Annotated in this window: 915 protein-coding genes, 10 tRNA genes, 1 other RNA gene, 1 pseudogene, 6 riboswitches and 2 other annotated features (2 of these 935 cut by a window edge); of the genes and pseudogenes, 735 read left to right on the forward strand and 192 right to left on the reverse strand. The window is 40.3% G+C overall.

Going from position 1 to position 922,746, the window contains the following annotated elements; genetic code table 11:
• From IQ283_RS14980 to IQ283_RS14990, 3 genes are all read right to left on the reverse strand, one after another.
• Positions 1-117 carry the 5' portion of a YjzC family protein gene (locus tag IQ283_RS14980; RefSeq protein WP_194220931.1) on the reverse strand. It extends 69 nt beyond the left edge of the window, so the window shows 117 of its 186 coding nt (coding positions 1-117); its start codon is at positions 115-117; its stop codon lies beyond the left edge, outside the window.
• Positions 118-401: 284 nt separating this feature from the next.
• Positions 402-608, reverse strand: a complete 207-nt coding sequence (locus IQ283_RS14985; protein WP_194220932.1) for a helix-turn-helix domain-containing protein — start codon at positions 606-608, stop codon at positions 402-404.
• Positions 609-629: 21 nt separating this feature from the next.
• A complete protein-coding gene (locus IQ283_RS14990) occupies positions 630-1,202 on the reverse strand; it encodes a hypothetical protein (protein WP_194220933.1) in 573 nt (190 codons plus the stop codon).
• Positions 1,203-1,413: 211 nt separating this feature from the next.
• Here IQ283_RS14990 and IQ283_RS14995 point away from each other — a divergent pair, with 211 nt between their 5' ends.
• From IQ283_RS14995 to IQ283_RS15035, 9 genes are all read left to right on the forward strand, one after another.
• The gene (locus IQ283_RS14995; RefSeq protein WP_194220934.1) at positions 1,414-2,604 is read left to right on the forward strand and encodes a DUF418 domain-containing protein; all 1,191 of its coding nucleotides are present in this window, start codon (positions 1,414-1,416) and stop codon (positions 2,602-2,604) included.
• Positions 2,605-2,616: 12 nt separating this feature from the next.
• Complete coding sequence (locus IQ283_RS15000; protein WP_194220935.1) at positions 2,617-3,114, forward strand: PH domain-containing protein; 498 nt, start codon at positions 2,617-2,619, stop codon at positions 3,112-3,114.
• Entirely contained in the window at positions 3,111-4,607 is a 1,497-nt protein-coding gene (locus tag IQ283_RS15005; RefSeq protein WP_194220936.1) for a PH domain-containing protein, read from the forward strand. Before IQ283_RS15000 ends, IQ283_RS15005 begins: the two co-directional genes overlap by 4 nt.
• A 215-nt stretch (positions 4,608-4,822) precedes the next feature.
• Complete coding sequence (locus IQ283_RS15010; RefSeq protein WP_194220937.1) at positions 4,823-5,740, forward strand: aldo/keto reductase; 918 nt, start codon at positions 4,823-4,825, stop codon at positions 5,738-5,740.
• A 95-nt stretch (positions 5,741-5,835) separates the two neighbouring features.
• The gene (locus IQ283_RS15015; protein WP_194220938.1) at positions 5,836-6,303 is read left to right on the forward strand and encodes a DUF2691 family protein; all 468 of its coding nucleotides are present in this window, start codon (positions 5,836-5,838) and stop codon (positions 6,301-6,303) included.
• A 248-nt stretch (positions 6,304-6,551) separates the two neighbouring features.
• Positions 6,552-7,907, forward strand: a complete 1,356-nt coding sequence (locus IQ283_RS15020; RefSeq protein WP_194220939.1) for an arsenic transporter — start codon at positions 6,552-6,554, stop codon at positions 7,905-7,907.
• A gap of 25 nt (positions 7,908-7,932) precedes the next feature.
• Complete coding sequence (locus IQ283_RS15025; protein ID WP_194220940.1) at positions 7,933-8,595, forward strand: DUF2642 domain-containing protein; 663 nt, start codon at positions 7,933-7,935, stop codon at positions 8,593-8,595.
• Positions 8,596-8,805: 210 nt separating this feature from the next.
• A complete protein-coding gene (locus tag IQ283_RS15030; RefSeq protein ID WP_194220941.1) occupies positions 8,806-10,314 on the forward strand; it encodes a M1 family metallopeptidase in 1,509 nt (502 codons plus the stop codon).
• 141 nt (positions 10,315-10,455) lie between these two features.
• Complete coding sequence (locus IQ283_RS15035; protein ID WP_194220942.1) at positions 10,456-11,397, forward strand: ornithine cyclodeaminase family protein; 942 nt, start codon at positions 10,456-10,458, stop codon at positions 11,395-11,397.
• A 49-nt stretch (positions 11,398-11,446) separates the two neighbouring features.
• On the opposite strand, the gene IQ283_RS15040 is transcribed toward IQ283_RS15035, so the two are convergent.
• Positions 11,447-11,788 (reverse strand): DUF192 domain-containing protein, encoded by a 342-nt coding sequence (locus IQ283_RS15040; RefSeq protein WP_194220943.1) that lies wholly within the window; start codon positions 11,786-11,788, stop codon positions 11,447-11,449.
• A 420-nt stretch (positions 11,789-12,208) separates the two neighbouring features.
• Between IQ283_RS15040 and IQ283_RS15045 the strand changes: the two genes are divergently transcribed.
• The 15 genes from IQ283_RS15045 to IQ283_RS15115 all read left to right on the forward strand — a co-directional run bounded on the left by IQ283_RS15045 (position 12,209) and on the right by IQ283_RS15115 (position 26,825).
• Entirely contained in the window at positions 12,209-12,370 is a 162-nt protein-coding gene (locus IQ283_RS15045) for a Flp family type IVb pilin (protein ID WP_194220944.1), read from the forward strand.
• Between the two features lie 60 nt (positions 12,371-12,430).
• Entirely contained in the window at positions 12,431-12,931 is a 501-nt protein-coding gene (locus IQ283_RS15050) for an A24 family peptidase (RefSeq protein ID WP_194220945.1), read from the forward strand.
• Complete coding sequence (locus tag IQ283_RS15055) at positions 12,928-13,302, forward strand: TadE/TadG family type IV pilus assembly protein (RefSeq protein ID WP_194220946.1); 375 nt, start codon at positions 12,928-12,930, stop codon at positions 13,300-13,302. The genes IQ283_RS15050 and IQ283_RS15055 overlap by 4 nt, the downstream gene beginning before the upstream one ends.
• Entirely contained in the window at positions 13,302-14,198 is an 897-nt protein-coding gene (locus IQ283_RS15060) for a TadE/TadG family type IV pilus assembly protein (protein ID WP_194220947.1), read from the forward strand. The genes IQ283_RS15055 and IQ283_RS15060 overlap by 1 nt, the downstream gene beginning before the upstream one ends.
• Before the next feature lie 26 nt (positions 14,199-14,224).
• Entirely contained in the window at positions 14,225-14,788 is a 564-nt protein-coding gene (gene cpaB / locus IQ283_RS15065; RefSeq protein ID WP_206759478.1) for a Flp pilus assembly protein CpaB, read from the forward strand.
• Between the two features lie 2 nt (positions 14,789-14,790).
• Positions 14,791-15,966, forward strand: coding sequence for an AAA family ATPase (locus tag IQ283_RS15070; RefSeq protein WP_194220949.1), 1,176 nt, complete (start codon positions 14,791-14,793; stop codon positions 15,964-15,966).
• Positions 15,967-15,979: 13 nt separating this feature from the next.
• The gene (locus IQ283_RS15075) at positions 15,980-17,311 is read left to right on the forward strand and encodes a CpaF family protein (protein WP_194220950.1); all 1,332 of its coding nucleotides are present in this window, start codon (positions 15,980-15,982) and stop codon (positions 17,309-17,311) included.
• A 1-nt stretch (position 17,312) separates the two neighbouring features.
• A complete protein-coding gene (locus tag IQ283_RS15080; RefSeq protein ID WP_194220951.1) occupies positions 17,313-18,272 on the forward strand; it encodes a type II secretion system F family protein in 960 nt (319 codons plus the stop codon).
• A gap of 3 nt (positions 18,273-18,275) precedes the next feature.
• A complete protein-coding gene (locus tag IQ283_RS15085; RefSeq protein WP_194220952.1) occupies positions 18,276-19,202 on the forward strand; it encodes a type II secretion system F family protein in 927 nt (308 codons plus the stop codon).
• A 178-nt stretch (positions 19,203-19,380) separates the two neighbouring features.
• Complete coding sequence (locus IQ283_RS15090) at positions 19,381-20,235, forward strand: MBL fold metallo-hydrolase (protein ID WP_194220953.1); 855 nt, start codon at positions 19,381-19,383, stop codon at positions 20,233-20,235.
• A 46-nt stretch (positions 20,236-20,281) separates the two neighbouring features.
• A complete protein-coding gene (locus IQ283_RS15095) occupies positions 20,282-21,100 on the forward strand; it encodes an ABC transporter ATP-binding protein (RefSeq protein WP_194220954.1) in 819 nt (272 codons plus the stop codon).
• A 55-nt stretch (positions 21,101-21,155) separates the two neighbouring features.
• Entirely contained in the window at positions 21,156-21,533 is a 378-nt protein-coding gene (locus IQ283_RS15100) for a hypothetical protein (protein WP_194220955.1), read from the forward strand.
• Positions 21,534-21,692: 159 nt separating this feature from the next.
• Positions 21,693-21,804, forward strand: a riboswitch (SAM riboswitch).
• Between the two features lie 163 nt (positions 21,805-21,967).
• On the forward strand, positions 21,968-23,791 hold the full coding sequence (locus IQ283_RS15105) for an assimilatory sulfite reductase (NADPH) flavoprotein subunit (protein ID WP_194220956.1): 1,824 nt from the start codon (positions 21,968-21,970) through the stop codon (positions 23,789-23,791).
• 24 nt (positions 23,792-23,815) lie between these two features.
• Positions 23,816-25,525, forward strand: a complete 1,710-nt coding sequence (cysI, locus tag IQ283_RS15110; RefSeq protein WP_194220957.1) for an assimilatory sulfite reductase (NADPH) hemoprotein subunit — start codon at positions 23,816-23,818, stop codon at positions 25,523-25,525.
• An 85-nt stretch (positions 25,526-25,610) separates the two neighbouring features.
• Positions 25,611-26,825 (forward strand): threonine synthase, encoded by a 1,215-nt coding sequence (locus tag IQ283_RS15115; RefSeq protein ID WP_194220958.1) that lies wholly within the window; start codon positions 25,611-25,613, stop codon positions 26,823-26,825.
• A gap of 68 nt (positions 26,826-26,893) precedes the next feature.
• On the opposite strand, the gene IQ283_RS15120 is transcribed toward IQ283_RS15115, so the two are convergent.
• Entirely contained in the window at positions 26,894-27,451 is a 558-nt protein-coding gene (locus IQ283_RS15120; protein WP_194220959.1) for an MEDS domain-containing protein, read from the reverse strand.
• A 173-nt stretch (positions 27,452-27,624) separates the two neighbouring features.
• Positions 27,625-28,104, reverse strand: a complete 480-nt coding sequence (locus tag IQ283_RS15125; RefSeq protein WP_194220960.1) for a site-2 protease family protein — start codon at positions 28,102-28,104, stop codon at positions 27,625-27,627.
• Positions 28,105-28,372: 268 nt separating this feature from the next.
• Between IQ283_RS15125 and IQ283_RS15130 the strand changes: the two genes are divergently transcribed.
• Complete coding sequence (locus tag IQ283_RS15130) at positions 28,373-28,795, forward strand: DUF1801 domain-containing protein (protein WP_194220961.1); 423 nt, start codon at positions 28,373-28,375, stop codon at positions 28,793-28,795.
• 134 nt (positions 28,796-28,929) lie between these two features.
• Here the strand turns inward: IQ283_RS15130 and IQ283_RS15135 are convergent, their stop codons facing one another.
• Complete coding sequence (locus IQ283_RS15135; RefSeq protein ID WP_194220962.1) at positions 28,930-30,186, reverse strand: hypothetical protein; 1,257 nt, start codon at positions 30,184-30,186, stop codon at positions 28,930-28,932.
• Positions 30,187-30,506: 320 nt separating this feature from the next.
• Here IQ283_RS15135 and IQ283_RS15140 point away from each other — a divergent pair, with 320 nt between their 5' ends.
• The 11 genes from IQ283_RS15140 (at position 30,507) to IQ283_RS15190 (ending at position 44,167) form a co-directional block, all read left to right on the forward strand.
• Positions 30,507-32,648, forward strand: a complete 2,142-nt coding sequence (locus IQ283_RS15140; protein ID WP_194220963.1) for a sensor histidine kinase — start codon at positions 30,507-30,509, stop codon at positions 32,646-32,648.
• A gap of 15 nt (positions 32,649-32,663) precedes the next feature.
• Positions 32,664-33,995 carry a sigma-54-dependent transcriptional regulator gene (locus IQ283_RS15145; RefSeq protein ID WP_194220964.1) on the forward strand — a complete coding sequence of 444 codons (1,332 nt, stop codon included), beginning with the start codon at positions 32,664-32,666 and terminating at the stop codon, positions 33,993-33,995.
• Complete coding sequence (locus IQ283_RS15150) at positions 33,992-34,921, forward strand: glycine betaine ABC transporter substrate-binding protein (protein ID WP_194220965.1); 930 nt, start codon at positions 33,992-33,994, stop codon at positions 34,919-34,921. Before IQ283_RS15145 ends, IQ283_RS15150 begins: the two co-directional genes overlap by 4 nt.
• A 571-nt stretch (positions 34,922-35,492) precedes the next feature.
• Entirely contained in the window at positions 35,493-36,815 is a 1,323-nt protein-coding gene (locus IQ283_RS15155; protein WP_194220966.1) for a lyase family protein, read from the forward strand.
• A gap of 1 nt (position 36,816) precedes the next feature.
• Complete coding sequence (locus IQ283_RS15160) at positions 36,817-38,337, forward strand: aldehyde dehydrogenase family protein (protein ID WP_194220967.1); 1,521 nt, start codon at positions 36,817-36,819, stop codon at positions 38,335-38,337.
• 18 nt (positions 38,338-38,355) lie between these two features.
• On the forward strand, positions 38,356-39,510 hold the full coding sequence (locus IQ283_RS15165; protein ID WP_194220968.1) for a Zn-dependent alcohol dehydrogenase: 1,155 nt from the start codon (positions 38,356-38,358) through the stop codon (positions 39,508-39,510).
• A 135-nt stretch (positions 39,511-39,645) separates the two neighbouring features.
• Positions 39,646-41,214, forward strand: a complete 1,569-nt coding sequence (locus tag IQ283_RS15170; protein ID WP_194220969.1) for a BCCT family transporter — start codon at positions 39,646-39,648, stop codon at positions 41,212-41,214.
• Between the two features lie 103 nt (positions 41,215-41,317).
• The gene (locus IQ283_RS15175; protein WP_408962603.1) at positions 41,318-41,545 is read left to right on the forward strand and encodes a hypothetical protein; all 228 of its coding nucleotides are present in this window, start codon (positions 41,318-41,320) and stop codon (positions 41,543-41,545) included.
• A 160-nt stretch (positions 41,546-41,705) separates the two neighbouring features.
• A complete protein-coding gene (locus tag IQ283_RS15180) occupies positions 41,706-42,905 on the forward strand; it encodes an alanyl-tRNA editing protein (RefSeq protein ID WP_194220970.1) in 1,200 nt (399 codons plus the stop codon).
• A gap of 184 nt (positions 42,906-43,089) precedes the next feature.
• A complete protein-coding gene (locus IQ283_RS15185) occupies positions 43,090-43,416 on the forward strand; it encodes a PadR family transcriptional regulator (RefSeq protein ID WP_194222252.1) in 327 nt (108 codons plus the stop codon).
• A 4-nt stretch (positions 43,417-43,420) separates the two neighbouring features.
• Positions 43,421-44,167 (forward strand): DUF1129 family protein, encoded by a 747-nt coding sequence (locus tag IQ283_RS15190; RefSeq protein ID WP_194220971.1) that lies wholly within the window; start codon positions 43,421-43,423, stop codon positions 44,165-44,167.
• 87 nt (positions 44,168-44,254) lie between these two features.
• On the opposite strand, the gene IQ283_RS15195 is transcribed toward IQ283_RS15190, so the two are convergent.
• Complete coding sequence (locus IQ283_RS15195) at positions 44,255-45,244, reverse strand: DMT family transporter (RefSeq protein WP_194220972.1); 990 nt, start codon at positions 45,242-45,244, stop codon at positions 44,255-44,257.
• A gap of 114 nt (positions 45,245-45,358) precedes the next feature.
• Here IQ283_RS15195 and IQ283_RS15200 point away from each other — a divergent pair, with 114 nt between their 5' ends.
• Complete coding sequence (locus IQ283_RS15200; RefSeq protein ID WP_408962604.1) at positions 45,359-45,937, forward strand: helix-turn-helix domain-containing protein; 579 nt, start codon at positions 45,359-45,361, stop codon at positions 45,935-45,937.
• Between the two features lie 38 nt (positions 45,938-45,975).
• Here IQ283_RS15200 and IQ283_RS15205 read toward each other — a convergent pair whose 3' ends face one another.
• Positions 45,976-47,427 carry a SulP family inorganic anion transporter gene (locus IQ283_RS15205; RefSeq protein ID WP_194220973.1) on the reverse strand — a complete coding sequence of 484 codons (1,452 nt, stop codon included), beginning with the start codon at positions 47,425-47,427 and terminating at the stop codon, positions 45,976-45,978.
• Positions 47,428-47,783: 356 nt separating this feature from the next.
• On the opposite strand from IQ283_RS15205, the gene IQ283_RS15210 reads away from it, so the two are divergent.
• Positions 47,784-47,981 (forward strand): helix-turn-helix domain-containing protein, encoded by a 198-nt coding sequence (locus IQ283_RS15210; protein WP_098442909.1) that lies wholly within the window; start codon positions 47,784-47,786, stop codon positions 47,979-47,981.
• A 72-nt stretch (positions 47,982-48,053) separates the two neighbouring features.
• Here IQ283_RS15210 and IQ283_RS15215 read toward each other — a convergent pair whose 3' ends face one another.
• The gene (locus IQ283_RS15215) at positions 48,054-49,388 is read right to left on the reverse strand and encodes a sugar porter family MFS transporter (RefSeq protein WP_194220974.1); all 1,335 of its coding nucleotides are present in this window, start codon (positions 49,386-49,388) and stop codon (positions 48,054-48,056) included.
• A 194-nt stretch (positions 49,389-49,582) separates the two neighbouring features.
• Here IQ283_RS15215 and IQ283_RS15220 point away from each other — a divergent pair, with 194 nt between their 5' ends.
• The 3 genes from IQ283_RS15220 to IQ283_RS15230 all read left to right on the forward strand — a co-directional run bounded on the left by IQ283_RS15220 (position 49,583) and on the right by IQ283_RS15230 (position 52,032).
• The gene (locus tag IQ283_RS15220) at positions 49,583-50,203 is read left to right on the forward strand and encodes a TetR/AcrR family transcriptional regulator (RefSeq protein ID WP_194220975.1); all 621 of its coding nucleotides are present in this window, start codon (positions 49,583-49,585) and stop codon (positions 50,201-50,203) included.
• 44 nt (positions 50,204-50,247) lie between these two features.
• Positions 50,248-51,690, forward strand: a complete 1,443-nt coding sequence (locus IQ283_RS15225; protein WP_194220976.1) for a DHA2 family efflux MFS transporter permease subunit — start codon at positions 50,248-50,250, stop codon at positions 51,688-51,690.
• Positions 51,691-51,867: 177 nt separating this feature from the next.
• The gene (locus IQ283_RS15230) at positions 51,868-52,032 is read left to right on the forward strand and encodes a hypothetical protein (protein WP_194220977.1); all 165 of its coding nucleotides are present in this window, start codon (positions 51,868-51,870) and stop codon (positions 52,030-52,032) included.
• A 102-nt stretch (positions 52,033-52,134) separates the two neighbouring features.
• On the opposite strand, the gene IQ283_RS15235 is transcribed toward IQ283_RS15230, so the two are convergent.
• Positions 52,135-52,881 carry a MerR family transcriptional regulator gene (locus IQ283_RS15235; RefSeq protein ID WP_194222254.1) on the reverse strand — a complete coding sequence of 249 codons (747 nt, stop codon included), beginning with the start codon at positions 52,879-52,881 and terminating at the stop codon, positions 52,135-52,137.
• A gap of 261 nt (positions 52,882-53,142) precedes the next feature.
• On the opposite strand from IQ283_RS15235, the gene IQ283_RS15240 reads away from it, so the two are divergent.
• From IQ283_RS15240 to IQ283_RS15255, 4 genes are all read left to right on the forward strand, one after another.
• The gene (locus IQ283_RS15240; protein WP_194220978.1) at positions 53,143-54,048 is read left to right on the forward strand and encodes an alpha/beta fold hydrolase; all 906 of its coding nucleotides are present in this window, start codon (positions 53,143-53,145) and stop codon (positions 54,046-54,048) included.
• 34 nt (positions 54,049-54,082) lie between these two features.
• On the forward strand, positions 54,083-54,640 hold the full coding sequence (locus IQ283_RS15245; RefSeq protein ID WP_194220979.1) for a maltose acetyltransferase domain-containing protein: 558 nt from the start codon (positions 54,083-54,085) through the stop codon (positions 54,638-54,640).
• A gap of 310 nt (positions 54,641-54,950) precedes the next feature.
• Positions 54,951-56,075, forward strand: coding sequence for a sensor histidine kinase (locus IQ283_RS15250; protein WP_194220980.1), 1,125 nt, complete (start codon positions 54,951-54,953; stop codon positions 56,073-56,075).
• 78 nt (positions 56,076-56,153) lie between these two features.
• A complete protein-coding gene (locus IQ283_RS15255; protein ID WP_194220981.1) occupies positions 56,154-56,384 on the forward strand; it encodes a hypothetical protein in 231 nt (76 codons plus the stop codon).
• 351 nt (positions 56,385-56,735) lie between these two features.
• Here the strand turns inward: IQ283_RS15255 and IQ283_RS15260 are convergent, their stop codons facing one another.
• Positions 56,736-56,912 carry a hypothetical protein gene (locus tag IQ283_RS15260; protein ID WP_194220982.1) on the reverse strand — a complete coding sequence of 59 codons (177 nt, stop codon included), beginning with the start codon at positions 56,910-56,912 and terminating at the stop codon, positions 56,736-56,738.
• Positions 56,913-57,275: 363 nt separating this feature from the next.
• On the opposite strand from IQ283_RS15260, the gene IQ283_RS15265 reads away from it, so the two are divergent.
• The 4 genes from IQ283_RS15265 to asnB (IQ283_RS15285) all read left to right on the forward strand — a co-directional run bounded on the left by IQ283_RS15265 (position 57,276) and on the right by asnB (IQ283_RS15285) (position 61,637).
• Positions 57,276-57,758, forward strand: coding sequence for a DinB family protein (locus IQ283_RS15265; protein ID WP_194220983.1), 483 nt, complete (start codon positions 57,276-57,278; stop codon positions 57,756-57,758).
• Positions 57,759-57,923: 165 nt separating this feature from the next.
• The gene (locus IQ283_RS24185; RefSeq protein ID WP_242057421.1) at positions 57,924-58,529 is read left to right on the forward strand and encodes a peroxiredoxin; all 606 of its coding nucleotides are present in this window, start codon (positions 57,924-57,926) and stop codon (positions 58,527-58,529) included.
• 210 nt (positions 58,530-58,739) lie between these two features.
• Positions 58,740-59,300, forward strand: a complete 561-nt coding sequence (locus IQ283_RS15280) for a class I SAM-dependent methyltransferase (protein WP_194220986.1) — start codon at positions 58,740-58,742, stop codon at positions 59,298-59,300.
• Between the two features lie 429 nt (positions 59,301-59,729).
• Positions 59,730-61,637, forward strand: a complete 1,908-nt coding sequence (asnB, locus tag IQ283_RS15285) for an asparagine synthase (glutamine-hydrolyzing) (RefSeq protein ID WP_194222255.1) — start codon at positions 59,730-59,732, stop codon at positions 61,635-61,637.
• Positions 61,638-61,693: 56 nt separating this feature from the next.
• On the opposite strand, the gene IQ283_RS15290 is transcribed toward asnB (IQ283_RS15285), so the two are convergent.
• Positions 61,694-63,079 carry a DUF2254 domain-containing protein gene (locus IQ283_RS15290; RefSeq protein ID WP_194220987.1) on the reverse strand — a complete coding sequence of 462 codons (1,386 nt, stop codon included), beginning with the start codon at positions 63,077-63,079 and terminating at the stop codon, positions 61,694-61,696.
• A 225-nt stretch (positions 63,080-63,304) separates the two neighbouring features.
• Here IQ283_RS15290 and IQ283_RS15295 point away from each other — a divergent pair, with 225 nt between their 5' ends.
• The 5 genes from IQ283_RS15295 (at position 63,305) to ssrS (ending at position 65,951) form a co-directional block, all read left to right on the forward strand.
• Positions 63,305-63,769: a CBO0543 family protein gene (locus IQ283_RS15295; RefSeq protein WP_194220988.1), complete on the forward strand. Its 465-nt coding sequence runs from the start codon at positions 63,305-63,307 to the stop codon at positions 63,767-63,769.
• Between the two features lie 84 nt (positions 63,770-63,853).
• On the forward strand, positions 63,854-64,177 hold the full coding sequence (locus IQ283_RS15300) for a DUF3889 domain-containing protein (RefSeq protein ID WP_206759479.1): 324 nt from the start codon (positions 63,854-63,856) through the stop codon (positions 64,175-64,177).
• Between the two features lie 131 nt (positions 64,178-64,308).
• Positions 64,309-64,608: a hypothetical protein gene (locus IQ283_RS15305; protein ID WP_194220990.1), complete on the forward strand. Its 300-nt coding sequence runs from the start codon at positions 64,309-64,311 to the stop codon at positions 64,606-64,608.
• Positions 64,609-64,738: 130 nt separating this feature from the next.
• The gene (locus IQ283_RS15310; RefSeq protein WP_242057359.1) at positions 64,739-65,653 is read left to right on the forward strand and encodes an AEC family transporter; all 915 of its coding nucleotides are present in this window, start codon (positions 64,739-64,741) and stop codon (positions 65,651-65,653) included.
• A 114-nt stretch (positions 65,654-65,767) separates the two neighbouring features.
• Positions 65,768-65,951, forward strand: a non-coding RNA gene (gene ssrS, locus IQ283_RS15315) — 6S RNA.
• Positions 65,952-66,099: 148 nt separating this feature from the next.
• Here ssrS and splB read toward each other — a convergent pair.
• Together splB and IQ283_RS15325 are read right to left on the reverse strand one after the other, a co-directional pair.
• Positions 66,100-67,128, reverse strand: coding sequence for a spore photoproduct lyase (gene splB, locus IQ283_RS15320; RefSeq protein WP_194220991.1), 1,029 nt, complete (start codon positions 67,126-67,128; stop codon positions 66,100-66,102).
• Between the two features lie 11 nt (positions 67,129-67,139).
• Positions 67,140-67,400: a transcriptional regulator SplA domain-containing protein gene (locus IQ283_RS15325; RefSeq protein ID WP_194220992.1), complete on the reverse strand. Its 261-nt coding sequence runs from the start codon at positions 67,398-67,400 to the stop codon at positions 67,140-67,142.
• Between the two features lie 149 nt (positions 67,401-67,549).
• Here IQ283_RS15325 and IQ283_RS15330 point away from each other — a divergent pair, with 149 nt between their 5' ends.
• Entirely contained in the window at positions 67,550-67,747 is a 198-nt protein-coding gene (locus IQ283_RS15330; RefSeq protein ID WP_206759480.1) for a hypothetical protein, read from the forward strand.
• A 91-nt stretch (positions 67,748-67,838) separates the two neighbouring features.
• On the opposite strand, the gene IQ283_RS15335 is transcribed toward IQ283_RS15330, so the two are convergent.
• Genes IQ283_RS15335 through IQ283_RS15345 form a run of 3 tightly spaced genes read right to left on the reverse strand, consistent with a single transcriptional unit; the run spans position 67,839 to position 70,881 of the window.
• Positions 67,839-68,072, reverse strand: coding sequence for a hypothetical protein (locus tag IQ283_RS15335; protein ID WP_206759481.1), 234 nt, complete (start codon positions 68,070-68,072; stop codon positions 67,839-67,841).
• 4 nt (positions 68,073-68,076) lie between these two features.
• Positions 68,077-69,270 carry a Ger(x)C family spore germination protein gene (locus tag IQ283_RS15340; protein ID WP_194220995.1) on the reverse strand — a complete coding sequence of 398 codons (1,194 nt, stop codon included), beginning with the start codon at positions 69,268-69,270 and terminating at the stop codon, positions 68,077-68,079.
• 30 nt (positions 69,271-69,300) lie between these two features.
• Positions 69,301-70,881, reverse strand: a complete 1,581-nt coding sequence (locus IQ283_RS15345) for a spore germination protein (protein ID WP_194220996.1) — start codon at positions 70,879-70,881, stop codon at positions 69,301-69,303.
• 256 nt (positions 70,882-71,137) lie between these two features.
• Here IQ283_RS15345 and IQ283_RS15350 point away from each other — a divergent pair, with 256 nt between their 5' ends.
• The 9 genes from IQ283_RS15350 to IQ283_RS15390 all read left to right on the forward strand — a co-directional run bounded on the left by IQ283_RS15350 (position 71,138) and on the right by IQ283_RS15390 (position 78,779).
• A complete protein-coding gene (locus IQ283_RS15350) occupies positions 71,138-71,629 on the forward strand; it encodes a CBO0543 family protein (RefSeq protein WP_194220997.1) in 492 nt (163 codons plus the stop codon).
• Between the two features lie 57 nt (positions 71,630-71,686).
• Positions 71,687-72,772, forward strand: a complete 1,086-nt coding sequence (locus tag IQ283_RS15355; RefSeq protein WP_194220998.1) for a GerAB/ArcD/ProY family transporter — start codon at positions 71,687-71,689, stop codon at positions 72,770-72,772.
• A 387-nt stretch (positions 72,773-73,159) separates the two neighbouring features.
• Positions 73,160-73,723, forward strand: a complete 564-nt coding sequence (locus IQ283_RS15360) for an HD domain-containing protein (RefSeq protein ID WP_198427148.1) — start codon at positions 73,160-73,162, stop codon at positions 73,721-73,723.
• Positions 73,724-73,748: 25 nt separating this feature from the next.
• Positions 73,749-74,294 carry a phosphoglycerate mutase family protein gene (locus tag IQ283_RS15365; RefSeq protein WP_194221000.1) on the forward strand — a complete coding sequence of 182 codons (546 nt, stop codon included), beginning with the start codon at positions 73,749-73,751 and terminating at the stop codon, positions 74,292-74,294.
• 400 nt (positions 74,295-74,694) lie between these two features.
• Entirely contained in the window at positions 74,695-74,940 is a 246-nt protein-coding gene (locus tag IQ283_RS24190) for a biotin/lipoyl-binding protein (RefSeq protein WP_226612333.1), read from the forward strand.
• Positions 74,941-75,205: 265 nt separating this feature from the next.
• Positions 75,206-76,396 (forward strand): dicarboxylate/amino acid:cation symporter, encoded by a 1,191-nt coding sequence (locus IQ283_RS15375; protein WP_194221001.1) that lies wholly within the window; start codon positions 75,206-75,208, stop codon positions 76,394-76,396.
• 151 nt (positions 76,397-76,547) lie between these two features.
• The gene (locus IQ283_RS15380; RefSeq protein ID WP_194221002.1) at positions 76,548-77,300 is read left to right on the forward strand and encodes a class I SAM-dependent methyltransferase; all 753 of its coding nucleotides are present in this window, start codon (positions 76,548-76,550) and stop codon (positions 77,298-77,300) included.
• A 146-nt stretch (positions 77,301-77,446) separates the two neighbouring features.
• Positions 77,447-77,887 carry a hypothetical protein gene (locus IQ283_RS15385; protein ID WP_206759482.1) on the forward strand — a complete coding sequence of 147 codons (441 nt, stop codon included), beginning with the start codon at positions 77,447-77,449 and terminating at the stop codon, positions 77,885-77,887.
• A gap of 124 nt (positions 77,888-78,011) precedes the next feature.
• Positions 78,012-78,779, forward strand: a complete 768-nt coding sequence (locus tag IQ283_RS15390; RefSeq protein ID WP_242057360.1) for a TIM barrel protein — start codon at positions 78,012-78,014, stop codon at positions 78,777-78,779.
• A gap of 65 nt (positions 78,780-78,844) precedes the next feature.
• On the opposite strand, the gene IQ283_RS15395 is transcribed toward IQ283_RS15390, so the two are convergent.
• A complete protein-coding gene (locus IQ283_RS15395) occupies positions 78,845-79,528 on the reverse strand; it encodes a bacteriorhodopsin (protein ID WP_194221004.1) in 684 nt (227 codons plus the stop codon).
• A 190-nt stretch (positions 79,529-79,718) separates the two neighbouring features.
• Between IQ283_RS15395 and IQ283_RS15400 the strand changes: the two genes are divergently transcribed.
• Positions 79,719-80,345 carry a 3'-5' exonuclease gene (locus tag IQ283_RS15400; protein WP_194221005.1) on the forward strand — a complete coding sequence of 209 codons (627 nt, stop codon included), beginning with the start codon at positions 79,719-79,721 and terminating at the stop codon, positions 80,343-80,345.
• Between the two features lie 47 nt (positions 80,346-80,392).
• Here IQ283_RS15400 and IQ283_RS15405 read toward each other — a convergent pair whose 3' ends face one another.
• Positions 80,393-81,022, reverse strand: a complete 630-nt coding sequence (locus IQ283_RS15405; protein ID WP_194221006.1) for a redox-sensing transcriptional repressor Rex — start codon at positions 81,020-81,022, stop codon at positions 80,393-80,395.
• 167 nt (positions 81,023-81,189) lie between these two features.
• Complete coding sequence (locus IQ283_RS15410; protein WP_194221007.1) at positions 81,190-81,852, reverse strand: peroxiredoxin; 663 nt, start codon at positions 81,850-81,852, stop codon at positions 81,190-81,192.
• A gap of 169 nt (positions 81,853-82,021) precedes the next feature.
• Between IQ283_RS15410 and IQ283_RS15415 the strand changes: the two genes are divergently transcribed.
• From IQ283_RS15415 to IQ283_RS15425, 3 genes are all read left to right on the forward strand, one after another.
• On the forward strand, positions 82,022-82,873 hold the full coding sequence (locus tag IQ283_RS15415) for an MBL fold metallo-hydrolase (protein ID WP_194221008.1): 852 nt from the start codon (positions 82,022-82,024) through the stop codon (positions 82,871-82,873).
• A gap of 68 nt (positions 82,874-82,941) precedes the next feature.
• Positions 82,942-83,196, forward strand: coding sequence for a hypothetical protein (locus IQ283_RS15420; RefSeq protein ID WP_194221009.1), 255 nt, complete (start codon positions 82,942-82,944; stop codon positions 83,194-83,196).
• Positions 83,197-83,379: 183 nt separating this feature from the next.
• Entirely contained in the window at positions 83,380-83,586 is a 207-nt protein-coding gene (locus IQ283_RS15425; RefSeq protein WP_194221010.1) for a hypothetical protein, read from the forward strand.
• A gap of 84 nt (positions 83,587-83,670) precedes the next feature.
• Here IQ283_RS15425 and thiM read toward each other — a convergent pair whose 3' ends face one another.
• The 3 genes from thiM to IQ283_RS15440 form a co-directional block, all read right to left on the reverse strand.
• Positions 83,671-84,474 carry a hydroxyethylthiazole kinase gene (gene thiM / locus IQ283_RS15430; RefSeq protein ID WP_194221011.1) on the reverse strand — a complete coding sequence of 268 codons (804 nt, stop codon included), beginning with the start codon at positions 84,472-84,474 and terminating at the stop codon, positions 83,671-83,673.
• A 107-nt stretch (positions 84,475-84,581) separates the two neighbouring features.
• Complete coding sequence (locus IQ283_RS15435) at positions 84,582-84,824, reverse strand: hypothetical protein (RefSeq protein ID WP_194221012.1); 243 nt, start codon at positions 84,822-84,824, stop codon at positions 84,582-84,584.
• Positions 84,817-86,460 (reverse strand): ABC1 kinase family protein, encoded by a 1,644-nt coding sequence (locus IQ283_RS15440; protein WP_194221013.1) that lies wholly within the window; start codon positions 86,458-86,460, stop codon positions 84,817-84,819. Before IQ283_RS15440 ends, IQ283_RS15435 begins: the two co-directional genes overlap by 8 nt.
• Before the next feature lie 693 nt (positions 86,461-87,153).
• Here IQ283_RS15440 and IQ283_RS15450 point away from each other — a divergent pair.
• From IQ283_RS15450 to IQ283_RS15465, 4 genes are all read left to right on the forward strand, one after another.
• Positions 87,154-88,041 carry a diacylglycerol/lipid kinase family protein gene (locus tag IQ283_RS15450; RefSeq protein ID WP_194221015.1) on the forward strand — a complete coding sequence of 296 codons (888 nt, stop codon included), beginning with the start codon at positions 87,154-87,156 and terminating at the stop codon, positions 88,039-88,041.
• 138 nt (positions 88,042-88,179) lie between these two features.
• Entirely contained in the window at positions 88,180-89,124 is a 945-nt protein-coding gene (locus tag IQ283_RS15455) for a nucleoside hydrolase (RefSeq protein ID WP_194221016.1), read from the forward strand.
• A gap of 226 nt (positions 89,125-89,350) precedes the next feature.
• Positions 89,351-89,959 carry a hypothetical protein gene (locus IQ283_RS15460; RefSeq protein ID WP_242057361.1) on the forward strand — a complete coding sequence of 203 codons (609 nt, stop codon included), beginning with the start codon at positions 89,351-89,353 and terminating at the stop codon, positions 89,957-89,959.
• A gap of 9 nt (positions 89,960-89,968) precedes the next feature.
• Positions 89,969-91,072 (forward strand): AI-2E family transporter, encoded by a 1,104-nt coding sequence (locus IQ283_RS15465; protein ID WP_194221018.1) that lies wholly within the window; start codon positions 89,969-89,971, stop codon positions 91,070-91,072.
• 43 nt (positions 91,073-91,115) lie between these two features.
• Here IQ283_RS15465 and IQ283_RS15470 read toward each other — a convergent pair whose 3' ends face one another.
• Complete coding sequence (locus IQ283_RS15470; protein WP_242057362.1) at positions 91,116-91,910, reverse strand: peptidoglycan-binding protein; 795 nt, start codon at positions 91,908-91,910, stop codon at positions 91,116-91,118.
• 252 nt (positions 91,911-92,162) lie between these two features.
• Between IQ283_RS15470 and IQ283_RS15475 the strand changes: the two genes are divergently transcribed.
• The 4 genes from IQ283_RS15475 (at position 92,163) to IQ283_RS15490 (ending at position 94,594) form a co-directional block, all read left to right on the forward strand.
• Entirely contained in the window at positions 92,163-92,426 is a 264-nt protein-coding gene (locus IQ283_RS15475; protein ID WP_194221019.1) for a hypothetical protein, read from the forward strand.
• A gap of 111 nt (positions 92,427-92,537) precedes the next feature.
• Positions 92,538-93,200 (forward strand): type 1 glutamine amidotransferase domain-containing protein, encoded by a 663-nt coding sequence (locus tag IQ283_RS15480; protein ID WP_226612358.1) that lies wholly within the window; start codon positions 92,538-92,540, stop codon positions 93,198-93,200.
• Between the two features lie 156 nt (positions 93,201-93,356).
• Positions 93,357-93,635 carry a hypothetical protein gene (locus tag IQ283_RS15485; protein WP_226612359.1) on the forward strand — a complete coding sequence of 93 codons (279 nt, stop codon included), beginning with the start codon at positions 93,357-93,359 and terminating at the stop codon, positions 93,633-93,635.
• Positions 93,636-93,724: 89 nt separating this feature from the next.
• Positions 93,725-94,594 (forward strand): aldo/keto reductase, encoded by an 870-nt coding sequence (locus tag IQ283_RS15490; RefSeq protein WP_194221020.1) that lies wholly within the window; start codon positions 93,725-93,727, stop codon positions 94,592-94,594.
• A 34-nt stretch (positions 94,595-94,628) separates the two neighbouring features.
• Here IQ283_RS15490 and IQ283_RS15495 read toward each other — a convergent pair whose 3' ends face one another.
• Positions 94,629-95,129 (reverse strand): cupin domain-containing protein, encoded by a 501-nt coding sequence (locus IQ283_RS15495; protein ID WP_194221021.1) that lies wholly within the window; start codon positions 95,127-95,129, stop codon positions 94,629-94,631.
• A gap of 241 nt (positions 95,130-95,370) precedes the next feature.
• On the opposite strand from IQ283_RS15495, the gene IQ283_RS15500 reads away from it, so the two are divergent.
• The 5 genes from IQ283_RS15500 to IQ283_RS15520 all read left to right on the forward strand — a co-directional run bounded on the left by IQ283_RS15500 (position 95,371) and on the right by IQ283_RS15520 (position 100,463).
• On the forward strand, positions 95,371-95,868 hold the full coding sequence (locus IQ283_RS15500; protein WP_194221022.1) for a PTS sugar transporter subunit IIA: 498 nt from the start codon (positions 95,371-95,373) through the stop codon (positions 95,866-95,868).
• Positions 95,869-95,948: 80 nt separating this feature from the next.
• Positions 95,949-97,352 carry a PTS system trehalose-specific EIIBC component gene (treP, locus tag IQ283_RS15505; protein WP_194221023.1) on the forward strand — a complete coding sequence of 468 codons (1,404 nt, stop codon included), beginning with the start codon at positions 95,949-95,951 and terminating at the stop codon, positions 97,350-97,352.
• Between the two features lie 92 nt (positions 97,353-97,444).
• Positions 97,445-99,136, forward strand: coding sequence for an alpha,alpha-phosphotrehalase (treC, locus tag IQ283_RS15510; protein WP_194221024.1), 1,692 nt, complete (start codon positions 97,445-97,447; stop codon positions 99,134-99,136).
• A gap of 4 nt (positions 99,137-99,140) precedes the next feature.
• Positions 99,141-99,860, forward strand: a complete 720-nt coding sequence (gene treR / locus IQ283_RS15515) for a trehalose operon repressor (RefSeq protein ID WP_194221025.1) — start codon at positions 99,141-99,143, stop codon at positions 99,858-99,860.
• A gap of 111 nt (positions 99,861-99,971) precedes the next feature.
• Complete coding sequence (locus tag IQ283_RS15520) at positions 99,972-100,463, forward strand: GNAT family N-acetyltransferase (RefSeq protein ID WP_194221026.1); 492 nt, start codon at positions 99,972-99,974, stop codon at positions 100,461-100,463.
• 33 nt (positions 100,464-100,496) lie between these two features.
• Here the strand turns inward: IQ283_RS15520 and IQ283_RS15525 are convergent, their stop codons facing one another.
• A complete protein-coding gene (locus tag IQ283_RS15525) occupies positions 100,497-100,637 on the reverse strand; it encodes a hypothetical protein (RefSeq protein ID WP_194221027.1) in 141 nt (46 codons plus the stop codon).
• Between the two features lie 169 nt (positions 100,638-100,806).
• Here IQ283_RS15525 and IQ283_RS15530 point away from each other — a divergent pair, with 169 nt between their 5' ends.
• Together IQ283_RS15530 and IQ283_RS15535 are read left to right on the forward strand one after the other, a co-directional pair.
• Entirely contained in the window at positions 100,807-101,901 is a 1,095-nt protein-coding gene (locus tag IQ283_RS15530) for an NAD(P)H-dependent flavin oxidoreductase (RefSeq protein ID WP_194221028.1), read from the forward strand.
• 263 nt (positions 101,902-102,164) lie between these two features.
• Positions 102,165-103,166 (forward strand): zinc-dependent alcohol dehydrogenase family protein, encoded by a 1,002-nt coding sequence (locus tag IQ283_RS15535; RefSeq protein WP_194221029.1) that lies wholly within the window; start codon positions 102,165-102,167, stop codon positions 103,164-103,166.
• Positions 103,167-103,297: 131 nt separating this feature from the next.
• Here IQ283_RS15535 and IQ283_RS15540 read toward each other — a convergent pair whose 3' ends face one another.
• Positions 103,298-104,149, reverse strand: coding sequence for a glycine betaine ABC transporter substrate-binding protein (locus IQ283_RS15540; RefSeq protein WP_194221030.1), 852 nt, complete (start codon positions 104,147-104,149; stop codon positions 103,298-103,300).
• Between the two features lie 132 nt (positions 104,150-104,281).
• Here IQ283_RS15540 and IQ283_RS15545 point away from each other — a divergent pair, with 132 nt between their 5' ends.
• Positions 104,282-104,476 carry a hypothetical protein gene (locus IQ283_RS15545; protein WP_194221031.1) on the forward strand — a complete coding sequence of 65 codons (195 nt, stop codon included), beginning with the start codon at positions 104,282-104,284 and terminating at the stop codon, positions 104,474-104,476.
• Positions 104,477-104,560: 84 nt separating this feature from the next.
• On the opposite strand, the gene IQ283_RS15550 is transcribed toward IQ283_RS15545, so the two are convergent.
• Positions 104,561-105,199, reverse strand: a complete 639-nt coding sequence (locus IQ283_RS15550) for a LysE family translocator (protein ID WP_194221032.1) — start codon at positions 105,197-105,199, stop codon at positions 104,561-104,563.
• 338 nt (positions 105,200-105,537) lie between these two features.
• Between IQ283_RS15550 and IQ283_RS15555 the strand changes: the two genes are divergently transcribed.
• From IQ283_RS15555 to IQ283_RS15620, 14 genes are all read left to right on the forward strand, one after another.
• Complete coding sequence (locus IQ283_RS15555) at positions 105,538-108,783, forward strand: DEAD/DEAH box helicase (RefSeq protein ID WP_226612374.1); 3,246 nt, start codon at positions 105,538-105,540, stop codon at positions 108,781-108,783.
• 80 nt (positions 108,784-108,863) lie between these two features.
• Entirely contained in the window at positions 108,864-109,151 is a 288-nt protein-coding gene (locus IQ283_RS15560; protein WP_194221034.1) for an HNH endonuclease, read from the forward strand.
• Between the two features lie 188 nt (positions 109,152-109,339).
• Positions 109,340-110,911 carry a glycine betaine uptake BCCT transporter gene (locus IQ283_RS15565; protein WP_194221035.1) on the forward strand — a complete coding sequence of 524 codons (1,572 nt, stop codon included), beginning with the start codon at positions 109,340-109,342 and terminating at the stop codon, positions 110,909-110,911.
• Between the two features lie 215 nt (positions 110,912-111,126).
• Entirely contained in the window at positions 111,127-111,951 is an 825-nt protein-coding gene (locus IQ283_RS15570; protein ID WP_194221036.1) for an STAS domain-containing protein, read from the forward strand.
• Between the two features lie 188 nt (positions 111,952-112,139).
• The gene (locus IQ283_RS15575) at positions 112,140-112,853 is read left to right on the forward strand and encodes an NAD-dependent deacylase (RefSeq protein ID WP_194222261.1); all 714 of its coding nucleotides are present in this window, start codon (positions 112,140-112,142) and stop codon (positions 112,851-112,853) included.
• A 119-nt stretch (positions 112,854-112,972) separates the two neighbouring features.
• Positions 112,973-113,461 carry a GNAT family N-acetyltransferase gene (locus IQ283_RS15580; protein WP_206759483.1) on the forward strand — a complete coding sequence of 163 codons (489 nt, stop codon included), beginning with the start codon at positions 112,973-112,975 and terminating at the stop codon, positions 113,459-113,461.
• 21 nt (positions 113,462-113,482) lie between these two features.
• A complete protein-coding gene (locus IQ283_RS15585) occupies positions 113,483-114,079 on the forward strand; it encodes a TIGR00730 family Rossman fold protein (protein WP_226612380.1) in 597 nt (198 codons plus the stop codon).
• A 180-nt stretch (positions 114,080-114,259) separates the two neighbouring features.
• A complete protein-coding gene (locus IQ283_RS15590) occupies positions 114,260-115,822 on the forward strand; it encodes a fatty acid--CoA ligase (RefSeq protein ID WP_194221038.1) in 1,563 nt (520 codons plus the stop codon).
• A 245-nt stretch (positions 115,823-116,067) separates the two neighbouring features.
• Entirely contained in the window at positions 116,068-117,312 is a 1,245-nt protein-coding gene (locus tag IQ283_RS15595; RefSeq protein ID WP_194221039.1) for a DHH family phosphoesterase, read from the forward strand.
• Positions 117,313-117,562: 250 nt separating this feature from the next.
• Complete coding sequence (locus IQ283_RS15600; protein WP_194221040.1) at positions 117,563-117,766, forward strand: hypothetical protein; 204 nt, start codon at positions 117,563-117,565, stop codon at positions 117,764-117,766.
• A gap of 237 nt (positions 117,767-118,003) precedes the next feature.
• A complete protein-coding gene (locus IQ283_RS15605; RefSeq protein ID WP_194221041.1) occupies positions 118,004-118,684 on the forward strand; it encodes a Yip1 family protein in 681 nt (226 codons plus the stop codon).
• 3 nt (positions 118,685-118,687) lie between these two features.
• A complete protein-coding gene (locus tag IQ283_RS15610; protein ID WP_194221042.1) occupies positions 118,688-119,806 on the forward strand; it encodes an efflux RND transporter periplasmic adaptor subunit in 1,119 nt (372 codons plus the stop codon).
• On the forward strand, positions 119,803-120,495 hold the full coding sequence (locus IQ283_RS15615; RefSeq protein ID WP_194221043.1) for an ABC transporter ATP-binding protein: 693 nt from the start codon (positions 119,803-119,805) through the stop codon (positions 120,493-120,495). Before IQ283_RS15610 ends, IQ283_RS15615 begins: the two co-directional genes overlap by 4 nt.
• Positions 120,492-121,679, forward strand: coding sequence for an ABC transporter permease (locus IQ283_RS15620; RefSeq protein WP_194221044.1), 1,188 nt, complete (start codon positions 120,492-120,494; stop codon positions 121,677-121,679). Before IQ283_RS15615 ends, IQ283_RS15620 begins: the two co-directional genes overlap by 4 nt.
• Positions 121,680-121,718: 39 nt before the next feature.
• Here IQ283_RS15620 and recQ read toward each other — a convergent pair whose 3' ends face one another.
• Positions 121,719-123,809, reverse strand: coding sequence for a DNA helicase RecQ (recQ, locus tag IQ283_RS15625; protein WP_194221045.1), 2,091 nt, complete (start codon positions 123,807-123,809; stop codon positions 121,719-121,721).
• A gap of 258 nt (positions 123,810-124,067) precedes the next feature.
• On the opposite strand from recQ, the gene IQ283_RS15630 reads away from it, so the two are divergent.
• From IQ283_RS15630 to IQ283_RS15640, 3 genes are all read left to right on the forward strand, one after another.
• On the forward strand, positions 124,068-124,766 hold the full coding sequence (locus IQ283_RS15630) for a DUF421 domain-containing protein (RefSeq protein ID WP_194221046.1): 699 nt from the start codon (positions 124,068-124,070) through the stop codon (positions 124,764-124,766).
• Positions 124,767-124,782: 16 nt separating this feature from the next.
• A complete protein-coding gene (gene fbpA, locus IQ283_RS15635; protein ID WP_194221047.1) occupies positions 124,783-124,962 on the forward strand; it encodes a Fur-regulated basic protein FbpA in 180 nt (59 codons plus the stop codon).
• A gap of 257 nt (positions 124,963-125,219) precedes the next feature.
• Positions 125,220-125,342, forward strand: coding sequence for an aspartyl-phosphate phosphatase Spo0E family protein (locus IQ283_RS15640; protein ID WP_194222263.1), 123 nt, complete (start codon positions 125,220-125,222; stop codon positions 125,340-125,342).
• Here the strand turns inward: IQ283_RS15640 and IQ283_RS15645 are convergent.
• Complete coding sequence (locus tag IQ283_RS15645) at positions 125,295-125,462, reverse strand: hypothetical protein (protein ID WP_194222344.1); 168 nt, start codon at positions 125,460-125,462, stop codon at positions 125,295-125,297. The genes IQ283_RS15640 and IQ283_RS15645 overlap by 48 nt on opposite strands.
• 339 nt (positions 125,463-125,801) lie before the next feature.
• Between IQ283_RS15645 and IQ283_RS15650 the strand changes: the two genes are divergently transcribed.
• Positions 125,802-126,044 carry a type B 50S ribosomal protein L31 gene (locus tag IQ283_RS15650; protein WP_048310190.1) on the forward strand — a complete coding sequence of 81 codons (243 nt, stop codon included), beginning with the start codon at positions 125,802-125,804 and terminating at the stop codon, positions 126,042-126,044.
• An 85-nt stretch (positions 126,045-126,129) separates the two neighbouring features.
• Here IQ283_RS15650 and IQ283_RS15655 read toward each other — a convergent pair whose 3' ends face one another.
• Both IQ283_RS15655 and IQ283_RS15660 read right to left on the reverse strand, forming a co-directional pair.
• Positions 126,130-126,612 carry a sigma-70 family RNA polymerase sigma factor gene (locus IQ283_RS15655; protein WP_194221048.1) on the reverse strand — a complete coding sequence of 161 codons (483 nt, stop codon included), beginning with the start codon at positions 126,610-126,612 and terminating at the stop codon, positions 126,130-126,132.
• A gap of 398 nt (positions 126,613-127,010) precedes the next feature.
• Positions 127,011-127,895 (reverse strand): TetR/AcrR family transcriptional regulator, encoded by an 885-nt coding sequence (locus tag IQ283_RS15660; protein ID WP_194221049.1) that lies wholly within the window; start codon positions 127,893-127,895, stop codon positions 127,011-127,013.
• A 223-nt stretch (positions 127,896-128,118) separates the two neighbouring features.
• On the opposite strand from IQ283_RS15660, the gene IQ283_RS15665 reads away from it, so the two are divergent.
• Together IQ283_RS15665 and IQ283_RS15670 are read left to right on the forward strand one after the other, a co-directional pair.
• Positions 128,119-131,283 (forward strand): efflux RND transporter permease subunit, encoded by a 3,165-nt coding sequence (locus tag IQ283_RS15665; protein WP_194221050.1) that lies wholly within the window; start codon positions 128,119-128,121, stop codon positions 131,281-131,283.
• A 164-nt stretch (positions 131,284-131,447) separates the two neighbouring features.
• Positions 131,448-132,281 carry an STAS domain-containing protein gene (locus IQ283_RS15670; protein WP_194221051.1) on the forward strand — a complete coding sequence of 278 codons (834 nt, stop codon included), beginning with the start codon at positions 131,448-131,450 and terminating at the stop codon, positions 132,279-132,281.
• Here the strand turns inward: IQ283_RS15670 and IQ283_RS15675 are convergent.
• Together IQ283_RS15675 and IQ283_RS15680 are read right to left on the reverse strand one after the other, a co-directional pair.
• Positions 132,276-132,611 (reverse strand): hypothetical protein, encoded by a 336-nt coding sequence (locus IQ283_RS15675; RefSeq protein WP_194221052.1) that lies wholly within the window; start codon positions 132,609-132,611, stop codon positions 132,276-132,278. The two genes, IQ283_RS15670 and IQ283_RS15675, sit on opposite strands and share 6 nt — an antisense overlap.
• Positions 132,612-132,911: 300 nt before the next feature.
• Positions 132,912-133,580: a haloacid dehalogenase type II gene (locus tag IQ283_RS15680; RefSeq protein ID WP_194221053.1), complete on the reverse strand. Its 669-nt coding sequence runs from the start codon at positions 133,578-133,580 to the stop codon at positions 132,912-132,914.
• Between the two features lie 167 nt (positions 133,581-133,747).
• Here IQ283_RS15680 and lepB (IQ283_RS15685) point away from each other — a divergent pair, with 167 nt between their 5' ends.
• Together lepB (IQ283_RS15685) and IQ283_RS15690 are read left to right on the forward strand one after the other, a co-directional pair.
• Entirely contained in the window at positions 133,748-134,302 is a 555-nt protein-coding gene (lepB, locus tag IQ283_RS15685) for a signal peptidase I (protein WP_194221054.1), read from the forward strand.
• Between the two features lie 307 nt (positions 134,303-134,609).
• On the forward strand, positions 134,610-135,407 hold the full coding sequence (locus IQ283_RS15690) for a CAP domain-containing protein (RefSeq protein ID WP_194221055.1): 798 nt from the start codon (positions 134,610-134,612) through the stop codon (positions 135,405-135,407).
• 33 nt (positions 135,408-135,440) lie between these two features.
• Here IQ283_RS15690 and IQ283_RS15695 read toward each other — a convergent pair whose 3' ends face one another.
• From IQ283_RS15695 to IQ283_RS15710, 4 genes are all read right to left on the reverse strand, one after another.
• Positions 135,441-136,124: a DNA alkylation repair protein gene (locus IQ283_RS15695; RefSeq protein ID WP_242057363.1), complete on the reverse strand. Its 684-nt coding sequence runs from the start codon at positions 136,122-136,124 to the stop codon at positions 135,441-135,443.
• 304 nt (positions 136,125-136,428) lie between these two features.
• Positions 136,429-137,274: an STAS domain-containing protein gene (locus IQ283_RS15700; RefSeq protein WP_194221056.1), complete on the reverse strand. Its 846-nt coding sequence runs from the start codon at positions 137,272-137,274 to the stop codon at positions 136,429-136,431.
• A gap of 208 nt (positions 137,275-137,482) precedes the next feature.
• On the reverse strand, positions 137,483-138,511 hold the full coding sequence (locus IQ283_RS15705) for an SEC-C metal-binding domain-containing protein (protein ID WP_194221057.1): 1,029 nt from the start codon (positions 138,509-138,511) through the stop codon (positions 137,483-137,485).
• 130 nt (positions 138,512-138,641) lie between these two features.
• Positions 138,642-140,291 carry a PAS domain-containing sensor histidine kinase gene (locus IQ283_RS15710; RefSeq protein WP_194221058.1) on the reverse strand — a complete coding sequence of 550 codons (1,650 nt, stop codon included), beginning with the start codon at positions 140,289-140,291 and terminating at the stop codon, positions 138,642-138,644.
• Between the two features lie 259 nt (positions 140,292-140,550).
• Between IQ283_RS15710 and IQ283_RS15715 the strand changes: the two genes are divergently transcribed.
• Positions 140,551-141,585: an LCP family protein gene (locus IQ283_RS15715; RefSeq protein WP_276511839.1), complete on the forward strand. Its 1,035-nt coding sequence runs from the start codon at positions 140,551-140,553 to the stop codon at positions 141,583-141,585.
• Positions 141,586-141,729: 144 nt separating this feature from the next.
• On the forward strand, positions 141,730-142,581 hold the full coding sequence (locus tag IQ283_RS15720) for a YihY/virulence factor BrkB family protein (protein ID WP_194221059.1): 852 nt from the start codon (positions 141,730-141,732) through the stop codon (positions 142,579-142,581).
• Here IQ283_RS15720 and IQ283_RS15725 read toward each other — a convergent pair.
• The 5 genes from IQ283_RS15725 to IQ283_RS15740 all read right to left on the reverse strand — a co-directional run bounded on the left by IQ283_RS15725 (position 142,578) and on the right by IQ283_RS15740 (position 146,211).
• Entirely contained in the window at positions 142,578-143,378 is an 801-nt protein-coding gene (locus IQ283_RS15725; RefSeq protein WP_194221060.1) for a sensor histidine kinase, read from the reverse strand. The genes IQ283_RS15720 and IQ283_RS15725 overlap by 4 nt on opposite strands.
• 166 nt (positions 143,379-143,544) lie before the next feature.
• A complete protein-coding gene (locus tag IQ283_RS15730; protein ID WP_194221061.1) occupies positions 143,545-143,751 on the reverse strand; it encodes a heavy-metal-associated domain-containing protein in 207 nt (68 codons plus the stop codon).
• A gap of 60 nt (positions 143,752-143,811) precedes the next feature.
• Complete coding sequence (locus IQ283_RS24195; RefSeq protein ID WP_226612411.1) at positions 143,812-143,931, reverse strand: DUF6254 family protein; 120 nt, start codon at positions 143,929-143,931, stop codon at positions 143,812-143,814.
• Positions 143,932-143,989: 58 nt separating this feature from the next.
• The gene (locus tag IQ283_RS15735) at positions 143,990-144,829 is read right to left on the reverse strand and encodes a polysaccharide deacetylase family protein (RefSeq protein WP_242057364.1); all 840 of its coding nucleotides are present in this window, start codon (positions 144,827-144,829) and stop codon (positions 143,990-143,992) included.
• Between the two features lie 107 nt (positions 144,830-144,936).
• Positions 144,937-146,211, reverse strand: a complete 1,275-nt coding sequence (locus IQ283_RS15740; protein WP_194221062.1) for an NCS2 family permease — start codon at positions 146,209-146,211, stop codon at positions 144,937-144,939.
• 185 nt (positions 146,212-146,396) lie between these two features.
• Here IQ283_RS15740 and IQ283_RS15745 point away from each other — a divergent pair, with 185 nt between their 5' ends.
• Positions 146,397-147,677: a purine/pyrimidine permease gene (locus IQ283_RS15745; RefSeq protein ID WP_194221063.1), complete on the forward strand. Its 1,281-nt coding sequence runs from the start codon at positions 146,397-146,399 to the stop codon at positions 147,675-147,677.
• A gap of 82 nt (positions 147,678-147,759) precedes the next feature.
• Positions 147,760-148,194 (forward strand): universal stress protein, encoded by a 435-nt coding sequence (locus tag IQ283_RS15750; protein ID WP_194221064.1) that lies wholly within the window; start codon positions 147,760-147,762, stop codon positions 148,192-148,194.
• Between the two features lie 30 nt (positions 148,195-148,224).
• On the opposite strand, the gene rpiA is transcribed toward IQ283_RS15750, so the two are convergent.
• Positions 148,225-148,890 (reverse strand): ribose-5-phosphate isomerase RpiA, encoded by a 666-nt coding sequence (gene rpiA / locus IQ283_RS15755; RefSeq protein WP_194221065.1) that lies wholly within the window; start codon positions 148,888-148,890, stop codon positions 148,225-148,227.
• 346 nt (positions 148,891-149,236) lie between these two features.
• On the opposite strand from rpiA, the gene gndA reads away from it, so the two are divergent.
• Positions 149,237-150,649: an NADP-dependent phosphogluconate dehydrogenase gene (gene gndA, locus IQ283_RS15760; RefSeq protein WP_194221066.1), complete on the forward strand. Its 1,413-nt coding sequence runs from the start codon at positions 149,237-149,239 to the stop codon at positions 150,647-150,649.
• A 57-nt stretch (positions 150,650-150,706) separates the two neighbouring features.
• On the opposite strand, the gene IQ283_RS15765 is transcribed toward gndA, so the two are convergent.
• The 3 genes from IQ283_RS15765 to zwf form a co-directional block, all read right to left on the reverse strand.
• Positions 150,707-151,282: a hypothetical protein gene (locus tag IQ283_RS15765; protein ID WP_194221067.1), complete on the reverse strand. Its 576-nt coding sequence runs from the start codon at positions 151,280-151,282 to the stop codon at positions 150,707-150,709.
• A gap of 84 nt (positions 151,283-151,366) precedes the next feature.
• Positions 151,367-151,990: a cyclase family protein gene (locus IQ283_RS15770; protein ID WP_194221068.1), complete on the reverse strand. Its 624-nt coding sequence runs from the start codon at positions 151,988-151,990 to the stop codon at positions 151,367-151,369.
• A gap of 174 nt (positions 151,991-152,164) precedes the next feature.
• Positions 152,165-153,658, reverse strand: coding sequence for a glucose-6-phosphate dehydrogenase (gene zwf, locus IQ283_RS15775; protein ID WP_194221069.1), 1,494 nt, complete (start codon positions 153,656-153,658; stop codon positions 152,165-152,167).
• 395 nt (positions 153,659-154,053) lie between these two features.
• Between zwf and IQ283_RS15780 the strand changes: the two genes are divergently transcribed.
• From IQ283_RS15780 to IQ283_RS15805, 6 genes are all read left to right on the forward strand, one after another.
• Positions 154,054-154,668 carry a hypothetical protein gene (locus tag IQ283_RS15780; protein WP_194221070.1) on the forward strand — a complete coding sequence of 205 codons (615 nt, stop codon included), beginning with the start codon at positions 154,054-154,056 and terminating at the stop codon, positions 154,666-154,668.
• Positions 154,669-154,789: 121 nt separating this feature from the next.
• The gene (locus IQ283_RS15785) at positions 154,790-155,320 is read left to right on the forward strand and encodes a DUF420 domain-containing protein (protein WP_194221071.1); all 531 of its coding nucleotides are present in this window, start codon (positions 154,790-154,792) and stop codon (positions 155,318-155,320) included.
• Between the two features lie 274 nt (positions 155,321-155,594).
• Positions 155,595-156,305, forward strand: coding sequence for a purine-nucleoside phosphorylase (gene deoD / locus IQ283_RS15790; protein WP_194221072.1), 711 nt, complete (start codon positions 155,595-155,597; stop codon positions 156,303-156,305).
• Between the two features lie 149 nt (positions 156,306-156,454).
• Positions 156,455-157,927 carry a spore germination protein gene (locus tag IQ283_RS15795; RefSeq protein WP_242057365.1) on the forward strand — a complete coding sequence of 491 codons (1,473 nt, stop codon included), beginning with the start codon at positions 156,455-156,457 and terminating at the stop codon, positions 157,925-157,927.
• A gap of 26 nt (positions 157,928-157,953) precedes the next feature.
• Positions 157,954-159,042, forward strand: coding sequence for a GerAB/ArcD/ProY family transporter (locus tag IQ283_RS15800; protein WP_194221073.1), 1,089 nt, complete (start codon positions 157,954-157,956; stop codon positions 159,040-159,042).
• A complete protein-coding gene (locus IQ283_RS15805; RefSeq protein WP_194221074.1) occupies positions 159,032-160,132 on the forward strand; it encodes a Ger(x)C family spore germination protein in 1,101 nt (366 codons plus the stop codon). Before IQ283_RS15800 ends, IQ283_RS15805 begins: the two co-directional genes overlap by 11 nt.
• On the opposite strand, the gene IQ283_RS15810 is transcribed toward IQ283_RS15805, so the two are convergent.
• Entirely contained in the window at positions 160,133-160,750 is a 618-nt protein-coding gene (locus IQ283_RS15810) for an NAD(P)-dependent oxidoreductase (protein WP_194221075.1), read from the reverse strand.
• 262 nt (positions 160,751-161,012) lie between these two features.
• Between IQ283_RS15810 and IQ283_RS15815 the strand changes: the two genes are divergently transcribed.
• Together IQ283_RS15815 and IQ283_RS15820 are read left to right on the forward strand one after the other, a co-directional pair.
• The gene (locus IQ283_RS15815) at positions 161,013-162,218 is read left to right on the forward strand and encodes a M20 family metallopeptidase (protein WP_194221076.1); all 1,206 of its coding nucleotides are present in this window, start codon (positions 161,013-161,015) and stop codon (positions 162,216-162,218) included.
• Positions 162,219-162,237: 19 nt separating this feature from the next.
• Entirely contained in the window at positions 162,238-164,085 is a 1,848-nt protein-coding gene (locus tag IQ283_RS15820; protein WP_194221077.1) for a helix-turn-helix domain-containing protein, read from the forward strand.
• Here IQ283_RS15820 and IQ283_RS15825 read toward each other — a convergent pair whose 3' ends face one another.
• Complete coding sequence (locus IQ283_RS15825) at positions 164,086-164,370, reverse strand: hypothetical protein (protein WP_194221078.1); 285 nt, start codon at positions 164,368-164,370, stop codon at positions 164,086-164,088.
• 266 nt (positions 164,371-164,636) lie between these two features.
• On the opposite strand from IQ283_RS15825, the gene IQ283_RS15830 reads away from it, so the two are divergent.
• Entirely contained in the window at positions 164,637-166,430 is a 1,794-nt protein-coding gene (locus IQ283_RS15830; RefSeq protein WP_206759484.1) for an ATP-binding protein, read from the forward strand.
• Between the two features lie 106 nt (positions 166,431-166,536).
• On the opposite strand, the gene IQ283_RS15835 is transcribed toward IQ283_RS15830, so the two are convergent.
• Positions 166,537-166,764: a helix-turn-helix domain-containing protein gene (locus IQ283_RS15835; RefSeq protein ID WP_194221080.1), complete on the reverse strand. Its 228-nt coding sequence runs from the start codon at positions 166,762-166,764 to the stop codon at positions 166,537-166,539.
• Entirely contained in the window at positions 166,739-167,227 is a 489-nt protein-coding gene (locus IQ283_RS15840; RefSeq protein ID WP_194221081.1) for a universal stress protein, read from the reverse strand. Before IQ283_RS15840 ends, IQ283_RS15835 begins: the two co-directional genes overlap by 26 nt.
• 393 nt (positions 167,228-167,620) lie before the next feature.
• Between IQ283_RS15840 and IQ283_RS15845 the strand changes: the two genes are divergently transcribed.
• The 11 genes from IQ283_RS15845 to aceA all read left to right on the forward strand — a co-directional run bounded on the left by IQ283_RS15845 (position 167,621) and on the right by aceA (position 177,996).
• Positions 167,621-168,550 carry a metal ABC transporter solute-binding protein, Zn/Mn family gene (locus IQ283_RS15845; protein ID WP_408962605.1) on the forward strand — a complete coding sequence of 310 codons (930 nt, stop codon included), beginning with the start codon at positions 167,621-167,623 and terminating at the stop codon, positions 168,548-168,550.
• A 20-nt stretch (positions 168,551-168,570) separates the two neighbouring features.
• Positions 168,571-169,326 carry a metal ABC transporter ATP-binding protein gene (locus tag IQ283_RS15850; protein ID WP_194221082.1) on the forward strand — a complete coding sequence of 252 codons (756 nt, stop codon included), beginning with the start codon at positions 168,571-168,573 and terminating at the stop codon, positions 169,324-169,326.
• A 12-nt stretch (positions 169,327-169,338) separates the two neighbouring features.
• The gene (locus tag IQ283_RS15855; protein ID WP_194221083.1) at positions 169,339-170,706 is read left to right on the forward strand and encodes a metal ABC transporter permease; all 1,368 of its coding nucleotides are present in this window, start codon (positions 169,339-169,341) and stop codon (positions 170,704-170,706) included.
• Positions 170,703-171,587 carry a metal ABC transporter permease gene (locus IQ283_RS15860; protein ID WP_194221084.1) on the forward strand — a complete coding sequence of 295 codons (885 nt, stop codon included), beginning with the start codon at positions 170,703-170,705 and terminating at the stop codon, positions 171,585-171,587. Before IQ283_RS15855 ends, IQ283_RS15860 begins: the two co-directional genes overlap by 4 nt.
• Positions 171,588-171,963: 376 nt before the next feature.
• Positions 171,964-172,803: a DUF1206 domain-containing protein gene (locus IQ283_RS15865; RefSeq protein WP_194221085.1), complete on the forward strand. Its 840-nt coding sequence runs from the start codon at positions 171,964-171,966 to the stop codon at positions 172,801-172,803.
• Positions 172,804-172,823: 20 nt separating this feature from the next.
• The gene (locus IQ283_RS15870; protein WP_242057366.1) at positions 172,824-173,153 is read left to right on the forward strand and encodes a thioredoxin family protein; all 330 of its coding nucleotides are present in this window, start codon (positions 172,824-172,826) and stop codon (positions 173,151-173,153) included.
• A gap of 129 nt (positions 173,154-173,282) precedes the next feature.
• Positions 173,283-174,671 (forward strand): M48 family metallopeptidase, encoded by a 1,389-nt coding sequence (locus tag IQ283_RS15875; protein WP_194221086.1) that lies wholly within the window; start codon positions 173,283-173,285, stop codon positions 174,669-174,671.
• A gap of 67 nt (positions 174,672-174,738) precedes the next feature.
• On the forward strand, positions 174,739-175,227 hold the full coding sequence (locus IQ283_RS15880; RefSeq protein WP_194221087.1) for a DinB family protein: 489 nt from the start codon (positions 174,739-174,741) through the stop codon (positions 175,225-175,227).
• Positions 175,228-175,466: 239 nt separating this feature from the next.
• Positions 175,467-175,610, forward strand: a complete 144-nt coding sequence (locus tag IQ283_RS15885; protein ID WP_194221088.1) for a hypothetical protein — start codon at positions 175,467-175,469, stop codon at positions 175,608-175,610.
• Entirely contained in the window at positions 175,600-176,670 is a 1,071-nt protein-coding gene (locus IQ283_RS15890; RefSeq protein ID WP_194221089.1) for a hypothetical protein, read from the forward strand. Before IQ283_RS15885 ends, IQ283_RS15890 begins: the two co-directional genes overlap by 11 nt.
• A 45-nt stretch (positions 176,671-176,715) precedes the next feature.
• Positions 176,716-177,996, forward strand: a complete 1,281-nt coding sequence (aceA, locus tag IQ283_RS15895; RefSeq protein ID WP_194221090.1) for an isocitrate lyase — start codon at positions 176,716-176,718, stop codon at positions 177,994-177,996.
• Positions 177,997-179,218: 1,222 nt separating this feature from the next.
• Here aceA and IQ283_RS15905 read toward each other — a convergent pair.
• Positions 179,219-179,692: a glycine/sarcosine/betaine reductase selenoprotein B family protein gene (locus tag IQ283_RS15905; RefSeq protein WP_194221092.1), complete on the reverse strand. Its 474-nt coding sequence runs from the start codon at positions 179,690-179,692 to the stop codon at positions 179,219-179,221.
• Positions 179,693-179,869: 177 nt separating this feature from the next.
• On the opposite strand from IQ283_RS15905, the gene IQ283_RS15910 reads away from it, so the two are divergent.
• A complete protein-coding gene (locus tag IQ283_RS15910) occupies positions 179,870-180,073 on the forward strand; it encodes a hypothetical protein (RefSeq protein ID WP_194221093.1) in 204 nt (67 codons plus the stop codon).
• 110 nt (positions 180,074-180,183) lie between these two features.
• On the forward strand, positions 180,184-180,531 hold the full coding sequence (locus tag IQ283_RS15915; protein ID WP_194221094.1) for a hypothetical protein: 348 nt from the start codon (positions 180,184-180,186) through the stop codon (positions 180,529-180,531).
• 69 nt (positions 180,532-180,600) lie between these two features.
• Here IQ283_RS15915 and IQ283_RS15920 read toward each other — a convergent pair whose 3' ends face one another.
• The gene (locus IQ283_RS15920; protein ID WP_408962619.1) at positions 180,601-181,392 is read right to left on the reverse strand and encodes a superoxide dismutase; all 792 of its coding nucleotides are present in this window, start codon (positions 181,390-181,392) and stop codon (positions 180,601-180,603) included.
• Positions 181,393-181,572: 180 nt separating this feature from the next.
• Between IQ283_RS15920 and IQ283_RS15925 the strand changes: the two genes are divergently transcribed.
• Both IQ283_RS15925 and adhP read left to right on the forward strand, forming a co-directional pair.
• The gene (locus tag IQ283_RS15925) at positions 181,573-184,263 is read left to right on the forward strand and encodes a PBP1A family penicillin-binding protein (RefSeq protein ID WP_194221095.1); all 2,691 of its coding nucleotides are present in this window, start codon (positions 181,573-181,575) and stop codon (positions 184,261-184,263) included.
• 106 nt (positions 184,264-184,369) lie between these two features.
• Positions 184,370-185,383 carry an alcohol dehydrogenase AdhP gene (gene adhP / locus IQ283_RS15930; RefSeq protein WP_194221096.1) on the forward strand — a complete coding sequence of 338 codons (1,014 nt, stop codon included), beginning with the start codon at positions 184,370-184,372 and terminating at the stop codon, positions 185,381-185,383.
• 25 nt (positions 185,384-185,408) lie between these two features.
• Here the strand turns inward: adhP and IQ283_RS15935 are convergent, their stop codons facing one another.
• The 6 genes from IQ283_RS15935 to IQ283_RS15960 all read right to left on the reverse strand — a co-directional run bounded on the left by IQ283_RS15935 (position 185,409) and on the right by IQ283_RS15960 (position 187,483).
• Positions 185,409-185,621 carry a spore germination protein GerPB gene (locus tag IQ283_RS15935; protein ID WP_194221097.1) on the reverse strand — a complete coding sequence of 71 codons (213 nt, stop codon included), beginning with the start codon at positions 185,619-185,621 and terminating at the stop codon, positions 185,409-185,411.
• 14 nt (positions 185,622-185,635) lie between these two features.
• A complete protein-coding gene (locus tag IQ283_RS15940) occupies positions 185,636-185,851 on the reverse strand; it encodes a spore germination protein (RefSeq protein ID WP_194221098.1) in 216 nt (71 codons plus the stop codon).
• 62 nt (positions 185,852-185,913) lie between these two features.
• On the reverse strand, positions 185,914-186,303 hold the full coding sequence (locus tag IQ283_RS15945) for a spore germination protein GerPE (RefSeq protein ID WP_194221099.1): 390 nt from the start codon (positions 186,301-186,303) through the stop codon (positions 185,914-185,916).
• 12 nt (positions 186,304-186,315) lie between these two features.
• A complete protein-coding gene (locus tag IQ283_RS15950) occupies positions 186,316-186,495 on the reverse strand; it encodes a spore gernimation protein GerPD (RefSeq protein ID WP_194221100.1) in 180 nt (59 codons plus the stop codon).
• On the reverse strand, positions 186,492-187,100 hold the full coding sequence (gerPC, locus tag IQ283_RS15955; RefSeq protein ID WP_194221101.1) for a spore germination protein GerPC: 609 nt from the start codon (positions 187,098-187,100) through the stop codon (positions 186,492-186,494). The genes IQ283_RS15950 and gerPC overlap by 4 nt, the downstream gene beginning before the upstream one ends.
• A gap of 161 nt (positions 187,101-187,261) precedes the next feature.
• Entirely contained in the window at positions 187,262-187,483 is a 222-nt protein-coding gene (locus IQ283_RS15960) for a spore germination protein (RefSeq protein WP_194221102.1), read from the reverse strand.
• Between the two features lie 296 nt (positions 187,484-187,779).
• Here IQ283_RS15960 and IQ283_RS15965 point away from each other — a divergent pair, with 296 nt between their 5' ends.
• The 18 genes from IQ283_RS15965 (at position 187,780) to IQ283_RS16050 (ending at position 200,031) form a co-directional block, all read left to right on the forward strand.
• Positions 187,780-188,445, forward strand: coding sequence for a DUF4397 domain-containing protein (locus IQ283_RS15965; protein WP_194221103.1), 666 nt, complete (start codon positions 187,780-187,782; stop codon positions 188,443-188,445).
• Positions 188,446-188,572: 127 nt separating this feature from the next.
• Positions 188,573-188,812: a hypothetical protein gene (locus IQ283_RS15970; protein WP_194221104.1), complete on the forward strand. Its 240-nt coding sequence runs from the start codon at positions 188,573-188,575 to the stop codon at positions 188,810-188,812.
• Between the two features lie 55 nt (positions 188,813-188,867).
• Complete coding sequence (locus IQ283_RS15975) at positions 188,868-189,074, forward strand: DUF2188 domain-containing protein (RefSeq protein WP_194221105.1); 207 nt, start codon at positions 188,868-188,870, stop codon at positions 189,072-189,074.
• 85 nt (positions 189,075-189,159) lie between these two features.
• Positions 189,160-189,642: a ribonuclease H-like YkuK family protein gene (locus IQ283_RS15980; protein WP_194221106.1), complete on the forward strand. Its 483-nt coding sequence runs from the start codon at positions 189,160-189,162 to the stop codon at positions 189,640-189,642.
• A 93-nt stretch (positions 189,643-189,735) separates the two neighbouring features.
• Positions 189,736-190,557 (forward strand): DUF6612 family protein, encoded by an 822-nt coding sequence (locus IQ283_RS15985; protein ID WP_194221107.1) that lies wholly within the window; start codon positions 189,736-189,738, stop codon positions 190,555-190,557.
• Between the two features lie 154 nt (positions 190,558-190,711).
• Positions 190,712-191,731, forward strand: a complete 1,020-nt coding sequence (moaA, locus tag IQ283_RS15990; protein WP_194221108.1) for a GTP 3',8-cyclase MoaA — start codon at positions 190,712-190,714, stop codon at positions 191,729-191,731.
• Positions 191,732-191,733: 2 nt separating this feature from the next.
• On the forward strand, positions 191,734-192,528 hold the full coding sequence (gene fdhD / locus IQ283_RS15995; protein ID WP_194221109.1) for a formate dehydrogenase accessory sulfurtransferase FdhD: 795 nt from the start codon (positions 191,734-191,736) through the stop codon (positions 192,526-192,528).
• A gap of 84 nt (positions 192,529-192,612) precedes the next feature.
• Positions 192,613-192,885 carry a hypothetical protein gene (locus tag IQ283_RS16000; protein ID WP_194221110.1) on the forward strand — a complete coding sequence of 91 codons (273 nt, stop codon included), beginning with the start codon at positions 192,613-192,615 and terminating at the stop codon, positions 192,883-192,885.
• Between the two features lie 132 nt (positions 192,886-193,017).
• On the forward strand, positions 193,018-194,859 hold the full coding sequence (locus IQ283_RS16005; RefSeq protein ID WP_194221111.1) for an LTA synthase family protein: 1,842 nt from the start codon (positions 193,018-193,020) through the stop codon (positions 194,857-194,859).
• Between the two features lie 71 nt (positions 194,860-194,930).
• The gene (locus tag IQ283_RS16010) at positions 194,931-195,185 is read left to right on the forward strand and encodes a hypothetical protein (protein WP_194221112.1); all 255 of its coding nucleotides are present in this window, start codon (positions 194,931-194,933) and stop codon (positions 195,183-195,185) included.
• A 174-nt stretch (positions 195,186-195,359) separates the two neighbouring features.
• Entirely contained in the window at positions 195,360-196,220 is an 861-nt protein-coding gene (locus tag IQ283_RS16015; RefSeq protein WP_194221113.1) for a transporter substrate-binding domain-containing protein, read from the forward strand.
• Between the two features lie 16 nt (positions 196,221-196,236).
• Positions 196,237-196,914, forward strand: a complete 678-nt coding sequence (locus tag IQ283_RS16020; RefSeq protein ID WP_194221114.1) for an amino acid ABC transporter permease — start codon at positions 196,237-196,239, stop codon at positions 196,912-196,914.
• Between the two features lie 212 nt (positions 196,915-197,126).
• Positions 197,127-197,849, forward strand: a complete 723-nt coding sequence (locus tag IQ283_RS16025; protein ID WP_194221115.1) for a SurA N-terminal domain-containing protein — start codon at positions 197,127-197,129, stop codon at positions 197,847-197,849.
• A gap of 128 nt (positions 197,850-197,977) precedes the next feature.
• Positions 197,978-198,613 (forward strand): HD domain-containing protein, encoded by a 636-nt coding sequence (locus IQ283_RS16030; protein ID WP_194221116.1) that lies wholly within the window; start codon positions 197,978-197,980, stop codon positions 198,611-198,613.
• A gap of 19 nt (positions 198,614-198,632) precedes the next feature.
• The gene (locus tag IQ283_RS16035; RefSeq protein ID WP_242057367.1) at positions 198,633-199,103 is read left to right on the forward strand and encodes a GNAT family N-acetyltransferase; all 471 of its coding nucleotides are present in this window, start codon (positions 198,633-198,635) and stop codon (positions 199,101-199,103) included.
• 237 nt (positions 199,104-199,340) lie between these two features.
• Positions 199,341-199,496, forward strand: a complete 156-nt coding sequence (locus tag IQ283_RS16040) for an aspartyl-phosphate phosphatase Spo0E family protein (protein WP_194221118.1) — start codon at positions 199,341-199,343, stop codon at positions 199,494-199,496.
• A gap of 52 nt (positions 199,497-199,548) precedes the next feature.
• A complete protein-coding gene (locus IQ283_RS16045) occupies positions 199,549-199,788 on the forward strand; it encodes a hypothetical protein (RefSeq protein ID WP_194221119.1) in 240 nt (79 codons plus the stop codon).
• 102 nt (positions 199,789-199,890) lie between these two features.
• Complete coding sequence (locus IQ283_RS16050) at positions 199,891-200,031, forward strand: hypothetical protein (RefSeq protein WP_194221120.1); 141 nt, start codon at positions 199,891-199,893, stop codon at positions 200,029-200,031.
• 133 nt (positions 200,032-200,164) lie between these two features.
• Here the strand turns inward: IQ283_RS16050 and IQ283_RS16055 are convergent, their stop codons facing one another.
• Both IQ283_RS16055 and IQ283_RS16060 read right to left on the reverse strand, forming a co-directional pair.
• Positions 200,165-200,923 (reverse strand): DUF3891 family protein, encoded by a 759-nt coding sequence (locus IQ283_RS16055; RefSeq protein WP_194221121.1) that lies wholly within the window; start codon positions 200,921-200,923, stop codon positions 200,165-200,167.
• A 335-nt stretch (positions 200,924-201,258) separates the two neighbouring features.
• Positions 201,259-201,708, reverse strand: a complete 450-nt coding sequence (locus IQ283_RS16060; RefSeq protein WP_194221122.1) for a protease complex subunit PrcB family protein — start codon at positions 201,706-201,708, stop codon at positions 201,259-201,261.
• A gap of 170 nt (positions 201,709-201,878) precedes the next feature.
• Between IQ283_RS16060 and IQ283_RS16065 the strand changes: the two genes are divergently transcribed.
• The 5 genes from IQ283_RS16065 (at position 201,879) to IQ283_RS16085 (ending at position 205,832) form a co-directional block, all read left to right on the forward strand.
• Positions 201,879-202,097 (forward strand): hypothetical protein, encoded by a 219-nt coding sequence (locus IQ283_RS16065; protein WP_194221123.1) that lies wholly within the window; start codon positions 201,879-201,881, stop codon positions 202,095-202,097.
• 225 nt (positions 202,098-202,322) lie between these two features.
• Positions 202,323-202,844, forward strand: coding sequence for a hypothetical protein (locus IQ283_RS16070; RefSeq protein ID WP_194221124.1), 522 nt, complete (start codon positions 202,323-202,325; stop codon positions 202,842-202,844).
• 124 nt (positions 202,845-202,968) lie between these two features.
• Complete coding sequence (locus IQ283_RS16075) at positions 202,969-204,369, forward strand: hypothetical protein (RefSeq protein ID WP_194221125.1); 1,401 nt, start codon at positions 202,969-202,971, stop codon at positions 204,367-204,369.
• Between the two features lie 279 nt (positions 204,370-204,648).
• On the forward strand, positions 204,649-205,104 hold the full coding sequence (locus tag IQ283_RS16080; RefSeq protein ID WP_242057368.1) for a pyridoxamine 5'-phosphate oxidase family protein: 456 nt from the start codon (positions 204,649-204,651) through the stop codon (positions 205,102-205,104).
• A gap of 101 nt (positions 205,105-205,205) precedes the next feature.
• Complete coding sequence (locus IQ283_RS16085; protein ID WP_194221126.1) at positions 205,206-205,832, forward strand: TVP38/TMEM64 family protein; 627 nt, start codon at positions 205,206-205,208, stop codon at positions 205,830-205,832.
• Between the two features lie 934 nt (positions 205,833-206,766).
• Here the strand turns inward: IQ283_RS16085 and IQ283_RS16090 are convergent.
• The 4 genes from IQ283_RS16090 to IQ283_RS16105 all read right to left on the reverse strand — a co-directional run bounded on the left by IQ283_RS16090 (position 206,767) and on the right by IQ283_RS16105 (position 208,145).
• Entirely contained in the window at positions 206,767-207,336 is a 570-nt protein-coding gene (locus tag IQ283_RS16090) for a manganese catalase family protein (RefSeq protein WP_194221127.1), read from the reverse strand.
• Between the two features lie 20 nt (positions 207,337-207,356).
• Entirely contained in the window at positions 207,357-207,620 is a 264-nt protein-coding gene (locus IQ283_RS16095) for a spore coat protein CotJB (protein ID WP_194221128.1), read from the reverse strand.
• 3 nt (positions 207,621-207,623) lie between these two features.
• The gene (locus IQ283_RS16100; RefSeq protein WP_194221129.1) at positions 207,624-207,839 is read right to left on the reverse strand and encodes a spore coat associated protein CotJA; all 216 of its coding nucleotides are present in this window, start codon (positions 207,837-207,839) and stop codon (positions 207,624-207,626) included.
• 111 nt (positions 207,840-207,950) lie between these two features.
• Positions 207,951-208,145, reverse strand: a complete 195-nt coding sequence (locus tag IQ283_RS16105; protein WP_194221130.1) for a hypothetical protein — start codon at positions 208,143-208,145, stop codon at positions 207,951-207,953.
• Between the two features lie 189 nt (positions 208,146-208,334).
• Here IQ283_RS16105 and addB point away from each other — a divergent pair, with 189 nt between their 5' ends.
• The 8 genes from addB to IQ283_RS16145 all read left to right on the forward strand — a co-directional run bounded on the left by addB (position 208,335) and on the right by IQ283_RS16145 (position 224,670).
• Positions 208,335-211,835 (forward strand): helicase-exonuclease AddAB subunit AddB, encoded by a 3,501-nt coding sequence (gene addB / locus IQ283_RS16110; RefSeq protein ID WP_194221131.1) that lies wholly within the window; start codon positions 208,335-208,337, stop codon positions 211,833-211,835.
• Complete coding sequence (gene addA, locus IQ283_RS16115; RefSeq protein WP_194221132.1) at positions 211,819-215,541, forward strand: helicase-exonuclease AddAB subunit AddA; 3,723 nt, start codon at positions 211,819-211,821, stop codon at positions 215,539-215,541. The genes addB and addA overlap by 17 nt, the downstream gene beginning before the upstream one ends.
• Positions 215,542-215,618: 77 nt before the next feature.
• A complete protein-coding gene (locus IQ283_RS16120) occupies positions 215,619-216,779 on the forward strand; it encodes an exonuclease SbcCD subunit D (protein WP_194221133.1) in 1,161 nt (386 codons plus the stop codon).
• 14 nt (positions 216,780-216,793) lie between these two features.
• Complete coding sequence (locus IQ283_RS16125) at positions 216,794-220,144, forward strand: SbcC/MukB-like Walker B domain-containing protein (RefSeq protein ID WP_194221134.1); 3,351 nt, start codon at positions 216,794-216,796, stop codon at positions 220,142-220,144.
• A gap of 122 nt (positions 220,145-220,266) precedes the next feature.
• On the forward strand, positions 220,267-220,917 hold the full coding sequence (locus tag IQ283_RS16130; RefSeq protein ID WP_194221135.1) for a hypothetical protein: 651 nt from the start codon (positions 220,267-220,269) through the stop codon (positions 220,915-220,917).
• A 23-nt stretch (positions 220,918-220,940) separates the two neighbouring features.
• Positions 220,941-222,089, forward strand: a complete 1,149-nt coding sequence (locus IQ283_RS16135) for an efflux RND transporter periplasmic adaptor subunit (protein ID WP_194221136.1) — start codon at positions 220,941-220,943, stop codon at positions 222,087-222,089.
• Between the two features lie 214 nt (positions 222,090-222,303).
• Entirely contained in the window at positions 222,304-223,176 is an 873-nt protein-coding gene (locus IQ283_RS16140; RefSeq protein WP_194221137.1) for a fumarylacetoacetate hydrolase family protein, read from the forward strand.
• 69 nt (positions 223,177-223,245) lie between these two features.
• On the forward strand, positions 223,246-224,670 hold the full coding sequence (locus IQ283_RS16145; RefSeq protein WP_194221138.1) for an NAD-dependent succinate-semialdehyde dehydrogenase: 1,425 nt from the start codon (positions 223,246-223,248) through the stop codon (positions 224,668-224,670).
• A 46-nt stretch (positions 224,671-224,716) separates the two neighbouring features.
• Here the strand turns inward: IQ283_RS16145 and IQ283_RS16150 are convergent, their stop codons facing one another.
• Entirely contained in the window at positions 224,717-225,913 is a 1,197-nt protein-coding gene (locus tag IQ283_RS16150) for an ornithine--oxo-acid transaminase (RefSeq protein ID WP_194221139.1), read from the reverse strand.
• Positions 225,914-226,086: 173 nt separating this feature from the next.
• Here IQ283_RS16150 and IQ283_RS16155 point away from each other — a divergent pair, with 173 nt between their 5' ends.
• The 5 genes from IQ283_RS16155 (at position 226,087) to asnB (IQ283_RS16175) (ending at position 233,901) form a co-directional block, all read left to right on the forward strand.
• Positions 226,087-226,437, forward strand: coding sequence for a DUF1516 family protein (locus IQ283_RS16155; protein ID WP_194221140.1), 351 nt, complete (start codon positions 226,087-226,089; stop codon positions 226,435-226,437).
• Between the two features lie 188 nt (positions 226,438-226,625).
• Positions 226,626-229,487 carry an EAL domain-containing protein gene (locus tag IQ283_RS16160; RefSeq protein ID WP_194221141.1) on the forward strand — a complete coding sequence of 954 codons (2,862 nt, stop codon included), beginning with the start codon at positions 226,626-226,628 and terminating at the stop codon, positions 229,485-229,487.
• Positions 229,488-229,610: 123 nt separating this feature from the next.
• Positions 229,611-230,942 carry an FAD-dependent oxidoreductase gene (locus IQ283_RS16165; RefSeq protein WP_194221142.1) on the forward strand — a complete coding sequence of 444 codons (1,332 nt, stop codon included), beginning with the start codon at positions 229,611-229,613 and terminating at the stop codon, positions 230,940-230,942.
• A gap of 16 nt (positions 230,943-230,958) precedes the next feature.
• Positions 230,959-231,954 (forward strand): class I SAM-dependent methyltransferase, encoded by a 996-nt coding sequence (locus IQ283_RS16170; RefSeq protein WP_194221143.1) that lies wholly within the window; start codon positions 230,959-230,961, stop codon positions 231,952-231,954.
• A 105-nt stretch (positions 231,955-232,059) separates the two neighbouring features.
• Positions 232,060-233,901: an asparagine synthase (glutamine-hydrolyzing) gene (gene asnB, locus IQ283_RS16175; protein ID WP_194221144.1), complete on the forward strand. Its 1,842-nt coding sequence runs from the start codon at positions 232,060-232,062 to the stop codon at positions 233,899-233,901.
• A 417-nt stretch (positions 233,902-234,318) separates the two neighbouring features.
• Here asnB (IQ283_RS16175) and IQ283_RS16180 read toward each other — a convergent pair whose 3' ends face one another.
• The 3 genes from IQ283_RS16180 to IQ283_RS16190 all read right to left on the reverse strand — a co-directional run bounded on the left by IQ283_RS16180 (position 234,319) and on the right by IQ283_RS16190 (position 238,060).
• Positions 234,319-235,719, reverse strand: coding sequence for an ammonium transporter (locus IQ283_RS16180; protein WP_194221145.1), 1,401 nt, complete (start codon positions 235,717-235,719; stop codon positions 234,319-234,321).
• 22 nt (positions 235,720-235,741) lie between these two features.
• Entirely contained in the window at positions 235,742-236,083 is a 342-nt protein-coding gene (locus IQ283_RS16185; protein WP_194221146.1) for a P-II family nitrogen regulator, read from the reverse strand.
• A 243-nt stretch (positions 236,084-236,326) separates the two neighbouring features.
• The gene (locus tag IQ283_RS16190; protein WP_194221147.1) at positions 236,327-238,060 is read right to left on the reverse strand and encodes an alpha-glycosidase; all 1,734 of its coding nucleotides are present in this window, start codon (positions 238,058-238,060) and stop codon (positions 236,327-236,329) included.
• A 296-nt stretch (positions 238,061-238,356) separates the two neighbouring features.
• On the opposite strand from IQ283_RS16190, the gene IQ283_RS16195 reads away from it, so the two are divergent.
• From IQ283_RS16195 to IQ283_RS16215, 5 genes are all read left to right on the forward strand, one after another.
• A complete protein-coding gene (locus IQ283_RS16195) occupies positions 238,357-239,640 on the forward strand; it encodes an extracellular solute-binding protein (protein ID WP_194221148.1) in 1,284 nt (427 codons plus the stop codon).
• 95 nt (positions 239,641-239,735) lie between these two features.
• Positions 239,736-241,019: a carbohydrate ABC transporter permease gene (locus IQ283_RS16200; protein ID WP_194222272.1), complete on the forward strand. Its 1,284-nt coding sequence runs from the start codon at positions 239,736-239,738 to the stop codon at positions 241,017-241,019.
• 1 nt (position 241,020) lies between these two features.
• The gene (locus tag IQ283_RS16205; protein WP_194221149.1) at positions 241,021-241,863 is read left to right on the forward strand and encodes a sugar ABC transporter permease; all 843 of its coding nucleotides are present in this window, start codon (positions 241,021-241,023) and stop codon (positions 241,861-241,863) included.
• A 228-nt stretch (positions 241,864-242,091) separates the two neighbouring features.
• Complete coding sequence (locus IQ283_RS16210) at positions 242,092-243,132, forward strand: LacI family DNA-binding transcriptional regulator (RefSeq protein WP_194221150.1); 1,041 nt, start codon at positions 242,092-242,094, stop codon at positions 243,130-243,132.
• Between the two features lie 139 nt (positions 243,133-243,271).
• The gene (locus IQ283_RS16215; RefSeq protein ID WP_194221151.1) at positions 243,272-243,784 is read left to right on the forward strand and encodes a BclA C-terminal domain-containing protein; all 513 of its coding nucleotides are present in this window, start codon (positions 243,272-243,274) and stop codon (positions 243,782-243,784) included.
• A gap of 46 nt (positions 243,785-243,830) precedes the next feature.
• Here IQ283_RS16215 and IQ283_RS16220 read toward each other — a convergent pair whose 3' ends face one another.
• Both IQ283_RS16220 and IQ283_RS16225 read right to left on the reverse strand, forming a co-directional pair.
• Positions 243,831-245,249: a DUF11 domain-containing protein gene (locus IQ283_RS16220; RefSeq protein WP_194221152.1), complete on the reverse strand. Its 1,419-nt coding sequence runs from the start codon at positions 245,247-245,249 to the stop codon at positions 243,831-243,833.
• 161 nt (positions 245,250-245,410) lie between these two features.
• Positions 245,411-246,280, reverse strand: coding sequence for an SDR family oxidoreductase (locus IQ283_RS16225; protein ID WP_194221153.1), 870 nt, complete (start codon positions 246,278-246,280; stop codon positions 245,411-245,413).
• Positions 246,281-246,427: 147 nt separating this feature from the next.
• Between IQ283_RS16225 and IQ283_RS16230 the strand changes: the two genes are divergently transcribed.
• From IQ283_RS16230 to IQ283_RS16250, 5 genes are all read left to right on the forward strand, one after another.
• Positions 246,428-247,591, forward strand: a complete 1,164-nt coding sequence (locus IQ283_RS16230) for a histidine kinase N-terminal domain-containing protein (protein WP_206759485.1) — start codon at positions 246,428-246,430, stop codon at positions 247,589-247,591.
• A 39-nt stretch (positions 247,592-247,630) separates the two neighbouring features.
• A riboswitch (TPP riboswitch) is annotated at positions 247,631-247,733 on the forward strand.
• 168 nt (positions 247,734-247,901) lie between these two features.
• Complete coding sequence (gene tenA / locus IQ283_RS16235; RefSeq protein WP_194221155.1) at positions 247,902-248,594, forward strand: thiaminase II; 693 nt, start codon at positions 247,902-247,904, stop codon at positions 248,592-248,594.
• Positions 248,591-249,169: an ECF transporter S component gene (locus tag IQ283_RS16240; protein WP_194221156.1), complete on the forward strand. Its 579-nt coding sequence runs from the start codon at positions 248,591-248,593 to the stop codon at positions 249,167-249,169. The genes tenA and IQ283_RS16240 overlap by 4 nt, the downstream gene beginning before the upstream one ends.
• A gap of 11 nt (positions 249,170-249,180) precedes the next feature.
• Positions 249,181-250,632 carry an ABC transporter ATP-binding protein gene (locus tag IQ283_RS16245; protein ID WP_194221157.1) on the forward strand — a complete coding sequence of 484 codons (1,452 nt, stop codon included), beginning with the start codon at positions 249,181-249,183 and terminating at the stop codon, positions 250,630-250,632.
• Positions 250,610-251,404, forward strand: a complete 795-nt coding sequence (locus IQ283_RS16250) for an energy-coupling factor transporter transmembrane component T family protein (protein ID WP_194221158.1) — start codon at positions 250,610-250,612, stop codon at positions 251,402-251,404. Before IQ283_RS16245 ends, IQ283_RS16250 begins: the two co-directional genes overlap by 23 nt.
• 41 nt (positions 251,405-251,445) lie before the next feature.
• Here the strand turns inward: IQ283_RS16250 and IQ283_RS16255 are convergent, their stop codons facing one another.
• Positions 251,446-251,577, reverse strand: coding sequence for a DUF3941 domain-containing protein (locus IQ283_RS16255; RefSeq protein WP_194221159.1), 132 nt, complete (start codon positions 251,575-251,577; stop codon positions 251,446-251,448).
• Between the two features lie 77 nt (positions 251,578-251,654).
• Positions 251,655-252,509 carry a DegV family protein gene (locus IQ283_RS16260; protein ID WP_194221160.1) on the reverse strand — a complete coding sequence of 285 codons (855 nt, stop codon included), beginning with the start codon at positions 252,507-252,509 and terminating at the stop codon, positions 251,655-251,657.
• A gap of 281 nt (positions 252,510-252,790) precedes the next feature.
• Between IQ283_RS16260 and IQ283_RS16265 the strand changes: the two genes are divergently transcribed.
• Positions 252,791-253,639, forward strand: coding sequence for a YitT family protein (locus IQ283_RS16265; RefSeq protein WP_194221161.1), 849 nt, complete (start codon positions 252,791-252,793; stop codon positions 253,637-253,639).
• A gap of 268 nt (positions 253,640-253,907) precedes the next feature.
• Here the strand turns inward: IQ283_RS16265 and IQ283_RS16270 are convergent, their stop codons facing one another.
• Together IQ283_RS16270 and IQ283_RS16275 are read right to left on the reverse strand one after the other, a co-directional pair.
• Entirely contained in the window at positions 253,908-254,168 is a 261-nt protein-coding gene (locus tag IQ283_RS16270; RefSeq protein ID WP_194221162.1) for a NifU N-terminal domain-containing protein, read from the reverse strand.
• Between the two features lie 67 nt (positions 254,169-254,235).
• Positions 254,236-254,694, reverse strand: coding sequence for a GNAT family N-acetyltransferase (locus tag IQ283_RS16275; protein WP_194221163.1), 459 nt, complete (start codon positions 254,692-254,694; stop codon positions 254,236-254,238).
• 150 nt (positions 254,695-254,844) lie between these two features.
• Between IQ283_RS16275 and IQ283_RS16280 the strand changes: the two genes are divergently transcribed.
• Complete coding sequence (locus IQ283_RS16280; protein ID WP_194221164.1) at positions 254,845-255,504, forward strand: diphthine--ammonia ligase; 660 nt, start codon at positions 254,845-254,847, stop codon at positions 255,502-255,504.
• Between the two features lie 27 nt (positions 255,505-255,531).
• On the forward strand, positions 255,532-256,113 hold the full coding sequence (locus IQ283_RS16285) for an SGNH/GDSL hydrolase family protein (RefSeq protein WP_194221165.1): 582 nt from the start codon (positions 255,532-255,534) through the stop codon (positions 256,111-256,113).
• A 75-nt stretch (positions 256,114-256,188) separates the two neighbouring features.
• Here the strand turns inward: IQ283_RS16285 and IQ283_RS16290 are convergent, their stop codons facing one another.
• The 3 genes from IQ283_RS16290 to IQ283_RS16300 all read right to left on the reverse strand — a co-directional run bounded on the left by IQ283_RS16290 (position 256,189) and on the right by IQ283_RS16300 (position 257,480).
• Positions 256,189-256,404, reverse strand: coding sequence for a DUF3813 domain-containing protein (locus tag IQ283_RS16290; protein ID WP_194221166.1), 216 nt, complete (start codon positions 256,402-256,404; stop codon positions 256,189-256,191).
• Positions 256,405-256,406: 2 nt separating this feature from the next.
• The gene (locus IQ283_RS16295; RefSeq protein WP_194221167.1) at positions 256,407-256,550 is read right to left on the reverse strand and encodes a hypothetical protein; all 144 of its coding nucleotides are present in this window, start codon (positions 256,548-256,550) and stop codon (positions 256,407-256,409) included.
• Between the two features lie 90 nt (positions 256,551-256,640).
• Positions 256,641-257,480: a Cof-type HAD-IIB family hydrolase gene (locus IQ283_RS16300; RefSeq protein WP_194221168.1), complete on the reverse strand. Its 840-nt coding sequence runs from the start codon at positions 257,478-257,480 to the stop codon at positions 256,641-256,643.
• 182 nt (positions 257,481-257,662) lie between these two features.
• Between IQ283_RS16300 and IQ283_RS16305 the strand changes: the two genes are divergently transcribed.
• From IQ283_RS16305 to IQ283_RS16315, 3 genes are all read left to right on the forward strand, one after another.
• On the forward strand, positions 257,663-257,980 hold the full coding sequence (locus tag IQ283_RS16305) for a hypothetical protein (RefSeq protein WP_194221169.1): 318 nt from the start codon (positions 257,663-257,665) through the stop codon (positions 257,978-257,980).
• A 128-nt stretch (positions 257,981-258,108) separates the two neighbouring features.
• Entirely contained in the window at positions 258,109-258,876 is a 768-nt protein-coding gene (locus tag IQ283_RS16310) for a prolyl oligopeptidase family serine peptidase (protein ID WP_194221170.1), read from the forward strand.
• A gap of 81 nt (positions 258,877-258,957) precedes the next feature.
• Positions 258,958-259,278 carry a metal-sulfur cluster assembly factor gene (locus tag IQ283_RS16315; RefSeq protein WP_194221171.1) on the forward strand — a complete coding sequence of 107 codons (321 nt, stop codon included), beginning with the start codon at positions 258,958-258,960 and terminating at the stop codon, positions 259,276-259,278.
• Positions 259,279-259,372: 94 nt separating this feature from the next.
• Here IQ283_RS16315 and IQ283_RS16320 read toward each other — a convergent pair whose 3' ends face one another.
• The gene (locus IQ283_RS16320; protein ID WP_194221172.1) at positions 259,373-261,046 is read right to left on the reverse strand and encodes a LysM peptidoglycan-binding domain-containing protein; all 1,674 of its coding nucleotides are present in this window, start codon (positions 261,044-261,046) and stop codon (positions 259,373-259,375) included.
• 136 nt (positions 261,047-261,182) lie between these two features.
• Between IQ283_RS16320 and IQ283_RS16325 the strand changes: the two genes are divergently transcribed.
• The 4 genes from IQ283_RS16325 to moaD are packed head-to-tail and all read left to right on the forward strand — an operon-like array spanning position 261,183 to position 263,633.
• Positions 261,183-262,439, forward strand: a complete 1,257-nt coding sequence (locus IQ283_RS16325) for a molybdopterin molybdotransferase MoeA (RefSeq protein WP_194222273.1) — start codon at positions 261,183-261,185, stop codon at positions 262,437-262,439.
• A complete protein-coding gene (gene mobB, locus IQ283_RS16330; RefSeq protein WP_194221173.1) occupies positions 262,439-262,939 on the forward strand; it encodes a molybdopterin-guanine dinucleotide biosynthesis protein B in 501 nt (166 codons plus the stop codon). The genes IQ283_RS16325 and mobB overlap by 1 nt, the downstream gene beginning before the upstream one ends.
• Before the next feature lie 2 nt (positions 262,940-262,941).
• On the forward strand, positions 262,942-263,382 hold the full coding sequence (locus IQ283_RS16335; RefSeq protein ID WP_194221174.1) for a molybdenum cofactor biosynthesis protein MoaE: 441 nt from the start codon (positions 262,942-262,944) through the stop codon (positions 263,380-263,382).
• Positions 263,383-263,399: 17 nt separating this feature from the next.
• Entirely contained in the window at positions 263,400-263,633 is a 234-nt protein-coding gene (gene moaD / locus IQ283_RS16340; protein WP_194221175.1) for a molybdopterin converting factor subunit 1, read from the forward strand.
• 166 nt (positions 263,634-263,799) lie between these two features.
• On the opposite strand, the gene IQ283_RS16345 is transcribed toward moaD, so the two are convergent.
• A complete protein-coding gene (locus IQ283_RS16345) occupies positions 263,800-264,489 on the reverse strand; it encodes a Crp/Fnr family transcriptional regulator (protein WP_194221176.1) in 690 nt (229 codons plus the stop codon).
• A 121-nt stretch (positions 264,490-264,610) separates the two neighbouring features.
• A complete protein-coding gene (locus IQ283_RS16350; RefSeq protein ID WP_194222274.1) occupies positions 264,611-265,405 on the reverse strand; it encodes an undecaprenyl-diphosphate phosphatase in 795 nt (264 codons plus the stop codon).
• Between the two features lie 172 nt (positions 265,406-265,577).
• On the opposite strand from IQ283_RS16350, the gene IQ283_RS16355 reads away from it, so the two are divergent.
• Positions 265,578-265,766, forward strand: coding sequence for a YjzC family protein (locus tag IQ283_RS16355; RefSeq protein ID WP_194221177.1), 189 nt, complete (start codon positions 265,578-265,580; stop codon positions 265,764-265,766).
• Between the two features lie 59 nt (positions 265,767-265,825).
• Here the strand turns inward: IQ283_RS16355 and IQ283_RS16360 are convergent, their stop codons facing one another.
• The gene (locus tag IQ283_RS16360; RefSeq protein ID WP_194221178.1) at positions 265,826-266,005 is read right to left on the reverse strand and encodes a YjzD family protein; all 180 of its coding nucleotides are present in this window, start codon (positions 266,003-266,005) and stop codon (positions 265,826-265,828) included.
• A 75-nt stretch (positions 266,006-266,080) separates the two neighbouring features.
• Entirely contained in the window at positions 266,081-266,542 is a 462-nt protein-coding gene (locus tag IQ283_RS16365; RefSeq protein ID WP_194221179.1) for a TspO/MBR family protein, read from the reverse strand.
• Between the two features lie 212 nt (positions 266,543-266,754).
• Here IQ283_RS16365 and IQ283_RS16370 point away from each other — a divergent pair, with 212 nt between their 5' ends.
• Entirely contained in the window at positions 266,755-267,477 is a 723-nt protein-coding gene (locus IQ283_RS16370) for an alpha/beta hydrolase (protein WP_194221180.1), read from the forward strand.
• Between the two features lies 1 nt (position 267,478).
• Here IQ283_RS16370 and IQ283_RS16375 read toward each other — a convergent pair whose 3' ends face one another.
• Entirely contained in the window at positions 267,479-268,669 is a 1,191-nt protein-coding gene (locus IQ283_RS16375; protein ID WP_194221181.1) for an NAD(P)/FAD-dependent oxidoreductase, read from the reverse strand.
• 109 nt (positions 268,670-268,778) lie between these two features.
• Between IQ283_RS16375 and IQ283_RS16380 the strand changes: the two genes are divergently transcribed.
• The 4 genes from IQ283_RS16380 to IQ283_RS16395 are packed head-to-tail and all read left to right on the forward strand — an operon-like array spanning position 268,779 to position 270,644.
• The gene (locus IQ283_RS16380; protein WP_194221182.1) at positions 268,779-269,696 is read left to right on the forward strand and encodes an NAD-dependent epimerase/dehydratase family protein; all 918 of its coding nucleotides are present in this window, start codon (positions 268,779-268,781) and stop codon (positions 269,694-269,696) included.
• A gap of 16 nt (positions 269,697-269,712) precedes the next feature.
• Positions 269,713-270,267, forward strand: coding sequence for a DinB family protein (locus IQ283_RS16385; RefSeq protein ID WP_194221183.1), 555 nt, complete (start codon positions 269,713-269,715; stop codon positions 270,265-270,267).
• 44 nt (positions 270,268-270,311) lie between these two features.
• Complete coding sequence (locus tag IQ283_RS16390) at positions 270,312-270,488, forward strand: ComZ family protein (RefSeq protein WP_194221184.1); 177 nt, start codon at positions 270,312-270,314, stop codon at positions 270,486-270,488.
• A 12-nt stretch (positions 270,489-270,500) separates the two neighbouring features.
• Positions 270,501-270,644, forward strand: coding sequence for a hypothetical protein (locus IQ283_RS16395; protein WP_159782169.1), 144 nt, complete (start codon positions 270,501-270,503; stop codon positions 270,642-270,644).
• Positions 270,645-270,675: 31 nt separating this feature from the next.
• Here the strand turns inward: IQ283_RS16395 and IQ283_RS16400 are convergent, their stop codons facing one another.
• On the reverse strand, positions 270,676-271,038 hold the full coding sequence (locus tag IQ283_RS16400) for a YppG family protein (protein WP_194221185.1): 363 nt from the start codon (positions 271,036-271,038) through the stop codon (positions 270,676-270,678).
• Between the two features lie 178 nt (positions 271,039-271,216).
• On the opposite strand from IQ283_RS16400, the gene IQ283_RS16405 reads away from it, so the two are divergent.
• From IQ283_RS16405 to IQ283_RS16415, 3 genes are all read left to right on the forward strand, one after another.
• Positions 271,217-272,155: a beta-ketoacyl-ACP synthase III gene (locus IQ283_RS16405; RefSeq protein ID WP_194221186.1), complete on the forward strand. Its 939-nt coding sequence runs from the start codon at positions 271,217-271,219 to the stop codon at positions 272,153-272,155.
• 31 nt (positions 272,156-272,186) lie between these two features.
• Positions 272,187-273,425 carry a beta-ketoacyl-ACP synthase II gene (fabF, locus tag IQ283_RS16410; protein WP_194221187.1) on the forward strand — a complete coding sequence of 413 codons (1,239 nt, stop codon included), beginning with the start codon at positions 272,187-272,189 and terminating at the stop codon, positions 273,423-273,425.
• A 980-nt stretch (positions 273,426-274,405) separates the two neighbouring features.
• The gene (locus tag IQ283_RS16415; RefSeq protein ID WP_194221188.1) at positions 274,406-275,152 is read left to right on the forward strand and encodes a YjbA family protein; all 747 of its coding nucleotides are present in this window, start codon (positions 274,406-274,408) and stop codon (positions 275,150-275,152) included.
• Between the two features lie 108 nt (positions 275,153-275,260).
• On the opposite strand, the gene trpS is transcribed toward IQ283_RS16415, so the two are convergent.
• Both trpS and IQ283_RS16425 read right to left on the reverse strand, forming a co-directional pair.
• The gene (gene trpS / locus IQ283_RS16420; RefSeq protein WP_194221189.1) at positions 275,261-276,250 is read right to left on the reverse strand and encodes a tryptophan--tRNA ligase; all 990 of its coding nucleotides are present in this window, start codon (positions 276,248-276,250) and stop codon (positions 275,261-275,263) included.
• A 60-nt stretch (positions 276,251-276,310) separates the two neighbouring features.
• Positions 276,311-276,537: a binding site (T-box leader), on the reverse strand.
• A gap of 53 nt (positions 276,538-276,590) precedes the next feature.
• On the reverse strand, positions 276,591-276,962 hold the full coding sequence (locus IQ283_RS16425) for a DUF3899 domain-containing protein (protein WP_194221190.1): 372 nt from the start codon (positions 276,960-276,962) through the stop codon (positions 276,591-276,593).
• Positions 276,963-277,424: 462 nt separating this feature from the next.
• Here IQ283_RS16425 and IQ283_RS16430 point away from each other — a divergent pair, with 462 nt between their 5' ends.
• The 6 genes from IQ283_RS16430 (at position 277,425) to IQ283_RS16455 (ending at position 283,956) form a co-directional block, all read left to right on the forward strand.
• Positions 277,425-279,110 (forward strand): peptide ABC transporter substrate-binding protein, encoded by a 1,686-nt coding sequence (locus IQ283_RS16430; RefSeq protein WP_194221191.1) that lies wholly within the window; start codon positions 277,425-277,427, stop codon positions 279,108-279,110.
• A gap of 176 nt (positions 279,111-279,286) precedes the next feature.
• Positions 279,287-280,216 (forward strand): oligopeptide ABC transporter permease, encoded by a 930-nt coding sequence (opp3b, locus tag IQ283_RS16435; protein WP_194221192.1) that lies wholly within the window; start codon positions 279,287-279,289, stop codon positions 280,214-280,216.
• Between the two features lie 5 nt (positions 280,217-280,221).
• Complete coding sequence (gene opp3C / locus IQ283_RS16440; protein WP_194222275.1) at positions 280,222-281,244, forward strand: oligopeptide ABC transporter permease; 1,023 nt, start codon at positions 280,222-280,224, stop codon at positions 281,242-281,244.
• Between the two features lie 11 nt (positions 281,245-281,255).
• The gene (locus IQ283_RS16445) at positions 281,256-282,326 is read left to right on the forward strand and encodes an ABC transporter ATP-binding protein (RefSeq protein WP_194221193.1); all 1,071 of its coding nucleotides are present in this window, start codon (positions 281,256-281,258) and stop codon (positions 282,324-282,326) included.
• Positions 282,319-283,251 carry an ABC transporter ATP-binding protein gene (locus tag IQ283_RS16450; RefSeq protein ID WP_194221194.1) on the forward strand — a complete coding sequence of 311 codons (933 nt, stop codon included), beginning with the start codon at positions 282,319-282,321 and terminating at the stop codon, positions 283,249-283,251. Before IQ283_RS16445 ends, IQ283_RS16450 begins: the two co-directional genes overlap by 8 nt.
• 306 nt (positions 283,252-283,557) lie before the next feature.
• Positions 283,558-283,956 (forward strand): hypothetical protein, encoded by a 399-nt coding sequence (locus IQ283_RS16455; RefSeq protein ID WP_194221195.1) that lies wholly within the window; start codon positions 283,558-283,560, stop codon positions 283,954-283,956.
• On the opposite strand, the gene IQ283_RS16460 is transcribed toward IQ283_RS16455, so the two are convergent.
• Positions 283,953-284,489, reverse strand: a complete 537-nt coding sequence (locus IQ283_RS16460) for an HD domain-containing protein (protein WP_194221196.1) — start codon at positions 284,487-284,489, stop codon at positions 283,953-283,955. The genes IQ283_RS16455 and IQ283_RS16460 overlap by 4 nt on opposite strands.
• Positions 284,490-284,667: 178 nt before the next feature.
• On the opposite strand from IQ283_RS16460, the gene IQ283_RS16465 reads away from it, so the two are divergent.
• Entirely contained in the window at positions 284,668-285,876 is a 1,209-nt protein-coding gene (locus IQ283_RS16465) for a putative glycoside hydrolase (RefSeq protein ID WP_194221197.1), read from the forward strand.
• Between the two features lie 83 nt (positions 285,877-285,959).
• Here IQ283_RS16465 and IQ283_RS16470 read toward each other — a convergent pair whose 3' ends face one another.
• Complete coding sequence (locus IQ283_RS16470) at positions 285,960-286,139, reverse strand: hypothetical protein (protein ID WP_194221198.1); 180 nt, start codon at positions 286,137-286,139, stop codon at positions 285,960-285,962.
• Between the two features lie 156 nt (positions 286,140-286,295).
• On the opposite strand from IQ283_RS16470, the gene IQ283_RS16475 reads away from it, so the two are divergent.
• Both IQ283_RS16475 and IQ283_RS24315 read left to right on the forward strand, forming a co-directional pair.
• Positions 286,296-286,859 carry a GNAT family N-acetyltransferase gene (locus tag IQ283_RS16475; protein WP_194221199.1) on the forward strand — a complete coding sequence of 188 codons (564 nt, stop codon included), beginning with the start codon at positions 286,296-286,298 and terminating at the stop codon, positions 286,857-286,859.
• A 33-nt stretch (positions 286,860-286,892) separates the two neighbouring features.
• The gene (locus IQ283_RS24315) at positions 286,893-287,021 is read left to right on the forward strand and encodes a hypothetical protein (RefSeq protein ID WP_255462008.1); all 129 of its coding nucleotides are present in this window, start codon (positions 286,893-286,895) and stop codon (positions 287,019-287,021) included.
• Positions 287,022-287,067: 46 nt separating this feature from the next.
• On the opposite strand, the gene IQ283_RS16480 is transcribed toward IQ283_RS24315, so the two are convergent.
• Entirely contained in the window at positions 287,068-290,133 is a 3,066-nt protein-coding gene (locus tag IQ283_RS16480; protein ID WP_194221200.1) for an efflux RND transporter permease subunit, read from the reverse strand.
• Positions 290,134-290,144: 11 nt separating this feature from the next.
• The gene (locus IQ283_RS16485) at positions 290,145-291,347 is read right to left on the reverse strand and encodes an efflux RND transporter periplasmic adaptor subunit (RefSeq protein WP_194221201.1); all 1,203 of its coding nucleotides are present in this window, start codon (positions 291,345-291,347) and stop codon (positions 290,145-290,147) included.
• A 288-nt stretch (positions 291,348-291,635) separates the two neighbouring features.
• On the opposite strand from IQ283_RS16485, the gene spxA reads away from it, so the two are divergent.
• Positions 291,636-292,031, forward strand: coding sequence for a transcriptional regulator SpxA (gene spxA / locus IQ283_RS16490; RefSeq protein WP_098443134.1), 396 nt, complete (start codon positions 291,636-291,638; stop codon positions 292,029-292,031).
• 112 nt (positions 292,032-292,143) lie between these two features.
• On the opposite strand, the gene IQ283_RS16495 is transcribed toward spxA, so the two are convergent.
• Positions 292,144-292,821 (reverse strand): TerC family protein, encoded by a 678-nt coding sequence (locus tag IQ283_RS16495; protein WP_242057369.1) that lies wholly within the window; start codon positions 292,819-292,821, stop codon positions 292,144-292,146.
• A gap of 269 nt (positions 292,822-293,090) precedes the next feature.
• On the opposite strand from IQ283_RS16495, the gene mecA reads away from it, so the two are divergent.
• From mecA to pepF, 3 genes are all read left to right on the forward strand, one after another.
• Complete coding sequence (mecA, locus tag IQ283_RS16500) at positions 293,091-293,774, forward strand: adaptor protein MecA (RefSeq protein WP_194222276.1); 684 nt, start codon at positions 293,091-293,093, stop codon at positions 293,772-293,774.
• Positions 293,775-293,959: 185 nt separating this feature from the next.
• A complete protein-coding gene (locus IQ283_RS16505) occupies positions 293,960-295,141 on the forward strand; it encodes a competence protein CoiA (protein WP_194221203.1) in 1,182 nt (393 codons plus the stop codon).
• A 95-nt stretch (positions 295,142-295,236) separates the two neighbouring features.
• On the forward strand, positions 295,237-297,060 hold the full coding sequence (gene pepF / locus IQ283_RS16510) for an oligoendopeptidase F (RefSeq protein WP_194221204.1): 1,824 nt from the start codon (positions 295,237-295,239) through the stop codon (positions 297,058-297,060).
• Between the two features lie 54 nt (positions 297,061-297,114).
• On the opposite strand, the gene IQ283_RS16515 is transcribed toward pepF, so the two are convergent.
• The 4 genes from IQ283_RS16515 to IQ283_RS16530 form a co-directional block, all read right to left on the reverse strand.
• Positions 297,115-297,294 carry a hypothetical protein gene (locus IQ283_RS16515; protein ID WP_194221205.1) on the reverse strand — a complete coding sequence of 60 codons (180 nt, stop codon included), beginning with the start codon at positions 297,292-297,294 and terminating at the stop codon, positions 297,115-297,117.
• Between the two features lie 133 nt (positions 297,295-297,427).
• Entirely contained in the window at positions 297,428-298,252 is an 825-nt protein-coding gene (locus IQ283_RS16520) for a ClpXP adapter SpxH family protein (protein ID WP_242057424.1), read from the reverse strand.
• A 92-nt stretch (positions 298,253-298,344) separates the two neighbouring features.
• Positions 298,345-298,746 (reverse strand): globin, encoded by a 402-nt coding sequence (locus IQ283_RS16525; protein ID WP_408962606.1) that lies wholly within the window; start codon positions 298,744-298,746, stop codon positions 298,345-298,347.
• Between the two features lie 110 nt (positions 298,747-298,856).
• Positions 298,857-299,432 (reverse strand): CYTH domain-containing protein, encoded by a 576-nt coding sequence (locus tag IQ283_RS16530; protein ID WP_194221208.1) that lies wholly within the window; start codon positions 299,430-299,432, stop codon positions 298,857-298,859.
• Positions 299,433-299,545: 113 nt separating this feature from the next.
• Here IQ283_RS16530 and IQ283_RS16535 point away from each other — a divergent pair, with 113 nt between their 5' ends.
• The 4 genes from IQ283_RS16535 (at position 299,546) to IQ283_RS16550 (ending at position 302,433) form a co-directional block, all read left to right on the forward strand.
• Positions 299,546-299,953 (forward strand): hypothetical protein, encoded by a 408-nt coding sequence (locus IQ283_RS16535; RefSeq protein ID WP_194221209.1) that lies wholly within the window; start codon positions 299,546-299,548, stop codon positions 299,951-299,953.
• Between the two features lie 26 nt (positions 299,954-299,979).
• Complete coding sequence (locus IQ283_RS16540) at positions 299,980-300,615, forward strand: GTP pyrophosphokinase (protein ID WP_194221210.1); 636 nt, start codon at positions 299,980-299,982, stop codon at positions 300,613-300,615.
• Between the two features lie 26 nt (positions 300,616-300,641).
• Positions 300,642-301,442: an NAD kinase gene (locus IQ283_RS16545; RefSeq protein ID WP_194222277.1), complete on the forward strand. Its 801-nt coding sequence runs from the start codon at positions 300,642-300,644 to the stop codon at positions 301,440-301,442.
• Between the two features lie 115 nt (positions 301,443-301,557).
• A complete protein-coding gene (locus tag IQ283_RS16550) occupies positions 301,558-302,433 on the forward strand; it encodes an RluA family pseudouridine synthase (RefSeq protein ID WP_194222278.1) in 876 nt (291 codons plus the stop codon).
• On the opposite strand, the gene prpE is transcribed toward IQ283_RS16550, so the two are convergent.
• Together prpE and IQ283_RS16560 are read right to left on the reverse strand one after the other, a co-directional pair.
• Positions 302,417-303,151: a bis(5'-nucleosyl)-tetraphosphatase PrpE gene (prpE, locus tag IQ283_RS16555; RefSeq protein WP_194221211.1), complete on the reverse strand. Its 735-nt coding sequence runs from the start codon at positions 303,149-303,151 to the stop codon at positions 302,417-302,419. The two genes, IQ283_RS16550 and prpE, sit on opposite strands and share 17 nt — an antisense overlap.
• 96 nt (positions 303,152-303,247) lie before the next feature.
• The gene (locus tag IQ283_RS16560; RefSeq protein WP_194221212.1) at positions 303,248-304,432 is read right to left on the reverse strand and encodes an FtsW/RodA/SpoVE family cell cycle protein; all 1,185 of its coding nucleotides are present in this window, start codon (positions 304,430-304,432) and stop codon (positions 303,248-303,250) included.
• Positions 304,433-304,704: 272 nt separating this feature from the next.
• On the opposite strand from IQ283_RS16560, the gene mgtE reads away from it, so the two are divergent.
• From mgtE to fabI, 4 genes are all read left to right on the forward strand, one after another.
• Positions 304,705-306,066 carry a magnesium transporter gene (gene mgtE / locus IQ283_RS16565; protein ID WP_194221213.1) on the forward strand — a complete coding sequence of 454 codons (1,362 nt, stop codon included), beginning with the start codon at positions 304,705-304,707 and terminating at the stop codon, positions 306,064-306,066.
• Positions 306,067-306,105: 39 nt separating this feature from the next.
• Positions 306,106-307,953 (forward strand): monovalent cation:proton antiporter family protein, encoded by a 1,848-nt coding sequence (locus IQ283_RS16570; protein ID WP_194221214.1) that lies wholly within the window; start codon positions 306,106-306,108, stop codon positions 307,951-307,953.
• Between the two features lie 119 nt (positions 307,954-308,072).
• Complete coding sequence (locus IQ283_RS16575; protein WP_194221215.1) at positions 308,073-308,225, forward strand: hypothetical protein; 153 nt, start codon at positions 308,073-308,075, stop codon at positions 308,223-308,225.
• 90 nt (positions 308,226-308,315) lie between these two features.
• A complete protein-coding gene (fabI, locus tag IQ283_RS16580) occupies positions 308,316-309,092 on the forward strand; it encodes an enoyl-ACP reductase FabI (RefSeq protein ID WP_194221216.1) in 777 nt (258 codons plus the stop codon).
• 33 nt (positions 309,093-309,125) lie between these two features.
• On the opposite strand, the gene IQ283_RS16585 is transcribed toward fabI, so the two are convergent.
• Entirely contained in the window at positions 309,126-309,683 is a 558-nt protein-coding gene (locus tag IQ283_RS16585) for a hypothetical protein (protein ID WP_194221217.1), read from the reverse strand.
• Between the two features lie 246 nt (positions 309,684-309,929).
• Here IQ283_RS16585 and IQ283_RS16590 point away from each other — a divergent pair, with 246 nt between their 5' ends.
• Positions 309,930-310,151 carry a hypothetical protein gene (locus tag IQ283_RS16590; protein ID WP_194221218.1) on the forward strand — a complete coding sequence of 74 codons (222 nt, stop codon included), beginning with the start codon at positions 309,930-309,932 and terminating at the stop codon, positions 310,149-310,151.
• Positions 310,152-310,223: 72 nt separating this feature from the next.
• Complete coding sequence (locus IQ283_RS16595) at positions 310,224-311,135, forward strand: glycosyltransferase (protein ID WP_194221219.1); 912 nt, start codon at positions 310,224-310,226, stop codon at positions 311,133-311,135.
• A 17-nt stretch (positions 311,136-311,152) separates the two neighbouring features.
• Here the strand turns inward: IQ283_RS16595 and IQ283_RS16600 are convergent, their stop codons facing one another.
• Positions 311,153-312,217, reverse strand: coding sequence for a glycosyltransferase family 4 protein (locus tag IQ283_RS16600; protein WP_194221220.1), 1,065 nt, complete (start codon positions 312,215-312,217; stop codon positions 311,153-311,155).
• A 90-nt stretch (positions 312,218-312,307) separates the two neighbouring features.
• Entirely contained in the window at positions 312,308-312,724 is a 417-nt protein-coding gene (locus IQ283_RS16605) for a hypothetical protein (protein WP_194221221.1), read from the reverse strand.
• 192 nt (positions 312,725-312,916) lie between these two features.
• Between IQ283_RS16605 and wecB the strand changes: the two genes are divergently transcribed.
• From wecB to IQ283_RS16635, 6 genes are read left to right on the forward strand one after another with little or no spacing between them, the layout of a single operon-like run.
• Complete coding sequence (gene wecB / locus IQ283_RS16610; protein ID WP_194221222.1) at positions 312,917-314,011, forward strand: non-hydrolyzing UDP-N-acetylglucosamine 2-epimerase; 1,095 nt, start codon at positions 312,917-312,919, stop codon at positions 314,009-314,011.
• Positions 314,001-314,987 carry a polysaccharide biosynthesis protein gene (locus IQ283_RS16615; RefSeq protein ID WP_194221223.1) on the forward strand — a complete coding sequence of 329 codons (987 nt, stop codon included), beginning with the start codon at positions 314,001-314,003 and terminating at the stop codon, positions 314,985-314,987. The genes wecB and IQ283_RS16615 overlap by 11 nt, the downstream gene beginning before the upstream one ends.
• A complete protein-coding gene (locus IQ283_RS16620; protein WP_194221224.1) occupies positions 314,987-315,814 on the forward strand; it encodes a dTDP-4-dehydrorhamnose reductase family protein in 828 nt (275 codons plus the stop codon). The genes IQ283_RS16615 and IQ283_RS16620 overlap by 1 nt, the downstream gene beginning before the upstream one ends.
• Positions 315,807-316,667 (forward strand): NAD-dependent epimerase/dehydratase family protein, encoded by an 861-nt coding sequence (locus IQ283_RS16625; RefSeq protein ID WP_194221225.1) that lies wholly within the window; start codon positions 315,807-315,809, stop codon positions 316,665-316,667. The genes IQ283_RS16620 and IQ283_RS16625 overlap by 8 nt, the downstream gene beginning before the upstream one ends.
• Positions 316,668-316,684: 17 nt before the next feature.
• Complete coding sequence (locus tag IQ283_RS16630) at positions 316,685-317,401, forward strand: glycosyltransferase family 2 protein (protein WP_194221226.1); 717 nt, start codon at positions 316,685-316,687, stop codon at positions 317,399-317,401.
• Between the two features lie 47 nt (positions 317,402-317,448).
• On the forward strand, positions 317,449-318,438 hold the full coding sequence (locus IQ283_RS16635) for a glycosyltransferase family 4 protein (RefSeq protein WP_242057371.1): 990 nt from the start codon (positions 317,449-317,451) through the stop codon (positions 318,436-318,438).
• A 9-nt stretch (positions 318,439-318,447) separates the two neighbouring features.
• On the opposite strand, the gene IQ283_RS24320 is transcribed toward IQ283_RS16635, so the two are convergent.
• On the reverse strand, positions 318,448-318,579 hold the full coding sequence (locus IQ283_RS24320; protein ID WP_276511840.1) for a hypothetical protein: 132 nt from the start codon (positions 318,577-318,579) through the stop codon (positions 318,448-318,450).
• Between the two features lie 74 nt (positions 318,580-318,653).
• Positions 318,654-319,448, reverse strand: a complete 795-nt coding sequence (locus tag IQ283_RS16640; protein ID WP_206759486.1) for a hypothetical protein — start codon at positions 319,446-319,448, stop codon at positions 318,654-318,656.
• Positions 319,449-319,577: 129 nt separating this feature from the next.
• Between IQ283_RS16640 and IQ283_RS16645 the strand changes: the two genes are divergently transcribed.
• The 8 genes from IQ283_RS16645 (at position 319,578) to IQ283_RS24355 (ending at position 334,361) form a co-directional block, all read left to right on the forward strand.
• Positions 319,578-320,753 carry a hypothetical protein gene (locus IQ283_RS16645; protein WP_194221229.1) on the forward strand — a complete coding sequence of 392 codons (1,176 nt, stop codon included), beginning with the start codon at positions 319,578-319,580 and terminating at the stop codon, positions 320,751-320,753.
• A 102-nt stretch (positions 320,754-320,855) separates the two neighbouring features.
• Complete coding sequence (locus IQ283_RS16650) at positions 320,856-321,755, forward strand: hypothetical protein (RefSeq protein WP_194221230.1); 900 nt, start codon at positions 320,856-320,858, stop codon at positions 321,753-321,755.
• Between the two features lie 80 nt (positions 321,756-321,835).
• Positions 321,836-322,060, forward strand: a complete 225-nt coding sequence (locus IQ283_RS16655) for a hypothetical protein (protein WP_194221231.1) — start codon at positions 321,836-321,838, stop codon at positions 322,058-322,060.
• Positions 322,061-322,641: 581 nt separating this feature from the next.
• On the forward strand, positions 322,642-325,755 hold the full coding sequence (locus IQ283_RS16660) for a collagen-like protein (RefSeq protein WP_194221232.1): 3,114 nt from the start codon (positions 322,642-322,644) through the stop codon (positions 325,753-325,755).
• 884 nt (positions 325,756-326,639) lie between these two features.
• Positions 326,640-326,870 carry a hypothetical protein gene (locus tag IQ283_RS16665; RefSeq protein ID WP_242057372.1) on the forward strand — a complete coding sequence of 77 codons (231 nt, stop codon included), beginning with the start codon at positions 326,640-326,642 and terminating at the stop codon, positions 326,868-326,870.
• Between the two features lie 67 nt (positions 326,871-326,937).
• The gene (locus IQ283_RS24325) at positions 326,938-330,318 is read left to right on the forward strand and encodes a collagen-like triple helix repeat-containing protein (protein ID WP_194221234.1); all 3,381 of its coding nucleotides are present in this window, start codon (positions 326,938-326,940) and stop codon (positions 330,316-330,318) included.
• Between the two features lie 27 nt (positions 330,319-330,345).
• Positions 330,346-331,551: a hypothetical protein gene (locus IQ283_RS16675; RefSeq protein ID WP_194221235.1), complete on the forward strand. Its 1,206-nt coding sequence runs from the start codon at positions 330,346-330,348 to the stop codon at positions 331,549-331,551.
• Positions 331,552-331,751: 200 nt separating this feature from the next.
• Entirely contained in the window at positions 331,752-334,361 is a 2,610-nt protein-coding gene (locus IQ283_RS24355) for a glycosyltransferase (RefSeq protein WP_322098501.1), read from the forward strand.
• Between the two features lie 128 nt (positions 334,362-334,489).
• Here IQ283_RS24355 and IQ283_RS16685 read toward each other — a convergent pair whose 3' ends face one another.
• From IQ283_RS16685 to IQ283_RS16700, 4 genes are all read right to left on the reverse strand, one after another.
• Positions 334,490-335,173 carry a DUF421 domain-containing protein gene (locus tag IQ283_RS16685; protein WP_194221236.1) on the reverse strand — a complete coding sequence of 228 codons (684 nt, stop codon included), beginning with the start codon at positions 335,171-335,173 and terminating at the stop codon, positions 334,490-334,492.
• 181 nt (positions 335,174-335,354) lie between these two features.
• Complete coding sequence (locus IQ283_RS16690; RefSeq protein ID WP_194221237.1) at positions 335,355-335,777, reverse strand: GNAT family N-acetyltransferase; 423 nt, start codon at positions 335,775-335,777, stop codon at positions 335,355-335,357.
• Positions 335,777-336,292, reverse strand: coding sequence for a YjcG family protein (locus tag IQ283_RS16695; RefSeq protein ID WP_194221238.1), 516 nt, complete (start codon positions 336,290-336,292; stop codon positions 335,777-335,779). The genes IQ283_RS16690 and IQ283_RS16695 overlap by 1 nt, the downstream gene beginning before the upstream one ends.
• Before the next feature lie 109 nt (positions 336,293-336,401).
• Positions 336,402-337,124, reverse strand: coding sequence for an alpha/beta hydrolase (locus IQ283_RS16700; RefSeq protein ID WP_194221239.1), 723 nt, complete (start codon positions 337,122-337,124; stop codon positions 336,402-336,404).
• 117 nt (positions 337,125-337,241) lie between these two features.
• Here IQ283_RS16700 and IQ283_RS16705 point away from each other — a divergent pair, with 117 nt between their 5' ends.
• Together IQ283_RS16705 and IQ283_RS16710 are read left to right on the forward strand one after the other, a co-directional pair.
• Positions 337,242-337,796, forward strand: coding sequence for a phosphatidylglycerophosphatase A family protein (locus tag IQ283_RS16705; protein WP_194221240.1), 555 nt, complete (start codon positions 337,242-337,244; stop codon positions 337,794-337,796).
• Positions 337,797-337,895: 99 nt separating this feature from the next.
• Positions 337,896-337,971: transfer RNA gene (locus IQ283_RS16710), tRNA-Val, on the forward strand.
• Positions 337,972-338,066: 95 nt separating this feature from the next.
• On the opposite strand, the gene IQ283_RS16715 is transcribed toward IQ283_RS16710, so the two are convergent.
• The gene (locus tag IQ283_RS16715) at positions 338,067-338,360 is read right to left on the reverse strand and encodes a DUF3892 domain-containing protein (RefSeq protein WP_194221241.1); all 294 of its coding nucleotides are present in this window, start codon (positions 338,358-338,360) and stop codon (positions 338,067-338,069) included.
• A gap of 15 nt (positions 338,361-338,375) precedes the next feature.
• A complete protein-coding gene (locus tag IQ283_RS16720) occupies positions 338,376-339,185 on the reverse strand; it encodes a hypothetical protein (RefSeq protein WP_194221242.1) in 810 nt (269 codons plus the stop codon).
• A 122-nt stretch (positions 339,186-339,307) separates the two neighbouring features.
• Here IQ283_RS16720 and IQ283_RS16725 point away from each other — a divergent pair, with 122 nt between their 5' ends.
• From IQ283_RS16725 to IQ283_RS16735, 3 genes are all read left to right on the forward strand, one after another.
• The gene (locus IQ283_RS16725) at positions 339,308-340,144 is read left to right on the forward strand and encodes a VanW family protein (protein ID WP_242057373.1); all 837 of its coding nucleotides are present in this window, start codon (positions 339,308-339,310) and stop codon (positions 340,142-340,144) included.
• A 134-nt stretch (positions 340,145-340,278) separates the two neighbouring features.
• Positions 340,279-342,159: a PAS domain-containing sensor histidine kinase gene (locus IQ283_RS16730; protein ID WP_194221244.1), complete on the forward strand. Its 1,881-nt coding sequence runs from the start codon at positions 340,279-340,281 to the stop codon at positions 342,157-342,159.
• Position 342,160: 1 nt separating this feature from the next.
• Complete coding sequence (locus IQ283_RS16735; protein ID WP_308809530.1) at positions 342,161-342,532, forward strand: VOC family protein; 372 nt, start codon at positions 342,161-342,163, stop codon at positions 342,530-342,532.
• Between the two features lie 39 nt (positions 342,533-342,571).
• On the opposite strand, the gene IQ283_RS16740 is transcribed toward IQ283_RS16735, so the two are convergent.
• Positions 342,572-342,718, reverse strand: coding sequence for a hypothetical protein (locus tag IQ283_RS16740; protein WP_194221246.1), 147 nt, complete (start codon positions 342,716-342,718; stop codon positions 342,572-342,574).
• Positions 342,719-342,889: 171 nt separating this feature from the next.
• On the opposite strand from IQ283_RS16740, the gene IQ283_RS16745 reads away from it, so the two are divergent.
• The 5 genes from IQ283_RS16745 to IQ283_RS16765 all read left to right on the forward strand — a co-directional run bounded on the left by IQ283_RS16745 (position 342,890) and on the right by IQ283_RS16765 (position 347,132).
• Positions 342,890-343,048, forward strand: coding sequence for a hypothetical protein (locus tag IQ283_RS16745; protein WP_194221247.1), 159 nt, complete (start codon positions 342,890-342,892; stop codon positions 343,046-343,048).
• A gap of 131 nt (positions 343,049-343,179) precedes the next feature.
• The gene (gene corA / locus IQ283_RS16750) at positions 343,180-344,253 is read left to right on the forward strand and encodes a magnesium/cobalt transporter CorA (RefSeq protein ID WP_194221248.1); all 1,074 of its coding nucleotides are present in this window, start codon (positions 343,180-343,182) and stop codon (positions 344,251-344,253) included.
• An 11-nt stretch (positions 344,254-344,264) separates the two neighbouring features.
• On the forward strand, positions 344,265-344,996 hold the full coding sequence (locus IQ283_RS16755) for an SDR family NAD(P)-dependent oxidoreductase (protein WP_194221249.1): 732 nt from the start codon (positions 344,265-344,267) through the stop codon (positions 344,994-344,996).
• A 102-nt stretch (positions 344,997-345,098) separates the two neighbouring features.
• On the forward strand, positions 345,099-345,554 hold the full coding sequence (gene cbpB, locus IQ283_RS16760; RefSeq protein ID WP_194221250.1) for a cyclic-di-AMP-binding protein CbpB: 456 nt from the start codon (positions 345,099-345,101) through the stop codon (positions 345,552-345,554).
• Between the two features lie 51 nt (positions 345,555-345,605).
• A complete protein-coding gene (locus IQ283_RS16765) occupies positions 345,606-347,132 on the forward strand; it encodes an MDR family MFS transporter (RefSeq protein ID WP_242057374.1) in 1,527 nt (508 codons plus the stop codon).
• Here the strand turns inward: IQ283_RS16765 and IQ283_RS16770 are convergent.
• The gene (locus IQ283_RS16770; protein WP_194221252.1) at positions 347,127-347,507 is read right to left on the reverse strand and encodes a VOC family protein; all 381 of its coding nucleotides are present in this window, start codon (positions 347,505-347,507) and stop codon (positions 347,127-347,129) included. The two genes, IQ283_RS16765 and IQ283_RS16770, sit on opposite strands and share 6 nt — an antisense overlap.
• A gap of 11 nt (positions 347,508-347,518) precedes the next feature.
• Complete coding sequence (locus IQ283_RS16775) at positions 347,519-348,259, reverse strand: sulfite exporter TauE/SafE family protein (RefSeq protein ID WP_194221253.1); 741 nt, start codon at positions 348,257-348,259, stop codon at positions 347,519-347,521.
• Between the two features lie 137 nt (positions 348,260-348,396).
• Here IQ283_RS16775 and IQ283_RS16780 point away from each other — a divergent pair, with 137 nt between their 5' ends.
• The 4 genes from IQ283_RS16780 (at position 348,397) to IQ283_RS16795 (ending at position 351,589) form a co-directional block, all read left to right on the forward strand.
• Complete coding sequence (locus IQ283_RS16780) at positions 348,397-349,254, forward strand: LysR family transcriptional regulator (RefSeq protein WP_194221254.1); 858 nt, start codon at positions 348,397-348,399, stop codon at positions 349,252-349,254.
• 96 nt (positions 349,255-349,350) lie between these two features.
• Positions 349,351-350,070 carry a 2,3,4,5-tetrahydropyridine-2,6-dicarboxylate N-acetyltransferase gene (gene dapD, locus IQ283_RS16785; RefSeq protein WP_194221255.1) on the forward strand — a complete coding sequence of 240 codons (720 nt, stop codon included), beginning with the start codon at positions 349,351-349,353 and terminating at the stop codon, positions 350,068-350,070.
• A 5-nt stretch (positions 350,071-350,075) separates the two neighbouring features.
• A complete protein-coding gene (locus tag IQ283_RS16790) occupies positions 350,076-351,191 on the forward strand; it encodes an N-acetyldiaminopimelate deacetylase (RefSeq protein WP_194221256.1) in 1,116 nt (371 codons plus the stop codon).
• A gap of 155 nt (positions 351,192-351,346) precedes the next feature.
• A complete protein-coding gene (locus IQ283_RS16795; protein ID WP_194221257.1) occupies positions 351,347-351,589 on the forward strand; it encodes a YkuS family protein in 243 nt (80 codons plus the stop codon).
• A 37-nt stretch (positions 351,590-351,626) separates the two neighbouring features.
• On the opposite strand, the gene IQ283_RS16800 is transcribed toward IQ283_RS16795, so the two are convergent.
• Positions 351,627-351,836 carry a ChaB family protein gene (locus IQ283_RS16800; protein WP_194221258.1) on the reverse strand — a complete coding sequence of 70 codons (210 nt, stop codon included), beginning with the start codon at positions 351,834-351,836 and terminating at the stop codon, positions 351,627-351,629.
• 63 nt (positions 351,837-351,899) lie between these two features.
• Positions 351,900-352,697, reverse strand: coding sequence for a mechanosensitive ion channel family protein (locus IQ283_RS16805; protein WP_370314489.1), 798 nt, complete (start codon positions 352,695-352,697; stop codon positions 351,900-351,902).
• A 331-nt stretch (positions 352,698-353,028) separates the two neighbouring features.
• Here IQ283_RS16805 and IQ283_RS16810 point away from each other — a divergent pair, with 331 nt between their 5' ends.
• The 6 genes from IQ283_RS16810 to IQ283_RS16835 all read left to right on the forward strand — a co-directional run bounded on the left by IQ283_RS16810 (position 353,029) and on the right by IQ283_RS16835 (position 360,872).
• Entirely contained in the window at positions 353,029-353,574 is a 546-nt protein-coding gene (locus IQ283_RS16810) for a peroxiredoxin (RefSeq protein WP_098443217.1), read from the forward strand.
• Positions 353,575-353,869: 295 nt separating this feature from the next.
• The gene (locus IQ283_RS16815; RefSeq protein WP_194221260.1) at positions 353,870-355,624 is read left to right on the forward strand and encodes an ABC transporter ATP-binding protein; all 1,755 of its coding nucleotides are present in this window, start codon (positions 353,870-353,872) and stop codon (positions 355,622-355,624) included.
• A 14-nt stretch (positions 355,625-355,638) separates the two neighbouring features.
• Positions 355,639-357,441, forward strand: coding sequence for an ABC transporter ATP-binding protein (locus IQ283_RS16820; RefSeq protein WP_242057375.1), 1,803 nt, complete (start codon positions 355,639-355,641; stop codon positions 357,439-357,441).
• 274 nt (positions 357,442-357,715) lie between these two features.
• A complete protein-coding gene (locus tag IQ283_RS16825; protein WP_194221261.1) occupies positions 357,716-359,050 on the forward strand; it encodes a cytochrome ubiquinol oxidase subunit I in 1,335 nt (444 codons plus the stop codon).
• Positions 359,051-359,076: 26 nt separating this feature from the next.
• The gene (locus IQ283_RS16830) at positions 359,077-360,102 is read left to right on the forward strand and encodes a cytochrome d ubiquinol oxidase subunit II (RefSeq protein ID WP_194221262.1); all 1,026 of its coding nucleotides are present in this window, start codon (positions 359,077-359,079) and stop codon (positions 360,100-360,102) included.
• Positions 360,103-360,206: 104 nt separating this feature from the next.
• Entirely contained in the window at positions 360,207-360,872 is a 666-nt protein-coding gene (locus IQ283_RS16835) for a potassium channel family protein (RefSeq protein WP_194221263.1), read from the forward strand.
• Between the two features lie 48 nt (positions 360,873-360,920).
• On the opposite strand, the gene rnjA is transcribed toward IQ283_RS16835, so the two are convergent.
• The gene (gene rnjA / locus IQ283_RS16840) at positions 360,921-362,588 is read right to left on the reverse strand and encodes a ribonuclease J1 (protein ID WP_194221264.1); all 1,668 of its coding nucleotides are present in this window, start codon (positions 362,586-362,588) and stop codon (positions 360,921-360,923) included.
• A gap of 3 nt (positions 362,589-362,591) precedes the next feature.
• Positions 362,592-362,801, reverse strand: a complete 210-nt coding sequence (locus IQ283_RS16845) for a DNA-dependent RNA polymerase subunit epsilon (protein ID WP_194221265.1) — start codon at positions 362,799-362,801, stop codon at positions 362,592-362,594.
• A gap of 430 nt (positions 362,802-363,231) precedes the next feature.
• Here IQ283_RS16845 and IQ283_RS16850 point away from each other — a divergent pair, with 430 nt between their 5' ends.
• Both IQ283_RS16850 and IQ283_RS16855 read left to right on the forward strand, forming a co-directional pair.
• On the forward strand, positions 363,232-364,137 hold the full coding sequence (locus IQ283_RS16850) for a DMT family transporter (protein ID WP_194221266.1): 906 nt from the start codon (positions 363,232-363,234) through the stop codon (positions 364,135-364,137).
• 57 nt (positions 364,138-364,194) lie between these two features.
• Complete coding sequence (locus IQ283_RS16855) at positions 364,195-364,971, forward strand: Cof-type HAD-IIB family hydrolase (protein ID WP_194221267.1); 777 nt, start codon at positions 364,195-364,197, stop codon at positions 364,969-364,971.
• 51 nt (positions 364,972-365,022) lie between these two features.
• Here the strand turns inward: IQ283_RS16855 and def (IQ283_RS16860) are convergent, their stop codons facing one another.
• Positions 365,023-365,565 (reverse strand): peptide deformylase, encoded by a 543-nt coding sequence (gene def / locus IQ283_RS16860; protein ID WP_194221268.1) that lies wholly within the window; start codon positions 365,563-365,565, stop codon positions 365,023-365,025.
• Positions 365,566-365,985: 420 nt separating this feature from the next.
• Here def (IQ283_RS16860) and IQ283_RS16865 point away from each other — a divergent pair, with 420 nt between their 5' ends.
• The 6 genes from IQ283_RS16865 to IQ283_RS16890 all read left to right on the forward strand — a co-directional run bounded on the left by IQ283_RS16865 (position 365,986) and on the right by IQ283_RS16890 (position 372,612).
• Complete coding sequence (locus IQ283_RS16865) at positions 365,986-366,657, forward strand: YkyA family protein (RefSeq protein ID WP_194221269.1); 672 nt, start codon at positions 365,986-365,988, stop codon at positions 366,655-366,657.
• 547 nt (positions 366,658-367,204) lie between these two features.
• Positions 367,205-368,287 carry a pyruvate dehydrogenase (acetyl-transferring) E1 component subunit alpha gene (gene pdhA, locus IQ283_RS16870; RefSeq protein WP_194221270.1) on the forward strand — a complete coding sequence of 361 codons (1,083 nt, stop codon included), beginning with the start codon at positions 367,205-367,207 and terminating at the stop codon, positions 368,285-368,287.
• 3 nt (positions 368,288-368,290) lie between these two features.
• Positions 368,291-369,268, forward strand: coding sequence for an alpha-ketoacid dehydrogenase subunit beta (locus IQ283_RS16875; protein ID WP_159782242.1), 978 nt, complete (start codon positions 368,291-368,293; stop codon positions 369,266-369,268).
• A 99-nt stretch (positions 369,269-369,367) separates the two neighbouring features.
• Entirely contained in the window at positions 369,368-370,681 is a 1,314-nt protein-coding gene (locus IQ283_RS16880; RefSeq protein WP_194221271.1) for a dihydrolipoamide acetyltransferase family protein, read from the forward strand.
• Positions 370,682-370,685: 4 nt separating this feature from the next.
• A complete protein-coding gene (lpdA, locus tag IQ283_RS16885; protein WP_194221272.1) occupies positions 370,686-372,095 on the forward strand; it encodes a dihydrolipoyl dehydrogenase in 1,410 nt (469 codons plus the stop codon).
• A gap of 283 nt (positions 372,096-372,378) precedes the next feature.
• On the forward strand, positions 372,379-372,612 hold the full coding sequence (locus IQ283_RS16890) for a hypothetical protein (RefSeq protein WP_194221273.1): 234 nt from the start codon (positions 372,379-372,381) through the stop codon (positions 372,610-372,612).
• 139 nt (positions 372,613-372,751) lie between these two features.
• Here IQ283_RS16890 and IQ283_RS16895 read toward each other — a convergent pair whose 3' ends face one another.
• The gene (locus IQ283_RS16895) at positions 372,752-374,266 is read right to left on the reverse strand and encodes a glycine betaine uptake BCCT transporter (protein WP_194221274.1); all 1,515 of its coding nucleotides are present in this window, start codon (positions 374,264-374,266) and stop codon (positions 372,752-372,754) included.
• Positions 374,267-374,621: 355 nt separating this feature from the next.
• Here IQ283_RS16895 and IQ283_RS16900 point away from each other — a divergent pair, with 355 nt between their 5' ends.
• Positions 374,622-375,497 (forward strand): polysaccharide deacetylase family protein, encoded by an 876-nt coding sequence (locus IQ283_RS16900; RefSeq protein WP_194221275.1) that lies wholly within the window; start codon positions 374,622-374,624, stop codon positions 375,495-375,497.
• Between the two features lie 16 nt (positions 375,498-375,513).
• Here the strand turns inward: IQ283_RS16900 and IQ283_RS16905 are convergent, their stop codons facing one another.
• Positions 375,514-375,894 carry a DUF1885 family protein gene (locus IQ283_RS16905; protein WP_194221276.1) on the reverse strand — a complete coding sequence of 127 codons (381 nt, stop codon included), beginning with the start codon at positions 375,892-375,894 and terminating at the stop codon, positions 375,514-375,516.
• Between the two features lie 199 nt (positions 375,895-376,093).
• On the opposite strand from IQ283_RS16905, the gene IQ283_RS16910 reads away from it, so the two are divergent.
• A complete protein-coding gene (locus IQ283_RS16910) occupies positions 376,094-376,207 on the forward strand; it encodes a GapA-binding peptide SR1P (RefSeq protein WP_098443236.1) in 114 nt (37 codons plus the stop codon).
• 39 nt (positions 376,208-376,246) lie between these two features.
• Here IQ283_RS16910 and IQ283_RS16915 read toward each other — a convergent pair whose 3' ends face one another.
• Positions 376,247-377,722, reverse strand: coding sequence for an aminotransferase class I/II-fold pyridoxal phosphate-dependent enzyme (locus IQ283_RS16915; RefSeq protein WP_194221277.1), 1,476 nt, complete (start codon positions 377,720-377,722; stop codon positions 376,247-376,249).
• A gap of 402 nt (positions 377,723-378,124) precedes the next feature.
• Between IQ283_RS16915 and IQ283_RS16920 the strand changes: the two genes are divergently transcribed.
• Both IQ283_RS16920 and IQ283_RS16925 read left to right on the forward strand, forming a co-directional pair.
• Entirely contained in the window at positions 378,125-379,078 is a 954-nt protein-coding gene (locus IQ283_RS16920) for an NAD(P)H-dependent flavin oxidoreductase (RefSeq protein ID WP_194222281.1), read from the forward strand.
• 20 nt (positions 379,079-379,098) lie between these two features.
• Positions 379,099-379,371: a UPF0223 family protein gene (locus IQ283_RS16925; RefSeq protein ID WP_194221278.1), complete on the forward strand. Its 273-nt coding sequence runs from the start codon at positions 379,099-379,101 to the stop codon at positions 379,369-379,371.
• Between the two features lie 23 nt (positions 379,372-379,394).
• Here IQ283_RS16925 and IQ283_RS16930 read toward each other — a convergent pair whose 3' ends face one another.
• The gene (locus IQ283_RS16930; protein ID WP_194221279.1) at positions 379,395-380,024 is read right to left on the reverse strand and encodes a YktB family protein; all 630 of its coding nucleotides are present in this window, start codon (positions 380,022-380,024) and stop codon (positions 379,395-379,397) included.
• Between the two features lie 262 nt (positions 380,025-380,286).
• Between IQ283_RS16930 and IQ283_RS16935 the strand changes: the two genes are divergently transcribed.
• The 3 genes from IQ283_RS16935 to IQ283_RS16945 all read left to right on the forward strand — a co-directional run bounded on the left by IQ283_RS16935 (position 380,287) and on the right by IQ283_RS16945 (position 381,864).
• Positions 380,287-380,475, forward strand: a complete 189-nt coding sequence (locus tag IQ283_RS16935; protein WP_194221280.1) for a hypothetical protein — start codon at positions 380,287-380,289, stop codon at positions 380,473-380,475.
• Between the two features lie 91 nt (positions 380,476-380,566).
• A complete protein-coding gene (locus IQ283_RS16940) occupies positions 380,567-381,409 on the forward strand; it encodes an inositol monophosphatase family protein (RefSeq protein ID WP_194221281.1) in 843 nt (280 codons plus the stop codon).
• A 2-nt stretch (positions 381,410-381,411) separates the two neighbouring features.
• Positions 381,412-381,864 carry a hypothetical protein gene (locus IQ283_RS16945; protein WP_206759487.1) on the forward strand — a complete coding sequence of 151 codons (453 nt, stop codon included), beginning with the start codon at positions 381,412-381,414 and terminating at the stop codon, positions 381,862-381,864.
• Positions 381,865-381,918: 54 nt separating this feature from the next.
• Here IQ283_RS16945 and IQ283_RS16950 read toward each other — a convergent pair whose 3' ends face one another.
• Complete coding sequence (locus tag IQ283_RS16950) at positions 381,919-382,092, reverse strand: DUF5325 family protein (RefSeq protein ID WP_194221283.1); 174 nt, start codon at positions 382,090-382,092, stop codon at positions 381,919-381,921.
• A gap of 151 nt (positions 382,093-382,243) precedes the next feature.
• Here IQ283_RS16950 and typA point away from each other — a divergent pair, with 151 nt between their 5' ends.
• From typA to IQ283_RS16965, 3 genes are all read left to right on the forward strand, one after another.
• Positions 382,244-384,076 (forward strand): translational GTPase TypA, encoded by a 1,833-nt coding sequence (typA, locus tag IQ283_RS16955; RefSeq protein WP_194221284.1) that lies wholly within the window; start codon positions 382,244-382,246, stop codon positions 384,074-384,076.
• 238 nt (positions 384,077-384,314) lie between these two features.
• On the forward strand, positions 384,315-384,635 hold the full coding sequence (locus IQ283_RS16960; RefSeq protein ID WP_194221285.1) for a YlaH-like family protein: 321 nt from the start codon (positions 384,315-384,317) through the stop codon (positions 384,633-384,635).
• Between the two features lie 22 nt (positions 384,636-384,657).
• Positions 384,658-384,930, forward strand: coding sequence for a hypothetical protein (locus IQ283_RS16965; RefSeq protein ID WP_242057376.1), 273 nt, complete (start codon positions 384,658-384,660; stop codon positions 384,928-384,930).
• A gap of 43 nt (positions 384,931-384,973) precedes the next feature.
• On the opposite strand, the gene IQ283_RS16970 is transcribed toward IQ283_RS16965, so the two are convergent.
• Positions 384,974-385,411, reverse strand: coding sequence for a hypothetical protein (locus IQ283_RS16970; RefSeq protein ID WP_194221286.1), 438 nt, complete (start codon positions 385,409-385,411; stop codon positions 384,974-384,976).
• Complete coding sequence (locus IQ283_RS16975) at positions 385,401-385,601, reverse strand: YlaI family protein (protein WP_194221287.1); 201 nt, start codon at positions 385,599-385,601, stop codon at positions 385,401-385,403. Before IQ283_RS16975 ends, IQ283_RS16970 begins: the two co-directional genes overlap by 11 nt.
• A 100-nt stretch (positions 385,602-385,701) precedes the next feature.
• Between IQ283_RS16975 and IQ283_RS16980 the strand changes: the two genes are divergently transcribed.
• Positions 385,702-386,169: a pyridoxamine 5'-phosphate oxidase family protein gene (locus tag IQ283_RS16980; RefSeq protein WP_194221288.1), complete on the forward strand. Its 468-nt coding sequence runs from the start codon at positions 385,702-385,704 to the stop codon at positions 386,167-386,169.
• Between the two features lie 56 nt (positions 386,170-386,225).
• Here the strand turns inward: IQ283_RS16980 and IQ283_RS16985 are convergent, their stop codons facing one another.
• Positions 386,226-386,816, reverse strand: coding sequence for a YhcN/YlaJ family sporulation lipoprotein (locus IQ283_RS16985; protein ID WP_194221289.1), 591 nt, complete (start codon positions 386,814-386,816; stop codon positions 386,226-386,228).
• 172 nt (positions 386,817-386,988) lie between these two features.
• On the opposite strand from IQ283_RS16985, the gene IQ283_RS16990 reads away from it, so the two are divergent.
• Complete coding sequence (locus IQ283_RS16990; RefSeq protein WP_194221290.1) at positions 386,989-388,317, forward strand: PhoH family protein; 1,329 nt, start codon at positions 386,989-386,991, stop codon at positions 388,315-388,317.
• On the opposite strand, the gene IQ283_RS16995 is transcribed toward IQ283_RS16990, so the two are convergent.
• Entirely contained in the window at positions 388,314-388,808 is a 495-nt protein-coding gene (locus IQ283_RS16995; protein ID WP_194221291.1) for a peptidyl-prolyl cis-trans isomerase, read from the reverse strand. The two genes, IQ283_RS16990 and IQ283_RS16995, sit on opposite strands and share 4 nt — an antisense overlap.
• 118 nt (positions 388,809-388,926) lie before the next feature.
• On the opposite strand from IQ283_RS16995, the gene glsA reads away from it, so the two are divergent.
• From glsA to pyc, 5 genes are all read left to right on the forward strand, one after another.
• Positions 388,927-389,856 carry a glutaminase A gene (gene glsA / locus IQ283_RS17000; RefSeq protein WP_194221292.1) on the forward strand — a complete coding sequence of 310 codons (930 nt, stop codon included), beginning with the start codon at positions 388,927-388,929 and terminating at the stop codon, positions 389,854-389,856.
• Positions 389,857-389,961: 105 nt separating this feature from the next.
• Entirely contained in the window at positions 389,962-390,231 is a 270-nt protein-coding gene (locus tag IQ283_RS17005) for a YlaN family protein (RefSeq protein ID WP_098445722.1), read from the forward strand.
• A gap of 183 nt (positions 390,232-390,414) precedes the next feature.
• Positions 390,415-390,849: a site-2 protease family protein gene (locus IQ283_RS17010; protein ID WP_194221294.1), complete on the forward strand. Its 435-nt coding sequence runs from the start codon at positions 390,415-390,417 to the stop codon at positions 390,847-390,849.
• A gap of 524 nt (positions 390,850-391,373) precedes the next feature.
• Positions 391,374-392,534: a putative lipid II flippase FtsW gene (gene ftsW / locus IQ283_RS17015; protein WP_194221295.1), complete on the forward strand. Its 1,161-nt coding sequence runs from the start codon at positions 391,374-391,376 to the stop codon at positions 392,532-392,534.
• Between the two features lie 17 nt (positions 392,535-392,551).
• The gene (gene pyc, locus IQ283_RS17020; protein ID WP_194221296.1) at positions 392,552-395,992 is read left to right on the forward strand and encodes a pyruvate carboxylase; all 3,441 of its coding nucleotides are present in this window, start codon (positions 392,552-392,554) and stop codon (positions 395,990-395,992) included.
• Positions 395,993-396,024: 32 nt separating this feature from the next.
• Here pyc and IQ283_RS17025 read toward each other — a convergent pair whose 3' ends face one another.
• A complete protein-coding gene (locus IQ283_RS17025; protein WP_371017480.1) occupies positions 396,025-396,918 on the reverse strand; it encodes a COX15/CtaA family protein in 894 nt (297 codons plus the stop codon).
• 386 nt (positions 396,919-397,304) lie between these two features.
• Between IQ283_RS17025 and cyoE the strand changes: the two genes are divergently transcribed.
• From cyoE to IQ283_RS17050, 5 genes are all read left to right on the forward strand, one after another.
• Positions 397,305-398,246, forward strand: coding sequence for a heme o synthase (gene cyoE, locus IQ283_RS17030; RefSeq protein WP_194221298.1), 942 nt, complete (start codon positions 397,305-397,307; stop codon positions 398,244-398,246).
• A 109-nt stretch (positions 398,247-398,355) separates the two neighbouring features.
• On the forward strand, positions 398,356-399,381 hold the full coding sequence (coxB, locus tag IQ283_RS17035; RefSeq protein ID WP_194221299.1) for a cytochrome c oxidase subunit II: 1,026 nt from the start codon (positions 398,356-398,358) through the stop codon (positions 399,379-399,381).
• A gap of 26 nt (positions 399,382-399,407) precedes the next feature.
• Positions 399,408-401,246, forward strand: coding sequence for a cytochrome c oxidase subunit I (gene ctaD, locus IQ283_RS17040; RefSeq protein ID WP_194221300.1), 1,839 nt, complete (start codon positions 399,408-399,410; stop codon positions 401,244-401,246).
• Positions 401,243-401,860, forward strand: coding sequence for a cytochrome c oxidase subunit 3 (locus IQ283_RS17045; RefSeq protein ID WP_194221301.1), 618 nt, complete (start codon positions 401,243-401,245; stop codon positions 401,858-401,860). The genes ctaD and IQ283_RS17045 overlap by 4 nt, the downstream gene beginning before the upstream one ends.
• Positions 401,861-401,864: 4 nt before the next feature.
• Positions 401,865-402,209 carry a cytochrome C oxidase subunit IV family protein gene (locus IQ283_RS17050; protein ID WP_194221302.1) on the forward strand — a complete coding sequence of 115 codons (345 nt, stop codon included), beginning with the start codon at positions 401,865-401,867 and terminating at the stop codon, positions 402,207-402,209.
• A gap of 47 nt (positions 402,210-402,256) precedes the next feature.
• Here the strand turns inward: IQ283_RS17050 and ytvI (IQ283_RS17055) are convergent, their stop codons facing one another.
• Positions 402,257-403,315, reverse strand: a complete 1,059-nt coding sequence (ytvI, locus tag IQ283_RS17055) for a sporulation integral membrane protein YtvI (protein ID WP_194221303.1) — start codon at positions 403,313-403,315, stop codon at positions 402,257-402,259.
• A gap of 154 nt (positions 403,316-403,469) precedes the next feature.
• Between ytvI (IQ283_RS17055) and IQ283_RS17060 the strand changes: the two genes are divergently transcribed.
• On the forward strand, positions 403,470-403,835 hold the full coding sequence (locus tag IQ283_RS17060; RefSeq protein WP_194221304.1) for an Asp23/Gls24 family envelope stress response protein: 366 nt from the start codon (positions 403,470-403,472) through the stop codon (positions 403,833-403,835).
• A 42-nt stretch (positions 403,836-403,877) separates the two neighbouring features.
• On the opposite strand, the gene safA is transcribed toward IQ283_RS17060, so the two are convergent.
• On the reverse strand, positions 403,878-404,507 hold the full coding sequence (safA, locus tag IQ283_RS17065; protein WP_194221305.1) for a SafA/ExsA family spore coat assembly protein: 630 nt from the start codon (positions 404,505-404,507) through the stop codon (positions 403,878-403,880).
• Between the two features lie 218 nt (positions 404,508-404,725).
• On the opposite strand from safA, the gene IQ283_RS24425 reads away from it, so the two are divergent.
• Together IQ283_RS24425 and IQ283_RS17075 are read left to right on the forward strand one after the other, a co-directional pair.
• Positions 404,726-405,457 carry a YugN family protein gene (locus IQ283_RS24425; RefSeq protein ID WP_194221306.1) on the forward strand — a complete coding sequence of 244 codons (732 nt, stop codon included), beginning with the start codon at positions 404,726-404,728 and terminating at the stop codon, positions 405,455-405,457.
• Positions 405,458-405,586: 129 nt separating this feature from the next.
• Positions 405,587-406,669 (forward strand): CAP domain-containing protein, encoded by a 1,083-nt coding sequence (locus tag IQ283_RS17075; protein ID WP_194221307.1) that lies wholly within the window; start codon positions 405,587-405,589, stop codon positions 406,667-406,669.
• On the opposite strand, the gene IQ283_RS17080 is transcribed toward IQ283_RS17075, so the two are convergent.
• Positions 406,656-407,150: a PaaI family thioesterase gene (locus tag IQ283_RS17080; RefSeq protein WP_194221308.1), complete on the reverse strand. Its 495-nt coding sequence runs from the start codon at positions 407,148-407,150 to the stop codon at positions 406,656-406,658. The genes IQ283_RS17075 and IQ283_RS17080 overlap by 14 nt on opposite strands.
• A 147-nt stretch (positions 407,151-407,297) precedes the next feature.
• Between IQ283_RS17080 and ylbD the strand changes: the two genes are divergently transcribed.
• The 3 genes from ylbD to IQ283_RS17095 all read left to right on the forward strand — a co-directional run bounded on the left by ylbD (position 407,298) and on the right by IQ283_RS17095 (position 408,434).
• Positions 407,298-407,687, forward strand: a complete 390-nt coding sequence (gene ylbD, locus IQ283_RS17085) for a YlbD family protein (protein WP_194221309.1) — start codon at positions 407,298-407,300, stop codon at positions 407,685-407,687.
• Positions 407,688-407,698: 11 nt separating this feature from the next.
• The gene (locus tag IQ283_RS17090) at positions 407,699-407,932 is read left to right on the forward strand and encodes a YlbE-like family protein (RefSeq protein WP_194221310.1); all 234 of its coding nucleotides are present in this window, start codon (positions 407,699-407,701) and stop codon (positions 407,930-407,932) included.
• A gap of 109 nt (positions 407,933-408,041) precedes the next feature.
• Positions 408,042-408,434 (forward strand): hypothetical protein, encoded by a 393-nt coding sequence (locus IQ283_RS17095; RefSeq protein WP_194221311.1) that lies wholly within the window; start codon positions 408,042-408,044, stop codon positions 408,432-408,434.
• 23 nt (positions 408,435-408,457) lie between these two features.
• Here the strand turns inward: IQ283_RS17095 and IQ283_RS17100 are convergent, their stop codons facing one another.
• The gene (locus tag IQ283_RS17100) at positions 408,458-409,261 is read right to left on the reverse strand and encodes an ATP-grasp domain-containing protein (RefSeq protein ID WP_194221312.1); all 804 of its coding nucleotides are present in this window, start codon (positions 409,259-409,261) and stop codon (positions 408,458-408,460) included.
• Positions 409,262-409,561: 300 nt separating this feature from the next.
• Between IQ283_RS17100 and IQ283_RS17105 the strand changes: the two genes are divergently transcribed.
• Entirely contained in the window at positions 409,562-410,002 is a 441-nt protein-coding gene (locus tag IQ283_RS17105; RefSeq protein ID WP_194221313.1) for a YlbF family regulator, read from the forward strand.
• A 22-nt stretch (positions 410,003-410,024) separates the two neighbouring features.
• Here the strand turns inward: IQ283_RS17105 and IQ283_RS17110 are convergent, their stop codons facing one another.
• The gene (locus IQ283_RS17110) at positions 410,025-410,345 is read right to left on the reverse strand and encodes a hypothetical protein (protein WP_194221314.1); all 321 of its coding nucleotides are present in this window, start codon (positions 410,343-410,345) and stop codon (positions 410,025-410,027) included.
• Between the two features lie 115 nt (positions 410,346-410,460).
• On the opposite strand from IQ283_RS17110, the gene IQ283_RS17115 reads away from it, so the two are divergent.
• Together IQ283_RS17115 and IQ283_RS17120 are read left to right on the forward strand one after the other, a co-directional pair.
• Entirely contained in the window at positions 410,461-410,736 is a 276-nt protein-coding gene (locus tag IQ283_RS17115) for a YlbG family protein (RefSeq protein ID WP_098443273.1), read from the forward strand.
• Positions 410,737-410,987: 251 nt separating this feature from the next.
• Complete coding sequence (locus IQ283_RS17120) at positions 410,988-412,217, forward strand: MFS transporter (RefSeq protein ID WP_194221315.1); 1,230 nt, start codon at positions 410,988-410,990, stop codon at positions 412,215-412,217.
• Positions 412,218-412,261: 44 nt separating this feature from the next.
• On the opposite strand, the gene IQ283_RS17125 is transcribed toward IQ283_RS17120, so the two are convergent.
• Positions 412,262-412,648 carry a DUF7147 family protein gene (locus IQ283_RS17125; RefSeq protein WP_194221316.1) on the reverse strand — a complete coding sequence of 129 codons (387 nt, stop codon included), beginning with the start codon at positions 412,646-412,648 and terminating at the stop codon, positions 412,262-412,264.
• 114 nt (positions 412,649-412,762) lie between these two features.
• Between IQ283_RS17125 and IQ283_RS17130 the strand changes: the two genes are divergently transcribed.
• From IQ283_RS17130 to coaD, 3 genes are all read left to right on the forward strand, one after another.
• Positions 412,763-413,083, forward strand: a complete 321-nt coding sequence (locus tag IQ283_RS17130) for a hypothetical protein (RefSeq protein ID WP_194221317.1) — start codon at positions 412,763-412,765, stop codon at positions 413,081-413,083.
• Positions 413,084-413,376: 293 nt separating this feature from the next.
• Complete coding sequence (gene rsmD / locus IQ283_RS17135; RefSeq protein WP_276511842.1) at positions 413,377-413,964, forward strand: 16S rRNA (guanine(966)-N(2))-methyltransferase RsmD; 588 nt, start codon at positions 413,377-413,379, stop codon at positions 413,962-413,964.
• Between the two features lie 2 nt (positions 413,965-413,966).
• Positions 413,967-414,461, forward strand: a complete 495-nt coding sequence (gene coaD / locus IQ283_RS17140) for a pantetheine-phosphate adenylyltransferase (RefSeq protein WP_194221319.1) — start codon at positions 413,967-413,969, stop codon at positions 414,459-414,461.
• A gap of 14 nt (positions 414,462-414,475) precedes the next feature.
• Here coaD and ylbJ read toward each other — a convergent pair whose 3' ends face one another.
• The gene (gene ylbJ / locus IQ283_RS17145) at positions 414,476-415,705 is read right to left on the reverse strand and encodes a sporulation integral membrane protein YlbJ (protein WP_194221320.1); all 1,230 of its coding nucleotides are present in this window, start codon (positions 415,703-415,705) and stop codon (positions 414,476-414,478) included.
• Positions 415,706-415,842: 137 nt separating this feature from the next.
• Here ylbJ and IQ283_RS17150 point away from each other — a divergent pair, with 137 nt between their 5' ends.
• Together IQ283_RS17150 and IQ283_RS17155 are read left to right on the forward strand one after the other, a co-directional pair.
• Complete coding sequence (locus tag IQ283_RS17150) at positions 415,843-416,631, forward strand: patatin-like phospholipase family protein (protein WP_194221321.1); 789 nt, start codon at positions 415,843-415,845, stop codon at positions 416,629-416,631.
• A complete protein-coding gene (locus IQ283_RS17155) occupies positions 416,628-417,656 on the forward strand; it encodes a SepM family pheromone-processing serine protease (RefSeq protein ID WP_194221322.1) in 1,029 nt (342 codons plus the stop codon). Before IQ283_RS17150 ends, IQ283_RS17155 begins: the two co-directional genes overlap by 4 nt.
• A gap of 57 nt (positions 417,657-417,713) precedes the next feature.
• Here IQ283_RS17155 and IQ283_RS17160 read toward each other — a convergent pair whose 3' ends face one another.
• Complete coding sequence (locus tag IQ283_RS17160; protein WP_194221323.1) at positions 417,714-418,931, reverse strand: nucleotidyltransferase; 1,218 nt, start codon at positions 418,929-418,931, stop codon at positions 417,714-417,716.
• A gap of 186 nt (positions 418,932-419,117) precedes the next feature.
• On the opposite strand from IQ283_RS17160, the gene IQ283_RS17165 reads away from it, so the two are divergent.
• The 4 genes from IQ283_RS17165 (at position 419,118) to IQ283_RS17180 (ending at position 421,534) form a co-directional block, all read left to right on the forward strand.
• Entirely contained in the window at positions 419,118-419,654 is a 537-nt protein-coding gene (locus IQ283_RS17165; RefSeq protein WP_194221324.1) for a YceD family protein, read from the forward strand.
• 46 nt (positions 419,655-419,700) lie between these two features.
• The gene (rpmF, locus tag IQ283_RS17170; RefSeq protein ID WP_048309912.1) at positions 419,701-419,874 is read left to right on the forward strand and encodes a 50S ribosomal protein L32; all 174 of its coding nucleotides are present in this window, start codon (positions 419,701-419,703) and stop codon (positions 419,872-419,874) included.
• A 134-nt stretch (positions 419,875-420,008) separates the two neighbouring features.
• Complete coding sequence (locus IQ283_RS17175; RefSeq protein WP_194221325.1) at positions 420,009-420,779, forward strand: enoyl-CoA hydratase/isomerase family protein; 771 nt, start codon at positions 420,009-420,011, stop codon at positions 420,777-420,779.
• A 191-nt stretch (positions 420,780-420,970) separates the two neighbouring features.
• Positions 420,971-421,534 (forward strand): RsfA family transcriptional regulator, encoded by a 564-nt coding sequence (locus IQ283_RS17180; protein WP_194221326.1) that lies wholly within the window; start codon positions 420,971-420,973, stop codon positions 421,532-421,534.
• A 29-nt stretch (positions 421,535-421,563) separates the two neighbouring features.
• Here IQ283_RS17180 and IQ283_RS17185 read toward each other — a convergent pair whose 3' ends face one another.
• On the reverse strand, positions 421,564-422,037 hold the full coding sequence (locus IQ283_RS17185; RefSeq protein WP_194221327.1) for an N-acetyltransferase: 474 nt from the start codon (positions 422,035-422,037) through the stop codon (positions 421,564-421,566).
• Positions 422,038-422,267: 230 nt separating this feature from the next.
• Between IQ283_RS17185 and IQ283_RS17190 the strand changes: the two genes are divergently transcribed.
• The 47 genes from IQ283_RS17190 to IQ283_RS17420 all read left to right on the forward strand — a co-directional run bounded on the left by IQ283_RS17190 (position 422,268) and on the right by IQ283_RS17420 (position 476,000).
• Entirely contained in the window at positions 422,268-423,605 is a 1,338-nt protein-coding gene (locus IQ283_RS17190; RefSeq protein WP_194221328.1) for an acetyl-CoA carboxylase biotin carboxylase subunit, read from the forward strand.
• 24 nt (positions 423,606-423,629) lie between these two features.
• Positions 423,630-423,842: a biotin/lipoyl-binding carrier protein gene (locus tag IQ283_RS17195; RefSeq protein ID WP_194221329.1), complete on the forward strand. Its 213-nt coding sequence runs from the start codon at positions 423,630-423,632 to the stop codon at positions 423,840-423,842.
• Positions 423,843-423,895: 53 nt separating this feature from the next.
• Positions 423,896-425,428 carry an acyl-CoA carboxylase subunit beta gene (locus tag IQ283_RS17200; RefSeq protein WP_194221330.1) on the forward strand — a complete coding sequence of 511 codons (1,533 nt, stop codon included), beginning with the start codon at positions 423,896-423,898 and terminating at the stop codon, positions 425,426-425,428.
• A gap of 115 nt (positions 425,429-425,543) precedes the next feature.
• Positions 425,544-426,425, forward strand: a complete 882-nt coding sequence (locus IQ283_RS17205) for a 2-dehydropantoate 2-reductase (RefSeq protein ID WP_194221331.1) — start codon at positions 425,544-425,546, stop codon at positions 426,423-426,425.
• 18 nt (positions 426,426-426,443) lie between these two features.
• Positions 426,444-426,827 (forward strand): DUF3397 domain-containing protein, encoded by a 384-nt coding sequence (locus tag IQ283_RS17210; RefSeq protein WP_194221332.1) that lies wholly within the window; start codon positions 426,444-426,446, stop codon positions 426,825-426,827.
• A 102-nt stretch (positions 426,828-426,929) separates the two neighbouring features.
• Positions 426,930-428,552, forward strand: coding sequence for a bacillithiol biosynthesis cysteine-adding enzyme BshC (bshC, locus tag IQ283_RS17215; RefSeq protein WP_194221333.1), 1,623 nt, complete (start codon positions 426,930-426,932; stop codon positions 428,550-428,552).
• A 341-nt stretch (positions 428,553-428,893) separates the two neighbouring features.
• Positions 428,894-429,325 (forward strand): division/cell wall cluster transcriptional repressor MraZ, encoded by a 432-nt coding sequence (gene mraZ, locus IQ283_RS17220; RefSeq protein ID WP_194222283.1) that lies wholly within the window; start codon positions 428,894-428,896, stop codon positions 429,323-429,325.
• Positions 429,326-429,359: 34 nt separating this feature from the next.
• Positions 429,360-430,289 (forward strand): 16S rRNA (cytosine(1402)-N(4))-methyltransferase RsmH, encoded by a 930-nt coding sequence (gene rsmH, locus IQ283_RS17225; RefSeq protein WP_194221334.1) that lies wholly within the window; start codon positions 429,360-429,362, stop codon positions 430,287-430,289.
• Between the two features lie 35 nt (positions 430,290-430,324).
• A complete protein-coding gene (gene ftsL / locus IQ283_RS17230; RefSeq protein ID WP_194221335.1) occupies positions 430,325-430,690 on the forward strand; it encodes a cell division protein FtsL in 366 nt (121 codons plus the stop codon).
• A gap of 20 nt (positions 430,691-430,710) precedes the next feature.
• Positions 430,711-432,918: a penicillin-binding protein gene (locus IQ283_RS17235; protein ID WP_194221336.1), complete on the forward strand. Its 2,208-nt coding sequence runs from the start codon at positions 430,711-430,713 to the stop codon at positions 432,916-432,918.
• A gap of 62 nt (positions 432,919-432,980) precedes the next feature.
• Positions 432,981-434,900, forward strand: coding sequence for a stage V sporulation protein D (locus IQ283_RS17240; protein WP_194221337.1), 1,920 nt, complete (start codon positions 432,981-432,983; stop codon positions 434,898-434,900).
• Between the two features lie 97 nt (positions 434,901-434,997).
• Positions 434,998-436,461, forward strand: coding sequence for a UDP-N-acetylmuramoyl-L-alanyl-D-glutamate--2,6-diaminopimelate ligase (locus IQ283_RS17245; RefSeq protein WP_194221338.1), 1,464 nt, complete (start codon positions 434,998-435,000; stop codon positions 436,459-436,461).
• Positions 436,458-437,816, forward strand: coding sequence for a UDP-N-acetylmuramoyl-tripeptide--D-alanyl-D-alanine ligase (locus IQ283_RS17250; RefSeq protein WP_194221339.1), 1,359 nt, complete (start codon positions 436,458-436,460; stop codon positions 437,814-437,816). Before IQ283_RS17245 ends, IQ283_RS17250 begins: the two co-directional genes overlap by 4 nt.
• 12 nt (positions 437,817-437,828) lie before the next feature.
• Positions 437,829-438,803 (forward strand): phospho-N-acetylmuramoyl-pentapeptide-transferase, encoded by a 975-nt coding sequence (mraY, locus tag IQ283_RS17255; RefSeq protein WP_194221340.1) that lies wholly within the window; start codon positions 437,829-437,831, stop codon positions 438,801-438,803.
• Entirely contained in the window at positions 438,803-440,143 is a 1,341-nt protein-coding gene (gene murD, locus IQ283_RS17260) for a UDP-N-acetylmuramoyl-L-alanine--D-glutamate ligase (protein ID WP_194221341.1), read from the forward strand. The genes mraY and murD overlap by 1 nt, the downstream gene beginning before the upstream one ends.
• 67 nt (positions 440,144-440,210) lie before the next feature.
• Entirely contained in the window at positions 440,211-441,311 is a 1,101-nt protein-coding gene (gene spoVE / locus IQ283_RS17265) for a stage V sporulation protein E (RefSeq protein WP_194221342.1), read from the forward strand.
• A 376-nt stretch (positions 441,312-441,687) separates the two neighbouring features.
• The gene (locus tag IQ283_RS17270) at positions 441,688-442,470 is read left to right on the forward strand and encodes a cell division protein FtsQ/DivIB (protein WP_194221343.1); all 783 of its coding nucleotides are present in this window, start codon (positions 441,688-441,690) and stop codon (positions 442,468-442,470) included.
• 479 nt (positions 442,471-442,949) lie between these two features.
• Entirely contained in the window at positions 442,950-444,230 is a 1,281-nt protein-coding gene (ftsA, locus tag IQ283_RS17275; protein ID WP_194221344.1) for a cell division protein FtsA, read from the forward strand.
• A 30-nt stretch (positions 444,231-444,260) separates the two neighbouring features.
• Positions 444,261-445,403 carry a cell division protein FtsZ gene (gene ftsZ, locus IQ283_RS17280; RefSeq protein ID WP_194221345.1) on the forward strand — a complete coding sequence of 381 codons (1,143 nt, stop codon included), beginning with the start codon at positions 444,261-444,263 and terminating at the stop codon, positions 445,401-445,403.
• 743 nt (positions 445,404-446,146) lie between these two features.
• Positions 446,147-447,439 carry a homoserine dehydrogenase gene (locus IQ283_RS17285; RefSeq protein WP_194221346.1) on the forward strand — a complete coding sequence of 431 codons (1,293 nt, stop codon included), beginning with the start codon at positions 446,147-446,149 and terminating at the stop codon, positions 447,437-447,439.
• Positions 447,439-448,494, forward strand: a complete 1,056-nt coding sequence (gene thrC / locus IQ283_RS17290) for a threonine synthase (protein WP_194221347.1) — start codon at positions 447,439-447,441, stop codon at positions 448,492-448,494. The genes IQ283_RS17285 and thrC overlap by 1 nt, the downstream gene beginning before the upstream one ends.
• Positions 448,479-449,414 (forward strand): homoserine kinase, encoded by a 936-nt coding sequence (gene thrB, locus IQ283_RS17295; RefSeq protein WP_194221348.1) that lies wholly within the window; start codon positions 448,479-448,481, stop codon positions 449,412-449,414. Before thrC ends, thrB begins: the two co-directional genes overlap by 16 nt.
• 175 nt (positions 449,415-449,589) lie before the next feature.
• Positions 449,590-450,507 (forward strand): sigma-E processing peptidase SpoIIGA, encoded by a 918-nt coding sequence (spoIIGA, locus tag IQ283_RS17300; RefSeq protein ID WP_194221349.1) that lies wholly within the window; start codon positions 449,590-449,592, stop codon positions 450,505-450,507.
• A 34-nt stretch (positions 450,508-450,541) separates the two neighbouring features.
• Positions 450,542-451,261, forward strand: a complete 720-nt coding sequence (sigE, locus tag IQ283_RS17305) for an RNA polymerase sporulation sigma factor SigE (protein WP_194221350.1) — start codon at positions 450,542-450,544, stop codon at positions 451,259-451,261.
• Positions 451,262-451,344: 83 nt separating this feature from the next.
• On the forward strand, positions 451,345-452,124 hold the full coding sequence (sigG, locus tag IQ283_RS17310) for an RNA polymerase sporulation sigma factor SigG (RefSeq protein ID WP_194221351.1): 780 nt from the start codon (positions 451,345-451,347) through the stop codon (positions 452,122-452,124).
• Positions 452,125-452,194: 70 nt separating this feature from the next.
• The gene (locus tag IQ283_RS17315) at positions 452,195-452,464 is read left to right on the forward strand and encodes a YlmC/YmxH family sporulation protein (protein WP_098443312.1); all 270 of its coding nucleotides are present in this window, start codon (positions 452,195-452,197) and stop codon (positions 452,462-452,464) included.
• Between the two features lie 93 nt (positions 452,465-452,557).
• Complete coding sequence (pgeF, locus tag IQ283_RS17320) at positions 452,558-453,385, forward strand: peptidoglycan editing factor PgeF (RefSeq protein ID WP_194221352.1); 828 nt, start codon at positions 452,558-452,560, stop codon at positions 453,383-453,385.
• Between the two features lie 7 nt (positions 453,386-453,392).
• A complete protein-coding gene (locus tag IQ283_RS17325; RefSeq protein ID WP_194221353.1) occupies positions 453,393-454,070 on the forward strand; it encodes a YggS family pyridoxal phosphate-dependent enzyme in 678 nt (225 codons plus the stop codon).
• Positions 454,071-454,097: 27 nt separating this feature from the next.
• On the forward strand, positions 454,098-454,532 hold the full coding sequence (locus IQ283_RS17330; protein WP_194221354.1) for a cell division protein SepF: 435 nt from the start codon (positions 454,098-454,100) through the stop codon (positions 454,530-454,532).
• Positions 454,533-454,551: 19 nt separating this feature from the next.
• On the forward strand, positions 454,552-454,815 hold the full coding sequence (locus IQ283_RS17335; protein ID WP_194221355.1) for a YggT family protein: 264 nt from the start codon (positions 454,552-454,554) through the stop codon (positions 454,813-454,815).
• Positions 454,815-455,588 carry an RNA-binding protein gene (locus IQ283_RS17340; RefSeq protein WP_194221356.1) on the forward strand — a complete coding sequence of 258 codons (774 nt, stop codon included), beginning with the start codon at positions 454,815-454,817 and terminating at the stop codon, positions 455,586-455,588. The genes IQ283_RS17335 and IQ283_RS17340 overlap by 1 nt, the downstream gene beginning before the upstream one ends.
• A 91-nt stretch (positions 455,589-455,679) precedes the next feature.
• Positions 455,680-456,192 (forward strand): DivIVA domain-containing protein, encoded by a 513-nt coding sequence (locus IQ283_RS17345; protein WP_194221357.1) that lies wholly within the window; start codon positions 455,680-455,682, stop codon positions 456,190-456,192.
• Between the two features lie 74 nt (positions 456,193-456,266).
• Positions 456,267-456,476: a binding site (T-box leader), on the forward strand.
• Between the two features lie 109 nt (positions 456,477-456,585).
• Positions 456,586-459,342: an isoleucine--tRNA ligase gene (gene ileS, locus IQ283_RS17350; RefSeq protein ID WP_194221358.1), complete on the forward strand. Its 2,757-nt coding sequence runs from the start codon at positions 456,586-456,588 to the stop codon at positions 459,340-459,342.
• A 134-nt stretch (positions 459,343-459,476) separates the two neighbouring features.
• Complete coding sequence (lspA, locus tag IQ283_RS17355) at positions 459,477-459,938, forward strand: signal peptidase II (protein WP_194221359.1); 462 nt, start codon at positions 459,477-459,479, stop codon at positions 459,936-459,938.
• Positions 459,938-460,852: an RluA family pseudouridine synthase gene (locus IQ283_RS17360; protein ID WP_194221360.1), complete on the forward strand. Its 915-nt coding sequence runs from the start codon at positions 459,938-459,940 to the stop codon at positions 460,850-460,852. The genes lspA and IQ283_RS17360 overlap by 1 nt, the downstream gene beginning before the upstream one ends.
• Positions 460,853-461,044: 192 nt before the next feature.
• Positions 461,045-461,587 (forward strand): bifunctional pyr operon transcriptional regulator/uracil phosphoribosyltransferase PyrR, encoded by a 543-nt coding sequence (gene pyrR / locus IQ283_RS17365; RefSeq protein ID WP_194221361.1) that lies wholly within the window; start codon positions 461,045-461,047, stop codon positions 461,585-461,587.
• Positions 461,588-461,713: 126 nt separating this feature from the next.
• Positions 461,714-463,066 (forward strand): solute carrier family 23 protein, encoded by a 1,353-nt coding sequence (locus IQ283_RS17370; RefSeq protein ID WP_408962607.1) that lies wholly within the window; start codon positions 461,714-461,716, stop codon positions 463,064-463,066.
• A gap of 141 nt (positions 463,067-463,207) precedes the next feature.
• Positions 463,208-464,104 (forward strand): aspartate carbamoyltransferase catalytic subunit, encoded by an 897-nt coding sequence (locus tag IQ283_RS17375; RefSeq protein WP_194221363.1) that lies wholly within the window; start codon positions 463,208-463,210, stop codon positions 464,102-464,104.
• A complete protein-coding gene (locus tag IQ283_RS17380) occupies positions 464,104-465,384 on the forward strand; it encodes a dihydroorotase (protein ID WP_194221364.1) in 1,281 nt (426 codons plus the stop codon). The genes IQ283_RS17375 and IQ283_RS17380 overlap by 1 nt, the downstream gene beginning before the upstream one ends.
• Complete coding sequence (locus IQ283_RS17385) at positions 465,384-466,472, forward strand: carbamoyl phosphate synthase small subunit (protein ID WP_194221365.1); 1,089 nt, start codon at positions 465,384-465,386, stop codon at positions 466,470-466,472. The genes IQ283_RS17380 and IQ283_RS17385 overlap by 1 nt, the downstream gene beginning before the upstream one ends.
• On the forward strand, positions 466,465-469,674 hold the full coding sequence (gene carB, locus IQ283_RS17390) for a carbamoyl-phosphate synthase large subunit (RefSeq protein ID WP_194221366.1): 3,210 nt from the start codon (positions 466,465-466,467) through the stop codon (positions 469,672-469,674). The genes IQ283_RS17385 and carB (IQ283_RS17390) overlap by 8 nt, the downstream gene beginning before the upstream one ends.
• Positions 469,671-470,438 carry a dihydroorotate dehydrogenase electron transfer subunit gene (locus IQ283_RS17395; RefSeq protein ID WP_194221367.1) on the forward strand — a complete coding sequence of 256 codons (768 nt, stop codon included), beginning with the start codon at positions 469,671-469,673 and terminating at the stop codon, positions 470,436-470,438. The genes carB (IQ283_RS17390) and IQ283_RS17395 overlap by 4 nt, the downstream gene beginning before the upstream one ends.
• Positions 470,435-471,376 carry a dihydroorotate dehydrogenase gene (locus tag IQ283_RS17400; RefSeq protein ID WP_194221368.1) on the forward strand — a complete coding sequence of 314 codons (942 nt, stop codon included), beginning with the start codon at positions 470,435-470,437 and terminating at the stop codon, positions 471,374-471,376. Before IQ283_RS17395 ends, IQ283_RS17400 begins: the two co-directional genes overlap by 4 nt.
• Positions 471,349-472,074, forward strand: coding sequence for an orotidine-5'-phosphate decarboxylase (gene pyrF, locus IQ283_RS17405; protein WP_194221369.1), 726 nt, complete (start codon positions 471,349-471,351; stop codon positions 472,072-472,074). Before IQ283_RS17400 ends, pyrF begins: the two co-directional genes overlap by 28 nt.
• On the forward strand, positions 472,058-472,705 hold the full coding sequence (gene pyrE / locus IQ283_RS17410) for an orotate phosphoribosyltransferase (protein WP_194221370.1): 648 nt from the start codon (positions 472,058-472,060) through the stop codon (positions 472,703-472,705). The genes pyrF and pyrE overlap by 17 nt, the downstream gene beginning before the upstream one ends.
• Positions 472,706-472,715: 10 nt before the next feature.
• Positions 472,716-473,372, forward strand: coding sequence for a class I SAM-dependent methyltransferase (locus IQ283_RS17415; protein WP_194221371.1), 657 nt, complete (start codon positions 472,716-472,718; stop codon positions 473,370-473,372).
• Positions 473,373-473,888: 516 nt separating this feature from the next.
• A complete protein-coding gene (locus IQ283_RS17420) occupies positions 473,889-476,000 on the forward strand; it encodes a bifunctional glycosyltransferase/CDP-glycerol:glycerophosphate glycerophosphotransferase (RefSeq protein WP_194221372.1) in 2,112 nt (703 codons plus the stop codon).
• 148 nt (positions 476,001-476,148) lie between these two features.
• Here the strand turns inward: IQ283_RS17420 and IQ283_RS17425 are convergent, their stop codons facing one another.
• Positions 476,149-477,846: an Rqc2 family fibronectin-binding protein gene (locus IQ283_RS17425; RefSeq protein ID WP_194221373.1), complete on the reverse strand. Its 1,698-nt coding sequence runs from the start codon at positions 477,844-477,846 to the stop codon at positions 476,149-476,151.
• Positions 477,847-477,961: 115 nt separating this feature from the next.
• Between IQ283_RS17425 and IQ283_RS17430 the strand changes: the two genes are divergently transcribed.
• From IQ283_RS17430 to spoVM, 17 genes are all read left to right on the forward strand, one after another.
• Positions 477,962-480,646 carry a calcium-translocating P-type ATPase, SERCA-type gene (locus IQ283_RS17430; protein ID WP_194221374.1) on the forward strand — a complete coding sequence of 895 codons (2,685 nt, stop codon included), beginning with the start codon at positions 477,962-477,964 and terminating at the stop codon, positions 480,644-480,646.
• A 106-nt stretch (positions 480,647-480,752) separates the two neighbouring features.
• Positions 480,753-481,628 carry a YicC/YloC family endoribonuclease gene (locus IQ283_RS17435; RefSeq protein ID WP_194221375.1) on the forward strand — a complete coding sequence of 292 codons (876 nt, stop codon included), beginning with the start codon at positions 480,753-480,755 and terminating at the stop codon, positions 481,626-481,628.
• A 69-nt stretch (positions 481,629-481,697) separates the two neighbouring features.
• A complete protein-coding gene (gene remA / locus IQ283_RS17440; RefSeq protein WP_159782328.1) occupies positions 481,698-481,958 on the forward strand; it encodes an extracellular matrix/biofilm regulator RemA in 261 nt (86 codons plus the stop codon).
• 22 nt (positions 481,959-481,980) lie between these two features.
• Positions 481,981-482,592, forward strand: a complete 612-nt coding sequence (gene gmk / locus IQ283_RS17445; RefSeq protein WP_194221376.1) for a guanylate kinase — start codon at positions 481,981-481,983, stop codon at positions 482,590-482,592.
• A gap of 2 nt (positions 482,593-482,594) precedes the next feature.
• Positions 482,595-482,801, forward strand: a complete 207-nt coding sequence (gene rpoZ, locus IQ283_RS17450) for a DNA-directed RNA polymerase subunit omega (protein ID WP_202407214.1) — start codon at positions 482,595-482,597, stop codon at positions 482,799-482,801.
• A gap of 142 nt (positions 482,802-482,943) precedes the next feature.
• Positions 482,944-484,146 carry a bifunctional phosphopantothenoylcysteine decarboxylase/phosphopantothenate--cysteine ligase CoaBC gene (gene coaBC / locus IQ283_RS17455; protein WP_194222284.1) on the forward strand — a complete coding sequence of 401 codons (1,203 nt, stop codon included), beginning with the start codon at positions 482,944-482,946 and terminating at the stop codon, positions 484,144-484,146.
• Positions 484,143-486,545, forward strand: coding sequence for a primosomal protein N' (priA, locus tag IQ283_RS17460; protein WP_194221377.1), 2,403 nt, complete (start codon positions 484,143-484,145; stop codon positions 486,543-486,545). Before coaBC ends, priA begins: the two co-directional genes overlap by 4 nt.
• 21 nt (positions 486,546-486,566) lie before the next feature.
• The gene (gene def, locus IQ283_RS17465; protein WP_194221378.1) at positions 486,567-487,043 is read left to right on the forward strand and encodes a peptide deformylase; all 477 of its coding nucleotides are present in this window, start codon (positions 486,567-486,569) and stop codon (positions 487,041-487,043) included.
• 2 nt (positions 487,044-487,045) lie between these two features.
• The gene (gene fmt / locus IQ283_RS17470) at positions 487,046-487,984 is read left to right on the forward strand and encodes a methionyl-tRNA formyltransferase (protein ID WP_194221379.1); all 939 of its coding nucleotides are present in this window, start codon (positions 487,046-487,048) and stop codon (positions 487,982-487,984) included.
• A 1-nt stretch (position 487,985) separates the two neighbouring features.
• Positions 487,986-489,320, forward strand: a complete 1,335-nt coding sequence (gene rsmB, locus IQ283_RS17475) for a 16S rRNA (cytosine(967)-C(5))-methyltransferase RsmB (protein WP_194221380.1) — start codon at positions 487,986-487,988, stop codon at positions 489,318-489,320.
• 77 nt (positions 489,321-489,397) lie between these two features.
• A complete protein-coding gene (locus IQ283_RS17480; RefSeq protein WP_194221381.1) occupies positions 489,398-490,156 on the forward strand; it encodes a Stp1/IreP family PP2C-type Ser/Thr phosphatase in 759 nt (252 codons plus the stop codon).
• Positions 490,150-492,192 carry a Stk1 family PASTA domain-containing Ser/Thr kinase gene (pknB, locus tag IQ283_RS17485; protein WP_194221382.1) on the forward strand — a complete coding sequence of 681 codons (2,043 nt, stop codon included), beginning with the start codon at positions 490,150-490,152 and terminating at the stop codon, positions 492,190-492,192. The genes IQ283_RS17480 and pknB overlap by 7 nt, the downstream gene beginning before the upstream one ends.
• 10 nt (positions 492,193-492,202) lie before the next feature.
• Positions 492,203-493,090, forward strand: a complete 888-nt coding sequence (rsgA, locus tag IQ283_RS17490) for a ribosome small subunit-dependent GTPase A (RefSeq protein ID WP_194221383.1) — start codon at positions 492,203-492,205, stop codon at positions 493,088-493,090.
• A 2-nt stretch (positions 493,091-493,092) separates the two neighbouring features.
• Entirely contained in the window at positions 493,093-493,740 is a 648-nt protein-coding gene (gene rpe / locus IQ283_RS17495; RefSeq protein ID WP_194221384.1) for a ribulose-phosphate 3-epimerase, read from the forward strand.
• 74 nt (positions 493,741-493,814) lie between these two features.
• Positions 493,815-494,366: an energy-coupled thiamine transporter ThiT gene (gene thiT / locus IQ283_RS17500; RefSeq protein ID WP_194221385.1), complete on the forward strand. Its 552-nt coding sequence runs from the start codon at positions 493,815-493,817 to the stop codon at positions 494,364-494,366.
• Positions 494,363-495,019, forward strand: a complete 657-nt coding sequence (locus IQ283_RS17505; protein ID WP_194221386.1) for a thiamine diphosphokinase — start codon at positions 494,363-494,365, stop codon at positions 495,017-495,019. Before thiT ends, IQ283_RS17505 begins: the two co-directional genes overlap by 4 nt.
• Before the next feature lie 98 nt (positions 495,020-495,117).
• Positions 495,118-495,201 carry a stage V sporulation protein SpoVM gene (spoVM, locus tag IQ283_RS17510; RefSeq protein WP_048309835.1) on the forward strand — a complete coding sequence of 28 codons (84 nt, stop codon included), beginning with the start codon at positions 495,118-495,120 and terminating at the stop codon, positions 495,199-495,201.
• 46 nt (positions 495,202-495,247) lie between these two features.
• Here the strand turns inward: spoVM and rpmB are convergent, their stop codons facing one another.
• Complete coding sequence (gene rpmB / locus IQ283_RS17515) at positions 495,248-495,433, reverse strand: 50S ribosomal protein L28 (RefSeq protein WP_098443343.1); 186 nt, start codon at positions 495,431-495,433, stop codon at positions 495,248-495,250.
• Between the two features lie 395 nt (positions 495,434-495,828).
• On the opposite strand from rpmB, the gene IQ283_RS17520 reads away from it, so the two are divergent.
• From IQ283_RS17520 to rnc, 11 genes are all read left to right on the forward strand, one after another.
• The gene (locus IQ283_RS17520; protein WP_194221387.1) at positions 495,829-496,194 is read left to right on the forward strand and encodes an Asp23/Gls24 family envelope stress response protein; all 366 of its coding nucleotides are present in this window, start codon (positions 495,829-495,831) and stop codon (positions 496,192-496,194) included.
• Between the two features lie 22 nt (positions 496,195-496,216).
• The gene (locus tag IQ283_RS17525) at positions 496,217-497,893 is read left to right on the forward strand and encodes a DAK2 domain-containing protein (RefSeq protein ID WP_194221388.1); all 1,677 of its coding nucleotides are present in this window, start codon (positions 496,217-496,219) and stop codon (positions 497,891-497,893) included.
• 107 nt (positions 497,894-498,000) lie between these two features.
• Positions 498,001-498,663 (forward strand): L-serine ammonia-lyase, iron-sulfur-dependent subunit beta, encoded by a 663-nt coding sequence (gene sdaAB, locus IQ283_RS17530; protein ID WP_194221389.1) that lies wholly within the window; start codon positions 498,001-498,003, stop codon positions 498,661-498,663.
• A 20-nt stretch (positions 498,664-498,683) separates the two neighbouring features.
• Entirely contained in the window at positions 498,684-499,571 is an 888-nt protein-coding gene (sdaAA, locus tag IQ283_RS17535) for an L-serine ammonia-lyase, iron-sulfur-dependent, subunit alpha (RefSeq protein WP_194221390.1), read from the forward strand.
• Positions 499,572-499,581: 10 nt separating this feature from the next.
• Positions 499,582-501,612: an ATP-dependent DNA helicase RecG gene (gene recG, locus IQ283_RS17540; RefSeq protein ID WP_194221391.1), complete on the forward strand. Its 2,031-nt coding sequence runs from the start codon at positions 499,582-499,584 to the stop codon at positions 501,610-501,612.
• Positions 501,613-501,734: 122 nt separating this feature from the next.
• Positions 501,735-502,292 carry a transcription factor FapR gene (fapR, locus tag IQ283_RS17545; RefSeq protein ID WP_194221392.1) on the forward strand — a complete coding sequence of 186 codons (558 nt, stop codon included), beginning with the start codon at positions 501,735-501,737 and terminating at the stop codon, positions 502,290-502,292.
• Positions 502,293-502,309: 17 nt separating this feature from the next.
• Positions 502,310-503,305: a phosphate acyltransferase PlsX gene (plsX, locus tag IQ283_RS17550; RefSeq protein WP_194221393.1), complete on the forward strand. Its 996-nt coding sequence runs from the start codon at positions 502,310-502,312 to the stop codon at positions 503,303-503,305.
• 2 nt (positions 503,306-503,307) lie between these two features.
• On the forward strand, positions 503,308-504,249 hold the full coding sequence (fabD, locus tag IQ283_RS17555) for an ACP S-malonyltransferase (protein WP_194221394.1): 942 nt from the start codon (positions 503,308-503,310) through the stop codon (positions 504,247-504,249).
• 3 nt (positions 504,250-504,252) lie between these two features.
• Positions 504,253-504,993 carry a 3-oxoacyl-[acyl-carrier-protein] reductase gene (gene fabG / locus IQ283_RS17560; protein WP_194221395.1) on the forward strand — a complete coding sequence of 247 codons (741 nt, stop codon included), beginning with the start codon at positions 504,253-504,255 and terminating at the stop codon, positions 504,991-504,993.
• 67 nt (positions 504,994-505,060) lie between these two features.
• Positions 505,061-505,294, forward strand: a complete 234-nt coding sequence (gene acpP / locus IQ283_RS17565) for an acyl carrier protein (protein WP_048309824.1) — start codon at positions 505,061-505,063, stop codon at positions 505,292-505,294.
• A 115-nt stretch (positions 505,295-505,409) separates the two neighbouring features.
• Positions 505,410-506,201, forward strand: a complete 792-nt coding sequence (gene rnc / locus IQ283_RS17570; protein WP_194221396.1) for a ribonuclease III — start codon at positions 505,410-505,412, stop codon at positions 506,199-506,201.
• A 46-nt stretch (positions 506,202-506,247) separates the two neighbouring features.
• Here rnc and IQ283_RS17575 read toward each other — a convergent pair whose 3' ends face one another.
• Positions 506,248-506,472: a DUF1128 domain-containing protein gene (locus tag IQ283_RS17575; RefSeq protein ID WP_194221397.1), complete on the reverse strand. Its 225-nt coding sequence runs from the start codon at positions 506,470-506,472 to the stop codon at positions 506,248-506,250.
• Positions 506,473-506,717: 245 nt separating this feature from the next.
• Between IQ283_RS17575 and smc the strand changes: the two genes are divergently transcribed.
• From smc to hfq, 86 genes and pseudogenes are all read left to right on the forward strand, one after another.
• Positions 506,718-510,281: a chromosome segregation protein SMC gene (smc, locus tag IQ283_RS17580; protein WP_194221398.1), complete on the forward strand. Its 3,564-nt coding sequence runs from the start codon at positions 506,718-506,720 to the stop codon at positions 510,279-510,281.
• An 18-nt stretch (positions 510,282-510,299) separates the two neighbouring features.
• Positions 510,300-511,295 (forward strand): signal recognition particle-docking protein FtsY, encoded by a 996-nt coding sequence (gene ftsY / locus IQ283_RS17585; RefSeq protein ID WP_194221399.1) that lies wholly within the window; start codon positions 510,300-510,302, stop codon positions 511,293-511,295.
• 101 nt (positions 511,296-511,396) lie between these two features.
• A complete protein-coding gene (locus tag IQ283_RS17590) occupies positions 511,397-511,726 on the forward strand; it encodes a putative DNA-binding protein (RefSeq protein WP_194221400.1) in 330 nt (109 codons plus the stop codon).
• Positions 511,727-511,738: 12 nt separating this feature from the next.
• Entirely contained in the window at positions 511,739-513,088 is a 1,350-nt protein-coding gene (ffh, locus tag IQ283_RS17595) for a signal recognition particle protein (RefSeq protein WP_194221401.1), read from the forward strand.
• Positions 513,089-513,171: 83 nt separating this feature from the next.
• A complete protein-coding gene (rpsP, locus tag IQ283_RS17600; protein WP_098443358.1) occupies positions 513,172-513,444 on the forward strand; it encodes a 30S ribosomal protein S16 in 273 nt (90 codons plus the stop codon).
• An 82-nt stretch (positions 513,445-513,526) separates the two neighbouring features.
• Positions 513,527-513,754 carry a KH domain-containing protein gene (locus tag IQ283_RS17605; RefSeq protein WP_194221402.1) on the forward strand — a complete coding sequence of 76 codons (228 nt, stop codon included), beginning with the start codon at positions 513,527-513,529 and terminating at the stop codon, positions 513,752-513,754.
• Positions 513,755-514,130: 376 nt separating this feature from the next.
• Positions 514,131-514,547 carry a YlqD family protein gene (locus IQ283_RS17610; protein ID WP_194221403.1) on the forward strand — a complete coding sequence of 139 codons (417 nt, stop codon included), beginning with the start codon at positions 514,131-514,133 and terminating at the stop codon, positions 514,545-514,547.
• Positions 514,544-515,059 carry a ribosome maturation factor RimM gene (gene rimM / locus IQ283_RS17615; RefSeq protein WP_194221404.1) on the forward strand — a complete coding sequence of 172 codons (516 nt, stop codon included), beginning with the start codon at positions 514,544-514,546 and terminating at the stop codon, positions 515,057-515,059. The genes IQ283_RS17610 and rimM overlap by 4 nt, the downstream gene beginning before the upstream one ends.
• A 1-nt stretch (position 515,060) precedes the next feature.
• On the forward strand, positions 515,061-515,792 hold the full coding sequence (gene trmD, locus IQ283_RS17620; RefSeq protein ID WP_194222285.1) for a tRNA (guanosine(37)-N1)-methyltransferase TrmD: 732 nt from the start codon (positions 515,061-515,063) through the stop codon (positions 515,790-515,792).
• Between the two features lie 127 nt (positions 515,793-515,919).
• Positions 515,920-516,264 carry a 50S ribosomal protein L19 gene (rplS, locus tag IQ283_RS17625; protein ID WP_098443362.1) on the forward strand — a complete coding sequence of 115 codons (345 nt, stop codon included), beginning with the start codon at positions 515,920-515,922 and terminating at the stop codon, positions 516,262-516,264.
• 172 nt (positions 516,265-516,436) lie between these two features.
• Entirely contained in the window at positions 516,437-517,000 is a 564-nt protein-coding gene (gene lepB / locus IQ283_RS17630; protein WP_194221405.1) for a signal peptidase I, read from the forward strand.
• 50 nt (positions 517,001-517,050) lie between these two features.
• Positions 517,051-517,899, forward strand: a complete 849-nt coding sequence (gene ylqF, locus IQ283_RS17635; protein ID WP_194221406.1) for a ribosome biogenesis GTPase YlqF — start codon at positions 517,051-517,053, stop codon at positions 517,897-517,899.
• A 51-nt stretch (positions 517,900-517,950) separates the two neighbouring features.
• Positions 517,951-518,730 carry a ribonuclease HII gene (locus IQ283_RS17640; protein ID WP_194221407.1) on the forward strand — a complete coding sequence of 260 codons (780 nt, stop codon included), beginning with the start codon at positions 517,951-517,953 and terminating at the stop codon, positions 518,728-518,730.
• A gap of 65 nt (positions 518,731-518,795) precedes the next feature.
• Positions 518,796-518,972 carry a hypothetical protein gene (locus IQ283_RS17645; protein WP_206759488.1) on the forward strand — a complete coding sequence of 59 codons (177 nt, stop codon included), beginning with the start codon at positions 518,796-518,798 and terminating at the stop codon, positions 518,970-518,972.
• A gap of 294 nt (positions 518,973-519,266) precedes the next feature.
• A complete protein-coding gene (sucC, locus tag IQ283_RS17650; protein ID WP_194221409.1) occupies positions 519,267-520,427 on the forward strand; it encodes an ADP-forming succinate--CoA ligase subunit beta in 1,161 nt (386 codons plus the stop codon).
• Positions 520,428-520,443: 16 nt separating this feature from the next.
• Positions 520,444-521,352, forward strand: coding sequence for a succinate--CoA ligase subunit alpha (sucD, locus tag IQ283_RS17655; protein ID WP_194221410.1), 909 nt, complete (start codon positions 520,444-520,446; stop codon positions 521,350-521,352).
• Between the two features lie 85 nt (positions 521,353-521,437).
• The gene (dprA, locus tag IQ283_RS17660) at positions 521,438-522,334 is read left to right on the forward strand and encodes a DNA-processing protein DprA (RefSeq protein ID WP_194221411.1); all 897 of its coding nucleotides are present in this window, start codon (positions 521,438-521,440) and stop codon (positions 522,332-522,334) included.
• A 71-nt stretch (positions 522,335-522,405) separates the two neighbouring features.
• Complete coding sequence (gene topA / locus IQ283_RS17665; RefSeq protein WP_194221412.1) at positions 522,406-524,478, forward strand: type I DNA topoisomerase; 2,073 nt, start codon at positions 522,406-522,408, stop codon at positions 524,476-524,478.
• 15 nt (positions 524,479-524,493) lie between these two features.
• The gene (gene trmFO, locus IQ283_RS17670; RefSeq protein ID WP_194221413.1) at positions 524,494-525,798 is read left to right on the forward strand and encodes an FADH(2)-oxidizing methylenetetrahydrofolate--tRNA-(uracil(54)-C(5))-methyltransferase TrmFO; all 1,305 of its coding nucleotides are present in this window, start codon (positions 524,494-524,496) and stop codon (positions 525,796-525,798) included.
• A gap of 61 nt (positions 525,799-525,859) precedes the next feature.
• Entirely contained in the window at positions 525,860-526,765 is a 906-nt protein-coding gene (gene xerC / locus IQ283_RS17675) for a tyrosine recombinase XerC (RefSeq protein ID WP_194221414.1), read from the forward strand.
• A gap of 20 nt (positions 526,766-526,785) precedes the next feature.
• Positions 526,786-527,325 (forward strand): ATP-dependent protease subunit HslV, encoded by a 540-nt coding sequence (gene hslV, locus IQ283_RS17680; protein WP_194221415.1) that lies wholly within the window; start codon positions 526,786-526,788, stop codon positions 527,323-527,325.
• A gap of 30 nt (positions 527,326-527,355) precedes the next feature.
• A complete protein-coding gene (hslU, locus tag IQ283_RS17685; RefSeq protein ID WP_194221416.1) occupies positions 527,356-528,750 on the forward strand; it encodes an ATP-dependent protease ATPase subunit HslU in 1,395 nt (464 codons plus the stop codon).
• A 21-nt stretch (positions 528,751-528,771) separates the two neighbouring features.
• Positions 528,772-529,548 (forward strand): GTP-sensing pleiotropic transcriptional regulator CodY, encoded by a 777-nt coding sequence (codY, locus tag IQ283_RS17690; RefSeq protein WP_194221417.1) that lies wholly within the window; start codon positions 528,772-528,774, stop codon positions 529,546-529,548.
• A gap of 298 nt (positions 529,549-529,846) precedes the next feature.
• On the forward strand, positions 529,847-530,578 hold the full coding sequence (gene rpsB, locus IQ283_RS17695; protein ID WP_098443375.1) for a 30S ribosomal protein S2: 732 nt from the start codon (positions 529,847-529,849) through the stop codon (positions 530,576-530,578).
• A gap of 100 nt (positions 530,579-530,678) precedes the next feature.
• Complete coding sequence (tsf, locus tag IQ283_RS17700) at positions 530,679-531,560, forward strand: translation elongation factor Ts (protein ID WP_194221418.1); 882 nt, start codon at positions 530,679-530,681, stop codon at positions 531,558-531,560.
• 73 nt (positions 531,561-531,633) lie between these two features.
• Positions 531,634-532,359, forward strand: coding sequence for a UMP kinase (gene pyrH / locus IQ283_RS17705; RefSeq protein ID WP_194221419.1), 726 nt, complete (start codon positions 531,634-531,636; stop codon positions 532,357-532,359).
• 1 nt (position 532,360) lies between these two features.
• Positions 532,361-532,918: a ribosome recycling factor gene (frr, locus tag IQ283_RS17710; protein WP_194221420.1), complete on the forward strand. Its 558-nt coding sequence runs from the start codon at positions 532,361-532,363 to the stop codon at positions 532,916-532,918.
• Positions 532,919-533,009: 91 nt separating this feature from the next.
• On the forward strand, positions 533,010-533,777 hold the full coding sequence (locus IQ283_RS17715) for an isoprenyl transferase (RefSeq protein ID WP_194221421.1): 768 nt from the start codon (positions 533,010-533,012) through the stop codon (positions 533,775-533,777).
• Between the two features lie 21 nt (positions 533,778-533,798).
• A complete protein-coding gene (locus IQ283_RS17720; protein ID WP_194221422.1) occupies positions 533,799-534,605 on the forward strand; it encodes a phosphatidate cytidylyltransferase in 807 nt (268 codons plus the stop codon).
• A gap of 31 nt (positions 534,606-534,636) precedes the next feature.
• Positions 534,637-535,785, forward strand: coding sequence for a 1-deoxy-D-xylulose-5-phosphate reductoisomerase (gene dxr, locus IQ283_RS17725; RefSeq protein ID WP_194221423.1), 1,149 nt, complete (start codon positions 534,637-534,639; stop codon positions 535,783-535,785).
• A 15-nt stretch (positions 535,786-535,800) separates the two neighbouring features.
• Positions 535,801-537,054, forward strand: coding sequence for an RIP metalloprotease RseP (gene rseP / locus IQ283_RS17730; protein WP_194221424.1), 1,254 nt, complete (start codon positions 535,801-535,803; stop codon positions 537,052-537,054).
• A gap of 42 nt (positions 537,055-537,096) precedes the next feature.
• A complete protein-coding gene (locus IQ283_RS17735; protein WP_194221425.1) occupies positions 537,097-538,716 on the forward strand; it encodes a proline--tRNA ligase in 1,620 nt (539 codons plus the stop codon).
• 79 nt (positions 538,717-538,795) lie between these two features.
• Entirely contained in the window at positions 538,796-543,085 is a 4,290-nt protein-coding gene (locus IQ283_RS17740; protein WP_194221426.1) for a PolC-type DNA polymerase III, read from the forward strand.
• Between the two features lie 158 nt (positions 543,086-543,243).
• Positions 543,244-543,714, forward strand: a complete 471-nt coding sequence (rimP, locus tag IQ283_RS17745; RefSeq protein ID WP_194221427.1) for a ribosome maturation factor RimP — start codon at positions 543,244-543,246, stop codon at positions 543,712-543,714.
• Positions 543,715-543,733: 19 nt separating this feature from the next.
• Positions 543,734-544,843, forward strand: a complete 1,110-nt coding sequence (gene nusA / locus IQ283_RS17750; RefSeq protein ID WP_194221428.1) for a transcription termination factor NusA — start codon at positions 543,734-543,736, stop codon at positions 544,841-544,843.
• Between the two features lie 24 nt (positions 544,844-544,867).
• A complete protein-coding gene (rnpM, locus tag IQ283_RS17755; protein ID WP_276511843.1) occupies positions 544,868-545,131 on the forward strand; it encodes an RNase P modulator RnpM in 264 nt (87 codons plus the stop codon).
• Positions 545,132-545,437, forward strand: coding sequence for a YlxQ family RNA-binding protein (locus IQ283_RS17760; protein WP_194221429.1), 306 nt, complete (start codon positions 545,132-545,134; stop codon positions 545,435-545,437).
• A 15-nt stretch (positions 545,438-545,452) separates the two neighbouring features.
• The gene (gene infB / locus IQ283_RS17765; RefSeq protein WP_194221430.1) at positions 545,453-547,537 is read left to right on the forward strand and encodes a translation initiation factor IF-2; all 2,085 of its coding nucleotides are present in this window, start codon (positions 545,453-545,455) and stop codon (positions 547,535-547,537) included.
• Entirely contained in the window at positions 547,534-547,809 is a 276-nt protein-coding gene (locus IQ283_RS17770) for a DUF503 domain-containing protein (RefSeq protein ID WP_194221431.1), read from the forward strand. Before infB ends, IQ283_RS17770 begins: the two co-directional genes overlap by 4 nt.
• A gap of 20 nt (positions 547,810-547,829) precedes the next feature.
• On the forward strand, positions 547,830-548,180 hold the full coding sequence (gene rbfA / locus IQ283_RS17775) for a 30S ribosome-binding factor RbfA (RefSeq protein ID WP_098443391.1): 351 nt from the start codon (positions 547,830-547,832) through the stop codon (positions 548,178-548,180).
• Between the two features lie 65 nt (positions 548,181-548,245).
• Positions 548,246-549,142, forward strand: coding sequence for a tRNA pseudouridine(55) synthase TruB (gene truB / locus IQ283_RS17780; protein WP_194221432.1), 897 nt, complete (start codon positions 548,246-548,248; stop codon positions 549,140-549,142).
• Positions 549,143-549,160: 18 nt separating this feature from the next.
• Positions 549,161-550,093, forward strand: a complete 933-nt coding sequence (ribF, locus tag IQ283_RS17785; RefSeq protein ID WP_194221433.1) for a bifunctional riboflavin kinase/FAD synthetase — start codon at positions 549,161-549,163, stop codon at positions 550,091-550,093.
• Between the two features lie 131 nt (positions 550,094-550,224).
• Positions 550,225-550,494 carry a 30S ribosomal protein S15 gene (gene rpsO, locus IQ283_RS17790; protein WP_048309782.1) on the forward strand — a complete coding sequence of 90 codons (270 nt, stop codon included), beginning with the start codon at positions 550,225-550,227 and terminating at the stop codon, positions 550,492-550,494.
• A gap of 139 nt (positions 550,495-550,633) precedes the next feature.
• Positions 550,634-552,751: a polyribonucleotide nucleotidyltransferase gene (locus IQ283_RS17795; RefSeq protein ID WP_194221434.1), complete on the forward strand. Its 2,118-nt coding sequence runs from the start codon at positions 550,634-550,636 to the stop codon at positions 552,749-552,751.
• Positions 552,752-552,945: 194 nt separating this feature from the next.
• On the forward strand, positions 552,946-553,902 hold the full coding sequence (locus IQ283_RS17800; RefSeq protein ID WP_194221435.1) for a polysaccharide deacetylase family protein: 957 nt from the start codon (positions 552,946-552,948) through the stop codon (positions 553,900-553,902).
• An 83-nt stretch (positions 553,903-553,985) separates the two neighbouring features.
• Positions 553,986-555,227 (forward strand): M16 family metallopeptidase, encoded by a 1,242-nt coding sequence (locus IQ283_RS17805; RefSeq protein ID WP_194221436.1) that lies wholly within the window; start codon positions 553,986-553,988, stop codon positions 555,225-555,227.
• Positions 555,228-555,373: 146 nt separating this feature from the next.
• Entirely contained in the window at positions 555,374-555,616 is a 243-nt protein-coding gene (locus IQ283_RS17810) for a YlmC/YmxH family sporulation protein (RefSeq protein WP_194221437.1), read from the forward strand.
• Between the two features lie 105 nt (positions 555,617-555,721).
• A complete protein-coding gene (dpaA, locus tag IQ283_RS17815) occupies positions 555,722-556,624 on the forward strand; it encodes a dipicolinic acid synthetase subunit A (protein ID WP_194221438.1) in 903 nt (300 codons plus the stop codon).
• On the forward strand, positions 556,621-557,214 hold the full coding sequence (locus IQ283_RS17820; protein ID WP_194221439.1) for a dipicolinate synthase subunit B: 594 nt from the start codon (positions 556,621-556,623) through the stop codon (positions 557,212-557,214). Before dpaA ends, IQ283_RS17820 begins: the two co-directional genes overlap by 4 nt.
• A 132-nt stretch (positions 557,215-557,346) precedes the next feature.
• Positions 557,347-558,393 (forward strand): aspartate-semialdehyde dehydrogenase, encoded by a 1,047-nt coding sequence (asd, locus tag IQ283_RS17825; RefSeq protein WP_194221440.1) that lies wholly within the window; start codon positions 557,347-557,349, stop codon positions 558,391-558,393.
• A 19-nt stretch (positions 558,394-558,412) separates the two neighbouring features.
• A complete protein-coding gene (dapG, locus tag IQ283_RS17830) occupies positions 558,413-559,666 on the forward strand; it encodes an aspartate kinase (protein ID WP_194221441.1) in 1,254 nt (417 codons plus the stop codon).
• 23 nt (positions 559,667-559,689) lie between these two features.
• On the forward strand, positions 559,690-560,556 hold the full coding sequence (dapA, locus tag IQ283_RS17835) for a 4-hydroxy-tetrahydrodipicolinate synthase (protein ID WP_194221442.1): 867 nt from the start codon (positions 559,690-559,692) through the stop codon (positions 560,554-560,556).
• A gap of 158 nt (positions 560,557-560,714) precedes the next feature.
• Positions 560,715-561,464: a ClpP family protease gene (locus IQ283_RS17840; protein WP_194221443.1), complete on the forward strand. Its 750-nt coding sequence runs from the start codon at positions 560,715-560,717 to the stop codon at positions 561,462-561,464.
• A complete protein-coding gene (locus IQ283_RS17845; protein ID WP_194221444.1) occupies positions 561,461-561,688 on the forward strand; it encodes a YlzJ-like family protein in 228 nt (75 codons plus the stop codon). The genes IQ283_RS17840 and IQ283_RS17845 overlap by 4 nt, the downstream gene beginning before the upstream one ends.
• 111 nt (positions 561,689-561,799) lie before the next feature.
• Positions 561,800-564,151, forward strand: coding sequence for an FtsK/SpoIIIE family DNA translocase (locus tag IQ283_RS17850; RefSeq protein WP_194222287.1), 2,352 nt, complete (start codon positions 561,800-561,802; stop codon positions 564,149-564,151).
• A 332-nt stretch (positions 564,152-564,483) separates the two neighbouring features.
• Positions 564,484-565,581 (forward strand): BMP family lipoprotein, encoded by a 1,098-nt coding sequence (locus IQ283_RS17855; RefSeq protein WP_194221445.1) that lies wholly within the window; start codon positions 564,484-564,486, stop codon positions 565,579-565,581.
• A gap of 137 nt (positions 565,582-565,718) precedes the next feature.
• On the forward strand, positions 565,719-567,248 hold the full coding sequence (locus IQ283_RS17860) for an ABC transporter ATP-binding protein (RefSeq protein WP_194221446.1): 1,530 nt from the start codon (positions 565,719-565,721) through the stop codon (positions 567,246-567,248).
• Positions 567,245-568,303, forward strand: coding sequence for an ABC transporter permease (locus IQ283_RS17865; RefSeq protein ID WP_194221447.1), 1,059 nt, complete (start codon positions 567,245-567,247; stop codon positions 568,301-568,303). The genes IQ283_RS17860 and IQ283_RS17865 overlap by 4 nt, the downstream gene beginning before the upstream one ends.
• Entirely contained in the window at positions 568,303-569,265 is a 963-nt protein-coding gene (locus IQ283_RS17870; protein WP_194221448.1) for an ABC transporter permease, read from the forward strand. The genes IQ283_RS17865 and IQ283_RS17870 overlap by 1 nt, the downstream gene beginning before the upstream one ends.
• A gap of 803 nt (positions 569,266-570,068) precedes the next feature.
• Positions 570,069-571,346 carry an EF-P 5-aminopentanol modification-associated protein YfmF gene (yfmF, locus tag IQ283_RS17875; protein ID WP_194221449.1) on the forward strand — a complete coding sequence of 426 codons (1,278 nt, stop codon included), beginning with the start codon at positions 570,069-570,071 and terminating at the stop codon, positions 571,344-571,346.
• Between the two features lie 2 nt (positions 571,347-571,348).
• The gene (gene yfmH, locus IQ283_RS17880; RefSeq protein WP_194221450.1) at positions 571,349-572,635 is read left to right on the forward strand and encodes an EF-P 5-aminopentanol modification-associated protein YfmH; all 1,287 of its coding nucleotides are present in this window, start codon (positions 571,349-571,351) and stop codon (positions 572,633-572,635) included.
• 83 nt (positions 572,636-572,718) lie between these two features.
• Positions 572,719-573,429 carry an elongation factor P 5-aminopentanone reductase gene (gene ymfI, locus IQ283_RS17885; protein ID WP_408962608.1) on the forward strand — a complete coding sequence of 237 codons (711 nt, stop codon included), beginning with the start codon at positions 572,719-572,721 and terminating at the stop codon, positions 573,427-573,429.
• 69 nt (positions 573,430-573,498) lie between these two features.
• Positions 573,499-573,750, forward strand: a complete 252-nt coding sequence (locus IQ283_RS17890; protein WP_194221452.1) for a DUF3243 domain-containing protein — start codon at positions 573,499-573,501, stop codon at positions 573,748-573,750.
• A 166-nt stretch (positions 573,751-573,916) separates the two neighbouring features.
• Complete coding sequence (locus IQ283_RS17895) at positions 573,917-574,699, forward strand: YmfK family protein (protein ID WP_194221453.1); 783 nt, start codon at positions 573,917-573,919, stop codon at positions 574,697-574,699.
• Between the two features lie 17 nt (positions 574,700-574,716).
• A complete protein-coding gene (locus tag IQ283_RS17900) occupies positions 574,717-575,646 on the forward strand; it encodes a helix-turn-helix domain-containing protein (protein ID WP_194221454.1) in 930 nt (309 codons plus the stop codon).
• 212 nt (positions 575,647-575,858) lie between these two features.
• On the forward strand, positions 575,859-576,437 hold the full coding sequence (pgsA, locus tag IQ283_RS17905; protein ID WP_194221455.1) for a CDP-diacylglycerol--glycerol-3-phosphate 3-phosphatidyltransferase: 579 nt from the start codon (positions 575,859-575,861) through the stop codon (positions 576,435-576,437).
• Between the two features lie 201 nt (positions 576,438-576,638).
• Positions 576,639-577,867, forward strand: a pseudogene (locus IQ283_RS17910) (competence/damage-inducible protein A).
• Between the two features lie 11 nt (positions 577,868-577,878).
• Entirely contained in the window at positions 577,879-579,447 is a 1,569-nt protein-coding gene (locus IQ283_RS17915; RefSeq protein ID WP_194221456.1) for a DEAD/DEAH box helicase, read from the forward strand.
• 192 nt (positions 579,448-579,639) lie between these two features.
• Positions 579,640-580,686 carry a recombinase RecA gene (recA, locus tag IQ283_RS17920; protein ID WP_194221457.1) on the forward strand — a complete coding sequence of 349 codons (1,047 nt, stop codon included), beginning with the start codon at positions 579,640-579,642 and terminating at the stop codon, positions 580,684-580,686.
• 380 nt (positions 580,687-581,066) lie between these two features.
• The gene (gene rny / locus IQ283_RS17925) at positions 581,067-582,629 is read left to right on the forward strand and encodes a ribonuclease Y (protein WP_194221458.1); all 1,563 of its coding nucleotides are present in this window, start codon (positions 581,067-581,069) and stop codon (positions 582,627-582,629) included.
• A gap of 105 nt (positions 582,630-582,734) precedes the next feature.
• Positions 582,735-583,529 (forward strand): TIGR00282 family metallophosphoesterase, encoded by a 795-nt coding sequence (locus IQ283_RS17930; RefSeq protein WP_194221459.1) that lies wholly within the window; start codon positions 582,735-582,737, stop codon positions 583,527-583,529.
• A gap of 99 nt (positions 583,530-583,628) precedes the next feature.
• Positions 583,629-583,889: a stage V sporulation protein SpoVS gene (gene spoVS, locus IQ283_RS17935; RefSeq protein ID WP_044391806.1), complete on the forward strand. Its 261-nt coding sequence runs from the start codon at positions 583,629-583,631 to the stop codon at positions 583,887-583,889.
• 87 nt (positions 583,890-583,976) lie between these two features.
• Entirely contained in the window at positions 583,977-584,900 is a 924-nt protein-coding gene (locus IQ283_RS17940; RefSeq protein ID WP_194221460.1) for a dipeptidase, read from the forward strand.
• 109 nt (positions 584,901-585,009) lie between these two features.
• Positions 585,010-586,761, forward strand: coding sequence for a 2-oxoacid:acceptor oxidoreductase subunit alpha (locus tag IQ283_RS17945; protein ID WP_194221461.1), 1,752 nt, complete (start codon positions 585,010-585,012; stop codon positions 586,759-586,761).
• Complete coding sequence (locus IQ283_RS17950) at positions 586,748-587,614, forward strand: 2-oxoacid:ferredoxin oxidoreductase subunit beta (protein WP_194221462.1); 867 nt, start codon at positions 586,748-586,750, stop codon at positions 587,612-587,614. The genes IQ283_RS17945 and IQ283_RS17950 overlap by 14 nt, the downstream gene beginning before the upstream one ends.
• A 188-nt stretch (positions 587,615-587,802) precedes the next feature.
• On the forward strand, positions 587,803-588,843 hold the full coding sequence (gene tdh / locus IQ283_RS17955) for an L-threonine 3-dehydrogenase (RefSeq protein WP_194221463.1): 1,041 nt from the start codon (positions 587,803-587,805) through the stop codon (positions 588,841-588,843).
• Between the two features lie 42 nt (positions 588,844-588,885).
• Positions 588,886-590,061: a glycine C-acetyltransferase gene (locus IQ283_RS17960; protein ID WP_194221464.1), complete on the forward strand. Its 1,176-nt coding sequence runs from the start codon at positions 588,886-588,888 to the stop codon at positions 590,059-590,061.
• Between the two features lie 303 nt (positions 590,062-590,364).
• A complete protein-coding gene (gene miaB, locus IQ283_RS17965) occupies positions 590,365-591,897 on the forward strand; it encodes a tRNA (N6-isopentenyl adenosine(37)-C2)-methylthiotransferase MiaB (RefSeq protein WP_194221465.1) in 1,533 nt (510 codons plus the stop codon).
• Positions 591,897-592,313: a RicAFT regulatory complex protein RicA family protein gene (locus tag IQ283_RS17970; RefSeq protein WP_194221466.1), complete on the forward strand. Its 417-nt coding sequence runs from the start codon at positions 591,897-591,899 to the stop codon at positions 592,311-592,313. The genes miaB and IQ283_RS17970 overlap by 1 nt, the downstream gene beginning before the upstream one ends.
• A 270-nt stretch (positions 592,314-592,583) precedes the next feature.
• Entirely contained in the window at positions 592,584-593,102 is a 519-nt protein-coding gene (locus tag IQ283_RS17975) for a DUF6886 family protein (RefSeq protein ID WP_194221467.1), read from the forward strand.
• Between the two features lie 18 nt (positions 593,103-593,120).
• Positions 593,121-593,870 carry a phosphotransferase family protein gene (locus IQ283_RS17980; protein WP_194221468.1) on the forward strand — a complete coding sequence of 250 codons (750 nt, stop codon included), beginning with the start codon at positions 593,121-593,123 and terminating at the stop codon, positions 593,868-593,870.
• A gap of 251 nt (positions 593,871-594,121) precedes the next feature.
• On the forward strand, positions 594,122-594,673 hold the full coding sequence (locus tag IQ283_RS17985; protein WP_194221469.1) for an outer spore coat protein CotE: 552 nt from the start codon (positions 594,122-594,124) through the stop codon (positions 594,671-594,673).
• A gap of 337 nt (positions 594,674-595,010) precedes the next feature.
• Positions 595,011-597,608: a DNA mismatch repair protein MutS gene (gene mutS / locus IQ283_RS17990; RefSeq protein WP_194221470.1), complete on the forward strand. Its 2,598-nt coding sequence runs from the start codon at positions 595,011-595,013 to the stop codon at positions 597,606-597,608.
• Positions 597,609-597,624: 16 nt separating this feature from the next.
• Positions 597,625-599,508 (forward strand): DNA mismatch repair endonuclease MutL, encoded by a 1,884-nt coding sequence (gene mutL, locus IQ283_RS17995; RefSeq protein ID WP_194221471.1) that lies wholly within the window; start codon positions 597,625-597,627, stop codon positions 599,506-599,508.
• A gap of 42 nt (positions 599,509-599,550) precedes the next feature.
• Positions 599,551-600,486, forward strand: coding sequence for a tRNA (adenosine(37)-N6)-dimethylallyltransferase MiaA (gene miaA, locus IQ283_RS18000; RefSeq protein WP_194221472.1), 936 nt, complete (start codon positions 599,551-599,553; stop codon positions 600,484-600,486).
• A 46-nt stretch (positions 600,487-600,532) separates the two neighbouring features.
• A complete protein-coding gene (gene hfq / locus IQ283_RS18005; protein ID WP_048309744.1) occupies positions 600,533-600,766 on the forward strand; it encodes an RNA chaperone Hfq in 234 nt (77 codons plus the stop codon).
• Between the two features lie 87 nt (positions 600,767-600,853).
• Here the strand turns inward: hfq and IQ283_RS18010 are convergent, their stop codons facing one another.
• On the reverse strand, positions 600,854-601,834 hold the full coding sequence (locus IQ283_RS18010) for a tyrosine-type recombinase/integrase (protein WP_194221473.1): 981 nt from the start codon (positions 601,832-601,834) through the stop codon (positions 600,854-600,856).
• A 128-nt stretch (positions 601,835-601,962) separates the two neighbouring features.
• On the opposite strand from IQ283_RS18010, the gene IQ283_RS18015 reads away from it, so the two are divergent.
• From IQ283_RS18015 to glnA, 6 genes are all read left to right on the forward strand, one after another.
• Positions 601,963-602,148 carry a cold-shock protein gene (locus tag IQ283_RS18015; protein ID WP_048309742.1) on the forward strand — a complete coding sequence of 62 codons (186 nt, stop codon included), beginning with the start codon at positions 601,963-601,965 and terminating at the stop codon, positions 602,146-602,148.
• A 15-nt stretch (positions 602,149-602,163) separates the two neighbouring features.
• Positions 602,164-602,520, forward strand: a complete 357-nt coding sequence (locus IQ283_RS18020) for a hypothetical protein (protein WP_194221474.1) — start codon at positions 602,164-602,166, stop codon at positions 602,518-602,520.
• A gap of 90 nt (positions 602,521-602,610) precedes the next feature.
• Entirely contained in the window at positions 602,611-603,537 is a 927-nt protein-coding gene (spoVK, locus tag IQ283_RS18025) for a stage V sporulation protein K (protein ID WP_242057429.1), read from the forward strand.
• Positions 603,538-603,592: 55 nt separating this feature from the next.
• Positions 603,593-604,855 carry a GTPase HflX gene (gene hflX, locus IQ283_RS18030; protein WP_242057377.1) on the forward strand — a complete coding sequence of 421 codons (1,263 nt, stop codon included), beginning with the start codon at positions 603,593-603,595 and terminating at the stop codon, positions 604,853-604,855.
• Positions 604,856-604,867: 12 nt separating this feature from the next.
• Positions 604,868-606,136, forward strand: coding sequence for an aminotransferase class I/II-fold pyridoxal phosphate-dependent enzyme (locus tag IQ283_RS18035; protein ID WP_194221476.1), 1,269 nt, complete (start codon positions 604,868-604,870; stop codon positions 606,134-606,136).
• A 281-nt stretch (positions 606,137-606,417) separates the two neighbouring features.
• A complete protein-coding gene (glnA, locus tag IQ283_RS18040; RefSeq protein WP_194221477.1) occupies positions 606,418-607,755 on the forward strand; it encodes a type I glutamate--ammonia ligase in 1,338 nt (445 codons plus the stop codon).
• A 283-nt stretch (positions 607,756-608,038) separates the two neighbouring features.
• On the opposite strand, the gene IQ283_RS18045 is transcribed toward glnA, so the two are convergent.
• Complete coding sequence (locus tag IQ283_RS18045; protein ID WP_194221478.1) at positions 608,039-609,709, reverse strand: CoA-disulfide reductase; 1,671 nt, start codon at positions 609,707-609,709, stop codon at positions 608,039-608,041.
• A 323-nt stretch (positions 609,710-610,032) separates the two neighbouring features.
• Between IQ283_RS18045 and IQ283_RS18050 the strand changes: the two genes are divergently transcribed.
• The 10 genes from IQ283_RS18050 (at position 610,033) to IQ283_RS18095 (ending at position 617,426) form a co-directional block, all read left to right on the forward strand.
• Positions 610,033-610,791 carry a C40 family peptidase gene (locus IQ283_RS18050; RefSeq protein ID WP_194221479.1) on the forward strand — a complete coding sequence of 253 codons (759 nt, stop codon included), beginning with the start codon at positions 610,033-610,035 and terminating at the stop codon, positions 610,789-610,791.
• Between the two features lie 206 nt (positions 610,792-610,997).
• Positions 610,998-611,435, forward strand: coding sequence for a hypothetical protein (locus tag IQ283_RS18055; RefSeq protein ID WP_194221480.1), 438 nt, complete (start codon positions 610,998-611,000; stop codon positions 611,433-611,435).
• Between the two features lie 45 nt (positions 611,436-611,480).
• The gene (locus tag IQ283_RS18060; RefSeq protein ID WP_194221481.1) at positions 611,481-611,945 is read left to right on the forward strand and encodes an NUDIX hydrolase; all 465 of its coding nucleotides are present in this window, start codon (positions 611,481-611,483) and stop codon (positions 611,943-611,945) included.
• A 132-nt stretch (positions 611,946-612,077) separates the two neighbouring features.
• Complete coding sequence (locus IQ283_RS18065) at positions 612,078-612,611, forward strand: dihydrofolate reductase family protein (protein ID WP_194221482.1); 534 nt, start codon at positions 612,078-612,080, stop codon at positions 612,609-612,611.
• 194 nt (positions 612,612-612,805) lie between these two features.
• Positions 612,806-613,039: a hypothetical protein gene (locus IQ283_RS18070; RefSeq protein ID WP_194221483.1), complete on the forward strand. Its 234-nt coding sequence runs from the start codon at positions 612,806-612,808 to the stop codon at positions 613,037-613,039.
• A 155-nt stretch (positions 613,040-613,194) separates the two neighbouring features.
• The gene (locus tag IQ283_RS18075; protein WP_276511851.1) at positions 613,195-613,344 is read left to right on the forward strand and encodes a DUF4083 family protein; all 150 of its coding nucleotides are present in this window, start codon (positions 613,195-613,197) and stop codon (positions 613,342-613,344) included.
• A gap of 536 nt (positions 613,345-613,880) precedes the next feature.
• On the forward strand, positions 613,881-615,692 hold the full coding sequence (locus tag IQ283_RS18080) for a dihydroorotate dehydrogenase (RefSeq protein WP_194221484.1): 1,812 nt from the start codon (positions 613,881-613,883) through the stop codon (positions 615,690-615,692).
• A 237-nt stretch (positions 615,693-615,929) separates the two neighbouring features.
• Positions 615,930-616,334 (forward strand): VOC family protein, encoded by a 405-nt coding sequence (locus IQ283_RS18085; protein WP_194221485.1) that lies wholly within the window; start codon positions 615,930-615,932, stop codon positions 616,332-616,334.
• A 156-nt stretch (positions 616,335-616,490) separates the two neighbouring features.
• The gene (locus IQ283_RS18090) at positions 616,491-616,754 is read left to right on the forward strand and encodes a hypothetical protein (RefSeq protein ID WP_194221486.1); all 264 of its coding nucleotides are present in this window, start codon (positions 616,491-616,493) and stop codon (positions 616,752-616,754) included.
• Positions 616,755-616,973: 219 nt separating this feature from the next.
• Positions 616,974-617,426 (forward strand): GNAT family N-acetyltransferase, encoded by a 453-nt coding sequence (locus IQ283_RS18095; RefSeq protein WP_242057378.1) that lies wholly within the window; start codon positions 616,974-616,976, stop codon positions 617,424-617,426.
• A 95-nt stretch (positions 617,427-617,521) separates the two neighbouring features.
• Here the strand turns inward: IQ283_RS18095 and IQ283_RS18100 are convergent, their stop codons facing one another.
• Positions 617,522-618,013: a ferritin gene (locus IQ283_RS18100; protein WP_194221488.1), complete on the reverse strand. Its 492-nt coding sequence runs from the start codon at positions 618,011-618,013 to the stop codon at positions 617,522-617,524.
• 229 nt (positions 618,014-618,242) lie between these two features.
• On the opposite strand from IQ283_RS18100, the gene IQ283_RS18105 reads away from it, so the two are divergent.
• The 9 genes from IQ283_RS18105 to IQ283_RS18145 all read left to right on the forward strand — a co-directional run bounded on the left by IQ283_RS18105 (position 618,243) and on the right by IQ283_RS18145 (position 627,382).
• Positions 618,243-618,626 carry a MerR family transcriptional regulator gene (locus IQ283_RS18105; RefSeq protein ID WP_194222290.1) on the forward strand — a complete coding sequence of 128 codons (384 nt, stop codon included), beginning with the start codon at positions 618,243-618,245 and terminating at the stop codon, positions 618,624-618,626.
• On the forward strand, positions 618,623-620,143 hold the full coding sequence (locus IQ283_RS18110; RefSeq protein WP_194221489.1) for a class I adenylate-forming enzyme family protein: 1,521 nt from the start codon (positions 618,623-618,625) through the stop codon (positions 620,141-620,143). The genes IQ283_RS18105 and IQ283_RS18110 overlap by 4 nt, the downstream gene beginning before the upstream one ends.
• On the forward strand, positions 620,140-621,822 hold the full coding sequence (locus tag IQ283_RS18115; protein ID WP_194221490.1) for an acyl-CoA dehydrogenase family protein: 1,683 nt from the start codon (positions 620,140-620,142) through the stop codon (positions 621,820-621,822). The genes IQ283_RS18110 and IQ283_RS18115 overlap by 4 nt, the downstream gene beginning before the upstream one ends.
• Positions 621,823-621,925: 103 nt before the next feature.
• Positions 621,926-622,102 (forward strand): hypothetical protein, encoded by a 177-nt coding sequence (locus IQ283_RS18120; RefSeq protein WP_194221491.1) that lies wholly within the window; start codon positions 621,926-621,928, stop codon positions 622,100-622,102.
• Positions 622,103-622,777: 675 nt separating this feature from the next.
• Complete coding sequence (locus tag IQ283_RS18125; RefSeq protein WP_194221492.1) at positions 622,778-623,332, forward strand: GNAT family N-acetyltransferase; 555 nt, start codon at positions 622,778-622,780, stop codon at positions 623,330-623,332.
• A gap of 57 nt (positions 623,333-623,389) precedes the next feature.
• Complete coding sequence (locus tag IQ283_RS18130; protein WP_194221493.1) at positions 623,390-624,025, forward strand: Type 1 glutamine amidotransferase-like domain-containing protein; 636 nt, start codon at positions 623,390-623,392, stop codon at positions 624,023-624,025.
• A gap of 63 nt (positions 624,026-624,088) precedes the next feature.
• The gene (locus IQ283_RS18135) at positions 624,089-624,460 is read left to right on the forward strand and encodes an iron chaperone (RefSeq protein ID WP_194221494.1); all 372 of its coding nucleotides are present in this window, start codon (positions 624,089-624,091) and stop codon (positions 624,458-624,460) included.
• A 241-nt stretch (positions 624,461-624,701) separates the two neighbouring features.
• Complete coding sequence (locus IQ283_RS18140; protein WP_242057379.1) at positions 624,702-625,697, forward strand: S66 family peptidase; 996 nt, start codon at positions 624,702-624,704, stop codon at positions 625,695-625,697.
• 395 nt (positions 625,698-626,092) lie between these two features.
• Positions 626,093-627,382, forward strand: a complete 1,290-nt coding sequence (locus tag IQ283_RS18145; RefSeq protein ID WP_194221496.1) for a hypothetical protein — start codon at positions 626,093-626,095, stop codon at positions 627,380-627,382.
• 245 nt (positions 627,383-627,627) lie between these two features.
• Here IQ283_RS18145 and lexA read toward each other — a convergent pair whose 3' ends face one another.
• On the reverse strand, positions 627,628-628,251 hold the full coding sequence (lexA, locus tag IQ283_RS18150) for a transcriptional repressor LexA (RefSeq protein ID WP_194222291.1): 624 nt from the start codon (positions 628,249-628,251) through the stop codon (positions 627,628-627,630).
• Positions 628,252-628,402: 151 nt separating this feature from the next.
• Here lexA and yneA point away from each other — a divergent pair, with 151 nt between their 5' ends.
• The 10 genes from yneA to IQ283_RS18200 all read left to right on the forward strand — a co-directional run bounded on the left by yneA (position 628,403) and on the right by IQ283_RS18200 (position 633,899).
• On the forward strand, positions 628,403-628,723 hold the full coding sequence (yneA, locus tag IQ283_RS18155; protein WP_194221497.1) for a cell division suppressor protein YneA: 321 nt from the start codon (positions 628,403-628,405) through the stop codon (positions 628,721-628,723).
• Positions 628,724-628,726: 3 nt separating this feature from the next.
• A complete protein-coding gene (locus IQ283_RS18160; RefSeq protein ID WP_194221498.1) occupies positions 628,727-629,377 on the forward strand; it encodes a YneB family resolvase-like protein in 651 nt (216 codons plus the stop codon).
• A gap of 66 nt (positions 629,378-629,443) precedes the next feature.
• Positions 629,444-629,680 carry a DUF896 domain-containing protein gene (locus IQ283_RS18165; protein WP_194221499.1) on the forward strand — a complete coding sequence of 79 codons (237 nt, stop codon included), beginning with the start codon at positions 629,444-629,446 and terminating at the stop codon, positions 629,678-629,680.
• A 117-nt stretch (positions 629,681-629,797) separates the two neighbouring features.
• Positions 629,798-630,085, forward strand: coding sequence for a HesB/YadR/YfhF family protein (locus IQ283_RS18170; protein WP_194221500.1), 288 nt, complete (start codon positions 629,798-629,800; stop codon positions 630,083-630,085).
• 160 nt (positions 630,086-630,245) lie between these two features.
• A complete protein-coding gene (gene sirA / locus IQ283_RS18175; protein ID WP_194221501.1) occupies positions 630,246-630,689 on the forward strand; it encodes a sporulation inhibitor of replication protein SirA in 444 nt (147 codons plus the stop codon).
• Positions 630,690-630,781: 92 nt separating this feature from the next.
• A complete protein-coding gene (locus IQ283_RS18180) occupies positions 630,782-631,009 on the forward strand; it encodes a YneF family protein (RefSeq protein WP_098443499.1) in 228 nt (75 codons plus the stop codon).
• A 114-nt stretch (positions 631,010-631,123) separates the two neighbouring features.
• A complete protein-coding gene (locus IQ283_RS18185; protein WP_194221502.1) occupies positions 631,124-632,008 on the forward strand; it encodes a M15 family metallopeptidase in 885 nt (294 codons plus the stop codon).
• 105 nt (positions 632,009-632,113) lie between these two features.
• Positions 632,114-632,824 (forward strand): cytochrome c biogenesis protein CcdA, encoded by a 711-nt coding sequence (locus IQ283_RS18190; protein WP_194221503.1) that lies wholly within the window; start codon positions 632,114-632,116, stop codon positions 632,822-632,824.
• Positions 632,825-632,844: 20 nt separating this feature from the next.
• Positions 632,845-633,300, forward strand: coding sequence for a Na(+)/H(+) antiporter subunit B (locus IQ283_RS18195; RefSeq protein WP_194221504.1), 456 nt, complete (start codon positions 632,845-632,847; stop codon positions 633,298-633,300).
• A gap of 110 nt (positions 633,301-633,410) precedes the next feature.
• Entirely contained in the window at positions 633,411-633,899 is a 489-nt protein-coding gene (locus tag IQ283_RS18200) for a CcdC family protein (protein ID WP_194221505.1), read from the forward strand.
• 34 nt (positions 633,900-633,933) lie between these two features.
• Here the strand turns inward: IQ283_RS18200 and IQ283_RS18205 are convergent, their stop codons facing one another.
• Together IQ283_RS18205 and IQ283_RS18210 are read right to left on the reverse strand one after the other, a co-directional pair.
• Positions 633,934-634,359: a DUF2621 domain-containing protein gene (locus tag IQ283_RS18205; RefSeq protein ID WP_194221506.1), complete on the reverse strand. Its 426-nt coding sequence runs from the start codon at positions 634,357-634,359 to the stop codon at positions 633,934-633,936.
• 89 nt (positions 634,360-634,448) lie between these two features.
• Positions 634,449-634,829 carry a DUF4183 domain-containing protein gene (locus tag IQ283_RS18210; protein ID WP_194221507.1) on the reverse strand — a complete coding sequence of 127 codons (381 nt, stop codon included), beginning with the start codon at positions 634,827-634,829 and terminating at the stop codon, positions 634,449-634,451.
• Positions 634,830-634,946: 117 nt separating this feature from the next.
• Here IQ283_RS18210 and IQ283_RS18215 point away from each other — a divergent pair, with 117 nt between their 5' ends.
• Positions 634,947-635,291 (forward strand): DUF4183 domain-containing protein, encoded by a 345-nt coding sequence (locus IQ283_RS18215; RefSeq protein WP_242057380.1) that lies wholly within the window; start codon positions 634,947-634,949, stop codon positions 635,289-635,291.
• Positions 635,292-635,295: 4 nt separating this feature from the next.
• Here IQ283_RS18215 and IQ283_RS18220 read toward each other — a convergent pair.
• Positions 635,296-635,392 (reverse strand) — tRNA-Sec (locus IQ283_RS18220).
• Between the two features lie 505 nt (positions 635,393-635,897).
• Between IQ283_RS18220 and selB the strand changes: the two genes are divergently transcribed.
• From selB to phnC, 4 genes are read left to right on the forward strand one after another with little or no spacing between them, the layout of a single operon-like run.
• The gene (selB, locus tag IQ283_RS18225) at positions 635,898-637,778 is read left to right on the forward strand and encodes a selenocysteine-specific translation elongation factor (RefSeq protein WP_194222293.1); all 1,881 of its coding nucleotides are present in this window, start codon (positions 635,898-635,900) and stop codon (positions 637,776-637,778) included.
• A 23-nt stretch (positions 637,779-637,801) separates the two neighbouring features.
• On the forward strand, positions 637,802-638,707 hold the full coding sequence (gene phnD / locus IQ283_RS18230; RefSeq protein ID WP_194221508.1) for a phosphate/phosphite/phosphonate ABC transporter substrate-binding protein: 906 nt from the start codon (positions 637,802-637,804) through the stop codon (positions 638,705-638,707).
• A gap of 58 nt (positions 638,708-638,765) precedes the next feature.
• Positions 638,766-639,461: a phosphonate ABC transporter, permease protein PhnE gene (phnE, locus tag IQ283_RS18235; RefSeq protein WP_322098510.1), complete on the forward strand. Its 696-nt coding sequence runs from the start codon at positions 638,766-638,768 to the stop codon at positions 639,459-639,461.
• Complete coding sequence (gene phnC, locus IQ283_RS18240) at positions 639,451-640,206, forward strand: phosphonate ABC transporter ATP-binding protein (RefSeq protein WP_194221510.1); 756 nt, start codon at positions 639,451-639,453, stop codon at positions 640,204-640,206. Before phnE ends, phnC begins: the two co-directional genes overlap by 11 nt.
• Positions 640,207-640,240: 34 nt before the next feature.
• Here phnC and selD read toward each other — a convergent pair whose 3' ends face one another.
• Positions 640,241-641,290 (reverse strand): selenide, water dikinase SelD, encoded by a 1,050-nt coding sequence (selD, locus tag IQ283_RS18245; RefSeq protein WP_194221511.1) that lies wholly within the window; start codon positions 641,288-641,290, stop codon positions 640,241-640,243.
• A gap of 96 nt (positions 641,291-641,386) precedes the next feature.
• Here selD and IQ283_RS18250 point away from each other — a divergent pair, with 96 nt between their 5' ends.
• Together IQ283_RS18250 and selA are read left to right on the forward strand one after the other, a co-directional pair.
• Positions 641,387-641,629, forward strand: a complete 243-nt coding sequence (locus tag IQ283_RS18250) for an Rdx family protein (protein WP_408962609.1) — start codon at positions 641,387-641,389, stop codon at positions 641,627-641,629.
• 39 nt (positions 641,630-641,668) lie between these two features.
• The gene (gene selA, locus IQ283_RS18255; protein ID WP_194221512.1) at positions 641,669-643,069 is read left to right on the forward strand and encodes an L-seryl-tRNA(Sec) selenium transferase; all 1,401 of its coding nucleotides are present in this window, start codon (positions 641,669-641,671) and stop codon (positions 643,067-643,069) included.
• A gap of 36 nt (positions 643,070-643,105) precedes the next feature.
• On the opposite strand, the gene IQ283_RS18260 is transcribed toward selA, so the two are convergent.
• Positions 643,106-643,243, reverse strand: a complete 138-nt coding sequence (locus IQ283_RS18260) for a small acid-soluble spore protein P (RefSeq protein WP_098443510.1) — start codon at positions 643,241-643,243, stop codon at positions 643,106-643,108.
• Between the two features lie 115 nt (positions 643,244-643,358).
• On the opposite strand from IQ283_RS18260, the gene IQ283_RS18265 reads away from it, so the two are divergent.
• The gene (locus tag IQ283_RS18265) at positions 643,359-643,616 is read left to right on the forward strand and encodes a hypothetical protein (RefSeq protein WP_194221513.1); all 258 of its coding nucleotides are present in this window, start codon (positions 643,359-643,361) and stop codon (positions 643,614-643,616) included.
• Positions 643,617-643,655: 39 nt separating this feature from the next.
• On the opposite strand, the gene sspO is transcribed toward IQ283_RS18265, so the two are convergent.
• A complete protein-coding gene (gene sspO / locus IQ283_RS18270; protein WP_194221514.1) occupies positions 643,656-643,805 on the reverse strand; it encodes a small acid-soluble spore protein O in 150 nt (49 codons plus the stop codon).
• A gap of 190 nt (positions 643,806-643,995) precedes the next feature.
• On the opposite strand from sspO, the gene acnA reads away from it, so the two are divergent.
• The 8 genes from acnA (at position 643,996) to IQ283_RS18310 (ending at position 649,600) form a co-directional block, all read left to right on the forward strand.
• The gene (gene acnA, locus IQ283_RS18275; protein ID WP_194221515.1) at positions 643,996-646,707 is read left to right on the forward strand and encodes an aconitate hydratase AcnA; all 2,712 of its coding nucleotides are present in this window, start codon (positions 643,996-643,998) and stop codon (positions 646,705-646,707) included.
• Positions 646,708-646,923: 216 nt separating this feature from the next.
• Entirely contained in the window at positions 646,924-647,052 is a 129-nt protein-coding gene (locus IQ283_RS18280) for an FbpB family small basic protein (RefSeq protein ID WP_194221516.1), read from the forward strand.
• Positions 647,053-647,109: 57 nt separating this feature from the next.
• Positions 647,110-647,253 (forward strand): small acid-soluble spore protein N, encoded by a 144-nt coding sequence (sspN, locus tag IQ283_RS18285; protein WP_098443515.1) that lies wholly within the window; start codon positions 647,110-647,112, stop codon positions 647,251-647,253.
• Positions 647,254-647,390: 137 nt separating this feature from the next.
• Entirely contained in the window at positions 647,391-647,915 is a 525-nt protein-coding gene (locus IQ283_RS18290) for a hypothetical protein (RefSeq protein WP_194221517.1), read from the forward strand.
• Positions 647,916-647,967: 52 nt separating this feature from the next.
• Positions 647,968-648,456 (forward strand): hypothetical protein, encoded by a 489-nt coding sequence (locus tag IQ283_RS18295; protein WP_194221518.1) that lies wholly within the window; start codon positions 647,968-647,970, stop codon positions 648,454-648,456.
• 72 nt (positions 648,457-648,528) lie between these two features.
• Positions 648,529-648,738: a small acid-soluble spore protein Tlp gene (locus tag IQ283_RS18300; RefSeq protein WP_242057382.1), complete on the forward strand. Its 210-nt coding sequence runs from the start codon at positions 648,529-648,531 to the stop codon at positions 648,736-648,738.
• Positions 648,739-648,851: 113 nt separating this feature from the next.
• Entirely contained in the window at positions 648,852-649,292 is a 441-nt protein-coding gene (locus IQ283_RS18305; RefSeq protein WP_194221520.1) for an acyl-CoA thioesterase, read from the forward strand.
• On the forward strand, positions 649,292-649,600 hold the full coding sequence (locus IQ283_RS18310; RefSeq protein WP_194221521.1) for a hypothetical protein: 309 nt from the start codon (positions 649,292-649,294) through the stop codon (positions 649,598-649,600). The genes IQ283_RS18305 and IQ283_RS18310 overlap by 1 nt, the downstream gene beginning before the upstream one ends.
• 42 nt (positions 649,601-649,642) lie before the next feature.
• Here IQ283_RS18310 and IQ283_RS18315 read toward each other — a convergent pair whose 3' ends face one another.
• Positions 649,643-649,933 carry a HesB/YadR/YfhF family protein gene (locus IQ283_RS18315; RefSeq protein ID WP_194221522.1) on the reverse strand — a complete coding sequence of 97 codons (291 nt, stop codon included), beginning with the start codon at positions 649,931-649,933 and terminating at the stop codon, positions 649,643-649,645.
• 193 nt (positions 649,934-650,126) lie between these two features.
• Here IQ283_RS18315 and IQ283_RS18320 point away from each other — a divergent pair, with 193 nt between their 5' ends.
• The 5 genes from IQ283_RS18320 (at position 650,127) to IQ283_RS24465 (ending at position 653,084) form a co-directional block, all read left to right on the forward strand.
• Entirely contained in the window at positions 650,127-651,053 is a 927-nt protein-coding gene (locus tag IQ283_RS18320; RefSeq protein ID WP_194221523.1) for an SGNH/GDSL hydrolase family protein, read from the forward strand.
• 68 nt (positions 651,054-651,121) lie between these two features.
• On the forward strand, positions 651,122-651,949 hold the full coding sequence (locus IQ283_RS18325; RefSeq protein WP_194221524.1) for an SGNH/GDSL hydrolase family protein: 828 nt from the start codon (positions 651,122-651,124) through the stop codon (positions 651,947-651,949).
• Positions 651,950-651,965: 16 nt separating this feature from the next.
• Positions 651,966-652,619 carry a uracil-DNA glycosylase family protein gene (locus IQ283_RS18330; protein WP_194221525.1) on the forward strand — a complete coding sequence of 218 codons (654 nt, stop codon included), beginning with the start codon at positions 651,966-651,968 and terminating at the stop codon, positions 652,617-652,619.
• 138 nt (positions 652,620-652,757) lie between these two features.
• On the forward strand, positions 652,758-652,895 hold the full coding sequence (locus IQ283_RS18335; RefSeq protein WP_194221526.1) for a hypothetical protein: 138 nt from the start codon (positions 652,758-652,760) through the stop codon (positions 652,893-652,895).
• A gap of 93 nt (positions 652,896-652,988) precedes the next feature.
• Positions 652,989-653,084, forward strand: coding sequence for a putative holin-like toxin (locus IQ283_RS24465; protein WP_425589651.1), 96 nt, complete (start codon positions 652,989-652,991; stop codon positions 653,082-653,084).
• Here IQ283_RS24465 and IQ283_RS18340 read toward each other — a convergent pair whose 3' ends face one another.
• Positions 653,085-653,972: a helix-turn-helix domain-containing protein gene (locus IQ283_RS18340; RefSeq protein ID WP_194221527.1), complete on the reverse strand. Its 888-nt coding sequence runs from the start codon at positions 653,970-653,972 to the stop codon at positions 653,085-653,087.
• A gap of 190 nt (positions 653,973-654,162) precedes the next feature.
• Here IQ283_RS18340 and IQ283_RS18345 point away from each other — a divergent pair, with 190 nt between their 5' ends.
• Positions 654,163-654,936, forward strand: coding sequence for an SDR family NAD(P)-dependent oxidoreductase (locus tag IQ283_RS18345; RefSeq protein ID WP_194221528.1), 774 nt, complete (start codon positions 654,163-654,165; stop codon positions 654,934-654,936).
• 94 nt (positions 654,937-655,030) lie between these two features.
• Here the strand turns inward: IQ283_RS18345 and IQ283_RS18350 are convergent, their stop codons facing one another.
• The gene (locus IQ283_RS18350; RefSeq protein ID WP_194221529.1) at positions 655,031-655,582 is read right to left on the reverse strand and encodes a hypothetical protein; all 552 of its coding nucleotides are present in this window, start codon (positions 655,580-655,582) and stop codon (positions 655,031-655,033) included.
• Between the two features lie 196 nt (positions 655,583-655,778).
• On the opposite strand from IQ283_RS18350, the gene dat reads away from it, so the two are divergent.
• The 4 genes from dat (at position 655,779) to IQ283_RS18370 (ending at position 662,956) form a co-directional block, all read left to right on the forward strand.
• Positions 655,779-656,600 (forward strand): D-amino-acid transaminase, encoded by an 822-nt coding sequence (dat, locus tag IQ283_RS18355; protein ID WP_408962610.1) that lies wholly within the window; start codon positions 655,779-655,781, stop codon positions 656,598-656,600.
• Positions 656,601-656,812: 212 nt separating this feature from the next.
• On the forward strand, positions 656,813-658,300 hold the full coding sequence (locus tag IQ283_RS18360; RefSeq protein ID WP_242057383.1) for a DEAD/DEAH box helicase: 1,488 nt from the start codon (positions 656,813-656,815) through the stop codon (positions 658,298-658,300).
• A gap of 192 nt (positions 658,301-658,492) precedes the next feature.
• The gene (locus IQ283_RS18365) at positions 658,493-662,137 is read left to right on the forward strand and encodes a dynamin family protein (RefSeq protein ID WP_194221531.1); all 3,645 of its coding nucleotides are present in this window, start codon (positions 658,493-658,495) and stop codon (positions 662,135-662,137) included.
• A 3-nt stretch (positions 662,138-662,140) separates the two neighbouring features.
• A complete protein-coding gene (locus tag IQ283_RS18370; protein WP_194221532.1) occupies positions 662,141-662,956 on the forward strand; it encodes a sulfurtransferase in 816 nt (271 codons plus the stop codon).
• 40 nt (positions 662,957-662,996) lie between these two features.
• Here the strand turns inward: IQ283_RS18370 and IQ283_RS18375 are convergent, their stop codons facing one another.
• Complete coding sequence (locus tag IQ283_RS18375; RefSeq protein ID WP_194221533.1) at positions 662,997-664,154, reverse strand: aminotransferase A; 1,158 nt, start codon at positions 664,152-664,154, stop codon at positions 662,997-662,999.
• 347 nt (positions 664,155-664,501) lie between these two features.
• Entirely contained in the window at positions 664,502-665,953 is a 1,452-nt protein-coding gene (locus tag IQ283_RS18380; protein WP_194221534.1) for a PucR family transcriptional regulator, read from the reverse strand.
• Between the two features lie 132 nt (positions 665,954-666,085).
• On the opposite strand from IQ283_RS18380, the gene IQ283_RS18385 reads away from it, so the two are divergent.
• The 11 genes from IQ283_RS18385 (at position 666,086) to IQ283_RS18430 (ending at position 675,922) form a co-directional block, all read left to right on the forward strand.
• Entirely contained in the window at positions 666,086-667,459 is a 1,374-nt protein-coding gene (locus IQ283_RS18385) for an aspartate aminotransferase family protein (RefSeq protein WP_276511844.1), read from the forward strand.
• An 18-nt stretch (positions 667,460-667,477) separates the two neighbouring features.
• Positions 667,478-668,170: a CoA transferase subunit A gene (locus IQ283_RS18390; RefSeq protein WP_276511845.1), complete on the forward strand. Its 693-nt coding sequence runs from the start codon at positions 667,478-667,480 to the stop codon at positions 668,168-668,170.
• Complete coding sequence (locus IQ283_RS18395; RefSeq protein ID WP_194221535.1) at positions 668,140-668,802, forward strand: 3-oxoacid CoA-transferase subunit B; 663 nt, start codon at positions 668,140-668,142, stop codon at positions 668,800-668,802. Before IQ283_RS18390 ends, IQ283_RS18395 begins: the two co-directional genes overlap by 31 nt.
• Complete coding sequence (locus tag IQ283_RS18400; RefSeq protein ID WP_194221536.1) at positions 668,799-670,049, forward strand: peptidase; 1,251 nt, start codon at positions 668,799-668,801, stop codon at positions 670,047-670,049. The genes IQ283_RS18395 and IQ283_RS18400 overlap by 4 nt, the downstream gene beginning before the upstream one ends.
• 128 nt (positions 670,050-670,177) lie before the next feature.
• On the forward strand, positions 670,178-671,032 hold the full coding sequence (ablB, locus tag IQ283_RS18405) for a putative beta-lysine N-acetyltransferase (RefSeq protein WP_194221537.1): 855 nt from the start codon (positions 670,178-670,180) through the stop codon (positions 671,030-671,032).
• Positions 671,033-671,074: 42 nt separating this feature from the next.
• Positions 671,075-672,460 (forward strand): sigma-54 interaction domain-containing protein, encoded by a 1,386-nt coding sequence (locus IQ283_RS18410; protein ID WP_194221538.1) that lies wholly within the window; start codon positions 671,075-671,077, stop codon positions 672,458-672,460.
• 196 nt (positions 672,461-672,656) lie between these two features.
• The gene (gene ablA, locus IQ283_RS18415; protein ID WP_194221539.1) at positions 672,657-674,066 is read left to right on the forward strand and encodes a lysine 2,3-aminomutase; all 1,410 of its coding nucleotides are present in this window, start codon (positions 672,657-672,659) and stop codon (positions 674,064-674,066) included.
• Positions 674,063-674,350, forward strand: a complete 288-nt coding sequence (locus IQ283_RS18420; protein WP_194221540.1) for a YokU family protein — start codon at positions 674,063-674,065, stop codon at positions 674,348-674,350. Before ablA ends, IQ283_RS18420 begins: the two co-directional genes overlap by 4 nt.
• Before the next feature lie 136 nt (positions 674,351-674,486).
• Positions 674,487-674,744 carry an IDEAL domain-containing protein gene (locus IQ283_RS18425; RefSeq protein ID WP_194221541.1) on the forward strand — a complete coding sequence of 86 codons (258 nt, stop codon included), beginning with the start codon at positions 674,487-674,489 and terminating at the stop codon, positions 674,742-674,744.
• A 59-nt stretch (positions 674,745-674,803) separates the two neighbouring features.
• The gene (locus IQ283_RS24330) at positions 674,804-674,929 is read left to right on the forward strand and encodes a hypothetical protein (protein ID WP_255622402.1); all 126 of its coding nucleotides are present in this window, start codon (positions 674,804-674,806) and stop codon (positions 674,927-674,929) included.
• A gap of 114 nt (positions 674,930-675,043) precedes the next feature.
• Positions 675,044-675,922: a 5'-3' exonuclease gene (locus IQ283_RS18430; protein WP_194221542.1), complete on the forward strand. Its 879-nt coding sequence runs from the start codon at positions 675,044-675,046 to the stop codon at positions 675,920-675,922.
• 99 nt (positions 675,923-676,021) lie between these two features.
• Here the strand turns inward: IQ283_RS18430 and IQ283_RS18435 are convergent, their stop codons facing one another.
• Positions 676,022-676,411: a reverse transcriptase-like protein gene (locus IQ283_RS18435; RefSeq protein WP_194221543.1), complete on the reverse strand. Its 390-nt coding sequence runs from the start codon at positions 676,409-676,411 to the stop codon at positions 676,022-676,024.
• A 127-nt stretch (positions 676,412-676,538) separates the two neighbouring features.
• Here IQ283_RS18435 and IQ283_RS18440 point away from each other — a divergent pair, with 127 nt between their 5' ends.
• Together IQ283_RS18440 and IQ283_RS18445 are read left to right on the forward strand one after the other, a co-directional pair.
• Positions 676,539-676,715 (forward strand): zinc-finger domain-containing protein, encoded by a 177-nt coding sequence (locus IQ283_RS18440; RefSeq protein WP_194221544.1) that lies wholly within the window; start codon positions 676,539-676,541, stop codon positions 676,713-676,715.
• A gap of 13 nt (positions 676,716-676,728) precedes the next feature.
• Positions 676,729-677,391, forward strand: a complete 663-nt coding sequence (locus IQ283_RS18445; protein WP_194221545.1) for a DUF771 domain-containing protein — start codon at positions 676,729-676,731, stop codon at positions 677,389-677,391.
• A gap of 25 nt (positions 677,392-677,416) precedes the next feature.
• On the opposite strand, the gene IQ283_RS18450 is transcribed toward IQ283_RS18445, so the two are convergent.
• Together IQ283_RS18450 and cspD are read right to left on the reverse strand one after the other, a co-directional pair.
• Complete coding sequence (locus IQ283_RS18450) at positions 677,417-677,665, reverse strand: DUF2564 family protein (protein ID WP_194221546.1); 249 nt, start codon at positions 677,663-677,665, stop codon at positions 677,417-677,419.
• Positions 677,666-677,821: 156 nt separating this feature from the next.
• Entirely contained in the window at positions 677,822-678,022 is a 201-nt protein-coding gene (gene cspD / locus IQ283_RS18455; RefSeq protein ID WP_194221547.1) for a cold-shock protein CspD, read from the reverse strand.
• Between the two features lie 285 nt (positions 678,023-678,307).
• Between cspD and IQ283_RS18460 the strand changes: the two genes are divergently transcribed.
• Positions 678,308-679,996: a formate--tetrahydrofolate ligase gene (locus tag IQ283_RS18460; RefSeq protein ID WP_194221548.1), complete on the forward strand. Its 1,689-nt coding sequence runs from the start codon at positions 678,308-678,310 to the stop codon at positions 679,994-679,996.
• A gap of 16 nt (positions 679,997-680,012) precedes the next feature.
• Positions 680,013-680,531: an acyl-CoA thioesterase gene (locus IQ283_RS18465; protein WP_194221549.1), complete on the forward strand. Its 519-nt coding sequence runs from the start codon at positions 680,013-680,015 to the stop codon at positions 680,529-680,531.
• Positions 680,532-680,657: 126 nt separating this feature from the next.
• Here the strand turns inward: IQ283_RS18465 and IQ283_RS18470 are convergent, their stop codons facing one another.
• On the reverse strand, positions 680,658-680,927 hold the full coding sequence (locus IQ283_RS18470) for a DUF2524 family protein (protein ID WP_194221550.1): 270 nt from the start codon (positions 680,925-680,927) through the stop codon (positions 680,658-680,660).
• A 131-nt stretch (positions 680,928-681,058) separates the two neighbouring features.
• Here IQ283_RS18470 and IQ283_RS18475 point away from each other — a divergent pair, with 131 nt between their 5' ends.
• From IQ283_RS18475 to IQ283_RS18540, 14 genes are all read left to right on the forward strand, one after another.
• Complete coding sequence (locus tag IQ283_RS18475) at positions 681,059-681,919, forward strand: CvfB family protein (protein ID WP_242057384.1); 861 nt, start codon at positions 681,059-681,061, stop codon at positions 681,917-681,919.
• Positions 681,920-681,996: 77 nt separating this feature from the next.
• Positions 681,997-682,254 (forward strand): YhdB family protein, encoded by a 258-nt coding sequence (locus tag IQ283_RS18480; RefSeq protein WP_194221551.1) that lies wholly within the window; start codon positions 681,997-681,999, stop codon positions 682,252-682,254.
• Positions 682,255-682,352: 98 nt separating this feature from the next.
• Positions 682,353-683,363 (forward strand): glycoside hydrolase family 15 protein, encoded by a 1,011-nt coding sequence (locus IQ283_RS18485; protein WP_194221552.1) that lies wholly within the window; start codon positions 682,353-682,355, stop codon positions 683,361-683,363.
• A 295-nt stretch (positions 683,364-683,658) separates the two neighbouring features.
• Positions 683,659-685,566, forward strand: coding sequence for a 1,4-alpha-glucan branching protein GlgB (gene glgB, locus IQ283_RS18490; protein ID WP_194221553.1), 1,908 nt, complete (start codon positions 683,659-683,661; stop codon positions 685,564-685,566).
• Positions 685,559-686,698, forward strand: coding sequence for a glucose-1-phosphate adenylyltransferase (locus IQ283_RS18495; protein ID WP_194221554.1), 1,140 nt, complete (start codon positions 685,559-685,561; stop codon positions 686,696-686,698). The genes glgB and IQ283_RS18495 overlap by 8 nt, the downstream gene beginning before the upstream one ends.
• Positions 686,699-686,715: 17 nt before the next feature.
• Positions 686,716-687,822 (forward strand): glucose-1-phosphate adenylyltransferase subunit GlgD, encoded by a 1,107-nt coding sequence (gene glgD, locus IQ283_RS18500; RefSeq protein WP_194221555.1) that lies wholly within the window; start codon positions 686,716-686,718, stop codon positions 687,820-687,822.
• A 15-nt stretch (positions 687,823-687,837) separates the two neighbouring features.
• Positions 687,838-689,268 carry a glycogen synthase GlgA gene (glgA, locus tag IQ283_RS18505; RefSeq protein WP_194221556.1) on the forward strand — a complete coding sequence of 477 codons (1,431 nt, stop codon included), beginning with the start codon at positions 687,838-687,840 and terminating at the stop codon, positions 689,266-689,268.
• A 177-nt stretch (positions 689,269-689,445) separates the two neighbouring features.
• Positions 689,446-690,480: an EAL domain-containing protein gene (locus tag IQ283_RS18510; RefSeq protein WP_194221557.1), complete on the forward strand. Its 1,035-nt coding sequence runs from the start codon at positions 689,446-689,448 to the stop codon at positions 690,478-690,480.
• 92 nt (positions 690,481-690,572) lie between these two features.
• Positions 690,573-691,676 carry a sporulation integral membrane protein YtvI gene (gene ytvI, locus IQ283_RS18515; RefSeq protein ID WP_194221558.1) on the forward strand — a complete coding sequence of 368 codons (1,104 nt, stop codon included), beginning with the start codon at positions 690,573-690,575 and terminating at the stop codon, positions 691,674-691,676.
• Between the two features lie 15 nt (positions 691,677-691,691).
• Positions 691,692-692,285 carry a lytic transglycosylase domain-containing protein gene (locus IQ283_RS18520; RefSeq protein WP_194221559.1) on the forward strand — a complete coding sequence of 198 codons (594 nt, stop codon included), beginning with the start codon at positions 691,692-691,694 and terminating at the stop codon, positions 692,283-692,285.
• Between the two features lie 62 nt (positions 692,286-692,347).
• Positions 692,348-693,475 carry a conserved virulence factor C family protein gene (locus tag IQ283_RS18525; protein WP_194221560.1) on the forward strand — a complete coding sequence of 376 codons (1,128 nt, stop codon included), beginning with the start codon at positions 692,348-692,350 and terminating at the stop codon, positions 693,473-693,475.
• 14 nt (positions 693,476-693,489) lie between these two features.
• The gene (locus IQ283_RS18530) at positions 693,490-693,918 is read left to right on the forward strand and encodes a BrxA/BrxB family bacilliredoxin (RefSeq protein WP_194221561.1); all 429 of its coding nucleotides are present in this window, start codon (positions 693,490-693,492) and stop codon (positions 693,916-693,918) included.
• Between the two features lie 59 nt (positions 693,919-693,977).
• Positions 693,978-694,418, forward strand: coding sequence for an OsmC family protein (locus IQ283_RS18535; protein ID WP_194221562.1), 441 nt, complete (start codon positions 693,978-693,980; stop codon positions 694,416-694,418).
• Positions 694,419-694,644: 226 nt separating this feature from the next.
• On the forward strand, positions 694,645-695,613 hold the full coding sequence (locus IQ283_RS18540; protein ID WP_194221563.1) for a rhodanese-related sulfurtransferase: 969 nt from the start codon (positions 694,645-694,647) through the stop codon (positions 695,611-695,613).
• 35 nt (positions 695,614-695,648) lie between these two features.
• Here IQ283_RS18540 and IQ283_RS18545 read toward each other — a convergent pair whose 3' ends face one another.
• Positions 695,649-696,512 (reverse strand): hypothetical protein, encoded by an 864-nt coding sequence (locus IQ283_RS18545; protein WP_194221564.1) that lies wholly within the window; start codon positions 696,510-696,512, stop codon positions 695,649-695,651.
• A 17-nt stretch (positions 696,513-696,529) separates the two neighbouring features.
• The gene (locus IQ283_RS18550; RefSeq protein WP_194221565.1) at positions 696,530-697,600 is read right to left on the reverse strand and encodes a toxic anion resistance protein; all 1,071 of its coding nucleotides are present in this window, start codon (positions 697,598-697,600) and stop codon (positions 696,530-696,532) included.
• A gap of 215 nt (positions 697,601-697,815) precedes the next feature.
• Here IQ283_RS18550 and IQ283_RS18555 point away from each other — a divergent pair, with 215 nt between their 5' ends.
• The 18 genes from IQ283_RS18555 (at position 697,816) to IQ283_RS18640 (ending at position 705,102) form a co-directional block, all read left to right on the forward strand.
• Positions 697,816-698,058 carry a glutaredoxin domain-containing protein gene (locus IQ283_RS18555; protein ID WP_194221566.1) on the forward strand — a complete coding sequence of 81 codons (243 nt, stop codon included), beginning with the start codon at positions 697,816-697,818 and terminating at the stop codon, positions 698,056-698,058.
• Between the two features lie 39 nt (positions 698,059-698,097).
• Complete coding sequence (locus IQ283_RS18560; RefSeq protein ID WP_194221567.1) at positions 698,098-699,249, forward strand: acyl-CoA dehydrogenase family protein; 1,152 nt, start codon at positions 698,098-698,100, stop codon at positions 699,247-699,249.
• A gap of 141 nt (positions 699,250-699,390) precedes the next feature.
• Entirely contained in the window at positions 699,391-700,005 is a 615-nt protein-coding gene (locus tag IQ283_RS18565) for a cell wall hydrolase (RefSeq protein WP_242057385.1), read from the forward strand.
• Positions 700,006-700,079: 74 nt separating this feature from the next.
• Complete coding sequence (locus IQ283_RS18570; protein ID WP_194221569.1) at positions 700,080-700,475, forward strand: kinase-associated lipoprotein B; 396 nt, start codon at positions 700,080-700,082, stop codon at positions 700,473-700,475.
• A gap of 99 nt (positions 700,476-700,574) precedes the next feature.
• Complete coding sequence (locus IQ283_RS18575) at positions 700,575-701,477, forward strand: rhodanese-related sulfurtransferase (protein ID WP_194221570.1); 903 nt, start codon at positions 700,575-700,577, stop codon at positions 701,475-701,477.
• 58 nt (positions 701,478-701,535) lie between these two features.
• Positions 701,536-702,291, forward strand: coding sequence for an NRDE family protein (locus IQ283_RS18580; RefSeq protein WP_194221571.1), 756 nt, complete (start codon positions 701,536-701,538; stop codon positions 702,289-702,291).
• 129 nt (positions 702,292-702,420) lie between these two features.
• A complete protein-coding gene (locus IQ283_RS18585) occupies positions 702,421-702,576 on the forward strand; it encodes a hypothetical protein (protein WP_194221572.1) in 156 nt (51 codons plus the stop codon).
• Positions 702,577-702,772: 196 nt separating this feature from the next.
• A tRNA-Val gene (locus IQ283_RS18590) sits at positions 702,773-702,848 on the forward strand.
• Between the two features lie 29 nt (positions 702,849-702,877).
• A tRNA-Thr gene (locus tag IQ283_RS18595) sits at positions 702,878-702,953 on the forward strand.
• Positions 702,954-702,958: 5 nt separating this feature from the next.
• Positions 702,959-703,043: transfer RNA gene (locus IQ283_RS18600), tRNA-Leu, on the forward strand.
• A gap of 8 nt (positions 703,044-703,051) precedes the next feature.
• Positions 703,052-703,128 (forward strand) — tRNA-Arg (locus tag IQ283_RS18605).
• Between the two features lie 4 nt (positions 703,129-703,132).
• A tRNA-Ala gene (locus tag IQ283_RS18610) sits at positions 703,133-703,208 on the forward strand.
• A gap of 19 nt (positions 703,209-703,227) precedes the next feature.
• Positions 703,228-703,320: transfer RNA gene (locus IQ283_RS18615), tRNA-Ser, on the forward strand.
• A 5-nt stretch (positions 703,321-703,325) separates the two neighbouring features.
• Positions 703,326-703,399 (forward strand) — tRNA-Gly (locus IQ283_RS18620).
• Between the two features lie 7 nt (positions 703,400-703,406).
• Positions 703,407-703,481 (forward strand) — tRNA-Glu (locus IQ283_RS18625).
• A 126-nt stretch (positions 703,482-703,607) separates the two neighbouring features.
• Positions 703,608-703,934 carry a transporter gene (locus IQ283_RS18630; protein ID WP_194221573.1) on the forward strand — a complete coding sequence of 109 codons (327 nt, stop codon included), beginning with the start codon at positions 703,608-703,610 and terminating at the stop codon, positions 703,932-703,934.
• Positions 703,935-704,179: 245 nt separating this feature from the next.
• A complete protein-coding gene (locus tag IQ283_RS18635; RefSeq protein ID WP_206759489.1) occupies positions 704,180-704,821 on the forward strand; it encodes a YpjP family protein in 642 nt (213 codons plus the stop codon).
• A 53-nt stretch (positions 704,822-704,874) separates the two neighbouring features.
• Positions 704,875-705,102 carry a hypothetical protein gene (locus IQ283_RS18640; RefSeq protein WP_194221575.1) on the forward strand — a complete coding sequence of 76 codons (228 nt, stop codon included), beginning with the start codon at positions 704,875-704,877 and terminating at the stop codon, positions 705,100-705,102.
• A 192-nt stretch (positions 705,103-705,294) separates the two neighbouring features.
• On the opposite strand, the gene IQ283_RS18645 is transcribed toward IQ283_RS18640, so the two are convergent.
• Positions 705,295-705,531 carry a YuzB family protein gene (locus IQ283_RS18645; RefSeq protein ID WP_194221576.1) on the reverse strand — a complete coding sequence of 79 codons (237 nt, stop codon included), beginning with the start codon at positions 705,529-705,531 and terminating at the stop codon, positions 705,295-705,297.
• A 192-nt stretch (positions 705,532-705,723) separates the two neighbouring features.
• Here IQ283_RS18645 and trxB point away from each other — a divergent pair, with 192 nt between their 5' ends.
• Entirely contained in the window at positions 705,724-706,665 is a 942-nt protein-coding gene (trxB, locus tag IQ283_RS18650; RefSeq protein WP_194221577.1) for a thioredoxin-disulfide reductase, read from the forward strand.
• A 34-nt stretch (positions 706,666-706,699) separates the two neighbouring features.
• Here trxB and IQ283_RS18655 read toward each other — a convergent pair whose 3' ends face one another.
• Positions 706,700-707,143 carry an Hsp20/alpha crystallin family protein gene (locus IQ283_RS18655; RefSeq protein ID WP_194221578.1) on the reverse strand — a complete coding sequence of 148 codons (444 nt, stop codon included), beginning with the start codon at positions 707,141-707,143 and terminating at the stop codon, positions 706,700-706,702.
• 150 nt (positions 707,144-707,293) lie between these two features.
• Here IQ283_RS18655 and IQ283_RS18660 point away from each other — a divergent pair, with 150 nt between their 5' ends.
• The gene (locus IQ283_RS18660; RefSeq protein WP_194221579.1) at positions 707,294-708,088 is read left to right on the forward strand and encodes a thymidylate synthase; all 795 of its coding nucleotides are present in this window, start codon (positions 707,294-707,296) and stop codon (positions 708,086-708,088) included.
• Positions 708,085-708,567 (forward strand): dihydrofolate reductase, encoded by a 483-nt coding sequence (locus IQ283_RS18665; protein WP_194221580.1) that lies wholly within the window; start codon positions 708,085-708,087, stop codon positions 708,565-708,567. The genes IQ283_RS18660 and IQ283_RS18665 overlap by 4 nt, the downstream gene beginning before the upstream one ends.
• Before the next feature lie 45 nt (positions 708,568-708,612).
• Here the strand turns inward: IQ283_RS18665 and IQ283_RS18670 are convergent, their stop codons facing one another.
• Positions 708,613-709,446: a YitT family protein gene (locus tag IQ283_RS18670; RefSeq protein WP_194221581.1), complete on the reverse strand. Its 834-nt coding sequence runs from the start codon at positions 709,444-709,446 to the stop codon at positions 708,613-708,615.
• 154 nt (positions 709,447-709,600) lie between these two features.
• Here IQ283_RS18670 and IQ283_RS18675 point away from each other — a divergent pair, with 154 nt between their 5' ends.
• Positions 709,601-710,266, forward strand: coding sequence for a GntR family transcriptional regulator (locus IQ283_RS18675; protein ID WP_194221582.1), 666 nt, complete (start codon positions 709,601-709,603; stop codon positions 710,264-710,266).
• Positions 710,267-710,302: 36 nt separating this feature from the next.
• Here the strand turns inward: IQ283_RS18675 and IQ283_RS18680 are convergent, their stop codons facing one another.
• The gene (locus IQ283_RS18680; protein ID WP_194221583.1) at positions 710,303-710,623 is read right to left on the reverse strand and encodes a 2Fe-2S iron-sulfur cluster-binding protein; all 321 of its coding nucleotides are present in this window, start codon (positions 710,621-710,623) and stop codon (positions 710,303-710,305) included.
• A gap of 166 nt (positions 710,624-710,789) precedes the next feature.
• Between IQ283_RS18680 and IQ283_RS18685 the strand changes: the two genes are divergently transcribed.
• From IQ283_RS18685 to IQ283_RS18725, 9 genes are all read left to right on the forward strand, one after another.
• Positions 710,790-711,221 carry a DUF2203 domain-containing protein gene (locus tag IQ283_RS18685; protein WP_194221584.1) on the forward strand — a complete coding sequence of 144 codons (432 nt, stop codon included), beginning with the start codon at positions 710,790-710,792 and terminating at the stop codon, positions 711,219-711,221.
• A gap of 334 nt (positions 711,222-711,555) precedes the next feature.
• Positions 711,556-713,442 carry an ABC-F family ATP-binding cassette domain-containing protein gene (locus IQ283_RS18690; RefSeq protein ID WP_194221585.1) on the forward strand — a complete coding sequence of 629 codons (1,887 nt, stop codon included), beginning with the start codon at positions 711,556-711,558 and terminating at the stop codon, positions 713,440-713,442.
• Between the two features lie 367 nt (positions 713,443-713,809).
• Positions 713,810-714,355, forward strand: a complete 546-nt coding sequence (locus IQ283_RS18695) for a GNAT family N-acetyltransferase (RefSeq protein ID WP_194221586.1) — start codon at positions 713,810-713,812, stop codon at positions 714,353-714,355.
• Positions 714,356-714,452: 97 nt separating this feature from the next.
• Positions 714,453-714,899 carry a hypothetical protein gene (locus IQ283_RS18700; protein ID WP_194221587.1) on the forward strand — a complete coding sequence of 149 codons (447 nt, stop codon included), beginning with the start codon at positions 714,453-714,455 and terminating at the stop codon, positions 714,897-714,899.
• Positions 714,900-715,119: 220 nt separating this feature from the next.
• The gene (locus IQ283_RS18705) at positions 715,120-715,566 is read left to right on the forward strand and encodes an SgcJ/EcaC family oxidoreductase (RefSeq protein WP_194221588.1); all 447 of its coding nucleotides are present in this window, start codon (positions 715,120-715,122) and stop codon (positions 715,564-715,566) included.
• 301 nt (positions 715,567-715,867) lie between these two features.
• Complete coding sequence (locus tag IQ283_RS18710; RefSeq protein ID WP_194221589.1) at positions 715,868-716,320, forward strand: VOC family protein; 453 nt, start codon at positions 715,868-715,870, stop codon at positions 716,318-716,320.
• Between the two features lie 96 nt (positions 716,321-716,416).
• The gene (locus IQ283_RS18715; protein ID WP_194221590.1) at positions 716,417-716,659 is read left to right on the forward strand and encodes a hypothetical protein; all 243 of its coding nucleotides are present in this window, start codon (positions 716,417-716,419) and stop codon (positions 716,657-716,659) included.
• A gap of 52 nt (positions 716,660-716,711) precedes the next feature.
• Positions 716,712-716,891 (forward strand): hypothetical protein, encoded by a 180-nt coding sequence (locus IQ283_RS18720; protein WP_194221591.1) that lies wholly within the window; start codon positions 716,712-716,714, stop codon positions 716,889-716,891.
• 1,466 nt (positions 716,892-718,357) lie between these two features.
• Complete coding sequence (locus IQ283_RS18725) at positions 718,358-718,675, forward strand: hypothetical protein (protein WP_194221592.1); 318 nt, start codon at positions 718,358-718,360, stop codon at positions 718,673-718,675.
• Between the two features lie 159 nt (positions 718,676-718,834).
• Here the strand turns inward: IQ283_RS18725 and arr are convergent, their stop codons facing one another.
• Positions 718,835-719,251 carry an NAD(+)--rifampin ADP-ribosyltransferase gene (arr, locus tag IQ283_RS18730; RefSeq protein WP_194221593.1) on the reverse strand — a complete coding sequence of 139 codons (417 nt, stop codon included), beginning with the start codon at positions 719,249-719,251 and terminating at the stop codon, positions 718,835-718,837.
• 513 nt (positions 719,252-719,764) lie between these two features.
• On the opposite strand from arr, the gene IQ283_RS18735 reads away from it, so the two are divergent.
• From IQ283_RS18735 to IQ283_RS18765, 7 genes are all read left to right on the forward strand, one after another.
• Complete coding sequence (locus IQ283_RS18735) at positions 719,765-720,586, forward strand: M55 family metallopeptidase (RefSeq protein WP_194221594.1); 822 nt, start codon at positions 719,765-719,767, stop codon at positions 720,584-720,586.
• Positions 720,587-720,601: 15 nt separating this feature from the next.
• A complete protein-coding gene (locus tag IQ283_RS18740) occupies positions 720,602-721,531 on the forward strand; it encodes an ABC transporter permease (protein ID WP_194221595.1) in 930 nt (309 codons plus the stop codon).
• Between the two features lies 1 nt (position 721,532).
• Complete coding sequence (locus IQ283_RS18745) at positions 721,533-722,477, forward strand: ABC transporter permease (protein ID WP_194221596.1); 945 nt, start codon at positions 721,533-721,535, stop codon at positions 722,475-722,477.
• A 51-nt stretch (positions 722,478-722,528) separates the two neighbouring features.
• Entirely contained in the window at positions 722,529-724,160 is a 1,632-nt protein-coding gene (locus IQ283_RS18750; RefSeq protein ID WP_276511846.1) for a peptide ABC transporter substrate-binding protein, read from the forward strand.
• Positions 724,161-724,356: 196 nt separating this feature from the next.
• Positions 724,357-725,457, forward strand: a complete 1,101-nt coding sequence (locus IQ283_RS18755; RefSeq protein WP_194221597.1) for a dipeptide epimerase — start codon at positions 724,357-724,359, stop codon at positions 725,455-725,457.
• Complete coding sequence (locus IQ283_RS18760) at positions 725,444-726,352, forward strand: NlpC/P60 family protein (protein WP_242057386.1); 909 nt, start codon at positions 725,444-725,446, stop codon at positions 726,350-726,352. Before IQ283_RS18755 ends, IQ283_RS18760 begins: the two co-directional genes overlap by 14 nt.
• Positions 726,352-727,140, forward strand: a complete 789-nt coding sequence (locus IQ283_RS18765; protein ID WP_194221599.1) for a serine hydrolase — start codon at positions 726,352-726,354, stop codon at positions 727,138-727,140. The genes IQ283_RS18760 and IQ283_RS18765 overlap by 1 nt, the downstream gene beginning before the upstream one ends.
• Positions 727,141-727,205: 65 nt before the next feature.
• Here the strand turns inward: IQ283_RS18765 and IQ283_RS18770 are convergent, their stop codons facing one another.
• Complete coding sequence (locus IQ283_RS18770; RefSeq protein WP_194221600.1) at positions 727,206-727,700, reverse strand: L,D-transpeptidase family protein; 495 nt, start codon at positions 727,698-727,700, stop codon at positions 727,206-727,208.
• Between the two features lie 42 nt (positions 727,701-727,742).
• On the opposite strand from IQ283_RS18770, the gene IQ283_RS18775 reads away from it, so the two are divergent.
• The 7 genes from IQ283_RS18775 to IQ283_RS18805 all read left to right on the forward strand — a co-directional run bounded on the left by IQ283_RS18775 (position 727,743) and on the right by IQ283_RS18805 (position 735,040).
• Positions 727,743-728,243, forward strand: a complete 501-nt coding sequence (locus tag IQ283_RS18775) for a metallophosphoesterase family protein (RefSeq protein ID WP_194221601.1) — start codon at positions 727,743-727,745, stop codon at positions 728,241-728,243.
• 118 nt (positions 728,244-728,361) lie between these two features.
• The gene (locus IQ283_RS18780; RefSeq protein WP_194221602.1) at positions 728,362-729,864 is read left to right on the forward strand and encodes a phytoene desaturase family protein; all 1,503 of its coding nucleotides are present in this window, start codon (positions 728,362-728,364) and stop codon (positions 729,862-729,864) included.
• Positions 729,861-731,297: a phytoene desaturase family protein gene (locus IQ283_RS18785; RefSeq protein ID WP_194221603.1), complete on the forward strand. Its 1,437-nt coding sequence runs from the start codon at positions 729,861-729,863 to the stop codon at positions 731,295-731,297. The genes IQ283_RS18780 and IQ283_RS18785 overlap by 4 nt, the downstream gene beginning before the upstream one ends.
• Before the next feature lie 7 nt (positions 731,298-731,304).
• Positions 731,305-732,141, forward strand: coding sequence for a phytoene/squalene synthase family protein (locus tag IQ283_RS18790; RefSeq protein ID WP_194222299.1), 837 nt, complete (start codon positions 731,305-731,307; stop codon positions 732,139-732,141).
• Positions 732,142-732,383: 242 nt separating this feature from the next.
• Complete coding sequence (locus IQ283_RS18795; protein ID WP_194221604.1) at positions 732,384-732,941, forward strand: GNAT family N-acetyltransferase; 558 nt, start codon at positions 732,384-732,386, stop codon at positions 732,939-732,941.
• A 74-nt stretch (positions 732,942-733,015) separates the two neighbouring features.
• Positions 733,016-733,948, forward strand: a complete 933-nt coding sequence (locus IQ283_RS18800) for an alpha/beta hydrolase (RefSeq protein ID WP_194221605.1) — start codon at positions 733,016-733,018, stop codon at positions 733,946-733,948.
• Positions 733,949-734,290: 342 nt separating this feature from the next.
• Positions 734,291-735,040 carry an AAA family ATPase gene (locus IQ283_RS18805; RefSeq protein WP_194221606.1) on the forward strand — a complete coding sequence of 250 codons (750 nt, stop codon included), beginning with the start codon at positions 734,291-734,293 and terminating at the stop codon, positions 735,038-735,040.
• Between the two features lie 146 nt (positions 735,041-735,186).
• On the opposite strand, the gene IQ283_RS18810 is transcribed toward IQ283_RS18805, so the two are convergent.
• Genes IQ283_RS18810 through IQ283_RS18825 form a run of 4 tightly spaced genes read right to left on the reverse strand, consistent with a single transcriptional unit; the run spans position 735,187 to position 740,103 of the window.
• Positions 735,187-736,650 (reverse strand): phytoene desaturase family protein, encoded by a 1,464-nt coding sequence (locus tag IQ283_RS18810; RefSeq protein WP_194221607.1) that lies wholly within the window; start codon positions 736,648-736,650, stop codon positions 735,187-735,189.
• Complete coding sequence (locus IQ283_RS18815) at positions 736,647-737,768, reverse strand: glycosyltransferase (RefSeq protein ID WP_194221608.1); 1,122 nt, start codon at positions 737,766-737,768, stop codon at positions 736,647-736,649. Before IQ283_RS18815 ends, IQ283_RS18810 begins: the two co-directional genes overlap by 4 nt.
• A complete protein-coding gene (locus IQ283_RS18820) occupies positions 737,768-738,580 on the reverse strand; it encodes a carotenoid biosynthesis protein (RefSeq protein WP_206759490.1) in 813 nt (270 codons plus the stop codon). Before IQ283_RS18820 ends, IQ283_RS18815 begins: the two co-directional genes overlap by 1 nt.
• A 17-nt stretch (positions 738,581-738,597) precedes the next feature.
• Positions 738,598-740,103 carry a phytoene desaturase family protein gene (locus tag IQ283_RS18825; RefSeq protein ID WP_194221610.1) on the reverse strand — a complete coding sequence of 502 codons (1,506 nt, stop codon included), beginning with the start codon at positions 740,101-740,103 and terminating at the stop codon, positions 738,598-738,600.
• Positions 740,104-740,282: 179 nt separating this feature from the next.
• Between IQ283_RS18825 and IQ283_RS18830 the strand changes: the two genes are divergently transcribed.
• From IQ283_RS18830 to msrA, 4 genes are all read left to right on the forward strand, one after another.
• Positions 740,283-740,801: a glycosyl-4,4'-diaponeurosporenoate acyltransferase gene (locus IQ283_RS18830; RefSeq protein ID WP_194221611.1), complete on the forward strand. Its 519-nt coding sequence runs from the start codon at positions 740,283-740,285 to the stop codon at positions 740,799-740,801.
• A complete protein-coding gene (gene fni / locus IQ283_RS18835; RefSeq protein WP_226613046.1) occupies positions 740,782-741,825 on the forward strand; it encodes a type 2 isopentenyl-diphosphate Delta-isomerase in 1,044 nt (347 codons plus the stop codon). Before IQ283_RS18830 ends, fni begins: the two co-directional genes overlap by 20 nt.
• A 195-nt stretch (positions 741,826-742,020) precedes the next feature.
• Positions 742,021-743,424 (forward strand): Na+/H+ antiporter NhaC family protein, encoded by a 1,404-nt coding sequence (locus IQ283_RS18840; RefSeq protein ID WP_194221612.1) that lies wholly within the window; start codon positions 742,021-742,023, stop codon positions 743,422-743,424.
• Positions 743,425-743,511: 87 nt separating this feature from the next.
• Positions 743,512-743,625, forward strand: a riboswitch (SAM riboswitch).
• A 99-nt stretch (positions 743,626-743,724) separates the two neighbouring features.
• Positions 743,725-744,375: a peptide-methionine (S)-S-oxide reductase MsrA gene (gene msrA / locus IQ283_RS18845; RefSeq protein ID WP_194221613.1), complete on the forward strand. Its 651-nt coding sequence runs from the start codon at positions 743,725-743,727 to the stop codon at positions 744,373-744,375.
• 45 nt (positions 744,376-744,420) lie between these two features.
• On the opposite strand, the gene IQ283_RS18850 is transcribed toward msrA, so the two are convergent.
• Entirely contained in the window at positions 744,421-746,664 is a 2,244-nt protein-coding gene (locus tag IQ283_RS18850; RefSeq protein WP_194221614.1) for a hypothetical protein, read from the reverse strand.
• A gap of 258 nt (positions 746,665-746,922) precedes the next feature.
• Between IQ283_RS18850 and cydD the strand changes: the two genes are divergently transcribed.
• The 18 genes from cydD to IQ283_RS18940 all read left to right on the forward strand — a co-directional run bounded on the left by cydD (position 746,923) and on the right by IQ283_RS18940 (position 769,936).
• Positions 746,923-748,656 (forward strand): thiol reductant ABC exporter subunit CydD, encoded by a 1,734-nt coding sequence (gene cydD, locus IQ283_RS18855; protein ID WP_242057387.1) that lies wholly within the window; start codon positions 746,923-746,925, stop codon positions 748,654-748,656.
• Positions 748,653-750,362, forward strand: a complete 1,710-nt coding sequence (cydC, locus tag IQ283_RS18860; RefSeq protein ID WP_194221616.1) for a thiol reductant ABC exporter subunit CydC — start codon at positions 748,653-748,655, stop codon at positions 750,360-750,362. The genes cydD and cydC overlap by 4 nt, the downstream gene beginning before the upstream one ends.
• 159 nt (positions 750,363-750,521) lie before the next feature.
• Positions 750,522-750,824, forward strand: a complete 303-nt coding sequence (locus IQ283_RS18865; RefSeq protein WP_206759491.1) for a hypothetical protein — start codon at positions 750,522-750,524, stop codon at positions 750,822-750,824.
• A gap of 86 nt (positions 750,825-750,910) precedes the next feature.
• On the forward strand, positions 750,911-753,055 hold the full coding sequence (locus IQ283_RS18870) for a DNA topoisomerase III (RefSeq protein ID WP_242057388.1): 2,145 nt from the start codon (positions 750,911-750,913) through the stop codon (positions 753,053-753,055).
• A 185-nt stretch (positions 753,056-753,240) separates the two neighbouring features.
• Positions 753,241-754,299 (forward strand): N-acetyl-gamma-glutamyl-phosphate reductase, encoded by a 1,059-nt coding sequence (gene argC / locus IQ283_RS18875; RefSeq protein WP_194221619.1) that lies wholly within the window; start codon positions 753,241-753,243, stop codon positions 754,297-754,299.
• Between the two features lie 27 nt (positions 754,300-754,326).
• Complete coding sequence (gene argJ, locus IQ283_RS18880; RefSeq protein ID WP_194221620.1) at positions 754,327-755,559, forward strand: bifunctional glutamate N-acetyltransferase/amino-acid acetyltransferase ArgJ; 1,233 nt, start codon at positions 754,327-754,329, stop codon at positions 755,557-755,559.
• The gene (gene argB, locus IQ283_RS18885; RefSeq protein WP_242057389.1) at positions 755,522-756,355 is read left to right on the forward strand and encodes an acetylglutamate kinase; all 834 of its coding nucleotides are present in this window, start codon (positions 755,522-755,524) and stop codon (positions 756,353-756,355) included. The genes argJ and argB overlap by 38 nt, the downstream gene beginning before the upstream one ends.
• Entirely contained in the window at positions 756,346-757,518 is a 1,173-nt protein-coding gene (locus tag IQ283_RS18890) for an acetylornithine transaminase (protein WP_194221621.1), read from the forward strand. Before argB ends, IQ283_RS18890 begins: the two co-directional genes overlap by 10 nt.
• The gene (locus IQ283_RS18895; protein ID WP_194221622.1) at positions 757,515-758,588 is read left to right on the forward strand and encodes a carbamoyl phosphate synthase small subunit; all 1,074 of its coding nucleotides are present in this window, start codon (positions 757,515-757,517) and stop codon (positions 758,586-758,588) included. The genes IQ283_RS18890 and IQ283_RS18895 overlap by 4 nt, the downstream gene beginning before the upstream one ends.
• Positions 758,575-761,775: a carbamoyl-phosphate synthase (glutamine-hydrolyzing) large subunit gene (carB, locus tag IQ283_RS18900; protein WP_194221623.1), complete on the forward strand. Its 3,201-nt coding sequence runs from the start codon at positions 758,575-758,577 to the stop codon at positions 761,773-761,775. Before IQ283_RS18895 ends, carB (IQ283_RS18900) begins: the two co-directional genes overlap by 14 nt.
• A 4-nt stretch (positions 761,776-761,779) precedes the next feature.
• Positions 761,780-762,748: an ornithine carbamoyltransferase gene (gene argF / locus IQ283_RS18905; protein ID WP_194221624.1), complete on the forward strand. Its 969-nt coding sequence runs from the start codon at positions 761,780-761,782 to the stop codon at positions 762,746-762,748.
• Between the two features lie 70 nt (positions 762,749-762,818).
• Entirely contained in the window at positions 762,819-764,030 is a 1,212-nt protein-coding gene (locus tag IQ283_RS18910; RefSeq protein WP_194221625.1) for an argininosuccinate synthase, read from the forward strand.
• A 12-nt stretch (positions 764,031-764,042) separates the two neighbouring features.
• The gene (gene argH, locus IQ283_RS18915) at positions 764,043-765,425 is read left to right on the forward strand and encodes an argininosuccinate lyase (protein WP_194221626.1); all 1,383 of its coding nucleotides are present in this window, start codon (positions 764,043-764,045) and stop codon (positions 765,423-765,425) included.
• A gap of 321 nt (positions 765,426-765,746) precedes the next feature.
• Positions 765,747-765,884 carry a hypothetical protein gene (locus IQ283_RS18920; RefSeq protein ID WP_194221627.1) on the forward strand — a complete coding sequence of 46 codons (138 nt, stop codon included), beginning with the start codon at positions 765,747-765,749 and terminating at the stop codon, positions 765,882-765,884.
• 122 nt (positions 765,885-766,006) lie between these two features.
• Positions 766,007-766,876, forward strand: coding sequence for a patatin-like phospholipase family protein (locus IQ283_RS18925; RefSeq protein ID WP_194221628.1), 870 nt, complete (start codon positions 766,007-766,009; stop codon positions 766,874-766,876).
• 73 nt (positions 766,877-766,949) lie between these two features.
• Positions 766,950-768,398, forward strand: a complete 1,449-nt coding sequence (gene aldA, locus IQ283_RS18930; RefSeq protein WP_194221629.1) for an aldehyde dehydrogenase — start codon at positions 766,950-766,952, stop codon at positions 768,396-768,398.
• Positions 768,399-768,502: 104 nt separating this feature from the next.
• Positions 768,503-769,618 (forward strand): aminopeptidase, encoded by a 1,116-nt coding sequence (locus IQ283_RS18935; protein ID WP_194221630.1) that lies wholly within the window; start codon positions 768,503-768,505, stop codon positions 769,616-769,618.
• A 111-nt stretch (positions 769,619-769,729) separates the two neighbouring features.
• Entirely contained in the window at positions 769,730-769,936 is a 207-nt protein-coding gene (locus IQ283_RS18940) for a hypothetical protein (RefSeq protein WP_098443633.1), read from the forward strand.
• A 75-nt stretch (positions 769,937-770,011) separates the two neighbouring features.
• Here the strand turns inward: IQ283_RS18940 and IQ283_RS18945 are convergent, their stop codons facing one another.
• A complete protein-coding gene (locus IQ283_RS18945; RefSeq protein WP_322098503.1) occupies positions 770,012-770,707 on the reverse strand; it encodes a Crp/Fnr family transcriptional regulator in 696 nt (231 codons plus the stop codon).
• Between the two features lie 104 nt (positions 770,708-770,811).
• Here IQ283_RS18945 and IQ283_RS18950 point away from each other — a divergent pair, with 104 nt between their 5' ends.
• The 8 genes from IQ283_RS18950 (at position 770,812) to IQ283_RS18985 (ending at position 778,090) form a co-directional block, all read left to right on the forward strand.
• Complete coding sequence (locus IQ283_RS18950) at positions 770,812-771,021, forward strand: glutaredoxin family protein (RefSeq protein WP_194221631.1); 210 nt, start codon at positions 770,812-770,814, stop codon at positions 771,019-771,021.
• A gap of 403 nt (positions 771,022-771,424) precedes the next feature.
• Positions 771,425-772,711, forward strand: coding sequence for an ergothioneine biosynthesis protein EgtB (gene egtB, locus IQ283_RS18955; RefSeq protein ID WP_194221632.1), 1,287 nt, complete (start codon positions 771,425-771,427; stop codon positions 772,709-772,711).
• Positions 772,708-772,899, forward strand: coding sequence for an L-histidine N(alpha)-methyltransferase (locus IQ283_RS18960; protein ID WP_194221633.1), 192 nt, complete (start codon positions 772,708-772,710; stop codon positions 772,897-772,899). The genes egtB and IQ283_RS18960 overlap by 4 nt, the downstream gene beginning before the upstream one ends.
• A 183-nt stretch (positions 772,900-773,082) precedes the next feature.
• On the forward strand, positions 773,083-773,397 hold the full coding sequence (locus tag IQ283_RS18965; RefSeq protein WP_194221634.1) for a thioredoxin family protein: 315 nt from the start codon (positions 773,083-773,085) through the stop codon (positions 773,395-773,397).
• Positions 773,398-773,885: 488 nt separating this feature from the next.
• Positions 773,886-773,974, forward strand: a riboswitch (cyclic di-GMP riboswitch).
• Between the two features lie 25 nt (positions 773,975-773,999).
• Positions 774,000-774,137: an anti-repressor SinI family protein gene (locus IQ283_RS18970; protein ID WP_242057390.1), complete on the forward strand. Its 138-nt coding sequence runs from the start codon at positions 774,000-774,002 to the stop codon at positions 774,135-774,137.
• 381 nt (positions 774,138-774,518) lie between these two features.
• Positions 774,519-775,901 carry a glycine--tRNA ligase gene (locus IQ283_RS18975; protein ID WP_194221635.1) on the forward strand — a complete coding sequence of 461 codons (1,383 nt, stop codon included), beginning with the start codon at positions 774,519-774,521 and terminating at the stop codon, positions 775,899-775,901.
• A 125-nt stretch (positions 775,902-776,026) separates the two neighbouring features.
• On the forward strand, positions 776,027-776,596 hold the full coding sequence (locus IQ283_RS18980; protein ID WP_194221636.1) for an HAD-IA family hydrolase: 570 nt from the start codon (positions 776,027-776,029) through the stop codon (positions 776,594-776,596).
• Between the two features lie 87 nt (positions 776,597-776,683).
• Entirely contained in the window at positions 776,684-778,090 is a 1,407-nt protein-coding gene (locus IQ283_RS18985; protein WP_194221637.1) for an MFS transporter, read from the forward strand.
• A 45-nt stretch (positions 778,091-778,135) separates the two neighbouring features.
• Here the strand turns inward: IQ283_RS18985 and IQ283_RS18990 are convergent, their stop codons facing one another.
• Positions 778,136-779,041, reverse strand: a complete 906-nt coding sequence (locus IQ283_RS18990; RefSeq protein WP_194221638.1) for a LysR family transcriptional regulator — start codon at positions 779,039-779,041, stop codon at positions 778,136-778,138.
• Between the two features lie 176 nt (positions 779,042-779,217).
• On the opposite strand from IQ283_RS18990, the gene gltB reads away from it, so the two are divergent.
• Together gltB and IQ283_RS19000 are read left to right on the forward strand one after the other, a co-directional pair.
• Entirely contained in the window at positions 779,218-783,807 is a 4,590-nt protein-coding gene (gltB, locus tag IQ283_RS18995) for a glutamate synthase large subunit (RefSeq protein WP_194221639.1), read from the forward strand.
• A 14-nt stretch (positions 783,808-783,821) separates the two neighbouring features.
• Positions 783,822-785,306 carry a glutamate synthase subunit beta gene (locus IQ283_RS19000; RefSeq protein WP_194221640.1) on the forward strand — a complete coding sequence of 495 codons (1,485 nt, stop codon included), beginning with the start codon at positions 783,822-783,824 and terminating at the stop codon, positions 785,304-785,306.
• A 98-nt stretch (positions 785,307-785,404) separates the two neighbouring features.
• On the opposite strand, the gene IQ283_RS24430 is transcribed toward IQ283_RS19000, so the two are convergent.
• Positions 785,405-785,494, reverse strand: coding sequence for a putative holin-like toxin (locus IQ283_RS24430; RefSeq protein WP_224880206.1), 90 nt, complete (start codon positions 785,492-785,494; stop codon positions 785,405-785,407).
• A gap of 217 nt (positions 785,495-785,711) precedes the next feature.
• Here IQ283_RS24430 and IQ283_RS19005 point away from each other — a divergent pair, with 217 nt between their 5' ends.
• Together IQ283_RS19005 and IQ283_RS19010 are read left to right on the forward strand one after the other, a co-directional pair.
• Positions 785,712-786,656: a ring-cleaving dioxygenase gene (locus IQ283_RS19005; protein WP_194221641.1), complete on the forward strand. Its 945-nt coding sequence runs from the start codon at positions 785,712-785,714 to the stop codon at positions 786,654-786,656.
• Positions 786,656-787,258, forward strand: coding sequence for an alpha/beta hydrolase (locus IQ283_RS19010; protein ID WP_194222304.1), 603 nt, complete (start codon positions 786,656-786,658; stop codon positions 787,256-787,258). Before IQ283_RS19005 ends, IQ283_RS19010 begins: the two co-directional genes overlap by 1 nt.
• A gap of 288 nt (positions 787,259-787,546) precedes the next feature.
• Here IQ283_RS19010 and IQ283_RS19015 read toward each other — a convergent pair whose 3' ends face one another.
• Positions 787,547-788,782: a dicarboxylate/amino acid:cation symporter gene (locus IQ283_RS19015; RefSeq protein WP_194221642.1), complete on the reverse strand. Its 1,236-nt coding sequence runs from the start codon at positions 788,780-788,782 to the stop codon at positions 787,547-787,549.
• A 276-nt stretch (positions 788,783-789,058) separates the two neighbouring features.
• Between IQ283_RS19015 and IQ283_RS19020 the strand changes: the two genes are divergently transcribed.
• From IQ283_RS19020 to IQ283_RS19030, 3 genes are all read left to right on the forward strand, one after another.
• Positions 789,059-789,835: a class I SAM-dependent methyltransferase gene (locus tag IQ283_RS19020; RefSeq protein WP_194221643.1), complete on the forward strand. Its 777-nt coding sequence runs from the start codon at positions 789,059-789,061 to the stop codon at positions 789,833-789,835.
• Between the two features lie 6 nt (positions 789,836-789,841).
• Entirely contained in the window at positions 789,842-790,342 is a 501-nt protein-coding gene (gene mug, locus IQ283_RS19025; protein WP_194221644.1) for a G/U mismatch-specific DNA glycosylase, read from the forward strand.
• Positions 790,343-790,588: 246 nt separating this feature from the next.
• Positions 790,589-791,551, forward strand: coding sequence for a branched-chain amino acid transaminase (locus IQ283_RS19030; RefSeq protein ID WP_242057431.1), 963 nt, complete (start codon positions 790,589-790,591; stop codon positions 791,549-791,551).
• A 277-nt stretch (positions 791,552-791,828) separates the two neighbouring features.
• Here the strand turns inward: IQ283_RS19030 and IQ283_RS19035 are convergent, their stop codons facing one another.
• Complete coding sequence (locus IQ283_RS19035) at positions 791,829-793,712, reverse strand: vWA domain-containing protein (RefSeq protein WP_194221646.1); 1,884 nt, start codon at positions 793,710-793,712, stop codon at positions 791,829-791,831.
• Positions 793,713-794,618: an ATP-binding protein gene (locus IQ283_RS19040; RefSeq protein ID WP_194221647.1), complete on the reverse strand. Its 906-nt coding sequence runs from the start codon at positions 794,616-794,618 to the stop codon at positions 793,713-793,715.
• 175 nt (positions 794,619-794,793) lie between these two features.
• Between IQ283_RS19040 and IQ283_RS19045 the strand changes: the two genes are divergently transcribed.
• From IQ283_RS19045 to IQ283_RS19055, 3 genes are all read left to right on the forward strand, one after another.
• Positions 794,794-795,135: a YojF family protein gene (locus IQ283_RS19045; protein WP_160919492.1), complete on the forward strand. Its 342-nt coding sequence runs from the start codon at positions 794,794-794,796 to the stop codon at positions 795,133-795,135.
• Between the two features lie 13 nt (positions 795,136-795,148).
• On the forward strand, positions 795,149-795,814 hold the full coding sequence (bshB2, locus tag IQ283_RS19050) for a bacillithiol biosynthesis deacetylase BshB2 (RefSeq protein ID WP_194221648.1): 666 nt from the start codon (positions 795,149-795,151) through the stop codon (positions 795,812-795,814).
• 82 nt (positions 795,815-795,896) lie between these two features.
• Positions 795,897-797,516, forward strand: a complete 1,620-nt coding sequence (locus IQ283_RS19055; RefSeq protein ID WP_194221649.1) for an ABC-F family ATP-binding cassette domain-containing protein — start codon at positions 795,897-795,899, stop codon at positions 797,514-797,516.
• Between the two features lie 37 nt (positions 797,517-797,553).
• Here the strand turns inward: IQ283_RS19055 and IQ283_RS19060 are convergent, their stop codons facing one another.
• Positions 797,554-798,903, reverse strand: a complete 1,350-nt coding sequence (locus tag IQ283_RS19060; RefSeq protein ID WP_194221650.1) for an MATE family efflux transporter — start codon at positions 798,901-798,903, stop codon at positions 797,554-797,556.
• Between the two features lie 132 nt (positions 798,904-799,035).
• Between IQ283_RS19060 and IQ283_RS19065 the strand changes: the two genes are divergently transcribed.
• The 16 genes from IQ283_RS19065 to IQ283_RS19140 all read left to right on the forward strand — a co-directional run bounded on the left by IQ283_RS19065 (position 799,036) and on the right by IQ283_RS19140 (position 819,133).
• Positions 799,036-799,446, forward strand: a complete 411-nt coding sequence (locus IQ283_RS19065) for a thiol-disulfide oxidoreductase DCC family protein (protein ID WP_194221651.1) — start codon at positions 799,036-799,038, stop codon at positions 799,444-799,446.
• 169 nt (positions 799,447-799,615) lie between these two features.
• A riboswitch (purine riboswitch) is annotated at positions 799,616-799,718 on the forward strand.
• A 246-nt stretch (positions 799,719-799,964) separates the two neighbouring features.
• A complete protein-coding gene (locus IQ283_RS19070) occupies positions 799,965-800,846 on the forward strand; it encodes a 5'-methylthioadenosine/S-adenosylhomocysteine nucleosidase (RefSeq protein WP_194221652.1) in 882 nt (293 codons plus the stop codon).
• Positions 800,847-801,107: 261 nt separating this feature from the next.
• Positions 801,108-801,998 carry a nitrilase-related carbon-nitrogen hydrolase gene (locus tag IQ283_RS19075; RefSeq protein WP_194221653.1) on the forward strand — a complete coding sequence of 297 codons (891 nt, stop codon included), beginning with the start codon at positions 801,108-801,110 and terminating at the stop codon, positions 801,996-801,998.
• A gap of 99 nt (positions 801,999-802,097) precedes the next feature.
• On the forward strand, positions 802,098-803,459 hold the full coding sequence (locus tag IQ283_RS19080) for an NAD(P)-dependent oxidoreductase (RefSeq protein ID WP_194221654.1): 1,362 nt from the start codon (positions 802,098-802,100) through the stop codon (positions 803,457-803,459).
• Between the two features lie 20 nt (positions 803,460-803,479).
• Positions 803,480-804,760 (forward strand): NAD-dependent dihydropyrimidine dehydrogenase subunit PreA, encoded by a 1,281-nt coding sequence (preA, locus tag IQ283_RS19085; protein ID WP_194221655.1) that lies wholly within the window; start codon positions 803,480-803,482, stop codon positions 804,758-804,760.
• Between the two features lie 15 nt (positions 804,761-804,775).
• Positions 804,776-806,194, forward strand: a complete 1,419-nt coding sequence (gene hydA, locus IQ283_RS19090) for a dihydropyrimidinase (protein WP_194221656.1) — start codon at positions 804,776-804,778, stop codon at positions 806,192-806,194.
• Positions 806,195-806,218: 24 nt separating this feature from the next.
• A complete protein-coding gene (locus tag IQ283_RS19095) occupies positions 806,219-807,700 on the forward strand; it encodes an NCS1 family transporter (protein ID WP_194221657.1) in 1,482 nt (493 codons plus the stop codon).
• A gap of 4 nt (positions 807,701-807,704) precedes the next feature.
• Positions 807,705-807,935 (forward strand): hypothetical protein, encoded by a 231-nt coding sequence (locus IQ283_RS19100; protein WP_194221658.1) that lies wholly within the window; start codon positions 807,705-807,707, stop codon positions 807,933-807,935.
• A 14-nt stretch (positions 807,936-807,949) separates the two neighbouring features.
• The gene (locus IQ283_RS19105) at positions 807,950-808,192 is read left to right on the forward strand and encodes a hypothetical protein (protein ID WP_194221659.1); all 243 of its coding nucleotides are present in this window, start codon (positions 807,950-807,952) and stop codon (positions 808,190-808,192) included.
• Between the two features lie 290 nt (positions 808,193-808,482).
• Positions 808,483-810,072 (forward strand): PucR family transcriptional regulator, encoded by a 1,590-nt coding sequence (locus tag IQ283_RS19110; protein WP_194221660.1) that lies wholly within the window; start codon positions 808,483-808,485, stop codon positions 810,070-810,072.
• A gap of 111 nt (positions 810,073-810,183) precedes the next feature.
• Positions 810,184-811,650 carry a CoA-acylating methylmalonate-semialdehyde dehydrogenase gene (locus IQ283_RS19115; protein ID WP_194221661.1) on the forward strand — a complete coding sequence of 489 codons (1,467 nt, stop codon included), beginning with the start codon at positions 810,184-810,186 and terminating at the stop codon, positions 811,648-811,650.
• 15 nt (positions 811,651-811,665) lie between these two features.
• Positions 811,666-813,003: an aspartate aminotransferase family protein gene (locus IQ283_RS19120; RefSeq protein WP_194222305.1), complete on the forward strand. Its 1,338-nt coding sequence runs from the start codon at positions 811,666-811,668 to the stop codon at positions 813,001-813,003.
• Positions 813,004-813,135: 132 nt separating this feature from the next.
• On the forward strand, positions 813,136-814,119 hold the full coding sequence (locus IQ283_RS19125; RefSeq protein WP_194221662.1) for a quinone oxidoreductase family protein: 984 nt from the start codon (positions 813,136-813,138) through the stop codon (positions 814,117-814,119).
• Positions 814,120-814,616: 497 nt separating this feature from the next.
• A complete protein-coding gene (locus IQ283_RS19130; protein WP_194221663.1) occupies positions 814,617-817,475 on the forward strand; it encodes a 2-oxoglutarate dehydrogenase E1 component in 2,859 nt (952 codons plus the stop codon).
• Positions 817,468-818,769 carry a 2-oxoglutarate dehydrogenase complex dihydrolipoyllysine-residue succinyltransferase gene (odhB, locus tag IQ283_RS19135; protein WP_194221664.1) on the forward strand — a complete coding sequence of 434 codons (1,302 nt, stop codon included), beginning with the start codon at positions 817,468-817,470 and terminating at the stop codon, positions 818,767-818,769. The genes IQ283_RS19130 and odhB overlap by 8 nt, the downstream gene beginning before the upstream one ends.
• 160 nt (positions 818,770-818,929) lie before the next feature.
• Positions 818,930-819,133 (forward strand): DUF6501 family protein, encoded by a 204-nt coding sequence (locus IQ283_RS19140; protein WP_194221665.1) that lies wholly within the window; start codon positions 818,930-818,932, stop codon positions 819,131-819,133.
• 108 nt (positions 819,134-819,241) lie between these two features.
• Here the strand turns inward: IQ283_RS19140 and IQ283_RS19145 are convergent, their stop codons facing one another.
• Complete coding sequence (locus IQ283_RS19145) at positions 819,242-820,480, reverse strand: YeeE/YedE family protein (protein WP_194222306.1); 1,239 nt, start codon at positions 820,478-820,480, stop codon at positions 819,242-819,244.
• 335 nt (positions 820,481-820,815) lie between these two features.
• Between IQ283_RS19145 and IQ283_RS19150 the strand changes: the two genes are divergently transcribed.
• The 12 genes from IQ283_RS19150 (at position 820,816) to IQ283_RS19200 (ending at position 830,930) form a co-directional block, all read left to right on the forward strand.
• Complete coding sequence (locus IQ283_RS19150) at positions 820,816-821,883, forward strand: nitric oxide synthase oxygenase (protein WP_194221666.1); 1,068 nt, start codon at positions 820,816-820,818, stop codon at positions 821,881-821,883.
• A gap of 158 nt (positions 821,884-822,041) precedes the next feature.
• Positions 822,042-822,464, forward strand: coding sequence for a DUF4395 domain-containing protein (locus tag IQ283_RS19155; protein ID WP_322098504.1), 423 nt, complete (start codon positions 822,042-822,044; stop codon positions 822,462-822,464).
• A 147-nt stretch (positions 822,465-822,611) separates the two neighbouring features.
• Positions 822,612-823,916, forward strand: coding sequence for a lysine N(6)-hydroxylase/L-ornithine N(5)-oxygenase family protein (locus IQ283_RS19160; RefSeq protein WP_194221667.1), 1,305 nt, complete (start codon positions 822,612-822,614; stop codon positions 823,914-823,916).
• Between the two features lie 80 nt (positions 823,917-823,996).
• Positions 823,997-824,188, forward strand: coding sequence for a hypothetical protein (locus IQ283_RS19165; protein ID WP_194221668.1), 192 nt, complete (start codon positions 823,997-823,999; stop codon positions 824,186-824,188).
• A gap of 89 nt (positions 824,189-824,277) precedes the next feature.
• Positions 824,278-824,412 carry a hypothetical protein gene (locus tag IQ283_RS24335; protein ID WP_276511847.1) on the forward strand — a complete coding sequence of 45 codons (135 nt, stop codon included), beginning with the start codon at positions 824,278-824,280 and terminating at the stop codon, positions 824,410-824,412.
• Between the two features lie 135 nt (positions 824,413-824,547).
• Positions 824,548-825,375, forward strand: a complete 828-nt coding sequence (locus IQ283_RS19170) for an aldo/keto reductase (protein ID WP_194221669.1) — start codon at positions 824,548-824,550, stop codon at positions 825,373-825,375.
• Between the two features lie 82 nt (positions 825,376-825,457).
• On the forward strand, positions 825,458-826,018 hold the full coding sequence (locus IQ283_RS19175; RefSeq protein WP_194221670.1) for a hypothetical protein: 561 nt from the start codon (positions 825,458-825,460) through the stop codon (positions 826,016-826,018).
• Positions 826,019-826,081: 63 nt separating this feature from the next.
• Positions 826,082-826,828 carry a pirin family protein gene (locus IQ283_RS19180; RefSeq protein ID WP_194221671.1) on the forward strand — a complete coding sequence of 249 codons (747 nt, stop codon included), beginning with the start codon at positions 826,082-826,084 and terminating at the stop codon, positions 826,826-826,828.
• A gap of 95 nt (positions 826,829-826,923) precedes the next feature.
• A complete protein-coding gene (locus IQ283_RS19185) occupies positions 826,924-828,102 on the forward strand; it encodes an acyl-CoA dehydrogenase family protein (protein WP_194221672.1) in 1,179 nt (392 codons plus the stop codon).
• Positions 828,103-828,337: 235 nt separating this feature from the next.
• Positions 828,338-828,487 (forward strand): hypothetical protein, encoded by a 150-nt coding sequence (locus IQ283_RS19190; RefSeq protein WP_194221673.1) that lies wholly within the window; start codon positions 828,338-828,340, stop codon positions 828,485-828,487.
• 47 nt (positions 828,488-828,534) lie between these two features.
• Entirely contained in the window at positions 828,535-830,058 is a 1,524-nt protein-coding gene (gene dacB / locus IQ283_RS19195) for a D-alanyl-D-alanine carboxypeptidase/D-alanyl-D-alanine endopeptidase (protein WP_242057391.1), read from the forward strand.
• Between the two features lie 251 nt (positions 830,059-830,309).
• Complete coding sequence (locus tag IQ283_RS19200; protein WP_194221674.1) at positions 830,310-830,930, forward strand: hypothetical protein; 621 nt, start codon at positions 830,310-830,312, stop codon at positions 830,928-830,930.
• Here the strand turns inward: IQ283_RS19200 and IQ283_RS19205 are convergent.
• Positions 830,927-831,955, reverse strand: coding sequence for a YeiH family protein (locus IQ283_RS19205; RefSeq protein WP_408962611.1), 1,029 nt, complete (start codon positions 831,953-831,955; stop codon positions 830,927-830,929). The genes IQ283_RS19200 and IQ283_RS19205 overlap by 4 nt on opposite strands.
• A gap of 105 nt (positions 831,956-832,060) precedes the next feature.
• Here IQ283_RS19205 and IQ283_RS19210 point away from each other — a divergent pair, with 105 nt between their 5' ends.
• The 4 genes from IQ283_RS19210 (at position 832,061) to IQ283_RS19225 (ending at position 837,329) form a co-directional block, all read left to right on the forward strand.
• Complete coding sequence (locus IQ283_RS19210; protein WP_194221676.1) at positions 832,061-832,930, forward strand: LysR family transcriptional regulator; 870 nt, start codon at positions 832,061-832,063, stop codon at positions 832,928-832,930.
• Between the two features lie 79 nt (positions 832,931-833,009).
• Positions 833,010-835,232, forward strand: a complete 2,223-nt coding sequence (locus IQ283_RS19215; protein ID WP_194221677.1) for a DEAD/DEAH box helicase — start codon at positions 833,010-833,012, stop codon at positions 835,230-835,232.
• 88 nt (positions 835,233-835,320) lie between these two features.
• Complete coding sequence (locus IQ283_RS19220) at positions 835,321-835,707, forward strand: VOC family protein (protein WP_194221678.1); 387 nt, start codon at positions 835,321-835,323, stop codon at positions 835,705-835,707.
• 425 nt (positions 835,708-836,132) lie between these two features.
• Positions 836,133-837,329, forward strand: a complete 1,197-nt coding sequence (locus IQ283_RS19225) for an MFS transporter (RefSeq protein ID WP_194221679.1) — start codon at positions 836,133-836,135, stop codon at positions 837,327-837,329.
• A 37-nt stretch (positions 837,330-837,366) separates the two neighbouring features.
• Here the strand turns inward: IQ283_RS19225 and IQ283_RS19230 are convergent, their stop codons facing one another.
• Positions 837,367-838,536: a lactate 2-monooxygenase gene (locus IQ283_RS19230; protein WP_194221680.1), complete on the reverse strand. Its 1,170-nt coding sequence runs from the start codon at positions 838,534-838,536 to the stop codon at positions 837,367-837,369.
• 175 nt (positions 838,537-838,711) lie between these two features.
• Here IQ283_RS19230 and IQ283_RS19235 point away from each other — a divergent pair, with 175 nt between their 5' ends.
• The 6 genes from IQ283_RS19235 (at position 838,712) to IQ283_RS19260 (ending at position 845,801) form a co-directional block, all read left to right on the forward strand.
• A complete protein-coding gene (locus IQ283_RS19235; RefSeq protein ID WP_194221681.1) occupies positions 838,712-840,109 on the forward strand; it encodes a bifunctional metallophosphatase/5'-nucleotidase in 1,398 nt (465 codons plus the stop codon).
• Between the two features lie 664 nt (positions 840,110-840,773).
• Positions 840,774-841,910 (forward strand): FAD-dependent monooxygenase, encoded by a 1,137-nt coding sequence (locus tag IQ283_RS19240; protein ID WP_194221682.1) that lies wholly within the window; start codon positions 840,774-840,776, stop codon positions 841,908-841,910.
• Between the two features lie 377 nt (positions 841,911-842,287).
• Positions 842,288-843,241: a sugar-binding transcriptional regulator gene (locus IQ283_RS19245; RefSeq protein ID WP_194221683.1), complete on the forward strand. Its 954-nt coding sequence runs from the start codon at positions 842,288-842,290 to the stop codon at positions 843,239-843,241.
• A 308-nt stretch (positions 843,242-843,549) separates the two neighbouring features.
• A complete protein-coding gene (locus tag IQ283_RS19250) occupies positions 843,550-844,521 on the forward strand; it encodes a Gfo/Idh/MocA family protein (protein WP_194221684.1) in 972 nt (323 codons plus the stop codon).
• Positions 844,522-844,611: 90 nt separating this feature from the next.
• Positions 844,612-845,130, forward strand: coding sequence for a VOC family protein (locus tag IQ283_RS19255; RefSeq protein WP_242057392.1), 519 nt, complete (start codon positions 844,612-844,614; stop codon positions 845,128-845,130).
• Positions 845,131-845,411: 281 nt separating this feature from the next.
• Positions 845,412-845,801 carry a VOC family protein gene (locus IQ283_RS19260; RefSeq protein ID WP_194221686.1) on the forward strand — a complete coding sequence of 130 codons (390 nt, stop codon included), beginning with the start codon at positions 845,412-845,414 and terminating at the stop codon, positions 845,799-845,801.
• Positions 845,802-845,916: 115 nt separating this feature from the next.
• Here IQ283_RS19260 and IQ283_RS19265 read toward each other — a convergent pair whose 3' ends face one another.
• Complete coding sequence (locus tag IQ283_RS19265; RefSeq protein ID WP_194221687.1) at positions 845,917-846,423, reverse strand: peroxiredoxin family protein; 507 nt, start codon at positions 846,421-846,423, stop codon at positions 845,917-845,919.
• A gap of 376 nt (positions 846,424-846,799) precedes the next feature.
• On the opposite strand from IQ283_RS19265, the gene IQ283_RS19270 reads away from it, so the two are divergent.
• Together IQ283_RS19270 and kynA are read left to right on the forward strand one after the other, a co-directional pair.
• Positions 846,800-847,342 (forward strand): site-specific integrase, encoded by a 543-nt coding sequence (locus IQ283_RS19270; RefSeq protein ID WP_194221688.1) that lies wholly within the window; start codon positions 846,800-846,802, stop codon positions 847,340-847,342.
• Between the two features lie 173 nt (positions 847,343-847,515).
• The gene (gene kynA, locus IQ283_RS19275) at positions 847,516-848,358 is read left to right on the forward strand and encodes a tryptophan 2,3-dioxygenase (RefSeq protein WP_276511848.1); all 843 of its coding nucleotides are present in this window, start codon (positions 847,516-847,518) and stop codon (positions 848,356-848,358) included.
• Positions 848,359-848,418: 60 nt separating this feature from the next.
• Here kynA and IQ283_RS19280 read toward each other — a convergent pair whose 3' ends face one another.
• Both IQ283_RS19280 and IQ283_RS19285 read right to left on the reverse strand, forming a co-directional pair.
• Positions 848,419-849,468 (reverse strand): iron-containing alcohol dehydrogenase family protein, encoded by a 1,050-nt coding sequence (locus tag IQ283_RS19280; RefSeq protein WP_194222310.1) that lies wholly within the window; start codon positions 849,466-849,468, stop codon positions 848,419-848,421.
• A 2-nt stretch (positions 849,469-849,470) separates the two neighbouring features.
• Positions 849,471-850,118 (reverse strand): MtnX-like HAD-IB family phosphatase, encoded by a 648-nt coding sequence (locus IQ283_RS19285; RefSeq protein WP_194221689.1) that lies wholly within the window; start codon positions 850,116-850,118, stop codon positions 849,471-849,473.
• 167 nt (positions 850,119-850,285) lie between these two features.
• Between IQ283_RS19285 and ilvA the strand changes: the two genes are divergently transcribed.
• The 20 genes from ilvA to IQ283_RS19385 all read left to right on the forward strand — a co-directional run bounded on the left by ilvA (position 850,286) and on the right by IQ283_RS19385 (position 874,332).
• Complete coding sequence (gene ilvA / locus IQ283_RS19290; RefSeq protein WP_194221690.1) at positions 850,286-851,542, forward strand: threonine ammonia-lyase IlvA; 1,257 nt, start codon at positions 850,286-850,288, stop codon at positions 851,540-851,542.
• Between the two features lie 99 nt (positions 851,543-851,641).
• Positions 851,642-852,604 carry an LLM class flavin-dependent oxidoreductase gene (locus IQ283_RS19295; RefSeq protein WP_194221691.1) on the forward strand — a complete coding sequence of 321 codons (963 nt, stop codon included), beginning with the start codon at positions 851,642-851,644 and terminating at the stop codon, positions 852,602-852,604.
• A 149-nt stretch (positions 852,605-852,753) separates the two neighbouring features.
• Positions 852,754-854,679 (forward strand): ATP-dependent DNA helicase, encoded by a 1,926-nt coding sequence (locus IQ283_RS19300; RefSeq protein ID WP_194221692.1) that lies wholly within the window; start codon positions 852,754-852,756, stop codon positions 854,677-854,679.
• Between the two features lie 74 nt (positions 854,680-854,753).
• Positions 854,754-855,701 carry a phosphotransferase family protein gene (locus tag IQ283_RS19305; protein WP_194221693.1) on the forward strand — a complete coding sequence of 316 codons (948 nt, stop codon included), beginning with the start codon at positions 854,754-854,756 and terminating at the stop codon, positions 855,699-855,701.
• 27 nt (positions 855,702-855,728) lie between these two features.
• Positions 855,729-856,298: a histidine phosphatase family protein gene (locus IQ283_RS19310; protein ID WP_194221694.1), complete on the forward strand. Its 570-nt coding sequence runs from the start codon at positions 855,729-855,731 to the stop codon at positions 856,296-856,298.
• A gap of 108 nt (positions 856,299-856,406) precedes the next feature.
• Entirely contained in the window at positions 856,407-857,357 is a 951-nt protein-coding gene (locus tag IQ283_RS19315) for an MBL fold metallo-hydrolase (protein WP_194221695.1), read from the forward strand.
• Between the two features lie 97 nt (positions 857,358-857,454).
• Positions 857,455-858,768 (forward strand): TrkH family potassium uptake protein, encoded by a 1,314-nt coding sequence (locus IQ283_RS19320; protein WP_194221696.1) that lies wholly within the window; start codon positions 857,455-857,457, stop codon positions 858,766-858,768.
• Between the two features lie 13 nt (positions 858,769-858,781).
• Positions 858,782-859,441 carry a potassium channel family protein gene (locus tag IQ283_RS19325; RefSeq protein ID WP_165995817.1) on the forward strand — a complete coding sequence of 220 codons (660 nt, stop codon included), beginning with the start codon at positions 858,782-858,784 and terminating at the stop codon, positions 859,439-859,441.
• A gap of 260 nt (positions 859,442-859,701) precedes the next feature.
• On the forward strand, positions 859,702-862,452 hold the full coding sequence (ppc, locus tag IQ283_RS19330; protein WP_194221697.1) for a phosphoenolpyruvate carboxylase: 2,751 nt from the start codon (positions 859,702-859,704) through the stop codon (positions 862,450-862,452).
• Between the two features lie 139 nt (positions 862,453-862,591).
• Positions 862,592-863,395 carry a CAP domain-containing protein gene (locus IQ283_RS19335; protein WP_242057393.1) on the forward strand — a complete coding sequence of 268 codons (804 nt, stop codon included), beginning with the start codon at positions 862,592-862,594 and terminating at the stop codon, positions 863,393-863,395.
• A gap of 167 nt (positions 863,396-863,562) precedes the next feature.
• On the forward strand, positions 863,563-864,738 hold the full coding sequence (locus tag IQ283_RS19340; protein ID WP_194221698.1) for an acyl-CoA dehydrogenase family protein: 1,176 nt from the start codon (positions 863,563-863,565) through the stop codon (positions 864,736-864,738).
• Between the two features lie 10 nt (positions 864,739-864,748).
• On the forward strand, positions 864,749-865,198 hold the full coding sequence (locus tag IQ283_RS19345) for a MaoC family dehydratase N-terminal domain-containing protein (protein ID WP_194221699.1): 450 nt from the start codon (positions 864,749-864,751) through the stop codon (positions 865,196-865,198).
• Positions 865,195-865,596, forward strand: a complete 402-nt coding sequence (locus tag IQ283_RS19350; protein WP_194221700.1) for a MaoC/PaaZ C-terminal domain-containing protein — start codon at positions 865,195-865,197, stop codon at positions 865,594-865,596. The genes IQ283_RS19345 and IQ283_RS19350 overlap by 4 nt, the downstream gene beginning before the upstream one ends.
• A 171-nt stretch (positions 865,597-865,767) precedes the next feature.
• A complete protein-coding gene (locus IQ283_RS19355; RefSeq protein ID WP_194221701.1) occupies positions 865,768-867,339 on the forward strand; it encodes a flotillin family protein in 1,572 nt (523 codons plus the stop codon).
• A gap of 141 nt (positions 867,340-867,480) precedes the next feature.
• Positions 867,481-868,860: an FAD-binding oxidoreductase gene (locus IQ283_RS19360; protein WP_194221702.1), complete on the forward strand. Its 1,380-nt coding sequence runs from the start codon at positions 867,481-867,483 to the stop codon at positions 868,858-868,860.
• Between the two features lie 135 nt (positions 868,861-868,995).
• Positions 868,996-869,844, forward strand: a complete 849-nt coding sequence (locus IQ283_RS19365; protein WP_194221703.1) for a 3-hydroxyacyl-CoA dehydrogenase family protein — start codon at positions 868,996-868,998, stop codon at positions 869,842-869,844.
• 18 nt (positions 869,845-869,862) lie between these two features.
• The gene (locus IQ283_RS19370) at positions 869,863-871,011 is read left to right on the forward strand and encodes an acyl-CoA dehydrogenase family protein (protein ID WP_194221704.1); all 1,149 of its coding nucleotides are present in this window, start codon (positions 869,863-869,865) and stop codon (positions 871,009-871,011) included.
• A gap of 14 nt (positions 871,012-871,025) precedes the next feature.
• Entirely contained in the window at positions 871,026-872,213 is a 1,188-nt protein-coding gene (locus IQ283_RS19375; protein ID WP_194221705.1) for a thiolase family protein, read from the forward strand.
• Positions 872,214-872,309: 96 nt separating this feature from the next.
• A complete protein-coding gene (locus tag IQ283_RS19380) occupies positions 872,310-872,780 on the forward strand; it encodes a GNAT family N-acetyltransferase (RefSeq protein WP_194221706.1) in 471 nt (156 codons plus the stop codon).
• Positions 872,781-872,856: 76 nt separating this feature from the next.
• Positions 872,857-874,332 (forward strand): flavin monoamine oxidase family protein, encoded by a 1,476-nt coding sequence (locus tag IQ283_RS19385; RefSeq protein WP_242057394.1) that lies wholly within the window; start codon positions 872,857-872,859, stop codon positions 874,330-874,332.
• Between the two features lie 28 nt (positions 874,333-874,360).
• Here IQ283_RS19385 and IQ283_RS19390 read toward each other — a convergent pair whose 3' ends face one another.
• Positions 874,361-874,948, reverse strand: a complete 588-nt coding sequence (locus IQ283_RS19390) for a DUF6944 family repetitive protein (RefSeq protein ID WP_408962620.1) — start codon at positions 874,946-874,948, stop codon at positions 874,361-874,363.
• Positions 874,949-875,230: 282 nt separating this feature from the next.
• Between IQ283_RS19390 and IQ283_RS19395 the strand changes: the two genes are divergently transcribed.
• The 9 genes from IQ283_RS19395 to IQ283_RS24435 all read left to right on the forward strand — a co-directional run bounded on the left by IQ283_RS19395 (position 875,231) and on the right by IQ283_RS24435 (position 885,271).
• The gene (locus IQ283_RS19395) at positions 875,231-876,583 is read left to right on the forward strand and encodes an aspartate aminotransferase family protein (RefSeq protein ID WP_194221709.1); all 1,353 of its coding nucleotides are present in this window, start codon (positions 875,231-875,233) and stop codon (positions 876,581-876,583) included.
• Positions 876,580-878,103 (forward strand): pyridoxal phosphate-dependent decarboxylase family protein, encoded by a 1,524-nt coding sequence (locus tag IQ283_RS19400; RefSeq protein ID WP_194221710.1) that lies wholly within the window; start codon positions 876,580-876,582, stop codon positions 878,101-878,103. The genes IQ283_RS19395 and IQ283_RS19400 overlap by 4 nt, the downstream gene beginning before the upstream one ends.
• Positions 878,100-879,878, forward strand: a complete 1,779-nt coding sequence (locus tag IQ283_RS19405; protein WP_194221711.1) for an IucA/IucC family protein — start codon at positions 878,100-878,102, stop codon at positions 879,876-879,878. Before IQ283_RS19400 ends, IQ283_RS19405 begins: the two co-directional genes overlap by 4 nt.
• On the forward strand, positions 879,862-880,428 hold the full coding sequence (locus IQ283_RS19410; RefSeq protein WP_194221712.1) for a GNAT family N-acetyltransferase: 567 nt from the start codon (positions 879,862-879,864) through the stop codon (positions 880,426-880,428). Before IQ283_RS19405 ends, IQ283_RS19410 begins: the two co-directional genes overlap by 17 nt.
• Positions 880,421-881,746, forward strand: a complete 1,326-nt coding sequence (locus IQ283_RS19415) for a lysine N(6)-hydroxylase/L-ornithine N(5)-oxygenase family protein (protein WP_194221713.1) — start codon at positions 880,421-880,423, stop codon at positions 881,744-881,746. The genes IQ283_RS19410 and IQ283_RS19415 overlap by 8 nt, the downstream gene beginning before the upstream one ends.
• Positions 881,747-881,764: 18 nt before the next feature.
• On the forward strand, positions 881,765-883,567 hold the full coding sequence (locus IQ283_RS19420; protein ID WP_194221714.1) for an IucA/IucC family protein: 1,803 nt from the start codon (positions 881,765-881,767) through the stop codon (positions 883,565-883,567).
• 234 nt (positions 883,568-883,801) lie between these two features.
• Positions 883,802-884,785 (forward strand): aldo/keto reductase, encoded by a 984-nt coding sequence (locus tag IQ283_RS19425; RefSeq protein ID WP_194221715.1) that lies wholly within the window; start codon positions 883,802-883,804, stop codon positions 884,783-884,785.
• 21 nt (positions 884,786-884,806) lie between these two features.
• Positions 884,807-885,001 (forward strand): hypothetical protein, encoded by a 195-nt coding sequence (locus IQ283_RS19430; protein ID WP_194221716.1) that lies wholly within the window; start codon positions 884,807-884,809, stop codon positions 884,999-885,001.
• Positions 885,002-885,025: 24 nt separating this feature from the next.
• Positions 885,026-885,271, forward strand: a complete 246-nt coding sequence (locus IQ283_RS24435) for an OsmC family protein (RefSeq protein ID WP_194222312.1) — start codon at positions 885,026-885,028, stop codon at positions 885,269-885,271.
• A 101-nt stretch (positions 885,272-885,372) separates the two neighbouring features.
• Here the strand turns inward: IQ283_RS24435 and IQ283_RS19440 are convergent, their stop codons facing one another.
• Positions 885,373-886,257, reverse strand: coding sequence for a LysR family transcriptional regulator (locus tag IQ283_RS19440; protein ID WP_194221717.1), 885 nt, complete (start codon positions 886,255-886,257; stop codon positions 885,373-885,375).
• Positions 886,258-886,536: 279 nt separating this feature from the next.
• On the opposite strand from IQ283_RS19440, the gene IQ283_RS19445 reads away from it, so the two are divergent.
• The 11 genes from IQ283_RS19445 (at position 886,537) to IQ283_RS19495 (ending at position 899,697) form a co-directional block, all read left to right on the forward strand.
• The gene (locus IQ283_RS19445; protein WP_194221718.1) at positions 886,537-888,714 is read left to right on the forward strand and encodes a malate synthase G; all 2,178 of its coding nucleotides are present in this window, start codon (positions 886,537-886,539) and stop codon (positions 888,712-888,714) included.
• A 121-nt stretch (positions 888,715-888,835) separates the two neighbouring features.
• A complete protein-coding gene (locus IQ283_RS19450) occupies positions 888,836-889,558 on the forward strand; it encodes a FadR/GntR family transcriptional regulator (RefSeq protein ID WP_194221719.1) in 723 nt (240 codons plus the stop codon).
• 174 nt (positions 889,559-889,732) lie between these two features.
• Complete coding sequence (locus IQ283_RS19455; protein ID WP_194221720.1) at positions 889,733-890,464, forward strand: GntR family transcriptional regulator; 732 nt, start codon at positions 889,733-889,735, stop codon at positions 890,462-890,464.
• A 137-nt stretch (positions 890,465-890,601) separates the two neighbouring features.
• A complete protein-coding gene (gene fba / locus IQ283_RS19460; RefSeq protein ID WP_194221721.1) occupies positions 890,602-891,459 on the forward strand; it encodes a class II fructose-1,6-bisphosphate aldolase in 858 nt (285 codons plus the stop codon).
• A 4-nt stretch (positions 891,460-891,463) separates the two neighbouring features.
• Entirely contained in the window at positions 891,464-892,402 is a 939-nt protein-coding gene (pfkB, locus tag IQ283_RS19465) for a 1-phosphofructokinase (protein WP_194221722.1), read from the forward strand.
• 15 nt (positions 892,403-892,417) lie between these two features.
• Positions 892,418-893,449 (forward strand): SIS domain-containing protein, encoded by a 1,032-nt coding sequence (locus IQ283_RS19470; protein ID WP_242057395.1) that lies wholly within the window; start codon positions 892,418-892,420, stop codon positions 893,447-893,449.
• A gap of 15 nt (positions 893,450-893,464) precedes the next feature.
• Entirely contained in the window at positions 893,465-894,406 is a 942-nt protein-coding gene (locus IQ283_RS19475) for an ROK family protein (RefSeq protein ID WP_194221723.1), read from the forward strand.
• A complete protein-coding gene (locus IQ283_RS19480; protein ID WP_194221724.1) occupies positions 894,396-895,601 on the forward strand; it encodes a glycoside hydrolase family 88 protein in 1,206 nt (401 codons plus the stop codon). The genes IQ283_RS19475 and IQ283_RS19480 overlap by 11 nt, the downstream gene beginning before the upstream one ends.
• A 19-nt stretch (positions 895,602-895,620) precedes the next feature.
• Positions 895,621-895,947, forward strand: coding sequence for a cupin domain-containing protein (locus IQ283_RS19485; protein WP_194221725.1), 327 nt, complete (start codon positions 895,621-895,623; stop codon positions 895,945-895,947).
• Positions 895,944-898,025, forward strand: coding sequence for a heparinase II/III domain-containing protein (locus IQ283_RS19490; protein ID WP_194221726.1), 2,082 nt, complete (start codon positions 895,944-895,946; stop codon positions 898,023-898,025). Before IQ283_RS19485 ends, IQ283_RS19490 begins: the two co-directional genes overlap by 4 nt.
• Positions 898,026-898,197: 172 nt before the next feature.
• Positions 898,198-899,697, forward strand: a complete 1,500-nt coding sequence (locus IQ283_RS19495) for a DUF4091 domain-containing protein (RefSeq protein ID WP_242057396.1) — start codon at positions 898,198-898,200, stop codon at positions 899,695-899,697.
• A gap of 27 nt (positions 899,698-899,724) precedes the next feature.
• On the opposite strand, the gene IQ283_RS19500 is transcribed toward IQ283_RS19495, so the two are convergent.
• Positions 899,725-900,570 carry an AraC family transcriptional regulator gene (locus IQ283_RS19500; RefSeq protein ID WP_194221727.1) on the reverse strand — a complete coding sequence of 282 codons (846 nt, stop codon included), beginning with the start codon at positions 900,568-900,570 and terminating at the stop codon, positions 899,725-899,727.
• Between the two features lie 128 nt (positions 900,571-900,698).
• Between IQ283_RS19500 and IQ283_RS19505 the strand changes: the two genes are divergently transcribed.
• From IQ283_RS19505 to IQ283_RS19545, 9 genes are all read left to right on the forward strand, one after another.
• Positions 900,699-902,933 carry an FAD-dependent oxidoreductase gene (locus IQ283_RS19505; RefSeq protein ID WP_194221728.1) on the forward strand — a complete coding sequence of 745 codons (2,235 nt, stop codon included), beginning with the start codon at positions 900,699-900,701 and terminating at the stop codon, positions 902,931-902,933.
• A gap of 118 nt (positions 902,934-903,051) precedes the next feature.
• Positions 903,052-904,020 carry an ABC transporter permease gene (locus IQ283_RS19510; protein WP_194221729.1) on the forward strand — a complete coding sequence of 323 codons (969 nt, stop codon included), beginning with the start codon at positions 903,052-903,054 and terminating at the stop codon, positions 904,018-904,020.
• Positions 904,014-904,874 (forward strand): carbohydrate ABC transporter permease, encoded by an 861-nt coding sequence (locus IQ283_RS19515; protein WP_048309424.1) that lies wholly within the window; start codon positions 904,014-904,016, stop codon positions 904,872-904,874. Before IQ283_RS19510 ends, IQ283_RS19515 begins: the two co-directional genes overlap by 7 nt.
• Positions 904,875-904,933: 59 nt before the next feature.
• The gene (locus IQ283_RS19520; RefSeq protein ID WP_194221730.1) at positions 904,934-906,103 is read left to right on the forward strand and encodes a Gfo/Idh/MocA family protein; all 1,170 of its coding nucleotides are present in this window, start codon (positions 904,934-904,936) and stop codon (positions 906,101-906,103) included.
• 42 nt (positions 906,104-906,145) lie between these two features.
• Positions 906,146-906,775, forward strand: coding sequence for a YesL family protein (locus IQ283_RS19525; protein WP_194221731.1), 630 nt, complete (start codon positions 906,146-906,148; stop codon positions 906,773-906,775).
• A gap of 20 nt (positions 906,776-906,795) precedes the next feature.
• Entirely contained in the window at positions 906,796-907,629 is an 834-nt protein-coding gene (kduI, locus tag IQ283_RS19530) for a 5-dehydro-4-deoxy-D-glucuronate isomerase (RefSeq protein ID WP_194221732.1), read from the forward strand.
• 10 nt (positions 907,630-907,639) lie between these two features.
• Positions 907,640-908,401, forward strand: a complete 762-nt coding sequence (kduD, locus tag IQ283_RS19535) for a 2-dehydro-3-deoxy-D-gluconate 5-dehydrogenase KduD (RefSeq protein WP_194221733.1) — start codon at positions 907,640-907,642, stop codon at positions 908,399-908,401.
• A gap of 31 nt (positions 908,402-908,432) precedes the next feature.
• Positions 908,433-909,620, forward strand: coding sequence for an N-acetylglucosamine-6-phosphate deacetylase (nagA, locus tag IQ283_RS19540; RefSeq protein WP_194221734.1), 1,188 nt, complete (start codon positions 908,433-908,435; stop codon positions 909,618-909,620).
• Positions 909,621-909,663: 43 nt separating this feature from the next.
• Positions 909,664-914,370 carry a carbohydrate binding domain-containing protein gene (locus IQ283_RS19545; protein ID WP_194221735.1) on the forward strand — a complete coding sequence of 1,569 codons (4,707 nt, stop codon included), beginning with the start codon at positions 909,664-909,666 and terminating at the stop codon, positions 914,368-914,370.
• 65 nt (positions 914,371-914,435) lie between these two features.
• Here the strand turns inward: IQ283_RS19545 and IQ283_RS19550 are convergent, their stop codons facing one another.
• From IQ283_RS19550 to IQ283_RS19560, 3 genes are all read right to left on the reverse strand, one after another.
• Positions 914,436-915,737 carry a nucleobase:cation symporter-2 family protein gene (locus IQ283_RS19550; RefSeq protein WP_194221736.1) on the reverse strand — a complete coding sequence of 434 codons (1,302 nt, stop codon included), beginning with the start codon at positions 915,735-915,737 and terminating at the stop codon, positions 914,436-914,438.
• Positions 915,734-916,321: a xanthine phosphoribosyltransferase gene (locus tag IQ283_RS19555; RefSeq protein ID WP_194221737.1), complete on the reverse strand. Its 588-nt coding sequence runs from the start codon at positions 916,319-916,321 to the stop codon at positions 915,734-915,736. Before IQ283_RS19555 ends, IQ283_RS19550 begins: the two co-directional genes overlap by 4 nt.
• Before the next feature lie 105 nt (positions 916,322-916,426).
• Positions 916,427-916,528, reverse strand: a riboswitch (purine riboswitch).
• Positions 916,529-916,678: 150 nt separating this feature from the next.
• Positions 916,679-917,692 (reverse strand): LLM class flavin-dependent oxidoreductase, encoded by a 1,014-nt coding sequence (locus tag IQ283_RS19560; RefSeq protein ID WP_194221738.1) that lies wholly within the window; start codon positions 917,690-917,692, stop codon positions 916,679-916,681.
• Positions 917,693-917,893: 201 nt separating this feature from the next.
• On the opposite strand from IQ283_RS19560, the gene IQ283_RS19565 reads away from it, so the two are divergent.
• Both IQ283_RS19565 and IQ283_RS19570 read left to right on the forward strand, forming a co-directional pair.
• The gene (locus tag IQ283_RS19565) at positions 917,894-918,085 is read left to right on the forward strand and encodes a hypothetical protein (RefSeq protein ID WP_194221739.1); all 192 of its coding nucleotides are present in this window, start codon (positions 917,894-917,896) and stop codon (positions 918,083-918,085) included.
• A gap of 515 nt (positions 918,086-918,600) precedes the next feature.
• Complete coding sequence (locus tag IQ283_RS19570) at positions 918,601-920,076, forward strand: extracellular solute-binding protein (protein WP_194221740.1); 1,476 nt, start codon at positions 918,601-918,603, stop codon at positions 920,074-920,076.
• Between the two features lie 63 nt (positions 920,077-920,139).
• Here the strand turns inward: IQ283_RS19570 and IQ283_RS19575 are convergent, their stop codons facing one another.
• Positions 920,140-921,777, reverse strand: coding sequence for an L-lactate permease (locus tag IQ283_RS19575; RefSeq protein ID WP_194221741.1), 1,638 nt, complete (start codon positions 921,775-921,777; stop codon positions 920,140-920,142).
• Positions 921,778-921,947: 170 nt separating this feature from the next.
• Here IQ283_RS19575 and IQ283_RS19580 point away from each other — a divergent pair, with 170 nt between their 5' ends.
• The 3 genes from IQ283_RS19580 to IQ283_RS24440 all read left to right on the forward strand — a co-directional run.
• Positions 921,948-922,178 carry a hypothetical protein gene (locus IQ283_RS19580; protein WP_194221742.1) on the forward strand — a complete coding sequence of 77 codons (231 nt, stop codon included), beginning with the start codon at positions 921,948-921,950 and terminating at the stop codon, positions 922,176-922,178.
• A 140-nt stretch (positions 922,179-922,318) separates the two neighbouring features.
• Positions 922,319-922,633 (forward strand): hypothetical protein, encoded by a 315-nt coding sequence (locus tag IQ283_RS19585; protein WP_194221743.1) that lies wholly within the window; start codon positions 922,319-922,321, stop codon positions 922,631-922,633.
• Between the two features lie 6 nt (positions 922,634-922,639).
• Positions 922,640-922,746: the start of a CPBP family intramembrane glutamic endopeptidase gene (locus IQ283_RS24440; RefSeq protein ID WP_194222315.1), read on the forward strand. 175 nt of this gene lie beyond the right edge of the window; the window shows 107 of its 282 coding nt (coding positions 1-107); the start codon lies at positions 922,640-922,642; its stop codon lies beyond the right edge, outside the window.

Here is a 922,746-nt window from a genome sequence, read left to right on the forward strand (position 1 = left end):
ACTAATGTGTTTTTCGTCCTCTGTAGGGTTACTCGATTTGTTCCCATTCGTTAAACCATCGAATTCATATTTTCCATTCTCAGGGGCTTTTTCACCTGTTTTGTAACGGTCTGCCATTTCTCTCATCTCCTTTTTGTTAAGTACATAGGGTATGTAACCGGAATTGAGAGGTAATAAACCCATTAAATGGTTTGTGAGCACATTGGATGTGCTGACATGTTTTTAGTGCATATCCAGAGAACTGTCAAGCTGGAGGTTGAAAGAAAAAGGCTATGTAAATGAACGTTGTTGATTTTTGGCTCATTCGAGTGAGATAAAGACTTCACTCGAATGAGCCAAAAATCGAGAATTCACAGCATAAGCAAACATAGCTAAGAAAAAAGAAGAGTGGTATTCACTCTTCATTCATCATCTATATATTCCAGTAAATCTCCAGGTTGGCAATCCAGAGCCTGACATAGCGCATCTAAAGTCGTAAACCGAATGGCTTTTCCCTTTTCATTTTTTAGAACCGACAAATTCGCTGGTGTAATCCCAACCAGTTCAGACAATCGGTTCAGCGACATTTTCCGCTCTGCCATCATGACATCTAGTTTTATTCGAATCATCGTAAATCGCCTGCTTTATTGTTAGATTGTTTGTTTATTTTCTTCCACTGCGCTAACTGCAAATTTAAGAGCAGAAGCGATGAGAAGGAGAACGACGCCGCCTATGATGGTGTCGAGATAGGCACCAGTAGATAGACTAATTTGAGCGTTGGTTATTTTCAGTAGATCGAGAACTTTTAAAGCTAACTGTTCTTCAGTATAAGTTGATAAGGTCCCCAAGAATAAGATTGTATATCCCAATTTTGATATAAGAGAGACATTCTCGTATAGAAAGAGATTTTCTTTGTAAATATTCATTAATAGTTTTTGAAGAAACCATAGAAATAGCAACAATAAGCTACAAAAAGCAGTTGTTGAAACAAACGATAAAATTAAGAAAGAACTATTATTGAACAGCTCTGGTTGCTTATTAAAGGAAAGATCAAAGTAAGTAAATATAGGCTCATATACACCGAATGATTTTTCAAAACTACTACCAGAAAACCAAATTCTTGTTATATGTTCCATAGTGGTAAAAAGAGTTAAAAAAGCAATTAGGTAAAACAAAATCAAACAAATCCTAGACAATAGCTTAAAACCATATTTCCATTTCATCGTAAAACTCCTTTATAAATTATTTCAGTGTGGCTTATCTAAGATCTTACTATAAAAACATCTCTTTTTCGATATTTTTTTATCGAAAAACAATAAAAATATGTTGAAAATAGATAGTTTAACTGTTATCTTTGGTTTAGGAAATATAAGGAATATAACTTAAATGATGGAATGTGAGATTGTGTCAATTTCCAATTGAGGAGGTGAAAATGTGACGAGTGTGAAACGAAACGAACTTGTGGATGCATTAAGAGGATGGAGTCTTTTCGGGATATTGTTAGCAAATCTATTAATATTTCAATATGGGATATTTGGAAAAGAGGAGATCTCATTTTTTAACCTGTCACCAGTAGATTATGGTGGCTATTTTGCCATTAAAGTCCTTATAGAAAATTCATTTATGCCGATCTTTACATTTCTATTTGGGTATTCTTTGATATTGATGAGAGATCGTTTGGGGCAAAGAGAGCGACGAGTAAAATGGCATTTATTTCGGAGGTTTTTGGTTTTAATTGGTTTTGGTGTTTTACATAGTAGTTTTCTATGGGAAGGCGATATTCTTTTTCTTTATGGGATGATGGGAATACTGCTTCTTTTCTTTGTTAATCGAAAGCGGAAAACGATTCTTGTCTGGTGTGTGATCCTGTTCTCAATCGTAACGTTTGTTAGTTATTTAGGGGGCGGGGAAGAAGTGCCTCTGATGAGTGAAGCGAAGAGGACTGCTTACATGAACGATATGGTGAACATCTATAGCAGTGGAACTTATCAAGAGATCAAGAATTACAGGCTCAACGTTGATCCAATGGAGTTAAGCGCGGGAGAAGAAATTGCTATGATGCTCTTCGTTCCTATTCTCCTTCTTCCTATGATGCTTTTGGGGATGTATGCGGCACATGCTCGTTGGCTCGATCCAAGTAAGTTAAAACGGTTTTGGTACGTGTCAGTTCTTTTTATTCCGCTTGGTCTTCTCTTAAAAGCCTCATTGTATTTATCGAAGGAGATTAGCGGGGTACCGGATATGAGTTTAATAGGAGGAAGTGTAATGGCAATTGGATACATCGGTTTATTTGGGTACATATACTGCCGTACTCAAGGAAGTCAATGGATGAGAGGATTTGAAAGTCTTGGGAAGCTATCTCTGTCCAATTACATCTTACAAACGATAATTTCCACAACGATTTTTTATGGCTATGGGATTGGTTTATTTGGAAAGATGGGCGTGGTGTTTTCAATTTTATTTGGAATCATTCTATTTATCTTCCAAGTAATAGGAAGTACGTTCTACTTGAAACGCTTTAAACAGGGGCCGCTCGAGAAAGTGATGCGTTTGTTTGTTTATTTGGAGAATCCTTTTCGAAGGAATCAAAAGCGTCCGATGAATGATGAAATCAAAGTAAGTTAGAGGAGTGGCAGTATGTCGACAGAAATTTGCAATCCAAACCGCCAGTTAGCGAAGGAGGCTGTGCGTGTATGGACGATAAATGCAATCATTGGAAACAGTATTGGTTTTCTTGTCTTGGGTATTCTTTTTTATCTTGATAATCGGTTCACCTGGTGGGGATGGGTAAGGTGGCTTTTAATGATTGCATTGATTATTATGATTGTCATGACGGTGTGGGATGTTTTTATTTATCCTAAGTTGAAATATAAGTACTGGCGATATGAAGCAGATGAAGAGTACTTGAAGCTTAGACATGGGGCAATCAATGAAGAGCATCAGCTTGTGCCAATGAGTAAAATTCAAGCGGTTGCAACTAGTCAGGGACCAATATTAAGAAGGTATCAGTTGTATGCGCTATCGATTGAAACGATGGGTTCATCACACATGATTCCTGCGTTACCAAAAGAAGAAGCTTTTCAGTTGCGGAATGAAATTGCCCGATACGCGAAGGTGAAGGAGGAGGGAGAATGAGATCTTTTCAAAGGTATTCCCCATGGCTACTCTTATTTGATACGTGGAAACTTGGAAAGAGCGCTATTTTCTTTCTAGTCTATTTTTTTCTGATCAAAGGTGGTTCAGATTCCTTTTTCTTTGAATACGGACGCCCCGCGGTCCTTATTCTACTTGGATTATCGCTCATTCGGATTGCACTGAAATGGTTAACGAAAAAATATCGTCTTGATGACGCATTCCATCTTCATGAGGGGATCTTTACGAAATCAAAACGAACGATTCCGTTCTCGAAAATTGAAAACATAAACGAGCACACGTCCTTCTTTCATCGCTTAACTGGGACCACCTCCTTGACCTTTGAAACGGGTATGAGGGGAGATGAGGCAGCGGTAGAATTTGATGTTGTTTCACGAATCCATGCCGAGGAGTTGAAACGGTTTGTTTCACTCCAATCAATAGAAGAATCTGAAGCAGAGCCAATGATTGAATCAGTATCGGAAGGAAAGGAAGACAAACAGCAACCAGATCGGATTATTCATTTTCGGGCTCAAAAAAAAGATTTGGTTAAAGCTTCGTTTACATCTTTAAGTTTTCTTTTCCTTATCCCTGTAGTTGGAGGCTTTTATTCTAAACTTGACGATATTTTCGGTGTGGAAAAGGATGCGGGAGGTTTGATTGCCTTCCTTCTTCAGTCAGGTTGGCTGATTGGCACCATCGCCTTCGCTGCTGTGATCATATCCATTGGCTTTGGGCTAACTCGTACGTTTCTGAAGTACGGTGGTTTTGAAATTTTATCAGATAACGAGCGGATCTACATTCAAAAAGGGGTTCTTGACACTACGAAATTTTCGATATCAAAACATTGCGTTCAGGCGATCGAAATTAATCAAACATTTCTCAAACGTTTGTTGGGCCTTGCGGAGGTGAAGTTAACGAGCGTTGGTGAGTCACGAGCGGAAGAGGAAAAGCTTGAAAGCAACTCACTCTACCCCTTTCTACCTGTTCAACGAGCTTATGAGATGGTCGAAGAACTATTGCCAACGTATCAGGTAACTGAAAAGATGAATCGATTGCCACGATCTGCCCTCTGGATTCGCGAACTACGACCAAGTTTTCTGTGGATGATTGGAACGGGAGTATTGTGGTATTTTAAGCAGGATGTTCTGAATGTCCCCTGGTGGATTTTCTCAGTATTGCTTCTTATGATCGTCAGTCTTGTTAGATACTTCGATTATCGAAATACGAAATATACTTTAAATGCTTCATTCGTTCAATTCAAAACGGGCGGGTTGTCCACTTCTTTATTTGTATCAAAAAGAAGTAAAGTGATTGAAGTTAATGTAACACGAGGCTTTATTCAGAAAATAGCTGGACTTGCATCAGTTGGGATGATTAACCGATCAAAGCCTGTTCATCATTCGGGAATTGATGATGTGCCGCTTGAAATAGCCGGTTCTTTTTATAAATGGTATCTAGCTAGAAGAGATGAAATAGATTTGGTTAACAGATAGAGGGGAGAACCAATGGATGGATTTCAGTAGTTTACTAGTTCCTATTGAGGTAAACGTTGATTAAAATTACTACTTCTTCAAAGTGGGAGTAAAATGGGTACATGGGTACAAAATATATTTATAACATTGAAAGCGCTGTAGCAAAAAGTCTAAATATTACCTTTTCCTTTACCTGAATGATAGGATAGCAGTATCAATTAAACGAGGTGATTGCTTTGAAAAAGATTAAGCTAGGTACAAGTGATTTAGAAGTTGGCGAGATTTCACTAGGTTGTATGCGCATGAACGAACTTAGTGAGAAGGATGCAGCTTACGTGATTGAGAATGCGATGGACCATGGAGTGGATTTGTTTGATCATGCTGACATTTATGGTGGCGGGAAATCGGAGGAAGTATTCGCAAATGCGATCTCTGCAAACGATGATCTTCGTGAGAGAATGAAGCTCCAAACGAAGTGCGGTATTCGTAAAGGCTTTTTTGATTTTTCCAAAGATCATATTCTTGAATCGGTGGATGGAAGCCTAAGTCGACTAAAGACAGACTATGTTGATACTTTGCTTCTTCATCGCCCGGACGCCCTATTTGAGCCTGAGGAAGTAGCCGAGGCCTTCTCTCGTTTGAAAGAAAGCGGAAAGGTTCGTCACTTTGGCGTGAGTAATCAAAATCCAATGCAAATGGAACTGCTGAAGAAGTATTTGAAGGATGACTTAATCATCAATCAGCTTCAATTGAGTATTGTACATACGCCAATGATTGATGCTGGATTTAATGTGAACATGCAGAATGATCCAGCTGTCGTTCGCGATAGCAACATTCTTGAGTACTGTCGTTTGAACGATGTTACGATTCAAGCGTGGTCTCCATTTCAGCACGGCATGATTGAAGGACCATTCGTTGGAAACAACGCCTTTCCAGAAGTAAATGCAAAACTTCAGGAGCTTGCAGAGAAATACAATGTGACTGATTCAACGATTGCGATCGCATGGATTTTACGTCATCCTGCCAACATTCAGCCTGTTGTAGGCACGATGAACACAGAACGATTAAAGGATATTTCAAGAGCTTCTGATATGGAGCTTACGAGAGAAGAGTGGTATGAGCTTTATCGTGCTGCAGGGAATAAGCTTCCATAAGATAAAATGATTGTTCGTTTTAGAGCGTCATTCTGATGATAAGGAAATGCGCATTTCTAGGTTTTCTATGTTTCTTAACAGAAAGAGGAGAGTTAATGATCACGGGAATTACTTTTGAGGTTCCGAATAAACAGGGTTACCTTCTGAGGGATATATTGATTCCGATCGATGTATCAGCTTTTAATTGGCTGGTCAAGGATGAAGAGGCTTACTATGTAGTTGATGGTGAGTTAGGTGAGCCGCTGTTTAATCACAAAACCTTGCATTTGGAAGGTCAGCTTCTTCAAAAGAAAATAGAAGAACAGCTCTCCTATGTGATTTTTGCTAATCTAAAAGCTTTTCCGAAAGGTTCGGTACCTAAGGAATTAGAGATTTATAAGGATTTTAAGGAAAGCGATTGCGAGTTTGTTTTACTTATAGTTGATGGCACTTTTGTTACCGTATATTGTAAAGATAACGTACTAAGTGAAACGTTATTCTATCATGCTAAAAGAAAGGGATACCTGGAAGTAGCCTATCTAACTGATGAAAATGATGAGAGGACAGGACTTTCTGTATGGTAAGAACGAAAGCGTAATACAAATTAACGATAAACAAGCTAGAATTCCTTTAGTAAAAGGCGTTCTGGCTTGTTTTTATATGGAATTTTATTTATGGACGAGTATCTCGACCGGACATCTGCCATGGAGAGTCAAAGGTACATTTTAGGATTTTAGCTTCAAAAACCTATCCCTTTTGACGCGAAATGAATATAACTATACAAGGTGGGACATGCAAGAGCTTTTTACTAGATTAAGAAAGGCGGCTAGATATGTCATTAGGCATAGGAATACCCATATTTGTGTTCGTCGTAACAATGATGGTCATATTTTGGAGACCGGGCGGGATAAATGAAGCATGGCCAGCCTCGATCGGAGCCCTCATCATCTTAGTAACTGGAACTGTATCCCTTGGAGATATAGCTGATATCCTAAGTAAAATAAGTGGCGCATCCATTACGATAATGGCGACGATTGTCATGGCTGTTATATTAGAAAGTTTTGGCTTCTTTCACTGGGCAGCTGCAAGACTAGCTGTTCTTTCGAAGGGATCGGGCTATCGTTTATATTGGTACATTCAGTTGCTTTGTTTCTTAATGACTCTACTATTTAATAACGATGGAAGCATTTTAATTACAACTCCAATCTTAATATTGCTACTGAAAAACCTTCGTTTAAAGCCACATCAAATGATTCCTTATTTGTTAAGTGGTGCACTCATCGCGACAGCTTCCAGTGCTCCGATCGGTGTGAGTAACATTGTTAATCTGATCGCTTTAGAAATTGTCCATATGACGCTTTATATGCATACGGCGATGATGTTTGTGCCTGCAACTTTAGGATTGATCTTTATGTCATCATTTATGTTTTTCGTCCTGAAAAAGAAACTTCCTAAAGAACTTCCAGGTGCGGCTTATGACATTGAAGAGATGTTCTTTTCGAAGCATTTTCATCCGTTAAAAGGGAAGATTTCCGTAGAAACGAAAAAGAAACGCACGCAGTTTATGATCAAGCTTCTCCTATTTGTTTTTATAATGCGCTGTCTTCTCTTTGTCGCATCTTACTTCGCGATCCCCATTGCACTCGTTGCTGTTCTTGGATCAGCTGTCTTGCTCGTGTGGAGATGGTATGCACTCGGCACAAATCCTATTGATATCATTAAGAAAACGCCGTGGCACATTTTAATATTTGCTTTCTCGATGTACGTGATTATCTACGGACTTCATAATGCAGGGTTAACCGCATTGCTTGTGGACATGTTAAATCCGATCGTCAACCAAGGATTGTTAGCAGCTAGTTTCATTATGGGAGGGTTAGTCTCCGTTCTTTCCAACCTCTTTAATAACCACCCGGCTCTAATGGTTGGAACAATTGCGTTAACGGAAATGGGATTAGACCCGATCACATTAAAAACCATTTACCTTGCTAATATTATCGGAAGCGACATGGGGTCCTTGCTATTGCCAATCGGAACGCTTGCATCCTTGATTTGGATGCATATTTTGAGACAGTATCATATTAAAGTGACGTGGAAAGATTACATGAGCGTATCTTTTATCGTCATTCCTCTAACGACTGTTTTTACACTGTTTCTACTATTCTATTGGGTGCAGCTGATATTTGGGTAAGAATCTTGGAGAGGAGCCTGTTTGAATGGATCGACTAGTTAATTTATTAGGAAAACATGTGGAAGTGAAAATTTCTGGAGGAACAGTGTTTATCGGAATTCTTACGGATATTGGACCAGACATTCTCGTCCTTTTCAACGGGGAAAATTATCTCTACTTACCGCTGCTGCATGTTCATAAACTGTATCGCTATACGAAATCAGATACTGTCGAAAGCCCAAGTGCACCTTCACTTTCGGATAACATCGATTCGATTTCGTATCGGAAAATACTCATGAACGCGAAAGGAATCTTTACTGAAATTTATGCGACTGGAAACTTATCTTTCCATGGATATATTACGAACGTTCTGAGTAATTACATCTCATTTTATTCCCCAGTTTATAAAACAATGTATCTACCCTTAAGTCATATAAAGTGGATAACCCCATACAGCCAAAACAATACACCCTATACGCTTTCAAACGAAAAACTGCCAGTTAATCCGTCTAATATCCCATTGCTTCGATCATTTGAAGAACAGTTAAAGAAAGATGAAGGAAAGCTTGTCGTGTTTGATGCAGGAAGCGATCCAACTAAAATTGGCTTATTAACGAAAGTAGAAAATAATTTCGTTGAACTAGCGAATGCTAGTGGAGAGGCTGTTTATTTAAGATTAAACCATATTAAATCTGTGCAATTGCCTTAATGGGGTCAGGTTCGTACCTGACCTTTTTTTGTGCGTTTAGCAGACAAACTTCCTATGATGGATGGTCTAGTAAGAGGTGAATAAATGGGAATTCACTTCTTACACCTACGAAATAACTAGATAATTTTTCCATAAATGAGTCGTTTGTTTCAAGGTAACCCCTCCTTAAATCCAGAAATTCTTAAGTGAAATAACTAAGGAGGGATTTGTGTGAAGGGAAAGCGAGTGATGAAGCAGCTTCTGCAGGGGGTTGCTGCAGGTAGCTTATTAATGGGGCTTGCGCTACCAGCAAGTGCAGCTGAACCTGATACGAAAGAATTGATGCTTGAGGGGGAGGGGGCTTATGTTCCTACTGATTCGCCTAGCATTCAATTACCGAAGCAGCCGTTTCAGCTTCAAAAACCATCTAAGCAAGAAGGGGTACTTGGCCCAACAAAGCCTTCGTATGTGATGGATGTAGATTATAATGCCACGACGCACAAAGTAAAAGGGACACTTGAAGTAACGTTCAAAAACAACATCAAAAACAATTTAAGTGAGTTATACTTCAATCTTTGGGGAAATGCGGAAACGTTTGAAGAGAATGGCGGAAGTATGGATGTTTCCAAAATCAAAGTAAACGGTAATAAAGCAACGTTTGAGGTAAACGAAACGGCACTACATATTCAAAACCTTTCGCTACCGAAAAATAAGAAATCGACCGTTACGATGAACTTTCAAGTGAGTTTACCAGAACAGCAGGATCGCTTTGGCTGGTATGGTGATACCGTTTCAATGGGCAACTGGTTTCCGATTTTAAGCGTTTACGATGATGAAGGCTGGAATGTCGATCCGTATTATCCGTATGGTGAAGCGTTTTATTCTCTCTCTGGAAAGTATGATGTCACCGTGACGACTGATAAAGAACAAGTCATCGCGGCGACAGGAGAAGAAGTTGGAAAGCCTGTTATTAAAGGAAATCAGGCGACGCATCGCTATAAGGCAAAGGATGTTCGCGACTTTGCGATGGAAATGAACCCAAATTACCGCGTCATCTCTTCGAAAGTGAATGGCATCAAAGTGAATGTCTACTATTCTAGTGAACACGCGAAGTATGCTGCGTCCCTACTCGAGTCTGGTGTAGATAGTCTTGCCCTGTTCAGTGAGAAGTTTGGTAAATACCCGTGGCCGGAACTAGATATCGTGACGATGGAAGGCTGGTTTGGCGGGATGGAATATCCTCAGCTTGTGATGATTAGTCTTGCAGGAGAGCGCCCACTTGATTGGGCGAAGTCAGTAAATGCTCATGAAATTGGACATCAGTGGTTCTACGGAATTATCGGAAACAACGAATATGATGAGCCGTGGCTAGACGAATCATTCGCAAGCTTTGCGGCGGCACTTTATGATGGCGATTTAGATGAGTTAGACGTCGCTCCTCATCCGGATCAAGATTATCACCTATCCAGTCAGATCGCAGACTTCACTGCGCGTGCAGATGAAGGAGGAATTAGCGCTTATTATTATATGATCTATAACTATGGATCAAGTACGATCAACGACCTGCGTCAGGAGCTAGGAGATGAGGCTTTCTATGACACGATGCAGCGTTATTTCAAGCAACAGAAATTCGGTATTTCGACTACAAGAGACTTTATTTCTTCAATGGAAAAATCAACGGATCGTGATTTGATGCCGTTCTTCCGAGATCATCGGGTGTATTTATCCGATCAGGAATAAAGTAGATAAGGAAAACCCTCCCATCAACATGGGAGGGTTTTCGCTATTAGGTAACTCAAGCTTTGTACTAGAATGAATCTGTACGCTTAAAAACTATTGTTGCTGATTGTGAGCTTAGTTTCATCAATAAAGGAGGAGCAAATGAACATTATTTCAGGGCAAGAAATCGAACAAAACCTATCCATGCAAGAAGTAATCGAATCGATTGAAACGCATTACTTAACAGAAGAAGATCAAAATGAGAAGACACCAGAGCGAATGCATGTAGAAGATGGCGACAATACGTTTCTTCTTATGCCCTCATTCTATGGGGGCTATCAGGCTACAAAACTAGCGGGAGTTGCGCCTGATAATTGGAAGCTTGGCAAAGAAACCATTCACGGAATGATGATCTTAAATGATCGCAAGACCCTTGCGCCATTGATGTATTGTGATTTTATGAAAATCACAGCTCTTCGCACAGGAGCATTAGGTGGGCTTGGAATGAAATACTTATCAAGACCAGACGCGACATCACTGGGCATCATTGGCCTCGGTAAGCAAGGATGGAGTCATCTTCAAGCGGCCATGGCGGTTCGACCGATTGAGAAGGTGTACGTGGCAAATCGAAGCAAAGAAAAAGTAGCGTCGTTTATAGAAAAAGCTCAAGAATCGTATCCTCAGTTAATTGTAGAAGAGGCTTCGATTGAAACGTTAGTCAAACAGTCAGACGTTGTCATCACAACGACAACATCAACGAAGCCTGTGCTACCTGATCTTGAAGCTTCAGAGTGGAATGGTAAATTGGTAGTGGCTGTCGGCTCTTTTAAACCAGCTATGCAGGAAATACCTGATTCGTTCCTCCGATTTGCAGACGGTGTGTATGTGGATACGAGAAGAGGCTTTCATGAATCCGGTGATTTAATTCGTGCGCGGGAACTCGGCAGACAGGAGTCTGATTCTCTTGCTTTAGAAGAGATCATTCAACAGAATCATCGACCAGACAATCTGAATGAAAAAGGATTACTCTTTAAAACAGTGGGCATCGCGATTTTTGATTTGATCGTGACGAAGGCGCTTTATGAAAAGATGAATGCAAAGTGAAGATGAGAGCGACAGTGCCTGGAAGGGTACTGTCGCTTTTGTAATAGATTTAAAGTTTTAGAAATTCCCCAATCTTAATTGTATGTTCTTCAATCGATCCTTCCGGTAATTCAAGACTGGACTTTGCCCCTTTAACCGGTGCTATAAAACCCCAGGGTTTAAGACTTTGAACAACCTTTACAACCTCGTTCTCTTCGTTTAGAAAGACAACATCGATCGAAAAGAACATAAAGCACATGTGAATGGAATTGCAAGGCGTGATCAGAAGCGCTTCGTGTTGAAGAGGCGTTTTTCGAAACATTAGTCCTTTTAGTCTTTTTATAAAAGTATCAGCCTTCAGCACTCTCAGTGGAAGTGTTCGATATAGTGTATCATTATTTCTCTCCAACATGACTATTCTCCTAAATTATGACGTTATCTATACTATAATAGATGTCTATTTAATACTCAATAACGAATATATTACTATAAAAATTGTAAAAACAAGAAAAAAAGTTCAAAAAAGGACTTTACAAATTCTCTATAACGAATTATTATGTATTTAAGGTTGTTCGATAAAAAGAACAAGTTAATAATTAATAGACACTATAGTGAACAGAATCTTACCTTAGATAATGTTCGCCGTTTTGAAAGGGGGAACCAGAGGATGAAAAGTTTCAGCTGCTTTCTTAGAGCAAGAGGAGGTTAACTGAAGTCACTTCGCGATCATCTACGTAACTGGTTTCTACTAGTAAACAGTCGATTTGTATTCTGGTATTTATGATTTCTTAAATATAACGATTAAAACAAAAACTCTAAGGGGGAAATAAGAATGTTGAAGAAAATGGGACAGTTCGTAAGAGAAGAAGAAGGACAAGGTATGGCGGAGTATGGATTGATTTTAGCGGGGGTAGCGGTTGTGGCTATTGTAGGGATTAAAGCGTTAGGTATTAAGATTGATGAAGTGATAGACACTGTAACTGGAAAGTTATAAGTAAAATCCTGGCCCCACTTACTCAAGTGGGGCCAAATTTAAAAGCAAAGAGGGACTGCGATGCTATACAGTATCTTGGGCATTGTTTTACTCATTTCATTTATAACAGATGTGCGCAAACGACGCATTTTAAATATCGTTACATTCCCTGCAATGGGAATTGGTTTGTTTTACTACACGTTAACTCTTGGTTGGAAAGGTTTTCTGTTTAGTGGTGCTGGACTTGTTGTTGGATTTGCACTTCTTCTGATTCCATATTTGTTAGGGGGAATGGGAGCGGGAGATGTGAAGTTACTTGCGGCGATTGGCGCCTTAACTGGCACTTCGTTTGTTCTTCACTCTTTTTTTTATACGACTTTAATTGGCGGAGTGATTGGTCTTATTTTAATTATGAAAAGAATAGAGTTTTGGAAGTTCTTTAAATCTCCAACCTATACGCTATATTCTTTGATGAATCTGAAAGGTTTTAAATTCAATAAAGAAAGCAATCTAACCTATCCTTACGGCGTAGCCATTACGTTCGGAACCTTATGTGCGGCTTTTGTAGGAGGGATAACATGAGGTCAGAAAAAGGTCAATCAATGGTAGAGTTTGCGCTTGTCCTTCCAGTTCTTGTAATGCTTTTGTTTGGCATTATCGATTTTGGTCGTATTTTTCATACGTATCTTGCGATTGACCATGCAAGTAGAGAAGCGGCAAGGACGGCAAGCATCGGAGAGAACGATGCAACGATCGTCTCTACGGCAGTTTCGAGCGCCTCCAGTATTCACCTCACTTCTGGTCAGGTAGCGGTTTCACCAGGTGGTGCGAAATCTTCAGGAAGTGATGTGACAGTTACGATCACGTATCCGGTTCGTTTTCTTACACCAGTTGTTTCAAGCGTAACCGGACCGATTACCTTATCCAGCTCAACTGTTATGAGGGTTGAGTGATGAAAAGGACTCGCTTCTTTTTCGCGAATGAAAGAGGGAATGTGGCCGTTATGCTAGCGCTAAGTTTAACCGTTTTACTTGGCGTAACCGCTATGGTCATCGATGTTGGGCGACTATATCACGAGAAAAGAATTCTTCAAAACGCGATGGATGCAGCGGCACTTTCCGGGGCTCAAGGATTGTTAACGAGTGAGGTAAGTGCTGCTTCTATTGCAAAGGAACTTGCTAGTAAAAATACATTTCCAGTCGACGATGGTGATCTAACGATTACAAGTCAGTCGATCAAAGTATCAAAACAGTCGATTGTTCCGATGACGTTTGCACGTGTATTTGGGATCCAAGAAGCTTCAGTCAAAGCTTCAGCCAAAGCTGAGGTCGGTTTGTTGAAGTCTGCTAAGCGCGTTACGCCTATTGCGATCGAACATACCGCTATTCCGAATGAGACAGAGTTAAAATGCGAAAATACTGGAAAGCATCACGGGAACTGTGGGTACCTTGATATCAACAGTAATGGGGCAAGCGGTTTAGCTGAGAATATCATCAACGGTGTAGAGCTTGAAGTTGGGACGAATGTCCAAACAGAACCCGGGCAAAAATGGGGGCCAGTCAAGAACGCGATTGAAACACTCATTAGTAAGGATGCTGGAAAAACAAAATGTCAGGCAGCGGCCACAGCAGATTATTCCTGTGCGCGTATCGTTATCATTCCGCTTATTGATTCATGGGATGGCGTGAATGGAAAGTCGACGGTTAAGGTTGTCGGATTAGCAGCTTACTGGATTGACCGATTAGATGAACCGAAGCGAATTGTTGGCAAATTTAAAAAGGTTGTTACTACTGGAGAAATAGGCGGCTCTGGGCCGGGTAATTTATATGGCGTGAAGCTGGTTGAATAGGTTGAAGAGAAGTGAGGGAGAAGGGTATGAAAACAAAAAGGATTTGGATGTGGTCCATCGTATTTGGAGCATTCGCAACAGTCATTGTGTATGTTGCCCTATTCACGAATTTAACTACGGACGCAGAAACTGAGGTTAAGAAAGTAGAGGAACCTGAGGTTGCGGCAGAGACGACGATTTCGAAGCGAGAAATACCGAATTCAATGGTTGAAGTGAGCGAGGGACATCGAGCAATCTCGCTAAATGTTGAGTTAGCGAGCGGAGTTTCAGGTTATGTGCAGCCGAATGACTTCGTTGATGTCATTGCTTATGAAACAAAGATTGATGAAGAAAAGAAGGAATTCAAATCTGCGGTCCTTATACTGCAAAGTGTAAAAGTCCTAACGTCAGGTAAGGCGCCTGACAGCATGGAAGAAGCTCTCCATTATGAAACAGTCACTCTCGAAGTCACTCCGGAGCAAGGAGTAAGCTTAAGTCTAGCCGCTAAGGATAAGGACGGATTTTACCTCATGTTACGGAATGGTAAAGATGATGGAACAGTGAAAGAAGGACTAAAAGAAACAAGACAGGTTTATAAGGAGAATGAATAACAATGGATCTAAACTGGTATTTTTATTCTGATACAAATGCGCGTGCAGATGAATTAGAAGCGCTACTTATGAAGAAGAGTCATACTTTAAAAAGTTTTCATCTGTTAGAGGATCTTTTTCATCAGCTTGAGCGAATGCCTCATACTATTCTCTTTCTTAAAGCGAATACGGCTTATAACGTATATGATCTTTGTCAGGAAATATCAGTAAAATTCCCTTCCACCTATTTGGTTATTATCGTACCTGAAAATATGGAAAATACGAAAAAAGCTATGCGAGTTGGAGCTTCAAATATGCTAACGTATTCTTCTGATTCAGAAGAGATCAATGAAGTGATTATTCAAGCTCAATCATTTGTGAAACAACGTGCTAACCAGAAGGGAAGCGCTCATCCTCATCTCCAAAAGAAAAACAGCCGAGTGATGGCAGTATGTAGTTCTAAGGGTGGGGTTGGTAAAACGACCTTATCTGTCAATCTAGCAAATGCTTTTGTGAAAGACGGAAAGAGCGTAGTGATTTTAGATGCGAATTTTCAGTTTGGAGATGTTTCGATGTACGTGGATTTGAAGCCGAAAAGGTCGGTTTATGAATGGGTAAAGGAAGGGGTTGAGCGAGAACGCTACGGAATTGAAAATTATTTAACGCACCATTCAAGTGGTGTTGCCATTCTCGCCACCCCTCCTAGACCGGAATTTTTTGAGATCATAACCGAGGATCACCTGGAGCTAGCCGTTAGTGAACTACGTAAAAGCTATGACGTTATTCTGATTGATACCCCGACGTACATTTCCGAGATTCATCTCAAAAGTCTTATGCTCTGTGATGATATTCTCTTAGTCACAACGGGTGATTTACCAGTACTAAGGAATACGAAACTTTACCTGGATATGCTGGAATCCCTGCAACTAAATGAGAAGGTCAAGATTATTTTAAATAGAGACTCCAAGCACCGCGTCATAGAAGTGAAGCGAATGGAAAGCATTCTTCAAGAGCCAGTCTATGTTTCGTTGCCAGATCAAGGAGTACACATAGCTACAACGATTAATGAAGGTCTTCCACTAGTGATGAAAAATGGGCGGAATGCTTTTTCTAAAGGTATGTTCATCCTTGCGCATCAATTAATCCCTGTTAGTAGTGAAGTAGAGAAAAAGCCAAAACGATTCGCTCTGAGTCGATGAAGGGGGAGTTCCGTTGTCACTTTTCAAACGATATGCCGAAGAAGAGTCATCAATAGTTGAAGAGCGAAAAGAAGTGCCGATCGTGAATACGGTTGAATACAAGCAAGTAGAAACGAAATTGCAAACCTTTTTGCTAGATGAACTAAAAAAGCACCAGTTTCAAGCTGAAGAAGAATCGAAGAAAATTCGAGAGTGGGGAAAGCTCTTTTTAGATAACGAAGCTGAAAGGCTTACCTTTGAAGAAAAGAAACGAATTCTTGAATCAGTAGAGCACGAATTGCTCGGATATGGACCAATTACGCCATTACTGGAAGATGACACTGTTTCAGAAGTGATGGTGAACGGCGCAGATGCCATTTATTATGAACAGTATGGAAAATTGAAGAAAAGCTTTCTCACTTTTCGAGATGATGATCATTTAAGTCGTGTGATCGAACGAATTGTTTCTCCTATCGGAAGAAGAATAGATGAAAGCTCTCCGATGGTGGATGCGCGACTTCCTGATGGATCACGTGTAAATGCCGTTATTCCACCCCTTTCCTTGACTGGGCCGTCCCTTACGATAAGAAAATTCTCTGCTACGCCTCTTCAAATGAATGATCTTATCAATTATCAGACTCTAAGTGAAGACATGGCGGAGTTTCTAGAAATTTGTGTTCAATCGAGATTAAATGTCTTTATTAGCGGTGGAACTGGCTCGGGAAAAACATCAACACTTAATGTGCTTTCTTCCTTTATCCCGAACGATGAGCGAATTGTAACGATTGAAGATGCAGCAGAGTTGAACTTATCTCAGGAGCACATTGTTTCATTAGAATCGCGGCCTCCTAATATTGAAGGCAAGGGGGAGATTTCGATTCGAGAGCTTGTCCGGAATGCGCTGAGAATGCGACCTGATCGCATTGTTGTTGGTGAGGTCCGTGGGGCGGAGGCGCTTGATATGCTTCAGGCAATGAATACAGGGCATGACGGCAGTCTTAGTACAGGACATGCCAATTCACCAAGAGATATGTTGTCACGACTTGAAACAATGGTGTTGATGGCTGGGTTTGATTTACCTTTACGAGCGATTCGAGAGCAAATTGCTAATGCACTGGATCTTATTGTTCAACAGGCTAGAATGAAGGATGGATCCAGGAAGATCACCCGTATTACCGAGGTGATTGGTATGGAAGAAAACATCATTGTTCTTCAAGATTTGTTTGTTTATAAGGAAACGGGACGAAACAGCGATGGTAACGTAGAAGGGCATTTTGAAACAACCGGGGTAAGACCGAATGTATCAGAGCTTCTTGAACAAAATGGCTACAAGATTTCATCATCTTGGTTTAAAGAGGTGTGGTGAAATGAATGATTGGGTTCTCCTTCTACTGATTTTTGTTTCAGTGACCTTACTCTTTTATTTGATTTCCAAAGGGGTTATGAGAAAGAAAAAAACCAGTGAGCGAATTAAGCGGTTTATCCCACAAGCCATCGCTGTCACTGAGGTTAAGGAAAAACAGAAGAATGAAACATTTAGAAAATGGATTGGTTCATTTGCGAAAGCATTTTCTGGCATACAGTTTAGCCAAAAAACAAAGAAATCTCTTGAACAATCGGGAAGTTCATTAAAAGCAGAAGAGTTCTTTGTTATTCGCATATTAAGTGCGATGGCAGTGGCTGGATTGCTCTATGTCCTTGGTGTACCATGGTTTGTTAGCATTCTATCGCTTTTGATCGGTTTTATTATTCCTGGTATCTATATCACGATTAAAGCAAGGAAGAGAATCAAACTACTATCCTATCAGCTTGTTGAGGCACTTGGTACGATGTCCAACTCGATGAGGGCAGGGTTTAGCTTCGTACAGACGATGCAACTCATTGGGAAAGAAATGCCAGATCCGATTGGTCCAGAATTTGATCGTACTGTTCGTGAAATTGGAATGGGTATACCTATGGAAACCGTGTTTCAAAGCCTGTTAGAACGTTTACCAAATAAAGAGCTTGAAGTTGTTATACAAGCGATCCTTGCGCAACGTAAAAGCGGTGGGAATCTGGCGCAGCTTATGGATACGATGGAAGATACTATTCGTGGGAGGATCCGGATTCTCGAAGAACTAAAGACGTTGACAGCACAAGGAAAGTTATCATCCTGGATCATTACTGCTCTCCCTCTTGTGATGGGAATCTACCTCTATTTTGTAAGTCCTGAATACATTGAACCAATGCTTACCTATCCATTGGGCTGGTTTCTTCTAGCAACAGGGGCGATTTCACTATTAATCGGCTGGTTTTTAATTCAAAAGATTGTTCGGATTGAGGTGTAACCAATGATTGCTATTCTGTTTATGCTTTGTACGATGGTTTGTTTCGTATTGTTTATTGCTGCCCTTCTTAAAACCGTTTATCGAAAAGAACTTGCTCTTGAATCTCGCGTTGAGCACTATTTTGGCAAGGAAGAAAAAATTCAACGTAAAACCGAAAAAAGAGAAAGTGGATCTTTCCATCCACTACTTCGTAAATATTGGGGAATGGGTATTGAACAGGTGAGTAAAACATTTGCAAGAAAGGATCGAAAGAAGTTAGATATGCTCCTCCATGAGGCTGGATATGGAAACCGTTCGGCAGTTGAATTCCGACTTATTCAACTTCTTCTCAGCATCGGTGGAGGGTTCTTAACTTACTTGCTTATGGCGCCTGTGACGGATGGAAATGCTTCTATGACACTTGTATTAGCACTTGGGGTTGTTTTCTTATTTTATCGATATCCTTTGTTTTACTTAGCGAAGAAAAAAACGCAGCGCGTTAAAATAATAGATATGGAAATGTCCGATTTCTTTGATATGGTAAGTCTACTTCTTGAAGCAGGCGTAGGACTTGAAGGGGCGATCCAAAATGTATGTGCAAGAAAGTCTGGCCCACTTGCGGATGAGTTTACTCAGGCTTTAGATGAGATGAAGCGAGGGAAATCGCGACGAGAAGCATTTTATAATTTAAAAAAACGTGTTCCTTCAGATTATTTTCAAAGTGTGATGATGTCGATTATTCAAGCCGATCATCTTGGGATCGGAATGTCAAAAGTTATTAAAAATATTACGGCACGCATTCGTGAACAGAGACGTGAACGAGCACGCGAGCAAGCGATGAAAGCTCCAGTTAAAATGCTCATACCTATGGTTCTCTTTATTTTTCCACCCCTCTTTATCATTATCCTTGGACCGATGGTAGTGAAGATCGTCGTGGAAGGCTTTGGTTAAGTGAAGACGAAGACCTCCATTTCTACTGCAATGCGAAATATCAATTTTTCTAAACGACGCTTCCATTTGGAGGTGTCGATTTTTGTATGTAGTAGAAAAAATACGAATACATAATTTCAAAATGATAAAATGGAAATAAGAAATTTCATCGAGGTTTGTATTTTAAGGAGGACAATAGATGCAACAGATTAAACAAATTGGCAATCGCTTTTATTACCAAACGCCCGTTTCCGAAACGGACCGACCGATTCTCGGAATGGTGATTGGAGATAGAAAGTCTCTGATGATCGATGCTGGGAATTCAGAGGACCATGCTCGTTATTTTCTAGAAGAGCTATCGGAAAAAGGAATCAAGGAACCAGACATCGTCGCGCTTACTCATTGGCATTGGGATCATATCTTTGGGTTATCAGCGCTTAAAGATGCTGTCTCTTTATCCTCGCATCAGACGAAAGAGGAAATTAGTAAGCTTATTCCATTAGGATGGTCTGATGATGAGTTGGATGAGCGGGTGAAAGAAGGCACTGAAATTGAATTTTGTGCAAATGCGATCAAGAAGGAATTTGTGAATTCTCGAGACATTACGATTACGCTACCAGATATAACGTTTGGAGAGAAAATAGAGATTGATCTTGGCGGTGTCACGTGTATTCTTCAGCCAGTTGGGGGCGATCATGCGGCTGATTCGGTTGTGGTTTATGTGAAGGAAGAGAAAATCCTATTTCTTGGAGACTGCTTTTATCCTGATATTTTTTCGGAAAAAGTCAATTACACTGTTAACACAACAAATCGACTGCTTGATCAGTTAGAAAGCTTTGATGCAGAATGGTTCATCTTATCACACGGGGAGGCAATCTCTAAGGAGGATTTTAAGAACGAAGTGAACCTTTTACGTGCTGTTGCTTCTATTACTGAGGAGTGCAATGGTGATGTTACACGTATGCAAAAGTTGTATGAGCATAACGTTGGCAGAGACTCACGTGAAGAGGAGCTTGTAGTGATTCAAGAATTTGCTAACGGGTATGCGATGTAAAAAGCGCTAGTTGGAATGACTTTCTTCAAAGAACGGAGTGGGATGTATGGCAATCATTCATGTAGAAAATGCTTATTACACACGTGAGAAACAGATGATTTTATCCGATATTTCTTTTTCCGTAGAGAAAGACCAACATCAGGCCATTATCGGATTAAATGGATCAGGTAAAACGACGCTACTTCAGTTAATCCACGGCTCGATCTGGCCACTGCTTCGCTATGATCCCATCGTTGAAGTATTAGGGCAGCGTCTTGGGAAAACTGATTTGAATGAACTTAGAAAATCTATTGGCTGGGTGAGCAACGCTTTCACTGAGCGTATCTCTCCGATGCAGGAAGTAACAGATGTTGTGATTAGCGGGAAGTTTGCCTCAGCTGGACTTTATGAGCAGGTGACGGAACAGGTAGAATCGCAAGCGATGAAGATGATGCAAGAATGGGGGATTGCTCATTTACGCGGTAAACCTTTTCGAATTTGCTCTCAAGGAGAGAAGCAGAAAATCTTGATAGCAAGAGCTTTGATGTCTTCGCCAAAGCTTCTTATTCTAGATGAACCGTGCAACGGACTTGATCTGTATTCACGCGAACAGTTATTAGCTCAGGTTGAACGACTTGGAAAAGAGGAAGATGGTCCAACCATATTGTATATCACTCATCATATTGAGGAGATTTGTCCCGTATTCACTCACGCTATGATTATGGAAAATGGTCGAATTGCAGTGAATGGCAAGAAGAAAGATGTGTTAACAGCTGAACATCTTAGTAAAAGTATGGGCGTCCCTTTAGAAGTGACGTGGAACAGAGAGCGGCCTTGGGTTCAGGTGATTTCAAATGAGATGAACCCAGCTTATCCATCTACATAAGGACCGTGTATCTCAAAAATGCCCAAATTCGTTCATCGCCAAAAGGAGGTATGTAGTGAAGGATTTTAATTCGCTAACGCATAAAGAAATCGCGATTCGATATACGGTATTGACGCTGTTTCTATCGTCTACGATTTTTATAGTGGATTACGACCTTTCACTGTGGTCATATGTCATATGCATGCTTCTATCGATATTTGGTATTGCGGTGAACTTATTGAAATGGAAACGTGGAAAAAAAGTTAACTTTACATCTAAAGATCATGTCATTCGCTCATGCGTTTTTTCTTTCATGGCTTTTCTCTTGTTGGTGCTGCCTTTTGGTTACTCTATTTGGTTGATGGTTCTTATCATTCTATCTCTTGTCATTGCCAATACGATTGGTTTCATGCGCATGCGGAATAGGTTACAAGAGGGGCAACGTCAGGGATAAAAGACCTGAATCATTTGGATTATTTTTCATGAAGATTCCTGGTTTTATCGCCATACAGTTAATTGAATGATGATAATTTTCTAATAATATATTGACTTTTATTCGATCACGAGATAACATTTGAACCAATCATTGTCATTTACAATTTGATAGCAACATTTCTTATCAAGAGAGGTGGAGGGACTGGCCCTATGAAGCTTCGGCAACCGATGAGATGATCCTTCATCTCATACTGTGCCAAATCCAGCAGGTTTATCCTGAAAGATAAGAAGACTGGCTTCGTACTTACAAACCTTTCTTCTTATGTTTTTAGAAGAGAGGTTTTTTGTGTTGAATTGGTTAGGGGGAATGCAGACGAATTTATTTGCTATTAATTCCGAGTAAACTACTTTCATTACATTGAATTAAATTTGAGTATTGTGAGGTGGATTGTATTGCAGTTACAGGTTGTGAATAGCCCTTTTGACAAAGAACAAACGGAGCTTTTAAATCGTCTATTACCAACATTAAATGAGACCCAGAAAATATGGCTGAGCGGATATCTTTCCGTACCAGGAAGCTCTGAAGCTGCGGCAGCTACTGAGACGGTTGCTCAAGGTGTTTCTGCTTCAGAAGCATTCTCTAAACAAGAAGAAAAAACACGTGAGCTCACGATTCTCTATGGCTCACATACTGGCAATTGTCAGTCACTAGCGGAATCGTTCTTTGAGCGATTGGAAAACGAGAAATACAACGTTACCCTTTCATCGCTTGATGATTTTAAGCCAAAGTCGCTTAAAAAAGTAGAAGATTTATTATTGATTACAAGCACCCACGGAGATGGCGATCCTCCTGATAATGCGCTGAGCTTCCATGACTTTGTTCAAAGTAAGAGAGCGCCTGAATTAGACGGTCTCAGATTCTCTGTCTTATCACTTGGTGATAGCTCCTATGAGTTTTTCTGCCAAACCGGGAAAGATTTTGACAAACGCTTTGAAGAATTAGGTGCAACAAGGCTCTATCCTCGTGTAGATTGTGATCTTGATTTCGAAGAGCCGGCAGAAGAGTGGTTCGAAGGCGTGACGGGAGTATTGAAAGAAGATCAGACTACTGGTGAATCGACTTCTCAAACAAAACCTGATGAGACGGATCAGGCGTATTCCAGAACGAATCCATTCAAAGCCGAAATTCTTGAGAATGTTAATTTGAATGGACGTGGGTCCAATAAAGAAACGCGGCACCTTGAGCTTGATCTTGAAGGATCGAATCTTGAGTACGAGCCGGGTGATAGTCTTGGCATCTATCCTGAGAATGATACGACACTTGTCCTTCAGCTAATCGAGGAAATGAACTGGAAGCGAGAAGAACAGGTTACGGTGAACAAACAGGGAGACGTTCACTCACTTGAAGAAGCTTTAACAAAAATATATGAAATGACGAGTCTCACAAAGCCATTGCTCAAGAAGATCGCAGAGCTGACATCAAGTTCTGAGCTTAAGCGCATGGTTGAAGCGGAAGGCGAAGAATTAAGAACATACCTTTACGGTAGAGATTTAATTGATTTGGTGAAGGACTACGGACCGTGGACCGTCTCAGCACAGGAGTTTGTAAACGTTCTGCGCAAAATTCCGGTTCGTCTTTATTCGATCGCAAGCAGTTCAAAGGCAAATCCAGATGAAGTTCATCTCACAATTGGCGCACTAAGGTATGATGCACATGGTCGATCTCGTACGGGCGTATGCTCTGGCCAGTGTGCAGAGCGCTCACAAGCGGGGGATACACTCCCAGTATTTGTGCAGCGAAATCAAAACTTTAGACTTCCGGATCATCCTGACACCCCCATTATTATGATAGGCGCAGGCACTGGCGTAGCGCCGTACCGGGCATTCTTACAAGAGCGAGAAGAAAGTGGCGCAAGTGGAGAAACGTGGCTGTTCTTTGGTGAACAGCATTTTGTGACCGATTTTCTTTATCAAGTCGAATGGCAAAAATGGTTGAAAGATGGTGTGCTTACGCGGATGGATGTCGCTTTTTCACGTGATACAGAGGAGAAAGTTTATGTTCAGCACCGCATGCGCGAGCGAAGTAAAGAACTATACGAGTGGCTGCAACAAGGTGCGCACGTCTACGTATGTGGAGATGAAAAGTATATGGCAAAAGATGTTCACGTGGCACTCGTTAACATCTTAGAACAACAGGGGAATTTCAGTGAGTCAGAAGCAGAAGCTTATCTCGCAGATCTACGTAACGCGAAACGCTACCAGCGCGATGTGTACTAAGCGCATCAGGGAAGGAGATTGATCATGTCGAAAAAGACGGTAACAGAAGACGGCAAACCGAGTGAAATGGAGAAAATCAAAGACGAAAGTGATTACTTACGCGGCTCGCTTGTGAAAAGCTTTGCGGATCCCATCACCGCTTCCATTCCAGACGCAGATACAAAACTATTAAAATTTCATGGGAGCTATATGCAGGACGATCGCGATATTCGTCAGGAGCGAAAACAGCAAAAGCTTGAACCAGCTTATCAGTTTATGGTTCGAGTGCGACTACCTGGTGGAGTAGCTACGCCAGAACAATGGCTAGTAATGGATGATCTTGCGAATCAATACGGAAATGGAACGCTAAAGCTAACAACGCGCCAAACGTTCCAGATGCATGGGATTCTGAAGTGGAATATGAAGAAAAGCATTCAGGCGATGGACCGGGTTCTCATGGATTCTCTTGCGGCATGCGGTGACGTGAATCGGAATGTGATGTGTAATGCCAATCCTTATCAATCTGATATTCATGCCGAGGTGCATGGGTGGGCACGGAAGCTAAGCGATGATCTTCTGCCGAGAACGAGAGCGTATCATGAAATCTGGTTAGACGAAGAAAAAGTGCTCGATCGAAAAGAAGAAGAGATTGAGCCGATGTATGGTCCTCATTACTTGCCGAGAAAGTTTAAGATCGGGGTCGCTGTTCCACCATCAAACGACGTGGATATTTTCTCACAAGATCTTGGTTTTATTGTAATTCTTGAAGATGGCAAGCTTCAGGGATTTAACGTCGCAGTAGGCGGTGGCATGGGTATGACGCATGGGGACACAAGTACGTATCCTCAGCTATCCCGAATCATTGGTTTCTGTACACCTGATAAGATTGTTGATGTTGCTGAGAAAATCATTACGATTCAGCGAGATTATGGCAATCGCTCAGAACGGAAGAACGCTCGCTTCAAATATACAATCGATCGAAGAGGACTGGACTGGGTTCGGAACGAATTGAATAATAGACTGGGCTATGAACTAGAAGAAGCTCGTTCTTATCATTTCGATCATAATGGTGATCGCTATGGATGGATAAAGGGTGACGGCAAATGGCATTTAACGCTCTTTATCCAAAATGGTCGTATTGTTGATTCAGAAGATTATCAGATTATGACAGGGCTACGTGAAATTGCGAAGGTTCATGAAGGTGATTTCAGACTAACGCCGAATCAGAATCTCATCATAGCGAATGTATCAGAGGAGAAGAAAACAGAGATTGATCAACTTGTAGCAACATACGGTATCACAGATGGGAAACAAAATTCAGCTCTGCGCCGTAATTCGATGGCCTGCGTGGCGTTCCCAACATGCGGTCTAGCAATGGCAGAAGCAGAGCGTTATCTACCTTCTCTTATTGATAAGATTGAAGAGATCGTGGATGAAGCGGGACTGAGAGAAGAAGAAATCGTGATCCGCATGTCGGGTTGTCCAAATAGCTGCTCACGTCCGACGCTTGGTGAGATTGCCTTTATTGGAAAAGCGCCTGGTAAGTACAATATGTATATGGGAGCAGGGTTTGTTGGGGATCGTCTCAGCAAGCTTTATAAAGAAAACATTGGTGAAGAAGAAATCCTTGCATCATTAAAACCGATCCTAATGAACTATGCGAAAGAAAAAGAGGAACATGAGCATTTCGGTGATTATGTGATTCGAGCAGAGTATGTTGAAGAAGTGCGATCAGGACTTGATTTTCATAGCTAGTTTTGACGAAATGAAGCCCGAAGTTCATCAGCGTGTGAGCTTTGGGTTTCAACACGTCTTTCATTAAATCGTTGGAGGTGCTTTAATGCCGTACAGTATGGTTTCTCATTTATCATGTCCAAAGTGCAACAAGACTTATGATTCAGATACGATTCAACAGCTTTGTGTTTGTGGTTCACCACTTCTTGTCGAATATGATCTTGATGAGGTGAAAAAGCGTCTTACAAAGGAAATGATTGCCGGACGAGAACAGTCGCTCTGGCGCTATCATGAATTACTTCCTGTTAAAGAAGAAAAGAATAAAGTAAGTTTCGAAGAAGGGATGACCCCTTTCCTGCCGCTACCATCCCTTGGTCAGAAAATGAATCTCTCAAACTTATACATAAAAGACGAGGGAATGGTGCCGACGGGTTCATTTAAAGCTCGGGGAGCGGCAGTCGGCATTTCGAAGGCGAAGGAGCTTGGCGTTCAGAACCTTGCGATGCCGACAAATGGAAATGCAGGAGCTGCCTGGTCACTTTATGCGGCAAAGGCAGGGTTGGAAGCTCATATTGTTATGCCTGTTGATGCACCTGAGATTACGAGAAAAGAAGTGAGTATTTCTGGTGCTCATCTTTATTTAGTCAACGGGTTAATAAGTGACGCTGGTAAAATAGTTGGTGATCTCGTGAAAGAGCAAGGATTTTATGATGCATCTACCCTAAAAGAGCCCTATCGCATTGAAGGTAAAAAAACGATGGGGTATGAAATAGCGGAACAGCTGAATTGGGAGCTTCCTGATGTGATTCTTTATCCAACAGGAGGTGGCGTTGGTCTTATTGGGATCTATAAAGCGTTTCTTGAGCTTCAGAAGCTTGGTTGGATTAAGGATCAAAAGCTTCCAAGGTTAGTTGCTGTGCAATCGGAGGGATGTGCCCCCATTGTGAAGGCATTCGAAGAAGGAAAAAATGAGTCTGAGTTCTGGGGAAATTCAACAACGCATGCGTTTGGTATCAATGTACCTAAAGCGATCGGAGACTTTCTTGTATTGGATGCGATCTATCAAACAGAAGGGTGTGCCGTTGCGGTTTCTGAAGAAGCCATTCGAACATCCCAGCGAGAAGTTGCTGCGTTAGAAGGGCAATTTATTTGTCCTGAAGGCGCGAGTACATTCGCTGCTGCGGAGAGATTAAGGGAACGAAATTGGATCAAAGAAGATGAACAGGTCATTTGTTTAAACACAGGTCTTGGTATTAAATATCCAGATGCTTTTGAAGTAAATGTTCAAATAATGGAGACGAATGAAAGAATCAACGTCTAGCATCATCGTCTAGCCATACCAAAGCTAATGCACCACTCTGAGATTTCTTTAGAGGGGTGCATTTCTATCTAAGCTAAATATTGTTTTGAAGTGAAAAATTCTTCTTCCATTAACACGTACGGGTGAGTTTCCATCAAAATGTTTATGAGGTAATCAGGCATTCTTTCTCCATCGTATGCACAAATAAGAGGGAAGGAAAGGTCGTTTACTGCTTCGTCTACAATTTTTTCGAAGTCTTCTATAAGGTGAAGAGGTTCTTCCATCGAGGCCCATTCCACACGTGCCCATGAGCGGAAGGAGAGGTTAGATTCCACATAAGGTTGAACGGTCTTTTTGAAATATTCATGAATGGCAGGAGGATGATAACTGCCGCTAGAAAAGTAAAAGTCGAAGCTGTTCACTCTGTGGACAAACTTCATTTCGTTAGCGGTTAACCTTGAGGTTAATTCTTTCTCAATCATCGGATACAGACGGTCATTTTCGATTAAGATGACATAATCTCCGTTTGCGACTCCTTTTTCAGTATAACTAACGACTTGTTCGAGGTAATTCTTCATCCCATGGTAGGCATAAAGCACATGAACACTTCTTTGCTCCTCGAACAGCTGGTTCATCTTGCTAGTCAAGTGATCACCCCTTTGTTTTCTTCTACCTTTATTTTACTACAATTATTCGAATAGATATATGGCGTTATGAGTAAGTGTGAGGTTTTCATTTCGATAGGGATAAGAATGATGGTGCGATATGGAAAAAAGCCAGAAGCTGTGTGAGAACAGAATCTGGCTTTTTTCATTTATTTTTAATCAATTGGATCGACGGATTTTCCGTATCGAAGAACATCGAATACCGCCATCCCGTCACTTGGTCTCCCGTTGTCATTTCGGAAAGGCATAAGTGAGAAGAAAATAAAATAGATAGAGAAATATGTGAACTGATAGAAAAATAGCGTAACAGGTATTGTGTTTGAGGTGATCAAGTAGTTAATAATTAGAATCACGATGAGATTGAATAGACTGCCACCTAAATAGATCGCAACGTGTGCCCACGTTTTATTGTAGGTTAATTCTTCGTATTGGCACCAACCTTCCATGAAGTACTTTCTTCTAATTTCCAGCGGTCCTATATGAAACAGTGTACGTCCTGTACCGATGCAAAATTTCACCTTGCCTCCAAACAGCCGCGCTAGGAGCACGTGACCTGCTTCATGAACAAGAGTGACAATTGGTAGAATAATGAAGAAATTCACAAAGAACATTGGGATATCATTTAAAGTAAACATGGTTATACCTCCGAGATGTAAGTATCAACGATAGTTCGGTATGACTATAAAGAGGAACGTTCCCGATTTACCCGTTTCCTAACTGATTTTCGATAAGAAACATGAAACGGTAATAAAAGAAATACTCTTGATACATTTTTACTTATAAGTGCATAGCGCTAATAAGCTTTCGAAGTTTGCGATTGTTGAACAATGGCAAATAAAAAGGAATTAACGAATGAGCGGAGTAGATATAAAGTGAAAGTAATGAAATGGAGGGGGTATATTGATGTATGAGCTGAAAACGAAAGAAACGGATAATAGTGTGATTGAATTCATTGAAAGCGTTGATCATCCAAAGAAGCGGGAGGATGGCTATCGTTTGTTAGATCTTTTTACTGAAACGACAGGGTATGAAGCGAAATTGTGGGGACCAAGTATTATTGGATTTGGAAGTTATCATTATAAATACGCTACGGGACATGAGGGGGATGCACCGCTCGTTGGATTTTCTCCTAGAAAGGCTAAGATTAGTTTGTATCTCGCTCAAGGAGAACCAGAGCGCGAGGAAGCTTTAGCACGATTAGGCAAGCATACAACAGGGAAGGCCTGTGTTTATGTAAATAAGCTTGCGGACATTGATCTTGAAGTGCTTAAAGAGCTAATATGTCAATCGATCGAATATTTGAAAAAGCTGTACCCAGAAAAATAAATAAGTTTTTTGCAAAGTAAAGCGGAAACATAATGGTCTATAAGTGCTAGAGAGGATGGGGGGGTGAGCCAATTTAAGCATAAGGGTCAGGCGCAGATGTGCCTGACCCTTATGCTGATTTTAAAACTTTTAGATTATTGCGCTTGCACGGTTTCAAGCGCTACTGCTTTAATGTCACCTTCTTTTGATTCTGAGACGAAAGAAAGTCTGTATTCACCAGTATGATATACGTGCAAATACTCGTTATCTAGTTCGTTAAAGACGATCTCATCAGGCTCGCCAAATTGACAAACTACATCAGTGTAAGGGATAGCGGGTCCTTCCGATAACGCGTTATAACGTAAATGACTTACCGTTTCGTTTGCAGTTAAGTAAGCGTACTTTTCATCATAGAATCCAGGTGTTCCTTCATAGAAGGTTTCATCATAGGTCATCTCAGGCTTTATCTTCTTTAAGGCCTCTTCGGACATTCCAAGAAAAATGGAGGCATCCTTTAGGTGACCTTGCTCTGCAAAATTCAGTAATTCTGAATGGAACGGAGCTTTTTCACAGGAAGTAGGGGTGTTCTCGGCTGATGTTAATGGTTTTTCATCTGTCATCGTATAATCACCATTAAACCCAACAGCTGCGTCATGGTAACTAAGACAGGCTTCTTCAATAAATGTAATGACGTCATTCGTTCGAATAAACGTACCTGAGCAAGAAGGATCTTCCGTATCCTCAAACGTTGCTTCATCACCGTTTATAGTAGCTGTTCCATTTAATTTCCCAACATCCGATCCACTACTGACGTCGATCGTAAACTGAAAGGATTCCTTTGTTACGTTTGATATGCTTAAGTTCCCCTGATCGAACGCAGGATCAATATAAAGTGCTTCTTTCCATTCAGAAGTACTTTCTTCGTTCGCTGCTTCATTATTCGTATTCGATTCCAGTTCGATTCGAGTATATACGCCTGTAAAAGAGGCGCTATTCTCATTCATTGATTCACATGCTTCACTCGTATCAATGGCTAAGCGGTCCTCTTTCCAACCGAATGAGGCTTTGCAAGCCTCATTATCAGGGTGTGTGAAATGAGCCATTTCTCCGTTAACCTCAGCAGTCCCTGAAAGCTCTCCAACATTTTGACCATCATAGGATTGAAGCATAAATGTAAAGGAAGTAGAAGTTGAATCTGTTACATCAAGCCCCCCGTGGATTTCTCCATCTTTCTCCCACTTGTACGTGCCATCTTGAAATAGAATGTCCTTTTGTACGGCTTCCTCTGAAGGCTTGTCCACCGTTTCTTTCTCCGCTTCTACCTTTTCCGATGAGTCAGAAGTAGTTAAGAAGTTACATGACGTGACGATGAGTAGTAAAGTAAACAACAATACGAGACGAAGCGTTTTCATATGATTCCTCCCTACTGAAGTAAGTTGATGACATCATTATACATAACGTTCCGTAAAAGAATGGGATATTGGTGTCGAGCCGGGAAAAAATTCCTTGTCTAGTTTAAGCGAATTCTTTTGTAATTTAGTTGACCATTTCCGGGGAAATGAATGGAAGAAGTCGAATGAAACATTACTTTTCGTTCCGCTGGGGAAGAATGTGTTGAAAATAGGGAGCAAGGTATAATCTCTAAATCTCCTATTGCCAATTGAGCGAGTGGACGATTATGATGAATTTAAATGAGACAAGTTCGACATATCACAACAACTGGTGGGATGGAATGAAAACCATAACAAAACAGCTCATTCGTTTATTTGAGTCAGTTCATGCAAGTATTTTAAGAAAGTCTGTCATGATTTTTGTTTTCATTCTTGTTATACCAACGTTAATGATCTATCAGCTGATCATTAACTATGCGGAAGATATGATTGAAGAGGACATTATTAGTGAGAATGTCGCGAACACGGAAAGTATCGTGAAGCGTGTAAATAATGAAATTTCCAGTGTTGTTTTGCAGCTGCATTTAATGGCAGGAAATGGAGAAGGAAGCGAAATTAACGCGGAACGTATGTATGAGCGATCCAGACAGGCGATTGCGCAGAGCTCTATTATTCGGTCTATCTATTATTTAGATGACACTAGTAACGTCATATTTGAATCTCCTTTTGCCCCTGAGCTTGAAGGTGTCTCTTATCACTATCCAGAGTTTGATCGAATTCAATGGACGCACAATTATGCTGTTTCTAGTGTTATTCAAAATTTTAGCGGTGAGGATATTGTTTCGGTGGGGATTCCAGTCTTTGATGAAAAAAACGCTTTTCAAGGTGCTTTAATTGCTGAATTTAGTCAGGATTATTTATCTGAAATCGTAAGAAGTATCAGCATGAGTGAAGGACATTTTGGGATGATGGTTGATCTAGAAGGAATTGTCCTGGCTTCTACCAATGAACAATCAATCGGCTCAGCTATTTCAAGTGATTTACCTTCTAAGCAAATATTTGAGGAAGTTTCAGGGGTTGCACGTTCATCTTATGGAGGGAATCAGAGCATCATCGCTTATCAAACACTGCGTGATGAATGGGGTCTAGTTTACGGGGTGTCAGAAGATATTGCCTTTGCCCCTGTTCGAAAACTATCACTAGTGCTTACGTTATCCTTTCTCGGCATTCTCATTCTTTCATTCTTTTTCATCGTTGCCGGTATTCGAAATATTGTTTATCCCATTATTCGATTAACAGATTATGCAAAGGATTATAGGGAGAAGGTTTTTTACCAGGAGCATGATCCATCGCAAAGTGTCCGAAAAGATGAAGTGGGAGAATTGACTCGAACGATCATTTCTGTCGGCAATAGTAATTATGAGAAGCAGCATCAGCTAGAAGAAAGTGAACGCTACTTAAATGACATGATTGAAGGAATCCCTTATGGCATGATTACGATTAATGATCACGCGATCGTAACGCATGTGAACAATCGATTCGAAAACCTCATTGGGTATAGTAGAAATGATCTCGTGGGAAAGTCATTATCAGAACTTCCGATTAAAAGTACCGATGAAGACTTTATGTTGTTAAAAGCCTTAATCTCTGAGGACCCTAGCATCGAATGTGAAAGTTACATTATCGATGCAAATGGAAGGCGTCACATTGTGAATATCGCTACGTCTCGCTTCTATAATGCTCAGAATAAAATTATTGGCAGCATTGCTGTGCTACAGGATATTTCACAAATGAAGATGCTAGAGTCACGTTTGAAACAAAATGATAAGCTTGCATTAATAGGGCAAATTACCACGGGTATTGCTCATGAAATCAAAAACCCGCTTGCGATTTTAACAGGATCTTCTGAGATGTTAAGAGAAGAAGTGGAGGAAGCCAATAGTTCAGAAGAGATTCTTGAATTATCGCGTGATATTGATCAAGTCGTGAAACGAATGAAGCTCATTGTGAATAATTTCTTGAATTTTGCAAAAGTTAACAAAGCCGATGCTCGACCAATCCAGTTAAAGAAAGTGATTGATGAAGTCCTACATCTAGTGAGATTTAAGCTAAAAGAATTAAATATAGAGGTCGTAAAGCACTATGAGACAAGCGGAGACCTCGTCGGTTTCTATGATGAGTTAATTCAAGCCTTTTTAAATATCATTCTTAACGCAATCGATGCAATGAAAGAGGAAGGAACATTAACCGTTACGATTGAAGAGGATGAGAAATATGTTCATGTCGCTATCGGAGACACAGGAACGGGCATTGTTACGAGTAATCTTGAATGGCTTTTTGATCCATTTTTTTCGACTAAGGAAGAAGGGAATGGACTTGGGTTAACGATCGCGAGAGATATCATTAAAGAAAATAATGGCGATCTTACGGTTGAGAGCGTAGAGGGTGAGGGGACAACGATTCATTGTTGGTTCCAACGATAGAAAAGGGGTGGCGTTATGGAGAAAACCGTTTTGATCGTAGATGATGAAATGCAGCTTGCGAAGCTAATCGGCAGGAAGTTAACGAAGGCAGGCCTATCGTCAGTTTTGGCTCATAAGGGAAGTGCTGCTATCGACTTATTTAAAAGAAAAGAAACGGCAGTCGTAATTCTGGATTATATGCTACCAGATATGACAGGTCTTCAAGTATTGGAAGAAATGAAAAGGCTTAAGCCAGATGTGCCGGTCATTATGATGACGGCTTATGGAAATGTCGAGAGTGCTGTCGGGGCAATGAAACTGGGCGCCGTCGATTATTTGAACAAACCGATGGAGCTCGAAGAAGTGAAAGACTTGGTTATGAAACAACTCGATACAAAGGTAGAGCCTCCGCCAAAAGAAAACGATCCATTTGTATTTCAAAGTCCTGAGATGAAGCGTGTGATGGCATTTCTAAATCAGGTGAAGGATACGGATGCAAGTATTTTAGTGCTAGGTGAGAGTGGCGTGGGCAAAACGGCTCTTGCTCATTGGATTCATTCAAATAGTTATCGAGGGGCGGGCCCAATGCTATCGATTAACTGTGCGGCTATACCTGAGCACCTTCTCGAAAGTGAGTTGTTTGGTTATCAGAAGGGAGCATTTACCGGAGCTGTAACAACGAAAATCGGAAAATTCGCTGCTGCAGATAAAGGGACGATTTTTCTAGATGAGATTGGAGAGATTTCTCCTTCCATGCAAGCAAAGCTTCTTCATGTCATTGAAGATAAAAAGGTGATGCAGCTAGGTAGCAATGAATATCGCACAGTAGATGTACGAATCATTACAGCAACGAATAAGGATTTAAAAAAATCCGTTGCGGAAGGTATGTTTCGTGAGGATCTTTACTATCGTCTAAATTTAATCGAAATTGAGATCCCTCCCCTACGTGAAAGGATGGAAGATATCCCCCTTTTCATTCAATCACAAATGAAGAAATTAAATCGAAAGTATAAGAAACAAATTTATATAGCAGAGGAATGCATCAACCTTCTCCTCCGTCATACGTGGCCAGGTAACATTCGCGAGCTACTCAATATGCTTGAACGCATTCATATCGTAAAACGAGAAGGAACAATTATGCCAGAAGATCTTGCGCATGCATCTCTTATGTCGATACCAAAAGATGAACCTGTAGGATCACAGGACTTCAGTGGAAGTCTTTCCGAGGTGCTAGAAGATATAGAGGAAAAGATGATTCGACAAGCGCTTGGAGAAACAAATGGCAACCAGACGAAAGCAGCAGACCGCCTTGGGATTGCCAGGCATACGTTAATTTACAAAATGAAAAAAATCGGCATCAGTCTATGAGAAGGTTTCTTCTAATCATTGGATGCCTTACTTTCCTTATTTCTTGTCAGTCAAAAGAAGAAATAAAGCAGAAAGATGCCACAGAGAGCGCTCATCTGACTATTAAACTTGGATCCAAAGCATTTACTGAACAATACCTTTTAATGAAAATGACTGCCCTTCTTTTGATGGAAGAAGGATTTGATATTGATGAAATGCGCTTTCTTGATAGTCCTTCCATTCGTGATGCATTTGAAAACAAAGTGATTGATTTGTATTGGGAGTACACGAACACCGCTAAAACGATTTATCATAAAAGTGGACCAGGTTATGATTCACTCAAAGCTTATGAATCTGTTAAAAAAGAAGATGAAAAAAACGATATTATTTGGTTAGAGAAAAGTGATTTTAATAGTTCTTGGGGGCTCATCATGAAAGAGTCCTTTGCTAAGCAGCATCAACTTGATTCGGTGAGTGATCTTGTCACGTATATGAGCAATCAGGAACATCCATCATTAAAAATGGCGACAAATGACGAATATTTAATAAGAGAAGACGGTCTCAGTCATTTAGAAGACGTGTATCAATTTTCGGTGAACAAAGATCAGCTCCTTGCGGTTGATTCAGAATTGCTGAGCCTCGCTGTAAAAGAGTCTCGAGTACAGGTAGCTGTTGGAATGATTACGGATAGTCGAATTAAAGACTATCACCTCATTGTATTAGAAGATAATCGCAAGGCGTTTCCACCATATGATGCTGCTCCAGTAGTACAGCGGAAAATGATAGAGCAATATCCAGAGATTCAAGAGCCACTTGAGAAGCTTTCTGCTTCCATTACAAACGAAGAAATGATTGGTCTAAACTATCGAGTGGACGTTTTGCACCAGGATGTAGGAAAAGTCGCGAAGGCTTTTCTACAAGACCAAGGGTTGTTAAGAGTGGAATAGAGGGTAGAGCTTCCAGTGGCTCTTTCATCATCAAAAGACAGCATTTTCCTTCTCTGATGGAAGGCTTACTTTGTGGTAAGCTGTTGTTAGATGTTGATTATGATAGAAAGGTAGTTGAGTGACTCTGGACTTTATATCAAATAATATTGTGTTGCTTGGCATCGCCTGTATTATTATTGCGCTGCTATTAGCGAAATTCACAAAGAAGAAGTAAGGCGCTGTTCAATGGAACAGTGCTTTTTTTGTGTGAAAATGCGACACTGTAGGAATTTTCTACAGTAAAAGTGTAGAATTTTTCTACACTTTTAGTAATTGTGGGGAACAATTCGCACTGTTATAAGGATTTAAAAGTTGGCACAATCCTTGCATTATATAACAGTGAGAAATTCAAGTTAGATTCAAGGAGGATTTAATGTACTTTTAAACATATTGTTCGCGTGAGTGTGAAGGTCCTTAACGTATAGCGAAATGAAAACGCTTTAATTGATTTAGCATAATCATTATTTGTTTCTATCGCATTCAGTCAGTCTCGGGTAGTTCAAACCGCCTATTCGTGAAAGAGGGTTTTCAGATGAGATATGAGCAAGATGAGTTTGGCACTGTCAAGATTCCAAGCGAGGCTCTCTATGGGATCCAGACAGTTAGGAGTACTGCAAATCTAAGCTTTTCAGAAAAAAAGCTTACAGATTATCCCGATTATGTGAAGGCACTAAGCATTGTGAAAAAGGCTGCTACGCTTGCAAATGGTGAGGCGGGAGTGCTACCGAAGCGAATTCAGGATGCCATTGTTACAGCATGTGATGAGCTTATTAGCGGAAAGCACGTAGAACATTTTCCAGTTGATCCATATCACGGAGGAGGTGGTATTGGATCGAACATGAACGTGAATGAAGTTGTATCGAATCGAGCGAATCAAATTCTTGGATACGAGATTGGTAGCTACGAAGAAGTGCAACCCAATGATCATGTGAACGCTTCCCAATCCACTTCGGACGTTTGTCATACGGCGATTCGTCTTACGATTGCAAGGCAACTGGAGAAGCTCCTTGCTGTTGTGAAATCGTTGCAACAAAGCATAAGAGAAAAAGCGAATGAATGGTCGGATGTAATGACCATTTCGCGCACCTGTTTACAGGATGGAATGAGGGTACCGCTCGGAGATTCGATGTCAGGTGTTGAGGCGTTGCTTGATCGCCGCATGGAGTCACTACAAAAAGCTACAGAACAAATGGACCGCATTAATCTAGGAGGAACGGTTATCGGTTCTGGGATTGGAGCGTCTGAGGGATACCGGAAAAACATTTTGCATTATTTAAGGGAAACGACGAGTCGGAACGTCATGTACCGTGACAATTTATTTGATGCAGCTCAGCATCTTGATGACCTTGGAGATGTATCAAACGAGCTGAGGCAGCTAGCTAGTGGTTTGATTAAATTCGGAAAAGATCTACGCATTCGCGCTTCTGGTCCTGAAACAGGTTTTGGAGAACTATCGCTACCGGCAGTACAGGCGGGCTCATCGTTCTTCCCTGGGAAAGTAAATCCAGTAATACCTGAAACGCTCATTCAATGTTGTTTCAAGGTACTTGGGTGTGATCGTACTGTCCAGGCAGCACTAGAACATGGAGAGCTTGATCTTAACGTGTTCGAAGGCGTAGCCGGGATGGCGATAATAGATGCGATCCAAATGTTGACAAATGTGCTGCCAGTTTTCGAAGAACGTTGTGTAAAAGGAATAAGAGTGAATGAAGCAACGTGCAGAGATTATGCAAACACCACAATTCCGCTAGTTGTTGATTTAAAAGAACGCTTTGGTTATGAAGCTGTCTCAAACGCAATGAAAACAGATGGTAAAGATGGGTTACTTCAACTACAAGCAAATGGGGGATATTAATATGAAAAACATTCAAAAGAAGTTTGAAGGCATTAAGCAGCCAAAGTTAGAGTGGGCGAGTCATTGGCTTGAGAAACCAAAAAAGCTTTATATAAATGGACGGTGGGTGGAAAGCAGTAGCGGAGAAACGATTGAATCCATTAATCCTGCGACTGGAAAACGAACTGGTTCAATCCATAGCGCCAAAAAAGAAGATGTCGATCAAGCAGTTTCGGCAGCTAGAGAGGCGTTCGATCATGGCACATGGAAAGAAACAACGCGAAAAGAAAGAGCAAGGATTCTACGCGAGATTAGTGCTCTTATTATTGAACACCAGGATGAGTTAGCAACGCTTGAGTCTCTAGATAATGGAAAGCTTTATACGGAAGCTTATAACGATGATGTTCAAGAAGCATCAGATCTCTTCCAATATTACGCGGGATGGACGGATAAGTATTATGGAGAAAACAATCCGGTGGAAGGAAATTTCTTAAGCTATACAACGCGAGATCCTATCGGCGTTTGTGGTCAAATTGTTCCATTTAATTTTCCAATTGGTATGGCCGTATGGAAGCTATCGCCAGCGCTTGCGATGGGGAATACGGTTGTTTTGAAGCCTTCTAGTACGACATCTTACTCAGCAATTCGTCTTGTTGAAATCATTCATGAAGCGAAGCTATTACCGCCAGGCGTTCTAAATTTAATTCTTGGTAAAGGCTCGATTGGATCTTACATTAGCACGCATTTGGACGTTGATAAAATTTCCTTTACAGGAAGCACGGAAGTTGGGAAAAAGCTCGTTCATGATTCAGCGGATTCCAACTTGAAGCCAGTAACACTAGAGCTAGGAGGCAAGTCACCAAATATTATTTTTGCAGACGCACCAAATCTTGAAGGGGCGATTGGACGTTCATTCTATGGGTTGTTTACCCATAAAGGCGAGAAGTGTTCTGCACCAACACGACTTTTTGTGGAGCGCCCAGTTTATGATGAGGTAGTTGAAAAAATCGGTGAATATGCAAGCGTATACAAGTGTGGTGATCCATTTGATCCTGAAAGTGATCAGGGACCACAGGTTTCAGAGGCTCATATGAACAGTATTCTTCATTACATTGAAAGTGGAAAACAAGAAGGCGCACGGCTTGTCGCCGGAGGAGAGCGTGATATTGAGGGTGAGAAAGCGAATGGATTTTATATTAAGCCAACTATTTTCGCTGACGTGACAAACGGTATGACGATTGCACAGGAAGAGATATTTGGACCTGTCCTTTGCATCCTGCCATTCGATTCGGAAGAAGAGGTTATTCGAATGGCGAATGATACGATTTATGGTCTTGCTGCTGGTCTATGGACGAATGATGTCTCTCGTGCGCATCGCGTAGCGAAAAAGCTTGAAGCTGGTATGGTATTCGTAAACAAATATGGCTGCTACGACTTTGCTAGTCCATTTGGAGGCTGGAAACAAAGTGGTTGGGGCAAAGAATATGCCGTGCACTCGCTTCAATCGTATACAAAAACAAAAGCAATCTGGGTTGCTTACTAAAAGAGCGGAGGAAAGAGTATGAAAATGAAAGCGGCTGTAATGACGGGTCTAGGTGCACCACTTGAAATTCAAGAAGTGGAGTTAGCTTCACCGAAAGCAAATGAAGTCCTTGTAAAAATTGCGGCGACTGGGGTTTGTCATAGTGACCTCAACGCCGTACAAGATCCATCGACCCCGTTCCCAACCATTCTTGGTCATGAAGGCGCTGGTACAGTTGTTGAGGTAGGTCCTAACGTCAAGACGGTTAAACCTGGTGACAAAGTAGCACTAAGCTGGGTTCCCTACTGCGGGACGTGTGAGTTTTGTGTCACTGGTGCTATTCATCTTTGTGAGTCAGCCTTTGGCCCAATGTTTAACGGTACGCTTCTCGATGGAACTTCTCGACTTAGTAAGGATGGTCTTCCGCTTTTTCATAATTCTCTTCTTTCGACATTTGCTGAATATGCCGTCGTTCCTGATATGTCTTGTGTGAAATTACCAGATGCGATGCCGCTGGCTCAAGCATCGCTGATTGGATGTGGCGTTGCCACTGGATATGGTGCAGCGGTCAATGCCGCTAAAGTAACTCCGGGTTCAACCGTTGCTGTGTTTGGCATCGGAGGTGTAGGAGTGAATGCGATTCAAGGTGCGAGAATCGCCGGTGCTTCGAAAATCATTGCCTGTGATATGAAGCCAGCGAACCTTGAAATCGCGAAGCAATTCGGGGCTACACATACTGTGAACGTGAGCGAGGGGGATGCACCTGAAATGATTCGTGCGATAACGAACGGATTTGGTGTTCATTATGCGATCGACTGCTCAGGACATACAGCTGCTACCGCTAACGCCTGGAATGCAACTCGTAAAGGTGGAACGATTGTAGTTGTTGGTGCCTTTCATCCTGAAATGTCACTTAGTCTGCCTGCGGGTGGTTTTCACCGAGTTGGAAAAGTGATCAAAGGAAGCTTCTACGGAGATACCCAGCCATATCGTGATTTTCCTAAAATTGCTGAGCTTTACCTCGATGGTAAGTTTATGCTTGATGAACTTGTGATTAATCGCGTTTCCTTGGATGAAATCAACCAGGCCTTTGACTCATTTCATGATTGCAACTGCGTGAATGTAGGTCGATCTGTGATTGATTTTCAAAGAGAACCGGTGATCAATGGAGAACGTTATACAGAATTGATTTAAGGTGTATAAGGCCGTTCGATTACAATGCGGACTCGTCCAAAGAGAAATATCAAAAAAAGGTGGATGCAGTCAAGAAACAGCAGTTTTACTTGCGGTAACGGTTAATTGAATAATCTCATGGGAGGGGTTCATGTTATGAAAAGTTTTAAGCATCCGGTTTTCTGGCCACCGTTTCTTCTATTACTTGCAGCTGCCATTGTTAGTTTTACAAATAAAGAGGCCTTTATTTCGACGGCAACTAATATGAACAACTGGGTGATTGCCAATCTTGGCTGGCTATTTAGTATCGCAGGGTTATTAATGGTTGTAGCCTGTGTTGCTGTATATTTCTCACCGCTAGGAAATATCCGCATTGGCGGAGCCAAAGCGAAGCCGATGTTGAAACCAATGACGTGGTTTGCCATCACCTTAACGACCACGATTGCGGCAGGTCTGACGTTTTGGGGAATTGTTGAGCCACTATACCATGTATCGGCACCTCCAGAATCGCTTGGCATTGATCCGAATAGTCCAGCAGCAGCCATCTTCTCACTTTCTACAATGTACTTGCATTGGACGATTACACCATATGCGATTTACTGCTTACCAGCGATCGTCTTTGCTTTTGCGTACTATAATATGAAGAAGCCTTTTAGCTTAAGTTCAACATTAGCTCCCCTATTCGGTAATCGCATTTCGGATAAATGGGCGAATGTGATTGATGCTCTTTGCCTTTACACTCTTGCTCTTGGGATGGCAGCTTCGATGGGTACGAGTTTATTGAACCTTGGCGGTGGCGTTAACTATATTAGTGGAATTGCAAGTTCTCCAACCTTATGGGCTGCGATTGCCATTGCGTTAATGGTGACGTTTATTATTTCAGCGTCTACAGGTTTAATGAAAGGGATTCGAGTTCTTTCCAATATCAATATGAGACTTTTTATAGGTATTATCATCTTTATGTTTATCGTGGGACCAACTTCTTACTTATTAAATTTAGGGACGGAATCGGCGGGAAATTATTTTACGAACTTCTTTAACAAAAGTCTCTTCACGGGAGCATCTGCTGGAGATCCTTGGCCCCAATCGTGGACGACGTTCTACTGGGCAAGCTGGTTCTCGTGGGCAGCGATTACGGCTTTATTCCTTGGAAGAATTTCATTTGGCTACAAAGTGAAACACATGATTATCGTCAATTTTGTTTTACCAGCATTTTTCGGAGGATTATGGATGACGATCTTTAGTGGAACAGCAATTAACATGGAGATGACGGGTGCTGGACTTGCTAATATCATGAATACAGTAGGTGCAGAGGCTGCTCTCTATGCGGTATTTGATGCTCTACCACTTGCTGCAATTGTGATTCCGATTTATGTGTTTATCGTCTTTATATCCTTTGTTACTGCAGCTGATTCAAACCTTGCAGCCATGGGTGGTATTTCTTCAACGGGAATTACACCTAGTAGTCCTGAACCAAGCGTGCTCATAAAAGTTGTGTGGGGGATTACAGTAACGCTAGTTGCATGGATCATGATCAGCTATGCGAATATTGATGGAATTAAAATGTTAGCCAATCTCGGTGGTGTTCCGGCTCTCTTCTTATCCCTATTCGTTCTCGGTTCTCTTATGAAAATCATTCGTCATCCTAAGAAATTCGAGAAGTTTGATGATTCAGAAGAAGTTGGAGGGGTAGAAGAACAAAAGCCAAAAGATAAAGCTGTATAAAAGTAAAGAACAGACAAATCGTCTGTTCTTTTTTACTTGAATGGACTACCGTGTGAATGAATCGTGCTAAACTAGTAGAATAAGAAGAGAGGAGTGAAGGCAAGTGGGGAAATGTACAATCAATCACTCGTACGGAGACGTTATGACGAAGCTTGAGAACCAGTCACCTTATATGCCAGATGAACTTGTGCAGGATACATATCGCTTCTTACAACAAACGATTACACAAGAAACATTGAACGAACTGTTTCACCTATTGAAGAAATATGATCTCGCTTCGGAGGAAGTGCGCCAAGAACGGAATGCTGGACTTCAAAAACTGATTAGGTAATAGGTTTAAACTTATATTCGATTTTTCTACAAGAACTTCATTCATTCCGCGCTATTTCAAATAACTTTTTTTTGAGATTGATACAGCGGCTCTCAAATCTGATAAATGATAAGCTAATCAATAGTAACTTATTTACTAGTACAGAAAGAAGTGAAATGCAATGACGACAAAGCTATTTTATGAAGACCCATACATTAAGACATTTACAGCTGAAAAGTGGGAGCAGTTCACAGATGAAGCGAATCGCTCTTACGTTGTTCTAGATCAAACGGCTTTTTATCCAACTGGTGGGGGACAGCCGTATGATCGTGGAACGCTTAATGGTGTTCAGGTTCTTGATGTAGAAGAGGTAGAAGGAGAAGTTCGTCACTATGTTGACGGCAAGCTTCCTGAGGCAGAACATATTCACGGTGATATCAACTGGCCACGCAGGTTTGATCACATGCAGCAGCATGCAGGACAGCACATTCTTTCGGCAGCTTTTGAAGACCAACTTGGATATAGTACGGTGAGCTTTCATCTAGGTCAGGAAGTTTGTACGATCGATCTTAACGTTGCCGCTCTTGATGATGAAGAAGTTAAAACAGCTGAAAAATTTGCGAATAACGTTGTTCAGCGGAACTTGCCGATTGAAACGAAGTGGGTAAGCGAAGAGGAGCTGGCGAACTATACCCTTCGTAAGCAGCTAGCCGTATCGGATGACATTCGTCTTGTGATAATTCCAGACGTTGACTATAGCGGATGCGGAGGGACACATCCTTCTTCGACAGGCCAGGTACAGGCGATATCTATTTTAAAAATAGAAAAGCAAAAAAAACAAACGCGCGTCCATTTTGTCTGTGGCGAGCGAGTAACTGATGAACTTCGAGAGAAACAGGGTATCATGCTTGGACTCACGAACGCTCTTAGCGTTCCTCAATCACATTTAGTAGAAGCGGCAGAACGAGTGCTCCTTCAGTCGAAAGAATATGAAAAAACGATTGAAGAGCTAAATGAAAAACTACTTACCTATGAAGCAAAGGAATTACTTCATGGTGCTGATACCATTCATGACCAAAAAGTCGTACAGATGATTTCCAAACAACATGGAATGAAAGAACTGCAAAAGCTAGCGAAGATGGTGCTAAAAGAAGATCCACATGTGATCGTCTTTTTCATAAGTGAGGGAGAAGATAAGCTGCAAATCGTTTGTGGAAGAGGAGAAGCTTTATCTTATGATATGAACCTTAGTTTAAAAGAAGTTCTTCCATTCATTAATGGAAAAGGTGGAGGAAAGAAAGACTTTGCGCAGGGTGGGGGAGAACCGGTTCGTTCTGCGGAAGAAGTTTTGATTGAACTTGTGAAAGTAACGCTACATTAAAAAAACGAGCGCCCCTAAGCATTGCTGGGGCGTTTCTTCTATTTTGGAAAAATATGAATATAACTCTTGTCATACAAGATAGCTTAGCATATACTACATATATACCTTGCTTTACAAGGTAGCTGAATGATTTCTATAACTCTTGTATAACAAGGGTTATAGGTTGGAAAGATTGGTGAAGCACATGCAAACAACTCAAATGTTAAAAGGAATCATTGATGGCTGTATTTTATCCATTATTAGTGAAGGAGAAGTATACGGATATGAGCTTGCCTCAAAGCTTGATGATTATGGCTTCGAAGCATTTAGTGAAGGGACGATTTACCCGATCCTTATCCGTTTACAGAAAGATCAGCTCATACAGTCAACATTAAAGAAATCAACTGCAGGACCGAAGCGAAAATACTACGCGTTAACGAAGAAGGGAGAAGAAGAATTGAAGGGTTTTAAGAAGCGGTGGATTCATTTAAGCACAACCGTAAATCAGATTTTAAACAAGGAGAGTGAATGAGGAGATGACGAAAGAAAACGAGAAGTTTATTCAAGATATGCGTATTTATCTGATTACGAAAGGAGTAGGTGAAGAGGAAATCGATAGTTTCTTAATGGAAGCAGAAGATCACTTGATGGAGGGGGAGCGCGACGGAAAGACAGCGAAAGATATCTTTGGAAAGGATCCGAAAGCTTACGCAAAAGAACTGATTGATTCGATGGATCAGTCGCCACATGATAATCGGAAATTAATTGCGCGTATGATTGCAGGGGTTTTTGGTATCTTTTTAGTATCACAGTTTATAGATGGGAATACATCATTTTCACTAATTGAAATCATCGGTTATCCTATTTCAACGATCGTATGGTTGGTTGCTCTTATATGGGCCCTTCGGATGACTTCTTTCCATACAGGTGTAAAGAGCTTTCTGATTGTTTATGGCATCGTTATGGTTCCGATGATCTTTACCGTAGGGGTTACGATTCTTCACATAGAATTTGGCAGAGACGTGTTGTTTCTCAGTCAACCGGTTGCTTTAACTGTAGGCGGTATCATTATAATTGGTTTAATTGCTAACTTCAATTCTCTTATTGGTTTGTTATCAAGTCTTGTCTTAATGCTGATTCTTTTTGGAGCTCAACTGCTGTTTAGTCTGCTTCATTTGGAAAGTTTCGCATGGGAGATGTGCGCTTATGTTATTAGCGTCGTTGGGCTTATCGTGATGATGAGTTTTCGGAAGCAATTACCTAAGACGATCATAAAGGGATAGAGTTTGAAGAGATAAGATACATGACACTTCATAAAATGACCAATCATTAGGAAATGACTGGTCATTTTATTTTAGTCGTAAGCTTTTCTATACCGTTTTCTGTTGATCTACTTGTCGATGATCGGGAGGGCTGGATTCGTTCAGCTTTTTAACATTAAAGCTATGAAGAACGATGCCGACAATGATGAGGGCAATGCCAACCCATGCGATGTAAGTAGGAAGTGGGCTCGATAGAAGCAGTCCCTCTCCAGCAATCACAAACAATACCTGAGTTGACTGAGTCGCTTCAACAGAGGCAAGCTTTCCCTGGTGAAGTCTGACGCGGTCTGTTGCGATGAAAAATAATGTTGTGGCAATAACGCCTGAACAGATGGCAACGATCAGCGATTGAGTGAGCTGTTCTCCTGAAGGAATGCCAACCTTATTCCAGGCGATAACACTTAAAATAATCCAGAACGGAGTGCTCCCAAGCGTCATGCCTAACACTCGTTGAAAGGTATCGAGTCGTCCATCACAAAGCTCCATCATCTTTCGGTTTCCGAGTGGATAAGCAATTGCTGCAAAAAGGACAGGAAGAATGCCTATCATCACTTCGTTTACAGTCATTTCATTTGCTTTTTGCCACTGAATTAACATGACACCAGCAAGAATCACGATGGAAATAAGGAGGGCTTTTGTTTGAATGCGGTGCCGTTTTTTTATCGGTCCATTAGACGTTTGAACGGTTGAGTAAAAAAGAGGAGCAACGATAATTCCACCTACGATCGTCATTTGCCATGTTCCTGCCACAAGCCACCCTGCGCCATAAGCTGCAGCATAGGTTAAAGGGGCATAAAATAAAACGAATCCAACAAAACTCCAGAGTAACCACTGAAAAGGGTTCCTTCGCATTTCAGTAAAAACTTGTTTCATATTCCGTCTAACGAGTACAATTAATAGAAGAAAAGGAATCATGAAAAGGAAGCGGAGGGAGGAGCTCCACATCCAGCTTCCTCCGGCTAACTCCATAGAACGATTCAAAATAAATGTAACTGCAAAAAACATTGAGGCGAGAATACCGATTGCAATTTCCCTCATATTACTTAAACACGCCCTTTGTTAAGTATAGTATATTATGTTTTATGTATATTATAATATACTATAGGATGTGGTAGAAATGTACAAGAGAAAGATAATGGAGAGGATCTATTCGTGAATGAAAAAAAGATAACAGATGCAGAAAAGCTTGCTCAGCAGGTTGGTATGACGTTAAGAGGCATTCGGAAAAAACGTGAAATAAGCTTGCAGGAATTAGCAACGTTAACAGACGTGAGTAAGCTTACGTTAGGTAAAATTGAGAGAGGAGAGGCGAATCCTTCTTTAACGGTAATATGGAAAATAGCGAATGGACTTTCCATTCCGATCTCAAGTCTACTAGCAGAAAAGGAAGAAGTCGTCATTTCAAGGAAAAATGAGGGCAATAAAGTACTGAGTTCGAATGAGGCTTTAACGTTAGAACCCATGTTTACAGATAGTGGCTACGGCTCTCTTGAAACGCACCGTGCCTTTTTAGAACCTATGGGGGAGTATTACGCAGATGCTCATCAAGAGGGGGTCATTGAATATGTAACGGTAATGGAAGGAAGGGCAACTGTACAAGTTCAGGAACACACGTATGAATTAAATACGTATGATTCGATTAAGTTTAGAGCGGATCAAAAGCATGGTTACTTAAATCTTCACAGCGAAGGTGCTGTCTTACATTTCGTTATGATCTATACGAACGCATAACATAGAAAAAAGCCACAGCAGTGGCTTTTTTCTTGCGCTTATTTATTATAAACAGCTAAGCGGTCGATAAGCTGTGAACTTTCCTGGTTAACACCAGTCACTTTCACATCGATCTCGTTCTGTCTGAATTTCATGATGGCCTTATCAACGGCACCAACACCTGAGTCATCCCAGACGTGAGCATCTGATAAATCAATCTCGACCGTTTTAATGCCTTCTTCTTTATAATTAAAGCTATTCACAAAGTCAGTAACAGATGCAAAGAACAGCTGACCATGAATGTGATAGATCTTTTTCTCAGCATATTCGTCGATCTTTTCTTCTACGCGTACTTTTGAAATCTTAGAAGCGAAGAATAAAGCACTTAGAATAACACCGGCAAGAACACCTTTTGATAAGTCATGCGTTGTGACAACAGTTATGACGGTGACGACCATCACGGCTGCGTCAGATCGCGGCATTTTATGAAGATTTTTAATGGATGACCAATCGAATGTTCCGATTGATACCATAATCATAACGCCAACTAGAGCTGCCATAGGTATTTTAACGAGTAAATCGTTTAATACTAAGATCAGAATCATTAAGAAAACGCCGGCAACGAAAGTAGATAAGCGTCCACGTCCACCTGATTTCACGTTAATAACGGATTGTCCAATCATCGCACAACCAGCCATTCCTCCGAAAAATCCGGCTACAACGTTCGCCATCCCCTGGCCTTTTGCTTCTTTATTCTTATTGCTGTCTGTATCTGTTAAGTCATCAACGATTTGTGCTGTTAAGAATGTCTCAAGTAAACCAACAACCGCTAGAGCCATTGAATAAGGGAAAATAATTGCTAATGTTTCAAAGTTCAATGGAATACTAGGGATTAAGAACAATGGTAATGCTTGTGTTAATTCACCCATATCACCAACCGTTCGAACGCCGCTACTAGTGGTAATCGCTACAATTGTAATCACAATGATCGCAATGAGTGGTGATGGAACAGCTTTCGTGAAACGTGGGACAATATAAATAATCGCGAGAGCACCTGCTACCATCAAGTACATTGGCCATGATTCACCAACGAAATGCGGCAGTTGAGACGTGAAAATAAGAATCGCAAGTGAGTTCACAAACCCAATCATAACGGAGCGGGGCACAAACTTCATAAAGCGAGCAAGCTTAAACACGCCAAGGAAGAATTGAATAACACCTGTTAAGATCGTTGCTGCAAGTAAATATTGTAGTCCATGATCCGCTACAAGTGTCACCATTAGAAGCGCCATGGCTCCTGTTGCTGCAGAAATCATTCCTGGTCTACCGCCAACAAATGAAATCACTACGGCGATACAAAAGCTCGCGTATAGTCCAACCATCGGATCTACGCCTGCGATAATGGAAAAGGCAATCGCTTCTGGTATTAAGGCAAGTGCGACAACGATTCCGGCGAGGGTATCGTTTTTTACATTGCCAAACCAATCTTGTTTAATAGAAGATAAGTTCAATGTTGCACCTCTTTCTAAATCTAGTATTGTGATGACTCCTAACTCTCATAGAAGTCGGGTCCGTTTACAACAAGATGAAGTTTAGCACAGAATCTATGAAAATGGAAATAAGAATGTAAGCGAAAATCATGCGGTAAAAACTTTGATTTACTCTTATTTACTCTTTAATTCGCATGCATTTAATTTTGATAATTTATTAGTAGCACACTAAAACCAGATGATTTGTTTATCGTTTAATCTAATTTAACCTAATTTGATATAACCTGTTATAATGAGTTATCGTATTAAGAGAGTTTGGGTCCATAAGCGGAAGAACTTTGTTAGAATAGGGTGATAGATTGATAAGGAGCGATAACATGAGTCAGGATAATGAGCATCATGATATTATGACGATCTCTCAAGTGGCGAAATATTTTCAAATTAGTGAGATGACCACATATAAATTAGTTCAGGATGGCAAAATCCCGGCGTTTAAGATTGGCAGTCACTGGCGTATTCAAAAATCTGATCTTACTGAATTAATTAAAAAGCTTAAAAATGGTGAGCGAATATAACGGAGACGTTGCTAACAAAGAAAACCCGCTGATCCAATGTGGATTAGCGGGTTTTCTTTGTTTGTATTAAGTTTAAGCTTTTCCTCGGAGGTCATTTTCAATATCCTCAAGACTTCTTCCTTTGGTTTCTGGTACATATTTCATGACAAAGAAAAAGGCAAGGACACCGATAATGGCAAAGATTACGAATACCCATGCTGTTCCGAGCGCTGAGAGTAGAACAGGAAAGAATAAGGAAACAACTAAATTCGATGCTGATAGCAGAAGTGTTGTAAATCCTGTCGCAGCCCCTCGAGCTTTATTTGGGAAAAGTTCTGGTAGCATAACCCAAACAACCGGCCCCCATGTGGCGGAGAAAAAGATAATAAAGAGCCCAAGAAAGACGACGGTTAGCCAGGCGATTGTCGTTGTAAGTTCTGCTGTAAAGAGAATCGTTGCAAGAATCATTAAGCTTAATGACATCCCGATATTTCCTAGTAGCAACAGCTTTTTTCGACCTAGCTTATCAATCGTAGCGATGGCTACAAGCGTCATCAACACATTCATGATTCCTATTCCAAGCGTTCCGAGGATAGAAGCTGAATCTCCAAGTCCGGCTTTTGTGAAAATGGTTGGTGCGTAGTAAATCACCGCATTAATACCAATAAGCTGCTGGAAGATGGCGATACCGCTTCCGACAAGAAGCATTGGGCGTATCCATTTGGATTTAAGTACATCCCACGTGCTTTCTTCAGTTTCCTCAATTTTTTTCATTTGCTTCATTTCTTCATCTATTTCACTTTGTTCTCGAGTTAATGCCATCACGTTTCTTGCCTCTTCTTCACGGTTGCGCTTAATGAGCCAGCGAGGACTTTCGGGCATAAAGAGAACACCGATCATTAATACGAGCGCTGGAACGGAAGCAAGACCAAGCATCCAACGCCATCCCTCAATTGGTGCAAATGCATAGTTAATGAGGTAAGCGAGCACAATTCCAATCGTTATCATTAACTGATTAAGCGAAGCTAGTGCGCCCCTTGACCTTGTTGGAGCCATTTCTGATAAGTAGACAGGTACAATCGCTGTTGAACCACCAACAGCAAGTCCAAGAATGATGCGGCCTATAATGAGAACGACTGCGTTAGGAGAAAGAGCTAAGACGAGTGATCCAATCATGTATATGAGTGCGATTGCAAAAACGACCCGCCTGCGCCCAAACCTATCAGATACATACCCACTCATTCCTGCACCTACAATAGCACCGCCTAATAATGAGCTAACGACAACCCCTTGTAGAAAGTCGGATAGTGGAATATCTTGTTTAATAAATAATAAGGCACCCGAAATAACTCCTGTGTCATATCCGTACAGTAAGCCTCCGAGAGCCCCGAAGAAAAAAATCCATCCCTTACTAATGTTTCTGTTCATCACAGTAACCACCTTTGCAAAACATTATTCCTAAAAAATAGTTTCCACTCTTTTTTTGAAAGCAAACATTATCATTTAATAGAGTGTGCTACTCATTGCAGGAGAGCTCTTTTCTTGACATGTGACACTGTGTCACATATAGTAGGTTTGGCGATATGACACGGTGTCATAATTTTAGCGGTAGGTGATTCAATGTGCCAAAAGCAACCTTTTTTAATTTGAAAGAAGAGAAAAAGCAAATACTAATTGATGCAGCAAAAAAAGAGTTTTCTAGAGTATCGCTCTATGATGCATCGATTTCAAATATCTTAAAAACTGCGGGTATACCAAGGGGAAGCTTTTATCAATATTTTGAGGATAAGGAAGATGCTTTCTTTTATTTATTAAATGAACATGCGAGAGAACGTCATGAACATTTAATTGCCAATCTAAAGAAGTTTGAAGGAGATCTCTTCAAAGCAATTAGTGAGATCTTTAGATCTACATTGGAGCATTCAGAGGATACTGGTCAGAGGGACTTTATTCGAAATGTACTGCTTAATATGAACTATAAGATTGAGAATACGTTCTCGCAGTATTTAACCGAGGATGTAACAAACCATCGCTATGATGACATTTATGACCTTGTTGATCATGAGAACTTAAATGTTTCAAGTAGGAAAGAGGTGTTTCATATTATGCAGATTTTAACAGCCGTTACGTTTCATAATTTGATTCACAGTATCTCTAATAACTTATCCATTCCAGATGCGATGGCAAAATACCAGACTGAGCTTAGACTTCTTCAATCCGGTCTACTTCGAACACCTTCCTGAAGGACATCAGGAAAATAGAGAATCATTGAGAAAGAAGGGAGAACATGAACGACACTAAACAATCATCAGAAGCAATCGGTTCTTTTAATAAAGTACCGCTCTTAATCGTCCTATTATCAGGTGCGTTTGCAGCGATTCTAAATCAAACGCTGCTTGCAACGGCATTGCCACATATCATGGTCGATCTTGACTTGGAGGCAAGTACAGCACAGTGGCTTACCTCTATTTTCATGCTAGTTAATGGCGTGATGATTCCAATTACAGCTTTTCTAATAGGTAAATTTACAACAAGAACACTATTCTTAACCGCGATGGGGCTATTTGCGGTTGGTACAGCTATTTGCGCCGTTGCCCCGAACTTTCCACTCTTGATGGTAGGGCGTATCATCCAGGCATCTGGTGCCGGGATTATCATTCCGCTTATGCAAACGATCCTCTTTTTAATTTTCCCTGTTGAAAAAAGGGGTACAGCGATGGGGATGTTTGGGCTTGTGATTTCCTTTGCACCAGCGATCGGGCCGACTTTATCAGGCTGGCTTGTGGAGCAATACCCGTGGAGAAGTTTGTTTTATGTGATCCTGCCGATCGTGATTATTGACTTCTTTATTGCGTATTTGATTTTGAAAAACGTGACAGAGCAAACGAATCCGAAGCTAGATATTCTATCGATCGTTCTTTCATCGTTAGGTTTCGGTGGATTATTGTATGGGTTCAGTAGTGCTGGTACAAACGGATGGGGAAGTGAACAGGTGATTATCGCCATGCTCATCGGTAGTGTGACATTGTGCTGGTTCATCTTACGTCAGTTAAAACTCAAGCAGCCTGTGCTTCAATTTAGAGTGTTTCAATATAAGCTATTCACATTAACAACTGTGCTTGGGATGGTTGTCTTTATTGCCATGATCGGTGCTGCAACTGTTCTGCCGCTTCTTATGCAGAATATGCTTGGATTCACCGCATTTGAATCAGGATTAATGCTATTGCCAGGGGCTCTGATTATGGGCTTTATGAACCCGATTACTGGTAGGATATTCGATAAATTTGGAGCAAAGTGGCTTGCGATCATTGGTTTGATTATCGTAACGGTGACGACATTTATGTTCACAAATTTAACAGCAGAAACGACGTTCGCTTATTTAGCTATTGTGAATGCGATCAGAATGTTTGGGGTAGCGATGGTGATGATGCCAGTTACAACGGCAGGATTAAATCAGCTTCCTGCTCACCTCATTCCACACGGTACAGCTATGAACAATACAATGCGTCAAGTGTCCGGTGCTGTTGGAACCGCACTTCTCGTAACCGTCATGTCTCAGGCAGCGCAGCCGTCACGCGGTGTTGAAGGTCTTGTTCATGGCGTTAACGTTTCCTTTATCGTAGCGGGTATTTCAGCTATTATTGGACTTGTTTTAGCTTTGTTTATTCGAAAACCGAAAGCGACTAAAGAAGATTCAGTTCAGAAAAGCAAAGTGGCTACTGAAAATTAAATTGCCTAGATGATAAATAAGATTTTTGTAGATATTTTCTATGAGTAGAAAAAACTCTTCCTATACTAATATAGGAAGAGTTTTTTGAATACATCACTTTTCATCTACGACAGATGAAACTTTTTCTATAAACAATCGTAAAAAGGGTAGACAATCTCTTAAGAAGGAGTAGATGTGATGAAAAAGTCGAAAAGAGAGAACAAGATGGGACTAGGTATTGGTCTTGGAGTAGCGATCGGAGCGGGTGTAGGAGTCGCATTGGATAATATTCCAGTAGGAATTGGTGTTGGAATCGCACTTGGAGTCGGATTTGGTTCCAGTAAAGGGAAAAAGAATGAGTAATAAAAACACTTGGAGTCGGGTTTGGTTCCAGTAAAGGGAAAAAGAATGAGTAATAAAAAAACTCAACTTCTTAAGAAGTTGAGCTTTCCTGTTTAGTGATTCCTATTTGTTTCGATCTGCATACACTTTCATGGCATCTCGCATAAAAAGCGCAAGTCCTTCCCCATATTGATCAATGTTCTTCGTGAAACGCTCATCGTCTACATAGACCTGACCAAGTCCTTCAAATGCCTCAAGTGTATAGTGATAGCCAACCTTTCCATTGAGAAATTCATACCAATCGTGAATCGCTTTCTGTGCTTCAGCTGCTTCCGGTGAACCATTTCTAAGATCAGCCAGTCTTTTATAAATGGAATCAAACGAGTGACCGAGCTTATTTTTTTCGTCCTTTGATAAGCTGTTGATCTTTTGTTTAGAGCGATTGATGGCTTCATCTCCATAACGCTCGCGTGCCTCTTGTTCATATGGGTTCTGGCTAAAATCGAAACCAGCAAATCTCTCTTGATCTGTCATTGATCTTTCTCCTTTCACATTTTGGATCGTTTTATCAATCATGGTGATCATCTTATCCAGACGTTGTTTCTTTTCATGCAGAATTTCTTTTTGATAGTTGAGCGCTTCCATTCGATCAAAATCAGGTTCCTCTAGAATGGTTTTGATTTTCTTCAGTGAGAAATCAAGTGCTCTAAAAAAGAGAATTTGCTGAAGCTTCTCAAGATCGTCCTTCGAATAAAGACGGTAACCAGTTTCTGTAGTAGCTGGTGTTAAAAGTCCGATTTCATCGTAATAATGAAGGGTTCGAACGCTAATTCCAGTTAATTCCGCTACTTCTTTTACTCGTTTCATCAGCTAAATGCCCCTCCTTTCAAGTTTAACTTTAGAGGATAACGCAACGTAAGGGTCAAGAGGTAAGGAGAATTCATTTATGATCTTTTCCATTTCAGTGTTTTCCTTCTATTCTGAGCGTTCTTTTTAATTTCATCAAATTCCCAACTAAAAATGTTATTATTTAGGGGAGATAGCAAGCTTTACTGTAGGGAAAGAAAATAATTGTTATTGATGTTCACCTTCTCATCCATTTTGCGATAGGACAACCATAAGGAGGGGCTTATGCAGGAGAAGTCGATGGTTTTAAGTGATGGAAGGAAACTTGGCTATTGGAAGTATGGCGATCCTACTGGTATACCGATTATGCTTTTTCATGGAACACCAGGGTCACGCATCTGGTTTTTAGAAGATGATGAACTGGCTAAAGCGATGGGGATTTACTTAATTTCAACAGATCGACCGGGTTATGGGCTCTCCACTTTTCAAAAAAATAGAACGATCCTTGATTGGGCTGTTGATGTAGAAGAGCTCGCTACGCATATTGGTTTAGGTCATTTCTCTGTCCTCGGTGTTTCTGGAGGAGGTCCATTCGCTGCGGCATGCGCATATGCATTGCCCGAACGAATCCAAAATACAGCTCTTGTTTCTTCAGCTACACCATTTAAAAAAGGTAGGGCCCCAAAGGAAATGGCGAAAGAAAATCGGATTGCCTTTTTTTTATCAAAATATTTTCCATGGCTTATCAAGAAAGCGAATTTAGCTCAAAAGAAAATGCTTGAAAGCCATCCAAATAAGTATCGAAATGCTATGTTAGCTGGGAATCATCGTCATCTTTCTGATTGGGATCGTGCCTTTTTAAAAGAAGAAGCTCTTGTGGAAACAGGATTATATCACGCGAAGGAAGCTTATCGACAGGGTGTAGAAGGAGTCATCTATGAAACGAATCTCTTATCAAAAGATTGGGGGTTCGAGGTTAGCGAGATTAAAGGGCCGTTGAGATTATGGCATGGCGAGAATGATACGTTATCACCTGTAAATGAAGTTCGTAAACTAGCGAAACGAGCACCTTTAATAGAGATGACGCTCATTCCGAACGGAGGTCATTTTCTCACAGAGAATGAAGATCTATGGGCGGAAATGTTACTCTATTTAAAAAATTGGAATGTGAACACAACGGTTTTATCGTGAGTAACCATTCTTAGAGGAGATAGGAGCGAGTTATTTGAGGTCAGAAAAAGAAAAGATGATCAGGGGAGAATATTATCGACCAGAGGATGAGCAATTGCAGAAAGATCGTCTTCATGCACGCAAAATAACAAGGTTATTCAATCAAACCATTGAGACAGATATAGAAGATAGAACGCGGTTATTGAAGGGGTTCCTTGGTTCTACGAAAGAAAATCTCTATATTGAACCGACTTTTAAGTGTGATTATGGTTATAACATTCACGTAGGAGAGAATTTTTTTGCGAATTTCGACTGCGTGTTTCTCGATATTTGTGAAATACGCTTTGGTGACAATTGCATGCTAGCACCAGATGTCCATATTTATGCCGCAACCCATCCTCTAGATCCGACGGAACGCAATTCGGGTCAAGAATATGGAAAGCCGGTTTTCATTGGAGACAACGTATGGATCGGTGGAGGCGCGATCATTAATCCGGGTGTCACAATCGGAAATAATGCTGTCATTGCTTCAGGTGCTGTGGTTGTGAAAGATGTGCCGGAGAATGTCGTGGTTGGTGGGAATCCAGCGAGGGTAATCAAAGAAATCGAATAGGTAAGAGTATCAGTAAAGCGCTTTATTTTTCACGTGAGAGTGGTAAGACAATCACCAATATTAAATGCATTGAATTCCTTCTAACGACTTGTTTTACACCAGTTGTAGAGCTATTCACTTTTGGCTTATATCGTTCGAATTACTTTTATAGGAAAGAAAAAGAGAGATTTTCTTTCATTGATTGACGATCTTTATCCACCAATAATAGATTATCTCTCTACAATGCATCTATAAAATACCCTCTATTTACTGTTATACTTGAAAATATAACCATGAATCACCGACTAAGGCAGGAAGGGGTGAAGGAAGTATGGCTGTTCGAGAGCAACTACTAGACTATCTCGATCATAATCTTGAAAGCTATCTTATCAAATGGAAACAAAAGATACGGATTTCTAAGACAGACATACACCGCGATAAAGTGGAAGCCAATGGTATTCTCATGTATCGTCTTGTTCAACAAAATATAAAAGAGCCAATTGCTCATGAGAACATTGTGACACTTGCGCACAAAGTAGCAGTTGAGCGAGCAGAAGCAAATGTAAACATAGGAGATTTTATTTATAACGTGAATGCTGGAAGAAGCGTTCTCATGAAGCATATAACGTATTCTAAAGTAAATGTGAATGATCTACAGAACACTCTTGACTCCATAAATGATTTATTTGATCTGTTTTCTTATCATGCCGTAACCGAGTATACAAAGCTGAAGGAAAACGAATTGCAGGAAAAGATTTCTTTTATAGATGAAACTCATCAAGAGAAGCTTTCCATTCTGGGCCAGATGTCTTCTAGTTTCGTTCATGAGTTCAGAAATCCCCTTACAGCCATTATAGGATTTGTGAAGCTTCTACAAAGAGAGTATCCCGATATGAAATATGTTGAAGTGATCGATCATGAGCTACAACAGCTAAACTTTCGCATTGCTCAATTTTTGCATGTCTCCAAAAAGGAGATTGATAGCGGACAGGAAGAGTGGCTGGAGGTTAAGGGTCTGTTTGACTCGATTATTGCCTTCATTTATCCAAGTATTATTGATATTGATGTGCGAATTGTTAATGAATTTCCAGCGAATCTTTCTGTATATGGACAGCAAGATAAACTACGACAAGTATTCTTGAATATTCTTATGAATTCGTTAGATGCTCTTAAAGCTGAAGGCTCTCCTCGCCAAATACGGATCGCGGGAGAACAAGCAGAAGGAATGTTAACCATTCGCATCACAAATAATGGACCAAAAATTTCAGATAAAACCCTGGATCGCATTTTTGAACCCTTTTATACGACAAAAGAACTTGGCACGGGCATCGGATTGTATGTGTGTCAAAAGATCATTCAGAATCACCACGGGGAAATTAACTGTCATTCTAGTGAAGAAGAAACGACATTCACAATTCACTTACCATTTGTTGAGAAAAAGGATGCGATAAAGTAACCCCTTTAAAATTGCTTTCTGATCAAGATGCCTACTATAATGTGGGCAAGCAACATCTTGATGTAAGGAGTGAGAAGAATGATTACTAAAAACGCGGGAACGCTGAGTAAAGCCTATTTTAAATCTTATATGGAGCTCGTGATGAGTGCGAGAGAATGTTCATTGGAAGAAGCGAAAGGTTATGCATTTGAGCAGCTTTTTCAAAATAATGAACAGGCAAATGGCCCTGAAACATATGAGAAGTTTAAAATGGCTTATGCAGAGCTGTTGGAAAAAGTGTCTGCTGAAGAAGCTGATACATTAGAATAAATATGGATCGGTATGGAATAGAGGCTTAGTGAAGTCTCTTTTTTATTCACTTTTTTTAATGATAGGGGGCATAAAGGTGTTTGGATGGGAATACGTTCCTGACTGGTTCCCCTGGTTTGCGGGTGTTGTGGTCTTGCTATTTGTTTTATTAAGTGAATGGTGGATTAGAAGATAAAATAAGAAAGGACAGGGGAGATTGAACTACCCCTGTCCTTTCGGTGTTGTTTCATTAGTTTCCAGCACCCAGGTCCTCGAGTCGCTTCGCCTTTTACTCTGAACACAAAGGACGTGTTCAAATTAAAAGGCTCCAGCGCTTGTCGGACCTAACCGGGCGCTGGAGCTTTTCTTTTATTAAAGCATTTTATATTCTTCGTGTCTTACGACGATTCGTTTTGATTCGTCTTCTGAGTATTCTTCCCATTCGGCTACAATCGTATTGTTTAGTAAGCTAACGACTTTAGCTTTTCGGTTATCGATTTCGACTAGACTTCCGATTTCAGGGAGAATGATTTCCTGTTCTTCCTCCATGTAAATCCCTCTTTTCCATTTAAACTGATTTATATAATAACATAATTCATATAGGATGCCTAACGATCTGAAAAAATCAATTGTATTTTTGTTGAAAAACCACTTTTGGGTTGATAAGCCTCGATAAATACAAGAAATATCGAGCTTAATCGCCAAGTTTCGCGAACATAGCTAAGAGGAAAGAAGGTTTTGTGTTTTAGCATATGAAGAGATGTATTAGCATAAAGTGATGTATAGCCTATTCTCTCCCCCCTCTTTGTGAGGGGTATTTTTGTTTTCTGAACTTTTCTCACTTTATTTGCTCAAGAATGAGGTGTAAAATGAATGAAGTAAAGAATGAATACATATTCAGGAGGTTATTTGATGTTTCGATCACTTGAAGATTTTGTACGAACATGGGAACGTGAGACGGCTCAAACTGTTAAACTAATGGATCATCTAACAGATGAATCTCTTTCACAGCAAGTTGCGCCAGATCATTTTACACTAGAAAAGCTAGGCGTTCACTTATCACAAGCGATTACTTATATGATGTCGAGTGCTGGGCTCGACCTTCAACCGAAGAAGGAACGTGATTCCTTTAAGGCAGAAGAAATCTCAGCTTTGTATAAAGAAACTGCTGAAGAGTTCGTGAGCACTCTTCAGGAGCAGTGGAATGATGAGAAGTTAACAGAAACAACCACATTCTTCGGTAGTGAGACAACTTACGGAACGATTCTTCTTCTCTTACTCCAACATCAGACGCATCATCGAGGACAAATGACAGTGCTTATGCGCCAGGCTGGTCTTACTGTACCAGGAATGGTCGGACCATCTCGTGAAGAATGGGCAGCCATGAAAAGGTAAACCTTCAAATGAAAGAGACTTTCTTTAGTAAAAAGAAAGTCTCTTTTTCTATGATATAAAACGCTTTAAGTGAACGGTTATAACCGTTAGGGATTAGAAGAATAAAAGAAATAGACAAATGGACAGCCTCTTGGACATATACTGCCTGTGAAAAGAGGTGGGGACGTGGAGCATGAAGAGCAGCAATCTTATCAACGACTAAACTGCGCACAAACAACAGACAAGGCGCCTTTATTTCGAGCTCAGGCCTTTGATCCGATTCAAAAAGAAATAAAGAGAATCAGCTTAGAGGATTACCGGGAAAAGTGGGTCATTCTTTTTTTCTATTCTAGCGACTTTACCTTTGTCTGACCGACAGAATTAGCAGCGGTCGCTGCTATTTATCCTGAGCTTCAGGCTATGAATACGGTAGTCTTAGGGATTAGTACAGATAGCGTTTACGCACATAAGGTATTCACAGAAGTTTCCCCGGCTGCATCTAAAGTGAATTATCTGCTTGTGAGTGATCGAAATCATAAAATCAGTCGAGATTATCGTGTATTAAATGAAGATGCGGGTGCTACCTATCGAGGAACGATTATTATTAACCCAAAAGGTGTGATCGTCTCAAAAATGGTTTATCCTGTTGAGGTAGGAAGAAATGCCTATGAGATTCTAAGATTAATTCAGGCACTTCAATATAATGAGAAGACAGGAAAAAGTGTTCAAGCCAATTGGGTACCTGGTCAGCAAGGGATCAATCGGAACGCAAATTATATAGGAAGAGTATAAAGCTACGGTTTACCGTAGTTTGTTTTTTTGCGGTTATCCTATCTAAATAATGAATTCTTGGTATCATCATAAATAGAGTTCCTTTTAAGGAAAGACTAGGGAATAAAGAAGAACTGACGGTAATAACTACCGTACTTTTGATCAAGGAAGGCAGGATGATTCATTATTAATCCATCCAAACAATCAAAGATATTCGACAAGCACGCAAAGATGTATGAGAAGAGAAGAAAGAAAACAACTATAGATACAAAATTCCGAAAGAAACTTTTAGCAAAAGCGAGTGGTGATGTTTTGGAATTATCGGTGGGAACAGGAACGAATTTTCCACTATACCCTAACATTCATTCACTAACAGCAGTTGATTTTAGTGAAGAGATGGTTCGCTATGCAAGAGAGGCTGCAAAAGAAACGCAGTATCCCTGTACGATCGTCGAGGAAGATGTAGAAATGGTTGATTTCAAAGAAAATACCTTTGATACGGTCGTCTCTACCTTATCTATGTGCTCCTATCCTCATCCCAACGTTGTATTGGAGCAAATGGCGAAGTGGTGTAAACCAGGTGGACAAGTATTACTGTTTGAACACGGAATAAGTTCCAATCGCATAGTTTCACACCTTCAAAAGAAGTTAGATCCAGTATTATCAGAAAAAATCGGATGTCACCTTGATCGGAATATAGTCCAACTCTTAGAGAATTCTAGTCTTCGCGTGACTGCAGTGGAAAGCCATTTCTTAGGTATATTTCATCTCGTTTTTGCAACAATAGAATGATAAGTAAACCTCTGTCTGAGCTACATAAATGAGAGAGGTTTTTTCTATAGATTTCATTCAAATCCTCTAATTATGTCGAAAGTTGACTTCTTTTCGGGTTAACGTTCGAATTGGAAGGGGAGTGTGATTTAATAGAAGGGATCACTTCCATTTAATTTCCTAGATAAGACGAACGACTTCTTTCCACTAATTGATAGCAACCTACTTCTCCTACTACCTCTCGAATAAAGAAAGCTACCGCATTTATAAATCAGATGAAACATTTAACAAGTTGAAATCGTTTAATAGATTGAATTCTTTTTAAATAAAATGACAGATACTGTCATAAATACAGTCAATCTAACGAACTTTTATAACGAAAAGGTTACGATTGGATTACAATAATGTTACAATGGGAGTGTTAATTCAAAAGAAAGTGTGGCTACAACTATGTGTGGTTTTGTTGGAGTGTTACGTACAGAACCAGGAAAATCGGACCATTACGATCATTCTGATTTTGTGAAAAGGAATCAAATTATTACACACAGAGGACCAGATGACGAAGGTTATTATACAGATGAATCGATTTCTCTTGGTTTTAGAAGGCTTAGTATTATTGACCTTGAAAGTGGTCATCAGCCTTATCATTACGAAGATAAGCGATATTGGATGGTCTTCAATGGTGAAGTCTATAATTATGTAGAACTTCGTGAACAGTTGAAGAGAGAAGGTTACACGTTTCACACGGAGTCGGATACAGAAGTGGTTCTTACGTTATTTGTACATAAAGGGGAGAAGGCGTTCGCTGACTTAAGAGGAATGTTTTCGATTCTTATTTGGGACAAACTTGAAAAGAAATTAGTAGGCGCTCGCGATCCATTTGGCATTAAACCCCTTTATTATATGCAGAATGATGAGGAGCTGATTTTTGCTTCTGAGAAAAAAAGTATCACAATGATTGAAGAATTCGAAGCCGTGAATCCTTCAGCTCTTCAACATTATTTAAGCTTTCAATATGTACCAGAACCGCTAACGATGACGGAAGGAATAAAGAAGCTTGAGCCTGGTCATTATTTTGTTAAAAAGCATGATGAGCCCATGGTGATGAGACGCTATTTCCATGCGACATTTAAACCGATTACAACAGAACGAAATTGGGTGAAGGACATTCAGAATGTTCTTTATGATTCTGTTAATGTTCACATGCGAAGTGATGTCCCGGTTGGCTCGTTTTTATCTGGGGGGATAGATTCTTCCATTATCGTTTCGATGGCAAAGAAATTTAATCCGCAAATAAAAACATTTTCTGTTGGTTTTGAACGGGATGGGTATTCAGAAGTTGATGTTGCGAAAGAAACGGCTGATAAGCTGGACGTTCCCAATTATTCTTACATGATTTCTGCAAAAGAGTATGTGCAAAAGTTACCAAAAATCATGTGGCATATGGATGATCCACTTGCTGACCCGGCTTGTGTTCCGCTTTATTTTGTCGCCAGAGAAGCTAGGAAGCATGTAACGGTTGTGCTTTCAGGTGAAGGGGCAGATGAGCTCTTTGGTGGATATAACATATACCGCGAGCCTGATGCGCTCCGTCTTTTCAAGCCTATGCCTGTGATGATGAAAAAAATGGTGAATCGCGTTGCACATGTTTTTCCTGAAGGAATGCGCGGAAGGAGCTTCCTAGAACGTGGATCAACACCGCTCTCGGAGAGGTATATTGGAAATGCGAAGATGTTCGAAGAAAGTGAAAAGAAAAAGCTTTTAACGACTTATTATCAAAATGAGCATTATCAAAAGATCACAAAACCTTTCTTTCAGAATGTGAAGAAAGACAATCCTGTGAATCAAATGCAATATGTTGATATTCAAACGTGGTTACGAGGAGATATTCTTTTAAAAGCGGATAAGATGACAATGGCAAATGCGTTAGAGCTTCGTGTGCCGTTTCTTGATAAAGAAGTGTTCCGAGTCGCTCGTGAAATTCCAGTTCGTGAAAAAATTGCAGATGGTACAACTAAATCCATTCTTCGTAAAGCGGCACGTGGGATTGTACCAGACCATGTTCTCGATCGAAAAAAACTTGGTTTTCCTGTGCCGATTCGCCACTGGCTCAGGCAAGAGTTGTATGAATGGGCAAAGCAGCTTATTCATGTGAGTGAAACGGATTACTTAATCGATAAGTCACTTGTGATGAGGCTTTTAGAAGCGCATAAAGCGGAAAAAGGCGATTACTCAAGAAAAATTTGGACCGTGCTAATCTTTATGCTCTGGCACCAAATATTTGTTGAAGATGTGTATTCCTTTGAAGAGCTTCAGCAGGAAGATGAAATTGTAAGCAAAGTAGCAACATATCGCTAAATGGAAAAGGTGACCTCTGGAGGTCACCTTTTTTGTATGATTTTTGGTTTGTATCCTTAAGAGTGCTGTTGTTCAATTTGGATTAAACGCTTCTCAATGGGCTTGTAATCTTCCTGATGCCCTGTAAATACAGCGAGATCATAGAGACGTTGTAGGAGATAATCTCGATCAAGATCATAGATGAATTGTTTCGGAATGTGATCCATTGAATTTTTTGCGAAGTCCCACACAACATCCAATTTGTCTTTGCTAATGGATTGAGAAACCATGCTAAGTGCTGAAATGATCTCCGTAATGATCGGATAGTTATCACCGGCATAGTGTCTTAAATACCCAAATCCTCGATAAAGGTAATAACTGAAGTCTTCTGCATCCATCACAACTCTTACTTGCTTTTCGTGATCGGCAAGGTATGGAGTGAAGGTAATGTCTCGTTCCACTTCAAGAAGTAGATCAGCCATTTGATGAATGATGGTGATTGAAGTTTGGGGGTCATCGTTACCGAGTGATTTCACACCAATTTCTGATAGCTTGGTCATTCCCATTTTTAGGTCTTGAATCTCTGTTTCTTTATAACCTAATTCAATGAAATCGCAATATTTTTCTGGGTTAACTCGTTCAGCTCCAGCACCCCAATATGAGAAGAAGCGGTTACCCTTTAAGACATAGTCTCCTACTTTGTTATGGAGTTTGATGATGATTTGATCTTTGTGAGCTTCTTCAATCATCGTTTGGAAATCAATAAGTTGAATATAACCAGAACTAGGAGAAGTAATAAGCGTTTCGGTCTCCCGTTCTTTTTCCATTAAGTCTCCTGGTTCTTCAGCACGGAATTGCTCAAGATCGTTTCGAAGCGTTTCTCTTACGATTGAGATCGATTCTTCCTTCATGTTTGTAGCAATATTATGTACCTGCATCCAGCTCGTTGCGTGATTGATAAAGAAAATAAACACGACAACAGTGATAAATGCGAGTAAAACAGTCATGCTGGGAATGGCTACAAAATATTCGTTTTCTTTGCTCGTAAGGAATAAGAAAATGATGAGCACATAAACAAAACTTCCGTGGAATATGCCGATAAAGTGCTGAGTTGTTCGATCGGCAACGAAGTTAAGAAGCATTCTAGGTGAAAATTGTCCGCTAAACGTCGTGAGAACAACGAGTAACGAGTTGAGTGTAAAGGCGCTAAGAGTTAAAATACCGCCTATGAGGGCACTGATTAACAATCGTGTTGGCTGAGCTGTTGTGCGTAAGATCTCAGGTACATAATTTGATAGTTCAAAAACTAAATCAAAATATAATGTAACAGCTACGAATACGAAGGCTCCTAAAATATATAGCCCTGGCATATACCAGAGCGTAGCCTGAAGTTCATGTTTTCGAATGCGTTTAGACATTTCGAAATATTTTCGTAGCTGCCATGGTAATAATTTTTTTATCATGGCAAGGGACTCCCTTCAATTTCAATCACTAACACTTTAGGATTACCCTTGGGGTTCGTCATTAAACCGTATGAAGAGGAATTTGTTTCACTTTTTTAATTAAACCCTTCATACGATGGTGCGAAATGTTAAATCGTGAACCTTTTCCTTTGTTTAACATTGAATAGTACAGACGGGTAGGGGAGATAATATTAGAATAGAGGATTAAATTGAAGGTGATGAATCATGATATCAGAAGAATCAATACTTTGGATTTTAATTAGTATTGGTGTTCTTTTGTTCGTTTACAGTCTTAGAAAGCCGCCAATAAAAGAATGGCTTCTCTTCTTTTTATTAACAGGCTATTTGTCATCGATTATTGGTGTCATTGTGGTTGAAGAGAATTTGCTTTCCTATCCAGTTAACTTGTTTAATACGCATTTCGATTCCAGTTTTACATATGAATATATCTTATTTCCTGTATTAGGCATTTACTATTATCAAAGTACTTATCGATCTGGGTGGTTGGGTTTTATCGTGAAGGCTGCAGTGTTTTCTTCTATTATTACTATTATGGAATACTTTTTAGAAAGATACACAAATCTTATACACTATATAAGCTGGACTTGGATGTATACATTCATCAGTACAATCTTTGTGTTAGTGCTCATCCGCATGATTGTCAAGTTCCTGCCACCCGTTAAAAATTAGCGAAGGGATTTAACTGGTATGTGCATGATTAGGAGGAAAGGAATGAATACTATCTTCAGAGTAAACTGAATGGAGGTAGTTACTTTGTTAAATAAACTGATTGCCGTCTTAGGAATGACTTTCATACTCCTTGTTCCGATCGCACAAGTTGGAGCTGAACCACCTTCTTATGCGAAGTGGGGGAAAACAGCGATTCAAGAGACGAGTCAAAGGTATCCCGATCAACAAATTACAGACTACAGATATGATGGGAAGGTTTTTATATCCGATGTTCGTGAGCAATACGATTTTGAATTTACGTTAAAGCAAAATGGACAATCAAGGGAAATTAGAGTCTATGTCCTCGTTAACCCTAAGAAGGACCAGTTAATCGATGTAAAATATGATGAGATTGAAGAATTTCAATAATCCTTATGAAAAAGTCAGCCATACTGGCTGGCTTTTTGTTGTGTTTTTAGGAAAAAAGGAATTTAGCGAGTTAAATCGAATGATATATGAATACAGAGAGGGTTATTTATTGAGAAGAGGAGAGGAAGACCATGAACATTATTAAGCGTAAAACAGATGTTGAGACGTTGTTGAAGAATTTTGAGCAAATTGCTGAATTTGACCAAATAGGTCAAAAACATTACTTCGTTTTTGAGGATACAGAAAAAGAAGGACAGTGTACGGTCATGAAATACCAAGGTGGTTCATTTTCCGTGCATTGCAAAGGAGCCTCTTATTGTGATGATCAGGAAAATTATTTAGATGATCGTGCACTAATAGGTTTCTTATGGAAGCGACGTAAGGGCGTTAACGCGATTCTTAGAGAAGTTCTTAAGGAAAAGGTTTCTTGAAAGAACTGAACTTCAATCGTGTGGGATCATTCAGGAACTCTTTTGAATAAGCATCGGTCCTGAAGAAATGCTCTCTTTCATGTAAACTGTAAAGGTATAAAAAAAGCAGTATTGAATTGAGGGACTCTTTTTGATTGGTGTATTTATTGAAATTATTGTACCCGTGTTCATTCTCATTGGGATCGGTGTTTTACTTCATCGTATTTTTCAATTTGATTTGTACACACTTGCGAAAGTAAATATTTATTTCATTGTGCCGGGTTTTATTTTCTTAAAGCTGTATGAAACAGCTTTTTCGTTATCGTTGTTTTTATCGGTGCTCACTTTTTTTAGTTTGTTAATTGTGATTTTATATGTTGTTTCTTATTTAATTAGCCGTTTATTCGGCTATAGTAGAAGTGTACGCGCATCGTTTACAAACAGCATCTTATTCTATAATTCAGGAAACTATGGCGTACCGGTAAATGATCTTGTCTTTAAGCATGATCCGTTTGCTATGTCGATTCAAGTTATCATCTTAACGTTTCAAAACATTCTTACGTTCTCATGGGGAATCTTTTCTTTAAAGACGGTAGAAGGAAATAAATTAAATGCGCTTCTTGGGTATTTTAAAATGCCTGTATTATATGCGATGGTTCTTGGAGTCGGATTTAATTTACTCCATGTGGAACTGCCTGAATTTGTATTAATTCCAGCAGGGTACATTGGTGATTCGATGGTGGCGATCGCTTTGTTAACTTTAGGAGCTCAAGTGGCCCAGCTTCGGTTCGCTAAAAATTTATCTGTTGTTTATGTAAGCTTAATGCTACGTCTGTTGCTTGGACCTGCCATTGCACTGGGGATTATTTTTGTACTAGGTATTGACGGGGTTACAGCTCAAGCGTTATTGATTTCATCAGCCATGCCGACAGCTGTGAACAGTGCTATTATTGCTCAGGAGTATGAAAATGAGCCGGAACTCTCTGCACAGATTGTACTTGCCTCAACCATTCTCAGCATGATCACAGTTACGGCTGTTATTTCATTAAGTCGCTGGTTGTTTTAGATGGACTGGTACTCTTTTGACCTAATATCGAAAGGGAGAAAGTATACGGAACTGGAAATCGCAACCATTGATTTTTAGTAAACGAAGGTGTAGAGTATAGTCATAAGCAATACCCATTTCCTGCAACGCACGTTAACAACGGTTGTCTCAAACCGATGCTAGTTTTCCGGGAACTCTATATCCAGTTGCTAATAACAAGCCGGCCTTCTGAGCGGGACGTTAAAGGTAGCTGTGCGGGTACCCACCTGCTTTTACGCGGGCTTTGAGACACTTATAGTGACGACGAAGCGGGGTTGGGTTTAAATTTGCTTATTTTTCTATTTAAATTAAATGATGCTGTACATATAAAGGGCATGGAAGCGACTTCGCTTCCATGCCTTTTTTGAGTATTGGTGTTTCGACATCGTTCGAGTTAAAACGGGCGGTGCCTGTCACCGCCCAATTCCTTACGTGAAATATTCTAGCTTTGCATTTGGAAAGAACTTATCAATATAACTTCCGAATGTGTCTTTCATGTCCTGCTGCTGATCCTTCTGATAAACGTACTTTCCAATACCATATTTCCCCCATTTGTAAAGACGATCTTCTTCTTCCATTTCAAGCTTAGACATCGGGTAATTTTTTTGAATAACGCGCTTAGCTGGTTTTGTGAATCGATGCTGGATGAGTTCAAATGTTAAGTCTTTCGTTGCGCTCTTAGGAAGTTTGGCTTCTAACTTCTCAAATAGAGTCAGATAGCCCTGCTTCCAATCATCGTACAAATAGATAGGTGCGATGATGAAGCCCAGTGGGTAGCCTGCTTCAGCGACTTTAGCGGCTGCTTCGATGCGCTCATCAAGTCTCGAAGTTCCGGGTTCTAGAAATTTAATAACGTAATCTGCATTCATACTGAAACGGAACCGTGTTCTTCCCTGATGATCCGCATCAAGTAGATGATCCACATGTGCAAATTTCGTCACAAACCGAAGACGTCCATGATCAGATTTACCAAAGTACTCAATCGCACGCTTCAATGTATGCGTTAAGTGATCAATGCCGACGATATCTGATGTACAGGATGCTTCAAACCGGGTAGGTTCAGGTGCTCGTTCTTGCATATACTTTTCTGCAGCATCAAAAATATCATCTGTATTTACATACGTGCGTATGTAGGGTTTGCTGCCCATCGTAGTTTGAAGATAGCAATAATGACAGTGCCCCATGCAACCAGTTGCGAAAGGAATCGCATATTCCGCGGAAGGTTTAGACGTATCAAATTTCAACGTTTTCCTCACCCCAACAACGAGTGTAGATTTAGCAACTCGATATTGCTGGAAGTGATTATCTCCCGGGAGGTTTCGTACTTGATTGTGTGATGTTGTTTCCCTAATTTCAATATCCATTTTAGAGAACTTCTCGTGCAGCTCCCGTCCGAGTGGATATTCTAATGCCCGTGGTTCCATGTAGACGAGCTGTGGTACAAAAGGTTTGACCAATGGAAGCCCTCCTATTCTATGGATCCAAAGTATGTGGCATAGGCCTGTTCTGCTTCCGCTTCTGTATGATAGATCGCAATGTCGGAATCAAGTGGATAGTATGTTTCGTATAAGAATAAGGCGAGCTTACCAGGTTCATCAGGATCGTTTACAACGGCTGCTTCCTGGATGTTAGCCACGCTGTACGTATGAGGATTGCGGTACATCACATAGACGACATCACCTGCTTGATAGTCTTGTCCTGACTCGTAAGTGGAATCGTGCAAGTCCATTCTTTATCACTCCTTCAAGTTCTTCTTCCTCATTGTTCCACAAGAGTGACATTTCCTTTCTGGTAAATAACGCCTATTTTAGTCATGAAGTCTAAAACGAGCGCATACGATGTTCTGTTGACTTAAAAGTAAGGGAGGTGCGTGAAGGCATGATGAGTTATTTCATGAAACTATTGCCTTCACTAAGTTTTAGTGACAGAGTATTTGCTCGTTTGAAGCTATATCGAAAAATGAGAGGTGGGGTATGGTACAAAGTTTCTGATCGTATCGCTCCGAAGAAAAGCATATGGGTGAGGAAATTAGAGAATCCAGAAGCTTATTATGTATGGAAGAGAGAAGGACATTAGAGCTATTGCAAAGACGCCGAATTCAACGGCGTCTTTGCTTATATACGACACAATATGACAATTAACGGGTGGTGACAGGCACCGCGCACCGCTATTGCAACCATCCATACAATATGTTACTCAATGGTTCGAGTATGAAATTCACGATCGTAATCGGGGTTGGGATATGGATGTGAAGTTTATTTAGAACTAAGAAAGTAAAACTGATACATAGAAGGATGCTATATACCCAAAGATCTTTCAATTGCTTTTTCTTTCGTAATTTGGCTGCCTCCATAACGGTTACTAGAATCGAGGCTACACCGACAGCGATAATAAACCACATCGTTTTACTCACCATCCTTTCTTTGAACAGAATCGGTGATGTTTCCGGTACGTTGAATGGTTGCGTGGATGGTGTAATCCACTTCGACGTTTTTAAATTCCTCATTCCAATGGTTTTTCAACATTCGCCATTGATCTGGATGTTCGCGATGAATGAGGGCACCAAAACCTAAGATGTCACTGTTGAATTTATCTTGACTAGCAGAAACAGCTGACTCCATTTTAGATTGAATGTCTTTTTCGACCATTGCTTCAAACTTTCTTATTGTCTGTGGATTGGTAATATCAATGTCGCATTCCACATCGCCTACGTTTCCATCTACACGCACGTTTGCATCGATATGAGGAGTGTTATTCTCTAAGCTTGCTTTTAATGATGTTATTGTTCTAATGACTTCAATACCTGTACTACTGTTGGAACAAGGAACATTGACAATGGTACTCGTGACATTGTCCGTAAAATAATTAAATCCTTTACTTTCATCCTCATTAAACCAGCCGACTAATTTATCATTTTTAAAAACACCAATATGATTAATTTGAACAGTTGTAGGGGGCTCTGTTTTTTCAAGACTTCTACTATCTTTTCCTAGCTCAGGATTACCTTTAATAAAAATTCCAGTAAGGACGGCTTCATTACCATCGGTAGAAAGTTTATACATAAGTTCGTCTAATTTAACGGTATGAGTTGGCGCCCAGTTTTGTTCAGACATATAAAAGGAGGAAACGATCTTGTTGGACGAAATTTTATCCATAGGTGTTAGAATATTTAGGAGTTGATCAGCGAGCGTGTCTTTTGCGATAACAAGAAGGAAGTCGGTTCTCATCTCGTGGTCTCTCGAAAGAAAATCAAGAGGCTGGACAATGCCACTTTTGGCTGCTTCTTCCCCAAACACCACGATTTGAACATGAGAAAAATAAACCTTTCGAGGTGCTTGCACCGTTAATCTCCGAAAAGCTTCAAATAGCGTTTCGCCAGAAGAACGATATGTTGTCGTAGCCGTCCGATTTGTTGGACTATCTGAGGCGATTTCTCCTGGATTAATGATTTGAACGGTCAGCAAGTAACCCTCATCGCTTTTGTCAATTCCGATGGCTGTAGCAATCGCTATTTCGTTAAGCTCTTTACTACTCCAACAGCTTGTTAACAGAAATAAACATGTTAACAAAGTGGCAAGTCGATATACGTAAGCTATCATGTCCATGATCACCTTCTCATTATCCTATAGTTAATTTGATTCTGGTTTTGGTGGAGGTGTAGCATTTCTGGTTTTGTCGTTTTTGCTAATGAAGGAAGGGCGTGTTCGTATTTTCCAAAGCGGCGCACGTAGAATACTATCTTTTTGGTCTTTCGGGATAATGGGCGCCATAGGAGACATATAGGGCACGCCAAATGAGCGCAAACTGCACAAGTGAAGGACCATTGCAATAATACCAGTAATGATCCCAAATAAACCAAATGTAGCAGCAAGCAACATGAACGGAAAGCGAAGAACTCGAAGGGAAATCGCTAAGTTAAATGAAGGCATAACAAAGCTACTAATAGCTGTGATAGAGACGACGATTACCATTGCAGAAGAGACGATACCAGCTTCAACAGCAGCTTGTCCAAGAACCAATGCTCCAACAATGGATATGGCAGAACCGACTGCGCGAGGCATACGAATACCAGCTTCACGTAACACCTCAAAGGTAAGTTCCATTAATAACGCTTCAATGAGTGCTGGAAAAGGCGTTCCTTCTCGCTGTGCAGCTAAGCTAACTAGGAGGGATGTAGGAAGCATCTCTTGATGAAAGGTTGTCACAGCAATATATGCGGAAGGTGTTAACAAAGCAAGAAAAAAGGAGATATATCGCAATAGACGAACCATTACGCTTATATCAAAACGTTGATAGTAATCTTCACTCGATTGAAAGAATTGAACAAATAAAGTTGGAACAAGAAGCACAAATGGCGTTCCGTCAACTATTATAGCCACTCTGCCTTCTAGTATGCCAGCTGCAATCGTATCAGGTCGTTCAGAGTTGAAGATCGTTGGGAAAGGAGTGTAGGTGTTATCCTGAATGTATTCTTCAATATAGGCACTTTCCAAAATGCTATCAGTATCAATTTTCTTTAACCGTTCGCGTACTTCTTGCAATATATTTTCATCAACAACGCCTTTTAAATAAACGAGGGCTACATCTGTTTTTGTTTTATGGCCGATTGGGTTCGTTTCGATCCAAAGAGAGGGATCTTTGATTTTTCGTCTGAGCAAAGCGGTGTTTGTTCGTATCGTTTCCGTAAAACCATCTTTCGGCCCTCTAATGACGGTTTGGGAAGTCGGTTCATTTACGTCGCGATCCTTCCAGTTCCTTGAACCGATCGCAAATCCTTTAGACTCATCTTGAATAAGTATGATTGTATCTCCAGAAAGGAGATGCTCATAGAGGGGTTGAAAACGATGAATCTCTTTTAATTCACAGGCAGCAAGAGAGAAATGCTTTAGGATTTCATAAAAACTAGCATTTTGTATGACGTTCATCGATATATCCGTTTTTCGAATATCTAGCATCAATGGATCAATGACGCTTTCTTGGACCATTACTTTGTCTGCAAGTCCATCAATAAAAATAACAGCGATAAGCATTGTCTCATCTGTACCAGAACGAATCTCCCTAATCGTTAAATCAGAACTTTCCCCTAGCATTTTCTTTATGTTCTCTATGTTTTTTTGAAGATCCAGGCTAATATCTTTGAATGTACTTTCAGTGGAAGAGTCCTTCTCATTACGTTTTTTGGTTTCCTTTAATCGCCTTATCCGTTTCATCACAAATCCCCCACATTATTTTCTTCATAAGTAGGTTTACACATCGATTGTTTTTTTATCCCCCTCAACGTGATAAATCGATATTGCTATAAATCAGAGCGGAAATTCGTTTATTATGCATAATTGGCTCAGAAAGATGCATACTACTTTTGTATAAATATGTAAAAATGTTTTTTGCTATGGTAAGTAGCGTATCTTTATCCAAAATACACATGATGATACGAAACATATACCGTTAGGAATTAGGAGAATAACAATGAACATTGTCCTTATTATCACGCTACTGTTTTTTGTTTTTTGGAAAGGCGATTGGAGAAATTGGGAAAAATATTATCCTAGTATGCTTTATATTGCGTTAGCAGCGACCATTTATGAAACGATATCGTACGAAGAATTTCATCTTTGGGAGTTTAAAAAAGACATTTTCTTTAGTAAATTTAATGTTCATTTACTACATAACCTCGTTGTTAATCCTTTAGTTGTGCTACTCTATCTGTCTAATTATCCAATGCATAAAAGAAGGTTTCTATACAATGTAAAATGGATAACAGGGTTTTGGTTCGTGGAGATTATAGCTTCCAAGGCTCAGATGATTACTTATTACAATGGATGGAACCTCGCATGGTCATTATTATTTATTATTGTGATGTTTCCGATGGTCCACCTTCATCATCGTAATAAAACGATTGCACTTCCATTATCGGTAGGCATCTCTATGCTTCTATTGGTCATTTTTCATTATGTTTAGTCGATAAGGGAGAAGTAAAACTATAAGGTTCCAGCTATCAAAAGGAGAGTCTGAGCGATGGCAAAGGAAATCATTAATACGCGTCAATTCTCATGGTTAGTTGCCTTATACATAATTGGAAGCTCCATCTTAATTATTCCTGCGGGTCTAGCTGCTGTAGCAAAACAAGATGCGTGGATTTCGGCGATCGTTTCAATTGGAGTCGGAACAATGCTTGTCGTTTTTTATGGGTATTTTATGAAGAAATTTCCTGATATGACGATTGTGGAAGCGAGTGAGAAAGTACTCGGTAAATGGATTGGTCAGATTGCATCGCTTTTGTTTTTTAGCTTTCTCTTTCTTCTTGCAGCTCTTGTCCTTAGAAATATTGGAGACTTTTTAACGACCCAAATACTGATTGAAACGCCGCTATATATCATTTTTACCATCTTTATGATCGTCGTTATTATGGGCGCAAGTCTGGGGATAGAAACCATTGCAAGAGCATGTGAAATCTTTTTTCCATGGGTTTTCTGTCTTCTCATTTTGCTAACCATTCTTCTAGTGCCTGAAATGCAATTTGAAGCGATTAAACCGATAATGGAGAACGGTGTTAAGCCAATTATCAGGGCTTCTATTCCCTTTATTGGTTTGCCATTTCTCGAATTAGTTGCCTTTCTGATGATCTATCGACACGTAGACAAACATAATAAATTGAGCATTTCATTCTTAAAAGGAACCGCGATGGGTAGCGTCGTTTTGTTTGTTATTATTTGTGCCACAATCCTTGTATTAGGAGCGGATTTCACAGCAAGGTATACGTATCCTACGTATATTCTTGCAAAGAAAATTAGCATCGGGAAGATCGTCGAACGAATTGAAGTCATTGTGGCGATTGTTTGGATGCTTTCTATTTATTTTAAGTTAGTTCTTTTGTTCTACACCTCAGCACGTACGTTAACGCATATCTTTCGTGTTCAAAACTATCGACTGCTGTTATTTCCTCTTGGAATAGGGAGCTTGGTTTTAGCACAAATTAGTTATCCTGACATTATTTATATGCAGGATTTTGTATCGAAAACATGGACCCTTTATGCATCGATCTATGGAATTGGATTCCCCATGTTATTAATTCTAGTTGCAAAAGGTAGAAAGTTGATTTAATAAAACGATTTGGAGAAGAGCGTGCTAGCTTTAGTGTAGGTTTACCGTTGGTTCTTTACCATCTCCGTCATAAAAGGAATAAGACCTATATACTCTCTGCAGGTGGTACCTTTAGGTATCGCCTGTTCTCTTTTTTTACTGTGGAGAAAAAGGTTATGGTAATGGAATAAAACGGTTAGGGATTCACGAGCAACTGATAATTAAAATGTTGGTAAAGCTTGTATGTAAGAGTAGTATTTCGACTATTTTGAATGGAAAATCGACTTTTAAGGGGACGAAAGAGAGTTTAGTTACATATAAAGAACAATAAGCAATGCTACAATCACGTTTTTCGCACTTATTGAATCAAGGATGTCACAGCATCTTGGAAGAAGGAGGATATCATTCATGGATGCTTATCAAATGATTACGTTCATTAAGGAACTTGAAAGATTAAAGGATACGACAAGAACTGCCTACATGAGAAGCGGTCGACGAGAGAGCGTTGCCGAACATTCCTGGAGGCTAGCGATGTTTGCTTTTGCTTTAAGTGATCAGTTTCCAGAGCTTGATACAAAACGAGTACTCATTATGTGCCTTGTTCACGATCTTGGAGAAGCATATGACGGGGATATCTCTGCTACGGTTCAAGTCGATCAAAAGGAGAAAGTACAAAAGGAAGAAGAGGCTGTTCAACGTCTCACATCATCCCTTGGTGAGAAGGGAAAGCATGACATTCTTACAATCTGTCAGGAGTATAATAGAGGCTACACGAAAGAAGCCAAGTTTGTAAAAGCACTCGATAAAATGGAAACGATTATACAACATACCCAGGGCACGAATCCCCCTGGTTTTGATTATGAATTTAACCTTACTTATGGGAAAGAGTATGTGAAGGATCACGCTATTATGAAATCCATACGTGACGAAATTGATAAAGAAACGATAAAGAAAATGAATGAGGAAGCATGATCTTATAAAGCAGGGATGGGATTAGGTGAAAATAAGTTTAATACGACATGGAAAATCCGCCTGCGATTTTTCGGAACGGATAACTAGTGAGGCTTATCGCAAATGGGTTAGTCAATATAATAGAGAAGGCATATGTGATGAAGCTCCTCAACAGGTTCAAGCTATTTTACAACAAGCACCGTTAGTATTAACGAGTGAATTGCCAAGGTCTCTAGAATCAGCGCAGCAGGCAAGTACGATTCAAAGCGATCCAATCTTCCGAGAACTGGAACTCCCCTTTTACAACATACGCTTCCTAAAGATCAAACCTCAAATGTGGACAGTCTTTTATCGGTTTCTTTGGTTTATTGGTTTATCAAACCAAGCAGAAACTCGAAAGGAAGCGAGAAAGCGTGCAAAGTTAGCCGCCGATGTTTTAGAGGAATGTGCAAAGGCAAAGGAGCCTCTCGTTTTAGTTGGGCATGGCTTTTTCAATCGCTTTTTAGGACGGGAGTTAGAGAAGCGAAGATGGAAGTTACAGGGAGATAAAAGTTCAGCGAATTGGGCTTGTCATACGTATTGGAAAGAATAGAACTAATCATTTTACTTTTTATTTTTTGCTCAGTTTTTACTATGTTGAAATATTTTCAGCAATGTTGTGTGCTTAAAAAAACACTGTGTAGCAAATATAGTATGCGAGGTTATGAGATTACTAGTTACATGAAGTGATGAATCAAATAATAATTCGCAAGAAAGAGACGCTATCTTAGCAAAATGTAATTGGTCAATTATTAAATTAAATCTGCTAGTTTATAAAGGGTTTTCAAGAAATATAGGGGTTGTCAAAAAGAAAAAAGCAGGTAAAATGGACGCAAGGTTAAAGAAAACATTCGTTTTGCATCATAGAAAAACATGCGAAACATATCATGGAAGTATAGAAAACAAACTGTTCCATACAGGAACTATTACAAGCTGGAAAGGGGAAAGAAACCATGAATCGTTCAGTGGTCTGTCCATGTGAGGGAGTTATCGAGAAAGTATTCGTCAAACATGCATCTCGAGTATATGAGTGGGAGCCAATGTTTGTCATTCGCAACGGACAGGGCAATACCGAGAAAATTACGCTTGGAGTAAGCGGGGAAATTTCTGAACTTCATGTGAAGGAGAATGATCGCGTAACTGGCGGTTACATTCTTGCCTCAATGAAAGAAGATGATTTTGTAACAGGAAGCGACTGATGCTCGCTCATAGCTGAGCACTGTGCTTGATGATCATAGAATGAGCGTAAACTGACGCAAGCAAGTTACGTTTTATCGTAGCGCTTGCGTCTTTTGTTTTTTTGATCCGATATGAGAATAATATCCAACTTATCCATATAATACTTTGTTAATCAAACTTTCTTATTTGTTTCTAACGAATATGTCTTGCAGGATGACTCTTTTTTTAGTAAAGTACACATATATTACACCTGAGATGGACAAATGTTTTTGTATGGAGGACACTATGAAGAAAATTGGACTGTTGCCACGTATTCTTATTGCCATTGCCCTTGGAATTGTTATTGGAGCTTATTTCCCTGAATGGACCGTACGATTATTTGCTACATTCAATGGGATTTTTGGAAACTTTCTAGGTTTCGCGATTCCTCTCATTATTATTGGATTTATTGCACCGGGAATTGGTGAAATTGGGAAGGGTGCAGGGAAGTTAATTGGGGTTACAACCTCAGTTGCGTACCTTTCTACGTTTCTAGCTGGTTTGCTAGCTTTCTTTGCTGCACGAAATTTATATCCTTTATTCCTTGAAACCGGTGGAGCCGCTTCAGAGATGGCGAATCCTGAAGAATCGTTATTAAAGCCTTTCTTCGAAGTTGAGATCCCTCCTATAATGGGCGTTATGACGGCACTCGTTCTAGCGTTTACACTTGGACTTGGCATGGCTGCGATGAAGGGGAATATGCTAAAAGGGGTTATGATTGAGTTTAGAACAATCGTTGAGAAAGTGATTAGCTACGTCATTATTCCATTACTACCGCTTCATATTCTTGGCATTTTCGCAAACATGACAAGTGCTGGACAAGTCCAAACAATCTTAAGTGTTTTTGCCAAAGTGTTCGTCATGATTATTCTTCTTCATATGACAATGCTTTTGATTCAATATAGCATTACTGGTGCAGCGACATCTCGTAATCCTTTTAAGCTTCTGAAAGGAATGATGCCAGCGTATTTTACAGCGCTCGGTACTCAGTCTTCAGCGTCTACAATTCCAGTCACGCTAAGACAAACGAAAAAGAATGGTGTACGAGAGAAAATTGCTGATTTCAGCGTTCCGCTCCTTGCGACTATTCACCTTTCCGGAAGCACGATTACGATTGTCTCGTGTGCGATGGCGGTTATGCTTTTGAATGGACAGGAGCCTACATTCGCTGCGATCATTCCATTCATCCTTATGCTTGGGGTCACCATGATTGCGGCGCCTGGTGTACCAGGTGGTGCTGTTATGGCGGCGATCGGACTGTTAGAAACAATGCTTGGATTCGATTCAACGATGATCTCACTAATGATCGCTTTATACCTTGCACAAGATAGCTTTGGTACAGCTTGTAACGTAACAGGTGATGGGGCTTTGTCAGGCCTTGTTGATCGATTAACATCGAAGAAAGCAACATTAAAAGACACTGCAAAAGCAGGATAACATTTAGGACAGGCAGATGCCTGTCCTTTTTTATGTTGTCTCGGATTCCATTTTGTTCATTATAAGCCACCGCTGCTGCAAGGATTGTTTGAGAAAAAAGGATTCTCCTATTATCCTCTCGAAATGGAAGTAGTTGGAGGAGGAGAGGAATATGAAAAATACGATATTGGAACAAAACAAAGGAAGTTGGAATAAAGTTGCTCATCATTTTAACGGGGTAGACGCGCTACCTGCGTATGGCCCTTTTGCTCAAACGGAGAATGAGCTCCAGCTACTTGATCAGCTTGAGAAAAGTAAAGTACTTGAGATTGGGTATGGTAGTGGGCATTCATTACGGTATATGGCGAATAATGGAGCAGAAGAACTGTGGGGCGTCGATTTATCTGAAGAGCAAAAACACAAGGCTGAGGAAACGTTATCAGGTTTATCCCCCAATCTTTTTTGTACGCCAATGGAAGAAGAAATTGGCCTTCCTAAAAACTATTTTGATCATGTGTTTTCTATTTATGCGATTGGATGGACAACAGATCTAAGGAAAACTTTCGCATTGATTTACTCTTACTTAAAAGAGGGAGGAAGCTTTGTTTTTAGCTGGGATCATCCTTTATATGTTCATTTGAAAAGTAAAGAGGGAGAAGTGACGCTTAACGGTTCTTATCAAAATGAAGGCCTTCATACATTTGAAGATTTCAAAGGTGAAGGCGTCACAATGACGATTCATAAAAGGAAAATGTCGACTTACATAAATGAATTAATCCAGGCGGGGTTTACGATAAAAAAGGTGATTGAAAGTGATGTCTCTTCTTCTTTTTCTGAGGAGGACATAACTGTTTCAGATCGATATTATTCTTTATACAAAGCAAAGAAATTTCCAACTACGATGATTATTAAAGCGGTCAAATAAGTTAGTAAGCTCTGGGTTTTGCGGGTGATATAATAGATTTTTCATTGAATAATATGGAACTTATTGTAAGGTGATCCGTACTTTAAGAGAAGCGTTTCTTTCGAAGAAGAAGCCATTATCTCTTAGAGGGTGTGATTAATCTGGTTGTGAAATTCTTTTTTTGCATGGTCTTTTTAATAGTAGCTGTTTCAGTAGCAGGAGCGTTAAGTAAGATTTCGGCGTTCATTGAAAAACATTTGTTAAGTAAACTCAGCTCTTTCAACCGGTATGGGTTGCTTCTCGTCGTTACGCTACTGTTTGAGAGTGGATTAGTGGCCACCATATCGGTCATGAGCGGCTGGAATTTCATCGATTCATGGTTCGTAGGAAGAATTTTTCTTATAGCTATTATTTGGCTACCCGCATATTTTAGACCGTTTCAAGAAAATGCAAGTCGCACTGTTGGAAAGTTTCATAGTGGTTTTGAGTCAGGTGCGGTTGCGATCCATAGGGGAGGGACACGTCATCCCTTTTTTGTTGGAACACTTCTTTTTACGACGGTTGGACTCTTTGTTTCTTTCGGATATTATTTTCCATATTTCATTTAACGAAACTAGCACTCTTTGAAAGCAGATAAGTAGAGATGATTACCTTAATAGGTATAGGAAACACCTGAAAAATGGTGTTTAAGAAGTAAATAGACCGTCATAACGACTATTAGGAGCTGAGTGATTGTTGAAATATTCTCTTTGTATCGGTGCTTATCCTGGTGACGATGTGATTACTCATTTGGAGAAAGTGAAAGAACACGGCTTTCATGGACTCGAATATTATGATTGGACAGAGCTCGATTTAAATGAAGTGGCTAAAGCACAAAGTCGTATTGGGGTTGGAATTACAGCAACATGTACAAGGTCTTTCAATCTAGTTAATCCCGAAATGAGTGAGCTTTTTCTTAGTGGACTAACTGAAACAATTGAAGCATGCAAAAGACTTGGAACAACTTCAATTATTACACAAACGGGGAACGTTATGATCGATGCGCCTATTAAGATGCAACAAGATGCAATGATTGATACTCTTAAACGGAGTGCAGCGCTATGTGAAGAGTCTGGAATGGTGCTTGAAGTAGAACCTTTAAATGGACTTGTCGATCACGAAGGGCATTTTCTTCAATATTCAGATCAAGCGGTCTCGATCATAGATCAAGTTGATAGTCCTCATGTAAAGCTTCTTTTCGACGTTTATCATCAGCAAATTACAGAAGGGAATGTGATTCGAAACGCGACGAACTATCGGAATCGCATTCATCACTATCATATCGCTGATAACCCTGGCCGAAATCAGCCAGGGACAGGTGAGTTAAATTATACGAACATCTTAAAAGCAATTAAAGAGACAGGATTTGATGGTTTTGTTGGATTGGAATGCGGCTATACGATAGAAACGGATCGAGCTTTAGCGGAGTTTAGAGAGACCATTTTAGAGCACGTTGAATAGTGGTTAGAAATGAGAAAGAGCTACAAAAACCAGTGTTCCACTGGGAGTTGTAGCTCTTTTTGGTATTACCCATTTAGTTTTCGTAATCCGTGAAGGTCGAGTAGACCAAATCCTACTTTCGAGAATATCGGAAGAACGATAAAGGCTAGAGTATCAATGATGCCTGCAGTTACGCCAACTCCTGATGAACCGAAAAACCATGCGGTAGGGTAAAGAACCCAAAAAGATGTTAAGTAAATCGCCACTCGCTTATAATGCTTTGCAAGTTGCTCGTTTGAACCATCCGCTATTTTCTTGAGGGGTCCCCATACAATGACTAATATGATGACGAGAGCCACAAGCCCCATTGTGTACCAAACATATTTTAGTGATTCAGATGAAAAATCTGCAATGAGACCAGTTAAAATCATAAAAACATCAGCTGCAATCAAAGAAGCGATGAGTGTACGATTGATTTTACTTTGGTAGAACATAGCAGTTAAGGCAAGTGATAGTAGTAAGAGAGGAGTGGAGACTACCCAATCTAAATAGCGTGCAAAGTAAATCGTTTTTTCCGGTCTTTCTAATATCCCTTGCCCTAAAGCAATGGATAAATAAGCGACCCCAGACCATCCTGTGATTAGAATGGCGACAACATATTCATACAAGGGAACGCCTTTTGGGTTTCGACTTAGGAGATAAAAATAAATGGCGCTTGAGATCATGACGATAAAATAAAAAATGTGTAACGAAGTATCGATTGAATTCATGTTTTCACCTCTATTTCTTAACGTGGTATCCATTATCGGCTATAGAGAAGAATTTATTCATTATAAGTGGAGTGATCTTGGAATTTTATAACTAAATACAAAGACTATTTGTATTGAAAGAATCAAATAGGTAGACGGATGGAAGAGAACATTTTAAGATGGAAGTATTGAGTGATAAAGGAGTTACGATATGAATTTCGTTGCACTAGATTTTGAAACGGCTAATTCGCAAAGAGGAAGCGTTTGTTCCATTGGTCTCGTAGAATACGAGAATGGGGAGCTTATTCGAGAGTATTATCGATTGGTGAAACCAAAACAAAATTATTTTGCGGGCATTAACATTAGTATTCATGGGATTACAGAAGAGGATGTAGCTGACGCACCTGAGTTCGACGTTCTATGGAAAGAGGAAATTCGTGAGTTAGTAGAGGGGAAATTCCTTATCGCGCATAACGCCCAATTTGATATGAGCGTCTTACGCGCTGTTCTCGAACAATATAACCTACCTTATCCGATGCTTGCATATAACTGTACGGTGAATTTATCGAAAAAAACGTGGACATTACCTCGATATAAATTAAATGTTGTCTCTGATTACCTTGGAATCGACCTTGATCATCACCATGCGCTGGATGATGCACGTGCTTCTGCTCTAATTTTCTTGAAAGCGGCGGAGACTTTAAATGCAAGCGATGTAAATGATCTTGTGGAGAGAACAGGTACGGCAAACGGTGTGTTGTTCGATAATGGGTATGAACCAGCAAAGTTAAATAAAAAACGAGTGACAAAGAAAACCCCATCACCTAAAATTCGCTAACGAATTTGGTGATGGGTTTTTTTAACCTATTTTACTTCTGCAATCGTTTAGAAGAAGTGAATGAGGAAGGATAATGTATCAAGCTCTCTCGCCAAATCAATTTGCTGTAGGTGAATGTTGGCGGGAAGTTGCAAGTAGGCCGAAGAAAAATTCATTATCCCCATAATTCCTGTTTCAGATAGTTTTTCGGAAATTAATTGTGCTGAAGCAGCAGGAATGGCGAGAATGGCAACGGTGACGGTGGGGGTTAAGCGGTCATACATTTCATCGATATGATAGACCGGAACACCAGCAATCGTTTTGCCTACTATTTTTGGGTTATTATCAAACGCCATTTTGATTTTAGGAGACGACTTTCGTAAATGGTTATAGTGAAGAAGTGCTGTCCCAAGGCGACCGGCGCCAATTAGTGCAGCTTCAGGTTCAGTCTTCTCGTTCACGATCAGGTGAAGGTGGTTGACTAATTTCTTCACTTCATATCCAGCCCCTTTTCGTCCTGGGGCTTTTATCTTAGAAAAATCTCTCCTTACAAGGTCTGATTTATAATTAAGTGCATTTCCAATCTCTACAGATGAAATCGATTTTTGTCCCGATTTCTTAACGCTTTTTAAGTAAGAGAGGTAGAGTGGGAGCCGCTTAATGGTTGCATTTGGAAGCTTATTCTCTTCCTTTTTCATAACATTACCTCCGTCAAACTAATACGCTTTCCCTTCTATTATAATCTTAATCTAGCAAAGTGCAATTTGGAAAATAATCCAAAAGAACTAGAGGGGATAACGTGCAATAAAAAAGTTAAGTTAATCCCCAAAAAAAATCGGCCAATCAGGCCGATTTGATAGCAGCTTTATTCATTAAGTTCTTTTTTACATAAATACCAGTCGATGCATTCGAGATCATCCTCATTTTCACGTTGCTTCATTGCTTCCTGTGTCTTAGGAGGAGAAACGAGGACTTTATCTCCTGGCTCCCAATTTGCAGGAGTTGGTGAACCGTGATCATCGGTTGTTTTCAAAGCTTTAACTAATCGCATGATTTCATTCATATTCCGTCCAGTAGTAAGAGGATAATAGATAACAGCTCGAACAACCTGCTTATCATCTACGACGAATACGGCCCGACTCGTTTCAGTTTGACTTTCATCAGGCATAATCATGCCATATCGTGTCGCTACGTTGCGATCAAGATCCGCTATTACGGGGAACTCAATTTCGGTGTCAAAGTTTTTCTCGATGTTACGCACCCATGCAAGATGAGAGGAAACGCTATCTACACTGAGTCCAATTAGCTCAACGTCAAGTTTACGCAACTCAGGATAAATTTCCTGAAAAGCGACAAACTCTGTTGTGCATACAGGTGTGAAATCTGCAGGATGGGAAAATAGGACAAACCATTTACCTTTATAATCGTCTAATGAAATCTGTCCGTGAGTTGTGTTTGCGGTAAAATCGGGGGCAGGTGAACCGATCCTTGGAAGCTGGTATGTGACTTCAGTTTGTTGTTCTGACATCTCAAAACATCCTCCTTCAATTTGAATCTATGAATGGTGTTCCCTTCTCATTTTGAAATAAACAGTCGATTTTGTGACAAATGTTAAAATTAGTCTTTTTCTTATAGAAAGTAAAAGATAGAATGAGAGAGAGGTAAATGATTCCAAATTATGAGAGGGGAGTAAGGAGATGCAAATCGAATTTCTTGGCACTGGTGGCGCTATGGCGATACCGCGCCCACTCTGTCAATGTGACGTGTGCAAGGAAGCAAGAGAAAAGGGACTTCCATACAGTAGATCTGGTCCAAGCGTGTTTATTCATGGGCCCAATGTTTTGATTGATACACCTGAAGATAGTTACATGCAGTTAAATCGATCACGTATTTCAAACATTGATGGCGTCTTTTATTCCCATTGGCACCCCGACCATGTGATGGGGAGAAGGGTACTCGAATCAGTGAATGCCGATTGGATTAATCATCCTGCAAAAGGAACAACGACGGACGTTTATCTTCCAGAACAAGTAGCCATCGATTTTCAAACAAGATTAGGCACAGCAGAGCATCTAGCTTTCTTCGATAGTCAGAAGTACATATCGCTTCATGAACTGAGTGATGGAGACAAGGTGAGTCTTAATGGGGTAACGATTACACCGTTTCGCCTTTCAGAGGACTATGTTTATGCCTTTTTGTTTGAGGGGGAGGGCAAACGTATTCTCATTGCGCCTGACGAGTTATTTGGTTGGGAGCCACCGGAGCTTGGAAAATTGGATGTTGCGGTGCTGCCTACAGGTGTTTGCGAATTTCATCCGATCACTGGGGAACGTCAAATAAGCGCTGATCACCCTGTACTCAAAGAAGAAGCAACGTTTCGTCAGACGCTTGAAATCATTGAGAAGCTTCAAGTGAAGGAAGTCTTTCTAACACATATCGAAGAACCCGATCAATTAAGCTTTGATGATCTAAAACAAGTGGAAAACACCATACTAAAAAATAAGAAGATATCCTTTGCATTCGATACGTTAATCGTTGATCTCACGTAAATAACATAGATGCCCAGTTTAGAATGAAAGACAAAAGGGAAACAGTTTTCTAGAAATGAGGTGAGCGTATGGAAATGTCATTTGGCTTTATTGTAAATGTGGTTATCGCCATTTTCTTATTTATAGATGCTAAGAAACGAGATAAGAGTTCCTTCTTTTGGGCCATTATCGGTTTGATATTTGGACCAATCGTACTTGGGATTTATTTCATTCAAACAGGTAGAAAAGGAATCGGTTGGCTTATCGTTGTTCTTGCGGTGATCTGGTATATTATCGCAATCGTCTTTGGCATCCTGGCCGGAATTATTGGCCTCTTGTTTTAGTACGAACCTGAAGCCTTTGCTTCAGGTTTTTACATGAATTGGGATGTTCTTTGAAAGTGATAATCAGAAAAACGAGTGAGATATGTCTTAAACAATAGAGCACTTTCGGTGGATGGGCGTCATGGTGTAGAGAAGAAAGTGTAGTACACATTCACCTATCAGTAAGTTCTCGAGGGGGAAGTAATGGATGAGGAAGCAAAAGTGATCGATTGGATCACTTCCGAAGTCGAAACAGAATCATGCACCATGCAGGATTATCCAGTGTATCATTGGGGTAAACGAGTCATCGATCGAAGCGGAGATTATCTCATTGTTTACTTCCATCCGTTGCTTGAAAAAGTGGTCTATACATTCAAAGGCGTGGAGGATTGCTTTTTTATTGCTCATTGATAGGAGTATGTTTTTTGATGAAGAAGAGGTTGATTTCTTGAACGAAAAGGGGAGCGCGAATGTTGATTCGCGCTCCCCTTTTCGTTAGTTCGGTATGAGTTGAATGCTTTCTTCAATTTCTTTTGATGAGAGCAGAGAGAGTTGGTTAAGTAATTCAATTTGAAAATCTCCAGGCCTGTTTCCAACGATATGAGCGGCTTTTTCACTAGCCACTCCATAGAAAGCAAGAACGCCATAGGCTGCGAGCATAGGGTCTGGTTCAACGGCTGCAAATGCCCCAAGCAGGGAAGAGAGAAGACATCCAGTGCCGGTTACTTTCGTTAAAATGGGATGACCATTTCCTAGTCTTATTGAGGTATTGCCGTCTGAAATGGTATCAATTTCCCCAGTTACAATCACAACACAGCCAAACATCTTGGCAGCTTTTCTAGCAAGAGCTTCGCGATTTCCGTCCCCTTCGATGGAATCAACGCCTTTAATTGACCATGTTTTTCCTGCAACATTAGCGATTTCTGCGGCATTTCCTCGCAAATATTGAACGTCGACTTCTTTTAAAATGCGGCGAGCAGTTGACGTTCGATAAGGAGTAGCACCGGCTCCAACTGGGTCGAGTATAACAGGGGTGTTTAATTCATTTGCTGCTTTTCCAGCGAGTAGCATCGCTTCAACGGTTTCCTTTGTAAGTGTACCAATATTTAAGACGACAGCTCCTGCAATTCTCGCCATATCTGCCGCTTCCTCTCGTGCATACGCCATTACAGGGCTAGCTCCTGCGGCAAGTAAACCATTTGCAGTATAGTTCGTAACAACTGTATTCGTTATATTGTGAACGAGAGGAGAAGTCTCTCTAACTTTTGTAATTAGTTCTGCTGCGTGTTTCTTATCCATGGCGCACATCCTTTCTTGTGAATCAATGATAAGTGGTTTCATTTCCTCATTGTACCAATAAGAGGAAGAAGTGAAAATAAAAAAGAGGGGGAATGCTCCCTCATCTTCTATGGTTTTGAATACCGATTCCAGAAGCGCAGAATCCATGAGAATGGAAAAGGCAATCGATAGCCTGCTTTTTCAAGTTGTTTAAGAAGGTTAATAAAGGCACCGCCAACGCGTCGTTTTTGCTTGAGCTCTTCTTCATTTCCTTTCACTGTAATACGATACCCATCTTGAAGACCTTGCACTTTCACTTCAGAGCGTCCGAGCTTTTCTGTTGTTTCCTTCATTACTTTTTCATCATTCATTTTTACTGCTCCTTTTTTTCCATAGTCGTTTCTCGAAGGTGCCTGCAAGAAGTATGACGAGTAAACTGATTCCTCCAGTAATCATAGTAGGGAGGAGTAACGATTGAATTTCAAAGGCTTGACTAATAAAGAATCCGATTAGACTGAGGCAGAAAAGGATAAATCCATAATGCTTATTCCACAGCATGCTTTTTGCCTTGACTTCCCGTTGTTTCATCGATTCTTCCCACTTCCGATGTTGGTTGAACTCATCAGACAATCGATCAAGAGGGTTTTCATAGGAAGTGATTCTCGCATAAAGTTGTTTCAAAATTTTCTTAGGATCATAGCGCTTATCAGTTGATTCTTCCCGGTTGATCCATTCCTGAACAATCGGCTTTCCTTCTTCAATTAAATCAATTTCTGGGTCCAATGTGTAAAGGATACCTACAATTGTTGATATCGCTCTTCCTAGAAAAGCAAATTCACTAGGTAGTTGAATGGGCTGTTTATTTACAAGGGTTTGCACTTCTGTAAGCACTTGATCTGCCGTATCTTCATCCATCATCGTTAAATCTTGTTCCACAAATAACGTGACAAGTGTCTGGATAGCTTTCTCAATCTGCCGCTTATCTGAATTAGGTAAAAGAAATCGAAGCTCTTCAAGCGCATCCGTGACATCACGATACTGACTCAGCACGATTCCAGTAATCAGCTTGCGAATCGATAGAGCATCTCTTGCTTCAATATGACCAACCATCCCAAAATCGATAAAAACAACTGTGCTATCTTCTTGGATCAGAATATTCCCTGAATGTGGATCGGCATGAAACTGTCCCTCTTGAAGAAGCTGATCAAGGTAGCCTTTCAAAAGTTTACGTGCGAGCTCCTGTCGGTTTATGTTCTTTTCTTTAATGTAAGACAGATTCGTAATCCGCGCGCCTTCCATCCACTCCATGACAAGGACTTTTTTCGTTGACCATTCAGATACATAATTGGGTACGCGATAACCCGGGCTGTCTTTGTAACGTTCCTGGAAGTGTAGTCCGTTTTTTAGTTCTTTTTTAAAATCGAGTTCATCTTCGATCACGCTTCGAACTTCATCATAAAGTCTACTAAGATCGAGCTGTTTTCCATAAGAAGTGAATGTATCCATCAACCAAAACACAATTCGGAGCGCTTGGAAGTCAGCTCGTATGATTTTACGGATATTTGGACGACGGATTTTGATGGCAACATCTTCACCTGATTTTAACGTTGATCTGTATACCTGACCAATAGAGGCAGAAGCAACTGGTCGTTCCGAAAGGTGATCAATGACATCTTCGTAATCAGATGACCACTCTTCTTCAAGAGTCTTTCTCGCTTTCTCCCAAGAGAAAGAAGGGACGCGGTCAACAAGATCTTCAATTTCTTCAAGAAAAACTTTTGGAAGAATATCAGCTCTTGTTGAGAGGAACTGTCCAAGCTTCACAAGTAAACCTTCAAGACGAATCGCTTTTTCCTTATATTCTTTCGCTTGTTTCTTTAATAGCTTCTGCCAGCGTTCCTGGTCCCATGAATGCTTGCTTTTCCTTCTGAAATGCTCGAGTTGAATGAAGAACTTAACCGACATCCAAACGATCACGACGATCCGATACAGCGAATAATATTTCATATGCGACTCCTACTCCTGAATAAATGGCGTTTAGTGTTTAACATAGCCTATTTTCGTTCATTAGAAACAACTATTACAGCTGAAGAGCACATTAAAAATCCCTATCTCTACAAGAGACAGGGACGAATAATATTTTTTCTATTGCGTCAAACGATGTTACATATTAATGAACCTTCCTAAATAGCTTTGTTAACTCATTCGAGTGAAATCTTCATTACTTTCGTCTCTTACTGAGCAACTTTTGAATAAGAAAAGCTATGACGGCTGAAACCGCCATGATGATGATCGTTACAAGAAAAGAATTCTCTGCGCTCGTATAATTTCCAAAGCTTGTATAGGAGGGGGATTCGACTAACATTGTTAAAATGATCCCCGATAGAAGTTGTAGAAAAAAGAATAATAATATAAAACTACTTGCAAAATACATATAATTCCTCACGTGAACAGTTCCTTTCCGTGCTCCAAACAGCATATTTAATGACGTTTCCCTTTACATGTGTTCGAATACCCCATTCTATTATAGGGGAGAGGAAATGTTTGTCATATGGTTTTATAAAAAATCTTATATCACGACTAATTTGAGAACGATTTGTATGCGTCCACCAATTTGATTGAATCATACTGTTTCAAGGCTTAAGAAGAAGGGAATCTACGAAAGAGACTTACTATTTCTGGTTTAGGGAGGACATAGCTGTGAAGCGAGCCATGTTGATTATTAATCCATCTTCAGGGAAAGAAAAAGCGATGAAGTATGAAGATGAGGCTGTAGCCATTTTAGAACAAAACCATGTAGACGTTACGGTGAAGTATACCGAAAAAGAGGGAGATGCTGTTCGTTTTGCAAGAGCTGCTTGTGAGAATCACTTTAATACAGTTGTTGCAATGGGAGGAGATGGAACGATCAATGAGGCGGTGAATGGTTTAGCGCGTGAAACAGAACGCCCTGATTTTGGTTTCGTGCCCCTTGGAACAGTTAATGACTTTGCAAGAGCACTCAACATACCGATGCAACCTAAGAAAGCGCTAGAGGTTCTATCTGAACAGCATACGAAACCGGTTGATATTGGACGTATAAATGATCAATATTTCATGAATGTACTTGCAGTTGGCGCCATTGCAGAAGCTGTATATGACGTTACGGCTGATCAAAAATCCAAATTTGGTCCACTAGCTTATTTAATTGAAGGTGGCAAAGCATTAAAGGATAAAACACCATTTGACTTGAACATTACATACGACGGTAAGCAATGGGATGGGAAAGCTTATTTAATGCTGATCGCGTTAACAAACTCAGTTGGAGGGATACAGTCATTCGCTCAGCATGCAGAGGTGAACGATGGCTACTTTCATGTCTTTATATTAAGAGAGTTTTCTCTTCCAAAAGTGTTTAAAATCATACCAGATCTCTTTAGCGGGAAGTTGCAAAATAATGCTCAAGTGGAGTATTTTCCAGCCTCGAAATTAAAAGTGGAATCGGGTCATGAACTCGTTGTAAATATCGATGGCGATGAAGGTATTCACCTTCCGTTCGAAGCAGAAGTGATGCATAACGAATTAAATATTTTTGTACCAAAAGAGTAGGGAAACCTGCTCTTCTTTAGAGTTTATTAATATGAAAAAGCTTTTTCTCCTCATATTCACCTATCCAAATGACTTGCTTCTTAATTTAAAGCGTTGTGAATATGTTAGTCATGATAAGTATGGGGATGAGGTGAAGGAATGGGACAAAAGGTCTTGTTTTTTGGAGATGTAGGAATCGATGACACGATCGCGCTTTTATTTGCTTATTTATCAGAAGGCGTGGATGTTATTGGTATTGTAGCTTGCTACGGAAACGTATCAAAAAAACAAACGACCCGTAACGTTCGCTACTTACTTGAAGAAGTTGGCCGAACGGATATCCCTGTAATGGGTGGGGCAGAAAAGCCTATGACTGGAGAGGTGCCGATTTATTATCCTAATGTACATGGACCGGAAGGATTAGGTCCTATTACGCCACCGCCAAATGAAGCTGCCCCTTTAGAGAATTTCTTTCAAGTGATTTCATTAATTGAAGAGTATGACGACCTTGTGATCGTAAACGTTGGGAGGATGACTTCTCTTGCGACTCTCTTCCTCTTGTATCCAGATACGATGAAAGGAATTAAATCATTTTATATAATGGGCGGTGCATTTAACGTACCAGGAAACGTGACGCCGAGTGCAGAAGCTAATTTTTATGCAGATCCAGTTGCGGCAAATATTGTGATGAAATATGCTGAGCATGTTTTTTTATTTCCACTAAATGTGACGGAGCATGCGATTGTAACGCCGGGAATGGTTAATTATGTTCATGCAAAAGGGAAGGCGCCTCTTATGAAGCCACTTTTAGATTACTATTATGAGGAATTTTATAAGAAAATGGTTCCAGACATTGAAGGTAGTCCTGTTCACGATGCGCTTACGTTAATGGGGGTTGAAAAGAAGGACATTTGCACATTCTACCGCACTCGTGTAGCAGTAGAAATTACCGGAGAAGCCCGGGGCCTAAGTATTGGTGATTTTAGGAAATCCTTTGAACAAGATGGATTTGATGGAAGACCCATTCATTCAGTCGCAATATCAATGAACTATTTTGCTTTCTACCAATTATTTATGAGTACGATGACCGGAGAAACTTTCTAGAAATCTGAAACATTTCCTTGTGTTCTTTCGTAAATGGTGTAGGATAGTCTTAAAAATGAGATTTCTCTCAAACAAAGATTATACCTCTTGTGTACCTAAGCTATTATATATACTTGGTTTCTATTGCGATCCAGGCGGTTCACCCTTATACCATGCCATCTGTTGCGAATAGGTGTAAAGATAGAGATCGCGTAACAAATGCGAGAAATGAAGAGGGTGTTGTCATTTGAATGACATTGGAAGAATGGTTCAGCAAATTGAGATATCTGGAACAGAGGTTCTTCGAAAACCAGAAGAGCTGAAGCTAATCGGTAGAGGTAGAAGTGCAGTCGTATTTAGAATACCTGATGAACAAAAGGTTCTTAAGGTTTTCTATCCTGACTGTGCTCATCTTGCTGTGCAGGAAGCTTCGATTTATCAAGTACTTCAAGATAATAACCACTTCCCTTTTTATTATGAAGGAGGAGAGGGGTATGTGGTTTTAGAATACTTGGACGGCATTACATTCTACGAGTGCTTAAGACGAGGGATTATCATCACTGATAATATGTTACTGCAGGTGGATGTGGCGCTCCAGTATGCCCGTTCTAAAGGGTTGAATCCTTCCGATACACATCTCCAAAATGTGATGCTTCTCTCGAATGGAGAAGTTCGCGTCATCGATGTTGTTCGCTTCCGTCAATCAAAGGAGTGTACGCACTGGGATGACTTAAAGATGGCCTATGATCGCTACTACCGACGTCGCTTCTTTCCGAAGAAATACCCCGTTTGGTTCATCGAGATGATCATTCGGCTCTACCGTAAAGGCTTCATCAAAATGAATGAAAGGAAGTGATGATCGATCATGCAGCAATCACGATTGTTTCGATTTTTTATTTGGCTCCTCCTTATTTTTACAGTGATTTGGGTAGGGAGTAAAATCGAATTTATTTTTCGTCCACTTGTGATACTCGTAACAACTTTAGCATTTCCAATCATCGCTGCAGGGGTGTTTTATTATATTCTTAGACCTGTTATCGCCCTTTTAGAAAAGTGGAAAATACCTAGACCGCTTGGTATTCTCCTTGTCTATCTTGCCCTTGCTGGTGGTGTGACTGGTTTAGTCCTGAGTATTGGTCCTGTTCTAGTTAATCAATTTAATAGTCTTGTCCAAGGTGCCCCGACCCTTATCAATGATCTACAAAAGGCGACCAACGAATGGCAAAGCAATCCATACATAGCGAGAATTCTTCAAAGTGAAATGGTTGATATACAGGAGTTAACGGATCGTATATCGGGTTCTATCGGAGAAATTAGCTCCTCTTTCGGAAACTATCTTTTCTCCATATTAAATGTGGTGACAAATGTACTTGTAGGAATTGTGCTTCTTCCTTTTATCCTTTTCTTTATGTTGAAAGATGGAAAGAAACTGATGCCTTCTTTACTTAGCGTTGTGCCTCGAGCTCATCGAAAAGAAGGGGCGAAAATACTAGAGGACATGGATGATGCATTAAGTGGCTTTATTCAAGGCCAGCTGATTGTTAGCATCTTTATTGGAACCTTTGTTTACATTTGGTATGTTATTATTGATCTTGATTATGCGTTAATTCTAGCGCTCATTGCCCTTTTCCTTAATGTTGTACCGTTTATCGGTCCTATCATTGGGACGGCACCTGGGGTTATTGTAGGATTAATTCAATCACCGCTTACAGCTTTATGGGTTGTCCTTGGTGTGATCGTAATTCAACAAATAGAAAGTAACCTTGTATCACCTCTTGTGATGGGGCGAAAACTTGATATCCATCCACTAACGATTATTTTATTGTTATTGGTTGCCAGCAGCCTCGCTGGATTCCTAGGACTCATTCTTGCGATTCCAACTTATGCGGTGTTAAAAGTAATCTTTACGCATACGTATCGATTAATTAAACTGCAGCAGCGTGGAAAGCATGCAACGAATAAATCATAAAAAAAGAACAGGCACTCCAAATATGGAATGCCTGTTCTTTTTCTTATTCAATGACGCGTATCTTAACATCTTTTCGTCCCCAATTGAGGGCGCCTTGCTGACTTGGAATAAACACATCAATACGATTGTTATTAATGTCGCCACCAATGTCTGCAGCAATGGCAGTGCCATATCCTTCAACTTCCACAATGGAGCCAAGTGGAATCATATCAGGATCAACGGCGATCACTTTGGCGTCCGGGTATTTGTCTAAATTGATTCCCATCTTAGTAACACCAGAACACCCGGTGCAATCGGCTGTATAAGCGGTGCTTTCTGCCGTGAATTCTTTCCCTGCAGCTGAACCTGGTGCAGCCATTTGATCTAACGCTCTACGTGTGGATGGTCCTGCAATCCCATCAGCTGAAAGGCCATTGTCTCGTTGGAATTCCTCTACAAGTGTAGCTGTACCTGAACCATATATCCCATCTGCATCGCTCTCATATCCCGCTTGATTAAGCTGGCTTTGTATATGTATGACTTGTTTCCCGATGTCTCCACGTCTTAGGACTTGAAGGGCTTGTTTTGTTTCTGGTCCTGCAATCCCATCTACTTGGAGATTGCGATTCGCCTGAAAATCCTTCACGGCTTCTTCAGTGATCTCTCCGTAATAGCCTGTTGCAGTGTAGTAGGGGAATAGCCCTTTCGTCATAAGATAGTCTTGCAGTTCCTTAACTTCTCCCCCTGAGTCGCCTTGTTGGTTGACACGATCAAATGCTGCAGAAGCAAATGAAGGCGTGGCTACAAAAATGATGCTAGAAATAAGTAGCGCTGCTACGAGTTTCATTTTGTGTTTCATCTCTATTCCTCCTTGAATGATTGTCCTATACAAGAGACAGCATTCGGAGGAAAAGGAGTCTATTCGACGATTTTGATCAAATACCCGACGATATGATTAGAAAACGACCAAATAATGGAATGGAAAGAGTGAAGAAAAGAAGGACTATGTTTGAAAAGCCCTGGTCAAATTGATCGTTGACTCTTCATCAATAGAGATGGAAAATAGAATAGTTAGTGAAATCGGTTCTTTCAGAAAGGAGATACATTTCTAGTGAAAGCTCTTGAAAGAAAATGGATTCATCTTATCAATATTATTCTTGGAGTCATTATTGTTCCATACTCTATTTTAGAACTCCTCGGTGTTTTAAAGTTAGCTGAAAATAATAACTATCTGTTCGTTCCAATCGGATTATTTGTTCTTTGGATCGTTCTTTATATCCTGCAAATTAAGAAGAAAAACACTCTTCTTGTTATGAGTGCTATCTTTCTCAATGTGTTCTATTTGTTTTTTATTATCCCTCAATTGTTATATTAGTAAATTTTCTGGATTCTTCAATCCCATGAATACTTTTTTGAACATCGGGTATTGTACTAAAGTGGTCATAAAGACTAACAAGTACTTAGAAGATAAAGGAGAGGAATTCAATTGACTAAAGTATTAATGGTCGTAACAAATCATACAGAAATCGATTCAGAGCACAAAACAGGACTATGGCTTGAAGAGTTCGCTGTCCCTTATAACATCTTCAAGGAAAAAGGGTATGACATCAAAGTCACTTCCATTCAAGGTGGCGAAGTAGAGCTTGATCCAAATAGTATCCCAGAAGAAGATCCGAAAGAATGGGAAGACGCTCAAAACCAACTGAAAAATACAACTAAGGTAACAAAAGAAGATGCAAATAACTTTGACGTTGTCTTTCTACCGGGCGGTCACGGAACGATGTTTGACTTCCCTGATAGCGAAGTTCTTCAACATATCCTTCAGGAACAAGCTGAAGCAGATAAAATTATCGGATCCGTTTGCCACGGTCCAGCAGGACTTGTGAACGTAACTTATAAAGACGGTACACCTCTTGTAAAAGGGAAGAAAGTAAGTGCCTTTACTGATTCTGAAGAGCGAGAAATGGGGCTTGTTGAACAAATGCCATTCTTGCTTGAAACCAAATTACGTGAAAAAGGTGCTAACTTTGAGTTAGGCGAGAACTGGTCAGTTTATTCCGTTCGTGACGGTAATTTAATTACAGGACAAAATCCACAATCAAGTGAAAGTGCTGCAAATAAAATTATTGAAGCTATTGAAGGCAAATAAAGAAAAGATAAAATGATTGAGCTTAATGCTTATCATTAACTGATACGAAAGAAGGGGGCGGACCAGTAAAGGTCTGCTCTTTTTCTTTATTACCCTTTCTCTTAAAGAGGAACTGAGTGATAATATGTAGAATGATAGAAGAATAGGATGATGAACTTGAAATTTATTTTATCTCACCCATTTATCAAGGTAATTAGAAAAATGGAACGTACGGAACAGAAAACGCTAGAGCAGGAGCACGATTTAGAACTATATGAAGATCGGATAGTTGTTGGACATAAACATTTTGCGATCAAAGATGTCTTTGATATGTCCTATCGATTTCAATCGACGCTTTATGGTTTTTTATATCTTCATACAAATAGTGGTGTTGAATCATTTATTATCAAAAAGGATCCCACTGTTTTTATTAATGAATACCGCAAGCTTGTGTAAGGAATAGCATAGCGTCTTAAGAAATAGTGTAGAGAAGGGAGTCAGATTTCTTTAGAGATAAAGGTGATTGAAGAAGGAGGCGAAATAAGATGGGGATTGAGAAAACGGTTGTTCTATCAAACGGTGTTAAAATGCCTTATCTTGGTTTTGGTGCTTTTAAACTAAATGGGGAAGATGCCTACAGCGCTGTTAAAGTTGCCATTGAAACGGGGTACCGCGGCATTGATACAGCTTCCTATTATGAGAATGAAGAAGCAGTGGGTCGCGCGATTAAGGATTCAGGAATTCCACGCGAAGAGCTGTTTATTACTTCTAAAGTTTGGAACGATGAGCAGGGCTATAATGCAACGCTTGCTGCTTTTGAAAGATCGCTGGAACGATTGGGCACTGATTATCTTGATTTGTATTTAATTCACTGGCCAGTTCCTCACTTATTTCTTGAAACATGGCAAGCGCTAGAGAAGCTCTATCATGAAGGAAAGGTATGTGCTATTGGTGTTAGTAACTTTGAGACGCACCATCTAGAAGCCATTTCTCGTATCTCAACCGTCAAACCTGTTCTCAATCAAATTGAGTTACACCCTGAGTTAATACAGGGTGAACTAAGAGATTACTGTCGATCAAAAGGAATTCAGGTCCAGGCATGGTCACCGTTAAAACGAGGTCAGGTGTTAAAGAATCCGGTGATTCAAGCAGTTAGCGAACGTTATGGTAAAACACCTGCACAAATTGTTCTTAGATGGTGTCTTCAGCATCAGATTTTGTTGAATGTGAAGTCCTCCCATAGCGAGCGGATTAAAGAGAATGCAGCTATTTTTGATTTTAATTTAACTGATGAAGAGATGGTTTCCATCGATTCTCTTCATTCTGACAGCCGTATAGCGCATCATCCTGATAACCTGGACTTTTACGAAAAAACGGTTCCGGGATTTAAGAAATCTGAATATACTTCTTCCTAAAAAAGACGCCTATAAAGGCGTCTTTTGCTATGTTCTAGCGGCCCCAAACGTCAAGTAATGGTCCATTAACACCAAAAATAGGATCCGTTGCAGGTAATGAAACATTCTTAATGTTATCGATGGCATCTTTTCGTTCATCGGCTTTTCCTGTTCTAAGATCGTGGGGCATACCGGCTGGATAAGCCCCTACTACGCGGAAATCGGTCGAGGATGCTTCTTTTTTATGTCCCACACCAGCAGGAATGACGACAACATCTCCTACTGTCACTTCAACCGTTTTTCCGTTTTCTCCTCCAAATGTAATAGAAGCCTCTCCTTTAATCACTCCAAGTACTTCGTGGCTGTTGCTGTGATAATGATGATAAGAAAAGACGCCATTCTCCCACGCATTAGTCCAATTGTTTTCTTTGAAAATCTTCATACAATTACCGGGATGATCTAGCGCTCCTGGATAGAGAATAAGCGGATGGAACGGGTTGTTTGGAATGTTACCATCATCTTCAAACGTTATCGTTTTTATTTGGTGCTTTTCCATATGATCACTCCTTAGTCCTTTTGTATACGTTTTCGAGAAATTTGAAACATGTATCAGCGTTTAGGATATGACAATCAGGGAATTTATGTATCGAATCACATCTTCCCCCTTAGAAATGTGATTTAAAAGATGAGTATTTTAGTTGACTAACTTGTCTATACAAGATAAACTGCATGTGTAAGATAAACTTGTATAGACAAGATAGAATATAAATGAAAGCGGTTGAAAGGGGAATGTTCTTATGTTGAAAAAACTATTTGGTAAAAAAGAAAAGCTGTCAGAAGAGGTTATATACGCTCCTTTAAACGGAGATGTTGTTGAACTTGAAAAAGTTCCAGATCCAACATTTTCACAAAAAATGATGGGAGACGGTGTTGCGATTGAGCCAAAAGACGGAAAAGTCGTTTCGCCAGTCAACGGGAAAGTAATCCAGTTCTTCCATACGAAGCATGCGGTTGGAATTGAATCTGAATCAGGTCTTGAAATTTTGATCCACGTTGGTTTAGAAACAGTTAACATGGGTGGAGAAGGATTTGAAGGTCACGTAAAAGAAGGCGACAAGGTAAAAGTTGGCGATCCTCTCATCACAGTTGATCTTGATCTTGTTAAGGAGAAAGCAGCGAGTACGATTACGCCTGTGATTATTACAAATGCTGATGTTCTTGAAAATGTTGAGAAGAAATATACAGTCGGCGCTTCAAATGAGACTGAAATTATGACAACCAAAGTAAAAGGATAAAGTTATGAACTTCCTAAGAGAGTGCGCTATATATCAACTCTCTTAGGATCTATCTAATTATTTCTAAGGGGGAAGAAAACATGGCGATTAATCGAGAGTCTGTCGAACAGATCCTGGAAGCCATAGGCGGTAAGGAAAATATTTCGACCGCAACACATTGTGTAACCCGTCTGCGTCTTGTTTTACATGATGAAAGTAAAGTAGATACAAAAGCACTTGAAGAGAACGAGCTTGTCAAAGGTTCTTTTTCGGCGAATGGACAGTTTCAGGTAGTCATTGGTCAAGGAACCGTTGATAAAGTATTTAAGATCTTTGCTGAGATGGCAGATATTGAAAGCGCGTCCAAACAGGACGTGAAAGATGCGGCTGCAAGTAAACAAAATATCCTCCAGCGCGGTGTGAAAACACTTGCTGATATTTTTATACCGATTTTACCTGCAATCGTAACAGCTGGTTTGCTTCTTGGGATTAATAATATTCTCACAGCACCGGATATCTTCTTTAGTGATCCACTTGTAGAGGTGTATCCACAGTGGGCAGATTTAGCGAGTATTATTAACCTGATTGCTAACACAGCCTTCGTCTTTTTACCTGGCTTAATTGGTTGGTCAGCAGCGAAGCAATTTGGCGGAAGTCCATTGCTCGGTATTGTACTAGGTCTTATTCTTGTTCACCCTGATCTCCTCAATGCATGGGCATATGGAGAAGCCGACGATATTCCAACATGGAATTTGTTCGGACTTGAAATAGAGAAGATTGGGTATCAAGGGCAAGTCTTGCCTGTTCTTGTGTCAGCTTATATATTAGCCAAAATTGAAACTTTTCTTAATAAGCGGATTCCAGATTCCATTCAAATGCTCATTGTGGCTCCTGTTGCCTTGCTCGTAACTGGATTCCTAGCGTTTACTCTTATTGGACCGGTGACATTCTGGATTGCGAATCTCTTAACGGATGGTTTTATTGGATTATTTGATTTTGCACCAGCTATTGGTGGATTAGTGTATGGGGCTTTATATGCGCCACTCGTTATCACGGGAATGCACCATACGTTCCTTGCTGTAGATTTGCAGTTAATCGGCAGTACGGGAAGCACATTCTTATGGCCGATGCTGGCACTTTCCAACATCGCCCAGGGTGCAGCGGCACTTGCGATGATGCTGATTACACGTAATGAGAAAACGAAAGGACTTGCAGGTACTTCAGCTGTCTCTGCTTTCCTAGGCGTCACTGAACCTGCGCTATTCGGTGTGAATTTACGCTTTAAGTTCCCGTTCTTTGCAGCGATTATTGGTTCAGCTGTGGCTGGTCTTGTTATTACGGTCAGTGGTGTTGAAGCAACATCGATCGGTGTAGGTGGTATACCTGGCTTCCTTTCAATCTTTAAAGAATACTGGGGTGCTTTCTTTATGGGGATGGCCATCGCACTCGTCGTACCATTTGTTTTAACATTCTTGTATGGGAAAGTTAGAAAAGTAAGTGAGTAAATAAAAAGGAGCGATATCATCAGGCACTTAAGCTGCTCCGATGGTATCGCCTTTGTTTGTTTTTTCAAGTATACAATTAGGAGTTGAATGATATGCAACAACCATGGTGGAAGAAGTCAGTCGTTTATCAAATTTATCCGAAAAGCTTTAATGATACAACTGGTAACGGTACGGGGGATATTCAAGGCATTATCGAAAAACTGGATTATTTAAGTGAACTTGGAGTTGATGTCGTTTGGCTAACACCAATCTATGATTCACCTCAGAATGACAATGGATATGATATTCGAGACTACTTTAGTATTTATGAAGAGTATGGAACAATGGAGGATTTCGATCGTCTCCTTCAAGAAGCCCATTCAAAAGGCATTAAGATCATTATGGATATCGTTGTAAATCATACGTCAACCGAACATCAGTGGTTCGTCGAGTCTCGTAAATCAAAGGATAATCCTTATCGAGACTATTACATCTGGAAAGATGGCGTAAATGGAGCAGAACCAACAAACTGGCAGTCAAAATTCGGTGGTAATGCGTGGCAGTTTGATAAAGAAACCGGTCAATATTACTTGCATCTTTTTGATGTCACACAGGCTGATCTTAACTGGGAGAATGAAAAAGTAAGAGATGAAGTGTATGATATGATGACATTCTGGTTTGAAAAAGGGGTCGATGGTTTTCGTCTCGATGTGATTAACCTTATTTCGAAAGATCAGAATTTCCCAAATGATGATGGTTCTGTAGCTCCTGGAGACGGACGTAAATTCTATACAGATGGTCCAAAAGTGCATGAGTATATGAACGAAATGAATCGCAATGTGTTTATGAAATATAACAGCATGACGGTTGGGGAGATGTCTTCAACAACGATTGACAACTGCATTAAATACTCTAATCCTAAGCGAAATGAATTGAGCATGACATTCAATTTCCATCATTTAAAAGTCGATTATCCTGATGGAGAAAAGTGGTCTGTAGCCGATTTTGATTTCCTAAAGCTAAAAGAAATTCTATCGACATGGCAGGCGGAAATGTATGAAGGTGGAGGCTGGAATGCCCTCTTCTGGTGTAACCATGACCAGCCCAGAATCGTATCACGCTATGGGAATGACGGGGAGTACAGACGTGAGTCAGCCAAAATGCTAGCGACAACAATGCACCTGATGCAAGGTACTCCGTATATTTATCAGGGAGAAGAAATTGGGATGACGAATCCAAAGTTTGATGCGATCTCATCTTATCGCGATGTAGAGTCGTTGAATATTTACTCCATTCTTAAAGAGGAAAAAGGGTATAGTGAAGAGGAAGTACTCGAGATTTTGCGTCATAAATCAAGAGATAACTCAAGAACGCCTGTTCAATGGAATTCAGAAGCAAACGCTGGGTTTACAACAGGGGAACCATGGATACCCGTTGCGAAAAACTATGAAGACATTAACGTCGAAGATACTCTTAATGAGAGTCATTCAGTATTTGAACATTATCAGAAGCTAATCGCACTTAGAAAAAATATGGATTTGATCACATACGGTGACTATGAGCTTCTTTTAGCTGAACACCCACAGCTTTTCGCTTATGTAAGGAACGGTGAAAATGAAAAGCTTCTTGTGATCAATAATTTCTATGAAAGTGAAGTAACGTTTGAACTTCCGGAAGATATGGAAGTAAATGGTTATCACGCAGAGGTTCTATTATCGAATTATGAAGACACCCCTAACACTTTCAAGAAAGTGTCATTGCGACCATATGAGTCGATTGCTTATCATCTAACTAAGGCAAGGTGAGTCTATGAAGCAAACCAAGTACCAGCAAATATATAATGATCTCTCTCTGAATATACAAAATGGTACCTATCAACCGAATACTAAATTACCTTCAGAACACGAGTTAGCGGAAGCGTACGGAACATCTCGAGAGACGATTCGTAAAGCTCTTAATTTGCTTTCTCAAAATGGTTTGATTCAGAAAATTAAAGCGCGAGGATCTGTCGTTCTCGACCTTAACCGCTATGAATTTCCGGTTTCTGGTCTTGTGAGCTTTAAGGAAATCTCTCAAAAAATGAATCGCTCTTCTCGTACCATCGTTCATGATCTAGAAAAAAATCTTCCATCGAAATGGGTTGCTGAGCAGTTGGAGCTAAAAGATAATGCGCAAGTATGGCATGTTGTAAGAGCTCGTGAAATAGATGGAGAGAAAATTATACTGGATCGCGATTATTTTCCAGTAGAATTTGTTCCTGAGCTGACAAAATCGATTTGTGAGAATTCGATCTATGATTATTTAGAGAATGATCTTGGCCTTGTTGTAAGCTATGCTAAAAAGGAAATTGTAGTGGAAGAGGCGGATGAAGAGGATCGTCTCTACCTGGATTTGCATGATTACAATCATGTTGTCGTGGTTCGAAACTACGTTTATTTAAATGACACTACATTAATTGAGTATACTGAATCAAGGCACCGGCTTGATAAATTTAGATTTGTTGATTTTGCTAGACGCGAAAAGCAATAAGAGAAGCGCTCCTATGATTAGGAGCGCTTCTTTATCTTACTGTCATATTGAATTTTCCTGGTTGAGTAGTAATAATAAAAAAAAGAGTTAGATTGGAGAGGAGTCTTTCATTTGAGAGTTAATGAAGAAAACATCTATCTTGTGAAAGCTGAAAACGATCATATTAATGCGTTGAAATCATTCACTCTAGATGAAAGGCAGCTCGCTTTCACGTCGATGCCAGTCCCTGCATATGAGAAATGCCAGATCGATCATGATCGCTTTCCTGTGGTTATTATGGAAAAGGATCAGCCAGTTGGCTTTTTCGTTCTAGATCGTGGGGATGATACCTTCTCGTATTCAGATAATACTAAGGCCGTTCTGTTAAGAGCGTATTCAATCAATCGACCTGAGCAAGGAAGAGGGATTGCGAAAGCCTCTTTACAGCTGCTAGAACAGTTTGTAAAAAGGCATTTCCCTAATTGTCATGAAATCGTTCTTGGGGTTAATGAAGACAATGAAGCAGCTAAGAAGATTTATTTAGGAGCGGGGTTTATTCATACTAATAAGAAAAAGAATGGGCGCTCAGGGCCTCAGGCTATTCTAAAATATCCAGTTATATAGCATCGTTCTTTACAACTAAAAAGCCAGGAGAATTTACTCCTGGCTTTTGATACACGCTTTTTGTAGGCTATATTCTATTAAGAATGCTTGGAATTCTTCTTTAGTGACATAAGCTTCCATTGCTTCTTCCACGACAACATGCCATTCTTCAGGCAAATAAGAGTTTTCTTTCAAGACTCATTCCCCCTGCAACGATAATGTTAACCTATTGTGTATATATGGTTAACATTATCATAGCGGTAGATCAATCGAATTGCAATATAAATTCCTCAGCGTAATTGGAAGGAGTCATTCTTTTTATAAAGAAGTATTTGAAAGGGCAAAGGAAGAGATAGAAAGGAAGATGGTAGTCTTGTGGAATGAAACTCTCGTAACTTCCATATTAAACATCGAATACCCGATCGTACAGGCGGGAATGGCCGGAGGGGTGACAACACCTCAATTAGTTGCTTCTGTATCGAATACGGGAGGCTTAGGCAGCTTAGGGGCTGGGTACATGACACCTGATCAAATGCGGATCGCGATAAAAGACATTAAACAGTTCACGTCAAGGGCTTTTGCTGTTAACTTGTTTATTCCTGAGGAGGATCACTCCTCCAATGAAGTGGTGGAGCAGACGAAGCAGGTGCTTCAGTGCTATGCTACAAAACTTGGTATAGAAGACTATAGTTATAAAGAGAAGCCTTTTTCGGTTTTAAAAAAAGAATACAAAGAAAAGCTTAAGATTTTAATAGAGGCAGATGTACCTGTATGTAGCTTTACTTTTGGAATTCCTTCAAAAGAGGATGTCCAGCAACTAAAGCGTAAAGGAATGATCCTTATCGGAACGGCAACGACGGTAAATGAAGCCATTATCAATGAAGAGAGAGGAATGGATCTTGTGGTGATGCAAGGGGCAGAAGCGGGTGGACATCGTGGCAATTTTGAAAGTGAAGTTAATTCGTCTCTTGTCGGTATTTCCTCTCTTATCCCACAAACAGTTGATGCCATAGAGATTCCTGTTATAGCGGCTGGTGGAATCATGGATGGACGAGGAATTCTCAGTATGCTCGTTCTTGGAGCTGGAGCTGTTCAGATGGGAACAGCATTTGTGACGTGTCAAGAAAGTGGGGCTCACCCTCTTCACAAACAAGCGATATTAACGAGCACGGAAGAACAAACAATGATCACACCCGTATTTAGTGGGAAGTCTGCTCGTGGTATAAAAAATGATTTTATTACCGAAATGACTGAATCTAACTTACCAATGTTGCCTGGTTACCCAGTGTTAAACACGTTAACAAAAGAGATTCGTAAACAAGCAGCTGAGCAAAATCATCCTGAATGGATGTCATTGTGGTCGGGGCAAAACCCACGGTTGAGTACTTCGAAATCCGCGGAGGAAATAATTCGAGATAGCGTCTCAGAGGTAAATAACATCATCAATAGGATTTCGTAATCAAGATACATCCAGCATACTAACCATATCCAAATGAACGTGAAGAAGCCCTTCTCATACGCATGAGAAGGGCTTCTTCAATGGCTTGCATTGATAGGCCGGTCATCTGACAGCACCTTTTATTATGAAAAGATAATGACCGGCTGTATAATGAGTTTGGTCATAAATTCTGAATGAAATACCTGTTTGTTTAGAAAGATATCGGGGAAACGCAGAAGAATGAACAAGGTAATTTGAATTAGATCCAGGAAGGGTGTTTATTCATGAAAGCAGTTGTGATTAACGAATTTGGAGCACCATCAAATTTTCGTGTAGAAGAGCTCTCATCAAGAGAATTAAAAGCTGGTGAAGTGAGAATTAACGTGAAAGCAACAAGCGTTAATCCAGTGGATATGAAAATACGATCTGGTCAAGCAGAAGCGTTTGCTCCAGCATTTCCAGCCGTTCTACATGGAGATGTAGCTGGCATTGTGGAGGAAGCATATGAAGGAAGCGCGTTTAAAAAAGGTGACGAGGTATATGCTTGTGCGGGCGGGGTAAAAGGTCTCGACGGAGCACTCCGTGAACAAATGATTGTTGATCAAAAGCTTGTGGCTAAGAAACCAGCGCGTTTATCTATGAAAGAAGCTGCCGCATTGCCGCTCGTATCTATCACGGCGTGGGAAGCGCTCATTGATCGAATCAATGTAAAGCCAGGACAAAATGTTCTTATTCACGGTGCGACAGGCGGCGTTGGGCACATCGCTATTCAGATTGCTAAATCACTAGGTGCCGTCGTCTATACGACAGCTTCAACGAATGAGAAAATGAAGCTGGGTCAAGAACTCGGTGCTGATTACGCGATCAATTATAAAGAAACGTCTGTCGAAGAATATGTTAATCACTATACAGATGGAAAAGGTTTCGATGCTGTTTTTGATACAGTAGGCGGAGATAACATGGAAAAGTCATTTCAAGCAGTGAAAAATGGCGGCGACGTTGCCTGTATTGTTGGCAGTGGTGAACACGATATGACACAACTTTATGTGAAAAGTGCTTCATACCATGGTGTTTTAATGCTCGTTCCGATGTTAACGAATGAAGGAAGAGAGCATCACGGAGAAATTCTAAACCGCGTTGCGCATATGGTAGATCACGGCATATTAAAGCCGGTTTTGGATGAACAATGCTTTACTTTTACTACGATCGGTGACGCTCATGCACGACTTGAATCAGGAAAGACGATTGGCAAAGTTGTTGCAGAAAATGATTTGACATATTCTTAAATGTAACGTTAGATAATGAAAAGGAACCCATTCGGGTTCCTTTTCATATTGGTTAGTCACACAAATGTACTAAAAAATAAAGACATTCATGAGAGCTAATAGATAAAGAATTCGAAGATGAGTTCAGGCCGTTATTCAGTCCATTTAGAGACAAGCTCTTCGTTCTCTTCAACCCACTGCTTTGCGCCTGTTTCGGTGTCGTCAGCATTCTTAATCGTTGCCATTAGACTACCGAGTGAATCATCATCCATCTTCCAATTGTTCATCCACTTAACGATTTCAGGGTGATCGTCACTGAAATCTGTTCTTGTCATAAAGTAAATATCGTCCGCTTCACCATAAACATTTTTGGGATCTTCCAGGTACTTTAAGTCATATTCTGCAAAAGCCCAGTGAGGATTCCACAGCGTGACAATAATAGGTTCTTCGTCTTCATAAGCTTTCTTAAGCTCACTCATCATCGCTGGACCAGAGCTATCGACAAGGTCATAATTTAATTCATATTCATCAACAGCCGTTCTGCTCATTTCCATCAAGCTAGCGCCCGGATCAATTCCAACAATTTGTTCTAATCCAAGTTCGTCTTTTTTGTCGTTCAGTTCATCTATACTATTGATATCCATATACGAAGGAACAACCAGCCCAAGACCAGTACCCTCATACCATGTTTCTTGCATCTCAACATCTTCTTTATACTCTTCATATAGTGGCTTATCAGTCGTTGGGAGCCAAACCTCTGCTGCTACATCAAGATCGCCTTGTGAAATACCAGCCCAAACTGGTGACTTTTCCATTGATTTTAGTTCAATGTCGTATCCTTTTTCTTCAAGTATCACTTTCCACATATTTGAAACGGCGATATTTTCAGCCCAGTTGTTTAATCCAAACGTAACCGTTCCTTTCGATTCTTCACTTTCTCCAGATCCACAAGCTGCTAAAATTGAAAGTGCTGCAATGACTAGGACTAAGATTCCTCTCCTCATAAATACTCTCCTTTTTCTTTCTTATTTTTTGTGCGAAAACGCACATGTTTTCTATCATAACAAATGTGTCACACTTTTGCAGGTTTATTACAGAAAGGAGACAGTGTATGATGAAGGTAGGGAGGGATGGGGATGATCACAATTGCAACAACGCTTATTGTTATTTTTCTTGTTATTATTTTAATTGGTACGCTAATGGTTGCCGGAAAAAGTGATCCTGGGTATGGGAAGAAAGCGAAGAATACAACGGTTACCATTTCCGCTATTTATCTTCTTGTAAGCGTTCTCGCTATAGCAGGCATTGCAGCTTATGTTTATTTTACGTAAACGTATCATTGTAACGAGAATGCTTCCTCAAAAACATTCGTAGTCATAAATGAAGACGTAATAGGATTGGCTGCATAGCCAATCCTATTTTGAAGCAACGAAAATCATTTCAGCTGCAAGGTAGCCGAACCGTAATCCAAAAAATAATAATACGAGACTGGCTGTTACACTAATCGCACGGAGCGTTCGAGGTTTCATTAGTGATTTTCCGAAGTGGACGGTCATACAAAGATTGACATTCCAAAGGCCGATCCCAATGAAAACGAGTGCAGATAAGAAAAAGGCCTGCCATTTGTCTGGCTGTTGCAGTGAAACGCTAAGCACTGATCCGTAAATACCGAGCCAGAAAAGAAGGTTCATCGGATTAAATGCAGCGATCATGAAACCAGTTGCGTAGGAATGAAATAAGCCCGTTTTTTCTTTGTCCTCGTCTTCATCAAGACTTACTTGAGATCGAAAGCCTTGAATCCCTGAAATCGTTAAGATAATGGCTCCGAGAATCATCAAACTAATTTGGACAATAGTCAACTTAACAAAAGTTGCAATACCGAAATACATCAAATACATGAGTACAAGGTCTGCACTCATTCCACCTGCTCCTACGAAGAGAGAAGACCAGAACCCTTTATGAATTCCTCGCTTCATGATTTCAATGTTAATTGGACCGAGCGGAGCAGCAATTGATAAGCCTAGGATAATGTGAGCAATAGCAATTTCTAGCATGGCGAGCAATCTCCTTTTATCTATGTATTCTGATTCAAGATAAATACTTTTGAGCAGGCTGTTGAAGTGGATAGATATTTGATTTATTCGAATGAAGTGAAGGGTTCACTCGAATGAGTCAAACATCTAGAGAGCATTAATCGTAACGAATGTAACTTTGAAATAAGGAATTCCTCTTTCTTTAATACATGTCCACACGGTCTAAATTAGAAGTCTCATTTTGAATTTAGGGAAAAATATGCTATTATGCTCTTTTGGGTCGCGCAATATTTTGAAGAAGATGTGGAAAATTGTATAATGAAGGTTACTACTACCATTGGAATTGATGTGATGTGGATATGAAGCATTTTTCTATGTTTACTAAAAGTGAAATAAAGGAACGTTTTCCAGTGAGCTTCTATCAAAGAGGTCTCACCTATTTTCAGAATGGGCGCGTATCTGAGCTTACATATGATAAAGAAGATCAGTCTTATCGAGCTTATGTAAACGGAAGTTCTGAATATGGCGTGTTAATTGAGCTACTTGGTGATAACTGGTTTGGGTCTTGTGAGTGTCAAGCATTTGAAACATATGGCACTTGTAAGCATCTTGCTGCTGTGCTTATTGCAATCAGCGAGAAGGGGCCGGAGGAAGAAAGCGAAAAGGAAAAACCATCACAGGTATCTCAATCACCACGAAGCTACAGTGAAACAAATCAGCTCATTCAAGTATTAAGTGATTATCAACCCGAAGCGAACCGCTCAAGATTGAGGGCGGATGAGTTGAAGATTGAGTTTACATTGAAAGCGAGCTCTTACCCGACGCTTCGTAAATCTCAAGGAGATTCTCCGTGGACTCTTGAACTTAAAGTAGGGGTAAACCGCTTATATGTCGTGAAAGATATTCGCGCATTTCTTGATGCGGTACTTGATGAGCAATCTTATTTGTTTACGAAAAAGTTCAGTTATGAACCAGATGAACATAAGTTTCATGAACTCGATGAGCCTTTTATTCAACTTCTACTCGCGATAAGAAGGAATGAGAAGGTTTATTTGGATTTACCTGATAACTGGGGACGTTTTACTGAAAACCGTGAATTGATTTTACCTCCATTGACAGCGAACGAGTTTCTTTCAGAGTTTTTAAAGCAAAACAGATTGATTCGTTTTGAATACAATCGGACGCTTTATGAAGAGACTGAACTTTTCGATGGTGGGTTACCATTTTCATTTGAGATTGAACAGCGGGAAGACGATTACGTACTTCAGTTAAATGGATTTCAAAGCGCAGCTTATTTTCCTACTTACGGGTGGGTATTTCACGATGAGAAGCTATATAAATTGTCGAAAAAACAGCAGTCCTTATTAAGGGATTTGTCTCATTTTCGAAATGCGGCTAGAAAAAGTGACTTATCCATTTCACAAACGCAGATTGAACCATTTCTCTCTCAGGTCGTTCCAGGTCTCAAAAAGCTTGGGGATGTATTGATCTCTGAACAGATCAATGAAAAAATCATCAATCCTGATTTGCGTGCGAGAGTCTATGTAAATGCAGAAGGACAGCGACTTCTAGTTAACGTTGAATATGAATATGGCGAAGATGTGATCAATCCTTTTAAAGATGATTCCCGGATCGTAAATGACCAGGGAGGCATTGTCTTAAGAGACAGTGAAAAGGAACAAACAATTATGTCTCTTATTGAACAAGCATCACTAAAATTCAACGGTAAAGAGCTATATGCAGAAGATGAAGCGGTGATATTTGACTTTCTTTACTGGACGATTCCAGAACTAAATGATCTTGCTGATGTGTTTCTGACAGAATCTGCTCGAGGTTGGTTATTGGATGAATCATCGGCTCCGGTAACATCAGTAGATATGGATCATAGTGGAAATTGGCTTGATGTAAGCTTTGACATGAAGGGATTGGATGAAGAAGAAATCTCTCATATTCTTAAAGCTGTGATCGAAAAAGATCGCTATTATCGCCTTGCGAATGGTGCCTTCGTTTCAATTGAAAATGAAGATTTTCAACATGTTAGTCAGCTATTCGACGACCTGAATATAAAAGAAAAAGATATCGAAAGAGGAGAACTTCATCTGCCACTCTATAGAGGGCTCCAGCTCGACGAAAGAATGAGCGGTGGAAAGCACGCTTCACGTTATAGCAAGGCTTTTCGAGATCTTATCTCTCGTTTAAAGCACCCGGAGGACCTTCAGTTTGATCTTCCAACAGGGCTAGAAGCTGATCTTCGCTCGTACCAGATGACGGGATATCAATGGCTAAAAGCACTTGCCCATTATCAGTTGGGTGGGATTCTTGCAGATGACATGGGACTTGGTAAGACATTGCAAAGCATTGCCTACTTGCTGTCTGAGAAAAAAGATAATCCAGAAGCGATGGCGCTTGTTGTCGCACCAGCATCACTTATTTATAACTGGAAAAAGGAGTTTGAGAAATTTGCTCCTGGACTTCAGATTGAAGTGAATACTGGTACGCCAACTGAGCGGAAAGAGCTTCTAAGTCAAGGGCTTCAGCCAGATGTTTGGATAACTTCATATCCGACTCTCAGGCAAGATATTGCCCATTATGAAACCATTCAATTTGATTCCGTTATTCTTGATGAGGCTCAGGCAATTAAGAACCCTGCGACAAAGACCTCACAAGCTGTGAGACAGTTAAGTGCTAAGAAGCGGTTTGCACTCAGCGGAACTCCAATTGAGAATTCACTTGATGAACTATGGGCACTTTTTCACTCGATTATGCCTGGATTCTTCCCGGATCAATCCACGTTTAGAAATTTACCACATGAGCGAATTTCGAGAATGGTGAAGCCATTTATTCTAAGACGTGTGAAGAAGGATGTACTTAAAGAGCTTCCTGATAAGATTGAGACGGTTCAAGTATCAGAGTTAACAAAGCAGCAAAAAGAACTGTACATTGGCTACTTGCACCGTATTCAGCAGGAAACTAAAGAAAGCCTTGCTGGCGATGGTTTCCAAAAAAACCGCATGAAAATACTGGCTGGACTTACTCGTTTAAGGCAGCTATGCTGCCATCCGTCTTTATTCGTTGAAAATTACCAGGGTCAATCGGGTAAACTTGAGCAGCTTTTAGATATTGTTACGACATCAATCGAGAACAAGAAACGTCTTCTGATCTTTTCGCAATTCTCGAGCATGTTAAAGATCATTCATCAAAAGCTAACGGATCTAGGCTATTCTGCTTTCTATTTAGATGGTCAGACGCCTTCAAAAGATCGAGTTGAAATGACCGAACGGTTTAATGATGGCGAGAATGAAATTTTTCTTATCTCATTGAAAGCAGGGGGAACAGGTTTAAATTTAACTGGTGCCGATACGGTTATTCTTTATGATCTATGGTGGAATCCAGCTGTTGAAGAACAAGCTGCAGGACGAGCTCATCGAATTGGACAGAAAAAAGTTGTTCAAGTTATGAGATTAATTACTCAGGGAACCATCGAAGAGAAAATTTATGAGCTTCAGCAAAAGAAAAAAGAACTCATTGAGAAGGTTATCCAACCTGGAGAAACGATGATCTCTAGTCTATCTGAAGATGAAATAAAAGATATTTTGAGCATTTAATCGCTAGAACTTAAGGGTTTTACTTGGTTTGAATAGCCCTTATCAAAGTAACAAACAATACCTTATAGAGGGGTGTTTAGATGGATGTGTGTGAATTATGCGGAAGAACGGTTACCAAATGCACGCTTCACCATTTAACCCCTAAAGAAGAAGGCGGTTCTTTCAAACCAACCGCCTGGCTATGTGTGCCTTGTCACAAGCAAATCCATGCTCTCTATACGAACAAGGAACTTGCTATTAGGCTCAATACGATTCCACAGCTCAAAGAAGATGATCGAATTCGTCGTTATTTGAAGTGGATAAAAAAACAGCCAGGAACGAAGAGTGTTAAAACGAAGAAGGCAAACAGTCGAAAACAGAAAAAATAAATTTTCGAATCGATTTTTTATTAAAAATCCTTATAAAACGCAACGTTAATTGAAAAATCTCGAAAATGAGTTAGTTTGGATTCGAAATTCGGCGTTTCGACATTTTTTATAGTGGTATATGTAGATATAGGTAAAAAGGTACTAATTCTTAAGCTATAAGAAAATTATTTTAAGTTGAGGTGAAGTGTATGAGGGGAAAAGTATCCTCCGTGTTTTGGAGCACGCTCATTATAAGTTTATTAATGGTTGCTTGGGGAGCGATCTCTCCAGACACATTACAGTCGTTGTCGGCGAGTGCCCAATCATTTATTTCGAATAAGTTTGGGTGGTATTACCTAATTCTTGTGACACTGTTAGTTATTTTTTGTGTGTTTATTATTTTCACACCGTACGGGAAAATTAAGCTAGGAAAACCCGACGAGAAGCCTGAATTCACAAGGTTAAGCTGGTTTGCTATGCTGTTCAGTGCTGGTATGGGTATTGGACTCGTTTTCTGGGGTACAGCGGAACCGATGTCTCATTACGCTGTAAATGCTCCTACGGCAGAAACAGGTTCACCCGCTGCTATTAAGGAAGCTTTGCAGTATTCATTTTTCCACTGGGGTATTCATGCTTGGGCAATTTATGCCATTGTGGCGTTAGTTCTTGCTTATTTTAAATTTAGACATGATCGTCCCGGCTTAATTAGTGCGACTTTATATCCAATCTTTGGTGAGCGCGTGAATGGTCTTTTTGGTAAAGTTATTGATACACTAGCGGTTTTTGCGACAATCGTTGGGGTTGCGACAACATTAGGATTTGGTGCTGTTCAAATTAACGGTGGTTTATCCTTCCTAACAGATATACCGAATAGCTTTAGTACACAGCTAATTATTATCGGTGTCGTTACGGTACTATTCATGATTTCAGCCTGGTCAGGGATCGGTAAAGGAATCAAATACTTAAGTAATGCGAATATAGGATTAGCAGGAGTTCTTTTCCTAGCGATGTTTATTCTAGGTCCTACTGTTTATATTCTGAATATGTTTACAGACACAATCGGTTCTTATTTAACGAATTTAATGGCAATGAGCTTCCGTATTGCGCCATTAAATCCAGAGAACCGTGAATGGATTAATAACTGGACAATATTTTATTGGGCATGGTGGATTTCATGGTCACCATTCGTAGGGATTTTCATTGCCCGCGTCTCAAGAGGAAGAACGATCCGAGAGTTTCTCGTAACTGTGCTTCTTGTTCCTTCGATTGTTGGATTCTTATGGTTCTCAACATTTGGAATTTCAGGAATCAACATTCAACAGCAGGGAATTGCTGATATTGCATCACTAGCAACAGAAGAATCACTCTTTGGTATGTTCCAGAATTACCCTCTAGGGCTTATTTTATCGATTATAGCGATTACCCTAATTGGTACTTTCTTCATTACTTCTGCTGACTCCGCTACGTTTGTGCTTGGAATGCAAACAACTTACGGTTCTTTAAATCCTGGTACAAGTGTGAAGTTAACGTGGGGGGTTACGCAATCAGCTATGGCTGCGGTACTTCTATACACAGGTGGATTACAGGCGTTGCAGAACGTATTGATACTCGCTGCCCTGCCGTTCTCCATTATTATGATATTAATGACTGTGTCTTTCTATAAAGCTCTAAAGAAAGAAAAGTATTTAGTGGCGAAAGATCCGAAGCCTCGAAAAGAAAAACGAAAAGAAAAGAAAGCTGGTTCAGAACCTACAGATTCAACTGCGCCCGCTACTAAGTAAAGTTTTGAGACGATAAGGATTTTCTTATCGTCTCTTTTCTTTTTTGCTTATACTAATTTGACTCATTGAATTGATTAACATAAACCGTAACTAAGTCAAAAATTAATTATCCTCATTTATTAACTCAAGTACCTATCGCTCATTCTTTACTTTTACCCCCCGCCGTTATAAAATAACTTAGCATATAGGAAATTATGAATAAGTAGGGATGAAAGATGACGGTAATTTTGCAATCTGCAAGTGAGAAAATCCTCGAGCGAAAAGAGGAAATTGCACATTTAATTACAGTGGAGCAAAATAAAAAGTTTCCGGATCTGTTGGAGAGTCTATCGAATGATCTGCTCCCAATGCGTATTGAATTGGTCACCGTTTATGCTAAAGCGTTAGCGCTTGATGACGTTGAGAGTGAGCAGGAAATTAAAGAGTGGGGTATTGAGACTGGGGAAGAATGTGCAAGAATTGGAACAACGCTTGATGCGATGTTAAGTGAGGTGCCTCATTATCGCAATTTTATAGGCGAAGTATTGAAGGAATATGCGATTGAGCAAGGCATGGGCATTGAAGAGCTTTATGAAATGATTTCGAAGCTAGATTATATAATGAATTTGGTCGTTTATTACTTTAGTGTTCCATATGTTAACTATCAAACAAATTTACTTGAGCAGTCTCGTAAAGAGATTCTTGAATTGTCAGCACCAGTCGTGCCTATTATGGATGGCGTTGCTGTTCTACCTTTGATTGGAACGATTGATACATACCGGGCAAAGTTAATCATGGAGGAATCTCTTCATCATTCCGTGAATCTCAATCTTAATTATTTTGTGATCGATCTCTCAGGGGTTCCGATCGTTGATACATTTGTCATTCAACAGCTCTTTCAAATTATTGAAGCTCTTAAGCTTGTTGGAGTGGAAGCGAGAATTAGTGGCATCAAACCAGAAATAGCCTTATCAGTCGTAAAGCTAGAAACAAATTTTGGTCAGGCCAACACATACTCAACATTAAAGCGAGCACTAGCCGATTTAGTGAATATGTCTTAAGTGAAACTGCCCTCACATGATGTGAAGGGCAGTTTTTATAAAGGCTGGATAACCCCACTCATTCATATTGAATTGTAAAAAAAGATAAAACAACCTTACGATTAGATAACAAAAAACGGGACAAGTGGTTTAGAAAGCGGAAAATATGTGAATGGTTAACTATTGGATAAATGAAAGCTGGTGATTCTATGCTTACGGAACTATTTAATAAATCCAAACATACTGTTGTTTTAACAGGAGCAGGGATGAGTACAGAAAGCGGTTTGCCTGACTTTCGATCTGCACTCGATGGAATGTGGAATGAGGTAGACCCGCTTCAATTTGCAAGCAGAGATGCGATGAAATACGAACGAGATTTATTTGTTCGATTCTATAAGCAACGTATACAAAAGCTAAACGAAGCTTCTCCTCATAGAGGATACTATCATCTTGCTGAATGGGAACGAAGCGGAGAGCTCGGCTGTATTCTCACTCAAAACGTTGATGGGTTTCATCAGTTGGCCGGTAGTCAAAACGTGGCGGAAATGCATGGCTCATTACGATCCATTTATTGTGATGAATGTGGAGAAAAAGCTTCAAGTGAAAAATACATGAATGATGATTTTGTCTGCCACTGCGGGGGATTTAACAGACCTGGCATTGTATTATTTGGTGAACCACTTCCAATGAACGCGATTCATCAGGCGAAAGTGGAAGCGAAGAAGGCTGATCTTTTTATCGTTCTAGGATCTTCACTTGAAGTATCACCCGCGAACGTATTCCCGATGGAAGCGAAACGTAACGGTGCTAAGTTAGTTATTGTTAATCAGGAGGAAACAGGGTATGACAGCGCAGCTGACCTTGTTATTCATGATAAAATAGGCAAGGTTCTAAATGATCTTGCTGAAGCTAAGGCACAATAGAACATGGAGACATAAAAAAATGCCGACATATATCGGTGTTTTTTTATGGTCGAATTGACACTATTTTTCGAACATATTTAATAGTAAGATAAAAAGAGATAGAAAGGAGATGTCGGTGTTTGATAGTATTACAACCAATGAATGATTATGATTTTAAACAATTTCTTGAAGTGTCGATTGATAGCTATGCAGAGGAAAAAGCTTCAGCAGGAAATTGGAAACAAGAAGAGGCGTATGAAAAGTCAAAGCAGGAATTCGAACGATTATTGCCTGAAGGAAGGCACACCGAAGATCATTTTCTGTATACCATTGTTAATGAAGCTATAGAGGAAAAGCTAGGAAGCTTATGGGTGAAGGTGGATAACGAAGCAAAGGAAGCATTTATCTATGAGTTTGCTGTAAATGAAGATAAACAAGGTAGAGGCTTTGGGACAGAAGCCATAAAGGAACTTGAAGTACTGTTAGAGAAAAAAGACATTAAAGGACTTTCGCTTCATGTTTTTGGTCATAATACAAAAGCGATTCGACTTTATGAGCGTTTAGGATTTAAGACTACAAATATTAATATGAAGAAAAGCTTACAACCAAAGTCGTCATTGTCTGATTGATATGAGGGGGGGGATCTGAAAATGAACGAACTGAAACGGATGACTGTTTTTTGTGGATCCAGTGAGAATGTTGATAACCACTATTTTGAAGCCGTCGAGCAGCTTGGCAAGGAGCTTGCGGATAAGGAGATTGAAGTGGTCTACGGTGGAGGCAATGTCGGGTTAATGGGGGCACTAGCAAGATCGGTTTTAAAAGCTGGAGGCAAAGTGACAGGGATCATTCCTCGTAAAATATATGATAATGTGACCCACATAGAGCTATCGAACTTAGTTATAGTCGATACAATGCATGAACGTAAAGCCAAGATGTATGAGTTAGGCGATGCTTTCATAGCGTTACCTGGTGGAATTGGAACCCTTGAAGAATTAACGGAGATATTCACCTGGTATCAGCTTGAATATCATAATAAACCGATTGGACTCTTGAATACAAAAGGCTATTATGATCGCTTTTATCTCATGCTTGAGCACATGGTAGAGGAAGGCTTTCTTCATAAGCGATATATGGAGCCGTTGCTTACAGAAGAAAACCCTGAGAAACTTGTTGCGATGATCAGTCGACATTCGGTTCCTATGATGAATAAATGGAAGCAGGATGATATAAGTGATCGCATTTAAATACCGGATATTCCGGTATTTTTTTTGCTTTCCTATACTTAAAGTATGATTGTCTATTCAAAACGTAAACAAACCTAAATTAATTAAGTATTCAGACAAAAAGAAGGGATTACCTCTGTGAAAATGGAACTATACATACGCAAACCAAATCTAAGAGAAGAAAGATGTGGAGGTTTCTAAATGTATATAACCATCGGTTCTTTGTTCCTTCAAACGGTAAAAAAGTATGGTAGGGAAGAAGCGCTAGTTGATGTAGATCGAAATATAAGATGGACGTATAAGGAATGGAATAGCGAGGTGAATCGCCTCGCGAATGCTTTACTAGATGCAGGAGTTAAAAAGGGAGATCGCGTATCGACCTTCTTATTTAACACTGTGGAATTAGCTACGGTTTATTTTGCGAGTGCAAAAATCGGAGCTGTTATTAATCCCATTAATTTTAGATTGAAATCTAATGAAATCGCTTACATTATTGAAGATGCGAAGCCATCAATATTCCTATTTGAACGTGCTCTCGAACCGATTGTTTCAGAGATACAGTCTCAGTATCCGAATGTTTCGTTCTGGTCAATCGATGATCATAAACCATCATACGCCGAGAGCTACGAGAAACATGTTCGTCTTTCACACGATCAAGAGCCAGTAGCTGAAGTAGATGAGAACGATACTTATGCGATTATGTATACGAGTGGAACGACTGGTAGACCTAAAGGTGTCATGCATTGCCATCGTAATATGTTAGAGCAAAGCATCTTATGTGGTGCCTCTTTAAAGCTCACACAAGCTGATCGGGGACTTGTAGCAGCGCCAATGTTCCACTGTGCAGAATTGCACTGTAACTTCTTACCAAGAGTTCATTTTGGTGCAGCAAATGTCATTGTTCATCACTTTGAACCAAAAAAAGTACTTGAAGTCATTCAAAACGAGAAAATTTCAGTTTTCTTTGCGGCTCCAACGATGTGGAATATGATTCTTCAAGAAGATTACGCTAAATATGATCGAAGTAGTTTAAGGGTAGGGCTTTATGGTGCTGCCCCGATGGCGCCTTCCCTTGTCGTTTCGGTAAAAGAAAAGCTTGGTATTCATTTAATTCAAGCTTACGGGATGACTGAAATGGGGCCGGCTGTCACATTTCTTGATGAGCACGAACAGTTAACAAAAGTAGGTTCTGCAGGAAGAGCAGCCTTAAACCATGAAGTAAGGGTTGTTCGTCCGAATGAACGAGGTCCTTCAGAACCTGATGACGTGCTTCCCCCTGGAGAAGTAGGTGAAATTATTGTAAAAGGACCATGTATGATGATGGGATATTTTAATCGTCCTGATGCATCGAACGAAGCGATGTATAAAGGCTGGTATCATTCAGGAGATCTCGGCTATATGGATGAAGATAGCTACCTTTACGTTTCGGATCGGGTGGATGATATGATCATTTCCGGTGGGGAAAACGTCTATCCGAGAGAGGTGGAAGATGTTCTCCATGGTCATGAAGGAGTTTTAGATGTGGCGGTCTTGGGGCAGCCAGATGAGAAGTGGGGAGAGATCGTCACCGCTATCATTGTGAAGAAAGCGGACGGGTTAACAGAGGCAGAACTCGAGCGTTATTGTAAAGAAAGTCCTGACCTTGCTGACTACAAACGACCTCGGAAATATTTATTCTTAGAAGAACTTCCGCGAAATGCTAGCGGCAAAATTCAAAAATTTCGCTTGAGGGAAAAGTATCAAGTTAAAACAAATGGATCCTAATCGTTAAGCTCAGCTAGGGGTGTGCCTTTCAAGCAATATTAGCTAATAGTGTTGGTCGTTCTATAAATGACTCATTCACGTTTAAACTGATTTTGTTCTTTTGTATTGGACAGCGGTTGTAAAAGACCTGTATAATTGAAAAATTGTAGGAAGGAAGCGGGCATTTGCTCGCTTTTTTCAATGATTCGTATATTCATGAATTTTGAATTGGCGTACATACTAACATCGAATAGGAGGAGTTGCTCATGATTAAATTGTTTACGGATAGTGATCTTGATGGAACGGCATGTGCTCTTATTGCCGAGTTGGCATTTGAGAATGAAGCTGAGATCACACATTGTACATATCGTAATTTAGATGACCGGGTAGAAGCTTTTCTTTTACAAAACAGTGGAGATCCGGTGTTCATTACCGATTTATCTGTGAATGAGCATGTTGAAAAACATTTGGAGGAGCGTTACCAACAAGGAAGTCATGTCCAAATGATCGATCATCATGCTACAGCGATGCATTTTAACGATTACGAATGGGGTTTTGTTGATCCGGGAGATGATAAAAAAACGTGTGCTGCAACACTTTTTTATCAGTTTCTGTTAGAAAAAGAGAAAATTGAACGCATGGAATCATTAGAACAGTTTCTTGAGCTTGTGCGAAAGTATGATACTTGGGAATGGGAAGAGGATAATGAGGTCGATGCAAAACGATTGAATGATCTATTTTCCATTATGGGAAGAGAAACATTTAAATCCGAGATGCTGAGGCGTTTAACGCGAGATCCCGATTCCTTTGCTTTCAATGAATCAGAAGAAATGATTCTTGATCTAGAGGAGCGGAAAATTGAGCGTTACATTCATCAAAAAAATCGTCAGCTCGTTCAAATGGAAGTGGATGAATACTGTATTGGTCTTGTTCATGCTGAATCGTATCATTCAGAACTTGGTAATGAGTTAAATAAACGAAATTCACATCTTGATTTCATTACGATCATCAATGATGGAAGCCGCCGACTTGGTTTTCGAACGATTCATGATGAAGCGGATGTCTCTGAATTTGCATCACGTTATGGAGGCGGGGGCCACCCTAAAGCTTCAGGTTGTGAAATGAATGAAGACACGTTTCGTATTTTTGTAGCGCCATCCTTCGCTCTAAAGCCACTTCGTAAAGATCCTGAACGGAATAAGCTCAATGAGCGAAACAGTGAAAGTGGCACTTTCTATGAGAATCATGAAGGAAAAATCATCTACATTCGTCCTAGTCGAGAAGATCAGTGGGAAATCATGTGCCGCGGCGAGGTTGAAAAGGACGACTTTGAACACTTTGAAGATGCAGAACGATACGTTAAACGCTCTTATCATGCGTGGCTCCGTTCTGATAAGGAAGTCGTGGAAGACTTTGTCCGTATTCTTCCTCTTACAAAGAAACAAATCATCGATCGCTATCACTATATGATCAAATCAATGCTCCATCAAGAAGAAGACGCTCTTAGCTGAGCGTCTTTTTTTATCGTTTAGTGTCTATGAGGGTTTTCTGAATAAAAAACTATCTTGCTGTCATCTTATTTGGATGATACATATGAAATCAAAAAAATTCTTCCATATGATGAGAAATAGGTTTTTGGGGCTGCTCAGTATATTAAATTCTGTTTCTTTTCTTTAATACCGGGGTATAGAATGTTACATGCCCATGGCACTTCAACCATAGCGTTGCTAGCATGCATTATGGGTGTGAAAGGAGAAATCAGTGAAGCGAATGATCTCTAACAATCGCTATTCGCAAGTCCTTTACCAGACACAGAAAGCCAGGGCACGATGCTTAAAGTTCGAGAAGAAACCGTACATCAGGACGATCGCGACCGCTACTGGATTCTCAGAAGAAGAGATCTTAGAATCTCTCGAATTTGGTGATGTCGATTACATCATGAAGCTGCGTTTGCACTATAGCTAGACGTAACGTTGTGCGTTGTAGAGCCATTAGGGCATGTAACTCTTGGGTGAACTTTGTTCATAAAGAGAGCAGCTATCATTATAGCTGGAGGCTGATTATTTCTATATGAAATAATCAGCTTTTTTTGTTTTTGAGGTGACGCCTTTTAGAAAAAATAACTAATTTTTAAAATAATGGAACCTTTTTCTGTTAGAGTCGTAGAAAGAGATGACATTATTTTGAAAGGTTGTGTACATAATGAACGAAGATTATGAAGAAAAAGGAAATACAGTAAAGCCATCACTACTTGGAATGATTTGGAGTCCCGGTGAACAGTTGAGCAAAATTCGACAATCTCCTAAAGTATGGTTGCCTTTAATCGTAGTTACGGTACTCTCACTGATCGGCGGCTGGTTGATGATACTTGGGCCAGGATTCGAAGAGCAATTCGCTACAGGGGATTTACAGGGAGAAAATGTTGACGGTCTTATCTTATTTACTAAAATCATTACAATCGTTTCGGTTGGAGTTGGTCCGGTATTATCCATCCTCGTTGGTAGCTTTATTCTTTGGTTGATTAATAAAGCAACAAGCTCAGAAGCTACGTTCAAACAATTCTTTTCGATGAATACGTATATTGGGTTTATTGGAGCAATAGGTGCTGTTCTTAACGGACTTATTATTGCTATTGTTGGAGGCACTGTTGATAAGCTCTACACAAGTCTTGGTAGTTTAGTAAGCGGAGAAGGATTTCTAGGTGGTTTTCTAAATGGAATTGAAATCTTTGGAATCTGGACGATTATACTTACGGCTCTAGGTCTACGTATTACAGCTCAATGGCCAAAAGCACTCGTATGGACAATCGCTATTATCCTTTTTCTTTTTACAATCGGCGGCGCCGTCATTACTGGTGTAACGAATAATATGTCAGGAATATAAGTAATGAAGAAGAAAATTTGGATTGCAATCGCTGTTATTTTAGTCATTGTTATTGTAGTAGGTGTGAACATTTATCGGACTTATGCGGATAGCACGGCTACTGTTGAAGCTGAAAAAGCTATAAAGGAAGAAATAAATTCCACAGTTATGACACCTGGAACGTTAGCCATGGCTGATGAAAGCACGCTTTATCAGGATCCTGCTAAGGGTGAAGTGAAGGAAGTTCTTGTTAAAGAAGGAGACTCCGTAAAAAAGGGAGATTCAGTACTTACATACGAGAATCAGGATTTAGAAATGGAGAAAGAGCAGAACGATATTAACATCGAGTCGCTTTACCTACGAATCAATTCACTTGATAAGCAAGAAAAGCGTCTAAACGAGAAAAAAAGCGACTTAGCTGATGATGTTGGAGAAGAAGCAGCAGAAACGATGGAAACAGAACTTGATCAAGTGAAAATGGATAAGCGGATGGCCAATCTTGATTTACGTCAGGCATTATTGCAGCAAGATCGTTTGAAGCAGAAAATAAGCGATCTTGAAGTTACAAGTGACATTAGCGGTGTTGTGCTAGAAGCCAATGATGCAAGCGCACCGCAGTCAACTCAAATGGAAAAGCCTCTTTTGCGGATTGGCAGCATGGAAAACCTTATCGTTGAAGGAACGCTTTCTGAATACGATACGTTGAACATTGAATCAGGTCAAAAAGTTACCGTTACAACAGATGTGCTACCTGACGAAAAATGGGAAGCGGAAGTAATGGATGTAGGTTATTTACCAGAAGCATTGGGAGCTGAATCAAACGCTTCTGCTGTTCAATATCCTGTTACGGTTAAATTAAAGAAGCCAGAAGAGTTGAAATTAAAGCCGGGGTTCCAGATGATTCTTGAAATTGAAACAGAATCGCATGAAGCATTAACACTTCCGTTTGAAGCGGTTCAGCAAGATGGGGAAGAATCATTTGTCTTTATTGTGGAGAAAGGCAAAGCTGTGAAACGCGAAATTGAAACAGGTTCTTCTACAGCGAAGCGGATTGAAGTGACGAAAGGGATCTCGACAGAAGAACAAGTGATCATCAATCCCCCGGATAATCTTAAAGATAATATGGAAGTGACCGTAAAATGATCCAACTTGATGAAATAACAAAAAGCTATACCCTTGGTAAGGAATCGGTCAATGTTCTTAGAGGAATTAGTATGGAAATTAATAGTGGTGAATTTGTTGCCATTATGGGCCCGTCTGGATCAGGTAAATCAACCTTAATGAATATAATTGGTTGCCTAGATCGCCCAACAACTGGATCTTATTTCTTAAATGAAGAAGATGTATCGAAACATAAGGATCAGGAGCTAGCGAAAGTTCGAAATCAATCCATTGGTTTCGTGTTTCAACAGTTTCAATTATTACCAAGACTAACAGCGCTCAAAAATGTGGAGCTTCCCATGGTTTATGCTGGTGCTTCGAAAAAAGAACGAGAAGAGCGCGCTAGAGATGCTTTGACGAAGGTCGGACTACAGGATCGGGTAGAACACCTTCCAAATGAACTCTCAGGCGGCCAGAAACAGCGGGTCGCTATTGCAAGAGCACTTGTGAATGACCCGTCTCTCATTCTTGCTGATGAGCCTACAGGAGCCCTTGATACGACTACTAGCGTTGCGATTATGGATTTGTTCGTTCAGCTTAACCAAGAAGGAACGACAATTGTTGTCGTCACGCATGAGCCAGAAGTAGCCGAGTATGCCAATCGTGTGATCTACGTGCGGGACGGTTTACTAGGGCAGAATCCTCTTTCGAGCAGGGGGCATACATCATGAGTCTCTGGGAAAATATTAAAATGGCTTTGACGTCAGTCAAAGCCCATAAAATGCGTTCCATCTTAACGATGCTTGGCATTATCATCGGTGTTGCTGCTGTGATTGTCGTTGTCGCTATTGGGCAGGGCGGAGAGGCGATGCTAAAGTCTCAAATTGCCGGTGATGGAAATACGATTGAAGTATTTTACCAGCCTTCTGAAGAAGAAATGCAGCAGGGGAAATGGGAAGAAAATCCCTTTACACAGGAGGATATCCGTCAGTTAGAGCGAGTGGAAAAGGTCTCGAATGTTGTGGCCTCTTCCTCCGAGTTTTCCACGGCTCGACTTCGAGAAGAAGAAGCCGAAACTTCGATTACAGGTATCAATGAAGCTTATTTAGATGTGAACCAACTAAAAGTAGAAGAAGGTCGTACTTTTACAAGTGCGGATTTTCTTGGTGGTCGAAGAGTAGCCGTTGTAAGTGCAGCGATGCAGGAAGAATTATTCGAAGGTAAATCACCAATTGGAGAAATCATTCGTATTGGTGTTCAGCCTGTTGAAGTGATTGGGGTACTTGAGAAACCAACAGGGCTTTTTGCGTTCGGTTCAGTCGAAACGTACATTCCTTGGACGGCGATGCGAAATATGCTTGGAACGAGTAACTACAGTCAGGTGACGCTTCAAGTCGAGAACGCTGATGATATCCAACCGATTGGAGACCGTGCAACGTTATTATTAAATCAGTTACACGATACAGAAGATTCCTATCAAGTCATCAATATGGAAGAAATTGCTCAGGGAATTGGTCAGGTAACGACCATTATGACTACGATCATCGGGAGTATTGCTGGAATTTCGCTTCTCGTAGGTGGCATTGGTGTGATGAACATTATGCTCGTTTCTGTAACAGAGCGAACGCGTGAGATTGGTATTCGCAAGTCTTTAGGTGCGACAAGGCAGCAAATCTTGCTTCAGTTTCTTGTTGAATCCATTATATTAACGTTAATTGGAGGAATCATTGGTATATTGCTAGGATCTGGTACGGCTTACCTTGTCTCCTTTTTTGCAGACTGGCCATCGTTAATCTCATGGCAGGTCGTTTTAGGAGCCGTCGTCTTTTCCATGTTGATTGGGATTGTATTTGGTTTATTGCCAGCGAACAAAGCTTCAAGGTTAGACCCAATTGATTCCCTTCGTTATGAATAATTAAGAAAGAGGATGAGCCGGCTCATCCTCTTTTTTGCGTTAACTATTCGAAGTTTGACGATGTTTTGTTAAAGCGACCTTAATTTGAAAGTAAGTAAACGATTCAGGTAGTGCTTCTTTAATTGGTTTTAGTTTATCAAACCCTACATCTGCCGCTTTCTCAAGAATCTTATGTTCTGTTTCCTGATCGATGAGACGGCTCGTATCTTCAAGTAAACCTTCTTCCATTGCCTTTAGTAGATGACTCTCGACGGTGGTTGGACTTAATGAACGCGCTGCTGAGATGTTTGGAATGTCTTTACCTTCATCAAATAACTTTAATGAGGCTTTATGACTCGCATCCTCTGAAGACGTTGGTTTCGCCGATTTCGCCGATGAGAGTAGCTCTAGAAAGACTTCGCCGTATTTATCAAACTTCATATCCCCGACGCCCTTGATCTCAAGCATTTCTTCACGTGTGGAAGGTGTTTTTGCGCTCAGTTCTCGCAATGTACTATCGGCAAACACAACGTAAGGTGGCACGTTGTCTCGATCGGCAATTTGCTTCCGTAGCGTTCGCAGCTGTGTAAAGAGTTGATCATCCTCTTCAATCGCTACTGGTTTACGAGCTACTTTCTTATATATGCTTTCTTGTCCTTTTAACACAGGTAACGTTTTTTCCTGTAGAACGAGGGTTGGGTACTTACTATCAGTTAAAAGAATATATTGCTCGGCTGTTAGAAAATCAATCATATCCACAATATCCTGCTGTGTGAGATGTTTTAATAAACCAAAGGTTGAAACGCTGTCGAGTCGTAGTTCGTTCAAACGCTTTGATTTCGATCCTTTCAGTACCTGTGCAATGATCGTTTTCCCAAATCGCTCATTCACTCGTTTAATGGTTGAGAAAATCATTTGCGCTTCACGGGTAATGTCAACCGCTTCTCTGTCATCAATACAATTGCTGCATTTACCACATTTATAGCCCGGCCGCACATCTCCAAAGTAATGAAGAATGGTTCCTTGGAGACATTTTTCAGTATGGCAATAATCAACCATCGCTTTTAATTTGGCAAGATCAGCGGATTTACGTTCAGGTTCATGTTGGTTTTGATCAATGAGAAACTTCTGCACGTGAATATCACCAGGAGAAAAGAGAACGAAGCAATCACTTTCTTCTCCATCACGCCCAGCTCGTCCAGCTTCCTGGTAGTAGGATTCCATATTCTTTGGAAGATTATGATGAATCACAAACCGAACATTCGATTTATCAATCCCCATGCCGAATGCATTAGTTGCCACCATCACTGAAATATTATCGAACAAAAATTCTTCTTGCGCTGTTTTGCGCTGCTTTTCTGTCATCCCAGCGTGGTACTTGCCAACTTTAATGCTCTGTTTTTGTAAGGAAGCGTAAAGTTGATCTGCTTCCTTTCTAGTGGCGGTATAGATAATACCGGATTCAGAAGCGTTTTGGCTAAGGTATTTATCGATAAATGATTTTTTCTTCTCTCCTTTAATAACAGAGAAGTGCAAGTTTTCCCTAGCAAATCCTGAGATAAAGGTTTGCTCTGGGGTTATGTTTAAGATTCGCTGGATATCCTGAATAACTTCAGGTGTTGCCGTAGCGGTTAAAGCAACGACGGGAGGCTGCTCTTCAAAGTGATGAAGCATCTGGCTAATCTTCATATAACTAGGTCTGAAATCATGCCCCCATTGGGAAATACAATGGGCCTCATCTACGGCAATAAGCGAAATCTTAGTCCGCTTAAGTAACCGCTGAAACGTTGGTGCTTCTAAGCGTTCTGGAGCTACGTACAGTAACTTTATTTCTCCACTTTCAGCTTCAGCCATACGGTCTCTAATTTCAGTCTCTGTAAGGGAGCTATTAATATAGGCAGCTTCTATACCGTATCCGGCAAGTGCATCAACCTGATCTTTCATTAGAGAAATAAGCGGTGAAATGACGATCGTTAATCCATCTGATAGAAGAGCAGGAATTTGGTAACAAATTGATTTTCCTCCACCAGTAGGCATAATGCCAAGCGTATTATAGTTAGATAGAACACTTGAAATGATCTGTTCCTGTCCACCTCGAAATTGATCATACCCAAAATGATGTTTAAGTTGTTCTCGTGCTTGTTGGAGCATCGTATCTTCCTTTCTGGTTCGTCAGAAGTTCGTTTGCTTTTCTCATCTTACCGTACCCGCTGAATTGTGTATAGACAAGCTCCGTGATTCTTTAAAAATGGAAATGATCACTACAAAGGTTCATGAACAAGATGAATGAGAGCATTCATCAATCGTCCTTTCAGTATTAATAAAGGATAAATGTTTAGGAAATGGGCAAAATGGTAGAATGTGCAAATAAAAAGTGGTTTTTAAGCGGAATCAAAGGGGAACATGAGTATGGTGGACTGGTTTGAAGTTATACTAAGATCTTTGTTTATTCTTATCGGACTCTTTTTCATCACAAAGCTTCTAGGGAAAAAGCAATTATCTAAGCTTTCCTATTTTGAATATATTGTTGGCATCATTATTGGTGACATTGCCGGTAGTTTATCAATGGACATCGAGGTAAGCGTCCTTCATGGAATTACAAGCCTTTTAATATGGACGCTCGCATCTGTATTACTCAGCTATTTATCACTGAAAAATAAAAAAGTAAGAGATTTCGTGGAAGGAAAAGCACGAATTTTTATAAAAGATGGTAAGATCCTTGAGGATAACTTAAAGAAAGAGCGTTTTACAATTGATGAACTGCTAGAAATGCTTCGCAAAAAAAGCGTCTTTTCTGTAAATGAAGTAGAGTTTGCACTATTTGAAGCGGATGGAGAGCTCAGCGTTTTATTAAAGCGAGATTATCGGATGGTAAGGCCAGCGGAACTCTGGCTTAATCTACCTGAAGAGAAAGAGCCAAAAACCGTGATTATGGATGGAGAAATTATTAAAGAAATGCTTGATGAAGTAGGGAAGAGCGAAGAGTGGCTGAGAAGCTACCTATTAGACAAAGAGGTTGTAGTAGAAGATGTTTTTCTTGCGCAGCTTCACTCTGATGGAAAGTTAACGCTTGATTACTATGAAGATGGCATTTCTGAAGTTGAATAGCACAATGGAGGATGTTATGGAAAAAGAAAGATCGTTCCGATCAAAAGAAGAGCTTATCGTACTTCTTCTAGATCGTGGAATATATAAAGTGAAGCACAAGCAATTATACGAGTGCTCCCAAACAGAATTGTACTACTACTATCTTTCTATAACGAGAGATAAATTACAACGATTAACTACAAAGGTTAGTTCGTAACAGCTTCTATATAGAAGCTGTTATTTTTGTTCATGAATGGTCTTATATTAAGAACTTGTTCGAATAGTGTAAAGAACGTTTTAATAAAGAAATAGAGTCATTTTGTCTAGTTTTGGCGAAAGCCTTCACAAGTCATAGAATAATTTGGATAATAGAGCTTGTACTTAAATGGATAGGAGGGGTGACGAACCTTGTTATATGTTAAACAGGACGCAAAAGAAGAATTGCTTCACTGGATAAAGCGTAAGCAAGAGGAAATGATTGAGATTGGCACCACTAAAGGGATATCACATCAAGAAACTTTACAGTGTAGTCAGGAGTTGGATGATTTACTAACTTCGTATCAACGTTTGACCTCCGTCAACCAACTTAGAAGTTAACCTTTGGATCGAGTGAAAAATGGCTTCCTTAACGACTGGTGGATAATCGTTTTGGAACTCACGAATACAATCACGAATTTGTTGAATTAGTATGATCTCCTCACGAACTGCATCGTTCATTTCAACATCCTCCTCGAGATTCAGTTTATACACCCAATCATGACAAATTAGACACTTAATCGTCAATCCTTTTTCCTTAAAATCGTTCAAATGTTCTTATAAAATTCATTATTTTCTGTTAAATTAAGTCTTTTGTACTAAATGTATTGTATGACTTACATAATGTTCTTTAATTTTCTTAAAAAAACTTTCATACAATGTTTGAACAAATGGCTCAAAGATTATATACTAGAAAGGACGGGTTTTGGTGCCCATTATTATGTGGCCCCAAACCTCTGTTTATTTCTATAACATTCATTTAACGTAAATGATGATTTGATTGATAAAGGAGGTCTAGCAATGAAGGAAGGAATCCATCCAAAATACCAGCAAGTTGTATTTTTAGACGTTAGTACTGGTTTTAAGTTTCTAACTGGTTCTACTATGGGATCTAACGAAACGATTGAGTGGGAAGACGGTAGCGAATATCCACTAATCAAAGTTGATATTAGTTCTGAATCTCACCCATTCTACACTGGTCAGCAGCGCTTTAACGATGCTGGTGGTCGTGTTGAAAAGTTCAAAAAGAAATACAACCGCTAATAAAAGTAGAAAACACTCCCAGGAGTGTTTTCTTTTTTTTGACAAAAAATAAACGATAAAAGTGATAGGAGCTTTTATGAAACTCTCAAGACGATAAAAGCTGTTTTCGTAACTTTGATAATGCACTTTTTCTCCAGGATTTTACTGCTTCAATGCTCACTCCTTCAACACCTGCTAATGTCTTAAGGGATTCCCCGCCCAAAGCAACCATGTCCACCCATTTACTCTGATTTTCTGTAAGATAACTTAAGTCAAGTTCAGGTAATAGAGTTTGTTGATGAATTGGAAGCCTTTCTTCATATTCACTCCAATCTGAGTGAAGAGAGAGCTGGTTAGACAATCGTATTTCTTGGCGACATTCATCAATTAGCTTTCCTCGGACTTTCATGTAGGCGTAAGATGAAAAACTTCCTTTTCCATTTTGATAGCTTTCAGCACATTCCCATAGGGCGATCATGGCTACCTGCTCATATCTAATATAATGGTTTGTAAGATGAAGCTTTTTAATCTGACTTTTGATGAGTGGCATGTATTGTTTAACCAATTCTTCAAATACGCTATCTTCCAATGAAATCTTCTCCTGTAATCAGGTGCACCTTACTTTTATTCCGCCGGTAAATCAGACGATACGTGAATAAGGGGGAAGAGTCATATGAGCAAACTTAGAGTTTCGTATAGGAGAATCAGTATGTACATCACGTCATGCTTGTGGGGATGGGGAGTACAGGCACACTCATAATTACCTAACAGAGAATCTTTCCTTTTTCATATTCGGTATACCAAAATCTTAAAGAAACATAAAAAAACGATCTAAGATTAGATCGTTTTCGGAGGAGAGGACTTATGCTTTTCGATAGCAAAGCTGGGCGTTAATTCCTTTTAATTGAAGTTCGCGGACAATACGTCTTAACTCTTCTTTTGTTAGGAGCGGCTCTTTCACAATCTTCCACCTCCACTAATTTTGGATTACTGATCAAGTTCCAATGCGTCAATAAGTGCAGTCTTATATAAGTCAAGTTCGGAGAATCCTTCAAACTGGTGTAGCATTCCTTTAAAGATAAAGCGACGCGGGTTTGGATCACTTACTTCCTTCTTCAAAAATTGAATAGTTTCAAGCAACTCTTTACGCTGATTTTCTTGAATGTTCATTCGATTAATCAACGTAGCCATTTCATTCAATATATGAGAAGGGGATTTTCGCTCGCATCCATCTGAATGACTCATGTTCTGGAAGATTGCAGAGGCATGATCCAATGAGAGGAAGGGGGCAGTGTTATTTTCTAACATACCGCTTACCATGTCATTCAAGCGACTTAATATAAAGCGTGGAAGATACTCCAGGTCTAGGTCAGCATTCTGTAAGACAATTAGCTTGATATAGGAGGAGTACATACCATCTAGGAGCAAAACACAGTCCGGGAGAATCGGAGTAATCCGATCGCCATATAAGTCTTGAATGCTACTCGCTAACGTTTCAAGGGACTCCATTCTTATCTTAAGAATTAAATCGTCAATTTCTTTGTTCATCGAAATAGCTTGTTCCCTGAATTGCATAATAATAAACTCTTTATGATGCAAAATTTCTTGTGCTTGAACGTATAGAAGCTTCTCTAGCCGTTCTTCAGGGGTGAAGGAATCTAATTTCGCTTCTGATATTTTCTTTTTTAACTTCTCATAATAATAAGCGAAAATGGAATAAAGCACATCATCTTTAGATTGGAAATGGAGATAAACGGCTCCTTTAGAAATTCCACTTTCATTAGCGATTTCCTGTATAGACGTGGAATGGAATCCTTTTTTGGCAAAAAGCTGCATCGCCGTTTCAAGGATCACTTTCTTTTTTTCATTCATCTTACACCTCTGTTCGCCAGTAATTTTACTGACCGGGTTTTGATGACCAATTGGTCACATCTATTATATCATGTTCAAGTTTTTTTTCCTAATCTCATTTTTTACGTATATTTTACAGTGATTTGTAAACAAAATAACTTGAATTATAACGTTTAATTAAGTATAGTTATTGTGTAATGACCGGTCAGTCATAGCAGAAGTAGAAAAAAGGAGTGGAAGCTGCTTGAGAAAGCTGATTCAATTTTCATTAAATAATAAGTTTGCAGTTTGGTTATTAACGATTATCATAACCGCTGCCGGATTATACTCAGGGTTTAATATGAAGATGGAGACCATTCCAAATATTAATACCCCGCTCGTGTCCGTGACAACAGTGTATCCTGGTGCAACACCAGAAGAAGTGTCTGATAAAGTATCAGAACCAATTGAAAACAAAGTGGAAAGTCTCCCAGGAGTGAAGGTCGTTAGTTCATCTTCATTTGAAAATGCTTCGAATGTGCAAATTGAATATAATTTCAGTAAAAACATGGATGAAGCTGAAGATGAAGTAAGGGAAACCATTCAGTCACTTTCATTACCTGAAGAAACGCAAGACCCAGACGTGTCACGACTAAGTTTTAATGCTTTTCCAGTCATGTCTCTAAGCGTTTCAGAGAAAGATCGTTCACTTACAGAATTAACCCAGCGTGTAGAAGATGATGTACTTCCAGCTGTTGAAGGCGTGGAAGGTGTTTCTTCTGTATCGATTGCTGGGCAGGAAGTCGAAGAAGTATCCTTCTCATTTAAAGATGAGAAAATGGAAGAGTACGGTTTAGACGAAGAGACTGTTAAGAATCTCATTAAAGGTTCTGCTGTTAACATTCCTCTTGGGCTATATAACTTTGACGATAATCAAAAAGCAGTTGTTGTAGACGGTAATGTATCGTCATTAGAAGATTTAAAAGAACTTGAAATTCCAGTCATTCCATCACAGCAGGGTCAGGGAGCTCAAGCAGGCTCAGCTCCTCAAGCACCTTCATCAACTGATGGTGCACAAGCCCCGTCCGCTTCTGCTGAAGGAGCTAGCGAAGCTCAAGCACAACCGAAAGTTCCAACCGTTCAGCTTCAGGACATTGCAGACATTGAATTAGTTGGTGAAGCAGAATCAATTTCCCGTACGAACGGTCAAGAATCGATTGGTATCCAAGTTACAAAGAGCGCAGATGCTAACACTGTTGATGTTGTAAATGGTGTGAAAGATAAAATCGCCTCACTTGAAGATTCGAATAGCGACATTAGTATTGTGACGATATTCGACCAAGGAGAACCTATCGAAGAATCTGTTAGTACAATGTTGAATAAGGCGATTATTGGAGCAATTTTCGCAGTATTAATCATACTATTGTTCTTGCGTAACATTCGCTCAACTTTAATCTCAGTTATTTCAATACCGCTAAGTTTATTAATCGCATTGTTAGTTTTAAATCAATTAGAAATTACACTGAACATTATGACACTTGGTGCGATGACGGTTGCGATTGGTCGTGTTGTCGATGATTCCATTGTTGTCATAGAGAACATATATCGACGTATGGCCATTGAAGGCGAGGAGCTACGAGGGAAAGAACTCATTACAGAAGCTACGAAGGAAATGTTCCTTCCAATTATGTCTTCAACCATTGTAACGATTGCCGTATTCCTACCACTTGGCCTAGTGCAGGGACCAGTAGGTGAACTATTCTTACCATTTGCACTAACGATTGTATTCGCACTACTAGCATCGTTGCTTGTTGCGATTACCATTGTTCCAGCGATGGCTCACTCTCTCTTTAAAAAAGGGCTTGTGAAAAAATCCGGAAAACCTTCGCATAAAGAAGAAGGAACTAGTCGTCTTGCGAACGGTTATAAGAAGATGCTGAATTGGGTACTCAATCATAAGCTGATTACCTTTGGAGCAAGTGTACTTGTATTAGTCGGAAGTCTTTTCCTTGCACCGATTGTTGGCGTAAGCTTCTTACCTTCCGATCAAGAGAAAATGATTGTAGCGACTTATAATCCAGAGCCTGGTGAAACGTCTGAAAATATCAATGATCTTGCTCTTGAAGCGGAAGATTATTTCCTTGATAAAGAAGATGTTGATACAATTCAGTTCTCAGTTGGTGGAGAAAACCCAATGAATCCAGGTGCAAGTAACCAGGTTCTCTTCTTCGTAAGCTATGATGAAGAGACAGAAGGATTCGAAGAAGAACGCAAAAACGTTCTTGAAGATTTGAAACAAATGAGTGAAAAAGGTGAATGGGGCTATCAGGACGTCTCAGCTTCTGGTGGAAGTAACCAGATCACATTAGTTGTGAATGGAGAAACAATGGATGACCTTGGTCCAGTTGTTGAAGATGTAACGGCCGTTCTAGAGAAAGAAAAAGATCTTACAAATATTAGTTCTAGTATTTCTGAATCCTACGATCAATTTACGATTGTAGCAAATCAAGAAAAACTAAGTGAGCTAGGGCTATCAGCTGGTCAAATAGGAATGGAGCTTCGAAACACAGGGGAAGCACCAGTTCTTACAACCATCCAAAAAGATGGGGAAGAAATAAATGTCGTTCTTGAAGTAAATGAGAAGACATATAAAGACCAAGAAGATTTAGAAGGTACAACGATTACGTCACCACTTGGAGTGGACGTACCTCTAAGTGAAATTTCAACGATAGAAGAAGGGGAGTCTTCTAACACAATCACTCGTCGTGATGGCAAAGTGTATGCTAACGTGACAGCCGAAGTCCTTGATGACAATGTTGGTCAAGTTTCTGCAGATGTGCAAGAAACGATTGATAACATGGACTTACCGGACTCATCAGAAGTAAGTCTTGGGGGAGTAACTCAGGATATTAATGAGTCCTTTACTCAGCTCGGTTTAGCAATGCTTGCTGCTATTGCGATTGTGTACCTTGTTCTTGTGATTACCTTCGGAGGTGGTCTTGCACCACTTGCAATCTTGTTCTCACTTCCTTTTACCGTGATCGGTGGACTGGTAGGATTGTTGATTGCTGGAGAAACAATTAGTATTTCTTCACTAATTGGAATGCTCATGTTAATCGGTATTGTTGTGACAAATGCGATTGTACTGATTGACCGAGTGATTCATAAGGAAAAAGAAGGATATACAACAAGGGAAGCGCTACTTGAAGCTGGTGGTACGCGACTTCGACCAATTCTAATGACTGCACTTGCGACAATTGGCGCATTAGCACCACTTGCATTCGGTTTAGAAGGCGGAGCGCTCATCTCCAAAGGACTTGGCGTAACTGTTATCGGTGGTTTAACAAGTTCAACTCTTCTTACGCTAATTATTGTGCCTGTTGTGTACGAATTCTTCATGAAGTTTAGAAGGAAACCTAAAAGCGAATAGAGAATAAAAAACGGAGGCCAGTGCGGCCTCCGTTTTTTTGTGCTTTGATTAGGTAAATAAACATACAAATCGAACGGTTTTTCTAAATGATTTGTAAGATGTGTACAAACTGGTATTTTCGGGAAACAATGAACTATTAATGATGAAATAGGAGAGACATAACAATGGAAAAAGTGGAAGTAATGTATGTCGAATATTTTCATGAGCGTTTAGAAGAGATTGGAGACAAATGGACAAAGCGACTTCAACTGTTGGTTGATGAGAGAGAAGCAACTGATACGGCGGTTCTTAAAGTTCCAGAATTAAAAAAGGAAGTTCAATCATTCTGTTCTGATTTTGTTAAACAAATGATTTTTCTTGAATCAAATAGTAGGGATGTTCAAGAATGGGCTGAAAGAATGGTGCGAATATTTTCGAATCATACCTTCTCACTTCAGCAGTCAGTGGCAAGTTTAACCTATCTCAGGCAAATTCTTTGGGATGTAATGGTAGAGTTTAGTTCACAAGAAGATCAGTTAATTGAAGCAAGTCGATTAGCGGAGTGGGGCAGTTACATGAACAAATCGTTTGATTTGCTTCTTCATAAGGTAACTGTCTATACAAATCAATTAAATGAAGAACAGATTGCAGCTCAGCAAACAAAGATTACCGAATTAAGCGTACCAATCATTCCAATATCAAAAGAAATTGGCGTTCTTCCTCTTATTGGAACGATTGACACATACCGTGCTTCTCTTATCCAAAGAAAAGGAATTGAGCGTAGCTCGGAGCTCCAGCTATCCTACCTTGTGATTGATTTATCAGGCGTGCCAATTATGGATACGATGGTAGCAAATGAAATCTTCCAGCTTATCAAAATGCTTGAACTCTCAGGAATTGAATCGATTCTAACGGGCATTAGGCCAGAAATTGCGCAAACCGCTGTGCAGCTTGGAATTGATTTTAATAATGTGAATACTTATGCTCACCTGCATCAAGCTTTGAGAGCTATTCTATAGCATGCAGGTGAGGTGATCATTAAGCAACTGGTAATTGCCATGCTTTAACAAAAAGAGAGCTATGATGTATTTGCTATTACGTTTAAGGATGCTAACGCTATAAAAGAATTGCTTTGAAAGCTCACGATACGGTAATTTTCTTGACTTAAAAATGCTCCTTACAAGATCTTCGGTTGAAGCGAGTTTAAAGGCTATTTCTTTACACAAGTCTCGAGTTGCATGCTCTGCCGGCGTACTAGCTGGCAGCTTTTTTAGTGTAATACGGAATAAACGTAGCTGTTCCTGATAGCGAATGATTTCTTTCTGAATCGAATGATTTACCTTTATCATAGTTCGAGTACCTGGCTTCTTTCTCTCAAATTTTAGTAAATGAACGCTTTGATGTGTAGATTATACGGCTAAGCGTAGTGCTGGTCAATGGGCCTATTTTGGTAAATGGGTGATACGGCTGTGGGTCTAAAGTATCGTTCGTGTGAAAGAACGCTCTTATCGTTTCCGATATAAGTATGGGGAAGAACTTCAATACGAAAACCCGAACTTTCGTTCAGGTTTTCATAAGTATATTTAATACTCTTAGTTTGACGCAAGCGGGCAAAACGTAGAGATATCCATTTGATTCTGAGTAAAGCATTAAGACCAGCTCGTTATACCACTTAACTCATGGTAGATACTATCTGGTTGAAGGTTTAGCTTTTCAACAGGGTTTTCGTTACGGTTAATCCAGGCTGTATAAAAACCGAAGTTCTTGGCGCCAGATATATCCCATCCATTTGAAGACATGAACAGAACTTCTTCTCGCTTAAGCTCAAGGAAGTCAAGTGCATGAGTATAAGCAGCAGGTGATGGTTTGAATTGTTTAATGTCATCTGCGCTTATAATGTAATCCAGGTGTTCAGATAGAGGAGATTGCTTTACTAGCGGATCGAGCATATCGTGTGAACCATTTGAAAAAATAGCAAGCGTCATACCTTGTGCTTTTAATTCTTTAAGTACCTTTGGAACCTCTTCATACACATCTAGTTGCTGATAAGCTTCGAGAAGAATTTCCTCATTCTCATGACTTAACTCTGTTTCTGCTTCTTCTACAGCATAACGAAGCGCATCCCGAGTAACCTCAGAAAAAGGTCGGTAGTTTCCCATCATTTGTCTGAGATAGCTATATTCAAGTTGTTTTTTTCTCCAACTTTGACTGATTTGATCTCCTTTACTAGGAAACAGTTCTTCACACTTTTTAGATACTGAAAAAACATCAAACAATGTACCATATGCATCAAATACGAAAGCCTTTATATTTTTCATAAGAATCCTCCTTTAAGGATGTAACTTGATTAAGTGTTCCACAAAAAGAAGGGAAGATAAAATTTTTTGCTCAAAATAGGCTGAAAGACAGCGGCATTAATATGGAACTTTATAGGAAAATTATGCTAGACTTAAAATAGAATCTTGATTGAATGCTGGAGGGCGAAATGAAAACAGAAATAGAAGCAAATTGGCTAAAAGATTGGGGTGCACCTCTCCTTTTTGCTATTATCCTGGCATTTGTGATTAAAATGTTTATCATCGCTCCATACATTGTAGAAGGAGCTTCAATGGATCCAACGCTACATGATGGAGATCGTCTGCTCGTTAACAAATTCATCTCCTATGTGCAGGAAGAGCCAGCAAGAGGAGACATTATTATTATTAAGGATGAGGATGCAGAGAAGCATTATGTGAAACGAGTGATTGGATTACCTGGAGACATTATCGAAATGAGTCAGGATAACCTTTATGTAAACGACAAACAGCTTAAAGAACCTTACTTAGACGGAAATCGTGCTGATGCAGAAACAATGGGTATGAGATTAACAGAAGATTTTGGTCCTGTTGAAGTACCCGAAGGACAGCTTTTTGTGATGGGTGATAATCGTTTAAGAAGTATGGATAGCCGAAATGGTCTTGGGAAAATTGAGCTGGAAGAAGTTGTTGGAAAAGCAGAAGTGGTTTGGTTTCCTTTTAAAGAAGTGAGATCAACAAATTGAAGTAAACTAGAAGGGCGTAATCGCTCTTCTTTTTTTGTTACGCTTTTGAAACAGTTGAAATGAAACGTTAACAGTAAATTACCGCCTAAAATGTGGATCTATTACCAAACTTACAAATTTGAATATTTTAAGAGGTTCTTCTCAGAACCGTTGGTATAAAGGGGTTTTGATGAATAATTAACCTGATTTATACGTAAAATTACCTGGTATGAATTACTAGCATAGGAAGTTATTATGGTCTTTTAGACTAGCAATCTTATGATATTCTCAGTGTGTAAGAAATTTCACCAATCAGGGAGGAATCACATTGAAAAAGTCAATTATTCTAGGTGTCACAGCGGCAGCAGCCCTGCTGGCAGCAAATCCATCTAATAGTTCTGCTAATACGGGTGATCAACACGCTGTCAAAGCAGAAGTTAATGCGCAAACATTCCAGGTCAACAATATAAATGAGTTGCAGTCTATTCTTGATCGTTTTGAAAAACAATACAATATTTCTATTAAAGATTCTATTAATCTAGATCAACTTTTCCAACAGCAAGGTAAGACTGAACAGCCAGCACAAGAGGAACAGGCTGAGAAAGCTGAAGCTCCTTCTGAAGAGCCTGCTAAAGAACACGCCGAAGCACCTCAAGAGACTACACCTTCTGACGCACAGGCAGAAGAAGCACCTGCACCAGAGACAGAGCAGGCAGAACCAGCTAAGGAAACTAATGAAGACACAGGATTATCAGAATTTGAACAACAGGTTGTTAATCTTACAAATGCAGAGCGTGAAAAAGCTGGATTGCCTGCACTTGAAGTAGATACTGAACTAAGTAAAGTAGCACAAGCAAAGTCTGAAGATATGAGAGATAATAACTACTTTGCTCACAATAGCCCAACATACGGCTCACCTTTTGATATGATGAACCAGTTTGGCGTGGATTATCAATCAGCTGGAGAAAACATTGCTAAAGGACAACAAACACCAGAAGAAGTTGTGAATGCTTGGATGAACAGCGAAGGACACCGCAAGAACATTATGAACGGTAGCTTCACACATATTGGTGTTGGTTATGTAGAAGAAGGTAATATTTGGACACAACAATTTATTGGTAAGTAATAATGGAATGATAACCCATCTCTAGCAGATGGGTTATTTTTTTGCTTTATGAATGTACTTACTCGCTTCACGTTTACTAAGAGGAGGTAAGGTTTGATGTTCTATAAAGGTTTTCACGGTTTCTGGATCTGTTTTGGAATATTCTCTGAGCGACCAGCCGATCGCTTTTTGGATGAAAAATTCATTTGAATCTTTGTGTAGTAGGATGTATCTTTTGAGTCGACCAAAATCTGTGGAATCTTTATAAGAAAGTTGAAAAAGAAGCGCACTACGGTTTAGCCATAAGTTTGGACTGTTCACCCATTTGTTTGTTATCGGTGCAATTTGATCAGGATATTGTTGAAAATAAATACCTGCACTATGAACAGCAAGTCCATCTACAGTATCCCACCAGGATTTTGTGATAATAAGTTGTTCAATAAGATTGATATAGTCTTTGGGAAAACATTTGACTCGGTCAAGAAGATCAAGGGCGGCATTCTGATATTCTCGTTCTGGTAATGCCCAAAGCTTTTCAAGCAGTTCCTTAAGGGTATCAAGATCTGGATTCCCATGCCTTTTAAGCGCCTTAACAACAGCTTTCCTTCGTTCTGGTGTCTTAATGCCGAGGAAGGGAAATTGATTTCGCATATACTTTTGCATTTTTTTAGCTTGCTCTGGATTTTGGAGCGGTTCAAGCTCTTGTTGAAGAATGGTTACGGTTAAAATACTTCTCACCTCCTTCCTACATTTTACATGAGCTTTAGTTTTTATTGGAAGAATGATGACCTATTTCAATAATACTTTTTGCTACAAATAGAAGAAGGCGCGTCATTTGACGCGCCTTCTTCTTTACTAAAATAAGGAGGTTTCCCGGGGGAGGGAAGGGATGCATTATTTACTATACGTTGGAACCAGAGAAGCTTTCCGGGTTGGGAGAAAGCTTTTCTGGAATGACTAAAGTATAGCAGGCTTTCATAAAGAAATGATGATTATGGGATGTTTTTGATAAGAATGACAGATTTGTGAACAGCGTAATGAACTAATCAGAAGGATTAGAAAGAACGGCTAATTCAGTCAGTGCGTTATGAAGACTAGATTTGATGGTTAGTTTGTGTAAATCAATTCCTAACTGTACCGCTGAAATCGAAATCGAAGGACTTATACCAGTCAGAGTCACCTGAACTCCCATAAGACTTAACGCTTCTGTTATGTCAAACAAGTGTTTCGCGACCATCGTGTCCATTGTCACAACACCTGACAAGTCAATGATCATATGGTCGAGTTGAAGTTTACGAGATTGGTCAAGCGTTTTCTCCATGATTAGTGTTGCGCGGTACGTATCGATATTACCTACCAGAGGAAGAATAGCAAGGTTTTGAATAATAGGAATGATAGGTGTAGAAAGTTCTTCCAGAGTCGAGTTATATTTTGTTTCAAGCTGCTGATTACTAGTGATATAAGAACTCCCATAGCTATACACAAACTGATCAAGCAGTGGGTCAATTCTACTTGGTAGTTGAATAACATCCCGTGGTTTCATATTTAATTTTTCAACGACTGGTTCAATTGCCTCCCATATCGCCTCTCGAATGAGAGGTACAGTTACAATAAGAGAAATGATCATTTCATTTTCGTCTTGTACAAGTTCGCCAGATTCTTCTCCAAATTCTTCAATTGCTGCAAATGCATTCAAAGTGTCTTTTTGAAGACTTTTACCAATCAATTTTATAAGATAGGTCGTGTTCTTTATGGAAAGTTTCGGTTCATTATTAAAATCTGCGTCATCAAGGTCCTGACGCTGACGTTCGTATGTACTTTGTGCAATCTCCAAGGCCTGCTCAAGTATATAAGTTCCTACTTTTTGAGTAGATGTTTGATCGGTCACTTCAGTTCCCCCTTTTTCTTGTTAGCTATGTTAGTTCTATTGTTGATTCTTGATTGTTGCTCGAAGCGATGGTTATCACAGAGCGTAAACGATCTGAAAACAACAATGGTCCTTAACATAGCCTTCTTATTATATCTTATATGCTCATCAAAATTAATGAAAAAGCTGGTTTTAGTATAAAACCAGCTTGAATGTAAGATCATTAATTTTAGCTCATAGCAGGGATAAAGCGTTCGTGAAAGGCTTTATATTTACTAGAAATACTAGAAGCAGATGTTCCATATTTTTTCGCAAGAGCACTCTGGCTGATTGAAGTGTCATAAACTTTGGCAGCAAGATATTCAAGAGATGCTGCAAAGATAGAAGCTTTTCTAACAATAGGCTTTTCATCATCAGCATATTTCTTCCAAAAACGAAGAATTTCTTGAAGTTGTTCCTGAGAGTACTCTTCACTAACCTGCTCCATAAAGAGTGAAGCTACTTCTGCATCTTCTTTTCTAGACCAAATCATTTCAATCGATTCGTTTGATTCTTCTGAACCGTTGCCGTGTTTCACAATTTGACTAAGTACTTCTGGGAAATCACGTTGCATCATGGAACGAACATTGTAGTTTGATTCTTCTGATGAAAGTTTCTTTTCCACCATTTCCATAGCATCTGGTGCGATTTTAAGAAGTTCAATAAATGGCATGGCACCGTTTTTGACAGGAAGAAGAATGCCTGCTAAACTTTCTCCGCTAGTAAGGATTACTTCTTCATGTAGAAGGATACTGATCGATTGGTTTGACCCGAGTTCTTTTACGACCGCTGTGTGGCCTGACGCTTCTTCCACTGTATAAATAGACATGTAAGCATCGCGCCAGTCGTTCACGGTTTCTTTAACTTTCTCAGTAGAGAAGGTGTGCGAATAAAGTTGAAGATATTCTCTAACAATCGTTTTGTTCCACTGGTTAAGAGATTGATGGAAGATTGCCCATGGGAAAATACCGTGCATATAAGCTTCCTCAAGATTTTTGGGGATTTCAAAACGGTTAAATAGATCATTTGCTAGAGAGACCATTTTTTGATCATGTTCACTCATCGCATACTCTACAAGCTGTGCTTGAATTGTATATAGTTCTTGTGTATAGAGCTGTTCTTCTAATTGATCCTGTGCACTTTCAGATGTCATACAGCATTTCTTATATTTTTTGCCGCTGCCACAAGGACAGGGATCATTTCTTTTTGTTTTTTGCAATGTTGCTTCCTCCTTCAGGTCAAGCTTATTCGAGAATAAGAGACGAATGATATTTTAGCATAGAAATGGCTAAAAGCACAAAAAATGGACAAAATCCGAGCGGAAATGACTATTTTTGTATTCATTCCTATCATGTCTCACGTTCAATCGGAAAGCAAACGGTCACAGTGGTTCCAATTCCGACAGTACTATTAAAATCGATTTTCCCTTGATGGTTCTCAATAATTTTAAAACTAGATAGCAAACCTAGACCAGTGCCTTCTTCTTTTGTTGTGTAGAAAGGTTCTCCAAGTGTTTTTAGTTTGTGCTCAGGGATACCAACACCTTCGTCGACGATGATCACGTTAATGCTATTGTCTTTTACTACAGTCTTTAATCGTAAAACGCCACCATCAGGCATTGCTTCCATCGCATTTTTGATTAAATTAATAAAAACTTGCTTCAGCTGATTCTCTTCTCCGTATAGAGATTCATGACGCTCTGTGAAGTCTGTTATAAAAGAAATGTTGTACAGAGATGCCTGGGTACTTAAAAGCTGTATGACATATGAGAGCAATGTATTTACATTAAAAAATGTAAAATGCTCAGCCTGAGGCTTGGCAAGGACAAGCAAATCTTTAATGATCGAATCCATCCGATCAATCTCAGATAGCATAATGGAAAGGAACGGCGTCTTATCAGCGAAATCATTATCACTACTTAGAAGCTGAATGAATCCTTTGACTGATGTTAAAGGATTCCGTATTTCATGAGCTACGCTAGCGGCAAGTTGGCCAACAGCGGATAGCTTTTCTGTTTTTAACAGCGCATCTTCTGTCTTCTTTTTGTCTGTTATATCCATAAACGCAGCCATGATCCCATTGATCTGACCATTTTCATCTTGGATAGGCGCTGTAAACAAAGCTGTATAGACGATGGATCCATCCTTGCGCATCCGTTTGACTTCTTTGTTTACGATATGTCCATATTCAATAATTTCAGGAATCGTAATATCCTTTTCCTCTACAGGAACAATGGGGCTTTTCTTGCCGATCACTTCTTCGCTTTTCCATCCAAATATTTTTTCGGCAGCTGGATTCCACAATCGAATGTTTGACTCCATGTCGAGGGCAAGAGTGGCGATAGGAGAAGCGCTAATGATCGCTTGTATGAGTTGTTTCGCTTCCCAAAGTTCTTTCACAGCTTTTTTTCGTTCTGTGATGTCTCGAGTTTGGATGATCGTAGTGGATTTGTGGTTGAACATAATAGGAATCAGCGTTGATTCCACATCTATGACTTCGTTATTTGAACGTAATAACTGGTATTCAATTGTTTCAGAAGACGGCTCCTCTTGAGCGTGTATTTTATTTAGTAGGCTTTTGAATCTCTCAGTATCTTCCAAGTTAGCGATAAGTGATTGACGATTAACATAGAGGTCTTGAATCGATTCAACACCTACCATTTGCAGTCCAGTACGGTTGGTATAGGTGATTTCATCATTTTCCATAAGACAAATGGCATACGGAGAAGATTCAACAAGGCGCCGATATCGTTCTTCACTTTCAAGAAGCTGATTTTCCATTACTTCATTTTTATAGAGAAGGTGTTTCAATAGGAAATAAAGAAACAAACAAGTTAGTAAAATAAAAAACCAGCCTTTATATAGACCAATTTGCTTATTCGCTAAGAAGTCGGAAGAGAAGTGATACAGAATTGTATCAGAAAGCAATATCCAAACTGATCCGAATAGAAAATAGCTTCCTATAATGATCCAGGGGATTGATTCGGTTTTAATGTGCACTGGAGTTTGTCCTTTCTCTATAGCTTCTTATTGTATTCTACATATATCTCGAGATTTTTACAAAGTACTCCCAACTAATTGGAAAAATATTTAGGTAGAAAGTCGTAATAAAGAGTGATACATTTATAGTTAGGATTATTTCAGAATAAACCTTTTACAATGGAATCGGTCAGCGAAAGACCGACGATCATTCGGTTTATGATACGAATGATCTAGGCATGTAGTAAAAGAAGATTTATATTGAAGGAGATAATTTTCTATGAATGATGAACATATGGAACCTCGAAGTCGATATAAGCCTAAGAAAAAACGACGTGGATTAAGAATAACGCTATTCATTCTATTATTTATTATAGTTGGTTTTGGTGGGTATGCGGGATACCTTTATTATAAAGTTTCCAGCGTATCAGACCAATCAGTGATGCAACCGGAACGTGGAAACCAGTCAGACCTTAGAAATGACGCGGTTGATATGGGAAAAGATCATTTTTCCGTATTATTACTCGGTGTAGATGATGAAGAGGATACATCGAATGGGCGAAGTGATTCGATGATGGTAGCCACATTTAATCAAGATGATAAATCAATGAAGCTTCTTAGTATCCCACGTGACTCTTATGTTAATATTCCCGGAAGAGGTATGGACAAGATCACTCACGCTCATGCTTATGGTGGAATTGACTTGACGATTGATACAGTGGAAGGTTTGTTAGGAATTCCAATTGATGAAGTTGTCAGAGTTAATTTTGATGCCTTCAAAACAGTGATTGATGAAATGGGCGGAATCAAAGTTAATATTGATTCCCAGCTTATCGCAGATCAACTATACAAGGAATCAAAAGGGAAAATTGATTTAGAAGTAGGAGAACAGACGCTAAATGGGAAAGAGGCCCTTGCTTTTGCAAGAACCCGTAAAGCTGATTCAGATTTGAAGCGTGGTCAGCGCCAAATGGAAGTGATTACTGCTGCCATTGATAAAGTTAGTTCACTTTCTTCTATTCCGAAGTATGGGGACTTAGTAGATCGTATAGGTGAGAACTTAACGATGAGTTTTACATTTAACGAAGCTCTAGGACTTTATCCATTTATTTCGAAAATCGATTCAATTGAAAAACTACAGTTAACGGGTACTGATTTTCAACCTGCTGGGACTTATTATTTCAAATTGGACGATCAGTCTCTTGCGACGGCAAAAACGGAACTTAAAACTCATTTGAACCTGGAAGATCAAATTGACGATCCAAATGGGAATATGAATGCTATAGAAGAAGAGCAAAGTTCAACAACTCCTTAAATGGAATGTATGAACTTAAATTGAGAGTAAAAAGTAAGGCCTAAAGGGAGCAGACATCGCGTCTGCTCCCTTTTCGTGTTGATGATTACAGTGAGGCATAATAGGGAATGGAAGGGAAGAACTATAGAAAGGGGACTAGTGAAGATGTCAGGGATTGCATTCGTTAAAAAATTAGGTAAAGAAATAGGAGAAGATCGTGTAACAAGTCTTGCAGCAGAATTAGCATACTACTTTATGCTCTCCATTTTTCCTTTGCTTATTTTAATTCTTTCAATTCTTCCATACTTATCGATTGACAAACAGGAAGCAGTGGATTTTCTTACAAAATATGCTCCCGGAGAGACCGGAAGTATACTTCAGGATAACGTTCTATCAATCATAAGTGAGCCGCAGGGAGGGCTCTTAACGATTGGTTTACTCGGTACTCTCTGGTCTGCATCGAACGGTATGATGGCTCTGATGCGGGCCCTTAACCTTGCATATGACGTTGAAGAAACGAGATCTTTTATTAAAGCTAGACTGCTTTCGATTTGCCTAACAGTTGGACTTATACTTGTCTTTATTGTCACTCTTGTTCTACCAGTTTTCGGCGACGTCATTATAGATGCTGTTACTTCGACGCTTAACCTTCCGAGCTCGACTGAGTTTCTTTTCCGTATTTTACGTTGGGTTATAGCTGTAGGGATTATGGCGTGTATTCTGGCAGCTCTTTATCGATTTGCTCCTAATAAGCATTTTCCATTTAAAGAAGTTATTATTGGAGCAGTCGTTGCGACGATTGGCTGGCAAGTGATTTCTCTTGCTTTCGCTTTTTACGTAAGTAATTTCGGTAACTATTCAGCAACTTACGGTAGTCTTGGTGGTGTCATTATCTTAATGCTCTGGTTCTATTTAACGGGCATCATTCTTCTCGTCGGCGGTGAGGTTAACGCGCTTCTCCATAAGAACAGAAGGAGAGCAACGACTTCTGCAGAAAGCGAACAAATCGGATTTTAATGAGTCAGTGGTAATTGAATAGTGAAAGTTGTTCCAAACGATGGGACACTGCTCACCGTAATTGTTCCCTTATGATTTTGAATAATTTGTTTACAGAGGAATAGGCCAAGTCCTGTTCCTTTTTCTTTTGTCGTATAAAAAGGTTGGAAGACCTTTTGTTGAGTAGACGTATCCATGCCAGCTCCGTTATCACTAATTTTGATCGTAACGGAGTGAAGACGCTTTGCAATTGATAATGAAATCTTTCCGTTTTCTTTATTGCTACTACGAATCGATTCAATACTATTCTTGATCATATTTAAGAACACTTGCTTAAATTGTCCTGAATCGATCGTCACTTCGAGTGGTTCGGAAAAGTGATTTAGATTCGTAGTAATATCACATCTGTTCAGAGTGGCCTGGCTATGGAAAAGAAGAATAATATTTTTTAGGAAAGGAACAACATCAATACGCTCTTTGATATGTTCTATAGGACGTGCTACTTGAAGAAATTCTTCAATCAATGTATTGGTTCGATGGATTTCTGATAATAGTAAATCAGCTATATCGTTTTTTTGTAATTTATCCAAATCGGGTTTAATGAGCTGGAGGAAACCTTTCATGATGGTAAGAGGATTTTTGATTTCATGTGCTACACCTGCGACAAGATAATGAACGGTACTTAGTGTTTTATTTTCATAAGCTAAAGCTTCAAGTTTCTCGATTAACTCGTTGTATTCCTCTAATGAGCAAGGTGATGGATAATGTTTTGGCATTAGAGGGAGTTTTTTTTCGACATTCAGGTTAGTGTGATCCACTCACGCCACCCCTTTCCTTAACTTTTCATTAGCGCATAGTTATACCTTACCACCATGAAAATGCGAAGATTGAAAGTTCATAGGAAAGAATTCGAGTTTTTTTGTTGATATGTGTTGAAAATCGTCACTAAAAAAGAGCCTGCAAGTTGCACAGACTCTAACGAAGCTACGAAGGCTGATAGCCAGCGTCTTCGATTGTTTGCATGATTGCCGATGGATCAACGGCATCTTCATCATATACAATGGTCACTGTTTCTTCATTCAGATCGGCGAGAGCTCGATCGATACCGTTTAAAGAGAGAAGGGCAGATTCAATGCGTTGAATGCAGTCTTCACCTTTCATACCGGATACGGATACCGTCATTTCATTCATAAAACAAACTCCTTTCTTACTCTACAAGCCTTTACCCATATTAGAAGGAGTTTAATCGACCTAAGGTTTATTCGGTGTTTCGTTAGCAAGCTGTTCAAGCGACTTAATCTTGCCGTGTGGGTTTTGCGCTTCTTTTCTTTTTCGAAATTGTCTTTCACGCTGGCCTTTTGATTGGCTCATGTGTTGTCACCCCTTATTAGTTGTTCATTCATAAGGTGACCATTCAGAACAATTGTAGTCACTGTAAATTCTGGTTGTGAAGTTGAACAAAGGTAAAACCTTTCTCTTTGAGAATAGGAACGGCTTGTTTCATGCCTTCAGACGTTCCACTTTTTGGTTGATTCATATGTAACAAAGCGATATCGCCAGGTTTGGCCGTCATAAGAGCGTTCTTCACTTGTCCGCTTGTAAAAGTCGCACCAGCATCTCCAAGAATGGTATAGTTTACAATTTGTATACCAAGATCCTTAGCGATTTGAACTGCCACTTCATCGTAATATGCCGTTCCTGATCGAAACAAAGTTGATTTTGATCCTGTAAGATTTTCTATTTTCTCCTGGTTTTCTTTGACTTCGGCAATCACTTCTTTGACTGATGCCGTTCCTGAAATACCCCAGGCGGATTTTCCGTTTACAGATAGAGGTTGATGATGGGTGCCGTGATTTTCAATCTGAAATAGCGGATTAGTAGCGAGCTGCTGAAATATTTTGGAGTTCTCTTCAATCCATCTGCTATTAATGAAAAGGGTTGAAGGGATCTGCTCTTCTTGTAAAAATCTGATAAGTTCACGATCGACGTTACTTCCATGAGGGCCACCACATGCATCGAATGTAAGAGCGATTTCTTTTTCTGATGTTTCAAAGTGCGTTTGGACTCCTGTGGTGCGTTCACCCCATTCATTTGGCTGAACGGTTTCGTATTTTGTAAGGATAAGTTCTGTTGGCACGTCATGATGCATATAGGGAATAGATCTTTTGATGAAAGTGGCTTCAGAAAAGGAGTGTTGGGCTTCTCGTTGTTCACAAGCAGAGATAAGAAGAAAGGATAGTAAAAGAAAAGCTGTTTTCGTGTTCGTCAATTTTATCACCTTTTCCAAGCTTATCACACAATATTTGGATGTAGTGATGGAGAATAAAAAAACCTCCCAACAAGGGAGGTTTCATTCATACCTTTACAACGTTAATGTTAGATCGTATGCAAAAAGAAGTTAATGAAAAATAAACTCGCGATAATGTACATTGGAACAGGAACTTCTTTTGCTTTGCCTAAAGCAATTTTAAGAAAAGGATAGGCGATAAAACCAAATGCAATACCGTCCACAATACTATACGTGAGTGGAATCATCACAATGATTAAGAACGCTGGAAACCCTTCAGAGAAATCCTGCAACGAGATGTTCTGAATGGATGTGATCATCAGTCCGCCTATAATAATAAGAACTGGGGCGATCGCAGAATCAGGAATCATCTTGAAGACAGGAATGAAAAAGAGAGACGTTAAGAACAATAATCCTGTTGTGATGGACGTTAAACCAGTACGCCCTCCTGCAGAAATACCTGAGGCGCTCTCGACAGTTGAGACGGTAGGACTTGTGCCGAAAAGACCAGACGAGATAGCTGAAATGGCATTTGCTTTGTAGGATTTATCAAATTTCGATTGATCTGGAAGTAAGCCGTGAAGCAAGCCCATATTCTCAAAAACAAGAATCATCGCCATTGAAAAGGTGGCGATCCAGAAAGGGAGCATAAGAATATCATCGAATGACATCGCTCCAAAAACAGCTCCGTATGATGAAAAAGAAAAGCTTTCCTGCTTTCCGGTTGAAATTAAGCCTAGTGACCAGGCAAGTGCAGTGCCGAGAAGCATGCTTATTAAGAAATGACCTTTTACATTTCGAATAAACAGGATGGCTGCTAATGCAAGCGTCACAAGAGTTGCAATAACATGAGCAGATCCAAGGTTTCCAAGTTCTACAAAAGTCGTATCGCTAGAAACGACAATGCCACCTTTTTGTAATCCGATAAATGTTAAGAATAAGCCTATTCCAACGGTAATTGCTTCTTTTAATGATCTTGGGATTGACTTTGAAAGGACACCGGATAGCGGTGTGAACGCCGTGATTGCAAAGAGAATCCCTGCAACAAAGACAGAAGCGAGTGCCACCTCCCAACTTAATCCCATTGATTCAACCATTGTATACGTAAAGAATGCATTTACACCCATTCCTGGTACGAGGATAATCGGTGCATTTGCATAAAAACCAATTAACAGGCAGCCGAACACTGACGTCAGGACTGTTGCAATCATTCCTGCTTCGAAAGGAATTCCTGCATCAGCAAGGATTGACGCGTTAACCGCTGCAATATAAACAATCGTAAAAAATGATGTAATGCCTGCAAGAATTTCTTTCTTCAGTGAAGTATCGTGAGCCTGAAAATCAAAATTAATTTTCGTTTTCACTTTATTCCCTTCTTACTTGTGTTTCCCTCTCCCACCCGTGTATTTGATTAAATCAAATCACCAATAAAATAGTATAACAGAGCCTTGATCTTTTTTATAGTGGAAAAATACGTAATGACCTCATTCAGTCACTTTGATAAAATAAGTGGGGTATATAATTTGTTTTGAGGAAAGAAGGCTTTTACATGCGTAATACATTATCTGCTCTTCAATGGGCCGTTTTTATGATTGCAGGGTCAATCGTTGCTCCCGTTGCTATCGCTAGCTTGTTCCATATGGATCCTGCGATGGCAGCAGGGTTCGTGCAAAGAACGATGTTTGTGCTTGGTGTAGCCGGAATACTTCAAGTAACGTTCGGTCATCGCTTACCTATTAATGAAGGCCCTGCCGGGTTATGGTGGGGAGTATTTGTGCTTTATGCAGGATTAAGCTCTACCCTTTTCGGATCTGATATAGAGACGCTACAAGCACTTGAGCTTGCGATGATTGCAAGCGGAGTGATCTTCATTCTTCTTAGTGCGTTTGGATTAGTAGAAAAGTTATCTCGTCTCTTTACACCGGTCGTGACAGGAATTTATCTCTTGCTTCTTGTTGCTCAACTTAGCGGATCGTTTCTAAATGGGATGATGGGTGTTGGTTATTTAAAAGAAGGCATTGATCTTAGAATTGCTGGCCTATCGCTTTTACTTGTATTTATCTCCATTTGGTTTTCACGTTCTATGCCTGCCATGATTCAACAATACAGTATTCTCATTATCCTAATTATAGGGTGGATCATTTTTGCGGTGCTTGGACTAGCCAAACCGATCGTTGTTCCTGAGGGAGGAATCATTGAGCTTCCTGAGGTACTTGCATTTGGTTATCCTACATGGGATTCCGGCATGATAATCACAGCTTTTCTAGTCACGCTGCTTCTTCTCACCAACATGATTGCAAGTATTCGCGTAGTCGAAGAGGTGTTGAGTAAGTTGGCAAATACAAAGCCAATGGGACGCTATAGACAAGCAGGTTTTGTTTCTGGCATAAATCAATTACTTGGAGGCGTTTTTTCTGCGGTGGGAAGCGTGCCGATCTCAGGTGCCGCTGGATTTATATTAACAACAGGATTAAAGCAGAGACTTCCTTTTGTACTTGGAAGTGGATTTATTATTATCATTAGTTTGTTTCCAGCCTTAATGGGCTTCTTTGCAGCGCTACCTGAACCGGTTGGGTATGCTGTTATCTTTATTGTATTTGTGAATATGGTTGGAATTGCTTTCAATGAGTTTAAGAAAGATCAGTCAGAGGGAAAACCATTTATAATAGGGATTTCCTTTATGGTTGGGATTGGAACAATGTTTATTCCACCCGAAGCCTTTCAGCAAGCACCTCCAATTGCGGCTTCTATTCTAAACAATGGACTTATTCTCGGTTCCATTACAGCTATTTTGACAGAACAAATTCTCTACAAAAAGCAACGTAAATAACCATCTCTTCGTGATTAATGTCACAGGACTAGTTCTTTTCTTATGTTAAAATGAAAGTAGAACAGGGGAGGAGAATGTTGCAATGAAAAAATACAATAAAATTCTTGTAGCCTTTGATGGATCTGACCTGAGTGTTAAAGCATTAAATGAAGCGATTGCCATGGCAAAAGAAAATGACTCTCTTGAAATTGACGTTGTCACAGCATTAAACCCTACAGCGCAAATTAGCTCTGCTGTTGTTTACGCGAGCATCTTAAATGAACTTAGAAAAGAAGCGGTGGATATGCTGAAGGGAATTAGCGAGAAGTTAGACGTTCAGTTACCAAATCATAAAGTGAAGACAATGGTTCTTGAAGGGAACCCTGGAAATGAAATTGTGAAATATGCAGATGAGCATAATCGTGATCTTATTATTATGGGGAGCAGGGGACTGAACGGTTTACGTGAGTGGTTCCTTGGAAGCGTGAGTCATACGGTCCTTCAGCGTTCTCATTGTCCCGTCTTAATCATTAAATAACGCAAAACCCGGCATTTCTGCCGGGTTTTATTATTTCTCCACATATGTAATTGTGTTTTCCTGACCAATAATTGCTTTAGCTGCATAGCCAATAAAAAGCCCGTTGTCTACAACACCTGGAACCTGATTAATTTTGTCGTGCAAAGTAGAGGGGTAATCAATTTCTCCGAACTGACAATCGACGGTGTAGTTTCCATTATCCGTGACGTAAAATGAACCTTCTTTTTTTCGTATGGCCGTTTGACATCCAAATTTCTTTAAAGCGTTAATGGTTTTTAAATATCCAAAAGGAACGATTTCTACTGGAAGAGGAAAGGACCCAAGCTTTTTCACAAATTTATTAGAGTCAGCAACAACGATCATATGTGTCGAGTGATAAGCGATAATTTTTTCGCGAAGTAAGGCACCGCCCCCTCCTTTTATAAGGGTTAAATCTTCTGTTAATTCATCTGCCCCATCAATTGTTAAATCAATGGATAACACTTCTTCAAGGGATAGAAGGGGAATACCGTTATCGCGAGCGAGTATTTCAGTATTGGTCGATGTTGCTACTCCCTTAATATCCAATCCCTCTTTAACCATGCGGGCGATTTTGAGGATTGTCCAATAGACAGTACTGCCAGTACCGAGCCCAACAACCATGCCATTCTGAACATAGTTAGCGGCTTCTTCGCCTGCGCGTTGTTTTTCGTTCAAAATTCAATCACTCCTTTTCTATCTATGCTAACCTATTAAGTATAATCGTTATGTCCCCTGTTTCCCAATGATGAATTTTGTAAGCGCATACTTCGTTGGCGTGATAAGGATCTAGTGAATAGGTCATTTTAAATCATGATATTTATAGGTTATTTATACCATGTTATTTAGTTACTAATCTTTGCACGGTTAGCAGGAAAGACGTATAATGCATACTGTCAGACTGTTCGCGTGACTAGCTTGATAGCAGGTGAACATACTATTTAAATAGGGTGATTCACTTGTAACAAAACGGTTTGCGATAGGTGAGTTAACGAAAAATAGGAAATGAGCTGGAGGGAATAAGATGTCAAAACAACAAATTGGTGTTATTGGATTGGCGGTCATGGGGAAGAACCTTGCGATGAACATCGAAAGTCGCGGCTATTCTGTTTCTGTGTATAACCGATCTGAAGAAAAAACAAAAGAAATGATGTCAGAAGTTGAAGGACGAAATTTTCAGGATACATACAGCATTGAAGAGTTCGTTCAATCTCTAGAAACACCTAGAAAAATTTTGCTAATGGTTAAAGCTGGCATGCCGACGGATGCGACGATTGACCAGTTGCTTCCACATCTTGATAAAGATGATATCATCATTGATGGCGGGAATGCGTTCTTTAAAGACACGCAAAAGCGTAGCGAAGATTTGAAAGAAAAAGGTATTCGCTTTATTGGTACTGGTGTTTCTGGTGGAGAAGAAGGCGCACTTAATGGTCCTTCTATTATGCCTGGTGGACAACCGGATGCGTTTAGTGAAGTTGAAGATATCTTTAAGGCGATCGCTGCAAACGTAGATGGCGATCCTTGTACAACATATATCGGTCCAGATGGAGCGGGTCACTATGTGAAAATGGTGCATAACGGCATCGAGTATGGTGATATGCAGCTAATCGGCGAAGCTTATTACATGATGAAGAACGTGCTTGGTCTTTCTACTGATGAGCTTCACGAAGTATTTAAAGAATGGAATAAAGGTGAGCTTGATAGCTACCTTATCGAAATTACAGCTGATATCTTTACGAAGAAAGACCCTGAAACAGGCAAAGCGCTTGTAGACGTCATTCTTGATACAGCTGGACAAAAAGGTACAGGTAAATGGACAAGTCAAAGTGCTCTTGATCTTGGTGTACCACTTTCAATCATTACGGAATCTGTTTTCTCCCGCTTCATTTCTGCAATGAAAGAAGAGCGCGTGAAAGCAAGCAAGCTTCTTGCTGGCCCTAATGTACCAGCGTTTGATGGTAATAAAGAAGAACTAATTGAGAAGATTCGTAAAGCTCTCTACTTGAGTAAGATTTGTTCTTACGCACAAGGCTTCGCACAAATGCGTTCTGCTTCAGATGAGTATGATTGGAACCTAGATTACGGTTCAATCGCTATGATCTTCCGCGGTGGTTGCATTATCCGTGCTGGTTTCCTTCAAAACATTAAAGAAGCTTATGACCGTGAGCCAAGCTTAACGAACCTTCTTCTTGATCCATACTTCAAGGAAATCGTTGAATCTTATCAGGGTGCTGCTCGTGATATCGTTTCACTTGCTGTACAGCGTGGAATTCCTGTTCCTGGGCTTGCAAGCGCGATTGCTTACTATGACAGCTATCGTAGCGAAACACTTCCAGCAAACCTTCTACAGGCGCAGCGAGACTACTTCGGCGCTCATACGTATCAGCGTATTGATCGCGAAGGTGTGTTCCACACAGAATGGCTTGAAGACTAAAAGAGAAACAAAAACCGCTAATCACTTCCTTAAGGGAGGATTAGCGGTTTTTTACTTTCAGTTTTTAAATTTATACACCATCTTTTTGCCAACTCGAATGAATCTCAAAAGACCGCCAATGAGTATGAGTAAAAAACTAGCATAAATGCATGACCATTTGATTGAGGTTAAGAACGGTGCACTCCATGAAATGAATGGGAACGTAGTTGGATAAGAATACATCACAGCAGATGTTGAAATGTTTTCTAAGTAATCAAATAGAACACCGAAAGCGGGGAGTAAGTTTAGAAGTAGCCATTTTTCATTGGAAATAGATCGGAAGAGAACAGTAATCGATGTGGTTAAAAAGAACCAGTAAACGAGCGGCCAAATAATATCAAAGCTGAAACGCTCTTTAATATAATAGCTTCTCCCGCTTTCTCCATATTGCTCTGCAACGCTATATAGCTTTTCAGGAGTATAAAAGAAAGAGCCATCAGGAGAATCACTTGTCCCAGTGGCTTCATAAGATCTTTCCGATACTTCAGGAAGAATAAATGCGAGAAATAAGGCGAAAATAACCACAGAGAGAAACCATATACTTGGAGTCAATCGAGAATTTAACTTTCTAGAAAGATAAAGTAGGGACTTCATGAAAACCCTCCATATTATCAGTATGGGTATCTCAATCACAGAAGATAGTAAGAAAGCCAGGGATTCTCCCTGGCTTTCTTTGTACTATGCTTCTTTTAATCCTTCAAACAATAAAACGCGAGCAGGTGATGCATCAGTTCCCTGAAGTTTTAAAGGTGCAGCAACCATGAAGTATTCTCCAGCGGCCACGTCTTTTAGGCGTAAGCCTTCCATGATGATAACATCCTTTTCGAATAAAGAGCGGTGTGTAGGGTGCTCAGGCTGACTACGTTCAATACCAAGACCATCTACGCCAACTCCGCGAATGTTTCGCTCTGCAAGGTAGCGTGCAGCGTCTTCACCAACGAAAACAAAGTCAAAGTTAAATTCCTCTTCGAAAGAGTTTTGTGATTTGAAAAGGATAAAGTCTCCTTCTTGGATGTCTTCAGCTTCAATATCTTTATCAGATATCGCACCTTTTACATTCGTAACGTCGATTACTTTGGCTTTTCCAACAAGATCTTCTTGATTAATCGATTCAATCGTTGCTCCATCATTCATCATATGAAGCGGAGCATCTACGTGAGTGCCCGTATGTACATCAAGAGATAGACGAGACTCTGTTACATGGCCATTCGTCGTCGTGTTGATTTCAGGCTGTTTTTCTTCCTTGTTCTTATAAACGGCCATTCCATTAAAGATAGGTGCACTTACATCATACATTTTCATTAAGAAACACTTCCTTTCAAATAGTAGTGTATATGATAAAGAAAGATACGTGAAGCACGTATCTTTCTTTTGTCATTTTGAATCAATTGCGACGAATCGCAGAAACTACGATGTTTGTTGAATAGGAACACAAAGAGCGTGTTCAATTTATAGAGTTCCAGCGTCTCAATCACTTTACTCTTTCGGTAGGGGCCACCAGTGTAAGTTGTCATTTTCAAGAAGCTTATCTGCCGCTTTTGGTCCCATTGAACCTGCTGGGTAGTTCGGGAAGTCCTGTTCTTTCTCGTTTGCCCATGTAACCGAAATAGGGTCAATGAACTGCCATGAGAGAGCTACTTCATCCCAGCGAGCAAAGTTTGTTGCATCTCCGCGCATCACATCATGAAGCAAGCGTTCATATGCTTCTGGGGAGTTCATGTTATTTTCCTGATCGTTATTGAAATTCAACTGGATCGGTGTTGTTTTACGCATATCGCCTGTATCTTTGGCATTCAAGTGAAGCGTAATGCCTTCTTCAGGTTGAATGTGAATGACAAGGATATTCGGTCCAAGCTTACCACTTTCATTCTTATAAAGGTTCATTGGCAAGTCTTTAAACTCAATCAGAATTTTAGTAGATTTATTTGTCATTCGTTTACCAGTGCGAATATAGAATGGAACACCAGCCCAGCGGAAATTATCAATCATTAGCTTCGCTGCAACGAATGTTTCTGTATTTGATTCTTCATCCACATTATCTTCTTCACGGTAGCCTGGTAATGTCTCTCCATCTACTTCGCCTTGTTTGTATTGACCGCGAACGAAGTAGTCATTTACTTCTTCCGGTTTAACTGCACGAAGCGCGCGAAGTACTTTAACCTTCTCACCGCGAATCTCTTCTGTTGAGAGGCTAACAGGCGGTTCCATCGCTAGAAGTGAAACCATCTGTAGGACATGGTTTTGGACCATATCACGTAGGGCACCAGACTTTTCATAGTATCCACCACGTGTTTCGACACCAACCGTTTCACTAGATGTAATCTGGATATTTGAAATGTGGCGACTGTTCCAGAGTGGTTCAAACATCGAGTTGGCGAAGCGAATCGCTTCGATATTCTGCACCATTTCTTTTCCAAGATAGTGATCGATACGATAAACTTCATCTTCAGAGAACACTTGGCGAATTTCGTCATTCAGCTTTTGAGCAGATGGGAAATTGTGGCCAAAAGGTTTTTCGATAACAAGGCGATTAAAGCCGTCACCATCTGTTAAACCTTCAGAGTCTAGATTTAATGCAATTGTTCCAAAGAATTCTGGAGCCATCGCCATATAAAAAATGCGATTTCCTGGAATATTAAATTTCTCATCAAGCGATTGTGTTAATTCATTTAATTCCTGGTAAGATTCTTTCTTCGTAACATCAAATGGTTGATAGAAGAAGTGACTGCTAAATTCTTCATGCTTGTCATCTTTATCCATGCATGCTGTATGTATAACAGAGTCATGAACATTTGAACGGAATTCTTCATTAGTAAGTTGTCTTCTTGCTACTCCAACAACAGCGAAATCCTCTGCAAGTACTCCCTTGCAATAGAGGTTATAGAGTGATGGAAATAGCTTGCGTTTGGCAAGATCTCCTGTTGCACCGAAAATCACGATAACAGAAGCCTGTTTTGATGGTTGATTCATCTTTGTGACCTCACTTTTTGATTATTGCTGTTCCAGAGGGAACTTATGGAAGGAACAGTGAATTCCTTAATTCATCAGTAAAGACTGTTAATGATAAAACGTCTGCTGAAATTCTATCGATCCCGTAATAGAAGATATTACCGGGTTCCCAAGTAAAAATTTTATAGCTTTTTCGCGTTAAAATCAAATTGTGTGATTGAAGCTACGGTAGGATTTTGAAAAAAGAATATAATGGTATATGGCTGTAAGCGATACCAAGCTGATTCCTTTGCGGAAAGGTGTGTACAAGGATTTTGAAGGGAAGATTCGTAAATTTTTTTGAAATAGAATGAATGGATTCAATTACGGCGAATATAGTAGGTAAGTGATTGAGAAGAAAAGGGAGGATGAGTACAATGCTTAAAAAACTGGTCATCTTCTTCCTGCTTATTGCTTTCAGTATTTCATGCTCAACTGTTGAGGAGAAGCCTCAAGATTCAGGAGAAGTGGAAGCAGAGCGCACAGAATCTGTTCAAAGTATCGTAATGAAGCAAGGGTATAACGTGTTAAATGCGATTAAATCGAAAGATGGCAAAGAGCTTTCTAAATTTGTTCACCCAAAAAAAGGTGTGCTATTTTCTCCCTATGGAACGATAGAAGTAAAACGAGCTCAAGTGTTTATGCCAGCTCAACTAAAAGAGTTCTTTAAGAACTCTAAGCAGCTTGAATGGGGAACAGAAGCAGGAAGAGGCGATCCCATTCGTTTATCGCCTGAGGAATATTTTAATGCATATGTATACGATGTAGAATTTAGCGAGACGGAAATCGTAACATTTGATGGCATTCATCGGGAAACAAATAGCATACAGAATATTAAAGATGTGTTTCCGGAAAGTCACTATGTAGAATTTTTTGTGCCCGGATCGGAAGAATTCGAAGGAATGGATTGGAAAAGTCTTAAATTGGTATTCTCTGAATATAACGGACAATACTATTTAATTGGAATTATTCATGATCAATGGACACCTTAATGTGAACAAATCGTGTCACAAATTTGAACTTTACGTGTGAGATGAATCTCATTGGTTGCTCAATCCGAGAAACTTTCTTATCCTTAAAAGGTAGATTATTGTGATAAGGAGAAGAAATCTAATGAATGATGTTAAACAACGGAATTATACACCATGGATTGTCGGGCTATCAATTGCAGTGAATGTGCTCGTCGTTGTCCTTTTTTTCCTACCTGAGTATAGTGGTGACGTGGGATTTGATATTACGCTGCTCCCTTTGCTAAATGCTGTTTTTAATAGCTTTACATTTGTTTTCTTAGTAGCAGCGCTCATTTTTATTATGCAAAAGAATATTAAAATGCATAAGCGGTTTATTTTTGCTGCTTTTACAACAACGGCACTCTTTCTCGTTTCATATGTGACGTATCATGGGCTTTCTGAATCCACTTCGTTTGGAGGAGAAGGCATCATCGTTCCCATTTACTTCTTTATTTTAATTACGCACATTATTTTGGCTGCCGCTATTGTTCCTCTGGCTTTAATTACGGTTACGAGAGGATTAAACATGCAAGTGGCTAAACACCGTAAAATCGCTAGGTGGACGATGCCGATCTGGCTTTATGTTAGTATTACAGGTGTTGTCGTTTACTTGATGATCTCACCATATTATTAAGGCCTTGTATAAAAAAGTCTGAAGCATCTGCTTCGGGCTTTTTTTATGGTTAAGTTAATGAATGTTGTTGACCTTGACTCATTTATGCTCTGTGATGACCACTCGAATGAGCCAAAGATCAACAACAGTATAAATAGCATTTTGTAAGCTGGATAGCCTCTTGTATAGTGTATTTTAAGGAAGGATAGGCTACTATTATATGATTGCGTGTGGCATAAGGGCGGATCTTATGCTACTTTTGTTAGTGTACGTATTATATCAAGGAGGTACGACTATGAGTGTTCATATTGGTGCAAAACAAGGGGATATTGCGGAAACGATTCTATTACCAGGAGATCCGCTTCGTGCTAAGTATATCGCAGAGACATTTCTAGAAGATGTCGTTTGCTACAACGAAGTAAGAGGTATGCTTGGATATACAGGTACATATAAAGGCGAACGAATTTCTGTTCAAGGAACTGGAATGGGTGTTCCATCTATTTCGATTTATGTGAACGAATTGATTCAGAGCTATGGTGTTAAGAATCTTATTCGTGTTGGAACATGTGGAGCATTAAAGAAGGAAGTGAAAGTAAGAGATGTTATTCTTGCGATGAGCGCGACATCGGATTCAGGTGTGAATCGCCTTCAGTTTAACGGTATGGATTTTGCTCCTACAGCTGATTTTAATCTTTTGAAAAACGCTTACGACGCTGCAGCTGAAAAGGAAATGAGCGTTCATGTAGGGAATGTGTTTACAAGTGATTCCTTCTACCGTGACAATCCGGAAATCTTCCAGCAGCTTGCTGACTACCAGGTACTTGGTGTAGAAATGGAAACTTCTGCTCTATATACAATTGCTGCGAAGTTCGGCGTGAATGCCTTAACGGTGTTAACCGTTAGCGACCATATCGTAACGGGGGAAGAAACGACCTCTGAAGAACGACAAACAACCTTTAAAGAGATGATGATTATTGCCCTTGAAGCGGCATTAAAACAAAAATAAAACGAGAAGAAGACGGCTAATAAAAAGCTCGTCTTCTTTTTTTGTCTTCATTTAGCATTAATTGCATTTGTGACTCATTTATCCCAAGAAATGCATATTTCATACGTTATCTCCAAAAGCTAGAACTAACGTATGAGGGGGGATTTACAATGGTTAGAAGGAGAACAATCAAACGACTTCATAAATTGAAAGAAATGGATCAGCAATCGGATAACCAACAAAACAACAAAACCACCCTTCAGGAGCTTATTTTAGATAACTTCAGCGATTGTGATGACCTTGTTCATCGAACGTTACCGGAGCTAAGCATTTCAATTATTTATTTCCTGCATTTAGTTAACGATCAACTGCTGAAAATGGAGTTGCTTGAACCCCTTTACCATGCTTCTGAAGAAGCTTCCCTTCCTTTCCTTAGAAGATCGAACTTTCACAAATCAGATGATGAGAAGAAGCTAATTGATGGCATTATAAAGGGAGAGGCTGTTGTTTTTCATAAAGAGCATGCTTATTTGATTAATATTTCCGGACCAAAGCAGCGTGAAATTCAGCCTTCCGAAACGGAAACAACGATTACGGGCCCACATGAAGGATTTGTGGAGAGCAGTGAAATCAATCTCTCTATGATCCGAAGGCGTGTAAGAAGTTCACACTTGAAAATTAATGAAATTCCAGTAGGTGAAGTGGCAAAAGGAAGCGTCTATGTTCTCCATATTAAAGGAATTGCAAATGATGAAATTGTTCAAGATTTGACTAATAGGATTGAAAAAATTGAAATTGATGCCGTTTATGATTCACATATTCTTACTCAATTAATTGAGGACCAGCCTAATGCGCTTTTTCCGCAATTTATGTTAAGAGAAAGGCCAGATGCGGTTGCAGCAGCACTTGTAGAAGGAAAAGTCGTCATTGTTATGGACGGTAGTCCTGCAGTGATTATTACCCCTTCAAGCTTCTTTGACTTCTTTCAAACGGGTGATGACTATTACCAAAGGTGGATTACTGGTACGGCAACCAGACTACTGCGCTTTGGTGCATTCATGATTACGATTGGATTTACCGCCCTTTACGTTGCCGTTACATCCTTTCATTATGAAATGATTCCACAGTCACTTCTAACAACTCTTGCCGGTTCAAGAAGCAAAGTACCATTTGATCCTTTATATGAAGCGTTAATTATGGAAGTTACTCTGGAATTTTTACGTGAAGCCGGTGCACGGTTGCCTACAAAAGTAGGACAAACGATCGGTATTGTAGGCGGTATTGTCATAGGGCAAGCGGCTGTTCAGGCTGGAATTACAAGCAACGTCCTCATTATTGTGGTGGCAAGCTCTGCCATTGCTTCTTTTGTAGTCCCAAGTTATGTAATGAGTGCAAGTATCCGACTGACGCGGTTCGGTTTAATTCTACTCGCAGGAATACTTGGCAACCTCGGAATCGTGATTGGATTGACGATTCTTGTGATTCATTTAAGCAGTTTAACGAGCGTTGGAGCACCGTATTTAGCCCCCTTATCCCCGTTTTTCAAAAAAGACTGGGGTGACTTCTTATTAAGGGCTCCTTACTCATTAATGAAAACGAGACCAGCTATTCCGAGAAGTTCAAATAAGAAAAAAGTGAAATAAGTAGCTGTAGAAATTGAGGGATATAAATGTCGGAAAAAATAGCGCCATTCCACCTCGCCATCCTGATTTATATGATTCAATCAGGTGTAACACTATATAAATTGCCTCGAATGCTGGCGGTAAATTTCGGAACAAACGGCTGGGTTATGATTCTCATTATTTCCCTCATTGCTGGTTTTAACATCTTTCTCGTTTCTCTTGTGAATCGTTTTCGGAGGGGAGAGAATGTATTTGAAATTATGGAAGGGCTTGTTCCGCAAAAGGTTCTTGCCCCTTTTTATGTCATATTAGCGCTTATATGGTCGATTCTCCCTCTTCTTGTAGGAAAAGACTACATGCTCATTACCCAAGTCCTTGCTTTTCAAAATACCAGTCTGCTGTTGCTGTACAGTCTCTTCTTGCTCCTTGCCTTATATCTTGTCGTTAAAGACATTTATACGATTACGAAAACAACAACTGTTTTCTTTTTTTTGACGATTTGGATGACATTTATGCTCATTTACCATATTCCCTATTCTTCTTTTATGCGCTTAACACCATTTATATTTAAAGGTGGGAATAATCCCCTCCAAGGAATGATCGAGGTTTATACTGCTTTCCTTGGTTTTGAAATAGTGCTCTTTCTCTTTCCTTATATTGATCAGACAAAGCCTAAATGGTTTCGTAGCGTTTATATTGGGCATGTAATTACAACAGTTGTATATGGGCTTACATGTTTCGTTTCATTTATGTATTTTTCATTTGATCAGCTTAAATTAACTAGTTTTCCAGTGCTGAATTTGATCGCTTATATTGAAATTGAGCTTATTGAGAGGATTGAAAGCCTTGTTTTCAATTTGTTCTTGATGAAAATTCTTATAACCGTCGTCATGTATTTATGGGCAGCGAAGCTACTGCTCAATAGAGCAATACCTGCTATTAATGAAAAGTGGTGTGTATTCATTCTCATCTTTGTCGCCTATTTGATCACGTTAAAGGTGGATGTAGCATACGAGCTAGCGCCCTGGCTATTAATTTTTGGATTAGCAGCTGCAGGAATTGCATTAGGGCTTCCAGTGCTATTGCTCGTAACGCTTTGGATCAGAAGCATAAGGAGGAAACGACATGCGGAATAACAGAAAGCTATGCTTTGTTATCTTAGCCATGATCGTTCTGACAAGTTGTAATGACAAGAAAGTAATTGAAGATCTGGCGATCATTAGTATGATTGGTTTTGATCGAATAAAAGGGGAGGATGGGAAGTTAAAAGTAACAGCTTCATTTCCCGATTTATCAAGTGAGGCATCACAAAAGGATGAAATCATTGAAACAGTAGCCAATTCAAAAAAAGAGGCTGAAGATCTTCTATCATCTAAAACGAGGCAACAGGTTGTTAATGGACAAATACATTCGATTATAATAGGAAGAACGCTAGCTGAGGAAGGGGTCAGTCGTGTCATTACTTCAATGGAACGAGATCAGGAAATTGGTTCACAAGTGAAGCTAGTCATGGCGTTTGGAGAAGGGGAAGAGATTATTAAGACAGATGTCGAACCAGATGTAGGTAGCTATGTTGATAAAATGTTAAAAACAGAAACGGATAAATTTACGATTCCAGAGATGGACATATTTCATTTTTCAAGAGATTACTTTGATGATGGCATTGATCCTGTTGCACCTCTTTTTACCAAAGAAGATGGTGAATTAGTGTTAATGGGAACTGCTCTTTTTCGAAAAGACCAGTACGTAGCTCATCTGGATTTATTTCAGTCAAAAGTATTTTTGTTTCTTCTTGGAAAAGTAAAAAAAGGGGAATTAACGATTAAAGTTCCGGATGGTGATAACATCCGCAACCTCCATTTTGATTATATTAAGAGTAATAGGAAAATTAAGGTTGTAAAAAGTAATGGTAAGGTGGACCACATTCAAATAAATGTAAAAATGCGTGGCTCGGTCATAGAGGATACAGGAGCAAAAGAAATTTCAAGTACTAACGAAACTAAGAAAATTGAAAAGGTAATTGCGGAACATATTGAACGTGACGCGGAGGGGATTCTTAAAGTGCTAAAGGAAAATCAAACGGATAGTCTTGGACTGGGGCAATATGTAAGGCATTCCTTATCATATAAAGAATGGAAAAAACTAGATAAATATGAATACCTAGAAACAATACCTGTATCAGTGAACGTTGATGTGACGATAAAGGATACAGGCATGTCTCAGTAGTTAGTAAGCAATCCCCACACGTTTACGGGAGTGATTGCGATCGAATAGTTCCTTGTATACAAAAGCAGCTGTGTCTGCGGTTGATATTTCACGACCACCATCAGGTAGATATTCTTTTTCCACCCGATACTCCCCTTTTGCGGGACCATCTGGCAAATAAGTAGGACAGATGATTGTCCAGTCCAGATCGCTAGCAGAGAGCATTTCATAAACAGAAAGATGTTCCCTTGCTGCTCGCGTTGTTTTTCGTTTAGACTCAGAGGATTCAAAACGATAGAGAGTTGGTTCGACTCGGCTATTAAGTATGCCAGCTGTCCCTACGGTGATGATCCGATTAATCTGTTGATTCTTCATCACCCTTATTAAAATCGGGGTGCTTTCTGATAACGTTGTGGTTTTATCAGTACCAAGTGCACTAACGATCACATCAACGCCCTTGGCGGCTTTTTCAACGACGTCTTCATTGAGAACATCCCCTTCGACAATCGTAAGGTTACTATTTGTAGGGAGCTTCTCAGGTGATCGTGCTAAAACAGTCACCTGATGCCGATCGGAGAGAGCTAATGTAAGAATGTTGCTTCCGACTCGTCCTGTTGCTCCTAAAATCAAAATATTCATCTTGACTCTCCCTTCTAATACTATTCATTTTAAAAAAGGAATGGCTCTATTGCAACTAACGATATTCATGGAATGACATTACTCCGCACTAGTCACTTTGGTGATTTAATGAAAATACAGCGCTTACATTGAAGAATCCTTTATATTTCACAATAGATTTCTTATTTCTACTTATAAAGTTCAGAATTTTTGTTAAAATACTCGTAACGTAATAAGAGAGTGAAGTTTACTTTGTTTTAGATAGAGGAGAGGGGAATGCTACATGAGAAAAGCGCTTTTTGAGAGATTAGAAGATTTAGTACCACAAATGATTGACCTAAGAAGAGATCTTCATCAGCATCCTGAATTGTCATTCCATGAAGTTCGAACACCTAAACTAATTGCAGATTTCTACGAGGAACTTGGCATGGACGTTAAAATAAATGTCGGTGGCAGAGGAGTTGTGGCTTCTTTAGAAGGAGCAATGCCAGGAAAGACAGTTGGATTACGTGCTGATTTTGATGCCCTTCCAATCAATGATGAAAAAGAAGTACCCTACAAATCCACTGTTCCAGGTGTGATGCATGCGTGCGGTCATGATGGTCATACATCAACGCTTCTCCACTTAGCAAAAGCACTACATGAGCAAAAAGACCAATTAGCAGGTCGCGTCGTCTTTATTCATCAATTTGCTGAAGAGATTACACCTGGTGGAGCGAAGCCAATGATTGAAGACGGGTGCCTAGAGGGAGTGGATGTTCTTTTTGGAACACACCTTTGGTCTGGATTCCCAACTGGAACAATTGCGTATAAACCAGGACGCATTATGGCTGCTGCTGACTCTTTTGAAATTGTGATCAAAGGGAGAGGTGGTCATGGCGGTATCCCACATGAAGCGCTTGATTCAATTGTGATCGCCAGTCAGTTAGTTGGTAATCTTCAACAAATTGTCAGCCGGTTTATCAACCCTTCCAGTACAGCAGTCATCTCTATCGGTTCATTTCACGCAGGTTCAGCTTTCAATGTCATATCAGAGACGGCAACATTAAAAGGGACGGTTAGAACCTTTGATCGAGACGTTCGCGAGAAGATCATTGGATTTATGGAACAAATGATTAAAGGCACTTGTGAGAGTAGCGGGGCAGACTATACATTTAGTTATGATAGAGGATATCCTCCTGTAGTTAACCATGAAAAAGAAACGGTAATGTTGAAGGAAGCTGCAGAACGAGTAGCTGATGTGAAGAATGTGGTAGAAACGGAAGCCTTAATGGTAGGAGAGGATGTCGCTTATTATCTAGAAGAGGTTCCAGGAACTTTCTTCTTAACCGGGGCAGGTAATGCTGAGAATAAGTCTACGTATCCTCATCATCATCCAATGTTCGATATTGATGAGAACGCTATGTTGATTGCTGCCAAAACGCTTGGAGAAGCAACGTTAGCTTATCTTGAGCAACATCGTTATGAGACGGAAGAAGTTAACACTTAAAATAAAAGGAGTGAAATGGATGGCGAGGGGTTTACTTGAGAATGAGGCAGAACTTAGCAAAAGGCAGTTGCATTTACTTATGCAAGTTTCTACAATATTTAATTCATCACTAGATTTCTATTCTGTCATTCAGTCTGTTATAGAAGAAGCCGTCTCAGCCATTGATGCAGCTGATGGTGGTGTGCTTTTTCTATACGATAAAGAACAAAAAGGTTTAAAAGTTGCCGGGTCGACAGGGTTTCGAAAGAAGACGGTTAATGAAGTCATTCTCCGTTCAGGTGAGTCGATGACAGGTCTTGCATATGAGAAAGAAGCCACTTTGCACTTCAAAATAAGTGATGAAGTCGAAAAAGCTATGAAGACGATGTCTCATCAAAATGCTAGCCTATATCACCAATCTGCACATGAGCTACCGCTGAGTACAATTTGTATCCCAATTAAAAAAGAAGGTACTTGTACAGGGGTTATAGTGCTCGACCGTTTTAATGGGGAAAAAGGATTTACAGAAGATGATATCCGCCTTGTGGAAGCTATTTCTTCACAGGCGGCCATTGCACTAATGAACGCGAATTTGTATCAGAACAAAGAAGCTTCTTTACAGAAGTTAAAGCAATTTAATCAAACAGTGATTCACCAAAACGAGAGTCTATCGATATCAGTAGATACACACCAGGCACTATCTGACATAGGAATGAATGAAGACTCGTTTCAAGAAATTTGCACGTATCTCACAAAGTCTATCGGAAAGAGCGTAGCCATTTATGATCCATTTGGAGAGGTGAAGGCTTCCAGTCAGATTGATTGGAATGCAGAAAAAAGCTTGCAAAGCATTATTCTTAACCATTTAAGTACGATTCAGAATGAGACAAATGAGTTAGAAGTTGTGCAAACAGACGAAGATTCCTTGCTTTTTCCTCTTGGTCGATTGTCATTTCCGCTCGGTTATCTCGCTATTCTTTCTGAAAAGCTCCCACTTACAAGGTTTGAGCAGTCAGCCGTTTTTCATGCCTGTACAGTTGCGGGTCTTCAGCTAATGAAAAAGGAATCGGAGCATAAAGAACAACAGCGTTTAGCTGGAGAATTACTACTCCATCTTCTATCGCCACAAGATGATGAAGCGGATTTAAGTTACCTTACAGGGCGTTTGAAGACTGGATTAAATGGTTTTTTCACAATCGCTTTAATCGATGTACCTCAGGAGTTTGAACAAGGACGCGAGGAATGGCTTAGAAGATGTATTCATGCATCAATTAAACATTTACTAGAGAAAAATCATCAAACAACTTTGCGTGTTACAGAGTGGGGTCGTCAAATTGTCTTGCTGTTCCTTCAAGATGATGAGAGAGGCATCGAATCATCCATTCTCACTGTTAATCAGTTCTTCCAAGAATTTAATGAGTTGATCGCTTCTGTTACAACTGAAAAAATTTGTAGAATCGGTATTGGAAAACCAGTTAGAGGAATCCGTGCCATTGATCACTCTTTTCAAGAAGCGAAGAAGACGATTAAATTTCTAAAGAGATTTACATTCGCGGGTTATTCTTCATGGTATGGAGAAATTGGGGCGCTTCGACTCTTATTAAACAATAAAGAAGAAGATCTAGCAAGCTATGCCCTTGAGTATCTCTCTCCATTGCTAGCTTATGAAAAACGCCGCAAAGGAGAGCTCTTTCAAACTTTATTTGTTTACTTATCGACCGGCCAAGATTTAAAAAACGCTTCTGAACAGCTCCATGTTCATGTTAATACAATGAATTATCGAATTCAACGCATACAAGAAATACTAACGATTAATTTTAATGATCCTTCTGATCTTATGAATATCCAAGTTGCCTGTAATATTTATCGTTATTTATTTGAAGCCTAGTTATTCATCGTCTGGCTGAAGATAGGGGCGAAGTTTTCGTACGTATCGTCGAATGTCGAATAAGAGTTTGGTTTGTAATTTCTTTTCTTCTTCGAAATTTTGGATATGAGAGATGGATGGGAAAGATCCGTGTTCATTGAAACGAACGGGAATCAGTCCTGTTTTTAACAGTTCACCACTTTCTCGATTGATAAATTCCACTTCGACGTTCGCTTCAAGCGTGTTAGGTATATGATGGTCTTGTAGTCGCTTAACTTCCTGTACTTTAAATAATATTTGCGGCATGTAAGATCCTCCTTCCTTTTCCCCATACCCTTTTTTGAAATGAATTAGCCATAAGATATGTTTGTAACAGCCTGCCCTTTCATGCAGGCTGTTTTTATTTAGGAGCTTTCTTGAACTGGTTAAATGATTGGGAAATGTGATGGGAAAATTGTATCATCTAAGAAAATGTGGAAGGAATTTGAAGATGAATGTCTAATGTTAACTAAGTGAAAGGAATTACTTGCACATGAACTGATTTTGTTATGGAAAACGGAGTGGAGCGTATCATGGAAGACCTCATCTATGATTTTCATTTTTTTCTTATTTTGATTTCGATCTTAATGGTAGTCAGCTATACTTATACAGCATTTGATTTTCATGAAAAGGTTTACAATATAGCGCATTCATATCGACAGCTATGGATATTTGGTAGTGCATTAGCAATGGGGACAGGGATTTGGATTCTACAGTATCTTGTACTGTTAGGGATATCAACAGCTGTCTCATCCTTTTACACTCCCTGGTTTGTTATCATTACTTTAGTTATTCCTGTTGTTGGATCACTCCTGTCATTCAACATCATTTCATCAAAAAGACAATTGAAACAGTTGGTTGTGGCAAGTTTCTCTCTCACCATTGTTTTGGTTTTTTTGCAATTGTTAACATCTGTCTATTTATTAGAGGAGATTTACCGATTGAAAGATTGGTGGAAAATTGTCATTCCAGGTTTGATCGCTTTCATTTCGACAATCTGTAGTTTTTGGTTAGTTTATGGTGTATCAAATGAAAAGCGGAACTCCTGGGGGAAATTATCAGGGGCAATTGTGTTTGGTCTAGGTACTCTCGCCCTTCATTATTTTACGATGGTTTCTTCGGCTTCAAATTCAAATTTTAAAGTAGAAAGCTACAGTGAAAATACGGTGTTACAGTATCTTGTGTTGATTGGCATATTCATTATTTCTGTTTTAATTTTAATTAGTGTGATTCGAGGTCAAAAGTTAGAAGAACAGGCCTCACAACTTCAGGAGAGTGAGCGGAAATACCACTCACTCGTCGAAAATAGTCCCGATGGTATCATGGTATTAGATATTAGCGGTCAAATACTTAATATGAACCCCGCTTTAGAAAAAATGAGTGGCTACTCATCGAATAGCACAAGTAATAAAACGAGTTTTCAATTCGTGGATCAGCGTTATTTAAAGCAGACGTTGAATTGTTTTGAAAGAACGAAAGAAGGGATTCCGCAAAAGTGTGAATCTGCCATTGTTCATCGAGAAGGTCACTCGGTTCATGTGAAGTTAATTTCAATTCCACATATAGTTCATGGGAAAGTACAGGGTGTTATTGTCATAGTGGAAGATATTACAGAATTTAAAGAAACAGAAGCACTGCTAAGACGCTCAGAGAAATTAACTGCGGTAGGAGAGCTTGCAGCAGGAGTTGCACATGAAATAAGAAATCCTCTTACTTCTTTAAAGGGCTTTGCAACATTAGTTTATAGCTCTTCTGAAGACGATAAATCAAAAGAGTTTCTTCAAATCATGTTATCGGAAATTGATCGCATTAATTTCATCGTGAGCGAATTTATGCTCCTTGCAAAACCTCAAGAGAAAGAGTTTGGAGAAAGTGATCTTATTTCATTGCTTCAGCACGTAGTCGCCCTTCTTAAATCGCAGGCAATCCTGAAGAACATCGTTATTCGAACACAGTATGAGTGTGATCACTTTCCTATTTTAGGAGAAGAAAATCAGCTAAAGCAAGTGTTTGTCAATGTCGTGAAAAACGCTATTGAAGCTATGCCTAATGGCGGCACTATCTTTGTAAAGGTAAAAGAAAACGAGAAAAAAGAAGCGGTTATTACGATTGTAGATCAGGGTGTAGGTATTCCAGAGCACCAATTACCAAGGATCGGAGAACCATTTTATACGTTGAAGGAGAATGGGACTGGACTGGGACTAATGGTTAGTTTTAGCATTATTGATAACCATAACGGGAGAATGCGTTTAACAAGTGTTGAGGGAGAAGGAACTACCGTCGAAGTGATCCTGCCAGTTTATGAGAATAAACTGGTGAACGTTTGAGGAAATGGAGTTATTACAAATTAAGAAAACGAGAAAAACGCGCTAGCAAGTTGCTAGCGCGTTTTTCTCGTTTTCTAAATATCGTTTTTAATAAGTAGTTATCATTTCAGGTATCCGCTTTTTCTAACTGCTCAATTGTTTCCTTTTCAAGAAATTCAGAGGCTGGAATATCTAAAGCTGTTGATATTTTTAAAAGTGTTTGAACGTCTGGCTGATAGCGGTTTTCTTCTATTTTCTGCATAAGTCCCGCTCCAATCCGCACTTTCACCGCTAATTCTGAAATGGTTAAGTTGGCTTCCAAACGGTGCTTACGTATTTTGTCTGCTGTGTTCATCTTTCTCAGCCTCCTCAGCAGGTACTTTACTTCCTCTTACGACGAGTACATCACAACTTGCGTGACGAGTGATATGTTCAGAGACGCTGCCCATCAGCAATCTTTCTACGCGATTCATCCCTGTTGCTCCGCAAACAATTAAATCTATTTTATTTTGTGGAGCGATCTTTCTTGCGATTTTTGCTTTTGGGGATCCGTATTCAATCACTGTATCAACATTCGAAATTCCTGCCATTCGTGCTTTTTCTTCGTACTCCTTTAATAGACGCTTTCCAAAGTCTTCTGCTCGTTCCGTTGCGATATCGTAAAGTTCAAAAGTTGAGAAATTTCTCGTATCAATGACATGAGCAATCAGTAGGGACGCCTCGTCTTGAATCGAAAGTTCTACAGCTTTGGAAAAAGCAATCTCTGCAGAATCAGAACCGTCAACAGCAACAAGTATGTTTGAATGCTTTACGCTCATTCTAATACCCTCCCAATAGAAACTTTATTTCTTAGCTTTATTGTATAACGTCTTATTCGTCATTACTGTGAGATATATCACTATTAAGATGAAAATATTCTATTTCAATAAAAAATGGCATAAACTTAAGTTGACAAAACTGCATTCGTGCGATAGTTTTGTACTAAGGAAACATTTGTGGGTAAGGGAACGTTAGTTAATTAATATTACACATTTATTTTTTTGCTTCGAAGTTGCCTTAGGGAAAGAATTATTTAGTTGGTAAAAAACAAAGCCGTTAAGCAAATGTTTTTCGTTAAATTGAAATAGATAAGCACCTTACAGAAACAACGCCCATACGTTAGGTAAAGGGAAATGGTGGCGGTATAAATAGAAAAAGAGAGGTTGGTAAATGTGAAAAAGTGGTTAGGATATGTTTTCGGAGTAGGACTATTTTTGATCGTGATGTCGGGGTGCAGCAGTACTGAGACAAACAAAGATAGTGAAGGAAAAATTAATGTGACGACAACCATCGGGCAAATTGGAGACATTGCAGAAAACATTGGTAAGAACCATGTGCAAGTCGATTCCTTAATGGGTCCTGGTATTGATCCTCACTTATATAAAGCCTCGCAAGGAGACATTAATAAGCTATCGAATGCAGATGTCATTTTCTATAATGGTCTTCATCTAGAAGGGAAAATGGGTGAGATATTTGCGAAGATGAAGGGAGAAAAACCAACCTATCCTGTTGCAGAAGCTATTCCTGAAGAGAAGCTATTAATCACTCAGGGAAATTCAAAAGCCGTTGATCCTCATGTGTGGTTTGATATTGATTTATGGAAATATGCTGTGCTAGAAGTTCGCGACGGATTAATTGAATATGATCCCGATCACAAAGAAGATTACGAGAAAAATGCAGAGGAATATTTAGAAGAGCTAACTAAGCTACAAGAAGAAGCACAATCAAAATTGAATGAAATCCCAGAAGAGAGTCGTGTTCTTGTTACGGCCCACGATGCATTTCAATACTTCGGTCAGGCATATGGCATGGAAGTGAAGGGGCTACAAGGATTAAGTACAGATTCAGAATATGGACTTAGGGATGTTCAAAATCTTGTGAATGTATTAGCAGATCAAAATATTAAGGCTGTATTTATTGAAAGCAGTATCTCAGAACGTTCGATTAATGCAGTCGTTGAAGGAGCAAGAAAAAAAGGTCATGAGGTTGAAATAGGTGGCGAATTGTTCTCGGATGCGATGGGTGAGAAGGGTTCACCTGAGGGGACGTATATAGGCATGTATCAACATAACATTGAAACGATTGTGGAAGCGTTGAAATAGGATAAGAAGGAGGTAGGGATATGAATCCAATTCATGTATCAAATTTAACGGTTGCCTATGACCGTAAGCCTGTACTTCAGGAAGTAACGGTTGAAATGCCAGAAGGAAAGCTAATAGGCGTTGTTGGTCCCAATGGTGCTGGTAAATCAACGTTAATCAAAGCTATTTTAGGGTTAATTCCAATAGCCTCGGGATCTGTAGAAATTTACGGAAAATCATATCGTACTCAGCGAAAACTAGTTGGTTATGTACCACAGCGAGGGTCAGTGGATTGGGATTTCCCTACGAATGCCCTTGATGTCGTATTGATGGGAAGATACGGGCATATCGGCTGGTTTAAACGGCCTGGTAAGAAGGATACTGCTATTGCTATGCAGGCGCTTGATAAAGTGGGCATGAAAGAGTATGCAAATCGGCAGATCAGTCAGCTATCAGGTGGCCAACAACAAAGAGTGTTTCTTGCAAGAGCCCTTGCCCAGGATGCGACAGTTTATTTCATGGATGAACCATTTGTTGGCGTTGATGCAGCTACTGAAAAAGCGATTATCTCACTTTTAAATGAGCTGAAAGCACAGGGAAAGACCGTCCTTGTTGTTCACCATGATTTGCAGACAGTGAAGGAGTATTTTGATTGGACTCTTTTGTTAAATAAAAGAAAAATTGCTCTCGGTCCTACAGATGAAGTATTTACGATTGAAAACTTACAAAAAACATATGGTGGAAGACTATCATTTCTTGATTCTGAGGTCAGCACACCATTTGTAGTTCAACCTTAAGGAGGGAGAATAATGTTAAATGAGCTCCTCCTAACGCTACAGGATGCAAATACACAGTGGGTGCTATTGGGTACAATTCTTCTCGGAGTGGCAAGTGGTGTTCTCGGCAGTTTTGCCCTTCTTAGGAAACAAAGCTTAATTGGTGATGCTATGGCTCATGCAGCACTTCCTGGGATTTGCATTGCTTTTCTACTGTATGGAACAAAATCGATTGGCTGGTTTTTAGTAGGTGCAGCGATATCTGGCTTACTTGCAACCTACTTTATTCAAGCTATTATTAACCATTCGCGTATTAAAGAAGACACGGCGATCGGATTGGTACTCTCAGTGTTTTTTGGATTTGGGATTGTCTTATTAACTAAAATCGCTCAATCTGAAAATGGTAACCAGAGTGGTCTTGATGACTTTATATTCGGTCAGGCAGCATCGCTTGTAGGAAATGACGTTCGAGTTATTTCGGGGATTGCAATCGTGCTCCTCGTGATCACCTGGCTACTCTTTAAAGAATTGAAGCTATTTACATTCGACCGCCAATTCGCAAAAGGAATTGGATTACCTACAGGGTTTCTTAATGCATTATTGATGACACTAATCGTCAGTGCAGTTGTGATTGGTTTACAAGCGGTGGGAGTTATTTTAATGGCCGCTATGCTCATTACTCCTGCAATATCTGCAAGGTATTGGACTGATCGACTTGATCGGATGGTTATAGTAGCGGGAACAATTGGTGCTTTATCCGGAATTCTTGGCACGATATTAAGCTCTATGGCAAATCGACTTCCGACAGGACCTGTCATCGTCATTGCAGCAACGGTTATTTTCTTAATTTCGCTCGTTTTTGCTCCAAACCGAGGGCTTTTATCGAAAGGTTTAAAATTGTATCGCGTTCGTAAAAGTGTTGCTAAGGAAACAGTTTTTCAAACGATGTATGATCTTTCTGAAGAAGTTAGCTTATCCACTACGAATTTTGCGTTCACTATAGCTCAGCTTGAAGAAAGAAGAAAAATGCCACGTCGTAAACTAGAGTCGATTCTACATCAGCTTCAAAAAGAAGGATACGTCTTCCAGCAAGTGAGTGGTAAGTGGCGCCTCACTGAGTTAGGTGCTTATAAGGCGCATGAAATTACAATGAACAATCGACTATTCGAGATTTACACTATGTATGAAATGAAATTTGCTCATCTTCAATCAAAGACAAACGATGAGTGGCATTATAAAGACCTTCCTGCAAAAGCCGTAGAAGATCTTACACGTCTAATGGATGTTCATGAACGGGCGCTTAAGTTAAATCCAGTTCATTTTGCTAGAGGAGAAAAGTATCATGTCAAAGCACCTTCTCAAAGCACAAAAAAGCGTAAGAAGGAGGTGAATTCCTCATGAGTTATGGAGCATGGATTATGCTTACTGGTTCTTTAGTGGGAGTATCGTGTGGGATCATCGGGTGTTTTTTAATATTACGTAAAATGGCGATGCTTGCTGATGCGATCAGTCACACCGTTTTGCTAGGTATTGTATTGGCATACCTCGTAAGTCATTCACTAGAAGGGATTTATATGCTCGTTGGTGCAGGGATTATAGGTCTATTGACCGCCTTTTTAGTGCAGGTGCTTCATTCAAGCGGTGTGCAATCTGATGCCGCTATCGGTGTAGTGTTTACTTCTCTATTCGCATTCGGAGTTATTCTTCTGTCAGCTTTTGCTAGTAAAGTACACCTTGATGTTAACCACGCTCTTATGGGAGAGATCACCTTTATTCCGTGGAATACGTTAACGATAGGTGGAATGGACCTTGGACCTTCCGCGGTCTGGATGCTTGGAAGTGTGCTGGTGATTAATCTTATTTTGATTTTCACGTTTTATAAAGAGATTAAGATAAGTTCGTTTGATCCTGCGATGGCTTCGGCTATTGGTATTCCAGTTATGTTCATCCATTACCTACTCATGTCAATGGTTTCAATCACGACGGTTGCTTCTTTTGATAGTGTAGGGGCTATTCTAGTCGTAGCCATGCTTATCGTACCGGGAGCTACAGCCTATTTATTGACAGATAAATTACTTGTTATGTTAATCATCAGTGCAGGTGTTGGTGTAGTTGCGGCGATCGGTGGTTATTATGCTGCGCTCGCTTGGAATATTTCGATCTCAGGTTCTATGGCATCGATTGCTGGGATGATGTTTGCGATCACATTTATCCTTTCACCGAGACACGGTTTATTATCAAAAGTCATAGCAAGGAAAGGAATTATCGCTGATCAGTCTTAATCATTTAACGCGATGAATCGCAAAAGAAATGATTCGAAACTATATGAAAATTATGTGATCTGTAGTATAGTAAAGAAATGCGATAGCTTGTGTCCACAAGACTATCTCCTCAATTAGTAGCCCTGTAAGCGAATGCTGGATTCGCTTACAGGGCTTTTTTCATTGAGTAAATTTTTTCTGTCATCATCTTGATTTCTAGAATAATGATACATTCGAGGGAATGTTTCTTCAAACGTAAAGTAAGGACTAAAAGAGTCCGAAATCGAACTTTCCTATAAATGGATAAGCAGAATCATAATCTTTTAGATTGAAAGTAAGCATTACTGGGAATAGAAAGAATGGATAAATGATATGAAAGAATGGAAGGAGATTGACAATGGACACTGGTACTGCGGCGAAACACAAAGCAAAACAAGCATCAAATGATGTTAAACCATGGATAAGAGGATTAGCAAGAATGGGGTATGCAGCCAAAGGAGTTGTTTACTTAATAATCGGGATTTTAGCTCTACAGGCAGCATTTGGCCCCGGGGGTAAAACAACTGATTCAAAAGGTGCTTTCGCTACTATTGCAGGAAAGCCATTTGGTGAAGCACTTTTATGGGTTCTCATAGTTGGGTTAATCGGTTATTCCGTATGGAAAGGTCTCCAGGGAATAAAGGATCCAGATCATTATGGTAACGATACGAAAGGCATTTTAATTCGCATTGGATTTGTTGGCGCGGGTATTATTCATTTATTTCTTGCCTATAATGCTGTTTCTATTATTACAAGAGCGGGAAGTTCATCTTCTGGCAGTAAACAATCAATGTCTGCTAAACTATTAGGACAGCCTTTTGGTCAATGGATCATTGGATTTCTTGGGTTATGCTTAATTGGTTTTGGTATTTATCAGGTTATTCGTGGTTACAAGAAATCCTTTATGAAACAGCTTAAGCAGTATGAAATGCACGATCAAGAAGAATGGTGGGGCAAACGTGCTGGACAAATCGGACTTGCAGCACGAGGTGTTGTCTTCACGATGATGGGCGTATTCTTTATTCAGACAGCGATCACGGCTAACCCTGATAAAACTAAGGGGCTCGATGGAGCGCTTTCAGAATTAGCTCAACAACCATATGGTGCTATCTTGCTTGGACTAGTTGCCATTGGATTTATCGCTTATGGCATTTTTATGTTTGTAAAAGGGAAGAATAGAAGAATGCAAATTTCTTAATTTATGAAGTATTAAAGAAGGTGAATCAACTGAATCAGACGACACTTGAAGAAGCAAGAAATGGAATTGAACAGAATCGCTTGTACTTTTTGTATTTGTATGGAACAAATTGCTCTGTATGCCATGCTCTTTTGCCTCAAGTTGAGGAAGTATTAGAGGATTTTCCACAAATCATACGAGAGAAGTTAAACGTTCATGAAATTCCAGAAGCAGCAGGTGCCTTTTCTGTTTTCACCATTCCCGTGCTTTTGTTATATGTGGAAGGAAAAGAAAGCATTAGAGAAGCGCGATTCGTTAATATCGACTCCCTTCGTTCATCGATCAATCGAATTGTTACGATGTTAGATTAGCCGAAAAACACTCAATATGAGTGTTTTTTTGTTATATCTTTATTAAGAGTTGAAAAACCATATACAGTAGAATGGAAAATTCAGTATACTGAACATAATCCAATGTGAAAGGAAATATGTGAAGTACGAATGAATGACTCGAAGCAGTTAACAACCACTTCAGAAACATCTCTATTTATTGTTCTCCTTGTCTTTAGCATACTTACTTATGTAGTTCTGTTTTTCTCAGTAATTGGAATGGCGATTATTGGAGTTTTATGGTTTATATCTTTTTTTAGTCACGGCTTGTTTATAGGAAACATTCGTAGTAATGGCGTTAAAATAACGGAATACCAGTATTCACATATCGATCAGAGAGTACGTGATTTATGTAAACGAATGGAGATTGAAAACGTTCCAGACGTCTATGTCATTGAGTCGGCAGGCATGCTGAATGCATTTGCAACAAGGTTACTAGGTAGGAACATGGTCATTCTTTATTCTGATATTTTTGAGCTGATTGAAGAAAATGCTGAAGAAGAAGTTACGTTTATTATTGCTCATGAGCTCGCACATATTAAACGAAATCACATTTTAAAACAACTTCTGCTTCTACCTGGAAATGTGATTCCGTTTCTGGGATCTGCCTATTCTAGAGCGTGTGAATATACGTGTGACCGAATGGGAGCTTACTACATAAATAGCGGTGAGAAGGCAGCAAATGGATTGATCATTCTTGCCGTTGGAAAACGGCTATACCAGAGTGTGAACAAAGACGCTTATATAACACAGCTTCAATCTGAGAAGAGTTTTTTTGTTTGGTTAAGCGAATGGCTTTCAACTCATCCCCCTTTACCGAAAAGAATTGCTGCTGTAGAGTCGTTTATGGAACTGAGGGAAAAGACTCCATTTCCTGCTCCTCGTAAGAAATTAGTAATCCTTTCACTAATTACGCTTATGCTCTTTATCGGTGGAATAGGTACAGCCGTTATGATAGCAGAAGTTGTTATTCCTTCGATCTCATCAGCATTCGACGATGAGCTTGCGTTATTTGACGAGGCTACTGGCGTGACACCTCTTATGGAAGCCATAATTAATGAAGATGATCTCGCCTTTCAGTCTCTTATAGATAAGGCTGATCTTGAAGCAACTGACTCAGATGGCTGGAATGCTTTACATTATGCAGCTGAGCATTCAGAAAATGATAAGATGTTTCAAGCGCTCCTTGATCGTGAAATGAATCCAAATGCCGTTGATTTATATGGGACAAGTGCCTTAATGATTTCGGTTCAAAATGGCTATGTTTCTAAAGTGAATCGTCTATTAAAGGCAGGTGCTGATCCAAACATGGCGGACATTGATGGCTGGACGCCTCTTATTTATGCTGCTTATATGGAACCTAATAATCGGAACGAAATGTATAATCTGCTCCTTGAAGCTGGGGCAAACCCCGCTTTGCAAGACGAAGAGGGGTATACTGCAATTGACTATGCACGAGATGCGAGAAATGAAGAAGATGTAAAAATTTTGTCTCAATAATGATAGATTCATAGGAAATTTAGTTTTCTGGCACGAATGATTATTAATAATGAAAGGTGGAGTTTGAATGAAAGATGCTCAATTACTAAAACAATTTACTTTTTGGCGATATCGAACACTCCAAGCGCTTGATGCTGTTACAGAGGAGCAAGCAGATGTTCTTCCTGAGGGATTTACGAACACAGTGCGATGGAATTTAGGCCATGTACTTGTCACTGCAGAATTTGTTCTAAATCGTTTTACAGAGATGGAGAAGAGTCTTCCACTAAACTATTCCGCATTATTTAAAGCTGGTACACGACCTGGTGATTGGACGGAAGAGCCGCCATCACTTACTGAGATAAAGCATTATTTAATAGAGCAGAATAAAAGAATAAGTGAGTTAGAAGGAAAACTGAGCGAGTCCCTTCAAAGTGACTTTTCTATTGGTTCCTACCTTACTCTTGAAACAGTAGGAGAACTTATTCTGTTTTTGATGAATCATGAAAATCTTCATTTAGGAACAATTAGTGGGATTAAACGTGCTCAGGGTATGAAAGAACTGTGGAAAAAATAAACTGTATGAGTACAGCTTAAAACACGTGCAAAAAGCACGTGTTTTTTTGTTTTTTATAAATTATTACAAAAAAATATAGAATGTATAACCTGTGATTTGTGCAATTCACAGGTTTTTTAATTTTCCTAAAAAAAGGTTGAACCTTTTTAAAAAGTTGTTATATAATACTAACAAATAAAACAAATTGTATTATAACAGATGGAGGGAAGCAAAAATGGATTGTTATACGTGCTATGGAAATGGTGAATTGGAATGTCCGCATTGTCATGGAAAAGAAAGAAAAAATGAAGGGTGTCACCACTGTGAAGGTGAAGGATGTGTTGGATGTCATCGCTGCAACAGTAGCGGCAGACTTGAATAGGAGGGGATGTTGTGCTGGATGAAACTTTAGAAAGCGCTTACGATCAAAAAAGCCATTTACTAACTCTTGAAGCGATGGTGTTTCTAGAAAATCTTCAACGTCATTCACAGTCAATACAGCAGCTGATACAAGAAGAATTAAACAGAGAAGACTTCTTTGAACAAAAAATTCTCTTACCCGAAACGAAATCAATCCGTGAAGCGAATTGGGAAGTTAAACCAGTTCGGAAAGATCTACAAGATCGAAGAGTCATCGTGAAACAATCCGTTATCGACATTGAAAATGGTTCTTCAACAATTAATGCAGGGGCAAATTTACTTATTGCAGACTTTTCGGATGAAGCAATGTCTTTTGATCAGCGTATGCGAGCAGCACAAAATCTAAAAGAACTTATTCAGCAAGAACGAGTTAAAGAGAATGTATATCCTACAGCCTTCATGATCGCAGTAAACAATAGAAAGAATGAAGATAACTATAGTGGTATAGAAATCCCAGATAACCTTATTGATTTTGGACTTTATGTTTTCCATAATACGACTGAATTATTGAAGCTTGGTTCTGCTCCATATGTTTGTTTGAAAGGCGTTTCTTCTTATCGAGAAGCTAGCTATTGGAATAACATTTTTTCTTTTACAGAAAAGGAAATGAATCTCTTTCAAGGAACGATCAAGGCCACTGTCACAATTGATCAAAACAATATGAACCAGAGTGAGGAAATACTTTATGAATTACGTGATCATTGCGCTGGTCTCCATTTTGAATCTGAAGGTGTTGAAAGTATAAACGATTTAACGCGGTTTGTGATTAGCGTAGGACATAAGCGAAAGACACATGTCATTGTGGAAGATAAGATCATGAGAAATAATGATCGCGATGATGAGAAAATTGTGAATGGGGAAATGTTTGAACGGGGGACACGGGAAGTAATTGAAGGATTTGATGGAAAGTGCTTCACAGATACTAATCTGATTCCAATGATGAAGGCGATTTGGAATCACTATATGCCTGAACCGAATCAGATTTGGAAAATGAGGCATGAGTACTCGGCATTTGATAGCTTGAATCATTCGAAAGTGATCTAAGAAAGAAGCATGACCAAATACCAACATATCCAGGGGGAAATAATGATGACAAAGCAAACAGGAGAAACACTTCAAGAAAACTGGAACCAGGACCGTTTTAAAGGAATTGAACGCCCATATTCACCTGAAGAAGTTTTGAAATTACAAGGATCCGTTCAAATCGAGTATACTCTTGCGAAAAGAGGTGCTGAACGACTCTGGAAACTTGTGAATGAAGAGAACTTCGTCAATGCGCTAGGTGCCCTTACTGGTAACCAGGCTGTTCAACAGGTGAAAGCTGGCTTAAAAGCCATTTACTTAAGCGGATGGCAAGTAGCCGCAGATGCGAATATGTCGGGGCAGATGTATCCAGACCAAAGCTTATACCCTGTAAATAGTGTTCCACAAGTCGTGAAGCGAATTAATCAAGCTCTTCAAAGGGCGGATCAAATTGAACATTCGGAAGGAATTCATGAACGTGATTGGTTCGTTCCAATTGTTGCTGATGCAGAAGCAGGTTTTGGTGGAGCGCTCAATGTGTTCGAACTTATGAAATCAATGATTGAATCAGGTGCAGCAGCAGTACACTTTGAAGATCAACTCTCATCAGAGAAAAAGTGCGGGCATCTTGGAGGAAAAGTTCTTCTGCCAACACAGCAAGCTATTAAAAATTTAATTTCAGCACGCCTCGCAGCAGACGTTATGGGAGTGCCAACGTTAATTATTGCGCGAACAGACGCTAACGCTGCGAATTTAATTACGAGTGATGTTGATAAATACGATGGTGAGTTTTTAACAGGGGAACGCACTCCTGAAGGCTTTTTCTATACGAAACCAGGTCTTGAACAGGCGATTGCAAGAGGCCTTGCTTATGCACCATACGCTGATCTTATCTGGTGTGAAACGTCTGAACCAAATTTAGAGGAAGCTCAGAAATTCGCTAATGCTATTCATGAACGTTTTCCTGGAAAATTACTAGCTTACAACTGTTCGCCTTCATTTAACTGGAAAAAGAAACTCGATGATGAAACGATCGCTAAATTCCAGCGTGAATTAGGTAAGATGGGCTATAAGTTCCAATTTGTTACGCTTGCTGGTTTCCATGCTCTTAACCACAGTATGTTTGAACTTGCAAGAGACTACAAAGATAACGGAATGGCTGCCTACTCAAGACTTCAGCAAGCTGAATTTGCTAGTGAGGCAGATGGTTACTCTGCGACAAGACACCAGCGTGAAGTTGGAACGGGTTACTTTGACGCTGTGTCTCAGGTTATTACAGGTGGGACTTCTTCTACGACTGCTTTAAAAGGTTCCACGGAGGAAGAGCAGTTTACTTCAACGAAATAAGAGAAAAAACCGGCTGAATTTCAGCCGGTTTTTGTGTGGAATTCGTTTAAATAGTGGAAGTGGGTCAGAAAAACTACTAGACATCGGGAGCATGAGAGTGAAGGGCATTTATTTCCGCGAAAAGTGATCACAATTCCGCGATAATCCCAATATATCCGCGGAAATAGGATTAATTCCGCGAAATCGGTTTTTTAGATCATGCTGCAGTGCCTGCCGGGTCTAAACGGAGGCTTCCGCTTTTCGGTGTCTAGCTGCAGCGCCCAGCCTCTCGATCGCTTCACCCTCTAAAATGAACACAAAGAGCGTGTTCTTTTTAGAGGGCTCCAGCGCTTGTCGAGGCTAAACGGTCGCTTCCGCTTTTCATGTCTAGCTGCGCGGGCCAAATCCTCCGGCTGTTTCGCCCTTTCGATTGAGACAAAAAGCGTCTCATTCAAAAGGGCTCCAACATCCTGCGGATTTAGGCGGGCCCGCTCCGCTTTTCATGTCTAGCTGCGACTCGCAGAAACTGCGATATTTCGCTCTTTCACCAGAACACAAAGGGCGTGTTCTAGTTCAAGAGCTCCAATATCTCCGTTTCTAACCGCTCGTCTCCGCTTTTCGGTGTCTAGCTGCAGTGGCCAGGGTCTCGATCGCTTCACCCTACAAAATGAACACAAAGACCGTGTTCTTTTTGTAGGGCTCCAGCGCTTTTCGACCCTAACCGGCCACTTCCGCTTTTCGTGTCTAGCTGCAGCGCCCAGCCTCTCGATCGCTTCACCCACTATAATGAACACAAAGAGCGTGTTCTTTTTAGAGGGCTCCAGCGCTTGTCGAGGCTAAACGGGCGCTTCCGCTTTTCGTGTCTAGCTGCAGCCTCCAGACCCTCGGTCACTTCACCTTTTCATCCGAACACAAAGACCGTGTTCAAATGAAAAGGTTCCAGTGCCTGCCGGGTCTAATCGGAGGCTTCCGCTTTTCGTTATTTATACTTAATTCCTGATTCTTCTACTATTCCGCCTTCTTTGGCTTCGACTAGGAGGTCGAGGGCTTTGTTGAGAACTTGTTTGTGCTGTTCTCTGTTGTTTGGTTGTCCTAGTGCGCTGCCCATTGGAAAACGGTTGTAGAGGGAGCGTGGAATGTTAACGTATTCGCTTATTTCTTTAGACATTGTCAAGGAAACTGTTGGGATTCCGTTTTCTTCTAATATGCGTGCGATCAGACCGACCGACTGTTGGCAGACTGGTCAGGAAGGCACCAACAAAGCGAAGTCTACGTTTTCCTTCAATAATTTCTGAGCCACCTCTTGTGCTGTAACCGTTTTGAGTGGGTGAGGTGTAGGGATATATCCCATAAAGCCATAGTGATTTTCAGCGAGTTCTCCAATTCTTCCTTCTTCTTGAAGTTCTTTCATTGTATCAAGAGGGAATTGGATGTTGGCATCCTGTATCACTTTTGAGTGATCATAGTGCTCGTGAGCAAATGATACATTATTGAGATCTGTATTTACGGGAATTTCTCTGTAAGAAGGATCACCCAAACCAAAGTTATCATTAAAAGGTTGTTGCCCTTTTACATATACACCACCAGTAGCAATAATGGCGCCTTTCGCTTTGCTAAGGTCTTTAGTGAATGGTGTGAATGGGGTCGACTCATTCTTTTCAAACTTAAAAGAAGGGACCCAATTTTGTTGCACGGCCTGTTCGACCTTTTCAATCATGCTAATTCCTCCTTCTCATTAAAAATTATGTTGCCTTTTTGTTTTAGCATGTATACAAAAAAAACAAAAGTAAAATGTCTCGGACAGCATAATTTCCCCAAGTATGAAATACGATGGTTAGTAAATGAAGGAGGAGGGACAGGCCAATATGAATCAGAGAAGAAATGCCTATAGACAATGATTATTCGATTCTTCACTTTTCTAATCGGGTTTGGTCTGTCGGTTGCAGGTGGTGTTACGTTAATTCTGGAGCTCAATCTGATTATTATTGGTCATAGTCTTCTTGACTATTTTGTTTATATATCGCAGACTCCAGAGCTGTATTTATTTGCTTCTGGCGTTTTTGTTGTATGGGTAAGCGTATACTGGCCGAGAGCATAGGTAGTAAGAATTATCATTTCTCCGCTAATGTCCCTTCCCGATTGAGAAACTCCTCATACCTTATAATGTAGGCAACTATCATGATGGCCAACAGGAAAGGGAGGAGACACATGAACCATTATCTCCCCATTCAGGGGGATTTTTATAGTGCTTATCCTGACACAAGGAATTATTATGGACTGAGACAGTATGACTACCAGCGGCCGTATCCGTTTATTGGAGGTTTTGCAGGTGGGCTTGCGGGAGGTCTTGCAGGAGGATTATTAGGAGTATTATTAATACCAGGGATATATGGTGGATATCCTCGTCCACGACCAGGATATCCCTGTCCTGGACCTGGGTATTGTCCTCCAGGTTATGGACAGCCGGGATACGGAGCTCCAGGGTATGGCCCACCAGGATATGGCCCTCCGGGTTATCCTGGCGGACGACCGCCATATGGACCATATAGAGAATAGGTTTAAAAGCAAAGGGAGAACCCTTTGCTTTTTTTCTTTATTTTAGCTTATAGTGTTGTTTTTTCTTTTTTAGAAAGGTTTCCACTTTACATTTTGAGCTTTACGAAATCGTTTGTTAACTTCTTTCCAATTAACTACGTTCCACCAGTTTTCGATGTAGTTCTTTCGGTTGTTTTCATATTGTAAATAATAAGCGTGTTCCCAAACATCAAGAGCTAGAAGAGGTATGACATCCCACTGGCTTAAGTTTTGGTGTTTTTCAGCTTGAAGAATTTCAAGTCTTCTTGATACAGGTGACCAGACAAGAATGGCCCAACCTGATCCCTCTACTTTAGCCGCAGCATTTGTGAATTGTTGCTTGAATTGGTTGTATGATCCAAAGCTCTTTTGAATCTCAGGTAAAATTTCTCCCTCTGGCTTCCCACCATCTGGGCTCATGATTTTCCAAAATAAAGTATGAAGATAATGCCCAGCTCCATTGAAAGCTAATTCACGTTCCCAATGTTTAATGAGAGCATAGTTATCCTGTTGTCTTGCTTTCTGTAATTCAAGTTCTGCTTTGTTTAACCCATCTACATAGCTTTGGTGGTGAATGTCATGATGCAGCCTCATGATTCTTTCACTAATGTAAGGCTCGAGTGCATTGTATTTGTATGGCAGAGAAGGTAAGGTATGTCCTCCTATAGGAACGGATGAATCTTGTAAGTTACGCCACTGCTTGTATAACGAATTGGCCATCTTATATAGGTCTTCTTCATTTGACCCATTCACATCGACATTTTCCTGAACCGCCGCTAACCATTCCTCAGTTTGAATAAGTAGAGAAGAGTTTACTCGTTCATGGAGGTTACCTTCTAAAATGTGATTTCGGAATTGGGAGCCCCACTCAAGCAGTTTTACTGACAATCCACTCACTCCTTTCTAGACGTTATTACTATATGAATTCTGTTAACAAATTGTTTCAATCTCTTAATAAATGTTTTTAATATGAAACATTTGGGTAACACCTCTCTATGGAGTTTGACGCTAAGGGGGATCATAATGGGGAAAAATATCAATGAAGAACAACATACAGGTAAGCAAGAAGGTCGAAAAAAAGGGAAACGTTTTGCTAGGAATGTCCTTTTAATAGGTGCTTTCTTGATGGTTTTTGTATTAACGTTTGGGGGTTATCAAACTTACGCTTATATTAATGAAGCACCAAAGCTTGAAGAAAATAAACTAAGTTTACCGCAATCATCTACGTTATATGATGCAAAAGGAAATAAAATCACAGACATTGTAGGAGAAGAGCATCGAAATATCGTTTCATTTGATGAAATCCCTGAACATGTTGTAAATGCCTTCATTGCAGTTGAGGATGTAAGATACTGGGAACATAATGGAGTGGATTTAAAAAGAATCGGCGGAGCTGTCGTGGCCAATATTCAAGATGGGTTTGGAGCAGAAGGTGCGAGTACGATTACGCAACAAGTTGTTAAGAACATGCTTCTAGAGCCTGATAAGACAGTGAAACGCAAAGTTCAGGAAGCTTACCTTGCGATGGAATTAGAAAAACAGTATTCCAAAGAAGAGATTCTTGAGATGTATTTAAATAAAATCTATTTTGGACAAGGGGCGTATGGAATCGCAACAGCTGCTAACACCTACTTCGATAAATCACTAGAAGAGTTATCAACAGAGGAAGCGGCATTATTAGCAGGTTTGCCTCAGCGTCCATCAGGATACGATCCATACAAACATCCAGACATCGCAAGTGATAGAAGAGCAACTGTCCTAAGTTTAATGGAGCAGCATGGATTTATCTCTGAACAAGAACGTAAAGAAGCAGCTTCTGTTCCTGTGCAAGAGTCAATTGTGGAACAGCAAAGTCAGTCTACAACCAACGATGCTTTTATCGATCAGGTTATTGATGATCTTGAGAAAGCCGGCATTCCTGAAAACGCACTTTATTCAGGAGGATTAGAAATTTATACGACGCTCGATCAGAATGCGCAGCAGATTGTAGATGAAGCACTTACTACAAATAAAGTTGTTGAATACCCAGATGAGCAGTTTAGAACAGGGGTTTCCCTCATTGAAACTCAGTCCGGTGCGATTAAGGCTATTGGCGGAAATCGTCAAACGGGCGAAAATGATGTTCAAAAAGGATTTAATTATGCTACTCAATTAGAACGTTCACCAGGCTCAACGATCAAACCAATTCTTGATTACGCTCCTGGAATTGAAAAGCTGAAATGGTCAACTAATCAACAGTTTATTGATGAAGAGCTTGAGTTAAACGGAAAAGAATTTAGTAACTGGAACGACGAGTTTCAGGGCAGTGTTTCGATACGAGAAGCACTTCAGTGGTCTTATAATATTCCTGCTATTAAAGCATTTATGGAAGTAGGGGGAGAAGAAGCTCAGGCATTTGCGAAAAAACTAGGTATCTCAATTGATGAAACGTATCCTGCCTACGCTATCGGTGGTTTTGCTGGAGGAATTTCTCCTCTACAACTATCAGGCGCATATGCTGCATTTGGTTCAGGCGGAACTTTCCATGAGCCTTATAGTGTTGAAAAAGTAGTTTACCCGAATGGTAAGGAGCAACAGCTATCCTCTAAATCTGAAAAAGCGATGAGCGAAGGAACTGCCTACATGATTACAGACATGCTCCGAACAGTCGTTGAAGAAGGAACTGGCATGCAGGCGAAGGTTAAAGGGTTGGACGTAGCTGGTAAGACAGGCACGACAAGTCTTGATGATGGTATTAACGGTGATGGTGTATCAGACGCCTGGTTTTCTGGATATACGACGAACTATACTGCTTCCATTTGGACTGGATATGATAAAACGACTCAGAATTCCTTCATTCATAAAGAAGACGATGATATTGCGAAATTGCTTTTCCGTCACATCATGAGTGAAGTATCGAAGGATAAAGAAACAAACTCGTTTAAAAAGCCGGATTCAGTTGAAGAGATTGAAATTGATAAGACAACAGGATTACGTGCAAATAAGGCAACGCCTTCGTCTGATATAATAAAAGAGCTTTATTTTAAAGGAGAAGAGCCGAAAAAAGCACCACTTCCAAAACCGAAAAAGAAAACTTCATCAAATGAACAAGATGAGAAAAACGATACATCTACAGAATCTACAAAGAAGGATTCCAATAATCCTAATGATAAAAAGAAGTCAGAGGATAAAGTAGAGAAACAGCAGAAGAATGAGTCCGTAAAAGAGGAACCAAAGGCTAAGCCGGAAGAAAAGAAAGAGCCAAAAGAGCCAAAAGAGCCTCAAGAACCGGAAAATTCAGAAGCACAAGAAGAACCTTCTGATCAGTCTGAAGAGAAGGAAGAGCCTGTGACAGACGACTCTTCTAATGCTGGAAGTGACAGTTCAGAAGACGGCGAAGATGATGCTAATGCTAACTCTGGTAATGAAGAGAATACCAATAATGATGGCAGTAATGAAGGAAACCCAAGTAATACGGGTGACGCAGAAGAGGGGGGGAATCAAGAGGGTTCAAATAATGACCCTCCCGCTGATGGAAATGATGAGGGCACGAGTGAAGAAACAAATGAAAACTCTGCAAATGATAGTGAAAATAGCGAGGTAAGTGATTCAGAAGAAAACACTGGTGACTCATCAGACTCTTCTGATCAAGGTGGAAGTCAAACTTCTGAAGAGGAAGAAACTACATCAGCTAATGCCAATCAATCCAAGGAAAAAGAGACCACAGAAAAGTAGGTAATACTGAAAATATTTGAAATTGTGACCAATTTAACAGTTTATAGAATGAACCTCCATTATGATGAAGAAGGAAATGAAAATTCATCAAATGGAGGTTTTCATTATGAAAGCAGCAATTGTACATGCCTTTAAAGAGCCACTTTCAGTAAAGGAAGTAGATAAGCCTGTTATTGGACATGGAGAAATATTAGTACGCATCAAAGCATGTGGTGTATGTCATACCGATTTACATGCTGCACATGGTGATTGGCCCGTTAAACCAAAACTTCCGCTGATACCAGGTCACGAAGGAGCTGGAATTATTGAGGAAGTAGGGGAAGGCGTCACACACTTGAAGATAGGAGATCGAGTGGGTGTCCCATGGCTCTATTCCGCGTGTGGTCACTGTGAATACTGCCTAACGGGACGTGAAACACTTTGTAAGGAACAGCAGAATGCGGGCTATTCTGTTGATGGTGGATATGCTCAATATTGTAAAGCCGATGCAGATTATGCTGTGAAAATTCCAGATCGTCTTAGTTTTGAAGAAGTAGCTCCTATTTTCTGCGCAGGCGTCACCACTTACAAAGCTTTAAAAGTAACTGAGGCTAAGCCTGGTGAGTGGGTGGCCATTTATGGAATCGGAGGGTTAGGGCATGTCGCCGTTCAATATGCGAAAGCAATGGGGCTTCACGTCATAGCGGTTGATACGCACAGTGAAAAATTAACACTTGCAAAAGAACTTGGTGCAGATCTTACTGTTAATCCAGTTGAAGAGAATTCTTCTGAATTTATCCAAAGAGAGGTTGGTGGAGCGCACGCTTCTGTTTGTACAGCTGTTTCGAAGCCTGCTTTTAGTGAAGCTTATGCAGCAGTTAGACGAGGAGGCTCTGTAGTAGCCGTAGGATTACCACCTGAAGAAATGCCGATACCGATTTTCGATACTGTATTAAATGGTATTAAGGTCATTGGATCAATCGTGGGCACGCGTAAAGATTTAATGGAAGCTTTGCAATTTGCAGCTGAAGGCAAGGTGAAAACAATTATTGAGACTCGCCCATTAGAAGAGATTAACGAAGTTTTTGAAAGTCTAGAAAATGGCGATATTAATGGAAGAGTTGTTATCACGTTCGACTGAAAAAAAACCGCCGTCGGCGGTTTTTTTATGTTGGAGGAGCAAGAGGCACAAATGGTGTTAATTCAGAAGTTTGTGCTGTAGAAAGTTCAGGAGCAGGTTCAGTGTATCCACCCGTATTATAAAGATTTGAAAGTGGTTTAATAATACCAGCGCTCCCAATTTGAAGGACTGAGGAATTCGAAATTCCTTCGACTCTAAGCTGATGAATAACGATGTTTTGGTTCACAAAGAAATTCACGAATCTTCAGCTCCCTAATTGTTTGCGGTAATGTTTTCATCCGCAACATCCGGGTCTAGTGAATTCGTTAAACTAAATCCGTTGTTTACGACATGAAAATCGCCTGTATTAAATGCACCTGAACCAGCGTATGTTTTGGAAGTTGATTTTGGTGTTGTGTTAAAACTATCCCCGAAGTTCACTACTCCACCCGCGCTATTTATCTTAACTGGTCCTACGATTGAAGGCATTATTGAACACCCTTTGAGTTGTTATAAAGTATAGTATGTGATCAATAAAGGATCCGTTCAATTTATTCTTCATCATCGTAAGGATTAGACAAATATTCGCGATTGTGTTTTACCCTTGCCTCCGTCTTAATCTGTCTCGTAGATCCAACTTGTAAAACGGAGGAAGCAGCGATCCCGATGACGCGAATGCTCCCAACTTTAATAATGGGGTTTTCGTGAATCGTGCATTGCTCGATTTTCTCAGTTAGAAGGGGGAGAGGTAGTGGTTGGGAAAACATCGGATATTCTGTTAAATCTTCTACTTCATTCCCATTAAAAATCGGAAGTTCACGCTGTAAAGCATAAATTTTTGTCTCGGGAGTCACTTGATTGCTGTCACCAATTTGCACAACTGCGGAACTATCGACTGACGAAACAAGGATCCAATTGACGAGGGAGGATCGACTATTCATAGGAAATTCCCCTTATGATGACGCTAATGGAACAAATGGAGCTGAGATAATTAACGATTCCGGTGGTGTGTCGAAAATAGATGAGCAGACGATTGATTCTGTGTCGCCCACAAGAAATACAGAAGAGCTTGCTACAGCTGTAATATTAATATGCCCTACTGAAAGTCCTCGGTTTATGACGGTATACTTCATTTGGAATTAGTCCTTCCAGGTAAGTTTTTTAGAAAAGCTTCCATTCCATTTGTAATGTCTCGCTTTAATTTGTTTGTTACTTCTTCAACTAGTTGCTCTGTGCTTGACTCAGGCGATCGATTGGATTGTTGATTAACATAATAGTTGATACGCTGATCTAGCTGCTTTTGAATATCATTTAAGATGAAGTGACGGTAAGGATCATCAAGAGGATACTGATATTTTTTCTCTAACTCCCCTAGATGTTGAATGGCCCCATTTTTCATATAGGAGTGAATGTTTTGCTGAATGGATTGTATGGCTTCCGGAGGTATGTTACTCGGATTCATTCCATTTCCCCCGTTTACTGTAAAGTCATCCAGAACATCAGCTCCTCCATTTGGAGTTAAGCCAATATTTAACGTTCCATCAAGCCTTTCAATTTTTAATTGGTCAAATTTATATTCGATTTTCTCAATGTTGGTTTTAGGAGCTTTCGATAACTCATGGCAGCTATTTCTTAAATCATCCACCATATCTTCAAGCATTTTGATTCGATTGTTTTGTTGTTCAATGTTTTGTTGCATCCGTTGCAAGATCGCATAGAAATTATCGGTTGGATACATTGACAATCAACTCCCGTATCAAAATGTTTATTCCACCTATAAATGGTCACTCCCCAAATCTTAGGTAATCCAACCGGGTCTCATTCAATGCCTTTATAGTCCGATGGATAGAAGACTTTACACTATCATATGTTCGACAGCAAAATTAGGTGAATGCCCTGCTAAATATTCGCAACAACATTTTGGTCAGCAATATCACTATCGTTAACGGTAGTGACGCTGTAATTACTATTGACGTTTAAGCCATCGCCTGTATTAAACGAACCGCCGCCCGCAAAGGTGCGTATTGCACTTGTGGGAGACACAATAAATACATCGCCGACGTGGAAAACACCGCTGCTTCCAATGGAATTGACTTTAATAGCTCCAACGATTGCCGGCATTTTTTCACATCCTTATTAATGGATTTCACTTATTACTGTATGCGGAACAATCGCGTATGTTCGAAGCTTCTAGCTATAGTCTGTTTACCGCATACTTCCCCTGCGTCGTGTTAATAGCTACCCTTAAAGCTCTAATATCTAAAAAATACTTCTTCATCTAAACTATGATTCAGTAACAAAAATCACCTGTAAGAATTTTTTAATAAGTCAAATGACATTGGATCAGCAAATGAATAATTTATATCTTTCAGTAAAAAATAGGCAGGTTAACAAATGAATAGAAGGGAGTTTTTATAATGAAATGGATGTTGAATTTACTATTCATGCTAGCGCTTTTTGTCGTGCTTTCCCCTGAGGGTTTTGCAGCGGAGAAAAGTGAAGCCAATGTGCGTGTTATTCATGCTTCACCAGATGCACCGTCTGTCGATATTTATGTAGATGGTCAACCTGCTTTTGAAAAGGTTTCGTTTAAAGATGTGACAGATTATGCTGCTTTAGCACCTGGTGAGAAGACGATTCAAATTTTTGCCTCTTCTGCTAACGGGGAAGGTAAACCGGCCCTTGAACAAAAACTAACAGTGGAATCAGGAAAAACCTATTCCGTACTTGCGATCGGTAAGCTTGAGAACCTTGCCCTTAAAGTATTAGAAGATCAAAAAGGTTCAGGAGAAAAATCGGGATTGAGAGCTGTACATGCTTCACCGAACGCTCCAGCTGTTGATATTGGCGTGAAGGATGGAGATGCTCTTATTAAGAATCTCGCTTTTACCCAAAACTCTGATTATCAAATGGTTGACCCGGGAACATATAACTTAGAAGTTCGTGCTGCAGGATCTGATAAGGCTGTTCTTGATCTTCCTAATCTACCTGTTGAAGCAGGTGTAAACTACACAGCTATTGCTATTGGTTTATTGGATGGAGATCCTCCATTAAATGTTATTCTTCTAAAAGATGGGAAATAATAAGAAGACCGCAGCTTAGCTGCGGTTGTTTTTGTCTGGAGAGGTTCTGTTCGTTTATCGCATTATTTTCTAATGCGATGGGGTCCAACATGTCCATCTATACTGAAAAGAAAGGAAACGTGATCGAATGCATTCTAAACATACAGTGCGCTACATTTGCGAGCGTTATATAAGTGGGAATAGTTACTATTATAAACAGGAATTAATTACGCATGATACGTGGCAAAATCCTGCTTCAATTCAATGGTCTACTAAAAGACCGATTTCAAGTAACACATTTTATCAGAAAGAAAAAGAAGGTTATAAAACAATTACTAAGCTACATGACAAAAAACCAGCGAAGGTTCTTCAGTTTTCTAGAACATAGGAAGGTTTATCCTACATCATAGGAAGGAATGAGAGATAGCAAGGAGGAATAAAGGATGAAAACCATTTATCATGTACAGAGCGGAAAAACCGGTTCATGGGAGATCAAGAAAGAGGGGGCAGAACAAGCAACCAAAACATTTGAAACAAAAGCAGAAGCGTATCAGTATGGAAGGTCGTTATGTGATGAGAATCGTCCATCTGAATTAATTATTCATCAGGAGAACGGTCAAATCGAAGACCATAGCCTATACAATAGTTAGTGATTTCTGTTCTCTTCGTACATATTTTTCAGCTTATGAATAAACATAGTACTAACTACTATCCTAATGAAAGAAGGGAACCTTCATGGATTTTATTAGTCCAACAGCTGGAAAAGTATCGGTTGAACAGCTTACACAACTTATTGAAAGCTATACGAAAGAAGATCCTAAAGGAACATATCGCATTGTGATTGGAACAGATTCGCAGACAAGCCGGAAAGCGACACAGTTTGTGACAGCCCTCATTATCCATCGTGTCGGCAAAGGAGCACGCATTTTCTATCGAAAAGTAAAACACAAGCCGATTCATGAGCTCAGGCATCGCATTTATAAAGAAACCCAAATGAGTCTTGAGCTCATGGAATCGTTAAAGGATGAAGGATTTTCAACGCTATTAGAAACCTGGCCGATTGAGATTCATCTCGATGTTGGAAAGCAAGGAGAAACGCGTAAAGTCATACAGGAAGTTGTAGGATGGGTAACTTCTGTTGGCTATATTGCTAGAATCAAGCCTGACTCATATGGGGCGAGCAGTGTTGCAGATCGCTATACAAAATCGATTAGTTAAACTGGCGGAATGTGCCAGTTTTATTTTTTTATGAAACCTCACTCTCGCTCATTCGTATTATTAGTAGAATGAATACTATGGAGGAGTGGTGAGATGAAGTTAAGAATGATCACGATTCTTAGTGCACTGATGCTTATTCTTGCAGCATGTAGTGGTACAACAGAATCCGGAGGCGAAGTAAGCGTTGATAAGGGTATTGACGCTGAGGAAGTATTCGAGAAATCAATTGCGGCTCAAGAAGAGATTGAGAATTTCCATATGAAAGCGGATATGACGCAAAGTATTGGTTCAGGTGAAGAAGAGATGGATGTCAATAGCGTGATTGACGCTGATATGGTGATGGATCCTATTGCTTTTCATCAAATGATTGATATGACAGCAAATGGTGAAACGATGCAAATGGAATCATACTTTACTGAAGAAGGTTTCTTTATGAAGCAGGGTGAGCAATGGATGAAATTCCCTGATGAAATGACAGATACACTACTTTCTCTTCAGGAAAATCAAGCTGATCCAGCTGAACAAATGGAAATGCTCAAAGAATATGTCGATGAATTCACTTTATCAGAAGAAGATGATACTTACGTGATGACATTGAAAGCTTCGGGTGAGAAATTTCAAGGGTTGATGGAGAAAACAGCTAAAGAAATGGGCTCACAAAATCAAATGATGGAAGAGGCCATGGATCAAATGAAAGTGAACAATGTGGAATACACATACGCGATCGATAAGGAAAGCTATCTTCCTGTACAAATGGACATGAAGATGGACAGTGAAATGAGCATGGAAGGTGAAACAATTTCCACGATTATGGAGATGAACTCCACTTATGACCAGTACAATGAAATTGAAGAAGTGAAGGTTCCTGAGGAAGTTATTTCACAAGCAAAAGAAATGCCAGGTATGGAACAATAATAACAAGGAGTGCTGCTAAAACAAGCGGCGCTCTTTTATTATGAATATAGAACTTTTTAAAGACTACTTAAGAATTGGATAAGTTATAACTGGAAAAAAGTACCCTGAAGCGTTACGATTAGCACATGACAACTGTTTGAAAGGAGCGAGGTTCATGTCAACTGAAACACTACTATACGATCAACTGAAACGTCCTTTAAGAGATCTTCGTATATCCGTAACGGACCGTTGTAATTTCCGCTGTCGTTACTGTATGCCTGAAGAAACGTTCGGTCCTGATTATGAATTTCTTCCTAAAACGAGCCTTCTCCAATTTGAGGAGATCACGCGTCTCGCTCGGTTATTTGTTGAGATGGGGGTTGAGAAGATTCGTCTGACTGGCGGAGAACCGCTACTTAGAAGGGATCTCGATGTTCTTATTGGTATGCTATCACAAATTAAAGGTCTTGATGATATAGCTTTAACAACGAATGCTTCTTTATTAAAAAAGAGCGCATTAAAATTAAAGCAGGCAGGTCTCACTAGAGTGAATGTTAGTCTCGATGCCATTCATGATGAAACGTTTGGCAAAATGAATGGGAGAGGGACAAAGATAAAACCCGTTTTAGAAGGAATTCAGGCTGCTGCCGATGCAGGTCTTCAAGTGAAAATTAATATGGTCGTTCAAAAGGGAATCAATGATCATGAAATCGTTCCAATGGCAGATTATTTCAGAAATAGCGGTCACATCGTTCGCTTTATTGAGTATATGGATGTAGGAAATTCAAATGGCTGGAAGTTTGATCATGTGATGAATAAGAAAGATATTATTGATCAAATAGCAGAGACTTTTCCTCTTAAATCTGTTGATGCTGCATACTTTGGCGAAGTGGCTAGCCGCTATCAATATGAAGATGGATCTGGTGAAATTGGTGTTATTTCATCTGTCAGTGATTCGTTTTGTTCTAGCTGTACAAGAGCGCGCCTTTCAGCTGATGGAGCTCTTTACACTTGTTTATTTGCTTCGAAAGGAACGAGCTTACGAAATCCGCTTCGTAATGGAGCGACAGATGAAGAATTACGGAAGATGCTAACAAATCTCTGGAATGGTCGACATGATCGCTATTCAGATGAGCGAACAGAGGAAAGTGTTTTAAATAGAGACAAGATTGAAATGTCATTTATAGGTGGATAATCATGGAGAAAGAATTCAAACATACGACTGAACGCAAAATCACACGGTATGAAAATGGGGAATTTAAAGAGAAGGAAGACTTGATTGCACTTGAGAAACCAATCACGATTCGAATTAATCATACTGAATTCGCAACGCTTGTTTGTACACCTGATCATTTAGAAGATATGGTCATTGGATTTCTCGCTTCAGAAGGGGTGATTCGATCTTATCACGATGTTGAAGAAATGCTTTTTAATGATGGGCAAGGGATTGTGAATGTAAAAGCTGCTGTTCAAGGTTCATTAACGTCTGAGACATATACAAAGCGCGTCATTAGCTCATGCTGTGGAAAAAGTAGACATTTTTATTTGCAAAGTGATTCGAAAACGGCTCGTACGATTATGAAGGCACCTGAATTAACCGCCTCCGTTTGTCTTGCTAATATGAGAACGTTGCAAGAGCAGTCAGCTACGTTTAAATCGACTGGTGGTGTTCATAACGCGGCCATATTCAAAAATGGAGAAATGGTGGCTTCACGTACTGACATTGGAAGACATAATGCTCTTGATAAACTATATGGTTACGCACTCCGTCACCATCTTCACCCTTCTGATCTTAGCGTTGCGTTTAGCGGAAGAATTTCATCAGAGGTTGTTATTAAGCTATCCAAGATGGGGATTGGTGTACTGCTCTCCAAATCGGCTCCCACTGAGCTTGCCATTCAATTAGCGGATGATCTTAACATTACAACAGTAGGGTTTATTCGCCATGAAGGCTTCAATGTTTATACAAAACCAGAACGGATTCTGATTTAGAACACCTCTATATTAGAGGTGTTTTTTTTGATCAAGTCGTTCATACTACTGAACAAATAAGCATTTTGGAAAGGCGGACATGAAATGGGTTGGACGATAGCTGTGATATTCTGGATTGCTGGTGTTGTATTGGTGGGGAGCCCCAAGTATTTGTTTCATCGTCTTGAGGCAATAAAATCGGATACGGCAGGTCATGCAAGGGCATCTGAAGCAACAGATAAAGAAGAAAGTATTTTCTTTTTTATTGAAACGAAAGCTCTTGATTCAATACCGTGGTGGGTGGTAACGATTTCTTGTGTCACAATTGGACTTTTTCTTATTGCGTTTGGAGTAATCGCCCTTGTTTTTTCCTATTAAAATGAAACTTTCTTGATTATTCATTCGTCTTTAGAGAGGAGGGATTTGCCGGTAGTTTGGTTATCCCCCTTTGGTGGTAAATAAAGAAAGAAAGAGTTCATTTATGTTAGGGAGATATAAGGGGTGTGAGTGATGGAAGCAGAGAGAACAAAAGAAAAGTCAGTGTGGCATTTTTATTTATTATTAGTGGGATTACTTGTTCTGAAAACGTATCTTGTTTATCGATTTGAATTTTCGTTTTCATTGAGCGGAATTGGCGAAGAAATGTTTCTGTTCATTAATTCAATAGGGTCAATCGTATTACTGCTAGGTATAGGTCTTTTTAGGAAGCAGTCAAAACCAGGCCTAATATTAGCAGTTTATTTTATTTTATCAGCTCTACTTTATTGTAATATTTTATATTATCGTTTCTACATAGACTTTGTTACCGTTCCTGTTCTTTTTCAATTTGGTAACGTTGGAGGTTTAGGTCAAAGTACAGTTGAGCTGTTGAATTTATATGATCCGCTCATCGTGCTCGACTCCATCATCTTATTTTGGATCCTAAAACGAAATCATTTACATAAGACCCCGTTATCAGAGAAACTACGAAAAAGAACGGCGTTTACTGGTGTCGGCATATTAGTAGGAACAGCTGGACTGGCGTTAATTATGCATCCATTACTATTTGAAAAATCATATGATCGAGAGTTATTTGTTAAGTCACTTGGTGCTTATACATATCATATTTATGATATAGGCTATAACTCGTTTACATCCATTAATAGTGCGTTTGCGGATGATACGGAACTATCAGAGATCGAAAGTTATGTAGAGAAAAAGGAATTGAAGTCTTCCTCCTATGAAGGGATCGCGAAAGGGAAAAATCTGATCATTATTTCTTTAGAATCTACGCAAGCATTTATGCTCGATGAAAGTATCGATGGGGAAGAAGCCACACCTTATCTAAATAAGTTGAAGGAAGAAAGTTTTTTCTTTCCTAATTTCTATCACCAGACAGCACAGGGGAAAACGTCTGATGCTGAATTTATGATTGATAACAGTTTGTATCCACTTTCCGGAGGGTCTGTGTTCGTTAGAAAGCCACAGAATGAGTTTTTCTCGCTTCCTGAGGCATTAAATGACGAGGGGTATACGACAACTTCTTTTCATGGAAATGATCGGGAATTTTGGAATAGGTCAGAAATGTATGAAACGCTTGGTTACGATCGCTTTTATTCAAAAAAGGATTTTGAAGTGAGTGACGATAATTCCATCAACTACGGTTTGAAGGATATCCCGTTCTTCAAGCAATCGATTCCTTACTTAAAAGAACTGGATCAGCCATATTCGGCAAAATTTCTTACACTGACAAATCATTTTCCTTACTTATTAGAAGAAAAAGACACAATGATTTCACTGCCGGAGACTCCGGAAGAAGTAGTAAACCGATATTATGCAACGGTTCGCTATGAGGATGAAGCGATTAAGACTTTCTTTGAAGAAATGAAAGCTGCTGGTTTATATGAAGACTCCATTTTTGTTCTTTATGGTGATCATTATGGGTTATCTGAAACATATGATAAAGCTCTTGGCGATTATCTAGGTGAAGAAATAGGTCCTGTAGAACATGTCGATCTACAAAAAGTGCCTCTCATCATTCACGTTCCAGGTGAAGAAGGCAAGGTGATTGATACAGTTGGAGGACAGGTTGATTTAAAGCCGACAATCTTAGAGATGTTAGGCGTAGAAGAAAGCACAAGTTTGAATTTTGGCACAAGCCTATTCTCGAAAAAACGAGAAGATCTCGTTATTTTCAGGGATGGAAGCTTTGTGACAGAGAATCTTATCTATACTAAAAATACGTGTTATAACAAAGAAACAAGTTCAAAAACCAATCGAAACAAATGTGCTCGCTATTTTGGTCAGGTTCAAGATGAATTAGATTATTCTGATCAAGTGATCTATGGTGATTTACTCCGTTTCATTGAATAGCTTTGGTGTTCATTCTGAGTCGTTCATGGTACGCTTAAAAAGGATTAATGACTGTAAAGGGATGAGTATAAATGGATTTACAGAGGTTACAAATTCTAACTGAAGTAGTGAGAGAGTACAAAACAGCTATTCACATGGATCAAAATAAAGATGAGGTAGGTAGAGAAGTTCTCGATATTGTGATGAATTCTCAGGATCTCGTTTTATATGGACATGTAAAAAGAGCTAAAGACGTTGACAAATTTCCTGGTGAAGCTTTGAAGCACCTCGATCAGGCTACAAAATATCTTCATGAAAAAATAGATGAACAGTTGAAACACTCTTGAATCTAAGGGTGTTTTCTTTACGATTGAAGTTGTTTTTATCGTAACATAGCGATCAAACAATGATTGAAAAATTGGAATAGTTTGTATATAAAAGAATGTGTTGTAATTGTTGCAATACACTGTCATATAGTGATATGTTTTTACTGTTTACTAGATTAAAGGAGAGTGAAATGAATGACTAATTTCGTTAAGCGACTGGCTCCTGTACTTTTAATGGGGCTAGTTGTTTTTGTGATAAGTGCTTGTTCGAACGGTGGAAACGAATCGAATGAAGCAACTGAAAATAAACCGACTGCCTGGGAAGAGATTCAAGAAGAAGGAAAGATTACGGTAGCTACGTCTGGGACGCTCTATCCAACTTCTTATTATGAAGAAGGTTCTGACGAAGTGACGGGGTACGAAGTTGAAGTTGTAAAAGAGATGGCGAAACGCCTTGATCTTGAAGTTGAATTTGAAGAAATGGGCTTTGATGGCATGTTAACAAGCATCAACTCAGGGAAAGTAGATCTTGCTGCAAACGATATTACATCAACGGAAGAGCGAGAAGAAAAATTTGCTTTTTCTGAACCAGTTAAATACTCTTACGGAACAGCGATCGTAAGAAAAGATGATTTATCTGGAATTGATTCACTAGATGATCTTGAAGGGAAGAAAGCCGCTGGTGCTTCAACAACCGTTTATATGAAGGTAGCTCGTGAGCACGGTGCTGAGGAAGTAACTTACGATAATGCGACAAACGAACAGTATTTACGTGATGTATCAACAGGGAGAACGGATATTATCTTGAATGATTATTACTTACAGAAGCTCGCTCTTGCTGCCTTTCCGGATTTAAATATTACAATCCATCCAGATATCGAATACTATCCAAATGATCAGTCGATCGTTATGAAAAAAGATAGCGGAGAACTGGAAACAAAAGTGAATGAAACCATTAAAGAGATGAAGGAAGACGGCACGCTCAAAGAGCTTTCAGAGAAGTTCTTTGATGGAGCTAACGTATCAGTTAAGCCAGATATTGATTTTGAAGAATAAGTGGGAGTTGTAACAAGTGGGGGAAATACATTGGGAATATCTATTTGATGCGGGTCTTGCGTTAAAGTCGTTTCCCTATGTCATTCAAGGACTTGGATTAACGTTATTGATCGCGTTTGTTGGAATGATTATCGGACTGGTGATGGGGTTATTTCTTGCTCTTGGAAGAATGTCAAAATGGAGAGCCCTCAGGTGGCCAGCTCGACTTTACATTTCGTTTATGAGGGGTACACCGATTCTTGTTTTTCTTTATATTCTTTATTTCGGGTTACCTGTCGTTGGCATTGAGTTTTCAGCTTTAACATCAGCATTGATTGGTTTTAGCTTAAATAGCGCCGCCTATATTGCTGAAATACAGCGATCTGCGCTGTCATCTGTTGAAAAAGGGCAGTGGGAGGCTTCGACAGCGCTCGGTATGCCTTATTGGACAACAATGAGGGAAGTCATATTGCCGCAGGCAACGCGAATAGCGATTCCGCCATTATCGAATGTGATGCTTGATCTAATCAAGGCATCATCTTTAGCGGCGGTCATTACAGTTCCAGAATTACTCCATCATGCGAAAATAGTTGGAGGCCGAGAGTTCGACTTTATGACGATGTACATATTAGTTGCGCTAATTTATTGGGCTGTTTGTGTATGTGTGTCTTTCATACAAGAGCGATTAGAAAAACGATATCATTATTTACACTAACCCTAGATGATTTTCTAGGGTTTTTTTGTCTTTTTTTACTAAACGGTATCTTAGCTGTTATTGTTGATTATTCGAACTGTGGCTTTACTATAGTCAGTCTTGAAAAAACAAAAATATCCCATATTTATTATGAAGTATTTTTAAGAATGTTATAATAAGTCCTATAATCAACATAGACGTTTCGTCATATTTGAAGGGAGTTCATCATCTGCATGAAAAAATATCTTGGCTTATTAATGCTTATTGGAGTTCTTTTGCTCGCTGCTTGTAACAATAATAGTGAAGCGAACAAAGAAGAAAAGCCTTCAGAAGAATCAGGAACAATGGATCAAACACAGGAAGAACTAGAAGCGATGAAGGTAAAAGAAGATAAGGTTGTTGCTACTGTAAATGGTGAAGATATTAAGGGAAAAGATTATAATTCGATGCTAGTTCAAACTCAGCTGCGCTATACGATGAGCGGTGAAGATCCATCGGATACGGAAGTGGCGAAGTCAATTGAAGAAGAAGTTATGGATAATTTAATCGGACAGGAACTTCTGCTTCAGAAAGCAAAGGAAGAAGGTTTCTCTGCATCAGATAAAGAAGTTGAAACTGAACTTGAGCAAATAAAGGCTCAATTTGATGGTGAGGATGAGCTGAAGAAAGCGCTAGAAGGTCAAGGCATGACGCTTGCTCAGCTTGAAAGTCAGTATTCTGATATTGTCGTTGTAGATAAGTTCGTTAAAGAGAAAATTGAAACACCCGAAGTGACCGAAGAAGAGATGAAATCATTTTATGATGATCAGTTCTCAAAAGATGCTGAGAATCCACCATCTTTTGAAGAAATGAAGGATCGTATAAAAGACTATTTGGTCGAAACCAAAACGCAAGAGAAGGTTCAGCAAATGAAAGAAGATTTACTAAAGAAAGCCGAAGTCGAAGAGAAGTTATAGGTCAGCATATAGCTGGCCTTTTTTTGTGAGGGTTAAGTTTTGGCTACTATTATCCATTTCTCGATTTATAAGCGATAGGAAATTTCGAGTAGGCATAATTCAATTATTCAATAAGGAGACATATTAGCATGGATACTATTTTGAGTGAACTTAGAACGTACGTTAGACGAAAATTAGAAAGAGAAGGTAGCGGTCACGACTGGCATCATATTGATCGGGTTGTGAAACAAGCAAAAAGAATAGCAGATGAAGAGAGTGCTAACACCTTTATTTGTGAAGTAGCAGCACTCGTTCATGATTTAGCAGATGATAAAGTAGCTTCCTCAGAGCAAGAGGGGATAAGAGAGGTAGAAGCGTTGCTATATCAATTAAAGGCTGCGGATCGAGAACACGTTATGGAAATTATTACGACTATTTCTTATAAAGGAGGGAATCGCCCACCAGTCAAGAGTCTCGAAGCACAAGTTGTGCAAGATGCGGACAGATTAGATGCGATAGGGGCGATTGGCATTGCACGAACGTTTGTGTACGCCGGCTCCAAAGCAGAATTGATTTATGACCCTTCTATTGAACCAAGAACAAATATGACAATGGATGCCTATCGAAATGAACAGTCTACCGCTATTAATCATTTTTATGAAAAACTTCTGAAATTAAAAGATCTTATGAATACCGAGACGGGAAAAAGTCTTGCAGAAGAACGGCATGAATTCATACAATCATTTTTATCACAGTTTCATGGAGAGTGGGAAGGGAATCGATAAAGCTATGAGAATTCACCCTATGACCTTAGAAAAGGCACAAGAAATTCAAACGTGGACATATGACGAACCTTATTCTTTGTATAGTTTTACAGGCGATCAAGAAGAATTATTAGAGTTTATGAATGGGTCTTATTTTTTTGTGATAGATGACAAAAGAAATTTGATTGGATACTTTTGCTATGGAGAATCGGCTCAGGTACCAGCTGGTCACCAAGTTGACGCCTACGAGGAGAACTTTATAGATATTGGTTTGGGACTACATCCAAATAAGGCGGGCAAAGGAACCGGGTTAGCATTTTTGAAGGTAGGACTTGCTTATGCAATAGAAATCAATGGGTTCTCAAATGTCAGACTGACCGTAGCATCGTTTAATAGGCGGGCGATCAAGGTGTATGAGAGAGCTGGATTCACTTATGAAAAATCATTTACGAACGGCTCGACGAATTTTAATATCATGATAAAAAGAAATGGGAATAGCACTCATCTATAAATGCAAACTGTGGATTAAACAACTGAAAAAGGGGAATAAGAGAACTATATAAATATCTTTACAGGAGGATAGTTTCATACAGAGAGCTATTTCTTTACACAATTAATCGAGTTTAGCAAAAGATTTTGTCTTATTCCTACTAATTCTGACATAGCATAGGAAGTTTGGTCGAATACGTTTTGATTCCTTCTAGAAATGGGCATAATGGTAATGTATTGGCATGAGGAGGAATGAGACATGTATGATGCAATTGAAAAAAAACGCAAAGAAATGTTTGAAGTTGCGGGACGATATGGATTTGCATCAGAGAGAACCATTCGCTGTAGTCAGGAGCTTGACCGATTATTAAATGCCCTAATGCAAATGAACCATCAAAATGAGGAAGTTTTGTGAAACTAACATCTGATATTTTCTTCCTGTGTGGTAAAGTAAAGGAGGAAACCTTATGAAGTTCGATCTCAAATCAATTCTCACAAAAGAGTTGTTTGATTGGATAGAAGATCATCCTAAGAGGAACCAATTAATTGAATCAATTCAGGGAGAGATCTTTCAATCAGTGGTTCATTTCCGCGAATGGAACGATTCCAATTATAATGGGAACGAAGATTGGCTACTGTTTGCACTGCGTAATGAAGAAACGTGGCGAAACGAAGTAGACCCACTTGACCAGTGTGAAAGCCGTTAAATAAACGGCTTTTTTGTTGTGATTAAACCTTTACTTTAAATAAGTAAGCGCTTACAATAATAGAAAGAATAGTCAGAATAATCGAATAAGGGTGTGTTGAGAATGAGAAGCGAGACGAGTTATCGAATGCTTGCCTTTGAAAAATTCAACGCTGAAAAGAATTGGTCAGAAAACAATCGCCTTTTTAATTATTCCATTGCCGGTCTGGGAACTATTTTCTATTTCGTAACGTTATTTTTTTAACGCCTTTCTTAAGAGAGAGGACTTTGCATACCCACACAGGAACTTCCTAAATGATAGGGAAGTTCCTATTCAAGTTGGCGTGATGAATCTGGCTTTCGTTCAGAGGCAAATATCTTACTGTCTATTGTCAGCATTAGCTACTAAAGTGAAATCTACGATATTCAACTGGAGTAGATTGATAAGCTTTTGAAATTCCTTCAGTCCCGATCAGTTCTTTTGGAACACGCTTAAGCTGCACCTGAAAGACGTGGTCTTCATCAAATAGAGGATGAGATATTTGTATCGTATCAGTAGATTTCCAGCTTGTCCGTATTAAATCTTGTTCCTCCAGAAAATAAAAGGATTGAGGGAATCCATTCCGATACCAGGAGAGCTCTTCCTCTTTTTGGACACCCGGTTCTTGAAAACAAGCATAGAGCGAGAGGTCGTCACAAAATTGAAGAAGTTGATAATGAAATGTTAGAAGATCATCAGGAATATCAATTGATTCCTTGAGCTGATCTTGTCTATTCTCTTCTTCTGCGTAAAAACGAATCGCATGCTCCGACTCGGCACCATTAAAGAAAGAGCGATAGTGTTTGCTACAAAGAAAAGCCCCGTAAATTGTTTTTTCACTCACTTCCTCGATCCCTTTCTTATAGAATTGTAGCTTAGTAGCTAGAGGGAAGTCTAAGAAGGAGTAGGGTGCTTCGCGGCGATCATTCCAAAAAGGAACTTCATCAAGTGGAATCCATCCACGATCATGATGTTTTATCGCGTATAAAACATCTTCCTGATAAAGGTTCTCTGGCCAAAAAGGTTTCCGCAACGCTTCTGCAAACTGCCCTGAAAGCAAGGCGTGATCATGCTGTGTAATCATAACAAAACAATCATTATCCTCATAAACAATCATATCCTCAGTCCTTTCAATAAAAGCATAATTCCCCGTTAATGGCCGACAATCACTGGAGTCTCTCAAAAGAACAAGCAATTTGTGTTCAGCATGAGAGATGAAGTGATCGAGGCCATGGGGAATGGAGCTGGATAGATAAAAGCGTAATTCCCCGTTAATGGCCGACAATCACTGGAGTCTCTCAAAGGAACACGCAATTTGTGTTCAGCATGAGAGACGAAGTGATCGAGGCCATGGGGAATGGAGCTGGATAAATAAAAGCGTAATTCCCCGTTAATGGCTCATAACGAATGTTGTAAGCGCTACAATTTTGTGTGTAACAAAAAAGCGAATCCTTAATTAGGAACGCTTTTTTGAATTTCTTTAAAATTAACACGAGTATTCGTCATCTCGATTTTTGAGATCACAATTGGTTTTGTAATGGCTTGTGTAACCATATCATCCTTTTTCGGATCAGTATAGAAATACGAGACAACAATTTCGTTGCCTTCTTTAATAATACTGTCGATTGAAACTGAATAACCACCTGTTGGCATTTCACCACGAGTAATAATAATATAGAGATCGTCATTTGATGGAATCGTAAAAGTGGATTTTTCTAACCATTTTTGTTGAACGGTTGTCTGAACATCTTTAGGAGCATTCTGCATTTCGACTGTTTCAAAAGCGATTTTTTCCTGCATTTGTTCTCCTCCGTTCGATTCGTTAGAGGTTTGAGATGAATTATTACCGCACCCCGCCAAGATAACGAACATCATTGAAATAACTAATAATAATGAACGCAATGTCCTTCTCCTTCCTCTATATAGAATCTTTCATTTTAGTAAAGCTGAAACTATCTTAAGTTTAGCGAATTTCATTACGCTTGGAAAGAGTCGGGTGTGAAAACGATTATAATTTTTGATAATAGGGTAATAAAAATGTGAGACGTTGACGTATTGAAAGGAGACAAATCATGCAGAATGAAATTTTAAGCTTTTTAAGAAATGTTGAAGAACCGGTGAGCACTAGAGAAATAATGGAGTACTTATCACGAAAAGGGTACAACCCTGATGAAGAAGAACTCGTTCGCATCATTAAACAAATGCCACAGGGGTCGGTTCAACAGGAATATGATGCCTCCGTTGTTGATCCATCGCCATCGGTTGTGTACAAAGCAGGGCCTAATGCATAAGACTTTATTTGCGGAATTGATCCACTAAATACAAACCAGCAATCAGTAAGAAAACAATTCCAGTTCCATAAAGTACATCTATAATTAAATCCATGTGATGACATCCTTTCTCTGAATCCTCAGTTAAGTGTATCAAAACTTCTTATTCATTAAAGTTTTTTTGTTATATTCGGATAAGGAAATGATATACTAGGTGCATTGAGATAAGCGTGGAAGGATGTCGTTATGAAGAAATGGAAGTTAGATAGTTCTAAGCTAATTATATTGTTTTTTATTGTTTTTATTATTGTAGGCGCTGTCAATGTACTGTTTAGTGATCGGAAAATGAATACTAGTGAATACTTGCTTAGTGAAAATCAAAGAGACGTGGTATCAAGGTCGGAGACGCAGCCAAAAATGCCTATAGGCGCTCTGGTGAATAGTAAACTAGCAGAAGATCACAGTATTACCCTTACTGCCAAGATAAAGTATGAAGGGGACGAGAATACTCAGGTTGAGGTAGTAAAAGACGGGCTATTGGATTACCAAATTACTGAACAAAATACAGACGAAGTTGTTATTCCATATAATTCTTTAGTACCTTCAGTCGAAAAGAAGGTGTCTAATGATGAAATTATCGAAGGGGATTCACTTGTTACAGAACCTCTAGATCCAGGTGCATATCAGATTGAAGTTAAAGTACCTATTGTGATGAATAATAAAGAAGAGAGTTTCTTGTTTCGAATTCCAGTTGAAATAGCACCATAAACTTCCTTAGAGGAAGTTTTTTTGGTTTATTCTTTAAAAAGGATGCTGAGATAGGACTGTTGTTTAAATCATAAGTTCAAAACTGATAGAATAGAGGTATGACGATCAGAAGTGAGGGATCTATGTGAGGAAATTAAATTTATATAAAATTATTGGAATTTTCTTATCTTTCGTCCTGTTCCTTGTTATTTTCAATCAGATTAAGAATGGGGAGCCTAATTTTAAAGTGGATGAGTCTCTTTTTGAAGTATACGAATCTACTAGTAGTTGGGAAGAAGCAATGGAAAACAGTGTTCCGCAGACTCGACTAGCAAGAGAGTTAGGAGTATTGGGTGGTGAGGAGCGCAGTATCCCCCTTCTTTCAGCCGAGAGAGATTTAATTATCCATGATGTAATGGTTCTAAATTACGGAGCCGTTTATCTTACTTATTCCTTTTCGTTGAAGGAAAGTGATCAACCATATAATTTACCAAGATTACATATCGGGTCAGTTAGCTTTACAGGAATCGAAGGATCAAACGAATCATATTTAGTTAATCAGCAGAACATTTCTAAGGAGCAAAATGGCAAGCCTCATGTTGTGAATCACCGTATCTATCAGGCTGATATTTTAATACCGAATCATGAGGCCGGTGGGACTATAAATGAGTTCAATCGTTTTTCATCAGCAAATTCCGTCCTTATTAAAGATGCGTATGTTCAAGGAAATGATGAGAAGGTGAACTTGGAAAATCAGGAGCTGTCTTTAGAAAGTGATTATTCTTCAAATGTATATGCTGAAACGGATTTGAACAAAAGTGTAAAAATAAAGGATGGAGAGCTTACATTTTCTCATTTTGAAGCAGGTCTTAACATGAATAAACTCTATATTGAAGGTGAATACGATCCGCAAACAAAGTTTGTAGTTACCAATACAAGCGGAGAAAACCCCTACTCCATTCAGTATGATGTAAGGGAAGACAAGGATGGAAGTTATCTTCCTTTAGAACCTTTTCGGGCAATACAGAAACAGTTCTCATATCGATTAAATGAAGTGATTCTTAATAAAGACGGATCAGTTAGTAAAACAATCGCGCAATCTGACTTGGAAGCGATGGCAAAGGGAGAAAAGGTAACCATTGGAGAGTACAGCGGAATCTCTTATTCTGTTCATTTAAAGGATGATGGTCAGCAACTTGTGATTTCATTTGATTCTGAAGAAGAAATAAGTTCGCAATTTTTTAATCAATTTGATATTGAAAGCCGAAAGACTTATGAAGAGCGATTTGATGTTGCATCAGAAGAAGAGCGGCAGCTTATTGAAGCCCGCAAGCCTATTCTTTTGGAAATGAAAGATGATAAGAAGAGTTCTATTCTTATTTATCAAACAAGACCTATCGGGGAGCCGAACAGTATACAGATTGATCTTGATCATGAGCATTTCACATCCGGTTTCCCAGTTTCTATGACGCTATCAAATTTACCTGAATTTCAGTCGATTAACGTTGATTTAAGTGGTTCACTCAAAATGAATGAAAAAAAATAATTTATTTTTAAATTTGTAGTTTGGTTTTTTGACATTCGGGAATATTCTTTATCAAACCCCCTAAGTAGTTTGAAAGTGATTTTCCCCCTGTTAGCCGTGCTCATGTGAGTGCGGCTTTTTTTATATGTTAGCTTATATTGATAATCAATTATGTTCATTAATATAGTCTTCCTTATAGTATAAATTCGGTTTGAAATGGTGAAGCGTTTCCATTAAGAGGGATTCGTGGTAATCTTTTAGGAAAGCAATAGATCAAAGAAATTGAAAGGATGAGGCATTTTGGCGAAGAAGGGGATTATGACAGAGCTAACAGAAGATCTTGTAACCTTTTTAGAAGGAGAAAAGCTTGTAATGCTTGCAACGATTGATCATGAAAGCCATACACCCAATGTATCAGCGATATCATGGGTGAAAAGCTTAGATAAAAATAATATTCGCTTTTCTGTGACTTCTAACTCAAGAACAATTCAAAATGTCAAACAGCATTCTAATGTTGTCTTTACAATAATCGGATTGGAAACGGTATATTCCATTCACGGAAAAGCTTCTATCCTAGAGGAAGCGATGCAAGGAGTGTCACTGAAGCTTGCTAAGATTAATGTGGAAGTTACTCAAGTCGCAGAAAGCATGTTCTGGGGTGCGAAAATAACGGCAGAACCACAATATGAAAAAACATATAACCAAAAGAAAGCGGAAGCTCTTGATGAAGAAGTGTACGAAGCGTTGTTAAAATAGACGAGACTTTCTTATCATAATTTTTTGTGATTTAATAAAGGAAATAAGCATTATGTGCTTTCGCAGTGACGTATGCATCAGGAAACGAGGTTGATTCCCATATGGAATGGGAAATGATTAAAGACTTTTTGAATGAAGAAACAATCAGAGAGTGGCTAGGTCAGTATCGTGCACTTGGTCCTTTGCCTGGAATTTTGCTACCAATGCTTGAGGCTGTGATTCCCATATTACCCCTTTTTCTTTTTGTAGCAGGAAATGCGGCTGCGTATGGATTCTGGTATGGCTCTTTACTTTCATGGCTTGGTGCATCTCTTGGCGCTTTGATCGTTTTTATAGTGGTCAGAAAGCTTGCTAGACAGCGCTTCATGCGAGTGATTACAAAACATGCCAAAATCGAAAAAACACTTCGCTGGATCGAGCGGCATGGATTTGGGATGGTATTTCTTCTACTTTGTTTTCCATTTACGCCATCAGCTTTAATCAACGTCGTCGCAGGTCTTTCAAATATGAGCATTAGAAGCTTTGTACTCGCCGTTTTACTAGGGAAAATGGTGATGATATCGATCGTGTCTTTTATTGGACATGATGTCTTTGCCCTGATCCATCGTCCTTTGGAGATGGTGCTGATTCTCGCTGCTATAGTTGTATTATGGGGAGCGGGCAAACTAATTGAAATCAAATTGAATCAACGCCCGAGAAAACATCGTACTGAAGATCATGTGAGATAAAGGAAAAGCCATGCCCGAAAGGGGATGGCTTTTGCGTGTTATTGTTTTTGGTTTTAAGCTTTTAGTGCCTGTGGAGGGTAATCGCCCATTTCCGCATTTCATGTCTAGTTGCAGTGGGCAGACACTTGGTCACTTCACCCTATAACTCGAACACAAAGACCGTGTTCAATTTATAGGGTTCCAGTGCCTGCCGTGTCTAACCGCCCACATCCGCATTTCATGTCTAGCTGCAGTGGGCAGACACTTGGTCACTTCACCCTATAACTCGAACACAAAGACCGTGTTCAATTTATAGGGTTCCAGTGCCTGCCGTGTCTAACCGCCCACATCCGCATTTCATGTCTAGCTGCAGTGGGCAGACACTTGGTCACTTCACCCTATAACTCGAACACAAAGACCGTGTTCAATTTATAGGGTTCCAGTGCCTGCCGTGTCTAAGCGCCCACATCCGCATTTCATGTCTAGCTATAGTGGGCAAATCCTCCGGTCGTTTCACCCAATCGATTGAGACAAAAAGCGTCTCATTCTCATGGGTTCCAACGCCCTGCGGATTTAACCGCCCACTTCCGCATTTCGTGTCTAGCTGCAGCGCCCAGCCTCTCGATCGCTTCACCCTCTAAAATGAACACAAAGAGCGTGTTCTTTTTAGAGGGCTCCAGCGCTTGTCGAGGCTATACGGGCGCTTCCGCATTTCATGTCTAGCTGCAGTGGGCAGACACTTGGTCACTTCACCCTATAACTCGAACACAAAGACCGTGTTCAATTTATAGGGTTCCAGTGCCTGCCGTGTCTAACCGCCCACTTCCGCATTTCATGTCTAGCTGCAGTGGGCAAATCCTCCGGTCGTTTCACCCAATCGATTGAGACAAAAAGCGTCTCATTCTCATGGGTTCCAACGCCCTGCGGATTTAACCGCCCACATCCGCATTTCGTTTTAAAATATCCTTTTCTTATCTCTTTCTTCTTTAAGTATTTCAACGGCTTCTCTGAAGCGTTGGGAGTGGATGATTTCTCGTTCTCTTAGGAAGGCGAGGGAGTCGTTTAGGTCTGGGTCGTCTGAGAGGTCGATGATCCATTGGTAGGTGGCTCTTGCTTTTTCTTCTGCGGCGATGTCTTCGTATAGATCGGCGATTGGATCTCCTTTGGCGGCGATGTAGCTTGCTGTCCATGGGACGCCAGCGGCATTGGAGTAGTATAGGGCACTGTCATGATTAGCATAGTGGGCGCCGAGTCCAGCTTCTTTCATTTGATCTGCGGTTGCGTCTTTTGTGAGTTTGTAGATCATTGTAGCGATCATTTCGAGATGAGCAAATTCTTCTGTTCCGATATCGGTTAATAACCCGACGACCTTATCAGGAATGGTATACCGTTGATTCAAATAACGGAGGGCTGCTGCTAGTTCACCATCAGCACCACCATATTGCTCAATCAAAAATTTGGCAAGCATGGGGTTACATGTACTGACTTTAACGGGATATTGCAATTTCTTTTCATATAGCCACATTGAGGTTCACCCTTTCCAGACTAGACTTGCCATGGCCACGGTGCGTCGCCCCAATTCCATGGGTAGTTTGAATAGCTGTTGCCGTATTGCTGAAGGGGACCATATTCCTTTTCATAGCGTTTCTTAAGATGCTTACTTCTTTTGGCATATTCATTGAATTGTTGAATGGCTTCGTAGTCATCCGGGTGTGTATCAAGGTAAAGAGTCAGTTCAACGAGAACGAAATCAGTGGCCTGCAGTTCCTCTAACAGCTCATAGTAGGCTTTCGGTAGCTGTTTAGACATGTTTTACTCCCCCTGCTTTGAAGGATAAGGATAGGGATCATAGAAGGCTTTCCAGAGAGTACCTCGAGAGAGAGCTTCACGTGCGGAATATTGCTCCAGTCCTGGGGGCTGAAATCCCATATAAAGATTAGGAGGAGTGGAATAAGATTTCACTCGAATAGGGGGACATGGATCAAATGGACTAACATAAGGCTCGTAATACTTTCTGTGGGTATACATCGTTGACCTCCTTCTATACAAATCTCTACTCTTTAGATGTATGAAGTTATGAAAGAAACATGATTTCTAAATAAAGGAGCACCCCCTAAAGTGGGAGTGCTCCTCATCTTTTTACATTTTATTAACGGTATTGTTCCACGTAGCAAGCATATTCTTTAGGTCATGAAGATCTGATTTAAATGGATAGTTCGATGCGACACTTCTTTTTTGACCTTCGTCGAGCTTTTCGTAGCTATGCACAAATTCGGTCATGTCTCTTGTTAGTCTATTTAGCTCCCATTTAAATGTTTCGAATTCTTTTTCCATTGTCAAAACTCCTTTGTAAATATGTTCTTATATTTGATATACCCTGACGGATCATCCTAAAAACCATCGAGTATGATAATTTACAAATAATGTCGCTTTAGATGCGAACGTATTTTCTTGTCTTGCTATCCAATTGAAGAAAAACATGAGATAATAGACTAAGAATTTACGGTGTAGGAGGTAGAATACATGGCGGTACAGTTTGTTATTGGTCGGTCTGGAAGTGGAAAAACAGAGCATTGCTTATCTGAAATGCAGCACGAATTGATCGATCGCCCGCTTGGTGAAGATATGATCTATCTTGTACCAGAGCAAATGACTTTTCAATCAGAATATGAACTAGTACATAATAGAGGGTTAAAAGGAATGATTCGTGCTCAGGTTTTTAGTTTTACAAGACTGGCATGGAAAGTTCTTCAAGAAACGGGAGGGATGGCCCGCCCACACTTAACGAGCGTAGGAACAAGTATGATGTTACGTCATATCATCGAAGAGAATAAACAGAAGCTAAGAATTTATCAGCGTTCTTCTGAAAAAACAGGGTATGTGGAACATCTGAATGACATGGTAACAGAGTTTAAACGGTATTGTCTTGAACCGGAAGATATAAAACGTTTTGCGGATGATCTTTATGATGAAGATGAGCGAAGCTTACTTCGAGATAAGCTCTATGATCTTCACCTTGTTTATGATGCTTTTCAGAAGGAAATGCTCGGGTTTTATCTTGATTCGGAAGACTATTTGGCATTGCTTGCTGAGAAAATCGAAGCGTCAAGCTACTTAGAGGGTGCCTCTATCTGGATTGATGGTTTTCATAGTTTTACACCTCAAGAGCTTCTTGTGCTTCAGGCTTTAATAAAAAAAGGCACAAACCTTACATTTACCATCACGATGGATCCCGAGATGAATCCTTCAAGCATTCATGAACTGGATCTCTTTCATGAGCCAGCGAAAACATATCAAACTCTTCAAGGACTTGCGCATGAAGAGGGGGCTGCTATTAAGGAGCCGCTAATTTTAGCTGATCAAAAGCGCTATAACAATAGTGAACTTGCTCATTTAGAAGCCAACTATGGTGAACGACCACCAGTTCTTTATAATGGAAGTCTTCAGCATATTCAAGTTCATCATGCGGTGAATATCCGTTCCGAAGTTGAAGCGGCAGCGCGTGAAACGCTTAGATTAGTACGCGATGAAGGCTATCGATATAGAGACATTTCAGTCATGGTACGTAACATGGCTTCTTATTATGAACTTGTCGAAACGATCTATGCCGATCATGGAATTCCTATTTTTTCTGACCAAAAAAGGACGATGCTGCATCACCCGCTAATTGAATTAATAAGGTCCAGTCTAGATATTATTCAATATAACTGGCGCTATGAATCTGTATTTCGCTGTGTCAAAACAGAATTGCTTTTTCCTGACGATACAGAAGAAAGTGTCGAAACCATTCGCGAGCGCATGGATGAACTCGAAAATTATGTGATTGCTAAAGGCATTAAGGGCTATCGCTGGAAAACGGACGAGCGCTTTAAAGCGAATATCTACCGACAGCTCGAAGATGATGAAACGGTTACCTCGGATGACCTCGAAAAAATGGAAGATCGACTAAATGAGACGAAAGAATGGATTGTTACACCGCTCGAAAAGTTTGAAAGAAAAATGACGAAAGCAAAAACCGTTCGCGAGATGTGTGAAATTCTTTATTATCTTCTAGAGAATAGTCATGCTGCAGAAAAAATAGATCGATTGAAGGTACAAGCAGAAGAAGCAGGTCAGCTTTCGAAAGCACGGGAGCATGATCAAGTTTGGGATGCTGTTATTGCACTGCTTGATGAAACGGTTGAATTGATTGGTGATCAAAAACTTTCAATAGAGCAATTTACGAAGCTTCTTGAAGCTGGGACGGAAAACATGAAGTTTGCCCTTGTACCTGCTTCACTTGATCAAGTTGTGATCGGTAGCATTGATCGAACGAGATTTACTGATGTGAAGTGTGGGTTTTTGCTAGGTGTCAATGAAGGAGTTTTACCATCAAGAATACAGGAAGATGGGCTTTTGAATGAACAGGATCGAGAAAAGCTAGAAGAACAGGGGATCCAGCTAGCACCCGGATTAAAGCGACGTCTTTTAGACGAAGAGTTTTTAATTTATCATTCCTTGTCAACGTCATCTGATGCCCTGTGGGTAAGTTGTCCTCTTGCGGATGAAGAAGGAAAGGGATTGCAGCCATCTATTGTGATGAATCGATTGAAAGAGATGTTTCCTGAGCTTATCATTGGTTTGAAATTTGCTGAACCAGGTGAAGAATCGAAAGAAGAGCTATCGTTTATAACGAACCCGGCGAAGACAATTGGTAGATTAACAGGTCAGCTTCGTCAATGGCATCGAGGCTATCCGATTGATCCGATTTGGTGGGATGCCTATAATTGGTTCGTTACAGCGTCATCACAAGAGAATCGAGTTCGATTGATTGAAAGTCTTTTTTATCGTAACAAAGCAGATCGTCTAACTGAAGACACGAGTAGAAAACTGTATGGTTCAAAGATTCAAACAAGTGTTTCTAGAATGGAAAGGTATAAATCCTGTGCCTTTTCGCAATTTGCATCTCATGGTTTACGGTTGAAAGAACGGTCAACATTTAAGCTTGAAGCTCCAGACATTGGCCAGTTATTCCACGCGGCGCTTAACATGATGGCTGAAACAATTAAGCAGCGTCATTGGGATTGGGCAAAGCTTTCATCGAATCAATACTATGAACTATCAGGTCAAATCGTAGAGCAACTTGCACCGAAATTGCAAAATGAAATTCTATTAAGTTCAAATCGCTATCACTATATAATGAGAAAACTTTCTCAGGTAGTAGGTCGAGCCTCTTCAGTTCTCGGTCAACAAGCGAAGAAAAGCGGTTTTCAGCCAGCGGGGCTCGAACTAGGATTTGGCCCAAACCAGGAGTTGCCACCAATCGAGTTTACGCTTAAGAATGGGGTGAAAATCCAGCTGATCGGACGAGTGGACCGAGTTGATCAGGCGCTAAATGGAGAGGAACTTCTTCTCAGAATTATTGACTACAAATCAAGTGGAACTTCTCTTGATCTCTCAGAAGTTTACTTTGGTTTAGCGCTTCAGATGCTAACGTATCTGGATGTTGTGATTACAAACGCAAACATCTGGCTCGGTCGTGATGCAACGGCAGCCGGAATGCTGTACTTCCACGTTCATAATCCAATGTTGCAGGCATCAGCGCCAGGACAAGCTGCACTTCAACAGGAACTTTTCAAAAAGTTTAAGATGAAGGGTCTTTTGCTAGCTGACAAAGATGTCGTAAGCTTGATGGATCATGACATTGAGAAGAAAAAATCTGACATTATTCCAGCCGCTCTAAAGAAGGACGGTAGTTTTTATAAAAATTCTTCTGTTTTATCTTCCGATGATTTTCAGGCGCTCAGGTCATTCACACGGCAAACCATCCAAACGATTGGAACTGAAATATCAGACGGACGTATCGATATCGATCCTTACAAGATGAAGGATCGCATCCCATGCACTTTCTGTTCCTATCGCTCATTTTGTCAATTTGATCAGGCGATGGAGGATAATGACTATCGACCGATTACTGTACAGGATGATGAAACAATACTGAGACGCATGAGAGAGGAGGCGAACGGGAATGACGATAATGAATAAACCCGAAGGCTCGAAATGGACAGACGAACAATGGGAAGCTATTGCTGCTCGTGATCAAGACGTTCTCGTAGCAGCTGCAGCTGGGTCGGGGAAAACGGCTGTTTTAGTTGAACGAATTATTAGGCGTCTTGCTGATGAGAATGATCCTGCTGAAGTTGATCGAATTCTTGTCGTAACGTTTACAAATGCTGCAGCGGCTGAAATGAGACATCGAATCGGGGAGGCTCTTGAAGAAAAGTTAAAGGAAGACCCATCTTCCCTTTATTTAAGAAGACAGCTTTCGATGTTGAATCGCGCTTCCATTTCAACGCTTCATTCTTTTTGTATGGAAGTACTTCGACGCTATTATTACGAAATTGATCTTGATCCTGCATTTAGAGTAGCAGATCAAACCGAAGCGGCATTGCTTCGTGAGGAAGCAATGGAAGAACTTTTCGAAGAGCATTATAGCAAGAAAGAGAACGAGGCTTTTTATGACCTTGTTGATCGCTATAGTAGTGATCGTAGTGATGTGGATCTTCAGCTTCTTGTAGAAAGACTCTATCATTTCTCTTCTAGTCATCCATGGCCAGAGCAATGGTTGCAAGATAGTGTCGCCGTATATGAAGAAGCGAGTGAAAAAGCGTTTGATGAATTAGTCTGGGTAGAGGAAATAAAAAAAGATGTCGTTCTTCAGCTTGAAGGTATGCGTGAAATGCAGGAGAAGGCCATTTCTCTTTCTAATGCACCAGGCGGTCCAGAGCCATACCTTGAGATGTTAGAAATGGAACGTGAAATGACGGAAAGGCTTCTTACCGCTTCCGCTCAAACGTGGCAGGAGCTCAAAAATGAGTTCGAACAAATAACATTTGGTCGCTTAAAGCCTTGCAAAGGGGATCAATATGATTCTGAAATGATTGATACAGTAAAAGGCCTTCGTGATCGTGTCAAAAAGACCATCCAAAGCTTAAAAGAAGAGCTATTCCAAAGAAACCCGGAGGAATATGTAGAAGACATCGTTCAGCTTGCTCCAGTACTAGGAACGTTATCTTCACTTGTAAATGAATTTAGACACAAGTATACGGAGCTAAAAAAAGAAAAAGGGCTTGTGGATTACAGTGACCTTGAACACTATTGTCTTTCTATTTTATTAGATGATCGTTCTACTCCCGAGAACCCGGTCCCATCGAGTGCCGCTCGTGAATATCAAACACAATTTGCCGAAGTACTGATCGATGAATACCAAGATACGAACTCTGTTCAGGAAACAATCCTAAATGCCATTAGCAGAACTTCTGACTCAGGAGGCAATCGCTTCATGGTAGGGGACGTGAAGCAAAGTATTTACCGTTTTAGACTAGCAGAACCTGGCTTGTTCCTCTCTAAGTATAAAACGTTTGGTCGATCGTCTGACGAGCCATCGAAACGAATTGATCTTGCGCGCAATTTCCGTAGTCGAGAAGAAGTGTTGAATAGTACGAATTTTATCTTCAAACAAATTATGGACGAACGTGTTGGAGAAATAGAGTACGATGAAGCAGCTGAGCTCATTCCTGGCGCAGAATACCCTAAGTCTGAAACGGTTGTTCCGGAAGTTCATATCATTGATAAGAGTGCCCAGAAAGAGGTAGACGAAGAAGAAACTGAAAAGGTTCAGCTTGAGGCTCGGCTTATTGCTTCTAATATTAAAGATATGATGGGGAAGAGTGAAAGCGAACGAACAAAAGTATACGATCGGAAGGAAGATCGTATGAGACCAATCCAGTATAGGGATATGGTGATTTTAATGCGTGCAACAGCAAGCTGGGCACCTGTGATCATGGAAGAATTAAAGCAAGCTGGCATCCCATCTTATTCAGATCTTGCAACAGGATATTTTGAGGCAACAGAAGTCGCGATTATGATGAGTCTTCTTAATGTTATCGATAATCCATATCAGGATATCCCGCTTGCCTCCGTGCTTCGTTCACCCATTATCGGGTTAACAGAGGAAGAGCTTTCCCTTATTCGTATCAATGAGAAACATTCAAGTTATTATCTTGCCTTACGATCTTATTGTGAGACTGAGTCGAACAAGCTATCGGAGACATTATCGAAGTTCATCACAAACTTGAACAGGTGGCGAGAAGCGGCAAGGCAGTCTTCTTTAAGTGAGTTAATTTGGCAGCTTTATCGAGAAACGAACTATTATGAATTTGTTGGTGGAATGCCTGCCGGCTTGCAGCGACAGGCGAATTTACGAGCGCTGTATGATCGGGCAAGACAATACGAAGCGACTTCGTTTCGTGGCTTATTTCGTTTCCTGCGCTTTATTGACAGGATGAAAGAGCGTGGGAGTGATCTTGGCACTGCGCGTGCTCTTGGAGAACAAGAGGATGTTGTCCGAGTGATGACCATTCACAAAAGTAAAGGACTTGAATTTCCTGTCGTCTTTATTGCAGGAATTGCAAAGCAATTTAATATGAGAGATATGGCCAATCAAATGCTGATGCATAAAGAATTTGGTCTTGCCACCAAATTCATTGATCCAATTCAGCGTATTAGCTATCCGACATTGCCTTACTTTACACTGCAAAAGCGGATGAAGCTTGAGCTACTTGCTGAAGAAATGCGAGTTCTTTATGTTGCGTTAACGAGAGCGAAAGAGAAATTAATTTTAGTTGGTACGGTAAATGATTGGGAGAAAGAACGATTGTCGTGGGCAGGAGCAGCTGGAGATGAGTGGCTGCTATCTGATTACGAACGATCGAAAGGGAAGACCTATCTGAGCTGGATTGGACCCGCTATTATGAGACATAAAGATCTCGCTTCTATAACTGAAGGGATGGCGAATTTTTCAAAACACGATGAGGTATTTCAACATCCGGCACGGTGGTCACTCACTCTTCATAACGCTTCCTCCTTCGCTGAGATTGAAGCAGAAGATGTTCATAAACATCGAGAATATGAAATGCTACTACAGAAGAAAGAGCCTATCCCTGAAGTGAGCTCCTATAAAGATGAGGTGAACCACCGTCTTGATTGGACTTATCCTCATCAAGCAGCGTCTGAAACAAGGTCGAAACAGTCGGTAACAGAAGTGAAGCGCCAACGTGAGATCTTTCAAGATGAACGAAGTGATGACAAGCTAGTCAAAGGATTTAGCCAATCATTGAAAGAGCGACCTCGCTTTCTTCAAAGTAAGCAGTTAACGCCTGCTGAGCGAGGAACGGCAATGCACATTGTCATGCAGCATCTGGATTTGCAAAAGTGGCATGATCGTGATGACATAAACGAGTTAGTCGCCAAACTTGAGCAAAAGGAATTGTTAACGACTGAACAGGGAAGAGCCATTGATGTCGAGCAAATTCATCAATTAATGGATTCAGAGCTTGGCCAGAAAATGAGAAATGCAGCTGAAATATATAAAGAGGTTCCTTTCAGCCTAGGAGTAGATTCAAAGTGGATCTATCCTGAATTTGAAGGAGACCAAGAAACCGTGGTTCTCCAGGGTGTGATTGATTGTATACTTCGCGATCAAAACGGAGAATTGGTGCTTGTCGATTACAAAACAGACGTGATAGCGAATCGTTTTACTTCTGATGAACAAGCAATGGAAACAATGAAACGGCGCTATACAACACAGTTGCATTTATATGAAAAAGCCATTAATGAGATCTGGAAGGTGCCTTGTAAGGAGAAAATATTATTTTTCTTTGACGGGGGTCGATCTCTGTTAATCGATTAACAAGTAGCCGGGCTTATGTCCGGCTGTCTTCTTTTCGGTGGAGTTAGAATAGAAAACGAAATAAAGGAGTGATTAATATGAGGTTACTTCATACTGCAGACTGGCACCTGGGGAAAACATTAGAAGGAAGAAGCCGTCTACCAGAACAAAAGGAGTTTCTTGAAGAATTAATGGTGATTGCTGATGAAGAAAACGTAGACGCTATTTTAATGGCTGGAGACGTTTTTGATACTGTCAATCCGCCCGCTGCAGCTGAAACGCTTTTTTATGATGCAGCAGTAAAGTTAACTAGTCGTGGCGAACGCCCTCTAATCATCATTTCAGGTAACCATGATAATCCAGAGCGGTTGTCGGCATCACGTCCCCTTGCTCACACAAATGGTATAACGATTATTGGTTTTCCCACAACAGATCCGATAGAAGTGACGGTTCGAAATGGGCAAAAGCTCACTATCGCTGCACTTCCTTATCCATCGGAATCCAGACTGAATGAATGTTTAACAGCTAGTCAGGAAGAAGAGGCCCTTCAGCTTGCCTATGATGACCGAGTGAAAAAGCTATTTAGTGATCTGACAGAAGCTGGATCAGAGGAGGCCGTTCATATTGCTATGAGCCACATTTATGTAGCCGGAAGCAGAGAGAGTGATTCTGAACGACCGATACAAGTTGGTGGCGCTTATACGGTATCAGCGAATTCTCTTCCTGAACAAGCGCAATATGTCGCGCTCGGGCACCTACACCGTCCTCAAACGATTACAAGAGCTTCAGCACTTGCACGGTATTCCGGATCCCCACTTGCTTACAGCTTCTCAGAAGCAAATCAATCCAAGTCAGTTACAATCGTTGATGTGGAGCCAGAAGGACTTGCTCATATAAATGAAATCCCTATACAATCAGGCAAGCCTCTCGTTCGATGGATCGCTGATCAAGGAATCGACCAAGTATATACGTGGCTAGAAGAAGGAAAAGATGCGGATGCGTGGATTGATCTCGAAATCCATTTAAATGATACGCTATCAATAGAAGAAATACATCGCCTTCGTAGTCAGCATGATGGATTTATCCATATTAGACCTGTTTTTGCAAAAAAGGATCAGCAAAAAGAAGTTTCAAATGCTAATCTTCCAATAGAAGAGCTTTTCAAACGATTCTATGAACGACAAACTGATGGAGCTGAGCCAGAACAAGATCTTGTCCAGCTTTTTCTAGAGCTAACACAGTCAGATGATGAGGAGTAAGGGGGACTGAAGACATGAGACCGATACACCTGTCCGTTTCAGGACTACATAGTTTTCGAGAGAAACAAGAAATTGATTTTGAATCACTTTGTCAGGGAGGAATCTTTGGGATATTTGGTCCTACTGGCAGTGGGAAATCTTCTTTGCTTGATGCGATGACTCTTGCCCTTTATGGGAAAGTTGAACGAGCAACGAATAATACTCAGGGCATTATGAACCATGCAGAAGACACGTTGTATGTTTCGTTTACATTCGCCCTAGGAAACGAATTGCGCTATCGGGTGGAGCGAAGTTACAAACGTTCTGGAGATGTTTCCATTCGTTCGGCCAATTCAAGATTAATAGAACTTGGTGAAGAAAATACGGTTTTAGCGGATAAAGACCGTGATGTTTCACAGCAGATTCAAGAAATTCTAGGGCTAACGATTGATGATTTCACTCGTGCTGTTGTATTGCCGCAGGGTAAATTTGCAGAATTCCTTTCTTTAAAAGGCACTGAGAGAAGACAAATGTTACAACGTTTGTTCCAGCTTGAGAAATACGGTGATCAATTTAATCGTCGATTAAGAGCAAGAGTGGATGAGAAAAAGTACCAGCTGAACGAAATAACGGCTGAGCAAACGGGACTAGGTGAAGCTTCTAAAGAATCTCTTAAAGAGGCAAAGGAAGCTTTCCTTGAGGCTGAAAAAGCTGCTCAGAAAGCAAAGGACGATCTTATTGCAGCTGAGAAACAAAAAGAAAATGTAACAGAGATTTGGAACCTTCAAAACCAGCTTGATGAACTTCGCAGTAAGAAAAAGGCGATAGCTGAACAAAGAGCTGAAATCGAAACGCTTGAAATAAAGATCAATGAAGCAAATGCAGCGGGGCAAATAAAGCCTTATTTAGATGCTGTTGAAGCAACAGAAAAAGAAGTACAAGAAGCAAAGAATCGTTATGAAGAAACAAAGCGTCAACTAGAAGAAGCTACAAAGCTGTATCAAGCAAGAAAGAATGAGCATGAAAGCAAGCAACGAGATCGGCAAGAGCAGGAGCCTCTCCTATTAAAAAGATTGAACGAACTTGAGCGTGGGTTGGAGCTTGAAAAAGAAATATCTCAACTGAAAACAAAGCGTGCTAGTGTCGAAAATCAATCAATTTTGCTAGAAAAAGAGTCAAAGGTAAAAGCGGAAGAGACGAAAAAAGCACAAGAGGATTTGAAGAAAGCGCGCACACTTCAAGCCGACCTTAATAAAGATTTGACAAGTCGGCAGGTCGCCCCTGAAGAACGTAAGCGAATTCTAAGAGCTCAGAGTTTGAAGCAGGAGTTCCAATCTCTACAAAAGCAGCTAGATGAAACACGTGGTGAAGAAGAAAAACAAGTGAATGCTCAAAAGCAACTTCAGCCTCTTTATGATGATACGATGCAAAACTTGAAGGTGTTAAAGGAGAGTTATTCAGGTTATTATAACTTGGTTCTTTCAACATATCATGCTATATCATCTCATAAGCTTACGCTTGAGAATCACATCCGTAACGTTCAGGATGAAATCGATCAAACGAGTCAAAGACTTGAACAAAATCGCACACATGTCATTGCAATACGTCTTGCGAGAGAACTAGAAGAAGGGCAGGCATGCCCTGTTTGCGGTGCGAAAGAACACGTTCAGCTTGCAGAAGGTAATGATAACACACCTGATTTGAAGGAAGATCTAAAGGAAAAAGAACAAAGGCGTGAACGGTTAAAAGATCAACTGCAACATGCTAAACAGCTCCAATATCAGCTAGAGCAAACGTCTGACCTGATGACAGATCAGGATGAGCAACTAGTTAAGGCGCAAGATATAAGCGATGTCGATCGTAACCTTACAGAAACTGCTGTTATAACAGAAATAAAATCGCTAGCTCAGGATGTTCGAGAAATAGAAGAAAAAGTTAAAAACGCTGGAAAGAGTCTTCAGGAGCAGCAGTCAAAAGCGACCGAATATGCTTATCGTCTAGAACAAGTTCAGAAAGATCTAGAAGTTAGAACAGAAAAGCGGATTAATTTAAGTAAAGAAACAGAAGAAATAACGAAAACCATTCAAGAGGAATTGTCTCTTTCTGTTCATGAGATTGAAGCAGAAATGAAAAAAATTGAAGAGATGGATAAAGAAGCAACCATCATAAGAGAGCGTCTTGAAAAAAGCGTTCCTTATATTGAGAAAAAAGAACAGCACCTTTTAGAGCTTCAAGAACAGGTGCAACAACATACTGTGCGTAGAGCTGAATTAACAAGCTCATTACAACAGCTTACAGAACAAATTAATAAGATGGTAGCTGATTACAATGGCATCGTAGGTAACAAAACAGCAGAAGAAGGGTATAAAGCAACGAATGAGCAATTACATGTCCTTCGAAAAGAAGAAAAAACGGCATATGAGCGATTGCAGCTAGCGGAGGAAAGTTATCAGCAAAATGAACGACGTTCCGCTGCCGATCAAAATTACAATGACGATGCTCAGCTGCGTTTAAAAAAATCACTTGAAACATATCGAGCAGTTGAAAAAGACTCTATTTTTGAGAACCGAATGCAGGTTAGAGATGCTGAAGTGGCTAAAGAAAAGAAACAGAAATGGGAAGAGCAAGTACAAGCCTATCGAAAAGAAAGAGATCAAACGGAGCATTCGATGGTGGAGCTTGACAAGAAGCTTTCAGGGAGAGCAATCACTGAAGGAGAGTATCATGAAACGATCGAGAGAGCAGAAAGTGCAAAAGCTAATCGAGAGGACGCCTTATCACATTATGCGGCATGCCGACATCGTGTAGAAGATATAACAAAAAGGCATGAACGCTATAAGGAGCTTGAAGGGGACCGTCAGTCTTTAAGTGAGGAGCTTGAGAAGCTTAATAAGCTTCAAACCGTTTTCCGGGGAAATAGTTTTGTGGAATTTATCGCTTCTGAACAGCTAGAGCAAGTTAGTTTTGACGCTTCACAGAAGTTAGGCGATCTAACCTCGCAGCGATACGCCATTGAGGTAGACTCAGGAGGCGGATTTTTAATTCGTGACGATGCCAACGGAGGAGTAAAGCGACCAGTCTCAACATTATCAGGAGGAGAAACATTCCTTACATCGCTTGCTCTTGCCCTTGCACTGTCAGGACAAATTCAATTGAGGGGTGCTCATCCGCTTCAGTTTTTCTTCCTTGATGAAGGATTTGGTACCCTAGATGAATCACTTCTAGATACCGTCATTACCTCACTTGAAAAGCTACAAAATGAGAGCTTATCTGTCGGTGTCATTAGTCACGTGTCAGAGCTTCGCGCAAGACTGCCTCGAAAAGTCATTGTGACCCCATCAGAACCATCGGGGCGTGGAAGTCGTATTGAAATGGAGACACTCTAGACATAGGGAACATATCCAAATGGGTATGTTTTCTTTTTTTTCTTGAAAGATACTGTCAAAATACGAGAGTTTATGTAAAAATATGAATAGTAGTTGAGGTAATTTACATAGGAGGAACATGGATGTCGCATTCTATGAGACTAGTTTTAGGAAGCTTTAAACCTTTTTCACACTTTCGTCCGCTTCAATCAGCCTACAGATTAAAAGGATCCTGGTGGCGCATATTCTTATTAACGATCGTAGCCTTTTTAGTAGTTGGAATAACATCGTTTATGAACATTAAATATGCTGGGGAGATGCCTGAATATGCTGGCATTGTAGCAGATGATCGATTGCTTTTCGTTCTAAGTGAAGTGATTACAGATGGTTTACTTGGACTCATTACGTTTGTTCTCGTAGTTTTAGGAGGAGCATTACTATATTGGCCATTCTTTCAGGAAGTTGGATTTAAAAGACTTGCATACATACATAGCTATGTCGTGTTTATTTTGTTAATCGGTATGGTGGTTCAATTGCCGTTTATTCCTTTTCTACATGAGCCTTCACTTATATCTCCTTACAGTTTAGGTGTCTACGTAGACTTGATAACAAATAGCCCATTCTGGCTTTATTTTAGCTACAGTCTTTCCATATTTTTAGGATGGGGGACTTTTGTTCAGTACGCTGCGCTTAAGCAAAGTACAACTCATGCGAAAAGGTACGTTATGTTTTGGACAATCGGCTTAAATCTAGTCATCGTTGCAATCATCGCTTATATGAGAACGGCATTTTAATGAAAAAGTTGGAGGGTTCATCTGTGAATCGTAAGTCACTTTTGATTAGCATTAGTGTAACTCTTGTTGTCCTTCTTTTTATTACGGTTAACACATTGATTATCCAAAGTGTGATCGCAGGTGAGAAGAAGCTGGAGACGGTTACTGTAGAAGAGAAAACTTATCAAGAACTTGCTTCTTTCGAAGGAGTTCTTATTCCAGAATTAGAAGAGTCATATTATTATCAAGCCTCACGCGGTAACATGGCAGATGTGCTCGTAAGTGAAGGCGATCTTGTTTCAACTGGTACTGCCCTTTTTGAATATGAAGAAGAGATCACTGTTAATACTTCAGATTTAAAGGCACAATTAAATAAAGCTGAAACAGCCGTTTCTGTGCTTGATGATCAGCTTAGCGACGTGACTATGCAGTCTTCACGTATTGATTCTAATGAGGATCTAGAGGATGAGCAGAAACTACAACTGCAATTAGATGTAGAAGAGCAAATGCGAGAAACAGAATATAAGAAAAGACTTGCTGAGCTTGATGTAAAAGAGTTAGAACGTCAAATTGCTGAGGCAGATACAAAACAAGTAGATCTTAAGGTGGAGTCGACACTGGACGGCATAGTTGAAGAAGTGAATCGTACTCCTGAAGACGGTGAGCCGGTTGTCAAGGTGTTATCTAATAAGATCACTGTTCAAGGTTCCGTCAATGAATTAGATTACCCAACTCTTGCTGTCGATCAGGAAGTGCTGATTCGTGCGAGTGCTTATCCTGGTCAACCAGTCACAGGAAGAGTGACAATCTTAGAGGATCGTCCATATGAGGTAGATGAAGAGACGGGACTGAGCTTGTATCATTTTAATGTCATGATTGATGAGGAAACAGAGATGAAGTCGGGTACACACGTATCCATAGATGTTCCACTTCATCAAAATGAAAATGCTCCATCCGTCCCTGAGAAAAGCATTATAATAAAAGATTCTACTAGTTATGTTGTCGTGTTTGAAGAAGAACAACTTTACTTAAGAGAAGTAGAACAAGGACGAGAAGAAAATGGAAGAGTAGAAATCCTATCAGGTCTCGAAGTTAAGGAAAAAGTCTTAACTGAGCCAAGAGAGGCTTTTACTGAACTGCTTTCAGAGAAAAAGGAAAAAGAACAGAGTCAAGAAACAGAAAGCAAAGGATAAAACGAGAGGACCTGTAGAGATACAGGTCTTTTTTATTGTTAGAGAAATTCTTATTCGTTTAAAGTATGATTATCGCAATATTCATGAAAATGAATGGGGTTTCATGTCATAATAGCAGTATTAAAGTAGAGGATGTTCCTCTTAAAATGTAACGAGCTTAAAAATAATTGAATGGCTTGCCTTATAGGGGACAAGAAAAGGAGAGAGTGTTGAGATGAAGTTTGTTTCTTTTAGAAACCACGGTGTGTCTTCATTCGGTATATGGAAAGAAGATAATCGGATTGTTAATTTAAGCGCTTATTATCAAGAGCAAGGAAACCACATCCCTGATTTACGATCATTTATTCAATCAGGAAAATTCGATTTAGCTGAACTGATGGAAGTACCGTCTCAGTATGAAGTAGATGTTGAAGATGTTCAGTTAGAAGCACCCATTCCAAGGCCATCTAAAAATGTGTTCTGTGTAGGGAAAAACTATCGCGATCATGCTATTGAAATGGGAAGTGAAAAGGATATACCAGCGCATCCTATGATTTTCACAAAAGCTCCAACGACAGTTAGCGCTCCAAATAGCGTCTTAGCATTTGAAAATGAGCTATGTAATGCACTCGACTATGAAGGTGAGCTGGCGGTTGTTATTGGCAAGCAGGGAAAAGGAATCAAAAGCGATGAGGCCATGAACTATGTTTTTGGATATACGATCATCAATGATATTACAGAGCGCGACATTCAAAAAAAGCATGGTCAATTTTTTGTTGGGAAAAGTCTTGATGCATCATGTCCAATGGGGCCAGTTATTTTACATACATCTGCTGTACTAGATCCGCATCAACTGCCTATTAAGACAACGGTAAACGGAGAACTAAGACAGAGCGGGAATACGTCTGACTTTATCTTCAATATTCCAGAGCTTATTCACGTTCTTTCGAAGGGGATGACGTTGGAGGCAGGAGACATTATTGCAACAGGGACTCCTGCAGGTGTAGGAAAAGGATTTAAGCCTCCCAAATTTCTTCGTGATGGTGATGTGGTCGAGATTCAAATTGAAGGAATTGGTACTTTACGTAATGAAATAAGAAAGAGATAACGTTCTCGTGTTTAATTCTTGCTTAAAAAAGGAATTGTTATCCAGAGAACCTACTAGGAGGGTAAGCGTATGGAAAAGTTTCATTACATTAATGGTGAATGGACAGGTCAGGATCTTGAAAAGCTTGAAGTGAACAACCCGGCAACTGGTGAACTCGTCGGTACTGTACCGGTTGGGGGGAAGTCGGAAACGAAGAAGGCAATTGACGCTGCGCATCAGGCTTTCCCCGCATGGTCAAGCCTCACCGCATATGAGCGGTCGTCATACTTAAAGAAACTCCATAGTTTGATGATGGAACACGAAGATGAATTAGCTGAGCTTATGACGCTTGAAATGGGAAAACCTCTTCATGAATCAAAAGGAGAAGTGGCTTATTCTGCCTCATTTGTGGAATGGTTTGCTGAAGAAGGAAAACGCGTTTATGGTCGTACCATACCTCCTCATAAAGAAGAGCGTATGATGGAAGTTCGCAAACAGCCAGTAGGAGTTGTTGGTGCGATTACGCCATGGAATTTCCCAGCTGCCATGATCGCAAGAAAGCTTGCTCCTGCTCTTGCTGCAGGGTGTACCTTTGTTGTTAAGCCACCTTCTGCAACGCCACTAACAGCAGTGCGTTTAGTGGAACTTTGTGAAGAGGCTGGTATACCTAAAGGTGTTGTAAACCTCGTCACTGGGAAATCTTCAGAAGTAGCAGGCGAGCTAATGAGTAACCCACACGTTCGTAAAATAACGTTCACAGGTTCAACAGAAGTTGGTAAGAAACTAATGGAACAGGCTGCCGAAACAGTGAAAAACATTTCTCTTGAGCTTGGTGGACATGCACCGATCATCGTTCTTGATGATGCAGACATCGACAAAGCCGTTGACGGCGTCGTTGCTTCTAAGTTTAGAAATGGCGGTCAAACGTGCATATGCGGTAATCGTGTCTATGTTCAAGAAAAGATTTATGATGAGTTCATTTCTAAATTCGCAGCTAAGACGAAAGAACTTAAGGTTGGAAATGGATTAGAAAAAGGCACTGACATTGGACCGATGATTGACAAAGATGGCTATGATAAAGTAGAAAAGCATGTTCAAAATGCGCTTAGTCAGGGAGCTGAATGCGTTGTTGGAGGAGAAGGATACGAAGAGAATGGATCCTACTTTTACCGTCCAACGATTTTAAAGGATGTAACACCTGGCATGTTAATTATGAATGAAGAAACGTTTGGACCAGTTGCTCCAATTCAAAAGGTTAAAACAGATGATGAAGCGATTAAGTTTGCAAACCAAACGCCATTCGGACTTGCTGCTTACGTCTTTAGTGAAAGCGTTCGAAGAGGAAATCACGTCGTAAATGGTCTGGACTACGGGATTGTAGGCTGGAATGATGGTGTCCCTTCAGCTGCTCAGGCGCCGTTCGGCGGTATGAAGCAAAGTGGTATTGGTCGAGAAGGTGGCCACGAAGGACTCGAAGCTTATCTAGAAACAAAATACGTTTCGATCGGATTATAGAAACGAAGAAAGCCTCGCTATAGCTAGCGAGGCTTTCTTCGTTTTCTTATTGTACAGACAGAACATCTGTAATTTGTTCAATGGCCCAGTTTAAATCATCTTCACTGATAATAAGAGGAGGCGCAAAACGGATCACCGTTTCGTGAGTCTCTTTACATAGTAATCCTTTTTCTTTCAGCTTCTCGCAATACGGACGAGCAGCTTCATGAAGCTCAACACCTATGAAAAGACCGCGACCACGGACTTCTTTAATCATTGGATTCTTGATTTCTCTTAATTTATTTTGAAAGTAGTTTCCTAGTTCAAGAGAGCGATCTGCAAGCTTCTCATCCTCAAGAACTTCTAAAGATGCCACCGAGACTGCACATGCTAGAGGGTTTCCTCCAAATGTTGAACCGTGAGATCCTGGGGTAAATACGCCAAGAACTTCTTCATTAGCGGCAACACAAGAGATCGGGAATACACCTCCACCTAGTGCTTTTCCAAGAATGTACATATCAGGCTCTACATTATCCCAATCGCAAGCAAATCGTTTACCAGAGCGGCAAAGCCCTGCTTGGATTTCATCAGCTACGAAAAGCACGCGCTGCTCCTTACAATACTCATAAGCTTCTTTAAGAAAACCTTCTGGAGGGATATTGATCCCAGCTTCACCTTGAATTGGCTCAAATAAAAAGCCTGCTGTATTTGGCGTAATGGCTTTTTTCAATGCATCAAGATCACCATAAGGAATGAGTTTAATGCCTGGAAGCATTGGTCCAAATCCTCTTTGGTATTCTTGTTCAGATGAGAGGGAGACAGCTGTCATTGTACGACCGTGAAAGTTACCCTCACAGGCAATGATTTCTGCTTTATCTTTCTCAACACCCTTCACTTCATAAGCCCAGCGGCGCATCGCTTTAACAGCTGTTTCAACTGCCTCTGCACCTGTGTTCATTGGAAGAATCATATCTTTGTTTGTAAATTCAGAAACTTTTCGATAAAAAGGTCCGAGTTGATCATTGTGAAATGCACGAGAAGTTAATGTGACACGATCTGCCTGGTCCTTTAGAGCTTGAATAATCTTAGGGTGTCTGTGCCCCTGGTTGACAGCTGAATAAGCACTTAGCATATCCATGTAACGATTTCCTTCGGGATCTTTCACCCAAACACCCTCTGCTTCTGCAATGACTATAGGCAGTGGATGATAATTGTGTGCGCCGTATTGCTCCGTCATTTGAATAATATCCTGTGTTTGTACCATGTTACGGTTCACTCCCATCTTTTAGTTGAAGCTTCTTTTATAGTATAACAATGAAATCGTTTACTTCCTATCATTTGAAAGAAATTGGGAGGAATGTTTCATTATCTTCTCTTATAATTCTTTCATGATATGATAGAGAGGAATCTGTACATAGAAAGAGGGAGAGACCGTTTATGTTGCACGCCCATTATTCTGCTTGGGGATTAACCTTGATTCTTTTTCTTGTTAGCTATTTTTTAATGAGAGCTGGGAAAGGGAAATCACTAGAAATAACCCATACGATTCTTCGAATATTTTATATTTTAACTGTTATTTCAGGAATGTTTCTTGTAATAGGCTATGAGTTTTGGGGGCCTTCCGTTGTGAAAGGTGTCGTCGCTCTTTGGCTTATTTTCTCGATGGAAATGATACTAGTAAGAGGAAAAAAAGAGAAAAAAATCTGGCCATTTTGGATACAATTTATGTTTGCTTTTCTCCTTGTTATCTTTTATGGGTATTCTGTACTGCATCTTTATCAGCTATAAGTCCTAAAACCACCTTCGATAAGGTGGTTTTTTTGTATTAAACGTTTGGTTTCTTTATGCCGATATAAGAAGAAGGGTAGATTGGCATATTTCTGGGATAAGTGTATTCGCGCTTTCTACTTTTTGATATTATATACATAAATATAAAAGTTTCGAATTAAAGGGATTAAGGATGAGGTGTGTATAGCTTGAGGACATTTTCAGTCATGATTCATCATGATCACGATTTGCTAGAATGCATTAATAATCAACCGGAACTGTTTCAGGCACATGCCGTACTCATTCAACTATTTTCTTTGTCAGGTGACAGGAAGCGGGCTAAAGAAGTCGCGCAACAAACATTGACATTCCTTCCTCATGCCGTTCTTATTGGGTCCACAGCAAGTGGCGCTTATTATCAAAAGGACTACGTGAAAGAAGGGATACTCGTTTCCTTTACGACTTTTCAACACGCCGAGATCAAGCCGTTTGATTTGGAAGAGAATGCTTCCACTCTTATGAATGAGAGTACTGCACATGATGAACTTGTCATTCTTTTTAATAGTAATGTAGAAGATCGTGCTTTGTTTGAAGGTATAAAACCAATCCGATTAATCGGAGGTAGAGCCCATATTATTAATGAGGATTCCTTTGTGATCAAAGGTAATCAACTGCTATCGAAAGGCGTCGCTGCTGCTAAAATTATCGGAAGTGACCTTGAAGTTAAGATTTTCGAAGAAACGTTCTGGAAACCAGCTGGTCGAACGTATGAGGTGACAAAAGCTCTCGGGACGCGTATTTTTGAAATTGAAGGCCTGAAGCCAGTGCAGTTTTATGAGAAGTATTTAGGATATGATGTTGCGAATAAACTTCCTCAATCAGCAGCCCACGTCCCGTTGCTTCAGCGAGATAATGGGAATGTGAAGCCGATTACCATTATGGAGAAACATCGAGATGGATCGGTTACGTCGAATCGTGTACTAACAAAAGGGACGAAGCTACAGTTTTCATATGGAGACGCCGCACAAATTCAAACGTCCTATGAGCGCATTGACCAAATGGCTAGTGATTCATGGAGCCAAAGTCTATTTACTTATTCATCTGCTTCGCTCCGTGCTCTATTTTCAAACGGCATTATTACTTATTTAGAGAATCTTGAAAAGAGATGTGATCTTACATCTGTTTTCCTTGCAACGGAATATTATTCAGATAGCCAAAAAGTACAAATTGGAAATAACAGCATGGTTTTTGCGCATTTCAATGAAAAAAATGCTCGAATGAAAGACCTGGGGCATCAACCATTACACAATCAGGAGATGAAGGACTTGGATGGTTTAATGGCATTATCACATTTAATTAAAGCTTCAACAGAGGAATTAGAGACGTTAAATTTAAACTTACAGCAATCAGAACAGCGCTTTAAATCTCTGTTTGAACAAAATCCGAATCTTGTTTACTCTGTGGATGTATACGGTAAAATTACGAGCGTAAACCCTGCATTAAAATCATTGCTAGGTTACTCGTCTGAAGAAGTTATGAGTAAGCATTCTCTTCAGTTTGTTTCTTCAGAGGATGCAGAAATGACTAGGAAGAAATTCTATCAAACGTTTCAGGGGATGGCTCAAACATATGATGCCCATCTTGTACACAAGTCTGGAATGAGCGTTCTCTTTACAATTACGAATATCCCAATCATCGTTAATGGCGAAATTACCGGAGCGTATGGAATAGCCAAAAGCATCATGAATCAACGGAAAGCGGAGGAGAAAATCGCTCATCTCGCTTATTATGATGTGTTAACCGAGCTTCCAAATCGTTTGTTATTTGAGAACTTACTAAATGAATCACTTAAGAATCCCGATGAAAAGCTAGCTGTCATGTTCATAGATTTAGACCGCTTTAAATTGATTAATGATAGTTTGGGTCATCAAAGAGGGGATCAGATCCTCAAGCAAGTGACAACTCGAATTAAGGAAGCTATAAAGGATGATGCTGTCCTTGCTAGATTTGGTGGTGACGAATTTACTGTTCTCTTACCTGGACTGAAGTGCGAAAAGGATGCACTTATGCTTGCGAGACGCGTCATTGATCATTTGAAGCAGCCTATCGTCTTTGACGAGGTTGAGTACTTTATGACAGTAGGCATCGGTATCAGTCTTTTCCCTCATGATGGATTAGAACTTGATACAGTTATGAAAAATGCTTATATCGCATTAGATCGCGCCAAGCAACAAGGTGCTAATTATATTGAATTCTATACCGATGAAATGACCGATCAGGCTTTTGAGAGATTAGAGCTTGAAAGTTATTTGCGTCGAGCCCTTGAGAAAGAAGAACTGACCCTTTTCTATCAGCCACAAGTTAATCTAGATGAACAGAAAATTTATGCTTGTGAAGCGTTGATTAGGTGGAATCATCCGAAATTGGGACTAGTGTCTCCAGCGCAGTTTATACCGCTTGCAGAAGAAACGGGACTAATCGAAGAAATTGGTATTTGGGTATTGAACGAAGCATGCATGCAAACGAGCAAATGGCAAGAGCTTGGATATGATGACTTGTCGATTAGTGTGAACGTGTCTGGAAGACAGTTTCAAAGTGAGAAATTCGTTGATTCCGTTAGAGAAGCATTAGTGGCTTCTGGTCTCGATCCTCAATCTCTACACCTTGAAGTAACGGAGAGCACAACGCTCGTCAATACGGATTATAGTATTTCGATGCTAAATGAATTAAGAGAAATGGGTATTAAAGTGTCCATTGATGATTTTGGAACTGGTTATTCTTCGCTTAGTTATCTGAAGGATTTCCCATTAGATATATTGAAAATCGATCAGTCCTTTATTCGAAACCTTCAGGAAAACAACGCAGATGCAGCGATTGTTAAAGCGGTGATTACGATGTGCGAAGGTTTGAATTTATCAATTGTTGCGGAAGGAATTGAGACGAAAGAACAGGGGGATATTATTAGAAGCTTCGGGTGTAACTTTGCGCAAGGATTTTTCTATAGTAAACCATTGAATAAGGATCGTTTCGAGAAACTGCTTCTATCAAAGCAATTTCCTTTGGCAACCTAACGAAGATCGACCCAATGTGGTCGATCTTTTTTATTTTGCAGAGCGTCCTGCCTCCAATGTGCTCCAGCTGTTTCAACCGATAGTTGGAAGGGAATAGGACCATAGCAAAGAGGTGATAAAGAGATGGATTACGACGTCATGATTATTGGAGGAGGCATATCGGGCCTCACACTTGCTGTCAAATTAGGACAAAGTAATGTGAAAACGCTATTAATTGAAAAAGATAAAAGAAGCGGGTTGATTTATAAAGGTGAACTTCTTCAGCCAAAAAGTCTTCAAGTCCTTGAACGAATTAATGTTTTAGATGTAGTAAAAGAAAATGGTTTTCACTTACCTTCGATTGAATTCCATGAGTATAACCAAAAAGACGATGGCACGATGGAGCACCTTAGTTCAAATGAATTCCGCTACGATGTGATTCCATCTCTATACAATACATCGCTTATGATTCCACATGAGAGGCTAAAAGAGCTTCTTTTCGAAGAGGCTTCAAAATATGAATCTGTTGATTATATTCAGCCTGCTAAATTTACGGGCTTTACTGAAGATGAGCCGGAGAATAAGAAAGCGATCATTCAAACAAAAGAAGGGGAACGTGAAATTCAAGCAGGCTTTTACGTTGGTGCTGAAGGAAGAGCTTCTCCAACAAGAACAGCTATGGAAGTGGAGATGAAGAATACAAAGTATAATCATCATTTCTTGACGGTATCGTTTCCCCGCCCGGAGACGCTAAATCAGTCAACCATCATCACGACTCAAAATAAATTTGTCGGATTATTCCCACTTCCGAATAATGAAGTAAGAAGTGTTCTGTTGATTAAACCAGGCGAGTTCAAATCGATGCGTGAAGAAGGATTACAGTCCTTTTATCGTGCTTATTGTGAGCTAATGCCTGAGCTTGAGGGCTATGTTCATCAAATTGATACGTGGAAGAAAATTCAACTCATGATTCCTGTTAGGCACAATGTCTCCAATTACGTCAAAAATAATTTGATCTTAACAGGGGATGCCGCTCATAGCGTACATCCTATGGCAGGGGAAGGAATGAACTTGGCGATTCAAGATTCTGATGTATTAGGAGAACTTCTTTGCTGGATGTTTGGAACGAATCAGACGGAATGGAAGCATCTTAAGTGGTATGAGAAAGTAAGAAAACCGCGAGCGGAATATGTGTCTACGCTTAGTCATCAAGCTGCACTACTCTACTCTTTCCCTTATCGTCCGTGGCAGAGACTTCGAATTAAAGGGGTCAATCAAACAGAGCATTCACCTCTTCTTCATTATAAGCAGATGTTAAATACATCGGGTCTCGGCATTTGGAAATTTAACCTGTTGGATCGATTGAAGCAAGCAGGAATAATTCCAGCTGCAATAGGGAATGGGAAATTAAGTAAACATCCAAATGAGAAAGTAATGTTCACGAAAGAGGATGATTATCCGTGGTATCGCAAATGAGACGGGAGGAAAAGATATGAAGGAAATAAAAAAGATTTGGCGTGCTAGAAAGTGGATGAAAAGCAATGAACCTTTTTTATACGCCTGGCATGCCCATGTAGGCTATGTACATGACTTATTTGATGAGTTCGAATCAGGAACAACCGTCTCTGCTGTTGCGACCAAACGAGACATGAATGAACTGCTACTAACAAGATGGGCTGAAGTGGGGGTGGCAATCGGTCACTTAAAAAATGAAAAGGATGGAAAGATCCGTTCTAAGAAACATATGGTTGAATCGATCTCAAAAAGCAGTGAGCACTCTGTTGGTATCTTATTAAAAGAAATGATGGAGTTACATATTCCGATTTTGCTTTCCTATCCTAATTTATTAAGCAAAGATCAACCCGCGCGATATGAGGACGAAGATTATGGAGGAACGGTTGCGGCAACATCCAGCTTTATTGAACGATTTGCTTTTCCGAAGATTTATCAAGCGATTAAGACGACGAATGCCCAATCCGTTATCGATTTTGGCTCAGGTTACGCGGGGTATTTATCGCGTATTGGAGCAAAGTTAGAGGACATGAAGCTTGTTGGAATTGAAAAAAATCGATCCGTCTGTTTAGATGCAGAAGCTAATATCCATTTTCCGCTAAAATCACCGCTACACCTTTATCCTGATGATATGATGACATGGAAATGGGATGGTGCCCCCTTTGATATGGCGATGATGAATAATTTACTTTATTATTTTGCTCCAGAAGATCGATTGAAACTGTTCCAAAAGGCAAATGAGGTAACAGGTGAAGCTGGTCAGCTGATTATCATCACTCCTATGCATGAATCAAAACACGGGCAGGCTTTCTCGGCTGCGTTTAACAGCTTTATGAGTGCTCATGATAACCTTTATCCATTGCCAAGTCGTGATGAAATGGACGATTTAGCAACGAAAACAGGATTTAAGCTTAAACAAATAAAACCAGTTGTAAAAGAAGGCGCATGGTACTTTTTGCGTTTTCAGAAAGTGTGAGACCTATCAAAAGGTCTCTTTTTTTCGTTCGTTCAAAGACATTTTGCACCAAAATTGGGCGTATGCATAATGTGAACAGAGAGGAATGAGAGGAGGGAGATCTTTTTGTGTGGGATAACTGGATGGGTGGATTGGAAGCAGAATCTGACAGGAGAAGAGAACGTTCTTAGACGAATGGCGAATACGTTGTCAAGACGTGGTCCTGATGCTTCAAACAGCTGGGTTAGTGCGCATTGTGGATTTGGGCATACTCGTTTGATTGTCGTTGACCCAGCTGGTGGAAGTCAGCCAATGACTAGGACACATGGCGAAAAGCAATATACGATTTGTTATAACGGTGAGCTATATAATACGGAGGATTTACGTAAAGTTCTCCTTGCAAAGGGTTATACATTTCAATCTCATTCGGATACAGAAGTTCTTTTAACGTGCTATGTTGAATGGGGAGAGCAATGCGTTGATCATTTAAATGGTATTTTTGCCTTTGGCATTTGGGATGGAGAGAAATTATTCCTTGCAAGAGACCGCCTTGGTGTTAAGCCATTATTCTATCGACAAAGTGGCAGCTCACTTCAATTCGGCTCAGAGCTTAAAGCCATTCTAGCTCATCCCGATGTGAAGACGGAAGTCGATCGAGCGGGGCTTCAAGAAATTTTTGGTTTAGGACCTTCTAGAACACCAGGACATGGGGTTTTTCGAGGCATAAATGAACTGCGACCTGGATTTGCGATGAAGTTTGAGCGGAGTGGTCTTCGCAAATGGCGCTATTGGAATGTCAAAAGTAGTGAACATACTGATGATCTTGATACAACTGTAGATAAAGTAGGGGACCTTTTAAAAGATTCCATTAAACGACAGCTTGTAGCGGATGTACCAGTTTGTACGTTTTTATCTGGTGGAGTTGATTCAAGCGCCATTACATCCGTTGCTCAAACGGCATTCCTGGATGATAACAAGGGCACATTACGTTCCTTTTCGGTTGATTATGCGGATAATGATAAATACTTCAAGAGTAGTGAATTTCAGCCGAATTCAGATGCTCCGTGGATCAAAAAAGTTTCAGCAGAGCTTGCAACTGATCATACGAACTGTGTGATTGATACACCTCAGCTTGTGCATCACTTAAAGGAAGCGATTGAATGTCGAGACCTGCCTGGTATGGCGGATGTAGACTCTTCATTATTGTGGTTTTCAAAGGAAATTAAGAAACATGCGACTGTTGCTCTTTCAGGTGAATGTGCTGATGAAATATTTGGTGGGTATCCATGGTTTCATAAGCCGGAGCTTTTAGATCAGGAGCAGTTTCCCTGGATGAGATCGACACTTGAAAGACAGGCGATGTTAAAAGAAGATGTTCGGAATAAATTGAAGCTAGAAGATTACGTGACGGAAAGATATCGTGAGTCAATGAAGGAAACGCCAGTACTTGATGGAGAGAGTGAGATTGAAGCAAAAAGAAGAGCTCTCTTTTATTTGAATTTAAATTGGTTTATGACAACACTTCTTGAACGAAAAGACCGTATGAGCATGGGAGCTAGTCTAGAAGTAAGGGTGCCGTTTTCTGATCACCGCATCATTGAATACGTGTGGAATGTCCCGTGGGATATGAAAATGCTTGATGGTCGAGAGAAGGGACTTTTGCGAAAAGCGATGACAGGAACGCTTTCACATGATGTTCTTTATCGAAAAAAGAGTCCTTATCCAAAAACCTACAATCCTGCTTATACGAAAGCCGTTTCTTCATGGCTTCAAGATACGCTCGATAACAAGCAGGCGCCGCTTCTTGAATTGATCGATAGAAAAGTTGTGCAAGATATCGTTGATTCAGAGGGAAAGGCGTTTAAAGTTCCCTGGTTCGGTCAGCTTATGGCAGGACCTCAATTGATTGCTCACCTTGCTCAAATTAATTATTGGATGGAGCACCATAATGTAAATTTAGTTGACTAAAAAAAGGATCGAAGCTGATGGCTTCGATCCTTTTCTTTAAAAGATTTTATTATTGCTCGTTCCCGCTTAGTGGGGAGGGGTTCGATCGCTTCAGCTTATCAAAAGAATACAAAGTGGGTGTTCTTTTGATAAGGCTTCAGCGCTTGTCGAGGCTAAGCGGGCGCTTCCGCTTTTCGTGATCCAGCTGCAGTGGGCAGACACTCGGTCACTTCACCTTTTCATCCGAACACAAAGACCGTGTTCAAATGAAAAGGCTCCAGTGCCTGCCGTGTCTTAACGCCCACTTCCGCTTTTCGTGTCCAGCTGCGACTCGCAGAAACTGCGATATTTCACTCTTTCACCAGAACACAAAGGGCGTGTTCTAGTTCAAGAGCTCCAATATCTCCGTTTCTAAACGCTCTTCTCCGCTTTTCATGTCTAAACGCTTCCTTCTGCTTTTCTTTTTTCAACTGGTGGCTGTTCGAGTCCGTTGAGGCGTTCGACTAGGCTGTGGCCGAATGGTGTTCCGGCAGAAGGGCTTTCGTTGTTGTTTAGAAGGCCTCCTCTAAGCTCGTAAGCTGTTGAGCCGTGCTCTGCGAAATCAAGTCCCTGTATTTCTTCTTCACGAGAAACGCGAATGGAAGAGAAGCGAGTATAGATGAATAAGAAAATACCTACTGTACCAATCGTCCACGCCATAACTGCTAGAATTCCGATTGCTTGAACGAGTATAAGGGATGCACCGCCTCCATAGAATAAACCTCCATCGATTGCGAAAAGTCCAACGGCTAGCGTGCCCCACGCACCACACACTCCGTGAACAGCAATCGCTCCAACTGGGTCATCCAATTTTACGCGACGGTCAATCAGTTGAACGGCTTCAATTAAGATAACACCAGAGATAAGACCGATGAACATGGCGCCAATTGGAGATACGCTTGCTGTACCTGCTGTAATTCCGACAAGCCCAGCTAATGCGCCGTTTAGAGTTAAAGAAGCATCAATTTGCTTATAGCGAATATAAGAATAAAGGGCACTTCCGATTACACCACTTGAAGCAGAAAGAAGTGTTGTTGCTACGATCGTAGGGATAAGTGCGTCGCTTGCTGATAGTGTACTACCTGCATTAAATCCAAACCAGCCGAACCAAAGAATGAAGACTCCTAGTGCGCCAAGTGGAATGTTATGACCTTGAATAACGTTCACTTTTCCGTTTGAGTATTTACCAAGACGTCCTCCAAGAAAGGCGACCGCCACAACCGCACCAAGTGCACCTGTCATATGAACGACCGTTGAGCCAGCAAAGTCAACAAATCCTAGTTCTGAAAGCCATCCGCCACCCCAAATCCAGTGACCAACAACAGGATAAACAAATCCGATCATTGCAACCGTTACAGCAATATAACTGATTAATTTCATTCTCTCAGCTACTGCACCAGAAATGATTGTCGCACAAGTTGCGGCAAAGACGGCCTGGAAAACAAAGAAGCCGATGTTTTCAGATTGTCCTAGAAGAAGGAAGCCATCACTACCAATAAAACCGCCGGCTGAAGAACCGAACATCAATCCGTATCCGATTATAAAGTAAAGCACAGCGCCAATTGACATTGTTAGAAGATTCTTCATTAAAATATTTAAGGCGTTTTTAGAACGGGTAAATCCAGTTTCAACCATTGCAAATCCAGCGTGCATGAAGAATACTAGAAAGGCAGCAATCATAATCCATACGGTATCCATTGAAGCACTCAAGGCAGTTACAGCTGAGGCATCGCCTGCTGCGAAGACATGTCCTCCGGATAGAAGAAAGAGAAGCGCGAACAAACCAGTGATTTTTTTCATTGTTTTTATCATCCTTTTTGATTTATTTAAATGCAGTGAGTCCGTGTTCACCAGATCGTATGCGAATGACATCTTCAACAGGATAAACAAATATTTTGCCGTCGCCAACTTCCCCGGTTGCACATATATCGCGAATATGCTTAACAACATGATCAAGCAGGTCATCATCAAAAACGAGCTCTACTTTAATTTTCGCCTGAAGCGAGACTTCAAAATGACTTCCTCTGAAAACGCCAGTTTGTTTTTTTTGTAATCCACATCCAGCTACTTCGGATACTGTCATGCCTGTGATACCTTCATCTCTTAACCGATCTCTTAGGTCCTGAAATGCCTCAGGACGAATAATGGCTTCTACTTTTTTCATGTAAGACCCTCCATGTCAGTTTTTCTAACATTGCCTTTTTTCTATATCCTAATATTATGCGGTGAAAACAAGAAATTCAAGGTTATTTTTTGAAAATTTAAAATAGCGTGTCATATAATCTAACCTTAATAAATGTAAGTAATCAGAATATTCCAAGTGGGGTAAGTGTGGTTGCGCTTTCAGTTGATTTCGAATTCTGAGGCATAAAAAGAAGCTCCTGGATGATGACCAGGAGCTTCTTGCTTATGAAATGTCTAAAATAGTGAAGCCAAATGGTTCAAGATGAAGTAGGCTAGAGTCGTGCTGACTCCCTAAAAGAGTTTTTGCATTCAAATAATTGAGTGAGAGCTCAGTAGTTATGGCCTTTTCTGAGTTGTTTAATAGAAAGAGGAGCGTTTCATTATTCGTCTGCCTCTTATATTGAATAAGCGTTTCATCTGTATACACCACTTCGAAAGTTCCATCGTTCCGAAACGCAGGGTGTTGATTACGTAGGGCGATCAGTTCTTTTAAAAACTGAAATAGTTCAGTGTCCTGGTCTTTTTCATCCCAAATCATACATTCTCGACAACCAGGATCAGCGCCACCTTTCATCCCAATTTCGTCACCATAATAAATACAAGGTGTTCCTGGGAAAGAGAATTGAAGGATATACATGAGCTTCACGACCTCCTTTTTCCCGTTTGCTAGTGTGAGGAGTCGCGGTGTATCGTGACTTCCTAATAAATTAAAGGCGACTTCATTCACATTTGCAGGATAAGAGTGAAGGAGTGCGGTTAGGCGGTTCCCCATTGTTTCGGCAGAGATTTTTCCATTTGCATAATGATCAAGTAGGGCAGCAGTTAAAGGATAGTTCATTACAGCATCAAACTGATCGCCCTGTAACCACGGCATTGAGTCGTGCCAGATTTCACCAAGAATATAAAGCTCAGGCTTAACACGCTTTACCTCTTTTCTAAATTCACGCCAGAAGCGGTGATCAATTTCATTTGCAACATCAAGTCGCCACCCGTCAATATCAAATTCTTCTACCCAGTAGCGACCAACTTGTAGTAAATACTCTCTCACTTCTGGGTTTTCAGTATTGAGCTTAGGCATTGTCGCTTCAAAGGCGAAAGTATCATAGGAGGGAAGAGGTTTTGTTTCAATTGGATAGGACCTCACGTGAAACCAGTCTCGATAGCGTGATGCTTCTCCGTTTTTTAATAAGTCCTGAAACGGTTCGAAGTAATAACCGCTATGATTGAAAACAGCATCAAGCATAACTTTAATGTCCCTTTCATGACAGGCTTTGACGAGCTCTTTAAATGTTTCTTTATCGCCAAATTGTGGATCAATCTCCATGTAATCGATTGTGTCGTACTTATGATTTGAGGCCGCTTTAAAAATAGGTGTGAAGTAAATGCCGTTAATTCCAAGGTCTGTTAAGTGATCAAGATGATTTATTACCCCCTGGAAGTCTCCGCCGAAAAAGTTGTTACGCTCCGGAGGGTATTCCCCCCATGGAAGCGTACCTTTTGGATCTAAGGAAGTATCTCCGTTAGAGAATCGTTCGGGGAAGATCTGATACCATACTGTGTCCTTCACCCATCCAGGAGCTGTAAAGATATCAGCATCATTTAGGAAAGGGAAACTATAATAGTCGTTTGTATCTGATGGCTGTTCCGTATAGAAGCCTTTTTCTGTATGGTAATACGCTTCATTTTTATCTTCTAGATAGAAGCCATATCTCAATCTACGATAAGGAGGTTGGATCGCTACACTCCAATAATCGAATAGAGAGTCTGAGCCAGTTACTTTCATTGTTTTAGAAGTGAACTGCCATGCGTTGTCTTTCCAATCATACGGATCTCCATAAATAAGGGAGGTGGATGTCACATCATCTTTCTTTGTTCGAATCATCAGGTGTAGCGTTTTCTTATCATATGCGTAAGCATAGTTGTTCTTTGGGCGGTGATAGATGGCTTCTTTAAACATAACTAGATACCTCCATGTGCAATCGCTTGCATTTTGATAATAGAAAACTCTTTTCAAGAACTAATCGAAATGGAATGTTGCTTCTATATAAATGTAGAAGATCAAAGTAGGTTAGTCAAATGTAAAAAACAAGGTGAATTTACTGTTTCGAAAAAATTTTGAAAAAACTTTGTGCAAACGGTTGCGAAAATTTTATAGCCATGTATAATAAGTTATAGAAAGACAGTGCAATCGTTTTCACTGAGTTATATGAAAGCGCTTGTACTCCTATCGTAAAATTAAGAGGGGGTTAACACATGAAACGCTTTTTCGCTTTGTTTCTTACACTAGTTCTTGCAATCGGCGTTCTTGCAGCATGCGGACCGCAAAACAATGAAAACGCTTCTAGTAACAACGGAGGCAGTGATTCTGAGGGGGAAGATGCAAATAAACCTGAGAAGCTAGTTGTTTGGGAAGATACAGATAAAGGGATTGCACTTGAACCGGCTATTGCTAGTTTCGAGGAAGAGTACGGAATTAAAGTTGAATTTAAAGAACTAGGTATGGCTGACGAAATTAGAGAGCAAATTCGTCTTGATGGTCCAGCAGGTACTGGTCCTGACGTTATTACCCTTCCGCACGATCAAATTGGACAAGCTGCAGTTGAGGGACTTATTTCCCCAATCGAAGTTGAACAGTCTGTGATTGATACATTTACAGAATCTTCTATTCAAGCTGAAAACTTTGACGGTAACCTGTATGGATTACCAAAAGCAACGGAAACACCTGTCTTCATTTACAACAAAGATCTAATGGACAAAGCTCCAGAATCAATGGATGAAGTATATGATTTCGCAAAAGACTTCACGAAAGACAAGCAGTATGGCTTCCTTGCGCTATGGGATAACTTCTATTTTGCAAACGCTGTCCTTTCAGGATATGGCGGCTATGTGTTTGATCGCACTGATGAGGGATTAAACCCAGAAGACATCGGTCTTAACAATGATGGTGCTATTGAAGGAACGGAATACATTCAGAAATGGTATCAGGAAGATCTTTTCCCTAAGGGCCTAATTGGTGAAAACGGTGGATCTACAATGGATGGTCTGTTTAATGAAGGGAAAGCAGCTTCCGTTATGAACGGACCATGGTCTTTCCAGGGTTATAAAGATGCTGGAATTGACATTGGTGTTGCGCCAATGCCTACACTTCCAAACGGAGAGAATTTCAAAACGTTTATCGGTGTTAAAGGCTGGCACGTAAGTAATTTCTCTGAGAACAAAGAATGGGCTACGAAGCTCGTTGAATGGTTAACAAATGAGGAGAATGCAAAGATTCGTTACGAAAAAACAGCAGAAATTCCTCCGGTTAAATCACTAATTGAAGATCCAGTTATTGCTGATAATGAAGGTGCAAGTGCCGTAGCACTTCAATCTCAATATGGCGTTCCAATGCCTAATATTCCAGAAATGGCTGAAGTATGGGAGCCAGCAGCGTCTGCCCTACAATTAGTAGCAACAGATAAGCAAGAACCAAAAGCGGCCCTTGATGAGGCTACGAAAACAATTAAGTCTCAAATCGAGCAGAATCACAGCAACTAAAGTATTGAAAATTTAAAGCGGTACTCCGGAAACGGGGTACTGCTTCTCACTTTAAAGCTAGAAAAGTGGGGAGAAGAAAGGGGATTGCCATCACGATGGAGGCAACTGAGCGTCAAACAAAGCATCGAAAAACAGCACTTGCTTTATCACTAATACCTGGATTCGGTCAGTTTTATAACAAGCAGATCCTCAAAGGACTTATGTTCTTCATCTTAACGGTTTCATTTGCCGTTGCTTTTGCTGACTTAATCAACATTGGATTATGGGGGATCGTTACCCTGGGGGAAAAGCTACCACGAGATCACTCCATCTTCTTGTTAACACAGGGAATTATCGCTGTCCTTGTTATCCTGATTGGATTGGTTATTTATTTCTTAAACCTAAGGGATGCATATTTGAATGGAAGAAATCGTGATCTAGGCATTCCCTTAAATTCTGTTCGAGAGCAATACCGTAATGTTTCTGAACAAGGATTTCCTTACTTAATGCTATCACCTGGATTTTTCTTATTAATTTTTGTTGTTATTTTTCCGATATTGTTTGTTATTTTACTTTCGTTTACAAACTACGATCTTTACCATTCTCCACCAGCTAATTTAGTAGACTGGATTGGGATTCAAAACTATATTGATATATTTAAGCTAGACATCTGGCGCGATACTTTCATCGATGTTTTCTCATGGACAATCGTATGGACATTTGTTGCGACAACAGGACAAATTGCGATTGGTATTTTTCTAGCCGTTTTGATGAACCAGAAAGACCTTAAATTTAAAGGCATCTTTAGAACAATCTTTATCTTGCCTTGGGCCGTACCAGCTTTCGTATCAATCCTTGTGTTTGCGGGGATGTTTAATGAGACGTTTGGTGCGATAAATAACGACATCTTAGCAGCGTTCGGTATCGATGCGATACCATGGCTTACAGAGCCATTTTGGACAAAAGTTGCTTTAATTCTTATACAGTTCTGGCTTGGATTCCCGTTTATTTTCGCTATGGTAACGGGTGTGCTTCAATCGATTCCAGATGAATTATATGAAGCTGCAACAGTAGATGGTGCGAATATCTGGCAGAAGTTTAGAGGAATCACGCTTCCAATGGTTCTTTTTGCAATCGCGCCAATTTTAATCACACAATATACATTTAACTTTAATAACTTTAACGTTATTTACCTGTTTAACGGTGGTGGTCCTGCCGTATCAGGTCAAACAGCAGGCTCTACTGACATTTTGATTTCGTGGATCTATAAGCTCACGTTTACGTCTGCGCAATATGGCAAAGCTGCTGCTATTACCATGATTCTATCAGCCATTGTTATTGGTGTAGCACTGTGGCAGTTTAGAAGAACGAAATCATTCCAAGAAGAGGATATGATGTAATATGAGTCCAAAAATGCAGAATACCTTACGTTTAACACTGTCCTATATTGCCATCGCTATTGCTTGTGTCATCATCTTGTACCCAGTTCTATGGATTGTGGGGTCTTCCTTTAATCCCGGTGACAGTCTATCTGGATCATCAATTATCCCGAAGGATGCAACATTGGAGCATTACAAATCGTTATTTAATACGGCTGAAAGTGATTACTTGCTTTGGTATTGGAACACATTGAAGATTTGTATCATCACAATGATTCTAGCCGTAGCGATGATCTCCTGTATGGCTTATGCCTTCTCACGCTATCGTTTCGTCGGTCGTAAAAATGGATTAATGACTTTCTTAATTCTTCAAATGATCCCGAACTTTGCAGCACTTATTGCGATCTATGTATTAGCTTATACAACGGGTTTGTTGGATACGCACTTTGCGCTGATTCTTGTTTATACAGGTGGTTTACTGCCAATGAATACGTGGCTTGCTAAAGGATACTTTGATACAATTCCAAAAGAGCTTGATGAATCAGCTCGAATCGATGGCGCGGGTCACTTCCGTATCTTCTGGCAAATCATATTGCCACTTGCAAAACCGATTCTTGCTGTAGTAGCATTATTTAGTTTCATTACACCGTTTACGGACTTTATTCTTGCTCAAGTTATTCTTCGTAGTGAAGAGAAATATACGCTGGCGGTTGGTCTTTACAAAATGATTTCTGATCAGTTTGGTAATGAGTTTACAACGTTCGCCGCAGGATCAGTATTGATTGCGATTCCAATATCAATTTTATTCCTATCGCTCCAACGTTACTTTATATCTGGCCTTACTGCTGGAGGAACGAAAGGATAGATCAAGACGTGAGAAAGAAGAGAGAGAGGAAAGCTACTCTTGCAGCTTCTTTCTCTTTTTTTATCCTAACCATTCGTTTAGAGATCTTTAATAGGCACGATTGTTTCTCTATAGTAGATGTCATTTTCAATAGAAATCGTTTACAATGAATCATTAGATAGTTAAGATAGACCAATTACTTATCATATGAAACGAACAAGCGAAAGCTTTGTATAGGAGGAAATCCCAATGGCAGTAACGATTAAAGATGTAGCGAAACTTGCCAATGTTGCGCCATCGACGGTATCACGTGTGATCGCAAATAATCCACGAATTAGTGAGCAAACGAAACGTCGTGTCAGAGAGGCGATGGAAGAGCTTGGCTACCACCCTAACTATAATGCAAGAAGTCTAGCGAACCGGAGTACACAAACGATTGGCCTTGTTATGCCGAGTTCAGCAGATAAAGTATTACAGAATCCATTCTTTCCGGAGGTTCTTCGCGGTATTAGTACGAAGGCTCATGAAAAAGAATATACCTTATATATGTCCACTGGGGCAACAGAAGAAGAAATGTTAGAAGGCGTAATGGGGATGGTTCACGGGCGCAGAGTGGACGGTATTGTAATGCTTTACTCAAGAATCGACGATAAAATTATGACGTTTTTACAGGAACAAAATTTTCCGTTTACCGTTATTGGGAAGCCACTAGTGAATCCAGATTCAATCACTCATGTCGATAATGATAACTTTAACGCGGCAAAAGATGTAACCGAGCATTTTATTGGCAAAGGTCATGAACGAATCGCATTTGTAGGAGGGAATTTAGATCTAGTTGTAACCGTGGAGCGGTTACACGGTTATGAAAAAGCCCTACAGGAAGCGGAAATTCCACTCCAGGACGATTATGTTGTTCATGTGGAGTTTCTAAAAGAAGGCGGACAGGAAGCGGTAATGGAATTATTTTCGTTAGAAAATCCTCCAACCGCGCTAGTTGTTGCAGATGATCTCATGGCCCTTGGTATCATGAGCAAGCTTGATGAGATGGGTCTTTCTGTTCCTGAGGATGTGTCTATCATTAGCTTTAATAATGTAATGCTCGCTGAATATGCTAGTCCGCCGCTTACTTCAGTTGATATTAATATTTTTCAACTAGGTTATCAGGCTGTGAACTGTTTGCTAGAGAAAATTAGTGATCCTGAGTCAGGAAACAAACGTGTTTGTGTACCACACCAGGTTGTGGAGCGCTGGACAGTTAGGACAATTAACCAGAATGAGAGTATGAAATAGCCACGAAGGTGGCTATTTTTTTTGGGATTTTCAATATAGATTGAAAAAAACTTTGAACAAGCCATCATCAGCCGTTCCAAATCCATCCAGTATTGCGTTTACTATAGTAAATACAAATTCTCCAAAGTAGGTGATTATCATGAGTTGTTCAGGTTGTGGAGGTTGTGGAGGAAGTTATCCTGGAGGAGTATTTGCTAGACAGGGGGCGCAAGGAATCCCTGGCCCACCAGGGCCGCCGGGACCATCAGTTACAGCCACTTCAGGATTTGCTGCGAACACGTCAAATGCTAATATTAATGCGATAGTTGGAGGGACAAATATTTCTCTTCCAGATGCCCAGAGTTTACCAACAACTATAACGGTAGATGGGACAAACACTTTTTTTACAGTTCAAGAAACGGGAAGGTATCTCCTTTCTTATCATATAAATACTACAGCAGCAACTCTGATAAGTTCTAGGCTAATGGTTAATGGGGTTCAATTAAGTCAAACAGTTATTTCACCTGTTGTTGCAGTCACTAACTTTAGCGCAGAAGCCATTGTTTCATTGTCTGCAGGAGATGTCATTTCTCTTCAGCTTTTTGGACTGATTAGTTTAATTGTCTTAGCTTCCGGTGTAGGAGCTTCTCTTACTATAATCAGAGTAGAATAAATTAAAAAAATCGCAAAGCTGATGCTCTGCGATTTTTTATTATTGGTTAACATACGGTTGATAGAGCCTGGTTACTCATTGCAATTTTCCCACAACTAAACTCTACTTCAGCGATATTACTAACAAAACAATCACATCTTTTGACGATGATTTGGAAGAAAATCGTTACACTATCACCCACGTCAATATCATCGAGTTCAACACCGTATTGTGGGTTGATCCCTGGATACTGAACCCCATCAATATACAAGCTGTTCTCAACAAAAAGCGTGCCTGGTGGAATGCTATCGCTAAAGATCACGTTAATTGCTGGAACCACACCATTGTTAGTAATGGTGATTGTATATGAGAGAACGTCTCCGTAAGACGAGAACGGTTTATCGACTGTCTTCACAATATCTAATATTGCATCTCCTTCGTCAATTTGGACGCCAAGCGCATTTGGCATATAAGCATCGCCTGACGACGTGAAGCGAAAAACAGCCGTGGATTGGTTGTTTGGTAATAGGCCAGAACCACTGACGTTTGTAATATCCCATCCCTGTCTTCCAGCAACAATATTCGTTAATGTAAAAGGATCCTGGTTCCGGTTACCAAATGTTCCACTCGTATCAAGATTTCCCGAATCATCATTAATTTGAGAGCCAAAAAAGTTTCCTACTGGGTTGTTTGGTCCTGAGAGAAGGGTTAATGTACCTGCATCGGGTCCAAAGAGAGCCTGATCTCCTCCTATATTCGCGTCTCCTTCTTGAGCTGAGATGAGTAAACGAGCATCTACCGTTCCTGAAGGAGGAGTCATAAAACCTGAAATGGGAATATCAATAGTTGGATTCGCTGGGTTAATTACAATCCCATCGGCGCCTACAAATAAATTCAAAGATCGGTTTGGTAATGAACTATTCGCATAAACAACGGCTAGCGTCCACCCTGCATGGTTCGTATCAGCTGTGGAAGCTTGAAGAGGATCAAGCAGTCCTGGTACGCCACCAGTGGTGTATGTACCAGCACCAGCTGCTTGAACAATTGATGTAACATCATTGGAACGCATGTAAAATCCTCTCGTGTTTGGTCCAAAAGTAAATGTAGGTTCATTACTAGTTGTTGGATCGGGGCTAATTGTGAAGTCAGTCCCATTTGGATCAGTGAAGGTAACAGAATTATTAATTTCAGATGTAATGTCTTCGTTTACTGAAAGGTAATTCCCTCCCCAGATTAATTCAGCATATAAAACGGTGCTTCCAGCTGGTAATACGAGATTGGCCTCTGAGTTATTTAATGTATAATCAAGAGTGGTTCCTGGTGGAAAAGTTGGCACTTGAAGTGTTGTATCGGTTGTAATAAATGCTCCGATACTTCCTTGAGTACCTGCCTGGTTAGCATTTAGTAACTGACTTAATCCTAATGTATTTCCTGTAAATGTCATGGCTCCACACGTTCGGGTGGAGTATCGATTAATAAAAGCCATAATGACAACCCCTATTGAACATACGTGTTCAAATATAGTCTAAAATTGTTTTCTCTATACTATATGAATGCAGTAAAATGACGTATAAACTCTTGTCCAATTGAATCTTAAAAATCATTTTTTATAGAGTAAATAATATAAAAAACCTCCCAAAGGAGGTTTTAAGATGTTAAGAACTGTCCACCATTAATGTGAATGGTTTGACCGGTCATATAAGAAGATCCGTCCGAACCAAGAAGAACGTAAGCCGCAGCCAATTCTTCTGGCTGACCCGGTCTCCCCATAGGTGTATTTGTTCCAAAGTTTTTCACTTTTTCTGCTGAGAAGGTGGAAGGGATAAGCGGTGTCCAAATAGGACCAGGTGCAACGCTGTTGACACGAATTCCTTTTCCAACGAGCGACTTTGCGAGACTTCTTGTGAACGTTGTGATCGCGCCTTTTGTACTAGAGTAATCGATCAGCTGTTCATTGCCTTCATAGGCGGTTACGGAGGAAGTGTTAATGATTGCACTTCCATTTTTTAGATGGGGAAGAGCGGCTTTCGTCAGGTGAAACATGGAAAAAACGTTGGTTCGGAATGTTTTTTCGAGCTGTTCAGCACTAATTTCTTCTATTCCCTGTTGGGGATGCTGTTCTGCTGCATTATTAATTAAAATATCAAGCTGTCCGAAATGATCAATCACCTGTTTAATCACATTGTAAGCAAAAACTTCACTCCCGATATCTCCCGGCAATAATAAACATTCGCTTCCGATTTCTTCGATTTTTTGCTTCGTATGTTGCGCATCTTCATGTTCGTCAAGATAGACAATGGCGATTTTTGCTCCCTCTTTTGCATAAGCAATCGCAACGCCTTCACCTATCCCACTATCTCCTCCAGTAATGAGAGCGACTTTATTCGTTAATTTTCCTGTTCCTTTATAATCTTGGTCTTCCATTAAGGGCTTTGGATTCATTTCTTGCTGAGATCCTGGCTGATGATTTTGATGTTGTGCTGGTTGTCCATCCGTTTGTCTAAAATCGGGTCTCATGGGATAACTCCTTTCAAATTATATATATGTGTAAGGAATTTCCAATAGAGAGGATTTCTAAACCTAAAGTCTGAGAATATAATGATGACATTTGCATTACATGATAAAATGGAACAAACCTATAATGTAGTTTGTGAGGCGAGAGGTATGAATTTTGATTTAATCGAATCTGAATTTGAAGAACGGTTTGCGTCGTTTTTGGAACAAAGTCAGCCCGAAATTGTAGAAAAGTGGCTGCTTGGCGCGAAAATTTCTCAAGAGGATCCTTATTATGAAGAAATCATTAAGAATGGGAAACGAACGGTTGAACTTATCTCTCGTTATATTCGCCTTCAGGATGAAAGCTGGATTATGACATTAACTAAGAAAATTGCGAATGAGCGAATTGAAGCAAATGTTAATATCGGAGAGTTTATTGCGAATATTAATTTTGGGAGATCAGTTGTGATCTCTGTCTTAAACGAATCATCATTTGATAGAGATGAACTGTCGAAAGGTCTTCAAATCATTAATAATTACTTTAATGCTTATTCGTATCATTCAGTAACGGAATACACGAAGGTTAAAGATAATATCATTCATGATAAAAATAAATTTATACAGGAAATGCATAGTGATCGTTTAACCATTCTTGGTCAGCTAGGTGCGAGCTTTGCTCATGAATTTCGCAATCCTCTTACCTCCATTAAAGGATTTTTAAAATTATTAGAAGATGATAGTGATGCTAATAATTCGATCGAGAAACACTATTTCGAAATCCTCAATAGCGAAATGAAAAGTCTAGAAGAGAAGGTAAGTCAATTTCTTTTCTTATCAAAAATGCGTGGGAGCGACGACCGTCCCCTATCATTAAATTTAAGTGGATTATTAAGATATACCATTGAAATTCTTTATCCAAGACTACTAGAATCAAACATAGAAGTGGAAACAGCCATTACTCCAGACATTCCACTGTTCGGTGTAGAAGAACAAATCAAACAAGTCATTCTTAATATTATGATTAACTCGATTGAAGAGTTAAATGAAAATAAAATCGATCATCGAAAAATTGAGATGAGCGCAATAGAAAACCATGGACGGATCACGATTGAAATTTCCAATAACGGCCGGCAAATTTCATCGCATCTAGTTGAAAGTATCTTTCAACCGTTCATTAGTACAAAAAAACTCGGAACAGGTCTTGGATTGTCTGTTTGCAAGCAAATCATTGAAAAGCATGAAGGTGTAATTTCAGTGCGATCAAATCCAGAAAAAACAACTTTTGTAATTGAACTTCCAGTAATGGTTGACAAAGGTGTGAAAGAAGAGTAGCTTAATAGTTATCAAACTAACATTCAAAAAAGCTTTTTATATATCCACTAGGGGAGTCATTTATATGACTGAGACAGGATGTCCTGGACCCTTTGAACCTGATCTGGTTAGCGCCAGCGGAGGAAAGTGGAGACGGATGCCACTGCAGCCGCTCCATTTTTGGAGCGGCTTTTATACGTTTTGATTTCCTAAACGTGTAGAAGTAAGGAATGCTTACAAGTATTTCTAAATCTCCAAAAATGACGGAACAACGGCATTCAAGCTCCTTTCCTCTTCATCAGTTGGATGAAAAGCGGAGAGGAGTTTTTTTATGTCGTTTACTGAACAGTTAAGAGAGGAAGCAGCACCAATTTTTGAAGCGATTTTTAACCATCCATTTGTAAGAGGAATTGCGGGGGGAAAGTTAGAGAAGGAACAGCTTGTTCATTATGTAAAGCAGGACTTTGAATATTTGAATACATTTGTTCGAATCTACGGTATTGCGCTATCAAAATGCGAAAATCGAGAAGAGATGGCGCTCTTTACTGAACAAATATCATTTGTACTCCATAGTGAGGTACATCCTCATAATAATTTGTGTCGAGTTGCAGGCGTCACTTATGAAGAGCTGCAAGGCTATCCCCTTTCCCCTACGGCACACCATTATACGAGGCATATGCTCGACGCTGCTCATTCAGGTACGCTCGGAGAAATCGTTGCAGCCCTTCTGCCATGCCCATGGACTTACCTTGAGATTGGTCAACGTCTAATGGAAGAGGTTAATCCTAAAGAAGATCATCCTTTTTATGATTGGATTACGTTTTACGGAGAGAAGTCAATGGAACCAGTGACGGATCAACTAAGAAAAATTCTCGATCAGTGGGCAGAGACGGCACCTGAAAGAGAATTAAAGCGAATCAAGGACTATTTTATTCTTAGCTGTCAGTTGGAATATGGTTTCTGGGAAATGGCTTATCAAGTAGAAGAGTGGCCAGTCTCCCTCCAAAAAGGTGAGCGCGTATGAAACGACTAAAGCTTTCGGACATTTTGATTACGATCGTGATTGCCCTTGTTTTTGGGATTATTTATAAACTGTGGGGACCGGTCTATAACATCTTTAAACCATTTGGTCTCCACATTGGTGATGTGATTTACGGGATGTGGTTTATTGCGGGAACAGTGGCAGTGCTTCTACTTCGTAAGCCCGGTGTGGCACTACTTGCAGAAACGGCTGCAGCTTCTGGTGAATTTCTTGTAGGTTCAGAATATGGATTATCTGTTCTTCTATATGGAATTGTTCAAGGGTTAGGAACGGAATTAATGTTTGCCTTATTTGGCTATAAACGATACACCGCATTTGTTGCGGCGCTTGGAGGAATTGCTGCTGCAGTAGGCTCCATTGTCATGGATGCCGCCTACGGATATGTGATGGACCTCGCTCTATGGAATTTACTTCTTCTCATTGGTGCTAGGTTAATTGGAGGCTTTCTATTAGCTGGACTACTTGCTTATTTCCTAGTAGAGGCTTTAGAGAAAACGGGAGTTACTAGCTTGGTTAGACCAGCAAGTGATGAAGATTATAAGGCGTTAGATCAGTAAGGAGTGGTTATATGAAAGTGGGTGTATCAAACCTTCGTGTGAAATATGCGGGAGCGGACACACTGTTATTTAATAGGTTATCTCTTGAGATTGCAGAAGGGGAAAAGGTCTTATTTCTTGGTCCGAGCGGTTGTGGTAAGTCAACTCTTCTTCAGATATTATCTGGTTTAATTCCAAATGCCGTTCCAGTGCCTATGAAGGCAGACGCCAAAAGCATACCAGCATCTTCAGGCGTTGTATTTCAAGATCCTGATTCTCAGTTTTGCATGCCATATGTGGATGAAGAGATGGCATTCGTATTGGAAAATCGTGCTGTCCCGCAACCTGAAATGGAAGGGTTAATTCGTCATTATCTTGAAAAGGTAGGTCTTTCCTTTCAGGATCCGCATATTGAGATTAATTCACTTTCACAAGGGATGAAACAGCGACTAGCCATTGCATCCATGCTTGCACTTGAGCCAGAGGTGATCTTTTTGGATGAACCGACTGCATTACTTGATCCTGCAGGTACTTCTGACGTATGGAAAACAATTAAACAAATTAATGCTACACAAACCATGATTATCGTTGAGCATAAGATTGATGAAGTGATCGATTTTGTTGATCGCATCGTCCTTTTGGATTCAGAGGGAAGGATTATCGCAGATGCTGACCCAAAAAGTGTCTTCTCTTTTCATAAACATAAGATGAAGGAATATGGGATTTGGTATCCTGGCGTATGGGAAGAACATACAAATGAAAAAAACCTTCCTGCTCCGTATATGAAAGGGAAAGAAATTCTTGAGATTAATCAGTTAAAAGGGTATCGAGGCAAACTCCCTAAAATTGAAGTGCAAAATGGATCAGCTCATGAGGGAGAATGGATTGTTGTAACCGGAAAGAATGGAGCAGGTAAAAGCTCCTTTCTTTTAAGTTTAATGAATGTGATGAAAACGTCCGGGAAAAAGAGAGTAATGAATCAGGAATTAAAATCGATCAAAGCTTCCCGTGAACAGCTAGCATTTGTTTTTCAAAATCCAGAGTTTCAATTTGTCACGAATTCTGTCTATGATGAACTTGCTTATTCTCTTGAAATGATAGGAGACGTGGAAGTAGATCAAAAAGTAGGTCAGTGGCTTGAAGCATATGATCTTAAGCAAGTGCGAACTCTTCATCCGTACCAGCTTTCTACGGGGCAAAAAAGAAGGTTAAGCGTAGGAACGGCCATGTTTGGTTCTCAACCGATTCTTTTGTTAGACGAACCAACATTTGGACAAGATGCAAGTAATACGTTTAAGTTGCTCGCTTTATTTGAACAGTTAAGGTCAAAGGGAATGCTCATCATCATGGTGACACATGATGAGAAGATTGTTCAAAATTATGGAACGAGAGAATGGATCATTGAAGAAGGGAAGCTAACCGCTGATCGAGATCTTCTGAGAAGGGAAGAGAGGGAGCATCATGCAGTGGACTCTACAGTATAAAGAAACATGGCTTCATCGTTTAAATCCTGCTTTTAAATTGGTGTTCATTTTAGCATTATTTATCCTTCTTTTATTCGTTCACAATCCAAATTTGATTAGCAATGTAACAGTGGTTCCATTAATTCTCGTCTTGTTCGCCACAGGACATCAGAAAAAGATACTAGCGATCTTAATGATTCCATTTTTGTTATTATTTTTCTCAAGTGCTTCTAGTATGATGTTCTTTGGTCAAGGGACAACGACTTGGTGGAAGTGGGGAATCGTTCATATTACAGAAGAGAGCTTCTTTCGAGGTCTTCACATCGGGTTTAGAGCTTTAAATTTCGCCTTGCTCGGACTTCTATTCGCTTTGACAACGAGGCCAGTATTTCTCTTCTATTCCCTCGTTCAACAGCTTAAAGTACCGCCTCGGTATGCCTATAGCTTTATGGCTGCTGTTCGGATTCTTCCTGTTATGATGGAGGAATTCCAACAGCTAAGAGCCGCATTACTTATTAGAGGTATAAAAAAGAAAAAAGGGTTCGCTCGAATCATGCAGTCTGTGACGCTTTATGCGGTGCCATTGCTTTCTCAAAGTATTCGTAGAGCTCATCGCATTGCAGTTGCCATGGAAGCGAAGCAGTTCAATAATAAGGAACGAACTTATTATTACAAACAGACCTTCTCTAGAGTTGATGCATATTTTATACTCTACATTACGGTAGGTTTTTCTCTTGCTTATTGGGGTGGTCTAACATTTCCTTACTTTGATATCACAGATGTTAGAAATTAAGAAACCGGCTGGTTAGCCGGTTTCTTTTCATTGCTTGATCTCTACAAGTGGTCAGTATCTTTAGAATACTGGTGTTTCCCGCCTTCACGGTTTTCTTCTTTCAACTTGTTTTTCAACATTCGTTTAGCATTATGATCAACTGCTTTTTTATTATTATCTTTTGTTGATGTCACGTTAAGTCCTCCCTTGCTAGGATTGCCATGCACAATAATAGAGTACGCGATTATGCGACATCCTATGTAAAAGGAAGTTATTTATTTAAGAAAAACAATGCAAGTGTTCCTGGTCCTGAGTGAGAGCCAATCGTAGCGCCTACTTCATGAATGACAAAGTGCTCACTCCCATATGTCTCTTGAATCGCACTTTTTAATTTTTCAGCGCTTTCAAGGTCATCTCCATGTGATATGCCGATTAATTGAGACTGAAGGTTAACGCCGCGTTCCTGCATGATCTCAACCATACGCTTTGTGACTTTGTTTTTACCACGAATTTTTTCAATCGGAACAAGTTTCCCGTCTTCAACGTGGAGCACTGGTTTGATTTTTAACATTCCACCAAAGAAGGCCGAAGCTTTGCTGACGCGACCGCCGCGCTGAAGGAACTCCAGGTCGTCTACTGTGAAAATGTGTTCCATGTGCGTTAAATACTTGCTGTTTAAGCTTTCTGATATTTGCTCAAATCCTTCACCTTTTTCAGCAAGCTCTGCAGCGTGGATCGCCATAAGTCCGTAGCCGAGAGAAGCGGCTTTGGAATCAATGACCTCCATTTGTACGTCAGGGTATTCTTCCTGTACTTCATTTTTTATGATGGCAGCGGATTGGTATGTACCTGAAATGCCAGAAGATAGCGCAATATAAATAAAAGGCTGACCCATTTTAGCGTATTTCGTAAATGTCTCTCGTATCCGTGCTGGAGGAATTTGCGACGTTTTGGCCATTGTACCTTCTCGCAAAGTCTTATATAACTCTTTTGCTTGGATCTCTTCACGGTCATAATACTCCTGATCTCCGATAATGACCATTAGTGGCATGATGTCGATGTCGTGCTTTCGTGCGAGATCCTCTGGCAAATCCGAGGCGCTATCTGTAATGATTTTAACTGTCATGGACGATCGTCCCTTCTTCATTTTTAAGTCAGTATGTAAATGAATGTTTGTTATAATCAAGTTTATCCCATTAGCAAAGAGGAAATCAATCCTATTGATGGGGTTGAATAGAAAACAGTTGACGTAGATTAGATAGTTTGATTAGATATACATGGCTTAGTAGATGTGGCTTTACCTAATCGTCACTTATAAAGATCGGATCCTGAGAGTGAATATTGTCAATTGGATCAGTCTCTACTTATATTCTGCAAACGAGTTAAATCTCTGTTTCAAAAAAGAAGGTGTTCTTATTGGAAGAAGTAAAAAAAATTATTGTGATTCTCTTAGGTGCGATCCTTGGTGCAGTTTCTCTGAACTTATTTCTTATCCCTGCCAATGTTTATGCTAGTGGTTTTACTGGTATCGCACAGCTGATTTCTAGCGTACTAAGTGATTATACGCCAATTTCAATCTCAACGGGTATTTTACTTATGTTACTAAATATCCCTGTAGCTATACTGGGATGGAAGAAAGTTGGTAAATCTTTTACATTGTATAGTATTATCAGTGTTGGAGCTACTACCTTTTTCCTTGAAATCATTCCAGTACAGGCTCTTTCAGAAGATATCCTGCTAAATGCAGTGTTTGGCGGAGTCATTGCAGCAATTGGTATCGGTTTTACATTAAAATGGGGGGCTTCCACCGGAGGAATGGACATCGTAGCCATGATTCTATCCCGCATGAAAGACCGTCCAATCGGTACGTATTTCTTCAGCATGAACGCGTTGATTATCCTCACCGCAGGAATGCTTTATGGCTGGGAAAAAGCTCTTTATACGCTCGTTACCTTATACGTATCTTCTCGAGTAATCGACGTCATTCACACACGTCACGAAAAATTAACAGCAATGATCGTAACTTCCAAAGGAAATGAAATGCAAAAAGCTATTCATGACCGACTTGTTAGAGGAATCACCAAGCTCCCTGCCAAAGGTGCCTACAGAGGAGAAGACAAAGAAATGCTCATGATCGTCGTCACACGCTATGAACTATACGACCTCGAGCACATCATCCAAGACATCGACCCGACCGCCTTCACCAACATAGTCAACACCACAGGCATCTTCGGATTCTTTAGAACGGATGGTTAAGAAAAGCGGAAGTGAGCGTTTAGGGACGACAAGCGCTGGAGGCCCTTCATTTGAACACGGTTTTTGTGTTCGGATGAAGGGCTGAAGCGATCGAGTCCCTGCTCACTGCAGCTAGACAAGAAAAGCGGAAGTGCCCGATTAGCCTCGACAAGCGCTGGAGCCTCACAAAAAGAACACGCCCTTTGTGTTCCCCAGTAAATGATTGAAACATCTCACCTACTACTTAACAACACAAAAAAAGTTCCTCGGAAATCCGAGGAACTTTTTTCTATGCGTTATGAGAGATTGTTTCTTTTACTTCTGGAAGTAATGTATCCCAATCTGCCTCTGGCATCTTATTAATTGTAATAAAATCCTGGTATCCAAACACATTATCAACACCATCTAATTTAAGAAGTGCAGCAGCCATTTGATGATCAGGATTGTCATTCTTCTTGAAAGAATGGCTTGAAGTTCCTTCGAAAAGCTGTTGATCTGCCGTAATTTTAATAGCATTTGGGTTTGGTGTACGATCTACGCGTAATTCCATTTTATAAACGCCTCCTTTCTCTACCATCTCTTAGTGTATCAGAAACAACTCTTGCAGCAAATAATCTTTAAGAAGAGAAGGTAAACCCGTATCTTTTTGAAATAATGTCATGGAAACCGAGGGAATTGTATAGGTGTTTTGTAACAGCGTTATGAATTCCTGTTTCAAGTTCAATCCCCTTAATCCCTTCATTCTCAGCCCAATAAATCACATGAAGTAGTAATTTCCTACCAATACCTCTATTTCGTGCATCTGGATCAACAAATAATTCATTTAACCAAATATATGGACCACCACTAGAGAGGCTGACGCCGATATTAAAAAACGCGACGCCAAGGACTTCGTCATCAGACTCTGCGACAACGATTCGTGATGCTGTCTGTTCATCAAGAGCAAGCTTTACTCCTTTAACGAGTTTATCGTAGCTTCCATCTTGATCAGAACGAGTAATTTGCTTCATTAATAACTTTGAAACCTTTTCAATCATGTCTTCATCTGTCTGGCTGGATAATTGATACACATTCATTACCGTTCCACCTCCGTCATACTGTTTCGACTTCAAACACTTCAATCCCTTTTTAAGAAGGTTTGAATAAAGTTTTTAATTAATTTCAAGATATTTGAAACATTCAGCCTTTTCCATTCGTCTATATAGAGTAAGAAAGGAGCTAATACATTGAATTTAATTTTTTCATGGAGCTCTGGGAAGGACAGCGCCATAGCTTTATTCGATTGTTTAAAGCAATCACATCTTCAAGTGAAAGGATTATGGACAACCATTAACGAAACAAATGGTGCCATTCCTTTTCATGGCGTACATACAGCGTTGCTTGAAAAGCAGGTAGCTGCTATTGGTCTGCCTCTAACGATAACCAATTTACCAGATAACTGTACGAATAAGCAATACGAGAAACTTGTTAGCAATCAATATAAGGTGTTTAAAGAAGCAGAAATAGAAGGGGTCGTATTCGCTGATTTATTTCTAGATGATATTCGTCATTATCGGGAAACGCTTTTACAGGATTGCAAACTGGAGGGCATATACCCATTGTGGCAACATTCCACTCTACATACGGCAAAAAGATTCATCGCGACAGGTTTTAAAGCAGTGATCACAACAGTTGATCAGTCAAAAATTTCTCCTGATTGGGTAGGGAAACCATTTGATGATAACTTTCTTCAATCCCTTCCAAATAACGTGGATCCGTGCGGTGAAAATGGAGAATTTCATACGTTTGTATGGAACGGCCCAATTTTTGAAAAAGAAGTGATAGTTGAAATTCAAGAGATAGTAGAGCAAGGCAATTTTCGAACAGCCATTTTGAAGAACTGGTAACAACGGAACGAAAGGGGGAGGAAAGATATGCCTGTACTTGTTTGTTTTGGCGACTGCCTAACAGCGAGGGAAGTAGATGATAAAGGGAACGAACGTCTTACATCAAGGATAAGAGGGGCTCTTGATGAATGGATCGTGATTAATGCAGGTTCAACCCCAACTTCTAGAGAAGGGGTATCGCGTTTTCAGTCTGATGTTCTCAGCTACAAACCGGATTATGTAACCATTTTCTTTGGAACGCAAGAAGCTTGTTTAGGACAAAGTTCAGATTTGAGTGAGTTTGAAAGAAATATTGAGTACATGGTTAATAATCTCCCTTCAGAACGGGTTATTCTTATTTCACCATCACCAGTGATGAATGAAGGAAATGTCTCAATGACAAATCAGAAAATAGAGGGTTATGCTGATCGAATAAAACATTTAGCAAATAAGCTTGGAACAAGACATATTGATCTCTGGCAATTGATTCGAGAAAATAAGAAAAGTAAAATGCTTTATGAAAAAGACGGTCTCCAGCTAAATGCAAAAGGATATAAGCTGATAACAAAAGAAGTACTGAATTCGCTTGGCAGGCGAACAAAATTTAAACCGGTCATAAAACTTTTTTAAAGTGGTGTGACTATAGATGAACGCATTTCCACGAAGAAGAACCCGTCGCCGGTGACGGGTTCTTCTTCGTGGAAACTAAAAGGGTTTATTGGATGATTCATGGCTAAGTTCTTGTATAACTGCCTGGTAAGATGTGAGCTGTTCTTTTTCTGCGCTTGTAGATTGGTGAAAAGCTGCAGAAAGATTATTTTGGGCCACATCGATTTGGTTTTGCAACTCTGGATGACCTGCAGCCATTTGCTCCGCTTTTGCAACGGCTTCTCGAGCAAGCTGAAAATGACGATTACCCATCGTTATTCACCACCTGACAAATTTTCTTGTTGTTGTTTCTTACGTTGTTCATTGCTTAAGCTTGTCAGGTCGTGTTGGTCCATGTTTTGGACAACTCGATCCGCACCTTCTTTTACCATTCTCTTTGTTTTACTATTCTTGGCCATGATTAATCCCTCCCTTTCTTTTATAGGATGAGTTCATCGATCAGTAATTATTCGATCTTCATCCTGATTTCATTAAACAAAAAAGACAGCTTAGGATAGCTGTCTTTTATCAGGTAGGATAATGTTTAGCCTTTCTTCAAGGAAGGAAGCAACACCATCTTCTTCATTAGTCATCGTGATTTCGTTAGATATATTTTTTAATTCAGTAATCGCATTGCCCATCGCCACGCCAGTTCCAGCATATTCGATCATTTCAAGATCGTTATCTTCATCCCCGAAGGCAATGATTCTTTCTTGAGGGACATTGAAATGCTCGGCTAACCGTTTAAGTCCTACTGATTTGTTTAATCCTGCTCGAACAATCTCAATAATGTTTAAAGGAGCAGCCCAAACGCGATGCTCGATCATCTCTGCGTGATGCTCTTTTAACATTGAGCGAAGATCAGCGAGCTGCTGTTCATGTGGATGAATGAGAAGAGATGTAGGATCGTCTTTAAGGTTTTTGTGAATCTCACCTGTATAGATAGAGGATTCGTTCATAATCATATTTTGCATAATCAGCTCATCATGCTGATGCAAATAAACATCATCCAACACTTCGGCCATGATGTTTTTTACGTTAATTTCAGTACAAGAAGAGACGATCGATCTAGCCGTATTTAATTCCATTGGTGAGTGATACGTCCCGAATGAGCGATCAAGAGGATGATGAACAAAAGCTCCATTGAAATTAACAATTGGAGAATCAAGCGCCAATTCATTGTAATAGCGCACGCTTGCTCGATAAGGCCTTCCTGTTGCGATGGCAACATGGTGTCCCTGTCTTCTAGCTTCGGCAATAACGGATTTTGTGCGTTCAGAAATATTCTTTTCGCTGTTTAACAACGTGCCATCAAGATCAATTGCGATTAGATGCGGTTTAGTTGTCATAGAAGCTCCTTTGAAAAGTGTCATTTAGTGTTTACACACTAATTGTACATGGCATCCAGATATGTGTCTATTTAGGAATATTAAAATTTTGACAAGAATGTTAAAAGGATATGATAGCCGTTTGAGGAATTGTTAAGAAGGGTACACTTTAACTATCATTCCATTGGAGGTGGCAGTCGATTATGACTAAGAAACAGACATTGCTAATATCAAGTATCGCGGCAGGGACAATCGGCATTTCATCCTATTTACTTAAGGATGAAGAGAAGAGAACGAAATTAAAATCAAAAGCTAACGATATTCGGAAGCAAGTGACTAAGAAGTTTAACGATACCTTACCAATTGAGAAGGCGGGAAATCCAACAACACCGGATCAGTCAGATGATAGTGGCGATAGCAAGATGGTGTATGAGGGATCACAGTTTCCAACTCAATACTACAATAAGCTTGAAAATATGAAATCAGTTGAAAAAAGTCACGAAGAGCAAATCAAAAATTAACAAACGGAACATGCAAGCGACTGCTTGCATGTTTTTATGTTTTCTAGGCTGTCCTTAAATTTCTCAATCAACTATATGAGTGGTACGATAGAGGAGAATAATGGTTGCTAAAGGAAAGGGGCAAGATGATGATAACAATTGTTAATGAATACATAGAGAATATACCTGTCTTACACATAGTGGACGCTAACCTTGCTGATGATAAGTTGCCATTAGTTATGTTTCAACATGGATTTACTAGTGCAAAAGAACATAATCTTCACATCGCTTATCTTCTAGCAGGCGAAGGCTATCGTGTTCTTCTGCCTGATGCTGTGCATCATGGTGAACGTGAAGATGACCTATCAGGGAAAAAGAGGCAATATGTGTTTTGGGAAATTGTGATTCAAAGCTTAACAGAACTTGATCAGCTAAGGCAGCATTTTGTGGACCGGAACCTCGTTCAAGAAGACCGAATCGGTATGTCTGGTACATCCATGGGCGGAATCCTTACATTCGGTGCCCTTACACAGTATCCTTGGATTAAAGCCGCCGTCTCTTTAATGGGCTCACCTTCTTATTTCAAATTAGCGAATGCACAAATACGATATTTAAAGGAAGAAGGGTTTAGTCTCCCTATCTCTGAAGAAGAGATGATAACACAAATTGAAGGATTGCAGTCCTATGATCTTTCTCTTCAAGAAGATAAACTAAATGGTCGTCCACTAATGATGTGGCATAGTACAGTCGATAAAGTTGTTCCTTATACCCTTACCTACGATTTCTATAACCAGATTAAACCGCTCTATGAAGGGGCAGAAGACCGCCTGAAGTTTATTAAAGATGAGACTTCTGGCCATAAAGTTTCACGTGAAGCTGTCCTTGCTTTAGTGGATTGGTTTAAAACTCATTTATAGAATTAAGGCTTTTCGGTTTAAGTTAAACCTCAATTTGTTATAATGAAGGTTGGAAGTACATGTATGAAAGGAGAGAATGCTATGTCTGAACAAACAGATCAAGAAATGAGAGATAAATTATTTGAAGCTCTTGAGAATGTTATTGACCCTGAGCTTGGGATAGACATCGTGAATCTTGGCCTCGTATACGAAGCCGATCTAAATGATGAAGGTGTTGCACAAGTCGTTATGACATTAACAGCAATGGGTTGCCCATTAGCTGGTACAATTGTTAACGATGTAAAGCGCGCGCTATCTGACGTGGAAGAAGTGAACGATGCGGATGTTAACATCGTTTGGAACCCACCATGGTCAAAAGATAACATGTCACGCTATGCAAAAATTGCGTTAGGCATTAGATAATGAAAGTAGGAAAGGAAGAGGGGCTCCTCTTCCTTTTTTTTATTTTGGGTATGAGTAATCGCTAAAGTAAGCGAGGATGAGAGAATGACGTTTTCTATTCCGTTCGTTCCACAATGATCTTGTCATTAATCATATTCCAAATAGCAGGGTCTTCCATACCCAATCTCCATAGCGCTACGCCCTGGACACCAAGTTCATTAGCTAAGCGGATTTTTGCTTCAATGCTTTGTTCATTTTCAAACCAAACCTCGTGCTGATTTCCTTCTTCATCTTTATATCTGAAAAATGGCGTTTGACGTTCCTCGTTAAATTGAACTTCTGCATTGTGTTTCTTTTTCAGTTTCATTGCCATGTCATAAGTGACATAAGTGCTCTTATCCGTATCAAGGTTGAAGTCAAATCCGAATACAGAGATAGCGGATACTAATTTCTCAGGGGGGATTCTCGTTTTAGCATAAGTCATTACTTTTTTCATCCACCCAGCCGTTACTGCAGGACCAGCTGGACTGCCAGGCCAGCCAAATTCGTTATAGAGCATCACAATAAATTGATCAACAGCTTTACCAATTTCGGCATAGTTAAATGGGTCTGAAAATGGATTCACTAGCTCATCTGATGCTCTCGATGGAACGCTTGCTGAAAAGAAATATCCCTTCTTATGAAGCTCTTCCCCGATTGTCTGATAGAGAAGCGTTAGTTTATCCGCATCTTCGATATAAACATCCTCTATGTCGATGTCAACTCCATCGAAATTATACTTCTCAATTAATTTAACTAAGTTTAGTGCAAATGCGCGACGATTTTCTTCACTTGAAACGAGTGTTTGAACAACTTTCTTACTCGGTTCGGTATCGCCTTTTTTGTATAGCAGGTTATGAACAACCGGCATAATTTTGATGTTTTGATCATGAGCCAGTTGAACGAGTTTCTCGATCTCTCTATCGCTAAACTTTCCAAACTTCTCAATCGTTGTTGGATTTGACTCGCTAATTCGAAACAGAAATAAAGCAAGTTGAGATAGGGCAGAACGGTTAGACACGAACGACTTATACGAAGAAGGAAGGGATGGACCTTCTTCAAGCGTATAGTATCCGATAATTCTTGATACAGGCAACTCATCACCATATGCATTAAAGGTAACGAGGCTATCAGAGATCCATCCGCTCGTGCCATCATATAGCTGCACTTTGTACCAATTTCCTCGAATGCCTTCGACAGCGAGCTTAGCCCCATTTCTCATCTGAGCAATGATGTTATACCCTTTACCAGGACCAGTTCTGACATTCGCCCGATCTGCCTTTACGACAACTTCTGTATATACTGGAATTTTAAGCGTTTGGCCAATGGAAAGGTCATCTGTTGTTAAGTCGTTCAATACTTTGATACTCTTCGGTGTTGTATTGTTGTTCATTGCAATTTGATAAAGGCTATCTCCTGCTTTTACTGTATAATTGATTCGCATTGAGCGGCTTGCCGGAATATTAAGATGCTGACCAACGTAGATGAGGTTAGATGGCAGTTGATTTAATTCTTTTACTTCTTGAACAGGAATTTGAAAGCGGTCGGCTATGCTTAACAATGTATCTCCGGGTTGAACTGTGTAAGATGGATAATCAGTTGCAGAAGGAATCCGTAGCATTTGACCTACATAGATAATATTTGAGTTCAGCTGATTGATTTGTTTGAGTTCATTGACCGATTGGTTATGAGAATCCGCAATTCTAAGCAGTGTATCGCCTGGCTTTACCCGATATTGATTTTGAGGCATGATCATCACTCCTTTCCATATAAGATGCATCACTAACAATCTATTCAGTGCAGTGTCTATTCATTCGAATTTTACTTCTAGAGTCTTGATCTTTGTTACAATGAAGAGGAAAATCATAACAGATGGAGATGAGATGATGGTAGAGAGAAGGAAGCCAATCACTGTAGAAGAAGCTGTTCAAAAAGTGATGAACCTCTCTTATGAAGGGAAAATCGAAACGGTTCCGCTAGAAGAAAGCGACGGACGTCATCTCGGTGTTGCTTTGAAAGCCGATCATGATGTTCCGCCGTTTGATCGTTCCCCTTATGATGGGTTTGCTATAAGAGCAGAAGATACATACGAAGCAGGAAGAGACAATCCAATTCAATTAAAAGTAATTGAAGAAATAGGAGCAGGAACGGTTGCATCAAAAGTTCCAGAAAGAAATGAAGCGATTCGGATTATGACAGGAGCAGCAATACCAGAAGGAATGAATGCTGTGATCATGCTTGAGCTTGTTCAAGAAGTGGAGGAGGATGGTCAGTCATTTATCCAGCTGAAACGAAAAGTAGCGAAAGGAGACAACCTTTCCTTACAAGGAGAAGATACAAAAGCAGGTACAGTATTGATTGAGAAAGGCTCACGGATTACACCAGGTGTGAAAGCACTTCTTGCCACATTTGGCTATGCGAATGTGCCCGTTGCTCGTAAACCACAAGTGGGAATATACGCGACAGGTACAGAGCTTTTGAACCCTGAAGAAGCTCTTCAACCAGGAAAAATTCGTAATAGCAACTCCCCAATGATTGAAGGTCAAGTTAAAGCCGCTGGAGGCGTACCCCTTTATTTTGGAAAGCTCGATGATGACTTTGAGACGTGTTTTACTTCTGTAAAAGAAGCGTTAAGTAAAGTCGATTTTCTCATTACAACAGGGGGCGTTTCTGTAGGTGATTATGATTATCTTCCTGCTATTTATGAAAAATTAGGGGCAACCGTCTTATTTAATAAAGTAGGCATGAGACCAGGAAGTGTAACGACTGTAGCAGAATGGAATGGTAAACTCTTGTTCGGTCTTTCTGGGAATCCTTCCGCTTGTTTTGTAGGATTTGAATTATTCGCAAGACCAATCATCAAGCGTGCCCTTTTCTCGAAATTCCCTTATCGTATGAGAAGTAAAGGAACGTTACTAACTGATTTTCCTAAACCGAATCCATTTACCCGATTTGTACGAAGTAAGACAGAGGAAAGGGAAGGGCGTATATATGTAAAGCCAACGGGTCTTGATAAATCAGGAAGCGTCACGTCACTTGCTGAAGCCAATGCTTTCACCGTACTACCCGGTGGAACGCGAGGATTTAAAGCGGGTGATACCGTGGATCTCCTTCTTTTACGCGAGGAAGGATCTGAGTCCTAATGAGTTTACCAATCTTACAAGTAATCGGTTATCAAAATAGCGGAAAAACGCTTTTTGCGGAGAAATTTATAGAAATGGCTACCTCAGCTGGTAGGAAGGTTGGCGTTATTAAGCATCACGGGCATGGCGCTCCTGACGTCAGTGATCAGAATAAAGACACGGGGCGTCATCGCGAGGCTGGTGCTACAGTGACCGGAGTTAGCGGTGGTGGAATGGTATCCGTTCAAGCAACGCAAGAAAATGAATGGGATCTTAATCAGTTAATACGATTATATGAAATGTTTGATGTTGACCTTATTCTTATAGAAGGCTATAAAGAGGAAAGCTATCCTAAGGTTGCTATTATAAGAGATGCCGAAGATCTTCATCTTTTAGAAAAAAGCCATATTATTGGATCAATTGTAAAAGAGCAGCTCGATGTGCCTGTGAAGAATAGCTATCAATATGATGAAATGGATCGTTGTATAAATGATGTATTGAAGGTTTTAAGGAGAGATTGAAAATGGAATATTACTCGATTACTTCTGAGGAAATAGATGTAAATAAGGTGATTAGTAGTGTGATCCGTCCTGAGGCAGGGGCAATCAACACGTTTATTGGAACAGTAAGAGAATTTACTGGTGAGAAGCAAACGGTCTCGCTACAGTATGAAGCTTATCCTTCCATGGCAGAAAAACAGTTGAAACGAATCGGTGGAGAAATTCGTGAGCAGTGGCCAGCAGTCCAAACTTCTATTGTGCATCGAATCGGTAAATTAGCGATTAGTGACATTGCCGTTGTGATTGCTGTCGCTTCCCCACATCGCGCTGAAAGTTATGAAGCCAGTCGCTATGCGATTGAGCGTATAAAGGAAATCGTGCCAATTTGGAAAAAAGAGTACTGGACCGATGGGGAAGAGTGGATTGGTGATCAGCTTGAAAAGACATCATACAAAAATAAATGACCAAAGGAGGAAAAGAAATGATTACTGTTCTTTTCTTTGCAAAGCAGCAAGAGCAAATCGGGAAGGAAAAGCTAGAACGATCGGAATCACAGCTTGTGGTTTCTGAGCTAAAACAAATTCTGATGAACGATTATCCAGATCTTTCTCTTGATCATACGATGACGGCGATTAATGAAGAATACGCAGCGGAAGATCAGGTTGTGAACGATCAGGACATTGTTGCGTTTATTCCTCCGGTTAGTGGAGGATGAATGAAGAACACCCGCTTGGGTGTTCTTTTTATTTTGAGATTTTATTAGTGAGAGGGGATGTGACAGCTGGGAAGGTGATGTTTTGGGCTTTTAGATGAACACAAAGGGCGTGTTCTAGTTCAAGAGCTCCAATATCTCCGTTTCTAAACGCTCGTCTCCGCTTTTCTTATAACCTACATATCGTTATTGGGCAGTCTTCGCAGTGGATGGCGCAGCGGAGGAATTCTAGGTTGTGGATGGTGATTTTGCTGTGGGTAATGGAGACGATGTCGGCTTTTTTGAGTTCGCTTAGGATGCGGTTGACGCTTTCTCTTGTTAGGCCGCAGAAGTTGCCTAGCTCCTGATTTGTGAGAGGGAGGTCGATGAGTATGTCATCTTTTTGTTGAACGCCATATGTATTGGATAGTCGAATGAGAGTGGAGTAGAGTGCTCCTTTTTTTCCGTGTAGGAGTAGATCTCGGAATTTTGATTGGTTTTTTCTGAAGTTTTCTCCCATGAACTTCATAAATTCTGTTGCGAGTAGGGCGTTTGTTGTTAGAGTCTTTTCTAGGTGAGCTTGTTTCACAAAGGTTGCTTGTACATCATCTACTGCCCATGCGTTGGAGGAGAAGTTTAATTGGCCAGTGTAGAGAGCAAGTTCGCCGATGAGATCACCTGGTTGACAGATTTGTAGCGTTAATTCTCTACCTTCAGATGTGAGCTTATTTAAACGTACATTTCCAGATCTTATAAGAAGAAGACGGTCCGCTTTCATTCCATCCATATAAAGGGGCTCGTCTTTTTGAAACGAAATGGATTCGCCTTCTTCAGCAATCCACTTTTTTAGTGGGTCTGATGTAATCGTATCTTCTTTCATTTTCATCCTCCTTTGATCATTTTTTACTATTATCCCATGTAATCCTTTCTTATCACAACCAACATTTCCTTTTATCCGAAGGGAATTTGTTTAGGCAAATAAAAAAACCGGCGATAGCCGGTTAGAAAATAAGGACAAGTGCGCCCACGATAAAGCAATAGATAGAGAAATAAATTAAGTTTCCTCGCGCCATAATATTCATAAACCATTTCAATGAATAGTAAGAAGCTGTAAGAGAGAGAAGGAAGGCAACGATATATGGTATAAGCATGTCACCAAATTGGAGATCCCCAATGCTAAGGATCATTGAACCTACGCTTACAGGTATGAATAATAGGAACGAAAACCTTAGAGCTGTTTCTTGTTTCATTCCAAGTCCCATGGCGGCTACGATTGTTGCACCAGAGCGACTAATACCAGGGATTAAAGCGACAGCTTGTGCCAGACCTACAATAAGGGCATCTTTGATACTAAGTCCTGCTTCGCCTTTGGAGCCACGAAGGTTACGAATGAGCCAAAGTGCGATACCTGTAATAATGAGAGTAGCTCCAACAACTTTAATGCCCTTCAGTTCTTCTCCAATAAAGTCATCGAACAAAATACCAAGAACAGCGGCAGGAATAGTTGCAATAACAAGATAGACGATAAACATAAATTCGCTTTTTGACTCTTCTTCTCGAGAGACAACGTATCGTATTCCATGTGAAGTGAGGCGAATGAGGTCATTGCGATAAATAAGAAGAACGGCAAGTAAGGAGGCAAAGTTCATTAAGATCTCAAAACTAAGTCCTTCGATTTCTAAATTAAATAATTTTTGCGCTATGACAAGGTGTCCACTTGATGAGATTGGAATGGGTTCAGTGAAGCCTTGAAGTAAACCAAGAAATGCGTACTTAAGTAGTTCCAACAGTTCCATGAGTAATGTTCCTCCAGTAATGGTTACAAGATAAATTGACACATGTAACCATTAAACACCAGTCCTTCCATTTTTGTAAAGGGAATTTTGTATGTCAGGTTACATAAAACATTATTCGATGATGAATGCTGATAAAGGGGGCAAAAGTTGATGAGTGGAAGGAGGCAGTAATATGGGCGGAGAAAATCGTCAGTTTACACCTGGACAAAAAGCGCCGAACAATGGTGTATATATTGAAATCGGAGAGACGGGTGGAATGGTGAAGGATCCACAACAAATTGAACTTCGTGCAGGTGAAGCGTTCCCTGAATGTTCAAATCAAAATCGAAAGTGGTCAAGGGAACCAAAGCCTCATCATTAATAAGAATCGGGAATAGGTACAGGTAATAAAAAAACAAGCGCCGTTAATGGCGCTTGTTTCTATTGTTCAGCTGGATCGGAAATTAGACCTTCTCCAAGAAGCGTTGCCGCAACAGCTAGGATAATTCCGAAAAGTGATGCAGGGCCAAACTCGTAATGACCACCTTGCATAGAAGCAAGTACGTAGAACATCATATTGCTAAGTAGAAACCCCCAGATAATTGCCCAAAGATAACGCAATAAATTCACCTCATTTGTAAACGTATTCTATCGATTATCATACCACAAAACATTTAAGTGCAACATCTATCAATTTTAATTCATGTAATAAAATAGCCATGATAAATATGTAGCAAATGCGGTCCAAAGAAAATAAGGAAGTAATAGCCAACCTGCTAACTGATTTTGTCTACCTGCAAGAAAAATAAGAATCAATGAAGTGATTGCAATAAAGAGGGCGTCCATGAACGTTGCAAACAGAGCATGCTGATCAAATTGCAAATAACTAAATGCTTGATTCAATATGTAGTTTATCCCGAGTAGTGAGAGGTACTCACTATTATGACGACCGAAGCTACGCTTTTGGTAGACAATGGCGGTTGATAAAGCGATTAACCCAAACAGAAATGCCCAAATGGTCCCTATAACGGAACCGTCTGGTGTCCAATCAGGTTTAGCGAGCGACGTATACCAATCAGCATCATAGGGGAATAGGAATCCAGAAATGCTAAATAGAAGGTAAACAATAATAAATACGAGTCCAGATGTTTTTTTCATTTTTCTCACCACCTCCTTTCCCATACCCAATCATATCCAATTTCATGCAAGGACATATATAGAAATAATAGTGCATATCATGACTAAGGGCGCTTTCTAATGACGTGGGATGAAGAAGATATGAAATTCCCTCAAAATAGGCACTTCACCCTTTCTTCCATATGTAACTTGCATAGGTTATACAGAAAGTGATAAAAGGGCGAGGGGAGAGTATGTGTATTCGTAAACGAGCCTATCAATTAGACGGGGAGTGGACGATCGTTCTTGTCCCTGAACGGCCTAACGGGTTTGGCATATTTATTATAGGTGGCTTAACACATTTCGTTGATGCTGATACAAGTTTCTGGTTGCAGAACCATACGCGTGAAGGGATGATTGCCGATTTTCTAGAGGCAGGTTATACAATCTATACGAGCAATCTATATGGAAGGCACTGGGGATCACCAAAAGCAGCGAAATTAACCGAACGAATTTATCATCTTGTTCACAAACAGGAAATTCTGAATCCAAGGATACATGTTGTTGCGGAAGGTATGGGAGTGTTGGCAGCAAATACTTTTTTAAACAATCGTCATACCTTAGTTAGATCAGCGGCATTATTAAACCCTTGTTTTGATTTGAAGCGTCTTGTCAGACAAGAACAAGTGAACCGTCTTTTCTATAAACGGTTACTACGAGAGATGGCACAAGCTTATGAAATTGAGAATGACGAGGTTTTAACGAGAATTGACAACAAAGAAACGGAAGCCTGTCCTTGTCCGGTTAAAATTTGGCACCATTCCATGAAAAGTCCCTATTCGTTAGAACAAATTAGAGAATACGAGCGCCTTCAACAGGAGGTAGGATACCCCGTTGACCTTGCTCTGTTGAGTGATAGCTATCAATTCCTTGGTAAGAAGATGATTCGTTTTTTTCAACAGCATGAGGAATTATGATTTACGATCGATTCAGTTGTGTTATTCCCATTGCTGGATGATGACCGTATAAAATAAGATCTTTTAGTATCTCGGCACCAAGCATGCTATAAACCGTCCCGTTTCCACCATATCCTAACATGAAATAGACACCCTCGTACTTTGGGTGTTTTCCTATGTAAGGTAGTCCATCTTTTGTGGAACCAAATATGGCGCTCCATTCATATGCGATTGACGTTTGGATAGAAGGAAACATTTCATGCAGTTTAGCAAGCAATAGCTGTCCTTGTTGTTCGAGTTTTTCTTCTTTTTTGAGATTAGAATCAAGTCCACCAATGAGGATGCGATGATCAGGAGTCGTCCTTAAATAGTAATAAGGACGATCGGTTTCCCAGATAAGGGCTTGATTGTGCCAACCAGGAAACTTCGGTATGGGTTCAGTCGCAATGGTATAGGTGCGCTCGAGTAGTGCGCCTTTTGTTTTGGCAAACTCCTGCGTACCATAACCCGTTGCGTAAATCACATGTTTTGCCCGAATTTCTCCTTTTTCAGACTCGAAGATTAAATCATTTTTATTAAATTGATGAGAGAGGATCTCGGTATGCTCAAACACTCTTAATCCTAGTTCCCTGGCGGCACTTGTAAGGGCAAGTGCGAATTTATACGGATTTACTTCCGCCTCACCTTTCGTATAGATCCCTGCAGGGGCAGTGAAGGAGAAGAGACTTTCGATGGCGTGACGATCAATATAATCTGCTTCAAACCCATGATGTGTTAAAGCTTCGTATTCTTTCTTGAGTTTCTTTACATGATGATCGTTGCTTGCGAAATAAAGGCTTTCTGCTCGTTTAAAGTCAGCTGATTCACTTAAAGAGCCTGCGACTTTTTCTAGTTCGTCTATTGCCTTTAAGCAAAGTTTATAAAAATAAACAGCCTTCTCTTTCCCGAATCGATCGATCAAATCTACAAGCATAGCATCATTAGAAAATTGAAGAAGGCCAGTATTCGCCGAAGTACTTCCAGAGCCGATCGTATCTTTTTCTATTAAAACAGTGTCAACATGATAGTCAGCAAGCGTCTTTGCCAGAATACTTCCCGACATACCACCGCCAATGATTAGGACATCACAGGTGATGGATGAAGTGAGTTCAGGAAATGTAGGGGGCTCTGCTACAGTAGTTGGCCAGAATAAATTTCCGTGATGAAGCTGCATGAAAGTATCCTCCTTAAAGGGTTCGGTAAATTAAGTTAGACAAATGATATCCTTCTTAGAATGGTCAGATGGGATAAAAAGTATTCGATCTAAACAGAGGTGAAAACTAGTGAAGAAAGCATTTATAACAGGGGCATTGGGATTCATTGGCTTTCATTTAACAGAATTTCTACTAGGCAAAGGGATTGAAGTAGTAGCAATTGATAATAAATTAAATACCCTAAGAAATGCTGAATATGAAATGAAGGAAATGATGTTACTTCGAAACGCTAATTACAAACAAATCAACAGCTCTTTAAGTGAAGCTTCTCTTACCCAGATTTCCAAAGAATGTGACACGATTTTTCATCTTAGTCATCCAGGGTTTGAACATGTTCGCGGCTCTAAGATGATCGAGGAAGGATTACAGAACACAAGCAAGGTCTTACAAGCATCCAATGGAAAAGTACTCGTCTACTTATCGAGCACGGAAGTTTTCGGAACACGTTACGGACAAATTACAGAAAAAACACCTCTTCACCCTACAACAATGTCGGGGAAGTTAAACGCTAAAGATGAACAAGTTTTATTGAAGTCTGATCAACGAGATTGTGTTGTAAAAGTACTTCGAGCCCCGCTTGTTTATGGACCTTGGCAACCTACTCAGTATGTTTATCAACATTACTTTCTAACTAAAAAGCTACCGTCATCGTATGAAAATGAGGGGAAGAAATTTCATCATGATGCGGTTTATGTAAGAGATGTGTGTTGGGCTTTGTATCAAGCAGGATGTCGAATCGATCAATCAGAATCGTTCAATCTAACAAGTGGAAGAGAAGGAGAATGGCAAACCGGAGTCGAATGGTGTATAGAAGATCCAAAGGAAATGCGTTATCAGAGTAATTTGAAGTGCAGGGTTTCTAGCAAAGAATGTGCCAATAAGCTTGGGTTTAAGAATGTAACACCTATTGATGAAGGATTGCATGTGCAACGATTGCATACGGAGAAAATGATGGCGATTGATCCTTCGATTTATTTGACTGATTGAGAAGGGAAGATGATGAATGATTGAAAAGACGCTTGGTAATTATGATGTCCACGATTCCTCTCATGGGCTTCAAGCTTTAAAAGAAACGAGAGAAAAACTCCTTTCGATGGTAAGTGACATTGAATTTCAGGAACTTCACTATGGGTATTCAAGTTTTCCTACAGTTGGAGCTTATATACTACACATTGCACAAATTGAGCTTTGGTGGGTGAAAAATGCCCTTATGGGAGAAAGCGTGACAGAGGATGAAAAAGAGCGATATTACTTTCAAGAGGAGCAAGTGATCTCTGCTCCTGATGATAAAGATCTTTCGTGGTTTTTAGCTCGCCTTGCAGAGGCGCGCGATTTGATAAAATCTTATTTCAATCATCTATCTGATGTAGAGTATCGAAAACCAGGACCTGAAGTTACAATTAATGGTGAGGTGCACCGTTACTCTCCTGAATGGATCATAAGCCATTTAATCGACCATGAAGCTTATCATAGAGGACAGGCTGCGATGGTATTAAAGATGGTTTCTGGACAGCGGGAAGATTGGGAGCATTTCAATACACCGTATTTGTCGTTATAATAGAAGGGAGCCGTACTGGCGAAAGTAAATTAGGAGTGAATGAAATGGATCAAAACATGAAATTTATGCAAATTGCAATGAAGTATTTACCTGAAGCGAAGCAGTCGCTTGGAGAACAAGAAATCGAATTAGATCTTGAAAAGATGCAGCCATTGCTTCAGCTCTTTCTTAAGGCTATGGAAGATGCTTATGAGCTCGGGAAGCAGGATGCACAGGAGTAAGGAGAGAGTACTATGGGCCGTAAAGCTTTCTGGATCTGGTTTGTCCCACTAGGTGGTTTGTTAATAGGAATATTGATTGGTAGTTTTAGCTTAATGGTCATATCCGGCATTTTACTATTTATAAGTGCAGGAAGCATGTTGTTTCTTTCTAAATAAATAGAAGAGACGTGGAAACACGTCTTTTCTATTATTTAACGAATAAATTTAGCAATGAGCCCATTTGCTTCACCATCGGCGTAATTTGTTGAACGGTATTCATCATTTTAGGAAAATCATACTGCCCATTTTGCTTTTTAAATTGATTCATAAATGGCTGTCCGCCCTGGTATCCTTGCTGAGGATAGTATGGATGATAGGCTTGCTGGTAGTATGGGTGTGGATAGTAGGGCTGTGGCTGTTGGATAGGTTGCTGAATAGGCTGCTGATAATGCTGTGACTGGTAGGGGTCATATGACTGATATGACGGATAAGGTGTGAAAGGCTGTTGCTGATAGTGATGATATCCAGGCTGTTGGTGAAAATAAGGCTGTTGTTGATTATACGGATACATCTATCTATCCCCCTTCGTTCAAGTTTACTTATGTTTAGTTTATGAATGTCACGCAAGAATGGTGAGTGCCACCAAGAAGCAGTTAGGTAGACAAACGCACACTTATGAATTAAAATTAGTACCAGATACTAAAGATTGGTTTTAAGTTAGAAAATATCCTATAAAGGGGAAATTCATGATGAACGCTGGTTTAGTAGGTGTAGGACATTATGTACCTGAACGTGTATTAACCAACCAAGATTTAGAGAAAATGGTTGATACATCTGACGAATGGATCCGCACTAGAACAGGAATAGAAGAAAGAAGAATTGCAGACGATGATATGAATACATCTGATATGGCTTATTTAGCTTCAAAAAAGGCCCTTGAAGATGCTAATATAAAAGCGGAAGACTTGGATCTTATTCTGGTTGCTACCGTAACTCCGGATTATCCATTTCCATCAGTAGGCTGTTTGCTTCAAGAAAAACTTGGTGCAACGAATGCAGCTGCGATGGATTTAAGTGCGGCTTGTGCTGGATTTATGTATGGCATGATTACAGCTGGTCAGTACATTAATAACGATACTTATAAAAACATCCTAGTAGTTGGTGTAGAGAAACTTTCGAAAATTACTGACTGGGAAGATCGCAACACAGCCGTGCTATTTGGAGATGGAGCAGGAGCAGCAGTAATTGCGCCTGTTACAGAAGGAAGAGGTATTCTCTCATTTGAACTAGGTTCAGATGGAGCTGGAGCTAAACATCTTTATCAAGAGCCAAATGGTTTTATGGCTATGAATGGTAGAGAAGTATTTAAGTTTGCCGTTAGACAAATGGGGCAATCAGCGATTAACGTAATCGATAAAGCTGGTTTAACGAAAGAAGATGTAGATTTCCTTATTCCTCACCAAGCAAATATCCGCATCATGGAAGCGTCAAGACAGAGACTTGAACTTCCGATTGAGAAAATGGCGACAACTGTTAAGAAATACGGTAATACGTCTTCATCCACGATTCCAATCGCACTTTCAGAGGCGATGGAGGAAGGCCGCGTTAAGGAAGACGATGTGGTTATTCTTGTTGGCTTTGGCGGCGGTTTAACATGGGGAGCAGTTGCCCTAAAATTAGGACGTTAATGAGTAGTAGAGAAAAAGGAGCGCTGGTAAAATGAAAAAAAGAGTAGTTATTACTGGGTTGGGAACTGTTTCTCCACTCGGAAATTCGGTAGATGAAACGTGGACAAATATAGTTAACGGTGTTTCTGGGATTAATCCACTAACACGATTAGATAAAGATCAATTTGCAGCAAAAGTATCAGGTGAAGCTCTAGAATTTGATCCTGAAAATTTCATGGATCGTAAAGATGTTCGAAAAATGGACCGTTTCACTCAATTTGCCGTTGCAGCTTCTCAAATGGCAGTTGAAGATGCTGGATTGAAGATTACTGATGAGAATGCTGAAAGAGTCGGTGTTTGGATCGGTTCTGGTATTGGCGGTATGGAAACTTATGAATCACAATTCCGCACATTTATTGACAAAGGCGCCCGTCGTGTAAGTCCATTCTTCGTGCCAATGATGATTCCTGATATGGCTTCTGGCCAGGTTTCGATCATGCTTGGTGCAAAAGGAATTAACTCATGTACAGTGACAGCATGTGCTTCAGGAACAAACTCCATTGGTGATTCTTTCAAGGTGATTCAGCGTGGAGATGCTGATGTTATGATTACTGGTGGTTCAGAAGCACCTATCACAAGCATGAGCGTAGCTGGATTTGGCTCAATGAAGGCTTTATCTACTAATCCAGATCCTGCATCAGCAAGTCGTCCATTTGATGCGAATCGTGATGGGTTTGTTATTGGTGAGGGTGCAGGTATCCTTGTCATTGAAAGCCTTGAATCGGCTGAAAAACGTGGTGCTAAAATTTATGGAGAAATTGTAGGGTACGGTTCAACAGGTGATGCATATCACGTTACGCAACCGGCTCCTGAAGGGGAAGGCGGCGCACGTGCAATGCAACAGGCAATTGATGATGCTGGCCTTACTCCTGCTGACATTGGGTACATCAATGCCCATGGGACAAGCACGGATTATAATGATAGGTACGAAACAGCAGGGATTAAGTCTGTCTTTGGAGAGCATGCTTATAAGCTTGCGGTTAGTTCAACGAAGTCAATGACTGGTCATTTGCTTGGCGCTGCAGGTGCGGTTGAAGGGATTTTCTGTGCGAAGGTGCTAGAAGAAGGAATTCTCCCACCTACAATCAATTATGAAACGGCTGATCCAAACTGTGATCTCGATTATGTGCCAAACAAAGCACGTAAAGCTGAAGTGAATGCAGTCATGAACAATTCACTTGGTTTTGGTGGTCATAATGCGACATTGGTGTTTAAGAAATTTGTAAAGTAGATAGGTTGTAACCCCCTGGGAGATTTCCCAGGGGGTTTTTGTGTTTAGGTGGAGTGGGCAGGGTCTTGGCCACTTCACCTTTTAATTCGTACACGAAGGGCGTGTTCTTTTGATAAGGGTCAAGTGCTTGTCGGGTCTAAACGGAGGCTTTCGCTTTTCATAGATCCAGCTGCAGCCTCCAGACCCTCGGTCACTTCACCATTTCATCCGAACACAAAGACCGTGTTCAAATGAAAAGGCTCCAGTGCCTGCCGGGTCTAAACGGAGGCTTCCGCTTTTCGTGTCTAGCTGCGCGGGCCAAATCCTCCGGCTGTTTCGCCCAATCGAATGAGACAAAAAGCGTCTCAGTCTCATGGGCTCCAACATCCTGCAGATTTAAGCAGGCCCGCTTCGCTTTTCGTGTCTAGCTGCAGTGGGCAGGGTCTCGATCGCTTCACCTTATCAAATGAACACAAAGGGCGTGTTCTTTTGATAAGGCTCCAGCGCTTGTCGACCCTAACCGCCCACTTTCGCTTTTCATGTGTCTAGCTACGCGGGCCAAATCCTCCGGCTGTTTCGCCCAATCGAATGAGACAAAAAGCGTCTCAGTCTCATGGGCTCCAACATCCTGCAGATTTAAGCAGGCCCGCTTCGCTTTTCAGTCTAGCTGCGACTCGCAGAAACTGCGATATTTCACTCTTTCACCAGAACACAAAAAGCGTGTTCTAGTTCAAGAGTTCCAATATCTCCGTTTCTAAACGCTCGTCTCCGCTTTTCATGTCCAGCTGCAGCCTCCAGACCCTCGGTCACTTCACCTTTTCATCCGAACACAAAGACCGTGTTCAAATGAAAAGGCTCCAGTGCCTGCCGGGTCTAAACGGAGGCTTCCGCTTTTCAGTGTTCTATTAATCTTTTCTTAATAATATACTTATCATGGAATAATTTGACTTGGTCCTGACTATACTGTTTTTACAAACAGTAGCGAAGTGAGGGGTAGCCAGATGTTGTATTTGCGAGATGTTTGGGTGAATTGGTTTGAAGGTGAAGAGAATGGGTACAATGTTTGCAATTTTCATGAATGGCGAAAAGATGATTTTATTGAATTGCTGGATCAGGTGCCTGTTATTAAGGTGGAGTCACTACTGTATCATTACATTGAGAATGATTTGACGGAGCTTCCGGAGAGTTTACTTAGTGATGTTTTTCAACAGAGCTATATACGTAAAAATAATGAACGATCACCTTTAGAGTATTGCTTCTTGGCTACGGACGGCAGAGGGGTTATTGTCATTGATACATTAGGGTATAAGATTCCGATTCGCAAAAGTCGAGTGATACCTAGACAAGAAAAAGCAGTTTATGAAATGGTGGCAGATGTTGAAGCTATCAGTTATCCGTTTGAATCAGATCAACCTTTGAAAGAACATCATATTCTTTCTCCAGGACCAGACATTATGATGGGACTTACTAGAAAAGAAAGACAGTTGAAACAGCTTTTGTTTATGGCACTAGATCAACTGTATTCGAGTGGTAACTCGGCTGAAATACGCTATTGGTTCACAGAATGTCAGCCGAAACAGTATGTGCAAATCCAAAGTATGGAAATGGACGAGGCATGGGAAGGGCTATATAGAGAAGTGAAGGCAGGTTGGTCAGCTAAGCATGAGCAAATCTGTGAGCGGATCATCAAAGGGCAGCCGTATTTTGAAAAGATATGGGAGCTTGAAAAAGGAACACACGTGAATTAACGAAAAGGCTTAAATCTGTAGTCTCTCAATTATTGACTATATAAGTTGACTATTATTGATTTGGATAAAGCAAAAGGAAGGTTGCCCAGTGCAACCTTCCTTTTTTCTTTATCTTCTTTTTCTTTCAAGCCCCATGGCACGTTCTGCTTTTGTAAGCATTTTAGATGCTTTACGGTTCGCTTTCTCCGCCCCATGATCAAGGATGTCATCTAGTTCAGATGAAGAAATGAGATCATTATAGCGATCCTGAATAGGTTTTAACATATTAGCGATTACTTCACCAAGCTCCGCCTTAAAGTCACCATATCCTCGACCTTCATATAGGGATTCAATTTCTTCAACGCTTTTACCTGAGCAAAGAGAGTAAATCGTAAGCAGGTTAGAGATCGCTGGTTTGTTTTCTTTGTCGTAACGGACAACTCCATCTGAATCCGTAACCGCACGTTTCACTTTTTTAATAATAGTAGATGGCTCATCAAGCATTGAAATAAACGCATTTTGATTGGAGTCAGACTTACTCATTTTTTTAGAAGGATCTTGTAGTGACATGATTCGTGCCCCGACCTTAGGAATGCGCGCATCAGGCATAACGAAAATGTCATTAAATTTACGGTTAAAACGCTCAGCAAGATTACGAGTTAACTCAATGTGCTGTTTTTGGTCATCTCCAACAGGGACAATCTCTGTACCGTAAAGAAGAATATCAGCAGCCATAAGTGGGGGATACGTAAGTAAACCTGCGCTTACAGCTTCTTTTCCAGTTGATTTATCCTTGAATTGGGTCATGCGTTCTAATTCACCTATATAAGAAACGCATTGTAACATCCATGCCAGCTGAGCATGAGCTGGTACCTCAGATTGAATGAAAAGTGTTGATTTTTCAGGATCAATACCTGAAGCAAGGTATAATGCAGCAAGACTCCTTGAATTCTGTTTTAAAGCTTGTTTTTCTTGAGGTACTGTAATTGCGTGCTGGTTTACAACGCAGAAATAACATTCATTCTCATCCTGAAGATCAGTAAAATGCTTCATTGCTCCAAGATAGTTCCCTATTGTTAATGTTCCACTCGGTTGAATACCCGAAAAAATAACGCTCATTGTGTGTTGCTCCTCTCAATTTCTATAAAAGCATACAAAAAGGCCCATTCATCCCTTAATGCTAGGGACGAATGGACCGTGGTGCCACCCTGCTTATCCAGTAAGTCTGGATCACTTATGGTAGTAAATACCGCTAGTGATAACGTGAATGCTCACGCCAATGCCTACTAAAGTCTTCAGCAAAGGGGCTCAGAAGTCCATTCCAAAAAGTGTGATACCTATTTCCACCAACCATAGGCTCTCTATAAATCACATCATTTTGTACTACTCTTCATCTTAGCCGTTCTGTATCCTTCTTCTTTAACTAGTATAGCGCAATTAAATCATCGCATGCAACAAGTTAGCTACTTACAAGAACGATGGAAATGATAATAGTGAGTATGGCACAAAATCCGCCTGCCATTAAGAGTGGATAAGTGATTGGGTTATCATAATCAAGCCTGTAATGGATTTCGGAAGTATCCTCCTCAATCATTTGTCGCTTAGCCGTATTTCTAAAATATCGTTTAAATGAATAAACAATCCCGTCAAAAAACCCCGTTTGAACAACGTGAAGAGCAGCACCAATAAGTACCATAGCAAGTGCAATCATAAAGAGTATATCTGATATGGATTGGATGCCAAGGCCTCCGTCAGAAGTAAATGAGATGATCATTGACGCGGTAACTGCAAGCACAATTAAGATACCTGATTTTAAAGTAAGTGATTTCATAGTAGCCCCCATTTTCTTTCTACTATCAAGTATAAAAAAATTAATAGTCAAGAACAATATAAACAAGGTAGAAATGTGTAACGGATTAACACATCGTTTACATTTCAGAATATTTCGCGATATGAATACAGTATACACCAAAGTATACTATATACTTTTAGGTAAGGGGGGCTAAGTAGATTTTCATACATTTCACTGTAAAATATCAAATGTTACCCAGAAACCAGAGAATTTATACCAGGACTAAAGAACTATTTTTTGTTATGCAAACGTAATTGTGGCGCGGTTTTTGTAAATGAGTGTAAAAATAACGTATGCAAAATAATTAGAAAACTTGTATAATACGAGTTGTGGGCGAAACGAATCAGATTATTCTCACGTAAATAGTTAGATAATTTGATGAATTCCGTCATGCGGATCACTAGCTTTTATAGCTACATATTTTAAGGGAGGTCACACAGCATGAAGAAATCAAGATGGACTCTTGTCCTATCTCTTGTGCTTGTATTGAGCGTATTCCTGTCGGCTTGCGGCGGCGGCTCAAACAACGGGGGGAACAGTGGTGGAGAAGGCGACGGAGAAGGCGGTTCTGCTGAACAAGTACTTAACTTAGTAGAAACAGCTGAAATTCCTTCAATGGATACTACACAAGCTACTGATAACACATCTTTTAAAGCAATGAACCAGGTTTTCGAAGGACTTTATCGTCTTGACGAAAATAACGAGCCTACACTTGGTATGGCTGCTGAAGAACCAAAAGAAGAAGAAAAAGACGGTGAAACTGTTTACACATTTACAATTCGTGACGACGCTAAATGGTCTGACGGATCTGATGTTGTAGCAGACGACTTCATCTATGCATGGCATAAAGCGCTAAACCCAGATACAATTTCTCCTTACGCTTCTATGTTTGGTACTGCTGGAATCAAAAACGGTAATGCAATCATTACTGAAGGCGATCCACTTTACGGTAAAGTAGAAGAACTTGGAGCTAAAGCAGTAGATGAGAAAACACTAGAAATTACTGTTGAAAACCAAGTGCCTTATTTTAAAGCACTACTTACTTTTGCGACATTCTATCCACAGCCTAAAGCATTTGCTGAAGAGCAGGGTGAAAAGTTCGCACTAGAATCTGATACAATGCTTTACAACGGACCATTCGTATTTGCTGAGTGGAACCACGGTGAAGGCTGGACTTATGAAAAGAATGCTGAATATTGGGATGCTGAAACTGTAAGTCTTGAAAAGATCACGACTAAAGTAGTGCAAGATACAGCAACTACTGTAAACCTTTATGAAACTGGTAAAATTGATCGCGCTGGTCTTTCTGCAGATTTCGTAGATCAATTCAAAGATAATGAAGAGTTTTCTACACTAGTAGATCCAACAATGTACTTTATGCGTATGAACCAAGAAAATGAAGCACTAGCTAACAAAGATATTCGTAAAGCATTGTACCTTGCATATGACCGTGAAGGACTTGTAAATGTTCTTCTTAACAACGGATCAATTGCTGCAAAGTATTTCGTACCTAAAGACTTTGTAAAAGGTCCTGAAGGTGATGACTTCCGTGAATTTGCTCCAGACGGTTTCTATGCTGACCAAGGAGAAGAAGAAGCGAAAGAAGCTTGGGAAGCTGGACTTGAAGCTCTTGGGACAGACTCTGTAGAACTAGAATTCTTAACTACTGATAACGAGCTAGCTGCTAAAATCGCAGAATATGCAAAAGATCAGTTTGAAACGAAGCTTGATGGTCTTACATTAACAATCAACAAACAGCCTTGGAAGCAGTTCCTTGAGCTAGAAGATTCTGGCGACTTTGATATCTCAACTGGCGGTTGGGGACCTGACTATCCAGATCCAATGACGTTCCTTTACATGTTTGAAACTGATGGCGCATATAACCGCATGGGTTACTCTAGCGAGAAGTATGACGAGCTAGTTTCAGGAGCTAAGAAAGAAACAGATGAAGCGAAGCGTTGGAAAATGATGCAAGACGCTGAGAAAGTTCTAATGGAAGAAGATATTGCGATTATCCCAACTTACCAAAAAGGTAACGCAATTCTACAAAAAGATTACGTTAAAAACTTCTATGTACACTCATTTGGAGCTGATTCTTCATATAAGTGGGTTAAGATTGAAAAGTAATTTTGGATTTTCAGGAGAGTATATGTCATCCTGACATATACTCTCTTTTTTACCTGTAATAAGAAATATGTCGAAATGATAGCTAGAAGTGAAATAGATAGAAAATTTAATCTAGTGAAATTCCATTTTTCGACTTATACTATATAAGCAGGTATCTTTTGAGGAGGTTGGTTGTAGTGGGACGTTATATTGGCGGAAGGATCATTTCAATGTTGATTACCTTCCTAATCATTGCTTCGCTAACATTTTTTCTTATGAAGCTTCTCCCTGGTACACCGTTTAACAACCAGGATAAGCTAACAGAAACACAAATTGTGCAGTTGAATGATAAATATGGTTTGAATGATCCAGTTCCTGTACAGTATTTCAATTATATGAAAAACTTAATTTCAGGTGACCTCGGTGTTTCCTTCCAGCAGGATGGCCGTGAAGTGTCTACAATTATCGGTGAACGTATTGGACCATCTGCTTATTTAGGACTTCAATCATTAGTAGTTGGAACAATCATTGGTCTTTTTCTTGGAATCATTGCAGCACTAAGACACAATTCATTCCTAGATTATGGCACGATGGTTATCGCAGTTCTTGGTATTTCAATTCCAAACTTCGTTATCGCTGGCCTAATGCAATACTGGTTGGGGGTTAAGTGGCAGTTGTTACCGGTAGCTTACTGGGATGGCTTCGCTTATACAATCATGCCAACGATTGCAATTGCTTCGATTGTTGTCGCAACAATAGCTCGTTTTATGAGAACAGAAATGCTAGAAGTTCTCGGACAGGACTATATTACAACAGCGAAGGCAAAAGGCTTAAGTAGCACAGCGGTTGTTATTAGACATACAATCCGTAATGCTTCTATACCTATCATTACTATTATGGGACCACTGGTTGTAGGTCTAATGACAGGTACTCTAGTAATTGAGCAAATCTTCGTCATACCAGGACTTGGTGAGAAGTTTGTTAACTCGATTTTAACAAATGATTTCCCAATTATTATGGGTACAACGCTTTTCTTTAGTTTACTATTTATAGTTGTAATTTTAATAGTAGACATTATGTATGGGATTATTGATCCACGAATTCGTCTAGCGGGAGGTAAAAGTTAATGAGTATGAAACAAGAAAAGCTACATGATATCTCAGACGACATGTTTCAACCCGCTAAAATTGATTCTTCTGAAAATGAACAAATAGCACGTGAAAGTACAGGGTTCTGGAAAGATGCATGGAGAAGATTAAAAAAGAATCCAGGGGCTATTACTGGACTCATTATTATCGTTGCCATTATTCTATTGGCAATTTTCGGACCTGGAATGAATGAACACTCATATTCTGAACAGGAATTAACAAGAGCTAAGCTTCCTGCAAAAGTTCCTGTGCTAGAAAATATTGATTTTCTAGGAGTTAACGGAGTTGATATCCGCGGAACAGATCAGTATGAAGCTAAAGGCTATGAAGACGAATACTTCTGGTTCGGTACGGATGAATTCGGCCGAGATCAGTGGACGCGTGTTTGGCAAGGAACGCGAATTTCCCTATTTATTGCTGCAGCAGCAGCCTTTATTGATTTTGTAATTGGTGTCGCTTATGGTGGTATTTCTGCCTATTATGGTGGCCGAGTTGATAACATTCTTCAGCGTATTATTGAAGTTTTAGTAGGTATTCCAAATCTAATATTAATTATTCTATTTATTTTAATATTTGAGCCTGGAATATTCTCAATTATCCTCGCACTTTCGGTGACAGGGTGGATAGGAATGTCGCGTATTGTTCGAGGCCAGGTTTTAAAACTTAAAACCCAAGAGTTCGTTCTTGCTTCTCGTACATTGGGAGCTACAAGCGGACGAGTAATTGGGAAACATTTAATTCCAAACGTACTAGGACAAATTATCATTACAACGATGTTTACAATTCCAAGTGCAATTTTCTTCGAAGCGTTCCTAAGCTTTATCGGTCTTGGACTACGACCGCCGGAAGCTTCACTTGGTTCTATCATTAACAATGGATTTAAGAGTCTACAAATTTATCCGCATCTTGTGCTATGGCCATCAATTATCATTTCATTGATTATGATTGCCTTTAACCTTCTTGGTGACGGCCTTCGAGATGCATTTGATCCAAAGCTACGTAAATAGGGGGGATTAGAATGGAAAAGATTCTAGAAGTGAATGATTTGCACGTCTCCTTTGATACGTTTGCTGGAGAAGTACAAGCCGTTCGTGGAGTAAACTTCCATTTAAATAAAGGTGAAACATTAGCAATTGTTGGTGAGTCTGGATCAGGGAAATCCGTTACATCAAAAGCGGTTATGCGTTTGATTCCAAACCCACCAGGACGTATCAAAGAAGGTGAGATTAAGTTCGGTGATCGTGACTTAGCTCAGCTTTCCGAAAAGGAAATGCAAAAAATTCGTGGATCTGAAATCTCAATGATTTTCCAAGATCCAATGACTTCACTTAACCCGACCATGACTATCGGGAAGCAAATCATGGAAGGTCTAGTGAAGCACCAAAATATGAGTAAATCAGAAGCGAAGGAACGTGCGATTGAGCTTTTGAAACTTGTTGGTATTCCGAATGCAGAGGGAAGAGTAAATGAATTTCCACACCAATTTTCAGGTGGTATGAGACAGCGTGTAGTTATTGCCATTGCTCTTGCCTGTAACCCTCGTGTTCTTATTGCAGATGAGCCGACCACAGCTCTGGATGTTACAATTCAGGCTCAGATTCTTGAGCTACTAAATGATCTACAAGAAAAAATGGGTACGTCGATTATCTTTATTACTCACGATCTTGGGGTTGTAGCTAATATCGCAGATCGCGTAGCGGTTATGTATGCAGGTAAAATTGTTGAAACTGGAACGGTAGATGAAATATTCTACAACCCTCAGCATCCTTACACTTGGGGACTTCTTGGTTCCATGCCAAGCCTAGACTCAACGGATGAAGAGCTTATTGCTATTCCAGGGTCACCGCCAGATTTACTTGATCCACCTAAAGGTGACGCATTTGCTCCGCGTAATCCATACGCAATGAAGATTGATACAGAAATGGAGCCGCCTTTGTTTAAGATCTCAGATACGCATTATGCTGCAACGTGGCTATTGCACGAGAAAGCACCTAAAGTAGAACCGCCTGCAGCAATTAAAAAACGTATGCAGGGAATGGCTCCAAGTGAGCCGATCATTGGCGCGAAAGATGGTGGTAAGAATGTCTAGTCAAGAAAAACTTCTAGAAATTAAAAACTTAAAGCAGCATTTTAAAGTAGGTAAAAGCACAGTAAAAGCTGTTGATGGCTTAACTTTTGATATTTATAAAGGCGAGACGTTCGGTCTAGTTGGAGAGTCTGGTTGTGGAAAATCCACAACTGGACGTACTATTATTCGACTATACGACGCAACTGACGGTGAAGTTCGATTTAATGGAGAAGATGTGCACGGCAAGAAATCTGCGAAAGATCTTAAGAAATTTAATCAAAAGATGCAGATGATCTTCCAAGATCCATACGCTTCATTGAATCCGAGAATGACCGTTTCTGATATTATTGCTGAAGGCATTGATATTCACGGTCTTGCAACGTCTAAGAAAGCTCGTATGGACAAAGTGGTTGAACTTCTTGAAACAGTAGGATTGAACAAAGAACATGCAAACCGCTACCCTCACGAATTTAGTGGCGGGCAAAGACAGCGTATCGGAATCGCTCGTGCTCTTGCGGTTGATCCAGAATTTATTATTGCGGATGAACCTATTTCTGCTCTAGACGTTTCGATTCAAGCACAGGTTGTTAACTTGATGAAGAAACTTCAAAGAGAAAAAGGCTTAACGTATTTGTTTATTGCGCATGACCTTTCTATGGTGAAATACATTAGTGATCGTATTGGTGTTATGTATCGTGGCCAAATCGTTGAGCTTGCTGAAAGTGAAGAGCTTTATCGAAACCCACTACATCCCTATACGCAGTCTCTTCTATCTGCGATTCCACTTCCGGATCCAGAGTATGAGCGCTCTAGAAAACGTAAAGTTTATGACCCAGATAAGCACCTTCCTGAAAATGGAGAAGAACGAGTTCTTCGTGAAGTAGTGGAAGGACACTGGATCGCTTGTACTGAAGAAGAGTACCAAAAGTACCAAGTAACAGTTTAAAAGGTTAGGACCTCATTTTAACTGAAATGAGGTCCTTTTTTAGTGCTTTTTATGACGAAATTTTATGACTAGATAACCTATGTAGAGTAGAATTGGAACAATCAGAAATCCTTTTACATAAAGGGATAAGTCAACGGGAAGCGAATAGTCTACTAAAATAAGTCCGCACAGAATAAAAGTAGAAATAAGCAAACTAATTTTTAATGTGATCATAAACTCTCCTTTCAGAAAAGCTGTAGTTACTTTGTTCGTTTTACTGAGATGCCTTTTGTGAAATCATACAAAGCAAAATAGAGGAGGATCCATATGATTTTTTACACTTACAATTCAGAGTTTGATGAAGAAACGCTCGAGTCGATTAGATCAGAAAATAGGGCAAGGTTACAGTTACAGCCTTCTTCTCATTCTATCGTATACTTATTTGAAGAAAAAGAACAAAACGTAGGATATGTGTGGATTGAAACATTTGAAGAGTATGTTGAGGCTGTGGAATTTTTTTATAAAGGCAATGAAAAGAAGAGGTGGGGTTTGTACGAATTTATCGTTCAATTGGCTTATAAGCAGAAAAAGCAGAGGATTATGATGAGTGTGCCTAATAGTGAGTACGGAATGACTTTTGTAAAGAAGTGGGAAGGGGAGATAAGGGAAAGGGATGGAAAGGATTTACATATCGAGATCCCTTTCCTGAGCTATAGTGGTTCTTAAACACTTTGCTGCCACTCCTTTTGATTGTTCAAGCTCTGTTCAATCAAGTGATCGAGTGCAGCGAGCTCATTTCTCGCTTCTTCTTCAGAGATAACTTTATAGTGGTGATTACCACCAGGTTCTTCGTCCGCTTCATCAGCCATTGCCACTACTTCTTGAAGAGCATTACGGTTTACAGTTCCCATAAAGTAGGAATCCGTGTGGAATAGGATGGCGACGGCAATTTCCTTTGCTGAAACTGGATTTTCACCAAGACGTATCAGCATTTTGTGAGCACGCTCAGCCCCTTTGATCGCATGAATATCATTTTGTTTATATAAGTTATAATCCCATTTTCCATTTCGGTACCATGTATAGTGACCTATATCATGAAGTAATGCTGCTTTAGTAGCAAGATCAGGATTGACATCATGTTCACTCGCGAAATGATAAGCGTGTTTGGCCACAGTAATCGCATGAGCCAATCCAGCGCGTTTTAGATACTTTCGTGCAAATGGTAGTTGATAGATATCAGTTAGTGTTACGTTTCTCATGGTTATGGCCTCCTCACCAATCTAAATTTATTTTTCTAAATATCATACCATTTGATAAAAAATAAAGCAATTTATATCGTTCACGAAAAAGACATGAGAAATTTTACTGGAAGTTCTTTCAAAGAGCGTTTATTCATCTTATAATAGAGGAGGCAAACTAATAAAGGGGAGAGAAGCTGTGCGTATTTTTAATGTGGGGTTGAAAGGCCTGCTCGCGACAGTTTTGCTTTTTTCTGCTTTTGGGCAATCGGTACAAGCAGATGAAGCATTATCAGCGACAAATCTTAAAGGGATTGAGACAGAAAAAAAAGAACTAACGTTACCAGATCGACTACCAAGATTCGTTTATGATTCTGGTCTTGATTTCGAATATCCTGATGCAGTTCGAGGTATTTACGTAACAGGAAATTCTGCAGGTGGAAGTCGATTCAGCAAGCTCACAAAATTTGTGAACTCAACAGACTTAAATGCAATGGTCATCGATATTAAAGATGATTTTGGAAATCTTACATATGAACCAAAGAAGGATTCTCCATTAGCAGAGTATGAGATTGGCAAACCTTATATGAAAGATCCTCGCAAGGTTTTAGAAGAGATGGAGAAAAACGAGATCTATCCAATCGCGCGAGTAGTTGTATTTAAAGATACAGTGCTTGCAGAAGCAAGACCAGAGCTTTCATACAAAGAAGGTGGCTCTATCTGGAAAAACGGACGTGGAGAAGCATTCGTAAACCCATTTAAGGAAGAGGTATGGGATTACAATGTTGAAATTGCGATAGAAGCAGCTAAAATGGGCTTCAAAGAAATTCAATTTGATTACGTCCGTTTCCCAGAAGGATTTGAAACACGTGAAGACACATTAGAATATTCGATGGGCAAATATGCTGATATGGATATGGACAATGTTCAAAAACGTGTTGAGGCTGTAACGGACTTTGTAGCATATGCGAATTCAAAACTTGAGCAGTATGATGTTGATGTATCGGTTGATATTTTTGGTTATTCAGCAACGATTCCTGAAGCGCCTGGTATCGGGCAGAATTTCTCTAAAATTTCTAGTAACGTTGATGTTATTTCATCTATGATTTATCCAAGTCACTGGGGATCCTATTTTGGAATTTCAAAGCCTGATCTGGAACCGTATAACTTAATAAATGAGTATGCAAAAGTAGAGAATGAAGTATTAGGCAAGTTGGATGATGCTCCTACAAGTCGTCCATGGATTCAGGATTTCACTGCAAGTTATCTTGGCAGTGGGAATTACTTGAATTACGGAAAGGCGGAAGTAGAAGCTCAAATTAAAGCCTTGAAAGATAACGGTATTAATGAATATCTACTTTGGGACGCAAGCAATAGTTATACAAAGAATGTCGACTATACACCGTGATACGTAAAGAAAAGGATTGCCTCTGAAGGCAATCCTTTTTCTCTATATACGATTCCCTTCCCGCTAACGCTCAATGCGCTAGTTTAGAATGAATCTTTCGTTAAGTTCCTCCAGTTTTTCTGACTATCTTCTAAAGGGTGTTGGAAGGAGGATTTTTGTTTAGAAAAAAGGAAACGGCCTGATGCATTTAAGAAGATAGCAATAAATGCTGTGAAGCTAATGAGTAGAATAGCGAGCATGATAAACTCAGCAAAAAAGTTCATTTCATTCCTCCTTAGCATGTTTGATATTAGTGTACAGTATGTTTACATAACTGAGAAGAGGGGAAAATAACTACTGCCTTATCTAGCTTAGCACTATTTTACTGGATAAATGTGTTATACTATTAGTGACGAATTAATTTAAAAGGGAGTAGATCAATGAACTGGTATGAGAAGCTGAAGCAATATTTCCCCATTGAAGAGATGAAATCAAAAGAGCATATGGACTTACTGCTTGAAGAAAAAGGTGACATTTACAATAAGGACGAGGGACCGCACCATGTTCTAATGTATGCCGATCTTCCTGATTTCATATTCGTGGATTATATTTTCGTTTCCAAGGATGCCAGAGGTCAGGGGCTAGGAAAGAAATTAATTGAAGAACTTAAAGGAAAGAATAAGCCAATTATCCTCGAGGTAGAGCCTGTTGATTATGATGAAACGGATACTGAAAAAAGACAGCGCTTTTATTTGAGAGAAGGATTTAAACACGCGAAGTCAATTGGCTACCGAAGAAGATCTCTTGCTACAAACGAGATCAATGAAATGGAAATTCTTTTCTGGTCTCCAAACGAAGCTGGTGAGAAAGAAATTTACGAAGCGATGAAGCATACGTATCAGGAGATTCATACTTACAAAGATATGCAGTTGTATGGTGAGTCTTATCAGCCTGTTGAGGAAGTACTGAGTCTTAAAGAAGATAAGGAACTCATTGAAGAGTAAGAGTATTGTTTTCGATCAGGAGGGAACCTTCTTATGAAGAATCGTGAGAAGAAAAAGCAAAAGAAGCGCGAATGGTTGAAGGATTTATTGAAACGACGTTGGAAAACCTGGAAACCGCAGTCTTCGAAAGAGCCCGCCTCAAATACGAGAACATCAGCTTAAAGAACGTAACAAAAAACCGAAAGCCTCAGCTGGCTTTCGGTTTTTTCTATTCATTTGTTTCTAATTTTTTATCCAATCGTTGCTGACGACGTAGATCAATCAAGTAATAAACAACAGGAATAAATACTAATGTTATAAACGTTGCTACACTCAATCCGAATACGATGACGATGGCCATCGGTTGCTGAATTTCTGTACCTTCACCAAACCCGAATGATAAAGGAACTAGACCTAGAATCGTCGTTAAAGCTGTCATTAAAATCGGTCTTAAGCGAATGGGTCCTGCTTCTAAAATCGCTTCACGAGTTCCCATCCCTGTTTCACGAAGCTTATTAATATAATCAACGAGAACAATCGCATTATTGACTACAATTCCCGTTAAAATGAGCATACCAACGAGCGAACCTACTCCAAGAGGCTGGAAGGAAATAAGTAGGCCAAATATAATCCCGATTGCTGTAAGCGGAACAGAGAACATAATGATAAATGGATAGAGAAACGATTCAAACTGTCCTGCCATAACCATATAAACAAGAACAATGGCAAGAGCAAGAGCGCCTGACAATTTAAAGAAAGCATCATTCATTTGTTCATCTTGTCCACCAAAAGTAATTTTATATGAATTACCAGGGAGCGGAACGTCTTTGACTAGTTTTTCGCGAATTTCATCTGTTACCGTTCCAAGATCTCGACCCAATAGACTCGCTGTTACTTCTACTTGTCTTAATCGATCCGAACGTGTAATTTCCGACGGACCAAGACCCCGTTTAATTTCGGCAACAGCAGAAAGGGGGATTTTTTCCCCAGTTTGAGTCTCGATTAATAGGCTAGATAGAGAATCAAGGGAATCTGTATATTTATCTTCAACTGCTAAGCGAATATCTAATTGATTGCCATCTCTTGCAAGATTGCTTGCTACAAGTCCTTTTGTGGCATTAGAAATCGTTGTTGAAATTTGTGAGCTACCTATTCCATAGCTCGCAGCCTTCTCACGATCGATTAGAATTTGAACTTCTGGATTATTGGATTCGATACTCGAAGTTGGTTCTCTTACCCCATCGACTTCTGATAAGCTCTCCATCACATCATCCGAAAGTTCTTTCAAAACATCAAGCTCAGGTCCGATGATGTTAATTGAAATAGGATCAGCGCTAAATCCAGAATCACTGGCAGATACAGAAATATCGGCGTTCGGTATACCTTTAAGCTTCTTTCGTATATCTTCAGCTACTTCTAAGTCAGATTGATCTCGCTCATTGATTGGAACGAGCAGAACGCTGTAGCTAGCCCGGTTCGTTTGACTGCCAGCTCCAACACTAAAGTTGTCGGTTCCTCCAGCTGTTAAATAGGATAGATCAACTTCAGGAATCGACTTTAAGACGTTATCAATTTCCTCTGTGACGGTTTCAGTGGCGTCAAGAGAGCTTCCTGCAGGAAGGTTCGCTGATATATTCACAAAGCTCTGATCCTGTGCAGGAAGGAATTCTGTCCCAATAAAAGGCGTTCCAGCTGCTGAAATAGCAAGGAGCAGAACGGTAAAGCCGATTGTTTTTTTAGGATGAGACAGTGTTTTATCTAATACTCGACGATACCAATTATTAACCCGATCAAATTTAAGTTGAAAAATCGATTTCGATTCGTTTCGGTTCATCAGAAGAGATGATAACAATGGCACAATAATAAGTGCTGTAAATAGTGACGCTAATAGTGAGAAGGTAACAGCAAGCGCTAATGGTTTAAAGAGCTGGGCAGCGAGCCCAGTAACAAACACAATTGGTAAGAAAACGACAACTGTAGTGAGTGTAGATGCAATGATTGCACTACCAACTTCTTTCGTACCATCTACTGCCGCTTCTTTAAGTGATTTACCTTCCTGCCTTAGTCGGTAAATGTTTTCTAGAATAACAATAGAGTTGTCTACCATCATTCCAACTCCGAGCGCGAGGCCGCCTAGTGTTAGGAGGTTGATGGTTTGACCTGAGAAATACATTAAAATAAATGCACCTACGATAGAAATAGGTATGGATAAACCAATAATTAGCGTACTGCGAATATTGCGTAAGAACAGATATAGAACGGCAGCAGCTAAAAGACTTCCAATAATAATATTCCATACAACAGCACGGATTGACTGATTAATAAATTTCGCCTGGTCGAATACGGTTTTAATTTCCATGCTTTCTGGTAGGGAAGGCTGAATTTCTTCAAGCTTCTCATTAATTTGCTTCACTACTTGAACGGTGTTTGCTCCAGATTGCTTTTGGATTGAAAAACCAATCGCCGGCTCACCATTTAAGAAACTTTCTTGAACGGCAGGTTTCATCATTTCTTCGATTTCAACGAGCTGATTAAGCTTGACGGTACCATTCTGTGTTGGAACGGATAAGTTTTTCAAATCATCAACGGATTTAAACTCTCCTGTTACGCGAAGAGGCAGGTTTTTATTCTCTGTTTCAATAGATCCGCTTGGTAAGTTAAGATTTTCTGATCCAATGAGCTGCTGTAAGTTTGTAAGGGTGACGCCATATTGACTTAATTTATCTGGATCAGCAGTTAATCTAATCTCCTTCTCTAGCTGACCTTCAATCGTAACAGCTGCAACCCCTGGTACTGAGTCAAGTGAAGGTTTAATTTGATCTTCAATTACTTTTTTTACTGCAGTAAGATCTTCCTCCGATCCAGCCACTCCAAGTTGCATGATAGGAATATCACTTGGATTAAAACGCAATACTTTAGGAATTGGTACTTCAGAAGGGAGAGAGTCTCTAACTGCATCAATTTGTTCCCTCATATTTAACGTAGCAAAATCCATATCTGTTCCCCATTCGAATGAAACGAGGATCAGTGCACCACCATTTTGTGAGACGGACGATATACTTTCGACATTCGGTAGGGTTCCCATCACGTTCTCAAGAGGGGAGGCTAGTAAGTTCTCAACTTCTTCAGGACCAGCACCATCATATGTAACCGTTACGGCTGCCACAGGGAAAGTTAGATCAGGAAACAGATCAACTGGCATGTTACGTAGTGATACTGTTCCGATAATGAGGATGAAAATAATCACCATCCCCATAGCAATTGGACGAAAGACGGAAAGCTTAGCAATATTCATGTGTGTTCAACTCACTTCTGTACCTGGATTTCAGATGCTTCGTTTAAACGATCTTTACCTTTAGTGATGACTTTATCACCTTTTGAGAGACCGTTTGTAATTTGGATGCTTTCATCAGTCTCTGCTCCGAGCTCGACGTTAACTTGTTTCACTTTCTTTCCTTGTGGTGCGTAAACATACGTTTCATCATCACCATAGATAATTGCATCCTTAGGGACAGTTACAGCGTTCTCTATGACATCTGTTTGTATGGTCGCAGTTGCTTTCATACCACCTTTGATTTTCAAATCTTTGTTTTCAATTGGAATCTCAATTAGAAATGAACCCGTTTGTTCATTTGCTGTAGGTGGGGTCGCTTTTAACTTCCCATCAAAAGAACCATCGACACCGTCAAAAGTGATCTTCACTTCCTGATCTTTTTGTAACTGTGTAATTTGAAAGCTATTTACTTGAAAGGCAGCTTTAATCGGATTTAAATTAACGACGACCGCAAGCGGGGTGCTTGGCACTGCTGCAGCATTTTCTTCAGCATTGATTTGAGAAACGATCCCATTTATAGGTGATTCAATTGTAGTTGCATTTAGAACGTCCCTTGCCTGGTTAAGGCTAGCTTTCGTTTCGGACAACTGTGTTTCAAGCTGTGTCACATTACCTGCTGACATTGAAGGAACCTGGGCTGCAGCTTGGGATAATTGTGCCTGCTTTATGGTTACTTCAAGACTTTCCTTTAAAACATCAGCAGCTGTCACTTCTTCTGAATCAAGTTCATTAAGTAGCTGCTTAGATCGTTCGAGTGACGCATTTAATTCAGATTGAAGATTCTTTAACTCTTGAGCACTTTTTTCTGCTTGTCCAGACAATTCTTGAGCCTGGCTAACGGCTTTTTCAAGCTCATTGACCGCATTCGTTAGCTGGTTGACATTTTCTCTCGCTGTAGAATCGTCGAGAGAAGCAATGAGATCACCTTTTTCCACAGTGCTCCCAACAGTCACGTTAATTTCTTTTACCTCGAGCGGGGAAGGGGCAGCGAGCGGGATCGTCACTCCAGGAGTAGCTTGTCCGGCTAATTCAAGTTCATTCGAAATGTTTTTTTGCTGAGCAGTAGCGACTTCAACTGGAATCGGTTCATTTGAAGTTTCTTCATTTGTAATTTCCTGTGTCGTACAAGCGCTTGCAAAGACGAGCATACTTACAAGAAACAGAGCCTTTTTCATATTATTCACCTCAGAATTAGTGTATCTCTTACGAATCGTATCATGTGAAGGAAACTTTTTTCAGATAAAATTCAAACATTTTTAAACAATAAAGGTTTGGGAGAGTAAAGAAGGGGTATATAGGAGTTAGACTTAACATTAAATTATTTGTATAGTTATTGTATAGCTTTTATGTAATTTTTGTCATCCTCTATTTATTTGATAAGAATTGTAGTATAATACAAATTGTGAAAAGATAATTTTTCTAATGTAGATTTGACGTTTACTTATAGAAAGGAGCAATTCCTTATGGTAACACTCTATACATCACCAAGCTGCACATCTTGTCGAAAAGCGAAGGCGTGGTTGCAGGAGCACGATATTCCGTTTACAGAACGTAATATTTTTTCTGAACCTCTTACTATTGAAGAAGTGAAAGAAATTTTACGTATGACTGAAGACGGAACAGATGAAATTATATCAACTCGCTCAAAAACTTTCCAGGAATTGAACTTAAATCTTGATACGGTTTCTTTACAGGAATTGTTTGAGCTAATTAGCGAGCATCCAGGATTGCTTCGCCGTCCAATCATTTTGGATGAAAAAAGACTCCAGGTTGGTTATAACGAAGATGAAATTCGTCGTTTCCTACCTCGCAAGGTTCGTACTTTTCAACTTCAAGAGGCACAGCGTCTCGTTAACTAATTAGCTTGTAGTAATGATCCTCGGTTTCAATTCATTCGAGTTAAATGTTCATTAACATAGCTACCTAATAAAAACTTCTACAGGATCTCCTGTAGAAGTTTTTTTGTGGCTCTTAATGAATGTAAAGAATGTTTCCTTTCACCTTCTTTACTAACCATCCTCCAACAATCACAACGAGAAGAAAAATAATCTCGGTGGCCACTTCCATGGAAGGGTATGTATAAAAGAAGGTTTTTAATTCTGCTGCGCTTGTTAACATCCTTGCAGAGGTAAAAGCTAAAATGCCTGCACCAATATAAATTAATACAGGAAAATGATCAAGGGCATGCATGATCATTCGACTCCCCCATACGATAATAGGGATAGAGATGAATAATCCAAAAACGACAAGCGGCAGTTTCCCCTCGGATGCACCAGCGATCGCTAGTACATTATCGAGCCCCATAATGAGATCTGCTATGACGATGGTTCGAATGGCTCCCCAAAACGAAAAGGTGGATTGGACCGTTTCATTACTTTCGCTATCGATTACCAACTTGAAGGAAATGTAGAGAAGAAAGAGGCTACCAACAATTAATAAGAAAGGGAGCATCAATAAATAGACAGCGACAATGGTTAGTGCTATTCTAAGTCCAACAGCAATGGCTGTTCCCATCATGATAGCTTTGTTGCGATGAGAATCGGGGAGATTACGACACGCGAGGGCGATTACAACTGCGTTGTCACCACCTAGGACGATATCAATACCGATAATAAACAGAATCTGAGTCATGGTTTCTAAGGTAAGCAAGGAATCCACTCCCGAATAGCGAATTTTTAATCATATGACAGGAGCACTTTAGGGCAAGCTATACACATAAATAAATATATCGTGTATATGGTTTAATATGAGTGAAAAAATCAAACGATTTTTTATTTCCATTCTTTGATGGTTTATCATAGAATGGTATTACAAGAGAAAAAGTGGTTAAACTCAAGCCACTTAAGGGAAAGAGAAAATTAGGAGTATCCCAGAGGGAATAGCCTTCCGGTTAACTAAACAGGAGGGAGAGAGTGCACATGGAAATCGAACGCGTCAATGCGAATACTTTAAAATTCTTTATTACGTATAGAGATATTGAAAATAGAGGGTTCGATCGAGAAGAAATTTGGTACGACAGAGAAAGAGGAGAAGAATTGTTCTGGGAAATGATGGACGAAGCACATCAAAGGGAACAGTTTTCACTTGAGGGTCCACTCTGGATACAAGTTCAAGCACTTGAAAAGGGTCTTGAAATCATTGTGACACGTGCACAAATGTCAAACGACGGGTCCAAACTTGAACTTCCGATGTCAGAGGATAAGCAGCTTGATCTTCCGCTCGATGAAAATATGGATAAAATTCTTGATGATAAATTTGCGCTTCAGAACAATTTAGATCCAGAAGACGAGCCTGAGCCGCTAGAAGGTGAAGAGCTTTCCTTTATGATCGGATTTAGAGACTTTGAAGATGTGATTTCATTGTCACACGGATTTGATTCAACTGGAGTCGAAAATGGATTGTATCATTATGAGGACCGTTATTATCTCCATGTTGTCTTCGACGAAACATTGATAGAAGAAGATCAGGACAACCGATTGAGTCAGCTGTTGGAATACGGATATGAAACAGACCTGACCATTCACCGCATTCATGAATACGGTAAGGAGATTCTCTCTGAGCAGGCTCTTGAACAACTCCGCGGACACTTCCCACTCTTATAAGGTGAGGCCGATTTCTATGGAAATCGGCTTTTTTTATTTCTCCATTTCTTGAAGGGGCCATAAAAAAACAGCCTTGGCCATGTGGTCAAGCCGGTTATCTCATTCAAATAAATATAGAAACTGTAGAGGGATGTTTCTCTAGAAAGAGAATTATTGTTAGGAACGAATAAAAGAGAGGTGTTGTGATGTTAACTGCTTCAACTACAAATGGATCGTTACTCAATCTTGCTGATCGTTGCTTCAGCCTTGATGAGCTACGGCAATTGAGACGTTCTACACACTATTATTGTCCTGGGTGCCGTGAGCGGGTTGTGATGAAGCTAGGTGAAAAGAAGATATGGCATTTTGCTCATCAAGGGTCCCCGCCTTGTGAAATGGAATGGGAGCGAGAATCTAATTACCACCTAACCGGAAAACAACAGCTTTATGATTGGCTTAGAGAAGATCACCAGGATGTGCAATTAGAACATGTGTTAATTGCCTCTAATCAACGCCCCGATTTATTTCTCCCCTCATCTCGTACGGCGATTGAATTTCAATGCGCCTCAATAGAAGCGAGCCTACTTACGAAACGATCATTTGATTATAACGCTTCAAACATTCATGTGACGTGGATTCTTGGAGCAAAGCGTCTCAAGCGACTATATTCCCTCATCCACACCCTTTCAGCTATGGACTGGGCAGCAGCATCCCACCATAGAGGTTCTCCTTCTATTTATTATTATTGCCCAGAAGAATGTACCTTCGCGAACCTAACCATCCACTATAGCTTAACCCCTACAAAATTCATCTGTACAACCACTTATCACAGCGCTTCAACTACTTCTTATTTTGATTTATTTAAGTCCCATACTCCTTTTACTAATCATGAATCCGCGCCCATATGGTTTAAGCAAAAACAAATTTGGCGTCAAAATCCCCATGGTGAAAAATCATTCATTTATTACTTCTTACGTAAACGACTCTATCTTAGCGGAAAGTCTATTCGATTTTTCCCCTCTGAAGCTGGAATCCCATCTTCACAAAACTACTGGATTGAAACCCCTTCTTATTTATGGCAAACGTGGATTATTATTTGCTATCTTTCTTTAATCCCTCAAAATAAATCATTCTCTATGCAGTCATTAATAAATGCCTTCCAACAAGTAATCGATGCTACTCTTATCAAAGTAAGAAATGGCCCTCACAAGATACAGGGTGAAGGAGTGTCAGCGGCACTAAAGGGGTATATTGATCAATTAGTTCGGTTAAAAGTTTTGAAAGAATGGGATAATGAACGATATGAAAAGCTTTATCAACCTGAGGTTCACAAGCAAGTTGAGCGATGCACTAAAAAAGATCATGAAATTCTCGGGAAACTTGTGTGAAACTGCAACGTTTGTCGAGCGAAATTGTAAGAATCCTAAGAGGAATATGGTACGATAATGTATGTGAGGTAATTATTTGATGGAGGTGTCTACTAATGATGGAAGAGAAAAAAGTAAACGCTCTACCTAAACGAGACGAAATTCCAGTAGAAGATACTTGGGATCTTGAAGCCATTTACGAAAACGATCAAAAATGGGATGAGGAATTTAAAGAAATAAAAGCACTTCTCCCAGAGATGGAAGAATACAAAGGGAAGTTAGCCGATTCTGCGAATACGCTTTTTGCTGCCCTTCAAAAACAAGATGAAATTACAATTAAGCTTGGCAAGCTGTATACATATGCCCATATGCGCTATGATCAGGATACAACTAACTCGCATTACCAGGGTCTTAATGATCGTGCAGCTAATCTTGCGACGCAGGTGAGTAGTGAGCTCGCTTTTGTTGTACCAGAAATTCTAAGTGTACCCGAAGAAACCATCAAACAGTATTTGAACGAAAAGAAAGAACTGAAACTTTATGAGCAAGCATTAGATGAAATCAATCGAGAGCGTCCGCACGTTCTATCTAAGGAAGAAGAAGCCATTCTGGCTGGTGTTAGCGACGTAACGAACAGTTCAAGCAACACGTTTGGCATGTTAAATAATGCAGATATGAAGTTTCCAACGATTAAGGATGAGAATGGGGAAGAAGTGGAAGTTACACACGGACGCTACATTCGTTTTCTTGAGAGTAGCGACCGTCGTGTAAGGAAAGATGCGTTCAAGGCAGTCTATGAAACGTATGGGAAATTCAAGAATACTTTTGCTTCTACACTAAGTGGAACAGTTAAGAAAGACAATTATTATGCTAGCGTGCGTAATTATGATTCGGCAAGACAAGCTGCACTTGATAGTAATAACATTCCAGAAGACGTCTATGACAACCTTGTGGAAACAGTGCACAATCGCCTTGATCTATTGCATCGCTATGTAAACCTTCGAAAGAAAGCACTTGGTCTTGAGGACATTCATATGTATGATCTCTATACACCACTTGTACCAGAAGTGAAGATGGAGGTTTCATATAAAGAAGCGAAAGATTACATTCTCAAAGGATTATCTCCACTAGGAGAAGAGTACAAAGAGATCTTAGAAGAAGGCTTCTCAAACCGATGGGTAGATGTGCAAGAAAACGTAGGTAAAAGAAGTGGGGCTTACTCTTCAGGTACGTATGGAACACGTCCATATATTCTAATGAACTGGCAAGATAACGTGAATAATTTATTTACGCTCGCTCACGAGTTCGGCCATTCGGTTCATAGTTATTACACAAGAGAAAACCAACCTTATCCGTACGCAAATTATTCCATTTTTGTAGCTGAAGTTGCTTCAACAACAAATGAATCGTTACTCAATCATTATTTGCTCGAAAACACTTCAGACAAAAAGGAAAAGCTTTATTTATTAAACCACTATCTAGAAGGATTCAGAGGAACCGTATTTAGACAAACGATGTTTGCTGAGTTTGAGCATGCGATTCACAAAAGAGCGCAAGATGGTGAGCCGTTGACGCCAGATCTTCTTTCCTCGATCTACTATGATCTTAACAAAACGTATTTTGGTGACGATCTTGTGATCGATGATGAAATTGCACTTGAGTGGGCGCGCATTCCTCATTTCTATTACAATTACTATGTATTCCAATATGCGACTGGATTTAGCGCAGCTGCATCCCTCTCAAATCAAATTCTTGAAGAAGGCGATGAAGCCGTCTCAAGATACATTGATTTCTTAAAAGCAGGAAGCTCAGATTATCCGATTGAAGTCTTGAAAAAGGCCGGAGTAGATATGACTTCTTCTAAACCAATCAGTGACGCACTAGATGTATTTGAATCCATTCTTAACGAAATGGAGAATCTGTTATTCGAAGACGAATAGGTTTCATAAGCTAAGCCGCTAAAAAGCCTTCTCTACTACTAGAGAAGGCTTTTTTTAGCGGTTAAATCCTTTGAATTGGTTTCTGGAATTGTACATGCTAACGGTAAAAAGAATAGAAAGAAACAAAAGAGCTCCACCAATAGGCACAGGAATAAATCTTAATAATCCCATAATAAACATGACAAAGCTAACGATGATGAGTGCCGCACCTAGTAAGATGAAAAAACGCGTCATGAATTTCCCTCCTCGTATTATAGTTATGAGAAATGATGAAGCTTATACTTACTTGGAAGAAGAGAGGTAAATGAATGGTAAGAACAAAAAAGGAATGAACCATGCTGGTTCATTCCTTTTTTGAAGCCCGATCTTAACTTTTTACAGTGCGCCAGAAACATCCATGTTTCGCGGGCACTTTCTCTACCTTTTGCTTTAAGGCGAGCTTCTTCATAGCGGCATCTGCCTCGTCGCAACTCATGTCGTAAACGACCGCCACTTCTTTTGTTGCGACAAAGTGATAGCGTTCCATGAATTCATCTAGCGACGGAAGAGGCTCTGGCGTTGGTTTTGTTTTAAGCATTTCTGTCAGAATTCTAACATACACATCATATTCATAAAGTCCTGTAATTTTAAGACCTTCTTCTTCAATATTTTCATTGAAGAAAACAAGGGTAGGCAGCTCATTAACTTCCATTTCTGAAGAGATCTTTAAGTCACATTGAAATGCTTTTACAGCAGCTTGTGAGTGAAGATCTTTCTGGAATTCTTCCACATCAAGTCCGGTTTCTTTTGCTGCTTGAACAAGATTTTCTTCTTTTGTCATGTTTTGCTTTTGGATAAAAAGAAGTTCTCTCATTTTCCTTAGGAAACGAAATCCTGGAAGCTTTCCCTGAAGCTCTGCAGCCTTGATAGCAATTGATGCGATATAAGGGGTATCCATAGGGTCCTCATACCACAAATCACCGTCACAGGACATCCCAGAGCGACTGGCTGTACGTTCCCAACGCTCAGCCACATCAGCGTGTGTTGTGATGCCTTCATTTTTTCGTTTAAACGAGTTAAATGATTTTATATTACCGCCAACTAGATGTCTAATGCGGAAAGTATGTCCATATTCTAGGTGTAATTTCTTAATGATCGGTTCGAGACCCCAGCAGTCAGGACAAAGCGGATCAATAAATGAATAGATCTCGATAGGTTTACCTTTTTGAGATGTAGTCGTGCAAGCTGTATCGGATTGTCCATTTGGATTGTAAGAATCGCAATAGGAACCAGTAGCATTCGGTGTCAATTCGATTCTCCTTTCTCTTCCTGATCACCCGAGTTAACCATATGATGAGCAGTGAACGTTAACCTTGTTAGGAGATGTTCTCGTAAATCTTCGTCTAGTTCAACCTCATCCATTGCTAACTCCATGCAAGAAAGCCATGCTGTCGCACGTTTGGGTGTTATCTCGAATGGGAGATGCCTCGCTCTTAACATAGGGTGCCCATGTTCTTCGGAATATAGAGGCGGCCCTCCGAGAAATTGAGTTAGGAATTGAGTTTGTTTTCTAGCTGTTTCAGTTAAATTATTTGGAAAAATAGGTTTTAATTCGGGATGCTGTGAAACCCGATTATAAAAAGCAGTCACTAGCTGTTCAAGCTGAGCACCGCCGATATGATCATACATGTTTTGTTTCATATTCATTTTCCCCTTTGGAAGGTAGAACTTAATTACAATTTCATTTTAGCAACCTCCCTACGTAACAGCAAATAATCCGATTTGAAATCATTGCCAAACAAAAAGAACAGGACCGTTTAGGCCTGTTCTTGGGATGCTAGGAAGAATCGAAGAATCTTATTATTTGTCTTTCTCTTTGGAATTTGATGCTGATGAAGAAGGGACGTGAAGGCGCGCTCTCCTGTCGTGAAATCAGAGACTTCAAACTCAAGTTCGAAATCTTCTCTCCCTAGGTATTCACTATGGTCGAGGACGAGCAGTCCGTGAGTCGTTTGGTATTCAGCTCTATGTGTCGTTAATCGTCCTAAGTGGCGGAGCGGAGATAGAATTCCTAGTTCGTTTAGCTGCGATGCTACTTCTCCATCAGGAAGTGTGCCGTCCTTCTTGATCTCTTCAAAGGTTTCTTGCGATACGGCTTGATGTGTCTCAAGCAGTCCTTCCTCGGCAGGCTGCTTTAATGTTAATACGAATTTGTCATTCTTGTTTCTAATGCGTAACGCAGCTCCTTTTTCACGAATCATAAAATTCTTTGTATCAAAATAATCATTCGTTTGTGTTTTAATGTTCTCTTCTAATTTATAGTAATCAAGTAAAGAGGCATACTCTTCTTTTGTGAGCATATTTTTAAATTCGATTTCTACTTCCTGTGCCATAAGTGAACCCTCCATTTAGATGAATATAAAAGAATTATGGCATATGTCTATATTCAGAACAACAACGGTGAAATCTCCCACTGCATTGTGATAAACTATTAGGTGATACATACTTGGAAATAACGAAAGGAGAGGTATTTGTGCCAGAACAATACTACATCATTACAGGGGAATTATCAGATCACACACTTACCTTTGGTCTGAATGAAAAAGTGGACCTTACTTCCTATACAGCTACTGGAAATATGTTAGTGGATTCCGACTCCTTGTCATTTGTGTATTTACTCGATGGGGGAGAAGGGTATACATATATTCGTTTCCAAGAGGAAGTATGGCCAATGTTAGCAAACGTGCTCAATCAGGACGTGAACGTGGTTGTTACTTCCGAGGATGACACATCTATAGAACTTACTGACCTAAAAGAGGAACTTTCCTATCTTGTTGAGAATATTAAAGATAATTCGAATTATGGAGAAGTGATGAATCAAGCTGTTGAGAAAGTATTCCTAACAGCGTCATAATAGATATCGTCGTTGGTGGTGGTTGGATGAAAAATTGGGAAGAATTTTTAGCACCGTATAAACAAGCAGTAAATGAATTGAAAGTGAAATTGAAAGGCATTCGAGAGCAATTTGAAAAGGCGGATGATCATTCACCTGTTGAATTTGTTACTGGGAGAGTAAAGCCGATTTCAAGTATTCTTGATAAAGCCAAAACGAAACACATACCGCTCAATAGACTGCAGGAAGAAATGCATGATATTGCAGGTGTTCGTGTGATGTGTCAGTTCGTAGAAGATATTAATAAAGTCATTCATCACCTTCGTGGTAGAAAAGATTTTGATATCGTTGAGGAACGAGATTATGTGACGAATCAGAAAGTAAGCGGCTATCGATCATACCATGTGGTCGTTCAGTATCCAGTTCAAACGATTCAAGGAGAACAAATGCTGCTCGTTGAAATACAAATTCGAACACTTGCTATGAATTTCTGGGCGACAATTGAGCATTCTTTGAATTATAAATACAATAAGAAAATACCTGATGATGTCAAAAAGCGCCTCCAACGAGCCGCTGAAGCAGCTTCCAAACTTGATGATGAAATGTCTGAAATTCGCGGTGAGATTAAGGAAGCTCAGAAAATCTTTATGCAAAAGAAAGAAAATGAACAAAAAGAAAGCTGAAAACTAAACTAGACGAGGTGCCTAAATTGAAATTTGCGGTAAAGTCAAAAGGGGATCAAACCTCCAATCAACTTCAGCAGCGCATCAAAAATTATTTACGTGATTTCGATCTGGACTATGATGAAGCAGAACCGGATATTGTCATTTCGGTTGGCGGTGATGGGACACTACTACACGCTTTTCATCATTATCAAGATCGCCTGGATCAAACAGCCTTTGTAGGTGTTCATACTGGACACTTAGGTTTCTATGCGGACTGGACCCCTGAAGAAGTCGAAAAGCTCGTCATCCATATTGCAAGGACTCCTTTTCAAATTGTAGAATATCCATTGCTTGAAGTAACGGTTCGCTATTTAAATAGTTCCAAAGAGAACCGCTATCTTGCGCTAAATGAATGTACAGTCAAAAGTGTAGAGGGATCTTTAGTGATGAATGTTGAAATAAAAGGTGATCTGTTTGAAACGTTTAGAGGAGACGGTCTCTGTATTTCAACGCCATCTGGTAGTACAGCCTATAATAAAGCGTTGGGCGGGGCGATCATTCATCCTGCACTTCCTTCCATTCAACTTTCAGAAATGGCATCTATCAACAATCGCGTCTTTCGTACTGTAGGATCTCCACTTGTGCTTCCGCAGCATCATACGTGTCTTCTGCGACCGGTGAACGATGCTGACTTTCAAATTACGATTGACCATCTGTTCTTATTGCAACAAGATGTAAAGTCCATTCAATATCGAGTAGCAGAAGAGAAAGTAAGATTCGCGCGTTTTAGACCGTTTCCTTTCTGGAAAAGAGTAAAGGAATCATTTGTCGATGAAGTATATTAAAGCGAGGCAGTACTGTTCATGAGTTGAACGGTGCTGTTTTTTTCGCTCTATTACAAAAGAATGCCTATCATGAAAAATTTTATAATACACGAGGTGAGTTTGCTTGAGCGTTAGAATGACGTGGAACGTAGAAGAGAAGGATGAAGGGATGCTGCTAAGGGAATTCCTTCTTACGGAAAAGAATTTATCAAGAAGTATGTTAACAGATATTAAATTCAATGGAGGAAAACTTACGGTTAATAACATCAATCAAACCGTTAGAGCTGTCTTAAGGAAAGACGATACGGTGGAAGTCTTATTTCCAAAAGAAACTGTGAGCGAAACGATGGTAGCTAAAGAGATGGAACTTCGTATTTGTTATGAGGATGAGCACTTTTTACTTATCAATAAGCCAGCAAGCCTACCGACGATTCCATCTCGTCATTCAAAAGAATCACTCGCAGAAGGTGTTCTCTACTATTATCATACGCATAAGCTAGATCGAACGATCCACGCGGTTAATCGTTTGGATCGAGATACATCTGGACTCGTTTTATTTGCGAAGCACCGCTATGCACATGACCTTCTTTCAAGACAGCAGAAAAACAAAGAGATGAAACGACAATACGTTGCACTTGTTCATGGAGAAGTTAAAGGAGAAGGTGAAATCGATGCGCCAATAGGGAGGAAAGAGGGGAGTATCATTGAAAGGGCCGTTCGTCCTGATGGACAACACGCATTAACGAGTTACCGCACAATAAATCATTATAAAGGATTCTCCCTTCTTGAATTATCGCTAAAAACGGGGAGAACCCATCAAATTAGAGTTCATATGTCTTATCTTGGTCATCCGCTCTTAGGGGATGATCTCTATGGTGGAACGCATGCATTAATAAATAGACAAGCGTTACATAGTGCGAAGCTTGAGTTCTATCATCCTTTCCTAGAAAAAAAACTACGGTTTGTTTCAGAGCTTGAAGAGGATATGTTCTGTCTCATTCGAAAGAAGTGAATTTCTCAGGAACATAAGGCATTGATGATTGGACAGAAGTTGTTTTCAATTCGGGATAGCTAAGCGAAGTCAGTTTGCCTCCAAACACGCATCCTGTGTCAATGTTTATTGTATGATTCACCCATCTTGGTTCTTTCACTGGAGTGTGCCCATAAACAATAAGAGATTCTCCGTTATAATGCTTAGCCCAGTCTCTTCGAATAGGCATGCCGTTCGGATGAGATTCTCCTGAAATGTCGCCGTAGAGGACAAATGTTTTTACTTTTTTCCCAACTTGTCCGATATAATGCTTAGGAATTCCCGCATGTGCAGCAATTATTTCCCCGTCATCGAGGGATAAATAGAGTGGTGCATGTTCATAAAGAGAGATAAATTGACTTTTCACAGCCTCTTTCTCATCATTTGGGAGAGCATTTAGTTCAGCAACCGTTGTCTCCAGTCCATGTGTTTGCTGAACGTTTCGGCCGATAAAATACCGATAAAGCTTATTGCAATGGTTCCCAGGGCAATAGTAAGCCTGTCCGGTGCTAACGAGTTGTGAGACTACGTTAATCACAGCAAGTGATTCTTTTCCTCGATCGGTGATATCACCAGGAAAGACGAGTTTTCTGCCGTCAGGATGAACGGGAAGTCCACTTTCCCATGAATATCCGATTCGTTTGGTTAGTTCTATCAGTTCTTTATAACATCCGTGTATATCGCTGATAATGTCTAACAATTGGCAACCTCCTATCTCATCTCTCTATCATTACCCTATTGGACGACTATGTATCAAGGTTAAAGGCCAAATAAAAAAACCTGCCAATTTGGCAGGTTATTCAAACATATACGTTTTCGTTCGAGATCGGACGTTTAATACGAGTCCGACTGCAATCATGTAGGTTAAAAGTGCACTTCCTCCATAGCTTACGAATGGTAATGGGATACCAGTAATTGGCAATATCCGAATGGTCATTCCAATGTTTTGGAATACCTGGAATGTTAGCATCCCGATAACGCCTGCGCACAAATAGCTTCCAAAAGATTCATTGCTTTCAAGGGCTGTATGAATCATTCGGTAAATTAGCATGAAGAAAATGGAGATCGTAATACTTGCTCCTATGAATCCGAATTCTTCTCCAATCACAGCAAAAATAAAGTCAGTGTGCGCTTCAGGGAAGTAAACAGTACCGTCAGCGTATCCTTTCCCTTCTAATTTACCAGAGCCGATGGCAAGGATCGCTTTCGTCGCTTGATAGCCTGCATCTGTATACTCTTCAGGAGCAAGCCATCCATAGAATCGAGCGAGCTGATATTCATCAAGTAAGTAGGCTTTAAAGAACGCCGGAAACTTAAAGAAAATAAAGACAAGAGCAGATATTCCCGCAACCCCTAGTAAACTTAAAAGAGAGAGAAGTCGCCACCGTACGCCTGATACTAATGTAATACTAACAACAATGGCAGTGAAAACCATCGCAGTTCCAAGGTCAGGCTGAGCCATAACGATTAGAAGAGGCGCAGCTGCCACACCGAAAATTTTGGCTAATAACAAAAGGTCAGTTTGAATGGTTTTTGTTGGGTTTTTTTCATGATGGTTGACCGCTGTAGAAGCGATCGTAATAATCAAGAAAATTTTCATAAACTCTGATGGCTGTACACTTCCTAAACCAGGAAGCACAAACCAGCTTTTTGCCCCATTTCGAATCGGAGCAATTTGATAACTTCCAATATACTCAGGACTAACCGCAAGCAAGATTAGAAGAAGAATTCCAAATCCATAGAGATACCAGGATAATTGTTTAAAGCGATCAAAATCAATGACCAGTGTGAGCGAGAGGACAAACGCACCAACGAAATACCACGTTAGCTGTCTTCCTGCGAAGTTGAAGTTTTTTAATTCTCCAGGAAGTGACGCCTGTGCACTATAAATGGCGATAGTACTAATGCACATCAGGAGAAAGACAAAGAATAAAAGTGTGAAATCTATTTGTTGCCATGGTGTTTGATTGTCATTGTTCATGATATAATCCTTTCTAAAGAAAAGCGTTCCTTCTTTTAATCACAATTCCTATCTTATCTGAAATCCTTCCATTTGCAAATCGGTTCCTGTATTTATTTTTGACAAAATAACTACACACCGACTAAGATAGGAAGGTAATTTTACTTTATGACACTGATAAGTAGAAAAAACGTTCATCCTTAGAAAAGCTTATCGGAAATAAACGATAAATGCTATAGCCATATTTGAGTATTTACGCACTTTGTTACTAAAACATCAAGGAGGTGTGCAGAGTGGCTTACCAGGAGCAAGAAACGCAAGCTTTGTACGAAGCACTTATCCATCATTTAGAACAAGAAAGAATCGATGCCTTTCGGGAATTGTTTCTAGATATTCACCCTTATGAACAGTCTCAATTCTTCTTAACTGTATCAGAACAAATCAGGCTGCTTGTGTACACCTATTTATCACCAAGAGAAATGGCCGAAATCTTTCAGAATTTTGATATTGAAGAGCAAGAAGAATACATTTCGGAGATGGAGCCAGCTTATGCAGCTAAAATGCTCGCAGAGATGTATGCCGATGACGCAGTAGACGTATTAAATGAACTAAACCCTGAACAGATTGCAAGTTACTTAACCATTATGGATGATGATGCAGCTGACGAAATTAAGGAACTTCTTCATTATGAAGAAAAAACAGCTGGTAGTATCATGACAACAGAATTTGTATCGATTCGAGCACACCAAACGGTGAAGCGAGCGATGCAAATACTGAGACGTGAAGCACCTGAAGCAGAGACGATCTACTATATATTCGTATTAGATGAACAGAAAAGGCTCGTCGGGGTTATTTCTCTTAGAGATTTAATTATTGCAGAAGAAGATACGTTAATAGAAGAGATTATGAATGAGCGGGTTGTTTCCATTTCGGTCGGTGAAGATCAGGAGGAAGCCGCTAGAATTATGAGAGATTATGACTTTCTAGCACTTCCCGTTCTCGACTTCCAAAATCATTTGCTCGGTATTATCACACACGATGATATTGTCGACGTTATTGAGGAAGAAGCTTCAGAGGACTATTCAAAGCTTGCCGCTATTTCAGATGACGGTTCGTTTGATCGCAATCCATTCTCATCAGCGAAAAAAAGGTTACCATGGCTCATCATTCTCTTATTTCTTGGAATGATGACAGCAAGCTTAATTGGTCAGTTTGAGGTAACCCTCGATAAAGTCCCATTGCTAGCGGTATTTATTCCACTTATTGCTGGAATGGCAGGTAATACAGGAACACAAGCGCTTGCTGTTGTTGTAAGAGGTCTTGCTACTGGAGATTTTGAAGAGAATAGTAAGTGGGCGTTAATAGTTAGAGAAGCAGGAACTGGACTAATTACCGGTGCAACGTCAGGAGTTCTCGTCACCATTATTATTTTCTTGTGGAAAGGAACCTTTTTACTTGGTTTATTAGTTGGTTTTTCGTTATTATTTACGTTGATTGTTGCCACTCTTGCTGGTGCGCTAGTCCCACTCTTAATGCACAAACTTAACATAGACCCTGCCGTTGCTTCAGGGCCGTTCATTACAACTATTAATGATATTATCAGTATACTTATTTATTTTGGAATGGCGACTGCATTTATGAGTCAATTAGTCTAAAGACTAATTGACTGTGCAGACGTTTGAAGGAGGAAAGAAATGGAACACGGTGCATCCGTATCATCACTTGTTATCGTAGTCGTAATCGCATTTTTAATACCGTTTATCTTACACCGCTTCAGACTGAACTTTTTGCCAGTCGTAGTTGCCGAGATTATCGCCGGAATTTTCATTGGACAAAGTGGATTTAACCTTGTTCAAGGAGATACTTGGCTTGATACGCTATCAACTCTTGGTTTTATCTTCTTGATGTTCCTAAGTGGTCTTGAGATCGATTTCTCGGTTTTTGCGAGTAAAAAGAAAAAAGTAAAGCTACCAAGCGGTAAACTCGAACCGAATCGTGTTCTCGTCTCGTTTATCGTCTTTATTTTTGTATTTCTTGTATCGTACCTATTGTCTCTTCTATTCGTTGTACTTGGGTATACGGATAATGCCTTCTTTATGACGTTAATCATTTCAACCATATCGCTTGGTGTAGTGGTTCCTACGTTAAAAGACGCAAACATAATGAAGAGTAGTATCGGTCAAACGATTCTATTAATCGCCGTTATAGCTGACTTGGCTACAATGATTTTACTGGCGATCTTTGTTTCCCTGAATTCAGGGGGAGAAGGGAACATGTGGCTGCTTCTCATACTCTTTGGAGCAGGAATTTTGCTTTATTTCCTTGGGGCTTACTTCCGACATCTTTCCTTTATCGAGACGATGTCCAAGGGGACCATTCAAATTGGTACGAGAGCCGTCTTTACGTTAATTATTGTATTAGTCGGTATCTCTGAAACGGTTGGAGCGGAAAATATCTTAGGTGCCTTTCTTGCCGGTGCACTCGTTTCCTTGCTCTCACCAAATACGGAACTCGTGCAAAAGCTCGATTCATTTGGATATGGCTTTCTCATTCCTATTTTCTTCGTAATGGTTGGGGTAGAGCTAGATATCTGGTCACTTTTCCAGGATCCTAAAGTGTTAATTCTTATTCCATTACTGTTGATTGCGCTCTTTGCTTCAAAATTAGTGCCCGTTGTTGTATTGAAAAAATGGTATGATACGAAAACGGTTCTCGGTTCCGGCATGTTGCTAACATCAACGCTTTCTCTCGTTATTGCAGCAGCTGAAATCGGAGAACGAATTGATATCATTGATGATCAGCTGTCATCTGCTTTAATCTTAGTGGCGATTATGAGCTGTATTCTAGCACCAATTCTTTTCAAGAAACTAATGCCGAAGCCAGAAGAAAGCTCTCATGCGAAGAAGCTGGCGATCATCGGAGCAAACCAAATCACTTTGCCTATCTCGCTGGAACTTAATCCTGCCAATTATGAAACATCGATTTATCATACGAAGCAGGAGAAAGTGGACTCTGAGAAACAAAGCAGTCATTTTAAAGTAATTGAGCTTTCGGATTATAGCATTGATACACTAAAGAAAAGCTCTGTCTTCGATGCCGATATCCTCCTCATTTCTTCTGGAGATGATGAAACGAACTCGGATATTGCGGTATTCGCGAAAGAATATGGAACAGATCGCGTCATTGCTCGAATTGAATTAACAGAAATAGCCGATCAGCTAAGAGAGCTTAATATTGATGTATTCTCTGTTTTCTTCTCAACAAAAGCCTTGTTAAAAGCGCTCATCGAGTCTCCTGGAGTCGTTAATATCTTCACTCGTGAAGAAAATGCGCTATATCAAATTAACATGAACAATGTGGAATACAACGGTGTGCCACTGCGTAGCTTCCCATATCTCGGTGATACGATCATAGTACGAATTTTCCGTGGTAAGGATTCGATTGTCCCTCATGGTGACACTGAGCTCCGAATTGGTGATCGCTTAATTGTGACAGGAAGCAGCGATAGTGTAGAAGAAGTTCGAACGTTGCTAAGTTATTAATTTTCAGCCCCTTCTCTTAGAGAGAGAGGGGGTTTTTTACGTTAATAAGAAAGGAGCATAAATGCGACGAACAAGGTGATACTTTTTACCATACGGTTATAAATGGAGGGTGAAGGTGAATGGATGTTGAAAGTCCGAAAGTGATTTGTCCTGTATGTAAAGGAAGTTGTGATATGGAAGAATCTCTTACAGCTCAGTCAAATCAAAACGTCATATTTGAGTGTCCAATATGCGGTTATGAGAGACGAAATATTCAAACAAATAAAGGATGAAGAAATCCACATGGTGCATGTTCACTAAAGCATGTTATACTTAGGACGTGGTGCTAATAACTAATAATAAATTCGAGGAGGAGCATGGATATGAACCTGTCTCTTGAGAACCGTACATATGTTGTCATGGGCGTTGCAAACAAACGTAGCATTGCCTGGGGAATTGCGCAGGCGCTAAGCAGTGCCGGTGCTAGATTGATTTTTACTTACGCAGGTGAGCGTCTTGAGAAGAATGTTCGCGACCTTGCTGGAACGCTAGATCGTGATGATTCTATTATTTTACCGTGTGATATTACGAATGATGAAGAAATCGAAGCGACATTCGCTCAGATTAAAGAAGAAGTTGGTGTTATTCACGGACTTGCTCACTGTATCGCCTTCGCGAAAACAGAAGAATTAAAGGGCGAGTATCTTGAAACGACGCGTGAAGGTTTCTTGCTAGCGCATAACATTAGCTCATATTCACTCACAGCTGTTTCAAAAGCAGCTCGTCCACTTATGACTGAAGGAGGAAGCATCCTTACGATGACTTACCTTGGTGGCGAACGTGTTGTGAACAACTACAACGTTATGGGCGTAGCAAAAGCCTCGCTTGACGCAAGTGTGAAATACCTTGCGAACGACCTTGGAAAAGACAACATCCGTGTAAACGCGATTTCGGCTGGGCCAATCCGTACACTTGCTGCAAAAGGAATTAATGATTTCAACTCTGTGATTAAAGAGATTGAAGAGAAATCTCCGATGCGTCGTACTGTAACGAAAGAAGACGTCGGAAACACAGCGCTGTTCTTAATGAGTGATCTTTCTGGTGGAATTACTGGCGAGATGATTCATGTGGATAGTGGGTACAATATTATCGCGACATGATTGAAAAAACCACGACAAATGTCGTGGTTTTTCTTATGCTTGATTTGCGATTGAAATAGCACTTAATGAATTGATGTCAACCACATAAACCTGTGGAGATAGATCGATAACAGATTCATAGGTGAATTTAGCACAGCCGGTTTTATGATTATAGCTAAGGAGTGTAAAAGGTGTTGGTGCTTTTGCCCCTGATTCAAGGATAACAAAGCCTGCTGTTCCCTTCATGTGAAGATAAACAAGAGGTCTTCTTGGAAGTAATAATTCATGATCCTGGTGCAATAGTTCTTTCAAAAGCGACGTGATGCAATCGTGGTCTTTCATGTCATGCTTTTTCTCACACTTTGATTCATGCTTTTCCTCACATTTTGAATGGTGTTCCTCTTTTTCACACTTGCAATTACAGTGTACTTCTAATTTCCACTCTCCATCATGCTTCGTCCATTTTGAATGATGGTCGTCCTTATCGCATTTGCATTTATGTTGCTTATCTTCGTCTTTCTTATCGCACTTTGAATCATGCTTACGATCCCATTTAGAACCGTAATATTTCTTACTCTTGGGACAGAATTCATCTGAGAATAAAGTACTCAATTAATCGACATCCTTTCTAAACATATTTACCCGATTCTGAAAAGGTCAGGTCTAGTATAATGTATTAAAAAAGGTACAAGTTGCACCGGCTAATCGACCATTTCTTTAAAATTAGGTGATCCTTCGTCAAAGTTCCGTCCATTTTTATGATTAATAATCATTTTGTCCAAACAAGCTTGTATCGTTTTCATATGATTAATAGAACGGGAGTAGTACTACCGAAATCAATGAAAAGGATGGGTTGCGATGTTAACATTTAGAGCACTTTTGCATCAGATGAAGAATTCAAACACAATCATAGATACTGTTTACACGTTTGATACGCACGAGATGGAAGGTGAACCTAATATTATCGGGGTTACAGTTGTTGAAGTAGGCTTTGATTTTGTCATATTTAATCAACCTGGTTCTGGTGCTACAGGAGCAGTACTCGTTCCAATTGACAAAATTGTATCAATGGACTATTAAGAAGATTTTTGTTAAAGGTTTCTATTATTGAAACCTTTCTTTTTTATGTCCAGTTATAAAGGAGTGGAATGATTGAGGAAAGTATCAATTTTATTTATTACGAATAAAATAGATCATTATGTTGAAAAAAGCACGACGTATTTGATTTCGGAGTTAGAGAAGCAAAGTAACCTTATGCTATGGCATGATCATGGTGATATTCATTCCATTCTTAATAACTTCAGTACAAAGCCAGATTTTATTCTACTAAATGATTTTCATCCTACTTACGGACGGTACATTACAGGACTCAACCAGATTAAAATACCAATAGGCATGATAATGCACGATTTACATTATAAAAAAGGTGCTCGGACAAAATTGATGAGAGAGATCCGACCATCCTTGATTTTCACCCATTATCGTGATGCATTTCTAACCTTCTATCCTGAATTCCAAGACCAAATGATTTGGTTTCCTCATCATGTGCCAGAACACATCTTTTTTGACTATCAGCTCGAAAAAGAAATCGATGTGCTCATGATAGGCTCCTTGATTCCAAAGCTTTACCCATTAAGAAATCACATATATGAACAGATGAAACAAAGGAAGGGATTCATTTATCACACTCATCCTGGTTATGGTAAGGAGGGTGACAGAGGCATAACGGGTGAAGGATATGCTCGAGAAATGAATCGCTCAAAGATTTTTGTTACATGTCATTCGATTTATCAATATCCATTGTTAAAATACATGGAATCGCTAGCCTGTCATACGCTTCTTCTAGCTCCGGCTACCAGAGAACTAGAAGACCTAGGGTTTGTTGATCAGGAAACATTTGTAGCAATTGACGAAACTAATTTTTCGGAGCGTGCGACCCAGTATTTAAGTAGTGAAACAGAGAGAAATAATATTGCCAAAAGAGGTTATGAAATGGTAAGGAAAAAGCATTTAACATCGGTTAGAGTGGCAGAAATGATTCAACACATTCAGCAAGTTATTTGAATGTGTTGTTTTTTTATCTATGGAATTTTCATCATTTCAATGAATTTAGTTGCATATGTTTCTGGGTTTAAAAGGTAAGTGATGTGATTTTTTGCTTGTATTTTGATGAGATTTCGTAAAACGTCATTAGATAACATGTCGATTCCTTCTGTAACGGCATCAATCATGTTAGTGAGGTCAATAAGTTTACCTGATTGATTATGAAGAACAAAGCTTCTTACACCATCTGAATCTGTCGTAACGACTGGACAGTGACAGCTGATCGCTTCAACTAATGCGTAGCCAAAGCCCTCCACTAACGAAGTAGAGCATAAAAATCCACCTGAATCACCGATCATGGAAAAATACTTGGCCATTTCTATATTAGGCACATTGGAGTAACAAGTGATAATTTCATTCAGTCCAAGTTCACAGCATGAAGTTTCAAATGCTTCCTTTTCGCTCGTAAATGCCAATGTAGGATCATGAAACATCCATATGACTAAATTAGGTTGTCGTTTTCGCAGTTCAAATACGTATTCCAGGAACCCACGCCAATTTTTATTGGACTCCAGCCGACCCACCCATCCGATAATGGGGGCAGAAGAAATCGATGGCGAGTTAATATATTTAAACCGATTTGTATCAAAACAATTATGGAAAGAATAAACAGGGAAATTCGGAATATATTTTTCCACTAATGAAGCAAGGTGAGGCGTGCGAGGATAAAAGATTGCGTCAGCATAAGTCGTCACATGACGATGGGCTCGCTGCATCCACCGTTCAGCTTCTGGCATCGTTCCGAGGCCCTGTATTTCATAAATCAACTTTCCCTCATAACCGAGAGAACGAATACGCTTAAGAAATAAATGATCGGAGCAAACCATTATAAGCGTATAGTGATTTTTTTCGATTAATGCTTTGATCTCTTGATCATTGTTCGTCACATAAACAGGTATATCACGAATATTGGCATAGCCGCTTCCTTGCTGCATATACAGAAGTTCGCATGAGACGCCTGCTTCTTTAAGTGCAAGACATCTTTCTCGATTTAATGTTTCAACACCACCACTCGGTAAATAATAGACAAAAAGAACTTTCATAGTTAGCCTCCCATCCTGCTTTTATTACGTTATGCATAAAGGAAAAAATATCGAATAAAAAACGAGACCAATTTCGGTCTCGTTTTCTCATTACCCAAACGAAATTCCAGTAAGGGTTATGGGGCCAACTGCATTAGCGCTATCAAGAAGGATAAGGCTTTGATCTAACTCTGCTCGTAGAGAGTAGTCATAATAACCGCCTGGGGGATTATTGTCGACGGCAGTGAAAGATATCGTTTGATAGTCTGCTACGCTTACATCAATGGAAATACGTGTACTGAAAATAACCATTGAGTTTCTGTAGATTGTAACTAGTACAGTTGGATTTAAAGCAGTGGCTCTAACCCCGATAGTCGCATTAAGTTCAACTTCGCTTACTTGATTGGGAACGTATAGTCCGAAGCTAGCTAGCGTAACACGAGAAGGTGAGCGAGGAATGTTTCGAACGATTGAGTTGCTAAAAGCTGTTGGAACGCTTTTGTTATAATCAAAAATTTGCTTAGGCATAAGTGACCTCCTCTCTTATCAGGATAGCTTATCCTATGCGAACTACAGAGGGATGGAATAGACAGGCCCCCCCTTTTAAATAAAAAGGGCATTATAAAGTAGTTTTTCAAAATTAGGAGATTGTCCATTGCGGGTTACCGTTTCATACATAAGTTAATTAGTGTAAAAAAAGTGTAAGAAATGAGGGCCGACATGAAGGTTGCGACAATACTGGGCACACGACCAGAAATTATTAGATTAAGTTTGATCATTGATAAACTCGATCAATTAGCTGATGAACACATCCTCATTCATACAGGACAGAATTCAGCACCTTCTCTCCGAGATGTGTTTTTTAAAGAAATGGGCATTCGATCACCAGATTACATGCTTTCAAATACAGCTTCTTCATTAGGAGAACAGCTATCTTTCATGTTCATGAAGATAGAGCAAATTCTTCTCACACATCAACCAGATCGTATTTTAATTCTGGGAGACACGAATTCAGCTTTATGTGCTGTGCTTGCGGAGCGTTTAAACATTCCTGTTACACATATGGAAGCTGGAAATCGCTGTTTTGATCTTGAAGTACCTGAAGAGAAAAATCGTAAGGTGATCGATGCTGTATCTAGCTATAATTTGCCCTACACACCTCAAAGTAGAGAAAACCTATTAAGAGAAGGGTTTCCATCTAACCGAATTTACGTTACTGGTAATCCTATTCTCGAAGTACTAACACACTATGAAGCTTCTATTCAACAAAGTGACATTTTAAGTTCGCTAAAGCTAGAAGAAAAAGACTATTTTCTAGTGACGATTCATCGAGCTGAGAACGTAGATCATCCTAAAAAGTTGAAAGAAATCTTCGATGGGTTAACGCTCATTGCGATGGAATATAAGAAGAGAATTATTTGCAGTATTCATCCAAGAACTAAATCAAAATTAACGGCCGAATATGCTGATAGCTTGGACTCGCTTATTGAACTGCATGAACCGTTTGGGTTTATAGACTTTGTGAGACTTGAGAAGTCAGCGTTCTGCGTCTTAACAGATAGCGGAACAGTGCAAGAGGAATGTTGTTTGTTCCGAGTACCAGCTGTTACAGTCCGATCCACAACTGAACGTCCTGAGACGATCGCATGTGGAAGCAATATGATCTCAGGCATTGATGCTGCGAGTATAAAACGAGCTGTTGACGTAATGCTTTATCATCAACCAAATTGGATGATTCCAACTGGTTATGAGGATTTAAATGTATCAGACCGAGTAGTGAAATTTATTTTAGGAGGAATACAAATTGTTCCGTGATCAAACGATACTGGTAACTGGAGGAACTGGATCCTGGGGCCATGAGTTAATAAAACAGCTGTTGCAAAAATCGCCAAAAGAAATTCGTGTTTTATCGAGAAATGAAACGAGCCAGGTTGAAATGAAGAGGGAATTTCATCAAGACCCACGACTAACATTTCTAATCGGAGATATTAAAGAAAGAGAAGGTTTATTAGAAGCAGGTAAGGGTGTTGATTATTTATTTCACCTTGCTGCATTGAAGCACGTGCCAGTCTGTGAAGACCAACCGATTGAAGCTTTAAATACAAACGTTATCGGCACACAGAATGTGATTAAAACGGCGATCGAGAATAATGTGAAGAAAGTTGTTTACATTTCGACAGACAAAGCTGCAAATCCATCTAATTTCTACGGTTTTTCAAAGGCAATGGGTGAACGGTTGATCATTCATGCGAACACGCTCAAGTCGAATACTACCTTTGTATGCGTGAGAGGTGGAAACGTCCTTGGAACAAACGGAAGCGTCATTCATGTTTTTAAGAATCAAATTCAAAACAAAGCTGAAATCGGCATTACTCATCCAGAAATGACGCGTTTTTTCTTAACAATTGAAGACGCCATTAAACTACTATTCAAAGCCACGTATGAAAGTAGAGGCGGCGAGATTTTTGTTATGAAGATGCCTACTTGTAAAATAATGGATCTAGCGGAAGTTCTAATCGAGGCATCGGGCGTCCAGAACGTAAAAATACGTGAACAGGGGATAAGACCAGGAGAGAAGCTTCATGAAATTCTTTTCTCGGAATATGAAAGTCAATCAACAGTATACTACGACAAAGAGTACTTCGTTATTTTGCCTGCAATCAAAATTACTGGTCTGAATGAGAGATATGCGAACTTCCAGCCTGTTACTCTAAAAAACTATAACTCTGGTGAAGACGTTATGACGAAAGCAGAAATCAAAGCCATGCTTATTAAAGGTGGGTTCATCTAATGAAGCTGCTAGTACTTGGAGGAAAAGGAATGGCAGGCCATGTTCTGACTGCCTATTTCAAAAAAAAGTATAAAGACGTTTATTTCACTTCAAGAGATGCTAGTGATCCAAACGGATATGTGTTAGATGTTCTTGATACCGTGCAATTAGAGTCGGTCATCGATGAAATCCAGCCGGATGTTGTGGTAAATGCGATTGGCGTGTTGAATGAGTCTGCAGAACAAAATGAGCAACTTGCTTTTCAGGTTAATGCATTACTGCCACATCAACTTGTGAAATTAATGAACCGGAGAAAAGGTAAAGTAGTTCATATAAGTTCAGATTGTGTCTTTAAAGGAGATAAAGGCAACTATACAGAATCAGACCAGCCTGATGGAATTACGGTTTATGCCAAATCGAAGGCGCTCGGAGAAGTAACAGAAATCCCTCATTTGACAGTTCGAACATCCATTGTAGGTCCTGAACTAAAGGGAAATGGGATTGGTCTCTTACAATGGTTCCTCAAACAGAAAGGTGAAATAAAAGGGTTTGATCAGGCTTTCTGGAATGGGGTTACGACATTAGAGCTTGCGAAAGCGATCGATTCTTTAATACAACAAGAAACGACAGGGCTATACCATCTGCATGCACCTGAGACAGTTTCGAAATTTGAGCTACTTACTCTTTTTAAAGAAGTATTTCAAAAGGAAGATGTAACAATTGTCCCTTCTAGCGAATTAAAGTTAGATCGAACGATTGTTCATACTCGTACTGATGCTTTTTACGACGTACAATCTTACCGAGCTATGCTTCAGGAGTTAAGAGCATGGATGAAGGATTATGCCTAAACAAACGGTTCTTGTTACAGGAGCAACTGGTTTTACAGGGGCCCATGCCATTAAGAAATTAAAGCAGGATTATCATGTTATTGGAATATCTCGGCGTGCGAACCCCAATATTCTTACTGTAGATCTATGTGATCAGCTTGCTGTAAATGAAATGATGGCAAAAACAATGCCTGATATGATTCTTCACTTAGCAGGACAAAACCATGTACAACAGTCCTGGGAAGAACCAGTCTCTACTTTTGAAACGAACGTGCTCGCTACGCTTTATCTTTTGGAGGCAGCTAGAAAACACGTGCCAAACTGTCGAATTGTCGTTGTTGGATCTGCCCTTCAAGCAGAAAAAGCGTATCCTCACCCATATAGTTTTAGTAAATCACTCCAGGCTAACTTAGCGAAAGCCTGGGGAGATTTATATGGAATGCAAATAATTTTAGCTGTTCCATGTAACTTAATCGGTCCCGGTCCATCTACTGGTGTTTGTTCAGCGATTGCAAAACAGCTAATTAACGAAGAGAATCGGGATAAAGATAAAGAAATACAATTATCTAATGCCTTTGCTACGCGAGATTACCTTGATGTGAGAGACGCAGTGAGAGCCTATCAAATGGTTCTAGAGTATGGTGAAGTAGGCATAGCTTACGAGATTGGAAGTGGATATTATCGAACCCTTGAAGAAGTTATCGCTGAATTTCAAAAGCTAACACCATATCCTATAAATGCCTCATATCTAGAACGTAAGAAGGAACAGGTATCATTGAACTCATCCATCAAGATGAACAAACTTGGTTGGAAGCCAAATATCTCATTTGAGAAATCTCTTAGGGATCTGATGGAGTATGCAAAAAAATCTTAAAAGAAAAGAGGGAGAGTATGAAGAAAGTATCAATCATTATCCCCTTTTATAACTGTGAATATATTGATGTAGCGATTGAAAGTGCTTTGGCACAGACGTATAAGAACATTGAAGTGATCGTGATTAATGATGGTTCAACGCTCTATACAGAGAAAATCAAACCGTACTACGGACGGATTCGCTATATTGAACAGGGAAATAAAGGGACAGCAGGGGCGCTAAATACGGGGATTGCTAATGCAACGGGAGAATACTTTACATGGTTAAGCGCTGACGACCTTTATCAACCCAATAAAGTAGAAAAGCAAGTGACTGCGCTCGAACAATCCAATCACGTTATAGGGTACTCCTCTTATGTGTTGATAAACGAATTTGGAACAGTAACAAGCGGATCAGTAGGGGTGGCTTTTCCTAATCGACTATCTTTCTTAAAGCATTTAAGGCAAGGGTGTGCCATTAACGGCTGCACGGTCATGGTGAAAATGGAAGTGCTCCGGGCATTAGGCGGGTTTGATGAAACGCTAAGATTTACACATGACTATGATTTGTGGGCGCGTATTGCAAAGGATCATGCCTTTTCTTATATAGACGAATGTCTTGTTCAATACCGGGTGCATAGTGAGATGGGAACACAACGACACAGTGAAGCCATTCGAACAGAACTTCGCCTTGTGAAAAAGAAAGTGAGAATGCTCCTTCTAGAAGCGTATCGGAAAGAACGTATGCAATTATGAAATTCACCTTCCCAATCATTACTCTATGTAAAGGCGGCGCACAAAGAATGCTGGCTGAAATAACGAATGGCCTTGTAGACCGTGGCCATGAAGTCATCATTCTGATGCCAAAAACCGGTGTGATTGAATATCCAATAAAATCAACTGTCAAACGAACGACAGAGCTATACGGGATACCAGAATCTTCTTATCCGAAAGCAGATGTTATTGTATCGAACTATTATACGCTTATTGACGACGCAGAAAACGCTAGTAGGAACAAGAAAGGTATCCACATAAGAATTAGTCTGTGTTACGAACCAACCTTTTTACCTGAACAAGAATTATCCTTCCCAAGTTATCATGTAACGCCAAACCTCATTGTATTATCGAAATGGCAGCAAGACCTGATTCGACTAAATCATGGCATTACTGGCTCAATCGTACCTGTAGGAATTAGTGACCAATTTTATAATATGGGTACACGGTTATTAAATAAAGTCCCTAATCTTACAGCGATACTAAGAAGGCCAGAGGGAGGTCATTCCTGGCATCGTGAGCAAAATTACCTGTTAGAGCAACTGGCTATTGTTCAAAAGTCATACCCTAATGCCAAATACACATTAATTAGTCCACCTAATGAGTTGGCTGCTTCTAAAGCGCTTCAAATGATTAAAGCATCAGGGAAGTATCGCTATCTCACACCGGCTGATGATCGAGAGTTGGCTTATCATTACAATGAAGCAGACATATTTGTCAATTCTTCTACTTATGATACGGCTTCACTTCCTGGACTTGAAGCCATGAAGTGTGGAGCTGCACTCGTCACAACGTATAACGGAGGTAATTTAGATTATTGCAAACACGGCGTGAATTCCCTGCTTTCTTACCGCTATGAAAATCGACTAGCAGAAGACGTTATGACACTACTAAGCCAACCAAATCTAAGAAATGAGATCGCATTAAATGGAGAGAAAGAAACAGAGAAATGGACGTGGAAGCGAAGCGTCGACGCCTTTTTGAATGCTGTTCACTCCATAATAAAAACGACCGGATAATCCGGTCGTTTACTGTGTATTTGGCTTCCAAGTCGTTTTACCACATGTGCGGCATCCTTTTATTTGAGTGGGCCGCGACTTTCTTGTTCTTCTTGTACGTTTCACTTTTTTATATAATTCTTGAATATCTGCTTTCTTCATCTTTCTCCTCCTGACAGACTTTTCTATAACTTTGTACATCTTATTCTGCTAGGAAGAGTAAGGTGTGGAGTTGATTACTTCTTCTGATGAAATGGGTTAATGACTGATGTTTTCCGCTGATTATGATTAAACTTAAATGGGTCAAATGGTGAGGGTTCAAAAAGTATACTAGACTGAGAAAAAGGGTTGATTGGCTGGTGATTTTGATTTGGTGAAGTCGTTTGTGGCTCTGTTTTTTGTTGAGGAACGATCGCATCAGGAACATCGGGCCACTCAGACAGAGGGTGATCCGTTTTTTGATGTGATGCAAGCGTTGGATTCACTTCTTCTAAAACGTTTGTAACTAATCTTTCATACATACCGATTGAAATGTGATGTACCGGCTTGAAATAGGGTTTCATAAAATATTGAATGATCATATAGGAAATCCATTCAATTGCAGTATAATGATCATCTTCTTTAATAAAGCAAGTCATTGTGGATCCATTGAAAGGAAGCCAGGCATTTTTGTGAATTCTTTTTTGTAAATCAAGGCTCTTATAGTCGAGTGCTTTCGGGCGTACTTTTTTGTTCCCGATCAAAATGGATAGTGGAGAAGCGAGGTGTGAGGCTACATCAATTGTGATCGATAGGTCACTGTTTTCTTCCATATGTGTAGCATCGATTCCCGTATGCCTTACTAACTCCATAAGGGAATAAGCATAGTGGCTCCACTCGGAAGTGAGATGCAGCTTCTTCCCTTCTAATGGCATCGTAAGAACATTGTCGTTCATCTGCAGCCCCCAGTATGGGAGAAGTAATAATAGCGCATTTAATTCTTCGCTTGAGAGCTTACAAATCACTTTATCTTTCCAGATGAGATTTATCAAAAAATCTTCTCCTTTCTTCTCCATGAGAAACGCATATGAAATTTGGGCAGCTCCTTCTGTTGCATTTCTGTGCTAATTCCATAGTATGTAGTGAATCAACCTATCATGTGAAAGAAAGGAAGGAACGATATGGGTCACAAACAACATAAGCAACGCACCGTTCCTACAGCTACAAATAGCCTACAGGATGAGTGCATTCGCGTTCAAAAAGTATACGATTGGGTAACCGATCAGCTTTCTGTAAAGAAGAAAATCAAATTTACAGATCATGAGCTTAAAAAGATCGAATGTGCTATGGAAGATCCAAGCCGCCGTCCACTTCGTATTGTATGTAAAACACCAGAAGCACCTCCTTTGTTCCCACTCTCAGGCAGCGAGCATACAGAAGATGACTTTTTCTGTGAACAAATTGGAGAAAAACGGGATGTTAGCGTAGCAATTCCTGGTGGGGGATTTGCAGATGCTCAACTCGTTGACCTTTTATTTACAACTGATGTAAAGGTGAAGGTTGTCGACCGACATGGCGATTTAGTAACAGAGGTCGATTGCAACGCATCTGTTCTTGAATCATTTGTGCTATGCTTCCCGAATGGAACAGATCTCTTCTGTCGAATCACTAAAATTGTATGCCGCATTCCTTCAGGAACTGTATTATTAAACTGTCCTGCACCATCTTCATTTGATCTAGAAGTTATTTTCTGTGTAGACATTCAAGTAGAAGCTGAAGTGAAACTAGAGGTTCTTGCGAAGTTCTGTTCACCTCGTGACAATGATCTAATTGCACCTGACTTGATCGATGAATGTCCTCCAATTGAATTCCCGGAACAGTGTCCAGACATCTTCCCGCGTCCAAGTTGTGATTGCTCACTAAGTGGTGAAGCGAGTGGAGAAATAGACTGTGATGATGATTCTGGTAAAGCAACATTGCTTGTAAACATTTGTGATAATTGTAGTCTTACTGGAAGCTCTATGAAACTTAATTTCCATGACACAGACTCAAGCGATGGAAAGAACGACTTTACATTCACTGCAACGAGTTTTGATCAAGATACTCTTAAGTGCGAAGAATGTGGAGATGGTTTGAAGTTCATCGTTGAAGGTAGCGGTGTAACGGATCGCGGTCGTACGTTTGACTTTAAACTTGCTGTAGTTGACGCAGACGATGATCAGTGGTTTGAAGTGCATTTATTAAACCGTAGAGGAAAAGTTGTCTTTAATACAGGAACTGTGGAAGTTGAAGAAGGCGATCTTACCGTTGATGATTGCATCACATTTGATGATATTAAGTACAAGAAACAGTCATAAATCAGTAGTGCAGGAGATCATATCCTGCACTTTTTTGTTATGAAAAGAGACCTATCACTCATACATATAGAATGTAGCGCTGGTTAGAGAGGGGGAGGTTCCATGCAGGGTGAAAAATTGAGTTATTCTCGTCTCATTTCACGTACGAAATATTTTCAAGAAAAATCGCTGGAACTTGAGAAAGAACTTATTTTTGCGAACGATCAATTAGCTTCGCTTGAGAAGCAAATCGAGTTAAGTAAGGAGCAGGAGAAAACGATCGCTTATTTGCAGGAAGAGTTAAATTTATTAGAAAAAGAGCTTGAAAACCAGGCAAAAGAGCATGTGCTTATTAAGGAAGAAGTAGAAGAGAAGAAAAGTATTGGGCAAGATGATGTAAGGATACAAGGATATGAAAACCTTCTTGCAGAGATGCAAATAGAGATCAATGAAAAAGACAAGCGGCTTCAGCATTATCAAGGAAAAGTGAAAAACCTTGAGAAGCGGGCGCAGTATCAAAAGAACGAAGAAGTATCAGAGTCAGTCAAGGAAAAAGATGAAATAGCTGAGACTTACGCTGTGAGCTACTTCAATACTTCTATAATTATTAGCGATAAACAGACGGTTATGATTCGTGGAGATTTACAAATTGAAAATTGCGGAACAACGAAATTGCGTAATCCTCTTGTTTGCTTTCGCTTTTTGCCGAGAGAAGCAGCTACCTTAAAAGGGCGTATTTATTCCATTGATGATGTAGAAACAAAAGGTGTTGATGCAAGCGATCGAATTCAGTGGGTATTTCCTGATCATGATTGGTTAGAGAAATCAAAAGAGAAGGGGGAAATTTGGGTTTCTCCGTTACACCCAGTGATATTGAAGCCTGGAGATAAGATCGGGATCGAAAGTTTTCAAATCCCAATTAAATCTGAATTTAAAGAGCCTGTTATTATTGAAGGATTTGTTTATTTTCAAAAAGAGAATTATAAAATAAAAGTTTCAAATCAAATAGCCTTGAGCTACTAATATAGATGGCGCCCATACCCACTATCCTCCTTTTGCATAGGATAATGTGAAGTAAGAGGATAAGAGGGGGAGGATTTAGAATGTCTGAGAAGAAGAGAAAACCGCAAGTCATTCACGTTGATAAACTGATCGTTAAAGCTAATGAAGTTATTATCCGCAATGACCGTGAACATAAACGATATGAAGATATAGAAGAAAATAGAGAAAACAAGCGAGACCCTTGGGGATTTTTTGGATCGAATGATGAGGAGGAAAGAGAAGAAGCAGGAGAAGATACGAACAAAGGTGGCTTTAATTGGTTCTAAGAGCAGAATATTCTGCTCTTTTTTTTGTTGTGAAATTATTCAATATTTTATTACATAATATGGTCAATGGATTAAGTGTGAAATGTGTATGTTTAGAAGTAAAGTGGTGTTCCGCTAATTTTTCTCATATTAGAAAGAGATCATCATATATTGTTTGAGATGCAACATAGTAAAGACACACATTCAGAGTAAACCGACTCAAATTTTTCGCTTTCGAAAGACGAATTGGGTTTGATTGAGTTGAATAACGTATTTTGATTTTATTGGAAAAGGAGGAGAGAAAGTTTTTATATTGACGACTGGGCCAATTGAAAATAAACCTACTGTTGGTACTAGAACAACGCACTAGGTAACAATAAAGATTTCGAATCGTAGTTCTGTCAATACCTCTACAATAGAAGTAATGGGAAAGTAACTAAATTTTACCTAGACGGTAATAACAATTTAGGAAAACGGAATGGAACATTGTAACCAGCACATGGACTTGTCCCATTAGAATCGAAAGTTAATTTAACGGCGAAATTTTACTTTCCTAAACAAACGGTTGAAGTGAAGGTTTTAAGCGGAAAAGGGGGGGTAAAATGCCAACATTATACACTGGTCCAATCGAAAATGCTCCTGTAAATGGTGTTAGAGCAACACAACAGTTTTCAGTGAAAATAACTAATCGAAGTTCAACGTTGAACGGAACTGTCTATATCGAAGGATATATATTAAGTAATACCAGGACTTTATATGTTCAAGAATTGTTCAGTATTGCACCGAATCAAGTTATTACTAAGACTTTTGTCGCTAATTTTGATGCATTTGAGTTTAATTTCACTACAGGAGGGGGCGCTGAAAAAAATATTGAAGTATCTGCCTGGGGTAAAAACACTGCAGGCCAATTGGTCACGGCTCATCGTTTGGTTTCTTCTGAATTGATAGGGGCCCAATTGAGTGGAGCCACTGGAGCGACCGGGGCAACCGGAGCAACTGGGGTAACGGGATCAACTGGAGTAAAAGGAGCGACCGGAGCAACAGGAGCCACCGGATCAACGGGTGCAACCGGAGAAACCGGTGAAACAGGTGCCACGGGAGCCACCGGAGCAACGGGTGCAACCGGTGAAACAGGAGCAACCGGAGCAACCGGAGCAACGGGAGTAACCGGAACAACGGGAGTAACCGGAACAACGGGAGCAACCGGAGAAACCGGTGAAACAGGTGCCACGGGAGCCACCGGAGCAACGGGTGCAACCGGTGAAACAGGAGCAACTGGATCCACAGGAGAAATGGGATCAACCGGAACAACGGGAGCAACCGGAGAAACCGGTGAAACAGGTGCCACGGGAGCCACCGGAGCAACGGGTGAAACAGGAGCAACCGGAGCAACCGGAGCAACCGGAGCAACGGGAGTAACCGGAACAACGGGAGCAACCGGTGCCACGGGAGCCACCGGATCAACGGGTGCAACCGGAGAAACCGGAGCAACTGGATCCACAGGAGAAATGGGATCAACCGGAACAACGGGAGCAACCGGAGAAACCGGTGAAACAGGTGCCACGGGAGCCACCGGAGCAACGGGTGAAACAGGAGCAACCGGAGCAACCGGAGCAACGGGAGCAACCGGTGCCACGGGAGCCACCGGATCAACGGGTGCAACCGGTGAAACAGGAGCAACCGGAGCAACCGGAGCAACCGGAGCAACGGGAGTAACCGGAACAACGGGAGCCACCGGATCAACGGGTGCAACCGGTGAAACAGGAACAACCGGAGCCACCGGATCAACTGGGGTAACTGGAGCAACGGGAGAAGCAGGAGCGACCGGAGAAACCGGAGCAACGGGTGCAACCGGTGAAACAGGAGCAACCGGAGCAACCGGAGCAACGGGAGTAACGGGAGTAACCGGAACAACGGGAGCCACCGGAGCAACGGGTGCAACCGGTGAAACAGGAGCAACCGGAGAAACCGGAGCAACGGGAGTAACGGGTGCAACCGGTGAAACAGGAGCAACCGGAGCAACCGGAGCAACCGGAGCAACGGGTGCAACCGGAGAAACCGGAGAAACCGGAGCAACTGGAGAAACCGGAACAACGGGATCAACCGGACCAACCGGACCAACAGGAGCAACTGGAGAAACCGGAGCAACCGGAACAACCGGAACAACCGGAGCATCGGGAACAACGGGATCAACAGGAGTAACGGGAGTAACCGGGACAACGGGATCAACAGGTGTAACTGGATCAACCGGAGAAACCGGAGCAACCGGAACAACCGGAGCATCGGGAGTAACCGGAGTAACTGGAACAACGGGACCAACAGGAGCAACAGGAGCAACCGGAGTAACCGGGACAACGGGACCAACAGGAGTAACGGGAGCAACCGGATCAACCGGAGCATCGGGAGTAACCGGAACAACCGGAACAACCGGAGCAACAGGAGTAACGGGAGCAACGGGAGCCACCGGATCAACGGGTGCAACCGGAGAAACCGGAGCAACGGGAGTAACCGGAACAACGGGAGCCACCGGATCAACGGGTGCAACCGGTGAAACAGGAACAACCGGAGCCACCGGATCAACTGGGGTAACTGGAGCAACGGGAGAAGCAGGAGCGACCGGAGAAACCGGAGCAACGGGTGCAACCGGTGAAACAGGAGCAACCGGAGCAACCGGAGCAACGGGAGTAACGGGAGTAACCGGAACAACGGGAGCCACCGGATCAACGGGTGCAACCGGTGAAACAGGAACAACCGGAGCCACCGGATCAACTGGGGTAACTGGAGCAACGGGAGAAGCAGGAGCGACCGGAGAAACCGGATCAACGGGTGAAACCGGTGCCACGGGAGCCACCGGAGAAACCGGAGCAACGGGAGTAACGGGAGTAACCGGAACAACGGGATCAACCGGACCAACCGGACCAACAGGAGCAACTGGAGAAACCGGAGCAACCGGAACAACCGGAACAACCGGAACAACCGGAGCATCGGGAACAACGGGATCAACAGGAGTAACGGGAGTAACCGGGACAACGGGATCAACAGGTGTAACTGGATCAACCGGAGAAACCGGAGCAACCGGAACAACCGGAGCATCGGGAGTAACCGGAGTAACTGGAACAACGGGACCAACAGGAGCAACAGGAGCAACCGGAGTAACCGGGACAACGGGACCAACAGGAGTAACGGGAGCAACCGGATCAACCGGAGCATCGGGAGTAACCGGAACAACCGGAACAACCGGAGCAACAGGAGTAACGGGAGCAACGGGAGCAACCGGAGTAACCGGAGTAACCGGAACAACCGGAGCAACTGGTACTGGCGGTGCGAATTTATATCAAAATCAAAATCCAGCTACTCTTGGGGTTTTTCCTCCTCTTAATACCGAAGTAGTTTCTAATTCTATTCCTATAACAGCTGTATCAGGGAACTTAATGAAGATTGACTATGCTGTGGGAGTGGAATTTGTAAACACAGCTAATTATAGCGTAACTTATGTGTTGCGGTTATATCGTAATGGAACTCTTATTGAAACGAGAACAGCCAACAGAGTAGGATCAGGTGCTGGTACGCAAAACTTACCACTTGCAGACACTTTTGTTGATACAACGCCAGTAATCGGGCTAAACAATTATCAGCTTAGAGTAATTGTTACAGCTGCTTCGAATGTTACGACCTTATCGGTAATCAATAGAAACCTGAATATTATTCAATTTTAGCTTAAACGCGGTACTCTTTTCGAGTGCCGCTTATTTAGATTTAACAATGGATAATTAATTTTTGACGAGACGTCTCATACATTTAAAAGCAATGCATATCAGGGAACATATGAATCGAGTTGTGAAAAATCTAAGCATGGTCCGATTTACACTTCCCATTTGTAATTATTCCAAGCCTTACATCACTCTTCCGAGATATACAGATTGGGCAATTTTTAGCGGCAATGTAATCTTTGAGAATAACTATTTTCCAGTTCCATTCAGTACGGGGGATTTGGTATATCTGAAAAAGGATAGAGTGGACAATACTTCTTACAGGTTATTCAAATATCGTCAATTCATGGATTCATAGCAGTATTGTAATAGTGGCATCGGTGATATCGGATTACCGCCAGTGGGAATTTACAATACACAGTTAGATACGCCTATTTGTGCTGGATTGTAACCTCGGATTCTAGCTTGAAATGCACTAAAACAATTCTATTCATATTAGCCTAAACGTGAAAATAATTACTGTGATATACAATATTTAAAAAGTGCAGAATTCAGTGTGATATGGTAACAGTTATCTATTAGTTATGTAAGGGAGTACCCCTGTAAATATTTTTCATATTAGAAAGGAATCATCATATATTGTTTGAGATGCAACTTAGTAATGACAGACCTTCCAAAAATGACGCGGGGATACTCACTTCAGATAGGGTCATCTGGATCAAGTGAGGTGATTAAGTCACTTGAAGTGAGTAGGGTAAGGAGGAGAGATGTTGCTTATTTTGACGACTGGGCCAATTGAAAATAAACCTATTAATGGTATCAGGCCAACGCAACAGGTGATAATCAAGATTTCGAACCGTAGTCCTATCAATACCTCTACAGTAGAAATAGTGGGGAAGCAACTAAACGGAACTCAGACTGTGTATGTCTTAGAACTAATGACTATTCCTGTGAATGGTGTCGTTTCAAAGACTTATTTTGCAGATCTTGATGGTTATCAATTTTCGTTTAATATAACTGGCCTTGCAATGGCGCAAACAGGAATATCAGTTTGGGGAAAGTCGAATGGCACATTGCAACCGGCACATAGACTTGTCCTATCTGAATTGAAAGTAGATTAAACAGCGGAATTTTACTTTCCTTAACAAACGGTTGAAGTGAAGCTTTTAATGGGAAAAGGGGGGTAAAATGCCAATATTATACACTGGGCCAATCGAAAACGCTCCAGTAAATGGTGTCAGAGCAACACAACAGTTTTCAGCGAAAATAACAAATCGAAGTTCAACGTTGAACGGAACTGTCTATATCGAAGGATATATATTAAGTAACACCAGAACTTTATATGTTCAAGAATTGTTCAGTATTGCACCGAATCAAGTTATAACTAAGACTTTTGCGGCTAATTTTGATGCATTTGAGTTTAATTTCACTACGGGTGGCGCCGCTGAAAAAAATATTGAAGTATCTGCCTGGGGTAAAAACACTGCAGGCCAATTGGTCACGGCTCATCGTTTGGTTTCTTCTGAATTGATAGGGGCCCAATTGAGTGGAGCGACCGGGGCAACCGGAGCGACCGGGGCAACCGGAGCAACTGGGGTAACGGGATCAACTGGAGAAACGGGAGCGACTGGAGCAACCGGAGAAACGGGAGCAACCGGAGCAACGGGTGCAACCGGTGAAACAGGAGCAACCGGAGCAACAGGTGAAACCGGAGCAACCGGAGAAACGGGTGCAACCGGAGAAACCGGTGAAACTGGGATAACCGGAGTCACGGGAGAAACCGGAGTCACGGGAGAAACCGGAGAAACGGGAGAAACCGGAGCAACCGGAGAAACGGGAGCAACTGGTGAAACAGGAGCCACGGGAGCAACGGGAGAAACAGGAGCCACGGGAGCAACCGGAGCAACCGGTGAAACTGGGATAACCGGAGAAACCGGAGTCACGGGAGAAACCGGAGAAACGGGAGAAACCGGAGCAACCGGAGAAACGGGAGCAACCGGAGCAACGGGTGCAACCGGTGAAACAGGATCCACAGGAGAAATGGGATCAACCGGAACAACCGGAGCAACCGGTGAAACAGGAGCAACCGGAGCAACAGGTGAAACAGGAGCAACCGGAGCAACGGGTGCAACCGGAGAAACCGGTGAAACTGGGATAACCGGAGAAACCGGAGTCACGGGAGAAACCGGAGAAACGGGAGAAACCGGAGCAACCGGAGAAACGGGAGCAACTGGTGAAACAGGAGCCACGGGAGCAACGGGAGAAACAGGAGCCACGGGAGCAACCGGAGCAACCGGTGAAACTGGGATAACCGGAGAAACCGGAGTCACGGGAGAAACGGGAGAAACCGGAGCAACCGGAGAAACGGGAGAAACGGGAGCAACCGGTGAAACAGGAGAAACGGGAGAAACCGGAGAAACGGGAGCAACCGGTGAAACAGGAGCAACGGGAGAAACAGGAGCAACGGGTGCAACCGGAGCAACGGGAGCAACCGGTGAAACAGGAGCAACCGGAGAAACGGGAGAAACGGGAGAAACCGGAGAAACTGGAGCAACAGGAGCAACCGGAGAAACAGGAGTAACTGGTGAAACCGGAGCAACGGGTGCAACAGGAGCAACGGGTGCAACAGGAGAAACCGGACCCACCGGGGCAACAGGGGAAACGGGGGTAACCGGGGCAACGGGTGAAACTGGAGCAACCGGAGAAACCGGAGTCACGGGTGAAACTGGTGCAACCGGAGAAACGGGAGCAACGGGAGCTACCGGAGTCACGGGAGCAACCGGAGAAACCGGAGTAACTGGTGAAACCGGAGCCACGGGAGCAACCGGATCAACTGGAGCCACTGGAGCCACCGGGGCAACGGGAGCAACCGGGGCAACCGGAGTAACCGGGGCAACAGGGGAAACGGGGGTAACCGGAGCAACGGGTGCAACTGGAGAAACAGGAGAAACCGGAGCCACGGGTGAAACCGGAGTAACCGGGGCAAAAGGGGAAACGGGTGCAACCGGAGTCACGGGAGAAACCGGAGCAACGGGAGAAACTGGATCAACTGGGGTAACCGGAGAAACCGGAGCCACGGGTGCAACAGGAGCCACGGGTGAAACCGGAGAAACGGGAGAAACGGGAGAAACTGGAGCAACAGGAGCAACCGGAGAAACAGGAGTAACTGGTGAAACCGGAGCCACGGGTGCAACAGGAGCCACGGGTGCAACAGGAGAAACCGGAGCCACCGGGGCAACAGGGGAAACGGGGGTAACCGGGGCAACGGGTGAAACTGGAGAAACCGGAGAAACCGGAGCCACGGGAGAAACAGGTGCAACCGGAGAAACTGGGGCAACCGGTGCAACGGGTCCTACTGGAACTATAGATCCAGATGTAACAATTGCAAATGTAGGTCCAAATGTCAGTTCACAATTTAGTGAATTAAGAACGGCTGCCAAAACGCCTATTATTGAATTGACTTCCGTCTACGGTCTATCTGATTTACGAGATATTGTTACAACTACTGGTAGTGCAACCGTTTCAAGCAATGATACTGAGTTTGTTTTAACGACTACAGCCAGCGGAGCTGATTCTGCTATATTATCCAGTGCAGAAAAAGGGCGTTATCAATCTGGCTATTCTGGTGAGGCAGGTATTGGTGTCCGTCTTCCTGATCTGCCAACAGGCACTCAAGTTGCAAGGTGGGGATTGTTTGATGATGAAAATGGTGTTTTCTTCGGAGTGGATAATACTTCATCGTTTGTAGGTATTAGGAGAGCCGGTGTAGATACGGTTATTCCGCAAGCTTCTTGGAATGTTGATTCGCTTGACGGAAGTGGTCCAAGTGGAGCTACATTAGATTTATCTAATGGTAATATATTCCAATTAGATTTCACATGGTATGGCTATGGTGTCATTGAGTTTCGAGTTGTCATTCCGAACCCTACTACTCTTGCACAAGAAGTTATAACCGTTAATCGTTATGCTCCAAGTGGAGAAACGAGTCTTGCTGATCCTAACTTACCTTTACGAGCCGAGATTAATAATGATGGAACTGCAAGTGCGCTTCAGGCATTTGTAGGAGGAAGGCAGTATTCAATTATAGGGAACTACAACCCAACATTTAGAATCACATCTGAACGACGTACGATCACAGCAACCACAACATTAACACCCGTTATTTCATTTCAACGTAAGACTGAATTTCCCGCAGGGTCAGGTAGACCTAACTCAGTAAGTGTAACACTAGAGGGGATTGATTTAGTAACTAGTGATGATATTTATTATCAAGTTTTACTCGGTGGAACGCTGAATGGGTCCTTTGTCACCTTTCCAACTGCAACGACGAATATTCCAAACTCTGAAACGGCCTTACTTGTAAATACTACATCCACTACATTAACAGGCGGGCAGGTACTCTTACAGGGACTTGCAGCAGCTTCTGCCCAGGGGAACAATCGAGTTCTGGCATCTGCATCCTTGTTGGATTTCGAACTCCCTGATACCGCATTTGTGACACTGGCCGTTGCAACATTTACAGGAAGTGGTTCCGTAGTTGCCACGTTCAGAGTAACTGAAGAATGGTGAGGACTTGCAGAGAATGGAGGGTTGATTTTGGCGGATATAAACATTACTAACATTGGCCCAAATGTTAGTTCACAATTTGATGAGCTTCGAATTGCAGAAAGGACGCCAATCGTAGAATTGACATCCGTTTATGGTGTTTCTGCTATAAGAGATATTGTGACTACGACTGGCGGGGGAACCGTTACAAATGATGCAACTGAATATAGCGTCAGTACTTCTACTGGCGGCACTGACGCGGCTACACTGGATAGTGCATTAAGAGGAAGGTATGAACCCGGGTATGCTGGTGAGGCGGGGATAGGAATCCGTCTTCCCAGTCTTCCAACAGGTACACAAGTTACAAGGTGGGGGTTGTTTGATGATCAGAACGGGGGTTACTTTGGTCGGAATGCAACAGATACATTTGTAGCTGTTAGAAGAGGTGGAGTCGATACGGTTATTAATCAATCATCCTGGAATGTTGATCCATTAGATGGAAGCGGTCCTAGTGGAGCAACTCTTTCGCTAAGTAAAGGGAACATCTTTCAAATTCTTTTTACATGGTATGGATATGGAGTTATTGAATTTAGAGTCGTATTGCCAGATCCCACTACCCTTGCACAAGAAGTTATTACGGTTCACAGATACTCTCCAACCGGAGAAACAAGTTTTGTTGATCCCAATCTTCCACTAAGAGCGCAGGTCGATAACGATGGTACTTCATCAGCACTTTCCGTTTTTGTAGGTGGGAGACAATACGGGATTGTGGGGAGATATAATCCAATATACAGGGTTACATCTGAGAGAAGGACGGTTAGTGGAATTGGAGCAACGTTAACACCTCTCATTTCATTTAGGAGAAAATCAGTGTTTCCAGCAGGATCAGGAAGAGCTAATTCTGTTCAAATTAGTTTGGAAGGAATTCAGGTTATTTCTTCTTTAGATGTTGCTTATCAGGTCTTAATAGGCGGCACAATTAACGGTTCATTTGGGAATTTCCCTACTGCTAATACGAATATACCAAATACCGAGACGGCTTTAGAGGTGAATAATACGGCGACCACGTACACCGCTGGTGAAGTGGTATTTCAAGGAGCAACATCAGGTGGGTCTGGGGTTAGCAGAGTAGTAGGTATGAATGAATTAATTGATTTCACCCTCCCAACGAATGAAATTGTTACGCTAGCTGCAGTGAATTTGGAGGGAGGTACAGCGACAGTAACGGCTACATTTTTACTCACTGAAAGTTGGTGAAGTAAAAAATAGCAGTTCTCTAATACTTGTATAAACTTTCTAGAACGGAATCTCCCATGGTTGTGTTTAAATCTTTACTGCATACTTTGTTAGCCATGGGAGTCCCGTTATTTTTCCAATGAAAGTGGGTTTATGTAATAAGTTCCCCTTTAACGTAATTGAATTAATTAAATTATACTAATTCTTAGGAGGAATGAGATTTGGTTTCAATCAGTTTATGCTTAATTGTAAAAAATGAAGAAGCTGTATTAGGGACATGCCTTCATTCCATTCATGACATTGTTGATGAGATTAATATTATCGATACAGGATCCGATGACAAGACAAAGGAGATTGCTGAAAGTTATCAAGCAAACATTTATGATTTTAAATGGGTAAATGATTTTGCGAAGGCTCGTAATTTTGCTTTTTCTAAAGCGACAATGGATTATATTCTATGGCTTGATGCGGACGATGTCTTTCTAGAAGAAGACCGTCAAAAGCTGAAGAAGTTGAAGAACGATCTCGATCCCTCTGTCGATTCAGTAAGGATGCACTACAACCTTTCCTTAGATGAATTTGGGAATGTGACTTCGAGTTTGATGCGAAATCGTCTAGTAAGGCGAGAGCGTCATTTCAAGTGGATCGGGGCAGTTCATGAGTATTTAGAAGTTGGTGGTAATATAATCAACAGTGAGATTTCTGTTCTTCATAATCCCATCCATCATGATGCAACTAGAAATATAACGATCTATAAAGAAAGGCTAGAACGTGAAGAACAATTTACTCCTAGAGATATGTATTATTTTGCTAATGAGCTTAAAGACCATAGCGAATTCGAAACGGCAATTGAGTATTATGAGAAATTTTTGGAAGGACAAAAAGGCTGGATCGAAGACAATGTGGCTACGTGTGCAAAGCTTGCTGACTGTTATGCTGCCCTTGGTAAGAAGGCAGACAGTTTGCGCTCTATCCTTCATTCTTTTTCTTATACTACACCAAGACCTGAATTTTGCTGTAAGGTAGCCAATTATTTCTTTGAAAAGAAGGATTATCAACCTGCTATATTTTGGTATAAATTGGCTACGAAAACAACCATTCAAGAAGATAATTTAGGTACCCAAAAGCGTTTCTATTCAAATTGGATTCCGTATATTCAACTTTGTGTTTGCTATGATGTTCTTGGAGATTATGAGACTGCTTATTACTATAATGAAATGGCGGGAGTTACTCGACCAGGTGACTCTAAATATGTGCAGAATAAACAGTATCTTGAAAAAAGGCTTCTTTCAGTTAAAAAGAAGGTTTTAATAGCAAGCCCGATTCGGCAAGATCCTGAGATTCTAAGGTGTTTTCTGAAGTCATTGAAACGGCTTAATGAAGAAGGGTTATCATTTTATTATTATTTTATTAACGACAATCAGGATAAGAAATCAACGTTATTGTTAAAGGATTTTCAAAAGGAAATGCAGGAAGTGACGATTAAGGATATTGATTCTGAAGAAGAATACCGAAAAAATCAGATGACACATTATTGGAATGAGACTCTTGTATGGAAGGTCGCTCAATTTAAGGATGCAATGATTGAACATGCAAAAGAACATAAATTTGATTATATCTTTCTAGTGGATTCAGACCTTGTCTTACAAAAGGAAACGATTCAACATTTAGTTGCACAACAGAAAGATATTATATCCGAGGTATTCTGGACTAGATGGCAGCCTGAAGCGATGGAACAACCTCAAGTATGGCTTACTGACGAGTACACTCAATTTGAAAAAAAACCTGGTGAAGAGCTAAACGATTCAGAAGAAGGACAGCGATATCGTGATTTCATCAATCAATTAAGGCAACCAGGTGTTTATGAAGTAGGCGGGCTTGGTGCATGCACATTGATTTCAAGGAATGCGCTTGAAAAAGGGGTATGCTTCAAAAAGATCCCGAATTTAACATTTTGGGGAGAGGATCGTCATTTTTGTATTCGAGCGGGTGCGCTAGGTCTTTCTTTATGGGCGGACACTCATTATCCTCCTTATCATCTATATCGGCGATCGGACCTTGAAGGTGTAAATGATTACTTGGAAGCTGACGTGATTGAATTGCCTGTAGCGGATAAGAAAGTGAAAACTTCTCAAAAACCACGAATTACGTTGTCTATGGTTATTAAAAATGAAGAGGGAAAATACTTAGAAAAAGTATTAAGAAAGCACCTGGATTATATTGATGAGGCTGTAATCATAGACGATGGAAGCACGGACAATTCAGTTAGAATTTGCAAAAAAATACTAGAGGATATTCCGTTAACCATTATTCATAATAGCGAATCCAAATTTTCAAATGAAATTACTCTCCGTAAACAGCAATGGGAGAAAACAATTGAAACAAATCCTGACTGGATTCTGAACATGGACGCTGATGAGATGTTTGAGGAGGGCGTCGCTCAACAACTTAGAGCGCTAACAAACCAAGAAGAGTTTGATCTGTTTTCTTTCCGGATTTATGATATGTGGGACGGAAAAAACTATCGAGAAGATGAACAATGGAATGCTCACCATCTTTATCGTCCCTTTTTATTAAGATACAAAAACGATTTCACTTATAAATGGAAAGAACAGAAACAGCATTGTGGAAGATATCCTGAGAATATTTTTCAGCTTCCCAATAGCTTATCTTGTTTAAGAATTAAGCATTTAGGATGGTCTACAGCAGAACTGCGAGCAGAGAAATACAACCGGTATCTTAAACTAGATCCGGAAGCTGTATATGGAAAAAGAGGGCAGTATGAAAGTATTCTTGACCCTAATCCAAAATTGATCCAATGGCAAGAATAATAAATATACGGATGAGGTAGATGATTGTGGTTCTTTCCATAAACATCTCATTTACCTATCACAATGATCCATATGATTAAGGATGTACGTTATTTACAATTCGGGTAAGGATTGGGAGAATAGATCACCTAATCCTTATCAATTTTTTGTAGAAATACACCTGTATCCTGTTGCCACTCCAATATTAATAAATCTTCAGCATGATCGATGTTATGCTCCTTAAGAATTTTATTCAACCATTCCTCATTGAAACCAGCATCATGAAGGTTTCCCCAGTCGATTTTCCCATCCGAAATAATATCAACTGATAAATAACCCTGTTTTGGTTTAAGATCAAAGTCTTGTTTTGTCGGCTGCTGATAATCTGATTTCTTTAATACACTAATACTTCCATTCGTTTCAAGAATGGCGAATTCAACTTCTCGAAGTGAGAAAACATCCTTTTGTCGAAGTAAATTTTGTAATTGATTGATATCTAATTTGTTTTTTTGAAGTTGACGCCGATTAATTTTTCCATGACTGATCACAATAGAAGGATTTCCTTCTAGAATGCTTCTCGTAGCTCTGAATTTCTGTGTAATCCATTCCACAATATAAATTAATACACCCCATAGTAAGACTGCATAGATAATCGATAATATATTGACTTCTTTGTCGTAAATCGCATTTCCTACAAGTTCTCCAAGTACGAGTGATGAGATAAAGTCAAAAGGTGTGATTTGAGTAATCTGTGTTTTACCAAGTGCCTTTGTTAGTACGAGTAAAGCTAGAAAGCCAACGAGAAGCTCTAACGTAATTGATCCAATACCCACAGATCACCATCTCCAATTCAATTTGCATCAATTTTAGCATGCACGAAAAAGGATGATTTAATTGGTTTTTTTTAATTTTTTGTTGATACGATTATATTTAAGAAAAACATTCAGGTTGGAGAGAGGGTACATTATTAATTGAAGAAAGTCCAAACAAAAAGACACTGGTTAGAAACCAGTGTCATAGTGCTTTTATCATTGTGACGTGAGGTATCCCAGCGTCCATAAATTCTCCAGAAACCGTTGTGTATCCAAGTTTCTCATAAAACCCTACAGCGGTCATTTGTGCATTGAGTTTCATTTCTTTAAGATCTAATTCTCTCGCATGTTTTTCAATTGAATTCATTAGAATCTGTCCGAGACCTGTTTTACGATAGTCCCTTAGCACACAGATTCGTTCAACTTTAGCTATATGATCTAATACTCTAAAACGACCAGCAGCTGTAGGTTGGTGATCATCGTAAGCTACAAAGTGATAAGCGTGTTTCTCGTGCTCATCAATTTCTAATTCAGCTGGTACTTTTTGCTCTTCAACGAAAACAGTCTGTCTTACTTGAAAAGCATCATCCAACTCTTTCTTCGATTGAACGACTTTCACTTCCATTAGCGAACTTTGCCAAGGTGAAACGTTTCATAAACGGTCCACATACCATTTTCTAATTGATAAAGGAGCTGGAAGCGATCGATTGTTTCTTCGTGATTAACATCTTTCATCTGCAAACTACCATATACATCAGAATGCTCATCATCCGAAAGGTTCTGTGCGATCGTAATGTGAGGAACAAAGTTGTAGTCACGTTCCGAAAGAGCCTCTTCAGGATTTAACTTTCTATGCAAATCATCAAGAACTTCATTGTCTTTCACTTTAAAATAAATCACGTTGTTAACAGGATTAAAAGATCCTACTTTATAAACATGCATTGAAAAAGGTTTAGACTCATCAGAGATTTTGTGTAGCACAGGTGTTAATTTCTGAATCTCTTCTTCCGTTGCATCAAAGCCTTCGCGTAAAGTCAAATGTGGTGGAATGAGCGCATAGTGCGGATCATAACGTTTTCGAAAGGAGTTAGCAACGTCTGCTAGTTTTTTCGATGGGAAAATTGCAATGCCGTATTTCATATTCCATTCCCTCCTGGTTAATATACTCGATTGCCAATGATCGACAAGTCATATAATGTTCCATTTATAATTATACCAAAAATTCAAAAATAAGAAACGATTGACTCACTTAGAGTTTAAACATGTGTAAAAGAGAGCGTTTCATATCCGGTTGCCAGTTCTTCCAAAGGTGCCCGCCTTCGAATTCATCATAGAAATAATCAAAATCTTTTTCCTTTATAATTTTATTTAATTTACGGTTTGGATTAATGAAATTTTTTGTTTTCCCATCTGTTGTAGGTACTTCTGTTTCTTCTGTTCCGATAATATGGTATAGAGATAGCAACTCAGGCTCAGCAAAATCCTCTACCTTATTCATGATCGCCTCATCTACATATGGTGAATGAAGGATAGCCCTACCGAACGTTCTTGGGTAGTCAAGAGAAGCGCGCAAAGCGACTGTAGCTGCTAAAGAGTCACCAATTAATCCTCGACCATACCCAAGATGGTAGGTAGCATACTGTTCATCTAAATAAGGAACAAGTTCATTCGCAAGAAAACGAAGGTAATCATCTGACTGCTCTCCGTCTGGGTGATATTTTCTCCAGCGATCTTCCACACTTTTATAGGGAATCCCTACAATAATGAGCTCTTCAATTTCGTCATTTTCAATTAGTTCATCGGCTGTGCGGCCAAGTCTTCCTAATTTAAAATAATCGCTCCCATCATTAGCGATAAGAAAAGAGTATTTGTATAGTGGTGAATAATTATATGGTAAATAAACTTGGAAAGGAATTTCTTCTTTTAAATAGTGACTGTAGATGCTTTCATCTTTGTATGTACCTCGATTCATTGCAGTGCCTCCCGTAAAATTGTTGAAATAGTTTGATTGTTTGACAATATAAAAAACATTAGTGATATAATGATTCTAACACATAATTATTTATCGTTTACAGAGAGGGGTCTTATTATGAAGAAACGCATCCATAGTAGAGAAACAGAAGCAGCAGCAAAAGCCCTAATAAAAGAACGTGGCGTTACAATTGAGGATATTGCAGAAATTGTTTACGAAATGCAATCCCCTTATGTAGATGACCTTTCCATGGAGGACTGTGTCGAAAGTGTTGAGGCTGTTCTCACAAAGCGAGAAATTCAGCATGCGGTTCTAGTTGGAATTGAACTAGATAAGCTAGCGGAACAAGGGAAGCTTTCTGAACCACTTCAATCCATTGTTGAGACGGATGAAGGGTTATTTGGTGTTGATGAAACAATCGCACTTGGTGCTGTATTCGGCTACGGTAGTATAGCTGTTACGACATTCGGTCACCTTGATAAACAAAAATTTGGTATCATCGAAAAGCTTGATACAAAAGTAGGGGAAAGTGTTCATACCTTCCTTGATGATCTCATCGCAAGCATTGCGGCAAATGCATCTAGTCGCCTAGCGCATCGTCTGCGTGATCGAGAGGAATCCCTTGATAAAGAAGAGCGTGAAAAGCGAGATAAAGAAGAACGAATCGGATAAATGAAAGGGCATCGTTTCGGTGCCCTTTTTTCTAATATTTTCCCATGAAAGGATTGACAGTTCTTTAGATCTTCATGTATATTTATAAATGTCCTAATTGATCCGTTAGCTCAGTTGGGAGAGCGCTACCTTGACAGGGTAGAGGTCGTTGGTTCGAGCCCAATACGGATCACCATACATCAAACATTCCAAGCGACACCTCAACTTCATTGAGGTGTCGCTTTTTTGCATTGGTTCAAGAAGGGAATGGAGGAGTGAGATCGGACATCCTTAAAATTCTGGTAAATGATCGAAATTATTTTCTTTCGTACCATCAGGCTCACTTCGAATAATTTCTCTACCATACTTTTGAAATACATCTACTCCCGAAAGTTGACCATTCTTTGCAGCGTCTAAAGCCTGGACATAATCTAGCTCTTCTCCCGTGTTTGTTTTAAAAGCAATTAAATCTCCACCCTCATTTTTGCGGACGGCCGTAATATGGGTGGAATTTGCCTCTGGTGGAGTATAATATGCCTCACTATTTTTAACATACTCTTCATAAGCTTGTTCAAAACGATCCATTTATGCCACTCCTTGTTAGTCTTTTGAAATTTCGAGTAATTTTGGTATTTCGAGTTGCCATTTGTTTGTGATCGGATCTTGTCGTGCAGTGAAATCAATCGTTGTTGTAATAACACCAGCATCTTTTATATAAATTTCGACTCTGGTTTTGACTTGTTGTTCAGCTTTAATCACTTCCCATTTTGTAAACGACAAGCGAGAGAGGTCGATTAATTCGTTCTCAGATAAAGGTGTAGAAACAATTCTTCTTAATAAAGAAGCATCTGTGTTATTGATCGCTAGCATAAGAACATCAACGAGCTGTTCAGGGGTCCGCTTCATTAAGTAGCGATCTAACTGTCCTCCTGCTTTTAGAATCATTAAGTGATGCGCGGGATCTGGTGTAGGGGTGCGATGAGTCGTGCTATTTAAGAAGTGAAGGCAAAAGTGTCCGTTAAATCCATTATCTAATGCGCCAGCTCCATGAGGCATTCCATTCATGGAAGCCGCAATCATTTTCCCTTCGTATAGCACAATGACAGCCCTTCGCTTCCAACTCCATTCTTCATAAATCGCTTTTAGAACCTTTGTGTCTTCTCGCGTTAACGGTTGTATATCTGCGTGCTTACTACCAGCTCTCCGTTGAACTTGAAACGACTTCCCGCTTTCAATATCAATCATTGTAAAAATCGATTTCCGAGGGAGGAGCTCATCTGCTTTTTCCCATGGCAGAAGTTTGATTTCACTATCGATAGGGAGAAGGTGATCAAAAGGTTCGGCAGCTATAGCGCGTGTAGGAATGACTAGCGTACATAATAAAATGAAACAAGTGAATAAACGCTTCATTAGCTCCCCCCTTGTGTATAGTCATCATAGTTATTTTGCTCAAGCGATTCTGATGTATGCTATTTTATTAATCCCTAAAATGAAGCATACTACGATCGAGTTCAGAAGGGGGAATGGTAAAGGTGCATTTATTTCTAGCTTTGACTATAGCGTTTTCAGCGCTTTCAAACCATCACATAACGATTCACCACAAAGGAGCAGAGACTTATCAGATTAAGAAAGAAGAGTTGTTTTCAAAAGACCTTGGTTATCCTTTTTATGAAGCAGATCGGGTGGAGGAATTAATGGATGAAGTAGATGTAACTATCTCAAAGTCTCCAGTAAATGCCTTCATTGATAACCAAGGAGCTATTGTCGATGGAGTCAATGGATACACGTTACATCGAGACGCTTTTCGAGAGAATTTGCTTCATAGTCTATACCGCAATAGTTCAACTTGGCTTCAACCAGATCTCACCATTCTTTATCCAAAAGTAAACGCAGAGCTTTTATCATTCATTAGAAAAAAACAAGTGGGAGGTTTTGTTACTTATTTTAAGAAAGGAAATCTGGAGCGAACGAAGAACATTATGTTAGCGGCTGAGGCGATTAACAATACTGTAGTATTTCCAGGGGAAACGTTTTCTTTCAACCAGACAGTTGGAAAAAGAACAAAAGAGAAGGGCTATTTGCCAGCTCCAATCATTGTAAGAGGTGAGTTATCTGAAGGAATTGGTGGGGGAATTTGTCAAGTGTCATCTACTCTTTTTAATGCAGTAGACCAGGCGGGCGTCCATATTTTAGAACGCTATTCCCATAGTAGAAGTGTTCCATATGTGAAACCTGGTAGAGATGCCACCGTGAGTTGGTACGGACCAGATTTTTCCTTTCGAAATGAACTTAATCAGCCGATTCTTATAAGGGCGAAAGTGATCGAAGGTTCAGTAGTCATTCATGTCTATTCATCTGAAGATATGTAAATGGCAGAGTTTTACAAGATAAAGGAAAAGGTTATTTAAATTGTCTAGTAAAATGATGAGTCTAGGAGTTAAATACTATGTTCAATGCCCCGAGATGGTATAATGAGACTATTACACATAAAAGGAGACCGCGTATGGAATATAAAAAAACGAATCAGCAAACATTTTCCATGCTTGAAGCCGGCTCTGAAATGGAAAAGAATGATCTTCACCTCGAATTGATTGAAAAAAGTCGAAAGCTTGATCACATTTTTAATCATTCTAGAGACGGCATGACGCTTTCGAATCAAGAGGGAAACTTGATTGAAATCAACCAAGCATGCTGTGATATTTTTGAAATTGATATGGAATCGATTCAATCTATGAAACTTGGACATCATGTTGCACCTCAGGGGCTTGAAACATTGGAAGAAATGAGAAAGAATTTGATTGAAAAGGGGTATGTAGTGGAGAAGCTTCCTGTTCTCCTTATGAATGGCAAACGGAAATCCATTGAATTATCGATAACATATAAAGCTTATCGAGATTACAATTTATCAATTATTCGCGATGTTACCGAAGAGCAGGTATTGTTTGACCAGTTGATGGAGAGCAAAGATAAATTCACGAACATTTTTGAAAATGCGCTAGATGGTATTTTAATTTGGGACAAAGATCGGATGATCGTAGACGCGAATCCTGCTGCTTGTCAGATCTTTAAGGTCAGTTTAAATGAAATGAAAACGTATAATTTGTTTGATTTTCTTGAAGGCGTTGATATTAAGGCGGGAAAATCGTTTCAAAAAACGTTAGAAGAACAAGGTGAGATTAGAGGCGATCTTCAATTCACAATGCTCGGCGGAGAAAAGAAACAGCTTGAGTTTACAACGAAGAAAAGCGGATATGGAGATTTGTATTTAACCATATACCGTGATATTACAGAGAGAAAACAAATGTTCTCAGAACTAAAGCGAAGTGAAGAGCGGTTTCGTCAATTGTTTGAAAGAGCTCTAGATGGTATGGCTATCCTAAATGAAAAAGGAATTATTGTAAAAGTTAATGGTGCATTTTGCGACCTATTTCAATTAAAGGAGAATGAGGTCGTTGATAAGCATTATTCTTCATTAGAAAAAGAATGTGATATTGTGTGGGATCATCCTGCTGAATTAGGTAGAAGCGGTGAAGGAAAAATAATGAACGAGCAAACAGGTGTCGTTCAAACATTTAGTTTTACATTAAGCTACCACATCTATCCTCAGCATCACCTTGTCATTATTCGAGATGTGACTCAGATTAAGGATGCGGAAGAACATCTGCGTAAGACGGAAACAAGCCACGTTCTTGGAGATCTTGCGGCAGGGGTAGCACATGAAATTAGAAACCCGCTATCAACAGTGAAAGGTTTTCTTCAAATGCTTGATGGAAATGAAGCAGTTAATCAAGAACTTCTTAAAGTAGTTGGGGAGGAAATGGAACAGCTAGAGGAGACGATAAATGAATTTCTTCTTCTATCCAAAAGAGAGTTTGTTTCGTACGAAACGGTTCATATGAATCAACTAATGAGAGATTTAATTGAGCGCCTATCTAAAAAGGCTGCTGAGTATAGTATTGATATAATTGAAGTTTATAGTCATACGGATATTCAGTGCGTTTGTATCAGCTCACACATAAAGCAGGTCATTACGAACATTATGAATAATGGCATTGAAGCCATGCCACATGGCGGTCAACTTAGAATCAGTCTTTTAGAAAATAAGGAAAAAGAAGTAATTGTGGAAGTGGAAGATCAAGGCGTGGGAATACCTAAGCATTTGATTAATCGGCTGGGTGAACCTTACTATCAAACTTCAGAAAAAGGAACTGGGCTAGGATTAATGGTAAGCTATAAAGTAATTAAGGAACACGGCGGTCGCATTGAGGTTACTAGCCATGAGGGCGAAGGAACTGTTTTTCGAATTATCTTACCTTCAAGTCAAAAGTTAGGTAGTAATCAAGAGAATCAAGAAGTAAAGAGCGGGAGGAACGAAATTGATTGAAGTGCAGCAAATTCATCATGTTAGTTTGGCGGTAACAGACCTTGAACGGGCAAAAAAGTTTTATAAAGATATATTATGCTTGAAAGAAATAAAACGCCCAAATTTTGACTTTCCAGGCGCCTGGTTTCAAATCGGTCAACAACAGCTTCATTTAATTGTATACCCTGATGCTAATACGCTTCGGGGTTCAACATCATTGTCATCGAGGGAAGGGCATTTCGCTTTTCGTGTTAATAGTTATGATAATACGTTGAAATGGCTACGTGAAAAAAAGATAGAAGTTTATGAGAATCCAACGAGTAAAAGTGGTTTTGCTCAAATTTTTGTTTCTGATCCTGATGGCAATCTGATTGAATTGAATACAGAACAATAACAAAAGGACGCCTTCCAATTGGAAGGCGTCCTTTTGTTATTATTTCGATGAGAATTCGTTGTGTTCTCTTTGTGGATTGGCGCTTTTTTGTGCTTCCTTCACAACTTTTTTGGCTTTCTCGGCACGGCGCTGATCTTCTTTAGCCTTTTCTTCAATTTGTTTAATATCTTTTCGAGAGTGATCCATGATAATGCTCCTCCTTATATTCTACTTTTGATAATAAGTACCTGTCTGATGAAAAAGATGTTTTTCGTAACATAACCTAGTTAGAAAAAAGAATCAAGTAATATCTGTTTATTCTAACATTTTAGTGCATTTACCATCATAAAATGGAAAGAACCGCTTAGGGGGGATTTGATGGTAGCTGTACTATTATCATTAGCCGCTTTATTTCTTGGACTTGCTTTATTTATGATAGTTGTGTGGAATGCTATTAAGACAGATTCTTCTAAGTCTGATCTTGAAACGTTCTGGAAAAAGTATGAAGAGATCATTCGTAAAGAAGATGTGCTTTAGCCCTTGTGAATGGGCTTTTTTTTATGCTGAATTATTGTTGGACATGCGTCTAAACAGGATAATTGAAAAGCTTTTCGTGTTTTCAATTCATTAAATTAGGGTATTTTAGAAGAGAATTGAGGTGGAATCAAATGGGGATTCGTACAAAACTTAGAAGAAATCGAACTCAAAAAAAAGGAATGCCCCCAGGCTCGCTTGTTTATATAGGAGATGAGCAAACGGAGGAAGTCACTGTTTCAGCTATCGCATTTGACTCTCATGGGATGGAAGAGTTTGAAGATGTTTCGATAGATAAAATAAAGACATTGATTGACTCTGATCAAGTAGCTTGGATTAATGTAAATGGTGTACATAATGTTCAGTTGGTAGATCAGATTAGCAAAAAATTAGGACTTCATCCTTTAACGACAGAGGATATTTTAAATACGGATCATCGACCGAAAATAGACTTTTTTGAAGATCACTTACTTTCGATTGTAAAGATGCTTGATTTATCACCTGAAAGTACTGATCTTGACATCGAACAGGTGAGTTTTATTTTGATGGAAAACACAGTCGTCACTTTTCAGGAAAAGCGCGGTGACTTATTCGATCCAGTTCGTTTACAACTGCAGGAAAGTAAAGGAAGAATTCGAAAGAGCGGGGCGGATTTTCTTTACTATTCCTTACTTGATGTGATCTTTGATCAATACCTGATCATTATGGATGAAATGGACGATCGTATAGCTGAGTTAGAAGGTATGATCATGGAGGATCCTGATAATCATTCATTGCAAGATATTAATCAATATAAGAATACAATTCTGCAGCTTAAGAAAACGGTTTGGCCAGTTAGAGAAGTCGTAAACAAATTAATCAATCGGAAAGTTCCTTACATAAAAGAAGATATTTCCTTTTATTTGCAGGATATTCACGATCATATTGTACAAGCAAATGATATGGTCGAGACATCCCGAGGACAACTTTACGGTTTATTAGATGTGTACTATTCCAGCTTAAGTATGAAAATGAACGAAATTATGAAAGTACTAACGATTGTTTCGACAATTTTTATTCCATTAACATTCATAGCAGGAATTTATGGAATGAATTTCACAAACATGCCGGAACTTAGCTGGGAATGGAGTTATCCAGCCGTATGGATTGTCATGATCATCATAACTGGATTAATGCTCGTTTATTTCAAACGTAAAAACTGGTTTTAGGAGGTTATTTGATGCAAAAAGTCGTTGTAGTAACAGGTGCTGGACATGGAATCGGTAGGGGAGTTGCGATCGCTTATGCCGATAAAGGCTATCGCGTTGTTCTTGCCGATGTGAATGAAGAAGGGTGCAAAGAAACAGAAAAATTAATGCATGGTGATTATGGTGACATTATCTTAACAGATGTAAGTAAACCAGAATCCATTAAACAACTTTTTCATAAAGTTGAAGAGAAGTATGGGCGACTAGATATCTTAATCAATAATGCTGGCCTAACAGTATTTAAACATATGGATGAACTAGGTGTAGAAGAGTGGGATAACGTCATCAACACCAATTTACGAAGCGTATTTCTAGGGTCTCGTGCCGCTGCTCATCTTATGAGAAGAAATAACGGTGGCTCTATCGTCAACATTGCATCAACGAGAGCGACGATGTCAGAACCGAACAGTGAAGCATATGCTGCTACTAAGGGAGGAATCGTAGCGCTTTCCCATGCGCTAGCAGTGTCCCTTGCAGATGATCATATTACTGTCAATTCAATTAGCCCGGGTTGGATTGAAGTAGAAGATTATGAGGCTTTACGTGACGTGGATCATGAGCAGCATCTATCCAAAAGAGTTGGAAAGCCATCAGATATTGGACGTGCCTGTCTCTTCCTAACGAATAAAGAAAATGATTTTGTCACAGGTGAGAATTTAGTTGTTGATGGAGGTATGACTCGTAAAATGATTTATGAACATTAATCGAGTAACAGTTAACGGACAATCCCCATTCATGTTACTATAATAACAGACCTTCATTAGAGAAAAATTACAGGGCGAATCATGCTTGAGGGGACGTTTTAAATGGCAAAACATATGGAATTACCTAATTTGTATGAAACAGGAATTGAAGATCTTGTGATTTCAGCAGAAAAAGTAGCACATGTACAGCTGACGAATCCTTTGGAGCACGCGATGCTTATTTTGATTAAATCAGGCTATTCATCTATCCCAGTATTAGATACTGAATATCGTCTAAAGGGATTAATTAGTCAGCCGCTCATCCTTGATTCGATTCTAGGCATCGAGCGAATTGAATTCGAGAAATTAAGTGAATTAGTTGTTGAAGAAGTTATGAATACAGAAATACCTTGTATTAATGAAAAGGACGGTTTTTTCAAAGGGTTAAAGCTAGCAATTGATCATCCGTTTCTTTGTGTAGTCGATGATGAGAATATTTTTAAAGGCATTCTAACAAGAAGAGCGCTTCTTAAGTTTGTTAATCGTTATTTGCATGAGTCATCAGTTAGACAGTCTTAAGCATTTATCCCGGTACTATTACCGGGATTTTTACATATGGGGATGAATAAAATGAAATCGTTAACAAATCAAATCACATCTAGTATCCAAAACAAGGAGACCAATCGACCATTCGTACTTGGAGCCATTATTATTGGAATGTTCATGGCCGCGATCGAAGGAACAATCGTTTCAACAGCGATGCCTGGTATTGTGAGCGACCTTGGCGGATTCTCGACGTTTAGCTGGGTTTTCTCAGCTTATTTATTAATGTCTGCGATTACGGTCCTTATCTTTGGTAAACTTTCAGATCTCTTTGGTAGGAAGCCGATCTATTCGATCGGTATTGTCATTTTTTTAATAGGATCTTTATTGTGTGGATTTGCGGAATCGATGGAGGCACTTATCCTTTTCAGGCTTATTCAAGGTATTGGAGCAGGAGCCGTACAACCAATAGCGCTTACGATTGTAGGCGATATGTATTCGATGGAGGAGCGGGCAAAGATTCAAGGGTATCTTGCTAGCGTGTGGGGAATATCTGCAATTGCAGGCCCGGCTCTAGGCGGTATTTTTGTTCAGTACATTGATTGGTCATGGGTATTTTGGATGAACATTCCTCTCGGAGTTCTATCGTTAGTTGGCATTGTTCTCTTGCTTCATGAATCGATTGATAAAGAACGAAAATCGATTGATTACTCTGGGGCCATCCTTTTGCTTGTATCGATCAGTGCATTGATGGTCGTCTTGATCGAAGGAGGCGTTCACTGGAAGTGGACTTCCTTACCTATCCTCACCCTTCTAAGTACATCATTCGTAGCTATGGCGATTTTTTTTAGAGTCGAACTTAAAGCGAAAGAGCCGCTAATGCCTCTTGGTATATGGCGCGATCCGGTTATCGCCATATCGAATTCAGTAACGTTTACGACGGGCATGATCTTGATTGGGGTTTCTAGTTTTCTTCCGACATTTGTTCAGGGAGTAATGGAGAAATCTCCTATTGTAGCAGGATTTACGCTTACGACGATGTCGATAGGATGGCCAATTGCGTCTACTATAGCAGGGAAACTCGTCATAAAAATCGGATTTAGGATCACATCAGTCCTTGGAGGAATTTCACTTATTAGCGGTTCAGTGATCTATCTGTTGATGACGCCAGCATTAGGACCCATCTTTGCAGGTTTTGGTTCATTTCTTATCGGTGTTGGAATGGGATTAACGTCTACAACATTTATTGTTGCCATCCAAAGCTCAGTTTCCTGGAAGCAGCGCGGAATTGCGACAGCTTCAAATATGTTTATGCGAACGCTTGGAAGTGCAGTCGGTGCTGCGCTACTTGGCGGTATTTTAAACAGCCGCCTTCAACAATATTTAACGAACCGCTCTTCGGGAGAAGGTGTGAATCTTAATACAGCCAATCAATTACTTGATGAAACAAAGCGTAACAGTCTTGATCCTACTGTGCTTGATTTGTTGCAGAACGGACTCACAACCTCTTTAAAATGGGTGTATGGAGGAGTTGCAGTCATGGCACTCTTAAGCTTTCTGCTAGTACTCTTTATTCCAAAGCCTGATAAGAAACAAAACCCGGCTCGCTCATAAGCCGGGTTTTCCTATACGTGAGATGAATTCAATTCGGTTTTGAAAGGGATCATAAAAGCTAAAACGCTGGTATCCTTCGATTGGTTTTTCTTTTTGTATTGGGATGTGGTGTTTTTCTAAATGTGCTTTTGCTTCCAGCAGATTATGAATTTCAAAGGCAGGATGTCTTTTCCCTGGCACAATAGTACTTTCGGTCCCAACATGTAATTCAATGTCTGCTGCTCTTAACCAGAAGCCTCCGTTTTTTCTTAAAACAGCTGGTTTTTCGATTTCTTCAAAGCCTAGTATCCCTATATAGAAATTCCTCGCAAGTTCCTCCTGGTCGATGGGTATACAAATTTGAATATGGTGGAGACGAATATAATCGATAACCATTTTAATCACTCCTAAAATTGTGTTTTAAATAGGCTGTAGCATACTTGTAAAATCAATAAAATGGTCATAGAGCGAAGCAACCAGTTTATTTGCACAAGAGAAAGTTTATTGGCCATTCGAACAGAAATTTGTGCTCCAGTGATAGAGCCAGCCGCAAGTGGGAGCGCGATCGCCATGTTAAGGTGACCACTAAGTGAATAGACCATGACAGCCCCTGTACAACTTAAGAAGGTATTAAATCGTGTTAGACCTATTGAAGCAAGGTAGGAGATGCCGCTGTGACGAAATAATTGCATTTGAAGTGTCGCCTGTCCAGGGCCGAACGTACCATCATACCATCCAATTAGACCAACGAACGGGAGTGCTTTGGTAGGAACCTTATGTGATAAATGAATTGATTCCTTCTTTTTCATAAATGATAAAGTTAAGGCAACAAGAAGCATTCCTCCGGCGAATAGTTGAAGCGCCTGTTGGGATAGTGATGAGGCAAATAATCCTCCTAGGACCCCACCAGTTAAAGCGATAGGTCCTGTTTTCAGTGCTTCTTTCATAGAGAGTTCTTTCCTCTTTAATAAAACAAAAAAGCTAGAAAATGAACTAAGCATATTTGAAAACTTATTTGCTGAAATAATTGAATGAATGGGAAGACCGAGTAACATCATCGAGGGAAAGTTAATAAGTCCTCCGCTGCCAGACAAGGTTCCAACAAACGTGGCAATAAGACCAATGCCAAATAAGAAAAGCCATTCCATATGATCATCTCCATCGAAAATATCTCATGTCATAGTATAGTCTTCTTTAATCCATAATGAAATTAGATTATAATGATGAATTACAATAAGATTTCCTTATGAAGAAATGGATAGTTATAAGAAAAGGGGGCCATTTAATGAGCTCAGAATATCAGGTTCTTTCGATCTTAGCGGAGGAAGCGAATATGCGAAGAGCGGCTGAACGACTTTATGTATCTCAGCCGGCGCTAAGTCAACGCCTCCAATCGATTGAAAAGGCATGGGGGGTACCGATTTTCCTTCGTTCGCAAAAAGGATTAACGATTACACCTGCGGGTGAACGGATTATCGCTTTCGCTAATGATACGATTCGTAGAGAAGAAAAAGTATTTGAAGCATTGACAGCGCTAAGCTCGGAAGTCCATGGAACGCTGAAACTAGCTGTAGCATCTATTATCGGACAATACTGGCTTCCAGCGGTGCTAAAGAAATTTGTTGAGCACTATCCCAGTGTCAAAATATCGCTAGTTACAGGATGGAGTAGTGACATATTACGGTACTTGTACGAAGATGATATTCATATTGGAATTATTCGTGGGAAGCCCGATTGGAGGGGGAGAAGTCAGTATTTGATTTCAGATGAGCTCTATTTGGTCGATACGTCCATTAAATCAATGGAAGAATTGCGAGAAACAGAAAAACCATTTATTCAATTTAAAAGTGACTCTACTTATTTTCAAGAAATACAGGAGTGGTGGCAAACCCAATCATTTGCGCCTCCAAAGAAAACAATTGTCGTTGATCAAATCGAAACGTGTAAACAAATGGCGCTAAATGGGATTGGCTACGCTATCTTACCTTCCATCAGCATTACGGAGAATGATAAAGAATATTTTCGGATTCCACTTAAGGACGGTGAAGGGTTGCCATTAAAGCGTGATACCTGGTTATTAACAAATGATACCGCGATGCAATTGAAGCAGGTTCAGAAGTTTGTAGAATTGTTAAGTGAATAGCCTGTAAGATTAGACTTCACGTGATCGATCATGTACGATAAAATGAGTAACATGCTGTGCTTGTAAAAGCATGATGAACAAAGGAGGAAATACAACATGAAAATGATGGATGCAAACGAAATTATTAGCTTTATTCAAAACAGTGAGAAATCTACTCCTGTGAAAGTACATATTAAGGGGAACCTTGAGGGAATCGACTTTGGTAGTAACACGAAGTCATTCATTACAGGCAACACTGGTGTTCTTTTTGGTGAGTGGAAAGACATTAAGAAAGCACTTGAGTCTGAAGCTTCCAATATTGAAGATTATGTAGTAGAAAATGATCGTCGTAATTCAGCTATTCCAATGCTTGATCTTAAAGGAATTCAAGCGCGAATCGAGCCGGGTGCTGTTATTCGTGATCAAGTTGAAATTGGCAATAATGCTGTTATTATGATGGGTGCGATGATCAATATCGGATCTGTTGTAGGTGAAGGAACTATGATCGACATGAACGTTGTTCTTGGTGGACGTGCAACTGTCGGTAAGAACTGTCATATTGGCGCAGGTTCTGTTCTTGCAGGCGTTATTGAGCCACCTTCTGCTAGCCCTGTTGTCATCGAAGACGACGTTGTGATTGGTGCGAACGCAGTCGTTCTAGAAGGCGTGAAAGTAGGAAAAGGATCTGTTGTAGCCGCTGGTGCTATTGTGACTGAAGATGTTCCTGAGTACACACTAGTTGCAGGAACTCCAGCACGTGTTCTTAAGAAAATTGATGATCAAACTCGTTCAAAAACAGAAATCAAAAAAGAGCTTCGTCAGCTTCAAAACGATTAATTCTAATGGACATCAAAACCGTACGAAGGGACCTGCATCGCATTCCTGAAATTGGCTTTCAGGAAGTGAAAACGCAAGGTTTTCTTCTTCAGTTTATAGAAAAACTCCCACAGGACCGTCTCCAGGTGAAAACCTGGAGAACGGGTATCCTTGTATTTGTAAATGGAGAAAGTCCTTCAAAAACAATTGGATATCGGACAGATATCGATGGTTTACCGATCAAAGAAGAGACCGGGTATGATTTTCAGTCTGAGCATGAAGGGTTCATGCATGCATGCGGACACGATCTTCATATGACGATTGCTCTTTCCGTTCTTGAGTACTATTCAACTCATTCCGTAAAAGACAATTTGCTGTTTGTCTTCCAACCTGCAGAAGAAGGTCCTGGTGGCGCTTTACCAATGCTTCAAAGTGATGAATTCAAAGCATGGAAGCCGGATCAAATGATTGCGTTACATATTGCACCTGAGTACCCCGTAGGTACAATTGCCACACGCCCAGGATTGCTCTTTGCTAATACTTCTGAGTTATTCATTGATTTAGAAGGAAAGGGTGGTCACGCGGCGTATCCTCACCATACACGTGATATGGTTGTTGCCGCTAGCCATCTCGTTACTCAGTTCCAATCTATTGTAGCGAGAAATGTAGATCCTCTTGATTCAGCTGTGGTAACGGTAGGAAAAATTGACGGAGGCACGAAGCAAAACATCATTGCCGAAAAGGCCAGGTTAGAAGGTACAATCCGTACTTTATCTGCCGATTCTATGTCTCAAGTTAAGCACCGTATTGAAGCTATAGTAAAAGGCATCGAGGCATCATTTGAATGTGTTGCTTCTATTGATTATGGCTCTAATTATTACCAGGTGACGAACAATGCAAAGTTAGTACAATCTTTCATGGAAGAAACGAGAAAACTCCAAGATGTCAACGTAGTTGAATGTCGAGAAGCGATGACTGGTGAGGATTTCGGGTACTTTCTAAAAGAGATTCCTGGATTTATGTTCTGGCTTGGAGTGAATTCTCCATCCGGTTTGCATACATCTACACTGAAACCTGATGAGTCTGCGATTGAAACGGCGTATCTTGCGCTAACTTCTTATTTAAATAAGGTTGCAAACTAAAAAACAATAGCCCTCAGGCATATGCCTGAGGGCTATTGTTTTTTAGTTTGATATATTACCTGAGTTTTTCTCTTATGAATGCTAGACGTATAATTCATAAAACGGTGGTCAAAATAATAGAGTTAGAAACTACATATTAATAAGGAGTGAGTGAAATGAAACGAATTGCTGTAGAAGATACGCTATCTGATGTAGCTCAAGCTTTGCAAGCGAAAGGGTATGAGGTTGTATCCTTGAAACAAGAAAGTGATGCAAATGGTTGTGACTGTTGTGTTGTATCTGGTCAAGATCAAAATGTGATGGGCATGCAAAATGCAAGCACGAATGGGGCGGTTATAAACGCAGATGGGATGACAGCTGATCAAGTATGTCAGCAGGTGGATAGTCGTTATCAATAAAAAAATGAACCTCTACCTAGGTAGAGGTTCATTTTTTTTAGCTATTGTTATTCTTTTTGACCCAGTTTCCATTATCATTCTTTTCGTATTTTTCTTCCACAGCGCTCCAAGCTACTTTAAAAGCCGTTTTCTCAGAATCATATTGATCAGATGCGGAGTTGAATGCTTCTTTAAAGATATCCTGTGCGTGCGAAGGCAAGTTGTCTTTTACTTGATCTGGCAACTCGCTTTTAGAATTGTAAGGCAATATGATCACACTCCTTTGAAAGATCTGTGATATCTTTACCCAATAAAAGGAAGGGACAAACGCTTATTGTTCTTTCTTTTCAATGAATACTTGATGCGGGAATGGGATTTCAATGCCATTTGCATCAAGAGCTTCTTTAATTTCTTTCCGAAGCTGACGCTCAACGCCCCATTGTTCCATGTTCTGAGTGCGGCATAGAACGCGAAGAACGACATCTGAAGAACCAAGACCTTGAACGCCTAGAACATCTGGTCCTTCGACGACAGCTTCATTTGTAGCCGCAACGTTATCACACACTTTCTGAATCACGCGGATCGCTTCGTCAATATTGTCATCATAAGAAATACCAATATCAACAAGAGCGCGCATATTACCACGTGAATGGTTGCTTAATGAGCTAATTTCGCGGTTTGGTACATAATTCAATGTCCCATCAAACGAACGAATGTGGGTTGTGCGAAGGCCAACTTCTTCTACGATTCCTCCAAAGCCGCCAGCAGTTACGTAATCGCCAACGTCCATTTGTTTTTCTAGAAGGATAAAGAAGCCTGTCACCACATCACTTACGAGACCCTGGGCTCCAAAGCCGACAGCGAGACCAATAATACCTGCACCAGCGATTAGCGCTTTAATATCAAAGCCAAAGGTTTCAAAGATGATCGCAACAACCATGAAGAGTAGAATGTACGTATAAATACTTTTTGATAAATTTTTTAACGTATTTGCTCTCCCTGGACTCATGTTCTGCTTCTCTGATACTTGAGTAAAGGTTCTTTCGATGAAACGATTTCCGATTGCTTTTACAATTGCATAAATGATTAGGATAGCGATTAGCTTAAGGATAATTAAGCCAGTATCCATTAAGAAACCTTCCCAATTAATGTTGTCAACAAAGTTCAATAGACTTCCTCCTTTAATTCTCACTACATTATGTAGGATTAGCACTCGGTCAAATTATAGCGAAAATTGTCATGATAATTCAAGTGAAGTGTTAAGACGAGACGAATGAAATGATTTTCGCTATACTAAAGTTACCCTGTTTAGTGAGGGGTAAACGTGGGTACGATAGTGGAGGAAGGTCATTAACCCACATTAAATTAATTATTATTTAACATTGACTAAAAATAACTCATGTACTATAATGTCATTTGTGGGCGAAAGCCGCAGGATATTTTCTAGGAGGGATTTACACATGGTAGAACGCATGGTAGGAAAACAAGCACCTCGCTTCGAAATGGAAGCAGTTATGACAAACAAAGAATTTGGCAAAGTAAGCCTTGAAGAAAATATGAAGAACGATAAATGGACAGTCCTTTTCTTTTATCCAATGGACTTCACATTCGTATGCCCAACTGAAATTACAGCACTAAGCGATCGTTTCGAAGAATTCGACGATCTTGATGCAGAAGTAATCGGAGTATCTACTGATACAATCCATACACACCTTGCATGGATCAACACAGACCGCAACGACAATGGTCTTGGTGACCTTAACTATGCACTTGCTGCAGATACAAACCATAAAGTTTCTAAAGAATACGGCGTATTTATTGAAGATGAAGGTGTTGCACTTCGCGGCCTATTCATCATCAATCCTGAAGGCGAACTTCAATACTCTGTAGTTAACCACAACAACATTGGCCGTGACGTAGACGAAACACTACGTGTACTTCAAGCACTACAAACTGGTGGACTTTGCCCGGCTAACTGGAAGCCAGGTCAAGAAACACTTAAATAAGATAGAAAACAACCTACCCCAGGGAGCACTGCTCTCTGGGGTTTTTTGTATGGTTTATATTAGCTAATCACTCGAATGTTCCCTACGAATTTAAGTTGTTAGCTTGAAAAGATTGCTGCAAGAACCGTTCAGTTGAATGATTGCAAATATCTTCTCGATCTAAGGAGGAATCTCCCTATTTAAATAATTCCGAATTTTAGGCCTAATAGGTGGTTATTTATTTCGAATTCCGATATATTATGTATATTGTCACTATTTTTTTAATGACTATTTACTGGCTGAAGGTGGTGTTGGAATGGAAACGTTTAAAAGATTGAAAGATTTTTATTGGCCATACAAAAAGCTTTTTCTATGGTCCGTATTTTCCCTTATTTTTGTCACGGGTATCACAGTCCTTTATCCTATGCTTCTTCAATTTACAATTGATGATGTCATTCTAAAGCAAGAATACAAATGGGTACCATATCTTGCATTTGGTTTCATAGGAATCATGATCGTAAAAGGGACTGCTACGTTTTTCCAACAATATCTAGGGGACTTGTTTGGAGTCACTGCAGTGTATCGACTTCGAGAGGAGCTTTACAAAAAACTTCAATATTTACCTTTTCGTTATTATGATAATGCGAAAACAGGGGATTTAATGTCACGCTTAACGGCTGACGTGGAAGGGTTCCGGTTTTTCTTATCATTTGGATTCGCACAAGTGATAAACTTTGTTCTTATCGTAAGCTTTAGTTTGATCGTGATGTTTGGATACTCTATTCCGCTTGCGTTAGTTACGCTTGGAATGCTCCCATTTCTCGCGATTGTGGTTTATCGATTCGATAAGAGAGTTCACCCTGCGTTTAGAGGGATTCGTAAATCAATGGCGCGGTTGAATACGAAAGTTCAAGAGAATATTAGTGGCATTAATACGGTAAAGTCATTATCAAGAGAAGATTTTGAAATCAATAAGTTTGTTGATAGCAATACGGACTATCGTGATAACTACTTAACAACATCATACATTTGGGCTAAATTTTTCCCGCTCATGGAGTTTATCGGGAATTTATGTGTTGTTTTCTTGCTTTCATATGGCGGATATCTTGTGTTTCAAAACCAGCTTAAACCTGGTGAGTTAGTGGCTTTCTTTAGTCTTGTTTGGTATATTATCTGGCCAATCATGAACCTTGGATTCGTCATCAATACGTTTTCACAATCCAAAGCATCAGGAGAACGATTACTTGAAATTTTAGATGAACCTGAAGATATTTATGATCGAGATGGCGCGTTGGACGTTGAACGTCTTGAAGGAAACGTATCATTTAAGAATGTCACACACAAATATGCTTCTGATGATGACGAAGCACTAAAGAATATTTCGTTTAATGCTCCAAAAGGTACAACGATTGGCTTACTTGGGGCTACGGGAGCAGGTAAAACCACGATTACCCAATTGATTGCAAGATTTTATGAACCTAACGAAGGCGAAGTAGTAATCGATGGAAGGAACATTAAAGAATATACAGTGAAATCGCTTCGAAAAAATATTGGTGTGGTACTGCAGGAGACGTTTTTGTTCTCGTCTACTATACGAGATAATATTGCTTATGGTGATCCCGATATACCTTTTGAAGCCATACAGGATGCGGCAAAAAGAGCGCAGGCCCATGATTTTATCATGGAAATGAAAGACGGATATGATACGGTACTAGGCGAACGTGGAATGGGGCTATCTGGTGGGCAAAAGCAGCGTATTGCTATTGCTCGTGCCATCCTAACAGATCCTAGTATTCTAATCCTTGACGATGCTACAAGCGCAGTTGATATGCAAACGGAAGTGAAAATCCAAAAAGCATTTGAAGAGGTTATGAAAGGAAGAACAACGTTCATTATTGCACACAGAATTTCTTCTTTGAAACATGCAGATGAAATAATCGTGCTAAATGAAGGTGAGGTTGTAGAACGAGGAAAACATCAAGAGCTCATTGATCAAAACGGCTATTACCGAAATATTTATGACATACAATATCAAGATCGTAAAGAGATCATGGCCAGACAAACTGGTTGAAATGGGGTGAAGGATTGAAACAAAATCGTAGAGAAAGGTTCCATTACTCTCAAGATACGGCAATTGAAAAACAATTCAATTGGAAACAAATGTCGCGCTTGCTTGAATACATGGAGCCTTACAAGAAGAGTTTGTTGCCAAAAGCAATCATTTCAATGTTATTAGCAACGGCTGTTAGATTAATCGTACCGATTTTTATTGGGGTATTACTATTTGACCATGCGATCAAAAATCGTGATCAAACATTACTTATTCAATTAATTATTGGCATAGCTGGATTGTATTTGATTTCTTGGATTGCCAATTCATATCGAATAAAATGGACGAATGAGCTTGGACAATACATTATTTACGACATTAGACAAGGGCTGTTTAAGCATATTCAGCGCTTGTCGCATGGATTTTTTGATAAACGATCGGCAGGTTCTATCCTTGTCAGGGTAATTAATGATGTGAACTCCATGCAGGAGTTATTTACGAATGGGGTTATTAATCTCCTCATGGATATTGTTCTATTGTTAGGAATCCTTGTCATCATGTTTGTCTTAAGTCCTCAGTTAACACTAGCGATTATGATTATTTTACCGCTCATGTTTCTCATTTCTACGAGCTTGCGAAAACGCATTCGTCGTTCCTGGCAACAAGTTCGTATTAAACAAGCCAAGCTGAATTCACATTTGAATGAAAGTATTCAAGGAATTCGAGTGACTCAGTCGTATACTCAGGAAAAAGGAAATATGGAATTTTTTCAGGGCGTTAATCATGAAAACTATGCTAGTTGGAAAGACGCGACTCAAAAGAGTGCGATTTTCAGACCTTTTGTTGAAATGTCTAATGCCATTGGTACAGCAATATTAATTTGGTTCGGGGTTTATCTTATTCAAAATGGGATGGACTACGGTGTATTTGTTACGTTTGCTTTCTACTTAGGGATGTTCTGGGAACCAATCTCTCGACTTGGTCAAGTGTATAATCAGCTTCTCGTCGCGATGGCATCGTCTGAGAGAATCTTCGAATTTCTTGATGAACAGCCGAATGTACCAGAAAAGGAAAATGCGAAAGAGCTTAAGGAAATGAAGGGCGAAATCACATTTGAAAATGTTGAATTCTCATATGATGAAAGCCGCAAAGCTCTGCATGAAATGAGCTTAACAATGAAAGCTGGTGACACCGTTGCGCTTGTGGGTCATACTGGATCAGGGAAATCAACAATCGCTAATTTGATAAGCCGATTCTATGATCCTACAAGTGGAACAGTTCGGATTGATGGAACGGATCTTAAAGACGTTAAACTCGATAGCTTACGTGAGAAAGTCAGCGTCGTATTACAAGATACGTTCATTTTTTCAGGTACAATTATTGAAAACATTCGATTTGGACGTCCGGATGCTAGCGATGAAGAAGTGAAGGAAGCAGCTAAAGCTGTAGGAGCTGATCCTTTTATTCAGCGCTTGAGTGATGGCTATGAAACAGAGGTAGAAGAAAGAGGTAACGTCCTATCAGTAGGTGAAAGACAACTATTATCGTTTGCGAGGGCACTTCTTGCGGATCCTCGAATATTGATTTTAGATGAGGCAACTGCAAGTATAGATACAGAGACAGAGCTGAAAATACAGAAGGCACTAAATGTTGTTTTGGAAGGCAGGACGGCAATCATGATCGCTCACAGGCTTTCAACGATTCGTGAGGCAGATAATATTATTGTTCTCGACCACGGACGCATATTAGAACAAGGAAATCATACTGAGCTTATGCGTAAAGGTGGAACGTATTATGAGCTTGTTAAATCACAATTCAATATGATGGACGCTGTATAGAAAGAAGCCAAGTAGGCTTCTTTTTTTTGTCCATTAATATCAATCAGGCATTTCAATGGAGGTAAAACGAAAAAAATACAGAAGTTAATCTAAATGTGAACAGAATATTAACAAGAAAAAAAGTTTCGGAATTATACAGTTTGTGATACTTGTCACAATCTCATGAATGAGCCATAATAAAAGTGTAATTCAGAGGTACAATCGTTTCTATTGTGAATGATAAGGGAAGTTGAGTAACAGATGATAAGAAATTGGTACAAAGGGGATGAACAATTTGGAACTAGATTCAGCGACTCTAAGTCGTTTATTAACAAGTCTAACGTTAGGTTTTCATATTATTTTTGCTACGTTAGGTGTTGGTGTCCCATTATTAATTAGCCTTGCTGAATGGATAGGGATTAAACGGAACGATCCTTATTACACATTGCTAGCGCGACGCTGGGCTAGAGGGTTTGTCGTTACCGTTGCTGTTGGTGTTGTAACTGGTACAGCGATAGGGCTCCAACTATCACTTTTATGGCCGAATTTCATGCAGTTAGCAGGACAGGTCATTAGTTTACCGTTATTCCTTGAAACGTTCGCTTTCTTCTTTGAAGCTATTTTTCTTGGAATTTATCTTTATACGTGGGATCGATTCAAAAAACCGATCTATCACTGGTTTATATCAATTCCAGTTGTGATTGGCTCTACACTGTCTGCTTTCTTTATTTCCACTGTAAATGCTTTTATGAACTCTCCGCAGGGATTTGATATAGTTGACGGTGTATTAACAAATATTGAACCACTCGCAGCGATGTTCAACCCAGCAACACCAACGAAAGTAGGCCACGTGGTCATGTCCGCATACCTCACTTCTGCTATTGTACTAGCTGCTATAACGGCATTTAAAATGCTTAAGGGTAAGCGTAGTACTTATTATAGGAAAGCTCTAAAGCTTACAATGACCGCAGGATTTATCTTTGCGATTGGGACGGCCGTGATTGGTGACTTTTCTGGTAAATTTTTAGCTGAATATCAACCAAGTAAGCTTGCAGCCGCAGAATGGCACTTTGAAACATCTGAAAATGCAGATCTTGTCGTGGGCGGATTTCTCGATAAAGAAACGGATGAAGTAAAATATGGGTTAGTATTACCAAACTTTTTAAGTATCCTTGCTCATGGTAATCCAAATGCGGAAGTGATGGGACTTGATCAAGTACCTGAAGATGAAGTGCCACCGCTATTCATTCATTACCTTTTTGATGGAATGGTCGGAATCGGAATGTTTCTCGCTGCTTTAACCTTTTTCTACGTGATTGCGCTAAGGTTAAAACGATTCAACACGGAAAACAAATGGTTTTTACGGTTAATTGTTTTGGCGGGGCCACTCTCAGTCCTTGCGATTGAATTTGGTTGGATTTTCTCAGAAGTAGGTCGCCAGCCATGGATCTTATGGGATATTCTCAGAACAGGACAAGCTGCAACAACTGCGGACAGCGTCGGATGGATGTTTATCTTATTCCTTCTTCTTTACATTGTTCTTGGAACGCTTACTGTTACTGTTCTTAAGAAAATGTTCAATACTAATCCAGCTGAGAATGAACTTGAGGAAATCGCTAAATTGAAATAATTGCTTCGATTGAGAGGGGTGAAAATATGGACATTCAGTTAGTAGGAATAACGGTATTATGGGTTTTTCTATATGGGTATTTGATCACAGCCTCTATAGATTTTGGGGCAGGGTTCTTTGCCTATTATGGAGAACTCTCGGGAAAAGATCATATTATTAATAAAATTATTAGTCGTTATTTATCCCCAGTTTGGGAAGTAACGAATGTGTTCTTTGTTTTCTTTTTTGTTGGCCTAGTAGGCTTTTTCCCTGATACTGCCTATTATTATGGAACAGCGTTGCTTGTTCCAGGTAGTATCGCGATCATACTACTTGCCATTCGAGGCTCGTTCTATGCCTTTGGAAATTACGGCGCCAAGAAAAGCAGAGTCTATACTTTTTTATATGGAGTGACAGGATTGCTAATTCCTGCTTCTCTTTCTACAGCGTTAACTCTATCAGAAGGTGGATTTATAGAAGAGGTGAACGGTGAAGTTAAGTTTTTGGCAGGGGAGTTATTTTCAAGCTTTTATTCTTGGTCAGTCGTGCTCTTAGCAATCGTGTCGGTTCTATTTATTAGCGCAGCGTTTCTAACCTATTATGCTAGTCGAGCGAATGATCAACCTGCGCTTGAGCTTTTAAGAAAATATGCACTGTTCTGGAGCGCTCCAACCATTTTATCTAGTATTCTTGTGTTCGTAGCTCTTCAGCAGCATAATCCAGTTCACTTTGAGCGAATTCTTGATTATGCCTGGTTCTTTATCGCATCTCTTTTCTGTTTCCTTGTGGCAACATATCTCATTTTCAACCGGAAAAGATATGGTACGGCTTTTATCTTTGTTATGTTGCAATTTTTCTTCGCGTTCTTTGGATACGGCATATCACATCTACCGTGGATTTTGTATGACTATATTACAATCTATTCAGGATATACGAATGAAACGACGGGGATCTACCTAGTCTTCGCTTTTATTGCAGGACTCTTTCTCCTAGTTCCTTCTTTAATATTGCTGATGAGACTCTTTTTATTTGATGCAGAGTATGTCAAAGGGAATAAGAATAATAAGTCTTAGAGAGAATATTGACACTGATGATAAGAGTGGTAGGATAGTATTGATAGTGCGTCAGCATATTTGCTGGCGCGCGTTTCTTTCTGAATGAGTAGGAGGAGTGTGCGTTGAAAAAGCAGTTTGCCGTAATTGGACTCGGCCGTTTTGGAGGAAGCATTTGTAAGTCATTAAGTCAGCAGGGGATGGAAGTCCTCGCAATTGATATGGATGAAGATAAAGTGAATGAATTTTCTTCAGTGGCTACACATGCTGTGATCGCAGATTCAACAGATGAGAGTGTTCTAAAGAACCTCGGTATTCGAAACTTTGATCACGTTATCGTAGCGATCGGGGATAACATTCAATCAAGTATTTTAACAACTTTAATTCTAAAAGAGCTTGGCGTTAGCAAAATTACGGTTAAAGCACAAAATGATTATCACGAGAAGGTATTGAATAAGATCGGTGCTGATAAGATTGTCCACCCGGAACGAGATATGGGTGTCCGAATTGCACACAGTATGGTCTCAAATAGCGTCTTAGACTATTTAGAGCTATCTGATGAACACAGCATTGTTGAGCTTATTGCTAACTCTAGAATGGATAATAAGACGATTATTGAACTTGATATACGAGCGAAGTATGGTGCCAATATTGTCGCCATTAAAAAAGGTGATGAGATTATTGTATCTCCTCAAGCTGATCAGAAGATCTCCAAAGGAGACATTCTTATTGTAATAGGATCAGATCAGGACATTAATCGTCTTGAACGTCAAATTTTGAACCGAGATTAGTAAATAACAAAAGAGCCTGTCGCTTTTGCGACAGGCTCTTTTGTATAATTAAATTTCCATAATGATCGGAAGGATCATAGGGCGACGTTTCGTTTTCTCGTAAAGGAATGGTGCAAGAGTATCTGTAATTTCATTTTTAATTTCAGACCACTGACTTGTACGCTTTTCCATGACGCCATTAAGATGTTTCGATAATAGCTCTTGAGCATCATTAATTAAATCACCAGATTCTCTCATATAAACAAATCCTCGTGAAATGATATCTGGACCTGAAAGAATCTTAAACTCTTTCATGTTAATGGAGACAACGACAATAACTAGACCTTCTTCAGAGAGAATTTTACGGTCTCTAAGAACAATATTTCCAATATCCCCGATACCTTTACCATCTACATAAACAGATCCAGATGGAATCTTACCGCTAATCGAAGCTTCATTCTCGCTAAGAGCAAGAACTTCACCATTATCCATAATAAAGGAATGGTCTTGTGGAATTCCGCAATCCTGAGCAAGCTTCGTATGCATCTTAAGCATGCGATACTCACCGTGAATTGGCATAAAGAATTTTGGCTTAATGAGACGAAGCATAAGCTTCTGCTCATCTTGACCACCGTGACCAGATGTATGAATGTCACTTAGTTTATGGTGAATCACGTCAGCGCCTGCACGAGAAAGCTGGTTAATGATTCTTGATACACTTACCTGGTTACCAGGGATAGGTGAAGAAGAGAAGACAACTGTATCTCCAGGAATGATTTGAATTTGACGATGCGTTGCATTCGCAATTCGAGATAGAGCAGCCATTGGCTCACCCTGACTTCCTGTACAAAGAATTGTCACTTTGTTCTCAGGTAGTCGATTAATTTGATTGGCATCAATGAACGTATCCTTAGGCGCATTAATATAGCCAAGTTCTTGTCCAATTGTAATGTTGGACTCCATACTACGACCAAATACAGCTACTTTACGTCCATTTTCGACAGCTGCTTCAACCACTTGCTGTAGGCGGTGAATATTGGATGCGAATGTAGCAAAAATAACGCGTCCGTCTACTTTTCTAAAGATATCCTGAATGGTTTCACCAACGCGACGCTCAGACATGGTGAATCCAGGAACTTCACTGTTTGTGCTATCAGAAAGGAGAGCTAGAACGCCTTCTTTACCAATCTCAGCCATCTTTGTTAAGTTAGCTGGTTCACCAACTGGCGTGAAGTCAAACTTAAAGTCTCCTGTATGAACAATATTACCTGGAGGTGTTTTAACAACAACCCCAAAGGAATCCGGAATACTGTGTGTTGTTCTAAAGAACATAACAGAAGTCTTTCTAAATTTAATAATATCTTCTTCTGTAATTTCATTTAGGGATGCCCCACGTAGAAGGCCATGCTCTTCAAGCTTATTTCTAATAAATCCTAAAGCGAGCTTTCCTCCATAAATAGGAACATTAATTTCACGAAGTAAGTAGGGGATGCCGCCTATATGATCTTCGTGACCGTGCGTAATAAAAAGACCTTTAATCTTATCCTGGTTTTTTACGAGATAAGAATAATCAGGAATAACGTAGTCAATTCCTAATAATTCTTCCTCAGGGAACTTAATTCCCGCATCAACAAGAATAATCTCGTCTTGAAACTGAATACCGTACATGTTTTTACCGATTTCTCCGAGTCCACCTAAAGCGAAAACGGCGGTTTGATGATTTTTAACAAATTTCATAGTCTATACATTCTCCAATTCAAAGTGCTCTGATTTTTGCTCAAACTCTAAGAAGTCATCTTCCACGGTTTGAATAAATTCGATATTGATATCGCGTTCCTTAAGTTTGTAGCGAACTTCCCGTTCAGAAGTAGCCTCTACGTAAAGGCTCATTGTTCGCTCTCTTACAGGAACCTCCTTTTTAGTGCCTTGATAAAATACCTTATAAATCATTCTAAATCTCTCCTTAACTCAGACAATTTGTGTGCATCTTCGTTTATTATATAGGAAATTGGTTTCTTTTTCATGTTTCTAACCACATTTCCATAAGAAATAGGAGAATTTGCATGAATTTATGTGCAAATTAGGTTAATCAATGGAATATTTCGGTTGTGGAAATAGCACATTTCTCCAGGTTTTAATCAGTTTACGTTTCATTTTACGATACATTATGCTCATCCTTCCTTTTTTTGATAACTAAGCCTAGTATTTATCAATGCTGATTGAATTAATTTGGGAAAAGGTGGATGTTATAACCGAAGACACTTGATGCCATTTAATGTAACATAAGATAGTGGTATAGCATAAGGGATGATCAGCTTTACGTAAAGCTACAAATACATAGGGCTATTTATACAGAATTACATATTCAAAGGGGGTACCAATGAGACTTTATGCCGCACTTATTTCACTCAGCTTAATATGGGGCATGTCATTCATGTTCATCAAATTAATAGTACCTGTTGTAGGACCCTGGGGAGTAGTGTTCTTTAGATGTTTGCTAGGCGCACTGGCTTTATTCATGTACTTACTGATCAGAAGACGCCTTCAACAGATAAGAAAGGACCTACCCTGGGCGAGCCTTATCACGATTGGGATAATGAATGCGCTCATTCCCTGGGGAATGATTGCATTAAGCGAAGAGCGCATTACAAGCAGTCTTGCTGCTACTCTTAATGCAACTACACCCCTTTTTACAAGCGTAATTGGTGCGCTTTTCTTCGGTAGAATTCTGTATCAAAAGCAATGGTCAGGAATTATCGTAGGGTTTATTGGAATTCTCTTTCTCATTGACCTGGATATTCAGGAATTAGTTCAGGGAGATGTGTGGGGGGTCTTACCTATGCTCATTGCAACAGCGTGCTATGGCTTTGCTTCTCAATTCACGAAAAAGAATTTGAAAGATGTGCCAGTTGATGTTTTGTCATTTATCACGCTTATGATTGGGGCAGTGGGCGGGGGACTATTAATGGCCCTGTTTGGGGAGGTGGGCATTGAGTTTACCTTCCTGCTTCAACGTGATATTCTAATATCGCTTATTGGTCTAGGCGTGTTTGGCTCAGGTCTCGCTTATTTACTTTTCTATTATATGATTCAGAAGGGGAGTGCAGAGTTTGCCACTCTTGTGACATATCTTGTTCCAGTGACAGCTTTGATTTGGGGTAGTGTTTATTTAAATGAAGTAATTACGTTCCCTATGATTATCGGGCTGCTTTGTATTTTTACTGGCGTCTACATGTCAGGTAGGAAAGCAAATCGCGAAGTGAATTCTATAAAGAAGTCAGCTTGATTACTCGCATAGTTAAGCTAGTTCTCATAGAAAAATTAGTGAAAATAGGTGAAAATAATGCACAATGAGAAAATTGTATTTTTTGATATCGATGGGACACTTCTTGATCATAATAAACAAATCCCATCTTCAACACGAGAGTCATTAAAAGCTTTAACGGAAAAAGGTGTCCATGTAGCGATTGCTACCGGAAGAGCTCCTTTTATGTTTGCAGATCTAAGAGAGGACCTTGGGATAGATACGTTTATTAGTTTTAATGGTCAGTATGTGAAACATCAAGAAAAGGTTGTTTTAACGAACCCTCTTAGTCGTGACGAAATCACTGTACTTGAAGAAGAAGCAAGGAGAAATGGTCATCCAATGGTCTTTCTCGATCATGAAGCAATGATGAGTAATCACGATGAGCACCCACATATTATGAAGAGTATGGATGATCTTAAGATGCACTATCCTGGATATGATCCTTCTTATTATCATTCAAGAGATATTTATCAGGCGCTATTGTTCTGCGAAAGTAAAGAAGAGAATGAATATCGCGATGCATATGGTAACCTTGATTTTATCCGCTGGCATGATTATTCAATGGATGTAATTCCTCCTGGTGGTTCAAAGGCAAGAGGAATTGAAGCTATGATCGACCATCTCGGTTTTAAACGTGAAAATACGTATGCTTTTGGAGATGCGTTGAACGATATAGAAATGTTGAAATTTGCAGGGACGGGTATAGCGATGGGAAATGGATATGATGAAGTGAAGGCAGTGGCTGATATAGTGACTGATCCAGTTGACCAAAACGGTATTCAAAAAGGTCTTAAAAAAGTTGGACTACTATAATAGAAAGGGATCGCAATAATTATTGCGATCCCTTTTTTAATGCTTATTAAATTAGTTTCCTAATGGAGAAAGTTCACTTGCCTCTTCATTATTAATACGATCATAAAACATAACCCCATCAAGGTGGTCAATTTCATGTTGGACAACAATGGCAGGTAGTCCTTTTAATCTAAGCTTAAGAGGATTTCCTTCAGCGTCCACACCTTTTACGGTAATGCGTGCATAACGCGGTACTGCACCAGGTACTTCACGATCCACAGATAAGCACCCTTCGCCACCATCTAAGTAGGTTTTTTCAACTGAATGGCTTATGATTTTAGGATTCATAATTCCATAGCTGTATAAAGTGCCTCTGTGATCAGACACATGGACAGCAATCATCCGTTTACTAATGCCAATTTGTGGTGCCGCAATACCAATACCTGAGCGCAGTTCATATTCAAGTGCAGTTTCAGGATCCTGACTATTCTTAAGAAACTCAAGCATTTCTCTTAAAGTTTGTTTATCGTCTTCTGAGGCAGGAAGATCAACCTCTTTCGCTTCTTTCTCAAGAACTGGATCTCCTTCTCTGCGAATATCTTTCATGGTTAACATATCATCATTCACTCCTATTCAAAAACGGTCATTCTAATATTAATTATATTCAACTTTATGGAGGGAATAAAGAAATTGCTCTGATTCAAGCAAACTTTTTGGAAAAGTGGTTTTCCTTATTTCAGCACCATTAAAATCTTACAATAGTGATAGTTTAGCACAACCCAACATAACTGAAAATCCTTTAAAATAGCATGTCATACTAACCTTATATAATAAAGAAGATGAGCTAACAAGGAAAGCATAGATGAGCAAGGCTCTAAAATAAAAGTCTAGAACGATAAGTGTATTAATGGGCGGGGGATCTGATTATTTTGGGGTGTTGTAAAAATGGAGTATTCTATTGAGAACTGTCTTGTGGTATAGTAATCAGTGATGTGAAATCAATTGGTATGAATTGGATATGTGGGGGGACTTTTTTTGCTACGTAAATATCGTTTGGGAATTATTTCTCTTTTTTTCTGTTTTCTTTTAATTGGTTTAACGGGTTGTCAATTCGGTGGTAGTACAGAAGAAAAAATGTATGATCATTTAGAAGAAGCGGTCGCACTTGAAGACCAGTTTAGGGAACAACAAGAACCGTTAGCTAAAGCAGAAAAAAAGGAACAAGAAATTTATGATGACATTGTTGCACTAAGTATGGATGAGTTCGATGAAGTCGAAAAGCTTTCAAAGCAAGCAGAAGAAAATACGGATAAAAGACTTGAGTACTTAAAAAAGGAAAAAGAAAGTATAGATGAAGCTTACAAAGAATTTGAAGAAATTAAAGATCTAACAGAAGACCTTGAAGGTGACGCTGCTAAAAAGGACGCTAAGACCCTCATTGAGACAATGGATAAGCGATATGAAGCTTATGAAAAGCTCAATAAAGAATATGAAGAAGCAGTGAAACAAGATAAGAAGCTCTACAGTTCACTTCAAGATAAAGAACTTACATTAGAACAGCTTCAGGAACAAATTAAGGTTGTAAATGATCAGTACAGTAAAGTGTCTGAGCATAAGGAAGAGTTCAATAAATATACAACTGAGTTTAATGAAGCGAAAAAAACATTTTATCAATCAGCTGAATTAGACGTAAACTACTCAGAATAACCAAAGAACCGCTCAACTTGAGCGGTTCTTTTTAGATCGTCTCCCTTTCCTTAGTTTTTAGCTCGATTTGGATAAATTAAGTTGAAAGATCGTCCAACAACAAGGAAAAAGGTAAATTGTTAACAAAATGGACGACTTTAAATATGGTATTTCTAATTATTTACACTAGTACAGTGTGGGATTATGTAATGTAACAGTTTGGTTTTCATCTTTTAGCACGCAATAATTAAATCAATTAATTGACTTGAAACTTACTGTATTGTAAACTTAAAAACGAACTTACTCATGAAGAGAAGCACTTCCTTAATCTTACTGATACAGACTATTATTCGCAGTAATACATAGCGCTAGGGATTATTTCTTCAGAATTAAGGGTATGACATTGAGTGTTGTCTTAAGTAATGCAATTTAATGAATGCTATTTGTCATTTAATAACGTTGAAATGGACATGCTAGTTATGTCTGTAAACTGAACGACCCACTCACAATTGCACTATTGCAATTCAATAATCTATCTCTTTATGAATGAAAGGATGAGGTGAAAGGTATGGGAACAAAAACCATTGAAAACATCGAAGGCCAATTCGAAATGTTCCAGATTCTAAATGAAAATGGCGAAATCGTGAACAAAGAAGCAATGCCTGAACTATCAGATGAGCAGCTTCAAGAACTAATGCGCCGCATGGTGTACACACGTATTCTTGATCAGCGTTCAATTTCTTTGAACCGTCAAGGACGTCTTGGCTTCTACGCACCAACTGCAGGACAGGAAGCTTCACAACTAGGAAGTCAGTTTGCACTTGATAAAGAGGACTGGATTCTTCCAGGTTACCGTGATGTTCCACAGATCATCTGGCACGGTCTTCCATTATATAAAGCATTCTTATTCTCTCGTGGTCACTTTGTAGGGAACCAGGCTGATGGCCTGAACGTGTTGAGCCCACAAATCATCATCGGTGCTCAAATTACACAAACTGCTGGTGTTGCACTTGGACTTAAGAAAAAAGGCAAGAAAAACGTAGCGATCACTTACACTGGTGACGGTGGTGCTTCACAAGGTGATTTCTATGAAGGGATGAACTTTGCAGGTGCATATGCTGCTCCAGCTATCTTTGTTGTGCAAAACAACCGCTTTGCAATCTCTGTTCCAGTTGAAAAGCAATCTGCAGCGAAAACAATCGCTCAAAAAGCAGTTGCAGCTGGTATCCAGGGTGTTCAAGTAGACGGTATGGACGTTCTTGCTGTTTATAAAGCAGTTACTGACGCTCGTGAGCGCGCAATTAATGGCGAAGGTCCAACTCTAATCGAGACAATGACTTACCGCTATGGTCCACATACAATGGCTGGTGACGATCCAACTCGTTACCGTTCTGAAGATCTAGATAGCGAGTGGGAAAAGAAAGATCCAATCGTTCGTTTCCGCAAGTATCTTGAGAGCAAAAACCTTTGGTCTGAAGAGAAAGAAAACGAAGTAGTCGATAAAGCGAAGGAAGAAATCAAAGCTGCTATTAAAAAAGCAGATGGCACTCCTAAGCAAAAAGTAACGGATCTTATTTCTAACATGTACGAAGAGCTTCCACAGAACCTTCGTGAACAATACGAACAATATAGTGCAAAGGAGTCGAAGTAAGCTATGGCGCAAATGACAATGATTCAAGCAATCACTGATGCGATGCGTACGGAGTTGAAAAATGACGAGAACGTACTCGTATTCGGTGAGGACGTAGGTCAAAACGGCGGCGTTTTCCGTGCGACAGAAGGACTTCAAAAGGAATTTGGCGAAGATCGCGTATTCGATACACCGCTTGCTGAATCAGGTATCGGTGGTATGTCTATCGGACTTGCACTTACTGGATTCCGTCCAGTCCCAGAAGTTCAGTTCTTTGGATTTGTATACGAAGTAATGGATGCTATTTCCGGTCAAATGGCTCGTCTTCGTTATCGGTCAGGTGGCTCTTTCCACGCGCCGATTACTGTTCGCTCACCATTTGGTGGCGGTGTTAAAACACCAGAACTTCACGCGGATAGCCTTGAAGGTCTAATGGCGCAACAGCCAGGACTAAAAGTTGTTATCCCTTCAAACCCTTATGATGCAAAAGGACTTCTTATTTCTGCGATTCGTGATAACGATCCAGTTATTTTCCTTGAGCACATGAAGCTTTATCGTTCTTTCCGTCAGGAAGTTCCTGAAGAAGAATACACAATTGAAATTGGTAAAGCTGAAGTAAAACGTGAAGGTACTGACATCACAATCGTAACTTACGGTGCGATGGTTCAGGCTTCTCTTAAAGCTGCTGAAGAGCTTGAAAAGAACGACATTAGTGCAGAAGTAATCGACCTTCGTACGGTTAGCCCGCTCGATATCGATACAATTATTGCCTCTGTTGAAAAAACAAACCGTGCAATTGTTGTTCAAGAAGCTCAAAAGCAAGCAGGAATTGCAGCTAACGTTGTAGCAGAAATCAACGACCGCGCAATCCTAAGCCTTGAAGCACCAGTGCTTCGCGTAGCTGCACCTGATACTGTATTCGCATTCTCAGCTGCTGAAGATGTATGGCTTCCTGATCACACTGACATCATCGAAAAAGCTACACAAGTTGTTAATTTCTAATTAACATTTTATAAAAAAACATGAAGTGAAGCCGCATTATGCGCTTCGCTTCAGATCTTATACGAGCAAAATTTTTCTACAATTAGGAGGCGAAGTCCCGTGGCATTTCAATTTAAGATGCCGGATATCGGTGAAGGTATCCATGAAGGCGAAATCGTAAAATGGTTTGTTAAATCCGGAGATGAAGTAAAAGAAGACGATATTCTTGCAGAAGTACAAAACGACAAAGCTGTTGTTGAAATCCCTTCTCCAGTAGACGGAACAGTTAAAGAAGTTCACGCTGAAGAAGGTGCAACTGTTATTGTTGGAGATGTAGTCATCACTTTCGACGCAGAAGGTTATGAAGATGCAGAAGAAGAACCAGCAGCTGAACAGCCACAAGCTGAAGAAGAAGCTCCTAAAGCAGAAGCTAAATCAGAAGCGAAAGAAGACAGCGCTGGATCAAAACCACTTCCTGAAGACGACGAAGAAACAGATCCTACTAAACGAGTTATCGCTATGCCAGCAGTACGTAAGTATGCTCGTGAAAACGGCGTAAGCATTTCTAAAGTATCTGGTTCTGGTAAGAATGGTCGCGTTGTGAAAGAAGATATCGACAGTCACTTGAATGGTGGTGGCGAAGCAGCTTCTGAAGCTCCAGCAGCGACAGAAGAAAAAGCTGAAGCGAAGCAAGAAGCTTCTACTACATCAGCACAGCCACAAGCATCAGCACAACCAGAAACTCGTGAGAAGATGAAAGGTATGCGTAAAGCAATTGCAAAAGCAATGGTTAACTCCAAGCATACTGCTCCACACGTTACTCACATGGATGAAATTGTTGTAACAGATCTTGTTGCTCACCGTAAGAAGTTCAAACAATATGCTGCAGACAAAGATGTGAAGCTAACTTACCTTCCATACGTTGTAAAAGCACTTGTTTCTGCACTTCGCGAATTCCCAATGTTGAATGCATCTATTGATGATTCTACTGACGAAATCGTACACAAGCATTACTACAACATCGGTATCGCTGCTAACACTGACGCTGGACTAGTTGTTCCAGTTGTGAAAGAAGCAGACCGTAAGCCACTTCTTAATGTTTCATCTGAAATTAATGAGTTGGCTAAAAAAGCTCGCGATGGTAAACTATCAGGGGACGATATGAAAGGTAGCACATGTACTATTTCTAACCTGGGTTCTGCTGGTGGTCAATGGTTTACACCAATCATCAACAACCCGGATGCTGCTATTCTTGGTATTGGTCGTATTGAGGAGAAGCCAGTTGTTATCGACGGAGAAATCGTTGCTGCACCTGTTCTTGCTCTATCGATCAGCTACGACCACAGACTTATTGATGGCGTAACAGCACAACTTGCTCTTAACCACATCAAGCGTCTGTTGAACGATCCACAACTCTTAATGATGGAGGCGTAATAATATGGTAGTAGGAGATTTTCCAATCGAATTAGACACACTTGTAGTAGGAGCTGGACCAGGTGGATATGTTGCTGCAATCCGTGCAGCACAGCTTGGTCAGAAAGTTGCCATTGCTGACAAAGGAACTCTAGGCGGAGTTTGCTTAAACGTCGGCTGTATCCCTTCAAAAGCAATGATTAATGCATCTCATAAATATGAGTCTGCAAAGCATTCCGATGATATCGGAATCACTGCTGAGAACGTGAGCGTTGACATGAAGAAAGTTCAGGAGTGGAAGTCTTCTGTTGTTGACAAGCTTACTGGCGGCGTAGCAGGACTTATGAAATCTAATAAAGTTGAAGTTGTTAGCGGTGAAGTTTATTTCGTCGATAAGAACACAGTTCGTATCATGGACGAAAAGAACTCTCAAACGTATACATTCAACAACTGCATCATCGCAACAGGATCTCGCCCAATCGAACTTCCAAGCTTCAAATGGAGCAAGCGCGTTATTTCTTCAACTGGTGCACTTGCACTTGACGAAGTTCCTAAGAAAATGGTTGTTATCGGCGGAGGATACATCGGAATCGAACTTGGTACTGTGTACGCAAACTTCGGTACTGAAGTAACAATCCTTGAGGGTACGAAGCAAATTCTACCTGGATTCGAAAAACAAATGAGCTCTCTTGTTTCTCGTCGTCTTAAGAAGAAAGGTAATGTAGAAATCATTACTCAAGCTCTTGCACAAGGCGTTGAAGAAACAGAAGACGGCGTAACAGTAACAGCAGAAATCAAAGGTGAAACGCAGACGTTTGACGCTGATTATGTACTAGTTACAGTTGGTCGTAAGCCTAATACAAATGAAATCGGTCTTGAAGAACTTGGCGTTGAAATGACGGACAAAGGTCTTGTGAAGATTGACAAGCAGTGTCGTACAAACTTCGATAACATCTATGCTATTGGTGATATCGTAGAAGGTCCTGCACTTGCTCATAAAGCTTCTTACGAAGGTAAAGTAGCTGCAGAAGCGATCAGTGGTGAAAACTCTGTGATTGACTATCTTGCAATCCCAGCGGTTGTTTTCTCTGACCCAGAACTCGCTTCAGTTGGTTACACTGAACAAGAAGCGAAAGATCAAGGATTCGATGTGAAAGCATCTAAATTCCCATTCGGCGCTAATGGCCGTGCATTGTCTCTTAACGACAGTGAAGGATTTATGAAGCTTATCACTCGTAAAGAAGATGGCCTAGTGATCGGCGCTCAAATTGCTGGTCCTAACGCTTCTGATATGATTGCTGAGCTTGGTCTTGCAATCGAAGCTGGTATGACAGCTGAAGACATTGCGCTTACAATTCATGCTCACCCAACACTTGGAGAAATTACTATGGAAGCTGCTGAAGTAGCTCTAGGTACTCCAATTCACATTGGTTAATAATTAATTGAAAAACTCCAGAGACAATAGTCTCTGGAGTTTTTATATGGAGAATGAGCAGACCGCTCATGATAATTTTATAATTCATTCAAGTCGATTCAATTGCTCTTATTAGTTAATAGAGGTTGGAAATGCACCACATTCATAAATATAACCGAATGGATTAGGTATGTTCAGTTTTCTTTCTTTATTGGAAACTAAATATAGAAATGAAGCGATTAGGAGATGTACTTGCACATACATTTACGAATAGGACACTTGTATCACGCGGAGGTGCCGTTCCATGTATGGAAAAGTTATTTGCATTCAGCTTTTGATCTGGTTTGGTTTTTTTCAACTTATTTATTATTCTCCTCGAGATCATATTGGATTTAAGATTTTATTATTTTTAGTTTTTCTTTATCTTATTTGTACGATTTCTGTTCAAATGGTTAGAAGAGGAAGAGAGCTTATCTATTTGATTTCTTTTTCTTCTACTCTGGCATTCATCATTATCTATCTATACCATTTAATTTGATGGACGTATCAATTTAAAGATTAGGCTTTCTACGTTTGGTTATAGATTATAAACTAATTTCGATAACGTTCATTAATATAATAGATAGAACATAAATGAAAAAAGCGTCCTACCAAGAGGGTAGGACGCTTTTAGTGTTTTATGAATTTGGATCATCTTTCTTAGGTGGTCTAGGAGGTATTTTCTCTTGTTTAAAGGCTTTAATGAGAGAAATGATCATTCCTATTATAATAATAGCAAACGGGAATGCAGCTATGATAGAAGCAGTTTGAAGGGCTCCTAATCCTCCAGACCAAAGCAGAACTGCAGCAGCAGATGACTGAATCACACCCCAAGTTAATTTCACTTTGGTGGAAGGATTCATGCTTCCGTTCGTCGTTTGCATTCCAAGGACGAATGTTGCTGAGTCAGCTGAAGTAATAAAGAATGTGCTGATTAGTAAAATGGCAATAATCGACATGGTTGTTCCAAGTGGATATTGCTCAAGTACAGCGAATAGCGCAACTTCCATACCCTGGTTATTGATAATGTCGTAAATACCTGTTCCTGCCATATCAAGTGAAATAGCTGACCCTCCAAATACGGAGAACCATAATGCACCAAAGATTGTCGGAACTAAAAGGACACCAAGAACAAATTCTCTGATCGTTCGACCTTTTGATACTCGAGCAATAAATGTTCCAACGAATGGCGCCCAGGCAATCCACCATGCCCAATAGAAGATTGTCCAGCTCTGGATCCAAGATGACCCTTCAAAAGGTCTCATACGGAGACTCATACTTGGTAGGTTTTGAATGTAAGATCCAAGTGTAGATGTGAAGAGGTCCATAATAAAGTTTGTAGGTCCTGCGAATAACAAAAAGAACATGAGCAAGATCGCTAGGACAATGTTTGTATTACTTAAATACTTAATCCCTCTTGAAATCCCCGTTGAAGCAGAGATCATATAGAGGACAGTTACAATAAGAATAATGATTAACTGTGTTGTAAATGAATTTTCAATGCCTGTTAAATAGGAAATTCCTCCGCCTATTTGAGAAGCACCAAAGCCTAGGGACGTCGCGACACCAAATACAGTCGCAATGACAGCAATAACGTCGATTAGTTTACCAATTGGTCCATTTACACGTTCTCCAAGAATCGGATAGAAAATCGCGCTGATTAAGCCTGGTGCACCTTTTCTAAATTTAAAGAAGGCAAGTGCGAGAGCAACGACTGTGTAAATTCCCCACGGGTGAAGTCCCCAATGGAAGAAGCTGTATTGAAAGGCTAGTCGCGCTGCTTCATCTGACTGACCAGCTGCCCCAGCTGGAGGATCATAGTAGTGGAACATCGGCTCTGCTACACCCCAGAATACAAGTCCAATCCCCATTCCGGCTGAGAAAAGCATAGCAAACCATGTAATTAGGTTATATTCAGGTACATCGGTTTCTTTACCAAGTCGAAGTCTTCCATACTTCGAAAAGATAAGATAAATCGCAAAAATAAGAAAGCCTGACGCTGCTAATAAATAAAACCATCCAAACTTCACTTGAAGAAAGCTTTGAAGTGAGCTTGTAGTCGAATCTAATGACTCAGGAGAAATCGTTCCCCAAGAAATAAAGATTAGAGACAGAAGTACAGAGATAACAAAGACTGCTGTAAGCTTATTCAAATTTCATCATCACCTTTCTAAATTAATTCCAAATAATAGCACTGTCATCTGAAAGCACTTTTATACACAGAAAATAAAATGTATGTGTACTCAATGTTACCTGTCGTTACCAAAACTATGCAGGCAAGCGCCCTATTCCCTTTTATTAACAGGCTTCAGGACAAGTCAAGCAAAAGACACGTTGTCTAGTATATTTGTTGTTTTAAACGTTGTAAAGGAAAAAACCATGTCAGAAAGGAAGTCGGAATAGTTGAAAAATAGATGGGTAGATAGTTGGTTATTTGTGACAATTTCCTCTTTATACTGTTCATTAATTCGTTTATGATGAAATGAGACTAGATAAGGGGAGAGAGAAATGACTAACACATTGAAATGGATGACATTAGCGCTTTTGCTTTTTGTAGCAGCGTGTTCAACAAATGCTGGTTCACAAGAAAACTCAGAAGCATCAACGAATGAAGCAAACAATAGTGAAGCTTCAAATGAACAAGAAACAAACGAAGAAACAAATAAGGAAGAAACAGATTCAGACGCGACAAGTAATGCTGAATCAGAGGATCAGAAAGAAGAAGAAGCTACTGCAGAAGAAGTAGAGCCTGAATATCGACTTAACGAAGCTTTTTGGGGCTTTGAACCGATAAATGATGCTCCTGCTGAAGCGGTTCTACTTACAATTGACGATGCTCCAGATACGAATGCCGTAGAAATGGCAAAAACATTAAAAGAACTAGATGCTCCTGCCATTTTCTTTATTAATGGTCATTTTATTGATACAGATGAAGAAAAAGCAAGGTTAAAAGAAATTTATGATATGGGCTTTGAAATAGGAAACCATACAATGACGCACGCTGATCTCAAAACATTATCAGAAGAAGAGCAAAAAGAAGAGATATTGAAGGTAAATGAAATGATCGAAGAAGTAATTGGAGAAAAGCCGAAGTTCTTTAGAGCACCATTTGGATCTAATACTGACTTTTCGAAGTCATTAGCCGAAGAAGAAGGCATGCTCGTGATGAATTGGACATATGGGTATGACTGGGTAAAGGAATATCAAAGTGAAGCTGCAACCAAAGACATTATGGTAAATTCACCGCTACTTCAAAATGGGGCAAACTTACTTATGCATGACCGTGATTGGACAGCTGCTGCATTAGGAGATATTGTGAAAGGATTAAGAGATAAAGATTATAACTTAATTGATCCTGAAGAAATTGAACCTTTACAAAAATAAACAGCCATTTGGCTGTTTATTTTTTTGCGTAATACATTGTTCTACCATTGAAGAGAGTAAGATCGGCCTGTAATTTATTTGCAAGAAATTTACATAATTCATTCGCTTTCGCTTTATCACCGTGAGTGGATTGATCTGGTAGAACAATCTGAAGTTTGCTGTCTACTAAACCGATGATAATCATCCGATAATCACTATGTTTTCCTTTTAAATAAAACCAAATGTCTCCATCCACTTGTTCAATCAAAGTATAGGGGAAAGCAGACTCACTATAGGACCAAGAAAGTTGCTCTCCAGTTTTGGATGTTATGTCCATGTAGTAGGAAAGTAAGCTTTTAATATGATCAAGTGATAGTTCATCTTCCGTTTTTGGTTTTAAGTAAGCACTTTGAGGCATGATCATTCCTCCCATCGTCATATATTAAAGTGTACAGTGTAAATTGTATTCTGACAATTGGTCGTTCATCCACACATATTAGACACAAAAAGAATATAATGTGATATACAATATAGTGTTGACAAATCAATTGTGACACACTATTATGAAGTTAAGCGAAACGGAAGCGTTTTCAAAACTAACTTAAGGGGTGTTGAGAATGGGTATTATCATTTGCCAAACTTGCGAAAAAACAATTGATCACGTACATGAAGAGAAGGTAAGTACACTTTATAGCAGATGCCCGGAATGCAATAAAAAAGATAAAAAATAACTTATATAGCAAAGAAAGAGGCGGCCAATTGGCCGCCTCTTATTTAATGGCTTTATATTCTTTAATGACCCGAATGTGAACTAATTCGTCGTCTTCAGGCCCCTGAACCGGTAATCCAGCTTCAATGTTTTCTTCGATATATGTTAAGTTTTCTTCTGTAATGATTTCACCTGGGATGAAGATTGGAATTCCAGGTGGATAAACCATCACAAATTCTGCAATGACCCGACCAGCCGATTCTTTAAATGGGATCACCTCTGTTTCAGAATAAAAAGCATCTCGAGGTGAAACAGCTAGAATCGGGATATCTGGAGCGTGAACATCAAACTTTTTAGTGATTGAACCTTCTGTCTCTTTGAAGGCTTCTACCATGTCTTTTAGAGCATGGACAAGAGCGCTGGTTGTTTCCTCGGTATCGCCAGGAGTTACAATACATAATAAGTTATACAAATCAGAAAGCTCTACTTCAAGGTTCGCTTCTTTTCGAAGCCAAACTTCAGCTTCATAGCCAGTAATTCCAAGGTCATGAACAGAAATGATTAATTTCGTTGGATCATAATCGTAAGTAGCGTTCGTTCCAAGGATTTCTTGCCCGACACAATATAGAGGAGAAATATCATTTATTTGCTTTCGAGCTTCTTCTGCAAGTTGTATGGAGCGTTCAATTAAATCATAACCATCCATGACCAATCTTTTTCTTGCAACGTCAAGAGAAGCAAGAAGGATATACGAAGTGGAGGTAGTTGTTAGCATGCTAATAATGGTTTGGACGCGTTTTGCAGAAACAAGCCCTTCTTTTACATTAAGGACGGAACTTTGTGTCATTGATCCCCCTAATTTATGCACACTTGTAGCTGCCATATCTGCACCGGCTTGCATGGCTGAAACGGGCAGTCGCTCGTGAAAGTGAATGTGAACACCGTGAGCTTCATCAACTAATACAGGTACGTCATACTCATGAGAAATCGTAACGATCTCTTCAAGATTAGCAGATATACCAAAATAGGTGGGGTTAATGACAAGGACACCTTTTGCGTCAGGGTGCTGTTCTAATGCTTTCTTAACGGCTATAGGAGTAATGCCGTGTGAGATGCCAAGCTTAGGGTCAATTTCCGGATGAATAAATACAGGTGTTGCGCCGGAGAAAATGATTGCAGACATGACAGACTTATGAACATTTCTCGGTACAATAATTTTATCACCTGGTGAACATACAGTCATAACCATTGTCATGATTGCACCGCTTGTTCCTTGAATAGAGAAAAAGGTTGCGTCAGCACCAAAAGCTTCAGCAGCTAGATCCTGTGCTTGCTTAATCATACCGTGTGGATGATGGAGGTCATCAAGTGGTTGAATGTTAATTAAATCAATTGACAGGGCGTTTTCGCCTATGAAAGAACGAAATTCAGGATCTATACCAGCCCCTTTTTTGTGGCCAGGTATATGAAATTGAATAGGGTTTTTGTTAGCGTGGTTTACTAAACCAGTGAACAATGGTGTTTCGTGTTGTTGCAAATCCAGCACCTCTTTATTTATACTTTGGTTAAATAAATAACGTTGTTGATCGTCTGCTCTTTTATATCGAATGAGCCGAAAATCTCGAAATCAGTAATATAGCTTATACGTTACTAGATAAAGCCCTCCACAGTAGTTTGTGGAAAGCGGGTTTGGTCTAAGTGAACTTTTTATATAGCTAGATATGACACTTAAAAGAAGAACATTAGTTATAGGACTTCTTTCTTCCTTAAACAAACTGAGTATAATCACATGAGTGATAATTTGCAAGTTTTATTTTAATCCCATGCTCCTCCTGAAAGTCACATAGATCAACTATATAAGAAAGCATCGTTCCTTGAATAGAAAAGAGGAGATCACTTCTAACTCTCGAAATTGGTTATCATAAGGAGAGGATTCATGATGAAGTGGAATACGCGAATTACTCGGTTGTTAGGTATCGAAAGACCAATCATTCAAGGGGGGCTCGCCTATCTTGCATATCACGAGTTAGCTTCTGCTGTTAGCAACGCAGGAGGATTAGGGCAGCTCACAGCTATGTCTATGGAGTCAGCAACACAGCTTAAAGAAGAAATCGACCTTACTAAAAGTCTCACCGATAAGCCATTTGGAGTGAACTTTGCGATTGGTCAACACGGAAGACCCTTTGAGCATATGCTTGAAGCAGCCATTCACAAAGGAGTGGAGATCATTTCGGTTACTGGTGGAAACCCTAAGCCGGTATTTGATATGGTAAAAGGAACGAATGTGAAAGTTCTTGTTTTGACTGCTAGTAAAAGACAAGCAGTAAAAGCAGAAGAGTTAGGAGCTACTGCCGTAATGGTTGTCGGGCAAGAAGGTGGAGGACATCTTGGAAAGGATGATATTGGTACGATGGTACTCGTTCCTCAAGTAGTTGATGCTGTGTCTATTCCGGTTATTGCTTCAGGGGGAATAGGTGATGGACGAGCGCTAATGGCTTCTCTCGCACTTGGCGCTGAGGGAATTGAAATGGGTACACGATTTATTGCTACAAAAGAATGTACCCATGCTCATGATGTTTACAAGCGTCGTTTGCTTCAAGGGTCTGAAACGGATACTATGATTATTAAGCGTAGTATTGGAGCACCTGCAAGAGTTATTAGGAATGTGTTTGCTCAAGAGATTTCACAAATTGAAGCAAATCAGGGAGGATATGACCTTCTTAAAGAATACATAAGCGGTGAAGCAAACAGGAAATTTATATATGATGGAAAAGAAGAGGAAGGCTTTGCTTGGGCAGGTCAGGTTATGGGAGCGATCAATGATGTTCCTTCAGTAGCGGAGTTATTTGATCGTATGGATAAACAAGCAAACGAAATTCGATTAAAATGGTAAAGTTAGAAAGGAGATTGAACATGGAAGTACAATACCCTATTTCAATTGATTGGAGTAAAGAAGAAGTCATCAAAGTTGTGAACTTTTTCCAATTAATTGAGCAAACATATGACAGAGGGGTGCATAAGGGCGAATTGATTAGTAGCTATCATGCATTTAAAGATGTCGTTCCCTCTAAATCAGAGGAAAAACAAATCTTTAGACAGTTTGATAAAGAGACAGGATTTTCAACTTATCATGTTGTAAAAGAAGCAAGAGAAACAGAACGCGATAAAGTAAAAATGAATAAATAAAAACCAGGGGATATTCCCCTGGTTTATTTTGTGGCTTGAAGTGAAAGTTGATAGATAGGCATTAAGGTCTCAAAAGTTTGTTTGACCTCTTTAATAAATTTCTCTCCATCATTCAATAACGGGTCGTCACTGGCAAAATGACGGCCAACTAGAAATTCGCCCTTTTTTACATGTCTAAAGCGGGTAAGTACTTTATCGAGATCACTATCCTTGATGGGGTGGCTTGCCTTTTTCTTAGTGTGGTCAGTAGAGATCCAATATGAAGTTGGAATATCTTTCTTTAGTTCATTTAAGTGATCTAAAAATAAGGAAGCCATTTGTGGCTTTCCTGGAAGCTCGTAAATGTATGCAAGCCATACAAAGACATGATCATCAAAAAGCCCGATTTGAAAGTGAGGATGCATTTTGTACCCGCGTTTGTTATGCGAAAACGCCATCCATGTATCAACGGGAGGATTCTTCGTTCGTCTTGCATGACGAGCAATGTGAAGGTGCATCTCATTTCCAGCAAGAATCTCAAGATCGCTTTTAACTTCCTCGCTAATGGCAGCGAATTTTGGTTGAATACGCTCTTGTATTGCTTCCATTCGAGCCTCAAGTCCATCAATTTCGAATGATTGAAAATCAGTTTGAGTAAATCCTTTAAAAGACATATTATCCTCCAATACGACAAAAAATTTATATTCTTATAGTAACATAGACCGAACATTTGCATATAAAATGACGATTGGTGTGTCATGATAGGTTTGAAATGTGCGAAAAAGAGGAAAAATAGAAACAAATAAAGAGGTTGCATAGTCGACAGGTAAAGCATAAGATAAATTAATCAAAGCAGAAATATCAGAATATTCCGTCTTATAGCCGGATCTGATGACTATGACTGCTTAATCGAATTTGAGAGGGGTGTAGGTTACCATGAAACAAGTGATTCAGTCATTGCAAAGAAACGAGGCAGAGAAGCGGATCCCGGTGCTGAGAATGGAAATTGACTATGAGCTGGCAACACTACACGATGCAATGACGGCTAGTGATCAGGATGAAATGAAAAGATGTAAAGTGAAGCTAGAGGAGCTTCGAAAAGAAATGGTCAGATTAGAAGCTTAATGAAGCGAACCTTGCAAAAAGGTTCGTTTTTTCTTCTTTTCCTGTCATAATAAGAGGTAGAAAGAAAATTAAGGCAAAAGGAGATCGAACCATGACACAGCACACAAACTGGGACAATGTATATGAAGATGCAATCAGATGGATACGAGAAGCGGGTCAAGAGATCATGGGTTCCTTCAGAACTTCCTTTAAGATTGATACTAAAAGCAATCCAAATGATCTCGTAACGGACATTGATAAACAAACGGAGAAGTTTTTTATTGAAAAAATTAAGGAAGCTTATCCAAGTCATCGAATCATGGGCGAAGAAGGTTTTGGTGATAATATAGAACAGTTGAACGGCGTTATTTGGTTTTTAGATCCTATTGATGGAACGATGAATTTCGTTCACCAACAAACTAATTTCGCTATATCGATCGGGATATACGAAGAGGGAGTAGGGAAACTGGCGTTTATTTATGATGTAACGAAGGACGAGCTGTATCATTGTAAAAAAGGTTCAGGAGTTTATTTAAACGATGAGAAAATCAAACCGTTGAAAACGACTAACCTTTCAGAGTCCCTTCTAGCTATAAACGCGACCTGGGTAACAGAAAATCATCGAATAGACCCTCGCACGTTCTCACCTCTTCTAAAAAAAATCCGTGGAACACGTTCTTATGGCAGTGCAGCTATTGAATTGGCGTACGTAGCCGCCGGTCGACTTGATGGGTATGTTTCCCTGCGACTTGCTCCGTGGGATTTTGCTGCTGGTAAAATGTTAATTGAGGAAGGCGGAGGGATATGTACAACAGTTGATAACAAAGAGATTGATTTACTTGATAAGAATACAATTTTTGCTGGTACCGAATTATTCCATACTGAGGTTCAAAAAGAATACATTCAGCCTGCGCTTGATCAAAATTATTACTTAAGAACTCCTTCTTCAAGATGAGGTTGTTAACAGCTCCTGTATCTCAAGAAAATATTGCTGAACTTCTTTTTGAGTGGACGCAAGAAGACGAAACATGGCTTCTTGCAGAATTTGGTCGAATCCCATTATTCGAAGATATGATTTCATACATACAAACATATGAAGGAATGGGCTGCGAGTTTAATGTATGGTTCTACGGCGATCTACCGGTAGCGATTACGGCCGTTCTTGACGATGCACCGTCTAATCAAAAATCATGGTTAGGGACAATTGTCGTTCATCCTATGAAGCGTAAGTCGGGTATTGGTTGTAGCGTTATTCGCACCTTATTAGGTGAAAAAAACGATGTTGTTTTTTCAGGTATTCCTTATGACCTGAACGAATGGAGTCTTTTTTTAGGTAAGTGTGGATTCGAGCAATACGGAATTGAAGAAGAGGGGAAAAAATATTTAATTTTGGTCCACCCAAATGGGTGAAAAGGTGAATAGATAAAAGAGCTGTTCTATTTGAACAGCTCTTTTCATGTGATCTTATAGTTCTGCTTTACGTTTAATACGAAAGCCCATTCCCATAAAGAAACCTACTCCGATAAATGAAAGAAGCCCGCCGATCCAGCTTTGTTCAGCTATAGATACGCCGATTGCACACATGCTTGCAACCGCTAGAATGGCCATTAAGAGTAAAAGGAAATTATGCTTGTTCATGTAGAAAGCCCCCTTTATAGTACTAGTGTACAATAACCATGTTGCTGGTGAAAGAAGAGAAATTTCGCGTAAAGCGATATCTGTGTTATAATGGTCTAGTTATTGAGTTTATCGTCAGAAATAAGGCGAGAATACGAGGAGAGAATAATTAATGGCAATAAGAGAAGATATTCGTAACATCGCAATCATTGCCCACGTTGACCACGGCAAAACGACGTTGGTAGACCAAATGCTACACCAGTCTGGAACGTTTCGTGATAACGAGCAAGTAAGCGAACGTGCGATGGATTCGAACGACCTTGAGAGAGAACGCGGGATCACGATCCTTGCTAAAAATACGGCAATTAACTATGAAGACAAACGAATCAACATCATGGATACACCTGGACATGCCGACTTCGGTGGTGAAGTTGAACGTATCATGAAAATGGTAGATGGCGTTCTTCTAGTTGTTGACGCTTATGAAGGCTGTATGCCACAGACACGTTTCGTGCTTAAGAAGGCTCTTGAGCAGAAGCTTACACCAATTGTAGTTCTTAACAAAATTGACCGTCCTGCAGCACGTCCTGAAGAAGTTGTGGATGAAGTCGTTGATTTATTTATTGATCTTGGCGCGGACGAAGATCAGCTAGACTTCCCAGTGGTTTATGCTTCAGCAATCAACGGTACAGCTAGTCTTGATCCTGAAGTACAGGATGACGATATGAAAGTTCTTATGAACACAATTATTGATAACATTCCTGCACCTCTAGATAACAGTGACGAGCCTCTTCAATTCCAAATTACACTTCTTGATTACAACGACTATCTTGGAAGAATTGGAATTGGTCGTGTGTTCAGAGGAACAATGAAGGTTGGCCAACAGGTAGCCCTGATGAAGGTCGATGGAACAGTGAAGCAATTTAGAGTGACTAAGCTCTTTGGTTTCATTGGATTGAAGCGTACTGAGATCGAAGAAGCGAAAGCTGGCGACCTTGTAGCGGTTTCTGGTATGGAAGAAATCAACGTAGGTGAAACAGTTTGTCCTTACGATCATCAGGAAGCACTTCCTATTCTTCGTATTGATGAGCCTACTCTTCAGATGACGTTCCTTGTAAACAATAGTCCTTTTGCTGGTAAAGAAGGTAAATACATTACAAGTCGTAAAATTGAAGAGCGTCTTAGAGCTCAGCTTGAAACTGACGTAAGTCTTCGCGTTGAAAATACAGATTCTCCAGATGCATGGGTTGTCTCAGGACGTGGTGAGCTTCACCTTTCAATCCTAATTGAGAACATGCGTCGTGAAGGATATGAGCTTCAAGTTTCAAAACCTGAAGTTATCGTTCGTGAAGTAGACGGCGTTGCAAGTGAGCCTGTTGAACGCGTTCAAATCGACGTACCTGAAGACTACACTGGTTCTGTAATGGAATCACTTGGTGAGCGTAAAGGTGAAATGGTTAACATGGTAAACAACGGTTCAGGCCAAGTTCGCCTTGAATTCATGGTTCCTGCTCGTGGTTTGATTGGTTACTCAACTGAGTTCCTAACACAAACACGCGGATATGGTATTATTAACCATACATTTGAAACGTATATGCCTCTTATTAGCGGTCGTGTAGGTGGACGTCGTGCTGGTGTTCTTGTTTCAATGGAAAAAGGAAAAGCATCAGAGTACGGTATTATGGGTGTTGAAGACCGCGGTACAATTTTCGTAGCTCCAGGTACTGAAGTTTACGAAGGAATGATCGTTGGGGAACACACTCGTGAGAATGACATCACGGTTAACATCGTTAAAGTGAAGCAGATGACGAATATGCGTTCTGCCAACAAAGACCAAACGGTTTCCATGAAGAAGCCTCGCGTTCTAACTCTTGAAGAAGCGCTTGAGTATTTGAACGATGATGAGTATTGCGAAGTAACACCGGATTCAATCCGTCTTCGTAAGAAAATCCTTGATAAGAACGAACGTGAAAAGAACGCTAAAAAGAAAAAAACAGCCCAATAAGGGTGTCTAATGCGATTCAAAAGGGGCATCCCTTTTGGATCGTTTTTTTATTGTTTAGCAATCTTCCCTCTTATGTATGGGGTTTTTAAAAGCTATGTTAGGTTTTACTGTTGATTCTCGATTTTGGGCTTATTTGAGTGAAACCTTTATTAACATAGCTTTTTTTAAAAAAAGAGAAGAAATCGTTTACTTTTATTTATGGTTTGTTTTATTATGCTTTTATACCGGGGGTGAATAAATGAATACGGAACCTACCATTGCATCGGAAGATTTATCATTTTTCGCTAAGTTGGTTGGCATTGAAGATAATATGACCCTGGGGTTTTATTTGCTATATGCGATCATCGTTATCCTTTGTATTGTTGTCTATCGTCTTGGCTTTGCCAAAAAACTTCCTCTGCTAAAAAACGTTATCGTATACGCTGTTCTTGTTATTGGATGTTTTCCGCTAACCTTTTTTGGAATCGGTTTGCCGGTTGCTGAAGGATTAGTAGCTTCTGCTGTCGTATTAATTATTTATAAGGTGCGACTCAATCAAGCGAAGAAAAAAGAAGCGTAATGTCATAAGGTGGAGGGACACTTTGAATCTTCAGGATACGATGTATAATTGGCTTAGTATTAAAGTTGTCGCTGATTATCGAAAGGATGATCAGGCAGCGCAAGATACGTGCAGTTTTTTTATGGACATCTTAACAGAAGATCATAATGTGGCGGACTTATCTGTGGAAGTGACTGAGGAATACTACGTCGTTTATTATGTGAAGGATGGGAAAAGCGATTCGAAGAAATTTCCATCTGAATTAATTGAAGCGCTGTTATCCTCGATTGAAAATGAACCAAAGTATAATCAATGAATGAGAAAAGACGTGCTGAAAGCACGTCTTTCTTAACACAGAGCTATTTCTCATTAAGGGCATAAACACCAAACAAGATCGCTGCATAGATTAAGTGCCCTGTTGTCCAGTATCCAATCGCGACGAGGTCAAAGAGATCCGGAGTGGGCTTAATAGCAAGGTATGTTAAAGGAAAATAGAGAAAAACGGTTGGTAGAGTTAATACGTAAGCAAAGATCGCCTGATATACTTTCTTATTAGAGAAAAATCTTGAGCTCCCTAAACTGAAAACAACACCGATGATAAGGGAAATAATAAGATGAAAAACAAATTCAATAAGTTCTGGCCAGTTTATGTTCCCAATAATCGGTATGAAATCAATGTTTAGAAGGAGCGTATAAACGAGTTTGCCAGTAGTGAATTGAATAACTTTTAATATTAGTCCGAGGGCAATCCCAGAAATCGTTCCAGCCAGTAAACCAAGCTTTATTTTACCACTCATCGTTCGATTCATCCTGGTGGAATAATTTAAATTCCCCAGTATCTTTACGTTCTTTTGTTCGCGTCTCAATTCGTTCATTACATGTGTCACACATATAGGTATGGATCGGTCTGTTGCGTAGTTTTTTAGCAAGCGGACTCCCGCTATCGATTTTTTCGATTTTATCACATAATACACATTTTACTCGCATCTTTTACACCTCTCATTCCATGTTGCTAGTATAGCATGAATAACGGTATCCTTTGCAGTATAATGCGTTAGATAACAGGTAATAAAATGGAGGGAATATCATGCCAAATAAAGTAGACCAAACTTTAACGAATGATCTTTTAACGTTACTTAAGAGGGAACAATATGCGCTTCTTTCAACGATTGATCATGAAACGACAGGACCAAATATTAGCGCTATCTCCTGGTTATACGCTGTCAATCGTGAAACAATCGTATTCGCTGTGGATCAGAAATCGAGAATTGTGACAAATATTCAGACCAATGATCATGTTTCGATTACGCTAATTGGAAACGAAAGTACCTATGCGATTACCGGTAGAGCTTCATTAGCGGAGGAGAGGATGCAGGACGTTCCGCTGAAGCTTACGATGTTTAAGCTTCAGATTAAAGAAGTGCGAGATGTGATGTTTTATGGTGCGAAAATGTCCGTTGAACCTGTCTATGAAAAAACGTATGATCCTGAAGCAGCTGCAAAATTAGATCGCTCCGTCATGGCTCAACTAAAAAAATCCACCGAAACAAATTAACCGACCCGTTGGGGTCGGTTAGTTTGTTTTATTAGATATTTGTAATAGCCGAAGAATTATTTATCTAAGTCTTGTTTCTCCTGCTGCTGTTTCAATTGTTTTTCTTCTTTTGCGGGTATTTGTTTATCATTTGAGCGAACGGGATCAGGTTCAGATTTGTTCGTTTTACTAGGCACTTCAGGCATTAGTCTTCCGACAATATCAGCAAGCTCTTCCATTACGCCTCCGATTGGATGCCCTCGTTTAATTTCGGTCGCCATTTGCTTCAATCGATAAGTAGTGTCGGCATCAGCTGTAATCACTGCATTTGCTCCATATGGATCTTTTTGAAGTGCTTCGGCTACTGTATATTTGATGGAGCTAACACGAGAACGATCGAGCTTTTGGTTTACATCAATACCGACTACTGCATATTTTCCAGTAACAATAGCTGTAGCATCGTTCACATCAGGTACTTGTTTAGCGATAGTAACAAGATTTTCCGCAATATCTGTAGCTGATAAGTTTTTATTCTCTGGTGTTTTTACGGACTGTTTGACATATTGAACTCGCTCCGTTTTTTCCTTATTTGTAGCAACAGGATCATCATTTGCCTGACATGCAGCAAGTAGACAAATCACGATGAGACTCCATCGAATCTTAATCATATCGATTACCTCCGTAATAAGCGATTTATAATAAATTCCTACAGTTTGTTAATTATTTTCTGAATAACCGTCTAACTTTATACACTAGTTCATAGATTATAGAAAACGTAGATAGTCCCAACTGTTTTTCGTACCTGTTAGAGCAACTTAAATTTGGTCAGGAGGCGAAGTGTTGGATAAGGTTTACGTCCTAGATACTAACGTGTTACTCCAGGATCCAAATGCGATTTATTCGTTTGAGACGAATGAAATTGTCATTCCAGCTGTGGTGTTAGAAGAAGTGGATTCAAAGAAAAGGTATATGGATGAAATAGGCAGGAACGCAAGGCAAGTATCACGCATGATTGATGGTTTTCGAGAACGCGGAAAGCTTCATGAGTCGATTCCTCTTGAAAACGGCGGGACGCTTCGAATCGAACTGAACCATCGATCTTTTCAATACTTACAGGATAAATTTGTTGAGAAAACAAACGATAACAGAATTCTGGCGGTCGCATTGAATTTGTTTTTAGAAGAAGGGAAATTAAAGTCTGGTCGAACAGTGATTCTTGTTAGTAAAGATGCTTTGGTACGTGTTAAAGCGGATGCAATGGGCATACAAGCGGAGGATTTTTTAAGCGACAGAGTTGTTGAATTTAATCAGATTTATACAGGATATGAAGAAAGGTATGTTGATTCAGAGGTGCTCAATCAGTTTTTTGAGAAGCATTATATTGACGCCAAATTGTTAAAAGGAAGACCGCTTTATCCCAATCAATACGTCATCTTAAAAGACCCGGTTCAAGCCTCGTCATCCGGAATTGGCAAAGTAGATAAGAATTGTAAAAAAGTTGAAAAGACAGCGATGGAAACGGAATATATGTGGGGAATAGGTCCGAGGAATGTACAGCAAAGAATGGCGCTAGATTTGCTTGTTCGTAGCGACATCCCACTTGTAACACTTGTAGGAAAAGCAGGAACAGGAAAAACGCTTTTAGCAATGGCGGCTGGATTAATGCAAACAGAAGATTTAAATCGCTACAAAAAACTTTTTATTGCGAGACCGATTGTTCCAGTTGGAAAAGATATTGGATTTCTGCCAGGGGAGAAAGAAGAAAAGTTACGTCCGTGGATGCAGCCTATATTTGATAATCTAGAATATCTGTTTAATGTTAAAAAGACGGGGGAGCTTGAAAAGATCCTCTCGGGAATCGGTTCCATTCAAGTAGAAGCATTAACGTACATTCGTGGAAGAAGTTTACCTGATCAATATATTATAATAGATGAAGCACAAAATTTAACCAAGCATGAAGTGAAAACGATCTTAACAAGGGTTGGTGAGGGAAGTAAAATTGTTCTCCTCGGTGATCCACAGCAAATTGATCATCCTTATCTTGATGAATACACAAATGGACTCACTTATGTTGTCGAAAAATTTAAAGACCAGCCGCTTAGCGGACATGTTAAGCTCGAGAAAGGTGAACGTTCTCTGCTTGCCCGCATTGCAGCTGATCTACTTTAGATGACAGTTATACCTGAAACGTATTTAAATGGTTCGGAAGCGTTCGAGCCATCCCCGAAATAGAAATGGGTAGGGCCATCTTCTCTGAGCGGCTTTCCATCTTGGGAAAAGCGAAGAAAGCCGTTCATGGCTTCATCCATCGTCATACTCTGCTTAGAGCCATCTTTAAAATCTAGCTGAACCTTCTCGCTATCGTTAGTAGGATCAGCATTAGATAAAAATGGTTTAAGTGGGATAACGAAACTTCCTGTTAGAATGCGTTCTTTCTCAAACCTTTTGATACTTTTGTTAACAGGAGGTTTAATTCCTGTAAGCTCTCTTTCAAAGCGTTCAGCCTGAGTACGGATGTAATCGTTCTCATTCTTTTCGCTTGAACCATCAAATTTCAAAAATTCCTCTAATTCAATCTTACGATCATCAAATATCCATACGCTTGCGTCTAAAGTAATGGAATAATTGACTTTCCCCTTAATAGGTAAAATCGTCTCCATCTAGTACACCCCACAATCAAAATCTTTTGCAAACCAAGTATACCGGTTATGCTTGCATTTGTCACATTTGGGGAACAGTATGGTGAGAGTCAATTTGTTCCGAGCGGGAGGATTTAAGATGAGATGTCGTACAGAAGAAGAATTAGTGGAACTAGTTAGGAAAAGCAAGCCATTTACGAAAGATGGAAAAGTGGCAGATTATATTCCAGCCCTTGCAAAATCCGATCCAGATAAGCTAGCAATTGCAATCTACTCCAAGGAAGACGGATGTTTATCAGCCGGAGATGTAGGCGAAACGTTTACCCTTCAAAGTATCTCTAAAGTTCTAACACTAGCCTTAGCAATTATGGACTCAGGAGAGGAGCATGTTTTCTCAAGGGTAGGAATGGAGCCTACGGGAGATCCATTTAATTCAATTGCCAAACTTGAGACGATGGTGCCCTCAAAACCACTTAATCCAATGATTAATGCGGGTGCATTAGTTGTTACAAATATGATTCATGGTAGTTCAGTAGAGGAAAAAGTTGGGCGCATACTGCAATTAATTCATGATATGACGAACAACTCTAGCATTGGAATTAATACCGAAGTAGCGGATTCGGAATATGAATCGGCGAATTTAAACCGAGCATTAAGTTATTTCATGAAGCAGCACGGCATTATTGATGATAATGTAGAAATGCTTCTTGAAGCTTATACAAAACAGTGTGCAATTGAAGTGAACTGTAAAGATCTTGCTAGAATAGGGATGGTTCTAGCTAATGAAGGAAAAGACCCTGAAACGGAAAGAAGGATTATTCCAAGATATATAGCGAGAATCGTGAAAACGTTTATGGTCACATGCGGCATGTACAATGCATCTGGTGAGTTTGCGATTAACGTGGCCATTCCTGCCAAAAGTGGTGTCTCAGGTGGGATTTTAAGCCTTGTTCCAAATGAAATGGGAATTGGTGTTTATAGTCCACCACTTGATGCAAAAGGCAATAGTATTGCTGGAAACAAACTTCTTGAGAATCTTTCTTCACAATATGGACTAAGTATTTTCTAAACACATCCGCGTTTACCCTGCTTTTTCTTGCAATTTTGTGGCATTCCTTTTATGATAATAGAAGGAATGGGAAAGGGAACGGAGGGATCAGATTTGTCAACTGGTATGGCAACAGGACATCGTGAAAAAGCATACGAGCTGTTAAAAGCCGATGCGCATAAGATCCTAAAACTTATCGAAGTTCAAATGGAGAATTTGACGATGCCTCAGTGTCCTCTGTATGAAGAGGTTCTTGATACGCAGATGTTTGGTTTATCTCGCGAAATTGACTTCGCGGTTCGTCTTGGATTAGTAAATGAAGAGGATGGCAAAGAATTGCTTGAATCACTTGAGCGTCAGCTTTCGGCTCTTCATGAAGCTAGTATGAGGAAATAATGAAAGCTCAAACTATCAATGATAGTTTGAGCTTTTTGTTTATTTTTAGTTTTCTTTGTCACACATAAACTTTTTGACTTATTCACTTTGCAGTTCCGCATTAAGTGATAGTAGCAAGAAGAAAATATGATAGAATACGAATAGGCCGTAAAAGAATTCAGAAGATTTTAGGAGTAGATACGAATGTATGATTTGCTCATGGTGATCCTTGTTATATCTCCCATCAGTTTATTACTTCATGAGGCGGGCCACACAGTGGCAGCCAATGTTTTTACGAAAGCTGGTGTGAAACTACACCTGGGCATAGGTCCAAGAATCTTTACATGGAGACACCCGAGAGGAGAAGTAGCCGTTAATGCTATTTATTTCGCTGGAGGAATGACCATCAGCTCACAACCTGATAAAGCCTATGGGAAACTAGCCATTGCCATAGCTGGTCCACTCATGAATCTTATCGTCGCCGCACTCGCTCTCATTCTGCCATTCCACCCATCCATCATAGCCTGGGTTCTTTTCTTTAACCTCTGGCTAGGAATAACCAATCTGATCCCATTCAAAATTCTCGGGAAAGAATCAGACGGATGGACCATATTAAAAGTCCTTCTCAATAAAACTTAATTTCAAAAGGACAGCAGGTTTCACCCAAATCCCATCGAAACCTATACATACTTCGAAAAGCGGAGACGAGCGTTTAGAAACGGAGATATTGGAGCTCTTGAACTAGAACACGTCCTTTGTGTTCTGGTGAAAGAGTGAAATATCGCAGTTTCTGCGAGTCATAGCTGGACAAAAGAAAAGCGGAGCGGGCTCGTCTAAATCCGCAGGATGTTGGAGGCCATGCGAGTGAGACGCTTTATGTCTCATTCGAATGGGTGAAGCGATCGAGACCCTGCCCACTGCAGCTAGACACCGAAAAGCGGAGACGAGCGTTTAGAAACGGAGATATTGGAGCTCTTGAACTAGAACACAAGATGCGTGTTCTGATTGAAAGTTAAGCAATCTGGGGTCTGGCCACGGGAATCCTTCAACACCACCAATACTTTTTAGTTTCCAAAAGGCGAATAAACCAACAAGTGATTATGAAGTTAACAGTGAGCTGATGCAAACTTCTTAATAGAAAATAAATAGGTAGGATGACGTTTATGATTAAAAAATTATTTAAGCATTATGATTACTCTCTAATCATTAGTGTATTACTTTTGTGCGGGTTTGGGCTCGTTATGGTTTACAGTGCAAGTATGGTATGGGCTGTGATGCGACATGAAGCAAACAGTGCTTACTTCTTCAACAGACAAATCATCTGGTTAGCGGCATCTCTCGTAATGTTTCTACTAGCGATGGTCTTTCCATATAAGGCTTATAGGAAATTTATCGTTCCTATTCTAGGACTCTCTGTTTTGTCACTACTGCTCGTAAAATTGATCGGATCCACGACGAACAATGCACAAAGTTGGATTGAAATCGGCTCGTTTAGTTTTCAGCCTTCTGAATTCGTTAAACTAGGGTTAATCATTTACCTTGCGGCTATTTACTCCAAAAAACAAGCCTATATTTCTAACTTTGTAAGAGGGGCAATGCCTCCTTTAATGGTCATTGGATTGATTTTCGCGTTAGTTGCTTCACAGCCAGATCTTGGGACGGCAATGATTATCGCATTAACTTCAGGTATTGTCATTGTTTGTTCTGGCATGAAGTGGAGACACATCTTGGGGCTTATCGTCATTGGTGGGATTGTCTTCGCTCTAGCGTGGATGACGCTCTCACCTGAACAGGCATCAAGATTTACTGGAGCTTATGATCCATTTTCGGACCCAGAAGACAGTGGTTTCCATTTAATTAATTCTTATATCGCTATAGCATCAGGTGGAATTACTGGTCAGGGGTTTGGCCAGAGTATTCAAAAATACGGGTTTTTACCTGAACCACATACCGATTTCATTATGGCCATTGTGGCCGAAGAGTTAGGATTACTCGGTGTTGTATTTGTAGTAGGTTTGTTAGGTTATATCGTATTTAAAGGATTTGTTATAGGTATTCGCTGTAAGGATACATTTGGTAGCTTACTAGCTATAGGCATTGCTGGTATGATTGGTGTACAAACAGCCGTCAACCTTGGTGCAATAACAGGCTGGTTACCAGTAACAGGTGTCCCACTTCCGTTTATCAGTTACGGTGGGTCTTCATTAATTTTGCTGATGATATCAATGGGGATACTAGTGAACGTTTCTGCTTTTGTGAATATAAGGAAAGAGCAGAAAGAAGGTTACGTTAAAAAGGATAATACGATTCAAATGGAGCTTTAGTATAAGGAGGAAATTATATGCCAGCTATATCAAAAATTTTAGTTGCTAACCGTGGTGAAATCGCCATTCGAATTTTTCGTGCTTGTACCGAATTGAACATTCGAACCGTAGCTATTTATTCTAAAGAAGATAGCGGATCGTACCATCGTTATAAAGCAGATGAAGCTTACCTTGTCGGAGAGGATAAAAAGCCGATTGATGCTTATTTAGATATCGAGGGGATTATCGAGATTGCGAAGGCGAACGACATTGATGCGATTCACCCTGGTTACGGCTTCCTTTCTGAGAATCTTCAGTTTGCTAAACGTTGTCGGGAGGAAGGTCTCATTTTCATCGGACCTGAACTTGACCATTTACGAATGTTCGGAGATAAGGTAGAGGCTAGAAAACAAGCCATATTAGCAGGGCTTCCGGTCATTCCAGGAACGGATGGACCTGTAGAAGGACTTGATGAGGTTAAGGCGTTTGCGGATGAGAATGGGTATCCTCTTATGATTAAAGCTGCCCTAGGAGGCGGCGGAAGAGGCATGCGAATCGTCCGAAGTGAAGAATCTTTGGCGGAGTCTTATGATCGTGCTAAATCTGAAGCAAAAGCAGCCTTTGGGCGCGATGAAATTTATGTGGAGAAATTTGTAGAAAATCCGAAGCATATCGAAGTTCAAATTCTTGGAGATAAGCATGGTAATACCATTCACCTCTATGAGAGAGACTGCTCGGTGCAGCGTCGTCACCAGAAAGTTGTCGAGGTAGCACCAAGTGTTTCACTTACACAGGATTCAAGACAGGAAATTTGTGAAGCTGCAGTGAAATTGATGGAAAACGTACAGTATGTCAATGCAGGTACTGTTGAATTTCTTGTTAACCAAGAGGGGGAATTCTATTTTATTGAAGTAAACCCTCGAGTTCAGGTGGAACATACCATTACAGAAATGATCACGGGAATCGATATTGTTCAATCTCAAATTATGATTGCTGAGGGTGAACACATTCATGGTGATCGACTCGGTATACCGAAACAAGATGACATTGACTGTCACGGGTACGCTATTCAATGTCGTGTAACGACGGAAGATCCGGAAAATAATTTTATGCCTGATACAGGGAAGCTAATGGCGTACAGATCGGGTGGCGGATTCGGCGTTCGTCTTGACGCAGGGAATGCTTATCAAGGTGCTGTCATTACTCCTTATTACGATTCACTTCTTGTGAAGCTATCAACATGGGCGCTGAATTTTGACCAAGCCTCATCTAAAATGGTCAGAAACTTGAAAGAATTCCGTATTAGAGGAATTAAAACGAATATTGCTTTCCTTGAAAATGTAATGAAACACGCGAACTTCCGATCAGGGGAATATAATACATCTTTCATCGATTCATCACCAGAGCTATTTGTGTTTCCAAAGCGAAAAGATCGTGGAACAAAAATGCTTTCATACATCGGGAACATTACAGTTAACGGTTTCCCGGGTCTTGATACAAAGAAAAAACCTGCGTTTACGAAACGTAGAGTACCGCATTTAAAATACAGTGAGCCTATACCAAAAGGAACGAAACAAATTCTTGATGAACAAGGTGCAGATGGTCTTGTTAAATGGGTGAAAGAACAGAAGAAAACGTTACTTACCGACACGACATTCCGGGACGGTCATCAATCTCTTCTTGCGACAAGAATGAGAACGACTGATTTATTGCATATTGCAGAGCCGACTGCCCGCATGCTACCCGAACTGTTCTCAATGGAAATGTGGGGCGGGGCTACCTTCGATGTCTCATTACGATACTTAAAAGAAGATCCGTGGGATCGCTTAATTAAGCTTAGAGAGCAAGTGCCAAATGTGATGTTCCAGATGTTGTTACGAGCATCAAACGCAGTAGGATATAAGAATTATCCAGATAATCTCATTCGAGAATTTGTTCAGAAGTCTGCTGACGCCGGAATTGATGTGTTTAGGATATTTGATAGCTTGAACTGGGTGGACGGCATGACAAAAGCGATTGAAGCGGTTCGTCAAACAGGAAAAATTGCTGAGGCATCAATTTGCTACACAGGTGACATCTCAAATCCGGATAAGTCGAAGTATAACCTTGATTATTATCAACAGCTCGCAAAAGAACTTGAAGACGCTGGTGCTCATATTTTAGGAATTAAGGATATGGCAGGGTTACTCAAGCCTCAAGCGGCATATGAACTTATTTCAACGTTAAAAGAAACTGTCTCTATACCTATTCATCTTCATACGCACGATACGAGCGGTAACGGGATCTATACATACGCGAAAGCCATTGAGGCTGGTGTAGATATTGTAGACGTAGCCGTAAGTTCTATGGCTGGCTTAACTTCTCAGCCAAGTGCCAATTCTTTGTATTATGCAATGGATGGTTCAGAGCGACAGCCGGATATTAGTATTAAAGCGTTAGAAGAATTGTCTCATTACTGGGAAGATACACGTAAATACTATAGTGGATTTGAAAGTGGTATGACCGCTCCACACACCGAAGTATATGAGCACGAAATGCCTGGTGGGCAGTATAGTAATCTTCAACAACAGGCAAAAGGCGTCGGTCTTGGAGAACGCTGGGATGATGTGAAACGCATGTATCGAAGAGTTAATGAAATGTTTGGAGACATTGTAAAGGTGACGCCTTCTTCTAAGGTTGTAGGAGATATGGCTCTTTATATGGTTCAAAATAATTTAACAGAAGATGATGTGTATGAGCGTGGAGAATCTCTAGATTTTCCTGATTCAGTTGTAGAACTCTTCCAGGGATACCTTGGCCAGCCGTATCAGGGCTTTCCTAAAGAACTTCAGCAAATTATTCTTAAAGGTAGAGAGCCGATTACTTCAAGACCTGGAGAGCTTCTAGAACCCGTTAACTTTACGGACTTAAAGGAAACACTTTATCACAAATTGAATCGTCAAGTAACTAGCCATGATCTAATCTCTTATGCTCTTTACCCGAAAGTCTATCTAGAGTATGCAGAGGTTCAAGAGATGTTTGGGGATGTATCCGTTCTAGATACACCAACTTTCCTTTATGGCATGCGACTTGGAGAAGAAGTTGATGTCGAGATCGAACAGGGTAAAACGCTTATCGTCAAGCTCGTCTCGGTTGGAGAGCCTAATCTAGAAGGCAAGCGCACCCTTTACTTCGAATTAAATGGTCAGCCGCGTGAAGTTGTGATTAAAGACGAAAATATCAAAACGGCAATTGCGGCTAAACCAAAAGCGGATCGCACTAATCCAAATCATATTGGAGCAACGATGCCGGGAACTGTCATTAAAGTTCTCGTTGAAAAAGGAGAAAGAGTAAACAAAGGTGATCACCTCATGATCACAGAAGCGATGAAAATGGAGACAACCGTCCAGGCACCTCGTAGTGGCACAGTGGAACATATTCATGTGGCTAATGGAGAGGGAATTGAATCGGGAGACTTATTGCTAGAAATGAATGAATAAGAAAAAGCTGCGCAAAATTGCGCAGCTTTTTTCTATTGCCTGCCACTTCGTAGTGAAAGCATAACAAGGTAGAGAAGAACTGTAAATAAACCAGATATAAAGAGTCCGTGGAAAAGCGCGAGAAATAAATTCAGGTTTGAAACGACTACCAGAATACCGCTCAACGCCTGTAAACAAATGAATACAAAAGCTAAAATAATACCAGTTCGCATCGTCCCTTTGTTTTTGAACTCTCGTAACCCTATGATGAGAATGTATAGTAACCATACAAAGATGAGTACGGCTGCCGTTCGGTGTAACATCTGGATCCCCTGTGGTCCAGAGAATGCGAGCAGCTGACCATCGCTACAAAACGGAACTTTGTCACAGGCCATACTGGCGCCCGTATGGCGTACGAGTGCTCCTGTATAAACGACAATATATGAATAGATTGTAATCGCGTATAAATGAAAACGAATACGTTTAGGAACATGAGGCGTTCTTTTATTCCCAGAAGCTTCAAAAACGAGAATAGTTAGCAGAACAACACTCGCAAAACTAGCGAGTGAGAAACCAAAATGCGAAGCAAGAATAATATCTGATTGGCCCCATACAACAGCGGCAGCGCCTAACAAACCTTGAAACACGATTAAGAAGACTGAAGCAATCGCTAAAAACTTTGTTTCTCGAATGTGTCCGATTTTTCTCCAAGCCCATATGGCAAGAATAATCACGAGCAGACCGAGGGCTGCTGAAACGATCCGATGACTGACCTCGATGATCGTTTCTATCTCCGGTGCTTCAGGTAGAACCTTTCCATAGCATAAAGGCCAGGAGTTCCCACAGCCATCACCCGACCCTGTTTTCGTTACAACTGCACCCATTAAGAGTACGAGAAGCATTCCAAGTGACGTAATAATCCCGAATAATTTCAACAATTTATTCACAAATAACACCTTCTTATCTAATTGTGTGTAAATCATAGTACAATGAATGTGTGAAGAGGCAAGCACATCTTTGCACGAATGAAAGGATGAGCTCCCATTATGAAACGACGTATACAAAACAATTAGATTCGTTTATAATGGATAAGGATTGCGGATACTGCTTCCTTTCACAAAACCAACATTATCTTACCATAGCTGTTAGCGAGTTTTAATAGCAAGATGTGAAGATTGAATTACATTTTGTTTAACAGCATGTGAGTAACCTGGAGGGGTAATCGTGATACAACATAATGATCAGGGCTTACACAGTCTTCTAATAAGATTGTCTAACATGAACGATAGAAAGACTGATTTACTTCAGTCTAATGAAAAAGGAGGTGTGTAGATTGAGTAAAGCTAGAACTGCATACGAAGCATCTAATCGCGTTATGGAGCCAGGCCCGCTATCAGAAGCAAATCCATCTGGTACGTGGAAAGATTTTCTGACACTTACGAAATTAGGCATTGTATTTGATAATTTAATTACAGCTTTTACTGGCTTATGGGTTGCATCAGTTGCTGCAGGATTTGATCTATTCGCTAATCCAATGGTACTCATTCTAACGATGTTGGGAACAGCTTTTGTTGTTGCCGGGGGAACATCTTTGAATAACTACATTGACCGTGATATTGATCAAGTGATGGCGAGAACGAATACGCGTCCATCAGTTACAGGTAAAATTCCTGCTAACCAGGTGTTATTTGTAGGTCTTGGCTTAGCCATTGTAGGTACGATAATGCTATTGATTGTTGAGCCAATGGCTGCGTTACTGGGTCTTTTAGGACTTGTTATATACGTTGTGTTATATACAATGTGGACAAAGCGTACAACTTCTTTAAATACAGTTGTCGGGTCATTTTCAGGTGCACTTCCGCCGCTTATTGGCTGGGCTGCAATTGATCCTAACTTAAGCCCTGTAGCATGGGGAATGTTTTTAATCATGTTTATCTGGCAGCCTCCACACTTCTTAGCACTCGCTATGAAGCGTGTAGATGATTATCGTGACGCAGGAATTCCAATGCTACCTGTTGTAGCAGGTTTTCCAATGACGAAGCGCCAAATCGTTTTATATACGGCTGCTTTAGTACCAGTGTCACTATTGCTATACAGCTTTGGACCTGTGTACATCACTGTCGCAGCAATCCTTGGTTTTGGATGGCTAGCGATTGGAATTGCAGGATTTTTCATGAAGGATGATATTAAGTGGGCGAGAATTATGTTTGTTTATTCGCTTAACTATATTACAATCCTGTTTATTGTTATGATTGCAGTAAATATTAATCCTTAAAAGGATGATTAATGTATGGTCAGACAAGGTGGGTAGGGATGCCCTCCTTGTCTTCCTATAACTCAATTTTGAGTAAAAGCTACTAAAGAAAGTGAGGTTTAAGGTGCAAATGAAACGTTGGAAAAATGTTTGGCGTTTTTTACCACTGCTATCGGTAATTGCGTTAGCGCTTACGGGTTGCGGTAACGAACAACTAACAGCTATGCTCCCTAAGGGAGAAGGGGCTGAAATGCAATTTAATCTCATGATGTTAAGCCTTTACATCATGATCGGGGTTTTCGTTGTAGTAGCACTCATTTATACAGTTGTGCTTGTTCGTTTTAGACGACGTGGTGAAAGCGACAATGAAATTCCAGAACAAACGGAAGGTAATGTCGTTCTTGAGATTCTATGGACTGTTGTTCCTATTATCCTTCTTTTGATCCTTGCCGTTCCGACAGTAATGACTACGTTTGCATTAGATGAGGGCACTGAAAAAGTACCTGAAGGTGCAACCGTTGTCAAAGTAACAGCTCATCAGTATTGGTGGGAATTTGAGTATCCTGATCTTGAAGTGAAGACTTCTCAAGATTTACACATTCCAACAGGAGAAAGAGTTTATTTTGAACTCGTTTCCAAAGATGTCACACACTCTTTTTGGGTTCCGACTCTAGGTGGAAAAATGGATACGAATACAGCTACAGAGAATAAAATGTGGCTGAATGCTCAGGAACCAGGTACATATTATGGGAAGTGTGCTGAGCTGTGTGGACCATCACACGCTTTGATGGACTTTAAAGTAATTGCTCAAGAAAAAGAAGATTTTGAAGCATGGGCAGAAAACATGAAAGAAGCCGGTTCACAGGCAGCTTCTGATCAAGCAGCTCAAGGGGAAGAAATCTTCGCAAACAGCTGTATTGGATGTCATGCCGTCGGCAGTGAAGGCGGTAACACAGGTCCGAACTTAACAAACTTTGGTGACCGTGAGAAAGTAGCGGGCGTTCTCGAACATACAGATGAGAACATTAAGGGCTGGATTAGCGATCCATCGGAATACAAACCTGGTAATAACATGCCTGCGTTTGGAGATCAGCTAAAAGATGAAGAGCTTGATGCTTTAGTTGTTTACTTGCAAGGACTAAAAGTTGAAGAATAGTCATCGGAAATAAGGAGGTTTAATACGTGTCAGCACATGCTTATAAAAAGAAAAATCCTGTATGGGATTGGCTTACTACCGTTGACCATAAGAAGATCGGGATTCTCTATCTCGCTTCCGGTGCTTTCTTCTTTCTACTCGGTGGTTTAGAAGCAATCTTACTGCGGGTGCAGTTGCTTTATCCAGAATTTGATTTTGTGGGAGCTGAAACATTTAACCAGCTGCTTACGATGCACGGGACGACAATGATCTTCCTGGCAGCCATGCCGCTCATATTTGGGTTTATGAATGCGATCATTCCGCTTCAAATTGGAGCGCGAGACGTAGCTTTTCCATTCGTTAACTCATTAGGCTTTTGGTTATTTACAGCGGGTGGTATTCTACTGAACCTTGGTTGGTTCTTGGGTGGAGCACCGGATGCTGGTTGGACCGGTTATGCACCACTATCAACAACAAGTCCAGGGAACGGAGTCGACTTTTACGTTCTAGGGCTTCAGATCTCAGGTATCGGAACGTTAATCGGGGGAATTAACTTCCTAGTTACCATCATAAACATGCGGGCACCGGGTATGACATTTATGCGTATGCCGTTGTTCACATGGTCTAGTTTTATTACTTCTGGTCTTATTCTTTTTGCCTTCCCTGCTCTAACAATTGGTCTAGCGCTACTCATGTTTGACCGTTTGTTCGGATCGCAGTTCTTCGCAGCTGAAGCGGGAGGTAACCCGATTATTTATGAACATCTATTCTGGATCTTCGGGCACCCGGAAGTTTACATTCTCGTTCTACCTGCATTTGGTATGTTCTCTGAAATCATTGCAACATTCGCAAGAAAGCGTCTGTTTGGTTATTCAGCAATGGTTTTCGCAACAGCTCTTATTGGTTTCTTAGGCTTTATGGTATGGGTTCACCATATGTTTACGGTGGGACTAGGACCAATTGCAAACTCTATTTTTGCTGTTGCAACAATGTTAATCGCAGTTCCGACTGGGGTTAAGATCTTTAACTGGCTCTTTACAATGTGGGGAGGAAAAGTGAGCTTCCCAACAGCAAACTTATTTGCAGTAGGATTTATTCCTTCTTTCGTACTTGGTGGTATGACAGGGGTAATGCTAAGCGTTCCACCTGCTGACTATCAGTACCACGATAGCTACTTCGTTGTTGCTCACTTCCACTATGTAATTGTTGGTGGGGTAGTGTTCGGTCTATTTGCCGGTATGTACTACTGGTGGCCGAAGATTTTTGGAACAGTATTGAACGAATTTCTCGGAAAGCTTCATTTCTGGTTATTCTTTATCGGTTTCCATTTAACGTTCTTCCCGATGCACTTCCTCGGACTTATGGGAATGCCGCGTCGAGTTTATACGTATCTTTCTGGTCAAAGTCTTGATGAAGCGAACTTCGCAGCAACGATGGGTGCTTTCTTAATGGGACTTGCAACAATCATTATGGTTTGGAACATTATCCAAACTTCTGTTAAAGGTAAAAAAGCTGGAAACGACCCTTGGGACGGGCGTACGCTTGAGTGGGCGATTTCATCACCAGCTCCAGAATATAACTTTGCACAAACACCGCTAGTACGTGGTCTTGATGCTTGGTGGTTAGAAAAACGAGCAGGTAATAAAGCTATGGTTGCCGCGGAACCTTTAGATGATATCCATATGCCGGATTCTTCTATTCTTCCACTTGTTCTTTCTCTTGGGTTGTTTACTGCGGCTCTTGCAGCCATCTACTCAAATTGGATAATTGCTATTGGTGGTCTTGTGGTCACGGCATTAGCGATGATTTTACGCTCTGTCATTGATTATCATGGCTATCATATCCATAAAGAAGATCTGCCTGCTGAAGGGAGGGAAGGCAAATGAAATCGAACGAAACAATGACTAAATTGCCTGCCAATCCAGAACGGGCTACATTAGATGGTAAAAACAAATTTCTTGGTTTCTGGTTCTTCCTTGGAGGCGAAACCGTGCTTTTCGCCTCGCTTTTTGGGGTATACTTAGGACTAAGGAATGCCACAAATGGTGGAGTATCAGCAAACGAACTGTTTGAGCTTCCACTAGTCTTTATTGCAACTATGCTTTTATTAACAAGTAGTTTAACGTCTGTATTTGCAACAATGGCTCTTAAGACCAATCATTTTAAGCGAATGATTGGATGGTTTGTTGTTACAGGACTTCTTGGGCTTGCTTTCCTAGGTCTTGAAATTTATGAGTTTAATCATTATGTACATGAATATGGTCACACCATTAAAAGTAGTGCATGGGGATCTGCTTTCTACACGTTAGTAGGAACTCACGGAGCTCACGTATTTATGGGGATTTCTTGGATTACACTTCTTATTATTCGTAACTTAAGAAGAGGGATGGATCTCTATACAGCACCGAAGTTTTATCTCTTTGCTCTTTACTGGCACTTTATTGATGTTGTATGGATCTTCATCTTTACAGTGGTTTACCTAATGGGAAAGGTGGGTTAATTTTATGGCACATCATGAAGGTCACGATACTCTGTCAGAGCACGATCAAAGTCATCTCGACATTCATCACGAGATTGCTCATGAGAAGGAATTTAAGCAACAACTTGTTTCCTTTGCCATGATGATCTTCCTGACGATGATTGCGTTCGTAGCAGTAGCTAGCGATGCGATATCTGATGCTTTTACAGTTGTTTTTATCATGATCCTAGCTGGTATCCAACTCGTATTTCAGCTATACATGTTCATGCATTTAAGCCACAAAGGGCATCAGTATCCTGCATGGGGAATATTCTTTGGAGTATTCGTAGCTGGCACGTGTGTTGTCGCCCTAATGGGTATGATTTGGTAAAATGAACCGAAAGAAGCTGTTTCCATATGGAAACAGCTTCTTTTTCGTTAAACTTTGAAATTAATTTTAATTAGCCCGGCTTCTCTTGCAGAGTTAAAGGCAATGAGAAGGATTGGCCCGATGATGAAGCCCATAATACCGAGGAGTTTCAAACCAATGTACATGGATATTAACGTAGACAACGGAGATAGTCCGATATGTCGTCCCATTACTTTTGGTTCTACTGTTCGACGAATGACTAGAAGCACAACCGCTAGAATCGCCATTTGACTTCCAGTGGCGATATCGCCAGTTATTAAATAATAAATCGCCCAGGGTCCGAGTATAACGATAGAACCAATAATCGGTATAAAATCAATGACCCAAATGATAAATGCCATTAAAAGGGCAACCTTCGGCGTAATGAATAACAGTCCAATTAAACTAACAAAGAAAATGATGATGCTGACAAGAAACTGAGCTTTAAAAAAACCAAAAATGACGTAGGAAAGGCGCCCGGTCATGAATTGCACTTTTTCTGCCGTTTGTTGTGATAAGTAAGAATAAGATTGCTTCTTCAGTCTTGGAAGATCCATCAAGAATAAGAAGAGGGCAATTAAGTATACAACAATGCTAACTAAATAATTTGGAATTCCTGTGACAATGATGGTAATGATTTTTAAGTAATCAATGCTACTGATGGTATCCTTTGTATTTTCAAGAAATCGATCAACCTGATTGGTGAATTCTTGAACAAACTCAGGAGGAAAACTTTTTGATACGGCCTCCATGTTGGATTCCATACTATCCCACATCTGGGTGATGTTTTGTATGTACAGAGGGGAGTTCTCGACTAGCGCTATTCCTTCAGTAATCACTTTTGTAATAAGGAAGTAGCCTAGTAACGAAATGAAAATAACAAATAGCGTAAAGACAATAATCACTGGAAAGTACCGCTTAAGTTTCGTATTCTTCTGAATCAGTTTAACAGCTGGATCAAGTACTAGAGCACTGAAAAACGCGAGAATAAGAGGAATGGAGACCGGTAAGATCCAGAAAGCAAGCACTGCTAAAATCGCAATGACAAGTAAAATTAATATAAATCGCTTTGTGAGGAACTTTGGCAATCTTGTTCTCCTTTCTAAGTCAAACCATCTTCTTATATTATAGTACGGACGATTACGCTTTACCAGTAGAGAGAAATGAATTATTAGACGAATAATTCATTTTCAGCTATTCATATAATATTAAGAGTGTATGCAAGAGGGGGGAAGGATCATCATGAGAAAATCATTCCATCAAGGAAGCCTAACCATCTCAGAGAGCGTCATTGACTTTATTTTAGAAGTAGCGATTAATGAAACGCCGGGCGTGAAATTTATTGAAGCACCTGTTAAAAAGACATTGAGAAAGATGGTTGGGAAAGGGAAGAAGTCCTCTTTTCAATATGATAGTTACCAGGAAGACGCGGGTTTATCACTTAACGTAGAAGTGGCAATTGGTTTTGGAGAAATCATTCCCTATACATGCTTTGTTCTTCAAGAAAGAATTAAAAATGATATAGAAAAAATGACGGGGTTACACGTGGAAGAAGTGAATGTGCTTGTATCAGCCTTATCTATTACAGACGAGGACCTTAAAGAATAAATTCATATAGAAAAGCCTCTTTAGACAAAGAGGCTTTTCTGATTACTTTGAAATGAACATTTGTGTCCAGTAATGACCGTATGAACCACCTGAGACGTATCCGACGCCAATCTGTGTATAACCAGAATTTAAAATGTTTTTTCGGTGTCCTTCGCTATTCATCCACGCTTGAACGACTTCTTCGGGTGTTGCTTGTCCAGCGGCAATGTTTTCTCCGGCACTTCGATAGGAAACGCCAAAATTCTCTAGCATTGAGAAGGGAGAACCGTACGTAGGCGACTGATGAGAAAAATAATTTTTATTTCTCATATCTGCTGATTTGTATCTGGCTACTCTAGCCACTTCCCAATTCCACGTTAATGGCGACAGTCCATTTTTCGCACGCTCTGCATTTGTTAAATCCATAACTTGTTGTCCAACGTCTTTAGACTTTCGAATCGATGGATTTGCTGTAGGTACGTTGACACGATCACCCGGATAAATAAGATCTGGATTATCGAATTGAGGATTTGCACTGATTATCTCAGTAAGTCCGATTTTATAGCGTTTGGAAATTTTCCACAGCGTGTCACCAGATTTTACTGTGTATGTACTCTGTGCATGTGCATAAGTTGGTGCTAATAGTGAAGTTATGAGAAGAAATACCATTAAAAATGATACTGATTTTCTCATGAAATCATCTCCTTTCTAGCGTAGTTTCACCAGAAGCGACCGATTTCACTCAGATTATTATTATTTGTTTTGAAGTCATGTAATTTCTTTTCGATTGGACAGGATAATAATGTATGGATTATCCATGTGAAAACGAAGTAAACATTGCAACCACACTGCCCCTTATACTATTATTAAAGAGTGGACATGTTGTGAATTACAAAGGAGGCAAACGAATTATGAAATTTGACAAGACTGGTCTGGAATCTACGATCGTTCAATTTTCCATTCTAGATCATATTATGCATGAAAACGGTTTAGTTCTTGCTGGTCAATGGGATTATGAACGAGTTACATACGATTATAAATTTGAGGATATGACAAATGGTGACGTTTACTATCTTCGAGTTCCTGGTGTAGCTATCGAGGGAATGGTTGAATCTTCTTATGCAGTGATCAAGCTTGGTAAGCCATACTTAGGAAAACACTATTATCCTCACGGTGTGGAGTATGACGAAGAATTTCCTGATACGATCATTAACACATGTAACAAAAAGCTTGAAACCCTTCGTGATCAGCTGGGATCGGCACTTCAACGAAGCATGGTATCTGTTGGAGACATTGCTAAATATGTTACTCCGAGTAAGCCTTCTGATAGCGTTGCCGAAGCGGCTGCAACTATGAAGAATGAAAATGTCACGATTGTTCCCGTTTGTGATGGTGAAAATTTGGTTGGAATTGTGACAGATCGAGCAATTGCGGTTGGTGGTTTTGCTGATAATCAAGCTGGCATGACTAAAGTTGAGGAACTCCTCGAAAAGCCATCTATGACTTTGGCACCAGATATGAAGCCTGAGCAGGCTGCAGAGTTAATGAATGAATCCCGCCTAACAGAGGTTATTGTAGTAGACGGTGATCGTTTTGTTGGAATCGTATCTTACTTCCATCTAAAAGAAAAAATAAACGCTTAAACTAGAAGAGCCAGGTGCTCTTCTTTTTTACTTTTAAGGTGGTTACTCTAAGCGTCCTAGAGGCTAACCGTTGCGGTGTACAACAGAGATAAGGCATAATAGATACAATGAAATGGAGGCGAACGAATCATGAAAAATATACTTCGCTTCACTTTGCTGATTGTTGTCATCGTGATCGGAATAGATGTATATGACAAAATTGAGTGGAGTCATTTAGGACAGGAAGTTGAACGCATCATTAATGAAGAAAAGTTTGTTCTCGAAGAAACTACGGAAAAGTCTCCAACACAACAAGACGAAGTGAAAAAAGATGAGCCATTGCCAGAGCTTAAAGGACTGGAGAAATGGGTAGGAGAAGGGCCAGAAACGATTGAATCTAATTTGGGGAAACCAGATAGAGTGGATCCGTCACCGTTTGAGTATGACTGGTGGATTTACGAGCAGTCCAATTCTGCCTATTTACAAGTTGGTATTGAAGATGAACAGGTAGTGACAATTTTCTTTATGGGAAATGTTGACGCTGGTGAACGATACCCAATGGGTGAGAAAGCGGCTGATATATTCAAAGAAGAGAAGCCTCTAAATGAAATCCCTGTTAAGGTAGATCAATATGATTATCGGTTTCAGCTCACTGAAGAAGAAAAACAGCTTAAGCCTTTAATTAAAATACATGAAGATTTATACGCACAGTATTATTTTGATAAGTTTAACGGAAGTTTACGTGCTGTTAGGATTGCAGAGCCGAGTGTACTAGTGAAGCAAAGACCTTATGCGGTTTCTTATCGTGGTGAACTGCTTGACACGGAGTCGCTATCACAGGGTGAATGGGATAAAGTCGAAGATGCGATGGAAAAACAAATTTTTTCGATGACAAACGTGTTGAGAAATTTATCTGACAAACGATCGTTAAGCTATAACAATGAAGTATCAGAAGTTGCCTTTGGACATAGCAAGGATATGGGAGAGAATGATTACTTTTCTCATACTTCACCATCAGAAGGGGAGCTTTCCGATCGATTAAAGAAGGGCGACGTTCTCTATAGCTATGCCGGAGAGAACATCGCTGCAAGATATCCAGATGCTGGAGCGGCGATGATTGGATGGTTAAACAGTAAAGGTCATCGTGAAGCTCTATTGAATGAAGAGTTCACTGAAATTGGTGTAGGGGTTTATCGTGAATATTACACACAGAATTTCATTAAACCTTTCTAGGAATAACCATGAAGTTTCCGGTTGCCGTGGCGATTAGTTTCAGATCATCACGATAGACATTTGCTTTCACAACCCATCTTTCGTCACCTTTAAACACAACATGAGATTGGCACCTTAACTCATGACCATCCCCTTTCGCAAGAAAGTGAATATTCATTTCAGAAGTCACTGCTGCTTTGTCAGAAGGTAGCGATTGGTGAACAAGTGAGCCCATTGCAATATCAATTAATGAAGCGGTTATTCCACCATGAACGATATGCAATGGGTTATGAACAAGTTCTTGATTCGGAATAATACTTTCATAAGTATCTTCATCAAGTTTTTTACTCCTAATTCCCATAAACCCAGCTAAATAGGTTTTATAATAATCTTGCTGTTTTTTTAGCACACCCTCAAGCAGGAAGCGTAGGGAGTGTTTTTCTTGCTCATTTGCTTCATCTAAAATTTGTGAAATTAACGTATGTATTGATTCGTTCTCCATATAATCTACCTTCCTTTTCCAGTGTGCGATTATTTTTAGTTTACCAGTAATGGTCGAATACACCAATAAATAGGCGCACAATTGTTAAAAGTCTAATTATGATGTAGTAAGACCATTTTGGTTTGTATGGAAATGGAGGTGGCGAATTTGCCTGAAGCAAAAGAAAAAGGAACTCAAAAGGTTCAGGAATTTAAGACATTCGTCAAAGCTCATCCTCATGTGCTAAAAAAGGTGAAGCGAAAGGAAAAAACGCTTCAAGAGCTATTTGAGGAATGGATGCTTTTTGGTGAAGACGATGCTAGCTGGTATGAAGAAGAGATGGATGAAAATCAGGAAGAAGTCTCAGAAGAGAAAAGTATTGGTGGCATGTTATCAGCACTTAAACAAATGAATTTTGAAGAAGTTCAAAAAGGTATCGAACAATTTAGTGGAGCTGTTTATTCTATTCAAGAAGTTTTATCACAATTTCGTTCGAAACCAAAACCACAATCTCCTTATTCTCAATCACACTCCCCGTTTCCCTTTCGACATGACTAGGAGGAGATCACATGCGTGAAGAAGTACAGGAGTTTCTCGCTACCCGGCAGGATCTGGTGCTATTTCTACGTAATCAGCCTAGCTGGTATCGGCGTTTAAGTAGAGAACCGTTCGCACTGAAAGAATTTGAAGAAGCCTCCAAAACATTTTATGGTCAGACGTTCCCACAACGGGTTGATCGCTTCCAAAATCAATTAAATATGGTGAATATGATGCTAGCGTTAGTGACCCAATTAAAAAATTAGGGTCTTTTTTTATGGTTGCGTAAGCTGAGTTTCGCCATTGATTTAATCATTTCTCCTTATTTTTTATTATTCTTGGGGCACACTGATGTATAAAGGGGTGTGGTTGAAGATGTTGTTGAAGCGTGGTAAAAGACAGCTAATGATCATTCTGTTGATGATTGGCTGCTGTGTTCCGGTGGTTGGATTTAGTCAGGCTTTACAGGATAACGTCGCAGCTAAAGAAAACACTGAGCCTGTTGTCGTTAATCACAGAGTGAAAGATCATAACGTCTTTATTGAATGCTTAATTCCTAATTTTTCATTCGATAAAGAAAATACAGAAAAAGAGTACCATGGACATCTGAATGTATATCTTGACGGTGTGAAGCATCAAACTGTAGAAAGTGCAGCTTTTGTTATTCGAAATTTACCCGAAGGCAAGCATACGATTCGTTTAGATATTATGAGAGAAGATGGAGGAAGGTATTTATCTTTGAAAGAAATGAAAGTGGAAATAAAATAAGCCTCTTTTCAGGAGGCTTATGTTTAGGAGATTTGCTTGAAAGGTGTTGTCGGCGGTACGATAGGTGGAAACTGCTCCTGTAAATATTGAAATATCAAGTTCTCTACATGGATACCCTGTTGAACAAGCGCCTGATTCCCAAACAAACAATTGAATTCAAGAAAGTAGTACTTTCCGTTTGCATACACAACGTCAAATCCTGCGTGGTTAATTCCGAGGGCTTTGGCTGTTCGATCAACGAGCTCGAGTGCTTCGTCAGGAATTTGATGGAAAGACAGCTTTCCTCCCTGAGCCACGTTATTAAGAAATGACTCTCCTCCAACACGCCAATAAGCCGATACAACTGTATTACCTACATAAACAACACGGAGGTCTTTTTCTATTGGTAAATATTCTTGCACATAAAGAACGTCGTTACGCTCTGCATAAGTTAGAAATTCTTCTTCGGAACGGATAAGGAACACGCCATTTCCCATAGAACTGCGTACTTCCTTTGCAACGAAAGGGAAGGGGAATGTATTTAAAATACGTTCAATTGTGTCTTTGGAACGACCTGCTATTTCGGTGTAAGGCATTAGATCTGGTGAAAGTGACCAGAATGCTCTCGTCATTTCCACTTTATCAAATCCAAGTTGAATGGATTGGATGGATGGAAAGATATTTTTGTTTAGACCATAAACAAGAGAATTAACCTGCCATTTTTCTGGAAATAACAACACATCTGCTCTTCTAATTTCATCAATTTCTTTGAACATATGATCGGGTTTAACATAAGAAATACCTGACATGCCTAGCGTACGAAACGGATTGAACGTAATAAGTTTCACAGTTTTCTTTTTCTTCCTCTCTAAAATAACCATGTTAGCTTATATTGTTGAATTCTCGATTATTGGCATTTTGGAGTGCGAATAAATATTCTCGAACCGTTAAAAAAGGCCGTACATACGCCAATAATGAAGGGAGCCACAATCTAACATAGCTAATATGAAAACACATAAATCTAGAAAATTATAGAGCTTACACCAAAAAAAGTCAATAACCAAATCGTGGATATTCACTTTACTAATATAGTAGAGGACTGGTCAGGAGGTTCCATGAAGTGGTAAGATAAATGTGGAGGTGTACGTATGATTGCTACTCTAGATAGTGTAATGATTTTAGACCAGGCCGAAGAGCTTGGATTTTTGATAAAAGATTCAGAAGTAGCTCATGAATATCATGAGGCAAAGAAGGAATTATCAAAGAATAGGGAAGCGCAGCGTTTGATTAAGCGTTTCACAGAAATGAAGGAACTTTATGATGAGGTTCAACGTTTCGGGCGTTATCATCCGGACTTTATGACGATTACTGTAAAAGTACGTGAAGCGAAGAGAGACATGGATCTTCACGAAGCGGTAGCGGCATTTAAGCAAGCGGAAACGGAGCTCGAAGGCCTTCTAGTAGAGGTTTGCTCTCTATTAGCTGGTGAAGTGTCTCCTTCAATCAAAGTTCCATCTGGAAATCCTTTCTTTGATAATCAATCATGTGGAGGAGGCTGCGGCTCAGGCGGCAGCTGTGGATGTGGATAACCAGAGCTTTTGCTCTGGTTTTTCAATTTCGGTAACGTATACAGTCAGGACATAAGTTTCCGCAGCAAAACATCTTTTCTTGTGGTACGAGAAAGCGCACTCGATAGACAAGAAGATTTCTTTCTTCTCGAACGAATGAATATTCCATTCTCAATTGCTTCCCTCTCATGCATTTTGCCGCCTCTAATTTAATCAAGGTTTCAATCTCAGCTTTTATGATATCCGAATTTACTGTAAGATAAAGAAAGGGAATACCTGTGATTGTTTTTTTTGAAACAGACTTTACGGTATTTGACGTGGCTAGTTGATTTAGAAATGGACTCCAAATTTCATCAAGGTTCATTGAAGAGCATCCTTTCATAAACGCAGTCTACTGTTATCCTAACTGAATCATAATAAAATGACCATCACTCTGTTCATCGAACGAGTAGATTTCATAAGTAAAGGGGAAGCGCGTCATGTTTGTAGAACGAGTTGGCCTGGCAGTCTATATTCAGTCATTGAAGCATGCCAAGCAGTTAAGAAGGTTTGGAAATGTTCACTACGTTTCCTCAAAACAAAAGTATGTCGTGATTTATATTAATCTCGATCAATTGGAAACAACGAAAGAGCGCTTGAACTCTCTCCATTTTGTAAAGCGAGTGGAGCCTTCCAAACGTCCTGAGGTGCAGACGGAATATCAAAATGCAAAGCCTGATAAAGCAAAGCAATATGATTACAAGATGGGACTCTAAAAAGCCAATCCTAAAGGATGGCTTTTTTATTTTGGGTCATCACAGCGCGACCTTTCACTTGAAAAGCCAAAAACCAAGCATCGGTACATAAGCTATGCCTCTACCTTTAGAAATCTCCGTTCGTACACCTTGCGCTTTATGGAAAAACTCATCTTTACCGTACCCTCATCGTAATAAAGAAAATCTAGTTTAAATGGTTGATTATTTCGAACCCCGAAGGATATAATGGTCGGATTAAAGGAAGTGACAAAATGGATAATTGGAAACGTAATGTCTGGATTTTGTTTGCTAGTCAATTTTTAGTTCTTGGTGCTATGACAATGATTATGCCGTTTCTACCTTTGTACGTTCAGGAACTTGGTGTAGAAGGAGAAAGTCAAATTAGTCTTTGGTCAGGTGTTATTTTTGGTGCGAATTTTTTAACTGCCTTTTTATTTTCACCATTCTGGGGACGTATGGCAGATCGACATGGACGGAAGCTTATGCTACTTCGTTCAGGCTTCGGTATGGCTGTCGTGATTATTTTAACCGGATTTGCCACAGGTCCCTGGTCTTTACTTGGCTTACGTTTGTTAAATGGAGTTGTTTCAGGATTTATACCTGCCGCTATTGCACTAGTAGCGACAAACACACCGAAGGAACACGTCGGATACGCACTCGGCACTTTAAATTCTGGAGCTGTAGCTGGTGCTATTTGTGGTCCGTTATTTGGTGGGTTAATGGCTGAAACGCTAGGATTTCGAATGATTTTTAATATTACGGGTGTTGTGATTTTGCTGGCGGCATTCGTTGTGTTGTTTCTTGTTAAAGAAGAGACAAAACCAGAACCATCAGCAAAAAAGGAAAAAAGTAATGCGATTAAAGATTTCAAGAAAGTAACTGTTCATTCACCGATGTTATCGTTAATGTTAGTAGGTTTTCTCGTGCAGTTCGCGCTTCTTGGAATGAATCCACTTATTCCACTCTTTGTACAACAGCTTACTTCAGGGGGAAATGTGGCTTTATTTGCAGGGATCGCTGCTTCTGTTATGGGTATTGCCAATATGTTAGCTTCTCCTAAACTCGGAAAAGTGGGAGATCGAAAGGGTTCACACCATGTTCTTTATTATTCATTAATAGGAGCGGCGATTTTCTCTATTCCGCAGGCCTTTGTTCAGGAGCTGTGGCAATTAATAGTTCTGCGCTTTTTGTTAGGGTTGTGTATTGGAGGATTACTGCCTTCTGTAAATTCACTAGTGAAAACACTGTCACCTGCCGGAATGGAAAGTAGAACGTATAGCTTTTCTAATAGTGCCGTCTATTTGGGTAATTTGCTTGGCCCAGTAACTGGAGGAGCGATTGTAGCGGTTGTTGGGACAAGAGGGCTCTTTTTATTTGCAGGTATTATATTATTGATAAGTGTAGCCTATGTGAAAAGAAGAGTACTTCCAATTCTTGATCGGAAACAAGCGATATATGAAGCCAAAGAAATAACATCTTAACGTACAAAAGCAGGGGTCATTGGCCCCTGCTTTTGTTAATGAAATTATTGAAGTGGGGGAATCAGGTTATTTAAACGAAGAATACCAATGATGTAATTAAAGTATAGATCCTTCTCATTAAACTCACTTGAAGGCTTAATTTCCATTGGTATGATCGAAACGTCCAATTCCTTGCTTAGGTCTTCGAAGAGCTTTAAACGTTGCACAGAAGGCTCTTTAGAAGGGATTCCTTCTAAAGATATGTACAATGGCTGAAGGTTACCTTCTCCGGCCGGATTTAAAACGACGACAGGCGATACGACTTGGCGGTCATTTTTGAGTGTTTTTAGTAATAACAAACGGTGAACACGATGGGAATTGGTTCTTGCAAGTTCAACTAATTCATAAATATCAGAATAGCCTTCTCCTAGTTCAATAAAGCGTTGAATCATAATGTTGTTCTCCTTTCAGTCACTTCAGAAATCCATTCATAATGTAGCATGAATTCATTATGATGGAAAGGATAAAGCGTTTGCATTAGAATGATAAGAAAGGAGGTTAACTCTATGGTCTCGATTCTGCTTCTAGTTAGTTTAGTAGGGGGCTTGCTCTATTTATACTGGAAAGGACGAAATGCTAGAGAGGAAACCATCGATAAAAAATTGATTCAAGGGCTTATTATTGCGGATATCTTAGCAGCTCTAGTTTTACACGGTGTTATTACAGCTGCAGAGGCTGAACTGCTTTCTGATCAATCACTATCTGACGTTGAAGATTATTTGTTTAGTCACACTAGCATTAATGAAGGAACTTTTGGAGAATGGATTCAGCATGATTGGGATGGCATTCAGGCGATCGATATGCCCCTTGATTTAGATCCTGGATAAGAAAGGTCTTTCTTTTTAGTTGATCGAGCAAAAGAGAGTAAATATCACTTCATAAAAAAACCCGCAGGAAATCCTGCGGGTGCCTTAAGCTGTGAAGCCAAGGCAAATGGGAGAGGAGAAACCGGAGGAAGAACTTATGGGGAAACGTAAGTCTTTCTCCGCGGTTGGCAGCACCATTTCGTATGAACGATGCTACTACGTTTAGTATCACCATCACCTTTTCGTTTATACATTGATTTTAGCTTTCCCTTTTTTTGTGGTAGGATAAGTAGGAATATGGAAAGGATAAGGTTGTGAGAGAGATGCGTATAATTGCAGGAGATTGTAAAGGAAGGCATATCAAGCCTGTTCCAGGAACCTCTACAAGACCAACGACAGATAAAGTAAGAGAGTCGATTTTTAATATGATTGGCCCTTTTTTTGATGGCGGAATGGCGCTTGATTTATATGGAGGCAGTGGGGCGCTAGGAATTGAAGCGTTAAGCCGTGGGATTGAGAAATGTGTGTTTGTTGATCGCGAGAATAAAGCGATTGAAACCATTAAGTGGAACCTAGAACAAACGAAGTTTACGGAATCCGCGGAAGTTTTTCGAAATGATTCAAAGCGAGCGTTAAAAGCGCTTCAAAAAAGAGAAGTAGCTTTTTCACTTGTTCTTTTGGATCCTCCTTATCATAAAGAGCAAATTCTTCACGATCTTGAAAAGCTGACAGCGTATGATTTGTTAGAGGAAAATGCAACAATCGTTGTCGAACACAAGAAAGAAGTGACATTACCAGAAGAATTTGCGGGTTTGCGGATGATTCGTGAGGAAACGTATAGTGGTAAAACGACGATTTCAATTTATACATATGAACAGTCGGGTGTTGAGAAGGAGGAATAGTCATGGGAAAAATTGCAGTGTGTCCAGGCAGTTTTGACCCGGTGACATTTGGTCATCTGGATATTATTAAACGAGGCGCTAGAGTTTTTGACAACATTAAGATTGTTGTTTTAAATAATCAAAGCAAATCAACGCTGTTCTCAGTCGAAGAACGGGTCGAGCTATTGAAAGAAGCGACGAAAGACATTCCAAATGTAACAGTAGATTCGCATAACGGGCTATTAATTGAATATGCGAAACGCGTAGGAGCATCAACGATTTTACGCGGGCTGCGTGCCGTTTCAGATTTTGAATATGAAATGAAAATTGCTTCAATTAATCGCAAGCTTGAAGATGAAATTGAAACTTTCTTTATGATGACAAACAATCAATATTCATTCTTAAGCTCAAGTATTGTGAAAGAGATAGCAAAATACCACGCCCCTGTATCAGACCTTGTTCCTGAGATTGTTGAAAATGCCCTGAGAGAAAAGTATGGAGAATCCCCGTTAGGCTAACGGGGGTCTTTTTTCTACTTAAACCCCTTTCGCTTCGTTTGGTTAAATTGCTGTGTGAATAACACGATGAACGTTAGTAGGAAGAATAGTGTAATCCAGGGACCTGTTTGCTCAAGAAATGAGTAAACTGATTCAATGATGGACGGTGTATCTTCTCGATTCAAAACAGGAAGCGATCCATTTCCTGAAGATAAGTAGTTTAAATAGAGTGGTTTCCAGATGACGAGCGTTAGGAAAGCCGCGAAGAAGCCATGAAGTAATCTGGCGAAAAAAAAGGGCTTAAATCGAATATCGGTATCTGCCAAAATACTTGCAACCTGTGCTTGTACCGAAAGCCCGTTAAAAGCAAGAATGAAGCTCGTAATCATAGCCTGCGCAACTAAAGTAGCTGAACTTTCACTTGCGAGCTGGCTACCTAGTGTGATTTCAAACATTCCGGAAAGCAGAGGAACATCAAGCTCTGGTGGAAGCTGAAGGAGAATCAGGATAGACCTAAGTGCTCCAGCAAATAATGGTGCAAGACCAATGACGGAAAGCAGTTCATTTAATACTGAGAATAGAATGATAAACCCACCAACCATTAATAATGTTTTGATAGAAGAATGAACAGCGTCACCCATCATTTTACCGAATGGACGCTTGTCATTCATTCGTGTGTCGTGAAGTGCTGAGAAAGCTAAACTAAGTCTCGACTGATGTGATCGTATTGTAACAGTTGGATGGTGATCTTCCGGGTGATGAAAACGCATGACTAGTCCAACCATGATATTCCCGCCATAGTGAGCTGCAGCTAGAATAACGCCAAGTGCAGGATTATGGAAAAATCCAACCCCAACAGCAGCAAAGATAAAGAGCGGATTCGAACAGTTCGTAAATGAAACGAGCCGCTCGCCTTCGATGGCTGTAATGTCATTGTTTTGGCGAAGGTGTGCTGTGTATTTCGCTCCTGCAGGAAATCCTGAGGCAACTCCCATAGCAAAAACAAAGGCACCTGATCCTGGTACACGAAATAGTGGTCGCATCAAAGGTTCTAATAGAATTCCTATAAATCGCACAACCCCAATACCAATCAACAGTTCAGAAATAATAAAAAAGGGTAATAAAGAGGGGAATACAATATTCCACCACATTGATAATCCACTTTTGGAGGCTTGTAGAGTGTGTTCTGGAAATAAAATAACGGCGAGAGCAACGATCGTAACTGACGTTGCAAGCAATAATGTTTTCACTACTTGAACGTTCACAAGTACATTCCTCCCACTATTTGATCGTCTTAAGTCAATTCAAATATGCATCAAACCTGTCCGATAATTAAAATATACGTATGTGAGGCACAATTAGACCATATGATTAAGCAGGTATAGACAGGGAGGCGTTCTCAATGAACCGTCCTAAAATCGGATTAGCTCTCGGTTCTGGAGGAGCGAGGGGATTCGCTCATTTAGGGGTGTTAAAAGTACTTATTCAAGAAAAAATACCAATTGATTACATTGCAGGAAGCAGCATGGGCTCTTTAGTAGGGGCAATTTATGGATCGGGACACGATGTCAATACGATGGAGAAAATGGCATCGCTTTTTCGACGAAAATATTATTTGGATTTTACCGTACCAAAGATGGGGTTTATTGCAGGTAATAAAGTGAAGAGTTTAATTGAAACATTAACGCAGGGAAAGCAAATTGAGGATATGCATCCTCCACTTGCGATTGTGGCGACGGATATTATTAAAGGAGAGAAAGTAGTCTTTCGTTCTGGTCCTGTTGCACAGGCTGTTAGAGCCAGCATCGCTATTCCGGGAATTCTTGTCCCTGAAAAAATAGGTGATAGGCTTCTTGTTGATGGTGGTGTGATTGATCGTGTTCCCGTATCTGTAGCAAGAGAAATGGGGGCAGATCTTGTGATTGCTGTTGATGTTTCAAACGTAAAGAAAGAGCCTGATGTTACATCAATTATTGACGTGATTATGCAAAGCATTGATATTATGCAAAATGAAATGGTAAGGCTTCATGAAATTAATGCAGATGTCATGATTAAACCTGGCTTAGAATCATTTCAATCAAGAGCATTTACGAATGTGATGGATATTATTAAAATTGGAGAGGAAGAAGCCTACCGCCACCTTGATCAAATTCATCAGGCGGTGGAGGTGTGGAAGGAGAAAAATAAATGAACCGAGGCACAAAGAGATTCACCTATGTGTGGGCGATTATCATTGTATTGGTTGCTACCGTTACATTCATTGACCTCCCATATTATGTAACGACACCCGGAGAAGCAAGAGTGTTAGATGAAGTAATCAATGTTGAAGGTGGCTCACAAGATGGTGGAGAGTTTATGCTCACGACTGTCCGAGTCGGAGAAGCAAACTTAGTTCAGTATATATGGGCGCAATTTAATGAGTATCATGAATTGATCGCAGAAGACTTAATTAAGCGTGAAGGTGAATCGGACGATGAGTATCACCAAAGACAGCTTGATGTGATGGCTAATTCACAAACGAGTGCCACAATCGTTGCTTATGAAGCCGCAAAGAAAGAGATAAAAATCACGAAAAATGGTGTCCTAGTAACCGGTATAATAGAAGGCATGCCGGCAGATGGGAAGTTAGAACTTGGTGATTTGATTGTTGAGGTTGAAGGGAAAAGGATTGAGGAAACGGAACAGCTACTTGATGAACTAGGATCCTATGAGGAGTCAGATACGGTTAATATGACGATCAAAAGAGGCGATCAAGAAAAGCAGATAGAGCTAGGTTTCTCGAAATTCCCTAAAGCATATGGAACAGAGGATGATAAAGTTGGCGTTGGTATCACTGGTCCAGTAACAGCAACGTCAATTGAAACAGATCCCTCTATTAATATCAATACAGATGAAATTGGCGGACCATCAGCCGGGCTAATGTTCACGTTAGAAATTTACAATCAGTTAACCAAAGAAGATTGGACAAAAGGGTACGACATTGCCGGAACAGGTACGATTAATGAAAGTGGAGAGGTTGGACCTATCGGCGGGATTAAACAAAAAATCGTTGCAGCTGATGGATCTGGAGCTGAAATATTCTTCGCCCCAGTGGCTCACTCCAACTACGATGATGCCATGGAAGCGGCAGAAGATATCGATACAGATATGAAAATTGTCCCAGTCGAAACATTCCAGGATGCTATTGACTACTTAAAGCAATTAGACGTGAAGTAAAACGTGATCGTTGGATACTTATTAAAATCACCCTGCCATAATAGCAGGGTGATTTTTTTAATCGATCATAATTGGCACGGATTTATGCTCTTTTTGTAGAAACGCTTCTTGATGGAAACCTGAATAGCCAAGCGCATAAACTTGACTAGCGCGCCTCTCAACTGTAAGAAAAGGATGATCAAACTGGTTGATGTTCGATACAAGAGGAACGGGAAGAGAGTTTTTCCTTTCATTAAGGAATGATCTTCCAGCTTTCGTCATACCAAGAATTCGAACGTAAGGAGCAGCCTTGTTCTCCAAAGCAGGCAACATATCATTTTTACTTGTTTGTGTTAGAATATGGAGCGCTAAGCGTTGGATTCTTGTCCATGTATACCGTTTCGTTTTCACGAGTTCCATGAAGGATTGAAACGTTTGGGCTTGCTTCGCCATTGTAGCTAGACGATTCTCAAGTCCTTCCTCCGCTTCATAAATGGAGGAAAGGTGAACGTTACTAGAAGTAAGCAGCTTATAGCGAAGCAGATGATAAAGGTTATGCCATCCCTGAAAAGAATCATATGTCCGTTGATAGTTTGTTAATTCAAAATAAGTTGGTTCTGGCACGTAAGCCTGAATTTGATCAAGAGAACTCCCTTTAAATAATTCTCGTCGAATGCCAGTCGCACTTGCTATTCTTTTATCAACGAAGTCTTGATCATGGTAGCCTGCTTTTGTACGAAGTATCGTTAATGGTTCGATGAGGGCATTCTGTGCCTGTATGGCTTTCACATAATGGTAGCCTAATATATTGTTGGGCTGTGATAGGTCAAGAACGTGAGCGTGTCCTTCAAGGCTTTCAAAAGCTAGTGAAGAAGCTTTCGGATAGCTGTTACCTTGTCCCATATAATATTTAATGCGTTCGTTGTAGTCTTTCTCGTGCATTTCGATAAACGATGCAGTCTCTTGAAACTCTTCGATGTCTCCAGATTCACTTCCGAAACAAACGTAATCGACTCCGAGTGAATTTAAGATTGAGATAGCACCTTTCGCAAAAATTTCCGCTTTTTGGGTAGCATATACGTAAGGTAATTCTACTACAAGATCAATCCCGTTTTTTAATGCCATTTGTGTTCGTGTCCATTTATCAACGAGTGCTGGTTCTCCTCGCTGAAGAAAAGATCCGCTCATGACTGCAACGATTACATCAGCGTTGGCCGCTTTTTTTGTTTCATTTAAATGATGCAAATGTCCATTGTGAAAAGGGTTATATTCCACAATAACTCCAGCAGATGTCATTCGGCTGCTCCTCTCTGTCCGTTGTATAAGGGACGTACATTTTTATTAGTTGAATTCAAGGTTTTTCCTCTGGTATGATAAACATTATACCAAGATTAACGATGAAACAACTGGTGTAAAGAAAAAATATTGACATTTACGTATTTTGTAGCTATAATACTTTTGTTGCCTTGAGGTGATATACAGATGAAATGGTCAATTGAACAATTGAAGTCCTTTAAACTAAAAGGCCTTACAATTGACGAAGAAGTAAATGTAGAGGAACTGAAGGAACGTAATCCAGATATTCGTGAGATTACACCAGTTCATGTTACCGGAGAAACATCGTTTCATGGTAATAAGGTTACCTTTCATCTTACAGTGAAAGGCAAAATGGTTCTTCCATGTGCCAATACACTAGAGGATGTTGATTTTCCGTTCGTAATTCGCCCAATGGAGACATTTGTGCTTGAAGCAAACACAAGTGGCGTTGATTTTGAGGTGGAAGATGAAGAAATTCATCAAGTTTCGGGAAATACGGTTGACTTAGTTCCGTATATTAAGGAAAATATACTTTTGGAGATTCCGATTCGAGTTGTGAAATACAGCTCTGAATCTGATGAAATGCCAAAAAAATCCGGAAATGGATGGGAAGTCATTACGAAAGAACAACCGAAAGAAAAGGTTGATCCTCGTATGGCCGGTTTAGCTGATTTTTTCAACAAGGAAAATGAAGATAACTAAGCCTTACTTCCGTAAGATCAGTTAACTTTTTAAGGAGGTGGAAACAATGGCAGTACCAGCTAGAAGAACTTCTAAAACGCGTAAAAATAAGCGTCGTACTCATTATAAATTAGAAGTACCAGGAATGGTAAAATGCCCTAATTGCGGCGAATTCAAACTTTCTCACCGTGTTTGTAAAGAGTGTGGAAATTACAAAGGTGAAAACGTAGTAAGCAAGTAATCTTGCGAAGCAGAGAGAGAAATCTCTCTGCTTTTTTTTACGCTTTAATTATTCGATTATTTAAAAATATTTAACTACGAATAGTAAAAAGAATGAGCGCTCAATAATTTGAACTATATAAGGTGGGATGATGGATGGCGAGTGTAAGAGTGGAGAGTCGTAACGAAGCAGCAATTCTTACGATTAATCGCCCTGAGCAAAGAAATGCGATTAATTACGAGGTGATGGATCAATTAATGGCGGCAATTGATAAGGCGGAATCAGATCCAAATGTAAAATACCTCGTTGTAACCGGAAGCGGAGATAAGGTATTTTGTAGCGGTGGGGATGTAAAGGCTTTTAAGGAACTTTACACAGAAGAGCAGGCGTATACGATGCTTCGGAAAATGGGTGATGTGCTAGACCGCTTGTTTTTCTGTCAGAAACCAACTGTGGCTCTACTGAATGGTCATGCTGTTGGAGGTGGGCTTGAACTTGCTATTGCGTGTGACTTTCGGATAGCGAAAAAGAATATTCAAGTAGGTTTCATCCAGGGATCGATCGGGCTAACGACAGGCTGGGGCGGATCCACGTATGCTCTAACAAGAATGAATCATGGGGAAGCGATGAAAATGCTCATGAGTGCTGATCGCTATTCTGATCAAGAAGCCCTTGCAAATGGATGTCTTACATATGTAACCACACACGCTTCTTTTCAAGACGATGCTTATCAATACATAGAAAATCTGTTAAAGCGTTCTCCTTTGATCCTCTCTACTTATAAGTCTTATTGGTTAACTAGTCTAGATCAAAATCTGATTCGAGATAGAGTTGAGAAAGAAATAAGAAGCTGTGCGATTCTATGGGCGACCGAAGAGCACCATAAAGCTGTGGCAAAATTCTTGAATAAAAGTGGTAGTCGTTAACTCCGTAGTATCCTATGCCTTAAAGTTAACACAATTAGCTATCATAGCTCATTTTATAGATGTTTTAGCGATTGACTTAATCTGAAATTGATCAAATAGATAAGAAAATAGATTCTTTCATGAATAGAAGAGTCTACTACCTCTAGTAAATGCATAAGATGACTGTAAAACGGTTATTGGGGGGATTGCGCTTGGTACCAATTCGCCAGGATGCATGGTCAAAAGACGAAGATGTGTTGTTAGCCGAAGTCGTTTTACGTCATATAAGAGAATTCAGCACACAACTAGCTGCATTTGAGGAAGTAGGGAAAACACTTTCTCGAACGCCGGCTGCGTGCGGTTTCCGATGGAACTCCTTGATTCGAAAACAGTACGAAGCAGCGATAACTTTAGCGAAGAAACAGCGTAAGGAACAGAAAAAGAACCAATCACAGTCGAAACGTGAATCGGTAGAAGAGGATCGAAGCATTGATTTAATTGACGAAGCGATCAGTTTATTAATCACATCCAAAACGCACCTTGCCGAATCAAATCAACATGAAGCTTCGTTACAAGAAGCTATGGCCGAAAACCTGCAACTCAAACAGCATCTTCATCAACTAGAGAAAGAATATATGTCAGTACAGGAAGATTATCAATCTTTATTAGAGATCATGGAAAAAGCGAGAAAAATGGTTATTTTCCAAGAAGAAGATCAAGGGAATTTACGATTTCAGATGGATGCTAATGGGAATTTAGAGAAAATAAAGAAATAGGAGCAGCCGGGGCTGCTCCTATTTCTTTATTATTCTTGTTCGGAAACGCCTTCTGGGTACCAAACATACGGATTTTCGCCTCGATCACGATCAGGTTGATACGTAACGGCTTCAAACCCCATTTTCTCCCAAAATTCACCTGAACCTTGTCTCGCATTTGTTTTCACTGGAACATTAAATGTTTTTGCGAAATTAACAAGAGTCGAACCATAATCTCGATTATGATACTGCGGAAGCACTTCAAGCTTCCAAAGCTCCAGGTAATCCTGTGGTGGATCGAAGTAACGATCATACTTTCCATCGATTCGATAAAGGCTCATTCTAGCTACTAGTTTGTCAGCGTAGTAGATGCCATAGAATGGCGATTCACTATCGTTTTCGATGATATTATCCTGAAGATCCTCCATCATGGAAAGTTCCTGAATGCCGAACTCTTTAAATTTCTTAAACTCCTCAAGAGTTTTGTAATTGATTACAAGTGGACGAACTGTTAAGTCTACCATAGCGGCCCCCTCCGTCAAATGTGCTTATTTAATCTCTAAGATGAATAGAAGTATAAACTCCTTCTCATTTATATTATAACCGAAAACACGAAACTTTTCCTCATTTCAAAAAACAAAGTATAAAAGGAATAATTTGAATATTTATTGAAACGTGAAGCGGAATTAATGATATGATAAATGTAAGGGTTTTCAAAAACCTGGTTCATGATTGTAATGAGAGGGGCGATAGTTTGAAAAAAATCCTAATTGCAAACCGTGGCGAAATTGCTGAACGAATCATTCGAACATGCAGCAGACTAGGAATAGAGACGGTTGCTGTTTATTCTAGCGCTGACAAAGATCTTCCATACGTAAACCAAGCAACAACTGCTCATCACATTGGAGATCCACCAGCAGCTAAATCCTACTTAAATCAGGATGAAATTCTTCGAATCGCACAAGAAGAGAAGGTGGATGCTGTCCATCCCGGATATGGCTTCTTGTCTGAGAACGCCTCTTTTGTAAGAAAGATTGAAGAGAGAGGGATAACCTTTATCGGACCATCTGCTGATGTGGTTGAGGCAATGGGTGATAAAATCACCGCGAGAAAAACAATGCAAGAAGCAGGGGTACCGGTCGTTCCGGGCAGTGGTGAAATTGAGGATGTGACAGAAGCGATCGCATTTGCAAATGAAATCAATTACCCGATCATGTTAAAAGCAGCTGCAGGCGGAGGCGGGATTGGCATGCAGCGCTGTGAAAATGATCAAGAGTTAGAAAAAGCATTCGTATCAAGTCAGAACCGTGCTAAAGCCTATTTTGGTAACGGGGCGATGTTCGTCGAAAAATTCATTGACGATGCGCGCCATATCGAAGTGCAAATTGTAGGAGATGATCATGGCAATATCGTCCATCTGTTCGAACGAGATTGCTCGATACAGAGGCGTAATCAGAAGGTGCTTGAAGAAACGCCATCACCTTTTTTGTCTGAAAAGACTCGTGTTCAAATAGGAGAAGCTGCTTTATTAGCTGCTAAGCATGTTCATTATACAAATGCTGGGACAGTAGAATTTGTGATGGATCAGAATGAAAACTTTTATTTTCTAGAAATGAACACCAGGTTACAAGTAGAGCATCCGATCACGGAAGAAACTGTTGGAGTAGATTTAGTTGAATGGCAGCTCCTTGTTGCACAAGGTAAAGACTTACCTTTGAAGCAAGAAGATATTGTGCCAACTGGTCATAGTATTGAATTTAGGCTATATGCAGAAGACCCAACATCGTTCATGCCATCACCTGGCAAAATTGAAACGCTAAAGTTTCCTGAAATAGAAGGGGTTCGGATTGATGCAGGCTACGAAAGTGGTTCAAGCGTTTCCCCGTTCTATGATCCGATGATTGCCAAAATTATTGTGTCAGGCGCTACTCGTAAAGAAGCGATCGACAAAGGAGAGGCTTTCTTTAAGGATTTCTCATTAACTGGGATCAAGCATAATGGTCTGTTGTTTACCCAATTACTAGGTGAACGTCATTTTCAAGAGGGGAATTATTCGACGTCTTATTTAGCTCGTCATCTTATGAAAAAATAATCAATTAGAAAAGGAATGATGAAAATGCAAGAAATAAAAGCATCAATGGCTGGAACGGTATTAAACGTAATGGTAGGAGAAGGAGATTCAATTACAGCAGGTCAGGAGCTTGTGATGCTTGAATCGATGAAGATGGAAATTCCAATTGAAGGTGTAGAGGAAGGAACGGTCACAGAGGTGAAAGTAAGCGTTGGTGATTTTGTTAACGAAGGTGATGTTCTCGTTACCGTTAAGTAAGGAAGCTAGCTGAACGAGCGCTCGATCTAATCAAAAACAAAGGAGGATTCAAAATGAATCATCTTGAAGAACTTTTAGCCACTAAAGCTACAGAAGTAGAAGGTGGTGGGTCTGACAAATACCATCAAAAGCTAAAGGAATCGAATAAGCTTTTTGTGCGTGACCGACTTAAGCTTCTATTTGATAACGGTGAATATACGGAAGATGGTAAATTCGCGAACTATCATGCGAAAGATCTTCCTGCAGATGGAGTTGTCACCGCGATTGGCAAAGTGAATGGAGAAAAGGTTTGTGTGATGGCCAATGATTCTACAGTTAAGGCAGGATCTTGGGGTGCGAGAACGGTTGAGAAGATTATTCGCATTCAAGAAACAGCAATGAGCTTGAAAGTACCTCTCTTGTATTTGGTCGATTCAGCCGGAGCTAGAATTACAGATCAGCTTGAAATGTTTCCAAATCGACGTGGAGCTGGAAGGATTTTTCATAATCAAGTGAAAATGTCTGGAATGGTACCACAAGTTTGCTTGCTGTTTGGACCTTCAGCCGCCGGTGGCGCATACATACCAGCTTTCTGTGATATTGTCATTATGGTCGATAAAAACGCGTCGATGTATCTTGGTTCACCTAGGATGGCTGAAAAAGTAATAGGGGAAAAAGTAACGTTAGAACAAATGGGTGGTGCACGAATGCACTGCAGTACAAGCGGGTGCGGTGACGTTCTTGCTGCAAACGAGGAGGAAGCGATTGAGCTTGGAAGGAACTACCTTAGTTATTTTCCGGGGAATTTCCATAAGCGCACACCTCATCTAGAAGGTAAGCTACCTTCGCTTGAAAAGTCGATCAGTGATATCGTACCTGAAAATCAAAATGCGCCGTTTAACATGTATGACTTAATTGAGGCACTCGTGGATAGTGAAAGCTTTTTTGAAATGAAGAAGCTCTTTGCGCCAGAGTTGATTACTGGTTTTGCTAGAATAGATGGACGAGTAGTTGGATTGATTGCCAATCAACCAAAGGTTAAAGGCGGCGTTCTTTTCGTTGATTCTGCAGATAAGGGTGCGAAGTTTATTCAGCTCTGCGATGCCTATCATATTCCTCTCGTGTTTCTTGCAGACGTTCCTGGATTTATGATTGGAACGAAAGTTGAAAGTGCTGGGATTATTCGCCACGGCGCTAAATTGATTGCGGCAATGAGCTCCGCTACGGTACCAAAGATCTCGGTAGTCGTGAGAAAAGCTTATGGAGCGGGGTTGTATGCGATGGCAGGCCCTGCATTTGAACCTGATTGCTGCATAGCTCTTCCGACTGCACAAATTGCCGTAATGGGACCTGAAGCTGCAGTCAATGCTGTTTATGCTAATAAGATAAATGCGATTGAGGATCCTAAGGAACGTATGAAATACGTCAAAGAGAAGCATCAGGAGTATAAAGAACACATTGATATTTACAAACTTGCTTCTGAATTGATTGTGGATGACATAGTTCCCGGAAGTGAGCTGCGAGAAGTTTTAGTGGATCGATTAAGCTACTATGAATCAAAAGAAGTGGCAGCGCCAGATAAGAAACACCCTGTTTATCCTGTATAAAAGCCATAAAATCCCTTAACTTAACTGTTAAGGGATTTTTTACTCATCATTGACGAGAACCTGTGCTAAACTTTAAGAAGAATATCATGTGTTAGACAAGAGGGTGACTTGAAAGTTGAATATTACGGTTATCGGAGCTGGATCAATCGGTTTACTGTTAGCATCAAAATTTGCGATGGAAGAGCACGTCGTTACAGTCGTATGTCATCGAAATGAACAAGCTGATCAGCTCAATCGAGGGATTACATATAAACAAGGAGAAAATATACGTGTAGCGCATGTTCGATCCACGCATCTTCTGCCGGGGGACGAATCGGATTTACTAGTTGTTGCAGTGAAATCAAATCAAGTTCCCTCTGTTATAAAGATGATTCAAAAGGTATACCGGGATAACCATTTACCTGATATCCTTTTTGTACAAAACGGCATGGGGCACCTTTCTCATTTATCATTGCTACAGCATAATATTCTAGTTGGAGTTATTGAGCATGGCGCTAAGAAGGTAGATGAGAGAACGGTCGAACACACAGGAAGCGGCGTTATAAGAGTGAGTGCATTCAGTGGCCTTCCTAATCCGCTTGCAAACCTCTCAACTAGGGATTTTCCGATTTATTATGAAAGTGACTGGTACCAGATGCTTGCAAAAAAACTTATTGTGAACTGTGCGATTAATCCTCTCAGCGGAATTTATCACGTAACAAATGGAGAGTTGCTCCAAAATCCAAGGTTTTATAGTGTGATGCGAGAATTAGTTAAAGAGACCTGTCGCGTACTTCAATTAGAGTATGAAGATGCTTGGAATGATACGCAGCTTATATGCAGGCGAACGAGCTCGAATACGTCATCTATGCTTGCGGACTTAAAGGCGGGAAGAGTGACAGAGATCGATGCGATCACAGGCTTTATTCTTAAAGAAGCTGAATTAAATGGCCAATACGTTCCTTATTCCAGGTTTGTCTACGACAGTGTGAAGGGTCTTGAGATGTTAAATAGATAGAGAAAGGAGTCTCATGAAATGGAAAACCTCTTATCATGGATTGTAGCGACGGCCGTAACCATTCCGCTGCTTGCCTGGTACCTGGTCTATATTATTACGGTAAAAACGACGCGGAAGAAAAAGTTCTCCTTTCGTCTTGCGGTAGATGTTTCAACGATTTTTTTTATCTTAAGCGTTCACTTTATTCTCGTTGAATTACTTGGTCAATCATTTCTTTGGGTCATTTTACTAATGATTATTGGGGCGGCTGGTGCATTTACCGTGCTTCATTGGAAAATGAAAGATGATGTCGAGATTCACAAAGTGATAAAAGGTGCGTGGCGTTTTAATTTTCTATTGTTTTCTACAGGGTATATTGTTTTAGTGCTTATTGGGTTAGTTCACCGAATTCTATCGGTCTAACTTATAAGCTTTTTTTTTGGTAGCAATGAGGAAGTTTGATATACTAACAAAGGATTAAATAGGCGGAGTTCCGCATTTGTGTCAAGAAAGGAAGAAATATAAATGAAACTCAAAGAAACATTCCTTCCAGGATCAAATGTCATTGCGACAGATTACATTGCTGAGAAAAAAGGAATCTCAGCTTTTTTTGACTATACATATCAGCATGATTCCTCATATGAAAAGCGATACGAAGAGTTAATGGAACGTCATCAAGATCGTGCGAATTTAACGGAACACTTGATGGAGTTTAATGAGCAATTTGAAGCAGAAGGACCGGCGCTTGCAAATATCGAGCGTTTACAACAGCCAGAAGCGGTAACTGTTGTTGCAGGGCAACAGGCTGGGGTGTTAACTGGTCCCCTTTATACGATCAATAAAGCAATATCGGTCATTAAATTAGCAGCAGAGAAAGAACGAAAGCTAGGTGTACCTGTTATACCTATCTTTTGGGTAGCGGGAGAAGATCATGATTATCATGAAGTCAATCATATTTATTCGTATGTTGAAGGGCGAGAGCGCAAAGAGGCAGTGCCTCAAAAGCAAATGACAAAGCAGGCATTGTCTGATATATCGCTTGATCATGATGCGATTAACTCTTGGACGCGTGACATGCTCAAACGATTTGGCGAAACATCTTATACGAAAGAGATTCAAGGGTTTCTAGAACGTGTAACTGAGAAATCTAATACGTACGTTGATCATTTTTGTTACATCATGACAAAGCTTTTTTCAAAGCATGGACTTGTGCTCGTAGATTCAGGTAACCGAGATTTTCGCCGTCTACAGACGGACGCGTTTAAACAAATGATTCATCAAAATGAAACAATCAATGAAGGTGTTTTAACCCAGGCGGCTCATCTTCGTGAAGAGAATTATCCAATTGGTGTCGATCTTGATGACCAACAAGCAAATTTATTCGTAAAGGTAAACGGCGAACGGATTTTACTAGAACGAATAAACGGAAGGTTTGAGGGGAAAACCGCTTCCGTTTCCTACTCAAAAGAAGAGCTGCTTGAATTAGCGGAACGTCAGCCGGAAGATTTAAGTAACAATGTTGTGACGCGACCGATCATGCAAGATGTCATGTTTCCTGTGCTAGGTTTCGTGGCTGGACCAGGTGAACTTGCTTACTGGGCTTTACTGAAGCCAGCCTTTCATACTTTCGGAATAAAAATGCCTGTCATCTTGCCGAGACTGACATTTACGTTTATAGAGCGACATATTCAAAAGTATATCGATGATCTCTCTTTATCAGATGATGAAATCCTAAAGTCAGGGATTGATCACTCGAAAGAATCCTACGTGCGTCATTTAGATGATGTAGGGATCGGGGCTACATTTAAGGATGCTAAGTTGAAAGTGGACGACATTCATCAAAACCTTCGCGAATTAACAGCATCCGTTGATCATGGACTTAATCGCTTTGCTGAAAAAAATGGCCAATTTCTTCAAAGACAGCTTGATCTTCTTCAGCAAAAACTTTATCAATCACTCGAGTATCAGCATGAAAATACGCTGGATAAATTCGATGAAGTAGGCTTTGCGTTAAAACCTAACGGAGCGCCTCAAGAGCGGAAGTGGAACGCAGTCTATTATTTAAATTGGCATGGTATGGATTTTGTGGATCAAGTGATGGAACTTGAGCTTCCGTTTAACGATAAGCATAAGGTGATTTATCTGTAAGGGATAGAAGGAAAGCTGCCGGAGGATTCTGGCAGCTTTTTTGATTTGGCCAATATATTTGAGATTTGGCCAATAAAAATGGGATTTAGCTAATATAATTCGAATTTGGCCAATATCTTCTAAATTTGGCCAATATAACCGCTGTATGGCATGATTTCAAGCAGGTGACAGGCACCCGCGGAATGGCGAGTAGCCTATTTGTTTGAAAATCAAATGTTTTTAAATAAAAATCCCGCTGAACAGCAGGATTTTTGTTTTGTGGTACGAATTATTTTTTTAGTGGTGAAAAGTGGGGAGTTGTGGTAACTTAGAGGTAGAAAGTGGGAGAGGTGGAGGAAGCCATGTTTATGGGGGAATATCAGCATACTGTTGATGAAAAAGGCAGAATGATCATTCCCGCTAAGTTTCGTGAAGAACTTGGTGAAACCTTCGTCCTCACTCGCGGGTTAGATAAATGCATCTTCGGCTACCCAATGACAGAATGGGAAGTTCTTGAAGAGAAGATGAAAACACTCCCTTTTACAAAGAAAGATGCTCGTGCTTTTACCCGATTCTTTTTCTCAGGTGCAACTGAATGCCAACTGGATAAACAGGGCAGGGTAAATATTGCCGGAACATTACGCCAGTATGCAGGGCTTGAGAAAGAATGCGTTGTGATTGGTGTTTCAAATCGATTAGAAATTTGGGACAAAGCCGTTTGGGAAGAGTATTTCAATGCATCAGAAGAGTCTTTCTCTGAAATCGCGGAAAGTATGATGGATTTCGATTTGTAGAAGGTCAATATGGAATGAAGGTTAAGGTGTAGCTATGTTTGAACACATTACAGTATTAAAAGAAGAAGCAGTGAACGCACTAAATATTAAAGAAGATGGCATTTATGTTGACTGTACGCTTGGCGGCGGCGGTCATTCAAAAGCAATCCTGGATAAGCTTACCACAGGACACCTCTATGCTTTTGATCAGGATCAATGGGCAATAGATAACGCCAAAACAACACTTGCAGGCTATGAGGACAAGCTGACAGTTATTGAACGAAACTTTAGCTTCATCAAAGAAGCTCTCTCTGAACTTGGTGTTAATGGTGTTGATGGCGTTTTATTCGACCTTGGTGTTTCCTCTCCGCAGCTTGATAAAGGTGAGCGGGGGTTTAGTTATCAGCATGATGCTCAGCTCGATATGAGAATGGACCAATCTTCCAGTTTATCGGCGTATGAAGTGGTGAATGAATGGCAGTATGAGCGCCTCGTCTCGATTTTTTTCAAATTTGGTGAAGAAAAGTTTTCAAAACAAATCGCTCGCAAAATTGAAAAAGCAAGAGACTTAAAACCGATTGAAACCACATTTGAACTCGTTGATATTATTAAGGACGCTATTCCAGCACCTGCGAGAAGGAAGGGAGGGCATCCCGCTAAAAGAATTTTTCAGGCTATTCGAATAGCAGTGAATGATGAGCTTAAAGTATTTGAAGAGGCTCTTAAAGATGGGATGTCTATTTTGAACTCTGGTGGCAGAATGAGTGTGATCACGTTCCATTCTCTTGAAGATCGTATTTGCAAAACGACTATGAAGGAAGCGGCTTCTGGTCCAGAACTTCCGCCTGGAATGCCGATTATTCCAGATGCCTACCAGCCTGATATCAAGCTTGTAACAAGAAAGCCGATTCTTCCGTCAGAAGAAGAACAAGAAGCAAACAGACGCGCACGATCCGCAAAGCTTCGTGTAGCAGAGAAAGTGTAAAGATAAAAATATAAAGAGGTGCAAGGGGGAAAATGATGAGTAACCTGGCGTATAAGTATCAGCAGCAAACGCAAAAAAGGCAAGTTGAAACGAAACAGCAATCTGTTCATGTGGAACGTGGACGTATCACAAAAGGAGAGAAGTTGCTCTGGATGATGCTTGTACTAACGTTCGTGGCGGCGTCGATCTTTATGGTTTCTAATTACGCTAAGATTTATAATTTGAATACTGGCCTGCAGCAAGCGGAAGCAGACCAACGTGCTCAAGTGAAACAGAATGAAGAGCTTCAGGTTAAAGTGACAGAATTAAGTGCGCCTGGTCGAATTGTGAACATTGCCGAAGAAAAATTAGGCATGGAACTGAATGATCAAAATGTAGAAGTGATCAACAAAGGATCATAATTTCGGAGGTTTGCACTGTCATGAAAGAAACAAACAAGAACTCACATATTAATGTTGGAGCAGCGATTTTAATGTCACTATTTGTCCTGCTCTTTTTTGCTTTTATTGGACGGTTTTTCTACATCGAGTGGACACAGGCGGTATCAGGTTCTGACGGTGAAAAAGTGGACTTAATGGAGCTTGGAAAAGATAAGTGGACTAGAAGCAAAATTCTTGAAGCGGATCGCGGTACGATCTTTGACCGAACAGGTGAGAATGCTCTAGCTACCGATATTCCTTCCTTTACGCTAAGAGCGATTTTGGATAAAGAATATGAGGACCATGTAGAAGACATCGATAAAACAGCTGCTGCGCTTGCACCTATTATCGAGATGGAAGAATCCGATGTGAAAGAAATTTTGTCAAGAGATGATCCTTTTCAAGTAGAATTTGGTGCATCGGGTAAAGATTTAAGCTTAACTCAAAAAGAAGAAATTGAAGAAATGGATTTACCAGGAGTTGGATTCATCCCAACGAAAACAAGACTCTATCCGAATGAAGAGTTTGCTTCACATCTTCTTGGTTTTACAAATGAAAACGAAGATGGCGTGCAGGAAGGTCTACTAGGATTAGAAAAGGAATTGAATAAATATCTCGTGCCGCAGGAAGGGAAAGAAACGTATCAAAGTGATCGTGAAGGATTCAGACTTCCTTATGGTAACGAGAATATCACCCCTTCCAAAAGTGGAAACGATGTTTATTTAACAATTGATCAAAAAATCCAAGTGTTAATGGAAAATGCTTTGAACGAGGCACAGGAGAAATTCAATCCTGAACGAATGACGGCGATTGTTGCAGATCCAGATACAGGTAAAATCCTAGCGATGGGTAATCGCCCAACATTTGATCCAAACTTAAGAAACGTTTCTAATTATACGAATATGGCTCTTACAGCATTTGAGCCAGGTTCGACTATGAAGATTTTCACTGTGGCATCAGCTATTGAAGAAGGTGTATACAATGGAGACGAGCTCTTTCAATCAGGTCAATATTCAGTACCTGGTGGTCGAGTGAGTGATCATAATGGTGGTGAAGGGTGGGGGGCAATTAGTTTTGATGAAGGTATTCGACAATCCTCTAACGTTGCAGCTTCCATCCTTGTTAAAGAAAAACTAGGGTATGAGAAGTATAAGGATTACTTAACTAAATTCGGATTGGATTCGAAAACAGGTATTGATCTTCCAGGGGAGTCTTCTTCAAGAATTACTTATGGCGGAGAGCTTGAACGAATTACAACTGGTTTTGGTCAAGGATCCACGATAACGCCAATCCAACAAGTACAAGCAATAACCGCAATAGCTAACGGCGGTAAGATGATGAAGCCATATGTCATAGAAAAAATAGTTGATCCTGAATCAAACGAAGTGAAGCTGAATCACGAACCTGAAGTAGCTGGAGAACCTATTTCTAAAGACACTGCTAAACAAACGCGAGATCTTTTACGTACAGTAGTGACGGATGGCACAGGTACCCCATATAACATTGAAGGTTACGAGATTGCTGGTAAAACCGGTACGGCTCAAATTTCACAAGGTTCTAAGGGCTATATGAGCGGATATGGAAATAACATCTTTTCATTTATAGGTATGGCACCTGCCGACGACCCAGAATTGGTTGTCTATGTTGCTGTTGATCGCCCTCAGCTTGAATACCCTGAACTTGGAAGTGACCCAGTTTCTCTAATCTTTAACACGGTTATGAAAAATAGTCTTCAATATTTAAATATTGATCCGATGGAGAAGAAAAAAGAAACGTCTGAAGAGAGCTCAAAGAAAGAGAGCGGTCAGGTATTAAAAGAAGTTACGGGCATGAATGCAGATGAAGCGAAGAAAGAACTTGAAGCGAAAGGCTTATCTGTTACTGTACTTGGTGATGGAGAGGTCACAGGTCAATCTCCACATGCAGGTACGAAAATCCTCGATAGTGAACGAATTATTTTGCGGGCAGAAGGTAGTGCGAAAATGCCTGATATCACGGGGTGGTCTTTAGCTGACGTTATGAAGTTAGTCGAGCTAATGGACCTTAAACCGAACGTCATGGGAGCTGGATATGTTACGAAGCAAGGGATTAACAAAGGAAGTAATATCAAAAAAGACGACTATCTAGTCGTTGAGCTGAAGTCTCCTTCTTCTGAAGAAGAACCAGAACAAACGGAAGGTGAGGAAGATGCGGAGCCAATTACAGACTAGCAGGTCTATCTAAACCGTGTTGAACATATAGTGGAACGAGCATAATCAGGGAGGATGAGTTTATGCGCGTTTCCACTGTTACTGTTCGAAGGAGACTTGTGATGGCGCTTGTCATCGGTCTATTTGTATTTGCGGTTGTCGTCGTCAGGCTTGGTTATGTGCAGCTTGTGATGGGAAATTGGCTAAGCGAGAAAGCGAAAGATTCTTGGAGTCGAAATATTCCGTTCGAACCGAGTCGAGGCGAAATCTTGGATCGTAATGGAGTGCCTCTTGCAACGAATATTAGTGCCCCTTCTGTACTAATCGTTCCAAGACAGCTTCAAAATCCTGCTGCTACTGCTGAAGCTCTTGCTGCTTCCCTTAATACGAGTAAAGAAAAAGTGTATGAAACGATCACACAGAATCAATCAATGGTTTGGATTCGTCCCGAAGGTAAGAAAATGTCGAATGAAAAGGCTAATGAAATTCGGAAATTGAATCTTTCAGGTGTTTACATTGCTGAAGATAACAAACGTCACTATCCAAACGGCGATTTTCTAGCTCACGTACTAGGGTTTAGTGGTATTGATAATCAAGGTTTGACAGGTATTGAGCTCTACTATGATGACGAGTTAAGCGGTGAAAAAGGACAGGTTGAGTATTATGCAGATGCTAAAGGTAAGCGGATGCCATCTCTTGCAGATGACTATACAGAACCTGTAGATGGACTCGATCTTCGTTTAACAATTGATTCAAAAATCCAGACAATTATGGAACGAGAGTTGGATATTGCGGAAGCTACCTACCATCCGGATGGAGCGGCAGCCATTGCAATGGATCCGAATACCGGTGAGATTCTCGGGATGACTTCAAGGCCGGATTTTAATCCAGAAGAATTTCAGCAAGTCTCTCCTGACGTCTGGAATCAAAATAAGCCTGTTTGGAGTACGTATGAACCCGGATCAACATTTAAGATTATTACTCTAGCTGCTGCTCTTGAGGAAGGGGAAGTTGATCTTGAGAAAGATCATTTTCACGACCCTGGAAGCATTGAAGTGGCTGGGACAAAATTAAGATGTTGGAAAGCTGGAGGTCATGGAAGCCAAACGTTCTTAGAAGGTGTGCAAAATTCCTGTAACCCTGGTTTCGTTCTTCTCGGGGAACGTCTTGGCAAAGAAAAGCTCTTTTCTTATATTGATAAATTCGGCTTCGGTGAAAAAACCGGCATTGACCTACAAGGTGAAGCAAGCGGGATATTATTTGATGTTGATAATGTCGGTCCATTAGAGCTGGCAACAACCGCCTTCGGTCAGGGTGTATCCGTTACGCCTATTCAGCAGGTGACAGCTGTCTCGGCTGCTGTGAACGGAGGGACCCTCTATGAACCATACATTGCAAAAGAGTGGCTAGATCCTGAGACGGGAGCAGTTGTGAGTAAAAACTCGCCAACTGCGAAAAGACAAGTTATTTCAAAAGAAACCTCCGAGGAAGTAAGGCATGCGCTTGAAACGGTCGTTGCGCTTGGAACTGGAAAAAACGCTTATGTAGATGGCTATAGGGTAGGCGGAAAGACAGGAACGGCTCAAAAAGCGAAAGACGGCGCTTATTTAAAAAATAATCATATCGTCTCTTTTATTGGTTTTGCTCCGGCGGATGATCCTCAAATTGTTGTATATGTCGCAATTGATAATCCGAAAGATACGCTCCAATTTGGTGGAATCGTAGCCGCCCCAATCGTAGGTAATATTATCCAGGATAGTTTGACGGTTATGGGTGTGGAAAAAAGGGAAGACCAAATTGAGAAAGAAAAGACATGGCAAGATGAAGAGATGATTGAAATGCCGGATTTAGTAGGTTTATCTGCTGAAGATATTCATAAAGCAATGTATAATTTGAAAATTGATTCAAGTGGTGAAGGGGATACCGTTGTGGCTCAGGCGCCTGAACCTGGAGTGAAATTACCGGCTGGGTCAGAAATTCGACTTTATATGGGTGACAAATAAGCGACCGGTGAGTACAATAAGTAGTGAACAAGCCAAGGCGTATGCTCTTGGCTTGTTTTCTGAAAATATGTCAGCAAACTAGAAAGGTTTGAAAGAGATGAAATTACAAGAACTTCTCCATGCATTACTTACATATAAGCAAGTAGGAAAAGGGAACCCGGAAATAGTAACGATTGAAAGTGATAGTCGAGCTGTTGAAGATAATAGTTTATTCGTTTGTATCCCTGGTTACACAGTGGATGGCCATGATTTTGCTGAGCAGGCTGTACAACAGGGAGCAGTTGCACTTATATCTGAAAAGGAGCTAGACGTTTCTGTTCCAGTTATTATTGTTAGAGATGCTCATCGTGCGCTTGCAGAGCTAGCTAATTATTTCTATCATAATCCAACCAAATCATTTTCTTTAATTGGTGTAACGGGAACGAATGGTAAAACGACCGTTTCTCATTTAATTGAGCAGATTCATCGTAATGAACAGCAAACGACAGGATTAATCGGCACTATTAATATGAAAATAGCAGATGAAGAATTCGAGACGAAAAACACCACACCTGAACCATTGCTACTTCAAAAGCAATTTGCCAAAATGCAGGAAAGCAATGTTCAAACGGCTGTTATGGAAGTTTCTTCTCACGCGTTAACATTAGGTCGCGTTAGAGGCTGTGATTATGATGTAGCGGTCTTTACGAATTTAACTCAAGATCATCTTGATTATCATGGAACAATGGAGGAATATCGTCAGGCAAAAGGTCTTCTTTTTTCACAGTTAGGTAATACATATGATACAGGGAGAAAAAAGGTAGCCGTTTTAAATGCCGATGATCAAGCGAGTGAGCAATATGAACAAATGACTTCAGCGCACATTTTAAAATATGGAATTGATAATAACGCTGATATTATGGCTAACAGCATCTCGTTTTCCGCTAACGGGACAAGTTTTCACCTCGTTACTCCTGAAGAAGAACGAGATGTGAAACTGATGTTAACAGGCAAATTCAGCGTCTACAATGCACTTGCAGCTATTGCAGCTTGTCTTTCTAATGGGTTATCACTTGATCGTATTCTAGAGAGTCTTGAACAAATTGCAGGTGTTCCGGGACGGTTCGAACTTGTTGATGAAGGACAGGAATTTCCCGTTATCGTTGACTATGCGCATACACCGGATAGCCTTGAGAATGTGCTGTTAACGGTTAAAGAGATGTCAAAAGGGAATGTATTTGCTGTCGTTGGCTGCGGGGGAGATCGTGATCGTACGAAACGACCCCTCATGGCGAAGATCGCAACAGAATTAGCAGATACAGCGGTTCTTACTTCAGATAATCCGAGGAGTGAAGATCCTGAACGCATATTAGATGATATGGTGGAAGGTGTAAGTGGACATTATATCCGCATTACAGATCGAGCAGAAGCTATTCATCATGCTGTTACTCACGCTGTGGAAGGCGACGTTGTCCTTATTGCAGGTAAAGGACATGAAACTTATCAAATTATCGGCGATCAAGTGCTCGATTTTGATGATCGACAAATAGCACGTCAGGCAATAAAGGAGCGGAAGAGATGAACTTTTCATCTAAATTACTAAACAATATTAGTCAGGGACCAGTTGAACATGAACTGGTCTTTGAAGGTGTGGCGACGGATACGAGGAAAGACTGTACGAATAAATTATTTATTCCGATCGTTGGCGAAGTATTCGATGGTCATCGTTTCATTGATGCAGCCATTGCAAATGGGGCAACTGGAACGCTTTGGGATAAAAGTAAGCCATTTCCTCAAGATCTTGTTGGGAAGATAAATGTTTACGAAGTTGACGACACAACCGTTGGATTTCAGGAGCTTGCGAAGCAAGTTCTTAGAGAACAAAATCCATATGTTATCGGTGTAACCGGCAGTAATGGGAAAACAACAGTGAAAGATATGCTTGAAGCGGTTCTCAGTCCTAAATATAAAACGTATAAAACACAGGGCAACTTGAATAATCATTGGGGACTCCCGATGACAGTTCTTGCTATGCCTGAAGAAACAGATGTATTGATCCTTGAAATGGGGATGAGCGGAGCAGGTGAGATTTCCCTTCTTACCCAGATCGCTACACCGGATGTGGCGATCATTACGAACATTGGAGAGTCTCATTTACTTCAACTAGGCAGTCGAGAAAATATCGCCAAAGCGAAAATGGAAATAGCAGAGGGACTTAAGTCAAATGGTCATCTCGTGCTTGATGGAGATGAGCCTCTTCTTGCTCCACTTCAGAAAAATGCGATTTCTTGCGGATACAATGAAAAAAATGATCTTCAAGTTGATCAAGTTGTAAAGCTGGATAATGGGTATTCGTTTACGTTACTAAATGAAAAAGAGCCGTTCAAAATTGCTTTATTAGGTAAACATAATATTAAGAACGCGCTCTACAGCATTGCTGCAGGAAGAAAACTTGGAATGACAGATGACCAAATCCGAAAAGCTCTATCTTCCTTAACCCTTACCGGGATGAGACTTGAGAAGTTTAGGAGTTCAACCGGTGCATTAATTATTAATGATGCCTATAATGCCAGTCCAACATCCATGAAAGCTGCGGTTGAAACGCTTGCTGAATTGGAAGGATTTGATAAGAAAATCGCCATTCTTGGTGATATGTATGAGTTAGGTGATCAAGAAGAATTTCTCCACCGTAACATAGCAACGGCGATTCAACCGTCTATTACGGAAGTGATTACAGTTGGAGAAAAAGCAAAGTGGATTTATGATGGGATCGTGGAAGATGAAGCACAGCAAGTGCCTGCTGTTTCCTTTGACAATAAAGAAGATGCCGCATCATATCTATCGGGCCAACTTGATGATAAAACAGCCGTTTTGTTAAAAGCTTCAAGAGGGCTAGGGCTCGAAACCATCGTAAAGGCATTAGAGAATGAATCTTAAGGAGGCAGTACAGTGATTGAAAGATTATTAATTTTTAGCTTATTAACATCATTTATTATTGCGGTGCTAGTATCGCCCGTATTTATTCCATATTTAAGAAGGCTTAAATTTGGACAGAGCATCAGAGAAGAAGGACCTAAGTCACACCAAAAGAAATCTGGGACTCCGACAATGGGTGGACTGATCATTATTCTGTCTATTATTCTCGGGACTATTATTATCGCTCTTAAATATGATGAAATTTCAACCCAAATTTGGCTGCTTTTATTTGTAACAGTTGGATATGGACTGATTGGCTTTTTGGATGATTTTATTAAAGTCGTGAAAAAGCGTAACCTTGGATTAACATCAAAACAAAAACTATTAGGTCAGCTCCTAATTGCGATCCTTGTTTATTTTGGATTAAGAACCGTTGGATTTGATACAGCGATTCATGTTCCAGGGACAGAGTGGAGCTTTGACATTGGCATTGGATATGTGATTTTACTTTTTGTCATGCTAGTTGGCGCGTCAAACGCTGTCAATCTGACAGATGGACTGGACGGGCTTGTAGCAGGAACGTCGGCTATTGCCTTCGGCGCATTTGCCATTCTTGCGGCGTCAGTATACATGTATGATGTGGCTATTTTCTCCGTCAGTGTCGTTGGCGCAGTACTAGGATTTCTTGTCTTTAATGCTCACCCTGCGAAAGTATTTATGGGTGATACTGGATCACTTGCGCTTGGGGGGGCACTTGCAGCTGTTGCCATTATGACGAAGCTTGAGCTTCTTCTCGTGATTATTGGTGGGGTGTTTGTCATTGAAACCCTATCCGTTATTATTCAGGTGACTTCATTTAAAACGACAGGTAAACGTGTGTTTAAGATGAGTCCTCTTCATCACCACTATGAGCTTTCTGGTTGGACGGAATGGCGCGTTGTCGCTACATTTTGGACAGTTGGTTTACTATGTGCAACGTTTGGAATCTATCTTGAGGTGTGGATGTAATGAAAAAAGTTAATTATGAAAATAAGTCTGTTCTTGTTTTAGGAATAGCGAAAAGTGGATTTGCGGCAGCCAAGCTCCTACGATCTCTTGGTGTTAAAGTAAAAGTGAATGATCGCGAAGAAGTGAAAAACAATCCTAAAGCAATGGAACTTCAAGAATTAGGGTTCACCGTTGTAGGCGGTGGGCATCCTCTTGAACTTCTAGATGGCGTCGATTTAATTGTGAAGAATCCCGGGATTCCTTATGAAAATCCACTTTTAGCAGAAGCTCAAAAGAGAGAGATTCCAATTGTGACAGAAGTTGAAATCGCAGGTGAAATATCAGAAGCACCGTTTGTCGCCATAACAGGTTCGAATGGGAAAACAACGACAACAACTCTTATTGGCCAATTATTAAGAGATACAGAATCTAATCCGATTGTGGCAGGTAATATTGGAACAGTTGTATGTGAGGTAGCTGCGGAAGCTAGCCCTAATCAAACGCTTGTGACAGAGCTCTCTAGTTTTCAACTTCAAGGAACAATGAACTTCCATCCTCATATTTCAGTACTTCTAAATATTTATGAGGCACATCTTGATTATCATGGAACTAAAGAGGCTTATGCCGCAGCTAAAGCTCGTTTGTTCCAAAATCAAACCGGAGAAGATTTTGCTGTTTATAATGCCGACGATGAACTTGTCACTGGTTTTGCTGAGGCTTCTAAGGCTTCACTCGTTCCTTTTTCAGCCACAAAAAAACTAGATTCAGGCGTATGTATTGATGAAGAGTGGATCGTGTTTAAAGAGGAAAAAGTGATTAAGATTGAAGATCTATCAATGAAGCAGAACGTGGAAAATACGCTTGCTGCTATAGCTGTAGCGAAGTTGTCAGGTGTTTCAAATGAAAAAATTCATCAAGAACTAACAAACTTTCACGGTGTGAAACATCGTCTACAGTTCGTAGGAGAAGTTAACGCACGTAAATTTTACAATGATTCTAAAGCAACGAATTCAATTGCTACTAAAAAAGCGCTTGATTCCTTCAAAAAGCCCGTGATTCTTCTCGCTGGAGGTCTTGATCGTGGGAACGGGTTTGACGATTTAATTCCGTATTTCCAAACCAAAGTGAAGCACTTAATTACGTTTGGTCAGACTGCCTCTAAATTAGAAAAAACAGCTTCATCAGCAGGACTGGATTCTGTGACTGTTGTCGATAATGTAGAGGAAGCTGTTACAACAGCTTATAATCTTTCCGATGCGGAGGATGTTGTTCTTCTATCACCGGCTTGTGCAAGCTGGGATCAATTCAAAACGTTTGAAGAACGTGGAGACATCTTTATTGAGGCAATGCATAGACTCTAATGAGAGGTTGTCTTGCTTATCCGGTGAGTTCGGTTAGGTAAAATCGACAAAACGGAGTGTGGGTCTATTGCCGAAAACAAAATCAACGCCAGACCTGGTCTTTTTAACTGCAACATTAGTGCTGTTAGCAATTGGATTAATCATGGTTTACAGTGCCAGCGCTGTATGGGCCTCTTATAAATTTGACGATGCATTTTTCTTTGCAAAAAGACAGCTTCTTTTTGCGGGGGTAGGTGTTGTGGCCATGTTCTTCGTGATGAACGTTGAGTATTGGACATGGCGCACCTGGTCAAAAGTAGGCGTGCTCATCTGCTTCATTCTACTTGTTCTAGTCCTGATCCCAGGAGTTGGACTTGTTCGAGGGGGAGCGAGAAGCTGGCTTGGTGTTGGTGCGTTTTCAATCCAACCATCTGAATTTACAAAACTTGCAATGATTGCTTTTCTTGCTAAATATTTATCCGAAAATCAAAAACGCATTACGTCATTCAAAAAAGGACTAGTGCCGTCGCTTGGTATTGTGTTCATAGCTTTCGGTATGATTATGCTTCAACCGGATCTTGGAACTGGAGCGGTTATGGTTGGTACGTGCGTTGTAATGATTTTTATCTCGGGGGCAAGAATAGCCCACTTTGTTTGGCTTGGTATGCTTGGTTTAGCCGGCTTTGCCGTCCTGATTTTATCAGCGCCCTATCGGATTGCGCGAATCACCTCCTACCTTGATCCGTGGAGTGACCCACTCGGTAGTGGTTTTCAAATCATTCAATCGCTGTATGCCATTGGCCCGGGTGGACTGATGGGGCTTGGGCTTGGCCAAAGTAGACAGAAATTTTATTATTTACCTGAACCGCAAACAGACTTTATCTTTGCAATTTTATCTGAAGAACTCGGATTTATCGGTGGAAGCTTTGTGATTCTCTTATTTTCGCTTCTTCTCTGGCGAGGGATTCGAATTGCACTAAGAGCGCCTGATTTGTTTGGTAGTCTTCTTGCTGTTGGTATCATCGGCATGCTTGCGATTCAAGTAATGATCAATATTGGCGTTGTAACTGGGTTAATGCCTGTTACGGGCATAACGCTTCCTTTCCTAAGCTACGGAGGCTCTTCCTTAACGCTCATGCTTGTAGCAATGGGAGTGTTACTCAATATCAGTCGGTACGCAAAGTTTTAAGCAGATCATGGAAGAGCGCTCACTAGAGAGCGCTCTTTTTCTTTGATTTACATGATTGATTCAAATTACGAGGTAACCCTTTTCATTTACCTATTTATTATATAGCTTTGTTAGCTTATACTAGTGATTCTTAAGTATTGGCTCATTCTATTTGTCGGCACAGAGCTGAAATAAACAATGTTAAGTAATATAGCTTATTATTAAGAACAATTCTCTGGGATGAATTTCCTTCTAGAGGCTAATAACACCTTAACTTATGCTATAATGATTGAAATGAGGACAAACAGCTGGGTCATGCCGTTCGGTTGCCATGATAAGCGTTAGTAACATCGTAAGTATAGACAGAAGTTCATTTACCGGAGACGGAGGCAAGACAATGGAAGATCGCAAAGTTGTAACAATTGAAGATCGGATTCCCACGTTGAAAGCACAGCGTAAACAGCGCGCTAACAGAAGATTAATCGTCTATTTATCAATCTTCTTCTTTCTCATTTTGCTGATCATTTACTTCCAATCTTCCTTAAGTCACATTCGGAACGTTGAGGTTTCTGGCAACAATTATGTTTCAGAAAAAGAAATTATTAAGTTAAGTGAGCTTAATAATAGCGTGAGCTTTTGGAATTTAAATGCTAAAAATGTAGAAGAAAAGGTAGAAAAATCAAAAGAAATTAAAGAAGTAACTGTGACTAGACAGTTTCCTGCGACTGCTAAAGTGGATGTTGTGGAGAATGCTCGAGTCGCGTATTTAAAAAAGGGAAGTGAATATTTCCCGATTTTGCAATCAGGTGCTATTCTTGAGGCACTCCCTAAAGGTGAAACGCCAGTGAGCGCTCCTATTTTGATGCAATGGAACGAAAGTACAGAGCTATCAGAAATGGCAGGCGAGCTCAGGAAAGTAGAATTAAGTATTATTAATCGTATTTCTGAGATTCATTATACGCCGAATGGGGATAAAGCTTTTAACTTAACTCTCTATATGACAGACGGATATGAAGTGAAAACAAGCATTAGCGATTTTTCTGAGAAGGTGAATAGCTACCCGTTAATAGTTGAGAAGCTTAAAGATAAAGCCAAAGGTATTCTTTATCTAAATGAAGGTAGTTGGCTTGAGCCTTATGAGGACGTTTCAACTGAAGAAGAGGAAAAGAAGGAGTCTTGACGATAAAATGCATAGATAATCCCTGTTCTAATGGACAGGGAATGCTCTTTGTTCACGAAGGTTTATGAGCAGGGCAATTTATGTTTAATAACTCATTTTCATGTAAAAATGAAAGAAAACAGCAAAATTCTTTCCAATCACGAAAACAGTGACTTTTCTACTGCTTTCACATGGTGTAGACTAATACTTATGCACTGCTTTGTACATCTCTTCATTAAAAAAGAAATGAACCGAAGAGAGTAGGGGAGTGTCACCCAAAAAAATAAGAGGAAATCTCGTATAAAAGAAGGGAAATAAACGGATTTGTGGAATAGAGTCCTTATATCACATTCTTCCCGGGACTTCATGAAGCGAGCCTTGAGGAAGTTTAATTCAAGAGATTATTGTGTATATAAAGGTGTTGGACATTTTTTCAACCCTATTATAGAGAAACTATTAATACCTGAACATGGTAGCATTTTGAAGGAGGTGCCAGGAGAATGAACAGCAATGAGATTTATGTGAGTCTAGACATCGGTACATCCAATGTGAAAGTAATCATTGGCCAGATGACGAACGATTCTTTAAATATTCTTGGAGTCGGCAGCGCGCCTTCCGATGGAATTCGTAAAGGATCGATTGTGGATATAGATGAAACTGTTCGTTCAATTAAGCAGGCAGTAGAAAACGCAGAAAGAATGGTAGGTTTATCGGTTCGTTCTGTGATTGTGGGGATTAACGGCAATCACGTACAGTTACAACCCTGTCATGGGGTAGTGGCTGTATCGAGTGAGGATCGTGAAATTCATGATGAAGATATTGCTAGAGTAATTGACGCAGCACAGGTTGTTTCTATCCCTCCTGAGCGAGAAATTATTGATGTGATTCCAGGACAGTTCGTAGTTGATGGACTGGACGGCATTACAGATCCACGTGGAATGATTGGTGTTCGCCTTGAAATGGAAGGAACAATCATTACAGGTTCAAAAACAGTATTACATAATTTATTAAGATGCGTTGAAAAAGCGGGTCTTGAAATTGCTGATATTTGTCTACAACCGCTAGCGTGTGGGTCAATGGCTTTATCAAAAGATGAGCGTAATTTAGGTGTAGCACTAGTTAACATGGGCGCTGGATCTACTACGATTTCTATCTTTGAAGAAGGCTCACTGAAAGCCACTTCTGTACTTCAAATTGGTGGCGATCACGTAACCAAAGATATTTCGATTGGTCTTAGAACAACGACTGAAGAAGCTGAGCGAATTAAGATTAAGCACGGCAATGCTTTCGTTGATCTTGCTTCAGAAGAGGAAGCTTTCACAGTATCGACAATAGGGAGTTCGGCTGAACAAGAATTTAATCAGTACGAATTAGCTCATATTATAGAACCTCGGATCGAAGAGATGTTAGAATTGATAGAAGACGAAATTAAGCGAATGGGAATTCGTGAATTGCCGGGCGGATTTGTTCTAACCGGTGGTATGGTCGGAATGGACGGAGTTCTTGAACTTGCTCGTGAAATTCTGCAGCACAATGTACGTGTTGCGGTCCCTGACTATATCGGCGTACGCGAACCGCAATACACAACTGGCATTGGTCTTATCCAGTTCACGTATAAAAACGTGAAGATTCAGGGGAAAGAAGTGGCAGCATCACTCAACCCTGAAGAAGAAGTGAAGCCCAAGCGTAGAACAAAAGCCGAACCTCAACCAGGTGAGAAATCTTCTTCACCAGGTATGAAAGAGAAAGTGAAGAATTTCTTTAATCTATTTGTTGAATAAAGGGCTATTACAAGATTAGGAGGACCTGAGATGTTAGAGTTTGATATGAATATGGAACAATTAGCACAGATAAAAGTAATCGGTGTCGGCGGAGGCGGAAGCAACGCTGTCAATCGTATGATCGAGAATGGTGTCCAAGGTGTTGAATTTATTGCTGTTAACACGGATGCACAGGCATTGAACCTTGCTAAAGCAGAAGTTAAAATGCAAATTGGTGGTAAATTAACAAGAGGTCTTGGTGCAGGAGCTAATCCGGAAATCGGAAAGAAAGCTGCTGAAGAAAGCAAAGAACAGATTCAGGAAGCGCTTAGCGGTGCTGATATGGTATTCGTTACCGCAGGAATGGGTGGCGGAACTGGAACAGGTGCTGCACCTGTCATTGCTGAAATTGCCAAAGAACTTGGTGCACTAACAGTAGGAGTTGTCACACGTCCATTTACCTTTGAAGGTAAGAAGCGTTCGACACAAGCCGTTACTGGGATTGCAATGCTTAAGGAAAAAGTCGATACGTTAATTGTTATCCCTAACGATCGTCTACTTGAAATCGTTGATAAAAACACTCCAATGCTTGAAGCGTTCCGTGAAGCGGATAACGTTCTTCGTCAAGGTGTTCAAGGGATATCAGATCTTATTGCAGTACCGGGTCTTATTAACCTTGACTTCGCCGATGTTAAAACCATTATGACTGAACGTGGTTCTGCATTAATGGGAATTGGTATTGCGACAGGGGAAAATCGCGCTTCTGAGGCTGCCAAAAAAGCTATTTCCAGTCCACTCCTAGAGACATCTATTGATGGTGCAAAAGGGGTACTTATGAACATTACGGGCGGATCTAATTTGAGCCTGTATGAAGTAAATGAAGCAGCCGACATTGTTTCATCAGCTTCTGATGAGAATGTGAACATGATTTTCGGTTCTGTAATTAACGAAGATTTAAAGGACGAAATTCTTGTTACAGTGATCGCTACTGGCTTTGACGAGAACGAAAATAAGAAGAAGACGGTTCCACGTCCTTCTGCACAATCGAAGCAAAGCGCTCCGATACAACAGCAGAAGCATGAAGAGGAAGAAGTTCAGCCGGAGCCATCTAAATTCGGTACAAGAACGGAAGAGTCTAACGATACGCTAGATATCCCTACTTTCCTTCGTAACCGCAAACGTAATAGAAGATAACTCAGAAAACCAGCTCTTTTTAGAGCTGGTTTTTTATTTGAGAAATTTCAGTTAGTCGTTTATTTAATCTCTTCAATTCTTCTCTCTCCAGCGCTTGTCGGACCTAGTCGACCACTTCCGCTTTTTGTGTAATCCAGCTCCAGTGGTCAGGTCCTCGAGCCGCTTCACCGTTCGTTTAGAACACAAAGGGCGTGTTCCAATCGAAAGGTTCCAGCGCTTGTCGGACCTAGTCGACCACTTCCGCTTTTTGTGTAATCCAGCTCCAGTGGTCAGGTCCTCGAGCCGCTTCACCGTTCGTTTAGAACACAAAGGGCGTGTTCCAATCGAAAGGTTCCAGCGCTTGTCGGACCTAGTCGACCACTTCCGCTTTTTATGTAATCCAGCTCCAGTGGTCAGGTCCTCGAGCCGCTTCACCGTTCGCTTAGAACACAAAGGGCGTGTTCCAATCGAAAGGTTCCAGCGCTTGTCGGACCTAGTCGACCACTTCCGCTTTTTATGTAATCCAGCTCCAGTGGTCAGGTCCTCGAGCCGCTTCACCGTTCGCTTAGAACACAAAGGGCGTGTTCCAATCGAAAGGTTCCAGCGCTTGTCGGACCTAGTCGACCACTTCCGCTTTTTATGTTAATATAAATAAAATTTATTTATTTCTGAAAACGGTGTTGTGTTCGTGGGCAATCACACGTATAATGTCCATTATATAAAAACAAGTGTCCTCACCAGAAGGACAAAGGAGTGGAGAGTATATGAAGGATTGCGTATCTGTAGGATTGTTAGGACTTGGCACAGTAGGTAGTGGTGTTGTACATATGATTGATTCTCACCAGAAAGAGTTGCAGCAGCGAGTGGGTTGTCAGGTGAAAGTGGCAAAGGTGCTTGTAAGAGATATGGATAAAGAAAGAAGCGTTGATCTAGATTCAAGCATTCTTACTCAAGATCCTGAAGATGTTATCAATAATCCAGAGGTCGATGTTGTGATTGAAGTAATTGGTGGGATTGATCAGGCGAAAGAGTTCATTCTTGCTTCTCTTAAGAATCATAAGCATGTTGTAACAGCGAATAAAGACCTGATGGCGATCCATGGAAGAGAATTACTAACTGCTGCAGTTGATAATGAAAGTGATCTTTTCTATGAAGCTAGTGTAGCAGGTGGCATTCCTATCCTTAGAAGTTTAGTAGAGGGATTATCTTCTGACCGCATCACTAAGCTAATGGGAATTGTGAATGGAACAACAAACTACATTTTAACTAAAATGACAAAAAACAATGTCCCATATGAGAGTGTCTTACAAGAAGCTCAGGACCTTGGATTTGCAGAGTCGGATCCTACTGCCGATGTAGAAGGGTTAGATGCTGCTAGAAAAATGGTGATTCTTGGGACGCTTGGCTTCTCCATGAAGGTTGGATTAGATGATGTAAAAGTAGAAGGCATCACACGTGTTGATGAAGAAGATATCGCTTATAGTAAGAAGCTAGGTTACACAATTAAATTATTAGGCATTGCGAGCTCAACAGACGGATCTATTGAACTTTCGGTTCAGCCAACATTGCTTCCTTCAAGACATCCATTAGCGTCCGTTAACGATGAATATAACGCGGTGTATGTCTATGGTGAAGCGGTAGGAGAAACAATGTTCTATGGCCCTGGTGCTGGTCAATTACCGACTGCCACTGCGGTTGTATCCGATCTCGTAGCTGTTATTAAAAATATGCGATTAGGTGTGAATGGAAAAAGCGTTATTCTTCCCCAGCATGAGCGGAAGTTAACAAGCGATGAGCAAATTAAAAGCAAACATTTTATCAGGTTAATTGTAAAAGACGAACCGGGTGCATTTTCAAAAATTTCTCATCTATTCCAGGATCGTGGATTAAGTTTAGAGAAATTGATTCAAGAGCCAGTTGTGAATAATGGTACGGCAGAGCTTGTCATCATTACACATGAAACGAATCAACGAGCATTTGAAGAAGTTCATAATCGTTTAAGAGACTTGGATGTAGTCGTAGAAGTGAAGAGTCGTTACCGAGTGGAGGGAATGTAATGAGCTGGAATGGTTTGATTAAGCAATATAAAGAATATTTACCTCTAACAGAGGAGACACCTCAGCTCACGCTAAATGAGGGGAATACACCACTGCTAAAGCTTGATCAGCTTTCAAACGAACTAGGTATTTCTCTTCATGTGAAAATTGAAGGAGCAAATCCGACTGGCTCATTTAAAGATCGTGGCATGGTAATGGCTGTGGCTAAGGCGAAGGAAGAAGGTAGTGACGCCATTATATGTGCTTCTACAGGAAACACAGCAGCTGCGGCTGCAGCTTATGGGGCAAGAGCAGGCTTACGCTGCATTATCGTTATACCTAAGGGGAAAGTAGCGCTAGGTAAGCTTGCCCAAGCCATGATTTATGGCGCAGAAATTTTTGAGATCGATGGGAATTTTGATGAAGCGCTTAGAATGGTGCGCGATATTGCGGAGACTGAGCCTATTGCTCTTGTTAACTCTGTTAATCCTTACCGATTAGAAGGTCAAAAGACAGCGGCTTTTGAAGTATGTGATCAGCTTGGGGAAGCGCCAGATGTGCTTGCGATTCCAGTTGGGAATGCTGGGAACATTTCTGCATATTGGAAAGGGTTTAAAGAATATGTCTCAGAAGATAGTCGACCGCAAATGCGTGGATTTGAGGCTGAGGGGTCCGCTGCGATCGTTCAAAAGAAAATCATTCCAAATCCAGAGACAATCGCTACAGCCATTCGTATTGGGAATCCAGCGAGTTGGCATCTTGCAGAAGAAGCTGTGATTGAATCGAAAGGTAAAATCGATAGCGTAACAGATGATGAAATTTTGCATGCGTATCAAGAGCTTGCCAAAAAGGAAGGCGTTTTTGCTGAACCAGCTTCGTGTGCTTCGGTAGCTGGAGTAATGAAGCAGGTTGCCTCAGGAGAGATTAAGAAGGGATCAAAGGTTGTTGCCGTATTAACGGGGAATGGATTGAAAGATCCTTCCACTGCAATGGACCTTGTTGTTGCAAAACCACGTGTTGTTGCAGCAGATAAAACACAGTTTCTTGAGGAGCTCAAGGGATGTGTGAGCCAGTGAATAGAGAAGAAGGCCTTTACTTGAAAGTTCCAGGTAGTACTTCAAATCTTGGACCAGGATTTGATTCAGTAGGTCTTGCAATCAATCGCTATTTGCACGTAAAATTGGAACCCTCTTCAGAATGGTCCTTTCATTACGTTGACTTTGATGATGTATTTCCAGCAGGTAAAGATAATATGATTTATCAAACAATCGAGCAAATCGAAAAGAAGTATGGGGATGGAAAGAAACCTTCTCCTCATACTGTCACAATGACGAGTGAACTTCCTTTAGAGAGGGGACTTGGGAGCAGTGCTGCAGCAATTGTTGCTGCTGTCGAAATCGCGGACTTTACAATGGGGCTTCATCTAACGATTGAAGAAAAAGTACAGATTGCTACAACATTTGAAGGCCATGCTGATAATGTTGCCGCGTCCCTTTATGGCGGACTAGTTATTGCAACTGGAGAGGAAGGAATAGGAACGATTTCACATCAAGTAACTGATTTAGAGATGATCGCACTAATTCCACATCGCAAATTGAAAACAACGGATTCTCGATCAGTGTTGCCCGATATGCTCCCTTTTCAAGAAGCTGTAGAGGCAAGCAATATCGCAAATGTTTTTGTAGGCGCTGCTCTTCAGAATGATTGGAAATTGGCGGGTAAGCTAATGGAGCGTGATCTTTTTCATCAACCTTATCGAAAACATCTAGTGCCAGACTTAGAAAAGGTTCGTGCGATTGCTATGGAAAATGGAGCGTATGGAGCTGCTTTAAGCGGTGCAGGTCCAACATTAATTGTCTTTCATCCCAAAGCTTCGTCGAATGATCTTCAATTAGCGCTAGAAAAAGCTTTTCCTGAGTATTGTTGTGAATTGCTTATACCTGCGTCAACAGGGATAGAAATAACGTACGGAGCTTATCAAAATCAATCCATTTAATTGAGAAGTCGTCCTCTAGAAGGGCGGCTTTTTTTATGTTTTTGGACGGATGGTCGCCTGACAAAACTAGTGATAATTATCCAAAATAACCTCACTCTAACCGGCACAATCTGACAGTTTTATAAAGAAACTTAGTCTATACTTAGTATCAAAATCGCAAGGGGGGAGGCGTTCGGTGGCAGTATACCTTGATGTGATCTGGTTGCTAAATTTTTGTTTCGATTACATGCTACTTGCGCTAACTGGGATACTGCTGAAGAAACAAGTAAAAAAGAGACGGCTTGCTACTGGTGCATTGATCGCTTCGTGTTATGTGCTTTTTCTTTTTGTTCCTGCCCTAACATTTATGGTAAACCCATTCATGAAGCTGCTCTACTCCTTACTTATTGTTGTGGTAACGTTTGGCTTTACAAGGTTTCGTAGCTTTTTTCAATGTTGGCTTCTATTCTATTTTGTTACTTTTATGATTGGCGGGGGAATGATGGGGGCACATTATTTCTTTCAAAAAGATATGACGGTGTATAACGGAGCGGTCGCTACACAAAGCACTGGATTTGGGGATCCCGTTAGCTGGCTTTTTGTGTTAGTTGGTTTCCCTATCGTTTGGTTTTTTTCAAAAAGAAGAGTGGATCATCTTGAGACAACACGAATTCATTTTGATCAACTAGCAGAAGTTAGTATCCGAATTGATGATGTGACAATTTCAGCTAAAGCACTTGTCGATAGCGGCAACCAGTTACAAGACCCTTTAAGCGGCTCACCTGTTATGATCCTCGATATGACGATGCATGAAGCGAACTTTCCACCATCGTTTATTCAGAAAGCCAAAAACATCACGGAATTCCAAGAAGAAGGAGAGGAGGATCGTTGGGAACATCGGTTACGTATTGTTCCGTTTCGGGCAGTCGGACAAGATCATCAATTCTTGTGTGCTGTAAAGCCGGATGAAGTATTGATCTCGATGGAGGGACGTTCATTAACTGTCAAAAAAGTACTTGTTGGATTAAGCTTTCATACGATTTCAGGAGAAAAAGATTATACGTGTATCCTTCATCCGAAAATGCTGACAGGACATAAGGCGACTGCGTCATAGAAGAGAAAACAAGACGACCAAGGAGGAGTTCGAGATGGGGAAAATGAAAATTAAGTTAGTTCTATGGTGGCAGCGGATCCTAATGAAGCTTGGTATTAAACCTGATGAGATCTATTACATAGGAGGGAGTGAAGCACTACCTCCTCCTCTATCGAAAGATGAAGAAGCGCATTTATTAATCCAATTACCTAAGGGAGATAAAGCAGCAAGATCGATTTTAATAGAGCGTAATCTTCGTCTGGTCGTTTATATTGCACGGAAATTTGAGAATACGGGGATCAACATTGAAGATTTAATTAGTATTGGTACGATTGGTCTCATCAAAGCAGTAAACACATTTAATCCTGAGAAAAAAATCAAGCTTGCAACCTATGCATCAAGGTGTATAGAGAATGAAATATTAATGTTCCTTCGACGGAATAATAAAATACGCTCAGAAGTTTCATTTGATGAGCCGCTTAATGTGGACTGGGATGGAAATGAGCTCCTTTTGTCTGATGTTCTAGGGACAGATGAAGATATCATTACGCGAGGGATAGAAGCTCGCGTTGATCGTAGATTACTTGTGAAAGCATTAGAAACACTTAATCCAAGAGAAAAACAAATTATGGAGTTAAGGTTTGGTCTTGCTGGAGAAGAAGAGAAAACGCAAAAGGATGTTGCCGATTTGCTTGGCATTTCTCAATCTTATATTTCAAGGCTCGAAAAGCGCATTATTAAACGACTTCGGAAAGAGTTCAATAAAATGGTCTGAGCTTCTTAGGATAATAGATGCATAAAATTCCCACTCGCGGAGATACTTTACTTTGACAGCATCTCCGATGAGGAGGGAATGAGTTGACACGAAACAAAGTCGAGATTTGTGGAGTAGATACATCCAAACTTCCAGTACTTAAAAATGAAAAAATGAGAGTACTCTTTAAGCAGATGCAGGAAGGGGATATTTCGGCACGTGAAGAACTAGTGAATGGTAATTTAAGGCTTGTTCTAAGCGTGATCCAGCGATTTAATAATCGAGGGGAATACGTGGATGATCTATTTCAGGTGGGCTGCATTGGCCTGATGAAATCCATAGATAACTTTGATTTAGGGCAAAACGTGAAATTCTCTACTTATGCAGTGCCGATGATCATCGGTGAAATCAGAAGATATCTACGTGACAATAACCCGATCAGAGTGTCACGATCTTTAAGAGATATCGCTTATAAGTCTCTCCAGATTAGAGATAAATTAATGACGAAGAATTCCAAAGAACCAAATCCGACTGAAATTGCCAAAGAGCTTGGGGTGACGAAGGAAGAAGTAGTCTTTGCACTTGATGCGATTCAGGATCCTGTTTCATTATTTGAACCTATTTATAATGATGGAGGCGACCCTATTTTCGTTATGGATCAAATCAGTGATGATAAACAGAAAGACATCCAGTGGCTTGAAGATATTGCTTTAAAGGAAGCCATGACAAGATTAAATCAGCGAGAGAACATGATCTTACAAATGAGATTCTTCCAGGGTAAAACGCAAATGGAAGTAGCAGATGAGATTGGGATTTCGCAGGCACAGGTGTCCCGACTTGAGAAAGCGGCGATTCACCAAATGAATAAAAATATCCAAAGTTAGAACGAGACCTGGGAAACAGGTCTTTTCTTTTGCCTTCTTTTCATATAATGAGATGAAAGGTGGGTGCGCGATGATAAAAATATCAGAATTTCAGGTGAAAGATGTTGTGAATGTCTCGAATGGACGTAAGCTTGGTCACATCGCTGATCTGGAAATTAATTTAACGACAGGAAAAATAGAAGCGATTGTGATTCCAGGTGCAGGTAAAATGATGGGATTGTTTGCGCGAGAAAGTGATGTCGTTATTCCATGGCGCAACATAGTGAAAATTGGGTCAGATGTCATTCTAGTAAGACATCATGATACAGCTGATGGCGAATCGTTTCAGAAAGAATCATAAGGAAAGAAAGATCTAACAATCTATATCCCTTAGGTTCAACATATTATGATAAAATAAGGTATAAACTGTATCATGGTATAAAGGGGTGCAACTGTGGAAAAAGAACCATTTCAACCATCAACACATAAAACATCACTGGCACTGAAATTTCCAGATCAAGCTGAACGGAACGATAACCTGATAGCAGGTTTTTCAACCCGTAGAAACGGAGTTAGCCAGACTCCGTTTTCTAGCTTGAATCTTGGGTTCCACGTACCAGATCGAGCGAGAGATGTACTAATAAATCGCGAAACCCTTGCCTATGATATCGGACAATCCCTTGATCGATGGATCGTTGGTGAGCAAATTCATGGCGCCGACATTGCGAATGTAACAGCAGCGGATAAGGGACGAGGAGCAACGAATCATCAAGATGCCATTCCGAAAGTGGACGGGCTATATACAGATGATCCGGAAGTTCTTCTAACCGCTCTTTATGCCGACTGCGTTCCGCTCTATTTCTATGCGCCAGCAGCTAAAAGAGTGGGGATTGCCCACGCAGGCTGGAAAGGAACAACGAAGAATATTGCAGGAGAGATGATTCGTGCGTGGAACAACGATGGAATCCAAACCGACGATATCTATGCTGCAATCGGCCCTTCAATAGGGAAATGTTGCTACGAAGTTGATGATGGCGTCATCGAACACATTAAAGCGCTAGTAGGAGATCAGGATCTGTTTTTTGATGAAAAAGCAACTGGGAAATACCAGCTTGATTTAAAAGCCGTGAATCGCGAGCTCCTCCTTCGGTCAGGGATTAAGGCGAGTCAACTATCAGTTAGTGACTATTGTACAAGCTGTAGCAATCTGTTTTTCTCTCATCGAAATGAAAATGGAAAAACAGGAAGAATGATGGCATACATAGGACTCGGGGAGGTATAGCATTATCGTGAATGTAAGAGAAAGTCTAGAAAAAATCAAAGGTAAAATTAGCGCAGCAGCAGAACGGTCAGGTCGTGATCCTCAGCATATTCAAGTTGTAGCGGTGACTAAATATGTTAGCGTCGAACGTACAAAAGAAGCATTAGAAGCAGGCGTTACTCACTTCGGTGAAAGTCGTGATGAGGGGCTATTGAAGAAAGTAGAAGCTATTGGCACATTGCCTTCGTGGCACTTTATTGGCACACTACAATCTCGTAAAGTGAAAGACATTCTTCCATTTGTAGATTATATTCACTCCCTCGATCGTATATCTCTAGCTAAAGAAATACAAAAGAGAGCTGATGGTGAAGTAAACTGTTTTGTGCAAGTTAACGTGTCTGGTGAAGAATCTAAGCATGGATTATCGCCAGAAGACACGCTACCTTTTATTGAGTCACTTAATGAATTCTCATCTATTAAAGTCGTAGGATTAATGGCTATGGCTCCGCATACAGATAATACAAATGAAATTCGAGATGTTTTCAAGAAACTTCGTGAGCTTGGAGAACGTGTCCAAAGTCTTTCACTCCCACATGCTCCATGCAATGAACTTTCAATGGGGATGTCAAATGATTATGAAATTGCTGTTGAAGAGGGCGCGACATATGTTCGCATTGGATCGTCACTTGTCGGAAATGAAAAATAAAATAAGCTCTCCAGGAGGTGCAGGGAATTGGGTATCAAAACGAAATTCAAGCAGTTCTTTGAACTTGATGATGAAACGATAGAGTTGGATGAGCAGCAGGAGCAAGATTCATATATGGAAGAAGAAGAGCCTGAAGTTACTCGAGCGAATCGTAAGCAGTCTAAACAAAATGTGGTAAGTCTTCAAAGCGTTCATAAGAACTCAAGAGTTGTGCTAGTTGAACCAAGAGTGTATGCTGAAGCTCAGGATATCGCTGATCACGTGAAAAATCGGAAGTCTGTTGTGATGAATCTTCAGCGTATTCCACAAGATCAGGCGAGACGCATTGTCGATTTTCTAAGTGGAACAGTCTACGCTGTTGGTGGCGATATTCAGAAACTCGGTCCGGATACGTTTATATGTACACCGGACAATGTTGAAATTTCAGGTAACATTACAGATGAAATTTACGAAGACCAGTAATTAAGAAAGGGTGAAAAGTTTGAACATAGTTTCAATCTTACTTTCAGCAGTACAAATTTATACGTGGATCCTCATCATTTACATCTTTATGTCATGGATTCCAAATGCAAGAGAATCTTCTATTGGACGAATGATTGCTTCTATAGCAGAACCATATCTAGCTCCGTTTCGCAAAATTATTCCTCCAATCGGTGGAATGCTTGATATTTCGCCGATCGTAGCCATTTTCGCACTTCAGTTTGTGCAATATGGAATTATTGCGGTCTTTAGATTCATAGGCTAATGTCTATTTACGAACACTATCGTCCAGAAGAAAGAACATTTGTCGATCGCGTTTTACAATGGCAGGATGAGGTTCAAGAAAGGTATGCTCCCAGGTTAACCGATTTTCTTGATCCAAGAGAACAGGATATGGTGAGGCAAATCATTGGAAATCACTCTGACGTGGGCGTGTTTTTTTCGGGTGGAGTTGAAGGGTCTGAGCGTCAGAGGGCTCTTCTTGTTCCTCCTTACTTTGAACCAACAACTGAAGATTTCGAGATAATCGCTTTTGAAATTACATATCCAGCCAAATTCGTATCACTTACTCATCCAGATTTGCTTGGGGCAATGATGGGTCTTGGAATTAAGCGTGAGAAGTTTGGAGATATCCTTGTGCAGGATAGTGCTGCGCATTTAATCGTAGCGAAGGAAATTGCGGATTTCGTGAAAATGAATTTAACACATGCAGGTAAAGCGTCCATATCTCCTAACGAAATTCCATTAACGAGCGTAAGCGTCGTAGAAGCTTCCTGGCAGGAGCAGTCAGGCACAGTAACAAGCCTTCGTTTGGATACGGTACTTGCAGAAGTATACAATCTATCACGAGGTAAAGTTGCTCCGATGATTGAACATGATCGAGCGAAATTAAATTGGAAGATCGTCAGTCAACCCTCTGCTGAAGTGAAAGAGGGAGACTACTTATCGTTACGAGGTTCAGGTAGAAGTAAGATTATTTCTGTTGATGGCAAAACAAAGCGGGATAAATGGCGGATTACGTATCAAATTCGTAAATAGTTTGTCATAAATAGAAGGAATATCCAAATGATTGTCGAAATACGAGTAAGCCGGGTATATGAAAAAAGAGAGTAAATCGGAGGTGGCTGAATTGCCTTTAACACCATTAGATATTCATAACAAAGAATTCACACGCGGATTCCGCGGTTATGATGAAGATGAGGTCAATGAGTTTCTTGATCAGGTAATCAAAGATTATGAAACGGTAATCAGAGAAAAGAAAGAATTGAATGAGAGAGTGAAGCTTCTAGAAGAACGACTTGGGCACTTCTCAAACCTTGAAGAAACGTTAAATAAGTCGATCCTAGTAGCACAGGAGTCAGCAGAAGAAGTGAGACAAAACGCTAAGAAAGAATCCCAACTTATTGTAAAAGAAGCTGAGAAAAATGCCGACCGCATTATTAATGATTCGCTCGCTAAAGCGCGTAAAATCTCCATGGATAATGAAGAGCTGAAAAAACAAGCAGCGGTTTATCGCACGCGTTTTCGTATGCTAGTTGAAGCCCAGCTAGAGATGCTGAATAATGAAGACTGGGATGGCCTAGTGGCTCGATTTGATGAGGAAGAAGAGCAACAACAGGAGCAAATCGAAGAAAAAGCATAAAGCACTCATTTATTTTTTGTCATTTCCTTGACTTCTTATTTTTATTTACACTATACTTCTATTAATAGCAATAACGATCGACGAAGATGGGAAGAGTATCTGATTCTTACTTAACAAAGCGAGCCGGGAATGGTGTGAGCCGGTGTTAAGCAATCAGAGAAGATCGCCCCTGAGTCCCGTGCTGAACGATAAGTAAGCCTCGGCGAATCATTCACGTTACGAATGCAAAGTGAGCGCAAAGCTTAATTTGGGTGGTACCACGGGAAAACCTTCTCGTCCCTTTTCGGGGACGAGAAGGTTTTTTTATTTTGTAGCACACTTTGAAGAAACAACCCCCGAGTGGCTGAAGATCGTTACGGTTGTTGCTCGTTATAAGTTGAAGGAGGAAACCTCATGAGCTATAAAGAAACGCTCTTAATGCCAAAAACAAAATTTCCGATGAGAGGAAATTTACCGAATAAAGAGCCCGACATGCAAAAAGAATGGGCAAACATTAATCTCTATGAAAAAGTACAGGAAAGAACGAAGGACCGCCCTCTATTCGTCCTACATGATGGCCCTCCATATGCAAATGGTGACATCCATATGGGTCATGCAGAGAACAAAGTTTTAAAAGATATCATCGTTCGATATAAATCAATGAACGGTTTTAATGCTCCATATGTTCCTGGTTGGGATACGCACGGACTTCCAATCGAGCAGGCGTTAACGAAAAAAGGCGTCGATCGTAAGAAGTTAACGGTTGCTGAATTTAGAAAGAAATGTGAAGAATACGCATTAAAACAAGTTGATCGCCAGCGTGAACAATTCAAGCGGCTTGGAGTTCGTGCTGATTGGGATAACCCATACATTACGCTTGATAAAGGCTATGAAGCACAGCAAATTAAAGTATTCGGAGAAATGGCAAAGCGCGGTTATATTTATAAAGATAAAAAAACCGTTTATTGGTCTCCGACATCTGAATCAGCATTAGCAGAAGCTGAGATCGAGTATCAAGATAAGCGCTCTGCATCGATTTACGTTGCGTTTGATGTAAAAGATGGAAAAGGTGTTCTTGATGGCGATGAGAAATTTATCATCTGGACAACAACGCCGTGGACCATTCCTTCAAACCTTGCGATTGCGTTGAATGAGAAGTTCGAATACAGCGTCATTGAAGCGGATGGTACGAAATACGTTGTAGCAACAGAGCTTGTTGATCAATTAAAAGAAGAATTTGAGTGGAACAACGTAAGTGAAGTGAAGCGCGTAAAAGGTAGCGAACTTGAATACGTGACGGCTCAGCATCCAATCTACGATCGCGAATCACTTGTGATCCTTGGTGACCACGTAACGCTTGACGCAGGTACAGGTTGCGTTCATACAGCCCCTGGACACGGTGAAGATGACTATATGATCGGAAGAAAGTATAAGCTAGACATCCTTTGCCCTGTAGATGAAAAAGGTGTTTTCACTGACGAAGCTCCTGGCTTTGAAGGTATGTTCTATGACAAAGCGAATAAACCAATTACTGAAAAACTTGAAGAAGTTGGCGCGCTTGTGAAGCTTACATTCTTCACTCACTCTTATCCACACGATTGGCGTACGAAGAAACCGATCATTTTCCGTGCGACAGAGCAGTGGTTTGCGTCGATCAAGGAGTTCCGCCCCGAGCTTCTTCAAGCTGTAGCAGATGTGAAATGGTTCCCATCATGGGGTGAAATTCGTCTTCATAATATGGTGAAGGACCGTGAAGATTGGTGTATTTCTCGTCAACGTGCATGGGGCGTTCCAATCCCAGTGTTCTATGGCGAAAATAATGAACCCATCATTACAGATGAGACAATTGCTCATGTATCAGAATTGTTCCGTAAGCATGGATCAAACATCTGGTTTGAGTGGGATGCAAAAGAACTTCTACCTGAAGGATTTACTTCAGAGCATAGTCCAAACGGTGAATTCCGCAAAGAAATGGATATCATGGACGTTTGGTTTGACTCAGGTTCTTCTCACCAAGCTGTTCTCGAAGAAAGAAGCGACCTTGCACGACCTGCTGATTTGTATCTAGAAGGTTCTGATCAGTACCGTGGCTGGTTTAACTCGTCCCTATCAACAGCTGTAGCCGTAACAGGTAAAGCACCTTATAAAGCGGTTCTTAGCCATGGATTTATTCTTGACGGTGAAGGAAAGAAAATGAGTAAGTCGCTAGGAAATACAATGGTACCGAACGATGTTATGAAACAATTGGGTGCGGATATTCTTCGTCTTTGGGTCTCATCGGCTGATTATCAAGCTGATGTTCGCGTATCAAATGATATCTTAAAACAAGTAGCTGAAGTGTACCGAAAGATTCGCAACACGTTCCGCTTTATGCTTGGGAACCTTGAAGGGTTTGACCCAACAGAGCATCAAGTGGCGTATAAGGATCTAGATGAACTTGATCAGTATATGCTTGTGAAGCTAAATAACCTCGTATCGAAAGTGAAAAAAGCTTATGATGAGTATCAGTTCTTAACGGTTTATAATACCATCCATAACTTCTTTACAATTGAAATGAGTTCGTTCTATCTCGATATCGCGAAAGACACGCTTTATATTGAACATGCAGATCACCCGAACCGTCGTGCGATCCAAACGGTTCTTTATCAGACAGCTGTTGCGCTTACGAAACTTCTTTCGCCTATCATTCCGCACACTGCTGAAGAAGTATGGCAGTTTGTCCCTGGTGAGAAGGAAGAGTATGTACAGCTTTCCGATATGCCAGAAGTAAAGAATTTTGAAGGCACAGCTGATCTTGAAGAAAAATGGGATCATGTGATGGAGCTTCGTGACGAAGTTCTAAAAGCACTAGAAGAAGCGCGTAACGAGAAGAAAATTGGTAAATCGTTAACCGCTCAGCTTCATATTTATGCTGATAATGGTACGAAGGATTTGCTGGAAGGCGTAGCAAATCTTGAGAAGCTCTTTATCGTATCAGGTGCTACAGTGGCCGGTACGAAGGCTGAAGCACCAGCAGAAGCGAAAGTATATGAAGAACTAGCGATCTCCGTTTCACCTGCTGAGGGAGAAACGTGTGAGCGCTGCTGGCAAGTGAAAAAAGACGTTGGCGCTAATAGCGAATACCCAACTCTTTGCGCTAGCTGTGCTGAAACGGTTAAAAATCATTACTAATTAAAGAAATAAATCGAAAAGACGCTTTGCGATGCGAAGCGTCTTTTCTTTGTTGTTAGCTCAGTTTCGATTGTCTGCTGAAGCAAGCTGTGCTAAACTTTCATAGGAAGTAACATTTGATCGGAGGAGCGCTCGTGTGGAAATATCTCATAGCCATAGGCATCATTGTTCTAGATCAGTGGACGAAATGGCTTGTTGTGAAGTACATGGAATATGGTGAAAACATTACATTAATCAATGATTTTCTTTATCTAACTTCTCATCGAAACCGGGGCGCCGCCTTCGGAATCCTTCAAGGACAGATGATTTTCTTTTATATCATTACCATTTTCGTCATTGGAGCGGTTATTTATTATATGAGACAATATAAACATAGCCGTTTCGTTAGCGTCACCCTAGCACTCATACTTGGTGGTGCAATAGGGAACTTTATAGATCGAGCCCTTCGTGGAGAAGTAGTAGATTTTGTGAACACATTTATCTTCTCTTATGATTTTCCGATCTTTAACGTTGCCGATGCCTCCCTTGTTGTAGGTGTTATTCTTATCTTTATCGGAACCATTTTTGAAAGTAAGCAGGCTAAAGGGGAAAACTAATGGAAAAATTCACATTTAAAGTAGCAGAAGAAGAGAAAGGTGAGCGAATCGATAAGCTCATTACTTCTTATGAAAATGACTGGTCGCGTAGCCAGGTTCAAGCTTGGATTAAAGATAAAAATATTCAAGTGAACGGTGAAGACGTAAAAGGCAATTATAAAGCAACAGCAGGCGATGAGATCGAAGTAACCGTTCCTGAGCCTGAAGAATTAGAAATTGTCGCAGAAAATCTGAACCTTGAGATTGTTTACGAGGATGCGGATGTTCTTGTCGTGAACAAACCACGAGGAATGGTTGTTCACCCAGCTCCAGGACATGCTAGCGGAACGCTTGTTAATGGGTTAATGTATCAAGTTAACGATCTAAGCGGTATTAACGGTGTTGTCCGTCCTGGTATCGTTCATCGAATTGATAAAGATACTTCAGGATTATTAATGGTCGCAAAGAACGACAAAGCCCATGAATCACTTGTAAAGCAGCTTCAAGCTAAAACCGTTAACCGACGTTATACTGCCATCGTTCATGGCAACATCCAGCATGACGTGGGGACAATTGATGCGCCAATCGGGCGAGATAAGCAAGATCGTCAGAAGATGACGGTAACGGATGAAAATAGCCGAGATGCGGTTACGCATTTTCATGTTCTAGAACGTTATAAGCAGTTTACTTATGTTGAATGTAAGCTTGAAACTGGTCGAACGCATCAAATTCGAGTTCACATGAAATATATCGATCATCCCGTTGCAGGTGATCCTAAATATGGCCCAAGAAGAAAGTCGCTTCCGATTGATGGTCAGGCTCTTCATGCCGGTGTTCTAGGCTTCAGTCACCCTGTAACAGAAGAGTGGCTTGAATTCTCTGCTCCTATTCCAGAGGATATTGAACGTTTATTAAAGCGACTTAGACAAGATTAAGGTTGACTTAAGAAGAGATCTTTGCGATACTCTTTATAGACAATAGCATACCCTTTAAAGACAGTCCCGTGAGGCTGCAAAGGAAAAACGGCTATGTACGATCGGTACATTTGTATGCCCAAAACCCTTTTGCCCTCATGGCGAAAGGGTTTTTTAATGCCACAGATCGATAAAGAGAGAGGGGCGATCATCATGGAAAACAAACGCATTTTGCTCGATGATCAAGCGATTCGAAGAGCGCTTACGCGAATTGCACATGAAATTCTAGAGCGTAATAAAGGCATTGATAATACAATGCTTGTTGGGATTAAAACAAGAGGCATTTATTTAGCTGAGAGGTTAGCTGAACGAATCGAACAAATTGAAGGATCAGCGATTTCAGTAGGAGAAGTTGATATCACCATGTATCGCGATGACCTTACTCACAAAAACGAAGATCAGGATCCCCTAATAAAAGGCACAAGCATTTCAAAGGATGTAACAGATCAAAAAGTGATTCTCATTGACGATGTCCTTTATACAGGCAGAACCGTTCGTGCTGCAATGGATGCCTTAATGGATCTTGGACGTCCATCACAAATTCAACTGGCGGTGCTAGTTGATCGTGGACACAGAGAATTACCGATTCGTCCCGATTATGTAGGGAAGAACGTACCAACTGCAAAAGAAGAAATCATTGAAGTTGCTCTTACAGAAGTAGATGACTTTGATCAAGTTAGCTTATCACAATCATAAATCGTGCTCCCTTTAAATCCGTTCAGAGAGACGGCCAAGGGAGGAGACGCGTTCCGTTTAAGGACACGCGTGTACCTCCTTGCGGCCATGCAAGGAGTTTTTTTATACCTTAGGGTTAAGAAAACGATGGCCGGGACACGCACAACCAAGGAGGAATACATCATGAAAAAAGTATTAGGAATTCGAGAGGTACCCAAACCTTCAAGCTGGCTCACATTAAGCTTACAGCATTTATTCGCCATGTTTGGCGCAACGATATTAGTTCCATTTCTCGTCGGACTTGATCCGGCGGTTGCCCTTGTCTCAAGTGGACTTGGGACGCTAGCTTATCTTGCCATAACGAAAGGTCGCATCCCAGCATACCTGGGGTCGTCATTCGCCTTTATTGCACCGATCATTTCAGCCGTCTCTTTACACGGACCTGAGGGAGCCATGATCGGAAGCTTTTTTGCCGGGATTGTCTACGGTCTTGTCGCAATTGGAATTCGAGCGCTTGGGTTAAACTGGCTGTTAAAACTTCTTCCACCGATCGTAGTTGGCCCCGTGATCATGGTCATCGGACTAGGTCTTGCAGGAACGGCGATTGACATGGCGATGAATAACCCTGCTACGGAAGCCTATAGCGGTACGCACTTTACTGTCGCGCTTGTCACGCTAGGGATTACCATTCTCGCTTCCATGTTTTTAAGAGGATTTTTCAGCCTGATTCCGATTTTAATCGGCATTGTATCTGGATACACATTTGCTTACTTCATGGGTATTGTTGACCTTACTCCAATTAAAGAAGCTTCATTCTTACAAATGCCGGATTTCATCATCCCGTTTGCGGATTACAACCCGGTTGATGTCTTCTCATGGGAAATCTTATTCATCATGGTACCAATTGCAGTTGTTACGATTGCAGAGCACATTGGCGATCAGATGGTTTTAAGTAAAGTTGCCGGCAAGAATTTCTTGAAAACTCCAGGTCTCCACCGCTCCATTCTTGGAGACGGAGTAGCCACAATGATCGCATCTTGCCTTGGTGGGCCGCCGAACACAACATATGGGGAGAACATTGGCGTACTTGCGATAACACGAGTATTCAGCGTGTTCGTCATCGGAGGGGCTGCTGTCCTTGCCCTTATGTTCGGCTTCATTGGAAAAGTAACAGCTCTTATCTCAACGATTCCAACGGCTGTCATGGGCGGCGTGTCGATCCTTCTTTTCGGAATTATTGCATCATCTGGCTTGCGCATGCTGATTGATAACAAAATTGATCTTGGTGAAAAGCGCAACTTGATCATCTCCTCCGTAATCCTAGTCATCGGTGTAGGTGGGGCATTCATCCAGGTCAGTGACAACTTGCAAATTGCAGGAATGGCGCTTGCGACCGTCATTGGTATTACGCTGAACCTCATTTTGCCTGGCGGAAGCTCACAACAATCGGTTGAGAAAATGTTTGAAGAAGATCTTGAAAATAACGAACCAGCTGCATAGCATCATCCTTTAAAAAGGTACAGAGAGACCTAAAAGGGTGGGAAAGAGATGCGTTTACTTAAACGCGTCTAACCTTCTGCACCCTGACAACGCTCAGGGTGTTTTTTTTGAGAAAAATATTAACGAAACGGAGTGAGTGATGTGAAGCATTTACTTGATATGACCTCTCTTACATTAGATGAAATTCATGAAATTTTACTGCAGGCTGAACGTTTTAAAAATGGAAAAAGTATTCAAAGACAGGAGCCAGTGTTTATAGCGAATCTTTTCTTCGAACCGTCAACCCGAACAAGATTTAGCTTTGAGGTAGCAGAGAAGCGACTTGGATATGAGGTGTTGAATTTTGAAACGTCATCATCAAGCGTTCAAAAAGGGGAGACGCTATACGACACTATTAAAACCCTTGAATCTATTGGGGCAAGTGCTGTAGTCGTAAGGCACAAAGATGAGAAGTATTTCGAACCGCTACTTGAGAAAACGTCCATGTCCATCATTAATGCTGGCGATGGATGCGGGCATCACCCAACCCAATCGCTACTAGATCTCCTAACGATTCGTCAAGAATTCAAGCGATTTGAAGGTCTAAACGTTGTGATCGCTGGTGATATAAAGCACAGCAGGGTAGCGCGGTCAAATGCGAACGTATTAAGTAGGCTAGGTGCAAAAGTGAGTTTTTCGGGCCCCCGTGAATGGCAAGATGAAACAATGAATGAATACCCATACGTCACAATGGATGAAGCGGTTGAACAGGCGGATGTCCTCATGCTACTCCGCATTCAAAATGAACGCCATGCAAGAAGAAGCGATACTGATTCTTACCTCCAATCATTCGGCTTAACGGTAGAGCGAGAAAGACGTATGAAGAAACACAGCATTATCATGCATCCTGCGCCGGTTAATCGAGGCGTTGAAATTGATACATCATTAGTGGAATGTGAACGCTCAAGAATTTTTAAACAAATGGAAAACGGTGTTTACGTACGAATGGCCTGCTTGAATTTGGTCCTACAACCTAATAAGAAAGGAATGGTCGTGTAATGCTAATCCAAAACGCGAAACTACTTAATAAATCTGGAGAATTGATGGAGCGCGATGTTCTTATCAATCAAGAAGGTCAAATTGAAACAATCGCAAAGAGCATTGAAAAGGGTGAGTACGAAACCTTTGATGCGAAAGGGAACCTCCTAGTTCCAGGGCTCGTTGATCTTCACGTGCACTTAAGAGAACCGGGAGGAGAGCATAAAGAAACGATTGAAACAGGTACTAAAGCAGCGGCGAAAGGCGGATTTACAACAATCGCAGCTATGCCGAATACAAGACCTGTACCAGACAATGAAGAAATGATGCAAACGTTAATGAAACGTATCAAAGAAACGGCAAGTGTTCGCGTCCTACCATACGGAGCGATTACAACAAGACAGCTAGGTCAAGAGCTTACGAATTTTGAAGGGTTGAAAACAAACGGTGCGTTTGCTTTAACAGATGATGGCGTTGGTGTTCAAGATGCAGGAATGATGTTAGAAGCGATGAAGCGAGCGGCAGCTAGTAACCTAGCAATTGTTGCCCATTGTGAAGAAAACACGTTGATAAACGGAGGAAGCGTTCATGAAGGTCATTTCTCAAAAGAGAATGGACTAAATGGTATTCCATCGGTTTGTGAGGCGGTACATATTGCAAGAGACGTTCTGCTCGCTGAAGCAGCAGGCGTTCATTATCATGTTTGCCACATTAGTACGAAGGAGTCCGTCCGTACTGTACGCGATGCGAAGCGGGCTGGCATTAACGTAACAGCTGAAGTAACACCACATCATCTCCTTTTATCAGAAGATGATATACCGGGACTTGATACGCATTACAAGATGAACCCGCCTCTTCGATCAAAAGAAGATCGAGAAGCACTTATCGAAGGTTTACTTGACGGCACAATTGACTTTATTGCAACGGATCATGCCCCTCATTCAGAGGAAGAAAAAGCACAGTCAATGGAAAAAGCGCCATTCGGCATTGTAGGGTTGGAAACAGCTTTTCCGCTGTTATTCACCCATTTTGTTGAGAAAGGGACCTTTACACTCAAGCAACTTGTGGATTGGTTAACGGTGAAACCAGCGCAGGCATTTGGACTTGAATACGGCACTCTCGAAATAGGTGCACTAGCGGATATGACAATTATCGATTTAACAGAGCAAAAGGACATTAATCCAGAGTTATTTGTTTCGAAAGGAAAGAATACCCCATTTAATGGATGGACTTGTAAAGGATGGCCAACGGCAACAGTTGTCAATGGCAAAATCGTGTTTGAAAAGGGGAGCGATCAATGATGAGAAGACAGCTGATATTAGAAGATGGATCCGTTTTTGTAGGGAAAGCATTCGGTAGTGACATTGAGAAAAGTGGTGAGGTTGTTTTCAACACAGGCATGACGGGCTATCAGGAAATTTTGTCCGATCCATCCTATTGTGCTCAAATCGTCACGCTAACCTATCCGTTGATCGGAAACTACGGCATAAACAGAGATGATTTCGAATCAATAAACCCATCTGTACACGGTCTTATTGTGAAAGAAGCAACAGAAGTACCAAGCTACTGGAGAAATGAAATGACGCTTGATGAATTGCTTCGTGTGAAAGGCATTCCTGGACTTGAAGGAATTGACACAAGGAAGCTAACAAAGCTGATCCGCTCAAATGGAACGTTAAAAGGAAAAATGTGTAGCATGGATGTTGATCCAGAGAAGATTGCGCGTGATCTAAGAGATACACCATTGAAAAGGGACCAGGTACAGCAGGTATCCATTAAAGCACCTTATGCAAGTCCAGGTCGTGGATTCCGCATCGTTCTTGTCGATTTTGGAATGAAGCACGGCATTTTAAGAGAACTAACAAAACGGAAATGTGATGTTGTTGTTGTCCCATACAATACGTCGGCAGAAGAAATTCTGCGCCTAAATCCTGATGGCGTGATGCTAAGTAATGGCCCTGGCGATCCAAAAGATGTTCCTGAAGGAGTGGACATGATTAACGGCATTCTCGGTAAAATTCCGCTCTTTGGCATTTGCCTAGGTCACCAACTCTTTGCTCTTGCCTGCGGAGCGGATTCAGAGAAAATGAAATTTGGTCATAGAGGGTCCAATCATCCCGTAATGGATTTAACAACAAAACGGGTCGCGATTACTTCGCAAAATCATGGTTATACGATTGCTGCTGAAACGTTAGAGAATACCAACCTTGAAGTCACACATGTTGCCGTAAACGATGGTTCCATTGAAGGCGTCAAGCATACGAATGAACCAGCTTTTAGTGTGCAATACCATCCAGAAGCATCACCTGGACCAGAAGATTCCAATGAACTTTTTGACGACTTTATCTCGATGATTACAACATTCAAGGGGGAAAAAACATATGCCTAAACGTACAGATATTAAGAAAATCCTTGTGATCGGATCTGGACCGATTGTCATCGGGCAAGCAGCAGAATTTGACTATGCAGGAACGCAGGCATGTCAGGCGTTAAAAGAAGAGGGTTATGAAGTAATTCTAGTAAACTCAAATCCTGCAACAATTATGACGGATACCACAATCGCGGACGAAGTATACATCGAGCCACTAACGCTTGATTTTGTTAGCCGTATTATTCGAAAAGAACGACCAGATGCTCTTCTTGCAACACTTGGAGGGCAAACTGGACTGAATATGGCAATGGAATTATCAGAAGCGGGCGTTTTAAAAGACTATGAAGTAGAACTTTTAGGTACGAAACTTGATGCGATTCAGCAGGCAGAGGATCGAGATTTGTTTCGTACGCTCATGAATGAGTTAAACGAGCCAGTTCCTGAAAGTGATATTATTCATAACCTTGAGGAAGCTTATCGATTTGTGAATCGAATTGGATACCCGGTTATTGTACGTCCTGCCTATACGCTTGGTGGTACAGGCGGTGGAATCGTGAACAACGATGAAGAATTAGAAGAAATTGTTTCAAGTGGCCTAAAATACAGCCCGGTTACGCAGTGTCTTCTCGAAAAAAGCATTGCTGGGTTTAAAGAAGTCGAGTATGAAGTGATGAGAGATGGTCAAGATCAAGCGATCGTTGTATGTAACATGGAGAATATCGATCCTGTTGGAATCCATACAGGTGACTCCATCGTCGTAGCGCCGAGTCAGACCCTATCTGACCGAGACTATCAAATGCTACGTAACGTAGCGCTAAAAGTCATTCGCGCACTAAAAATCGAGGGGGGCTGTAACATTCAGCTCGCTCTTGATCCATACAGCTTCCAATATTACATCATAGAAGTAAATCCTAGAGTAAGTCGTTCTTCCGCTCTTGCATCTAAAGCAACGGGTTACCCGATTGCCAAGCTTGCAGCGAAAATCGCGGTGGGGCTCTCTCTTGCTGAAATGAAAAATCCTGTTACAGGAAAAACATATGCAAGCTTCGAACCAGCTTTAGACTATGTTGTATCTAAGATTCCAAGATGGCCATTTGATAAATTCGAAAGTGCAAATCGCAAGTTAGGAACGCAAATGAAGGCAACAGGTGAAGTGATGGCAATCGGCCGTACACTTGAAGAATCACTACTAAAAGCGGTTCGCTCACTGGAATCGAACGTTAGTCACCTTACTATTCCTGAACTAGCTGATCTTGATGAAGAAACGATGGAGAGAAGAATTCGCTTTGCGGACGATGAGCGCATCTTCGTTGTAGCAGAAGCATTCAGACGAGGAAAAACGATAAAAGAAATTCATGATTGGAGCAAAATTGATCATTATTTCCTCGTCAAAATGCAAGGAATCATTGAGCTTGAAAACAAGTTGAAAGAAAACAAAGGAAATCTCGATCTTTTGCTTGAAGCAAAGCAAAAAGGGTTCTCAGATCATATCATTGCAACCCTCTGGGATCAAACGGAGCTTGAAATCTATGAACTACGAACGCGAGAAGCCATCCGTCCCGTTTACAAAATGGTTGATACGTGTGCGGGCGAATTTGAATCTGAAACGCCTTATTACTACTCCACTTATGAAGATGAGAATGAATCACTTGAAACACCAAAAGAGAGTGTGCTCGTACTAGGTTCGGGGCCAATTCGAATCGGCCAGGGGATTGAATTTGATTACGCAACGGTGCACAGCGTTTGGGCCATTCGTGAAGCGGGTTATGAAGCCATTATCATTAATAATAACCCGGAGACTGTATCTACTGATTTCAGCATCTCAGATAAGCTTTATTTTGAACCATTAACTGTTGAAGACGTGATGCATGTGATTGATCTTGAGAAGCCTAAAGGCGTAGTCGTTCAGTTCGGAGGTCAGACGGCTATAAATCTAGCGGACGAACTATCAGCTCGAGGGGTGAAAATCCTTGGAACATCGTTAGAAGATATGGATCGAGCGGAGAATCGCGACAAATTCGAAATGGCGATGGCAGAGCTGAACATCCCTCAACCAGAAGGGAAGACAGCAACTTCCGTTGATCAAGCAGTTGCCATTGCTGAGCGAATTGGCTATCCTGTCCTCGTTCGCCCATCCTATGTACTCGGCGGAAGAGCAATGGAAATTGTGTATAAGGAAAGCGAACTGCTTCATTACATGGAAAATGCCGTTAAGGTTAATCCGCAGCACCCAGTCTTAATCGATCGGTATTTGATGGGGAAAGAAATTGAAGTTGATGCGATCTCTGACGGAGAAACCGTATTTATTCCAGGTATTATGGAACACATCGAGCGTGCAGGGATTCACTCTGGGGATTCGATTGCAGTATACCCTCCACAGAGCTTATCTAGTGAGGTGAAACAAACGCTCATTGATCAGACAATCGCTCTTGCGAGAGGTTTGAAGATCAAAGGTCTCCTTAATATCCAATATGTTATTCAAAATGAACAGGTGTATGTGCTTGAAGTAAATCCGCGCTCAAGTCGGACGGTACCATTCTTAAGTAAAATTACAGGGGTACCGATGGCGAACATAGCAACAAAAGTGATTCTAGGAGCATCGCTTGAATCACTTGGTTACGAAACAGGGTATGGAACAGAGCGAGACGATGTATATGTAAAAGTGCCGGTCTTCTCATTTGCTAAACTGCGCCGCGTTGATATTACGCTCGGGCCTGAAATGAAATCAACAGGCGAAGTGATGGGGCGCGATTACACACTGGAGAAAGCTCTATATAAAGGGCTCGTTGCTTCAGGTATGAAGATTCCAACTCACGGCTCAGTGTTATTCACAATCGCGGACAAAGATAAAGAAGAAGCGATCGATATTGTGAAGCGTTTCAATGCGATCGGCTATCACATTCTGGCGACAGAAGGAACAGCTCACATCATACGTGATCTTGGAATACCTGTGACAGTCGTCAATAAAATTGGGGCAGAAAAGCCGAATTTACTACACGTCATTCGTGAAGGTCAGGCACAATTTGTTATTAATACGCTCACTAGAGGAAAGCAACCGGCTCGTGACGGCTTCCGTATTCGAAGAGAGTCAGTTGAAAACGGAGTTGTGTGCTTTACATCTCTTGATACAGCAAGAGCTCTGCTTCGCGTTATTGAAACAATGACCTTTACAAGCACAAGCATGCCGAAGTTTCACGAAAAAGAAGTGGTTCGTTCATGAGACAGTTAAAAACCGAGCTCGTGTCCCAAAAAGAAATTGCAGCTTCGATTTATGAAGCAGTAGTTTTCCATAAGGAGATTGATGAAAGCTTCCAACCTGGACAATTTGTTCATGTAAAAGCTGGCTTCGGTTCAGATCCACTTCTCAGAAGGCCGATTAGCATTTGTCGTATTGATCCTAAAAAGCATGAGTTGACGATGATCTACCGAGCAGAAGGAAAAGGAACGAAAGTTTTATCTGAGATGGTGCCGGGGGTTGAGGTTGACCTCCTCGGCCCGCTCGGTAAAGGGTTTCCGGTTGATAAAACAATGGAGGGAGATACGGCTTTGCTTGTAGGAGGCGGTATCGGCGTGCCCCCCCTTTATTATCTTTCGCAAGAATTAACGAAGCGCGGCGTCAATGTGAAGCACATAAATGGCTTTCAAACGAGCTCAGTAGTTTTTTATGAAGAGAAGTTTAAAGCATTAGGCCCTGTCACGATTACAACAGCGGATGGAACGTATGGGGAAGCAGGGTTTGTAACAAATCAGCTTGATATGGAAGCAGATTATCTCTTTGCCTGTGGTCCATCTCCAATGTTAAAAGCGCTAGAAAACTATCATGCAAAAAAGGGCGTGTACCTCTCCCTTGAACAGCGAATGGGCTGTGGAATTGGTGCCTGTCTTGCGTGCGTTTGTCATGTACAGGGAGACGAAACAGGCTTTGCTTATCGAAAAGTTTGTAGTGACGGTCCGGTATTTCAAGCAGGGGAGGTTGTCCTATGAGCCGATTAGGAATTCAGCTACCAGGTCTTGACTTAAAGAATCCGATTATGCCAGCTTCTGGCTGCTTTGGATTTGGTAGAGAGTACAGTCAATTTTACAAACTAGATCAGCTTGGAGCCATTATGGTAAAAGCGACCACCAATGAGCCTAGATTCGGAAACCCTACACCTCGTGTAGCAGAAACGACGTCAGGCATGTTAAACGCTATCGGTCTCCAGAACCCTGGCCTTGAGCGTGTCATGACAGAAGAATTACCATGGTTATCACAATTTGATGTGCCAATTATTGCGAATGTCGCCGGATCTACAATTGAAGATTATGTGGCCGTGGCTAAACGGATTTCTAAAGCACCGAACGTTCATGCGCTAGAGTTAAACATTTCTTGCCCCAATGTGAAGGAAGGCGGACTTGCATTTGGAACGGTACCAGAAACAGCATATGACGTAACTAAAGCTGTAAAAGACGTATCGTCAGTTCCTGTTTACGTCAAGCTCTCACCGAACGTGACAGATATTGTGGAAATGGCAAAAGTAGTTGAGCGTGCTGGAGCGGATGGGTTAACGATGATCAACACGCTTCTCGGAATGCGAATTGACTTGAAAACCGGTAAGCCAATCCTTGCAAATGGGGCTGGTGGCTTATCAGGTCCTGCCATTAAGCCTGTTGCCATTCGTATGATTCATCAAGTAAGTCAACAAGTAAATATCCCAATTATCGGTATGGGCGGGGTGCAGACTCCTGAAGATGTAGTGGAATATTTTCTTGCTGGAGCAAGCGCTGTAGCGGTTGGAACAGCAAACTTCGTTGACCCATTTATTTGTCCTAACATTATTGAGTCTTTACCAGCATTGCTTGATGAGTTAGGTGTTCACCATATTTCAGAGCTTACGGGAAGGAGTTGGAAATCGGAATGGAATCTTCAATCATCCTCGCATTAGATTTTTCTAGAAAAGATGAGCTAGATGATTTCCTTGCGCTATTTGAGCGGGAAAAGCTTTTCGTTAAAGTTGGTATGGAAGCATACTATCAACATGGACCTAAGTTAGTAGATGAATTAAAGCAGCAAGGTCACGATGTTTTTCTTGATTTGAAACTTCATGATATTCCAAATACCGTCCAAAAGGCGATGAAAGGATTAGCCGGTCTTGGTGTTGATTTGATCAATGTTCATGCTAGTGGAGGGTCGCGTATGATGAAGGCGGCAATAGAAGGGCTTGAATCAGGTACGAGCTCAGGGCAAAAGCGCCCGCTTTGCATCGGCGTTACGCAATTAACAAGTACGTCAGAAGAGATGCTTCGAAAAGAATTGCAAATCACTGGAAATATGAAGAATAGCGTTGTTTCTCTCGCCAATCTTGCAAGAGAAAGTGGGCTTGATGGTGTTGTGAGCTCAGCACTCGAAGTCCCGATGATAAAAGAAGCTTGTGGCGATCGTTTTCTAACGGTAACTCCTGGGATTAGACTCGAAGGGGATATGGCTGGTGATCAAAACCGCGTCTGCTCACCAAAGAAAGCACGGTCTCTAGGAAGTGATTTCATAGTCGTAGGACGCAGCGTAACTGGAGCGAAGAATCCATTAGCGGCATATGACATACTAAAATCTGAATGGAGGAATTCATATGAAATCAATCGCTAAAGCCTTATTGGAAATTGAGGCAGTGAGTCTACAGCCGAATAACCCATTTACGTGGTCCTCAGGATTATTATCACCAATTTACTGTGATAACCGTTTAACACTTTCATATCCAAAGGTAAGAAAAGAAATTGCCCGTGGGCTTGCTACTATGGTGAAGGAAAAATACCCTGATGCAGAAGTGATTGCTGGAACAGCAACAGCTGGGATTCCTCATGCTGCGTGGGTAAGCGACGTATTAGATCTACCAATGGTTTACGTTCGGGGAAGCGCAAAGGGGCATGGAAAAGGGAATGTTATTGAAGGAAAAGTAGATGATGGTCAAAAAGTTGTGGTAATTGAAGATTTGGTTTCAACTGGTGGCAGTGCCATTGATGCTGTGAAGCAATTACAATCTGCAGGAGCGAATGTTCTCGGTGTGGCCGCGATCTTTACATATGGGATGAAAAAAGGGGCAGAGCAGTTCGCTGCTGAACGAATTGCCTGGGAGACCCTTACCAATTTCGATGAATTGTTAACAAGCGCCGTTGAAACAGGTATGATTGAGGAAAGAGAGGTTCAATCACTGCTTCACTGGCGCGACAATCCATCTTCAACAGAATGGTTGGAGCAGTTGAAAGATCTCTCCGTTTAGGAGGGGTAAGATGAGAAAAATGCAAGGAGAAGAGTTCGATTCGCTCGTATCCTTTTTTGATGATATGGCTAGAACAAAATGGCTTGGAGCTGTTCACGATGAATTAAAACAAGCTTCAGGATCATGGGAAGGGAAGTCAGTTCTAGATGTAGGGTGTGGAACAGGAAGACTTCTTCTTCGTGGCGTCGAGGAAGCGAGTATGCTGACAGGTGTTGATTTATCATCTGAAATGGTGAAGGCAAGCAAACAGAATTTCTTCTTTTTAAATCGAGCGAATAAAAGTCACTTTTCAGAAGATGACGCATGCAATCTTTCGTTTAACGATGACACGTTTGATTTGTCTCTATCAACGTGCGTTATGTTCCTTTTACCAGAGCCTGAAGCAGGTATGAAAGAAATGATGCGGGTTACAAAAGAAGACGGTAGGATTGTTATGTTAAATCCATCTCTTCAAATGGACCAAATGGCTGCTTTCGAGTATGCAAAAAAGCATGGAATGAGCGGTTTTGAACAAACATCACTGTTAAAGTGGTCGAACGTTTCAACGAAAAGACATCGCTATACACCAGAACAGCTAAGCGAGAAGCTGAAAGGGCTTGGTGCGAAGGAAACGAAACATGTAGAAGTGCTTGATGGGTTAGCGATTATTACGGTTGCAGTATTATAATAAATGACTGTTTTCGAAAGCAGTGTTACTGAGCGGGGGAATTTCCGCTCCAATCAGCGAAGTGTGATTCTTTATACAATTTTTTCAAAAGCTACAATCTCTGAGAATAAAGCCTAATAAATAAAAGGTTCCCGCTAGTTACTTTAGCAGGAACCTTTTTATTGTGAAAAGGTTAATTTCTATTTTGATTTTCGGCAGAGTCAAATATTAATAATGTTCTCTAACATAATCATAATATAGGATGTTGAATAATTGTAAATTTCATAACGATATTATTAAAGTTTTTACGGTTATTTACTTTAATGTAATAAATAAAACAAAAATTTACAAAAAGATTAAGCTATGGTAATCTAGTAAATTGAGTCCTCATATGTTATAAAAAGGGTTTTATGCCAAAAAGATAGTTGAATTAATTGTATAAAATACCCTAATAAGAACCAACATGAAAATCGATAGTGATTTTGAAAAAATGGAGTATAACAGTGAACTCAAAATCATAGATAAAGGTGAAATGTCATGAAAAATAAAATATCAATTATCATTCCTGTGTACAATACAGAAGTTTACTTGGAAAATTGTATTGAATCATTAATCAATCAAGCCTATTCCAATTGGGAGGCTATTTTGATTAACGATGGATCAACGGATAATAGTCTATCGATTATTAGTAATTATGAAAAACAAGATTCTCGAATAAAATCCATAGATTTAAAAGTTAATAAAGGAGTAGCGCATGCCCGAAACACTGGATTAGATGTGGCGACAGGAGAGTTTATCTACTTTTTAGATAGTGACGATAGTTTAGATCAATATGCTCTAGGTCTTCTTATTAGCAACATAACCCATCATGAAGTTATATTTGGTTCATTCAACAAACAAAATAAAAAAGCCAACCTCACTTTACCTGTTAAACATCGAATTAAATATTCAAAATCTAAATTTCGAAATGAATCTGTACTTAATCGATTGTTTAGACGTACGTTAGTTGATGAACTAAATCTACGTTTTGATGAGGACTACAGATACTATAGTGATTTAACATTTTTGTTACCTCTCCTTGACTATTTCAAAACCGTACCTACGATAACAGGCTATATTTATAAAAAACAATGGCGAAAAGACCCAGATTCTCCCGAGTCATTAACACAACACGATGACGTAGCTAAAATAAAAGAATATGTGGAGAGATTTCATAAACTAACAGAAGTGTACTCAGAGAATCCAAAAGCCATTAAATTTCTATGCAATCAGTTCGTTTCTTATTATTGTCAATACGTGATCTTCGTTCTTCAAGAACAAGACATCTATTCAGAAGTTCTGGAGGATTTATCGTCAGTCGTCCAATTTATAGATACCCATTCTTATTCTAGAAGAATTAGTTTCTTTATTAAAAGAGAGCTAAAAGCGATCAGAAATAAAGATGAGAAAAAGCTTAGGAAGCTACTGAAACTGCATAAAGTTTTAAGAATAACTTCAAGATCACTAAAAGGTCGCCAAAAACTTTATCGAACGTTATACAACTATGTATTTACTAAGCTACCAATGCAAAACAAAACAATCGTATTTGAAAGCTTCTTAGGAAAAAATTATTCAGATAGTCCTAAAAACATTTATGAAGAGCTCATTAACGAAAATAAGGACTATAATTATATTTGGGTTTTCGCTAAACCAGGTAAAGAAATACCGGGTAATGCTAAGCAAGTGAAACGACTATCATTAGCTTATTTCTATTACATGGCGCGGGCAAAATATTGGGTTTCGAATTCTCGGATTCCAAAAGCTTTAAAGAAACGAGAGGGAAATATCTACCTTCAAACGTGGCATGGCACACCATTAAAGAAACTAGTGTTTGATATGAATGATGTTCATTCAGCCAATCCAAATTATAAAGCAGACTTTTATGAACAATCTAGAAGATGGGATTATTTAATTTCAGCAAATTCTTATTCCAGTGAGATATTTCAGCGTGCGTTTAAATTTAACAATCGCATGTTTGAATATGGCTATCCTAGAAATGATATATTACACAGTGATAACAAAACACACCTTATGGAAAGATTTAAAACGCAGTTAAATATTCCATTAGATAAAAAGGTCATATTATATGCACCTACTTGGCGCGATGACGAATTTTATAAACCTGGTCAATACAAGTTTTCGTTAAGATTTGATCTTGAGCGATTGCAAGAAGAATTAGGTGATGAGTATGTGGTGCTTCTTCGAACACATTACTTTATAGCCGATCATCTTAATACTGAAGATTTTGAAGGATTTGCTTTCAATGTTTCTAAGTATGATGATATCTCAGAATTATATCTCATAGCCGATATCTTAATCACAGATTATTCATCTGTGTTCTTTGACTATGCAAACTTGAAACGACCAATTCTTTTCTTCACATATGATTTAGAAAAATATCGTGATACCTTAAGGGGATTTTATATTGATATGGAGTCTGAATTACCTGGGCCGTTAGTGTTTACAAACGATGAGATTATTGATTCGATTAAAAACATTGATCAGGTAAAAGAACAATATCAAGCGAAATATGATCTATTCTATGATCGTTTCTGTGGGTGGGAGCATGGAGATGCTTCTAAGAAAATTTCTGGAGAAGTATTCAGCTGATACTCTGAACTTCTAACTCAATATAGAAGATTAATCTAGGTGAAATTGAGTACTCCTGGTAATAGAAGAAATCTTTTAGTATGAATAAAAAAGAAGGGCTGATCGCTATACAATTGCGATCAGCCCTTCTTTCGTTATGAATTTGAAATTACTTCTTCATCCTAAATATCAAATCCTGATCAGGTGTTACATAAAGAGTGTTTTGTTGATCATACGTCACAAACCCTGGCTTGGCACCGTTTGGTTTTTTGACATGACGTACTTCGGTATAATCAACCGGCACTGAACCAGATTCGCGTGCTTTACTGAAATAGGCGGCAAGGTTGGCTGCTTCAAGGAGCGTTTCCTCCGTGTATTCTTTCGTTCGAATCACCACGTGAGATCCCGGAATATCCTTCGTATGAAGCCACGTTTCTCCTCGAGCAGCAAGCTTATTCGTCAAATACTCATTTTGCTTGTTGTTCTTCCCAACGAGTATTTCCGTACCATCTGACGAGACGTAAGCGTCAAGCTGAGGTTTCGTTGGTTTGGATTTCTTCTTTTTACGACGTTTCTTAATGTATCCTTCTTCTTCAAGCTCTTCACGTATCTCCTCTATGTCACGTGGGGAGGCCGAGGTTAATTGTTGAATCAGCTGTTCCAGATACGCAATTTCTTGATGGGCCATGCTGATTTGTTCTTCAAGAACAGATATCGAATTCTTTGCTTTGCTGTATCTTTTGAAATAGGCTTGAGCGTTTTCAGAAGGTGTTTTCTGAGGATTCAACTCAATGAGAACTGTTCCACCATCTTCATCATAATAGTTGATTACTTCTACCTTTTTATCCCCGCGCTTCACCATATGCATGTTTGCTGTCAACAGTTCGCCAAGTAGTTGATACGTATCGGCTTCCTGTGCCTGCTGAATCGTACGAGTGATCTTTTGAATTTTCTTCTCGTTTTTCTTTAATTCATTTGAAAGAAAACGCTCTAGATCATTCGACTGCTGCTTTACGCGATCTCTGTCAGCTTTTCCATAGTAGAAGCGGTCGAGCAGTTCGCTAGCAGATTCAAATTCTCTTTTTTCTCCTGATAAGTGAGACAGCTCAACAACAGAGAAGAATTCTTTCGCTTCTGTTACCATTTGTGGCTTGTAGTGATGTTGCTCTAGCTTTTGGAAGACATCAAAGAAGGCTTCCGGTAGAGTTGTGCGGTTAGCCAGTCCTGCCCTGTGAATCACTTCTTTTGCAATCAGTGGTGAAAGTCCACCGAAAGCTTGAACGAGCTGTTGGCTTAGTTTACCTGCATTGAAATCAATTTGTCTTAGAAAATCATCTCTCGTTAAGCCGAACGGTGAAATTTTGTTCTGTGCAGGAGGTGCAATATAATCCTGCCCTGGAAGAACCGTCCGGTGTCTGTTTACAGACGGTGAAAGATGCTTAATGCTATCTAAAATCATATTTGATTCGTTAAGTAGAATAACGTTACTATGACGCCCCATAATTTCAGCTACTAACGTTCTTGTTGTTAAGTCACCAAGATCATTACGTGCTTTAAATGTGACGTGAATGATGCGTTCATTTTCGATTTGTTTAATCTCTTCTACAATACTACCTTCTAAGTGCTTACGAAGAAGCATGCAGAACATTGGAGGCTCCTTTGGATTTGCATAGGATTCCTGTGTTGTTTGAATTCTTGCATAAGATGGATTCGCCGATAATAACAGCTGATGATTTTTACCACCTGAACGAATAACAAGTAATAAATCAGTTGCATAAGGCTGATAGATCTTCGTAACTCGTCCACCTTTTAACAATTCATTTGTTTCGTGTGCAACGGCTCTCATTACCATACCGTCAAAAGACATATTGTTCACCTACATTCCTATCAATAGACATTATTCTTAGTATAGCATTTTTTTGAGCTTGTCTGAATATAGATGAATTATTAGGGAGATTACGTGCAGGATCGGGGTGGAGAAAATGAATTGGTATAACATGACAAAAGCGGAAGTGAAAGAGGAATTAGAGACAAGCGATGAAGGGATTAGCTCAAAAGAAGCGGTCCAAAGAAGAAAGACATTTGGATTGAATCAGCTCGATGAAGTAGAAAGGCCATCTATGATTTTAATCTTCTTAGCCCAATTTAAAGATTTTATGGTCGTTGTGCTTCTTGCAGCTACGTTGATTTCCGGTTTACTTGGAGAGTATCTCGATGCCATTGCTATTATCCTAATCATTTTAATGAATGGGATACTCGGCTTTGTTCAAGAGCGAAAAGCAGAGAAGTCTCTCCAAGCGTTGAAACAGTTGTCATCTCCAAAGATGAGGGTCCTTCGTGATGGAGAATGGACAACAATTCAAGCTTCAGAAGCTGTTATCGGAGATATGGTACGAATGGAAAGTGGAGATCGAATTGGAGCAGATGTGCGATTTTTTTCTTGTCAGGGCTTGCTTATTGAAGAATCCGCCTTAACGGGGGAGTCATTGCCAGTTAACAAACATCCAGAGCCGATCCCGGATGAACATCCTGGGCTAGGGGATCAGCACAATATGGGATTCATGGGCACGCTCGTTACGAAGGGAAAAGGGATTGGCATTGTAACAGCAACAGGAATGAAGACCGAAATGGGAAAGATCGCTCACTTAATTCAATCAGCGGATACGATGGAAACGCCTCTTCAACATCGACTCGAACAGCTGGGTAAAATCTTAATCGCAGCAGCGCTTATGTTAACAGCGTTAGTTGTCGTCCTTGGGATCATTCAAGGCCGCGATGTATATAGCATGTTTTTAGCTGGTGTATCGCTTGCTGTGGCAGCAATTCCTGAGGGATTGCCAGCGATTGTGACCATTGCGCTTGCGATCGGCATGCAGAGAATGAGTAAACGGAAAGCGATTGTTCGTAAACTACCGTCTGTTGAAACACTTGGATGTGCGACAGTCATTTGTTCTGATAAGACAGGAACACTTACACAAAATAAAATGATGGTTACAAAACTGTGGGCTGGAGGGGAAACGTGGGATGTGACCGGATCGGGGTATTCTCCTTACGGTGACTTTTTTAAAGGGAATACGCGTGTCTACTCAGATGATGAACGGTCTTTGAAGCAACTTCTGACGTTTGGTCTTCTTTGTAGTAATGCAAGAGTGATAGAGAAAAAGGGTGAATATGTTCTTGATGGAGATCCAACTGAAGGAGCACTTGTTGCCGCTGCGATGAAGGCTGGGTTAACAGAGGATGTAAGAGAAGAAGAGTTTACCATCATTCAAGAGTTTCCCTTTGATTCTAATCGGAAAATGATGAGTATGATTGTGGAAGATTCTTCGGGTAAACGCTATGTCATTGCCAAAGGGGCACCGGATATTGTTTTAAAGCAATGTGAATCAGTTCTTTGGAGTGAGAAGAAAGCGCCATTACGCAAAAGCTATGAGAAACAAATTCAGGAGCAGCTTGATACGTTTGGTAGTTTAGCTCTAAGAACTATTGCAGTTGCTTTTAAGCCGATACAAAATGAAGAGAATATGCTACATAGCGTTCAGGCTGAATCTCGCTTAACATTTGTCGGTTTAGAAGGTATGATCGATCCTCCACGGGAAGAAGTGAAGCAAGCAGTTGCAGATTGTAAAACAGCAGGCATCAAAACGATCATGATCACAGGGGACCATGTGACAACAGCAAAAGCGATTGCTCTTAACCTGGGGATTCTACCAGAGCGTGGCAAAGTAATGGAAGGAAGTAAGCTATCGACATTGACAGTAGAAGAACTAGAAAATCAAGTTGAAGACATCTATGTTTTTGCTCGTGTGTCGCCTGAACATAAATTAAAGATTGTAAAAGCCCTCCAAAATAAAGGGCATGTTGTCGCAATGACAGGGGATGGAGTAAATGATGCTCCGGCTATTAAGGCATCTAATATCGGTATTGCAATGGGACAAACAGGAACTGATGTTGCAAAAGAATCGTCATCGCTCATTTTAAGCGATGATAATTTTGCTACAATACGAGACGCAGTTGAAGAAGGAAGAAACATATACGAGAATATTAGAAAATTCATTCGCTATTTATTAGCATCTAATGTAGGCGAAATTCTCGTCATGCTATTTGCTATCTTGCTCATGCTGCCGCTTCCTCTCGTACCCATTCAAATTCTATGGGTGAACCTCGTTACAGACGGGTTGCCAGCAATGGCACTTGGACTTGATCCTGCAGAGGGTAACGTCATGAAGCGAGACCCACGCAAGCCGAAAGAAGGCGTATTTGCAAGAGGGTTAGGTTGGAAAATCATTTCTAGAGGGATTATGATCGGAGCATGTACATTAGCAGCGTTTATGATCTGTTACAATGAAAACCCAAATGACCTCGTTCAAGCGCAAACTGTAGCTTTTTCAACGCTCGTTCTTGCGCAATTAATCCATGTTTTTGACTGTCGAAGCGAACGGTCGATTTTTCACCGAAATCCATTTGAGAATAAAGCGTTGGTTCTTGCTGTCCTATCTTCCGTTGGCTTGCTTCTGGCAGTAATCTACTATGAACCATTACAACCGATTTTCCATACAACTTATTTATCGATGAGAGAATGGATGTTAATTCTTGTCTTTTCAAGCATTCCAACATTTCTCCTGGCTGGAACAACACTCTTTAGAAGAAAACATAGCAGAGGGTAGCCCCCTCTGTTTTTCTGTTGTAGCACGTATAGTCGAGAGAGATATCCCTTTGTTTCGGTTTGATGAAGTGGTACAATTGGTTAGAATAGCTAATGGATGTGATAATATGGTTAAGAGCATGACCGGGTTTGGCAGAGCGTCAAATGTATATGAGGGTGTTCAAGTAACAATCGAAATGAAGTCTGTGAATCACCGCTACTTTGATGGAACATTTCGCATGCCAAAAGCAGTCTTTCATCTAGAAGGTAAGATGAAGAAGGCGATTCAGAGCTATGTCAATCGTGGGAAAATCGAACTTTATTTAACCATCGATGGAGCTGATTTTCAATCATCTGATGTTCAAGTAGATTGGCACTTGCTAGATCAATACATAACGATTTTGAAACAAGCTACAGAACGCTATCATTTGAAAGAAGATTTGTCAGCTTCTACCATGATGAATCTGAATGTTTTTCAAGTGAATGAAAAGGAGCATAACATCGATCAGCTTGAGGAATCGATTTTTTATACGCTAAATCAAGCTATTCATAAGCTCGTTGAGATGCGTCAGATCGAAGGAAAGGCACTTGATCAAGATATACGCCGAAAACTTGCGAACATGAATGATCAAATGACTTCTATTTCACTCCTTTCTCATGAAGTAACGACAGCCTTTGAGAACAGGATCCGCACAAAGCTTGAAAGTTTTAAAGAATTAGATGAAGTGGATGAAGCCCGGATATTATCTGAAGTAGCTTTTCTTGCAGATAAAGCGAGTATAGATGAAGAAATCATCAGGCTCCGTAGTCATCTGGCCCAATTCCATGATATTCTTAGTAGTGATGGTGTCGTTGGAAGGAAACTTGATTTCTTAGTACAGGAAATCAATAGGGAGCTGAATACGATCGGTTCCAAGTCTCAACACCATAAGATCAGCCAGCATATTGTTGATCTTAAGAGCGAAGTGGAAAAGGTTCGTGAACAGGTTCAAAATATTGAATAGCCTGAACGCTTTGTTTAAAATCACCTTACTGGTGTAAAAATAGAATCGTGATTCCTGGGAGGAACGACCATGAGTATTAAATTAATCAATATCGGATTCGGCAACATTGTGAATGCGAATCGAATTGTCTCAATTGTTAGTCCAGAATCGGCACCAATCAAACGAATCATTACTGTTGCAAGGGACCGCAATATGCTTGTGGATGCAACATACGGACGAAGAACACGAGCTGTTATTATCTCTGATAGCGACCATGTTATTCTTTCGGCAGTCCAGCCTGAAACAGTAGCTCAGCGTCTAGTAAACAAAGACGAGCTTTCAGACGAGTAGCATCAATTAAGTGGAGGTAAGTATGGAAAAAGAACGTGGATTGTTAATTGTTCTATCAGGCCCATCTGGTGTCGGAAAAGGAACAGTCAGAAAAGCATTCATGCAAAATGCGGCTGAAGTACAGTATTCGATTTCTGTTACAACCCGTAAACCGCGTGAAGGTGAAGTGAACGGCGTCGATTATTTCTTTAAATCTCATGAGGAATTTGAAGAGATGATCGAGAATAATAAGCTACTCGAATATGCCCATTACGTTGGCAATTATTACGGTACGCCTGTTGACTATGTGGAAGAGACATTGCAGTCAGGTAGAGATGTGCTACTTGAAATTGAAGTTCAGGGAGCAAAGCAAGTACGAAAGCATTTTCCTGAAGGAGCTTTCATTTTCTTAATGCCTCCTAGTTTAACAGAGCTTAGAAATCGCATCGTAAACCGCGGTACGGAATCAAATGATTTAATTGATAACCGTATGGGCGTAGCGAAAGAGGAAATCGAATTGATTGATGAATACGATTATATCGTTGAAAATGATCAAGTTGAATTAGCTTGCGAGCGAATTCGTGCTATTATTACAGCAGAGCACCTAAGACGTGATCGTCTTGCACATAAATATAAGAATGTAACGGAGGTTTAATTATGATTTTATACCCATCGATTGACTCACTAATGGACCGCATTGATTCAAAGTACACACTTGCAACACTTTCAGCTAAGCGTGCACGCACGATTCAACAAACTGGTAATGTTTATGTTGATCGTCCAAAGTCCGTTAAGGCTGTTGGCAAAGCGCTTGAAGAAGTGCTTGATGGCAAACTACTTGCTGATGGAATGATAGAAGACTGATTAAGAAGTAACAACCTATGAGAATAGGTTGTTATTTTTTTCTTGATTCTATAGAGAGAATTCCATTACGATCGCCATAATTATCAAGGTGACGATATTTATATTATGTTAACTAATAAGATGGAAGGTGAATCTGGTGAGTATCAAAGGGAAGAAAATTTTGCTTTGTGTGAGCGGTGGAATTGCGGTGTTTAAAGCAGCGGCACTTACGAGCAAGCTGTATCAAACAGGTGCAGAAGTAAAAGTGTTAATGACAGATTCAGCGACTGAATTCGTAACGCCGTTAACATTCCAAACGTTATCCCGAAATGATGTGTATCGAGATACGTTCGAAGAAAAAGATCCAGCTTCAGTTGCTCATATTGATCTGGCAGATTGGGCCGATCTCGTCTTGATTGCGCCTGCAACAGCGAACATGATTGGTAAGCTAGCTAATGGAATTGCAGATGACATGATGTCCACCACATTACTTGCTACAGAGGCGGCGGTCTTTGTAGCCCCTGCCATGAACGTTCATATGTACGATCATCCTGCGGTGAAAAAGAATATGGATATACTGCGCTCCTTCAACTGTCATTTTCTTGAGCCAGGAGAAGGTTTACTCGCGTGCGGTTACGTTGGCAAAGGTCGGATGGCAGAACCAGAAGACATTCTCTCAACGCTCGAAACATATTTTCAAGATGATATAGGGGACTTGTCTGGAAAGAAAGTCGTCGTTACAGCAGGCCCAACTCGTGAAGCGGTTGATCCCGTTCGTTACTTTACAAATTATTCATCCGGGAAAATGGGCTTTGCTCTAGCCGAGCAGGCCGCGAAACGTGGCGCAGACGTCACGCTTGTAGCAGGTCCTGTTACGTTAACGACTCCTGAACGAGTTCAACGTATTAATGTGATAACAGCTGAAGAGATGTACCAAGCTGTCCTGTCAGCTTCTGCTGATGCTAATGTGATCATTAAGGCAGCTGCAGTTGCTGATTACCGTCCTTCTATGGTCTCTACTGAGAAAATGAAGAAGTCAGATGATGACATGGTCATAGAAATGGAGCGAACAAAAGATATTTTATGGACCCTTGGACAGCAGAAAAAGGACCAAATACTCGTCGGCTTTGCTGCTGAGTCAGAGCGGTTAGATGAATATGCTCTAAAGAAATTAGAAAAGAAAAACCTTGATCTTATCTGCGCGAATAACATTAAAGCGGAGGGAGCAGGTTTTGACAAAGATACAAACGTGATGACGCTCCTTAGAAAAGATGGTGAGCGAGTAGATCTTCCATTACAGTCAAAACATGAAGCCGCAAATCGAATATTGGATGAAGTGATACGTCTGGACGTGACTCATTCATGATCGCTAAAGTTATCGTTGACGTACCAGCAAATCAAACTGATCGTATGTTCGATTATGCTATTCCTGAAGAATGGGAGGAAATGATCGAACCTGGAATGAGGGTTGTCGTTCCTTTTGGTCCAAGAAAAATTCAGGGGTTCGTTATCTCTGTCGTTAGTGAATCAGAGCATGCAAAATTGAAGGAAATAAGTGAAGTGAAAGATGTTACGCCAGTGTTGACAAAAGAATTACTTGATCTTGGATTCTGGCTAACTGAAAAAGCACTTTGCTATGCCGTATCAGCTCTTCAAGTTATGTTACCTGCAGCGATGAAAGCGAATGTAACGAAATCAGTTGTGCTCGGAAACCGTTCGAATGAAGCGGCACCATGGCATCGCATGCTCACTTCTTCAAACGTTGTGAAGTGGGAAGACTTTCTCTCCCACTTTAGCCATAAGGAGTTAAATCGAGCTATCAAAAATGATGAGCTTGAAGTACGCTATGATGTGAAAGAGAAAACGGCGCCGAAAACAATCCTTTCTGTTTCCGCAGCTCTTAGTGAGGACCAACTTCAAAGCGAAAAAGAACAAATGGGTAATCGTGCGTTGAAACAGCAGGAAATTATTCAGCACTTTATTCAATATGAAGGCGCGGTTTCTTATAAAGAGCTCATGGATATGCTCGATACAACCCGGTCTACGATCAAATCGCTTGTGTCAAAAGGGATATTAAAGGAAGAAGAAGTGGAGCTTTATCGTGATCCTTATAAGGGTCGAGAGTTTACACCTTCAACTGCCCTAGACCTAACTGATCTTCAAGAACAAGCTATTACCCCAATTCTTCATAGCATTGAAAATCGTCATCACGAGACGTTTCTCATTCATGGCGTAACAGGGAGCGGGAAAACAGAGATCTATTTGCAATCGATTCATCGTGTGCTCGAACAAGGAAAAGAGGCAATTGTCCTCGTCCCTGAAATCTCATTAACACCACAAATGGTGACCAGATTCAAAAGTCGATTCGGTTCAGAAGTCGCTGTTTTACATAGCGGTCTTTCTCGGGGAGAAAAGTACGATGAATGGCGTAAAATTCATCGAAAAGAAGTGAAAGTAGTTGTTGGAGCACGTTCGGCGGTTTTTGCGCCTTTTACGAATCTTGGCATCATTATTATTGATGAGGAGCATGAGAGTAGCTACAAACAGGAAGAAAACCCAAGGTATCATGCGAGAGATGTAGCCATTAAGCGCGGAGAGCACTACGCGTGTCCCGTCGTACTAGGCAGTGCTACACCGTTACTCGAATCTTATGCAAGAGCGTCTAAAGGTGTCTATACACTCCTTGAATTATTAGAAAGAGTAAACAAGCAGGCAATGCCTGCTGTATCTATTGTCGATATGAGAGAAGAATTGCGAGCCGGCAACAGGTCGATGTTTTCAAATGATCTTTATGACAAATTGAAAGACCGACTTGAAAAAAAGGAGCAAACGGTTCTCTTTTTAAATCGAAGAGGATATTCAACATTCATCATGTGTCGGGACTGTGGGTATGTGGCGGAATGTCCTCATTGCGATATCAGCTTAACGTATCACAAAATCAATGGAACAATGCGGTGCCACTATTGTGGCCATGAAGAATCCTTTCCAAGCCGCTGTCCTGAATGTGAAAGCGAGCATATTCGCTTCTTTGGGACAGGCACGCAGCGAGTGGAAGAAGAACTTACGAAAATTCTTCCGGAAGCTCGGGTTGTTCGAATGGACGTTGATACGACAAGGAGAAAAGGAGCGCATGAGAAGCTCCTGAACCAATTTGGAGAAGGAAAAGCAGATATTCTACTTGGTACTCAAATGATCGCAAAAGGTCTTGATTTTCCGAACGTAACGCTCGTTGGTGTTTTAGCGGGTGATGCAATGCTCCATCTACCTGATTTTCGTGCTTCTGAGAAAACGTTCCAGTTGCTCACGCAAGTTAGTGGACGTGCCGGGCGTCACCTGCTTCCGGGAGAGGTAATCGTTCAATCATACACGCCAGAACATTACAGTATTGAAATGGCAGCTGATCATGACTACCAGTCGTTTTATAAGCGTGAGATGCTAACAAGAAAACAATTTGGCTATCCGCCGTTTTACTTTCTTGCCATGGTGAACGTCTCACACGAAGAGCTAACGAAAACGGTTGATGTGACCGAGAAAATTGCGGGCTATTTAAAGGATCATTTATCCAAAGCTAGTGTGGTTCTCGGTCCTGTTGCTTCACCTATCCCACGGATCAAAGATAGATATCGTTATCAATGCATGATAAAATACAAAACTGAACCGAACTTACATCATCATTTAAAAGAAATCCAAAAGCACTTTTCGAAGGAAATTAGCCGCGGAGGACTGCAGCTGTCCATTGATACCCAGCCTTATATGATGATGTAGAATGTGAAAGGGAGTATATGAGTGGCTATTAGAGATATTGTATTGCACCCGAATGAGGTGCTTGAAGTGGAATGCGCGCCTGTCGAGCATTTCGATAAAGAATTGCATCAGTTGCTTGATGATATGTTTGAGACAATGTATCAAGCAGATGGAGTGGGTCTAGCTGCTCCGCAAATTGGCATTAAACAGCAAGTCGCAGTTGTTGATACGAGAGAGGAAGAAGCTTTAGAATTAATCAATCCTAAGATCGTGAAGGCTTCTGGTAAAGAGGTGGATCTAGAAGGTTGTTTAAGTTTTCCTGGATTATTTGGAGAAGTTGAACGCCCGTATACGATCACACTAAAAGCGCAAAATCGTTTTGGACGTGAATTCAAACTGAAAGCAGAGGGGTTCTTTGCGAGAGCGATTCAGCATGAAATCGATCATCTTCATGGCGTGCTTTTTACTGAGAAGGTTATTCGGTATGTCGATCCTGAACAGGAAGGAGAGAGTGAGTAACGATGACGAAAATTGTATTTATGGGTACACCAGATTTTTCAGTTCCTGTTCTTGATATGCTTGTAGAAGAAGGTTATAGCATTGTTGGTGTAGTGACACAACCAGATCGTCCAAAAGGCAGAAAAAGAGTGCTTACGCCTCCTCCTGTTAAGGTGGCTGCAGAAAAGCATGGACTTCCGGTGTTACAACCTGAGAAAGTGAAAGACCCTGCACAGCTTCAGCCTATTCTAGATTTAGAACCTGATTTGATCGTAACGGCTGCATTTGGACAAATTCTACCAAAACAGCTGCTTGATGCACCGAAATACGGTTGTATTAATGTTCATGCGTCATTGCTACCTGAGCTTCGCGGAGGCGCACCGATTCATTACTCCATCCTTCAGGGGAAAAAAGAAACGGGCATTACGATCATGTATATGGTTGAGAAATTGGACGCAGGCGATATCCTAACACAGTCCGTTGTCCCTATTGAAGAACGTGACAATACTGGAACACTTCATGATAAATTAAGTATTTCAGGCTCTGAGCTTTTGAAAGAAACGTTGCCAAAGCTTCTAAATGGTGAATTAACTCCTGTACAGCAAAACGATGAAGAGGCTACTTTTGCCCCTAACATTAAACGAGAGCAGGAGAAGATCGACTGGACGAAGACTGGTGAAGAAATTTATAACCATGTACGTGGATTGCATCCATGGCCAGTCGCGTTTACAGAGTATGATGGAAAAGTGATGAAGATTTGGTGGGCTGAGAAAGTAGAGAGTGCTGTGAAGGCAGATCCAGGTTCTGTTTTATATACGGATGCAGATGGTCCGGTCGTAGCAACAGGCAACTCAACAGCAATCAAGTTAACGGAGATTCAACCATCAGGCAAAAAACGTATGACATCCGCACAGTATTTACAAGCAAGAACATTCGAGAAAAATGAGAGATTTGGTGAATAGTATGACAAATGTAAGAGAAGCAGCACTTGATGTAATTGAAAAGATTAACAAAAACCAGGCATACAGCAATTTATTGCTGAATGAAACGATTAAGAAGCATAAGCTAAGCCGGAAAGATACAGGCTTATTAACAGAAATCGTATACGGTACGATTCAGCGAAAGAATACACTGGATTTCTACTTAGATGATTTTCTAACAAATCGTAAGAGAATCCAGACGTGGGTCATTTCTCTCTTGCAACTTTCACTTTATCAAATGGTTTATCTTGATCGTGTACCAGATCGCGCCATCATCCATGAGGCAGTTGAAATAGCAAAAAAACGTGGACACAAAGGCATTAGTGGAATGGTGAATGGGGTACTTCGCAATACCCAAAGAAAAGGACTGAAGAATCCTGAAGATATTGAAGATGTCGCGGAACGCATTTCCATTGCGAAAAGTCATCCGCTCTGGCTCGTCAAACGCTGGATTGATCAGCTTGGTGTGGAAGCGACAGAGGCGATGTGTGAAGAAAATCTTCTTTCTCCATATGTGACAGCGCGTGTGAATATAGTACGAACTTCTGTTGATCAAGTTATCGAAGACCTGAAAAAAGAGGGTGTTGAAGCTGTAGAAGGTAGTCTTTCAGTAGATGCCGTCAAGGTGATCCAGGGGAAAGTGCTTGATACTGAAGTGTATAAGCGCGGCGATTTAACCATTCAAGATGAAAGCTCGATGCTTGTTGCAAGAGCGCTTGGAATTGAGCCAGGTCAAAAAGTCCTCGACGCTTGTGCAGCTCCTGGTGGTAAATCTACTCATATTGCAGAAAGACTTAACGGATCAGGACATGTGAATTCACTTGATTTGCATCCTCATAAAGTTAAATTAATTAAAAAACAGGCACAGCGTCTTAATCTCCGCGCTATTGAAGCAGAAACGCTCGACAGTAGAAACGTTGCCGATCGGTTCAAGTCAAAATCATTTGATCGTATTCTTGTTGATGCGCCGTGTACAGGCTTCGGAGTGCTAAGAAGAAAACCAGACATTAAGTGGTCAAAGAAAGAAGATGACATTGAGCGGATTACAAGTGTTCAGAAAGGCATCCTTGCTTCTCAAGCTTCTCTTTTAAAACCAGGTGGAAAAATGGTTTACAGTACGTGTACAATAGAAGGAGCAGAAAACCAGGAAGTGGTAAAACAGTTCCTTGAAGAGCATCCTGATTTTTCATTAGATGAATCATTCTCAAACCGATTACCAGAAAAAGTAAGAACGTATTGTGAAGATGGACAGTTACAGTTGCTACCACAGTATTTTGGTACGGATGGATTTTATATCGCGTGTTTAGTTAAAAAATAATGCTGAGTGCTGGTGAATCGTCTTGTAAAAGGCGATTCTTCCCGCATTCTTGTGATAAGAGGAGACGGGGTAATCACATGCAAGCAATAGCATTAACTGATCAAGGACAAGTAAGGGCATACAATGAAGATAGCACGAAGGTTGTGCACAATAGTCTAAATGAGTATCTCGTAATTGTTGCAGACGGGATGGGCGGTCATCAGGCAGGTGACGTTGCCAGTGCTCTAGCAGTTGAATCGATGGAAATGAGTTGGGAAGAAGAGAAAGCTGGATTTCGCCCGGGAAGAGCGGAAGCATGGCTATTACATACCATTCGTAAAGCGAATGAAACAATCCTAGCCTTTTCTAAAGAAAAACCTGAATATTCCGGAATGGGGACGACTCTTGTAGCAGCTATATGTACAAATGAGTTTATTACAATTGGTCATGTAGGCGATAGCCGTGCATATTTATTCGGCGATCGTGTTCTTGATCAAAAAACAAGTGATCATTCACTTGTGAATGAACTCGTAAAAAGTGGTCAGCTCTCAGAAGAAGAAGCAGAAGATCATCCTCGAAAAAATGTATTATTACGTGCGATTGGAACAGATGAAAACGTTAAGGTAGACGTGCATACCTTTGAATGGGATGAGAATCAATCGGCCCTTTTTTGCTCAGATGGTTTAACGAACAAAGTTTCTGATCGTGAATTAGAGGAAGTTATGAACTCTGACCGATCTCTCCACGAGAAGGGAACAGAACTCATTCGCTTAGCAAATGAAGCAGGCGGAGAAGATAACATCACAGTTGCGATTATTGAGAATTCCTCTATTTCTGGAAGTGAAGGCTCATGCTAGGAAAGCACATAAATGGACGTTACAAACTGCTTGAAGTCATTGGTGACGGCGGAATGGCAATCGTCTATCGAGCTTTAGATTTAATTCTGGATCGTACAGTTGCTGTCAAGCTGCTTCGGCCCGAATTTTCTCAAGATGATGATTTTATAAAGCGATTTCGAAGAGAAGCAGAATCTGCAACGAGTCTAGCTCATCCTAATATCGTTTCCATCTTTGATGTAGGGGAAGAAGAAGACTTCTACTATATCGTCATGGAATACGTACCGGGAACAACGCTTAAGCAAAAAATTCGCAACCGTGGAGCACTGCCGATTGAGGAAGCCATTGATATTATGAAGCAAATGACGTCCGCAATTGAGCATGCACATGAGAATCACATCATCCATCGAGATATCAAACCTCATAATATTCTAATAAACGACTACGGAGAAGCAAAAGTAACGGATTTTGGAATTGCGATGGCCGTGACATCTGCAACAATTACGCATACTAACTCCGTTCTTGGCTCTGTGCATTACTTCTCACCTGAGCAGGCGCGGGGCGCTGTAGCAAATGAACGGTCAGATATTTATTCTCTTGGTGTCGTTCTTTACGAAATGGTCACGGGTGTTCTTCCCTTTTCGGGTGATTCCCCCGTATCTGTTGCCCTAAAGCACTTACAAGATCGTTTTCCTAAACCAAGCCTAATTAACACTTCTCTTCCGAAAAACGTGGAACATATTATTATGAAAGCTATGGCAAAAGACCCTGTTCAACGCTACCAAAACGCGGAAGAGCTTTATGAAGCGCTTGAGATGTCGCTAAGTCCAACTAAAATTTACGATAAAGCACCTGAGCAGGATGATGCAGATGCCACAAAAGTGTTGGCACCAGTAACTCCTGGCCGTCTTGGTGACAAAATGCAGGAGACAAGGCCTCAAGAACCTGTGCAAACGACAGAGTCTGATGATCCGCCACCTAAAAAGAAGAAAAAGGCCGGTAAGATTGCTGTTATTGTTTTAGTGATTCTCCTCCTCTTAGGTGGTGCAGCCGCGCTTGCATTTACTTTTATTCCTGACCTCTTCTCAGTAAGTGATGTTGAAGTTCCTGATGTATCTGGAATGACTTATGAAGAAGCAAGATCAGCTTTAATTGAACAAAATCTAGATGTTAAAAAGGAAGAGCAATTTAGCGAAGAAGTCGAGGAAGATGATGTTATTAAGCAGGATCCAACATCAGGTACGATGGTGAAGGGAGATAGCACCGTTACTTTATATGTCAGTGAAGGGGCTGAAAAAACAGAGCTCGGTGATTATATAGGGAAACAGAAAGATGAAGTGGAAGCTTTATTAAAAGAACAGGGATTTAAGAATATAAAATTCGAAGACGAATACCGCGATTCTCCTGAAGGTGAAATATTTGATCAAAGTCCTGAAGCTGGGAAAATGGTCCTTCCAACAGAAGACGCAATCGTGATTTGGTATAGCTTAGGGCCTGGGGCATTTCCTCTTGAAGATTTAAAAGGTAAAACGAAAGCTGAAGCGGAAGAATATGCAGTCGACGAGAAGTTAAAGCTCGTATATGATGAGCCTGAATTTAGCGATTCTGTAGAAGAAGGATCCGTCCTATCTCACTCTCCAAGTACTGCTGCTCAAGTGAAAGAAGGCGATGAGATTACAATTACTTTATCGAAAGGTCCAGAGCCAGAACCGGAGCCAGAGCCAGAGCCAGAACCGGAGCAAGAACCAGAACCGGAGCCAGAACCAGAACCAGAACCTTCGCCGGAAGATGAGGCAATCGTTGTTCCAAATTCGTTTAAAATCGATGTAAAAAAGGGAGAAGAGCATTTAATTGAAATTCTCTATAAGGATTCAACGACAGAAGGAGAAGAAATCTCTGAAACGATTACAGAAACGAAAGAGATTAAGTTTGATTTAACCATTTACCCCGGTGAGGAAGCATCATACAAAACATATGTCGATGGGAAAGAAAAAAAGGAAAATTCGAAAACCATAACGTATGACGAAGCGAAACAAAAATATGGAAAAAATGAGTAAGGAGTCCTACATGGCAGATGGAAGAATAATTAAAGCGCTAAGTGGCTTTTATTACGTGCAGGATGAAGAGAATAAGGAAATTTATCAGTGCAGAGGAAGAGGGAATTTTCGGAAGCGAAAAATCACGCCACTTGTTGGTGATTTTGTAAGGTATGAAGCCGAGAACAAAACGGATGGCTATGTATTGGAAATAAAGGAGAGAGAAAACGAATTGGTTCGACCTCCTATTGCTAATATTGATCAGGCATTTCTTGTTTTCTCAGCAACACAACCTACGTTTAACACACAGCTTCTTGATAAATTTCTTGTGCACATTGAAGCTAGTGATATTCAGCCAATCATCTGTATTTCTAAGATTGATTTGGTTGCAGAGGCGGAAGAAAGTGAGATCATGGCCTATGCTGATGATTATCGTGAGATTGGGTATGACGTCATCGTTTCTTCTGCTCAAAGCCTTTCAGGCGTTTCAGAAATTGAGCCTCATTTCCAAGAAAAGGTAACGGTGTTTGCAGGTCAGTCAGGAGTAGGGAAGTCTTCCTTATTAAACGCTATTAATCCTGACCTTGAACTAGATACAAGTGATATATCGACTCACCTTGGCCGAGGAAAACATACGACGCGACATGTAGAACTTATTCCTTTCGGCTCAGGCCTTGTTGCAGATACTCCTGGATTTAGCTCATTGGATTTTAGAGGAATTGAAGCCGATGATCTTTGGCTCTACTTCCCAGAGATCAGAATGAAAAGCAGTGAATGTAAATTTCGCGCTTGCACCCACCAATCAGAGCCGGGTTGTGCAGTAAAAGTAGCCGTCGAAAAAGAAGAGATTCAAGCGTATCGCTATGACCATTATTCTTCTTTCTTCCAGGAAATTAAGGACCAAAAACGGAGGTATTAATTATGATAAAAATCGCCCCTTCTATTTTGGCATCAGACTTTGCCAGATTAGGTGAAGAAGTAAAAGACGTAGAAGCAGCAGGTGCTGACTATATTCACGTAGATGTGATGGACGGTCATTTTGTTCCGAACATTACGATTGGTGCACCAATCGTACGAGCTCTTCGTCCAGTGACATCACTACCGCTTGATGTTCATCTTATGATAGAAAATCCTGACCAATATATCGAAGAGTTTGCTGAAGCTGGAGCGGATATTTTGACCGTTCATGCAGAGGCTTGTCCACACCTCCACCGCACTATTCAGCTCATTAAAAGTAAAGGTGTGAAGGCGGGAGTTGTTATTAATCCTGCGACTCCGGTTGATTCCATTAAGCACGTGATTGAGGATGTAGATCTAGTCCTATTGATGACGGTCAACCCAGGCTTTGGAGGTCAAGCTTTTATTGAGAGAGTTCTTGCGAAGATTACGGAAACGAAGCAGCTAGCAGATTCTCATGGTGTAGCTCCTGAAATCGAAGTAGACGGTGGTGTGAACGCGGAGACGGCTCGTGCATGTATTGAAGCAGGTGCCACTGTTCTCGTAGCGGGTTCAGCCATTTATAATCAATCTGATCGGAAAGCAGCCATTGATCAGATACGTCAATCATAAAACAGCGGGGCTCCTCCCGCTGTTTTTTAATAAGACTTTATACAAAAGTTTAGGTTATGGAGGAATTATGATTCATGAAGAAAGATAATCGACTTCTTTTGCTTGTAGAAATAGCTTTAATGGCTGCGGTTGGAGTGATTTTAGACTTATTATCACTCAGGCTTTGGCCAAATGGCGGCTCTGTGTCGCTAGCTATGGTACCTATTTTTCTAATTGCTTATCGAAGAGGACTTGGTGCCGGTTTAACGACAGGGCTATTAGTTGGTATTTTACAACCTCTAATCGTGCCGCCTTTTTATGTGCATCCTATTCAATTTCTACTAGATTATCCAATTGCATTTATGGTTGTCGGTATGGCGGGGATTTTTAGTGTCAAAGTTGACGAGGCGAAACGGAAACGCATCACCATGATCATTCTTGGCTGTTTAACCGGATCATTGCTTCGACTTGTGAGTCATTTTATATCTGGGGTGATCTGGTTCGGCGAAATGGCACCAGAAGGTACCCCTGTGGCCTTATATTCCTTTCTTTATAATGCATCTTATTTGTTACCAACTGCTGCTGTATCAATTGTCGTCCTGGCGCTGCTCTCACATCAAGCACCTAAGCTGGTGCATGAGCAATGAGAAAGCCTATTTATATTGTTGCAGGAGGACCGGAAGAAGATCTTCCAACTCATCTTTTGACTGAAAGAAATGTAAGGTGGATTGGGGTCGATCGAGGCGTCTATACGCTTCTGAAAAACAACATTATTCCTGAACATGGATTTGGGGATTTTGACTCAGTAACCAATGAAGAAAGAGAATGGATGGAGTCACACGATTTATCGTTTACAGTCTATCCTTCTGAAAAGGACCACACAGATTTAGAAATCGCTCTTGATTGGGCCATCGATGAAGATCCTGAAGAGATTACAATGTATGGGGTAACAGGTGGTAGGCTTGATCATAGCTGGATGAACGTTCAGATGTTAATTAAGGGCGTGAAGTCACACGTGAAGCTTGCTATTGAGGATAAATTAAATCGATTGGAAATGAAAGAGCCTGGCACATATACTGTCCAAAAGGATCATCGTTTTCCCTATATGTCTTTTCTCTCCTTTACTCCTGAAGTCAAAGGCTTAACGCTAATTGGATATCGTTATCCCCTTAAGAATAGACATATTTCATGGGGGTCAAGTTTATGTATTAGCAATGAACTGATCGAGGAAAATGGGTCTTATTCATTTAATCAGGGCATACTATTGGTGGTAAGAAGTTCGGACGCCGAGCAGGTTTAGGTACTATTTTAATTTCGGCGAATATAATAGTAATGCATCTTATATTCTCATATTGTTCATCCTGGGGTCCATCTTTGACTTTCTGAGGAGGGGGAAATATGAAGTTCTATACGATTAAATTACCAAAGTTTCTCGGCGGGTTTGTGAGAGCAGTGCTAGGGTCTTTCAAAAAAAATGAATAGCTTAGAAACAAAAAAAGCACCCGTGTGGGTGCTTTTTTGCATGTTACTATGCGCGTTCGATTTTGCCTGATTTAAGAGCACGAGCAGATACATAAACTTTCTTAGGTTTACCATCTACCATGATGCGTACCTTTTGAAGGTTAGCACCAAATTTACGTTTAGTTGTATTCAACGCGTGAGAACGTTTGTTACCAAACGAAGTTTTGCGTCCAGTGATTGCACATTTAGCCATTGTTTCTACCTCCTTACTGTCCTACATTGCACAAGAAGTGCAGGATAAATCCTCCACTATAGTATCATGTAGGTGTAGTGAATGCAAGATGTTTAACACGTCTTATCAAGAAAAAAACTTAACAGTAAAAGCTTATCATATTAGAGGTTTTATACGATGAACTTTTATTATGACTAATAGTGTAGTAAAATAACGGTAGCTGTGCATAGGATTTATTTTATTTATTATTTTGGCTATGTAAGCTTATAGTGTTGAATTCTCGATTTTGGCTCATTTGCTTGAAACATTCGTTTTACTCATCGTTCAGTAACTTAGCCATTTTTTATGAACAGAATCTATACGAGGATAGAAGTAGTCAAAAGATCAGTACCCAAATCGCTAAGGGAGGAAATATAATGGCAATTGAAATGAAAACCCAATACGGACAGATTGATATTTCGACGGAAGTAGTCGCTGCGATTGCAGGTGGCGCTGCGATTGATTGTTATGGTATCGTTGGAATGGCTTCACAAAAGCAATTGAAAGATGGTATTACAGAACTATTGGGAAAAGATAACTTTAGCAGAGGGATTGTCGTTCGCAAAGAAGAAGACGACGACCTTAACATTGACATGTATATTATCGTGAGCTATGGTACTAAGATTTCTGAAGTAGCCCACAATGTGCAAACAAAAGTGAAATATCAGCTTGATCAAATGCTTGGGCTATCAATTGATTCAGTAAACATATACGTCCAAGGGGTTAGAGTAACGAACCCTTAAACGGAGTTAGGAGGAAAAGTCTGTGACGATTCAAAAGATTGATGGGAAGCGTTTTGCGCAAATGGTCCTTGAAGGAGCAAACAACCTTTCAAAGAATGCCAAGATGGTAGATGCGCTTAATGTTTTTCCAGTGCCGGATGGAGATACTGGTACAAACATGAACTTAACAATTACGTCTGGAGCAGCTGAAGTAAGATCGAGCAGCTCAGATAAAGTAGGAGATGTCGCATCTCTTTTTGCAAGAGGATTATTAATGGGCGCGCGAGGAAACTCTGGCGTAATTCTTTCTCAGCTATTTCGAGGATTTTCGAAATCGATCGAAGGAAAGTCTGAGATCACAAGTGTTGAACTAGCCGCTGCTCTTGAAAACGGGGTGGATTCTGCCTATAAAGCCGTTATGAAACCAGTGGAAGGTACAATTCTTACAGTAGCTAAAGACGCTGCTCGAAAAGCAGTGAAGTCTTCAAAGAAAATATCAGACGTGGTTGAATTAATGCAGGTAGTAGTTAAAGAGGGGAAAGAATCCCTCAATCGTACTCCTGATCTTCTTCCAGTTCTGAAAGAAGTCGGTGTCGTTGACTCAGGTGGCCAGGGACTTTTACTTATTTATGAAGGGTTTCTAGCGGTTCTAGAAGGAAAAGAAACGCCCGATTCATCCGTTGACCAAGAGAAAATGGACGAACTCGTTAGAGCTGAGCACCACAAAAGTGCGCAGGGTCATATGAAAACGGAAGACATTGAATTTGGTTACTGTACAGAGTTCATGGTTCAATTCGAAAATGAGAAGCTTGCCAAATCGCCATATGATGAGGAAGCATTCCGAAACGAACTCGATAAACATGGGGATTCGCTTTTGGTTGTATCTGACGAAGATCTCGTTAAAGTACATATGCATACAGAGTACCCGGGAAATATTATGACGTATGCACAGAATTACGGGAGCTTAATTAAAATTAAGATTGAGAATATGCGTGAGCAGCATTCTACAATCTTAAAAGAAGAACGTCCCGAGCCTGTTAAGCAGGAGAAGCCGGCGGAACGAAAAAAATACGCAATTATTACGGTTTCCATGGGAGACGGGATCGCTACTTTGTTTGAAAGCTTAGGTGCGAATTATGTGATCCCAGGTGGCCAGACGATGAACCCAAGTACCGAAGATATCATTAAAGCGATTGAAGAAGTTTATGCTGAGAATATTATTATCTTACCGAATAATAGTAATATTGTGATGACTGCACAGCAGGCAGCTTCAGTCGTAGATGAGAATGTAATTGTGATTCCTTCTAAAACAGTTCCTCAAGGTATTTCTAGTCTTCTTGGCTTCAATCCATCGGTTGATCCTGAAGCTAATGAGGAAGCAATGAAAGAAAGCCTTTCATCTGTTAAATCAGGACAAGTTACGTTTGCGGTTAGAGATACAAAGATTGATGGTATCGATATTACAAAAGATGATTTCATGGGAATCGCAGATGGCAAAATTATTGTTTCTGAAAAGGAACGTCTTGAAGTCGCGAAGTCGCTTCTGTCTTCTATGATTACCGAAGATGATGAAATCGTTACGATCATATATGGTGAAGATACAGATCAAGAAGAAGCTGAAAGTATTGTTGCTTATATTGAAGAGCAGTTTGATGAAGTAGAAGTAGAACTTCACGAAGGTAAACAGCCGATATATAGCTATATCATGGCAGTGGAATAAATGTTTCATATTTGCAGAAAAAGAAACGTGGCTTGAGCCAGGTTTTCTTTTTCTGTAAAGAACATCTTTTGTGAGATAAAGTGTATATGGTGAAAGGTGGCATCAATGTGAAGTTTCGCAGTGTTTTTGACATTATTGGTCCTGTTATGATTGGTCCTTCAAGCTCCCATACGGCTGGAGCAGCAAGAATTGGTCGAGTTGCTAGACATTTGTTTGGTCGTGAGCCAAAGACGATTACAATTTCTCTTTATGGTTCATTTGCAAGAACGTACAAAGGACACGGTACGGATGTTGCCCTAGTCGGTGGCGTGCTTGATTTTGATACTTACGATGAGCGAATAGTGAATGCGCTTACAATTGCAAAAGAGAAGAAAATCAAAGTTCGTTTTACTGAAGAGGATGCCTTAACAGATCACCCTAATACTGCTCGAATTCATCTCACTGATGAGAAGGGTGAACTTGAGCTTGTCGGGATCTCGATAGGTGGAGGTAAAATCGAAGTCATTGAGTTAAATGGGTTTGCGCTCGGTCTTTCAGGGAACAGTCCAGCTATTCTTGTAGTCCATAATGATCGTTTCGGTGCCATTGCAGGTGTATCTAATACGTTAGCAAAGCATGAAATTAATATCGGTCATATGAACGTTTCACGAAAAGAAAAGGGCAAGGAAGCATTGATGACGATTGAAGTGGATCAAAATATCCCTCAAGTTGTATTAGATGAGGTTGAGTTGTTACCGAATATTATTCAAGTCGCAAAAATTAGCGATTAAGATATAGAGGAGGAATGGGTATGTTTCGTAACGTAGCAGAACTAGTAGAATTAGCGCAATCGAAAAATAAACCAATTTCTGAAATTATGATTGAACAGGAAATGGACTTCAGAGGAAATACCCGAGAAGAAGTTTATGCTCAAATGAAAAATAACCTTGTTGTTATGGAGCAAGCGGTTGAACGGGGAATTAATGAGGATGTTCGCTCTCATTCAGGATTAACTGGCGGAGATGCAGTGCTGCTTCAAAACTATATGAAGACAGGGAATTCACTATCCGGACAAACAATGCTTGATGCGGTAAGTAAAGCGATCGCTACGAATGAAGTGAATGCAGCGATGGGAACCATTTGTGCGACGCCAACAGCAGGGTCTGCAGGAGTGGTACCTGGGACACTCTTCGCAATTCGGGAGAAAGTGAATCCTACAGAAGAGCAGATGGTGAGATACCTCTTTACTTCAGGAGCATTTGGGTTTGTTGTAGCTAATAATGCTTCCATTTCAGGTGCTGCAGGTGGCTGTCAGGCTGAAGTAGGATCAGCAACTGGGATGGCTGCGGCAGCGATTGTAGAATTAATGGGTGGTACTCCTGAACAATCTTCTCATGCGTTTGCGATTGCACTTAAGAACATGCTTGGTCTTGTATGTGACCCTGTAGCTGGACTTGTCGAGGTTCCTTGCGTTAAGCGAAATGCCATGGGCGCTTCCAACGCACTAGTTGCAGCAGATATGTCTCTTGCAGGTATTACGAGTCGCATTCCATGTGATGAAGTGATTGATGCAATGTACAAAATTGGGCAATCTATGCCTTCTACTCTTCGAGAAACGGCTCAAGGAGGACTTGCAGCAACGCCAACTGGCCGAGAGTTAGAAGCGAAAATATTTGGAGTATCCCTTGATAGGAAATGAGTGAAGATCAATGGACGATCGGATTACACAGATAAAAGGAATTGGTGATGAGAAAGCAGCGTCTATTTCATCAATCGGCATAAACAGAATACAAGATTTAATTGAATATTTTCCATTTCGCTATGAAGATTATGAGTTGAAAGATCTCGCTGATGTGAAACATGAAGAGCGAGCTACACTTGAAGGGAAAGTTCATAGTGAACCGGTAGTTCGCTTTTATGGAAAGAAAAAATCACGATTGTCCGTAAGGCTGTTAGTAGGGAAATTCCTCATAACAGCCGTTTTTTTTAATCGTGCTTTTCTAAAAAAGCAGTTTACGTTAGGACAGATTGTTACCGTTACTGGCAAATGGGATCAACATAAAATGACGCTTTCAGCAAATGAAATCACGTTCTCCAGTCATAACCCAGACGGTACAATTGAGCCGATCTATCCTGTAGGTGGAGACGTGACGGTGAAGGCAATGAAGCGATATATCCAGCTTGCTTTGAATCAGTTTGGAGAACAAATTGAAGAAAACCTTCCACCTCAAATGCTTGAAAGGTATAAGTTGATGCCAAGGAAGGATGCCGTCTTAATGATGCATTCGCCTCCTTCTCATGAAGGACTTAAGCAAGCGAGACGTCGTTTTGTTTATGAAGAACTACTCCAATTTCAGTTAAAAATGCAGATTTTCCGAAAAAGGGAACGTGAAAGCACTGAAGGAGCTTCTCAAGTTTTTGAAAAAGAAAAATTAGAGGAGTTTGTTCAAAGCCTTCCTTTTCCATTAACAGGCGCACAAAATCGCGTAGTAGGAGAGATATTGAAGGATATGGAAAGCTCCTATCGCATGAATCGCCTGCTCCAAGGTGATGTAGGTTCTGGTAAAACTGTAGTAGCGGCTATTGGCTTATATGCATCTTACTTAGCTGGTCACCAGGGGGCGTTAATGGTTCCGACGGAAATTCTAGCAGAACAGCATTACGAATCATTTCAGGATCTCCTAGGTAACAGACTAAAGGTGGAACTATTAACTGGGTCTGTGAAAGGTAAGAAGCGTAGAGAGATACTTGAACGACTCGCGGTTGGAGAAGTGGATCTATTAATTGGGACACATGCGTTAATACAAGATGAAGTGGTATTTCAAAATCTTGGCCTAGTTATTACGGATGAACAGCATCGGTTTGGAGTAGGACAGCGCAGAGTGCTAAGAGAAAAGGGATTAAGTCCGGATGTTCTTTATATGACGGCAACACCTATCCCAAGGACGCTTGCTATTTCGGTATTTGGTGATATGGATGTTTCGACGATAGATGAAATGCCTGCAGGGCGTAAACCAATTGAGACATATTGGGCAAAGCCAGGAATGCTACCGCGTGTTATCGATTTTGTGAAAAAAGAATTAGATCATGGCAGACAGGGCTATGTGATCTGCCCGCTTATTGAAGAATCAGAGAAGTTGGATGTACAAAATGCGATTGATGTTCATTTTCAAATGCAAACAGCATTGCCTGACTATCAAGTAGGTTTAATGCATGGACGTCTAAGCTCAGATGAAAAGGAAGCCGTAATGGAGGAATTCAGTACGAATGACGTCCAGCTTCTTGTATCTACAACGGTTGTTGAGGTTGGGGTAAACGTCCCAAATGCGACAATTATGGTAATCTATGATGCAGAACGATTTGGCCTTGCTCAACTTCATCAACTGAGAGGTCGAGTAGGTCGTGGAAGTGAGCAATCTTATTGCATATTACTAGCAGATCCGAAATCTGAAGTAGGCAAAGAGCGAATGCAAATTATGACAGAATCGAATGATGGCTTTGTTCTTTCTCAGCGTGATTTAGAACTTCGAGGACCTGGAGACTTTTTTGGACGTAAACAAAGTGGTTTGCCTGAATTTAAAGTAGCCGACCTGGTGCATGATTATCGCGTGCTAGAAGTAGCTCGAAATGATGCAGCTGCTCTCGTAGAGTCCACCGCATTTTGGGAAGATGGGACATACCGCAGTTTACGAGACTATCTGACAGAGCAGGGCGTTTTAAGTGGAGAAAAATTGGATTAGCTTGCATAATCAACATGCTCGGTATATACTACCTTTTAGGACCTAGTCATAAGACTGAGATAAAGAGGATCAACTTGATCCTCTTTATCCGTTTATTAATGCTAGATAGGCGGCGGTAGTATATGAAGAGGAGTAAGAAAGATCGGCAAAGTCAGCTAAAGGAAACGATTGAGAGCACTCCCTTTATCACAGATGAGGAGCTTGCTGATAAATTTAATGTAAGCATTCAAACCATCAGACTGGATCGTCTTGAGCTCTCCATTCCAGAATTAAGAGAGCGAATTAAGTATGTGGCACAACAGCAGCTTGATGAGGTGAAAGCACTTCCGATTGATGAAGTAATCGGTCAGGTGGTCGATTTACAGCTTGATGAAAGTGCAATTTCCATATTGGACATTCGCCCTGAACACGTTTTTTCAAGAAACAAAATCGCAAGAGGACATCACCTTTTTGCGCAGGCGAATTCACTTGCTGTTGCTATAATTGATGATGAGCTTGCACTGACAGCAAAAGCAAATATTCGCTTTTCAAGTCAGGTTAATGAAGGAGAGCGAGTAGTTGCGAAAGCTGTAGTGACAGATCAACGGAAAGACCGGACAACGGTTGAAGTTAATAGCTTCGTCCAGAATGAGAATGTCTTTTCTGGTGAATTTGTCATGTATCGCTCGACTAAATCCTGAAGGGAAGTTGTTTGAAAATGAGACTTGCAATTGACGCAATGGGTGGAGACAACGCACCTGATGCCATCATAGATGGTGTATATGAAGCAATTGAAGCATTTAGTGATTTGTCTGTAACGATTGTAGGAGACGAAACTAAAATCAATCCGCTATTAAAAGGAAACATGGATCGAATCACGGTATTACATACGGAAGAATACATATCATCAGACGATCAACCAGTAAAAGCTGTTCGACGAAAGAAAAACGCTTCGATGGTTTTAGCCGTGAACGAAGTAAAGGAAGGTCGGGCAGATGCGGCTATATCAGCTGGTAATACTGGTGCGTTAATGGCAGCAGGATTGCTTTACCTCGGCCGTATTAAGGGCATTGATCGTCCAGGATTAGCTCCTACGCTCCCAACAATTGACGAAGCTGGTTTTGTGCTACTTGATGTTGGCGCCAATATGGATGCGAAACCAGAGCACCTTCTCCAATACGCTCATATGGGCTCGGTTTATGCAGAGAAAGTACGAGGTATCGAGAACCCTCGCATAGGTCTTTTGAACATTGGAACAGAAGAAGGTAAAGGGAATGAGCTAAGCAAACAGGCCTTTTCACTGCTTCAAGAAAGTGGATTGAACTTTGTTGGAAACGTAGAGTCAAGGGACATTCTTGGTAATGAAGCGGATGTCGTCGTCTGTGATGGGTTCTCAGGGAATCTAGTATTAAAGACGATTGAAGGAACGGCTCTCACAATGTTTAAGATGCTAAAAGAAGAGCTCACAAGCTCATTTACAAGTAAATTAGCAGCAGGAGTATTAAAACCGAAGCTGAAGAATTTAAGTACGAAGCTAGATTATTCAGAGTACGGTGGCGCAGGCTTATTTGGTCTAAACGCTCCTGTTATTAAAGCGCACGGATCTTCAAATGGAAGAGCTGTTTTCAGTGCGATTAAACAAGCTAGAACGATGGTCACTGGAAATGTTGTGACCGCCATTCAATCATCTCTTGTTAAAGAGGAAGGAGAGTAATTATGGGTAAAACAGCCTTTTTATTCCCCGGCCAAGGTTCACAGGCAGTCGGGATGGGACAGGATTTTATGGAAGCTTATTCTGTATCGAAAGATGTATTTACAGAAGCGGATCATCGCCTAAACTTTGAATTAACTAAATTGATTATGAACGGTCCAATTGAGACGCTAACGAGAACGGAAAATGCACAGCCTGCTCTTGTGACAACGAGCGTAGCAGTTCTTGAAGCTCTTCGCGAAAAAGGCATTACAGCTGATTATACGGCTGGTCATAGTCTTGGGGAATATTCTGCCCTCGTCGCTTCAGGTGCTCTATCCTTTTCCGATGCCGTTTTTGCGGTTAGAAACCGGGGGCTTTATATGGAAGAAGCAGTTCCTTCAGGTGAAGGTGCAATGGCAGCGATTATGGGAATGGAGCGAGAGGAGTTACAACAAGTAGTTGATGAGGTATCGGCTTCTACTGATACTGTGCAGCTTGCAAACCTAAATAGTCCTGGACAAATTGTCATTTCAGGCGCCAAAGCAGGTGTTGAGAAAGCTTCAGAAGTAGCAAAAGAGAAGGGCGCTAGGCGGGTGATTCCACTTCAAGTAAGTGGGCCGTTCCACTCTAGTCTTATGAAGCCTGCTGCAGATCAGCTATCTGGCATACTTGAAGCAATTGATATAAAGGATGCATCGATTCCGGTCATTGCTAACGTAACGGCTGAACCATCTACTTCTGCTGAAGAGATTCAGAACCACTTATTGGAGCAAATCTATTCACCCGTTCTATGGGAAGATACGGTAAGAAAACTAATGGACCTTGGTGTTGATACGTTTATTGAAATTGGTCCAGGTAATGTTCTTTCAGGTCTAGTCAAAAAGGTTAACCGTCGTGCATCTGTTCATGCAGTCGGAACTCCAGAACAACTCGATCAACTCATTGCTAAGTTAGGAGAGGAATAAACGATGGCTGAAAATAAAACGGCTCTAGTAACAGGAGCCTCCCGAGGTATTGGACGCGCAATTGCATTAGAGCTTGCTAAAGAGGGCATGAACATAGCTGTCAATTATGCAGGAAGTGAAGCGAAAGCAAATAGCGTTGTAGACGAAATTAAAGCAGCTGGTGGAAATGCGATTGCGATTAAAGCAAACGTAGCAAGCATGGAAGAAGTTCAGGGCATGATTAAGGAAGTTGTTTCAACTTTCGGAAGTCTTGAGGTGCTTGTGAATAATGCCGGCATTACACGTGATAATCTCATTATGCGTATGAAGGAAGAAGAGTGGGATTCCGTTATCGACACAAACTTAAAAGGTGTCTTTAACTGTACGAAGTCCGTTACTCGTCAAATGATGAAACAGCGTTATGGTCGCATTGTAAACGTAGCATCTGTCGTTGGTGTAGCTGGGAATGCAGGTCAAGCTAACTATGTAGCAGCGAAAGCAGGCGTAATCGGTTTAACGAAAACAACTGCTAAAGAGCTTGCTAGTCGCAACATTACGGTTAATGCTCTTGCGCCTGGTTTCATCGAAACTGATATGACAGACGAACTTTCTGATGAAGTGAAAAGCGGAATGAAAGGTCAAATTCCACTTGGAAGACTCGGTGCAGCTGAGGACATCGCTAAAGCAACGAAATTTCTCGTTTCTGACGATGCCAATTATATTACAGGTCAAACGCTTCATATTGACGGCGGCATGATCATGTAACTTTTTCAACAACATCTAGTTTTTTTGTTTTATATATCCTATAATAGCTTGAGGGGAGGTGAGTCTAATGGCAGATACACTAGAGCGTGTAACAAAAATTATTGTTGATCGTCTTGGAGTTGAAGAATCTGAAATTAAACCAGAAGCTTCTTTCAAAGACGACCTTGGTGCCGATTCCCTTGATGTAGTGGAATTAGTCATGGAACTTGAAGATGAATTTGATCTTGAAATTTCCGATGAAGATGCTGAGAAAATTGTAACAGTTGGCGATGTAATTGATTACATAAACAGCCATCAATAATCTTCAGGATCACCCTGAAGTTGTGGAATAAACCTCGCTAGCCTGGGGGTTTATTCCTCTTAATGATTAAAGCTCCAGAGTACAAAGAGGATAGTGATAAGTCGTGGAGGTATCTATGTCCAAATCAAAACATTCACCAAAAACGAGAGCCAGACGTTTCAAACCTAAGCATTCACGACAACTCGTGGTTGGAGAGGCAATCAGATCGCAATTCACTGCTTTTCAAAAGGAAATTGGTGTATCGTTCGAAAATGAACAGCTTCTTTTTCAAGCTTTTACCCATTCATCCTATGTGAATGAGCATCGACTGCATCCGCAGATGGATAATGAACGTCTTGAATTTCTTGGAGATGCCGTACTTGAGCTTACGATATCAAGATACTTATATGAAAAGTACCCGAATATGAGTGAAGGCCAGCTAACGAAGCTAAGAGCCGCAATTGTTTGTGAACCATCACTTGTTCAGTTTGCAAATGACATGAATTTTGGACATCTCGTGCTTCTTGGCAAAGGAGAAGAGATGACGGGTGGTAGAATGCGCCCTGCCCTTCTTGCTGATGTATTCGAGTCATTCGTCTGTGCTTTGTATCTTGATCAAGGTCTTGAAGTCGTCTTTGAATTTCTTGAGAAGTTTGTTTATCCCAAAATTAACGCCGGTGCTTTTTCTCATGTGATGGATTATAAAAGCCAGCTTCAGGAAGTTATTCAGCGTGAAAGCCTTGGCGTGATTGATTACGTTATTACCGATGAAAAAGGACCCGCACATAACAGAGAGTTCTCCTCGAAAGTTATGTTAAATGGAAGTGATCTTGGTGTTGGGGTCGGACGCTCAAAGAAAGAAGCCGAACAAATGGCTGCTCAAAAAGCACTTATAAACTTAAAAGATCGTAATGAAAAAGAATCCTGATCCCAGGATTCTTTTTCATTAGATTCATTCTCTTTTAACTAACGATTTAGGATGCGCGCAATTTGCCTAGTTCAGCTAAGATTGCCTGCATTTCTGCAACACTAAGTGATTGTTTTTTGTTTAACATCACATAGATTTCATGAATATCTTCATAAGAAGATAAATCGAATGATTCTGGCTTAATCATGCCAGAATTGATCACCTGCATTTTTTCTTTAATGCTCTCGACCATAAATGCTAGATTTTCTTCAGATTTAATGGAAAGATCCATTCGTAACACCTGCCTTATTCATTTGACTTAATTAATGACGACATGTCGCCATGCTATGTACCATTTCCCAATTAAGTAACAATGAGAGAATCATTGTCTTGCTTTAGGGTTTTCCTTATTGTAACATGTCTCAGCTCAGTATCGTAGAGGTCATTGTTTTATGATAAAATAAGACAGTTAGTGATAAAAGTAAACCAAACGTTTTGATTCGCATACATAGATGAAACAGATGAGGGGGAAAGATGATGTTCCTCAAACGATTAGATGTAGTCGGCTTTAAGTCATTCGCCGATCGTATTTCAGTTGAGTTTGTCCCAGGAGTAACATCAGTTGTCGGCCCGAACGGGAGCGGCAAAAGTAATATAAATGACGCCATTCGCTGGGTACTTGGTGAACAATCAGCCAAGTCACTTAGAGGCGCTAAAATGGAAGATATCATTTTCGCAGGTAGCGATACGAGAAAAGCGGTCAACTTAGCAGAAGTAACGCTTACGCTTGATAATACAAATCAATATCTACCGATTGACTATAATGAGGTTAGTGTCACAAGACGTGTATATCGATCAGGAGATAGCGAGTATTTATTAAATAACCAAACATGTCGTTTAAAAGATATCATTGAGCTCTTCATGGATTCTGGGTTAGGGAAAGAATCATTTTCCATTATTGGTCAAGGTAGAATTGAAGAGATTCTTAGTAGCAAATCTGAAGAACGTCGCAAGATTTTTGAAGAAGCTGCGGGCGTGTTGAAATATAAAACCCGCAAGACGAAGGCGGAAACTCGTTTAAAAGAGACGGAAGATAACCTCCATCGCGTCGAGGATATTCTTTATGAGCTGGAGGATCAAGTTGAACCACTCCGCATGCAGGCATCGATCGCCAAAGATTACTTGCAAAAGCGAGAAGACTTGGAAAAGATTGAAGCGGCACTAACGGTTCATGAAATTGAAGAGTATCATCAATCATGGAAGCAAAAGAAAGCTGAATTGGATTCGTTAAAGGAGAGAGAAAGCAGTCTCGGCGATTCCATTAAGGTTAAGAAAGAAGAGCTAACGAATATCAGATTGAAGCTTGATCAGTCTGAGAGTAATTTAGAAGCTTATCAGCAGCAGCTCCTTGATACGAGTGAAGAGTTAGAGAAGCTTGAAGGAAAGAAAGAAGTGCTTAAGGAACGGAAAAAAAATGCGCATCAAAATCGCACTAATTTGAGTGAGCGTATTACGTTTTTACAAGAGAAAAAAAGTTATTATGAGAAAGAAATTGAGCATCACTATAAACGCTTTGATCAGCAAAAGAAAGAATTAAGTGACTTAAAGGCCAGTCTTAAAAAAGAAACAGAGCTTCTTTCTGATATTGAGCAAGACATTGAACAAGAACTTGATCGTATGAAATCGGATTACTTCGAGCTACTTAACGAACAAGCGTCGATTCGAAACGAAAACCGCTATCTTCAAGATCAGCTTTCTGTTCTTAATCAGCGTAAGGAGCGACTGGATGGAGATAATCATAAATACATTGAAGAACGAAGCGCTGTGGACGAAAAGAAAGAGGAGCGTTCTGCAAAGTTAGCCGAATCCAAGAAGCTACTTGAAGCGCACGTGTCACGCTTTTATAAAAGCAAGCATGACGTGGAAGAGAAAAAGAAAGAGCTTGGTGAGAAAGAATCTAAGCTTTATCAAGCTTATCAATATATTCAACAATATAAGTCTAAGAAAGAAATGTTAGAAGAAATGCAGGACGATTATGCTGGTTTCTTCCAGGGTGTTAAAGAAGTACTCAAAGCTCGCGAAGACCTTACCGGGATTGAAGGGGCAGTTGCGGAACTAATAACAGTACCTAAAGATGTAGAGACAGCGCTTGAAACGGCCCTTGGCGGTGCGATGCAGAATGTCGTTGTTCGTGATGAGGCTGCAGGAAGACAGGCGATCTCATTCTTGAAGAAGAACCGTTCCGGAAGAGCCACCTTCCTTCCACTCTCAGTCGTGAAATCAAGAAAAATTTCGAACTATGATTTAGAACGTGTTAAGCAAAATGAAGCTTTCGTAGGCGTGGCTTCCGAACTCATCACGTACGATCCGAAGTACCAGGCAGTGATGGAGAACTTATTAGGCTCTGTTCTCGTAGCTAAAGACCTAAAGGGTGCAAACGAACTTGCAAAAATCATGCAATATCGAACGCGCATCGTAACCCTTGAAGGAGATGTGGTTAATCCAGGCGGTTCTATGAGCGGAGGTAGTGTTAAGCAAAAATCATCATCGCTTCTAAGTCGTCAGCGAGATCTTGAACTACTGATCAACAAGCTTGATGATATGCAGAAGAAGACCGCTGTAGCCGAGCAGGAGATTAAGCAGGATAAAGCAATATTAGCTGATCTTGAAGAGAATCTTGATGAAATGCGTGAACGAGGAGAGAATCTTAGACTTGAAGAACAGTCTCTTCTTGGTGATTTGAGAGCAATTGAAGGAGACGAACGGAACACAAACGAACGTCTGCAGCTATACGATCGAGAGAAGAAAGCGATCGATGAGGAAGTAGAAACTCATCAGAAGCGGCACGTGTATTTGACCGAACGTCTTGAGGTGATTACTCAACAAGCAGAAGAACTTGAGGGTAAGATCGAGAACCTGACTGCTAAGAAACAAACGCAGCAAACGTCTCGTGAGACGATTCAAACTGAGATAACAGACCTTAAAGTGAAAGTGGCGGAGCACCAGCAATCATTCCAGAATCAGAAAGAGACGCTGGACCGCTTAACGTCTGAACAAAATGAAACGAATGCTCAGCTAACCGAAACAACCGAAGAATTTACGCTCCTATCAGAAGCAATGTCTTCCAATTCTAATGGTGAGGAGAAGCTTGACCAAAATATCGTCTCATTCCGATCTGAGAAAGAGAAGCTTCTTACAACACTACAGAATGAACGTGAAGTGAAGGTATCTTTACAACAGGAGATTGAATCTATCAGTAGCAAGCTCGATCTATTAATCGCAGAGGAAAAGCAGCTTTCGGGATTAATGCAGGCCGTTGAGGTGCGGATTAACAGACTTGATGTAGAACTTGAGAACAGGTTAGCTATTTTAAGTGAAGAGTATGGACTGACTTATGAAGCGGCGAAAGAAAAGCACATTCTTACACTGGAACCTGAAGATGCTAAGCGTAAGCTAAAGCTCATTAAGCTAGAAATTGATGAGCTTGGTACCGTTAATCTTGGTGCGATAGATGAGTATGAACGAGTGAATGATCGCTATACGTTTCTTAGTGAACAGCAAGCGGATCTTCTTCAAGCGAAAAAAACATTGTATGATGTGATCGAGGAAATGGATCAAGAAATGAAAAAGCGCTTTGAAGATACATTTACTAAAATACGAGCGCAGTTCCAAATTGTCTTCAAGGAATTGTTTGGTGGAGGTAAAGCAGATCTCGTACTAACGGATCCGGATAATCTTCTTTCAACAGGCGTGGATATATTAGCACAACCGCCAGGGAAGAAACTTCAACATTTAGCGCTTCTATCGGGAGGAGAACGAGCTTTCACGGCCATCGCTCTCTTATTCTCGATTTTAAAAGTTCGACCTGTTCCGTTTTGCGTTCTGGATGAAGTAGAAGCAGCGCTAGACGATGCGAACGTCAATCGATTTGCGAAATATTTAAAGCAATTTAGTGAAAAAACGCAGTTTATTGTGATTACACACAGAAAAGGTACAATGGAAGAGTCTGATGTTCTATATGGCGTTACAATGCAAGAGTCAGGTGTATCTCGACTCGTTTCCGTTAGACTTGAAGAATCGAAGCAATTAATATCGCAATAATGAGTAGGGGGATTAAACGTGAGTTTTTTTAAAAAGTTAAAAGACAAGTTCACAACACAAACAGATGAAGTAAGCGGGAAATTTAAAGACGGTCTTGAGAAAACACGAACGTCTTTCTCAACAAAAATGAATAACCTCGTAAAAAACTATCGCAAAGTTGATGAAGATTTTTTTGAAGAGCTAGAGGAGCTTCTTATCAGTGCCGATGTCGGTGTTGCGACTGTAATGGATCTCATTGACGTATTAAAAGATGAGGCGAGAACGCGTAACATTAAAGATACGAAAGAACTGCAAAGCGTCATTTCAGAAAAGTTAGCAGAACTTCTTCATAAGTCCGATGAAGATGGCTCTCTTAATGTACAAGAAGAAGGTTTAACGGTTTTCTTGTTCGTTGGAGTTAATGGGGTAGGAAAGACAACTACTATTGGAAAGCTCGCACATAAGTTTAAACAAGAAGGAAAGAAAGTGGTTCTTGCAGCGGGGGATACGTTCCGAGCAGGAGCAATTGAGCAATTAGAAGTATGGGGTGAACGAGCTGAAGTTGATGTAATAAAACACCAAGCAGGCTCAGATCCAGCAGCAGTTGTTTTCGATGCTGTTCAATCTGCTAAATCACGGAACGCAGATATATTGCTTTGTGATACAGCGGGGCGTCTTCAGAACAAAGTAAACCTTATGAATGAGCTCGAAAAAGTAAAACGTGTGATTCAACGTGAAGTACCATCGGGTCCACATGAGGTGATTCTTGTTCTAGATGCTACTACAGGACAGAATGCGATGAGTCAGGCGAAGCAATTTGGACAATCAACAGACGTGTCTGGCATTGCGTTAACCAAGCTCGATGGAACAGCAAAAGGTGGAATCGTGCTTGCCATTCGACACGAACTTGATATCCCTGTTAAACTCGTAGGCCTAGGGGAGAAAATGGATGATTTGCAGGAGTTTGATCCTGATACATTCGTATACGGACTCTTCTCCTCTATCATTGAAGAAGAGGAAGAAAACGAAGAATAAATTCTAAATTATTTGTGTTAAGAAAAAATCTTGACAAATAAAATGACGCATAGTAATATAATTAACGTAAAGGTGATTACCTTAACAAGGGGCTGTTAACAATGCTAGAGAAAACGATGAGAATTAACTCGTTATTCGACTTTTATCAGTCGCTTTTAACACCGAAACAACGTAATTATATGGCATTGTATTACCTTGATGATTATTCACTTGGTGAAATCGCAGAAGAATTTCAAGTTAGCCGTCAGGCTGTCTATGATAACATTAAGCGAACTGAACAAATGATAGAAGAATATGAAGCAAAACTGTTGCTATTCGAGCGTTATATCAAAAGGCAAGAGCTGTTAGAAAAGCTTAGAGAAGCGATCGCGAGTGAGAATGAACACTCGAAGGCGCTGCCGTTGATTACATCGCTTGAAAAACTGGATTAGGAGGCGGCGAACATGGCATTTGAAGGGTTAGCCGACCGACTGCAAGACACCCTGCAGAAAATACGCGGTAAAGGGAAAGTAACGGAAGCTGACGTCAAAGAAATGATGCGTGAAGTAAGGTTAGCCTTGCTTGAAGCCGATGTTAACTTTAAAGTCGTAAAACAGTTTATCAATAAGGTCAAAGAGCGCGCCGTCGGACAGGAAGTTATGAAAAGCCTGACGCCAGGGCAGCAGGTCATTAAAGTCGTTAATGAAGAGCTGACAGCGCTAATGGGTGGCGAACAGAGCAAAATTGCTGTTTCAAGTCGCCCGCCGACTGTTATTATGATGGCCGGACTACAGGGTGCAGGTAAGACGACTACTGTCGGGAAGCTTGCAAACCATTTACGTAAAAACCACAACCGTAAACCACTATTAGTAGCGGCGGATATATATCGTCCTGCTGCGATTAACCAGCTTGAAACGCTTGGTAAACAACTTAGTATGCCGGTGTTCTCGATGGGCGATCAGGTTAGTCCGGTTGAGATTGCAACTAAAGCAATCGAAAAAGCAAAAGAAGAGCATCTTGACTATGTCATTATTGACACAGCCGGTCGATTGCATATTGATGAAAATCTAATGCAAGAGCTAAAAGATGTTAAAGAAGCTGTTACGCCTGACGAAGTTTTCCTTGTCGTTGATTCAATGACAGGACAGGACGCTGTGAATGTAGCCGAAAGCTTTAATGATGCGCTTGATATAACAGGTGTCATTCTAACAAAGCTTGATGGTGACACGCGCGGTGGTGCTGCACTTTCGATCAAGTCTGTAACAGATAAACCGATCAAGTTTGCTGGTATGGGTGAGAAGCTCGATGCACTTGAACCGTTTCATCCTGAGAGAATGGCATCGCGAATTCTCGGAATGGGAGACGTTTTAACGCTCATTGAAAAAGCCCAGACTTCAGTAGATGAAGACAAAGCAAAAGAACTTGAGAAAAAGATGCGAACGATGAGCTTTACGTTCGATGATTTCCTTGATCAGCTTGGTCAGGTTCGAAGCATGGGACCGCTTGATGAATTGATGGACATGATTCCTGGAATGAATAAAAAAGCCATGAAAAATGTCAGTGTTGATGAGAAGCAAATTGGCCGAGTTGAAGCCATTATTCAATCCATGACAACACGCGAGAAAGAAGAGCCTGATCTCATCAATGCGAGTCGCAAAAAAAGAATTGCCGTCGGTAGTGGAACATCTGTGCAAGATGTCAATCGTCTCTTGAAACAATTTGATGAGATGAAGAAGATGATGAAACAGATGACCAACATGTCTAAAGGCGGTAAGAAAAAAGGTAAGGGCATGAATTTCCCATTCATGCAATAAAAATGAAGTAAATTTTCTCTTTACAAGAGTATAAATTTATGATATTATATTTATTTATGTGAATATTTTTGGAGGTGAAACACATGGCAGTTAAAATTCGTTTAAAGCGTATGGGTGCTAAAAGAGCTCCTTACTATCGCGTAGTTGTTGCTGATTCACGTGCACCACGTGACGGACGCTTCATCGAGGAAATCGGTACTTACAATCCGGTTGCTAATCCAGTTGAAGTGAAAATCAACGAAGAGAAAGCTCTTGATTGGATGCTTAAAGGCGCTAAGCCTTCTGATACAGTACGTAACTTATTCTCCACTGCAGGTCTTATGGAGAAGCTTCACAACGCAAAAAACACAAAGTAATTTAACACCTTAGAGGAGGCTTTCTTGAAAGCCTCCTTTGGTGTATCTAGGTCCATCATTTTTAAAAAGGTGGTAGAGTATAATGGAAGCCCTGGTTGAAACAATTGTAAAAGCTCTTGTCGATTATCCTGATGAAGTTCGTGTTGAAAAAGAAGAGACAAGCAGTTTGGATATATACAAGCTTCACGTTCATGCAGAGGACACAGGAAAAGTGATTGGGAAGCAGGGAAAGGTCGCTAGATCAATTCGTACGGTGATGAACGCCGCCGCTGTTCAGTCCAATAAACGTGTACAGTTGGAGATACTTTAGGGGGAGATGAAACTCCTCTTTTTTTGTTTTGGCTCACTCGAATGAAACTTTCAATTCACGTGCCTTTCACCAGATTCATAATCCATATCTAACGTTTATAAAAATTCTCATTGTTCGTAAGGCTCTTTTTTTATGATAAGCTATGTTATCTTATAGTGATGATATCTCGATTTTTGGCTCAATCGAATGAAATATCTGTTTCACTCGCCTTAGCCAAAAATCAACAACATTTATTAACATAGCCTTATGAGAAAGTGGATTTAACATCAAATACGAAGGCTTTCCTTTTAAAAGACTTGGCCAGAAGCCAGGTTTTTCTATTGCATCTATTTATCATGTGAAAATCAGGTCCTATTTACATATGGAGGGCAGCGAGATGAAAATCATTGTAACGTATGATGTGAAACAAATTTTAACTGAAGAAAGCCGGGCTTCCTATCTAGATGAATGGCAAAAAGAACATGCCTCTCTTCTGCGGGAATGTGATCATCTTCAATTTGAAATGAAGCGCCTGCAAAAAAAACGCCCTTCTGATCAAAAGTGGATAGCTGATCAATTTGATAAAGAAATTCGGACAAGATCTGAACGAATGTCATTCCTTGATTTCAAAATGGATCAACTTGATCAGTTGACTTTAGGGTCTGAAATTCACGACGGTGAAATTCAATCCATTCAGGAAGTTCAAATTGGCGACGAGTGGCATGGAAGAGAGCAAAAAGGTAAAATAGTCGTAAAAGATGGGGTTGTGCAAAGCATCGTCCCTGACTCAAAAGGAAAGGATATTATGATATGACAGAATGGCTTAATGTAGGAAAGATCGTGAATACACATGGCGTGCGAGGTGAAGTACGCGTTATTTCTAGAACTGATTTTCCAGAGGAGCGTTATGCAATAGGCAACAAGCTGTACTTGTTTAAGGATGATGAGCCTGTAACTTTAACCGTTTCATCACATAGAAAGCATAAGCAGTTTGATTTGCTTACATTTGAAGGGTTTCACAATATAAACGAAGTACAGCACATGAAAGAAGGTATTCTGAAAGTAAAGGAAGATCAAGGAGGAAAGCTATCAAAAGAAGAATTCTACTACCGTGATATTATCGGGCTTGAAGTTCATACTGAAGATGGCGAGTATCTTGGTAAGGTAAAAGAAATTCTTTCACCAGGAGCAAATGATGTTTGGGTTGTTCAAACTGCTGGCGGGGGTAAGGATCTTTTGTTACCATACATCGAGCAAGTGGTGAAACAGGTCGATTTAAGTGAAGGGAAAATTACCGTTCATTTAATGGAAGGACTTCGTGATTAGCATGAAGATTGATGTGCTTTCGCTGTTTCCTGAAATGTTCTCAGGTGTATTTAATCATTCGATTCTAAAGCGTGCTCAGGATAATGGGGCTGTGACTTATAATGTGACCAATTTTCGTGACTATAGTTCGAATAAGCACAAAAACGTTGATGATTATCCTTACGGCGGGGGAGCCGGTATGGTGTTGACGCCTCAACCGGTTTTTGATGCTGTCGCCGATCTTTCAGCAGGAAAGCATCCTCGCGTCATTCTGATGTGTCCTCAAGGAGAAAGGTTTACACAAAAGAAAGCGGAAGAGCTTGCGAAGGAAGATCATCTTATTTTCATTTGCGGTCATTATGAAGGGTATGATGAGCGTATTCGAGAAAATCTAGTAACGGATGAGATCTCCATTGGTGACTTTGTCTTAACAGGAGGAGAGCTTGGAAGCATGGTCGTTATTGACAGTGTTACAAGGCTTCTCCCTGGAGTACTAGGTAATGATACATCAGCTCCTATGGATTCGTTTAGTAGTGGTTTACTAGAGCACCCTCACTACACACGCCCTGCTGAGTATGCTGGGTTAAACGTGCCTGATGTGCTTCTATCAGGAAATCATGAGGCTATTCGTAAGTGGCGTCTTAAGGAATCGTTAAGGCGCACGTGGAATAGAAGACCGGATCTTCTTAGAGAGAAAGACTTGACGAAGGAAGAAGAGAAATTTCTTCAAGATATTAAGCGAGAAAAAGAGTGAATTCATTCTTGTAATCTAAAAAGTGCTATGCTATGATAACAGTTGTGGCATTAGTCACGTTATTACGATGTTCCGCTGTAATGAAAGATTATTTATATGAGCATCTGTGTGGAAGGAGGGTTACTTGATGCACAAGTTAATCCAGGATATCACAAAAGACCAACTTAAGTCGGATCTTCCTAATTTCCGACCAGGAGATACTGTGAAAGTTCACGTTAAAGTTGTCGAAGGTACTCGTGAGCGTATCCAGTTATTCGAAGGTGTTGTGATTAAACGACGTGGTGGCGGAATCAGTGAAACATTTACAGTTCGTAAGATTTCTTACGGAGTAGGTGTTGAGCGTACATTCCCTGTACATTCACCGAAAGTTGCTAAGCTTGAAGTTGCTCGTCGCGGTAAAGTTCGCCGTGCTAAGCTATACTACTTGCGTGCACTTCGTGGTAAAGCCGCTCGTATTAAAGAAATTCGATAAAGTTAGACGCGAAAGGGAGCTTGCATTGTCAGGCTCCTTTTTTCTATTGAAAAAAACTCATGTGAAATAAGTAACTTTCTATGATAAAATAAAGCGGGTTATAAAGGTTTGTAGGAAAGGCTAGAGGGGAAAGAAATAGGTAAAAAAGACCCTTTCATTAGGAGGAACGAGCATGAAAAGCACCAGATCAGCAGAGAAGAAAGATTCCTGGGAGTGGATACGCGCACTCATCATTGCTTTTATTCTAGCAGGAGCCGTTCGCTATTTTATTTTTGCTCCCATTGTTGTTGATGGCGAAAGCATGATGCCGACATTACAGGATCGTGATCGGATGATTGTGAACAAAATCAGTTATAATATTGGTGATGCTGAACGTTTCGATATCATTGTATTTGAGGCACCTGAAGGTAAAGATTATATTAAACGAGTGATTGGTCTCCCTGGAGATAAGGTGGAATACAAAGGCGATATGCTTTACGTAAATGGTGAAGCGGTTAAGGAGCCCTATCTAGAACCATATAAAGATGATTTGTTAGAAGGGAACTTAACGTACGATTTTGACTTAACTGGTGTAACTGGTGAAGCTACTGTTCCAGAAGGACATTTGTTTGTGATGGGTGACAATCGACAGCATAGTAAAGATAGTCGTTCCATTGGCTTCGTTCCTGTTGAAAAAGTTGTCGGAGAAGCAAACGTTATTTTTTGGCCCTTAAATGATATACAAGTAATGGAGTGAGGATCTAGAATTTTTTGATACCTCATGATTTGAGAATAGGTGGAGATGGCATGACGATTCAATGGTTTCCCGGACATATGGCAAAAGCACGCCGGGAGATTACCGAGAAGCTTAAAATGATTGATGTTGTAATTGAACTAGTGGATGCACGCATCCCGCTTGCTTCAAGGAATCCGATGATTGATGAAATAGTTTCTTCAAAGCCAAGGTTAATTTTGCTTAATAAAGCAGATATGGCGGATGATCAGAAAACAACTGAATGGAAACACTATTTTCAATCGCAGGGACATAAAGCATTGGCAATTGATTCGCAAACCGGTAAAGGTGTGAAAAGTATTCCTGCAGCTGCAAGAGAGCTGATGAGTGATAAGATTGATCGGATGATCGAGAAAGGCATGAAGCCGCGTGCGGTTCGGGCCTTAATCTTAGGAATTCCTAACGTTGGGAAATCTACTTTGATCAACCGTTTAGCGGGGAAGAAGATTGCTAAAACGGGAGATCGACCAGGTATTACGAAAAAGCAGCAGTGGATCAAAGTAGGCGATGAAATGGACCTTCTCGACACGCCAGGTATTTTATGGCCTAAGTTTGAAGACCAGATAACCGGATATAAACTGGCTGCTACCGGAGCGATTAAAGATGAAATCCTGGATTTTCAGGATATTTCGGTGTATGTGCTCAAATTCATGAGTGAATATTATCCCAATCGCCTGAAGGATCGCTACCATCTTGAGGATATACCTGAAGATGTTGTAGAGTTGTTTGATGAAATTGGGAAAAAACGTGGCTTTTTAATGAGTGGCGGCTGGATTGATTACGATAAAACAGCTGAAACCGTGCTTCGTGAGCTTCGAAGTGGTAAATTGGGCGATGTGACACTTGAAACGCCAGAAAGGTAAGGCCATGAGCCTTACCTTTTTTAAATGAACTGAAGAGAAAGAGGAGATTCAATGAGTGAAAAACTAAAGTCAATTAAAGAAATTACCCAAATGTTGAAGCAAGGGCAATATACAAACGATGATTGGGAAGAATGGAAACAGGATACACGCAAAGGGGTGATGAGCTTAATTGCTAGAGAAGGAAAGAAAGAGCAAGAAAAAATAAAAATACTTCAAATGCATGAAGAGATGAGCGTCTTAGAAGCTCATTACAGAGAACAAGGTCGTCTTGCTATAGCAGGAGTCGATGAGGTGGGAAGAGGCCCTTTAGCAGGCCCTGTGGTTGCTTCAGCGGTCATATTAAACCCTGATGTACCTATTCTTGGGCTACAGGATTCAAAAAAACTGTCTCATGCGAAACTCAATGACTTATTTGATCAGATACATAAGGATGCTATTTCAATTGGAGTTGGCGTTGTCAGCTCAAGCGAAATTGATGAATTAAATATTTATCAAGCAACCAAAAAAGCAATGCAACAAGCCGTTGAGGGATTGAACGTCCAAGCTGATTTCTTACTAGTGGATGCCATGCACATACCACTAAAAATCGATCAGGAATCGCTCATTAAAGGTGACGCGAGAAGTGTTAGTATTGCAGCAGCCTCAATCGTTGCGAAGGTGACACGTGACCGCATGATGGTAAAATTAGCAGAAACTTATCCTCAATATGGATTTGAGCGACATGTGGGGTATGGAACGAAAGAACATCTCGCTGCTCTTGATCAATATGGTGTCACGGATGCACATCGGAAATCATTTGCTCCTGTAAGAGATCGCCTAGGCTTGCATTAAATTGTGTATGAATAGGCTGAAACAGTTGATACTATACCTATTCTAGTGTGAAGGAGCAATCATTTGTGAAAGATCCAGGACGTCCAGACAAAAACGACTCGTTTTATGAAGAAGCCGGAGAAGAATTTGGAGTTTACACACCTGCGGCCGCAAGAGAATTAACGATTACGGATCATAAAAAAAGAGAGCAAGAGAACTCACCTAAAAAAGCAGGAAGAGACGAACAGGAAGAGGGGAGATAGTCCCTCTTCCTGTTTTTTTTGTGTAATTTTGGTCATAAATCTTGCTTCATCATTAAAAAGTAGAAAGTTTCGAATATCGGTGAGACTCATGCAGAGAGTTTTGCGAAAAGTGGCAATTTTTTATCTGAAAAAGAGCGAAACAATCGCCATACAGCCACTTTACTGGATAAATTGGAACAATATTTGCAAGAAAGAACAGAGACTTTATGCAAAAGGGTAGACAATCGGTGTGAATTTTCTATACAATGAAAACGTCGTCAAAGATTTGATTGACTAGGATAGGAGGATGAGAGAATGAATATCCATGAATATCAAGGAAAAGAAGTCCTAAGAAGCTACGGGGTATCAGTCCCTAATGGACAAGTCGCATACTCCGCGAAAGAAGCTGTGGACGTTGCAAAACAATTAGACAGCAAAGTTTACGTTGTAAAAGCACAAATCCACGCAGGTGGTCGAGGAAAAGCTGGCGGTGTTAAAATTGCCAAGAACCTTGAGGAAGTTCGTACATACGCTGAGGAAATCCTCGGAAAAACACTTGTTACTCATCAAACGGGACCAGAAGGTAAGGAAGTAAAGCGCTTACTTATTGAAGAAGGTTGCGATATTAAACAGGAATATTACGTTGGTCTAGTACTTGACCGTGTAACGTCACGAGTGGTCATGATGGCATCTGAAGAAGGCGGAACTGAAATTGAAGAAGTGGCTGAACACAGCCCAGAGAAAATCTTCAAAGAAGTGATCGATCCAGCTGTAGGTCTTCAGGGTTACCAGGCTAGAAGACTAGCATTTAATATTAATATCCCGAAAGAACAAATCAATAAAGCAGTGAAGTTTATGCTTGGTTTATACAAAGTTTTTGTAGAAAAAGATGCTTCAATTGCGGAAATCAATCCTCTTGTAACAACTGGGGATGGGAACGTAATGGCTCTTGATGCTAAATTAAACTTTGATCCAAATGCGCTCTATCGCCATAAAGATATCCTTGAACTTCGTGATCTTGATGAAGAGGATTCAAAGGAAATCGAAGCATCAAAATATGAGCTTAGCTACATTGCTCTTGATGGTAATATTGGCTGCATGGTTAACGGTGCAGGGCTTGCAATGTCTACGATGGATATTATCAAGCATTACGGCGGCGACCCCGCTAACTTCCTTGACGTTGGGGGCGGCGCAACAGCTGAGAAAGTAACGGAAGCCTTCAAAATTATCCTATCAGACAAAAATGTTAAAGGTATTTATGTAAACATTTTTGGTGGAATTATGAAGTGTGACGTTATTGCTGAAGGTGTTGTAGAAGCTACGAAGCAAGTAGGTCTTGAAATTCCGCTTGTTGTTCGTCTTGAAGGCACAAATGTTGATCTTGGAAAGCAAATCCTGAAAGATTCTGGATTAAATATTACCGCTGCTGAGTCTATGGCTGACGGCGCGGAAAAAATCGTTTCATTAGTGAAGTAGAAAGGCGGGACTAGGAATGAGCGTATACATTAATCAAGATACAAAAGTCATCGTTCAAGGAATTACAGGATCAGTTGGTTTATTTCATACACAGCAAATGCTTGAGTATGGTACGAAAATTGTTGGTGGTGTAACGCCAGGTAAGGGCGGTACTGAAGTGGAAGGCGTTCCCGTATTTGATACAGTTGAGCAAGCTGTTCAAAAAACTGGCGCTAATGCTTCGGTCATCTATGTTCCGCCTGCTTTTGCAGCAGATGCGATCATGGAAGCGGTAGACGCTGAAATGGACCTTGCGATTTGTATTACGGAAGGTATTCCTGTCATCGATATGGTGAAAGTAAAGCGTTATATGGAAGGAAAGAAAACACGTCTTGTAGGACCGAACTGTCCTGGTGTGATTACTCCTGATGAATGTAAAATTGGTATTATGCCTGGATACATTCACAAAAAAGGTCACGTAGGAGTGGTTTCTCGTTCTGGTACATTAACGTATGAAGCTGTTCATCAGCTTTCTGAATCAGGAATCGGTCAATCCACTGCTGTTGGAATCGGCGGAGATCCTGTTAACGGAACGAACTTTATCGATGTCTTGCAAGCTTTCAACGAAGATGAAGATACGTACGCCGTCATTATGATCGGCGAAATCGGTGGTACGGCAGAAGAAGAAGCGGCAGAATGGGTGAAAGCAAACATGACAAAGCCTGTCGTTGGATTTATCGGTGGCCAAACGGCGCCTCCAGGAAAGCGCATGGGTCATGCGGGTGCAATTATTTCTGGCGGTAAAGGGACAGCTGACGAGAAGATCAAAACAATGGAGTCGTGCGGAATTAAAGTCGCACCTACACCTGCTGTAATGGGCGAAACGCTCATCTCTGTTCTTGAAGATAAAGGATTACTAGAGAAGTGCACAACACATAAGGCTTAATGGTAATAGCTCCCGTTCGGGAGCTATTTCTCTTATACATAACGAGAAAATAATACATTTTAATGCTGATAGGGGAGAGGCATGGTTGAGAACGTTTAGAAGCCGGTTAATTCAGTTACATCAGTGCCGAGGAACTGACTGGAAAGTGCTGCGTTCATTTCTTACATTTGACCCAACGCTTCAAAGCATATATGATATGTCTGCTACTCAGTTAAGACAATTTCACATACCAGGGGAGCATGCGAGCTTATTATATGAAGATCTTCATATGAAAAAACCATGGAGGATTTCTCATATTAAAGCAGGGGAAATTCGGGCTATTACGAGATTTGACGAAGCATACCCTGAAAGGCTTTCGCATATTTATGATGCACCGTGGGTTATATATTGTATCGGTAACACCGCGCTTCTTAATGAACAACGAGCCCTTAGTGTCGTCGGATCAAGAAATCATTCGCGTGATGCGGAAGCGATGATGAAACTTATTTTAACGCCAATCGTAACGAGAGGTTGGACGATCGTAAGTGGTCTTGCTCTCGGTGTTGATACTCTTGCACACCGGATCGCGCTTGATCACGATGCAGGAACGATTGCCGTCCTTGGAAGCGGGTTTAAGCATATTTACCCTAAAGAAAATCAGCTGCTTGCTTCAATTATTGCAAGTAAGGGTCTTCTTCTTTCAGAATATCCACCAGATAGGGGACCAGAAAAACATCAGTTTCCTGAGCGGAATCGAATTATTAGCGGATTATCGCTTGGAACGTTTATTGTAGAAGCAAGAAAACGAAGTGGTTCGCTCATTACTGCTGATCAAGCGATGGATCAAGGACGAGAAGTTTTTTGCTTACCAGGCAGAATGACTGACTCGTATTCAGAAGGAACAAATCGACTTATTCAGCAGGGGGCCAAGCTAGTATTAGAAGCAAAAGATATACTTGATGAATTACCGAATTTTCATGAAAATGAAACTAGCACTATTTGACAAACGAGTTTTGACTATTTAATAATAAGGAAGATTTTAAAATTTACCTCAATGGGGGGAGGAAACGTATTGTGGCAGATTATCTAGTTATTGTTGAATCTCCCGCTAAAGCAAAAACAATTGAAAAATATTTAGGAAAGAAATATCAGGTGAAAGCCTCATTAGGTCATGTCATTGACCTGCCAAGAAGTCAGATGGGCGTTGATGTGGAAAACAACTATGCTCCTAAATATATAACAATACGCGGGAAAGGCCCTGTCCTTAAGGAAATTAAAGATGCAGCAAAAAAAGCGAAGAAAGTCTATCTCGCAGCTGACCCCGATCGCGAAGGGGAAGCGATTGCGTGGCATCTAGCTCACAGTTTGAAGATTGATGAGCAAACGGAATGCAGGGTCGTATTTAACGAAATTACAAAAGATGCGGTAAAGGATGCTTTCAAGCAGCCGAGACCAATTAACATGGATTTAGTGGATGCACAGCAAGCGCGTCGAGTACTTGACCGTCTTGTTGGGTATAACATCAGTCCATTATTATGGAAAAAAGTGAAGAAAGGCCTAAGTGCTGGACGAGTTCAATCCGTTGCAGTTCGCCTTATTATTGAAAGAGAGAAAGAGATTCAGAATTTCCAGGCAGAAGAATATTGGAAAATCAAAGCTTCTTTCGAAAAAGATGGAGAGCAATTCGAAGCTGGGTTTTACGGAGTAGATGGAAAGAAAACAGATCTTCAATCACGTGAAGACGTCGACAATGTGTTAAAGCGCATTGAAGGAGATCAGTTTGAGATCCAATCCGTTCAAAAGAAAGAACGTAAGCGAAACCCAGCCCTTCCATTTACTACATCTTCTCTTCAACAGGAAGCAGCAAGAAAGTTAAACTTCAGAGCGAAGAAAACAATGATGCTTGCTCAGCAGCTTTACGAGGGGATTGCGATTGGTAAACAAGGTACAGTCGGTTTAATTACGTACATGAGAACTGACTCAACACGCATCTCTGAAACAGCGAAGGATGAAGCGAAGGAATACATTCAAGGTAAATATGGAGACACATACTTATCGGGTAAAAAGCCTGCTAAGAAACAGTCAGGTAAATCACAAGATGCTCACGAAGCGGTTCGACCGACATCGGTTATGCGTGATCCATCTGAGATGAAGGCTTACTTAAAGCGCGATCAGCTTCGTTTATACAAGCTCATTTGGGAGCGTTTTGTAGCCAGTCAGATGGCACCGGCTATTATGGACACGATGAGTGTAGATCTTGAGAACAACGGAACGATCTTCCGTGCGACTGGTTCTAAAGTGAAATTTAAAGGGTTTATGAAGGTGTACGTTGAAGGAAACGACGACAATAAAAAGGAAGAAGATAAAATGCTTCCTGACCTTGAAGAAGGCATGGATGTTTCTACATCAGAAATTGATCCTTCTCAGCACTTCACACAGCCACCGCCGAGATATTCAGAAGCTCGCCTTGTTAAAACAATGGAAGAGCTCGGTATAGGGCGCCCTTCTACTTACGCTCCTACGCTTGATACGATTCAACGTCGAGGGTATGTGGCGTTAGAAGATAAGAAATTTGTGCCAACTGAGCTCGGTGAAATTGTATTAGAACTGATTTTGGAGTTCTTCCAGGATATCATCAACATTGAATTCACTGCGGGATTAGAAAATGATCTTGACAAAATTGAGGATGGCGATGCAGAATGGATTTCTGTCATCAATGAATTTTATCAAAACTTCGAAAAGCGGCTGAAAGTAGCCGAGGAAGAAATGAAGGAAGTCGAGATTAAAGATGAACCCGCTGGAGAAGATTGTGAGAAGTGTGGTTCACCTATGGTCATCAAGATGGGACGCTATGGGAAATTCATGGCTTGCTCAAACTTTCCTGATTGCCGTAATACAAAACCAATCCTTAAAGAAGTTGGCGTTACCTGTCCGAAGTGTAAAGAAGGTAATGTTGTAGAGCGAAAAAGTAAAAAGAACCGTCTTTTCTATGGTTGCGATCGTTTTCCGGAATGTGATTTTCTTTCATGGGATAAACCAATCAAAAGACCATGTCCTAAATGCGGTGATTTACTTGTCGAGAAGAAAACGAAGAAAAAGAAAGAAATCAAATGCGTAAACTGCGATTTCGTTGAAGAAGAAAACTAGTAAGGGGTTATGGCAATGAGTAAACATGTGACGGTAATCGGTGCCGGACTTGCTGGAAGTGAAGCAGCGTGGCAACTTGCAAAGCAAGGAGTGGACGTTCATCTCTATGAGATGCGTCCTAAGAAGCAAACGCCTGCTCACCATACCGATAAATTTGCTGAGCTAGTATGTAGTAACTCACTAAGAGCGAATACATTAACAAATGCAGTCGGCGTTTTAAAGGAAGAAATGCGTCGAATGGATTCAGTTATCATTAAGTCTGCTGACGAATGTGCCGTTCCGGCTGGTGGTGCACTGGCTGTGGATCGTCATGAATTTGCTGCGAAGGTAACGGAGAATGTTAAAAACCATCCAAACGTAACGGTTTTTTCAGAGGAATGTACAAAAATCCCTGAAGGCCCAACAATTATTGCAACAGGCCCGCTAACTTCTAAGGATCTCTCCGATCAGTTAAAGGCTTTAAGTGGAGAAGAGTACCTATACTTCTATGATGCTGCTGCTCCTATTATCGAAACGGAAAGCATTGATATGGAGAAAGTTTATAAGAAGTCACGCTATGATAAGGGAGAGGCAGCTTACTTAAACTGTCCAATGACGGAAGAAGAATTTAACACGTTCTATGAAGCACTTATTTCAGCTGAAACGGTTCCGCTTAAAGAATTTGAGAAGGAAATTTTCTTCGAAGGATGCATGCCAATTGAAGTAATGGCACAGCGCGGGCAGAAGACGATGACGTTTGGTCCTCTTAAACCTGTAGGTCTTGAGGATCCTAGAACAGGAAAGCGTCCTTACGCTGTCGTTCAACTAAGGCAGGATAATGCTTCTGGTACACTGTATAACATTGTTGGATTCCAAACGCACCTCAAATGGGGACCACAAAAAGATGTGATTCGCTTAATTCCTGGACTTGAGAACGCGGACATCGTACGTTATGGCGTGATGCATCGGAATACGTTTATTAACTCACCGAACTTATTGAAAGCTACTTACCAATACAAAGGTCGCGAGAATCTATTCTTTGCAGGTCAAATGACAGGTGTAGAAGGGTACGTAGAATCAGCGGCATCTGGACTAATCGCTGGATTTAATGCTGCTCGACTAATGAAGGATGAAGAGCCGCTAGTGTTCCCTGAAGAAACTGCGCTTGGTAGTTTAGCGAATTATATTACGACGGCTAATCCGGATAACTTCCAACCGATGAATGCTAACTTTGGTTTGTTCCCACCGCTTGAAACGCGAATTAAAGGCAAGAAAGAGCGTAATGAAACGATCGCTAATCGAGCGTTAGAAACAATTCAGAATTTTGTAAAAAGATTGTAAATTCCTATTGCTAAGGCTTCTAAATTGTGATACGATTTAGAAGCCTTTTGAGGTGATAACGATGAATAACAACCAACAAGCTCATATTCAATCATTTTCTGAGTATCTTCAGATTGAGAAGAATTGTTCACCACATACGATCTCAGGTTACTTACAGGACATTGAACATTTCAAGTCTTTTATGAAGCAGCAGACTATCGATGTCTTTGCTGCTGTTTCTTATGCAGATGTCAGAATTTATTTGACTGAGCTTCACGAGCGAGGTTACGCAAGAAAAACAGCAGCGAGAAAAATTTCAACGTTACGAAGCTTATATCGATTCCTTTTACGCGAAAACATTGTTGAGATTAATCCATTTACAATGAGCTCACTACCGAAGCAAGAGAAGCGCCTTCCGCAATTTTTGTATGAAAAAGAGCTCAATGTATTGTTTGATACGCCCGATACGGCAAAGCCTCTTGGTCAAAGAGACAGAGCTTTGCTCGAAGTATTGTACGGGTGTGGCATTCGCGTTAGTGAATGCGTTGCGCTTAATTTAGAAGACATTGATTTTGCGATTGGTACTATTTTTGTAATCGGTAAGGGACGTAAGGAAAGATATGTACCAATTGGTAGTTTCGCTATAGATGCAATAAAAGAGTATTTAGAGGATGGACGAGTAAAGCTCGCTTCGTCCGGAAAAGAGCCGACAAAAGCCCTGTTTTTAAACTTTAGAGGTAGTCGCGTGACAGCAAGAGGCGTACGAACAATTTTAGATAAGATTGTGAAAGCCGCTTCGCTGCATGTACATATAAGTCCCCATGTGATGAGACACACATTCGCAACACATTTACTGAATGAAGGGGCAGACTTACGATCTGTTCAGGAGCTTTTAGGGCATTCCGATTTATCATCTACTCAGATCTATACCCATGTGACGGGAGATCGATTGCGAAATATATACATGAACCATCACCCAAGAGCTTAATAGCTCGGGAGGAGGAACTTATGGGAGACTTTCATTCAACGACGATATTTGCAGTACAGCATAATGGAGAGTGCGCAATGGCCGGTGATGGCCAGGTGACATTTGGCAATGCCGTAGTCATGAAGCATACGGCTAAGAAAGTAAGAAGGTTATTTCATGGGAAGGTGATTGCTGGATTTGCAGGATCTGTTGCAGATGCATTCACTCTTTTTGAGAAATTCGAAAGCAAACTGGAAGAATTCGGCGGTAACCTTCAGCGTGCTGCTGTTGAACTCGCAAAAGAGTGGCGCAGTGACCGCGTACTAAGAAAGCTTGAAGCCATGTTAATCGTTATGAATAAGGATGAGCTTCTGCTTATCTCAGGTACTGGTGAAGTGATCGAACCTGATGATGGCATTCTTTCCATTGGTTCAGGTTCTAACTACGCACTTTCAGCAGGTAGAGCTCTTAAGCGATACAGTGATAACAAAACCGCTGAAGAAATTGCGCGGGCCTCTATGGAAATTGCATCAGAAATTTGCGTGTACACAAATGATCAAATTATCGTAGAAACCATTTAGTATATAAACTGTATCTTTGGAGGAGATCGTATGTCTAATCCATTAACACCGAGACAAATTGTTGAAAAGCTTGATCAGTATATAGTTGGTCAGAATGACGCGAAAAAGGCTGTTGCTGTGGCATTGAGAAATCGTTACCGTCGGGGTCTTTTAAGCGATAAACTGAGGGATGAAGTGAATCCGAAAAATATTTTAATGATTGGGCCAACAGGTGTTGGTAAAACAGAAATTGCGCGACGACTGGCTCGTCTTGTCAATGCTCCTTTCATTAAAGTAGAAGCAACGAAATTTACTGAAGTGGGTTATGTTGGCCGAGACGTGGAATCAATGGTTCGCGATCTCGTTGAAACATCAATCAGACTTGTCAAAGAAGATCGAATGGAACAGGTGAAGGGCAGAGCGGAAGAGAATGCGAATAAACGCATTGTGGAACTGCTCGTACCGTCTAATAAGAAGCAGACACAATACAAGAATCCGCTTGAAATGTTATTTGGTAATCAGGGGCAAGAAGAAACAAATACCCAGGCGAGTTCAGAAGATCAGTCGATTGCTTCAAGACGAAAGCAAATAGCTCAACAGCTTGCGCTAGGTGAACTCGAAGATCGGATGATCACTGTTGAAGTGGAAGAACAAAACAATTCCATGATGGACATGTTCCAGGGAGCTGGCATGGAACAAATGGGTATGAACATGCAGGATATGCTCGGAAATATCATGCCTAAAAAGAAGAAAAAACGTAAGCTTCCGGTGTCAGAAGCACGAAAGGTCTTAACGCAGGATGAAGCAGCAAAACTTGTGGATATGGATGAAGTCGCACAGGATGCAGTTTCAAAGACGGAACAATCGGGTATCATCTTCATTGATGAAATTGACAAGGTCGCGGGGAAAAGTCAGCAGTCAGCTGATGTATCCAGAGAGGGCGTTCAAAGAGACATTTTGCCAATCGTAGAAGGTTCAACGGTAACAACGAAGTACGGTCCAGTGAAAACAGACCATATTTTGTTTATGGCCGCGGGGGCGTTTCACATGTCGAAACCATCTGATCTAATCCCTGAACTGCAAGGCCGATTCCCAATCCGCGTTGAGTTATCAAGTTTAAACGTAGACGATTTTAAACGTATATTAACAGAGCCTGATAATGCTCTTGTGAAGCAATACACAGCATTATTAGAAACAGAAGGTATTAAAGTTGAATTTTCTGACGATGCTATTCTTAAAATTGCTACGATTGCAACCGAAGTGAATCAGGACACTGACAACATTGGCGCAAGAAGACTGCACACAATTTTAGAAAAGCTTCTTGAAGATCTTTCATTTGAAGCACCGGACATTAATCTAGACAGCATCACGATTACACCAGAGTATGTTGAGGAAAAGTTAGCTTCTATTGCGAAGAACCGTGACCTCAGCCAATACATCCTATAATACATGCAGGAGGACAAAACTATGAATTTACTTGAAAAAACAAGAAAAATTAATGGAATGCTACAAAAATCTGAGGGGCCAGTTAACTTTACAGACATGGCTGAAACACTACGCGACGTCATTATGGCGAACGTATATGTCGTAAGCCGCAGAGGTAAGCTACTTGGAATCGCAATTAATCAAGAAATCGAAAACGAACGCATGAAGAAAATGTTTTCTGAGCGTCAGTTCCCTGAAGAATATACACAAAACCTGTTCAACATTGCAGAAACTTCTTCAAACCTGGATATCACAAGCGAGTACACAGCTTTCCCGGTAGAAAACCGTGACCTCTTCGAAAAAGGTCTTACAACAATTGTGCCGATCGTTGGTGGTGGAAGCCGTCTTGGTACGCTTATCCTTTCACGTCTAAGCGACTCATTCTCAGATGATGATCTTCTATTAGCTGAATATGGCGCAACAGTAGTAGGAATGGAAATTCTTCATGAAAAAGCGGAAGAAATTGAAGAAGAAGCAAGAAACAAAGCGGTTGTACAAATGGCGATTTCTTCTCTTTCTTATAGTGAGCTTGAAGCAATCGAGCACATCTTTGAAGAACTTGAAGGCAATGAAGGACTTCTTGTTGCAAGTAAAATTGCTGACCGAGTAGGCATCACTCGCTCTGTTATCGTAAACGCTCTTCGTAAGCTTGAGAGTGCTGGTGTTATTGAGTCTCGTTCTCTAGGAATGAAAGGAACTTACATTAAAGTTCTTAACGATAAATTCCTTGTAGAGCTTTCAAAACTAAAGACACAGTAATTCAACTAAAGCTCCGAGATCTCTCGGAGCTTTTTTAATAGAATGTTGCCGATTTCAACAATCCTTTTGCAAACGATGGAGATGAATTCTAACCGTTTACGCGTACTATGAGAGTGAGTTTGTATAGGCATTCATGGAATTTAAGATTTAAACTTGCGACTTGTCACTTGATATGATATATTAATCAACGGTGTTAATCACACACGCTTGTTGATTTGGAAAGTGGTGCTGCAGACGCAGTTTTTTCCGAAATAGATGCAAGCGGAGGATAAAAAAAACCATTAGGAGGAACACAATCATGGCAGTAATCTCTATGAAACAGCTTCTTGAAGCTGGGGTACACTTCGGTCATCAGACTCGTCGTTGGAACCCGAAAATGAAACCTTATATCTTCACTGAAAGAAACGGTATCTACATTATCGATCTTCAAAAAACAGTGAAGAAAGTCGAAGAAGCTTATAACTTCGTTCGTGACATCGCTCAGGACGGTGGTAAAGTTCTTTTCGTAGGTACAAAAAAGCAAGCGCAAGATTCCGTTAAGGATGAAGCGATCCGTGCTGGTCAATACTACATCAACCAACGCTGGTTGGGTGGAACGCTTACGAACTTTGAAACTATTCAAAAGCGTATTAACCGCCTGAAGAGCCTTGAGAAGATGCAAGAAGACGGTACTTTTGAAGTACTACCTAAGAAAGAAGTTATGCTTCTTAAAAAAGAAATGGATCGCCTTGAAAGATTCCTTGGTGGTATTAAAGATATGAACGGCGTTCCAGACGCAATGTTCGTAATCGACCCTCGTAAAGAGCGTATTGCTATTGCTGAGGCTCGTAAGCTTAATATCCCAATCGTTGCGATCGTGGATACAAACTGTGATCCAGATGAGATCGACTATATTATCCCTGGTAACGACGATGCAATCCGCGCTGTGAAACTTCTTACTGCTAAAATGGCTGACGCTGTTATCGAAGTTAGCAAAGTAGAAGAAGAAGCAGAAGTTGAAGCGGTAGAAACTGAAGAAACATCTGTATAAGAACACAAAGGGGTGATAAAGGGGAACTCTAACCCCTTTATCACCTTTTTTTAACCCAAAAGGGTATGATTACATATCATAATTCAAGGAGGAATTACTAATGGCAGTAACAGCTCAAATGGTAAAAGAATTGCGTGCACAAACTGGTGCAGGTATGATGGATTGTAAAAAAGCTCTAACAGAAAACGACGGTGACATGGACAAAGCAATCGACTGGCTTCGTGAGAAAGGTATCTCTAAAGCAGCTAAGAAAGCTGACCGCGTAGCAGCTGAAGGTCTTGCAACGATCGCTGTTGAAGGAAACAAAGCAGTAATTGCTGAAATCAACTCTGAAACTGACTTCGTTTCAAAGAACGAAAGCTTCATTTCACTAATTAATGATATTTCGCATCACCTCCTTAAAACGAATCCTGAGTCTGTGGACGCAGCTCTTGAAAGCAAAATGGAAAACGGACAAACCGTTACTGAATTCTTAAACGACAAAATCGCTAAAATCGGCGAGAAGATTTCTCTTCGTCGTTTCCAAATCATTGAGAAAACTGACGCTGACGCATTCGGCGCATACCTACACATGGGTGGACGCATTGGTGTTCTAACACTTCTTGAAGGCACAACCGACGAAGAAGTTGCGAAAGACGTTGCTATGCACACTGCAGCAGTTAACCCTCGTTTCGTATCTCGTGATGCTGTTCCAGCTGAAGAAGTTGAGCGTGAGCGCGAAGTATTGAAGCAACAGGCTCTTAACGAAGGTAAGCCAGAGAAAATTGTTGAGAAAATGGTAGAAGGCCGTATCAACAAATTCTTCGAAGAAATTTCTCTAGTTGATCAGCCGTTTGTTAAAGACACTGATCAAAAAGTTGGTAAGTACGTTGAATCTAAAGGCGCTACTGTAAAAGGCTTCATCCGCTACGAAGTTGGCGAAGGCATGGAGAAACGTGAAGATAACTTCGCTGAAGAAGTTATGTCTCAAGTGAAGAAGTAAAACAATGATAGGGAACACGTTGTGTTCCCTATTTTTCAAGAACAAATACTGATAAACATGCTGGAGGGTTAAAATGAGCGGAGCCAAGTATGAACGCGTTGTGTTAAAATTAAGCGGAGAAGCTTTGTCGGGTGGAGAAGGTCAAGGGATTTCACCGACAATCGTACAGTCAATCGCATCTCAAGTGAAGGAAATTCACGAAATGGGTGTGGAAGTGGCTGTCGTCGTTGGCGGAGGAAACATCTGGCGTGGTAAAGTAGGCAGTGAGATGGGAATGGACCGTGCTACTGCTGATTATATGGGGATGCTTGCAACAGTGATGAATTCACTAGCAATGCAGGATAGCCTTGAGAATATTGGAGTTGAAACGCGTGTTCAAACTTCAATTGAAATGAGGCAGGTAGCTGAGCCATATATTCGTCGTAAAGCGATTCGACACCTTGAGAAAAAACGCGTTGTCATTTTTGCGGCTGGTACTGGTAATCCATACTTCTCAACAGATACGACTGCTGCATTGCGTGCGGCAGAAATTGAAGCAGATGTTATTTTAATGGCGAAGAACAACGTAGACGGGGTTTACACAGCCGATCCTACAGTTGACGCTACTGCGAAGAAGTATGACACCCTTTCTTACCTTGATGTACTTAAGGAAGGCTTAGCTGTAATGGACTCCACAGCTTCTTCACTTTGTATGGATAATGACATTCCACTTGTTGTCTTTTCCATTATGGAAGAAGGAAACATTAAGCGCGCCATTTGCGGCGAAGAAATTGGAACAGTTGTAAAGGGGAGAAATTAAGATGACGAAAGAAATCTTGAAAAACGCTGAAGAACGTATGCAGAATGGAATTTCAAGCTTAAAGCGTGAGCTAGCAACACTAAGAGCTGGAAGAGCAAACGCTTCTCTACTTGATAAAATTCAAGTTGACTACTACGGTGCTCCAACACCAGTTAACCAGCTTGCTGGTATTTCTGTTCCGGAAGCACGTATGCTACTAATCCAACCTTATGATAAGACTTCAATCGGCGAGATCGAAAAAGCAATTCTTAAATCAGATCTTGGCCTAACACCTTCTAATGATGGGAATGTTATTCGTCTAACGATTCCAGCTCTAACAGAAGAGCGTCGTAAAGATCTTGTGAAACTCGTTAAGAAGTATGCTGAAGAAGGCAAAGTTGTGCTTCGCAACATTCGCCGAGATGCAAATGATGAGTTAAAGAAACAAGAAAAAGATGGCGATATTACAGAAGACGAGCTTCGCCGTGGCAACGACGATGTGCAAAAGCTTACTGACAAGTATGTAGCTGAAGCTGACAGTGTTGCGACTGATAAAGAAAAAGAAATCATGGAAGTCTAATTCAATAACATGTAAAATAAGATAATAAAAGGACCCTCTTTTCCCACAGGGGGTTTTTTTGTTAAGTAAGTGACACAATGGAGGATTTGCAATGCTTGGGAAGTTCTCGAACTGGATGAGAAAGAATGAAGATGAGGAACATTTAGAAATTAACACATCTGCAAATATCCCAGGACATATTGCGATCATTATGGATGGCAATGGACGCTGGGCGAAGAAGCGAGGTCTCCCGCGTGTGGCTGGCCACCGTGAAGGCGTTAAGGTTGTAAAAAAAATCGTAAGAAAGGCGAATGACCTGGGTGTTCAATATTTAACCCTGTATGCCTTTTCGACCGAGAATTGGAAACGACCAAAGGAAGAAGTAGACTTTTTAATGAAGCTCCCTGAGCAATTTCTACTTAGCCACCTGCCAGAATTGATCGAGCAGAACGTTCAAGTTAGAATTATGGGAGAACGAGAACAGCTGCCCCCCCATACGTTCAAAGCCATAAGCAAGGCAGTGAAAGAGACGAAAGACAATACCGGACTCATTCTTAACTTCGCGCTTAACTATGGTAGCCGTCATGAAATGAAAACAGCGATGCAGCGGTTATTAAGTGATGTAAGAAAGGGGATACTGACGGAAGAAGAGATTACGGAAGAGAAGATTTCTTCGTATTTACTCAGTAGCCAGTACCCGGACCCGGATTTATTAATAAGGACAAGCGGAGAAATTCGCTTAAGTAACTTTATGCTCTGGCAGTTAGCTTATACTGAACTTTGGTTTACGGAAGTTCTTTGGCCTGATTTTACAGAGCACCATTTTATTGAGGCCGTACAGGAATACCAGCGAAGAGGAAGACGTTACGGCGGGGTGTAAGTGTAGGAGGACATTAACGTAATGAAACAACGTGTTATTACGGGTGTGATTTTTGGCGCCCTTTTGTTAGGAATGATTATTGTAGGAGACTGGCCATTTATCATTTTGATGGCGCTTGTTGCCACTGTTGGAATGGTCGAACTGTTACTAATGAAGAAAATCACATTGGTTTCACTTCCTGGATTACTTGCTATCGTCGGAACGTGGATTCTTGTTATGCCTGACGACTGGATTGCGTCATTGACGTCGTCTGTATTCACCAAGATTGACCTCTTGTTCTTCGGTTTGCTTATTTTGCTTGCTATGACTGTCCTTACGAAGAATAAGTATAGTTTTGATGAAAGTTCATTTATTATGATGGCTTCATTATATGTCGGTCTAGGTTTCTATTATTTTACAGCGACGCGGTACCTGGGAGAAAATAATTTAGATGGTATGATTCATTTATTTTTTATTATTTTTCTTATATGGGCGTCTGACTCTGGCGCATATTTTGTAGGACGATCGCTCGGAAGGAAAAAGCTATGGCCTCATATATCTCCGAACAAAACGGTTGAAGGTGCAGTTGGCGGCGTTGTAATGGCAGTTCTTGTTGGCGTTGTTTTTCAATTGATTTATCCGGTGTATGATTCCATGATAGTTGTTTTGATCGTCTCCGTTCTAACTTCTGTTTTTGGACAGATAGGTGACCTTGTTGAATCAGCATTCAAGCGTCATTACGGAGTGAAGGATTCAGGCAGTATCTTGCCAGGGCACGGAGGGATACTTGATCGATTTGATAGTCTAATATTCGTTCTCCCTCTTCTGCATTTACTTAACCTGGTTTGATGAAACAGAGTAGATTGGAGGAACGGGTCGTTTGAAGAAAATAAGCTTATTGGGAGCATCTGGTTCAATCGGTATTCAGACTCTCGACATTGTGAGAATGCACCCTGACATGTTTTCCCTTGTAGCTGTTTCAGTAGGGAAAAATGTTCAAAAAGCGGTGGAAATAGCAGAGGAATTTAAGCCAAAGCTATTATCTGTTCAAAAGAAAGAAGATGCTGACTCGCTCAGAAGAACAATTTCAAGAAAGACAAAGATTGTCTATGGAGATGAAGGATTGCTAGAAGTAGCCTGTCATCACGATTCAACCGTTCTTGTAAATGCTATTCTCGGCAGTATCGGACTTTCTCCGACCCTTTCAGCGATTGAACAGGGAAAAACGATTGCTATTGCAAATAAAGAAACGCTTGTAACTGCTGGGCATCTCGTAACAGAGGCAGCCAAACGACATGGATCTGCCCTTCTGCCAGTAGATAGCGAACATTCAGCGTTGTTTCAATGCTTGAATGGTGAAAAACAAGATCAAATGGAGCGCCTCATTCTTACAGCATCAGGTGGAAGCTTCCGTGATAAAACACGTGAAGAACTTGTAGGAGTTAGTGTGAATGATGCTTTAAATCATCCGAACTGGTCCATGGGTGCTAAGATTACCATTGATTCAGCTACAATGATGAACAAAGGCCTTGAAGTGATTGAAGCGCACTGGCTGTTTGGAACACCTTATGATCAGATTGATGTATTGCTTCATAAAGAAAGTATTATTCACTCGATGGTAGAGTACATAGACGGTAGTGTCATGGCCCATCTAGGTACTCCGGATATGCGAATTCCAATTCAGTATGCACTTAGCTATCCTGATCGACTTGAAATCAGAAATGCAAAACGGTTAAACTTATGGGAAGTTGGTAAGTTACATTTTGAGAAGGTTGATTACGACCGCTTCCGCGCATTAAAGTTAGCTTATGAAGCTGGCCGCGCCGGTGGTTCACTCCCAGCCGTCATGAATGCGGCAAACGAAACGGCCGTTGCAGCATTTCTGGAGGGAAAGATCGATTTCTTAACGATCGAAGAGCTCGTAGAACAGGCGATGGAAAACCACAATATCGTTCAAAATGCATCGCTTGAAGAAATTCTTGCTGTAGATTCAGAAACAAGATTACGAGTTCAGTCATTAATTAAATAAAGGTGGTAAGTGGATATGAATACTGTGATTTCGATCATTATCATATTCGGAGCACTTGTCTTTTTCCATGAATTGGGTCACTTGCTCCTGGCAAAACGTGCAGGAATCTTGTGCCGAGAATTCGCCATAGGCTTCGGACCGAAAATTTTCACAATCAAGAAAGGTGAGACGGTTTACACGATCAGACTTCTGCCGCTCGGTGGATTTGTTCGAATGGCCGGCGAAGATCCTGAAATGATTGAATTGAAACCTGGACAGCGTGTTGGGCTTCTGTTTAATGATCAGAATAAAGTTGAAAAGATTGTTATCAATCAAAAATCAGCTTACCCTAATTTAAAAGAAGTAACGGTTGAAGAAGCCGACCTTGAGCGTGGGCTTTATATTAAAGGATACGAAGACGAAGATGAACCAGCTACGGTATTCCATATTGATGAAACATCTCATTATGTGATGGATGGATCTGAGTTTCAGATTGCGCCGTTTGATCGTCAATTCGGTTCAAAGTCGCTTTGGGACCGTTTCCTGGCCATTTTTGCTGGCCCAGTAATGAACTTCTTACTTGCGATCGTTATTTTCATCACGCTAGGCTTATTACAAGGGACGCCAACGAGCCAGGTTAAGGAAGTCGTTGAAGGTAGTCCTGCTGAGCAAGCCGGTATGATGAATGGTGATGTTATTACTGAAATTAATGGGACTGAAATAACAGGCTGGAATAAGATGACGTCTATTATTCAGGATAACGCAAATAATCAACTAGGATTTAAAGTAGATCGTGAAGGTGAATCGGTCTCTTTATCCATTACTCCAGAAAAACAAGAGCTTTCTGAAAATCAATCTGTTGGTCGTATTGGGGTTTCCCCAGAATATCAAGTGGATTTCTTAGACTCTATCGTTTTTGGTTTTACATCAACGTATGAATTCGGAAAGGCCATATTCGTAGGACTTGGCCAGCTTGTAACGGGGCAGCTTTCCATCGATGCTTTCTCAGGACCTGTAGGAATTTATAGTTACACAGAAGAAGCTGCATCTGGAGGGCTTTATGTTCTCATGAGATGGGCTGGTTTCTTGAGTATTAACCTTGGTATTTTCAACTTATTGCCACTTCCTGCACTTGATGGAGGAAGACTACTATTCATCGGTGTGGAAGCGTTACGTGGCAAGCCAATTGATCCGCAAAAGGAAAGCTTAGTTCACTTTATTGGCTTTTCGTTTCTCATGTTACTCATGCTAGTAGTGACATGGAATGATATCCAACGCTTCTTCCTATAGGAGCCACGGGACCCGTTTTAAGAATGAAATGAGGTGCAGTAGATGAAACAATCTAAATATTTTAATCCAACCCTTCGAGATAATCCAGCTGATGCCGAAATTAAAAGTCATCAGCTCCTTGTCAGAGCGGGTTTTATACGTCAAAATGCTTCAGGTATTTATTCATACCTACCATTAGGAAAGAAAGTACTAATGAAAATTGAAGAAGTCATTCGAAAAGAGCTTGATGAAACTGGTGCACAGGAATTATTGATGCCAGCGATTCAACCTGCTGAGCTATGGCAGGAAACGGGGCGATGGGACGTTTACGGTCCTGAGCTAATGAGACTAAAGGATCGCCACGGTAGACCTTTTGCTCTCGGTGCCACTCACGAGGAGTTAATTACAAGTCTTGTTCGCGATGAGTTGAAATCGTACAAGCAATTGCCGGTGACTCTTTATCAGATTCAAACAAAGTATCGTGATGAGCGTCGTCCACGCTTTGGTTTGCTTCGAGGAAGAGAGTTTATTATGAAAGATGCCTACTCTTTCCATTCTTCTGAAGAACAGCTTGATGAAGCCTACAATGATATGCATAGTGCTTATAGTCGAATCTTTAGTACCCTGGGCTTGAATTTCCGCCCTGTTGTGGCTGATTCGGGTGCAATGGGTGGTAAAGATACAGAAGAATTTATGGCATTATCTAGCGTTGGGGAAGATACGATCGCATATAGTGATTCTTCAGATTACGCGGCCAATATTGAAATGGCAGAAGTTCATGTAGCGTATGAGAAATCGGACGAGCCAGAGGCACCTTTAACTAAAGGGGAAGGCGAGGCTTCGTTAGAACGCCATATCCGTACTTCTCTTATTAAGGTAGAAGATGAGACCGTTCTTTTTCTTGTAAGAGGGGATCATGAATTAAATGACATCAAGGTTAAGCACCTATTCGCAACGGATATGGTAGAAGTCTTGAATGAAGAAGTTGATGTGAAAGAATTTAACGGCAAGGTTATTGCAGACAATGCAGTTAAAGCCATCGTCAACGGATCAATTAGTGGTAAACATGCTTATCAGAATGTTAATCCAGATCGAGACCTTTCCGTTACAAGTTATGAAGACCTTCGTTTTATTCAAGAAGGAGATCCTTCTCCAGATGGCAATGGAACGATTGTTTTTGCGGAAGGCATTGAAATTGGCCAGGTGTTTAAGCTAGGAACAAAATATAGTGAAACAATGGGCGCTTCTTATCTTGATGAAGGTGGGAAAGCTAAGCCTATTATGATGGGTTGTTATGGGATCGGCGTTTCACGAACGCTTGCAGCGATCGCTGAGCAAAATGCAGATGACAATGGGCTGAAATGGCCTCTTGCTGTAACACCATTTCATGTTCACTTGATTACAATCAACGTGAAAGATGCTGATCAAACAGCTCTATCAGATCGTCTATATGAATCTCTACAGAATGAGCGTTACGATGTTCTTTACGATGATCGAAAAGAGCGTGCAGGTGTGAAGTTTAAAGATGCGGATCTCGTCGGTCTTCCATTACGCGTAATCGTTGGTAAGAAAGCAAACGATGAGATCGTGGAAGTGAAGCGAAGAGATACTGGAGAGTCAATTGAAGTATCAGTTGATAACTTGAACGAGACAATCCAGCAGCTTTTAACACAAATGAACTAAAATTGTGGATAGGTGCCAGTGGTACCTTCCACCTTTTTTTCGTTACCTTAACGCATTTTTAAGAAGGAGGAACAATTGAATGGACCAGGATTTAAACATCAGAAAAGAACGTCTCCAACTGCTCCTTCAACAAATATCGATTCCTGATAAATTCGTTGATTATTTTAGAGATGGGTACATTTCGAAATTAACTGTATACAAAGAAACCAGAAAATGGCATTTTGACTTTCATTTTCCAGACGTTCTTCCCTTTCATGTATATGAGCTATTTCGCAGTCGTCTGCAAGATGGATTAAAGCACATCGCTACAGTGACTTACGGAATCTCCACAGATAGTGGAGGAAATGAAGAATTAGCAATGGCATACTGGGACAATGTCGCTGAACTGATGAAAGAGCATTCCGCCTCCCTAACAGCTGTATTGAAAAGTCAAACGCCTAAAATAAGTGGAAATAAGCTTATTGTAACGGTTCGTAATGAAACGGAAGCTGCAATCGCAAGACGAAAGCTATCTGGTCCTTTGTCAGAGTGTTATACGCACGCTGGATTTCCGAAGTACATGCTTGAAGTAGAAGTTAAGGCTTCTGAACAGGATTATCAAAAATTTGTTGAACAAAAACAACAAGAAGATCAATCTAAAATGATGGAAGCCTTGATCGAAAAAGAAAAGGCAGATAAATCTTCAAGTAAAAACGTTCCAGATTCTCTTGTCATTGGTTACAAGATCAAAGAAGATCCAGTACCGATCGAAACTATTCAGGACGAAGAACGACGCATTGCTGTTCAAGGTTATGTCTTCCATGCTGAAACGAAAGAGCTTAGAAGTGGACGAACGCTATTAACGTTTAAAATAACGGACTACACGGATTCAATCCTTGTGAAAATGTTCTCCCGCGATAAAGAAGATGTTCCGATTTTAGAAGCAGTAAGAAAAGGAATCTGGGTGAAAGTACGCGGTGGGATCCAGAATGATACGTTTGTACGCGATCTTGTTATGATCGGAAACGATTTAACTGAAATCAAACCTGATTTACGAGTAGATGAGGCGCCTGAGGATGAAAAGCGTATTGAGCTACATGCTCACACACAAATGAGTCAAATGGACTCCGTCAGTTCAACAGGGGAATTGATTACACAAGCAGCTAAATGGGGACATCCTGCTATCGCCATTACGGATCATAATGTTGTACAGTCATTTCCCGATGCGTATGCAGCAGGACAAAAGAACGGTATAAAGGTTATCTATGGTTTAGAAGCAGACCTTGTCGATGATGGGGTACCGATGGCATACAATGAAGCTGATCGTGATCTTGAAACGGGCACTTATATTGTTTTTGACGTGGAAACAACCGGACTTTCGGCTGTTTATAATAAAATTATCGAGTTAGCAGCAGTAAAATTGAAAGATGGAGAAATCGTTGATAAGTTTGAGCGATTTGCTAATCCGCATCATCCTCTTTCCTCAACAACCATTGAACTAACGGGGATTACGGACGATATGGTTATGAACGCCCCTGAAATTGAAGACGTCTTAAAAGACTTCCACGAATTCATGGGAGATGACATTCTTGTTGCTCACAATGCTAGCTTTGATATGGGCTTCTTGAATGTAGGGTTACGTAATATTGGGTTAGGAGAAGCAACAAATCCAGTAATTGATACCCTTGAGCTTGCTCGTTTTCTATATCCGGAAATGCGAAACCATCGCTTAAATACGCTTTGTAAAAAGTTTGATATCGACCTTACTCAGCACCACAGAGCGATTTATGATGCGGAAGCAACAGGGTATTTATTGTGGAAATTGGTGAAAGATGCACTTGAGCGTGAAATTACAAACCATAATATGCTGAATGATAATATGGGGCAAACTGGTTTCCAACGTACGCGTCCATCGCACACGATCATATTGGCGCAAAATGACGTAGGTTTAAAAAACTTGTTCAAGCTCGTTTCCCTTTCTCACATTGATTATTTCTACCGAACTGCACGTATTCCTCGTTCTAAGCTTGAGAAATACCGCGAAGGTCTGCTGATCGGTTCAGGCTGTGACAAGGGTGAAGTTTTTGAAGGGATGATGCAAAAGTCACCTGAAGAAGTAGAGGACATCGCGAAGTTTTATGACTATCTGGAAGTGCAGCCGCCACAAAATTACATGCATTTAATCGAGAAAGAACTTGTTCAAGATGAAATGGCGTTGCGTGAAATTATTGGTAAGATTGTAAAGCTTGGTGAGAAGTTAAATAAGCCAGTCGTCGCTACTGGTAACGTTCATTATCTCGAGCCAGAGGATCATATTTATCGTAAAATTCTTATTAAAGCACAGGCGGGTAACCCATTAAATCGCCAAACGTTACCTCAGGTTCATTTTAGAACGACGAACGAAATGCTTGATTGCTTCCATTTTCTTGGGGCAGATAAAGCGAAGGAAATTGTTGTACAAAAACCACAGCAAGTAGCCGACATGATCGATGATATTAAACCGATCAAAGATGATCTATTCACACCTCGAATTGAAGGTGCCGATGAAGAAATGCGTGAGATGAGCTATAATATGGCTCGAAGCATTTATGGTGATGAACTGCCAACAATAGTGGAAGAGAGACTTGAAAAAGAGCTAAAAAGTATTATTGGCCATGGATTCGCCGTTATCTACTTGATTTCTCATAAGCTAGTTAAGAAGTCACTAAACGACGGCTATCTCGTTGGTTCACGTGGGTCTGTAGGTTCTTCATTTGTTGCCACTATGACTGAAATTACTGAAGTGAACCCATTACCACCACATTATGTTTGTCCATCTTGTAAGAAGTCACAGTTCTTTGATGACGGTTCTGTAGGATCAGGGTTCGATCTTCCAGACAAATCATGCGAAGATTGCGATGTACCTCTTACAAAAGACGGACATGATATACCGTTTGAGACGTTTCTTGGGTTTAAAGGTGATAAAGTACCCGATATTGATTTGAACTTCTCAGGGGAATATCAGCCGCGTGCCCATAATTATACGAAGGAACTGTTTGGAGAAGACAATGTATTCCGAGCAGGAACAATCGGTACAGTCGCTGAGAAGACGGCGTACGGTTATGTAAAAGGATATATGGGAGACCATGACCTTCACTATCGAGGGGCTGAAATTGATCGTCTCGTGTCGGGGTGCACAGGAGTAAAACGTACCTCTGGGCAGCATCCGGGTGGTATTATCGTAGTACCTGATTATATGGACATCTACGATTTTTCACCTATTCAGTTCCCAGCAGATGATAAAACATCCGCATGGAAAACAACCCATTTTGATTTCCATTCGATCCACGATAATCTGTTGAAGCTTGATATACTTGGGCACGATGATCCTACGGTTATTCGTATGCTTCAAGATTTAAGTGGAATTGATCCGAAAACCATCCCAACAGATGACGCTGAAGTGATGAAGCTCTTTAGTGGAACGGAATCTCTTGGAGTGACACAGGATCAAATTATGTGTAAAACAGGAACTTACGGAATCCCAGAATTCGGAACACGATTCGTTCGTCAAATGCTAGAAGATACGAAACCTAGTACATTTTCTGAGCTCGTTCAGATTTCAGGTCTTTCCCACGGTACTGATGTGTGGTTAGGTAATGCACAGGAATTGATTCAAGCTGGTACTTGTAACCTTAGTGAAGTAATTGGTTGTCGTGATGACATTATGGTTTATTTGATCTACAAAGGCCTTGACCCGTCCCTCGCATTTAAAATTATGGAGTTTGTGCGAAAAGGGAAAGGATTGCAAGAAGAGTGGGTAGCTGAAATGAAGAAACATGATGTGCCAGACTGGTACATTGATTCGTGCTTGAAGATCAAGTATATGTTCCCGAAAGCTCACGCAGCAGCATATGTGTTAATGGCTGTTCGGATCGCTTACTTCAAAGTTCACCATCCAATTCTTTTCTATGCAGCATACTTTACCGTAAGAGCCGATGACTTTGACATTGATACGATGGCGAAAGGATCCAACGCGATTCGCGCAAAAATCGAAGAAATCAATGAAAAGGGACTTGATGCTTCACCGAAAGAGAAAAACCTATTAACCGTGATGGAGATTGCGCTTGAAATGTCAGAACGTGGGCTCCGCATGCAGAAAGTAGATCTTTATCGATCAAAAGCGGCTGAATTCGTAGTCGATGGAGATTCGCTCATTCCTCCATTTAACTCTCTTCCGGGAGTAGGGACGAATGCAGCGATCAATATTGAAAACTCCAAAGAAGCCGGTGAATTTTTATCAAAAGAAGATTTACAGCAGCGAAGCAAGATTTCAAAGACTGTACTTGAGTACTTGGATGATCATGGATGTCTTGAAGGACTTCCAGATGCGAATCAACTCAGCTTATTCTAATGAGGCGCCTTCGCTTCTCTGTTGAATTGGTTATATGAGTATGGTATAGTAATTGTGGAAATACTAGTGAATACACACGCGACGGAAGAGTGGGGCTATCCCACTCTTTCGTTTTCGATTGGGACCCTGCTGTACAGGATCAGAAAGGAGGACAACCAATGAACGAAAATGTGATTACGGTTACTGAAGAACTAGTAAAACCAATAGTAGATGAAATGAACTTGGAACTTGTAGATATAGAATTCACACAAGAAGGCAAGAATTGGTTTCTCCGTGTCTATATCGATTCTCCTCGAGGCGTTGATATTGAGGAGTGCGGAATAATTAGCGAAAAGCTAAGTGAACAGCTTGATAAACATGATCCAATTACACAACCATACTTCCTTGAAGTTTCTTCACCTGGTGCAGAACGTCCGCTAAAAAAACGTACGGACTTTGAGAAGGCAGTTGGCAAGCAAGTCTATGTCACAACCTATGAACCATTTAATGGTGAAAAGAGCTTTGAAGGTGTACTTTCGGACTTCGATGGAGAAGTGGTTGTTATTGATCAGCGAGTGAAAACAAGAATTAAAAAGGTAGAATTACCTTATGAAAAAGTAGCAAGCGCAAGGCTTGCGGTTGTTTTTTAATTAAAGGGGAGAATGAAAAATGAAGAGTAGTGAGTTATTAGATGCGCTAAATATTCTTGAAAAAGAAAAGGGCATCAGCAAGGATATTATCGTTGAGGCGATTGAAGCAGCGCTTATCTCAGCATATAAGCGAAACTTCCATCAGGCGCAAAACGTTAGAGTTGACTTTAATCAGGATACAGGTTCGATCCGAGTATTCGCTCGAAAAGATGTCGTAGAAGAAGTGGAAGATGCTCGTCTTGAGATCTCACTTGAAGATGCGAAAGACATTGATCGACAATATGAATTAGAAGATATCGTAGAAATTGAAGTAACGCCTCGTAATTTCGGTCGTATCGCAGCTCAAACAGCGAAGCAAGTTGTTACTCAGCGTGTCCGTGAAGCAGAACGTGGGATCATATTTAGCGAATTTATTGAACGCGAAGACGATATCATGACAGGAATTGTTCAGCGTCAGGATCATCGTTTTATTTATGTTGACCTCGGTCGTATCGAAGCACTTCTCCCTGCAGGTGAACAAATGCCGAACGAAACGTATCATTCCCATGATCGTATCAAGGTATATGTGACAAAAGTTGAAAAAACAACCAAAGGGCCACAGGTGATGGTTTCGAGAACTCATCCTGGTCTTCTTAAGCGTTTATTTGAACTTGAAGTACCTGAAATATTCGATGGAACGGTTGAAGTTAAGTCCATTTCACGAGAAGCCGGGGATCGTTCAAAGATTGCGGTTCACGCAGAAGATCCTGAAGTTGATCCGGTTGGCTCATGTGTAGGACAGCGTGGTCAGCGTGTACAAGCGATTGTCAATGAGCTTAAAGGTGAGAAAATTGACATCGTAAGCTGGTCTGAAGACATAGTTGCATACGTAGCAAATGCACTAAGTCCTTCAAAAGTACTTAAAGTAAATGTAGACGAAGAAAATAAAATGACTCAGGTTATCGTACCTGACTATCAGCTTTCACTTGCAATCGGGAAGCGTGGTCAAAACGCACGCCTTGCTGCGAAGCTGACTGGATGGAAAATCGATATTAAGAGTCAATCTGAAGCGGAAGAGCTTGGCATCTATAGTGCTGATGAAGCTCCTCTATTCGAAGAGAATGACGCGGAAGATTCTGAGCTAGATTAAGCAAGATCAGGAGAGGTGTCCATCGTGCAAAAACGTAAAATTCCGATGCGGAAATGTGTCGCCTGTCAAGAAATGAAGCCTAAAAAAGAGCTCGTTCGAATCGTTCGTTCGCCTGAAGGGGTTATATCGATCGACCAAACGGGTAAAAAGAATGGACGGGGCGCATACCTTTGTAACAAAGAAGAGTGTTTCGTACTTGCTAAGAAGCGAAATTCTTTAGCGGCTCATCTAAAAGCAGAAGTGACGGAAGATATTTATGCTGACCTCGCAGAATCGCGGTCAAATTAAATGAAGAATAAGAATTGGGAGTCACTGTTAGGACTCGCTCAGCGCGCTGGCAAAGTCGTGTCTGGAGAAGAACTTGTGGTGAAGGAAATTCAGCGCAAGAGCGCAAGACTCGTATTAGTTGCGAGCGACGCATCTGATAACACAAGAAAGAAAATAACGGATAAAGCAACTACTTATAAAGTCCCAGTATGTTTTGTAACAGGGCGCTATGAGCTTGGTCATGCAATTGGCAAAGTTCAACGAGTCACGATAGCCGTTACTGATGCAGGGTTTGCGAAGAAGCTACACGCAATGCTCGATCAATAACTCGGGGGTGATCGTATGAGTAAGATGCGAATTCATGAATATGCAAAAGAACATAATACTACTAGTAAGGATGTTATCGAAAAGTTAAAAAGCATGAATATTACGGTAAACAATCATATGTCTGTGATTGATGATCAGGCCATTGATAAGCTTAATAACGATTCGAAACAATCCAAAAAGGGAAGCGACAAAAACAGTATGGAAAATAAAAACAATCGAAACAACCCAAAAGCAAATGCAAATCAAAAGAATAGCAAAAGCGCACCAAATAACCGTCGCGGTGGACGTCGTCCAAACCGCCGTGGAAAAGGACAGCCACCTAAAAACACGGCTGCTCCAAGAAGATTGCCTTCTAAAGTAACTTTCATTGGTTCATTAACAGTTGGACAGCTTGCTGAAAAGCTAGGTAAAGATGCTTCTGAACTGATCAAGAAGTTAATGGGTCTTGGTGTTATGGCAACCATTAATCAGGAACTAGATAAAGATACAATGGAACTTATCTGTGATGATTATGGCGTAAAAGTGGAAGAAGAAGAGCTATTTGAAGTAACGGATCTTGATAATTACACAAGTGAAGATGAGGACGGAAAGCTTGTTGAACGTCCTGCAGTCGTTACAATCATGGGGCACGTTGACCATGGTAAAACAACGCTACTAGACGGAATCCGTGATACAAAAGTAACGCAGGGTGAAGCTGGTGGTATTACGCAGCACATCGGTGCTTACCAGATCGAAGAAAATAACAAAAAAATTACGTTCCTTGATACTCCTGGACACGCTGCATTTACAACAATGCGTGCACGTGGTGCAAAAGTAACGGATATCACGGTTCTAGTTGTTGCAGCAGACGATGGCGTTATGCCACAAACGGTTGAAGCTATTAACCATGCGAAGGCAGCGGAAGTGCCAATTATCGTTGCTGTTAATAAGATGGATAAAGAAGGAGCAAATCCTGATCGCGTGATGCAGGAACTAACAGAGTATGAACTTGTTTCTGAAGCATGGGGTGGCGATACGATTTTCGTTAACCTTTCTGCCATTAAGCGTGAAGGAATTGATAATCTTCTCGAAACGATTCTATTGATCTCAGAAGTAGAAGAGTTTAAAGCAAACCCTAATAAGCTTGCTACAGGTACAGTAATTGAAGCACAGCTAGATAAAGGACGCGGCCCAGTCGCAACACTTCTTGTTCAAGAAGGAACGCTTAAAGTCGGTGACCCAGTTGTAGTTGGTAACACATTTGGTCGTGTTCGTGCTATGGTCAACGATCTTGGTAAGCGTGTTGAAACAGCCGCACCTTCTACTCCTGTAGAAGTGACTGGTTTAAGTGACGTACCAAATGCTGGAGATCGCTTTGTAGCATTTGAAGACGAGAAGACAGCACGTCAAGTTGGTGAAGCACGTAATCAGCAGCAAATTGAAGCTCAGCGTAAAGAATCTTCTAAAATGAATTTGGATGATTTATTTGAAAAGATTCAGCAGGGCGATGTGAAAGATATCAACATTATCGTGAAAGCTGACGTACAAGGATCTGTTGAAGCACTTGCTGGCTCACTTCAGAAGATTGAAGTAGAAGGTGTTAAGATCAACATTATTCACACAGCTGTTGGTGCGATCACAGAGTCAGATATTATCCTTGCATCTGCTTCTAATGCGATCATTATCGGATTTAACGTACGTCCAGATTCAAATGCGAAGAAAGTAGCTGATTCTGAGCAAGTAGAAATTCGCTTGCATCGCGTGATCTATACCGCGATTGAAGAGATTGAATCTGCAATGAAAGGAATGCTTGATCCAGTTTATGAAGAAAAAGTGATTGGTCAAGCTGAAGTACGTGAAACGTTTAAAGTTTCTAAAGTAGGTACAATTGCAGGATCTTACGTAACAGAAGGTAAAATCACTCGTAATTCTGGCGTTCGTGTCATCCGTGACGGAATTGTCGTATTCGAAGGTGAAGTGGATACATTGAAACGCTTCAAAGACGATGCGAAAGAAGTGGCAAAAGGGTACGAATGTGGTATTACGCTTGCAAAATTCAATGACGTTAAAGAAGGCGACATCATTGAAGCGTATATTATGGTTGAAGTAAAGCCTAAGTGATTGGGTATATAGAATGTGAATGCATCATTTATGATGCGCAATCCTTGAAGGAAAAAAGATCTGTGCTTCAGTCGGTTATTAGCCGTCTGAAGCATTATAATCTCTCTGTTTCTGAGCTTGACAGCCAGGATTTATGGCAACATACCGTTATTGGTATTGTTACAACGGCTTCAAGCAAAACGGCATGCGAGCGTGAGCTCCAGCGTGCCGTCTCATTGATTGATTCACGTCCTGATATCGAACTCACTCGAGCAACTTATGAGTGGCTTTAGGAAAGAAACGAGGTGTAACGATGAGTAATGTTCGCGCAAATCGTGTTGGTGAACAGATGAAGAAAGAACTTGGTGATATAATCAGCAGGAAGATTAAAGACCCGCGCGTAGGTTTCGTTACAGTAACAGCTGTTGAAGTTACGAATGATCTACAGCAAGCAACGGTATTTATTACTGTCCTTGGTGATGAAGAGAAGAAAGAAGCTACCCTGAATGGTCTTGCGAAAGCAACTGGATTTATTCGTTCTGAAATAGGGAAACGCATTCGTCTTCGCAAAACACCGGAAATCTATTTTGAATTTGATGAATCGATCGATTATGGTAACAAAATTGAACGACTTCTTGCAGATTTAAATCAAGCGGATGAGTAGAAACGAAGGGATAGGCAGGAATGTCTATCCTTTCTCTATGTCATCACATTGAAAGGAGGAAAACAATGAACGGCATATTACCACTAAAGAAACCAGCCGGAATGACGTCTCATGATTGTGTAGCAGTTACTAGAAAGCTATTAATGACAAAAAAAGTTGGTCATACAGGAACTTTGGATCCAGATGTAACAGGCGTTTTACCACTATGTATCGGCAGAGCAACTAAAGTGGCCCAGTATATGACGGATTTTTCTAAAACGTATGAAGCAGTGATTACACTAGGGTTTTCAACGACGACTGAAGATGCATCTGGAGAGAAAGTGGAAGAAAAGAAAGTAGACAAACTGCCTTCAACTAACGATATAGAAGAAGCACTTGCTGCGTTTCGAGGTGAGATCGAGCAAGTTCCCCCAATGTATTCTGCTGTCAAAATTAACGGCAAACGACTTTATGAGTATGCTTTTAAAGGAGAAGTGGTGGATCGTCCATCTAGAAAGGTAACGATTCATGACCTAGAGTTAATTGGAGAGGTAACGCTTGAAGAAGGAGCGGTCTCTATCCCTGTGCGTGCCACGTGCAGTAAGGGGACATATATTCGAACACTTGCGGTTGATATTGGAGAAAAGCTAGGTTTTCCAGCTCACATGTCGTCTCTGATTCGGACAGCGTCCGGCCCATTTAAACTAGAAGAATGTTTGACATTTGATGAGATAAAACAGATGATAGAAGAGGAAACGCTATCTCTTTTTCCTATGGAATACGCTCTTTCTGCTATGCCATCCTTTACTGTTGATTCTGCGCTAGAAGAGAAGCTCCAAAATGGCGCTGTGCTTCCTCAGTTGGAAGAGATGACAGAGAATAGACTTGTTATGTACAATAGGGACGGAGAAGCAATTGCAATCTATCAAAAACATCCTGAGAAGCCGGGCTTAATGAAGCCTGAAAAAGTGTTTTCGAGATGAAGTTAGAAGGTGAAACCGTTGAAAACAATTTATTTATCGCATCCTCATCAGTTAAAATCTGAACATCCTGCCGTCATGGCGCTTGGATATTTTGATGGCATTCATCGCGGCCATCAGAAAGTGATTTCGACTGCGAAAGAAATCGCTGAGGATAAAGGCGTAGAGTCAGCAGTTATGACGTTTTATCCCCATCCATCAGTCGTTTTGGGGAAGTCTACACCTCAAACAGAAGCCATTACACCACTTGATGATAAAATTGAGCTTATTGAGCAGCTTGGAATTGACGTTCTTTATGTCGTGAAATTTGATACAACGATTGCAGGATTAACACCTCAGCAATTTGTTGATGATTATATTATTGCCTTATCAGTTGTTCACGTTGTAGCAGGGTTTGATTTTACATATGGAAGTAAAGGAAGAGGGACGATGGACTCCCTTCCATTTCATGCCCGTAACCAGTTTAGTCAAACGGTGATTGATAAAGTATCTCAACATGACGAGAAAGTAAGCTCTACTTTAATTCGCTCATATATTCGTGAAGGGGCTGTCCAGAACGTGAAAGCCGTTCTAGGTCGGAACTACACGGTGAAGGGCACTGTTGTTCAAGGAGATCAGCGCGGCCGCACAATTGGCTTCCCAACGGCCAACATCGATCTTAAAGACGAGTATCTCGTACCAGCTACAGGTGTTTATGCAGTGCGCATGAAAACGGAAGGTAGCTGGATGAGTGGTGTATGCAATGTTGGATACAAACCAACCTTCTATGATGAAAAACCTGATCAGCCGTCACTGGAAGTTCACATATTTGATTACAGTGGCAATTTGTATGGATCGTCTGTAGAGGTTGAATTCCATCAAAAGATTCGTGGAGAGGTTAAATTCTCTTCTGTTGATGACTTAATTGCCCAAATAGGTCAGGATGCGAAAGATGCAAGAGAAATACTGAAATAGATTTCCCTTGCATTTTAGAACAAAAACCTGTAATCTAATATCTGTACGACAAGTACACAACCTATACTGGGCTATCGAGTCACCGACGTTTGCGCGGTATCAGGGGATTAGAAATTAAGGAGGTGAAACGGATGGCAATCACACAAGAACGTAAGCAAGAGCTTATCACTAAGTTCAAAACTCACGAGAATGATACTGGTTCTCCAGAGGTTCAAATCGCTGTCCTTACTGAGGAAATCAACAATTTGAACGATCATCTACGTTTCCACAAGAAAGACCACCACTCTCGTCGCGGTCTTCTTAAGATGGTTGGTAAACGCCGTAATCTTTTAACGTATCTTCGTAACAAAGACGTTACTCGTTACCGCGAACTTATCAAAGAACTTGGTCTACGTCGATAATGATTCAGAAAAGCGGGATGTTTTCCCGCTTTTTTATTAGGTTAAAAATACATAGATTTCTTCCTTTCTTTTTAGAAGCAAAAAGGTTAGGGTATAATAAAAGAAATGATTTTATTGGATGAGAGGAGTTCTCACATTAATGGCACAAGATAAGCAAGTGTTTTCAATCGATTGGGCTGGTCGCGAGTTGTCAGTTGAAATTGGTCAACTGGCTAAACAGGCGAGCGGTGCAGCATTGATCCGTTACGGCGATACAGCCGTACTAGCAACGGTTACAGGCTCTAAAGAGCCGAAAGACCTTCCGTTTTTCCCACTAACGGTTAATTATGAAGAACGATTATATGCAGTAGGTAAAATTCCTGGAGGATTCATCAAGCGTGAAGGACGTCCGAGTGAAAAAGCGATTCTTGCGAGTCGTTTAATTGATCGCCCGATCCGTCCATTATTCCCTGATGGTTTCCGTAATGAAGTTCAAGTTGTCAGCACAGTGATGAGCGTTGATCAAAACTGCTCTTCTGAGATGGCAGCAATGTTCGGTTCATCTCTAGCGCTTGGTATTAGTGACCTTCCATTTGATGGTCCAATTGCTGGCGTTATCGTTGGACGCGTTGATGGGGAGTTTATTGCAAACCCTAACGTTGAGCAGCTTGAACAGAGTGATATTCACCTAACAGTTGCAGGTACTAAAGATGCAATTAACATGGTTGAAGCTGGAGCTGAAGAAGTTCCTGAAGAAATCATGCTTGAGGGTATTCTTTTTGGTCACCAAGAAATTAAACGCCTGATTTCATTCCAGGAAGAGATCATTGAAGCTACTGGAAAAGAAAAGCGCGAAGTTGTTCTTAAGACTGCAGATGAAACGCTTGAAGCAGCTCTTAGTGAACAGTACTTATCTGACATTAAAGAAGCTGTAAAAGTGATTGAAAAGCATGCTAGGCAGGAAGCAATTGATGCTGTAATGACGCGTGCAACTGAAGCATATGAAGAAAACGAAGAGTATAGTGCCGATGAAGTGAAATCAATTCTAAATAGCTTCGTTAAGCAAGAAGTTCGTCGTTTAATTCTAAAAGATAAAGTAAGACCTGATGGTCGTGGCGTTGATGAGATTCGTCCACTTGATTCTGAAGTAGGAATTCTACCAAGAACACACGGATCTGGATTGTTTACTCGTGGACAAACCCAGGCACTTAGCATTTGTACTCTTGGTGCACTAGGAGATGTTCAGATTCTCGATGGTCTTGGTACAGAAGAATCTAAGCGATTCATGCATCACTATAACTTCCCGAAATACAGCGTCGGCGAAACTGGACCAATGCGTGGACCTGGTCGTCGTGAGATTGGTCACGGTGCCCTTGGTGAGCGTGCACTTGAGAAGGTTATTCCAACTGAGAAGGATTTCCCGTATACGATTCGTCTTGTATCTGAAGTTCTTGAATCAAATGGCTCTACTTCACAAGCAAGTATTTGTGCTAGTACGCTAGCGATGATGGATGCAGGTGTGCCGATCAAAGCACCAGTTGCAGGTATTGCAATGGGACTTGTAAGTGATGGCGAGGATGTAACAGTTCTTACAGATATTCAAGGCATGGAAGATGCTCTTGGTGACATGGACTTTAAAGTTGCTGGAACAAAGCAAGGTGTAACAGCTCTTCAAATGGATATTAAAATTTCTGGAATTAACGAAGACATCCTTCGTCAGGCTCTTGAGCAGGCGAAAAACGGTCGTCTCGCCATTCTTGAAAACATGATGAGTGCGATCAACGAACCTCGTACTGAGCTTTCTGCATACGCACCTAAGATTCTCACAATGTCAATTAAACCAGATAAAATCCGCGACGTTATTGGACCAAGCGGTAAAATCATCAATAAGATCATTGAAGAAACTGGCGTAAAAATTGATATTGAGCAGGATGGTTCGGTCTTTATTTCTTCTACTGAGCAAGAAATGAACGCAAAAGCGAAGAAAATGATCGAAGATCTTGTTAGAGAAGTGGAAGTAGGCACAACTTATCTTGGTAAAGTGAAACGAGTTGAGAAATTTGGAGCATTCGTTGAGCTATTTGCTGGGAAAGAAGGTCTGGTTCACATTTCTGAACTAGCTGAAGAGCGTACAAACAAAGTAGAAGACGTTGTTTCAATCGGTGATGAAATCATGGTTAAAGTGAAAGAAATCGATAAGCAAGGACGCGTTAACCTTTCTCGTAAAGAGATTTTGAAAGAACAGCGTGAACGTGAAGAACAAAGTCAAAAGAGCTAATGAATTCGGCTGAGGCCGAATTCATTTTTTTTTGCTGATTTTTGTTAGCTTATTCTGTTTCCTTTCATTTTGATAAATGTGACCGGCGTTGATTTCATCTAATGCAAACCTTTGTTTTTTGGTAACGAATTGTTTCACGTAAGTTCTAGAGCTTGCCCATCAAACATACCTTTTTTACAAAAGGGGGCAGATGAATGAAGAAATCCTGGATCCAATTTATTGTGTTTATCATGATCTTAGGCGTAGCAGCAGGTTCACTTCAGAACCCCTACACATCAATGTATTTAAGTGATTTGAAAGAACAAGCTACCTTGAACGTGAATGGAAGTCCACTATATGACGAGATTGCTGATGCGAAGGAAAGCATGGATATACCTCCAATTAATGCTGTAATTGATCGTGTTTGGAAAGGAATCCCAGGCTATAATGGTCTGATAATTGATGCAGAAGCTTCCTATGAAAAAATGAAGGGGAAGGCGTTTGATGAGAATCTACTCGTAAAAAAAGAAGTGAAGCCTGATGTTCAGTTGGATGATCTTGAGCCTACTGCAGTCTATAAGGGTAATCCTAAGAAGCCGATGGTCGCCTTTATGATAAACGTCGCTTGGGGAGAGGAATATTTACCTGATATGTTGCAACAGCTTAAGAAACATAGCGTTCATGCTACTTTTTTTCTTGATGGCTCATGGGCGAAGAAAAACCCTGATATCGTTCGTATGCTTGATGAAGAAGGACATGAAATCGGAAATCACGCCTATTCTCATCCTGATTTGAAACAGCTAAGCGACGCTGCTATCCGTAAAGAGCTTGAAGATACAAATCAAGTTATTGAAGCAACAATAGATAAACAACCTGTCGTTTTCGCACCACCAAGCGGAAGCTACGCGAATAACGCCGTTCAAATTGCTGATCAGCTTGGGATGCAAACAGTGCTCTGGTCTGTTGATACTGTGGACTGGAAAAAACCTGCACCACAAGTACTGACAGAGAGGGTGCTCCAAAATGTACACGCGGGTGCTCTTATACTCATGCATCCAACAGAACCGACAGAACAAAGTCTTGAAGCGTTAATTCGCGGCGTAGAAAAGAGAGGTTACCAGCTTGGGACAGTTTCACAAGTGTTAGATTCTAAAAGACTTGAGAAAAGATGATAAAATTGTTTCCTTTCTTCATTAATGATATAGTGTTTTTGGAGTATGACGAAACATAATGGCTCGATACAGGAGGAACAGGTTTGATAAATAAAGTAACTTGTAAAAATGGTGTCAGAGTAGTACTAGAAAATATTCCAACAGTCCGTTCAGTTGCTATCGGAATTTGGATTGGAACTGGTTCTCGTTTTGAACCGAAAGAATTAAATGGCGTTTCACATTTCCTTGAACATATGTTTTTTAAAGGAACTGATAAGCGCAGTGCAAAAGATATTGCGGAATCTTTTGATAGCATTGGCGGTCAAGTTAATGCGTTTACATCAAAAGAGTACACGTGTTACTATGCAAAAGTTCTTGATGAGCACGCAGATTATGCTCTTGATGTATTAACTGATATGTTTTTCCATTCAACATTTGAAGCTGGAGAGCTTGCGAAAGAAAAAAATGTTGTACACGAAGAAATCAAAATGTATGAAGATACGCCAGATGATATTGTACATGACATGCTGAGTCAGGCAAGTTATGGTGATCATGAGCTTGCGATGCCGATCCTTGGAACAGAAGAGACGTTAAAAGGATTCTCAGGTGACACGCTTCGTGATTACATGCAAACTCATTACACACCGGATAATATTGTGGTGTCGATTGCTGGAAATATTGATGAATCGTTCATGCATAAAGTAGAGAGTGCATTTGAACACTGGGAAACTCCTGCTGGAAAACCTGAAGTACTCGCTCCGAAATTCCATTCAGGACAAATCGCTCGTCAGAAGGAAACGGAGCAAGCCCATTTATGCCTTGGGTACGCTGGACTTCCGTTTGGGACAGATGATATTTATAGTCTCATTGTGATGAACAATGTGCTTGGTGGAAGCATGAGTAGTCGTCTTTTCCAGGATGTTCGTGAAGATCAAGGGCTTGCTTACTCAGTCTTTTCTTATCATTCTGCTTATCAGGATAGCGGGTTATTAACGATCTATGCAGGTACCGCTCAGAATCAGCTGGATCGCTTATATGAGACTATCCAGAAGACATTAACGGAATTTAAGCGTGATGGCATTACAACGAAAGAGTTGAAGAATTGCAAAGAGCAGCTAAAAGGTAACTTGATGCTCAGTCTTGAAAGTACAAACAGCCGTATGAGCCGAAATGGTAAGAATGAGTTGCTATTAAACCAACATCGTTCACTCGATGACATTATTACGAATATTGAGAGCGTTAATCATGAGAATGTAAACGGTATGATCCATTCGATGTTTACTGATGAATTTTCATGTTCGCTTATTAGTCCAAACGGTCAATTACCAGGTGGTATGAAATCCTAAGGACGCTAACCCGTCGAATTATAAGGCGGGTTTTTTCATGTCTTCCTTTAATAAACTACTCATAGACTATGGTATATAACGTGAACGTATGATTAGATAGTGATTTTCGATAGGACTTTCATCAATTTGTTTAAAGGGGGCATACGATGAGATTAAGTCAGCTTAGCGGTAAGGAGCTTATCGATATAGAAAAAGGGCGGAAGCTTGGTGTGCTTGGGCAAACTGATCTATTGTTTGATGAGAAAACAGGGTTATTAAAAGAATTGATCATTCCGAAATCGTCGTGGATGGGGTTAAAACGCAAAGAACAAGAAATTACGATTCCATGGGAGCACATAGAAACGATTGGAAGAGATATGATCATTTTGCAAAATCATCAAAAGGGTTAAAACTGGTACACTTCTTGATTCACCAAGCGGGCATACACCACATAGAATGTTGAGAAATTACAATAATCCCCGTAGTAAGACGTGGAAAAGGAAAGGGGAGGAACGATGCTAACGAATCAACATATCGCTGTTATTGGCGGTGATGCCCGCCAGCTTGAAATTATTCGAAAGTTAACCGAATTGAATGCCGATTTATATTTAATCGGATTCGATCAGCTTGATCATGGCTTTACAGGTGCAACGAAATGCACATTGGATGAAGTGAAGCTAACGACCCTTGATGCAATTGTCCTTCCAGTCAGTGGAACAACGATCGAAGGAGAAGTTGAAACGATCTTCTCAAATGAAAAAGTAGTGTTAACAGCAGATCAACTTAAACAAACGCCAGCCCATTGTACGGTATATAGCGGAATCAGTAACAGCTGTCTAAATGAGATGGTGGCTGAAGCATCTAGAACGTTAGTTCGCTTATTCGAACGAGATGATGTGGCCATTTATAATTCTATTCCGACTGTTGAAGGTACTGTTATGATGGTTATTCAGCATACGGATATTACCATTCATCAATCAAATATTGCGGTTCTAGGTCTCGGTCGAGTGGGGATGTCAGTTGCCAGAACATTTAATGCCTTAGGGGCAAATGTTAGTGTTGGGGCTAGAAAACCAGAGCATATTGCGAGAATTGCGGAGATGGGATTAAAACCGTTTCATTTATCTGATCTCGTGAACCAGGTATCCCATTTAGATGTATGTATTAATACAATTCCAGCACAAATCGTCACATCACAAGTTATTGCTAAAATGCCGTCTCATACGCTCGTGATTGACCTTGCTTCTAAGCCCGGAGGTACTGATTTTCGATACGCAGAAAAAAGAGGAATTAAAGCTCTTCTTGCGCCAGGCCTGCCTGGTATTGTGGCTCCAAAAACGGCCGGAAAAATCATCGCTAATGTTCTGACACAGCTGTTAATTGAGCGGTCTCAGAATGGAAAGGAGAACTCTCCATGAGTTTGAAAGGTATGCACATTGGTTTTGGGTTAACTGGTTCCCACTGTACGTATGATGCGGTCGTTCCACAAATAGAAGAACTTGTTCAACTAGGTGCTAAGGTGACGCCATTTGTTTCCCATACGGTCATGAATACGAATACTCGGTTTGGCGATGGAGAAAATTGGATCGCCCGTATTGAGGAAATAACAGGTAATGAAGCAGTTAATTCGATTGTAAAGGCTGAGCCATTTGGTCCCAAAACACCACTTGATTGTATGGTTATCGCTCCAATAACAGGGAATTCTATTAGTAAATTTGCGAATGCGATGACAGAGTCTCCTGTATTGATGGGGGCAAAAGCAACTTTGCGTAATGAAAAACCAGTTGTGTTAGGCATTTCTACTAACGATGGGCTAGGATTAAATGGTACAAATATCTTAAGATTAATGTCGACGAAAAATATTTATTTCATTCCATTTGGTCAGGATGATCCAGTAAAAAAACCAAATTCACTCGTTGCACGGATGCCATCATTAAGGGAAACAGTTGAAAAAGCACTGCTTGGCAGACAGCTTCAGCCGGTTTTAATCGAAAGGTATTTGGATTAGCCAATTGATTTATCTTTCTTTAAGATAGGTTTATGATAGAATAGAGAATAAAATCACCAGGAATGGGGAGAAACCTCGGTTTCTCCTTCTGTTGTGATGGATTTTGAATGGAATATGGGAGGAGAATAAGTCATGAGCGGGAAAAAATATCATGTAGCAGTAGTTGGAGCAACAGGCGCAGTCGGACAACAAATGATCAAAACACTAGAGGAACGAGATTTTCCGATATCGACCTTAACGCTCCTTTCATCATCACGTTCTGCTGGTAAAAAAGTAATGTTTAAGGGTCAGGAAGTAACGGTAAAAGAAGCCACTCCTGAAGCATTTGAAGGGGTTCAGCTTGCGTTATTTAGCGCTGGTGGCAGTGTATCAAAAGCCCTTGCTCCAGAAGCAGTTAAACACGGAGCGATTGTTGTAGATAACACAAGTGCATTCCGTATGGATCCAGAAGTACCTCTTGTTGTACCAGAGGTGAACGAAGGGGATTTGAATGATCATAAAGGGATTATTGCAAACCCAAACTGCTCAACCATTCAAATGGTCGCAGCTCTTGAGCCGCTGAAACAAACATATGGCCTTACTAAAATTATTGTTTCTACTTATCAAGCTGTTTCAGGTGCAGGCGCAAATGCGGTTACTGAAATGAAAGAGCAGTCTAAAGCGGTGCTAAATGGTGAGGACTACGAGCCACAAATTTTGCCTGTTAAAGGTGATAAACAGCACTATCCGATCGCTTTCAATGCCATCCCACAAATCGATGTATTTGAAGACAACGGATTTACTTATGAAGAAATGAAAATGATAAATGAAACGAAGAAAATCATGCATGATGCAGAGCTTCATGTTGCAGCTACTTGTGTGCGACTACCAATTGAAACAGGTCATGCTGAATCAGTCTATGTTGAAATTGGTCATGATGATGTAACAGTAGAAGATATGAAAGAATTAATGAGTAACGCACCAGGTGTAACGCTTAAAGACGACCCTGCAAACCAGGTTTATCCGATGCCCGTTGATGCTGTTGGGAAATCGGACGTTTTTGTCGGTCGTATTCGAAAAGATCTAAATCAAAAAAATGGCTTCCATATGTGGATTGTCTCTGATAATCTACTGAAGGGGGCAGCGTGGAATTCTGTTCAAATTGCTGAAAGCCTTGCAGCCCTAAATATATTGAAATAGACATAAGAAGGTGTTCTAAATGAAAGTCATCGTGCAGAAGTTTGGCGGTACTTCATTGAAAAGTGAAGACGGCAGACTGAGAGCTGTAAACCATATTAAAGATGCAGTGAGCGATGGATATAAAGTTGTCGTCGTCGTTTCAGCAATGGGTCGTAAAGGTGATCCATACGCGACTGACACTCTTCTTGGCCTCATTGGCGATCGAGAACGGAAGGTCACTTCAAGAGAATATGATCTACTTGTATCTTGTGGTGAGAGTATTTCTTCTGTCATATTCTCAAATCTCCTCTTAGGCGAAGGATTGAGAGCCACAGCTTACACCGGAGGTCAGGCAGGTTTCATGACAACGGCTGAGCATAGCAAAGCAAGAATTCTTGAAATGAAGTCGGAGCGACTACTGGAAGAGCTGAAAATGATGGACGTTGTCGTTGTGACAGGCTTCCAGGGCGTCACAAAAGACGGCGATGTAACGACTCTTGGTCGAGGTGGAAGCGATACGTCAGCAGCTGCGCTTGGTGCCGCCCTTTCAGCTGAATGGGTAGACATCTTTACTGATGTAGAAGGTATTATGACAGCAGATCCAAGAATTGTTGAGAAAGCACGTCCTCTCTCCATCGTGACATATAACGAAGTTTGCAATATGGCTTATCAAGGAGCGAAGGTTATTCACCCTCGTGCCGTTGAAATTGCCATGCAGGCGAAGATACCGCTCCGAATTCGGTCAACTTATTCTTCTTCGACAGGTACGCTCGTCACGTCTGCTACAGGAAAAACGACTGGTGAACAGGTGATAGATCGTTTAATTACGGGTATAGCTCATGTAAACGGCGTAACCCAAATTAAAGTGTATGCGAAAGAAGGACAATATGATCTTCAGTCACGCGTTTTTAAAGCTATGGCGCGTGAGGGGATTAGCGTTGATTTCATCAACATTAGCTTAACAGGTGTTGTTTATACGGTTATGGAGGAAATGACCGACAGAGCCGTTGCAACGCTAAATGAAATGGGCTACGAGCCTGAAGTCATCGAGAATTGTGCGAAAGTATCTGCGGTTGGAGCTGGTATGAGTGGTGTTCCTGGCGTAACAGCAAAGATTGTGGAATCACTTGCGCGAGAAAACATTGATATTTTACAGTCAGCTGATTCTCATACAACGATTTGGGTTCTTGTGAGACAGACTGATCTTTCAGCAGCTGTTAATGCGCTGCACGAAACGTTTTATCTTCATCTGGAGCCGGGGCAAGAAATGGAACAGATGATGGATCAGCTTTAAGTGATAGGCAAGGAGTGAAAGAAATGAATTTTGGAAAAGTACTAACCGCAATGGTCACCCCTTTCGATCGCAAAGGGTACGTGGATTTTGCGAAGACAGAGCAATTGATCAACTATTTAATTAATAATGGTACAGAAGGTCTTGTTGTAGCGGGAACAACTGGCGAATCGCCAACGCTTTCTTCAGAAGAAAAAGTGGCGCTCTTTAAGCATTCTGTTAAAATCGCTGATGGCCGCGTGCCGATTATTGCAGGAACAGGCAGTAATAACACGCACGCATCGATCGAGTTAACAAAAAAAGCAGAAGCTGCTGGCGTGGATGCGATTATGATCGTAGCCCCTTATTACAGCAAGCCTGGTCAAAAAGGTCTTTATGAGCATTTCAAAGCGATCGCAGAATCAACAAAGCTTCCAGTAATGATTTATAACATTCCTGGTCGTTCTGTTGTGAATATGACGGCAGACACAATTGTTGAGCTTTCTAAGATCAGCAACATTGTTTCTGTTAAAGAAGCAAGTGGAGATCTTGACCAAATTACAGATATTATTACGCGCACAGAAGAGTCTTTCTCTGTTTATAGTGGAGATGACGGCTTAACTTTACCGATTCTTTCTATCGGTGGTGATGGCGTTATTTCTGTTGCGTCACACGTTCTTGGGAATGAAATGCAACAGATGATCTCAGCTTATCAATCTGGGGAAGTTAAGGAAGCCGCAGCGATTCATCAAAAAATCCTGCCAATTATGAATGAGCTCTTTAAAGCACCAAGCCCATCCCCTGTTAAAACAGCTCTTCAGCTAAAGGGTATGGATGTAGGAAGTGTACGTCTACCGATGATTCCTCTAACAGCAGAGGAGCGCTCATCACTAGCCGCTGCGCTTAATAAATAATGTTAGAACGGATGCTTATGCATCCGTTTTTTTATTTTGCACGGATATTTTTTTAAAGAGTAAGCACTTTTAAGTTCGTTTTTTTCATACTATCTCATGAATGGTAAAATCGCCTCTCGTTCATACTACTAGTACCAGAGTAAGGAAGGGGTACCAGTATGAACAGTGAATATCGCAATGAAAACCCAGGTCAGGATCCTGAACCTAAAAAAGACGACCAATCAAAATCTTCGCTAGTTGATAAAATTCAGCAGCTTGGCCAAACAAACGTGCCAACGATGGATCAATCTAATATTCATTGTTTAACTATCATCGGACAAATTGAAGGACATGTGCAGCTACCACCACAAAATAAAACAACAAAGTATGAGCATCTTATTCCACAAATTGTGGCAATCGAACAAAACCCTAAGATTGAAGGTGTGCTGATCCTTCTTAATACAGTAGGGGGAGACGTAGAAGCAGGACTTGCTATTTCTGAAATGATTGCTTCCCTTTCGAAACCTTCTGTTTCGATTGTCCTTGGTGGTGGACATTCAATTGGAGTGCCAATAGCGGTTGCTGCAAATTATTCGTTTGTCGCAGAAACGGCAACGATGACGATTCATCCTGTTCGACTAACAGGTCTTGTTATCGGCGTGCCGCAAACGTTTGAATATCTCGATAAAATGCAGGAGCGAGTTGTTAGCTTTGTGACAAGGCACTCGAATATTACAGAAGATAAGTTCAAAGAGCTTATGTTTTCAAGGGGAAATTTAACGAGAGATATCGGAACAAACGTAGTGGGTGAAGATGCTGTGAGCTATGGTTTGATCGATGAAGTTGGGGCTGTTGGTCCAGCAATGAAGAAGCTAAATGAATTAATGGAGGAATATAAGGGAGAGCAGGAAGGAGATCTTGTGCAATGATTCTTTATACCATCCTACCAAATGAAGCAGTATTCCCTCCTGATCAGAGTGTTTATGAGCAGCAGAAAATCATAGAATGGAACGGAGTCCAGCTTCTTGTCGAGCGAACGTCTCTGACAGAGTGTAGAGTTGTGCAGGTACTTAGCACAGATCCTATGGACTATCTCAATGATGCAACACAGCCTGGTCAAATGTTAACGCTATCCACTTCTCCACTGAAATAGAGCCTATAGGACCACAGGAAGATGTGGTATACTAGGAATAGATTGGTGAACAAAAAGCAGCCAGAAATGGCTGCTTTTTTCACCAGCTATGGCTTGTATAGAGGTGAGATAATGGCAAAACGAAAAAGAAAAAAGACAACAAAGAAACAGGCCGCCTGGCAATCCCAAGTCAAAGTTGAATTTATCGGTTTAACAGTTCTGGCTTTTACCGTTTTAGGTGTTTTGAAAATGGGAGTAGTTGGACGAGCGATTTACCATATGTTTCGCTTTTTTGCAGGTGAATGGTATGGATTAATTATCGCAGGCCTTGTGATATTCGCAGGTTATTTAATTGTAAAGAGGAAGCTCCCAGCCTTTTGGACAAGAAGATTAGCAGGATTTTATTTACTTGGCATTTCATTTCTGTTATTGAGTCACGTCGGCTTATTTGAAACACTTTCTCGTCAGGGCCAATGGGATAGTCCATCGGTTATTGCTAATACATATGAACTCTTCCGAATGGACGTTAGCGATCCATCAGAAACTAGCCCGCTTGGCGGGGGCATGATCGGTGCGCTTCTCTTCGCCTTTTGCTACAGACTTTTTGATGCAACAGGAACGCAGCTAATGGCCTTTCTATTGATTTTACTATCTTTTGTATTGATTACGGGTAAATCGTTTAGTGATGTACTAGGTAAAGCCCTTGCCTGGGTTAAAGGTTTTGTATTAAACACATATGATGAAGCGAAATCACTTCTATCAGAAAGTAAAAATTCAAGAAGAGAAAAGAGAGAACAGCGGGCTGCATTAAGAGAACAAGAAGCATCAATGGAGCCTGAGGAAACGTATGACGTCTCCCAAACAAGTAAGGATGAATTAGAAGAAGAGGCGCCATTTGAGCCAGAGATTCGAACCTTTACTGAAAGTGCTTATCCAACACAGTCAGAAACGCCTGTGGAGAAGGAGACAGAAGAAAGTAAAGGTGGTGAACCTGTTAAGGAAGCATCAGATGGAACCCCAATTCAGTCGCTAACAGTTGGCGAGCTAGAAAACAAAGATTATCGTCTTCCATCTTTATCTTTACTGCAGCCTCCTAAGAAGGTGTCGCAGGATAATGAACGTCAGCAAATTTCCGCAAACGCTCGTAAATTAGAAAAGACGTTTGAGAGCTTTGGTGTAAAAGCCAAAGTAATGAAGGTTCATCTTGGTCCAGCGGTAACGAAATATGAGGTATATCCTGATACAGGTGTGAAAGTAAGTAAAATTGTAAACTTAACAGATGACCTGGCACTAGCTCTTGCTGCACGGGACCTACGTATTGAAGCGCCGATCCCAGGTAAATCTGCGATAGGGATCGAAGTACCGAATTCTGAAGTCGCGATGGTTACATTGAGGGAAGTATTGGAATCAAAAGAATACCAATCGCACGAATCGAAAGTATCTATTGGTTTCGGAAGAGATATTTCTGGTGAAGCAGTTGTTTCCGATTTATCTAAGATGCCCCATCTACTTGTTGCAGGAGCAACAGGAAGCGGAAAAAGTGTGTGTATCAACGGTATTATTGCAAGCATTATGATGAAGGCCAAGCCTCATGAAGTTAAAATGATGATGATTGATCCTAAGATGGTTGAACTTAACGTATACAATGGCATACCACATCTTCTAGCACCAGTCGTAACGGATCCGAAGAAAGCTTCACAGGCTTTGAAAAAGGTTGTGAGTGAAATGGAGCGTCGTTATGAGCTATTCTCTCATACTGGTACGCGGAATATCGAAGGGTATAACAATCATATAAAGCGTCATAATGAAACGTCAGAGGCGAAGCAGCCTTCACTACCGTATATTGTTGTTATAGTGGATGAGCTAGCTGATTTAATGATGGTAGCGTCAAGCGATGTAGAGGATGCGATTACAAGGCTCGCACAGATGGCACGAGCAGCGGGGATACATTTAATCATTGCGACACAGCGCCCGTCAGTTGACGTTATCACAGGGGTGATTAAAGCCAATATTCCATCACGTATTGCCTTTAGCGTTTCGTCTATGACAGACTCAAGAACAATTCTTGATATGGGTGGAGCAGAGAAATTGCTAGGCAAAGGGGATATGCTATTCCTTCCTGTAGGGGCGAATAAACCAAAACGAGTTCAGGGTGCCTTCTTATCGGATGAGGAAGTAGAAGAACTCGTTGACTTTGTCATTGCCCAGCAAAAAGCTCAGTATCAGGAAGAAATGATACCAACAGATAAGCCTGAGGAAGCTCAGCCGGAAGTAGATGATGATTTATATGATGACGCTGTTCAATTGATAACCGAGATGCAAACAGCTTCGGTATCGATGCTACAACGACGATTTAGAATAGGTTACACCCGAGCAGCAAGGTTAATAGATGCTATGGAAGCTCGAGGTGTCGTAGGACCATATGAGGGCAGTAAACCTCGTGAAGTTCTCGTTAGTAAAGGGGAAGAAGCACAATCCAGTTAAGGGTTGTGCTTCTTTTTTTACGTATTTTTATCCGAGCGACGTCAATTAGGAAGAGGAAAACGAAAAGAAATGGTCGGTTGTGTTAGAAATTCTATCATTTTAAATATTGGTAATCGGGCTTTTTTTCAAAAAACTATTCCTTTATCTCCTTGAAAATGGTATAGTTATTGTCGAAATATGACTATTTTTTCAAAAATATTTCATGCGTGTTTCAGAGCCATTTCTCATCCATATTATTTTTTAATGGGCAATGAAAACGCGACCAAACAAAGCATAGCTCGATAGAGAGAAGAGAGAGCGGGCGGCGTTTAAAAAACATTAGGGGGATTAAGATGAAGAAGAAGTACGGATTTATGTTGTCAGCTGTATTAGCTGCAGGTACACTTTTGTCAGCTTGTGGAACGGGAGATACGAACAATGAAAGTTCTGGCGGCGGAAGCAGTGAAGGCGAAAGCAGCGACTTTAAAGTTGCGATGGTAACTGATACAGGCGGTGTGGATGATAAATCATTTAACCAATCTGCTTGGGAAGGTCTTCAGCAGTTTGGAAAAGATAATGGACTTGAGAAAGACAAAGGTTTTAAATATGTTCAGTCAACTGCAGCAAGTGACTACCAACCAAACCTCTCAGGCTTAATTCGTGAAGATTATAATTTGATCTTCGGAATCGGATTCCTTATGCAACAAGATATTCAAACAATTGCAACACAAAAGCCAGATTCTCAGCTTGCTCTTGTTGATAGTGTAGCTGTAACGGAAGATGGCGAACCAATGGAAAACGTAGCAAGTATTACTTTCAAAGAGCACCAGGGTTCATTCTTAGTAGGAGTTATCGCTGGAATGCAATCTGAAACTGACAAAGTTGGTTTTATCGGTGGAGTTGATTCTGAATTAATCAAGAAGTTTGAGAGCGGATTTAAAGCAGGAGTAAAATCCGTTAATCCTGATGCTGAAATCTTCACACAATATGCGGATGATTTCAACGCAGCAGAAGTAGGACAGGCTATTGCAGGTACTCTTTATGATAAAGGCGCGGATATCATTTATCATGCAGCTGGCGGAACAGGAAATGGCGTATTCACTGAAGCGAAGAACCGTGCGAAAAACGGTGAAAAAGTTTGGGTTATCGGTGTTGACCGTGATCAGCATGAAGAAGGAATGCCTGAGAATGTAACGCTAACTTCTATGGTGAAGCGTGTGGATACAGCTGTTATTGAAGTTTCCAAGCAAACAATGGACGGCGACTTCCCAGGAGGAAAAGTTACAGAGTTTGGTCTTGAAGAAGATGGCGTAGGTATTGCTGAATCACAAGAAAATGTATCTGAAGAAGCACTACAAAAAGTAGAAGAGTATAAAGAGAAAATTCAGAGCGGCGAATTGGAAGTTCCAAGTACTGACGATGAGTACAAAGAATTCGAAAGCTCTCTATAAGAGATTGTCCATTACGTTTTCTGAGCGTGATGGATTTCTAGAAATCTCACCTACATTATAGCCAAATATGGGACGAAGGCTAGTATTTTCATAGACTAGCCTTTGTTTCATGCTTTGGATAAGGGAGTGGCATCTACATGGAATACGTCATTGAAATGAGAAATATCCGTAAAGAATTTCCTGGGATTGTGGCAAATGACAATATTACGTTACAGCTAAGAAAAGGGGAAATCCATGCCCTTCTTGGTGAAAATGGCGCAGGGAAATCAACCTTGATGAATGTTTTATTTGGGCTTTATCAGCCTGAAAAAGGCGAAATACACGTTCGCGGTAAGAAGGTTAATATTACAGATCCAAATGTAGCGAATGAACTCGGAATTGGAATGGTTCACCAGCACTTTATGCTTGTTGAAAAATTTACCGTAACGGAGAACATTATTCTTGGGAATGAGCCAACTGCTAAAGGTCAGGTTAACCTAAAGCAGGCTGCTAAAGATGTAGAAGCTATTTCAAAGCAATATGGTCTTGCAGTCGATCCAAATGCCAAGATTGAAGAAATATCCGTAGGTATGCAGCAGCGTGTGGAAATTCTAAAAACGCTATACCGTGGAGCAGACATCTTAATTTTTGACGAGCCTACTGCAGTGTTAACTCCTCAGGAGATTAAAGAACTTATCACAATTATGAAAAAGCTGATTTCTGAAGGGAAATCAATCATTCTGATTACACACAAACTGAAAGAAATTATGGAAGTAAGTGATCGTTGTACTGTTATTCGTCGAGGTGTCGGGATCGGTACTGTTGATGTTGCGAATACGAATCAGGATGAATTAGCTTCTATGATGGTCGGACGTGAAGTAAACTTTTCAATTCAGAAAAAGCCTTCAGAGCCTTCTAATGCAACGCTTGAGATCAGTAACCTTGTAGTAGAAGATGCACGTAAAGTACCAGTTGTAAACGGTATGAACTTAACTGTCCGTGCAGGAGAAATTGTCGGGATTGCTGGAGTAGATGGTAATGGACAATCAGAATTAATTGAGTCGATTACAGGATTACGTAAATCAAAATCTGGAAGTATCAAGCTTAGCGGAAAAAACATAACAAATTGGAAACCGCGTCGTGTAACGGAAAGCGGTATTGCTCATATTCCACAGGATAGGCATAAGCATGGGCTTGTGTTAGATTTTTCGATTGGCGAAAATATGGTTCTTCAGACCTATTATAAAAGACCCTTCTCTAGAAATGGCATTTTAAATTTTTCAACCATTATGGATAAGGCCAAATCATTGATTAAAGAGTATGATGTGCGGACCCCAAGTGAGATGACGCCTGCTCGTGCGCTTTCTGGTGGGAACCAGCAGAAGGCCATTATCGCACGTGAAATCGATCGAAGTCCCAATCTATTGATTGCGGCACAGCCTACACGTGGACTTGATGTAGGTGCGATTGAATTTATTCACTCTAAATTAGTAGAAGAACGTGACAATGGTAAAGCAGTTCTTCTTATTTCCTTCGAACTTGAAGAAATTATGAATGTGAGTGACCGTATTGCGGTTATTTATGAAGGGAAAATAGTGGCGATCGTCAAGCCAGAAGAAACAACTGAGCAAGAGCTTGGACTTTTGATGGCTGGTGCAAAGAGCAAAAAGGCTGGTGAGACTTCATGAAGTTATTAAAAGGGAAGTGGTCTGGCATTACAGTGCCGTTGCTTTCAGTAGCACTAGGATTACTCGTTGGCGGTATTATTATGCTTGTTAGTGGATACAACCCGATTGTTGCTTACGCAGCATTGTTTAACGGGATATTCTCCAATACGTATGTAATGGGTGAAACCGTTCGGCAAATGACGCCGCTTATTTTGTCTGGTCTAGCGGTTGCGTTTGCTTTCCGTACAGGGCTGTTTAATATCGGAGTAGAAGGCCAACTATTAGTTGGGTGGCTTGCATCGGTTTATATTGGTTTACAGTTTGAAGGACTAAGTCCTATTGTTCACATTCCACTCGCTATTTTAGCGGCAGGTCTTGCCGGAGCTCTCTGGGCATTTGTACCTGGTTTCTTGAAAGCAAAATATCATGTACATGAAGTTATTACGACGATCATGATGAACTATGTAGCCCTTCATGTTGTGAACGCGATTATTCGTACGTATTTACTTGCTCCTGGCGAGCGAACGGATCAAATTAATGCATCGGCTTCGTTGCAATCTCCGTTTCTAGAATCGATTACGGATTTTTCACGTCTTCATTATGGTTTTGTAGTGGCGATTATCGGAGCAATTATTATGTGGTTCCTTCTTTGGAAAACGACGACAGGGTACGAACTTCGCTCTGTTGGTTTTAATAAATATGCTTCAGAATATGCAGGAATTAATGTTCAACGCAACATTGTCCTTTCTATGGTTATCTCCGGGGCTTTTGCAGGAGCGGCTGGGGCAATGGAAGGGCTTGGAACATACGGCTATATGACCGTTATGGCTGACTTTACAGGAGTTGGATTTGACGGAATCGCAGTTGCGCTTCTTGGTGCAAATGGTGCACTAGGTGTTGTTCTTGCTTCAGCGCTATTTGGCGGACTGAAAATTGGAGCTCTCAACATGCAGTCTGTGGCACAGGTACCAACACAGTTAGTTGAAATCGTGATTGCGATGATTATTTTCTTTGTCGCATCCAGTTACTTGATTCACTGGATCAGCAACAGGGTGAGCAAAAGGGGGAAAATTTAATGGATTTCATGCAGATTCTTCAGCTCATTATTCCTGCCGCTATTTTTTCAGCAGCTCCCCTGATTTTCACTGCTCTTGGTGGAGTATTCAGTGAACGGTCAGGTGTTGTTAACATTGGACTAGAAGGCTTAATGTTAATGGGGGCTTTCACGGGTGCGTTATTTACAATTCTAGGCGAACAGTGGGGAATGGGGGCAGCTTCACCTTGGTTTTCACTTGTTGTAGCGATTATCGTTGGAATGCTGTTCTCCTTGCTTCACGCTGTTGCAAGTATTTCGCTTAAAGCTGATCAGGTTGTAAGTGGCGTAGCCCTTAACTTCCTAGCTGCTGGTCTTGCAATCTTCCTTGTGAAGAAAATCTTTGACGCTGGTCAAACGCCAATTATTCAGGAACGTATTTATAAAACGGATGTGCCTTTCTTAAGTGACATTCCGTTTATTGGACCATTGTTTTTCTCAAGTGCGTATTATACGTCATACATTGCGATCGTGCTAGCATTTGTCGTATGGTGGGTTCTCTATAAAACGCCGTTTGGTCTTCGTCTTCGCTCTGTTGGGGAGCACCCGATGGCTGCTGATACGATGGGAATCAACGTGACAAAAATGCGCTATGTAGCGGTTATGCTAAGTGGTGGTTTTGCTGGTCTTGGTGGAGCAGTTTATGCGACATCGATTGCCGGTAACTTTAGCCACGCAACGATTTCTGGACAAGGTTTTATGGCACTTGCTGCTATGATCTTTGGGAAGTGGCATCCGCTTGGCGCAATGGGAGCAGCCCTTTTCTTCGGTCTTGCTCAGTCGCTCAGTATTACTGGACAGCAGATTCCTGGTTTGAAAGAAATTCCAGAAGTTTATCTTCTAATCTCTCCTTATGTTTTAACTATTCTTGCCCTTGCAGGTCTAGTAGGACGAGCGGATGCGCCAAAAGCGATTGGCGAGCCGTATGAGAAAGGAAAGCGATAACGTTCGGGGAAAGCTCTTCGTGAAAACGGAGAGCTTTTTCATATGGGTAGGTTTTTTGGGGGGGAGATGGTTCTGGGATTTTAATCTTTGTTTTTATACGTTCCTAGCTGCATCGCCCAGCCACTCGATCGCTTCACCCAATAAAATGAACACAAAAAGCGTGTTCTAGTTCAAGAGCTCCAATATCTCCGTTTCTAAACGCTCGTCTTCGCTTTTCATGTCCAGCTACGACTCGCAGAAACTGCGATATTTCGCTCTTTCACCAGAACACAAAAAGCGTGTTCTAGTTCAAGAGCTCCAATATCTCCGTTTCTAAACGCTCGTCTCCGCTTTTCGTGTCCAGCTGCAGTGAGCAGACACTTGGTCACTTCGCCCTATAACTCGAACACAAAGACCGTGTTCAATTTATAGGGCTCCAGTGCCTGTCGTGTCTAACCGCTCACTTTCGCTTTTCGTGTCTAGCTGCGCAGGCCAAATCCTCCGGCTGTTTCACCCAATCGAATGAGACAAAGAGCGTCTCAATCTCATGGGCTCCAACATCCTGCGGATTTAATCGGGCCCGCTTCGCTTTTCGTGTCCAGCTGCAGCCTCCAGACCCTCGGTCACTTCACCTTTCAACCTGAACACAAAGACCGTGTTCATTTTGAAAGGCTCCAGTGCCTGCCGGGTCTAAACGGAGGCTTCCGCTTTTCTTTTAAAAAGTACTAATTGCTTACACTATTACACATACTATGGTATAAAGGGGGTAAGTTTCAGTTTCCTCTGATGGTAGTTAATGGATTTTTTAAAAAGGAGTGAGGTCAATGGCTATTATCCCTCATGAGAAAACCTCGTGCGGCGGTTTGACGCTACATAGGATACAAACGGATAAATATAAAACAACAACGGTAGTGGTTCAATTTAAGGCGCGTTTGACTGAAGAGACGGTAACGGAGAGGGCTCTTTTGCCTCATGTGTTGCAAAGCGGGACGGAGAATTATCCTTCGTCTAAAGCAGTGAGGACTGAGCTTGAGAAGCTTTATGGTGCAACGCTTGGTGTGGATCTTGCTAAGAAGGGCGATTTTCATATTATGACGTTCCGGATGGATTTTGCGAATGAGAAGTTCCTTTCGGAAGATGAACCTTTGTTCAAAAAAGCTCTTTCTCTCCTTTCAGAAGTAATCATGAATCCAAAAACGGATGGAACTAGTTTTGATTCTTCTATTGTGGATAAAGAAAAGCGTACGATGAAACAGCGTATTCAGTCTATTTATGATGATAAGATGCGTTTTGCTAATATGAGACTTACGCAAGAAATGTTTCCAAACGAAGCGTTTGGACTTCATGTATATGGGAAGAAAGAAGAAGTCGATCGTGTAACGGCTAAATCCCTTTATGATTTCTACAAAAAAGTTTGTGCTGAAGATGAGATTGATCTTTATTTAGTTGGCAATTTAGAGGGAGTTCATGCTGAAGAGGTCGTTAAGGAACTATTTCCTTTTAAAGAACGGACCGATCGTGGCTCTGAGGCGACACAAAAAGCGTCACTTGATGTAGAAGAGAAAGAAATCTTAGAAACACAGGAAATTAAGCAAGGAAAGCTTCACATGGGCTTTCGTTCAGGCGTTGGGTATGCTGACGATGAATATTTTGCTCTTCAAGTGTTTAACGGCATGTTTGGCGGTTTCTCGCATTCTAAGCTGTTCCGAAACGTGCGTGAGAAAGAAAGTCTCGCTTATTATGCAGCTTCACGTTATGAAAGCCACAAAGGTTTAATTATCGTGATGTCTGGAATTGAATTTAAAAACTATAAGAAAACGGTTGATATCATTAAAGAACAGCTTACAGCGATGAGAAATGGCGAATTTAATGAAGAAGAAATGAAGCAAACGAAAACAATGATTCGTAATCAGCTGCTTGAAACCGTCGATGATGCGAAGGGCATGGTGGAACTTCTTTACCATGGTGTCGTTTCTCAAAAGCTACGCACCATTGAGGAGTGGCTCGACGGAGTCGAAGCTGTAACCAAAGAGGACATTCTAGCAGTTGCGGATAAGGTTAAGCTTGATACCGTTTATTTCTTAAAAGGCGAGGAGGCTTAATCATGAAAACTATTCCATTTAACCAACTACAAGAGACTCTTTACCACCAAACGATGGACAACGGACTTGATGTGTATGTCCTTCCGAAAAAAGGTTTTAACAAAACTTATGCAACGTTTACGACAAAATATGGTTCGGTTGATAATCATTTCGTACCATTAAACGGTTCGGAGAATGTTCAAGTTCCCGATGGCATTGCTCATTTCCTTGAGCACAAAATGTTTGAGAAGGAAGATCGGGATGTGTTTCAAGATTTTAGTAAACAAGGTGCTTCATCAAATGCCTTTACGTCGTTTACACGCACGGCCTACTTGTTTTCAACAACACAGAACGTGATGCAAAACCTTGAAACACTTGTTAATTTTGTTCAAGATCCGTACTTTAGTGACCAAAGTGTTGAAAAGGAAAAGGGGATTATCGGTCAGGAAATTGAAATGTATAATGACAATTCCGACTGGCGCGCGTATTTTGGTGTGATTGAAAATATGTTCCATCATCATCCTGTTAAAATTGATATTGCTGGGACGATCGAATCCATCGCCAAAATCACGAAAGAATCTTTATATACGTGCTATGAAACGTTCTATCATCCATCAAATATGGTGCTATTCGTTGTTGGTGCCGTGGAACCGAATGAAATCATGTCCTTTGTAGAGAAAAATCAGGCGGCGAAATCTTACAAAGATCAGCCACCGATTGAACGATTTTTTGATGAGGAACCTCAAAAGGTGGCAGAGAAGAAGAAAGTTCTTCCGATGTCTGTACAAGTGGCGAAGTGCCTCGTTGGATTTAAAGAACCAAATCCAGGGCGTCAGGGAGAGGATCTTCTGAAGCACGAGCTTTCCATTAATCTTGCGCTTGATTTGATGTTCGGACAGAGCTCGGAGAATTACGAGAAGCTTTATAATGAAGGACTTATTGATCAGAGCTTTTCGTATGATTTTACAGAAGAAGAGAAGTTCGGTTTCTCCATCTTAGGAAGCAATACAAGCTCACCAGATGAGCTAGCTGATCGTTTGTTTTCAATGATTCAATCGTTTAAGAATGAGTCAGTTGATACGGATCAGCTCGAGCGAATCCGTAAGAAAAAGATCGGTAGTTTCTTACGAGCATTGAATTCTCCAGAATTTATTGCGAATCAATTCACACGCTATCGCTTTAATGACATGGATTTATTTGAAGTTGTTCCAATGCTTGAGTCAATTACAGCGAAAGACATTGAAGAGGCGGTTAAGGGACACTTTGCTGAAGAATCATTTACAGTATGTCAGGTCGTTCCAAAATCCTAGAAAGCACCCAACTGGGTGCTTTTTCACTGATCTTTAAATTGAAAATTAGTGATGAGATGAGTTTAAAGAAAGGGAGATACTTAGTGAAAGATGTTTTAATAACCGGGGCGAGCGGCGGGATTGGTAAGGCCATTGCTGCTGCATATATTCATAAAGGTGAGCAGGTATATGCTCATTTTCACAAAAATGAACGTTCTATTCTTGAATTAAAGGCAGCATATCCGGAGGCGAATCTATTTCCAGTACAGGCGGATTTAGCTAGTAAGGATGGAGCGCGTCACTTAACAGAGCAAGTACAGGGCATCGACACCCTTATTCTAAACGCTGGCAACAGTTTTTTTGGCTTATTGACCGATATGTCGGATACAGAAATTGAAGCGATGATTCAGCTGCAATTAACCTCGTCCATTAAGCTTGCAAAGCACTATATCAATGAAATGGTTCGAAAGAAAAGCGGTTCAATTATTGTAGTTTCTTCTGTATTTGGATTAACAGGCGCATCATGTGAAGTTGTCTACTCCTCTGTTAAAGGCGGACTAAATGCGTTTGTAAAGGGTCTTGCGAAAGAGTTAGGTCCAAGCGGAATTCGAGTGAACGCTGTGGCACCTGGCTATATTACAACTGAAATGAATGCGCGTTTGACAGGAGAGGACGAACAATTGTTAGTCGATGACATTCCAATGGGGCGAGCTGGACAGCCTGAGGAAGTGGCATCGCTCATTTCTTTTCTAGATTCCGATCAAGCTTCTTACATAAGCGGTCAAATTATTTCAGTTGATGGTGCCTGGCTGTAAAAAACGATGCATAATGTCCTTTCCTTCGAGACAACATATAGGTGATGACTTGATAAAGGAGGGATATAGATGTCTGTACTAGATAATTTTGAATCGTGGAAAGGGTTCTTGCACGATCGCTTAAATCAGGGCGAACAGCAAGGACTTTCTCATGAAGTTGTCTCAGATGTTGCTTACCAGATCGGCGGATACCTTGCTGATGGAGTAAAAGCGAAAAATGATCAAGAACAGCTTCTTGCTGACTTATGGCATGTAGCTAGCGAAGAAGAACAGCATGCGATCGCAAATATGATGGTTAAGCTTGTTCAAAACGAAAGATAAATGATTTTTTACAGAAGGAGGGTGTCTATACACCCTTCTTTTTCTATGAAATGGAACAAATGATGTAAGAAAAGTAAATAAAATCCCGATTCATCTCTTTTAACCTTTATGAAAATCATTTATGATTAAAGGAACATAGGAAATTTGTGGCTAAAGGAGTTGGCATATGGAGAAGAAGGAATGGTATCTTGAATATGAAATTCATAAAAACAGACCGGGTCTTCTTGGAGACGTGGCGTCCTTATTAGGAATGCTTGGCATTAACATTATAACGATTAATGGTGTCGATGATATGCGAAGAGGCTTGCTTCTTCTGGTTGATGAAATACAGCAAATTGAGCGTTTGGAATCTATTCTGAATACAATGGACAATATTACTGTTACGAAGATGCGAGAACCGAAATTGCGAGATCGTCTTGCTGTTCGGCATGGTAGGTACATACAGCGTGATGCGGATGACAAGAAAACGTTTCGTTTTATTCGAGACGAGCTTGGACTACTTGTTGATTTTCTAGCAGAAATTTTTAAACAAGATGGTCATAAGCTTGTTGGGATAAGAGGGATGCCGCGTGTTGGCAAAACTGAGTCCATCGTTGCTTCAAGTGTTTGTGCGAACAAGCGTTGGGTGTTTTTATCTTCAACGATGTTGAAACAAACGGTTCGAACGCAAGTCGCTGACGATGAATTAAACAGTGATCATATTTTTTTAATTGATGGGATTGTATCTGCGAGACGAGCGTCTGAACGGCATTGGCAGGTGCTTCGTGATATTATGAGGCTACCAGCAACAAAGGTTGTCGAGCATCCTGATATATTTGTTCAAGAAACAGAGTATACGATGAACGATTTTGATTATATAATTGAATTGCGAGACGATCCGGAACAAGAAATTACATATCAGGTAATTGAAAATCAATCTTCTGGATTTTCAAGCTTAGACTTTAACTAATTGGTAGGTGTTTTTCATTGACAGAGCTAGGTCAACGTCTGAAAGAGGCTCGAAACGATAAGGGATTATCAATCGAGGAAATTCAGTCCATTACAAAGATTCAGAAACGCTATCTTCATGCGATTGAAGAAGGAAATTACGAACTGCTTCCAGGTAATTTTTATACGCGTGCATTTATTAAAAACTATGCGGAAGCAGTTGGCTTTAACGGAGAGGAATTTCTTGAGGAATATGCTTCAGAGATCCCTAAAGCAAGTGCAGATGTGCCGGAGAGTTTACCACCAAGGAAAATGAGAAGGCCATCTCAGCCAAGCAAATCTTCATCAGCTTCTTCCAAATGGTCTTCCGTATTTCCGTCTATACTTGTTATTTTGTTGATTGTAGGCGTGGCAGCATTGATCTGGTATGTTGTCCAAAGCGGTGATCAAACAACAAACCAGAATGCTACAACGAACCAGGCGGAGGAACAAATTTCTAGCGATGAGAACAGCGGCAGTGCACCAGATTCAGATGAAGTGAGCGACTCTGAAAACGATGCATCTTCTGAGAAACCTGAAGAGGAACCGAAAGAAGATGAAGAAAAGGAAAAAGAAGAGCCTGCTGAAGAACCTGAAGAAGAGCCTGCTCCTGAAATGGAAATTAAGAAGGTAGACAGCAGCGCTGATCGTTCTACTTATGAGATTACGAATGCAAAGAAGTTTGAAGTGAAGTTAGAAGCATCAGGCAGTAGTTGGGTCGCTCTAACTGGCGCTAGTGATAAGAAGTACGTATACGAAAGTCTTGCCAAAGGGAAAGACGTGACGGAAGACTTATCAAGTGAAGCTTCAGCAACACTTCGTTTAGGGAGTTCGCCAAATGTCGCAGTGTTTGTAAACGGGGAAAAGATTAAGATTCCGAAAGAACCTGTTGTTCAAAATGTGACGTTCAATTTCAAAAAAGCCGAGTAAGTTAAAGGAGTCATCTTGATTAGATGACTCCTTTTCTTACGATTGGTAATGGTGAAGTTTTCCTTTCTGCATGAAAGAAACAGTGTTAGAATAGAATACGATTTAGTGAGGGGAATTGGTACGCATCTTACAGCTAATGAAAACTGTTGAAGAAAGTGGCTCCCCCTTATCACATGATCTGATAGGTTAAATGACATTTAGGAGGAACACACTTGAATTTGCCTAATAAAATTACAGTATCACGCATTTTTTTAATTCCTGTATTTCTAATTTTTCTTCTAGCGCCCTTACCGCTTGGTGAAACAGAAATAGCGGGAGCTGTCTTGCTAAATTCCCATTTAGTTGCTACAGCGATCTTTATTTTCGCCTCAGTAACCGATTGGATTGACGGCTACATAGCTAGAAAGCATAACCTTGTCACGAATCTTGGGAAATTCCTGGATCCTCTGGCTGATAAACTGCTCGTTACGTCAGCCTTTGTCTCGCTTGTTGAGCTCGGTGCTGCGCCAGCATGGATTGTTGTCGTTATTCTTAGTCGTGAATTTGCCGTCACAGGGCTTAGGCTAGTTGCTTCTTCAGAAGGAGAAGTACTAGCGGCAAGCAACCTTGGTAAGTTAAAAACATGGATCCAAATTATCGCGATCATTGCTTTGTTAATTGAAAATGTGCCATTCGAAGCGATTGGTTTTCCTTTTGCAACGATTTCGCTATGGGCAGCACTTATTATTACAGTTTATTCTGGGTGGGATTACTTTTCTAAAAATCGTCAGGTACTACTTAAATCACGTTAACACCCTAGGGGAACAGATTAATCTGTTCCCTTTTGAAACCTCTTTAATAAGCGAATAAGCGATCGAATAGGTAAATTTCCCATTGTTTTCAAGGCGCTTCCTTATACGTTAAAGGTAAACCAATGTATAATAGGTGTAGAGAAATTATGAGCTATGGAAACAAGGAAACACCTTGCTTCGGATAGAAGGGATGGTTACAAAATGAATGCAGAAATTATTGGAATCGGTTCAGAGTTACTACTTGGACAAATCGCCAACACAAATGCAAAATTCATCTCAACTCGTTTGGCTGATCTTGGTATTAATGTTTTTTACCATACAGCCGTCGGTGATAACAGTGAACGATTAAAACAAGTTATTGAAGTTGCAGAGTCTCGCTCTGATTTGTTGATTTTCACAGGTGGCCTTGGACCTACTAAAGATGATCTAACGAAAGAGACGATTGCTAGTACTTTAAATAAAAAATTAGTCTATAACGAAGAAGCAATGGAAAACATCCAGGATTACTATAAAAAAACGGGCGCTCCCATGTCAGAGAATAATCGCAAGCAAGCGCTCGTGTTAGACGGAGCTACAGTACTTCGTAACGACAATGGTATGGCCCGGGTATGGCTGTTACGGCTAACAACCACACATATATGCTTTTTCCAGGACCACCTAAAGAGCTCTATCCAATGTTCACGAACTATGCTGAACCCTATTTACTTGGTCAGTTGAAGCAAGGTGATACGATTGTATCCCGCGTGCTTCGATTCTTTGGCATTGGAGAGTCAAGGCTTGAAACAGAGCTAGAAGATCTGATTGATCAGCAAACGAACCCGACGATTGCCCCGCTAGCTGGGGAATGGGAAGTTACGCTTCGATTGACAGCTAAAGCCGACACTAAACAAGAAGCGGATAAGTTAATTGATGAAACAGAAAAATTAATTGATGCACGTGTAGGCTCCTATTTATATGGCTATGGAGAGACAACACTCGCAAAAGAAGTCTTCTCACTTCTTAGCGACCGTGATTGGTCTATATCAACAGCAGAAAGCCTTACAGGCGGTATGTTTAGTCAGGAAATAACGGATCTCCCTGGAGCGTCATCACTTTTCTATGGTGGGGTTGTGTGTTACTCTAACGAAGTAAAGCGCGAGATCGGCGTATCAAATGAGACACTAGAAGCATACGGTGCCGTAAGCGAACAATGTGCAATTGAACTCGCTAGAAGCGTAAAAGAGAGATATAAAACCGATGTCGGCATCAGTTTCACAGGTGTTGCAGGTCCAGATCCTAGTGAAGGGAAAGAACCTGGAACAGTGTTTATTGGTGTTGCAGCACCATCTGGTGAGAAAGTGGTCGCCCTCAATCTTGCAGGGAACCGTCATGCCATCCGTAAACGCACTGTGAATCATGGATTGAATACATTATTGAAGTTAGAAAGGTGAATAACGTACGTATGAAGAATTTTGAAGACTTTGCATTGTCAAATGAAGTTAGAAAAGCTGTGCTCGAACTTGGTTTCAAAGAAGCGACCCCGATTCAGGAGAAAGCACTTGAACCAATTTTAGAAGGTAGAGATATGATCGGTCAGGCACAGACCGGTACAGGAAAAACAGCTGCTTTTGGTATTCCTGTTATTGAAAAAGTGAAAAAAATCGGAGGACCTGAAGCCATCATTCTCACACCAACACGTGAGCTTGCTATGCAGGTTGCGACTGAGCTTCAGAAGCTTTCTAAATACAAAGGGTTAAATGTTCTTGCCGTTTACGGTGGGGAGCCAATCTATCATCAAATCCGTGCATTAAAGAGAGGCGTTAACATAGTTGTAGGAACACCAGGACGCATGCTCGATCACTTGAAACGTAAAACACTTCGCACAGATAACGTTCATACAGCTATTTTAGATGAAGCAGATGAAATGCTTGATATGGGCTTTATTGATGATATTGAACTAATTTTCAAGCAGCTGCCGGCTAATCGCCAGTCGCTCTTATTCTCAGCTACAATTCCTGCACCAATCCGTAAGCTCTCCAGCAAATATTTGAAGAATCCACTTACGATTTCCGTTTCTAAAGGAGATATAACAGCGGATACGGTAGAGCAGGTTTATTACAGAACATTTGAAAGTGATAAATTCGATACGCTTTGTCGCGTCATCGAAAGTGAAGACATTCGCCTCGGCATTATTTTTACCAAAACAAAAAAAGGGGCAGCTCAAGTAACAGAGTCATTGAAAAAGCGCGGCTATCGAGCAGAAGAACTTCACGGCGATTTAACGCAACAGCAGCGTTCGAAGGTAATGAATCTCTTTAGAAAATCTCAAGTGAATTTCCTTGTTGCAACAGATATCGCAGCTCGTGGAATTGACGTTGCTCACGTTAGTCACGTGATCAACTATGATATACCTGAGGACCCAGAACGCTATGTTCACCGTATTGGACGTACAGGTCGCGCTGGGAACAAAGGAATTGCGTTAACGCTCGTAACGCCTAAAGACATGCGTTTCCTTCAATCCATTGAATCAAAAATCAAATTGAACCTATCTGCTGAGCCGCTTCAGGATGAAACGGTTGATCTTGATAACATTGTAAAATCTGTTGAAAAGCAGTTGAAAAAGCAAAAGTCTGATTCGACTGCTCGTGAAACAACGGAGCTTCTTTTAGCTAAATATAACGCAGAAGATCTTGTTCAAGCTTTCCTTGAGAACGCCATTCAGCAGAAACAGAACACGACCCCTTCCGAATATAACTTTGGTGAAACAGGCGGTCAGAATGGAATGGTTCGTTTCTTCTTAAATGTAGGTCGTAATATTGATCTACATCCAAAGAAACTTTTAAGTGAGCTTTCTGTGATGGCTGGCGTTGATACAGAGTCTGTTGGCCGCATTGATATTTTTGAGAAATTCTCGTTCTTTGAAGTGCACGAAGACGTTGCACCATTCGTCTATGAAGCGCTTCGAGCTGGCGGTATTGATGGTAAATCAATCCACCTTGAACCAGCTAAACCACAAAAAAGCAGAGTATAAAATAGAACGATCAGCTTCACTACAGGGGCTGATCGTTCTTCTTTCTTTTTTTATCAAGTTATAATAATCGGGACGTGAAAAGTCAATAGGGTAGAAAACAAAAAAAGACGAATAAATGTTCGGTTTTCTATTGGCAAATCACCTAAAAAGAGATATGATAGTGATAGTTTAATAACGAGGAGGAATTCATTCGTGAGTGATCGTAAAGCTGCCTTAGATATGGCACTTAGACAAATAGAAAAACAATTCGGTAAAGGTTCAATCATGAAACTCGGCGAACAAGCTGAGCAAAGAGTCTCTACAGTATCAACTGGTTCACTGGCTCTTGATATTGCTCTTGGTGTGGGTGGTTATCCAAGAGGTCGTGTTATCGAAGTATACGGCCCGGAATCTTCTGGTAAAACAACAGTTGCCCTTCACGCTATCGCAGAAGTACAGCGTAACGGTGGGCAGGCTGCATTTATTGATGCTGAGCACGCTCTGGATCCGGTTTATGCAGAAAAGCTTGGTGTTAACATCGATGAGCTACTACTTTCTCAACCTGATACAGGAGAACAAGCCCTAGAAATTGCTGAAGCGCTCGTACGAAGCGGTGCAGTTGATATGGTTGTAGTTGACTCCGTAGCTGCTCTTGTACCAAAGGCAGAAATCGAAGGTGAAATGGGAGATGCACACGTTGGTCTGCAGGCGCGTTTAATGTCTCAAGCGCTTCGTAAGCTTTCAGGTGCGATTAATAAATCCAAAACTACCGCGGTCTTTATTAACCAGATTCGCGAAAAAGTTGGGGTTATGTTCGGGAACCCAGAAACAACTCCAGGCGGACGTGCGCTGAAGTTCTATTCATCTGTTCGATTAGAAGTTCGTCGTGCTGAAACGCTGAAGCAGGGTAACGATATGGTCGGTAACAAAACGCGTATTAAAGTTGTAAAGAACAAGGTCGCTCCGCCGTTTAAACAGGCAGAAGTTGACATTATGTACGGAGAAGGGATTTCCAAGCAAGGTGAGATCCTTGATATTGGTTCAAACCTTGAAATCGTTCAGAAGAGCGGCGCATGGTTCTCATTCGAAGGCGAACGTCTTGGGCAGGGCCGTGAAAATGCAAAGCAATTCTTGAAAGAAAACCCAGCAATGGAAGCTGAAATTGAAGGGCGTATTCGCGCTCATCACAATCTTGATGCAGATAAGCAGATAGATGAATCAGCTGCAGGTAAAGGCACGCTTCTACCTGAAGAAGAATAAGACGCTTGATAGAAAGTCGGTCATAATGGCCGGCTTTTTATCTACTTATATAGTCTTTCGATACGAAACTTTGTACTGACATAGAGAGCTGATTTTCCATGATCAGGCAGTGAATGACCGCTCAATCAAGGCATTTTCACTAAGAGTTCAAGGCGAAAAAAAGAGCAATAATGAGTAATTTGAAGGGATTTTGCCCTGATGTGCTCTCTTGACAACCTTTACTCTGAAAGATACAATATTAATTGTATAATTATAATTTTCTAGTAGAATTATACTTTATTCTTAACAGATGAAATGTGCTGGATTGAAATTTTGCAAGTTGTACTAAGAATTAACATGACAGCAAACCAACAAGTTGATAGCAGGAGGAGGTGAGTTCGATGGATATAGTGATCATCATCTCCACTATGCTGGTCTCTGCAGTCGTCGGAGCAGTTGTTGGATTTCTTGTTCGCAAAACGATTGCTGAAGCGAAAATCTCCAGTGCAGAAATGGAAGCGCAACGGATTATCAAAGAAGGTAAAAACGACGCTGAAGCTTTGAAGAAGGAAGCTATGCTTGAAGCGAAGGACGAGAATCATAATCTTCGTGTTGAAGCTGAGCGTGAAATTCGTGAACGCAGAAATGAGTTACAAAAACAAGAGAATCGTTTGGTACAAAAAGAAGAGGTCCTTGATCGCAAAAGTGAGACTCTTGACAAAAAAGAGGATTCCCTCGAAAGAAGAGAGGACTCTCTCACCAAAAAACAACGGCAAATTGAAGAGATGGAAGGCAAAGTGGAGGAGTTGCTTCAAGAGCAACAACACGAGCTTCAGCGAATTTCCGGTTTAACAAGGGAAGAAGCGAAGCAAATCATCTTCCGTGAAAGTGAGCAGGAGCTTGAGCATGAGCTGGCGCAGATGGTGAAAGAGCGCGAGAACTATGCGAAAGAAGAAGCTGATAAGAAAGCGAGAGAAGTACTTTCGCTTGCGATTCAGCGCTGTGCAGCGGATCATGTTGCAGAAACAACGGTTTCCGTTGTAAACCTGCCTAATGATGAGATGAAAGGTCGAATCATCGGTCGTGAAGGCCGAAACATTCGAACTCTTGAAACGTTAACGGGGATTGACTTGATTATCGATGATACACCTGAGGCAGTTATTCTGTCCGGTTTTGATCCGATACGAAGAGAAATTGCTCGTAATGCCCTGGATAAGCTCGTACAGGATGGAAGAATTCACCCTGCACGAATTGAAGAAATGGTTGAGAAATCACGCAGGGAAGTGGATGAATACATTCGCGAAGTTGGAGAACAATCCACATTTGAAATTGGAGTTCACGGACTCCACCCGGATCTCATTAAGATCCTGGGCCGTTTGAAATTCCGTACAAGTTATGGACAGAATGTCTTGAAACATTCCATGGAAGTTGCTTATCTAACGGGTCTTATGGCCGCAGAGCTTGGAGAAGACGTACAGTTAGCACGTCGCGCTGGTCTCCTTCATGACCTTGGTAAAGCGATTGACCACGAAGTCGAAGGTAGCCACGTTGAAATTGGCGTTGAGCTTGCGACGAAGTATAAAGAGCATCCGGTTGTTATAAATGCAATTGCATCTCACCATGGTGATACGGAAGCAACATCAGTAATTTCAACGCTTGTGGCAGCAGCCGATGCATTGTCAGCTGCACGTCCGGGAGCACGTCGTGAAACACTTGAGACGTATATTCGTCGTCTTGAGAAACTTGAGGAAATTTCAGAGTCGTTTGAAGGCGTTGAGAAATCATTCGCGATTCAAGCTGGCCGAGAAATCAGGATCATGGTTAAGCCTGATCTTGTTGATGACGTTTCATCATATCGTCTCGCACGAGAAATTACGAAGAAAATTGAAAATGAACTGGACTACCCTGGGCACATTAAGGTCACGGTCATCCGTGAAACAAGGGCAGTTGAGTATGCAAAATAAAGCGATGCCGCGTGCATCGCTTTATTTAATTTCACCTAAAACTTACGAATCATACTTTCTTTTGATAAACTGATAAAGAATGAACTAAGAGATTGGAGCATTATAATGAACATACTTTTTATTGGAGACGTTGTTGGCTCTCCCGGACGCAATATGATTTCTACTTATTTACCTCGCTTAAAGAAAAAATACAAACCTACTTTTACGATTGTGAATGGCGAGAATGCGGCAAGTGGTCGCGGCATTACAGAGAAAATCTATCGTGGCTTTCTTGAGTCAGGCGCTCAAGTCATTACGATGGGTAATCATACATGGGACAACCGTGAAATTTTTGAATTTATCGATCGTGCTCCTAAACTCGTTAGACCAGCTAACTTCCCAGAAGGAACGCCAGGAAACGGCTCAACGATTGTGAACATTAATGGTATTGAAGTAGGTGTCATTAACTTGCAGGGAAGAACGTTTCTTCCTGCAATGGATGATCCGTTCCGTAAAGCGGATGAACTCATTGAAGAGATGAGAAAAAGAACACCGGTCATTTTTGTTGATTTTCACGCAGAAACAACGAGCGAAAAACAGGCGATGGGCTGGTATCTTGATGGCAGAGTGACGGCAGTCGTTGGAACACATACTCACGTTCAAACAGCTGATGAGCGCATTTTGCCAGGTGGAACGGCTTATATGACCGATGCAGGAATGACAGGTCCTTACGATGGCATTCTTGGCATGGAGCGTGAAGCGGTAATTAAGAAGTTCCTTACGACAATGCCTGTAAGGTTTGAAGTGACAAAAGGTCGGGAACAACTTAGTGGGGTCTTTTTAACACTAGATCCAAAAACTGGTAAAGCAACAAAGATTCAACGGATTGCGATCAATGACGACCATCCATTCTATGATTAAAACGTTTTGAAAAGATGACGGAAACAGCAGGAATACAAGCTTCTTACAAGGAATATAGTCTAGAGTGGTAATGGATGATCAAATTAAGGAGGGGCTATAATGGATATATTAAAAGTTTCAGCAAAATCCAATCCTAATTCTGTAGCTGGTGCACTTGCGGGCGTCCTTCGGGAACGCGGTAATGCCGAGATTCAAGCGATTGGAGCAGGTGCATTAAATCAGGCTGTTAAAGCAGTAGCCATCGCAAGAGGGTTTGTAGCACCTAGTGGCGTTGACCTCATTTGTATCCCTGCTTTCACCGATATTTTAATTGATGGTGAAGAGCGTACCGCAATTAAGCTCATTGTAGAGCCTCGCTAAATCATTCCGTCAGAAAAACCTGTTTGTTTTTACAAACAGGTTTTTTATACTTTAATTTGAAACGCAGAAGAATGAAGGGGGATCTTAATGAATATAGTAGATGCACACTGTGACGTATTATGTAAAATGTGGTTAAATCCATCGCTTTCCTTTGAAAATGGGGAAGGACTCCATACAAACCTTGAGCAAATGAGAAGGGCAGGAGCAAAGCTACAGCTCTTTGCGATCTATGTTCCAGAAAGCGTGCCAGCTTCCGCTAAATTTGATTGTGCTCTTGAAATGGTTGAGATTTTCCATGAGAAGGTTATCAAGCCATATGAGGATGTTGTTGCGGTTTATTCCAAAAAAGAGGCAGAGCAGCTTCCTGATGGGAAAATAGGAGCGATGCTCACGTTAGAAGGCGTAGATGCAATAGGGAGTGAAGCAACAAGGCTTAAAACGCTCATTCGACTTGGTGTGCGATCGGTTGGATTAACGTGGAATTATGGGAATGCAACGGCAGACGGTATTCTTGAATCAAGGGGCGCAGGGTTAACTGATTTTGGAAGAAGCGTTGTCGATTTACATAACCAGCATCGGGTTTGGACGGATGTTTCGCATCTTTCAGTACGAGCATTTTGGGATGTGTTAGAGCAAGGGCGCTACGTCATCGCTTCTCACTCGAATGCCAAAGCCATTTGCACCCATCCAAGAAACTTGGATAATCAACAGTTATCGGCGCTAATTGAAAAGAATTCCTTGATCGGCGTGACGTTTGTGCCTAAGTTTCTACGAAATGACCGGAATGCAAGTGTTTCGGATATTATCCATCATATTGAACACATCTGTAGCCTCGGTGGCGCGGAGAATATCGGACTTGGCTCTGATTTTGATGGAATTGATCAAGTTCCGAAAGATTTAACATGCTACAGCGACTATCCTCGACTTATTGAGGAACTACATCGCTATTACAATGATGACCAAGTAAATGGGTTTTTAGGTGAAAACTTTATGGCTAGAATGCCTGAGTAAGTAAGAATTTAGTAATTGTGAGCTTCGTGAGCAGGGAATTATCATCCTATTTCGAACTAGTAATATAAGCAAGCGGTTTCAGGTACTAGATTAGAAAGGGTGGGACGTTATGATCGAACAACTTTCGTGGAAAGTTGGAGGACAGCAGGGTGAAGGAATAGATAGTACAGGAGAAATATTTGCGATTGCATTAAATCGACTTGGCTACTACTTGTATGGTTACCGGCATTTCTCGTCCCGTATCAAAGGCGGGCATACGAATAATAAGATCCGTGTTAGTACGAAAGAAGTTCGAGCGGTCTCAGATGACCTTGACATGCTTATTGCGTTTGATCAGGAAACAATTGATGTGAATGCTCATGAGCTTCATAGTAAAGGAATTATTATCGGTGATGCCAAATTCAAGCCAGTGAAGCCTGAGAATTGTCAGGCGACGCTCGTGATCATTCCCTTTACTGAAATCGCAACTGAACTAGGAACATCACTGATGAAGAATATGGTGGCAATTGGCGCAACAAGCGCTGCGCTAGGAATTGATACTGCGACGTATCAAGCTGTCGTGGAAGAAATATTTGGCCGTAAAGGCGAAAAAGTTGTGAACAATAACATGGAGGCGATTCAGCGTGGTGCTGATGCTTACATTGAATCGGTGGGTAATCGTGTTCAAACGCTTTCGTTAAAGAAAGCGGATGGAAAGCACCGAATGTTCATGATTGGAAATGATGCGATCGCGCTTGGTGCCCTGGCGGGAGGAGCAAGGTTAATGGCTGCATACCCAATTACGCCAGCATCAGAAATCATGGAATACTTAATTAAGAAGCTGCCAGAGTTTGGTGGGACGGTCGTGCAGACGGAAGATGAAATAGCGGCTGCAACGATGGCCATTGGTTCAAATTACGCAGGCGTTCGAACGTTAACCGCATCCGCAGGGCCAGGTTTATCCCTTATGATGGAGGCTATAGGCTTATCTGGTATTACTGAAACGCCTCTTGTGATCGTTGATACGCAGCGAGGGGGACCGAGTACGGGACTTCCTACTAAACAAGAACAGTCTGATTTACTGGCGATGATTTACGGCACGCATGGAGAAATTCCAAAGATTGTGATTGCGCCAAGTACTGTTGAAGAAGCATTTTATGATGCGATTGAAGCATTCAATCTTGCTGAGGAATATCAGTGTCCGGTCATTCTACTATCTGATCTTCAATTATCATTAGGAAAACAAAGTGTTGAGCCGCTCGATTACAATAAAATTAAGATTCGTCGAGGGAAGTTAAATGATGACGCAATCGCTGAGCGAGAAGATAAATCATATTTTAAACGCTTTGAAGTTACTGATGATGGGATATCCAATCGCGTGATTCCCGGAACGAAAAATGGTATTTTTCATGTCACAGGAGTAGAACATGATGAGACAGGAAAGCCATCTGAGGTTCCGCAGAATCGAAAAGATCAGATGGAGAAGAGGCTTCGTAAAATCAGCAATTTATCATTTCCACAGCCTATTTTTAAAGTGGAGCAGCATGAAGAGCCAGATGTGCTTCTGATTGGTTTTAATTCGACGAGAGGAAGTATTGAAGAAGTAATGCCAAGACTTGAAGCAGATGGATTAAAAGTAAACCACGCGCAAATCCGACTTGTCCATCCTTTCCCTGCAGATGAGCTTAGGCCAATGTTACAGGCTGCGAAGAAAGTGATTGTCATTGAACACAATGCGACTGGTCAGCTTGCAAGTCTCGTAAAAATGAATGTAGGTTATGGGGAGAAAATTGAAAGTCTATTGAAATACGATGGAAATCCATTTCTACCTGGAGACATCCACCAACAATGCAAGGAGATGTTAGCGAATGGCCACATTTAAAGATTTTCGGAATCAGGTAAAACCTAACTGGTGTCCTGGCTGTGGAGATTTCTCGGTTCAAGCGGCCATTCAGCGCGCGGCAGCAAATGTAGGTCTTGAACCAGATGATCTTGCTGTAATTTCCGGCATTGGTTGCTCTGGTCGTATAAGTGGGTATATTAACGCGTATGGCTTTCATGGGATACATGGCAGGTCCCTTCCTATTGCACAGGGCGTGAAGATGGCAAACCGAGAATTAACGGTTATTGCATCAGGCGGAGATGGGGACGGCTTCGCAATCGGTATGGGGCATACCATTCATGCGATGCGACGAAATATTGATATTACCTATATCGTGATGGACAATCAAATTTATGGCCTAACGAAAGGACAGACCTCTCCAACGAGTGCAGAAGGTTTTAAAACAAAAAGTACGCCTACAGGTTCCATTGAGTCCTCTTTATCAATTATGGAACTTGCGCTCTCAAGCGGCTGTGGCTTTGTGGCCCAAAGCTTTTCAACAGATTTAAAGGACCTTGTAGCAATCATTGAGCAAGGAATTCAACATAAAGGCTTCTCTTTAATTAACGTGTTTAGCCCGTGCGTTACGTTTAACAAAGTAAATACGTATGACTGGTTTAAACAGAACCTCATTAGCTTGAATGATATCGAAGGATATGATCCGAAAAATCGAATGATGGCGATGCAAACATTAATGGAGCACGACGGATTGGTTAAAGGTCTTATTTATCACAACCCTAATCGTCCTTCTTATCAAGAGTCCGTAAGAGGATATAGTGCAGATGCCTTATCCAAGCAGGAGCTATCGCTTCCAGAGGAGAAGTTTTCGGAATTAATGGCTGAATTTATGTAATACTAACATGAACCCTTCTGTGTAGAAGGGTTTTTTTTATGGGGATTTTGTCGTTATCCCATTCCATAAATAAAACTATAACTGTCCGCGTGTGGAGGACAGTTCATCTTTACGTGATAAATAATAAATGATAGTATAGTTGTGATAACAGTGATTAGAGAATGTTTTGAAAAAGTGAGGTGTACGCTGTGGAAGGAAAAATGAAGGCGATTGTAAAGCATGAACGTGCAAAGGGTGCTCAGCTACAAACCGTCGATATTCCTCAAATTAATGATAATGAAGTATTAATTCAAGTAAAAGCAACATCGATTTGCGGAACAGATGTACATATTTATACGTGGGATGAGTGGTCTCAGAGCCGAGTAAACCCTCCATATGTTTTTGGTCATGAATTTGCTGGGGTGGTTGTAGAAAAAGGTAAGAACGTAACTAACCTTGAGGTTGGAGATCATGTTTCAGCTGAAACTCACATTGTCTGCAATCAATGTCCACAATGTTTAACAGGGAAGTTTCATATTTGCGAAAATACGAAAATCATCGGTGTTGATACGGACGGCTGTTTTGCGGAATATGTGGCTCTTCCATCACAAAACATATGGAAAAATCCTGAGTCTCTTTCATTCGATGTCGCTTCTGTTCAAGAGCCAATGGGGAACGCAGTACATACTGTACTCGCTGGAGATGTAGCAGGAAAGACCGTAGCGATTATTGGCTGTGGACCAATCGGTATTATGGCTGTAGGTGTAGCGAAAGCCGCTGGCGCATCACAGGTCATTGCACTTGATCTAAATGACTATCGCCTTGATCTTGCGAAAGAAATGGGTGCAACAACCGTCATTAATTCACGAAATGAAGATCCTCTTCAAGTTGTGAAGGAGCTAACAAATGGCCATGGCGTTGACGTTGTATGCGAGATGTCAGGACATCCGATTGCAATGAACCAGGGCTTCAAAATGGTAACAAACGGTGGCCGCGTTTCTATTCTAAGTTTACCGGTGCGACCAGTTGAAATCGACGTGACAAATGACATTGTTTTCAAAGGGATTACCGTTCAAGGAATTACTGGAAGAAAAATGTTTGAAACATGGCGCCAGGTTTCTGGATTATTGCAGTCAGGTCAGGTAGATGTGGAGCCAATGATTACGCATCACTTCCCGCTTGAAGACTTTGAAAAAGGCTTCGAATTAATGATCGAGGGTAAATGTGGTAAGGTAGTATTACATCCATAAGGCTCAAATTGAGCCATTACATAATAATGAGGAGGCCGATCAATGAAAGGTTTTGAATATCTCCAAGAAGAGCTTGATCAAATGCAAGAGGAAGGCGTGTTTCGTAATTTAATTCCGCTTGAATCCGCTCAAGGGTCACGCGTTACGATTAAAGGAAAAAACGTCATTCAGCTGTCATCAAACAACTATCTCGGACTGACGGACCATCCGAAAATGAAACAAGCAGCGATTGAAGCAGTTGAAAAATACGGTGCAGGAACAGGTTCTGTTCGAACGATTGCAGGAACGCTTTCAATGCACGAACAGTTTGAAGAAAAGCTTGCTGAGTTCAAGCACACAGAAGCGGCGCTCGTTCTTCAATCAGGATTTGCAACGAATCAAGCAGTCCTTTCAGCGATCCTATCGAAAGAAGACGTCGTGATTTCTGATGAACTAAACCACGCTTCGATCATTGACGGCATTCGCTTAACAAAAGCGGGACGTCGTATTTACAAGCATACGGACATGGAAGACCTTGAGAACGCACTGAAAGAAACACAAGATTATCGTACACGTCTTGTTGTAACGGATGGTGTTTTCTCAATGGACGGAAACATTGCACCGCTAACTGAAATTGTCGAGCTTTGTGAAAAGTATGATGCGCTTGTGATGGTTGATGACGCGCACGCGAGTGGTGTACTTGGGGAGAACGGTCGCGGTACGGTTGACCACTTCGGCTTAAACGGACGCGTTCACATCCAAGTTGGTACGCTTAGTAAAGCAATTGGCGTTCTAGGTGGTTACATTGCAAGTACAAAAACACTTCGCGATTACCTGATCCATAAAGGTCGTCCATTCTTGTTTAGTACTTCTCATCCTCCAGCTGTAACAGCTGCTTGCTCAGCAGCAATCGACGTTCTTGTGGAAGAGCCAGAGTTAATCGAGAAGCTTTGGGATAACACGAAGTTCTTTAAAGCCGGCTTGAAAGAACTTGGTTTTGACACAGGCATTAGTGAGACACCAGTAACACCTGTCATCATTGGTGACGAAGCGCTCACACATAAATTCTCTGATAAACTATTTGAGAACGGCGTTTTTGCGCAGGGCATCGCGTTCCCTACCGTTGCTAAAGGAAAAGGCCGCGTTCGTACGATCGTAACGGCTCAACATTCAAAAGAAGATCTTCAAGAAGCACTAGATGCATTTGAAAAGTCTGGAAAAGAGCTTGGAATTTTATAAATGAAAGATGGAGGGGGAGCGATCCCTCTCTTTTTTTAGGATAATTTTGTACCCACATCTGCGTTAGTTCATCTATCCTGGGCTTTCTCCTTTTCCAGGTTTTATTGATTAAATACTCTGAACCCCTTATAATAAAGGAATGTCCATTAGTTACACATTTCTTAATTGACAATAAAGGATAACGTATAAAACGAAGCTTTTATAGAATTGATTTCTATTAGCGAGGTTTTTTCTAAGTTTAGGAGCATTATGCTCTTTTTCATAGCAGGGTCATCCTTTTTAATTAGAAAGGAGTCGAACGACATGAACGAACAACAGCGTCTGGATTCGCAAATCAATGTAAAGAAAACAGAGAAAACAACGGAAGATTTCGCGAAATATTTCCAGACAACGTACCAGGCACCTAACTTAAAAGATGCTAAGCGCAGAGGGAAAGAAAATGTAAACGTTCATTACGATTTTGAGATTCCAGAGAATATTAAAAACCTTGGGAAAGATAAAAAGTTTTTGATTCGTACGTACGGATGTCAAATGAATGAACACGATACAGAAGTAATGGCAGGAATTTTTGAAGAAATGGGATTTGAAGCTACAACGGAGGTCACAGAGGCGGATGTTGTTCTCCTAAATACGTGTGCGATTCGTGAAAACGCGGAAAACAAAGTATTTGGTGAGCTCGGTCATCTAAAACCGTTGAAAATGGAAAATCCCGATTTAATCATTGGCGTATGTGGGTGTATGTCACAGGAAGAATCTGTCGTAAACCGTATTATGCAAAAGCATCAATTTGTTGATTTAATCTTTGGAACACATAACATTCACCGTCTTCCAGAACTGATGGAGCAAGCTGTCTTCGGTAAAGAAATGGTAATGGAAGTATGGTCTAAAGAAGGTGACATTATTGAGAACCTTCCTAGAACGAGAAAAGGTGAAATCAAAGCATGGGTTAATATCATGTACGGCTGTGATAAATTCTGTACATATTGCATTGTTCCTTATACACGAGGGAAAGAAAGAAGCCGACGCCCTGAAGATATTATTCAAGAAGTACGCCATTTAGCTGCTAAAGGCTATAAAGAAGTGACGCTTCTCGGACAGAATGTAAACGCCTACGGGAAAGATTTAGAAGACATCGAGTATGGACTTGGTGATCTTATGAACGAGATTCATAAGATTGATATTCCTAGAGTTCGCTTTACGACGAGCCATCCACGTGACTTTGATGATCGTCTTGTGGAAGTGCTCGGTCAGGGCGGTAACTTAGTTGATCATATTCACCTTCCTGTTCAAAGTGGAAGCAATGAAGTTCTGAAATTAATGAACCGTCGCTACACACGTGAAACGTATTTAGAACTAGTTAGTAAGATTAAAAAGGTTATGCCTAACGCAACCTTTACAACGGATATCATCGTAGGGTTCCCTAATGAAACGGATGAGCAATTCGAAGAAACGATGGAGCTTGTGAAGGAAGTAGAGTATGACAGTGCGTATACGTTCATTTACTCTCAGCGTGATGGTACACCAGCTGCTAAAATGAAAGATACCGTCCCAATGGAAGTGAAGAAAGAACGCCTTCAGCGCTTGAATGCCCTTGTGAATGAAATGGCTGCCAAAAACAACGCTGTTTTTGAAGGACAGATCGTAGAAGTGCTTGTTGAAGGGGAAAGTAAGAAAAACGCAGACGTTCTTTCTGGCTATACGAGCAAGAACAAAGTTGTGAACTTTAGAGGTCCTAAATCGTTAGTTGGTCAAATTGTTCAGGTGAAAATCACAAAAGCAAAAACGTGGTCACTTGATGGAGAATACATCGAAAAAACGGCTGAGGTGAATGCATAATGATATCAAGAATGGAAGTAATTGCAAAAGCAAAAGATCTTGCGAAGCTCGTATCTGAAACAGAAGAAGTTGATTTCTTCAAACGTGCAGAAGAAAAGATTAACGAAAATAAAAAGGTTCAAAGTCTGATTGCTCGTATTAAACTAGAGCAAAAAGAAGCGGTTAATCTTCAGCACTACAGCAAGCATGAAGCATTGAAGGAGAAGGATGAGCGTATTGACAAACTCATGCAGCAGCTTGATGAAATTCCTGTCGTACAGGAATTCAAGCGCTCGCAGTCGGATGTGAATGACCTTCTTCAACTTGTGGCAAACACGATTTCTAACACGGTAACAGATGAAATTATCGAATCAACTGGTGGAAACGTACTTGAAGGAACTACTGGCTCAAGTCAGCAGGGACCTGGTTGTAAGTAATAGCTTCCATATCTTCATCATTTAATATGAATACAAAAGCCTTCCAATGGTTTATTGGAAGGCTTTTTTTGATAGGATTCAAACTATTTTTTGAAATATTCACTTATTATATTGGGTAATTATGTTAATGTAAACAAGGGAACTACATAACCTATTTTTCAGATCGAAAGAGTTCATCTGTTTTAAAGAGAGAAGGATAAATGGCGTTTACTCATCACATAACGAATGAAGTTCGAGCATTAATAGCTGAATCCTAGAGGAGGCAATGATTTGCGTATTTTTCATGTAAGTGAAGAAGACGATATTCAAGAATTTCACCCAAGGATTCCTACGCGTAAAGATCTTGACCAATCAATAGGACTTGTTTGGGCCGTTAACGAAATTTGTTTACCTAACTTTTTAACTCCTCGAAATTGTCCGCGCGTTTGCTTTCACGTCGGGCCAAATACTTCAGATGCAGATAAGCAAACATATCTATCTTCGAGTTGTCAGCATGTGATCGTCCTTGAAAATAGCTGGTTTGAAACGATGACTCGAACTAAACTCTATTTGTATGAGTTCGATGCGATGCATTTTAAGCTCCAAGATGAGAATGCCGGCTATTATGTAAGTGAAACCACTCAAGTTCCAAAGAATAAGATTGAGATTGATCACCCCATTCAGGAGCTATTCTGTCGTCAGGTAGAAGTAAGGTTTGTTGATCAGCTGTGGGATATCTATGATGAGATCCAACAAACAACGCTTCAGTGGTCCATGTGCCGAATGAGGTTTGCTCGTTCAAGAAATTAAAAAGAGAGGAGTAGTCAGATGGAGCTTGGTCATCCAATCGCTGCTGGAAATACAGCGAAAGTTTACATCGTTCAAGATAAAATTGTGAAAGTGTTTCGTGAAGACCTTCCAGAAGGAACCTCTTCCTATGAAGCTGAGAAGCAACGTTACGCCTCATCAAAAGGACTTCCGGTACCGAAAATCATTGAGGTAACGAAAATAGACGGTAGACAGGCAATCATGATGGAAAAAATCAGCGGTCGCACGTTAGGTGAGCTACTTTTAGAAAATAGGAATCTAGCACAGCACTATATGGAGATGTCCATTGACATTCAACAAAGGATTCATCAAATTAGCGCCGACTCGTTTGAACCGATGACCGAAAAGCTAACACGCCAAATAGGTGCAGCGGATCGATTAAGTCAATCTCAAAAAACAGCGTTACTCCTCAAATTGAGTGGAATGCCAGTTAAGAAGCAGCTTTGTCACGGTGATTTTCATCTATTTAATCTGATTATGGACGATCAAGTAACGATTATTGATTGGGTGGATGCTAGCGCTGGGGATAGCCGAGCAGATGTTTACAGAACGTATCTATTGTATACGCAATTTTCAAGCGAATTAGCGGAACTGTATTTACAGCTCTATTGCATAAAAAGTGGCTTATCAAAAGATGAAATCATGAAGTGGGCTCCGATTATTGCGGGGGCACGGTTATCAGAAGGAGTATTATCAGAAGACAGCGATCGTCTATTAGAGATTGTAGATAAGTTAAGAATGAGAGGATAAAACGCCTCTCAGGCTTAACTTATTTCTTTATATAATTTTCACATACCATACTTTTTTAAGAAAAATACGAAAAGGTTGTAAAGCATTGGACATTCGAGACATAGACTGATAGTGGAACAGCCTTTATATATAAGAAAACATTTATTTTATGGTGTTGGTCATGTTATTTCGTGTTGAAGTAAAAAAAGAGGAACACTGGTCGTTTGTCTTGCATAGGATGAGAATGAAGATTGGAAGAGGAGGTATGATCGATGTCAGAGGAATATAATTACAGAGAGATATTCGCCAAAGCGGTTTGCGGAAAAGGGCGTAAATTCACACAGGATACAAACACAGTAACACCAAACCATAAGCCTTCTAGTATTCTGGGTTGCTGGATTATTAACAATCAATTCACTGCGAAGAAGCGTGGTGACGTTGTACAGGTGGAAGGCTCTTATGACATTAATATCTGGTACTCTTACAGCCATAATACGAAAACAGAAGTCGTAACAGAAACAGTCAAATATCATGAAGAAATTCCTCTTCGCTACAAAGACAAAGACTGTGTTGCTGAAGAAGTGGTTGCAAAAGCGATACAGGAGCCTAACTGTCTCGAAGCTACTATTGCACCGAGCGGTCATAAGGTCATTGTTCAAGTGGAAAGAGAGTTTCTTGTAGAAGTGATTGGCGAAACGAAAATTTGCGTATACGTTAATCCGGATGGCTGCGGAGACGATGATGACGATTGGGATTATGATGTAGACGATGAAGAGTTTGAAGATTTGGATCCGAACTTTTTAATTGGTGATCTAGAGGAATAGTGCGTCCAGGGAGAAGCAATCCTTCTTCCTGGTTTTTATTTTGTCATTAAGAGCTTATAGAGTCTAACCGCCAATTTGTCGTTTCACCCCTTCGATTGAGACATAAAACGTCTCATTCTCAGGGATTCCAACGCCCTGCGGATTTAAACAGGCACACTCCGCTTTTCTTGTCTAGCTGCGTGTGCCAAATCCTTCGGTCGTTTCATCCCTTCGATTGAGACATAAAACGTCTCATTCTCAGGGATTCCAACGTCCTACGGATTTAAACAGGCACACTCTGCTTTTCTGATATGCTATACTGTTATTTGAATAGATTTAAGATTGGTGGAGAAGAAACATGGCTCGATATACCCCGATGATGGAACAATATTTACGGATTAAGGCAGAGTACCAGGATGCCTTTTTATTTTTTCGTTTAGGCGACTTTTATGAGATGTTCTTCGAGGATGCGATGCGCGCTTCGAAGGAATTGGAGATTACATTAACGAGCAGAGATGGTGGGGGAGAAGACCGCATTCCGATGTGTGGTGTGCCTTATCATGCTGCTGAAAACTATATATCACAGCTAGTGACAAAAGGTTATAAGATTGCGATTTGTGAACAAACAGAAGATCCGAAACAGGCGAAAGGCGTCGTTCGAAGAGAAGTCGTTCAGCTTATTACGCCAGGTACGGTGATGTCGGACCATTTAATTAAAGAAAAGGAAAATAACTACATTGTGGCCATCTCCGAATTTGATGATGAGACTTATGCGCTTGCGGCGAATGATTTAACGACAGGTGAATCGATGGCAACAATTTTAGCTGGCGATCATCATGAAGTAATCGGTGAGCTCTCGAATCTGGCCCCGCGCGAAGTCATTCTTGCGAGTGATAGTGAGGCACTTTCTACAGCGATTCAAGAGCGAATGACCGTTACCGTATCGATTGAAGATGATGTGACGATTCCAGAATCGCTGCAGAAGTTAAGTGACCATATCGATCAGCCGAAGCTTCTTCAGGTGTTTGGCCGACTTCTTCAATATTTGATTCGTACACAAAAGCGTTCGATGGATCATCTTCAGCCGCTTCGTCACTATCACGTTTCCCAATATATGAAACTTGATGTGAATTCCAAACGAAACCTCGAGCTAGTGGAGACGATTCGAGATAAAAAGCGGACAGGCTCTCTCGTCTGGTTCCTTGATAGTTCAGTAACAGCAATGGGCGGACGATTACTAAAGCAGTGGGTTGAGCGCCCGCTCTTACAGCAGCGAGAAATTGAGAAGCGACAGGAGCTTGTCGAGACGTTAATGAAGCAGTTCTTTGAACGTGAGACGATTCGTGAACAGCTTCAGGGCGTCTATGACCTTGAGCGACTTGCAGGGAAAGTGGCGTTTGGAAACCTAAACGCTCGTGATCTCGTACAGTTGAGAAAATCGCTAGAGAAAATTCCAGAAATCAAGCAGGCAGTGGGATCTCTTGATAACCCATATGCGAATGAGCTTGCGGAGGAAATCCTCCCATGTGATGATCTCGTTCAGCTTCTACAGGCAGCGATTGAAGATAACCCGCCTCTTTCTGTGAAAGAAGGGCAAATGATTCGAGACGGCTATCATGCGGATCTTGATAAATACCGCGATGCGAGTCGGAACGGCAAAGACTGGATTGCGGCCCTCCAAATGCAGGAGCGAGAGCGTACGGGGATTAAATCTCTTAAAATTGGCTACAACAAAGTATTTGGTTATTATATCGAAGTAACAAGATCAAACCTTCCGAACCTTCCAGAAGGTCGTTATGAGCGGAAACAGACGCTGTCTAATGCGGAGCGTTTTATTACCCCTGAACTAAAAGAGAAGGAAACGCTCATTTTGGAAGCGGAAGAAAAGATTGTTGATCTCGAATATAGCTTGTTTGCGAACTTGCGTGAAGAAGTGAAGACTTACATTCCTGAACTTCAGCAGCTTGCGAGGAAAATTAGTGAGCTCGACGTGCTTCAATCGTTCGCGGTTGTAAGTGAAGAAAATCGCTTCACTAAGCCAGTCTTCTCCAAAGAACGTAAAGTGGCTGTTGAAGGTGGACGTCACCCAGTCGTTGAGAAAATGTTAAAAGGCCGAGAGTATGTGGCAAACGACGTGATGATGGATCGCGATCGTGAAATCCTCTTAATTACAGGTCCTAACATGAGTGGTAAAAGTACGTACATGCGCCAGCTCGCCCTGATTTCGATCCTTGGGCAGATTGGTTGCTTCGTACCAGCGGAATCCGCTGTGCTCCCTGTATTTGATCAAATCTTTACGCGAATCGGTGCAGCAGATGACCTTGCAGCTGGTCAAAGTACGTTTATGGTGGAAATGCTTGAAGCGAACTACGCCATTACGCGTGCTACGCAAGATAGCTTGATATTACTTGATGAGATTGGTCGCGGAACGTCAACGTATGACGGCATGGCGCTTGCGCAGTCAATTATTGAATATGTGCATAGTGAAGTAAGAGCAAAGACACTGTTCTCAACGCACTATCATGAGCTAACAACGCTTGAAGAAGACCTTGATCGCGTAAAAAATGTTCACGTTAAAGCGGTTGAAGAGAAGGGGAGAGTTGTTTTCCTTCATCGCGTTCATGATGGATCCGCTGATAAAAGTTACGGTATTCACGTGGCGCAGCTTGCCAATTTACCTGATGCGCTCATTCAGCGTGCAGAAGCGATATTAGCTGAGTTTGAGGCAGAGCCTGGCGCTCCAAAAATCCCTGTAGAGAAAAAAGAAACGGTCGAAGTCAAAGAAGATGATGCGCAGCTTGCTTTCTTTGATCAAGCAGAGGAAAAGAAGAAGCCAGCACGATCGTCCGGTGAGAAAGCGATTCTAGATCGCTTGAAGTCTGTGGATATTATGGAAATGACGCCGATGGACGCGATCAATACACTATATGAATTAAAGAAGCAGTTAAAGTCGTAGAGAAAGGGTGAGGAAGATGGGGAAGATCGTACAGCTTGATGATCAGCTTTCAAACAAAATAGCTGCCGGTGAAGTGGTGGAAAGACCGGCCTCTGTTGTGAAGGAACTAGTGGAGAATGCAATTGATGCAGAAAGCAGTGAAATCACAATTGAAATTGAAGAGGGCGGTCTTTCCAAAATTCGCATCGTTGATAACGGAAGTGGAATGGATGAGGAAGATTGCAAGCTCGCTTTCTTCCGTCATGCGACGAGTAAAATCAAAAATGAACGGGACTTGTTTCAGATTGAAACGCTCGGCTTCCGCGGGGAAGCTCTTCCGAGTATTGCAGCGGTGTCTCACTTAGAGTTAAAAACCTCAACAGGAGAAGCGGCTGGAACGTATGTCAAAATTGAAGCGGGTAAAGTAGCGGAATTTAAAGCAACGGATAGTCGAAAAGGAACGGAAATGACCATCACGGGCTTATTCTACAATACACCAGCTCGCTTAAAACACATGAAAACCGTTCATACGGAGCTTGCGAATGTGGCTGACGTGATTAACCGTCAGGCAATGGCTCATCCGGATATTGCGTTTCGCTTCTTTCATAACGGGAAGAAGCTTCTGTCCACGACAGGAAATGGTGATCTGCTTCAAGTAATCGCAGCGATATATGGGTATAATACAGCACGCAAAATGCTTCCACTACAGGCAGAAACAATTGATTTTTCTGTCAGTGGCTATGCAGCGAAGCCAGAGTTAACACGTGCGTCAAGGCAGTATATCTCGCTTGTCATCAACGGGCGCTACATCAAGAACTTTACGATTACAAAAGGGATTCAGCAGGGATACCATACGCTTCTTCCGATCGGTCGTTATCCGATTGTCGTTCTTCATATTAAAATGAATCCAACGCTTATTGATGTAAACGTTCATCCATCCAAATTGGAAGCGCGCATTAGTAAGGAACAGGATCTCGCACTCGCGATTGAAAATGCGATTAAAGGCATTTTCAAGAAGATTGAACTCATCCCGGAGCAAGCTCCACCGAAGCAAAAGGAGCCTGAGACTGAGCAGCCAGCATTTCATTTTCAACATGAGGTTCGGAATAAAGAGCCTGAGGAAGTGCCGATTAGACGTGAATGGATTCCTGAAAGAAAAGTGGAGCATTCGGATGAACAGACCGAATCATTTCCTCAACCTTTTAGCGTGAAGGAAGAGATCCAAGCAGAGCATTATGAGCCGAGACCAAGTGACGCTTCAACACATTCTAGAGAACCAGAAACGCGGGACGAGCTAGAGATGGCGATGGACTACGTGAAGGAAACGAACAGTGATTCACGTATTCCTCCGCTTTATCCGATTGGTCAAATGCACGGAACGTATATCCTTGCTCAGAATGAGAATGGGCTGTATATTATTGATCAGCATGCGGCACAGGAGCGTATAAAGTATGAATTTTATCGTGAGAAAGTCGGCGAGATTGATCCGGTTGTACAGGAGCTTCTCGTTCCGATTACACTAGAATACAACACATCCGAGTCGGCGATTATTGATAGTCGAATTGATGACCTTGCGAAGGTTGGCGTTTTCTTAGAATCATTTGGACCGAATAGCTATATGGTCAGCGCTCATCCCGTTTGGTTCCCAAAAGGAGCTGAACAAAATACGATTGAAGAATTGATTCAGGAGGTCGTTGATAATCGTCGGATCGACGTGAAGAAGCTGCGTGAGGAAGCGGCGATTATGATGTCGTGTAAGAAATCCATTAAAGCGAACCGTCATTTACGTGATGATGAAGTGTTCACGCTTCTTGAAACGCTCAGGCAGTCCATTGATCCGTACACGTGTCCACACGGTCGTCCGATTATCATTCATTACTCCACGTATGAGATGGAGAAGATGTTTAAGAGAGTGATGTAACGAGCACAATGAGAAAAGAATGCAGGAAAGTGCGTGAGAATCATGAATAAAGAAAAACTAGTGACCGTTCTCGGTCCGACCGCCGTAGGGAAAACAAAGACGAGCATTGAGCTTGCGAAAGCGCTCGACGGTGAAATCATTAGCGGCGACTCGATGCAAATATACCGCGGTATGGATATCGGAACGGCGAAAGTAACAGAAGATGAAATGGAGGGCATCCCTCATTATCTCATTGATATTAAGCAGCCTACAGAAAGCTTTTCGGCAGCGGAATTTCAGAAGCTTGCAACGGAGCTTGTGACGGATATTAATCGTCGGGGGAAGGTACCCATTATCGCTGGTGGTACAGGCCTTTACGTGAAATCCGTTACTCATCAGTATGCTTTTTCCGAAGCTAAAGAAGACTCTGAGTATCGCGAGCAGCTTGAACAGATGGCTGATAAAGAAGGACCTATCGCATTTCATGAGCGCTTAAAAGACGTTGATCCTGTTAGCTATGAAACGATTCATCCAAACAATGTGAGAAGAGTGGTTCGAGCATTAGAAGTCTATCACGTGACGGGTGAACCAGTCTCTGCTTCTAAAGATGCGTTACCAGAACAGTCACCTTACAATCTTGTGAATGTGGGTCTTACGATGGATCGCGATGTCCTATATGAGCGCATTAATCAACGTGTCGATCTGATGGTAGAAGCAGGACTGCTTGAAGAAGCGCAACGTCTCTATGATGAAGGTGTACGGAACTGTCAATCTGTGCAGGCGATTGGTTACAAAGAAATCTATCGTTATTTGGAAGATCGCGTTTCGTTAGAAGATGCGATCATGGAGTTAAAACAGAATTCAAGAAGGTATGCGAAGCGTCAACTAACGTGGTTTCGCCACCAAATGGCGATGGACTGGTACGATATGACAGAACACCGCGAAGAAAAAATTCAAGAAATCTTGAAAGTTGTTGCAGGAAAGTTAGCAGATAGCTAGAACTGTAGTTAGGGAATGCCTTTAGAGAAAAAGAGGAGGACTGACAATGAAGCAGCAAATTAACATCCAGGATCAATTTCTAAACCAATTAAGAAAAGACAACGTTTTTGTAACGGTGTACCTGCTTAACGGATTCCAGCTGAAAGGGACGATCAAAGGATTTGATAATTTTACGATTATCCTTGAGTCCGATGGCAAGCAACAATTGATTTACAAACATGCGATTTCTACTTTCGCTCCACAGCGATCAGTTGAAATAAATTTTGAATCTGACAAGTAAACACAAAGGCCCTCGTTCTGATTGATGCAGGATGGGGGACTTTTTCATATTTAAAGGCTCTGTTAATTGAGCTAACAGAGCCTTTCGTTAAGATGAGATTTGCTTTTTCTCGATATAATCGAAGTACCGCTTCAGTGTTAGATCTGCCTTTAACCCAAACTGCATGCGAAGCTGATCAACTGAAAGATCATTTTCAATAGCTTTAATGACGCACGTTCGTCGCATATGCTGTGCGGATACGCCTTTTCGAAGTCCGGCTCTCTGTACTTCAAGGCGAATCATTTTCTGAACGGCGATTTCCGTTAACCGTTTAGGACGGTCGACTTCATAACTCCAGCGGTACGTTTGTCGCTGAAAGTCAAATGAGACGAAGAGCGGATCATCGCTATGAAGCCTCGGTCTCACAGGCGCTGGAATCGTGTGATAGTAATCGAATAAAATTTTCTTATGCTCCGGAGTAAGGTGGACCGTTCTTTTTCCTGAAGCGGAAGTGACACCGAGTTCATTTTGCTCAAAAGAGATGTCTTTCATCGATAGCGCGCATAGCTCTTGAAGCGTGAGGCCATAGTTTAGAAAGAGGCGTGCGATGATTAAGTTTCGGTCGATCAGAAATTCACGTGCTCTAAGCTGATTGTCCGTTAAATCAGTGAGAGATACAATCGTATCAAGGAGCTTTTGTGATTCTTCCTCCTGAAGAAAGTCGGTCTCGATATAGCCTCCGTCACAATTCGTTGGCAGGACGACTTCTTTCATAGGATTGGTCTTAGTTCGATTTAATGACATATAATAGCGATATACTTGATTCAATACAGTCATGATTCTTTTTAACGTTCGTTCGGAATAGTGGCGTTCCAGATGCAGGTAGCGAATGTATTCCTGTAGCTGTTCCGTCGTCAGATTGCGAAAGTTTTCGAAATCTACCTTGCGATGGATGGTTCGATACCAGACGGTGAAATCGACAAGGTCATAGCGATAGCGCCTTAGTGTAGATGCCTTGCGTCCCTTCCGTTCGAGTGACTGAAGATACTCTTCCAAGAAGTCTGGAAGTGGCTGATTGAAAAGCTCCATTCGATAATCACCTCTCATTTTGTTCCATTATAACAAAATCTTTGAACATTCTGTTTTACAAAGGGTTACATGTTTTTGGGATTATTGGAAATACTATTGATAACCAAATCGAAAAGGAGCGGTTAGACATGGCCTTTTTTTCAAAACAGCAGCAAGAGCCTATTCCAGAAGTAGATACAGACGTCTGGTCTTGTTCGGGTGGAGATTGTGCTGGCTGGATGCGAGCTGATTACTCGTTCTCTGATACACCAGCATGTCCGTTATGTGGCGCTGAAATGATGAGTGAAGTTCGAAACCTCCCAGAAATCAAATGACAATGGAGGCAACACATGAATAAAATTGTCGAGAAAATCATGGATAAAGCAGAGCAGATTGTTAGTGTGACGAAAGCGGCAGGAAAAGGAAAACACGTTGCTTCCATGCAGCGCTTTTATGAAGTCTTTACTGATCTTCCGGAAGTGCAGAAGAAGGAGATCACTTATTTACGAAGTCGTTTTGTTTTATATACGCTAAGTGAAGGCGATATATTCATGAAGATGCTCGAACGCTCAGATCGCCACGTGCTTGAAATCGATGTCGTCGAGAGCGGTGAAGTCCTTACACACTACAGGTCCTATGACGCGAAGAAGGGCGAACCGAAAATTAATATTCCTGAATCCTTTGTTGAAAGGATCGGGATTAGTTAAACACTCGAAAAGAGTGTTTTTCTTTTGGGCGTTTGTCACGGATTTGGGCTCAGTGCGTATACTATCGTGTGAGATTAAAGCGAGGTGAGCATCGTGCAGCAATCCGTAACGCAGCGTAAAGGTCAAATTAATATCGTCCTCCGTCAAACGGAAGTTCTTCAGGAGACGGCGGATGCCGCGCTTAGTGAAGCAACGAAAAAGCATATGCCGCTTGAACGGATTCAACAGGAGATGGAACAGTTAATCGGGTTAAAGGAAATGAAGTATTTATTAAAAGAAGTCTACGCATGGCTCTATGTAAACAAGTGTAGAGAGGAAAACGGGTTAAAACAAAATACGCAGGCCCTTCACATGATGTTTAAAGGAAACCCGGGGACTGGGAAAACAACGGTTGCCCGCCTGTTAGGAACGCTTTTCCTTGAGATGAACGTTCTTTCAAAGGGGCACCTGATCGAAGTAGAGCGAGCGGATCTTGTCGGAGAATATATTGGCCATACCGCTCAAAAAACGAGAGAGCTTGTCAAGAAAGCAAAAGGCGGCATTCTTTTTATTGATGAAGCGTATTCGCTTGCCCGTGGGGGCGAAAAGGACTTTGGAAAAGAAGCGATTGATACGCTTGTGAAGGCGATGGAAGATCATCATAAAGATTTTATCCTCATTCTTGCTGGCTATTCAGATGAAATGGAGCACTTCCTTTCGCTAAACCCAGGGCTTCCGTCTCGTTTTCCACTTGTGATTGATTTTCCGGATTATTCAAATGAACAGCTTCTTGAGATCGCAAAGAAGATGGCGGCAGAAAGGCAGTATCGGTTCTCAAGAGAGACAGAGTGGAAATTAAAGCAGAGCTTTATCAAAAAGCGTGAGCGGGAAACAAATGCGTTTAGCAACGGTCGGTTTGTTCGAAATATCATTGAAAAAGCGATTCGAAAACAGGCGGTTCGTTTGCTACAAGCAGACGTCATTGATCGATCGGCACTTGAGCTTCTTTTACCAGAAGACATCCCTATAGAAGATTAAATGCGCATCTGGTATGATGAGAACAGACTGATTGATAAAGGCAGGGAACGTACATTTGAATAAAGAAAGAATTGAAGCAGCTGAACCAGCGATTCTAATCGGGATTCAGCTTCAAAACCAAACAGATGAACAGTTTGCATATACGATGGATGAACTGGCGGCATTAACTAAAACCGCAGGCGGTGTCGTGGAAGGCACGCTCTCACAAAAGCGGGAGCGCATTCATTCGGCGACCTTTATAGGGAAAGGGAAAGTCGAGGAGCTAGCTTCCTTAATTGAAGAAAAAGAAGCAACAATCGTTATTTTCAATAGTGAGCTCTCACCAAGTCAGCTTCGGAATTTATCAGAAGCGTTAGACGCACGTGTGATTGATCGAACACAGCTCATCTTAGATATTTTCGCACAGCGAGCGAGATCACGAGAAGGTATGCTTCAGGTTGAGCTCGCTCAGCTTCAATACATGCTGCCGCGCCTTGCAGGACAGGGAACCTCCTTATCAAGGCTTGGAGGCGGTATCGGGACAAGAGGTCCAGGTGAAACAAAGCTTGAGACAGATCGTCGTTACATCCGGAACCGCATCACGGATCTGAAGCGTCAGCTCGACAATACAGTTAAACACCGTGATCAGTACCGTGCGCGACGAAAGCGCAATGAAACGCTACAAGTGGCGCTAGTTGGATATACGAACGCAGGGAAATCGACCATTTTCAATCGCCTAACAAATGCCGATTCATATGAAGAGGACAAGCTTTTCGCAACGCTTGATCCGATGACGAGGCAGCTGAAGCTTCCGAATGGCTACAACGTACTTCTAACAGACACGGTAGGATTTATTCAGGATCTTCCGACAACGCTTGTCGCTTCGTTTAAATCAACGCTTGAAGAAGCAACAGAAGCGGATTTGATTCTTCACGTTATTGATGCCTCGCATCCTGACAGGGAGCGTCATGAAGAAATCGTGTTAAAGCTATTAAAGGATCTGAAAGCATCTCACATTCCAGTGCTCACCGTATTTAATAAAATTGATCGCGCCGATCCGTCTGTTCAAAGCAGCGTCAATGAGCAAATTCTCATCTCAGCTCTAAAGCAAGCTGATTTGAAGAGATTGAACGACCGTTTGCAGAGCGAAGTCTTAAAGCAAATGGAATACTTCTCGATTTCGATTAACGCCGATCAAGGTGACAAACTAGCTTACTTGCAGCGAAACACCGTTTTAATCGAACGAGAGTGGGATGAAGAGAAGGATCATTACAGATGTAAGGGATATGCCCCAGCGCATTTATACGAACGTATCATTAACGAGTGGAACAACGATTAGGAGTAGAAGACTATGTTTATGAATTTTACACATCAAGAAGAACTAAAATCGCTATCGCAGAAAGCGGAAGAGAAAATCCAGCCAGCATTAAAAGAAATCGATGAGCGCGTTGAAGCGAACCAATACCGCGTTCTCGAGGCCTTTCACAAAAATCGTATTAGCGACTTTCATTTTACTCCATCTACAGGCTACGGCTATGACGATGATGGTAGAGATACGCTTGAAAAGCTTTATGCCGATGTTTTCGGAGGAGACGCGGGGCTCGTTCGCCCGCAAATCGTCTCTGGTACGCATGCGATTTCAACTGCCTTATTTGGCATACTGCGACCAAACGATGAGCTTCTCTATATAACAGGTGCACCGTACGATACGTTAGAAGAAATCGTTGGCACACGTGGAGAAGGTAATGGTTCATTGAAAGACTTTCACATTGGCTATCAAGCGATTCCATTATTGGATGAAGCAGTGGATTATGATGCTGTTCGAAACGCGATCACAGCCCAAACAAAAATGATTGGCATTCAGCGCTCGAAAGGCTATGCGAACCGACCATCGTTTACGATCTCTGAAATCGAAGAGATGATTGATTTTGTAAAATCAATCAAGGAAGACGTCATCGTTTTCGTTGATAACTGCTACGGCGAGTTCGTGGAAGAGCAGGAGCCTTGTCACATTGGGGCAGATCTCATTGCAGGATCATTAATTAAAAATCCTGGCGCAGGTATCGTCAAAACTGGTGGTTACCTTGTAGGGAGAGAAGACTTGATTGAGCTTTGTGGCTATCGCTTAACGTCCCCTGGGATCGGACGGGAAGTTGGCGCTTCGCTTTATTCTCTACAAGAAATGTACCAGGGGATATTCCTAGCTCCGCACACGGTTGGGCAAGCGGTAAAAGGCGCTGTGTATAGCTCAGCCCTACTTGAAGAAGCTGGATTTAATACAACGCCACATTGGAACAGCAAGCGAACGGACCTCATTCAATCGGTTCAGTTTGATGATAGAGAGCGAATGGTCGCATTCTGTCAGGCGATTCAGGCGGCTTCTCCGGTGAATGCGCACGTTCGTCCGGAACCGGCTTATATGCCAGGATATGAGGATGACGTGATCATGGCAGCGGGTACGTTTATTCAAGGGGCAAGTCTTGAATTGTCAGCTGACGGACCACTCAGAGCTCCGTATGTTGCGTACGTTCAAGGTGGGCTCACTTTTGAACATGTGAAAATTAGCGTGCTTTGTGCCGTAGATGATTTATTGAATAAAGGTTTGATTACTGTCTCATAGGGTATTTAGGTAGGGATTTATTCCCTGCCTTTTTTTTGTTCTAAAAAGCATGTGAGATTACCTCACGCACTTTAACACGATAACGTGAATGTTCGTGTATGATGAGTGTAAGTGAAGAAGGGAGTGGCAATTTCGAATGTTAATGCGATTCTGAATTTTTGAATTGCTTCGAAATGTACTCATTTGACGAGTCGAGCATAAGGAAAGCACACATAAACTCGTACAGGTATTCTAGCGGATTCACTAAAATCTTTTTATTTCTTAAGGAGGATTCATTTTACATGTCGAACAAATTCACAGCAGACGATATTAAGAAAATGGCGCAGGACGAGAACGTTAAGTTCATTCGCTTGCAGTTTACTGACCTACTAGGAATTATTAAGAACGTTGAAATTCCGGTTGATCAGCTTGAGAAAGCTCTTGATAATAAAATGATGTTTGACGGTTCTTCAATCGAAGGTTTTGTACGTATTGAAGAGTCTGATATGTATCTTTACCCGGATCTAGATTCATGGGTAGTCTTCCCATGGTCATCTGAAAAAGGAAGAGTAGCTCGTCTTATTTGTGACATCTACAGCCCGGATGGTACGCCATTCGAAGGGGATCCTCGTTCAGTTCTAAAACGCGTTCTAAAAGAAATGGAAGAGCTTGGTTTCTCTGACTTCAACATTGGACCAGAGCCAGAATTCTTCCTATTCAAAATGGACGAAAACGGTGAACCAACGCTTGAACTAAACGACAAAGGCGGATACTTCGACCTAGCGCCAACAGACCTTGGTGAAAACTGCCGTCGTGATATCGTTCTTGAGCTTGAAGACATGGGCTTTGAAATTGAAGCATCTCACCATGAAGTAGCTCCTGGACAGCACGAAATCGACTTTAAATATGCTGATGCACTAACAACGTGTGACAACATCCAGACGTTCAAGCTAGCGGTTAAAACGATCGCTCGTCAGCACGGCCTACACGCAACGTTCATGCCGAAGCCACTATTCGGTGTTAACGGATCTGGTATGCATGCCAACATGTCCCTCTTCAAAGACGGAGTAAATGCATTCTACGAGCCGAAAGATGAGCTTGGCCTAAGCGAAACAGCACGTCAATTCATCGCTGGAACAATGAAGCACGCTGAAGCGTTCACAGCAATCACGAACCCGACGATCAACTCTTACAAGCGTCTTGTTCCTGGATACGAAGCTCCTTGCTACGTAGCATGGTCTCTTCGTAACCGTAGCCCGCTTATCCGTGTTCCTGCTTCCCGCGGAATCAGCACACGTATCGAAGTACGTAGCGTAGATCCATCTGCGAACCCGTACCTTGCAATGGCAGCATTACTTGCAGCTGGACTTGACGGCATCAAGAACAAAATGACGCCACCAGCTCCAACAGAGCGCAACATCTACGTGATGGATAAGCAAGAACGCGTTGAAGAAGGCATCACAGACCTTCCAGCAACACTACACGATGCGCTTGAACTTCTTAAGAAAGACGAAGTGATGATGAAAGCACTAGGCGAGCACGCAGCCGAGCACTTCATCGAAGCAAAAGAGATCGAATGGGATATGTTCCGTACGCAAGTACACCCTTGGGAACGCGAACAGTATATGACGACTTATTAAGATATAAGAATGACCCCTCGACACGGTTGTGTTGAGGGGTTTTGTTTTTGAGTTTTTCAGAATTGCTGCGAAGGTTTTCGTAATTCATACTAGAATATAAGAACTGAATTGTAATTGAAATATATTTAAAGCAGCATACCCCATCAAAATAGAATAGGAAATGCCGCTTTTTATAATGATCATATTTATATTAGAAGAGTGTATGAGTAGTCTGTATCATAAGAACAGTACTATTGATGACAGATGCAATAGAAGTTTGCTTGTTTTAAGCTCAAGAAATGATCTAAATTACTATTCTTGATGCAACCTCTCCTCTAACTAGCTCATAAGTCCGATACCCACCATCAAGATTAACCGCCTCAAAACCATTCTCCCTAAGAATACGCGTCGCAATATACCCACGTAGTCCAACCTGACAATGAACATAAATCTTTTCATCCTGCGGCAGTTCATGAAGCTTACTCCGTAATTCATCCACTGGAAGATTAATAGCTCCTTTAATAAATCCATTCTTGAATTCTGATGGAGTTCGTACGTCAATAAGCGTACCGCCGTTTTCCACAATTGCATCAATCTCATGCCACTGAACGGTTTCAATCATACCTTCAACGATGTTACTTGCTACATATCCCGCCATATTCACCGGATCTTTCGCTGAAGAGTAAGGAGGGGCGTAAGCAAGTTCTAAGTCAGGCAGGTCGAGAACGGTTAAGCCTCCTTTAATCGCGGTGGCGATGACATCGATTCGCTTATCTACGCCATCCTTACCGACTGCTTGAGCACCGAAGATCTTTCCGGTTTCTTTATCAAAAATAAGCTTCAAGGCAATAGGGGAGGCGTTTGGATAATATCCTGCGTGTGAACCTGGGTGAACGTGCACAACTTCATAAGCAATGCTAAGGCTTTTTAAGGTCTTTTCATTATTACCGGTCGTTGCAACGGTGTAGTCAAACACTTTGGCAATGGATGTTCCGAGTGTCCCTTTATAAGGTGTTTTTTTGCCGTAAATGTTATCAGCAACGAGGCGTCCCTGTCTGTTTGCTGGCCATGCTAAAGGAATCATGGTTGGTTGCTTATTAATGTAACATTTTACTTCAATGGCATCACCAATCGCATAAATGGAAGGATCACTCGTTTGGAGGTATTCGTTTACTTGAATTCCGCCTCGTGTTCCTACAGATAAACCGGCATGGACAGCTAGTTCATTTTCAGGGCGGACGCCAATTGACAAAATGATCAGGTCCGTAGCGATTTCTTTTCCGCTTATGGTGAGCACTTTCGTTCCATTGCTTTCGAACGCCTTTACTCCGTCATTTAAAATCAAATTAATGCCTTTATTCATAAGGTGCTGGTGAACGATTGCGGCCATTTCATAATCGAGTGGTGGCATAATTTGATTTGCCATTTCAATTAGAGTGACGTTCATGCCAAGGTCGCTCAAGTTTTCAGCCATTTCAACCCCGATAAAGCCACCGCCTATAACAACAGCTTGTGATGGCTTCTCTTCATCAACATAAGATTTGATCCGATCGGTATCAGGAATATTGCGAAGCGTAAAGAGTGCCTTTGCTTCATTGAGCCCAGGGATCGGTGGCACAATCGGACGCGCTCCTGGTGAGAGAATCAGTTGGTCATACGTTTCCTCGTAAGTTCGACCGGATTTTAAATCGTGCACAGAGATGGATTTTTTTGCACGATCAATTCGTGTGACTTCGCTCAAGGTACGAATATCAAAGTTATACCTTGCTGTCATGCCTTCTGGTGTTTGGACGAGTAGTTTCTTGCGGTCTTCAATCGTTCCACCTATATAGTAAGGGAGCCCACAGTTGGCGTAAGAAATATACTCACCTTTATCAAACATAACAATTTCTGCGGTTTCATCTAATCTCCTTAAACGAGCTGCCGCTGTTGAGCCACCAGCTACGCCACCAACAATTACAATTTTCTTACTCATATGATCGTCTCCTTTTTAATTACCTATAGGGGTATTTGACTCTTTTATTATATTTCATTATTGTGGGGAAAAATGTGATGGTTCTCACATTTAATTGAATGATGTCACATCTAGTAACATTGAAAATGCTTTTTGTAAAAGTTATCATTCAGGCTTAATCACAGTGAAACCACATGATCGAACTTTTCTGTTAGACTAGGTGAATCGGCTCGAAGAAGTGTGGAAATCACACGGCATATAGGTTACTAGTAGTTACATATCATAAATTTTTATTTATCTATCAAGTTGCTAAACTTCAGCTAGAATCGGTAGGAGGAATTTACATGAACAAATCTAGATTAACCGCACGAAAATATATTGCTTCATCTACTTTGGTGGCCGCGATGGTCTTTTCTCCGGTCTTAAGTGAAGGAGCATTTGCTAAGGTCGACTCAAATGATGTGAAGCAAAGCGATTCAGCTAATTCATCAATCAATGTTCTGATCGGGGACCGTGGCGAGGCTGTTACGGCACTACAAACAGAACTGGAATCTCTCGGTTATTATTCATATAACTTGGATGGTATTTATGGTCAGATTACAGAAGATGCCGTTGAAGAATTTCAAGAAGACGAGGGACTTACTGTAGACGGTATAGCTGGACCTGAGGTTATGGGTGCACTATCCTCAAGTGAATCCGAAGCGACTGAAACGTCAGATGACGCTCCTACTGAATCCGTTTCCGAATCCGAAGTGGTTTCCATTGCGGAAAGCTTAATTGGAACACCATATGTATGGGGCGGCACGACTCCAGACGGGTTTGACAGCAGTGGGTTCATCCAGTATGTGTTTAACGAAGCTGGAGTCGACTTATCAAGAACGGAACGTGATATGTGGAAATATGACGGGACAGAAGTAGAGTCTCCAGCGATCGGGGATGTTGTCTTTTTTGAAGGCACTTATGATGTAGAAGGAGCTTCACATAGCGGAATCTATATCGGCGACAACCAAATTATCCACGCAGGTAGCGGCGGGGTGGAAGTCACTGATCTTAGCTACGATTTTTGGCAAGACCATTATTTAGGCGTTAAGTCATTCAAATAACCATCATATAAGGCCAGCGTGATTTCTAAATAATCGCGTGGCTAGTTCAAGAGGGATGCTAATCATTTCATAAGATGATTAGCATCTTTTTTTCGCGGTTCATTGAGCGCTGCATGAAATCTTCTCATTTATTTACAATCGTCATCTGTATGGATATCATAGATATTGAGAAAAGATATCTTGTGTAATGAAAGTGAGATTCAATCATGTCAAAACATCACGCACTACAAAACATCTATCAAAGAAAGTTAGCGGTAAGCGTTGCTTATATTGTGTTAGTGTCCCTTCTTACGTCAATGCTATTTTATCCGGAAATGTCATACTTCCATGGTGTGAACCATCTATTCTTTGAAATATTTTTAGCTATCTACATTTATGGCATTTGGGCTTCTTTGTTAAGTGACGTCTTAGCCTCGATTCTATCGGATCGAACTAGAATACGAGAGGTGTATGGATCAGCGTTCTTTCATATCGGGGCTGGAGCACTCTTTGGCCTTGGGACCATGGCTATCGCTGTTTCGTTTTTCTTATTGGATCGCTTTTTCATGAAATACATAAAAGTAAATTGGACGATCCCTTTCATATGTTTTGGAATTCTAGTTCTCATTTTTATTCTAAACTTGAATAACTATTTTCCGTCTTAGTTAAAAGATCAGTAGAATAATCATAAACAACTATGGAGGTTAGTTATGGATTACATACAGCACCTACGTTCTATGGTGGGTCACGAGAAAGTCATTATGGTCGTAGCGGGGGCGATGGTTTTTGATGATGAGAATCGATTGCTGTTACAGCTTCGCACTGATAGCAAGTCATGGGGACTGCCAGGTGGATTTATGGATTTGAATGAATCGGTTCAGGAAACGGCAAGACGAGAAGTATTTGAAGAGGCGGGACTTGTGTTGAAAGACATGTCGCTGTTTGGAATCTATTCAGGTCCAGATAAAGAGAAGACGTTTGGTAATGGCGATCAGGTGTCACCAGTTCAAATTATATTCCGCTGTCATGATTTCGAAGGTGAGCTACGGGGAAGTGAAGAGTCGTTCGAGACAGCATTCTTTTCACTAGGTGATCTTCCGGAAAACCTCTTCAGTGAGCACAGACTTATGATGAATGATCTTGTAAGTGGTAAGGAGCAGCCTATCATAGGGTAATAGAAATGATTCAAGTAAGGCAACATAATAGAGGTTGAATGTGCAATAGTAAGAGAGATTCGCTGTCTTTTCATTATTTGATATAGTGATCTTCCAACAAATCACTTCAATGAGTATATAGGAGGGAATTCAATGCCAAAGCGGAAAGTATCCGTATACATCGCAACTAGCGTTGACGGCTACGTTGCAACAGAAGACGACTCACTCGACTGGCTTTTTAAAGTTGATCCAGAAGGTGACGCGGGTTATGGGGAGTTCATGAAAGATGTTGACACACTCATCATGGGGCGACGTACATATGACTGGATAATGGAACAAGAGAACGGGGTTAACCCGTATGAGGGTAAAGCTTCCTATGTGTATACGACTCAATCACGAGAAAACACAGACGATGTTACATTTACATCGGAAGACCCTTCTTCATTATTGAGTAGATTAAATGAGCAGGGTGGAGAGACAGTCTGGCTGATCGGTGGCAGTGTATTGGTTCATGAATTTCTTGAGAAGAATTTGATTGATGAATTCATTATCTCGCTTGCACCAGCATTAATTGGAAAAGGAATTCCACTATTTCAACACAGTGAGATCAAGCATGACCTGGAGTTAACCGATGTGCGCCAGTATGGTCAGTTTGCACAGCTTCATTATTTAGTTAAAAAAGGATAATGTAAGATATTGAAAAAGCCGTTCAATCAAATTGTCCAAAAATGGTTTGGGCACATTGATGAACCGCTTTTTTTATGCGATTTTGATAAGAAAATGCTTGAAGGACGCAGTTTATTGGTAAAAATATGGTATTGTTTAATAGTAGATGAATGGGATTATGAAAGTGATTCGAAAAAAGTTATTGGAGTGTTTTTTTGTATTTACTACTATCGATCTTTTTAGCCTCTATTTTAGGACTCATTTTGATGATGACAGGTCCACTAGTAGGTGGTATTGTAGCGTTTGGCATCGTTGCTGGTTGCCTTTTCCGTGGACTGTATCTCCTTCATGACATCCATCACAGAGTTTCTAAGATTACCCCAGAAAGAGATAAAGTGAAAGAAGCTTATCAAAAGTACCTAAATGAGCGTGAAAGCTCTTCCTCTTGAAGAAGTTGATGAGAGCCTAGCTTTAAATATTGGGTAAGTAAGTAGGATAAAGATTAGAATTGGAAGATAAGGTAGAAGCACATTGTATCTCATCTAAGAATATCAAAGAATGGAGTAGTGGTAGTTTGGATAATGGACCTTCCTTGTTGATCTTTTTGATGACAATCATATTGTTGGGCATCACTGTAGGATCTTTCGTATTATTTATAAGACGGCTGCTGATTAATTCAAAAGTTAATCATAAGCGAACGAAAAATGTTGAAGAGAAGCTCGATAGGATTATCGAGTTGCTAGAAGAAAAATAGTTAAAATATGTCCGTATGAAGAAGTGGAAGCTTGAGTAAATCTGATTGTGGCGTGTATGCGCGCAGTCTTTTTTCTATTTCTGTACAACGGTGATCGAAAAGGAATGAGAAATTCCTAGTTCCTTAAAATAAACAAGAAACAACTGTCACGCTATTTAGTTAAAGAACGATTCATTAGGAAGGCGTGATTTCTATGACTCTGTTAAGAAAAGTTAATTTGTTATTGGCAATCGTAGCAATAGGAATGGCTTTCAATCATTTTTTTATTTTGCCTAACGCGATTTCTAGTCAAGTCTTTATCTCATTTTTGTTTGTCATGTTTCTACTGTTTGGAATCGAAAAAATAAGAGAAGAAGAACAAACTAAAAAAATAGCCAATACATACATTGTTACAGCGGTTATACTTTTCATTCTGTTAATGACTGATTTATTATAAAAAAATATAAACTAATGGAAACGCCTGCGTCTCAGAACAGAGCTTATTTCATAACATAGTAAACTATAATTAAATTATGTAAACTAGAAGGGGTGATTATATGCCGGACTGGTCCTACCATGTCATGTTTAAACCTTTTCTATCAAAATGGAGTCCCGAAGCTTCAAGAGAGTTTATTCATCAGTCCATGAATCGTATCGCTTCACTTCCAGGTGGACAGCATCTCATTCATTTTTTAGGAAGAGAAGAGGTAGCGGGTGAGCTGATGGTTAAGATCGAAGACATTACTTTTCCAGGCTGTGTGGGTCTATCAGGCAAAATTGATCCTAGACTTTCTGGTTTAAAAGGATTTAGCCATTTGGGGTTTGGCTGTATTGAAATTGGTCGGATTACGAAAGAGCCATCTGAAGAATACACGAAACCAACGAGGCTACAAAATGGAAGTATTGCTTTTTCTGAACAGGGAGAGAGAGCGGGCCTTGCAAAGACGCTTCAACGGTTAGATCAAGCCAAGTTGGTTCAGCCCGCTATGTTCCAGTTAAGCGGTACAAGCGTTGAGCTGATTGAGATCGCTAGAGCTTTAAAACCTTATAATGGTGTTTATGAAATCCATTATAATGAAATCGATTTTACGAATATGGATGTGCTGAGGTCCATTCGAGAATGGAAAAGCATTTATGTTCGAGTGCCAGGTAATCAAATTGAAAAAGCTGACTTGGATTCTATTTCTCCATACATAACGGGTGTTGTGATTGATGAAGTGCAAGGTTTAGATACGTTAGCAAACCTTGCGATACATAAGGAAGCGTTAGCCTATTGTCAAAAAGAATATCCTTCATTACGATTGGTGACCGTGGGTGGAGTGAAAGAGCCAGAAGATGCTCTACAGCTAGTGAAGCACGGTGCTGATTTGTTGTTCTTATCTGGTGAATATGTCGAAGCTGGGCCAGGGTTGCCTAAGAGAATTTATGAAGCGATGAACGATAGTGCATTTGAAGAAGAAAGTCGTGGATGGAAAGATTATTTCTTGTTTGGATTATTTATCATGATCGGTGGCATGATTGCTTTAATGTTAAGTCTCACTTCGATCGTTTTACCATATGATGAAAGGTTTATGCGGCTAACTCGTGAGGAGCTGTTGCTCTTTAATGAACGACTCTTATGGTTTATGGCACATGACCGAATGACGTTAGCTGGAACGATGATTTCTGGTGGCATTGTTTATATGACGCTGTCTTATAACGGAGTTAAGTACGGAATGTTGTGGGCAAAGCAGGCGATTGATATTGCCGCAATTATCGGTTTTCTAGGCATCTTGCTTTTCATTGGCTATGGGTACTTCGACTGGTTACACTTGCTGTTTTGGATTGTGTTATTACCCTTTTACTTTAGAGGATACGTGAAAACGAAAGGTATAAAGAGAACGCCAAAATCACGAAACCGTCGGAATGACCAGGCATGGCGTAAAGGCGTTATTGGGCAATTTTGTTTTGTTATGCTTGGATTTTCATTTGTTCTTGGTGGAGTGATTATTGCCGGAATTGGTGTGACAGGGGTTTTTGTCCCAACGGACTTACAATACATCTGCATGCCAGCGGATCTCATTCAGTCCTTCAATGATCGATTGATCTCAGTCATCGCCCATGACCGTGCTGGATTCGGAGGAGCGATGATTAGCGTTGGATTGTTAGTGCTAATGTCTGCTCTCTGGGGCTTCCAATCGGGGAATTCATGGCTATGGTGGATGTTTCTTATAGGAGGATTACCTGCGTTTGTAGCAGGAATTTATGTACACATTATGATTGGCTACACGACGTTTATTCACTTGCTTCCGGCCTACATCGCTCTTGCGCTATTTTTTGGAGGGTTGTACTTTTCAAAACGTTATTTGATGGGGAAGCATTCATATTGAAGAATTAGATCTGGAATTTCAATTGTTCAATGGGGTCCTATTTTAATTAGAAGCTGAAGTTCGCTTTAAGGGGCTTCAGCTTTTTTAAATGAATTATTTTCTAATTTCATCCTAAAGTCGTAGAGAAGTTCATTCATTGTTCTAACGCTATGACGCTGGAGAAAGCTTAAAATATACGTATGTAACAATTAGATTTTTGAAGTATCGTGGTATATATGGTAATTGGAGGGAACGACGATGAAATTTCAAGATTTTAACGCAGTGCAAGTTCGAATAGCTAGGCCGACCGATCAATTTGATAAAATTATTCAGTTTTATGAACATGGATTAGGCTTACAGCGAGTGGCAGAATTTACTGGACATGCAGGATATACGGGCGTGGTATATGGTTTACCTCATCTATCTTATCAGCTAGAGTTCACGTCACATGAAGAAGGTAGCCCTTGCCCTGCGCCTACTGCTGATAACTTGATCGTTTTCTATATTCCAAATGGAGAAGAGCTGAAGAGCGTAGCAAAAAGACTTAATCAAATGGGGCATAGGGAAGTAGAACCTGAAAATGTGTATTGGAAAGAGAAAGGGATAACGATTGAAGATCCTGATGGCTGGAGAGTTGTACTAATGAATACAGAAGGGATTTAAACTTAATAGATACGTAACTTTTATACTTGTAGTTGGAATTGAGTGTGGAATAATATGTTAAAATCAACGGTAAGGATAAAAAGGATTTATTATTTTGAAACTGCTCACACGAAAATTACGTAAAGCGTCACCACGTTGATAAGGAGGAGGGGACAAATGACACCTGTTATCTTAACAATTATCACGGTTACAGCCTTAATTGTAGCTACATTTATTGTTTTACGGAAAAGAAAAGCGGCTGGGTTGACCGGTATAAATAGTGCTTTAACGCCAGTGTTTCTCTTTCTCATTGCGATCGTGAACCTTTTAGCTTACTGGTTTGATTTGATGGGAATGATTAACTGGGTTGCGATGATGGTTTTTCTCTTACTCGGTGCTTATTTCACTAAGTACTCCTTGAAAACCGAAAACAAGGCTTAATCTGTTGTTTTTACTGAAAGAGTGTAAACGATGGTTGTTGGGATTGCGTTGTTAGCGGCGATTATGCTTTCGATACTTTTTTATATCTACCGTCACGCACTCTTCATTTGGCCAAAAACATTAAACTGGCCAAGTCCTTGTAGGGATTTTGGTCGCTGCATGGATTGATTCATGATCGGTAAAGTTCTACTATGATTGATTTAGCGGGGGGAGAACATGATGGAAGTTAAAATACATCCACTTCAAGAAAGTGATGCGGAATCATTGTTTCACTTTGAAGTCGCAAACAGAATTTATTTCAATAAGATGGTCCCAGATCGTGGAGAGGATTATTATAAATTTGAGACGTTTAACGACAAGCTCGTACAATTAGTAACAGAACAATCTCTGGGTTTATCGACCTTTTATCTTATAAAAGATGAAAATGGCACGATCTTAGGAAGAATTAATTTAGTAGATTCCAATCCCTCCAATAATAGCGTCGAGCTTGGTTATAGAATTGGTGAAGATAATACCGGCAATGGAATAGCGACAAAAGCGCTCAAGATTTTATTAGAAAAGACAACCAATCTCGAAGTCATTCAATGCATTATAGCTAGAACAACTCAAGATAATGTCGCCTCACAGAAAGTACTTGCGAAAAATGGTTTTATATATGCCTATACGGATTAAGATGAAGTCTTATTGAACGGCAAGTTTGTATCGTTGCTTCATTACATATGGAAAAGGGAAGCCCGTTGATCATTGTGATCAGCGGGCCTTTATTATTATCCAGCTTGCCTTTGAGCAAGCTCTTGATCAATTAAGAGAAGAGCGGATGTATTATCATCTGCTAACTTTAACCTCTCTACGATCGTAAGCGCTTGTGCTTCTTCATCAATTTGTTCTCGTAAGAATTCCTGTACAATAACTGCTGTTTGCGGGTCGATTTTTTTTATATAGTTATAGGCCTGACGGTAGGAATTAGTTACATTTTGTTCGTGCTCCAGAACTTGTTGGAACGTTTGAAGAGGAGTTCCAAAATCGGTCGGTTGCTCAGGGAGGGCACCTAATTCTACAACACCATCTTTTCCTGCTAAATAATTAATAAGTTTAAGCAGATGGGTACGTTCTTCATCTGACTGGATTCGTAACCAACTAGCCATACCTGTGTAATTTTTTCGATCCATATACGCTGACATTGCCAGGTACAACGTTGTAGAAATGTGTTCGATTTGAATCAATCTGTTTAACAGGTCTTGAACTTCCTTCTGTACCATTCCATCCACCTCGTCATCTTCATATAACACACATTATTAAGTAGTTGTTTGTCTTGTTACATCATAAAAAAATTTGTTTAGTAGAAAAAATTCTTGTTCTAAGCGCAATGACTTTATTCTTTATATTTAAAAATGAGTTCACTGCTTTGAAAATTAATGATTGCACTTAACGTTAACGTCAATGGTATGCTTGTTGTATCAGAAAATTCAGTCACAAGAGGTGATGGGGTTGGAACAGTACACCATTTCAGAAATCGCTAGGCTCTTTAACGTAAGCACACGGACAGTTCGCTATTATGAAGAGCTTGGCTTACTTTCGCCAGTTCGAAAAGAAAATGGTCAGCGAGTGTATGCGAGGAAAGAAAGAACGCGTTTAGAGCTGATTTTTAGGGGGAAGAATTTCGGCTTTCAGCTTGATGAGATTAAAGAAATGATTGTACTGTTCGATCAAGACCGAACGGGAGAGCGACAGCTGAAGCGAACGATTCAATACGGGAAAGAAAAGCTTCGAGAAGTAGATGCAAGGATTGATGAGCTTAACAAGCTTCGAGAAGATATGACCTGGTATCTTGAGAGTTTTGTAACGAAATTAAAAGAGGGGGAAAGGGAATGAACGTATCAGAAATGCTGTCTATGCAGGCGAGAAGGCTTCCGAATCATGAAGCGATTGTATCGAATGGGGAGAGAATTTCTTATAGCGAATGGGATAAGGTAGTCAATCAGTTAGCTTCCTCACTACGTTCGCATGGCGTCGAGAGAGGGGATAAAGTGATTCTTCATATGCCGAATACGAAAGAGTTTCTCTTTACTTATTATGCTGTTCAGCGACTTGGTGCCCTAGTTGTACCGATTAATGCAAAGCTGATTGCTGCAGAAATCATATATATTTTGGATCATAGTGAAGCCAAAGCATTGATCACGCACGATATGACGTTTTCTCAAGTTGAGCATCTTGATCGACAGCATATACTTTGTATCAAAACGGGAGAGCCTGTTAGGAATTGGTTATCACTTGAAGCGCTAATACGAAGAGGAAGCGTAGAGGAAATCGAATGTAACCTTAACGAGGATGATGAAGCCTCTCTTCTCTATACATCAGGAACAACGGGGGATCCTAAAGGTGTTCTCTTTACACATCGAAATTTGTTATCAGTGGCTACGATGATGGCGATTGAAATGAAAATGGATCAAGAGAGCCGTATTCTTCACATGATGCCGCTCAGTCACTCGGCACCGCTTCATTTGTTCCTTCTAGCAGGTACGTATGTAGGCGCCACGCACGTTCTTGCCCCAATGTTTTCTCCAGAATTGTTGCTTCATCTTGTCTCAGGTGAACGAACAACTCATTTCTTTGGAGCGCCTATTGCATACCTTGCGACAGGAAAGGATCCGCAAATAGCGACAACCGATTTATCGTCTATGAAGTACTGGGTATATGGGGGAGCTCCTCTAGGAAGCGAGCACGTTTCGTTCGTAAAAAAGCAGTTTCAAACGGACCGACTGCTTTGTGTTTATGGACTGACGGAAGCAGGACCAAACGGAACGCTACTCCTTCCAGATGAACATGATGAAAAAGCCGGTAGTATTGGAAAGCGTGCTGCTTTGAATTGTGAGGTCGATATTAAGGGAGCTTATGGTGAAAAACTACCACCAGCTGAAGTAGGGGAACTAGTGATTCGTGGAGAAGGAACGATGAAAGAATACTATAAAGATGAGCTTCAAACGAAGGAAGCATTAAGGGGTGGCTGGTTGTATACGGGTGATATGGCCACTCGGGATAAGGATGGCTTTATATGGATTGTCGATCGTAAGAAAGACATGATTATTTCAGGGGGAGTAAATATTTTTCCGAAAGAAATTGAAAGCGCTCTCCTAACTCATCCGTCGATTGAAGATGCTGCTGTTATCGGCATTCCACACCCTGACTGGGGCGAAACGGTCAAGGCGTTTCTTGTTGTATCTAACACTTTATCCGAGAAAGAATGTCGGACGTTTTTAGCGGACAAACTAGCAAGCTACAAAATTCCGAAACAGTATGAAGTTGTGAAAGAGCTTCCTCGTAATGTCACGGGGAAGATACTGAAAAATCAATTGCGAGAGACAGCGAAATCGAAAGGTGTGAAACGATGAGAAACTTTTACTACGATGATCCCAATTTAGCTTTTTTATTGAAAGAGTGCCTGGCACCAGAATTCTTTCAGTGGGCAGAGCATGAGCTGATCGAGTACGGAGAGCTTTGTGCGAATGCGATCGATGAACGCGCTCGACATACCGATCGAGAGGGACAGCCGATATTGGTGAAGTACGACAAGATGGGTAATGATATCTCATTTGTCTGGCGGAATGAAGGCTATATGAAAACTGTTAAGCAGACGTACGACCGGGGCATTGTAGGATATGTTCATAAAGAAATTCCAGCTTTAGGGCAGAAGGGAAATTACATTTATTCTTTCGCGCAAGGGTATCTTCTTTCCCAAACAGAACCAGGGTTCTATTGCCCTGTTACTTTAACGATGGCAACGGCTTATCTAATCGATCATTATGCTGATGAGGATTTGAAGAATAAATTTCTACCTCACGTTCTATCAACTGGGGAAGTGGAATTATATGAAGGGGCAACTTTTCTAACGGAGCGGCAGGGTGGCTCGGATGTTGGAGCAAATGAAACGCTCGCTGTAAAAGAAGGAGATCATTATAAGTTAACAGGGGAGAAGTATTTTGCGAGTAACGCGGGAGCATGTGGTGTTGCGATGGTATTAGCTCGGATTGATGATCAAAAGCCTGGAACTAAGGGGCTAAGCTTATTTTTACTACCGTGGAAAAAGGAAGATGGATCCAATAACAATCTTTCCATTAGAAGATTAAAAGATAAGCTAGGTGTAAAAGCGGTTCCTTCAGCAGAAGTACTCCTTAATGGGTCGAAAGCTTACTTGGTCGGGGAAGCATCGAAGGGCTTTTCGTATATGGCCGAAGCGTTAAATCTATCTCGCTTGTGCAATGCGATTGCGTCCGTAGGAATTATGCAACGAGCTTATCTTGAAGCAAAAAGCTACGCTTATGAGCGAGGGGCCTTCAAGCAAAAGCTGAAAGATTTTCCGATGATTCGGGAATCCCTCGTCAATATGAAAGTGAAGCAGGAGGTGGAGATGAGCGCAGTATTCTCGAGCATTGCGCTTTTTGATAAAGTGGCTAGCGGAAAGAGCGTTAGTGAAGAAGATCAGGCATTAAATCGTCTCCTTATTGCTTTGGTGAAAAAAGAGTCTGCAGAGCAAGCAGTGCATTTTTCGCATGAAGCGATTGAACTGCACGGAGGGAATGGGTATATTGAGGATTTTGTCACGCCGAGGTTGCTACGAGATGCACAGGTGCTGACAGTATGGGAAGGGACAGAGAACATATTAGGATTGGAGGTACTTCGTTTAATTCACAAATATAACGTTCACAAACTCTTTTTTAAAGAAATGCTAAATGACTTAAATCACCTCCCAAATCATTTAGCTGATGATGCTGAACGTGTGGCTGAAGCAATCGATTCAGCCGAACAACGTATCGATCAAATTTGTAAAATGGATGAGTCAAGACAAACGTATCATTGTAAACGAATGACCAAATGGTTGACGGATATTTATGAATGTACAATCGCGCTAAAAGATGCAGTACGAGGAGGAGAACGAAAAGTCGTAATCGCGAAACTGTTTATTGAAAACACGCTGCAAAATGACCGCTATGCGCTTAATGATCTGGCTCTCACGCACTATGAACGAATTGTGGAAGATGTTCATGAGTTCTCTGAACTTCAGAATAACTAATATAAAAAGTGAGCTGATTGTTAATTTTTTGAAAATAAATAGAATCCCTTTCGTATGTAGTAATAAGAAGAATTTTACTAATGTGTCGGATGGGTGTTACTTTATGGACATCAAGAAATATTTTAAGCCATTATTATTGTTAGGAATTCTACTATTGTCCGTGGGGTGTACAAATTCAGAGGACGTGGGAAGCAATGCAGCCAAAAGCGAAAGTGAACAAAATATTCGAGTGGTTTTACAAAAGTTGTCCACTGGACCGCACGATGATCAGAAAAGTTAATAGAAGGTCCTAATGGGGATTTGGAAGAGTATGCCAGTCAGCTTTTTGAATATGATCAAGAAAATTTCAAACCCTATTTAAGTGAACGTTATTTTGAGAATAATATAGTAAACAGTAACGGCGCGTGGAGGTTTGTGCGGTTGGCGGACCCTGATTATAAGCTGAAAGTTAATGAAATTAATACTGAATAAAACGACAACTATTACAGCTTCACTGTGAAAGGCCATGGCCAAACTAATGAAGAGGATAAAGTCACGAGTATACAATTTATTAACCCGGAAGACCTTCGTACCGTCTTAAACTAAGGAAAATAGAGCAACTGCAAACATTCCTTTTTCTATAGAAACTAGGGTCATATAATATCAACATTAACTATTAATTAACCCAACATTTTAATATCAATGAAGAAAGCCTAATTATAGCTGCGGTAAGTGCTGCTGTTAATGAGAGGATGCTGTATTCGTGCTCAGCATCCTTTTTTACGTCCACTAAAAAATTATGATATTTATAGAGGTTTTCTACCATATAGAATATTGTAAACGAACTGATTACTATATATAAAATATTTCTTAAAGATAGAATAAATAAAAGATGGAATTATTCGAACTTTTTTGAAATAATTGGTATTATTTAGTTTGCTAATATTTATGAATAAGAAAAAGGTGGGGGTATCGTATGTTTAGTTTAAAAGTGAATGAAGAGGTCTCCTTAAAGTTACTTCAAATGGAAGATGCGCAAGAGCTATTTGAATTGGTTGACCATTCCAGAGATTATTTAAGGGAGTGGCTGCCCTGGGTAGACAATATGAAAGAAGAAGAGGATTATTTGCCAGTGATTGAAATGTGGCTAAAACAGTTTTCTTCACATGATGGATTTCAAGCAGGTATTGTGTACAATGGAAGATTAGCAGGCATGGTAGGGTTCCATGGCATCGATTGGTCTAACAAGAAAACGAGTATTGGCTATTGGCTATCAGATAAGTTCCAGGATAAGGGGATTATGACAGCTGCCGTTAATGAACTAATTGTCCAGGCATTTGAAGAATACAATTTGAATCGAATTGAAATACAGTGCGGGATAGAGAATAAAAAAAGTCAGGGAATTCCGAGACGACTTGGTTTTAAACCCGATGGAATCATAAAAGATGCTGAATATTTGTACGATCACTTTCATGACACCATCCTGTACAGTCTTCTCGCGAAAGACTGGAATGAATATCGTGAGAGTTAATAAACGCACAGAATTTAAATTGACTTTAGCGTATAGGGGTATGAATGAGGTGGATTAATGGGAAAGTTATACTTTTATAGCGATCAAGTAAATGAAACACCCGGCAACCGTAGATTAGATGAATTACTGTTTAGTGGGGGAAACAAAAAGATTAGCTACATACCTTCAACGGAGGATAAAGAAAAGCATTATTACGGTACTAAAGTGAATTATTATCGAAACTATGGAATCGAGAATATCATGTTTTTCGATTTATACAGTGAATTTGAACCTATGAAAATAGATGAATTATTGAGTTCAGATATAATCCATCTCTCAGCAGGTAATCCGCTGGAATTTAGTAAGGCTCTTAATCATCGGCATATGGATCATGTTCTTTTAGATTTCTATAATCGCGGAGGAATTCTTGTTGGGGTGAGCGGAGGAGCGGTTCAACTCGGTAGATCTACAAAGCTATTTCAGATGTTTACAGAAACAACTAGCGAGGCGTTGCACCAAACTTTGGGTCTTGTCGATTTCGAGTTTTTACCTCACTACAATCGATGGAGTTCAGATTATAAGAATAAAATTTGGGAGTATGCTAAGAGAACAGGAACAACTGTATATGCAGCTAATGACGGCGATGGAATTGTTTTTGAAGAGGGTAAACTACAAATGATTGGTGATATAGTAGTGATGAAGAGCGAGTTGTAATGGCACTATTTCAGTGAGGTATCGCATTTCACTACACTTGCTTGTTTTAAAGGAGGAATGTAAATGGAGGTATTTGAAGAATATCTAGCAAAGATAGAGAACCTGCAGCACCGAGAGCGAACGGAACAAATTTTGACCTGGGTACAAAATGAATTTCCAAACCTGGTGCCGAAAATTGCCTGGAATCAGCCAATGTTTACAGATCACGGAACATTTATTATTGCCTTTAGCGTAGCAAAACATCATTTGGCTGTTGCCCCTGAAAAGACTGGAATTGTTCATTTTTCTGAAGAAATGAAACTTGCTGGTTATGACCACACTAAACAACTAATGCGTATTCCGTGGGGTAATTCAGTTGATTTTTCATTACTTAAAAAAATGATCGAATTCAATATTCATGATAAGGCAGACTGTTCAACTTTTTGGCGCAAGTGAATAAATAGACGGGACAGGCTTCTATTCGGACCAACCGAATGATAGCCGCTATGTGAGATTAATATTTAAAACTAAATGAGGTTCATATATGTTCAAAGGAAGCCCTTCGATAGTAAGAAAGGCTTTCTTTTTCATGAAAAAATAGATTGAGTTATTTTTTCGGTTTTGAAATAATTGGTATGAAGGATTTGGTAGATTCATTGTAAACCCATATTAATTGACGGATCGGAAGGAATGAACAATGATGTCGCGATACTTAGAGAAGGGTGATAAGATAGGCGTTTTCACTCCTTCTTCACCTGCAACGGTTACCGCTCGACAACGTTTTGAACGTGCTAAAGCTTTCTTAGAAAAACAGGGATATGTCATTGTTGAAGGCAGTTTAACAGGAAAAACAGATTTTTATCGTTCCGGATCTCCAAAAGAGCGTGCCCATGAATTAAATGAATTGTTGAGAGATTCGGAAATAAAAATGGTTATGAATACGATTGGTGGTACAAATTCCAATAGTTTGCTGCCTTATATAGACTATGAGGCGTTTGAAAAAAATCCAAAGCTTGTTGTAGGATATTCAGATGCCACTGCTATCTTGCTTGCTCTCTATGCGAAAACCAATATTCCTACATATTATGGGCCTGCTTTAATACCATCGTTTGGTGAGTTTGAGCCACTGTTAAATGATACATATCGTAACTTCGAGAGCTACTTTTTAAATGAAGTAGCAGTGCCGTATGAAATTCCTATGCCGCTATTTTGGTCTGATGAGCCTGTTAACTGGCTAGAAAAAACAAAAGAAAAAACGTTATATCAAAATGAATGGGTAACTGGTATTGAAGGAGTTGCGGAAGGACGACTAATAGGGGGAAATGTGAATGCGATGTACGGTTTTATAGGCACGCCGTATTTTCCTATTATTAACGATGGAGATATTTTGTTAATAGAAGATTGTGCTAAGAATGCTTCCGTAGTAGAGAAAAACTTTGCAATGCTAAAAATGCACGGTGTATTCGAGAAAATTTCCGGTATCCTTTTAGGAAAGCATGAGGGTTATGATGATCTAGGGACAGGAAAGAAGCCGTTAGATCTATTGCTGGAACAGTTAGACGGGTTAAAAGTTCCATTATTAGCTGATTTTGATACGTGTCATACACATCCGATGCACCCTTTAGCTATTGGTAAAAAAGTAAAGTTAGATGCTAGTGCTAAAAAGGTTTATTGTGTAGAGAACTGGATTTGATAAGTCTAGTTAATGACTTTTATAGTCAGCAATTTGTAGTGGAGAATTACAGGTAAGTTCTGAAAAAAATACACGTATATAAATTAATTAATAAAAAATTACGACGTAGGGCAAGTTCCATCAAGGAGCTTGCTCCTTTTTAGTACAAATTCATTCAGTCTGGAACAATCGAAAAAGGCTAGAAATGCAGTTCATTAAATGATAGCTAAGCTTATCTATATGTCGAAAGATGCAGAGAAAACGTCACGGTTTTCTATAATATAAGTATGTTATCCATACATGATCCACTTCGAATGATTCATTTTTGATCAGAATACTTGTAATAGTTTGAAAAATACAACCTCCCATCTCTACAATAGAAGATAGTTCAACTAGAAGGGGAGGAAAACAGAAATATGAAATCTAGGGAATGGAAATATGGGATTGCGCTTTTTCTTGTAGGGATGTTAACTTTCGGTTTCTCACCGTCAAGTGGAAGTGCCCAAGGTGATTGCTTTAACACTGATGCGGCGCTAACACCAGAGGAGCAGCGAATAGAAGACGGTGCCCCGATCCCACAGCAAATCATGGATAAGGCGGAGTTTACAGTTTTTGCAGATGAATTTAAGGAAGATTTGTGCAAAGCGAAAAGTGTAAAAAAAGCAGAGAAAGTGATCGAAAAGCATGGTGAGAAGCTGTGGGAGACGGCTGTTGCTCGAGCTCAGGGAGAACGAAATGATTTAGGGGAACTAGATCGTTATGATGATCGCCCGCTTTATTGGACTCGATTACATATGACTGCTGCCCTCAGGCAATGGGAACCATCATATACAGTAACGGAGAAAAAGCAAGAAGAACTGATGAAGAAACTAGAGTACACGTCAAGGGGAATTACTTCTATTGATTTTCCAAAAGGGAAGAAAGTTAAGCGCGTTTTAGTAAGCGGATTTGATCCATACCGTTTAGAACAGGAATTTAGGAGATCAAACCCTTCTGGCGCTGCAGCGCTTCAGATGGATGGGAAAGTCGTTATGACGGAAGAAGGTCCAGCTTTTATTCAAGCAGCGAATTTTCCGGTACGATGGGATGATTTTGATGAAGGAATCGTTGAAGATACTTTTGGACCTTACCTGGTTAATAGTAAAGAGCAGGTGGATCTCATGATGACGATCAGTCAAGGTGGTCCAAAAGCTATGACCATTGAAGGATTTGCTGGCAGATGGCGCACAGGAATTGGAAACACTCTTGAAGACCGCTCAGAAGTTATTCCGACAGTCAGCAGCTGGCCGATGCCTGAAAAACTACCGGAATTTATCGAAACAACGCTTCCTTACAAGGAAATGATTGCAGCCAATACTGGACCATGGCCTGTGGAAAGAGGCGATGAAGTATGCGAATGGCTCGCACCAGAATATCGTGATAAACCGTATGAGTGCCATGAAGGAGGTCCAACTGAAGGATCAAAAGCTCGTAAAGGAGGAGGCGGAAGCTACTTATCGAATGAAAGTCAGTACCGATCCAATCGTGTGCGAATTGGGATAGGAGCTTATGATATTCCGGGTGGACACCTTCACGTAGCCGCTCAGGAGTACTATCCTGAAGATCCTTCGGTTTATATCACTGATGAGTTCCAAAAGTTCCGTCAGGCGACAGTAGATCAAACAGTTGAATTAGTTATAGCGGCTTCAGAGGCTGCTGAAAAGTAACCGTTTAAGAATAGTGAAAGAAGTATACAAAACAGCCCTTCATTTAAATGAAGGGCTGTTTTGTATAGCTTTAAGAGTTAATAGTAGGTCATCGAGGTTGGTTGAGATATAAAGCTAAAACCCTTTGCCGTACAAACTGCGATCATTTACACAGACGGAAGTCTTAATAAATAGAAGAAGAGAAGAAGCTCGTATTGAAGTAGAGAAGGCTTATATAACAAAAAAAAGAAGCGCACGCAGCGCTTCTAGTGGATTGAGCGAAAGACCCCAATTACTTTACCAAGAATAGAAACGGAATCAAGAATGATCGGTTCCATCGATGAGTTTTCCGGTTGAAGTCGGAAGTAGTTGCTTTCTTTAAAGAATCGTTTAACAGTTGCTTCAGCTTCATCTGTCATCGCGACAACAATATCGCCGTTATTTGCAGTTGGTTGTTGCTTCACAATAACCATATCACCGTTATAAATACCAGCTTCGATCATACTATCCCCTTCAATCACAAGAATAAAGGTATGCTCTTCATCCTGTGCAAACTGCTCTGGAAGCGGGAAGTATTCTTCTACATTTTCAATGGCAGTGATCGGTTGACCAGCAGTTACTTTACCAATGACGGGAACGTTTACAGTGTGTTGACGAGGAATATCGATCGTTTCATCAAGACCAAGCACTTCGATAGCTCTTGGTTTTGTTGGGTCTCGTCTAATATACCCTTTTTTCTCGAGTCTTGCCAGGTGGCCATGGACAGTGGAGCTTGAAGCGAGTCCAACAGCTTCGCCAATTTCTCTTACAGAGGGTGGATAACCCTTTTGCTTAACTTCGACTTTAATAAAGTCCAGAATGTCCTGCTGACGCTTTGATAGTTTCATAATATCTGGCACCTCGTTCCAATCTATCTATTTGTTAGTAGTATACCAGAATTTTTGTTCGCATACAAACATAAGTTCGAAGAAATTAGTTGACACGAACAGAGGTTCTGATATACTAAAAACAGAACAAATATTCGCATATGGGGTGATTGGGATGAGAAAGCAAGCTGGGGGCTTGTCTGGAGTTGATTTTCTTGTCATTATATCTTTTGTAGCTGTGTTAATTATTGTGTTTTTATCTTTGCGAACAGCTGCAGCTGAGGAGTATGATCGTTACACAACGGTACAATTGGAGCAGGGAGATACTGTTTTAGAAATTGCGGAAGAATATCGTACTGCACATGAGTTGTCTGATCGGAAGTTCGTCAGCTGGGTTGAAGAAGTGAATAGCATTGATGCAAACCGAATTACAGCAGGAGATACTCTCATCATCCCTGTTGAAGCGAACGCTACCGCACTTGGGGGTAAAGAATAAAGTATGAACGCCGTTATTTATTGTCGGGTAAGCACAAAGAAAGAAGCGCAGGAGTCTTCTCTTGCCAGGCAAAAAGAAGAACTACAACGATTTGCTTCACAGTCAGGTTTTATTATACATCGCTTGATTGAAGAAAAGCACAGCGGGTATGACATTGACCGCGATGGTATACTTGAGGTGCTTGACTTATTGAAAGAGGGGCATGTTGAGGCATTGCTCATTCAAGATGAAACAAGACTTGGGAGAGGAAATGCAAAGATCGCTCTTCTACATGCCGTCCATAAATATGGAGGGACGATTTATACAGTCAATCAAAACGGAGAACTTCAATTGTCGGAATCTGATTCGATGGTTCTCGAAATTGTTAGTATCGTTGAAGAATTTCAGCGCAAGCTTCATAATCTGAAAATTAAACGTGGAATGGACAAAGCGGTTAAAGAAGGCTATCGACCGCAGCGAAACCTCAGCCATCAAAATCAAGGTGGGCGTGAGCGGGTGGAAGTTCCAATCGAAGAAATTGTTAATCTACGAAACCGTGGTCTTACGTTTAATGAGATAGCCGCAACGCTAAAAGGATTTGGACATCACGCTTCGAAAGCAACGGTACATAGACGTTATCAGGAATATGTTGACGAGCAGAACGAGAAGCACTAAACTTGTCTATGTTCAAAACATGCGTTAGCATGTGAGATACAAGTTTCAGTAAAGGAGCTATTTTACATGCCTTTTGAAGATAAACTCCAAAGAATTAACGAGCTATCTCGTAAAGCAAAAGAATCATCATTAACAGAAGATGAGAAAAAAGAACAGAAAAAGCTACGTAAGGAATATTTAGCAAATTTCCGTTCTTCTTTCAAAAACCAACTTCATTCTATAAAAGTTGTGGATGAAGAAGGCACAGATGTAACACCTGAAAAGCTTAAGGAAAGCAAGAAAAACCGTCGCTTTCTTCAGTAGAAAATAGCCTGATTTTGCGAAAAGCAAAATTAGGCTATTTTTATGGTTGCAATTTTTCAAATATTCGTTATACTGTACTATAACAAGATGTACTAATACAAAACGGAGAGGGCGGATATGATGTTTGTTGTAACTGATTCTGCAGCTGAGTTTTACAAAAATGAAATGGAACTTGGTAACGGTGATTGCTTAAGGTTATTCGTACGCTACGCAGGGAGTGGAGACAGCGGAGGTTTTTCTCTTGGGGTCATGTCTGATAAGCCTTCATATGATGATTATAAGCAAGAAATTGGAGGAGTTACGTACTTCGTTCGACCAGACGATCAATGGTTTGTTGATCGAATGAAGCTTGATTATGATGAGAGATCCGGCGGTGTTCTTTGTGACCTGCCGAGTATGGCATAGCATTCTAAAGACCTGTACTATAACATATATGTTATAGTACAGGTCTTTTTAATTTCGACAAAACTAGTGAAGGCTAGCCTCCATGTATAGACAATCATTTTATGAGAACTCATTTATACTTTCTTTTATATGAGTCGATTCTTTGGCAGGGGGGAGTTATATGAGGCATTACGAAATGTACTTCGTTAAGCAGCACATTGCAGAACAATATGCTGGTAAGGAGCATCTGTTGTATCAACTTTTCCTCGAAAGGAAGCGGGCCATTCAGGCCGATCAGAAAGAGCTTCTAGAAAAACAGGTAGCCTTTATTACAGATCCTGTTGAAGAAGAAGAACTAAATACCTGTTTAGTCAATGAATTGGGTGGCTTTCGCACGTATGAATATAAAAATGAAGGGCATCGATTGTGTATTAAACAATCTAAAAGTGATGCATCTTTATTTGTAAGAAGTGAGAAGATAAATATATATGCTAGCGGATCAAACGAGGCTGAAACAGTCTTTTTTGAAGTGATACGAAAATTAACTCCTTCGTTCTTTGCGATTGACTTCCAATCCGGTCGATACGGGTGGCTTAACCCGATTAAACAACAGAAACTAGTTTGAATAAACTCCTACTATTTTAATAGACGTTATTGTATAATCATTAAGGGTTGTAGTACACTATTGGAAGAGAAAGAATAAGGAGGAAATCTAGAATGTGGTGGATGTACACGCTTGTGGGCGTGCTAGCGTTGATTGCTGGAGTAGCACTTGGCTTTTTTATTGCCCGCAAATATATGATGGACTATTTAAAGAAGAATCCCCCTATTAATGAAAATATGCTTCGTGTAATGATGATGCAAATGGGGCAAAAACCTTCTCAGAAGAAGATTAATCAGATGATGAAGGCTATGAATAGTCAAATGACAAACAACGATAAATAGCTTATTGAGCACTCTGGTAGCAGAGTGCTTTTTGTATGGAGTAATTTTGGTTGACGGGTCTAATTGGTGTGATGGTATGATAGATTAGACTATAAAAAATCAGGAAGTGTTCACATGACAATGAAAAATTTAGTAGTAGCAACAGGCCTTTCGTTCGCGCTTTTAGCCGGATGTCAGGCAGGAGATGGAGAGCAAACGTCTAACCAGACAGAGAATCAGTCACAGAATGATGGACAGACGAATAACGGCTCCTCGAATAGTTCCGAAAATAATGATGGAAACCAAAACAAAAACAATCAAAATGATAGCAGCAAGAAAGAAGATCAAGAAAGCGATCAAAGCGATGAAGCCAAAAAGGATAAATCAGCAGCGTATCCAACGATGGCTGAAACAGTTGAGAAAAATGGAGAGAATTTAACTGTAACGAATCCAGACAGCATTTATGTTGTGGCAAATAAAGAGCGAAATTTACCTTCTGACTTTGTGCCCGAAAATCTTGTGGAACCGGATGTTTCTTCATACGCACCAAAAGATGATCCTAAAAGGCTAATGGTCAAGGAAGCGGCTACAGCGCTTGAAAAAATGTTTGCCGGTGCAAAGAAAGATGGATTTGAATTAAAAGCTGTCTCTGGCTACCGCTCCTATGAGCGCCAGGAAGCTATTTTTGCTTATAATGCTGAACAACGTGGAGAAGAAGTAGCAAACCAGGTAAGTGCTCAGGCGGGCCAGAGTGAACATCAGACGGGATTAACGATGGATATTAGCACGCCTTCTCTCGGAAGCTCTCTTACCGAAGAATTTGGCAATACGCCAGAAGGTAAGTGGGTAGCAGAGCATGCGCATGAATATGGCTTTGTTGTTCGTTACTTAAAAGGAAAAGAAGATATCACTGGCTATCAGTATGAGCCATGGCACGTTCGCTATGTGGGCAAGGAAGCGGCTTCTGATGTTCATGAAGCGGGCGTTACGCTTGAAGAATTTTTCTCTGAAGAAAAATAGTTATGGAATGTTCATAGTTTGAATAAGATAAATCGTTTACAATAAAGGTTGAAATGGTAACGACATGCACATGATAAGATCATGCATTAGACAGGGAGTAATTTAATGGCAGATTTGAACTTGTTTTTAGCATTCGGAGCCGGCTTTTTATCGTTCATCTCACCGTGCGTGCTACCGCTTTATCCAGCGTTTATTTCTTATATCACTGGGGTATCCGTTGACGACCTGAAAGAAGAACGAGGAATGATGCAGAAAAGGGCAATTCTTCATACGATCTTCTTTTTAATAGGGTTTTCAATTATTTTCCTCGTATTAGGGATGTCAACATCGCTCGTTGGAAATTTATTTATTCAGTACAAAGAGCTTCTTCGTCAAGTTGGCGCCATTTTGATTGTGGTATTTGGACTTGTAGTAGTAGGTTTTTGGACGCCGAAATTTCTAATGAAAGATCGCAGGTTAAAAATTCGAAATCGCCCATCTGGCTTTGTTGGATCGATTTTAATTGGGATGGGTTTTGCGGCAGGTTGGACACCTTGTACAGGGCCGATTTTAGCTGCGGTTATTGCGTTGGGTGTTTCAAACCCTGGAGCTGGCTTCATGTACATGGTAGCTTATACGCTTGGTTTTTCTGTTCCATTTTTCATTCTGTCCTTTTTTATCGGTCGAATGCACTGGATTAAGAAAAATAGCCGGTTCATTATGAAGGCTGGCGGGTACTTAATGATTGTAATGGGTATCTTGCTTTACTTTAACTTTATGACAATGTTTACATCGTTCCTTGTAAATAACCTGTTTGGTGGATTTCAAGGATTTTAATGAAGAAAGGGTGTAGAAATGTGAAGGGGACAAATGACCTTATACTTAAAACGACGACAACGATTATCGTCTTTATTATTCTAGGATTTTCAATATACTTATTCTTCGCTGGTCATAATGCGCCTGGTGGAGGTTTCATCGGAGGACTTATGACGGCGGGCGCTCTGGTGCTTCTTTATATCTCTTATGGCTTTAAAACCATGAATAAGGTCATCCGCATTGATTTTAAGAACTTTATTCCGATCGGTCTTCTGATTGCTGTTCTCACTGGCGTCGGTTCCTTTCTTTTTGGACAACCGTTCTTGAGTCAGACAGACGCGTACTTTGAGCTTCCGATTCTCGGTCATTCTCACCTCGCGACAGCAATGTTATTTGATCTAGGTGTTTATTTTACGGTTGTCGGTGTTACGATGACGATTATTTTAAGCATCGCGGCAGATGAAGGCGAAGAAGAACTTTCTAAAGTAAATGGTTAATGTGAAAAGAACGGTTGTGAACCGTTCTTTTTTTCGTGCGCTTGTATTTTTTGTCTCTTCCACATACAATGGAAATGATGGGTAGTACGGTATAGGTGAGGGATGAGTATATGCTGATTTTAAGTACAGTTGTTGGAGCTATGATGGCTCTTGCGATGGTAGTAATCAGGTTGAAAGCTTCAAAAAAACCTGCAACGATAAGGAAAATAATACTTCCGCCCTTTTTTATGGCAACTGGTTTTTTGATGTTCGTTGTTCCGGATGCTAGGGTTCCGTGGTACGAAGCGATTGAAGCGCTATCAGTTGGAGCGGCTTTTTCGTTGTTATTGATTCGGACTTCTAAGTTTGAGATTAAAGATGACCAAATTTATTTAACCCGTTCAAAAGCTTTTGCGTTTATTTTGATCGGCTTACTTCTAGTGCGAATCGTTTTTAAACTAATTATTGGGGAGTCAATCCCTGTGCTTCAAACAAGCTCGCTTTTCTTCGTATTAGCGTTTGGTATGATCGTTCCATGGAGAATTTCGATGTATTATCAATTTAAGAAAACGGAACGAAGCCGAGGACACAGTGGTCGACTTCATCAAACATTACTCTAAAAAAACTCGTTTAGCAGATGCTAAACGAGTTTTTTTATTGAAGCAAATGATGATAGGGGCTCATATCAATTCGCTTTTCATTTAATTTTTTCACGAGCCATTTGTGATCTCGTTTCGGAGTAGCGATAATATACCCTCGAATTATTAAGTCTTGAGACATATCTTTCGCTTTTTCTTTTAACGCAAGCTCGCCAATTGTTCCTGCAATCTTATACTTAGCAATATCTCGAAACAATTCAGGCACAGGTGCGACTAGTTCGTCTAATAACTTTTTTTGATCATTGCTCCACATATGCTTCGTTTGTTCAATGTAGTGCTCTTGCCAGTCAAGAGTTGATTTGCCATCTTCTTTTGGAAGGCGCTTTAGAAACTTCCGAAACATAAAGAATCCACCAATTGCAATTAGTGAAATTAAGATCACTGTCCATCCAACGATAAACCATTGAAACCATCCTGCCAACGCGCTCACCTCATGGCATCATAATATAAACTGTATGAATACGGTCACATTATACGCCGAAAGCGCTTTTTAATCAAGAGGGTAGGGGGTTACGTTTCAATCGTAGAGGATGATGAAGGTGTGAAGTTGACTACTTCGACGACGATAGGGGTGTTTAATAATAGGGATGTAGCGGCAGGAACGTCGAATGCTAACTCTCCGACACCTGTAGCTCCTGGTGTATAAGTTGAGAGGTCCTGCATTTGTAAGACACCATTTACATATACGTTAAAGTAGCTATTGTCTGTATTTAGTGTAGGTAAAGTTGTTACCGTAGCTCCTGTATCATCAAAGAAATCTGCCGCATCAATTGTTAGGGTGGTTGCGCCAGTAATTAAGCTAGTTGTGTTATAGAAAAAACGTTGGGTATCAGGAGTAGTCGCAACAGTAGTCGTCACGTTAGCTACAATTTTCATGATTTGTAAGGCCATTCGTTCACCTCCTGTCATTTTATAATATGCTCATAACAAAATGATGTAAGGGGACAATCAATTGGTTTTATTCGTTAATAAAAAAATGTGCGTTGTGTAAAGAGAGGAGTGGTTCTAGTGATAAATAAGAGGAGAAGCGATCGCTACAACAATCCTAAAATTATGCTACCCACTATAAATTCGAAAACATTCAGATTGAAGCTTCCGGCGAAGGTGAGAGTTTACGAATACTTTGCTATTGCAAATGGATATCAAAAAACCTTTACAGACAAAGACGCCGTAAAAGGGTATAAAAATCATAGAATTTTATCGTATAAAGATGTTTCCTTCATGAATTTATTTATCAATGCGGTGCTGCAACCTGAAATGAATTATAAAGTAGATGAGGGGATTTTAATACTTTTGACAGAAGATGCGCCAATTGAAGGAGCGACCATTATCTTGCAAATGATCAAAGTATAAAAAATGGCGGGACTGTGTGGGAATCGAACCCACCGAAGACGGCACGCGCCTCCCAGGCGGTTTTGAAGACCGTGGCACTCACCAGACGTACAACCAGCCCCATATAATTAGTATTACGCTAATATAGTAACGGAAAAAAATGATTTATTCAACACATGTGCTCAATAAGATTATTCTAAGAAAACTTTAAGTAAAACACTCAGTAAAGTTTTACTTAAAGGTGTTTGTGCAGATTTCCATCAAAAGTATTTGTCGAAATAGGTCTAAATAATCTCGAAAGTATAGATTAATAGTGCGAAATCAGATGAATCGACAAAAAACGTATCTTTTTCCGTTATTCGTGATTTCGACAAATTGTTCAAATGAAACAGTTTTCTATAACGAACTATAACAGATGCTTGGATGGTACAGTAGTGAAAAGTCGGTGTAACAGTTTTGTCTGTGGATAGCTGTGCATAACTTTTTAGCTATACATAGGTGAATATATATACATAAGTGAATGGAGAATGAAGTGGTGATTTTAAGAAAGCAATGGTTTAAATTTGCATCCTGTTACAACATTTATTAAGGTTAATAAATGATGACAGTTGATTGGCAGGTGTGAAAGTGAACTATTATACAATTGGTCTAGCTGGACACATTGATCATGGAAAAACAACGTTGACAGGAGCGTTAACAGGGATCGATACAGATCGTTTAAAAGAGGAAAAAGAACGAAACATTTCAATAGAACCAGGTTTTGCTCCATTTCATTTATCTGATGATATGAACGTATCAATTATCGATGTTCCGGGGCATGAACGGTTCATTCGTCAAATGATCGCGGGAGTTGCAGGGATAGATCTTGTTGTTCCAGTTGTAGCTGCGGATGAAGGGGTTATGCCTCAGACGAGAGAGCATTTGGAGATTTTATCGTTGCTGGGGATTGAACGATCGATTATTGCGATTACTAAAGCAGACATGGTAGACGATGAGATGCTTCATCTTGTTAAGGAGGATATCCTTGAATACATAAAGGGAACCGGATTTGAAGGATCACCACTTCATTTCGTCGATGGCAAGAGTGGGCGAGGTATTGAGGAGTTGAAAGAGAGTATTCGTACCTGTTTAAAGGATGTTCCTTCGAGAAATAAAGCAGGAGCGCTAAGGTTACCGATTGATCAGATTTTCACGCTACAAGGTCACGGGACAATTGCGAGAGGCACGATCTTTGATGGGGAAATTCAAGAAGGAGAACTCGTTACACTGTTGCCAGACCGTGTAACTGCTAGAGTAAGACAAGTCCAGACACACAGTCAGAAAGTGGACAGGGCTTTTGCTGGCCAGAGGGTAGCAGTTAATCTAACAGGACCTAATAAGCAAGAATTGACGAGAGGACAGGTGATTGTTAATTCTAATCACTATGCCGTTTCAACTACTATCGACCTTTCATTCACCAAAGCACTCACGATGTCCTATGACTTGAAACAGCGATCAGAAGTAACGGTTCATATCGGAACCGCTGAAGTACGTGGAACGATTGTGTATTTTGATCGGAACATTCTTGAGCCTGGAGACCGAGAAGATCTATTTTGTCAGCTTCGGTTACATGATCCCGTGACAGCAAAGAAAGGAGACCGCGTCATCCTTAGACGCCCTTCCCCGGTTGAGACGATTGGTGGAGGAAGCATCTTAAATGTAGCGGGAGAAAAATACAAATTTGGCTCAGAGACAATTGCGAAGTTTGAGCAGATGGTGAAAGGAACGCCAGTCGAACAGCTTGTTCAGATTCTTGAACAAGAGCACCTATTATCAAAGGAACAAGTGATGCAACAAATTGGTTTAAATGAAAAATCCTTTCAACAGCTTATTGATGATCCGGAAATTGTAGGTGTCGACAATGGCGTTACATCTAAAGACGTTTTAACACGGATCGTTGAAGCCATTCACAACTTTGTACAGGGCTATCATGATCACTTTCCGATGCGGAAAGGACCACGCAAAGCGGAGGTCGTTCAAAATTTGAAAAAAACTTATCCTAAAAAAGTAATTGAAGTCGCCCTTCAAACAGAGCTGAAAGAAGATATGGTACAAACAGGGCCATTTCTATCAATGACTGGTTTTGAACCTATGATGCCTGATGCCTGGAAAACACGTATGACCCAGGTGTTAAAGAAGTTACTTGAACAGGGTGTGAATGTTTCACCGATCGATCGCTTGATCGAGGGTCAACAAATCCCAGATTCCCATCACGCTGAATTGAAGAATTTCTTATTAGAAGAGGAAATCGCGGTGAAATTAACAGATGACTTATATGTTCACAAAGAAAATTGGAGTCGCATTGTGCGAGATTTAAAGGAAGGCACTGATAAATCCTTCACTCTACAACAGGCTAAAGACATTCTGAATGTTAGCCGTAAATATCTAGTGCCGATTCTTGAGCGGCTTGATGAAGAGAGCTACACAATAAGAAAAGACCAGGAAAGATATTGGAGATTAGAGAAATAGATCGATGCTGAGGAGTGGAAAAAATGAAAAAATTTATGATGTTTACACTGGTGCTTATGCTAGGAATACTTGCCGCATGTAGCTCAAATAATAGCGAAAATGCTTCAGAAGAAAAAAACAGTGAGTCAGAAGATAAGGCCTTTACAATTGGGGTTATTCCTGTTCAAACAGAAGGTGAGATTGAAGAAGCGATGACGAAACTTCAAGGTGAACTTTCCGAGAAGTTAGATCAAGAAGTTGAAATCACAACGTTTCCTGATTATAACGGTGTTGTAGAAGCGATGAATTATGATCAAATCGACATGGCCTATTTTGGCCCGCTTACTTACGTGATTGCTCATGAGAAGAGTGGTGCAAAAGCGATTGTTACACAGCTAATTGACGGTGAGCCGTTCTATCATTCTTATATCATCACAAATGCTGAGAACGAGTGGGATACGTTAGAAGACTACCTTGAAGATAGTGAAGCAAGAAGCTTTGCGTTTGGTGATCCGAATTCTACTTCAGGATCCCTCATTCCATCAATCGAGCTTCAAGACAGAGGAGTTTTTGAGGATCAAGACAAGAACGACTTTGCTTCGGTAGCGTACACCGGTTCACATGATGCAACGGCTTTGTCTGTTCAAAACAAACAGGTTGACGCTGGTGCGATTGATAGTGCTATTTACAATCAGCTTCTTGAGTCAGGAAAAATTGATGGAGATCAATTAAAAGTCATTTGGGAGTCAGAAAAGCTATTCCAATATCCGTGGGCTGTTTCAAAAGCTACGGATGATGAGACGATTGATAAGCTTCAGAACGCATTTTTATCGATTGAAGATGAAACGATTTTGAATGCATTTGGTGCGTCCGGATTTACGAAGGCTAGCAATGACGATTATGAGAGTATTAGAAGCGCTGCTGACAAACAAGGGTTATTAGACGAGTAAAATGGCCTGGTTTAAATGGAAGCATCTTATCCTCTTCATAGGGGTTATCCTATTAATTGTGTGGAGCATTGGGGTTACGGAATTCGACGTAAGGAAATTCAGTCAATTTAGCAACATGTTGGACTTTCTTTCCAATTGGTTTCCGCTAAATACTTCGGTGCTTCCGACCATGCTAAAAGCAAGTCTAGTGACGCTAGGTATGGCGTTTCTAGGAAGCTTTGCTGGTTTGCTTATTGCACTACCTGTTAGCTTATTGGCAGCAAAAAACACGGCTGGGCCCTTCTACGGAGCAGTTCGAATTGTGTTAAGTTTTGTGCGATCTATTCCAGAAATTGTACTAGGCTTGATGTTCCTTACAGTTGTAGGGCCTGGGCCGTTTGCTGCAACAATTGCCATTATTGTTCATAATGCAAGCGTGCTTTCTAAATTAATTGCAGAGTTAATTGAAGCGGCTGATAAAGGCCCTCAGGAAGCGATGAAAGCGGTAGGAGCTCGTCCGCTGACAGGTGCTCTTTTTTCCGTTTTTCCTCAAATCTGGCCAAACGTTTTATCCCATTATTTCTATCGTTTCGAAGTCGCTATCCGAACGTCGCTCATGCTCGGACTCGTCGGTGGCGGGGGAATTGGACAACAGCTGTTTGTTCATTTTAAAACATTTCAATACTCAACAGTTGCGGTCGATGTCATGTTGATTATGGTGATTGTCATCGTCGTCGATTTTCTCGGAAGCAGGGTGAGACAGTATGTTATGTGAAGAAGCGTTATTAACGGTAGAAAATGGTTCAGTGCGTTATCGAAATGCCGATACCTCTGCACTAGACGACGTTACGCTCACTTTTCATAAAGGTGAGTTTGTCTGTATTCTTGGAAAAACTGGCGCTGGTAAGTCGACACTCATAAGGACATTGAATGGCCTACAGGCTTTAACTGAGGGTGATATTCGATATAACGGTAGTACGTTCCGTCAACTGGATCGAGAAGGACTTAGAAGTAAAAGAAAGACCATGGGAATGATCTTTCAGCATCATCAGCTCATTCCGCGTTTAACGGTTCTGCAAAACGTATATACCGGATTATTTGGTTCTCGTTCAACTTTTCGTAACCTGGCAGGTTTGTTTAATGAGGAAGAAAAGAAGTTAGCAGTGGACGTTATTGATCAGGTCGAATTACTTCCTCATCTAAATAAGCGCGTGGATTTACTGAGTGGGGGGCAGAGGCAGCGAGTTGGGATTGCGCGAGCTCTTGTACAAACTCCTGATGTTTTCCTTGGAGATGAGCCTGTAGCAAGTCTTGATCCTGGTACCGCCAATCGGATTTTTCAGCTTATTCAAAGGTTGCATCAAGAACGCAACTTGCTAACGATTATTAATGTACATGATGTGAAGTTAGCCAAAAGGTACGCAACTAGAATTGTAGCATTAAAAGAAGGTCGCGTTGTTTTTGATGATCAGCCTGAAGCGCTCACTGAGGAGTTAGAATATATGCTGTATGAAATTTAAAAAAGGAAGTAGGGGACTCCCCAACTTCCTTTTTTTATTTGCTTGCGGTGATCGCAAATGAATCTTTTTCATTTACATGACCGACAATGTGAGCTGATTTCCCTTTACCATTCATACGTGATACATATTCATTTGCTTCATGCTCAGGCAGGCTAATTAATAGGCCACCAGAAGTTACTGCATCACATAAAATGAATTGCTCAAGCTCTGTTAGGTTTTCGTATTTGACAGATTCAGCTATCCAGCGGTGATTTGCTTTTGATCCACCCGGAATATAGCCTTGCTCCGCTAACTCGACCGTACCAGGTAATATAGGTACGTTGTTGTAATCAATCTGAATACTAACGTTGCTACCAGTTGCCATTTCAAAAGCGTGTCCAAGTAAACCAAATCCAGTCACATCCGTAACAGCATTTGGAGATAATCCCGATAGCTGTTCTGCTGCTGTTTTGTTTAGCTCAGCCATCGTTTCAGATACGCGCTGAAGCTGTTCAGCTGTAAGCTTTTCGGGCTTGATTGCAGTCGTTTGAATTCCCACACCAATTGGCTTTGTTAGCACAATAGCGTCGCCAGGCTTAGCGCCGACATTCATTAGAATTTCATCTGGATGGACAAGTCCGGTTACGGATAATCCGAATTTCGGCTCCTGATCATCAATGGAATGTCCCCCAGCAGTGACGGCGCCAGATTCATCTACTTTATCTGCAGCACCTTTTAAGATTTCTGCAAGTATAGAAGGATCTAAATTCTTAATAGGGAACCCTACAATGTTAAGAACGGTCTTAGGTACTCCGCCCATTGCGTACACATCACTGAGTGAATTGGCTGCGGCAATTTGTCCAAACATATATGGATCATCAACGATAGGTGTAAAGAAGTCTACCGTTTGAATCATGGCGAGTTCATCAGTTAGGCGGTATACGCCTGCATCGTCGGAAGTTTCCACACCGACAAGTAAATTTGGATCTTTTTTCTTGTTAGGTAATTGACGCAAAACTTGCGTCAGGTCCTCGGGACCGATTTTGCATCCTCAACCACCTTTTGTCGAAAGAGACGTTAAACGGATTTTTTCTTGGCTCGACATATGACCACCTCCTTCCAAGAGTATAAATCTTTTCATCGCATATTTGAAATGATATAGTATGAACAACTTAAAATTAATTAATAGGAGGCAGTTTTAATGAAGTATAATGTCACAATCGAATTCTGCATGCAGTGAAACTATGCACCTAAAGCCGCGAGTTTCGCGGAACAATTATTTAATCATTTCAGACACGAAATTGGTTCACTTGAGCTAATACCTGGTTCAGGAGGCGTGTTTGAAGTTACGGTGAATGACAAGCGAATGCATTCGAAGAAAGAAACTGGTCACTATCCTGATGTCGAAGCATTTATTATAGATATAGAAAATACAACGTTCTAGATGGGCACCCCCGGGGTGCCTTTCGTGTCGCTATAGGAGATGAGAGCTTTGAAATTACTGAGAGAACTTCCGCCCATTCATCAAATTCAAGAAGCATTACTTAATGAAAGTGTTGGAAGCGAGTTACCTTACAATGTATTAAAACAACTGATTCAACAAGAAGTGAATGACTTGCGGGAGTCTTTGTTGAGAGATACATATACGGGAGACTCGGAGGGGAGAGACGCCTTTCAATTTGAAATCATGCAGAGCGTGAGGGCGAAAATTGAATCTTCCAAAGAGTTTAACTTAAAGCCGGTGATCAACGCGACTGGTGTCGTTCTGCATACAAATCTTGGCAGAGCGCGTTTAAGTGACGTGGCTATTGATCATTTGATACACGTAGCTAAAAGTTATTCGACACTTGAATATAATCTGCAGAAAGGTAAGCGCGGATCCCGCCACACAATCGTCGAAGATGCTATTTGTAAAGCAACAGGTGCAGAGGCTGCTATGGTTGTGAATAACAATGCAGCTGCAGTCTTTCTTATATTAAGTGCTCTTGCGAAAGAAAAGGAAGTGGTTGTTTCTCGAGGGGAGCTTGTTGAAATTGGCGGATCTTTTCGCGTTTCATCAATTATGGAGGAAAGTGGTGCTAAGCTTAAAGAAGTAGGGACGACAAATAAAACACATTCGTTTGATTATGAAGCAGCGATCAACGAAGAAACGGCTATGCTGATGAAAGTACATCGCAGCAATTTTTCAATCGTCGGGTTTACAGCTGAAGTAGAACGAGAAGAGCTAGCCTCCATAGCGGCGAAAAACCAGGTGGTTTTTTATGAGGATTTAGGGAGTGGGGCGCTTTTTGATTATCGAGACTATGGGATTGGCGAAGAGCCTACGGTGCAAGAAACGCTTGCTTCGGGTGCTGACCTCGTTTCCTTTAGCGGGGATAAACTTCTGGGTGGACCACAGGCAGGAATGATTGCTGGGAGAAAAGATCTGATCAATCGGTTGAAGAAGCATCAGCTCGCTCGAGTATTGCGCGTCGATAAGTTCACGCTTGCTGCGCTTGAGGCAACGTTACAGCAACACATGTATGAAGAGGCTGCTAACATACCAGCTATAAGAGACATTACAAAAAGTGCGGAAGAGATTCGAGAGCGCTCAGAACTCTTTCAGCAAAGACTTGAAAGAAAAGCGTCTCAGTATAGTATTGAGGTAGTGGAGGGAACTTCACAAGTTGGGGGAGGTACAATGCCTTCAGTCGAGCTACCTACTTATGTCATCGCCCTCCAAACCGATCAATACAGCGTAAATGAACTAGAAGAATTTCTTCGTCTTAGTAACACACCAATCATTACAAGAATTCAAGATGGAAAAATACTGATTGACCTTAGGACGGTAACAATCGAGGAAGAAGACGACATTTTGCAATCCTTGATTCAAATACCAAAATAAAAGACGGCCACTTCGGCCGTCTTTTCTAATTGAAATTTAAAACCCTTCACCATTCTTTTGTCTAGTGTGGTTTCTGTTTTTTACTTTATGGGAGCCTTTCATTGGCTCTGGTTGGCCAGTATGCCCTTTAGGAGCGTTTTTTCGAATGTCTTTGAACGTATTGCTCTCAGTCATATGAATCCCTCCTTACGCTTTAGTATGGTCAAAATGATAGTGCTTATTCCTGTCGAATAGGACGCTTTGTCCTGGTTACACTATGATGAAAGCTTAAGAAAAGGAGGTTGGTTAAATGCCTTACAATAAAGACAAACAACAGAGTTTCCAAGCAGCGCAGCAAGGTTACGAACAAGCTGTTGATGCCAAGAAAGAAATTGTGGTGAGTAGTAGTGGATATGGTAAAGACCTGAAGCATTTACAACAAGAAGTGGGTGAAGCGAAAGAGCAGATTGAGAGTGCATTAATGAGCGCAACAGAACATCAGCGTGCGCAATTACTTCAATTTCAGCAGGATTTGCAATCGATTGAAGCAGAAATGAATCAAGAATAAGAATGAAAACCCGTCATCACCTGATGACGGGTTTCAAGCCTATTGGCGTTTCTTTGTCTTTTTATTATATTGACGCTGCTCTTGTGTCATATGCTCGTTTGCATATTCATTGTCATAGCCTGCGCCGTTTCCTTGAGCATCGGCATCATTCATTCCTGGACGCACACCGTTTGCTTTTCGCTTACCCATATTCATCACCTCCCTTCATCTAATTTTTCCTATAAGGGAGAAAATATGTGGTGATAAGCTAGACTTATCAATAGCAATAACAATCTTGTTATTTACTTATGTTTAGAAATTTACTAAACTGGATAAAGGGAAGTTGAAAACGTTTTTTCGACATCCGCTTTGTTATGCAATTTGGAGGAGGGAACTACATATGGCAAATCACGAACTTTATAATTCCAAAGCAACATTTGATGCCAATGGTAAATCATATTCCTTCTATCGTCTTCAGGCGCTAGAAGAAGCAGGCATCGCTAAGGTAAGCAAGCTCCCTTATACGATCAAAATTTTGCTCGAATCCGTATTACGTCAGTATGACGGTAAAGTCATTAAAGAAGAGCATATTGAAAACCTCGCTAAATGGGGAACTAGCGAGCAAAACAAAGATATTGACGTACCATTTAAACCTTCACGTGTCATTCTTCAAGATTTTACAGGCGTACCTGCTGTTGTTGACCTTGCGTCACTTCGTAAAGCAATGGCTGATATCGGCGGGGACCCTGACAAAATCAACCCTGAAATCCCAGTTGATCTTGTTATTGACCACTCCGTACAGGTTGATAAATATGCATCTGAGGATGCACTTGAATTTAATATGAATAAAGAATTTGAACGTAACCTTGAGCGTTATAAGTTCCTTAAATGGGCTCAAGATGCATTTGATAACTATCGTGCCGTTCCACCGGCAACTGGTATCGTTCACCAGGTAAACCTTGAGTACGTTGCGAACGTTGTTCAAGAAAATACTGTTGATGGCGAGAATGTTGCCTATCCAGATACATTATTCGGAACTGACTCCCATACAACCATGATCAACGGTCTTGGCGTACTTGGATGGGGTGTAGGTGGTATTGAAGCTGAAGCTGGAATGCTTGGTCAGCCTTCTTACTTCCCGGTTCCTGAAGTAATCGGTGTGAAGCTTACTGGAGAACTCCCAAGCGGAACAACAGCAACGGATCTTGCGCTAAAAGTGACTCAGCTTCTTCGTGAGAAAAAAGTTGTTGGGAAATTTGTTGAGTTCTTCGGACCAGGGCTATCAGGCATGCCGCTTGCTGACCGTGCAACAATTTCCAATATGGCACCAGAACAAGGTTCTACATGTAGCTTTTTCCCAGTTGATGAAGAAGCGCTTGAATACATGCGCCTAACTGGTCGCTCAGAAGAGCATATTAACCTTGTGCGTGAATACTCAATTGCTAATGGATTGTTCTACACGCCAGAATCAGAAGATCCTGAATTCTCAAGCGTAGTTGAACTTGATCTTGGAACTGTAGAGCCAAGTCTTGCTGGTCCTAAGCGTCCACAAGATTTAATTCTTCTTTCCGATATGAAAAAAGAATTCAATAAAGCAGTCGTTGCTCCTCAAGGTAACCAGGGTCTAGGTATGGATAAGAAAGAATTCGACAAGGAAGCTGTTGTTAAATTTAACGATGGAAAAGAAGTAACGATGAAAACAGGTGCAGTTGCAATCGCAGCGATTACAAGCTGTACAAATACTTCAAACCCTTCCGTTATGCTTGGTGCGGCTCTTCTTGCGAAGAAAGCTGTTGAAAAAGGACTACAAGTTCCTGAATACGTGAAAACTAGCCTTGCTCCAGGATCAAAAGTTGTAACAGACTATCTTGATAAGTCTGGACTTATGCCTTACCTTAGAGACCTTGGTTTCCACCTGGTTGGTTATGGCTGTACAACTTGTATCGGTAACTCAGGTCCACTTAAAGAAGAGATTGAAGATGCGATTGCGAAGAGCGATCTTACGGTGACTTCTGTACTTTCAGGTAACCGTAACTTTGAAGGACGTATCCACCCACTAGTAAAAGCCAACTATCTTGCTTCACCACCGCTTGTCGTTGCTTATGCTCTTGCTGGAACAGTAGACTTTGATCTTCATTCAGATTCATTCGGTAAAGACAAAGACGGCAACGATATATTCTTGAAAGATCTATGGCCATCAGCAGAAGAAATCAAGCAAGCCGTTGCTGAAACAGTAACACCAGAAATGTTTAAGCGTCAGTACAAAACAGTATTCGACGAAAACAAACGCTGGAACGAACTAAGCACTAGTGAAGGAGATCTTTATAACTGGGACGATGAGTCTACTTATATTCAGAACCCTCCATTCTTCGAGAATCTTTCTAAAGATCCTGAAGACATTCACGAACTTAAAGACCTTAGAGCGATCGCGAAGTTTGGCGATTCCGTTACTACGGACCACATTTCACCAGCTGGTGCGATTGCTAAAGATATGCCTGCAGGGCAATATCTACAAAATAACGGCGTTCGTCCAATTGACTTTAACTCTTACGGATCACGTCGTGGTAACCACGAAGTTATGATGCGCGGTACGTTTGGTAACATTCGTATTCGTAACGAAGTAGCTCCAGGCACTGAAGGCGGCTGGACAACATTCTGGAACACGGATGAAGTTATGCCAATTTATGATGCGGCAATGAAATACAAAGAAGAAGGAACAGGTCTAGTTGTTCTTGCTGGTAAAGACTACGGCATGGGAAGCTCACGCGACTGGGCTGCCAAAGGAACAAACCTTCTTGGTATTAAAACGGTTATTGCAGAAAGCTACGAAAGAATTCACCGTAGTAACCTTGTATTGATGGGTGTGCTTCCGCTTCAATTTAGAGATGGCGAAACTGCAGATACGTATAACCTTACTGGTAAAGAAACGTTTGCTGTTGAAATCACAGAAAACGTGAAACCACGTGATGAAATTAACGTAACGGCAACATCTCCAGAAGGCGAAACGCAAACATTTAAAGTACTTGCTCGTTTCGATAGTGAAGTTGAAATTGACTACTATCGCCACGGCGGTATTCTTCAAATGGTTCTTCGCGACAAAATTGCAAATTAATTTAGAAAAGGATGGCTCTTGCCATCCTTTTTTATTGTGGTTTAATTTGTTGACATCATAGCTAAAATGATAACGACATAGCGTAAATGAGGCGAATATAGCAACGTTCATTAGCAATAGCCAATATAATAAACAAAAAAATCGGATTTTTGTAATAAGTTTTGATAAATCGGGAATAATGGTTTTAAATACTGTTGAAGAGGAAAGGAGACTAACATGAGGAAATCTAAAAAAGTTTCTTTCAAAGAACTTGTTATGCAAAATAAGCTCGAATTAATGAATGATAAACAAGCGATTGAACGTATTGAAGACAAATTTGAGCAAAAGCACGCAAAAAATTTGTAATGGTATAGATATTTCTCTTTTAGTTGCACAGCCTATTACCTAAAGGAGGAGATACAAATGAGTAATCCAAAGAAATTCCCAAAATCTTTTAAGCCAAATCACCTCGCTTCTGTCAATCCAGAAGCTGAAGGGAACAAAGGGAAACAAATGCAAACAAAAGGCAACGCTGAACCGGACTACGCCCCTCCAAAAGGGAAATAGGCTGATGACGACCAGAAAGGAAAACTCTTTCTGGTTTATTTCAATTTTAACAACTTCTTTTCATTTCTTGTAAAGTTGTCCAAAAGTATGGAGAGATGACGAAAGATTAGGAGACAAACGTTTTCGGGGGGAACATTATGACAATTACAGCAAGGATTGAACCCATTTCAGTGATGGGGTCTGAAGAAGAACCAAACAAAGAGCTTCTTGTAAAAGAGCTTGAAATCAAAATGCAGCAAATGGGCTATCTTGTGCCATATCGGGAAGAATTAAATTGGAGTCGCACAATTGCGAGCCTTGAGTTAGGTGAAGCACAAACCCTTCAAAAATTAAAAAAAGCCGCTGCTAAAAACGATCGCGTACTTCTTATTTACGCGCGTCTTTTCAAAGGGACGATTTTTCAGCACCTTATTCTTCACCCAAATCAATCTGGAATTTATCTTCCTTTTCGATTTGATGAGCCTTTTGTCATTCAAATAGAAGGTAGAAAGATCTGGATTGGTTCTTCTGTAAGGCTTCTTGAGGAATTATCATGGCTCCAAATTAGTTTTGATCAAGGAGATCATCAGGAAAGTGTGAAAGAGTACTGGCAGAATTTGATAGAGATCTCTAGAAAAAGCGTCAACTATATGAGTCCGATTATTTTTGAAGAAGCCATTTAGAAGATTTTAGTAAAGGAAGAAAGGGTATGGCCATATAAGAGGGGTGATAGTAGTGGATAAAAAAGATAGGTTAGGCAGTGATATATACCGCATGCTTGAGGAATCTGGACCACCTTATGGGTGTGGGACTGCATCCATTATAGGTGGTTTCGCTGCCAGGCTTGCTGTTATGAGTCTTACGATTTCTGATATTGACCACGAATTACATGACGTACCAGGTACTTTCTTTCTGATGTGTGATGAAGACGACCGTGAATTTCAATCGTTTTTAGATGAGGGAGGCAATCATTCACCAAACGATGTTCCGATACAATTATTAGAGTGTACGTACCGGCTTCTCGTCGAGCTATCTTCATACGAGGACCGAATTCAGAGCAATGTTGTCGTAGACTATCGAATGGGGATCAGAATGTTGAAACAGGTATTTACTGCGGCTGAGAACATTTTGCTTTCCAATGGATGTAGTGCAGAAGTGCGCAAAGATATGTTGTACTATGAAGGCAAGTTAGAAGGGGCGCTTCCAAAAAGCCTTCAATCTTAATTGAAACATGAATACCTATTAAGATGATTAGTCATAATAAGCTCGTACCTACTTAATACGGGAGGGCTTATGATGGTATCTAAACGAGACGATCGCAGCGATAATGCAGAGAAATTATCTAAAATAATTCAGGATACGAAAGAGAATATTCATGATTCTGAAGCGTCGTTAGAATTTACGGATAGCGATTTGCAGAAAAAAGCTATTCAAGATAAAAATCAGCGCCGAAAACACAGTATTCAGGCGCTGGAAAATGAAGTGAAAGACGAAACAAAGCAATAGCGGTTTAAAGAACTGAGTGACAATAAGTCACTCAGTTCTTCTCATTCATGCTTCATGAGTGGATTATGGTAAAATAACATAGACACCACGTTGAAGTTAGGAGAGGAAAGATTATGTACATAGCAACTACGTCTATTGATGTTCGATACGCTGAAACAGATCAAATGGGAGTCGTATATCATGCCAACTATCTCATCTGGTTTGAGCTTGGACGAACGTCGCTAATCAATGATTTAGGATTTCGTTATGCTGATATGGAAAAAGAGGGGATTCTATCTCCCGTTGTAGATATTAAAGCAAGCTACAAACGACCTGTCAGGTATGGGGATGAAGTGAATGTAAGAACCTGGGTCGAGCATTATGATGGGCTTCGTGTGAATTATGGCTATGAAGTCATAAACGGAGAGGGCGAGATTTGCGTTACGGGCGAATCGATGCATACGTGTGTAAAGCAAGATACGTTCCGCCCTGTCTCAATACGTCGAAAATTTCCGGAATGGCATCAGGCGTATGAACAAGCGAAGAAAAAATCTGTTTCTACTGGAGCAGAATAATGGCTTTTGGTCTGTCGAAGCGAGAGCTAGCAGAATGGAAGGCAGCCGTTTCGAACGGAGAGGTCGCTTTATTGACTCATTTTTGGTATGATCCTCGCTTTCCACAGTTTCACTCTGTGACGAAAGCAGGGTGTCGTAATAAAGAAAAGCTTGCCCGATGGGGAGAACAGTATGGTTTAAAAAGAGAATGGATGCATGACCGTGAAGAATTTCCGCACTTTGACCTGTTGGGGGATGATCAGATCCGTATTCTTGAAGCTGAGGGTCTTGCAGCGCACATTCACCGATTTAGATTAACAAAAAAGTGAAATAAAAAACGCGAAAGCTTCTCGCTTTCGCGTTTTTCTCAATCAATTTCCGTGCACAAATTCTATTTCCTCTTTTTTTCGGCTGAATTTCACGGCGAAATCCTGATCCTCAAAGAACCAGATATCTTTTTGTTCTACAAAAAAGGTAATGCCTTCTTCTTCAAATGTAAGAGTAGGTTCCGTTGGTTCTTCCACAGTCATACCAAGGGAAAAGCCATCTTGAACAGTGCTGCATCCACCTACACGTACAAAAAAGCGGAGGTTGTCACCTTTTTCAAGATCCATTTCTCGTTTAAACCAGTTCAAAGCGGGTTTTGTAATTGTCATTTTCAAGTGTATTTCCTCCTTTGCCGTACGAGTCTTCTCATACTATTATAAAGAAGTAGCGCCAACTTGCAAAAAGAAAAAGGTTATAAAGCGAAATAATGGCAATAAACCCACTTAAATATGTAAACCATCTCGTAATTTACGTTACATCAGCATAGAATAAGGGTATAAAAGGAAGTGTAATGAGGAGGTTTTTGGAATGAAAAAACAGAGAATATGGCTGTTTTTATTCCTCATTCTTGCTGCGGGTATTTTACTCAGTGTTAAACCAATAATGGAACACCGTAGTCAGCGTTTGAATGAAATAAAGCAAGCAGCATCCATGATGGTTATGAATGAAGCGCCGAATGAAACGGTCATCTCATCGATCGCGAATAAAAATGATCGAGAGAAAACGGATATAGTACCAGAAGTCTCTAAAGAAAAGCCAGATTCATCAAAACCTGAAGAAGTAGCACAGCCTGAAGATCCCGATATAAGAATGGTGGGATTGGGCGACTCACTGACGAAGGGTAGCGGTGACTCAACAGGGCAAGGGTACATTGGTCGACTTGCTGCTAATATAAAGAATGAAACAGATACGTCTGTACTTGTAGAGAACTATGCTGTTCATGGAAGGCAGACGCCAAAATTATATAAGATGTTAAACGAAGATGATGTGCAGGATTCCCTTTCAGAAGCAGATGTGATCGTCATGAGTATTGGTGGAAATGATCTAATGAAAGTTGTGAAAGAACATTTTCTAGATTTACAAATGGACGTTTTTCAACAAGAACAAACAAACTATGTAGAACGTCTAAGTGCCATTATGAAACGAATTAGAAGTATTAATTCCGACGCGCCGATTTTATTTATTGGTCTTTATAATCCTCTATTAGAGAATTTTCAATCGGTAACGGAAATTGATCAAATTGTGCAAAGGTGGAATGGGGCAAGTGAAGATACGGTCCTTAAAGATGATGACACAACCTTTGTACCAGTGTATGAATTGTTTAATTCTGTAGATGAAAACTTGTTTTTTGATGATGGCTTTCATCCAAATGATCAAGGATACGAACTGATGGCGAGGCAGATTCAATATCGGTTGAAGCAGGATGAGTTAGTAGAAGAAATCCCATTTGAATAGTTCATATACGAGTGAACTTCCGTTTGATAGAATAATAGGTACAATCGTTAGAGTAAAGGAAAATGACAATGAATCGATTTATGAAGCTAATCCTCATCTCGTTAATGCTCCTAGTATTTGTGGGAGCGGGCGCCTTAACCTATGTCTATTTTAAGGATGATCCAGAGCTAACGGACTCACTCCCTGTGAGTGATGAAATAAAGGAAACCTTTCATGATGAAGAACCCATTCCTCAGAAAGTACCAGATAATGTGCGGATTGTTGGTCTTGGTGATTCCTTAACAAAAGGCGTCGGTGACCAAGAAAAAAAGGGATATATCGGTTACGTAAGTGATTATTATTTTGAAAATGAACAGAATGCAAAGGTTACACTAGATAACTATGCGATAACTGGTAGTGAAACGGAAGATCTCATAAAAAGGTTAGAAGAGAATGAAGTCCAAAACGGTGTCAAAAAAGCGGATTATATCTTCTTAACGATCGGTGGAAATGATTTGTTTGGTGTTGTTAAAAATCATTTCATGAATCTTGATCAACAATATTTTTCTCTTCAAGAAAAGATTTATTTAGAAAATTTGACGACGATATTAGATAAGCTTAGAAGTTTAAATGGTGATGCACCAATTTATTTTACAGGTTTATTCAATCCGTTCTCAAAAGCTTTTGGGGATATTCCAGAAATGAATGAAATTGTAGACGATTGGAATGATGGTAGCCAATTAACTGTTTCAAATTATCCTGAAGTTACATTTGTTCCAGTTGCCGATCTCTTCCTTGAGAGTGATGAGAACCTTCTATATGAAGATGCCTTTCATCCAAATGAAGATGGGTATCATTTAATGGGGGATCGGATTGTCTCTTATTTAGAAGAAAACAATGTGGCATTTAATCAATAAAGGTAGGGAACCATTTATGGATACGGTAGAAAAGTTTGAACAGCAATACGTAGCCCTCGCTCAACAGTACGAAGTGTCGGAAGTGATGACACCAAAATCAAAGCTCATCTTCATACTAGAGTCTCCTCACGTTTCTGAAGTGAAAAATGGTGTGCCGGTCGCAGGACCTTCAGGAGCTACAATGTCAAAAAAGCTATTTGGTCCGGAGTATTCACATCCACTCGGCCTCTTGCTGAAGAAACATCAGGAAGAAAGTATGGAAAGGCCATCGCTTGACGTTGTGGGATTGCTTAACGTATGCAATATTCCGATGCAATCGAAACCATATGCTGAGAGTGATCGAAATGCTAACAGTGAATTACTTGAACACTTAAGTAAAATCCGCACATCTAATCAAAAGACTCCTTTTAAAGATAATGAGTTACTAGCTGTGCAGCAGCTTATATTAGAAAAGTTTAGAAATCGACTGAAGGCGATTTCTGATCGAGAACTGACGATCATTCCTTGTGGACGATTTGCTCAAAAGTTCTTTCAGCTAGCTAATGTTTCAAGTGAAAAATGGACGGTCATAATGGATGTTCCTCATCCTTCTTATAATTCTTGGAGTCGCGAACGTTACCAGGATGCGATTAACAATGTATTAGATGAATTCAATCGTCATAAAATATAAGAATGTTTATTTGATTCACCCAAAAGCCCCGTTCTCTTGAGAACGGGGCTTTTGGCATTTAGTAGAGAAGCACATATAGCAAATGCATAAATATTGGATGCGTTGTAATATAAATGTAATGAAGGGAGGGGTGACAAAATGAAGAAATGGGCAGCTTTACTTCTTCTGTCTCTCGTTGTAGTGAGTGGGTACGCGATCGCACCAAATGATTCATCACAAATGGTACAGGCCTCTGCTTATGTGGTGCAAGATGAAGATTTACCTTATTGTCATTAATTAAAGAAAAGGGGTCTGAAGTGTGTTGGTATCTTTCCAAGTTATCATTTGTCGAATGAATAGCCCTTAACCTCTTTGAAAGGAGGACGTACAATGGAAGAACTCACATTGTTTATCACGGCTGGCCTGTTCTTCGTGTCTCTCTTCAATTTTATTGTCATCTTAATCGAGAAAACAAAGCATAAATAGTTAGGCTTCGTGAACAATACCTATTTTTTTAGCATAATTCTCAACATGAGTTTTAAAGTTATTATTTTGGTCAAGTTCAAAGATCGTAGATGCTGTCTTCAGATATTCAATTGCCAGCTCTTGATTCCCAAGCAAATAATGGAGCTTACCGCACTGGTAACTAAGTTCGCCAAAAAGATAGAGGCGCTGCTTCTCCCTGCAAAGCAGAAATCCTTCCCTAGCAATCGAGAGAGCTTTCTCATAGTTTCTGCAGGTGGATAGCGCTTTTGAGTAATTATAATAAAGGCGAATTTCGATCGTTTCGTCCTTAATAATGGGGAAAAAGCGAACGTGATAAAGAGCTTTATGAAATAACGGCAGAGCACATTCCCACTCTTTTTCCTCACTATGCAAAATGGCCATACTAATTAAAATTTCGATTTCACGTTCCGAAAAATTTTTAGACGTTGTCGTAGTAAGATGAAGGGCTTCATGGAGAAGTAGAAGGGCAGTAGAGGCATTATGTTCAAGATAATACGTACAAATAGCTTTATGCCAGAGATAAAACTGCTCGTTTTTGATTGCTCGGAAAAGGGGGTTCGATTCTTCTGCTTCAAGAATATCAGCTACTTCACTATACTCACGTCGCTTAATGTGCCTTCTGACTTGTCGGATCACTTCATTAACGTAATCAAGTCGAGGGGTTTCCTTCATATGAAAAAAGTAATTAATATCAACACCGAGTCTGGAAGCAAGTTGGTACAGTAATTCTGCAGATGGTGAGACATCATTATTTTCAATTTGACTAATTAATGCCTGTGTACAGATGCCTTCCGATAAATCGGCCTGTGAGAGTCCAAGGTACAATCGAAGTTCACGCATCGCATATCCGAGTGTATCCTGACGCACCTGCAATCCCCCTTTTTTATCCAATTGTATCATGGATGTTTGTTTCCTATACATATTTTTCTAAATGACGTGAAAGATTACTATAATTTTATTATGTGAACATATAAGATGCAGGAGTTTTCTATTTTTTAGAGAAACCTATTTAATGTAATTCTTCGTCAAATGGGTATTTATTAAAGGAGGAAATTGATTGACTTACTTACCATCATTTCATTTATCGAATCAAGTTGTCGTTGTTACTGGAGCAGGGAAGGGGATAGGTAGAGCACTAGCTATCGGAGCGGCAGAAGCAGGAGCGGACGTTGCCATTATTGCTCGCACAGAAGCTGATCTCAAAGAAACGGCAGGCTTTATTCGTGATGTCGGAAGAAATGCATACCCAATTCAAGCTGATATAACACAATATAATGAAATCGAACAAGCGGTCCGACAAATTAAAAACGAAGCAGGGAAAATTGATGTACTGATCAATAATGCTGGGATGAACATTCGTTCGAGAGCAAGTGAAGTGACTGAACAAGAATGGATGCAAATCTTTCAAACTAACTTGCAAGGCGCTTTTTTTATGTCGCAAAAGTGTGCTGAAGTGATGAAAGAAAATGGTGGAGGGAAAATGATTAATATCTCTTCAGTAGGCGGTCACATGGCTCTAAGGACGGGGGTCGTCTATGCAGCTACGAAAGCAGGAATGATTCAAATGACCAAAAACCTTGCGCTTGAATGGGCAGAGGATGGTATCTCCGTAAATGCGATTGGACCGTGGTATTTTAAGACGCCACTTACGGAAAAATTATTAGAAGACAAACAATATCTTAAGGAGATCCTTGATCGAACGCCAATGAACAGAGTAGGTGAACTAAAAGATCTCGTCGGGGCAGCTGTGTTCTTATCCTCTGAAGCTGCAAACTACATAACAGGACAAACGTTGTTCGTAGACGGTGGGATGACGGTTTATGGATTCTAATTAAAAGTATTGTTCGTGAATAATGGTTATGTTTTGAAGGATTCTCGCACATAGCTAATAAAAAAACCGTTACAATACGTAACGGTTTTTCCGATTAATCGACTAAGTCAGCTGAGAAACTAGGAGCTGTCAGTCCAGCATCTTCGTAGACAGTAGCCATTTTTTCTTCGAAAGAAGCGAATTGAGCGTCTGATTCTTCATACGTTGCTTCCGGGTCATCCGAAAGATTCGCTGCTCTTGTTTCATATGATTTTGCTAGCTCTTCTAAAGCAGCTTCAATATCACTCTTGTACGTTTCAAGTTCAGCAGGAATTTCTATTGCACGCACATCTTCAGCAACGGTCTTTGCAGCTGATTCTGCATCAGACTTCATCGTTGCAAGCTCTTCATCAGAAGGCTTTTCTTCAGCGACTTTAGCTGCTTCAAATTCATAAATTGGTGAATCGCTTTTGTTTACAGTTTGAATTAAGTTCAATTGAAAATCGAGCAGATCACTTTTTACATCTGATTCATTTGCACTGCTTGTTTCTTCTGAGCTTTCGGAATTAGTAGTAGCGTTAGAATCGTTCTCATTTGAAGCACCATTGTTACTACAAGCAGCTACAAATACAAACAGCAGCATCACGAGAGGTAAAAATCTTTTCATTCAAAACCCTCCTAATTTTTAGAAAAATCATCTTACGAGTACAAATTTTAGTTTATTAGGAAGGTTTTGTAAACTACTAAACTACTATTTGGCATAAAATGTAATAAGTAAAACTATTCAGATAAATGCGTTCATAGTCAGTACTTAAAATATGTTAAGGTAGAGAAGGAGAAAATAGAAGGTAGGAGTGAGCGTATTGATTTTATTTAATCAGGATTTGATTACAAGAGAGCAGGCAACCATTGATATTGAAGATCGTGGTTATCAATTTGGAGATGGTGTTTATGAAGTAATCCGTATTTATAACGGAAGCTTTTTTGAGTTGGATGCTCACCTGGAACGTTTAGAACGAAGCGCGAGCGAGATCAAGATTTCTTTACCGTTTACTCAAAAAGAAATCCAGGAGAAAATCGAGCAGCTTGTGGCTGCTAATCGCGTACATAGCGGGCACGTCTACATGCAAGTAACACGAGGCGTAGCTCCACGAAATCATCCCTTCCCAGCAAAATCAGAACCTGTGCTTGTCGCTTATACGAAAGAATATGAGAAAGAACCATCACGCGCACCAGGTCAAGCGATTTTTATGGAAGATATTAGATGGTTAAGATGTGATATTAAAAGCTTGAATTTACTTGGGAATGTATTGGCTAAACAATCTGCAACGGAGCAGAACGTTGACGAAGCGATTTTTCATCGTGGCGACTTGGTAACTGAAGGAAGTTCTACGAATGTGTTTATAGTGAAAAATAACATCCTTTATACTCATCCAGCAAACAACTTTATTTTAGATGGGATTACGAGACGAGTTATCCTTTCGGTTGCTTCTGAACTAGGTATTCAAATAAAGGAAGAAGCGTTTACAAAGCAGGAGCTGCTTGAAAGTGATGAAGTTTTCATTTCTAGTACAACCCAAGAAGCAAGACCAATTGTTGAGGTGGATGGCCGGCAGATTGGGAATGGAAAAGAGGGTGAGATAACCTCATCCCTTCATGCTAAGTTTGCTAGTCGTTTGTCATAACAAGAAGGTGTTGTTAAAATATTTTTAGTGTGCGCAGTTGAAATTTGCGCATATTAATGGTACTGTTATCTTTGGCTATATGTGAAAGAAGAGTTGCTTGTTCCGAGCGTTTTCCAACATTAGGGAAATGCTTTTTTTGAACACTATCAGGAGATTTTTCTCCCGTCTATAGCATTTAATGCATTTTAAAAGTAAAAAGGAGTTTTTAAAAGTTGAAAAAATTTCAAGATCTAGGTTTAAGTAATACGCTGCTAGAAGCAGTTAATCAAATGGGATTCGAAGAAACAACACCAATTCAAGCAGGTACGATTCCTCTAGCGCTTGAAGGCAAAGACGTTATCGGTCAGGCTCAAACTGGTACTGGTAAAACGGCTGCTTTTGGTATCCCAATGATTGAAAAGATCGACACTTCTCTATCTCATGTACAGGGAATCATTCTTGCGCCAACACGTGAGCTTGCTGTACAGGTTGCAGAAGAATTGAACCGTATTGGTCAAGCAAAAGGCGTGCGTGCCCTTCCTATATATGGTGGACAAAGCATCGTTCACCAAATCAAAGCACTTAAAAAGAGACCTCAACTAGTTGTTGCGACTCCAGGGCGTCTTATCGACCATATGGAACGTAAAACAATCCGTCTTCAAGAAGTATCTTTTGTTGTCCTTGATGAAGCAGATGAAATGCTTAACATGGGCTTCATTGAAGATATCGAGAAAATTCTTAAAGGTGTTCCAGACAAGCGTCAAACGCTTCTGTTCTCTGCTACAATGCCGAAACGTATCGCGATTCTTGCAGAGAAATTCATGAGCAACCCTGAAACAGTTAGAACGAAATCAAAAGAAATGACTGTTCCATCAATTGAACAGCATTACTATGAAGTTCGTGATTCTAAGAAATTCGATATTCTTTGTCGCCTTCTTGATACTCAGTCTCCTGAGCTTGCAATTGTATTTGCAAGAACTAAGAAACGCGTTGATGAAGTATCTGAAGGTCTTAAGAAACGTGGATATATGGCTGAAGGAATTCATGGTGACCTTCCACAGGGTAAACGTGATCAGGTTATTAAACAGTTTAAAGACAGCACAATCGATATCATGGTAGCGACAGACGTTGCTGCACGTGGTCTAGACATCAGTGGTGTTACACACGTTTATAACTTTGACATTCCTCAAGATCCTGAAAGCTACGTTCACAGAATCGGTCGTACTGGCCGTGCAGGTAAGTCAGGTCTTGCTTCGACGTTTATTACTCCACGTGAGTACGATCACCTTAAAGTGATTGAGAAAATTACGAAGAAGTCTATGCAAAAACGTACGATCCCAAGCTTTGCTGAAGCAATGGAAGGCCAGCAGCAAATGGCGATTCAACAGCTTCAAAGCACAATTGAAGAGCAGGATCACTCAGTATACCGTTCATCAGCTGAACAACTTCTCGATGATCACGATTCAGTAACGCTTCTTTCTGCAGCTCTTAAGTTGCTAACAAAAGAGCCGGATACAACTCCGGTTAAAATTACTGAAATTGCACCACTTCGTGCTAAAAAGGCTCATGGCCGTGGTGGCAGTGGCGGTGGAAACCGCAACCGTAACCGCAGTAATGATCGCGGAGGCCGTAAAGGTGGAAGCGGTGGCGGATATCGCGGAGACCGCAACAGCGGTGGCGCTAACAAGCGTCGTAAGTTCAACGACAAAGGAAATAAATAAGATATATGTAGAAGTCGGGAGAAATCCCGGCTTTTTTTATGCGGATTTTTGCTACTGCCCCACGGAAGCTAGGCTTTTGATAGTAGCCATATATTCTTTTATTGATGGTTTTACCGTGTTCATCATGGAGTTTATTTTTTATAATGCTGGGAAAAATCTACTGAAAGCGTTATTCTAAGAGGGACACTATTTATGGAAAGGCAGCGGGATATTATGAAGCATGATCACCAGTCACACACAAAACTAAAAGAGGACGTGCTGTTTGAACGTCTTGCACTAATTGAAGAAGAATTAGAGGCTTCGGAAGCATCGAAAATCAAACAACTGATCGACAAGTTGTTGAGTGGTGAACAGCACTTCCTTTTCTCGGGCCATTTTTCTGCAGGGAAATCTTCATTAATAAACGCGTTATTTCAATCAAACCTCTTACCGTCAAGTCCCATACCGGCGAGTGCTAATACGGTTCGTATCCGTTCAGGTGAAACAGGCGCTTCCGTTCATTTCTTGAATGGAAAGAAAATGGTTTTTAAAGCGCCGTATGATATTGATCAAGTAAAAGGGTATTGTTTGAACGGAGAAGAGGTCGAACGCGTTGAATTGTCCGCTCCGTCTTCTTTAGAAGAGGACGTTATTTTCATTGATACTCCTGGTATTGATTCGACAGATGAAGCGCATAGGCTTTCAACGGAATCTTCGATGTATTTAGCTGATGTTGTTTTCTATGTGATGGATTACAATCATGTTCAATCTGAAGTGAATTACCAATTCATCCGAGAACTTTATCGTCAAAATAAAAAAATCATCTTAATTGTGAACCAAATTGATAAGCATCATGAATCTGAAATTTCATTCACATCATTTCAGAAATCAGTGGTCGAGTCTTTTGAAACGTGGGGGATGTCTCTTGAATCCTTTTTCTTTATCTCATTACGCGATTACGATCATCCCCATAACCAGTTTCATCAGTTGAAAACATACATTGAGGGGCTTTCAAGGAAAACAGATGAAGACAAAGTGAAGCGAATTTTTAATGCAGCAAGAGAGCTTTTGGATGATCTTAATCACGTAGATGCTCATAACGACGAAGTAGAAGAAGCTTATGAGAAGATGAAAAACAAGCTTGCATTTTCAAAGGAACGCGTTGATTTAATTGATCAGGAATTTCAGACTGAAGCGGCGGCTATCCAAAAAAGTGCAATTTTAATGCCGTATGAAGTGAGAGAAGCAGGACGAGCGTATCTTGAATCTCTTCAACCAGACTTTAAAGTTGGATTTGTTTTTCGTGATAAGAAAACTCAGCAAGAACGAGCGGCGAGGTACGAAACTTTCGTTGCGGGTTTAAAAGAACAGGTTAAGTCACAACTAGAGTGGCATTATCAGCAGCTATTACAACAGCTAGTTTCGACAGCTGGATTAAAAGACGTATCATCTTCTCTCATTGATCAACCATATGAAGTTGATTTCTCAGTGATACAAGAAGAAGCTAACAAAGGAAATGGTGCAACAGGAGAAGCAGTTCTTCATTATACTGAGAATATCGCTTATCGCTTGAAGACACAGATCAAGCAGCAAGCAGAACAAAGGAAGGACAAGCTTGTTGATCAAGTCAATTTCGATCACGATAGACAGGCTGAGGAGCTTAAGCAGTCATTCAAATCTCAAATTGGAGAAGAGGATGCGGAGACTTTCTTATCAGAGCTGGAAGCTGCTAGTGAGAATACTGAAGAGCTTTGGTCTATTTTGGATGGGAGCCGTGATGAAGAGGCTCGTCGTGCGGGAGACGCATTTAAGAAAAGGTACACGCAAACGGAGGATGTTACTATCGTAGAGTCGACCAAAAGCGATAGTGGACAACAGCGTAAGCAACAGGAGCCTAAAGAGGTGGTTTCACCTGAAGGTCAAACTTCTCTTCCTGATCCCGAAGCGACTAGTATGGCCCTTCAAAGAATGGCAGATGAATTAGAGGATCTTCCTGGTTTTGACTATACGAGACAAAACTTGATCAAGCGTGCAAATAAATTATCAGAAAAGTCATTTACGGTCGCATTGTTTGGTGCCTTTAGCGCTGGGAAATCCTCTTTTGCCAATGCGCTCATTGGAGAAAAAATACTGCCTTCTTCTCCAAATCCAACAACGGCTACGCTTAATCGTATTTGCCCGGTAACAGAAGACCATGCTCATAAAACGGCGATGATTTATTATAAATCGGAAGGAGAACTTTTGGAGGATTTGAATCATTCCCTTTCTTATTTTGGTGAGCAAGCTTTTTCACTAAGGGATTGTCTGCAAATCATTTCACAGGGGAAATTGTTTAAGCGAGAGTCTTCTGCAACAAAACCTCATGCTCTTTTCCTAAGAGCTGTACTTGAAGGTGAAGCTGAGCTAGCATACCTCGGTAAGGAACGTGAAGTCACACTGGATGACTATGAAGATATGGTCGTAAATGAGTCAAAAGCGGCCTTTGTTGCTTCTATCTCGCTATACTATGATTGTACTTTAACACGAGAGGGAATAACGCTTGTAGACACTCCAGGAGCAGATTCCATTAACGCACGACATACGGGTGTAGCGTTTCAATATATGAAAGCAGCCGATGCTATTCTTTACGTCACCTATTACAATCATGCATTTTCAAAAGCAGATCGAGAGTTCCTCATTCAGCTTGGACGAGTGAAAGACGTGTTTGAGATGGATAAAATGTTCTTTCTTCTTAATGCATCTGATCTTGCTGCAGACGAAGGAGAGCTCGAAATCGTACTTGATCATGTCACAAATCAGTTACAGCAGTACGGTATTCGTTATCCTGCACTTTATCCTGTCTCAAGTCTTGCAGGAATGCTTGCTTCTGAAGAGAATGTAAGTGAAAAAGAGGCTAAGTTTCTTGCTGCGTTACCAGAAAAATTAAGACAAAAAGGCGGTCTTAAGCGGTTTGAATCACGTTTCTATCATTTTATTCGCAAGGATCTTTCAAAAATGGCAGTGGAGTCCAGCTTAACTGAATTAACAAGTGTGATGAGCGAAATCGAGCGATGGATCGAGAACTTTGAATTAAACGCGAGTGAAAAAGAACAGCAGATCACAGAGCTTCGTAATCACAGTGATGAAGCAAATCGGAAGGTTAATCAATATTCAAACACTTCATCTGAAAAGCTGATCAAACAGGAATTAACAGAACTTGTTCATTATATTCCTCAGCGTCTTTTTTATCGATTTAATGATTTCTTTAAGGAAGCCTTTAACCCATCGACTATTCAAGGGCGTGAAGGACTGCAACGTGCTTCAGAAACGCTGGTTGAGGATATTGAACAAGATTTATTACAGGAGCTCAGGGCAGCTTCTCTTCGAATCGATCGATTTATGAAGCGAGAAATTCAAAAGAGTGAGAAAGAAATACAAAAGCTTATTCGAGAAATGCTATCTGATTTTCATTACAGCAGTCTACCTGATCGGGACATGGAAACCCCGCAGTTTGATGAGTCTCTTACCGCATGGATAGCAGTTGACCATGTATTAAAGCAAGCTCGTAGCTCCTTTAAATCTTCGAAGCAATTTTTCGAACAGAGTGGAAGAGAGTCGCTTCATGAGATATTGAAAAGTGAGTTTCAACTACCTGTTAATAACTATTTGAAAACAGAACATAAAGTGATTGAAGAGACGGCTACGAAGTTCTTTGATCAATTAACTGTAGAAGTAAAAGGCGAAATGATGAAAGAAGTTACGTCATATGTGAAGGCCAGAACAACGATGCTAACAAGCGATATTTCAAAAGATTTCCTTGAAACAAAGCGAAATAATGCTTTCGAAATTCAAACAAAGCTACTGTCGGAGGGAGAATAGGAAATGAAGAATCTTGTTTCAATTGAATGGCTATCAGATCATTTGTATGATGAGCAATTAGTGATTGTGGACTGTCAATTTGAACTTGGCAATCCAGAAAACGGTTATGCTTCCTATTTAAAAGGCCACATTCCAGGAGCGCAGTATGCTGATCTCGAAAAAGATTTATCTGGTGAAGTTGGAGAGCATGGTGGAAGACATCCTTTACCTGATCAAGAACAGCTCCAGACGCTCGTTGAAAGGCTAGGGATTGAGCAGGATTCGAAAGTGATCCTATACGACCATGAGTATGGTGCTATGGCAGCAAGATTATGGTTTCTACTCGGATTTGCTGGCCATAAAGCGCGTGCTGTTCTTGATGGGGGTCTCCAAGCTTGGAGAGGGGAGGGGCATAAACTTGAGACGAAAGTTCGTCAAGTAACTCCTTCATCGTATCCTATTAGTCTTGATAAATCGATGATTGTTTCTATGAATGATGTGAAGCAGGCGCAGATAGAAGGGCGCACAATTATTGATTCGAGAGCAAGCGAGCGCTATTCTGGAGAGATAGAACCTATTGATCCTAAAGCAGGTCATATACCAGGCGCTATCAATTACTTCTGGAAGAATAACCTTAATGAAAATAAAACATGGAAAGACCCTGAAGAGAGAGTAGGGGAGAAAGAGCATGGTCATGAACCCATTGTTTACTGTGGTTCTGGTGTGACTGCTTGTGTTAACCTGCTTGCTTTACAAGAGGCAGGGGTTCATGCAAAGCTTTATCCTGGAAGTTATAGTGACTGGATATCTTATGAAGAAAATCAAATTGAAACAAAATAAACGAAACGCCAGCCCTTACGAGGGCTGGCGTTTATTCATTCTATCTAAGGGTGTGGATGAACTTTTCTAAGCGATCCATACCTTCTTTTAGTACATCAAGTTTATAAGCGAATGAAATTCTTACATAGCCTTCGCCAAGTGATGAAAAGGCGCTTCCTGGTACAACTGCTAAATTACCTTCTTTTGCGAGTTTCATTGCAAAGTCAAATGAAGATAAGCCGAACTCCTGAATGGAAGGCAAGATATAGAAAGCACCGTCAGGCTTGATTGGAGATAACCCCATACCAACTAATCGATCATAAACATAATTCATTCGTTCCTTGTAAGCAACTCGCATCTCAATCGAGTCTTGCAATCCATTCTGTAACGCTTCTAGAGCGGCGTACTGAGATACTGATGAAGCACAGGAGACATTATATTGGTGAACTTTCAAGATATGCTGGCATAGTTCTACTGGGGCGAAGAGAAAGCCAATGCGCCATCCTGTCATAGCGTGAGATTTAGATAGACCATTGATTACGATCGTTTTATCACGCATGCCATCAAATTGAGCGATCGAAGAATGATCACCTGAAAAGTTAAGCTCTGAATAAATTTCATCAGATAAAACAAAAATGTTTTTAGCTTTAAGTAAATCAGCAAGATCGGCTAATTCATCATAAGACATCGCAACACCAGTAGGGTTAGATGGGGAAGGTAGAATAATGCATTTTGTTCGCTCTGTTAGGGCATCTTCAATTAGGTCGCGCGTCATTTTAAATCCGTTTTTAGTCGTATCGACGTGTACTGGAGTTGCTCCACATAATGTAATGATTGGCTCATAACCTGGATACACAGGACCTGGCAAAATCACTTCGTCACCTTCAGTGAGAAGTGTTCGAAGTGTAACGTCAATTGCCTGACTTGCTCCTGAAGTGGTAATGATCTCAGATTCAGCTTGGTAGTTAAGATTGTATTTTGATTGTAGAAAATTAGCTGCTGCCTTTCGGAGTTCTAGGATGCCGGCATTATGAGTATACGTTGTTTTGTTTTCACTAATAGCGGCTTGAGCTGCTTCCTTAATATGAGCTGGTGTCTCAAAATCAGGTTGGCCAATTGTTAATGAAATCATGTTCTCATAATCAGCTACCATATTAAAAAAAGTTCGAATCCCAGAAATCTCAATTTCCTTCACGCGAGGGTTTAATAAATGCTCCATAGGTCTGTCTTCCTTTCCGTCTCTTCTTCTCATAAACATCATTGTAGCATAATTTCTATATTATCGTCGAAATGAAGATGTTCTGTTGATAAAGACATGAAACCTCTGAAAATTCAAGTGTTGATAACTTTGGTAACTATTGATAATATAGGCTTTCTGACACTTATCAACAGATGATTTCGTATACCCACCCCTGGTATATTTTAAATACATGGGGGTATAGGTGCCACAGGTGGGTTACCCACAAAATTCTGTGGATAACCAATATTCAGATAATTTTCTTCTAAATTGGTCTTCGCTATCGTCTCAATAAAAAACAGATTCCCTATTAATAGGGAATCTGTTTTTTAAATAGCTGGAAGAATGCAATCGGTCCGATAAGCAAGTAGAGCAAATTGAAGCTGCATGCGCTGATCATATGCGTATATATCAATACCGGTGAGCTTTTCTAATTGTTTGATTCGATAGTTTAGTGTATGCCTATGAATAAATAATTTATCAGCTGTACGGTTAATGACAAGGTTGTTTTCTAGAAAAGATTCAAGTGTCTTCATTAGCTGAGCCTGGTGCTTTCGATCATAGTTAACTATTGGTGATAGAAGAGGTGAATAATAGGGTGAAAGATCTTCGCCATTTTCTTTTAATCGAATGAATAACTGATAAGCACCCAGGTCAGCGAAGGATAGACGATGTTCGTTTCGATATTTAGCAAATTGATGTGCAACCGTAGCTTCTTTAAGGGCTAGTTCAAGGTGTCGTATGCCTATTTTGGTCATGCTGAATCCAATGATAGAAGAGCTCGTTCCTTCCTTGAAGGGAATGGTGTCACCTAAGAGAAGCACAACAATATGATCCATCTTCCTCTTTATTATACCTTTCGTTCTTGTTTCGATTAATTGCTGCTGACAGTCTTCCTCAAGTTTTGTAAGGTTAGATGATGAAAGAACTGCGATTGTATTAGAACCGGTTAGATCATAGCCCATTTCTTTGCTCTTTTTTAATATCAATTTCTCGTCTTCGTAGGATTGGGAGAATAAAATATCAAGAAAATCAGCTTCGATCTGAGATCTAGTATCTTCAATGATACGTAGTTTTAGAAATTCAATCGCAAAAATATTAGCCGCATGTTTTAAAGCAAGGTGATCGAGTGCAGTGAGTGGTGTTGGTTTCTTGATATGAATTGTTCCAATTGCTTTTCCTTCGGTTTTGATCGGATAGAATTCATCGGTAGAATCATTTTGATTCGTGAGATAAGTCTCTGCTAAAAGAGCATTATCCGCATGATAAATTGAAACAGTGCAGTTTAGTAGTTTCGATAGTGCATCAGTGATAGCTGAAAAGCCAGCATTTTTAATAACAAGTGACGTTAAGTCATCCTGAATACGCTGAGCCTGCGTAAGAATGGAAAGTTGTTTATTAACGAGCTGTTCCAAAATGCTTCTTGTAACCATTGAGAAATTCATCGTTCTCGGAATTTCAAGGAGAGGTAATCCGGTTCGGTTGGCCGCTTCGATCATCGCAATCGGAACCACGTCTAGATAAAATCCAGTATGAATGGCAAGAGCAGAGAGCTGTCTGTTCGAAAGGGCATCAATGAGTTTCGCATAAGAATCGGATTTCTCGTGCCATCCGTATGCCGTCGTTATTAAAAACTCTCCTTCATGAAGCCGTGTCATATCTTCCATTACTTCCACGATTGTTAACCATTTAATATCTCGGTCAATTCCTTTTTTTCCAGCAATTAATTTAATTCCACTCATCTCAGGTAGCTGTAAGGCTTCTCGAACTGATAGTCCCATAGGCGTCCCTCCGTCTCTTCTTATCCAAAGCGTACAACAAAGTCAGAATTTTTTGTAGATGATGTGGGATAGAATTTTGGTTCATTTCAACATAGGCTATACATATAGACAAAAAAGTGAGGTGTCGATTAGGTGATAAGTAAAAGAACCCACTTAATAAAACCTTTATTAGGAATGGATTATGCCTTTATTTCTCATGGAAAAGGGATCTATTTATATGATGAGGATGGTCATGCGTTTATTGATGGATGTTCAGGTGCTGTGACTGCAAATATCGGCCACGCCGTTCCTGAAATTAAGGAAGCGATGGTAAAGCAAGCCGATCAAGTATCGTTTGTTTATCGCTCTCAGTTTACGAGTTCGTCTGCAGAGCTTCTTGCTGAAAGACTATGTCGCAATGCTCCAGGTGATCTGGACTGGGTGTTTTTTGTGAACAGCGGATCAGAAGCATTAGAAACCGCTTTGAAAATAGCCGTTCAGTATTGGCAGGAACTGGGTCGACCAACGAAGAACAGAATCATATCGAGGTGGATGAGCTATCACGGGATTACGATGGGTGCCCTTTCAATGTCCGGTCATGTCATACGTCGGAGTCGCTTTAGCGCGATGTTAGAACATTATCCAGAACTCTCTCCTCCTTATTGTTACAGATGTTCCTACAATGAGCACTGTCCGAATTGTTCAAAGCACTATGCGCTAGAATTTGAAAAAACGATTCAAAGACTTGGGGCAGAAACGATTGCGGCGTTTGTTTGTGAACCTATCATTGGTGCAGCTGGGGGAGCGGTTGTACCACCTGATTCCTATTTTAAAGAAATGAAAGCCGTATGTGAGCGCTATGATATTTTGTTTATTGCAGATGAAGTTATGACAGGAGTCGGGAGAACAGGGAAAATGTATGCAATGGAACATTGGGGTGTCGCACCAGATATATTAGCACTCGGAAAAGGAATGAGCGCAGGTTATACACCGATGGCAGCTACCCTTGTTTCTGATCGGATCATACTGGAAATTGAACGCGGATCCAAAGTTGTGCTCAGCGGTCATACGTTTAGTGCCAACCCACTCTCATCTGCTATATGTCTCGCTGTTCTTGACTATATAGAAGAAAATAATCTTGTGAAAAACGCCGAAGAAAAAGGAGATCTTCTCTTAAATGGATTAAAAGAGCTTCAATCGATTTATCCTTTTATTGGTGATGTAAGAGGTAAAGGGTTATTAACAGCCATTGAATTTGTTCAGGATCAACTGACGAAAGAGCCGTTCTTGCTACAGAATGAAGTAACAAATCGTTTTATCAGAAAATGCTATGACTCCGGTTTACTCGTTTACACGGCTGCTGGGGGATTGAATGGGATAGCGGGTGATGCAGTCATTGTGGCACCACCTCTAATCATTCAAGAAAATGAGGTTCATCTCCTTCTGAATAAGCTGAATCAAGCATTAGCTGAATTGGAGAAAGAGCTTATAATTGAAGGGATCTATAGTAGACGATCGATAAGCTGACGAAAGGATGAGAAATCCGTGAGAAGTAAAAGATGCGCATTGTCAGAGCTCGATCTATTAAGAGATAACATGACGATAATGTGTGGTGGATTTGGTGGAGTAGGTTCACCTCCTACACTTATTCAATGGATTCTTGATTCTGGTATTAAGAATATAACGCTCATTTGTAACGATGCTGGCTTCCCGTGGATCGGACCTGGAAAGCTTGTCACTGAAAAAAGAGTTTCAACACTTATTGCCTCTCATATTGGCTCAAATCCTGAAGCAGGAAAACAAATGCATAACGGAGAACTTACCGTTCAATTCTACCCGCAGGGAACGCTGGCAGAAAAGATTCGCGCTGGGGGGATGGGGCTTGGTGGTATTTTAGTAGACGTAGGGCTTGGAACATCTATTGAACGCGGAAAGGAAAAGACAATCGTTCACGGTAAAGAATATATGATTGAACCTGCTCTTACGGCAGATTTATCTATTATTGCCTGCAAACGTGCTGATCCATATGGAAATCTAATCTACGATCAAAGTGCACGAAACACTAACCCGCTTGTCGCCCAAGCAGGTGATGTTACTATCGCTGAATCTGTTGAAATCGTACAAACAGGTGAGTTAGGTCCAGAGGAAATTATCACTCAAGGTGTTTTCGTTGATCACGTCATTGAAAGCAAGGGAGTTGATTGGAAATGGGTATGGGAGCTGAAGCGAGAAAGTTAATTGCACAACGTGCTGCTCGTGAAGTCACGTACGGCATGATGGTTAATCTTGGGATCGGTATTCCTACGCTTGTAGCTGACTTTATTCCAAATTCCCTCGATGTCATGTTGCATACGGAAAATGGCATCTTAGGAATGGGGGGGAGTCCTGAGCAAGGTAAGGAAGATGGAAATCTATCTAACGCCGGGGGATATCCAGTTACCATTCAATCAGGTGCTTCATTTTTTGATAGTGCAGAAGCGTTTGGAATGGTTAGGAGGGGACATCTCGATTTAACGATTCTTGGCGCACTTGAAGTGAGTGGAAGAGGAGATATCGCTAATTGGATCGTACCTGGAAAACGAGTGCCTGGCATGGGTGGGGCTATTGATCTCGCTCAAAAAGCTAAAAAGGTGATTGTATTAATGAGTCATACGACAAAAGATGGGCAGCCCAAAATTGTCAAAGAATGTTCCCTCCCTTTGACAGTAAAAGAAGGTGCACACATGATTATTACAGAGAGAGCTGTTATGCGAATCGATCAGGGAGAGCTTTTTCTTCTCGAAGTGATGCCTGGTTATTCTGTTGACGATGTAATAGGCGCTACTGAAGCGGATGTAAATGTTGATCATGTGGGGAGGCGGACCTCATGAAAGAAGAAATAAACAAATGGATGATGCTTCATCGGGATTATGGGATAGAAATGCTTCAACGCTTTGTTCGTTGTGATAGCGTACAAGGAAACGAGGCAGATGTCCAAGAACTTGTTCAGTCAGAACTTCATCAACTCGGAATGAAAGTAGATCGGTTTACTCCTGGAGACGAAATCCTTAATCATCCTGCATTTTGTGCGAATCGAACAGATTTTACACAAAGCCCTAATGTTGTAGGTGTGTGGAAAGGGAAGGGAGGCGGTCGTTCACTCATTTTGAACGGTCATATTGACGTTGTCCCACCTGGAAATAGAAGTGACTGGGAGTTAGAACCTTATAGCGGGAAAGTAAAGAACGGAAGGTTATACGGTAGAGGGGCAACCGATATGAAAGGCGGAAATACGGCGATGCTGCTTGCCTTAAAATGCCTTAAAGACTTGGATCTTTCTCTAAATGGCGATCTGATATTTGAAAGTGTAGTGGAAGAAGAAAGTGGGGGAACAGGTACACTTGCGGCAATTGAACGAGGTTACCTTGCTGATGCCGCTCTTATTCCAGAGCCGACGAAGATGAAAGTGTTCCCTAAGCAGCAGGGATCAATGTGGTTTCGTATCACCGTATCAGGGCGCGGTGCACACGGTGGTACGCGTTATGAAGGAGTATCTGCTCTCGAGAAAAGCCTTTCGGTAATTAAAGCAATCCAATTATTAGAGGAACAGCGCAATAATCGGATTACAGACTCTTTATATGAAAACATTCCAATTCCTGTTCCGATAAATATAGGGAAAATTTCAGGTGGAGATTGGCCATCGTCTGTTCCAGATCAAGTAGTTTTAGAAGGAAGAATGGGTGTGATTCCTGGAGAAGAGCTTGAGGACGCAAAGCTTGACATGCGCCGTGCCCTGGGAGCTATTGAAGATGATTGGTTAACGGATCATCCAGTTGAGATTGAGTGGTTTGGAGCAAGATGGCTGCCTGGAGAAGTTGATGAAGATCATCCGTTAGTGGGCGTGATTCGCCGTCATTACGAAGAAGTCACAGGGAAAGATCTCGTTATCGAAGCTTCTCCTTGGGGGACAGATGGGGGATTGCTACAAGAAGTAGGGAATACGCCATCGATTATTTTCGGTCCAGGAGAGACAGCGGTAGCGCATTTTGCAAATGAATACATCGAAATTGATCAAATGATGCTTGCGGCAGAACTTTTTGTGCACATCATTCTAGAATGGTGTGGCCAGTATAAGTAGGAGCGGCTATGCCGTTCTTTTTCATGTGGTTCTTTCACTTTATATTTCATAACATAGCTTACCTTTAGGAAGGAGTTTACAAAAGAAAGAAGAACTACTGATTTAAGACATGAATGAGGGGGAGGTTAATGGGAGATAAGCGAATTGAAGCGGTTGAGCATTTTTATAAAGGGAGCGATTATATCTTTACCTGTACGTTTGATACATTTAATGAACGCATTCGTATTGATGTTTATGATGGAAGCGTTCAAGCAGTTATCGCTCATATTCAAGAAGTGTTTACGAGCGAATATTCAAAGTGCATTGTAAAAGTGAAGAGTGAAGATGTTTCCTCCTTTCTTTCAATTGGCTATACCTACGAAGGGAAGATTCGTTTCTATTTTTCTGGTAGTGATGCTCATCTCATGACGAAGTATCGAGCGAATTGGCGTCGAAATAGTGAGTCTTGGGTAGATGAAGACAAGTTATTAAAGGCTGTACAAAACAAGCCTCTTACTTCTCTCAAAGGAAACCCTCCTATGCGAATTGGTATTGAAAGTGATGCTGAAGCGCTAGCGAAATTATATCAAACTGTGTTTTCGGTCTACCCAACCCCAATGGATGATCCTAGTTACATTAAGAAAGCTATGAAGAGTGACACGATTTTTTATGTAATGGAAGATCAGGGAATAATCAAAAGTGCCGCCTCAGCTGAAGTGAATCGTACGTATAGAAATGCCGAGATGACGGATTGTGCAACCCTTCCTGAGTATAGGAAAGGTGGAACGATGCGTCACTTAATTCTTGCTTTAGAAACGGAATTGTTAAAGCATGAGGTGTACTATGCTTACTCGATCGCGAGGAGCCTTTCTTTTGGAATGAATGCTGTTTTTCATCAGCTTCACTATGAATATGGTGGACGTCTTATAAACAATGTGAAGATCTATAAAGATTGGGAAAATATGAATCTATGGAGCAAAACGCTTCTAAGAAGTGCCGAATAATCAGCACAGATAGATGAAAATCCGGCATAAAGGAGGACGTCTATGAGAGAAACGATCCCACTTACGGATGGAATGTTTGAAGCGATCCTAGAAAGTATTGACGAAGGGATTCATGTCGTTGATAACAGAGGGATGACGATCTATTATAATGAAATTGCTGCCAAGCACGACGGATTGCAAGTAGGTGATGTGTTAGGAACGCACTACCTAGAAGCATTTCCATCACTCTCCAAAGAGACGAGCACACTATCTCATGTGTTAACGACAAGAAAGCCGATTTTTAATAAAGACCAAACTTACAGAAATATGAAGGGACACCTGATCTCGACGATAAATACCACACTACCTATCGTTGTGAATGGGCACTTAGAAGGAGCTGTGGAAATTGCTCGAGATCTTTCGCGTATCAAAATATTGTCTGATAAGGTAATGGAATTACAATCTAAAATAAATCGAAAGACGGTCAAGGAGTTCGACAACGGCACTATCTATACATTTGAGCACATTCTAACGAACGATCCCGTTTTTATAAAGGTAAAGGACCGAGCCCAAAAAGCTGCCGTTCTTCATTCTCCAGTTCTTGTCTATGGTGAGACTGGCACTGGAAAAGAACTCCTTGTTCAAGCGATTCATAATGCTTCTAAGCGGGTGGGGCCATTTATTGCACAAAATTGCGCCGCCTTACCTGCATCGATTCTTGAGTCGATTCTTTTTGGTACTTCCAAAGGAAGTTTTACAGGTGCTGAGGAGCGTGAAGGATTATTCGAACTAGCTAATGGCGGTACTCTTTTTCTTGATGAGATTAATTCGATGCCCATTGATGTACAAGCAAAGTTGCTTCGGGTTTTAGAGGATGGTGTCATCCGGCGAGTTGGAGCAGGAAAGACGAGAAAAGTGGATGTCCGAATCATAGCTGCAATGAATGAAGAACCGGAATCTGCTCTTGAGGCAAAGAGGCTTCGTGTTGATTTGTTTTACCGTTTGAATGTTATTTATCTTAGATTACCACCTCTTCGAGAACGAAAAGAGGATATTTCTAATCTCATTGCTCATTTTATTAAGAAATACAACGATAAATTTCATAAAAACATAAGAGGAGTCGATCAGAAGTCGGCAACGCTGCTCTCTTCGCGTCACTGGCATGGAAATGTTCGGGAGCTTGAGCATGTGATTCAATCGGCCATGAATTTCGCAGAAGGAAATACATTAACCGTCGACGATTTTGAGGTGCTTCTTCCAGAAAATCAATCTCGTGTAACGGCACCACTCCGCGACGTTTTATTAAAAACGGAATATGATTTAATAAAACAAGCCATGAATGTCAGCCAGGGGAATGTGAAAAAAGCTGCAGAGCAGTTAGGCATCCCCAGACAAACATTACAATATAAACTTTCTAAACACCCACTAAGCCAGAGTGCCGAATATTGAGCACAGCTGGCTTTTTATTGTGGAAATAAATGAAGGGAGTGGATAAGTAGGGATCTTAGTTGTAACCGTAATAGACTTATCTTATAAGCGTCTTGATCCCATGATAAACCAAAAAGTAGGCTTTTTTGAAGAATCAATGGAGCTGGCACGCTACTTGCATAGTATAGGAGTAGATTATCTGAAGGGGGAATGTATTGTGCTGATGCAACTGTATAAGCCAACTCGGAATTGGAAGGATATTGAACTTTGGAAGGATGTCACGGAAGACAAATGGAATGATTGGATTTGGCAGCTTACTAATACGATTCGAACGCTTGATGACTTGAAGAAAGTAGTGAACTTAACACCTGACGAGGAAGAAGGTGTGAAGATCGCAACGAAAACCATTCCACTTAACATTACGCCATACTATGCTTCCTTAATGAATCCGGATGATCCGCGCTGTCCAGTTCGCATGCAATCAGTGCCTATTTCGCAAGAGATGTACAAAACGAAATATGATCTCGAAGATCCTCTTCATGAAGATGAGGATTCCCCAGTACCTGGATTAACGCATAGATATCCTGATCGCGTTCTTTTCCTAGTTACAAATCAGTGTTCGATGTACTGCAGGTATTGTACTAGGAGGCGCTTTTCAGGGCAAATCGGAATGGGGGTTCCAAAAAAACAGCTTGATGAAGCCATAAGCTATATTTCAAGAACCCCTGAAGTGAGAGATGTCCTTATTTCTGGAGGAGATGGGCTACTTATCAATGATAAGATTCTTGAATATGTGCTCAAGAACTTACGAGCGATTCCACATGTTGAAATTATTCGAATCGGAACGAGAGCACCAGTTGTGTTTCCTCAGCGAATTACAGAGGATTTATGTAACATTTTAAAGAAATACCATCCTGTCTGGCTGAACACGCATTTTAATACAAGTATTGAAATTACAGAAGAATCGAAGAAGGCATGTGAAATGCTGGCAGATGCGGGCGTTCCTGTTGGAAATCAAGCGGTTATTCTTGCAGGGATTAATGATAGCGTACCGATCATGAAGAAGCTGATGCATGACCTTGTGAAAATTAGGGTGAGGCCTTATTACATTTATCAGTGTGATTTATCTGAGGGGATTGGACACTTTCGTGCACCGGTTTCAAAAGGATTGGAAATCATTGAAGGATTAAGGGGACATACGTCAGGATATGCCGTACCGACATTTGTAGTTGATGCCCCTGGAGGCGGTGGGAAAATAGCACTTCAGCCAAATTACATGATTTCCCAAAGTGCAGATAAAGTTATTTTACGAAACTTTGAAGGGGTTATTACTTCGTACCCTGAGCCGGAAAATTATACTCCTGGTACTGCTGATACGTACTTTAACCAGGTTTATGAAATGGAGAAAAAACCTGCTATCGGCATTCATTCCTTAATGACAGATGAGCGGTTTAATCTTGTTCCAGAAGGCATTCAGCGGTTTAGTCGAAGATCTCAGTACGAAAAGGACGCAACACATAGCACGCTAAAAGATAAGCGCGATAAAAGAGATGTTATGAAGGAAAAGAAATTTAACGCAGAGCAGGAGAAATACAAAGGTACTGATAAAGGAGAGGAAACCGTATGATCTGTAAATGGTGTGAACAGGAGGGAGCTTTTGAGACGCTTGATAAAGGTTACTGGGAATTACCTGATGGATCGAGAGCGGTCGAAATTAGTAATTTGCCCTCTGTTCAATGCGGTTATTGCGGGATGTGCTATCAAACAGATGAATTAGTTGGAGACGTGGAGGAGCAATTGATGCTAATCGATACGACAAAACTCCCCTCCTCCTTTTCGTATAAAGAATTGATGAGTCAAGAAAGACTCTTAAAGAAAAATTATTTTGATCTTGATCGTTACCCGCTTTAATCCTTGAGTTAATAGCATTTTCATTGGAAAAGAAAACACGCAAAAAAAGTTATATCGGAATATTCTGAAAAATATTGATATTTTGACGATTCCCTCGTATAATAGAAAAAAGAGCTTCAGAGGGGGGAGAGCTAGCATGAACAATCATCATAAGTCGTATAAAGACAATATGAAACAACGTGCTATGAAAAAGAAACAGGAACAGGAAACGTTTGAGTTGGAATTGTACGCCCAATTGATCCTTGATGAAGCCGTGTTTACTTTCCAGGAAAAACGTTACCAACAATCCATTGATCAAGCTCTCGACAGAGGAGACAAAAAAGCATTTCAAGAAGCATCCAAGCAGTATGTAGCGTTTCTTCGTTCTTACAAACAGGAGCTTCATTTCGACTGAATAGAATGAGGCCAGTCTGGCACAAACTAGAGAGGAAGTACTTCTAAAGGAGTGTCACGATGGGCAGACAGAAAAAAGGAAATCCCAATGCACAGCGTAATAATAATGCAAAACAACAAAAAGCAAAAGCGATGCCATCCTATGCAGAGATGGAAGCAGAAAAGCTGAAAAATCCGCAAGAATAAAAGAAGGAGCCTTCATTAAAAAGGCTCCTTTTTTTATTGTGATCATTTTGTTATTTCGTTTATGTTACCATAAGAAAAGAAAATGGTTTATAGGGTGAAAGGAAGATCAAATATATGGGCCGATTAGTATTAATTGATGGATTTAATTTATTAAGTAGAGGTTATTTTGCCACAGCCTATGGAAAGTCTGAAGACCAGCTTTCGCAAACGCCTGAAGGGTTATTTACGAATGCTTTAAGGGTGAAGCTACAAAAAATCATTTCTCTTGTAAAGGAGTATGAACCAACGCATTTTGTTGTTACATGGGATGTGAAACGGAATGAAGTAAAGCGTAAAGCGCTCTATGAAGAATATAAAGGAACGAGGGAAGACCTTCCTGCACCACTTATTCAGCAGTATGAAACGGCGGTGAATTTATTTAAGGCAACAGGAATCCCGCAAATGAGTGTAGAAGGATTTGAAGCAGATGATGTAATGGGAACACTCTCCGACCGGTGGACAAAAGAAGGGCTAGGTGATTGTTACATTTATAGTAATGATCGGGATCTTCTTCAGCTTCTAAATCCTTCTGTTTCACAAATTATTGCGATTCGAAAAGAAGGCGATAGGGTATACACAGAAGAGCATTTTAAAACAGAGTATGGAATTACACCCGATCAGTGGATTGATGTGAAAGCATTACTAGGAGATAAGAGTGATAACATTCCAGGTGTTGCTGGGGTAGGGGACAAGGCTGCTTTACCGCTTATTCAGCAATATGGTTCCGTTCAAGGGGTATATGAGAACATTAGAGAACTAGACAGTAAATTTAATCGGTATCGTAAAAAGCTTATAGATGGAGAGGAGCTCGCGAAATTAAGTCTTGAACTTGTGACAATTGAGCGCGCGATTCCTGAGCTTGATGATTATTCATTTGCTAATTGCACGTTAGATATGGATTTAGATCGGTTTAAGGATGAGCTTGATCATCTCGGATTGAGAATCCGCATGTAGAAATAATGGTTGGTTAACATATCTTAAATAAAAAAAGCGCCTTGGATTGAAAAGGCGCTCGTTTTAATTAGGAATTGATAGAAGATAAGGACGTTTTTATCATTTGTTTTGCTGGATCGCTTTTCGCGCTAGCTCGTCAGCCATTTTATTTTTTGAGCTTGGAATCCATTTAATGAAACAAAGGTCGAATTGATCAACTAACGCCAAGCATCGTATTAAGTAGGGTTGATAACCTTTGTTTTTGACATATCTGCCGTCGACTGCACTACTGACTAGCTGTGAATCTGTGCGAACGGAGATTGTGCGGAACTGTTTATCTATACAAAGCGTAAGAGCGTGAATTAACGCTTCGAATTCTGCTTCATGGTTTGTGAGCGTGCCAAGCGGGAGAGAAGATCGAATGACACTTCCTTCTGCTTTAACGAAAACACCTGCTCCAGAGGGACCAGGGTTACCTGCGCTTGCTCCATCTACATACACTTCAATCATGTGCCTTTCCTCCCCTGTGGGCTGGTCTTGTTGTATTTTATCATAATCATGTTCGTAGAGAGAAGACATACATTTAAGGTAAAAGGAGAAAACTGTTAAGAAGGGACTGTGTTTAGGAGTGAAAAGTATGAAAAAGAAAGAAGTCATGATGGAAGTAGGGTTAATCCTAGATACATATTGTCAGGATTGCTTGCTCAAAAGAGTCAATCAACATGATTACGGTAAATGTCATGCCCAAAGGTTTTGTATTACCGAATGTACAGTTGGAGAAGAATTGAAGCAATTAGGTAAACATTTGACATAGGGAGGGCATAGACATGGATGTTATTGTGAAATGGAAATACAAAACGCCAAGAGGCCTTTCCTCCTGGATGACGTCAGACGAAGTGCCATTTAATGAAGCGCTTCTTTTGGCACGTGATATTGCTAAAACGGGTCGATCCATCGACCTTTACTTTCTTGATAATAGGGGAACGAAATGGTCTGTTAAGGAATTAGAAACATACATGACCAAAAAACAAGAACGACCAGCTTCAATTGAGGTTATTTTCGACGGTAGTTTTGATAAAGAAACAAAGAAGGCTGGATGCGGAGCGGTTATTTATTATTATGAGGGTAGGCAGAGAAAACGCATACGAATAAATAAAGCGATGGATTATCTTGAAAATAATAATGAGGCCGAATATGCATCGTTATGGTTAGGTCTTCAAGAAATAAAATCAATCGATGTTGAGGATACAGAGATCCTCATTAAAGGTGATTCCCAGGTGGTGATTAACCAGCTGGGAGGAGAATGGGCCGTGTATGAACCACTCTTAACGAGATGGATGGATCGCATTGAAGATACGCTACGTGATCTTAGACTTCAACCTGTGTACAAGCATATTTCTCGCGAAGAGAATAAAGAGGCGCATCGTTTAGCCAAACAAGCGCTCAAGGGTACAGAAATTAGTAGTTCCATTGAAGTTGATAACGAATAAGAGAAGCAGCGCAATGCTGCTTCTCTTATTCGTTTGCTTCTCTTAACTGCGTTTCACATTTTTCGATTAATTCACTAGAAAATTCATAGAACTGTTCATTCGTTCCCGATTTATGTGAGAGCGCTTGTTGGAACTGTTCTTTCGCTTGATTAATCGCATCCTGTGCCGCTTGTAACTGGTTACCATTCATACTTTTCGTTGCCTGGCCGACGAGATGCTGAGCTGATTTAATGGACATTTCAATTTGTTGCAAATCAGAATATGGTTCTGACATACTATCCCACCTTTACGATTCATTCAAGAATAGTATGACCATGAGGATGCTTTTTAAACCATAGGGTTTATCATGATCCAGAGTTCTATATCATCGGAAAATGACGTAAAAAAAAGGAACTGATGATTTCATCAGTTCCTTTTGAAAATTATATTTTTAGAGTTTGTTTACGTTAGCAGCTTGAGGTCCGCGATTTCCTTCAACGATTTCGAAAGAAACGTCTTGGCCTTCTTCAAGTGTTTTGAAACCTTCATCATTGATTGCTGAGAAGTGTACGAATACATCGTCAGCTCCGTCGATTTCGATGAAACCGAATCCTTTTTCTGCATTAAACCATTTTACTTTACCGTTTTGCATGTTTGTTCCTCCTAAAAGCTTAGCACAATCTTTGTGCACTTTAAAATTCAACCATTCACTGGATGTTGAATAAGAGATATTCGATGTGTACGAGATTAGTGCACGAAAAATCGAAATCAAAGTCTCAATCAAATATCCTATGTGATAAATGGTTAACTACAATATAACGTCTCATTAGAAAAATGTCAAGACTATCAACTGATTAGAACATAATCCTTAACGGGAAGAATAAAGTTGGGTAAGATGGAAATTGGAAAGATGCATTCTTACATATGGAGGGGTTCTATGAAGCCGGAAGTAAAATTCAAAAGTGATATTGATATTGCACAGGAATCTAAGATGACTCGCATCACTACAATTGCCGAGCAGCTAGGATTATATGAAGATGAATGGGAACCTTATGGTCATTATAAAGCAAAGATTTCATTAAATGCGATGAAGCGTTTGAATGAAAAGCCCTCTGGAAAAGTCATACTTGTAACAGCGATCAATCCTACTCCTGCAGGGGAAGGGAAAAGCACTGTAACAGTTGGTTTAGCGCAGGCACTAAATCGAATCGGTGAAAAAGCCATCGTTGCCATGAGGGAACCTTCACTTGGTCCAAGTATGGGGATTAAAGGAGGTGCAGCTGGAGGTGGTTATTCGCAAGTGATGCCGATGGAAGATATTAACCTCCATTTTACTGGAGATTTACATGCAATAACTTCTGCACATAATGCTTTATCTGCCCTTATCGATAACCATATTCATCAAGGAAATGAAATTGGTTTTGATACAAGGCGCGTCACTTGGAAGCGCGTTGTGGATTTAAATGACCGAGCATTACGTAATGTCATTGTTGGTCTAGGTGGCCCTACACAAGGTGTACCTCGTGAAGATGGGTTTGATATTACAGTAGCGTCTGAAATCATGGCGATTCTATGTCTTGCTTCAGACATAACTGATTTAAAGAAGCGTCTTTCTTCAATTGTAGTAGGGTATAGCATGTCAAAAGAACCGATTACTGTTGGGGATTTAGGTGTAGAGGGAGCGATTACACTTCTTTTAAAAGATGCGATGAATCCGAATCTTGTTCAAACGTTGGAGAATACTCCAGCCCTGATCCACGGTGGACCTTTTGCTAATATTGCTCATGGATGTAACAGCGTGGCAGCAACCAAAATGGCGCAAAAGCTTTCTGACTATGTGATTACTGAAGCAGGATTTGGGGCTGATCTCGGAGCTGAAAAGTTTTTCGATATTAAAACTAGAGCTGGCAATATTGATCCTGCAGCAACCGTAATTGTAGCAACCATTCGAGCTCTTAAAATGCATGGCGGAGTACCAAAAGATAACCTAAAAAAAGAAGATGTTGGTGCGCTAAAAGCTGGACTATCAAATCTGGAACAGCATGTCTCTTCAATTAAAAAATTTGGTGTACCATATGTTGTCGCCATTAATCGGTTTCTAACAGACACGGACCTAGAAGTGAATACTCTCTTAGAATGGTGTAAAGAAAATGGTATCCCTGTAGCGCTAACAGATGTATGGGCCCGAGGAGGAGAAGGCGGCGTAGAGCTCGCAGAAACGTTATTAAACGAAATGGAACGAACTGAAAACCAGTTTAAGCCTCTATATGACCTTGATTGTTCAATTACAGAGAAAATCGAAACAATCGCTAAAGAAATTTACGGTGCTTCGGGGATAGAATTGTCCTCTAAAGCTAAGAAACAAATGAAAGAATTCGAAGAAAATGGTTGGGGGAAACTTCCTGTTTGTATGGCGAAAACACAATATTCTCTTTCGGATGACCCTTCGTTACTCGGAAGACCTTCTGGCTTTACGATAACCATTCGCGAATTCCGTCCTTCCATTGGAGCCGGATTTATCGTAGCATTAACCGGGAACGTAATGACGATGCCTGGATTACCTAAAAAACCAGCGGCCCTTAACATGGATGTTTCTGAAGACGGAACAGCAATTGGGCTTTTCTAGAAAGAGTGGATATATGATGTCGAATACAGCTTTAACAAAAAAATTAATACGTGATTCAAGAACGACCAAATCAAGCTTCGTACTACCTTCTGACACAAATACTCATGGAACCTTGTTTGGTGGAAAGCTAATGTCTTACATAGATGACATTGCTGCCATAGCTGCATCTAAGCACGCTAGATCAGCAGTAGTTACTGCATCAGCTGACTCAATTGATTTCCTTAGTCCTATTCGTGAAGGTGAAGTAGTCAGCTTAGAGGCCTATGTAAGTTGGACACACAATACTTCAATGGAAGTGTTTGTGAAAATATTTGCAGAAAATGTGTTAACAGGAAGAAAGAAAGTGTGCGCAACGTCCTTCTTAACTTTCGTTGCTCTAGATGAAGAGAGTATACCTGCAAGAGTGCCTGAAGCAATGCCTGAGACAGAAGAAGAGAGATTTGTGAATGATGGTGGACTAGAGCGTATGAAAGCAAGAAAAGCGAGGAGAAAACACTCGCAAACATTAGCCAGTGAATTTGGTTCATTTTCTTAAGAAATAAGCTCCGTTAGCTTAAATTGTTGATTATCAATATTGTCCCATTCGACTGGTTATCAAAGAGCTTGAATGAGCTAAAAATTAACTGCGTATAGCTAAAAAAGATCTGCAAATATGCAGATCTCATGTTTCAAACCCGAGAATAAAATTGTTTTGCCGATCCTGAATTTGCTGTTGCGCTCGATTAAGGGCGTCACGCTGTTCAGGATTTGCGCTGTGAATCATTTTATCTAATTCTCCGGACATTTGCTCAAGTAATTGCTGTGTTTCAGTATAGCTATTATCAGTAATGGCTGATTGCTGTTTGGTAGCAAGCTGAAGCTGTTCGTCGGCATATTCAACAAGCTCATGAGCGTTTTTTAACATTTCCTCTAGTTTTCGGTATGTGGACAATGTGCACATCTCCTTTTCGTAATTGGTCACGATTAGTATTGACAGGAAAGACACTTTTATGAGAAACAAGGGGAAATTCCGGGTGTGGAAGTGATATACTAAGACAAGCAAAAAGAAAGGCGTGAATCAAGTTGGCAAGTGAATTATATGCAGGAGAAATGGCGACGCTACGTGTCGCACGTATACAAGAATACGGATATTTTCTAACAAATGGATTCGAAGACGTTATGCTTCATAAAAAAGAAGCTAAAAATAACTATGAAGAAAATGATGAAGTTGAGGTATTTTTGTACCATGATCATCAGGGGAGACTTTCAGCAACTGAAACAATACCAACTGTTACAGTTGATTCATTCTCGATTCTAAAGGTCGTAGAAGTGAAAAGAAGCCTTGGTGTTTTTGTTGATATTGGTATTCAAAAGGACATGCTGTTATCAAAAGATGATCTACCTTATGATTGGGCAACTTGGCCAGCAATTGGTGATGAATTGTATTGCGGATTAAAGCTCGATAAAAAGCAGCGCCTGTTTGCAGATTTAAGTAAATTTGAAGAAATACAGGAGCTTTCTAAATCAGCACCGGCAGAATGTAAAAATGATGAAGTAGAAGGCCTGGTGTTTCGCTTCCTTGAAGACGGTGTTTCAATTTTAACCAATGAAGGATACCTTGCTTATCTTCATAAGGATGAGATGAAGGATCAAGTGAGACTTGGCCAGCGTCTTACAGTGAGGATCACGTTTGTAAGAGAAGATGGACGTATAAATGTATCCACAAGACCACTTGTGAAAGAAGCAAGACTTGAGGACTCTGAACGTTTAGTTGCTTATATGCAAGAGCGTGACAATCAGATGCCATTTACAGACAAAAGTAATCCAGAAGCCATAAAGAGTGAGTTTAACATCAGTAAAGCTGCTTTTAAGCGAGCTATGGGGAAACTTATTAAAGAAAAGAAAATTGAACAAAAAGACGGAGTAACGTTCCTTAGAACGTAATATGACATCTTTTTCTTCGTGTAATGGGCGCTTACGAGCGGATACTATACGTAAGCTCCTAGAAAGGGGGCATGTCATTGGACATTACTGACTATGACAAAGCTCTATATTACACACATCATTGTGCTTGCATTGAATTAAGTATTCTGATGATGAAGACAGAAGACGATATTCTTTCGAAGCGAATTGAGCATTTTGTTCATGCGTTTATACGTGAAACTGAATTTTTGAAGGTGAAAGAAGCACGAGACACACTTCTTACCTATATAGACTATGTGTATCGAATGGAACCTGAAATGAGCGATATGACAGCAATAAATCAGACTTTTGACTGACCCTAAACTACCCGGGTCAGTTTTTTTGTGGCATAAAAAGGTTTAAAATTGTCGAATAGGGTATAATTGTAGTAAAAAATAAGGAGCAGGTGAGAAATATGAATCAACAGCAGCTGCACAGTGTACTTGAAAGCATGCGATTACCTAATGGAGCTTATGTTGCAAGTACATCCGATGATTACGACTACGTTTGGATCAGAGATGTATGCTATGCGGTTATGCCATATTTAAATTCAAAGTGTTCACGATATGAAAAAGCTTATCATGCGCTGCTCACATTATTGAGAAAGTATGAATGGAAAATCGATATTCATACGGAGCAGAAACCACAATACTTACATGAATACATTCATGCCAGATACACAAGAGATCTTGAAGAAATTCCTGTTGAATGGGGTCATGCACAAAATGATGCAATAGGAATATTCCTGTTTGGTATAGGACAAGGAATTCAAAATGGAAAGCCGATGCTAAGGGACAAAGTTGATCATCGCATCGTTCAGAAGCTTGTCAACTACTTAGAATGTCTAGAATACTGGAAAAGCCCAGACAACGGCATGTGGGAAGAAAATGTAGAAGTTCATGCTTCAAGTGTTGGAGCATGTGTTGCAGGATTACAAGCAGTAAAGACGCTCGTTAATGTTCCCTCTTATATGATTGAAAAGGGTCAGGAAGTCCTGAATGAACTTCTACCTTGTGAGAGCGAAACGAAAGAAGCTGATTTAGCGCTATTATCCTTAATTTATCCTTTAAATGTTGTAACAAGAGAACAAGCCATTCAAATTGTAGATCGTATCACGGGACAACTCGAGCGAAAACGCGGAGTTATTCGTTATGAAAACGATGTTTATTACAATGAAGGTAGTGAAGCAGAGTGGTGCTTCGGATTTCCTTGGCTCGGTTTATGTTATGAGCAGCTAGGTGAACTAGATAAAATGAATGAATATTGGACGAAAACTATGAGTATTACACCTGAAAGTGGTAAAATTCCAGAACTTTATATTGGTGGTACTGATATTCCAAATAAAAACACTCCACTTGCATGGTCTATTTCGATGGCATACCAGCTACAGGTTCGAATGAACGAAATGCAAGAGAATGTATCATAACTTAAAAAGTTTTTTTCAAAAAGCTATGTTAGTTTATATTGTTGCTCATTCGGTTGAAACGTTCATTAACTTAGCCATTCAAAAGGTTGCGGTTTATCCGCAACCTTTTTTCTATAGGCTATTAAACAAAAAGCATTTTTTGTGAAATATTATTCCGTTATTTGTCGAAAAAAGCATGTATTTTTCGACAAATATTTTTTTTGAAGGAATGACCATATTACATGTCGAATCTTTAGGATGTAGAGGATAACTATGGTGGAATCCCTATATTTATCAATGAGAGCGAGGTGCCGCAATGACTGTATCGATGCCGACAGATTACGATCGGTATTTATTTCATCAGGGAAATTTATTTCAGGCTTATCGTTCAATGGGCGCCCATTTAAGGGAAGAAGACGGACGATTTGGAGTCAGGTTTACAGTCTGGGCTCCTCACGCTGCAGCCGTATCTGTAACAGGGAATTTTAATCAATGGGATCCCACATCGCATCGAATGGAGAAAATCGAAGAGTCCGGTCTCTGGTCGTTATTTGTAGAAGATCTATCAGAAGACGAACTCTACAAGTATGCTGTCGAAACAGGTGCAGGCGAGATTCTAATGAAATCTGATCCGTATGCATTTTATTCAGAGTTAAAACCGAAGACAGCATCTATTGTTAAAAAAGTCGATGAGTATGATTGGCAAGATGCAAAATGGATGAACAAAAGAAAGAAAACGGCTCCTTATGATAGCCCGCTATCGATTTATGAAGTTCATCCAGGGTCCTGGCGTAGAAAAGAGGACGGCTCTTATTATTCTTATCGGGATCTTATGGAGGAGCTCATTCCTTACGTCAAGGAACTCGGTTACACGCACATTGAACTAATGCCCGTTATGGAGCATCCTTTTGATCGATCTTGGGGATATCAGATTACCGGCTATTTTTCTGTAACAAGTCGGTTTGGACAACCGGATGATTTAAAAGCATTTATTGATCGATGTCACCAAGAAGACATCGGTGTACTGCTTGATTGGGTACCTGCTCATTTTTGCAAAGATGCGCATGGACTAGGTCAATTTGATGGAGGTCCTGTTTTTGAGCCTTCAGATCCTGCTCGTGCTGAGCGACATAATTGGGGAACGTACAATTTTGATTATAGTAAACCAGAAGTTGTCAGTTTTCTTATTTCAAATGCGTTGTTCTGGTTTGACTACTACCATATAGATGGTTTAAGAGTGGATGCTGTATCACAGATGTTACTTTATCATCATGACCATGAAAGTGGTGGCGTTGAAGGCGAGAACTCTGCGGCCAAGGAATTCATTCAGAAACTAAATCGTACGGTATTTGAACAATACCCGAATGTGCTGATGATGGCAGAAGAATCAACCGACTACCCGCTTGTAAGTGCTCCGATCCATGAAGGTGGGCTCGGCTTCAATTATAAATGGAACATGGGATGGATGAATGACGTACTGAAGTATATGGAGCTCCATATGGATGATCGAAAGCATCATCACAATTTATTAACTTTTTCGTTTTTTTACGCTTTTTCAGAGAATTATCTTCTTCCTCTTTCTCATGATGAGGTCGTACATGGGAAGAAGTCATTGTTAAATAAAATGCCAGGTGATTATTGGCAGAAGTTTGCCAATCTTCGTACGCTTTATGGGTACATGATGGCTCATCCAGGAAAGAAACTGCTTTTTATGGGTGGAGAATTTGGTCAGTACGATGAATGGAAAGATTTATCTGAACTAGACTGGATGGTTTTGGACTATGACATGCATAGTAAGGTGAATGCCTATGTAAAAGATTTGAACCACTTTTACCTTGATTCAAGGGCCATGTGGCGAATTGATCATGAATCAGAAGGATTTGAATGGATTGATGCGAACGATAACTCCCAGTCCGTGCTAACGTTTATGAGAAAAGGAAAAGCGAAGGGCGATTGTGATATCGCCATCATTAATTTTTCTCCTAATGTCTACTATGATTATCGCATTGGTGTTCCATCTTCCGGTACTTATATCGAAATATTTAATAGCGATCAAGAAAAGTATGGTGGTTCAGGTCAACTTAACGCAGAAATCTTACAAAGCGATAAAAAACCGTATCACAATCAGCCTTGTAGTCTAATGCTTAAAGTACCACCACTTGGAATTGTTATTCTCGGCAAAAAAAATAAAAGCAACCTTGAAAGGAGAAATCGCTATGTCTAAAAAGCGTTGTGTCGCTATGCTACTTGCAGGAGGTCAAGGGACAAGACTTGGAAAGTTAACAACTCGTCTTGCTAAGCCAGCAGTCCCGTTCGGAGGGAAATATCGTATTATTGATTTCACCCTCAGTAACTGTAGTAATTCAGGAATTGATACGGTAGGGGTTCTGACGCAATATCAGCCTTACATATTGAATTCGTATATTGGAATCGGGAGTTCTTGGGACCTTGACCGAAAAAATGGAGGTGTATCTGTTCTACCACCATATATGGGTCAAAAAGGTGGCGAATGGTATCGCGGCACAGCGAATGCGATTTACCAGAACATGTACTACATTAAACAATATGATCCGGAGTATGTTCTAGTTATTTCAGGTGACCACATCTATAAAATGGACTACTCTGAAATGTTGGATTACCATGAACAGCGCAATGCAGATGCCACAATTGCTGTGCTTGAAGTGCCATGGCATGAAGCAAGTCGCTTCGGAATCATGAACACTGATGATGAAGATCGTATTGTCGAGTTTCAAGAAAAGCCTGCTGAACCGAAAACTAACCTTGCCTCTATGGGGATTTACATTTTTAACTGGAAAGCGCTTGAGAAATATTTAACCGAAGATGAGCAAAAGTCAGATTCATCAAATGACTTTGGTAAAGATATCATTCCGGCTATGATTGAAGATGAAAAGAACGTTTTCGCATATTCGTTCAACGGTTATTGGAAAGACGTTGGTACGTTACAAAGTTTATGGGAAGCAAATATGGATTTACTTGATGATGATCCAAGCTTAATTCTAAATGATCCTGCCTGGAAAATTTATTCGGTTAACCCGAACCAACCACCTCAATATATCGCACCTCAAGCAAAGGTAACGCGTTCTCTTGTCAATGAAGGATGTGTTGTATATGGAGAAGTGTATCGTTCCGTATTGTTCTATGGTGTTCATGTTGGCCTTGGAAGCACAATTAAAAATTCGATTATAATGCCAAATGTGAAAATTGGCGCGAATGTAACGATTGAAAACGCTATCGTAGAAAGTGGAACGGTAGTAGAAGATGGCATGACACTAGGATCAAGCGATGGTTCGATCTCGTTAATTGCAGACGGCGAAATTGTATCGGTACCAAAATAGAGTAGGGGGATGAAACGATGAAAAAAGTAGTAGGAGTTATTAACCTCGTAGATGAAAAAAACACGCTGAGTGAGTTAACCAATCATCGGAGCTTTGCCTCTGTTCCATTTGCAGGGCGGTATCGACTCATTGATTTCTCATTATCGAATTTAACAAACGCAGGAGTGAATACAGTTGCCGTATTCACTCGTGAAAAATACCGTTCTTTATTTGACCATTTAGGATCCGGACGAGAGTGGGATCTAGATCGTCATCAAGGAGGTCTTTTCTTTCAGCCTCCAGCAGATGAAGAGCGCAGAAGCACTGGAGATATTCACTCTTTTCATGAAAACCTTTCCTTTTTCAAAAGAAGCCTTTCCCATTACGTTCTAGTAACAAATGGTCAGCTCGTTTGGAATGTTGATTTCGATCAGATCATTGAAGAACATGAAGCTCAGAACGCCGATATCACTGTTGTCTACAAGCCATGTGATGATCCTTATACGAGCGGAAGTCATTACAATGTGCTTTATACAAACGATGATGAGCGCGTTGATCGCTTAAACCTTGGCGTTGAGCCCCTTCCAGGAGATAACGTTTATTTAAACACTTTTCTGATGAAATCTTCTCTTCTCATTTCCCTCGTGGAAGATAGTATTGAATCAGGTAAGTATCAATCAATTAATGAAGCAATTGCCGCAAGTCTGGATCGCTATCATGTGCATGCGCACCATTTCGGTGGATATGTAACATTTATTGATAGTGTTGAAAGCTACTATCGCTACAGCATGGAGATGCTTGATCCAAACGTGACGCAGGAACTATTTTACAATACTGGCCCGATTTATACGAAGGTAAAACACGAATCACCGGCTAAATACCTTGAAAGCTCCACCGTATCGAACTCATTAATCGCAAACGGTTGTACGATATCAGGGACAGTCGAAAATAGTATTTTATTTAGAGGTATCCGCGTTGGAAAAGGAGCTGTGATTCGAAATAGCATTATCATGCAAAAGTGCGAAATTGGTGAAGGAGCCGTTATCGAGAATGTGATTCTTGATAAAGACGTATCCGTTTCGCCTAATGAGACAGTGACTTCTGAAGATCAGCCGAGAGTTATTGCTAAATCCACCGTCATCTAGTAGGAGGAAGTTGAAATGAATGTATTATTTGCCGCTTCTGAAGGTCATCCCTTTATCAAAACAGGGGGATTGGGCGATGTAATAGGCGCCCTTCCAAAGGCCCTTCAAAAGCAGGGAGCGAATGTATCCGTAATTTTACCTAAATATCAAGATATGAATGAAACGTACAAAAGTCAGCTTGAACTGAAAGAAGCAATCACAGTTTCTGTAGGTTGGCGAGATAAGTATTGCGGAATTGAAATGCTTAAGCTTGATGGAATTACCTATTATTTCATTGACAATGAGTATTATTTTAAGCGTAGCGGTAGCTATGGTTATTTTGATGATGGAGAACGTTTTTCATTCTTCTGTAAGGCTGTATTAGAAGCCATTCCGTATTTAGAAGAGCAACCGGACATTCTTCATTGTCATGATTGGCAAACAGGGATGATTCCTGTTTTGAAAAAAGCTCATTACCGAAATCATCCTTATTATGAAGGGATGAAAGTGGTATATACCATCCATAACCTTCGTTACCAGGGAGTGTTTCCAAAAACAATCCTTCATGATTTGCTCGACTTAAGTGAACTCCACTTCAATAATGAAGGTGTGGAATTTCATGGGAACGTCAGCTTCATGAAAGGCGGACTGCTTTATGCAGATTATATTACAACGGTAAGTCCTGCCTATGCGGAAGAAATTAAGCAACCTTACTTTGGTGAATACTTGGATGGCGTTATGAGAAAAAGAGAAGATGAATTTGTTGGGATTATTAATGGAATTGATACGGAACTTTATGATCCTGCTAAAGATACAGCACTTCCTTATTCCTATCACGCAACACACTTACTTAAAGAAAAAAACAAAACAGATCTTCAGAAAAAGCTGGGCTTACAAGTAGGAGAGGGAATACCTGTCCTGGCTCTTATCACTAGACTCGTAGAACAAAAAGGAATCGATCTTTTCTTTAGAGTTCTTCCTCAAATTATGGAGGAAAAGGTTCAGGTTGTCGTTCTTGGAACAGGTGATGAGCACTACGAGCATATGCTGCGAGAGGCTGAAGCTCGTTACCCAGGCAGGTTCAGCGCAAATATCTATTTCGATGACGGGTTTGCTAGACAGCTTTATGCTGCCTCCGATTTATTCCTAATGCCTTCTCAATTTGAGCCATGCGGAATCAGTCAGCTGATCGCTCTAAGATACGGTAGTCTACCGATCGTTCGAGAAACAGGCGGGTTAAAAGATACCGTACTACCTTATAACCAATTCACCGGTGAAGGACACGGATTTAGCTTTGCGAACTACAATGCTCATGAAATGCTAGATACAATTAATCTTGCTCTAGATCTTTATCATCATAATGAAATCACATGGAGAAAATTAGTCGTGCGAGCGATGCGTCTTAATTACTCATGGGAAGCTTCATCAGCGAAATACATGAATTTGTACAATAATCTATTAAAGTAATGCTCATATATTCCGATAAGAGAAGCAGGGGAATTATTCCTCTGCTTCATTTTTGATTCGGAAAGTGACCAGGCTTAATTGATGAGTCATTTGAACGAGGCAAAACGTGTGAATTCACGATGATTCTTACCAGCTATTACATAGACAGATTATGACTTAGATAGGAGAAAGAGCCTTATGTTTACATGCTCAAAATGCAACGTGATTCCAGATATCCCTTCTTCTGGTTATTTAGAAATCGTTACAGCTGTGCCGCAGCTTCGACAAAGTTTAAATGAATTGATATTCCAAAGTGAATCTTTGAATTCTCTTACAGTCTCCTATGAAAATTCGGAATCCCTGCTTGAAATTTGTCATCGCATCAGTTCTCATTTTAATGATGCGGCAAAACAAATGTTTTTTTGTGGAACGGGAACAGTGGATGGAATAAAGAGGAGCTCAGTTCTTTCATTTCCTCAATTTTATTCAAGGCTCAAACATCCAGATTTTATAGAGGTTATGAGAAATTCTCTCTTTACTAGCCATATGCAGCCCATCATCACACTTGATAATAATGATATTACAGGGTATGAATTCTTGATGCGGCCGACTAATGAGCGCTATCCTTTTTATCCAAATGAATTATTCGATATGGCTAGACAATCTGGTCTTCAAGCCTTTCTTGACAGCGCTGCAAGAATTGCTTCTATTAAAATCAGTGCGTCACATCTTTCAAAAGGCGTTAAACGCTTCATTAATTTTCTCCCTTCTTCGATTTATGATCCAGCTCATTGCTTACGAACAACTTTCCAAACTGTTGAAGCGTACAATCTCGATCCAAGAGATTTAGTATTTGAAGTAGTAGAAACTGAGAAGATTGACGAAGTAGATCATTTAAAACAAATCTTTCGCTCATATCAGCAAGAAGGAATGAAAATGGCGCTAGATGATGTAGGCACTGGATACGCTACGAAAGAAATGCTCCTTCAGTTGAAGCCCGACTATGCGAAGATTGACCGCAGTGTTATTTCTCATTGCGATCAAGATTCTGAAAAACAAGAGAAACTGATCGAAATGATTTATCTATCAAAGGAAGAGGGGATTACGTTACTGGCGGAAGGAATTGAACGTAAAGAAGAAGCTGATTTTTGTAGGCAAATGGGAATACCGCTTGGACAAGGCTATTATTTTGGGCGTCCGGCTGAACGGCCAATTGATTCAATACAAGTTTAATATTAAAAGAAGGGGTTTCCCTTCTTTTTCTTATGGAAATTTCTTCTCAAAACCGATATGCTTACGAAAGATTACTAAATTGAGGTGACAGGATGCTAACTTTTTATCGGCGTTATGCGCGAACAGCTTTTGATATTGGACTGATCGTGTTAACGGTTTTTTTAATTATGCTTGTCTCGAGTTTCTTATTTGAAATTGCGGCACCGATTATCGTAGGGTACATTATTTTTCTAGTTATCGAACCTTTCGCTCGGTTTCTAAATCGGAAGGGAATAGGCAAAACAGCTGCAACTACTATTTCCACGCTTGTTTTTGTATTAATCGTGGTGAGCGTAGTCTTTCTAGCAGGCGCAATTTTTGTTCTTCAATTGCAAAACTTAATCAGCCTTATTCCTGGATACGTTGCGAAATTCCAGGATCAAATTATGAACTATGTGCATTGGGGGCAGCTCCAGTTAAACGCCTTACCTCCAGATGTACTAGAGAAGGCGCAAGATTTTTCACTAACGCTCGTTGAGAAAGCATCCATTATGTTGACGACTTTATTAAATAGCGTGTTTGCTTTTGTGACGTCCATTCCAACTCTTGTGATTAATTTCATTATTGGAATTGTTCTCGCGTATTTTTTAAGTATTGAGATTGAAATGTGGAAGCGAATTGCGGCGAAGCGAACACCAAATACATTTAAGACGGCTTATTTCTTCCTGAAGGAAAATGTATTAAGCGGAATCGGAGCGTATTTAAAAGCGCAGCTAAAGCTTATTACGATCACATTTGTACTCGTTCTATGCGGGCTATGGATATTAAGAGTGGATAATGCCTTCACACTTGCGCTTTTATCTGCTTTTTTCGATCTTCTTCCGCTTCTTGGCGTTTCGGCGATTTTCATTCCATGGGCAATCTATCTTCTTGCGGTTGGGCAAACTTCTCTCGCAGTATCCCTATTGATTCTACTTGGGGTGGTTATGCTAGTGAGACAAATCATGGAGCCGAAAATTACGGGAGATTCACTAGGTGTATCTGCGTTTACAATTCTTTCATTTATGATTATTTCTCTTTCACTATTTGGAATTGCGGGAGTCGTATTATCACCGATTTTGCTCATTCTCATTAAAGCGTTATATGATCACGGATATTTAAGTAAATGGATCCATCTTCCTAGTGAAGAATTCATAGATCCAGAGGAAAGACGGTAGGAAGGAAGAACGGAAGTGAAGCGCTTAGGAAGCTTAATTATCATAACAATCTTTATTAGTGTGTTAATAGGTGTATTTCTTCAGAAAACACCAGATTCTTTTTCCCAACCGCTGAAAAAATCTGAAGTTCCAGAGGAATATATCGACCTTTACAGAGAAGCTGGTGAAGAATACGACGTTCAATGGGAGCTTTTAGCAGCGGTACATCGCGTTGAAACAAAATTCTCGACGATGTCAACTTTAGAAAGCCCTAAGGGTGCCATCGGCCATTACCAGTTTATGCCGTTAACCTGGATTGGTTGGAGCTATGGGGGTAGTCGTCTTGGAGAACTGGATAAGGATGATCTAGTTGATATTACCAATTTAGATCTTATTCAAAAGTACGGTGGGTATGGGAAAGACGGGAATGGTGACGGTAAGGCAGATCCATATAATCTGACGGATGCTGCTTATACTGCCGCTAGCTACTTATCTGCTAATGGTGCAAGTGAGGGTAGACTGAAGAGTGCCTTATTCGCTTATAATCAGAGTGATGAGTATGTGGATGAGGTGCTTTCATTTTATAAAGAATACAGAGAAAATGTTTCTGTAGTGAAGTTAGATCCTTAATTCAATGTAATGGTACAGCGCTGTTACATATGATAAAATCACGATTAGAAGGGGGCGATTGCATGAAGATTGTTTCAATCGAACCGACACCAAGTCCAAATTCGATGAAAATTAACTTAAGTGAAGAGCTAGAAGCTGGAGACACAAGGCAGTATAAGCCTGATACTGACATATCTAATGCTCCAGATTATATTCAAAAATTAATGGCCGTTCCCGGTGTGAAAGGTCTTTATCATGTGATGGATTTTATCGCGCTAGAACGGAATGCCAAATATTCATGGGAAGAGATCCTTCCAAAAGCTCGTGAGGCATTCGGAGAGATTAATGAAGAATCCGTCGCGACAAATCAGTCGTCGATAGAAGACTTTGGAGAAGTGAATGTGTTTATTCAAATGTTTCGCGGTATTCCAATGCAGGTGAAGCTTGTAGAAGGTGAGACTGAGCATCGTTTTGGTTTGCCTGACCGATTTATGGAAGCTGCTATGAAAGCCTCTTCAGCTTCTGAAAACATGGTAATGGAACGTGAATGGAAAGAACAAAGTCCACGGTACGGATCACCTGAAGAAGTTGGACAAGAAGTTACCGAAGAAATAGCGGCGACGTATAGTGAAGAGCGTCTTTCGGATCTTGTTACTGCAGCATTCTCAGATCAAAATGCTTCTTTACCAAAGCAAGAGAAAAAGGTCGTTACATTAGAAATGCTAGACGACTCAGATTGGAAAGTAAGATACGCAGCACTTGATCGCATGGATCCAGAAATGACTGATTTGCCGGTACTGGAGAAGGCGCTACACGATGAAAAAGCCTCTGTACGCCGCCTGGCGGTAGTTTACCTTGGTATGATTGAATCAAAGGATGTTCTTCCGCTTCTTTATAAAGCTTTGCGTGATAAATCTGTTACGGTTAGGCGGACAGCCGGCGACTGCATGTCAGATTTAGGTCATGTTGAAGCCATTCCTGAAATGATAGAATCGTTGCAAGATCGAAATAAGCTTGTTCGTTGGAGGGCCGCTATGTTTCTATATGAAGTTGGCGATGAAACGGCGATTCCAGCACTTGAGCAAGCAATGGACGATCCAGAATTTGAAGTGAAGATGCAGGCGGGTATGGCATTAGAACGGATAAAAGGCGGAGAAGAAGCTAAAGGCTCTGTCTGGCATCAAATGACTCAAGCAAGAAAATCGAATTAACGGAGGTATAGGATATGAATCCATACGAAGAATATATGCGCCAGATGGCACAGCCAATGCGAGATGAGTTAACATCAGCTGGTTTTGAAGAGTTAACGACTGAGGAAGAAGTATCCAGCTTTATTACAGAAAAAAAGGGAACATCACTTGTTTTCATTAATTCTGTTTGCGGATGTGCAGCAGGTCTTGCTCGACCAGCTGCTCGCGAAGCGATTGAACATGACAAAAAACCTGAGCATCTTGTGACGGTTTTTGCAGGACAAGATCGTGAAGCAACAGGTAAAATGCGTGAATATTTGGAAGGGTATGAGCCGTCATCACCTTCTATCGCTCTCTTAAAAGACGGCCAGGTGCTTCATTTCATTCCTAGAGAAGAAATCGAAGATCATGAAGTGGAAGAAATCGTTGCGAATTTGACAGGAGCTTTTGAACAATATTGTTAAAGACAAACTCCACTCACTCGAGTGGAGTTTTGTCTCTACTTAATGGGAGGGAATTGAGAATGGATCACATATTTGAACTACAAGGAAGCTGGAAGGGTGGACTTTCTGGAGAAGGTAAGATTCAGACTGAAAACCTAACGACAGAAGTATCGATCCCTACGTCGATGGGCGGCGGAGAGAAAGGAACAAATCCTGATGAGTTGCTGTTAAGTTCATCAGCCGCTTGTTATTTCATGACCATTGGACTTTATTTGGAGCGTAATCACATTCCTTTCGAAGATGTTAAAATTTCCTCTAAGCTAAAAGTAAGTGGTAACGGAAAGCTGCACGTAGAGTCAATTCACCATTACCCAGTCATCTATCTTGCGGAAGAGCCGGATGAAGAAATGACAGAGCGTATTCATTCCATTGCTCACCGTGCAGAAGAGGGATGTATGATTACAAGAGCGATTAAAGGAAACGTTAATGTAGTTGTAGAACCAGCTATTAAAAAAGTGTGAGGTTTTTCACTGTCATAAACTTTTTACTGTAGTATGCTAACAATGTCGTCTGTTTTGGGCATGCTCATCTTAGGAGAAAACGGTCAATCTATCGAATGAGCTAACGGAACTTATGTGAAAATGGAAAGCACACTCTTTGCATTTCTTGAGAATTTTATTATAATAATATTTTGGAACGGAAGAGTGACTGGCCACACGGTAACAGTGAAATAAAGGAGATAGAAGTATGAATAAAGACTATCGCGTATTATTGTTTTATAAATATGTACAAATTGATCAACCGGAAGAATATGTAGAAGAGCATCTTGCCTTCTGTAAGGAGCACAACCTGAAGGGAAGAATTCTAATCGCGGAAGAGGGCATTAATGGCACTCTTTCTGGAACAGTAGAAGAAACGCAGCAATATATGGATATGATGCATGCGGATGAGCGCTTTGCTGATCTGTTCTTTAAAATTGATGAAGCGACTGAACATCCATTTAAAAAAATGCACGTTCGCTTTAGATCAGAGCTAGTGACACTTCGACTTGATGATGATCATAATCCAAATGAAGTTGGCGGAAAGCACTTGAAGCCAGCAGAGTGGCGCGAAGCGATGCAGCAGGATGATGTGATTATTCTTGATACCCGAAATGATTACGAGTATGATGTCGGTCATTTCCGTGGTGCCATTCGACCAGATATTAAGAATTTCCGAGATCTTCCTGAGTGGGTTCAAGAAAACCTTGCAGACCAAAAAGATAAGAAAATACTAACCTACTGCACAGGGGGGATTCGCTGTGAAAAGTTCACTGGCTGGATGGTTAAACAAGGTTTTGAAGATGTTAACCAGCTTGATGGTGGAATTGTTACTTATGGTCAGGATGAAGAGACGAAAGGTGAACTATGGGATGGACAGTGCTATGTGTTTGATGGCCGAATAACTGTTCCGATTAATCAAAAAGACCACACTGTGGTCGGTAAAGATTACTTTACTGGTGAACCTTGTGAACGCTATGTTAATTGTGCAAGGCCTGAATGTAATAAGCAAATTATTACATCTGAGGAGAACGAGCATAAATATTTACGAGGCTGTTCACATGAGTGTCGCACATCGCCACGTAATCGTTACGTAGCAGAGCACGGATTAACTCAAGAAGAAGTCGATGAGCGTTTGCAAAAACTTATGCAGGAGCATATCGGGCAAGAAGTATAATCCAAAAAGCTAGCTGTCCATTTGACAGCTAGCTTTTATTTGTCATATCTTATTTTGTTTACTTTAAGAAGGTGATCTACCTTGGAGAGAAGGTGCTTTTCAATTTTCTCCATGTATTCATGAAGCGCTAACTCCATCTGACAAAGAGCTTGAAACAAATCGCGATGACGTAATTCTTTGTTTTCTTGTGAAAGTGCGATATAGCCTGTAAGTAAATCTGGCAGTTCAGTTGAAAGCATCCTCTTCACAACATGCCGTTCTTCAAGGTCAAGCGGTTCAAGTTCGGGTGAGATTTGCTTGAATAATTGAATGAGTCTAACTGTTCTAGAATGAATAACCCCGTTAATTAACGAATGTGTCGAAATTCGTTCAAGCTGATTAATCTGTTCCTTCAAGAGGGGGTCAATCGCCTCTGTTTGTGATTGGGAAGCAATGGATCCTAGTAACGCTAGATCTAAAAGCTTCATTCGTTGAAAGATTCCTGTGAAAAATGGCGATCGTTTTATACTGCGTTTGATGATTCGACCTCGATCATTTATGAGAATCGTACCCTGTTTGCATTTACCTGCGTCTTTTTTCTCAATGATTTGTCGTTCCCATTGGATAAAAAACTTCTTAGGAGTTGAGGATCTGTTTTTTTGACTATCATACCCGGAGAAAAGAATGAGATTTCGTCTGATTTTTAAATAAATCGTAAAACCTCTCTCAGTACGCTTCCATTTTTGTGGCTTATTCTCCGAAGGATCGAGTTTATCTATAAATTCATCTAACAATTGTTCAGCATATGAAAGGAAGCTTGTGGTGCTCGCATCCTGAAGAAGTGATGCTTCCACCGTTTTAAATTGCGGTGGTAAAAGCTTTTCAAGCCACTGGGGTTCAGAAGAATCGAAAAGCCCCATGCCATTACCTCCTATCGTCAAAGTCGATCGGCTGCCTCAGAGAGCTGTTTCTGCCTCTCTGTTGAGCTATCTAATTTGGATTTCATTTCTTTATTTAATTGATCCATTTCTGTTATAAACTTCTTCCCACTATCGATAATACGTACGTTTGATTTTTCTGTTAAATCAATCGCTTCAAACACATCCTGATAAGCTTTGCGGAAGGATTCAATCGCTATTGCTGGCTTTTCAAGTGTTTTAACCGTTTCTTCTGTATTTTGTTTCAGCATCTCAGCATTTTTCAGAAGCATCGATTCGGTTGCCTGATTCACATTTTGTACAGCTGAAATCACTTTTTGTTGGTTTCCGAGAGCTAGCTGGATGGAAGCTGTTACGGTAATGATGTTTTTGGTCATAGTCACTGCATTAAAAATAGCTTCTTCTAGCTTTTCGTTGTTTTCCATGATCAAATCAACCGAGGCCATGGATTGTCTTAAGACCATGACAGCCTGTGACATATTTTTCACTCGGCTAACGACTTTTTGTTGAGCCTTTTGTAGGGGAAGAGGGTTCTCTTTCCATTCATCTTTAGCGGCTTCCTCGTCAAGCATCGTCATAAGCGTCTGACCTAGCTCCATCTGATCTTCCAGTCCGACAATGCGGTCTTTTGCTACATCCTTTAGTTCTTTTAACATGACATTATCTTCTTGTAGCTTATCTTTACCAGTTAAAAGTGATTCAACAATAACTTCTACTTGGGATTCGACCGTTTTGTATTTCTTCGCATATTGCTCGACTTCGTTTCGCCCCATTACTCGATTTAGCAGTTTATTGAATTTACTCTTTTGCAAATAAGAGGGCTCTAAGTCTGAGACATGCTCTCTGAGTTTGTGTAAGTTATCAGGTAAGTCGTTATTCGGTTGGTCAATCATTCCCTTTACAGGACGCTTCAATGCTTCAAGGGATTCCCCAGCGTTGCGCTGGGCATCTTCACCAAGTCCTGATAATGACTGGAGAATCTTATCTGTATCGTCTTCATGATAAAAGCTTTGAATGATCTCTTCAGCCTTTTCACGTTGTGAGTTGATTTTCTCAGGTTGATTACTCATATATGTCACTCCTTCAATTGAATGAATTCGTTAAATTATTCTTCTATCATTCTATACGAATAGATTTCGTGAAAAGTTTCAAAACACCTTCAGCAAAACAATTCCCTTTGAGTGAATCGAGCAAACTCACCTAACTGAAATAGTTGAAAGATGCAAAGTAGGGTGGTATGTTTTAAACGGAATTACTTGTAAATTAGTGATAGGAAGTGAACAAAATGAAAAAAGTCAAATTGTATACACAACCGGCGTGTCCACCATGTGAGTTTGTGAAAAATTATTTTCAAATGCATGAAGTTAAATATGAGCTACTAAACATAAAAGAAAACGTTGCTGCGCGCAATGAATTGATTCATGATCACGGTTCTATGTCTACCCCAACGATTGTCATCGACGGCGAAGTCATTATTGGATTTGAACAGGAGCGTATTGATGAACTTCTGAATATTTCATCATCTTGATGATAGATTAATGACTTTGGTGAAAGAGGGTGTCTTAGAATGATTGATAAATTTGTTCGAAATGAGCGTGATCATAAGCTGCTCGAATTAGCTAATAAACATCGAGCAGAACTTAAGGAGAGCGCCACACATATTGATCAGGAAGCGTATATTCCTGATTCCATTATAGCAAGTATGAAAGAATCAGGCTTTACTTCACTTACAATCCCAGAAGAGTTTGGAGGTGGTGGTCTTTCTCTCTATGAGCTTGTTCTTGTTCAGGAAGAGCTTGGTAAAGGAGAAGGGTCTGGTGCGCTATCACTCGGCTGGCATCTGGGAGTACTAAAAGATTTAAGCGATCGAAGGCCATGGAATCCTTCAACCTATGAAAGGCTTTGTCGTCATGTTGTGGATGGTACGCTCATAAATCGAGCTCAAACAGAAGAGGAGACAGGTGACCCAACTCGAGGTGGTATGCCTGCTACGATCGCAACTGCTGTCGAGGGAGGATATAAAATAACTGGTCGAAAAACATTTACAACATTAAGTCCTCACCTTAATCAAGTGATTGTCAAAGCAACGTGCGAAGGTGTCCCTACAGATTTCTTAGTGTCCATGAGTCAAGAAGGTGTTGAACTTGAGGGGACTTGGGATGTGCTAGGCATGAGAGGTACCCGTAGTGATGACCTTGTATTGACTGACGTATTTGTTCCTTCTAATGCGCTCCTTGAAACTTATGATAAAAATCGAAAAACAGCTTCATTACCCCCAGCCTGGTTGCTCCATATTCCCGCTGTATACATGGGGATAGCAGAGGCAGCACGGGAAGAGGCAGTTCAATTTGTGTCTTCTTACCAACCGAACACACTTGATGTGCCACTGAAAGATGTACCGCACATTCAAGATAAATTTGGACGAATCGGACTTTCATTAATGGCAGCACGTCATTTTCTATATTCGGTTGCAGAGAAGTGGGATCGTTACCCAGAAGAGCGGATGAACATGCAGGGACAGCTTTTCGCTGCCAAAACGCAAGCAATGAACGCTGCACTGGAAGTTGTTGATCTTTCAATGCGTATTGTAGGAGCGCGAAGCTTAATGAAGAAGAATCATCTGGAACGACTTTATCGAGACGTTAGAGCGGGGCTTCACAATCCTCCGAGTGATGAATTATCGTTACAAGTTCTTGCAATGAAGCAATTTCAAGACTAATTATCTTACTCCTTCCCTTTTGGAAGGAGTTTCTTTTTGTTCTCATATGTGGAAGACATCCCTGTGACTCCCTATTGAAAGGGACCTGTCCTTCCTCTATCCTTTATGGCGTGGCAAAAAGCTACTGAAAGGATGAGATATATGAACAAAACGATCATTGCTATGATGATGATGAGCCTCTTTTTTGCTCTGTTTTCTGCACAAACTCATCAGGTAGCGGCCGTATCATTGATGAAAGTAAAGCCTAAGATTGAGAATGAGATTAATGAAGAAGTTGTATTAAACGAAACTTTATCTGAACCAGAAACGAAACAGGAGGTTGCCTTATTGCTTAACCTTCCTGTAAAAAATATGAACGATGTTAAGAAAGTAACAAAGGATCAATTTACTGTATCGAACTATTCTGTAGAAGAAATTGAAATGTTGGCCAAATTGGTTAATGGAGAAGCAAGAGGTGAATCGTTTGAAGGGAAAGTAGCGGTAGCTGCTGTAACAGTCAATCGAACACTTTCTGCAAGATTTCCAAATAGCATTAAAGAAGTGATTTTTGAAAGTGGTGCTTATACTGCAGTATCTGACGGTCAATATGATCAAAAGCCAGGAGCAGAATCATATAAGGCTGTCTATGCGGCCCTTAGTGGTAGAGACCCAAGTTCAGGAGCTTTGTTTTATTACAATCCTGATATTGCAACAGACGATTGGATTCGTACAAGGCATATAATCAAAGAGATTGGAAAACATGTCTTCACAAGATAAAATCCTCCTGATAAAGGAGGATTTTATGATATCATCGACGTGTACACACAGTTAGATGAAGGAGTGAAGCGACTATGTCAGAGAAAAAAACGTTTCAGCCAGGAGAAATAGTAACGGCAGGTTATAAAACGGGGAGATATATTGGAGAAGTCGTCGATATGAAGTCCCCCAAAGCTGTGATTAAGGTTCTTGCTGTCATCAAGCATCCAACTCAGGGAGACCTTCATAATCCCAAGCAGCTCGATGTTCCTCTTTTTCACCAGCGAAAAGCGTTAGCACAATTCGAGAAAGCGCTCGTTCCAATGTCAGCCATTAACCATTACGAAGGAAATGTTCCTGATTATAACGATTCACTGAAGGAAGCGCTTGAAACACAATCCGCAGAGCTCAAGCACGAAGGCGGAAGATGGGCCGAAGCATCTCTTATCGAAATCGAAAAGCTTAAAGACGACTACTTCCCATCAAGGTAATCTTCTTTACATCAGACTTCGAATCCGGTAAGATATAGTATTGATTTAGGCTCTTGGTTTAGAGCTTGATTGAAGAAGACGTAAAGGGTGGTTTTTGATTTGCAATCAGAAGCTTCAGCATATCAAGTGCTGTTATATTATCAATATGTAGAAATAGAAGATCCGGATTATTTTGCTCGAAAGCATCTTAAGTATTGTCAATCACTCAATTTAAAAGGTCGAGTCCTTGTAGGCAAAGAGGGCATAAATGGAACGGTTTCAGGAACCGTTGAGGATACTGAGCGCTACATGGACGAACTAAAAGCAGATGAACGCTTTCGTGATATGGTTTTCAAAGTTGATGAAGCAGAAGGTCATGCTTTTAAAAAGATGCACGTACGTCCGCGCGAAGAAATCGTTTCACTAAAGCTTGAGGAAGATGTAAACCCGAAAGAAATAACCGGGAATTATCTTGAGCCAAAGGAATTTATGGAAGCATTAGAAGATGATGATGTAATTGTTATCGATGCACGAAATGATTATGAGTACGATATTGGTCATTTTCGCAATGCAATTCGTCCTGATATAAAGGCTTTTCGAGATCTTCCGAACTGGATTGAACAAAATCTTTCGGACCAAAAAGATAAGAAAGTATTAACTTATTGTACAGGTGGAATTCGCTGTGAGAAATTTTCTGGTTACTTAATGAAAAAAGGTTTTTCCGACGTTTCACAGCTTCATGGAGGAATTGTAACGTATGGTAAAGACCCGGAGGTACAAGGGAAATATTTTGATGGCAAGTGCTTTGTATTTGATGATCGTCTTGCTGTTAATGTAAACCGTACCGATGAAGATACAGTTGTAGGGAAATGCTACCATTGTGAGGAGCCAGCAGATACTTATATCAATTGTGCTAATGTACAGTGCGACAAGCTTCATATCGTCTGTGATTCTTGCAAAGAGGAGTATAACCATTATTGTTCTTCTGCATGTGAAGAAGAAGTTCGTATGATCCAATCGTAACGCAGCGGCTAACGCTGCGTTTTTTCTTACCGTGAAACAAGAGAGGGGGCGCGTGAAGATGTGCTTAATTGCTGTAGCTCAAAATGTTCATCCTACATACCCATTTATACTCGTAGCCAACCGAGATGAATTCTACGAGCGTCCAACAAAACCTGCGAACTATTGGGAAGATGTACCAGAACTACTTGCGGGGCGTGATTTAAAGGCTATGGGAACATGGCTAGGGGTTACAACAAACGGAAGAATTGCAGCCCTTACGAATTATCGAGAAGCGAATGAGCAGCCTAAAAGTCTATCAAGGGGTGATCTAACGGCCGATTACTTACGTGATCATCAATCCCCATTATCATACCTAGAAAAGGTTCGACAAAAGAAAGATCAGTACAATGGATTTAATTTAATCATAGGAGATTTTAAGAGCCTTTATTATTATTCAAATCGGCAGGATCAAATTTCAAAACTAGAGAACGGTGTTCACGCTGTAAGTAATCACTTACTGAATACGAGCTGGCCAAAGGTTGAGCAGCTTAAAGAAGAATTGAAACACTATTTAAGTGCAGAAAAGAACCTCGATCAGAATCGTCTTTTTGAAATGCTTTCTCATGCTGAGCCGGCACCTGATCATTTATTACCACAGACAGGCGTGCCGATCGAATGGGAAAGGATGCTTTCACCTGTTTTTATTAAGTCGGATCATTACGGAACGAGGGCGCAAACTGTTATTATGGTTTCACAAAATGGAGAAGTTACTTTCGTTGAGAGGTCAGGAGAAGATCAGGAAAATTATTACCAATTTAATCTTGATGAAGCATAATTGCGCTCTAAGTGAATAAATTATGTGTTACCTGTAACTTTTGCCGATAGATCGATGGTGAAAAAAGATTCGGGTTTAACAACAGAAAAATAGGGTACTGAGAATTATTACTTATGAGGAGGGGTTTTTTTGAAAAGAAAGCGTCACTATGTTGAAGATCAGCTTTTGCGGGAATCAACCGACATGAAAGAGTACCGAAAATATGATTCTGAAATGGTGACTAAAAAAAGACCAATACTCCGCCAAAATAAAAAGAAAAAACCACTTATTCAAACGCCAGTATAAGCAGGGGAGAGCGCTCCCTGCTTTTTTCTATGTCAAAAATTGAGTGCTTAACTATGGGGATTAATTTTTTTGTGAAAAAGGGTTGTGTTTTTTTCGGGTCGGTGATAAGATAAGTCTTGTCCTTGAAAAAACACAATAAAAAAAGTGTTGACGAGACAAAAGATGATATTGTATAATAATGAAGTCGCTGTTTAACGGAGGATTAGCTCAGCTGGGAGAGCATCTGCCTTACAAGCAGAGGGTCGGCGGTTCGAGCCCGTCATCCTCCACCATTTATTTTTGGTGATTTTCATTAAATTATGCCGGCCTAGCTCAATTGGTAGAGCAACTGACTTGTAATCAGTAGGTTGGGGGTTCAAGTCCTCTGGCCGGCACCACACATGCGGGTGTGGCGGAATTGGCAGACGCGCTAGACTTAGGATCTAGTGTCTTACGACGTGGGGGTTCAAGTCCCTTCACCCGCACCATAGAATATGCGCCCGTAGCTCAATTGGATAGAGCGTCTGACTACGGATCAGAAGGTTAGGGATTCGACTTCTCTCGGGCGCACCATATTGGGGCCTTAGCTCAGCTGGGAGAGCGCCTGCCTTGCACGCAGGAGGTCAGCGGTTCGATCCCGCTAGGCTCCACCATATATATTTTCATGTTTTCGGAGGAATACCCAAGTCTGGCTGAAGGGATCGGTCTTGAAAACCGACAGGGGCTTAGTCGCCCGCGGGGGTTCGAATCCCTCTTCCTCCTCCATATTTGCGGGTGTAGTTTAGTGGTAAAACCTCAGCCTTCCAAGCTGATGTCGTGGGTTCGATCCCCATCACCCGCTCCATTTTGTTGGCCCGTTGGTCAAGCGGTTAAGACACCGCCCTTTCACGGCGGTATCACGGGTTCGATTCCCGTACGGGTCACCAACTAAATTTTCATAAACTTTATTGGCTCAAGCATACTCAAAGAGGTGCTTTTTTTGTTGTTTTCAATTCGGTACGTCTTATCAGAATACAGCATACAGTGACTGTATAAGAGAGGGGATGGACCGAATGTATTATGAAGAACATGAGCATATTGCTTATCATTATGACAACACAGATGCCTATCGTCAGCAACCGGTAGCTCCAACATCGAGCCCACCAGCATCACCGCCTCCTAGACCACAGTCAGCACAAGCTGGAACATTTGCTGTAGATCCAGGATCCATTAGAAGGTGTATGTATCGGTTTACTTATATTTGGATGAGAGGCGGCAATTCATTTTGGTTTTGGCCAGTATATGTAGGGCGTACTTCTGTTTCGGGGTTTCGCTGGACCGGTAGAAGATGGGTGTATACAGGCATAAGTCTGAGAAGAATTGATATGTTTACTTGTTAATAGGTGGAGCGCTTACATGAAGCGCTCTTTTTTAAATGAAAAGCTTCGTTAGCTTATACTTTTGATTCTTGTTTTTTTGCTCGAAGCGATTGGTCATCCTAGAGCATAAATGACCCAAAAGTCAACAACGTTCGTTAACATAGCCAAATGAAAATTAATGAAAAATCGTCTAAACATCTGGCTTTTTTGAGAAGATCATGCGAGAATAATACTAACTATTGATCTTCGAAAGTCAGGTGCACATAATGAAATTCCCTCTTTGGATGAGAAAGTTATTTGTAGCATTTGTTGCTGTTATTACGCTTGGAACTGTGATTCCTACTGGATATCTAGCAGATGACAAAACAGAGGCATCAGAGAATTATCAAGAAGAAAACCATCTTCTTATTGAGCCGAGGGACGAGCCTGATAAGGCGATAGAACCTCTTGTTGATCAGTATGATTGGCCCATCATAGCTCAGGACGCTTCTTCTTCTGAACTACTGACGCATTTTGTAAGCTATGCAAGCAATCAATCCGAGCAACTCGGGCTAACAAAATTCGGTGAAACGATCTCAACTCGAGTCGGAAACGAGTATCGAGATGCAATTGTACCTAAAATGACAGAAGCGATCGCTACCTCAGTGGAAAATTTGGATGAGGATACGTTAAGGTCACTTCGTTTGACGGACAACCCTTCTGGTGGATACGGAGAACGTATTCTTCATGTGTATAATGAACAGAGCGGGGAAGACTTATTGCGTTTCCATGTGAGAAGAGATCACCCCCCACAAGATGGCTATTGGTTTAATTTTCATTACCATGAAGCGAATGATGATTTTGAAGAACATTATGAAGTAGGTAAGATTTATTGGGATAAAAACACTCCGCCTAAGTGGCTCTCGTAAGAGAGGTGCGCGGGGTGTTTTTGGTTGGAGATTAAGGGAGGATCACAACATAGATGGAACTTGTACAATGTATTAGAGATGTTTTCGAAGAAGAGCCTTTAACCGGCTCAGAGAGTGTATTGAATCGTAAATTATTTAAGGAAGGTCATTTCTATCCAGTTTATAAAGATGAGCATCATAGCTGGATTACGCTTGATGATGAAGGAGAGCAGCATATTATTGCTACCGGCATCTCCCTCAATGAAGACTTCTGGTTTACTTTTCGGTTTCGCATTGCATAATAAAAAGCCGCATAAAGCGGCTTTTACTTTTTTTTAGGGCGCGCATTTTGCGGGCCTCTTTTTTTATTCATAAGAAGAGCGTCTTCGCCTTCTTTTTCACCTTGCACACCGGCTTTCGGATCATACGCGTTTCGATTTTTCATGTAAGCTCCTCCTCTAATTGGATTCACTTATTAGTATGTCCAAATTCGGTTAAAACATCTGATTTTCTTCGATGAACTGGTAGACGTTATCAACTAGCTCATCGGGCGTTTCGGCAGTAACGCGCTCGCCGTTAACGAGACAGTAAATATCCTGGCTACAAAGTGTGCAGTGACCAAGACAAGAATATTCGAGCACATCAAGATCTGTATCTTTTTCTAGTTTTTCCATTGCTTTATGTGAACCGCTCGAAAGATTGCTCATGCAGAATTCAACTATTGGATTCATCTTTTATTCACCTCGGGTTTTCCTTACTATTACAAGACTGTTTCTATTCTATCAAGAAGGTGTGAAAATGAACAACCATTTGCATAAGATCAAGAAACAAATTGATGGATACCCATATAATTTGTAAGAGAAGGGTTTATTTCTATATAATTAGGAAAAATAACATAATGAAGTCGATAGAGGAGGGTCATTATGCATAAAGCAGTTATTGTAGGAACAGGACCAGCGGGTTTAACAGCAGCCATTTATCTTGCGAGGGCTAATATGGAGCCGCTCGTCATTGAGGGACCGGAACCTGGTGGTCAGCTTACGTTAACAACAGATGTTGAGAACTTTCCCGGTTTTCCAGATGGCGTTCTCGGTCCAGAATTGATGGAAAATATGAAGAAGCAGGCGCTTAGGTTTGGCGCTACAATTGAGCGTGGATGGGTGAAGGATATTGATTTTAGTGAGCGGCCATTTAAATTAAAAACAGATACTCTCGGGGATATTATGGCGGAGTCTGTTTTGATTTCGACTGGTGCTTCAGCAAAGCTTCTAGGTATACCAGGAGAATCAGAGAACATGGGTCGAGGCGTGAGTACATGTGCAACGTGTGACGGATTTTTCTTCCGTGATAAAAAAATCGTTGTGATTGGTGGAGGAGACTCGGCTATGGAAGAAGCGACTTTTTTAACGAAATTCGCTTCAGAAGTTACTGTTCTTCACAGGAGGAAAGAACTTCGCGCATCAAAAATTATGCAAGAGCGTGCTCGTTCCAATGATAAAATTAGCTGGAAGCTAAATGCTTCCCCGCTAGAGGTTGTGGCAGAAAACAATAAAGTGAGCGGTATTAAAGTAAAGAATAGTGACACGGGAGAAGAGGAGTTTGTTAAGACAGACGGCATATTTGTTGCGATTGGCCATCGTCCAAACACTGATTTTCTCGAGGGTAAAATTAATATGGATGATAAAGGTTACGTTCAAGTAGAACCAGGAACGACAAAAACGAACGTCCCTGGCGTGTTTGCTTGTGGAGATGTACAGGATTTTACTTACCGTCAAGCGATCACAGCAGCAGGTACAGGGTGTATGGCGGCTATGGATTGTGAGCGGTTCCTCGAAGGAAACGCCTTTATAGACTGGAGTATGTAAGAAGAAAAAGCGCAGGCCTTGGCCTTGCGCTTTTTTAGTCGATGTTAATATAATTCGAATCGGTACGTATGCGATCGGATTTAGGTATCTTAATTTCAAGCACACCGTTTTCGTATTTCCCTTTCACATTTTTCATAGAGAAGTGAAAAGGAAGCTTAATGGTGCGACTAGTACTTGAATAGGATCGTTCTTGTTTGTAATATTTTTGTTTATCGTTTCGTGACTCATGAAATTCTTTCGATTCAATGGAGATTCGGAGACCATCTCCAAGTGGTTCCACTTTAATTTGCTCCTTCGTGATACCAGGTAACTCTGCTTCAACAATAAATGCATCCTCCGTTTCATAAAGATCAACCCGAAACGACTGAGCTGGTAGCAGATTCGCAAATGGCTCTTTAAAGAAATCATCAAAGGTGTTCATCCAATTTTGAATAGCAGGGTCTTGAAACAGTTTAGGTAATTTATCGCCTTTCGCCATGGTTATTTCATCCTTTCCAACATTTCTGATATACAGTATGTTTGCCTAAGGAAAATGTGCTTTTTGTCTGTTTTTTACATAAAATTCGCAAGTTACTTCTGATCTTTCTTCATGTTACAATGGTCATTAGAGAATTGAAGGAGGAGTACGATGAAGACTTACTTGCAGCTATGCGAAGAAATTTTACATAACGGAACTAAGAAATCTGATCGGACAGGAACGGGGACGGTCAGTGTATTTGGACATCAAATGAGGTTTGATTTACAAGAAGGTTTTCCAGCTTTAACTACCAAAAAACTTCACTTAAGATCAATTATTCATGAGCTTCTTTGGTTTTTAAATGGAGACACCAATGTAAAGTATCTTCAGGATAATGGTGTGCGCATCTGGAATGAATGGGCTGATGAAGATGGTGAGCTTGGTCCAGTTTATGGTCATCAATGGCGCTCGTGGACGGGCGCGGACGGATCAACCGTTGATCAAATTGCAAAAGTAGTTGAGCAAATTAAAACAAATCCGAATTCAAGAAGAATGATTGTAACAGCATGGAACCCTTCAGAAGTCGATGACATGGCTTTACCTCCATGTCACTGTCTTTTCCAGTTTTACGTTGCTGATGGGAAGCTTTCTTGTCAGCTTTATCAACGTTCTGCTGATGTGTTCCTTGGGGTGCCTTTCAATATCGCTTCCTACGCGCTTCTCACAATGATGATGGCGCAGGTGTGTGATTTAGAGCCAGGTGAATTTATTCATACGCTAGGTGATGCACATATTTATAACAATCATATTGAGCAGGTCAACCTTCAGCTCACTCGTGAACCTAGAGACCTTCCAAAAATGAAAATCAATCCAGACGTGAAATCAATTTTTGATTTCTCATTTGATGATTTTGAGTTAACGGATTACAATCCTCATCCACATATTAAAGGAGAGGTGTCGGTATGATATCATTTCTTCTAGCAATGGATGAAAAGCAGTTAATTGGGAAAGACAATGATCTGCCTTGGCATTTGCCAGCTGATCTCGCTTATTTTAAACGCATGACGACTGGAAAATCGATCGTTATGGGAAGAAAAACATTCGAATCAATTGGCAAAGCGTTACCCGGCCGTGAAAATTATCTAATTACTAGAAAAGACCTGGAATATGAAAAGGTTACTGTACTGCATTCTGTAGAGGAGTTTCTGGAACTTTCAAAGCGTGAGGAAAAAGATTGGTTCGTTATAGGTGGCGCTGAAATCTATCGTCAGCTGCTTCCGCATGCTGATCGCCTGTACATTACTGAGATTCATGAATCGTTTGATGGAGATACTTATTTTCCCGATTTCTCTCAAGATGATTGGAAAGAAACTTCGCGCGAAAAACATTCAAGTGATGAGAGAAATAAACACGCTTTCGATTTTGTCGTTTACGATCGCAACTAAAAAAATCCCCCGGTGAAATGCTTTTCACTAGGGGGATTTTTGCTTTTATGTTTTAGGAAATGTAAATCCTTCTCCAAAAACATCTCTCACGTCATGCACAACGACAAAAGCTTTATCATCGACTTTTTGAATCATCTTTTTAAGAAGGAAAAGCTCCTGTTTATTAATGACAACGTATAAGATGTCTTTTGATTCATTTGAATAATGTCCGCGAGCATTAATAACCGTTACGCCTCGGTCCATTTCTTCACTTACTTTCTCTGCAATGGCAACAGTACTTTGAGAAATAATCGTTACGGCTTTACGCGTATCAAATCCGTCAATTAAATAGTCCAATATTTTTGTGCTAATATAAATGGAAATTCCGGTATACATCGTATTTTCGATCCCGATGACGACGGAAGAGCCGAGTACAACGAGAATATCAAAAACAAACATCGATGTACTTACGCTCCACCCAAAGCTTTGGTTAAGCATACGGGCAACAATTGTAGATCCACCAGTAGTACCACCTGAGCGGAGAACGAGACCGAGACCAATCCCGATGAAAACACCAGCAAAGACGGTTCCGAGCATAATATCAAGCGGCTGACCCATTCCTTCAGTTAATTGTATAAATAAAGAGCTAAAGAAGATCGCAAGCATCGTATACCAGGTTACTCGTTTATTCAGTACCTTATATCCAATGGCTAAAAGCACAGCGTTCATAACAAAGTTTGTAATCCCTGGTGACCAATCAAGAATATAATAAAGCGTCATCGATATGCCAGTTACGCCGCCTTCACCTAGTTCGTTTGGAATCGCAAACCAGTTCACACCAAGCGCAAAGAATAACGATCCGATAATAATTAACGTTATTTCTTTTCCAGTATTGTTCATGTCATCACTCCGTTCTGTTCCTCAATACGTAGGATAATATATCATAGTGGTTGAAACTGGACAAGATTGTTCAACAATATTGTTCGAATGAAATGTGACTTCCTTTTTTTTATGTTAAAATAATGGAAAATAGAGTATGGGCGGGTCTTAAGACATGCGTAAAGAAACAGTTGAACAAAAAGTGTATCAACTAATAAAAAATGCGATATTAACGAGACAAATCGCTCCAGGAAATCAGCTGTTTGAAAGTGCTATTGCTGCTAAAGTCAATGCTAGTAGGACGCCGATTCGAAGTGCTATTGCGAAACTGGAAGCAGAGGGTCTTGTGACTGTCGTTCCGAATAAAGGAGCTTTTATCGTTCAACCGACGATTGATGAAATGATTCAGGCTTTTGAATTGAGAAAAGTTTTAGAGGATATGGCGATCCGTGAAGGGTACGCAAAAATGGAACCTTCTGATATCGAGCGGTTAAAGCAACAGACTGAGGAGATGGGAAAGGCGTTTAAAGAAGGTAACATTCTCTTATATCATGAACAAAATAAGGCGTTTCACCTTGTGATGGCTAAAGCGAGTGGAAATCGCTATTTGATTGATTTTATGGAGCAAATTTTAAATCAAATTACCATTTATATGGTGCTGTATGATGTTTTTAGCGGTAATGATGAGAATGATATTGTCGAACATAATAGAGTGATTCAACTACTAGAGGCAAATGATGAGGAAAGTCTTCATAACGTTATTACAAACCATCTTGAGAATAGTTTAGCAAAGCTTCAGGAAGATAAGCTAAATTATCAGTCGCTGACAACACTATTTTAATAAAGACGAGCTAGGTAAGCTCGTCTTTGTTTTTGCTTATTCAGCAGGTCTAGGTCCAGCATCAAGGCCAGAGCTTTCAACAGTCATCGCAGGCTTCACTTCGCAGTTGCCGTTAACACGAACCTGACAGGAGAGGCGGAGTTTTTCTTCCACGCCTTTTTTCTTAAACGCTTCCTCTTCAATTTCAGTTAGTTCTCCAAATTCTCCATCCATCACTTCTACACGGCAGGTTGTGCATTTTGCGTTCCCACCGCAGCGGTGAAGAACATGGACCCCGTTATCTTCAAGAGCAAGTGCTAACTTAGTTCCTTCTTCTACTTCAAACGTTCCGTGATCTGGTACAGTAACTTTAGCCAAAGAAATTCCTCCTTTATGAAATGGTTCCCCTTACATCCTCTATCATATCCGAATTTCAAGTCTCTTTGAAGAGCATTGTTCCGATTGTAAAAATTCGTCGAATAATGGTTAAAGAATGTGGGTAAGGGTAAAGAAATAGTAGTAAAGACGAACCAGGAGGAGAAACATGGAAAAAAAGCATTTTACTTTAGAAGAAGCGAATCGTTTGTTGCCAGTATTAAGGAGAGAGCTTGCCGGACTTAAGCGCCTGAAAATTCAATTTAGCGAACATTACGATCAGATTGAACAGCATAAGAAAACGCTTCTTTATCGTCACAAAACAAAAGTTGACGAAGATATCCTTTTTAAAAAAGAGGCGCGGATGGAATTTATGGAGTTAGAAGCACAAACGTTTATTAACAATATCATGACTCTTGGAGTAGAAATCAAGAATGTAGATGAAGGATTAATTGATTTTCCTGCAATAATCAATGGAAAAGAAGTGTTACTGTGCTGGAAAGACGGAGAAGAGGAAGTATCCTTTTATCATTCAGATCTAGGTGGATTTAATAAACGAGAACCGATTGAAAACATTATGAAAGAGGAGGAGCAGGGCTGATGTAGATCAGCTCTTTTCAATAAAACACAATTAAATTTCAATTACCGTAATAGTATATAATTTTAAAAATAGCTCACCTTAAAGAGTAGGGAGGTGAGTTCATGAAAAACCCAAAACAAACTCATAAGCATGATACCGAATTCGCAAGCGAGCTAGCAGCTGAACAAAATAACAATAAAAAGCATAAGAAAAATAAGCAACAAAAAAAGAATGCTTAATAAAAAGGAGCTCTTAGCGGAGCTTCTTTTCTTTATCTTATTAGTAGATCAGTTCCCTTCTTTCTCTAAAACAGTTAAAATAGGAAGCAGACTAAAGAGAGAAAAGGATGAGTATCATGAGCTTATTACAGGCTGAATTAATCACCAAATCATATGGAGAGAAAACACTATTTGATGGGATATCTTTTTCGCTCGAAGAAAAGCAGAGAATCGGTTTAATTGGAGTAAATGGCACGGGGAAATCCTCTTTGCTTAAAATTCTTGCGGGCATCGAGTCGATGGATAGTGGTGCACTGCACCATGCGAATCAGTTCCATGTAGAGTACTTGCCTCAGGACCCGGTTTTTGTTGAGGAAAAAACTATCCTTGAGACAGTTTTTGATAGTGATGTGCCGTTATTTAATACGGTAAGAAAATATGAAGAAGCGCTGCAGAACGTAATGAACTTTCCTGAGAAAGAAGCGACACAAGAGAAGCTTCTTCAGGCACAGGAAGAAATGGATCGTCTTCAAGCGTGGGATTTTAGTACCCAAGCTAAAACGATTCTAACAAAGCTCGGGCTTACTCAGTTTGACGCAATGGTGAATGAATTATCAGGTGGTCAACAAAAACGTGTTGCACTAGCGAAAGCATTTATAAATCCAGCAGACTTATTGATTCTCGATGAGCCCACTAACCATATCGATAATGCAACTGTTGAATGGTTAGAACAATACCTGGCCAATTACTCTGGAACTCTATTGCTTGTTACGCATGACCGGTATTTTCTTAATCGTGTAACAAACCGCATTTTTGAACTGGATAAAGGACGATTGTTTGAATATGAAGGGAATTACGCTACATTTCTTGAACAGAAAGCGATGCGTGAAGAACGTGAGGCGAAAGAAGAAGATAAACACAATAAATTACTAAAAAGTGAGCTAGAGTGGTTAAAAAAGGGAGCGAAAGCTAGAACAACAAAACAAAAAGCACGTAAGCAAAGAATCGAGAAAATGAAGGAAGAACCAGGACGAACGACAGAAGGAAATGTCGATATGGCATTAGGTGCGAGTCGTCTAGGTAAGAAAGTAATTGAAGCTAAGGATATATCAAAAGTGATCAATGGTCGAACGTTAACAGACCAATTTAACTATCTTGTTCTTCCACAAGACCGAATTGGCATCATTGGACCGAATGGTTCTGGCAAAACGACGCTACTTAATATGCTTGCTGGTCGAATCGCTCCTGATTCAGGTCACGTTGATATTGGTGTAACAGTTAAACCAGGTTTCTACACTCAACAAAATGAGGGGTTAGATGAATCGCTTAGAGTAATTGAATACATTCGTGAAGGTGGAGAGGAGGTTCGCCTCCGTAAGGGCGGAACCGTATCAGCATCTCAAATGCTTGAGCGATTTCTATTTTCACCTGATATGCAATGGACATACATATCCCGATTATCTGGTGGAGAGAAAAGAAGATTATATTTGCTTCGTATCTTAATGGAAGAGCCGAACGTTCTTTTCCTAGATGAGCCTACGAATGATTTAGACGTTCAGACGCTTGCTGTGTTAGAAGATTATCTTGCCGAATTCCCTGGAGCTGTTATTACCGTTTCCCACGATCGTTATTTCCTTGATAAGATGGCAGAGCAGCTTTTCGTTTTCGATGGTGATGGAAAGATTGACCACTATTATGGCTCCTACTCCGATTATCTTGATGTATTGAAAAAAGAAAAAGAGCTTGAAGCTATGGAGAAAAAGCAATCAACTCCAAAAACAGGAGATACAATCGAGAAACCAAAGCAAGTGAAACTCTCTTACAAAGAAAAGAAAGAATGGGAAACGATTCAGGACACTATTGAGAAAATTGAACAGCGCATTGAAGACGTTAAAGTTGAAATAGCAGAATCAGGAAGCGATTTTTCAAAAGTAGATGAGCTTTATAAAGAAGAACAGGCTCTAACGTTAGAATTAGAAGAAAAAATTGAACGTTGGTCTGAGCTCTCAGAGAAAATGGAATAGTAGGAAACCCTGCTATGTATTAATGAGTTTTGAGAGATTCACTCACCAAAAAAATTATGGAATCAAACCGAAAGCCACTCCTGAATTTCAGGTGTGGCTTTTTTGGTGTGCTAACGTTTTTTAGGTTCTCGAAGTCTAATTCACTTTTCAATTCACAGGTTGAAAAACCTGCAAGCAAAAGTGCATACCTGATACGAGTGCGGATTTGGGAGTGAATTGAAAGAAGTTTTTAATTGGCTATTTATGTTAATATTGAAGTTGGATTAAAGAAGGTATTCAAGTTAAGGGCAGTAATCTGGAATAAGATCGGGTTTCATTATCCATAAATAAAATATTTTCAAAAAACCATAAAAGGAAGTGTGCAATATTGGTTAGTGAAAGTAAAATCATTATTCTTCCATTAAATAATGCGTTAATTAAGGATATCAATAAGACAAATGATTATTTTAAGTTATTTGGTAGAGTTGTCCCCAGTTTACAATCAGGAAAGTGGTCTTATAAAGTGGTTCTTTTCAATGAAACTAGAGAAACACGTTTTCCAGATGACAAACTTGATTGGAGCCAATATATAAACCGAGAGGATAAAACCTTGTTATTAGCTTATATGAATAACATTTGCATAGGACAAATTAGAATAATTAAGGAATGGAATCGCTTCTGTTATATTGAAAACATTGCTACTAAAAAAGATTATAGAAACAGTGGAGTCGGAAAGTTGCTCTTAAATAAAGCGGAAGAGTGGGCAAAAGAAAGAAAACTTATAGGAATGTCCTTGGAAGCACAAGATGATAATCTTGGTGCATGCAGATTTTATGTGAAACAAGGATTTATACTAGGTGGAGTTGACACACTAAAGCAATCATATAATCCTAATATTGAAACCACTTTGTACTGGTACAAGTTATTCAAGTAATGGGGGCGGTAGCTGCACAGAGGCTATCACTTATTGTGCGAACGGAGTAAGTTTAGGTTACTTTAAAAATGAATTTAGATTAAGGAGTGCGTATTTTATGAAGCTGATGAAAATAACTGGTGTTATAGCTGTTTCTTTAATTATTTTTGTCGGTGGTTATTTTACCGGTAATCTAAACAATAATGAGGCTTCCAGGGAAATCAGGATTGGTTATCAAAACAGCGATAATCCAAGTCGAATTGATTATCGCAATGTTTTTAAAGATACGGAAAACCAAGCCATTATTGATAATTTACTAATGATTTATTTAGGTAAAGAGAAGATGAAGAATGTAAATATAGATAAAGAAAATCCAGATATTTATTATAAGTTAATAAGTCCGAGGCAATCGGTTAGCTTAATTGACTCTAGAGTATGGTTCACAAATGATGGTGCTATTATCGGTGAGCGTAGTGGAGAAGGCTGGGACCAAGTAGAATATTATAAACTTGATAAAAATAATGCTAAATATCTTAAGGAAATTATTGATTACAAAGAAGGATAACTTTCTTGAACTAACGAGTGCATTAGTTTAAGATTTGCTTCAATATATCTCGAAACCAATTCTTCAAGTATATCGGAGCTTATCATTAATAGCTCGGTATCAAACAGTCTTGAACCATTCATCTACCATAAAGAAACATCTCGATGTTGAGTCTTCTGTTAAAGTTTAGAAAGAATATATATGTGAAAGAATTGTAGTAATGATTAATAAGGAGTGTTTAATGGTGGGAATAGATGAAGAAACAATAAAAAGAGTATATAAACAATTGACTTCCTCTTGGAACGAACGGAATGCACAAGGAATGGCGAATTTATTTACTGAATCAGGTGAGAGTATAGGTTTTGATGGAAGTCTATCAAAAGGACCAGAAGAAATTGCTACTCATTTAGCGCCGATTTTCAAGGATCACCCTACTGCTCCTTTCGTTACGAAGGTTAACGAGATTAAGTTTATTGGTGATAATGCCGCCATACTAAGAGCCATTGCCGGCATGATTCCGCCTGGTGAATCTGATATAAAGCCAGAGTTAAATACCCATCACACATTAGTTTTAGAGTATAGAGAAAATGAATGGAAAATTGTGTTGTTTCAAAACACACCTGCTCAATTTCATGGGAGACCTGAATTAGTAGAACAAATGACAAATGAATTGAGAGAGCAACTTTAAGCCAGCACATTCCTTTACGGTGCTTTTTTCTACAGATCTGTAATCTTAAGCGTGTAAATTTGTGGCCAAATCTTTAATAAAAAGGATTTGGCCACTTTTATGCTGGCTGAGAACCATCTTAAAGGAGATGTTGTTCGTTAACAAGAGGTTATATGACATACCATAAAACTTAAATTCGCATTTTCCTATAGTGTGACTTCTACTGACAAGGTGTTTTGTGGTGAAGGAGTTTGTCTCATTTTAAACGAATGGTTATGAAGATGAGCAGGTAAAAAATTTGTAAACGTAAGGGGCTAAAATTATGGCGGAAAACAAATTACTAAGAATGGACAATGTCGGCATCGTTGTTGAATCCCTTGATAACGCAATCTCTTTCTTCGAGGAGATTGGCTTGAACCTCGAAGGACGAACTACTGTCGAAGGAGAATGGGCTGGTCGTGTAACCGGATTAGGTACTCAATCCGTAGAAATTGCAATGATGGTTACTCCAGATGGCAATAGCCGCCTTGAACTTTCGCAATTTATCATCCCGTCTACTATATCAGATCACCGGGCTGCTCCTGTAAACTCCCTGGGTTATTTGCGCGTTATGTTTGCTGTTGAAGACATTGACGAAATGGTTGCCAGGCTGACTAAGTATGGTTCTAAGATCGTTGGTGAAGTGGTGCAATACAAGGACTCGTATCGACTCTGCTACATTCGTGGAATCGAAGGTCTCCTAATTGGTTTGGCGGAACAACTCGATAACAAATAACAGGATTCTTACTCAATAAAATCGGAGCGTATCTGTAATAAGAATAGTAGTTTATGACGTTTTCAATGTAAGTGAAAAAATAAGGGAGCTTATAATTTGAACAAATACATTACAGCAGCAATCGTGGCATTTGTCTTTGGTATTTTAGCTACAGAACTTTTAGGTACCTGGGGATTTTTTATAACAGTCATTATAGTGACTCTATACTTGATTTATGAGGAACTACGTGAGATTAAAAACAACTCAAAAGGACTAGCAAGTTTTAATGAGTATATTCCTTGTTCTGTAATCTCGGAACGAATCTTGAACAATGGTTGGTTCCCTCTTCAAAATTTATAGAAAAAACATTGTAATAAAGGAACAGTTTTGTGTTATAGGAGGGAGGTAACAAATGAATAGGAAGATGAACACTATACAAAGTATTGTAGGTGCAATATTTTGTTTTATTTTATTTGCTGTAAGTATGGTTTATGTGGAGAAAAACGCTTTCCTTATCCTGTTCGGAATTGCAGGTCTTAGTGGAATGAGTTACTTTGTATTCCATATAGTGACGAGAGCATTAGAGAACTAAAAATAGTAATATGTGTTTTTTACTAACGAGTACTAAAGTAAAAGAAGAGTAAGAGATATCTCGAATACGATTCTTACATAATCTCGGAGCTTATATGTAATAAGATAGGCTCCTTATTGTAAATGAAATATGAATTTAATAGAATCGTTTTGAAATAATTGGTATTGACGAGTAGAGCAAGAATTTTTAAGAGGGTAGTATCTGTTTAAACAACAATTGGGAAGTTTACTAGAGGTGATATTTGTGATTGGTTTATTAGAGATTATATTTCAAGTATCAGGAGTTGTGTTGCTCATATGTGCAATTTATTATTATTTTCATTTTAAGAAAATCAAACGGGAAAGGAAGCTGAAACCAGTTGAGTTAACAGTTTACGCTGTAACTCAAATTGCATTTCTTCTTTTAGGAAGCAGCTATTTACTACTACTTTTGGATAAAAATAATTAAATAAACTCGGAGTTTATCTGTAATAAGATAGGCTTCTTTTTAATTAAATGGCTATGTTAAAGTTTAATATTGATACTTCACAAAAATAGAACTTCCAGTTTTATGGAAGTTCCGCTGTGGTATATTTTGCTTGTTAACTAAAGCAATAGGTTAATTAAGTGGGGATATCATTTTCTCTCAATCACTGAAGATATCCTTCATTTCATTTTTTTCTTTTTTTAATCGTTGAAAATGCCTTTCTATTCGTCTTGCTATAAAAGGCAGAAATATTACTATTAACATAAGCCAAAGCATAAAATTCCACCTTTATTTAAGAATTTCCCAGTCAAACTCCTCTAATCCTTCGGTTCAAAGAAAAAAGAAATGTTAGATATTGAACTTACTTAATCTAAGTGTATCATAAGTTTTTGTACGAAATATACCATGCTTCTTTGCGGATGGTTTTTTTAAGCCGTTAACTATATTAATAACTACGATTATTATATATGCTATTGTCATGTTCATTGTTGGATTGTTAGGATCGTTATTTACCATCTCCCAGTATGTCGGAGGGATAGCTACACAGTGGTTATCGCTTAGCAAGCTGGTGTAAGATTTTACGAAACGTTATTCTATTAAGGGGTGAGGTTATGGGGTTTTGGTATTTCTTAATATTATTTGTAGGAATATTTTTAGTTGTTAAGGGGCTACTAGGGAATAAAAGAAATGCCTTGGTATTGATAGGGGTCATAAGTATTGCGTTCTCAATATTTATGTTTACACCAGGAAGTGATGTAATCATATCAGAACTATTTAATTTTTTTGGAATAGATATATGAGTAATTTTCTACTAGGTATTTTCACGAACGGTTGCTAAAACAAAAGAAAAATATCTTGATTTGAAGTATTCCTCAAAAAAGAGCGTTAATCTAAAAAGGATTACGCTCCTTTTTGTTTAAGTTGATAATAGGACAGTTTAACCGAATAAATTATGTTGAAAATTAATCATCTTAAAAGCGAAAGAAAGTAGGGTTTATAATATGGATTTATCTTTGAAAATTGCGCATATTATACTGCCAGTTGCAATAGTGGGTGGGATTGGAGTATTTGTAATTCTAAGAATGAAACATAAGTCTAAGAAAGCAACTCTAGGTAAGAAAAAATCAAGAAGTGCTCAAAATATATTAGATAGCTTAATACCATTCGGAATGATGATTGGTTTGGCTGTTGCTATACTTCTCAGTATATTTAGCCCCTTTTCCTTTCTATCTGCAATTACTTGGGGACCTGGAATAGGTATGTTATTTGGATATTTTGCTTATGAAATTTTCAGCAAGAAGGAAAATAGTTATTCATAATAACTGCCTTCCAGAAACTCGGAGCTAATCTGTAATAAGAGAGGCTGCAAAATATTGTTATTTTAGATACATAATAGAACTTTTTGTTCAAAACCAGGCATCTCTAGTATTGAGATACCTAGTTTTTCTTTCAAATTATGATTTGAGAGATTTTGAAGATTAATCATATATGACAAATTTCCCTTGTTCATGTAACCTTTTTATAGATGTAAGCATATGATTTATTTCTTCATCGGAATGTCTTTCCCATGTACTTAATTCAGCTACTATTTTTAAGGGCGATTTCGATCTATAAGAACGTGTAGGGTTTCCGGGAAACTTTTTGTCAGTTACGTTTGGATCATTTTCAAATTCACCTAACGGCTCTACAATGTATATTCTTTCTTTTGATGTAGATATTGCTAATTCAGCCCCCCATTTAGCGGCATTTAATGTAGCAGTGAAATAAATATGGTTCGCTTTTTTGTTTTGGTAATTAGATAAGTGTTGCGGTACTAATAGATCTCCAATTTTTAGTTCTGCTTTCGTACCATGAAAGAAAGGACCATGATCTAAGACATCTTTTTTGTCATTCATTTTAATACACCTCTCTTTTTTGATTTGTATAAAACAGTATAGAGCAGTAAGTATAAAAATAGTAGTCTATAATTAACTGGAAATTAGCGATATAATATAAGTAGAGAAAATGTAGTTGAACGACAAGTAACTATAATTTGCGTTTTAATTAGCAATCACCGTCAATGGTTGTTGGAGCTTTAATGAAATAACAAAATTTATAGAGCTTGGAATGGCATATTGCCTCCAAGCTCTATTTTTTATGATTTCATATATGTTTTGCCCTTTGAATCGCTATGCGATTTCATGTTTTCTACATCTTACGTAACCGGTTATCAATATACTAGTGTTGTTCTTTTATATATAGTAAATGTGTTTACAGGATCAACTATTTTGCAAACTTTACGAACTTTGAAGGAGCATTTGCAGAATGAAATAAAACTTCACGATATCCTTAGAATATTTTGAGAAATGAAGTAAATAGTGGTATAATTATTCAGAAAGTTACGAATCTGGAGAGAAAGGAGAACATTTGTGAAGTTTTATTTATCGGTAGATATGGAAGGCGTAACCGGCCTCGTAGATGACACGTTTGTGGATTCGAATAAACATAATTATAAACGTGGTCAGGAAATGATGACACAGGAAGCCAATAACGTAATCGAAGCCGCCTTTGGAAGTGGATGCTCAGCTGTGACGGTGAATGATAGTCACTCAAAAATGAACAACTTACTTATTGAGAAGCTTCATCCCGAAGCAAGGCTCATTTCAGGAGATGTGAAGCCTTTTTCCATGGTTCAGGGGTTAGACAGTACATATGAAGGTATGGGGATGATCGGTTATCATGCACGCGCCGGTATGCCGGGCGTAATGTCTCATTCCATGTTCCACAATGTGAGAAATTTCTACATAAATGATCAAGTTGTAGGAGAGCTAGGGATGAATGCATACGTTGCGGGATACTTTGGTGTTCCGATTTTGTTCGTTGCAGGGGATGACAGAGCTGCACTAGAAGCCGAAGAGCTTATTCCAAACATAACAACAGCTGTTGTAAAAGAAACGATTTCTCGATCTTCCGCTCTTTTGTTATCGCCACAAAAAACAGGGCAAGTGTTACGTCAGCAAACAGAAAAGGCAATGCTTAATAGACACCATGTCGAACCTTTAGTTCCTCCTCGCGAGCCTGTATTTCGCATTGAATTTGCGAATCATGGACATGCCGAGTGGGCGAGCCTTATGCCTGGTGTTGAGATTGAAAAAGAAACGACAGTTAAATATCAAGCGAAAAATATGCTTGAAGTCTATCAAGCTATGCTTGTGATGACTGAATTAGCATCAAGAACAACATTTAGCTAGAAAGTAGGGATGCCTGTGGCGAAATATATTATCAATCGTCTCTTCGCCATGGTGATTACATTGTGGATTATCGTAACCATTACGTTCTTCTTAATGCATGCGGTACCAGGGTCACCATTTAACCAGGAAAGAAACACCAGTGAAGCGGTGCAGCAAAACCTTGAAGCGCACTATCATTTGGATGAACCAGTTTTTATTCAATATGCCATTTACATTAAATCACTGGCAACACTTGATTTTGGACCGTCTATTAAACAATCATCTACGTCGGTTAATGAAATGATTGGTAGAGGGTTTCCAGTCTCGGCGGAACTTGGAATTACGTCGCTTGTGATTGCGATTATTTCAGGTATTATTCTAGGCATTATGGCTGCCCTTCGTCACAATGGTGCAATTGATTACATAGCGATGACTTTTGCGGTCATCGGCATTTCAGTACCGAACTTTATTATGGCGACTTTACTTATTCAACAGCTAGCTGTGAACTGGGAAGTTTTCCCCGTGGCTACTTGGGCCTCGCCAACGCATATGATCCTACCTTCTATTGCGCTTGCAACAGGGCCAATGGCCATCATAGCGCGCCTTACTAGATCAAGCATGATCGAAGTTCTCAATCAAGATTACATTATGACTGCTCGGGCAAAAGGAATGACAACATTCCAAATCGTTATGAAGCATGCTATGAGAAATGCATTGCTGCCGGTTATTACTATTCTTGGAACACTTGTTGCTGGAATATTAACTGGGAGTTTTGTTATCGAAAAAATCTTTGCCATTCCAGGCATGGGTAAATATTTTATTAACGGTATAAATGATCGTGATTATCCTGTCATTATGGGAACAACAGTCTTTTATAGTGCCTTCCTCATTATGATGCTCTTTATTGTAGATATTGCTTACGGGATACTAGATCCGAGAATTAAGCTGCATAAGAGGGGGGAATAGTATGATACCGGAGCGAAAAGAAACGAAACAAGAGCTATCAGATGACCTCTTTCTTCCGTTACAAGGTTCCTCTAATAATGCTGAAATGATTGCGAAGCCAAGTATTTCTTATTGGAAAGATGCATGGATGAGGTTGTCTGGGAACAAGTTGTCCATGGCTGGTCTTATCATGTTAGTACTGCTTGTCTTAATGGCCATATTTGGTCCGTTGCTAACACCATATTCTTATGATCATCAGGTTTTGACCGAAGGGAACTTACCTCCTTCTTCCGAGCACTGGTTTGGAACAGATAACCTTGGTCGAGATATGTTCACACGAACGTGGAATGGAGCAAGAATTTCATTGTTTGTTGGATTTATGGCAGCGATTATCGATTTTGTTGTTGGAGTAGCTTATGGAGGGTTTTCAGGATATAAAGGAGGAAGAACGGATAATTTTATGATGAGAATCATTGAAATTTTGTACGGTCTTCCATATCTCCTAATGGTTATTCTTTTAATGGTCGTCATGGGTCCTGGGCTTTTTACGATTATTATTGCGTTAACTGTGACAGGGTGGGTCGGAATGGCGCGGATTGTTCGAGGACAGGTTCTACAGTTAAAGAACGCAGAGCATGTTCTCGCATCTCGTACGTTTGGAGCAAGCGCAAGTCGCGTTATTCGAAAGAATCTCCTTCCTAATACGATGGGGCCGATCATCGTTCAAATGACATTAACCGTGCCTACAGCTATCTTTGCCGAAGCCTTCTTAAGTTTCTTAGGTCTAGGTGTACAAGCACCCGTAGCGAGTTGGGGAGTAATGGCAAATGATGGATTATCGGTTATTTTATCCGGGCACTGGTGGAGACTGTTCTTTCCGGCATTCTTTATTTCATTAACGATGTTTGCTTTTAATGTTCTCGGTGACGGTTTGCAAGATGCTCTTGATCCTAAACTACGTAAGTAAATCCTCATCTCGATGAGTTTTCACTGATACAAATACTAAGGGGGAATTCTTTTGAAGAAGATCATTACAATGCTGCTTTCTCTAGTGCTACTTATTAGCATCGTTGGTTGTACAACTACGGAAAATAGTTCATCAGAATCAAATTCAGGAAATGATGATGCAAAGCAAGAGGATGGAGCGAAAGTACTGAAGTTAAACAATGGAAGTGAACCAACATCATTTGATCCACCAATTGGTTTTGATAGCGTTTCGTGGAACGCTTTAAATAATTTAATGGAAGGTATGACGCGTCTCGATAAGGAAGATCAGCCACAGCCTGCTGCTGCTAAAGAGTGGGATCTTTCAGAAGATGGCAAAACGTATACTTTCCACCTTCGTGAAGATGCCAAGTGGTCTAACGGGGAGCCTGTTACAGCGGAAGATTTTGAATATGCTTGGAAGCGTCTAGCGAATCCTGATACAGCTTCACCAGCAGCTTTTCTTGCTTATTTTATTGAAGGCGCAGAGGCATTTAACACTGGAGAAGGATCAGAAGACGATATGATGGTAAAAGCTGTGGACGAAACAACACTTGAGGTAACTCTTGAAAGTCCAGTAGCCTATTTCCCTAGTGTTATTTCAAACCCAGCTTTCTTCCCTGTTCATAAAGCAACAGTAGAAGAAAATCCTGAATGGCATACAGAAGCTGATACGTATGTAAGTAATGGCCCTTTTAAACTAACGAAATGGGAACATGATTCAAAATTCGAATTTAGTAAAAATGAAAATTATTGGGATGCTGCAAATGTAAAGCTCGATAAAGTAGATTGGGCTATGGTTGATGACACGAATACAGAATACCAAATGTACAAAACTGGTGAACTTCATACTTCTGATGTACCGGCTGACTTAAGTGAAGAGCTTTTCAATGATGGACAAGCTCAGGTTGAAGATCAGTCAGGAACCTACTTCTATCGCTTTAATCTTGAAATGGAGCCGTTCCAAAATGAAAATATTAGAAAAGCATTTGCGATGGCAGTCGATCAGCAGAAAATCGTCGAATTTGTTACAAAAAATGAAGAAAAGCCTGCAAATGGCTTTGTGGCCTATGGATTTGAAGATGCAGCAGGCGGCGACTTCAGAGAGGTTGGCGGTGATCTTGTAACTACTGATGCTGATCAAGCAAAAGAGCTACTCGAAAAAGGTATGGAAGAAGAAGGTTATGATGAGCTTCCTGCCGTAACACTAACGTATAACACGAGTGATGATCACAAAAAGATTGCTGAAACTCTTCAACAAATGTACAAAGAAGTGCTTGGTGTTGATGTGGACCTTGCCAACCAGGAATGGAACGTATTCTCTGATGAACAAAAGCAATTAAACTTACAGTTCTCAAGAAGTTCGTTCCTTGCAGATTATGCTGATCCAATCAACTTCCTTGAAAGTTTCCAGTCTGGGCACTCTATGAATCGTACTGGCTGGAGTAATGAAGAATACGATTCCTTAATTGCACAGGCGAAAGAAGAAACAGATGAAGCTAAACGATTTGAATACATGCATGATGCTGAAGCACTTTTGTTCGAAGAGATGCCAATCTTCCCGATTCATTTCTACAATCAGGTTTATCTTCAGAACGAAGATGTGACGGGAATTGTACGTCATCCTGTTGGCTACATGGAATTGAAATGGGCGGATATGCAGTAATACAGTTGAGCCTGGTGATACGAAAACCAGGCTCTTTTTTTTCTGTCATTATACGATATTGGCACAAGGGCTATAGTTTTACACGCATCATTGATAGAATTAGCTTGAGCTATACGCCACACACTTCAGACTATCTATCTCGTAACAGCTAGGCATTACATTTGATAAAACCATGAACATTTTAAAGGAGATATCTATGAAGATTACTAATATTGAAACGTTTTCTGTATCCGTTCCGTTAAAGAAACCTTTTAAAACGGCGCTTCGTACAGTGACAAATGCCGAAGCGATCATTGTAAAAATAACAGCTGGGGAATACGTCGGTTATGGAGAAGCACCTCCAACAGTCGTCATTACTGGTGAAAGTCTTGCTAGTATTGATTCGGCCATTCAACATGTCGTGAAGCCGAAATTGGTTGGAATGGATTTAACGGAATATGAATCCGTCATGTACACTCTACAGAAATCAATGATTGGAAATACGAGCGCAAAGGCAGCAGTTGATATGGCTATTTATGATCTATTGGCTAAGCGAAGTCAACTCCCTCTTTATCAATTTCTTGGAGGATATCGGAATGCCCTGGAAACAGACTACACCGTTAGTGTAAATGAACCTGTAGAGATGGCAACTGACGCTGTTCAATACATAAAAGATGGGTTTTCAATTTTGAAAGTAAAGGTAGGCAAAGACACCATTCAAAACGACTTAAGTCGAATCAAAGAAATTAGAAAGCGCGTTCAAAACGATGCCGTTATTCGTCTTGACGCCAATCAGGGGTGGACAGCTAAGGAAGCAATTTATGCCATTCGAAAAATGGAGGATGAAGGTCTTAACATCGAATTAGTTGAACAGCCCGTTCATGCGAAAGATATTGAAGGTCTAAGAAAAGTGACTGATGCTGTCTACACCCCAATTATGGCAGATGAAAGCGTGTTTTCACCTGAGGACGCACTAAAAGTAATTATCACCCGAGCAAGTGACCTTATTAATATTAAATTAATGAAGTCTGGCGGTATCCATCAAGCATTAAAGATTAACGCGTTAGCGGAGAGTGCTGGAATCGAGTGTATGGTAGGAAGTATGATTGAATCACGAGTCGGTATAACTGCCGCCGCACACCTTGCCGCCAGCCAACGAAATATAACGAGGTTTGATTTCGATGCGCCACTGATGCTTGATTACGATCTTGTGAATGGCGGGGTTCAATATACTAAAAATATGATGACGTTTACTGAAGATTATGGTTTAGGAATTCACTATGTAGAAAAGGGTGGGATTACAGTTGGAATGGACTAAAAAAACAATTGCGGTAGCCGTAGCAACGTTATGGACAACTCCGGAGAAGGCAAGAACAATTGATCATAATGCTCTAACCAATCCAGTGAAATTAACAGAATGGTTGGAACCATTGTCTTATTCGAATAGATTGGAACTGTGCGATAATAACCACGTTCAATCCCAAGTTTTGTACGGGGAAGAGGTCTTAGTTTTAGATCAGCGAGGAAATTGGTCTTATGTACTCGTCCCTTCACAACCCTCTTCAAAAGATGAAAGAGGCTATCCTGGATGGATTCCAACGATCCAACTTTCTGAAAATGTACCAGGAGTATTTACTGAAGTTGTAGCTACAAATAAGCATGGTGTTCAATTTACAACTCAAAATGGAAAAAGTGAAATGCGATTAAGTTATCAAACGATCCTTCCTGTTTTAGAAGAGCGTGAACGAACTTACCTTGTCTGGACTCCACATGGAGAGGTGATTTTGAACAAAGAAGACGTTACGCCTCGTCCAACAAATGGCCCATTTGGAACAGGCTTAGACCTAATTCACGAAGCTGAACAATTTATTGGTCTCCTCTATTTATGGGGAGGTATGTCATCTTATGGATATGACTGCTCTGGATTTAGTTACAATATGGCTAGAGCTATTGGCTGTACGATTCCGCGAGATGCTCATGATCAGTTAAAGGATGGAACGCTAGTAGAAGAAGGTGACTGGCAAAGAGGTGATCTTCTCTTTTTTGCTTATGAGCACGGAAAGGGATCTGTGCATCATGTAGGCATATATTACGGTGAAGGAAAAATGATTCATTCTCCTAGCACTGGACGCTTTATAGAAATTACCCCTCTTAAAGGTACGCTCTATGAGGAAGAACTTTGTGGCGTTTGCCGCTACTGGGAGACGAATTAATGCAGTTTGAACAAGTAAAAGAGAAAATTATAGCATGTTTCCAGGGTCTTGAAGGAAACCAATCCGTGTATGTATCAACGCCTGATGGAGAATTAACTCATCATGAGGATCAGCCTGTATCATCAGCTAGTATTATTAAAATTGCTATTATGCTGGAAGCTTTAAGACAAGTGGATAGAGGTGCGCTCACATTAGATCAAGTAGTAGAGATTGAAGATGTCAATCGAGTCGAAGGCGCTGGTGTGATCTACCATCTAGGTAAAGAACTTGAATGGAGGCTGACTGATCTGATTCATCTGATGATCATCTCTTCTGATAATACAGCTACAAATCAGTTAATTGATTTAGTCGGTATAGCGAATATTAATCATACTATGAAAGGAGCGGGGGCCTTTCATTCAAAGCTAATGAGGAAAATGATGGACAGAGAAGCCGTCAAAGCTGGAAAAGACAATATGATGAGCGGAAAAGATACTTATTTACTATTAAAGCAACTAGTTGAAAAACACCTTTTATCGAAATCATCTATGAAATGGGCGATAGACGTTTTGCTGCAGCAGCAATTTAAGGATAAGTTTACAAGTAAGATTTCTACTATAAAGAAAAATATGCTTGCTCATAAAACTGGTGAACTTGCAGGAGTGGAGCATGACGTAGGTATTTTATTTACACCAAGAGGTCCGGTTATCTATGCTTTTTTAACAGCTGGATTGCTAGAAAACCAGTACGGAAGAGATGCTATTGCGAATGCGGGTCGGTTACTTTATGACTTTTATAAAGAAGGCTGAAGCGATAATTGAAATGAACAAAAACGCCGTTTATAGACGGCGTTTTTGTTTTGCAAAAATCCCAATTAAGGACCAATTGAAACGGCCGTTCCAATTGGAATAGTATTTGCCAGTTCTTCGACATCTCGGTTATACATTCGTATACATCCTCTCGATACATATTTCCCAATAGAGGAAGGGTCGTTTGTCCCGTGTATACCATAATGTATTTTAGAAATACTCATCCACATCGTACCGAATGGTCCGCCGGGGTTTGGAGCTTTGTTGATGATAATAAAATGTCCAGTTGGCGTATCGTGGAGCATACGCCCCACACCAACAGGGTATACCTTTACAGTAGATCCATTTTTTTGAAGTGTAAGCGTTCGCTGTGTAAGAGATACATAAATGGTATATGGAAGTGTTGCAGGGTCAGGGTATCCAGGGATTTGGATAAGCTGGCCTGGATAGATAAGGTTAGGATTTTGTATGGAATTTGCCCTTATGATTTCAGTGACTGGAACTCGGTAATCCCCACTAATAGAAGATAATGTTTCACCTGGTTTTACAACATGCTGCAAAAGTAGCCCCCAAGCGCTATTAAATGAAAGGAATGAAAACTAATGAACGTCGTTATCGTTTCAGATACACATATGCCACGGATGGCAAAAGAGCTTCCCAAAGCACTAAAAAATGAGCTGTACCATGCAGATCTCATTATTCATGTAGGTGATTGGCAAACACAGGCTGTTTACGAAGAATTAAAGTCGTTTGCGCCTATTAAAGGAGTTTATGGAAACGTCGACGAAGCTTTTTTTATTAATAAGTTTAATGAAAAACTCATACTGGATTTAGAATCTCATCGAATCGGCGTTACGCATGGTCACGGTAAAGGAAAAACAACAGAACAAAGAGCCGTTGCTCAATTTCAAGATGATGATGTCGAATTAATTCTCTTTGGTCACTCCCATATTCCTCTTCATAAAGAATATGATGGGAAGGTCATTTTTAACCCTGGCTCACCCACTGATAAGCGGAGACAAGCTCGATATTCATTTGGCAAACTTACTGTTGAACGAAATAAACCTCTCCACATTGAACATGTTTTCTTTAATGAAAAATAGGGCAATACGTTAATCAGATGGTTTTGTGCATAAATTGTTGAACAAAACAGCGTTAATATGTATAATGTTTGTATAATATATGTGCGAAGTTTCATATGCGGATGGAAGGGGAAAAATGATGCCAACAACAAAACGAGTCATCGTAATCGGTGCAGGTCCGGGAGGGCTTACAGCTGCTATGCTTCTAGCGAGCAAAGGACATTCGGTTACAGTTTATGAGAAACAATCCTATGTGGGGGGGCGAACTTCTGGATTTGAGCGAAGTGGCTACCGCTTTGACAGAGGACCAACCTTCCTTAATATGCCGCATATTCTCGAAGAAATGTTCGAGGAATCTGGACGTAATGTCCACGACTATATCGACTTAATTGAAATCGATCCAATGTACGAATTGAAATTCGATGATGTTTCCTTTTATCCAACGCGTGACCAGGATGAAATGGTTAGAAGAATTGAAGAGACATTTCCAGGAGACGGTGAAGGGTATAGACGTTTTATGAAAGAAGAGAAAGAAAAATTCGAAGCGCTAATGCCTATTCTTCAAAATAAGCATGATTCACTTCTTGATTATGGTAGATGGCGGTTTGTGAAGGCTTTACCTAAATTGACGGTGACAGATAGTGTTTACAAGCGACTTTCCCATTATTTCGATGATGAGCGTTTAAGACTATCCTTTACTTTCCAGGCAAAATACCTTGGAATGTCACCGTGGGAGTGTCCAGGAGCTTTTACGATTCTATCTTATATGGAACATGCTTACGGCATTTTTCATCCGATTGGCGGACTGAATCAAATTCCAGAAGCTATGGCCAGGGTCATTAAGGAAGAGGGCGGCGAAGTTCATACGAATAAAGGTGTGAAGCAACTCTTACTTGATGGGAAGACAGTGAAAGGTGTGGAACTTGAAGATGGTACGAAGGATTATGCCGATGAAGTCATTATAAATGCTGACTTCGCACATGCTGTAAATCATCTCATTCCATCTGGTTCTGTAAAAAAATATACACCTAAAAAAATGGAACAGAAAAAATATTCTTGCTCAGCCTTTATGCTATACCTTGGTGTAGATAAAAAGTACGACTTACCGCATCACTCTATTATCTTCTCCTCTGATTATAAAAAGAACGTAGAAGAGCTTACTAAGAAGAAAATTCTATCAGTAGATCCTTCCATTTATGTACAAAATGCTTCCGTTACTGACGATACTCTTGCTCCAGAAGGTAAATCTTCCATTTACATCCTTGCTCCAGTACCGAATAACTTTAGTTTAGTTGATTGGGAAGAACGTAAGGATGAATTTAGAAGATTAGTTCTTGATCAGCTTGAACAAAGAACGGAATTTAAGGATATTGAAAAGCATATCGAAGTTGAGGAAATGTACACGCCAACGGATTGGGAGATGGATTTAAATGTTTATAAAGGAGCCACATTTAATCTAGCTCATAATCTTCCTCAAATGATGTACTTCCGTCCACCTAACCAGTTTAAAGAATTAAATCATTGCTGGCTTGTTGGTGGAGGGACTCACCCGGGGAGTGGACTTCCAACAATTATGGAATCTGCACGAATCACGAGCAGAATGCTTCATGAACAAGCAGCGCTTTTGGAGAGTGCGAAATGACGATTGGTATAGTAGGTGGAGGCATAGGTGGCATGCTTTCCGCGCTACTCCTTTCACAAAAAGGCTACAACGTTGAGCTGCATGAAAAAGCGCCTACGCTTGGAGGTAGACTTTCATTTGTTGAACGAGATGGATTCAAGATCGACAAGGGCCCTACGATCGTACTTCTTCCAGAGATGATCTATGAGTTTTTGGATAAAGCGGGAGTTCCTCGTGAGGAAGTGGAGATGGTAAGATGTGATCCACTATATCGCATGATTTATCCAGACGGTTCTACTTTTACGAAAACAAGTGATATCGAGAAGCAGCTGGAAGAGATCACTCGAATGTTTCCTGGAGAAGAGCAACATTTTCTTTCTTATCTTGAAGATATGCGCGTTCGATTTAAGAAAGGAAAGGCGGCTTTTCTCGAACAGTCTTTTATTAATAGAAAAGATTTCTTTACTCCAAGTAATATGAAGCTTTTACTCGAGCTTAAAGCTTACCAGTCTGTTCAATCTCAAGTATCTAATTATTTTAATGATGAACGGATGCAAGACGCCTTTGCCCTACAAACGCTTTATATTGGTGGAAATCCATCTGCTTCACCAGCACTTTATTCTTTAGTTCCTTTTAGCGAATATGAACATGGCATCTGGTATTTAAAAGGTGGCTATGCAAGCTTGATTACTGTATTAGAAAAACATCTTCGTCTTCAAAACGTAACGGTTCATTTAGAATCTAACGTGGAAGAATTACTCATTGATGGGAAGACGTGTAGAGGAATTCGTACTACAAGTGGAGAACATTATTATGATAAAGTAGTGTATAATGGAGATTTCCCTATGATCAAGAATCTGATAAAAAAAGAGAAAGTTCCTCGGAAGAAATACAAAGCTTCCTCAGGTTGTCTACTCCTCTATATGGGGCTTGATCGCGTATATGATAATGCTGATGTTCATCAATTTTTTATGACAAATGACTTTACATCCCATATGAAGGACGTTTTTCAAGGTGGTAAATTGACAGACCAACCGGCTATTTACACGTTTCATCCTTCTCTCATTGATGAAACGCTAGCACCTCCTGGTAAAGGCGTGCTATACGTGCTGATCCCCGTACCATCAGGTGAAGCAGTCGAATGGGGTGAAAAGGAAAACGTTGCATCAAAAATGATTGAACTTCTTGAAACAAGAGGTTTTCCAGGTTTAAAAGAATCTATAGAGTGGTTAGAAATTCGCACACCTGCTGATGCAGAGGTGGAAGGCTTATATAAAGGGGGAAGCTTCGGTATCGCCCCAACACTTACACAATCAGGCGCGTTTAGACCTCAAGTGAAACCTTTTAAATTTGAAAACCTTTATGCGGTGGGAGCATCGATCCATCCTGGAGGTGGCATCCCAATCGTAATGCAAGGGGCGGATCTTCTTGTAAAAGAAATTGAAAGGGTGTGAACGAAAGATGCTCGAACAAGCCTATGCTCACTGTGAAGCCATTATTAAACATCATTCCAAAACGTTTTACAAAGCGTTTTCTTTATTGCCTTCTTCAAAGAAGAAAGCAGTCTGGGCTGTTTATGGTTTTTGCAGGCAGGTTGATGACATCATTGATGAAGGCACAGATCCTGAAGCAGAATTAAAGGTCTTTCGTTCTGAATTTGCCTCTTTTCTAAAAGGTGAAATACCAAAAACTGATCCTATGTGGCTAGCTCTTGAAGATGTTTTTCGTAATTTCACCATGGATACGAAAGCTTTTCACGATATGATTGCTGGGCAAGAAATGGACTTATATAAAACGAAGTATTATACGCTTGAGGAACTTGAACATTATTCTTATCATGTGGCAAGCACCGTTGGCCTTATGCTTCTTCCAATTCTTGCTCCAAAGAAGGTAGACGAACTTCGAGAGAGTGCCATAGCGTTAGGTCTTGGCATGCAAATCACGAACATCTTAAGAGATATCTCTGAAGATCTAGACCGAGACCGAATTTATTTGCCAATTGCTGAGATGGAATCATTAGGTTATCGTGTTGAAGATTTAAGAAGTCGAAGAATGAATGAGGCATTTATCAAAGTTTGGGAAAAGCTTGCTGTTCGAGCTGAAATGCATTACGAAACAGCTTTCTCAGCAATGCATCATTATCCTCTAGATGCTCGTCTCCCAGTGAAAAGCTCAGCGGTTTTTTACAAAGCCATTTTGCAATCCATTCGTAAAAAAGATTATAATGTCTTCCACCAGCGAGCATTTGTATCGGAAAAAGAAAAAGAAGCGCTTTTATCGGCGATTGCCGGAAATTGACAAAAACTCTCTTCCAATTGGAGGAGAGCTTTTTTGTTATATCCTTAGTGTCTTTAAGATTAAGGAATCTAAGCGAAAAGTAGTTGTAACATTTGAGAGAATTTGAAATGATTAGGAGGTATTAAATGTTTTATGCATCATTAGGGGCCATGATCTCTTACTTATTTCAAAAAGGGTGATGCAAGTATTCAAGAAAGCTATTCTAGAAGGAGCTTATCCATAAAGAAAGGTAGGAAAGCCTGTTGATTTATATTGAGAAGAAGAAAGTAACATTAAGAGAGGCGACATGGGAGGATATTAGTACTTTATACTATTGGAAATATGAAGAGGAGAATCAAGAAGCAAAAAAATGGAACGGGCCATACATCATTGAGAAAAAGATATCCAAAGTAGAGTACAAGAAAGAGTGGGAGCAACAGCGTAAAATTAGCCTCGGAGTTCCAGACACGTTAGTCATTGAAGCAGATAATAAAGTGATAGGTACAGTGGGATCATACTGGGTTGATAAGTTCACCAACTGGCTTGAAACCGGAATTGTTATTTATGATCCATCTTACTGGAATGGAGGATACGGTTCTGAAGCTTATAGAGAATGGATCCATTTTCTATTTCGATCAACAAAGCTTCGTCGACTTGGCATGTCTACCTGGTCTGGTAATGAACGGATGATCAAGGTGGCAAGTAAGATTGGAATGAAAGAAGAAGCCAGAATAAGAGATGCAAGGATAGTAGAAGGTGTTTACTACGATGCCATCAAAATGGGGATGCTTCGAAGTGAATGGGAGCAACTTCGGTCTTAATTGTAAGGCGTTTTGTTTTCGAAAGACATATGGCATGATAGAGGTAGCTTACTATTAATCATTTGGGGGAACTTATGAAAAACCGATCTTATACACGTTTATTGAATGAAACGATTACAATCTATGAAGAAAGTGGTAGTTTAAAAGCTTATCAATTTATGAAAGAGCATGCGAAGAATGTGGAAGGCAATCAAGCGCAGCTCTTCAATTTTCAATATGCTCTTGCAGCTGCATCTGACCTAAAAGAGGAAGCCCTTGCGATCATGAGGGAAGCCATTATGGAACAGGGATACTGGTATGCGTATGAGTATTTACAAGCGGATGAAGACTTGGATTCCCTCCGTGAGTTTGATGAATTTCAAGAATTGGTTCAGCTTTGTAAACAAAGAGAAGAAAAGGCGATGGAACAAGCAAAACCAGCGTTAACGGTTTTAAATAACGAGGATGAACAAGAACGTCCCGTTCTTATGGCTATTCATGGAGATCAAGAGAATGCTGAAATGACTGCTGTAGCTTGGAACCGAGCAGCAACGAAAAAGTATAAACTCGCCTTTCCTCAATCATCTCAAATCCAGTTTTCAGATGCTTATGAATGGGAAGACGTTGCTTTAGGGGTACAAGAAATAGAGGACCATGTGAATACCCTTTCCTCTAGAGATAACTTGATTATTGGAGGTTTTTCAGCTGGATGTCACGTAGCACTTAGAGCGATTCTCGAGCAGCGTATAAGCGTGGATGGATTTATTTTCGTGGCACCATGGATTCCTAATATTGATGAATGGCGAGATGCTATCGATTCTTTAAAGAATTCAAATATAAGGGCTTATATCATTTGTGGTGAGGAAGATGATGATTGTCTTGAGGGGTCTAAAGCCTTATCCGAGTTGTTGGAAGCTCAAGAGGTTGCACATGAACTGAAGATCATTCAAGGTCTGGATCATGAATACCCAGAGGAATTTAATGAATGGCTTCACCGGGCTCTGCAGTTTATTAATAAAAGGGATTAGAGAAAGACCTTAGATAGAGCCCAGTTTCGTTTATTCCTAAGGCCGAATTCTTGTTGATCACAATAGTTCAATCCTTTGGAAGGGTGATCGTATGAGAGAACGAATTGGTGAGTGTACAAACTGTAAGAAACTAGTTTATTGCTTGAATGGTTTTCTCGATGGAGTTAGTTGGAAAGGTCAGCTATACTGCTTTACTTGCTTTGAAAAGCATAAAGATTAACCACCGTCATAGTCTTGATCGATGTAGTGGGGTCAACCCCCATTCAATAGAAGATTACTTCAACCTTTTCCAGGATGTGCAGGAAGGTTTTCCTAAGTGATATGACATAAGGGAGGAAGCAAGTGAAACTAACGAAAGAGACACAATATATCAGAAGTGTCCGTTTAGAAAAAATTGAAGACAATGAATTTCCGTTCTCTCTACCCGCTGTACAAAGTCTACAGGATGAACTTATCTTTCACCCAAATGTTACGTATGTTGTTGGTGAGAATGGAATGGGGAAATCAACGCTGCTAGAAGGGATAGCTGGGACACTAGGTATGAATCCTGAAGGTGGCACGAAGAATTTCAATTTTTCGAGCTATGATTCTCACTCAAATTTGCATCAGTATTTGAAATTAACAAGAGGAGTTCATAGACCAGATGATTCTTTTTTCTTTCGAGCCGAGACGTATTACAATTTAGCTACGAATATTGAAGCATTAGATCAAGAGGGATTTGGTCCGAAAATTATTGATTCTTTTGGAGGGAAATCACTTCATCAACAATCGCACGGAGAGTCTTTTTTTGCTACATTTATGTACCGATTTCAAGGAAGAGGGTTGTACATTCTAGATGAACCCGAAGCGGCGCTCTCGCCGATTAGGCAGCTATCGATGTTAACGAGAATACATGAGCTTGTTCAAGAAGGTTCTCAACTAATCATATCGACACACTCACCAATTTTAATGGCTTATCCTGAGGCAAGAATCATGCAGCTAAACGCCGATAGCATGCGTGAGGTAACGTTAGAAGAAACTGATCATTATGTGACGATGAAACAATTTTTTGAAGATAAAGATCGCCTTTTGCATCATTTGTTGAAGAATTAAGGGTTGATGGTGTTTAGACGAAATAATTGATAAATTAAATTGAAAAGTGCCCTCCAAATGAAGCTTGCGTTTGGAGGGCACTTTAAACTTGTTTAGATTGTCTACCATGAATGGCGTTCCTTACCGAATCATTTTGTACTTGTGCACTAGTGATCTTCACGTATGATTCGATCCGCCACATTTTTCCCGCTAATGACGACCATTGGAGAACCACCACCAGGATGGGTGCTTCCGCCAGCAAAGTAGATATTCGAGATATCCTTTGATTGATTGGAAGGTCTAAGAAAACTATTTTTTAAAGAATTCGAAGAAATGCCGTAGAGTGCCCCTCTGAAAGCGTAGAAACGTTCTTTAATTTCTTCAGGTCCGATGACCTTCTCTGTGACAAGGTGCTTCCTTATAGGTAATCCATGCTTCTCCAACTTATCATATATTTTCTCTTTATATTTCTCTAAGGAAATTTGGTTATTTTCGGACAGAGGAGGCGCATTTACTAGAATAAAGAGATTATCTCCATCAGGAGAAATAGAAGGATCTGTTGCTGAAGAATTTGATATATAGATCGTCGGGTCGTCAGGCCATTCTCCCTTAAATAGCGTTTCAAATTCATGACTGTAATTTTGAGCAAAGTATACTTGATGATGGACAAGATCAGGAAGTCTTGTTGATAATCCAGCCATGATAACAAAAGCGGAAATGGAGGGAGATGATCCCTCAATTTTTATGTTAGGCATGGATGGCCGCTCTTTCTCATTAACTAATGCTGGGTAGGCTTTTAATAAGTCTCCATTAATAATAACCTTATCTACGTCTAAACGATCAGAAGCCGTTTCAATTTGCTTCGCTTTTTTATTTTCAACATGTACTTGATTCACTTCAGTATTTAAGTGAAAAGTGACACCTAGCTGTTTTGCTGCGGATTCTAGACTTTCAGCAAGTTTGGTGTTTCCCCCCTTAACATAATAAACTCCCTGCACCATCTCAAGATATCCGATCATCGCAAAAGTAGCTGGCGAGAGAAAGGGGGAGGAACCAATATATGTAGAATAGCGATTAAAAGCTTTTAATAAAAGAGGGTGCTGAAAATAGCGTTCATGAAAGTGGTTCATTTTCTCAAGCGGTCTCACTTTAATAACTGCACGAAACAATGTAGGAGACAAGTAATCATTCCACTTTGTAAACATCCTCGGAAAGAATGATGATTTGGATAAATGATAGAGTCGTTCAATTTCTTTGAGATAAGCGGGATAATGATTCGCTGCAAATGAATCAAGATTCTGTAGTTGCTCTATCATGAAAGATTCGTCTGTGCTCATCATAAAAGATTGACCATCATAGTCTATATTTCTTGTATGATGATCGAGTTTCATCCACGTGTAATAATCCCTGGGGTTAAGGTTTGCTTCTTCAAATACAGAATCAAAAATTTCAGGCATTGTCATCGTGTTTGGCCCGAAATCAAAGTGATGTGTCCCCAGGTTAACAGGCATCATTTTCCCACCTGCGTATTCATTTTTGTCATAAACGTGTACATTGTATCCTTTGCTAGCTAGCTTAATTGAAGCAGAGAGCCCACCGAGTCCTGCCCCAATAACGGCGATTGTTTTCATGAGTACGTTCTTCCTTTCCAAACATAACCTTTCTGCCTTAAACCTGTGCGCATAGAATGGATCAACAGAGTCATAAACGCGACAGCACTTAGTGGCATGAGGAGCGATAACGTGACTCTTTGATTCGTTCTTATATCAATCCATGCTTTTTGGAGCACGATTAGAACATAGGGGTAAAAGAGTGCGACTATTAGTGAACCTGTTAATGCTGTATAAAGCCCTGCAAGTAATAAAATAAGAGGACCGAGATAGAAAATGCTATAAAAGATAAAGAGGATCCATATTAGGAAACGAGAGCGCCCGAGACCTGGGAAAAGGTTTTTGGTGAAACCATTCCACACTTCGCGATTCGTTTGATACATATAACAAGTGACCACATTTGTTATATTGGCAAGAATAACTCTTTGTCTTTTTTTCTTAAATGTTTTTGCTAAATCAATATCATCAAGGAGTGTGGCGCGAATCCCTTTATGACCACCAACTTGTTTGTATGATTCCGTATGAACCATTATAAATGCCCCATGAGCAGCGGTGAAGGAGGGTAGGTTCGTCCAATTAGCTGGTGCTAATGGAAGATGGAAATGAACGACAAAATGCTGAAGTGGTACAAGAAGCTTTTCAAGAAACAAGCTTACAGGAAAAGCAGGAAACCCTGTTATCATGGAAGCCTCCCGCTTTTTCATTAATAAGAGTGCAGCTTGAACCGCATTTGGCGACAGTCTTAAATCTGCATCATTAAACAGTAGGTATTGTCCTTTAGCATGTTCACTTAGCTGGTGACAAGCATATACTTTCCCAGTCCAACCTTTAGGTAGGTCTTTACCAAGTATAACCTTAAATCGCGGATCATTTTTTGTTCCTTCGTAAAGTAAATTCAATGTTTGGTCACTAGAGTGGTCATCAAGTAGAAGAAATTCGATATTATGATATGTGAGCTTTTTTAAGCTTTGAAGGAGTTCTTCAACGTTTCGTTCTTCATCACGAAGAGGGATAAGAATGGATACTAGTCCATTCTCATCCCCCTGAAGACTTCGATTTGATAGACGTGGCATGAAGAGTGAATTGATGATCGTCCATAAGACAAACGCTGTAAGAATGCTAATATAGATGAGCAACATTAGACGGTCACCTCTCCCGCTGTAGCGTGTCCATTTTGCTTCGCTTTTTTCTTATAGGTAATTAGCAGAAGCAGTGTAGGAATCGATGTTACAAAGACCGCAAGCCAAAGGCCATCAAGCAGAGCAAGGAAAATAAACATCCCCATCACCATACCAAATAACATAGCCATTCGATGCTTCCATTTAATGAAAGAAGTCCTATTTGGAACCTTATTCCTCATATAGAGAGGATAGAGTAAGGCGTGAAAGAAAAGGGATACCCAAAACCAGCCCGTGAAATTTTGGAAAGGAACGTTATAATAAACGCCGTTTCCGTCCCATCCCCAATAACCCTTCACTAAATAGGCGACGGGATCAATAATTAAGTCAATTAAAACGGCAATAAGGGAGCCTAAAAGGGAGTAGACGATCCATCTTATGATTCCGGGATTTAGTTTTTCGGTCATTTGAAGCGATAGCACATGAGTAACGCCAATCACCATAATCCAAGCAAAACCAATTCCTATTGGAACGTCAGCTAATTTAAACCCAAAATCACCGGAATAATCATATTTTCCAAAGATTAAACCATAATGAACGCCTAAGCCCTCTGCGATCATGCTGAAAGCAAAGATAAAGGAGGCTGTTGAAAGCCCCCGCAAAGCCCCAAACGTTCGTACAAAATAAAAGCTGCCTAATATTCCACAGAGTATAAGGAAGAAGGCATTTGCCCAGTTAAGAAACGATGGAAGTAGGTCGAAGCCAACAAGGATCAACCCACAGCAGTACCAAAAAATAAATAGTCGAAAGATTACATTATCCCATTTCATCATGTTGCGAAGTCCCTTTCTTAGCCAGTTTGTTCATCTTTCAATTTCTGATCTTCCGCAATTAAATCTGCTGTTAACTGACCTGAAAGTGTAACCATTGGTACGCCACCACCTGGATGTGTTGAACCGCCTACAAAGTACAGGTTATCAATTAGTGAACTTCTAGATGGTATTTTAAAACCGCCGTTCACTTTACGATCCGTTGCTACACCATAGATAGAGCCACCGTTAGAACCATATAAACTCTTAATATCATCTGGAATGAACTGATATTCGAATTCAATTGATTCGCGAAGACCTGTCATACCCATTCGTTCTAATTTATCTAGGACGATTTCACGGTATCTACCGCGATGTTTCTCAAAGCTCTCACCAGGCTTTAATGGTGGAACATGTGTTAAGACAAAGAGATTTTCTTTTCCAGCCGGTGCCTGAGTTGGGTCAGATTTTGATGAGACACCAATATAGACAGTTGGATCGTCAGCAGGGACGCCTTCATCAAATATTTGTTTGAATTCTAGCTCGGGATCTTTCGAGAAGAAAAAGTTGTGGTGTTGAAGGTGATCAAACGTCTTATTTACACCTAGTAACAACACAAGGCCCGAAACGGTAGGAGTATATTTTTTCAATTCATCCTTCACTTTTTCAACACCAGGCTCTCCTTTAAGAAGCGTTTCGTGGGCAGGGATGCCTTCAAGATTACTAACGATTAAGTCTGCCTCCATGATCGTCCCATTCGCAAGTTTTACACCAGCTGCTTTTTTGTTCACGGTGAGAATCTCAGCGACCTCTGTATTGACTTGTACGTCCACACCTAGCTCATCAAGTAGCTTAAGCATTCCTTCTGCTATATTATACATACCGCCTTCAACATAATAGATGCCAAGGCCAAGCTGTACATAAACAAGCTGTGAAAGAATGGCAGGAGAATGATAAGGTGATGAGCCAATATACATAATAAAGAAGTTAAAGAGCTGCTGAAGATGTTTATCATCAAGATATTTTTCCGTTGCCTGATTCATTGATTTCATAGGGTTCATTGTGAGAAGATCTTTAAAAGAATGCAGTTTTTGCAAATCTTGAATGCCTGATAAGCTTTTTTTGTAAAAGCTTTTTAAGCTTAAATCGAACATCGTTTTGCAATAATCTAAATAGGAGAGGAAGTTGGAATAATCTTTCTCTGAGCGCTTATGTACTTCAGATAGCATAACAGCAATATCACTTGTTACATCAATCTGGGCGCCATCTTCGAAGAAAGTTCTCCATTGAGGTTCAATACGTTTAATGGTCATATAATCGTTTACATTTCGGTTTGCACTTTTGAATAGTTTCTCAAGGACCCACGGCATTGTTAGAATGGAAGGACCGGTATCGAATTTAAACCCCTGGCCGGAACGTTTGTTTAATTTGCCGCCAGCGCGCTCATTTTTTTCCAGTACGGTAACCTGATGTCCATCGGCTGCCAGACGAATAGCTGCCGAAAGACCTCCGAGTCCAGCACCAATAACGATTGTTTTTTTGCTCATTCCATCTCCTCCTTCATCGAATTAACTTCAAGCGTCGACATTTATACACTGTAATTGTATAGTGTGGGTATAACCTTTGTAAAGGAATCATAACGCTGTTACAGTGTATAATAGGTTTTCCTGACATAATAATTACCTAATATTGGATATGTTAAACAATTTTGAAACGAGGAATGTGTATGCAGGTCATCCACTTATCGATCGTAGGGTTAATCTTAGTGAATATTTTTGCCTGGCTGATCATTCATGTTTCTATCTCTTATATTTGCCTTCGGTTGCCAGATTCCTTTTATGAATCTAAAAAATCAATGTTACAAAATAAGAAATGGGAACTGAAAGTGTATGATCGTATCCAGATAAGGAAGTGGAAAACAATACTACCTGATGGGGGAGATGTGTTTAAAGGAGGATTTCGGAAGAAAGAACTCAAAACGCTCACTTCTTCTTATATAAGGAAATTTATCTTAGAGACAAGACGTGCAGAGGTGACTCATTGGCTTCTCATACCACCTTCATTCTTGTTTTTCTTATGGAATCCTTTGAGTATTGGTTTAGTAATGGTTGGGTATTCTTTAATAGTTAATCTTCCATTTATTCTTATACAAAGGTACAATCGACTCAGGTTAAAACCATTATTACATCGACAGTTGAAAAAAGAGCAGCGCAGGGGGAATTCCATTGGAACACTTGGGGTTTGATCAAACCGAAAAAAGAAAGAACGAACATATTGATATTTGTCTAACGGAAGACGTGGAAGGACAGGGACTTACGACGGGGTTAGAAAAATATCGTTTTAAGCATAATCCACTACCAGAAATTGATTATAATGAAGTCGATATCTCCACTCAATTTCTTAATAAGAAATTGAAGACGCCATTTCTGATCAGTTCAATGACGGGCGGTACAGAGCGATCTTGGGAGATTAATAAACGTCTTGCCAAAGCTGCTGAAGCACATGGTTGGGCGCTTGGTGTAGGCTCAATGCGTGCAGCTATTCAAGAATCGAAATCCGCTTATTCATTTGACGTAAGAAAACATGCACCAACCATTCCTATACTAGCCAATATTGGAGCTGTTCAACTCAATTATGGTTTTACAGTAGAAGAGTGTAAGAGAGCGATTGACTTCATTCAAGCTGATGCGCTTCTGCTTCATTTAAATCCATTACAAGAAGTATTCCAACCTGAGGGTGATACAAATTTCCAAGATTTAATCGATAAAATTCGAGAAGTAGCAAAAGCGATCCCTGTTCCACTCGGTATTAAAGAGGTTGGCATGGGAATCGATGCGAAGAGTGCTCAGCGTCTTATAAGTGCAGGTGCCAGTTTTATTGATGTTGCTGGAGCGGGTGGAACATCCTGGATTCAAGTTGAAAGTTTCCGTTCCCATCAAACATTAAGGCAACAAGCTGCCGAAGCTTTTCAAGATTGGGGTAACCCGACAGCTGATTGTATTATTGATGTAAGGAAACAGCATCCCGATGTCCCGATGGTTGCAAGTGGCGGACTAAAAAATGGTGTGGATGCAGCTAAAGCTATTGCTCTCGGTGCGGATGTGTCCGGATTTGGTAGGGCATTACTTGAAAATGCGGTAGATGATAGTGAAGAAGCGCTATCAGATCAATTAAAGCGAATTGAGTTCGAATTACGAACAGCTATGTTTGGAATTGGAGCTGCATCGATCAATAGATTAAAATACAATAGCGCATTAAAAAAGAAATAGTCAGAGCACTGAGCTCTGGCTTTTTTGTATGAATAAGTTAAGGAACGATGTTCAATTTGTCTTATTTAACCCATATGGCATCAATGCCTTCGAGCAACTCCACTTGCTCATATGAATGAGGTGTCAACATTATCGGTTCCCGTAGTATAGGTCGTTCTCTAGAGAGCAAACTAGAGCTTAAGGAGGGCGACGCTAATGGCCTGGTTATCCATTTTTCCGTTTATCGTTGTCATTATCATTGCGATGAAAACAAAACTAGTGATCCCCGGATTAACGGCGGGTTTGCTAACAGCATCATTTATATACAAACCTGGATTGATCATTGGTTTGCAACAGTTCTATGAATTTATAATGACTGGTTTGAAAGATGAAAATAATGTTAAAATCGTCCTTTTTCTATATATGTTTACGGGCTTAATCGGATTGATGAAATATACTGGTGGGATAAAAGGATTTGTTCAAGTTGCCTCATCCAAAATCAACTCAAAAAAAGGAGCGTTATTTCTGACGTGGGTGTCAACGCTAGGAACATTTAGTGCTCCTAGTTTCCGCATTGTAACGGTAGCCCCAATCATGAAAGCTCTTTTAAATAAAGTGAAAATCACTCCTCAGGAGCTTGGATTTGTGATAGAAACGACAGCAACTCCAGTCATTGTCTTAATGCCAATTGCTACCGCTTTTGTCGGCTATATGTCATCTGTTGTGCAGCTTTCACTAAAAGCAGAAGGCATTGAAGGAGATGGCTATCGTTACTTTCTTCAAAGTATCCCTTACAACTTTTTTTCGATTAGTATCTTATTGATTGGCTTTTATTTGAGTTTTTTCCATCATCGAAAAACGCCAGCTACAGACGCAGGTAATGTGGAAAAAAAGCTTGATGATCAATGGGAAGATTGTCATCCAGCTGTGGCGAAGGATCTTCCTACGAAACCGATGAATTTATTAATACCTCTTGGAGGAGTTATTCTTCTAACACTTCTTCTTACATATTGGAGTGGTTATAAGAAGGGGTTTACTTCTTTAATCAAGGCGTTTATTGAGGCGGATGTCCTCGACGCGATGGTCTTTGCACTTCTCACTACAGTACTTTTAACGTTCATTTTCTATTTATTTCAACGTTTTTCTTTAAAGGACCTTGTTACTTATTTTATCGAAGGTGGTAACGAGATGATGCCGGTCATCGTCTTGCTTACTGTCGTTTGGGGCTTAGCAGCTTCAACAGAAGCTCTTGGCTTCTCATCTTTTGTTACCTCAAACCTTGATTGGATTCCTACTTTATTTGTACCACCAGTCTTATTTCTCGTTGGTGCGTTTATTTCATACTTTATTGGCTCATCATGGGGCACATGGGGAATTTTAATGCCGCTTGGTATTTCATTAGGGTATTCTACAGGAGCAGATCTCCCTGTTGTCATTGGAGCCGTGTTTGCGAGTGGGACATTTGGCGCATTTGCTTCTCCGCTAAGTGACAATACGAATACAGTTGCGAGGATCTTGCAGTTGAATCCTATGACATATGCGAAATTTAAGCTTGGCCCAGCTTTATTAGCGGCGGGATTAGCTGCAGCTGGCTACTTTGTTATCTCTTTTGTAATATAATTATTTTTATGAGTACTTTTGTATTGACATCCGTTTTAAAACCATTTATTATTGGGACTAACTTAATAATCCTTTGTTTAAAGGATCTTCTTATTCAGAGAGGTGGAGGGACTGGCCCTTAGATACCTCGGCAACGGACCTATGAACTTATGTTCAATTGGAACCGTGCTAATTCCTGCGACGAAAGTCGAAAAATGAGAAGAGGCTCGGTCTATCCAAACCCTCTTCTGTTCGAGCAGATGAGGGTTTTTTTATGCACCCTCATTTGGAAATATGTTTTAGTAGAGGGAGAGACTGATATTGCATACACTAATGGATAACGAAGCAAGAAAACAACAGCTTATTAAGACCCTTCTCTCACAAGGGATATATAAGAAGGGTGAAAAGCAACTTTATATGTTATCACTAAATGAATTAGAAAACATATATGCTCGATCAAATAAAACCATACAGAGAAAAGGAAACGGAGTGGTCACAGTGGAACAAGCAACATTTGCAGCAGGGTGCTTTTGGGGAGTAGAAGCGCTATTTCAACAATTGAACGGTGTTATTTCAACTTCAGCAGGGTTTACAGGAGGAGAGACGATTAATCCAACTTATGAAGATGTTTATTCTGAATTAACAGGCCATGCAGAATCTGTCCAAGTTGAATATGATCCTTCGCTCATTACTTATGAAGAACTTATAGAAGTTTTCTTTGAAAATCATAATCCAACCTCTTTAAATAAACAGGGAGAAGATGTCGGAACACGCTACCGCTCAGCGATTTTTTACCATTCAAATGAGCAGGCAGAAATAGCATTGATTGCGAAAGAAAAACTCGAGCGATCCGGACGCTTCAAAAAACCAGTTGTGACGCAAATTGTACCAATCACTTCATTCTATCGAGCAGATGAATATCATCAAAGCTATCTTGCAAAGCGTGGACAGTCTTCTTGCAAAATTTCATAATAGAAAAAGGCCTTCCCTCATCGTCATGAGGGAAGGCCTTTTTAGTTAATCACCTTGATTGACACCTATTTGGTCAATATAGACTTTTCCTTTCTCTGATGCATTAAATTCAAATGTAAGAGCATTCATCTTCTTCGGATTAAAGGCATCGTTTGCTTCTAAGAATTGCTGCATCGGGATATTAAAGGTTTGGAGAACCGGTTCAGTAGGTTCACCATAACGTCCTTCTTCGAAGTATTTTGTTTTTGTGTGTTGAATAGGAAGAACACCTTGCAACTGCATGACGTCACTCAGCTTAACACTAGCGGACGCTCCGTTATCTGAACTAGCCGTGATTGTGAAATCAACAGGTTGCTGGTCAGATGGATCTGAAAGGTTTGCTGCTGTGAATGTTAATGAACTGTTCATTGTATAAGCAAATGGATCCTGAAGGGCTTTCTTGAAATTTAATTTGTACGTGCCGTTCTTTGAATAGGAATGATCCCATTTCAAAAAGACCCCATGAGTACCTCTTTCTTTATCGCGTCGAAATTCAAGCTCTCCTTCATACCATTGCAGCAAGCTATTAGCCTCTATGGTGATATATGGAGAAGTCGCTGTTGTGACATCAACGTCCTCCTCAAAGGTGCTATAGATATGATACGAAGGATCTTCATATTTACTAATGTATGTTGTATCAGGTAGCCATTCGAGAGCATAGCGATAATCTTCAAACATCGGTTGATAAGACTCATTTTGATGAAGCGTTGCCTCAAGAAAGCCAGCAACAAATGTACGTGCTATTTGACGTTGTTCAGTGCCTTTAAGAAGAGGGTCTTTATTTAATAAAAGCGTGAAAGGGAAATACGTATCGTTTTCTCCCCACGTTGTGTTAAATTGTCCGTGATTGGCGCGATCAATATAAAGAGCTGCTTTCATAGCTTCTTTTCTGCCACTTAAATCAATCCCATTATACTGTCGGTCGCCTTCGAATTCCGATAAATCACTATCATAAGAACCTTGAAGCAATAAATAATTGACATCATCCACTTCGATTTTTCGATCTGAAAGTGTTTGATAATCTGTAGGTGCAAGTGCGATAACAGTTTCAATATTATAATGGAAATCAAAAGTCATGTTCCCGTTATTTGGGTAACGATCAAGGTCATTGAATTTTGCTGCTAAAATGGCAGCTTGACCACCGCGTGAGTGACCTATTAAAGCAATTTGATCCATATTCACTTTATTGAATAATGGATTATCTTTTTGAGACGATAATTTCTCCATTTCTTCAATATGTTTAAGCAGCAACCAGGCGCGTCCATTAATGTCTCCTGCGAGGCCACCAGACCATGATGAATTGAAGAAGTTCTCATCTACTGATACTGTTAAAAAGCCACGACTCGCGAGTAACTCACCTAAATAATTGTAGCCCTCATCTGAGAAGTCCTCCATCTTATGATTTCCATGGACAATAAAGACAAGAGGAAAAGAACCTTTTCCTTTAGGCATCCATACGCGTCCATTAAGTGGCACATTGGTGTCTTTAAAGCCCCAGAACCACTCGCGTTCTTTGGACCATTCTCCAATCATACTTGAAGCGTTAACTGACATCGTTTGAATATCAACTTGCTCTCCAAATTCAGGACGTTGCTTATCCTTTCCACTTCCATATGTATAAGTAGTTACATCAAATGAGCCGTATTCTGAAGGGTTATCACTAACAGGTGAGAGCGGCTCTACATTAATAGAAAGGCGATCATTCATCAAACCAGGTGTGAATAACCAGTATGAAAAAGCTGACGTTGCTAAAATACCAAACAGTAGCATGATCATAGACATTGGCTTTTTGATGCCTTTAGAAAGAGGGTATCCGAACATGGCGCCAAGGATGATACCGACTGCAATTAAGAGATAGGAGAGCGGAAGGATGTTCTCTAATTGACGAAATTGATCTAATGTATAAATGGTTATAGCAAGCGAGACTCCAATACTTGCAATGAGAAGAGAGGGTAATCTTTTGAAATGCTCTATGAACCATGTACCAATCTTAACGGTGAGCAGTGTACTGACAACTGCTATTAGTAGGAAAAGAATAACGTCCATTATTTGACCCAGTCCAGTATGAAAATCAAACCCAATCGAAAAGATTAGCAGCATTGTCATAATAAGAGCGCCGTAGGAAGCTCCTTTCCATATGGTTTTAAAGAAGGATTGTAATGGTTGAGTAAAAGAAATCAATAAATGCTTTAATTTATTTCGGTTGTGTGTATTTTTACGCGTTTTTTCAAATTCAGGTTCGTGTTCCACGCTAATCCTCCATTTCTTATCCTGCTGCTTTCATTATAGCAAATAGGAAATGAGGAAGAATGTTAAATCTAAGAATGCCGCAATTGAATGAGAATTGGCTCGGTGAGTCTAGCACATATTTCGTTCATTTAATTGTAAAAAATGATCGCTGCATAGTATTTGCTTCTCCTTTGTATAAGTCGTACAATAGGAATTAAGAATTAATGTGAAATATTTCACAAACGTATGTTTGATGTGAAACTAAAGGTGGGGGATCAGGTGAAGAACGAACTTAAAGCGTATGCTTCAGGTTTTAAAATCACACACTTGTTCATGATTTTAGGTGCTCTTATTATTGGCGCATCCATTATTGTACAGGCGTTTCTTACAGTAGAAATAGTGAATCGGGTATTTATTGAGAGACTAGCATATTCAGAAATTTCACCGTATCTCATTGGCTTACTGATTGTCATGGCGCTACGCCCTTGCGTATCTTATTTAATGGGAAAAGCAGGCGTAAACATGGCCACTATTGTGAAACAAAGAATAAGAGAAGCGCTTTTGAATAAATTTTCTCGAGACGCACTTCTAACGTCTTACCAGGGTCAATCTGGACAGAAAGTGAGCGTTTTACTAGATGCGGTGGATGAGATTGATTCCTATTATAGTCAATACATTCCACAAGTGTTTAAAACGGCGGTTATTCCTTTCTTTATTCTAATCGCAGTTTCAACTCAGCATATTGAAACAGGGCTAATAATGATCGTGACGGCTCCATTTATTCCACTCTTTTATATTATTATCGGCATTCGTACTCAGAAAAAATCCGAGGAGAAGCTAGAGCAGATGACCGTTTTTTCTGGTCGCTTTCTTGATGCAATTCAGGGTTTGACTACGTTGAACTTGTTTCGTCAATCGAAGAAATATCGCTCGATTATGGAAGAAAGTAGCTTGAATTATCGAGATGCAACGCTCGAAGTTCTTAAGGTTGCGTTTGTTTCATCCCTTATGCTTGAGCTTATTTCAATGTTAAGCATTGGGATTATCGCTCTTGAGATTGGTCTTCGTCTCATTGTGTTTAATAGCATGTCTTTTGCTACAGCCTTTTTCCTTCTTATGCTTGCTCCTGAGTTCTATCTTTCCCTAAAGGAACTAGGCAGTGCTTTTCATACTGGTAGAGGTAGCATGAGTGCAATGAAAAAGGTAAGTGAAGAACTTCATCGTGAAAGTGACGAAATGAAATGGGGAGATCGATTACTTGAAACGAAGGAGAGGCCACCACTGTTGGCGTTTAAGAACGTTTCCTATCGCTATCAGGAGAGTGGATTTGGGTTATCCTCTATTGATCTAACTATTAAACCTTATAGCAATACGGCCGTGATTGGTCGGAGTGGATCTGGAAAATCGACGCTTTTGAATTTGCTTGGTGGATTGCTTCCACCTCAAGAAGGTGCCATTACCGCCGACGAACTTCCCCTAACAAGTTTAGAAGAAGAAAGCTGGTTTTCAAAGATAAGCTTTATATCACAAAATCCGTATTTGTTTACTGGAACGATCGCTGAAAATATCGCGATTGGATCAAAAAGTACGGATAAAATACAAATTGAAGCGGCGGCTGAGAAAGCTGGTATTTCCTCGTTTATTGCTTCTCTTGAAAATGGTTATGAGACGGTTATTGGTGAATCCGGAAGAGGGATATCTGGAGGAGAGAAGCAGAGAATTGCGCTTGCTCGAGCATTTATAAAACAACCAGAGATTATTTTATTTGATGAACCAACAACGGGACTTGATTTATATACAGAGAAAGTTCTTCATACTTCGATCAAAGAACTTTCAAAAAACGCAACAATTATTACTGTAGCACACCGTATCCATACAATACGAAATGCCGATCATATTATACTTCTTGATAAGGGAAACTTGATCGCGGAAGGAACCGATGAATCGCTTTACGCTTCAAGTGAGTTGTATCGTGGTATGGTTGATACGCAGAAGGCGGAGGTCACATTATGAGAGAGCTAGCATTTGTATGGCGTGAGATGCTGACAGAGAAACGGGATATCCTCCTCTCGATATTATTTGGTTTTATTGCGGGGATAACAGCTGTTGCCTTGTTTGCTTCTAGCGGCTATTTAATTTCGAAGGCAGCCTTATCGTTACCTGTGTTTGCATTAGCGATTTTAACAGCTGTTGTGAAATTTTTTGGACTTGCCCGCGCAGCTGGACGCTACTTTGAAAGGATATATTCTCATCGCGCGACGTTTTCCATTTTAAGCAACATGCGCGTCTCCTTCTATAAAAAGCTTGAGCCAATAGCAGCAGGGTTGTCACAGCGATATCGCAGTGGAGATCTGCTAGGTAGAATTGTAGGAGATATTGATCGACTGCAGCATTTTTACCTTCGCGTTTTTTATCCACCTATTGTTTTTATTCTCATATTCCTTGTTACGATTTGGTTTACGCTATTCTATTCTTTCGAAATTGCACTTCTAATGTTACTCGGAGTGATTTTTACAGGGATTGTGATTCCGGGTTACTTTGCGTGGAGTATTCGAAAAAAGGATCGAAAGGTTCGTTCAAGTAGAGGAGAATTTGCTGCTGATTCAGCTGAGTTTTTCGCTGGTTATCGTGATTTGAAAATCATGAGTGAGGTTGAAGGAAAGAAAAGCGATCTTAGAACAAAATCCAACGACTATGGGATTGCTCAAAGCAAAGAAGGAAAAGCAGAAGTGCTTCATCAAGCCGTTAATTCATTTGTGTCTTTATTTGTAACCTGGAGTGTTATTGGGGGCGGTTCATATCTTGTTACAACGGGAGAACTAGATGGCGTGTTTCTTGCCATGCTTGTCCTGATCTCTTTAACGTCCTTTGAGAACGCAGTGCCATTGGCTATCATGCCTGCTTATTTGCAAGATAGCATAGTAGCTTCGAAAAGACTGTCATCTGTAGAAGGGAAGCCATGGGTGGAAGAGAAAGAAGAGGTGGATCTTCCGAAAGAGAAAGCTTTTTCTCTGTCGGCAAGAAATGTCACTTTTTCTTATCCAAATGAAATACGAAAGTCATTAACTAATGTAACGGTTCATATTCCAGCAGGAGGAAAAACGGCTATTGTTGGACCAAGTGGTTCTGGAAAATCGACTCTTTTACAACTTTTCTTAAAATTCTTTGAGGGAAGTGGCACATTACAGATGAATGATCGTTCCATCCAATCGCTTTCCGAAGAGAATATCTGGAGCGAGACGAATGTCGTCCTGCAACAAAATCATTTCTTTTCAGGTACGATTCGTGATAATTTGCTTCTTGCCGGAGAGTCGTTATCCGATGAAAAGTTAATGAAAAGTCTTCAAGCTGTCCAACTAGAACACTTTTCTCTTGATTATAGCGTGCACGAAAAAGGATCCAACCTTTCTGGTGGTGAGCAACAGCGCCTTGCTATCGCCCGTTCCTTCTTAAAGGGTAAACGAGTCTGGTTATTAGATGAACCGACTTCCTCAGTCGATCTTCTTACTGAAAGGTCAATTCTCAAGCATCTTTTTGAACAAGCGAAAGAGGATACGCTTCTATTGGTCAGTCATCGGTTAAACAATCTTGAACAAATGGATCAAATTATCGTAATGGATTCAGGTCAAATCGTAGAAAGTGGTACGTATAAAGAATTGATGAAAATGAAGGGCTATTTCTATCAAATGAGAGAAATAGAGAAAAGTGTCCTTCTTTAATATTGATGGAGTCTCATCTTCCAATCGCTTACTGAAAGAAAATAGCGGTTGGAAGTTTTTTTGTTGACTTTTTTAATGGACATTGTTGATTTGTGGATCAATAGAGAATCGACCTTCGAACTAATGCTATGACAAAAAGAAGGGGGAAGTCTTCTTTATATGGAATTTTATAGGGATGATCTAAAAAGGAGGGGATTTATTGTTAAACAACGTGAGTGTGTAACCGTGAAAGTACCTAATATGAAACAAGCGCTAGCCTTTTGTACGAAAGTTTTGGATTTCGAGGTATTAAAAGAGGATGGCTCTAAAATTGTGAGCCTTTTTCATGAAAACATACCAATTGTCTTAGAAGAGGAAGCGGTTCAATCTGATAGTAAAAACGTGCTGCTCGGAATTCTATCTACTAGCATTCGTCAGGATCCTTTTGATCCAAGCGCCTTAGCGATAGTTGAATATAGTTAGGATAGATAAAACACCTACTACCATATACGATCACATGTACGATATACTAATAGCTAGCGTATTTTTTTGAGAGAGGAATGTTACCTTTGGCAGCTGTTTGTATTATCGCCGAAAAGCCAGATCAGGGAACGCGTCTTGCCGCCCCTTATCCAACCGAAAAAAAACAAGGATATCTCTATATTAAACCTAATCCTGATTTTCCTGATGGAGCCTATATGACCTGGGCTGTAGGACACTTGTGTGAACTCGTTCCACCTGAAACATACGAATCTTCATGGAAGAAGTGGTCTCTTCAAACCCTTCCGATGATTCCGACACAATTTCAATATCAGGTAACGAAAGGGAAATGGAAACAATTTAATGTCATTAAAGAACTCGTTAACAAAAAAGAAGTAGGATCTATTATTCACGCGGGTGATGCTGGGAGAGAGGGTGAACTCATCGTCCGTACAATTTTGAATCAGGCTCGTTGTAAGAAACCAATGAAGCGACTTTGGATTTCTTCATTAACAGAACGTGCAGTAAAAGAAGGATTTCAATCACTGTTAGAAGAAACAGAAACGCGTAATCTTTATTACGAGGCTTATGCAAGATCTTGTGCAGATTGGGTCGTAGGAATTAACGCCTCACGCGTGTATACACTTCTTTTTAAACAAAAAGGGTTACAGGATGTTTTTTCTGCAGGAAGGGTTCAAACGCCTACACTAGCATTAGTCGTTCAACGAGAGAAAGAGATTGCGAACTTTAATTCAGAGCCGTTTTGGGAAGTGAAGGGCACATTTGATTACAATGGAAAAATGATTGTTGGAAAATGGATTAAAGAAGATCAAACGAGACTTGAGTCGCCCGAAATGGCCCAAGCCATTGCTCAATTTTGTGAAAATAAGGACTGTTTAGCGAGTGAGGTTAAGAAAGAACGGAAGCAGTACAAAGCTCCCTTCTTGTATCAACTATCATCTCTTCAGTCTACTGCCAACAAGCGCTATAAATTTTCACCGAAAAAAACGTTGGATATTGCTCAGAAGCTTTACACAAAGGGGAACATTTCGTATCCAAGAAGTGATTCTAGTTTTGTCACCAAGGATGAAGCGGCAGAATTCCCTTCGATTTTATCAAAGCTTCAGAAGCAGCGAGCTTATCAAGAGTATTTTCCACTAAAACGTGACTCGCTCTTAACGGACAAGCGATTTGTGAATGCTGCGAAAGTAAGTGATCACTATGCGATCATTCCAACAGAACAGGTGCCAAACCTGGATAAATTATCAGGTGATGAAGCTAAAATATATGATTTGATCGCACGAAGTTTACTAGCGGCGCACGAAGAGGCATCGATTGTCGATTATACAACTGTGCTCACACTCGTTGATAACAGAGCCCTATTCCAATCAAAAGGACAGGTGCGAATTCAGGAAGGATGGCAACGAATTATCCCATCGAGCCAGAAGGATGAAGAGTTACCACCTATTGAAAAGAACGAACAAGGTAAAGTTGTATCTGTAGAAGTAACAGAAGGCAAAACACAGCCGCCAAAACGATTTACTGAAGGACAGCTTATTACAATGATGAAGACGGCCGGTAAGCATTTAGATGATGAATCTCTTGAGAAGATCTTGAAAGACACAGAAGGACTTGGGACTGAAGCGACTAGAGCGGGCATCATCACAATGCTCAAAGATCGCAAATACATCGATGTTGTAAAAAACCAGGTATTCGCAACGGAAAAAGGCATGTTATTGATCGATTCGATCGGAAATGCCGTTCTTTCAAGTCCTGAAATGACAGCGAAATGGGAGCAGCGGCTAAAACAAATTGGAAGTGGCGAGGCTTCTCCACAAGCGTTCATGGAATCTGTGAAGAAACTTGCAGCGAAGCTAACCTCCGATGCAGTTGAATCTTCTGCATCATGGGATTTAAAAGATATTAAGATAGAAGCACAGCCATCCAAAAAATCACTAGGAAAAAAGGTTGGCACATGCCCACTTTGCGGTTCTGACGTACTGGATAAGGGGAAATTATTTGGATGTAGTAGTTATGCTAAAACAAGTTGCCCGTTTACAATCTCCAAACGAATTCTTGGTAAACCTATTTCGCAAACGAACGCTAAAAAAATTCTAACTGAAGGAAAATCCAATGTAATCAAAGGGCTGAAAAGTAAAAAAGGGACGTTTGATGCCGCGCTTGTATGGAGCCCGGATGAGAAAAAACTAACATTTGAATTTGAAAAGAAGTAATTTTAAGCATGCCTTTCATATGGGCATGCTTTTTTTGAACTAATTTTCTCACCTAACACACTCTTTATCAGGATGATAAACAAGTTGCGCTTGTTAATACGTTGTGACAAATTCATAAGTTTGAATAAATATTAAAAAAACTGTTGTATATATATACTTATATATGTATAATCATTCAATAAGCAATGAAAGAGGGAGTGGAAATAGTGAAAGCAAGTATAGTCGGTGCTAGCGGATATAGCGGCCTTGAATTAATTCGCTTATTGCTTAGTCACCCTGAAGTAGAAATTAATACAATTGTATCTCCATCTAACGCAGGAACGAACGTACATGATGTTTTCCCACATCTCACGAATATACAAGTAAGTCAGTTTGAAGCGCTTGATGCAGAGAAGCTTGCTTCCGAGTCAGATGTTATCTTCTTCGCAACACCAGCTGGCGTGAGCAGTCAATCTGTTCCTTCACTGCTAAATATGGGTGTTCCAATGATCGATTTATCCGGAGACTTCCGATTAAAGAATGGGGATTTATACGAAAAATGGTATAACCATTCATCTCCACCAGAAGGAGCTTTAACAGAAGCGGTATATGGATTATCGGAATACTATTCAGAAGACATCAAATCCGCAAACTTAATTGCCAATCCTGGATGCTATCCGACGGCAACGCTACTAGGTATTCTTCCAATCATTCAAAAAGGATGGGCTGATCCATCGTCTTTAATCATCGATGGAAAGTCGGGCCTTTCAGGTGCAGGACGTAAAACGAGTCTTACAGCCCATTACTCTGAAGTTAATGAAAATGTATCAGCATACAAACTTGGCAAACATCAGCATATCCCTGAAATAGAACAAGTCATATCGAATCAAATCGGTGAAAATGTAAATGTATCGTTCTCTACTCACCTCGTCCCGCTTACAAGAGGGATGATGTGCAGTATGTATGTCAATCTATCTCATGATCGATCCGAAGCAGAAGTGATTGATCTTTACCAATCAATCTATGAGGATCATCCATTTATCCGCGTGATGCCTGAAGGGAAATGCCCCTCAACAAAAGGTGTTTCCGGTTCTAACTACTGTGATATTGGTCTTTCTGTAGATCCGAGAACGAATCGCTTAACGATCATCTCGGTGATTGACAATTTGATGAAAGGTGCCGCTGGTCAAGCGGTACAGAATATGAATCTACGATTTGGTTATCCTGAGACAGCAGGTCTTAGTTTATCTCCAGTATTTCCATAAATCTACTAAACGAAAGGGTTGAATGCTTTGGCAACATCGACTGTAAGTGAGGAACTTTTTTCAATCGTAAAAGATGGCACAGTTACTTCTCCTAAAGGATTTGAAGCTGGTGGGTTTCATGCAGGTTTAAAACGAAAGCGTAAAGATCTTGGCTGGATTAAATCGGTTGTACCAGCGAATGCTGCAGGAGTGTTTACAATGAATACTTTCCAGGCACCGCCATTAAAAGTGACAAAAGAAAGTTTAGTAGATGGAAAACTTCAAGGCCTAGTTGTTAATTCGGGAAACGCCAATGCGTTTACAGGAAAGAAAGGCCTTGAGGACGCATATGAAATGCGTAAACAATTCGCAACTGTGATGGGTCTAAAAGAAACGGAAACGGCTGTTACTTCGACGGGGGTCATTGGGGAGTATTTGCCCATGGAAGCCATTATCAAAGGGATTCATCACATTCCAAACTATGCAGAAAAAACGAGTGGCACCGATTTTGCTGAAGCGATCGTTACGACAGATACAATGACAAAACAGGTAGCCGTAACGTGTCAGATTGATGGAAAAGACATCACCATTGGTGGCGCTGCAAAGGGATCAGGAATGATCAAGCCAAACATGGCCACGATGCTGGCTTTTGTAACGACCGATGCAGAAGTAGAAAATAACGCTCTTCAGTCCGCATTAAGCTCTGTGACTGACACGACTTATAACATGATCACAGTTGACGGTGAAACGAGTACAAATGATATGGTCCTTCTTCTAGCAAATGGTCAGGCGGAGAATGAAGAATTATCAGAAAGTCATCCTGAGTGGCAAACGTTCTTAAGTTCACTAGAGTATGTTTGTCAACAGTTAGCGAAATTGATCGCTAAAGATGGCGAAGGGGCTACAAAACTCGTTGAAGTTCACGTAAAAGGTGCGAAAACCGAAAACGGGGCGAAAGCCATTGCCAAATCTGTTGTAGGTTCTAGTTTAGTAAAAACAGCTATTTATGGAACCGATGCAAACTGGGGACGAATTGTTTGTGCCATTGGGTACAGTGGTGAATCTGTCCAAGAGGATTCTCTTTCCATATCACTTGGACCCATTAAAGTAGTGGATTATGGTATTACAACGGAATTTAGTGAGGAAGAGGCAAAAACCTATTTAGAAAACGAGAACATTCATATCTATATTGATTTGCATAACGGAAATGAAGAAGCAACAGCATGGGGGTGTGACCTTTCTTATGACTATGTCAGAATCAATGCCTCCTACAGAACATAATCAAAAGTATTTTGTGATTAAATGTGGTGGAAGTATATTAAATCAGCTTCCAGACTCATTTTACCTTGACCTAGTAGCTATGAAAAAACAAGGATATCATCCCGTACTCGTTCATGGTGGAGGCCCTGAAATCTCAAGGATGCTTGATAAGCTATCAATTCAGACAACATTTGTCGATGGACTACGTGTCACAACGGATGAGATGGTCGATACAGTTGAAATGGTACTGAGCGGTAAGGTGAATAAGCAGCTCGTGAGGAAGATCCACCATGCAGGAGCGAAAGCCATTGGCATTAGTGGCGTAGACGGAAAGCTGTTTACATGCAAACAGTCTAATGAATCACTCGGCCGTGTTGGGGAAGTCATCCATGTAGATAAATCACTAATTGAACAACTCTCTCAAGCTGGGTACATACCTATTATCTCACCAATCAGTACGGATGAATCTTTCGAACCTCTTAATATTAATGGGGATGAAGCCGCATCAGCTGTCGCTCAGGCGCTGCATGCAGATATTTGTCTCGTTAGCGATACGCCAGGTGTGTATGAAGAAATTGATGGGCAAAAAGTTATTTTCAGCACACTAGATGAGCCAAAAATAACAAGTTTAATAGAAAAAGGCACGATTATTGGTGGAATGATCCCTAAAGTGAAAGGAGCGATTGCCGCTCTTTCGGATAAAGTCTCCTCGGTTATTATTGTTGATGGTCGAGAAGAGAATGCCCTGCTAAAAGCAGTCGCACATGAATCTGTTGGAACGCGAATTGTTCGAAAGGAGTCTTTAGAATGTCACTAACTGAAACGTCACAAACAAGCATCATGCAAACATATAATCGACTTCCGATTACTGCCGTTAAAGGTGAAGGAAGCTTCCTATATAGTGAAGACGGAACAAAGTATCTTGATTTTACTTCCGGAATTGCCACATGTAATCTTGGTCATCAACCAGCTGCGATTAAAACAGCCGTTACAGAACAGTTGGATCTCCTCTGGCATTGTTCGAATTTATACCATATCCCAAAACAGCAGGAACTCGCTGAGGTTCTAACAGCGCAAAGCTGTTTTGACCAGGTGTTCTTCTGTAATAGCGGTACGGAAGCGAATGAAGCAGCGATTAAGCTCGTTCGAAAATGGAGCGGTAAAGAAACAATTGCAACGTTCACGAAGTCCTTCCATGGAAGAACGTTAGGTTCCCTTTCCGCTACAGCTCAACCAAACCTTCAAGATGGATTTGGCTCCATGCTTTCTGGTTTTGAATACTTTCCTTACAACGATTTTGATCGTTTATCAGAAATCGAGGAACGAAAACCAGCAGCCGTCATGTTAGAGCTCGTCCAGGGAGAAGGAGGCGTTCGTCCAGCAGATCAGGAGTGGATTTCGGAGCTTGTGTCGATTTGTAGATCGAACAATATTCTTATCGTCGTTGATGAAGTGCAAACCGGGATGGGCCGAACCGGAACGTTATTTGCTCATGAGCAATATGGTTTTGAACCAGATATTATGACGCTTGCAAAAGGGTTAGGTTCAGGATTCCCGATTGGTGCGATGCTTGCGAAGGAAAGCGTAGCGTCAACATTTGGTCCAGGAACTCACGGAAGTACATTTGGGGGAAATCCACTTGCTTCTGCCGCTGCAACTGCGACGGTAAAAGAGATCGGTTCTTTACTTAACAACGCAAAAGAAATGGGAGACATGCTTATAAATGAATTAAAAAGTTTGTCGGAGCAGCACAATTCCATTAATGAAGTGAGGGGACTAGGTTTACTTCTAGGAATTGAAGTGGCGGATGCCGCGCCTCTTGTTAGTAAGCTTAGAGAAAAAGACGTTCTTGTTTTAAGTGCAGGACCTAACGTCATTCGCATTCTTCCACCTCTTAATGTGAGTAAGAAGGAAGTAGAGCAATTTTTGGAGAAGCTAACCGACGTTTTTAAGTCAGCTGAAGGGGAGGATAAGGCATGAAAAAGGGCTATCTTGTATTAGAAAACGGAGCAGTATTTGAAGGCGATCTAATAGGAGCTTTAGAAGCTTCTGGTGAAGTTGTTTTCAATACAAGCATGACCGGTTATCAAGAGATTGTATCGGATCCTTCTTACGCCGGGCAAATCATCGTCTTCTGTTACCCACAAATCGGTAACTATGGAATAAATAAACTTGATAGTGAAAGTGAACACCTTCATCTTCACGGTGTTGTTACAGGAGAGCAGTGTGAGGAACCTAGTCATTATTTAGCAACAGGTTCCTTCTCAAATGGTCTATTACAGAATGAAATTCCTTCTTTAACAGGTGTAGACACACGAGCCCTCGTTAAAATGCTACGGGATTATGGAACAATGAAAGGACAAATAACGGCTGAACTTCCTAATAACAACGTTGAATGGAAATCAGAGAAATCTTTTGTTCCAAATGTATCAGTAAAAGAAAAAACACATTATCCAGGTGAAGGGCCACTTATTGTGCTGATGGACTACGGGTATAAGAAATCAATTCTTACGTCTCTTCAATCTCTTGGTTGTGCTGTAACAATCATGCCATTTAATACAACTTTTGAGGAAGTTGTTGACCTACAACCAGACGGAGTGGTGTTAAGTAATGGTCCTGGAGATCCTGAAGCATTATCTGCAACTTTTGAGACGATACGGCTTATTAGTGAAAAATATCCAACTTTCGGGATTTGTCTTGGTCATCAGCTTCTCGCTCTTTCACACGGGGCGTCCACTCGAAAGCTAACATTTGGACATCGTGGGTCGAATCACCCGGTGAAGCATTTGGAGACGGGGAAAGTGTTTATCACCTCCCAAAACCATGGTTATGAAGTCGTACAGGAGACCTTAGAAGATACAGGGCTTGCGCTTACTTTTGTTAATTTAAATGATGGAACCGTTGAAGGATTAAAACATCACCATTATAACATTCAATCGGTGCAATTCCATCCAGAAGCACACGCGGGACCTTCAGATACAGCATTTTTGTTCGACGCATTTATGAACCAGATTACAAGAACAGGAGACCAGCACTATGCCTTTACGTAAAGAGTTAAAAAAAGTTGTCATTTTAGGATCTGGCCCTATTGTCATTGGTCAGGCAGCGGAATTTGATTATGCAGGTACACAGGCGTGCCTGGCGCTAAAAGAAGAGGGGATTGAGGTTGTTTTAATAAATAGCAATCCAGCCACCATTATGACGGATTCATCGATCGCGGATCATGTTTATATGGAACCAATGACGCTTCCTTATGTAGAGGAAATCCTCAAAAAAGAAAAGCCTGATGGCATCATTGGCACACTTGGTGGTCAAACAGGTTTAAATCTTGTCGTAGAACTTTATGAAAAAGGGATTCTAGAAAAATTGAATGTGGAACTTCTTGGCACCTCTGTTGAATCCATTCAAAATGGGGAAGACCGTGAGAAGTTTAGACAGCTCATGCTTGATATTGGCGAACCAGTACCTGAGTCGAAAATTGCCGTGACAAGGGAAGAGGCGTTAACATTCGCTCGAGAAATTGGCTATCCGATCATGGTTCGCCCAGCCTATACAATGGGTGGTGAAGGCGGTGGATTTGCAGCTGATGACAACGCCTTGCTTGAAATTGTTGATCGCGGCCTTTCCTTAAGTCCTATTCACCAGGTACTCATTGAAAAAAGCATGCTTGGTTGGAAAGAAATCGAATATGAAGTGATGCGTGACGAAAACGATACGTGCATGATCGTCTGTAACATGGAAAATATGGATCCTGTTGGAATTCATACAGGGGATTCGATTGTTGTTGCACCTTCTCAGACGCTGAATGATTACCAATACCAGATGCTACGAAACGTTTCGTTGAAAGTGATTCGTGCCATTGACGTTATTGGTGGTTGTAATATTCAAATTGGATTAAACCCTGAATCAAACGATTATTACATCATTGAGGTGAATCCGCGGGTAAGTCGTTCGTCTGCATTAGCTTCTAAAGCTACTGGCTATCCGATTGCACGTATGGCTGCAAAATGTGCCATTGGCTTTACATTAGATGAGCTTCCAAATCCAATTACAGGTAATACGTATGCAGCATTCGAACCTGCCCTTGATTATTTAGTTGTCAAAATACCAAGGTTCCCATTTGATAAGTTTCCTGAAGGTGATCGCGTACTTGGAACGCAGATGAAAGCAACAGGAGAAGTGATGGCAATTGATCGAAGTTTTGAAGGTGCTTTAAACAAAGCTGTTCGATCTCTTGAGAGTGGTCATCAATCATTAACAGGCTTATATGAAGAGGTAAGTCAAGAGTATTTAAATGAACAGCTAATGACGCCAACAGATGAAAGACTTTTTTTAATTAGTGAAGCTTTTCGAAGAGGTTATTCTGTAGAGGACATTAAATCACTTACAGCCATTGATAGCTGGTTTCTTCATAAGGTGAAGCGAATTGTTGAAGCGGAAATAAAGATAATGAATCAAACCGATCTTTCTGAAGAATTGCTGATTCATGTTAAGCAATTAAACGTTAGTGATGCCTACATTTCGAAAGCAACTGGAAAAACGATCGATTCGATCATGAGTATGAGTAAAGAAGCTGGCATTCAGAGGGGAATGAAGCAAGTTGATACGTGTGCGGGTGAGTTTGAAGCCATCACGCCTTATTTCTACTCTACGTATTTAGGGAGCGATGAGATGGAGCAGATCAGTGAGCCAGGCATCCTCGTTCTTGGTTCAGGGCCCATTCGAATCGGGCAAGGTGTGGAGTTTGACTATTGCTCCGTTCACGCGACACAGGCAGTTAAGAAGTTAGGCTATCGTGCGATTGTTATGAATAATAACCCAGAAACGGTTAGTACAGATTATAGCGTTGCAGATCGTCTTTACTTTGAGCCGCTCTCACTTGAAGATGTCCTTGCGGTTATCGAGAAGGAACATATTATAGGAGTGGCTGTACAATTTGGTGGTCAAACTGCTGTTAATTTAGCGGAAGAGTTGCACGAGCGCGGAGTTCCAATCCTAGGTACACCTGTTGAGAACATTAATAAAGTCGAGGACCGAGATCAATTTTATCAATTGTTGGATTCTCTTTCGATTCCTTATATTGAAGGGAAAATGGCTTATCAGCCAGATGAAATGGAGGAGCTTGCCGCAGAGTTAGGATTCCCGATCATTGTAAGACCTTCCTATGTGATAGGCGGACAAAACATGTTTATCTTCCGTCATATGGATGAACTGAAACGGTATACGCAAAAATTAGAGAGCAGTTCAAAGAAAATGTGGCCATTCCTTCTCGACCGCTTTGTGGAAGGAATTGAATGTGAGGTCGATGTGATTTGCGATGGAGAATCAATCGCCATTCCTGGCATTATGGAGCACCTTGAACGAGCGGGCGTTCATTCTGGAGATAGCACAGCAATTTATCCACCTGTATCCATTACAGAAGAGCAGAAAGAAACGATTACGATGTATTCTGAAAAGCTATCTCAAGCGCTCGAATGTCGAGGGTTAATGAATATTCAATTTGTCATCGATCAAGGCATCATTTATGTTCTTGAAATTAATCCAAGATCTTCGAGAACTGTACCCGTTATCAGTAAAGTAACGAACATTCCAATGGTTGAATGGGCGATTAAAGCTCAATTGCAAAGTAACTCATTAAAGGCAACGGGTTTATTAGAAGAAAAGCCTTATTACACGGTGAAGTTTCCGATCTTCTCAAATGGAAAGTTAAAAAACGTAGACCATGTTCTTGGACCAGAAATGAAATCGACTGGAGAAGTGCTTGCTATGGCAAAAACATCGGAAGAAGCCTTAAGAAAAGCGGTTGTATCAACGTGGGATCCGAATAAGCTACCTTCTTCCATACTATGTTCGATTAGTGAAGAGCATAAAGAAGCTGCATGTGATGTACTAATGAAGCTTAAAGAAAAAGGTGTCGCAATCTACGCAACCTCTGGAACAGCCAAATTGTTAAATGATAAAGGTATCCAATCAATCGTGATTAAAAAAGATTTAGATGAAATTGAGGCGCTAATGAAAGAAGAGCTAAGCGCAGTTGTATCGATTCCGACAATCGGCAGAGAAAAAGAACGTTCTGGATTTCAAATGCGCGCACTCGCTACACGATATAAAATTCCATGTTTTACGCATCTTGACACGCTTCAGTTATTGGTCTTAGAAGGATCCAAGACACTTGAAGTCAACAGTCTAGAGCATTGGCACCAAATGAAAGAAACTCCAATCGGGCAGGAAGGATGATTGAATGATGCAGTCGGTAAAAACGCAAAATGAAATCGCAGAAGGAATGAAAGGGAAAGATTTTCTAACGATCGCTGAACTTAGCAGTGAGGAGATTCATTATCTTTTGCAAGAAGCTGAACTATTGAAAAAGCTACAAAAGGAAGGAATTCCTCATGAAGAATTAAAAGGAAAGGTGCTTGGGATGATCTTCGAAAAGTCATCAACAAGAACGCGTGTATCATTTGAAGTAGCAATGCTTCAGCTTGGTGGGCATGCTTTGTTTCTTAGTTCGAAAGACATCCAGCTTGGAAGAGGCGAGACGGTTGAAGACACCGCTAATGTGCTAGCAGGGTACCTTGACGGAGTAATGATTCGAACGTTTGGCCATGAGACGATTGAACGTTTTGCCAAAGCTTCCTCAGTTCCCGTTATTAACGGCTTAACAGATACACATCATCCAGCACAAATTCTTGCTGATTTACTTACGATTATCGAGCATAAAGGTCATTTAAGTGGATTGAAAGCAGCTTATTTTGGAGATGGGAACAATGTGGCTCATTCACTTATTGAAGGGGCAGCGAAAGTGGGCATGAATTTCACGATCGCCTGTCCAGCAGGTTATGAACCAGATGAAGGGATCGTAGCGAAAGCGAACGAAGTAGCAAAAGCAAATGGTTCGGTCATTGAGGTAACCGCTGATCCCCTTGCAGCTGCTAAGGATGCGGATGTTTTGATTACCGATGTTTGGGCGAGTATGAGGCAAGAAGACGAGCAAGCTGAACGTGAGGGCGTTTTCGAACCCTTTCAGGTGAATGAGGAGTTATGCATAAATGCTGATGAAAATTACATCTTTATGCATTGTCTTCCAGCGCATAGAGGAGAAGAGGTTACAGCGGAAATTATTGATGGTTCTCATTCAGTTGTATACCAGGAAGCAGAGAATCGTCTCCACGCTCAAAAAGCACTTTTGAAACTTTTATTAAAAAGTTAAATTTTTTTCGTGCAATTTGAATAAATATACGTTATCATAGATATTAATACAAAGATAAGGAGTGGATGACATGGCAAAAGAGAAAATCATTCTTGCTTATTCCGGAGGTCTTGATACCTCCATTTCGATAAAATGGTTAGAAGAAAAATATGGATACGAGGTTATTGCTCTTGGACTTGATGTAGGTGAAGGGAAAGATCTAGAGACGATCAAGGAAAAGGCACTGAATGTGGGTGCCTCAAAAGCTTATATGATTGAAGCGAAAGAACTTCTTGCTGAGAACTATCTTTTACCAGCATTAAAAGCAAATGCATTATACGAAGGGAAATACCCGCTATCCTCAGCACTGTCACGTCCCCTCATTTCAAAGCTTCTAGTTGAAGCGGCTGAACGTGAAGGAGCTACGGCAGTGGCACATGGATGTACAGGAAAAGGAAATGATCAGGTTCGCTTTGAAGTATCGATTCAAGCGTTGAATCCGGACTTGAAAGTGATCGCTCCTGTTCGTGAATGGGGAATGACGCGTGATGAACAGATTGCTTACGCACAAAAAAAAGGGATCCCGGTTCCTGTTAAACTTGATAATCCATTTTCAATTGATGCCAACATTTGGGGGCGTGCATGTGAAGCTGGTGTACTTGAAGATCCGTGGGCTGAGGCTCCAGAAGCCGCATTCGATTGGACAGCACCAATTCACCTAACACCTGATGAGCCGGAATACATTGAAATTGATTTTGTAGAAGGCTGCCCAACAGCACTTAATGGCCAAAAGATGGGGCTAGTTGATCTTATTGAGAAGTTAAATGAAATTGGCGGCGTCCACGGTATTGGACGTATTGATCATATTGAAAATCGTCTCGTTGGAATTAAATCCAGAGAAGTATATGAAAACCCAGGAGCACTCATTTTAATTAACGCTCACAAAGAATTGGAATTTTTAACTCATACGCGTGAAGTATCACAGTTCAAAACGACGATTGATCAGCAGCTTTCAAAACTGATCTATGATGGTTTATGGTATTCACCACTTCGTCAGGCGCTTGAAGGGTTCATTAACGAAACCCAGAAAGTAGTAAGTGGTAAGATTCGTCTTAAATTACACAAAGGGTCAAACACAGTAGTTGGACGTAAATCAGAGAACTCTCTCTATAACGAACAACTTGCAACATATCTTAAAGGTGATCTCTTTGATCATGACGCTGCAGTTGGATTCATTAAACTATGGGGATTACCTACAAAAGTGAATGCGGAAGTTCATAAGAAGCAAAAAGTAACTCAATAAGGAGATGTTAGTGTGTCTAAGCTATGGGGTGGACGCTTTACGAAAGAAACGAATAAGCTTGTAGAAGAATATACAGCTTCGATCCAGTATGATAAAGAACTAGCAGAAGAAGATATCGAAGGCAGTCTGGCCCATGTTCAGATGCTTAGTGAATGTGGTGTAATTAGTTCCTCTGACATGGAAGAAATCAAGCGAGGCTTACTTGTTGTTCTTGAGAACATTCAGAATGGAACGTTTGTATACGATGTATCTCAAGAAGACATTCATATGAACATTGAAAAAGCACTCATTGATGAAATAGGACCTGTTGGAGGAAAGCTGCATACCGGTAGAAGCCGTAATGACCAGGTTGCAACGGATATGCATATGTACCTTATTAAAAAGGTTAACCATTTTATTTCACACATCGAAGAGGTTCAGCAGGCGATTCTAAGCCAGGCTGAATCTCATGTTGAAACTGTTTTACCAGGTTATACACATTTGCAGCGTGCTCAACCTGTATCATTTGCCCATCATATGCTGGCGTATTTCTGGATGTTTGAACGTGATAAGGAAAGATTTCAAGACAGCTTAAAGAGAACGAGTATGTTACCGCTTGGTGCAGGCGCACTAGCTGGAACAACCTTTCCGATTGACCGCCATCGCACGGCAGAACTGTTAGGTTTTGACGCCGTTTATCCAAATAGCATGGACGCTGTTAGTGATCGTGATTTTATTGTTGAGTTTCTTTCAAATGCTTCCATGCTTATGATGCACATGTCCCGTTTGTCGGAAGAAATGGTGATCTGGAGCAGTCAGGAATTCCAATTTATCGAACTAGACGATTCTTTCTGTACGGGATCGAGTATTATGCCCCAGAAAAAGAATCCGGATGTTCCTGAACTTCTTCGTGCGAAAACAGGTCGTGTGTATGGGAATTTGTTTAGCTTGTTAACGGTATTGAAAGGACTACCGCTTGCTTATAACAAAGACATGCAGGAAGACAAGGAAGGCATGTTTGATACAGCTAAGACGCTTGATGGCGCTCTTCAACTTTTGGCGCCTATGATTGAAACAATGACTGTACAGACAGAAAACATGAAGCAAGCCGTTAATGAAGATTATTCTAATGCAACTGATATTGCGGATTACCTTGTTAACAAAGGAATGACGTTCCGTGAGTCGCATGAAGTCATAGGAAAGATTGTTCTTTATGGTATCGAAAGAAAGAAATATTTACTTGATCTTACGATGGAAGAATTTAAATCATTTACGCCATTATTTGAAGAAGATGTTTTTGAAGTGCTTAAGCCTGCTAATGTGATGAACGCAAGAAAAAGCTATGGAGGTACGTCACCAGAGCAAATCGCGATTCAGATTAGTTTAGCTCATCAGCATGTGAAAGAGAATGCATAAAGGGCCCTATCCGAAAGGATAAGACCCTCATGAAGAAGGAAGTTATTAGCGTTTGCTAAACAAGCGATGGGGTAGAACGGTAGTTGTCTTTTGGAGACACCTCTTTCTAATGAAAGTTGTTAGAGCCTTGTTTTACCAACAGAGTAGTTCAACGCGACCATCTCCTTAAAAGCTTCCGTTTTCCTTATGCACTTTTGTTCTTCCCTCTTCACTAATTATCATGGCCACTTTCATCTGCTTCTATACATGCCCATTCAAACTTTTTTCGGATACTTTTTTTCCGTAAGTGGGAGAATACGAAGAGGTGAAAGGAGGGGTAAGATGGGCCGAGGAAAGGCATTTGATCATAAGAAAAAAGGAATGGAACGTGAACGACCGAAAACAGCAGATCAAACAAAGTTCCCTCACGAAGCATCAACAGGGCATAAAACAATTCAGAATGAAGAACGCGAAGAATAAAGTAAGCTTCCTGCAATTGCAGGGAGCTTTTTACTTTTGACGAGAAACTAAGCTTGCTTTCTTGAGGTTCATTTCCAACTCCAGTAAAATTAAATATAGATGATTGAAAAGGGGACTTTTAAATGAATTCAGTAGGTCTTGTACTAGAAGGCGGAGGGATGAGAGGCGTTTATACGGCAGGCGTTTTAGAGTATATGATGGAGCACGAGTTGTATTTTCCTTATGTGATTGGCGTATCTGCTGGTGCATGTAATGCAGCTTCATACCTCTCAAGGCAAAATGGAAGGAATCGCAAAGTACTTATTGATTATGTGAATCATCCCGAATACATTTCATACAAGAATTTATTTCGTAAAAAACAGCTGTTTGGTATGGATTTAATCTTTAATGAAATTCCTTCTACTCATGTACCGTTCGATTTTGATGCATTTCAGAATGCTACTGAGCAATTTGTTATTGGCACAACAGATATCTCTACCGGGAAACCTTATTATTTTAATAAGAAAGATGATGGTGAACAGATTCTTTCGATTCTAAGAGCATCGAGCTCATTACCATTCATGGCCCCGCCCGTTCAAATTAATAATCGTTTTCACCTGGATGGCGGTATTACAGATCCGATCCCTGTTCAAAAATCGGAAGTCGATGGCAATAAAAGTCATGTAGTCGTTTTGACCCGCAATGAAGGATATCGAAAGCAGAAATCAAAGTTATCATGGATGATTCAACGTCTTTATCGGAAAAATCCTGCGCTCGCACAAGCCATTACAAAGCGATATATTCATTACAATCAAACACTTGATCATATAGAAGCAAATCGGGAGAATTATTTTATCATTCAACCTTCAACACCTCTTGAAGTAGCACGGATAGAAAAGTCACAGCTTCGTCTCACGACTTTATACAATCAAGGATATGAAGAGATGAAAAGGCATCATAAAGAACTAGAAGCTTGGCTTGAAAAGAGGGAGTTAGCGAAAGAAACTGTTTGAATGTGTGATCATATGTTTAAGAATATAGCTAACTTGGGAACAGTTCTCCAACACTATGTAGGAGGTCTTTCAAGTGAAAAGCTATCAACTATACATTAACGGTGAATTTACAAATAGTCATTCAGAAGAAATGCTCGAAGTGATCAATCCAGCAACAGAAGAAGTGATTTCAAGAATTCCGAAAAGTGATGAGAATGACGTGCAGCGTGCAATTGAAGCTGCTAAAGCTTCCCAGAGAGATTGGGAAAAGAAACCTTCAATTGAACGAGCTGAATACTTATATAAGATTGCCGATAAAGTAGAAGAGAAAAAAGAAGCTTTTATTAACATGTTGACTGAAGAAAATGGTAAAACAGTAGATGCTTCAAAGGCAGAAGTAGACCTAACGATTGATTACTTCCGCTATATGGCAGGTTGGGCAAGACGATACGAAGGAGAAGTACTCCCAAGTGATCGCCCGAATGAGAATATTCTTGTTTTCAAAAAGCCGATCGGAATCGTTGGCGGTATCGTGCCATGGAACTTCCCAATGTTTATCTTTGCTCGAAAGGTAGCCCCAGCGTTTGTCACAGGCTGTCCGATTATTATTAAGCCAAGTCAATATACGCCAAATACAGCATGTGAGCTAGCAAGTATTATCCATGAAATTGGCGTACCTAAAGGAGTGTTTAGCTTAGTTACTGGTAAAGGTTCAGACATTGGTACGCCACTTGCTTCTTCACCAGACGTACAAATGATTAGCTTAACGGGAAGCTATCCAGCTGGTTCAAAAGTAATGGAAGCGGCTGCTAAAAACATTACAAAAGTGAACCTTGAGCTTGGTGGTAAAGCGCCAGCGATCGTAACAAAACATGCGAACGTTGACCTAGCCGTTGAGAAGATTACGACATCTCGTATAACCAACAATGGTCAGGCTTGTACAAATGCAGAACGTGTATATGTGCATGTAGATGTAGCCGAAGAATTCATCTCGAAAATTACTAATACTTTTAAGAATACAAAAGTAGGGGACTCTTTAAACGAAGATGGATGTGACATTGGTCCACTTGCGAACAAACAGCAAATCGATTCTGTCGAAGAAATGGTGAATAATGCAGTGAAAGCTGGTGCTGTTGTGAAAACAGGTGGGAAGCGTGTAGATCGGGACAAAGGCTTTTTCTTTGAACCTACTGTTCTTACTGATGTATCCCAGGATATGAACGTTATCCAAGAAGAGATTTTCGGACCAGTCTTACCGATTGTTGTATATAGCGATTTTGACAAAGTTCTAGAAATGGCTAACGATACTCATTATGGACTATCTTCATCGATCTTTAGTGATAACATGCACGAAGTGATGAAAGCATCGAACGTCCTTCGGTATGGTGAAACCTATGTGAATCGTGAGAACTTTGAAGCGGTTCAAGGGTTCCATGCAGGTATGGGACAATCAGGTATCGGTGGTGCAGATGGTAAACATGGTCTTAATGAATATCTTAAGACACACGTAATCTATATGGAGTACGATCAAGATATCAAATAAGAAAACCGGGCATATGCCCGGTTTTCTAATGTTTGAAGAAACTCCGGTCTAGAGCGTATAATAGAAAGGGTTAAGAATATTAATTTGATGAAAAGAGGGAGAATATGTTTGATTCTCGTATTATAGAGTTTGCAGAGAAACTTGTGCAGTATTCTACAAAAATCCAACAAGGTGAACATGTCTTGATTGAAGCCTTTGATGTGAATAATTCGTTAGTGCGGAGCATTGTAAAAGAAGTACATAAAGCAGGGGGCTTTCCTCATGTGAATTTAAGAGATAATCAAATTCTTCGGGAGCTATTGATGAATGCCACAGAAGAACAAATAACAGAATGGGCTGAAATCGACTTAAATCAAATGGAGAAAATGGATGCATATATTGGCATTCGGGGTTCAGAGAACATTAATGAACTTTCTGACGTTCCTGAAGCGAAAATGGCTCTCTATAATCAGATTTACAAAACAAAAGTTCACAGCAACCAACGTGTGAAACATACGAAATGGGTTGTGATGAGATATCCTAATGAATCAATGGCACAGCTATCAGGTATGAGTACAGAAGCATTTGAAGATTTCTATTTCAATGTTTGTACAATGGATTACGCAAAAATGAGTGAGGCAATGGATGTCCTTGTTGAGCGTATGAACAAAGCTGACGAAGTCCGAATCGTTTCCCCGGATACAAATTTAAGTTTTTCTATTAAAGATATTCCAGCTGTAAAATGTGCGGGTGAACTTAACATACCTGATGGAGAAGTATTTACGGCACCTGTAAAAGATAGCGTCAATGGCGTTATTACGTATAATACACCTTCTCCTTATAACGGTTTTGTGTTTGAAAACGTCCAGCTTACTTTTGAAAACGGAAAAGTGATTGATGCAGTTGCAAACGATACAGAAAGACTTAATCAAATTCTCGACACGGACGAAGGTGCACGATATATCGGAGAATTCGCTATCGGCGTCAATCCTTTCATTCGTGAGCCAATGAAAGATATTCTCTTTGATGAGAAAATCGATGGATCTTTCCATTTCACCCCAGGACAAGCCTATGATGAAGCACCAAACGGCAACGATTCTTCCGTTCATTGGGATCTTGTTTTAATCCAACGCCCGGAATATGGTGGCGGGCAAATCTGGTTTGATGATGAGTTAATTCGCAAAGATGGCAAGTTTGTCCCTGAAGCACTTCAAGTGTTAAATCCAGAGAATCTAAAATAAAGAAGAGAAACGCATCCATTGGATGCGTTTTTTTCGTACAGATGACCAATCACATTTTCAGTTCTTTGAATATAAATAAAGAAAACTACTTAAGACAGGAAGTGCCTTCCAATGGAAATACATTGTGATGGATGTACGAAGGAGATGAGAGACTGGGAAACCATTCATATGGTGAAGTTCGATAAATGGTATGTTGGTCATTTCAACTGTTTATTGAACTTGAAAAAAAAATTAAATCTCAATAGACCGATTAAGTGGGATAAACTAGAAGGAAAAAAGGATAACCAGAAAGACTCAGATGGAAAAACTGCAAATTAGATCGAGGGGCAAGAAAAGACGCTAATGAAACTTAGCGTCTTTTCTTGTGAAGAGGATATCTGATGTCTCTGCTTCTTATTCGCCGTTTTCTTCCATGTAGGATATTGCCTGTTCTGCATGGATCGCAAATGTTAGCGGCGTTTTTTTTATGTAGCCAGCTTTTTTAAGTTCGCTAATCGTGGCGCTCACTGTTTCTCTTGTGGACCCGATCATCGTAGCGATATCATAATGCGTTAACTTAATATCAATGGTTTGCCATTCATTTTTTCTTTTACCAAATTTTTCGCTGAGTTTCATTAAAAGCGATAGGATTCGATATTTTACACTCCTGAGCGCCAGGTTTTCACTCATTTCATAGATTTCTTTTAAACGAGAAGAAAGAATTTCAATGAATTTTATGGCGAGCTTGGGGTTTTCGGAAATAAGTTCTTCAAATTGATCTTTTCCGATGACGCAGACATATACGTCAGACATGGCTTCCGCATATACGGAATCATCATTGAGAGAGAAACTAGATGTTTCACCGAATATGTTACCGTCTCCTAGAAGGTCAACAGTTAATTGTTTTCCTGCAGCGTTTGAGCGATAGAGACGTACCGTTCCTTTTTTTAAAAGGAAGAGGGCTTTCATCGGGTTTTCGGGTCCTAATATGACTGTTCCTTTTTTTAAAGGTTGCATGTCACTTACGCGATCAATTTGCATTAAATCATTCATTTCGAGTTCTTCAAATAAATTGATCTGAGATAACATTGTTAATTTATCTATTTTCATCACCTTCATTCATGTCAAAGTAGTTGTACTCCGTAATTTAGCTTACATCATTTTACCTATTTTATCACTTATACTCAACTATGTTAGGAGGTTAGAAGTCTAACATGGAACAGGTTACGTTATTTACGATTACAAGTTGTATCGATTGCTATAAAATGAAACAGCATCTTATGGTGAAAAACATCCCGTTTGAAGAAGTTAATTTAATGGAACAGCCAGATCGACAGGATGAACTCATTAAGGTCGCTGGGGAATTCAATGTGCCCTTTCTTGTAGGTGGAAAAGAAGCTCTTTCTTTAGAAGACCTTGAATAGCCAAGCAATAATGAGAGGATGAGAGGCATAATGTAGAGCACCTATTAAAGATGCTATGTTAAATTCACATCCTCCAATCCTTTATACGGCAATGATAGATTCAGTCGCATTAGGTATTGAAAAGGGTTGTGTTTTCACATGTTTTTTTAGTTTTTGCGATAAAGGCATGTAACCGTCATATTGAAACATAATCAACTAGAGAAACTCTTGAAATTGCAAATACTTTTCTAAAGTGAGAGAAAAGCAATTGTTGGCTTCAGAAGGCATTCTCCTAACTACAAAGGGGCATAAGATATTTTAAATGTTTTCTTGGAAACAGGAAAATGTCTTTTAATGTTTAATTTATTTGAAGCAAGGGTAAAATTTGGTGTTCATACATTATTAAGATTTTGGGGAGGAACTTATGGTACAACAATCCATTCAATTAAACGAATTACGAGAACAATTGCTTCATGCTTATGAAGCAACACGCACAATGACGAACACCTTAGTGGAACCACTTGAAACGGAGGATTTCACTATTCAATCGATTCCAGATGTAAGTCCTCCCAAATGGCACATGGCACACACAACGTGGTTTTTTGAAACGTTTATTCTGAAAGAATACTGTGAAAACTACAAGTCATTTCACGAAGAATTCGAATACTTATTTAACTCGTACTATGAAAGTGTAGGAAGTTATTTCCCTCGCCATGCAAGAGGTTTGCTGAGCAGGCCAAGTATAGATAAAGTTAGAAGCTATCGATCTGATATTGATGAAGAAATGGTTACTCTTATTCAAGAAATTGACGATAGTAAACTTCACCAGGTTGCTGATTTAGTAGAAATCGGATTGAATCACGAGCAACAGCATCAAGAGCTTTTAATGACAGACATTAAATATAATTTTTCCATTAATCCATTGAAACCCGTCTACCGTTCACTTGAGGTTAATTCTAAAGAAAAAGCTACACCATTAGAGTGGATCTCGTTTGAGGGAGGTCTGATTGAAACGGGTATAAATGAAGATGATGGTTTTTCCTTTGATAATGAACGTCCAATACATAAATCTTGGCTTGAGCCATTTAAGTTAGCGACTAGAACAGTAACGAACGGGGAATATCTTGCGTTTATTAAAGCTGGTGGTTATAAAGAAGCGACCTACTGGTTATCAGATGGTTGGGCAACAGTAAAGAAAGAAAATTGGCAAGCACCGTTGCATTGGGTTGAAAAGGATGGGGAGTGGTATACCTTTACGCTTCATGGGTTAGTTCCACTAAATATAGAAGAACCTGTTACACATATTAGCTACTACGAAGCTGAAGCATATGCAAGCTTTGTAGGTAAAAGACTTCCTTCTGAGTCCGAATGGGAACTTGCAGTTCGCGATCAGCCGATTGCGGGTAATTTTGTTGAAGATGGCATCTATCATCCCGTCGCATCGGTCAAGGAAAATGAAGGTAGAATAAAAAAAGCCTATGGAGATGTGTGGGAATGGACGAAAAGTCCTTATATGCCTTACCCTGGTAATAAACCGCTTGACGGGGCGTTGGGTGAGTATAATGCAAAATTCATGAGCAGTCAGATGATTCTAAGAGGCGGATCATGTGTTACCTCCGTATCTCATATTCGTCCGACTTATCGAAATTTCTTTGGTCCAGATAAACGCTGGCAATTTACCGGCATTCGTCTTGCAGATGATGAGCTATGATAAAAACTTCGCAAAGTATTCAGCTAGTTGATTTCTTATCAGAACAATCTGATCGACTTCAAGAAGTTTTAAAGGGGCTGACAGCTCCCAATAAGGAGCTTGAGCCTAAATTTCTTTATGATCAATATGGATCAGAGCTATTTGAAGAAATCACACAGCTAGAAGAATATTATCCGACTCGAACATAGTCTTAAAGAACTTAAACTGTTAGCAGAGAATTCAGGTTTCACACCAATGAAAACATGGACCGATCAAGAACAGCTTTTCAGTTTGCACTATCTTAGTGTGAAATAACGTAAGCTTTCTTACAGACATTCAATGATTATTTCGATATAATTGTTAATGAAGATATAGGTGAAGGAGAGATAATCATGAAGAAGATTGAAACAGCTGATTCTTATCAGTCATTCATTAACAATAATGACGTATCCATTCTTAAATATGAAGCAAACTGGTGCCCGGATTGCAAGCGTCTTGACTTTTTTATTGATGATATAATGAATGCTCATCATGAAAAACAATGGGCTCAAATCGATATTGAACAATTCCCTGAAATAACAGAGGAAAATGATGTCATGGGTATCCCGAGCCTTCTTGTCTATAAAGACGGCAAAAAGATTGGTCACTTGCATAGTGCGAATACCAAAAATCCAGATCAGGTGAAAGAATATTTAAGTCAATTTTAAATAAAAGAGAAGGTTGCGAAGGCAACCTTCTCTTATTTTGTTAGAACATATTCAATGGACCCGTCGATTAATGAATGAACAAATGCAACTGTATATCCAATGCTAAGGTAAGTAGAGAGTGTCTCACTACAACGTGGATGTAATGGTTCTGTTGGGGCATGAATACTTTTATACATGGTTTTTACGGTGCTAGAGATGGGTTCACAACGAAGTAGTACAACATGTTTACCGCTCCAAGCGGTACTAATGTGATTTCTATGCATATCACTCTTCCTTTGCGAAAAATATATTCAGGGAATACAGTTAGGATATGAGTGAAATCGTAGGATGTTAGAAGTAGAAATGAAAACTTAAAAATATTTTGAATTTTCATCGAATAACTGGTATATTAGTAGCATATAACGTCAAACTTCTCGATAATCGCATCGATTCACTAAAAAGTTGTGTGTTTTGTAAGTTTATGGTCGGAATGTGTCATTTCTGAATTCTCCAGACAAGGGCAAACCATCCTAAAGGGTGGGACGCAAAGACACAGGTCTAATGTTGGTTCGCCAACGATGACGGCTGGTCCTCCTGGAAAACCCATGAAGGAGGAGAAAAGAATGACCATGGCTAAACCTAAGCCTAAGAAGGTACTTGATCAAGAATGGGTTATTCTCATGAGGGCTGCCAGGGAACTTGGATTGAAGAAAGAAGAGGTACAGGCATTCTTAAGACAACACAAAAACCGACATCTATGAATATACATAAATGCATGACGACCTATAAGGTCGTTTTTTTGTGATAAGCTTTGATGAAAGCAAATACGGTGTGAAATGAATAATCCTTGACTTTAGGGCAATATTTTTTGTATCATATGTCATATCAATTGCATACATAAACCATACTAACTATGAAGGATAAATAGTAGTCAGAATAACCTTGATTTTAGCGATTCGGGGACGGTGGAAGCCCGAACGAGGTCTGATGAAACGGCAGTCTGGAGTTACGTTTCTCAAAGTGGATGCCTTATTTGCATCAACTAGGGTGGAACCGCGGGTGCATAAGCTCTCGTCCCTGGACATTTTTTGTCCATGGATTGGGAGCTTTTTATATTGATTGAGAAAAAAGGAGAGAATGACATGACAATTTCAATGGATCAGATCGTTTCAGTATCAAAGCACAGAGGATTTATTTTCCCTGGTTCTGATATTTACGGTGGACTAGCAAATACGTGGGATTATGGACCACTTGGTGTAGAACTTAAGAAAAATATTAAAGATGCATGGTGGAAGAAGTTTGTTCAAGAATCACCTTATAACAGTGGTCTAGATGCCGCCATTCTAATGAATCCAAAAACGTGGGAAGCTTCAGGACATTTAGGTAATTTCAATGATCCTTTAATTGATTGCAAAAGCTGTAAAACACGTCACCGTGCAGATAAATTAATTGAGGACGCTCTTTCTACTGATGAAGAGGACATGATTGCAGACGGCCTTTCATTTGAAGAAATGGAGCGTTTGATGAAAGAAAATCATATTACTTGCCCGGAGTGTGGCAGTGAAGATTTCACAGAAATTCGTCAATTTGATCTTATGTTTAAAACCCATCAAGGTGTAACAAAATCGAGCACGAGTGAAATTTACCTTCGCCCAGAAACGGCGCAGGGAATCTTCGTAAACTTTAAAAATGTTCAACGCTCTATGCGTAAGAAAGTGCCTTTTGGTATTGCACAAGTTGGAAAAAGCTTCCGGAATGAAATTACACCAGGTAACTTTACATTCCGTACTCGTGAATTTGAACAAATGGAGCTTGAATTCTTCTGTAAGCCAGGTAACGAACTAGAGTGGCATGAGTATTGGAAAGAATACTGCAAAAATTGGCTTCTAAATCTTGGTGTAAAAGAAGATAGCATCCGACTGCGTGAGCATGCAGAAGATGAACTGTCGCATTATAGTAATGCAACAACTGATATCGAGTACAAGTTCCCATTTGGCTGGGGCGAACTTTGGGGTGTTGCTTCTCGAACAGATTACGACTTAAAGCAGCATATGGAACATTCCAATGAAGATTTCACTTATCACGATCAACAAACAGGTGAGAAGTATGTACCTTATTGCATTGAGCCTTCACTTGGTGCTGACCGCGTCACTCTTGCTTTCTTGATTGAAGCATATGAAGAACAGGAGCTTGAAGATGGCACAACTAGAAGTGTGATGCACTTCCATCCAGCGATCGCTCCGTTTAAAGCTGCTGTATTCCCTCTATCTAAGAAGCTTTCTGAAGAAGCGCGTGCTGTTCATGCGGAACTTTCGAAATACTTTATGGTTGATTATGATGAGGCTGGCTCAATTGGTAAACGTTACCGTCGTCATGATGAAGTTGGTACACCGTACGCCATTACATTTGATTTTGATTCTGTTGAAGACCAACAAGTGACGATTCGTGACCGTGACACAATGGAACAAAAGAGAATGCCGATTTCTGAACTGAAAAGCTTTCTTGAAGAAAAAACACAATTTTAATGTAGGAAGCCGCTCAAAATTCGAGCGGCTTTTCTTTATAATAAAAAATGACAATGATTCTTATTGATCGTTTACCCGCGAGATTAAACTAACTTGTTGTATAACTAATAAGGAGTGAATAGTAAGTGAGGATTCTATGGGATTTTGATGGCACATTATTTGATACATACCCTGCTTTTACAAAAGTGATGAAAGAATTAGTCTCTAAAGATGTAAAGGAAGAAGATATCTTAAAAGAGCTAAAAGTGTCTTTTCGTCATGCGACGGAAGTGTTTCAATTAACTGAAGAACAAATTAAAACGTTTCGTGAAATGGATAATGCTTTGTCACCAGAAGATAAACCACCATTTCCTGGTTTGAAAACTATTCTTCAAAAAGCTGAATTAAATGTCATCATGACTCATAAACCGCGTGAAGAGGTGATCACGATTTTAAAGTATTTTAATATGGAGCATTATTTCGCTGATCTTGTTGCGGGAGATGATGGATTTCCACGTAAGCCTGATCCTGCATCCTATCACCATTTGAATAACAAGCATCAGCTTGATCTTGCCGTTGGTGACAGAGTACTTGATATTCTCCCTGCTAAAGAAGTGGGAATCAAAACTTGTTTATTTCAGAATGATTCTTCAGGCGCTGATCTATATGTTACTAATTATGAGGACTTGAAAAACCTGTTATGGCCATCTTCGTAAAAAGCTTTTTATGGCCATTTAAAAGTTGAAGTCCTTCATATTCATATGTGATAATACACATATGAATATGAAGGGGATGGTTTTGCCGTGGATAAAAAACTTCGGTTTATTTTAATTACATTTTTATTAGGGGTTTTTCTAGGCGCGCTTGATTCAGGAATCGTTTCTCCTGCCTTAACAACGCTTATAGAAGATCTTGGCATCGATTTGAAATGGACAGTTTGGGTCGTTACGATCTATACACTTGTTTATGCGGTAAGCATGCCGATTGTAGGAAAACTTGCTGACTTATTTGGAAGAAAGCGTATTTTTCTTGCAGGGATTACGTTATTTGCACTAGGTTCCCTTCTTGCGGGACTTAGTCAATCACTTCCTGTTCTATTAGCTGGAAGAGCGATTCAAGCCCTCGGAGGAGGGGGAATCATTCCAATAGCGAATGCTGTGATTGGAAGTAGTTTTCCGAAAGAAAAGCGAGGTATGGCTCTGGGTTTAGTAGGTGCGATGTTTGGCGTAGCGACTATACTGGGACCGAACGTTGGAGGTTTCTTCGTTGCACAGCTTAGCTGGCGCTGGATTTTCTTTATCAACCTTCCAATTGCTGTTGTTATTATCATAATGGGGTTAAAGCTTCCGGATGACCGAACAGAGAGTAAGAAACCTACACTTGATTGGGGCGGGGCGCTTGTTCTATCATTTCTCATTGTGTCCCTTTTACTAGGTCTAACCAACCTTGAAACGAGTGAATTTCTTCAATCCATCCAATCATTGCTTGTATGGCCATTGTTACTTATCAGTCTTGTGCTTATTTACCCATTGATCAAGGTCGAAAAAGCGGCCGCGGATCCTATACTGAAATTAAGCTACTTTACTGATCGGAATATTGTTCTCGCATTATTTATTTCAACGATTACCGGTATTGGGATCATTAGTATGATTTTCGTACCGTCATTCTCTGAAATTATCTTGTCATTATCAAGGGGCCAGGGTGGTTATGTGATGACAATTTTAGCCGTTGCATCTGGATTCGCAGCACCTATAGGAGGTGTTCTTCTTGATAAGTGGGGCGCCAAACAAGTTGTGTTATTAGGCTTTTCATTAAGTCTTCTTGGCTCACTCGTTTTTACTTATCTAGCAGATGGATGGCTAACCCTTTCGCTTGGTATGGTGCTGTCTGGTGTTGGAATTGGATTTACAATGGGCACACCGCTTAATTACATTATCCTTGAGTTAACTCCTGATCGAGAAGCTGGCGCAGCGCTTTCTCTAGTAAGTACATTTAGATCTGTTGGAACATCACTTGGTCCTGTTATCCTTGCAGGATTCATTGCGACTTCAGGTTCAAGTACATTTAGCGGTAGCAAAATAACGGATGGAGTAAGGGATATGATTCTATCAGGATATGAGCATATGTATCTAGCTGCTTCGGTTATATTTCTAACTGGACTTATTCTCGGCGTCTTTCTAAAAATGCCGGCAAAAGCCTCACAAAGTTAATTGATTTAAAAAAACCATGTCGAGCGTATTGCTCGACATGGTTTTTTATTGTCCAAATCGGTTAAGAACTTCATAAAAATGGGTAAGAAATTCAAAAAACTTTCTTTCAGAAGGAGCTAGCTCTCTTCCTTGCGGGATAATGACGCCGACTGTTCTCGTGACGTTTGGCTCTGATAACTCAATTTTGACTGTCTCACCTGGGAGCTGCTCAGAAAGGGTTATCTCAGGTAGTAGACTTACGCCAAGTCCAGCTGCAACTAGTCCTTTGATCGTATCGATATCTTCACCTTCAAATGCAATACGTGGTTTGAATCCAACTTGCTGGCAGGCTGAAGTAACGAGATGATGCAGGGCATAACCAGAGCGAAACAGCACAAATGGTTCATTTTTTAATTGTCCGAGCCGTAGCATTGGATAGTCGGCCAGGGGATGAGATATAGGGAGGAGGGCTAATAGTTTTTCTGTAAAGAAAATATGCCCATCAACATCAGTTCGATCTTTCGGCACTGGGGACACGAAAGCAATATCTATCTCTCCTTTACTTACTGCATCGGTAAGATCTTGTACAGATCCCTGTCTTAATTGAAATCCAACGCTAGGGTGCTCCTTTCGAAATGCAGAAATAACGGTAGGTAATGTTTTAGCGGCAAGGCTGTTTGGAAATCCAATTCGAATCGTCCCTGTATCAGGATTTAAAAATTCATATACGGCTTGTCTCGCGCGTTCAATTTCTGAAATGGCCGTTTCAGCATGATCCATAAATATATGTCCTACTTGTGTTAGCTTTACATTCCGGCCTTCTCGAATAAATAACTGCACTCCAAGCTCAGATTCAAGGTTGGCAATTTGTCTACTTACAGCTGATTGTGCGACGTGAAGGGAATTAGCTGCGTCTGTCACATGCTCTCGTTTCGCCACTTCCATAAAATAATACAATTGCCTGAGTTCCATTTAAAACAATCTCTCCTTTGATTCATATCAATATTAGATTAATTATATCTAAATTATATATTGGAAGCATTGGTTAAAGCAATGTACAATAAGTGTAGAATATTTAAACAATTTCGACGTTATGGCGTTAAAGCGAGAAACCATAATGAATTGGGATAAGAGCGAGGAGTGGGATTATGGATAGAAGTAATTTTCCAGAGAAACAAGGATTATATGATCCAATTCATGAGCATGACGCTTGTGGCATCGGACTGATCGCCAATATGAATAATGTGCCTGCACACGACATTATTGAAAAAGGAGTCTATATGTTACGCCAGCTAGATCACCGAGGAGGGCAGGGAAGCGATCCTGACACGGGTGACGGTGCGGGTATTATGTTACAGATTCCACACGAGTTTTTCAAAAAGAATTCAGGGTTCAACCTACCAGATAAAGGTGAGTACGGAGTAGGAATGATGTTCCTTCCGGTAGATAATCAGCTGAGACAGCGTGCAAAACAAATTGTTGAGAAAGCAATCAAGGAAGCAGGTCAAGAGTTTATTGGCTGGAGAACGGTTCCTGTAGATGAAACGACAATTGGAGAAGCGGCATGTATTGCTCAGCCTGTCATTCGACAGGTCTTTATTAAGAAAAGCGATATTTCAGCTGAAGAATTTGAACGTAAATTATACGTTATTCGTAAAAAAGCAGAGAAGCAAGTTGCTCAAGATTCACAGTTATCAAAAACAAAGTATTATGCAGCGAGCTTCTCCAAAGATACGATTGTTTATAAAGGGATGTTAACACCAGAACAGCTGGATCAATTTTATCTTGATTTGAAAGATCCTAGTTTTAAATCAGCATTTTCAATGGTGCACTCACGCTTTAGTACAAATACTTTCCCAAGCTGGGATCGTGCCCATCCAAACCGTTATCTTATTCATAATGGGGAGATCAATACTCTTCGTGGAAATGTGAACTGGATGAGAGCAAGAGAAGGAGCTCTTCAATCGGAAGTATTTGGAGATGACATGAAAGACATTGCTCCAATTGTCCGTCCAAATGGAAGTGACTCCTCTTCATTAGATAACTGTCTTGAATTCTTGAATCTCTCAGGCCGTTCATTACCACATGCGGCAATGATGATGATTCCAGAGCCATGGGACCGTGATGCTACGATGCTGGATCCAAAGAAAGCATTTTATGAGTATCATAGTACATTGATGGAGCCATGGGATGGTCCAACAGCTATTGCGTTTACTAACGGTCGTCAAATAGGAGCGATGCTTGATCGTAATGGTTTGCGTCCTGCACGATACGTTATCACAAACGACGACACGTTTATTCTTTCTTCTGAAGTTGGCGTTATTGAAATAGAAGAAGAGAAGATTACAGAAAAAGGCCGCTTAAGTCCTGGGAAAATGCTACTACTCGATCTAGAGGAAAAGCGCCTCGTTGACGATGAGGAGATTAAAGCGCAAATTGCGACTGATAAACCTTACCGTAAATGGCTTGATGAAAACCTTATGAGTCTTTCACCAGAAAAAGTGAAGACAAGACAGATAGATGAGAAAGAACTCGTCCAAACACAGCGTGCTTTTGGATACACATATGAAGAACTTACAAAAAATATCGCGCCAATGGTTACTGAGAAAAAAGATCCAATCGGATCAATGGGAAATGACGTGCCATTAGCTGTTCTTTCTGAGCGTCCACAGTTACTGTTTAACTACTTTAAACAGCTGTTTGCTCAAGTAACGAATCCACCAATTGATTCGATCCGAGAAGAATCCGTTACTTCAACAATGACGCTGCTTGGCCCTGAAGGAAATTTACTTGAAACAAAACCAGGAAGCGCTAGAAGAATTCGTCTTGAAACACCTATTTTAACAGATAGTCGATTTGAAGCGATTAAGGCATTAGACGAAGAGGACTTTCATCCTGAAACACTTAGTTTATTGTTTAATGCAGCACGTGGTGAAACGGAAATGGAGCATGCACTTCTGGCGTTATTCCGTAAAGCTGATCGCGCAATTAAAAACGGGAAAAGCATACTTGTTCTTTCTGATTTTGGAGTGAATCATGAGAAAGCGGCGATTCCTTCTTTACTTGCTCTAAGTGGCCTTCATCATCACTTGATTAAACGCGAGACGCGGACGAAAGTAAGTTTGATCGTAGAAACAGGTGAAGCTAGGGACGTTCATCAGTTTGCTATGTTAGTTGGTTATGGAGCAGACGCCATTTATCCATATGCTGCTTATGACTCGATTGACCATATGATTAACGACGGGACGATTGAGGGCTTTTCTTTCGAAGATGCCGTTGATAATTATATTGATGCTGCGACAACTGGAATTGTAAAAGTGATGTCCAAAATGGGCATTTCAACAATACAAAGCTATCGAGGAGCGCAAATTTTCGAGGCGATTGGAGTTAGCAACGAAGTAATTGATCGTTATTTTGCTGGTACAGCTTCGCAAATTGATGGTATTCCAATCGATGTTATTGCAACAGAAACGTTAATGAGGCATCACTTTGCTTATCATGATTCTGAATATAGTGATCTTACACTTGAAACAGGTAGTGAACTGCAGTGGAGAAATGGGGGAGAGCACCATTCATTCAATCCGAAAACCATTCATACACTCCAACACGCTGCTAGAAGTAATAACTATGAATTATATAAGAAATTCTCTGGCATGGCGTTAGAAGAGAATCTCACTTATTTAAGACAGGCGATTGATTTTGGTTCAAAAGATGCGATCTCGATTGATGAGGTTGAAAGTGTTGAATCGATTACTCGTAGGTTTAAAACGGGTGCAATGAGCTATGGTGCCTTAAGTGGTGAAGCTCACGAAGCTCTTGCGATTGCAATGAACCGTATAGGGGGACGTAGCAATAGCGGTGAAGGTGGAGAGGACCCTTCTCGTTTCACTCCTGATGAAAATGGTGATCTTCGTCGAAGCTCTATTAAACAGGTAGCATCAGGTCGATTTGGTGTATCAAGCTACTACTTAAGCAATGCAGATGAAATTCAAATTAAAATGGCTCAAGGTGCGAAGCCTGGTGAAGGTGGTCAGCTACCAGGGAAGAAAGTATACCCTTGGATTGCTGAAGTTCGTGGCTCGACTCCAGGTGTTGGACTAATTTCACCACCACCACACCATGATATATATTCGATTGAGGATCTTGCCCAGCTAATTCATGATTTAAAGAATGCAAATCCATCTGCACGAATCAACGTAAAGCTAGTTTCAAAAGCAGGGGTTGGTACGATTGCTGCAGGTGTAGCTAAAGGGCTTGCAGATGTTATTCTCATTAGCGGATATGAGGGTGGAACAGGAGCATCTCCAAGAACGAGTATCAAACACGCTGGTCTTCCATGGGAACTTGGTTTAGCGGAGACGCATCAAACACTCGTATTAAATGATTTACGTGATCGTGTTGTTCTAGAAGCTGATGGAAAAATGATGACTGGTCGTGACGTCGTGATGGCAGCTATTCTAGGCGCTGAAGAATTTGGATTCTCGACAGCACCGTTAGTCGTTCTAGGTTGTATTCTTATGAGAGCGTGCCATCTTGATACATGCCCGGTTGGTGTAGCTACTCAAAATCCTGAACTACGTAAGAAATTTATGGGGAATCCGGATCACGTCGTGAACTACATGCAGTTTATTGCACAAGAAGTTCGTGAAATCATGGCTGAGCTAGGCTTTAGAACGATCGAGGAGATGATTGGACGTACGGATGTACTGAAAGTAAGTCGTCGCACGAAAGATCACTGGAAAGCAAGATACCTTGATCTAAAACCGCTTCTCTATCAGCCGCATGTGTCAGAAGAGGTTGGCCGCTTCAAACAGCGTGATCAGGATCACAAGTTAGAAGCAGCACTTGACAATACCTCAATTATTCCTGCAGCACTCGGTGCGCTCGAAGAAAAGAAGCCGTTTGAGGGATCTTATGTTATTCGTAATACAAACCGCGTTGCAGGTGCTCTTCTAGGACATGAAATTACGAAGCGCTATGGCGCAGAAGGACTTCCAGAAGATATGATTCGCTTACACTTCACAGGTTCAGCAGGTCAAAGTTTTGGAGCTTTCGTACCTAATGGCGTCACAATGGAACTAGAAGGCGATGCTAATGATTATGTAGGTAAAGGGTTATCAGGTGGGAAACTGATCATTCACCCGTCCGCTAAGGCTGAGTTTGCTCGTGATGAAAATACAATTGTAGGTAACGTTGCTTTCTACGGAGCAACTTCAGGTGAAGCTTATATTAGCGGTCTCGCAGGAGAGCGATTCTGTGTAAGAAATAGTGGTGCAAGTGCGGTTGTTGAAGGTATTGGAGACAACGGTTGTGAATACATGACAGGTGGACGTGTCGTTATTCTTGGTGAGACCGGAAAGAACTTTGCAGCAGGTATGTCAGGTGGAATTGCTTATGTTCTTTCAGATGATCAGGAGGCGTTTAAGCGCAATGTAAATGCTGAAATGGTTCACATTGAATCACTACGTAACTATGACGAGATTCTTGAAGTGAAGCATTTGATTCAGCAGCATGCTTACTTTACTGATAGTCCGAAAGCGATCCGTTTCATTCAAAACTGGAATGAGGTTGTCGGGAAAATCGTTAAAGTGATTCCGAAAGAATATAAGAGAATCACAGAATCATTAGAAGAATTGAAAGAAAAAGGCTATGAAGATGACGACGCAGCATATGAAGTGTTCCAGCAGGCTAAGAACGGTCAAGTAAAGCCACGTCAAAGTGACCTGGAACCGGTATAAGGGGAGGTATTCGATTGGGTAAACCAACAGGTTTTTTAGACTATCCTAGAGAAAAAGCACGTGAAAGAGATCATTCAACACGTTTAAAAGATTGGGAAGAATACCAGCTTCCTCAATCAGAAGAAACTCTGAAAACGCAAGGGGCACGCTGCATGGATTGTGGCACGCCCTTCTGCCACTCAGGTATAGAACTAAATGGAAGTGCATCGGGTTGTCCACTTTATAATTTGATTCCTGAATGGAATCACCTTGTATATCAAGGGAAATGGAAAGACGCGCTAGATCGACTTCTTAAAACGAATAACTTTCCGGAATTCACCGGTAGAGTTTGCCCGGCACCGTGTGAGGGAGCCTGCGTAGCAGCTATTCCTGATGATGCTGTTGCAATAAAAAGCATCGAGAAGGAAATTATTGATCGCGGGTTTGCAGAAGGTTGGATGACACCCCAGCCTCCCAAAAATCGTACAGGTAAGAAGATTGCCATTGTAGGATCAGGCCCTGCTGGTTTAGCAGCGGCTGATCAGCTAAATAAAGCTGGTCATACTGTCACAGTATTTGAGCGTGACGATCGTATTGGTGGTTTACTAATGTACGGTATTCCGAATATGAAGCTTGATAAAGAATTAGTTGAGCGACGTGTGAAGCTTCTTGAAGATGAGGGAGTAACCTTTATTACGAATACCGAAATTGGTAAAGATGTCACTCAAGATGAGCTTCGTGATCAGCATGATGCTGTAATTCTTTGTACAGGTGCTCAAAAGCACCGTGATCTTCCGATTGAAGGTCGTAAGCTAGGTGGCATTCATTATGCCATGGATTATTTAAGACAGAATACGAAGAGTTTGCTTGATTCTAAGCTTCAAGATAACAAGTATGTTTCTGCAGAAGGTAAAAATGTTATTGTCATCGGTGGTGGAGATACTGGAGCGGACTGTGTGGCAACTGCGCTCAGACACGGTTGCAAAAGTGTACACCAATTTGGTAAACACCCGCAGCTAACTGCCGACCGTATGATCGATAATCCTTGGCCAGAATTCCCTAAGGTTTTTACTCTTGACTATGCTTATGAAGAAGCGCAAGCAGAGCACGGGGAAGACCCTCGTCAATATTCCATCATGACGAAAAAATTTGTTGGTGACGAAGATGGCAATGTGAAGGAACTTCATACGGTTACAATCGAAAAGCATGTTGATAAGATGGGCAATGTGTTCATGAAGGAACTCCCTGGTACAGAGCAAGTTTGGCCAGTTGAACTTGTCTTCATTGCTATTGGATTTACTGGACCTGAAGAAGGGGTTCTCGAACATTTTGAAGTAGAACAGGACAATCGGAAACGAGCGAAGGCTGAATTCGAAGACTATCGCACAAACGTTGATGGTGTTTTTGCAGCAGGTGATGTTCGCAGAGGACAGAGTCTCATTGTATGGGCAATAAATGAAGGTCGCGGCGTTGCACGCGAGACCGATCGTTATCTTATGAATAAAACTGTCATGCCTTAATTGAAATAAAAAAGCACTCCTATGAAGGTAGTGACCCCGAAAGTTAGAGTAAAACTAACTTCCGGGGGTCATCACCGAAGGGGTGCTTTTTCACTTTGTTACGATGAACGATCTTTCGTGTGGATGATGGCGAGCACAAGAGCGGAAAAGCTGACCATTAACGACAGGGCCTCAAATACGCTTAGCATCACATCACTCCTTTACATATAGAATGTCACCAGCAGGGGTTGTCCTATACGCATAAGAGGAAAAGATTTGACATAAGAATACAAATTATATACACTTAAATCAAATATCTCGATTTCGAGATAAAGGCGTCTAAAAGAACAAATTAGACGATTAAAAACCGTACTATACGGGAACCTTCTAAAGTGGATGTAATATTGAAAAGGAGACTTGTCATTTATGAAGCATACAACAGGAATACATCATATTACTGCAATTGTAGGAAATCCTCAGGAAAATATTGATTTTTATAGTGGGGTTCTTGGCCTTCGTCTCGTTAAAAAAACAGTGAACTTCGATGATCCAGGAACATACCACCTTTATTTCGGAAATGAAGAAGGGGCACCTGGTACAATCATGACCTTTTTCCCATGGTCGAAAGCACATGATGGAAAGATTGGCTCTGGTCAAGTTGGCGTAACCAGCTTCGTTGTGCCTGAAGGCAGTTTAACGTTCTGGAAAAAGCGTCTTGATAAATTAAACGTAGAAAACGGTGAGATGACTCGGTTTGGTGAAAAGGTTCTCGCTTTTGATGATCCGCATGGACTACACCTTGAACTCGTTGAAAGAGAAGAAGGGGAGCGAAACACGTGGAGTTTTGGCGGTGTTAGCACAAAACATGCAATCAAAGGATTCGCTGGTGCTACATTATTGACCGGCAAGCCGGAAGCAACTATGAATGTGTTAGAAGAAGTTCTTGGCTTTATTCGTGTAGCTGAAGAAGAAGATTTTGTTCGATTTAAATCCAGTGATTCGATAGGCAACACGGTCGACGTGAAGAAAACACCGCTAGAGTCTGGAAGCATGGGCTCAGGTACTGTCCATCATATTGCTTTTCGGGCTAATGACTTCAATGATCATGAAGAATGGAGAAACTTACTCGAAGAAAATGGGTATACTCCAACTCCGGTCGTGGATCGACAGTATTTCAATGCCATCTACTTCAGAGAAGAAGGTGGAATACTGTTTGAAATAGCGACGGATCCTCCAGGGTTTGCAAAAGATGAAGACCCTGATGAAATGGGGAAAAAGCTTCTTCTACCACCATGGCTAGAAGAGAAGCGATCTCAAATTGAAAATCATCTTGAACCAGCGGAAGCAAGAGTCCTAAATGGTGACAAATGATGAAGCATCTTTTTAAACAAGGAAAGAAAGAGCTTCCCACCCTGCTACTACTTCATGGTACTGGCGGAACAGAAGAAGATTTGGTTCCTTTAGCTGAGCTTATTGCTCCTGGGCATTCCATTCTGAGTGTGAGAGGGAATGTATCAGAAAACGGGATGGCGCGCTTTTTCAAGCGATTAGCGGAAGGCGTTTTTGATGAAGCGGATTTAATAGAGAGAACACATGAATTAAATGCTTTCATCGATGAATCATCAGAAAAATACGATTTTGAGCGTAACAACGTTATTGCAATAGGCTACTCGAATGGCGCCAACATCGCAGCTAGCCTTCTATTCCACGATGCAAAGGCGCTTAAAGGCGCTGTCCTACATCATCCTATGGTGCCACTGCGTCATCTGGAGCTACCGAACCTTAAGCAAAAACGAATTTTTATAGGCGCTGGTGAAAATGATCCCATTTGCGCCCCTCAAGAAACAAAGGAACTTCAGGAAATGTTCTCTCATGCTGGGGCAGAGGTAACGGTTCATTGGGAAAGTGCAGGTCATCAATTAACGAGATCAGAAGTAGAAAAAGCGGCAGAATGGTTTAAGAAAAACTATTAGAACAGCTGGTTGATATTAATTAGTTATACAATAAAAAAAGTGGAAGCGAGTAACAAAATCAAATGATTTTGTTGCTCGTTTTTTTATATGTTCATGTGATTTATCTAGAATTTTTCATCAATAAAGTTAGGAATGATTACGTAGTAGCTCATCATCGTTGGCTTACTTAGTATCGGAAAGTTGTTTTGGAACGATAGAAGAATAGCGGAAATTCATTGTTAATAGAGCTTAATCGTTTAATTAGAGAAATGCGGCCCTGTTATCCCGATAACAGGGCCGCATTTTCATTTAAGCAACTGATTTGGATGTTTTCTTTTTATCACGATCGATGACAGCTGCCCCAATAATATCACCAAGTACGTTCGAAGCTGTACCAGCCATGCCAATCATGACGTCAACTCCAGCGATTAAAGCAACAATTTCTAAGGGAAGGTTAAACATGGTTAACACTGCTGATAATGTCACTAGGCCGGCAGCGGGAATCCCTGCCGTTCCTATGGAGAGAAGTGTACCTATGGCAACAATGGTCACATAATCCATAACGGAGAAGTTTAACCCGGTGACGTTTGCAGCAAAAACGATCGACACACCCATTCTTAACGCCCCTCCATCTGAATTGAAGACGGCCCCGATTGGTAAAGAAAAGTTCACAATTCGTTCTGAGATGCCGGCTTTTTTAGCAGAGTCAATCGCGATTGGAAGCGAAGCGATACTACTTGATGTAAAAAATGCTGTTAAGTAAGCATCTTTCGTTTGAGAAAAGAAGTTTTTAATACTTAATTTCGCGTACTTTAGAAAAGAAGTATAAATCAATGCCCAAAGTAATAGAACGCCTAAATAAAAAACACCTGTGAAAGCAAGTAAAGATTGGAACGTTTGCCAGCCTTGATTGCCGAAGGATGTTGCACTAATGGCGAAGATGCCAATCGGTGCATAAAGCAAAATACCTTGCAGTAACAAAAAGAATAAGTCATTTGCAGCAGAGAATAGCTTATGAAGTCTCTCGCCAGATTCGCGCATGTCATTTTTCTCAGAATAGCGCATTTTCCCCATAGTTAATCCAATGATTACAGCAAGAAAGAGTATACCCATGAGTTGTCCTGAAGAAAAGGTTTCAAAAAGGTTATTCGGAACGATATTTAAGAGAACATCAGAAAAACCAGGAGTGTCAGGCTTTTCAACTTTCGTATCCGGAAGTGTTAGACCAGACCCAGGGCTAATCCATAAAGCGATTGTAACCCCTATTAAAACAGCGGCTGCTGTTGTTAATCCGTAATATACTAACAGTTTCCCACCTAATTTCCCAAGGTATTTTGGGTTCATTTGATTGATTGCAAGCACAACTGTTAGAAAAATAACTGGAATGGCTATCAGGTTAAGCAAGTTGATTAGAATGGTGCCAAGCGGTTTAATGAATTCTATACTTGAGCCAAAAAGAATTCCCGCTGTAATACCAAGTATAAAGCCAAGCGTCATTTTTAGTATGAATGAAGAATTTTTATACATATGCCACATTTTTTGCATTGTTCCACCTCTTATTAAATAGTGTTATTAGTATAACAGCTAGATAATAAATTGTTTAGAATTTAAATTTTCATTTATCGTATTTGTTAAAATTATATGGTTTATATAACAATGAGCCAATGGTGTTTTATGTTAGTTGATAGCACGTGTCCACCGAATACAGTTTCACTTCATTTTTTATTTCAATATAGTTTCTAAGGTGGAGCTGTTCTCTCCGGAAATCTTCTTAAACGACATGGTATACTAGCTTTGAAGGAAATTAAAGGAGATAATCGGATGATTTTTACAACTGCAGGAAGACCGACTGATGCACTCATTAAAGAGGCTATAAAACTGAGTCATAATTATGAAGGTACTTACATATCAAGAGAAAAACGATCGATTCAACAAATCATTAACCTTTATGAGGAAATAGTTGTGGTTGTCGGTTTTGATCGATTATATTTGTATAAAGAAAGCGCTGAAACACCGATTTTCTTTCATCCAAACTCGGCGATGTTTCGTTGCAGGGCGGTTCTAAATGGACGTGATGATGCGTTAATTAAAGCGAGTGGGCTTAGTGAAGGAATGAGCTTGTTAGATTGTACAGCAGGTCTTGGTTCTGACAGCATCGTTGCGAGTTTAGTAGTAGGCGAATTCGGTAGTGTCCAAGCAATTGAGGGATCAGAGCACGCACTATTACTGCAAGAAGGATTAAAAAAATGGGAAAGTAATAATAACTACGTAGATAAGGCAATGAGGCGAATAACAGTTCGAAGTAATAAATATGAAGACGTATTACCTCATTTAATGGAGAGCTCGGTTGATGTTGTATATTTTGACCCAATGTTTGAAGATTCTATCTTAGCATCTGACGGCGTATCTGGTATCAAACGGGTTGCGATTTATGATGCACTCACAGAAAATATGGTGAAGGAAGCTAGACGAGTTGCTCGCATAAGAGTCATTTTAAAAGATTCTTGGAAAAGCTCGCGGTTTGAACAGTTAGGTTTTCAACAACAAATTCGGAAAACATCGAAATTTCATTATGGAATACTTGAATGCAAGGAGTGAGGCGCTTTGTTACCAGACCATCTTGATCACCAGTTGAAAATTTTGTTTATCGGTTTTAACCCTGGACTTCAGTCCGAGAATGAAGGGCATCATTATGCAAACCCAACAAATCGTTTTTATTCCGTATTAAAAGAAGCGGGTCTTACAGATCGTAAGCTCTTACCAGAGGAAGATCATAGGCTTTTAGAATATGGGTATGGACTCACGAATATCGTAGATCGTCCTACGCGAGGAGCGGCTGACTTAACGTCTGATGATTACACAAAAGGACGAGAGCAGCTTAGCGAGAAAATTAGGTTGTACAAGCCCAAAGTCAATTGTTTTGTAGGAAAAGGAGTTTACCAGAAATTCTCGGGTGTTAGAAAGGCTGAGTGGGGATTTCAACCCGTTAATCAAATAGATGGTGTGCAAGATTTTGTGGCACCATCAACTAGCGGATTAGTTAGGATGACGCTTGAGGAATTAGTAGAAATCTATCGGCATTTAAGTACAATGCTAAAAAAATGAACGACATAGATTTTGTACTCATTCGAGAATCAACAATATCTAGCTAAGTACAGAAAAATAGACCCTTCGTAAGAACATGTCGTACATTACTGGTGCAACATTAATCGAAAATTCTCTAATGATTAGCCATTACGGGCATATATTATTTAAAAAGCTATGTTAGTTAATAGTGATAATATATCGGCTTTCGGTAAAAATCAACAACGTTCAATCTAGCCATTAAAGAGGGTGAATGGTGTGGCTTTTATGTTTGATAAAGATCGATTTGTAGATGATCGTTCCTTAAGTCTGAGCATTAAAAATAAAGGGCTAAACTATGGTTTAGGTTGCATAGAAGGTATCCGCGCCTTTTGGAATAAAGAACAAAAGCAGCTTTTTGTTTTTCGATTAGATGATCATTTTAAAAGGTTCCACGGCTCTGGAAAAAGCTTGTATATTCCCATTCCCTATTCTATAGTTCAGTTGTCTGAGATTACCAGACAGTTACTATCAATCAACCAAGTGACTCAAGACGTTTATATACGGCCGCTTTGTTTCAAAGGAGCTAATACGTTACGTCCAGATTTAAATGATCCATTAAATCATCTAGCAATCTATTTGGATCTTACCGAGTATGAGCCAAAACCTTCTATAAATGTATGTGTTTCCTCTTGGACAAGAGTAGGAAGTAATATGATTCCTCCACAAACAAAATCAACAGCTGGCTACTTGAATTCAGGGTTGGCAATTAATGAAGCGGTGTTAAACGGTTATGATGGGGCTCTTTTTTTAACTAGAGAAGGGAATGTTAGTGAGGGAGCTACTAATAACCTCTTTATCGTACGAGGGAATGAAGTTGTGACTCCTCCAGTATCTGATGATATTCTTCCTGGAATCACTCGAAATACCGTTGCTCAAATTGTATACAGAGAGTTAGGATTATCAATGCGAGAACAGAGTATTACGAGAGTTGAGTTATACGAGGCAGATGAAGTGTTTCTTACGGGAACGGCTATTGGAATTAAACCAGTAGTGGAGATAGATCGAAGAATGATAGGAAATGGTAAAATCGGTCAGATTACACAGAAAATCCAAAAAGCGTATGACCAGATCGTTCGTGGGGAAATGTCATCCTATATTAGCTACTGTACTTCAGTGTATGAAAATGCAAAGATATTCGAGTTAAATCGCTTAAGGTACTATGTCCTTTACGATGTAATTTTTTATTAAACGAGTAAATAGAAGAGAAATTCAATTTGTCAAACCGTTAATCTTAGCACCAGCATAAATTGCTTTTATTTCTATTTATGTAGTATTTAATTCTATTTTGATATACTTTACTGACGAATTCCACCATTATTACTTAGCGGTTTAGCGAATTCGTTTATTAGTTGGACGAGACAGGATATAGAAATGGGGTCCATCAATAAAAGGGATTTCAGGCATATTTATTATAGAAAAAACGGTTATCATCATTTTGGGACAAAGTGATAACCGTTCATATTTTCTATACAAATCGCAGCAACAATCGCTTCAGTAGAGGCGTTAAATAAGCGGGAATCTCATTCGCAGAAGGAATCACGAGGCTTTGTGTACCGTAGATATTTCGCATCGTATTTTTTTCTTTTTCCTGTGGTTCCCCGTTAGATAAGAAAACACCGATTACTTCAAAGCCTTTTTTCCTTGTTTGCATCACAGCTTCATGTGTATCGATGATACCATTTTCGCTGTAATCGTATGCGGAAGGCTCGCCGTCTGTAAAAACAAGTAAAATTTTATGTTTTTCATTTCGTTCAGCTAATTCTTGAGCAACTTTTCGAATCGCATACCCATCCCGATTGTCTTCTTCAGGTTCCAATTGCATAATTTTAGCCCCTTCATGAGCTTGAGTCGATCGGTTGTAATCAACAATTTGAAACAGGGTATTCGGTTGTTCCTGATCATCAGCATCGAATGCATCTTCATAGAATCCAGTGATCGAGTGTTTAATATTTAGTCCTTTTAGCGTCTCATGGAAAAGCGTAATACCTAGTCGTGTTTCTTCCATCTTGTCGTACATCGATGCCGAGCAATCGACGAGTAACGAGAACGTTACATCAAGCTCTGTACTAGGCGCATTCTTTTTATAAAAGAGACGAGGGTTTTCGTCTGTTAATAGCCTTAGTAGCTTGCGATTCAATCGTCCAAAATGAAGATCACTTCTAGGAGCAATTTGTTTTTGCTCGATCGTTTTTTGGATCGCAGCACGAAGTGATTTTTCAGCGTATTGGATGTCAGCCTTCGCAGTTCGATAATTCGAAAGTTCTTCAGAAGTTGGTTTTTCAGCATGGCGAATCACTTCTTTTACGTTTCGATTCGCTTCACCTAGAGGATCCTGTGAAGAAGCGACAGCTTTTGTATCACGGCTTTCAAGAATTGCCTCTTCATCAAACTGACTGCCTTCTGACTGCTTAGAAGCACCTTGTACACTGACAAAGGCTTGATCACCGGATTCTTTTTTTCGCTCGCCTTCTCCGATCAGATCTGATTTAGCGCCTTCTTCTAAGTCAAATTGAAGGAAGTTGGACCCTTCTTGCTCCTGCTCTTCATGCCATGTATTCATTTCCTCATCATACGTTTCTTTATCTTCTTTATCAGTCGTTTCCATCGTATCGTCACTTTTTAATTGACGAGCTTCTTCATCTTCAACATCAGCGTAAGCGTTGGCCGAGGTTCCATACATCGTTAAATATTCTGTTGTCATATCGAAATGATCATCATTGAGCCCCTGACAAAATGCATTTGTGAGAGTGGCAACGTCTTTTGTTGAACTTGCTTTAGAAATCTCAATAATTAAATGGCGCAGATAGGGCTTATATTCTGCTAGTTCATTTCCGAGAGCAACTGGTTTACCGATCGCTTGTAGATAGATTGCGCAGAATAAAGCATCAAGCAGCTGATTCTGGCGATTATGAACTTCAAGACGACCACGGAAACGCTTTTGAAATAATGTTCGTCTTGTATCAAAAGCAGCGCTCATTCCTGGTCGGATAGACATACAAATCTTCTCAAGTCTTATATCCTCTAATAATGCAAACAGTTGTTTACGGAAAAGAGGATGTGATTGTTGTTTGATAGAGGAGAGGTAGTGATCTACTTCATTGAAATTCGTATAATGAACATTACCAAGTGCACGAAGGTAGATATCGCTTTTCATACCATCAAATTGAGTTCCATCAAAAATATCATTCCAATAATGACTGACCGTAATCAACTGTTCAGCTGGTCTGTAGTAAGAATGGAAAGCGAACTGAACTTCACTTTCTAGGTGACTCAGTGTTTCCGCGAGATCAGATAAACTTAGATGAAGAAACGGATCAGTCTGATTCTCAGCAAAGTTTAGAAACTTCATTTATGCTTTCTCCTGATAACGTCCGAAAATTGTTTCTGCGATGTTTTCCACTGCAGCTTTTTCACGCTCATCTTCAAGCTTATCTGTAATCGCTCGTTTAATCGCGCGTCTCGCTTCCATAAAAGTTGTTAAGTCACACGCATCTAGGAGTGAACGAGGAGAGGCGGCTTCCTCTGAAATCTGGCCATCTCTTACTTTTGATTGAAGGTCAGCAGATAGTGTCACAAACTGATCAAGCTGATCTGAGTCGTCTAGAAGCGATTGTTCACTTAACATTTCTTTTAAAGCTTTCCCTTGTAAGTAAGGCACTTCTATTACGATAAAGCGATTTTTTAATGCCTCATTTAACGGTGCTGTTCCAATATATCCCTCATTAATCGCAGCAATAACACCAAAGTTCTCTTTTGCACGAACCGTTTCTCCAGTGAAAGGGTTGAGCACCATGCGTCGATAGTCAAGAACACCATTTAGAATAGGAAGTGTTTCTGCTTTCGCTGTATTAATTTCATCAATATAGAGAAGTTCGCCGTTTTTCATCGCGTTTTCTACTGGTCCAGGAATGAATGTAATATGCGCATTGTTTTGTTCGTCATAACTTAGCGTTTTGTAGCCTAGAAGCGCTTCAGCATCTAAATCAACGGAACAGTTAATTGAATACATAGGTTGGTTAAAGAAGTAGCTAATTAGTTCAGCAAGTTTTGTCTTACCAGCACCTGTCGGACCTTTAAGAAGCACATTTTTACCTAGAATCAAAGCTGTTACGGCATCTTTTACGATCGACATATCTGGTGCAGTATAGCCTTCAGATCCGATGAGATAGTGCTCTGGATTGGAGTTTGCCTCGCGTCTCGCTTCAATACGGTCTTGTATTTTATCTGGAATATCAAACGTTTCATATAATTGCATCTTTCATACCTCCGAGTTTCGAATTCATGTCTATTCAAAAGTTAACTATAACGGAAAAAAACAGTCTCTGTCTAATGAAAGTCGTTCTAATGCCAACGTCAATCATTTTACCAGGCGGAATAGATGAGCTATACTAGTTCTAGCAAGTAGGCCTAAGAAAGAAGGGGGCATAAGAATGAAGCCTATTCAAATAGAAAAAGTACAAGAAATCCTTGAAACATTTGAGAACAAAGAACTTTATTTTCACCTAGAAACAACGAGTGGAGCCTATGCTGCTCAAGATAAAGAAAAGCTTGCGGTTGGAGCTTACATAAGAAATGGCTCAATCAAATTCACCAATGTCAAAATGGCAGGTAGCGGTCCATTCCGCGTTGGGTTTAAATTAAATGACGGTTGGATGTACGCTGAAGGCTTAACGGATTATCAGTTGGATGATGGTCGTTTATTAATGGCAGGTCATGATTCAAGCGGACGTTTAGCAGTAGCTGTTCAATTAAGCTATACACCATTCGACTAAGGAGGAAACGATTATGGAGAAACAAGTCCTCGTTGTCTTCCCGCATCCGGATGATGAAGCTTTCGGAACTGCAGGGTTGATAACGAAATTTGTAAATGAAGGCGTGCCCGTCACTTATGCATGTGCAACGCTCGGAGAAATGGGACGCAATATGGGGAATCCATTTTTTGCGACAAGAGAAACACTTCCAGAAGTACGAAAGAAAGAATTACAAGATGCCTGCAACGCTATGGGCGTAAAAGATCTTCGCATGCTCGGGTTTAGAGACAAAACGCTTGAGTTTGAAGACCCTGAACTGCTTGTCTCTACAATTGGAGAGCTAGTTGATGAATTAAACCCATCATTAATTATTACATTTTATCCAGAATACGGTATCCACCCGGATCATGATGCTTGCTCTGCAGCTGTCATAGAAACGTTAAAACGAATCCCGAAGGAAAAACGTCCAACGGTTTATGCTTTACCAATTACTCCTGACCGTGAAGTGGTACTTGGTAAACCTGATAAAGTTTTTGATGTAACGGATGTGTTAGAAACGAAGATCAAAACCATCGAAGCTCACCGCTCCCAAACAGAGGCGATGGTGGCAAGACTTGAAGATGGTTCAATGGATCCGAATTCTGAAATGATGTCGTTTATTAAACAAGAATCCTTCTGGATCTATCCATTTGATGAATAAGATCTGTTGGGTTCATATCTATTCCGTGTAGAACATGTTATAATTTGCACTATATTACGATAGATGGAGGAATACGACCTAAATGATTACAGTTACAGATGTCGGCTTACGATATGGTGATCGTAAGCTTTTTGAAGATGTTAATATTAAATTTACTCCAGGAAACTGTTATGGACTAATCGGTGCTAATGGTGCTGGTAAGTCAACGTTTCTTAAGATTTTATCAGGTGAAATCGAACCACAAACTGGCGATGTTCACATGGGACCGGGTGAACGACTTGCCGTCCTGAAACAGAACCATTTCGAATACGAAGAGTATGAGGTTCTCAACACCGTAATTATGGGACATGCACGTCTTCATGAAGTGATGCAGGAGAAGAATGCGATCTACATGAAAGAGGATTTCTCTGATGAAGATGGTATGAAAGCTGCAGAGCTTGAAGGTGAATTTGCTGACCTTAATGGGTGGGAAGCTGAATCAGATGCAGCTGTATTGCTTAAAGGACTTGGTATTTCTGAAGATCTTCATGATAAGAAGCTTGCAGACCTTACTGGTTCTGAAAAAGTGAAAGTACTTCTTGCACAGGCTCTTTTTGGTTCTCCTGATATTCTTCTACTGGATGAGCCTACGAACAACCTTGATCTTGGCGCAATTCAATGGTTAGAAGAGTTCCTTATTAACTTTGAGAATACCGTTATTGTTGTGTCCCATGACCGTCACTTCCTAAACAAAGTATGTACGCACATGGCTGACCTTGATTACGGTAAAATTCAAGTGTACGTGGGTAACTACGATTTCTGGTATGAATCAAGCCAGCTTGCTCGTACGATGAAAGAAGATGCGAACAAGAAAAAAGAAGAGAAAGTAAAGGAACTTCAAGCGTTTATCCAGCGCTTTAGCGCGAACGCGTCGAAGTCTAAACAGGCTACGTCACGTAAGAAGCTTCTTGATAAGATTACACTTGATGATATTAAGCCTTCTTCAAGAAAATATCCTTACGTTGCCTTTACACCAAATCGTGAAATCGGAAACGACGTGCTTCACGTAGAAGGTTTAACAAAAACGATTGATGGTGTAAAAGTACTTGATAACGTAAGCTTTATGCTAAATAAAGATGATAAAGTGGCACTCGTAGGGCGTAATGAAATTGCGAATACGGCGCTAATTAAAATCTTGATGGGTGAAATGGAAGCAGATAGCGGTACGTTCAAGTGGGGCGTAACGACTTCTCAGGCTTATTTCCCTAAAGATAACTCGGAATACTTTGAGGGTGTGGATACGAACCTTGTTAACTGGCTTCGTCAATATTCCCCAGAAGATCAAAGCGAGAGCTTCCTACGCGGATTCCTTGGAAGAATGCTTTTCTCTGGTGAAGAAGTATTGAAGAAAGCAAGCGTTCTTTCCGGTGGCGAAAAAGTTCGCTGCATGCTTTCAAAAATGATGCTCAGCGGTGCGAATGTTCTTGTACTTGATGATCCGACAAACCACCTGGATCTTGAATCAATTACTGCACTCAACAATGGTCTTATGAATTTCAAAGGTGCAATGATCTTTACATCTCATGACCACCAGTTCATTCAAACGATCGCAAACAGAGTAATTGAAGTAACACCTAAAGGGATCATTGATAAAGAAGCAACTTATGATGAGTACCTTGAAAACACTGAATTACAAGCAAAAGCACAAGAAATGTACAAGTAATACAAAAAGCGGCTCCCGGAAGGGAGCCGCTTTTTGTTTATATAATTCTTCCGACTCTTTGTACGTGACGGAGACGTACAAAGAGCGTAATAGCAGCAACGAAAAGTCCCGCACTAAGCCCAACCCAGTAGCCGTATGGACCGAACGCTGTGTATTTCGCTAGTAAAAAGCCTGAAGGAAGTCCAATCACCCAGTAAGAAATGAGACTCATAACAAGCGTTACGTTAACATCTTTATATCCTCTGAGCGCTCCTTGTATGGGAGCAGCAACGGCATCGGAAAGCTGAAAGAAGATGGCGTAAATAAGAAATACTTTAATTAAATCAAACACTTCCATGTTGCTTGTATACCAACTCGCGACAGTGTCATTGAAGAGAAATAAACAAAGAGCTGATAGTAAGGCCATTAGAACAGCAAAGACAATGCCCATATAGCTGTATTGCTTTGCATCCTGTAATCTTCTTGCCCCAACCTCAAATCCCATAGCAATCGTTAACGCCATTGATATACTAAGGGGGATCATATATAGAAGAGAAGCAAAATTAATGGCTGCCTGGTGAGCAGCGATCGTTTCGGTTGTATACGTGCTCATTAAAAGTGTAACGGCCGCAAAAATACTGACTTCAAAAAAGATAGAAAAACCTATCGGAACACCGATTTTTAGCTGTTCTTTCCATGTAGAAAAGGATATTGGATAAAAACGTTTGAAAATCCTATACGCTCGGAATGGTCTTACTCTGATGACAACAAGTAAGGCGATTAAAAGAATAAACCAATAAGTGATCGCTGATGCATATCCAGCACCCACACCTCCTAATTGAGGGAATCCCCATTTTCCAAAAATCAAAACATAATTGAAGAATACGTTGATTGGAAGAGACGTGAGCGTGACTAGCATCGTCGTCCTTGTTTCTCCAAGTGCATCAAAGAAACTCCTTAGAACGGAGTAAATAAACAGTGGAATAATCCCGAAGGAAAGTCCGATGAGGTAATCTTTTGCAATTTGAGCAACTTTGTTATTAAGATCCATGGTATTTAAAATAGGGTCTAATATAAAATAACCAACAACTAATATACTAACGGAAAGAGCAATGGAAAGGTAAATGCCCTGAAGTACTGAAAATGAAACCCGATCTTCCTGCTTTGCACCGATATAATGCGAAACAATCGGAGTGATGGCAAGCAATATTCCACTTAATCCTGTAAATACAGGAACCCAGAGGCTTGAACCAATGGCAACTCCAGCAAGATCATTTGCTCCAGCTCGTCCACTCATAATCGTATCAACGAAATTCATTGAGTAGAGACCAACTTGAGTGATTAAAATGGGGTAAAGAATGATGGCTAGTAATTTGATCTTTTCCTTGATCGTTTTAGTTGGATACATGGTGCAACATCCTTGCTATGTAGAATACTGAACATGGAAATTATAGCATATTCTCCTTCGTAGATTATGTAGTTATGATATACTTGATATGTGAAGTGTTGAGCATAGTTTTGAAGTGAGGTGAATGGATCTGTGGCTACTACCAGAGACTCGAAAACAAACATTATTCTTTTTGATGGGGTTTGTAATTTATGCAATGGATTAGTGAAGTTTATGTTTAAGTATGATAAAAAAGCTGTTTTTTCTTTTGCTTCTCTCCAATCGGATACGGCTAAGCGTCTCCTTCATGACGCTGAACTAACAGACGTTCCGGATAGTGTGATTGTTATTAAGAATGGAGAGGCACTCGTTAAATCAGATGCAGCTCTTTATATTGTAAAGCAGCTAGGAGGCTTTTTTAGTCTTTTTCTTGTACTTCGACTTTTACCATTACGGCTAAGAGACAAAATATATGACGGCATTGCAAAGCGCCGTTACAAATGGTTTGGGAAAAATGAAACTTGTATGATCCCATCAAAAAAACAAAGAGAAAGGTTTCTATAACTTTAGGTCTATCATTTCAATAGGTTATTGCTAATTATCGTTATTTTTCATGTAATCTTACGAGATACCTCTTTGAAACATCAAATAGCGAACGATTATATAAATAATCAATATAAATGTTCATGTTTTTGTTGTGATGATTAATAATGTCTGTTATGGTATTAAAGTACTAACTTAATCATTTCTTACTCGTATATCCTCAGAAATATGGTCTGAGTGTTTCTACCCGGTTCCCGTTAAAGTACTGGACTACGAGTTGAAGTATGCATGTAGCTGACTTAACATTTAGTTTTACTAATAACTTTGGCAGGGTTATTTGACGCATATTTTAACTTTCGTAGGTCTGGACGGTAGAACATCTTCTACAAAATCCTGGCCTATTTCTTTTGATTTAAATACGAGAATCACAATCTAGAGGGGGAGAATGACGACAGAAGAAAAGTTTACTATTGTCAGTCACAAATCACGTATTTGATGAAGAAGAGTGTCCGAACTTACATACTAGGGAGAGAAAATCGATGAGGAAACCATTTTTTAAAAAATACGCTACATCAGCTATGATAACTTTACTTTTGTTAGTTGTTTTGTCAGCCTGTAACTCTGCACCAGAATCTTCAGCTGAACAAGAGAAAACAGAAAGACCAATCATTGTACAGGGACCAATGCCAATAGAAGCAGAAGAGTTCGCACAAAAATTAGAGAATGTAACAGAAGAAAATTCAGGTTCGTTCGTTTTTTACAAAGGGACTGTGGATGATTATCCTGTTATCGTTACGAAAACAGGTAAGGGAATGGAGAATACGGCAGCTGCAACTGCACTAGCAATAGAGAAGTATAACCCGATCGCGATTATCAATCAAGGAACATCAGGAGGACATGATCCTGAATTGGACGTATTTGATATCGTATTAGGGCAAAGAACCACAAACACGGGTTCATTAAAAACAACTAACCTCGCGAAGAATGAGGGCATTGAGCCAACGGAATGGAAACCAATGGACCTAATGGCGTCTGAAGGTAGCGCAGGGGAAGATCCTGATGCAGAAAACATCCGATACTTTGATGGAGATAAGGACTTACTTGCTGCAGCGAACGCCGTGAAGGATGAATATACAAAAGGAAAAGTTGTGGAAGGAACAATTGGTTCAGCGGATGTTTGGAATAATGAAATTGATCGTATCAAGTGGTTTCATGAAAATTATGGTACATCCGTTGAAGAAATGGAAGGTGCTGCAGGAGCACAAATCGCTCAAGCCTTCGATGTTCCTTTCCTAGGGATTCGTATTCTTTCAAATAATAAAGTAAATGGAGGAGAATACAACCCAAATACTGCTGAAGCAAATCAGGAGTATGTTTATAAGGTCGTTCAACAATATATTAAGGATCAAAAAGATAACTAGCACCCATGAAGTGTCTAGTAATCGTAGACCATAAATACAACCATGGGTTTTAACAAAAACAGCTTAAGTAGTAAGTGCGGAGAGAGCCGTACTTCACTTAGGCTGTTTTTTTGATCCATCTTCTTTTAAAGACTCGCGACAGAATGCTAGTTTTTTGTACATTTTATTTTACATTTTGTATAGTGCATCGAGGAAATGAATCTTCTACACTTTTATTAGAAAGAAAATTCAGTTAACTACTGCGAATAGGAGGGCTTACATATGGCAGATTCAGTGAAAATTGGCCTAATTCAGGCAAAAAATGATGTGGATGGTAGTGAATCAGTTGACCTTCACAAAGAAAAAGCCATTGAAAAACATATTCACCTTGTAAGAGAAGCAAGTGAAAAAGGAGCTCAAATTGTTTGTCTTCAGGAGATCTTCTATGGACCGTATTTTTGTGCCGAGCAGAATACAAAGTGGTATGACGCTGCAGAAGAGATCCCCGAGGGTCCAACGACAGTGAGATTTCAGGCGCTTGCTCGAGAACTTGGTATTGTCATTGTTCTACCTATTTATGAGCGAGAAGGCATCTCAACCTATTATAATACTGCTGCGGTTATTGATGCTGATGGTTCTTATCTTGGTAAGTACCGGAAACAACACATTCCACATGTAGCAGTTGGAGACAACGGACACGGATTCTGGGAAAAATACTACTTTAAGCCTGGTAATCTTGGTTATCCGGTATTCGACACGGCTTTCGCAAAGATAGGCGTGTATATTTGTTATGATCGTCATTTTCCAGAAGGAGCAAGACTGCTTGGTTTAAACGGCGCAGAGATCGTTTTTAATCCTTCTGCAACGGTAGCTGGACTTTCTGAGTACTTATGGAAGCTAGAGCAGCCAGCTCATGCTGTTGCGAACGGTTACTATCTTGGAGCCATTAATCGAGTTGGGACAGAGGGACCTTGGAACATGGGTGAATTCTATGGACAATCTTATCTTGTTGATCCACGAGGCAATTTTGTAGCGGTGGGCTCAAGAGATGAAGATGAAGTGATTATCGGTGATGTAAATAAAAAGATGATTCGTGAAGTTCGAGATACGTGGCAATTTTATCGCGATCGCCGTCCTGAGACATATGGGGAAATGACTTCACTATTGCCTTGATGGAAGTGAAAGCAGGTGTGGCTTCGCCGCCTGCTTTTTCATTTAAGGATCTATTAGTTTATCAAGCGGTAAAGCGTAATTTAAACAGGGGGGACGAATATGAATACAAGCGATCCAGCGATCCAAAAGGAACTGCAGAAAGGGTTTACTGAAGTTGTTCCACCTCTCACGAATCAGGAAGCGTTTCAAGAATCTCAAAGATGTCTTTATTGCTATGATGCTCCTTGCATCAAGGCGTGTCCAACCGGCATAGATATACCAACTTTCATTAAAAAAATCGCTTCAGGAAACATGAAAGGGTCAGCAAAAACAATTATGACTGCAAACCCAGTAGGAGCGAGCTGTGCGAGAGTATGTCCGACGGAAGAACTATGTGAAGGTGCATGTGTGTTAAATCATTCGACAAAACCAATTTTAATTGGTAATCTGCAGCGCTACGCTACAGATTGGGCAATTAAAAATGATCAAGTGCTATTTAAACAAGGACAACCAAACGGGAAAAAGGTTGCCATTGTAGGTGGCGGCCCAGCCGGTCTATCAGCTGCTCGCGAACTTGCGCTACTTGGCTATAGTGTCACAATCTATGAAGCCGAGAAACAGGCAGGTGGACTTGATACGTATGGCATCGTGTCTTTTCGGTTACCAAAAGCCATTTCACTCTGGGAAGTGGAGCAAATTGAAAGGTTAGGCGTCACCATTAAAACGGGTGTGAAAATAGGCGTTGATCTTCCATTTGAAGAGTTAGTTTCAACAAATGACCGTGTTATTTTAGCAATTGGCATGGCAAATGTTCCAGATCTTCAAATTTCAGGGGAAGAAGCTGATGGTGTTTACGATGCCATTGAACTCGTCAAAATGACAAAGAATGCGCCATTTCCAACTCACTTAAAAGGAAAGAAAGTTGTTGTGGTAGGAGCAGGGAATACAGCGATTGATGGGGCAACCTGCTCTGTTCGACTCGGTGCAGAAAACGTCAAAATACTTTATCGTCGATCTGAACAAGAAATGACTGCTTATGACTTTGAATATGAATTTGCCAAGCAGGATGGCGTTGAGTTTCGCTGGTTAACACAGCCGGTTGAAATAATGACAAATGAAACTGGCGATGTAGAAGGAATGAAATGCGTCAAGATGAAGCTTGGAGAAGCGGCTGAAGATGGGCGAAGGAGGACAGAACCTATTCCTGGTTCTGAATTCCTTATTGAATGTGATGCTGTGGTGAAAGCGATTGGCCAAAAGCGGCATCTTCCATTTATAGAAGAGCTTGGTCTTGCTCATAAAGACGGTGTCATTTTAATTAACCAAGAAACGATGGAAACATCGAATCCCAAAATCTATGCGTGTGGAGATGTTATTTTCGGAAAAGGACAGGGAGAAGCCATGGTTGTTTCAGCGGCTCAACAGGGGAAAACGGCTGCTTATCATATGCATGAAAGCTTAAAAGCAACGTACTCAGCGTAAGAGGAGAAAGGGGAATATCGATGGCAGATCTTAGAACGAATCTTGCGGGTATCACTTCACCGAACCCATTTTGGTTAGCATCCGCTCCGCCTACCAATTCCGGGTACCAAGTACAACGTGCATTCGAAGCGGGATGGGGAGGAGCTGTTTGGAAAACGCTTGGAGACCCGATCCTGAATGTTTCTTCGAGATACGCAGCCGTTCATTTCAATGGCCAAAGAGTAGCGGGTTTTAATAATATCGAGCTAATTACAGATCGGCCACTTGAAGTGAATTTGAAAGAAATCTATGAAACGAAGAAAAAATTTCCTAACCACGCCGTTGTCGCTTCATTAATGGTTGAGCCTAATCAGGAAGCATGGCATGAAATCGTTAAAAAGACGGAAGCAGCTGGCGTTGATGGCCTTGAGCTTAATTTTGGCTGTCCACATGGAATGGCTGAACGGGGAATGGGCTCTGCTTCAGGGCAGGTCCCTGAGCTTGTGGAGAAACAAACTTTTTGGGCAAAAGAAGCTGCAGAAACTCCAGTCATCGTAAAGTTAACGCCTAATATTACAGATATCACAGCGACGGCTGAGGCAGCTGTTAGAGGCGGAGCTGATGCGGTGAGTATGATTAATACAATTAATAGTCTTGCTGGGGTTGATATTGATACATGGCTACCGATTCCGCATGTTGGCGGAAAAGGAGCGCATGGCGGCTACTGTGGTCCAGCGGTTAAGCCGATTGCGCTAAATATGGTAAGTGAATGTGCGAGAAACAGCCGTATTAACGTGCCGATTTCTGGAATGGGCGGTGTATCTAACTGGCAAAATGCAATTGAATTTATGTTGATGGGGGCAAGCAATGTACAAATTTGTACAGCCGCCATGCATCACGGCTTTCGAATTGTGGAGGATCTTATCGACGGATTGTCCTCTTACCTTGACGAACGTGGCATTCTTTCGGTCCAAGACATCATTGGGAAATCTGTTCCAACCTTCTCTGACTGGGGTAATCTTGATCTTAACCATAAAGTGGTGGCGCGTATTAACAATGACGTTTGCATCAATTGCAATAAATGCCACATTGCATGTGAGGACACCTCGCATCAATGTATCGATATGCTAAATGACCCAAATGGGCATGCGATTCTTCAAGTAAGAGAAGAGGATTGCGTAGGCTGCAATTTATGTTCCATTGTTTGTCCAGTTGATGGAGCAATCGATATGATTGAAGTACAAAATGATTTGCCACAGATGACCTGGAACGAACGTCAATCTCTTATCGGTTCGCTTAAAGATATCAAAATATCCAAATAAGTAGGGGGATTTCAAATGAAAAAAATCATTCGGAATGGGACCATTGTAACGGCCAGTGAAACGTACCAGGCAGATATTCTAATATCTGATGGCATTATTTCTTCCATTGGTAAGAACATCGAAGAAGAAGGAGCTGAAATCATTGATGCGAGTGATCGCTACGTATTTCCTGGAGGAATCGATCCGCATACACATCTAGAAATGCCTTTTGGTGGTACGGTCTCAAAAGATGATTTTGAAACAGGGACGATTGCTGCAGCTTTTGGAGGCACCACATCTGTCATCGATTTTTGCCTTACTGAGAAAGGAAAGCCTCTATCAACAGCGATTAAGACATGGCACGACAAATCAAAGGATAAATCGGTCATTGATTATAGTTTTCATTTAATGATTAGCGAAATAAACGACAGTGTTTTAGAGCAGCTTCCTGACGTGATCAATCAGGAGGGGATCACATCTTTCAAAGTTTTCATGGCTTACAAAAACGTTTTTCAATCAGATGATGAAACCCTTTATCGAACTCTTTTAGCAGCTAAAGAACTCGGAGCATTGGTCATGGTTCATGCTGAAAATGGTGATGTGATTGAATATTTAACGAAGGAAGCGCTATCGAAAGGCCAGACTGAACCTATTTATCACGCATTAACGAGACCACCAGAAGTGGAAGGAGAAGCAACAGGTCGTGCTGCCCAATTAACTGGTCTTGCTTCTTCTCAACTATATGTTGTTCATGTTAGCTGTCAGGAAGCGGCTGATAAAATTGCTGAAGCAAGAAAGAAAGGCTATGACATCCATGGCGAGACTTGTCCGCAATATCTTGTTTTAGATCAAACCTACTTAGAGAAACCCAATTTCGAAGGTGCAAAGTATGTATGGAGTCCGCCACTTCGTGAAAAGTGGAACCAGGAAGCTCTTTGGACCGCTCTTCGAACTGGACAGCTTGAGACGATTGGTTCTGATCAGTGTTCGTTTGATTTTAATGGCCAAAAAGACCTCGGTCGAGATGATTTTACAAAAATCCCTAATGGCGGTCCAATGATTGAAGATCGGTTTAGCATTCTTTTCTCGGAAGGAGTACTCAAAGGGAGGATTTCATTAAACCAGTTTGTTGATATTACTTCAACAAAATCAGCGAAGCTATTTGGATTATTTCCTAAGAAGGGGACAGTTTCAATTGGAGCAGATGCAGATTTAGTTATATTTAATCCTGAAACAAAACGCAAAATCTCTGCTGAAACACATCATATGGCTGTAGATTACAATGCTTTTGAAGGAATGGAGATTACAGGTGAGCCAGAGACAGTTCTTGTAAGAGGAGAATTCGTGATTAAAAACAAACAGTTTGTAGGTACACCGGGGTCAGGGAAGTATATGAAGCGAGCAAAATATGGCAAGCTAAAGAACGTCACTGATAAGCCGATGATGATTCAGTAACAGACCGAAAAAGGGGATAGCTGAATGAAAAAAGATGAAAGCTATTTAAAGTCACCGGATCTTTTGCCCATTGCCCATAAAGATAGAAAGATAGGGACGGGCGGATTTGCAATGATGTGGGTTGGGATGGCTGTTGTTCTCGCCGCGTTTGCAATTGGTGGAGCCGGTGTTCAATCACTATCACTTACGTGGGTTGTAGCGGCAACGATTATCGGAACCCTTGGGATTGGTTTGTTTATTACAGTTATAGGTGATATCGGTATTGAACATGGTTTATCCTTTCCGGTTTATATGAGGGCACCTTTTGGTACGATCGGTACACACATTCCTTCCATTGTGAGAGGACTTGCTGCTTCATTCTGGTTTGGAATCAATACGTATTTTGGTGCAACGGCAATGAACGCAATTCTAAATGTACTTTTTGGATTTGATAACTGGTTTGTGTGTTTTCTGATTTTCGCAACGCTTCAGCTCGTAAACACTGCACTAGGTATCAAAGCAGTTGAACGATTCGCAGATCTCGCTGCACCAGTGATCATTATCATCTCTGTATGGATGTATGCTTCATTATCCGATCAGGCAGTTGCGCAGGGGCGAGAAGTATGGGCGTGGATTGAAAGCCCTGTGACAGGTGGAGCGGCAGTTACTGCTTTTCTTGTCGTTATCTTTAGTAATATGGGATTTTGGGCAACCATTTCAGCGGACATTCCTTCTATATCAAGATTCATCAAGGCTCCTAAATTCGAGCGGAATTGGGTGAAGCGTAATAAAGGAACGTTAGTAGGTAGTATGATTGCGCTACCGATCACGCAAACCTTTATGGTTATTATTGGTGGTGTATCCTACATTGCTGTTTCGAATTATGATCCAGTCGTTGCACTGCAGGAAGCCGCCACTGGTTTAGTTCTCGGCATTTTATTATTAATGATCGTTCTTGCTCAATGGTCAACTAATGTATCTGCCAACCTAGTACCAGCTGCCACAATTTTCTCCAATGTAGGTGGACCTAAAGTTCCGTTCTGGGCAGGTGTATTTATAGCAGGTATTATAGGATCAGTTGTTCAGCCGTGGAGCTTATTTAATATTCTCATACCGATCTTGCTCATAGTTGGTGGGATCTTATCTGCGATTGTTGGAATTCTTTTTGCTGACTATTATCTTCTAAGAAAGCGTCGCGTCAACGTTCCAGATTTGTATGAGCAAAACGGTCAGTATCGTTATATGAATGGGGTAAACGCCGCTGGATTTATCGCCTGGGTTCTCGGAGGATTAGCTGCTTATTTTCTCTCAAACTATTCATTTCTTGTAGGCTTTATTGTAGGTGCTGGAACTTACTTTGTCTTAGCAAAATACTGGTGGTTTAAGAAATATGAACAAGCTGAAATGATAGACCCAAGTGATGAGAAATACCTTGGGATAACAGTTGGTCGTGATTGGACTATCATGAGTGACAGTGAATCTCATGCTGTTCAAGAAGTGGGGAGTGCACTTGACGAAAGGAGCTAATGAAATGAGAGAACATCAGCATTATTTAATCGAACGCGAGAAGATCGACTATTTTATTGACCGTGGATATCGAATCAATGGTATTACCGAGAATTTAAGTGGGGCATTTATAGAGTTTATTCATAAAGACATGAAATCTGATGAAATTTCAAAAGAAATTCTTCATATTCAAACCGCTGATGGGAGAAAATACTTCTCAGCTCTTCTTTTAAAACAGATGCAATCCGTTACTTAGAGAGGAGGAAGCTCATGGAGTACACTTTATATTCGAAGGATAGCGCTTATCCATGCGAAGTAACGATTGATGAAGAAAATGGTCGTTATATGATAAGAAAGGCGGATACGAGCGGAGAGATTTTCAATTCAGCAGCAGAGTTAACGCTCTGGATTCGATCAAATTGGAAAGAGACGGACTTCCGGAGTAAGAAGCAATATTATTATTTAATGGAGTTGTTAGACGAATACGAATGGGAAGTAGACACTGGGCAGTAGTTGCCCAGTGTTTTTTTACTTTTCGTGTACTGATGCAAATGATATCATACACAAAATTTCATATACCGTAATGTAATATAAAAAATTTAAATAATTATGACTAATAATGTCATTATTTAGAGAATACCTAGAAATGATTTTCACGATGTAGTAAAGTTATTCTCACAAGATGTAAGCGCTATCATAAATGATGATTGAAAGATTATGTGCCGTAAAACCCCTGAATAGCAAAACTTCATGATTAGATTAACCATATAATCTTCAGAAGAGGAAGTGGTAGGATGCTGCGAATGACTAGTTTAACGGTCCATGAAGTGTTAGAGAGAGAACATTTTCATCATGCTACTGTCTTAGCTGGGAAAAACGGATTAGATCGAAGAATTAAATGGGTTCACGTTATGGAAGTAACCAGTGTAAAGCAGCTATTACACGGTGAAGAATTGATTTTATCCACAGGATTTGTTTGGAAAGATAACATAAGTGTTTTTCGCTCTATTGTGCAGCAATTGATACAAAGTAAAGCTGCTGGTCTTTGCATTGAAATAGGTACATACATGGATCATATCCCTTCAGAAATAATCGAACTTGCCGATCAGTATCATTTCCCCATTATTGCATTTACAAGAGAAGTTCGATTCGTTGATATCACACAGGACCTTCACTCCCTCTTAATTGCCCATCACTATCAAATGATTTCAGATCTGGAGCAGTTTTCACAGGAACTCAATAACCTTCTTCTTGTACCAGGATGTTTAACAAAGATTTTAACGCTACTTTCCATAAAAACAGGTATGCAGGTGATTTATAACCCTAAAGAAGCTGAGCCTATTTTTGCACCTGAAGCAACGGAAGAAAAAAAGGATACGTTTTTGCATTTTCTTACGATCCAACCAGAGGGTAAAGGCCTCGTGCTCCAACATGTTCGTGCAATGGATTATCACTTTGCAAATCTTATACTTGTCCCTGCGCAACATGCTTCGATTTCTGATTACGATATGCTACTACTTGATCGAAGTGCTACGGCAATCGCTCAATATCTTTTACGAGAATTATATATTGAAGAGAAGAAGCGAGCTCTTGAAACTGAATGGTTATACGATTGGATTGAAGGAAAGCATTCTGAAGAAAGAGTTTTATCCTATCTTGTAGATGTGGATGAAACACTTATTCCACGAGGTCTTCATGTATGCACGTGTAAATTCAAAAAACATCATGATACCTACACTTCTTCTCAGATGACATACTTTATGCTTCTCATGCGGTCTGTTTTTGAACAGGAAGGTTTCTTTGTATTATCGTTAACATCAAGGAATAAACTGATAATCATCATTCTAAATCGTCGATCTGAAGCAGATGTTGATCACCGTTTACGAGAGGCCTTTGAACGATTTCTTCAAAGCGACATCTTACAAAAAGAGTCTGTACCAGAAGTGGAGAAAATAGGAGTAGGTAAACATGTCCGCCTCTTAAAAGACATGCATAAAAGCTATGATTCATCTCTTGAGACACTTGTTATGAATGAGAAACTATTCTCACAATCTTCTATAGTGACCTACTACAATGACTTCCATATTTACCGTATGATCTTCCAACTAGCTAAGGGGAGAGAACTTAATGAATTTATGTTTGATTATTTAGACCCCGTTATGCAATATGATTCGAAGAATAACAGCAACTTACTAAATACGTTGAAAGTCTACATGTGTTGCAATGGATCAAAAAAGGAAACAGCTGAACAGCTTTACGTTGTACGACAGACCCTTTATCATCGATTAGAAAAATTAGAAGAGTTACTTGGGAGTGATTTTATGTGCTCTCCTAAGCGGCAAGCTATTGAATTCTCGTTACATGCATACGATTATTTGAAACAAAATGGCTAAAATGTGCAACGTGTACAATAGGCTCCTCATCCATGTTACGTTTTGTCTAATGTATGAGTGCCATTACATCCCCTACAATAAAGATATGAACGAATCAAAGGAGGGCATGTAATGACAGTTGTAAAGAAGGAAACGGCCGTATTAAAAAACTTTGTTAATGGGGAATGGGTAAACGCCAAAAGTAAAGATACGCTTGACGTCCCAAATCCTGCAACAGAAGAGAACCTCGCATATGTGCCACTATCGTCAAAAGAAGATGTTGATCTTGCTGTTCATGCTGCGACCACTGCATTTGAAACATGGAGCAAAGTTCCTGTTCCAAAAAGGGCACGAGTATTGTTTAAGTATCATTCCCTTCTAGTGAAAAACCACGAGGAACTAGCTGAGCTGGTTGTTAAAGAAAATGGAAAGAGTTATAAAGAAGCATATGGAGAAGTGCTTCGTGGTATTGAATGTGTGGAGTTTGCAACTGGAGCACCTTCTTTAATGATGGGAGACAATCTGTCTACGATCGCTGAAAGTATAGATTCAGAGATGTTCCGCTATCCTGTGGGTGTTGTTGGGGGAATTACTCCATTTAACTTTCCAATGATGGTACCTCATTGGATGTTTCCTCTTGCCATTGCCTGTGGGAATACGTTTGTTTTGAAGCCTTCTGAACGTACGCCCATTCTTGCTAACCGTATGGCGGAACTATTAACAGAAGCTGGTTTACCAAAAGGTGTATTTAATATTGTGCACGGTGCTCATGACGTTGTAAATGGATTGATAGAACATGAAGAAGTAAAAGCAGTCTCATTCGTAGGCTCTCAGCCCGTTGCTAAATATGTCTATGAACAAGCGGCATCACGAGGTAAAAGAGTGCAGGCGCTATCTGGTGCCAAAAATCATCATATTGTGATGCCTGATGCAGATATCGAAAAGGCTGTTCAACAAGTCATTAGTTCGACATTTGGTAGTGCAGGTCAGCGTTGTATGGCTTGTAGTGCCGTGGTTATTGTTGGAGACGGTGAAGCGTTTATTTCTTCTTTAAAAGACAAAGCAAATGAATTGAAGATGGGGAATGGATTAGATGAAGAGGTGTTGCTAACGCCAGTCATTCGAGCATCACATCGTGAAAAAGTTCTTGGATACATCGATAAAGGTTTAGAAGAAGGAGCAGCGTTAATTCGTGATGGACGCAGTGACATGAAAGAGCATGAGCAGGGGAATTTTATTGGACCTACTATCTTTGATGAAGTGACACCAGAGATGACGATTGCAAAAGAAGAGATTTTTGCACCTGTTCTTAGTTTATTACATGCTGATGGGATTGATGGAGCGCTTGGTATTCTTCGCAAATCTCGGTATGGAAACGGCGCAACAATTTATACGAAGGATGCAGGAGCGATTAGGAAATTCCGTGAAGAAGCGGATGCTGGCATGCTTGGCGTAAATGTTGGTGTTCCAGCACCTATGGCATTTTTCCCTTTTTCAGGATGGAAGGATTCTTTCTATGGAGATCTTCATGCAAATGGAAAAGACGGTGTAAATTTCTATACAAAAAGAAAAATGATTACAACTCGCTTTGACTACTAGAGGGGAGTGAAGAGTATGCATACTGCTCACGAGAATCTTGCAGGAAAAGATGAGAAATACGTCTGGCATGCGATGCGTCCATATGATCCAAAGTCTACTATGGTGATTGAGAAAGCAAATGGTGCTTGGTTAACTGATTACGAAGGAAATCAATTTCTCGATGCTATGGCTGGACTCTGGTGTGTCAATGTTGGGTACGGTCGAGAGGAACTGGCTCAGGCAGCTTTCGATCAGCTTAAAGAGTTATCTTATTATCCGTTAACGCATACACACGCCCCGGCTATTAAGTTAGCAGAAAAGCTAAATGAGATGCTTGGTGGAGGATACGTTATCTTTTTCTCTAATAGCGGGTCTGAAGCAAACGAAACAGCTTTCAAAATTGCGAGGCAATACCATGAGCAAAAGGGAGAAGGAAGTAGACATAAAATTGTTTCCCGCTATAGAGCGTATCATGGTAATACAATGGGTTCATTAGCTGCAACAGGTCAGGCGCAACGGAAATACAAATATGAACCACTTGGTCAGGGTTTTTTACATGTACAGCCACCAGATACGTATAGAGAGATTCAAGATCATCAAGGACAACTACCTTCGGTCAAAGCCGTTGATGATATAATGACATGGGAACTTAGCCAGACAATCGCCGCTATGATTATGGAACCGATCATCACAGGTGGAGGTATTATTATGCCTCAACAAGAGTACATGAAATCCGTGAAAGAAATATGTGAAAAGCACGGCGCTCTGTTAATTTGTGATGAAGTGATTTGTGGCTTCGGAAGAACAGGAAAAGCATTTGGGTTTATGAATTATGATGTGAAGCCAGATATAGTGACAATGGCAAAAGGTTTAACAAGTGGTTACCTCCCATTATCCGCAACAGCTGTTAAAGAAGAGGTCTACGAAGCATTTAAGGGAAAAGATTCTTATGATCATTTCAGACATATCAATACATTCGGCGGCAACCCAGCCTCATGTGCACTTGCCCTAAAGAATTTAGAAATAATGGAGCAGGAGCAGCTTTTTGATCGGTCACTTACTTTAGGTGATAAGCTAAAGAAGCAGTTAACAGAGCGCTTAGCCACTCACCCAAATGTTGGTGATGTTCGAGGGAAAGGATTATTGGTTGGCATCGAGCTCGTCGAAGACAAGAGCACCAAGAAGCCCTTAGCAGTCAGTGAGCTAAATAAAGTAATCGCCTATTGCAAATCACAAGGTGTAATTATAGGGAAGAATGGTGACACGGTAGCAGGTTATAACAATGTTTTAACGATGGCTCCTCCACTAACGATCAAAGAAAAGGATGTCGATTTACTTGCTCAAACCGTAATTGAAGGTCTACTACATTTATAAAAGTGCGCCATCGGCGCACTTTTTATTGCGGGGGAAGTGGTATCAATTAAAAAAGATTGAATATTTGAATATCTTATATTATAGTGAAAGTGTTACATACTGACTGGTTAGTAAAAAAAAGGAGGAATTGCAATGAAAGCGATCCAACTTAAGGAATTTGGTGGACCCGAAGTTTTACAACTCATTGACATGGATGTTCCGGAACCAAAAGGTCATGAAGTATTAATTGAAATTCAAGCTATTGGAGTTAATTACGCTGATACTGCGAGAAGAGAAGGGCAATATGTTGTTGAAACTCCGCTTCCTTACGTTCCAGGCTCCGAAGTAGCAGGTATAGTGAAAGCTGTTGGAGAGAAGGTGACTTCCGTAAAACCAGGATCATCTGTTGTGACGTTACTAGGCACGAAAAATGCGACGGGTTATGCAGAATTTACGCTAGCTGATGAAAGAGGGTTGATTGCCATTCCTGAAGGTGTTGAACCTCAATATGCTGTTGCGTTACCGCTACAAGGTTTGAGTGCTTATCATACACTCAAAACTATGGGACGATTTGAAAATGGGGAGACTGTCTTAATTCATGCGGCTGCAGGTGGCGTAGGAACGATAGCCGTTCAACTCGCAAGACTATGGGGAGCTAAAACGGTTATTGGAACAGCGAGTAGTGAAGAAAAAAGAAACCTTGCTGCTGATATGGGTGCAGATCTCACTGTGGATTATACGAAAGAAGGATGGGAGCAAGAAGTTTTAGATGCAACAGATGGTAATGGAGTGGACGTTATTCTGGAAATGGCTGGCGGAGACGTTTTTAGAAAATCGTTGAAGTGTCTTGCTCCATTTGGACGACTCGTTATTTATGGCGTGGCGAGCGGAGAACAAAGCCGCTTCTATCCATCCTCTCTAATGGAGAAAAATCAATCAGTGGTTGGTTTTTTCCTGCCACAAATGATGCGCAAACCAGTCCTTTATCAGAAGAGTCTCGAAGAATTGCTACATTATATGCAAAGTGGTGAATTGAAATTAACAATTGGTGGTGTATTTAATTTAGAAGAAGCAGCTGACGTTCATCGTATGCTTCAAGGGCGTCAAACGAAAGGAAAACTAATCTTAACACCTTAATTCAACATAAACAAAGCCGACCTATAAAGGTCGGCTTTGTTTAGTTATAGCTGATATTCGTTTAGGTAAGTAGTACTTCGCTTTTCCACATACAACTAATTTTTAACGAATCCTATAGGATGAATGAAATAAAATGGATCGCATTTCGTTCGTATCACACTAAAGAAATAAACCGCTGTAAATATTCATTGGTAGAAAATCGATATTAGCTATTCACTATGGTAACACTTTGTGGTAATTTAGTATTGCACTGTGTTAATATTCGAAAAATTTTTCGACTTTTATCATTGTTCGTTGAAATTTTTTTCGATAATTTGCTTGAAAGTTTTGTGGGCAGTCTAAAATTATGCTAAAATACCAATGTAAGCGTTTTTTTAAATTGAATGTTTCAAATCGCGAAATGAGTGTAAAGAACAAGTAAGAAACCATGCTTAAAGTGGTGTGCAATAAGACCATTGCACTAATTGAGTTTAAACCCAGCAGGGAGGTAGCATGCTTTGAATACCAAACAGTCCAGAGTGGAACATCCATGGCAAGAATTTTATGGACCAAACCTTGGCTATGCCATTGAATTATATGAAAAATATCAAGAGGATCCTGAATCTGTTGATCCAGACATGCGTCAAAAATTTGACCAGTGGGGACCCCCACCTTCTTCACAAGAAGTTGTTGAAACTTCAGGTCAGCCAGCTAATCTCAAAAAGGTTATTTCTGCTGTTAAATTAGCCGACAATATTCGTACATATGGCCATTTAGCTGCGGCGATTAACCCGCTTTCTAATGAAAAATCTGATCAGGATTTCATGACACCACAGAAATACGGTCTCTCTGATGAAGACCTGAAAGCGATTCCTGCACAAGTGATTTGGGAAAATGCTCCTGATGAAGTAAACAATGGATTGCAAGCGATTCAAAAATTGCAAGATCTTTATACAAAATCTATGTCTTATGAGTTCACTCATGTTCATTCAGACGATGAGCGTAAATGGCTAGATGAAATGGTAGAAAACGATTCTGTAAGTCGTACACTTACGAATGATGATCGTAAGGAGCTCCTACGCAGATTAACGGAAGTAGAAGGATTCGAGAAATTCCTTCATAAAACATTTGTTGGTCAAAAGCGCTTTTCAATCGAAGGCGTTGATGCCATGGTGCCGATGCTTGACGATGTTATTAAGTGCGGGACAAGTGATGGTGCAAAGAACGTTATGATTGGTATGGCGCACCGAGGTCGTTTGAACGTTCTAACACATGTTTTAAACAAGCCTTACGAGAAAATATTCTCTGAATTTCACCATGCACCAAATAAGGAACTCGTTCCTTCAGAAGGTTCAATGGGAATTAACTACGGTTGGACAGGTGACGTAAAATATCACATGGGGGCAGACCGGAAATTTGAAGAGTCTGATACTGCTAAAGCAACGGTAACACTAGCAAACAACCCGAGTCATCTTGAATTCGTCGATCCTGTTGTAGAAGGGTATGCTCGAGCTGCTCAAGAAACACGTGAAGAAAAAGGTGAGCCAAAGCAGGACTTCCGTAAATCATTTGCTATCTTAATCCATGGCGATGCGGCCTTCCCAGGTGAGGGAGTGGTTGCTGAGACGCTTAACTTAAGTCAGCTGAAAGGCTATCATACTGGTGGAACGATTCATATCATAGCTAACAACCAGCTTGGATTTACGACTGAGAGCACAGATTCTCGCTCTACAAAATACGCAAGTGATCTTGCTAAGGGATACGAGATTCCAATTGTTCACGTCAATGCGGATGATCCAGAGGCGTGTCTCGCTGCTATGCACTTAGCATACGAATACCGCATGAAGTTTAATAAAGACTTTCTAATTGATCTCATCGGCTATCGTCGATTTGGCCATAATGAAATGGATGATCCGGCTGTAACGCAGCCGCATTTATATGAAAAGATTAAAAACCATCCTACTGTTCGAGCGAGCTATGCGAAGTATCTTACTGAGCAGAAAGTCATCGAGAGTGGTGATGGCGAGAAATATGATGAGGAAATTCTTGCACAGCTACAAGAGCAATACGATAAGGTGGCTAAGGGTGGCGAAGCTGATACAGATGTAAAAGAACTGCAGCCGCCTAAAGAAATCGTTAAAGGAATACCAACTATTGATACATCTGTTCCACTTGAAACATTGAAAGATATTAATGAGAAGCTTCTAATTCGTCCTGATGGCTTTAATGTATATCCAAAGCTTGAGCGAATTTTAAAAAGAAGACTTGATATGTTGGAAGAGGGCGGAAAAGTGGATTGGGCCCTTGGTGAAACGCTAGCATTTGCTTCTATCCTTGGTGATGGAACTCCTATTCGTATTACAGGTCAGGACTCACAGCGTGGTACATTCGCGCAACGTCATCTCGTTCTTCATGATAAAGAAACTGGAGAGACGTTCTGTCCGCTACACGAAATACCGCAGGCAGAGTCTTCCTTTGCGATTCATAATAGTCCACTTTCTGAAGCATCAGTCGTTGGGTTCGAATATGGATATAATGTTTTTGCTCCAGAAACACTCGTTATTTGGGAAGCACAATATGGTGACTTTGCTAATGCTGCTCAAGTTATATTTGACCAATTTGTTTCTGCTGGAAGAGCTAAGTGGGGACAAAAATCAGGAATGGTTCTTCTACTTCCTCATGGTTATGAAGGTCAAGGTCCTGAGCATTCAAGTGGTAGAGTCGAACGCTTCCTTACTTTAGCTGCGGAAAACAACTGGACAGTTGCGAACCTTACTAGTGCGGCACAATACTTCCACATATTGCGAAGACAAGCTGCGATACTAGAGAAACAAGAAGTTCGTCCGCTAGTTATTATGACACCTAAGAGCCTACTTCGTAATCAACGTACATCATCACCTGGCTTTGAATTTAGTCAAGGTCAGTTCCTAAGCGTTGTTGAACAAGCGGGTCTTGGTGAGAAGAAGACGAAAGTCGAACGTATTGTTTTATGTACTGGTAAAGTAGCTGTTGACCTTGCAGCTGAAATTGAGTCATCTGATGAAAAGTATGACTGGCTACATGTTTTGAGAGTGGAGCAACTATATCCATTCCCAGAGGATGAAGTGAAGAAGATTTTTGAACGGTATTCAAATGTGAAAGAAATCATTTGGTTACAAGAAGAACCAAAGAATATGGGAGCATGGAATTATATTTCATCTCGAATTCACGATTCAGCACCTGATGGAGTTTCCGTTAACTATGTAGGACGTCCTGATCGTTCAAGTCCTGCAGGCGGAGAACCTAACGTGCATAAGAAAGACCAGGAAAGAATTATTCAAGAAGTATTAGAACCATCCAAAACTGTTTCCCATCAAGGAGGTAATCGTCGTGATTGAAGTTAAAGTACCAGAACTAGCAGAATCCATTACAGAAGGTACCATTTCTCAATGGTTAATCAAAGTAGGCGACAAAGTTGAAAAAGGTGACAACCTTGTTGAGCTTGAAACAGATAAAGTAAACATTGAAGTGAGTGCAGAAAATGATGGCGTGATTGAAGAACTTCTTAAAGAGCCAGGAGATAATGTTGAAGTAGGCGAAATTATTGCTTATCTTGGCAGCGGAAGTGGAGAAAATAGTGCTTCTGAAACAAAAGAAGAGAAATCCACTGAAAAAGCGGAAGCAAAACAGGAAGAAAAAGAAACACCTGAGGAAGCGAAGTCAGAGCAAGAATCTAAAGCACATGCAACTGAATCAAATGAAGAAAAATCCGAGAATGGTCGCACTGTTGCTTCACCTTCTGCGCGTAAGCTTGCGCGTGAACTAGGTGTTGATTTAAACAATGTTGAAACACGCGATCCATTAGGACGTGTTCGCCCAGACGATGTCAAGGCACATGCAGATAAAGCGAACCAGAAAGAAGCACCTAAGCAAGAAAAGAAACAGGAGACTCCGAAACAAGAAAAGAAATCTCCTGATGCAAATGAAGGCAAGCCAGTAGAGCGTGTGAAGATGTCACGTCGTCGTCAAACGATTGCTAAGCGTCTTGTGGAAGTACAGCATACGGCAGCTATGTTAACAACGTTTAATGAAGTTGACATGACAGCGATTATGGAACTTCGTAAGCGTCGCAAAGACAAGTTCCTAGAAGATAATGATGTAAAGCTCGGATTTATGTCATTTTTCACGAAAGCCGTTGTTGGCGCACTGAAAAAATATCCACGTCTAAATGCAGAAATTCAAGATACTGATATTGTCTTGAAGAAATTTTATGATATCGGTATTGCGGTTGGAGCAGAAGAAGGACTTGTCGTTCCTGTCGTTCGTGATGCAGATAAGCTATCTTTTGCTGGAATCGAACAGGAAATTGGTAACCTTGCAAAAAAAGCGCGTGATAATAAATTAAAGCTTGATGAACTTCAGGGTGGTTCATTCACTATTACAAATGGTGGGATTTTCGGATCAATGCTTTCGACACCGATTTTGAACGCTCCTCAAGTTGGTATTCTAGGAATGCACAAAATTCAATGGCGTCCTATGGCAATTGATCAGGAAAGAATGGAAAACCGTCCGATGATGTACATCGCTCTCTCATACGATCACCGTATTGTTGATGGCGGAGAAGCGGTTAGCTTCCTTGCTAAAATTAAAGAACTTCTTGAAGATCCAGAACAGCTACTTCTAGAAGGGTAATTTAACAAAGAACCTGAATCTCACCGATTCAGGTTCTTTTTACATCAAGACAGTTGGTGATTCCACGATTAACTTGTTTAAAAAGGAATAGATGATCTTCCTTTATCTTATTGGTTCTGTCATGTAAAATAAAAAGAAAGTTGAAAGGGAGTGAAACAAGATGATTCATCATTCATGGAAAGAAGCACCTACTATTAAAAATGTGAAATGTGTACATACAGATGCAAAGAAGTATATGGTCAATCGCGTATTAACAGAAGGTAAAACATATGAAGTTAAGAATGAAACAGAAGAGTTTTTATTTGTAGTTGATAATAGTGGAAAAGTAGGCGGATTTTATAAAGAGTATTTTGAGGAAATCTAGTTTTCCATACTTATTAGACCAGATCATTAATGATCTGGTCTTTTTATTATACGAAATGATTTTTCACCATTATGAAGGGCACTGGTTATTATCCAGTGCCCAGTTATGTTAGCAAAATTGATCGTCTTTTTTAGGGTTTTTCAAACCGAATAATGGTCTTAAATAAAGCGCAACATATGAACCTGCAAGAGCTACAATCATCCATACCCAGCCATGAAGGCTAAAGGATGCAATCCCGCCAAAGTACGCCCCTATGTTACAGCCGTAGGCAAGACGAGCACCGTAGCCCATTAATAAACCGCCGATAATAGAAGCAGCAGCTAATTTCAATGGAACTCTTCTCATAACGAATGCGCCCCCAGCACCTGCTGCAACAAAAGCACCTAAAATGACACCGAAGTTCATGACGCTAGTTGAATCTGTAAGAATCGATTGTTCAAGAGCAGCAGCTTTTCCTCCAGACCAATAACCCCATTTCGTGACATCTATGCCAAGAAACAGCGCAATCTTAGATCCCCATAGAGCAAAAGCTGACGTAATACCCCAAGGATTTCCACGCGAGATAAGTGTTAATGCATTTAGGATACCGAGCGCAATGGCAGCTGTCCAAATCGGCCATGAGCCGCGGAAGATCCGTTTCCATCCAGTTGATGTCGGCAAAGGTTTCATCTTAGGGGGCTTTCGTTTCTTTGCAATGCTTCTTACAACAATGAATATGATAGCAAATAAGAATAGTTGGGCAATCCAAGCGCCAAAATATCCTAAGCCTGTGTCTTCTGCTAACGAGATTGCCTCAAAGGATGGCATCTGATTTACCCAGAAATCAAAGTGCCAGGCACCAATGACAGATCCAACAATGAAACCAAATAACGTTAGCAGCATTTCAGACTTTCCCCATCCAACTGTATAGAGTGTCCCAGAAGCACATCCTCCACCGAGTTGCATGCCTATACCAAATAGAAAAGATCCTACTACAACACTAGTTCCCACTGGAAAAACATATCCTGTTGGATTTGTATCAAATAAACCAAAACCATTTGCGAGTATTGGCGCAAACAACGTACTAGCCACAGCTAACATAAGCATATGTGATTGAATAGCTGTCCCGTTGCCTACACTAAGAAGTTGTCTAAAGGCGGAAGTGAATCCAAATCTTGCATGTAAGAGGCAGTACCCAAGTAATAGGCCTAAACCAAACAGCACAAATTGTTGAATGCCTTGATCCAGCCACAGAATTAGTGCTAGTAAACCAATAACGATAAAGCCACCTGTTAACACAGGTTTTTGTGGCGCTTTTAAAAACGGTAATTGTAAATTTGTTTTTGAACGATGAATCGGCTGTTCCATAGCCATATATAATGCACCTCATTCCGATGTATTTAGTATGAATTGATTTGTACATCCTACATGATATTTCCCTTTCTGTAAACAATTACGTGTTCTTTCCTAAAAGCTATCATAATGAACGGCTTCACTTGGATAAACAAAACAACGAGGTATTAACAATATAAATAAACATTGCTTCTTAAAACCGATCGTTTGATATGTACCATTCGTCCTATATAGAAGGGGTGTGATATAATATTTCTGTGCAAAATGACGTCTTTTCATAGGATTAATAGAACGATATTCAGCTTAAGATCAGGTGTTACAACCGTCTCAGGCTATTGGAGGTTGAGACAATGGAAAAAGAACAATTATTAGATACTGCTTATGACTTTGTCGATCAAGCTTATTATGAATTAAACAAAGATCCAGCCGAATTAATAAAACGAAAAACTGAAATAAAAAGAGAAATTACCGATACAGGATCCTATACTCATACATATGAAGAGTTAGTTCAAGGTGCAAAAATGGCTTGGAGAAATAGCAATAAGTGTATCGGTCGCCTTTTCTGGAATACGATGACTGTTTTAGATGCTCGATCGGCTTGTACTGTAGAAGAAGTATCTGAAGCATTAATAAATCATATTCGAATGGCGTCTAATGGAGGGAAAATTAAACCTTCCATCACCATTTTCGCACCTGGTAAAGTGCTAATTTGGAATCACCAACTCATACGTTACGCAGGTTATGAAACCGAGAATGGCATCATTGGTGATCCTGATTCAATATCATTTACTAAGAAAGTAATGGAACTGGGTTGGAGAGGTGAAGGGACGCAACACGACGTTTTACCGCTTGTTTTTTGTATAGATGCTGGAAGTCCAAACGTCGTCGAGATCCCTGCTAATGAAGTTATCCAGGTACAAATTAAGCATCCGGAATATGATTTTTCTCCTTTAAATGTTAAGTGGTATGGTGTGCCTATCATATCAGATATGCGATTAGAAATCGGAGGGATCCATTACAATGCAGCCCCATTTAATGGCTGGTATATGGGCACAGAAATCGGTGCTAGGAACCTTGCAGATAAGAATCGATATAACCTTCTACCAGAAGTCGCTAAAATCTTAAATCTCGATACTCGTTCGAATGCGACGCTTTGGAAAGATCGCGCTTTAGTTGAGTTAAATCGTGCTGTTTTGTATTCCTATCAAGAGGAAGGCGTTAGTATCGTTGATCATCATACTGCTGCAAAACAATTTCACAAATTTGAACAAAATGAAGCGAAAGCAGAACGAGAAGTAACGGGTAATTGGACTTGGCTCATTCCACCTGTATCACCTGCTACAACGCATATTTTTCACAAACCATATAAAAATAAAATTGTAACTCCTAACTATTTTTATCAAGACAAACCATACTAAAAGAGTCTTGAACGTAAATATGGGGCATTGATATTTGATGCTAACTTTAAAAACCACTTGTCGGTGGTTTTTTCTTATGAGCATTAGACTATACAAAAGTCTTAAAAAGCAGTATCCTTTAATATAAACATATTCCTATAAGAAAGGTTGGTATTAAATTGCCTTCATCTATACCTAGACCTCTAGTGAGAGTAAATCAATCGTTTATTTTTATATTTGCTACGTCATTTGTCTTTCTTTATCACTGGTTATTTCTTATTATTCCTCTCATTGTTGGAATAATGGGGCTACTTATGAACTTTAATCCAGTTATGAAGGCGGGTAAACTTTTCTTAAAGAAGCCTGTTAATCAATATATTCCTGAAGATAAAGATCAACAGCAATTCAATCAAAAAATAGCTGTGACGTTGTTGTCTGTTTCATTAATCGCCTATTACCTTAACGTGAACTGGTTAGCGATCACGTCTGCCACTATGGTGGCACTTGCTTCACTAATTGCTATTCTTGGTTTTTGTATCGGTTGCTTTGTTCGCTTTCAATGGAAGCAGTATCAATATCGTCGTTCTCAACATTCTTCTTAAAAACAGCCTAATTAGGCTGTTTTTTTAGTTTTGAATGGTATGTTCAAATTGCTCGTTAATCTCTCGCTTTTTAGAAAAAACAGATAATAGCATTTCTGGTATAATAAAAGGAGATAATAGATGCAAGAAGAGAAAGGATAGGATTGGATGAAACAGAAAGTATACGATTTAATTGGTGTTGGGATTGGACCATTTAATTTAGGGTTAGCTGCTTTGATGGATCCAATTAAAGAAATGGATACACTTTTCTTTGAGCAGAAGGAACAATTTAATTGGCATCCGGGAATGTTGATTGAAGGGACACGGCTCCAAGTACCTTTTATGGCGGATCTTGTCACAATGGCTGATCCAACTAATCCGTATAGTTATTTAAATTATTTAAAACATCATAATCGTTTGTATCATTTTTATTTTCTACAGCGTCTTGAAATGCCACGTAATGAGTACAATCATTATTGTCAGTGGGCAGCCAATCAATTGGAAAGCTGTCAATTCGGCTCGAAAGTATTAGCTGTAGTTCCAATAGGTAAACCAGTCGAGCGTTATGAAATTACGGTTGAAAAGCTTACCACTGGTGAAACAGAAACATATGTAGCTAAAAATATTATCCTTGGAGTAGGAACTATTCCGTCATTACCTAAGGCGTTGCAGGATTTTCCTGAAGAAGACGTTTTTCATTCTTCAACATTTTTAGATCATACAGAGCGGTGTAAACAGGCCAAGAAAATTACGGTTATTGGGTCCGGGCAAAGCTCTGCAGAGATTTTCCGTGAATTGTTAAAAGAAAGACAAGAGTACGGGTATTCCCTTAATTGGGTAACAAGGTCTCAAGGATTTTTCCCAATGGAAGAAACGAGATTAAGTTTAGAGCACTTTTCTCCTGAATATGTTGATTACTTCTATGATCTTCCTCAGGAGCAAAAAGATGATATCTTTAAAGGACAGCAGTTATTATATAAAGGCATTAGTCCTCATACCATTACCGATATTTATAACCTTCTATATGAACAGTCCGTGGGAGGTAAAGATATGGATGTGATGCTAATGCCATTAACTGAAATCAATGGAGTTAGAGAAAAAGAAGATGGAACAGGGTATGAAGTAGAATGTCGACAATGGCAAAAAGGAGAAAATTTCCTTTTGGACAGTGAAGTTATTATTGCTGGTACAGGTTACCGCCCGTTGATTCCTAAGTGCCTTCAAGATTTAGAAGAGATCATTGATTGGGATGAGCAGGGGCGATACCATGTCTCAAAAGATTATCGACTTAACTTAACTTGTGAAGCTTCTTCTCATATTTTTGTTCATAGTGGCATGCAGCATACTCATGGTGTGGGATCAACGAACCTCGGTCTTGCTGTAAATCGAAATAAAATCATTATTAATCAACTAGCTGAGAAAGAAATATATCCAGTTCTAGAAGGAAATATTTTTCAACAATTTGAACTATAAGATGAAAACCAGCCAACTTGGCTGGTTTTTTGTATGAAAATAACCTTTTGATAGAAACTAATGTAAAGGAGGAGTGCCATATGGAGAAAAATGCACGAGGTTATGTTCAAGATAGCTGTAGGGCTCTTGAAGAAGCGAGTAAATATTTAGAGGATGCTCTTTCGACAGTTGAAAAAGGGCAAAATCGTGATCGAATTCAACAGTCTCTAGATGAGTTGATGACTGTTCAGTCTCATTGTAACGAGACTGCAAACGTTCTAGAGCAGCGATAAAAATTTTTTGAGTAAATTTGTAAATTATAGTTTTAGCTCAATTAAAATCGGAAATGGTGAACTAACGCTTTACACAAGGAGGGAAAACAATGAGTCTTTTATTTGGAAAAGGCATGCAGGCGTTCGAACAGGACGCTAAAGCAGAGAAGGAAAAAGTTCAAACGTCTCCTACTGCTCACTTTAACAAGAAGTCTAGATTGAAGCAAAAACCTACGAAAATATAGCCATCCTTTTGGATGGTTTTTTTGTTTCGCTTATTTTGTTTAAGCAGGCACATCCATTTACATAAAAATGTGTAAGATTGAAAAAAATGGGGAACAGTTCGATTGTGATACAAAGTAAATTGGAGGAGATCTTAAATGGCTAAACAATGGACAACAACTACATTACACAACGGTATTAAAATGCCAACACTTGGCTTAGGCGTATGGAAAATGGAAAACAATGAAGAAGTGAAAAACGCGGTTACTGCTGCCATTGACGCTGGGTATAAAGCGATCGACACAGCAGCAGCTTATAAAAATGAGGAAGGCGTTGGTGCTGCGATTAAACAGAACGGCATCGCGCGTGAAGAACTCTTTATTACTTCAAAAGTATGGAATGATGATCAGGGTTATGAATCGACAATAAAAGCCTTTGAAGAAACTATTTCAAAACTTGGTATTGAGACGCTAGATCTTTACTTAATTCATTGGCCGGTAGAAGGAAAGTATAAAGAAACGTGGAGAGCTATGGAGAAGCTTTATAAAGACGGCCGTATTCGCGCTATCGGCGTTAGTAATTTCCATCCGAATCACCTTGAAGATCTAATGAAGGATGCAGAAATTAAACCAATGGTTAACCAAGTTGAATTTCATCCACTTTTAAATCAACAAGAGCTTAGAGACTATTGTAAGCAACATTCCATTCAAATGGAAGCATGGTCACCACTTGCTCAAGGGAAATTGTTGGATCATGAAGTGGTAAAAGGCATTGCAGAGCAGCATGGCAAATCAACTGCTCAGGTGATTATTCGTTGGGATCTTGAACATGAGGTCGTAACGATTCCTAAATCTTCGAATCCAGAGCGCATTAAACAAAATTTTGATGTTTTCGATTTCGAATTAACAACAGATAATATTAGAGCTCTTGACGAGCTAAATCAAAATGAGCGAATGGGACCTGATCCTGATAACTTTGATTTCTAAAATGAAGCCGGCCAAAGTGCCGGCTTTTTGTATGCAACCATTTCTTTTTGGCCTCGTCTACAATTAAAAGGGGGAGTAAAGAGTGGGGAAATGGATTATAGGAGCAACGATTATCTTATTAATTGTAGGTTTTTTTACAGGGGTTTGGTTTACAATGATTCGTAACAATTATCCAGAGGCAGAAACAACAGAATCTGCTTCAATTCAGAAGATAGAAAAACACTCGAATGAAAACGGATACAAATTAGGTGAGCCTTATGTTGAAAAAGGTATGGATGGGAATGAAATGTTTAGACTAGAAGTAAATGGAGTTGATCAAATTCCAGGACAAGAAGATTTACCTGAATTAGAAAAAAAGAAAGAATATATTGGATTTGAAATTTACGCAAAAAACTTCGATGATGCTGCAATTGACTTTAAGCCATATTACTCGAAACTAAAAGTAAACAGTTCTCATATAAAACCAGAGGAATTTGTCATTATCGATCAAGATGGCTGGAACAAATATTGGATAAAGGGAGGAGGTTCTTTTCGAATCGTCTTAATTTATGCAGTCGACCGAAATGCTAAAGAAATGACATTAATCATTACACCAGAGTTTTCTTACAAAGACATCTTATTCAAAGTAGACAATACGAGTTGACAATACTTTGGATTCAAGATAAAATTATCTCGAATTCGAGATAAATACAAGGTGGTGATCTATATGTTGATTCAGCGGTATAACGTAGATCAACAAGGTGTAGGGCAGTTTGACGGAGGAAAAATCACAGAACAAAAACCAATTGGTTTTCCAGGTGAAGGCTCTGAAGTGAAACGAGTAGGTCCTTTATTTTATTGGGCATGGGGGAAGTCTGAGCATGAAGGATACATCCCGCTTCATCCTCATCAAGGTTTTGAAATTATTACTTATGTGATCAGTGGGAAGGCGGAGCATGGAGATTCACTTGGTACAAGAAGTATCGTAGGGCCTGGTGGTTTACAAGTGATGCAGACAGGTTCTGGTGTATCCCATGAGGAGGGGTTTGTTGGCCCTGATATGCAAGGGTTCCAAATTTGGTTTGAACCTCATTTAAGAGAAGCTCTTCGCAGGAAACCTACCTACCAACAATTTGAGCATGAAGAGTTCCAGATAGACGTTCACGATGGATTACGTGTTAAGGAAATACTTGGAGACGACTCTCCTGTAGCTCTCGAAACAGACGTTCATATGTGGGATATCCATATATACCATCCATTCATTTATAATCAACACATTGGGAAAGGACGTTCAGTAAGTATCTTAGTTTTAGAAGGAAGAGGACGAATAAACGAGACTTCCTATGAAGCTAAGGAATTTTTTGTTATTGAAGCAAACGAGTTAGAAGAAATGAACATTCAAGCAGAAGAAGAAACAAGGCTTATTGTCATCGAAGTGCCGACTTCTGTCAACTATCCTTTGTATCGAAAATAGAAAATAAGCTTTTTCCGATCGATTTACTGGAGATTAATTCCCCTTCTAGTGTACGATAGAAAGTACAGATTAATCGGAAAGGCTGGCGTTTGTTCATGAACCATCTTTATAACTCTTTTATTAAAAACGATCGACAAAAGCAGTTGCTTGAATTGGGAAGTAATCTTGCGAATTCATTTGCAACAAGGGCAGACCAAATTGATCAAGAGGGGCGCTTTCCTTTTGGAAATTTTGAGGAGCTGAAAGAATCAGGATATCTTTCGTTAACTGTACAAGAAAAATTTGGAGGAAAGGGCATCAATTTGTATGAGTACGTGTTGCTTCAAGAACGACTTGCAACAGGTGATGCTGCTACAGCACTTTCAATCGGATGGCATCTTGGAATCATCCTTGAGATGAGAGAAGAACAAATTTGGACAGATCAAGTATTTGAAAGACTTTCGCATCTCATCGTTGAAGAAAATGCTTTGTTTAATCGGGCGGCTTCTGAACCTGCAACTGGTAGTCCGACCCGTGGTGGGATGCCTCAAACGAAAGCTGTACTAAAAGAGGATAAATGGATTATAAGTGGTCGTAAATCATTTACATCAATGGCTCCAGGTCTTCAGTATGCGCTTGTCTCATCCCAAATTGGAGAAACAGGAGAAAAAGGCTTCTTTCTTGTAGATATGACAGCTTCTGGTGTTACGATTGAAGAAAAATGGGACACGATGTCGATGAGAGGTACGAGAAGTGATGATCTTGTCCTAGAAAATGTTGAATTACCGCAAGATGCCCTTATTGAGGGACCTAATACTGCCAAAAGTGAACTGCCAAAAGCCTGGCTCTTACACATACCAGCCTGCTATCTTGGTGTCGCGATTGCTGCTCGTAATGAAGCCGTCTCTTTCGCTTCACATTATTCACCAAATAGTCTGCCGGGTCCTATTAAAGAAGTCCCTGAAGTTCAACGGAAAATAGGGGAAATGGAATTGGAGTTAATGAGAGCTAGAGAAATGATGTACTCTGTTGCGTTACGGTGGGTTTCAGAACCCGATAAGAGGAAAGAAATGGGCCCTGAGTTAGCGGCTGTAAAACACGTCGCAACCAATAGTGCAGCAAACGTAGTCGATATGGCCATGAGAATTGTAGGTGCAAGAGCATTATTTAAAGATAACCCTATGCAGCGCTATTATCGGGATGTAAGAGCAGGGTTGCATAATCCTCCTATGGATGATGCAGTTATTTCGATGCTTGCTAGCAATGCCTTTTCAAAATTCGAAGAATCTTCCTAATGGAAGGTTCTTTTTTTTACTCATTGAATTGTTCAGGCGGCGCAAGGTCAAATTCTAATCGTTCGAAATTTCGATAAAAAGCAGTAAAATAGCCCCTATATAGCCGTGTTTTTTCCTGAAAAACCTCTAAATATTACAGCATTCTAGTTCATTAGTTTTAAATTAGACAGAAAAGAAGGAGAAAGTCATTTGAATAGCGAAATAGATCATTAATAAGCGAAGGGAGGGGAGTATAGTGAGAGAACGTCGAACCGTTTCGTTAAGTGGAAGCTTGCTGTTAACGCATCCATGGGGTATTGATCTTAAAGATGAACAAAATCCTAAAGAAGACGGATCTTACGTAATCAATAATCACAAACAGCAGGAGTTGAAAGAAAACAAATGATGCTAATCCAATATATTCTTACAAAAGAAGTCTCATAGATCAGAGCCGTGCGAAATGTTCATCGCTTCGGCTCTATTTTAATTGGAAAGGTTGTGAAGAAGATCGGTATAAAGAAAAAACTAGCTTGTGGAGCCGTTATTTCTGGTTTGTTTTTAGGAAGTCGATATCGCAAAAAAAGAAATGGTAAAATAAATAACGTAAAGACATTATCTCAATCTCTACATAGCATAGTAAATGATGAACGTCTTCATGGCGCGATTGCTGGGATAAGCATCCGTTGTAATCATAGTGGAGAACTTCTCTACGACCATTTTGGAGATTTAAGAATGACGCCCGCTTCAAATATGAAGCTCATAACAGCGGCGGCAGCTCTTGAGAAACTTGGTGCTGACTATCGTTTCAGCACTGAGGTACGAACAGATGGAGAAATACAGGATGGTCGTTTAATGGGGAACCTTTATCTAAAGGGAAAAGGAGACCCAACGGTTTTAAAGGAAGATTTAGATCAATTTGCTTTAGAATTGAAAGCTCTTGGGATTGAACGTATTCAAGGTGATGTTATAGGTGATTATTCCTGGTATGACGAGCAGTACCTATCAGAAGATATGGTTTGGAGTGATGAACATGAGTATTACGGCGCTCAAATCTCTGCCCTCACTATTTCTCCTGATAGGGATTTTGACGCAGGAACCATTATTGTTGAGGTTTCACCAGGAGAAGAAGGCGATTCACCTAAAGTAGTTATTTCTCCCACAGCGAACGATATACAATTAGTGAATAACGCTCTTACGACTTCACCCTCTCACGGGGAAGGGGAATTACATATCATTCGTCAGCATGGTACGAATGTGCTTACAATCAGCGGCACTATTTCGAAGGATGCTTCCCCAGAAAAAAAGTGGATTGCGTTATGGAACCCAGATAGTTACGCCCTACATCTGTTTAAAGATTCCTTAAAAGGACTTGGTATTTACATAAGTGAGGAAGCTTTAAAAAATAAGTCAACTGAAATCAAAACGCTTTTAACTAAACAATCCATGCCTCTTTCTGAATTGCTACTGCCATTTATGAAACTAAGTAATAATGGGCATGCAGAAGTTCTTATAAAAGAAATGGGCAGGAAAGTTAGGGGAGAAGGAAGTTTTTCAGCTGGTCTCGAAGTTGTGAGAACATTCTTAAGAGAAGAAGGATTAGATCCTGATAACATGTGTTTACGAGATGGTTCTGGTATTTCCCAAATGAATTTGATCCAGCCGAATCAGCTATCTTTGCTTTTATTCAAACTTCAAAGCAAACCCTGGTTCTCAACATTTTTGAACTCACTTCCTGTAGCGGGAATCCCTGATCGGCTAGTGGGAGGGACTTTGCGAGAGCGTCTAAGGACTACATCAGCAGAAGGCGTTGTTTTTGCTAAAACTGGCTCTCTAATTGGTGTTACTTCTTTATCTGGATATGTCAAGACGAATAATCCGCTCATTTTTTCAATTATTATTAATAAGTTTCTAGATGAAGAAGAAATGGAAAAAATAGAGGATGAACTGATGATCGTATTATCTTCTACCTTCATGTAATGGTGGGGTAGTGACTGGCAAAATTAAAGGGCGTAAATCGAAAAACGTAATTTAAAAGATAGAATTGTTGAATCGTAAAGCTGATCAATTACATGACTGGTATAATAGTAGTAGACATTTGTAATACCGAGGCAATTTAAAATAGCCATTCGGTCATAACTCCAAGTCAATCTATCAGGGATCAAAACTGTCTATGACGACTTCAAAGTTAGATAATCATAAAGAAAGAGTAGCAAGGGGAGGGGGGTTATATGTTGAAACGATTGTATCAATATCTTTTATTTGTATGTGTGATTTTATCCGTTTCAACGATTTGGTATGAATCTCCCTTTCAACAGGCGATCCTGATCGGCACTTGGATCGTCTTTTTTATTGATTATATGGTCTTTCTTTATTTATCTGAAGATCGATGGGAATATATAAAAAAGCATCCTTTTGATTTAATAGCGCTAATTCCGCTAGATTCAATCTTTCAAGGAGCTAAGCTTGCGAGACTCTATAGACTATGGCGAATTAAAACAATCGCCAAGCGATTTAGTAATCCCATTCTAGGTAAAGCGATGGGTATGTCTCCTCAAACGTGGTTTTTAACTAGTTTTGTATTTGTTATCGTCTCAACATTTCCATTCTATTTCTATGAACCTGTCGTGGATTCTTTTCAAGATGCAGCGATTTGGTCATTAGGTTCGATCATTTTTGTTGGACGATTTTCTGTAGAACCAACTTCTTTTGTAGGTAAATTTGTGATTATCTTACTTACAATTGTAGGAATTCTTCTTCATGCGCTTATTGTGAGAACTGTATTTCGTTACGTGGATTACCTTCGTAAAAAATGGTCATCCACAGAGGATGACCATTCAAATGAAGCCTAGTAAAACCATTTTACGATGAAGAATGTAAAAATGGAAAGAACAACTGATACAATTGTAATAATGGCCATTGGCTTTAGTGCTTTATCTTTCAAATCCTTCAGACTAACACTTAATCCTAGGCCTACCATAGCAGCCGTTAAACACCACGTTGTTATTTCGGTTACCACATTTGTTGCAGATTCAGAAAAGGGAATAATGGGGCCTAGAAGATAAGTTCCTGCGAGACTCATTAAGATAAACCCGATTAAAAACCATGGAAAAGCAACTTTTTGTTTTGTGCCCGCGTTTTTGCGTTTCATCAGGTACATGAAAAGAAAACAAACTGGAACGAGAAGAAAGACTCTTCCTAGCTTTGCAAGCAGCCCCATTGCAAGAGCTGTTTCTCCTCCTGGCGCTGCTGCTAATGCAACGTGAGCAACTTCATGTAGTGAAATACCTGACCATACCCCATATTGACTTTCAGTTAATGGAAGGAATGGGCGAAGAATCGTATATCCGATGGAAAATACTGTTCCAAAAAGAGCGATAATCCCCACTCCAATTGCCGTATCCTCTTCTTTAGATTCCACGATCGGCGCAATTGCTGCAATGGCCGCAGCTCCACAAATCCCTGTACCAGCACCAAGTAAAAAGGTTATGGATGTATTAGCTTTCATTACTTTAGAAAGCCATACAGACGATAAAATAGCAAATGTGATAACAAGCGCGCCAAATAATAATATCGGTAACCCATCTTGAAGGATCAGACTTACATTTAGTTTAATTCCATATAAAATAATGGCAAACCTAAGTATTTTTTTAGATGAAAAAGTGATCCCTTTTCTTAACCATTCAGGATACCCGGCTACTTGCCGATAAACAATTGCGATCAGAATGGCTGATGCGAGTTGACCTGTAAGACTAAATCCTGGCACCATAGCAAGGAAATAACCTAATAGTGCTATAAAAAAGGTAAATGCTATGCCGAGGAAAAATCGCATCTTCTCAGGTATAGTTTGTTGTTGTCTTAAAGTATTAATCATCATGTTCCCCCGTTTCTCTTTCTTTAGTCTACTTCAGCTATTGCTATAAGTGAAATAATTAAATAGAATAAGTACTATAAGTAATAACTTATAGTAAGGGGTGATGACGTGGATCAGCAGTTACACGTTTTCGTTACAGTCGTAGAAAAACGTAATTTTTCTCGAGCGGCAGAGGAGTTACACATGACTCAACCTGCAGTTAGTCAATATATCAAAAGCCTGGAAGAGGCGCTTGGTACTAAACTGTTAGAAAGAAACAATCGATCTGTGGAAATGAACAAGGCAGGAGAAATTGTCTACCACCACGCGAAAGAATTCTTAAATCTTTATTCAAAGATGACGTATCTTTTGGATGACCTAACAAACCGAGCAAGTGGGAAAATTACAATTGGTGCAAGTTATACATACGGTGAATATGTTCTTCCACATGTGATTGCAGCTATTAGAGAAAAGTACCCATTAATTACACCATCTATAACGATAGGAAATTCAAGAGAAATTGGTGACCTTGTCTACTCACACCAACTTGATGTTGGCATTATAGAAGGTGACTATCCAGCTAGAGACATGCAAGTGAATAGCTTCACTGAGGATGAAATGGTTATCGTAGCATCACCATCACATCATAAAGTGAACAGTGGAAAGACTCTTGAACAAGAGATGTGGGTTGTGAGAGAGGAAGGGTCTGGGACGAGAGAAGCTACAGAGAAGATGTGGAAGAATCTCGATATAGAGCCTACTCAAAAACTAGCCTTTGGGAGTACGCAGTTAATTAAAGAATCTGTTGAAGCTGGAATTGGTATAAGTATTTTATCGAAGTGGACAATACGGAAAGAGTTAGAACTTGGTACACTACAAATTCTTGAAATACCGAATTTCACCTATTCAAGGACGTTTTCAATTTTGATGCGCTCTCCCTTTCAAACAAAAGTACTTGAAGTTTTTCTTGACTATGTTCATTCTCATCATAGAACGTAGCACATATGTAGAGAGTTTTTCGTTAGCGTGATATAGTTAGGGAATTGAAAAAGGAACGGATAAAAGGAAGCGATGTAAGATGAAAGAATTGATTGATGAATGGCAATTAGCGCTTCGCGCAGAAATTGCACACCTTAAAAAATTTGGCAGCAGACCAATTAGAATTGTCAATGGAAGGCTGCTATCTTCAGGTGACGATTTTAGGTATTACTTTGATGCACGTATCCCAATTCAAATCCCAACTGGATCAAAGATTCGGCTGGAGATGAAACATATTAAGCGCGAAGGCAGGGTACTGTCTTCAGAAGGAAAGAATGTCATTCTAGCTCTTGAAGCTGGTTTTGGAGAGCGAATTGGAGAGGCAGATCTCTATCATGACCCATGGGAACTGCTAGATGAACTGCATGAGCGTCTTGAGGAAATAAAAAAAAGCAAAAGAAGGTTAGCTAGGGTTAATCGAGTAATGAATCCTCCCACATCTGTGAAGCATCCTGATGATAAGATCAAAAGCCGGCTTCATGAGCTGATTCTACGAACCAAATATAACCCAGTGACGTACGTGTGGGGACCTCCAGGGACTGGGAAAACCCATAATCTAGCAAGAGCCGCTGCGAATCACTTTTTCAAAGGAAATAGCGTCCTGATCTTATCTCATAGTAATCAAGCTGTTGATGTATTAATGCGGGAAACAGCCTCATTTGCTGAAAATAGAGAGAAATTTGAAGAAGGAAAAATTGTGCGGTATGGACAACAGCGCGATGTTTCATCAAATCTGCCGCTTTTTACAGATCAATTGCTTATGACGAAGCATCCAGACCTTGCCAACGAAAAAGAGAGTATTCTTGATGAACGAAAAAAACTGAAGGAGGACTTATCTAATTCCTTTAGTAAACGCGATTCTGATCAGTTATTAAAGCTTGAATCAAAATTAGGAAATGTTTTAGAGCAGATTCGTCGGAAAGAAACTCAGTTTGTAAAAGAAGCAACGATTATAGGCACAACACTAACAAAAGCCGCTATTGATGAGAATATCTATCGGAAGAGGGTAGATGTAGTGATCATCGATGAAGCGAGTATGGCCTATGTGCCCCAGGCAGCATTTGCTGCTTCACTTGGAAAACGCGTTGTTATATGTGGCGATTTTAAACAGCTACCTCCTATAGCGTCAGCACGGCACCCGCTCGTTTCAAAATGGTTAAGAGAAGACGTATTTCACTGTTCGGGAATTGTTGAAACTGTCGAAACCGGTAAACTTCATCCTCAACTCTTTCTTTTAAATGAACAAAGACGAATGCACCCGGTCATTTCAGACTTTACAAACAATAAAATTTATCATTCGCTTGTAACAGATCATCCGAAAACTGCCGTACTTAGAGCACCGATATCAGACCAAGCTCCTTTTAAAGGTATGGCATCTGCTCTAATTGACACAAGTCATACTGGCTATTTTTGTATGACGGGACATTCATCGAAGTCACGAATGAATTTATGGCAGCTTTTTCTAGCTTTTCAAGCAATTTATGAAGCGTTACAAGCGGGGATGTCATCAATTGGTTATGTTACCCCTTATCGCGCTCAAGCGAAGATGATGAATTTATTAATAGACGATCTTTTAAAACATTCTTTTGATCAGGCTGACATTCTCTCAGCCACGGTTCATCGTTTTCAAGGAAGTGAGCGAGATATGATGGTGTTTGATACAGTAGATGGAGAACCAGAATCACGTCCTGGCATGTTATTGAGCGGTCACAATAGTGAAAGACTGATCAATGTTGCGATGACAAGAACGAAGGGGAAATTTATACAAATTAGCAATGTTGATTATATACAAAAACGGATGTCTCCATCAAAAACACTACGACAATTAGTTGATCATCAGCTATTAAAAAAAGAGAGAATTTCTCCTACGCATATAGGAAAGTGGGTAAAGAATCAGCATCCCAAATTGAAGTGGCACCACGCACTGAATACTGACATGATTTTTCAAGATATTCAAACTGCGGAAGAAATCGTTATTTCAATTCCTAAGGGAACAAGGTTAACAGCCGAGTGGGTGAACGTATTAAAAAAAGCAAAAGGTAAGCTGTCCATTATTTCACCAGAGATCGTTCAGTCAGTCCCGATTGCTCACCATGTCGACCATAGTCTGGCATTCCCATTTATAGCGCTTGATCGAAATGTGCTTTGGCTTGGTGTTCCATTTGAAGGGATGAAAGATGTCCTTCCACCCGCAGTTGCCTTGAGACTTGAGTCTACACTTTTTACTGGAGAAATATTGAATCAAATTGTTCCCCGAGATTAATAGAATAATGTTCCTTCTACTTTTCTTCGTTTACGTTACTGTGATAAAGTTACAGGGAATAACGATATGAAAAGAAAGCTGGTGACTTATGGGGATTCAAAAACTGGAACATGTCGGGGTACAAGTAAGAAATATTGAAGCTTCGAAAGGTTTCTATCAAGGGATTATTGGATTAGAGTTACTTGATGAATTCGATCATCCTGATGGTGATAAAAAGCTAGCCTTTCTTGGTTTAAACGGGCAAATTTTAGTAGAGCTAATAGAAGGTTATAATCCTGATTTACCCGCAGAAGGAAAAGTTCATCACATTGCCTTTAAGGTTGAAAATATCGAACAAGAACGCACTCGTCTTCATGACCTTGGTGTAACGTTTATCGATGAAGAAATCAATACATTACCAAACGGTGCAAAATATTTGTTTTTCGCAGGACCTGATGGAGAATGGCTTGAATTCTTTGAATCTACTACTTATTAACTACGAGTGAAATGACTAAAAACCAGCGTCCCATTCAGAAGGATGCTGGTTTTTTCTGTTCAAGAGCTCCAATCCATTCATTTCTGACCGCTCGTCTTCGCTTTTTGTTGTCTAGCTGCGACTCGCAGAAACTACTGGATTTCGCTCTTTCACAAAACACAGAAGGCGTGTTTCTGTTCAAGAGCTCCAATCCATTCATTTCTGACCGCTCGTCTTCGCTTTTTGTTGTCTAGCTGCGACTCGCAGAAACTACTGGATTTCGCTCTTTCACAAAACACAGAAGGCGTGTTTCTGTTCAAGAGCTCCAATCCATTCATTTCTGACCGCTCGTCTTCGCTTTTCATTGTCTGAGCAGAAAACTCTTAATCAAAACAGTGATGTTGTAAGATGGTAGAGAACTTATGTGAGAGAAAGAAGGAATATGTATGGCGAAACAGCAGGGTCTTCAAAAAGAGAAGATCTGGACGCGGGACTTTATTTTTATATGTATGGCAAACTTTTTTATTTTTGCAGGATTCCAAATGACCCTCCCGACGCTGCCTTTATTTGTGAATGAACTTGGTGGAAGCGACCAGCTTATCGGTTTTGTTGTTGGTATTTTCACATTATCTGCCTTGCTTATACGACCGTGGAGCGGTCATGTATTAGAGTCACTCGGAAGAAGAATTATCTTTTTAATTGGCTTAATCGTTTTTGTCATTTCCGTTGGTTCTTATGCGTTTACAGGAAGTTTGATTCTTTTGTTTCTTATGAGAGTAGTACAAGGCCTTGGCTGGGGAATGTCTACAACGGCGGTTGGTACAATTGCAACTGACTTGATTCCTCAAAAGCGAAGGGGAGAAGGCATGGGTTATTTTGGCCTTGCTGGGAATTTAGCGATGGCATTTGGACCAGCTCTCGGTTTATTCTTAATCGCTCTTTCTGGATTTCAAACGATGTTTTTGATTGCCGCTTCTGCCGGTTTACTTTCATTCATCATCGCTGCCTTTATTCGCTATAAACCTGCGAATAAAACACCGATTGAAAGAAAGAAATGGGACATATTTGAGAAGACAGCTTTAATGCCTTCTATTCTTCTTTTCTTTATTACAATGGTCTTTGGAGGAATCGCTACTTTTCTTCCGTTGTATGCAGAACAGCTAGGAATTGATGGAATTGAATGGTACTTTGTCGTATTTGCTGTTTCGCTTATGCTCGTACGTGCTTTCGCTGGACAAATCTATGATCGAAAAGGTCATAAAGCTATATTTCTTCCAGGTGCATTTTTGATTTTACTGGCTATGGTAGATCTAACTTTATTAGCCAATCAATTTATGCTCATTCTTGCGGCTGTGCTATTTGGCATAGGATTTGGCTCCGTTCAACCTGCTCTTCAAGCATGGGCTGTTAATGAAGCACCGCTTCACAGAAAAGGTATGGCTAACGCAACCTTTTTCTCCTTCTTCGATTTAGGTGTAGGACTTGGTGCGATGTTTTTCGGTCTAATTGCTTCTACTTTTGGATATGCTGATATTTATTTAACAGCTGGAATATCTGTCATCATTTCTATGGTGATCTACGTCATTTACTTAAAAAGAAGTGCAGCTGTTCATAAACATAGCGAAGCTGTTCAATGGAAGTAAGATTAAAAAAGGAACACAAACGTGTTCCTTTTTTTTGCTATCGACTAGCCGGAATGATCAAGTCTTTGTTTACTTCAGTTAGGTCTCGGCAACCTGATAAGGCCATCGTTAGATCAAAATCTGCAACAAGGTTGGAAAGCACTTGTTTCACACCATTTTCACCACCAACCGCAAGGCCGTACATACATGGTCTGCCGACAAGCACCGCTTCGGCACCAAGCGCGATGGCTTTAAATACATCTGCTCCTCTTCTAATCCCGCTATCCATTAATACCGGAATGTGATTCTCAACAGCTTCAACAATAGCCGGAAGTGCATCCAGTGCTGCGATCGCGCCATCCACTTGCCGCCCACCGTGATTGGAAACGATGATTCCATCTGCTCCATATTTGATCGCAAGCTTAGCATCATCTGGATGAAGAATTCCTTTTAAAATAATAGGAAGAGATGTGTATTTTTTGAGTTCTGCTAAATCCTCCCATGTTAATCCTGCATTCCCAAATACGTTTGTCCAGTGCATAATCGCACCCATGGCGTCTTTTTCAGGCGGAACATGTAGTCCTGCTCGAAAGGCAGGATCAGTTAAGTAGTTCCCAATACCTTCTCCAATAAGAAAAGGCAAGTAGACATTTTGAAGATCTAATTCTCGCCATGCCATCATTGGTGTATCAAGCGTTACAACAATCGCAGAATATCCAGCATGCTCTGCTCGCTGAACAAAGCTTTTGGCAATCTCAGGATCGCGACTCCAGTAAAGCTGAAACCACTTTGGCGCATCGCCTATCGCGTCAGCAATCTCTTCCATGGAATGACTTGATGCTGAGCTTGCAATGTAGGGGATTCCCATTGAAGCTGCAGCTTTAGCTGAAGCAAGCTCACCTTCTTGGTGGATAATCGATTGAACTCCTACTGGAGCAACCATTATTGGAGAAGGGAGCATCTGACCGAATAAACCTACCTTTAAGTTTCGTTCTTCAACGTGACGGAAAACGCGAGGAACGATGTTCCAACGTTTAAAGGCTTCTCGATTCGAATTTTTCGTATCTTCAGCACCAGACCCTCCGGCCACATAATCATAAGGACCATCCTCTAGTACTTCTCTCGCTCTTTTTTCCCAATCTTCATATCTTGTTGGAAGGCGATCAGGATCAGGCGCATGCATCTGCTTATAAATGCCAAACTGTATCTCATTACCAATATTACTCATGAAAACGACTCCTTTGATAATATGATTAAGTGAATCTTCTTTTCTTTCAAGACAATTCCTTCATAAAAAGGAAAGTTTTTTAAGGAAAAGACTTACTAGAAGGATTTCGCTCATGAGTTTCGAAATAGTAGAATGGCACTAAATTCGTTCATTAAGAACATATTGGAGGACAATCATGAAGCTTTCGATCATACATACGAACGATATTCATAGTCATTTTGAGAATTTCGCAAAAGCGACATCACTTATTAAGGATTACGCAGATGACCAAACACTAATCTTGGATGGTGGTGACTTTGCTGATTTTAAAAGTATAGAGCTTCAAGGAACGCAGGGGATCGCGGCCGTGAAAATGCTTCAATCTGCCGGTTATGATGCGATTACAATTGGGAATAATGAACTCTTTAATGGAAATGAAACGCTAGAGCATATGGCGGTACATAGTCCTGTCCCTTTCATTAGTTGTAATCTTCTTAAAGCAAACGGTGCGTCATTCAAAGGGGTATTTAGAAGTACGATTATTCAAAAGCAAGGGATACGTATTTTGATTACCGGTGCTTCACCGGATTTGCAGGAATTTAATGATTTGATGGGTTTTCAAATTTTAGATTACATAGAAGCGATACAGAAAGAGATAGAAAGCCAAAAAGGAAACTATGATATTTGTATTGTGCTAAACCATGTTGGTACTGAAAGAGACATCGAACTAGCCGATGCAATCGATGAGATCGATTTGATTCTTTCCGCACATGACCACGTTCTCTACGATGAAGCGAAAGTAGTGAATGGCACCATTCTGAACTCAGCTGGTATGTACGGGGAACATATTGGTATTGTAGAAATTGAGGTTACAGAAGATGGTTTAACCTTATTAGCCTCCAGATCGATCTCAACAGCTAAAGCGGTGGAGGATGAAGAAATCATAAGTATTTTAGTTTCAAGTAAGAAAGAAGCGATCGACAATTTGAGTAAACCACTTTACACAGTTAGTGAACCACTATGGCATGATGTACTTGAAGAAAACCCCATGGCGAATTTAATTGCGGATGGTTTAAAAGATAGCTTTGAATGTGATCTCGGATTGATTAACAGCGGCATCACTAATGGGGGAATCGTTGATTTTGTGTCTAATAAAAAGCTTATTGAAATATGTCCTTCACCATTAAATCCGACTTATTTTGAAATTCAGGGAAAGCACTTATATGCTGCTCTTGAAAGCTCGTTAGACAGTTCGGTTTGTATGTCAGATGGCAAGGGGCCCGGCTTCCGAGGTAAATATGTCGGGCGACTTCATGTATCAGGTGCAGTGATCGAACATGATCAAAAGAAAATACATTCTATTACGATTAATAATGAGGTGTTAGATCCAGAAAAATGGTATCGAATTGCCTCTTCTGATTATTTGTTAAGAGGATCTGGGTATCCTGACTTAGCGTATAACCGGAACTTCTCCTATCAATCAGATGAAATAAAAGATGTAATAAGAGAATATGCCGAGAACGAAATCTTCGTAGAAAATGCATTTAAAAAGCGCTGGGTGGTCACAACTGGAGTAACGTTAGACGTTGATTAATGAACCTTTTTATAATAGAACATAAATCTTTTCCTATAAACGAATCCAATTATTAAGTAGGGTTGGTTGTAACTAGTCCTTATAAAGAGATTACTAAATGGTCAACTTATATGAGTTTTTTAATAAATAATAGAATAATGTTTTGAACAAATGGGGAGCGCTTGCTTAATAAAAAGTAAGCGCTCTAAGTCGTTTTAGGGCAGTAGATGGGAAGAGTGAGCATATGTTCATCATCGTATTCAATACGAATCGCTCACCATGATCAAGAGATTTTTCACAAAATGTTCACTTACGTAAAAAAATTGAAATGACTATACTATTCACTATGCTTGAAAGAAAGGAGGAATATTTTTCAAAAACAAAGTAGAAGAGTGATATTCTGGCCTAATGATGTACTTTGGGATCGTAGATCGTATGCAGGGAAACATTTTATAATTTATCTATGAACAAGCTAATTTGAGAAAGGGCTCTTATGGTAGGGCTCCTGAATCTAATGATTTACCTTGTTTTAGAAAATTTTAGTGGTACCTCCAATTGCGAGGAAGACCACGTCCGGTAATACATACATATGTCCACAATTAGGAACCAGATAAATAATGTGGACTCCCCCAATATCTTTGGGGGAGCAATGTAATGATGCACACGTTTAAAGGAGGTATTTGATATGTCAAATGCTAAGATGAAGAAAATAGTGATCGTTGGCGGAGGAATTGGTGGCTTATCAGCTGCTATTGCTCTAGGTGAGATAGGAATTGAAACAGAGATTATTGAACTAAAACAAAAATGGGAAGTATATGGCGTTGGAATATTTCAACCACCGAATGCACTTAGAGCTTTAAATGAACTAGGAGTAGCAAATACATGTATGGAATGGGGCTATAGCTTTGATGGAATGGAATATTGTGATGCGGAAGGGAACCGATTTGCAGAACCTCAATCTCCAAAAATTGATGGGTATCCTGGGCTAAATATTATTTCTCGAAGGACGTTGCACTCCATTTTATATGAGAAAGCAAAGTCTGTAGGAACCAAGTTTAGGATGGGAACAACTATAGTAGATATTCATCAAGCTGATGACCAAGCTCAAGTAAAATTAACCGATGGATCTATGCTCACAGCGGATATAGTTATTGGTTCAGATGGCCAGAATTCTAAAGTGAGAAATTTGATATTTGGAAATGTTGAACAAGAATATCTCGGGCAAGCGGTGTGGCGTTATACGTTACCTCGGATGGAAGACATAACAAGAAGTACTTTGTATTACGGTCCGAATGCAAAGGCAGGTTTGGTTCCAATGTCTGAAGATGAAATGTATCTGCTGTTAACAACTTCTGAACCTGGAAATCCAAGAATGCCAGAAGATCAGCTAGATCAAATTTTACGTAATAGATTAGTAGATTTTGGAGGAAAAATTGCTGAAGTTAGAGAGCAAATTGTAGACCCTAAAGAAGTCGTTTACCGTCCGGTTTTTAGTTATTTATTACCGTCTCCTTGGTATCAAGGTCGAGTATTGTTAATAGGAGATGCTGCCCACTCCACCGCCCCACATCTTGGACAAGGTGCGTCTCTTGCAATTGAGGATGCTGTTGTTCTAACTGAACTTATTCAACAAGGACTAAATGTGACTCAATTGTTAAAAGCATTTAATGACAGACGTTATGAAAGGTGTCGTATGCTTGTTGAAAGCTCGAATCAACTTGTTAAGTGGGAGTTTTTAGAGTGGGAAGGAAAAATGCCTGATGATGTTAATGTTCCGAAATTTGCTTATGAAACGTTAGCAAATATGAATGAAGCTATATGACCGGGCAACTTTATGAAGAAAGCTGAAAGACTTATGGCATCTATAAGGAGAACTACTTTTATATGATAAATAGATTTGAGTATCTCAATTGATCATAAGAGAAAAATTTGGTTATTTCATTACATCATAAATGTTGAAGTTCGATTTTTAATAATCGGGCGTAATTTCGCACTAAGGAATTACGCCTTTTCTATGTAGAAATGGTTGAGTAAGTGGGGGAATTTCAATAGAAATTAAATAGCGGGGTTTATTTATACTTTTTGAAGATTAAGTGGTTTGCGATTATTACCAATAACTCACTGGCTAAATATGAGGGAGTGCTTTCGAATTGCACAATTGTCCTAATTATTGTACATTTGTGCAAAGGGGGGGATGCGATGGAGGAAAGAAAGGAAATTAATACGCTATATCAAGTTGCAGAAATGTACTACGAGCAAGATATGACGCAAAGTGAAATAGCGAAAGAACTCGGGATCTATCGAACAACCATCAGTAGAATGTTGAAGAAAATAAGAGAAAAAGAAATCGTACAAATCCGTATCAATTATGATGCCTTCAAAGAAGTTACCATCGGGAGAAAACTAAAAGAAAAGTATCAACTGAAAGAAGTCATTCTCATCCCCGAGAAAAAAGGTGCCTCTAGTGACCAAAATTTGAAGGCTATGGGGCAAGCATGTGCAAAGTTCTTAGATGGAGTAGTCAAAACTGATGATGTTATAGGATTTTCATGGGGAACATCTCTTGCCGCCGTTGCAGAGGAATTGAATCCTCAAAGAACTCAAGAAGGAATCATGTGTGTCCCGCTTATTGGTGGACCGGACGGTAAATTAGAAAGTCGTTATCATGCTAATACCATCGTTTATGAAATAGCTAAAAAGTGGAAAGGAAATTCTAAATTAGTTGATGTTCCCGCAATCGTTCAATCAGAAGCGTTAAAAGAAGCGTTGATGGATTCTGAACACTTTCGTGAAGTTGAGGATTTATGGGGAAAGTTGACAATTGCCATTGTAGGTATTGGGTCCCCACTAATCAGCGACGGTCCAAACTGGCTCGCTTTTTATGGAGAAAGATTCCAGGGTGAAATGGAAAAGAGTAAAGTAGCAGGGGACATTTGCTCAAACTTCTTTGACAAATCCGGAAAGACTCTAGATACGAGACTCTCAAATCGCACAATTTCCGTTGATATGAATGATCTTCATAAGGCAAGGTACACCATCGGAGTAGCTGAATCCAAGGAAAAGGTTGAAGCAATCCGAGCCGCGCTAGTATCTGGTCACCTTAATGTTCTTGTTACAACGGAAGAGACGGCAAGTGAGTTAATGAATGATTAGCTTGGATAAATATGAACATTAAGCTGAACTCGAATTTAAGCTTTATGACATGATATTTCGACGGCATCAGTTAGAAGAATTGCCTCATCTACAAGTATATTTATATGAGCAAAATGAGGTGGAGCCTTCATAACAGTTAACTTCAGCTATTGGATAAGCCTATTTATTCTTAAAAAATTGTCAGTTTGAAGAAAGGTTAATAAGATTGGAAGGGGCTAGATGTCTCTTTATTTACCCCTATTGTAACTAACGTGTTCATACTGTCGAAACAAGAGTTAGAAAAATCACGTTAAAAGGAGAGGTTTGAGATGAAGCAAGTGAATTGGGGAATTGTTGGACCAGGAGGGATTGCTACAGATTTTGCACAGGCGATTAATGAGGTTAATGGGCAAATCTTTGGGGTCTGGGGAAGAAATGTAGAAAAAGCTAGGGGATTCGCTGATCGTTATGGAGTAGAGCACGTATATGAGAAAACGGAAGATATGTTTAAGGATGATCGCATTGATATCGTATATATAGCAACTCCACACAGTATTCACTATTCTTTCATCATTGATGCGTTGAATTCTGGAAAGCATGTTCTATGTGAGAAGGCAATCACAATGAACGGTGAACAACTGCAAGAAATTATTAATTTAGCAGAGTCCAAGAAACTAATCGTAGCGGAAGCGATGACGATTTATCATATGCCTCTATACAAGAAGTTACAAGACATTATCCAGGAAGGTAAAATTGGAAAAGTCAATATGGTCAATGTGACCTTCGGTAGTTGCAAGGAAGATGATCCAACCAATCGTTTTTTCAATCCAGACCTTGCTGGTGGTGGAATGTTGGACATTGGTACTTATGCTCTTTCATTCACAAGGTTTTTCCTATCTAGTCAGCCAACGGAACTTCATACAACTGTTAAGAAATATGAGACTGGGGTAGACGAACAATCTGGAATTGTGTTGAAAAATGATCAGGATGAAATGGCAGTAGTGTCATTGGCGATGAGGGCTAAGATGCCTAAGCGAGGAATCGTAGCTGGAGATGAAGGGTTCATCACAGTTGATAATTTTCCAAGAGCTGATAAAGCAACAATTACATATACATCTGATGGTTCTGTAGAAACAATTGAAGCTGGAGAAGAAAGAAGAGCCCTTATGTATGAAGTGGAGGCAATGAATGACCTGATTTTGAATAATAAAGAGAATTGGACCTTATCACTTTCACGTCAGGTAATGTCTTTAATGGATGTGGCCCGTCAGAAGTGGGATCTTACGTATCATTTCGAATAAAAAATACTTTTACAGTTCCAATGTGTGACATGATTCAATTCTATTCTTATGTTTCTTAAATCTGCTCAATTCAAGGAAGGAGAGAATAAGATGTATAGAGGTATTGACCATATAGGGATGACCGTACCAAATATAGAAGTAGCTACTAATTTTTTCCGGGAAGCTTTTGACGCTAAAGTTTGTTATGATGTGCAGCGACCCGAACATGATCCGATGAAAGGAGAAGAAGTAGAGAAACAATTGGGGTTACCATCTGGAAAAACAATTATTCATATGCGTCTATTGAGAATCGGTGAGGGACCAACTATTGAACTTTTTCAGCTAGGAACAAAAGCAGACAAGGATCCAGCGAAAATATCTGATTTGGGTCTACATCATTTTGCTTTATATGTTGACGATATTAAAGAATCTTCTAAACGTTTCGAAGCTGCAGGTGGCTCTCTTTTGTCGGAACCCCACCCACTGGCTGGAGTGGAAGATGGACCACGTAATAGTGGAGTATATGGGACAACCCCTTGGGGAAGTTTGATAGAATTAATAAAGTATCCTGATGGAATTGATTACCCGAATGAAAGCGAAGCAAAGAGATGGAGCCCTCCAAAGCACTAGAAATTGATCCTGTTCTTTATTGAACTTTTGAATGGAACAAGTTATGTTTCCTATGTAAACAACACTTCAGATTTAAGTCAGCATTTATGCTGACTTTTTTTATAGTTTAAGCAGAAAATAGGGTTTTGCAAAAAAAGCGACTCACACCAACAAGAAAGCGAAAAATCTCACCTGCAATCTGATGTGCAATTGTAATGAACAGTTTAGTAGAAGGACTATGTTTTCAATTTACATAATATCAATATTTTAAACTATTATATTATTAAAGGGAGAGGGTAAATTTGATACACCATATCGAGCTGTATGTATCAGATCTGAAAGAAAGTACAGAATTTTGGGGATGGTTATTAAAAGAACTTGGTTATACACCATTTCAAAATTGGAAAGAAGGGAGAAGCTGGAGAGATAAAGAAAGCTATATCGTATTTGTGCAAGTTGAGGAGAAATACAAAGAAGTGGGATATCATCGTAAACGGATTGGTATAAATCATCTCGCATTTCGTGCTCATTCAAAAGAGCAGGTAGAAAATATTCGATTAATGCTCGTACAAAAACAAGCTTCTATTTTATATAACGAGCTATATCCTCATGCAGGTGGGATCAATCATTATGCGCTTTACTTTGAAGATCCAGATCGAATAAAGGTAGAAATTGTATCACCAAACATATGATAAATTTCAATTACCGTACTATATATATAAAATTAAATAACAAAAGTTAATAAGAATTATTGCAAATCACAAGGGACGTCAATACAAAAAACAGGCCAATTTGGCCTGTTTTTCTTTATCCCTTATAAGTCTTTCCAATATACTGAACGATTTTACGTAACTCTGTAACAGTAGGACGACCAAAAGGACTTGTTTGTCTTTGTTGATAAAGCAATTCGCCCTTATCATCAATAAGGAAGTAGGCTGGCTCACCATGAGCGCCATGATCTTCATATGGATCATCTTCTTTATGATAGTGAACATCATATGCTTCAAGTGCTTTTAAATCCTCATCAGCTAATACTGGAAAAGAAAGATTCTTTTCTTCAGCCATTGCTTTTAAATCATCAAATTTATCAGTTGATATAGTTGTAATATGAACATTTTTCCCTTCAAAGAAACCAGTACTTTCTTCTAGACTTTCAAGATCACTCACACAAACGGGGCACCAGGAACCTCTAAAGAAAATGACGAGGTGCCATCCACCTTTTTCTTTACGGTATGATTCAAAAGAATATTCTTCGCCGTTTACTGCAGGAAGTGAAAAATTAGGGACTGCGTCTTTCAATGCAAATTTAGACAAAACGATTTCCTCCTTTGAATAATAACAATCACCTTATAATGTAAGGCAGTTGTTATGATACTCTGATTCAGAAATAAATGATGTAAGATACCTTACTCTATTTTGAGACTGAATAATTGACAAAGGAAATTGTCGTTACAGCCTTTTTATTGGGAATAAAAACGAATTGGCTATCATACGTTCAGAACAAACTAATTGCACGTATTCCAACATAATGATACAAAACATATATTGTGTATCATTATGAAAATGAATGAAAGCTTATTTTTTGGGGGTTTTCTCTTTTCGAACAGAACGAAGAAAGGTATAATGATACATATTAATTAAATGTTTATCATTAACGATACATATTAAATAGAGAAAGAAGGATGCCCTCATGAACACGGTTCAGCCGATTCGTGATCCTCAGAAGATCAAATTAGTAAAAAAACATCTACGAAAGCGAAATTCCAGAGATTGGTTTTTATTTAATATGGGAATTAATACCGGTCTGCGGATTAGTGATTTACTTCCATTACGTGTGGGGGACGTTCGAAATCAAACACACATTATTATCAAGGAGAAAAAAACAGGAAAAGCCAAACGATTTCCGATCAACTATTCTCTTAAGGAACTCATTGAGTCGTATACGTTTGATATGGAAGAACGTGATTTTTTATTTCCATCGAATAAAACCGATTTACCGATTCAAAGAGGACAAGCTTACAAAATATTAAATCATGCTGCAGCGGAAGCAGGGCTTTCCGAAATTGGAACACATACTATGCGTAAGACGTTTGGTTATTTTTACTATAAACAAACAAAGGATGTGGCAATGCTTCAGAAGATCTTTGGACATTCTGCACCATCGATTACATTAAGGTATATTGGAATTGAGCAGGAGCAAATGGATGAATCATTGTTCAACTTTAGTTTATAAGTGAAGCAATGATAGACATGTTATAATTTATAAAAGAGGGGGGAGGAGTTGAAGGTATAAATATGGTTTTGCTTCGAGAAAAAAATTTTAATGCTGCAAAAGCATATTAATGAAGAAACTCATTTGAATTACTGTTTTTGTAACCGATTACAAATAAGGAGGAGGTTATCCCTTTGGATAAAAAAGATCACGTTGATCCTACCGAATCATCTATACATACGGATTTTAAAAACAATATGACTTACGGAGAATACTTAAGTCTCGATCAAATACTCTCTGGGCAAAATAGACTTTCAGACCATCATGACGAAATGCTCTTTATCATCATTCATCAGGTTAGTGAATTGTGGATGAAGTTAATTCTACATGAACTAAAAGGAGCCATTGAAGCAATTGAAAATAATGAACTTTCGTCTGCCTTTAAAATGCTTGCACGTGTTTCAAAGACCCAAACCCAAATTATTCAGGCTTGGGATGTTCTTTCAACATTAACACCATCAGAATATATGGAGTTTCGTGATTCGCTCGGACAGGCATCTGGTTTTCAATCTTATCAATACCGCATGATCGAATTTTCATTAGGATACAAAACATCACACGTGCTTAAAATCTATGAAAAGGATGAAGAGCTTCACGCACAACTTAAGAATGCTTATCAAAAACCCGGCATTTATGATGTCGCCATTAAAGCTCTCTCCAGAGCAGGGTTACCGATAGATCAAGGAGTTCTTCAACGCGATGTAACCAAAACTTATGAGAAGAATGATTCTGTGTTGCAGGCATGGCTGACGGTATACCGGAATGTCGATACATACTGGGATCTTTATGAGCTTGCCGAAAAACTCGTCGATATTGAAGACTGGCTGCAGCAATGGAGATTCCGTCATATGAAAACGGTTGAGAGAATTATTGGTTTTAAGCAGGGTACAGGAGGCTCATCAGGGGTCGGTTATTTAAAGAAAGTACTTGATCACCGTTTCTTCCCAGAGCTCTGGGATATTAGAACCGCCCTCTAGGTGATTATAATATCATTATGTAAACTTATAAAAAAACGCTCTCAGTTGGGAGCGTTTTTTTTATATGAGTAGTTCATTTAATTTTGCATCACTTTCTAGGAAAGAGAGCGCCTTCCTTTGAAAATCTTCATCATGAAGGTACGTATATCGATGGGGCTTAACAGAAGGAGCCTTCAAAATAGCTTCAGCCAGGTCAGATTTTTGCATACGTTCCTTCTTGATATAATCAAAGAAACCAGTACGTTCAAATACTTTCCCCATCCGTATCGCTCTGTGGTTCTGCACATTAGCCATAATATAAGTTGCGATTCCGACCTGTATGCCGTGCATGTGCGGATTTGATAATTGTTTATCGAGCGCATGGGAAATTAAATGCTCTGAACCACTTATTGGTGCGCTATTGCCGCTAATAACCGTTGCCACACCGCCCATTGTTAACGAGCTTACAAGTTCTTTAATGAAGATCGGATTTTGAATATCTGACATCGGCGTTCGAATGAAACTGTTAACAGCCTTCTTACTTAGCATCGCTGCAAAGGCATTTACGTGCCCTTTACTGTTCTTTTCTTCAAATTCCCAATCATAAAGAGCCGTTATATTACTCATTAGATCACCAACTCCTGCAAGCAAGAAGGGAGAAGGGGCTTGTTTAATCACTTCGAGGTCCGCAATGATCCCATAAGGTACCTGTGCAGGAACAGTAGTTTTTTTGTGATTCACAATAAGAGAGCAGTTGCTACTAGCAAAACCATCATTTGAGGCAGAGGTCGGCATGCTTATAAACGGTAGTTTTCTAGAGAACGCAATATATTTCCCATAATCTATAACCATACCACCGCCCATAGCAATCACAACATCATAAGAATCAAGGGAAAAAGCATACCCGATCAGATCATGAATGGTTTTCCCAGGTTCCATCTTTTGAAGATCGATGGTGACATGTTTCATATTCTCCTGAAAGGACTCGCCATAAGTCTCATATGTAAATTCATCGAATAAAAATAGGGCATGATGAAAGCCGTGCTTATGGAGAATCATATCAAGCTGATGGCGGATACCAGAACGAATCTCCAAAATGGCAGGGATCGGAATATTCGTTAATGGATGCATGGTCAAATCGTTCCTTTCTCATGCAGGAAATCTTCAATCTGTTGAAACGATTCAACGGCTACGAATGGCACGTTATTTTCTTTTAGTAGTTCTTGCAGTGCGTCTTTAGCAAAAGTAAGATCAGCAACTTTGGCTGGATGAGAATCTGGTTCGCTATCACCAGCAAAATAAACCACTTCATACTTTTCTTTCAGATCTGAAATCACTTTTGATTTATCAATACCATATCTTCTCGAATAATGTTTATGATTCTCATTAATCGACAAATGGACATTTTTTTTCTCGTAATAGCCTTTGTTCGAGAAAACAGGGACATGCTGAATGCCATAATGATTCAAAATGTGGTGAATGTAATAATCAGTCCCAGCACTTAAAATGTAGAAATCCCCGCCGTTTTCTTGTACCTTCTTAATAAAGGAAGGAACATGCTCATCAATCGGTAAGGAGAGGATATCTTGAATAATTTGTTCCTCATGCTGATCAATGGATTGAAATACCTGGCTTAGAAAATCAATATCTTGCATTTCCCCAGCTTTCCACTTCTTATACAACCCTTTACCTTCAGGATAATAAGTTTCAATCACAAGCCAGTAGAAATCTTTTTTTGAAATGGTTCCGTCAAAATCAGATACAAATGCCCACTTTTTCATTTATATTTCCTCCTTCATTTAGTCGTTGATCTATTAAAATTGTAGCATGCTTTCATATTCAAAAGAAATCTGATTCTTTTAGAACAATAACGTACAGCCGCACTAAATTGTGTTAAAATGAATTTTAAAAAGTTAAACAATTCAATTTAATCTGAAGGAGTGCGAGAATGAGTAAAACAATCAGTAAAGTCCAGGTGGAAGATATCATTATCGCAAACCAGGTTTTAAAAGAAGTCGTTGTTCATACACCTCTACAGCGGAATGAAATTCTTTCTGATCGATATAATTGCAATGTGTATTTGAAGAGAGAAGATTTACAGAGTGTTCGTTCTTTTAAAATTAGAGGCGCTTATAATTTGATTCAAGGTTTAACGATGGAAGAGAAAGCAAATGGAATCGTATGCGCAAGTGCAGGGAACCATGCCCAGGGCGTAGCCTTTTCTTGTAAAACGCTTGGCATTCAAGGGCATATCTTTATGCCTGCTACGACGCCCCGTCAAAAAATCTCGCAAGTTGAATTGTTTGGTGGATCGTTTGTGGAAGTCATTCTAACAGGGGATACGTTTGATGATTCCTTTCTAACCGCTAAAGAATTTTGTAACAAACACGACAAAGCATTCATTCATCCTTTTGATGATTATCGAACGATTGCAGGACAGGGAACAGTAGGACTTGAAATTATGAATGATATTGATGAAGTCGACTTTGTTATGCTCAGCATTGGAGGGGGAGGTCTTGCCTCAGGCGTAGGGTCTTATATCAAAAGCATTAGCCCACACACGAAAATCATAGGCATAGAGCCTGAAGGTGCCCCAGGAATGAAAAGTTCCATTGAAAAGGACGAGGTCGTACCGCTTGATTATATCGATAAATTTGTAGATGGAGCTGCTGTGAAACAAGTTGGAAAGCTGACACTCGATATTTGCAAACATATCCTTGATGATGTCGTACTTGTGCCAGAAGGGAAAATTTGTACAACCATCTTAGAGCTATACAACCAGAACGCCATTGTGGCTGAGCCAGCCGGCGCTTTGTCCATCGCCGCTCTCGATTTTTATCGTGATCAAATAAAAGGAAAGAATGTGGTGTGCGTTATTAGTGGGGGAAATAACGATATTAATCGCATGCAGGAAATCCAGGAACGTTCTTTAATTTATGAAGGGCTAAAACATTATTTTATTGTACATTTCCCACAACGAGCTGGTGCGTTAAAAGAATTTATGGCTGATGTTTTAGGTCCAACAGATGATATTACCCGCTTTGAATACACGAAAAAGAACAATCGTGATCGAGGGCCTGTTCTAGCAGGAATTGAGCTCAAACACAAAGAAGATTATGAACCTTTGATTGAGCGTTTAAATCGAAAAGGATTTTCTTACATTGAAATTAACAAGGACCAAGATCTCTTTAACCTACTCATTTAAAACGCCTATAGCAGGCGTTTTTCTTTTGAAGTCGTTCGAGTATAAATTGGCCACTTTTTTCTATATGATAAGGAGAGATTGTATGAAAAGAGGTGCGGAATGAAATTAAGTATACTTGATCAAACACCAGTCTTTCATGGAGAAACGACAGCTGAGGCACTACAAGCTTCAAAAGAGTTAGCTATTCTCGGAGATCAACTTGGCTATGTTCGTTACTGGGTTACGGAACACCACGACCTAGATCACTTAGCGTGTCCCACCCCTGAGGTACTCTTAAGCTATATCGGAGCACATACTAGGCGAATTCGACTTGGAGCTGGAGCAATACTACTTCCTCACTATCAACCATATAAGATAGCAGAAATTTTTCATACACTAGCAACCCTTTTTCCAGGTCGCATCGACCTTGGATTAGGCAGAGCACCAGGGGGATCTGCCGAAGCGACTACAGCTCTATCTCCGCGATTTTTAGAAGAAGTTCGGAAGATGCCAGAGAAAGTAGATGAACTACTTCGCTTTATCAATAATGGCTTTGCAAAGGACCATTTGTATCATAATCTTCAAGCAAAGCCTGTTCCTAACCACGTTCCCGAGCTATGGCTCCTTGGAACAGGAAAGAAAAGTGCGCTGTTAGCAGCAGAAAACAGTATGTCCTATGCGTTTGGCTATTTTATGAGCGAACAAAATGGGAAAGAGCTTCTCGACACATATCGAACAAACTTTGCGGGAGAATCTCCTTATAGCATTCTAGCGGTGTCCATTATTTGCAGTGAGACACAGGAGCGTGCAGATGAGATTGCTCACTGGACTCACGTAGTCAATGAATTTCGAGCTAAAGGGAAAACAACACTCCCAAGTGTTGAAGAGGCACTTACCGTATCACCTCCTAATGATCACAACTCTAAGCTTATTAGTGGAACACCTGAAATCGTCCAAGAAAAGCTGCAGAAGCTAAAAGAACAGTATCAACCAGATGAATTCTTAATCACAACGATTACGCCACATCGAAGGGAAAGACTGACTTCTTTTCAACTTCTTGGTGAGCGGCTTATTCAAGGATAGATCTTTTTTCACTAATAGAAGGAAATCTGTTATGATAGAGTTTGGTTTCTTTTGTTTTTTATAGGATTAAATTTTTAACTGTATCCATTTTACAGTGCCAATAGATATGAAAATAAAAGGACGGATCAAGCTAGAAGAGGAGACCGTACATGACCCAACCATTACCTTTTGAAATCACAAAGGAAGATTCCTTTTTCGAGAAACTCGGCGACTATGTTGGCGACGTATTCTACGACATTTTACCGGAGCATGGATATGAGCTTCGAGATGAACAAATCTTTATGGCTTTTCAAATTGAACAGGCCTTTAAAAATAAGAGCGTTGTGTTTGCTGAAGCAGGCGTTGGAACAGGGAAAACGTTTGTTTATTTGTTGTATGCCATTTGCTATGCAAGGTATACAAGAAAACCGGCGATTATTTCATGTGCGGATGAAACACTTATTGAGCAGCTAGTGAAAGAAGGCGGAGATATTGAGAAGCTTGAGAAAGCTCTTGGTCTAACTGTTGATGTTCGTCTAGCGAAGGCTAGAGAGCAATATGTTTGTGTGAAAAAACTAGACCATCTTTCTCATCGTACTGACGATGAAGACATCTTAAGTGTGCACGATGAAATACCAGAGTTTGTTTATGAACCAGCTGCATCAATGAAGTCTTTCCATCGCTATGGCGATCGGAAAGAATACCCTTGGGTACCAAATGATAAATGGGAAAAAATTGCGTGGGATCCACTGCAACAATGTTCAACATGTGACTGGCGTCATCGCTGTGGCCAAACGTTAAATCGTGAATATTATCGTCATTCAAGCGATTTGATTATTTGTTCTCATGATTTCTATATGGAACATATCTGGACGAAAGACTCACGTAAACGTGAAGGACAACTTCCTTTACTCCCAGAAGCTAGCACAGTTGTATTTGATGAAGGCCATTTATTGGAATTCTCAGCACAAAAAGGCTTGACTTATCGTTTTCATTCGGAAACTCTATCCAGTATTCTTACAGGCTACATGGACCAGGATGTAAGAGAAGAATCGCTTACATTAGTTGAAGAGATCCTGGAGCTTCACGATAACTGGTTCGCTCATCTTAGTCAGTCCGCGATCGCTGTAGAAGGTTCGATTCGAAAAGATGTCCCACGAACTGAAACGATGATAGAAATTGCAAAAGCGATTGCTGAGAAAGTTGATGCTTTGTTAGAGCAGCTTGTTTTCGATTCAGAGCTTTATGTAATGGAAGACTACCATGTCAAGATTATGGAAGAATACCTCGAGTTCTTCTCATATGGCTTAAGAACGCTACTCCAGGATGGAGAGGGCATTCATTGGCTTGAAGAAACTGAAACCCAGACTTCTCTTGTCATTATGCCAAGACTTGTAGAAGACATTCTGCGAAAAGAAGTATTTTCACAAAAGATCCCATTTGTTTTCTCATCAGCAACGCTTTCGCAAGCTGGAGATTTCTCTTATATAGCAAGCAGCTTAGGCATTCAGAAACATGCTTCCTTCTCTGTAAATTCGCCGTTTGATTATGAATCACAGATGAAAATGAATGGTTCTGTAGCTGGAAATGAACATCAAAAATGGGAAGAGATGGGACATTCCCTTCATCTGAATAAAGGTCATTCATTGCTGCTATTCTCTTCGCTAGAAGAAATGAATAGGTTCAGAGAGTGGGCAGACCAACAAAGCTGGAAGTTTAACCTTATTTATGAAGGAGACCGTGAAATAAGCGAAACGGTCAAGGCGTTTCAACGAGATCATTCTGCTGTTCTTTGCTCGTATCATCTATGGGAGGGACTTGATGTACCGGGTGAATCACTTACTCAGGTTCTAATCTCGTCATTACCATTCCCGCCAAATGACCCTGTTTTCCAGGCGAAACGAAGTCATTCAGAAGATCCAGTAAGCGATGTGGACCTCCCCTACATGTTACTTCGCTTACGACAAGGAATTGGTCGTTTAATTCGAAGTAGTGCAGATCATGGTGTCGTCTGTATTTGGATGACAGAAGATCAAGTGACAAAGTATGAACAACAAGTCCAAGATGTTTCACCTTTACCAATCAACTGGAAATAATAAAAAGCTCTTTCTCAAACGAGGAAGAGCTTTTTTCTATTGAAGTTGTTATGATAGATTAAGGGAGGTGTGGCATGAAAACAAATTGGGAAAGACATCATTCGATCATTCATCTACCTGATGAAGCGATAACATCAATCGTAAAAAGCTATCAGCCACATCTAAAGGTAAATACCACGACCCAGCTTTCTGGAGGTTTAAGTCATACGAATTATAAAATCGATATTGCTCATCATAGCTCTGTTGTGATCAGAGTGGCTAGAAACCAGGAAAGCTTGAAACGGGAATATGAAGTTCACAGGTCCTTGCCAAAAGATGTGCGAGCACCAGCTTTTCTTCATATGACAAAGTGGAATGGATATCATATTGGTATTCTTGAATGGAAAGAAGGATCCTTGCTGCGAGACCATCTATCTACTTCGTCTCAACAACATTTGAAAGCAATGGGGCAATCCATTGGAGAACAGCTTGCCTCAATGAGAGAACTGCGTTTTAATACATATGGTTTTCTTGATTCAACACTTGAAGTAAGAGATGAATTTCAATTAACACCAACCTCATTCATCTCAACTATCGAATCCTTTTTTAATCATCATGCTTCCAAATGGTTATCTCTTACTCTAACTGATAGAGTGATGTCATTTGTAAGGAACAATGCCTATTTGCTTGAGCAAGATCAAAGCGAACCCCGCCTTGTTCACGGGGATTATAATGGACTTAATGTACTAATGGACGGAACAGAAGTAAGTGCCGTTCTAGATTGGGAATTTGCCTTATCAGGTAGCATTTATTTTGATTTAGGTAACATGATTCGGTACGAATTTGATCACATGACATCATTTAAAGAAGGAATTCAGCAAGGATTATTAAATAGAGGAATCACCCTGCCAAAACAGTGGCAGAAGCTTGCCAAACTGGCAGATCTCGTTGCGCTTTGTAGCTTGCTTGATCGACCAGTATGTGGGGAAAACAGGGTAAGGGATATCACTCACCTTATTACTAAAACGATAGAATCTTATTAAGTAGGAACAAGCGAGAGGGGAATATACATGAGGATTGGATTTATACGCCACGGGAGTACAGCATGGAATAAAGAGAAAAGAGCTCAAGGTAGCTCAGACATTCATCTTGACGATCAAGGTCGCAGTGACGCAGCGAAGCTTGGAGACTGGTTAAAGAACGACAAGTGGGATGTGATCTTCTCAAGTGATCTTTCACGAGCTAAAGAAACAGCAGAGATCATCGCCAAAAAGCTCAACCTGAAAGTGATAACCGATCATCGCTTACGAGAGGCGGGCGGTGGGCAGATTGAAGGAACTACAGAGCAAGAACGTATTAAGAAATGGGGAGAAAACTGGCGCGAATTAGATCTCGGTATTGAAAAGGCTGATCTTGTTGTTGAACGCGCACATGCGGCAGTAAATGATTTTCATGATAAATACTCCGGTTTAAATGTGCTAGTAGTTAGCCACGGTTCTTTTCTTAGACATTTCTTTAAAAGCACCCTACCTGAACTAAATCATGAAAATCATATTGTAAATACTTCTTTAACGATTCTTAAAAGAGATGGAGACAAATGGTTAAATGAAAAGTTCCATTCCACACGCCATCTTAATTAATAAACGAATCAATCCATATCCTGACTCTTTATTTAGAGAGGATTTTTGATAATGATCGAGAAGACCTTCAATATAGAACGTTACCATTCATTATTGGAGGGAAAAGCCATGAACGCAAAACCCGAAATGATAGGGGAAGATTTATCTCTTATTGATCTCTATGACCTCTCCCTTGAACTAAGGACGGGTTCATATGTCCTGCATGAGGAAGAACTTACAATCATTGAAACTAGCGCGAGTCCATCGCTTCCTTACTTAATTAGCGGGTTAGAAAAACTCCAAATCGATTTAGAAGAGGTTCGCAACATAATTGTCACCCATATCCATCTCGATCACGCTGGAGGGACAGGGCTATTTCTTGAAAAATGTCCCAATGCTCGTGTTTTTGTTCATCCAAAAGGGATTCGCCATTTAGAAAATCCATCTCGCTTAATTGAAGGAGCAAAAGCTGTTTATGGGAATAAATTCCAGGAGTTATTCGAACCAATAATTCCGATTCAAGAAGACCGGCTAATCGCCATGAATGACATGGACACGATGCGAATTGGGCCGAATCGAATGTTAACTTTCATGGATACTCCAGGACATGCCAAACACCATTTCTCGATCTATGACTCAAAAACGAACGGGGTGTTTGTAGGTGATACGATGGGAGTTTATTATCCGCAGCTCGATGTTGAACTTTATCTTCCATCAACATCACCAAATCAATTCGATCCAGACGCAATGCTAGCATCTGCTGAAAAAATCATGGCCTATGAGCCAGACGCCATTTATTTCGGTCATTATGGAAGAACATCTAACCGAGATGAGGTAATGGCTCAATTAAAAGGCTGGTTATCCGATTTTCTGAGAATAACAAATGACCTCATGCAAAAGAAAGAGGCGCCAATTACTGAGCTTCTTTCAAAAGCGCTATTAGCACATGTGGCAAGTAAGCTTTCAATAAAAGGAGTACCTTCCGATCATCCTATATATGATTACATAAAAGTAGACTTACAAGTATGTGCTCTTGGCCTAATCGATTATTTGAAACGAAAATCAGTTCGAACCACTTAGATTCTGCTTAAGTGGTTTTCTTGTGAATAATAGGCAAAGGCTTTTTTTTCATGTTATATTGAATGAATCATTTAGATCAACAGTACGGAGAGATGCTATGCTAAAAAATAAATCAACGATTCAATCCTTCCGCTATATTTTCATAATGTATGTCGGTACTATTATTTTATTTGCTACCTTTTATATGCTGCCGTTTTCCCACTATGGCTCATTACAGGTCATTGACTCTCTCTTTATATCAACTAGTGCGCTCAGCGTTACAGGGCTATCTTCCGTTGACATCTCGTCTGACTTTACACGAGTTGGACAGGTCTTATTAATTATTGAAATGCAACTAGGAGGCATTGGTATCCTCGTACTCGTCAGCTACCTATTTTTAATGATGGGTAAGAAACTAACAATGTCAAGTATGGTCCTTCTATCGAAAGACCAAAACCAGTCGCAGTTAAGAACCATTCGTTCATTAAGTATATCCGTTTTGATGATCGCGTTAACGGTAGAAGCCATTGGTTTTAGTCTCATGTTCAATGGAATAAGTGAGCAATATAGCTCAGTTAAAGAAGCTGTTTTTGTCACTGTATTTCACAGTGTAGCGAGCTTTACGAATGCTGGGTTTGATTTATTTGGAGATAGTTTGATTTCTTATCAACACAATTGGCTCCTGCTGTTGACTTCAGCAACGATGATCTTTCTAGGAAGCCTTGGTTTTCCTACTATTGTAGAATACATACTCGGCTTTCGAAAAAAGAAAAGCTTGTTTACAAAAGTGAACATCCGTCTTCATAGTTCGTTGTTTCTTGTGGGGGTTGTCATTTATTTCTCTTTAGAACAAAATGGCGTTTTTGGCCATTTGCCAATATGGGATAAGTTCGTAAACGTGATTTTTCTATCAGCTACATCACGGAATGGCGGCTTAACAACGGTAGACATTTCAACACTTAATATCACAACTGTTCTCATACTAATGACATTAATGTTTATTGGTGGGGCTTCTTCCAGTACCGGAGGGGGTCTTCGCTTAACAACCTTTGCGGTTCTTGTAGCAAAAATGGTTTCAGTAGCAAAATCTGAAGAATATACAACGCTATTTAAGAAGACCATTTCGCAGGACTCGATTAATAAATCTTTTTTGATCTTTTTAAGCTTTATCTTTTTATTTGGATTTACAACCATAATTCTGTCCATATTTGAGTCTCAAGAAATCATTTTAGTTGCATTTGAGGTTATATCTGCTTTAACAAACACTGGTTTATCGATGGGGATTACGAGTGAACTTGCAGGAGTTTCAAAGTTGCTATTATGTATGCTAATGATTATTGGGCGCATTGGTGTATTTAGCTTCATATACGCTGTATTTAAAATAGAAAAATCAAAAACGCGCTATATTAAAGAAGATTTGGCCGTAGGTTAAGGAGTGAGAAGTCATGCGAAAACAATTTCTAGTAATCGGTGCTGGTCGATTTGCGAAAGGCATTATTCGTGAACTATATGAGCAAAAATGTGATGTTGTCGTTTGTGATAAAGATGAGGGGCCGCTAGAAGATATAGATGACTACACAACACATTCAATCGTTGGCGATCTAAGAGAAAATCGAGTGATGGATGATTTAAACGTAGAACAGTACGATGCTGTTTTCGTAGCTATTGGAACTGATGCCTATTCAGCTATTTTAATTACAAACCGTCTTCGTGACCGAAAAGCAAAGAAAATTATTACTAAAGCAGTGAGTCGAGAAATAGGAGAAATCCTGTCTAACTTAGGGGCAGATCAGGTCATATATCCTGAGGAAGAAGCAGGGATGAAAGTGGCCAAACAAATCATGATGCCTAACGTCCTTGAATACATTGAAATTACGAAAAATGTATCAGCTATTGAAGTAGAGGTACCAGAAGAACTGATTGGAAAAACATTACTCGAACTTGATTTCTCTAGAAAATACGAGTTAAATGTTTCTCTCATCTTGCGAAAGGAAGCCCCCATCTTAAGTCGCTACGCCGAAGTGGCTTTCCAAAAAGGGGATGTCATTTTGATGGTAGGAGAAAACAAAAAAATAGAGCGCTTTAAACATAAGTTTTCTATCTAATAGCAAAGGTAACCATAAGCACATAAATACAAAAAAATCCGCATACTATTGCGGATTTTTTTATGAAAATGCAAAAAAATAAAAAAATATTTGTATCCGTTTTCATTCCTTTATTACCAGTACTAAGGCCTTATATCCATTCCAAAAAACGGTGTCATAAAAGATGACAAGAATAAAATTTCTTGTTTATAATAAGTTTATTGAAATATTTTTAATATTTGGTATTAAGTTATTAGAAGAAAAAGAAAGGTTGATCTGACATGACAATTGATACGGCACATTCAACTCAACAAAGTCACCACGTTGCCCTAAGGCGTGACATTAACATGCTGGGAAGCCTACTCGGTGACGTTTTAGTGCAGCATGGCGGCAAAGAGCTTCTAGATATGGTGGAATCCATTCGTGAGAAAACAAAATCTCTTCGGAATGTTGCTGATTTGGAAACTTCTCAACAATTAAAAGAAACGATCCAAACGCTCCAACCTCCTATGAGAAAACAGGTTATTCGAGCATTTGCCCTTTATTTTCATCTTGTCAATATTGCGGAACAAAATCACAGAATTCGCAGACGCCGAGATTATCAAATGTTAGAAGAAGAGCAGTCGCAACCTGGTTCAATTCCTCATGCTATTGCCTTACTTAAAAAGAATAATGTTCCTGGAGAATTGATTGAAGATACGCTATCTTCCATTTCATTGGAATTAATCCTTACAGCACATCCAACTGAAGCGACAAGACGATCTGTGCTAGAAATTCATAAAAGAATTGCAACATCACTTAAACAGCTAGACAATCCTTTACTTACAAAACGAGAGCAAAAGGCATTAAAGGCTGATTTAGTGAATGAAATCACAACACTATGGCAAACTGACGAGTTACGTCATAAGAAGCCTTCTGTTATGGACGAAGTGAATATGGGGCTGTTTTATTTTGAGGAAACGTTATTTGAAGTGCTTCCTCAAATTCATCAGGAGCTTGAAGAGTGTTTGCGTGACCATTATCCTGATGCTAAATGGGAAGTACCTAACATTTTGAAATTTGGTTCATGGATAGGTGGGGATCGAGACGGAAATCCATTCGTTACCCCTGAGATGACATGGAATACGCTCGAAAGACAACGGGATGTAGTCATTTCAAAATACAAAGACTCAGTGAAAAATTTAATGCGGCAGCTAAGCCAGTCGACGAACCGCATCGCCATTTGTCCAGAATTGACAAAATCAATTGAAGAAGATCAAAATCGCCTTCCTGATACGAAAGAGTGGGGCGTTCCACATGAAGCTTATCGCGTAAAGCTTGCTTATGTATTAGAAAAACTTCAGCGCGTTAATCGTGAGAACGGATACAAAAACTCAGAAGAATTTATAACAGATCTGAAGTTAATAGGGAATAGCTTGAAACAGCACTTTCCTGAAGGGTCCCACTTCACAGAGTTGAATAAGCTTATTCGTCAGGCATCTCTTTTTGGTTTTCATCTCGCTACTTTAGATGTTCGAAACCATAGCGGTGAACATGAGGGGGCTATCGCAGAAATTTTAAGTCGTGTAAATCTGGCTGACAACTACGCCGAATTAGATGAAGAAGAAAAGGTTCAGTTACTCAATCGTCTTCTTGAAGACCCACGACCAGTTCTTTCTACCTATGAGGATTATTCGGAGAAAACACAAAAAATACTCGATATCTTTACGATGATTAAAAAAGCTCACAAAGAGTTTGGTCCTCAATCAATTTCTGTATACTTAATTAGTATGACCGAATCAGCTAGTGACCTTCTTGAGGTACTCGTTCTTGCTAAGGAAGCGAATATTTATCGTCTACACGCAGACGGTAGCGTTGAAAGTGATTTAAATATTGCTCCATTACTTGAAACGATCGATGATCTTAAAGCTGGTCCTGCCATTATGGAGAAGCTATTTGATCTTCCAGTCTACAAACATCATCTAGAAAAGCATGATCAACGTCAGGAAATCATGCTGGGGTATTCCGATGGAAGCAAGGATGGTGGAACACTAACAGCTAACTGGAAGCTTTATCAAGCTCAACAAGAAATTAGTCGGATCGCTTCTGAACGCAACCTTCGACTTAAATTCTTTCATGGTCGCGGTGGAGCGCTTGGGCGTGGTGGCGGTCCACTACGAAGAAGTCTACTGTCGCAACCTCCTGAAACATATACGGCTGGTGTAAAGATTACAGAGCAAGGAGAGGTTTTATCTTCTCGTTACTTGCTTTACGATATTGCTTATCGAAGTCTAGAACAAGCGACGACAACCTTGCTATCATCTGCCGTATCAGGGATCGAAAAAGATGTTAGACAAGAGAAGTGGCATGAAATTATGGAAGAAATTTCGGCTGTATCCCTTAAATCTTATCAATCCCTCGTATTTGAGGATGATGGGTTCCTTGCTTACTTTAAACAGGGAACGCCATTACCAGAACTTGGCGCATTAAACATTGGTTCCCGTCCAATGAGCAGAAAAGGTACAGACCACTTCGATGACTTACGTGCAATCCCATGGGTATTCGCTTGGACTCAAAGTCGCCAGTTGATGCCAGCATGGTATGCGTCAGGTACCGGTCTTACCGAGTTCGCTGCAACAGAAGAAGGATTAAGCAGTCTAAAAGAAATGTATGCGAATTGGCCGTTCTTTGCATCTCTTATCGATAACTTGCAAATGGGATTAATGAAAGCAGATCTCGCTACAGCAGAAAAATATATGTTCTTAATTGATGATGAACAGCTAGCGAACCGCATCTTCGGAAAAATCGTCGATGAATACCATCGTACAAAAGATGTCATTTTAACGATTACCGGACAGGAAGAATTACTTGATGGTACGCCAAACATTAAAGATTCGATCCGTTTACGAAATCCGTATGTTGATCCACTAAGTTCTCTCCAAGTGGAACTTATCTCAACGTATCGATCCAACGGTAGTGAGGACGACGAGCTTCTGAAAGAAATTCTCCTCACGATCAATGGAATTGCGGCTGGCCTACGAAATACAGGCTGATCGTACAATCCTCCTCTTTCTTATGAGGGGGATTTTTTACATGTTAAATGATCTCGGTATTCTCGATTTTTACCACAAATACTTTGCCCTTTAATAGAAAAACTAAGACGGTAACAAAAGAATTAAAGGAGGGCAACGTATGTACAAAAAGTTAATGCCGTTATTATTGCCGGGTTTATTGCTTCTTGGAGCATGTAATGCGAATAATAACGATGAAGCGTTAAATATCAATAAAACTAGTTCACCTACAGAGGGTATTCAGCGTATAAACAGTGGTCAGCTAACGATCGATCCTAATTCATATAGCACTGAAACACCAAGTGTTAAATTCCCTCATGGTGAAATGGTTCAGGATGGTCAGTTTGAATTCAATGAAGCACTTCCTAATGTTGATCCAAGAGAATATTTACCTGAAGGATTCCCAGAGCAATACGGAATCGGTGGCAAGGAAGAACAACAGCGTCAACAAAAAATGAGACCTGATCAAAGTACCGGTCAATCAGAGTCAAATCAAAAAGCCGCACCGAATCAAGAGAAGTCTCCAACCTCCGAACCATCAGGGGAAATCACGAAAGAAGTCCAGCAAGTGATCGATTTAACAAACAAAGAACGAAAAAAGCAAGGGCTTTCTGCACTAAAAGCAATGCCATCATTAAGCGATGTCGCACAGGAAAAATCACGCGACATGCAACAAAAAAATTACTTTTCTCACACAAGCCCTACGTACGGATCTCCATTTGATATGATGAGGGACTTCGGCGTAGATTTTAATACGGCTGGAGAAAACATCGCACAAGGTCAGCAATCACCAGAAGCCGTGGTGGATGCCTGGATGAAAAGTGAAGGTCACCGTAAAAACATCATGAACCGCAGTTTTACTCACATTGGGGTGGGACTTGCTCAGGATGGTCATTATTGGACACAGATGTTTATTGGAAAATAGTACAGCAGGTGAAAGGGTCATGTACGTGACTCTTTCGCTTTTTTATTGAAAAAATTTCAAGAATCTACATGATGAAGAAGGAGGTCTCTTTACTTTGTCGAATCAAGATACTAACCGGTTAGTAAGTAATCGTCTAAATATGATAAACTCACAAGGAGAGATGACCGATGGATTTACGATTAACTGACGAACAAGTGATGGTTCAAAAAACGATTCGGAAATTTGTAGAAAATGAGTTAATCCCTTTAGAAAATGATGTACTTCGAAATGAACGTGCAGGAAAGCCAGGCGTATCCGCCGAAAAGATGGAGGAGCTTCAGCAAAAAGCGAAAAAAGCAGGATTCTGGGGAATTAATACACCAGAGGAATATGGTGGCGCTGACCTTGGTCAAATGATGCTTGCCATTGTGATGATGGAAGTTTCTAAAACATTTGTCCCGTTTCGTTTTGGAGGATCAGCAGACAATATCTTGTATTACGCCAATGAAGAGCAGAAGGAAAAGTACCTCCTGCCGACCATTAATGGTGAAAAAAAATCATGCTTCGCTATGACAGAACCCGGCGCGGGATCAGACACGCGCAACATTAAAATGACTGCAGTACGGGATGGGGATGATTGGGTTCTTAACGGAGAGAAAACGTTTATCACTGGCGGAAATGAAGCAGATTTTGTGATGGTTATTGCCATTACAGATAAAGAAAAACACGCAGCTACAGGTAGAGATGGTGTCACGTGTTTTATTGCGGACCGAGAGATGGGATGGAAATCTGAATACATCCACACAATGGGAGAATGGGGACCTGCAGGCCTAGTCTTTGACAATGTACGTGTGCCACACGAAAATATCCTTGGTGAAGTAGATGGAGGATACAATCTCGGACTTGAGTGGATCGGATTTGCTCGCTGGATTGTTGGTGCGACAGCGGTAGGAGCAGGCGAAAGATTGTTAAAAATGGCGATTGACTATGCAAATGAGAGAGAAACATTTGGAAAGCCCATCGCAGAACGTCAAGCGATTCAATGGCAAATTGCCGATTCTGCTGTTGAAATCGAGGCCGCTAAATGGCTGGTGCTTAACGCAGCGTATACACTTGATGAAGGGAAAGATAATCGTCAACTTGCATCGATGGCGAAATTATATGGATCTAACATGGGGAATCGCGTTGTAGACTGCGTTTTACAAATTCATGGTGGTATGGGCTATACGAAAGAGCTACCAATTGAACGTTGGTACCGAGAAGCTCGCCTTTGGAGGATCTACGACGGAACGGATGAAATTCAACGATTAATCATTGCTAGAAACCTGCTGAAAGGGCATGTGAAAGTAGGACAATACGCTTAGGAGGGTATTTATGTTTGAATCGCTCATTGGGACCCGGTCCAATCCTGTAAAAAACATTGTTGAGCGCGGTTCGTTGAAAGCGTTCTCAAAAGCAATTGGAGATGAATCGTCTATTTATATCGATGAAGCAGTAGGAAAGCGCTCGAGATACGGAGCAAACATTGCGCCGCCTACATATCCAAGAGTATTTGACTATGGAGAAATAAACGGATTTGATTTACCAAATGTCGGATTGATTCACGGAAAACAATCATTTCACTATGAGCGTCCACTTCTAGTTGGAGAAACGGTGATGTGCTCGACATCACTTGAAAATTATTATGAGCGAAAAGGAAAAAGCGGCTTGCTTGGTTTTCTTATATTAAAACGATACGGAGAAGAGCCAAATGGAAAACTCATTTTCACAGAAGAGCAAGTGGTTATTATTACTGAAGCAGTGAGAAAGGGGATGAAATCATGAAGATGGCTAATGACTTTGAAGTGGGGACACAGCTAGAAATCACTCTCCCTCCTGTTTCAAGGTTAGATCTTATTAAATATGCCGGGGCATCCGGAGATTTCAACCCAATTCATACGATTGACGAAGAGGCTGCAAAAGCAGGGCTTCCGGGTATCATTGCTCACGGAATGTGGACGATGGGAAACTTATCAAAGCTGTTTACTCCCTATTTTGAAGAAGGGTTCCTAGAAGATTATTCTGTTGCTTTTAAAGGAATGGTTTTCTTAAACGATGAAATTACTCTTCAATCATCACTCGTTTCCATCCAAAATGATCGGTATTATTTTGATGTACTCGCTTTTAATCAAAATGAAGAAACAGTTGTGAAGGGATCAGCCACACTTAAAAGATACCAATAAAACTAAACAAACAACTCTCCATTCGAAACGAATCATTCACGGGTTCGTTTTCTTTTTGCAATAAAATCGTTAATTCGATTAATTCTGAAACTTTATTTGTTCCAAATCGTAGAAATTAAGGAAGGCAGTTACCTAACAACCTTTACAATTTTTCGAAAGGATGATGCAAGCATGATGGAGTTTATCGGATTAATCATCTCCGGTATCATTTTGTTTATATTATTAGTGGCTGGTGGGATTGGCTTTTTTATTTTCAAAAGAAGATACAAAACCGCTAGCTCAAACCAGGCCCTGATTATTACAGGACCAAAACTAGGTGATGCTGAAAAAGACAATCGAATCTTCGTTGATGACAACGGCCGCAGTATGAAAATTGTACGCGGTGGCGGGATACGATTAAAGCTATTCCAAACAAGTACACCGATTGATCTAACATCATTTCAATTAGAAATTGCTTCACCAAAAGCCTATACTTCAGAAGGTGTTCCTATTAGAGCGACAAGTGTCGCAGAGATTAGTATTGGAAGTAAACTTGAAATTGTCGCGAACTATGCAGAAAAATTTCTAGGTAAGCCTCAAAAAGAAAAAGAACGTGAATTAAAAGAAGTTCTTGAAGGACACCTTCGGGCCATCATTTCTTCTCTTACAGTCGACGAAATTTACAAAGACTTCAATTCAGTGAACAAAAAAGTGAAAAACATTGCTGAAGAAGATCTTAAAAATCTTGGTTTTGAAATTACGTCGTTTGCTTTAAAAGAATTAAAAGATGACGATGAAGAGAATGGATATCTAGAAGCGCTTGGGCGTCCAAGAATTGCGGAAGCACGAAAAGACGCTGATATTGCGGAAGCAAATGCAAGACGTGAAACCCGTATGCATAAAGCCAAAACAGATCAAGAAGCAGAAGAAGATGAGATTAGACGACAAATTGAGATTGCACGATCTCAAAAAGACAAAGATGTGAAAGAAGCCGAGTACAAAGCTGAAATTGAACAAGGGCGCGCACGTTCTGAACAGTCTTACAACCTAGAACAGGCGAGATTAAATCAGAAAGTAAAAGAAGAAGAGATGCAAGTTCAGTACATTGAACGTCAACGTCAAGTGGAATTGGAACAAGAGGAACAGAAGCGTCGAAAAACTCAGGCTGATTCAAATGCATACGATATTCGTGCAAATGCCGAAGCAGAAGCAGAGCGCGATCGTATTGATGGACAAACAAAAGCTGATATTGAAAAGCAAAAAGGACTAGCTGAAGCGGAAGTTATTAGAGAACGTGGCCGAGCGGAGGCAGAAGCAAAAGAATTAATGGCTCAAGCAATGGAAAATTACGGTGATGCTGCGATTATTGAAATGCTTGTTGAGATGTTGCCGAAATATGCACACGAAATTGCTCAGCCGCTATCTCAGATTTCAGAAATGAAAGTGATTGATCTAGGAGGTAGTAATAGTAGTGGTTCAACCAAAATAACCGATAACGTCACGAAAACAATGACAGGTCTTCAAGCAAGTCTGAAGGAATCAACGGGAATGGATTTGAAAGCTATGTTAGAAAGCTTTGTTTCTAGAGGGCAATACGACTCTTTCTCCGCTAATGATCAAGTTAATGATCAAGACTCTAAAGATGAGAAAGATGAGGACCCCAGCACATATGATAGCCAATATGAAGTCGCCACCGCTTATGAAGAAGAGAATGAAGAAGAAGCACAAGAAAATATTGAACAAGTGGAAGAAGAAAACAAGTAAAACTGTTAAAGTCTGACAAAAGTCAGGCTTTTCTTTTTGACTTATTGCTATAAGAATTGACGTTATGAAAACAGTAGTGATAAAGTAATGAGAGTATTATCAGAAAAGTGTTAATTTTACATAAGAGTGGAGGAAAGCTATATGAAAATCGTATCTTTGCTTTCAACATTTCTAGACGATGATCAAATTAGTGTTAATGCAACGATTCTCGAACAACATAGCAAGGATGAATCTTATCATACGCCACACGATCCGGACGTTGTTGTTTTCCCAAGAACAACCGAGCAAGTAAGTAAAATTATGAAAGCGGCAAATGAGCATAGGATTCCCATCGTGCCATTTGGCTTGGGATCTAGTCTTGAAGGGCATGTGATTCCATATCATGGCGGTATTTCAATTGATTTTCAATTGATGAACCAAGTTCTCGAAGTTCGACCAGAAGATTTTCTAGTACGCGTCCAACCAGGTGTCACACGTTCACAATTAAATAAAGAATTGAAAAAACACGGTCTCTTTTTCACAGTAGATCCAGGTGCGGATGCAACGTTAGGTGGCATGGCCTCAACAAATGCAAGCGGAACCACTTCAGTACGGTATGGAGTAATGCGTGATCAGGTTCGAGACATGGAAGTTGTTCTTGCCGATGGACGTGTCATCCATACCGGTAGCATGACTGCAAAGTCTTCATCAGGTTACCATTTAAATGGCCTTTTTGTAGGCTCAGAAGGGACACTTGGGACATTTACAGAATTAACACTCAACGTAAACGGAATACCAGAAGTTACGCTTGCAGGGCGAATCGTTTTTCCAACTGTAGAGCGAGCTGTAGCCACCGTTACTAATATTCTTCACGCAGCCATTCCGGTCGCTAGAATCGAACTAGTAGACGCACGCTCAGTACAACAGGTGAACAAAACAAATGAAACCAACTATATCGAAAAACCAACGTTATTTGTTGAATTTCATGGTAATGAAGCGGGGTTAAATCAAGATGTTACCTTTGCCAAAAGCATCGCAGAAGACAATGATTGCGAAGAATTTATATTTGAGCACGATACGAAGAAAAGAGCGCTTCTTTGGGAAGCGCGACATAATCTTGCTTACTCCTTTAGTCATGGTTCTCCAGGGAAAAAGATGATGGTAACAGATGTATGTGTTCCCATTTCAGAGTTAACTGGCGCTATTCTCGATGCACGAAAAGCCATCGAGAAATTTGATTTAGACGGAGCTCTATTGGGGCATGTAGGGGACGGGAATTATCATGCTATTGTGATGATTAATCCCGATGACCCCATTGAACTTGAAAAGGCAAACAAGCTAAACCAACACCTTGTGCACTATGCTCTAGATCGTGGCGGAACTTGCACTGGTGAGCATGGGGTAGGTACTGGCAAAGCCCAGTATCAGCAAAAAGAACATGGAGGTTCTCTCGAAGTCATGCTGGCATTGAAGAAAACGCTTGACCCTAATGGGATCCTAAATCCGGGGAAAATTTTCGTGACTGATCAAGTTTCATTCTAGATATGAAAGACCGTTCAAACAACTGAACGGTCTTTTTAATTTGAATCCTAAAAGGAACTAGTTGTCTTCTTCGAGAAGTAAGTGTAGTACAAACTGTAAGCGATTTCATTTATATGTTTTTTAGGAGGACGAGAAATGACGATGACGAAAATTGCTGTTGTTGGGGCAGGTACAATGGGAAAAGGGATTGCTTTCTCAGCTGCAGCTGCAGGGGTTTCAGTGAAAATGCATGATGTTAGTGACGAGGCTTTGAAGCAAGCACAGATCTATGTAAAAGACCAATTTGAACGTTTGGTCAAGAAAGAGAAAATAACAAGAGAGCAAGCAACAAAAAGATTCGAAGGAATACAATTCACAAACGAATTGAAAGAAGCCGTCTACGATTGTGATCTTGTGATCGAAGCAGTCCTTGAGGTAATGGAATTAAAAACAAGCATTTTTAAACAACTTGATGAGTTTGCTCCAGCTCACGCTATTCTTGCAACAAACACTTCGACAATGAGTCCAACCGAAATTGCCGCACAAACCATGCGCCCTGATCAATGTCTTGCTCTTCATTTTTTCAATCCGGTACCAAAGATGAAGCTCATTGAAGTCATTTGTGGGCTGGAAACATCTGAAGATACCATTGATAAAGCGATGCGGTTTGGAGAAACCATTGGAAAAGAATGCGTAAGAATCAATGAGTTTCCAGGCTTTGCAGTTAGTCGTATGAATTGTCTAATTGGCAACGAAGCGATGAATATGGTGATGGAAGGTGTAGCTACACCCGAAGACATTGATAAAGCCATGAAACTTGGTCTAAATCATCCAATGGGGCCTCTTGAACTAGCTGATCTTGTTGGTCTTGATACTCGACTACGCAATATGGAGTACTTATACAAAACGCTAGGTGAAAAATATCGCCCCTGTCCCATTTTAACAAAGTACGTAAAGGCAGGAAGACTTGGCCGAAAAAGCGGAAGAGGCTTTTATACATATTAATAGAAAGAAGGGTTAAGATTGGACTTTCAGCTCGATCAAGACATCGAATATTTAAAAACGACTGTCCGAAACTTTGTAGAAAACGAAGTAGAAAAAGTAGCCATGACCATTGAGCGTGAAAATCAAATACCAGAACACATTATCGAAATGTCAAAAGAATTAGGTCTATTTGGTCTTAGTATTCCAGAAGAATATGGAGGGCTTGGAATTGGAATGGTTGGAAAATGCGCTCTATATGAAGAATTAGGTAAAACGCATAACGGGTTTACTACTTTAATTGGAGCACATACGGGAATTGGTTCGGTTGGAATTGTTGAACTCGGTAATACCAAACAAAGGGAATATTATTTACCCGAAATGGCACGAGGAAACATGATAGGAGCCTTTGCTCTTACTGAGCCATCTGCAGGATCAAATGCCTCTAACTTGAAAACGACAGCCTTCAAACAAGGTAATAAATATATTCTAAACGGTACGAAGCATTACATTACTAACGCGACAGAAGCGAGCGTTTTTACCGTTATGGCTGTAACAGATCCTTCACAAGGTGCGAAGGGGATTACATCCTTTATCGTTGAAAAAGATTTCCCTGGCTTTCAAGTTGGTGCAGTGGAAGAAAAAATGGGGTTAAAAGGGTCACATTCAGCTGAGCTTATCTTTGATCATTGTGAAGTGCCAGAGGAAAATGTTCTTGGAACAGTAGGAGAAGGGTATGTTAATGCATTAAAAATTTTGGCAAATGGTCGTGCAGGCCTCGCTGCTCGTAATCTTGGATCTTCCCAAAAGCTATTAGACTTATGCATGTCTTACGTGGAGGAGCGCATCCAATTTGACGTGCCGATCATTGAACACCAAGCTATTGCACATATGGTTGCTGAAATGGGAGTTGAAATTGAAGCACTTCGATCTTTTACTTATCGTGTAGCATGGATGGTTGAAGAAGGAAAAAAGGTCATTAAGGAAGCGGCAATGTTAAAGCTGTATGGATCTGAAGTATACAATAGAATCGCCGACAAGGCGCTACAAATTCACGGGGGGCTCGGTTACATTTCAGATTATCCGATTGAGCGATTTTTCCGTGACGCTCGGATCACCCGTATTTATGAAGGTACATCAGAAATTCAGAAAAACATCATTGCAGGTCAACTACGTAAAGAATACAAATGAGGAGGTAAAAAGGAGTGGAAAACATCGTTATCGTAGAACCAGTTCGTACACCAGTAGGACGCTACGGTGGTGTCTTTAAAAATCTAAACTCTGGAAAGTTAGCTACCTATGCCATACAAGAAACACTAGCTCGATCAGGTCTCCCCCCGCACTTAGTAGAAGAAGTCATTTTAGGAGAAGTAAGACAAACAACCGAATCATCTAATGTAGCGAGAGTCGCTTCATTACGTGCTGGCATTCCTGAAACCTCTCCTGCATTTACAATCAATCGACTTTGCGCATCAGGTATGCAGTCTGTCGCCTCAGCAGTCCAACAAATTCAATCAAAGCAGGCCTCTATTCTGATCGCAGGCGGAACAGAGAGTTTAAGTCAGGCTCCCATTTATTTAAGAAATAGCCGTTTCGGAGGAGACAAAACGCAATTAGTTGATTCTAATTCAGAAGCTGGACAACAGCCTGTTGAACAATATGGTTCTCATCTTGGCATGGGTATTACAGCAGAAAACGTAGCCGAACGTTACAAGATATCGCGGGATGAACAAGATGCTTTTGCAGCAGAAAGTCAGCGACGAGCAGCAGAAGCGATTGAAAAGGGTAAATTTAGAGATGAAATTGTTCCGGTCGAAATTCAAAATCGTCGTCAAACGAATCTTGTCGATCAAGATGAACATCCTCGTCCAGGCACAACAATTGAGAAACTTGGCAAATTAAAATCAGTATTTAAAGAGAACGGAACGGTGACAGCTGGCAATTCTTGCGGAAGGAATGATGGAGCTGTTGCCATGCTTGTGATGACTGAAATGAAAGCAAAAGAATTAGAGCTTCAACCCATTGCTAGAATCGTTGATTGGGCTACTTCTGGGGTTTCTCCTGAGATAATGGGAATCGGACCAATTTCAGCCGTTCGGAAGCTTTTAGAACGCACAGGGAAAACGCTCGAGGAGATCGGTTTAATAGAGCTCAATGAAGCCTTTGCTGCTCAGGCACTCGCTGTTATTCGAGAACTTGAATTAGACATGAGCAAGGTAAACGTAAATGGAGGAGCTATAGCATTAGGTCATCCGCTCGGTGCTACAGGTGCTCGCATTCTCACCTCTTTGATATATGAAATGAAGAAGAGAAACGAACGCTTTGGAATCGCAACATTATGCGTTGGCGGTGGACAGGGCATGGCCATGATGGTAGAAAGTATGAACGGATAGACTCTTATCGGAGGCGGCATCTGCCGTCTTTTTTGATGCGTTGTTTGCACTTGGGTTCTATAATAAAAAGAAAGAGAATCACGGAAGGGGAATGGCATGCATATCAGGCCTTTTAAAGAAAACGATTTAATAGAAATGATTGATCTTTTTTATGACACTGTTCATTCTATTAACCGGAGAGACTATACAAACATACAGGTAAATGCCTGGGCTAATAAAACTGAACTTAATAGGCGTCATGCATCATGGGGAGAGGAATTCGAACGAAACTTCACTTATGTTGCTACCTTAGACAAACAGATCGTAGGATTTTGCGATTTAACCTCTTCAGGACTGCTTGACCGTTTATATGTTCATAAAGACTACCAAAGAAAAGGAATCGCTTCCGAGCTCTTAGAAAAAGTGCAACAGACCGCACGTTTGAACAATATGGAACAGCTTCATACGGAAGCAAGCATAACGGCAGTTCCGTTTTTTAGAGAGCAAGGATTTTCACTAGTAAAAAGTCAGCTAGTTGAAAAAAACGGTATCCAACTTAAAAATTTTCTCATGGCGAAGGAGTTATAGGCAATAGTGATGTTAAAAACTAGTTCGTATAGTTTTTAAATGTAACTAATATGTTAGTGAAAAAAGGATGATGGTGATGTCTCGAGAATTCACTACGCCTCAATACCCTAACGAGATGCTTAATATCATTAAGAATGGATTGAAAAAATCGTCTTCACCAACGAACGTTATTGTTGTGGGAGCTGGCGTTGCAGGACTAGTATCAGCATCCTTGTTAAAGAAGGCCGGTCATCGAGTTACCATTCTAGAAGGTAACGATCGTGTTGGCGGGAGGATTTACACTCTTAGAAAACCATTTACAGATGATAATTATCTTGATGTTGGCGCTATGCGTATTCCTACAACTCACAAATTAACGTATGAATATATCAGAAGATTTCAACTTAAAATGAATCGCTTCGTGAATTCCTCTCCAAGAGATATCATTTATGCTAATGGAGTTAGAACTACAAGAGAAAAATACGAAGCAGACCCTGATATACTTCAATTTCCCGTTGAACCTCACGAAAAAGGAAAAACCGCTACGGAATTATTTTTATCAGCAGTTAATCCATTTTTACTGCTTTATAAAGAAGGTGACGCTCAACAAAAGAAATTCATTCGTAAAAAATTTGATCAGTATTCAATGGAGAATTTTCTTCGCTTCAATCCCATTGGTCCTTCGCTATCTCCAAATGCTGTTCGAATGGTTAAAGTACTTTTAGGCATTGAAGGATTTTCGGAACTATCCTTTATCGACATTCTAACCGATATCGTAAATACTGTTTTTAATACTGACATGGAATTTAACGAAATTACTGGTGGAAATGATCAATTGCCTCGGTCTTTTCTACCTGAGCTAGAAGAGAATCTCTTGTTAAATCAAAAAGTACACCGCCTTATTCAAAGACCACAAAGTGTTCAAATTCAGACGAGGAATCAACAAACAGGAATTATTGAAAAGTTTAACAGCGATTATGTTCTTATGACTGTGCCTTTTTCAGTGTTTCAATTTATAGAAGTTTATCCGTACCGTTCTTTTTCATTTGATAAATGGAAAGCGATCCGTGAGTTGCATTATGTAGCTTCTATTAAAATTGGGATTGAATTTAAAGACCGATTTTGGGAAAAAGAAGGGTTGAATGGTGCAAATACCATTTCGGATTTTCCTAATCGCTATACGTATACACCTAGTCGCACAGGTAATGAGCCAGGAGCTGGAGTCTTACTAGCAAGTTATAGCTGGGAAGATAACGCGATGTTATGGAATAGCTTAAATGATGATCAAAAAATCACACAATCCCTCGAAGATCTTGCAAAAATACATGGACCTAAAGTATTTGATGAGTACTTGACGAGCGCATCATTTAGCTGGAGTCAAAATCAATTCTCAGGAGGTTGCTTTACACTCTTTAAACCGAATCAAATTACCGAATTTGAAAGCATCGTAAAAAAACCTGAAGGAAGAGTTCACTTTGCAGGTGAGCACACATCAGATTTCCACGGGTGGATTGAAGGAGCAGTTGAATCTGGTGTTAGAGCGGCATTTGAAATCAATGAGCGCACGTTATAAATCCTTTTAATCTCATTTAACAGATCGCTCAATGTTCATAATACTCTTTTGTGAAACCAATGGCTGCAATGGCTGCCCCTGCAGTTTGACCATAACTTCCAATGGCAAGAATCTGTTGTCCCATCTTCTTATTTCCATTCTTCACATACAGAAGCCCAATAGCTTCAATAGCAATGGCAAACGATTGAATCGTTTGCCCGGTTGTGATGAGCTCTGCATAGAAGGCTTCACTTATACTCGAGCTTTTTGCTTCGAAAGCAGCTCCAGCTGATTGAATAATATCTCCCATAATGTCAATATTCAGCGCTTCTTCATCAGTCCCCGTTACAATTCCTGATCCACCAAGAACATTTGCAATATTACCAGCAGACTGTAACCATGCTCCGAGCGTTCCAAACGTTTCATTCTCATTAGAAGTCAAGCTGCTTCTTCCGATAGCTTGAAGAGAGTTCCCCGTTGCTTCGACGCCATTCCCAATTACATAAAGATCTCCTCCGATATCCTCCATAAGTGAGTCCGCTTCATTTGATGCAACAATTGTATTCCCAATAGAGGCAATAGCTGCACCTATCGTCTGGATCCACGCTCCCGAAAGAATGAGGAATTCTCCGTACACCTCCAATACTAAACACGCTCCTTTTCATACTTTTATCCTATTCGTTTGATTTGCATTGTGACCAAAGTCAATCGTCTAATTTAGACCACCAAAGAAGGAGGGACTCCCACAATCCTCTTTCCATTATTAGGGATTAAAACCAACCGATCTACCTAGCAAAACCGACTTTATCTTTAAGTGATAATGGTTCTCAAGTATCATTGACTATGATAATCATTCTCACTTATCATGAATAGTGTAAGATAATGAAAATCATTATCAATTAGTAAAGGAGTTCTCAACATGATGATTCAAGAATTAACTTCAAATCAAACACTACTCGACCAACAAATGAAAAGAGAGTCCAATGCAAGATCTTATCCAAGAAGAATACCAATTGCCATTAATGAGGCAGAAGGGATTTTTGTTACTGACATGGAAGGAAAGCGATATTATGATTGCTTAGCTGGTGCTGGTACTTTAGCTCTTGGTCATAACCATCCCGTTACTATAGAAGCCATGCAGAAAGTCCTTCATGATAAAAGGCCTTTACATACGTTAGATATTACAACACCAATAAAAGAAGAGTTCGTGAATGAAATATTTTCAAATTTACCCGGAGATTTCGCAGAGCGTGCCAAAATACAATTTTGTGGACCAACAGGAGGCGATGCGATAGAAGCCGCCTTAAAATTAGTGAAAACTGCGACAAGGAGAAGTAGTATCCTTACGTTTCAAGGAGGATACCACGGTTCAACACATGGAACAATGGCGATTAGTGGTAATCTCGGTCCCAAAAAAAACGTCCAAGGTTTAATGCCAGATACTCATTTCATGCCATACCCGTATTCGTATCGTTGTCCATTTGGTATGAAGGAAAGCGAAGGACACAAAATTTCTAGTACTTATATTGAAAATCTATTAGATGATCCGGAGAGCGGCATTTTACCCCCGGCCGCTATGATTCTAGAAGTTGTTCAAGGCGAAGGTGGTTCCGTACCTGCACCTATCGAATGGCTACAGGAAATGAGAAGAATAACAAGCGAGCGAGGTATTCCCCTTATTATTGATGAAATCCAAACGGGAATAGGACGAACAGGAAAAATGTTCGCATTCGAACATGCAGGGATCGTACCAGATGTCATTGTCCTTTCTAAAGCAATTGGCGGCAGTCTCCCACTTTCGGTTGTTATTTACGATCGTGAACTCGATAAGTGGGAGCCTGGTGCTCACATTGGTACATTCAGAGGAAATCAAATGGCAATGGCAGCCGGAACCGCCTTATTGAAATTTATTAAAGAACAGAGACTTGATGTTCATGCAGCAACGATGGGGGAAAAAATGCTTTCTGCCTTACAAAAGCTTCAGATGAATTTCCGAGAAATTGGAGACGTAAGGGGGAGAGGGCTAATGATCGGTGTTGAAATAGTTGATCCTACACAGCCCCAGTCTTCATCAGGAAGCTATCCTTCTCAACCTGTGTTAGCTAGCAGAATTCAGAGAGAATGCTTTGACAGAGGATTGATATTAGAAGTTGGAGGTCGTAACGGAAGTGTAGTAAGGTTCCTCCCGCCACTGATAATAACGAATGAACAAGTTTTAGAAGTACTCAGCATTTTTGAGGAAGCAGTTAACGCTGCTGTTAAAAGTTTATGATAAATGCAGTTGAAAAGAATCCTCCTGATATTTCAAAAGAGAAAATGTATGATTCCCTTTTCCTTAACAACAGTGAGAAAGGACAAGAAGCTTTCCGGGAACAAATGCACGAAATGACGAACATAATTTGCGAGACTTTTCGTAAAGAAAATGCGCCGTTCACCGGAAAGGAGCCACAAACGATTGAAAAGGAAGTTGAAGAACTTTTCGATTTTCCCAGCTCAAATCAAGATTTTACTGCATTACTAAACGAGCTTAAGGCTCCTCTATTCAAAAATAACCTGCAAATTTCTCATGAAAAAAGCCTGGCTCATTTGCAATGCCCACCGCTTATACCTGCCATAGCTGCTGAACTCGCAATAAGTGTGTTCAATCAATCACTTGATTCATGGGATCAAAGTCCTTCTGCTACGTACCTTGAAGAGGGAATGATTAAGTGGCTCGCAGATCAATTCGGTTATTCATCAAATGCTGACGGAACTTTTACAAGTGGAGGGACACAATCGAACTACACTGGTCTTCTTCTAGCTAGAGATGCATGTTGTTTAAGATTATGGGGGCAAAATGTTCAGAAAGATGGATTACCAGATGAGTTTCATAAATTAAGGATTCTTTGCTCAGAGGAGGCTCATTTTACTGTACAAAAATCAGCTGTACAGCTTGGATTGGGAGAAAAAGCAGTAATAAAAGTTAAAACAGACAAACATCACAGAATGTCGGTATCGCATTTACAGTACCAATTAGCTGAATTAAAAGCTCAACACCTTGTTCCTTTTGCACTCGTTGGAACTTGTGGGACCACTGATTTCGGAAGCATAGATCCGTTAGATGAACTAGCGGCAATCGCTCATGAGGAAGATTTATGGTTTCATGTGGATGCAGCTTTTGGAGGCGCGCTTATTCTTTCCAAATCTCATAAGTCAAAGTTAAAAGGAATTTGTTATGCCGATTCGCTCACAGTCGATTTTCATAAGCTATTTTATCAGCCCATTTCATGTGGGGCTTTCCTTGTGAAGAACAAAGAATCGTTCCGGTTTTTAATTCAACATGCTGATTATTTAAATCCACTAGAGGATGTAGAAGAGGGGATTCCCAACCTGGTGAACAAATCGATTTTAACTTCCAGAAGACTTGACGCCTTTAAGCTCTTTCTTTCATTAAAAACGATAGGTACAAACCTGTTTGGAGAAATGATTGATCATACTTTTATCCTTGCTCAAACAACTGCGGAATACCTTTCGAGTCAGGATGATATTAAAGTTGAAAACCTTTCTCCAGAACTCAACACTGTTATCTTTCGTTATGAACCTCAAGATTTCAGTACCGATCGATGCAAATTAAATCGAAAAATACAGCAAGAATTGTTGTATGAGGGCAGAGCGGCCATAGCCAAAACTTCTGTTAATGGCCAAACCTTCTTGAAGTTCACCATACTAAACCCTAGAACAAAAATGAAGCACATCCAAGAGATCGTGGATGACATTCGTACACTCGGAAGGAAATGGAGGGAACATACGTGATCAGTGCTAAAAAAGTCGCAGAACAGGCGACTATGCAAAGCTTTCTGAATTGTTATTTACGTGAAACAGGAAACTACTCAGAAATACAAAAACCTGAAGATTTATCTACAACCTTATCTCAGAAATTCATTTCCTGCCTACTAATAAATCAGGGAATAGAGATGATCATCCCCGTTTCTTATTGGTCCTTAACAGAGAGGCATATTTATCAGTTCCCATTATATTACCGGTCATTAAATGGTACTTTTCATACTCTTGACTATGTGACATTAACAACACTGATTGTAAAGGAACTACTAATTGACCAAAACCGAAAGTATGCAGAAGATGAATTGGTTCTGCGAGTAATGTTGAGTTGTCAAAGCATGACAACTTACATTGGAAAGCGATTCGAAGACAGAGGAAAATTAACGGATGAAGATTTTGATTACATTGAAGCAGAACAGTCTTTACTTTTTGGTCACTTAATGCATCCGACGCCGAAAAGCAAACAAGGGTTAACACAAGAGGAAGATGAATTGTTTTCTCCAGAACTAAAAGGTGAATTTCAGCTTCACTATTTTAGTGTTCACCCTTCGATTATCAATGAAGATTCCAGTTTGCATCTACAAGCAAGCGAGCTTATTAAAGAAGAGTTAATAGACGGTGCAGTAGATCAAGAATGGATTCATCAATTTAAAGAGCGTGTTCTAATACCAGTGCACCCTCTTCAAGTAAACTCTCTTCTAAAAAAAGCAGAAGTGCTTAAACACATTCAAAAAGGAACGCTTGATTATCTAGGACCAGTTGGGCGCATGTATACAGCTACATCTTCTTTTAGAACTGTGTACAGCTCTTTAACTAGATTCATGTTTAAGTTTTCAGTTCCGGTAAAAATCACAAATTCACTACGACTAAATCAACAGAAAGAGCTAGATCGTGGCGTAGAGGTTTCTAGACTCTTACAAACACAATTAGGTGAAAAATTAGCAAATAATTATCCTGACTTTAAAATTATCCAGGATCCAGCTTATCTCAATATCAACATTCCTAATCTTGAATCTGAATTCGCCGTGATGATTAGAGAGAATCCTTTCTACGAAAAGAGCGAAAATACAAGCCTCGTAGCAGCACTATGTCAGGATCATGCATACGGTGGCAGGTCACGAATTTATTCCATCATTACTGCTATTGCTAGAAGAGAGGGACGTGCGATAGAAGAAGTGAGTGTCGAGTGGTTCGATCGTTATCTCGACATATCACTTGATCCGATGCTTTGGCTTCATCAACATTATGGCATTGCACTAGAAGCACACCAGCAGAATGCTGTTGTTAAGCTTAAGGAAGGGTATCCATCTACATTCTATTATCGAGACAATCAAGGATATTATTTCAGTGAGTCCAAGTCTGAAGAACTAGCGATGCTCCTGCCTAATTTGAATGAGAAGAGCGATACAATTTGTTCCGATGACGTAGCAAATGAACGCTTTCGCTATTATTTCTTTTTTAACAACTTATTCGGATTAATCAACGCATTTGGTGTAAACGGATTAATTGAAGAAAAACACCTTGTGACCATACTGAGAGAACGACTCTCTCATTATTTAGCTAGACAGTCATCACCTCTCATTAAAAGTTTACTTGAGGAGCCTGTTCTTCCTTGTAAAGCGAATCTCTTAACACGTTTCTATGATATGGATGAGCTTATTGGATCAATGGCTACACAATCAGTGTATACGATGGTCCGAAATCCGATCGCTCAGGAGGTTACAGTTAGACATGGCAATGGATTTTGATGTATTCGATCAAAAACTACAAAAAACGATCTCTTTTGCTAAAGTGAGCTTCAAACGCGATGTCGAGATGATTCACTCTTGGATGAACGAAGAGCATGTGCATCCATTCTGGCAATTAAATATACCGATTAACTCATTTCGAAATCATTTACAAAAGGCACTAAAAGATACACACCAGACGCTTTATCTAGGTTTTATCAATGAGGTGCCAATGAGCTACTGGGAAGCTTATTGGGTAAAGGAAGATATCATTGAAGGATCTTATGAGAACAAGCCATATGACCAAGGCATCCATCTCTTGATCGGTCATACAGACTATTTAGGACTAGGATATTCCCTTCACCTTCTACGTGCAATGGTTTCTATGCAATTGAAAGAGAAGCGGACAGAGAGAATCGTAGCAGAACCAGATATACGTAATAAAAAAATGATTCATATATTTGAGAAGTGTGGATTCACTCCACAAAAACCAATTGATCTACCGGATAAAACAGGCTTATTAATGATTTGTGAGCGGAAGCAGTTTGAAAGGAAGTGGGGAAATGCCTGAATACGTCTACGATGCAATTGGTATCGGTATTGGACCATTTAATTTAGGTCTAGCTGCTTTAACAGATGAAATGGACGATTTGGATATTCTTCTATTTGACCGTAAAAAAGAATTTGATTGGCATCCAGGTATGCTCATCGTAGGAACCACATTGCAAGTGCCATTTTTCGCGGATCTTGTAAGCATGGCTGACGTTAAAAACAAATATAGTTTTCTTAACTACCTGCAGGTTCATGGTCGTATGTATCACTTTTATTTTTTAGAAAAGTTTCATATTCCGAGAAAGGAATACAATCACTACTGTAAATGGGTGAGTCATCAACTAAATTCATGCCGATTTGGATATGAAGTCACTGAAGTTTCATCTTATGAAGCATCCGAGGGAGAATTCATTTATGCTGTTCACGTCCAGAATGTGAACACTCTAGAAACCTCCACGTTCTTGGCCAGGCATCTGGTCATGGGAATAGGCTCAGTACCTGCAGTACCAGAACATTTTAAACCTGCGCTTGGAGAGACCGTTTTTCATTCATCAGAATTCATGGAGAAGAAACCAACGGCTTTACAAGGAAAATCCATTTCAGTTATTGGATCAGGCCAAAGTGCAGCTGAGATTTTTTTAGATCTAGCAAAAGAACAGGAGCATTATGACTACCATCTTAGCTGGTACACAAGATCAAACGGTTTTTTCCCAATGGAGTACTCCAAACTAGGACTTGAATATTTTTCACCAGATTACACCGAATTCTTTTACGATCTTCCGCAAGAAAAAAAAGACAAAGTGATTGAAAAACAAGACTTACTTTACAAAGGGATTAGTGCAGAAACGATTTCAGAAATCTATGACGTATTATATGAACAATCTATTGGGAATCAACGCTCCCCCTTACACTTACAGGCTATGAGTGAGGTAAATCAACTAGAGATGAAAGGGGAGGTTTGTTTAGGCAAGGGACGCCACACGATTACAAACGAACCATTTGATTTCGAATCTGAATTCATTGTGCTTGGTACTGGATATAAACAGACCGTTCCAACTTTCTTACCCGAATCTTTTTTACTTAGGGACGAGAATGGCCGCCCGACGATTACGAAAGATTACCGCTTAATGACGAAAGATTCCAATCAGAACAATATATTCATTCAAAACGGAGAGCTACACACTCACGGAGTTGGTGCGCCCGACCTTGGTCTCGGAGCACACCGAAATGCTGTCATCATCAATCAAATCTCCAATAGAGAAGAATACCCCGTGCAGTCACATAACGTTTTTCAATCTTTTGGAATCGCCAAACAACCTGCTCTTACAACAAACTAGAAGGAAAGTGGTGAACGTATGTATTCTCAAAACGAACTAGATACTGTTCTTACTAAACAAAACTGGACACTTGTTAATACAAAACTCTTAGCAAAAATGATTTCAGAATTTATGTACGAAGATATGATCTCACCTCAACTCGTTCAAGAGAAAGATAGCTATACCATCTATGATCTTCGAGTTTCAGACAAGAAATCATACACATTCCATGCGATTGCCCGCCAATTTGATAGCTATGATGTTGACTGGAAATCGATTCGCATTCTAGAAAATGGGAATGAGGTAGAAGGGAGTGCCGTTGGCTTCCTCCTTGATATCAAACCCTTAATAGGCATGTCATCGGAAACAACAGCGCATTTAATAAAGGAAATTAGTCAAACTCTCATTGCAGATGTACATCTGTTAAATAAGCGAGTTTCATCAGACAAATTGATTACTGAAGACTACGCTAATCTTGAAGGCTACATGACTGGACATCCATGGATCACGTATAATAAAGGAAGAATTGGGTTCGGGTATGATGATTATTTAGCATATGCTCCTGAACACCAAAACGAAGTAACACTTTCCTGGATTGGCGTTAGTCGACAAATTAGCTCTTTTCAATCTATTGAGGAACTTACCTTCGAAAAACTAGTAAACTATGAATTAAATGAACAGGATCGTTCTAAATTCCAGAATATATTAGAAGAAAAGACTGATGATCCTAGTCAATACTTCATGATGCCTGTCCATGAGTGGCAGTGGAAAAACGTTTTGATTCAGAATTTTACAGAGGAGATTGCTAATCAAACGATCATACCACTTGGTCAATCCAGTGATCGCTATCTCCCTCAACAATCCATTCGGACGTTTGTTAACAAATCCAATCCAAACAAGCATCATGTTAAATTACCGATGAGCATACTAAATACACTTGTATATAGAGGATTACCAGCAGAACGTACTCTTATTGCCCCGAAAATCACTGAATTCATTAAAGGCATCTATGAAAAAGACTCCTTTTTAAAAGATGAATGTAGAGTGATTTTACCAGGTGAAATTGCGAGTATTAATGTGAACCATTCCTATTATAATCAATTGGAGAATGCCCCATATCAATACAAAGAAATGCTTGGCGTAATTTTTAGAGAAAGTATCTATACTTATCTCGAGGAAGGTGAACAGGCGATTACTTTAGCAGCACTTCTATACGAAGACCATAATGGGAAGCCCTATATAAAAAGCTTGATTGAGAAATCTGGAATGTCTACAGAAGAATGGATGACGCAATTTTTTGATGTCACTATGAAGCCATTGCTTCATTATTTGTACCAATATGGAACAGTCTTTTCTCCTCACGGCCAAAACACTATTCTCGTTCTAAAAGATTCCAAACCATCACGCCTTGCAATTAAAGATTTCGTAGATGATGTCAATATTAGTGATCAACCATTCGAGGAACTTAATTATCTTACAGATGAGTTAAAAGATGTGCTCCGGAGTGAACCACCTGAGGGACTGACCCAATTTATATTTACAGGCTTATTCATCTGTCACCTCCGTTATTTATCGAACATTTTAGCAAACGGTGAATTAATGGAAGAACAGAATTTCTGGGAGAAACTAGCGGAATCAATTCTATCGTATCAAGCAAGGTTCCCACATCTAGAAGAGCGTTATAAGCTATTTGATTTCTTCAAACCTACATTCACTAAGCTTTGCCTTAATCGAAATCGCATGGTAGATGAGGGCTATTCAGTAGGAGAAGATCGACCTCATGCATCTGAATTTGGGAAAGTTAGAAATGCACTAAGTCACTATAAAAAAATCACAAAATAACAGAGAGACGGGGCCGACCCCCGTCCTTTTTTGGAAGTGAGAAGAGTGGCATACGAATGGAGTATAAATGATTGGAAACGTCTTACAATTTCGTTCCAATCATTGAATGCTCAAGCTAAAGAGCAACTTCATCAAGAGAACGTTACATTCAAAAACAAATTTGAAAGCGGTTTAAACCTCCATTAAAAGGGAAATTACCATGTAATGTTAACTCGAGTTAATGGAGGCGAAAGAATGAAATATCGACAGTTAGGTCAAACAGACTTGCAAGTAAGTGAAGTTAGCTTTGGAACGTGGGCAATAGGTGGAGCATGGGGGAAAACGAATGACAAAGAAGCTCTCAATTCTCTTCAATATGCTATACGTGCTGGCGTGAATTTCTTTGATACAGCGGATGTATATGGAGACGGACATAGTGAAGAACTTCTTGCTAAAGCAACTAAAGGAATGGAAGATAAAATTCACATCGCAACGAAATTTTGTCGTGCAGGAGACATTTATGATTCTGCCAACTATTCAGAAGAAACTGTTCGTGCTTATTGTGAAGCAAGCTTAAGGCGCTTAGAACGAGATCAAATTGATCTTTTTCAAATTCATTGTCCACCAATGGAGATCCTTAAGGATGGTCAGGTATTTGAAGTATTGGACAAACTGAAAGATGAAGGTAAAATACGATATTATGGTGTAAGTGTTGAAACAGTTGAGGAAGGACTATTATGTCTTAAGTATCCTGGCGTAAGTACCCTGCAGGTTATTTTTAATATATTTAGGCAAAAGCCGTTAGAGCAACTTTTCCCAAAAGCGTATGAACAAGGCGTTGGCATTCTTACGCGCGTGCCGCTGGCCAGTGGTTTATTAACTGGGAAATTCAAGAAAAACGCTTCCTTTGAAGATGACGATCACCGAAACTTTAATCGGAATGGAGAAGCTTTTAATGTAGGCGAAACGTTTGCGGGACTTGAATTTGAAAAAGGTGTAGAGCTAAGCGATGAAATTAGTTGGATTGCTCGCGATCGAGAGAGTATGACGACTGCTGCGCTAAAATGGATTCTTGAACATAAAGAAGTCTCTTGTGTTATCCCTGGTTTTAAAAACATCCAACAAGTAGAACAAAACCTCAAAGCCACAGAGGTCCCTAACTTTTCCAGGGAAGAAATGGAGAAGCTTGCTAGCTTCTATCAACAAGAAGTGCATGAAATGATTCGAGGGGCTTATTAATAACCGAAAGGAGTTCTAACGATGGCCAAACCAATCGAAATATCAAATATTCGTATTGAACAAGATAAAGATAAAAACCGTCGTGCATATATTGCGGATTTTAAAGAACCGATTCACTACGGTGTACATGGTGGCGTGAAAGATTTTTATCAAGCTTCACCTGAAGTGGAACAACCGTCAACCCTTGATCACATTGTTGCTGCTGCAGGCGGCTGACTAACAGGGACATTATCCGGTGCGCTGGAGGCGCGCCAAATACCTAGTTTTCCTAACAAACTATCTGGTCAATTCGAAGGATTGATCGAAGCGCCTGAGGGTGTTCTAAAAATCACTAAAATAAAATGTCATTATAAATTAATCATACCAGAAGGGAAAAGAGAAGCTGCAGAAAGAGCACTCCATGTTTTTGAACGTGGTTGTCCTGTTGCACAAACGCTCAAAGGCTGTGTTGCTTTCGAGCATGATTGGGAGATTATAGAAGAATAAGAAAAGAGCTGATGAAGAAGTCCTTCATCAGCTCTTTTCAATTTGTAGAATCATAGAAGCATTTTCTAAGTTACAATACCACCTGCTCTGAAGGATTCAACTCACTTCACTACAAAGGAGTCTGCGAGGTTAATAAATTCTTTAACCGCATAAGGCAAGTATTTATTCTTTTTCCAAATCAGCCCAAGTTCAAGGCGAAGGTTTGAGTGACGAAGCCTAATTGACGTAATGGAATCGTTTGGAATAGAAAGAGCGATTTTACTAGGTAGAAGGGCAAGGCCAAGCTTTGCTTCTACCATCTCGATCATAAAATCTTTCTGCGAACTGTGGCAAACGACATTCGGATGAAACCCCTGTTTCGAGCATTCTTCTACAATTCGATCATGTAACGAAAAATCATCACGAAATAAAATAAATGGCTCTGATGCAAGATCCGTTATATCGATTTCAGTAGATTCCGTTAAATGATGTTCATTGTGAACAACTACCATCAATGGATCAGAAATAACTTGAACCGTTTCCAAATAACTGTTTTTTAATGGGGTATTGCAAATTAGGCCAATATCGAGTGATCCATCCTCAATCCCTTGCTTTATCGATTTTGATCCCACTTCAGTTAATAGAATTTCAACAAAAGGATATTTCGCCTTAAACTGACTAATTAACTTTGAAAAAAACGCAGCCCCGATAATAGGAGGAATACCTATTTTAATTTCACCCTTTTTAAGCTCTGTGAGGTCGGTTAATTCTGTTGTTAGATTACGAAAAGCACTTAGTACGTGATGCGCATTAATAAGGACAGCGTGACCCGCATCGGTTAATTCCAATTGCTTTGATCGATAGAAGAGCGGCACTCCAAGTTCAGCTTCCATATTTTTAATGGCTTTACTAATAGAAGGTTGGGACACGTGAAGACTAGTAGCAGCTTTTGTGAAACTTAATTGTCTAGCGACTTCAGAAAAATATTCCAAATGACGGATTTCCATCAAAATACCTCCACACAGAGATTTTTTCAAAGGCTATGTTAGTGAACGCTGTTTTATTGGCTTATTTCTGATCTATGAAGACGATGCCATTTGAAAGAGCCAAAGTAGAAAATCAAAAATATAGCCAATATAGATTTTGAAAATTTTGAATTATAACCTGAAAGCATACCTAATATGCGATATATGTATTATATAAATAGCTTACTTTATTATAAGATAAGATATAACGAATGAACAGCACCATATAAGGTTCTGTCAAGCTTATGAGGGGGACAGGTAATGGAAAATTATAAGTCAATTGGTACTTTGCATGTTGCAACGGAACTCTATGAATTTATTAATGAAGATGTTATTCCTGGAACTGGCACTTCTTCTAAACAGTTTTGGAGTGGCCTTGGTGACATGATCACTGAACTGTCACCTATCAATAAACAGCTTCTACAAGTTCGAGAAGACCTACAACAAAAAATCAATGCTTATCACCTGAACAATCGAGCTAGTGACCTAGAAAGCTATAAAACGTTTCTTAAGGATATCGAATATCTTGAAGAAGAAATAAATGATGTTAAAATTAGCACTCAATCGGTAGATGAGGAAATTGCCATTCAAGCTGGTCCTCAGCTAGTTGTCCCCGTCAATAACGCTCGGTATGCGATTAATGCAGCGAATGCAAGGTGGGGAAGTCTTTATGATGCATTGTATGGAACTGACGTTATTTCAGAAGATAACGAAGCATCAAAGAATACAGAATATAACCCAATCCGTGGTGAAAAAGTGATAACTTATGCAAAGCGTTTCCTAGATTCGGTCGTGCCACTAAAGGAAAGAAGTTACTCAGACATTAAACGATTTACTATACAGCAAGGGATGCTTAAGGTACACTTTACTGACAATGATGAAAGCGTTTTAATGAAAAGAGAGCAATTTGTAGGATATCTAGGTAGTGAAGAAAACCCTAAAGTCATTTTATTGAAAAACAATCAAATCCACCTTGAAATTCAAATTGATCGATCTCATCCAATCGGTAAAACAGATGAAGCAGGAATTAAAGATGTTTTTGTTGAATCTGCTATTACAACGATAATGGACTTTGAAGACTCTGTTGCAGCTGTTGATGCAGAAGACAAAGTCCTCGTCTATCGGAATTTTCTTGGCTTAATGAAAGGTGATTTACAAACATCTTTTTCTAAAGATTCTAAGAAAATTGTTCGATCGTTGAATCCTGATCGCGAGTATACATCACCTGATGGAAAGATACTTTCTCTTCCTGGTCGATCCTTGATGTTTGCTCGAAATGTTGGCCATTTAATGACAACGGATGCGGTTCTTGATCAATCAGGAAATGAGGTACCTGAAGGAATTATCGATGCCGTGATTACTGGATTAATCGCAAAGCATGACCTGAATAGAAATGGTCGATACCAAAACTCTTCCGAAGGGTCCATCTATATTGTAAAGCCTAAAATGCATGGATCAAAGGAAGTTGCATTTGCTAATGAACTATTCAATCGAACAGAAGATTTACTTGAATTAGAGCGTTATACAATCAAAATTGGCGTGATGGATGAAGAACGACGTACTACCCTTAACCTTAAAAACTGTATAAACGAAGTAAAAGAACGCGTCGTATTTATTAACACCGGCTTCCTTGATCGAACGGGTGATGAGATCCATACGTCGATGGAAGCTGGAGCTGTTATACCGAAAGGCCAAATGAAAAACGCGACCTGGCTTCAAAGTTATGAAAAAGCAAATGTGGCTCATGGTTTAAACACAGGTTTTAGAGGAGTCGCACAGATTGGAAAAGGCATGTGGGCTATGCCAGATCTTATGGGTGATATGATTGCACAAAAAGGTACACAGCTTCAAGCTGGTGCGAGTACAGCTTGGGTACCCTCTCCAACAGCTGCAACCCTTCACGCCTTACATTACCATCAAACAAATGTAAGGGATATCCAACATGAACTGGAGAAAAGGACAGCAAATTATTTAAATGATCTTTTAGAAATTCCAGTTAATACAGAGAAGAAGTGGAGCGACAAAGAAATTGAGAAAGAACTCAATAATAATGCTCAAGGTATCCTTGGATACGTTGTTCGATGGATCGAACATGGGGTAGGCTGTTCTAAAGTGCCAGATATCCATAATATTGAACTTATGGAAGACCGAGCAACGCTTCGAATTTCTAGTCAGCATATGGCCAACTGGCTTCATCACGGAATTTGTTCCAAGGAACAGGTTCTAGAAACAATGAAACGAATGGCAAAAGTAGTTGATAAGCAGAACGCAGGTGACCCGGCTTATCATGCAATGGCTGATAACTTTGAAAAGTCGATTGCGTTTCAGGCTGCATGTGACCTTGTCTTTAAAGGCTTTAATCAACCATCTGGTTATACTGAACCAATACTTCATAGTCGACGAAAAGAAGCGAAAGCAAAAGTTTATTCAAATAAGTAATTTTTGTTGCAAAAGTAGCCCACAGGCTGCTTTTGCTTTGACTTACATAATAAGTACTAAAATACAGATATGCTTTCAACCCACCTCGTCTACTGTGCTATTACGTATAGGGGGTTTTACAATGAAACTTAGACGCATTTCTTCAGAAGAATTATCCCAAAAAGTTGAGAAACAACTATTAGGTTTATTGAAAGAAAGGAAATATAATAAAGGAGATAAAATCCCCTCCGTTTTGGAACTCTCGCAGTTTTTTGGTGTTTCACGACCCACTATATTAGCTGCATTAAAAACGCTGAGTGGAAGAGGGGTTATTGATTTATTGGCAGAAGAAGGAGCTATTGTTACAGGCTATACACCGAAACGGTATTTCCAATATATGCCGATGCCTCAACATGAGAATTTGGAATCATTATTCCAAACACTTGTAATGTTAGAAACAACGTTGGTCAAACTGGCAGCGGTTAATCGAACAGAGCAAGACCTCCTAACAATGAGTCATACGCTTGAACTTCTAGAACGAAGTGAGCGTTATAGGGATAAGAGCATTCAGGACTATCAATTTCACTTGGCCGTTGCAAAAGCTTCGGGCAACCCTATTTTACTAGAGTTGTTCCAATCACTGTCTGCAAAGATAAGCAAGTCAATGGATCATTTCCATTGCTTAATCGCAACAGACCTGGAACGCATTCAAGACACAAATCAGCAACATGAGTTAATTATGGAAATGATACTTTGTGAAGATCCAAGTGGGGCTTCAGAAGCAATGATGCTTCATTTAACTTATGCTAGAAAGCTAATGAGAAAAGGTTTCTCGATTCGTTCAGAGTTCATTGAAACTGACTGACGAACCTGTATATGAAAACAATTACTAAAGAGAGTAAAGTCGAAGCTCGACTTTACTCTCTTACTTGATTAATATGATAGAATAAAGAAAAATTCACTTTGAAACCACAATGAATATTAAGGTACAAAATGAATGAGGTAGATACAACTATACACAAAAGAAATGGGGGATATTATGAAAAGAGAATTAGATCAGCATAGTGTTATTCCTCTCTATCACCAATTAAAGGAGATATTAAAGGAGAATATTGAACGAGGTGACTGGGCTCCTGGCGATAAAATTCCATCTGAAAACGAGTTGAGGGCTGACTATAATATTAGCCGTAACACAGCTAAAAAAGCGATTGAAGACCTCGTCCAAATTGGCGTCTTGAATCGAATTCAAGGGAAGGGGACTTTTGTTTCGCAGCCGAAGCTCGAGCAGCCACTTATGGGCTTTTATAGCTTTAGTAAAGTGATGAAAGAAATGGGCATGGCACCAACAGATATTATTTTGCATATGAATGAAACGACTGCTTCACCTCGAGTCGCAAGTAAGTTAATGGTTGATGAAGGAGATACTCTAATCGAATTAAAGAGGTTACGCTGCGCTAATGACGAGCCTGTTATTCTTGAAACATCTTATATACCTCAATACCTCATACCTGGTATTAAGCAGGAGCATGTGATGAATACCTCCTTATATGATGTAATGGAAAGTGATTTTGGTATTATCGTTACAAAAGCAAAAGAGGTGTTTGAACCTGTCCTCATAAGAGATTATGAAAGTGAATATCTCCAAGTAAAAGAAGGTTACCCCGCCTTGTTGTTAGAAAGAACAGCCTATGATCGATCAGGAAAACCCGTGGAATTTTGTCATTCTATCGTAAGAGGAGATCGCTGTCGTTTCTACACAGAATTAATTTAATTAAAGAACAGGTTGACCCAACAACCTAATAACAGTACAATACCATTAAAGACCTGGTGACGTTATGTTGCCAAGGTACAGCTCAACTTGACCCAACAACCCGTTGACTGGTCGAATCACTTTAAGGAGATGATTGAATGCCATTAGTTTCTAGTAAGCCGTTACTCGATGATGCGTACAAAAATCATTATGCGATTGGGGCCTTTGCTGTTCATAATCTGGAAATTATGAAAGCGGTTATTTCAGGTGCTGAGAAGATCGATACACCGGTTATCTTTCAAACGACACCAGGAACAATTAAATATGTGGGAATCGAAAACATTAAAAATATGGTGAATTCGGTAGCTGAGAAAACCTCGATTCCAATTGCATTGCATTTAGACCACGGTGATAGTTTCAAAACGGTTCTACAATGTTTGCGGGCAGGTTACACGTCAGTCATGATTGACGGATCAAAATTACAATATGAAGAGAACGTAGCGCTCGTCCAAAAGGTTGTGGAAGCTGCTCACTATGTTAATGTCCCCGTAGAAGCTGAACTCGGAACCATTGGAGGCGTTGAAGACGATCTTAGTGTAGACGAACAGGACGCTCAATTGACAGATCCAGACCTCGCAAAAGATTTTGTCGCACGAACGGATATCGATTCGTTTGCCCCTGCTTTTGGAACAGCACATGGCTTATATAAAAAGGAACCAAGGCTTAATTTTGAGCTTGTACAAAAAATTTCCGAATCGACAGGACGGCCAATTGTTATGCACGGCGCCTCTGGTGTACCAGAAGAAAAAGTTCGTGAATCGCTTCAATATGGCGTAAGTAAAGTGAACTTCTCGACTGAATTAAAGGTTGAATTCGTGGCTAGATTACGAGATTACTTGAATGATCATCCACATACAGATGATCCGAGAAAGTATTTCGTCCCTGCTCGAGAAGCTGTTGAAGAAATTGTGAAGAAAAAAATCTTAATGCTGCAAAGTCAGCAAACTTACGCTTAAGTCTATGATCACTACTGTTACGTTAAATGCAGCGATTGACCGTACGTACTATATGGATCGCTTTTCTATAAATGAAGTAAATCGGACGAAAAGAATCATAAGCGAACCTGGAGGTAAGGGCATTAACGTCTCAAAAATACTGAAAATTTTAAATATAAATACAGTATCCACAGGTTTTTTGGGGGGGTTAAATGGTCAATTCATTAAACGGTTAGCAGATGAAAAAGGAATTCATTCCGATTTTGTAATGATTGAAGGCGAATCACGTATTTGCCTAAATATCATTGATGAATTCACAAACCAAACTGAAATTCTTGAGTTAGGTCCAACCATTTTAGAAAGAGAATGGATCGTATTTAAACGAAAACTATTGGAATTGGCCAATAAAAGCACTTATGTCATTCTATCTGGGAGCTTACCTAAGGGGCTTTTAACGACGGCTTATCAAGAACTTGTTGAACTTGTTCAGCAGAATGGTACAAGAGCAATTGTTGATACGAGTGGACAACCGCTTAAGGAAGCTCTGAAAGCGAAGCCCTTTATGATAAAACCAAATATTGATGAGCTAAGTGAAATCACCAATCGTCCGTTGCAAACCGATGATGAAATCATGAATGCTTTAATAGAATTAAGCTATACAGGAGTCTCCGTTGTGGCAGTCTCTAGAGGAAGCGATGGAGCGATGGCTGCTTATGACAATTGCATTTATTCAATTTCTATTCCTACGTTATCTGTTGTCAATCCTGTAGGAAGTGGCGATGCCTTTGTTGCTGGATTAGTATCTGGATTCTATAATGGAGAGTCTTTTGAGAAATCATTAATAAGAGCCTCAGCTGCCGGTACAGCCAATGCACTGCAAGAAAAAGCAGGAGACCTTTCCTTAGAAGATCTAAAATCGCTAGAAAAACAAATGAGTGTAAATCAATTTTCATTTACTAAATAAGGAGTGGTGTAATTAGTGGATACGTATACGTTGAAGGAAATCATGTCTCAAGGAAACGCTTCAGAAAAAACCTATCAGATCGTCAGCAATATGAATATTCCTAATGAAAATGTCGAAGTCAATTATGTATTTACAGGGTGTGGCACATCCTACTACATTGCAATTTCAGCTGCTAGATACTTTCAAGAAATCACTGGAATTCAAGCCAACGCGGTACCGGCTTCAGAAATTTTTCTTCATGAAAAGCAGGTATTCACCCCTCATAAACGATATAGAGTAGTAAGTATCTCTCGCTCCGGAACCACTTCAGAAATTATTACTGCTTTAAAAGCCATTAAGGATAGAGAGAACATATCCACTCTAGCCGTAACCTGCAACAGTGATGCTGAAATGGCACAACTAGCTGACGATCAAATTAGTCTTGATCATATAAGTGAAAAAAGCGTTGTTATGACTCAATCCTTCACTAACATGCTTTATGCAATTCAACTATATGCTGCAAGATTTGCAGAGAATAATGCGGCATTAAAAGAACTGAAACAGGTGCCTGAATTGTTAAATGAGAATGTGAGTCATGCACATGTTATGAAGGATATAGTTCAAGGTGCAAAAGCGGAGCGGTTTATCTTCTTAGGCGCAGGTATTTATAATGGATTAGCCAAAGAAGGTACCTTGAAACTCAAAGAAATGACGCAAACGGAATGCGAAAGTTATTCGAACCTTGAATTTCGTCATGGCCCGATTTCCATTGTGGATGAGGAAACCGTAGTGGTGCTGTTTTCTACAACAAAAATGAGCGAGATTGACCACACATTACTTCATGATATTAAAAATAACGGTGGAAAAACGATTGTGATTGGAGATCTCGGGACAAATTTAACGGCTGATCATGTGATTAATATAGGAAGCAATTTATCAGATGAAGCGAGAGCGACACTTTATATTCCTTACTTTCAGCTTCTAGCTTATTATCAGTCAATCAAACTTGGCTTAAACCCAGATCAACCTCGTAATCTTAATCAAGTCGTGAAAATATCTCTGCCTTAATAACAGGAGGCCAACATGAATCTTTCACTCGGTATTGATGTAGGGGGAACCAAAATTGCAGCTGCGCTCATTACAAAAGATGGGCGCGTGCTATTTCGAAAAGAAGTTCCAAGTGTAACAACGGATAAAGACAAGATGTTTCAGCAATTAAAGAACTGTATTGATCAAGTATTAAAAGAGTCTCGTTACAAACCAGAAAACCTACTTGGTATCGGTATTGGTGTGCCTGGAAAAGTCGATATTGAAAATGGAATAGCCATCTATCAAAACAATCTACCTTGGTCTCATTTTCCAATTGGTTCAAAATTGGAAGAACTTTATCCTACAAAGTCTGTCATCCTTGATAATGATGTTCATATGGCAGCATTTGCGGAATGGTATCAAAGAGGATGTAAAAAAAATGAAACGTTTGCTTATTTAACTATTAGTACAGGGATTTCATGTTGCATTCTTCATAATGGAGTCATTTTACGAGGTGCTGGTTTTGCAGGCGAAGTAGGCTTAATGTTGACAAGTGCTTCGAAAGAAAATTCAGTAGTTACTTTTGAAAATGTAGCATCCGGTCCTGCTATTCAATCAAAGGCAGCAACCAAAAGAGCAACACTTCAAATGAAAGAGACTGAACAAATCACAACAGCTACAGTCTTGAGAGATTACTTTCATGGGGAGAAATACGCCTGTCATGTCATGGCTGAAGTTTTAAATGATATTAGTAAAGGCATTCATGGCATGATTTGCATGCTCGACCCTCACCAAATTGTTCTTGGTGGCGGGGTCATTAATCATAATCCAGAGTTAATAGACCATATTAAAGCGACACTAAAACCTCTCCTGATTACTGAACAGAGCAGTGCCGTTCATCGAATATCTGTTAGTCAATTGAAAGGAGACTCAGGACTTGTTGGAGCCGGTTTAAGACTTCACAACTCATCTGATGGAGGTGCAAATGAAGATTAAAACAAATACACAAAGTGTACTAGATGAAGGCATTCGACTAAAAGATCGCTATCAAAAACAGCCTACGATAAACCGCACGTACGTCGATCAAGCGATTCACCATGTTCTTCAGAAAATTGATCAAAATCTTGAAGCTTTTACTAACTCTTTTCCTGATTCAAGTAGCCAAGATGGAGTGTACCCGTCCATTGAGAACAATGAATGGACAACGAGTTTCTGGACCGGAATGTTATGGCTCGCTTATGAAGTAACAGGAGAACAGAAATACCGCAGTGTAGCTGAAGGACACTTAACTAGTTTCAAACAGCGCTTAAAGAATCGAATTGCTGTAAATCACCATGATCTCGGATTTCTCTACACGCTTTCATGTGTTAGTGCTTATAAATTAACTGGTAATGAAGAAGCCAAAAATGTAGCTATTGAAGCAGCAGACTTGCTCATGACGCGCTTTCATGAAAAAGCAGGTATCATTCAAGCATGGGGCGACTTAACAGACCCGTCACAGCGGGGAAGGATGATTATTGACTGTAATATGAATCTCCCTTTACTCTATTGGGCGACAGAAGAAACTGGAGATCAGAAGTATAAGAGCGTAGCTGAAAGCCATATCCAACAGGCAGCACGATACCTTGTGAGAGAAGATGCGTCTACGCATCATACTTATTATATGGATCCAGACTCAGGAAAGCCACTGTATGGTGACACACACCAGGGATATGCGGATGACTCTTGTTGGGCTCGCGGGCAAGCATGGGGAATATACGGCTTCCCTCTAAGTTATGCTTATACGAAAGACTGGAGTTTAATCACGTTAACTAAGAAACTTACAAATTACTATTTAAATCGTTTACCTAAAGACTACATTTGTTATTGGGATTTAATTTTCACAGATGGCAATGAAGAAAGAGATAGCTCATCAGCTGCTATCGCACTCTGTGGACTACTTGAATTAGTGAAACATTTACCACTTACAGATGAAGAGAGACCTTATTATGAGAACGCTATCAACAACACAACAGAATCACTAGTTGAACATTACACGACTGATGTAAACTCAAATGAAAATGGATTGTTGCGCCATGCCGTTTACTATAAAGGTGGTAACCGCGGAGTAGATGAAAGTTGTATTTGGGGCGATTATTATTATTTCGAAGCGCTTGTTCGTCTCTCGAAAGACTGGAATTTATATTGGTAATCTGGAAAGGAGTTCGATTATGGGACAAATTGGTATATGGGAGTCAGTAGAAGACGGTGTTAAACGAAATATCTTAACAAGTGGTGAAGATCTAATGATTATGGAAGTTCGCTTCAAAAGTGGAGCGATCGGAAATAAGCATCAGCATCCTCATGAACAGATTTCCTATTGTCTTGATGGGCAATTTGAATTCACAATTGGCACTGCTCATACGATCATTGAAAAAGGAGAGTCACTTTATATCCCACCAAATACACTTCATGGCGTTAAAGCGCTCTCAGATGGTAGTCTATTAGATTCCTTTAGTCCAGTAAGAGAGGACTTATTAGAAGGAAAGCATTCATGAGTTCCCGTTTGTCAGATACGATTTACTTTAACGCTCAACATGAAGAAACACTACATGCGAAAAAAAAGCTAATCGCCGAGGCTGATGAAGCGCTACAAATACCATTTAGACCTTCAAAGACAGATATCGCAGACTGGGGGCACTATTTTCACTGCCCATATGATGGAGCTGCACTCAATTTCAGCTGGACGAATAATAAGAAATTTGATTGTCCTTCATGCAGGAGAGTCTTTGAAGACTCTCCATTTCTAGGTGGCTGGATGGGAATGGCTCACGGAAAACTAGGAGAGGCAGTTAAACATCTTTCGTTTGCCTATGCGGCGACTAAAAGAGATGATTATTTATTGAAAGCAAACAAGATCCTTTTGGATTATGCAGAGTGCTACCCTCATTACCGAACACATGGAAAGATCCCTTATAATGGGCCAGGTAAACTTTTCGCTCAAACGCTTGATGAAGCCAATTGGATGATTAATCTTTGTTATGCCTATCACATTGGTAAAGAACATTTTACCAAAGAAGAATTGGAACTTGTAAATAATCAGCTATTTCTTGATGCGGCTACCTTTTTATCTACATGGAAAGAACAACAGATTCATAATCATGCCGTCCATATAACTGTTGCCATTTGTATGATCGGTTCAATATTGGGTAATGTTCACTTAATTGAACAAGGGTTTAATGGAGATTATGGATTAAGAAATCAGATTCGTAAGGGCGTACTTGAGGATGGTTTATGGTATGAAGGCTCCTTCTCCTACCATTTTTATACACTTGAATCGATCGTTCAATTAGCACATATCACAGATGATACTCGTCTTTGGTCATTCCCAGAAATTAAAAAGATGTTCGATACGCCCTTATTATTTATTGATAATGAAGGGTTGCTCCCATCTTTGAATGACTCATCCTCATCTATTTCCTTATCCAAATATGCACATCTCTACGAGTTCGCTTTTTCTATTTATGGGGAAGAGCAGTATCAAATAATATTAAGAAGCTTATACGGCATGCAACCATCAAAGTTTAAACGCGTTCCGCGAGATTCGTATTCATTGTTCTTTGTTAACCAATTTGTTTTAAATAATAACAATTGTATAGTCCCATCTTGTAAGAACAATCAAAATAAGACATTAACTTCAAGTTCTAGCTTAACAAAAATTTCCTGTGAAAATGGATGGCAGGTCTTTCAAAAGCATGCGCCATTTGGTGGTGAACACGATCATCTCGATCAACTAGGTTTATCGCTTAGCTTAAAAAACAAACCGTTTATACGAGATCCTGGCACAACACGCTATAGTGTGCCTGTACACTATGACTGGTTCAAGCATACGTATTCACATAACACCGTTAGTATAAATGGAAGTGATCAACCACCAGCAGATGGGAAGCGTATAAAAGCTGAACAATGTGAATGGGGAAGCTGGGTAGAAAGCGTCGTAGACTGGAAAAGTGATACCTATCTTTTTCAAAATTTAATTCAGTTACCTGAGTCAATGAGTTCCTGGGATGTTGAGAGTTACAAAGATTGTTCTATCCAACGTTTCAATGCTATTACCGATCGATTGTTTCTTGACATCGTTACGGTAAACGTACCTGAAAAAAGAGAAGTGGATCTCTTATATCATGTCGACGGCCATGTACTTGACACCCAAAACTGGAAAACATCACAAGCAAAATTAAGCAAATTAAATCAAGATTTATTCAACAATAAGAGAGAAATGATGAAGAATGGTTCTACATTATTACAATGGAAAGCGAACGAAGAAACTGTAAATCAACATAGCTGGTGTTCATCAAAAACGATGCTCTATTTAGCAAGCACTCCCGATAACCCTCCCGTTGCTAATCGAGCCACTCTTATACAAAGAAGTAAGCCACTTCAATCCATCACGTTTATTAACGTCTTTCAAATGGCTACGGATTTACCAAATAGAGAAGTTGAAAATATAGAAGTAATACAAAGCGAATCCGAGATAAAAATATTTGTCTCGACTCATTCCTCTATATGTGGTGAATTCCGATTAACTAAGGGAAAAAACCACCATTCATCGACCCTTGCCTATTATTCAAGCTAAATAAACGATAAAGGAGTGGTTAATCATTATTGAGACGAAATTAGTAAGCTCGCTCACCAAAGTTTTTGCTGATGAAGATTTAACTGAGCCATATGTTTCATTTGCATCTGCTTTATTAGGTGAAACATATTCCTTTCAAGTAGCGTATCGGTCAGATAAATTAGTGAAACAAATGAAGGTCGAAATTCACTCTCAGTTAAATGTAACAGCACGAGTAGTTGGACTGGTGCCTTCTGAATACCCATGTCACTTTGATTACGATGATCATACCCTGCGTCATACACCAGGATTATACCCTGATCCCTTATTTCCAATTGTAGAAGAAGAAGGGCTTACAGCTTTTCCAAATCAGTGGCGATCGATTTGGATAACAGTGGACATAGAACAAGACGCTAGACCAGGCGACCACCAAATTGACATCACCCTCATTTGCACTAACGGTGATCATTTTAAAGAAACTTTTCAATTGAACTTCATTGATGCAAATCTTCCAGAACAAGAAGTGATTCACACCGAATGGCTACACACGGATTGTATCGCTTCAATTTATCAATTAGAGATTTTCAGTGATAAATACTGGGACACAGTAGAGAAATATGTAAAGACAGCTGCTGATCATCACATCAATATGATTTTAACTCCTTTATTCACCCCTCCGCTGGATACTGAAATTGGTAGAGAGAGACCCACCGTACAGCTTGTTGATGTAACAAAAGAAGGAGAGAAATATACATTTCATTTCGAAAAGCTGCTCCGTTGGTTTAAAATGTGTCAAAATAACGGCATTCGATATTTTGAATTCTCTCATCTTTTTAGTCAGTGGGGTGCAAAGCATCCACCTAAAATTATAGGTAATGTAAATGGAAAAAAACAAAAACTATTTGGTTGGGAAACAGACGCTACAAGTCAAGACTACCGTTTATTTCTAGCACAATTCTTACCTGCGCTTATTCAATTACTTGAAGAATCCGATCTAACAGATTATTGTTATTTTCATATTTCTGATGAACCTCGAATGGAACATTTGGAGTCTTATACGAATGCAAGCCGTGTGATGAATGATTACCTCGGTGACCTACCAGTAATAGACGCACTTTCAGATTATGCATTTTACGAAAAAGGGCTTATTAAAAATCCAGTATCAGCCAACGATCATATTACTCCATTTCTTGAAAACAACGTTCCTGGTTTATGGACTTATTACTGTACTTCTCAATACAAAGAAGTTTCCAATCGTTTTTTTAACATGCCATCCTCTAGAAATAGAATACTAGGAATGCAATTATATAAGTTTAATCTACAGGGCTTCCTTCATTGGGGATTTAACTTCTGGTACTCTTCTTTTTCCAAAAAAATAATTGATCCGTTTCGGAACACAGATGCGAATTACTCTTTTCCATCAGGCGATGCTTTTCTAGTTTATCCCGGTGAGAACGGACCAATTGAGTCACTTCGTTTAGAAGTGTTAAGAGAGGCCTTTCAAGATCATTCTGCATTACAACTTCTTGAAAGCTATATTGGACGTGAACAAACACTAGATCTATTAGAGAACGATTTGAAAAAACCACTAACATTTAACCATTATCCAAAAGAAGCTGCATGGCTTCTCGCTAAAAGAGACGAAATAAATGAAAGAATTAAGCTTGAAATAAATGTTCATACGCACAAATAAACCGCCTGAAAGGCGGTTTATTTGTATTTACATTTGGTGAATTTTTTTAAATTCTGATGGGCTTTTTCCTTCTTTTGTTCGAAACGCACGACTAAAGTAATACCGATTTTCATAGCCTGAATGTCTTGCGATTTCATCCATCGTCCAATCCGTGTTGGCAAGTAATTTTTTCGCTTCTTCTACTCTTAGTGAAATCAAATATTCCTTTGGGGTCATCCGAAAAGCTGCTTTAAACCTTCTAGTAAGTTGAACAGGACTAAGTCCTAATTGGACGGAAAGGTCATTCATACTAAATAAAGACATTAAGCCTTTCTCTTGAATAGCATTTTTCGCATCAATCATCAGCTTATCTTTTTGGCCGATTTGTTTCACATGCTTTTCTTCAAGCTCCCAACAAAACACATTCCACATATCTCTCAGTATGTAATTAATACGGGACATATTCTGAGAGTAAGTATGGTTCGAATATAAAGCTAAATATTCGAAATTAGAAGAAAGTCTTTTAAAATCTCTTAACGTCCATTTTCCACTAATAATTGATTCATCTTCTTCCAATGGCTTTAATAATGACGGATCTGATAAATACTCTTTTTTTAATTCCCATTCGAAAATAAATGCAAAAAATGACAAAGGCTCAATTAACTTCCTCTTAAAAGGTGTGTTAGGTGGACAAAACACGAGATCACCGACCTGTGCTACACCGTTCTTATCACCGATTGAAAATTCGAATTCACCTTTTTCGACCGCAAATAAGACCCACTTAGGGTGGACATCTTCTTCAAATACAAATCGATGTTTTTCTTTCCAATGAGCTAAATAAATGACCGACGGTACATAGTTTTGTAACGTACGAGCGTCCAGGATTAATTTCACCACCTTATGAAATAAAGTATAAACAAATGACTCTATATTACATTTTAATAGAAGTTGGCAAGCGATACAATTATATTTAGAAAACTTAAAAAATTATTGAAGGTAACATCAAGGAGGATGTTCATCGCATGAAGTATGAAACAGTCGAATCTGATATAACGGTAATTGGGGGAGGTCTTGCTGGAGTTTGCGCAGCCGTATCAGCGGCTCGATTAGGTAAAACCGTTTTCCTTATCCAAAACAGGCCAGTACTTGGCGGAAATTCAAGTAGTGAAGTAAGAGTGTGGGTAAGCGGTGCTAACGCAGTAGGAACACAGAGATATGCCAGAGAAACAGGCATCATGGGAGAAATGCTTGTTGAAAATCAATATCGGAACCCTGAAGGAAACCCATACTACTGGGATCTGATCGTTTATGAAACCGTGTACAACGAACCAAATATTACACTTCACCTTAATACAGATGTTCATGAAGTAGAAGCCACTGGAGAAAATGACAATCGTGTCATCCAATCGGTCACAGGATGGATGATGGGATCGGAGCGGAAGATTACCTACAAGAGCGAAGTATTTCTAGACTGTACAGGAGATGGATTAGTCGGTTTCCTCGCAGGTGCCGAATTTAAGTTAGGTAGGGAAGCAAGACATGAGTACGACGAAGAGTGGGCACCAGAAGAAGCTGACAATATCACACTTGGAAGTACCATCCTATTTTATACAAAGGATATCGGAACACCAGTCAAATATGTCGCACCAGCATTTGCAAGAGACATTACCCAAACTCTCATTCCAGAAAAAAGAATCATTCGAACTGGGGACTCTGGCTGCTATTATTGGTGGATTGAATGGGGCGGCGAAATGGATACCGTTCATCAAAACGAAGCAATACGAGATGAATTGTGGGCAGCCATTTACGGAATCTGGGACTACATTAAAAATTCAGGGAAATTCGATGCTGACAACCTAGTTCTTGAGTGGGTAGGGTCTGTACCAGGTAAAAGAGAGTACCGCCGATTTGTAGGCGATTATATGCTAAATCAAAATGATATTATTAGTCAGAGACCATTTGATGACCGGATTGCTTTTGGTGGATGGTCAATCGATCTACATCCCCCCAAGGGCATGTATACAGGAGAAAATGCATCCAAGCACCTTTTCCCTGATGGTCTATATCACATTCCATTCCGCTCTTTATACTCACGCAACGTTTCGAACTTGTTTATGGCGGGCCGTAACATAAGTGCAACTCATGTAGCCTTCGGAACTACACGAGTGATGGCAACTTGTGCGGTTATGGGTGAAGCTGCCGGAGTAGGCGCCGCTCTATGTGTGGAGAAACAACTGACGCCACGTGAACTGTATGAAAATCATTTCAAAAGTGTACAGCAAACGTTACTCAAACAAGATGCTTCAATTATTGGAGCTAGAAACGAAGATGTAAGGGATCAAGCTAAACTTGCAAAGATAAGCGCATCAAGCACATATCAAAAGATCGCCATTAACACACCAGCTGAACTGTACTCTTTAAAAAATGATGTGGGTATCTTGTTTCCAGTTGATCAGAAGCTCACTTCAATTGAACTTTTAGTCGATGCTACTATAGAAACAGAAGCGATTATAGAAGTATGGGATACAGGTAGAGGTGAAAATTACATTCCTCGTACATTGCAAAATGAGAGAAAAGTAATCATTCCAAAAGGTGAGAAGCAGTGGATCACAGTTAACATTCCTTGGACACCAAACGGAGAACAAAATGTTTTTATCGTGATTAAGGAAAATGAACAGCTAGCTTTATGGAAGTCAAAACAGCCACTATCCGGGGTGTTAACTTTTGAAAAAGGAGATATTCCTATCGTCGACCCTAACTTGTCCCAACAACCCGAGCAGTTAGTCGTTCAGTGGTCAATGAAAAATCTTACACGACAGCCGTTTTGTTTTAGAGTAAATGATCCAATCGGAACTTACTTACCTGATAAGGTCATTAATGGTTATCACCGTCCATTTGGCTCTCCACATATGTGGATGTCTGAACCAAATGGTCAGGAAGAGTGGATCGAGTTAACTTGGGACAAGCCGATTCAAATGGATGAAATCCACTTAACCTTTAATGATGATGTGAACGAATACTTGATTAACCTTCACTTTTTGAAAACAGAATTCGATATTATGCCAGAGCTAGTTGCCAACTATCGGATTGAAATGAATTTAGATGGTCAGTGGCAAACGTTAGATTCAATCAAATCTAACCGAAAAAGAAAGCGCGTCCATCATTTTGAAACTTTTACCACTGATAAAATACGTGTGGTTATCGAGGAAACCAATGGATCAAAGCACGCTGAACTGATCGAAGTGAGAGTCTACTAGTATCTAAATTAATAAACTCTCACAGGTGTACAGATATGCTATTGTAATAATATCTCAAAAGAAATCGAATTTTCAGGTAAGAAAGTCTGTCACCAAAGAACAGTCTAGGAGGGAATTCATGAATGCAAAAACAGCTGTAGAGTCAGAGAGGTCACTTTATACGAAATCGGAAACAAAGAAGAAAACGCTGATGACAAACTTATGGAAGTACAAAAGCTTCTACATTATGCTTGCACCGGGATTAATTTGGTTTTTCGTCTATAAGTATCTACCAATGTACGGTGTTATTATTGCGTTTAAAGATTACAACGTGATGGAAGGCATCACGGGGAGCAACTGGGCCGATCCATGGTACAAATATTTCCAAATTTTCTTTGATTCCCCTTATTTCTATCAATTACTATCCAATACGTTGATCATTAGTTTATACAAAATTCTTTTTGGAATGGTTCCGAGTATTGTACTCGCTATCTTTCTAAATGAATGTAAAACAATGTGGTTTAAAAGATGGATACAAACGCTAAGCTACATGCCACACTTTCTATCTTGGGTAATCATTTATGGAATTTGTATCGCTTTCTTGTCAGAAAGCACAGGGTTATTTAATCGTTGGTTAACAGAAGGGGGAGCATCAAGCATTCCTTTCTTAACATCAACAGACTGGTTCCGTTCGATATTAGTAGGATCTGAAGCATGGCAAAGTCTAGGGTGGGGAGCCATTATTTATTTAGCAGCGATAGCCGGAATTAATCCTTCTCTCTATGAAGCTGCAAAAGTAGATGGGGCGAATCGCTTTCATATGATCTGGCACATTACACTACCAGGAATACGTAACGTTATCATCCTTTTGTTTATTTTAAAACTAGGACACATGCTTGATGCTGGTTTTGAACAAGTTTACATCATGTATAACGTCCAAGTGTATGAAGTGGCTGACATTATTGATACGTGGGTTTTCCGAACAGGACTTGAACAGATGAATTTCAGCCTTGCTGCATCAGTAGGATTATTTAAGTCAGCAATCGGCCTTATTCTTGTCATCGGAGCGAACCAAATTGCGAAGAAATGGGGGGAAAACATATGGTGAAAAATAAAGGAGACCGCGCCTTTGATCTACTTGTAACGATCTCTCTCATTCTAGTTGGTGTATTATCCGTTTTCCCTTTGCTTTTCGTCGTTGCAGTATCTCTAACCCCGATCGAAGAAGTATTGAAAAATGGTGGATTTGTACTGATTCCTGAAGCGATTAACTTTGATGCGTATACTCACCTTTTATCACAACCCAAAATCCCAAAATCGTTTATGGTCACCATATTTATTACAGTTGTTGGAACGATCATTAACTTGATTCTTACTACATTAATGGCGTATCCATTAAGTCGCAAAAACTTACCTGGTCGCAACATTTTCATTTTCCTCGTCGTCTTTACACTCTTATTTAACGGCGGAATCGTACCAACATACTTAATTGTAAAAGCAACTGGTTTACTTAATTCCGTGTGGGCAATGATTATTCCGAATGCGATTTGGAGCTTTAATGTTCTGATCATGAAAAGCTTCTTTGAAAACTTACCAGAAGATATTTTCGAAGCAGCTCGAATTGATGGTGCAGGCGAATTTAGAATTCTCGGGCAAATTGTACTCGCTCTTTCGAAACCCGTTATGATTACAATTGGCTTATTCTATGTCGTTGGTCACTGGAACGAATTTTTCCAGGCCGTTATGTACATTACAGACCCCGCCCTAAATCCACTCCAGGTTGTAGTTCGAGATATTCTTGTACAAAATCAAGACCAAATCGAGAACGTGGATGCAGTTATACCGACAGCTACCATTCAAATGGCAGCCGTTATTATTGCAAGCCTACCAATCATTGTGATTTATCCATTTGTTCAGAAGCATTTAACAAAAGGGATGCTACTAGGTTCGATCAAAGGATAGAAAACGATCATGTCAGAAGCAGAACATAGCATGAATGCCATACTCGTAGGGGAGAAACAATGACACAAGTAAGAATTGGATTAATCGGTATTGGATTAAGAAGTTCTATTGCAAAATATTGGCATCAGCCGGATGGAGAATCTGTTGTTGTAGCAGCAGCAGATCTATCCATCTCTAGATTAAAAGCCTTTCAAGAAGACATAAACAAAGAAACATTTATTACGACAAATTATAAGGAACTTTTGGAACGACAAGACGTGGATGCCGTTGTTATTACAACACCTGATCACTTACATGAGGAACATGCCATTGCAGCATTTAGAGCAGGAAAACACGTGTATTGCGAGAAACCATTAGCTATTTCAGTGGATGGATGTGATCGTATTCTCGATGAGTGGGAGAAGACAGAGAAGCATCTTATGATCGGGTTTAATATGAGGTACATGAATATGTTTCGAACGATGAAAGGAATTGTGGACTCTGGTGTAATAGGTGACATTAAAGCCGTTTGGGTTCGTCATTTCGTAGGGTTAGGTGGAGAGTATTACTACCATGACTGGCACGCTAACTCTTCAAATACGAATTCTCTTTTACTCCAAAAGGGTTCTCATGATTTAGATATTATCCACTGGATAACAGGAAGTTACACCAAAAAAGTCTCAGCCTTTGGTAGCCTTGATTTCTTCGGAGGAGAAAAAGATAACAATCTTACGTGTCCCACTTGTGATCAAAAACATGACTGCACGGAATTTAGCACTACTCCATTGAATCAATGCGCTTTTCGCAATGAAGTGGATGTAGAAGACAATAACATGGTCATTATGGAATTAGAAGGTGGCATTAAAGCTTCTTATTTACAGTGTCATTTTACCCCAGATTATCAACGCAACTATACGTTTATTGGCACAAAAGGAAGAATTGAAAACTCCGAACCGGATGGAAAAGTATATGTGAAGACGAGAAAATCTAACACCTGGCATGAATATGCTGATCAAACGTACGACATAAAGACGGCAGAGGGAAGTCATGGTGGGGCCGATCCTGTCATATGCCAGGATTTTGTAAATCTTGTTCTTCATAATAAACAACCGCTCACAACTCCTTATGCTGGAAGAATGAGTGTCGCCGTTGGCTGTGCGGCGTCAGAATCCATTCGGGCTGGAGGAAAAGTGGTACAGGTCACTCAGCGAGTTGGATCTGAAAAGTCACAAAGCACAGGTATTACTTAACTAAACATCACGAGAAAAAGAAGGATAAAGAGGTGTATCTGAATGGTTGAATTAAATGGCTTATGGGGCAAATTTTATCGCATTACAGAATGGGTCGCTCGTCTTGTATACGTTCAATGTCTATGGCTCGTATTCTCGATTGTTGGGCTTTTGGTCGCAGGAATTTTCCCTGCAACAATGGGCATGTTTGCAGTCGTACGCCGCTGGCAACTCGGAGAGACAGATGTTCCTGTTTTCCCTGAGTTTTGGACTACCTATAAACAAGAATTTATAAAGGCCAATCTTGTTGGCTGGTTGACGACGATCGTGGGAGGGTTATTGCTCTTTAATTTAACCCTGTTCAGAGGCTATGAAGGAGTATTTTTCCTCATATGCTCCCTCTTTACCTTAACAATTATATTTTTGTATATCTTGACGGCGCTTTTTGTTGCTCCTGTTTTTGTTCAATATAAATTATCAGCCCTTAAAGTTATCAAATACGCGGCCATCATTGCATTATCTTATCCGTTACATGCTTTGATGATGGGGGCAATCATGATTGCCTTCTATTATGTTCTTTTATTAGTTCCAGGGTTATTACCGATTTTCAGCTTTAGCTGGCTTGCCTTTCTACTCATGTGGGTAGCCAATCTTGTTTTTCGTAGAATGGATCAAAAAGAAGTTCAAAAATAACATTACTGGGAGATGAAAATATGGAAATCAGACATGCAACAAACCCGACAGAAGCCAAACACTATACAACAGATCAATTAAGAGAACGGTACATGATGGAGAGGGTTTTTACTGAAGGGGAAATCAATATGCTTTATGCTCATGACGATCGCATGGTCATCGGTGGCGCTATCCCAACAAGTCAGGAAGGACTTTCACTATCCGCAACAGTGACATTAAAAACATCTTATTTTCTAGAACGCCGAGAAATTGGAATCATAAACATCGGTGGACATGGAACTGTTCAGGTTGATCAAGAAACGTTTGAACTTGATAAGCGTGATTGTCTTTACATAGGAAAAGGCAAGGAAAACGTTACGTTTTACCCTGGTAACGCCGAGAATGCAGCAAAATTTTATTTTGTCTCTACACTAGCTCATAAAGAATATCCCACTCAGAAATTAGCGATCAAAGACGCGGAGCCTAACCACCTCGGTTCTATTAAAGAGTCAAATGAACGAACGATTTACAAATACGTTCACGCAGAAGGAATTCAAAGTTGCCAACTCATGCTAGGGATGACAATGCTAGAGCCTCATAATATGTGGAACACGATGCCAGCTCACATTCATGATCGCCGAAGTGAAATCTATTTGTATTTTGATATGCCTGAAGAAGGACGTGTTTTTCATTTCATGGGAGAGCCAGACGAAACAAGACATTTGCTCGTTTCTAACGAACAAGCTGTTATTTCACCATCCTGGTCCATCCATAGCGGTGCTGGAACTTCAAGCTATACGTTTATTTGGGCTATGGCTGGAGAGAACTACACGTTTACGGATATGGACTTTATTGATATGAAAGACTTAAAATAGGAGGCCAATGATGGGATACTTAGATCGGTTTTCATTAGAAGGGAAAACAGCACTCGTCACAGGAGCAGCTGGAGGAATTGGTCAAGCAATCGCCGTAGCTTATTCAAAAGCAGGGGCAAAGCTCATACTACTTGGTCATCGAAATAACTTAGATGAAACAACGCAACTGATTGAGGAAGGAGGTGGGAGTGCTCATCAAGTAATTATTGATTTAGAGGATGTTGAAACACTTCCAGCATATTGTGAAGATCTATTAAGTAAATTCCAAATCGATATCTTGGTTAATAACGCTGGGATCATTAGACGAGAAGAGGCTTCTAATTATTCAATAGACAACTGGAATGCTGTGATGAACACGAACGTCAATGCCTTATTCCTTCTTACTCAACATCTTGCTCGTCCGATGCTTGAACGAAAGGAAGGGAAAATCATTAATATTGCGTCTTTACTATCATATCAAGGAGGTGTGTATGTACCAGCATACACAGCAAGCAAACACGCTGTTAACGGTTTAGTAAAAGCGTTTTCGAATGAATGGGCAAAGGATGGAATTCAGGTGAATGGCCTTGCGCCAGGCTACATTGCCACAAATAATACAAAAGCCATTCGAGAAGATGAGAAACGCAACCAATCTATCTTAGAACGCATCCCTGCTGGAAGATGGGGAGAAGCGGAGGACTTAACAGGCGCAGCCATTTTCCTAGCTTCTGAGGCTTCTAATTACATGAACGGACATACGATAATTGTTGATGGCGGTTGGATGGCTCGGTAGTAAGTTGCTCTAAACGGAAGGGGGTGAAAAGTTGCAACGCATCTTACTTAGAGGAGGAAAAGTTTACACTCCTAATCCAAATCGTCAAGAAAATACTATTCTCATTGAAAATGATAAAATCACCGGTATCGGTTCAGATATTTCAAGAGATTTACCGGTTGATCAAGTGATAGATCTCCCTTCCCAATACGCTATTCTACCAGGTATGATCGATGTCCACATTCATGGTGCAGCAGGTTCAGACGTCATGGATAGTACCCCTGAAGCCTTAACAACGATTGCCAAGACTCTTCCCTTAGAGGGTACGACTAGCTTTCTAGCTACAACGATGACGAACCCCTCTTCAAATATTGAACATGCATTAAGAAATGCTGCTACTTATCATCAAAAAAATAACCATCCTGGCCAAGCTGAAATGATTGGAATTCACCTAGAAGGCCCATTTATTAATCAAAACCGTGCGGGTGCTCAACCTACTTCCTCCATTATTAGACCTGATGTTTCAACATTCAAACACTACCAATCTCTCGCAAACGATTTAATAAAGCTTGTCACACTTGCTCCTGAACTTGATGATCAAACAGAATTAACGAGGTATTTATATGAAAACGGGATGATCGCTTCAGTTGGCCATTCCGAAGCTAATTTTGTACAACTATCTCACGCTGTTAACTCAGGTATTCGTCACGCAACACACCTTTTTAATGGAATGAACGGTCTTCATCACCGGGACCCAGGTTCGGCTGGTGCCATTCTATTGAATCAAAACATCTTAGCTGAAATCATCGTAGATGGGATTCATGTTTCTAAAGAAATGGTTGATTTAACTTATCGGCTTAAGGGAGCAGAAGGACTTCTTCTAATAACAGACGCGATGAGGGCTAAATGCTTAAACGAGGGCATTTATGATTTAGGTGGTCAGGAAGTGGAAGTAAAAGATCATAAAGCCATACTAAAGAGCTCTGGTAGTTTAGCTGGAAGCATACTAAAAATGAACGAAGCTGCCCGAAACATGCTTGAATTTACTCATTGTTCCATGTATGACCTTATGAAGATGACATCTGAAAACGCAGCGAAAGAATTAGGGATTTGGGAGAGAAAAGGAAGTATAGAAGTGAATAAGGATGCAGACTTACTCGTACTTGATGAACATATGAATGTGCAATTAACGATATGTAGAGGACAAATAGCAAATCGATCACTTCAAGAGAGCAAATAGCATAAGTTGATCCGTCAACCAATCCACTAATTGGGAGGATATTATGCAGAAACCGTTTGGATACTCTTTACTAGCCGTCTTGACCTTAGTTATCTCCTTACTTGTTTCATCATCGCTTCATGCAGAAGAAAACAACATGATTCGTAATGGTAGCTTTGAAGATTCGAATGGTTCATTGAACAAATGGGGAGTATGGAAAGCCTCTGGAAACCCAACGATTGAAGCTATTACTGACTCGTCGATTGATGGAAGTCACGCACTATCCATTCAAAGCCCTGATGAAAATGCTCGCGCCTCGGTGTATCAAGATATTCTTGTGGAGCCAGGGGAAAGTTATCAAATTTCTGAATGGATTAAACTTAACAATGTTCAATCCTCTTCAAAGGGAGCCTATATAAGAGTATCCTTCTATAAAGCGGATGGGCAAAGAAGTAAAGAATTCACGCTGTTTGAAGGGAAGGGAACAACCGATTGGGAGCAAGCCTCCCTGACGCTTGATATCCCTTCAACCATCACAAAAATACGCATCGAGAATTTTCTTGAAAACGGGTCAGGGCAAATATTGATCGATGACGTTCAAGTTGTACCAACTACTAATATACTTCCAACAAAACTAGAATTGAATACTTCTTATAAAGCAATGGAAATTGATGAAACATTCCAAGCTGAAGCAACTGTATTACCTGAGAACGCTACAAATAAGGAAGTTACATGGACTAGTTCTGACAACACTGTTGCAGAAGTTAATCAAACAGGACTAGTTAAAGGATTAAACAATGGTTTCGCAACGATTACAGCCACAACAGCATCTGGCGCGTTAACCGCCGCATTTACAGTAGAGATCGGTCAGGCTAATTATGTTCTTAATGGAGCATTTGAGGATGGTGATCCTGGCTCCGTCCCTCCCAAGTGGAGTACGTGGAAGCCGAAGGGAAATGGAGAAATTAAGCTTGTTACAGATCAGGTGAAGGAAGGAACACAATCTGCTTATCTACACAATACAAGTCCTGATGATAGAACGTCACTCGTTCAAAGAGTTCCCATACAAGCGGAAACAACCTATGCACTATCTTATTGGATGAAGACGGAAGATATTAATGAAGGTACAGGGTCTATGGCCGTACGCATTCAATTCAAAAATGAAGCATGGCAAAATACGTCAGGTATGATTTTAGTTGGAGCAATGGAAGGTTCAAATGAATGGACAAAAATAACAAAACTTCTCAACGTCCCGAAAAACACGGTTACATTATCCATCGAACCAATGATGGATAGTCGAAATGGGAAAGCGTGGATTGATGATATGCAATTAGTAAAAGTGAACTATGATGAGCCACCTGAAATCAGTGCGTTTCAAGCAACGACAATCACAACAGGAGCTGTCAAGTTAAAATGGGATGTCCCTCCCGGATATAATGACCTTTTAACATATAACATTTATCGAAGCACAGAAGAGGAGTTTCCACTTGATGAGGAACATTTATTAAATAAGAGTGAAACAAATGAATGGATAGACTCGAGAACTTCCTTAGGTGCCACCTATTTTTATAAGATAGAAGCAATAATGAAAGCCACAGAGGAAAGTAGTCAATCCAATACTGCATCAGTTGAAATCACAAACGTCGAACCGCCATCTAAGCCAGAGGCATTTAGCGTTCTTACTCATATAGAAAATGGCGCAGTAGGAACATGGGGATTATCTCCAGAATCGCGCCTTGATTTCATCAGAATTTATTCTTCTCCAAATAAAATTGAAAATTTAAATGAGGCCACTCTTGTAGCCGAAGATCAAGCTCAGCATCCTTCACTTTGGATGGATGAAGACATTACTGATGAGTATTTCGCTATGACTGTCGTTGATGCGGAAGGAAATGAGAGCGATTTCATAACTGCTAAACAAAAAGATATTCTCCCTAAAGTCCAAGATGAACCAATCAGTCTTGATCATCCTTATTTGTATTTTAGTGAAAATGACATAGACGAACTAAAAGCTAAAATAGAAACAGAAGCATATGCAGAAGATGCATTTAAAGACTTACAGAAAAACGCAGATGAAGCAGTCCAACGAACCACAGGGGAATTTTCACTCCCGCCTACTAAGAATAACCTTCACTTGCATTTAGGAGAAATCGCAAGAGATGCCGGACTCGTTTATTGGATAACAGAGGATGATAAATACAAAGAAGCTGCCATTACGATAATGAAAGAATACGCAGATCATTACCCCGATTATCCCCTGACAGGAAGTTATGATGGGAGACTTACAGCACAAACTCTTGAAGAATCGGAATGGTTGATCAATATAGCTTGGGTATACGATATGATGCATCCTTTTCTAGATGATAATGAGAGATATAAAGTAGAAGAGAATGTATTGAAAAACGCAATAGAAGTAATTGATCGCTACCAACGAGGTCTCTCCAATTGGCAGGTCTGGCATAATGCTGCGATCGGTAATGCAGCACTCGTTTTGAAAGATATGTCACGCCTTGATCAAGTTATCAATGATCAAAAGCATGGGGCAATAAAGCAGCTTTCGGAAGGAATCCGTCAAGATGGGCTATGGTGGGAAGGTCCAAGTACGTATCATGAATATGCCATCAAACCCCTTATGTACCTTTCTGTTCCGCTCTATCAATCGAATCAAGACTTATTTCATGTGAAAAATGGTGAGCAATATGCTATTAAAGAAATGCTCGATTCATTAATGAATTATACGTTTGGAAATATGGCTCGCCCTGCAATCGGAAACGCTGCATATAAAACATTACAATCAAAAATGATATATGAAATTGGCTTCCATTACTATCAAGACCCAAAGTACGCCTGGCTGATTAAACAATCCGTTGGAGAAAATCGTGAAGGTTCACTCACAGAGCCTTGGGCGATATTATTTGCAGATAAAGATCTTTCTTCTGCTGATTTTTCTATTGGTACAAATGACTTTGCTCCAGAAGGGGAAAATAAGAACGGGAGCACCTTTTATCGAGATTCCGGTTTAACGATTATCCGCAATCATAAACCGGCTGAGGAAGCGATGAATGTTAGTCTTTTTTATAGTCCTCCCGGAACTCCAAATGGACACCTTCATGCAGATAAATTAGGCATTATGATGTATGCTGATTCGAAAATGTGGCTGAAAGATGCTGGTTCCCTTGGGTATGACAATCCTATGCATGTGAGCTGGGCGAAACAAACGCTAGCCCATAATACACTCGTTGTTGATCAAACGAGCCAGTATCCGCAGGGGGACTCAACATATTTATGGCAAGCTGATGAACCAGGAAACCCTTCTTCAGGTTACTTAGAACATGACTTCATTGGTCCAGTTGTGAAGCAAACCCGTGCAATAACTGAGGCAGTTTATGAAGGGGTTGCCATGGAACGCACCACTACGATGTTAGATGAGTATGTGCTAGATTGGTTTCATGCTGAAAGTGAAGACAATCATACGTACGATCTTCCTTTTCATATAGATGGAGACTTAAAGGATATCACAGTTGACGATCGAAGTAATGTCGATCAACTTCGAGATAAAGGCGGCTATCAACATTTGAATAGTTTGGAGAAGGGGATTTCAGACGAGCTATGGGAAGCAACCTATCAAAAAGACGAACAGTTTTTTACCCTTACGATGCTAGGTGAAGAACAAACATCTATCTATACCGGAAATGTCTTCACTGAAATGCTGATGCCACGTAGATCGGCAAGAAAAACTGATTTTGTTTCTGTCATTCAACCTTACGAGGAAGAAAATGAAAAAGTAAATGTCATGGAAGTGCCTGTAGTGAGCGATCAATTTGCTAAAGGTGTTACTGTTTCTAGTTCGGATTTTGAAGATACCATTGTCATAGGTAACAAATTGGAACAAAAGAAGATGAACGAAATGGAATCCGACGGTGCTTTCGCTATGACAAGACATTCATTAAATGATCATAAACTAATAGAGATCTCACTTCAGGAAGGAACTTATCTCAGTTTGAGTGAAACCAACCTAACACTAGATCAAGAGGGAAGTATCGAACTTAGTAAGATGGAAGAAAACTTTCGAATTGACTATCAAGGTTCTGACAATGTGATCACTCTTTCAGGTGATTTGATAAAGCCACAGACAAAAGTATGGATGTATGATGAAGAAAAAGAGAAAATGAAAAAGTTGAAAATGAATCAGAAAAACCAGCTTACTATATCCGTTAAAAATAATGATCAATTTATTTTGACGGATGGTGGGAATCCGAAAGAAGTAGCACAGCTTTATTCACATGTAGAACCTATCTTTAAAGAGCAGCAAACAGAACCAGAAGTTACTGGAGAAGTTTCCATAACCTCTGCAGATGAAGGAGTTATTGTAGAGGGCGAAGATTTTGTTGATCAGGGGGGTGGAGAGGTCGTAATCACTCCAAAAGCCGGAGCATCAGAAGGATTAGCTCTGAAAAACTGGGATCATGAGAACCACTGGTTGAAATGGAAAATCACGGTTCCAGATGGAGGAACTTACAAGGCGATTGTACGCTATTCCACTGATATGCCGAATGCTTATCGAGAATTTAAGGTAGACGACGGCCCAACGAATAGCTTTCATTTTCCTTCCACATATGGATGGGAGAATTGGGAAGATGTACGATTGGATACTTTAGATAACCAGCCGCTTCTATTTGAACTTGAAGCAGGTGAACATGTCATTTATATGAACAACTTACTTTCCCCTTTAAATATTGACTATATTAAATTAGTAAAGAAAAATAGCTAAAATTTCATCATTATCAAAAAGCAAGCCTGGATTCGAATGAGTTATTCGAATCCAGGCTTGTTGTTTTATGAAGCTTTGGATTGAACGAGAGAAGAGGAAGTTGTTTTTTCTTTTCTAAATACGTGAAAAACAATATTTAATGTAATTGCCGTTAAACTACCTGCTACAATCCCATTGTCTGTTAGAATTTGAAGGCTTTGTGGCAGTTTTTCAAAAACAGATGGAGCCGCTGTAACACCTAGACCAACTCCAATCGAACAAGCAATGATAAAGAGGTTCTCTTGAGATTGAAAGTCTACGCGAGAAAGCATTTTAATGCCATAAGCCATTACCATACCAAACATAACAATCATAGCTCCACCAAGGACTGGTGGCGGGATAATAGTTGTGACAGCACCGATTTTTGGCACTAAACCGATCAAAATCAGCATTGAACCAACGAGATAAATAATTTGCTTCTTCTTGACACCAGATAGTTGAATTAACCCCACATTTTGTGAATAGGTCGTATAAGGAAATGCGTTAAATAATCCACCTAATACAATCGCTAGGCCTTCTGCTCTGTAGCCGTTTCTCACATCTTTCTCCGTCAGTTTTTCATTACAAATATCACTTAAAGCAAAGTATACACCTGTAGATTCTACAAGGCTTACAAGAACAACGAGAATCATCGTCAAGATAGCCGTCCATTCAAATGTAGGTACCCCAAAATAGAGCGGTTGAATTAAATGAAACCAGCTAGCTTCTTTAATAGGTGTTAGGTCAACCATCCCCATGAATCCGCCAACGATCGTACCAACTGCAAGTCCTATTAAGATGGCAACTGAACGGATAAACCCTTTAAAGAATCGAGTCAATAACACAATAAAGAGAAGCGTACCAAATCCAAGACTAATATTCTGTAATGATCCAAAATCAACCGAACCTTCCCCACCTGCTATATTCCCCATAGCAACGGGAATCAAGGTAATTCCGATGATGGTGACGACTGAACCAGTCACAACCGGTGGAAAGAATGCTATTAATTTGCTGAAAATAGGTGAGATTAAGATCACGAATAAACCTGCAGCGAGAATGGCTCCGTAAATGGCAGTAATACCATATGTTCCACCGATCGCAATCATTGGACCAACTGCGGTAAAGGTACAACCAAGTACTACCGGCAAGCCAATACCGAAGAAACGATTTTTCCATACTTGTAGAATACTAGCCATTCCACACATAAAAATATCAATTGAGACAAGATAAGTGAGTTCCTTTCCACTTAACCCCAGGGCCCCTCCTACAATGAGTGGTACAACGACAGCTCCTGCATACATGGCAAGAACATGTTGAATGCCTAGTGATAAATATTTCAGGCTATTCATACGAAACTTCCCTCATTCACAAAGGTGACTTTTCCAGCTTCTAGTTTAGCGATTTTCGCTAACGATTCCACCCTAATCCCTTTTGAGCGAAGGCGTTTCCCGCCATCTTGAAATGCCTTTTCAATAACAATACCAATTCCAGCTACCGAAGCACCTGACTTAGAAACAACTTCTATGAGACCTTCAGCAGCTTGGCCATTTGCAAGGAAGTCATCAATAACAAGAACGTGATCTTCTTCATTTAAAAATTTACTCGAAATGGTGATTGTATTCGTTTCTTCTTTAGTAAAAGAATATACATCTGCCGTTAACAAGTCCTCCTGTAATGTGAGCGACTTTCGCTTTCGAGCAAAAATAAGCGGTACATTAAGGGTGAGGGCAGCAAAAACAGCTGGTGCAATACCAGATGATTCAAGTGTAACGACTTTTGTAATGGAGTCTCTTTGAAATTTACTCGCAAATGTCTCACCAATTTCCTTCATAAGTACTGGATCCACTTGATGATTTAAGAATGAATCTACTTTTAAGACAGCGTCAGATAAAGCTAAACCTTCCTGACTAATTTTGTTCATTAAATTTTCCATATAAATTCCTCCTTCAATACAAAAACCCGAAGAACATCGTTGCTCACAGAAGAGTGAGCAACATGCCTCCGGGAATATAGATAAAGAAAGAGTCTACAGTAATTAAACTGATGGTTGCTCACTCATAGTCGAATCATTTAAGGTGATCCGGTAGAAACTTGCAAGCCATATTCTTGCGGTTATATGAGTGATGTTCTTATTCAGGTTATGATTGGTATTATAAACCAGCATTCAAATCAATGTAAAGACAAATCTTAACAATGACTTACTATTAATTAAACTTCGTTCGGGTTTCAAAGAAATAACGTTATTTGCAAACACCAGAACATTTTAACTCACGTGTTATAGGAGAATTGATTAATCAGTCGTTAATTCTGATAACAACTTATAGGACTTTTTCCGCTTTTCATAATCATATACAGAAGAGATCACCATCATTTCATCCGCTTGCGTTTCATCAAGAAATTCCTGCATTTTTCGTTTGACTGTTTCAGGACTACCAACAATAGAAGTAGCTAGCTGCTGATCAAGTGCCGCAAGCTCATATTCACTCGCATTTAGCTTTTCAACAGGCGGTTGAATAGGCGCTTCATGATTACGAATCAAATTTAAAAATTGCTGTTGTAAAGTCGTAGACAGATAATTTGCTTCTTCATCTGTATCTGCCACAATCACGTTTACACCTACCATCGTATAAGGTTTATCGAGTGCTTTCGAAGGCGTAAAACTTCGGTGATACGTTTGGAGCGCACTAACTGTATTTTTAGGAGAAAAGTGACTTGCGAAAGAATAGGGCAACCCTAGTTTTCCAGCAAGCTCTGCACTGTATAGGCTAGATCCTAATAACCATGTTGGTACGTTAAGACCTTTACCAGGAATAGCTCGTACTGGAGATGATCCCGGGCTCATAGAAGGATCAAAATATGAGCGAAGTTCAGCGACTTGTTCTGGGAAATCCTGAGCCATGCTTCCAGTGCCTCGTCTTAATGCAAATGCTGTACGCTGATCAGTTCCAGGTGCTCGTCCAAGTCCCAAATCAATCCGTCCAGGGAATAGCGATTCTAGTGTTCCAAACTGTTCAGCAATGACAAGAGGGGAATGGTTTGGAAGCATGACTCCACCAGATCCAACACGAATGGTTGAGGTACCCGCAGCAACATGTCCAATCACAACAGATGTAGCAGAGCTTGCGATGTAGGGCATATTGTGGTGCTCAGCTAGCCAGAAACGATTGTAGCCAAGTTTCTCTACGTGCTGAGCGAGATTTCTTGTTCGTTCTAAAGCATCGGATATAGTTTCTCCATCCATAACAGGAGCTAAATCTAGTACTGAGTATTTAACATCAGATAATTTTTTTTGACTAGTTGACATAATTTCATCTTCTTTCTCTATTCAGAGTGTAAAAGGGAGATTTTCTTTCAAGAAAAACCCATTTTCAATTTTATCAGCAGGTATACTAATTGAAAAACAATATGCTCTAACACTCCTATCTTGACTCGCTACTCGTAAAACAGAGGTTTGCTTATCTACTATTTTGTACATACTGATAAAAAAATAGTAGGAGAGAATAATATGAGCGAAGCACGATATCGCATTATGTTTTCGTATCGAATGAGGAGCGTTGGATTTCTATGTATACACTGCTTCGATACACTCGATAAACAAATTGTAACTATTCCCATTTACTCGAGTTATGAAGGAATTGACGTCCATCACGAGACTTTTAAGAAGCTTCCGGAACTGTTGCAAAACACCCTATTATAAGAGAAACAAAAGCTTGATGCTGGATTCTATTCAATTCGTACTTGGAACATCGAAAACTTAGGATAATCCTTTAAACGTTCTCACAGAGAGAACGTTTTTTGTAAATTCAAAATTATAAATGGGAGGGGGAACTACTAAACTTTCAATCAATTGCATTTCCATCCAGATTTTGGTTGAAATAAAGTATAAATAAATGACTCTATATTCTATTCTCATAAGCTTGTATTATTTATATACTTAATTTAGAAAATTTAGAAAAATAAAAGCTAAACAGACTAAAGGGGGTAAGACACAATTGATCAAGGTGAGAAGTGAAGGCTCTAGTTTACCTTAAAAGCGAATGTAGAAGAGGATTTAATTAAATAATCAGAGCTTTATTTTTCCGTTAAGTTGACCCGACAACCCTATCAATCCAAAGCTGAACTGATTCATTATTATGATAAACTAGAGAAGATTGGTTTCAGGAAAAAGTGAAATGAACTTCATCTATTACGATTGAAAAAGGAGAGGTTTTTATGAAAAGCAAAAAGTTGCGTCATGTCCTTATACCTGCGTTATCTCTTTCATTATTGCTTTCTGCTTGTAACTTATCGTCTGGAGCTGACAGCGAATCTGGTAGTGAGGAAGTAGAAGTCATTCGACAAGGGGTAAACTTACCTGACCCAGAAAATGACGTTATTAAGCAAGAACTAGATGAGGCACTTGGTTTTCCAGTGAATCTCTCCGTTAATCCTAATGACTATGAAAACAAATTAAACGTTCGTTTATCGGCAGGGGATTATCCTGATTTGTTTCAAGTTAGTCGAGCTGCTCTAGTAGAATATGCTAACAAAGGTTTACTACTAGACCTTGACCCTTATATGGACGACCTTAAGGAAGTTCAGGATTTTATTGGAGAAGATAATGTTGAAAAAGCGAAGGTAAATGATAAAGTTTATGCGGTGACTGTTCCTGCAAGCATACCTTTCTATACGTACTGGGTTAGGAAAGATTGGTTAGAAACATTGAACATGGAAATGCCTAAAACAGTAGATGATTTATATGAAGTAGCAAAAGCCTTTCGAGAAGATGATCCAGATGGGAATGGGCAAAAAGATACTTATGGTCTTACCGGATCAGGAGTAAGCGCTTTCCAACCGATACTTGGTGCTTATGGTGTAGGAATGCCAAAAAGCTTTTATAAAGAAGACGGTGAATTAGTGAACTCATTTCATGATCCTGATATGAAAGAAGCTCTCACTGCTGTTACGAAGTTTGTTGAAAACGATGTAACGGACCCTGAAATTTTCAGTAATACAGGTAACGAGCCTCAACAAAAAGCGTTTCAAGGTAAATTTGGGATTTTATTTGATGGATGGGCGAATTTAACGAGTGATGCTTATATTGAACAATACAAAGCAGTAGATCCAGATGCTGAGTGGGTACAGCTTCCGGCAATTGAAGGACCTGCAGGAAAATCAGCAGGTACGTGGGATATAGGTCAAGCTAATGGCTTTTATGCTATTCCGAAAGCACTTGAGGACCAACCAGAAAAGCTCGAAAAAATATTTAAACTTCTTAACTATGTAGCATCTGATGAGGGATCTAAACTCGTTCAATATGGAATAGAAGGAGAACATTATAACAAAGAAGACGGCAAGATTGTCCCAACGGACAAACTGGCTGAAGAAGGTGGCTACTTCTGGCTTTACCAATTCACTGGTCGACCTGAAATGGAGTACCTATCAACGAAATTCTCAAAACAAACGGAATATATCGAAGCTTCCGCAGATGCTCCGCGAATTGAATCTCTAAATGGGTATATTGATTATCCAGAGGGCTATAATTCGGCAGATGCTGATCGATTCTCTGAAGAAGAAATGATTAAATTCATAAGTGGACAACGTGACCTTAGTGAGTATGATGAATTCTTGAATAAATTAGATACAACATTTAATTATCAGATGATGCTTGATAAAGCAGAAGAAGATATTAAGAAACTAGATCAATAATTATACTACCAAAGAAACAGCGCCATCTCTATCAATTGAGAAGGCGCTGTTCTTTAGTAAGACTTAAAGCAGAATAATTGTAATCCATCCAATCACTCCTGTTGCAATAGCATAGAACAACATAGGACCAAGTGTCATTCGGATAATGGTTCCTTCTTTTCCAACCATGCCAACCACAGAAGCAGCTGCAACAACGTTTAATACACAAATCATATTTCCCGCGTTTGCTCCAAGTACTTGAAGCGAAAGAACGAGCTGTTCATTCATTTGAAGCTGATCCGCTACGCTAAATTGAAAAAGTGAAAACATCATGTTGCTAAATGTCGCACTACCAGAAATGAATGAACCGAGAGCACCGATAAACGGAGCAACAAGTGGCCACGCATCACCTACAGCATTTGCAACAAGTGTCGCTAGCTCCATTGGCATACTCATGAGATCAGCACCATTAATTCCAGAGTTAATAAAAATCCGAACCATCGGAACAGCTGTCCCAAGTGCTACGACAGTCCCAATCATCGTTTTCAATGAATCCAGTACCGTTTTCTGGACAGCCGTTCCGCTCATTTTATGGAGAAATATTGTTATCACTATTACCACAATGAAGATGGTGCCAGGTAAATATAATGGTTCAAAGGAAGTGCTGATTTCTGTACCAAGAATTTGGTTCCAGCCAACTTTAACTGATCTTAGCCATCCCTTTACCGGAAGGAGGTCCAAACGCGTTAGCACTAATAATAACGCAACAAGTAAATAGGGAATCCAGGCCAGCCACAAAGGTAGGGTCATTTGAGTGTTTACATTAGGTTCGTTTGTCTTTTTAAAATCCCACGGCTCATTAGGAAGGAGAAAACCCCTTTTGGCTGCAGGGACGACAATCGAAAGTCCCACGAGACCTCCAATAATAGACGGGAATTCCGGGCCCAATAAGGTTGCTACGATAAAAGCCGGCAGTGTGAAGCTGAGTCCGGCAAATATAGCGAACTTCCATAAAGAAAGACCATCCTTCCAAGAATGGTTTTCACCAAAAAAACGTGTTAACATCATGACTAAAATAAGCGGGATAAAAGTACCTACGAAAAGATCAATCATGACAGCACTTTGAGTGACTGCCTGCAAATATTCAGGCATCGATTGCTGTCCAATGGAAGCTGTTACTTGATTCGCGACAGCTGAACCCTGTCGGAGTCCTTGATCTACACCGACGATAATTGGTGTTCCAACGGCGCCAAAAGAAACAGGGCTGCTGTCAGCAATAAGGGCCATCGCAACTGCGGCAAGTGGAGGAAATCCTAATGCCACAAGCAGAGGGGCTCCGATTGCAGCAGGAGTTCCAAATCCTGCTGCCCCTTCAATAAATGCCCCAAATAACCAGGCGATAATAATTAGCTGAACCCTTCGATCCATGGATATTCCCATAAATCCCGTGCGAATTGCGTCAATCGCTCCGCTATTTCGTAGCGTGTTTAATAATAAAATCGCTCCGAATACAATCCAAATAATCGACAAAGCTATGATTAACCCTTCAATGAATGCTGCTGTCATTTGTATCATTGGTATTTTCCATATAGTATAGGCCATTAATGCGGTGAGGAGTAAACTTCCCGGCATAGCTTTCGTTGCAGGTAAACGCAAAAGAACAAGTAAGATAAACACCGCTAAAATAGGAGTTAATGCTGTAAAAAGTTGAAGTCCGTTCATTTTCATCACCTTTTCTCGTATATGCTTATATGTGACGTCTTTCACATATAAGCATATACGAAATACAGTTCCCCATATGTGATAAAAGTCACTCTTCTAGTAAACCATTAAACCTAACAATAAAAAATCTGGTAAAATAACTGTGAAGCAATAATGAAGGAGCTGCTAATATGCTAAAAAAGGTAGATTATTTTTTCTATCCAGTCGAAGTTACTCAGCCCACTGGAGCAGAGGTGACGTATTACTGGGAAATTAGCGTGGCGGAATACGAAGGCAAAATCTATGCTTATGCCAAGGCAGATGAATTCGGAAGAAAAATCCGCTGGCATCAGAGTGATCAGCCTGACAAAGAAAGTGCTCTTGCTGTCATTCAAGAAAAGTGCAAATCGCAAAGCAAATAGCCTAAAAGCTAACGAAGCATATTTCGTTAGCTTTTTACTTTTAGCACATCATTACATATTCAAGCTGTTCAATTTAACATGCGTTCGATACATTCAGGGTAGGATGTTAAAAAGAGGCAACAAGATAGGGTGATGAAAATATGAATCAGAAAATCATAATCCTTAGCACACTTTTATTAGCTCATATTCTGCTTTTTTTAAGCTTTGTTCGGTTCCCAGGAACATTTTGGCCTGTTTTTACAGTAACACTAGCCATCTTAATTTTCTTAAGTGTTAAAGCAGGCGCACTTAAGTTCAAAAAAATCACGTTCAAACATTGGCTTTATATCGTCATTAGTGCCCTATTTCTATATATACTTTCCTATGTAGGGATAGAGGGAATCAAGTGGGTTTATCCCTCTTTATTCGAAGAGATGGAGCGGTTTTATGATGTGGTCCAACCCGTAAAAGCCTGACATTTCATTAGTCTTGTACTGATCGTCATTCCTGGAGAAGAAATCTACTGGCGAGGATATATTCAGCAACAGTTAAAGAAGTACAAAGAGGGAGACACCATCCTTATAGCGAC

This window comes from Pseudalkalibacillus hwajinpoensis (assembly GCF_015234585.1).
Classification (GTDB): domain Bacteria; phylum Bacillota; class Bacilli; order Bacillales; family Guptibacillaceae; genus Guptibacillus; species Guptibacillus hwajinpoensis_B.

Excerpts from the sequence above, each read along its gene's own strand:
- IQ283_RS14985 (WP_194220932.1), bottom strand. The coding sequence starts at position 608 with ATGATTCGAATAAAACTAGATGTCATGATGGCAGAGCGGAAAATGTCG.
- IQ283_RS14990 (WP_194220933.1), bottom strand. The coding sequence starts at position 1,202 with ATGAAATGGAAATATGGTTTTAAGCTATTGTCTAGGATTTGTTTGATT.
- IQ283_RS15000 (WP_194220935.1), top strand. The coding sequence starts at position 2,617 with ATGTCGACAGAAATTTGCAATCCAAACCGCCAGTTAGCGAAGGAGGCT.
- IQ283_RS15005 (WP_194220936.1), top strand. The coding sequence starts at position 3,111 with ATGAGATCTTTTCAAAGGTATTCCCCATGGCTACTCTTATTTGATACG.
- IQ283_RS15015 (WP_194220938.1), top strand. The coding sequence starts at position 5,836 with ATGATCACGGGAATTACTTTTGAGGTTCCGAATAAACAGGGTTACCTT.
- IQ283_RS15020 (WP_194220939.1), top strand. The coding sequence starts at position 6,552 with ATGTCATTAGGCATAGGAATACCCATATTTGTGTTCGTCGTAACAATG.
- IQ283_RS15025 (WP_194220940.1), top strand. The coding sequence starts at position 7,933 with ATGGATCGACTAGTTAATTTATTAGGAAAACATGTGGAAGTGAAAATT.
- IQ283_RS15035 (WP_194220942.1), top strand. The coding sequence starts at position 10,456 with ATGAACATTATTTCAGGGCAAGAAATCGAACAAAACCTATCCATGCAA.
- IQ283_RS15040 (WP_194220943.1), bottom strand. The coding sequence starts at position 11,788 with ATGTTGGAGAGAAATAATGATACACTATATCGAACACTTCCACTGAGA.
- IQ283_RS15045 (WP_194220944.1), top strand. The coding sequence starts at position 12,209 with ATGTTGAAGAAAATGGGACAGTTCGTAAGAGAAGAAGAAGGACAAGGT.
- IQ283_RS15050 (WP_194220945.1), top strand. The coding sequence starts at position 12,431 with ATGCTATACAGTATCTTGGGCATTGTTTTACTCATTTCATTTATAACA.
- IQ283_RS15055 (WP_194220946.1), top strand. The coding sequence starts at position 12,928 with ATGAGGTCAGAAAAAGGTCAATCAATGGTAGAGTTTGCGCTTGTCCTT.
- IQ283_RS15060 (WP_194220947.1), top strand. The coding sequence starts at position 13,302 with ATGAAAAGGACTCGCTTCTTTTTCGCGAATGAAAGAGGGAATGTGGCC.
- cpaB (WP_206759478.1), top strand. The coding sequence starts at position 14,225 with ATGAAAACAAAAAGGATTTGGATGTGGTCCATCGTATTTGGAGCATTC.
- IQ283_RS15070 (WP_194220949.1), top strand. The coding sequence starts at position 14,791 with ATGGATCTAAACTGGTATTTTTATTCTGATACAAATGCGCGTGCAGAT.
- IQ283_RS15080 (WP_194220951.1), top strand. The coding sequence starts at position 17,313 with ATGAATGATTGGGTTCTCCTTCTACTGATTTTTGTTTCAGTGACCTTA.
- IQ283_RS15085 (WP_194220952.1), top strand. The coding sequence starts at position 18,276 with ATGATTGCTATTCTGTTTATGCTTTGTACGATGGTTTGTTTCGTATTG.
- IQ283_RS15090 (WP_194220953.1), top strand. The coding sequence starts at position 19,381 with ATGCAACAGATTAAACAAATTGGCAATCGCTTTTATTACCAAACGCCC.
- IQ283_RS15095 (WP_194220954.1), top strand. The coding sequence starts at position 20,282 with ATGGCAATCATTCATGTAGAAAATGCTTATTACACACGTGAGAAACAG.
- cysI (WP_194220957.1), top strand. The coding sequence starts at position 23,816 with ATGTCGAAAAAGACGGTAACAGAAGACGGCAAACCGAGTGAAATGGAG.
- IQ283_RS15115 (WP_194220958.1), top strand. The coding sequence starts at position 25,611 with ATGCCGTACAGTATGGTTTCTCATTTATCATGTCCAAAGTGCAACAAG.
- IQ283_RS15125 (WP_194220960.1), bottom strand. The coding sequence starts at position 28,104 with ATGTTTACTTTAAATGATATCCCAATGTTCTTTGTGAATTTCTTCATT.
- IQ283_RS15130 (WP_194220961.1), top strand. The coding sequence starts at position 28,373 with ATGTATGAGCTGAAAACGAAAGAAACGGATAATAGTGTGATTGAATTC.
- IQ283_RS15135 (WP_194220962.1), bottom strand. The coding sequence starts at position 30,186 with ATGAAAACGCTTCGTCTCGTATTGTTGTTTACTTTACTACTCATCGTC.
- IQ283_RS15140 (WP_194220963.1), top strand. The coding sequence starts at position 30,507 with ATGAAAACCATAACAAAACAGCTCATTCGTTTATTTGAGTCAGTTCAT.
- IQ283_RS15145 (WP_194220964.1), top strand. The coding sequence starts at position 32,664 with ATGGAGAAAACCGTTTTGATCGTAGATGATGAAATGCAGCTTGCGAAG.
- IQ283_RS15150 (WP_194220965.1), top strand. The coding sequence starts at position 33,992 with ATGAGAAGGTTTCTTCTAATCATTGGATGCCTTACTTTCCTTATTTCT.
- IQ283_RS15155 (WP_194220966.1), top strand. The coding sequence starts at position 35,493 with ATGAGATATGAGCAAGATGAGTTTGGCACTGTCAAGATTCCAAGCGAG.
- IQ283_RS15160 (WP_194220967.1), top strand. The coding sequence starts at position 36,817 with ATGAAAAACATTCAAAAGAAGTTTGAAGGCATTAAGCAGCCAAAGTTA.
- IQ283_RS15165 (WP_194220968.1), top strand. The coding sequence starts at position 38,356 with ATGAAAATGAAAGCGGCTGTAATGACGGGTCTAGGTGCACCACTTGAA.
- IQ283_RS15170 (WP_194220969.1), top strand. The coding sequence starts at position 39,646 with ATGAAAAGTTTTAAGCATCCGGTTTTCTGGCCACCGTTTCTTCTATTA.
- IQ283_RS15180 (WP_194220970.1), top strand. The coding sequence starts at position 41,706 with ATGACGACAAAGCTATTTTATGAAGACCCATACATTAAGACATTTACA.
- IQ283_RS15185 (WP_194222252.1), top strand. The coding sequence starts at position 43,090 with ATGCAAACAACTCAAATGTTAAAAGGAATCATTGATGGCTGTATTTTA.
- IQ283_RS15190 (WP_194220971.1), top strand. The coding sequence starts at position 43,421 with ATGACGAAAGAAAACGAGAAGTTTATTCAAGATATGCGTATTTATCTG.
- IQ283_RS15195 (WP_194220972.1), bottom strand. The coding sequence starts at position 45,244 with ATGAGGGAAATTGCAATCGGTATTCTCGCCTCAATGTTTTTTGCAGTT.
- IQ283_RS15210 (WP_098442909.1), top strand. The coding sequence starts at position 47,784 with ATGAGTCAGGATAATGAGCATCATGATATTATGACGATCTCTCAAGTG.
- IQ283_RS15215 (WP_194220974.1), bottom strand. The coding sequence starts at position 49,388 with ATGAACAGAAACATTAGTAAGGGATGGATTTTTTTCTTCGGGGCTCTC.
- IQ283_RS15225 (WP_194220976.1), top strand. The coding sequence starts at position 50,248 with ATGAACGACACTAAACAATCATCAGAAGCAATCGGTTCTTTTAATAAA.
- IQ283_RS15230 (WP_194220977.1), top strand. The coding sequence starts at position 51,868 with ATGAAAAAGTCGAAAAGAGAGAACAAGATGGGACTAGGTATTGGTCTT.
- IQ283_RS15240 (WP_194220978.1), top strand. The coding sequence starts at position 53,143 with ATGCAGGAGAAGTCGATGGTTTTAAGTGATGGAAGGAAACTTGGCTAT.
- IQ283_RS15250 (WP_194220980.1), top strand. The coding sequence starts at position 54,951 with ATGGCTGTTCGAGAGCAACTACTAGACTATCTCGATCATAATCTTGAA.
- IQ283_RS15255 (WP_194220981.1), top strand. The coding sequence starts at position 56,154 with ATGATTACTAAAAACGCGGGAACGCTGAGTAAAGCCTATTTTAAATCT.
- IQ283_RS15260 (WP_194220982.1), bottom strand. The coding sequence starts at position 56,912 with ATGGAGGAAGAACAGGAAATCATTCTCCCTGAAATCGGAAGTCTAGTC.
- IQ283_RS15265 (WP_194220983.1), top strand. The coding sequence starts at position 57,276 with ATGTTTCGATCACTTGAAGATTTTGTACGAACATGGGAACGTGAGACG.
- IQ283_RS15280 (WP_194220986.1), top strand. The coding sequence starts at position 58,740 with ATGTATGAGAAGAGAAGAAAGAAAACAACTATAGATACAAAATTCCGA.
- asnB (WP_194222255.1), top strand. The coding sequence starts at position 59,730 with ATGTGTGGTTTTGTTGGAGTGTTACGTACAGAACCAGGAAAATCGGAC.
- IQ283_RS15290 (WP_194220987.1), bottom strand. The coding sequence starts at position 63,079 with ATGATAAAAAAATTATTACCATGGCAGCTACGAAAATATTTCGAAATG.
- IQ283_RS15295 (WP_194220988.1), top strand. The coding sequence starts at position 63,305 with ATGATATCAGAAGAATCAATACTTTGGATTTTAATTAGTATTGGTGTT.
- IQ283_RS15305 (WP_194220990.1), top strand. The coding sequence starts at position 64,309 with ATGAACATTATTAAGCGTAAAACAGATGTTGAGACGTTGTTGAAGAAT.
- IQ283_RS15325 (WP_194220992.1), bottom strand. The coding sequence starts at position 67,400 with ATGGACTTGCACGATTCCACTTACGAGTCAGGACAAGACTATCAAGCA.
- IQ283_RS15330 (WP_206759480.1), top strand. The coding sequence starts at position 67,550 with ATGATGAGTTATTTCATGAAACTATTGCCTTCACTAAGTTTTAGTGAC.
- IQ283_RS15335 (WP_206759481.1), bottom strand. The coding sequence starts at position 68,072 with ATGTGGTTTATTATCGCTGTCGGTGTAGCCTCGATTCTAGTAACCGTT.
- IQ283_RS15340 (WP_194220995.1), bottom strand. The coding sequence starts at position 69,270 with ATGATAGCTTACGTATATCGACTTGCCACTTTGTTAACATGTTTATTT.
- IQ283_RS15345 (WP_194220996.1), bottom strand. The coding sequence starts at position 70,881 with ATGAAACGGATAAGGCGATTAAAGGAAACCAAAAAACGTAATGAGAAG.
- IQ283_RS15350 (WP_194220997.1), top strand. The coding sequence starts at position 71,138 with ATGAACATTGTCCTTATTATCACGCTACTGTTTTTTGTTTTTTGGAAA.
- IQ283_RS15355 (WP_194220998.1), top strand. The coding sequence starts at position 71,687 with ATGGCAAAGGAAATCATTAATACGCGTCAATTCTCATGGTTAGTTGCC.
- IQ283_RS15360 (WP_198427148.1), top strand. The coding sequence starts at position 73,160 with ATGGATGCTTATCAAATGATTACGTTCATTAAGGAACTTGAAAGATTA.
- IQ283_RS24190 (WP_226612333.1), top strand. The coding sequence starts at position 74,695 with ATGAATCGTTCAGTGGTCTGTCCATGTGAGGGAGTTATCGAGAAAGTA.
- IQ283_RS15375 (WP_194221001.1), top strand. The coding sequence starts at position 75,206 with ATGAAGAAAATTGGACTGTTGCCACGTATTCTTATTGCCATTGCCCTT.
- IQ283_RS15380 (WP_194221002.1), top strand. The coding sequence starts at position 76,548 with ATGAAAAATACGATATTGGAACAAAACAAAGGAAGTTGGAATAAAGTT.
- IQ283_RS15395 (WP_194221004.1), bottom strand. The coding sequence starts at position 79,528 with ATGAATTCAATCGATACTTCGTTACACATTTTTTATTTTATCGTCATG.
- IQ283_RS15400 (WP_194221005.1), top strand. The coding sequence starts at position 79,719 with ATGAATTTCGTTGCACTAGATTTTGAAACGGCTAATTCGCAAAGAGGA.
- IQ283_RS15405 (WP_194221006.1), bottom strand. The coding sequence starts at position 81,022 with ATGAAAAAGGAAGAGAATAAGCTTCCAAATGCAACCATTAAGCGGCTC.
- IQ283_RS15410 (WP_194221007.1), bottom strand. The coding sequence starts at position 81,852 with ATGTCAGAACAACAAACTGAAGTCACATACCAGCTTCCAAGGATCGGT.
- IQ283_RS15415 (WP_194221008.1), top strand. The coding sequence starts at position 82,022 with ATGCAAATCGAATTTCTTGGCACTGGTGGCGCTATGGCGATACCGCGC.
- IQ283_RS15420 (WP_194221009.1), top strand. The coding sequence starts at position 82,942 with ATGGAAATGTCATTTGGCTTTATTGTAAATGTGGTTATCGCCATTTTC.
- IQ283_RS15425 (WP_194221010.1), top strand. The coding sequence starts at position 83,380 with ATGGATGAGGAAGCAAAAGTGATCGATTGGATCACTTCCGAAGTCGAA.
- thiM (WP_194221011.1), bottom strand. The coding sequence starts at position 84,474 with ATGGATAAGAAACACGCAGCAGAACTAATTACAAAAGTTAGAGAGACT.
- IQ283_RS15435 (WP_194221012.1), bottom strand. The coding sequence starts at position 84,824 with ATGAATGATGAAAAAGTAATGAAGGAAACAACAGAAAAGCTCGGACGC.
- IQ283_RS15440 (WP_194221013.1), bottom strand. The coding sequence starts at position 86,460 with ATGAAATATTATTCGCTGTATCGGATCGTCGTGATCGTTTGGATGTCG.
- IQ283_RS15455 (WP_194221016.1), top strand. The coding sequence starts at position 88,180 with ATGGGACAAAAGGTCTTGTTTTTTGGAGATGTAGGAATCGATGACACG.
- IQ283_RS15465 (WP_194221018.1), top strand. The coding sequence starts at position 89,969 with ATGCAGCAATCACGATTGTTTCGATTTTTTATTTGGCTCCTCCTTATT.
- IQ283_RS15470 (WP_242057362.1), bottom strand. The coding sequence starts at position 91,910 with ATGAAACACAAAATGAAACTCGTAGCAGCGCTACTTATTTCTAGCATC.
- IQ283_RS15490 (WP_194221020.1), top strand. The coding sequence starts at position 93,725 with ATGGGGATTGAGAAAACGGTTGTTCTATCAAACGGTGTTAAAATGCCT.
- IQ283_RS15495 (WP_194221021.1), bottom strand. The coding sequence starts at position 95,129 with ATGGAAAAGCACCAAATAAAAACGATAACGTTTGAAGATGATGGTAAC.
- IQ283_RS15500 (WP_194221022.1), top strand. The coding sequence starts at position 95,371 with ATGTTGAAAAAACTATTTGGTAAAAAAGAAAAGCTGTCAGAAGAGGTT.
- treP (WP_194221023.1), top strand. The coding sequence starts at position 95,949 with ATGGCGATTAATCGAGAGTCTGTCGAACAGATCCTGGAAGCCATAGGC.
- treC (WP_194221024.1), top strand. The coding sequence starts at position 97,445 with ATGCAACAACCATGGTGGAAGAAGTCAGTCGTTTATCAAATTTATCCG.
- treR (WP_194221025.1), top strand. The coding sequence starts at position 99,141 with ATGAAGCAAACCAAGTACCAGCAAATATATAATGATCTCTCTCTGAAT.
- IQ283_RS15530 (WP_194221028.1), top strand. The coding sequence starts at position 100,807 with ATGGTAGTCTTGTGGAATGAAACTCTCGTAACTTCCATATTAAACATC.
- IQ283_RS15535 (WP_194221029.1), top strand. The coding sequence starts at position 102,165 with ATGAAAGCAGTTGTGATTAACGAATTTGGAGCACCATCAAATTTTCGT.
- IQ283_RS15540 (WP_194221030.1), bottom strand. The coding sequence starts at position 104,149 with ATGAGGAGAGGAATCTTAGTCCTAGTCATTGCAGCACTTTCAATTTTA.
- IQ283_RS15545 (WP_194221031.1), top strand. The coding sequence starts at position 104,282 with ATGATCACAATTGCAACAACGCTTATTGTTATTTTTCTTGTTATTATT.
- IQ283_RS15550 (WP_194221032.1), bottom strand. The coding sequence starts at position 105,199 with ATGCTAGAAATTGCTATTGCTCACATTATCCTAGGCTTATCAATTGCT.
- IQ283_RS15555 (WP_226612374.1), top strand. The coding sequence starts at position 105,538 with ATGAAGCATTTTTCTATGTTTACTAAAAGTGAAATAAAGGAACGTTTT.
- IQ283_RS15560 (WP_194221034.1), top strand. The coding sequence starts at position 108,864 with ATGGATGTGTGTGAATTATGCGGAAGAACGGTTACCAAATGCACGCTT.
- IQ283_RS15565 (WP_194221035.1), top strand. The coding sequence starts at position 109,340 with ATGAGGGGAAAAGTATCCTCCGTGTTTTGGAGCACGCTCATTATAAGT.
- IQ283_RS15570 (WP_194221036.1), top strand. The coding sequence starts at position 111,127 with ATGACGGTAATTTTGCAATCTGCAAGTGAGAAAATCCTCGAGCGAAAA.
- IQ283_RS15575 (WP_194222261.1), top strand. The coding sequence starts at position 112,140 with ATGCTTACGGAACTATTTAATAAATCCAAACATACTGTTGTTTTAACA.
- IQ283_RS15585 (WP_226612380.1), top strand. The coding sequence starts at position 113,483 with ATGAACGAACTGAAACGGATGACTGTTTTTTGTGGATCCAGTGAGAAT.
- IQ283_RS15590 (WP_194221038.1), top strand. The coding sequence starts at position 114,260 with ATGTATATAACCATCGGTTCTTTGTTCCTTCAAACGGTAAAAAAGTAT.
- IQ283_RS15595 (WP_194221039.1), top strand. The coding sequence starts at position 116,068 with ATGATTAAATTGTTTACGGATAGTGATCTTGATGGAACGGCATGTGCT.
- IQ283_RS15605 (WP_194221041.1), top strand. The coding sequence starts at position 118,004 with ATGAACGAAGATTATGAAGAAAAAGGAAATACAGTAAAGCCATCACTA.
- IQ283_RS15610 (WP_194221042.1), top strand. The coding sequence starts at position 118,688 with ATGAAGAAGAAAATTTGGATTGCAATCGCTGTTATTTTAGTCATTGTT.
- IQ283_RS15615 (WP_194221043.1), top strand. The coding sequence starts at position 119,803 with ATGATCCAACTTGATGAAATAACAAAAAGCTATACCCTTGGTAAGGAA.
- IQ283_RS15620 (WP_194221044.1), top strand. The coding sequence starts at position 120,492 with ATGAGTCTCTGGGAAAATATTAAAATGGCTTTGACGTCAGTCAAAGCC.
- recQ (WP_194221045.1), bottom strand. The coding sequence starts at position 123,809 with ATGCTCCAACAAGCACGAGAACAACTTAAACATCATTTTGGGTATGAT.
- IQ283_RS15630 (WP_194221046.1), top strand. The coding sequence starts at position 124,068 with ATGGTGGACTGGTTTGAAGTTATACTAAGATCTTTGTTTATTCTTATC.
- fbpA (WP_194221047.1), top strand. The coding sequence starts at position 124,783 with ATGGAAAAAGAAAGATCGTTCCGATCAAAAGAAGAGCTTATCGTACTT.
- IQ283_RS15640 (WP_194222263.1), top strand. The coding sequence starts at position 125,220 with ATGATTGAGATTGGCACCACTAAAGGGATATCACATCAAGAAACTTTA.
- IQ283_RS15645 (WP_194222344.1), bottom strand. The coding sequence starts at position 125,462 with ATGAACGATGCAGTTCGTGAGGAGATCATACTAATTCAACAAATTCGT.
- IQ283_RS15650 (WP_048310190.1), top strand. The coding sequence starts at position 125,802 with ATGAAGGAAGGAATCCATCCAAAATACCAGCAAGTTGTATTTTTAGAC.
- IQ283_RS15660 (WP_194221049.1), bottom strand. The coding sequence starts at position 127,895 with ATGAATGAAAAAAAGAAAGTGATCCTTGAAACGGCGATGCAGCTTTTT.
- IQ283_RS15670 (WP_194221051.1), top strand. The coding sequence starts at position 131,448 with ATGGAAAAAGTGGAAGTAATGTATGTCGAATATTTTCATGAGCGTTTA.
- IQ283_RS15675 (WP_194221052.1), bottom strand. The coding sequence starts at position 132,611 with ATGATAAAGGTAAATCATTCGATTCAGAAAGAAATCATTCGCTATCAG.
- IQ283_RS15680 (WP_194221053.1), bottom strand. The coding sequence starts at position 133,580 with ATGAAAAATATAAAGGCTTTCGTATTTGATGCATATGGTACATTGTTT.
- lepB (WP_194221054.1), top strand. The coding sequence starts at position 133,748 with ATGAAAACAGAAATAGAAGCAAATTGGCTAAAAGATTGGGGTGCACCT.
- IQ283_RS15715 (WP_276511839.1), top strand. The coding sequence starts at position 140,551 with ATGAATGATGAACATATGGAACCTCGAAGTCGATATAAGCCTAAGAAA.
- IQ283_RS15720 (WP_194221059.1), top strand. The coding sequence starts at position 141,730 with ATGTCAGGGATTGCATTCGTTAAAAAATTAGGTAAAGAAATAGGAGAA.
- IQ283_RS15730 (WP_194221061.1), bottom strand. The coding sequence starts at position 143,751 with ATGAATGAAATGACGGTATCCGTATCCGGTATGAAAGGTGAAGACTGC.
- IQ283_RS24195 (WP_226612411.1), bottom strand. The coding sequence starts at position 143,931 with ATGAGCCAATCAAAAGGCCAGCGTGAAAGACAATTTCGAAAAAGAAAA.
- IQ283_RS15745 (WP_194221063.1), top strand. The coding sequence starts at position 146,397 with ATGCGTAATACATTATCTGCTCTTCAATGGGCCGTTTTTATGATTGCA.
- IQ283_RS15750 (WP_194221064.1), top strand. The coding sequence starts at position 147,760 with ATGAAAAAATACAATAAAATTCTTGTAGCCTTTGATGGATCTGACCTG.
- gndA (WP_194221066.1), top strand. The coding sequence starts at position 149,237 with ATGTCAAAACAACAAATTGGTGTTATTGGATTGGCGGTCATGGGGAAG.
- IQ283_RS15765 (WP_194221067.1), bottom strand. The coding sequence starts at position 151,282 with ATGAAGTCCCTACTTTATCTTTCTAGAAAGTTAAATTCTCGATTGACT.
- IQ283_RS15770 (WP_194221068.1), bottom strand. The coding sequence starts at position 151,990 with ATGAAAATGTATGATGTAAGTGCACCTATCTTTAATGGAATGGCCGTT.
- zwf (WP_194221069.1), bottom strand. The coding sequence starts at position 153,658 with ATGAATCAACCATCAAAACAGGCTTCTGTTATCGTGATTTTCGGTGCA.
- IQ283_RS15780 (WP_194221070.1), top strand. The coding sequence starts at position 154,054 with ATGCTTAAAAAACTGGTCATCTTCTTCCTGCTTATTGCTTTCAGTATT.
- IQ283_RS15785 (WP_194221071.1), top strand. The coding sequence starts at position 154,790 with ATGAATGATGTTAAACAACGGAATTATACACCATGGATTGTCGGGCTA.
- deoD (WP_194221072.1), top strand. The coding sequence starts at position 155,595 with ATGAGTGTTCATATTGGTGCAAAACAAGGGGATATTGCGGAAACGATT.
- IQ283_RS15795 (WP_242057365.1), top strand. The coding sequence starts at position 156,455 with ATGGTTAGAAGGAGAACAATCAAACGACTTCATAAATTGAAAGAAATG.
- IQ283_RS15800 (WP_194221073.1), top strand. The coding sequence starts at position 157,954 with ATGTCGGAAAAAATAGCGCCATTCCACCTCGCCATCCTGATTTATATG.
- IQ283_RS15805 (WP_194221074.1), top strand. The coding sequence starts at position 159,032 with ATGCGGAATAACAGAAAGCTATGCTTTGTTATCTTAGCCATGATCGTT.
- IQ283_RS15810 (WP_194221075.1), bottom strand. The coding sequence starts at position 160,750 with ATGAATATTTTGATTTTAGGAGCAACAGGACGAGTCGGAAGCAACATT.
- IQ283_RS15815 (WP_194221076.1), top strand. The coding sequence starts at position 161,013 with ATGAGAAAAGCGCTTTTTGAGAGATTAGAAGATTTAGTACCACAAATG.
- IQ283_RS15820 (WP_194221077.1), top strand. The coding sequence starts at position 162,238 with ATGGCGAGGGGTTTACTTGAGAATGAGGCAGAACTTAGCAAAAGGCAG.
- IQ283_RS15825 (WP_194221078.1), bottom strand. The coding sequence starts at position 164,370 with ATGCCGCAAATATTATTTAAAGTACAGGAAGTTAAGCGACTACAAGAC.
- IQ283_RS15830 (WP_206759484.1), top strand. The coding sequence starts at position 164,637 with ATGGAAGACCTCATCTATGATTTTCATTTTTTTCTTATTTTGATTTCG.
- IQ283_RS15835 (WP_194221080.1), bottom strand. The coding sequence starts at position 166,764 with ATGAACACAGCAGACAAAATACGTAAGCACCGTTTGGAAGCCAACTTA.
- IQ283_RS15840 (WP_194221081.1), bottom strand. The coding sequence starts at position 167,227 with ATGAGCGTAAAGCATTCAAACATACTTGTTGCTGTTGACGGTTCTGAT.
- IQ283_RS15850 (WP_194221082.1), top strand. The coding sequence starts at position 168,571 with ATGAATCCAATTCATGTATCAAATTTAACGGTTGCCTATGACCGTAAG.
- IQ283_RS15855 (WP_194221083.1), top strand. The coding sequence starts at position 169,339 with ATGTTAAATGAGCTCCTCCTAACGCTACAGGATGCAAATACACAGTGG.
- IQ283_RS15860 (WP_194221084.1), top strand. The coding sequence starts at position 170,703 with ATGAGTTATGGAGCATGGATTATGCTTACTGGTTCTTTAGTGGGAGTA.
- IQ283_RS15865 (WP_194221085.1), top strand. The coding sequence starts at position 171,964 with ATGGACACTGGTACTGCGGCGAAACACAAAGCAAAACAAGCATCAAAT.
- IQ283_RS15875 (WP_194221086.1), top strand. The coding sequence starts at position 173,283 with ATGAATGACTCGAAGCAGTTAACAACCACTTCAGAAACATCTCTATTT.
- IQ283_RS15880 (WP_194221087.1), top strand. The coding sequence starts at position 174,739 with ATGAAAGATGCTCAATTACTAAAACAATTTACTTTTTGGCGATATCGA.
- IQ283_RS15885 (WP_194221088.1), top strand. The coding sequence starts at position 175,467 with ATGGTGAATTGGAATGTCCGCATTGTCATGGAAAAGAAAGAAAAAATG.
- aceA (WP_194221090.1), top strand. The coding sequence starts at position 176,716 with ATGACAAAGCAAACAGGAGAAACACTTCAAGAAAACTGGAACCAGGAC.
- IQ283_RS15905 (WP_194221092.1), bottom strand. The coding sequence starts at position 179,692 with ATGATTGAAAAGGTCGAACAGGCCGTGCAACAAAATTGGGTCCCTTCT.
- IQ283_RS15910 (WP_194221093.1), top strand. The coding sequence starts at position 179,870 with ATGATTATTCGATTCTTCACTTTTCTAATCGGGTTTGGTCTGTCGGTT.
- IQ283_RS15915 (WP_194221094.1), top strand. The coding sequence starts at position 180,184 with ATGAACCATTATCTCCCCATTCAGGGGGATTTTTATAGTGCTTATCCT.
- IQ283_RS15925 (WP_194221095.1), top strand. The coding sequence starts at position 181,573 with ATGGGGAAAAATATCAATGAAGAACAACATACAGGTAAGCAAGAAGGT.
- adhP (WP_194221096.1), top strand. The coding sequence starts at position 184,370 with ATGAAAGCAGCAATTGTACATGCCTTTAAAGAGCCACTTTCAGTAAAG.
- IQ283_RS15940 (WP_194221098.1), bottom strand. The coding sequence starts at position 185,851 with ATGCCTTCAATCGTAGGACCAGTTAAGATAAATAGCGCGGGTGGAGTA.
- IQ283_RS15945 (WP_194221099.1), bottom strand. The coding sequence starts at position 186,303 with ATGAATAGTCGATCCTCCCTCGTCAATTGGATCCTTGTTTCGTCAGTC.
- IQ283_RS15950 (WP_194221100.1), bottom strand. The coding sequence starts at position 186,495 with ATGAAGTATACCGTCATAAACCGAGGACTTTCAGTAGGGCATATTAAT.
- gerPC (WP_194221101.1), bottom strand. The coding sequence starts at position 187,100 with ATGTATCCAACCGATAATTTCTATGCGATCTTGCAACGGATGCAACAA.
- IQ283_RS15960 (WP_194221102.1), bottom strand. The coding sequence starts at position 187,483 with ATGCCGGCAATCGTTGGAGCTATTAAAGTCAATTCCATTGGAAGCAGC.
- IQ283_RS15965 (WP_194221103.1), top strand. The coding sequence starts at position 187,780 with ATGAAATGGATGTTGAATTTACTATTCATGCTAGCGCTTTTTGTCGTG.
- IQ283_RS15970 (WP_194221104.1), top strand. The coding sequence starts at position 188,573 with ATGCATTCTAAACATACAGTGCGCTACATTTGCGAGCGTTATATAAGT.
- IQ283_RS15975 (WP_194221105.1), top strand. The coding sequence starts at position 188,868 with ATGAAAACCATTTATCATGTACAGAGCGGAAAAACCGGTTCATGGGAG.
- IQ283_RS15980 (WP_194221106.1), top strand. The coding sequence starts at position 189,160 with ATGGATTTTATTAGTCCAACAGCTGGAAAAGTATCGGTTGAACAGCTT.
- IQ283_RS15985 (WP_194221107.1), top strand. The coding sequence starts at position 189,736 with ATGAAGTTAAGAATGATCACGATTCTTAGTGCACTGATGCTTATTCTT.
- moaA (WP_194221108.1), top strand. The coding sequence starts at position 190,712 with ATGTCAACTGAAACACTACTATACGATCAACTGAAACGTCCTTTAAGA.
- fdhD (WP_194221109.1), top strand. The coding sequence starts at position 191,734 with ATGGAGAAAGAATTCAAACATACGACTGAACGCAAAATCACACGGTAT.
- IQ283_RS16000 (WP_194221110.1), top strand. The coding sequence starts at position 192,613 with ATGGGTTGGACGATAGCTGTGATATTCTGGATTGCTGGTGTTGTATTG.
- IQ283_RS16005 (WP_194221111.1), top strand. The coding sequence starts at position 193,018 with ATGGAAGCAGAGAGAACAAAAGAAAAGTCAGTGTGGCATTTTTATTTA.
- IQ283_RS16010 (WP_194221112.1), top strand. The coding sequence starts at position 194,931 with ATGGATTTACAGAGGTTACAAATTCTAACTGAAGTAGTGAGAGAGTAC.
- IQ283_RS16015 (WP_194221113.1), top strand. The coding sequence starts at position 195,360 with ATGACTAATTTCGTTAAGCGACTGGCTCCTGTACTTTTAATGGGGCTA.
- IQ283_RS16025 (WP_194221115.1), top strand. The coding sequence starts at position 197,127 with ATGAAAAAATATCTTGGCTTATTAATGCTTATTGGAGTTCTTTTGCTC.
- IQ283_RS16030 (WP_194221116.1), top strand. The coding sequence starts at position 197,978 with ATGGATACTATTTTGAGTGAACTTAGAACGTACGTTAGACGAAAATTA.
- IQ283_RS16035 (WP_242057367.1), top strand. The coding sequence starts at position 198,633 with ATGACCTTAGAAAAGGCACAAGAAATTCAAACGTGGACATATGACGAA.
- IQ283_RS16040 (WP_194221118.1), top strand. The coding sequence starts at position 199,341 with ATGTATGATGCAATTGAAAAAAAACGCAAAGAAATGTTTGAAGTTGCG.
- IQ283_RS16045 (WP_194221119.1), top strand. The coding sequence starts at position 199,549 with ATGAAGTTCGATCTCAAATCAATTCTCACAAAAGAGTTGTTTGATTGG.
- IQ283_RS16050 (WP_194221120.1), top strand. The coding sequence starts at position 199,891 with ATGAGAAGCGAGACGAGTTATCGAATGCTTGCCTTTGAAAAATTCAAC.
- IQ283_RS16055 (WP_194221121.1), bottom strand. The coding sequence starts at position 200,923 with ATGATTGTTTATGAGGATAATGATTGTTTTGTTATGATTACACAGCAT.
- IQ283_RS16065 (WP_194221123.1), top strand. The coding sequence starts at position 201,879 with ATGCAGAATGAAATTTTAAGCTTTTTAAGAAATGTTGAAGAACCGGTG.
- IQ283_RS16070 (WP_194221124.1), top strand. The coding sequence starts at position 202,323 with ATGAAGAAATGGAAGTTAGATAGTTCTAAGCTAATTATATTGTTTTTT.
- IQ283_RS16085 (WP_194221126.1), top strand. The coding sequence starts at position 205,206 with ATGGAATGGGAAATGATTAAAGACTTTTTGAATGAAGAAACAATCAGA.
- IQ283_RS16090 (WP_194221127.1), bottom strand. The coding sequence starts at position 207,336 with ATGTGGCTATATGAAAAGAAATTGCAATATCCCGTTAAAGTCAGTACA.
- IQ283_RS16095 (WP_194221128.1), bottom strand. The coding sequence starts at position 207,620 with ATGTCTAAACAGCTACCGAAAGCCTACTATGAGCTGTTAGAGGAACTG.
- IQ283_RS16100 (WP_194221129.1), bottom strand. The coding sequence starts at position 207,839 with ATGTATACCCACAGAAAGTATTACGAGCCTTATGTTAGTCCATTTGAT.
- IQ283_RS16105 (WP_194221130.1), bottom strand. The coding sequence starts at position 208,145 with ATGGAAAAAGAATTCGAAACATTTAAATGGGAGCTAAATAGACTAACA.
- addB (WP_194221131.1), top strand. The coding sequence starts at position 208,335 with ATGGCGGTACAGTTTGTTATTGGTCGGTCTGGAAGTGGAAAAACAGAG.
- addA (WP_194221132.1), top strand. The coding sequence starts at position 211,819 with ATGACGATAATGAATAAACCCGAAGGCTCGAAATGGACAGACGAACAA.
- IQ283_RS16120 (WP_194221133.1), top strand. The coding sequence starts at position 215,619 with ATGAGGTTACTTCATACTGCAGACTGGCACCTGGGGAAAACATTAGAA.
- IQ283_RS16125 (WP_194221134.1), top strand. The coding sequence starts at position 216,794 with ATGAGACCGATACACCTGTCCGTTTCAGGACTACATAGTTTTCGAGAG.
- IQ283_RS16130 (WP_194221135.1), top strand. The coding sequence starts at position 220,267 with ATGTCGCATTCTATGAGACTAGTTTTAGGAAGCTTTAAACCTTTTTCA.
- IQ283_RS16140 (WP_194221137.1), top strand. The coding sequence starts at position 222,304 with ATGAAGTTTGTTTCTTTTAGAAACCACGGTGTGTCTTCATTCGGTATA.
- IQ283_RS16145 (WP_194221138.1), top strand. The coding sequence starts at position 223,246 with ATGGAAAAGTTTCATTACATTAATGGTGAATGGACAGGTCAGGATCTT.
- IQ283_RS16150 (WP_194221139.1), bottom strand. The coding sequence starts at position 225,913 with ATGGTACAAACACAGGATATTATTCAAATGACGGAGCAATACGGCGCA.
- IQ283_RS16155 (WP_194221140.1), top strand. The coding sequence starts at position 226,087 with ATGTTGCACGCCCATTATTCTGCTTGGGGATTAACCTTGATTCTTTTT.
- IQ283_RS16165 (WP_194221142.1), top strand. The coding sequence starts at position 229,611 with ATGGATTACGACGTCATGATTATTGGAGGAGGCATATCGGGCCTCACA.
- IQ283_RS16170 (WP_194221143.1), top strand. The coding sequence starts at position 230,959 with ATGAAGGAAATAAAAAAGATTTGGCGTGCTAGAAAGTGGATGAAAAGC.
- IQ283_RS16180 (WP_194221145.1), bottom strand. The coding sequence starts at position 235,719 with ATGAAAAAAATCACTGGTTTGTTCGCGCTTCTCTTTCTTCTATCCGGA.
- IQ283_RS16185 (WP_194221146.1), bottom strand. The coding sequence starts at position 236,083 with ATGAAAAAAGTAGAAGCCATTATTCGTCCTGAGGCATTTCAGGACCTA.
- IQ283_RS16190 (WP_194221147.1), bottom strand. The coding sequence starts at position 238,060 with ATGTTTAAAGAAGCCATCTATCACCGCCCAAAGAACAACTATGCTTAC.
- IQ283_RS16195 (WP_194221148.1), top strand. The coding sequence starts at position 238,357 with ATGAAACGCTTTTTCGCTTTGTTTCTTACACTAGTTCTTGCAATCGGC.
- IQ283_RS16200 (WP_194222272.1), top strand. The coding sequence starts at position 239,736 with ATGGAGGCAACTGAGCGTCAAACAAAGCATCGAAAAACAGCACTTGCT.
- IQ283_RS16205 (WP_194221149.1), top strand. The coding sequence starts at position 241,021 with ATGAGTCCAAAAATGCAGAATACCTTACGTTTAACACTGTCCTATATT.
- IQ283_RS16210 (WP_194221150.1), top strand. The coding sequence starts at position 242,092 with ATGGCAGTAACGATTAAAGATGTAGCGAAACTTGCCAATGTTGCGCCA.
- IQ283_RS16215 (WP_194221151.1), top strand. The coding sequence starts at position 243,272 with ATGAGTTGTTCAGGTTGTGGAGGTTGTGGAGGAAGTTATCCTGGAGGA.
- IQ283_RS16220 (WP_194221152.1), bottom strand. The coding sequence starts at position 245,249 with ATGGCTTTTATTAATCGATACTCCACCCGAACGTGTGGAGCCATGACA.
- IQ283_RS16225 (WP_194221153.1), bottom strand. The coding sequence starts at position 246,280 with ATGAGACCCGATTTTAGACAAACGGATGGACAACCAGCACAACATCAA.
- IQ283_RS16230 (WP_206759485.1), top strand. The coding sequence starts at position 246,428 with ATGAATTTTGATTTAATCGAATCTGAATTTGAAGAACGGTTTGCGTCG.
- tenA (WP_194221155.1), top strand. The coding sequence starts at position 247,902 with ATGTCGTTTACTGAACAGTTAAGAGAGGAAGCAGCACCAATTTTTGAA.
- IQ283_RS16240 (WP_194221156.1), top strand. The coding sequence starts at position 248,591 with ATGAAACGACTAAAGCTTTCGGACATTTTGATTACGATCGTGATTGCC.
- IQ283_RS16245 (WP_194221157.1), top strand. The coding sequence starts at position 249,181 with ATGAAAGTGGGTGTATCAAACCTTCGTGTGAAATATGCGGGAGCGGAC.
- IQ283_RS16250 (WP_194221158.1), top strand. The coding sequence starts at position 250,610 with ATGCAGTGGACTCTACAGTATAAAGAAACATGGCTTCATCGTTTAAAT.
- IQ283_RS16260 (WP_194221160.1), bottom strand. The coding sequence starts at position 252,509 with ATGACAGTTAAAATCATTACAGATAGCGCCTCGGATTTGCCAGAGGAT.
- IQ283_RS16270 (WP_194221162.1), bottom strand. The coding sequence starts at position 254,168 with ATGGAATTACGCGTAGATCGTACACCAAACCCAAATGCTATTAAAATT.
- IQ283_RS16275 (WP_194221163.1), bottom strand. The coding sequence starts at position 254,694 with ATGAATGTGTATCAATTATCCAGCCAGACAGATGAAGACATGATTGAA.
- IQ283_RS16285 (WP_194221165.1), top strand. The coding sequence starts at position 255,532 with ATGCCTGTACTTGTTTGTTTTGGCGACTGCCTAACAGCGAGGGAAGTA.
- IQ283_RS16290 (WP_194221166.1), bottom strand. The coding sequence starts at position 256,404 with ATGGGTAATCGTCATTTTCAGCTTGCTCGAGAAGCCGTTGCAAAAGCG.
- IQ283_RS16295 (WP_194221167.1), bottom strand. The coding sequence starts at position 256,550 with ATGGCCAAGAATAGTAAAACAAAGAGAATGGTAAAAGAAGGTGCGGAT.
- IQ283_RS16300 (WP_194221168.1), bottom strand. The coding sequence starts at position 257,480 with ATGACAACTAAACCGCATCTAATCGCAATTGATCTTGATGGCACGTTG.
- IQ283_RS16305 (WP_194221169.1), top strand. The coding sequence starts at position 257,663 with ATGACTAAGAAACAGACATTGCTAATATCAAGTATCGCGGCAGGGACA.
- IQ283_RS16310 (WP_194221170.1), top strand. The coding sequence starts at position 258,109 with ATGATAACAATTGTTAATGAATACATAGAGAATATACCTGTCTTACAC.
- IQ283_RS16315 (WP_194221171.1), top strand. The coding sequence starts at position 258,958 with ATGTCTGAACAAACAGATCAAGAAATGAGAGATAAATTATTTGAAGCT.
- IQ283_RS16320 (WP_194221172.1), bottom strand. The coding sequence starts at position 261,046 with ATGCCTCAAAATCAATATCGGGTAAAGCCAGGCGATACACTGCTTAGA.
- IQ283_RS16325 (WP_194222273.1), top strand. The coding sequence starts at position 261,183 with ATGGTAGAGAGAAGGAAGCCAATCACTGTAGAAGAAGCTGTTCAAAAA.
- mobB (WP_194221173.1), top strand. The coding sequence starts at position 262,439 with ATGAGTTTACCAATCTTACAAGTAATCGGTTATCAAAATAGCGGAAAA.
- IQ283_RS16335 (WP_194221174.1), top strand. The coding sequence starts at position 262,942 with ATGGAATATTACTCGATTACTTCTGAGGAAATAGATGTAAATAAGGTG.
- moaD (WP_194221175.1), top strand. The coding sequence starts at position 263,400 with ATGATTACTGTTCTTTTCTTTGCAAAGCAGCAAGAGCAAATCGGGAAG.
- IQ283_RS16345 (WP_194221176.1), bottom strand. The coding sequence starts at position 264,489 with ATGAAAGAAGATACGATTACATCAGACCCACTAAAAAAGTGGATTGCT.
- IQ283_RS16350 (WP_194222274.1), bottom strand. The coding sequence starts at position 265,405 with ATGGAACTGTTGGAACTACTTAAGTACGCATTTCTTGGTTTACTTCAA.
- IQ283_RS16355 (WP_194221177.1), top strand. The coding sequence starts at position 265,578 with ATGGGCGGAGAAAATCGTCAGTTTACACCTGGACAAAAAGCGCCGAAC.
- IQ283_RS16365 (WP_194221179.1), bottom strand. The coding sequence starts at position 266,542 with ATGAAAAAAACATCTGGACTCGTATTTATTATTGTTTACCTTCTATTT.
- IQ283_RS16370 (WP_194221180.1), top strand. The coding sequence starts at position 266,755 with ATGTGTATTCGTAAACGAGCCTATCAATTAGACGGGGAGTGGACGATC.
- IQ283_RS16375 (WP_194221181.1), bottom strand. The coding sequence starts at position 268,669 with ATGCAGCTTCATCACGGAAATTTATTCTGGCCAACTACTGTAGCAGAG.
- IQ283_RS16385 (WP_194221183.1), top strand. The coding sequence starts at position 269,713 with ATGATTGAAAAGACGCTTGGTAATTATGATGTCCACGATTCCTCTCAT.
- IQ283_RS16390 (WP_194221184.1), top strand. The coding sequence starts at position 270,312 with ATGGATCAAAACATGAAATTTATGCAAATTGCAATGAAGTATTTACCT.
- IQ283_RS16395 (WP_159782169.1), top strand. The coding sequence starts at position 270,501 with ATGGGCCGTAAAGCTTTCTGGATCTGGTTTGTCCCACTAGGTGGTTTG.
- IQ283_RS16400 (WP_194221185.1), bottom strand. The coding sequence starts at position 271,038 with ATGTATCCGTATAATCAACAACAGCCTTATTTTCACCAACAGCCTGGA.
- IQ283_RS16405 (WP_194221186.1), top strand. The coding sequence starts at position 271,217 with ATGAACGCTGGTTTAGTAGGTGTAGGACATTATGTACCTGAACGTGTA.
- fabF (WP_194221187.1), top strand. The coding sequence starts at position 272,187 with ATGAAAAAAAGAGTAGTTATTACTGGGTTGGGAACTGTTTCTCCACTC.
- IQ283_RS16415 (WP_194221188.1), top strand. The coding sequence starts at position 274,406 with ATGTTGTATTTGCGAGATGTTTGGGTGAATTGGTTTGAAGGTGAAGAG.
- trpS (WP_194221189.1), bottom strand. The coding sequence starts at position 276,250 with ATGAGCGTTATTTTTTCGGGTATTCAACCGAGTGGAACATTAACAATA.
- IQ283_RS16425 (WP_194221190.1), bottom strand. The coding sequence starts at position 276,962 with ATGAAATCACTTACTTTAAAATCAGGTATCTTAATTGTGCTTGCAGTT.
- IQ283_RS16430 (WP_194221191.1), top strand. The coding sequence starts at position 277,425 with ATGAAGAAATCAAGATGGACTCTTGTCCTATCTCTTGTGCTTGTATTG.
- opp3C (WP_194222275.1), top strand. The coding sequence starts at position 280,222 with ATGAAACAAGAAAAGCTACATGATATCTCAGACGACATGTTTCAACCC.
- IQ283_RS16445 (WP_194221193.1), top strand. The coding sequence starts at position 281,256 with ATGGAAAAGATTCTAGAAGTGAATGATTTGCACGTCTCCTTTGATACG.
- IQ283_RS16450 (WP_194221194.1), top strand. The coding sequence starts at position 282,319 with ATGTCTAGTCAAGAAAAACTTCTAGAAATTAAAAACTTAAAGCAGCAT.
- IQ283_RS16455 (WP_194221195.1), top strand. The coding sequence starts at position 283,558 with ATGATTTTTTACACTTACAATTCAGAGTTTGATGAAGAAACGCTCGAG.
- IQ283_RS16460 (WP_194221196.1), bottom strand. The coding sequence starts at position 284,489 with ATGAGAAACGTAACACTAACTGATATCTATCAACTACCATTTGCACGA.
- IQ283_RS16470 (WP_194221198.1), bottom strand. The coding sequence starts at position 286,139 with ATGAACTTTTTTGCTGAGTTTATCATGCTCGCTATTCTACTCATTAGC.
- IQ283_RS16475 (WP_194221199.1), top strand. The coding sequence starts at position 286,296 with ATGAACTGGTATGAGAAGCTGAAGCAATATTTCCCCATTGAAGAGATG.
- IQ283_RS24315 (WP_255462008.1), top strand. The coding sequence starts at position 286,893 with ATGAAGAATCGTGAGAAGAAAAAGCAAAAGAAGCGCGAATGGTTGAAG.
- IQ283_RS16480 (WP_194221200.1), bottom strand. The coding sequence starts at position 290,133 with ATGAATATTGCTAAGCTTTCCGTCTTTCGTCCAATTGCTATGGGGATG.
- IQ283_RS16485 (WP_194221201.1), bottom strand. The coding sequence starts at position 291,347 with ATGAAAAAGGCTCTGTTTCTTGTAAGTATGCTCGTCTTTGCAAGCGCT.
- spxA (WP_098443134.1), top strand. The coding sequence starts at position 291,636 with ATGGTAACACTCTATACATCACCAAGCTGCACATCTTGTCGAAAAGCG.
- mecA (WP_194222276.1), top strand. The coding sequence starts at position 293,091 with ATGGAAATCGAACGCGTCAATGCGAATACTTTAAAATTCTTTATTACG.
- IQ283_RS16505 (WP_194221203.1), top strand. The coding sequence starts at position 293,960 with ATGTTAACTGCTTCAACTACAAATGGATCGTTACTCAATCTTGCTGAT.
- pepF (WP_194221204.1), top strand. The coding sequence starts at position 295,237 with ATGATGGAAGAGAAAAAAGTAAACGCTCTACCTAAACGAGACGAAATT.
- IQ283_RS16515 (WP_194221205.1), bottom strand. The coding sequence starts at position 297,294 with ATGACGCGTTTTTTCATCTTACTAGGTGCGGCACTCATCATCGTTAGC.
- IQ283_RS16525 (WP_408962606.1), bottom strand. The coding sequence starts at position 298,746 with ATGAATATGAAACAAAACATGTATGATCATATCGGCGGTGCTCAGCTT.
- IQ283_RS16530 (WP_194221208.1), bottom strand. The coding sequence starts at position 299,432 with ATGGCACAGGAAGTAGAAATCGAATTTAAAAATATGCTCACAAAAGAA.
- IQ283_RS16540 (WP_194221210.1), top strand. The coding sequence starts at position 299,980 with ATGAAAAATTGGGAAGAATTTTTAGCACCGTATAAACAAGCAGTAAAT.
- IQ283_RS16550 (WP_194222278.1), top strand. The coding sequence starts at position 301,558 with ATGACGTGGAACGTAGAAGAGAAGGATGAAGGGATGCTGCTAAGGGAA.
- IQ283_RS16560 (WP_194221212.1), bottom strand. The coding sequence starts at position 304,432 with ATGAACAATGACAATCAAACACCATGGCAACAAATAGATTTCACACTT.
- IQ283_RS16570 (WP_194221214.1), top strand. The coding sequence starts at position 306,106 with ATGGAACACGGTGCATCCGTATCATCACTTGTTATCGTAGTCGTAATC.
- IQ283_RS16575 (WP_194221215.1), top strand. The coding sequence starts at position 308,073 with ATGGATGTTGAAAGTCCGAAAGTGATTTGTCCTGTATGTAAAGGAAGT.
- fabI (WP_194221216.1), top strand. The coding sequence starts at position 308,316 with ATGAACCTGTCTCTTGAGAACCGTACATATGTTGTCATGGGCGTTGCA.
- IQ283_RS16590 (WP_194221218.1), top strand. The coding sequence starts at position 309,930 with ATGTTAACATTTAGAGCACTTTTGCATCAGATGAAGAATTCAAACACA.
- IQ283_RS16600 (WP_194221220.1), bottom strand. The coding sequence starts at position 312,217 with ATGAAAGTTCTTTTTGTCTATTATTTACCGAGTGGTGGTGTTGAAACA.
- IQ283_RS16605 (WP_194221221.1), bottom strand. The coding sequence starts at position 312,724 with ATGCCTAAGCAAATTTTTGATTATAACAAAAGCGTTCCAACAGCTTTT.
- wecB (WP_194221222.1), top strand. The coding sequence starts at position 312,917 with ATGAAGGTTGCGACAATACTGGGCACACGACCAGAAATTATTAGATTA.
- IQ283_RS16620 (WP_194221224.1), top strand. The coding sequence starts at position 314,987 with ATGAAGCTGCTAGTACTTGGAGGAAAAGGAATGGCAGGCCATGTTCTG.
- IQ283_RS16625 (WP_194221225.1), top strand. The coding sequence starts at position 315,807 with ATGCCTAAACAAACGGTTCTTGTTACAGGAGCAACTGGTTTTACAGGG.
- IQ283_RS16630 (WP_194221226.1), top strand. The coding sequence starts at position 316,685 with ATGAAGAAAGTATCAATCATTATCCCCTTTTATAACTGTGAATATATT.
- IQ283_RS16635 (WP_242057371.1), top strand. The coding sequence starts at position 317,449 with ATGCTGGCTGAAATAACGAATGGCCTTGTAGACCGTGGCCATGAAGTC.
- IQ283_RS24320 (WP_276511840.1), bottom strand. The coding sequence starts at position 318,579 with ATGAAGAAAGCAGATATTCAAGAATTATATAAAAAAGTGAAACGTACA.
- IQ283_RS16645 (WP_194221229.1), top strand. The coding sequence starts at position 319,578 with ATGGGTCACAAACAACATAAGCAACGCACCGTTCCTACAGCTACAAAT.
- IQ283_RS16650 (WP_194221230.1), top strand. The coding sequence starts at position 320,856 with ATGCAGGGTGAAAAATTGAGTTATTCTCGTCTCATTTCACGTACGAAA.
- IQ283_RS16655 (WP_194221231.1), top strand. The coding sequence starts at position 321,836 with ATGTCTGAGAAGAAGAGAAAACCGCAAGTCATTCACGTTGATAAACTG.
- IQ283_RS16660 (WP_194221232.1), top strand. The coding sequence starts at position 322,642 with ATGCCAACATTATACACTGGTCCAATCGAAAATGCTCCTGTAAATGGT.
- IQ283_RS24325 (WP_194221234.1), top strand. The coding sequence starts at position 326,938 with ATGCCAATATTATACACTGGGCCAATCGAAAACGCTCCAGTAAATGGT.
- IQ283_RS16690 (WP_194221237.1), bottom strand. The coding sequence starts at position 335,777 with ATGGAAGTGAAAGTCGTTCAATCGAAGAAAGAGTTGGATGATGCTTTT.
- IQ283_RS16695 (WP_194221238.1), bottom strand. The coding sequence starts at position 336,292 with ATGAAATACGGCATTGCAATTTTCCCATCGAAAAAACTAGCAGACGTT.
- IQ283_RS16700 (WP_194221239.1), bottom strand. The coding sequence starts at position 337,124 with ATGAATCGAGGTACATACAAAGATGAAAGCATCTACAGTCACTATTTA.
- IQ283_RS16705 (WP_194221240.1), top strand. The coding sequence starts at position 337,242 with ATGAAGAAACGCATCCATAGTAGAGAAACAGAAGCAGCAGCAAAAGCC.
- IQ283_RS16715 (WP_194221241.1), bottom strand. The coding sequence starts at position 338,360 with ATGGATCGTTTTGAACAAGCTTATGAAGAGTATGTTAAAAATAGTGAG.
- IQ283_RS16720 (WP_194221242.1), bottom strand. The coding sequence starts at position 339,185 with ATGAAGCGTTTATTCACTTGTTTCATTTTATTATGTACGCTAGTCATT.
- IQ283_RS16730 (WP_194221244.1), top strand. The coding sequence starts at position 340,279 with ATGGAATATAAAAAAACGAATCAGCAAACATTTTCCATGCTTGAAGCC.
- IQ283_RS16740 (WP_194221246.1), bottom strand. The coding sequence starts at position 342,718 with ATGGATCACTCTCGAAAAGATATTAAACAAATTGAAGAAAAGGCTAAA.
- IQ283_RS16745 (WP_194221247.1), top strand. The coding sequence starts at position 342,890 with ATGGTAGCTGTACTATTATCATTAGCCGCTTTATTTCTTGGACTTGCT.
- corA (WP_194221248.1), top strand. The coding sequence starts at position 343,180 with ATGGGGATTCGTACAAAACTTAGAAGAAATCGAACTCAAAAAAAAGGA.
- IQ283_RS16755 (WP_194221249.1), top strand. The coding sequence starts at position 344,265 with ATGCAAAAAGTCGTTGTAGTAACAGGTGCTGGACATGGAATCGGTAGG.
- cbpB (WP_194221250.1), top strand. The coding sequence starts at position 345,099 with ATGGCAAAACATATGGAATTACCTAATTTGTATGAAACAGGAATTGAA.
- IQ283_RS16765 (WP_242057374.1), top strand. The coding sequence starts at position 345,606 with ATGAAATCGTTAACAAATCAAATCACATCTAGTATCCAAAACAAGGAG.
- IQ283_RS16770 (WP_194221252.1), bottom strand. The coding sequence starts at position 347,507 with ATGGTTATCGATTATATTCGTCTCCACCATATTCAAATTTGTATACCC.
- IQ283_RS16775 (WP_194221253.1), bottom strand. The coding sequence starts at position 348,259 with ATGGAATGGCTTTTCTTATTTGGCATTGGTCTTATTGCCACGTTTGTT.
- IQ283_RS16780 (WP_194221254.1), top strand. The coding sequence starts at position 348,397 with ATGAGCTCAGAATATCAGGTTCTTTCGATCTTAGCGGAGGAAGCGAAT.
- dapD (WP_194221255.1), top strand. The coding sequence starts at position 349,351 with ATGAAAATGATGGATGCAAACGAAATTATTAGCTTTATTCAAAACAGT.
- IQ283_RS16790 (WP_194221256.1), top strand. The coding sequence starts at position 350,076 with ATGGACATCAAAACCGTACGAAGGGACCTGCATCGCATTCCTGAAATT.
- IQ283_RS16795 (WP_194221257.1), top strand. The coding sequence starts at position 351,347 with ATGAAACGAATTGCTGTAGAAGATACGCTATCTGATGTAGCTCAAGCT.
- IQ283_RS16805 (WP_370314489.1), bottom strand. The coding sequence starts at position 352,697 with ATGGATACTGGCTTAATTATCCTTAAGCTAATCGCTATCCTAATCATT.
- IQ283_RS16810 (WP_098443217.1), top strand. The coding sequence starts at position 353,029 with ATGGTAGAACGCATGGTAGGAAAACAAGCACCTCGCTTCGAAATGGAA.
- IQ283_RS16815 (WP_194221260.1), top strand. The coding sequence starts at position 353,870 with ATGGAAACGTTTAAAAGATTGAAAGATTTTTATTGGCCATACAAAAAG.
- IQ283_RS16830 (WP_194221262.1), top strand. The coding sequence starts at position 359,077 with ATGGACATTCAGTTAGTAGGAATAACGGTATTATGGGTTTTTCTATAT.
- rnjA (WP_194221264.1), bottom strand. The coding sequence starts at position 362,588 with ATGAAATTTGTTAAAAATCATCAAACCGCCGTTTTCGCTTTAGGTGGA.
- IQ283_RS16845 (WP_194221265.1), bottom strand. The coding sequence starts at position 362,801 with ATGATTTATAAGGTATTTTATCAAGGCACTAAAAAGGAGGTTCCTGTA.
- IQ283_RS16850 (WP_194221266.1), top strand. The coding sequence starts at position 363,232 with ATGAGACTTTATGCCGCACTTATTTCACTCAGCTTAATATGGGGCATG.
- IQ283_RS16855 (WP_194221267.1), top strand. The coding sequence starts at position 364,195 with ATGCACAATGAGAAAATTGTATTTTTTGATATCGATGGGACACTTCTT.
- def (WP_194221268.1), bottom strand. The coding sequence starts at position 365,565 with ATGTTAACCATGAAAGATATTCGCAGAGAAGGAGATCCAGTTCTTGAG.
- pdhA (WP_194221270.1), top strand. The coding sequence starts at position 367,205 with ATGGGAACAAAAACCATTGAAAACATCGAAGGCCAATTCGAAATGTTC.
- IQ283_RS16875 (WP_159782242.1), top strand. The coding sequence starts at position 368,291 with ATGGCGCAAATGACAATGATTCAAGCAATCACTGATGCGATGCGTACG.
- lpdA (WP_194221272.1), top strand. The coding sequence starts at position 370,686 with ATGGTAGTAGGAGATTTTCCAATCGAATTAGACACACTTGTAGTAGGA.
- IQ283_RS16890 (WP_194221273.1), top strand. The coding sequence starts at position 372,379 with ATGTATGGAAAAGTTATTTGCATTCAGCTTTTGATCTGGTTTGGTTTT.
- IQ283_RS16900 (WP_194221275.1), top strand. The coding sequence starts at position 374,622 with ATGACTAACACATTGAAATGGATGACATTAGCGCTTTTGCTTTTTGTA.
- IQ283_RS16905 (WP_194221276.1), bottom strand. The coding sequence starts at position 375,894 with ATGCCTCAAAGTGCTTACTTAAAACCAAAAACGGAAGATGAACTATCA.
- IQ283_RS16910 (WP_098443236.1), top strand. The coding sequence starts at position 376,094 with ATGGGTATTATCATTTGCCAAACTTGCGAAAAAACAATTGATCACGTA.
- IQ283_RS16920 (WP_194222281.1), top strand. The coding sequence starts at position 378,125 with ATGAAGTGGAATACGCGAATTACTCGGTTGTTAGGTATCGAAAGACCA.
- IQ283_RS16925 (WP_194221278.1), top strand. The coding sequence starts at position 379,099 with ATGGAAGTACAATACCCTATTTCAATTGATTGGAGTAAAGAAGAAGTC.
- IQ283_RS16930 (WP_194221279.1), bottom strand. The coding sequence starts at position 380,024 with ATGTCTTTTAAAGGATTTACTCAAACTGATTTTCAATCATTCGAAATT.
- IQ283_RS16935 (WP_194221280.1), top strand. The coding sequence starts at position 380,287 with ATGAAACAAGTGATTCAGTCATTGCAAAGAAACGAGGCAGAGAAGCGG.
- IQ283_RS16940 (WP_194221281.1), top strand. The coding sequence starts at position 380,567 with ATGACACAGCACACAAACTGGGACAATGTATATGAAGATGCAATCAGA.
- IQ283_RS16950 (WP_194221283.1), bottom strand. The coding sequence starts at position 382,092 with ATGAACAAGCATAATTTCCTTTTACTCTTAATGGCCATTCTAGCGGTT.
- typA (WP_194221284.1), top strand. The coding sequence starts at position 382,244 with ATGGCAATAAGAGAAGATATTCGTAACATCGCAATCATTGCCCACGTT.
- IQ283_RS16960 (WP_194221285.1), top strand. The coding sequence starts at position 384,315 with ATGAATACGGAACCTACCATTGCATCGGAAGATTTATCATTTTTCGCT.
- IQ283_RS16970 (WP_194221286.1), bottom strand. The coding sequence starts at position 385,411 with ATGAGTGGTAAAATAAAGCTTGGTTTACTGGCTGGAACGATTTCTGGG.
- IQ283_RS16975 (WP_194221287.1), bottom strand. The coding sequence starts at position 385,601 with ATGCGAGTAAAATGTGTATTATGTGATAAAATCGAAAAAATCGATAGC.
- IQ283_RS16980 (WP_194221288.1), top strand. The coding sequence starts at position 385,702 with ATGCCAAATAAAGTAGACCAAACTTTAACGAATGATCTTTTAACGTTA.
- IQ283_RS16985 (WP_194221289.1), bottom strand. The coding sequence starts at position 386,816 with ATGATTAAGATTCGATGGAGTCTCATCGTGATTTGTCTACTTGCTGCA.
- IQ283_RS16995 (WP_194221291.1), bottom strand. The coding sequence starts at position 388,808 with ATGGAGACGATTTTACCTATTAAGGGGAAAGTCAATTATTCCATTACT.
- glsA (WP_194221292.1), top strand. The coding sequence starts at position 388,927 with ATGAGATGTCGTACAGAAGAAGAATTAGTGGAACTAGTTAGGAAAAGC.
- IQ283_RS17005 (WP_098445722.1), top strand. The coding sequence starts at position 389,962 with ATGGCAACAGGACATCGTGAAAAAGCATACGAGCTGTTAAAAGCCGAT.
- IQ283_RS17010 (WP_194221294.1), top strand. The coding sequence starts at position 390,415 with ATGTATGATTTGCTCATGGTGATCCTTGTTATATCTCCCATCAGTTTA.
- ftsW (WP_194221295.1), top strand. The coding sequence starts at position 391,374 with ATGATTAAAAAATTATTTAAGCATTATGATTACTCTCTAATCATTAGT.
- pyc (WP_194221296.1), top strand. The coding sequence starts at position 392,552 with ATGCCAGCTATATCAAAAATTTTAGTTGCTAACCGTGGTGAAATCGCC.
- coxB (WP_194221299.1), top strand. The coding sequence starts at position 398,356 with ATGAAACGTTGGAAAAATGTTTGGCGTTTTTTACCACTGCTATCGGTA.
- IQ283_RS17045 (WP_194221301.1), top strand. The coding sequence starts at position 401,243 with ATGAAATCGAACGAAACAATGACTAAATTGCCTGCCAATCCAGAACGG.
- IQ283_RS17050 (WP_194221302.1), top strand. The coding sequence starts at position 401,865 with ATGGCACATCATGAAGGTCACGATACTCTGTCAGAGCACGATCAAAGT.
- IQ283_RS17060 (WP_194221304.1), top strand. The coding sequence starts at position 403,470 with ATGAGAAAATCATTCCATCAAGGAAGCCTAACCATCTCAGAGAGCGTC.
- safA (WP_194221305.1), bottom strand. The coding sequence starts at position 404,507 with ATGAGAAAATCAGTATCATTTTTAATGGTATTTCTTCTCATAACTTCA.
- IQ283_RS24425 (WP_194221306.1), top strand. The coding sequence starts at position 404,726 with ATGAAATTTGACAAGACTGGTCTGGAATCTACGATCGTTCAATTTTCC.
- IQ283_RS17075 (WP_194221307.1), top strand. The coding sequence starts at position 405,587 with ATGAAAAATATACTTCGCTTCACTTTGCTGATTGTTGTCATCGTGATC.
- IQ283_RS17080 (WP_194221308.1), bottom strand. The coding sequence starts at position 407,150 with ATGGAGAACGAATCAATACATACGTTAATTTCACAAATTTTAGATGAA.
- IQ283_RS17090 (WP_194221310.1), top strand. The coding sequence starts at position 407,699 with ATGCGTGAAGAAGTACAGGAGTTTCTCGCTACCCGGCAGGATCTGGTG.
- IQ283_RS17095 (WP_194221311.1), top strand. The coding sequence starts at position 408,042 with ATGTTGTTGAAGCGTGGTAAAAGACAGCTAATGATCATTCTGTTGATG.
- IQ283_RS17105 (WP_194221313.1), top strand. The coding sequence starts at position 409,562 with ATGATTGCTACTCTAGATAGTGTAATGATTTTAGACCAGGCCGAAGAG.
- IQ283_RS17110 (WP_194221314.1), bottom strand. The coding sequence starts at position 410,345 with ATGAACCTTGATGAAATTTGGAGTCCATTTCTAAATCAACTAGCCACG.
- IQ283_RS17115 (WP_098443273.1), top strand. The coding sequence starts at position 410,461 with ATGTTTGTAGAACGAGTTGGCCTGGCAGTCTATATTCAGTCATTGAAG.
- IQ283_RS17120 (WP_194221315.1), top strand. The coding sequence starts at position 410,988 with ATGGATAATTGGAAACGTAATGTCTGGATTTTGTTTGCTAGTCAATTT.
- IQ283_RS17125 (WP_194221316.1), bottom strand. The coding sequence starts at position 412,648 with ATGATTCAACGCTTTATTGAACTAGGAGAAGGCTATTCTGATATTTAT.
- IQ283_RS17130 (WP_194221317.1), top strand. The coding sequence starts at position 412,763 with ATGGTCTCGATTCTGCTTCTAGTTAGTTTAGTAGGGGGCTTGCTCTAT.
- coaD (WP_194221319.1), top strand. The coding sequence starts at position 413,967 with ATGGGAAAAATTGCAGTGTGTCCAGGCAGTTTTGACCCGGTGACATTT.
- IQ283_RS17150 (WP_194221321.1), top strand. The coding sequence starts at position 415,843 with ATGAACCGTCCTAAAATCGGATTAGCTCTCGGTTCTGGAGGAGCGAGG.
- IQ283_RS17155 (WP_194221322.1), top strand. The coding sequence starts at position 416,628 with ATGAACCGAGGCACAAAGAGATTCACCTATGTGTGGGCGATTATCATT.
- IQ283_RS17160 (WP_194221323.1), bottom strand. The coding sequence starts at position 418,931 with ATGACATCTGCTGGAGTTATTGTGGAATATAACCCTTTTCACAATGGA.
- IQ283_RS17165 (WP_194221324.1), top strand. The coding sequence starts at position 419,118 with ATGAAATGGTCAATTGAACAATTGAAGTCCTTTAAACTAAAAGGCCTT.
- rpmF (WP_048309912.1), top strand. The coding sequence starts at position 419,701 with ATGGCAGTACCAGCTAGAAGAACTTCTAAAACGCGTAAAAATAAGCGT.
- IQ283_RS17175 (WP_194221325.1), top strand. The coding sequence starts at position 420,009 with ATGGCGAGTGTAAGAGTGGAGAGTCGTAACGAAGCAGCAATTCTTACG.
- IQ283_RS17185 (WP_194221327.1), bottom strand. The coding sequence starts at position 422,037 with ATGGTAGACTTAACAGTTCGTCCACTTGTAATCAATTACAAAACTCTT.
- IQ283_RS17195 (WP_194221329.1), top strand. The coding sequence starts at position 423,630 with ATGCAAGAAATAAAAGCATCAATGGCTGGAACGGTATTAAACGTAATG.
- IQ283_RS17200 (WP_194221330.1), top strand. The coding sequence starts at position 423,896 with ATGAATCATCTTGAAGAACTTTTAGCCACTAAAGCTACAGAAGTAGAA.
- IQ283_RS17210 (WP_194221332.1), top strand. The coding sequence starts at position 426,444 with ATGGAAAACCTCTTATCATGGATTGTAGCGACGGCCGTAACCATTCCG.
- bshC (WP_194221333.1), top strand. The coding sequence starts at position 426,930 with ATGAAACTCAAAGAAACATTCCTTCCAGGATCAAATGTCATTGCGACA.
- mraZ (WP_194222283.1), top strand. The coding sequence starts at position 428,894 with ATGTTTATGGGGGAATATCAGCATACTGTTGATGAAAAAGGCAGAATG.
- rsmH (WP_194221334.1), top strand. The coding sequence starts at position 429,360 with ATGTTTGAACACATTACAGTATTAAAAGAAGAAGCAGTGAACGCACTA.
- ftsL (WP_194221335.1), top strand. The coding sequence starts at position 430,325 with ATGAGTAACCTGGCGTATAAGTATCAGCAGCAAACGCAAAAAAGGCAA.
- IQ283_RS17235 (WP_194221336.1), top strand. The coding sequence starts at position 430,711 with ATGAAAGAAACAAACAAGAACTCACATATTAATGTTGGAGCAGCGATT.
- IQ283_RS17240 (WP_194221337.1), top strand. The coding sequence starts at position 432,981 with ATGCGCGTTTCCACTGTTACTGTTCGAAGGAGACTTGTGATGGCGCTT.
- IQ283_RS17245 (WP_194221338.1), top strand. The coding sequence starts at position 434,998 with ATGAAATTACAAGAACTTCTCCATGCATTACTTACATATAAGCAAGTA.
- IQ283_RS17250 (WP_194221339.1), top strand. The coding sequence starts at position 436,458 with ATGAACTTTTCATCTAAATTACTAAACAATATTAGTCAGGGACCAGTT.
- murD (WP_194221341.1), top strand. The coding sequence starts at position 438,803 with ATGAAAAAAGTTAATTATGAAAATAAGTCTGTTCTTGTTTTAGGAATA.
- IQ283_RS17270 (WP_194221343.1), top strand. The coding sequence starts at position 441,688 with ATGGAAGATCGCAAAGTTGTAACAATTGAAGATCGGATTCCCACGTTG.
- ftsA (WP_194221344.1), top strand. The coding sequence starts at position 442,950 with ATGAACAGCAATGAGATTTATGTGAGTCTAGACATCGGTACATCCAAT.
- ftsZ (WP_194221345.1), top strand. The coding sequence starts at position 444,261 with ATGTTAGAGTTTGATATGAATATGGAACAATTAGCACAGATAAAAGTA.
- IQ283_RS17285 (WP_194221346.1), top strand. The coding sequence starts at position 446,147 with ATGAAGGATTGCGTATCTGTAGGATTGTTAGGACTTGGCACAGTAGGT.
- thrC (WP_194221347.1), top strand. The coding sequence starts at position 447,439 with ATGAGCTGGAATGGTTTGATTAAGCAATATAAAGAATATTTACCTCTA.
- thrB (WP_194221348.1), top strand. The coding sequence starts at position 448,479 with ATGTGTGAGCCAGTGAATAGAGAAGAAGGCCTTTACTTGAAAGTTCCA.
- sigE (WP_194221350.1), top strand. The coding sequence starts at position 450,542 with ATGGGGAAAATGAAAATTAAGTTAGTTCTATGGTGGCAGCGGATCCTA.
- IQ283_RS17315 (WP_098443312.1), top strand. The coding sequence starts at position 452,195 with ATGATAAAAATATCAGAATTTCAGGTGAAAGATGTTGTGAATGTCTCG.
- IQ283_RS17340 (WP_194221356.1), top strand. The coding sequence starts at position 454,815 with ATGTCTATTTACGAACACTATCGTCCAGAAGAAAGAACATTTGTCGAT.
- ileS (WP_194221358.1), top strand. The coding sequence starts at position 456,586 with ATGAGCTATAAAGAAACGCTCTTAATGCCAAAAACAAAATTTCCGATG.
- IQ283_RS17360 (WP_194221360.1), top strand. The coding sequence starts at position 459,938 with ATGGAAAAATTCACATTTAAAGTAGCAGAAGAAGAGAAAGGTGAGCGA.
- pyrR (WP_194221361.1), top strand. The coding sequence starts at position 461,045 with ATGGAAAACAAACGCATTTTGCTCGATGATCAAGCGATTCGAAGAGCG.
- IQ283_RS17370 (WP_408962607.1), top strand. The coding sequence starts at position 461,714 with ATGGCCGGGACACGCACAACCAAGGAGGAATACATCATGAAAAAAGTA.
- IQ283_RS17380 (WP_194221364.1), top strand. The coding sequence starts at position 464,104 with ATGCTAATCCAAAACGCGAAACTACTTAATAAATCTGGAGAATTGATG.
- IQ283_RS17385 (WP_194221365.1), top strand. The coding sequence starts at position 465,384 with ATGAGAAGACAGCTGATATTAGAAGATGGATCCGTTTTTGTAGGGAAA.
- carB (WP_194221366.1), top strand. The coding sequence starts at position 466,465 with ATGCCTAAACGTACAGATATTAAGAAAATCCTTGTGATCGGATCTGGA.
- IQ283_RS17395 (WP_194221367.1), top strand. The coding sequence starts at position 469,671 with ATGAGACAGTTAAAAACCGAGCTCGTGTCCCAAAAAGAAATTGCAGCT.
- IQ283_RS17400 (WP_194221368.1), top strand. The coding sequence starts at position 470,435 with ATGAGCCGATTAGGAATTCAGCTACCAGGTCTTGACTTAAAGAATCCG.
- pyrF (WP_194221369.1), top strand. The coding sequence starts at position 471,349 with ATGGAATCTTCAATCATCCTCGCATTAGATTTTTCTAGAAAAGATGAG.
- pyrE (WP_194221370.1), top strand. The coding sequence starts at position 472,058 with ATGAAATCAATCGCTAAAGCCTTATTGGAAATTGAGGCAGTGAGTCTA.
- IQ283_RS17415 (WP_194221371.1), top strand. The coding sequence starts at position 472,716 with ATGAGAAAAATGCAAGGAGAAGAGTTCGATTCGCTCGTATCCTTTTTT.
- IQ283_RS17420 (WP_194221372.1), top strand. The coding sequence starts at position 473,889 with ATGAAAAATAAAATATCAATTATCATTCCTGTGTACAATACAGAAGTT.
- IQ283_RS17425 (WP_194221373.1), bottom strand. The coding sequence starts at position 477,846 with ATGTCTTTTGACGGTATGGTAATGAGAGCCGTTGCACACGAAACAAAT.
- IQ283_RS17430 (WP_194221374.1), top strand. The coding sequence starts at position 477,962 with ATGAATTGGTATAACATGACAAAAGCGGAAGTGAAAGAGGAATTAGAG.
- IQ283_RS17435 (WP_194221375.1), top strand. The coding sequence starts at position 480,753 with ATGGTTAAGAGCATGACCGGGTTTGGCAGAGCGTCAAATGTATATGAG.
- remA (WP_159782328.1), top strand. The coding sequence starts at position 481,698 with ATGAGTATTAAATTAATCAATATCGGATTCGGCAACATTGTGAATGCG.
- gmk (WP_194221376.1), top strand. The coding sequence starts at position 481,981 with ATGGAAAAAGAACGTGGATTGTTAATTGTTCTATCAGGCCCATCTGGT.
- rpoZ (WP_202407214.1), top strand. The coding sequence starts at position 482,595 with ATGATTTTATACCCATCGATTGACTCACTAATGGACCGCATTGATTCA.
- priA (WP_194221377.1), top strand. The coding sequence starts at position 484,143 with ATGATCGCTAAAGTTATCGTTGACGTACCAGCAAATCAAACTGATCGT.
- fmt (WP_194221379.1), top strand. The coding sequence starts at position 487,046 with ATGACGAAAATTGTATTTATGGGTACACCAGATTTTTCAGTTCCTGTT.
- rsmB (WP_194221380.1), top strand. The coding sequence starts at position 487,986 with ATGACAAATGTAAGAGAAGCAGCACTTGATGTAATTGAAAAGATTAAC.
- IQ283_RS17480 (WP_194221381.1), top strand. The coding sequence starts at position 489,398 with ATGCAAGCAATAGCATTAACTGATCAAGGACAAGTAAGGGCATACAAT.
- pknB (WP_194221382.1), top strand. The coding sequence starts at position 490,150 with ATGCTAGGAAAGCACATAAATGGACGTTACAAACTGCTTGAAGTCATT.
- rsgA (WP_194221383.1), top strand. The coding sequence starts at position 492,203 with ATGGCAGATGGAAGAATAATTAAAGCGCTAAGTGGCTTTTATTACGTG.
- rpe (WP_194221384.1), top strand. The coding sequence starts at position 493,093 with ATGATAAAAATCGCCCCTTCTATTTTGGCATCAGACTTTGCCAGATTA.
- thiT (WP_194221385.1), top strand. The coding sequence starts at position 493,815 with ATGAAGAAAGATAATCGACTTCTTTTGCTTGTAGAAATAGCTTTAATG.
- IQ283_RS17505 (WP_194221386.1), top strand. The coding sequence starts at position 494,363 with ATGAGAAAGCCTATTTATATTGTTGCAGGAGGACCGGAAGAAGATCTT.
- spoVM (WP_048309835.1), top strand. The coding sequence starts at position 495,118 with ATGAAGTTCTATACGATTAAATTACCAAAGTTTCTCGGCGGGTTTGTG.
- rpmB (WP_098443343.1), bottom strand. The coding sequence starts at position 495,433 with ATGGCTAAATGTGCAATCACTGGACGCAAAACTTCGTTTGGTAACAAA.
- IQ283_RS17520 (WP_194221387.1), top strand. The coding sequence starts at position 495,829 with ATGGCAATTGAAATGAAAACCCAATACGGACAGATTGATATTTCGACG.
- sdaAA (WP_194221390.1), top strand. The coding sequence starts at position 498,684 with ATGTTTCGTAACGTAGCAGAACTAGTAGAATTAGCGCAATCGAAAAAT.
- recG (WP_194221391.1), top strand. The coding sequence starts at position 499,582 with ATGGACGATCGGATTACACAGATAAAAGGAATTGGTGATGAGAAAGCA.
- fapR (WP_194221392.1), top strand. The coding sequence starts at position 501,735 with ATGAAGAGGAGTAAGAAAGATCGGCAAAGTCAGCTAAAGGAAACGATT.
- plsX (WP_194221393.1), top strand. The coding sequence starts at position 502,310 with ATGAGACTTGCAATTGACGCAATGGGTGGAGACAACGCACCTGATGCC.
- fabD (WP_194221394.1), top strand. The coding sequence starts at position 503,308 with ATGGGTAAAACAGCCTTTTTATTCCCCGGCCAAGGTTCACAGGCAGTC.
- fabG (WP_194221395.1), top strand. The coding sequence starts at position 504,253 with ATGGCTGAAAATAAAACGGCTCTAGTAACAGGAGCCTCCCGAGGTATT.
- acpP (WP_048309824.1), top strand. The coding sequence starts at position 505,061 with ATGGCAGATACACTAGAGCGTGTAACAAAAATTATTGTTGATCGTCTT.
- rnc (WP_194221396.1), top strand. The coding sequence starts at position 505,410 with ATGTCCAAATCAAAACATTCACCAAAAACGAGAGCCAGACGTTTCAAA.
- IQ283_RS17575 (WP_194221397.1), bottom strand. The coding sequence starts at position 506,472 with ATGGATCTTTCCATTAAATCTGAAGAAAATCTAGCATTTATGGTCGAG.
- smc (WP_194221398.1), top strand. The coding sequence starts at position 506,718 with ATGTTCCTCAAACGATTAGATGTAGTCGGCTTTAAGTCATTCGCCGAT.
- IQ283_RS17590 (WP_194221400.1), top strand. The coding sequence starts at position 511,397 with ATGCTAGAGAAAACGATGAGAATTAACTCGTTATTCGACTTTTATCAG.
- ffh (WP_194221401.1), top strand. The coding sequence starts at position 511,739 with ATGGCATTTGAAGGGTTAGCCGACCGACTGCAAGACACCCTGCAGAAA.
- rpsP (WP_098443358.1), top strand. The coding sequence starts at position 513,172 with ATGGCAGTTAAAATTCGTTTAAAGCGTATGGGTGCTAAAAGAGCTCCT.
- IQ283_RS17605 (WP_194221402.1), top strand. The coding sequence starts at position 513,527 with ATGGAAGCCCTGGTTGAAACAATTGTAAAAGCTCTTGTCGATTATCCT.
- IQ283_RS17610 (WP_194221403.1), top strand. The coding sequence starts at position 514,131 with ATGAAAATCATTGTAACGTATGATGTGAAACAAATTTTAACTGAAGAA.
- rimM (WP_194221404.1), top strand. The coding sequence starts at position 514,544 with ATGACAGAATGGCTTAATGTAGGAAAGATCGTGAATACACATGGCGTG.
- trmD (WP_194222285.1), top strand. The coding sequence starts at position 515,061 with ATGAAGATTGATGTGCTTTCGCTGTTTCCTGAAATGTTCTCAGGTGTA.
- rplS (WP_098443362.1), top strand. The coding sequence starts at position 515,920 with ATGCACAAGTTAATCCAGGATATCACAAAAGACCAACTTAAGTCGGAT.
- lepB (WP_194221405.1), top strand. The coding sequence starts at position 516,437 with ATGAAAAGCACCAGATCAGCAGAGAAGAAAGATTCCTGGGAGTGGATA.
- ylqF (WP_194221406.1), top strand. The coding sequence starts at position 517,051 with ATGACGATTCAATGGTTTCCCGGACATATGGCAAAAGCACGCCGGGAG.
- IQ283_RS17640 (WP_194221407.1), top strand. The coding sequence starts at position 517,951 with ATGAGTGAAAAACTAAAGTCAATTAAAGAAATTACCCAAATGTTGAAG.
- sucC (WP_194221409.1), top strand. The coding sequence starts at position 519,267 with ATGAATATCCATGAATATCAAGGAAAAGAAGTCCTAAGAAGCTACGGG.
- sucD (WP_194221410.1), top strand. The coding sequence starts at position 520,444 with ATGAGCGTATACATTAATCAAGATACAAAAGTCATCGTTCAAGGAATT.
- trmFO (WP_194221413.1), top strand. The coding sequence starts at position 524,494 with ATGAGTAAACATGTGACGGTAATCGGTGCCGGACTTGCTGGAAGTGAA.
- xerC (WP_194221414.1), top strand. The coding sequence starts at position 525,860 with ATGAATAACAACCAACAAGCTCATATTCAATCATTTTCTGAGTATCTT.
- hslV (WP_194221415.1), top strand. The coding sequence starts at position 526,786 with ATGGGAGACTTTCATTCAACGACGATATTTGCAGTACAGCATAATGGA.
- hslU (WP_194221416.1), top strand. The coding sequence starts at position 527,356 with ATGTCTAATCCATTAACACCGAGACAAATTGTTGAAAAGCTTGATCAG.
- codY (WP_194221417.1), top strand. The coding sequence starts at position 528,772 with ATGAATTTACTTGAAAAAACAAGAAAAATTAATGGAATGCTACAAAAA.
- rpsB (WP_098443375.1), top strand. The coding sequence starts at position 529,847 with ATGGCAGTAATCTCTATGAAACAGCTTCTTGAAGCTGGGGTACACTTC.
- tsf (WP_194221418.1), top strand. The coding sequence starts at position 530,679 with ATGGCAGTAACAGCTCAAATGGTAAAAGAATTGCGTGCACAAACTGGT.
- pyrH (WP_194221419.1), top strand. The coding sequence starts at position 531,634 with ATGAGCGGAGCCAAGTATGAACGCGTTGTGTTAAAATTAAGCGGAGAA.
- frr (WP_194221420.1), top strand. The coding sequence starts at position 532,361 with ATGACGAAAGAAATCTTGAAAAACGCTGAAGAACGTATGCAGAATGGA.
- IQ283_RS17715 (WP_194221421.1), top strand. The coding sequence starts at position 533,010 with ATGCTTGGGAAGTTCTCGAACTGGATGAGAAAGAATGAAGATGAGGAA.
- IQ283_RS17720 (WP_194221422.1), top strand. The coding sequence starts at position 533,799 with ATGAAACAACGTGTTATTACGGGTGTGATTTTTGGCGCCCTTTTGTTA.
- rseP (WP_194221424.1), top strand. The coding sequence starts at position 535,801 with ATGAATACTGTGATTTCGATCATTATCATATTCGGAGCACTTGTCTTT.
- IQ283_RS17735 (WP_194221425.1), top strand. The coding sequence starts at position 537,097 with ATGAAACAATCTAAATATTTTAATCCAACCCTTCGAGATAATCCAGCT.
- IQ283_RS17740 (WP_194221426.1), top strand. The coding sequence starts at position 538,796 with ATGGACCAGGATTTAAACATCAGAAAAGAACGTCTCCAACTGCTCCTT.
- rimP (WP_194221427.1), top strand. The coding sequence starts at position 543,244 with ATGAACGAAAATGTGATTACGGTTACTGAAGAACTAGTAAAACCAATA.
- nusA (WP_194221428.1), top strand. The coding sequence starts at position 543,734 with ATGAAGAGTAGTGAGTTATTAGATGCGCTAAATATTCTTGAAAAAGAA.
- IQ283_RS17760 (WP_194221429.1), top strand. The coding sequence starts at position 545,132 with ATGAAGAATAAGAATTGGGAGTCACTGTTAGGACTCGCTCAGCGCGCT.
- infB (WP_194221430.1), top strand. The coding sequence starts at position 545,453 with ATGAGTAAGATGCGAATTCATGAATATGCAAAAGAACATAATACTACT.
- rbfA (WP_098443391.1), top strand. The coding sequence starts at position 547,830 with ATGAGTAATGTTCGCGCAAATCGTGTTGGTGAACAGATGAAGAAAGAA.
- truB (WP_194221432.1), top strand. The coding sequence starts at position 548,246 with ATGAACGGCATATTACCACTAAAGAAACCAGCCGGAATGACGTCTCAT.
- rpsO (WP_048309782.1), top strand. The coding sequence starts at position 550,225 with ATGGCAATCACACAAGAACGTAAGCAAGAGCTTATCACTAAGTTCAAA.
- IQ283_RS17795 (WP_194221434.1), top strand. The coding sequence starts at position 550,634 with ATGGCACAAGATAAGCAAGTGTTTTCAATCGATTGGGCTGGTCGCGAG.
- IQ283_RS17800 (WP_194221435.1), top strand. The coding sequence starts at position 552,946 with ATGAAGAAATCCTGGATCCAATTTATTGTGTTTATCATGATCTTAGGC.
- IQ283_RS17810 (WP_194221437.1), top strand. The coding sequence starts at position 555,374 with ATGAGATTAAGTCAGCTTAGCGGTAAGGAGCTTATCGATATAGAAAAA.
- dpaA (WP_194221438.1), top strand. The coding sequence starts at position 555,722 with ATGCTAACGAATCAACATATCGCTGTTATTGGCGGTGATGCCCGCCAG.
- IQ283_RS17820 (WP_194221439.1), top strand. The coding sequence starts at position 556,621 with ATGAGTTTGAAAGGTATGCACATTGGTTTTGGGTTAACTGGTTCCCAC.
- asd (WP_194221440.1), top strand. The coding sequence starts at position 557,347 with ATGAGCGGGAAAAAATATCATGTAGCAGTAGTTGGAGCAACAGGCGCA.
- dapG (WP_194221441.1), top strand. The coding sequence starts at position 558,413 with ATGAAAGTCATCGTGCAGAAGTTTGGCGGTACTTCATTGAAAAGTGAA.
- dapA (WP_194221442.1), top strand. The coding sequence starts at position 559,690 with ATGAATTTTGGAAAAGTACTAACCGCAATGGTCACCCCTTTCGATCGC.
- IQ283_RS17840 (WP_194221443.1), top strand. The coding sequence starts at position 560,715 with ATGAACAGTGAATATCGCAATGAAAACCCAGGTCAGGATCCTGAACCT.
- IQ283_RS17845 (WP_194221444.1), top strand. The coding sequence starts at position 561,461 with ATGATTCTTTATACCATCCTACCAAATGAAGCAGTATTCCCTCCTGAT.
- IQ283_RS17850 (WP_194222287.1), top strand. The coding sequence starts at position 561,800 with ATGGCAAAACGAAAAAGAAAAAAGACAACAAAGAAACAGGCCGCCTGG.
- IQ283_RS17855 (WP_194221445.1), top strand. The coding sequence starts at position 564,484 with ATGAAGAAGAAGTACGGATTTATGTTGTCAGCTGTATTAGCTGCAGGT.
- IQ283_RS17860 (WP_194221446.1), top strand. The coding sequence starts at position 565,719 with ATGGAATACGTCATTGAAATGAGAAATATCCGTAAAGAATTTCCTGGG.
- IQ283_RS17865 (WP_194221447.1), top strand. The coding sequence starts at position 567,245 with ATGAAGTTATTAAAAGGGAAGTGGTCTGGCATTACAGTGCCGTTGCTT.
- IQ283_RS17870 (WP_194221448.1), top strand. The coding sequence starts at position 568,303 with ATGGATTTCATGCAGATTCTTCAGCTCATTATTCCTGCCGCTATTTTT.
- yfmF (WP_194221449.1), top strand. The coding sequence starts at position 570,069 with ATGGCTATTATCCCTCATGAGAAAACCTCGTGCGGCGGTTTGACGCTA.
- yfmH (WP_194221450.1), top strand. The coding sequence starts at position 571,349 with ATGAAAACTATTCCATTTAACCAACTACAAGAGACTCTTTACCACCAA.
- IQ283_RS17890 (WP_194221452.1), top strand. The coding sequence starts at position 573,499 with ATGTCTGTACTAGATAATTTTGAATCGTGGAAAGGGTTCTTGCACGAT.
- IQ283_RS17895 (WP_194221453.1), top strand. The coding sequence starts at position 573,917 with ATGGAGAAGAAGGAATGGTATCTTGAATATGAAATTCATAAAAACAGA.
- IQ283_RS17915 (WP_194221456.1), top strand. The coding sequence starts at position 577,879 with ATGAAGAATTTTGAAGACTTTGCATTGTCAAATGAAGTTAGAAAAGCT.
- rny (WP_194221458.1), top strand. The coding sequence starts at position 581,067 with ATGGATATAGTGATCATCATCTCCACTATGCTGGTCTCTGCAGTCGTC.
- IQ283_RS17930 (WP_194221459.1), top strand. The coding sequence starts at position 582,735 with ATGAACATACTTTTTATTGGAGACGTTGTTGGCTCTCCCGGACGCAAT.
- spoVS (WP_044391806.1), top strand. The coding sequence starts at position 583,629 with ATGGATATATTAAAAGTTTCAGCAAAATCCAATCCTAATTCTGTAGCT.
- IQ283_RS17940 (WP_194221460.1), top strand. The coding sequence starts at position 583,977 with ATGAATATAGTAGATGCACACTGTGACGTATTATGTAAAATGTGGTTA.
- IQ283_RS17945 (WP_194221461.1), top strand. The coding sequence starts at position 585,010 with ATGATCGAACAACTTTCGTGGAAAGTTGGAGGACAGCAGGGTGAAGGA.
- IQ283_RS17950 (WP_194221462.1), top strand. The coding sequence starts at position 586,748 with ATGGCCACATTTAAAGATTTTCGGAATCAGGTAAAACCTAACTGGTGT.
- IQ283_RS17960 (WP_194221464.1), top strand. The coding sequence starts at position 588,886 with ATGAAAGGTTTTGAATATCTCCAAGAAGAGCTTGATCAAATGCAAGAG.
- miaB (WP_194221465.1), top strand. The coding sequence starts at position 590,365 with ATGAACGAACAACAGCGTCTGGATTCGCAAATCAATGTAAAGAAAACA.
- IQ283_RS17970 (WP_194221466.1), top strand. The coding sequence starts at position 591,897 with ATGATATCAAGAATGGAAGTAATTGCAAAAGCAAAAGATCTTGCGAAG.
- IQ283_RS17980 (WP_194221468.1), top strand. The coding sequence starts at position 593,121 with ATGGAGCTTGGTCATCCAATCGCTGCTGGAAATACAGCGAAAGTTTAC.
- IQ283_RS17985 (WP_194221469.1), top strand. The coding sequence starts at position 594,122 with ATGTCAGAGGAATATAATTACAGAGAGATATTCGCCAAAGCGGTTTGC.
- mutS (WP_194221470.1), top strand. The coding sequence starts at position 595,011 with ATGGCTCGATATACCCCGATGATGGAACAATATTTACGGATTAAGGCA.
- mutL (WP_194221471.1), top strand. The coding sequence starts at position 597,625 with ATGGGGAAGATCGTACAGCTTGATGATCAGCTTTCAAACAAAATAGCT.
- miaA (WP_194221472.1), top strand. The coding sequence starts at position 599,551 with ATGAATAAAGAAAAACTAGTGACCGTTCTCGGTCCGACCGCCGTAGGG.
- hfq (WP_048309744.1), top strand. The coding sequence starts at position 600,533 with ATGAAGCAGCAAATTAACATCCAGGATCAATTTCTAAACCAATTAAGA.
- IQ283_RS18010 (WP_194221473.1), bottom strand. The coding sequence starts at position 601,834 with ATGGAGCTTTTCAATCAGCCACTTCCAGACTTCTTGGAAGAGTATCTT.
- IQ283_RS18015 (WP_048309742.1), top strand. The coding sequence starts at position 601,963 with ATGGCCTTTTTTTCAAAACAGCAGCAAGAGCCTATTCCAGAAGTAGAT.
- IQ283_RS18020 (WP_194221474.1), top strand. The coding sequence starts at position 602,164 with ATGAATAAAATTGTCGAGAAAATCATGGATAAAGCAGAGCAGATTGTT.
- IQ283_RS18035 (WP_194221476.1), top strand. The coding sequence starts at position 604,868 with ATGTTTATGAATTTTACACATCAAGAAGAACTAAAATCGCTATCGCAG.
- glnA (WP_194221477.1), top strand. The coding sequence starts at position 606,418 with ATGTCGAACAAATTCACAGCAGACGATATTAAGAAAATGGCGCAGGAC.
- IQ283_RS18045 (WP_194221478.1), bottom strand. The coding sequence starts at position 609,709 with ATGAGTAAGAAAATTGTAATTGTTGGTGGCGTAGCTGGTGGCTCAACA.
- IQ283_RS18050 (WP_194221479.1), top strand. The coding sequence starts at position 610,033 with ATGAACAAATCTAGATTAACCGCACGAAAATATATTGCTTCATCTACT.
- IQ283_RS18055 (WP_194221480.1), top strand. The coding sequence starts at position 610,998 with ATGTCAAAACATCACGCACTACAAAACATCTATCAAAGAAAGTTAGCG.
- IQ283_RS18060 (WP_194221481.1), top strand. The coding sequence starts at position 611,481 with ATGGATTACATACAGCACCTACGTTCTATGGTGGGTCACGAGAAAGTC.
- IQ283_RS18065 (WP_194221482.1), top strand. The coding sequence starts at position 612,078 with ATGCCAAAGCGGAAAGTATCCGTATACATCGCAACTAGCGTTGACGGC.
- IQ283_RS18080 (WP_194221484.1), top strand. The coding sequence starts at position 613,881 with ATGCCGGACTGGTCCTACCATGTCATGTTTAAACCTTTTCTATCAAAA.
- IQ283_RS18085 (WP_194221485.1), top strand. The coding sequence starts at position 615,930 with ATGAAATTTCAAGATTTTAACGCAGTGCAAGTTCGAATAGCTAGGCCG.
- IQ283_RS18090 (WP_194221486.1), top strand. The coding sequence starts at position 616,491 with ATGACACCTGTTATCTTAACAATTATCACGGTTACAGCCTTAATTGTA.
- IQ283_RS18095 (WP_242057378.1), top strand. The coding sequence starts at position 616,974 with ATGGAAGTTAAAATACATCCACTTCAAGAAAGTGATGCGGAATCATTG.
- IQ283_RS18100 (WP_194221488.1), bottom strand. The coding sequence starts at position 618,013 with ATGGTACAGAAGGAAGTTCAAGACCTGTTAAACAGATTGATTCAAATC.
- IQ283_RS18110 (WP_194221489.1), top strand. The coding sequence starts at position 618,623 with ATGAACGTATCAGAAATGCTGTCTATGCAGGCGAGAAGGCTTCCGAAT.
- IQ283_RS18115 (WP_194221490.1), top strand. The coding sequence starts at position 620,140 with ATGAGAAACTTTTACTACGATGATCCCAATTTAGCTTTTTTATTGAAA.
- IQ283_RS18120 (WP_194221491.1), top strand. The coding sequence starts at position 621,926 with ATGGACATCAAGAAATATTTTAAGCCATTATTATTGTTAGGAATTCTA.
- IQ283_RS18125 (WP_194221492.1), top strand. The coding sequence starts at position 622,778 with ATGTTTAGTTTAAAAGTGAATGAAGAGGTCTCCTTAAAGTTACTTCAA.
- IQ283_RS18130 (WP_194221493.1), top strand. The coding sequence starts at position 623,390 with ATGGGAAAGTTATACTTTTATAGCGATCAAGTAAATGAAACACCCGGC.
- IQ283_RS18135 (WP_194221494.1), top strand. The coding sequence starts at position 624,089 with ATGGAGGTATTTGAAGAATATCTAGCAAAGATAGAGAACCTGCAGCAC.
- IQ283_RS18140 (WP_242057379.1), top strand. The coding sequence starts at position 624,702 with ATGATGTCGCGATACTTAGAGAAGGGTGATAAGATAGGCGTTTTCACT.
- IQ283_RS18145 (WP_194221496.1), top strand. The coding sequence starts at position 626,093 with ATGAAATCTAGGGAATGGAAATATGGGATTGCGCTTTTTCTTGTAGGG.
- yneA (WP_194221497.1), top strand. The coding sequence starts at position 628,403 with ATGAGAAAGCAAGCTGGGGGCTTGTCTGGAGTTGATTTTCTTGTCATT.
- IQ283_RS18160 (WP_194221498.1), top strand. The coding sequence starts at position 628,727 with ATGAACGCCGTTATTTATTGTCGGGTAAGCACAAAGAAAGAAGCGCAG.
- IQ283_RS18165 (WP_194221499.1), top strand. The coding sequence starts at position 629,444 with ATGCCTTTTGAAGATAAACTCCAAAGAATTAACGAGCTATCTCGTAAA.
- IQ283_RS18170 (WP_194221500.1), top strand. The coding sequence starts at position 629,798 with ATGATGTTTGTTGTAACTGATTCTGCAGCTGAGTTTTACAAAAATGAA.
- sirA (WP_194221501.1), top strand. The coding sequence starts at position 630,246 with ATGAGGCATTACGAAATGTACTTCGTTAAGCAGCACATTGCAGAACAA.
- IQ283_RS18180 (WP_098443499.1), top strand. The coding sequence starts at position 630,782 with ATGTGGTGGATGTACACGCTTGTGGGCGTGCTAGCGTTGATTGCTGGA.
- IQ283_RS18185 (WP_194221502.1), top strand. The coding sequence starts at position 631,124 with ATGACAATGAAAAATTTAGTAGTAGCAACAGGCCTTTCGTTCGCGCTT.
- IQ283_RS18190 (WP_194221503.1), top strand. The coding sequence starts at position 632,114 with ATGGCAGATTTGAACTTGTTTTTAGCATTCGGAGCCGGCTTTTTATCG.
- IQ283_RS18200 (WP_194221505.1), top strand. The coding sequence starts at position 633,411 with ATGCTGATTTTAAGTACAGTTGTTGGAGCTATGATGGCTCTTGCGATG.
- IQ283_RS18210 (WP_194221507.1), bottom strand. The coding sequence starts at position 634,829 with ATGGCCTTACAAATCATGAAAATTGTAGCTAACGTGACGACTACTGTT.
- phnD (WP_194221508.1), top strand. The coding sequence starts at position 637,802 with ATGAAAAAATTTATGATGTTTACACTGGTGCTTATGCTAGGAATACTT.
- phnC (WP_194221510.1), top strand. The coding sequence starts at position 639,451 with ATGTTATGTGAAGAAGCGTTATTAACGGTAGAAAATGGTTCAGTGCGT.
- selA (WP_194221512.1), top strand. The coding sequence starts at position 641,669 with ATGAGAGCTTTGAAATTACTGAGAGAACTTCCGCCCATTCATCAAATT.
- IQ283_RS18260 (WP_098443510.1), bottom strand. The coding sequence starts at position 643,243 with ATGACTGAGAGCAATACGTTCAAAGACATTCGAAAAAACGCTCCTAAA.
- IQ283_RS18265 (WP_194221513.1), top strand. The coding sequence starts at position 643,359 with ATGCCTTACAATAAAGACAAACAACAGAGTTTCCAAGCAGCGCAGCAA.
- sspO (WP_194221514.1), bottom strand. The coding sequence starts at position 643,805 with ATGGGTAAGCGAAAAGCAAACGGTGTGCGTCCAGGAATGAATGATGCC.
- acnA (WP_194221515.1), top strand. The coding sequence starts at position 643,996 with ATGGCAAATCACGAACTTTATAATTCCAAAGCAACATTTGATGCCAAT.
- IQ283_RS18280 (WP_194221516.1), top strand. The coding sequence starts at position 646,924 with ATGAGGAAATCTAAAAAAGTTTCTTTCAAAGAACTTGTTATGCAAAAT.
- sspN (WP_098443515.1), top strand. The coding sequence starts at position 647,110 with ATGAGTAATCCAAAGAAATTCCCAAAATCTTTTAAGCCAAATCACCTC.
- IQ283_RS18290 (WP_194221517.1), top strand. The coding sequence starts at position 647,391 with ATGACAATTACAGCAAGGATTGAACCCATTTCAGTGATGGGGTCTGAA.
- IQ283_RS18300 (WP_242057382.1), top strand. The coding sequence starts at position 648,529 with ATGGTATCTAAACGAGACGATCGCAGCGATAATGCAGAGAAATTATCT.
- IQ283_RS18305 (WP_194221520.1), top strand. The coding sequence starts at position 648,852 with ATGTACATAGCAACTACGTCTATTGATGTTCGATACGCTGAAACAGAT.
- IQ283_RS18310 (WP_194221521.1), top strand. The coding sequence starts at position 649,292 with ATGGCTTTTGGTCTGTCGAAGCGAGAGCTAGCAGAATGGAAGGCAGCC.
- IQ283_RS18320 (WP_194221523.1), top strand. The coding sequence starts at position 650,127 with ATGAAAAAACAGAGAATATGGCTGTTTTTATTCCTCATTCTTGCTGCG.
- IQ283_RS18325 (WP_194221524.1), top strand. The coding sequence starts at position 651,122 with ATGAATCGATTTATGAAGCTAATCCTCATCTCGTTAATGCTCCTAGTA.
- IQ283_RS18330 (WP_194221525.1), top strand. The coding sequence starts at position 651,966 with ATGGATACGGTAGAAAAGTTTGAACAGCAATACGTAGCCCTCGCTCAA.
- IQ283_RS18335 (WP_194221526.1), top strand. The coding sequence starts at position 652,758 with ATGAAGAAATGGGCAGCTTTACTTCTTCTGTCTCTCGTTGTAGTGAGT.
- IQ283_RS24465 (WP_425589651.1), top strand. The coding sequence starts at position 652,989 with ATGGAAGAACTCACATTGTTTATCACGGCTGGCCTGTTCTTCGTGTCT.
- IQ283_RS18350 (WP_194221529.1), bottom strand. The coding sequence starts at position 655,582 with ATGAAAAGATTTTTACCTCTCGTGATGCTGCTGTTTGTATTTGTAGCT.
- IQ283_RS18365 (WP_194221531.1), top strand. The coding sequence starts at position 658,493 with ATGGAAAGGCAGCGGGATATTATGAAGCATGATCACCAGTCACACACA.
- IQ283_RS18370 (WP_194221532.1), top strand. The coding sequence starts at position 662,141 with ATGAAGAATCTTGTTTCAATTGAATGGCTATCAGATCATTTGTATGAT.
- IQ283_RS18375 (WP_194221533.1), bottom strand. The coding sequence starts at position 664,154 with ATGGAGCATTTATTAAACCCTCGCGTGAAGGAAATTGAGATTTCTGGG.
- IQ283_RS18380 (WP_194221534.1), bottom strand. The coding sequence starts at position 665,953 with ATGGGACTATCAGTTCGAGAAGCCTTACAGCTACCTGAGATGAGTGGA.
- IQ283_RS18395 (WP_194221535.1), top strand. The coding sequence starts at position 668,140 with ATGGGTATGGGAGCTGAAGCGAGAAAGTTAATTGCACAACGTGCTGCT.
- IQ283_RS18400 (WP_194221536.1), top strand. The coding sequence starts at position 668,799 with ATGAAAGAAGAAATAAACAAATGGATGATGCTTCATCGGGATTATGGG.
- ablB (WP_194221537.1), top strand. The coding sequence starts at position 670,178 with ATGGGAGATAAGCGAATTGAAGCGGTTGAGCATTTTTATAAAGGGAGC.
- IQ283_RS18410 (WP_194221538.1), top strand. The coding sequence starts at position 671,075 with ATGAGAGAAACGATCCCACTTACGGATGGAATGTTTGAAGCGATCCTA.
- IQ283_RS18420 (WP_194221540.1), top strand. The coding sequence starts at position 674,063 with ATGATCTGTAAATGGTGTGAACAGGAGGGAGCTTTTGAGACGCTTGAT.
- IQ283_RS18425 (WP_194221541.1), top strand. The coding sequence starts at position 674,487 with ATGAACAATCATCATAAGTCGTATAAAGACAATATGAAACAACGTGCT.
- IQ283_RS24330 (WP_255622402.1), top strand. The coding sequence starts at position 674,804 with ATGGGCAGACAGAAAAAAGGAAATCCCAATGCACAGCGTAATAATAAT.
- IQ283_RS18430 (WP_194221542.1), top strand. The coding sequence starts at position 675,044 with ATGGGCCGATTAGTATTAATTGATGGATTTAATTTATTAAGTAGAGGT.
- IQ283_RS18435 (WP_194221543.1), bottom strand. The coding sequence starts at position 676,411 with ATGATTGAAGTGTATGTAGATGGAGCAAGCGCAGGTAACCCTGGTCCC.
- IQ283_RS18440 (WP_194221544.1), top strand. The coding sequence starts at position 676,539 with ATGAAAAAGAAAGAAGTCATGATGGAAGTAGGGTTAATCCTAGATACA.
- IQ283_RS18445 (WP_194221545.1), top strand. The coding sequence starts at position 676,729 with ATGGATGTTATTGTGAAATGGAAATACAAAACGCCAAGAGGCCTTTCC.
- IQ283_RS18450 (WP_194221546.1), bottom strand. The coding sequence starts at position 677,665 with ATGTCAGAACCATATTCTGATTTGCAACAAATTGAAATGTCCATTAAA.
- cspD (WP_194221547.1), bottom strand. The coding sequence starts at position 678,022 with ATGCAAAACGGTAAAGTAAAATGGTTTAATGCAGAAAAAGGATTCGGT.
- IQ283_RS18460 (WP_194221548.1), top strand. The coding sequence starts at position 678,308 with ATGAAGCCGGAAGTAAAATTCAAAAGTGATATTGATATTGCACAGGAA.
- IQ283_RS18465 (WP_194221549.1), top strand. The coding sequence starts at position 680,013 with ATGTCGAATACAGCTTTAACAAAAAAATTAATACGTGATTCAAGAACG.
- IQ283_RS18485 (WP_194221552.1), top strand. The coding sequence starts at position 682,353 with ATGAATCAACAGCAGCTGCACAGTGTACTTGAAAGCATGCGATTACCT.
- glgB (WP_194221553.1), top strand. The coding sequence starts at position 683,659 with ATGACTGTATCGATGCCGACAGATTACGATCGGTATTTATTTCATCAG.
- IQ283_RS18495 (WP_194221554.1), top strand. The coding sequence starts at position 685,559 with ATGTCTAAAAAGCGTTGTGTCGCTATGCTACTTGCAGGAGGTCAAGGG.
- glgD (WP_194221555.1), top strand. The coding sequence starts at position 686,716 with ATGAAAAAAGTAGTAGGAGTTATTAACCTCGTAGATGAAAAAAACACG.
- glgA (WP_194221556.1), top strand. The coding sequence starts at position 687,838 with ATGAATGTATTATTTGCCGCTTCTGAAGGTCATCCCTTTATCAAAACA.
- IQ283_RS18510 (WP_194221557.1), top strand. The coding sequence starts at position 689,446 with ATGTTTACATGCTCAAAATGCAACGTGATTCCAGATATCCCTTCTTCT.
- ytvI (WP_194221558.1), top strand. The coding sequence starts at position 690,573 with ATGCTAACTTTTTATCGGCGTTATGCGCGAACAGCTTTTGATATTGGA.
- IQ283_RS18525 (WP_194221560.1), top strand. The coding sequence starts at position 692,348 with ATGAAGATTGTTTCAATCGAACCGACACCAAGTCCAAATTCGATGAAA.
- IQ283_RS18530 (WP_194221561.1), top strand. The coding sequence starts at position 693,490 with ATGAATCCATACGAAGAATATATGCGCCAGATGGCACAGCCAATGCGA.
- IQ283_RS18535 (WP_194221562.1), top strand. The coding sequence starts at position 693,978 with ATGGATCACATATTTGAACTACAAGGAAGCTGGAAGGGTGGACTTTCT.
- IQ283_RS18540 (WP_194221563.1), top strand. The coding sequence starts at position 694,645 with ATGAATAAAGACTATCGCGTATTATTGTTTTATAAATATGTACAAATT.
- IQ283_RS18545 (WP_194221564.1), bottom strand. The coding sequence starts at position 696,512 with ATGGGGCTTTTCGATTCTTCTGAACCCCAGTGGCTTGAAAAGCTTTTA.
- IQ283_RS18550 (WP_194221565.1), bottom strand. The coding sequence starts at position 697,600 with ATGAGTAATCAACCTGAGAAAATCAACTCACAACGTGAAAAGGCTGAA.
- IQ283_RS18555 (WP_194221566.1), top strand. The coding sequence starts at position 697,816 with ATGAAAAAAGTCAAATTGTATACACAACCGGCGTGTCCACCATGTGAG.
- IQ283_RS18560 (WP_194221567.1), top strand. The coding sequence starts at position 698,098 with ATGATTGATAAATTTGTTCGAAATGAGCGTGATCATAAGCTGCTCGAA.
- IQ283_RS18565 (WP_242057385.1), top strand. The coding sequence starts at position 699,391 with ATGAACAAAACGATCATTGCTATGATGATGATGAGCCTCTTTTTTGCT.
- IQ283_RS18570 (WP_194221569.1), top strand. The coding sequence starts at position 700,080 with ATGTCAGAGAAAAAAACGTTTCAGCCAGGAGAAATAGTAACGGCAGGT.
- IQ283_RS18580 (WP_194221571.1), top strand. The coding sequence starts at position 701,536 with ATGTGCTTAATTGCTGTAGCTCAAAATGTTCATCCTACATACCCATTT.
- IQ283_RS18630 (WP_194221573.1), top strand. The coding sequence starts at position 703,608 with ATGTATTATGAAGAACATGAGCATATTGCTTATCATTATGACAACACA.
- IQ283_RS18635 (WP_206759489.1), top strand. The coding sequence starts at position 704,180 with ATGAAATTCCCTCTTTGGATGAGAAAGTTATTTGTAGCATTTGTTGCT.
- IQ283_RS18640 (WP_194221575.1), top strand. The coding sequence starts at position 704,875 with ATGGAACTTGTACAATGTATTAGAGATGTTTTCGAAGAAGAGCCTTTA.
- IQ283_RS18645 (WP_194221576.1), bottom strand. The coding sequence starts at position 705,531 with ATGAATCCAATAGTTGAATTCTGCATGAGCAATCTTTCGAGCGGTTCA.
- trxB (WP_194221577.1), top strand. The coding sequence starts at position 705,724 with ATGCATAAAGCAGTTATTGTAGGAACAGGACCAGCGGGTTTAACAGCA.
- IQ283_RS18655 (WP_194221578.1), bottom strand. The coding sequence starts at position 707,143 with ATGGCGAAAGGCGATAAATTACCTAAACTGTTTCAAGACCCTGCTATT.
- IQ283_RS18660 (WP_194221579.1), top strand. The coding sequence starts at position 707,294 with ATGAAGACTTACTTGCAGCTATGCGAAGAAATTTTACATAACGGAACT.
- IQ283_RS18665 (WP_194221580.1), top strand. The coding sequence starts at position 708,085 with ATGATATCATTTCTTCTAGCAATGGATGAAAAGCAGTTAATTGGGAAA.
- IQ283_RS18670 (WP_194221581.1), bottom strand. The coding sequence starts at position 709,446 with ATGAACAATACTGGAAAAGAAATAACGTTAATTATTATCGGATCGTTA.
- IQ283_RS18675 (WP_194221582.1), top strand. The coding sequence starts at position 709,601 with ATGCGTAAAGAAACAGTTGAACAAAAAGTGTATCAACTAATAAAAAAT.
- IQ283_RS18685 (WP_194221584.1), top strand. The coding sequence starts at position 710,790 with ATGGAAAAAAAGCATTTTACTTTAGAAGAAGCGAATCGTTTGTTGCCA.
- IQ283_RS18690 (WP_194221585.1), top strand. The coding sequence starts at position 711,556 with ATGAGCTTATTACAGGCTGAATTAATCACCAAATCATATGGAGAGAAA.
- IQ283_RS18700 (WP_194221587.1), top strand. The coding sequence starts at position 714,453 with ATGAAGCTGATGAAAATAACTGGTGTTATAGCTGTTTCTTTAATTATT.
- IQ283_RS18705 (WP_194221588.1), top strand. The coding sequence starts at position 715,120 with ATGGTGGGAATAGATGAAGAAACAATAAAAAGAGTATATAAACAATTG.
- IQ283_RS18710 (WP_194221589.1), top strand. The coding sequence starts at position 715,868 with ATGGCGGAAAACAAATTACTAAGAATGGACAATGTCGGCATCGTTGTT.
- IQ283_RS18720 (WP_194221591.1), top strand. The coding sequence starts at position 716,712 with ATGAATAGGAAGATGAACACTATACAAAGTATTGTAGGTGCAATATTT.
- IQ283_RS18725 (WP_194221592.1), top strand. The coding sequence starts at position 718,358 with ATGGATTTATCTTTGAAAATTGCGCATATTATACTGCCAGTTGCAATA.
- arr (WP_194221593.1), bottom strand. The coding sequence starts at position 719,251 with ATGAATGACAAAAAAGATGTCTTAGATCATGGTCCTTTCTTTCATGGT.
- IQ283_RS18745 (WP_194221596.1), top strand. The coding sequence starts at position 721,533 with ATGATACCGGAGCGAAAAGAAACGAAACAAGAGCTATCAGATGACCTC.
- IQ283_RS18755 (WP_194221597.1), top strand. The coding sequence starts at position 724,357 with ATGAAGATTACTAATATTGAAACGTTTTCTGTATCCGTTCCGTTAAAG.
- IQ283_RS18765 (WP_194221599.1), top strand. The coding sequence starts at position 726,352 with ATGCAGTTTGAACAAGTAAAAGAGAAAATTATAGCATGTTTCCAGGGT.
- IQ283_RS18775 (WP_194221601.1), top strand. The coding sequence starts at position 727,743 with ATGAACGTCGTTATCGTTTCAGATACACATATGCCACGGATGGCAAAA.
- IQ283_RS18780 (WP_194221602.1), top strand. The coding sequence starts at position 728,362 with ATGCCAACAACAAAACGAGTCATCGTAATCGGTGCAGGTCCGGGAGGG.
- IQ283_RS18785 (WP_194221603.1), top strand. The coding sequence starts at position 729,861 with ATGACGATTGGTATAGTAGGTGGAGGCATAGGTGGCATGCTTTCCGCG.
- IQ283_RS18790 (WP_194222299.1), top strand. The coding sequence starts at position 731,305 with ATGCTCGAACAAGCCTATGCTCACTGTGAAGCCATTATTAAACATCAT.
- IQ283_RS18800 (WP_194221605.1), top strand. The coding sequence starts at position 733,016 with ATGAAAAACCGATCTTATACACGTTTATTGAATGAAACGATTACAATC.
- IQ283_RS18810 (WP_194221607.1), bottom strand. The coding sequence starts at position 736,650 with ATGAAAACAATCGCCGTTATTGGGGCAGGACTCGGTGGGCTCTCTGCT.
- IQ283_RS18815 (WP_194221608.1), bottom strand. The coding sequence starts at position 737,768 with ATGTTGCTCATCTATATTAGCATTCTTACAGCGTTTGTCTTATGGACG.
- IQ283_RS18820 (WP_206759490.1), bottom strand. The coding sequence starts at position 738,580 with ATGATGAAATGGGATAATGTAATCTTTCGACTATTTATTTTTTGGTAC.
- IQ283_RS18825 (WP_194221610.1), bottom strand. The coding sequence starts at position 740,103 with ATGAGCAAAAAAACAATCGTTATTGGTGCTGGACTCGGAGGTCTTTCG.
- IQ283_RS18830 (WP_194221611.1), top strand. The coding sequence starts at position 740,283 with ATGCAGGTCATCCACTTATCGATCGTAGGGTTAATCTTAGTGAATATT.
- IQ283_RS18840 (WP_194221612.1), top strand. The coding sequence starts at position 742,021 with ATGGCCTGGTTATCCATTTTTCCGTTTATCGTTGTCATTATCATTGCG.
- cydC (WP_194221616.1), top strand. The coding sequence starts at position 748,653 with ATGAGAGAGCTAGCATTTGTATGGCGTGAGATGCTGACAGAGAAACGG.
- IQ283_RS18865 (WP_206759491.1), top strand. The coding sequence starts at position 750,522 with ATGGAATTTTATAGGGATGATCTAAAAAGGAGGGGATTTATTGTTAAA.
- argC (WP_194221619.1), top strand. The coding sequence starts at position 753,241 with ATGAAAGAGGGAGTGGAAATAGTGAAAGCAAGTATAGTCGGTGCTAGC.
- argB (WP_242057389.1), top strand. The coding sequence starts at position 755,522 with ATGACTATGTCAGAATCAATGCCTCCTACAGAACATAATCAAAAGTAT.
- IQ283_RS18890 (WP_194221621.1), top strand. The coding sequence starts at position 756,346 with ATGTCACTAACTGAAACGTCACAAACAAGCATCATGCAAACATATAAT.
- IQ283_RS18895 (WP_194221622.1), top strand. The coding sequence starts at position 757,515 with ATGAAAAAGGGCTATCTTGTATTAGAAAACGGAGCAGTATTTGAAGGC.
- carB (WP_194221623.1), top strand. The coding sequence starts at position 758,575 with ATGCCTTTACGTAAAGAGTTAAAAAAAGTTGTCATTTTAGGATCTGGC.
- argF (WP_194221624.1), top strand. The coding sequence starts at position 761,780 with ATGATGCAGTCGGTAAAAACGCAAAATGAAATCGCAGAAGGAATGAAA.
- IQ283_RS18910 (WP_194221625.1), top strand. The coding sequence starts at position 762,819 with ATGGCAAAAGAGAAAATCATTCTTGCTTATTCCGGAGGTCTTGATACC.
- IQ283_RS18920 (WP_194221627.1), top strand. The coding sequence starts at position 765,747 with ATGGGCCGAGGAAAGGCATTTGATCATAAGAAAAAAGGAATGGAACGT.
- IQ283_RS18925 (WP_194221628.1), top strand. The coding sequence starts at position 766,007 with ATGAATTCAGTAGGTCTTGTACTAGAAGGCGGAGGGATGAGAGGCGTT.
- IQ283_RS18935 (WP_194221630.1), top strand. The coding sequence starts at position 768,503 with ATGTTTGATTCTCGTATTATAGAGTTTGCAGAGAAACTTGTGCAGTAT.
- IQ283_RS18940 (WP_098443633.1), top strand. The coding sequence starts at position 769,730 with ATGGAAATACATTGTGATGGATGTACGAAGGAGATGAGAGACTGGGAA.
- IQ283_RS18945 (WP_322098503.1), bottom strand. The coding sequence starts at position 770,707 with ATGAAAATAGATAAATTAACAATGTTATCTCAGATCAATTTATTTGAA.
- IQ283_RS18950 (WP_194221631.1), top strand. The coding sequence starts at position 770,812 with ATGGAACAGGTTACGTTATTTACGATTACAAGTTGTATCGATTGCTAT.
- egtB (WP_194221632.1), top strand. The coding sequence starts at position 771,425 with ATGGTACAACAATCCATTCAATTAAACGAATTACGAGAACAATTGCTT.
- IQ283_RS18960 (WP_194221633.1), top strand. The coding sequence starts at position 772,708 with ATGATAAAAACTTCGCAAAGTATTCAGCTAGTTGATTTCTTATCAGAA.
- IQ283_RS18965 (WP_194221634.1), top strand. The coding sequence starts at position 773,083 with ATGAAGAAGATTGAAACAGCTGATTCTTATCAGTCATTCATTAACAAT.
- IQ283_RS18970 (WP_242057390.1), top strand. The coding sequence starts at position 774,000 with ATGACCATGGCTAAACCTAAGCCTAAGAAGGTACTTGATCAAGAATGG.
- IQ283_RS18975 (WP_194221635.1), top strand. The coding sequence starts at position 774,519 with ATGACAATTTCAATGGATCAGATCGTTTCAGTATCAAAGCACAGAGGA.
- IQ283_RS18990 (WP_194221638.1), bottom strand. The coding sequence starts at position 779,041 with ATGGAACTCAGGCAATTGTATTATTTTATGGAAGTGGCGAAACGAGAG.
- gltB (WP_194221639.1), top strand. The coding sequence starts at position 779,218 with ATGGATAGAAGTAATTTTCCAGAGAAACAAGGATTATATGATCCAATT.
- IQ283_RS24430 (WP_224880206.1), bottom strand. The coding sequence starts at position 785,494 with ATGCTAAGCGTATTTGAGGCCCTGTCGTTAATGGTCAGCTTTTCCGCT.
- IQ283_RS19005 (WP_194221641.1), top strand. The coding sequence starts at position 785,712 with ATGAAGCATACAACAGGAATACATCATATTACTGCAATTGTAGGAAAT.
- IQ283_RS19010 (WP_194222304.1), top strand. The coding sequence starts at position 786,656 with ATGAAGCATCTTTTTAAACAAGGAAAGAAAGAGCTTCCCACCCTGCTA.
- IQ283_RS19015 (WP_194221642.1), bottom strand. The coding sequence starts at position 788,782 with ATGCAAAAAATGTGGCATATGTATAAAAATTCTTCATTCATACTAAAA.
- IQ283_RS19020 (WP_194221643.1), top strand. The coding sequence starts at position 789,059 with ATGATTTTTACAACTGCAGGAAGACCGACTGATGCACTCATTAAAGAG.
- IQ283_RS19030 (WP_242057431.1), top strand. The coding sequence starts at position 790,589 with ATGTTTGATAAAGATCGATTTGTAGATGATCGTTCCTTAAGTCTGAGC.
- IQ283_RS19035 (WP_194221646.1), bottom strand. The coding sequence starts at position 793,712 with ATGAAGTTTCTAAACTTTGCTGAGAATCAGACTGATCCGTTTCTTCAT.
- IQ283_RS19040 (WP_194221647.1), bottom strand. The coding sequence starts at position 794,618 with ATGCAATTATATGAAACGTTTGATATTCCAGATAAAATACAAGACCGT.
- IQ283_RS19045 (WP_160919492.1), top strand. The coding sequence starts at position 794,794 with ATGAAGCCTATTCAAATAGAAAAAGTACAAGAAATCCTTGAAACATTT.
- bshB2 (WP_194221648.1), top strand. The coding sequence starts at position 795,149 with ATGGAGAAACAAGTCCTCGTTGTCTTCCCGCATCCGGATGATGAAGCT.
- IQ283_RS19055 (WP_194221649.1), top strand. The coding sequence starts at position 795,897 with ATGATTACAGTTACAGATGTCGGCTTACGATATGGTGATCGTAAGCTT.
- IQ283_RS19060 (WP_194221650.1), bottom strand. The coding sequence starts at position 798,903 with ATGTATCCAACTAAAACGATCAAGGAAAAGATCAAATTACTAGCCATC.
- IQ283_RS19070 (WP_194221652.1), top strand. The coding sequence starts at position 799,965 with ATGAGGAAACCATTTTTTAAAAAATACGCTACATCAGCTATGATAACT.
- IQ283_RS19075 (WP_194221653.1), top strand. The coding sequence starts at position 801,108 with ATGGCAGATTCAGTGAAAATTGGCCTAATTCAGGCAAAAAATGATGTG.
- IQ283_RS19080 (WP_194221654.1), top strand. The coding sequence starts at position 802,098 with ATGAATACAAGCGATCCAGCGATCCAAAAGGAACTGCAGAAAGGGTTT.
- preA (WP_194221655.1), top strand. The coding sequence starts at position 803,480 with ATGGCAGATCTTAGAACGAATCTTGCGGGTATCACTTCACCGAACCCA.
- hydA (WP_194221656.1), top strand. The coding sequence starts at position 804,776 with ATGAAAAAAATCATTCGGAATGGGACCATTGTAACGGCCAGTGAAACG.
- IQ283_RS19095 (WP_194221657.1), top strand. The coding sequence starts at position 806,219 with ATGAAAAAAGATGAAAGCTATTTAAAGTCACCGGATCTTTTGCCCATT.
- IQ283_RS19100 (WP_194221658.1), top strand. The coding sequence starts at position 807,705 with ATGAGAGAACATCAGCATTATTTAATCGAACGCGAGAAGATCGACTAT.
- IQ283_RS19105 (WP_194221659.1), top strand. The coding sequence starts at position 807,950 with ATGGAGTACACTTTATATTCGAAGGATAGCGCTTATCCATGCGAAGTA.
- IQ283_RS19110 (WP_194221660.1), top strand. The coding sequence starts at position 808,483 with ATGACTAGTTTAACGGTCCATGAAGTGTTAGAGAGAGAACATTTTCAT.
- IQ283_RS19115 (WP_194221661.1), top strand. The coding sequence starts at position 810,184 with ATGACAGTTGTAAAGAAGGAAACGGCCGTATTAAAAAACTTTGTTAAT.
- IQ283_RS19120 (WP_194222305.1), top strand. The coding sequence starts at position 811,666 with ATGCATACTGCTCACGAGAATCTTGCAGGAAAAGATGAGAAATACGTC.
- IQ283_RS19125 (WP_194221662.1), top strand. The coding sequence starts at position 813,136 with ATGAAAGCGATCCAACTTAAGGAATTTGGTGGACCCGAAGTTTTACAA.
- IQ283_RS19140 (WP_194221665.1), top strand. The coding sequence starts at position 818,930 with ATGATTCATCATTCATGGAAAGAAGCACCTACTATTAAAAATGTGAAA.
- IQ283_RS19145 (WP_194222306.1), bottom strand. The coding sequence starts at position 820,480 with ATGGAACAGCCGATTCATCGTTCAAAAACAAATTTACAATTACCGTTT.
- IQ283_RS19150 (WP_194221666.1), top strand. The coding sequence starts at position 820,816 with ATGGAAAAAGAACAATTATTAGATACTGCTTATGACTTTGTCGATCAA.
- IQ283_RS19160 (WP_194221667.1), top strand. The coding sequence starts at position 822,612 with ATGAAACAGAAAGTATACGATTTAATTGGTGTTGGGATTGGACCATTT.
- IQ283_RS19165 (WP_194221668.1), top strand. The coding sequence starts at position 823,997 with ATGGAGAAAAATGCACGAGGTTATGTTCAAGATAGCTGTAGGGCTCTT.
- IQ283_RS24335 (WP_276511847.1), top strand. The coding sequence starts at position 824,278 with ATGAGTCTTTTATTTGGAAAAGGCATGCAGGCGTTCGAACAGGACGCT.
- IQ283_RS19170 (WP_194221669.1), top strand. The coding sequence starts at position 824,548 with ATGGCTAAACAATGGACAACAACTACATTACACAACGGTATTAAAATG.
- IQ283_RS19180 (WP_194221671.1), top strand. The coding sequence starts at position 826,082 with ATGTTGATTCAGCGGTATAACGTAGATCAACAAGGTGTAGGGCAGTTT.
- IQ283_RS19185 (WP_194221672.1), top strand. The coding sequence starts at position 826,924 with ATGAACCATCTTTATAACTCTTTTATTAAAAACGATCGACAAAAGCAG.
- IQ283_RS19200 (WP_194221674.1), top strand. The coding sequence starts at position 830,310 with ATGTTGAAACGATTGTATCAATATCTTTTATTTGTATGTGTGATTTTA.
- IQ283_RS19205 (WP_408962611.1), bottom strand. The coding sequence starts at position 831,955 with ATGATGATTAATACTTTAAGACAACAACAAACTATACCTGAGAAGATG.
- IQ283_RS19215 (WP_194221677.1), top strand. The coding sequence starts at position 833,010 with ATGAAAGAATTGATTGATGAATGGCAATTAGCGCTTCGCGCAGAAATT.
- IQ283_RS19220 (WP_194221678.1), top strand. The coding sequence starts at position 835,321 with ATGGGGATTCAAAAACTGGAACATGTCGGGGTACAAGTAAGAAATATT.
- IQ283_RS19225 (WP_194221679.1), top strand. The coding sequence starts at position 836,133 with ATGGCGAAACAGCAGGGTCTTCAAAAAGAGAAGATCTGGACGCGGGAC.
- IQ283_RS19230 (WP_194221680.1), bottom strand. The coding sequence starts at position 838,536 with ATGAGTAATATTGGTAATGAGATACAGTTTGGCATTTATAAGCAGATG.
- IQ283_RS19235 (WP_194221681.1), top strand. The coding sequence starts at position 838,712 with ATGAAGCTTTCGATCATACATACGAACGATATTCATAGTCATTTTGAG.
- IQ283_RS19240 (WP_194221682.1), top strand. The coding sequence starts at position 840,774 with ATGTCAAATGCTAAGATGAAGAAAATAGTGATCGTTGGCGGAGGAATT.
- IQ283_RS19245 (WP_194221683.1), top strand. The coding sequence starts at position 842,288 with ATGGAGGAAAGAAAGGAAATTAATACGCTATATCAAGTTGCAGAAATG.
- IQ283_RS19250 (WP_194221684.1), top strand. The coding sequence starts at position 843,550 with ATGAAGCAAGTGAATTGGGGAATTGTTGGACCAGGAGGGATTGCTACA.
- IQ283_RS19255 (WP_242057392.1), top strand. The coding sequence starts at position 844,612 with ATGTATAGAGGTATTGACCATATAGGGATGACCGTACCAAATATAGAA.
- IQ283_RS19270 (WP_194221688.1), top strand. The coding sequence starts at position 846,800 with ATGAACACGGTTCAGCCGATTCGTGATCCTCAGAAGATCAAATTAGTA.
- IQ283_RS19280 (WP_194222310.1), bottom strand. The coding sequence starts at position 849,468 with ATGCATCCATTAACGAATATTCCGATCCCTGCCATTTTGGAGATTCGT.
- IQ283_RS19285 (WP_194221689.1), bottom strand. The coding sequence starts at position 850,118 with ATGAAAAAGTGGGCATTTGTATCTGATTTTGACGGAACCATTTCAAAA.
- ilvA (WP_194221690.1), top strand. The coding sequence starts at position 850,286 with ATGAGTAAAACAATCAGTAAAGTCCAGGTGGAAGATATCATTATCGCA.
- IQ283_RS19295 (WP_194221691.1), top strand. The coding sequence starts at position 851,642 with ATGAAATTAAGTATACTTGATCAAACACCAGTCTTTCATGGAGAAACG.
- IQ283_RS19300 (WP_194221692.1), top strand. The coding sequence starts at position 852,754 with ATGACCCAACCATTACCTTTTGAAATCACAAAGGAAGATTCCTTTTTC.
- IQ283_RS19305 (WP_194221693.1), top strand. The coding sequence starts at position 854,754 with ATGAAAACAAATTGGGAAAGACATCATTCGATCATTCATCTACCTGAT.
- IQ283_RS19310 (WP_194221694.1), top strand. The coding sequence starts at position 855,729 with ATGAGGATTGGATTTATACGCCACGGGAGTACAGCATGGAATAAAGAG.
- IQ283_RS19315 (WP_194221695.1), top strand. The coding sequence starts at position 856,407 with ATGAACGCAAAACCCGAAATGATAGGGGAAGATTTATCTCTTATTGAT.
- IQ283_RS19320 (WP_194221696.1), top strand. The coding sequence starts at position 857,455 with ATGCTAAAAAATAAATCAACGATTCAATCCTTCCGCTATATTTTCATA.
- IQ283_RS19325 (WP_165995817.1), top strand. The coding sequence starts at position 858,782 with ATGCGAAAACAATTTCTAGTAATCGGTGCTGGTCGATTTGCGAAAGGC.
- ppc (WP_194221697.1), top strand. The coding sequence starts at position 859,702 with ATGACAATTGATACGGCACATTCAACTCAACAAAGTCACCACGTTGCC.
- IQ283_RS19335 (WP_242057393.1), top strand. The coding sequence starts at position 862,592 with ATGTACAAAAAGTTAATGCCGTTATTATTGCCGGGTTTATTGCTTCTT.
- IQ283_RS19340 (WP_194221698.1), top strand. The coding sequence starts at position 863,563 with ATGGATTTACGATTAACTGACGAACAAGTGATGGTTCAAAAAACGATT.
- IQ283_RS19345 (WP_194221699.1), top strand. The coding sequence starts at position 864,749 with ATGTTTGAATCGCTCATTGGGACCCGGTCCAATCCTGTAAAAAACATT.
- IQ283_RS19350 (WP_194221700.1), top strand. The coding sequence starts at position 865,195 with ATGAAGATGGCTAATGACTTTGAAGTGGGGACACAGCTAGAAATCACT.
- IQ283_RS19355 (WP_194221701.1), top strand. The coding sequence starts at position 865,768 with ATGATGGAGTTTATCGGATTAATCATCTCCGGTATCATTTTGTTTATA.
- IQ283_RS19360 (WP_194221702.1), top strand. The coding sequence starts at position 867,481 with ATGAAAATCGTATCTTTGCTTTCAACATTTCTAGACGATGATCAAATT.
- IQ283_RS19365 (WP_194221703.1), top strand. The coding sequence starts at position 868,996 with ATGACGATGACGAAAATTGCTGTTGTTGGGGCAGGTACAATGGGAAAA.
- IQ283_RS19380 (WP_194221706.1), top strand. The coding sequence starts at position 872,310 with ATGCATATCAGGCCTTTTAAAGAAAACGATTTAATAGAAATGATTGAT.
- IQ283_RS19385 (WP_242057394.1), top strand. The coding sequence starts at position 872,857 with ATGTCTCGAGAATTCACTACGCCTCAATACCCTAACGAGATGCTTAAT.
- IQ283_RS19395 (WP_194221709.1), top strand. The coding sequence starts at position 875,231 with ATGATGATTCAAGAATTAACTTCAAATCAAACACTACTCGACCAACAA.
- IQ283_RS19400 (WP_194221710.1), top strand. The coding sequence starts at position 876,580 with ATGATAAATGCAGTTGAAAAGAATCCTCCTGATATTTCAAAAGAGAAA.
- IQ283_RS19410 (WP_194221712.1), top strand. The coding sequence starts at position 879,862 with ATGGCAATGGATTTTGATGTATTCGATCAAAAACTACAAAAAACGATC.
- IQ283_RS19415 (WP_194221713.1), top strand. The coding sequence starts at position 880,421 with ATGCCTGAATACGTCTACGATGCAATTGGTATCGGTATTGGACCATTT.
- IQ283_RS19420 (WP_194221714.1), top strand. The coding sequence starts at position 881,765 with ATGTATTCTCAAAACGAACTAGATACTGTTCTTACTAAACAAAACTGG.
- IQ283_RS19425 (WP_194221715.1), top strand. The coding sequence starts at position 883,802 with ATGAAATATCGACAGTTAGGTCAAACAGACTTGCAAGTAAGTGAAGTT.
- IQ283_RS19430 (WP_194221716.1), top strand. The coding sequence starts at position 884,807 with ATGGCCAAACCAATCGAAATATCAAATATTCGTATTGAACAAGATAAA.
- IQ283_RS19440 (WP_194221717.1), bottom strand. The coding sequence starts at position 886,257 with ATGGAAATCCGTCATTTGGAATATTTTTCTGAAGTCGCTAGACAATTA.
- IQ283_RS19445 (WP_194221718.1), top strand. The coding sequence starts at position 886,537 with ATGGAAAATTATAAGTCAATTGGTACTTTGCATGTTGCAACGGAACTC.
- IQ283_RS19450 (WP_194221719.1), top strand. The coding sequence starts at position 888,836 with ATGAAACTTAGACGCATTTCTTCAGAAGAATTATCCCAAAAAGTTGAG.
- IQ283_RS19455 (WP_194221720.1), top strand. The coding sequence starts at position 889,733 with ATGAAAAGAGAATTAGATCAGCATAGTGTTATTCCTCTCTATCACCAA.
- fba (WP_194221721.1), top strand. The coding sequence starts at position 890,602 with ATGCCATTAGTTTCTAGTAAGCCGTTACTCGATGATGCGTACAAAAAT.
- pfkB (WP_194221722.1), top strand. The coding sequence starts at position 891,464 with ATGATCACTACTGTTACGTTAAATGCAGCGATTGACCGTACGTACTAT.
- IQ283_RS19475 (WP_194221723.1), top strand. The coding sequence starts at position 893,465 with ATGAATCTTTCACTCGGTATTGATGTAGGGGGAACCAAAATTGCAGCT.
- IQ283_RS19480 (WP_194221724.1), top strand. The coding sequence starts at position 894,396 with ATGAAGATTAAAACAAATACACAAAGTGTACTAGATGAAGGCATTCGA.
- IQ283_RS19485 (WP_194221725.1), top strand. The coding sequence starts at position 895,621 with ATGGGACAAATTGGTATATGGGAGTCAGTAGAAGACGGTGTTAAACGA.
- IQ283_RS19490 (WP_194221726.1), top strand. The coding sequence starts at position 895,944 with ATGAGTTCCCGTTTGTCAGATACGATTTACTTTAACGCTCAACATGAA.
- IQ283_RS19495 (WP_242057396.1), top strand. The coding sequence starts at position 898,198 with ATGAAGGTCGAAATTCACTCTCAGTTAAATGTAACAGCACGAGTAGTT.
- IQ283_RS19505 (WP_194221728.1), top strand. The coding sequence starts at position 900,699 with ATGAAGTATGAAACAGTCGAATCTGATATAACGGTAATTGGGGGAGGT.
- IQ283_RS19510 (WP_194221729.1), top strand. The coding sequence starts at position 903,052 with ATGAATGCAAAAACAGCTGTAGAGTCAGAGAGGTCACTTTATACGAAA.
- IQ283_RS19515 (WP_048309424.1), top strand. The coding sequence starts at position 904,014 with ATGGTGAAAAATAAAGGAGACCGCGCCTTTGATCTACTTGTAACGATC.
- IQ283_RS19520 (WP_194221730.1), top strand. The coding sequence starts at position 904,934 with ATGACACAAGTAAGAATTGGATTAATCGGTATTGGATTAAGAAGTTCT.
- IQ283_RS19525 (WP_194221731.1), top strand. The coding sequence starts at position 906,146 with ATGGTTGAATTAAATGGCTTATGGGGCAAATTTTATCGCATTACAGAA.
- kduI (WP_194221732.1), top strand. The coding sequence starts at position 906,796 with ATGGAAATCAGACATGCAACAAACCCGACAGAAGCCAAACACTATACA.
- kduD (WP_194221733.1), top strand. The coding sequence starts at position 907,640 with ATGGGATACTTAGATCGGTTTTCATTAGAAGGGAAAACAGCACTCGTC.
- IQ283_RS19545 (WP_194221735.1), top strand. The coding sequence starts at position 909,664 with ATGCAGAAACCGTTTGGATACTCTTTACTAGCCGTCTTGACCTTAGTT.
- IQ283_RS19550 (WP_194221736.1), bottom strand. The coding sequence starts at position 915,737 with ATGAATAGCCTGAAATATTTATCACTAGGCATTCAACATGTTCTTGCC.
- IQ283_RS19555 (WP_194221737.1), bottom strand. The coding sequence starts at position 916,321 with ATGGAAAATTTAATGAACAAAATTAGTCAGGAAGGTTTAGCTTTATCT.
- IQ283_RS19560 (WP_194221738.1), bottom strand. The coding sequence starts at position 917,692 with ATGTCAACTAGTCAAAAAAAATTATCTGATGTTAAATACTCAGTACTA.
- IQ283_RS19565 (WP_194221739.1), top strand. The coding sequence starts at position 917,894 with ATGAGCGAAGCACGATATCGCATTATGTTTTCGTATCGAATGAGGAGC.
- IQ283_RS19570 (WP_194221740.1), top strand. The coding sequence starts at position 918,601 with ATGAAAAGCAAAAAGTTGCGTCATGTCCTTATACCTGCGTTATCTCTT.
- IQ283_RS19575 (WP_194221741.1), bottom strand. The coding sequence starts at position 921,777 with ATGAACGGACTTCAACTTTTTACAGCATTAACTCCTATTTTAGCGGTG.
- IQ283_RS19580 (WP_194221742.1), top strand. The coding sequence starts at position 921,948 with ATGCTAAAAAAGGTAGATTATTTTTTCTATCCAGTCGAAGTTACTCAG.
- IQ283_RS19585 (WP_194221743.1), top strand. The coding sequence starts at position 922,319 with ATGAATCAGAAAATCATAATCCTTAGCACACTTTTATTAGCTCATATT.